This is a genomic window from Lysobacter capsici (assembly GCF_014779555.2).
In the GTDB taxonomy this organism is placed as follows: domain Bacteria; phylum Pseudomonadota; class Gammaproteobacteria; order Xanthomonadales; family Xanthomonadaceae; genus Lysobacter; species Lysobacter capsici.
Window position 1 is genome coordinate 5,106,114 of sequence record NZ_CP094357.1, and the last position, 922,746, is coordinate 6,028,859.

772 protein-coding genes, 2 tRNA genes, 9 pseudogenes and 1 riboswitch (2 of these 784 running past the window's edge) are annotated in these 922,746 nt (G+C 66.6%); of the genes and pseudogenes, 365 read left to right on the forward strand and 418 right to left on the reverse strand.

Features of this window, described 5'->3' with window-relative positions; translation table 11 throughout:
• Positions 1 to 666, forward strand: the final stretch of a protein-coding gene (locus IEQ11_RS21050; protein ID WP_191822499.1) for an NHL repeat-containing protein. It extends 1,446 nt beyond the left edge of the window; only the last 666 of its 2,112 coding nucleotides appear in the window; the start codon falls outside the window, past its left edge; it ends in the stop codon at positions 664 to 666.
• A gap of 125 nt (positions 667 to 791) precedes the next feature.
• On the opposite strand, the gene IEQ11_RS21055 is transcribed toward IEQ11_RS21050, so the two are convergent.
• Complete coding sequence (locus IEQ11_RS21055; RefSeq protein ID WP_191822500.1) at positions 792 to 1,247, reverse strand: PA2169 family four-helix-bundle protein; 456 nt, start codon at positions 1,245 to 1,247, stop codon at positions 792 to 794.
• Between the two features lie 345 nt (positions 1,248 to 1,592).
• Between IEQ11_RS21055 and IEQ11_RS21060 the strand changes: the two genes are divergently transcribed.
• Entirely contained in the window at positions 1,593 to 2,591 is a 999-nt protein-coding gene (locus IEQ11_RS21060; RefSeq protein ID WP_191822501.1) for a ligase-associated DNA damage response exonuclease, read from the forward strand.
• Entirely contained in the window at positions 2,588 to 4,198 is a 1,611-nt protein-coding gene (locus tag IEQ11_RS21065; RefSeq protein WP_191822502.1) for an ATP-dependent DNA ligase, read from the forward strand. The genes IEQ11_RS21060 and IEQ11_RS21065 overlap by 4 nt, the downstream gene beginning before the upstream one ends.
• A 15-nt stretch (positions 4,199 to 4,213) precedes the next feature.
• On the opposite strand, the gene IEQ11_RS21070 is transcribed toward IEQ11_RS21065, so the two are convergent.
• The 5 genes from IEQ11_RS21070 to IEQ11_RS21090 form a co-directional block, all read right to left on the reverse strand.
• Positions 4,214 to 6,853, reverse strand: coding sequence for an excinuclease ABC subunit UvrA (locus IEQ11_RS21070; RefSeq protein ID WP_191822503.1), 2,640 nt, complete (start codon positions 6,851 to 6,853; stop codon positions 4,214 to 4,216).
• Positions 6,854 to 6,948: 95 nt separating this feature from the next.
• The gene (locus IEQ11_RS21075; protein WP_191822504.1) at positions 6,949 to 7,371 is read right to left on the reverse strand and encodes a response regulator; all 423 of its coding nucleotides are present in this window, start codon (positions 7,369 to 7,371) and stop codon (positions 6,949 to 6,951) included.
• A 7-nt stretch (positions 7,372 to 7,378) separates the two neighbouring features.
• Positions 7,379 to 7,825, reverse strand: coding sequence for a response regulator (locus tag IEQ11_RS21080; RefSeq protein ID WP_046657965.1), 447 nt, complete (start codon positions 7,823 to 7,825; stop codon positions 7,379 to 7,381).
• A complete protein-coding gene (locus tag IEQ11_RS21085) occupies positions 7,818 to 9,632 on the reverse strand; it encodes an ATP-binding protein (RefSeq protein WP_191822505.1) in 1,815 nt (604 codons plus the stop codon). Before IEQ11_RS21085 ends, IEQ11_RS21080 begins: the two co-directional genes overlap by 8 nt.
• A 271-nt stretch (positions 9,633 to 9,903) precedes the next feature.
• Positions 9,904 to 10,641, reverse strand: coding sequence for a DNA-formamidopyrimidine glycosylase family protein (locus IEQ11_RS21090; RefSeq protein ID WP_191822506.1), 738 nt, complete (start codon positions 10,639 to 10,641; stop codon positions 9,904 to 9,906).
• A gap of 101 nt (positions 10,642 to 10,742) precedes the next feature.
• Here IEQ11_RS21090 and IEQ11_RS21095 point away from each other — a divergent pair, with 101 nt between their 5' ends.
• On the forward strand, positions 10,743 to 11,516 hold the full coding sequence (locus IEQ11_RS21095; protein ID WP_191822507.1) for a DUF72 domain-containing protein: 774 nt from the start codon (positions 10,743 to 10,745) through the stop codon (positions 11,514 to 11,516).
• Between the two features lie 76 nt (positions 11,517 to 11,592).
• On the forward strand, positions 11,593 to 12,507 hold the full coding sequence (locus IEQ11_RS21100) for an NAD(P)/FAD-dependent oxidoreductase (RefSeq protein WP_191822508.1): 915 nt from the start codon (positions 11,593 to 11,595) through the stop codon (positions 12,505 to 12,507).
• A gap of 21 nt (positions 12,508 to 12,528) precedes the next feature.
• Here IEQ11_RS21100 and IEQ11_RS21105 read toward each other — a convergent pair whose 3' ends face one another.
• Both IEQ11_RS21105 and IEQ11_RS21110 read right to left on the reverse strand, forming a co-directional pair.
• Positions 12,529 to 12,906 carry a hypothetical protein gene (locus IEQ11_RS21105; RefSeq protein ID WP_036106400.1) on the reverse strand — a complete coding sequence of 126 codons (378 nt, stop codon included), beginning with the start codon at positions 12,904 to 12,906 and terminating at the stop codon, positions 12,529 to 12,531.
• A 206-nt stretch (positions 12,907 to 13,112) separates the two neighbouring features.
• Complete coding sequence (locus IEQ11_RS21110) at positions 13,113 to 14,285, reverse strand: serine hydrolase domain-containing protein (RefSeq protein ID WP_191822534.1); 1,173 nt, start codon at positions 14,283 to 14,285, stop codon at positions 13,113 to 13,115.
• A gap of 272 nt (positions 14,286 to 14,557) precedes the next feature.
• Between IEQ11_RS21110 and IEQ11_RS21115 the strand changes: the two genes are divergently transcribed.
• Positions 14,558 to 15,073 (forward strand): RNA polymerase sigma factor, encoded by a 516-nt coding sequence (locus IEQ11_RS21115; protein WP_191822509.1) that lies wholly within the window; start codon positions 14,558 to 14,560, stop codon positions 15,071 to 15,073.
• Positions 15,070 to 15,843, forward strand: a complete 774-nt coding sequence (locus IEQ11_RS21120) for a hypothetical protein (RefSeq protein WP_191822510.1) — start codon at positions 15,070 to 15,072, stop codon at positions 15,841 to 15,843. The genes IEQ11_RS21115 and IEQ11_RS21120 overlap by 4 nt, the downstream gene beginning before the upstream one ends.
• Before the next feature lie 109 nt (positions 15,844 to 15,952).
• Here the strand turns inward: IEQ11_RS21120 and IEQ11_RS21125 are convergent, their stop codons facing one another.
• The 5 genes from IEQ11_RS21125 to IEQ11_RS21145 all read right to left on the reverse strand — a co-directional run bounded on the left by IEQ11_RS21125 (position 15,953) and on the right by IEQ11_RS21145 (position 22,221).
• A complete protein-coding gene (locus tag IEQ11_RS21125; RefSeq protein WP_191822511.1) occupies positions 15,953 to 17,212 on the reverse strand; it encodes a delta-60 repeat domain-containing protein in 1,260 nt (419 codons plus the stop codon).
• An 827-nt stretch (positions 17,213 to 18,039) separates the two neighbouring features.
• Positions 18,040 to 20,238 (reverse strand): aldehyde oxidoreductase molybdenum-binding subunit PaoC, encoded by a 2,199-nt coding sequence (gene paoC, locus IEQ11_RS21130; RefSeq protein ID WP_191822512.1) that lies wholly within the window; start codon positions 20,236 to 20,238, stop codon positions 18,040 to 18,042.
• 4 nt (positions 20,239 to 20,242) lie between these two features.
• Positions 20,243 to 21,193 carry an FAD binding domain-containing protein gene (locus tag IEQ11_RS21135; RefSeq protein WP_191822513.1) on the reverse strand — a complete coding sequence of 317 codons (951 nt, stop codon included), beginning with the start codon at positions 21,191 to 21,193 and terminating at the stop codon, positions 20,243 to 20,245.
• The gene (gene paoA, locus IEQ11_RS21140) at positions 21,190 to 21,831 is read right to left on the reverse strand and encodes an aldehyde dehydrogenase iron-sulfur subunit PaoA (RefSeq protein ID WP_036106381.1); all 642 of its coding nucleotides are present in this window, start codon (positions 21,829 to 21,831) and stop codon (positions 21,190 to 21,192) included. Before paoA ends, IEQ11_RS21135 begins: the two co-directional genes overlap by 4 nt.
• A gap of 177 nt (positions 21,832 to 22,008) precedes the next feature.
• Positions 22,009 to 22,221, reverse strand: a complete 213-nt coding sequence (locus IEQ11_RS21145) for a hypothetical protein (protein ID WP_191822514.1) — start codon at positions 22,219 to 22,221, stop codon at positions 22,009 to 22,011.
• A 68-nt stretch (positions 22,222 to 22,289) separates the two neighbouring features.
• Between IEQ11_RS21145 and IEQ11_RS21150 the strand changes: the two genes are divergently transcribed.
• From IEQ11_RS21150 to IEQ11_RS21170, 5 genes are all read left to right on the forward strand, one after another.
• Entirely contained in the window at positions 22,290 to 22,733 is a 444-nt protein-coding gene (locus IEQ11_RS21150) for a GFA family protein (protein WP_228464775.1), read from the forward strand.
• A 309-nt stretch (positions 22,734 to 23,042) separates the two neighbouring features.
• Entirely contained in the window at positions 23,043 to 24,005 is a 963-nt protein-coding gene (locus tag IEQ11_RS21155; protein WP_343226512.1) for a L,D-transpeptidase family protein, read from the forward strand.
• Between the two features lie 3 nt (positions 24,006 to 24,008).
• A complete protein-coding gene (locus IEQ11_RS21160; protein WP_191822515.1) occupies positions 24,009 to 24,692 on the forward strand; it encodes a M23 family metallopeptidase in 684 nt (227 codons plus the stop codon).
• A gap of 129 nt (positions 24,693 to 24,821) precedes the next feature.
• Complete coding sequence (locus IEQ11_RS21165) at positions 24,822 to 25,964, forward strand: PAS domain S-box protein (RefSeq protein ID WP_191822516.1); 1,143 nt, start codon at positions 24,822 to 24,824, stop codon at positions 25,962 to 25,964.
• 3 nt (positions 25,965 to 25,967) lie between these two features.
• The gene (locus tag IEQ11_RS21170) at positions 25,968 to 26,336 is read left to right on the forward strand and encodes a response regulator (protein WP_096416140.1); all 369 of its coding nucleotides are present in this window, start codon (positions 25,968 to 25,970) and stop codon (positions 26,334 to 26,336) included.
• Between the two features lie 283 nt (positions 26,337 to 26,619).
• On the opposite strand, the gene IEQ11_RS21175 is transcribed toward IEQ11_RS21170, so the two are convergent.
• The 3 genes from IEQ11_RS21175 to IEQ11_RS21185 all read right to left on the reverse strand — a co-directional run bounded on the left by IEQ11_RS21175 (position 26,620) and on the right by IEQ11_RS21185 (position 30,485).
• A complete protein-coding gene (locus IEQ11_RS21175) occupies positions 26,620 to 27,408 on the reverse strand; it encodes a TSCPD domain-containing protein (protein ID WP_036106369.1) in 789 nt (262 codons plus the stop codon).
• Positions 27,409 to 27,550: 142 nt separating this feature from the next.
• Complete coding sequence (locus IEQ11_RS21180; protein ID WP_036106366.1) at positions 27,551 to 28,066, reverse strand: hypothetical protein; 516 nt, start codon at positions 28,064 to 28,066, stop codon at positions 27,551 to 27,553.
• Positions 28,067 to 28,331: 265 nt separating this feature from the next.
• Positions 28,332 to 30,485 (reverse strand): adenosylcobalamin-dependent ribonucleoside-diphosphate reductase, encoded by a 2,154-nt coding sequence (locus tag IEQ11_RS21185; RefSeq protein ID WP_191822517.1) that lies wholly within the window; start codon positions 30,483 to 30,485, stop codon positions 28,332 to 28,334.
• Positions 30,486 to 31,292: 807 nt separating this feature from the next.
• Between IEQ11_RS21185 and IEQ11_RS21190 the strand changes: the two genes are divergently transcribed.
• The 16 genes from IEQ11_RS21190 to IEQ11_RS21265 all read left to right on the forward strand — a co-directional run bounded on the left by IEQ11_RS21190 (position 31,293) and on the right by IEQ11_RS21265 (position 51,132).
• Entirely contained in the window at positions 31,293 to 32,726 is a 1,434-nt protein-coding gene (locus tag IEQ11_RS21190; RefSeq protein ID WP_191822518.1) for a Do family serine endopeptidase, read from the forward strand.
• Between the two features lie 281 nt (positions 32,727 to 33,007).
• On the forward strand, positions 33,008 to 33,370 hold the full coding sequence (locus IEQ11_RS21195) for a hypothetical protein (protein ID WP_036106356.1): 363 nt from the start codon (positions 33,008 to 33,010) through the stop codon (positions 33,368 to 33,370).
• 20 nt (positions 33,371 to 33,390) lie between these two features.
• Complete coding sequence (locus IEQ11_RS21200; protein WP_191822537.1) at positions 33,391 to 33,921, forward strand: CobD/CbiB family protein; 531 nt, start codon at positions 33,391 to 33,393, stop codon at positions 33,919 to 33,921.
• Entirely contained in the window at positions 33,918 to 34,301 is a 384-nt protein-coding gene (locus tag IEQ11_RS21205; protein ID WP_051547306.1) for a hypothetical protein, read from the forward strand. Before IEQ11_RS21200 ends, IEQ11_RS21205 begins: the two co-directional genes overlap by 4 nt.
• A gap of 430 nt (positions 34,302 to 34,731) precedes the next feature.
• The gene (locus tag IEQ11_RS21210) at positions 34,732 to 35,961 is read left to right on the forward strand and encodes an AI-2E family transporter (RefSeq protein ID WP_425494652.1); all 1,230 of its coding nucleotides are present in this window, start codon (positions 34,732 to 34,734) and stop codon (positions 35,959 to 35,961) included.
• A gap of 100 nt (positions 35,962 to 36,061) precedes the next feature.
• On the forward strand, positions 36,062 to 36,625 hold the full coding sequence (locus tag IEQ11_RS21215) for an endonuclease V (protein WP_281439946.1): 564 nt from the start codon (positions 36,062 to 36,064) through the stop codon (positions 36,623 to 36,625).
• Positions 36,626 to 36,823: 198 nt separating this feature from the next.
• Positions 36,824 to 37,540, forward strand: coding sequence for an HAD family hydrolase (locus IEQ11_RS21220; protein WP_096416145.1), 717 nt, complete (start codon positions 36,824 to 36,826; stop codon positions 37,538 to 37,540).
• On the forward strand, positions 37,537 to 38,919 hold the full coding sequence (locus IEQ11_RS21225; RefSeq protein ID WP_191822520.1) for a leucyl aminopeptidase family protein: 1,383 nt from the start codon (positions 37,537 to 37,539) through the stop codon (positions 38,917 to 38,919). The genes IEQ11_RS21220 and IEQ11_RS21225 overlap by 4 nt, the downstream gene beginning before the upstream one ends.
• Positions 38,920 to 39,055: 136 nt before the next feature.
• Positions 39,056 to 39,634 carry a nucleoside 2-deoxyribosyltransferase domain-containing protein gene (locus tag IEQ11_RS21230; protein ID WP_191822521.1) on the forward strand — a complete coding sequence of 193 codons (579 nt, stop codon included), beginning with the start codon at positions 39,056 to 39,058 and terminating at the stop codon, positions 39,632 to 39,634.
• 836 nt (positions 39,635 to 40,470) lie between these two features.
• Entirely contained in the window at positions 40,471 to 42,585 is a 2,115-nt protein-coding gene (locus IEQ11_RS21235; RefSeq protein WP_191822522.1) for a DUF7933 domain-containing protein, read from the forward strand.
• A 335-nt stretch (positions 42,586 to 42,920) separates the two neighbouring features.
• Complete coding sequence (locus IEQ11_RS21240) at positions 42,921 to 44,975, forward strand: GEVED domain-containing protein (protein WP_191822523.1); 2,055 nt, start codon at positions 42,921 to 42,923, stop codon at positions 44,973 to 44,975.
• 317 nt (positions 44,976 to 45,292) lie between these two features.
• Complete coding sequence (locus IEQ11_RS21245; protein ID WP_191822524.1) at positions 45,293 to 46,543, forward strand: efflux RND transporter periplasmic adaptor subunit; 1,251 nt, start codon at positions 45,293 to 45,295, stop codon at positions 46,541 to 46,543.
• 228 nt (positions 46,544 to 46,771) lie between these two features.
• Complete coding sequence (locus IEQ11_RS21250; protein ID WP_036106336.1) at positions 46,772 to 47,464, forward strand: ABC transporter ATP-binding protein; 693 nt, start codon at positions 46,772 to 46,774, stop codon at positions 47,462 to 47,464.
• 16 nt (positions 47,465 to 47,480) lie between these two features.
• Positions 47,481 to 48,647: an ABC transporter permease gene (locus IEQ11_RS21255; RefSeq protein WP_191822525.1), complete on the forward strand. Its 1,167-nt coding sequence runs from the start codon at positions 47,481 to 47,483 to the stop codon at positions 48,645 to 48,647.
• A 12-nt stretch (positions 48,648 to 48,659) separates the two neighbouring features.
• On the forward strand, positions 48,660 to 49,985 hold the full coding sequence (locus IEQ11_RS21260) for an ABC transporter permease (protein ID WP_191822526.1): 1,326 nt from the start codon (positions 48,660 to 48,662) through the stop codon (positions 49,983 to 49,985).
• A 31-nt stretch (positions 49,986 to 50,016) separates the two neighbouring features.
• Positions 50,017 to 51,132 (forward strand): hypothetical protein, encoded by a 1,116-nt coding sequence (locus IEQ11_RS21265; protein ID WP_191822527.1) that lies wholly within the window; start codon positions 50,017 to 50,019, stop codon positions 51,130 to 51,132.
• A gap of 3 nt (positions 51,133 to 51,135) precedes the next feature.
• Here the strand turns inward: IEQ11_RS21265 and rarD are convergent, their stop codons facing one another.
• From rarD to IEQ11_RS21280, 3 genes and pseudogenes are all read right to left on the reverse strand, one after another.
• Positions 51,136 to 52,041, reverse strand: coding sequence for an EamA family transporter RarD (gene rarD, locus IEQ11_RS21270; RefSeq protein ID WP_191822528.1), 906 nt, complete (start codon positions 52,039 to 52,041; stop codon positions 51,136 to 51,138).
• A gap of 104 nt (positions 52,042 to 52,145) precedes the next feature.
• A pseudogene (gene yedA, locus IEQ11_RS21275) lies at positions 52,146 to 53,036 on the reverse strand (drug/metabolite exporter YedA); the annotation flags it as partial.
• Between the two features lie 374 nt (positions 53,037 to 53,410).
• Entirely contained in the window at positions 53,411 to 53,911 is a 501-nt protein-coding gene (locus IEQ11_RS21280) for a GNAT family N-acetyltransferase (protein ID WP_198338893.1), read from the reverse strand.
• A gap of 151 nt (positions 53,912 to 54,062) precedes the next feature.
• Between IEQ11_RS21280 and IEQ11_RS21285 the strand changes: the two genes are divergently transcribed.
• Entirely contained in the window at positions 54,063 to 54,566 is a 504-nt protein-coding gene (locus IEQ11_RS21285) for an Lrp/AsnC family transcriptional regulator (RefSeq protein WP_036106319.1), read from the forward strand.
• 241 nt (positions 54,567 to 54,807) lie between these two features.
• The gene (locus IEQ11_RS21290; protein ID WP_191822529.1) at positions 54,808 to 55,020 is read left to right on the forward strand and encodes a hypothetical protein; all 213 of its coding nucleotides are present in this window, start codon (positions 54,808 to 54,810) and stop codon (positions 55,018 to 55,020) included.
• A 191-nt stretch (positions 55,021 to 55,211) separates the two neighbouring features.
• Here the strand turns inward: IEQ11_RS21290 and IEQ11_RS21295 are convergent, their stop codons facing one another.
• The 5 genes from IEQ11_RS21295 to IEQ11_RS21315 all read right to left on the reverse strand — a co-directional run bounded on the left by IEQ11_RS21295 (position 55,212) and on the right by IEQ11_RS21315 (position 61,346).
• Positions 55,212 to 56,096: a methylated-DNA--[protein]-cysteine S-methyltransferase gene (locus IEQ11_RS21295; protein WP_191822530.1), complete on the reverse strand. Its 885-nt coding sequence runs from the start codon at positions 56,094 to 56,096 to the stop codon at positions 55,212 to 55,214.
• Between the two features lie 323 nt (positions 56,097 to 56,419).
• The gene (locus tag IEQ11_RS21300) at positions 56,420 to 58,621 is read right to left on the reverse strand and encodes a carboxy terminal-processing peptidase (RefSeq protein WP_036106312.1); all 2,202 of its coding nucleotides are present in this window, start codon (positions 58,619 to 58,621) and stop codon (positions 56,420 to 56,422) included.
• 503 nt (positions 58,622 to 59,124) lie between these two features.
• Positions 59,125 to 60,165: a lipoyl synthase gene (gene lipA, locus IEQ11_RS21305; RefSeq protein ID WP_191822531.1), complete on the reverse strand. Its 1,041-nt coding sequence runs from the start codon at positions 60,163 to 60,165 to the stop codon at positions 59,125 to 59,127.
• Between the two features lie 222 nt (positions 60,166 to 60,387).
• Entirely contained in the window at positions 60,388 to 61,068 is a 681-nt protein-coding gene (gene lipB / locus IEQ11_RS21310) for a lipoyl(octanoyl) transferase LipB (protein ID WP_191822538.1), read from the reverse strand.
• Complete coding sequence (locus tag IEQ11_RS21315) at positions 61,068 to 61,346, reverse strand: DUF493 family protein (RefSeq protein ID WP_036106308.1); 279 nt, start codon at positions 61,344 to 61,346, stop codon at positions 61,068 to 61,070. The genes lipB and IEQ11_RS21315 overlap by 1 nt, the downstream gene beginning before the upstream one ends.
• 307 nt (positions 61,347 to 61,653) lie before the next feature.
• Between IEQ11_RS21315 and IEQ11_RS21320 the strand changes: the two genes are divergently transcribed.
• The 4 genes from IEQ11_RS21320 (at position 61,654) to IEQ11_RS21335 (ending at position 66,175) form a co-directional block, all read left to right on the forward strand.
• A complete protein-coding gene (locus IEQ11_RS21320; RefSeq protein ID WP_051547303.1) occupies positions 61,654 to 62,250 on the forward strand; it encodes an HAD family hydrolase in 597 nt (198 codons plus the stop codon).
• A gap of 236 nt (positions 62,251 to 62,486) precedes the next feature.
• Positions 62,487 to 63,416: a hypothetical protein gene (locus IEQ11_RS21325; RefSeq protein WP_191822532.1), complete on the forward strand. Its 930-nt coding sequence runs from the start codon at positions 62,487 to 62,489 to the stop codon at positions 63,414 to 63,416.
• A 407-nt stretch (positions 63,417 to 63,823) separates the two neighbouring features.
• On the forward strand, positions 63,824 to 64,465 hold the full coding sequence (locus IEQ11_RS21330; RefSeq protein ID WP_191822533.1) for a hypothetical protein: 642 nt from the start codon (positions 63,824 to 63,826) through the stop codon (positions 64,463 to 64,465).
• Positions 64,466 to 65,719: 1,254 nt separating this feature from the next.
• Positions 65,720 to 66,175, forward strand: coding sequence for a hypothetical protein (locus IEQ11_RS21335; protein WP_191822261.1), 456 nt, complete (start codon positions 65,720 to 65,722; stop codon positions 66,173 to 66,175).
• 88 nt (positions 66,176 to 66,263) lie between these two features.
• Here the strand turns inward: IEQ11_RS21335 and IEQ11_RS21340 are convergent, their stop codons facing one another.
• From IEQ11_RS21340 to IEQ11_RS21390, 11 genes and pseudogenes are all read right to left on the reverse strand, one after another.
• Complete coding sequence (locus IEQ11_RS21340; RefSeq protein WP_191822260.1) at positions 66,264 to 67,526, reverse strand: D-alanyl-D-alanine carboxypeptidase family protein; 1,263 nt, start codon at positions 67,524 to 67,526, stop codon at positions 66,264 to 66,266.
• A 187-nt stretch (positions 67,527 to 67,713) separates the two neighbouring features.
• Positions 67,714 to 69,342 carry a septal ring lytic transglycosylase RlpA family protein gene (locus IEQ11_RS21345; protein ID WP_191822259.1) on the reverse strand — a complete coding sequence of 543 codons (1,629 nt, stop codon included), beginning with the start codon at positions 69,340 to 69,342 and terminating at the stop codon, positions 67,714 to 67,716.
• Positions 69,343 to 69,410: 68 nt separating this feature from the next.
• Positions 69,411 to 70,559, reverse strand: a pseudogene (mltB, locus tag IEQ11_RS21350) (lytic murein transglycosylase B); the annotation flags it as partial.
• A 226-nt stretch (positions 70,560 to 70,785) separates the two neighbouring features.
• A complete protein-coding gene (locus tag IEQ11_RS21355; RefSeq protein ID WP_096416197.1) occupies positions 70,786 to 71,184 on the reverse strand; it encodes a type II toxin-antitoxin system PemK/MazF family toxin in 399 nt (132 codons plus the stop codon).
• A gap of 2 nt (positions 71,185 to 71,186) precedes the next feature.
• The gene (locus IEQ11_RS21360; protein WP_191822258.1) at positions 71,187 to 71,579 is read right to left on the reverse strand and encodes a hypothetical protein; all 393 of its coding nucleotides are present in this window, start codon (positions 71,577 to 71,579) and stop codon (positions 71,187 to 71,189) included.
• Positions 71,580 to 71,867: 288 nt separating this feature from the next.
• Positions 71,868 to 72,086 (reverse strand): DUF4287 domain-containing protein, encoded by a 219-nt coding sequence (locus IEQ11_RS21365; protein WP_096416202.1) that lies wholly within the window; start codon positions 72,084 to 72,086, stop codon positions 71,868 to 71,870.
• Between the two features lie 56 nt (positions 72,087 to 72,142).
• Positions 72,143 to 72,598 (reverse strand): hypothetical protein, encoded by a 456-nt coding sequence (locus tag IEQ11_RS21370; protein WP_228464725.1) that lies wholly within the window; start codon positions 72,596 to 72,598, stop codon positions 72,143 to 72,145.
• 172 nt (positions 72,599 to 72,770) lie between these two features.
• Positions 72,771 to 73,415, reverse strand: coding sequence for a HEAT repeat domain-containing protein (locus IEQ11_RS21375; RefSeq protein ID WP_191822257.1), 645 nt, complete (start codon positions 73,413 to 73,415; stop codon positions 72,771 to 72,773).
• Between the two features lie 37 nt (positions 73,416 to 73,452).
• A complete protein-coding gene (locus IEQ11_RS21380) occupies positions 73,453 to 74,472 on the reverse strand; it encodes a hypothetical protein (protein WP_191822256.1) in 1,020 nt (339 codons plus the stop codon).
• A gap of 32 nt (positions 74,473 to 74,504) precedes the next feature.
• Positions 74,505 to 74,765 (reverse strand): CPCC family cysteine-rich protein, encoded by a 261-nt coding sequence (locus IEQ11_RS21385; RefSeq protein ID WP_191822255.1) that lies wholly within the window; start codon positions 74,763 to 74,765, stop codon positions 74,505 to 74,507.
• Positions 74,766 to 74,799: 34 nt separating this feature from the next.
• Entirely contained in the window at positions 74,800 to 75,336 is a 537-nt protein-coding gene (locus IEQ11_RS21390) for a hypothetical protein (protein WP_191822254.1), read from the reverse strand.
• A 203-nt stretch (positions 75,337 to 75,539) separates the two neighbouring features.
• Here IEQ11_RS21390 and IEQ11_RS21395 point away from each other — a divergent pair, with 203 nt between their 5' ends.
• Both IEQ11_RS21395 and IEQ11_RS21400 read left to right on the forward strand, forming a co-directional pair.
• Positions 75,540 to 76,244 (forward strand): cysteine hydrolase family protein, encoded by a 705-nt coding sequence (locus IEQ11_RS21395; protein ID WP_191822253.1) that lies wholly within the window; start codon positions 75,540 to 75,542, stop codon positions 76,242 to 76,244.
• A gap of 61 nt (positions 76,245 to 76,305) precedes the next feature.
• On the forward strand, positions 76,306 to 77,211 hold the full coding sequence (locus tag IEQ11_RS21400) for a LysR family transcriptional regulator (RefSeq protein ID WP_036101576.1): 906 nt from the start codon (positions 76,306 to 76,308) through the stop codon (positions 77,209 to 77,211).
• Between the two features lie 104 nt (positions 77,212 to 77,315).
• Here IEQ11_RS21400 and IEQ11_RS21405 read toward each other — a convergent pair whose 3' ends face one another.
• Positions 77,316 to 77,651 carry a hypothetical protein gene (locus tag IEQ11_RS21405; RefSeq protein WP_228464722.1) on the reverse strand — a complete coding sequence of 112 codons (336 nt, stop codon included), beginning with the start codon at positions 77,649 to 77,651 and terminating at the stop codon, positions 77,316 to 77,318.
• 295 nt (positions 77,652 to 77,946) lie between these two features.
• Between IEQ11_RS21405 and IEQ11_RS21410 the strand changes: the two genes are divergently transcribed.
• Complete coding sequence (locus tag IEQ11_RS21410) at positions 77,947 to 78,795, forward strand: alpha/beta hydrolase (protein ID WP_191822251.1); 849 nt, start codon at positions 77,947 to 77,949, stop codon at positions 78,793 to 78,795.
• Positions 78,796 to 78,880: 85 nt separating this feature from the next.
• On the opposite strand, the gene IEQ11_RS21415 is transcribed toward IEQ11_RS21410, so the two are convergent.
• The 8 genes from IEQ11_RS21415 to IEQ11_RS21450 all read right to left on the reverse strand — a co-directional run bounded on the left by IEQ11_RS21415 (position 78,881) and on the right by IEQ11_RS21450 (position 83,511).
• Entirely contained in the window at positions 78,881 to 79,609 is a 729-nt protein-coding gene (locus tag IEQ11_RS21415; protein ID WP_191822250.1) for an ankyrin repeat domain-containing protein, read from the reverse strand.
• 54 nt (positions 79,610 to 79,663) lie between these two features.
• Positions 79,664 to 80,035, reverse strand: a complete 372-nt coding sequence (locus tag IEQ11_RS21420; RefSeq protein WP_191822249.1) for a VOC family protein — start codon at positions 80,033 to 80,035, stop codon at positions 79,664 to 79,666.
• Positions 80,036 to 80,181: 146 nt separating this feature from the next.
• On the reverse strand, positions 80,182 to 80,562 hold the full coding sequence (locus IEQ11_RS21425; protein ID WP_191822248.1) for a VOC family protein: 381 nt from the start codon (positions 80,560 to 80,562) through the stop codon (positions 80,182 to 80,184).
• Between the two features lie 362 nt (positions 80,563 to 80,924).
• Positions 80,925 to 81,233 (reverse strand): hypothetical protein, encoded by a 309-nt coding sequence (locus IEQ11_RS21430; protein ID WP_191822247.1) that lies wholly within the window; start codon positions 81,231 to 81,233, stop codon positions 80,925 to 80,927.
• A 280-nt stretch (positions 81,234 to 81,513) separates the two neighbouring features.
• A complete protein-coding gene (locus IEQ11_RS21435; protein ID WP_096416235.1) occupies positions 81,514 to 81,762 on the reverse strand; it encodes a hypothetical protein in 249 nt (82 codons plus the stop codon).
• A 117-nt stretch (positions 81,763 to 81,879) separates the two neighbouring features.
• Positions 81,880 to 82,239 (reverse strand): ribonuclease E inhibitor RraB, encoded by a 360-nt coding sequence (locus IEQ11_RS21440; RefSeq protein ID WP_191822246.1) that lies wholly within the window; start codon positions 82,237 to 82,239, stop codon positions 81,880 to 81,882.
• A gap of 186 nt (positions 82,240 to 82,425) precedes the next feature.
• Positions 82,426 to 82,848 carry a hypothetical protein gene (locus tag IEQ11_RS21445; RefSeq protein ID WP_191822245.1) on the reverse strand — a complete coding sequence of 141 codons (423 nt, stop codon included), beginning with the start codon at positions 82,846 to 82,848 and terminating at the stop codon, positions 82,426 to 82,428.
• A 135-nt stretch (positions 82,849 to 82,983) separates the two neighbouring features.
• A complete protein-coding gene (locus IEQ11_RS21450) occupies positions 82,984 to 83,511 on the reverse strand; it encodes a hypothetical protein (RefSeq protein ID WP_096416240.1) in 528 nt (175 codons plus the stop codon).
• A gap of 167 nt (positions 83,512 to 83,678) precedes the next feature.
• On the opposite strand from IEQ11_RS21450, the gene IEQ11_RS21455 reads away from it, so the two are divergent.
• On the forward strand, positions 83,679 to 84,545 hold the full coding sequence (locus IEQ11_RS21455; protein ID WP_191822244.1) for a hypothetical protein: 867 nt from the start codon (positions 83,679 to 83,681) through the stop codon (positions 84,543 to 84,545).
• 462 nt (positions 84,546 to 85,007) lie between these two features.
• Positions 85,008 to 86,795 carry an Ig-like domain-containing protein gene (locus IEQ11_RS21460; protein WP_191822243.1) on the forward strand — a complete coding sequence of 596 codons (1,788 nt, stop codon included), beginning with the start codon at positions 85,008 to 85,010 and terminating at the stop codon, positions 86,793 to 86,795.
• 252 nt (positions 86,796 to 87,047) lie between these two features.
• On the opposite strand, the gene IEQ11_RS21465 is transcribed toward IEQ11_RS21460, so the two are convergent.
• From IEQ11_RS21465 to IEQ11_RS26055, 3 genes and pseudogenes are all read right to left on the reverse strand, one after another.
• Positions 87,048 to 90,020: a KAP family NTPase gene (locus tag IEQ11_RS21465; RefSeq protein ID WP_191822242.1), complete on the reverse strand. Its 2,973-nt coding sequence runs from the start codon at positions 90,018 to 90,020 to the stop codon at positions 87,048 to 87,050.
• 106 nt (positions 90,021 to 90,126) lie between these two features.
• Positions 90,127 to 90,870, reverse strand: a complete 744-nt coding sequence (locus IEQ11_RS21470; protein ID WP_228464720.1) for a hypothetical protein — start codon at positions 90,868 to 90,870, stop codon at positions 90,127 to 90,129.
• A gap of 303 nt (positions 90,871 to 91,173) precedes the next feature.
• Positions 91,174 to 91,296 (reverse strand): annotated as a pseudogene (locus IEQ11_RS26055) (SEC-C metal-binding domain-containing protein); the annotation flags it as partial.
• Positions 91,297 to 91,459: 163 nt separating this feature from the next.
• Here IEQ11_RS26055 and IEQ11_RS21475 point away from each other — a divergent pair.
• Positions 91,460 to 91,888, forward strand: a complete 429-nt coding sequence (locus tag IEQ11_RS21475) for a hypothetical protein (protein WP_191822240.1) — start codon at positions 91,460 to 91,462, stop codon at positions 91,886 to 91,888.
• A 101-nt stretch (positions 91,889 to 91,989) separates the two neighbouring features.
• Here the strand turns inward: IEQ11_RS21475 and IEQ11_RS21480 are convergent, their stop codons facing one another.
• The 7 genes from IEQ11_RS21480 to IEQ11_RS21510 all read right to left on the reverse strand — a co-directional run bounded on the left by IEQ11_RS21480 (position 91,990) and on the right by IEQ11_RS21510 (position 99,456).
• Positions 91,990 to 92,424, reverse strand: coding sequence for a hypothetical protein (locus IEQ11_RS21480; RefSeq protein ID WP_191822239.1), 435 nt, complete (start codon positions 92,422 to 92,424; stop codon positions 91,990 to 91,992).
• 128 nt (positions 92,425 to 92,552) lie between these two features.
• Positions 92,553 to 92,984 carry a hypothetical protein gene (locus IEQ11_RS21485; protein ID WP_191822238.1) on the reverse strand — a complete coding sequence of 144 codons (432 nt, stop codon included), beginning with the start codon at positions 92,982 to 92,984 and terminating at the stop codon, positions 92,553 to 92,555.
• 122 nt (positions 92,985 to 93,106) lie between these two features.
• Complete coding sequence (gene rodA, locus IEQ11_RS21490; RefSeq protein WP_191822237.1) at positions 93,107 to 94,222, reverse strand: rod shape-determining protein RodA; 1,116 nt, start codon at positions 94,220 to 94,222, stop codon at positions 93,107 to 93,109.
• Positions 94,219 to 96,486: a penicillin-binding protein 2 gene (gene mrdA, locus IEQ11_RS21495; protein ID WP_057922677.1), complete on the reverse strand. Its 2,268-nt coding sequence runs from the start codon at positions 96,484 to 96,486 to the stop codon at positions 94,219 to 94,221. The genes rodA and mrdA overlap by 4 nt, the downstream gene beginning before the upstream one ends.
• A 1-nt stretch (position 96,487) precedes the next feature.
• Positions 96,488 to 96,973, reverse strand: coding sequence for a rod shape-determining protein MreD (mreD, locus tag IEQ11_RS21500; protein ID WP_046658017.1), 486 nt, complete (start codon positions 96,971 to 96,973; stop codon positions 96,488 to 96,490).
• On the reverse strand, positions 96,970 to 98,235 hold the full coding sequence (gene mreC, locus IEQ11_RS21505) for a rod shape-determining protein MreC (RefSeq protein WP_191822236.1): 1,266 nt from the start codon (positions 98,233 to 98,235) through the stop codon (positions 96,970 to 96,972). Before mreC ends, mreD begins: the two co-directional genes overlap by 4 nt.
• Positions 98,236 to 98,409: 174 nt before the next feature.
• Complete coding sequence (locus tag IEQ11_RS21510) at positions 98,410 to 99,456, reverse strand: rod shape-determining protein (protein WP_046658019.1); 1,047 nt, start codon at positions 99,454 to 99,456, stop codon at positions 98,410 to 98,412.
• A gap of 363 nt (positions 99,457 to 99,819) precedes the next feature.
• On the opposite strand from IEQ11_RS21510, the gene IEQ11_RS21515 reads away from it, so the two are divergent.
• Entirely contained in the window at positions 99,820 to 100,752 is a 933-nt protein-coding gene (locus IEQ11_RS21515) for a carbohydrate kinase family protein (RefSeq protein ID WP_036101619.1), read from the forward strand.
• A 371-nt stretch (positions 100,753 to 101,123) separates the two neighbouring features.
• Positions 101,124 to 102,689 (forward strand): M61 family metallopeptidase, encoded by a 1,566-nt coding sequence (locus IEQ11_RS21520; RefSeq protein WP_191822235.1) that lies wholly within the window; start codon positions 101,124 to 101,126, stop codon positions 102,687 to 102,689.
• Positions 102,690 to 102,797: 108 nt separating this feature from the next.
• Here the strand turns inward: IEQ11_RS21520 and IEQ11_RS21525 are convergent, their stop codons facing one another.
• The 5 genes from IEQ11_RS21525 to IEQ11_RS21545 form a co-directional block, all read right to left on the reverse strand.
• Positions 102,798 to 103,565, reverse strand: a complete 768-nt coding sequence (locus IEQ11_RS21525; RefSeq protein WP_191822234.1) for a GH25 family lysozyme — start codon at positions 103,563 to 103,565, stop codon at positions 102,798 to 102,800.
• Between the two features lie 85 nt (positions 103,566 to 103,650).
• On the reverse strand, positions 103,651 to 104,229 hold the full coding sequence (locus IEQ11_RS21530) for a hypothetical protein (RefSeq protein ID WP_191822233.1): 579 nt from the start codon (positions 104,227 to 104,229) through the stop codon (positions 103,651 to 103,653).
• A gap of 137 nt (positions 104,230 to 104,366) precedes the next feature.
• Positions 104,367 to 105,098: a hypothetical protein gene (locus IEQ11_RS21535; RefSeq protein ID WP_228464718.1), complete on the reverse strand. Its 732-nt coding sequence runs from the start codon at positions 105,096 to 105,098 to the stop codon at positions 104,367 to 104,369.
• Positions 105,095 to 106,072 carry an alpha/beta fold hydrolase gene (locus tag IEQ11_RS21540; RefSeq protein WP_191822232.1) on the reverse strand — a complete coding sequence of 326 codons (978 nt, stop codon included), beginning with the start codon at positions 106,070 to 106,072 and terminating at the stop codon, positions 105,095 to 105,097. Before IEQ11_RS21540 ends, IEQ11_RS21535 begins: the two co-directional genes overlap by 4 nt.
• 22 nt (positions 106,073 to 106,094) lie before the next feature.
• Positions 106,095 to 108,062 carry a M1 family metallopeptidase gene (locus IEQ11_RS21545; RefSeq protein ID WP_191822231.1) on the reverse strand — a complete coding sequence of 656 codons (1,968 nt, stop codon included), beginning with the start codon at positions 108,060 to 108,062 and terminating at the stop codon, positions 106,095 to 106,097.
• 354 nt (positions 108,063 to 108,416) lie between these two features.
• Here IEQ11_RS21545 and IEQ11_RS21550 point away from each other — a divergent pair, with 354 nt between their 5' ends.
• Positions 108,417 to 109,160 carry an SDR family NAD(P)-dependent oxidoreductase gene (locus IEQ11_RS21550; RefSeq protein WP_046658024.1) on the forward strand — a complete coding sequence of 248 codons (744 nt, stop codon included), beginning with the start codon at positions 108,417 to 108,419 and terminating at the stop codon, positions 109,158 to 109,160.
• A 536-nt stretch (positions 109,161 to 109,696) separates the two neighbouring features.
• On the opposite strand, the gene ubiE is transcribed toward IEQ11_RS21550, so the two are convergent.
• Positions 109,697 to 110,458: a bifunctional demethylmenaquinone methyltransferase/2-methoxy-6-polyprenyl-1,4-benzoquinol methylase UbiE gene (gene ubiE, locus IEQ11_RS21555; protein WP_046658025.1), complete on the reverse strand. Its 762-nt coding sequence runs from the start codon at positions 110,456 to 110,458 to the stop codon at positions 109,697 to 109,699.
• Positions 110,459 to 110,687: 229 nt separating this feature from the next.
• Between ubiE and IEQ11_RS21560 the strand changes: the two genes are divergently transcribed.
• From IEQ11_RS21560 to IEQ11_RS21575, 4 genes are all read left to right on the forward strand, one after another.
• On the forward strand, positions 110,688 to 111,170 hold the full coding sequence (locus tag IEQ11_RS21560) for a GNAT family N-acetyltransferase (RefSeq protein ID WP_191822230.1): 483 nt from the start codon (positions 110,688 to 110,690) through the stop codon (positions 111,168 to 111,170).
• Between the two features lie 433 nt (positions 111,171 to 111,603).
• Positions 111,604 to 112,059 (forward strand): nucleoside deaminase, encoded by a 456-nt coding sequence (locus tag IEQ11_RS21565; RefSeq protein WP_036101637.1) that lies wholly within the window; start codon positions 111,604 to 111,606, stop codon positions 112,057 to 112,059.
• A 39-nt stretch (positions 112,060 to 112,098) separates the two neighbouring features.
• Positions 112,099 to 113,367 carry a hypothetical protein gene (locus tag IEQ11_RS21570; protein ID WP_191822229.1) on the forward strand — a complete coding sequence of 423 codons (1,269 nt, stop codon included), beginning with the start codon at positions 112,099 to 112,101 and terminating at the stop codon, positions 113,365 to 113,367.
• 62 nt (positions 113,368 to 113,429) lie between these two features.
• Positions 113,430 to 113,903, forward strand: a complete 474-nt coding sequence (locus IEQ11_RS21575) for a GNAT family N-acetyltransferase (protein WP_191822228.1) — start codon at positions 113,430 to 113,432, stop codon at positions 113,901 to 113,903.
• Between the two features lie 38 nt (positions 113,904 to 113,941).
• Here the strand turns inward: IEQ11_RS21575 and IEQ11_RS21580 are convergent, their stop codons facing one another.
• From IEQ11_RS21580 to lptM, 9 genes are all read right to left on the reverse strand, one after another.
• A complete protein-coding gene (locus IEQ11_RS21580; protein WP_191822227.1) occupies positions 113,942 to 114,415 on the reverse strand; it encodes a DUF2269 family protein in 474 nt (157 codons plus the stop codon).
• Between the two features lie 4 nt (positions 114,416 to 114,419).
• The gene (locus IEQ11_RS21585; RefSeq protein ID WP_191822226.1) at positions 114,420 to 115,736 is read right to left on the reverse strand and encodes an SDR family oxidoreductase; all 1,317 of its coding nucleotides are present in this window, start codon (positions 115,734 to 115,736) and stop codon (positions 114,420 to 114,422) included.
• A 271-nt stretch (positions 115,737 to 116,007) separates the two neighbouring features.
• Positions 116,008 to 117,381, reverse strand: coding sequence for an ATP-dependent protease ATPase subunit HslU (gene hslU / locus IEQ11_RS21590; RefSeq protein WP_484502701.1), 1,374 nt, complete (start codon positions 117,379 to 117,381; stop codon positions 116,008 to 116,010).
• Between the two features lie 113 nt (positions 117,382 to 117,494).
• Positions 117,495 to 118,046, reverse strand: coding sequence for an ATP-dependent protease subunit HslV (hslV, locus tag IEQ11_RS21595; RefSeq protein ID WP_036101643.1), 552 nt, complete (start codon positions 118,044 to 118,046; stop codon positions 117,495 to 117,497).
• Positions 118,047 to 118,282: 236 nt separating this feature from the next.
• A complete protein-coding gene (xerC, locus tag IEQ11_RS21600; RefSeq protein ID WP_191822225.1) occupies positions 118,283 to 119,167 on the reverse strand; it encodes a tyrosine recombinase XerC in 885 nt (294 codons plus the stop codon).
• A gap of 60 nt (positions 119,168 to 119,227) precedes the next feature.
• Positions 119,228 to 119,713 carry a tetratricopeptide repeat protein gene (locus IEQ11_RS21605; protein WP_191822224.1) on the reverse strand — a complete coding sequence of 162 codons (486 nt, stop codon included), beginning with the start codon at positions 119,711 to 119,713 and terminating at the stop codon, positions 119,228 to 119,230.
• A gap of 34 nt (positions 119,714 to 119,747) precedes the next feature.
• Positions 119,748 to 120,434, reverse strand: a complete 687-nt coding sequence (locus IEQ11_RS21610) for a DUF484 family protein (protein ID WP_036101645.1) — start codon at positions 120,432 to 120,434, stop codon at positions 119,748 to 119,750.
• Positions 120,431 to 121,333 (reverse strand): diaminopimelate epimerase, encoded by a 903-nt coding sequence (dapF, locus tag IEQ11_RS21615; RefSeq protein ID WP_228464715.1) that lies wholly within the window; start codon positions 121,331 to 121,333, stop codon positions 120,431 to 120,433. Before dapF ends, IEQ11_RS21610 begins: the two co-directional genes overlap by 4 nt.
• 4 nt (positions 121,334 to 121,337) lie before the next feature.
• Positions 121,338 to 121,688, reverse strand: a complete 351-nt coding sequence (gene lptM, locus IEQ11_RS21620) for an LPS translocon maturation chaperone LptM (protein WP_036101646.1) — start codon at positions 121,686 to 121,688, stop codon at positions 121,338 to 121,340.
• A 233-nt stretch (positions 121,689 to 121,921) separates the two neighbouring features.
• Here lptM and IEQ11_RS21625 point away from each other — a divergent pair, with 233 nt between their 5' ends.
• Positions 121,922 to 122,140, forward strand: coding sequence for a tautomerase family protein (locus tag IEQ11_RS21625; protein WP_191822223.1), 219 nt, complete (start codon positions 121,922 to 121,924; stop codon positions 122,138 to 122,140).
• Positions 122,141 to 122,243: 103 nt separating this feature from the next.
• Here IEQ11_RS21625 and IEQ11_RS21630 read toward each other — a convergent pair whose 3' ends face one another.
• The 6 genes from IEQ11_RS21630 to IEQ11_RS21655 all read right to left on the reverse strand — a co-directional run bounded on the left by IEQ11_RS21630 (position 122,244) and on the right by IEQ11_RS21655 (position 131,727).
• The gene (locus IEQ11_RS21630; RefSeq protein WP_191822222.1) at positions 122,244 to 122,741 is read right to left on the reverse strand and encodes a DUF454 family protein; all 498 of its coding nucleotides are present in this window, start codon (positions 122,739 to 122,741) and stop codon (positions 122,244 to 122,246) included.
• Positions 122,742 to 124,155: 1,414 nt separating this feature from the next.
• Positions 124,156 to 126,306: a S9 family peptidase gene (locus IEQ11_RS21635; protein WP_191822221.1), complete on the reverse strand. Its 2,151-nt coding sequence runs from the start codon at positions 126,304 to 126,306 to the stop codon at positions 124,156 to 124,158.
• Positions 126,307 to 126,459: 153 nt separating this feature from the next.
• Positions 126,460 to 128,583, reverse strand: coding sequence for a prolyl oligopeptidase family serine peptidase (locus IEQ11_RS21640; protein WP_191822220.1), 2,124 nt, complete (start codon positions 128,581 to 128,583; stop codon positions 126,460 to 126,462).
• 437 nt (positions 128,584 to 129,020) lie between these two features.
• Complete coding sequence (locus tag IEQ11_RS21645) at positions 129,021 to 129,374, reverse strand: hypothetical protein (protein ID WP_191822219.1); 354 nt, start codon at positions 129,372 to 129,374, stop codon at positions 129,021 to 129,023.
• A gap of 446 nt (positions 129,375 to 129,820) precedes the next feature.
• Positions 129,821 to 130,759 (reverse strand): patatin-like phospholipase family protein, encoded by a 939-nt coding sequence (locus IEQ11_RS21650; protein ID WP_051547895.1) that lies wholly within the window; start codon positions 130,757 to 130,759, stop codon positions 129,821 to 129,823.
• Entirely contained in the window at positions 130,759 to 131,727 is a 969-nt protein-coding gene (locus tag IEQ11_RS21655; RefSeq protein WP_036114817.1) for a helix-turn-helix transcriptional regulator, read from the reverse strand. The genes IEQ11_RS21650 and IEQ11_RS21655 overlap by 1 nt, the downstream gene beginning before the upstream one ends.
• A gap of 89 nt (positions 131,728 to 131,816) precedes the next feature.
• On the opposite strand from IEQ11_RS21655, the gene IEQ11_RS21660 reads away from it, so the two are divergent.
• Positions 131,817 to 132,401: a hypothetical protein gene (locus IEQ11_RS21660; protein WP_057922694.1), complete on the forward strand. Its 585-nt coding sequence runs from the start codon at positions 131,817 to 131,819 to the stop codon at positions 132,399 to 132,401.
• A 54-nt stretch (positions 132,402 to 132,455) separates the two neighbouring features.
• Here the strand turns inward: IEQ11_RS21660 and IEQ11_RS21665 are convergent, their stop codons facing one another.
• The gene (locus tag IEQ11_RS21665) at positions 132,456 to 132,671 is read right to left on the reverse strand and encodes a hypothetical protein (protein ID WP_191822218.1); all 216 of its coding nucleotides are present in this window, start codon (positions 132,669 to 132,671) and stop codon (positions 132,456 to 132,458) included.
• 124 nt (positions 132,672 to 132,795) lie between these two features.
• Between IEQ11_RS21665 and IEQ11_RS21670 the strand changes: the two genes are divergently transcribed.
• The 5 genes from IEQ11_RS21670 to IEQ11_RS21690 all read left to right on the forward strand — a co-directional run bounded on the left by IEQ11_RS21670 (position 132,796) and on the right by IEQ11_RS21690 (position 138,855).
• Positions 132,796 to 135,825, forward strand: a complete 3,030-nt coding sequence (locus IEQ11_RS21670; RefSeq protein WP_191822217.1) for a molybdopterin oxidoreductase family protein — start codon at positions 132,796 to 132,798, stop codon at positions 135,823 to 135,825.
• A gap of 82 nt (positions 135,826 to 135,907) precedes the next feature.
• Positions 135,908 to 136,129: a hypothetical protein gene (locus IEQ11_RS21675; protein WP_191822216.1), complete on the forward strand. Its 222-nt coding sequence runs from the start codon at positions 135,908 to 135,910 to the stop codon at positions 136,127 to 136,129.
• The gene (locus tag IEQ11_RS21680; protein WP_036114833.1) at positions 136,126 to 136,935 is read left to right on the forward strand and encodes a 4Fe-4S dicluster domain-containing protein; all 810 of its coding nucleotides are present in this window, start codon (positions 136,126 to 136,128) and stop codon (positions 136,933 to 136,935) included. Before IEQ11_RS21675 ends, IEQ11_RS21680 begins: the two co-directional genes overlap by 4 nt.
• A 108-nt stretch (positions 136,936 to 137,043) precedes the next feature.
• Positions 137,044 to 137,991, forward strand: coding sequence for a dimethyl sulfoxide reductase anchor subunit family protein (locus tag IEQ11_RS21685; protein WP_191822215.1), 948 nt, complete (start codon positions 137,044 to 137,046; stop codon positions 137,989 to 137,991).
• A 189-nt stretch (positions 137,992 to 138,180) separates the two neighbouring features.
• Complete coding sequence (locus IEQ11_RS21690; protein ID WP_036114838.1) at positions 138,181 to 138,855, forward strand: DUF481 domain-containing protein; 675 nt, start codon at positions 138,181 to 138,183, stop codon at positions 138,853 to 138,855.
• A gap of 206 nt (positions 138,856 to 139,061) precedes the next feature.
• On the opposite strand, the gene hemC is transcribed toward IEQ11_RS21690, so the two are convergent.
• The 5 genes from hemC to IEQ11_RS21715 all read right to left on the reverse strand — a co-directional run bounded on the left by hemC (position 139,062) and on the right by IEQ11_RS21715 (position 144,404).
• Positions 139,062 to 140,000 (reverse strand): hydroxymethylbilane synthase, encoded by a 939-nt coding sequence (hemC, locus tag IEQ11_RS21695; protein WP_191822214.1) that lies wholly within the window; start codon positions 139,998 to 140,000, stop codon positions 139,062 to 139,064.
• Between the two features lie 630 nt (positions 140,001 to 140,630).
• Positions 140,631 to 141,365, reverse strand: coding sequence for a LytR/AlgR family response regulator transcription factor (locus tag IEQ11_RS21700; protein WP_036114843.1), 735 nt, complete (start codon positions 141,363 to 141,365; stop codon positions 140,631 to 140,633).
• A gap of 20 nt (positions 141,366 to 141,385) precedes the next feature.
• Positions 141,386 to 142,435: a sensor histidine kinase gene (locus tag IEQ11_RS21705; RefSeq protein ID WP_411920898.1), complete on the reverse strand. Its 1,050-nt coding sequence runs from the start codon at positions 142,433 to 142,435 to the stop codon at positions 141,386 to 141,388.
• Between the two features lie 33 nt (positions 142,436 to 142,468).
• The gene (locus IEQ11_RS21710; protein WP_191822213.1) at positions 142,469 to 143,170 is read right to left on the reverse strand and encodes an alpha/beta hydrolase; all 702 of its coding nucleotides are present in this window, start codon (positions 143,168 to 143,170) and stop codon (positions 142,469 to 142,471) included.
• 253 nt (positions 143,171 to 143,423) lie between these two features.
• Positions 143,424 to 144,404 carry a TonB family protein gene (locus tag IEQ11_RS21715; protein ID WP_191822212.1) on the reverse strand — a complete coding sequence of 327 codons (981 nt, stop codon included), beginning with the start codon at positions 144,402 to 144,404 and terminating at the stop codon, positions 143,424 to 143,426.
• A 342-nt stretch (positions 144,405 to 144,746) separates the two neighbouring features.
• Here IEQ11_RS21715 and IEQ11_RS21720 point away from each other — a divergent pair, with 342 nt between their 5' ends.
• From IEQ11_RS21720 to IEQ11_RS21740, 5 genes are all read left to right on the forward strand, one after another.
• Positions 144,747 to 145,163 (forward strand): hypothetical protein, encoded by a 417-nt coding sequence (locus tag IEQ11_RS21720; protein ID WP_191822211.1) that lies wholly within the window; start codon positions 144,747 to 144,749, stop codon positions 145,161 to 145,163.
• Between the two features lie 128 nt (positions 145,164 to 145,291).
• Positions 145,292 to 146,614: a TolC family protein gene (locus IEQ11_RS21725; RefSeq protein ID WP_191822210.1), complete on the forward strand. Its 1,323-nt coding sequence runs from the start codon at positions 145,292 to 145,294 to the stop codon at positions 146,612 to 146,614.
• A complete protein-coding gene (locus tag IEQ11_RS21730; protein WP_191822209.1) occupies positions 146,611 to 147,618 on the forward strand; it encodes an efflux RND transporter periplasmic adaptor subunit in 1,008 nt (335 codons plus the stop codon). The genes IEQ11_RS21725 and IEQ11_RS21730 overlap by 4 nt, the downstream gene beginning before the upstream one ends.
• Positions 147,619 to 147,670: 52 nt before the next feature.
• Positions 147,671 to 150,895: an efflux RND transporter permease subunit gene (locus tag IEQ11_RS21735; protein WP_191822262.1), complete on the forward strand. Its 3,225-nt coding sequence runs from the start codon at positions 147,671 to 147,673 to the stop codon at positions 150,893 to 150,895.
• 126 nt (positions 150,896 to 151,021) lie between these two features.
• Positions 151,022 to 151,918 carry a cation diffusion facilitator family transporter gene (locus IEQ11_RS21740; protein ID WP_191822208.1) on the forward strand — a complete coding sequence of 299 codons (897 nt, stop codon included), beginning with the start codon at positions 151,022 to 151,024 and terminating at the stop codon, positions 151,916 to 151,918.
• Positions 151,919 to 152,311: 393 nt separating this feature from the next.
• Here the strand turns inward: IEQ11_RS21740 and IEQ11_RS21745 are convergent, their stop codons facing one another.
• Genes IEQ11_RS21745 through IEQ11_RS21760 form a run of 4 tightly spaced genes read right to left on the reverse strand, consistent with a single transcriptional unit; the run spans position 152,312 to position 155,735 of the window.
• On the reverse strand, positions 152,312 to 152,884 hold the full coding sequence (locus IEQ11_RS21745; RefSeq protein WP_228464713.1) for a hypothetical protein: 573 nt from the start codon (positions 152,882 to 152,884) through the stop codon (positions 152,312 to 152,314).
• Positions 152,885 to 152,903: 19 nt separating this feature from the next.
• Positions 152,904 to 155,087 (reverse strand): xanthine dehydrogenase family protein molybdopterin-binding subunit, encoded by a 2,184-nt coding sequence (locus tag IEQ11_RS21750; protein WP_191822206.1) that lies wholly within the window; start codon positions 155,085 to 155,087, stop codon positions 152,904 to 152,906.
• A gap of 31 nt (positions 155,088 to 155,118) precedes the next feature.
• Positions 155,119 to 155,274: a hypothetical protein gene (locus IEQ11_RS21755; RefSeq protein WP_191822205.1), complete on the reverse strand. Its 156-nt coding sequence runs from the start codon at positions 155,272 to 155,274 to the stop codon at positions 155,119 to 155,121.
• 5 nt (positions 155,275 to 155,279) lie between these two features.
• On the reverse strand, positions 155,280 to 155,735 hold the full coding sequence (locus IEQ11_RS21760) for a (2Fe-2S)-binding protein (RefSeq protein WP_191822204.1): 456 nt from the start codon (positions 155,733 to 155,735) through the stop codon (positions 155,280 to 155,282).
• Positions 155,736 to 156,087: 352 nt separating this feature from the next.
• On the opposite strand from IEQ11_RS21760, the gene IEQ11_RS21765 reads away from it, so the two are divergent.
• Positions 156,088 to 157,110: an XdhC family protein gene (locus IEQ11_RS21765; protein WP_191822203.1), complete on the forward strand. Its 1,023-nt coding sequence runs from the start codon at positions 156,088 to 156,090 to the stop codon at positions 157,108 to 157,110.
• Positions 157,107 to 157,742, forward strand: coding sequence for a nucleotidyltransferase family protein (locus tag IEQ11_RS21770; protein WP_191822202.1), 636 nt, complete (start codon positions 157,107 to 157,109; stop codon positions 157,740 to 157,742). The genes IEQ11_RS21765 and IEQ11_RS21770 overlap by 4 nt, the downstream gene beginning before the upstream one ends.
• Positions 157,743 to 158,178: 436 nt before the next feature.
• Here the strand turns inward: IEQ11_RS21770 and IEQ11_RS21775 are convergent, their stop codons facing one another.
• Both IEQ11_RS21775 and IEQ11_RS21780 read right to left on the reverse strand, forming a co-directional pair.
• A complete protein-coding gene (locus IEQ11_RS21775) occupies positions 158,179 to 158,394 on the reverse strand; it encodes a hypothetical protein (protein WP_036114866.1) in 216 nt (71 codons plus the stop codon).
• A 275-nt stretch (positions 158,395 to 158,669) separates the two neighbouring features.
• Positions 158,670 to 159,572 (reverse strand): LysR family transcriptional regulator, encoded by a 903-nt coding sequence (locus IEQ11_RS21780; RefSeq protein WP_191822201.1) that lies wholly within the window; start codon positions 159,570 to 159,572, stop codon positions 158,670 to 158,672.
• A 98-nt stretch (positions 159,573 to 159,670) separates the two neighbouring features.
• Here IEQ11_RS21780 and IEQ11_RS21785 point away from each other — a divergent pair, with 98 nt between their 5' ends.
• Positions 159,671 to 160,117 (forward strand): carboxymuconolactone decarboxylase family protein, encoded by a 447-nt coding sequence (locus tag IEQ11_RS21785; protein ID WP_191822200.1) that lies wholly within the window; start codon positions 159,671 to 159,673, stop codon positions 160,115 to 160,117.
• Between the two features lie 303 nt (positions 160,118 to 160,420).
• The gene (locus IEQ11_RS21790; RefSeq protein WP_247024639.1) at positions 160,421 to 160,624 is read left to right on the forward strand and encodes a hypothetical protein; all 204 of its coding nucleotides are present in this window, start codon (positions 160,421 to 160,423) and stop codon (positions 160,622 to 160,624) included.
• 426 nt (positions 160,625 to 161,050) lie between these two features.
• On the opposite strand, the gene IEQ11_RS21795 is transcribed toward IEQ11_RS21790, so the two are convergent.
• Entirely contained in the window at positions 161,051 to 161,860 is an 810-nt protein-coding gene (locus tag IEQ11_RS21795) for a class I SAM-dependent methyltransferase (RefSeq protein ID WP_191822170.1), read from the reverse strand.
• A gap of 327 nt (positions 161,861 to 162,187) precedes the next feature.
• Positions 162,188 to 162,577, reverse strand: a complete 390-nt coding sequence (gloA2, locus tag IEQ11_RS21800; RefSeq protein ID WP_191822169.1) for an SMU1112c/YaeR family gloxylase I-like metalloprotein — start codon at positions 162,575 to 162,577, stop codon at positions 162,188 to 162,190.
• A 106-nt stretch (positions 162,578 to 162,683) separates the two neighbouring features.
• Here gloA2 and IEQ11_RS21805 point away from each other — a divergent pair, with 106 nt between their 5' ends.
• Entirely contained in the window at positions 162,684 to 162,968 is a 285-nt protein-coding gene (locus IEQ11_RS21805) for a DUF4031 domain-containing protein (RefSeq protein WP_036113610.1), read from the forward strand.
• 41 nt (positions 162,969 to 163,009) lie between these two features.
• Here IEQ11_RS21805 and IEQ11_RS21810 read toward each other — a convergent pair whose 3' ends face one another.
• From IEQ11_RS21810 to IEQ11_RS21825, 4 genes are all read right to left on the reverse strand, one after another.
• A complete protein-coding gene (locus tag IEQ11_RS21810) occupies positions 163,010 to 163,639 on the reverse strand; it encodes a LysE family translocator (protein ID WP_191822168.1) in 630 nt (209 codons plus the stop codon).
• A gap of 411 nt (positions 163,640 to 164,050) precedes the next feature.
• Positions 164,051 to 167,089, reverse strand: a complete 3,039-nt coding sequence (locus tag IEQ11_RS21815) for an autotransporter domain-containing protein (protein ID WP_228464707.1) — start codon at positions 167,087 to 167,089, stop codon at positions 164,051 to 164,053.
• A 458-nt stretch (positions 167,090 to 167,547) separates the two neighbouring features.
• Positions 167,548 to 168,210: a response regulator gene (locus IEQ11_RS21820; RefSeq protein ID WP_036113556.1), complete on the reverse strand. Its 663-nt coding sequence runs from the start codon at positions 168,208 to 168,210 to the stop codon at positions 167,548 to 167,550.
• The gene (locus tag IEQ11_RS21825; protein WP_191822166.1) at positions 168,207 to 169,727 is read right to left on the reverse strand and encodes a sensor histidine kinase; all 1,521 of its coding nucleotides are present in this window, start codon (positions 169,725 to 169,727) and stop codon (positions 168,207 to 168,209) included. The genes IEQ11_RS21820 and IEQ11_RS21825 overlap by 4 nt, the downstream gene beginning before the upstream one ends.
• Positions 169,728 to 169,855: 128 nt before the next feature.
• On the opposite strand from IEQ11_RS21825, the gene IEQ11_RS21830 reads away from it, so the two are divergent.
• The 5 genes from IEQ11_RS21830 to IEQ11_RS21850 all read left to right on the forward strand — a co-directional run bounded on the left by IEQ11_RS21830 (position 169,856) and on the right by IEQ11_RS21850 (position 176,399).
• Positions 169,856 to 171,064, forward strand: a complete 1,209-nt coding sequence (locus tag IEQ11_RS21830; RefSeq protein WP_191822165.1) for a DUF418 domain-containing protein — start codon at positions 169,856 to 169,858, stop codon at positions 171,062 to 171,064.
• A gap of 359 nt (positions 171,065 to 171,423) precedes the next feature.
• Entirely contained in the window at positions 171,424 to 172,698 is a 1,275-nt protein-coding gene (locus IEQ11_RS21835) for an HlyD family secretion protein (RefSeq protein ID WP_191822164.1), read from the forward strand.
• Positions 172,695 to 174,851 (forward strand): peptidase domain-containing ABC transporter, encoded by a 2,157-nt coding sequence (locus tag IEQ11_RS21840; RefSeq protein ID WP_228464705.1) that lies wholly within the window; start codon positions 172,695 to 172,697, stop codon positions 174,849 to 174,851. Before IEQ11_RS21835 ends, IEQ11_RS21840 begins: the two co-directional genes overlap by 4 nt.
• 79 nt (positions 174,852 to 174,930) lie before the next feature.
• On the forward strand, positions 174,931 to 175,104 hold the full coding sequence (locus IEQ11_RS21845; RefSeq protein ID WP_157754194.1) for a hypothetical protein: 174 nt from the start codon (positions 174,931 to 174,933) through the stop codon (positions 175,102 to 175,104).
• Positions 175,105 to 175,277: 173 nt separating this feature from the next.
• Entirely contained in the window at positions 175,278 to 176,399 is a 1,122-nt protein-coding gene (locus tag IEQ11_RS21850) for an MvdC/MvdD family ATP grasp protein (RefSeq protein WP_191822163.1), read from the forward strand.
• 55 nt (positions 176,400 to 176,454) lie between these two features.
• On the opposite strand, the gene IEQ11_RS21855 is transcribed toward IEQ11_RS21850, so the two are convergent.
• Complete coding sequence (locus IEQ11_RS21855) at positions 176,455 to 177,516, reverse strand: lipid A deacylase LpxR family protein (RefSeq protein WP_036113537.1); 1,062 nt, start codon at positions 177,514 to 177,516, stop codon at positions 176,455 to 176,457.
• A 396-nt stretch (positions 177,517 to 177,912) separates the two neighbouring features.
• Positions 177,913 to 178,314: a DUF3224 domain-containing protein gene (locus IEQ11_RS21860; RefSeq protein ID WP_046658056.1), complete on the reverse strand. Its 402-nt coding sequence runs from the start codon at positions 178,312 to 178,314 to the stop codon at positions 177,913 to 177,915.
• A 301-nt stretch (positions 178,315 to 178,615) separates the two neighbouring features.
• On the opposite strand from IEQ11_RS21860, the gene IEQ11_RS21865 reads away from it, so the two are divergent.
• Together IEQ11_RS21865 and IEQ11_RS21870 are read left to right on the forward strand one after the other, a co-directional pair.
• Positions 178,616 to 180,823 carry a TonB-dependent receptor gene (locus IEQ11_RS21865; RefSeq protein ID WP_191822162.1) on the forward strand — a complete coding sequence of 736 codons (2,208 nt, stop codon included), beginning with the start codon at positions 178,616 to 178,618 and terminating at the stop codon, positions 180,821 to 180,823.
• 1 nt (position 180,824) lies between these two features.
• Complete coding sequence (locus tag IEQ11_RS21870; protein WP_191822161.1) at positions 180,825 to 182,216, forward strand: PepSY-associated TM helix domain-containing protein; 1,392 nt, start codon at positions 180,825 to 180,827, stop codon at positions 182,214 to 182,216.
• Positions 182,217 to 182,503: 287 nt separating this feature from the next.
• Here the strand turns inward: IEQ11_RS21870 and IEQ11_RS21875 are convergent, their stop codons facing one another.
• The 8 genes from IEQ11_RS21875 to IEQ11_RS21910 all read right to left on the reverse strand — a co-directional run bounded on the left by IEQ11_RS21875 (position 182,504) and on the right by IEQ11_RS21910 (position 199,139).
• Positions 182,504 to 188,962: an autotransporter domain-containing protein gene (locus IEQ11_RS21875; protein ID WP_191822160.1), complete on the reverse strand. Its 6,459-nt coding sequence runs from the start codon at positions 188,960 to 188,962 to the stop codon at positions 182,504 to 182,506.
• An 850-nt stretch (positions 188,963 to 189,812) separates the two neighbouring features.
• Positions 189,813 to 190,238, reverse strand: coding sequence for an organic hydroperoxide resistance protein (locus IEQ11_RS21880; RefSeq protein ID WP_057922720.1), 426 nt, complete (start codon positions 190,236 to 190,238; stop codon positions 189,813 to 189,815).
• Positions 190,239 to 190,377: 139 nt separating this feature from the next.
• Positions 190,378 to 190,851, reverse strand: a complete 474-nt coding sequence (locus IEQ11_RS21885) for a MarR family winged helix-turn-helix transcriptional regulator (RefSeq protein ID WP_191822159.1) — start codon at positions 190,849 to 190,851, stop codon at positions 190,378 to 190,380.
• A 203-nt stretch (positions 190,852 to 191,054) separates the two neighbouring features.
• Positions 191,055 to 192,098 (reverse strand): serine hydrolase domain-containing protein, encoded by a 1,044-nt coding sequence (locus tag IEQ11_RS21890; RefSeq protein ID WP_191822197.1) that lies wholly within the window; start codon positions 192,096 to 192,098, stop codon positions 191,055 to 191,057.
• A 154-nt stretch (positions 192,099 to 192,252) separates the two neighbouring features.
• A complete protein-coding gene (locus tag IEQ11_RS21895; protein WP_425494653.1) occupies positions 192,253 to 192,852 on the reverse strand; it encodes a M15 family metallopeptidase in 600 nt (199 codons plus the stop codon).
• 166 nt (positions 192,853 to 193,018) lie between these two features.
• A complete protein-coding gene (locus IEQ11_RS21900) occupies positions 193,019 to 194,554 on the reverse strand; it encodes a serine hydrolase (RefSeq protein WP_228464703.1) in 1,536 nt (511 codons plus the stop codon).
• Between the two features lie 115 nt (positions 194,555 to 194,669).
• Positions 194,670 to 197,642 carry a TonB-dependent receptor gene (locus tag IEQ11_RS21905; RefSeq protein ID WP_191822156.1) on the reverse strand — a complete coding sequence of 991 codons (2,973 nt, stop codon included), beginning with the start codon at positions 197,640 to 197,642 and terminating at the stop codon, positions 194,670 to 194,672.
• 45 nt (positions 197,643 to 197,687) lie between these two features.
• Entirely contained in the window at positions 197,688 to 199,139 is a 1,452-nt protein-coding gene (locus IEQ11_RS21910; RefSeq protein ID WP_191822196.1) for a transglutaminase-like domain-containing protein, read from the reverse strand.
• A gap of 427 nt (positions 199,140 to 199,566) precedes the next feature.
• Between IEQ11_RS21910 and IEQ11_RS21915 the strand changes: the two genes are divergently transcribed.
• The 4 genes from IEQ11_RS21915 (at position 199,567) to IEQ11_RS21930 (ending at position 203,995) form a co-directional block, all read left to right on the forward strand.
• Entirely contained in the window at positions 199,567 to 200,970 is a 1,404-nt protein-coding gene (locus IEQ11_RS21915; RefSeq protein ID WP_191822155.1) for a C40 family peptidase, read from the forward strand.
• 122 nt (positions 200,971 to 201,092) lie between these two features.
• Entirely contained in the window at positions 201,093 to 202,199 is a 1,107-nt protein-coding gene (locus IEQ11_RS21920) for a dipeptide epimerase (RefSeq protein ID WP_036113525.1), read from the forward strand.
• 88 nt (positions 202,200 to 202,287) lie between these two features.
• Positions 202,288 to 203,136 (forward strand): MurR/RpiR family transcriptional regulator, encoded by an 849-nt coding sequence (locus IEQ11_RS21925; protein ID WP_046658063.1) that lies wholly within the window; start codon positions 202,288 to 202,290, stop codon positions 203,134 to 203,136.
• Between the two features lie 127 nt (positions 203,137 to 203,263).
• Complete coding sequence (locus IEQ11_RS21930) at positions 203,264 to 203,995, forward strand: L,D-transpeptidase family protein (RefSeq protein ID WP_191822154.1); 732 nt, start codon at positions 203,264 to 203,266, stop codon at positions 203,993 to 203,995.
• A 332-nt stretch (positions 203,996 to 204,327) separates the two neighbouring features.
• Here the strand turns inward: IEQ11_RS21930 and IEQ11_RS21935 are convergent, their stop codons facing one another.
• The 8 genes from IEQ11_RS21935 to IEQ11_RS21970 all read right to left on the reverse strand — a co-directional run bounded on the left by IEQ11_RS21935 (position 204,328) and on the right by IEQ11_RS21970 (position 213,819).
• Positions 204,328 to 206,139, reverse strand: a complete 1,812-nt coding sequence (locus IEQ11_RS21935; protein WP_191822153.1) for a DUF885 domain-containing protein — start codon at positions 206,137 to 206,139, stop codon at positions 204,328 to 204,330.
• Between the two features lie 234 nt (positions 206,140 to 206,373).
• Positions 206,374 to 207,591: a M24 family metallopeptidase gene (locus IEQ11_RS21940; RefSeq protein WP_191822152.1), complete on the reverse strand. Its 1,218-nt coding sequence runs from the start codon at positions 207,589 to 207,591 to the stop codon at positions 206,374 to 206,376.
• Entirely contained in the window at positions 207,588 to 209,177 is a 1,590-nt protein-coding gene (locus IEQ11_RS21945) for an aldehyde dehydrogenase family protein (protein ID WP_191822151.1), read from the reverse strand. The genes IEQ11_RS21940 and IEQ11_RS21945 overlap by 4 nt, the downstream gene beginning before the upstream one ends.
• Position 209,178: 1 nt before the next feature.
• On the reverse strand, positions 209,179 to 210,090 hold the full coding sequence (locus IEQ11_RS21950; protein WP_046658067.1) for a dihydrodipicolinate synthase family protein: 912 nt from the start codon (positions 210,088 to 210,090) through the stop codon (positions 209,179 to 209,181).
• A gap of 63 nt (positions 210,091 to 210,153) precedes the next feature.
• Entirely contained in the window at positions 210,154 to 211,530 is a 1,377-nt protein-coding gene (locus IEQ11_RS21955) for an NAD(P)/FAD-dependent oxidoreductase (protein WP_191822150.1), read from the reverse strand.
• Positions 211,523 to 211,780, reverse strand: a complete 258-nt coding sequence (locus IEQ11_RS21960) for a 2Fe-2S iron-sulfur cluster-binding protein (protein WP_036113506.1) — start codon at positions 211,778 to 211,780, stop codon at positions 211,523 to 211,525. Before IEQ11_RS21960 ends, IEQ11_RS21955 begins: the two co-directional genes overlap by 8 nt.
• Entirely contained in the window at positions 211,777 to 212,877 is a 1,101-nt protein-coding gene (locus tag IEQ11_RS21965; protein WP_191822149.1) for an NAD(P)/FAD-dependent oxidoreductase, read from the reverse strand. The genes IEQ11_RS21960 and IEQ11_RS21965 overlap by 4 nt, the downstream gene beginning before the upstream one ends.
• 3 nt (positions 212,878 to 212,880) lie before the next feature.
• The gene (locus IEQ11_RS21970; protein WP_191822148.1) at positions 212,881 to 213,819 is read right to left on the reverse strand and encodes a 4-hydroxyproline epimerase; all 939 of its coding nucleotides are present in this window, start codon (positions 213,817 to 213,819) and stop codon (positions 212,881 to 212,883) included.
• Positions 213,820 to 213,928: 109 nt separating this feature from the next.
• Between IEQ11_RS21970 and IEQ11_RS21975 the strand changes: the two genes are divergently transcribed.
• Positions 213,929 to 214,681 (forward strand): PAS domain-containing protein, encoded by a 753-nt coding sequence (locus tag IEQ11_RS21975; RefSeq protein ID WP_057922734.1) that lies wholly within the window; start codon positions 213,929 to 213,931, stop codon positions 214,679 to 214,681.
• Positions 214,682 to 214,774: 93 nt separating this feature from the next.
• Positions 214,775 to 215,599 (forward strand): leucine-rich repeat domain-containing protein, encoded by an 825-nt coding sequence (locus IEQ11_RS21980; protein ID WP_191822147.1) that lies wholly within the window; start codon positions 214,775 to 214,777, stop codon positions 215,597 to 215,599.
• 60 nt (positions 215,600 to 215,659) lie between these two features.
• Here IEQ11_RS21980 and IEQ11_RS21985 read toward each other — a convergent pair whose 3' ends face one another.
• Positions 215,660 to 216,601, reverse strand: a complete 942-nt coding sequence (locus IEQ11_RS21985) for an arginase family protein (RefSeq protein ID WP_191822146.1) — start codon at positions 216,599 to 216,601, stop codon at positions 215,660 to 215,662.
• On the opposite strand from IEQ11_RS21985, the gene IEQ11_RS21990 reads away from it, so the two are divergent.
• On the forward strand, positions 216,600 to 216,785 hold the full coding sequence (locus IEQ11_RS21990) for a hypothetical protein (protein ID WP_191822145.1): 186 nt from the start codon (positions 216,600 to 216,602) through the stop codon (positions 216,783 to 216,785). The two genes, IEQ11_RS21985 and IEQ11_RS21990, sit on opposite strands and share 2 nt — an antisense overlap.
• A 121-nt stretch (positions 216,786 to 216,906) precedes the next feature.
• Positions 216,907 to 218,133, forward strand: a complete 1,227-nt coding sequence (locus tag IEQ11_RS21995; protein WP_191822144.1) for a M23 family metallopeptidase — start codon at positions 216,907 to 216,909, stop codon at positions 218,131 to 218,133.
• A 75-nt stretch (positions 218,134 to 218,208) separates the two neighbouring features.
• Here the strand turns inward: IEQ11_RS21995 and IEQ11_RS22000 are convergent, their stop codons facing one another.
• Positions 218,209 to 219,564 carry a Gfo/Idh/MocA family protein gene (locus IEQ11_RS22000; RefSeq protein ID WP_191822143.1) on the reverse strand — a complete coding sequence of 452 codons (1,356 nt, stop codon included), beginning with the start codon at positions 219,562 to 219,564 and terminating at the stop codon, positions 218,209 to 218,211.
• A 389-nt stretch (positions 219,565 to 219,953) separates the two neighbouring features.
• Here IEQ11_RS22000 and IEQ11_RS22005 point away from each other — a divergent pair, with 389 nt between their 5' ends.
• Complete coding sequence (locus IEQ11_RS22005) at positions 219,954 to 221,243, forward strand: amino acid deaminase (protein WP_191822142.1); 1,290 nt, start codon at positions 219,954 to 219,956, stop codon at positions 221,241 to 221,243.
• A gap of 120 nt (positions 221,244 to 221,363) precedes the next feature.
• Here IEQ11_RS22005 and IEQ11_RS22010 read toward each other — a convergent pair whose 3' ends face one another.
• Complete coding sequence (locus IEQ11_RS22010; RefSeq protein WP_228464701.1) at positions 221,364 to 221,936, reverse strand: nuclear transport factor 2 family protein; 573 nt, start codon at positions 221,934 to 221,936, stop codon at positions 221,364 to 221,366.
• 1,055 nt (positions 221,937 to 222,991) lie between these two features.
• Positions 222,992 to 223,339, reverse strand: a complete 348-nt coding sequence (locus tag IEQ11_RS22015; protein WP_191821229.1) for a hypothetical protein — start codon at positions 223,337 to 223,339, stop codon at positions 222,992 to 222,994.
• Positions 223,340 to 223,556: 217 nt separating this feature from the next.
• Between IEQ11_RS22015 and IEQ11_RS22020 the strand changes: the two genes are divergently transcribed.
• Positions 223,557 to 223,796, forward strand: a complete 240-nt coding sequence (locus IEQ11_RS22020; protein ID WP_148650550.1) for a hypothetical protein — start codon at positions 223,557 to 223,559, stop codon at positions 223,794 to 223,796.
• A 46-nt stretch (positions 223,797 to 223,842) separates the two neighbouring features.
• Positions 223,843 to 225,345 (forward strand): MocR-like pyridoxine biosynthesis transcription factor PdxR, encoded by a 1,503-nt coding sequence (gene pdxR / locus IEQ11_RS22025; RefSeq protein WP_191821228.1) that lies wholly within the window; start codon positions 223,843 to 223,845, stop codon positions 225,343 to 225,345.
• A gap of 16 nt (positions 225,346 to 225,361) precedes the next feature.
• Here pdxR (IEQ11_RS22025) and IEQ11_RS22030 read toward each other — a convergent pair whose 3' ends face one another.
• The 6 genes from IEQ11_RS22030 to IEQ11_RS22055 all read right to left on the reverse strand — a co-directional run bounded on the left by IEQ11_RS22030 (position 225,362) and on the right by IEQ11_RS22055 (position 231,485).
• Positions 225,362 to 227,038, reverse strand: a complete 1,677-nt coding sequence (locus IEQ11_RS22030) for a sensor domain-containing diguanylate cyclase (RefSeq protein WP_052756416.1) — start codon at positions 227,036 to 227,038, stop codon at positions 225,362 to 225,364.
• 148 nt (positions 227,039 to 227,186) lie between these two features.
• Positions 227,187 to 228,443: a D-amino acid dehydrogenase gene (locus IEQ11_RS22035; RefSeq protein WP_191821242.1), complete on the reverse strand. Its 1,257-nt coding sequence runs from the start codon at positions 228,441 to 228,443 to the stop codon at positions 227,187 to 227,189.
• An 85-nt stretch (positions 228,444 to 228,528) separates the two neighbouring features.
• Complete coding sequence (locus tag IEQ11_RS22040; RefSeq protein ID WP_191821227.1) at positions 228,529 to 229,290, reverse strand: CPBP family intramembrane glutamic endopeptidase; 762 nt, start codon at positions 229,288 to 229,290, stop codon at positions 228,529 to 228,531.
• A 264-nt stretch (positions 229,291 to 229,554) separates the two neighbouring features.
• Positions 229,555 to 230,217, reverse strand: coding sequence for a VOC family protein (locus tag IEQ11_RS22045; RefSeq protein WP_228464478.1), 663 nt, complete (start codon positions 230,215 to 230,217; stop codon positions 229,555 to 229,557).
• Between the two features lie 210 nt (positions 230,218 to 230,427).
• Positions 230,428 to 230,643: a hypothetical protein gene (locus IEQ11_RS22050; protein WP_036106020.1), complete on the reverse strand. Its 216-nt coding sequence runs from the start codon at positions 230,641 to 230,643 to the stop codon at positions 230,428 to 230,430.
• Between the two features lie 146 nt (positions 230,644 to 230,789).
• Positions 230,790 to 231,485 (reverse strand): TlpA family protein disulfide reductase, encoded by a 696-nt coding sequence (locus IEQ11_RS22055; RefSeq protein ID WP_191821226.1) that lies wholly within the window; start codon positions 231,483 to 231,485, stop codon positions 230,790 to 230,792.
• 547 nt (positions 231,486 to 232,032) lie between these two features.
• Here IEQ11_RS22055 and IEQ11_RS22060 point away from each other — a divergent pair.
• The 4 genes from IEQ11_RS22060 (at position 232,033) to IEQ11_RS22075 (ending at position 237,733) form a co-directional block, all read left to right on the forward strand.
• A complete protein-coding gene (locus IEQ11_RS22060; RefSeq protein ID WP_191821225.1) occupies positions 232,033 to 232,692 on the forward strand; it encodes a hypothetical protein in 660 nt (219 codons plus the stop codon).
• A 300-nt stretch (positions 232,693 to 232,992) separates the two neighbouring features.
• Entirely contained in the window at positions 232,993 to 234,270 is a 1,278-nt protein-coding gene (locus IEQ11_RS22065; protein WP_191821224.1) for an acyltransferase family protein, read from the forward strand.
• 171 nt (positions 234,271 to 234,441) lie between these two features.
• Positions 234,442 to 235,020: an ECF-type sigma factor gene (locus IEQ11_RS22070; RefSeq protein WP_046658084.1), complete on the forward strand. Its 579-nt coding sequence runs from the start codon at positions 234,442 to 234,444 to the stop codon at positions 235,018 to 235,020.
• 16 nt (positions 235,021 to 235,036) lie between these two features.
• The gene (locus IEQ11_RS22075; protein ID WP_191821223.1) at positions 235,037 to 237,733 is read left to right on the forward strand and encodes a serine/threonine-protein kinase; all 2,697 of its coding nucleotides are present in this window, start codon (positions 235,037 to 235,039) and stop codon (positions 237,731 to 237,733) included.
• Positions 237,734 to 237,845: 112 nt separating this feature from the next.
• On the opposite strand, the gene IEQ11_RS22080 is transcribed toward IEQ11_RS22075, so the two are convergent.
• The gene (locus tag IEQ11_RS22080) at positions 237,846 to 238,682 is read right to left on the reverse strand and encodes a hypothetical protein (RefSeq protein WP_191821222.1); all 837 of its coding nucleotides are present in this window, start codon (positions 238,680 to 238,682) and stop codon (positions 237,846 to 237,848) included.
• A gap of 582 nt (positions 238,683 to 239,264) precedes the next feature.
• Between IEQ11_RS22080 and IEQ11_RS22085 the strand changes: the two genes are divergently transcribed.
• Positions 239,265 to 240,389: a serine hydrolase domain-containing protein gene (locus tag IEQ11_RS22085; RefSeq protein WP_051547291.1), complete on the forward strand. Its 1,125-nt coding sequence runs from the start codon at positions 239,265 to 239,267 to the stop codon at positions 240,387 to 240,389.
• Here IEQ11_RS22085 and IEQ11_RS22090 read toward each other — a convergent pair.
• Entirely contained in the window at positions 240,373 to 242,022 is a 1,650-nt protein-coding gene (locus tag IEQ11_RS22090) for a winged helix-turn-helix transcriptional regulator (protein ID WP_191821221.1), read from the reverse strand. The two genes, IEQ11_RS22085 and IEQ11_RS22090, sit on opposite strands and share 17 nt — an antisense overlap.
• Positions 242,023 to 242,312: 290 nt before the next feature.
• On the opposite strand from IEQ11_RS22090, the gene IEQ11_RS22095 reads away from it, so the two are divergent.
• The gene (locus tag IEQ11_RS22095) at positions 242,313 to 242,576 is read left to right on the forward strand and encodes a hypothetical protein (protein WP_096416449.1); all 264 of its coding nucleotides are present in this window, start codon (positions 242,313 to 242,315) and stop codon (positions 242,574 to 242,576) included.
• A 170-nt stretch (positions 242,577 to 242,746) separates the two neighbouring features.
• On the opposite strand, the gene IEQ11_RS22100 is transcribed toward IEQ11_RS22095, so the two are convergent.
• On the reverse strand, positions 242,747 to 244,210 hold the full coding sequence (locus IEQ11_RS22100; RefSeq protein WP_191821220.1) for an MFS transporter: 1,464 nt from the start codon (positions 244,208 to 244,210) through the stop codon (positions 242,747 to 242,749).
• Between the two features lie 101 nt (positions 244,211 to 244,311).
• Between IEQ11_RS22100 and IEQ11_RS22105 the strand changes: the two genes are divergently transcribed.
• Complete coding sequence (locus IEQ11_RS22105; protein WP_191821219.1) at positions 244,312 to 245,235, forward strand: LysR substrate-binding domain-containing protein; 924 nt, start codon at positions 244,312 to 244,314, stop codon at positions 245,233 to 245,235.
• A gap of 7 nt (positions 245,236 to 245,242) precedes the next feature.
• Here the strand turns inward: IEQ11_RS22105 and IEQ11_RS22110 are convergent, their stop codons facing one another.
• Entirely contained in the window at positions 245,243 to 245,785 is a 543-nt protein-coding gene (locus IEQ11_RS22110; protein WP_191821218.1) for a DUF2058 domain-containing protein, read from the reverse strand.
• Positions 245,786 to 245,923: 138 nt separating this feature from the next.
• Here IEQ11_RS22110 and IEQ11_RS22115 point away from each other — a divergent pair, with 138 nt between their 5' ends.
• Together IEQ11_RS22115 and IEQ11_RS22120 are read left to right on the forward strand one after the other, a co-directional pair.
• Positions 245,924 to 246,397, forward strand: coding sequence for a hypothetical protein (locus IEQ11_RS22115; protein ID WP_191821217.1), 474 nt, complete (start codon positions 245,924 to 245,926; stop codon positions 246,395 to 246,397).
• Between the two features lie 124 nt (positions 246,398 to 246,521).
• Positions 246,522 to 248,987: a hypothetical protein gene (locus IEQ11_RS22120; RefSeq protein WP_191821216.1), complete on the forward strand. Its 2,466-nt coding sequence runs from the start codon at positions 246,522 to 246,524 to the stop codon at positions 248,985 to 248,987.
• 121 nt (positions 248,988 to 249,108) lie between these two features.
• Here IEQ11_RS22120 and IEQ11_RS22125 read toward each other — a convergent pair whose 3' ends face one another.
• The 7 genes from IEQ11_RS22125 to IEQ11_RS22155 all read right to left on the reverse strand — a co-directional run bounded on the left by IEQ11_RS22125 (position 249,109) and on the right by IEQ11_RS22155 (position 255,465).
• A complete protein-coding gene (locus IEQ11_RS22125; protein WP_096416464.1) occupies positions 249,109 to 249,681 on the reverse strand; it encodes a relaxation protein in 573 nt (190 codons plus the stop codon).
• 336 nt (positions 249,682 to 250,017) lie between these two features.
• Positions 250,018 to 250,266, reverse strand: a complete 249-nt coding sequence (locus tag IEQ11_RS22130) for an Imm32 family immunity protein (RefSeq protein WP_052756419.1) — start codon at positions 250,264 to 250,266, stop codon at positions 250,018 to 250,020.
• 71 nt (positions 250,267 to 250,337) lie between these two features.
• A complete protein-coding gene (locus tag IEQ11_RS22135; protein WP_191821215.1) occupies positions 250,338 to 251,576 on the reverse strand; it encodes an MFS transporter in 1,239 nt (412 codons plus the stop codon).
• A gap of 64 nt (positions 251,577 to 251,640) precedes the next feature.
• Entirely contained in the window at positions 251,641 to 253,137 is a 1,497-nt protein-coding gene (locus IEQ11_RS22140; RefSeq protein ID WP_191821214.1) for an XVIPCD domain-containing protein, read from the reverse strand.
• Between the two features lie 26 nt (positions 253,138 to 253,163).
• A complete protein-coding gene (locus IEQ11_RS22145; RefSeq protein ID WP_191821213.1) occupies positions 253,164 to 253,649 on the reverse strand; it encodes a hypothetical protein in 486 nt (161 codons plus the stop codon).
• Between the two features lie 77 nt (positions 253,650 to 253,726).
• Positions 253,727 to 254,212: a hypothetical protein gene (locus IEQ11_RS22150; RefSeq protein ID WP_191821212.1), complete on the reverse strand. Its 486-nt coding sequence runs from the start codon at positions 254,210 to 254,212 to the stop codon at positions 253,727 to 253,729.
• 131 nt (positions 254,213 to 254,343) lie between these two features.
• Positions 254,344 to 255,465, reverse strand: a complete 1,122-nt coding sequence (locus IEQ11_RS22155) for a metallophosphoesterase (RefSeq protein WP_228464477.1) — start codon at positions 255,463 to 255,465, stop codon at positions 254,344 to 254,346.
• 269 nt (positions 255,466 to 255,734) lie between these two features.
• Here IEQ11_RS22155 and IEQ11_RS22160 point away from each other — a divergent pair, with 269 nt between their 5' ends.
• The gene (locus tag IEQ11_RS22160) at positions 255,735 to 256,322 is read left to right on the forward strand and encodes an RNA polymerase sigma factor (protein ID WP_191821211.1); all 588 of its coding nucleotides are present in this window, start codon (positions 255,735 to 255,737) and stop codon (positions 256,320 to 256,322) included.
• Positions 256,319 to 256,807 carry a hypothetical protein gene (locus IEQ11_RS22165; RefSeq protein ID WP_191821210.1) on the forward strand — a complete coding sequence of 163 codons (489 nt, stop codon included), beginning with the start codon at positions 256,319 to 256,321 and terminating at the stop codon, positions 256,805 to 256,807. Before IEQ11_RS22160 ends, IEQ11_RS22165 begins: the two co-directional genes overlap by 4 nt.
• Positions 256,808 to 256,825: 18 nt before the next feature.
• On the opposite strand, the gene IEQ11_RS22170 is transcribed toward IEQ11_RS22165, so the two are convergent.
• Entirely contained in the window at positions 256,826 to 257,236 is a 411-nt protein-coding gene (locus IEQ11_RS22170) for a RidA family protein (protein WP_191821209.1), read from the reverse strand.
• A 145-nt stretch (positions 257,237 to 257,381) separates the two neighbouring features.
• Here IEQ11_RS22170 and IEQ11_RS22175 point away from each other — a divergent pair, with 145 nt between their 5' ends.
• The 4 genes from IEQ11_RS22175 to IEQ11_RS22190 all read left to right on the forward strand — a co-directional run bounded on the left by IEQ11_RS22175 (position 257,382) and on the right by IEQ11_RS22190 (position 260,567).
• Complete coding sequence (locus tag IEQ11_RS22175; protein WP_191821208.1) at positions 257,382 to 258,308, forward strand: LysR family transcriptional regulator; 927 nt, start codon at positions 257,382 to 257,384, stop codon at positions 258,306 to 258,308.
• A gap of 165 nt (positions 258,309 to 258,473) precedes the next feature.
• On the forward strand, positions 258,474 to 258,968 hold the full coding sequence (locus tag IEQ11_RS22180) for a hypothetical protein (RefSeq protein ID WP_191821207.1): 495 nt from the start codon (positions 258,474 to 258,476) through the stop codon (positions 258,966 to 258,968).
• 38 nt (positions 258,969 to 259,006) lie between these two features.
• Entirely contained in the window at positions 259,007 to 259,639 is a 633-nt protein-coding gene (locus tag IEQ11_RS22185) for a superoxide dismutase (RefSeq protein WP_191821206.1), read from the forward strand.
• 19 nt (positions 259,640 to 259,658) lie between these two features.
• Positions 259,659 to 260,567, forward strand: a complete 909-nt coding sequence (locus IEQ11_RS22190; protein ID WP_191821205.1) for a ZIP family metal transporter — start codon at positions 259,659 to 259,661, stop codon at positions 260,565 to 260,567.
• 58 nt (positions 260,568 to 260,625) lie between these two features.
• Here IEQ11_RS22190 and IEQ11_RS22195 read toward each other — a convergent pair whose 3' ends face one another.
• From IEQ11_RS22195 to IEQ11_RS22225, 7 genes are all read right to left on the reverse strand, one after another.
• Positions 260,626 to 262,761, reverse strand: a complete 2,136-nt coding sequence (locus IEQ11_RS22195) for a WG repeat-containing protein (protein WP_191821204.1) — start codon at positions 262,759 to 262,761, stop codon at positions 260,626 to 260,628.
• Positions 262,761 to 263,912 carry a hypothetical protein gene (locus tag IEQ11_RS22200; protein WP_191821203.1) on the reverse strand — a complete coding sequence of 384 codons (1,152 nt, stop codon included), beginning with the start codon at positions 263,910 to 263,912 and terminating at the stop codon, positions 262,761 to 262,763. Before IEQ11_RS22200 ends, IEQ11_RS22195 begins: the two co-directional genes overlap by 1 nt.
• A 365-nt stretch (positions 263,913 to 264,277) precedes the next feature.
• Positions 264,278 to 265,483, reverse strand: a complete 1,206-nt coding sequence (locus IEQ11_RS22205; RefSeq protein WP_191821202.1) for an alginate lyase family protein — start codon at positions 265,481 to 265,483, stop codon at positions 264,278 to 264,280.
• Positions 265,484 to 266,298: 815 nt separating this feature from the next.
• Positions 266,299 to 266,775 carry a DUF4019 domain-containing protein gene (locus IEQ11_RS22210; RefSeq protein WP_191821201.1) on the reverse strand — a complete coding sequence of 159 codons (477 nt, stop codon included), beginning with the start codon at positions 266,773 to 266,775 and terminating at the stop codon, positions 266,299 to 266,301.
• 78 nt (positions 266,776 to 266,853) lie between these two features.
• Positions 266,854 to 267,855 carry an OmpA family protein gene (locus IEQ11_RS22215; protein ID WP_247024641.1) on the reverse strand — a complete coding sequence of 334 codons (1,002 nt, stop codon included), beginning with the start codon at positions 267,853 to 267,855 and terminating at the stop codon, positions 266,854 to 266,856.
• Positions 267,852 to 274,835 carry an ESPR-type extended signal peptide-containing protein gene (locus IEQ11_RS22220; protein ID WP_191821200.1) on the reverse strand — a complete coding sequence of 2,328 codons (6,984 nt, stop codon included), beginning with the start codon at positions 274,833 to 274,835 and terminating at the stop codon, positions 267,852 to 267,854. The genes IEQ11_RS22215 and IEQ11_RS22220 overlap by 4 nt, the downstream gene beginning before the upstream one ends.
• The gene (locus tag IEQ11_RS22225) at positions 274,832 to 275,113 is read right to left on the reverse strand and encodes a hypothetical protein (RefSeq protein WP_191821199.1); all 282 of its coding nucleotides are present in this window, start codon (positions 275,111 to 275,113) and stop codon (positions 274,832 to 274,834) included. The genes IEQ11_RS22220 and IEQ11_RS22225 overlap by 4 nt, the downstream gene beginning before the upstream one ends.
• A gap of 484 nt (positions 275,114 to 275,597) precedes the next feature.
• Here IEQ11_RS22225 and IEQ11_RS22230 point away from each other — a divergent pair, with 484 nt between their 5' ends.
• A complete protein-coding gene (locus tag IEQ11_RS22230) occupies positions 275,598 to 277,379 on the forward strand; it encodes a sensor histidine kinase (protein ID WP_191821198.1) in 1,782 nt (593 codons plus the stop codon).
• Positions 277,380 to 277,412: 33 nt separating this feature from the next.
• On the opposite strand, the gene IEQ11_RS22235 is transcribed toward IEQ11_RS22230, so the two are convergent.
• The 4 genes from IEQ11_RS22235 to IEQ11_RS22250 form a co-directional block, all read right to left on the reverse strand.
• Positions 277,413 to 279,812: a ligand-binding sensor domain-containing protein gene (locus IEQ11_RS22235; protein ID WP_191821197.1), complete on the reverse strand. Its 2,400-nt coding sequence runs from the start codon at positions 279,810 to 279,812 to the stop codon at positions 277,413 to 277,415.
• A gap of 48 nt (positions 279,813 to 279,860) precedes the next feature.
• Complete coding sequence (locus IEQ11_RS22240; RefSeq protein WP_051547282.1) at positions 279,861 to 280,559, reverse strand: response regulator transcription factor; 699 nt, start codon at positions 280,557 to 280,559, stop codon at positions 279,861 to 279,863.
• A gap of 89 nt (positions 280,560 to 280,648) precedes the next feature.
• Positions 280,649 to 280,819 carry a hypothetical protein gene (locus IEQ11_RS22245; protein WP_191821196.1) on the reverse strand — a complete coding sequence of 57 codons (171 nt, stop codon included), beginning with the start codon at positions 280,817 to 280,819 and terminating at the stop codon, positions 280,649 to 280,651.
• Between the two features lie 157 nt (positions 280,820 to 280,976).
• On the reverse strand, positions 280,977 to 281,945 hold the full coding sequence (locus IEQ11_RS22250) for a LysR family transcriptional regulator (RefSeq protein WP_191821195.1): 969 nt from the start codon (positions 281,943 to 281,945) through the stop codon (positions 280,977 to 280,979).
• 76 nt (positions 281,946 to 282,021) lie between these two features.
• Between IEQ11_RS22250 and IEQ11_RS22255 the strand changes: the two genes are divergently transcribed.
• The 9 genes from IEQ11_RS22255 to IEQ11_RS22295 all read left to right on the forward strand — a co-directional run bounded on the left by IEQ11_RS22255 (position 282,022) and on the right by IEQ11_RS22295 (position 289,600).
• Positions 282,022 to 283,257: an MFS transporter gene (locus IEQ11_RS22255; RefSeq protein ID WP_191821194.1), complete on the forward strand. Its 1,236-nt coding sequence runs from the start codon at positions 282,022 to 282,024 to the stop codon at positions 283,255 to 283,257.
• On the forward strand, positions 283,254 to 283,952 hold the full coding sequence (locus IEQ11_RS22260) for an alpha/beta fold hydrolase (protein ID WP_191821193.1): 699 nt from the start codon (positions 283,254 to 283,256) through the stop codon (positions 283,950 to 283,952). Before IEQ11_RS22255 ends, IEQ11_RS22260 begins: the two co-directional genes overlap by 4 nt.
• A 55-nt stretch (positions 283,953 to 284,007) precedes the next feature.
• Positions 284,008 to 284,475, forward strand: coding sequence for a gamma-glutamylcyclotransferase family protein (locus IEQ11_RS22265; RefSeq protein ID WP_191821192.1), 468 nt, complete (start codon positions 284,008 to 284,010; stop codon positions 284,473 to 284,475).
• Between the two features lie 75 nt (positions 284,476 to 284,550).
• Positions 284,551 to 285,228: a hypothetical protein gene (locus IEQ11_RS22270; RefSeq protein WP_191821191.1), complete on the forward strand. Its 678-nt coding sequence runs from the start codon at positions 284,551 to 284,553 to the stop codon at positions 285,226 to 285,228.
• 109 nt (positions 285,229 to 285,337) lie between these two features.
• Positions 285,338 to 286,297, forward strand: a complete 960-nt coding sequence (locus tag IEQ11_RS22275) for an MBL fold metallo-hydrolase (protein WP_191821190.1) — start codon at positions 285,338 to 285,340, stop codon at positions 286,295 to 286,297.
• Positions 286,298 to 286,464: 167 nt separating this feature from the next.
• The gene (locus IEQ11_RS22280) at positions 286,465 to 287,454 is read left to right on the forward strand and encodes a Dyp-type peroxidase (RefSeq protein WP_191821189.1); all 990 of its coding nucleotides are present in this window, start codon (positions 286,465 to 286,467) and stop codon (positions 287,452 to 287,454) included.
• A complete protein-coding gene (locus IEQ11_RS22285) occupies positions 287,451 to 288,356 on the forward strand; it encodes a DnaJ C-terminal domain-containing protein (RefSeq protein WP_191821188.1) in 906 nt (301 codons plus the stop codon). Before IEQ11_RS22280 ends, IEQ11_RS22285 begins: the two co-directional genes overlap by 4 nt.
• On the forward strand, positions 288,353 to 288,658 hold the full coding sequence (locus IEQ11_RS22290) for a chaperone modulator CbpM (RefSeq protein WP_194735074.1): 306 nt from the start codon (positions 288,353 to 288,355) through the stop codon (positions 288,656 to 288,658). The genes IEQ11_RS22285 and IEQ11_RS22290 overlap by 4 nt, the downstream gene beginning before the upstream one ends.
• A gap of 33 nt (positions 288,659 to 288,691) precedes the next feature.
• Complete coding sequence (locus IEQ11_RS22295; protein ID WP_191821187.1) at positions 288,692 to 289,600, forward strand: hypothetical protein; 909 nt, start codon at positions 288,692 to 288,694, stop codon at positions 289,598 to 289,600.
• A gap of 409 nt (positions 289,601 to 290,009) precedes the next feature.
• Here IEQ11_RS22295 and IEQ11_RS22300 read toward each other — a convergent pair whose 3' ends face one another.
• Together IEQ11_RS22300 and IEQ11_RS22305 are read right to left on the reverse strand one after the other, a co-directional pair.
• Positions 290,010 to 290,336, reverse strand: a complete 327-nt coding sequence (locus IEQ11_RS22300) for a cupin domain-containing protein (RefSeq protein WP_191821186.1) — start codon at positions 290,334 to 290,336, stop codon at positions 290,010 to 290,012.
• Between the two features lie 118 nt (positions 290,337 to 290,454).
• Positions 290,455 to 291,129, reverse strand: coding sequence for a class I SAM-dependent methyltransferase (locus IEQ11_RS22305; RefSeq protein WP_191821238.1), 675 nt, complete (start codon positions 291,127 to 291,129; stop codon positions 290,455 to 290,457).
• Between the two features lie 204 nt (positions 291,130 to 291,333).
• Here IEQ11_RS22305 and IEQ11_RS22310 point away from each other — a divergent pair, with 204 nt between their 5' ends.
• Positions 291,334 to 291,693: a hypothetical protein gene (locus IEQ11_RS22310; RefSeq protein WP_191821185.1), complete on the forward strand. Its 360-nt coding sequence runs from the start codon at positions 291,334 to 291,336 to the stop codon at positions 291,691 to 291,693.
• A gap of 93 nt (positions 291,694 to 291,786) precedes the next feature.
• Here the strand turns inward: IEQ11_RS22310 and IEQ11_RS22315 are convergent, their stop codons facing one another.
• From IEQ11_RS22315 to IEQ11_RS22335, 5 genes are all read right to left on the reverse strand, one after another.
• A complete protein-coding gene (locus IEQ11_RS22315; protein WP_191821184.1) occupies positions 291,787 to 294,657 on the reverse strand; it encodes a type 2 lanthipeptide synthetase LanM family protein in 2,871 nt (956 codons plus the stop codon).
• A 116-nt stretch (positions 294,658 to 294,773) separates the two neighbouring features.
• Positions 294,774 to 294,959: a DUF6229 family protein gene (locus IEQ11_RS22320; protein ID WP_036105914.1), complete on the reverse strand. Its 186-nt coding sequence runs from the start codon at positions 294,957 to 294,959 to the stop codon at positions 294,774 to 294,776.
• A 347-nt stretch (positions 294,960 to 295,306) separates the two neighbouring features.
• A complete protein-coding gene (locus tag IEQ11_RS22325; protein ID WP_191821183.1) occupies positions 295,307 to 296,692 on the reverse strand; it encodes an MFS transporter in 1,386 nt (461 codons plus the stop codon).
• An 83-nt stretch (positions 296,693 to 296,775) separates the two neighbouring features.
• Positions 296,776 to 297,273 carry a DUF4442 domain-containing protein gene (locus tag IEQ11_RS22330; RefSeq protein WP_191821182.1) on the reverse strand — a complete coding sequence of 166 codons (498 nt, stop codon included), beginning with the start codon at positions 297,271 to 297,273 and terminating at the stop codon, positions 296,776 to 296,778.
• Positions 297,274 to 297,295: 22 nt separating this feature from the next.
• The gene (locus tag IEQ11_RS22335; protein ID WP_191821181.1) at positions 297,296 to 299,203 is read right to left on the reverse strand and encodes a phosphotransferase family protein; all 1,908 of its coding nucleotides are present in this window, start codon (positions 299,201 to 299,203) and stop codon (positions 297,296 to 297,298) included.
• A 25-nt stretch (positions 299,204 to 299,228) separates the two neighbouring features.
• Between IEQ11_RS22335 and IEQ11_RS22340 the strand changes: the two genes are divergently transcribed.
• The 6 genes from IEQ11_RS22340 (at position 299,229) to glk (ending at position 308,598) form a co-directional block, all read left to right on the forward strand.
• A complete protein-coding gene (locus IEQ11_RS22340; RefSeq protein WP_191821180.1) occupies positions 299,229 to 302,297 on the forward strand; it encodes a TonB-dependent receptor in 3,069 nt (1,022 codons plus the stop codon).
• A 277-nt stretch (positions 302,298 to 302,574) separates the two neighbouring features.
• Complete coding sequence (locus IEQ11_RS22345; protein ID WP_191821179.1) at positions 302,575 to 303,321, forward strand: SapC family protein; 747 nt, start codon at positions 302,575 to 302,577, stop codon at positions 303,319 to 303,321.
• Positions 303,305 to 304,330: a cupin-like domain-containing protein gene (locus IEQ11_RS22350; RefSeq protein ID WP_191821178.1), complete on the forward strand. Its 1,026-nt coding sequence runs from the start codon at positions 303,305 to 303,307 to the stop codon at positions 304,328 to 304,330. Before IEQ11_RS22345 ends, IEQ11_RS22350 begins: the two co-directional genes overlap by 17 nt.
• 8 nt (positions 304,331 to 304,338) lie before the next feature.
• Positions 304,339 to 305,877, forward strand: a complete 1,539-nt coding sequence (locus tag IEQ11_RS22355) for a tryptophan halogenase family protein (protein ID WP_191821177.1) — start codon at positions 304,339 to 304,341, stop codon at positions 305,875 to 305,877.
• Between the two features lie 4 nt (positions 305,878 to 305,881).
• On the forward strand, positions 305,882 to 307,612 hold the full coding sequence (locus tag IEQ11_RS22360) for a cellulase family glycosylhydrolase (protein WP_228464476.1): 1,731 nt from the start codon (positions 305,882 to 305,884) through the stop codon (positions 307,610 to 307,612).
• Positions 307,612 to 308,598: a glucokinase gene (glk, locus tag IEQ11_RS22365; RefSeq protein ID WP_057922795.1), complete on the forward strand. Its 987-nt coding sequence runs from the start codon at positions 307,612 to 307,614 to the stop codon at positions 308,596 to 308,598. The genes IEQ11_RS22360 and glk overlap by 1 nt, the downstream gene beginning before the upstream one ends.
• On the opposite strand, the gene IEQ11_RS22370 is transcribed toward glk, so the two are convergent.
• On the reverse strand, positions 308,595 to 309,512 hold the full coding sequence (locus IEQ11_RS22370) for an AraC family transcriptional regulator (RefSeq protein ID WP_191821176.1): 918 nt from the start codon (positions 309,510 to 309,512) through the stop codon (positions 308,595 to 308,597). The genes glk and IEQ11_RS22370 overlap by 4 nt on opposite strands.
• 99 nt (positions 309,513 to 309,611) lie before the next feature.
• Here IEQ11_RS22370 and IEQ11_RS22375 point away from each other — a divergent pair, with 99 nt between their 5' ends.
• Positions 309,612 to 310,376 carry an SDR family oxidoreductase gene (locus tag IEQ11_RS22375; RefSeq protein ID WP_191821175.1) on the forward strand — a complete coding sequence of 255 codons (765 nt, stop codon included), beginning with the start codon at positions 309,612 to 309,614 and terminating at the stop codon, positions 310,374 to 310,376.
• 12 nt (positions 310,377 to 310,388) lie between these two features.
• On the opposite strand, the gene IEQ11_RS22380 is transcribed toward IEQ11_RS22375, so the two are convergent.
• The 5 genes from IEQ11_RS22380 to IEQ11_RS22400 form a co-directional block, all read right to left on the reverse strand.
• Positions 310,389 to 311,711, reverse strand: a complete 1,323-nt coding sequence (locus IEQ11_RS22380; RefSeq protein WP_191821174.1) for a hypothetical protein — start codon at positions 311,709 to 311,711, stop codon at positions 310,389 to 310,391.
• A 250-nt stretch (positions 311,712 to 311,961) separates the two neighbouring features.
• Positions 311,962 to 312,246 carry a hypothetical protein gene (locus tag IEQ11_RS22385; RefSeq protein ID WP_191821173.1) on the reverse strand — a complete coding sequence of 95 codons (285 nt, stop codon included), beginning with the start codon at positions 312,244 to 312,246 and terminating at the stop codon, positions 311,962 to 311,964.
• Positions 312,247 to 312,282: 36 nt separating this feature from the next.
• Positions 312,283 to 312,768 carry a hypothetical protein gene (locus IEQ11_RS22390; protein WP_191821172.1) on the reverse strand — a complete coding sequence of 162 codons (486 nt, stop codon included), beginning with the start codon at positions 312,766 to 312,768 and terminating at the stop codon, positions 312,283 to 312,285.
• Between the two features lie 122 nt (positions 312,769 to 312,890).
• Entirely contained in the window at positions 312,891 to 313,208 is a 318-nt protein-coding gene (locus IEQ11_RS22395; RefSeq protein WP_191821171.1) for a hypothetical protein, read from the reverse strand.
• A 258-nt stretch (positions 313,209 to 313,466) separates the two neighbouring features.
• Entirely contained in the window at positions 313,467 to 314,231 is a 765-nt protein-coding gene (locus tag IEQ11_RS22400) for a glycoside hydrolase family 16 protein (protein ID WP_052756435.1), read from the reverse strand.
• A gap of 607 nt (positions 314,232 to 314,838) precedes the next feature.
• Here IEQ11_RS22400 and IEQ11_RS22405 point away from each other — a divergent pair.
• The 4 genes from IEQ11_RS22405 to IEQ11_RS22420 all read left to right on the forward strand — a co-directional run bounded on the left by IEQ11_RS22405 (position 314,839) and on the right by IEQ11_RS22420 (position 319,156).
• Positions 314,839 to 315,102 (forward strand): DUF6289 family protein, encoded by a 264-nt coding sequence (locus tag IEQ11_RS22405; protein ID WP_046658134.1) that lies wholly within the window; start codon positions 314,839 to 314,841, stop codon positions 315,100 to 315,102.
• Between the two features lie 307 nt (positions 315,103 to 315,409).
• Positions 315,410 to 316,435 (forward strand): M15 family metallopeptidase, encoded by a 1,026-nt coding sequence (locus tag IEQ11_RS22410; RefSeq protein ID WP_052756436.1) that lies wholly within the window; start codon positions 315,410 to 315,412, stop codon positions 316,433 to 316,435.
• 81 nt (positions 316,436 to 316,516) lie between these two features.
• On the forward strand, positions 316,517 to 317,203 hold the full coding sequence (locus IEQ11_RS22415; protein WP_247024644.1) for a hypothetical protein: 687 nt from the start codon (positions 316,517 to 316,519) through the stop codon (positions 317,201 to 317,203).
• 633 nt (positions 317,204 to 317,836) lie between these two features.
• A complete protein-coding gene (locus IEQ11_RS22420) occupies positions 317,837 to 319,156 on the forward strand; it encodes an iron-containing redox enzyme family protein (protein WP_191821169.1) in 1,320 nt (439 codons plus the stop codon).
• A gap of 93 nt (positions 319,157 to 319,249) precedes the next feature.
• Here the strand turns inward: IEQ11_RS22420 and IEQ11_RS22425 are convergent, their stop codons facing one another.
• Both IEQ11_RS22425 and IEQ11_RS22430 read right to left on the reverse strand, forming a co-directional pair.
• Positions 319,250 to 320,626 carry an aspartate aminotransferase family protein gene (locus tag IEQ11_RS22425; RefSeq protein WP_191821168.1) on the reverse strand — a complete coding sequence of 459 codons (1,377 nt, stop codon included), beginning with the start codon at positions 320,624 to 320,626 and terminating at the stop codon, positions 319,250 to 319,252.
• Between the two features lie 106 nt (positions 320,627 to 320,732).
• Positions 320,733 to 321,929, reverse strand: coding sequence for an acyltransferase family protein (locus tag IEQ11_RS22430; protein WP_425494693.1), 1,197 nt, complete (start codon positions 321,927 to 321,929; stop codon positions 320,733 to 320,735).
• Positions 321,930 to 322,227: 298 nt separating this feature from the next.
• On the opposite strand from IEQ11_RS22430, the gene IEQ11_RS22435 reads away from it, so the two are divergent.
• The 3 genes from IEQ11_RS22435 to IEQ11_RS22445 all read left to right on the forward strand — a co-directional run bounded on the left by IEQ11_RS22435 (position 322,228) and on the right by IEQ11_RS22445 (position 324,713).
• Positions 322,228 to 322,749: a hypothetical protein gene (locus IEQ11_RS22435; RefSeq protein WP_191821167.1), complete on the forward strand. Its 522-nt coding sequence runs from the start codon at positions 322,228 to 322,230 to the stop codon at positions 322,747 to 322,749.
• Positions 322,750 to 322,821: 72 nt separating this feature from the next.
• Positions 322,822 to 323,919, forward strand: a complete 1,098-nt coding sequence (locus tag IEQ11_RS22440) for a sensor histidine kinase (RefSeq protein WP_228464475.1) — start codon at positions 322,822 to 322,824, stop codon at positions 323,917 to 323,919.
• Positions 323,916 to 324,713, forward strand: coding sequence for a LytR/AlgR family response regulator transcription factor (locus tag IEQ11_RS22445; protein WP_191821166.1), 798 nt, complete (start codon positions 323,916 to 323,918; stop codon positions 324,711 to 324,713). The genes IEQ11_RS22440 and IEQ11_RS22445 overlap by 4 nt, the downstream gene beginning before the upstream one ends.
• A 188-nt stretch (positions 324,714 to 324,901) precedes the next feature.
• On the opposite strand, the gene IEQ11_RS22450 is transcribed toward IEQ11_RS22445, so the two are convergent.
• Both IEQ11_RS22450 and IEQ11_RS22455 read right to left on the reverse strand, forming a co-directional pair.
• Positions 324,902 to 325,306, reverse strand: a complete 405-nt coding sequence (locus IEQ11_RS22450) for a VOC family protein (RefSeq protein WP_191821165.1) — start codon at positions 325,304 to 325,306, stop codon at positions 324,902 to 324,904.
• A gap of 108 nt (positions 325,307 to 325,414) precedes the next feature.
• Positions 325,415 to 326,917, reverse strand: a complete 1,503-nt coding sequence (locus tag IEQ11_RS22455) for a serine hydrolase domain-containing protein (RefSeq protein ID WP_228464474.1) — start codon at positions 326,915 to 326,917, stop codon at positions 325,415 to 325,417.
• A 37-nt stretch (positions 326,918 to 326,954) separates the two neighbouring features.
• Between IEQ11_RS22455 and IEQ11_RS22460 the strand changes: the two genes are divergently transcribed.
• Both IEQ11_RS22460 and IEQ11_RS22465 read left to right on the forward strand, forming a co-directional pair.
• Positions 326,955 to 327,500 (forward strand): type 2 periplasmic-binding domain-containing protein, encoded by a 546-nt coding sequence (locus tag IEQ11_RS22460; protein ID WP_191821164.1) that lies wholly within the window; start codon positions 326,955 to 326,957, stop codon positions 327,498 to 327,500.
• Positions 327,497 to 327,760, forward strand: a complete 264-nt coding sequence (locus tag IEQ11_RS22465; protein WP_191821163.1) for a hypothetical protein — start codon at positions 327,497 to 327,499, stop codon at positions 327,758 to 327,760. Before IEQ11_RS22460 ends, IEQ11_RS22465 begins: the two co-directional genes overlap by 4 nt.
• A 254-nt stretch (positions 327,761 to 328,014) precedes the next feature.
• Here IEQ11_RS22465 and IEQ11_RS22470 read toward each other — a convergent pair whose 3' ends face one another.
• Both IEQ11_RS22470 and IEQ11_RS22475 read right to left on the reverse strand, forming a co-directional pair.
• On the reverse strand, positions 328,015 to 328,356 hold the full coding sequence (locus tag IEQ11_RS22470) for a cupin domain-containing protein (protein ID WP_036106183.1): 342 nt from the start codon (positions 328,354 to 328,356) through the stop codon (positions 328,015 to 328,017).
• A gap of 249 nt (positions 328,357 to 328,605) precedes the next feature.
• The gene (locus tag IEQ11_RS22475) at positions 328,606 to 328,932 is read right to left on the reverse strand and encodes a hypothetical protein (protein ID WP_046658141.1); all 327 of its coding nucleotides are present in this window, start codon (positions 328,930 to 328,932) and stop codon (positions 328,606 to 328,608) included.
• Positions 328,933 to 329,149: 217 nt separating this feature from the next.
• On the opposite strand from IEQ11_RS22475, the gene IEQ11_RS22480 reads away from it, so the two are divergent.
• A complete protein-coding gene (locus IEQ11_RS22480; RefSeq protein ID WP_191821162.1) occupies positions 329,150 to 329,611 on the forward strand; it encodes a hypothetical protein in 462 nt (153 codons plus the stop codon).
• Positions 329,612 to 329,625: 14 nt separating this feature from the next.
• Here the strand turns inward: IEQ11_RS22480 and IEQ11_RS22485 are convergent, their stop codons facing one another.
• Both IEQ11_RS22485 and IEQ11_RS22490 read right to left on the reverse strand, forming a co-directional pair.
• On the reverse strand, positions 329,626 to 330,462 hold the full coding sequence (locus IEQ11_RS22485) for a transglutaminase-like domain-containing protein (RefSeq protein ID WP_191821161.1): 837 nt from the start codon (positions 330,460 to 330,462) through the stop codon (positions 329,626 to 329,628).
• A 9-nt stretch (positions 330,463 to 330,471) separates the two neighbouring features.
• The gene (locus IEQ11_RS22490; RefSeq protein ID WP_191821160.1) at positions 330,472 to 331,476 is read right to left on the reverse strand and encodes a LacI family DNA-binding transcriptional regulator; all 1,005 of its coding nucleotides are present in this window, start codon (positions 331,474 to 331,476) and stop codon (positions 330,472 to 330,474) included.
• Between the two features lie 91 nt (positions 331,477 to 331,567).
• Between IEQ11_RS22490 and IEQ11_RS22495 the strand changes: the two genes are divergently transcribed.
• The 5 genes from IEQ11_RS22495 to IEQ11_RS22515 all read left to right on the forward strand — a co-directional run bounded on the left by IEQ11_RS22495 (position 331,568) and on the right by IEQ11_RS22515 (position 336,282).
• A complete protein-coding gene (locus IEQ11_RS22495; protein ID WP_191821233.1) occupies positions 331,568 to 332,620 on the forward strand; it encodes a sugar phosphate isomerase/epimerase family protein in 1,053 nt (350 codons plus the stop codon).
• 27 nt (positions 332,621 to 332,647) lie between these two features.
• On the forward strand, positions 332,648 to 333,877 hold the full coding sequence (locus tag IEQ11_RS22500; protein ID WP_036105859.1) for a nucleoside permease: 1,230 nt from the start codon (positions 332,648 to 332,650) through the stop codon (positions 333,875 to 333,877).
• 12 nt (positions 333,878 to 333,889) lie between these two features.
• Complete coding sequence (locus tag IEQ11_RS22505) at positions 333,890 to 335,014, forward strand: Gfo/Idh/MocA family protein (protein WP_191821159.1); 1,125 nt, start codon at positions 333,890 to 333,892, stop codon at positions 335,012 to 335,014.
• A 98-nt stretch (positions 335,015 to 335,112) separates the two neighbouring features.
• Positions 335,113 to 335,967, forward strand: coding sequence for a sugar phosphate isomerase/epimerase family protein (locus IEQ11_RS22510; RefSeq protein WP_191821158.1), 855 nt, complete (start codon positions 335,113 to 335,115; stop codon positions 335,965 to 335,967).
• Positions 335,968 to 335,985: 18 nt separating this feature from the next.
• Positions 335,986 to 336,282: a c-type cytochrome gene (locus tag IEQ11_RS22515; RefSeq protein WP_036106175.1), complete on the forward strand. Its 297-nt coding sequence runs from the start codon at positions 335,986 to 335,988 to the stop codon at positions 336,280 to 336,282.
• Between the two features lie 35 nt (positions 336,283 to 336,317).
• On the opposite strand, the gene IEQ11_RS22520 is transcribed toward IEQ11_RS22515, so the two are convergent.
• The 6 genes from IEQ11_RS22520 to IEQ11_RS22545 form a co-directional block, all read right to left on the reverse strand.
• Positions 336,318 to 337,061 carry a 3-keto-disaccharide hydrolase gene (locus IEQ11_RS22520; protein ID WP_191821157.1) on the reverse strand — a complete coding sequence of 248 codons (744 nt, stop codon included), beginning with the start codon at positions 337,059 to 337,061 and terminating at the stop codon, positions 336,318 to 336,320.
• Positions 337,062 to 337,099: 38 nt separating this feature from the next.
• Positions 337,100 to 337,681, reverse strand: a complete 582-nt coding sequence (locus IEQ11_RS22525; RefSeq protein ID WP_191821156.1) for a gluconate 2-dehydrogenase subunit 3 family protein — start codon at positions 337,679 to 337,681, stop codon at positions 337,100 to 337,102.
• Positions 337,681 to 339,366 carry a GMC oxidoreductase gene (locus IEQ11_RS22530; protein ID WP_191821155.1) on the reverse strand — a complete coding sequence of 562 codons (1,686 nt, stop codon included), beginning with the start codon at positions 339,364 to 339,366 and terminating at the stop codon, positions 337,681 to 337,683. The genes IEQ11_RS22525 and IEQ11_RS22530 overlap by 1 nt, the downstream gene beginning before the upstream one ends.
• Positions 339,367 to 339,393: 27 nt before the next feature.
• The gene (locus tag IEQ11_RS22535; protein WP_228464485.1) at positions 339,394 to 340,218 is read right to left on the reverse strand and encodes a hydroxypyruvate isomerase family protein; all 825 of its coding nucleotides are present in this window, start codon (positions 340,216 to 340,218) and stop codon (positions 339,394 to 339,396) included.
• A gap of 606 nt (positions 340,219 to 340,824) precedes the next feature.
• Positions 340,825 to 343,341: a glycoside hydrolase family 3 protein gene (locus IEQ11_RS22540; RefSeq protein WP_191821153.1), complete on the reverse strand. Its 2,517-nt coding sequence runs from the start codon at positions 343,339 to 343,341 to the stop codon at positions 340,825 to 340,827.
• 165 nt (positions 343,342 to 343,506) lie between these two features.
• The gene (locus IEQ11_RS22545) at positions 343,507 to 345,954 is read right to left on the reverse strand and encodes a TonB-dependent receptor (RefSeq protein WP_191821152.1); all 2,448 of its coding nucleotides are present in this window, start codon (positions 345,952 to 345,954) and stop codon (positions 343,507 to 343,509) included.
• Positions 345,955 to 346,048: 94 nt separating this feature from the next.
• Here IEQ11_RS22545 and IEQ11_RS22550 point away from each other — a divergent pair, with 94 nt between their 5' ends.
• The 3 genes from IEQ11_RS22550 to IEQ11_RS22560 are packed head-to-tail and all read left to right on the forward strand — an operon-like array spanning position 346,049 to position 348,820.
• Positions 346,049 to 346,276, forward strand: a complete 228-nt coding sequence (locus IEQ11_RS22550; RefSeq protein WP_191821151.1) for a hypothetical protein — start codon at positions 346,049 to 346,051, stop codon at positions 346,274 to 346,276.
• Complete coding sequence (locus tag IEQ11_RS22555) at positions 346,276 to 347,310, forward strand: LacI family DNA-binding transcriptional regulator (protein WP_036105843.1); 1,035 nt, start codon at positions 346,276 to 346,278, stop codon at positions 347,308 to 347,310. The genes IEQ11_RS22550 and IEQ11_RS22555 overlap by 1 nt, the downstream gene beginning before the upstream one ends.
• A 16-nt stretch (positions 347,311 to 347,326) precedes the next feature.
• Positions 347,327 to 348,820 carry an MFS transporter gene (locus IEQ11_RS22560; protein WP_191821150.1) on the forward strand — a complete coding sequence of 498 codons (1,494 nt, stop codon included), beginning with the start codon at positions 347,327 to 347,329 and terminating at the stop codon, positions 348,818 to 348,820.
• Between the two features lie 185 nt (positions 348,821 to 349,005).
• On the opposite strand, the gene IEQ11_RS22565 is transcribed toward IEQ11_RS22560, so the two are convergent.
• Complete coding sequence (locus IEQ11_RS22565) at positions 349,006 to 350,769, reverse strand: hypothetical protein (RefSeq protein ID WP_191821149.1); 1,764 nt, start codon at positions 350,767 to 350,769, stop codon at positions 349,006 to 349,008.
• A 119-nt stretch (positions 350,770 to 350,888) separates the two neighbouring features.
• The gene (locus IEQ11_RS22570; RefSeq protein ID WP_096416671.1) at positions 350,889 to 351,311 is read right to left on the reverse strand and encodes a hypothetical protein; all 423 of its coding nucleotides are present in this window, start codon (positions 351,309 to 351,311) and stop codon (positions 350,889 to 350,891) included.
• A gap of 638 nt (positions 351,312 to 351,949) precedes the next feature.
• Between IEQ11_RS22570 and IEQ11_RS26060 the strand changes: the two are divergent.
• Positions 351,950 to 352,060: pseudogene (locus tag IEQ11_RS26060) on the forward strand (DUF1508 domain-containing protein); the annotation flags it as partial.
• 59 nt (positions 352,061 to 352,119) lie between these two features.
• Positions 352,120 to 352,239 (forward strand): YegP family protein, encoded by a 120-nt coding sequence (locus tag IEQ11_RS26065; RefSeq protein ID WP_425494654.1) that lies wholly within the window; start codon positions 352,120 to 352,122, stop codon positions 352,237 to 352,239.
• Positions 352,240 to 352,526: 287 nt separating this feature from the next.
• Here the strand turns inward: IEQ11_RS26065 and IEQ11_RS22575 are convergent, their stop codons facing one another.
• Positions 352,527 to 353,075: a hypothetical protein gene (locus tag IEQ11_RS22575; protein ID WP_191821148.1), complete on the reverse strand. Its 549-nt coding sequence runs from the start codon at positions 353,073 to 353,075 to the stop codon at positions 352,527 to 352,529.
• Positions 353,076 to 353,659: 584 nt separating this feature from the next.
• Here IEQ11_RS22575 and IEQ11_RS22580 point away from each other — a divergent pair.
• Both IEQ11_RS22580 and IEQ11_RS22590 read left to right on the forward strand, forming a co-directional pair.
• Complete coding sequence (locus IEQ11_RS22580) at positions 353,660 to 355,198, forward strand: hypothetical protein (protein WP_191821147.1); 1,539 nt, start codon at positions 353,660 to 353,662, stop codon at positions 355,196 to 355,198.
• A 545-nt stretch (positions 355,199 to 355,743) separates the two neighbouring features.
• Positions 355,744 to 356,340 (forward strand): hypothetical protein, encoded by a 597-nt coding sequence (locus IEQ11_RS22590; protein ID WP_036105832.1) that lies wholly within the window; start codon positions 355,744 to 355,746, stop codon positions 356,338 to 356,340.
• A gap of 60 nt (positions 356,341 to 356,400) precedes the next feature.
• Here IEQ11_RS22590 and IEQ11_RS22595 read toward each other — a convergent pair whose 3' ends face one another.
• Positions 356,401 to 357,585, reverse strand: a complete 1,185-nt coding sequence (locus IEQ11_RS22595) for a hypothetical protein (protein WP_191821146.1) — start codon at positions 357,583 to 357,585, stop codon at positions 356,401 to 356,403.
• A gap of 795 nt (positions 357,586 to 358,380) precedes the next feature.
• Complete coding sequence (locus IEQ11_RS26070) at positions 358,381 to 358,698, reverse strand: helix-turn-helix domain-containing protein (protein WP_425494655.1); 318 nt, start codon at positions 358,696 to 358,698, stop codon at positions 358,381 to 358,383.
• Between the two features lie 81 nt (positions 358,699 to 358,779).
• Here IEQ11_RS26070 and IEQ11_RS22600 point away from each other — a divergent pair, with 81 nt between their 5' ends.
• From IEQ11_RS22600 to IEQ11_RS22610, 3 genes are all read left to right on the forward strand, one after another.
• Positions 358,780 to 359,328, forward strand: coding sequence for a hypothetical protein (locus IEQ11_RS22600; protein ID WP_191821144.1), 549 nt, complete (start codon positions 358,780 to 358,782; stop codon positions 359,326 to 359,328).
• Between the two features lie 55 nt (positions 359,329 to 359,383).
• Positions 359,384 to 359,737 carry a hypothetical protein gene (locus IEQ11_RS22605; protein ID WP_191821143.1) on the forward strand — a complete coding sequence of 118 codons (354 nt, stop codon included), beginning with the start codon at positions 359,384 to 359,386 and terminating at the stop codon, positions 359,735 to 359,737.
• Positions 359,738 to 360,636: 899 nt separating this feature from the next.
• Complete coding sequence (locus IEQ11_RS22610) at positions 360,637 to 361,668, forward strand: phospholipase D-like domain-containing protein (protein ID WP_191821142.1); 1,032 nt, start codon at positions 360,637 to 360,639, stop codon at positions 361,666 to 361,668.
• A 13-nt stretch (positions 361,669 to 361,681) separates the two neighbouring features.
• On the opposite strand, the gene IEQ11_RS22615 is transcribed toward IEQ11_RS22610, so the two are convergent.
• The 9 genes from IEQ11_RS22615 to IEQ11_RS22650 all read right to left on the reverse strand — a co-directional run bounded on the left by IEQ11_RS22615 (position 361,682) and on the right by IEQ11_RS22650 (position 384,288).
• Complete coding sequence (locus IEQ11_RS22615) at positions 361,682 to 363,454, reverse strand: DEAD/DEAH box helicase (protein ID WP_191821141.1); 1,773 nt, start codon at positions 363,452 to 363,454, stop codon at positions 361,682 to 361,684.
• Positions 363,435 to 368,261, reverse strand: coding sequence for a protein NO VEIN domain-containing protein (locus IEQ11_RS22620; protein WP_191821140.1), 4,827 nt, complete (start codon positions 368,259 to 368,261; stop codon positions 363,435 to 363,437). The genes IEQ11_RS22615 and IEQ11_RS22620 overlap by 20 nt, the downstream gene beginning before the upstream one ends.
• Positions 368,262 to 368,308: 47 nt before the next feature.
• Positions 368,309 to 369,052 carry an HNH endonuclease gene (locus IEQ11_RS22625; protein ID WP_191821139.1) on the reverse strand — a complete coding sequence of 248 codons (744 nt, stop codon included), beginning with the start codon at positions 369,050 to 369,052 and terminating at the stop codon, positions 368,309 to 368,311.
• The gene (locus IEQ11_RS22630; RefSeq protein ID WP_191821138.1) at positions 369,049 to 371,061 is read right to left on the reverse strand and encodes a hypothetical protein; all 2,013 of its coding nucleotides are present in this window, start codon (positions 371,059 to 371,061) and stop codon (positions 369,049 to 369,051) included. Before IEQ11_RS22630 ends, IEQ11_RS22625 begins: the two co-directional genes overlap by 4 nt.
• Positions 371,062 to 371,077: 16 nt before the next feature.
• The gene (locus tag IEQ11_RS22635) at positions 371,078 to 375,442 is read right to left on the reverse strand and encodes an Eco57I restriction-modification methylase domain-containing protein (RefSeq protein ID WP_191821137.1); all 4,365 of its coding nucleotides are present in this window, start codon (positions 375,440 to 375,442) and stop codon (positions 371,078 to 371,080) included.
• Positions 375,439 to 378,243, reverse strand: coding sequence for a helicase-related protein (locus IEQ11_RS22640; protein WP_191821136.1), 2,805 nt, complete (start codon positions 378,241 to 378,243; stop codon positions 375,439 to 375,441). The genes IEQ11_RS22635 and IEQ11_RS22640 overlap by 4 nt, the downstream gene beginning before the upstream one ends.
• A 10-nt stretch (positions 378,244 to 378,253) precedes the next feature.
• Complete coding sequence (locus tag IEQ11_RS22645; protein ID WP_191821135.1) at positions 378,254 to 383,518, reverse strand: DEAD/DEAH box helicase; 5,265 nt, start codon at positions 383,516 to 383,518, stop codon at positions 378,254 to 378,256.
• Positions 383,519 to 383,571: 53 nt separating this feature from the next.
• The gene (locus IEQ11_RS25930; RefSeq protein WP_281439890.1) at positions 383,572 to 383,706 is read right to left on the reverse strand and encodes a hypothetical protein; all 135 of its coding nucleotides are present in this window, start codon (positions 383,704 to 383,706) and stop codon (positions 383,572 to 383,574) included.
• Positions 383,707 to 383,877: 171 nt separating this feature from the next.
• Positions 383,878 to 384,288, reverse strand: coding sequence for a helix-turn-helix domain-containing protein (locus IEQ11_RS22650; protein WP_191821134.1), 411 nt, complete (start codon positions 384,286 to 384,288; stop codon positions 383,878 to 383,880).
• Positions 384,289 to 384,332: 44 nt separating this feature from the next.
• On the opposite strand from IEQ11_RS22650, the gene IEQ11_RS22655 reads away from it, so the two are divergent.
• From IEQ11_RS22655 to IEQ11_RS22665, 3 genes are all read left to right on the forward strand, one after another.
• The gene (locus IEQ11_RS22655; protein WP_191821133.1) at positions 384,333 to 386,822 is read left to right on the forward strand and encodes a DDE-type integrase/transposase/recombinase; all 2,490 of its coding nucleotides are present in this window, start codon (positions 384,333 to 384,335) and stop codon (positions 386,820 to 386,822) included.
• 549 nt (positions 386,823 to 387,371) lie between these two features.
• A complete protein-coding gene (locus IEQ11_RS22660; protein WP_247024646.1) occupies positions 387,372 to 387,890 on the forward strand; it encodes a hypothetical protein in 519 nt (172 codons plus the stop codon).
• Positions 387,891 to 388,500: 610 nt separating this feature from the next.
• The gene (locus tag IEQ11_RS22665; RefSeq protein ID WP_191821131.1) at positions 388,501 to 389,214 is read left to right on the forward strand and encodes a hypothetical protein; all 714 of its coding nucleotides are present in this window, start codon (positions 388,501 to 388,503) and stop codon (positions 389,212 to 389,214) included.
• A gap of 159 nt (positions 389,215 to 389,373) precedes the next feature.
• On the opposite strand, the gene IEQ11_RS22670 is transcribed toward IEQ11_RS22665, so the two are convergent.
• Positions 389,374 to 389,449 (reverse strand) — tRNA-Ile (locus tag IEQ11_RS22670).
• Between the two features lie 211 nt (positions 389,450 to 389,660).
• Positions 389,661 to 391,973, reverse strand: a complete 2,313-nt coding sequence (locus IEQ11_RS22675) for a GH92 family glycosyl hydrolase (RefSeq protein ID WP_228464469.1) — start codon at positions 391,971 to 391,973, stop codon at positions 389,661 to 389,663.
• Positions 391,974 to 392,295: 322 nt separating this feature from the next.
• Here IEQ11_RS22675 and IEQ11_RS22680 point away from each other — a divergent pair, with 322 nt between their 5' ends.
• The 6 genes from IEQ11_RS22680 (at position 392,296) to IEQ11_RS22705 (ending at position 399,166) form a co-directional block, all read left to right on the forward strand.
• Positions 392,296 to 393,348, forward strand: a complete 1,053-nt coding sequence (locus tag IEQ11_RS22680) for a LacI family DNA-binding transcriptional regulator (protein WP_036105828.1) — start codon at positions 392,296 to 392,298, stop codon at positions 393,346 to 393,348.
• Entirely contained in the window at positions 393,345 to 394,643 is a 1,299-nt protein-coding gene (fucP, locus tag IEQ11_RS22685) for an L-fucose:H+ symporter permease (RefSeq protein WP_096416697.1), read from the forward strand. The genes IEQ11_RS22680 and fucP overlap by 4 nt, the downstream gene beginning before the upstream one ends.
• Entirely contained in the window at positions 394,643 to 395,680 is a 1,038-nt protein-coding gene (locus IEQ11_RS22690) for a carbohydrate kinase family protein (protein WP_191821130.1), read from the forward strand. The genes fucP and IEQ11_RS22690 overlap by 1 nt, the downstream gene beginning before the upstream one ends.
• Complete coding sequence (locus IEQ11_RS22695) at positions 395,677 to 396,897, forward strand: AGE family epimerase/isomerase (protein WP_191821129.1); 1,221 nt, start codon at positions 395,677 to 395,679, stop codon at positions 396,895 to 396,897. The genes IEQ11_RS22690 and IEQ11_RS22695 overlap by 4 nt, the downstream gene beginning before the upstream one ends.
• Before the next feature lie 121 nt (positions 396,898 to 397,018).
• The gene (locus tag IEQ11_RS22700; protein WP_191821128.1) at positions 397,019 to 398,659 is read left to right on the forward strand and encodes a serine hydrolase domain-containing protein; all 1,641 of its coding nucleotides are present in this window, start codon (positions 397,019 to 397,021) and stop codon (positions 398,657 to 398,659) included.
• Between the two features lie 141 nt (positions 398,660 to 398,800).
• A complete protein-coding gene (locus IEQ11_RS22705) occupies positions 398,801 to 399,166 on the forward strand; it encodes a nuclear transport factor 2 family protein (protein ID WP_191821127.1) in 366 nt (121 codons plus the stop codon).
• Positions 399,167 to 399,319: 153 nt separating this feature from the next.
• Here the strand turns inward: IEQ11_RS22705 and IEQ11_RS22710 are convergent, their stop codons facing one another.
• The 4 genes from IEQ11_RS22710 to dtd all read right to left on the reverse strand — a co-directional run bounded on the left by IEQ11_RS22710 (position 399,320) and on the right by dtd (position 403,022).
• The gene (locus IEQ11_RS22710) at positions 399,320 to 399,796 is read right to left on the reverse strand and encodes a hypothetical protein (RefSeq protein WP_036105820.1); all 477 of its coding nucleotides are present in this window, start codon (positions 399,794 to 399,796) and stop codon (positions 399,320 to 399,322) included.
• A gap of 155 nt (positions 399,797 to 399,951) precedes the next feature.
• Positions 399,952 to 400,452 (reverse strand): hypothetical protein, encoded by a 501-nt coding sequence (locus IEQ11_RS22715; protein WP_191821126.1) that lies wholly within the window; start codon positions 400,450 to 400,452, stop codon positions 399,952 to 399,954.
• Between the two features lie 137 nt (positions 400,453 to 400,589).
• Complete coding sequence (gene rpoD / locus IEQ11_RS22720) at positions 400,590 to 402,455, reverse strand: RNA polymerase sigma factor RpoD (RefSeq protein WP_057922831.1); 1,866 nt, start codon at positions 402,453 to 402,455, stop codon at positions 400,590 to 400,592.
• Positions 402,456 to 402,581: 126 nt separating this feature from the next.
• A complete protein-coding gene (dtd, locus tag IEQ11_RS22725; RefSeq protein WP_036105813.1) occupies positions 402,582 to 403,022 on the reverse strand; it encodes a D-aminoacyl-tRNA deacylase in 441 nt (146 codons plus the stop codon).
• A gap of 132 nt (positions 403,023 to 403,154) precedes the next feature.
• Between dtd and IEQ11_RS22730 the strand changes: the two genes are divergently transcribed.
• The 3 genes from IEQ11_RS22730 to IEQ11_RS22740 all read left to right on the forward strand — a co-directional run bounded on the left by IEQ11_RS22730 (position 403,155) and on the right by IEQ11_RS22740 (position 406,366).
• On the forward strand, positions 403,155 to 404,075 hold the full coding sequence (locus IEQ11_RS22730) for a lauroyl acyltransferase (protein ID WP_191821125.1): 921 nt from the start codon (positions 403,155 to 403,157) through the stop codon (positions 404,073 to 404,075).
• 162 nt (positions 404,076 to 404,237) lie between these two features.
• Positions 404,238 to 404,807: a PH domain-containing protein gene (locus IEQ11_RS22735; protein WP_191821124.1), complete on the forward strand. Its 570-nt coding sequence runs from the start codon at positions 404,238 to 404,240 to the stop codon at positions 404,805 to 404,807.
• 119 nt (positions 404,808 to 404,926) lie between these two features.
• Entirely contained in the window at positions 404,927 to 406,366 is a 1,440-nt protein-coding gene (locus tag IEQ11_RS22740; protein WP_228464482.1) for a PH domain-containing protein, read from the forward strand.
• A gap of 89 nt (positions 406,367 to 406,455) precedes the next feature.
• Here IEQ11_RS22740 and IEQ11_RS22745 read toward each other — a convergent pair whose 3' ends face one another.
• The 7 genes from IEQ11_RS22745 to def all read right to left on the reverse strand — a co-directional run bounded on the left by IEQ11_RS22745 (position 406,456) and on the right by def (position 414,836).
• Complete coding sequence (locus tag IEQ11_RS22745) at positions 406,456 to 407,484, reverse strand: CDP-glycerol glycerophosphotransferase family protein (protein ID WP_036105809.1); 1,029 nt, start codon at positions 407,482 to 407,484, stop codon at positions 406,456 to 406,458.
• Between the two features lie 2 nt (positions 407,485 to 407,486).
• A complete protein-coding gene (locus IEQ11_RS22750; RefSeq protein WP_036105806.1) occupies positions 407,487 to 408,302 on the reverse strand; it encodes a glycosyltransferase family 2 protein in 816 nt (271 codons plus the stop codon).
• Positions 408,303 to 408,440: 138 nt separating this feature from the next.
• Positions 408,441 to 409,769, reverse strand: a complete 1,329-nt coding sequence (locus tag IEQ11_RS22755; protein WP_191821122.1) for an O-antigen ligase family protein — start codon at positions 409,767 to 409,769, stop codon at positions 408,441 to 408,443.
• A 4-nt stretch (positions 409,770 to 409,773) separates the two neighbouring features.
• Positions 409,774 to 411,540, reverse strand: a complete 1,767-nt coding sequence (locus IEQ11_RS22760; RefSeq protein WP_096416729.1) for an ArnT family glycosyltransferase — start codon at positions 411,538 to 411,540, stop codon at positions 409,774 to 409,776.
• Between the two features lie 76 nt (positions 411,541 to 411,616).
• Positions 411,617 to 413,230, reverse strand: coding sequence for a 16S rRNA (cytosine(967)-C(5))-methyltransferase RsmB (gene rsmB / locus IEQ11_RS22765; protein WP_191821121.1), 1,614 nt, complete (start codon positions 413,228 to 413,230; stop codon positions 411,617 to 411,619).
• Positions 413,227 to 414,156, reverse strand: coding sequence for a methionyl-tRNA formyltransferase (gene fmt / locus IEQ11_RS22770; protein ID WP_191821120.1), 930 nt, complete (start codon positions 414,154 to 414,156; stop codon positions 413,227 to 413,229). The genes rsmB and fmt overlap by 4 nt, the downstream gene beginning before the upstream one ends.
• Positions 414,157 to 414,323: 167 nt before the next feature.
• Positions 414,324 to 414,836, reverse strand: a complete 513-nt coding sequence (gene def / locus IEQ11_RS22775; RefSeq protein ID WP_036105800.1) for a peptide deformylase — start codon at positions 414,834 to 414,836, stop codon at positions 414,324 to 414,326.
• Between the two features lie 159 nt (positions 414,837 to 414,995).
• On the opposite strand from def, the gene IEQ11_RS22780 reads away from it, so the two are divergent.
• From IEQ11_RS22780 to IEQ11_RS22840, 13 genes are all read left to right on the forward strand, one after another.
• Complete coding sequence (locus IEQ11_RS22780) at positions 414,996 to 416,150, forward strand: LysM peptidoglycan-binding domain-containing protein (RefSeq protein ID WP_096418624.1); 1,155 nt, start codon at positions 414,996 to 414,998, stop codon at positions 416,148 to 416,150.
• Between the two features lie 100 nt (positions 416,151 to 416,250).
• On the forward strand, positions 416,251 to 417,483 hold the full coding sequence (dprA, locus tag IEQ11_RS22785; protein ID WP_191821119.1) for a DNA-processing protein DprA: 1,233 nt from the start codon (positions 416,251 to 416,253) through the stop codon (positions 417,481 to 417,483).
• Between the two features lie 89 nt (positions 417,484 to 417,572).
• A complete protein-coding gene (locus IEQ11_RS22790; protein WP_036105793.1) occupies positions 417,573 to 418,061 on the forward strand; it encodes a DUF494 family protein in 489 nt (162 codons plus the stop codon).
• A 331-nt stretch (positions 418,062 to 418,392) separates the two neighbouring features.
• Positions 418,393 to 419,187, forward strand: coding sequence for a pilin (locus IEQ11_RS22795; RefSeq protein WP_191821118.1), 795 nt, complete (start codon positions 418,393 to 418,395; stop codon positions 419,185 to 419,187).
• A 92-nt stretch (positions 419,188 to 419,279) separates the two neighbouring features.
• Entirely contained in the window at positions 419,280 to 420,422 is a 1,143-nt protein-coding gene (locus tag IEQ11_RS22800) for an RDD family protein (RefSeq protein WP_191821117.1), read from the forward strand.
• A gap of 272 nt (positions 420,423 to 420,694) precedes the next feature.
• Positions 420,695 to 423,214: a DNA topoisomerase I gene (locus tag IEQ11_RS22805; RefSeq protein ID WP_191821116.1), complete on the forward strand. Its 2,520-nt coding sequence runs from the start codon at positions 420,695 to 420,697 to the stop codon at positions 423,212 to 423,214.
• 389 nt (positions 423,215 to 423,603) lie between these two features.
• The gene (locus IEQ11_RS22810) at positions 423,604 to 424,599 is read left to right on the forward strand and encodes a lytic polysaccharide monooxygenase (protein ID WP_052756440.1); all 996 of its coding nucleotides are present in this window, start codon (positions 423,604 to 423,606) and stop codon (positions 424,597 to 424,599) included.
• Positions 424,600 to 424,897: 298 nt separating this feature from the next.
• The gene (locus IEQ11_RS22815) at positions 424,898 to 426,091 is read left to right on the forward strand and encodes a lytic polysaccharide monooxygenase (RefSeq protein WP_191821115.1); all 1,194 of its coding nucleotides are present in this window, start codon (positions 424,898 to 424,900) and stop codon (positions 426,089 to 426,091) included.
• A 109-nt stretch (positions 426,092 to 426,200) separates the two neighbouring features.
• Positions 426,201 to 426,761: an L-threonylcarbamoyladenylate synthase type 1 TsaC gene (tsaC, locus tag IEQ11_RS22820; RefSeq protein ID WP_191821114.1), complete on the forward strand. Its 561-nt coding sequence runs from the start codon at positions 426,201 to 426,203 to the stop codon at positions 426,759 to 426,761.
• 57 nt (positions 426,762 to 426,818) lie between these two features.
• The gene (locus tag IEQ11_RS22825; RefSeq protein ID WP_046658176.1) at positions 426,819 to 427,265 is read left to right on the forward strand and encodes an EamA family transporter; all 447 of its coding nucleotides are present in this window, start codon (positions 426,819 to 426,821) and stop codon (positions 427,263 to 427,265) included.
• Between the two features lie 119 nt (positions 427,266 to 427,384).
• The gene (locus IEQ11_RS22830) at positions 427,385 to 428,203 is read left to right on the forward strand and encodes a DUF4124 domain-containing protein (RefSeq protein WP_191821113.1); all 819 of its coding nucleotides are present in this window, start codon (positions 427,385 to 427,387) and stop codon (positions 428,201 to 428,203) included.
• Positions 428,203 to 428,874: a DUF4124 domain-containing protein gene (locus tag IEQ11_RS22835; RefSeq protein ID WP_046658178.1), complete on the forward strand. Its 672-nt coding sequence runs from the start codon at positions 428,203 to 428,205 to the stop codon at positions 428,872 to 428,874. The genes IEQ11_RS22830 and IEQ11_RS22835 overlap by 1 nt, the downstream gene beginning before the upstream one ends.
• Positions 428,875 to 428,994: 120 nt before the next feature.
• On the forward strand, positions 428,995 to 429,603 hold the full coding sequence (locus IEQ11_RS22840) for a hypothetical protein (protein WP_191821112.1): 609 nt from the start codon (positions 428,995 to 428,997) through the stop codon (positions 429,601 to 429,603).
• Between the two features lie 12 nt (positions 429,604 to 429,615).
• On the opposite strand, the gene IEQ11_RS22845 is transcribed toward IEQ11_RS22840, so the two are convergent.
• Both IEQ11_RS22845 and IEQ11_RS22850 read right to left on the reverse strand, forming a co-directional pair.
• Entirely contained in the window at positions 429,616 to 430,197 is a 582-nt protein-coding gene (locus IEQ11_RS22845) for a hypothetical protein (protein WP_191821111.1), read from the reverse strand.
• A gap of 10 nt (positions 430,198 to 430,207) precedes the next feature.
• A complete protein-coding gene (locus IEQ11_RS22850) occupies positions 430,208 to 430,984 on the reverse strand; it encodes an SDR family oxidoreductase (RefSeq protein WP_036105763.1) in 777 nt (258 codons plus the stop codon).
• Positions 430,985 to 431,069: 85 nt separating this feature from the next.
• Between IEQ11_RS22850 and IEQ11_RS22855 the strand changes: the two genes are divergently transcribed.
• Positions 431,070 to 431,297, forward strand: a complete 228-nt coding sequence (locus IEQ11_RS22855; protein WP_036105761.1) for a hypothetical protein — start codon at positions 431,070 to 431,072, stop codon at positions 431,295 to 431,297.
• A 423-nt stretch (positions 431,298 to 431,720) separates the two neighbouring features.
• Here IEQ11_RS22855 and sppA read toward each other — a convergent pair whose 3' ends face one another.
• Together sppA and IEQ11_RS22865 are read right to left on the reverse strand one after the other, a co-directional pair.
• On the reverse strand, positions 431,721 to 433,610 hold the full coding sequence (gene sppA, locus IEQ11_RS22860) for a signal peptide peptidase SppA (protein WP_096416766.1): 1,890 nt from the start codon (positions 433,608 to 433,610) through the stop codon (positions 431,721 to 431,723).
• Between the two features lie 173 nt (positions 433,611 to 433,783).
• The gene (locus IEQ11_RS22865) at positions 433,784 to 435,217 is read right to left on the reverse strand and encodes an MATE family efflux transporter (RefSeq protein ID WP_046658184.1); all 1,434 of its coding nucleotides are present in this window, start codon (positions 435,215 to 435,217) and stop codon (positions 433,784 to 433,786) included.
• 125 nt (positions 435,218 to 435,342) lie between these two features.
• Between IEQ11_RS22865 and IEQ11_RS22870 the strand changes: the two genes are divergently transcribed.
• From IEQ11_RS22870 to IEQ11_RS22880, 4 genes are all read left to right on the forward strand, one after another.
• Positions 435,343 to 436,887, forward strand: a complete 1,545-nt coding sequence (locus IEQ11_RS22870) for a DUF3667 domain-containing protein (protein WP_191821110.1) — start codon at positions 435,343 to 435,345, stop codon at positions 436,885 to 436,887.
• Entirely contained in the window at positions 436,884 to 437,231 is a 348-nt protein-coding gene (locus IEQ11_RS22875) for a DUF4286 family protein (RefSeq protein ID WP_191821109.1), read from the forward strand. The genes IEQ11_RS22870 and IEQ11_RS22875 overlap by 4 nt, the downstream gene beginning before the upstream one ends.
• Positions 437,232 to 437,765: 534 nt before the next feature.
• On the forward strand, positions 437,766 to 438,287 hold the full coding sequence (locus tag IEQ11_RS26105) for a hypothetical protein (RefSeq protein WP_484502705.1): 522 nt from the start codon (positions 437,766 to 437,768) through the stop codon (positions 438,285 to 438,287).
• 18 nt (positions 438,288 to 438,305) lie between these two features.
• Positions 438,306 to 439,730, forward strand: a complete 1,425-nt coding sequence (locus IEQ11_RS22880; RefSeq protein WP_191821108.1) for a trypsin-like serine peptidase — start codon at positions 438,306 to 438,308, stop codon at positions 439,728 to 439,730.
• Between the two features lie 198 nt (positions 439,731 to 439,928).
• On the opposite strand, the gene IEQ11_RS22885 is transcribed toward IEQ11_RS22880, so the two are convergent.
• Positions 439,929 to 440,549, reverse strand: a complete 621-nt coding sequence (locus tag IEQ11_RS22885; protein WP_191821107.1) for a DUF3106 domain-containing protein — start codon at positions 440,547 to 440,549, stop codon at positions 439,929 to 439,931.
• Between the two features lie 44 nt (positions 440,550 to 440,593).
• Positions 440,594 to 441,613 carry a sigma factor-like helix-turn-helix DNA-binding protein gene (locus IEQ11_RS22890; protein WP_191821106.1) on the reverse strand — a complete coding sequence of 340 codons (1,020 nt, stop codon included), beginning with the start codon at positions 441,611 to 441,613 and terminating at the stop codon, positions 440,594 to 440,596.
• 442 nt (positions 441,614 to 442,055) lie between these two features.
• Here IEQ11_RS22890 and IEQ11_RS22895 point away from each other — a divergent pair, with 442 nt between their 5' ends.
• Positions 442,056 to 444,302: a primosomal protein N' gene (locus IEQ11_RS22895; RefSeq protein ID WP_191821105.1), complete on the forward strand. Its 2,247-nt coding sequence runs from the start codon at positions 442,056 to 442,058 to the stop codon at positions 444,300 to 444,302.
• Between the two features lie 162 nt (positions 444,303 to 444,464).
• On the opposite strand, the gene IEQ11_RS22900 is transcribed toward IEQ11_RS22895, so the two are convergent.
• From IEQ11_RS22900 to IEQ11_RS22910, 3 genes and pseudogenes are all read right to left on the reverse strand, one after another.
• Positions 444,465 to 444,887 (reverse strand): g-type lysozyme inhibitor, encoded by a 423-nt coding sequence (locus tag IEQ11_RS22900; RefSeq protein ID WP_191821104.1) that lies wholly within the window; start codon positions 444,885 to 444,887, stop codon positions 444,465 to 444,467.
• 154 nt (positions 444,888 to 445,041) lie between these two features.
• A complete protein-coding gene (locus IEQ11_RS22905) occupies positions 445,042 to 445,251 on the reverse strand; it encodes a hypothetical protein (protein ID WP_191821103.1) in 210 nt (69 codons plus the stop codon).
• 245 nt (positions 445,252 to 445,496) lie between these two features.
• Positions 445,497 to 446,327: pseudogene (locus IEQ11_RS22910) on the reverse strand (NYN domain-containing protein); the annotation flags it as partial.
• 164 nt (positions 446,328 to 446,491) lie between these two features.
• Here IEQ11_RS22910 and tal point away from each other — a divergent pair.
• Positions 446,492 to 447,445 (forward strand): transaldolase, encoded by a 954-nt coding sequence (gene tal, locus IEQ11_RS22915; RefSeq protein ID WP_036110219.1) that lies wholly within the window; start codon positions 446,492 to 446,494, stop codon positions 447,443 to 447,445.
• A gap of 10 nt (positions 447,446 to 447,455) precedes the next feature.
• Positions 447,456 to 448,745, forward strand: coding sequence for an NAD(P)/FAD-dependent oxidoreductase (locus tag IEQ11_RS22920; protein WP_191821101.1), 1,290 nt, complete (start codon positions 447,456 to 447,458; stop codon positions 448,743 to 448,745).
• Between the two features lie 81 nt (positions 448,746 to 448,826).
• Here the strand turns inward: IEQ11_RS22920 and IEQ11_RS22925 are convergent, their stop codons facing one another.
• The 15 genes from IEQ11_RS22925 to IEQ11_RS22995 form a co-directional block, all read right to left on the reverse strand.
• Positions 448,827 to 449,255, reverse strand: a complete 429-nt coding sequence (locus tag IEQ11_RS22925; RefSeq protein ID WP_046658188.1) for a hypothetical protein — start codon at positions 449,253 to 449,255, stop codon at positions 448,827 to 448,829.
• A 268-nt stretch (positions 449,256 to 449,523) separates the two neighbouring features.
• Positions 449,524 to 449,991 carry a DUF1203 domain-containing protein gene (locus IEQ11_RS22930; protein ID WP_191821100.1) on the reverse strand — a complete coding sequence of 156 codons (468 nt, stop codon included), beginning with the start codon at positions 449,989 to 449,991 and terminating at the stop codon, positions 449,524 to 449,526.
• Positions 449,992 to 450,164: 173 nt separating this feature from the next.
• Positions 450,165 to 451,043 carry an RNA polymerase sigma factor RpoH gene (rpoH, locus tag IEQ11_RS22935; protein WP_036110211.1) on the reverse strand — a complete coding sequence of 293 codons (879 nt, stop codon included), beginning with the start codon at positions 451,041 to 451,043 and terminating at the stop codon, positions 450,165 to 450,167.
• Positions 451,044 to 451,563: 520 nt separating this feature from the next.
• The gene (locus IEQ11_RS22940) at positions 451,564 to 452,259 is read right to left on the reverse strand and encodes an N-acetylmannosamine-6-phosphate 2-epimerase (protein WP_191821099.1); all 696 of its coding nucleotides are present in this window, start codon (positions 452,257 to 452,259) and stop codon (positions 451,564 to 451,566) included.
• On the reverse strand, positions 452,256 to 452,609 hold the full coding sequence (locus IEQ11_RS22945; RefSeq protein WP_191821098.1) for a hypothetical protein: 354 nt from the start codon (positions 452,607 to 452,609) through the stop codon (positions 452,256 to 452,258). The genes IEQ11_RS22940 and IEQ11_RS22945 overlap by 4 nt, the downstream gene beginning before the upstream one ends.
• Positions 452,610 to 452,629: 20 nt before the next feature.
• Positions 452,630 to 453,796: a peptidogalycan biosysnthesis protein gene (locus IEQ11_RS22950; RefSeq protein ID WP_191821097.1), complete on the reverse strand. Its 1,167-nt coding sequence runs from the start codon at positions 453,794 to 453,796 to the stop codon at positions 452,630 to 452,632.
• A 4-nt stretch (positions 453,797 to 453,800) separates the two neighbouring features.
• Positions 453,801 to 454,553 carry a class I SAM-dependent methyltransferase gene (locus tag IEQ11_RS22955; RefSeq protein ID WP_191821096.1) on the reverse strand — a complete coding sequence of 251 codons (753 nt, stop codon included), beginning with the start codon at positions 454,551 to 454,553 and terminating at the stop codon, positions 453,801 to 453,803.
• A 264-nt stretch (positions 454,554 to 454,817) separates the two neighbouring features.
• Positions 454,818 to 457,040, reverse strand: coding sequence for a carbohydrate binding family 9 domain-containing protein (locus tag IEQ11_RS22960; protein ID WP_148650570.1), 2,223 nt, complete (start codon positions 457,038 to 457,040; stop codon positions 454,818 to 454,820).
• On the reverse strand, positions 457,040 to 458,608 hold the full coding sequence (locus tag IEQ11_RS22965; RefSeq protein ID WP_191821095.1) for a glycosyltransferase family 87 protein: 1,569 nt from the start codon (positions 458,606 to 458,608) through the stop codon (positions 457,040 to 457,042). The genes IEQ11_RS22960 and IEQ11_RS22965 overlap by 1 nt, the downstream gene beginning before the upstream one ends.
• A gap of 123 nt (positions 458,609 to 458,731) precedes the next feature.
• Entirely contained in the window at positions 458,732 to 459,490 is a 759-nt protein-coding gene (locus tag IEQ11_RS22970; protein WP_046658196.1) for an HAD family hydrolase, read from the reverse strand.
• Positions 459,487 to 461,565: a glycosyltransferase 87 family protein gene (locus IEQ11_RS22975; protein ID WP_191821094.1), complete on the reverse strand. Its 2,079-nt coding sequence runs from the start codon at positions 461,563 to 461,565 to the stop codon at positions 459,487 to 459,489. Before IEQ11_RS22975 ends, IEQ11_RS22970 begins: the two co-directional genes overlap by 4 nt.
• Positions 461,562 to 462,146: a phosphatidylinositol-specific phospholipase C/glycerophosphodiester phosphodiesterase family protein gene (locus IEQ11_RS22980; RefSeq protein ID WP_191821093.1), complete on the reverse strand. Its 585-nt coding sequence runs from the start codon at positions 462,144 to 462,146 to the stop codon at positions 461,562 to 461,564. Before IEQ11_RS22980 ends, IEQ11_RS22975 begins: the two co-directional genes overlap by 4 nt.
• On the reverse strand, positions 462,143 to 463,336 hold the full coding sequence (locus tag IEQ11_RS22985) for a glycosyltransferase (RefSeq protein WP_247024648.1): 1,194 nt from the start codon (positions 463,334 to 463,336) through the stop codon (positions 462,143 to 462,145). The genes IEQ11_RS22980 and IEQ11_RS22985 overlap by 4 nt, the downstream gene beginning before the upstream one ends.
• Positions 463,333 to 464,991 carry an NTP transferase domain-containing protein gene (locus IEQ11_RS22990; protein WP_191821092.1) on the reverse strand — a complete coding sequence of 553 codons (1,659 nt, stop codon included), beginning with the start codon at positions 464,989 to 464,991 and terminating at the stop codon, positions 463,333 to 463,335. The genes IEQ11_RS22985 and IEQ11_RS22990 overlap by 4 nt, the downstream gene beginning before the upstream one ends.
• A gap of 35 nt (positions 464,992 to 465,026) precedes the next feature.
• Positions 465,027 to 466,040, reverse strand: coding sequence for a class II aldolase/adducin family protein (locus IEQ11_RS22995; RefSeq protein ID WP_228464468.1), 1,014 nt, complete (start codon positions 466,038 to 466,040; stop codon positions 465,027 to 465,029).
• Positions 466,041 to 466,466: 426 nt separating this feature from the next.
• On the opposite strand from IEQ11_RS22995, the gene IEQ11_RS23000 reads away from it, so the two are divergent.
• From IEQ11_RS23000 to IEQ11_RS23035, 8 genes are all read left to right on the forward strand, one after another.
• A complete protein-coding gene (locus tag IEQ11_RS23000) occupies positions 466,467 to 469,820 on the forward strand; it encodes a non-ribosomal peptide synthetase (RefSeq protein ID WP_191821091.1) in 3,354 nt (1,117 codons plus the stop codon).
• Positions 469,817 to 473,173 carry a non-ribosomal peptide synthetase gene (locus tag IEQ11_RS23005; protein ID WP_191821090.1) on the forward strand — a complete coding sequence of 1,119 codons (3,357 nt, stop codon included), beginning with the start codon at positions 469,817 to 469,819 and terminating at the stop codon, positions 473,171 to 473,173. The genes IEQ11_RS23000 and IEQ11_RS23005 overlap by 4 nt, the downstream gene beginning before the upstream one ends.
• A gap of 28 nt (positions 473,174 to 473,201) precedes the next feature.
• The gene (locus IEQ11_RS23010; protein WP_191821089.1) at positions 473,202 to 477,752 is read left to right on the forward strand and encodes a non-ribosomal peptide synthetase; all 4,551 of its coding nucleotides are present in this window, start codon (positions 473,202 to 473,204) and stop codon (positions 477,750 to 477,752) included.
• The gene (locus IEQ11_RS23015) at positions 477,749 to 479,092 is read left to right on the forward strand and encodes an MFS transporter (RefSeq protein WP_191821088.1); all 1,344 of its coding nucleotides are present in this window, start codon (positions 477,749 to 477,751) and stop codon (positions 479,090 to 479,092) included. Before IEQ11_RS23010 ends, IEQ11_RS23015 begins: the two co-directional genes overlap by 4 nt.
• 250 nt (positions 479,093 to 479,342) lie before the next feature.
• Entirely contained in the window at positions 479,343 to 480,158 is an 816-nt protein-coding gene (locus IEQ11_RS23020; protein WP_191821087.1) for a DUF6875 domain-containing protein, read from the forward strand.
• A 40-nt stretch (positions 480,159 to 480,198) separates the two neighbouring features.
• Complete coding sequence (locus IEQ11_RS23025) at positions 480,199 to 481,542, forward strand: FAD-dependent oxidoreductase (protein WP_036110184.1); 1,344 nt, start codon at positions 480,199 to 480,201, stop codon at positions 481,540 to 481,542.
• Between the two features lie 76 nt (positions 481,543 to 481,618).
• A complete protein-coding gene (locus tag IEQ11_RS23030; RefSeq protein ID WP_191821086.1) occupies positions 481,619 to 482,017 on the forward strand; it encodes a hypothetical protein in 399 nt (132 codons plus the stop codon).
• A 64-nt stretch (positions 482,018 to 482,081) separates the two neighbouring features.
• Positions 482,082 to 482,534 carry a hypothetical protein gene (locus tag IEQ11_RS23035; RefSeq protein ID WP_191821085.1) on the forward strand — a complete coding sequence of 151 codons (453 nt, stop codon included), beginning with the start codon at positions 482,082 to 482,084 and terminating at the stop codon, positions 482,532 to 482,534.
• A gap of 23 nt (positions 482,535 to 482,557) precedes the next feature.
• Here IEQ11_RS23035 and pdxR (IEQ11_RS23040) read toward each other — a convergent pair whose 3' ends face one another.
• Positions 482,558 to 484,012, reverse strand: coding sequence for a MocR-like pyridoxine biosynthesis transcription factor PdxR (gene pdxR / locus IEQ11_RS23040; protein WP_191821084.1), 1,455 nt, complete (start codon positions 484,010 to 484,012; stop codon positions 482,558 to 482,560).
• Between the two features lie 88 nt (positions 484,013 to 484,100).
• Here pdxR (IEQ11_RS23040) and IEQ11_RS23045 point away from each other — a divergent pair, with 88 nt between their 5' ends.
• From IEQ11_RS23045 to IEQ11_RS23055, 3 genes are all read left to right on the forward strand, one after another.
• Positions 484,101 to 484,796 carry a glutathione binding-like protein gene (locus IEQ11_RS23045; RefSeq protein WP_191821083.1) on the forward strand — a complete coding sequence of 232 codons (696 nt, stop codon included), beginning with the start codon at positions 484,101 to 484,103 and terminating at the stop codon, positions 484,794 to 484,796.
• A gap of 209 nt (positions 484,797 to 485,005) precedes the next feature.
• The gene (locus IEQ11_RS23050) at positions 485,006 to 485,809 is read left to right on the forward strand and encodes an MBL fold metallo-hydrolase (RefSeq protein WP_191821082.1); all 804 of its coding nucleotides are present in this window, start codon (positions 485,006 to 485,008) and stop codon (positions 485,807 to 485,809) included.
• A 119-nt stretch (positions 485,810 to 485,928) separates the two neighbouring features.
• Complete coding sequence (locus IEQ11_RS23055; RefSeq protein WP_191821081.1) at positions 485,929 to 486,402, forward strand: cupin domain-containing protein; 474 nt, start codon at positions 485,929 to 485,931, stop codon at positions 486,400 to 486,402.
• Positions 486,403 to 486,422: 20 nt separating this feature from the next.
• Here the strand turns inward: IEQ11_RS23055 and IEQ11_RS23060 are convergent, their stop codons facing one another.
• From IEQ11_RS23060 to IEQ11_RS23075, 4 genes are all read right to left on the reverse strand, one after another.
• Positions 486,423 to 486,770, reverse strand: a complete 348-nt coding sequence (locus IEQ11_RS23060) for an ArsR/SmtB family transcription factor (RefSeq protein ID WP_036110161.1) — start codon at positions 486,768 to 486,770, stop codon at positions 486,423 to 486,425.
• Positions 486,760 to 487,218: an SRPBCC family protein gene (locus tag IEQ11_RS23065; RefSeq protein ID WP_191821080.1), complete on the reverse strand. Its 459-nt coding sequence runs from the start codon at positions 487,216 to 487,218 to the stop codon at positions 486,760 to 486,762. Before IEQ11_RS23065 ends, IEQ11_RS23060 begins: the two co-directional genes overlap by 11 nt.
• 214 nt (positions 487,219 to 487,432) lie before the next feature.
• A complete protein-coding gene (locus tag IEQ11_RS23070) occupies positions 487,433 to 487,867 on the reverse strand; it encodes a hypothetical protein (RefSeq protein WP_191821079.1) in 435 nt (144 codons plus the stop codon).
• Positions 487,868 to 487,951: 84 nt separating this feature from the next.
• A complete protein-coding gene (locus IEQ11_RS23075; protein WP_191821078.1) occupies positions 487,952 to 488,464 on the reverse strand; it encodes a hypothetical protein in 513 nt (170 codons plus the stop codon).
• A gap of 759 nt (positions 488,465 to 489,223) precedes the next feature.
• On the opposite strand from IEQ11_RS23075, the gene IEQ11_RS23080 reads away from it, so the two are divergent.
• From IEQ11_RS23080 to IEQ11_RS23090, 3 genes are all read left to right on the forward strand, one after another.
• Positions 489,224 to 489,922, forward strand: a complete 699-nt coding sequence (locus IEQ11_RS23080) for a response regulator (RefSeq protein WP_036110248.1) — start codon at positions 489,224 to 489,226, stop codon at positions 489,920 to 489,922.
• A 4-nt stretch (positions 489,923 to 489,926) separates the two neighbouring features.
• Positions 489,927 to 491,291, forward strand: a complete 1,365-nt coding sequence (locus IEQ11_RS23085; protein ID WP_191821077.1) for an ATP-binding protein — start codon at positions 489,927 to 489,929, stop codon at positions 491,289 to 491,291.
• Between the two features lie 88 nt (positions 491,292 to 491,379).
• Positions 491,380 to 491,871, forward strand: coding sequence for a hypothetical protein (locus tag IEQ11_RS23090; RefSeq protein WP_153019132.1), 492 nt, complete (start codon positions 491,380 to 491,382; stop codon positions 491,869 to 491,871).
• Between the two features lie 54 nt (positions 491,872 to 491,925).
• On the opposite strand, the gene IEQ11_RS23095 is transcribed toward IEQ11_RS23090, so the two are convergent.
• Positions 491,926 to 492,546, reverse strand: coding sequence for a TetR/AcrR family transcriptional regulator (locus IEQ11_RS23095; protein ID WP_191821076.1), 621 nt, complete (start codon positions 492,544 to 492,546; stop codon positions 491,926 to 491,928).
• 883 nt (positions 492,547 to 493,429) lie between these two features.
• Here IEQ11_RS23095 and IEQ11_RS23100 point away from each other — a divergent pair.
• The 3 genes from IEQ11_RS23100 (at position 493,430) to IEQ11_RS23110 (ending at position 500,485) form a co-directional block, all read left to right on the forward strand.
• Positions 493,430 to 497,437, forward strand: coding sequence for a non-ribosomal peptide synthetase (locus tag IEQ11_RS23100; RefSeq protein ID WP_191821075.1), 4,008 nt, complete (start codon positions 493,430 to 493,432; stop codon positions 497,435 to 497,437).
• A gap of 10 nt (positions 497,438 to 497,447) precedes the next feature.
• Positions 497,448 to 498,863 carry a glycosyltransferase gene (locus IEQ11_RS23105; protein WP_200899863.1) on the forward strand — a complete coding sequence of 472 codons (1,416 nt, stop codon included), beginning with the start codon at positions 497,448 to 497,450 and terminating at the stop codon, positions 498,861 to 498,863.
• A 350-nt stretch (positions 498,864 to 499,213) separates the two neighbouring features.
• Positions 499,214 to 500,485, forward strand: coding sequence for a patatin-like phospholipase family protein (locus IEQ11_RS23110; RefSeq protein WP_191823668.1), 1,272 nt, complete (start codon positions 499,214 to 499,216; stop codon positions 500,483 to 500,485).
• A gap of 162 nt (positions 500,486 to 500,647) precedes the next feature.
• On the opposite strand, the gene IEQ11_RS23115 is transcribed toward IEQ11_RS23110, so the two are convergent.
• Together IEQ11_RS23115 and IEQ11_RS23120 are read right to left on the reverse strand one after the other, a co-directional pair.
• On the reverse strand, positions 500,648 to 502,321 hold the full coding sequence (locus IEQ11_RS23115; protein WP_191823667.1) for a phosphoethanolamine transferase: 1,674 nt from the start codon (positions 502,319 to 502,321) through the stop codon (positions 500,648 to 500,650).
• Complete coding sequence (locus tag IEQ11_RS23120; protein ID WP_191823666.1) at positions 502,318 to 503,130, reverse strand: phosphatase PAP2 family protein; 813 nt, start codon at positions 503,128 to 503,130, stop codon at positions 502,318 to 502,320. Before IEQ11_RS23120 ends, IEQ11_RS23115 begins: the two co-directional genes overlap by 4 nt.
• Positions 503,131 to 503,512: 382 nt before the next feature.
• Here IEQ11_RS23120 and IEQ11_RS23125 point away from each other — a divergent pair, with 382 nt between their 5' ends.
• Together IEQ11_RS23125 and IEQ11_RS23130 are read left to right on the forward strand one after the other, a co-directional pair.
• Positions 503,513 to 504,223 (forward strand): response regulator transcription factor, encoded by a 711-nt coding sequence (locus tag IEQ11_RS23125; protein WP_036110131.1) that lies wholly within the window; start codon positions 503,513 to 503,515, stop codon positions 504,221 to 504,223.
• Entirely contained in the window at positions 504,207 to 505,529 is a 1,323-nt protein-coding gene (locus IEQ11_RS23130) for a sensor histidine kinase (protein WP_191823665.1), read from the forward strand. The genes IEQ11_RS23125 and IEQ11_RS23130 overlap by 17 nt, the downstream gene beginning before the upstream one ends.
• Positions 505,530 to 505,706: 177 nt before the next feature.
• Here the strand turns inward: IEQ11_RS23130 and IEQ11_RS23135 are convergent, their stop codons facing one another.
• The 4 genes from IEQ11_RS23135 to IEQ11_RS23150 all read right to left on the reverse strand — a co-directional run bounded on the left by IEQ11_RS23135 (position 505,707) and on the right by IEQ11_RS23150 (position 509,770).
• On the reverse strand, positions 505,707 to 507,707 hold the full coding sequence (locus IEQ11_RS23135; protein WP_228465032.1) for an ADP-ribosylglycohydrolase family protein: 2,001 nt from the start codon (positions 507,705 to 507,707) through the stop codon (positions 505,707 to 505,709).
• A 63-nt stretch (positions 507,708 to 507,770) separates the two neighbouring features.
• Positions 507,771 to 508,172, reverse strand: a complete 402-nt coding sequence (locus tag IEQ11_RS23140) for a DUF3037 domain-containing protein (RefSeq protein WP_046658217.1) — start codon at positions 508,170 to 508,172, stop codon at positions 507,771 to 507,773.
• Positions 508,150 to 508,926: a HipA family kinase gene (locus IEQ11_RS23145; protein ID WP_191823670.1), complete on the reverse strand. Its 777-nt coding sequence runs from the start codon at positions 508,924 to 508,926 to the stop codon at positions 508,150 to 508,152. The genes IEQ11_RS23140 and IEQ11_RS23145 overlap by 23 nt, the downstream gene beginning before the upstream one ends.
• Positions 508,927 to 509,077: 151 nt before the next feature.
• Positions 509,078 to 509,770, reverse strand: a complete 693-nt coding sequence (locus IEQ11_RS23150; protein ID WP_036110125.1) for an FMN-dependent NADH-azoreductase — start codon at positions 509,768 to 509,770, stop codon at positions 509,078 to 509,080.
• A 136-nt stretch (positions 509,771 to 509,906) separates the two neighbouring features.
• On the opposite strand from IEQ11_RS23150, the gene gcvA reads away from it, so the two are divergent.
• The gene (gcvA, locus tag IEQ11_RS23155; protein WP_191823664.1) at positions 509,907 to 510,803 is read left to right on the forward strand and encodes a transcriptional regulator GcvA; all 897 of its coding nucleotides are present in this window, start codon (positions 509,907 to 509,909) and stop codon (positions 510,801 to 510,803) included.
• Positions 510,804 to 510,911: 108 nt separating this feature from the next.
• On the opposite strand, the gene IEQ11_RS23160 is transcribed toward gcvA, so the two are convergent.
• A complete protein-coding gene (locus IEQ11_RS23160) occupies positions 510,912 to 511,322 on the reverse strand; it encodes a tautomerase family protein (protein ID WP_191823663.1) in 411 nt (136 codons plus the stop codon).
• 131 nt (positions 511,323 to 511,453) lie between these two features.
• Here IEQ11_RS23160 and IEQ11_RS23165 point away from each other — a divergent pair, with 131 nt between their 5' ends.
• Positions 511,454 to 512,317 (forward strand): LysR family transcriptional regulator, encoded by an 864-nt coding sequence (locus IEQ11_RS23165; protein WP_191823662.1) that lies wholly within the window; start codon positions 511,454 to 511,456, stop codon positions 512,315 to 512,317.
• 527 nt (positions 512,318 to 512,844) lie between these two features.
• Here the strand turns inward: IEQ11_RS23165 and IEQ11_RS23170 are convergent.
• The 3 genes from IEQ11_RS23170 to IEQ11_RS23180 form a co-directional block, all read right to left on the reverse strand.
• Entirely contained in the window at positions 512,845 to 513,039 is a 195-nt protein-coding gene (locus IEQ11_RS23170) for a hypothetical protein (RefSeq protein WP_197414784.1), read from the reverse strand.
• Between the two features lie 282 nt (positions 513,040 to 513,321).
• Positions 513,322 to 517,065 carry a hypothetical protein gene (locus tag IEQ11_RS23175; protein WP_228465031.1) on the reverse strand — a complete coding sequence of 1,248 codons (3,744 nt, stop codon included), beginning with the start codon at positions 517,063 to 517,065 and terminating at the stop codon, positions 513,322 to 513,324.
• Positions 517,066 to 517,076: 11 nt separating this feature from the next.
• Positions 517,077 to 531,812, reverse strand: a complete 14,736-nt coding sequence (locus IEQ11_RS23180) for a DUF7507 domain-containing protein (RefSeq protein ID WP_247024652.1) — start codon at positions 531,810 to 531,812, stop codon at positions 517,077 to 517,079.
• Positions 531,813 to 532,564: 752 nt separating this feature from the next.
• Here IEQ11_RS23180 and IEQ11_RS23185 point away from each other — a divergent pair.
• Positions 532,565 to 533,191, forward strand: coding sequence for a helix-turn-helix domain-containing protein (locus tag IEQ11_RS23185; protein ID WP_046658224.1), 627 nt, complete (start codon positions 532,565 to 532,567; stop codon positions 533,189 to 533,191).
• Positions 533,192 to 533,303: 112 nt separating this feature from the next.
• Here IEQ11_RS23185 and ung read toward each other — a convergent pair whose 3' ends face one another.
• From ung to ftsE, 4 genes are all read right to left on the reverse strand, one after another.
• On the reverse strand, positions 533,304 to 534,008 hold the full coding sequence (gene ung, locus IEQ11_RS23190; RefSeq protein WP_191823548.1) for a uracil-DNA glycosylase: 705 nt from the start codon (positions 534,006 to 534,008) through the stop codon (positions 533,304 to 533,306).
• Positions 534,005 to 534,862 carry a response regulator gene (locus IEQ11_RS23195; RefSeq protein ID WP_036113187.1) on the reverse strand — a complete coding sequence of 286 codons (858 nt, stop codon included), beginning with the start codon at positions 534,860 to 534,862 and terminating at the stop codon, positions 534,005 to 534,007. The genes ung and IEQ11_RS23195 overlap by 4 nt, the downstream gene beginning before the upstream one ends.
• A gap of 398 nt (positions 534,863 to 535,260) precedes the next feature.
• A complete protein-coding gene (gene ftsX / locus IEQ11_RS23200; protein ID WP_191823549.1) occupies positions 535,261 to 536,259 on the reverse strand; it encodes a permease-like cell division protein FtsX in 999 nt (332 codons plus the stop codon).
• Positions 536,256 to 536,942, reverse strand: coding sequence for a cell division ATP-binding protein FtsE (gene ftsE / locus IEQ11_RS23205; protein ID WP_191823550.1), 687 nt, complete (start codon positions 536,940 to 536,942; stop codon positions 536,256 to 536,258). Before ftsE ends, ftsX begins: the two co-directional genes overlap by 4 nt.
• Before the next feature lie 312 nt (positions 536,943 to 537,254).
• On the opposite strand from ftsE, the gene IEQ11_RS23210 reads away from it, so the two are divergent.
• Complete coding sequence (locus tag IEQ11_RS23210) at positions 537,255 to 537,695, forward strand: hypothetical protein (protein ID WP_191823551.1); 441 nt, start codon at positions 537,255 to 537,257, stop codon at positions 537,693 to 537,695.
• A 304-nt stretch (positions 537,696 to 537,999) separates the two neighbouring features.
• On the opposite strand, the gene rhlB is transcribed toward IEQ11_RS23210, so the two are convergent.
• Entirely contained in the window at positions 538,000 to 539,799 is a 1,800-nt protein-coding gene (gene rhlB / locus IEQ11_RS23215) for an ATP-dependent RNA helicase RhlB (protein ID WP_191823552.1), read from the reverse strand.
• Positions 539,800 to 540,056: 257 nt separating this feature from the next.
• Between rhlB and trxA the strand changes: the two genes are divergently transcribed.
• Entirely contained in the window at positions 540,057 to 540,389 is a 333-nt protein-coding gene (gene trxA, locus IEQ11_RS23220; protein ID WP_036113311.1) for a thioredoxin, read from the forward strand.
• A 294-nt stretch (positions 540,390 to 540,683) separates the two neighbouring features.
• Complete coding sequence (gene rho / locus IEQ11_RS23225; protein WP_425494694.1) at positions 540,684 to 542,492, forward strand: transcription termination factor Rho; 1,809 nt, start codon at positions 540,684 to 540,686, stop codon at positions 542,490 to 542,492.
• Positions 542,493 to 542,619: 127 nt separating this feature from the next.
• On the opposite strand, the gene IEQ11_RS23230 is transcribed toward rho, so the two are convergent.
• The 6 genes from IEQ11_RS23230 to IEQ11_RS23255 all read right to left on the reverse strand — a co-directional run bounded on the left by IEQ11_RS23230 (position 542,620) and on the right by IEQ11_RS23255 (position 547,676).
• Complete coding sequence (locus IEQ11_RS23230; RefSeq protein WP_191823554.1) at positions 542,620 to 544,422, reverse strand: XVIPCD domain-containing protein; 1,803 nt, start codon at positions 544,420 to 544,422, stop codon at positions 542,620 to 542,622.
• A gap of 193 nt (positions 544,423 to 544,615) precedes the next feature.
• Positions 544,616 to 544,804, reverse strand: coding sequence for a hypothetical protein (locus tag IEQ11_RS23235; protein ID WP_191823555.1), 189 nt, complete (start codon positions 544,802 to 544,804; stop codon positions 544,616 to 544,618).
• Complete coding sequence (locus IEQ11_RS23240) at positions 544,801 to 544,983, reverse strand: hypothetical protein (RefSeq protein WP_191823556.1); 183 nt, start codon at positions 544,981 to 544,983, stop codon at positions 544,801 to 544,803. The genes IEQ11_RS23235 and IEQ11_RS23240 overlap by 4 nt, the downstream gene beginning before the upstream one ends.
• A gap of 219 nt (positions 544,984 to 545,202) precedes the next feature.
• Positions 545,203 to 546,072 (reverse strand): hypothetical protein, encoded by an 870-nt coding sequence (locus IEQ11_RS23245; RefSeq protein ID WP_191823557.1) that lies wholly within the window; start codon positions 546,070 to 546,072, stop codon positions 545,203 to 545,205.
• Between the two features lie 114 nt (positions 546,073 to 546,186).
• Complete coding sequence (locus IEQ11_RS23250; RefSeq protein ID WP_191823558.1) at positions 546,187 to 546,507, reverse strand: hypothetical protein; 321 nt, start codon at positions 546,505 to 546,507, stop codon at positions 546,187 to 546,189.
• Between the two features lie 269 nt (positions 546,508 to 546,776).
• Positions 546,777 to 547,676: an energy transducer TonB gene (locus IEQ11_RS23255; protein ID WP_191823559.1), complete on the reverse strand. Its 900-nt coding sequence runs from the start codon at positions 547,674 to 547,676 to the stop codon at positions 546,777 to 546,779.
• Positions 547,677 to 547,896: 220 nt separating this feature from the next.
• On the opposite strand from IEQ11_RS23255, the gene IEQ11_RS23260 reads away from it, so the two are divergent.
• Complete coding sequence (locus IEQ11_RS23260) at positions 547,897 to 549,732, forward strand: monovalent cation:proton antiporter-2 (CPA2) family protein (protein WP_036113160.1); 1,836 nt, start codon at positions 547,897 to 547,899, stop codon at positions 549,730 to 549,732.
• A 259-nt stretch (positions 549,733 to 549,991) separates the two neighbouring features.
• Here IEQ11_RS23260 and IEQ11_RS23265 read toward each other — a convergent pair whose 3' ends face one another.
• The 4 genes from IEQ11_RS23265 to IEQ11_RS23280 form a co-directional block, all read right to left on the reverse strand.
• Positions 549,992 to 553,342 carry an ankyrin repeat domain-containing protein gene (locus IEQ11_RS23265; RefSeq protein ID WP_057922909.1) on the reverse strand — a complete coding sequence of 1,117 codons (3,351 nt, stop codon included), beginning with the start codon at positions 553,340 to 553,342 and terminating at the stop codon, positions 549,992 to 549,994.
• Positions 553,335 to 553,607: a YcgL domain-containing protein gene (locus tag IEQ11_RS23270; protein ID WP_046658232.1), complete on the reverse strand. Its 273-nt coding sequence runs from the start codon at positions 553,605 to 553,607 to the stop codon at positions 553,335 to 553,337. Before IEQ11_RS23270 ends, IEQ11_RS23265 begins: the two co-directional genes overlap by 8 nt.
• 238 nt (positions 553,608 to 553,845) lie before the next feature.
• On the reverse strand, positions 553,846 to 554,850 hold the full coding sequence (gene cydB, locus IEQ11_RS23275; RefSeq protein ID WP_191823560.1) for a cytochrome d ubiquinol oxidase subunit II: 1,005 nt from the start codon (positions 554,848 to 554,850) through the stop codon (positions 553,846 to 553,848).
• Positions 554,851 to 554,967: 117 nt separating this feature from the next.
• Entirely contained in the window at positions 554,968 to 556,368 is a 1,401-nt protein-coding gene (locus tag IEQ11_RS23280) for a cytochrome ubiquinol oxidase subunit I (protein WP_191823561.1), read from the reverse strand.
• Positions 556,369 to 557,035: 667 nt separating this feature from the next.
• On the opposite strand from IEQ11_RS23280, the gene IEQ11_RS23285 reads away from it, so the two are divergent.
• The gene (locus IEQ11_RS23285) at positions 557,036 to 559,429 is read left to right on the forward strand and encodes a S9 family peptidase (protein ID WP_191823562.1); all 2,394 of its coding nucleotides are present in this window, start codon (positions 557,036 to 557,038) and stop codon (positions 559,427 to 559,429) included.
• A gap of 1,084 nt (positions 559,430 to 560,513) precedes the next feature.
• Here the strand turns inward: IEQ11_RS23285 and IEQ11_RS23290 are convergent.
• Positions 560,514 to 560,804: a hypothetical protein gene (locus tag IEQ11_RS23290; protein ID WP_247024654.1), complete on the reverse strand. Its 291-nt coding sequence runs from the start codon at positions 560,802 to 560,804 to the stop codon at positions 560,514 to 560,516.
• 283 nt (positions 560,805 to 561,087) lie between these two features.
• On the opposite strand from IEQ11_RS23290, the gene hemF reads away from it, so the two are divergent.
• Positions 561,088 to 562,002 (forward strand): oxygen-dependent coproporphyrinogen oxidase, encoded by a 915-nt coding sequence (hemF, locus tag IEQ11_RS23295; protein ID WP_046658235.1) that lies wholly within the window; start codon positions 561,088 to 561,090, stop codon positions 562,000 to 562,002.
• Between the two features lie 170 nt (positions 562,003 to 562,172).
• On the opposite strand, the gene IEQ11_RS23300 is transcribed toward hemF, so the two are convergent.
• Positions 562,173 to 562,649 carry a DUF421 domain-containing protein gene (locus IEQ11_RS23300; protein WP_046658236.1) on the reverse strand — a complete coding sequence of 159 codons (477 nt, stop codon included), beginning with the start codon at positions 562,647 to 562,649 and terminating at the stop codon, positions 562,173 to 562,175.
• A gap of 343 nt (positions 562,650 to 562,992) precedes the next feature.
• On the opposite strand from IEQ11_RS23300, the gene IEQ11_RS23305 reads away from it, so the two are divergent.
• A complete protein-coding gene (locus tag IEQ11_RS23305; protein WP_191823647.1) occupies positions 562,993 to 565,005 on the forward strand; it encodes a TonB-dependent receptor domain-containing protein in 2,013 nt (670 codons plus the stop codon).
• 661 nt (positions 565,006 to 565,666) lie between these two features.
• On the opposite strand, the gene polA is transcribed toward IEQ11_RS23305, so the two are convergent.
• The gene (gene polA, locus IEQ11_RS23310) at positions 565,667 to 568,438 is read right to left on the reverse strand and encodes a DNA polymerase I (protein WP_191823646.1); all 2,772 of its coding nucleotides are present in this window, start codon (positions 568,436 to 568,438) and stop codon (positions 565,667 to 565,669) included.
• Between the two features lie 238 nt (positions 568,439 to 568,676).
• Between polA and IEQ11_RS23315 the strand changes: the two genes are divergently transcribed.
• Positions 568,677 to 568,937 (forward strand): DUF2782 domain-containing protein, encoded by a 261-nt coding sequence (locus IEQ11_RS23315; RefSeq protein WP_036115143.1) that lies wholly within the window; start codon positions 568,677 to 568,679, stop codon positions 568,935 to 568,937.
• Between the two features lie 122 nt (positions 568,938 to 569,059).
• Entirely contained in the window at positions 569,060 to 569,494 is a 435-nt protein-coding gene (locus tag IEQ11_RS23320) for a GNAT family N-acetyltransferase (protein ID WP_056110556.1), read from the forward strand.
• A gap of 340 nt (positions 569,495 to 569,834) precedes the next feature.
• Here IEQ11_RS23320 and IEQ11_RS23325 read toward each other — a convergent pair whose 3' ends face one another.
• Positions 569,835 to 571,964, reverse strand: a complete 2,130-nt coding sequence (locus IEQ11_RS23325) for a S9 family peptidase (protein WP_228465028.1) — start codon at positions 571,962 to 571,964, stop codon at positions 569,835 to 569,837.
• Positions 571,965 to 572,137: 173 nt separating this feature from the next.
• On the opposite strand from IEQ11_RS23325, the gene IEQ11_RS23330 reads away from it, so the two are divergent.
• Entirely contained in the window at positions 572,138 to 572,686 is a 549-nt protein-coding gene (locus IEQ11_RS23330) for a hypothetical protein (protein WP_148650582.1), read from the forward strand.
• 92 nt (positions 572,687 to 572,778) lie between these two features.
• On the opposite strand, the gene IEQ11_RS23335 is transcribed toward IEQ11_RS23330, so the two are convergent.
• Entirely contained in the window at positions 572,779 to 574,008 is a 1,230-nt protein-coding gene (locus tag IEQ11_RS23335; RefSeq protein ID WP_425494656.1) for a phytase, read from the reverse strand.
• A gap of 173 nt (positions 574,009 to 574,181) precedes the next feature.
• On the opposite strand from IEQ11_RS23335, the gene IEQ11_RS23340 reads away from it, so the two are divergent.
• Complete coding sequence (locus IEQ11_RS23340) at positions 574,182 to 576,545, forward strand: TonB-dependent receptor plug domain-containing protein (RefSeq protein WP_191823644.1); 2,364 nt, start codon at positions 574,182 to 574,184, stop codon at positions 576,543 to 576,545.
• Between the two features lie 580 nt (positions 576,546 to 577,125).
• Here the strand turns inward: IEQ11_RS23340 and uvrD are convergent.
• Positions 577,126 to 579,318, reverse strand: a complete 2,193-nt coding sequence (gene uvrD / locus IEQ11_RS23345; protein ID WP_036115128.1) for a DNA helicase II — start codon at positions 579,316 to 579,318, stop codon at positions 577,126 to 577,128.
• Between the two features lie 53 nt (positions 579,319 to 579,371).
• Between uvrD and IEQ11_RS23350 the strand changes: the two genes are divergently transcribed.
• Positions 579,372 to 580,391: a M61 metallopeptidase family protein gene (locus IEQ11_RS23350; RefSeq protein ID WP_191823643.1), complete on the forward strand. Its 1,020-nt coding sequence runs from the start codon at positions 579,372 to 579,374 to the stop codon at positions 580,389 to 580,391.
• A gap of 137 nt (positions 580,392 to 580,528) precedes the next feature.
• Here the strand turns inward: IEQ11_RS23350 and IEQ11_RS23355 are convergent, their stop codons facing one another.
• Complete coding sequence (locus tag IEQ11_RS23355) at positions 580,529 to 581,173, reverse strand: TIGR00645 family protein (RefSeq protein ID WP_036115130.1); 645 nt, start codon at positions 581,171 to 581,173, stop codon at positions 580,529 to 580,531.
• Between the two features lie 230 nt (positions 581,174 to 581,403).
• On the opposite strand from IEQ11_RS23355, the gene IEQ11_RS23360 reads away from it, so the two are divergent.
• The 3 genes from IEQ11_RS23360 to IEQ11_RS23370 all read left to right on the forward strand — a co-directional run bounded on the left by IEQ11_RS23360 (position 581,404) and on the right by IEQ11_RS23370 (position 586,488).
• Positions 581,404 to 582,114 (forward strand): glutathione binding-like protein, encoded by a 711-nt coding sequence (locus tag IEQ11_RS23360; RefSeq protein WP_046658243.1) that lies wholly within the window; start codon positions 581,404 to 581,406, stop codon positions 582,112 to 582,114.
• 73 nt (positions 582,115 to 582,187) lie between these two features.
• Positions 582,188 to 584,395, forward strand: coding sequence for a S9 family peptidase (locus IEQ11_RS23365; protein ID WP_228465029.1), 2,208 nt, complete (start codon positions 582,188 to 582,190; stop codon positions 584,393 to 584,395).
• Positions 584,396 to 584,649: 254 nt separating this feature from the next.
• Positions 584,650 to 586,488, forward strand: a complete 1,839-nt coding sequence (locus IEQ11_RS23370) for a DUF885 domain-containing protein (protein ID WP_191823641.1) — start codon at positions 584,650 to 584,652, stop codon at positions 586,486 to 586,488.
• A gap of 839 nt (positions 586,489 to 587,327) precedes the next feature.
• Here the strand turns inward: IEQ11_RS23370 and IEQ11_RS23375 are convergent.
• Positions 587,328 to 589,448 (reverse strand): annotated as a pseudogene (locus IEQ11_RS23375) (serine hydrolase domain-containing protein).
• A gap of 10 nt (positions 589,449 to 589,458) precedes the next feature.
• On the opposite strand from IEQ11_RS23375, the gene IEQ11_RS23385 reads away from it, so the two are divergent.
• From IEQ11_RS23385 to IEQ11_RS23395, 3 genes are all read left to right on the forward strand, one after another.
• Positions 589,459 to 590,157 carry a hypothetical protein gene (locus IEQ11_RS23385; protein WP_191821980.1) on the forward strand — a complete coding sequence of 233 codons (699 nt, stop codon included), beginning with the start codon at positions 589,459 to 589,461 and terminating at the stop codon, positions 590,155 to 590,157.
• 88 nt (positions 590,158 to 590,245) lie between these two features.
• A complete protein-coding gene (locus tag IEQ11_RS23390; RefSeq protein WP_152670184.1) occupies positions 590,246 to 590,446 on the forward strand; it encodes a hypothetical protein in 201 nt (66 codons plus the stop codon).
• 29 nt (positions 590,447 to 590,475) lie between these two features.
• On the forward strand, positions 590,476 to 591,186 hold the full coding sequence (locus IEQ11_RS23395) for a helix-turn-helix domain-containing protein (RefSeq protein WP_082723694.1): 711 nt from the start codon (positions 590,476 to 590,478) through the stop codon (positions 591,184 to 591,186).
• Between the two features lie 168 nt (positions 591,187 to 591,354).
• Here IEQ11_RS23395 and IEQ11_RS23400 read toward each other — a convergent pair whose 3' ends face one another.
• The 6 genes from IEQ11_RS23400 to IEQ11_RS23425 form a co-directional block, all read right to left on the reverse strand.
• Entirely contained in the window at positions 591,355 to 592,677 is a 1,323-nt protein-coding gene (locus tag IEQ11_RS23400) for a JmjC domain-containing protein (protein WP_191821981.1), read from the reverse strand.
• Positions 592,674 to 593,870, reverse strand: coding sequence for a hypothetical protein (locus tag IEQ11_RS23405; protein WP_191821982.1), 1,197 nt, complete (start codon positions 593,868 to 593,870; stop codon positions 592,674 to 592,676). Before IEQ11_RS23405 ends, IEQ11_RS23400 begins: the two co-directional genes overlap by 4 nt.
• Positions 593,867 to 596,296, reverse strand: a complete 2,430-nt coding sequence (locus IEQ11_RS23410) for a DUF6624 domain-containing protein (RefSeq protein WP_191821983.1) — start codon at positions 596,294 to 596,296, stop codon at positions 593,867 to 593,869. The genes IEQ11_RS23405 and IEQ11_RS23410 overlap by 4 nt, the downstream gene beginning before the upstream one ends.
• Before the next feature lie 120 nt (positions 596,297 to 596,416).
• On the reverse strand, positions 596,417 to 596,566 hold the full coding sequence (locus tag IEQ11_RS23415; RefSeq protein ID WP_157754237.1) for a hypothetical protein: 150 nt from the start codon (positions 596,564 to 596,566) through the stop codon (positions 596,417 to 596,419).
• A 52-nt stretch (positions 596,567 to 596,618) separates the two neighbouring features.
• Complete coding sequence (locus tag IEQ11_RS23420) at positions 596,619 to 596,771, reverse strand: hypothetical protein (RefSeq protein ID WP_157754238.1); 153 nt, start codon at positions 596,769 to 596,771, stop codon at positions 596,619 to 596,621.
• A 399-nt stretch (positions 596,772 to 597,170) separates the two neighbouring features.
• Positions 597,171 to 597,854, reverse strand: a complete 684-nt coding sequence (locus IEQ11_RS23425; protein ID WP_191821984.1) for a YdcF family protein — start codon at positions 597,852 to 597,854, stop codon at positions 597,171 to 597,173.
• Positions 597,855 to 598,138: 284 nt separating this feature from the next.
• Here IEQ11_RS23425 and IEQ11_RS23430 point away from each other — a divergent pair, with 284 nt between their 5' ends.
• From IEQ11_RS23430 to IEQ11_RS23440, 3 genes are read left to right on the forward strand one after another with little or no spacing between them, the layout of a single operon-like run.
• Entirely contained in the window at positions 598,139 to 599,344 is a 1,206-nt protein-coding gene (locus IEQ11_RS23430; protein ID WP_191821985.1) for a beta-ketoacyl-[acyl-carrier-protein] synthase family protein, read from the forward strand.
• A 23-nt stretch (positions 599,345 to 599,367) separates the two neighbouring features.
• Positions 599,368 to 600,156: a beta-ketoacyl synthase chain length factor gene (locus IEQ11_RS23435; RefSeq protein ID WP_191822029.1), complete on the forward strand. Its 789-nt coding sequence runs from the start codon at positions 599,368 to 599,370 to the stop codon at positions 600,154 to 600,156.
• Entirely contained in the window at positions 600,149 to 601,033 is an 885-nt protein-coding gene (locus tag IEQ11_RS23440) for a glycosyltransferase family 2 protein (protein WP_191821986.1), read from the forward strand. The genes IEQ11_RS23435 and IEQ11_RS23440 overlap by 8 nt, the downstream gene beginning before the upstream one ends.
• 422 nt (positions 601,034 to 601,455) lie before the next feature.
• Here IEQ11_RS23440 and IEQ11_RS23445 read toward each other — a convergent pair whose 3' ends face one another.
• The 4 genes from IEQ11_RS23445 to IEQ11_RS23460 all read right to left on the reverse strand — a co-directional run bounded on the left by IEQ11_RS23445 (position 601,456) and on the right by IEQ11_RS23460 (position 604,603).
• A complete protein-coding gene (locus IEQ11_RS23445) occupies positions 601,456 to 601,953 on the reverse strand; it encodes a DUF4156 domain-containing protein (protein WP_046658250.1) in 498 nt (165 codons plus the stop codon).
• A gap of 390 nt (positions 601,954 to 602,343) precedes the next feature.
• Complete coding sequence (locus tag IEQ11_RS23450) at positions 602,344 to 602,934, reverse strand: hypothetical protein (protein WP_191821987.1); 591 nt, start codon at positions 602,932 to 602,934, stop codon at positions 602,344 to 602,346.
• A 291-nt stretch (positions 602,935 to 603,225) separates the two neighbouring features.
• A complete protein-coding gene (gene fabG / locus IEQ11_RS23455) occupies positions 603,226 to 603,966 on the reverse strand; it encodes a 3-oxoacyl-ACP reductase FabG (protein WP_191821988.1) in 741 nt (246 codons plus the stop codon).
• Between the two features lie 127 nt (positions 603,967 to 604,093).
• Positions 604,094 to 604,603: a hypothetical protein gene (locus IEQ11_RS23460; protein ID WP_148650588.1), complete on the reverse strand. Its 510-nt coding sequence runs from the start codon at positions 604,601 to 604,603 to the stop codon at positions 604,094 to 604,096.
• 106 nt (positions 604,604 to 604,709) lie between these two features.
• On the opposite strand from IEQ11_RS23460, the gene IEQ11_RS23465 reads away from it, so the two are divergent.
• A complete protein-coding gene (locus IEQ11_RS23465) occupies positions 604,710 to 604,967 on the forward strand; it encodes a hypothetical protein (RefSeq protein WP_191821989.1) in 258 nt (85 codons plus the stop codon).
• A gap of 120 nt (positions 604,968 to 605,087) precedes the next feature.
• Here IEQ11_RS23465 and IEQ11_RS23470 read toward each other — a convergent pair whose 3' ends face one another.
• From IEQ11_RS23470 to IEQ11_RS23505, 8 genes are all read right to left on the reverse strand, one after another.
• Positions 605,088 to 605,519, reverse strand: a complete 432-nt coding sequence (locus IEQ11_RS23470; protein ID WP_191821990.1) for a hotdog family protein — start codon at positions 605,517 to 605,519, stop codon at positions 605,088 to 605,090.
• 158 nt (positions 605,520 to 605,677) lie between these two features.
• Complete coding sequence (locus tag IEQ11_RS23475; RefSeq protein ID WP_191821991.1) at positions 605,678 to 608,431, reverse strand: autotransporter outer membrane beta-barrel domain-containing protein; 2,754 nt, start codon at positions 608,429 to 608,431, stop codon at positions 605,678 to 605,680.
• A gap of 172 nt (positions 608,432 to 608,603) precedes the next feature.
• Positions 608,604 to 610,940 carry an MMPL family transporter gene (locus tag IEQ11_RS23480; protein WP_191821992.1) on the reverse strand — a complete coding sequence of 779 codons (2,337 nt, stop codon included), beginning with the start codon at positions 610,938 to 610,940 and terminating at the stop codon, positions 608,604 to 608,606.
• A complete protein-coding gene (locus IEQ11_RS23485) occupies positions 610,940 to 611,626 on the reverse strand; it encodes a LolA-related protein (RefSeq protein ID WP_228464666.1) in 687 nt (228 codons plus the stop codon). The genes IEQ11_RS23480 and IEQ11_RS23485 overlap by 1 nt, the downstream gene beginning before the upstream one ends.
• Positions 611,586 to 612,566, reverse strand: a complete 981-nt coding sequence (locus IEQ11_RS23490) for a lysophospholipid acyltransferase family protein (RefSeq protein ID WP_191821993.1) — start codon at positions 612,564 to 612,566, stop codon at positions 611,586 to 611,588. Before IEQ11_RS23490 ends, IEQ11_RS23485 begins: the two co-directional genes overlap by 41 nt.
• Positions 612,563 to 612,883, reverse strand: a complete 321-nt coding sequence (locus tag IEQ11_RS23495; protein ID WP_046658254.1) for an ApeI family dehydratase — start codon at positions 612,881 to 612,883, stop codon at positions 612,563 to 612,565. The genes IEQ11_RS23490 and IEQ11_RS23495 overlap by 4 nt, the downstream gene beginning before the upstream one ends.
• 317 nt (positions 612,884 to 613,200) lie before the next feature.
• Positions 613,201 to 613,908 carry a COG4648 family protein gene (locus tag IEQ11_RS23500; RefSeq protein WP_235592234.1) on the reverse strand — a complete coding sequence of 236 codons (708 nt, stop codon included), beginning with the start codon at positions 613,906 to 613,908 and terminating at the stop codon, positions 613,201 to 613,203.
• Positions 613,909 to 614,158: 250 nt separating this feature from the next.
• Entirely contained in the window at positions 614,159 to 614,428 is a 270-nt protein-coding gene (locus IEQ11_RS23505; RefSeq protein WP_036108074.1) for a phosphopantetheine-binding protein, read from the reverse strand.
• Between the two features lie 219 nt (positions 614,429 to 614,647).
• Between IEQ11_RS23505 and IEQ11_RS23510 the strand changes: the two genes are divergently transcribed.
• Together IEQ11_RS23510 and IEQ11_RS23515 are read left to right on the forward strand one after the other, a co-directional pair.
• Entirely contained in the window at positions 614,648 to 616,054 is a 1,407-nt protein-coding gene (locus IEQ11_RS23510; protein WP_191821994.1) for an NAD(P)/FAD-dependent oxidoreductase, read from the forward strand.
• A 14-nt stretch (positions 616,055 to 616,068) separates the two neighbouring features.
• Positions 616,069 to 617,067: a chorismate transformation FkbO/Hyg5 family protein gene (locus IEQ11_RS23515; RefSeq protein ID WP_191822031.1), complete on the forward strand. Its 999-nt coding sequence runs from the start codon at positions 616,069 to 616,071 to the stop codon at positions 617,065 to 617,067.
• A gap of 159 nt (positions 617,068 to 617,226) precedes the next feature.
• On the opposite strand, the gene IEQ11_RS23520 is transcribed toward IEQ11_RS23515, so the two are convergent.
• Positions 617,227 to 623,319 (reverse strand): beta strand repeat-containing protein, encoded by a 6,093-nt coding sequence (locus IEQ11_RS23520; RefSeq protein WP_191821995.1) that lies wholly within the window; start codon positions 623,317 to 623,319, stop codon positions 617,227 to 617,229.
• A gap of 366 nt (positions 623,320 to 623,685) precedes the next feature.
• Here IEQ11_RS23520 and IEQ11_RS23525 point away from each other — a divergent pair, with 366 nt between their 5' ends.
• From IEQ11_RS23525 to IEQ11_RS23535, 3 genes are all read left to right on the forward strand, one after another.
• Positions 623,686 to 624,120: a hypothetical protein gene (locus IEQ11_RS23525; protein ID WP_191822032.1), complete on the forward strand. Its 435-nt coding sequence runs from the start codon at positions 623,686 to 623,688 to the stop codon at positions 624,118 to 624,120.
• Positions 624,113 to 625,768 (forward strand): PA domain-containing protein, encoded by a 1,656-nt coding sequence (locus IEQ11_RS23530; protein ID WP_096417004.1) that lies wholly within the window; start codon positions 624,113 to 624,115, stop codon positions 625,766 to 625,768. The genes IEQ11_RS23525 and IEQ11_RS23530 overlap by 8 nt, the downstream gene beginning before the upstream one ends.
• Before the next feature lie 176 nt (positions 625,769 to 625,944).
• The gene (locus IEQ11_RS23535; protein WP_036108061.1) at positions 625,945 to 626,193 is read left to right on the forward strand and encodes a hypothetical protein; all 249 of its coding nucleotides are present in this window, start codon (positions 625,945 to 625,947) and stop codon (positions 626,191 to 626,193) included.
• A 128-nt stretch (positions 626,194 to 626,321) separates the two neighbouring features.
• On the opposite strand, the gene IEQ11_RS23540 is transcribed toward IEQ11_RS23535, so the two are convergent.
• Both IEQ11_RS23540 and IEQ11_RS23545 read right to left on the reverse strand, forming a co-directional pair.
• Positions 626,322 to 627,911, reverse strand: a complete 1,590-nt coding sequence (locus tag IEQ11_RS23540; protein ID WP_191821996.1) for a dipeptide ABC transporter ATP-binding protein — start codon at positions 627,909 to 627,911, stop codon at positions 626,322 to 626,324.
• A complete protein-coding gene (locus IEQ11_RS23545) occupies positions 627,908 to 628,753 on the reverse strand; it encodes an ABC transporter permease (RefSeq protein ID WP_198338918.1) in 846 nt (281 codons plus the stop codon). The genes IEQ11_RS23540 and IEQ11_RS23545 overlap by 4 nt, the downstream gene beginning before the upstream one ends.
• 257 nt (positions 628,754 to 629,010) lie before the next feature.
• On the opposite strand from IEQ11_RS23545, the gene IEQ11_RS23550 reads away from it, so the two are divergent.
• From IEQ11_RS23550 to IEQ11_RS23565, 4 genes are all read left to right on the forward strand, one after another.
• On the forward strand, positions 629,011 to 629,529 hold the full coding sequence (locus IEQ11_RS23550; RefSeq protein ID WP_082578274.1) for an RrF2 family transcriptional regulator: 519 nt from the start codon (positions 629,011 to 629,013) through the stop codon (positions 629,527 to 629,529).
• Positions 629,526 to 629,807, forward strand: coding sequence for a hypothetical protein (locus IEQ11_RS23555; protein WP_191821997.1), 282 nt, complete (start codon positions 629,526 to 629,528; stop codon positions 629,805 to 629,807). Before IEQ11_RS23550 ends, IEQ11_RS23555 begins: the two co-directional genes overlap by 4 nt.
• Positions 629,808 to 629,978: 171 nt before the next feature.
• On the forward strand, positions 629,979 to 631,439 hold the full coding sequence (locus tag IEQ11_RS23560; RefSeq protein WP_191821998.1) for an OprO/OprP family phosphate-selective porin: 1,461 nt from the start codon (positions 629,979 to 629,981) through the stop codon (positions 631,437 to 631,439).
• Between the two features lie 33 nt (positions 631,440 to 631,472).
• Positions 631,473 to 632,477 carry a sulfate ABC transporter substrate-binding protein gene (locus IEQ11_RS23565; RefSeq protein WP_057922941.1) on the forward strand — a complete coding sequence of 335 codons (1,005 nt, stop codon included), beginning with the start codon at positions 631,473 to 631,475 and terminating at the stop codon, positions 632,475 to 632,477.
• A gap of 203 nt (positions 632,478 to 632,680) precedes the next feature.
• Here the strand turns inward: IEQ11_RS23565 and IEQ11_RS23570 are convergent, their stop codons facing one another.
• Entirely contained in the window at positions 632,681 to 633,157 is a 477-nt protein-coding gene (locus IEQ11_RS23570; RefSeq protein ID WP_191821999.1) for a hypothetical protein, read from the reverse strand.
• A gap of 292 nt (positions 633,158 to 633,449) precedes the next feature.
• Here IEQ11_RS23570 and cysT point away from each other — a divergent pair, with 292 nt between their 5' ends.
• The 4 genes from cysT (at position 633,450) to hemB (ending at position 637,587) form a co-directional block, all read left to right on the forward strand.
• Positions 633,450 to 634,316 (forward strand): sulfate ABC transporter permease subunit CysT, encoded by an 867-nt coding sequence (cysT, locus tag IEQ11_RS23575; RefSeq protein WP_036108045.1) that lies wholly within the window; start codon positions 633,450 to 633,452, stop codon positions 634,314 to 634,316.
• A complete protein-coding gene (gene cysW, locus IEQ11_RS23580) occupies positions 634,309 to 635,184 on the forward strand; it encodes a sulfate ABC transporter permease subunit CysW (protein WP_036108042.1) in 876 nt (291 codons plus the stop codon). The genes cysT and cysW overlap by 8 nt, the downstream gene beginning before the upstream one ends.
• Before the next feature lie 90 nt (positions 635,185 to 635,274).
• The gene (locus IEQ11_RS23585; RefSeq protein WP_036108039.1) at positions 635,275 to 636,318 is read left to right on the forward strand and encodes a sulfate/molybdate ABC transporter ATP-binding protein; all 1,044 of its coding nucleotides are present in this window, start codon (positions 635,275 to 635,277) and stop codon (positions 636,316 to 636,318) included.
• Positions 636,319 to 636,594: 276 nt separating this feature from the next.
• Positions 636,595 to 637,587 (forward strand): porphobilinogen synthase, encoded by a 993-nt coding sequence (gene hemB, locus IEQ11_RS23590; protein ID WP_036108036.1) that lies wholly within the window; start codon positions 636,595 to 636,597, stop codon positions 637,585 to 637,587.
• 214 nt (positions 637,588 to 637,801) lie between these two features.
• On the opposite strand, the gene IEQ11_RS23595 is transcribed toward hemB, so the two are convergent.
• The 3 genes from IEQ11_RS23595 to IEQ11_RS23605 form a co-directional block, all read right to left on the reverse strand.
• On the reverse strand, positions 637,802 to 638,392 hold the full coding sequence (locus tag IEQ11_RS23595; protein WP_191822000.1) for a hypothetical protein: 591 nt from the start codon (positions 638,390 to 638,392) through the stop codon (positions 637,802 to 637,804).
• Positions 638,393 to 638,469: 77 nt separating this feature from the next.
• Positions 638,470 to 638,820, reverse strand: coding sequence for a hypothetical protein (locus IEQ11_RS23600; RefSeq protein ID WP_194735130.1), 351 nt, complete (start codon positions 638,818 to 638,820; stop codon positions 638,470 to 638,472).
• A complete protein-coding gene (locus IEQ11_RS23605) occupies positions 638,796 to 639,701 on the reverse strand; it encodes a TolB family protein (protein WP_191822001.1) in 906 nt (301 codons plus the stop codon). Before IEQ11_RS23605 ends, IEQ11_RS23600 begins: the two co-directional genes overlap by 25 nt.
• Before the next feature lie 346 nt (positions 639,702 to 640,047).
• On the opposite strand from IEQ11_RS23605, the gene aroE reads away from it, so the two are divergent.
• From aroE to IEQ11_RS23625, 4 genes are all read left to right on the forward strand, one after another.
• Entirely contained in the window at positions 640,048 to 640,917 is an 870-nt protein-coding gene (gene aroE, locus IEQ11_RS23610) for a shikimate dehydrogenase (RefSeq protein WP_036108026.1), read from the forward strand.
• 74 nt (positions 640,918 to 640,991) lie between these two features.
• Positions 640,992 to 641,339, forward strand: a complete 348-nt coding sequence (locus tag IEQ11_RS23615) for a hypothetical protein (protein WP_036108023.1) — start codon at positions 640,992 to 640,994, stop codon at positions 641,337 to 641,339.
• A gap of 39 nt (positions 641,340 to 641,378) precedes the next feature.
• Positions 641,379 to 641,726 (forward strand): DUF952 domain-containing protein, encoded by a 348-nt coding sequence (locus IEQ11_RS23620; protein ID WP_051547428.1) that lies wholly within the window; start codon positions 641,379 to 641,381, stop codon positions 641,724 to 641,726.
• The gene (locus tag IEQ11_RS23625) at positions 641,723 to 641,986 is read left to right on the forward strand and encodes a YkgJ family cysteine cluster protein (RefSeq protein WP_036108021.1); all 264 of its coding nucleotides are present in this window, start codon (positions 641,723 to 641,725) and stop codon (positions 641,984 to 641,986) included. The genes IEQ11_RS23620 and IEQ11_RS23625 overlap by 4 nt, the downstream gene beginning before the upstream one ends.
• A gap of 451 nt (positions 641,987 to 642,437) precedes the next feature.
• Here the strand turns inward: IEQ11_RS23625 and IEQ11_RS23630 are convergent, their stop codons facing one another.
• From IEQ11_RS23630 to IEQ11_RS23665, 8 genes are all read right to left on the reverse strand, one after another.
• Positions 642,438 to 643,832 carry a DUF58 domain-containing protein gene (locus IEQ11_RS23630; RefSeq protein ID WP_191822002.1) on the reverse strand — a complete coding sequence of 465 codons (1,395 nt, stop codon included), beginning with the start codon at positions 643,830 to 643,832 and terminating at the stop codon, positions 642,438 to 642,440.
• A 10-nt stretch (positions 643,833 to 643,842) separates the two neighbouring features.
• Positions 643,843 to 644,832: an AAA family ATPase gene (locus IEQ11_RS23635; RefSeq protein ID WP_036108016.1), complete on the reverse strand. Its 990-nt coding sequence runs from the start codon at positions 644,830 to 644,832 to the stop codon at positions 643,843 to 643,845.
• Complete coding sequence (locus IEQ11_RS23640; RefSeq protein ID WP_046658269.1) at positions 644,829 to 646,043, reverse strand: DUF4350 domain-containing protein; 1,215 nt, start codon at positions 646,041 to 646,043, stop codon at positions 644,829 to 644,831. Before IEQ11_RS23640 ends, IEQ11_RS23635 begins: the two co-directional genes overlap by 4 nt.
• Positions 646,040 to 647,704 carry a DUF4129 domain-containing protein gene (locus IEQ11_RS23645; protein ID WP_191822003.1) on the reverse strand — a complete coding sequence of 555 codons (1,665 nt, stop codon included), beginning with the start codon at positions 647,702 to 647,704 and terminating at the stop codon, positions 646,040 to 646,042. The genes IEQ11_RS23640 and IEQ11_RS23645 overlap by 4 nt, the downstream gene beginning before the upstream one ends.
• The gene (locus tag IEQ11_RS23650) at positions 647,701 to 648,714 is read right to left on the reverse strand and encodes a stage II sporulation protein M (protein ID WP_191822004.1); all 1,014 of its coding nucleotides are present in this window, start codon (positions 648,712 to 648,714) and stop codon (positions 647,701 to 647,703) included. The genes IEQ11_RS23645 and IEQ11_RS23650 overlap by 4 nt, the downstream gene beginning before the upstream one ends.
• On the reverse strand, positions 648,711 to 649,394 hold the full coding sequence (locus IEQ11_RS23655; RefSeq protein WP_036108004.1) for an RDD family protein: 684 nt from the start codon (positions 649,392 to 649,394) through the stop codon (positions 648,711 to 648,713). The genes IEQ11_RS23650 and IEQ11_RS23655 overlap by 4 nt, the downstream gene beginning before the upstream one ends.
• Positions 649,394 to 649,906 (reverse strand): RDD family protein, encoded by a 513-nt coding sequence (locus IEQ11_RS23660; protein ID WP_057922951.1) that lies wholly within the window; start codon positions 649,904 to 649,906, stop codon positions 649,394 to 649,396. The genes IEQ11_RS23655 and IEQ11_RS23660 overlap by 1 nt, the downstream gene beginning before the upstream one ends.
• 67 nt (positions 649,907 to 649,973) lie before the next feature.
• Positions 649,974 to 650,516 carry a gamma carbonic anhydrase family protein gene (locus IEQ11_RS23665; protein ID WP_036108115.1) on the reverse strand — a complete coding sequence of 181 codons (543 nt, stop codon included), beginning with the start codon at positions 650,514 to 650,516 and terminating at the stop codon, positions 649,974 to 649,976.
• A 286-nt stretch (positions 650,517 to 650,802) separates the two neighbouring features.
• On the opposite strand from IEQ11_RS23665, the gene IEQ11_RS23670 reads away from it, so the two are divergent.
• The 4 genes from IEQ11_RS23670 to xth all read left to right on the forward strand — a co-directional run bounded on the left by IEQ11_RS23670 (position 650,803) and on the right by xth (position 656,027).
• The gene (locus IEQ11_RS23670; protein WP_191822005.1) at positions 650,803 to 652,230 is read left to right on the forward strand and encodes a coniferyl aldehyde dehydrogenase; all 1,428 of its coding nucleotides are present in this window, start codon (positions 650,803 to 650,805) and stop codon (positions 652,228 to 652,230) included.
• Between the two features lie 503 nt (positions 652,231 to 652,733).
• Positions 652,734 to 653,996, forward strand: a complete 1,263-nt coding sequence (locus tag IEQ11_RS23675; RefSeq protein ID WP_191822007.1) for a hypothetical protein — start codon at positions 652,734 to 652,736, stop codon at positions 653,994 to 653,996.
• Positions 653,993 to 655,228 (forward strand): hypothetical protein, encoded by a 1,236-nt coding sequence (locus tag IEQ11_RS23680; protein ID WP_191822008.1) that lies wholly within the window; start codon positions 653,993 to 653,995, stop codon positions 655,226 to 655,228. Before IEQ11_RS23675 ends, IEQ11_RS23680 begins: the two co-directional genes overlap by 4 nt.
• Before the next feature lie 28 nt (positions 655,229 to 655,256).
• Positions 655,257 to 656,027: an exodeoxyribonuclease III gene (gene xth, locus IEQ11_RS23685; protein ID WP_036107988.1), complete on the forward strand. Its 771-nt coding sequence runs from the start codon at positions 655,257 to 655,259 to the stop codon at positions 656,025 to 656,027.
• Between the two features lie 396 nt (positions 656,028 to 656,423).
• On the opposite strand, the gene IEQ11_RS23690 is transcribed toward xth, so the two are convergent.
• Together IEQ11_RS23690 and IEQ11_RS23695 are read right to left on the reverse strand one after the other, a co-directional pair.
• Entirely contained in the window at positions 656,424 to 656,699 is a 276-nt protein-coding gene (locus IEQ11_RS23690; protein ID WP_036107986.1) for a GlsB/YeaQ/YmgE family stress response membrane protein, read from the reverse strand.
• A gap of 319 nt (positions 656,700 to 657,018) precedes the next feature.
• Positions 657,019 to 658,419, reverse strand: coding sequence for an AMP-binding protein (locus tag IEQ11_RS23695; RefSeq protein WP_191822009.1), 1,401 nt, complete (start codon positions 658,417 to 658,419; stop codon positions 657,019 to 657,021).
• A 218-nt stretch (positions 658,420 to 658,637) separates the two neighbouring features.
• On the opposite strand from IEQ11_RS23695, the gene IEQ11_RS23700 reads away from it, so the two are divergent.
• From IEQ11_RS23700 to IEQ11_RS23735, 8 genes are all read left to right on the forward strand, one after another.
• Positions 658,638 to 659,261: a 4'-phosphopantetheinyl transferase family protein gene (locus tag IEQ11_RS23700; RefSeq protein ID WP_191822010.1), complete on the forward strand. Its 624-nt coding sequence runs from the start codon at positions 658,638 to 658,640 to the stop codon at positions 659,259 to 659,261.
• A 159-nt stretch (positions 659,262 to 659,420) separates the two neighbouring features.
• Positions 659,421 to 660,086 (forward strand): 16S rRNA (guanine(527)-N(7))-methyltransferase RsmG, encoded by a 666-nt coding sequence (gene rsmG, locus IEQ11_RS23705; RefSeq protein WP_191822011.1) that lies wholly within the window; start codon positions 659,421 to 659,423, stop codon positions 660,084 to 660,086.
• Between the two features lie 189 nt (positions 660,087 to 660,275).
• Positions 660,276 to 661,094 carry a ParA family protein gene (locus tag IEQ11_RS23710; RefSeq protein WP_057922956.1) on the forward strand — a complete coding sequence of 273 codons (819 nt, stop codon included), beginning with the start codon at positions 660,276 to 660,278 and terminating at the stop codon, positions 661,092 to 661,094.
• A complete protein-coding gene (locus tag IEQ11_RS23715) occupies positions 661,091 to 662,008 on the forward strand; it encodes a ParB/RepB/Spo0J family partition protein (protein ID WP_036107971.1) in 918 nt (305 codons plus the stop codon). The genes IEQ11_RS23710 and IEQ11_RS23715 overlap by 4 nt, the downstream gene beginning before the upstream one ends.
• Positions 662,009 to 662,395: 387 nt before the next feature.
• The gene (locus IEQ11_RS23720) at positions 662,396 to 662,827 is read left to right on the forward strand and encodes a hypothetical protein (protein ID WP_036107968.1); all 432 of its coding nucleotides are present in this window, start codon (positions 662,396 to 662,398) and stop codon (positions 662,825 to 662,827) included.
• 295 nt (positions 662,828 to 663,122) lie between these two features.
• Complete coding sequence (locus tag IEQ11_RS23725; protein WP_191822012.1) at positions 663,123 to 664,088, forward strand: NAD-dependent epimerase/dehydratase family protein; 966 nt, start codon at positions 663,123 to 663,125, stop codon at positions 664,086 to 664,088.
• A gap of 325 nt (positions 664,089 to 664,413) precedes the next feature.
• Complete coding sequence (locus IEQ11_RS23730) at positions 664,414 to 665,139, forward strand: glycosyltransferase family 2 protein (RefSeq protein ID WP_046658280.1); 726 nt, start codon at positions 664,414 to 664,416, stop codon at positions 665,137 to 665,139.
• A gap of 10 nt (positions 665,140 to 665,149) precedes the next feature.
• Positions 665,150 to 665,485 (forward strand): lipid-A-disaccharide synthase N-terminal domain-containing protein, encoded by a 336-nt coding sequence (locus IEQ11_RS23735; protein ID WP_036107957.1) that lies wholly within the window; start codon positions 665,150 to 665,152, stop codon positions 665,483 to 665,485.
• A gap of 24 nt (positions 665,486 to 665,509) precedes the next feature.
• Here the strand turns inward: IEQ11_RS23735 and IEQ11_RS23740 are convergent, their stop codons facing one another.
• Positions 665,510 to 665,905 (reverse strand): GFA family protein, encoded by a 396-nt coding sequence (locus IEQ11_RS23740; protein WP_191822013.1) that lies wholly within the window; start codon positions 665,903 to 665,905, stop codon positions 665,510 to 665,512.
• Between the two features lie 331 nt (positions 665,906 to 666,236).
• Here IEQ11_RS23740 and rpmB point away from each other — a divergent pair, with 331 nt between their 5' ends.
• Together rpmB and rpmG are read left to right on the forward strand one after the other, a co-directional pair.
• Positions 666,237 to 666,473 carry a 50S ribosomal protein L28 gene (gene rpmB / locus IEQ11_RS23745; RefSeq protein WP_036107951.1) on the forward strand — a complete coding sequence of 79 codons (237 nt, stop codon included), beginning with the start codon at positions 666,237 to 666,239 and terminating at the stop codon, positions 666,471 to 666,473.
• Between the two features lie 13 nt (positions 666,474 to 666,486).
• Positions 666,487 to 666,651 carry a 50S ribosomal protein L33 gene (gene rpmG, locus IEQ11_RS23750; RefSeq protein WP_031370656.1) on the forward strand — a complete coding sequence of 55 codons (165 nt, stop codon included), beginning with the start codon at positions 666,487 to 666,489 and terminating at the stop codon, positions 666,649 to 666,651.
• Between the two features lie 803 nt (positions 666,652 to 667,454).
• Here the strand turns inward: rpmG and IEQ11_RS23755 are convergent.
• On the reverse strand, positions 667,455 to 668,699 hold the full coding sequence (locus tag IEQ11_RS23755; protein ID WP_096417076.1) for a trypsin-like serine peptidase: 1,245 nt from the start codon (positions 668,697 to 668,699) through the stop codon (positions 667,455 to 667,457).
• A 519-nt stretch (positions 668,700 to 669,218) separates the two neighbouring features.
• Between IEQ11_RS23755 and IEQ11_RS23760 the strand changes: the two genes are divergently transcribed.
• The 4 genes from IEQ11_RS23760 to IEQ11_RS23775 all read left to right on the forward strand — a co-directional run bounded on the left by IEQ11_RS23760 (position 669,219) and on the right by IEQ11_RS23775 (position 674,812).
• Positions 669,219 to 672,716 carry a PAS domain-containing hybrid sensor histidine kinase/response regulator gene (locus tag IEQ11_RS23760; RefSeq protein ID WP_191822014.1) on the forward strand — a complete coding sequence of 1,166 codons (3,498 nt, stop codon included), beginning with the start codon at positions 669,219 to 669,221 and terminating at the stop codon, positions 672,714 to 672,716.
• A 199-nt stretch (positions 672,717 to 672,915) separates the two neighbouring features.
• The gene (locus tag IEQ11_RS23765; RefSeq protein WP_157754246.1) at positions 672,916 to 673,791 is read left to right on the forward strand and encodes a DUF2167 domain-containing protein; all 876 of its coding nucleotides are present in this window, start codon (positions 672,916 to 672,918) and stop codon (positions 673,789 to 673,791) included.
• Positions 673,788 to 674,498 (forward strand): hypothetical protein, encoded by a 711-nt coding sequence (locus IEQ11_RS23770; RefSeq protein WP_191822015.1) that lies wholly within the window; start codon positions 673,788 to 673,790, stop codon positions 674,496 to 674,498. Before IEQ11_RS23765 ends, IEQ11_RS23770 begins: the two co-directional genes overlap by 4 nt.
• On the forward strand, positions 674,495 to 674,812 hold the full coding sequence (locus IEQ11_RS23775; RefSeq protein ID WP_191822016.1) for a J domain-containing protein: 318 nt from the start codon (positions 674,495 to 674,497) through the stop codon (positions 674,810 to 674,812). Before IEQ11_RS23770 ends, IEQ11_RS23775 begins: the two co-directional genes overlap by 4 nt.
• Before the next feature lie 84 nt (positions 674,813 to 674,896).
• Here IEQ11_RS23775 and IEQ11_RS23780 read toward each other — a convergent pair whose 3' ends face one another.
• Positions 674,897 to 675,565, reverse strand: coding sequence for a response regulator transcription factor (locus IEQ11_RS23780; protein ID WP_036107931.1), 669 nt, complete (start codon positions 675,563 to 675,565; stop codon positions 674,897 to 674,899).
• Positions 675,566 to 675,708: 143 nt separating this feature from the next.
• Here IEQ11_RS23780 and IEQ11_RS23785 point away from each other — a divergent pair, with 143 nt between their 5' ends.
• Positions 675,709 to 676,074 (forward strand): endonuclease domain-containing protein, encoded by a 366-nt coding sequence (locus IEQ11_RS23785; protein WP_191822017.1) that lies wholly within the window; start codon positions 675,709 to 675,711, stop codon positions 676,072 to 676,074.
• A gap of 182 nt (positions 676,075 to 676,256) precedes the next feature.
• Here IEQ11_RS23785 and acs read toward each other — a convergent pair whose 3' ends face one another.
• Positions 676,257 to 678,209 (reverse strand): acetate--CoA ligase, encoded by a 1,953-nt coding sequence (gene acs, locus IEQ11_RS23790; RefSeq protein ID WP_191822018.1) that lies wholly within the window; start codon positions 678,207 to 678,209, stop codon positions 676,257 to 676,259.
• A 368-nt stretch (positions 678,210 to 678,577) separates the two neighbouring features.
• Here acs and IEQ11_RS23795 point away from each other — a divergent pair, with 368 nt between their 5' ends.
• From IEQ11_RS23795 to IEQ11_RS23810, 4 genes are all read left to right on the forward strand, one after another.
• Positions 678,578 to 679,990: a DcaP family trimeric outer membrane transporter gene (locus IEQ11_RS23795; protein WP_228464661.1), complete on the forward strand. Its 1,413-nt coding sequence runs from the start codon at positions 678,578 to 678,580 to the stop codon at positions 679,988 to 679,990.
• Between the two features lie 281 nt (positions 679,991 to 680,271).
• Positions 680,272 to 681,936 (forward strand): MFS transporter, encoded by a 1,665-nt coding sequence (locus IEQ11_RS23800; protein WP_191822019.1) that lies wholly within the window; start codon positions 680,272 to 680,274, stop codon positions 681,934 to 681,936.
• Positions 681,937 to 682,111: 175 nt separating this feature from the next.
• Entirely contained in the window at positions 682,112 to 684,070 is a 1,959-nt protein-coding gene (locus IEQ11_RS23805) for an FG-GAP-like repeat-containing protein (RefSeq protein ID WP_191822020.1), read from the forward strand.
• Positions 684,071 to 684,171: 101 nt separating this feature from the next.
• Positions 684,172 to 684,783 carry a uracil-DNA glycosylase family protein gene (locus tag IEQ11_RS23810; RefSeq protein ID WP_191822021.1) on the forward strand — a complete coding sequence of 204 codons (612 nt, stop codon included), beginning with the start codon at positions 684,172 to 684,174 and terminating at the stop codon, positions 684,781 to 684,783.
• Positions 684,784 to 684,844: 61 nt separating this feature from the next.
• Here the strand turns inward: IEQ11_RS23810 and IEQ11_RS23815 are convergent, their stop codons facing one another.
• From IEQ11_RS23815 to IEQ11_RS23825, 3 genes are all read right to left on the reverse strand, one after another.
• Positions 684,845 to 685,450 (reverse strand): trimeric intracellular cation channel family protein, encoded by a 606-nt coding sequence (locus IEQ11_RS23815; RefSeq protein ID WP_191822022.1) that lies wholly within the window; start codon positions 685,448 to 685,450, stop codon positions 684,845 to 684,847.
• Between the two features lie 189 nt (positions 685,451 to 685,639).
• Positions 685,640 to 685,746, reverse strand: a riboswitch (glycine riboswitch).
• A gap of 570 nt (positions 685,747 to 686,316) precedes the next feature.
• Complete coding sequence (locus tag IEQ11_RS23820) at positions 686,317 to 687,060, reverse strand: ABC transporter ATP-binding protein (protein WP_191823707.1); 744 nt, start codon at positions 687,058 to 687,060, stop codon at positions 686,317 to 686,319.
• Positions 687,057 to 688,055, reverse strand: coding sequence for a hypothetical protein (locus tag IEQ11_RS23825; RefSeq protein WP_191823706.1), 999 nt, complete (start codon positions 688,053 to 688,055; stop codon positions 687,057 to 687,059). The genes IEQ11_RS23820 and IEQ11_RS23825 overlap by 4 nt, the downstream gene beginning before the upstream one ends.
• A gap of 122 nt (positions 688,056 to 688,177) precedes the next feature.
• On the opposite strand from IEQ11_RS23825, the gene IEQ11_RS23830 reads away from it, so the two are divergent.
• Positions 688,178 to 688,600 carry a hypothetical protein gene (locus IEQ11_RS23830; protein ID WP_191823705.1) on the forward strand — a complete coding sequence of 141 codons (423 nt, stop codon included), beginning with the start codon at positions 688,178 to 688,180 and terminating at the stop codon, positions 688,598 to 688,600.
• A gap of 79 nt (positions 688,601 to 688,679) precedes the next feature.
• On the opposite strand, the gene IEQ11_RS23835 is transcribed toward IEQ11_RS23830, so the two are convergent.
• From IEQ11_RS23835 to IEQ11_RS23850, 4 genes are all read right to left on the reverse strand, one after another.
• Positions 688,680 to 689,486 (reverse strand): kanamycin nucleotidyltransferase C-terminal domain-containing protein, encoded by an 807-nt coding sequence (locus tag IEQ11_RS23835; protein WP_191823704.1) that lies wholly within the window; start codon positions 689,484 to 689,486, stop codon positions 688,680 to 688,682.
• A gap of 148 nt (positions 689,487 to 689,634) precedes the next feature.
• Complete coding sequence (locus tag IEQ11_RS23840; protein WP_096417102.1) at positions 689,635 to 689,973, reverse strand: EF-hand domain-containing protein; 339 nt, start codon at positions 689,971 to 689,973, stop codon at positions 689,635 to 689,637.
• Between the two features lie 167 nt (positions 689,974 to 690,140).
• Positions 690,141 to 691,346, reverse strand: coding sequence for a DesA family fatty acid desaturase (locus tag IEQ11_RS23845; protein ID WP_191823703.1), 1,206 nt, complete (start codon positions 691,344 to 691,346; stop codon positions 690,141 to 690,143).
• 309 nt (positions 691,347 to 691,655) lie between these two features.
• Complete coding sequence (locus tag IEQ11_RS23850; RefSeq protein ID WP_191823702.1) at positions 691,656 to 692,615, reverse strand: CHAD domain-containing protein; 960 nt, start codon at positions 692,613 to 692,615, stop codon at positions 691,656 to 691,658.
• 71 nt (positions 692,616 to 692,686) lie between these two features.
• Here IEQ11_RS23850 and mutM point away from each other — a divergent pair, with 71 nt between their 5' ends.
• The 3 genes from mutM to IEQ11_RS23865 all read left to right on the forward strand — a co-directional run bounded on the left by mutM (position 692,687) and on the right by IEQ11_RS23865 (position 697,418).
• Positions 692,687 to 693,499 (forward strand): bifunctional DNA-formamidopyrimidine glycosylase/DNA-(apurinic or apyrimidinic site) lyase, encoded by an 813-nt coding sequence (gene mutM / locus IEQ11_RS23855; protein WP_036107890.1) that lies wholly within the window; start codon positions 692,687 to 692,689, stop codon positions 693,497 to 693,499.
• A 386-nt stretch (positions 693,500 to 693,885) separates the two neighbouring features.
• Positions 693,886 to 694,458: an ECF-type sigma factor gene (locus IEQ11_RS23860; RefSeq protein WP_036107887.1), complete on the forward strand. Its 573-nt coding sequence runs from the start codon at positions 693,886 to 693,888 to the stop codon at positions 694,456 to 694,458.
• A gap of 137 nt (positions 694,459 to 694,595) precedes the next feature.
• Positions 694,596 to 697,418 carry a serine/threonine-protein kinase gene (locus tag IEQ11_RS23865; RefSeq protein ID WP_191823701.1) on the forward strand — a complete coding sequence of 941 codons (2,823 nt, stop codon included), beginning with the start codon at positions 694,596 to 694,598 and terminating at the stop codon, positions 697,416 to 697,418.
• Between the two features lie 39 nt (positions 697,419 to 697,457).
• On the opposite strand, the gene IEQ11_RS23870 is transcribed toward IEQ11_RS23865, so the two are convergent.
• The 3 genes from IEQ11_RS23870 to IEQ11_RS23880 all read right to left on the reverse strand — a co-directional run bounded on the left by IEQ11_RS23870 (position 697,458) and on the right by IEQ11_RS23880 (position 704,028).
• Entirely contained in the window at positions 697,458 to 698,000 is a 543-nt protein-coding gene (locus tag IEQ11_RS23870) for a DinB family protein (protein ID WP_191823700.1), read from the reverse strand.
• Between the two features lie 112 nt (positions 698,001 to 698,112).
• The gene (locus IEQ11_RS23875; protein ID WP_191823699.1) at positions 698,113 to 702,003 is read right to left on the reverse strand and encodes a translocation/assembly module TamB domain-containing protein; all 3,891 of its coding nucleotides are present in this window, start codon (positions 702,001 to 702,003) and stop codon (positions 698,113 to 698,115) included.
• Positions 702,004 to 702,033: 30 nt separating this feature from the next.
• Positions 702,034 to 704,028 (reverse strand): autotransporter assembly complex protein TamA, encoded by a 1,995-nt coding sequence (locus IEQ11_RS23880; RefSeq protein WP_191823698.1) that lies wholly within the window; start codon positions 704,026 to 704,028, stop codon positions 702,034 to 702,036.
• Between the two features lie 665 nt (positions 704,029 to 704,693).
• Between IEQ11_RS23880 and IEQ11_RS23885 the strand changes: the two genes are divergently transcribed.
• Positions 704,694 to 707,483: a TonB-dependent receptor plug domain-containing protein gene (locus IEQ11_RS23885; protein ID WP_191823697.1), complete on the forward strand. Its 2,790-nt coding sequence runs from the start codon at positions 704,694 to 704,696 to the stop codon at positions 707,481 to 707,483.
• Between the two features lie 368 nt (positions 707,484 to 707,851).
• Here IEQ11_RS23885 and IEQ11_RS23890 read toward each other — a convergent pair whose 3' ends face one another.
• From IEQ11_RS23890 to glyQ, 3 genes are all read right to left on the reverse strand, one after another.
• Positions 707,852 to 708,121: a hypothetical protein gene (locus IEQ11_RS23890; protein ID WP_247024660.1), complete on the reverse strand. Its 270-nt coding sequence runs from the start codon at positions 708,119 to 708,121 to the stop codon at positions 707,852 to 707,854.
• Positions 708,122 to 708,916: 795 nt separating this feature from the next.
• Complete coding sequence (glyS, locus tag IEQ11_RS23895) at positions 708,917 to 711,088, reverse strand: glycine--tRNA ligase subunit beta (protein WP_191822634.1); 2,172 nt, start codon at positions 711,086 to 711,088, stop codon at positions 708,917 to 708,919.
• Between the two features lie 154 nt (positions 711,089 to 711,242).
• Positions 711,243 to 712,178, reverse strand: a complete 936-nt coding sequence (gene glyQ, locus IEQ11_RS23900; protein WP_057922977.1) for a glycine--tRNA ligase subunit alpha — start codon at positions 712,176 to 712,178, stop codon at positions 711,243 to 711,245.
• A gap of 116 nt (positions 712,179 to 712,294) precedes the next feature.
• Here glyQ and IEQ11_RS23905 point away from each other — a divergent pair, with 116 nt between their 5' ends.
• Together IEQ11_RS23905 and IEQ11_RS23910 are read left to right on the forward strand one after the other, a co-directional pair.
• Entirely contained in the window at positions 712,295 to 713,020 is a 726-nt protein-coding gene (locus IEQ11_RS23905; protein WP_096417133.1) for a glutamine amidotransferase, read from the forward strand.
• A gap of 193 nt (positions 713,021 to 713,213) precedes the next feature.
• The gene (locus tag IEQ11_RS23910) at positions 713,214 to 714,137 is read left to right on the forward strand and encodes a hypothetical protein (protein ID WP_191822635.1); all 924 of its coding nucleotides are present in this window, start codon (positions 713,214 to 713,216) and stop codon (positions 714,135 to 714,137) included.
• A gap of 19 nt (positions 714,138 to 714,156) precedes the next feature.
• Here IEQ11_RS23910 and IEQ11_RS23915 read toward each other — a convergent pair whose 3' ends face one another.
• From IEQ11_RS23915 to IEQ11_RS23935, 5 genes are all read right to left on the reverse strand, one after another.
• A complete protein-coding gene (locus IEQ11_RS23915; protein ID WP_191822636.1) occupies positions 714,157 to 714,948 on the reverse strand; it encodes an RDD family protein in 792 nt (263 codons plus the stop codon).
• The gene (gene tatC / locus IEQ11_RS23920; RefSeq protein WP_191822637.1) at positions 714,945 to 715,748 is read right to left on the reverse strand and encodes a twin-arginine translocase subunit TatC; all 804 of its coding nucleotides are present in this window, start codon (positions 715,746 to 715,748) and stop codon (positions 714,945 to 714,947) included. The genes IEQ11_RS23915 and tatC overlap by 4 nt, the downstream gene beginning before the upstream one ends.
• Positions 715,735 to 716,298, reverse strand: coding sequence for a Sec-independent protein translocase protein TatB (tatB, locus tag IEQ11_RS23925; protein WP_191822638.1), 564 nt, complete (start codon positions 716,296 to 716,298; stop codon positions 715,735 to 715,737). The genes tatC and tatB overlap by 14 nt, the downstream gene beginning before the upstream one ends.
• A gap of 46 nt (positions 716,299 to 716,344) precedes the next feature.
• On the reverse strand, positions 716,345 to 716,584 hold the full coding sequence (gene tatA / locus IEQ11_RS23930) for a Sec-independent protein translocase subunit TatA (RefSeq protein WP_036105095.1): 240 nt from the start codon (positions 716,582 to 716,584) through the stop codon (positions 716,345 to 716,347).
• 188 nt (positions 716,585 to 716,772) lie between these two features.
• Positions 716,773 to 717,669, reverse strand: coding sequence for a lipid-binding SYLF domain-containing protein (locus IEQ11_RS23935; RefSeq protein ID WP_191822675.1), 897 nt, complete (start codon positions 717,667 to 717,669; stop codon positions 716,773 to 716,775).
• A 296-nt stretch (positions 717,670 to 717,965) separates the two neighbouring features.
• Here IEQ11_RS23935 and hemH point away from each other — a divergent pair, with 296 nt between their 5' ends.
• Together hemH and IEQ11_RS23945 are read left to right on the forward strand one after the other, a co-directional pair.
• Complete coding sequence (gene hemH, locus IEQ11_RS23940) at positions 717,966 to 718,970, forward strand: ferrochelatase (protein WP_057923723.1); 1,005 nt, start codon at positions 717,966 to 717,968, stop codon at positions 718,968 to 718,970.
• Positions 718,971 to 719,149: 179 nt separating this feature from the next.
• Positions 719,150 to 720,010 carry an alpha/beta fold hydrolase gene (locus tag IEQ11_RS23945; protein ID WP_191822676.1) on the forward strand — a complete coding sequence of 287 codons (861 nt, stop codon included), beginning with the start codon at positions 719,150 to 719,152 and terminating at the stop codon, positions 720,008 to 720,010.
• An 897-nt stretch (positions 720,011 to 720,907) separates the two neighbouring features.
• Here the strand turns inward: IEQ11_RS23945 and IEQ11_RS23950 are convergent.
• From IEQ11_RS23950 to ttcA, 3 genes are all read right to left on the reverse strand, one after another.
• Positions 720,908 to 721,702: a M48 family metallopeptidase gene (locus tag IEQ11_RS23950; RefSeq protein WP_057922981.1), complete on the reverse strand. Its 795-nt coding sequence runs from the start codon at positions 721,700 to 721,702 to the stop codon at positions 720,908 to 720,910.
• A gap of 316 nt (positions 721,703 to 722,018) precedes the next feature.
• Positions 722,019 to 722,927 carry a recombination-associated protein RdgC gene (locus IEQ11_RS23955; RefSeq protein WP_036105099.1) on the reverse strand — a complete coding sequence of 303 codons (909 nt, stop codon included), beginning with the start codon at positions 722,925 to 722,927 and terminating at the stop codon, positions 722,019 to 722,021.
• A 188-nt stretch (positions 722,928 to 723,115) separates the two neighbouring features.
• Positions 723,116 to 724,024 carry a tRNA 2-thiocytidine(32) synthetase TtcA gene (gene ttcA / locus IEQ11_RS23960; protein WP_046658306.1) on the reverse strand — a complete coding sequence of 303 codons (909 nt, stop codon included), beginning with the start codon at positions 724,022 to 724,024 and terminating at the stop codon, positions 723,116 to 723,118.
• A gap of 110 nt (positions 724,025 to 724,134) precedes the next feature.
• Between ttcA and IEQ11_RS23965 the strand changes: the two genes are divergently transcribed.
• The 4 genes from IEQ11_RS23965 (at position 724,135) to IEQ11_RS23980 (ending at position 726,337) form a co-directional block, all read left to right on the forward strand.
• Complete coding sequence (locus IEQ11_RS23965; protein WP_036105101.1) at positions 724,135 to 724,344, forward strand: YdcH family protein; 210 nt, start codon at positions 724,135 to 724,137, stop codon at positions 724,342 to 724,344.
• 126 nt (positions 724,345 to 724,470) lie between these two features.
• A complete protein-coding gene (locus tag IEQ11_RS23970) occupies positions 724,471 to 725,094 on the forward strand; it encodes a hypothetical protein (RefSeq protein WP_191822639.1) in 624 nt (207 codons plus the stop codon).
• Positions 725,091 to 725,717 carry a hypothetical protein gene (locus IEQ11_RS23975; protein WP_191822640.1) on the forward strand — a complete coding sequence of 209 codons (627 nt, stop codon included), beginning with the start codon at positions 725,091 to 725,093 and terminating at the stop codon, positions 725,715 to 725,717. Before IEQ11_RS23970 ends, IEQ11_RS23975 begins: the two co-directional genes overlap by 4 nt.
• Positions 725,717 to 726,337 carry a hypothetical protein gene (locus IEQ11_RS23980; protein WP_096417164.1) on the forward strand — a complete coding sequence of 207 codons (621 nt, stop codon included), beginning with the start codon at positions 725,717 to 725,719 and terminating at the stop codon, positions 726,335 to 726,337. Before IEQ11_RS23975 ends, IEQ11_RS23980 begins: the two co-directional genes overlap by 1 nt.
• Before the next feature lie 61 nt (positions 726,338 to 726,398).
• Here IEQ11_RS23980 and IEQ11_RS23985 read toward each other — a convergent pair whose 3' ends face one another.
• From IEQ11_RS23985 to IEQ11_RS24000, 4 genes are all read right to left on the reverse strand, one after another.
• Positions 726,399 to 727,685 carry a hypothetical protein gene (locus IEQ11_RS23985; protein WP_191822641.1) on the reverse strand — a complete coding sequence of 429 codons (1,287 nt, stop codon included), beginning with the start codon at positions 727,683 to 727,685 and terminating at the stop codon, positions 726,399 to 726,401.
• Between the two features lie 116 nt (positions 727,686 to 727,801).
• The gene (locus tag IEQ11_RS23990; protein WP_191822642.1) at positions 727,802 to 729,067 is read right to left on the reverse strand and encodes a hypothetical protein; all 1,266 of its coding nucleotides are present in this window, start codon (positions 729,065 to 729,067) and stop codon (positions 727,802 to 727,804) included.
• Between the two features lie 145 nt (positions 729,068 to 729,212).
• Complete coding sequence (gene plsB, locus IEQ11_RS23995) at positions 729,213 to 732,134, reverse strand: glycerol-3-phosphate 1-O-acyltransferase PlsB (RefSeq protein WP_228464801.1); 2,922 nt, start codon at positions 732,132 to 732,134, stop codon at positions 729,213 to 729,215.
• A gap of 361 nt (positions 732,135 to 732,495) precedes the next feature.
• On the reverse strand, positions 732,496 to 733,728 hold the full coding sequence (locus IEQ11_RS24000; RefSeq protein WP_191822643.1) for a hypothetical protein: 1,233 nt from the start codon (positions 733,726 to 733,728) through the stop codon (positions 732,496 to 732,498).
• Positions 733,729 to 734,092: 364 nt separating this feature from the next.
• On the opposite strand from IEQ11_RS24000, the gene IEQ11_RS24005 reads away from it, so the two are divergent.
• Genes IEQ11_RS24005 through IEQ11_RS24025 form a run of 5 tightly spaced genes read left to right on the forward strand, consistent with a single transcriptional unit; the run spans position 734,093 to position 739,004 of the window.
• Positions 734,093 to 734,596, forward strand: a complete 504-nt coding sequence (locus IEQ11_RS24005) for a Csu type fimbrial protein (RefSeq protein WP_036105111.1) — start codon at positions 734,093 to 734,095, stop codon at positions 734,594 to 734,596.
• 13 nt (positions 734,597 to 734,609) lie between these two features.
• Entirely contained in the window at positions 734,610 to 735,395 is a 786-nt protein-coding gene (locus tag IEQ11_RS24010) for a fimbrial biogenesis chaperone (protein ID WP_191822644.1), read from the forward strand.
• The gene (locus tag IEQ11_RS24015; RefSeq protein WP_191822645.1) at positions 735,346 to 737,766 is read left to right on the forward strand and encodes a fimbria/pilus outer membrane usher protein; all 2,421 of its coding nucleotides are present in this window, start codon (positions 735,346 to 735,348) and stop codon (positions 737,764 to 737,766) included. Before IEQ11_RS24010 ends, IEQ11_RS24015 begins: the two co-directional genes overlap by 50 nt.
• A complete protein-coding gene (locus tag IEQ11_RS24020) occupies positions 737,763 to 738,776 on the forward strand; it encodes a Csu type fimbrial protein (RefSeq protein WP_191822646.1) in 1,014 nt (337 codons plus the stop codon). Before IEQ11_RS24015 ends, IEQ11_RS24020 begins: the two co-directional genes overlap by 4 nt.
• Before the next feature lie 60 nt (positions 738,777 to 738,836).
• Complete coding sequence (locus IEQ11_RS24025; RefSeq protein ID WP_191822647.1) at positions 738,837 to 739,004, forward strand: hypothetical protein; 168 nt, start codon at positions 738,837 to 738,839, stop codon at positions 739,002 to 739,004.
• A gap of 230 nt (positions 739,005 to 739,234) precedes the next feature.
• Here the strand turns inward: IEQ11_RS24025 and IEQ11_RS24030 are convergent, their stop codons facing one another.
• On the reverse strand, positions 739,235 to 740,005 hold the full coding sequence (locus tag IEQ11_RS24030; protein ID WP_191822648.1) for an alpha/beta fold hydrolase: 771 nt from the start codon (positions 740,003 to 740,005) through the stop codon (positions 739,235 to 739,237).
• 122 nt (positions 740,006 to 740,127) lie between these two features.
• On the opposite strand from IEQ11_RS24030, the gene IEQ11_RS24035 reads away from it, so the two are divergent.
• Positions 740,128 to 740,964, forward strand: a complete 837-nt coding sequence (locus IEQ11_RS24035; protein ID WP_191822649.1) for an AraC family transcriptional regulator — start codon at positions 740,128 to 740,130, stop codon at positions 740,962 to 740,964.
• Between the two features lie 306 nt (positions 740,965 to 741,270).
• Here the strand turns inward: IEQ11_RS24035 and IEQ11_RS24040 are convergent, their stop codons facing one another.
• The 7 genes from IEQ11_RS24040 to IEQ11_RS24070 all read right to left on the reverse strand — a co-directional run bounded on the left by IEQ11_RS24040 (position 741,271) and on the right by IEQ11_RS24070 (position 748,543).
• Positions 741,271 to 742,200, reverse strand: coding sequence for a 5'-nucleotidase, lipoprotein e(P4) family (locus IEQ11_RS24040; RefSeq protein ID WP_191822650.1), 930 nt, complete (start codon positions 742,198 to 742,200; stop codon positions 741,271 to 741,273).
• Positions 742,201 to 742,299: 99 nt separating this feature from the next.
• Entirely contained in the window at positions 742,300 to 742,881 is a 582-nt protein-coding gene (locus IEQ11_RS24045; RefSeq protein ID WP_191822651.1) for an OB-fold protein, read from the reverse strand.
• A gap of 199 nt (positions 742,882 to 743,080) precedes the next feature.
• A complete protein-coding gene (locus IEQ11_RS24050) occupies positions 743,081 to 743,611 on the reverse strand; it encodes a RidA family protein (protein WP_191822652.1) in 531 nt (176 codons plus the stop codon).
• A gap of 82 nt (positions 743,612 to 743,693) precedes the next feature.
• Entirely contained in the window at positions 743,694 to 744,233 is a 540-nt protein-coding gene (locus tag IEQ11_RS24055) for a GNAT family N-acetyltransferase (RefSeq protein ID WP_036105120.1), read from the reverse strand.
• A complete protein-coding gene (locus tag IEQ11_RS24060) occupies positions 744,230 to 744,739 on the reverse strand; it encodes a GNAT family N-acetyltransferase (protein ID WP_046658318.1) in 510 nt (169 codons plus the stop codon). The genes IEQ11_RS24055 and IEQ11_RS24060 overlap by 4 nt, the downstream gene beginning before the upstream one ends.
• Before the next feature lie 242 nt (positions 744,740 to 744,981).
• On the reverse strand, positions 744,982 to 746,004 hold the full coding sequence (locus IEQ11_RS24065) for a DUF4272 domain-containing protein (RefSeq protein ID WP_191822653.1): 1,023 nt from the start codon (positions 746,002 to 746,004) through the stop codon (positions 744,982 to 744,984).
• Positions 746,005 to 746,563: 559 nt separating this feature from the next.
• A complete protein-coding gene (locus IEQ11_RS24070; protein WP_046658320.1) occupies positions 746,564 to 748,543 on the reverse strand; it encodes a UvrD-helicase domain-containing protein in 1,980 nt (659 codons plus the stop codon).
• Between the two features lie 196 nt (positions 748,544 to 748,739).
• On the opposite strand from IEQ11_RS24070, the gene IEQ11_RS24075 reads away from it, so the two are divergent.
• Positions 748,740 to 749,495 (forward strand): sel1 repeat family protein, encoded by a 756-nt coding sequence (locus tag IEQ11_RS24075; RefSeq protein ID WP_191822654.1) that lies wholly within the window; start codon positions 748,740 to 748,742, stop codon positions 749,493 to 749,495.
• 136 nt (positions 749,496 to 749,631) lie between these two features.
• Positions 749,632 to 750,258, forward strand: a complete 627-nt coding sequence (locus tag IEQ11_RS24080) for a thymidine kinase (RefSeq protein WP_036105126.1) — start codon at positions 749,632 to 749,634, stop codon at positions 750,256 to 750,258.
• Positions 750,259 to 750,423: 165 nt separating this feature from the next.
• Here the strand turns inward: IEQ11_RS24080 and IEQ11_RS24085 are convergent, their stop codons facing one another.
• Positions 750,424 to 751,248 (reverse strand): nucleotidyltransferase domain-containing protein, encoded by an 825-nt coding sequence (locus tag IEQ11_RS24085; RefSeq protein WP_191822655.1) that lies wholly within the window; start codon positions 751,246 to 751,248, stop codon positions 750,424 to 750,426.
• Positions 751,249 to 751,380: 132 nt separating this feature from the next.
• Between IEQ11_RS24085 and IEQ11_RS24090 the strand changes: the two genes are divergently transcribed.
• Entirely contained in the window at positions 751,381 to 751,890 is a 510-nt protein-coding gene (locus tag IEQ11_RS24090) for a GNAT family N-acetyltransferase (protein WP_191822656.1), read from the forward strand.
• On the forward strand, positions 751,891 to 752,496 hold the full coding sequence (locus IEQ11_RS24095; protein WP_191822657.1) for a YiiX family permuted papain-like enzyme: 606 nt from the start codon (positions 751,891 to 751,893) through the stop codon (positions 752,494 to 752,496).
• A gap of 270 nt (positions 752,497 to 752,766) precedes the next feature.
• Here IEQ11_RS24095 and IEQ11_RS24100 read toward each other — a convergent pair whose 3' ends face one another.
• The 3 genes from IEQ11_RS24100 to IEQ11_RS24110 all read right to left on the reverse strand — a co-directional run bounded on the left by IEQ11_RS24100 (position 752,767) and on the right by IEQ11_RS24110 (position 755,709).
• On the reverse strand, positions 752,767 to 753,399 hold the full coding sequence (locus tag IEQ11_RS24100) for a DUF938 domain-containing protein (RefSeq protein WP_191822658.1): 633 nt from the start codon (positions 753,397 to 753,399) through the stop codon (positions 752,767 to 752,769).
• Between the two features lie 45 nt (positions 753,400 to 753,444).
• A complete protein-coding gene (locus tag IEQ11_RS24105) occupies positions 753,445 to 754,893 on the reverse strand; it encodes an Hsp70 family protein (protein ID WP_191822659.1) in 1,449 nt (482 codons plus the stop codon).
• 321 nt (positions 754,894 to 755,214) lie between these two features.
• A complete protein-coding gene (locus tag IEQ11_RS24110; protein ID WP_191822660.1) occupies positions 755,215 to 755,709 on the reverse strand; it encodes a YcxB family protein in 495 nt (164 codons plus the stop codon).
• Positions 755,710 to 755,848: 139 nt separating this feature from the next.
• Between IEQ11_RS24110 and IEQ11_RS24115 the strand changes: the two genes are divergently transcribed.
• The 6 genes from IEQ11_RS24115 (at position 755,849) to IEQ11_RS24140 (ending at position 762,303) form a co-directional block, all read left to right on the forward strand.
• On the forward strand, positions 755,849 to 758,338 hold the full coding sequence (locus IEQ11_RS24115; protein WP_191822661.1) for a DEAD/DEAH box helicase: 2,490 nt from the start codon (positions 755,849 to 755,851) through the stop codon (positions 758,336 to 758,338).
• A complete protein-coding gene (locus IEQ11_RS24120) occupies positions 758,335 to 759,624 on the forward strand; it encodes a ribonuclease H-like domain-containing protein (protein ID WP_191822662.1) in 1,290 nt (429 codons plus the stop codon). Before IEQ11_RS24115 ends, IEQ11_RS24120 begins: the two co-directional genes overlap by 4 nt.
• Before the next feature lie 391 nt (positions 759,625 to 760,015).
• The gene (locus IEQ11_RS24125) at positions 760,016 to 760,321 is read left to right on the forward strand and encodes an I78 family peptidase inhibitor (RefSeq protein WP_036105144.1); all 306 of its coding nucleotides are present in this window, start codon (positions 760,016 to 760,018) and stop codon (positions 760,319 to 760,321) included.
• Positions 760,322 to 760,556: 235 nt separating this feature from the next.
• The gene (locus IEQ11_RS24130; RefSeq protein WP_191822663.1) at positions 760,557 to 760,976 is read left to right on the forward strand and encodes an I78 family peptidase inhibitor; all 420 of its coding nucleotides are present in this window, start codon (positions 760,557 to 760,559) and stop codon (positions 760,974 to 760,976) included.
• Between the two features lie 431 nt (positions 760,977 to 761,407).
• Complete coding sequence (locus IEQ11_RS24135; RefSeq protein WP_191822664.1) at positions 761,408 to 761,869, forward strand: guanyl-specific ribonuclease; 462 nt, start codon at positions 761,408 to 761,410, stop codon at positions 761,867 to 761,869.
• Positions 761,866 to 762,303: a barstar family protein gene (locus IEQ11_RS24140; protein ID WP_191822665.1), complete on the forward strand. Its 438-nt coding sequence runs from the start codon at positions 761,866 to 761,868 to the stop codon at positions 762,301 to 762,303. Before IEQ11_RS24135 ends, IEQ11_RS24140 begins: the two co-directional genes overlap by 4 nt.
• A gap of 30 nt (positions 762,304 to 762,333) precedes the next feature.
• Here IEQ11_RS24140 and IEQ11_RS24145 read toward each other — a convergent pair whose 3' ends face one another.
• The 3 genes from IEQ11_RS24145 to IEQ11_RS24155 all read right to left on the reverse strand — a co-directional run bounded on the left by IEQ11_RS24145 (position 762,334) and on the right by IEQ11_RS24155 (position 765,081).
• Positions 762,334 to 763,416 carry a DNA topoisomerase IB gene (locus IEQ11_RS24145; RefSeq protein WP_191822666.1) on the reverse strand — a complete coding sequence of 361 codons (1,083 nt, stop codon included), beginning with the start codon at positions 763,414 to 763,416 and terminating at the stop codon, positions 762,334 to 762,336.
• 73 nt (positions 763,417 to 763,489) lie between these two features.
• Positions 763,490 to 763,723: a hypothetical protein gene (locus IEQ11_RS24150; protein WP_153019115.1), complete on the reverse strand. Its 234-nt coding sequence runs from the start codon at positions 763,721 to 763,723 to the stop codon at positions 763,490 to 763,492.
• An 86-nt stretch (positions 763,724 to 763,809) separates the two neighbouring features.
• Positions 763,810 to 765,081: a TCR/Tet family MFS transporter gene (locus IEQ11_RS24155; RefSeq protein ID WP_191822667.1), complete on the reverse strand. Its 1,272-nt coding sequence runs from the start codon at positions 765,079 to 765,081 to the stop codon at positions 763,810 to 763,812.
• Between the two features lie 488 nt (positions 765,082 to 765,569).
• Between IEQ11_RS24155 and gltB the strand changes: the two genes are divergently transcribed.
• Both gltB and IEQ11_RS24165 read left to right on the forward strand, forming a co-directional pair.
• Positions 765,570 to 770,039, forward strand: a complete 4,470-nt coding sequence (gene gltB, locus IEQ11_RS24160; protein WP_191822668.1) for a glutamate synthase large subunit — start codon at positions 765,570 to 765,572, stop codon at positions 770,037 to 770,039.
• A gap of 268 nt (positions 770,040 to 770,307) precedes the next feature.
• Complete coding sequence (locus IEQ11_RS24165) at positions 770,308 to 771,840, forward strand: FAD-dependent oxidoreductase (RefSeq protein ID WP_191822669.1); 1,533 nt, start codon at positions 770,308 to 770,310, stop codon at positions 771,838 to 771,840.
• 149 nt (positions 771,841 to 771,989) lie between these two features.
• Here IEQ11_RS24165 and folE read toward each other — a convergent pair whose 3' ends face one another.
• From folE to IEQ11_RS24180, 3 genes are all read right to left on the reverse strand, one after another.
• Positions 771,990 to 772,583, reverse strand: a complete 594-nt coding sequence (gene folE, locus IEQ11_RS24170) for a GTP cyclohydrolase I FolE (RefSeq protein WP_057923011.1) — start codon at positions 772,581 to 772,583, stop codon at positions 771,990 to 771,992.
• 270 nt (positions 772,584 to 772,853) lie between these two features.
• Entirely contained in the window at positions 772,854 to 773,204 is a 351-nt protein-coding gene (locus tag IEQ11_RS24175) for a hypothetical protein (RefSeq protein ID WP_052756473.1), read from the reverse strand.
• A gap of 158 nt (positions 773,205 to 773,362) precedes the next feature.
• A complete protein-coding gene (locus IEQ11_RS24180; protein WP_036105158.1) occupies positions 773,363 to 775,051 on the reverse strand; it encodes a GGDEF domain-containing protein in 1,689 nt (562 codons plus the stop codon).
• Between the two features lie 171 nt (positions 775,052 to 775,222).
• Between IEQ11_RS24180 and IEQ11_RS24185 the strand changes: the two genes are divergently transcribed.
• Positions 775,223 to 775,732: a hypothetical protein gene (locus IEQ11_RS24185; RefSeq protein WP_191822670.1), complete on the forward strand. Its 510-nt coding sequence runs from the start codon at positions 775,223 to 775,225 to the stop codon at positions 775,730 to 775,732.
• Between the two features lie 21 nt (positions 775,733 to 775,753).
• Here IEQ11_RS24185 and IEQ11_RS24190 read toward each other — a convergent pair whose 3' ends face one another.
• The 6 genes from IEQ11_RS24190 to bioB form a co-directional block, all read right to left on the reverse strand.
• The gene (locus IEQ11_RS24190) at positions 775,754 to 776,746 is read right to left on the reverse strand and encodes a multidrug resistance efflux transporter family protein (protein WP_247024662.1); all 993 of its coding nucleotides are present in this window, start codon (positions 776,744 to 776,746) and stop codon (positions 775,754 to 775,756) included.
• Positions 776,743 to 777,654 carry a malonyl-ACP O-methyltransferase BioC gene (gene bioC, locus IEQ11_RS24195; protein ID WP_046658336.1) on the reverse strand — a complete coding sequence of 304 codons (912 nt, stop codon included), beginning with the start codon at positions 777,652 to 777,654 and terminating at the stop codon, positions 776,743 to 776,745. Before bioC ends, IEQ11_RS24190 begins: the two co-directional genes overlap by 4 nt.
• Before the next feature lie 83 nt (positions 777,655 to 777,737).
• Entirely contained in the window at positions 777,738 to 778,547 is an 810-nt protein-coding gene (bioH, locus tag IEQ11_RS24200) for a pimeloyl-ACP methyl ester esterase BioH (protein ID WP_191822671.1), read from the reverse strand.
• A 279-nt stretch (positions 778,548 to 778,826) separates the two neighbouring features.
• Entirely contained in the window at positions 778,827 to 779,285 is a 459-nt protein-coding gene (locus tag IEQ11_RS24205) for an ACT domain-containing protein (RefSeq protein WP_191822672.1), read from the reverse strand.
• Positions 779,282 to 780,514, reverse strand: a complete 1,233-nt coding sequence (bioF, locus tag IEQ11_RS24210) for an 8-amino-7-oxononanoate synthase (protein ID WP_036105166.1) — start codon at positions 780,512 to 780,514, stop codon at positions 779,282 to 779,284. Before bioF ends, IEQ11_RS24205 begins: the two co-directional genes overlap by 4 nt.
• 31 nt (positions 780,515 to 780,545) lie before the next feature.
• Positions 780,546 to 781,559, reverse strand: coding sequence for a biotin synthase BioB (gene bioB / locus IEQ11_RS24215; protein ID WP_191822679.1), 1,014 nt, complete (start codon positions 781,557 to 781,559; stop codon positions 780,546 to 780,548).
• A gap of 640 nt (positions 781,560 to 782,199) precedes the next feature.
• Here bioB and IEQ11_RS26075 point away from each other — a divergent pair.
• Together IEQ11_RS26075 and IEQ11_RS26080 are read left to right on the forward strand one after the other, a co-directional pair.
• Positions 782,200 to 782,382, forward strand: a pseudogene (locus IEQ11_RS26075) (double zinc ribbon domain-containing protein); the annotation flags it as partial.
• A gap of 597 nt (positions 782,383 to 782,979) precedes the next feature.
• A pseudogene (locus tag IEQ11_RS26080) lies at positions 782,980 to 783,330 on the forward strand (ComF family protein); the annotation flags it as partial.
• Between the two features lie 1,094 nt (positions 783,331 to 784,424).
• Here IEQ11_RS26080 and IEQ11_RS24230 read toward each other — a convergent pair.
• Positions 784,425 to 786,158: a M64 family metallopeptidase gene (locus IEQ11_RS24230; RefSeq protein ID WP_191822673.1), complete on the reverse strand. Its 1,734-nt coding sequence runs from the start codon at positions 786,156 to 786,158 to the stop codon at positions 784,425 to 784,427.
• 566 nt (positions 786,159 to 786,724) lie between these two features.
• Here IEQ11_RS24230 and IEQ11_RS24235 point away from each other — a divergent pair.
• Complete coding sequence (locus IEQ11_RS24235; protein ID WP_157754258.1) at positions 786,725 to 787,294, forward strand: SecDF P1 head subdomain-containing protein; 570 nt, start codon at positions 786,725 to 786,727, stop codon at positions 787,292 to 787,294.
• 583 nt (positions 787,295 to 787,877) lie between these two features.
• Here the strand turns inward: IEQ11_RS24235 and IEQ11_RS24240 are convergent.
• From IEQ11_RS24240 to ubiA, 4 genes are all read right to left on the reverse strand, one after another.
• Positions 787,878 to 789,314, reverse strand: coding sequence for a short-chain fatty acid transporter (locus IEQ11_RS24240; protein ID WP_191822674.1), 1,437 nt, complete (start codon positions 789,312 to 789,314; stop codon positions 787,878 to 787,880).
• Positions 789,315 to 789,824: 510 nt separating this feature from the next.
• Positions 789,825 to 790,340 carry a Rid family hydrolase gene (locus IEQ11_RS24245; RefSeq protein WP_051547162.1) on the reverse strand — a complete coding sequence of 172 codons (516 nt, stop codon included), beginning with the start codon at positions 790,338 to 790,340 and terminating at the stop codon, positions 789,825 to 789,827.
• 248 nt (positions 790,341 to 790,588) lie between these two features.
• Entirely contained in the window at positions 790,589 to 792,640 is a 2,052-nt protein-coding gene (locus IEQ11_RS24250) for a CshA/CshB family fibrillar adhesin-related protein (RefSeq protein WP_191821455.1), read from the reverse strand.
• A 156-nt stretch (positions 792,641 to 792,796) separates the two neighbouring features.
• Positions 792,797 to 793,708, reverse strand: coding sequence for a 4-hydroxybenzoate octaprenyltransferase (gene ubiA, locus IEQ11_RS24255; protein ID WP_096417273.1), 912 nt, complete (start codon positions 793,706 to 793,708; stop codon positions 792,797 to 792,799).
• Positions 793,709 to 793,922: 214 nt separating this feature from the next.
• Here ubiA and IEQ11_RS24260 point away from each other — a divergent pair.
• Positions 793,923 to 793,999: transfer RNA gene (locus IEQ11_RS24260), tRNA-Arg, on the forward strand.
• A 422-nt stretch (positions 794,000 to 794,421) separates the two neighbouring features.
• Positions 794,422 to 795,162, forward strand: coding sequence for a DUF6988 family protein (locus IEQ11_RS24265; protein WP_191821456.1), 741 nt, complete (start codon positions 794,422 to 794,424; stop codon positions 795,160 to 795,162).
• Positions 795,163 to 795,736: 574 nt separating this feature from the next.
• Here the strand turns inward: IEQ11_RS24265 and IEQ11_RS24270 are convergent.
• On the reverse strand, positions 795,737 to 797,995 hold the full coding sequence (locus tag IEQ11_RS24270) for a hypothetical protein (RefSeq protein WP_191821457.1): 2,259 nt from the start codon (positions 797,993 to 797,995) through the stop codon (positions 795,737 to 795,739).
• A gap of 32 nt (positions 797,996 to 798,027) precedes the next feature.
• Here IEQ11_RS24270 and IEQ11_RS24275 point away from each other — a divergent pair, with 32 nt between their 5' ends.
• From IEQ11_RS24275 to IEQ11_RS24300, 6 genes are all read left to right on the forward strand, one after another.
• Entirely contained in the window at positions 798,028 to 802,266 is a 4,239-nt protein-coding gene (locus tag IEQ11_RS24275; protein ID WP_228464514.1) for a HigA family addiction module antitoxin, read from the forward strand.
• A gap of 207 nt (positions 802,267 to 802,473) precedes the next feature.
• Entirely contained in the window at positions 802,474 to 803,490 is a 1,017-nt protein-coding gene (locus tag IEQ11_RS24280) for a DUF3800 domain-containing protein (protein WP_191821458.1), read from the forward strand.
• A 119-nt stretch (positions 803,491 to 803,609) separates the two neighbouring features.
• Positions 803,610 to 804,635, forward strand: coding sequence for an RES family NAD+ phosphorylase (locus tag IEQ11_RS24285; RefSeq protein ID WP_191821459.1), 1,026 nt, complete (start codon positions 803,610 to 803,612; stop codon positions 804,633 to 804,635).
• 18 nt (positions 804,636 to 804,653) lie between these two features.
• Positions 804,654 to 804,878: a hypothetical protein gene (locus IEQ11_RS24290; protein ID WP_191821460.1), complete on the forward strand. Its 225-nt coding sequence runs from the start codon at positions 804,654 to 804,656 to the stop codon at positions 804,876 to 804,878.
• A gap of 64 nt (positions 804,879 to 804,942) precedes the next feature.
• On the forward strand, positions 804,943 to 805,371 hold the full coding sequence (locus tag IEQ11_RS24295) for a hypothetical protein (RefSeq protein ID WP_191821461.1): 429 nt from the start codon (positions 804,943 to 804,945) through the stop codon (positions 805,369 to 805,371).
• A 259-nt stretch (positions 805,372 to 805,630) separates the two neighbouring features.
• A complete protein-coding gene (locus IEQ11_RS24300; protein ID WP_191821462.1) occupies positions 805,631 to 806,293 on the forward strand; it encodes a DUF2306 domain-containing protein in 663 nt (220 codons plus the stop codon).
• Here the strand turns inward: IEQ11_RS24300 and IEQ11_RS24305 are convergent.
• Positions 806,279 to 807,499, reverse strand: a complete 1,221-nt coding sequence (locus tag IEQ11_RS24305; RefSeq protein ID WP_191821463.1) for a helix-turn-helix domain-containing protein — start codon at positions 807,497 to 807,499, stop codon at positions 806,279 to 806,281. The two genes, IEQ11_RS24300 and IEQ11_RS24305, sit on opposite strands and share 15 nt — an antisense overlap.
• A 2-nt stretch (positions 807,500 to 807,501) precedes the next feature.
• Here IEQ11_RS24305 and IEQ11_RS26085 point away from each other — a divergent pair, with 2 nt between their 5' ends.
• Positions 807,502 to 808,155, forward strand: coding sequence for a DUF72 domain-containing protein (locus tag IEQ11_RS26085; protein ID WP_191821464.1), 654 nt, complete (start codon positions 807,502 to 807,504; stop codon positions 808,153 to 808,155).
• On the opposite strand, the gene IEQ11_RS24310 is transcribed toward IEQ11_RS26085, so the two are convergent.
• Together IEQ11_RS24310 and IEQ11_RS24315 are read right to left on the reverse strand one after the other, a co-directional pair.
• The gene (locus IEQ11_RS24310) at positions 808,082 to 808,465 is read right to left on the reverse strand and encodes a hypothetical protein (RefSeq protein WP_191821465.1); all 384 of its coding nucleotides are present in this window, start codon (positions 808,463 to 808,465) and stop codon (positions 808,082 to 808,084) included. The two genes, IEQ11_RS26085 and IEQ11_RS24310, sit on opposite strands and share 74 nt — an antisense overlap.
• Before the next feature lie 214 nt (positions 808,466 to 808,679).
• Positions 808,680 to 809,390, reverse strand: coding sequence for a hypothetical protein (locus IEQ11_RS24315; protein WP_191821466.1), 711 nt, complete (start codon positions 809,388 to 809,390; stop codon positions 808,680 to 808,682).
• A gap of 443 nt (positions 809,391 to 809,833) precedes the next feature.
• Between IEQ11_RS24315 and IEQ11_RS24320 the strand changes: the two genes are divergently transcribed.
• The 3 genes from IEQ11_RS24320 (at position 809,834) to IEQ11_RS24330 (ending at position 812,167) form a co-directional block, all read left to right on the forward strand.
• A complete protein-coding gene (locus IEQ11_RS24320) occupies positions 809,834 to 810,313 on the forward strand; it encodes a hypothetical protein (protein ID WP_191821467.1) in 480 nt (159 codons plus the stop codon).
• A 443-nt stretch (positions 810,314 to 810,756) separates the two neighbouring features.
• Complete coding sequence (locus tag IEQ11_RS24325; protein WP_191821468.1) at positions 810,757 to 811,620, forward strand: CPBP family intramembrane glutamic endopeptidase; 864 nt, start codon at positions 810,757 to 810,759, stop codon at positions 811,618 to 811,620.
• A 196-nt stretch (positions 811,621 to 811,816) separates the two neighbouring features.
• Positions 811,817 to 812,167 carry a hypothetical protein gene (locus tag IEQ11_RS24330; RefSeq protein WP_191821469.1) on the forward strand — a complete coding sequence of 117 codons (351 nt, stop codon included), beginning with the start codon at positions 811,817 to 811,819 and terminating at the stop codon, positions 812,165 to 812,167.
• Between the two features lie 256 nt (positions 812,168 to 812,423).
• Here the strand turns inward: IEQ11_RS24330 and IEQ11_RS24335 are convergent, their stop codons facing one another.
• Positions 812,424 to 813,179 carry an SDR family NAD(P)-dependent oxidoreductase gene (locus IEQ11_RS24335; protein WP_096417336.1) on the reverse strand — a complete coding sequence of 252 codons (756 nt, stop codon included), beginning with the start codon at positions 813,177 to 813,179 and terminating at the stop codon, positions 812,424 to 812,426.
• Between the two features lie 243 nt (positions 813,180 to 813,422).
• Between IEQ11_RS24335 and IEQ11_RS24340 the strand changes: the two genes are divergently transcribed.
• Together IEQ11_RS24340 and IEQ11_RS24345 are read left to right on the forward strand one after the other, a co-directional pair.
• On the forward strand, positions 813,423 to 814,316 hold the full coding sequence (locus tag IEQ11_RS24340; RefSeq protein ID WP_191821470.1) for an AraC family transcriptional regulator: 894 nt from the start codon (positions 813,423 to 813,425) through the stop codon (positions 814,314 to 814,316).
• Positions 814,317 to 815,086: 770 nt separating this feature from the next.
• A complete protein-coding gene (locus IEQ11_RS24345; RefSeq protein ID WP_191821471.1) occupies positions 815,087 to 816,556 on the forward strand; it encodes a hypothetical protein in 1,470 nt (489 codons plus the stop codon).
• Between the two features lie 812 nt (positions 816,557 to 817,368).
• Here IEQ11_RS24345 and IEQ11_RS24350 read toward each other — a convergent pair.
• The gene (locus IEQ11_RS24350; protein WP_191821472.1) at positions 817,369 to 818,025 is read right to left on the reverse strand and encodes a TetR/AcrR family transcriptional regulator; all 657 of its coding nucleotides are present in this window, start codon (positions 818,023 to 818,025) and stop codon (positions 817,369 to 817,371) included.
• A 110-nt stretch (positions 818,026 to 818,135) separates the two neighbouring features.
• Between IEQ11_RS24350 and IEQ11_RS24355 the strand changes: the two genes are divergently transcribed.
• Entirely contained in the window at positions 818,136 to 819,164 is a 1,029-nt protein-coding gene (locus tag IEQ11_RS24355; RefSeq protein WP_191821473.1) for an SDR family oxidoreductase, read from the forward strand.
• Between the two features lie 758 nt (positions 819,165 to 819,922).
• On the opposite strand, the gene IEQ11_RS24360 is transcribed toward IEQ11_RS24355, so the two are convergent.
• Positions 819,923 to 820,804, reverse strand: coding sequence for a LysR family transcriptional regulator (locus tag IEQ11_RS24360; RefSeq protein ID WP_191821474.1), 882 nt, complete (start codon positions 820,802 to 820,804; stop codon positions 819,923 to 819,925).
• A 162-nt stretch (positions 820,805 to 820,966) separates the two neighbouring features.
• Between IEQ11_RS24360 and IEQ11_RS24365 the strand changes: the two genes are divergently transcribed.
• Positions 820,967 to 821,341 carry a nuclear transport factor 2 family protein gene (locus IEQ11_RS24365; RefSeq protein WP_191821475.1) on the forward strand — a complete coding sequence of 125 codons (375 nt, stop codon included), beginning with the start codon at positions 820,967 to 820,969 and terminating at the stop codon, positions 821,339 to 821,341.
• A 323-nt stretch (positions 821,342 to 821,664) separates the two neighbouring features.
• On the opposite strand, the gene IEQ11_RS24370 is transcribed toward IEQ11_RS24365, so the two are convergent.
• From IEQ11_RS24370 to IEQ11_RS24380, 3 genes are all read right to left on the reverse strand, one after another.
• Positions 821,665 to 822,588: an alpha/beta fold hydrolase gene (locus tag IEQ11_RS24370; protein ID WP_425494695.1), complete on the reverse strand. Its 924-nt coding sequence runs from the start codon at positions 822,586 to 822,588 to the stop codon at positions 821,665 to 821,667.
• A 77-nt stretch (positions 822,589 to 822,665) separates the two neighbouring features.
• Positions 822,666 to 824,225, reverse strand: a complete 1,560-nt coding sequence (locus IEQ11_RS24375; RefSeq protein ID WP_191821477.1) for a 2Fe-2S iron-sulfur cluster-binding protein — start codon at positions 824,223 to 824,225, stop codon at positions 822,666 to 822,668.
• Positions 824,226 to 824,286: 61 nt separating this feature from the next.
• Positions 824,287 to 824,832: a carboxymuconolactone decarboxylase family protein gene (locus IEQ11_RS24380; protein ID WP_096417363.1), complete on the reverse strand. Its 546-nt coding sequence runs from the start codon at positions 824,830 to 824,832 to the stop codon at positions 824,287 to 824,289.
• A gap of 130 nt (positions 824,833 to 824,962) precedes the next feature.
• Here IEQ11_RS24380 and IEQ11_RS24385 point away from each other — a divergent pair, with 130 nt between their 5' ends.
• Both IEQ11_RS24385 and IEQ11_RS24390 read left to right on the forward strand, forming a co-directional pair.
• A complete protein-coding gene (locus IEQ11_RS24385; RefSeq protein WP_191821478.1) occupies positions 824,963 to 825,862 on the forward strand; it encodes a LysR family transcriptional regulator in 900 nt (299 codons plus the stop codon).
• A 158-nt stretch (positions 825,863 to 826,020) separates the two neighbouring features.
• A pseudogene (locus tag IEQ11_RS24390) lies at positions 826,021 to 826,140 on the forward strand (IS3 family transposase); the annotation flags it as partial.
• Positions 826,141 to 826,290: 150 nt separating this feature from the next.
• Here IEQ11_RS24390 and IEQ11_RS24395 read toward each other — a convergent pair.
• Both IEQ11_RS24395 and IEQ11_RS24400 read right to left on the reverse strand, forming a co-directional pair.
• The gene (locus tag IEQ11_RS24395) at positions 826,291 to 826,875 is read right to left on the reverse strand and encodes a hypothetical protein (protein WP_191821479.1); all 585 of its coding nucleotides are present in this window, start codon (positions 826,873 to 826,875) and stop codon (positions 826,291 to 826,293) included.
• Positions 826,876 to 826,918: 43 nt separating this feature from the next.
• A complete protein-coding gene (locus IEQ11_RS24400) occupies positions 826,919 to 827,182 on the reverse strand; it encodes an acyl carrier protein (RefSeq protein WP_036105213.1) in 264 nt (87 codons plus the stop codon).
• A gap of 23 nt (positions 827,183 to 827,205) precedes the next feature.
• Between IEQ11_RS24400 and IEQ11_RS24405 the strand changes: the two genes are divergently transcribed.
• Positions 827,206 to 829,290, forward strand: coding sequence for an ATP-binding protein (locus tag IEQ11_RS24405; RefSeq protein ID WP_191821480.1), 2,085 nt, complete (start codon positions 827,206 to 827,208; stop codon positions 829,288 to 829,290).
• Between the two features lie 5 nt (positions 829,291 to 829,295).
• Here IEQ11_RS24405 and IEQ11_RS24410 read toward each other — a convergent pair whose 3' ends face one another.
• The 3 genes from IEQ11_RS24410 to IEQ11_RS24420 form a co-directional block, all read right to left on the reverse strand.
• Complete coding sequence (locus tag IEQ11_RS24410) at positions 829,296 to 830,192, reverse strand: crotonase/enoyl-CoA hydratase family protein (protein ID WP_096417379.1); 897 nt, start codon at positions 830,190 to 830,192, stop codon at positions 829,296 to 829,298.
• A 27-nt stretch (positions 830,193 to 830,219) separates the two neighbouring features.
• Positions 830,220 to 831,464, reverse strand: a complete 1,245-nt coding sequence (locus IEQ11_RS24415) for a beta-ketoacyl-[acyl-carrier-protein] synthase family protein (RefSeq protein WP_096417381.1) — start codon at positions 831,462 to 831,464, stop codon at positions 830,220 to 830,222.
• Between the two features lie 157 nt (positions 831,465 to 831,621).
• Complete coding sequence (locus IEQ11_RS24420; RefSeq protein ID WP_191821481.1) at positions 831,622 to 832,074, reverse strand: hypothetical protein; 453 nt, start codon at positions 832,072 to 832,074, stop codon at positions 831,622 to 831,624.
• A gap of 729 nt (positions 832,075 to 832,803) precedes the next feature.
• Between IEQ11_RS24420 and IEQ11_RS24425 the strand changes: the two genes are divergently transcribed.
• Complete coding sequence (locus IEQ11_RS24425; RefSeq protein ID WP_191821482.1) at positions 832,804 to 833,469, forward strand: TonB family protein; 666 nt, start codon at positions 832,804 to 832,806, stop codon at positions 833,467 to 833,469.
• Between the two features lie 379 nt (positions 833,470 to 833,848).
• On the opposite strand, the gene IEQ11_RS24430 is transcribed toward IEQ11_RS24425, so the two are convergent.
• Positions 833,849 to 834,175: a hypothetical protein gene (locus IEQ11_RS24430; protein WP_191821483.1), complete on the reverse strand. Its 327-nt coding sequence runs from the start codon at positions 834,173 to 834,175 to the stop codon at positions 833,849 to 833,851.
• Positions 834,176 to 834,406: 231 nt separating this feature from the next.
• The gene (locus IEQ11_RS24435; protein ID WP_191821484.1) at positions 834,407 to 835,318 is read right to left on the reverse strand and encodes a LysR family transcriptional regulator; all 912 of its coding nucleotides are present in this window, start codon (positions 835,316 to 835,318) and stop codon (positions 834,407 to 834,409) included.
• 102 nt (positions 835,319 to 835,420) lie between these two features.
• Between IEQ11_RS24435 and IEQ11_RS24440 the strand changes: the two genes are divergently transcribed.
• The 4 genes from IEQ11_RS24440 to IEQ11_RS24455 all read left to right on the forward strand — a co-directional run bounded on the left by IEQ11_RS24440 (position 835,421) and on the right by IEQ11_RS24455 (position 837,939).
• A complete protein-coding gene (locus IEQ11_RS24440) occupies positions 835,421 to 835,747 on the forward strand; it encodes a nuclear transport factor 2 family protein (protein WP_191821485.1) in 327 nt (108 codons plus the stop codon).
• Entirely contained in the window at positions 835,744 to 836,526 is a 783-nt protein-coding gene (locus IEQ11_RS24445) for an SDR family oxidoreductase (protein WP_191821486.1), read from the forward strand. Before IEQ11_RS24440 ends, IEQ11_RS24445 begins: the two co-directional genes overlap by 4 nt.
• A gap of 362 nt (positions 836,527 to 836,888) precedes the next feature.
• Positions 836,889 to 837,191, forward strand: a complete 303-nt coding sequence (locus IEQ11_RS24450) for a putative quinol monooxygenase (protein WP_191821487.1) — start codon at positions 836,889 to 836,891, stop codon at positions 837,189 to 837,191.
• Positions 837,192 to 837,687: 496 nt separating this feature from the next.
• Entirely contained in the window at positions 837,688 to 837,939 is a 252-nt protein-coding gene (locus tag IEQ11_RS24455) for a hypothetical protein (RefSeq protein ID WP_191821488.1), read from the forward strand.
• A gap of 333 nt (positions 837,940 to 838,272) precedes the next feature.
• Here the strand turns inward: IEQ11_RS24455 and IEQ11_RS24460 are convergent, their stop codons facing one another.
• Entirely contained in the window at positions 838,273 to 839,154 is an 882-nt protein-coding gene (locus IEQ11_RS24460) for a hypothetical protein (RefSeq protein WP_191821489.1), read from the reverse strand.
• 295 nt (positions 839,155 to 839,449) lie between these two features.
• Entirely contained in the window at positions 839,450 to 840,364 is a 915-nt protein-coding gene (locus tag IEQ11_RS24465) for an AraC family transcriptional regulator (protein WP_191821490.1), read from the reverse strand.
• Positions 840,365 to 840,731: 367 nt separating this feature from the next.
• Here IEQ11_RS24465 and IEQ11_RS24470 point away from each other — a divergent pair, with 367 nt between their 5' ends.
• Positions 840,732 to 841,688 carry an aldo/keto reductase gene (locus tag IEQ11_RS24470; RefSeq protein ID WP_228464542.1) on the forward strand — a complete coding sequence of 319 codons (957 nt, stop codon included), beginning with the start codon at positions 840,732 to 840,734 and terminating at the stop codon, positions 841,686 to 841,688.
• A 29-nt stretch (positions 841,689 to 841,717) separates the two neighbouring features.
• On the forward strand, positions 841,718 to 842,560 hold the full coding sequence (locus IEQ11_RS24475) for an SDR family oxidoreductase (protein ID WP_191821492.1): 843 nt from the start codon (positions 841,718 to 841,720) through the stop codon (positions 842,558 to 842,560).
• Positions 842,561 to 842,713: 153 nt separating this feature from the next.
• Here IEQ11_RS24475 and IEQ11_RS24480 read toward each other — a convergent pair whose 3' ends face one another.
• The 4 genes from IEQ11_RS24480 to IEQ11_RS24495 form a co-directional block, all read right to left on the reverse strand.
• Entirely contained in the window at positions 842,714 to 844,057 is a 1,344-nt protein-coding gene (locus IEQ11_RS24480; protein ID WP_191821493.1) for an OmpP1/FadL family transporter, read from the reverse strand.
• A gap of 78 nt (positions 844,058 to 844,135) precedes the next feature.
• A complete protein-coding gene (locus IEQ11_RS24485) occupies positions 844,136 to 847,225 on the reverse strand; it encodes an efflux RND transporter permease subunit (protein WP_191821494.1) in 3,090 nt (1,029 codons plus the stop codon).
• Positions 847,222 to 848,331: an efflux RND transporter periplasmic adaptor subunit gene (locus IEQ11_RS24490; protein ID WP_191821495.1), complete on the reverse strand. Its 1,110-nt coding sequence runs from the start codon at positions 848,329 to 848,331 to the stop codon at positions 847,222 to 847,224. The genes IEQ11_RS24485 and IEQ11_RS24490 overlap by 4 nt, the downstream gene beginning before the upstream one ends.
• 81 nt (positions 848,332 to 848,412) lie before the next feature.
• Positions 848,413 to 849,030 (reverse strand): TetR/AcrR family transcriptional regulator, encoded by a 618-nt coding sequence (locus IEQ11_RS24495; RefSeq protein ID WP_191821496.1) that lies wholly within the window; start codon positions 849,028 to 849,030, stop codon positions 848,413 to 848,415.
• Positions 849,031 to 849,124: 94 nt separating this feature from the next.
• Here IEQ11_RS24495 and IEQ11_RS24500 point away from each other — a divergent pair, with 94 nt between their 5' ends.
• Positions 849,125 to 850,585, forward strand: a complete 1,461-nt coding sequence (locus IEQ11_RS24500) for an efflux transporter outer membrane subunit (RefSeq protein WP_191821497.1) — start codon at positions 849,125 to 849,127, stop codon at positions 850,583 to 850,585.
• 186 nt (positions 850,586 to 850,771) lie between these two features.
• On the opposite strand, the gene IEQ11_RS26090 is transcribed toward IEQ11_RS24500, so the two are convergent.
• On the reverse strand, positions 850,772 to 850,987 hold the full coding sequence (locus tag IEQ11_RS26090) for a hypothetical protein (RefSeq protein ID WP_191821498.1): 216 nt from the start codon (positions 850,985 to 850,987) through the stop codon (positions 850,772 to 850,774).
• 117 nt (positions 850,988 to 851,104) lie between these two features.
• Here IEQ11_RS26090 and IEQ11_RS24505 point away from each other — a divergent pair, with 117 nt between their 5' ends.
• Positions 851,105 to 851,557, forward strand: a complete 453-nt coding sequence (locus tag IEQ11_RS24505; RefSeq protein WP_191821499.1) for a hypothetical protein — start codon at positions 851,105 to 851,107, stop codon at positions 851,555 to 851,557.
• Positions 851,558 to 851,700: 143 nt separating this feature from the next.
• Entirely contained in the window at positions 851,701 to 851,898 is a 198-nt protein-coding gene (locus tag IEQ11_RS24510; protein ID WP_096417434.1) for a hypothetical protein, read from the forward strand.
• Between the two features lie 87 nt (positions 851,899 to 851,985).
• Here the strand turns inward: IEQ11_RS24510 and IEQ11_RS24515 are convergent, their stop codons facing one another.
• Together IEQ11_RS24515 and IEQ11_RS24520 are read right to left on the reverse strand one after the other, a co-directional pair.
• A complete protein-coding gene (locus IEQ11_RS24515; RefSeq protein ID WP_191821500.1) occupies positions 851,986 to 852,813 on the reverse strand; it encodes a hypothetical protein in 828 nt (275 codons plus the stop codon).
• Positions 852,814 to 852,936: 123 nt separating this feature from the next.
• Complete coding sequence (locus tag IEQ11_RS24520; protein WP_191821501.1) at positions 852,937 to 854,112, reverse strand: hypothetical protein; 1,176 nt, start codon at positions 854,110 to 854,112, stop codon at positions 852,937 to 852,939.
• A gap of 291 nt (positions 854,113 to 854,403) precedes the next feature.
• Between IEQ11_RS24520 and IEQ11_RS24525 the strand changes: the two genes are divergently transcribed.
• The 4 genes from IEQ11_RS24525 (at position 854,404) to IEQ11_RS24540 (ending at position 856,828) form a co-directional block, all read left to right on the forward strand.
• Entirely contained in the window at positions 854,404 to 854,889 is a 486-nt protein-coding gene (locus tag IEQ11_RS24525; RefSeq protein ID WP_191821502.1) for an SRPBCC family protein, read from the forward strand.
• Between the two features lie 283 nt (positions 854,890 to 855,172).
• On the forward strand, positions 855,173 to 855,868 hold the full coding sequence (locus tag IEQ11_RS24530) for a DUF4166 domain-containing protein (RefSeq protein ID WP_228464517.1): 696 nt from the start codon (positions 855,173 to 855,175) through the stop codon (positions 855,866 to 855,868).
• Between the two features lie 266 nt (positions 855,869 to 856,134).
• The gene (locus tag IEQ11_RS24535; protein ID WP_191821503.1) at positions 856,135 to 856,545 is read left to right on the forward strand and encodes a hypothetical protein; all 411 of its coding nucleotides are present in this window, start codon (positions 856,135 to 856,137) and stop codon (positions 856,543 to 856,545) included.
• 115 nt (positions 856,546 to 856,660) lie between these two features.
• Complete coding sequence (locus IEQ11_RS24540; protein ID WP_191821504.1) at positions 856,661 to 856,828, forward strand: hypothetical protein; 168 nt, start codon at positions 856,661 to 856,663, stop codon at positions 856,826 to 856,828.
• A 150-nt stretch (positions 856,829 to 856,978) separates the two neighbouring features.
• Here the strand turns inward: IEQ11_RS24540 and IEQ11_RS24545 are convergent, their stop codons facing one another.
• The gene (locus IEQ11_RS24545; protein WP_191821505.1) at positions 856,979 to 857,407 is read right to left on the reverse strand and encodes a hypothetical protein; all 429 of its coding nucleotides are present in this window, start codon (positions 857,405 to 857,407) and stop codon (positions 856,979 to 856,981) included.
• A gap of 263 nt (positions 857,408 to 857,670) precedes the next feature.
• On the opposite strand from IEQ11_RS24545, the gene IEQ11_RS24550 reads away from it, so the two are divergent.
• Both IEQ11_RS24550 and IEQ11_RS24555 read left to right on the forward strand, forming a co-directional pair.
• Positions 857,671 to 858,888 carry a glycosyl-4,4'-diaponeurosporenoate acyltransferase CrtO family protein gene (locus tag IEQ11_RS24550; RefSeq protein ID WP_191821506.1) on the forward strand — a complete coding sequence of 406 codons (1,218 nt, stop codon included), beginning with the start codon at positions 857,671 to 857,673 and terminating at the stop codon, positions 858,886 to 858,888.
• Positions 858,881 to 859,429, forward strand: coding sequence for a low molecular weight protein tyrosine phosphatase family protein (locus IEQ11_RS24555; RefSeq protein ID WP_228464519.1), 549 nt, complete (start codon positions 858,881 to 858,883; stop codon positions 859,427 to 859,429). Before IEQ11_RS24550 ends, IEQ11_RS24555 begins: the two co-directional genes overlap by 8 nt.
• Before the next feature lie 154 nt (positions 859,430 to 859,583).
• Here IEQ11_RS24555 and IEQ11_RS24560 read toward each other — a convergent pair whose 3' ends face one another.
• The gene (locus tag IEQ11_RS24560; protein ID WP_191821507.1) at positions 859,584 to 859,961 is read right to left on the reverse strand and encodes a DUF4844 domain-containing protein; all 378 of its coding nucleotides are present in this window, start codon (positions 859,959 to 859,961) and stop codon (positions 859,584 to 859,586) included.
• 251 nt (positions 859,962 to 860,212) lie between these two features.
• The gene (locus tag IEQ11_RS24565) at positions 860,213 to 860,632 is read right to left on the reverse strand and encodes an H-NS histone family protein (RefSeq protein ID WP_096417467.1); all 420 of its coding nucleotides are present in this window, start codon (positions 860,630 to 860,632) and stop codon (positions 860,213 to 860,215) included.
• Between the two features lie 276 nt (positions 860,633 to 860,908).
• Here IEQ11_RS24565 and IEQ11_RS24570 point away from each other — a divergent pair, with 276 nt between their 5' ends.
• The 3 genes from IEQ11_RS24570 to IEQ11_RS24580 all read left to right on the forward strand — a co-directional run bounded on the left by IEQ11_RS24570 (position 860,909) and on the right by IEQ11_RS24580 (position 865,284).
• The gene (locus tag IEQ11_RS24570) at positions 860,909 to 861,556 is read left to right on the forward strand and encodes a DUF4189 domain-containing protein (RefSeq protein WP_191821508.1); all 648 of its coding nucleotides are present in this window, start codon (positions 860,909 to 860,911) and stop codon (positions 861,554 to 861,556) included.
• Between the two features lie 599 nt (positions 861,557 to 862,155).
• Positions 862,156 to 863,712 carry a hypothetical protein gene (locus IEQ11_RS24575; RefSeq protein ID WP_191821509.1) on the forward strand — a complete coding sequence of 519 codons (1,557 nt, stop codon included), beginning with the start codon at positions 862,156 to 862,158 and terminating at the stop codon, positions 863,710 to 863,712.
• Positions 863,713 to 863,727: 15 nt separating this feature from the next.
• Positions 863,728 to 865,284: a gluzincin family metallopeptidase gene (locus tag IEQ11_RS24580; RefSeq protein ID WP_191821510.1), complete on the forward strand. Its 1,557-nt coding sequence runs from the start codon at positions 863,728 to 863,730 to the stop codon at positions 865,282 to 865,284.
• Here the strand turns inward: IEQ11_RS24580 and IEQ11_RS24585 are convergent.
• Together IEQ11_RS24585 and IEQ11_RS24590 are read right to left on the reverse strand one after the other, a co-directional pair.
• Complete coding sequence (locus tag IEQ11_RS24585; RefSeq protein ID WP_096417479.1) at positions 865,279 to 865,494, reverse strand: hypothetical protein; 216 nt, start codon at positions 865,492 to 865,494, stop codon at positions 865,279 to 865,281. The two genes, IEQ11_RS24580 and IEQ11_RS24585, sit on opposite strands and share 6 nt — an antisense overlap.
• A 134-nt stretch (positions 865,495 to 865,628) precedes the next feature.
• The gene (locus IEQ11_RS24590; protein ID WP_191821511.1) at positions 865,629 to 867,812 is read right to left on the reverse strand and encodes a DUF11 domain-containing protein; all 2,184 of its coding nucleotides are present in this window, start codon (positions 867,810 to 867,812) and stop codon (positions 865,629 to 865,631) included.
• Positions 867,813 to 868,061: 249 nt separating this feature from the next.
• Between IEQ11_RS24590 and IEQ11_RS24595 the strand changes: the two genes are divergently transcribed.
• On the forward strand, positions 868,062 to 868,517 hold the full coding sequence (locus tag IEQ11_RS24595; protein WP_191821512.1) for a hypothetical protein: 456 nt from the start codon (positions 868,062 to 868,064) through the stop codon (positions 868,515 to 868,517).
• 333 nt (positions 868,518 to 868,850) lie between these two features.
• On the opposite strand, the gene IEQ11_RS24600 is transcribed toward IEQ11_RS24595, so the two are convergent.
• Positions 868,851 to 869,303, reverse strand: coding sequence for a cupin domain-containing protein (locus tag IEQ11_RS24600; RefSeq protein ID WP_046659569.1), 453 nt, complete (start codon positions 869,301 to 869,303; stop codon positions 868,851 to 868,853).
• 343 nt (positions 869,304 to 869,646) lie between these two features.
• Between IEQ11_RS24600 and arsN2 the strand changes: the two genes are divergently transcribed.
• From arsN2 to IEQ11_RS24615, 3 genes are all read left to right on the forward strand, one after another.
• Complete coding sequence (arsN2, locus tag IEQ11_RS24605; RefSeq protein ID WP_191821513.1) at positions 869,647 to 870,102, forward strand: arsenic resistance N-acetyltransferase ArsN2; 456 nt, start codon at positions 869,647 to 869,649, stop codon at positions 870,100 to 870,102.
• A 303-nt stretch (positions 870,103 to 870,405) separates the two neighbouring features.
• Complete coding sequence (locus IEQ11_RS24610; RefSeq protein WP_191821514.1) at positions 870,406 to 871,053, forward strand: hypothetical protein; 648 nt, start codon at positions 870,406 to 870,408, stop codon at positions 871,051 to 871,053.
• Between the two features lie 270 nt (positions 871,054 to 871,323).
• Complete coding sequence (locus IEQ11_RS24615; RefSeq protein WP_036105339.1) at positions 871,324 to 871,659, forward strand: hypothetical protein; 336 nt, start codon at positions 871,324 to 871,326, stop codon at positions 871,657 to 871,659.
• Between the two features lie 30 nt (positions 871,660 to 871,689).
• Here the strand turns inward: IEQ11_RS24615 and IEQ11_RS24620 are convergent, their stop codons facing one another.
• Positions 871,690 to 872,904: a hypothetical protein gene (locus tag IEQ11_RS24620; RefSeq protein WP_247024664.1), complete on the reverse strand. Its 1,215-nt coding sequence runs from the start codon at positions 872,902 to 872,904 to the stop codon at positions 871,690 to 871,692.
• Between the two features lie 204 nt (positions 872,905 to 873,108).
• On the reverse strand, positions 873,109 to 873,555 hold the full coding sequence (locus IEQ11_RS24625) for a MarR family winged helix-turn-helix transcriptional regulator (protein ID WP_247024666.1): 447 nt from the start codon (positions 873,553 to 873,555) through the stop codon (positions 873,109 to 873,111).
• Between the two features lie 162 nt (positions 873,556 to 873,717).
• On the opposite strand from IEQ11_RS24625, the gene IEQ11_RS24630 reads away from it, so the two are divergent.
• Entirely contained in the window at positions 873,718 to 874,923 is a 1,206-nt protein-coding gene (locus IEQ11_RS24630) for a serine hydrolase domain-containing protein (RefSeq protein ID WP_191821517.1), read from the forward strand.
• 211 nt (positions 874,924 to 875,134) lie between these two features.
• On the opposite strand, the gene IEQ11_RS24635 is transcribed toward IEQ11_RS24630, so the two are convergent.
• From IEQ11_RS24635 to IEQ11_RS24645, 3 genes are all read right to left on the reverse strand, one after another.
• Positions 875,135 to 876,391 (reverse strand): MFS transporter, encoded by a 1,257-nt coding sequence (locus IEQ11_RS24635; RefSeq protein ID WP_191821518.1) that lies wholly within the window; start codon positions 876,389 to 876,391, stop codon positions 875,135 to 875,137.
• Positions 876,392 to 876,434: 43 nt separating this feature from the next.
• Positions 876,435 to 877,265 (reverse strand): siderophore-interacting protein, encoded by an 831-nt coding sequence (locus IEQ11_RS24640; protein ID WP_191821519.1) that lies wholly within the window; start codon positions 877,263 to 877,265, stop codon positions 876,435 to 876,437.
• A 70-nt stretch (positions 877,266 to 877,335) separates the two neighbouring features.
• Complete coding sequence (locus IEQ11_RS24645; protein WP_191821520.1) at positions 877,336 to 878,055, reverse strand: PadR family transcriptional regulator; 720 nt, start codon at positions 878,053 to 878,055, stop codon at positions 877,336 to 877,338.
• A 318-nt stretch (positions 878,056 to 878,373) separates the two neighbouring features.
• Between IEQ11_RS24645 and IEQ11_RS24650 the strand changes: the two genes are divergently transcribed.
• The 3 genes from IEQ11_RS24650 (at position 878,374) to IEQ11_RS24660 (ending at position 879,655) form a co-directional block, all read left to right on the forward strand.
• A complete protein-coding gene (locus IEQ11_RS24650) occupies positions 878,374 to 878,637 on the forward strand; it encodes a DUF6959 family protein (RefSeq protein WP_157754280.1) in 264 nt (87 codons plus the stop codon).
• A gap of 278 nt (positions 878,638 to 878,915) precedes the next feature.
• Positions 878,916 to 879,320 (forward strand): hypothetical protein, encoded by a 405-nt coding sequence (locus IEQ11_RS24655; protein ID WP_191821521.1) that lies wholly within the window; start codon positions 878,916 to 878,918, stop codon positions 879,318 to 879,320.
• Between the two features lie 128 nt (positions 879,321 to 879,448).
• Positions 879,449 to 879,655: a hypothetical protein gene (locus IEQ11_RS24660; protein WP_191821522.1), complete on the forward strand. Its 207-nt coding sequence runs from the start codon at positions 879,449 to 879,451 to the stop codon at positions 879,653 to 879,655.
• Between the two features lie 87 nt (positions 879,656 to 879,742).
• On the opposite strand, the gene IEQ11_RS24665 is transcribed toward IEQ11_RS24660, so the two are convergent.
• Both IEQ11_RS24665 and IEQ11_RS24670 read right to left on the reverse strand, forming a co-directional pair.
• Positions 879,743 to 879,958 carry a hypothetical protein gene (locus IEQ11_RS24665; RefSeq protein ID WP_096417515.1) on the reverse strand — a complete coding sequence of 72 codons (216 nt, stop codon included), beginning with the start codon at positions 879,956 to 879,958 and terminating at the stop codon, positions 879,743 to 879,745.
• A gap of 275 nt (positions 879,959 to 880,233) precedes the next feature.
• Entirely contained in the window at positions 880,234 to 881,280 is a 1,047-nt protein-coding gene (locus tag IEQ11_RS24670) for an AraC family transcriptional regulator (RefSeq protein WP_191821523.1), read from the reverse strand.
• A 388-nt stretch (positions 881,281 to 881,668) separates the two neighbouring features.
• Here IEQ11_RS24670 and IEQ11_RS24675 point away from each other — a divergent pair, with 388 nt between their 5' ends.
• Positions 881,669 to 882,583, forward strand: a complete 915-nt coding sequence (locus IEQ11_RS24675) for an esterase/lipase family protein (RefSeq protein ID WP_096417521.1) — start codon at positions 881,669 to 881,671, stop codon at positions 882,581 to 882,583.
• Positions 882,584 to 882,760: 177 nt separating this feature from the next.
• The gene (locus IEQ11_RS24680) at positions 882,761 to 883,585 is read left to right on the forward strand and encodes a lipase secretion chaperone (RefSeq protein WP_191821524.1); all 825 of its coding nucleotides are present in this window, start codon (positions 882,761 to 882,763) and stop codon (positions 883,583 to 883,585) included.
• Between the two features lie 6 nt (positions 883,586 to 883,591).
• On the opposite strand, the gene IEQ11_RS24685 is transcribed toward IEQ11_RS24680, so the two are convergent.
• Positions 883,592 to 884,209, reverse strand: coding sequence for a TetR/AcrR family transcriptional regulator (locus tag IEQ11_RS24685; protein ID WP_191821525.1), 618 nt, complete (start codon positions 884,207 to 884,209; stop codon positions 883,592 to 883,594).
• An 85-nt stretch (positions 884,210 to 884,294) separates the two neighbouring features.
• On the opposite strand from IEQ11_RS24685, the gene IEQ11_RS24690 reads away from it, so the two are divergent.
• The 3 genes from IEQ11_RS24690 (at position 884,295) to IEQ11_RS24700 (ending at position 886,122) form a co-directional block, all read left to right on the forward strand.
• Complete coding sequence (locus IEQ11_RS24690) at positions 884,295 to 885,452, forward strand: MBL fold metallo-hydrolase (protein ID WP_191821526.1); 1,158 nt, start codon at positions 884,295 to 884,297, stop codon at positions 885,450 to 885,452.
• The gene (locus IEQ11_RS24695) at positions 885,449 to 885,697 is read left to right on the forward strand and encodes a hypothetical protein (RefSeq protein WP_036105368.1); all 249 of its coding nucleotides are present in this window, start codon (positions 885,449 to 885,451) and stop codon (positions 885,695 to 885,697) included. Before IEQ11_RS24690 ends, IEQ11_RS24695 begins: the two co-directional genes overlap by 4 nt.
• A 143-nt stretch (positions 885,698 to 885,840) precedes the next feature.
• Positions 885,841 to 886,122: a hypothetical protein gene (locus IEQ11_RS24700; protein ID WP_148650654.1), complete on the forward strand. Its 282-nt coding sequence runs from the start codon at positions 885,841 to 885,843 to the stop codon at positions 886,120 to 886,122.
• A gap of 87 nt (positions 886,123 to 886,209) precedes the next feature.
• Here the strand turns inward: IEQ11_RS24700 and IEQ11_RS24705 are convergent, their stop codons facing one another.
• On the reverse strand, positions 886,210 to 886,686 hold the full coding sequence (locus IEQ11_RS24705; RefSeq protein ID WP_191821527.1) for a YybH family protein: 477 nt from the start codon (positions 886,684 to 886,686) through the stop codon (positions 886,210 to 886,212).
• A gap of 248 nt (positions 886,687 to 886,934) precedes the next feature.
• On the opposite strand from IEQ11_RS24705, the gene IEQ11_RS24710 reads away from it, so the two are divergent.
• The 4 genes from IEQ11_RS24710 (at position 886,935) to IEQ11_RS24725 (ending at position 888,564) form a co-directional block, all read left to right on the forward strand.
• Entirely contained in the window at positions 886,935 to 887,393 is a 459-nt protein-coding gene (locus IEQ11_RS24710) for a hypothetical protein (RefSeq protein ID WP_191821528.1), read from the forward strand.
• On the forward strand, positions 887,390 to 887,743 hold the full coding sequence (locus IEQ11_RS24715; RefSeq protein ID WP_191821529.1) for a hypothetical protein: 354 nt from the start codon (positions 887,390 to 887,392) through the stop codon (positions 887,741 to 887,743). Before IEQ11_RS24710 ends, IEQ11_RS24715 begins: the two co-directional genes overlap by 4 nt.
• A gap of 245 nt (positions 887,744 to 887,988) precedes the next feature.
• Positions 887,989 to 888,303: a hypothetical protein gene (locus IEQ11_RS24720; protein WP_096417542.1), complete on the forward strand. Its 315-nt coding sequence runs from the start codon at positions 887,989 to 887,991 to the stop codon at positions 888,301 to 888,303.
• Between the two features lie 93 nt (positions 888,304 to 888,396).
• Positions 888,397 to 888,564: a hypothetical protein gene (locus tag IEQ11_RS24725; protein WP_191821530.1), complete on the forward strand. Its 168-nt coding sequence runs from the start codon at positions 888,397 to 888,399 to the stop codon at positions 888,562 to 888,564.
• Positions 888,565 to 888,612: 48 nt separating this feature from the next.
• Here IEQ11_RS24725 and IEQ11_RS24730 read toward each other — a convergent pair whose 3' ends face one another.
• On the reverse strand, positions 888,613 to 889,464 hold the full coding sequence (locus IEQ11_RS24730; protein WP_198338925.1) for a glycoside hydrolase family 16 protein: 852 nt from the start codon (positions 889,462 to 889,464) through the stop codon (positions 888,613 to 888,615).
• Between the two features lie 290 nt (positions 889,465 to 889,754).
• Between IEQ11_RS24730 and IEQ11_RS24735 the strand changes: the two genes are divergently transcribed.
• Both IEQ11_RS24735 and IEQ11_RS24740 read left to right on the forward strand, forming a co-directional pair.
• Positions 889,755 to 890,030 (forward strand): hypothetical protein, encoded by a 276-nt coding sequence (locus IEQ11_RS24735; protein WP_191821531.1) that lies wholly within the window; start codon positions 889,755 to 889,757, stop codon positions 890,028 to 890,030.
• Between the two features lie 43 nt (positions 890,031 to 890,073).
• On the forward strand, positions 890,074 to 890,967 hold the full coding sequence (locus IEQ11_RS24740) for a class I SAM-dependent methyltransferase (protein WP_228464524.1): 894 nt from the start codon (positions 890,074 to 890,076) through the stop codon (positions 890,965 to 890,967).
• A 118-nt stretch (positions 890,968 to 891,085) separates the two neighbouring features.
• Here IEQ11_RS24740 and IEQ11_RS24745 read toward each other — a convergent pair whose 3' ends face one another.
• The gene (locus IEQ11_RS24745) at positions 891,086 to 891,466 is read right to left on the reverse strand and encodes a winged helix-turn-helix transcriptional regulator (protein ID WP_191821532.1); all 381 of its coding nucleotides are present in this window, start codon (positions 891,464 to 891,466) and stop codon (positions 891,086 to 891,088) included.
• A gap of 123 nt (positions 891,467 to 891,589) precedes the next feature.
• Between IEQ11_RS24745 and IEQ11_RS24750 the strand changes: the two genes are divergently transcribed.
• Positions 891,590 to 892,192, forward strand: coding sequence for an FMN-dependent NADH-azoreductase (locus IEQ11_RS24750; RefSeq protein WP_036105386.1), 603 nt, complete (start codon positions 891,590 to 891,592; stop codon positions 892,190 to 892,192).
• 32 nt (positions 892,193 to 892,224) lie between these two features.
• Positions 892,225 to 892,869 (forward strand): nuclear transport factor 2 family protein, encoded by a 645-nt coding sequence (locus IEQ11_RS24755; RefSeq protein WP_191821533.1) that lies wholly within the window; start codon positions 892,225 to 892,227, stop codon positions 892,867 to 892,869.
• Positions 892,870 to 892,951: 82 nt separating this feature from the next.
• Here IEQ11_RS24755 and IEQ11_RS24760 read toward each other — a convergent pair whose 3' ends face one another.
• Positions 892,952 to 893,824 carry an MBL fold metallo-hydrolase gene (locus IEQ11_RS24760; protein WP_247024670.1) on the reverse strand — a complete coding sequence of 291 codons (873 nt, stop codon included), beginning with the start codon at positions 893,822 to 893,824 and terminating at the stop codon, positions 892,952 to 892,954.
• A 291-nt stretch (positions 893,825 to 894,115) separates the two neighbouring features.
• Here IEQ11_RS24760 and IEQ11_RS24765 point away from each other — a divergent pair, with 291 nt between their 5' ends.
• On the forward strand, positions 894,116 to 894,529 hold the full coding sequence (locus IEQ11_RS24765) for an acyl-CoA thioesterase (RefSeq protein WP_096418689.1): 414 nt from the start codon (positions 894,116 to 894,118) through the stop codon (positions 894,527 to 894,529).
• Positions 894,530 to 894,850: 321 nt separating this feature from the next.
• Positions 894,851 to 895,327 carry a hypothetical protein gene (locus IEQ11_RS24770; protein WP_191821535.1) on the forward strand — a complete coding sequence of 159 codons (477 nt, stop codon included), beginning with the start codon at positions 894,851 to 894,853 and terminating at the stop codon, positions 895,325 to 895,327.
• Between the two features lie 92 nt (positions 895,328 to 895,419).
• Here the strand turns inward: IEQ11_RS24770 and IEQ11_RS24775 are convergent, their stop codons facing one another.
• Positions 895,420 to 895,707, reverse strand: a complete 288-nt coding sequence (locus IEQ11_RS24775) for a hypothetical protein (protein WP_191821536.1) — start codon at positions 895,705 to 895,707, stop codon at positions 895,420 to 895,422.
• A gap of 258 nt (positions 895,708 to 895,965) precedes the next feature.
• On the opposite strand from IEQ11_RS24775, the gene IEQ11_RS24780 reads away from it, so the two are divergent.
• Positions 895,966 to 896,292: a hypothetical protein gene (locus tag IEQ11_RS24780; protein WP_036105392.1), complete on the forward strand. Its 327-nt coding sequence runs from the start codon at positions 895,966 to 895,968 to the stop codon at positions 896,290 to 896,292.
• 39 nt (positions 896,293 to 896,331) lie between these two features.
• Here IEQ11_RS24780 and IEQ11_RS24785 read toward each other — a convergent pair whose 3' ends face one another.
• Together IEQ11_RS24785 and IEQ11_RS24790 are read right to left on the reverse strand one after the other, a co-directional pair.
• Positions 896,332 to 896,694 carry a nuclear transport factor 2 family protein gene (locus tag IEQ11_RS24785; protein ID WP_191821537.1) on the reverse strand — a complete coding sequence of 121 codons (363 nt, stop codon included), beginning with the start codon at positions 896,692 to 896,694 and terminating at the stop codon, positions 896,332 to 896,334.
• A 210-nt stretch (positions 896,695 to 896,904) separates the two neighbouring features.
• Positions 896,905 to 897,423 carry a helix-turn-helix domain-containing protein gene (locus IEQ11_RS24790; protein ID WP_191821538.1) on the reverse strand — a complete coding sequence of 173 codons (519 nt, stop codon included), beginning with the start codon at positions 897,421 to 897,423 and terminating at the stop codon, positions 896,905 to 896,907.
• Positions 897,424 to 897,690: 267 nt separating this feature from the next.
• On the opposite strand from IEQ11_RS24790, the gene IEQ11_RS24795 reads away from it, so the two are divergent.
• Positions 897,691 to 898,068 (forward strand): hypothetical protein, encoded by a 378-nt coding sequence (locus IEQ11_RS24795; protein ID WP_191821539.1) that lies wholly within the window; start codon positions 897,691 to 897,693, stop codon positions 898,066 to 898,068.
• A 213-nt stretch (positions 898,069 to 898,281) separates the two neighbouring features.
• Here IEQ11_RS24795 and IEQ11_RS24800 read toward each other — a convergent pair whose 3' ends face one another.
• Complete coding sequence (locus IEQ11_RS24800; protein WP_191821540.1) at positions 898,282 to 898,563, reverse strand: hypothetical protein; 282 nt, start codon at positions 898,561 to 898,563, stop codon at positions 898,282 to 898,284.
• Between the two features lie 157 nt (positions 898,564 to 898,720).
• On the opposite strand from IEQ11_RS24800, the gene IEQ11_RS24805 reads away from it, so the two are divergent.
• On the forward strand, positions 898,721 to 899,338 hold the full coding sequence (locus tag IEQ11_RS24805) for a hypothetical protein (protein WP_191821541.1): 618 nt from the start codon (positions 898,721 to 898,723) through the stop codon (positions 899,336 to 899,338).
• Between the two features lie 117 nt (positions 899,339 to 899,455).
• Here the strand turns inward: IEQ11_RS24805 and IEQ11_RS24810 are convergent, their stop codons facing one another.
• The 4 genes from IEQ11_RS24810 to IEQ11_RS24825 all read right to left on the reverse strand — a co-directional run bounded on the left by IEQ11_RS24810 (position 899,456) and on the right by IEQ11_RS24825 (position 901,644).
• Positions 899,456 to 900,013 carry a dihydrofolate reductase family protein gene (locus IEQ11_RS24810; protein ID WP_191821542.1) on the reverse strand — a complete coding sequence of 186 codons (558 nt, stop codon included), beginning with the start codon at positions 900,011 to 900,013 and terminating at the stop codon, positions 899,456 to 899,458.
• A gap of 39 nt (positions 900,014 to 900,052) precedes the next feature.
• Complete coding sequence (locus IEQ11_RS24815) at positions 900,053 to 900,349, reverse strand: hypothetical protein (RefSeq protein ID WP_057923233.1); 297 nt, start codon at positions 900,347 to 900,349, stop codon at positions 900,053 to 900,055.
• A gap of 153 nt (positions 900,350 to 900,502) precedes the next feature.
• Entirely contained in the window at positions 900,503 to 900,955 is a 453-nt protein-coding gene (locus IEQ11_RS24820) for a hypothetical protein (protein ID WP_191821543.1), read from the reverse strand.
• Between the two features lie 260 nt (positions 900,956 to 901,215).
• Complete coding sequence (locus tag IEQ11_RS24825; protein ID WP_191821544.1) at positions 901,216 to 901,644, reverse strand: VOC family protein; 429 nt, start codon at positions 901,642 to 901,644, stop codon at positions 901,216 to 901,218.
• 146 nt (positions 901,645 to 901,790) lie between these two features.
• Here IEQ11_RS24825 and IEQ11_RS24830 point away from each other — a divergent pair, with 146 nt between their 5' ends.
• Genes IEQ11_RS24830 through IEQ11_RS24840 form a run of 3 tightly spaced genes read left to right on the forward strand, consistent with a single transcriptional unit; the run spans position 901,791 to position 905,384 of the window.
• Positions 901,791 to 902,195 carry a response regulator gene (locus IEQ11_RS24830; RefSeq protein WP_046658430.1) on the forward strand — a complete coding sequence of 135 codons (405 nt, stop codon included), beginning with the start codon at positions 901,791 to 901,793 and terminating at the stop codon, positions 902,193 to 902,195.
• Between the two features lie 2 nt (positions 902,196 to 902,197).
• On the forward strand, positions 902,198 to 903,718 hold the full coding sequence (locus tag IEQ11_RS24835) for an ATPase domain-containing protein (protein ID WP_228464526.1): 1,521 nt from the start codon (positions 902,198 to 902,200) through the stop codon (positions 903,716 to 903,718).
• Between the two features lie 7 nt (positions 903,719 to 903,725).
• Entirely contained in the window at positions 903,726 to 905,384 is a 1,659-nt protein-coding gene (locus IEQ11_RS24840; protein WP_152670215.1) for an ATP-binding protein, read from the forward strand.
• Positions 905,385 to 905,948: 564 nt separating this feature from the next.
• On the opposite strand, the gene IEQ11_RS24845 is transcribed toward IEQ11_RS24840, so the two are convergent.
• Positions 905,949 to 907,253, reverse strand: a complete 1,305-nt coding sequence (locus IEQ11_RS24845) for a beta-1,3-glucanase family protein (RefSeq protein WP_191821545.1) — start codon at positions 907,251 to 907,253, stop codon at positions 905,949 to 905,951.
• Between the two features lie 343 nt (positions 907,254 to 907,596).
• Here IEQ11_RS24845 and IEQ11_RS24850 point away from each other — a divergent pair, with 343 nt between their 5' ends.
• Positions 907,597 to 908,979, forward strand: a complete 1,383-nt coding sequence (locus tag IEQ11_RS24850) for a serine hydrolase domain-containing protein (RefSeq protein WP_228464528.1) — start codon at positions 907,597 to 907,599, stop codon at positions 908,977 to 908,979.
• On the opposite strand, the gene IEQ11_RS24855 is transcribed toward IEQ11_RS24850, so the two are convergent.
• Together IEQ11_RS24855 and IEQ11_RS24860 are read right to left on the reverse strand one after the other, a co-directional pair.
• Positions 908,957 to 909,661 (reverse strand): LytR/AlgR family response regulator transcription factor, encoded by a 705-nt coding sequence (locus tag IEQ11_RS24855; RefSeq protein WP_191821547.1) that lies wholly within the window; start codon positions 909,659 to 909,661, stop codon positions 908,957 to 908,959. The genes IEQ11_RS24850 and IEQ11_RS24855 overlap by 23 nt on opposite strands.
• Positions 909,658 to 911,046: a sensor histidine kinase gene (locus IEQ11_RS24860; protein WP_228464530.1), complete on the reverse strand. Its 1,389-nt coding sequence runs from the start codon at positions 911,044 to 911,046 to the stop codon at positions 909,658 to 909,660. Before IEQ11_RS24860 ends, IEQ11_RS24855 begins: the two co-directional genes overlap by 4 nt.
• Between IEQ11_RS24860 and IEQ11_RS24865 the strand changes: the two genes are divergently transcribed.
• Together IEQ11_RS24865 and IEQ11_RS24870 are read left to right on the forward strand one after the other, a co-directional pair.
• Positions 910,994 to 912,577, forward strand: a complete 1,584-nt coding sequence (locus tag IEQ11_RS24865; protein WP_191821548.1) for a Na+/H+ antiporter — start codon at positions 910,994 to 910,996, stop codon at positions 912,575 to 912,577. The two genes, IEQ11_RS24860 and IEQ11_RS24865, sit on opposite strands and share 53 nt — an antisense overlap.
• 56 nt (positions 912,578 to 912,633) lie before the next feature.
• Positions 912,634 to 913,155 carry a hypothetical protein gene (locus IEQ11_RS24870; protein WP_191821549.1) on the forward strand — a complete coding sequence of 174 codons (522 nt, stop codon included), beginning with the start codon at positions 912,634 to 912,636 and terminating at the stop codon, positions 913,153 to 913,155.
• A 23-nt stretch (positions 913,156 to 913,178) separates the two neighbouring features.
• On the opposite strand, the gene IEQ11_RS24875 is transcribed toward IEQ11_RS24870, so the two are convergent.
• Positions 913,179 to 913,727 (reverse strand): AAA family ATPase, encoded by a 549-nt coding sequence (locus IEQ11_RS24875; protein ID WP_191821550.1) that lies wholly within the window; start codon positions 913,725 to 913,727, stop codon positions 913,179 to 913,181.
• 516 nt (positions 913,728 to 914,243) lie between these two features.
• On the opposite strand from IEQ11_RS24875, the gene IEQ11_RS24880 reads away from it, so the two are divergent.
• Positions 914,244 to 914,915, forward strand: coding sequence for a glutathione S-transferase family protein (locus IEQ11_RS24880; RefSeq protein ID WP_191821578.1), 672 nt, complete (start codon positions 914,244 to 914,246; stop codon positions 914,913 to 914,915).
• Between the two features lie 108 nt (positions 914,916 to 915,023).
• Here IEQ11_RS24880 and IEQ11_RS24885 read toward each other — a convergent pair whose 3' ends face one another.
• The 5 genes from IEQ11_RS24885 to IEQ11_RS24905 all read right to left on the reverse strand — a co-directional run bounded on the left by IEQ11_RS24885 (position 915,024) and on the right by IEQ11_RS24905 (position 918,744).
• The gene (locus IEQ11_RS24885) at positions 915,024 to 915,629 is read right to left on the reverse strand and encodes a TetR/AcrR family transcriptional regulator (RefSeq protein WP_046658440.1); all 606 of its coding nucleotides are present in this window, start codon (positions 915,627 to 915,629) and stop codon (positions 915,024 to 915,026) included.
• Positions 915,629 to 916,123: a hypothetical protein gene (locus IEQ11_RS24890; protein ID WP_036105430.1), complete on the reverse strand. Its 495-nt coding sequence runs from the start codon at positions 916,121 to 916,123 to the stop codon at positions 915,629 to 915,631. Before IEQ11_RS24890 ends, IEQ11_RS24885 begins: the two co-directional genes overlap by 1 nt.
• A gap of 287 nt (positions 916,124 to 916,410) precedes the next feature.
• Positions 916,411 to 917,052, reverse strand: coding sequence for a GNAT family N-acetyltransferase (locus IEQ11_RS24895; RefSeq protein ID WP_191821551.1), 642 nt, complete (start codon positions 917,050 to 917,052; stop codon positions 916,411 to 916,413).
• A gap of 405 nt (positions 917,053 to 917,457) precedes the next feature.
• A complete protein-coding gene (locus IEQ11_RS24900) occupies positions 917,458 to 917,970 on the reverse strand; it encodes a protein NO VEIN domain-containing protein (RefSeq protein WP_191821552.1) in 513 nt (170 codons plus the stop codon).
• Between the two features lie 330 nt (positions 917,971 to 918,300).
• The gene (locus IEQ11_RS24905; protein WP_228464532.1) at positions 918,301 to 918,744 is read right to left on the reverse strand and encodes a GNAT family N-acetyltransferase; all 444 of its coding nucleotides are present in this window, start codon (positions 918,742 to 918,744) and stop codon (positions 918,301 to 918,303) included.
• A 314-nt stretch (positions 918,745 to 919,058) separates the two neighbouring features.
• On the opposite strand from IEQ11_RS24905, the gene IEQ11_RS24910 reads away from it, so the two are divergent.
• Positions 919,059 to 919,286: a hypothetical protein gene (locus tag IEQ11_RS24910; protein WP_191821553.1), complete on the forward strand. Its 228-nt coding sequence runs from the start codon at positions 919,059 to 919,061 to the stop codon at positions 919,284 to 919,286.
• 185 nt (positions 919,287 to 919,471) lie between these two features.
• Here IEQ11_RS24910 and IEQ11_RS24915 read toward each other — a convergent pair whose 3' ends face one another.
• Complete coding sequence (locus IEQ11_RS24915) at positions 919,472 to 920,419, reverse strand: TolB family protein (protein WP_228464534.1); 948 nt, start codon at positions 920,417 to 920,419, stop codon at positions 919,472 to 919,474.
• Positions 920,420 to 920,429: 10 nt separating this feature from the next.
• Positions 920,430 to 921,506: a hypothetical protein gene (locus IEQ11_RS24920; RefSeq protein WP_191821554.1), complete on the reverse strand. Its 1,077-nt coding sequence runs from the start codon at positions 921,504 to 921,506 to the stop codon at positions 920,430 to 920,432.
• Between the two features lie 108 nt (positions 921,507 to 921,614).
• Here IEQ11_RS24920 and IEQ11_RS24925 point away from each other — a divergent pair, with 108 nt between their 5' ends.
• Positions 921,615 to 922,526 (forward strand): LysR substrate-binding domain-containing protein, encoded by a 912-nt coding sequence (locus IEQ11_RS24925; protein ID WP_228464536.1) that lies wholly within the window; start codon positions 921,615 to 921,617, stop codon positions 922,524 to 922,526.
• Between the two features lie 27 nt (positions 922,527 to 922,553).
• On the opposite strand, the gene IEQ11_RS24930 is transcribed toward IEQ11_RS24925, so the two are convergent.
• Positions 922,554 to 922,746, reverse strand: partial view of an alpha/beta fold hydrolase gene (locus IEQ11_RS24930; RefSeq protein ID WP_191821556.1) — the 3' portion only. It continues 851 nt past the right edge of the window; only the last 193 of its 1,044 coding nucleotides appear in the window; its start codon lies off the right edge, out of view — the gene reads right to left on this strand; its stop codon occupies positions 922,554 to 922,556.

Below are 922,746 nucleotides of genomic sequence, written 5' to 3' on the forward strand. Positions count from 1 at the left end.
GGCGACGACGGCAAGACCGAACGCATGCGCCTGCGTCGCGGCACCCGCTTCAAGGCCGGCGACGTGCTCGGCACGATCAATCCGATGGCGCATGTGCATCTGGCGCTGGGTTCGAACGGTTACGAGCGCAATGCGGTGACCCTGGGTTTCGTGCACTACGCCGATCATTACGCGCCGCGGATCGAACGCATCCAGTTGCTCGACGCATTGGAGCAGCCGCTCGCGCAGAAGGAACAAGGCCGCCTGCTGGTATCGCGCGGACAGCCGGGCGTGCAGATCGTGGTCGAGGCCTGGGATCAGGTCGACGACAACCTGGCGCGGCGCCGGCTCGGCCTGTACACGCTGGGCTATCAATGGCTCGACGCCGCGGGCAAGCCGCTGGCCGGTTACGAACAGCCGCGCATGAACATCGAGTTCGACCGCAAGCCGCCCGACGACGCGACCAAGGTGCTGTACGCCGCCGACAGCGGCATCACCGTCCACGGCAGCGCGATTACCCGCTTCCGCTACGTGCTGACCAACATCGTGCGCAACGGCAAGGTCGCCACCGGCCTGTGGCTGCCGAACGAACTGCCGGCCGGCGACTACACCTTGCGCATCAGCGCGCGCGATTACAGCGGCAACGAGGCCGTTGCGGGACGCGATCTGGCGATTCGGTTGCGTTGATCGTCCGCTACTGAACTACAGGCATGAAAAAGCCCCGTCGTCGCCGACGGGGCTTTCTCTCATCGCATTTCATCGCAGCGCCGATTCAATCCACAGCGAACGAATCGCGAATCCTGATCGAGCGATCAAGACGCAGCTTTCAGCGTGCGCTTGCGCGTGCTCATCACCTGATGGCATTCGCGCACCTGCGGCAACAGGCGCTCGACTTCGACGCGCGCGGCCGGCGGAGTGTCGCTGTCGGACAAGGTCACGTTGAAGGCCTTGAGCAGACGGTCTTCCGACTCTTCCAGTTCGGCCACGTAGCCGTACTGGGTGTCGCCGAGGGTCGCGCGTACCTTGCCGTAGAACTGCTGCATCGAGCCGACGAAGGTGCCGTGCTCGGCCGGCTTGCCGCCCGCGGCGACCACCGCCGAACTCAGGCTGGTGACGATGTCGGCCTTGACGCCTGCGATGCGCACGAACAGCGCGGACAGTTCGGCATCTTTCACCTTCTGCGCCGCTTCGGTGTAGAAGTCCTTGCCGTCGCGCGCGATTTCGATCAGGTCGTTGAGGGTATGCGTGGTCTTCGTCTGGGTATTCATTGAAGCTCCTGTCTGACCAGCAACATCGTGTCGCGCTGGCCGTGTGGGGATGATTGCTCGTAATGAGCCGGCGATGTGCGCCGGTGCCATGGACTATTTCGCATCGCTCATTAAGACCTCGTGACCCTCGCACGCAACGATTCATGCAATCGCATGCGCTGAATAATTCATATTCTGGATTCGCGCGACAACTCACGCTGCGTTGACCTTCGCGGCGATCCGGATTCGCATTCATCGTGCGGACACTACGAGTTCGATTCGACTCGCGTGCAGCCGCGGACGATATGACGATCCCGTCACGACGCGTTTTGCACAGTGGCGCCACCCAATCGTCGGACCTGGCGCATGCAGCCTGATGATTTGATCGTGGTCCGTCCGCAAGGGCTGTATTGCCCTGCCGGCGATTTCTACATCGATCCCTGGCAACCGGTCGCCACCGCGATCGTCACCCACGGCCATGCCGACCATGCACGCGTCGGCATGGGCACGTATCACGGCAGCGAAGAAGGCTTGCCGATCCTGCGCTGGCGACTGGGCGAGCAGGCGTATCGAAGCCACGCGTATGGCGAAGCCTTCGATCTCGGACGCGTACGCGTATCGCTGCATCCGGCCGGGCATGTGCTGGGTTCGGCGCAGGTGCGCATCGAAGACGGCGACCAGGTCTGGGTCGTATCCGGCGATTACAAACGCCAGCACGATCCGACCTGCAGCGCGTTCGAGCCGGTGCCGTGTTCGACCTTCATCACCGAGTCGACCTTCGCGCTGCCGATCTATCGATGGCCGGACACGGCGCAGGTCGCGGCCGAGATCGTCGAGTGGCGCGAGCACTGCGCCGCGCGCGGCGAGACGGCGGTGTTGTTCTGCTACGCGTTGGGCAAGGCGCAGCGCATTCTGGCGGAACTCGCGAAGCACTCCTCGCGACCGGTGTGGGTGCACGGCGCGATCGCGTCGGGCGTGGATGTCTATCGACAGGCCGGCGTGGCCATGGCCGATACCGAACTGGTGGCGGATGCGAAGTCGCGCGACGAATGGGCCGGCGAACTGGTGCTGGCGCCGCCGTCGGCTGCGGGCTCGGCCTGGATGCGCCGGTTCCGCCGCGTGCAGACCGGGTTCGCGTCGGGCTGGATGCGCATCCGCGGCAATCGGCGTCGGCGCAACTTCGATCGCGGCTTCGTCATCTCCGATCACGCCGATTGGCCGGCGCTGCTGCAAACCATCGAGGAAAGCCGCGCCGAACGGGTGATCGCCCATCACGGGCGCTCGGAAGCGCTGTTGCGCGTGCTGGCCGAACGCGGTCTGCGCGTGGATCGCTTCGATACCGGCGTGGAAGGCGAACGCGCATGAAACGCTTCGCCGCCTTGTTTCGCGAACTCGATCGCAGCACCGCGACCTCGGACAAACGCGCCGCGCTGATCGACTACTTCCAGGCCGCCGCGCCGCGCGACCTGGCCTGGGGCTTGTGGCTTCTGTCGGGCCACAAGCTCGGCAAGATCGCCAATCAGCGCGAGCTGCGCGATTGGGTCGCGCAGGAAACCGGGCTGCCCGGCTGGCTGATCGACGACAGCTACGATCAAGTCGGCGACCTCGCCGAGACGCTCGGCCTGCTGCTCGACGAACCCGAAGCCGCCGCGGCTGTCGACCGGCCACTGCACGAATGGATCGAACTGCGACTCGCGCCGCTGAGCGGCGTGGACCCGGCGACGCGGCGCGAGGCGGTGGTCGCCGGTTGGCGCGGGTTGCAGGCCGAACAACGTTTCGTGTTCAACAAACTGCTGACCGGCGCCCTGCGCGTGGGCGTGTCGCAACGGCTGGTGCAGCAGGCGCTGGCGCAATGGTCCGGCGTGGACATCGCGCTGATCGCGCAGCGCATGCTCGGCGCGTGGCAGCCTTCGCCCGAATTCGTGCAGCAGTTGCTGGCGAAGGAAACCACCGCGCGGGACCGACAGCAGCCGTATCCGTTCTTTCTCGCCTCGCCGCTGGAGGCCAAGGACGATTCGCCGCCCGCACAAGTATTGGGACCGATCGAGGACTGGTTGCTGGAATGGAAGTGGGACGGCATCCGCCTGCAGTTGATCCATCGCCAGGGCCAGTCGCTGTTGTGGTCGCGCGGCGAAGAACGCCTGGACGGGCGCTTTCCGGAAATCGAAGCGGCGGCGCGACGCCTGCCGCGCGATTGCGTGCTCGACGGAGAGCTGCTCGGCTGGCGCGGCGGCGACGCGCAGCCGCTGCCGTTCGCCGCCTTGCAGACGCGGATCCAGCGCCGCAAACCGGGCCCGAAGATTCTGGCCGACACGCCCGCGCGCATGCTGGCTTACGATCTGCTGGAGCTCGACGGCGAGGATTGGCGGCCGCTGCCGCTGCACGAGCGCCGCGCCGCGCTGGCGACGTTGCTGACGGCGCATGCCGATCCGGCGATCGTGCTGTCCACGCAGGTCGACGCCGCCGACTGGACCCAGGCCGCGGCGTTGCGCGAACAGGCGCGCGAACGCGGCGTCGAGGGGCTCATGCTCAAGCGCCGCGACTCGACCTATCAGGTCGGTCGACGGCGCGGCGACTGGTGGAAATGGAAGATCGATCCGCTGACCATCGATGCGGTACTGGTGTACGCGCAGGCCGGCAGCGGCCGCCGCAGCACCTTGTACACCGACTACACCTTCGCGCTATGGGACGGCGGGGCGCTGGTACCGATCGCCAAGGCCTACTCGGGCCTGGACGATCAGGAAATCCTGCAACTGGACCGCTGGATCCGCGCCAATACGCTCGAACGCTTCGGCCCGGTGCGTTCGGTGACGCCGCTGCACGTGTTCGAGCTCGGCTTCGAGGCGGTCAATCGTTCGAGCCGGCACAAGTCGGGCATCGCCGTGCGCTTTCCGCGCATTCTGCGCTGGCGCCACGACAAGACCGTCGAACAAGCCGATCGGCTTGAGACGCTGAAAGCGCTCGCGCCTTAGAACGAGCCCGCGGCTTCAGCCGAGCACCCGGCGCAGATACGGCACCGTCCGGCTCGCCTTGGCGCGAGCGACCTGCTGCGGCGTCCCGCTGGCGACGATCGCGCCGCCGTCTTCGCCCGCGCCCGGGCCGACGTCGATCACCCAATCGCTGTCGGCGACCACGCGCATTTCGTGTTCGACCACGATCACCGTATTGCCGGCATCGACCAGCCCATGCAGTTGCGCCATCAGCTTGTCGACATCGGCCGGATGCAGGCCGGTCGTGGGCTCATCGAGCACGTACAGGCTGTTGCCGTGCTGGCTGCGTTGCAACTCGGTGGCCAGCTTGATGCGCTGGGCTTCGCCGCCGGACAGTTCGGTCGCCGGCTGGCCCAGGCGCAGATAACCCAGGCCGATGTCGCGCAACAGGGTCAGCGGACGCCGCACCCCGTCTTCGTCGGCGAAGAACGCCAGCGCCTCGTCGACCGTCATCGCCAGCACCTCGGCGATGCTGCGGCCGTTCAACACGACCTCCAGGGTCTTCGCGTTGTAGCGACTGCCGTGGCAGGTCGGGCACGGCGCGTACACGGTCGGCATGAACAACAGCTCGACCTGGACGAAGCCCTCGCCTTCGCAGGTTTCGCAGCGCCCCTGCGCGACGTTGAACGAGAACCGGCCGGCGTTGTAGCGCCGGCTCTTGGCCAGCGGCGTGCCGGCGAACAGTTTGCGCACGTGATCGAACAGGCCGGTGTAGGTAGCCAGATTCGAGCGCGGCGTGCGTCCGATCGGTTTCTGATCGACGTTGACCAGACGCTTGATCGCGTCGGCGCCGCGGTGGATGCGTCCGGCGGTCTTGGCGATTTCGCTGGGCTGCGGTTCGCCGCTGTCGGATTCTTCGACCGGCGGCTCGTGGCCGAGATGGTCGCCGACCAGTTCGACCAGCGCCTGGCTGACCAGACTGGATTTGCCCGAGCCCGACACGCCGGTGACGGCGGTGAACACGCCCAGCGGAAAGCGCGCATCCAGGCCGTGCAGGTTGTTGCGATGCAGGCCGCGCAGTTCCAGCCAGCCGCTCGGCGAACGCGGCGTGCGCGCCTGCTTCGCGGCGGCATCGTCGGCGGCGAACAAATAACGCCCGGTGTGCGACGCGGCGACCGCGCGCAAGCCATCGGGCGGGCCGCTGTAGAGGATCTGCCCGCCGTTCTGCCCTGCGTCCGGACCCACGTCCACCAGCCAATCGGCGCGGCGCATCATGTCCAGATCGTGCTCGACCACGAACACCGAATTGCCGGCGTCCTTGAGTTGATCCAGCGCGCGATGCAGCGCTTCGCTGTCGGCCGGATGCAGGCCGGCGGACGGTTCGTCCAGCACGTAGACCACGCCGAACAGGTTGGAGCGGATCTGGGTCGCCAGGCGCAGCCGCTGCAGTTCGCCTGGCGATAACGTCGGCGTGGTCCGGTCCATCGCCAGATAGCCCAGGCCCAAGGCCTGCAAGGTCGCGATGCGTTCGACCAGATCGTGGGCGATGCGTTGCGCGGCGATGCGTTTTTCCTCGGACAGGTCCGGCGTGCGGCGCACATCGGTGCCGCCGGCATGCGCCGATCCGCCCGCGGCGACGCGTTTGGCGGTGTCCTGGGCGCTGGCCGCGCGGCTGCGCGTGGTGGCCTTGGTCGGCGCGTCGAAGCGTCCACTCGCGGCCGGCGCCAGCACTTCGGCGATGCGGTTGAGCGACAGCCGCGACAGGCTGCCGATGTCCAGTCCAGCAAAGGTCACCGACAGCGCTTCGCGTTTCAGGCGGCGGCCGTCGCAGACCGGGCACGGCGCGCCGCTCATGAAGCGCGCCACGCGTTTTTTCATCAACGCGCTCTGGGTGGTGGCGAAGGTGTGCAGCACGTAACGGCGCGCGCCGGTGAAGGTGCCCATGTAGCTCGGCTCGGCCTTGCGGCGCAGCGCGGCGCGGGTCTGCGCGGGGGTGAAGCCGGCATACACCGGCGCGACCGGTTGCTCCTCGGTGTACAGGATCCAGTCGCGGTCCTTCTTCGGCAGATCGCGCCAGGGCACGTCGACGTCGTAGCCCAGGGTGACCAGGATGTCGCGCAGGTTCTGTCCGTGCCAGGCCGGCGGCCACGAGGCGATCGCGCGGTCGCGGATGCTCAGCGACGGGTCGGGCACCATCGCCCGTTCGGTGACTTCATACACGTAACCCAGCCCGTGGCAATTCGGGCAGGCGCCTTGCGGCGTGTTCGGCGAGAAATCCTCGGCGTACAGCATCGGCTGCTTGGGCGGATAGGTGCCGGCGCGCGAGTACAGCATGCGCAGCAGGCTCGACAACGTGGTCACGCTGCCGACCGTGGAGCGAACGTTCGGGGTGCCGCGCTGTTGTTGCAGCGCCACCGCCGGCGGCAGGCCGTCGATCGCGTCCACGTCGGGCACGCCGACCTGATCGATCAGGCGCCGCGCATACGGCGACAGCGATTCCAGATAACGGCGCTGCGCCTCGGCGAACAAGGTGCCGAACGCCAGCGAGGATTTTCCCGAGCCCGACACGCCGCTGAACACCACCAGCGCATCGCGCGGGATATCGACGTCGATGTCCTTGAGGTTGTGCTCGCGCGCGCCGCGCACGCTGACGAACGCGCCGAAGCCGGAATTGTTTCGAGTGGATTGCTTTGCCATGGATCAGCCGAAGGACGCGTATCGACGGCTATTGTGCGCGAGCCGGTGTTAGCCGGGCATGCAGCGCGCGGCGTTGAGCCGGCGGCGAACGGGCTTCACAGGGCCGGCACCCGGGGCGAATCGGCTTCGGCCGGATCGGTTTCGGCCTCAGTCGGCGCGCGCGGCCGGTGCTCGTCGATCAGGGCCTGCAGCTGCATCGGCAGCAATTCCAGCCGATTCTTGTCCCAGACCGTTTCGTCCAGATGCTCGGTCGCATCGGCGGTGGCGCCGGTCAGGAACACGAACAGGCTGGCCGGCGCCTGCGCGCGCACGATCGCGCGCGCGGCCTCGCCGTCGAAGCCGGGCAGGTTGAGGTCGCACAACACGATGTGCGGCGCGAACTCGGCCAGGGCCGCGCGCAGTTGGGGCTCGCTGTCGACCCGGCGGCTGACCCAGGCCGCGGGCCAGCGGCCGAGCTCCAGGGTCGCCAGCTCGACATCCTCGGCGACGTCGTCGACGAACAGCAGGCGCCAGGTCATGGCCGGCTCAAGCTTGCGCCTTGAACGGCGGCTCGTTGATCACCGCCCAGAACTTGCCGAGCGTGCGCACCGCCTCGAAGAACTGGTCCACGTCGACCGGCTTGACCACGTAGGCGTTGACGCCCAGGTCCCAGCTTCGCACCAGGTCGGCTTCCTCGCGCGAGGACGACAGAATCACCACCGGCAACTGCCGCAGCTTTTCGTCCTGGCGCAGCGCTTCCAGCACTTCCAGGCCGTCCATGCGCGGCATCTTGATGTCGAGCAGCAGCACCGAGGGATCGCCCTCGCCGCGATCGGCGTACTTGCCGCGACGGAACAGGTAGTCCAGGGCCTCCACGCCGTCGGTGACGTGCACGATCGGATTGATCAGATTGGCCTCGCGCAGGGCGTCGATGGCCATTTCCGCGTCGTAGGGGCTGTCTTCGGCGAGCAGGATGGTGCGGATGTCAGTCATGGCCCGAAGGTCCCCTGGCGAGTTCGGCGTTGGAAGGAAGGATGAAGTGGAAGGTGGCGCCCTCGCCCGGCCGGCTCTCGGCCCAGATCCGGCCGTTGTGGCGGGTCAGCACCCGGCGCACGCTGGCCAGGCCAATGCCGGTGCCGGCGAACTCGCTGGCCGAATGCAGGCGCTGGAACACGCCGAACAGCTTGCCGGCGTAGGCCATGTCGAAGCCGGCGCCATTGTCACGCACGCTGAAATGATGGTTGCGTTCTTCGTCGTAGCGATGCTCGACCTCGATGATCGCGGGCTGGCTGTTGACGCTGTACTTGACCGCGTTGCCCAGCAGGTTGAGCCAGACCTGGCGCAGCATGTTCTCGTCGCCGACCACCACCGGCAGCGCCGACAGTTTCCACTGGATGTTGCGGCCGGGCTGGTCCATGCGCGCATTGGCGTCGAGCATCGAGCGCGTCTCCTGCGCCAGCGACTGCATGTCCACCGCCTGCAGGCGCATCGCGCTGCGGCCCAGGCGCGAATACACCAGCAGGTCATCGATCAGGTCCGACATGCGCTTGGCCGAACTTGAGATCACCTGCAGGTAATGCCGCGACTTTTCGTCGGCGGCCTCGCCCAGGTGACGCTGCAACTTGTCGGCGAAGCCGGCGGTGTGGCGCAGCGGCGCGCGCAGATCGTGCGAGACCGAGTAGCTGAAGGCCTCCAGCTCGCGGTTGACGTCGGAGATCTGCTCGACCTTGCCTTCGAGCTGGCGGTTGAGTTCGTGGATGCGGTTTTCGCCGGCGCGACGGGCGCTGATGTCGCTGGCGGTGATCATCACCGTGTTTTCTTCGGTTTCCGGCAGCGGCATGCGGCGCGCGTTGATCATCATGACCCGGCGCACGCCGTCGTGGGTGATCTGCTCGCGCTCGTAGTCCCACAGCTCGCGGCCGCGGTTGAGCACTTCCGCCAGCCGGCGCGTGGTTTCCTCGTCGGCCCAGGCACCGCCGCTGAGTTCGGTCAGCTTCTGCCGTTCGCCGGGCTCGTCGCGCATGCCGTACAGCTCGCCGAAGGCGACATTGGCCAGGACCACGCGCAAATCGCGATCGACCACCGCGATCGGCTCGCGCACGGTGTCCAGCACCACCGAGGCGTGCGCGCTCGCGGTCTGCGCGTCGCGCTCGGCGTTCAAGCGCCGGCGCATCTGGCGCAGGGCGAAGAAGCTGATCGCGGCGAGCACCAGGATCTGCGCGAGCACCGCGCCCCAGCGGGTCAGTTCGGTCAGGCGGATGCGCTGTTCGTACTGGGTCTGGCGCTGCGCCAGCAAGTCGCGTTCTTGCTTGATCAGCGCGGCGATCAGGGCGCCGACCGGATATCGGGTCACCGCCTGACTGATCTGTTCGGCCGGCAGCGGCTGGGCATGCGGCTGGGCGATGTCGTGCATCGATTGCAGCCGCAGCCGCACCTGTCCGCGCAATTCGCCCAGACGCAGTTGCTGGCCCGGGTTGTCCTGGGTCAGCCGCTGCAGGGCCAGCAGTTCCTCGGTCACGCCGGTACGCGCGTCGGCGATGCGTTTATCGAAGCGCTCGCTGCGCGGGACGCCGGAGGCCAGGGCCAGCGAGGCCGCCTCGACGTCGCGGATGTTCTGGCCCAGGGCCTGGGCGCGGGCGTCGACTTCGAGGGTGTGCTGGACCCAGTCGGCGGCTTCCACCGCGGACTGGTTGGCCTGCAACAGCACCCAGGCCGGCGCGACCACGATCAGCACGATCACGATCGCCAGCCCGGTGGCCTGCCAGAACGGCGAAAGTCGGTCGACGGAGCGTAGGGGCATGAGTAGGAAGGCCGTCTGGGTCAGGTCGCACCGCGCGGCCATACGCTCCCGAGGCAGGCCGCATCATCGCGTCGAGGCCGATTGTGTGCAATAGGCTGGGTGTCATGGCACACCGTCGGCACAATCGGCGGCCCAAGCTGAAAGGTTCAGCGTGGCGGTGCGACATCGCGTGGGTTTGATGCGGCGGCGTTACATCCGCGGTGGCGGCACCGGCCGCGGCGGTCGGCACCGGTCCGTTCCGAGTCGTCGTGGGACGCTCGCCGCGGCGGCGTCAGCCGTAGCGTTTCTGGCAGACCTCGCAAAAGAACGCGCGCCGCTTGAACCGGCCCAGGTGCTTGCGATAACTCAGGCGCGCGCCGTCGCGGGGACAGTGAGTCCTGGTGTGCACCTGGTAATGCCGCTTGAGTTCGAAGGCTTTCTTCCAGCGGTAGAAATCGAAACTGTAGTCGCGGGCCTGCGCGATCAGCTCGCCGAGCTTGCGCGGCGGCAGCGCGCCCACCGTGCTCAGCGGATGCACGCCGATGCGGTGCAGGACTTCGTTCTTGATGATGTTGCCGACTCCGGCGAAGACGTTCTGATCGAGCAAGGCGTCGGCCACCAGCTCGTCCGGCCGCAGCTTGAGTTTCTTGCGCGCGGCCTTCGGGTCCCAGGCCGGATTCATCACGTCGCCGGTCCAGTCGTAGGCCTGGTCCAGCGAGCCTTCGATGAACTTGACCGAGCAATTGTAGAAATTTAGCTCGTCGCCGAGGGCGAAGCGCAGGCTCACTCGCGGCGCGGCCGGCCGCTCCTCGTTGATGCGATAGCTGCCGAACAGCATCAGGTGGATGCGCAGGGCGAAGCCGTCGAATTCGATCAGGAAATGCTTGCCCCAGGTGCGCAAGGCGACGATGGTGCGGCCGCGCATGCGCTGGATGTCCTGCGAACTGTTGCCGGCCACGCTGAGCACTTCGCGGCCCGCGAAGGCGGCGGCCTCTTCCTTGAGAATGACGGTCGTCGGGCCTTCGGGCATGACCGCAGTATCGACGCGCAAGGTTAGCGATGCGTCAACGCCGACGCGCAGTCGCCATGCGATGCTCGTGGCTCACAACGTCACGAGCAGCAGCTGCGCGAATGAATGAGTCATCTTCCGTACAAGCCGCGCGCGTTCGCATCGGCTGCGCGGGCTGGTCGATCTCGGCCACGCATCGCGACGCGTTCGGCGCGGGCGACAGCATGCTCGCGCGTTACGCCACGGTGTTCGACGCGGTCGAGATCAATTCCTCGTTCTATCGTCCGCATCAACGCAAGACTTACGAACGCTGGGCCGCGAGCGTGCCGGCCGATTTCCGCTTCTCGGCCAAGCTGCCCAAGAGCATTTCGCACGAGGCCCGCCTGCATCGCGCCGGCCCGCTGCTCGAACCGTTCATCGAAGAAGTCAGCGGCCTGGGCGCGAAGCTGAGCGGGTTGCTGCTGCAACTGCCACCGAGCCTGGCTTTCGATGCGCGCACGGCCGCGACGTTTTTCCGCCTGCTGCGCGCGCGCTGGAACGGCGGCTGCGTGTGCGAGCCGCGCCACGCGAGCTGGTTCGCGCCGGCGGCGACGCAGTTGCTGCGCAAGCATGCGATCGGCCGGGTCGGCGCCGATCCGGCGCTGAGCGAGGACGCGCGCGTGCCCGGCGGCGATGGCTCATGGCGCTATTGGCGCTGGCATGGCTCGCCACGGATGTATTACAGCGCCTACACGCCCTCGGCATTGGCCGAGCTGGCCGGTCAGATCGCGACCACGGCCGACGGCGGCGAGACCTGGGCGATCTTCGACAACACCGCGGCCGGGCACGCGATCGGCGATGCGCGCAGTCTGCAATCGCTGCTGGCCGCGCATCGCGGCCGCGTAGTTGCCACGTGAGCGGGCCAAGCGATTGGCGAACCCGTAGGATGCGGCTGAATCGTCAACCATCGATCGGCAAGCACAAGGAACCCCGATGCAACACATCGACGTCATCGTGGTGGGCGGCGGTCCGGCCGGCCTGACCGCCGCGACTTATCTGCAACGTTTCCATCGCCGCTGCGTGCTGATCGACGCCGGCGACAGCCGCGCGCTGCGCATTCCCGAAAGCCACAACTGCCCCGGCTTTCCCGATGGCGTGTCCGGTCCGGAGCTGGTCGCGCGCATGCACACCCAAGCGCGGGAAGCCGGAGTCGCGTTCGAATCCGGCAGCGTCGATTCGCTGAGCCGGCACGACGACGGCGGCTTCGTGGTGAGCGCCCGATCGCGCCAGTGGCGCAGCCGCGCGGTGATCCTGGCGACCGGTACGCGCGACGTGCTGCCCGAGGTCGCCTGGGCCGAGGAGGCGATCGCCTGCGGCGCGCTGCGCCTGTGCGCCGTATGCGATGCCTTCGAGGCCAGCGATCTGCGCATCGGCGTGTACGGGCCGGGTCGCGCGGTGGCCTCGCACGGGCGCTTCCTGCGCAGCTACACGAGCCGGCTGATATTGATTCCGACCGATCACGCGTTCGATGCGGGCGACGACGAAGCGTTCGCCGACGGCGCGACGCGGGTGCTGGCGCCGGGCGGCGAACTGCAATTCGACGGACGACGCTGCGCCTATCGCGAACCCGACGGCACGGTCACCGAACTCGACACGCTGTATCCCTACCTCGGCGTGGAAGCCGAGCATCCGCTCGTCGCCTGCGCCGGAGCCGGCGCCGAGCGCCCCGGCGAAACCGTGGTCGACGCGCATCAACGCACGCGCATTCCCGGCCTGTATGCGATCGGCGACATGGTCAGCGGCTTGAACCAGATTTCGGTGGCGGTGGGCCAGGCCGCGATCGCGGCCACCCATCTGCACAATGCGCTGCCGTTCGTGCCGCGCGCCGCGGCGGTCTCGATCGAGTAGCGATGGCGGCCGCGGCGACGCTCAGCGCGGCTTGCGCCGCGCCAGGCGATTGCGATTGGCCTTGACCGTGCGCGCCACCGGCTTGAGGCCTTCGGCGAGGATGCGATCGCCGGTGGCGAACATGCCGCTCCATTGTTGCCACGGCGTCGCGCCGGGCATCCAGGCGCTCCACGCCGACAAGCTCCACGGCGCCATCCAGGCCGCGCCGGCCATCGCCCACCAACCCTGCACGGCGGCGGCGGATTTCTCCGACACCATCCGGCTCCATTCGCGCTGGGTCTGCGCCGACGGCGGATAGCCGCCCTGCGCGGTTTCCATCAGCCGCTGGGCGATCACCCACGGCGCGGCCTGGGCGATGGAGGCGAGTTGATCGGACGAACGAGTGGGCGTGGGCGACATGGGCAACTCCGGGAATCGAGTTCGCACAGTGCCTGAGGCCTGTGCTGTCGCTGTGACGATGCGGGACGAATGTGCATGATCGGTCGCTGCGCGATGAATGGTTCACGAAGCGGCGCGATCGACACGCCTGCCCCGCCATGCGCAGGGCAGACGTTGGCGCGACGGCGCTTGCGCCATGGGCAGCGCGGTCCGGACAAGTCGCGATCTCAGCGCGATCCGTCCCAGAATTTCATGTCGCCGTACTCCCAGGCCCACGGCGCGCCGGTCTCGCCGAGCACGAATTCGACCAGTTTCGCAAACGCAGGCTCGGCGCGCACATCGTTGGACAGGATCACCACGCAACGCTGGCCGCGCTCGATACAGACCAGAGTGTTGGCGGTCGAGTCGTTGTGTCCGCCCTTCATGAAGCCCGCGCCCTGCGCGCCGCGGAACGCGATCACGCCCAGGCCCGCGGCCAGATCCGCGCGCCGCTGCGCCGCCGGCAGTTCGGGCTGCAGGGACGGGAACTGGCTGCGCGTGGTGATCGGCAACTGCGGCTTCGCCAGTTCCGCGCGCATCCGCTTCGACAGGCCGGCGCCGCGCACCAGGCCGGCGGCGAACCGCGCCATATCGTCGATGCTGGTGTCCATCGACCCGGCCGCGCGCACCCGGCTGCGTTCGTCGTGCGGTTCGGCCGAGCCGTCCGCGCGCCAGCCATCGGCGAGATTCTCAGCGAATCGCGGTTGCCAGATCATGCTGGTGTCGCGCATCCCCAGCGGCGCGAACACGCCCTCGCGCATCCCCTCGCCGACATCGATGCCCAGCCCGCGCTCGATCACGAACTGCAACAGGATCAGCCCGTCGCCGGAGTAGCCGTACCGCGTGCCCGGATCGAAGTGGAACCGCAGTTTTCCGTCGGCTTCGTCGAAGAAGAAATTGGCGAAGCCCGAGCTGTGGGTCAGCAGATGGCGCGCGGTCAGCTTGCGCCAACGCTCGTCGCCGGCCAGGTTCGACCACGGTGCGTAGCGGCTCTCATCGGGATAGTCCGGCAGCGGCCGGTCGAGATAGCCGGCGATCGGCTTGTCCAGGTCGAGCCGGCCTTGGTCGACCAGTTGCGCGACGAAATAGCCGAACGCGGCCTTGGTCAGGGATGCGCCGTACATCACCGTGTCGGTCCGCAGCGGCTGGCCCTGCGCGTTGCGGCTGCCGTAGCTGCGGACCCGCACGACGCGGCCGCGATCGACGACCGCGATGGCCAGCCCGCGCGCCTGGGTCGCGGCCATGGCCTTTGCGGCCTGCGCGTCCAAGGCCTCGGCGCTGGGAACCCGCGCGGCGAGCGGGCCCGAGGCCAGCAGCGCCAGCAACCCCGCGGCGGCGAGCGCGCGCAGCCGCGCCGGCATGCGGGCGTCGAACGGGAACAAGGCGGAACGCGACAGCGAAGCGGCGGACGACATGGCGTTTTCTCCTGGGGTGTCGACCGTTATGACGTGCCGCGCCGGCGAAACTTACATCGCCGCGCTGGTCCCGGCCGCATCGGCCGCTCGATGTAAGTTTCGCCACGCTGGCGCGTCTTCCTGGTCGAACGCCCAGCGCAGACCCCTATGCCATGCTTGCCCGGATCCACCCGCTTGCCCGGACCGATACACCCGCCGGTATCAACTGGACCCCGCCGATGACCGAATCCGCGCCGTCTCCCGAATGGCTGGCCCAGCAGTACGGCCCGCTGGTGTTCAAGGCCGCCTACCGCGTGCTCGGCGACGCGTCGCTGGCCGAGGACGTGCAGCAGGACGTGTTCTTGAAACTGATCGAAAGCGATCCGGCCGAGGTCGGCTCGTGGCCGGCGTACCTGTCGGCCTCGGCGGTGCGCGCGGCCATCGACGTGCTGCGCCGCCGCCAACGCTGGTGGCGGGTCGTGCCGATGTGGCGCGCGCAACAGCCGCTCGCGGCCGCGTCGGCGGAACAGGCCAGCGAGGAGCGCGAACGCGGCCAGCGTCTGCGCCTGGCGCTGGCGAAGCTGCCCAAGCGCGAAGCGCAGTGTTTCAGCCTGCGCTATCTGGAGTGCATGGAGATCGGCGAGATCGCGCGCTCCCTGGCGCTCAGCGAAAACAACGTCAACGTCGTCCTGCACCGCGCGCGGCGCAGGCTGGAAACGCAACTCGGCGAAGCCGCCACGGAGATCGCCCCATGAGCCAGCGATTCGATCACGAACTGTCCGACCCGCTCGCGCAGCGGGTCCGCGAAACCGATACGGTCCCGGCCGATGCGGTCGAACGCGCGCAGCAGCGGCTGACCCAGCGACTGCGCAGCCAGCCCCGCCCGCGCCGCATGCAGGCGCCGCGCTGGATCGCCGCGTCCGCGCTCGCCGCGCTGCTGGTGGTCGTGGTGATGAGCCTGCCGATGCTGTCCGGCGGCGGCGACGCCTTCGCCGCGGTGCAGGACCACCTGCGCCATTTCGTACATCTGGAAATGAACGTCACCCAGCGTGTGCAGGGCCGGGTGATCCAGACCTCGCGCACCTTGGTCGACGCGCGCGGCGTGCTGCGCACCGACGTGGGCGATCAACTCAGCATCGTCGTCGATCCGCAACGCGGGCGCGTGCTGACGCTGCTGCACGCCTCCAGACAAGCGATGCTGACCGCGCTGCCGAAAGGCAAGGCCGCGCAGCACGACACGCTGCGATGGCTCGACGAACTGCGCAAATTCAAGGGCAAGGCGACGCCGCTGGCGGACTCCCGGATGATCGACGGACAGCGCGCGCAAGGCTGGTCGTTGCGGTTGCACGGCGTGGACATGGATATCTGGGCCGACCCCAGCGGTCTGCCCTTGGCGATGCGGCAGAACAACGGCGCCGGGCTCGAAATCGACTATCGCTTCACCGTCGACGGACCGGTCGCGCCCGGACGCCTGAGCAGCGATCCACCGCCCGGCTACGCGCTGGTGCCTGCCGATGCCGACTAGCGCCGGAAAAGTTGGCCGATGAAAAGCAGCAAGAACCCCCTCCCACCGCGGCGGGTGGGAGGGGGCTTTCCTGATGCCGGCGTCGAAGCCGGCGATTTCGCGCGTCAGCTTATTGGTAGCGCGCAACCACGAAGGCCGCTGGCGAGTTGCCATAGCCCGCGACGACGACCTTGCCGTCGCCCTGGATGGCGAGCCCTTGAACAGCGGCGTTCGCGCTGCCGACGCCCGTGGCGACAGGCCCGAAGCTGACATCCTGGTTGCCGAAGGAGTCGTAGCGATTCAAGGTCAACTGGCGGTAGCTGCCCGCATTGGAGTAGCCGCCGACAATGATTCCGCCGTTGGCGTCGATGGCAACATCGCCGCCGATCGCATCGCCGCTGCCGATGGCGGTAAGGACCTTGCCGGTGCCGGATCCAAAGTAGCTATCCAGCGCGCCGGTGCCTGTGTAACGAACGACGGCGAATCGGTACGGGCCGGCGCTCGCGCTTTTCGCGTAGCCGGCGGCGACGAGGTTGCCGTCGCTTTGAATCGCCAGCGACGTGGCGATGGCTGAGTTGCCTGCGGACGTGCCGGCCACGTTGGTCAGCACTTTACCGCCGGTACCGAAAGTTGCATCCAGCGCGCCGCTGGTGGTGTAACGCGCCAACGCGAATACGGTGCCGCTGCTCGATGCATAACCGGCCAGCACGGGTTTGCCATCGGCCTGGATGACCAGGCTGTTGGCGAATGACGAACTGGTGCCGACCGACGAGGTGACGGTACCGGTACCGCCGCCGAAGCTGTAATCCAGAGTCCCGCCGCTGGTAAGCCGCGCCAGCGCAAAGCCGGAACCGGCATAGCCCGCGACCCAGATCGAGCTGCCCTGTACGGCAACGGCATTGGCTTCAGAAGCCCCCGCATAGAAATTGACCGTCGCCTTGCCCGAGCTGCCGAAGCTGGTGTCCAGCGAACCGTCCGTGTTGTAGCGATAAATCGTGAAGTTGCGGGTGGAGGTGAAGTTCGGGCACGAGGTACCCGCAACGACGATCTTGCCATCGGCCTGCAGGGCGAGTGCGCGGGCCTGTCCCGAGCAGCTGCCCGATGGCGTGGTGGTGACCTTGCCGGTGCCATTGAAGCTCGTATCCAGCGCGCCGCTTGTCGTGTAACGCGCGAGCGCGAACTCGCCGAGGGCGGTCTGGCCGGCGGTGACGATCCGTCCGTCCGATTGGATGACCACCCGGGCGGCGGCACCGTAGCTGCCGAATGCGGTGGAGGCGATGCCCGCCGAACCGAACGCGGGGTCCAGCGATGCGGCCTGTGCGGACGTTGCAAATGCGCCGATAGCGCCGATGGCGATGCCAAACGATACCTTCATCGTGTTGCTGATCACTGCGGGTTCTCCTTGTTGAAGGTGGTTGAATCCATTCCGGGATTCAATTCACCGCCGTTCGCTGGGCAGCGGCGGTGTGCGGGTGCGCAAGGTGTTGAAGGCGGATGCGAGGGTGGCGAGGTTTGCCAAGATGTCCGAGCCTGCACGGGTATCGCGCCAGTAGCCGTGCAGCGCGGCGCGAGTTGATCTGTCGCACTGGCGGGCCGTTCGTGGCGAGCGGCCTGCCGGTATTTTCGAGGATCTGTTCGACGGCATACGATGCTGTTAGCCGAACCTGGGACATCGGCAAAGGTTCATCGACTTCGCTACGTCTGGCCGAGCAGGCAGATCGCGTACACGTCGCAGCTCCCCTCCGACGAGCTTCGGCTTCAGACCGCCGCTTCTGCACGATGACCGTCGCGTCGTCGTAATCCCATGCACTGGACCACGATCACCCACTGCCCCGGTTCTCGATCCAGGACATGCTTATGCACGCAATAGCGAACTGGCCCCGATTCTGCGCGGACATTCAGCGCCCCCTTTTGACAAGTATGCCGTGGGCAAATCTCCCTCGTTGCGACGGTGCGCGGACAGGAACCAGCCAGCGCATGCGCGCACTGAAACCCGACCCTGCGTAGCCGCCACAGTCCGCTTCGAACGGAAGCAACTTGTCAAAAAGAAAAGGGGCTCCGCAGAGCCCCTTTCAGGTATTGGCAATTTCCGGGTGTCCGACTCGCGGCTTCAAGGAACCGCACATGGGTGCGTTTGCAAAGAAGGCGCGGTCATGGACACTTCACCGCAGGCCATCGACGCAGCGGCGTACCGGCCAACAACCCGCGCAGCTTAGATCACGCCATCGCGGGAAGGTGATGCAGCAACTTGTCCAAGGTGATCGGATACTCACGCACGCGGATGCCGGTAGCGTTGTGGATGGCATTGGCGATGGCGGCGCTTACCCCGCACAGCCCCAACTCGCCCACGCCCTTGGCTTTCATCGGCGAGGACTTGTCATCGGCTTCGTCGAGGAAAATCACTTCCTGGTGCGGCACATCGGCGTGCACGGCGACTTCGTAGCCGGCCAGGTCGTGATTGACGAAGAAGCCAAGGCGCTTGTCCACCGCGAGTTCCTCCGACAGCGCACCGCCAATGCCCATCGTCATCGCGCCGATCACCTGGCTGCGGGCCTGCTTGGGGTTGAGGATGCGGCCCGCCGCGCACACGGCCAGCATGCGGCGGATGCGCGATTCGCCGGTGGCGATGTCCACGCCCACCTCAACGAAGTGGGCGGCGAAGGTCGATTGCTGGAACTTCTTGGCCAGATCGCCGAACTCGATGCTGTCTTCCGCCACCACCTCGCCGGATTCGGCCGCCTTGGCTAGCGCAACGCTGCGGCCGCCCGCGCTGACCTTGCCGTCGGCGAAGCTGGCTGTTTGCGCGTCGAGCCCCAGCTTTTCGGCGGCGACCTGACGCAGCTTCATGCAGGCCGCGTAAACGCCCGCGGTGGAACTGTTCGCGCCCCACTGGCCGCCCGAGCCGGAGGAGACCGGAAAGTTCGAATCCCCCAGGCGCACGACCACCTTATCCAACGGCAGGCCCATCACCTCGGCGACGGTCTGGCCGATGATGGTGTAACTGCCCGTCCCGATGTCGGTCATGTCGGTTTCCACCGTGACCTTGCCGTCGGCACCGAGGCGTACCCGAGCGGCCGACTTCATCACCAGGTTGTTGCGAAAGCCCGCCGCCACTCCCATGCCCACCAGCCAGCGGCCATCGCGCACGCCGCCGTGCTTCGGATTGCGTTTTTTCCAGCCGAAGCGTTCGGCGCCTGTGCGCAGGCATTGCACCAACTGACGCTGCGAGAACGCACGCTCCGGCTTCTCCGGATCGACCTGGGTGTCGTTGCGGATGCGGAACTCCACCGGGTCCATGCCCAGCTTGTCCGCCATCTCGTCCATCGCGATTTCCAGCGCCATCAGTCCAGGCGCTTCGCCGGGCGCGCGCATCGCGTTGGCTTCGGGCAAGTCCAGCGTGGCCAACCGCGCCTGCATCATGCGATTGGCGCCGGCATACAGCAGCCGCGTTTGCTGGACCGCGTTTTCGATGCCGCCGCCGGGCAGGTCGCCGGACCAGCTTTCGTGGCCGATGGCGGTGATCGTGCCGTCCTTGGCGGCGCCGATGCGGATGCGCTGGATCGTGGCGGGGCGATGCGTGGTGTTGTTGGCGATCAGCGGCCGGGGCAGCGCGACCTTGACCGGGCGGCCCGCGGCGCGCGCGCCGAGCGCCGCGAGCAGCGCGTCGGAGCGCACGAACAGCTTGCCGCCGAAGCCACCGCCGATGAAGGGCGAGATCAGGCGAACGTTCTCCTTGGGTATGCCGAGGGTCTTGGCGACATCGCCGCGGCCCCACGCGATCATCTGGTTGGACGTCCACAGCGTGAGCTTGTCGCCCTCCCAGGCGGCGATCGACGCATGAGGCTCCATCATCGCGTGCGATTGGTCGGGCGTGGTGTAGGTCGCATCCAGTTGCACCGGGGCCGCGGCGAACGCCCCGGCGAAATCGCCGACGGCGATATCGGGTTGCTCGCGCTCGGACACCACCGCCGATTTCTTGGCGGCGGCCAGGTCGAACGCACCGCCGGCGCGGTCGTAGCTGATGCGCACCAGACCGGCGGCGGCGCGCGCCTGTTCGAAGGTCTCGGCCACGACCAGCGCGACCGCCTGGTGATAGTGCTGAATCGCCGGTCCACCGAGCAGCCTGGCGGTATTGAAGTCGCCCTTGGCCAGCTTTCCGGCGTTGGCGGCGGTCACGATGGCCAGCACGCCCGGCGCGCGACGCACGGCCTCCAGATCCATCGACATGATCCGGCCCTTGGCGATACCGGCGCCGATCACATGACCGTACACCGCGTTGCGCACCGCCTCGTGCTGTTCGTAGGCATACGGCGCGGTGCCGGTGGTCTTGAGCGGGCCATCGATGCGATCCAGCGGTTTGCCGACCACCTTGAGCTGATCGATCGGATTGTGCGTGGCGGGGGTGTCGAACTTCATGGCATCACTCCTTCGCCTCGGCCCGCACGGCCGCGAGCGTGCGTTCGGCCAGCAGCAGCTTGAAGCTGTTGTGCTCGGTGGGCTTGGCGCCGGCGAACAGGCGCTCGGTCACTGCCTTGGCGCCGTTCGCAAGTTCGGCTTCGGCCGCTTCGCTGCGCCAAGGCGCATACGCGACGCCGCCGACCGCGACGCGTCCGCTGCCATCGCGCTGGATCACCGCGGCGATCGACACCAGGGCGAACGCATACGACGCGCGGTCACGAACCTTGCGATAGATGTGGGTGCCGCCGATCGGCTTGGGCAGGGTGACCGAGGTGATCAACTCGCCCTTGCCCAGCACGGTATCGAGGTTCGGAGCGCTGACCGGGGCGCGGTAGAACTGCGCGAGCGGGATGCTGCGTTCGCTGCCGTCCGCCTGAACGGTCTGCACCGTGGCGTCCAAAGTTCGCATGGCCACGGCCATGTCGCTGGGATGCGTGGCGATGCATTCCTCGCTGCCGCCGATAACCGCCAGTTGCCGGCTGACCCCGCCCAACGCGGCGCAGCCGCTGCCGGGATTGCGCTTGTTGCAGCGCTGATGGGTGTCGTAGAAGTACGGGCAGCGCGTGCGTTGCAGCAGGTTGCCGGCGGTGGTGGCCTTGTTTCGCAGTTGCCCCGAGGCGCCGGCGACGAGCGCGCGCGACACCAGCGCATAGTCGCGGCGGATGCGTTCATCGGACGCCAGGTCGGTATTGCGCACCAGCGCGCCGATCTTCAATCCGCCCTCGGGCGTGGGCTCGATGGTGTCCAGCTTCAACGGATTGACGTCGATCAGGTGGGAGGGGGTCTCCACCTCCAGCTTCATCAGGTCCAGCAGGTTGGTACCGCCGGCGATGAACCTGGCGCCGGGCGTGCGCGCCGCCGCGGCCGCGGCTTCGACCGGCGAGGATGCGCGCTCGTAAGTGAAGGCCTTCATGCGCTCCTCCCGGCAACCTCGGTGATCGCATCGACTATGTTGGAGTACGCGCCGCAGCGGCAGATGTTGCCGCTCATGCGCTCGCGAATCTCCTCGCCGCTGACCTTGGGCCGCGCGGTCAATTTTCCGCTGACCAGACTCGGCACGCCGCTCTTGATCTCGCCCAGCATCGCCACCGCCGAACAGATCTGGCCGGGCGTGCAATAGCCGCATTGGTAGCCGTCGTGCTTGATGAAAGCCGCCTGCATCGGATGCAGCTTGTCCGGCGTGCCCAGGCCTTCGATGGTGGTGATGCGCTCGCCCTCGTGCATCACCGCGAGCGTCAGGCAGGCGTTGATGCGCCGGCCGTCGACCATCACCGTGCACGCGCCGCACTGGCCGTGATCGCAGCCTTTCTTGGTGCCGGTCAAGTGCAGGTGCTCACGCAGCGCGTCCAGCAGACTGGTTCGCGTGTCCAGCTCGAGCGTTTCGGGCTTGCCGTTGACCTCGAAGGCGACCGTCGCCATCACCGGCGGCTGAGCCGGAGCGTCCTGCGCCTGCGCGAGCGCCACCGAGGGGGCCGCGATGGCCGCGGCCGATGCGGCGCCGGCCTTGAGCAGTTCTCTTCGCGTGATATTGAGTTTGAGTAAGCTGTCCACGCACACGGCTCCTTCTAGGCTAGCGATAGCTGGCACAACAGGCGGAAGGGTAATTCAAGGTACGCAAGGCGCGCGTGATTGAGCGCCCGCTCGGAGCGGTTGCGACAACGGCCCGATACTAGCGCAGGCCCCGTCTGATTTTTACCGCCGAGTGGTAATAGATCTTAGACGCCGTGCTTATAAATCCAGGGCCGTTGCGCGCCATGATGTTTCAGTACGCCCTATCGCTTTCGTGACATCGATTGATTCGGCCGAAGAAGCACTGGTCGACAGCGTACGCCGCGAAATGAGCGTCGCGTCACTGATCGCACGCGGCGGCGCCTTCATTGCTTCGCGCTTACCGGTCCGGGCGCCGAAGCTTGCCGAAGCCAAACAGCGTTCGTCGAACATGCCTGGAGCATCGGACGATTAGGTTTTACGCTGGCTACCTGAGCGTAACGGCACATCCCGCGAATGAAATGCCGGCAAGCATTCAATCTCGCCCGACCGACTTTGGGAGCTCCTTTGGTATGCACAAGCAATCCGGCTCATGCCACTGCGGACGCGTCACCTTCGAACTGCAGGCCGATATCCGCGAGGCCATGGAGTGCAACTGCTCCATTTGCCACCGCAAGGGCGCGATCTGGTTTGGCGCGGACGATGCGAGCCTGCGAATCCTTTCCGGCGAATCGGATCTGAGCCTGTATCAGTTCGGCACGATGGCGGCCAAGCACTACTTCTGCGGCGTCTGCGGCGTAAGCACCTTCAGCCGGCCGCGGATCGCGCCCAATTGGTGGGTCGTCAATCTGCGCTGTATCGACGGCATCGATCTATCCGGGCTGAAGATTTATCCGTTCGACGGCCGGAACTGGGAGAGCGCGGCCCTGCAGTACGCGCAGTCGCGCAAGTACAAGGCCAAGTGATAGTCGATGAAGTTGAAAACCCGATCGAGCGCGCGCACTGCCCTTCCAATCTATTGCTGTCGGAATTGAAAGCTCCGTGGCTGGACGCCTGTCGAGTGAGCGCAGCGATCCGGGCTCCGAACCGCGGTGACTGCATTTTCCCGAACCGATGCCCGATGCGGACAAGACGACGTTTTCTTCGTAGAACGGCGAAGTCGACAAGAAATCCGAAGACTGAATACGCGCGCATTCCTCGTTTCGCGGCCCGTCTTCACCTGATTCACATGCGCAATGACCATGCTTAGGCTCATCCTCCTCGCTTGAGCCATCATGCCCAACGTCCGCACCACGGTCGTCATGTTCGCCGCCATCGCCTGCGCCTGGACCGTACGAGCCCACGCCGAGCGTGTCGTGCTCGCGGATGCGGCGAACCTGCCCGCCAGCACCAGCGGAGTCGCCGGGCATCTGCGCGCGCAGACATTGCTGGCTCGCGCCAACTTTTCCCCCGGCGAGATCGACGGGCTTGCCGGTTCCAATCAGCGCCGCGCGGTAAGCGGTTATCAGGCCGCGCACGATCTGCCGCCGACCGGCGAACTCGACGCCGATACCTGGGCGGCGCTCAACAAGGAGGCGCCCGCGGTGGTGACGGCCTATACGCTGACCGAACAGGATGTCGGCCAAGCCTTCGCCAAGCTGCCCAAGGACATGATGGAACAGGGCAAGCTCGGGCGATTGGGCTTCGAATCCATCGAGGAAGCGCTCGGCGAGCGTTTCCATGCCAGTCCCGCGCTGCTGCGACAGCTCAACCCGGGCACGGATTTTTCCAGGGCCGGTACCCAGATCCAGGTCCCCAACGTCGCCGATATCGCTGCGTTGCCGAAGGCGGCGAAAGTCGTGGTCGACAAATCCGACTCCACCTTGACCCTGCTCGATGCCGACGGCAAAACCATCGCGCTGTTCCCGGTATCGTCGGGCAGCGAGCACGATCCGCTGCCGATCGGCGAATGGAAGATCGGCTCGACCGCGGTGGACCCCACCTTTCACTACAACCCGGCGCTGTTCTGGGATTCCGATCCGAAGCACGCAAAGGCGAAGCTCGCCGCCGGTTCCAACAACCCGGTCGGCACCCGCTGGATCGATCTGTCCAAGCCGCACTACGGATTGCACGGCACGCCGACGCCATCAAGCGTCGGCAAACGGCAATCGCATGGCTGCGTGCGCTTGACCAACTGGGACGTGGAGCGCCTGGCCGCGGCGGTGGGCCCGTCCGTGCCGGTGGTTATGCAGGAGTAGCCGATGAAATTTCTCGGCATACTGCTGCTCGGAATGCTGCTGGGTGCGTTGGCCTATCGCGAATTCGGCGACGTGCGAGCGCCCGCGTCCGGCCAGGATTGCGCAAGCGCCTGCCCGACGATCGGCGCGGCGACCAACGCGCATCCCATGCCGCCGCCCGCGCCGGTGGCGACGCCACCCGATCCGCGACCGGCAACCGCTGCCACGCCGATCCCGGACACCTCGTCGGTTGCACCACGGACCGCGGCCACGCCGCCGACACAATTGCTTATCCCGGTCGAAGGCAAGACCGCCGCCGATTTGAGCGACACCTTCGCCGATGCGCGCAGCCAGGGACGTTCGCACGACGCCATCGACATCATGGCCCAGGCCGGAACCCCGGTCGTGGCGGTGGCCGATGGACACATCGAGAAGTTGTTCGACAGCAAACCCGGCGGCCTGACCATTTACCAGTTCGAACCCAGCGGCAAGTTCGCTTATTACTACGCGCACCTGCAGCGCTACGCCGACGGCCTGGCGGAGAAACAGACCATTCGACGCGGCCAGGTCATCGGCTATGTCGGAAGCACGGGCAACGCCAGTGCCGACGCGCCGCACCTGCACTTCGCGATCTTCGTGCTGGGGCCCGAGCGCCGATGGTGGGAAGGCAGCGCGATCAATCCGTATCCGCTGCTGACAGGCAAGTAAGCCGCCTCGCACTCGATGGTCGCGCAAACCCAGCCGGCGCGCTGAACATCGCTCGGCGCCTGGCCCAGCGCGGCTGACATACTATTAACGATATCGGCGGTAGCGTTCGCCTTCGCCAAGAGACGCCCCATGCAGCCCAGCGCAAGCTCGAGAGTCCGCCAGTTCGAGGATGGCGAGCAGTTCCAGCTGCTCGTGCAAAGCGTCGTCGACTATGCGATCTACATGCTCGACCCTGAAGGGTTCATCTGCAACTGGAATGAAGGCGGCCGCCGCATCAAGGGCTACGAAGACGAGGAGATCATCGGTCAGCACTTCTCGCAGTTCTACGTGGAGGAAGACCGCGCCGCGGGCGCGCCGGAACACGGCTTGCGCATGGCCCGCGAAAACGGCCGCTACGAAAAAGAAGGCTGGCGCCTGCGCAAGAGCGGCGAGCGTTTCTGGGCCAGCGTGGTCATCGACCCCATCTGGAAAGACGGCGAACTGATCGGCTTCGCGAAGGTCACCCGCGATATCACCGACCGTCATCTGACCGCCCTTCGGCTGGAAGAGGCGCAAAAAGCGCTGCTCCAGTCCAAGAAGATCGAGGCGATCGGCCGCCTGACCCTCGGCCTGTCCCACGACTTCAATAACTTGCTCACGGTCATCGTCAACAGCCTGGACTTGATCACCATCCATCAAAAAGACCCGGAAAGAGTCGATCGCCTGGTGCAAGGGGCACAGCGCGCCGCGGACCGAGGCATGTTGCTGACCCGGCAACTGCTCACCTTCGCGCGAGGCCAATCGCTCGCGCCGGAAATCATCGACGCGAGCAAATTCGTGGCCGGCGCAAGGGACTTGCTCACGCGATCGAGCGGCCTGGACGTGCATATCGAGTTTTCGCTGGCCGATGCCCTGCCCGCGATATTCGTGGACACGACGCAGCTGGAAGCCGCCCTGCTCAATCTGGTGATCAACAGCCGGGATGCGTTCAAGGAATCGGGCACGATCCGCATCGGCACCGGCATGATCGAAGAGCGGCCCGCGGACATGGAGACGAGCGGAACGCAGTTCGTCTGCATCAGCGTGTCCGACGACGGCCCGGGAATGACCGACGAAGTGCTGCAGCAAGCGGTACAGCCGTTTTTCACCACCAAGGACGTGGGACGTGGCAGCGGCCTGGGCCTGAGCCAGGCGCACGGGTTCGCGGCGCAGTCGGGCGGCTATCTGCTCATCGACACCGCCGTGGGACGCGGCACCCGCGTCTCACTATGCTTCCCCACGGTGGAGAACTGACATATGGCACGGCACTGCATCCTGGTGGTGGAAGACGACGATCTGTTGCGCGACGTCGTGGTCGAGGCGCTCGAGGGCACCAGCTACACGGTGCTGTGGGCGAGCAATGGCCCGCATGCGCTGGAAATGATCGGCGCGCACGACGAGATCGACGTGGTCTTCAGCGATGTGAGCATGCCGCAAGGGGTCTCCGGAATCGACCTGGCATTTTCCGTGCTCGAGCGAAAGCCGGATATCCGCTTCATTTTGGCGTCCGGCTATTCGAAGTCGCAGCTTCCGAAAATGCCGGCGGGCGTTTCGTTCCTGCCGAAGCCCTACCGCATTGTCCAATTGCTGGAGCTGCTGAAACAGCCCGATGCGACCGCGCGCTGAGCGACTGCGCGCTTGAGTCGATACGAGGCGGCGAGCTCAGATATCGCCGTCGTTATGGCGGCGCATCGATCGTTGGTCGGTCCGCGCAGATGGCCGAGCGCACGGCTCACGTAATAAGGCCAGGAGTTAGTCGCAGTCGCGCGGCTGCACCTCAACCCATCGCGGCGTCTCGATCCAGCAAATGAAGAGGGGCTCCAAAGAGCCCCCTTGGATTCGCGATTGAGCCTGATCGCGGCTTATGGCTGCCCGCGCATGGCGACTTCGCGATTACCTCATCATCGCCTCAGCCGCACTTGGAATAGCCGCAGTTCAAGCAGGTCGCGCAGCCGTCCATGAGGACCAGCGCCTTGGTGCTGCACTTGTGGCAGACCGTGGCCGAGGGCGGAAACGAGGCGCCGTCGCCGGTGACGCTGACGTCCTCCACGCGCGGTTCGATCACGGTGATCGATGCCGACGCGGTTACCTCAGTGTTTTTTTTTGAGCCGCGCTGCTCGTAGGCGGCGCGCTTCTCGGCGATCAGCGCGCGTTGCGAATCGCTCATTTCCGGGTCGTGGATCATGCCGATCGACTTGAGGTGGTCCTCGACGATGGCGCCCATCTCGGCGACCAGGGACGGCATGTACACGCCGCCGGCCTTGAAGTAGCCGCCGCGCGGGTCGAACACGGCCTTCATCTCGTCGACCAGGAAGGTCACGTCGCCGCCCTTGCGGAACACCGCCGACATGATGCGCGTGAGCGCCACGATCCACTGGAAGTGGTCCATGTTCTTGGAGTTGATGAAGATCTCGAACGGACGGCGCGATTCGTGTTCGGTGCCGGCGTTGAGCACGATGTCGTTGATGGTGACGTACAGCGCGTGTTCGAACAGCGGCGATTTGATCTTGTAGGTCGAGCCGATCAGGATCTCGGGGCGCTCGATGCGCTCGTGCATCTGGATGACGTCGGCGACCGGCAGCTCGACCGGCGCGTTGCGCGCGGCGGCGGCAGCTTCGGCGGCGCGGGCGTCCTTGGCCTTGTCTTCCTGGGTGACGACGCTGTAGCCCTTGATTTTCTTTTCGATCTTGACGGCCATGGGCCCGACTCCTGATTGCGGCGGTGCTTGTTCGTGTGCGGGTGCTGCGGGACTTGCGGGGCGAGGCGGCGCGGGATGGGCCCGGATCCTCACCCCAGCCCTCTCCCGCGAACGGGAGAGGGTGGGACGGCGCGGTCAGGCCTTACTTCGCGGCTTTCTTCGCGGCCTTCTTGGCGGCCTTCTTCGCGGGCGCCTTCTTGGTCGCCTTCTTGGCGGCGGCCTTCTTCACGGCTTTCTTGGCGGGCGCCTTCTTGGTCGCGGCTTTCTTGGTCGCGACTTTCTTGGCCGCCTTCTTCGCGGTCTTCTTCACGGCCTTGACGGCTTTCTTGGCCGCCTTGACCGCTTTCTTGGCGGCTTTCTTCGGCGCGGCCTTCTTGGCGGCCTTCTTCGCCGCCTTCTTGGCGGGCTTCTTGCCGGTGGCCTTGTCCTTCAGCGCGGTGGCTTCCTTCTTGGCCTTCGCGCTGGCGGTGGCGAGCTTCTTCTTCGCCGTGCCGACGGCTTTCTTGGCGGCCTTGCGGGCCTTGGTCGCGGTCTTCTTGACCGAGGCCACGGCTTCCTCGGCCCGGGTCGCGATCGCGCTGCCGAGGTTGGATGCGGTTTCTTTCACGTTCTCGGCAGCCTGGGTCAGGGTCGCCGTCACTCCATTTCCGTTGCTCATGATGCCCTCCTGATGGGCGTTCTTAATCGCGGTACGTGAGCGTTACTTGCAATCGGGGGGTGTTACCGGAGCGATGCTATACCTGCTGCGCGCGGCTAGACAGTGGCCGCTCGTCGGTTCGCCGCGCGCGCGCGTGATTCGAGCTGAAAATCCGCGGCCGCGAGGGTGGTGTCCGCGACCGCGATGCCTTCGATCGCGCCGCGCCGGCGCGTCGGGCGACGCCCGAACGCGCGGCCCGCGGTGGCGGGCGCGCGGCCGGACCGGCTTAGAACTTGCCGTAATACCCTTCCTTGAGCGCATCGAACAGGTTCGCGGCGGTGTGCATTTCGCCGTCGTATTCGATCTGTTCGTTGCCCTTGACCTCGATCACGCTGCCGTCGTCGAGTTCGAAACGGTAGGTGGTGTTCTCGAGGTCGGCTTCCTTCACCAGCACGCCCTGGAACGCGGCCGGGTTGAAGCGGAAGGTGGTGCAGCCCTTGAGGCCTTGCTCGTGGGCGTAGCGGTAGATGTCCTTGAAGTCCTCGTACGGGTAATCCGTGGGGACGTTCGCGGTCTTGGAAATCGAGCTGTCGACCCATTTCTGCGCGGCGGCCTGGACGTCGACGTGTTCCTTCGGGGTGATGTCGTCGGCGGAAATGAAGTAGTCGGGCAGCTTGGCCTCGGCTTCCTCACTGAACGGCATCGCCTTGGGATTGATCAGTTCGCGGTAGGCCAGCAGCTCGAAGGAATAGACGTCGACCTTTTCCTTGGACTTCTTGCCTTCGCGGATCACGTTGCGGCTGTAGTGATGGGCGAACGACGGCTCGATGCCGTTGGAGGCGTTGTTGGCCAGCGACAGCGAGATGGTGCCGGTCGGAGCGATCGAGCTGTGGTGGGTGAAGCGGCTGCCGACGTCGGCCAGCTCTTCGACCAGTTCGGGCGCGACCTGCGCCACCCGCTGCATGTAGCGCGAGTACTTGGCGTGCAGGACCTTGCCGGGGATTTCCTGGCCGATCTTCCAGCCATCGGCCTTCATCTCCGGACGCTTGCGCAGCATCTCGGCGGTCACGGCGAAGCGCTCTTCCATGATCGGGGCGGCGCCCTTCTCCTTGGCCAGCGCCAGGCCCATTTCCCAGCCGGCCACGGCCATTTCGCGGGCGATGCGGTCGGTGAACTCGCACGAGGCCTTGGAGCCGTACTTCATCCGCAGCATGGTCACGGTGCTGCCCAGGCCGAGGAAGCCCATGCCGTGGCGGCGCTTGCGCATGATCTCGTCGCGCTGCTGCTGCAACGGCAGGCCGTTGACTTCGACCACGTTGTCGAGCATGCGGGTGAACACGCGCACGACTTCCTTGTATTCCTCCCAGTCGAACTCGGCCCGGTCGGTGAAGGCGTTGCGCACGAACTTGGTCAGGTTGACCGAACCGAGCAGGCAGGCGCCGTACGGCGGCAACGGCTGCTCGCCGCAGGGGTTGGTCGCGCGGATGGTCTCGCACCACCAGTTGTTGTTCATCTCGTTGACGCGGTCGATCAGGATGAATCCGGGCTCGGCGTAGTCGTACGTCGAGACCATGATCATGTCCCACAGGTGCCGCGCGCGGATGTGGCCGTAGATCTTGCAGGCGACCAGGCCGTCTTCGCGCGAGATGTAGTTGCGCGTGGTCGGCCAGTCGCGCCACACCACCTGGGCGGCGTCCTCGAGGTCGACGTCGTCGCGTTCCTTGATGTTGACCGGGAACACCAGCGGCCAGTCGGCATCGGTCTTGACCGCTTCCATGAAGCCGTCCGTGATCAGCAGCGACAGGTTGAACTGGCGCAGGCGGCCGTCTTCGCGCTTGGCGCGGATGAAGTCCTTCACGTCGGGGTGGCTGACGTCGAAGGTGCCCATCTGGGCGCCGCGGCGGCCGCCGGCGGAGGACACGGTGAAGCACATCTTGTCGTAGATATCCATGAAGGACATCGGACCGGAGGTGTACGCCCCGGCGCCGGCGACGAACGCGCCGCGCGGCCGCAGGGTGCTGAATTCGTAACCGATGCCGCAACCGGCCTTGAGGGTCAGGCCGGCTTCGTGGACTTTCTCGAGGATGCCGTCCATCGAGTCTTCGATCGTGCCCGAGACGGTGCAGTTGATCGTCGAGGTGGCCGGCTTGTGTTCCAGCGCGCCGGCATTGGAGGTGATGCGGCCGGCCGGGATCGCGCCGCGGCGCAACGCCCAGGCGAAGCGCTCGTACCAGTACTGCTGCTTCTCGGCATTGGGCTCGGCGTCGGCCAGAGCGCGGGCGACTCGCAGGTAGGTGCCGTCGATATCGGCATCCACTGCCTCGCCGTTCTTGGTCTTGAGGCGGTACTTCTTGTCCCAGATGTCCTGGGACGCGGGCTGCAGGGCCATGTCCTGCTCTGCCGCCGGGTTCTTCACCGCCTCGAGGCGCACGCTGCTCATGCCTGTTTCATCTCCTTCTATTGGCGGCGGGCCGTTGGGTTGCGCCCGCCGCCGGTGGTTTCTTTTTTGAACGGGTAATCGGGGTGGATCTGAAGGTGTTGCGTACTGCGGGTGGATCGATCGATCAACTGCCTGGTAATCGGGACACTCTATGTATGTCCCGCGACCTCACTCGATCCCACGCATGCTGTGTAACGAGTGCTGCGTGTAGAGCCTGTCGCGGGTGTTGCGCCTGGCGCCGGACAAGGTCCTTAGCCGGGTGGGTCAGCCCGTCGTCAGCCCCCCGCCGACGACGACGCACGCGATCGCGTGATTTACGCGCCGCGTGCGGCTGGTATGCGTGTCTTGAGGTTCTCGTTCGTCGTCGTCATGCGCCCGCTCACTGTCTAGGCGATGCCTGCACACCCACCCAAGCTGAACCCCTACGCTTGGGCTCCTCCTGCCGGACCGACCACTAGATGTTGTGGCCCCGCAGGGACTTCAAACTACGCCGCGCGTTTGGCGAAGTCAACGGCTTGTTGATGACTATCACGCTTTATCTGCCCCGGCTCTGTCACAGATTCCAGTTCCGGCGCGCGGTGAGCGCGTACCGGCGAAGGGCCTGCGTACACTGCCCGGCCCGCGCTGGCCGTGCATCACTTCATCGGCTATTTATTGCCCTGCTCCAACAATGAACGGGTCCGGCGCCGAACCACTGCGCGCCGCGGCGGTCCAAGCCTGCGACCGGCGCGGCCGCCCTGGCCTCACCGGGCCGACCTGCCACGATGTCCTCCCTCTTTCTTTCACGTTGACCGGAACCGCGACGCGATGCGCCCTCTGCCGACCTTGCTGACCCTTGCCCTGGCCGCCGCATTCGGCGGTTTCGCCGCCACCGCGATCCGCGAAGGGATCCAGGCACCCGCGGCGGCCTCGCCGGCCGCGGCCGCGGTGATGCCGACCACCGCCGCATTGCCGGCCTCGGTCGGCGGCCAGTTGCTGCCGTCGCTGGCGCCGATGCTGCAGAAGGTGACCCCGGCCGTGGTCAGCGTGCATACCAAGCAGACCGTGCGCATCCGCAACCCGTTCGCCAACGATCCGTTCTTCCGCCGCATGTTCCCGAACATCCCGCAGGAGCGGATCAACGAATCGCTGGGCTCGGGCGTGATCGTCGACGCCAAGAACGGCTACGTGCTGACCAATCACCACGTGATCGAAGGCGCCGACGAGGTCTCGGTGACCCTGGCCGACGGCCGCACGGTCAAGGCCGAGTTCCTCGGCTCGGACCCGGACACCGACGTGGCGGTGATGCGGATTCCGGCGCAGAACCTCAGCGCGATCGCCCTGGCCGATTCCGATGCGCTGCGCGTCGGCGACTTCGTGGTCGCGGTCGGCAACCCGTTCGGGATCGGCCAGACGGTGACCTCGGGCATCGTTTCGGCGGTCGGCCGCAGCGGCCTGCGCGGGCTGGGCTACCAGAACTTCATCCAGACCGACGCCTCGATCAACCCGGGCAATTCCGGCGGCGCGCTGGTCAATCTCGACGGCGAACTGATCGGCATCAACACCGCCAGCTTCAATCCGCAGGGCAGCATGGCCGGCAACATCGGCCTGGGCTTCGCGATCCCGGTGAATCTGGCGCGCAACATCAAGGACCAGTTGATCGCCAACAACGGCGTGGTGCGTCGCGGCACGCTGGGGCTGGAGTCGCAGGACGTCACCCCGCAACTCGCGGCCGGGCTGAAACTGTCCGAGCCGCGCGGCGCGCTGGTCTCGCGCGTGTTCGCCGGCAGCGCGGCGGCGGCGGCCGGGCTCAAGCCCGGCGACGTGATCCTGACCGCCAACGGTCAGCGCGTCGACGGCCGCGATGCGCTGCGCAATTTCGAAGGCCTGCAGGCGATCGGCAGCAAGATCGCGCTGGAGGTGCAGCGCGACGGCCAGCCGCTGCAACTGAACGCGACCCTGCGCGAGCAGCCCAAGGCGATGGCCGGCGCCGAGCTCGATCCGCGCCTGACCGGCGCGACCTTCGCCGAAGTGCCCGAACGCCTGCGCCAATCCGGCGTTTCCGGCGTGGTGGTGGAAAGCGTGAGCCGCGGCAGCCGCGCCGAGGCGAACAATTTGCGCAAGGACGACGTCATCGTTGCGGCCAGCAGCGGCGATTTCGACGATCTGCCCGGTTTCCGCGCGAGCTTCACGCGGACTCCGGCACAGTTGGTCCTGCGGATCCGCCGCGGCAACAGCGTCGGCAATCTGCCAATGCAGTAATCGCCGATGGCGTAAGGCGCGAAGCAGCGCGCCGTCGCCGTCCGCGGTGTTTTCGTTTCAGTGTTTTCGTTTCGATGCGACAGGTTCCAAGCGACACCGTCAAGGCAACACGCTTCAATGCGTCATGTTCGATGCGCCATGCTTCATCGCACCGTTCGCGGCGCATCGGCTCACCCTCGTCGCGAGTCGCCGATCGGCCCCCGCCGCCCGGACCCGCGACAACCCGCTAGAACCCTGGACTTGTTCAGCGGTTCATCCATGCAGCACGGAGGAACACCCTGATGACCCCTACCTCGACCGACGCTATCAAGAGCAACCTGGGCGAAGCCGGCACCCACCTCAAGCAAGCCGCCGCCGACGCCGGCGAAGCGATCCGCAGCGCCGCCGGCGTGGCCGGTGAAGAACTCAAGATCGGCAAGGCCAACGTCAAGTCCGGCCTGGCCGACAGTGCGCTGGCCGGCATCGCCGCGGCCGAGAACGCCGGCGGCGCCGCGCGCGAGCAAGTCGACGCGCTTATGGACAAGGGCCGCGACCTGATCGAAAGCGCCGCCGAACTGGTGCGCGAACGTCCGCTGGCGTCGTTCGGCGTGGCCTTCGCCGCCGGCTTCATCATCGCCAAGCTCGCCCGCGGCGGCGACAAGTAAGCGTGAGCGACACGCCCGGCATGGACCCTCACGCCCAGGCGCCTTCGGGCGCCCCAGGCGGCGACTCGCAACGTGCCGCCGCGGACGATCGCGCACCATCGATCGACGAGGCGTTCCGCGACATCGGCAGCGCGGGCCGCGAGGGCCTGTCGGCTGCGCTCGACACCGGCCGCGCCTTGCGCGGCTTGGTGGCGGCCGATCTCGCCCTGGCGCGCAGTGCGCTGGGGCGGGCCTTGCTGTGGGTCAGCGTGGCGATCGTGTTCGGCGCTTCGTCGTGGCTGTTGCTGATGGCGGCGCTGATCGCGGTGCTCAACGGCGTGCTGGGCTGGTCGTGGATGGCCTCGATGGCGTTCGCGGCGGGCCTGAGCCTGGTCGTGACCGGCGTGGGCGTGTGGCAGGCCCTGCGTTACTTCGAACACACCCGCCTGGACGCCACCCGCCGGCAATTGCGCCGGCTCGGGATCGGCGACGACGAAGACGACGATGCGCCCGCGCTCGGCGTCGCACCGGGGCTCACGCCCCGCGATCCCAACCGCACGGAGGCGCGATGAGCCGTTTCGAAGCCCTGCAACGCCGGGTCAACAAGCGCGAGAAGCTGCTCGAAGGCCGTTATCAGCAGGCGGTCGAGCGCAAGAACGAATTGAAGGCCAGTTGGCGCGAGGCCTGGACGCCGGGCCGGATCGTCATCGCCGGCCTGGTCAGCGGGTTCGTGATGGGTCGCGCCGAGCCGGTCAAGATCGCGGTCAAGAGCGGCAACCTGATGCAGATCGTGACCCTGCTGTCGGGCCTGTTCGCCGGCACCAGCGCGCAGGAAGCCGCGCAGAGCGCCGACAAGGCCGCGGGCCAGGCCGGCCACGCGGCGCGCGAAGCCGGCCACGCCGCCGACAGCGCGCAGGCGGCGGTGCAAACGGGCGAACGCGACGCGGCCTAGGCCGCTTGTCCGCGCGCATGGCGGAATCTGCAACGGCGATGCTTCGGTCATTCGCCATTGCCAACCTGGTTTCCGACTGCGGCAGCGGCGCCAGCCGCGACCGCGACACCGCGCCTGGGTCGCGCCGGCGATGTCGTGGCGCGTCGATCCTCGCAGGCGCAAGCAGTTTGAGTCGCGATGACCTCGCTCCCGGCATCGACGCCGGTCGGCATGCGCTTCCCGCAACGACCCGGGCCGTGACTGCGTTTTGTCGCGATGACCTCGCTCCCGGCATCGACGCCGGTCGGCATGCGCTTCCCGCAACGACCCGGGCCGTGACTGCGTTTTAAAGCACTCGTTTGGCGATGGGCCGGGCGTGTGCCCGGCGTGATGGCGAACACACACGCAACAGCGCACAGTACGCGCTCCTGAAAGCCGAGCCTTCGCCGCCTTGAGCCTGCCCGCGCCGCCGTCCGCCTCAACCGAGCCGTCCGACCCGGCGCAAACGCCGCCGGCCGACGCGCGCACCGCTGCGTCCGCGCCCAGCGTCGATACGACCGCCGACACCCCGACGTCCGCAACCGACGCAACCGCATCATCGCCACCGCCCGACACCGCGGCCAAGCCTCCGCCGCCGCCGCGTCCGCGCGCGTCGATGCCGCTGCTGGTGCTGGCGATGCTCGCGATCGGCTACACCTTGTGGGCCGCGCAGGAACTGCTGCTGCCGGTGCTGCTGGCCGCGTTCTTCGCTTTGGTCGGCAATCCGATCCTGCGCCTGCTCGGCAAGTTCTACGTGCCGCGTGTCCTCGGTGCGTTGATCGTGCTGGCCGGCGGTCTCGCGGTCGCCGGCGCGCTGACCGTGCAACTGGCCGAGCCGGCCGGCGAATGGGTGCGTCAGGTGCCGCGCGAGATGAAGCAGATCGGCCCGAAGCTGCGGCAGATGACCAAGCCGCTGCAGGACGCCAACCGCGCCGCGCAGAACTTCGCCCGCGCCGCCGGCGGCGAAAGCACCAGCAAGCCGGTGCAGGTGGTCAAGACCGAACTCAACGATCCCTATCGCTCGCTGACCGCCACGCCCAAGTACATCGCCCAGGCGCTGGCGGTGGTGCTGCTGACGTTCTTCTTCATGGTCTACGGCGAATCCCTGCAGCGCAACGCGATCGCCCTGCTGCCGAGCCAGCGCAAGAAAGTGGTCACCATCGACATCCTGCATTCGATCGAGCGCGAGATCTCGCGCTACGTATTGACCATCAGCCTGATCAACACCGGCCTCGGCCTGGCCCTGGCGGGCGCGCTGTACGCGCTGGGCGTGCCGGTGCAGGAGGCGCTGCTGTGGGGCACGATGGCGGCGATCCTGAATTTCGCTCCGTTCGTGGGCCCGCTGATCGGCATGGCGGTGATGCTGCTGATGGGCCTGGTCGCGTTCGACGAGTTGTGGCCGTCGCTGCTGCCGGTCGGGCTGTACCTGCTGCTGCACACGATCGAATCGCAGGCGGTGACGCCGATCGTGCTGGGCCGGCGCATGCGCTTGTCGCCGCTGGTGCTGATCCTGGCGCTGATGTTCTTCGGCTGGCTGTGGGGCATCATCGGCCTGCTGCTGGCGGTGCCGATGCTGGTGTGCGTGAAGCTGGTGCTGGCGCGGATCGAAGGCCTGGAGGGTTGGTCGAAGTTGCTGGAGTGAGGTCGCGCGCCAAGCCTCGCGCCGCGGTATTCGAGGTCTTTGTGGCAGCGGACTCAGTGCCGCCGCTGTCCCCTCCGCCGCGTCGGAATCGTCAGCGCTTCTGCAGCCGCGTAATCGCCCCGAACAGTCCGCAATGATCCTCGCCGTCGACGTCCAGTACCGCGAAACCTCCGCCACCGTCGCCGGCGTCCTGTTCGCCGATTGGGACGATGCGCAAGCGCTCGCGTCCCACGCCGTGGTCTGCGAAGAAGTCGCCGAGTACGTGCCCGGCGAGTTCTATCGGCGCGAACTGCCGTGCATCCTGCGTCTGCTCGACACCTTGGCCGAGGCGACGATCGACTGCATCGCGATCGACGGCTACGTCTGGCTCGGCGCCGAGCGACGGCCCGGGCTCGGCGCGCACCTGCGCGATGCGCTGGGCGAGCGCTTGCCCGTGGTCGGCATCGCCAAGACTTATTACGCGGGCACGCCGGCCGAAACCGAAGTGCGGCGCGGCGGCAGCGATCGGCCCTTGTATGTATCGGCCGCGGGCATGACGCTGGACGAGGCCCGCGCCGCGGTCGCGCGGATGAGCGGCAGCCACCGGATTCCGGATCTGCTCAAGCAGGTCGACCGGTTGGCGCGCGGGCTGGAGGCCCCGGCGCCGCTGACGCCGTCGCGCTAGCGTTCGCCGCGAGCCGACGACCGTGGCGGTCGTCGTGCCCGCCGCGCAAGAACGACGCGATTTCGCGAAATGGACTTCGGCCCGGGCAGCTTTCGCCAGCGTCACCACGCTTCCACAACCCGGCACAAGCCGGTGCCGACCCGGGCCGCTCGCCGCGCGTCACCCATTCAGCCGGTCGCCGCGCGCTAAAATGCGCGCATGACCTTACCCATCCGCGCCATCACCCTCGATCTCGACGACACCATCTGGCCCATCGCTCCGGTCATGATCCGGGCCGAGAGCGTGCTCGTCGATTGGCTGCGCGAGCACGCGCCGCGCACCGCCGAACGCTATCCGGCGCCGGCCATGCGCGAGCTGCGCGACCGCATCGCCGCGCAGCGGCCGGACCTGGCCCACGATTTCACCGAACAGCGCCGGCTGACCCTGGAGCACATGCTGCGCGATTCCGGCGACGACACCGCGCTGGCCGCGGCCGCGTTCGACGTGTTCTTCGCCGCGCGCTGCGAGGTCGAGCATTACGCCGACAGCGAGCACGCGCTCGCGCGCCTGGCCGCGCGGCTGCCGCTGGCGGCATTGACCAACGGCAACGCCGACCTGCACCGGATCGGGCTGATGCCGCTGTTCCGCTTCCAGCTCGGCGCGCGCGAACACGGCCGGGCCAAGCCCGACGCCAGCATCTTCCACGCCGCCTGCGCGCGCCTGGAGGTGGAGCCGGCGCAGGTGCTGCACGTCGGCGACGACATCGAGATGGACGTGGTCGGCGGCGCCCAGGCCGGCCTGCGCACCTGCTGGATCAATCGGGAACACCGCAGCTGGCCGCGCGAACACGCGCGTCCGGACCTGGAATTCACCACCCTTGCCGAACTGGCCGACTGGCTGGACGCGGCGCACCGCACGGACACCGCCACCGCATGACTCTGCCCCTGGGTTTCACCTCCGATGCCGGCGACGCGCTGCCGCTGGCCCTGGTCCGCCGCGCCTCGTTCGACAGCTGGCGCGCGACGCTGAGCGAATCGGCCGCGGCCTGGGTCGACGCGCAGGGCTTCGACGCCTCGCCCGGCACCGTGCTGACCCTGCCCGACGGCAACGGCCGCATCGCCTCGGCCGCGCTCGGCATCGGCGATCCGCGCGATCCGTTCTCCTACGGCCACGCCCCGTTCGCGCTGCCGCAGCGCGATTGGCAGGTGAGCGGCGAAGACGACGAGGCGAGCGTGAGCGCGCTGCGTCTGGGCTGGGGCCTGGGCAGCTACCGCTTCAGCCGCTACAAGACGCCGATGCGCGCACCGGCGCGACTGGTCGTCGACGCGGCGCTGGAAGGCGACGAAAGTTTCGACCTGCTCGCCGCCTGCGTGCGCGTGCGCGATCTGATCAACACCCCGACCGAGCACATGGGCCCGGCCGAACTCGAAGCGGTCGCGCGCGAGATCGCGCAGCGCTTCGATGCCGAGATCGAGGTGATCACCGGCGATGCGCTGATCGAGCAGAACTTCCCCGCGATCCACGCGGTCGGCCGCGCCTCGCACCGCGCGCCGCGCTTGATCGCGCTGCGCTGGGGCGATGAGGCGCACCCGCACATCGCCCTGGTCGGCAAGGGCGTGTGCTTCGACACCGGCGGCCTCGACCTCAAGCCGGCCGACGGCATGCGCTGGATGAAGAAGGACATGGGCGGCGCCGCGCACGCTATCGCGCTGGCCGAACTGATCATGGCGCGCAAGCTGCCGCTGCGGATCACCCTGCTGGTGCCGGCGGTGGAAAACTCGGTCGGCCCGGACGCGTTCCGTCCCGGCGAAGTCATCGCCACCCGTCAGGGCATCAGCGTGGAGATCGACAACACCGACGCCGAAGGCCGGGTGATCTTGTGCGACGCGCTGACCTACGCCGGCGAACAAAAGCCGGTCTGGCTGCTGGACTTCGCCACCCTGACCGGCGCGGCGCGGATCGCGCTGGGCCCGGACCTGCCGGCGTTGTTCACCAATCAGGACGCGATCGCGGTGCAGTGGCTCGAAGCCGGCCAGCGCCAGCGCGACCCGCTGTGGCGCATGCCGCTGTGGCGTCCGTACCTGCGCTATCTCACCAGCAACATCGCCGACCTCGCCAACGCCGGTCCGTCGAAGATGGCCGGTTCGGTGACCGCGGCGCTGTACCTGGAGCGTTTCGTCCCCGCCGATCTGCCGTGGGCGCATCTGGACGTGTACAGCTGGAACGACGCCGACCGCCCGGGCCGCCCGGCCGGCGGCGAAGCGCAGGGCCTGCGCGCGGCCTACGCCATGCTCAAGGCGCACGCGAGCGAGTGATCGATCGCGCGCTTTCAACGCAGTCGTGGGCATCGGCCGGGATCAGACCCTGATCCGGCCGATGTTCCGATTCGCCGCGCCGATCGCTCATGCGCCGCCACACCCCATCACTTCGCCCGCACAGGACCCCACCGACATGAAAGCGCTGCTGATGTTTTCCGCGATGGCCTTGTCCGGCGGCGCCGTGGCCGGCGACACCGCGGCGGCGAACCCGCCGCGTTCGATCACCATCCAGTCGCCGAACCCGCTGCCGGACGACGGCCGCATCAGCGTGTTCCTGGCCGGCAGCATCGACATGGGCGGCTCGGTCGACTGGCAGGCGCAGGTCGCGCGCGAGCTGGCCGACGAAGGCGTGGTCCTGCTCAACCCGCGCCGCGACGACTGGAACCCGGCCTGGAAGCCCAGCGCCGAGGAGCCCGAATTTCGCCGCCAGGTCGAATGGGAACTGGCCGCGCTGCAGCGCGCGGACGTGATCGCGATGTACTTCGCGCCCGGCTCGCAGAGCCCGGTGACCTTGCTGGAACTGGGCCTGCACGCCGGCTCGGGCAAATTGCTGCTGGCCTGCCCGGACGGGTTCTGGCGCAAGGGCAATGTCGACATTACCGCCGACCGCTACCACGTGCCGCGCTTCGACTCGCTGCCGGCCCTGGTCGCCGCGGTGCGCGAGCGGGTGGAACGGCTGCGTCGCGCGCGGGCTGGCGCTGGCCCGGGCTGAGGCGGACAACGGATCGGCGTCGCCGCGCCGTCTACCGATCCGGCGATCTCTAACTGTAGGAGCTGCGCAAGCTGCGACCACGCTGTTCCGGCTTGCGTCGCAGGCGCGATGTCGCGGTCGCAGCTTGCGCAGCTCCTACAGTCGGGGCCCGGGACTACGCCTCCGCTCGACCGCTTGAACGGCATCTTTGCACCCCGGGTTGAGCCCAGCGATTGCTCGGTATCACCGCGCCGTCTGTTGATCCGCGATCTATGACTGTAGGAGCTGCGTAAGCTGCGACCGCGCTGTTCCGGCTTGCGTCGCAGGCGCGAGGTCGCGGTCGCAGCTTACGCAGCTCCTACAGTCGGGGGCCGGAACCACACCCCCGCTCGACCGCTTGAACAGCATCTTTGCGCCCCGGGTTGAGCCCGGCGATCGCCCGGCGTCACCGCGCCGTCTGTTGATCCGGCGATCTCTGACTGTAGGAGCTGCGCAAGCTGCGACCGCGCTGTTCCGGCTTGCGTCGCAGGCGCGAGGTCGCGGTCGCAGCTTACGCAGCTCCTACAGTCGGGGTCCGGGACTACGCCTCCGCTCAACCGCTTGAACGGCATCTTTGCGCATCCAGGCACGCCATCCGTGTCCTGCGCCGTCCCCTGCCCGCGTTCAACCCGTTCGACTCGGTGATCGCCGGCTCGGGGGCTGGCGTCGGCGGTCGCCTTGCCGCAAAATGTGATTTGTGGCACATAACAAGTGCCATGCAAGTCACTAACGGCACCCGGATCGATCAGGGCCGGGGCAGCCAGGCAGCGACAGCGCGCCCAAACCTTCGTAGTAAGGCTCGTTCAACAGGGGATTTCATGAATCGCTTGATCCGTTTCGGCCGCCAGGCCGGTCTGGCGCTGTGTGCCTGCGCGCTCGTCCTGAGCGGCGGCGCGTATGCCGCCAACGCCACCAGCCAGCAGGTCGCCAACCCCACCGGCGGCGTGCTCGCCAACGGTTCCGACGGCCTGCGGGTGACTTGGGGCAGCAACAGCCAGTTCCAGGTCCGGCTCAGCAATGCCGACCAGGTCTATAACGCCAACGCCACGCCGACGGCCGGCACGCTGTACAACGGCGTGTACCTGCGCGTGGACCGCGGCACCAACCCCAGCACCCGCGTCTACACCAACGCCAACAATGCCGCCGGCAATCCGTTTACGCTCTTCAACCAGGTCTCGCAGTCGGGGCTCAGCGGCACCGGCACGGCGGCCTCGCCCTATGAAGTGACCACCGTGCTGCAGCCGTCCGTAGCGGCCGACAGCGCGATCCGGGTGACGATCGTCGATCGCTACATCACCCCGCAGGCGTGGTTCACCCGCCGCGTCTCGCTCAGCGGCATGCCCGCCACGGGCGCGACGATCAAGTTCTATCAGAACGTCGACACCTACCTGCAGGGCGGCGACAACGGCCCGGGCTTCATGCGCACCAGCCCGGGCAACACCAGCGGCCGCCCCGACCTGGTCGGCGTGATCAAGAACGACCAGTTCGAGGCGCTGTGGTGGGAGCCGTCCTCGGGCACGCCGAACTGGGACCGCTACTTCAGCGCGACCTACAGCCAGGCGCAGTCGCTGATCTGCAACGGCACCGTGACCACGACCAATCCCTGCGTCACCGCCGGCAACAGCGCCAACGCCGGCAACCTCAACAACAACATCGACACCAACAACGCCACCGACAACGGCATGGCCGCGCAGTGGAACGTGCCGGCCGGCGCGGCGACGTTCGATGTCGAATACCGCATCACCTTCGCCATCAGCTCGGTCGACCTGACCAAGTCGTTCGCGCCGACCACGATCAACACCGGCGGCGTGTCCACGCTGACCTTCAACCTGTCCAACAAGAGCGTCAACGCGACCTCCAGCATCAACTTCGTCGACACCCTGCCGGCCAACGTGGTGATCGCGCCGACCCCGAACATCCGCACCAACTGCGCGGCCGGTGGCGCGCTCGGCACGACCTTCCCGGCCGGCATGACCGTCACCGCGGTCGCCGGCAGCGGTTCGATCGCGGTCAACGGCGGCCGGGTCAACGGTGCCGGCGCGGTCGGCAGCCAGCTCGCCTGCCAGATCACGGTCAACGTCACCTCCAACACGGTCGGCGTGTACCACAACACCAACGCCAGCATCAGCGGCACCAACAACTTGGTGAATCTGGTCGCCGACGAGGTGCTGACCGTGGTCCAGCCGCAGTTGACCGCGAGCAAGACGGTCAGCGGCACGCTCGCCGCCGGCCAGACCGGCGCGGCCGCCGACGGCTACTTCGCGATCGGCCTGCAGAACACCGGCAGCGGCCCGACCACCGGCGCGATCACCCTCGTCGACACCCTGCCGGCCGGCTTCAGCCTGGTCTCGGCCTCGAGCGCGCAAGGCACGGTGGCCTGCGGCACCCTGCCGGCGACCGGCACGGTGACCTGCACCTTCACCCCGAGCGCGCCGATCGCGGCCGGCGCCAGCGCCAGCGTGCGCTTGAACGTGGCGATCGTCGCCACCGCTACCGGCACCCCGACCAACACCGTCGCGGTGGCCGGCGGCGGCGACCCCGATCCGCTGCCGACCTGCCCCGCCGCGGGCAACCCGCAGTGCGCCCAGGTCCCCGCGCCGATCGCGGTCAACATCGCGCTGAGCCTGGTCAAGGGCGAAGTCGGCAATGCCACCAGCTACACCCCGGGCGGCGCCACGACCTACACCCTGCGCGCCTGCAACCTCACCGGCCCGGCCGTGGCCAACGGCGCCACGGTCAACGACCCGCTGCCCAATGGCGTGACCCTGAGCGGCCCGTGGACCTGCGCCGGCACCGGCGGCGGCACCTGCGCGGCCAGCGGCGGCGCGGCCGGCGGCAACAGCGTGCAGCTGACCGGCGTGGTCCTGCCGGTCGGCGCCTGCATCAATGTGCAGGTGCCGGTGAATTTCAGCCCGAACCCGGGCGCCTACTGACCCGGCACCACCAGCGCCCACAACCGCTTCAGCACCCCAAACGACCCGTCCGGCGCAAGCCGGGCGGGTTTTTTGTTGTATCTGTGTGCCAATAGCCACTTATGTATGTAGACAAGAACACCCGATAAGAGTCTTTTATGCGGCTAGCTTTACGGATGGCTTTGGGGCGATAGCGCTATTCATCACTAATTTGTCCGCACATCGGCACAAATTGCGTAAGCGCCTAAAGGGCATGAATCCGTACTGGTTGTGTCTCACGTAGAGTGAAACAGCACTGCACTCACAGGGGCCCTCGCCGGACGCGAGGTCTGCACTGCATCACTCGGGGGTAGGACATGGCGATCGAAGCGCGTTTTCAACGGCCTGGGCACCGTATCGCACTGCTGGCCGCCAGCGCCGGCCTGGCCGCCGCTCTCGGGTTATGGAGTTCCGGGGCCGGCGCGGCACAGGTCCACAACGCCACCGCCAGCGGCACCATCGGCTTCAACAGCGCGTCGACCAAGCCGTATCCCTCGACGCTGACCACGACCTATACGGTTACCGGCGCGAACGTCCAGATCGTCGCCAACAACGTGCCGCTGACCACCCTGGGTGGCGCCACCTCGGCGATGTTCACTCCGAACGTGCCGACCACGACCACCGGCATCCAGATGCAGACCCTGGGCGCGGCCTGCAATTTCGCCAGCAATGCCGCGGCCACGGTCGCCTGCCCGAACATCGGCACCTTGACGATCGGCTTCAGCCGGCCGGTCACCAATCCGATCATCCACTTCGTCGGCCTGGGCAGCGTGCGCAGCATCACCGGCGACACGGTCACCATCACCGCCGCCCGCGCCACCCACGCCATCGCCAGCTCGGTGCCGGCCGGCGCGACCTTCACCCTGCTCGGCGGCGCGGTCAATCTGCAGACCCTGGGCGGCGGCAGTTCGTTCGACCTGGTCAACCCGACCTACAACGGCACCAATTGCACCACCGCCACCGCCCCGGCCACCCAGCTCGCCGGCTGCGGCAGCCTGCGCGTCAACGGCACGGTGACCTCGGTGACCCTCAACGTCGGCATGTCCGGCACCCGCAACGTCTTCAACGCCACCCTCGGCAACGCGCTCGGCGACGACGGCTACATGGTCACCACCAGCGTCGACGAAGACTTCGGCGACGCGCCGGCCAGCTACGACGCGGGCGTGGCGGCGAGCCACATCGTCGACGGCATCCGCCTGGGCGCCAGCGTCGACGTCGACAACCCCAACGTGTTCAACGACACGCCCGCGGTCACCCCGAGCCCGAACGCGGTCGCGGCCGGCGCCGACAACAACGGCGGGGCCGGCGACGGCGCCGACGAAGACGGCCTGACCACGCCACTGGCGACCCTGCACACCGGCCTGATCGGGCAGGCCTACGCGCTCACCCCGAGCCTGAGCGGCAGCACCGCCGCCGGCACCGTGTGCGGCTGGATCGACTTCAACCGCAACGGCGTGTTCGACGGCGGCGAAGGCGTATGCAACGCGGTGGCCAGCGGCGCGACCACGACCACGCTCAACTGGACCGTGCCGGTCGCGACCACCGCCGGCCGCAGCTACGTGCGCCTGCGCGCGACCCAGGGCAGCCAGCTCAGCACCGCCACCCCGACCGGCCGCCTCGACAGCGGCGAGGTCGAGGACTACATGATCGAGATCAAGCCGGTGGTGCGGGTGATCAAGCAGCTCAATCCGACCGGCGCCACCGGCCGCTTCGACCTGGGCATCGGCGGCACCGCCTTCGCCATCGCCGCCGGCCACAACGGCACCACCAACTTCCGCACCCTGTATCACAACAGCGCGTCGGGAGCGCCCGATCTCACCGTCGCCCAGAACATCGCCACCACCGCGATCACCACCACCGTGACCGAAGTGCCGACCGCCGCGACCACCGCGCTGTACGTCAGCACCTACGCCTGCGTGAACGGCGCCGGCGCCACGGTCGCGACCGGCACCGGCACCAGCGTCAACATCACCCTGCCGGTGTCGGTGATCGGCGCGGCCGCGAACGGTCAGGCGCAGGCGGTCACCTGCACCTTCACCAACCGCCTGGGCACCAGCGCGCTGTCGATCACCAAGGCCGACGTGCCGACCACCTACACGCCCGGCGGCAGCAGCACCTACACGATCCGCGCCTGCAACGCGGCCGGCGCCGACCCGGCCGCGGGCGCGACCATCACCGACACCCTGCCCCCAGGCGTGACCTTGAGCGGTCCATGGACCTGCGCCGGCACCGGCGGCGGCACCTGCTCGGCGGCGAGCGGCGGCGCGGCCGGCGGCAACGCCATCACCCTGAGCGCGACGGCGCTGCCGGCCGGCGGCTGCGTCAACATCACCGTGCCGGTGAATTTCAGCGCCAACCCCGCCGATTACTGATCCGGCGGGGTTGCTGCCGACGCGAACCTCGCCGATGGCGCATCCCGCGAAGCCCGACTGTAGGAGCTGCGCAAGCTGCGACCGCGACATCGCGCTTGCGACGGCGCTTGCGGTATCGCGGTCGCAGCTCGCGCAGCTCCTACAGTCTGGCTTCGAGCCGTCGCGGGCTCGATGCCGGCGCGCGCACGCACACCGCGAATGACACTTGTCATGCAAAACCGCCGACTCCAGGGCTGACAGAAACTGACTTTCAGCAGGTTGGCGCGCGCCCTTCGCGACGTTCACACTAGGCGTCATCTGGCGTATCGGTTGAGACCATGAGTGCATCGGCTGACCTGTTGAAGGAACTGCGCATCGACCGCAACCGCGCGCCGGAGCCTTCGGGTCGCCGTCGCCTGCTGGTGATCGGCCTGGCGCTGCTGTTCCTGGTGCCGCTGATCGTCATGGGCTGGAAGCTGTTCGGCCGCGACGCCGGCGCCAAGGTCCAGACCGCCACGGTCACCGCGATCGGCGGCGGCGCGGGCGCGTCGGTGCTCGACGCCACCGGCTATGTGGTCGCGCGGCGCATGGCCACGGTCTCGGCCAAGATCACCGGCAAGGTGCGCGAGGTGATGATCGAAGAAGGCCAGCGCGTCGAGGAAGGCCAGGTCATGGCCACGCTCGACCCGATCGATGCCAACGCCCAGCGCGAACTCACCGCCGCCCAGCTCGGCGCCGCGCAAAGCGACACCCAGCGCGTGCAGGCCCAGCTCAAGGAAGCCGAGGTCAACGCCACGCGGCTGTCGTCGCTGGTCAAACAGCAACTGGTGTCGAAGTCGCAGTACGACCAGGCCGTCGCCAGCCGCGACTCGCTGCGCGCGCAGTTGCTGACCGCGCAGCGCAACGTCAAGGTCGCGCAGGACAGCCTGCGCATCTCCGACCTGGGCGTGGACAACACCATCGTGCGCGCGCCGTTCTCCGGCGTGGTCACCGCCAAGGCCGCGCAGCCGGGCGAAATCGTCTCGCCGCTGTCGGCCGGCGGCGGCTTCACCCGCACCGGCATCGGCACCATCGTCGACATGGATTCGCTCGAGATCGAAGTCGACGTCGGCGAATCCTTCATCGGCCGCGTGCAGCCGAAGATGCCGGTCGAGGCGGTGCTCAACGCGTATCCGGACTGGAAGATCCCGGCCGAAGTGATCGCGATCATTCCCACCGCCGACCGCGGCAAGGCCACGGTCAAGGTGCGCATCGCGATCAAGACCCGCGACGCGCGCATCGTCCCGGACATGGGCGTGCGGGTCAGCTTCCTGGAAGCGGCCAAGCCCGACCAGCCCAAGCAGACCAAGCCCAGCGCGATGATTCCCGCCAACGCGCTGGCCCAGCGCGACGGCAAGGACGTGGCCTTCGTGGTCAACGACGACAAGGTCGCGCAGACCCAGGTCAGCCTGGGCCGCAAGCTCGGCGAGGATCGCGAAGTGACCGCCGGCCTGAGCGGCGGCGAGACCGTCGTGCTCGATCCGCCCGATTCGCTGAAAGACGGATCGCGCGTGCGTGTCGAAACCGGCGACGCCGATTCGTCGAAGTAAGGCAACCTCGAACCAGCGCAACCTCGGAGTACGCAAGGTCGAAGTAACGCAACCGGGCGATCACCGCGCCTGGCGCGCGCACCGCCACGATCACCACGGCCGCGACCCAAGCGGCCGTGCCGGACTTCCGAACCGGCCGCCATACGCGGCCGCTGTACCGATCCGCGACCCGCGCGCGGCGCGTGTTGGCTCCTTTCACCGCAATCCCTACGCTTGAGGACGTCGAAGATGGACACCCTGGTTTCGATCAAAAACCTCACCAAGACTTACCAGCGCGGCCCGGAAAAGGTCGAAGTGCTGCACGGCATCAACCTGGATATCGCCAAGGGCGATTTCGTCGCGCTGATGGGCCCGTCGGGTTCGGGCAAGAGCACGCTGCTCAACCTGATCGGCGGACTGGACAATCCCACCGGCGGTGAAATCACCATCGAAGGCGAGCGCATCGATCGCCTCAGCGCCGGCCAGTTGTCGCAGTGGCGCAGCCGCCATGTCGGCTTCGTATTCCAGTTCTACAACCTGATGCCGGCCCTGACCGCGCAACGCAACGTCGAACTGCCGCTGCTGCTGTCGCCGTTGAACGGCGCCCAGCGCAAGCGCAACGCCGAAATCGCCCTGACCCTGGTCGGCCTGGCCGACCGCCGCAGCCACCGCCCGAACGAACTGTCCGGCGGCCAGCAGCAGCGCGTGGCGATCGCGCGCGCGATCGTGTCCGACCCGACTCTGCTGATCTGCGACGAACCCACCGGCGATCTGGACCGGCACGCGGCCGAGGAAATCCTCAACCTGCTGCAACTGCTCAACCGCGAACACGGCAAGACCATCGTCATGGTGACCCACGACCCCAAGGCCGCCGAGTACGCCACCCACACCCTGCACCTCGACAAGGGCACCCTGGTCGAGCAGCAGTCGCACGCGGCATGAGTCGGGAGCGGCCATCATGAAATATTTCCATCTGATCTGGGCCGAGCTGATGCGGCGCAAGACGCGCACGGCGCTGACCTTGCTGTCGATCATCGCCGCGTTCCTGCTGTTCGGCCTGCTCGACGGCGTGCGCGAAAGTTTCGAACAGGCCGGCAACAGCGCCAACGGCGTCAAGCGACTGCAGACCGGTTCGCGCCTGTCGTTCATCCAGCCGTTGCCGATGTCGCTCAACGAGCGCATCGCCCAGGTGCCGGGCGTCAAGCAAGTCACTTACGCGAACTGGTTCGGCGGCGCCTATCAGGATCCGCACAACCAGATTTTCAGCTTCGGCGTGGCCGACAACTATCTGGATCTGTATCCGGAAATGGCCGTGTCCGCCGCGCACCGCAAGGCCTTCGCCGCCACCCGCACCGGCGTGCTGGTCGGCGAAGGGCTGATGAAGCGCTTCAACTGGAAGGTCGGACAGAAACTGCCGCTGCAGTCGACCATCTTCACCAGCAGCGACGGCAGCAAGAACTGGAGCTTCGACATCGTCGGCACGCTCGCGGCCACCGACAAGAAATCCGGCGGCTGGTTCGACCAGATGATCCTGCTGCACTGGAAGTACTTCGACGATTCCACGCCCTACAACCGCGGCCAGGTCGGCTGGTACGTCACCGAAGTGAAGGACGCGAGCCAGAGCGACCGCGTGGCCAAGGCCATCGACGCGATCTCGGCCAATTCCGATCACGAGACCAAGACCCAGACCGAAGCGGCGGCGACAGCGAGCTGGATGAAGCAGATGGCCGACATCGGCCTGATCGTCGGCTCGATCATGGGCGCGGTGTTCTTCACCCTGGTGCTGCTGACCGGCAACACCATGGCCCAGGCGGTGCGCGAACGCACCTCCGAACTGGCCGTGCTCAAGACCATCGGTTTCCCCGACCGCAGCGTGTTGATGCTGGTGCTGGCCGAATCGGTATTGCTGCTGTTGCTGGGCGGCGTGATCGGCGTGGCCTTGGCCGATGGACTCGGCCCGATCGTCAACGCCGGCAGCAACGGCGCGATCAACGTGCCGCGGATCGGTTGGCACAGTTGGTCGGTGGCGCTGATGCTGATGGTCGGCATCGGTCTGTTGGTCGGCCTCTTGCCGGCGATCCGCGCCATGCGCCTGAACATCGTCGATGCATTGGCCGGACGCTAACGGAGAGCGCACATGAAAAAATTCCTATCGTTCTTACGCGGCCTGCTGATCTTCGCCGCCCTGGCCGCCGGCCTGGTGGCCTGGGCGCTGGCGCCGTGGCCGGTGTTGCTCGGCCTCGCCGTCGCGTTCGCCTTGTGGATGCTGCTCACGCGCAGCGGCCAGCAGGCCGCGTCGGTGGCCGGCGTCGGCATCAGCACGTTGAGCCAGCGCGCGGGTTCCTCGTCGGTGGTGGTGATCGGCATCGCCGGCGTGGTCGCGGTGTTGGTGGCGATGCTGTCGATGGCCGAGGGCTACAGGGAAACGCTCGCGCGCACCGGCAGCGACGACACCGCGATGGTGCTGCGCGGCGCGTCCGCGGCCGAGGTGATGTCGACCCTGGACCTGGCCAGCATCAACGTCATCGAACAGGCGCCCGGCATCGCCCGCGCCGCCGACGGCCGGCCGCTGGCCTCGCCGGAAACGGTGGTCGCCGCGAACCTGCCGATCAAGGGCGGCAAGCCCGACGAAGACGGCAGCGTGCAGTTGCGCGGGGTCGGCGATCGTGCCTGGCAGGTGCGGCCGCAGATCAAGATCGTGCAGGGCCGCAAGTTCGAGACCGGCAAGCGCGAAGTGGTGGTCGGCAGCGGCGCGCAGCGTCAGTTCGCCGGCATGGAGGTCGGCAAGCAGATCCGCCTGGGCAGCGAGCAGTGGGCCGTGGTCGGCATCTTCAAAGCCGGCGACGCGACGGATTCGGAAGTGTGGGCCGACGCCGACATGGTCGCGTCCACCTACCGCCGCGGCGCCTCGCGCAACGCGGTCATCGCCAAGCTCAGCGACGCCAAGCAGTTCAAGGCGTTCAAGGCCGCGCTGGCCGGCGACCCGCGGCTGCAGGTCGACACCACCACCACCGCGGAGTATTTCGCCAAGCAATCCGAACAGATGACCAACGTGATCCGCATCATCGGCATCGTGGTCGGTTCGATCATGGCGATCGGCGCGGTGTTCGGCGCGCTCAACACCATGTTCGCCACCGTCGCCACCCGCGCGCGCGAGATCGCGACCCTGCGCGCGATCGGCTTCCGCGGTCTGCCGGTGGTGGTCGCGGTGATGCTGGAAACGATGCTGCTGGCCTTGCTCGGCGGTTTGATCGGCGGCGCGCTCGCGTGGCTGATCTTCAACGGCTACACCGCCTCGACCATCGCCGGCGGCGTGGGTCAGCTGACCTTCGACTTCCGCGTCACCGGCGAGTTGCTGTGGAGCGGCCTGAAGTGGGCCTTGGCGATCGGCTTCGTCGGCGGCCTGTTCCCGGCGCTGCGCGCGGCGACCTTGCCGGTGACTTCGGCGCTGCGGGCTTTGTGATGAGCGCCGCATCGGGCACGTCGGCGACGGCGTGCCCGATGCTTCAATTGGCCTTGCATTCGCTCTAGAGTGGGCCGCAATCAGGGGCAACGCTCGGGCATGGATGAACAACGCGACTCGCAGGCGCTTGTGGATCGGCGCAGCCTACGCATCGGGCGTGCTCGCGATGGTGGTGGCGCTCGATAACGACGCGCTAGAAAGCCACACTCCTTATCTGAAATTGGCATTGTTGTCGCTCTGCATCGGCGGCCTCGCGCTGTGCTTGCGGGCGATCCACCGCATCGATCACAGTCGCGGCGACGATCCGCGCAAGCCACTGCGCGCGGCGCTGGCGCACAAGGAATTGCGCGGCACCGCATCGTTGCCGCGCTCGCTGACCGTCGGCACGCCGCTCATGGCCTTGTTTGTCGCCACCATCGCCTACTGCGGTTGGCACGCCGCCGACTATCTGGGGGCGTTGCTCATGGCCGCCGTCGCGCTCGTCGCCGGCTGGATCTGGCTGCTGCGTCATCGCCTGCAACCGCGCGAATTGCGCATCGATGCGGCCGGCATCCACTCGCCCGACTTCGGCTTGATCGACTGGCGCGACGTCGTCGGCATCCGGCGCAATTACATCTACCAGTTCGGGCGCTACATCGAAACATTGCAGGTGTGCGTACGCGATCCGGCCCGCTACCGCGGTCGACTGCCGGTGTGGATGCAACGGGTCAGCGGTCAGAGCGCCGCCAGCACCCGACGTTACGCGCCACTGGTCATCATGTTGAACGGCTACGGCATTGCGATCGATACCGCTTACGTCACCACGCTGGCCCTGCGACGGCGCATCGCGGCCGCGTTCGTCGAGGACTGGGAGCCGGCGATGAGCGATGCGGAAATCGACGGCTACCTGGTCGCGCACACGCCGGTCGCCGCGGCACGCGCGCAGCCGGCATCCGCGGCCGCGCCGGGCGCGACCTTTCCTCAGCGGCTGCAGGCGCAACAGAACGCCGGCGCGACCTTGTCCACGTCCCAGGCCCGTCAACACATCCGCCATCGCGCGCGCAAACGGCGCTGGCATGAAGGCGCCTGGCGTCGTGGAGTCATCGCTGTGCTGGGGGTTGTGGCCTATGTGCTGGTCAAAGGCTGGCTCGAAGGCTTGTTCGACTGAAGCTCAAGCCGCTTGCGCCGCCGCCATCCGCCGCGACCGCAGCAACCCCTCGCTGGCGAACACCGCCAGGCCGATCCAGATGATCACGAACCCGATCGCGCGCTCGGCATTGAACGGCTCGCGCAAGATCAGCACGCCGATCAGGAACTGCAAGGTCGGCGCGACGTATTGCAGCAGGCCGATCGCGGTCAGCGACACTCGCCGCACCGCATAGGCGAAGCCGATCAGCGGCAACGCGGTGAGCGCGCCGGCGATCACCAGCAGCACGTCGGTGCCCCAGCCCCAGCCGCCGACGAAACCGCCCTGGCCGTGGGTCTCGCCCCACAGCATCAGCGCCAGCGCCGGCGCGAACAGATAGACGTTCTCCACGCCCAGGCCGGTCACCGCTTCGACCGCGACCAGTTTGCGCACCAGGCCGTACACCGCGAACGACACCGCCAGGCCGAGCGCGATCAGCGGCGGCCGGCCGTACTGGAAGGTCAGCCACAGCACGCCGGCGAAGGCCAGCGCGATCGCCAGCCACTGCACCGCGCGCAGGCGTTCGCCCAGGAACAGCACGCCGAGCATCACGCTGACCAGCGGCCCGATGAAATAGCCCAGGCTGGTCTCGATCACATGGCCGGCGTTGACCGCCCAGATGTACAAGCCCCAGTTGAACGCGATCAGCACGCCGCTGAGCGCGAGCATCGCCGCCTTGCGCGGTTCGCGCAGGATGTCGCGCAACCAATGCCGGCCGAACTTCCAGCACAGCCACGCGGTCACCAGCAAGGTGCTCCAGACGATTCGATGGGCGACGATCTGCAGCGACGGCACCGCGTTGAGCAGATGCCAGTACAGCGGCATCAGCCCCCACAGCACGAAGGACGCGACCGCGATCCACAGCCCGCGGCGGTCGGTCGGGGTGCTCATGCGCGTTTCTCCAGATCGGTTACTTCCGTCGACGCGGGCTCGCGCGGTTCGGCCGCGGCCACCGGGCCGATCGCCGGCGCCGCCGCTGGCACGGGCTTGCCCGCGCGCGCCTTGGCCAGGGTGATGATGCCCACGCCGACCAAGATCACCGCCATCGCGCCCAGGTCGTGCGAGGTGAAACGCTCGCCGGCGAGCAATGCGCCGAACAGCACCGCGATCGGCGGATTGACGTAGGCATAGCTGGTCGCCAACGCCGGACGCACGTGGTGCAGCAGCCAGATGTAGGCGGTGAAGCCGAAGATCGAACCGGCCACGACCAAGTACAGCAACGCCGCCGTGGCGCCGAAGGTGGGCATCGATGTAATGCGTTCGCCGGTGACCACGGCCGCGCCGAGCATCCACACGCTGCCGGTCAGCATCTGCGCGCTGGCGGCCATGAACGGCGACGGCAGGTCCTGGTCGCGGCTCCAGATCGAGCCCCAGGCCCAGGCGATCGGCGCGACGATCAGGCACACCAGGCCGAGCGTGGACGCCGACAGCTTGCCGCCGGCGTTGAGCCAGATCACCCCGAGAAAACCGATCGCCAGGCCGATCCATTCGACCTTCGACGGGTGCCGTCCGCGCAGCATCGCGAACACGCCGGCGAACAACGGCATCGAGGCGACCGCGATCGCCGCGAGTCCCGAATCGACCTGAGTCTCGGCCAGATTCACCAGACCGTTGGACAGCAGCACCATCCAGATCGACAGCACCCACAAGGTGCGCCATTGCTTGCGCGTCGGCGCCGGCACGCCGCGCCAGCGCAGCACCGCGTACATGATCACGCCGGCCAGGAACATGCGCGCCGCGCCCAGCAGGAACGGCGGATAGCTGTGCAGCGCGAAGCGGATGCCGAGGTAGGTCGACCCCCACAGCACGTACACCGAGCCCAGGGCGAGCGCGACGGCGAGCGCGCTGGGCGCGCGGGATTGAGAAGACGAGGGAGCGGCGCTCATGACGCGGGTACTCGGGGGGAGAGAACGGCGGAAGAGAAAAGGAACAGCTTGGCGCGAACGCGGGAAAAACAGCAGCGAGAAAAACTTGAGTCAGCCTTTAACGATTCGTGGGGTCGGGCGATCGCCACGCCGCCCGCGAAGTCGTTCGCCGCGATCCATGCGAGCCATTGCGAAAACAAACGCGCGACCGGTCGATGCGAATCCGCCGCTGGATGGGACGGGCCGCGGCGACACCCGGCCCGCGCCATCGCCGCTTGGTCACGACGAGTCCGGCACCCACCACCGATCAATCAATCGACGCGACACAACCCGCCCGCCTTACCCGCACCACGCCCCCACGCTCCGGCGCACGCGGCAACGCGTACGCCCCTTCATCACGGATGCGGCCCGTAACGCGACACCGAAGTGCGACGGCTGCCGACATCGCGGCGGCGCGGATCGTCGAACACGTCGATCACCACGAAACCGGCCTTGCGCATCATCCCCGCCGAGCCCTCGTTCTCCTCGTGGCGTTCGACATAGATCTCGACCAATCCCATCTGCAGCAGCCGCCCCACCGCCGCCTTGAGCAGCCGGGTGCCCAGCCCCTGACCGCGATGCTCGCGATGGACCACGACCTCGCCGACATGGCCCTGCCATTCGATCTCGCGACCGTCGGGCTGATAGCGGTGGAAAGCGTCGCTCGGCTCGAATGTGACGACAGCCACAATTTCGCCTTCGTGCAGCGCGACGATGGCCTGCGTGCGGCCGAGCCGGATCGCCGACAAGTGCGCGGCCAGCTCGACGTCGGGCAGGAAATTCCAGGGATTGGGGCCGTGTTCGCGGATCAGCGCGAGAATCTCGCCGATCTGTTCGGGCACGGCGGCTTGCGTCACGTACCGGGACATCCCGGGGGCGTCCGTATGTAAGGGGTTGGGGGAGCGAACCCACACATAAAAATTCTTCGTGCGGTGGGATCGAGAATAGCGTATCGATGTCATTCAAATTACGGTTGAATTATTGCCCGTACAGACGCAAAAATCTTGCATGAATGGTAGCCCCCTGGTTTTGGACGAGTTCGACCACAAGTTGCTCGAACTCCTGCAGCAAGATGCGTCAGTGACCCTGAGCGAACTGGGCGAGGCCGTGGGCCTGTCGCCCAGCGCGGTGCAGCGCCGCATGACCCGCTACCGCCAGGACGGCCTGATGCGGCAGGTGGCGGTGCTCGACCCCCTGGCGCTGGGCAGCACCCTGGCCGCGGTGTGGGTGACGATGGAGCGCGAGTCGGCCGAGGGCAACGCCGCCTTCCACGCCCGCGTGCGCGCCGCGCCCGAAGTCCAGCAGTGCTACACCCTGGCCGGCGAATGGGACTACCTGGTGATCCTGGCCACCACCGGCGTCGCCCATTGCCGGCAGGTGGTCGACCGCCTGTTCCTCGACGAGGGCAACGTCAAGCGCTACGACACCCACCTGGTGTTCGACGTGGTCAAGCACGGCCTGGAGCTGCCGACCCGCGATGCGCCGAGGGCAACGCGCAAGCGGCGCGGGTAAGGCATGACGGTTGCGGCCATGCGGGTTTAACGGCCGGCATCGACTCGATCGGCATCGACTCCGCCGGCCGCTGCCCGGGCGGCATGACGGACGGCGGTCGGGTGGATGCATCGCCACGGGCGCGCGAATCCTGGGCCCTCGCCGCTTTACCCCGTGCGCGGGCGGGTCCAGGATTGGCGGCGTCGCACCGCGGGCCGTAGCACGCGGGCCGCTTCGCACTCACGGTCGGAGGGAGTCGGGCATGTTCAAGAAGGGCGCGGATGAAGAAACCTGGTCGAGCATCTTCAAGAAGGCCGTGGATAAAAAAAGCGAGCCGGGCATTTTCAAGAAGGGCGCGGATAAAAAGAGCGTCTGGGGCGTATCCGACCCGCTGAAACGCAAGTTTCTCGCTGGATTGAGCATCGGGATCGTCATCGGCGTGCCCATCGGCCGCTGGCTCGCCACCTTGTCGTAACAGCGCCGAGTCGCCATCGCTGCATCGAACCTGGCAAGCGCCTCGCGGCGTTCGCCCCGACGCAGCCGGCGGCATGTTCCAGCCAAGACCGTTGCGTTTGCCTTGCCATCGCCGCATCGAAGCTACCGGCAGCGCGACCTGCTTGCGCGCGATCACCGGGTACGGCTTGCCGCGAGCGAGGTCGCGTTAGTTCAAGCCGCCTGCTCACGCTGCAACAGCTTCTCCTTGAGCGGCAGACCCCAGCGATAGCCGCCCAGCGAGCCATCGCCACGCACCACCCGATGACACGGCACCACCACCGCCACGCGATTGTTCGCGCAGGCCTGCGCCACCGCGCGCGCGCCGCGCGGCGAACCGACCTGCTGCGCGATCTGTTCGTAGCTGCGGGTCTGCCCCGGCGGAATCTTCATCAGCGCGTCCCAGACTTTTTTCTGGAAGGCGGTGCCGATCAGGTCCACCGCAACGGTTTCGCGCTTGCCGCCGAGGGTCTGCGCGACCGCGCGCACGCGCGGCGCCAGGAATTCGTCGCGGCCGGCGTCGACGCGCTCCAGCGTGGCCTGCGGGAATTCGCTGTGCAGCTTGGCCTGCAGGGCTTGCGCATCGTCGCCGAGTTCGACCATGCAGATGCCGCGCGCGGTGGTCGCGACCAGCGCGGTGCCCAATTCGGTCTGGGTCAGGCTCCAGCGGATCTGCTCGCCGGCGCCGCCGGCGCGGTAGCGCGCCGGGGTCATGCCCAGGCGCGCCGCGCCGCTTTCGTACACGCGCGAGGGCGAGCCGTAGCCGGCGTCGTACAGCGCCGCGCTGACATCGCTGCCTTCGCGCAATGCCGAGCGCAGGCTGCCGAGCTTGCGCTGGGCGAGGTATTCGGCCGGGCTCAGACCGAAGCGCGCGCTGAAGCGGCGCTGCAGGTGCGACGGGCTCAGGCCGACCGCTTCGGCCAGTTCGCTCAGCGACGGCTCGCCGGCCTCCAGCAGGACTCGTGCCTGTTCGAGCTTGTCGATCGCGGGCGTGGGGGCAACCGGCTTATCGGTGACAGCGCCGGTAACGGGCTTGCGGATGTGGGATTTGGCGTTCATGGCGCAAGACTAGGCTTGATCCCGGGGTCTCGCTATCCGCATCTTGCCCGTGGCGGGGTCGGGTTTTGAGGGCCGATTCAGGTCGGATTTTGCGCGTAGGCACGGTCCGAAAACTGGCGATGGCTCGGTAAGCCAAGGCTCGGTCCAGTCGATAACGGCTCGTGTGTTCGCGGATTCCGCGGGGGCGTCCGCCATGGCCACGGCGATACCAGCGACGCGCACCTCATTGACCCGAACACCGCGCCGCCGACGCACCACGCCACGCACAAAAAGAAAGCGCGCCATCAAGGCGCGCTTTCGGTCGAACGTTCAGCGAACCGGCTTCAGTCGGCCCAATGCCCCGGCGCGGTCGCGGTCGGCAGCACCTGCGCCGACAGCTTGCGGTCGGCGTTGAGCAGACGCACCGCGTCGGCCAGGATCGCCGCCGATTCGCGCAGCAGCGGGTCCGGACGCTTCTCGGCGAGCTTCTCGCGCGCCGCGTCCTTGGCGATGTCGCGCTCGGAGGCGGCCAGGCCGTCGTCGTTGGAATCGTCGCCCAGCGGGTCCAGGTCCAGGCCCAGCTGCTTGCGCTCGGCTTGACGCTGCTTGCGCTTGCCGTCTTCGCGATCGCGCTCGGCGCGGCGCTCGACTTCGTTGAGCGAGATCCACTTCTTGGCGCGCTCCTCGCGGAACTCTGCCACGTCCTGCGACCACCACTGGAATTCCTTGTCGCCGACGATGCGGCTGCTGTGCAGGGATTCCAGCTTCGGCAGCAGCGGCGCGAAATTGCCGTAGCTGGTGTGCGGGACGGCCGCGATCTTGGTCCACGGCAAGGCGTTGTCGTAGGTGCTCTCGCCGTACTCGGTCGCGTCGACCGACACCGGGAAGGCGATGTCGGGCACCACGCCCTTGTGCTGGGTCGAACCGCCGCTGACGCGGAAGAACTGGGCGATGGTCAGCTTGACCTGGCCGAAGCGCGGGCCTTCGTTGGCCGGCCAACGGTCGAGGTCGGCCAGATTCTGCACCGTGCCCTTGCCGAAGGTGGTTTCACCGATCACCAAGCCACGCCCGTAATCCTGGATGGCGCCGGCGAAGATTTCAGAGGCCGAGGCCGAACCGCGGTTGATCAACACCGCCAGCGGACCTTCCCAGGCGATGCCCGAATCGGTGTCGCTGTCGACCTGGACCCGGCCGCCGGCTTCGCGCACCTGCACCACCGGGCCGCGATCGATGAACAGACCGGTCAATTCGACCGCTTCGTTGAGCGAACCGCCGCCGTTGTTGCGCAGGTCCAGGACCACGCCGTCGACCTTGTCGGCGCGCAGCTTGGTCAGCAGCTTGGCGACGTCGCGGGTAGCCGAGGCATAGTCGTTGGCGTTCTTGCGGCGGCCTTCGAAGTCCTGATAGAAGCCCGGCAGCTTGATCACGCCGATGCGCTTGGCCGGCGCGCCGTCGGCCGGCGGCACGTTGATGATCTCGGACTTGGCGGCCTGGTCTTCCAGGCGCACCTTGTCGCGCACCAGCACGATCCGGTTGGGCTTGCTGTCCAGGCCGGCTTCGGCCGGGATCATGTCCAGGCGCACCTTGGTGCCCTTGGCGCCGCGGATCTTGGCGACCACGTCGTCGATGCGCCAGCCGATCACGTCCTCCATCGCGCCGCTTTCGCCCTGGCCCACGCCGACGATGCGGTCGCCGGGCTTGAGCAGGCTGCTGCGCGCGGCCGGACCGCCGGGAATCACTTCGCGGATCGCGACCACGTCGTCCTGCTTCTGCAGCAGCGCGCCGATGCCGTCGAGCGACAGCGACATGGTCATGTTGAAGTTTTCCGCCGACTTCGGCGTCAGGTAATCGGTGTGTGGATCGATCGCGTTGGCGTAGCTGTTGACGAAGGTCTGGAACAGGTCCTCACCCTTGATCTCGCCGATGCCCTTGGCGAGGTTGGCGTAGCGCTTGTCCAGGGTCTTGGCGATGTCGTCGTTCTTCTTGCCGGCCAGCTTCAGGCGCAGCCAATCGTTGCGCACCGACTGTTTCCACAACGCGTCCAGCGCCGCCGTGTCGGCGACCCAGGGCGCATCCTTGCGGTCGTAGTCGTAGCGGTCCTTGCCGGTGAAATCGAAGTTGCCCGGCTGCTTGAGCAGGCCGCGCGCGTAGGCGACGCGTTCGTCGACGCGCTGCTTGTAGGCGGCGAAGATCGTGTACGCGGGCGACAGATCGCCGCTCTTGATCGCGTCGTCGAGCTTGGTCTTGTAGACATCGAACTTGGCGATGTCGGCGGCAGTGAAGAACTGCTTGCCGGCGTCGAGCGATTCGAGATAGCGCTTGTACATGTCGGCCGACAGCGCATCGTCGAGCGCGCGCGGCCGGTAGGCGTAGCGGCTGTCGGACAGCAGGCCGTAGACCATCTGCGCGGCCGTCGACTGGTCGGCGGTGGGCGCATTGGGCAAACCGCCCGCGCCGGCGGCGTCGGGTCGCGCCAACAGCGCCAGCGGCGCGGTCAGCAGGAGGCCTGCAAGCAGGGTCAGGGTACGCGTGTTCTTGAGGGTCATCGCGGAGTCTTCCCGGCGCGGGTGCCGGATCTGTGCAGCGGCTAAAGGATGTAGCGGCTTTCGACCAGTCCACAGTGCCGAAAGTTGCCTGTGCTGTCACGCCACCGCGCGAAATTACCTGTTGCGGGCATGAATCTGGTTCAGGTTGACGCCCGCGGACGTTAGCCGGGCGTTAGAACGGTGGGATCGGGCACGGATTGGCCGTGCAATCGCCCGGAATTCGTTTGCGCACTGGGTCGAGCGGGCGGCGCCGGCGCCGCAGCTCGACACGGTTCTTCGGCGAGGCAGGCCGTTGCGCCGGCTGGGCGCAGCGACCAGCCTGGCCCAAGAACAAGGGCACGGTCGATCGGGCCAGTTGCGGCTACTTGCAGCCAGTTCCAGTAATCGGGGCCTTGCGCGCTGCGTCGCTGATGGACTTGCGTCAGCCGGGCCGAGCCCGGCGCGCGCAGCCGGCGATCGGACGCTGTGAACGCCGCGATCGCCCGGGTGGGCATGCGCCTGGCTCAGGCGACCGCGAACCCCGCATCGATCGCCTGCCGGTCGGCGTGGTACGAGGAACGCACCAGCGGGCCCGAGGCGACGTGGGTGAAGCCCAGCGACATGCCGTAGACCTCGAGTTCCTTGAACTCTTCCGGGGTCCAGTAACGCAGCACCGGATGGTGGTGCGGGGTCGGCTGCAGGTACTGGCCGATGGTGATCATGTCGACATCGTGCGCGCGCAGGTCGCGCAAGGTCGCCTGCACCTGCTCCATGGTCTCGCCCAGGCCGAGCATGATCCCGGACTTGGTCGCGACCTGCGGATGCTGGGCCTTGAACTTTTGCAGCAGGGTCAGCGACCACTGGTAGTCGGCGCCCGGGCGCACGTTGGTGTACAGGTCCGGCACGGTCTCGACGTTGTGGTTGAACACGTCCGGCGGGTTGGTGTTGAGGATATCCAGCGCGCGTTCCATCCGGCCCTTGCCGCGGAAGTCGGGAGTCAGCACTTCGATCTTGGTGCGCGGGCTCTGCTCGCGCACCGCCGCGATGCAGTCGACGAAATGCTGGGCGCCGCCGTCGCGCAGGTCGTCGCGGTCGACGCTGGTGATGACCACGTACTTCAGGCCCATGTCGGCGACGGTGCGGGCCAGGTTGGCCGGTTCGTTCGCGTCCGGCGGCTTGGGCCGGCCGTGGGCGACGTCGCAGAACGAGCAGCGGCGGGTGCAGACCTCGCCGAGGATCATGAAGGTCGCGGTGCCGTGGCTGAAGCACTCGTGGATGTTCGGGCAGCTGGCTTCTTCGCAGACCGTAACCAGGCGGTTCTCGCGCAGCTTGGCCTTGAGCGCGGCGACCGAGTTGCCCGACGGAATGCGCACCCGGATCCACGACGGCTTGCGCAGCACCGGCACGTCGGCGAACTGCACCGGCGAGCGGCTGATCTTGTCGCCGCCGAGCTGCTTGGCGCCGGGCGTCATCGTGGTCGATTCCAGCACCGCCGGCGCGAGCACTTCGGGCGCGCCGCCGCTGACGATCGTGAGCGGGATGGACTTGGAGGCGGGGGTGGTCATGGCGTTGCTTAGCTCTTGTCGTTTAGCTCCCTCTCCCGCAGGCGGGAGAGGGCTGGGGTGAGGGCCTGCGGCTGCCTGCGGTGTCGCGGCGGCTGGCGGATTCGCGCGCCCTCATCCGCCCTTCGGGCACCTTCTCCCGCAAGCGGGAGAAGGAAGATCAAGCACTCCTCCCGCTTGCGGGAGAAGGGAATCATTGCTCATCCCGCAAGCGGGACGAGGCTTTTAGAAGCTCAACGGCTCCGCGTCCTCGACCGTCAGACCGAACTGCCGCGCGAGTTGCGCGACCAGCACCGGCTTGACTTGCTCCATGCCCGACGGGCCGCCCAAGTCTAGCACCGAGGTCACCTGCAGCCCCTGGTAACCGCAGGGATTGATGCGCTGGTACGGCGACAGGTCCATGGCGATATTGAAGGCCAGGCCATGAAAGGTGCAGCCACGGCGGACCCGGATGCCCAACGCCATGACCTTGGCCCCGGCCACGTACACGCCCGGGGCGCCGTCGCGGCGCGCGCCTTCGATGTTCCACTCAGCCAGGGTGTCGATCACCGCCTGCTCGATCCGGTCGACGTACTCGCGCACCCCGACCTTGAGCCGGCGCAGGTCCAGCAGCGGGTACAGCACGATCTGGCCGGGGCCGTGGTAGGTGACCTGGCCGCCGCGATCGACGTGGATCACCGGGATATCGCCCGGCATCAGCACGTGCTCGTCCTTGCCGGCCTGGCCCAGGGTGAACACCGGGTCGTGCTCGACCAGCCACAGCTCGTCGGGCGTGTCCGCGCCGCGCGCGTCGGTGAAGGCCTGCATCGCGCGCCATACCGGTTCGTAGGGCTGGCGGCCCAGATCGCGCAACTGCGCGCGCGGCGGCGAGCTTTCGCCACCGAACACGGCGGCGACCGCGTCGATCACAGTGTCCACTTCACTTCCGGGTGCTCGCGCAGGACCTGATGGGCGAGGTCGTACTGGGCGCGGTTTTCGGCGCGGAAGCTCAACTTGACCGAGACGAACTTGCCGGTCGAGGAGTGCTTCCACTGGATGGTTTCGGTTTCCACGTTGATCCCGGCGCCCAGCAGCAGGCGCGGCAATTCGTGCTCCAGGCCCGCGTCGGCCGCGCCCATCGCGCTGAGCTCGAAGGTGCCGGGAAACTGGAAGCCGTGGTCGGGGTTATCGGAATGAATGTCCATGGCGGCCATTATGGGTCCGGGGCCGGGGCAACCCAAGCGCAGCGGTGGGACGGCGGCGTGCTGGCGGTGGAACGGCGCTGCACCTGGCGGGCCTGCGCCGCGATTGGCTGGCAACCGCCAGATCCGGCACGACGCGGGCCGCAACGACCCCGCGGCCCGCGCGGATGTGGCCGCGCGAGTGCGGCCGTGCGCGAACGCCGGGCCGTATCGATTGCAGCCCCATCGGCGGATCCATGCGCTTTCGCCGCCCATGCGGGCTCGGGCATCATCGGACGACCCCGTCCCGACCGCATGAGAACCCGCAAGGATGAGCGATCGCCTGTTGCTGGTCCTCGACCTCGACGAAACCCTGATCCACGCCAGCGAGATCGAGCTCGATCGTCCCGCCGATTTTCGTGCCTTGCGCTATCACGTCTACCGCCGCCCGCACCTGCAGCGGTTCATCGATCATGCGCTGGCGAATTTCGAGGTCGGAGTGTGGACCTCGTCGGGCAAGCTCTATGCCGAGGCGGTGGTCGAAGCGTTGTTCCCGCCGAAGTCGCTGCGCTTCGTGTGGTCCAGCGAACGCTGCTCGATCAGTCGCGACTGGACCACCGGCGAATACATGAACCGCAAGCGCCTGCACAAGCTCAAGAGGCGTGGCTATCGCCTGGAACGCATGCTCGCGATCGACGACACGCCGTCCAAGCACTCGTACAACTACGGCAACCTGGTGTGCGTGCGCGAGTATCTGGGCGAAGACGAACACGACGATGAGTTGCTGCAGTTGATGACCTACCTCGATCGACTGGCGCTCGAGCCGAACGTGCGCACGATCGAGAAGCGGCGCTGGCGCGAGAAGGTGCTGGCGGATGCCGCGCGCGGCGAGCCGATGCGCGGCCATCGCGCCGATGGCGCGGATTGAGACGGGATTTGCAGAACGCCGCCGGCGCTCATGGCAGAGCGCGGTAACCGGTCTAACCAGAGCACTGTGCGCAACGCATCGCGATACAACATCATCGCCCCGCCAATGACCTGCTCCGGCCCGCGCAACCGTTCTCAACCAGTGAGTGGCCGGTGCGATCTAATAGCGGCAACACGCAGCCGCCAGAACCTGGCCCTGTCGCGCGCCCGGCGGCGCGCTCCCCCGGAGATCCCCCGATGCCTCCCAGCCAATCCGTTGCCCTGCCCCTGCGCGGCCAGTTCCGCAGCCTGTACACCCAACTCAAGCGCGCCCACCTGCTCGAACGCACGCCGGTGATTTTCTGCGAAGGCGATTCGTGGTTTTCCACGCCGCTGGCGATGAACCTGCTCGACTGGATCGTCTCCCCGGCGCCCGAGGACGAAGCGCGCGGCGTGCCCTTGCTGGGCCACGGCGGCCTGTTCTTTCGCGCCGAACACAGCGGCGATCACGCCTCGCGCAATCCCGACGATCCCAAGCGCTCGATGTTCGTGCCCGACAACATCGACGACATCATCGGCTGGTACGGCAAGTTCGACTTCGACCTGATCCTGCTCAGCGCCGGCGGCAACGATTTCGTCGACAATTTTCTCAAGAAGACCTTCGCCGGCCAGCAGAATCTGTCCGCCGACGCCGGTTTCCAGCGCGTGCTCGACACCGGGAAGTACGAGCAGGTCAAACAAGCGTATGCGCTGTTCCTGCAGGCCGCGCTCGCGGCCAAGCCGAACATCCCGATCCTCGCCCATACCTACGACCATCCGCAGTTGATCGGCCGGCCGGGCGCTTTGACTCCGGGCAATATCGGCGTCGCGGCCCTGCTCAAGAAAAGCGTGGGCCCCTGGATCGGCCCGCACATCGACGCCATCGTCAATGCCGACCCGGCCAAGACGGCCGACGAACGCCGTCGTTTCGTGCGCATGTTGATCGACGGCTTCGAAAAGAACGTGTTGCGCGAACTCAAGCACGACCCGCGCTTCGCCGGCCGTTTCGATTACGTCGACCTGCGCGGCACGCTGACCTCGCAAAGCCAGTGGTTCGATGAAATGCATCCGACCGAAGCCGGTTTCCACACGTTGGCGACCAAGTTCCGCGCGGCGATCATCGGCAAGCTGCCGGCGGCGAAGCGCTGAACGCGGCACAAGACGATCCGTCGCCTGGCCTAAGTACGCGGGCGGCGCGGCGCGCTGTTTTGGTCAAACCGAACGATCCTCGCGACTTGGCGCGGTAGACACCACCGCCGTCGCGACATCGCCGCGAACGCGTTCGCGGGTCGCACCGCGTCGCCGGCCTTGCGGGCAAACGTACCCAGATTCGGCATATCGACTCCACGCACTCGTTGCAGTAACGCATCAAATCGCGAAAAACCCCGCTTTTTCGCGATTGCGCGTGGCCGCTGCCGACGAGTCGGCGCGTGTACCTCACTGGGTCATCGCCGGAAACGGTTCCGGCGAACCTTCGCGGCACGCGCGAGCGTATTCGCGGCGATCACGTCGCTTCGCGCGGCCATCGCGCGCGCCGCACCACCAGGAGATTCACCATGAACAGGATGTTTTTCGCAGCGGCCGTATTGGCCGCCTTGTCGCTGACCGCCATCGCCATCGCGCGGCCACCGACCGCGCAGACGTTACCGGGCCAGATCGCCGACCGCGTCGCGCCGCAACACTTCACCGCCGCCATCCCGGGCGTCGCGGCGTCGGCCACAACGCCGTCGTGGTCCGACACCACCACCGCCGCGGCCACCGGTTATTGCCTGGCCAAGCACCCGTACCAGACCATCCACACCGGCGGCTATACGCCCGATGGTTTCGAGATCGTCGCCTCGCCCGGCATCGTCGGCGCGGTGCGCAGGAATTTCATCCGGCAACGCCGCGACACGAGCGTCGATCAAGGCATCAACAACTCGTGTCCGCAAGCTTGCGCGCAATTCGGCAAGCTTTACGGTCCGAGCTATGTCGGCGCCTCGCTGCGCCAGAAGGTCGCCGGCGGCGCGCTGATCAACAGCGGCCTGGGCGATCTGGGCGCCTTGGTGATGACCGATCATGACTATTACCTGGGCAAGACCGTCGTCGCCGGCATGTGGTCGCGCGGCAACACCTGGCACGAGAGCGACGTGGCCCAGGCCGACTACTGCTGCTGCCAGGCCAAGGCGCCGCGTCTGACCCTGCCCCTGCCCCGATAGGCTGGCGGCCTGCATGACGCGCGCTTGGTCAGCGAAGGCGCGCGCCATGCGCCGAAAACGCAAAGGCCTCGCGTCGGCCAAGTTCCGTACCGCGATCAGCAAGCTTGCTGCGGCGAAGCGATAGCTCTTGTCAGGTCAGAATTTCCGAGTGCGGCACCAGAATTTGTCCGCACCAATCAACGAGCGCAGCAAGTTGTGGATTCCACCAGTGCTTTTCTTTGCCGTAAATTCGAAGTCGAGCCGACCTTCCAGCGCCGCGAGGCCTGTAACTCGCGTTAGCAAAAGCACACCCGAAGGGCGGCGCACATGGATGTGCGCCGTGCGCCACCGAGACAGGATGTCTCGTGTGGCGCATGCCCGCGTAAGCACCGCACGCGCGGGCTCTTGATTCACAACAAAGCATTTTTCTTTGGTTACCTTTCTTTTGTTGCTTATGACAAAAGAAAGTGACCCGCCGCTTCAGCGGCGGAACGCTTTTGATCCTGCTTGCAGCTTTGAAAGCTTTGAAGCTCTAAAGCTTTTGAAGCCAGAGGCAAGATCAACAGCTTTCGTCCGCAAGCGGCCGAGTTACTTTCTTTTGTCAAAAGCGACAAAAGAAAGGTAACCAAAGAAAAACGCTTTTTGGTGAATCAAGGGCCCGCGCGTGCGGTGCCGACGCGGGCATGCGCCACACGGGACATCCTGTCCCGGTGGCGCACGGCGCACATCCATGTGCGCCGCCCTTCGGGTGTGCTGTTGCTAACGCGAGTTCCAAGCGTCGCAGCGCTGAATGAACTGCGCGACTTCAGACTCAAGCCGAAGCTGCATGGCCTACCTGTAGGAGCGACGCAAGTCGCGACCGCGCCATTACGACAACATCGCAACCTGCACCGCAGTTGCATTCCCGCGGTCGCGACTTGCGTCGCTCCTACAGGTAGGCCATGAGGGCTGCGATTCACTCGTGCACAGTCGCGCGGGGGTGGTGAATCAAGGACATTGCAAGTTCGGCGCCTGCGCGGGCACGCCCCACACGGGACATCCTCTCGCAGTGGCGCACGACGCACATCCATGTCGCCGCCCTGCGAATGCGCTGTTGCCAGCGCAAGTTACAGGCTGCGCGGCGCGGGGATGGACTGCGCGCCTTCGAACATAAGCAAAAACAAACCCGCAATGCCGTGCATGGAACGCCAGCCCCTGTCGAACCAATTGCGCCCACCAAACATCGGCTCCCACAGCGCTGATAGGCTGTAGCAGGCCGACACCTAAACCACGCGCATGAGCATCGACCCCTACGCCGCGCCCAAAAGCCAGATCACGCCGACGCATCCGCAACGGCCGCGGCCCAGCCGCTGGTGGTGGCTGTACTTCGCCATTCTGTGCGCGTTGCTGCTGGCCGGAATGTGGATGCAATGGCGCATCGGCATGTCGCTAACCATGCTGCTGCCCACCTTGCTGAACCTGTGGGGCATGCTCGGGCTGATCGGCTACATCACCGCGCGACCGATCGGGCCACGCTGGCAATGGCTGATCTGCCTGATATTGACCTCGGCGCAACTGAGCGTGGTCATCTTGTTGCTGCTGGGCAATCTGCTGGCGTCCGGATGGACCACCGAACACCTCGCGGCCCTGTTTGCGCTGACCGGACCGGTGTTGATGCTGCCGTTGCTGCTGGCGCTGACCCGCTACCATTTCGACTTCGCCTATCTGTGGACGCAACGCGCCAGCGATTGAACGCCGCCCCTCAAGGCCGGGGCGCCGAATACGAAAAAGGCCGGCAAACGCCGGCCTTTTTCATGCTGCGATGAGCGCCGAGGCGGACTTATTCCGACTCCCACCACATCCAGAACTCATCCCACAGGCGCTTGAAGAAGCCGCCCTCTTCGACCGCCGCCATCGCCACCAGCGGACGCTGCGCGATCACCTTGCCGTCGAGCATGACCTTGACCGTGCCGATCGCCTGGCCCTTCTTGATCGGGGCGACCAGGCTCTTGGGCACGTCCATGCTCGGCTTGAGCTGCGCGTATTTGCCGCGCGGCACCGTCACCAGCAGCGGCTCGGCGACGCCGAGCTGGACTTGCGCGGTCTGGCCCTTCCACACCTTCTGCTGCGCGATCACCTTGCTGGTGTCGTACAGCTTGTGGGTTTCGTAGAAACGGAAGCCCCAGTTGAGCAGCGCCTGGCTGTCGGTGGCGCGCTGGGCTTCGGAGGTCGAACCCATCACCACCGAGATCAGGCGCTGGTCGCCGCGCAGGGCCGAGGCCATCAGGCAGTAACCGGCCTTGGAGTGATGACCGGTCTTGATGCCGTCGACGGTGTTGTCGCGCCACAGCAGCAGGTTGCGGTTGGGCTGGGTGATCGGCCCGACTTTCAGTTCCTTGATCTTGTTGTACGAGTACGCGACCGGGAAGTCGTGGATCAGCGCGCGGCCCAGCAGCGCCAGATCGTGCGCGGTGGAGTAGTGATTCTCCTGCGACAGGCCGTGCGGGTTCATGAAGTGCGAGTTCTTCAGGCCGATGCGCGCGGCGTACTGGTTCATCAGCGCGGCGAAGGCGTCTTCGCTGCCGGCGACGTGCTCGGCCAGGGCGATCGCGGCGTCGTTGCCGGACTGCACCACCATGCCTTTTTCCATCTCCACCAGCGGCGCGGTCTGGTTGACCGCGAAACCCGAGTAGCTGCCGTCGGTGGCCGCGCCTCCCTTGCGCCAGGCGTTCTCGGTCATCATCACCTGATCGGTGTCCTTGACCTTGCCGCCCTTGAGTTCGGCGGCGATCACGTAGCTGGTCATGACCTTGGTGATGCTGGCCGGCTCGACCCGCAGGTCCGGGTTGTGGCTGGCCAGGATGTTGCCGCTGGCCGCGTCGATCAGCACCCAGGCGGTGCCCTGGATCTGCGGCGGCGGCGGAACCGGCAGCGAATCGCTGGCCGGCGGCAGCGCCGCGGCGGGCGTGGCCGCGGCCGGCGCGGCGGCGGCGGGCTTGGCGGCCGGGGTCTGCGCCGAGGCGAAACCGGCTCCGAGCGTTACCAGGAAGGCCGAGGTCAGCGCGGCGAAGGCGGCTGCGCGCGAGGTGGAGCGTAGGGTCATCGTTGAACTACTCCGGGGGCCGGTGGCGTGCCGGCCGAGGGTGTGTGGGGTTCCGGCGTCGGCGTCCTGGCGTCCACCGCGGGTAGGGGCCGGACCGGGCGTTCCTTCCCCAGTCCGCGAAGTCGTGCATCGTGCCTGAGATGCACGATGCTTGCAGCCGCCCGGCGCACCGGACGGCCGCTGCAGTTCAGTCGCGCACGCGTTGCGGCTGGCCGAATCCCAGACCGACGATGCGGGCGGCGAGTTCCGGCGCGGCATCGGCCTGCAACGGGCCGACCCGCAAACGCCAGACTTTCTGGCCGTTGGCGGCGTTGCCGTCGAGCAGCTTGGCGGTGCCGATCCCGGCGCCGCGCAGCATGGTCAGGGCGCGGTCGGCGTTGCTGCGCGCGGAGAAGCTGGCGACCTGCAAGGTCACATCCCCGGCGCTGGGCGTCGCGGCGGCGACTACCGCGGCGGCCTTGGCCGGGCTCGGCGGCGGCGGCGCGGCCGGCGGCGCCGGCAGGGCGGTCGTGGCGGCCACGGCGGTCGCGGGCACGGTCTTGCCGGCCTTCTTCGCCGCCTTTTCGGCCGCGGCCAGGGCCTTCGCCTGTTCTTTCTGCTGCTTGGCCATGGCGCGCTGTTCGGCCCGGCTCAGCGGCTTCGGCGGCGCCAGGGCCACGCCCTTGCCGGTCGCGACGCGGACCTGGCGGGTCTTCATCCAGGCGTCGAACTCGTCGGCGCTCATCGACTTGCCGTTCTGCATCATGTCGAAGCGGTAATCGCCCGAGGCCGATGCGACGGTGGCGGTCGGCTTGGCCGCGCTCGTGGTCGCAGTCGTGGCCGGCTTGCCGGTCGCGACCGTGGTCTTGACCTCGGCGGCCGGCGCCGCGGCCACCGGCGTCGGCTTGCCCGTGGCGACCGTGGTCTTGACCGGTGCAGCCACCGGCGCGGGCTTGCCGGTCGCCACGCGCACGCCCGGCGGCAGTTCGCCGGCCTTCGCGCTGGCGATCGGCATCGCCGAAACCAGCCGGTCGATCGCCGACGGCGACGCTGGCTTGGCGGCTGCCGCGACCGGCTGCGGCGGGTTATTGGCCGCGCTGGCGTACAGCGGCGGCGCCGCCTCGCCCGGATGCAGCGCGCGCACCTCGACCCGACCGGTGCCGCGCTGGGTGATGCCGAGCTTGACCGCGGCGGCGTAGCTCAGATCGATCACCCGGCCGTCGTGGAACGGGCCGCGGTCGTTGACCCGCACCGTCACCGACTTGCCGTTGTCGAGATTGGTGACCCGGGCGAAGCTCGGCAGCGGCAGCGATTTGTGCGCGGCGGTGAAGGCGTACATGTCGTACACCTCAAGATTGGAGGTGCGGCGGCCGTGGAATTTCTGGCCGTAGTACGAGGCCGTGCCGGTCTCGACGTAATCGTCGTGCGAGTCGAGCACCTTGTAGGTCTTGCCCAGCACCACGTACGGCGAACGGTTGCCGAACTGCGAGCGCGCCTCGGCGACGACTTCGGGTTCGGGGATCGCGTCGACGTCGGGGATGTAATCGGGCGTGGTGTCGTTGACGCCCGGCGCGTACAGGCCACCGGCCTTGTAGTTGCCGCGCTTGCTCAGGTCTTCCTGCGCCGGCGCATACGGCGATTTCTTGCGCCCGCCATGCGACGACGACGACGGCAGGCCGGCGCTGTGCACATGGCCGCGGTCGGGCAGCGCGAGCGCCTGGGAACCGGATTTCTTGGGAGAACTGGCGCAGGCCGCGAGGACCAGCGGCAGCGCGGCGACGATCAGCCGCCCGATCGCGTTCGCGATCGGCAGCCGTTTCGGGCCGGCGCCGCTCATGCCCGCGGTGCCTGGGGTTCGACCGTCGGGGCCGGCGCGACCGCCGGGCTGGACACGTTCACGGGTGCGGCCAAGGGATTCTCCCGTCCGGCGATCGCCTCGGCCAGCTGGTACACCGCCATGCCGTAATGCTTGGAGATGTTGTAGCGGGTGATCGCATAGAAGTTGCGGAAACCGAGCCAGTATTCGGGACCGTTCACACCATCGAGATTGAGCAGCGTCGCGGTCTCGGTCGGCGCCACCGGAGTCAGCGGGCGATAGCCGCGCGCGGCCAGATCGCTGAGCGAATACACCGGGTCCATGTTGTCCGGCACGAAATCGGCCGCGGTCGCGTCGCGATTGACCCGCGCGACCACCGGGCCGCCACGCACCCAGCCGCCCTTCTTGACGAAGTAGTTGGCGACCGAGAAGAACACGTCGTCCAGATCGGTGAACAGATCGCGCTTGCCGTCGCCGTCGCCGTCCACCGCGAACTCGCGGTAGCTCGACGGCATGAACTGGCCCCAGCCCATCGCGCCGGCGTAGCTGCCGGTCAGGGTGGTGATGTCGATCTTTTCTTCCTTGCCCAGCGCGAACAGCTGGGCGAGCTCGCCGCGGAAGAACGCCTCGCGGCGGTTTTCGCGATCGAGCTTGGTCGGATCGCCGGTGCGCGGATAGGCGAAGGCCAGCGTGTACAGCGCGTCGACCACGTTGTACTTGCCGGTGTTCTTGCCGAAGCTGGTTTCCACGCCGACGATCGCGACGATGATCTCGGCCGGCACCCCGGTCTGCGCCTGCACGCGATCGAGCTGCGCGCGATGCTCGGCCAGGAACGCCTTGCCGCCGTCGATGCGGGCCTGGGTGATGAAGATCGGGCGGTAATCGCGCCACGGCTTGGCCTCGGCCGGCCGCGACATCGCCGCGATGATGCCGTCCTTGATCTGCGCCTTGGCCAGCACCGATTCGATATACGCCGGGTCGACGCCGTATTGGCTGGCGGTATCGCGCACGAACTGCGCGCGCGCCTGCTCGATCGGCATCTGCACCACCGGCGGCGGCAGCGCGGGCGTGCCGACCACCGCGGTGGCGGGCTTGACCGGCGGCGGCAACGCGGGCGTCGCGGCGGCGGCCTGGGCGGAGGCAATGGGGGACACGGAAGGCGTCTGCGTAGCGCAGGCGGCCAACGCGATCGTGAGTGCGCCGAACAGGGCGCAACGGGCGGTGTGGCGTCGGGTCATTGGCGCGAGGGTAGCACGCGGGCCCGTGGTAAAAAAACCTTGGGTTTGCGGGACTTAACCGATTTTGTTCACGTCAGGTTGTCGAATTGAAAGCGGCCGCGAGGTGCCCTGGCGACGGCTGGACGCGACCGGCAAACATGAATAGCGGGCCGGGCCGACCGTCACGGCGCGCGTCCGGCGGCGCGAAACGGCCGACAGCCCCTGGACCGCGACGACCCGCCAGGCCTCAGCGCCGGTCGAAGAACGAGGCCTGCAGAAACCGCATTCCCGCCAGGATCTGCGCCACCCGCTGCGGCGACAACACGCCGATGTGCTCGCCCAGGCGCGCCTTGTACAGCGACGACACCTGCGAAACCACCACCACGCTGCGCTTGGCCAAGCCGCCCTCGCCCGCCTCCAGCGCGACATTGCCCGGCTCGCCGGCGCGGGCCGGGTTCGAACTGAGCGCGCAGACCACCACCGTGCCGATGCGCGAATGATTGAACACGTCGTCCTGCACCACGACATGCGGATGCGCGACCCCGGGAACCGATCCGCGCGACGGGTCCGGCTCGACCCAGAACACATCGCCCTGATTCACTACTCGCGCGAGCACGTGGGGATTGGATTGATCGTCTCGGTCCATGGTTACGTCGAATGTAAGTGACTAGCAGCGCCCGAACGCACGCCGACGCGATGAGGGCCGGCCTGAGGCTGCCAGGCCTGCATGGCCGAAAATCCGACCCGCACATAGATCGCCGCGCGCTCGCTCGCGACCTCTTCCGTATCCAGTCGCAGCGCATTCGCACTCGCATACGCCTGAATCCGCGCGACATAGGTTCGGGGCTTGCGACACCAAAAACTCAGAGATTCGTTCAACTCGCCCTTCCCCAGCGGCGGTTCGAGCCGTTGCTCGTAGATCACTCGGCCCTGGATGCGGTTGCGATGCGGCATGGGGAATCCGACAATCGCACGACTCAAGGGACGATAGAAATCGTCGGAACGCTCAGACGACTTCACCCAGGCGCTGCCCAGTTTCATGTACCAGCATTGGGTACAGATCGGACCGGACGCATCCGGGATCGCCAGACAATCGGCGGCCCGACTCCAAGCGGTCAAGTTTCTGCTACGCCGGGTCGTGTCGTCGGCCAAGGTCCTCGCATCGACAACTTTGCCGCCGCATAACGGACACGCTGGCGCGGCTTCACCCACAGCCACCTGCGAAAACAACGACGAGGCCAGCAAGGCCAAACCGCCTACGAACCGTCGTCGATCCATGCCGCGCCTCCTAGAGATTGCTGGCCAACGTTGGCGACCAGCGCATGACGCTCAGGCTTTCCCCGCCTGCGCCAGATGGTAGGCCACCAGCGCATTGGCATGGCCATGGCCCATCTGATGCGCGGTCTTGAGATGAGCGACCATCTCCATGTGCTTCTTGCCGTTCAATGCCGCGAGCACGCCCAGCCAATGCGCGATGGGCTGGCCGTACTTCTTTTCGATCGAAGGAAAGTACGAGGCAGGCCCTTTCACTTTCGCGTCGTCGCTCATGTTGTCGGTTTCCTTTCCAATAAGATCAAGACAGGCAATCTAGCGCAAAAACGCGATCATATCGCCGCGCCGCCAGCCGCCTGATTGGCATTGCCGATGGTCAGATGCAACGCCGGCGAAGGCTCGCGCGGCAGCCCCAGTTCCTCGCGGATGCTCAACGCCTGCGCGCACGACACCGGGCACCAGACGAAGCCTTCGGTCTCACGCACCATCGGGTCGTAGTCGAACTCGACCGTCGCGCCGTCCAACCGCCGCCACGCCGCGACGTTTGGCGGTACTTCGCCGCGGATCACCGAGATATGCGGACCCCACAGCGGACTTTGCAGCGCGCGCGTGCGGCGATGGCCGAGCAGGAATTGGTGGCGCAGATAACGCCCCAGCTCGGGATCGCAATCGATGATCAGCCACCACCAGGTACTGCCGCCGTCGCGACGCGTATGCCCCGCTCCGGGGCCAAGCTCGGGGCTGTAGCGAAATACCCCAGTGGAACGCAGCAATGAGCGGCTCGGCATCGGGTTTCATCCTTGACGGGCGGCGCGAACGTCAACGCGGGATTGTGTGAACCGCAATACGGCGAGCAGCTGACTCACAACGAACACGCATTCTTTAGCAACATCTCCCGCACGGGCGCAATCACCTCCGATCCGGTGCGGCAACCAATCGAAACGCGCGAATGATAGAGCACTACCCCACTTCGGCCGTCCCGCCATCCTGCTCGCGCAGCCGCTGGGCGTATTGACGAAGATGCGGTAGCGAGCCCTGTAAGGCATCGGCCAACAATGCCGCAAGGCGCGGCGACTTCAACTCGCGCAGGCACTCCAACGCCGACATCCGCGCCCACTCCTGATTCTCGTCGGCACGCTGCCATTCGCCACAGACCAACGCTTCCGCCGCCTGCACGCCGAGCGAGGCCAGCGACCGAATCGCGCGGCGACGTACGTACTCGTCGTCATCGTCGGCCAAGGCCAGCAACAAGCCCTCGGCTTCATCGCCGCGCGGCAATCGTCCCAACTCGACCGCCAACTGCCACCGCGCCTCGGCCTCGCCTTGAACCAGCGCAGCGCGGGTAAGCCACACCAGTGCGTCGGGATGTCGTTTACGGATTTCACGAACCAAATACTGAGTATCGCGGTCGCGAGCGATCGCGTACAGCACCTGCCCGATATCCGCTTCAGGTGCCGCCCGCCCCGCTCGTTCGCCGACCCAACCCAGAACCGCCTCATACCAGGCCGGCCATGCCTCGTACACGCATTCCCATTGGCCGTCGTGCATCGCCAGACCATCGGCCCAGTGGCGGAATCGCCCGGTTTCTGACTTCAAGTCGAACATCGCCACCTTTCCCGCACCTCTTGTCCGCTCCGCGAGGCTAGACGATCAACTCGCTATGGGTAATGTTGTAGAACAGCCCGCTGTCCACCACCACATCGGACAGGTCCTGCCCGGTGTCCATGGCCGCGAACCGCGCCTTGTCGACGAACATCCGCCGATGAATCAGCGCCCGCAGCACCTCGCCGAACAAGGCATCGTTGCCGAGGTGGCGCCTGAGATTCAACACATCGCCAGGACGATCCTTCAGCACATGGAAGGAGTAGTTCATCAGGATCATGTTCGACACGAACAGGCGATCGCTCGATTGATGCCGATCCACGGCGCCGGCCAAAGCCTCGAACACCCGACCCGGATCGCGCGTCAGCGCATCCAGAAACCGATCCGACTCGATCAGGTCAGCGTTACGGTCGTCGAAGTTCAAGCGAAGTTCTGCGTCGCCGGGAGCGGCCAGAAACGTCACCACCGCGCGATGAAACCCATGCATGCACGAGATCAGCGCATGCTCCTCGCCGCGCTCGATATCCGGCGAGCCGTACACCTCGTCGATCACCTGCAAAAAATCGACCTCGACCAGCTCGTCGACGGCGAACATCATCCTGTTTCCCGACAGCCTCAGCCGGGCGCGGGCGTCGTGATCGATGCTCAGCTCGAACAACAGGAAATACAGCATCTTGTTCCGTATGTCATCGCCGCGCTGGACCGGACGCCGCTTGAGCGCCAGAAGCTGCAGCACGTAAAAAAATACGAAGTAATCCTTGTTGGTCCGCTGACGTCGGTCGACCTCGAACAACAGCGCGAAGCGCGAGAGGATCACCACGACGGCATCCAGATCCGCCTCGCTATAGCCGTGCTTGCGCATCGCCCGCGCCAACCCATCCATCGCGAACAGATCATGCCAACGCACCAGCGGCACCGCCGCATCGTTGACGTTTCCGGCCGCCAGCAGGAACTGCGACGGCTCGGCTTGCGCATACACGAGCGGGCCGAAGCGATTCGGCTCCGGCCCTGCATTGAGGAAGCTGCTCAGCTTGTACGAAAACACTTCGGCCAGGTTCATCGTGATCTTCTGAAATGCCGCGGGCACGACCGTCATAACTCGTCCGGCCGAGGCGGACGGACCCACGTCAGACGCTCGCGCGCCGAAGCCCCGAACTGCCGATAGTTGACCCGCGCCTGGGTCAGACTCAGCGCGCCATTGGGGCCGCCAAGCACTTCGTCCGCGTTGTAGTCGTCCTGGCCGTCGTCCTCCCAACCGCAGACCGCGCAGATTTCGTATCCGCCGCGTTCGCCGAGGGTTTTGCGGTCGCAGCAGGGGCAAGGCAAAGGCGAGTCTTGCGGATCCGACGTCATGCCAGCCGCCTGTTTTCGGTGATGGATCGAGTCTTCATGGCCGCGACGAAGCCGCTTTCAATTCCGCCGCGCTGCAATAGTCGCGCGGCTTATTGCGGTCGAGCTGGCGACCGAAACCGAGAAACCGCGCGCGGTAGACCCATACGTCGCGCAACTGCGCGTTATGCAGATTGAACAGCAGCTGCACATACTGTCCCTCGGCCTGATCATGCTGGGCACCCGGGTCGTAGAACGTCATCTGGATGTAGTACGGCAGCCCATCGGACTCCATGTGATACCACGACCCGCTGATCGCGATATCGCGGCGGTCGCGCGTGCGGATCAACCCGGTCACGCACTCGGGCACTGCGTACGAATGCGCGCCGATGGTCAGCTTCAATCGCGGCGGAGCGTCAGCGCGCACGCGAAAATCCACCGCTGTCGGGCCAAACACCGCCGGCACGTCCGCCAGACGACCGTCCGGCGCGAGCCTGAGTATCCGGTCCTGGTGCGCGTACGAAACGCTGGCGGCCGACCACAGCAACGCGAGCGGCAGAAGGGAACGTAGCAGCGGACGCGGACGGTTCGGCATGGAGCCACTGTATCGCGACGCGGCCGGAATGGCGCGAGGGCTGCATTACGCCGGCCGTTCCAGGTCGAAAGCCTCAACCAGCGCATACGGACCTCTACCTCGACCTGTGCGCAACCCGCACAGCTGCTGTGCGCGCAACCGGCTAAGCGATCCGAGCGAAGCTGCGCATCATGGCCGCCACCCGAACCCCACAGGCCCATCGCATGCGAATTTCTGCCCTTCTCGGACTCGCCACGCTCTCGATCGTCGGTATCGGCGCCGTCGATGCAACGACCACCACCGCCGAACAGCACCCCACCATCCGCGCCATCGCCGGCGCCACACCGGTCTCGTCCCTGCAGGCGAGCAAGACCGCGCTGCTCGTGATCGACTTCCAGAACGAATACTTCGCCGGCGGACGCATGCCCATCCCCGACGGCGACGCCGCATTGCGGCAAACCCGCCGCCTGCTGGAATTCGCCGACCGCCACCGCATCCGCGTCATTCACGTCCAGCACGTACTGCCCGCAGGCGCGCCGCTGTTCGCCGACGGCGGAAACACGGTGAAATTCCACGCCGCGATGCAGCCGCGCCGCGGCGAACCGGTGATCCAGAAGGATTCGGTCAGCGTGTTCGCGGGCGCTTCGGCCGATGCGATCGAGCGGACGTTGAAGAATGCCGAGGCCGATACCCTGATCATCGCCGGCCTGCAGACCCACGCCTGCGTGGCCGGCGCGGCGCGCGACGCGGCCGCCAGGGGCTACCGGGTCATCGTCGCCTCCGACGCCAGCGCCACCCGCGACCTGACGCTGCGCGACGGCTCACGGGTCGACCATCGCCAATTGCACGCGTCGGCATTGGCCGAAATCGAGGACACCTTCGGCGACGTCATGAGCACCGACCGGATCATCGCGCTGCCGGTGCACTGATACCCTTGGCCCGGAACACGGCATCGGCGCCCCGCCGATGCCGTCCGCCTGGAGCCGAGTGATGGACCAATTGTCAGCCATGCGCGCCTACCGCAGCATCGTCGAATCCGGCAGTTTCACCCAGGCCGCCGAGCGTCTGGGCACCACCCACACCTCGGTCTCGCGCCTGCTCGGTCAGCTGGAAAAACACCTCGGCGTGCGCCTGCTCAACCGCAACAGCCGCGGCCTCACCACCACCGAGGCCGGCGCGCACTACTACCGCGACTGCATCGACATCCTCGAACGCATGGACGCCGCGCAACAGCGCTTGAAGGACGACCCGTCGCTGCCGTCGGGCGTGTTGCGCCTGAGCCTGCCGCACGCGGTCGGCGCGCTCGAACTGGGACAGTGGCTGCCGGGCTTCGCGCAGCGCCATCCGCAGATCCACCTGGATATCTCCTGCGACGATCGGATCGTCGATCTGGTCAAGGGCGGCTTCGACATGGCGATCCGCATCTCCGGGCCGCTGGCCGACAGCAGCCTGGTCGCGCGCGAACTCGCGGTGTCCGACCGCGTGCTGGTGGCCGCGCCGCAGTACATCGCGCATCACGGCCTGCCGCGCACCACCGCCGACTTTCACAACCACCAACTGCTGGCCTATGCCGGCGACGGCCCGACCCTGCAACTGACCTCGCACCGCGGCGAAGTGGCGTCGGTAAAGGCCGGCGACCGGCTGCGGCTGGATTCGATCCTGTCGCTGCACGCGGCGGCGATGGCCGGACAAGGCATCGCCGCATTGACCTATCTGACCGTCCGCCAGGAACTCGCCGCCGGCCGCTTGCTACGCCTGCTGCCGCAACACCACGCCGGCCAGCGCCACTACTTCGCGATCTACCCGCACGCGCGTCAGCTGACGCCCAAGGTGCGCGCCTTCACCGAGTTCATGCGCGCGCATTACGCGGCGGCGCGGCAGGGCAATGTGGTCTAGCCGCTGGACAAACGGGTCGACGGACACGGTGCACAGTGCGATTTTCTACCGAACCCAGCCGCTACCGGACTCGAAGCCAGGATCGCCCCGCTCTGTTTCGCCCCTCAGTCCGCGGCCCACACCAATTGCAAATCGCCATCGACGAATCCCACCGACACCGCTTGCGATTGCCTGAGCCGGACCGCGCCGGCACGGTCGGAGCTCATATAGCGCGCGAGCAGATCGTTCGCCGCCGCCAAGCCCATCTCCCACGCCTCACCCACGACGCTGCGCGGCAGCTCGAACCGCGGATCGTCCGACATGAAGATATCGTCGCAGGCCCAATCGTCGTCGTCCGCCAGGTAAGTCGGCGCGCCGATCAATTGCAGTTCGAATTCGATCCCCTCGTAGAGATTGAAATGAAACGCGGCGATGCCGTCCGGCAGCGCCGCGACCAGCACGGCATCGATCCAATCGGCCAAGGCTTGATAGAGCGGGTCGTGCATGCAGGCTCTCCAGGGCCACGAATTCGTGGGAGTGATTGCGGAATCGGGGCCATAGCCTACACCGCGATCCCGACCTGTCCGCATCATCACAAAGGCTACGCCGGCCGCCGAGTTATCGGTCCAGACGGCAACGACCGACCGCGAGCCGCGCCATCATGATCAATCTCGATTGATTGGCCTCACCGACATGACCGAAGATCGATCGCGACAAGCCCGCTCCACTTTTCATCGCCGTTGGAAAGGATCCCGCATGCGAACCTTATGGCTGACAGGCCTGTTTCTCCTCAGTGGCTGCGTGCTGCACGTGTCCGAGCAAAACATCGTCCAGGCGAAACCGGGAACGGCGATCGAATCGGGCGCCAGCGCCGACGGTGCATGGACCATCAAAGCGCTCTCGCTTCCGCTCGAACCCGGCGTGGCGCTGCGTGGCGCACTCTTTCAACGGCCCGGCTCGGTCGCGACCGTGCTGTACTTCGGCGGCAACGGCTTCGTCCTGGGCCGGCATTACCGGTACGTGCTGCGCATCTATAAAGACCGGCCCGTCGACATCGTGGCTTTCGACCATCGCGGTTACGGCGGCAGCACCGGCGCCGCGTCGCTGGACGCGATGATGGCCGATGGTCCGTTGCTATACGACTACGTCAAGACGCTGCCGACGGTCGCGCCCAGGCCGCTGATCGTGCATGGCCACTCGCTGGGCAGTTTTGTCGCCGGTGAGGTCGCCAAGCAACGCTCGCTCGACGGCCTGGTGCTGGAATCGTCGGCGACTTCCGCGGAACAATGGGCGAACGGTTTCGCCGATGCGTCCATCTGGATCCGCAAGAGCGTGGTCGATTCGAGCCTGGCCGGGCGCGGCAACCTGAGCGTGATGGCGACGCTGGACGAACCCGTCCTCATCGTGTCGGGCGCGAACGACACGACCACGCGGCCCGAGATGGCGAAAGCCTTGTTCGAGGCCGCGGCCGTTGCGGATACCAGAAAAGTCCTGCTAGTCGTTCCCGGCCATGGCCATATGGACGCATCGCTGAGCGCCGAATATGTCGAGGCGTTCGATCGGCTTTACTTGACCGATGCCCATGGAGACAGCCAGCGGAACTAGCCCAACCCTGCGAACCGGCGAGACCGCTTTGCCGGCCGCCGTGATCGGCCGCATTGCGCCGGCCGTGTTGCCGCTAATGGTGAACCTAAGCCGCCGACCTCGCTCCACGCGCCTGGAGCCACGCGACCAGCTCGTCGTACTCGCCACGCGCGGCCGCATCGAGCGGGGTCATGGGTTCCCACGGCGCCAGCCAGTTCAAGTCGGCGCCTCGCTCGAGCAGATACTCCGCCGCATCGCGCTGTCCGCCATGGCACGCGCACCAGAAAGCCCCGTCGATCGCCTCGCGGTCGGGCGCGGCTTCGGCGGCGAACATCGCCTCAAGGCGATCGGCCAGCCCAAGCGTCGCGGCGTCCGACAGCGTCACTTGCGCGCCGCGTTCGACCAGCCGATGCGCGACGCGCCATTGCTTGAACGCGGTCGCGTCGGCGAGCGGCGTACCGCCGCCGATCACCGCGCCCGCCGCATCGATGTCCGCGCCGGCATCGAGCAAGGCGTCGAGCACCGCCACGTCGTCGCAGCTCGCCGCCCAATGCAGCGGGGTTTCCCGATGCGCGCCGACGAATCGGGCATTCACCTCGGCCCCGGCCGCCACCAGGGCCTTCACGGTCTCGGCGCCATTGGGAAAGTGCCCCGGCCAGTCCGTGACGATATGAAGCAACGTGCGCTGCGATCCGCCCGGATCGCCGGCGGCGATCCTGCATGTGGCAAGCTCGGGATGCTCCGCCAGAAGCCGATGCAAGGTCGCAAGATCGCCGTGTTGAATCGCATCGACGATAGCGATCGCGACTGAGTCGCCGGCATCGATCGTGTTCATCACCTACTCCGTTTCATTGCGCGCGGACGCGTTGGTATCGGCCGACCCGACCGGTCAAACGTGCTGATCGAACATGATCACGTTGCCGTCGGGATCGGACAGGATGATATGCGCCGGCCCCTTGCTGTCCGGATCGGCCCGGGTCGTGATCTCGATGCCCTGCGCCTCGAGCGACTTCTGCACGTCGCGCACATCGGTGAACGACGCCAACGCGCTGGCGCTTTGATCCCAACCCGGATTGAAGGTCAGGATGTTCTTGTCGAACATCCCGCGAAACAGACCGATCACGGTCGAACCGTTGCGCAGGATCAACCAGCCCTGCGCCTGATCGCCGGCCATCGGCGAGAAGCCGAGCTTCTCGTAGAACGCCCGGGACGCCTCGATATCCTTCACGCTCAGGCTGATGGAAAATGCACCGAGTTCCATAAGTCACCTTTCAGCTCGTGGAGCGCTGTGTATCGATTGATCGGCGTCGCAGCCGGCGTGGACCTACCTGGAAACCGAATTCCGCCAAGGCTGTTGGCTTGAGCGAAGCGTCCCGGAAATCACTGTGCCGATCCGCTTTCGCCCAATCAATCCCAGGCAGTCGCGTTCTTGGGAAAACCGGGGCGCTGAACCCGCACCACGCAAAACCGCTGTCCGGTCGGCGCCTGCATCACCACCCATCGCTCCAGCCGATCGACCACGTGCGCGCCCAAGGCCTCCAGCCGCGCCACCTCCGCGGGGATATCGTCGGTCTCGATGTCGATATGCACCCGGCTCTCGTGCTCGACCTTCTGGATCTGCACGATCGGCTCGTCCGGCGGCGTTTCCAGCATGCGGTAATTGCCGCGGGTTCCCGGATGACCGGGATCGATCGGTCGGCCCAAGGCATCGGCCCAGAATTGGGCGGCTTGGTCGACATTCGAAGTATTGCAATCGATCAGCAGTGCGCAAAGGCGGGAATAGTGCACGGTCGGCTCCTCGGTCTGCGTGGCGGGCCAGTAGTCTAGGGCCGGCGGGTGGCTGCCAGAGTGAGCGTTCTGAAAGCCCGCTATGGCCCGCTTTTTTCTGATACACGTACCGATGATGGCCCATGTTGGCGGCACGACTTTTCGCGCACCCGCTGGAGAATACCGTTGAAGGCGTGCCGCGGCTTATGACCGCCCACGAAACCGCGCTTCAGGCCACTTTTCGCATCTGTGGCAGGACGACCTGACGCTCAGAACTCTGCCTTCCATCTTCACTGATGGCTGAAGCTCACATCGCTTCGCATCAACAGGTATTCACGCGATCGACAACCAACGGCTGCGCATATCGGTCATGCGCGTGACGGTCAGCCGCCTGCGCCGAATACGACGAAAGCACTGACGAACAAACCAAGCCCCACCAGCATCGCCAGCGCCAACACGGCGACATCCCGGCCGCTGAGGTGAGTCCAATCGGCCAGACTGCCGGTGTAATCGTCTGGCTTACCCTGACGTGCGCGGGAGCGGGCGAACGCCCAGTTGGACGCGATCACGGGCAATGTAAGGCCGGACAGCAAGGTCACGGCACCCGGCAACGACACCTTGCCAGCCAGCGCGAACACTATGCCTATAAACCAGAACATCAGGATCAACGCCCAGCGTCCTGTCTTGATCATGTGCCGTTCTCTTGTGGTGAAACTGGGATCAGAGCGGACTTATTTGAAGTCGACTCCGACCCTGTTTTTTTACTGCTAGCGGCAAACCTGCGCGCCTTGGTCGAGACGAAGCGATCCCCGGTCGCGGTCTTGGGGCCGTCCGACCCCGCGTGAATCGCAAGTTCCGGGATCACTGGGCAAAGAGTAGAGAAGCCCTGCCGCGTTGGGCGCAAAAGGCAAAACGAAACAAGGTTCACAGTGGCCTAGGGGAAAGTCTACTCTGCCCCCTTTTTTGCCCGAGTCAACCAAGCTCAGCAATCAATGCTTTTGCTGAGCTCAACGCCTCCATGAAGGCATCAAAAGGAAGCAAGAACGTAGGGTCGGGCGGCGAAAATCTGGACGGGATTATGAGCTCGCATGCATCCAGACCATTGTCTTTTATCAACTGGACGACAGGGACGCCTTGATACCGAATCTCCACCGCCATAGCGTCGTAGTCCAAGTCACTAAACGGCACCACTTCAAACCCAGATGAGTGAACATTAGTCATTTCCAAAATCTCATTCAATGAATCTTGGAAACCGGAAAGCAGGGCCGCCGAGCGGCCTTTCTCGGCCCTAAAGGAAAGATCACTCTAGCCACTGCTTTCTTTGCTTCGCCGAAAACATCAGTTTGCGATCGCCTTGCTGATTTGCGGCGCACAGCTCCAGCCGTCGTACTCCATGTCGTACAGCTGACTGATGCATGTTATGAACCCGGATATCGAAAGGATCACCGGTTGCTCGATCGTGGTATGCACGGTGACGAAGACGCTGTACAGGCCTTCATGTTCGCCGACCGTCGCATCGCCGTAGTGCAGATCGTTGAAAAAACCGGCGACCAGCGAAGCGCGCTCTTCGGACGGCGCCCTGAGCACGAATTCGACGTCTCTGGAGAGAGCGAAGTGGTCGCCCTGCTGGTCCAGAACCTGCAACAACTCGGTATCCGCGGCCGCCGTGTCCATCAAGGTTTGAACTGTGTTTTTCACTCTTGCCTTCCTTGTCCAGCGTTCGCCGTTCTTTGGGAGTGTATATCGCCGCTCACAGCGGCGGACTGCGCCACGTACTGCGGCACCTGCTTAAAATCATTGCTACGGAACACAGGTCGGAATGGACCCAGGGAAAATCCACCCCATCCTCTGTTCAGGCTGCTATCTGTTTGTTGCCGTCCCGCCTCAACGCCACAGCACCCGACCGTCCGTTCGCAACATCAGCAGCTCTTCGGCCACGTAACGCCGGCCCTGACGCCACGCCTGCGTCTGGACCTCCAAACGCAACAACTCGCCTTGACTCGGCAACCAACCCACCGCTCGCGTTTCGATCCGCTCGTACCGCTGTGCCAACCCGAGCTTGCCCAGATTTTTGCTCTCGACAGCGCTTACGTCGATCTTCTGGAACGAGCCGTCGCCACGGAGCAGAAACACGAACACCCCCGGTTCCGTGGCGGTGCGCATCGATGCCGCAGCGGCACGCCTGTCGACGCTCCACAGCGCGGACGCCGATGGCGGCTCGGCCCGGACTGGAAACGTCGCCGATGCCCAGGCGACGAGAGCGATCGCCATCGCGAACACCGCATGTAAGTGCGTCTGCAGTCCCATAAGACGGTCCTTGCGGGCGATGACCGCCAGCATAAACCACGACTTGACGCCACGACCAAAGCCGAATCGGCGGAACGGGGATCAGGGAGTACCTATTTAGAGCCCCTGCGCCGCCCGTCGTTTACCGTTTTGGTGTTAAGGCCGCAGCTCGACTTTCTCCGCATCTTTCAAGCTCGCCAGCACTTGATTCAGCGCTTCCTGAGTTGGCCCGTCGATAACTTCCGCGGGATTGATGATCGTCATCCACGCAAACTGTTTGCCGAACAGCTTCACGCATGAGCGCGACAGGCCGACGGTTCCGGTGCCGATCCGCTTCACCTTGAAGCTACGACACGACCAGCCCTCCGGTACCAACACCTTGTCCATCGCATCCGATGGCTTCATTTCGAAGTCATTGCGCAACCCCTTCACGATCACGGCGAGGATCTTATCCGCGCTGTCCTCGCCCGGCTTCGCCTTGTCCTCCATGATCGAGAACACCAGTCCAGAATCATTGAAGCGGATCGCGTAGTTAGGTTCCTTACGCAGATTGCTGCGGCCTTCCCATACCTCGGATTGGTAGGCGAAGGTCACCAGGCGTAGAGGCTCGGTGACGACTTCCTGTGCGGCATGGGCTTGCATCGCGGAGAAGGCCAGCAAGACCGGCCACACCATCTTTTTCATTGCTCTCCCTGTTACGTGGACTACGGGGGTGGGCTCGTTTCGCTTCGCAAGCCTTGCGAAGTCGAAACAGGGCTCTGTGAAGCAAGGGGCACAGTGGCCTATCCTGGATCGGGAACGGACATTATCACCGCCCTACCGTTCGGCAGTCCTTGTATTCATCGCTTCCAATGACCAGCGTCATCGAACTCATCGTGGCTTGCCCACACTGCGGCTTGCCCAACCGCCACAGCCAGCTCGCCGGCCTGAGTTACTGGCTCGTCCGGTTCTGGTCCGACGGATGGCGCGATCCGATACCGCCCCCGAACGCGCTGTACCGCTGCGGCGTTTGCGGTGCGGCGGCCTTGCGCGCGCAGTTCGCGGACCTCGGCCAGCTCAAGATGGCGGAGATGGCGTACGACGTGGATCTGCTGGCATCGGGCCCTGATCGGGTGAAGGTGATGCAGGTATTGCGTCGACTCACCGGCGCCGACCTGCCACAGGCCCTATCCTGGCTACAGGACGGGCCCAGCCGGATCGCGACGGGTCTGCGCCTGGACGACAGGGAGCGACTCACCGGCGCGCTTGGGGCCATGGGCGCGGTGTGCTCGATCCATGCCCGCGAGATCGCGCCTGGCAGCCCCGCAGCCTGGTTCGCGGCCCCGGCTCTCCAGGGCGCCGACGATGTAGAGACGTTGCGGGCGCAGTTGCATGCTCCCGGCCTGGATGACGAAGGCGAGACCGCGTTGCGCCTGGCCTTGTACCAACACTGGAACGCGCCCTTTCGCGAAGCATCGGTCACGTGGGTGCCTGGCGATCAGCGCGATGGCGCGCAACAGGACAACGCACGGCGACTGGCCTCTCTGCTCCGCGAGCACGACGACTACGAACGGCTGCTCAAGGCGAACCTCGCCCGCGAACGCTCGGACCATGCGTCCGCGTCGATCCTGCTTACTGGCGACTTCGGCGATTACGAACCACTGGCGGCGCGTCTGCGCCTCTTGGTCGAGACGAAGCAGTCCGCGGTCGCGGTTTTCGGGCCGTCCGACTTTGAGTGAATCGCACGTTCGGCAAGCATCGGGCGAAGGCTCGGCGAACAGGCGAAGATTCGGAACGAAACAGGGGTGCAGTGGCTTATCGGATGCAAGACAGAAAGGTTAGTGAGTCCCCTGATTTGTCACCCGCGTTTATCCAATGCGCAACACGATCGCAGCCCCATGCACGCACCGCCGCATGACAGCATATTCCGCACCGTGACGACCACCGCATTAATCGGAAGCGGACAACTTGACACGCGGACCGTCGCGCACCACAGTCGGCAACGCCCGATAGCGCTGCACACGCATGCAGCGCACTGAGCGGATCAGATACTGACCGCACCACTGTCGTCATTGGTTCTCTGGGGGGAACAGCCGCGCCGCAGCAGGTCTGCCGCGCGCGCTGGAAAAGGTTGGCGCGTCCGCGCCGGCCTCCTTCCCTATCCACCCGATATCCGGAGAACACATCGAATGAGCATCCGATTGACAGGAATCTTGCTGTCCGGCGTTTTGCTGGCAGCCTGGCTGTCGCCCGCGCACGCACAGAACGTCAGCTGCGCGGGGATCGCCGAATGGAACGCGTCCACCATCTATAACGCGGGCAGCAAGCTCGTCTATCAGGGGCGGCTGTATCAGGCGACCATGTCGATCTGGAATACGCCGCCCACGCACTGCCCCAGCTGCGGGTATTACCAGGATCTGGGCGCCTGCAGCGCGGGTGGCAACACGCCGCCGACGGTCGCGTTGACCGCACCGGCGAACGGCGCGAGCTTCACCGCGGGCGCCACCATCACCGCCACGGCGAATGCCGCCGATGCCAACGGCACCGTCACCCAGGTGCAGTTCTTCCGTGGCGGCACCTCGCTGGGCATCGACACCACGTCCCCGTACAGCGCGACCTGGAGCAATGCGGCCGCCGGCAGCTACGCGATCACTGCGGTCGCCACCGACAACGCGGGCGCCACCACCACGTCCGCGGCGGTCAACATCACCGTCACTGGCGGGACGCCCGACACCACCGCGCCCAGCGTGCCAGCCGGACTGGTCGCGGCATCGGTGACCTCGTCCAGCGTCAACCTGAGCTGGAACGCCTCCACCGACAACGCCGGCGGCAGCGGCGTCGCCGGCTACGACGTCTATCGCAACGGCACGCTGGTCGGCTCGCCCGCCGGCACGTCCTTCAGCGACACCGGTCTGGCCGCGTCCACGGCCTACACCTACCGCGTGCGCGCCCGCGACAACGCCGGCAACGCATCCGCGCAAGGCACGCAGATCAGCGCGACCACCAGCGGCGGCGGTGGCGGCGACAACACCCTGCCGAAGCATGCGCTGGTCGGGTACTGGCATAACTTCACCAATCCGTCCGGCCCGACCATCCCGATCAGCCAGGTCTCCAACGACTACGACGTCATCGTGGTCGCCTTCGGCGACGATGCCGGCAACGGCGCCGTCAGCTTCACGGTCGATCCGGGCGCGGGCAGCGAAGCGCAGTTCCGGGCCGACGTGGCCGCGGCGCGCGCGCGTGGCAAGAAGGTCGTGCTGTCGCTGGGCGGCCAGAACGGCACGGTGACGTTGAACAACGCGACGCAGGTGACCAACTTCGTCAACAGCATGGAGGACCTGATCCGCTACTACGGGTTCGACGGCGTGGACATCGATCTGGAAAGCGGCGCGGGCGTCTACCACGGCGCGGCCGTGCAGACCAATCTGGTCACGGCCATCAAGCAGCTCAATACGCGCATCGGCCCGTCGTTCTACCTGTCGATGGCGCCCGAGCACCCGTATGTGCAGGGCGGCTACGCCGCGTACAGCGGGATCTGGGGCGCCTACCTGCCGATCATCGACGGCCTGCGCCAGGAGCTGGACCTGATCCACGTGCAGTACTACAACAACGGCGCGCTGTATTCGCCGTACAGCCAGACCGGCTTGGCCGAAGGTTCGGTCGACATGCTGGTCGGCGCCAGCCTGATGCTGATCGAAGGGTTCAGGACCAACAACGGCACCGGCGTCGCCTTCAACGGCCTGCGTCCGGACCAGGTGGCGTTCGGCCTGCCCTCGGGCCCGTCCTCGGCCAACAGCGGACTGGCGTCGCAGGCCACCATCACCAGTGCATTGAACTGCCTGACGCGGCTGCAGAACTGCGGGACCATCCGGCCGCAGCAGGCCTATCCCACCTTCCGCGGTGTGATGACCTGGTCGGTTAATTGGGATCGGCGTGATGGGTTTATTTTCTCTCGGCCGGTGCGGGCTACGTTGAATAGCTTGCCCTGAGCGGCGGTGAAAACTTCGGGGTGGGTAAGGCTTTGCTTGCCCACCGACTCCGCCACATTCGGCGCCCCTGGTGGGCGCCGATTTTTTTGGCGCCTCTCCCGTAAGTCACTCCAGCCATAACCAGAGATCTTCAGACGAACTAGCCCCAAGGAGACCAAGATGCGTAAGAGCTAGAACAAAGGTCAGAGTGGCCTTTCTCAACTCGTAGAGAGGAAGGGCACTCTGCCCCCTGCTTTGACCCCTGCTTTGGTTTCACTTACCGGACTCCTTCTTGACGGCCGCTGCCTCACCAGCTAGTTCATCAAGCACATCAAAAACCCCTTCCAGATCATCGCGATACGAAGCAATGTAGTTGGACGTGACTACAGAGCGCTCTTTGAAATTCATAGCTAGTCGACGAACAATCCTCTCGTGCCGCTTCCAGTATCGGCCCATATCTATTGGATTGAGCCCTCCTGGGAGTGAGGCCTTTGTAGCAAAGTAGCCATCTCTTTCATCGTCAGAGTAGAAGGAGTTACTTAGATGCGACAGGCAGTGATCGAGAAAATGAAAAACATTGTCCTCTTGAATCTCTGGATTGAAGCAAACATCGAATACATACCTATTCATAAGCCTTGCTATGCCGCCGTCATCTGAAGCCTCGTACTCGTCGTAATACCCGCAGCCTACACCCGACCCGCCGGGCGGCAGGGAATTGCTCAATTGATAGATTACGAATGACTTAACAAGGCTGCGCGCGGAGGAGATTTGCTGTGAAAGCAATGCAAAATCCTGCTGAGCCTGATCACTCTTTGGAGATTGCCTATTAAACCTAGAGAGATCTTCGCCGATAAACGCTTCAACAGGCGCATGATCTACTTCTGATAGAAAATTTCGCTGCGGATCAATGTAACTCTGCCTGAAGAGCGCAAAAACCTCCTGAGACAATCTTCTCATTCCCATTATCGCGAGATTCCGAGTCACTCCAGTTGTCGCGGCATTTTCGTCCTGATGGAGGATGAGGGCTGATTGCAGGTTGTAAAGTTGTCCCTGACGATCTGCAGAGCATTGAAGCCTAAATAACATGAGATCGTTCCAGCCGAGAATACCGTAGCTCGCGCCAGCAAGCTGCTGAAGTAGGCCTTTACCTTTATAGGGACCTTCACCAAATATCCGCCAAGCAATTTCCAGAACATTGCCTGGGGTATTTGTGGGGCGACGACCGGATGATCTTCCCCAGCCGGCACGGTCTAGGAGTCGTAGCAAGGAATAGATTGACCTGTGCCGTAATCCCCAACCATCCTTCGCAATCATCGAGTAGCGAGGAATATAACTAACAAGCGTGTCAATGGCATCTTCGGCTACAGCATAAGTGAAGCTATGCGATTGATTTACTAACACACTCCAAAATTGATCATGCGCGTATTCACCTTTTTCCAACGCAAAAACAGGTGACGCTAAAACTGAAGCTATTGACTCTCCCTTTCGAACTCGCGCAACGGCATCTTGGTATAGAACAAATGTCTTCTGGGGCTCTGGCGTAGCAAATCGCACAATGAGCTTTAGATATCGCTCTAAATTTCTGGACGATCTCTGATTAAAGCAAGCACGGGACGCCAAGGCCTCCTCATCCACGTCAATCCCATCGAACCCTAAAGTCGCCACATCGAAAAGCTGCATCAAAAGAAAACTTGCACGCTCTTGTTGATCTTTAAGCAATATGGAGAACTCAGCCGAGTTCTTAAACTGTTGCTCTCTAGACTCTCGACGCACGGAAAAAATCCCGAGACGCCCCTCTGTCTCTTCCGCGTACAGTCGTCTAAATAATCCGGGATAGTGTAAATGCAAGAGAATTAGATTAATAAGATCACACTTATTGAAATCCGTCCGACCTAAATCTGTCTTCTCAAGTTGCATTAGCAACATAGCATTAACGAAACGCTTTACCTTGCGCAGATCGCCGACGAAGGGTAGATATTTTGCTGCCAATTCTCCGTCGAGAATGTCAGCCAATTCATTAAGCACAGAACCAAGTTTCAACATAGTGTCGGAAGGAACTGAGCCCAATTGATTTTCTGATTGCTGCCAATCCCTTCTTAAAAAATCTCGAATGCTGGAGCTGTCGATAAACAAGCTCTGTTTTACAGTCACAAATTTTTCAAGAAATTCGCGCGCCCTGCCCACGTCCTCCTGACCTCCAACGAGCACTTCGGTGTCATAGCAGAGGACGTAAGTCGCCTGAGATAGCTTGAATGTCCGTCGCGTCGCGAACAAAACGTTGTTGACGGCCTTCGCATCCAATCGATCCAGATCGTCTATTACGATAATTACACGACGATTGATCCGTCTAAGAACGTCGTCGACATCTTCAAGTAATTCATCAATAGTTTCCTGCGAAGGCTCTAGAGAGATTTTGAAGCCAAGAAACGAAACGTCTGCCTTTCCCTTTATAAGACGGGAATATCGCGATGCTACCGGCCGAAATTCCGGAGCGAAGACCTTTCGTTGAATAGTCGTCGACAAGTCGCGAATCAAACGGTCCGCAAGGTCAGACTCTGATGCGTACCTTAGAGGCTCAAATCGACAAACAATTACCCTATCCCCAGCATTTTCCAAGTAATGGGCTGCAAGATTGATAAAACTCGTCTTGCCAACACCCCATGGCCCATCAACCCCAAAGACAAGCCCCTGGTGGGCACAACTTGCGAGAATAGTTTCCGCGAACGACTTAGCTTGCGTGCTGCTCGCAAGCAGATCATCCTTCTCGCCTCCGATCTCCTCATCTGCAATAAAATACAGTTGCGGAATATCTTTTTGGGATCTTGATAGCCACTGCTGAATGAGTGGTGATAAAAGTATGGCGCAGAGTAGAAGAAGGATTGCCGGCGTCCAGTAAGGATCTGCTTTCTTCACTGCGGCGTGAAAAATCGCGAGCCATGGCGAGGCCAATTGGTTGGTCCAGATGCCGATACCGACAGCAATCAGTAAGTCGACACGGAGGCTGCGAACCATTCGTGCAGCGACAAGGTGTGCACTACGCTTCATTGCGTAGGTCAGGCATAGCATTAACACAACTAATGCCCCGGCGATCTGCGCATAAAGAGCTAGGTCAGTCCATAGAGAAATGGAGTTCAGGCCGAGATCGAAGGCGATCTGCCAAATCTCTGCAACTATGAAACCGATGGAGATTAATCGGGCAAAAACCGGTAGCTCCGGCATCTTCATCGCTGGTTTGGCAGCAGTCATCGCTTCCCCTCCGTGGCGCGGTGCAATTTTCTTGTGAACACATCTGAGAGCAGAGGTCAGAGTAGCCTTTCTTGACTCGTAGAGGAAATTACTTTACCCCCTTCTTTTAAACTTCCCACCCCCACGCCGTCTCTCGCATTACTGAAGAACTGAATAATTGCGGCGCAAAATCCGCCCAAGGACTACCAGTGCTAATATTGAAATTCATGATTCTACGAATCAAGGAATCCTTGTCGGCAGCGCGCAACCCCTGCCACCAGGACGGGCGCATAAAGGTGTTTTCAGAATACTGAAAAGCCATAAGAGCGGCGACATTAGATTTTAATCCATCCTCTAATCGACAAAAGGATTCAGCAAATTTTTGTCCCGGCCCATCTGGATCACCAAACCAACCAATAGTCAGCACTGACAGGCCGTTGATGGGCGTTAAAGTTATGGAGACATTCTCAAAATCAGAATCGCCACGGGAAATCAACTGAAGCAGTTCACCGCTAATACTGTAGTCAGGTTGGACTGCGCCACAGCAGGCGACGGGTAATAAATCAGAAAAAATGCAAGCGTAAGCAAAGAAGCCAGAATAATCCTGGCTCAGGAATGCTTGATCGTATCGGGCCTTCCAACTCTCAAGCTCAAGGATTGCTCTTTCAGCCCCTACTCTCCGTAAGTGCAGCATTTGCTGAATGCCTACCTGATGCTCAAAAGGCCTGCCTTTATCGCACGCACGCTGAACATCCGTTATTGCTATAGAAGCCACCTTGTTGAAGTGCTCAAACGCCAGCGCACGAAAAGAAAGAAGAAATACACTTTGCAAAGAAATATCTCGCTCCCCAGTTTCAATTGGGCGAAACATTTCACTGTCGTGATTTCCACAAAATCCCGCAAAAGTTGAAGCACTTCTGCACCCAACCCTGCGAGGAATAATGAGCCCCTCATTTTCAAATATCTGCTCTGCTCCATCCCGCACTGATAATACATGACCAGATTCGGATATCTCACTGAGGGCTCCGTTTCGCTGGATAGTATGAGAGGAGATCGCTCTCTTCCCACATATAGAATCAGCACGAGGGTGGTAGCAATATTTCCTACTTCTCGATCTCCGCATCTGATCCATTAACTTCCCAATAGGCAACGGCTCTTGCTCTGACCGATCCTTGTGGCATCTCTTCCATTTTTTATCAGACCCGCACCAACAAGGGTCGTTACGCCCCATGACCGCGCGAGGGTTAAGCATTTCAGGCATCTCGAAATCAGCCGAAAGAGATGGATGCACCCCCATTACTGCCTCCTATTATTTTCATAATAATCATAACGTGCCGACGGGACACCGTGTGCATAATAACTTTGCTACCAATCAGACTAGGATATCGATTTTTCAGATATCCAAGTTCAGCTATTACTGTTGTGTTCCCTGCCAATTCACTCAAAGAAGGAACGCGGCAATGCCCCACTCCGATCCAGCAGCCACTCCCGTCGATTTCTTGCTGCAGCTATTGCAAGCCACGCCCGAGCAACACGGGTCAGTAGCCCATCTATCAAAGCTCAATCCAGTAGCACTCGACTATCTCCAAAGAAAAGCCGCTGATCTACATCACTGCGCAGTTGGCGAGGCCCGCGAATTGCTCGACATCGCACTGGAGTCGTTGGATCTCCCCTTATCTTTAGAACACCAACGCCGTTTGATCGAACGAGCGGACGACGAACTGGCATCCGCCCAGCGTTGGGGCGAATTAGCGGCGAACGCGCGGTTCTGCTTGCAGCGGCCGGAGTTGGCGCAGCAGCTGGCGGGTGATGCGCGGGCGACGGGTTCGGACGATGCGGCGGGCGATGGCGGAAAGCGGTCGCGCGGGCGGGAGCGTTCGGCCGGGTGAGGGGCGCGGGTGGTGTGGGTTCGTGGTCGCGGCTCGCGCCGCGCCTACAGGGGGCAGTGCGAGTTGCGCGGTTATGTGCGGTGTCGCGAAGGCGCTCGGCCTTACGGGTTGGCTGACACTGGCCTTGTTCTGCGCGATTCGGCGGCTGCGGCCGCTATCGACAGAGGCACGGCCGCCATCGCGGCCCAAGCGCCGAACGTGAGTCGGCCCCATACCCACCAAGCGCCGAGTACATACGCGGTTGCGAATGCCAGGCAAACCACCATCGCGAGGCGTGGCGCTCGCAGCAAGGCGACGATCGTCAGGATTCCGAGCACGCCTGCGCCCATCCACACCGTCTGCGCGATGGGGCCTGCGGCGTACAGGTTTTGAATCGCGGGGAACTGTTTGGGTAAGAAGCCGAGCAGCAGCCCAAGGCCGGTGGTGAGCGGGCCGAAGGAGAGGAAGGCTAGCAATGCGACGGCGAATTGGGTCGCCAGTGAGCGGCCGGGCTGCGGCGGTGGGGCGCCGTTGGGCGCGGGCTGCGGGGTGCTCATCGGATATCCCTATTCGGAACTTCAGGTTTGGGTGGTGTTGCGCTCTGACGCGGGTTGCGGCGTTGTTGCGGGTTCGCGGTCGCGGCTTGCGCCGCTCCTACGGGGGCGCTACGAGACTGCGCGCTGGCTTAGTTGTCGAACCAGAAGACCAGGCGCGTGGCGCCCAGGGTTTGGATGTCGCGCAGTTCCTGCAGGAAGTGGTCGTCGAGCAGTTCGCGGTAAGTGGACTCGGTGCAGCGGCGGTCGCGGCCGTGTTCGCCGAAGTACAGCGGCTGGTCGTAGTCGAAGGTCAGCAGTTCGTTGAGGGTCAGCCAGGAATGGGAGTGGCCGTCGATGCCCCGGTCGTCGGACTGCTGGCGCACGGTGGCGCTGACGTCGTACGGCAGACCGCGCGGTGAGCTGAGCGGAACGATGTTGGCCCAGTTGCGGACGCCGGCGAGGAAGGCGAAGCGGGTGTAGATGCGCGTACCCAACGGGTAGTCGTAGGGGTGCTGGGGGATTTCCACGTAGCGGCCTTGGTCGTCGCGGCGTTCGAGGTGGACGTGGATGTCGCAGCCCATGGTGGGGTCCTTGCGGTGGGTTGCTTGGGGGTGCGGCGTTGGTGTGGGGTCGCGGTCGCGGCTTGTGACCGAAGGAAATCCAGTAGGACGCCGCTCCTACAGGGGGTCATGCGGGATGCGCGTCAGCGGCCGCCGTGTACGGGTTTGTGGGCGCGTACGGCCATGACGACGCCTAGTCCTGCGAGCAACGATACAGCCGAGGTGCCGCCGTAGCTCAGCAGCGGCATCGGCACGCCGACCACCGGCAGCAGGCCGGAAATCATGCCGCCGTTGACGATGACGTAGACGAAGAACGCCAACCCCAACGCACCGGCGATCAGGCGCGAGTAGCCGTCACGCGCGTCGGCGGCGATCCACAGGCAGCGGCCTACGACGAACAGGTACAGGCCCAGCACGGTGATCACGCCGACCCAGCCGAATTCCTCGCTGAGCACGGCGAAGATGAAGTCGGTGGTGTGTTCGGGCAGGTAGTTGAGGTGCGACTGCGAGCCTTGCAGCCAGCCTTTGCCGGTCATGCCGCCGGCGCCGATCGCGATCTTGGACTGGATGATGTTCCAGCCGGTGCCCAGCGGGTCGGTCTCGGGGTTGAGGAAGGTCAGGATGCGGTCTTTCTGGTACGGGCGCAGCAGCCAGAACCAGGCGACGGGGGCGATCGCGGAGACGGCGCCGAACGCGGCGGCGAACCACCACCACGACAGGCCGGCGAGGTACAGGGCGAACGCGCCGCTGATGCCGACCAGCATCGCGGTGCCGAAGTCGGGTTGCAGCAGGATCAGCACGGTCGGTACGCCGATCAGCACGGCGGCGACGATCACGTTGAAGAATTTCGGCGGCAATGCCTGACGGTTGAGGTACCACGCCACCATCATCGGCAGGCTCAGCTTGAGCAGCTCGGCCGGCTGGAAGTAGAAAACTTTCAGGTCGATCCAGTGGCGGCCGTGCTTGCCGGTGCCGACCACCAGCACCAGCAGCAGCGGGATCATCGACACGGCGTAGATCACCGGGGTCCAGTTGCGCAGTTGCGGCATCGACATGCGCGACAGGCCCCACATCGCGGCCAGGCCGATGACGAAGCGCGAGCCCTGCGCGAGCACCATGCGCATGGAGTGTTCGCCGGCGCTGTACAGCACCGCCAGGCCGATCGCCATCAGCGCCAGCAACGCGGCGAGCATCATCAGGTCCAGCGTGCGGGTGAACCGCTGGGTCATGTCCCACAGGTAGCGCAGGATCACTCTCACCGGCGCGGTTCCGTGGTCGGCGCGGTGACCGGCGCCGCGTCGTCGTCGCTGGCCTCGGGGTCGAGGTCGGGTTCGATCAGCGCGTCGTCGCTGCGCGGCGCTTCGCTCGGCGTCTGGCTCGGCACGTAACCGGGCAAGGCCGGGCGCAGCATCGAGGGGCCTTGCAACACTTGCGGGGTGTGGCCGGGCTGGCTGGCGACGCGCGCGTTGATCTGCGCGACCGATTCGGCCCAGGCGCCGTTGACCGCGACGGGCCGGCCTTTCGGCGCGTCCTGTTCGGCCTGGGCGGCGGCTTCGCCGAGTTTGGAGGTGGCGCTGGGCTTGGGCGCGGCGCCGTTGGCGGCCAGCGGCGCGACGGTCGGCGCGGGTGCATCCTTCGGCACGATCGGTTCGGGCATCTTGCCGAGCAACCAGGCGTCGAAGATCTTGCGCGCGATCGGCGCGGCGGTGCTGCCGCCGTAGCCGCCATGTTCGACCACCACCGCGACCGCGATGGTCGGGTTGTCGGCCGGCGCGTAACCGACAAACAACGCCTGATGGCGCAGATGGAACGGCAGCGAATGCGGATTCATGCTGACGTTGCCCTTGCGGCTGACCTTCTGCGCGGTGCCGGTCTTGCCGGCCATGCGGTACGGCGCGCCGCGCGCCATCATCGTCGCGGTGCCGCGGCCGCCGTGGATGGTCGCTTCCATGCCTTCGTGCACGGCTTGCAGGTGCGCGGGGTTGTCGGTGATGCGGGTGGTGGGTTGCAGCACCTTGGGCACCCACGGCGATTCGTAACCGGTACGGATCTCGCGCACCAGATGCAACTGGCGCAGGTTGCCGCCGTCGGCGATCGCGGCGGTGCCGCGCGCGAGCTGCAGCGCGGTCACCACCCAATAGCCCTGGCCGATGCCGGCGATCACGGTCTCGCCCGGGTACCAGCCTTCCTTCTTGTTGCGCTTGGCCTTCCACGCCGGCGACGGCAGGATGCCGATGTTTTCGCCGAGCAGATCGATGCCGGTCTTCTGGCCGAAGCCGTAACGCGTCATGTACTGATCGACGCGGTCGATGCCCATCTCCAGCGCGAGCTTGTAGTAGTAGGTGTTGACCGACTGCGCGATCGACTCGCGCAGATCGACCCAGCCGTGGCCGCCGCCGTGCGAATCGCGATAGCCGCGCTTCTGCCCGGCGATGTGGAATTCGCCGGTCGATAGAGTCTTGTCTTCGGCGCGGCGGAAACCGCTGTCGAGGCCGGCCAACGCCATGAACGGTTTCATGGTCGAACCCGGCGGGCCGCCGCCGAGCACGTTGCGGTTGAACTGCGGCCGCGAGGGGTCGTCGTTGAGGGTCTTGTAGTCGACGCTGGAGATGCCGTTGACGAACAGATTGCTGTCGTAGCTCGGCAGGCTGACCATGCCCAGCACTTCGCCGGTGCGCGGATCGACCGCGACCGCCGAGCCGTCCATGTCGCCGAACGCGGTGACCATCGCGCGCTGCAGGTCCAGGTCGATGCTCAGGCGCAGGTCGGCGCCGGGCTTGGCCGGGACGTGGCCGACCTGACGGATCGGGCGGCCGTCGACGTTGGTTTCGATCTGCTCGTAGCCGATCTGGCCGCGCAGTTGTTCTTCGTAGGAGCGCTCCAGGCCGGTCTTGCCGGTGTGGGTCAGCACGCTGCGCCCCATCGCCTCCTGGTCCTTGGTGTCGATGCGGCCGACGTAGCCGATCACGTGCGCGAACAACTCGCCGTAGGGATAGCGGCGATTGAGGTAGGAGACCAGTTCGACGCCGGGGAAACGCCAGCGGTCGACCGCGAACGCGGCGACTTCTTCGTCGCTGACCCGCATCTTCAGGACGATGGGCTTGAACCCGCGCGAGGCGCGGCGTTCGTCTTCGAACCGCGCGATGTCCTCGGGCGTCAGCGCGACCACCTTGGCCAGCTGCGGCAACCAGTCTTCGCTGTCGCCGGCTTCGCTCGGGGTCACTTCGATCCGGAACGCGGGCACGTTGTCGGCCAGGATGCGGCCCTGGCGGTCGTAGATCAGGCCGCGGCCGGGCACCACCGGGCGCAGCTTGACCCGGTTGGCCTCCGAACGCATGGCGTAGTCGTCGTGCTGCCACACCTGCAGGCGGAAGTACCAGAAGCCCAGGCCGATCACCCCGATCAGCACGCAGGCGAAGGCGACGGCGGCGCGCAGGCGGAACTGGTCGGCCTCGGCCGCGGTGTTCTTCAACACCCGCTTTTTCAGCGGATGACGTCCGAGCAGGCGGCGGCGCGGGCCCATCTCAGCGTCTCCGCCAGCTGCCCAGACGCAGCGCGTCCAGCAGCAGGAAGATCAACGGCCACAGCACCATGCCGGTCAGCGGCGAGAACCAGAACGCCGACGGCAGCGCCGGTTCGCGCAGGACCATGTGGATGGCGGCGGTGACGATGCGGTCGTTGAGCATCAGACCGCCGACCGCGAGCGCCTGCTGCGACAGCGGGAAGAACCGCAGCCGCGCGCGGAAGCGCTGCAGGATGAAGGTCATCACCACCAGCCGCAGCGCCTGTTCGCCGAGCAGGCCGTCGGAGACCAAGTCGCCGGCCAGACCGACCAGAAACGCGAATCCCAGCCCGACCCGATCCGGGTCTTCGATCACCCAGTACGCGAGCACCAGCCCGACCCAATACGGCCGCAGCGGCAGCAGCACCTGCGGCATCGGCAGCAGGCTCAGCGCCAGCGCGACGACCAGGCTGGTCGGCAACACCCAATGGTGGCGGGCGCGGGTCACGGGCGGTTCTCGGCGGGCGGCGGTGCGGCGTCGCGCGTGGGCGCGGCGGCGGGTGGGCGGGGGGTGGTCGGCGCGGCTTGGGTGGGGCGCGATGCGGGCGCGTTCGCCGCCTGGCGCGGGTTGCGGCCGGCCGTGGCCGGATTGGCCGCGGCGCGCGAACCGTTCGCAGCGTTGCCTGCGGGTGCGTTGGCTGCGCTCGCGCCAGGACGCGTGGCGCCAGTGGCCGTGGACGCAGCAGCCGTATTAGTCGTCGCCGTGGCCGGCGGCTTGGATTTCCTGGCCTTGTGCTTGGCCGCCGCGACCGCCGCCGCGGCATCGGCCGCGGCGCGGGTCGCCGCGGCCTGCGCGGCCGGGCTCGACGCAGCCTGGGCTTCGGGCACGGCCGGCTGGGTGTCGAACTGGGTGGTGTCGGCCGGCGGCGGCGGGATCGACAGCAGCACCAGCACTTCGCGGCCGCGATCGAGCTGCGCGGCGGGTTTCACTTCGCCGACCAGGAACGCGCGGCTGTCATCAGGTTTAAGCGCGGCGATGGTGCCGACCGGGAAGCCCGGCGGAAAGCGTCCGCCCAGGCCCGAGGTCACCAGCATGTCGCCGACGCGCACGTCGCTGGACAGCGGCACGCTGCGCAGGTTGAGGCTGTCGCTGCGCCCTTCGCCGTACGCGACCAGACGCACGCCGTTGCGCGCGACCACCACCGGCACCGCATGCGAGGGGTCGGTGATCAATAGCACGCTGGCGTGCAGCGGGGTGATGCCGGTGATCTGGCCCAGCAGGCCGCCGGCATCGATCACGCTCTGGCCGACGCGCACCTTGTCGCGGCTGCCGGCGTCGAGCACGAGGCGCTGGCGGGTCGGATCGAGGTCGATATCGAGGATCGGCGCGAGGACCACATCCAGATTGCCGCGCTCGGCCGCTTCCAGCAGACCGCGCAAACGCAGGTTGTCCGCCGCGATCGACTGCAGCCGCGCCATGCGCGCCTGATTGACCAGCGCGTCGTTGCGCAGCTTGCGGTTTTCCTCGGTCAGCTGGCTCATGGTGCCGGCGTCGTCGCTGACCCGCTCGATCAGCCGCCCGGGCCAGCCGGCGACCGCCCACAGCGGCGCGACCAGGGTCGCGGTCTGCTTGCGCGCTTGATTGAGCCAGCCGCCGCGGTGATCGAGCACGATCAGGGTCAGCGCCAACGCCAGGTACGCCATCAGGCGCAACGTGTCGGCGACTTCGCCGCTACGGGCTGCGGTGGATGGACCGGCGTAGGGAGGCATGGGGGCCGGGAGTCGGGATTCGGGAGTCGGGATTCGTAAAAGCGAGAACGCAGCGACGGGTCGCTGCGCGCGCTTGCCAGGTAACTGCTGACACTAACGCCTGACGGCGAAGGGGAACCGGACGCGGCGAACGGGCTCTTACGATTCCCGACTCCCGATTCCCCATTCCCGGCCTCACTCTGGCGCGAAAAACTCGTTGCCGTGCATGTCGACCAGCTCCAGCGCGCGGCCACCGCCGCGGGCGACGCAGGTCAGCGGATCGTCGGCGACCTGCACGTGCAGGCCGGTTTCCTCGCTGATGAGACGGTCCAGGTCGCGCAGCAGCGCGCCGCCGCCGGTGAGCACGATGCCGCGCTCGGCGACGTCGGCGCACAGTTCCGGCGGGGTCTGCTCCAGCGCCAGCTTGATCGCCGCGACGATGCCGGCCAGCGGCTCGCGCAGCGCTTCGAGCACTTCGTTGGAGTTGATCCGCACCATCTTCGGCACGCCCTCGGCGAGGTTGCGGCCGGAGATCTCGATGGTCGCGGCGCGCTCCTGCGGGTAGGCGCAGCCGATTTCGAGCTTGATCCGCTCGGCCGTGGCTTCGCCGATCAGGGTGCCGTAGGTGCGGCGCACGTAGTTGATGATGGATTCGTCGAAGCGGTCGCCGCCGATGCGGACCGAGGCCGAGTAGACGATGCCGTTGAGCGCGATCACCGCGACCTCGGTGGTGCCGCCGCCGACGTCGACGACCATCGAGCCGCGCGCCTCGGTCACCGGCATGCCGGCGCCGATCGCCGCGGCCATCGGTTCTTCGATCAGGTAGACCTCGCGCGCGCCGGCCTCTTCGGCCGATTCCTTGATCGCGCGGCGCTCGACCTGGGTCGAGCCGCAGGGCACGCACACCAGCACGCGCGGGCTCGGGCGCAGGAAGCGCGATTTGTGCACCTTGCGGATGAAATGCTTGAGCATTTCCTCGGTGTAGGTGAAGTCGGCGATGACGCCGTCCTTCATCGGCCGGATCGTGGTGATGTGGCCGGGGGTGCGGCCGAGCATCTGCTTGGCCTCGCCGCCGACCGCCGCCACGGTCCGATTTCCGCCGATCAGCCGGTCCTGGCGCACTGCGACCACGGACGGCTCGTTCAGGACAATCCCTTGCCCGCGCACATAAATGAGGGTGTTGGCCGTGCCCAGGTCGATGGACAGGTCATTGGAGAACATGCCGCGAAACTTCTTGAACATCGGGGGATTGGGCCGTTAAAAGTTGGGGCGAGCGGGGGGCATAAGCCTAGCAACCGCCCCCCCTGCGAGCAAGGAAAATCAACGGTTTCGCTCGGCCTGCGCTATTCAGCAAGTGGGCCCGGATCGAGCCCGGCACCCCTGGGGATAACCCTAGGTCGCCGGTCGGTCGGCGGCCTGTCGCGGCCGGTTCCGGGGTCGGACGGGAACCGCCCGGTCGGGCCGCCGCGGGCCCCTCGCGGTGCCCGCCGGCGCCGGGCCGAGCGCAAAAAACTGGCCGCCCGCGCGCCCACCCGCTACCCTACGCCGCCGGGCGGTCTTTCACCGCCCGCTTTCGCATTCGCGACTTTTTCTTTTGGGGTGACCATGTCTGCACTGATTTGCGGCTCGCTGGCCTACGACACCATCATGGTGTTCCCGGACCAGTTCAAGAACCACATCCTGCCGGACAAGGTTCACATCTTGAACGTGTCGTTCCTGGTGCCGCGCATGCGCCGCGAATTCGGCGGCTGCGCCGGCAACATCGCGTACAACCTCAAGCTGCTGGGCGGCGATCCGATTCCGATGGCCACCGTCGGCCAGGATTTCGGTCCTTACCGCGAATGGTTCGAAGAACAGAAGATCCGCCTTGAGTGCGTCAAGGAAATCCCGGAGCTGTTCACGCCGCAGGCGTTCATCACCACCGATCACGACAACAACCAGATCACCGCGTTCCATCCCGGCGCGATGATGCGTTCGTACGAGAATCACGTGCGCGACGTGAAGGGCGTGACCTTCGGCATCGTCAGTCCCGACGGCCGCGAAGGCATGATCCAGAACGCCACCGAATTCGCCGAGCTGGGCATTCCCTTCATCTTCGATCCGGGCCAGGCGATGCCGTTGTTCAACGGCGAAGAACTGCGTCATTTCATCGAGCAGGCCGACTACGTCACCGTCAACGATTACGAGTCCAACCTGCTGCAAGAGCGCACCGGCTGGAGCGAGAGCGACATCGTCAAGCGCGTGAAGGCCTACATCACCACGCGCGGCCCGCACGGTTCGCAGATCCACACCGCCGAAAAGAGCTACGACATTCCGCCGGCGCACGAGCGCCGCGTGACCGATCCGACCGGCTGCGGCGACGCGTTCCGCGCCGGCCTGATCTTCGGCATCGAGAAGGGCTACGACTGGCTGACGATCGGCCGCATGGCCAATCTGATGGGCGCGTTGAAGGTCGAGCATCCGGGCACGCAGAACCAGCGCTTCGATTACGAAGAATTCGCCGAGCAGTTCCGTCAGCAGTTCGGATACGCGCTTTAAAGCCGGGAATCGGGAATGGGGAGTCGGGAATCGTTGAAGCGGATTCCGGCTTCGGCGTAGATCGCGATGCGTTGCAGACAATCCCGGCTTCGGCCGGGATTTTTGTTTGGGTCGTGCATCGGCGGTCGCGCGGGTGCGCAATCCGCGTGCAGAAGTGGCGCAAGCCGCGATGCGGACACTCGGTCGCTACCGGCGCAATGCTTCTTCGCGTGCTCATGGCCGCCGCTGCATGACGCCGTTGTCTCGGCTTAGAATCGATCCGGACAGTTCCAAATAGGCGAACGCGTTCCATCGCGATCGGGGTCGTTCGAACATCCAGCACGTCGCCTGCGAAACCTCCGCTCAACCGAACATCGCCGAGGAATCCACTCATGGAACGAGACATGCGCAGCCGCTTGTTCGGCTTGCTGATACTGGCCGTGCTGGCGCCGCTGGCGTCGGCCGCCGCTTCGCCGATTCCGATCGCGCTGCGCCTGGAGCGTCTGGATGCCGAACAAGGGCTCAGCCTGTCGCTGCGCACGCGCGGCGACAGCGACGGACGCACCACCTTCGCCAACGAGGACCAATGGGCCGACGTGCGCGACGCGCGCCGGCTCATCCGCGACTTGCGTGTCGAGGATGGGAGCGGACGCGCGTTGAGTGTCAGCCAGGACGCATCGGGCTGGACCGTGCGCCACGCGCCCGGCCAGCCGCTGACCGTGCGTTATCGCATCGCGCCCAGCGGCGCGTCCGTGCTCGGCGCCGAACCGATGGCGGTGCATCGGCCTATCGTGCAGGCCGGCATGCTGCATCTGGTCGGACACACCGCCCTGGTGCTGCCGACTGGCGCGCGCGACAGCGACACCATCGCGTTCGAGTTCGATGCGCGCGCTGTCGCCGACGACGCGCACTTCGCCTCTTCGTTCGGCCCCGGCGCTCGTCTCGCAACGACCCCGGTTCAACTTGCGAGGTTACGCGATAGCCTGTTCATTGGCGGCGCCATCCACTTGAGCACGCTCGACACCCGCGACGGCAAGATCGCAGTCGCGCTGTCGGCGATGGCGCCGGGCTTCGACCGTCGCGCTTTCGACGAGGATGTTCGCGCCGTGCTCGGCGGCGTGCGCGCGTTCTATCGCGACAGCCAGCCGTGGTTCCTGATCGGTCTGCATGGCGCGACAGGCGGCGAGGAAAAAGGCATCCGCATCGGCGGCGGCACCGGCCTGGAACGTGCGTTCACCACGTATATCGCGGCCGATTACGATCTGCGCGATCGCGACGAACGCGGTTTGTTGCGTTGGCTGCTGGCGCACGAGTACTCGCATCAATGGATCGGGCAGACGCTGCGGCTGTCGATCCAGGGCGACGAGCGCAAGGAGCCGCGCGGCTACTGGTTCACCGAAGGTTTCACCGAGTTCTTCGCCGTGCGCGTGCTGACCCGTGCCGGCCTGTTCGATTCGGCGCAGGCGCTGGATGCCTTCAACGAGCGCATCCTGCGTTACAACCTGGTCAAGCGTCGCGGGCTGGGCGCCGACGCGGCGGGCGATCGATTCTGGAGCGATCCCGATGCCGAGCAGCTGCTGTACCAACGCGGCTATCTGGCCGCATGGCAGGCCGAACTGTCGCTGCGGCGCGCCAGCGATGGACGGCGCGGACTCGACGACGTGCTGCAGGCCTTGATCCTCAAGGCGCGCAAGCAACCGGCGTACCGCGTCGACAACTCCGCCCTGATCGCCGCGATCACCGCGGGCATGTCGGCGGGCGACGCCGAGGTGTTCCGCCGTTTCGTGCTCGACGGCGGCGAATCGCCGTTGCGCGCCGCGGATTTCGCGCCTTGTCTGAGCGGGTACGTCCAGGGCGACGGCGCGGTGCTCGACGGGCGGCGTTTCGATGTCGCGCCGGGTACGGTGTTGCAGTACCGCCGAATCGACGGCGCCACGGCGGATTGCTTCAAGCACTGATGCGATGCGCGATGGCTTGCGAACGCAAGCCCAGCACCACCGCATTCCCCCTGCCCGGCCGTCGGCGACGCCGTGCCGGGACAGCCTGAGCGGCGATCATCCCTTCACTTAAGGCGCCTGCTTGTCCGTCTCGGTACCTGCGCGCGGCTGCGACGGCGCCACGCTGTCGCGCCAGCGCGCGAACGCGGCCGCGTCGCCGTCGAACACGTTCAGATCCACCGGACCGACGATGCCCGCGACCCGCGCGCGGTTGTGGTACTGCCACAGCACCCACGGCGCGCTCGCATCGGGCGCGCGCACGATGGCGCGTCGCCACAACGCGCGCGGCGGCAACGCTTGACGATACGCGGCCAGGAATTCGGGCGTGACGTACAGCAGCGCCGGCTTCGCATACGCCTGTTCGACCGCTTGCAGGTAGGCGTCGAGTTCGCGGCGCAAGGTCGCGTCGTCCGGGGTCTTGCCGCAGTTGCCGCCGAACTCCAGGTCCACCGCCGGCGGCAAGGCGTCGGCGGCGACCGGCACCGCGCCGATGAAGTTGCGCGCCTGCTCGGCGCCGCCGCGGCAGAAGGTGAAGAAGTGGTACGCGCCGGTGGCGATGCCGGCCGCTCGCGCGGCGCGCCAGTTCTCGGCGAAACGCCGGTCGCGGTGGTCGCCGCCTTCGCTGGCCTTGAGATAGGCGAAGGCGACGTCGTCGCGCGCGACCGCGGGCCAGTCGATCGCGGCTTGATGGTGCGATACGTCGATGCCGCGCAAGGGAAAGCGTTCGCGATCGGGTTGCCAGTGCAGGAACAGCCACCAGGCCGTGGCCACACCCAGGGCCGCGAGCAGGATCAGCGCGGCGATCCACAGGGCGATTCGCACGATGCGTTGCTTCACGGCCGCGTTCCGTCGTAAATCACCCGCGCTGTTTCAGCGATCGGCAACGGCATCGCCGATCCCGTTGCGTGACCGAAAAGCGAACTCATTCTTCCGACGGTCCCCACGATGCTTTCGCCAGCGGGATCCGCGCCTTGCGCAGGATCGCGTTCAATGCGGCCTGACTGCCCATCGAGTAGGTCTGGCCGTCGGAGCTGTTTTCCTCGTCGCCGTCGATGACGACCCGAACCTGTCCGCACTGGTAGCACAACAGCACGTCATAGCGCTTTCCGCCCGATACGAACGCGACGCCGTGCCGGTACTCGGGATGACACATAGAAGCGTAGCCGGGAATTTTCCCGAGCGATTCGCGCAAGGCCCTCATCATCTGACTGCGATCGTTCTTGGCCTTCACCGCGACCTTGCCGAGCACCTTGTTGCCGGACAGACAGTCGCCGCGCTTGCACCACTCGTCTTGACTGCGCTCCAGGATTTCTTCGTTGCGCTTTTGCGCGGCGATGTACTTGGCGCTGCCGCGAGCGCCCTCGACCGGCGGCAAGTCCGGAGGCACATAGGGCTGCAACGAGTACAACGTCAACGCGCCGTCCATCACAGCCAACGCGGCCAGCGCGCGGCCGCGCGGCGAGTCGCGTTGCGGCGGTTGCGGCACATCGGGCCGCTCCATGCCGCGTTCCCCAACGACCTTGCTGACTTCGAATTTTTCGCGCTTTCCCTCAGCGGCGTCGGCACGCCCGGCCAAAAAAATCGCGGAAACCATCAGGCCGAACATCGCTAAACCCCAAGCGCCGCGCATGCCCGCCCTCACTTCCAACCCGGCAACTTATCCTGCTTCAACCCGCCGACCTCGAACGTCGCCGTGCGCGTGCCGCCGGCCTTGACCGGGAACTCGATGGTCAGCTCCTTGGCCTTGTCGAGCATGCGCCACAGGCCGCGTTCGTCCTCGATGAACATCGCGATCGCTTCGTCGGTCTTCGGCCGGCGCCCTGCCATGGTCTTGATCTTGCCGTCGATGCCGACCTTGAGCTTGCAGCCGCCGTAGCAATTGAAATCGCCGACCTGCAGCACGAGGTAGCTGCTGCGGCCCCAATCGGGATGATCGCGGAAGATCAGCTGCACCGGTCGCGGCGTGCGGCCGTCGGTTTCGACGTTGGCCTTCGCGTACAGCGACGCCGACAGCTGGGTGCCGTCCTTGCCCTTGTCAGTCTTGACCGGCGTGCTCATGTACGACCACAGCGATTCGACCCGGCGTTGCTCGCGCGCGAGCTTGGCCTTGCCCTGCGCTTGTTCGTACAGCGGCCGCACCCGGTCGGCGGTCGGCGTGCCCGGATACTTGGAGGTGACGATCTCGCCGTAGGCCGCGGCCATTTCCCAGTTCTGCTGACCGTAGGCGCCGTCGAAATCCTTGGCCGCGGTCGCCGCGGCCTGTTCCTGCTGCGCGGCCTTGGCCGCTTCGGCGATCTTGGGATCGGGCTTTTCGCAGGCGCTCAGGATCATCGCGGCGGCGAGCAGCAAGGTGGCGGTACGGGTATTCATCGTGCTTGGCCCTTGTCTATCAGTTGGGTCACGGCCTGCGCGGCCGCATCGGGACGTTCGACGATCGACATGTGGCCGCAACCGTCGAGCAATACGCGCTGCGCCTGCGGCAGTTGCGCGGCGTACAACTCCAGCGCGCTGGCATCGATCACCGCGTCCTGCCGGCACCATAGCAGCAGCGCCGGCTGGGCGATGCGCGCGGCCTCGATGCCCGGCAGGAAACGTTCGTCGCTACGACCGATCTTGTCGAGCACGGATTGCTCGAAGGCTGCATCGCGTTTGCGTCGCTCGATGTAGATGCCGTCGGCCGGCCACGGGATCGTCGGTTTGGTAAGCGGATCGTGGAACACGGTGTCGATGTAGCGTCGCAAGGATGCCGCGTCGTCGACCGCGAACGGGTTCTTGCCGTCCAGCACCTCGATGCCGAACCGGTTGTCCTTGAAGCGCACGCCGGCCGCGTCGAACAGACCGACCCGATCGACCTGACGCGGATGCCGCGCGGCGGTCAGCGCGACGATGCCGCCGCCCATCGAATGGCCGAGCAGCACGATCGGGCTGCCGTTCTTGCGCGCGACCTGCTCGATGAAGCGCGCGACGCGGTCGTTCTGGGCGACGAAACCGTAATCCCCGCCCTGCTTGCGCTCGCTCTCGCCCCAGCCCGGCAGATCCGGAATGAAGAGGCGATAGCGGCCGCGCAGGCGCTGCGCGAGCGGATACCAGTTTTCCTTGCCGCCGGTGAAGCCATGGATCATGACGACGGTCGGCGCGTTCGCCGGCGCATCGTCGTTGTAGGCGTAGACCCAGCGGTGATCGTCGATCCTGGCCGCGTTGCGGGTCAGCCCGGCGGCGATGCGCTGGCGGGCGAAATCGGCCAGCACGACGCGGTACGGGTCCCACCACAACCACGCGAATACCGCGCACAACAAAACGGCCGCCACCAGGGCGACCGTCTTGATGATGCCTCGCAGGCTCATGCGCTTGCGCTACCGGACCGGCTTACTGCCCGGCCGCCGACGGCTGCGCCGGCTCCTTGGCATTGGCGATCGTCGCCTCGACCGAGGCGGTGGTGATCGGGTGATAACCCGGCTTGGCCTTGGCGAACGTGTCCTCGGCCAGCTTCAGGCCTTCGGGCGTTTTCACCAGTTCGCCGTAGGTCGGCATGATCAGCTTGCGCCGGCCGATCGTGGTGAGGAACGCGGCGATGGCCTGATCGGCCTGGTGATAGCCGCTGCGCACCGCCAACGGATACCAGCGCTGGGCGATCTCTCCGTTCGGCGTGCCGGTGAACTTGTACGCCGCATCCAGCGCGGTGAGCTGCTCGACGCTGAGTTTTTCCGGCATGCCTTCGATGAAATGCACCCATTCCTGGGTGGTCCACTTCGCGGTCAGCGCCTTGTCCGGCAATGCGCCGCCGTCGACCCAGGTCTTGCGCGCGGCATCGACCGCGTCGAAGCGCGGCGACACCGTGGCCGGCGCCGACTTCGGAATGCCCGGGCCGTAGATCCATTCGTCCAGTTCGGCTTCGCTGACCTTGCCCGGATGCTTGGCGAGCAGGTTGGCCTTGGCGTAGTCGACGAACTGCTTGGTCGAGATGCTCTGGAACGCGAAGTGATTGAAGTAGTCGCGCAGGAACGGATCGAACACCTCGCGGCCGTAGCGCTGTTCGAGGAACTGCAGGAACCACGCGCCCTTGGTGTACACCGTCGCGCTGCTGGCTTCGTCCGGGTCCTTGAGCACGCCGGGCTTGAGCGCCAGCGCCTGCAGCTTGGGATCGATGGTCTTGAACTCGGCGGCCAGTTCGTTGCGGCCGATCACGCTCTCCATGTCGGAGCGCTCCTTGCCGTACAGCGCCTCGACGATGCGGTTCTCGACGTAGCTGGTGAAGCCTTCGTTGAGCCAGGCGTCCTTGCTGCTGCTGAAGGTGACCAGGTTGCCCGACCAGCTGTGCGCCAGCTCATGCGCGACCAGCGACACCAGCGACTTGTCGCCGACGATCACCGTCGGCGTGGCGAAGGTCAGGCGCGGGTTCTCCATGCCGCCGTACGGGAACGACGGCGGCAGCACCAGGATGTCGTAACGCTCCCAGCGGTAGGGGCCGTACAACTTCTCGGTGGTCTCCATCATCTTTTCGGTGTCGACGAATTCGGTCGCGGCCTTCTTGACCATGCCCGGCTCGGCCCACACGCCGCTGCGGTTGGAGATCGGCTGGAACACCAGATCGCCGGCCGCGATCGCCAGCAGATACGACGGGATCTTCTGCGGCATCTTGAATTCGTAGTCGCCGTCGCGCGCGGCCTTGGGATCGTTGTCGGCGCTCATCAGCACCATCGCGTCCTTCGGCGCGGTGACATGCGCGGTGTAGGTGAAGCGCACGCTCGGCGTATCCTGCAACGGCACCCACGAACGCGCGTGGATCTGCTGCGACTGGCTGAACATGAAGGGCGTTTTCTTGCCCTGGGTCATCGACGGCTCGAGCCACTGCAGGCCCGATGCGTTCGGCGAGGTCGCGTAGCTCACGCGGATGCGCTTGTTGCGGTCCGGCGCTTCGATGGTGAGCTTGCTGCCGAGGGTCTTGTCGGCGTCGGCCACGGCGTACTTGAGGTCGACCCACTTGCCGTCGTCGCGCTCGCCGACGATCTTTTCGATCTTCAGATCGCGCGTGTCGAGCACGAGCTGGCTGGCCTTCGGATCGGTCCATTGCAGGGTGTAGGTCGCGCTGCCGGTCAGGGTCTTGCTGGCGAAATCGACCGCGAGCAGCAGGGCCAGATCGTCGATGCGCACCAGATCGGGCTGGGCGTAGGAATGCTCGTCGCGGTCGGCCGCGGCTACGGCGGTGTCGGTCACTTTGGCCTCCGGCGTCGCGGTGGTCTTGGAAGCGTCGGCGGCCGGCGCGGCATCGCGCGAGCAACCGGCGGCGGCGGTCAGGGCCGCGACAAGGCAAACGGTCAGGATCGAGGTACGCATGGAAAACCACGGCAGCGGGTGAGGTCCCGAGTGTAGCGCCTCGCCCCGGGGCTGGGCTTGTGCATGTTGGCAGGTCGCGGGGACGGGTCGCGGCGGGTTGTGTCGCAAGCGATACAGCGACCTTGCCGGTAACGCGTCGGCCCACGCGCGCTCCCACAACCTTTGCGAAGCGACGAGTTTTTTTCGGGTGGGGCTTCAGCCCCGACGCTTTCCGCTCCGAAGCGACGAAATTCACAGAACCGAATCGGCTCACCCCACGACCGCGATACGCATCGTCCTGACCGCCCCCGCTGCGCAACGGTCGCGACCGGGCTAGCGTGGGCGCCCTACTCCCATCTTCTGGAACCCTTCGACATGAGCCTTCCCCTCGCAGGAAAAGTCGCCCTGGTCACCGGCGGCAGCCGCGGCATCGGCGCGGCGATCGCCAAGCGCCTGGCCGACGACGGCGCCGACGTGGTGCTGACCTATGCGCGCGCGGCCGACCAAGCCAACGCGGTCGCCCAGCACATCCAGGCCGGCGGCCGCCGCGCGCTCGCACTGGCCGCCGACAGCGCCGATCCGCAGGCGGTGATCGCCGCGGTCGAACGCACGGTGGCCGAGTTCGGCCGCATCGACATCGTGGTCAACAACGCCGGCGTGTTTGCCTACGGTCCGTTTGAGGACGAAAGCGCCGAGAGCTACGAGCGGGTGATGGCGATCCATGTGCGCGCACCGTTCGTGGCCGCGCAGGCCGCGTCCAGACATCTGCCGCGCGGCGGCCGCATCATCACCATCGGCAGTTGCCTGGGCGAGCGCGTCGGCGCGCCGGGCATGACGCTGTATTCGATGAGCAAGGCCGCGGTGATCGGCATGAGCAAGGGTCTGGCGCAGGACCTGGGCAAGCGCGGCATCACCGTCAACGTGGTCCAGCCCGGCCCGGTCGATACCGACATGAACCCGGCCGACGGCGAAGGCGCCGACCACCAGCGCGCCGGCCTGCCGCTGGGCGAATTCGGCCGCGCCGAGGATGTTGCCGCGACGGTGGCGCATCTGGCCGGGCCGGGCGGGAATTTCATTACGGGTACGGCGATTTCGGTGGATGGTGGGTTTTCGGCGTGAGGTGGCGGATGCGGGTCGCTTGGTGAGGCAGTGAGGCCTCGTAGCCAAGATAACGGCCCTCAGACTGCTCTTTACTTCACGTACCCGCTTCCTTCCAGAACGTCATTCCCGCGAACGCGGGCTCCGCTTTACTTCGGCGCAGCCGAACATCCAGTGCCTTTAACCGTAGCTGCACGAAAGTCGCTGGATTCCCGCGTTCGCGGGAATGACGATTTGAGAGTTACGTCAGTTGTCATAACTACGCGTGGGACGCGCCGCCTTTGCTCGTCATCCCCGCGCAGGCGGGGATCCAGAGACTTCAGAGCCATGCCGCGGTGAAGCCCTGGATGTTCGGCTGCGCCGAAGTAAAGCGGAGCCCGCCTTCGCGGGAATGACGGGCTTGAAGGTTCACAAGTCAAACCGGCCTATGCGATGAGGCCGGAAAGAGGCGGCAAACCGGGTACGCGATACACCCGATACGCGACAAAACAGGAGCAACGCTCTCGAACGGTCGCCCGGCGTATGCCTGCGCACCGTCGCCGGCGCCGCCGATGGCGTTACGCCTTGTAGCCGGTATGAATCGCGCAAATCCCCGCGCTCAGATTCTTGTAATCCACCCGCGCGAAACCGGCGTCGACCATCATCTGCTTGAGCTCGTCCTGCGGCGGATGCTTGCGGATGCTCTCGGACAGATAGCGATAGCTCTCGCTGTCGTTCGCGAACAGCTTGCCCAGGCGCGGCAGCACGTTGAACGAGTGGAAATCGTAGATCGGCTTGAACCACTCGGCCTTCACTTCGGAAAATTCGAGCACGCGCGCCTGGCCGCCGACCTTGAGCACACGCAGCATCTCGCGCAGCGCGGCGTCCTTGTCGGTGACGTTGCGCAGGCCGAAGGCGATGGTGACCAGATCGAAGCTCGCGTCCGGGAACGGCAGCGACTCGGCATTGAGCTGCACGTATTCGAACCCCGACACGCGACCGCGATCGGTCATGCGGTCGCGGCCGACCCGCAGCATGTCCTGGTTGATGTCGCCCAGCACGATCACGCCGCGGTCGCCGACCCGGTCGCGCAGCAGCGCGGCGATGTCGCCGGTGCCGCCGGCCAGATCGAGCACGCGGTCGCCGCGGCGGACCTGCGCGGTGGCGGTGAAATAGCGCTTCCAGACCCGGTGGATGCCCAGGCTCATCAGGTCGTTCATCAGGTCGTAGTTGCTGGCGACCGAGGAGAACACTTCGCCGACCAGCTTGCGCTTTTGCTCGCGCGGAACGTCGCGGAAACCGAAGTGGGTGGTGTCGGGCTTGGGGGTGGATTCGCTCATGGGCCGATTATCGCACGCGGCGGCGCGAGCGGCAGGTGAGGCGGTTTGCCGCGCCGGGGCGGTATCGCGGCCCTGCCCTGGCCCGCACCGGCGGTTTTTTGCGGGCACGGCCGCAGCCCCGCAGCGGCCCGGTCCGGCGCGGCGATCCGGGCCGGAGGCGTCGTGATCGAGCCCCTTCGGCCAGACCGCCGTCCCCGTCGCTTCCGCGAAGTTTTGGCATCATCCCGCCATGACCGCGAACCTGACCTGGCAGAGCAAGCCCTACGCCGAACTGAGCCTGGACGAGTTGTACGAGCTGCTGCGCCTGCGCGCGGAAGTGTTCGTGATCGAACAGAACTGCGTGTACCTCGATCCCGACGGCAAGGACCGCCATCCGCAGGCCCTGCATCTGTTCGGGCGCGACGCCGACGGCACCCTCGCCGCCTATCTGCGGATCCTGCCGCCCGGATTGAGTTTTCCGCAGGTCAGTTTCGGCCGCGTGCTGACCGCCGCGAGCCATCGCGGACGCGGCGTCGGCGGGCCGATGCTGGAAGCGGCGCTGCGCGAAATCGATCGGGTCTGGCCGGGCGCGGATATCCAGATCGGCGCGCAGGCGCATCTGCTGGGTTATTACGGGAGGTACGGGTTCGAGCCGTCGTCGGAGCCCTACGACGAAGACGGGATTCCACATGTCGATCTGTTGCGGCGCGGGCGGGGTGCGGGGTTGGGTTGAGAGCGGTTTTGCGCGACGTCGCTGTGCGTAACTGCGGTTTCAGTCCGTTTCCTACCAATCCTCGCTTCGAATCTCTCAACCCGTCATTCCCGCGAGTCTCTCAGTCCGTCATTCCCGCAAGTCTCTCAGCCCGCCCTTTCCCGCGAATCTCCCAGCCCGTCATTCCCGCGAACGCGGGAATCCAGTGACTTTCGGGCAAGGGCGATGCATTGACGGATGGCGAGTGGCGATCCATTCGAAGTAAGCGCGGCGACGTTTCAAGCCGCTGGATTCCCGCGTTCGCGGGAATGACGGGCCGGAGGTGCGATCGCCTCATCAACGTCCCCCGCACTCGACCTATCAGCGCCCCCGCATTCGCCCACACCAGCGCACCCCGCACTCGACCCGGCGCCGCGCTCGCGCCAGACTGACGGCCATCGCTCAGGAGTCCCACATGATCGCCACCCCCGACTACCGCGCCCTGCTCGCCACCGCCGTCGCCGAAGCCCGCCAGGGCCTGGCCGAGGGCGGTATTCCGATCGGCGCGGCGCTGTTCCACGACGACGGCCGCCTGCTCGGCTGCGGCCACAACCGCCGCATCCAGGAAAACGATCCGTCCGTCCACGGCGAAACCGACGCCTTCCGCAAGGCCGGCCGCCAGCGCCGTTACCGCGACACGATCATGGTCACCACGCTCGCGCCGTGCTGGTATTGCAGCGGCCTGGTACGACAGTTCAACATCGGCACGGTGGTGGTCGGCGAATCGGTCAACTTCAGCGGCGGCGTGGACTGGCTGCGCGAGGCCGGGGTCAAGGTGATCGATCTGGCCGACCAGGAATGCATCGAGATGCTCGGCGGCTACATCGCCGCCAACCCCGATGTCTGGAACGAGGACATCGGCGAGGACTGATCCGCGCCGCTACGGCGCAACGAAGGGAAAGGAGTTCCCATGCGCACCATCGCGATCGCTTTGGCTTGGATGTTGTGGCTGCATGCCGCGGCGGCGGCGGAACCGGATGGACGCGACTGCAGCGAGAAGTTCGGCGGCAGCGCGGTCACCATTATCTGCCGCCACGCCGCCGCCGGCGCCTCGGTGTCGATCGTGCCGTCTTCGAGCGCGCGCTGCGGCAGCCCGCGACCGCCGCGGGTGGAATATTTCGGCGCGAACAGCCTCGGACGCGCGCGAGCGTTCGACATCGATGCCGGCGAAACCGGCGAATGCCGCTACGCCGACGGCCGCACCGTGCGGGTGCGCGCCGAGCGCGAGCCCGATCCGCTGATCGGCGCCTGCAACGCCGATCCGGCAGTGCGATTCTCGTTGTGGCTCGACGGCCGCAAGCTGCGCAGTCGCGCGCCGGTGTACGGGCGCTGCGCGCAGCCGCGTCCGGGCTGGAATTACCGGATCGGCGCCGAGGGCGCCTTCGACTGCAGCGACCCGGACTGCGTGGCCCTGGCCGATCCGGCCTCGCTGCCGGTGGATACTCTCGAATACTCACCGCACGGCCAGGCATCGCCCCAGCCCGGCAGTCTGCAGCGGCGGCTCGATCGCGACCCGGTCTGCGCCGCGGTCGAACGCGAACTGCGCCGCGACTGGCGCGCGTTCGACGTCTACGCGCCGCGCGCATCGACAGGCGCGCTGCGCCGGCTCAATCCGTTCCCGCGCGACAACCCCGAGCCGCCGCCGGCCGATGCCGCGCTGCCCGCCGGCGCGGCCTTCAGCTACGGCAGGATGCATCGCCACGATTTCGATTTCGACAACGACGGCCTGCTCGACCGGATCTACAGCAACGACACCGACGGTCAGGGCGATGCCTATTTCTCGCCGCTGCTGGTGCAATCCGGCCGCGCGGCCGGACGCTTCGAACCGCTCGCGGGCGAGGAGGCGGTGATCGCGGTGCCGTGCCGATGGGATCCGGACGTGCCGTCGCTGCGCCAGTGCGAAGATCTGCGCTTCGCTTCCGCCGACACGCTGCCCAGAGGCGTGCAGGCGGTGCCCGCGCCGGCCGAGGTGGCGCCGGCCGAGGGCCTCGACGCGCAACGCCGGTTTTTCCGTACCCGTTACACCACCACCCTGCCCTTCGCCTACCGCGGCATCACCTTCGTCGCGCTGTACAGCGTCGGCGTACCGTCGCGCGATTACCTCGGCGTGTACCGGCCCGGGCCGCGCGGCGCACAGCAGGCGGTGTGTCTGATTCACCGGGTGCCGCCGAATATGTAACCGCCGCGGGGGCCCGCGCATCTGTGCAAGCAGCCGGGCGCGCGTGCAAAATTGGATTCACGATGCGCGCCCCGCCGGCCCCGCCCCTGTCGATCCGCCCCTACCAACTCAGCGATTGGCCGCGCCTGTGCGAAATCCACGACCGCGCGCGCATCGACGAGCTGCGGCTCAGCGCCGATGTCGCCGCGTTCCGCAGTCTGCCGCGCACCGCGCACACTGAGGGCTTGTTTCGCGACCGGCTCGACGTCGGCGAACTCGACGGCGTGGTGCAAGGCTTCGTCGCCTACCGGCGCAATTCGCTGAACTGGCTGTACGTGCATCCGGACTGCTACCGCCGCGGAGTCGGCCGCGCCTTGCTGCGCCATGCCATCGCGTTCTCCGGCCCGGTCTTCAGCACCCAGGCCTTGCTGGGCAACGAGCCGGCGTTGGAGCTGTATCGCTCGGAAGGTTTCGTCGAGGTCGAGCGGCGTGCGGGACGATTGGCCGAGAGCGACGAGTTTCCGGCGATGGGGGTGATTTTGGAGCGGCGGCGCTGAGGGGCGGAGGTTTGTAGCTTCGGATGATTGCGGCAGGGCTACGTCGCCGCGGTTGGCTTGAGCACCATCAGCCAGAAGATCGCCATCACGCTCAGGAACGCGGGCCAGCCGAGCCAGAACCACCAGCGCATCGTGCGGTAATACGCCGGCGACAACGCTTCGCCCGCGGCCGCGGCTTCGCTCGCCAACCGCTTCGCGCGCGCCTGCAGCCACAGCACCGGCAACCAACACGCGCCGACCACGAAGAACAGCACCAGCGCGGTCTTGAGCCAGAACACCGACGGCGGCATACCCAGGTGCAGCATCAGCCATACGCCGGTGGCGAACTGCACGATCACCGCCGGCGCGGTGAAGCAGGCGTCGGCGATCACCACCGTGCGCGCGGTCTCGGCGATCACCTTCGCATCGCCGCGCTTGTGCGCGATCCAGAAGAAGAACGCGATGCCCAGGCCGGTGCCGAACAACAAGGTCGACGACAGGATGTGTATCCACTTCACCCACAGATAGAGCATCGGTTTATCTCCTGTACGCCAGCACCCAGGCCACCGCGAGCGCCGGCAGCACCACCAGATTCTTCGCCAGTCCGCCGAGCGGATCGAGCCACTGCATCGGCAGCAAGATGCCGAACACCACGGTGTAGGCCAGCACGCTGATGCCCATCAGGCCGAGCATCCAACGCGGCCGCCAGCCGATCAACAGCCCCGCGGCGAGCATGGCATCGAGCGTCGCGGTCGCGCGCGCCAGCGCCACCGGATGCATCGCCTGCATCGGCGAACCGGCGGTCATCGCTTCGATCGTCGCCGCCGACGTGAGCCATCCGGCCACGGCCGAGATTAGCCACAGCGCGACGATCGCCAGGCGCAAGGTCGGCGCGAGGAAGTACAGCTGCGCCTGCCAACGGTCCTGGACCTGGCTCGGCGTGGCCGCGAGCACCTGCGGCAGATCGCGCGCGGCGTGGCCGAAGTCGGCCTGCACCCGCACCGGCGCATCGGCCGCGGTGATGTTGCCGCGCCGGAGCATGCGCCACATGGTCTCGCCGACCGGGCCGCGGCCGAGGCGTTCGCTGATCGCGACCTGCAGCGACACCAGCGATTGCGGGAAATCGATCGCGCGGGTGCCGTCGATGCGCAGCCAGCGCCGCCACTGGGTCTGGTACTCGCGCAGCGTCATCGTGCGCGGCCCGCCGATTTCGTAGATGCCGCGTTGGGTGCCCGCCGCCGCGCGCGCGGCGATCTCGCCGAGGTCTTCGGCCGCGACCGGCTGCAACGGCCAGTGGCCGTCGCCGGGCAGCAACTGCCAGCCCGGAAACGCGGCCAGCGCGCGCAACAGCGAGGTGCCGCCATAGGAACCCGAGGCGGCGTAGACGATCGACGGCCGCAGCACCACCGCGCTCAGCGGCAGCGCGAGCAAGGCCTCATCGAAACGGTGCTTGGAGGCGAGAAAGCCGCCGTCCTCGGCCTGGCCGAGCGCGGAGATCTGCACGAAACGGGGTACGCCGTGGTCGACGCAGGCCTGCGCCAGCGCGAGCGGGCCGTCGACGTGGATGGTCTGGAAGGTCTGCACGCCGGTCTCGCGCAGGATGCCGGCGACGTTGACCACCGCATCGACGCCGCGCAGGCTGTCGCGCCAGTCCTCGGGCGTGGTCATGCGGGCCAGATCGGCGGCGCGTTCGTCCTCGCGCAATGCGCGGCCGCTGTCGCGCACGCCGCGCAGCACGCGCCAACCGTGGCGATGCAGGGCGGCGATCAGATAGCCGGCGAGAAACCCATTGGCGCCGATGACCAAGGCGGTGCGCGCGGTGTCGGTCCGTTGCGCGGGTGCGGTGTCGTCCATGGGGCGACACGGTAGCAGAGCGGGTGCGGAATTCGGACTGCTTGCGCGATAAATTCGTGTGCGCATTCGGCCGATCTTCGCGCCCTATTCCCTCTCCCGCTTGCGGGAGAGGGTTAGGGTGAGGGTGCGAAGCGTAGGTTGTAACGCTGCTGCGTATCAGGCGACGCGGCCTGCGATGTTCCCTCACCCCAACCCCTCTCAGCTCTGCACTCCCTATGGTCGCCGCAAGCGGGAGAGGGGCTTTGGAACGGCTGCGAACTACAGGTACGAATTACAGGATGTAACGGCTCAAATCCGGATCCTGCACCAACTCGCCCAGATGTTCCTCGACATAGGCGCGATCAATCGTGACTGCCTGTCCGTCGCGGTCGGGCGCCTCGTAGCTCAAGGTATCGAGCAGGCGCTCGAGCACCGTATGCAGACGACGCGCGCCGATATTCTCCTGCCGCTCGTTGACCTGCGCGGCGATCTCGGCCAGACGATCCACCGCGTCGGCGGTGAATTGCAGGTTCACGCCCTCGGTCTTGAGCAACTCGACGTACTGGGTGGTCAGCGCAGCCTTCGGCTCGGTCAGGATGCGGACGAAATCGTCCTTGGTCAGCGCGGTCAGCTCGACCCGGATCGGGAAGCGGCCCTGCAACTCCGGAATCAGGTCGCTGGGCTTGGCCAGATGGAACGCGCCGGACGCGATGAACAGGATGTGGTCGGTCTTGACCACGCCGTACTTGGTGCTCACGGTCGAACCTTCGACCAGCGGCAACAGATCGCGCTGCACGCCTTCGCGGCTGACATCGCCGCCGCTCATGCCCGACTCGCCGCGCTTGGCGACCTTGTCGATCTCGTCGATGAACACGATGCCGTGCTGCTCGCAGGCTTCGATCGCGGCCTGGCGGATGTCGTCTTCGTTGACCAGCTTGCCGGCCTCCTCTTCGATCAGCTGCGGACGCGCGGCCTTGATCGTGAGGTGCTTCTTCTGGCTCTTGCCGCCGGACACCTGCGAGAACATCTGCCGCAGCTGCTGGCCCATTTCCTCCATGCCCGGCGGCGCCATGATGTCGACGCCGACGTTGAGCGAGGTTTCGATCTCGATCTCGCGCTCGTCCAGCTCGCCGCTGCGCAATTGCTTGCGCAGTTTGGCGCGAGTGTCGCTGTCGGGCGCGCTGTGATCGGCGGCCGGGGTTTCCGCGCCGAAGCCGAAACCGCCGGGCACGCGCTTGGGCAGCAGCGCGTCGAGGATGCGGTCCTCGGCGCGGTCTTCGGCCTGGGTACGCACGCGGGTCTTGGCCTGCTCGCGATACAGCTTGACCGCGGTGTCGGCCAGATCGCGCACGATCTGTTCGACGTCCTTGCCGACGTAGCCGACCTCGGTGAAGCGCGTGGCCTCGACCTTGACGAACGGCGCGTTGGCGAGCGTCGCCAGGCGGCGCGCGATCTCGGTCTTGCCGACGCCGGTCGGGCCGATCATCAAAATGTTCTTGGGCATGACTTCGTTGCGCAGATCGTCGTCGAGCTGCATGCGCCGCCAGCGGTTGCGCAGCGCGATCGCGACCGCGCGCTTGGCCGCGTGCTGACCGACGATGTGGCGATCGAGTTCCTGCACGATTTCGCGCGGGGTCATGGTGGCGTGGGTGTTGTCGGGTTTCATGGTGTTTTCGGGAATGGGGAATAGGGAATCGGGAATGGTCAAAGCACGCGGTGAAACGAGGTCGGGGAGAAACGCTCTCGCGATTCCCTATTCCCGATTCTCCATTCCCGGCTTCAAAGCTCCTCCACCACCACATTGCGATTCGTATAAATGCACACGTCGCCGGCGATGCCGATCGACTCGGTGGCGATGGTGCGCGCGTCGAGTTGGGTGTGGGCCATCAGCGCGCGCGCGGCGGACAGCGCGTACATGCCGCCAGAACCGATCGCGATGATGCCGTCTTCGGGCTCGATCACATCGCCCGTGCCGCTGATGATCAAGGAGGTTTCCTTGTCGGCCACCGCGAGCAGCGCTTCGAGTTTTCCAAGGCGCCGTTCGGTGCGCCAGTCCTTGGCCAGTTCGACCGCGGCGCGGGTCAGCTGGCCGTGCTTTTCCAGCTTGGCTTCGAACAATTCGAACAAGGTGAACGCGTCGGCGGCGGCGCCGGCGAAACCGGCCAATACCTGGCCGTCGCGGCCCAGGCGGCGCACTTTGCGCGCGTTCGACTTCATGACGGTGTGGCCGAGCGTCACCTGACCGTCGCCGGCCACGGCGACGCGGCCGTCGCGGCGTACCGAGACGATCGTGGTGGCGTGAAATACGTTGGGGTTCTGACTGGGGTCCATGTGGCCTCCGGGGTTCCCAGACGAAGTGGGGCTGTGCCCGGCCGGTTCAAGGCTGGGGGCCAGGAAACGAGTAGAGAAAAGTGAGGAGCGAGTAAGGCGAAGCCGTCGCCGGCTGTCCCGCGCCGCGCGTCACCCGTTGCCGCTGCCAGCGAGAAACGAGTGCAGAAAAGTGAAAAATGAGTAAAGCAGAGCCGACGCCAGCCGCCGCGCTCCACTCACTTCTCACTCCTGTGAACTCACTCCTGCTTCTTCCGCTTGGCCCGAGGATGCGCCGCGTCGTACACCTTCGCCAGATGCTGGAAATCCAGATGCGTATAGATCTGGGTGGTGGCGATGTCGGCGTGGCCGAGCAGTTCCTGCACGCCGCGCAGATCGCCGGAGGATTCCAGGATGTGGCTGGCGAAGGAATGCCGCAGCAGATGCGGATGCACGCGCTTGAACAGGCCCTGGCGCTGGGCGAGCTGGCGGATGCGCAGTTGCACCGCGCGCGGCGTGATCGCGCCGCCGCCGCGTCCGGGAAACACCTGCGCGTCGTTGCCGGCGCCGGTCGATGCGCGCCACTCGCGCAAGGCGGCGCGCGCATGCGAGCCCAGCGGCACGATCCGCTGCTTGCCGCCCTTGCCGAGCACGGTGACCAGGCCGTCGTCGAGGTCCAGGTCGCGCCAACGCAAGGCGCACAACTCGCTCAGGCGCACGCCGGAGGAATAGAACAGCTCCAGCACGGCGCGGTCGCGCAGGCCCAGCGGCACGTCGGTCGGCACCTCGACCAGCACCTTGGCTTCATCCGGATCGAGCACCTGCGGCAGCTTGCGCGGCGCTTTCGGCGCGCGGATCGCCGCGGCCGGACTGGCGGCCAGATGGCCTTGCTTGACCTGCCACAGATAAAAGCTGCGACACGCCGACAAGCGCCGCTGCAGGCTCTTGGGCGTCAATCCGCGCCGACGTTCGGCGGCGATGAACGCGCGCAGGTCCTCGGTCTGCAAGGCCATTACGTCGCCGCGTCCGCTCTCTTCCGCCCACAGCCACAACGCGGCCAGATCGCGCTGGTACGCGTCGAGCGTATGCGCGGACATGCGCCGCTCCACGCGCAAATGATCGAGAAATGTTTCGACGGCGTTCATGCCTTGCGATCGTACTCGCTTCGGCGTCGCGGCGATGCGCGGCGAGGCTCGATGCGGACGCTACCAGCCGTCGCGCGGCGCCTGCATGCGGGTCTTGAGGAACTCGAAATATTTCGGGTCCTCGCCCTCGAAAATAGCCAGGCCGCGACCAGCATGCGCGCTGGCCAGATAGGCGCGGCACAGTTCGTCGGCGGCGCGATCGCTGTCGCCGAGTTCGTAGTGCGCCCGGCCCAGGCGCAGGTGCAGCGCCGCATCACCGAGCGCGTCGCGGCAGGAGATCGCGTCGATATAGGCGTTCGACGCGGTTTCGAAGTCGCCCGATTGCCAGTACACATCGCCGAGCACAGCGAACAACTGCGCGGCCTGCGGCCACTGGCCCGGTGGTTCGGGCAGCAATTCCAGCGCTTCCAGGCAATGCCGATACGCCTGCTGGCGACCGTCGGCGTCGTTGCGCGCGAGCGCGCGCACGGCCTGCGAGGACAGACCCTCGACCCGCCGCTGCACGTCGTCGGGCAGGCGCTTGTTGCCTTTGAACAAACCGAACATGGACCTCTCCTTGGTTCCAGTGGCGGCGCGCGGGTCAGTCGTAACGACGCAACGCCACCGCCAACGATTCGCCCATCATGCGCAGGAACAGCGTGCCCATGCCGGGGAAGAAACGGTTCGGGTCGCGGCTGCCGACCGCGATCAGGCCGCTGCCCGGCAACGGCAGCAAGGCGGTGGACTGCACGTCGGCGGCGCGTTCGCCGTACAGCACCGCGTGCTTTTCCGGCTGCAGGCGGCCGCACAGCGGCTCGCCGTCGCTCAGCGCGTCGCGGAACGGCTGCAGGCGCGGATCGGATTCGTCGATGATCTGCAGCCATTCGTTGTCGCTCAGGCCGTCATACGGCTTGAACACGATCAGCCGGACCAGGTCGCCGTTGAAATCCTCCGCCAGGCTCGCGGCCATCGCGCGCAAGGTATCGGCGGCGTTGTCCTGGCGCATCAGCGCCAGGGTCAGTTGATGGGTGCGCACGGCCAGGCGTTCGTTGTCCTGGGCGTTGCCGAACAGTTCGTGCAGGCGGCGCGAGAGTTCGCGGTTCTTATCGCGCAGCACTTCGAGCTGATAGCTCGCCAGCGACGCGGCCGAACCTTCCTCGCGCGGCACCACCAGGCTCAGCGACAGGTCGGGGAATTGCTGCAGGAAGCGCGGATGGCGGCGCAGCCAGTTGGCGATCTCGTGCGCGCCGAGCTGGTCGGCCGGCTTGTCGCCGAATCTGTCGCTCATCGGTTCCACTCTCCTTCGAAGACGAATGCGGTCGGGCCGGACATCGACAGCGCCGACTCGTCGTCGGGCCAGACGATGCGCAGTTCGCCGCCGGGCAACTGCACGCGCACGTCGCGGCCGATGCGGCCGCGTTGCATCAGCACCGCGGCGGCGGCGCAGGCGCCGCTGCCGCAGGCGAGGGTTTCGCCGGAACCGCGCTCGTACACGCGCAGCTTGATCCGGTCCGGCGCGAGCACCTGGGCGAACCCGATGTTGGCCGATTCGGGAAACGCGGGGCTCGATTGCAGCAGCGGGCCGATGCTTTCGACCGGCGCGGCGTCGACGTCGTCGACTTCGATCACCGCATGCGGGTTGCCCATCGACACCGCGCCGAAACCGAACACGGTGTCGTGGATGTCGAGCACGTACTGATCCTGGCGCGCGGCATAGCCGAGCAAGGGAATGCGCGCGGGTTCGAACTCGGGCCGGCCCATGCCGATGCGGTAGGCGTCGCCGCCCAAGGGTTGCACCGCGTGGCGGCCTGCCGGGCTGTCGACGAAGAAGCCGCCGGCGGCATCGGCGCCGCTTGCGGCCGCGCCGTCGCGCACCAGCCAGGCGGCGATGCAGCGCGCGCCGTTGCCGCATTGCTGCGAGGTCGAACCGTCGGCGTTCCAGATCCGGTACGAGGCGACGGCGCCGTCGCTGAGCGGATCTTCGATGGTCAGGATCTGATCGCAGCCGACCCCGAAATGACGGTCGGCGAGGCGACGGCAGTTGTCGGGGTCGGGCGGCGCGAGGCCGCCGCGCAGGTCCAGCACCACGAAGTCGTTGCCGGCGCCGTGCATCTTGCTGAAGCGCATCTTGCCCGAGCCGGCAGCGCCCGAACCCGGCGATGCGGACACGGCGGTGGATTCGGCCATGGTCTCAGCCGCCGGCGGGCGTCGGCTCGGCCGGCTTGGTCTGGCCCGCGCCGTCGCCGTCCTGGGCCTCGCCGTCCTTGTCCTTGGCGTCCTTGCTGTCCTGGCCGTCCTGGGTGGTCGGCGGGGTCAGCACGCTGTCCAGCGGCGGCGTAGGCAGCGACTTGGTCGCCGGCTTGGTCGCGACCGGCGGGTCGTTGGCCTTGGAAATGGACACCGGCACCTCGCCGGGCTTGGCCGGCGGCGCTTCCTGCGGCGCGGGCTGGGTCGGCAGGACCAACGGGCCCTTGTTGCCGCAAGCGGTCAGGGCGAGGGTCAGCGCGGTCAGAACGAGGGGCGTGGCGTGGCGTGCATTCATGGGTCGAAGTGTAGCCCGCAGGGGCGGCGGAAACGAACCCACGGGCGGGGACGATCGGGGCCGCGGACATGGACGGGTTCAGCTGATGGCCCGGGCGCGGGCTTGAGGACACGGGCCGATTGTTGCGGCTGGATGAATTCACTTCCCAACCCAGCCGGCTTTATCGCGTCGGAGCGCACAAGAACAATGCGCCGCACGGACCTCGCGTCCCTCACTACCAAGGACAAATCGCCATGCCGTTCGCGAATTACAAATTTCCCGAGGGAATTCTCGATCACACCCGCAAGGAGGAGATCATCCATCGCACCACCGCGATGTTCGTCGAATATTTCGGCGAGGGCGTGCGCCCGTATTCGATGGTGCTGGTCGAGGAAGTCGCCGACGGCGGCTGGGGCCGGGCCGATGAGACGCTGACGCTGGAGAAGATGGGGATGGCGCCTAAGGCGGGCTGACTCGGGCGCGGGCTGCGACGGGGGCGGAACAGGCGGCGCGACCGCCGGTGCGTTCAGGTCTTGCGATCGGCCGGTCGTCCAGGCCGCGGAACCCGGATGGCCGTCAACGCGAGCCGCGGTCCGCGGGCGGCTCCGGCCGGCGCCACAGCCAGATCGCCACCACGGCCATGATCGAGCTGCCGGTCATCGCCATCCACAGCTTGGGCGAGGTCAGGAACATGATCGCCGCGCAGACCGACATCATCGACACCGCCAGCCACTTGGCCCGCCGGCTGACCGCGCCGTGCGCCTGCCAGTCGCGGATCATCGGGCCGAACTGGCGGTGCGCGAGCAGCCGCGCGTGCAGGCGCTGGGAGCCGCGCGCGGCGGCGAACGCGGACAGCAGCACGAACGGCACCGTCGGCAGGCCGGGCACGACGATGCCGACGATGCCCAGGCCCAGGCTGGCATAGGCCAGCAGCCACCAGACCCAGCGGAAGCGGCTGCGCGGGCGCGAGGCGGCCGGCTCGATCGGCGACGGCGGCTCTGGCGCGGCGAGGTCGGCTCGCGGTCCGGCGTCCTGATCGGCGCCTGGATCGGAGGGAGAAGGTGGAACGGACATGCCGGAAGTATGCAGCCGTGCGGTGGGTGGGAAACACATGGCGGGTGTCGGCGCGGTTTCAAGCGCCGTGGGTGGGCGGGTGGTGGGCTGTCTTGATCTGAGCGGAAAACGCCGGGGCTGGAGTTCTGCTCAAACAGACCCCGTTGTTTCGCTTCCCTTTCCGATGAACCAACCCCGACCTCTTCCGCCCGTCGATAAATCCAGAACATCCGCGAATATCCGTGATGCCCGTTGTAGGAGCGGCGTAAGCCGCGACCGCGGGATCGCGTCCACGCCGCAACTTACGCCGTAGTTGCGTTGTCCCGGTCGCGGCTTACGCCGCTCCTACAGGCAGGCATCGAAGCGTGCGTGTTGGTTCGCGAATATCCGTGATGCCCCTGTAGGAGCGGCGTAAGCCGCGACCGCGGGATCGCATCCACGCCGCAACTCGCGCCGTAGTTGCGTTGTCCCGGTCGCGGCTTACGCCGCTCCTACAGGTAGGCATCGAAGCGTGCGTGTTGACGGGACAGCGGTATGGGTTACGGCCGTCCTCGCTCCAGGAGTCTGCTTCGCTTTCCGATACGCCAAACCTCGGCGTCTTCCACTTATCGATAAGCCGGAAACATTCGCGAATATCCGTGTTGCCCCATGTAGGAGCGGCGTAAGCCGCGACCGCGGGATCGCACCCACTCCGCAACTCGCGCCGCAGTTGCGTTGTCCCGGTCGCGGCTTACGCCGCTCCTACAGGTAGGCATCGAAGCGTGCGTGTTGGCGGGACAGCGGCATGGGTGGGCGGTCGCCTTCGCTCCAGGAGATTGCGTCGCTTTCCGATACGCCAAACCTCGGCGTCTTCCACTTATCGATAAGCCGGAAACATTCGCGAATATCCGCGATGCCCCTGTAGGAGCGGCGTAAGCCGCGACCGCGGGATCGCATCCACGCCGCAACTCACGCCGTAGTCGCGGTGTCCCGGTCGCGGCTTACGCCGCTCCTACAGGTAGGCATCGAAGCGTGCGTGTTGGCGGGACAGCGGCATGGGTTACGGCCGTCCTCGCTCCAGGAGCTTGCTTCGCTTTCCGATACGCCAAACCTCGGCGTCTTGCACTTATCGATAAGTCGGAAACATTCGCGAATATCCGTGTCGCCCCTGTAGGAGCGGCGTAAGCCGCGACCGCGGGATCGCACCCACTCCGCAACTCGCGCCGCAGTTGCGTTGTCCCGGTCGCGGCTTGCGCCGCTCCTACAGGTAGGCATCGTGGCTTGCGCGAGTCTCTACCGGAGCGGTTTCAGTCCCGACGCCGTTCGCCCAGCCCAGGCCGAACCTGCTTGTCGCACCGGGCACAGCCCTTGCGCAACCCCCAGAAACGAACAAGCCCGGCATAAGCCGGGTCTGTCCGATCGCCGCGCCGTTACCGGCGCGACCGCGCGCATCGACTCACTTCGCCACGATGTCCGCGCTGACCTGCATCTGGTCGATCATGAACGAATACATCTCCGCCTGTTCGCGGAAGCGGCGGAAGCGGCCCGACTTGCCGCCGTGGCCGGCGTCCATGTTGGTGCGGAACAGCACCGGCTGCTTGCCGGTGTCGAGGTCGCGCAACCGCGCCACGTACTTCGCCGGCTCCCAGTACTGCACCTGCGAATCCCACAGGCCGGTGCCGACGAACATCGCCGGATAGGCCTGCTTCTTGAGATTGTCGTAGGGCGAGTACGACAGCATGTAGTCGTAGTAGTCCTTCTTCTCCGGATTGCCCCACTCGTCGTACTCGTTGGTGGTCAGCGGGATGCTGGCGTCGAGCATGGTGGTGACCACGTCGACGAACGGCACCTGCGACAGCACCACGCGGTACTTGTCCGGCGCCATGTTCGCGACCGCGCCCATCAGCAGGCCGCCGGCGCTGCCGCCGTACGCGGCGACGCGATCGGGCGCGGCGTAGCCGGCCTTGACCAGGTCGGCGGTGACGTCGACGAAATCGTTGAACGTGTTCTGCTTGTGGAACAGCTTGCCGTCGTCGTACCACTTGCGGCCCATTTCCTGGCCGCCGCGGATGTGCGCGATCGCATACACCATGCCGCGATCGAGCAGGCTGACGACAGTGCTGTTGAAGCCCGGGTCCATCGACATGCCGTAGCTGCCGTAGGCGTACTGCAGCAACGCGGCCTTGCCGTTCTTCTCGAAGCCCTTCTTGTAGACCAGCGATACCGGCACCTTGACGCCGTCGCGCGCCGTCGCCCAGAAACGTTCGGTCACGTATTTGTCGGCGTCGTAACCGATCACCGGCTGGCGCTTGAGCAGCTTGCGCTCGCCGGTGGCGGTGTTGAGCTCGTAGGTGGTCGCCGGCGTGGTCAGCGAGGTATAGGTGTAGCGCAGCCACGGCGTGTCGTGTTCGGAATTGACCGACAAGCCCATCGAGAACGCCGGCTCGTCGGCCTTGACGAATTCTTCCTTGCCGTCCTTGCCGATCAGGCGCAGACGCTCGAGCGCGTTGGAGCGCTCGGCCACGGCGGTGAAGCCGTCGAACAGTTCGAAGCCCTCGACGAACACGTCGTCGCGGTGCGCGATCCAGTCCTTCCACTCCTTGATCGAACGCGCGCCGTCGTCGGCGGTGACCAGCTTGAAGTTCGGCGCCGGCTTGCCGTCGGCGCCGGGCGCGTTGGTGCGGATCACCCAGCGGCCGGCAAGATGATCGGCGTCGTATTCGACATCGCGCTGGCGCGGCGCGAGCACGAAGAATTCCTTCGGATCGGCGGCCGGCGCGCAGCGGACTTCGCTGGAGACGGTGCTGTGGATGTTGATGCAGATGTAGGCGTCGTCGCGGCTGCGCTCGATGCCCATGTAGAAGCTGTCGTCCTTTTCCTCGTAGACCAGCACGTCCTTGGACGCGGGCGTGCCGAGCACGTGCTTCTTGATCCGCACGGTCAGCAGGGTCTTGGGATCGTTCTCGACGTAGAACAGGGTCTTGTTGTCGTCGGCCCAGACCAAGTCGGTGGACGTATTCTCAATCACGTCCGGATAGATCTCGCCGGTAGCGAGATTCTTGAACCGGATCTTGTACTGGCGACGGCCGACCGCGTCGTCGGCCCAGGCCAGGATCTGGTTGTCCTGGGTGACCTCCATCGCGCCGACGCTGAAGTAATCCTTGCCCTTCGCCATCGCGTTGACGTCGAGCAGGACCTGCTCGGCGTCCTCCATGCTGCCCTTGCGGCGCGCGTGGATCGGATAGTCCTGACCGGTTTCGAAGCGGGTGTAGTACCAGTAGCCGCGCTCGCGGTACGGCACCGAGCTGTCGTCCTGCTTGATGCGGCCGACGATCTCGCCGTACAGCTTGTCCTCCAGCGGCTTGAGCGGCTTCATCACCGCGTCGACGTAGGCGTTCTCGGCATTGAGATACGCCAGCATCTCGGGGTTCTTGCGCTTGTCGTCGCGCAGCCAGTAGTACTCGTCGCTGCGCTGGGCGCCGTGCGGCGCCTTGACGGTGTAGGGCTTCTTGGCCGCATCGGGCGGCGCGGGCAGGTCGGCGGCGGGAACGTTGAGGGTGGTAGTCATCAGTAGCGTGGCCGCAAGCGTTAACAGGGTCAGTTTCATATAGGGTCCGAGGACGGGTTGCGCAACGGGGCAGGACGCGGATTGGGGACTTGGGTCGCGAGATGACGGCGAGCCATCGGCCGAACGGGCGCCATGGCGCCCGTTCGGTCGTAACTCACCAGGGACCGGCCAGCACTGGGTGCGGGCGGCCGATCATGGGGCCAAGCGCTGCCACAGGAAGGTCAAGGCCAGCGCGCTCATATGCGCCTGCTGGGCGTTGTTGGCCGCGCCGCCGTGGCCGCCTTCGATGTTTTCGTAGTAGGTCACGTTCTTGCCGGCATCGAGCATCTTCGCCGCCATCTTGCGCGCATGACCCGGATGGACGCGATCGTCCTTGGTCGAGGTCATGAAGATCACCGGCGGATACTCGCGCTTGGGGTCGAACAGGTGATACGGCGAGAAGGTCTTGATGAAGGACCAGTCGTCGGTGTCGGGATTACCGTATTCGGCCATCCACGAGGCGCCGGCCAGCAGGTGGCTGTAGCGCTTCATGTCGAGCAGCGGCACCTGCACCACGACCGCGCCGAACAATTCCGGGTACTGGGTCAGCATGTTGCCGGTAAGCAGGCCGCCGTTGCTGCCGCCCTGCACGCCCAGGTGCGGGGTGCTGGTGATCTTGCGCTCGATCAGATCGCGGCCGACCGCGGCGAAATCCTCATACGCCTTGTGCCGGTTGGCCTTGAGCGCGGCCTGATGCCAGCGCGGGCCGTACTCGCCGCCGCCGCGGATGTTGGCGACCGCGTACACGCCGCCCTTCTCCAGCCAGCCCTTGCCGATGCCGCCGGAATACACCGGGGTCATCGACACTTCGAAGCCGCCGTAGCCGTACAGCAGGGTCGGCGCCTTGCCGTCGTACTTGAGGTCCTTCGGCCGCACCAGGAAGTACGGCACGCGGGTGCCGTCCTGGCTCTTGGCGAAGTGCTGTTCGATCGTGTCCTTGGACGCGTCGAAGAAGGTCGGCATGGTCTTGAGCACTTCGGGCTTCTGGCCCGGCTCGGCCAAGGCCAGCGTGGTCGGGGTCAGGTAATCGGCGGCGCTGAGCCACACCGCGTCGCTGTCGAGGCTGTCGACCGCGCCGACCATGACCGTGCCGAAGGTCGGCGCGCCGACGAACGCGGCGCGCGTCCACTCGCCCTGCCCCGCGTCCGGCGGAGTCAGCACGGTGAGCTTGTTCTTGACATCGTCGAGGACGTTGATGATGAGGTGATGCCGGGTCCAGGTCGTGCCGGCCAGCGAGCTGGTGTCGGTCGGCGCGAACAGGCTGACGAAATCGCGCTTGCCGGCCTGGAAATCGTCGAAGCGCGTGGCGATCAGGCTGCCGGCCGGGTACGTCTTGCCGCCGATCTCGTACGGATCGCGCAGCTCCAGCAGCAGCCAGTCGCGGCGCACTTCCTTGTTGGCGGAGTTCGGCAGATCGAGCTTGCTCAATTTGCCGTCGGCGCCGCGCAGGAACAGCTCGTTGTTGTAGAACGCGAGGGTGCGCTCGACGAAGTCGCGCTCGAAGCCCGGCGTCGGGTCGTGCCAGGCGGCGACCATCATGTCGCTGTCCTTGCCCTCATACACCAGCGCGGCCTTGGCCATCGGAGTGCCGCGCGTCCACAGCCTGACCGTGCGCGCATAGCCCGAGCTGGTCATGCTGCCCTTGCCGAAATCGGTGGCGACGTAGACGTGATCGCGATCGATCCAGGTCAGGCTGCCCTTGGCTTCGGGGCGGTAGAAGCCGTCCTTGATCCAGGTCTTGGCGACCAGATCGAATTCGCGGGTGACGTCGGCGTCGGAACCGCCGCGCGACAGCGAAATCAGGCAGCGCTGGTAATCCGGCCGCAGGCATTCGGCGCCGTGCCAGACCCATTGTTCGTTTTCCTGGGCGTTGAGCGCGTCCAGGTCGATCACCGTTTCCCAGGCCGGCTTGTCCTTGCGGTACTCGTCCAGGGTGGTGCGGCGCCACAGGCCGCGCTGGTGCTGGGCGTCCTGCCAGAAGTTGTAATAGTGCTCGCCGATCTTCTGCACGCCGGGAATCTTGGCGTCGGAATCCAGATTGGCGCGGATGCTCGCTTCGAGCTGCTTGAACTGCGCGCTGCCGGTGTATTCGGCTTCGGTCTTGGCGTTGCGCGCATGCACCCAGTCGAGTGCGCGCTTGCCGTCGACGTCTTCGAGCCACGCATAGGGATCGTCGGTCACGGTCGCCTCCTTGGCGATGACGGCGCCGCAGGCCGATGCAGCCGCGAGACCGGCCGCTAGCAACAGGGACTGACAGGTCTTCGGGAGAACGGGCATGGCGGATCCGGAACAAAGGAAGGCCGCCACGCTAGCACAGGGTGCCGGGACGGCCGCCCTGTCCATGGTCATGTAGGGAGTTGCGGGGTTGGTTGCGTTGGCGGGCGGTGTCGCGGGGCCGCGGCGATGTGCTTTTTCTGCTTCGCGTGCTTGCCGAATTAGGTCGGGTTCGGGCCTGTTTGGTCGAGGCCTGTTTGGTCAGAGCCTGTTTACGGTCAGGGCTCTTTGAGTCCAGGCCTGTTTGAGCTCAGGGCTGTGCGGGCTCATGTTTGCTCAAGCTTGCCCCCCCTGCGCGACCCCAAGCCCGTTCGGGCGATTGCGACACTCGCCGGCCGCGGCGCGGGCAGCCGCACCCGGCGGAGCGATTTAGGTGGACCGATTTAGGCGGACCGTTTTTTAGATGGACCGACTCAGATAGAGCAATTCAGGCAGCGCGTTCAAGCCACGCGCGGCAGCGGCCGCGCGATCACCGCCGGACGAGCCCGACGACGCGCCTGGACCGCACCGCGACGGCGGCGACGCACCGCCTGCCCTGCTTCGGCCGGCGCCACCCGGCGCCAACTCGGCAAACGGAACCGATGCAGCGCCCACCACGCCATCGCCGGCATCGCCACCAGCCACATCGGCAACCAGCCGATCGCGCTTTGGCTGCCGCGCGCGGCCGGCAGCATCAGCACCAGCAAAGCGCCGATAGCCAGCGCGTAGCGCAGGGCGGTGTCGAGGTCGGCGCGAAGAGCGTCGGCAGTGGCGGCGGACGACGGGGAAGCGGTGGAATGCGCTGTGGCGGTCATGGACTGACTCCGATGGCGGCAAGGTCGATGGGCTGGAACCCACCTTCGTGCCGCCGCGTCTCAGGGGCTGCGATACATGCGACCGCTGGTCGGAACGAGGATCGGCTTGACTGATGTTGCCGCCGGGGCGCCCTCACCCGGCGCGCTGCGCGCGCCGACCTCTCCCGCGAGCGGGAGAGGTGATTTGTTGTGTACCTGTTCGCTATCGCCTATTCGGGAAGGGCTACGCAATCAGCGAATGACTTTCCGTAAACACGGCTTTGCTTTAGCGAACAGTTCCCTGCCGCAAACGCTTCGCTCTGCGAACAGCTCCCCAAAGCCTCGGCCTCGCTCCTTCCCATGCTTGCGGGGGAAGGTCGGGATGGGGGCGCGACGGCCGGCGTACCCTCACCCGGCGCGCTTTGCGCGCCGACCTCTCGCGCAAGCGGGAGGGGTGATCCGCGCGATCAATACCCCGCCTTATCCAGCGCCTTTTCCGCTTCCTCGCGACCGATCTCGATCAGCTCCTTGGCCCGCCAGAACTCGTAGAACTGGCAGGCGTCGCGCGGAATGCGGATCACCAGTTCGGGCGGGTCCAGGGCCAGCTGCACGCGCGCGATCTGCGCCTGCATCGTGTCCAACGAGCGCGCCATCAATTCGGTGAAGCCCATCTCGCGCGGCGCGTCGTCCTCGACCTCGTCGGGCAATTCGGTGGCCTTGCGCCGGAACCAGTGGTTGAACAACGACGGAGGCTTGGCGTCGCCGCCGCCCTGCGTGGCCAGCATGGCCCCGCCATTGTGGTGCGCCAATGCGCCGGGCGGTTGCGCGGGCCAGCCGTGCATGTCGACCGCGACCAGACGGTGCGCGTCGGACAGACGCGTCGCGGTGATCGGCAACGGCGCCAGCAGGCCGCCGTCGACCAGTTCGCGACCGTGCAATTCGTAGGGCGTGAACACGCCCGGGATGGCGATCGAGGCGCGGATCGCGTCCCACAGGTCGCCCTCGCGCAGCCACACTTCGCGCTGCCGCATCAGATCGACCGCGACCGCGGTGAAGCCGATCGGCAGGTCCTCGATGCGCGGCTCGCCGGCCAGTTCGCGCAGGCTGTCCATCAGGCGCTCGCCGCGGAACAGCGAGGATTGACCGAACACCGGATCGAGCAGGCGCAGCATCGCGGTGCGGCTCATGCCGAACAGCCAGTCGCGGTAGACCTCCATCTTGCCGGCCGCGAACAAGCCGCCGACCAGCGCGCCGCTGGAGGAACCGGCGACGGTGACGATGCGCAGCCCGCGCGCCTGCAGCGCTTCGATCACGCCGATCTGGGCCAGCCCGCGCGCGCCGCCGGCGCCGAGCACCAGCGCGACCGCCTCGCCTTTTTCGATACGCGGAGGATCGGCGCCGGGCATCAGTGGCCGTAGTTGCTCAACGCCAGTTCCAGCATCGACTTGGCCTGCTCGCGCAGCACCACCGGCTCGACGATTTCCGCGTCGCTGCCGTAATGCATCACGTCCATCAGCAGTTCGCGCCCGGCGCTGTACGGCACTTTGAGTTCGTAGCGGCCGTCGGCCAGGAAGCGGCCTTGCTGCTGCGAATGCCAGTGTTCGTCGGCGACCCAGCGCGCGGCCTTGGCGCTGAACACGATGGTCGCCCAGCCCTTGGGCGCGCCGGAGAAAATGCCGTAGCTCGAGGCCAGGTGCTGATCGAGTTCCTCGTCGGCGACATCGCGCGCCGGCACGTCGCCGATCTTGGCCGCGCTGATCCGGTCGACCGAGAAGCTGCGCAAGGCGTCGCGCTCGTGATCCCAGGCGTCGAGGTACCAGTTTTCGCGGTAGTGGGTGAGCCGCTGCGGCGACACGCTGCGACGGGTGCGTTCGTCGGTGGAGCGCGCGCGGTATTCGAACGTCAGCGGCTTGCGATCGAGCACCGCGGTGGCGACGGCGCGGAACGCGGTTTCGTCGAGCCGGCGGGTGCGATGCGGGATGACCCGCACGCGCTCGACCGGCAGGCGCCGGCCGCCGGCGTGTTCGTCGAGCAGTTTTTCGATGCGCTGCTGCAACGGCGCGAGCGCGTTCGACAGCACCCCGCCGCCGCTGCGCATCAGCAGCTGTTGCGCGGCGAGCAGCGAATGCAGCTCCTCCGAGCTCAGCCACAGGCCGGGCAGCTCGAAGCGGTCGCCTTCGCTGGTGTCGTAGCGGAAACCGGCCTCGCCGTTGCCAACCACCGGGGCCATCAGGTAATCGCGCAGGTAGGCCAGATCCCGATAGACGGTCGCGCGCGAACACTCCAGGTCTTCCTGGAGGCGCTGAACTGTGACCGGATACCTGGCCGCAGTGAGAATCCGGTGCAGCGCGTGGATGCGTTCGATACGTTCCATGTCGGCAGGGTCTGGTAGAGGCGGTGGGGACACAACTAGCATGGCATCGGCCTCTGTCCGGCCGCCACCATCGAACCTAAGGATCCTACGTGATCAAGACCTCATTATCCGCAACGCTGACCGCCCCGGTGCTGCTGCTCGGTCTGAGCGCCTCCAGTCTGGCCTGGGCCGGACCGAAAGAGGAGGTCGTGGCCGCAGTCGATAAATTCCTCGCCGCCAAGAGCTACCACGCCGTCATGAGCATGGGCCCGGGACCGGGCACCGAAACCGACTTCGTCGCCCCCGACCGCATGCGCGTGAAGATGGGCACGATGGGCGAGCAGATCATGATCGGCAACACCTTGTACCTGACCATGCAGGGCAAGACCAGCAAACAGGCCGCGCCCAACGGCGGCATCACCCAATTGCGCACCCGCGACAAAGTCCTGGGCAACCTGGCGACCCTCAAGGTGACCGCGGCCGGCACCGAGAACCTCGGCGGCGTGGCGACCAAGAAGTACAAGATCGACAACACCCAACCCAAGTCCTCCTCGACCTTCTGGGTCAACGCCGACGGTTATCCGGTGCAATCGGTCAACATCGCCGACGTCAACGGCAAGCAGTACACCTCGACCTTGAAGTATTCGCGTTTCAACGACCCCAGTATCAAGATCCCGGTCCCGGCGGTGAAGTGACATTAGACACCACCGCGGTCGCAGCGATTGCGACTGCGGTGGCCGGCCGCGCATTCAGCCGGTGATCGCGCCGCGCATCGCCAGGCTCAGCTGCTGGCCCACGTATACCGCCGCGATGCCCAGCGCCGCCGCGACGGCCGCGCCCAGGTACCAGCGATTGAAGCCCGGCCGGCGCGCGCGCTGGCGGTAGCCGACCCAGGCCGACCCGGCCGCGACGGCGAACAGTCCGCCGTGCGAGGCGAACACAAACAGCGTCCACAGCAGTTCCATGCGCTCGTGCCTGTCCTTGCGCTCGCTCGGCGCGACAACATCGCAGTATGTCCGGATCCTCGCGGCAGCGCCAAGCGCGGCCGGCAGGCTCGCCGGATCCCGGCGCGATAGGCACAATGGCGCGATGCGAGAGCACGCTCCCTCCGAGCCAGCCATCGACCTGTCGCCCTCGCCCGGCGATGAGGTCAAGACCACGACCTGTTACATGTGCGCATGCCGATGCGGCATCAAGGTCTGGCTGGCCGACGGCAAGATCCGTTACATCCAGGGCAATCCCGATCATCCGGTCAACCAGGGCGTGCTGTGCGCCAAGGGATCGGCCGGGATCATGCAGCACTATTCGCCGGCGCGGCTGAGCAAGCCTCTATTGCGCGTGGGCGAACGCGGCAAGGGCGAGTTCCGCGAAATCGAATGGGACGAAGCGTTGGGTATCGCCGCCGGCTGGCTGGGGCCGATCCGCGAACGCAATCCCGACGAACTGGCGTTCTTCACCGGCCGCGATCAGTCGCAGGCGCTGACCGGCTGGTGGGCGCAGCAGTTCGGCACGGTCAACTATGCGGCGCACGGCGGGTTCTGCTCGGTCAACATGGCCGCGGGCGGGTTGTACACGCTGGGCGGCTCGTTCTGGGAATTCGGCGAACCCGACTGGGAGCATTCGCGTTATCTGATGCTGTGGGGCGTGGCTGAGGATCACGACTCCAATCCGATCAAGCTTGGCCTGGGCAAGTTGAAGGCGCGCGGCGCGAAGATCGTCGCGGTCAATCCGGTGCGCAGCGGCTATGGCGCGATCGCCGACGAGTGGATCGGGATCCGGCCGGGGACCGATGGCTTGTTCGCGTTCGCGCTGATCCACGAGTTGTTGAAGGCCGACCGGATCGATCTGGATTATCTGGTGCGCTATGCGAATGCGCATTGGCTGGTGATCCGCAATCCGGGCGGCGCGGATGATGGGTTGTTCGCGCGCGATGAGTCGGGGCGTGCGTTGTGTTGGGTTGGCGGTCCTCACCCTGGCCCTCTCCCGCGAGCGGGAGAGGGAACACCGACGAAGCGATCGGATGCGACGCATGCATCCGAAGATTCGCCCCACCACGTCGCTTCGAATACCACCGAAGAGCTCCCTCTCCCGCCCGAGGGAGAGGGCCGGGGTGAGGGCCGCGCCTGTCCCGCCGACACCATCGACATCTCCCCCGCCGTCGTAGGCGAATACACCCTGCCCGACGGCCGCCGCGCCGTGCCGGTGTTCCATCTGCTGGTCGAACGCTACCTCGACCCGCAATACGCGCCCGACGCGGTCAGCGAACGCTGCGGCATTCCCGCCGATACCATCCGCCGCATCGCTCGCGAACTCGCGCAGGCCGCGTTCGACAATCCGGTCAAACTGCCGATCGCCTGGACCGATGCGCATGGCCGCGAACACAGCGAGATGGTCGGCCGTCCGGTCAGCATGCACGCGATGCGCGGGATCAGCGCGCACAGCAACGGCTTCCACACCTGCCGCGCGCTGCACTTGCTGCAGCTGCTGCTCGGCGCGGTCGACACGCCCGGTTCGTTCCGTTATCAGCCGCCGTTCCCCAAGCCACTCCCGCCGCCGAACCGCCCCGGAAAACAGCGCCAGGCCAATGGCGCGCTGGACGCCGCCCCGCTCGGTTTCGTCCACGGCCCCGAAGACCTCGTCGTCGACGAACACGGCCAGCCGCGCCGCATCGATCACGCGTTCTCCTGGGCCTATCCGCTGTCGGCGCACGGCATGATGCACACGGTGATCCGCAACGCCTGGGCCGGCGATCCGTACAAGATCGACACGCTGATGATGTTCATGGCCAACATGAGCTGGAACTCGGCGATGAATACCGGCGAGACCATGCATTGGCTCACCGATCGCGGCGAGGACGGCGAGTACCGCATCCCCCACATCATCTACGCCGATGCCTACGCCTCGGAGATGACCGCGTACGCCGATCTGGTCCTGCCCGACACGACCTATCTGGAACGCTTCGACGCGATCAGCCTGCTGGACCGCCCGATCTCGGATGCGGATTCGGCTTGCGATGCGATACGCCATCCCATCGTGGATTCCACCACGCAACGCCTGCATGCCGGCGACGAGGCGCGCGACGTGCGCGGTTTCCAGTCCGTTCTGCTCGACATCGGCGCACGCCTCGGCTTGCCCGGCATGGTGCTCGACGATGGCAGCCCGCGCTATCGCGATTACGCCGACTACATCGTGCGTCACGAACGCGCGCCCGGGGTCGGCCTGCTCGCCGGCTGGCGCGGCGAACACGGCGAACTCGAAGCCAAGGGCCCGCCCAACCCGGAGCAACTGCAACGCTACATCGACAACGGCGGCTTCTGGCGCAGCCATGTGCCCGAGTCGGCGCGCTATTTCAAGATGGCCAACCGCGGCTATCTGGACTGGGCGCAGAAGATGGGCTTTCTCGGCCACGCCGATCCGATCGTGCTGCAGCTGTATTCCGAGACGATGCAGAAGTTCCGCCTCGCCGCGCAGGGCCACGGCGACAAGCAGCCGCCGGCCGAACACCGCGAAAGAGTCGCGACCTATTTCGATCCGTTGCCGATCTGGTACGAACCGTTCGAAGGCGCGCAGATCGCCGACGGCGCCACGCGTTTCCCGCTCAGCGCGGTGACCCAGCGGCCGATGTTCATGTACCACGCCTGGGGTTCGCAGAACGCCTGGCTGCGGCAGATCAGCGCGCGCAATTTCCTCTACCTGCATCCCGACACCGGCGCGCGCCACGGCATCGCCGACGAAGACTGGATCGCGGTGCAATCGCATCACGGCCGCATCCAGGTGCAGGCGAAATTCGCCGCCAACGTGCAGCCCGACACGGTCTGGACCTGGAACGCGATCGGCAAGCGCCGCGGCGCCTGGCGCTTGAACAAGGACGCGCCGGAAAGCCGCAAGGGGTTCTTGCTCAATCATCTGATTTCCGACATCACGCCGAAGGGCGATTACGCCAACGCCGATCCGGTCACCGGCCAGGCGGCCTGGTTCGATCTGCGCGTGTCGATCCGCAGACTCGATACGGCCGACGATACGCAGGCCGTCTCGCAGCCGCAGTTCGCCGCGCTGTCGTTCGAACCCGCCGACGACCGGCCCTTGCGCTACGGCGCGCAGTTCAGGAAAAACCGATGAACGGATGCATCGACAGCCCATGTTTTTGCCGAGCTCGCACTGCGTCGGCCGCCACGCGGGTTCGAATCTTGATGGTGCGCGCATGAAACCGGCGCGCGTATTCGCCGGCCTGTTGTGCATCGCGCTGAGCTTCGGCCTGGTGCTGTTGCTGGGCCTGGGCATGTTCGATCCGACCCGCGACGCGGCCGCGAGCGCCAACGGATCGGTGACGCCGGTGCTGATCGCGCTGATGCCGAGCGTGAGCGTCGGCCTGGCCGTGTTCGCCTTGGGCGTGTGGTTGATTTCGACCGGGAGAAAACGATGACCGGTCTGCCGCCGCCGTCGAAAAAGAAACTGGGTCTGGTGATCGACCTGGACACCTGCGTGGGCTGCCATGCCTGCGCGGTGAGCTGCAAGGAATGGAACGCCGGCGGTTTCTCCGCGCCGTTGACCGATGAGCAGCCTTACGGCAAGGACCCGTCGGGGGTCTGGTTCAATCGCGTCCACAGCTACGAAGTCGAAGCCACCGCCGTCGCCGCCTTGCCGATCGCCGACCCGGTGCGCGGTTGCGGCAGCGCCGCGGCCGTCGACACCGCACCGCAACCGGCGATGACCCTGCACTTCCCGCGTTCGTGCCTGCATTGCGAACAACCGGCCTGCGTGACCGTGTGCCCGACCGGCGCCAGCTACAAGCGCGCCGAGGACGGCATCGTGCTGGTCGACGAGGACAAGTGCATCGGCTGCAAGCTGTGCTCCTGGGCCTGCCCGTACGGCGCGCGCGAGTACAGCCCGGTCGAGGGCGTGATGAAGAAATGCACGCTGTGCATCGACCGCATCTACAACGAGAACCTTGAGGAATCCGAACGCCAGCCGGCCTGCGTGCAGGCCTGCCCGACCCGCGCGCGCCATTTCGGCGACCTCGCCGATCCGGAATCGAAGGTGTCCAAGCTGGTCGCCGAACGCGGCGGCGTCGACCTGATGGCCTCGCTGGGTTACCAGCCGACCAACAAATACCTGCCGCCGCGCGCGCGCCGCGCCGGCGCGGCGGAACCGGCGCCGGCCGCCGAAACGCTGGACACCCAGGCCTTGCCGACGGTGCTGCGCTGGCTGGATCGGGTGTTGTCGCGATGATGCGTTTTCGCGGTATGCCGCGGCTGCGCGATAGCGTGGGTGGCGAGTGCGTCCGCGCGCGCGCCTGCGCGAATCTTATTTCCCTTCGTTTCGCTCGCGCAGGCTGATATGCATCCGGCGTTCTCGGTCATTTTCTTCACCACCTTGTCGGGCGCCGGGTATGGGCTGATGGCGTGGGTCGGCGCGATCGCCTTCTACCATTACGCCGGCGGATCGCCGGTCGAGCCCATGCGCGTATTGGCGTTCGCGATGCTGGTGGCCTTGATCCTGGTCACCGTCGGCCTGCTCAGCTCGACCCTGCATCTGGGCAAACCGCTGCGCGCCTGGCGCGCGTTCTCGCAATGGCGGACTTCATGGCTGTCGCGCGAGGGCGTGATGGCGATCGTCGCGTACCTGCCCGCATTGGGCTTGCTGCTGGGCGTCGTGCGTAAAAGCGGCGCGGCGATGCCGATGTTGTTGTCGGCGGCGGTGGTCGTGTGCGCGCTGCTCACCGTGGCCTGCACAGCGATGATCTACGCATCGCTCAAGCCGATTCCGGCGTGGCGGCATTGGCTGGTGGTGCCGGGCTATCTAGCCTTCGCCCTGCTCAGCGGCGCGGCCTTGCTGGCCGCGCTGCCCGGCGCGCCTGCGGTCGGGCGCTCGGCGATGACGGCGGTGGTGCTGCTCGCTCCGCTGACCGCGCTGCTCAAGCTGATGTATTGGCGCGCGATCGACCGCACGCCCTTGCCGGTCACTCGCGGCGAAGCGGTCGGCCTGCCCGACCGCGAATTGTCGGTATTCGAGCGCCCGCACACCGAAGAAAATTACCTGACCCGCGAAATGGGCTATGTGCTGGCGCGCAAGCACGCACGCAAGCTGCGCCTGATCGCGCTGGCGCTGTTCGCGCTGCTGCCGCTGGCCGGCATGTTCGTCGCCGGCCTGATGCAGGTAACCGGGTCGCCTGAGACGGCCGCGGTCGTGACCGCGCTGAGCGCGTTGTCGGTATTGCTGGGCGCCGTGGTCGAGCGCTGGCTGTTCTTCGCCCAGGCCAAGCATCTGGTCACGCTGTACTACTGAGCCTCCGGGTCATCGATCACCGCCGCGAACCCGGCCATCGTCCCGCGCCGCAAGGCTTCCAGGCATTGGCATCAATCACTTGCGTGCCACCGCAGGATTAATCGAACCTATCCGACGTGCCTGGCGTCGCAGGACTGTAATCGGTTTCATGGCATTATCCTGGGCCGTACTTCCAGCCTGACTCAGACGATGCTCGGTGCAATCGGGCTCGCCCTGCTGGGCGCGCCCCTGGTCACATTGCCGAATCCCGCCTTCGGTGGCGACCCGATCCTGATCGCGATCGCGAGCGATCCGGCGCAGATGCGCCTGTACTGTTTTTCGACCCGCTGCGGCGACGAGGAATGGAAGCTGGCGATGGCGAGGCGGCAACGCGCGCCGGAGATCGACCCTGCCGACCTGCCGCCGCTGCGCAAGGTGGAACTGCCCGGCCAGCAACGCGTGATCGGAGGCGTCAGCGCCCCGGCGACCTCGCGCGAAAGCCGCTCGATGTACTCCAACGACTACCGCATCGGCACCCGCTACGGCGTACAGGCGGTGCGCGACGGCCCGACCCAGATCGGCCTGCAGTTCGGCGCCGGCTATCGGCTCGCGCCGTTGTACGACGACGGCATCAACCGTCCCGGCGCGGTGTTCCGCGGCGAACTCAACCTGGGCCAGCGCATCGGCGACCGCGCGCGTTTCACCCAGAGCGTGCAGGTCGAAAGCGGCCGCGGCGACACCTTCGTCAAGCAGTCGGTGCGGCTGGACGTGGAGGTGTGGCAGAACTGGAAGCTGGAGACCGATTTCGCGATTCGCCACGACAACAACGGTGGCGGTGGCAGCGAGAGCGCGGAGAGTTCGATCGAGTTGATTCGGCGGTTTTGAGGGACGTAGCGGTTCGCGGAGCTGCGGGAACAATGCGCTTGCGTCGTGCTTGAGGTTTCGCGGTCGCGGCTTGCGCCGCTCCTACATGGGCTGCCTGTAGGAGCGGCGCAAGCCGCGACCGCGACACTTCGGACATGACGCAACCGCGGCTTCATACCGCGCCTGTCAGACCGCGCTCCGCTCGCGCCCGTAACCGACGCAAGCCCTCAATCCTGATCGCCGACATCGCCCAGCGAATCGGCGATGAACTCGCCCGCGCCCTGCTCCAGCAGCTTCTGCGCGACTTCGATGCCCAGGCACTCGGGCGCGTCGCCGCGGCCCTCGCCGTGCGCGCGCACCGCGCGGCCGTCGCTGGCCGAACCGACCTGCCCGTCCAGGCGCAGGTGTTCGCCGTCCAGGCGCGCGTACGCGGCGACCGGCACGTGACAGCTGCCGTGCAGCGCGCGATTCATGCCGCGCTCGGCTTCCACGCAGGTGCGCGTCGCGGCGTGATCGAGCGCGGCGCACAGTTCGCGGGTGGACAGGTCGTCTTCGCGGCATTCGATCGCGATCGCGCCCTGCGCCGGCGCCGGCAGCCAGTACGGCGATTCCAGCCGCGCGCGGATGCGCGCGTCCAGGCCGAGCCGCTGCAGGCCCGCGCAGGCCAGGATGATGGCGTCGTACTCGCCGGCGTCCAGGCGTCCCAGGCGGGTGTTGACGTTGCCGCGCAGGTCGCGCAACTCCAGGTCCGGACGCAGCGCGCGCAACTGGGCCTGGCGGCGCAGCGAGGAGGTACCGACGCGGGCGCCGGTCGGCAGCGCGTCGATGCCGTCGAAGGCGTTGCTGACGAAGGCGTCGGCGTAGTCGGCGCGTTCCAGGATCGCCGGCATGGCGAAGCCGGGCTCGAGCTCCATCGGCACGTCCTTGAGCGAATGCACCGCGCAGTCGGCTTCCTCGCGCAGCATCGCCAGTTCCAGTTCCTTGAGGAACAGGCCCTTGCCGCCGATCGCGGCCAGCGAGCGGTCCAGCACCTCGTCGCCGCGGGTGCTCATCGGCACCAGGGTCACCACCAGCCCCGGATGCAGGGCGCGCAGGCGGTCGGCGACATGCTCGCTCTGCCACAGGGCGAGCGGGCTCTTACGGGTGGCGATGCGCAGGGTCTTCATGGCGGCATTATCGCCGCTGTTGGGGGGTTGAGGCTAAAGGCCGAGGAACGAGTGGGAGGAGTGAGGAACGAGATTGGGGCGCAGCGCTGGTTTGTGGCGGTCTGGAAAGATGGCGCTCGAACCGACGCTGAAAGATTGCTTTTGCTCGCCACTTCCGCGAAGGCGGGCACGGCTTTACTTCGGCGCAGCCGAACATTCAGGGCCTTTCGTGCGGGAAAGCTTGAAGTCACTGGATTCCCGCGTTCGCGGGAATGACGGTCTGGAAGGATGGCGCTGAAGCCTCTGGATTCCCGCCTGCGCGGGAATGACGTTCTGGAGAGATGGCGCTGAAGCTGACGCCGAGAGGCTGTTTTTTCTCGTCATTCCCACGAAGGCGGGCGCGACTTTACTTCGGCGCAGCCGAACATCCAGGGCCTTTCGTGCAAGAACGCTTGAAGTCACTGGATTCCCGCGTTCGCGGGAATGACGGTAGGAAGGTTGCGCCGATTCCCGATTCCCGATTCCCGATTCCCGATTCCCGACTCCCGACTCCCGATTCCCGATTCCCGATTCCCGATTCCCAAATCTCGAATCTCGAATCCCGAATCCCGAATCCCGAATCCCGAATCCCGAATCCCGAATCCCGAACATTCAAAGATGCTTGAGCGTCTCCCGCAACGCAGCCACACAGCGCCGGCTGACCTCCAGCGGCTGCTTGCCATGCCGCAGCACCGCCTGCACGTGGCCTTCGGCGTTGCGCTTGAGTTCGACGATCTCGTGCCGGGCCACCAGGCAGTTGCGGTGGATGCGCACGAAACGTTCGCCGAATTCGTCCTCCAGCGATTTCAGCGATTCCTCGATCAGGTCCTCGCCACGGGCGTGATGGACGATCACGTACTTCTCTTCGGCGTGCAGGTAATGCACGTCGTCGATCGGGATCAGGCGCAGGCTGCCGCGCAGGCGCGCGCACAGGTGACTGCGGATCTGGCCCGGCGCGGTCTCGCCGCCGTCGTGGCGTTCGCGGCCGGCGGCGAAGGTGCGCACGCGCTCGAGCGCGGCGTCCAGGCGCTCGGCCCGCACCGGCTTGACCAGGTAGTCGATCGCCTCGGCGTCGAACGCCGACAGCGCATGCGCGTCGTAGGCGGTGCAGAACACCACCGCCGGGCGCGGGTCGAACGCGGCCAGGTGGCGCGCGGCCTCCAGGCCGTCGATGCCGGGCATGGCGATGTCCAGCAGCACCAGATCCGGCCGGTGTTCGGCGCAGGCGTGCAGCGCGTGCTGGCCGTCGACCGCTTCGGCGACGATCTCCACATCCGGCCGCAAGGCCAGCAGCGCGCGCAGTCGCTCGCGCGCCAACGGTTCGTCGTCAGCGATCACCACTCTCATGGCCAGCCTCGTCGCACCCTTCATCGACTCTGCGCCTCCACCCCGGTCGGCACGTGCAGTTCGCACAGATAGTATCCCCGCTCCCAGCCTGAGGTCATTCGCGCCGTAGGTCCATAGGCATAACGCAGACGCTGGACGATGCTGTGCTGGGCATGGCGCGATCCGGCGCGGGCCTCGGCCGGCGCCGGCGACGGGTTGCGGATGCGCAGCAGCAGGTGATCGCTGAGCTGGGTCAGCTCGATTTCGATCTCGCCGCCGCCCGGCAGGGGCGAAATCCCATGCAGGACGGCGTTCTCGACCAGCGGCTGCAGGATCAGCCGCGGCAGCGGCATCTTCCACGGCAGCGGTTCGCGCTTGCGCCAGACCACCCGCAGGCGCTCGCGCAGGCGCAGCTGCTCGATCGCCAGGTAGCGTTCGGCCAGTTCGACCTCCTCGGCCAGGCTGGAATCGCTCTTGGACGCGCCCAGCGCGGCGCGGAACAGGTCCGACAGGTCCAGTACGGTGCGCTCGGCGACCTCGGGGTCGCTGCGCACCAGCCCGGCGATGGTGTTCATGCTGTTGAAAAGGAAGTGCGGCTTGATCCGCGCCTGCAGCGCCTCGACCTCGGCGCGCGCGTTGGCGCGGACCTGGGCCTTCCAGCTGTCGTTGATGTAGAGGTAGCGCAGGACCACGCCGACGGCCAGGATCGCGATCGCCGCGGTGCCCAGCACGAAACGCAGGAACGAGACCCCGGCCGGCACCAGGCCGATGCTGGTCACCGTGTCGATGGTGTGGGTGACCCCGGCCACGGCCGCGGCGATCGCCGCGGCGGTCGCGGTGGCGATGAAGCCGCCCACGCCCGGCGGCAGCCGCGACAGCCATTTGCGCGACACGCACAGCAGCACCGAGATCGCCAGCGCCAGCCACAGCGCGAACGCGCTGGAGGACACGAACCGGCCCAGGTCCCAGCGGGTGCCGTCGGGCGCCAGCGCCAGCACGATCACGATCAGCTCGGCCATGCTCAGCATCACCACCAGCCGCGGCAACCGGCACAGGTCCGGCAGCCAGGGCTCGTGCTCGGCCAGGGGCAGACCGGTGGGCGGCGCGGCCACGGTCGGCGGGGCTCAGCGCTGGGCCGCGAACCGCTGCGACATCCAGTCGCCTAGGGCGTCGATTTCCTCGGCGCAGACCTGATGCGCCATCGGATAGGCGTGCCAGTCGATCTTGAAGCCCAGGGTGCGCAGGCGCGCGGCGGCCATCTCGCCGCCGCGGTACGGCACTACCGGGTCGTGCTGGCCGTGGGCCATGAACATCGGCTGGGTATGCGCGACCGCGGTCGCCTCGCGGATCAGGCGGTCGGCCATCGGCAGGTAGGTCGACAGCGCGATCAGCCCGCCCAGCGGCTGCTTGCGCTGCAACGCGGTGGCCAGAGTGATCGCCCCGCCCTGCGAGAACCCCGCCAGCAGGATGCGCGAGGTCGGGATGCCGCGTTCGATTTCGCGCCCGATCAGCGCCTCGACCTGCCGCACCGATTCCTCGACCCCGGTTTCGTCGGCGCGGTTGGCCAGATCGCTGAAGTCGCGGATGTCGTACCAGGCGCGCATGCGCATGCCGTTGTTGATCGTGACCGCGCGCACCGGCGCATGCGGGAACACGAAGCGCAGCGCCGGCCAATCCGGGCGCAGCAGTTCGGGCACGATCGGCGCGAAGCCGTCGCCGCTGTCGCCCAGGCCGTGCAGCCACAGCACGCTCCAGGCGGGGGTCGGACCGGTTTCGCGGATGACGGCGTCGAGCAGTTCGGGGGATGCGGCGGGGGAAGTCTCCATGCGCCGCATTGTGGCCGCTCGGTGCGTGTCGCGCCAAGCCGCTGCTGTTTGCGGGCGGGCGGGCCGATCTGAGCTGACAAGCCGGGCCATTGCCGCGGGCACCGTTTGTGGGAGGGGCTTCAGCCCCGACGCTTTCCGCTCAGGCGCTGCGATCTGAAAGAAAAGCGTCGGGCTGAAGCCCCTGCCACACAAGCCCGAAGCCTTCCCACATAAGCTTGAAGCCGCTTCCCATGAAAGCGGACGCCTCCGACCCTCAGCGCGACGGCAGCTTGAAATTCAAGGTGCGCCGGGCCGCATGCGACTGGCCGCTGGGCTCGAAGCGCAGCCGCGCCACCGCCGCCAGCGCCGCGTCGTCGAACACCCCGGCCGGCTCGGAGCTCACCAGCCGGGCCGCGCCGGTGCGGCCGTCGGGCAGGATGGTGAAGCTGATCTCGACACTGCCTTCGATCTTGCGATTGAGCGCCGGCAAGGGATAGCGCGGGCTGGCGTCGGCGATCAGGCGCGGCATCGCGCGTGCCGGCGCACTGGCGACGGCGGTCGCGGTCGCGGCCGCGGGCGGCGGGCTCGCGGAGGGGGCCGGCGCCGACGCGATCGGCGCGGCCGGCGTGCTCGCCCGGGCCGCGGCTTCGTCGGCGGCGAGCGCGCTGGCGGCCGCGTCGGCCTTGATCGCGGCGCTGGTCGCGCCGGGCATCGCACGCGGTGCCGGCGCGGCGTCGGCGCGTTCGGCCAGCAGGCGTTGGGTCTCCTCGCGCGCCTTGCGTTCGCGCGCGGCGGTCGCGCTGCGCAGGCCCTCGCGCAGGCGCGGCAGGGCCGGCGCCTGCGGGTCCATGCGTTCGAGCAGCCCGAGCAGGCGCTGCGATTCGCCCAGATCGTCGTCGAGCAAGGCCTGTTCGCCGGCGATCACCACGTACGGCTGCAATTCGCCGAGCGCGCTGATCACGTCGATCTGGCCCGGCTCCTTGTCGCGCAACGCCAGGTAGTAGTCGACCGCGCTGTCTCCGGCCGGGGTGTGGATGCGCTGTTCGCGCAGCGCCTGGGCGGCGCGGGCGCGCAAGCCTTCGCCGTCGAGCTCGACCAGCGGTTCGGGCAAAGCCACCGCGTCGGCATGTTCGGCCTGCGACCGCGGCGCATCGGCCGGCGCGGCCGCGCCGCAGGCGGCCAGGCCCAGGCACAGCGCCAGCCACAGGCACGCCGAAGCGGCCTTCGAACCTGCCCACGCGCCCGTCGGCGCCATCGTTTTCCAGCGCCCGACCGCGCCCGCGCGCGCCGGCTTGCTCACAACCTTCACTGCACAACCCCTTACCCGGAAACTGCGAACTGCGCGCGCAGACTAGGTACGGCATGTGACGGCGTTGCTGCTCAGCAGTTTGCCCATCCTGTTCGACGGTGAACGTCTCCCGATGCCGAGCCTCCTGCCACGCGGCGCGGATTATGGCCGCTGCGGCCGCGGCGGCGCGATGCGCAATCCGGCGACCCGCGCGCCCTGGCCGCGAGGCGATCGACGCCGAGACCGGGCTGAACGCGGCCGAGGCGCTGAAATTGTATTGCGGCGGCCGCGGCTCCTATGATCGCCGCCATGCCCGGCCTGCCCTCCCTCGCGATCGCTCTGCGCTACCTCGCCTACGGCGTGTTGATCGCGGTGATGCTGATCAAGCCGGTGCTGGCGTTCGCGACCGAGATCGGCGAACTCGCCGTCCCGGCCGCCGCGGCCCACGATCATGCGCGGGAGCGGCCCGATCACGGCAACGCGGACACCACCGATACCTCCGACGCCGCTACCGCGCAGACCGACCCGGCCAACGATCACGACCCCGACGGCTGCGGCGACAGCCGCTGGCACCTGAGCCACTGCTGCGCCATGCAGGCCGCGCTGATGCCGCGTTTCCACATCGGCCTGCCGCTGCGCGGCGCCGCCGCGCCCAAGCCGGCCGCCTCGACCTCGTTCGTGCCCAGCCCGACCGCGGTCCCGTTCCGCCCACCCATCTCCGCCTGATCCCGAGCCCGGCCTAACGCCGGCCCGGTGTCGTGTCGGCTGGCTTCGCGCCGGCCGCCGTCGCCATCGGTCATCGCCGCGCGGCTTCGCGCCGCCGCGGCGCCGTTCGAGTTTCAGGAGAATTCCCCATGCGGTTACGTCCGGCGGCCTTGGCCGCCCTGACGGCTGCGCTGTGCTTTCCGGCACAGGCGCGGCCGCCTCTCGCCCCCACTATTCCGACCGAAACCGCCGCGCCGCGACGCGCCGGTTCGGTGTTCACCCTCGACGACGCGTTCGCGCGCATCGGCGACGCCCACCCCGACCTGCGCCTGTTCGGCGGCCAACGCCGCGTGCTCGAAGCCGAGCGCGACGGCGCCGCGCAACGGCCCGCGCTGGTCGGCGGGGTGTCGGTCGAAAACATCTTCGGCAGCGGCGCGCTGAGCGGGACCCAGGGCGCCGAAATCACCCTCAGCCTGGCCTCGGTGTTCGAACGCGGCGGCAAGCTCGACGCCCGCCGCACCTTCGCCCAGAGCCGCATCGACGCGCTCGCGGTCGAACGCGAAAGCCGCCGCCTGGATCTGCTCGCGGAAACCGCGCGCCGGTATCTCGCGGTGCTCGCCGCGCAGCGCCGGATCGAACTGGCCCAGTTCGACATCGGCCAGCGCAAACGCAGCGTCGATGCCGCGCGCGTGCGCCTGCAGGCCGGCGCCTCGCCCGAATCGGGCCTGCTGACCGCGCAAGCCGCGCAGGCGCGCGCCGAACTCGAGCGCGCGCGCGGCGAACGCAGCCTGCTGGCCGCGCGCCAGCACCTGGCCGCGCTGTGGGGCGAACGCGACCCGGGTTTCGCCAGCGTAGCCGGCGATCCGTATGCACTGCCGCAGATCGAGGACGCCACCGCATTGGCCGGCTTGCTCGACCGCAATCCCGAACTGGGCCGCTTCGTCGACGCGCGCCGGATCGGCGAGGCGCGAGTGCGGTTGGCGCAAAGCCAGGCCACGCCCGACCTGGACTGGCAGGTCGGTCTGCGCCGGCTGCAGGACGGCAACGACATGGCGCTGATCGGCAGCGTGTCGATGCCGCTGGGCGCGCGCGCCCGCGCCGAACCCGGCATCCGCGGCGCGCAGGCCGAACTGGCCTTGCTCGATATCGAACGCGAAGCCAAGGGTTTGTCGCTGTATTCGACCCTGGTCGAAGCGCACGGCCGCTATCGGGTCGGCGCGCTCGAAGTCGCGCGGCTCAAGGACGACGTGCTGCCGCGGCTGATCCGCGCCGAGAAAGCGGCCGAATACGCCTACCGCGCCGGCGCGATCAGTTATCTGGAACTGGCGCTGTTGCAGGCCGAAAGCGTCGCGGTACGCAAGCAGCGCCTGGACGCCGCGCTCGACGCGCAACTGGCGCTAATCGAAATCCAGCGCCTCACCGGCGAGTCCTTCCTCGCCGCCTCGCCCATTCCCGCAGGAGCCACCCCATGAAGCCCGAACTGATGATCGTCGCGGGCCTGCTGGCCCTGAGCTTGAGCGCTTGCGGCGGCGGGTCCGATCAACCGACCGCGCAGAAATCCGCGGAGGCGAAACAAGCGCAGGGCGAACACGCCGACGAAGCTTCCGACAGCCACGAACACGCCGAAGGCAAAGCCGGACACGGCGAACAGTCTGAAGTCGAAAGCACGGTGATCCGCACCGAGATCGCGCGCCGCTCCGGCATCAGCGTGGCCGCGGTCGGCGCCGGCACCATCGCCGACGAACACGAGGTGCAAGGCCTGCTCACCCCGCTGGAAGGCCGGGTCGCGCGCATCACCGCGCGTTACCCCGGGCCGGTGCGCTCGCTGCGCGCCAATGTCGGCGACCGCGTCAGCGCCGGCCAAACGCTGGCGACCATCGACAGCAATCTGAGCCTGACCACCTACAGCATCGCCGCGCCGATCTCCGGCGTGGTGCTCGCGCGCAACGCCTCGGTCGGCGAAGTCGCGGTCGAAGGCATGGCGCTGTTCGAAATCGCCGACCTGTCGAGCTTGTGGGTCGACCTGCACGTGTTCGGCGAAGACGCCACCCATCTGCGCCCGGGCCTGCCGGTCACGGTGATGCGCATGGGCGACGACAGCGGCGTGGAGACCACGCTCGACCGGATCCTGCCCGGCACCGCGACCGCCAGCCAGAGCACGGTCGCGCGCGCCTCGATCAAGAACGCCGATGGTTTGTGGCGCCCGGGTTCGGCGGTGCGCGCGCGGGTCACGGTGGAGCAGCTGCCGGTCGAGCTGGCGGTGCCGTTGACCGCGTTGCAGCGCATGGACGACGGCGATGTGGTGTTCGTGCGCGAAGGCGAGCGTTACAGCGCGCGGCCGGTGAAACTCGGCCGCCGCGACGCGCGCCGCGTGCAGGTGCTGTCGGGCCTGAAGGCCGGCGAACAGGTGGTGATCGAACAGAGCTTCCTGATCAAGGCCGACATCGAAAAAGCGGGGGCCTCGCATGAGCACTGAGTCCCGGCCCACTCCGCCTTCACCTAACCCGCCCGCGCCCACGCAACTCGGCCTGCTCGAACGCATCCTGCGCTTCGCGATCCGTCAGCGCTGGCTGATGCTCGCCTTGACCCTGGCGCTGATCGGCCTGGGCGTGTGGAGTTTCGGCAAGCTGCCGATCGACGCCACGCCCGACATCACCAATGTGCAGGTGCAGATCAACACCCAGGCGCCGGGCTATTCGCCGCTGGAATCCGAACAGCGCGTCACCTTCCCGATCGAAACCGCGCTGGCCGGCCTGCCCAAGCTCGACTACACCCGTTCGCTGTCGCGCTACGGCCTGTCGCAGGTCACCGTGGTGTTCAAGGACGGCACCGACCTGTACTTCGCCCGGCAACAGGTCGCCGAGCGATTGCAGCAGGTGAAGTCGCAGATTCCCGGCGGCCTGGAACCCGAACTCGGCCCGACCGCGACCGGCCTGGGCGAGATCTTCATGTACACAGTCGACGCCGATCCGAAGGCGCGCAAGCCCGACGGTTCGGCCTACACCGCGACCGACCTGCGCACGCTGCAGGATTGGGTGATCCGTCCGCAGCTGCGCAACACGCCCGGCGTCACCGAGGTCAACACCATCGGCGGCTACGCGCGGCAGATCCACATCACCCCCGATCCGGCGCGGCTGCGCGCGCTCAACCTGACCCAGCGCGACCTCGTCGCCGCGCTCGCGGCCAACAACCAGAACGTCGGCGCCGGTTACATCGAACGCAACGGCGAGCAGTTCCTGGTGCGCGTACCCGGACAGATCGCCAACCTCGACGCGATCGGCGAGATCGTGCTCGACCGCCGCGACGGCGTGCCGATCCGGGTGCGCGATGTCGCCAGCGTCGGCGAAGGCCCGGAACTGCGCAGCGGCGCGGCCACCCAGAACGGCCACGAAGTCGTGCTCGGCACGGTGTTCATGCTGGTCGGTTCCAACAGCCGCGAGGTCTCGCAGGCCGCGGCGGCCAAGCTCGAAGCGGCCAACGCGAGCCTGCCCAAGGGTGTGAGCGCGAATGCGGTGTACGACCGTACTTCGCTGGTCGATCGCACCATCGCCACGGTGTCGAAGAATCTGGTCGAAGGCGCGTTGCTGGTGGTGGTGGTGCTGTTCCTGTTGCTCGGCAATTTCCGCGCCGCACTGATCACCGCGGCGGTGATTCCGCTGGCGATGCTGTTCACCATCATCGGCATGGTCCGCGGCGGCGTGTCGGGCAATCTGATGAGCCTGGGCGCGCTCGACTTCGGCCTGATCGTCGACGGCGCGGTGATCATCATCGAGAACTGCCTGCGTCGTTTCGGCGAACAACAGCATCTGCTCGGCCGGCAGATGACCGACGACGAGCGCCACGACTTGACCGCATCGGCCACCGCCGAAGTGATCCGCCCCAGCCTGTTCGGCCTGGGCATCATCGCCGCGGTGTACCTGCCGATCTTCGCGCTCAGCGGCATCGAAGGAAAAATGTTCCACCCGATGGCGATCACCGTGGTGCTGGCGCTGACCGGCGCGATGCTGCTGTCGCTGACCTTCGTGCCGGCGGCGGTCGCGATCTTCCTCGGCGGCAAGGTCGCGGAGAAGGAAAACCGCGCGATGGCCTGGATCAAGCGCCGCTACGAGCCGACCCTGGCGTGGGCATTGCGCAGCCGCGCGATCGTCGTCGCCGGCACCGCCGCGCTGGTGATCTTCAGCGGCGCGTTGGCGATGCGCATGGGCACCGAGTTCGTCCCGAGCCTGGACGAAGGCGATGTCGCGGTGCAGGCCATGCGCATCCCCGGCACCAGCCTGACCCAGTCGGTGACGATGCAAAAGACCATGGAGCGCGCATTCCTGGCGATGCCCGAGGTCGAACGCGTCTTCAGCAAGATCGGCACCTCCGAGGTCGCCAGCGACCCGATGCCGCCGTCGGTCGCCGACACCTTCGTCATGCTCAAGCCGCGCAAGCAATGGCCCAATCCGAACAAAACCAAGGACGCGTTGACCGAGGAAATCGAATCCATCGCCGGCACCCTGCCCGGCAGCAACTTCGAGTTCACCCAGCCGATCCAGATGCGCACCAACGAGTTGATCTCCGGCGTGCGCGCCGACGTGGCGGTCAAGGTCTACGGCGACGATCTGCAGCAGTTGCTCAAGGTCGCGCGACAAATCGAAGCGGTGGCCAAACGGGTGCCCGGCGCGGCCGACGTCAAGACCGAACAGGTCACCGGCCTGCCGATGCTGAGCATCGAACCCGACCACCGCGCGCTGTCGGTGTACGGGCTCAACCCGGCCGCGGTGCAGGACACGGTGGCGACCGCGGTCGGCGGCGAAGTCGCCGGGCAGTTGTTCGAAGGCGACCGCCGCTTCGATCTGGTGGTGCGCCTGCCCGAGGCCTTGCGTCAGGACCCGGCCGCGCTCGAGGACCTGCCGATTCCGTTGCCGGCCGCCGGCGCCGATCGCGACGAATCCAGCCGCGACGCCACCTGGGCCACCGGCGCGCCGCGCACCGTGCCGCTGCGCGAAGTCGCCACGATCCGCTCGGTGCTCGGTCCGAATCAGATCAACCGCGAGAACGGCAAGCGCCGGATCGTGGTGACCGCGAACGTGCGCGATCGCGATCTGGGCGGTTTCGTCGGCGAGTTGCGGCAACGCATCGATGCGCAGGTGAAATTGCCGGAAGGGTATTGGATCGGCTACGGCGGCACCTTCGAGCAATTGATCTCGGCCAGCCAGCGCCTGGCGGTGGTGGTGCCGGTCACTCTGGTGCTGATCTTCGCCTTGTTGTTCATGGCGTTCGGCTCGGTCAAGGATGCGGCGATCGTGTTCAGCGGCGTGCCGCTGGCGCTGACCGGCGGGGTGATCGCGTTGGCGCTGCGCGGGATACCGCTGTCGATCTCGGCCGGCGTCGGTTTCATCGCGCTGTCGGGCGTGGCCGTGCTCAACGGCCTGGTGATGATCGCCTTCATCCGCAAGCTGCGCGAACAGGGCGACCCGCTCGACAACGCGATCGTCGACGGCGCGCTCGGCCGCCTGCGACCGGTGCTGATGACCGCGTTGGTGGCGTCCTTGGGCTTCATCCCGATGGCCTTCAATGTCGGCGCCGGCTCGGAAGTGCAGAGGCCGCTAGCGACGGTGGTGATCGGCGGCATCGTCTCCTCGACCCTGTTGACCCTGCTGGTGTTGCCGGTGCTGTACCGCTGGCTGCATCGCAACGATGCGCAGGAGCGCGAACTCGAATCGCGGCCTGCGTCCGATGCGGCCACGCAGGTTTCGCCCGCGCACTGATCCATCCACTGCGGACCGCCACCCGGCGGTCCGCTTCACTGGCGCGCCGCTCACGGGCGGTCGGATTCAATAAGCACTTCCATGAGCGCTCGCCCGCGCGGCGGCGCTCACAACCGGAGAAACGACATGGGCAGCGGGCACGACCACGGCACGACCGCGATCCGTCACGAACGTCCCCTGTGGTGGGCGCTGGGCCTGACCGGCGGCTTCCTGATCGCCGAAGTCGTCGGCGCCTTCCTCACCAACAGCCTGGCGCTGCTGTCGGACGCCGCGCACATGGGCACCGACACGCTCGCGCTGATGATCGCGCTGGCGGCGGTGCGCTTGAGCCGCAAACCCGCCGACGCCAAGCGCAGCTACGGCTACGTGCGCATGGAAGCGATGGGCGCGATGGTCAACGGGCTGATGCTGTTCGCGGTCGCCGGCTACATCCTGTGGGAAGCAGTCGGCCGTTTCAGCCAGCCGCCGCAGGTCGCGACCACCGGCATGCTGGCGATCGCCTCGCTCGGACTGGCGATCAACCTGGTCGCGATGCGCCTGCTCAAGGCCGGCAGCGGCGAAAGTCTGAACATGAAGGGCGCGTATCTGGAGGTGTGGAGCGACATGCTCGGCTCGGTCGCGGTGATCGCCGGCGCGATCGTGATCCGCTTCACCGGCTGGACCGTGATCGACCCGATCCTCGCCGTGCTGATCGGCCTGTGGGTGCTGCCGCGCACCTGGACCCTGCTGCGCGAAGCCGGCAACGTGCTGATGGAAGGCGTGCCCAAGGGCATCGACCTGGAGGCGGTGCGCCGCTTGCTGACCACGACCCCGGGCGTGGTCGACGTGCACGACCTGCACGTGTGGTCGCTGGAATCGAGCACGCCGGCGATGACCGCGCATCTGATGATCGCCGATGGCGTGGACGGCGAGGCGCTGCGGCGCGAACTGAGCGCAGCGCTGGACGAGCGGTTCGAGATCGAGCATTGCACCTTGCAGATCGAGACCACGAGCTGCGGCGAGGCTTGCGACGTCTCGCATTGAACACCCGCTTGCCGCGGATATTCGCTATCTCCCTGTAGGAGCGGCGCGAGCCGCGACCGCGACACCTCGGCTACGACGCAGGCCAAGCCGCAAGCCGTTCAACATGCTTGCAACATCGTGGTCGCGTCGTAATCGAAGTGTCGCGGTCGCGGCTCGCGCCGCTCCTACAGGGGCTTCGACACACGTCTTCCACGGCTATTTTCCCTCTCCCGCTCGCGGGAGAGGGCTAGGGTGAGGGGATGAGCGCCGCAGGCGCGAATGCTGTTGCAGGTACCTTCAACGTAGTCGCGACCGTAGCAATACCTTGCCGCGAAACCCTCACCCCAACCCCTCTCCCGCAAGCGGGAGAGGGGCTTCAAGGCTCAGCGCTGCCTCACAATCCTCAGCGCACCATCACGACGCCGGACACGGCCCATCCGCCTGCGCCCAAGTCTTGAACGCCTCCACGAATTCCGGATGCGGCACCGACACCGGCTTGCGCTCGCCGCCGGGTTCCCAGCCCCACAGCACCAGCTTGTCTTCGCTGACGTGCTTGATCAACGCGGCGAAATCGCGGCCGCCGTTGCTGCGTTTGTCCTTGATCATCTCGCACAGCTTCGGCGCCGGCAGGCCGATCCAGGCCATCTTGTGGTCCGGCGGCGGCAGCGCCCAATGCGGCGCGCCCGGCGGCGCGTTGACGCCGTAACTCGTCGGCAGATTGGCTTCGCCGTGACAAGTCGAACACGGCAGGCCGGCCGCGCCCTTGCCGTCGGGACCGCGCACCACGCCCATCGCGTGCGGAATGCCGGCATCGAACTGCAAGGGCTGATCGCCGGGAATATGGCAGTTCTGGCAGCGCGGATGCTGGAACACTTTCTGCACCGTCGCGAACGCGGCGATGGCTTTATCGCGTTGCTCGGGCGTGACTTTGGAACCGCCGCACGCGCTCAAGCTCAAGGCGGCCAGCACGGTCAAAACGATAGGCATACGTCGCATCGTCGTCTCCTCAGGCCGGCAGCCGCAGCGGCAGCTCGCGCAGCCGCTGCTGGGTGAGCGCATACACCGCGTTGGCCACCGCCGCCGCGACCGGCGCGGTGCCGGGCTCGCCGGCGCCGCCCATCTTCTCGGTGCTCGGCACGATGTGCACTTCGATCTGCGGCGCTTCGTCCAGCCGCAGCACGCGGTAGTCGTGGTAGTTCGATTCCTGCACCCGGCCGTCCTTGAAACTCAGCGCGCTGTGCAGCGCCGCGCCCAGACCGAAGTTGATCCCCGATTCCATCTGCGCATGCACGCCGTCGGGATTGACCGCGATCCCGCAATCGATCGCGCAGAAGAACTTGTGCACGCGAATGCCCTTGCCGCCGCCGGGCTGGTCGACCAGCGACACCTCGGCGACCTGGGCGATGTAGCTGCCGAAGGACTCATGCACCGCGACGCCGCGGCCGCGTCCGGCTTCGAGCTTGGAACCCCAGCGCGACTTGTCGGCGACCAAGTCCAGCGCCGCAAGATGACGCGGATGATCCTTCAACAAAGCACGCCGGTATTCGACCGGGTCCTTGCCCGCCGCATACGCCAGCTCGTCGACCAGGCTCTCCATCACGAACGCGTTGTAGCTGTGGCCGACCGAACGCCACCACAGCACCGGAATACCGGTCCGCGGCGAATGCAGATCGACGCGGAAATCCTTGAGCCCGGTGATGTACGGAGAATCGGCCACGCCCTCGACCGAGGTCGCGTCGATGCCGTTCTTGACCATCATCGGTTCGAACGGCGTGCCCGCGGTGATCGACTGCCCGACCAGCACGTGCTCCCACGCGATAGGCAGGCCCTGCGCGTCCAGGCCGATGCGCGCGCGTTGCAGGTACATCGGCCGGTAATAACCGCCGCGCACGTCGTCCTCGCGCGACCACACCGTCTTGACCGGTTTGCCGGCGGCCTTGGCCACATGCACCGCTTCGGTCACGAAGTCCGAAGTCGGCGTGGCGCGACGGCCGAAACCGCCGCCGAGGAACATGGTGTGGATGCGCACCTGTTCGGGCTTGAGCCCGGTGATTTGGGCGGCGACCTTCTGATCCACGGTCTGGAACTGGGTGCCGGTCCAGACATCGCAACCGTCGGCGTCGATCTTGACCGTGCAGTTCAACGGCTCCATCGGCGAATGCGCGAGGTAGGGCACGTTGTATTCGGCTTCAAGGGTCTTGGCGGCTTTCGCCAGCGCGCCCTTGACGTCGCCGGCCTGGCCGGCGACCGCGCCCGGCGTCGCGGCGAGCGCGCGGAATTGTTCGCGCAGCTTGACCGTATCCAGGCCGGCGTTCGGGCCGAGATCCCAATCGACCACCAAGGCATCGCGGCCCTGCTTGGCCGCCCAATAGTGATCGGCGATCACCGCCACGCCGCTGGGCACCTGCACCACGTCGCGAACACCCGCTATTGCCTTGGCCTTGCTCGCGTCGAAGGATTTGACCGAACCTCCGAACACCGGCGAGCGCGCGACCACCGCGGTCAGCAGGCCCTCGAACTGCACGTCCATGCCGAACTTGGCCTTGCCGGTGATCTTTTCCGGCCCGTCCAGACGCTTGGTCGACTTGCCGATGATCTTCCAGTCCTTGGCGTCCTTGAGCGGCAGCGGCGCCTTCGGCGGCGGCAGCTTGGCCGCGTCGAGCGCGAGTTCGCCGTAGCGCGCGCGCTTGTCGCCGGCGATGGCCACGCCGTTCTCGGTGCGCACCTGATCGACCGGCACGCCGAAGCGCTGCGCCGCCGCGGCGACCAGCAAGGCGCGCGCGGTGGCGCCGGCCTGGCGGTAGCGATCGAACTCCGACCAGGTGCTGGTCGAACCGCCGGTCATCTGCATGCCGAACGCGGTGTGCGCGTAGGCCTGCGCCGCCGGCGCGTGTTCGACCTTGATCGTGGCCCAGTCGGCATCGAGTTCCTCGGCGATCAACATCGCCAGGCCCGTCCAGATGCCCTGGCCCATTTCCGAATGCGACAGCAACACGGTGACGCTGTCGTCGCTGCCCACGCGCAGGAACGCGTTCGGCGCGAACGGTTGCGCGGCCGCCGCGGCGGCGGCGGGATCGGCCTGGGCGAAGCGGCTCGCCGCTGGCAGCACGAACCCGACCACGAGTCCTGAGCCGATCAGCGCGCCGGTCTTGAGAAATTGCCGGCGGGAATTCGATGGCACGGCGTTCACGGGAACCTCCGTTGCAAAGGGGGACGGCGCGCTAGCGGCGCCGGTTCAAGTCGATGGCCGCGGCGTTCGCGCGCGGCTCGTATTCGTGCGGCGTGCGTTTATGCAGGCCGATGCCGATCGACAGCGCGCCATCGCCGCACGCGGCGTCGCCGCCGCCGCGGGAATGCGCGATCGCGATCGCACCCACGCCGCTCACGCCTTGCCGATCTCGGCCGCGCGCTTCACCGCCGCGCGGATGCGCGGATAGGTGCCGCAGCGGCAGATGTTGCCGGACAGGGCTTGATCGATATCGGTATCGGTCGGCGCGGGGATCTTGGTCAGTAGCGCCGCCGCCGACATGATCTGGCCGGACTGGCAGTAGCCGCACTGGACCACGTCGATCTCGGCCCAGGCGCGCTGCACCGGGTGGCTGCCGTCCTTCGACAGGCCCTCGATGGTGGTGATCTGATTGCCTTCCACGCTCGCGACCGGGGTCACGCAGGCGCGCCGCGGCGAGCCGTCGACATGCACCGTGCAGGCGCCGCATTGGGCGATGCCGCAACCGAACTTGGTGCCGGTCAGCTGCATCAGGTCGCGCAGGACCCACAGCAGCGGCATGTCCGGCGGAGCGGCGACCTCGTGTTCGGTGCCGTTGACGTTGAGCTTCATTGGATCCCTCGCGGCGGCTGGGGTGATCCGAGCGTACTCCTGGTGTGGCGCTCAGGCTAGCTAGCGGCACTACGACTTTCGCACTGCGTTACCGCTGTCGATGGGGCCGCAATTGCACGATCCTCCTGGCTTGCGAGCGGCTTGGGCTATCGCGCACGACACGCGAACGCACCGGGCATCGACGCGCGTTCGCTATCAGTCCGAATCAGTCCGAACCGTTCGCGCACTCGCGCGCGATCGCGCCGGCTTGCCCAAATCGCCACGCCGCGCCGCCGGCCGCGACCGGCGCATGCGTTTTTTCTCCGCGATCGCTCTAGACTCGAATCATCCACCGCTCACGAGGCGCACCGCGATGGCCGATTCGCCTGAACCTCCCACCGCGACGCGGACCGCGCCCGGCGGGGCGCGCGCGGTGGTCGAAGCCAGCGCCGCCGCGGCGACGCGCGGCGATCCGGCCACCCTGGCGGTGGTGCTGGAAACCGAGGGCTCGACCTACGTGCGGCCCGGCGCGCTGGCCCTGTTCGGCGCGCGCGACGGCCAGGTCGGCTGGCTCAGCGGCGGCTGCATCGAACCCGATATCGAACTGCGCGCGGCCGAAACCGCCGCGTCGCGGGGCATCGAATGGATGGACATCGACACCCGCAGCGACGAGGACCTGTTCGCCGGTTCCGCGGTCGGCTGCCGCGGCCGTCTGCGCCTGGCGTTGTTGCCGCTGGCCGCGCTTGAGGGGTGGCCGGCGTTGATCGACGAATGGCGGCGCGGCCACGGCGACCTGCGCCTGGACATTCGCAGCACCGGCGCGGTGACCGCCGCGGTCGGCGACGAACGCATGCGCTGGACCGTGCCGGTCACCTCCCTGCCGTGGCCGATCGACGGCGGCGCCCACTGGACCTTGGACATCGCCACGCCGCCGTCGGTGCTGGTGTTCGGCGCCGGCCCGGAAACTCCGTCCCTGCTGCCGCTGCTGCGCACGCTGGGCTGGACCACCACCCTGGTCGAACGCCGCCCGCGCTGGTCCGGCCTGGGCGCGCTGGCCGACCACGCGCTCGCGCGCAGTCCCGCGCAGGCGCTGGCGATGGCGCGACCGCACGACGCGGCCTTGGTCATGCACCATCATTTCGAACTCGACCGCGAAGCGCTGGAGCATCTGGCCGAAAGCATCAGCGGCCAGGCGATCGGTTTCGTCGGCCTGCTCGGCCCGCAGCGCCGGCGCGAGGACTTGTTCCGGGTGTTGCCGGCGTCGGCGGGTGTCTCGCTGCTACCGCGCCTGCATTCGCCGATCGGCCTCAAGCTCGGCGGCGAAGGTCCCGAAGCGATCGCGCTGAGCATCGCCGCGCAATTGCACAGCCATCGCCACGCGCAACCGCCCGCATGACCCGCGCCGCCGCGTCGCACGCCGCCGTGGTGCTCGCCGCCGGCGCCAGTCGGCGCCTGGGCCGGCCCAAGCAACTGCTGACCCGCGACGGCGAAACCCTGTTGCACCGCGCGGCGCGATTGGCCTCGGCCAGCGGCGCGCTGCGCAGCGTGGTCGTGCTCGGCGCGCGCCGCGAAGCGATGCAGGCGGCCGTGGCCGGGCTGGACGTGGAGTGCGTGTTCAATCCCGACTGGGAGCAGGGTTTATCGAGCAGTCTGCGCGCGGCCGCGCGCGCGCTCGAGGATTTCGACGGCCCGGTGCTGGTGCTGGGTTGCGATCAACCGGCCCTCGACGGCGCTCACCTGAGCACGCTGATCGCGGGCGCGTCATGGTCGCCCGGCGCCTGCGCGGCGACCGTGCATGGCGGCGCGCTGGGCATCCCGGCGTTGATTCCAGCGGCGTTGTGGCGGCAGAGCACCGGCCTGCACGGCGACCGCGGCTTCGGCGCTGCGCTGGCGCGGCAGCTGCCCGGCGCGGTCTGGCGGCTGCAGGCGCCGGAGTTGGAGTGGGACCTGGATACGCCGGCCGATGTGGCGGTGGCGATCGAGCGCGGTTGGATCGATCCGGATCAGGCTGCGGTGCTGGGCGTGTAGGTGCTGCGTGGGCGGGAATCGCGACGCATGCGGATTTTCACGGCTACAGACGGCACCCGCTTGCCGCGCCGGCTATTCCCTCTCCCGCTTGCGGGAGAGGGCTAGGGTGAGGGAATGAGCGCCGAAGGCGCGAATGCCGCTGCATTCGCGTTTTGATGCTTTAGCCCTTGCAGCAACACCTCGCCTCGCCCCTCACCCCAACCCCGCTCCCGCACGCGGGAGAGGGGCTTCAAATGCTCGACGCAACCTCGCCGAAACGCGCATACGGCGCATCTCACCCGAAAGGGTCGAAGGGTCGAAGGGTCGAAGGGTCGAAGGGTCGAAAATGGTCAATCAGACCGACGCAGCCGCGACAGCTTTTCGCCCCGCCCTTTGGAGGCCCGCGCCGCCCGGCCGGACATCCTGTCAGCCGGGCGGCGCAAACCGCACGCCAGCCCTAGGGAACCAGCGTGCCAAACACGGGCTGCGACTCCGCATCGTAGATCCGCAGCCACAGGCCCTTGGGCGCATGCATGGCGTACTTGCGGGCCTGCGGCAGCACAGCGCGCAACGCCGCTTCGGCGCTGCGGTATTCCTTCTGGATTTCGGCCATCGCCACGGCCAGCGCGCTGTCGTCGCTGCCGTCACGCTGCTTCAGTTCGACGCGAAACATGGATCCATCCTTGTAAAAGTTCAGCCGGCCCGGTCTGGGGGATTGCCCGCCTCGTGGCGGATCTATGACTCGGTGGTGCCGTCGGAGCGTCTAAAAGATGCGTGTTGCGTGAACAGGAAACCGTCGTCGGAACGCCTGTAAGCGTGTAGGAATTTTCCTAATCTGATGTGCCTGACGTCACAAGTTCAGAAAACACCAGTGGACTTGGCATGGCATTTGTTCATATGGACCTGCTTCACGGATGAAATATTCCGCCGTGAGTACACACCGCCGCGCTAACCCCGGCCGTCGAACATCGGCTGCAAGGCCGCCAGCCCCTCGCGCAGGGCATCGGCGAAGACCCGCATGCGCTCGGTGCGACGCAGGTCGGGGTGGCTGAGCAGCCACAGATCGGCCGCCAGCCCGGCCACCGGATCGCCCACCCGCGCCAGACGCCGCTCGGCGTCGCCCAGATAGCACGGCAGCACGGTCAGCCCCATCCCGCAGGCGGCCGCGTCGCGCAGCGCGATCAGGCTGTTGGCGCTGAACACCGTGCGCCGGTCGTACTGCTTGTGCCGCAGCCATTGGGCCATGCCGATATGGGCCAGATTGCCGTCGGGCACCAGCCAGTCGTAATCGGCCAGATCGTCCGGCCGGGCGCCGCGCGGCAGCCGCAGCGAACGCGGGCGGTAAATCCCGGTGGCCATGCGCGCGACCTTGCGCCCGATCAGGCCCTCCGGCGGCTTGCCGCCCGGGCGCAGGGCCAGGTCGGCCTCGCGCCGGCTCAGGTCGCGCACCGCGTTGTCGGTGATCAGCTCCAGCACGATGCCCGGATGGTCGCCGCGAAACCGCGCCAGCAACGGCGGCAGCACGCCGTACAGCAAGGGCTCGACCGTGGTCAGCCGGACCTTGCCGCTCGGCCGCGCGTCCAGGCCGGCCAGGCGGCGTTCGGTCGCGGCGATCCGGGTTTCGATCTCGGCCGCGACCGCGATGACCTCCTCGCCGGTCGGGGTCGGCGCGTAACCCGCGCGCGCGCGTTCGAACAAGCGCGCGCCGAGGCTGCGTTCGATCGCGTTGATCCGGCGGAACACGGTCGGATGGCTGACCGTCAGCAACTTGGCCGCGCCGTTGAGCGATCCGGCGCGGCCGACCGCGAGCACGAAGCGATAATCGTCCCAGGCCAGCGCTTGTTCATTCATGCAATCTCGCCTTGCATTCTTGGCGGAATGTATTTCAACGATGAACATCCTAACCTGCCGGCCTCGCGTCGCACGACGCCCCTGCCGAGGAACTCCCGATGTCCGCCCGCCTCGATTACAACGCCATCGACCCGCAAGGCACCCGCGCGCTGGCCGGCCTGAGCCAGCACGTCGGCGACAGTTCGCTGGAAGCGTCGTTGATCGATCTGGTCAACGTGCGCGTGTCGCAGCTCAACGGCTGCGCTTACTGCATCCGCCTGCATACGGAGGAAGCGGTGGAGCGCGGCGAAAGCCATCGCCGTCTGCATCTGCTGCGGGCGTGGCCGGAAGGTCCGTTCACCGAGCGCGAACGCGCCGCGCTGGCCTGGGCCGATGCGATCACCCTGGTCAGTCAGGCGCCGGTATCGGACGAGGTGTATGCACGGGCGCGGGGGCAGTTCAGCGATGCGGATCTGGTGGCGTTGACGCATGCGGCGATCGCGATGAACGCGTGGAATCGGTTGGGGATCGCGTTTCGCAAGCCGGATCCGGCGTTGGCGGGATGAGTGTGGTGGCGTTCGGCGATGTTCATGGCGGATGCGAGTAGTCGACGTTGCCGCGTGTTCTACCTGTAGGAGCGGCGCGAGCCGCGACCGCGGGAATTCGGCTACGACGCAGGTTGCGACGTTGTCGTCATGGCGCGGTCGCGGCTCGCGCCGCTCCTACAGGCAGGCCATGTGGCTTTTGCTCGGGCCTGAAGCCGCGCAGTTCACCCAGCGCTGCGAAGCTCGGAACTCGCGAGAACAAAAGCACACCCGTAGGGCGGCGCACATGGATGTGCGCCGTGCGCCACCGGGACAGGATGTCCCGTGTGGCGCATGCCCGCGTCTGCACCGCACGCGCGGGCCTTTGATTCACAAAAAAGCATTTTTCTTTGGTTACCTTTCTTTTGTTGCTTTAGACAAAAGAAAGTGACCCGCCGCTTCAGCGGCGGAACGCTTTTGATCCTGCTTGCAGCTTTAAAGGCTTTAAAGGCTTCAAAGCTTCAAAGCTTTGAAGCTTTGAAGCTCTAGAGCTTTTGAAGCCAGAGGCAAGATCAACAGCTTTCGTCCGCAAGCGGCCGAGTTACTTTCTTTTGTCAAAAGCGACAAAAGAAAGGTAACCAAAGAAAAACGCTTTTCTTTGAATCAAGGGCCCGCAAGTGCGGTGCTTGCGCAGGCATTCGCCACACGGGACATCCTTGTCCCGGTGGCGCACGGCGTGCATCCTGCACGCCGCCCTTCGGGTGTCCCGTTGCTAACGCGAGTTCCAAGCGTCGCAGCGCTGGAGGTGAAATCTGGAATCAGGCGCAAGCGAAGGGCAAAAGGCGCAAGGCATTGTCGGGGGCAACAGCCGAGGCCACGGCAACAATAGCAATAGCAATAGCAATAGCGGTTAGGTCATTGCGCAAGGCATGTCGCGACAAAATTTCGTGAGACCAAGCCGATCGCCGGCTCGATTCAGAACCGATACCTCACCACCCGCCCAAGACTGCGCAGCCACCGCGAACGCCCATACAACTTGAACAACCAACGCTGCGCCCACGGCAACGCCTGCATTTCCGGCAGTTGCGCATAGTCCGGTTCGTCGACGAACTGCAGGCGCGGATGCCAGGTTTCCAGTTCCGCCGCGCCGGCCGGTCCCCATTCGCCGATGCGCGCCTGGGTCGCGCGGATCATCCGCGCGTTGCGCAACACACGCAGCGCGAGCCGGCCGTAGACGTCGCACAGCAACTGACCGCCCTGCGGGAAACGCTCGATCAGGCGCCGCATCAGTTCGCGCGCGCGGTATTCGTCCAGATACGGAAACAGGCCCTCGGCGATCACCAGCACCGGGCGCTGGTTGTCGAGTTTCTCGATCCAGTCCGGCTCCATCACGTTGGTCGCCAAGGTGCGGTAACGGCCCAGCCGCTGCGGCAGCAGGTCGCGGCGCAACTGGATCACTGGCGGGAAGTCGATGTCGATCCAGTCCACGTCCAGGCCCGGGTCGACCCGGAACACGCGCGCGTCCAGGCCGCAGGCCAGGTGCAGCACCAGGGTGTCGGGGCGCGATTGCAGCGCGGCGCGGGTCCAGTTGTCGATGATGCGCGAGCGCAGCGCCAGGCCGCGGATGTCGTAGTCGCTCAGGCCGAAGCGTTCGAAGTCGTAGTCGATGCGGCGGATCAGGTCGTCGGCCAAGGCGTCGTGCAGGATCGACGGCGTGGCCCGGTTGTCCATGGCCTTCGCGTACAAGGTGATCAGCAAGGTTTCCTGACTGCCTTCCAGGCGCATCGAACACTCCGGCTACAAGATGGGCGGCGTCCACCGCGGCAACGCGGCGCCAGTGTGCGACCGGCCGCGTGATGCCGAAGCGTAGAGGCCGGTCGGCGCCGACTCGGGCCAGTTCAGGCCGATGCCCGGCCTAAGCGCGCGTTTGCCGCGTCGTCGGAACGGACGACCAGCATCGGTACCTCGCGCCGGGAACGCGCGGAGGATGCGTGGCGCAGGCTGATCGCCCCGCTCTACGCGCCTCTCGTCGTCCCAGCCGCCGGCCGCGCCTGGCCGCCGCATCGGCGCGCCTGTCGTTTCCCCGCGGCGGATTCACGCGCCCGCAGGCCGTCATTCGCGCTCGTAGAACTCGATCGGCAAGCCATCGGGATCGGCGAAGAAGGTGTAGCGGCGCCCGGTGTATTCGTCGATGCGCACGTCCTCGACCGCGATCGCCTGCGCCTTGAGTTCGGCCACGCAGGTGTCGATGTCGGCGACCGCGAAGGCCAGGTGGCGCAGGCCGCAGGCTTCCGGATAGGACGGCCGCGGCGGCGGATCGGGGAACGAGAACAGCTCCAGCTGGCCGCCGTCGGGCAGGGCCAGATCGAGCTTGTAGGAGCCGCGCGCCTCGCGATAGACCTCGGCGAGGACGCGCAGGCCCAGCACCTGGGTGTAGAACCGCTTGGAGCGCGGGTAATCCGAACAGATCAGCGCGACGTGGTGGATGCTCGACAGGTGCATGGCGCGTCCGGCGAGCGGCGGGGGTTCGCTCGCGACACCGCGATTGTCGGATACTGGGCCGGCCCTGTCGCGGATGCATCGTGCGACGCCCGTCTTGGAGAACCGCGTGACCGTGTACGTCGACGATGCCGTCTGGCCCTGGCGCGGCGAGCGCTGGGCGCATCTCATGGCCGATACGCTCGATGAGCTGCACGAGTTCGCACAACGCCTGGGCCGGCCGCGGGTGTCGTTCCAGAACAAGCTCAGCGGCTGCCATTACGACGTCACCGCGCAGATGCGCGAACGCGCGCTGGCGCTGGGCGCGGTCGCGATCTCGCGGCACCGCGATCGGGCGCAGGTGCGCGCGATCATCCAGCGCGCGCGCGATCAGGCCGCCGGCCTGGCGCCTTAAGCGACGCGCTCGGCGGCGCGCCATAAACAACCCGCACCCGCTCAGCGGCGCGCGTCGACCGCCATGCGCACGGCCAGCGCCGACAACACGCCTCCCATGACCCAACGCTGCGCGGCGACCCAACGCGGCCGTCCGGCCAGGAAATTCGCGATCCCGCCGGCGCCGGCCACGATCAGCGCATTGACCCCGACGCTGATCGCGATCTGCAGGCTGCCCAGCGCTAGCGACTGCAGCATCACGCTCTTGTGCGGGTCGATGAACTGCGGCAGCAGCGCGAGGTAGAACATCGCGACCTTGGGATTGAGCAGGCTGGTCAGCAGGCCCATCACGAACAAGCGGCGCGGGCTGTCGACCGGCAGGTCGCGGACCTGGAACGGCGAGCGGCCGCCGGGGCGGATCGCCTGCCAGGCCATCCACAGCAGATAGGCCGCGCCGCCGATGCGCAAGGCGTCGTAGGCGTAAGGCACCGCGAACAACAGCGCGGTGATGCCGAAGGCGGCGGCGAACAGATAGAAGAAGAAGCCCACGCCGACCCCGGCCAGCGAGGTCAGCCCGGCCTTGCGGCCTTGGCAGATCGAACGCGAGACGAGGTAGACCATGTTCGGGCCGGGGGTCAGGACCATGACCAGGGCCAAGCCGGCGAAGGCCAGTAACGCCGAAAGCTCGAACATGTTTGTTTCTCCTGGTGATGGGGCAGCGCGCGGAGCTTGATAGCGCCCATCATCGCCGAATGCATGCCATCGGATAAGCGACAGCGTCTGCAACGCTGTGGTGTTGAATGGGACGGCTTTGGAGTTGGGATCGTAGGGACTGGAGCGAAAAGCGAATCCCCCTGTCCCCTTTTCCAAAGGGACGGGATGGGACGCTGCGGCAAAGCCCGACCAAGACTGTAGACACTCCGAACCGGCACGCGATTAAAGGCAACCCATCACAGCAATATCGCGACCCGTCCCTTTGAAAAAGGGGGGCCAGGGGGATTTGCTCTTATCCACAAGAACAAGCGCCCCAAAAAAAAGCCGCGACGGCCAAAACCGTCGCGGCTTCCTCATCGCTCAACTTCCGCCCGAAACCGGGCACCAACCTCAGAACCGCAACGAATACCGCGCGTTGATCCCGTGATCGTGCGCCTCATCGGCGATCTGACCGCTGTAGTTCAACTCCAGCAAGCCATTGGCGCTCAAGCGCGCGGCGATGCCGGCTTCGAGCAAGGTCGCGTCGTCGGCCAACGGTGCGCCCTGCACGGTGAACGCATTGGCGCCGCGCCAGGCGACCGAGGTCTCCGGGCTCAGATCGCCGGTGGCATGGCGACGGCCCAGGCCGCCGCGCAGGCTCAACCAGCTGTCGTCCTGCTGCGAACCCTTGAGGTTGACGTTGAAGCGCAGGCCCACGGTCGACAGATTGACCCGGTTGTCGGCGCCGCGGCCGGTCAGCGCGGCGGCGCCGCCGGTTTCCTGGAACCCGTCGCTGCTCACCCGCACCTGGGCGAACTGCGCATACGGTTCGAACTCCCAGGCGCCGGCATTGAAGCGATAACCGCCTTCGACGAAGCCCTGCTTGCTGTCGGCGTCGTACGACGCGCGGGTGCGGTCGCTGAAACCGTTGAAGCCGATGCGGCGTTCCAGGTCGACGTCCTGACGGGCGAAGGTGAAGCCCGCGCTCAGGCCGAAGCCGCCCCAGTTCTGGCCGGTGTAAATACCGATGTGACGGCTCTTGACCCGGCCCTTGTCGAGACGGTCGTCGTTGCTGTCGCTGCGGCCGGTACCGCCGAGCACGCCGATGCGCCAGCCGCCGTCGAAGCGGTAGTCGTAACCGACCAGGGTCACCGAACCGTTGTACTCGTTGCGCGCGGCATTGCCGTCGCCGTCGAGGGTGCCGCCGGACTTGATCAGCTCGACCCACGCGCCCTGCGAGGATTCGCCGTCGGCATCGGCGGCGAACGCGCCGCGTCCGGCGCGCGCGCGCACCAGCGCCGCATCGCGGATGTGGCGCTGATCGTCGACCATGATCGAACGCAGGCTGGCATGGCCTTCGCCGCTGAGCGAATCCAGCGCCGCGACCGCCTGGGCCGGGAACAACTGGGTCAACGGCTGCGGAATGCCTTGGCCGATCGCGAGTTGATCGGCCGCGGCCGCCGCCGCGCGCTGATTGTCGGTCTGCGCCGCCGATGCGAGGCTCGCGCCGCGGGTCACCGCCACGCCGACCTGGTTGGCCGCGTAGCTCAGGCCGAACTTGAGGAACGGCGAGAACGCGGTCTGATCGAGCGCGGCGAACTGGCCGCTGACGCCGCCGTCGGCGCTGAGCAGATTGAACGACTGACCGAGCAGGTACTGGCCCGGCGCGTGATGCACGACCAAGGTACCGCCCTCCAGCGTCGCCTTGCCGCTGACGCTGATCAGATCGGACTGGCCGCCGGCCGACAGTTCGGCGTCGTAGATCGAGCCGGCCGCCTGGGTGTAGTCGCCCTGCACGCTCAAGGTACCGATCGAATTGCCCGGCGAGACCACGCCTTCGATGCGCGCGTTGCCGACGATGCGGCCGCTGCCGGCGAGGATGCCGCCGCTGCGCACCGCCAGGGTCTGATCGCTGCTCAGGCTGCCGTTGACGATCAACGCGCCGCCGGTGACTTCCGCCGCATACGTGTTGTTGCCGGTCAGTTCGAGCACGCCCTGCCGCACGGTCAGGCCGGCGAAGTCGTTGTTGCCGCTCAGACGCAGCCAGCCCACGCCGGACTTGGTCAAGCGGCCGGGGCCGCCGATGTCGTTGCGCCAGTCGTCCCAGGCCGCGCCTTCCCACACCTTGGCGCCGCCGGCGCGCTGGTTCATCACCACGTCGGTGTCCACGCGCAACTGGCCCGGCCCGTCGATGGCCTTCTTCAGATCGAGCATGCCCCAGCCGTAGATATCGTCCACGCCCGGCGCGCCGATGTCGGTCGCGGTGGTCAGCAGCACATCGCGCACCTGCGCGCTGCTCAGGTACGGGAAGCGTTCGAACAACAGGCCGAGCGCACCGGTGACGTGCGGCGCGGCCATCGAGGTGCCGGTGAGCAGGCCGTAATCGTACTCGGGCGCTTCGTTGTCGATCAGGAAACGCAGGTAGTCGTCGGTTTCATCGATACGTCCGTCGATGCGGCCGGCGATGATGGTGCTGTCGATGTCGGTGCCCGGCGCGGACACACACCAGTCCTTGCTGAAACCGCAGATGCTCGAACTTTCGTCGATGACGTAGCCTTCCTCGCCTTCGCCCGGCAGACGCACATTGGCGACGCTGAGCCAGTACGGCTCGATTTCCTTGTGCCAGCGCGGCAGCGTCGCGGCGATGCTGGCCAGACCACCGGCCTGGTTGCCGGCCGCCCACACCTGGATCAGATCGGACGCGGGCTTGCCGTCCTTGGGCTGATAGATGCTGGCGAACACTTCGTAGCCCGCCCCTTGCTGCGCGTAGTACGCCTCAAGCTGCGCCTCGGTGGTGTTGCGGCGGGTCGGGCCCCAACTGTGGTTGATCGCGCGCGTGCCCAGTGCCCGCGCCTGATCGAACATGCTTTCGGTGGCGGGATCTTCCGGGTCGGTGCGGTACAGCGGGCGCGGGCGGTAGAAACCATCGGGGTCGAGACGCCATTCGCTGTAGGTATCGCCGAACACGGTCGCGGCGGTGAGATCGGCGCCGAACGCGACACCGTGCGTGCCGGTGCCGTCGCGGTTCGCGCCGATGGTGCCGGCGACGTGGGTGCCGTGTTCTTCATACACGAAGCCATACGGCAAGCCCGCGGCGATCAGGCGCGCGGCCAGCGCCGGCGGCACGCCCGGGCCGAGACCGTAGTACGACTTGCCCGGGCGGTCGCCGCGGGTCGCGCCGCAAGCGCCCAGGCCGGCCACCACCGACGGATCGGCGCACTCGGGATCGTTGCTCAGCGCGATGCTGGTGGTGTTGCGGCCGGAAAATTCCGGATGCGCGAGCGCGGTGCCCGAGTCGAACAGGCCCAGGCGTACGCCCTTGCCGGTGAGGCCGCGCGCGTAGGCATAGTGGGCGTTGATCGCTTCCAGGCCCCAGTCGCGCTTGAATTCCTCGCTGCGCCAGCTGTCGGCATCGCCGACCTGGCCCATCGTGTCCTGCGCGAAAACCATCGGCGAAGCGGCCAGCAGGCCGCCGACAATCGCCAACGAAAGAAGAGAACGGGTATGCGTGCGGAGCGTGCGCGGTTGAATGCGCGTAGCGCGGGTAGTGCCTTGCATCTGTCGATGAACCCCTGTCATGTCGAAGGCGCCGTGGGTCGGCGCCGGCAATGGCTCGATGCGCGTGTCGGCATCGTTGCTGCGTGGATCGCTAGGGCGACCTCTGTAATAACTAACGCAGCTTCACCATCGGCTCCCTACCTCGAGAGCGCGCATTCGTTGCATGACTTTCGACGCTTGCGGGCGATGCACGCGAGCGCGCGAACACTTTGCCCAATCTGTCTTTTGGCGAAAAACCCGCGAAAATCCGGGTTTTCGCGATCGTCTCGAACGCATCGACGATCGGGCTCATCGCGACGGCGACAACAACGCACGCGCGTCATTATCGAATCGGCGACGCGCGCGCGCGCTCACAGCCCGTCGTCGGCCTCGCCCGTCATCAATCCGCGTCGCCAAGCGAACGCGACCGCCTCGGTGCGATCGGCCAGATGCAGCTTGGCCAGCACATTGCCCAGATGCGACTTGACCGTCTTCTCGCCGATGTTGAGCGCCGCGGCGATGCGCGCGTTGCTGCCGCCTTCGGCGAGCTTGCGCAGCACGTCGAGCTCGCGCTCGGTCAGGCAGGCGAACGGGTCCTCGCGCGGTTCGCGCTTGCGCCGCACCGCCTTGAGGATGCGCTGGGCGACGAAGGGATGGATCACCGCCTCGCCGCCGGCGATGCGGCGCAAGGTCGCGAGCAGTTCGTCGCCGAGCATGCTCTTGAACAGCAGCGACTGCGCGCCGGCCTCGATCGCGGCGAAGGCCAGATCGTCCTGATCGGTCGAGGTCAGCACCGCGATCGCGCTGCGCGGGCTCAGGCTCTTGATCGCGCGGATCGCGGTGACGCCGTCGACGTCGGGCATCATCAGGTCGATTACGATCAGGTCCGGCGCCAGATCGCGCGCCAGCTCGATCGCCTCGGCGCCGCCGCCGGCCTCGCCGACCACGTCGAAATCGTCGGTCAGCATCAGCAGGCTGCGGATGCCCTTGCGCACCACTTCATGATCGTCGACCAACAACACCGAGGTGGTCATGCGTGTACTCCTTGCGGCGGGTCGAGCGTGAACGACACCGTGACCACGGTGCCGCTGGAGGAACTGGCGATGCGGAAACGTCCGCCCGGCAAGGTGCGCGCGCGCAGGCGCATGTTGGCCAGGCCCATGCCGGTGGTTTCGTGCTCGCTGAGCATGAAGCCGCAACCGTCGTCCTGGATGGTCCAGCCGTAGCGGTTGCCGGAATTGTTGAGCACCACCTCGATCCGGCGCGCACCGCTGTGGCGCAGGCTGTTGGAGGCGGCCTCGGTGGCGATCAGCAGCAACTGCCCGGCATGCTGCGGATACTCGCCCAGGCCGCGTTCGGCGACCCCGTCGAGCAACAACCGCCATTCGATCTCGCTGCCGCCGAGCAGATGCGAGAAGGTGTCTTCCAGCGCCTTGCGCAGCCCTTGCTCGGCCACGGTCGGCGCCGAGAAACGCTGGATCACGTCGGCCAGATCGCGCTGCAACTGTCCGGTCAGGCCGAGCGCGGCCTTGATCAGCGCGCGCTGGCGCGGGTCGCCGCCCTGGCCCTCGCCTTCGCCGGCGCGTTCGTTGAGATGATCGAGCACGCTCAATTGCAGCCCCAGCGCGAAACTGCGCTGCTTGGCGGTGTCGTGCAGATCGCGCGCCAGGCGGTTGCGTTCCTCGGCCACCGCCAGCGCCTGGCGCACCTGGATCACCTCGCCCAGCGCATCGGCCATGCGATCGAACCGCTGCGACAAGCGGCCGAATTCGTCCAGGCCGCTGTCGTGGATGCGCGCGTCCAGCTCGCCCGCGGCCCAGGCATCGGCGGCGCTTTCGGCGTGACGGATGCGCCGGGTCAGCAAGGTCGCCACCGCGACCGCCGACATCGCGCTGATCACCACCAGATAGATCATCAACCCTTCGAACGCGCCCGAATCCATGCGCATGAAGCTCGCCAGCGAACCGCCGGCATGCTGGCCGACGCTCAAGGTCGCGCCGGGCCGATCGGCCAGCGGCAAGGCGACCACGCTGATCCAGTCGCCCTCTCGCTCGTGCCGGCGCGGCACCGCGGCGCGGGTGGTCGCGGCTTCGTGTTCGCTGTCTTCCAGCACCTGTTGCAGCGGCGCGCTGGGCCGCGCCGGGAACTGGCAGACCCGGCCGTCGCGATCGCGGTAGCGGATCGCGATGCGGCCGTCGGCGGTGCCGCCGGCGAAGCTGTAGGAGGCCATCCACTTGGGCGAATCCATGCCGACGATCCGCACCAGCAGCGCCTGCATCAGCGCCTCGCACTGCGCCGGCGCGACCCGGCTCTGCTCGGGCAGCGGGCCCAGACCTTGCAGTTCGCGCCGCATCGCGCTTTCCAGCAGCGGCGGCGCCATGTGCGCGCGCACCTCGCGGCGCTCCAGGTACAGGCCGAGCAGGGACAACAGGCCGGTGCTGACCCACGAGGCGATCAGCATCGACAGCAGGCATTTCCAGAACAGCCCGCTCCACCAGCGCCTTACCGGCGCGCGTGCGGCAGGCGTCGGGCGTGCGGCGGTGTCGTTCATGCGCTCAGTATTCCAGTTTCCGCGCGCGGCGAATCCGCCAAACGTCCCGGTCGCGTCCCGACGGCGGCCCGATGCGCGCAAACACGACCGCGCCGAGCATGGCCGCACCCTCGCCCTCGCGCCACGCCATGCCTTCCCCGTCCCGCGATGCGCAGCGCATCGAGCATCTCGACGCCCTGCGCGGATTCGCTCTGTTCGGCATCCTGATCGTCAACATCGGCGTGTTCGCCTCGCCCTGGTTCGGCCTGGGCGCGGCCGATCCGGCCTTCGATGCGCCGTCGGACCGCCTGGTGCATGGGTTGATCGCCGCGCTGTTCGAGATGAAATTCTATCTGCTGTTTTCGTTCCTGTTCGGCTACAGCTTCCAGCTGCAGCTCGATTCGGCGCGGCGCGCGGATGCAGCGTTCGCGCCGCGCATGGCCCGGCGCCTGCTCGGACTGTGGTCGATCGGCCTGGCCCATGCGCTGCTGCTGTTCCATGGCGACATTCTCAGCACCTATGCCGTGCTCGGCCTGCTGCTGTTGGCGATGCGCGACAGCCCCGAGCAACGCGCATGGCGCCGCGCGATCCGATTGATCGGTGTGACCGCCGCGGCCTGGGGCGGTCTGGGGTTGTGGCTGTGGATCGACGGCGACACCCGCCCCGCCGATGCCGCGACGCTCGCGCAAACCGCGCAGACCGTGCAATCGGGCTTCACCGGCGATCCGGGCCAGGTGATCGATGCGCGACTGCGCGAACTGGGTTCGACCGCGATCGTGCTCGCCTGCCTGCAGGCGCCGTGCGCGCTGGCGATGTTCCTGTTCGGGTTGATCGCCGGCCGTCGCCAGGTGCTGGCGCGGCTGGATCGCTATCAACCGTTGCTGCGCCGCGTGCGGCGCTACGGACTGGGCATCGGCCTGCCCGCGGCGCTGATATTCGCGGCGGTCACCGTGCTGGCGCCGGGCGGGCCGCTGGAACTGCTCGCGCTCGCGCTGAGCGTGTTGACCGCGCCGTGGCTGAGCCTGGCCTACGCCGCCTGGGCGATGGCCGCGTTCGACAGCGCGCGCGGCCGACGCGCGGTGGCGGCGTTGGCGCCGGCCGGACGCATGGCACTGTCGAATTATCTGCTGCAATCGCTGATGTGCGCGCTGATATTCACCGGTTATGGCTTCGGCCTGATGGGCCGGGTATCGCCGTTGGGTTGCGTGGCGGTAGCGGTGGCGCTGTTCGGCGCGCAGTTGTCGCTGAGCCGTTGGTGGCTTCGACGCCATGCCTATGGGCCGATCGAGTGGCTGCTGCGCGCGCTCACCATCGGCCATTGGCCGCGATTGCGTAAAGCTCTGCCCGATTCGCGCTGAGCCGCGAATTCACGTGGCGCTTCGGCGCGGCGCCTTCTCGCGGCGAACTGATCGAACAACGCCGGGCCGAAGCGCTACGCGCACGGGCATCATGCAACGCGATCGCCCATGCCGGTGAACACGTGCCAGCGAACAGATGAATGCGGTGAGTGGACGCGGCGATGTACCGCCGATTGAATGACCCTTGTCATCTGTGGCTCAAACCGTGACCGGCTTCGACAATGCCGTGTGGCCGGCCCCGCGGTCATGTACGACACTCAACGGCCGAACCTGATCGGCCGGAGTGCGCTCAACGCCCGTGATCGCCTGGACTCGCCCGAACGCATCCATCGCGCGCGCCGTGCGCGGCTGACGTCTTCATGCACGAAGACCTGTTCAGACGCGAGATGCTCGACGCCAGGAAACAGCGCTGGCTCGGCAGCATCCGCCTGCCGGTCTCGCGCATGGGCTGGCCGATGGCCGGGCTCGCGCTGGCGGCCCTGATCGCATTGCTGGCCCTGCTCGGCTTCGGCCGCTACACCCGCAGCGAAAGCGCGAGCGGCCAATTGATCCCGCGCGGCGGTCTGTTGAACGTGAGCGCGCCGGCCGGCGGCCGGATCGCGCGCAGCCACGTGGTCGAAGGTCAAACAGTCGCGCGCGGCCAGACCTTGCTGGAGATCTCGGCCGAACTCGACAGTCCGGCGCTGGGCGCCGGCGTCGGCCAGGCGGTCGGTGCCGAACTGGCGCTGCAACGCGAGCGCCTGCTGGCCGAGCGCGACGCGATCGAACGCGAACGCGGCCGCGACACCGATTCGTTGCGACAACGCATCGACGACTCGCAACGCCGCATCGACCTGGCCGACGCGCAATTGCGCTTGCGCCGCGAACAGGCCGCGCAGGCTGAACGCCTGTCGCGGCAGGTGCAACCGTTGCGCGCGGCCAAGCTGCTCAGCGACGTGCAGTGGCAGCAATACGAAACCACCCGCATCGACAGCCTGAGCCGGGTCCAGGACGCGCAACGCGAACGCCTCGATGCCGCGCGCGAACTCGCCGACGCGCGCGCCGCGCTGGCCGATCTGCCGCGGCGCCTGAGCGAACGCCGCGGCCGGATCGAACGCGAGCTGGCCGACATCGCCCAGGACGACGCCCACAACGAAGGCCGCCGCCGCATCGCCGTGCTCGCGCCGCGCGCGGGCCGCATCAGCGGCTGGGCCTTGACCGAAGGTCAGGCGATCGGCGCGGGCCAACGCCTGTTCTCGCTGCTGCCCGAACACGCGCCGCTGCAGGCCGAGCTGTGGCTGCCCGATCGCGCGATCGGCCTGATCGCGGCCGGCACGCCGGTGACCTTGCGCTATCCGGCGTTTCCGTATCAGACCTACGGCCTGCAACGCGGCCGGGTCGCGCAGATCGCGCGCGCGCCGCTGTCGGCGCAGGACATCCGCGAGCGCACCGGCCGGCCCGCCGATGCGCCGGCCTGGCGCGTGCTGGTCGATCTGGACCGGCAACAAGTCGCCAGCCACGCGCTGCAGGCGCAGATGCGGGTCGATGCGGAACTGCAACTGGAACGGCGGCGGCTGTACGAATTCCTGTTCCTGCCGGGCGTGCTCGCGCCGAACGCGTCCGCGCCGACGACGACGCAGGGCGACGCGCCATGAGCCGCACCCGCGCGCTGCCGGTGATCCAGCAGAACGAACTGGCCGAATGCGGCCTCGCCTGCCTGGCGATGATCGCGATCCATCACGGCCACGACATCGATCTGGCCAGCCTGCGCCGCCGATTTCCGGTGTCGCCGCGCGGCGCGACCCTGGCGCGGCTGATCAAGATCGCCGGCGCGCTCGGCTTCGACACCCGCCCGCTGCGCGCCGAGATCGAACACCTCGCCGACCTGCAGCTGCCGTGCGTGCTGCATTGGGACCTCAATCATTTCGTCGTGCTCAAGCGCATCGCGCGCGGCCGCGCCGAACTGCACGACCCGGCCCGCGGCGCGGTCTCGTTGCCGCTGGCCGAGTTCGGCCGCCACTACACCGGCATCGCCCTGGAGCTGTCGCGCAAGCCCGATTTCGCGCCGATGCGCGAACGTCAGCGCTTGAGCCTGCGCGGCCTGGCCGGGCATATCGTCGGCCTGCGCCGCGCCGGCCTGCAGATCCTCGCGCTCGCGCTCAGCCTGGAAGGCTTCACCCTGCTGCTGCCGTTGGCGATGCAGTGGGTGATCGACCGGGTGCTGGTATCGGGCGATGTCGAACTGCTGCATCTGCTCGGCATCGGCTTTCTGACCGTGGTGCTGTTCCAGTCCGCGATCACCGCCATGCGCGGCTGGCTGATCGCCGATCTGGGCGCGTCCTTGAATTCGCAGTGGCTGGCCAATCTGTTCGGCCACCTGATGCGGCTGCCGCTGGATTTCTTCGAGAAACGCCACGTCGGCGGGGTGATGTCGCGCTTCGTCTCGGTGCAGGCGATCCAGCAGACCTTGACCGGCAGTTTCGTCGAGAGCCTGCTCGACGGACTCACCGTGGTCCTGGTGCTCGGCCTGCTGCTGTTCTACAGCCCCCCGCTGACCGCGCTGGTGCTGGCCGCGTTCGCGCTGTACGCCGGCCTGCGCTGGCTGGCGTTCCGACGCCTGCGCCGGCTCAAGGAAGAGCAGCTGATCCAGGTCGCGCAGCAGCAGAGCCTGCTGATCGAATCGATCCAGGGCGTGCAGACGATCAAGCTGGGCAACAAGCAGGACGAACGCCGCGCGCGCATCGCCAACGCCAGCGTCGAAGTCGCCAACCGCGAAGCCGCGATCAGCCGCACCACCGCGGTGTTCTCGGCCCTGTCCAAGCTGGTGTTCGGCGCGCAGCGCGTGCTGCTGATCTGGATCTGCGCCTGGCTGACCCTGCAGGGCCGCTTCACCGCCGGCATGATGGTGGTGTTCGTCGCCTACGCCGACCTGTTCGCCACCCGCACCGGCAGCCTGATCGACAAGCTGGTCGATCTGCGCCTGCTCGGCCTGCACGGCCAGCGCATCGCCGATATCGCGCTGGAAGCGCCGGAACCGCATGTGCATAGCGACTACGCCGGCCCGGCGCCGCGGCCGCGCATCGAACTGCAAGGCGTGAGTTTTCGTTACGCCGCCGACGAGCCGTGGATCCTGCGCGATTGCAGTTTCAGCATCGAAGCCGGCGAATCGGTCGCGATCGTCGGCCCGTCGGGCTGCGGCAAGACCACCCTGGCCAAGTTGATCCTCGGTTTGCTGCAGCCCAGCTCCGGCACGATCCGCATCGGCGGCGTCGATATCCAGCGTTACGGGCTGGCGGCGTATCGCGAGCTGTTCGGCGCGGTGATGCAGGAAGACGTGCTGTTCGCCGGCTCGATCGCGCAGAACATCGCCTTCTTCGATCCGGCCGCGAGCAGCGAACGCATCGAGGCCGCGGCGCGCGCCGCGCGCATCCACGCCGACATCGCCGGCATGGCGATGGGCTACGAAACCCTGGTCGGCGATCTGGGCTCGTCGCTGTCGGGCGGGCAGAAACAGCGCGTGCTGCTGGCGCGCGCGCTGTACCAGCAACCGGCGATCCTGCTGCTCGATGAAGCCACCAGCCACCTCGACGTGGCGCGCGAACACGAGATCAACCGCGAGATTTCCTCGTTGCGCATCACCCGCATCGTCATCGCCCACCGGCCCGACACGATACGCAGCGCCGATCGCGTGATCGCGCTGCGCGACGGCGTGAGTGAATCGATCGCGAACAAGGAATTTCCATCGCCGATCGTGTCGCGCATTCACGATGAAACTGCGATGGCGATGGGGAAAACACGACTTTCTTAATTGCTAGCATCCACGCTCGTGCCGACGCCGGGACGGCCTTCCAACTCTTCTCGGCAACCACGTTTCAGGAGAACGCTTCATGAGCAAGCAAGACGCGAATCTGCCTCAGAACGAAACCGCCCGTCCGCTCGCCCGCATCGCCGCGCGCGAACTTTCGCTCGACGAAATCGCCGCGATTTCCGGCGGCAAGGGCGACACCACCCACGCCACCGGCCCGAACGGCGACGACCCGGGCGATCCGGATCTGGTGTGATATGAGCGGCCGTGATCCGCTCGGATCACGACGATCGAATGCGTAAGGCATCGATGGACTCGCGCGCGAGCGACGTGCGCGGAAATCGGCGCGACTGCGCAAGCTTCGGCACGCCCCGCCAGCCGGGGCGTGCTGTTTTCAATACCAACGCGCCCGGATCGAGCCATCGCCGCATGCCCTCTCATCGCCGCCCGCTGATTCTTTCCTCGTTGGCCCACGACATCCATGCCTCGGCCGCGCGCTGGGCGTTGCGCGCCAGCGGCATCGACGCCACCTGGGTCACTTCGCTGGCCGAATCCGAACTGGGGCCGATGTCGCTGCATTGCGACGCCGACAACGGCCTGCGCATGAGCGGCGCGCTCGATCACGACCGCGTCGGCACGGTCTGGTATCGGCGCCCGCGCAATCCCGAATCGTTTCCGCGCGCGCACAGCAGCGACGCGCCGTTCCTGCGCGGCGAATGGGGCCGCTTTCTCAAGAACGTGTACGCATTGACCGATCAGGGCGCGGACCGTCTGTGGGTCAATCGTCCCGCGGCCGCGGCGATGGCCGAGAACAAACTCGTGCAGTTGCGCGCCGCGCATCGCTGCGGGCTGCGTTTTCCGGCCACCTTGGTGTCGCACGATCCGAACGAGATCCGCCGCTTCGTCCAGCGCCACGGCCGCGTGGTCTACAAACCCTTCATGACCCACACCTGGAAGGACGCCGAAACCGGCCGCATGTTCAGCACCTACGCGCGCATCGTCGAGCCGGCCATGCTCGAGGACGACGCCAGCCTGCTGCACTGCCCCGGCATCTATCAGGTCTACGTCGACAAGCGCTGCGACCTGCGGGTGACCGCGATCGGCGACCGCTATTTCGCCGCGCGGCTGCATGCGCAGCACGACGGCGGCTTCGTCGACTGGCGCGTCGGCCAGGCCGTACAAGGTTTACGCGCCGAGCCCGGCGAGCTGTCAGCGTCCGATCAGGCCAAGCTGGCGACGTTGATGCGCGAGCTCGGCCTGGTGTTCGGCTGCATCGACCTGGCGATCGACGCCGACGGCGATGCGCATTTCCTGGAAGTGAACCAGGCCGGGCAATTCCTGTTCGTCGAGGACCTGTTGCCGTCGTTGCCGCTGCTGCGCGCGATGAGCGCGATGCTGGCCGAAGGCCGGCCGGATTATTCGCTGGCGACGATCGCGCCGGTTTCGTATGCCGACTATTGCGCGAGCGAGGAACACCGCGCGTGGTGGGCGCAGGCCAGCGAAGGCCTGAAGGATCGCAGCCCGGCGGCGGCGGGCATCACCCTGGAATAATCGCCAGTCGCCGAAGGTCCATCCACACGACCTCGCGGCAATCGATACGCCGCGGTCAGAACGCGCGGCTGATGGTCACGCTGCCGAACACCGGCGTCTGCTTTTGTCCGTCGAATTCGCGGGTGCGGTGATAACGCGCCAGCGCCAGCTTCCAGCGCCCGCGCATCAAGGCCACGCCATAACCGACCTCGCCCACGAACGAGCGCTTGTCGACGCTGTGGCTGTCGCGGAAGGTGTTGCCGTCGAGGGTGATATCGCGCAGCACCCAGCGCACGTCCGAGGTCAGGAACACATGCGCGGCGAACGGCCGGTCGCCGGTGTTGTAGTGCCGGGTCGGCGCGGTGTTCTCGCCGGCCGGACGCAGCGGCGTGCTGCCGAAGTCGTCGGGCAGGCGCAGGCCGAAACGCAGTTCCGCGCCGGCATTGGCGTAGGTGGTCAGATTGCCGAAGCTGCCGCCGTAGTGGGTGATCGCGTCCCAGCCCCAGGCGCCGTTGTGCGCGTCGCCGGCCGAATAGCGGTTCATGCGTTCGTGGACGATCCGGAACACCGGCTCGTCGTGCAGCTGGTTGTCCCAGCCCTTGAAGGTGTCGTCGCCGAGCGCCTTGTGCACCGCGTCCTGCACCTGCCTGCCCAGGGCCGAGGGCCCGACGATGCCGAACTGCAACTGGGTGGTCTGCAGATAATCGCCGTTGCGTGCGTTATAGCCGAGTCCGAACAGCAGCGCGGCGGCGTACGGGCGATCGTCGGGGATCAGCTCGCGGCGGCTGAAATCGGTCGGGGTGAAGATGCCCTGGGCGAAGGTGGCGATCATGTTGCGCTGCTCGAAGCCTTCGGGCTGCAGCGCATCGAGGTGGCGATTGACCCAGCGCGCGAGCCGCGGAATGCACGGATCGTCGGTGTAATCGGCCAGGTTCGGCGACACCAGGGTCAGTTGCACGCCGTTGCTGTAGCCCTGGTCCTGGCCGCCGAACAAATCGTTGTCCAGGCGCAGGTTGACGGTGGGCGGCAGGCGCGTGTGGCCGTTGGTGCAGGCCTCGCGGCCTTGGGCGCTGGCTTGGCCGGAGTGCGCGAGGGCAGCGGCGAACAGGACGCAAAGCGACAGTGCAGTGGAACGCATGGGCGGGTTCGGCAGTCTGGGCCGCGGCGCCGGCGGGCGCGCAGCGGTCGATTGGTGGGAGCGGCGGGACAACGAAGACCGGCCGCCTCGGCGGTAATCGGCCTCCCGTTCCCGCGCGCGCTGGACCACGGCGGATCGGCGCCAAAGTTCGCACGGATCGCGGGCGTCGCGGCTTGCAGGGCTGTGACGGATTGTCCCGCAAATGATACTTGAGTCGATCCGGCGCGCGATGGCCGCGTGGTAACGGCCGGATCAAGCCTCTCGGCAGCTGCCTGGTGCGGCGCTGGTTGTGGCCTCGTCACAAAGCCGCATGCGGCCCGCGAAATATTCTGTCGGCGAAGGCCTTCAGCCCCTCGAAACGCACCCCGCCGAAACCCGCGCCGCACGCGATGCGGGTTACGAAATCGGCGGCAATTCGTAATCGAACGAATAGAAATGCGCGCCGCCCTCGCGGATATCGATCTTCATGCTGCCGGTCAGCCCGCTGAGCTCGTCGCTGCCCGAATCGGGCACCACGGTCACGCTCAGATCGGGCGCGCCGCGATCCATCAGCCCGCGATGCAACAACAGGAAACTGCCGCTGCGCCCGGCCAGGCGGCCTTCGACTTTTTCCAGCGCGACATAACCGGCCGAGCCCTTGACCGCGGTCATCGCCGCGAGCATTTCGCCGCGGCTGGCGGCCTCCAGCTCGCCGTGGAATTGCTTGTCGATCGCCATGCGGCCGAACTTGCCTTCGGCCTCCTCGTGGACCGGCTGCGGGCTCAGTTTGACGTTGAACGGGCCTTCGATGTGCGGCATGGCGATGCTCCGGCGGGCGATGGCGACGGGCGCGACCGATTCGCGCCAGGCGTTGCAGAGTAGGCCTTCGTTTCCGTCTAGACCAGCGCGGCGCGGCGGCCTGCGCATCGATATCGACGCAACCCGTGCGCCGACTCACTGCGGCAACTTGCCGCAGCCCGGTGCGCGGCCTCGCCGCTAGCATCGTGCGCTTGTCCGCCGTCGTCACGGCGGCCGCCCCTTGGTCTTCCAGTCGCGCCGCGTCCCGGCCGGTCGCGTCCGCGCGGCTACGACGCGGCACGGCCCGCCCTTATCGCCCCGCATGCCCACATCGACTTCCCGTTCGCCCCGTTCCATCGCCCCGGCCGCTTCGCTGCTGACCTGCGCGCTGCTGGCCTGCGCCGCATTCGATGCCGCCGCGGCGAGCGCAGCCGAAGCCGACCCCGGCACCACCCTCGACGCCGTGCGCGTGCACGCGCAGCGCGACGGCAGCCGCGACGCCTCGGTCGCCACCGCCAGCCGGCTGGGCCTGGACCCCGACGAACTGCCCGCCACCCTCGACGTGCTCGACCGCGACGACATCCAGGCGCGCGGCCTGCGCGACAGCGTCGAGGTGCTGCGCGCGATGCCCGGGGTGATGGCCGGCAACCTGCCCGGGCAACCGGGCGTGGCCTCGATGCGCGGCTTCGCCAGCGGCGCGGTGTCGTATTTGTTCGACGGTGTGCGCCTGACCAGTTCGGGCTTTTCCTCGCGCAACTGGGACAGCTTCAACTTCGAACGCGTCGAGGTGCTCAAGGGCCCGGCCTCGGTGCTGTACGGCGAAGGCGTCCTGGCCGGCGCGATCAACTTCGTGCCCAAGAGCGCGCAGTTGAACGATCGCGGCGGCGAGGTCCTGCTCGGCTACGGCAGTCACGACAGCGCGCGGCTGGGCCTGGACGGTAATCTGCCGTTGAGCGATACGCTGGCGGTGCGCGGCGTGCTCAGCGCCAATCGCTCCGACGGCCACGTCGACGACACCGCGTCGCAGGCGCAGGCCTTCAGCGGATCGCTGCTGTGGCAACCGCGCGACACGCTGTCGGCGCGGGTCGCGCTCGATTACCAGCGCGACGATTTCGACACCGCGTATTTCGGCGCGCCGCTGGTGCCGTTGGCGGTCGCGGCCGATCCCATCGGCCTGATCGATAACGACGCCGGTCTGGTCATCGACCGCGCCGCGCGCGAACGCAACTACAACGTCCGCGACGGACGCATGGATTCGCGCTCGTACTGGCTGCGCACCCGTCTGGACTATCAGTTGAACGAGCAATGGTCGCTGCGCAACGAGGCCAGCGGCTTCGACGCGCGCCGGCGTTGGGACAACAGCGAGGATTTCACTTACGACCCCGCCACCGGCTTGCTAGACCGCAGCAGCGCGCGCATCCATCACCGGCACAAGGTCTGGAACGAACGCCTGAGCCTGCGCCACGACGGCCGCCTGGGCGGTCGCCGGCACCTGTTCGCGGCCGGGTTCGAATACAGCGACACCGATTTCTTCAACCTGCGCCGCTTCGGCCAGGCCGCGCCGATCGACCTGCTCGCGCAGGATCGCGGCGAATTGCCCGCCGACAGCGCGGCCGCTTACCGCGACGGCCGCAACGACTTCAGCACCCGCGTGCGGGTCGCAGCCGTATTCGTCGAAGACGCATTGAATCTGAGCACGCGCTGGCTGCTGGTCGGCGGACTGCGCCACGAACGCATCGAATTGAACCGGCGCAACCTGGACCTCGACAGCGGCCTGAGCACCCGCTTCGATCGCGACTTCAGCCCGACCTCGTGGCGCCTGGGCAGCGTGTTCGACCTGCGTCCCGATACCCAGTTGTACGCGCAGTACAGCAGCGCGGTGCTGCCGGTGAGTTCGCTACTGACCATCAATCAGCGCAACAACGCCTTCGACCTGAGCCAGGGCGATTCGATCGAGGTCGGCATCCGCGCCGCGCTGTTCGAGCAGCGCCTGCAACTGACCGCGGCGGCCTACCGCCTGCGCCAGGACGACATCCTCACCCGCGACCCGTTGCAGCCGCAGATCAGCGTGCAGAACGGCCGCCAATCCTCGCGCGGGATCGAGTTCTCGCTGAGCGCGCAGGCCACCTCGCGCCTGCGCATCGACGCCAACGCCGCGTTGCTGTCGGCGCGTTTCGATCGCCTGATCGAAGCCGGCGGCGCCGATCGCGGCGGCAATCGCCCGTCCAACGTGCCCGAACGGACCGCCGGCGTGGACCTGTTCTACCGCGCCGACGGCTCGCCGTTGAGCCTGAGCCTCGGCCTGCGCCATGTCGGCGACTTCTACACCGACAACGCCAACCGCTATCGGGTCCGCGCCCACACCGTCGCCGATGCCTCGGCCTCGCTCGATACCGCCCACGGCCGCTACACCGCGCGGATACGCAACCTCACCGATGCCTTCTATGCCGATTGGTCGGGCTACAGCGCGAGCCAGGTCTACCTCGGCGCGCCGCGCTCGCTGGAACTGAGCTGGTCGAGGTCGTTCTGAGATGATCGAGGCCACCACGAGCGAACGTCAGCAGCTCGGCCGCGCGTCCTACCGCGCGGTGTGGCGCTGGCATTTCTACGCCGGGCTGTTCGTCGCGCCACTGCTGTTGATCCTTGCGATCACCGGTTCGATCTATCTGTTCAACGATGAGATCGAAGACGCCGTGCACGCCTCGCTGCGGTTCGCTCCGCAGCGCGAAGCCGACCTGCCGCTGTCGCGATTGATCGACGCCGCGCGGCGCGCGCATCCCGGCGCGGTCACCCGCATCGACCTGTCCGCCGATCCGCGGCGCACCGCGCAGGTGTTCGTGACGCCGGCGCAGGGCGAACCACTGCGCGTGTTCGTCGATCCGGGCACCGCGCGCGTGCACGGCGCGTTCGTCTACACCCGCACCCTGGTCGGGTTCGCCGATACCATGCACGGCTCGTTGATGCTCGGCCGCGTCGGCGATGCGATCGTCGAACTCGCCGCGTGCTGGGCGCTGCTGCTGATCGCGACCGGGCTGTACCTGTGGTGGCCGCGCGAACGCGGCTGGCGCCGTGCGCTGTGGCCGGACTGGCGCGCGCGCGGCCGGATGTTCTGGCGCGGTCTGCATTCGAGCGTCGGCGCCTGGGTCGCGGCGCTGGTCGTGTTCCTGATCCTGACCGGCCTGCCCTGGGCCGGAGTGTGGGGCGATCTGTTGCGCGCGGGCACCCAGCAACTGGGCATCGGCTATCCGGCCGAGCATCGCCATCACGGCCCGGCCGCGCCGAAACCGACCGCCACCATGGCCCAGGCGATCGGCGAAACCCCGTGGACCTTGCGCGATGCGCCGATGCCGGCTTCGATGCATGCGCACCATATGCATGACGGCGCGAGCGCGGCGCGGACCGACATCGGCATCGACGCCGTCGTGCGCGTATTGGCCGCGCAAGGGCTGCGCGGCGATTACCGGCTGTCGTTGCCGCAGTCCGACGATGGCGTCTACACCGCGGTGGTCTATCCGAACCGGCCGCAAGGCCAGTACACCGTGCATATCGACCGCTACAGCGGCGCGGTTGCCGGCCGCACCGGTTTCGCCGACTACGGCTGGGCCGCGCAGGCGGTCGAGCTGGGCGTGCAATTGCACATGGGCAATTACTTCGGCCGCGCCAATCAGATCGTGATGCTGCTGCCGTGCATCGGCATCGTGGTGCTGAGCATCAGCGGCGTGTGGATGTGGTGGCGAAGGCGGCCGCGCGGGCGTCTGGGCGCGCCGTCGGGGCCGACGCCGACGCAGTTGCGCACGACAGCGATCATCGCGCTGGGCTGCGGCCTGCTGTTCCCCTTGCTCGGGGCATCGCTGTTGCTGGTGGTTGCGATCGATCGCTGGGCGATCGCGAGGATTCCGTGGCTCGCGACGGCAATACGCTGAATCTGTTGAGCCGAGGTTCCTCGCGAGGTCTTTTGTGAGAGGGGCTTCAGCCCCGACGCGCTTGGCTCGATTCGCCGGAAAGCCCGAGCACGTTTGCATGCAGGCTGTCGCGATCGGAGAGGAACGCGTCGGCGCTGAAGCCCCGCCCACAAAAGACCTCCTCCAAAAGATCTCCCACAAAGACCTCAAACAAACGACGTGTTCGATAAAGCCACTACCGGCTTCGGTCCAGCGTACCGAAGCCGGTAGCGCCACCCGTCCGGCGGCGCTGATGCATCCGGTCCGGCTTATTGAGCCCGGGCCGAAGCCTCGTCGCACCACGTCGTCGGCTGGGTCATCGCGCCCGACGGAGGGGCGGGTCGCGATGTCGCGGCGGCGAGTCGCGGCGCGGGACGCCGCTTGCTCGCCTGGGTTCCGGTGCCGCGCGAGGCGACACGCTGGGTCTTGGACATCGGACGCGCGCCGCGCGGCTTGGCCTTGGCCTTCGCGACCGTTCGCGGGGCCACGGCCTTGGCGGCGGGACGAACCTTGCACTGACCGAATGCCGCCGGTTGAGCGGCGCCGCGCGTCGTAGCGCCCGCCTCGGATGCGGCCACCGCACCCGCGGCAGCGCCGGCCGACTGCGCGGCATGAGATGCCGACGCATTCGATCCGGACGCCGCCGCGCCCGCCGCACCGGCCGAACGTTCGGCTGAAATCGACGCCGCCGCAGCGCCTGCCGCGGTTGCGGCCGCGGCCGCCGGACCGGCCGAACGCGAGCCCGAAGCCGACGTGGCGGGATCGCGCGCCGATGCCGCATCGATCGCACCGCTATCGCCCGAAGCACGCTCCGCCGCGGCCATGCGCGTGGTCACCGGCGCCGCGCGCGCCGCCGCGACCGCCGACGAACCGCCCCAACCCAGCCGCAGGCCGACATTGAGCGAATGCGCGCGATCGTCGCTGCCGATGTCGCCGCGGTATTCGATGAAGCCGCTGCTGACCGGACTCATCCGATAGGCCAGACCCAGACCGACGTTCCAGCGATTGCGTTCGGCCGCGAAGCCGCTCACGCCGAAGCCCGGCACGGTCGCGCCGGCGAAGGCGTTGCGCGCGAACGGTTGATCGTCCTGCAGATCGTGCAGATAACGGATGTCGGCGGTCGGCGTGAGCTTGCGCGCGGCGCTGCCCGGCACGCCGGAGAAACGCACGCCGATACCGGCGGTGGTGGTGTCGAAGCTGCCGGTGGACACGATCAGGTTCGCGTCGCCCGCGCCGCGCTCGGTGAAAGTCACCGATTCGACCTTGTTGTAGTACACGCCGATCAAGGGCTCCACGCGCACGCTGGCGCCGTCCCAGCGCCAACCGGCTTCGAGCATGCCGTACACGCCGTCGTTGCTGAAATGCGCATCGCTGCGGCGGTTGAAGGTGCCCACCGCGATCTCGCGTTCGGCGTCGAAGCTGGCGTAGCTGTAACCGGCCGCGCCCTGGGTCCAGAACCCGCCCGGCGCGTACAGCCAGTGGATGCCGACGTTGAACAGATCGCCGTCGACCTTATCGTCGCGGCGGTCGGTTTCCATCTTCGAATGGGCCATGCCGATATGGCCGCCGAAACGGAAGTGCTCGCCGGGCGAACCTTCCAGGCCGATGGCGATGCCGCCGACGGTGTTGTCGATGCCGTCCAGGCCGTCGCCGTCGAACTCGGCGCGGCCGCCGTACGCGGTCGCCCACAGCGTGCCGAGCGTGCTTTCGTCCTCGGTGCCGGCATCGCGCGCGCGATCGAGCTGACGCGCCACGCTGCGTTGCATCTGCTCGGCGTTGTAGCGTTGCGCGCTGACGATCGAACCGTAAGTTTCGCCGCTAAGCGTGTCGAACGCGCGCGGCGCCTGCGCGGCGCTGAGCCCGCGCGCGGCCGCGATCAGGGTCGGCAACCGCGGCGTGGCGGCATCGGCGATCGCCTGCAGCGCGTTGGCCACCGATTGCTGATTGCCGCTGAGTCCGGGGAACTGATTGAAGCGGATGCCGGTGCCGCCGGCATCGTGCTCGCTCAGGCGCAGGAACACGTCGTTGCCGATCGTCACCAGGCTCGCGTCGAGGAACGGCAACGCGGTCTGGCTGACGCCACTGAACGCGCCGCTGAGGGTGCCGGCGTCGACGATGCGGTAGTCGGTCACCGGCGCGTAGCTGCCGGCCTGCGGAATCGCCACCACCTGGCCGCCGTTCAAAGTCGCCGCGCCGGCGACGATCACGCTGTCGGTCGCGCCCGCGCCGGTCTGGCGCAGTTGCAGGCTGGCGCCGGGGTTCACGGTCAGGCTGGCGAGATTGAGCGAAGCGCCGGCCGCCGCGGTGCCCGCCGCCGCGCCGCTGCCGCCGGCGACGCCGGATGGCGCGAGTACGCCACCCAATGTCAACGAACCCGCCAACGCGCCATCGCCGATCAAGGCGCCGCCCGCGCCGACGTTCGCGTTGCCGCCGAGGTTGCCGTTGAGCACGAGGTTGCCGCCGACGGCGGTGTTGTCGAACGCACCGGTCGCGCCGGTCGGCAGGATCAAGGTGCCGCCCGCGCCGACGCCGAGGTTTTCGAAACCGCTCAAGGCCGCGCCCGGCAGCGTGCCTTCGCCGCTGCCGACGACCGAGAACGTATCGCTGCCGGCGCCGGCGTTGATCGCGCCGGTGAGGCCGGCCAGTTGCGTCGGCGCGGCGCTCAACACATCGTCGCCGCCGCCGAGATTGACCGCGCCGGCGACCGCGCCGGTCACGCTGAGGTTGTCGACACCGGCGCTGAAGTTCGCGGTCGTGCCCGCGGCCGAAGCGAGACCGGCGGTGATCGGATTGGCGACGCTGAGCGTGCCGCCCTGGATCGACAGGCCGCCGGTAAAACCGAGCACCGCGCCGTTGAGCCCGAGCGCGCCGGCGCCGGTCTTGATCAGCGTGCCGCTGCCGGCGACCGTGCCGTTCAAGTCCAGGCCATTCGCGCCGACGATGCTCAAGGCGCTGCCGGCCCCGATATTGACCGCGTTGGCGAGCGCGAGCCCGGGCAAGCCGGCACTGAGATTCGCGTTGCCGCCGATGTTGAGCGCGCCGCTGCCGAGCGCGCCGGAATTGCCCAGCGCCAAGGTGCCCGCGCCGAGATTGAAGCCGCCGCTGAAAGTATTCGCCGCGCCCAGCGACAAGGTGCCGGTGCCGTTGAAGCCCAGACTGCCGGCGCCGCCTATGCTGCCGCCGAGGCTGAGGTCGTTGCCGCCGCCGATGCCCAGTTGCGCGCCCGCAGCGAGGTCGATGCCGTTGCCGAGGGCGATGCCCGGCGCGGTCGCGGTCAAGCCCGCGTTCGCGCCGACGTTGAGCGCGCCAGTGCCGAGCGCGAGGTTGTTGCCGACACCCAGCGTGCCCGCATTGAGCGCGACGCCGCCGCCGAAGCTGTTGGCGCCGCCGAGGTTCAACGCGCCCGTGCCGCTCATCGCCAGACCGCCCGCGCCGCCGATGCCGCCGCCGAGCGACAGATCATTGCCACCGTTGATGCCCAAGGTCACGCCCGCGCCGAGATTGACCGCGTTGCCCAGCGCGATGCCCGGCGCGCTGGCGCTCAAGTTCGCGTTGCCGCCGACATTGAGCGCGCCGCTGCCGAGCGCGGTGTTGGCGCCGACGCTCAGCGAACCGCCGCCGAGATTGACGCCGCCGCCGAAGCTGTTGCTGCCGCCCAGGCTCAGCGTCGCCGGCCCGTTGAAGCTCAATCCGCCCGCGCCGGCGATCGCGCCGTTCAAGCCCAGGTTATTGGCGCCGCCGAGGTTCAAGGCCGCATTGAGGTTGATCGCATTGCCCAGGTTCACCGCCGCGCCCGCGTTGAGCGTGGCCGCGCCGTTGACCGCGAGCGCGCCGCTGCCGAGCGCGGTGTCGGTGCCGACATTGAGCGTACCGGCCTGCAGATCCAGTCCGCCGCTGAAACTGTTGGCGCCGTTGAGCGACAACGCGCCCGCGCCGGTCTTGATCAGCGAACCGCCGCCGGCGATCGCGCCGCCCAGGCTCAGATCGGCCGCGCCGCCGAGCGACAGCCCCGCGCCCGCGCCGAGATTGATCGCGTTGCTCAGGTTGAGCGCCGCGCCGGTGCTGGCCAGGCTGGCATTGCCGGTGACGTTGAACGCGCCGGTGCCGAGCGAAGCGCTGCCGCCGAGCAGCAGATTGCCCGCGCCCAGCGACACGCCGCCGCCGAAGCTGTTGGCGCCGCCGAGAGTGAAACTGCCCGGACCGTTGATTGACAGACCGCCCGCGCCGCCGATCGCGCCGCCGAGATTGAGCGCATTCGCGCCGCCCAGGCCCAGGGTCGCGCCCGCGCCGAGAGTGACGTTGTTGGCCAGCGCGATGCCGGGCAAGCCCGCGCTCAGGTTCGCGCTGCCGCTGACGTTGAGCCCGCCCAGACCGAGCGCGAGATTGTTGCCGACGCTCAAGCTGCCGCTGGCCAGATCGACGCCGCCGGCGAAATTGTTGGCGCCGTTGAGCGCAAGCGTGCCGCTGCCGTTGAAGGCCAGACCGCCCGCGCCGCTGACCAATCCGCCGAGCGCGATATCGTTGGCGCCGCCGATGCCCAGGCCGGCGTTGAGCACCACCGCGTTGCCGAGATTCACCCCGGCATTGGCGTTCAAGGTTGCCGCGCCGTTGACCGTCAACGCGCCCAACCCGAGCGAGGTGTTGGTGCCCACGCTCAGCCCGCCGCCTTGCAGGTTCAAGCCGCCGGCGAAGGCGTTGGCGCCGCCGAGGGTGAGGTTGGCCGCGCCGTTCTTGGTCAATCCCCCGAGGCCGCCGATCGTGCCGTTGAGCGCGAGATTGGCGCTGCCGCCGATGCCGAGCCCGGCATTGAGGTTGAAGTTGTTGCTCAGGCTGACCGCTGCGTTCGCGTCCAGGTTGCCCGCGCCGCTGACCGTGACCGCGCCGCTGCCGAGCGCGGTGTTGTTGCCGACCACCAGCGCGCCGCCGCCGAGATTGAATCCGCCGTTGAAGGTGTTGGCGCCGTTGAGGGTGAGGCCCGGCGCGCCGGCCAGGCTGATTCCGCCCGCTCCGCTGATGCCGCCGTTGAGCGTCAACGCGCCGCCGCCACCGCCGGCGCCGAAGTTCAAGGTGTTGTTGAGCACGATCGTATTGTTCAAGGCGACGCCGGCCGCGCCGGTCAGCGAACCCGCGCCGTTGACGGTCAACGCGCCGGTGCCGAGCGCGCCGCTGTTGCCCACATCGATCGAACCGGCCTGCAGGACGGTGCCGCCGCTGTAGTTGTTGCTGCCGGTCAGCGACAGCGCGCCGCTGTTGAGGGTGAGGCTGCCGGCGCCGCCGATATTGCCGCCGAGGGTCAGCGCGCCCGCGCCGTTGAGCGTCAACGCGCCGTTGAGCTGGACCTGATTGGCCAGCGTGCCGGTGAACGCGGTGTTGAGCGTGGCCGGTCCGCCGACCAGGAACAGGCCGGTGCCGAGCGAACCCGCGCTGCCCAAGGTCAGGCCGCCGCCGTTGAGCGCGAGCCCGCCGCTGAAGTTGTTGTTGCCGAGCAGCGACAAGGTCCCCGCGCCGTTCTTGATCAAACCGCCGGCGCCGCTGAGCGTGCCGCCCAGGCTCAGCGCGTTCGCGCCCTGCACGATCAGCCCGCCGGTCAGATTCACGTTCTGCGCGAGCGTCAGGCCGGGCAGCGAGGCCTGGATCGCGCCGCCGTTCGCGGTCAACGGGCCCAGGCCGAACGACAGCGAGTTGTCGAAGATCGACAGGCCGCCGTTGAGCGTGGCGCCGCCGCTGACGACCGCGCCGCTCAAGGTCCAGGTGCCGCTGTTGACGTTGAGGTTTTCGAAGTTGAGGTATTGCAGACCGGAAATCGAACCGGTGCCGCCGGTGCCCGAACCGGGCCCGGCGACGGTGTTCTGCAGCACCAGGGTATCGCTGCCGCCGATGCCGGCATCGACCGTGCCGGTCGCTGCGAAGGTGAGCAGGCCGGGCGGCAAGGTCGGCGTCGGCACGCCGACCGGCGGCAACGGGATCAGCGGATTGGCGAGCGAGGAACCGGTGACCGCGACGAAGGTGTCGTTGCTCAAGGTGGTGCCGAGCGAGACGCTGCCGTTGATGGTGCCGGCATTGACGAAGGTGTTGCCGCCGCTGCCGGGGCTGGCGAAGGCGACCCGGCCGGTGATGGTGCCGGTATTGGTGAAGTTGACGTTGCCGCCGCCGTAGATCGCCACCGCGATCGAATTGACCGGGTCGAACAGGCCCAGCGCGCTGACGCCGATGCTGCCGGCGTTGGTGACGGTGGTGGTTCCGCTGTTGGCGACCACCATCGCCGTGCCGAGCAGGCCGAAGGTGCCGTCGAAGGTGCCGTCGATCGAACCTTGGTTGTTGACGGTGACGTTGCCGCTGGCCGGCGCGAGCAGGTTGCCGATGGTCAGCGCGCGCGCGAGCACCAGCGAACCGGCGGCGTTGGCGTCGATCGCGCCGAGGTTGTTGAGGGTGATGTTGTTGCCGCCCAGGGTCATCGCGGTGCCGCCGGGCAGCGTGCTCATGACCGCGCCGGACTGCACGGTGACATTGAGGTTGTTGGCGTTGCTCAGGAACGAATTGGGATTGGGCGGCAGCAGGATCGGCGCGCCGGTGCAACTGACGTTGTCGCCGTCCACCGGCACGGCCGGCGTGCAGGCCGCGGCGGCCTGGCCGCTGTAGAACTGCAGCGCGATCAGAAGCGGAATCGCTTGCGCGACGCCGAGGCTCAGGGGATGAAAGCGAAGACGACGTTGCGCGCGTGCGGGCATGACCGATCCTCCGTTAGCCGATCAGGGACTCGGACGGGACGGTCGAAGGACGAGAACCTTCGGCGGTGGCGGCATCGCGCCGCGTCGCGTCCGTGCAGCGGCGGCCAGGGCGATCAGGGCCCCGACATCCGACAGCGACGAGTGGTTTCGACAGCGTTACAAAGCGAGCCGGCTCGTGATTAGAAGAGAACGAAACCCCGATGCAAGTCTGTGCAATCGCTTAGCAATTTATTAGCACGGAGCAGTCACGCAACTCACAAACGATCACCCGAAACTGAGCGCATTCATGGTGATGTACGAAGCTCACGCATACTCACCGAATGTCATGGGTCGAATGTTATGGACCGAATGTCGTGGTCGGATGTCGTAGTCGTATGTTGTGGTCCGATCTCATGGCTCGGATCTCATGGTCGGATGTTATGACCCGAATCCGACGAGCCAGATCTAATAGGACGGATCTAATGGGACGGATCTAATGGGACGGATCTAATGGGACGGTCGAAAGGCCGCATCGTGTTCCCCGACGCACTGGGCTTTTGCTGTTCCCCCCTTTGGAAAAGGGGGGCTGGGGGGATTCGCTTTTCGATCAGATCGCCCGCCAGCCACAAAAGAAAAAAACCGCTGCGCACCGATCACCGCCTGTCGAAACTCCCATCGTCGGAATAGCGCCGCCCTACTCCATTGGCGTTCGTTGCCCCACGTCTCTTAAAACGGCCGTAGGTTCAACTGCTGGGACGAACCTAAACGAAAACGAAAACGGCCCGGATGCTCGCGCATCCGGGCCGCTGGATTACTGGCGATACAACCCGGTCGTCACCGCGCCATGGCGCGGACGCGACCGCCGTCGCAATCAAACCAGAGTCAAGGTCACATCGATATTGCCACGGGTCGCATTCGAATACGGGCACACCACATGAGCCTTTTCGATCAGCTCCTGCGCCTGCTCGCGCGGCAGGCCCGGCAGCGAGATCTTGAGTTCGACTTCGATGCCGAAGCCGGTCGGGATCTGGCCGATGCCGACGCTGCCGTCGACCGCCGCGTCGGCCGGGAACGCGATCTTCTCGCGACCGGCGACGAACTTCAGCGCGCCGATGAAGCAGGCCGAGTAACCCGCCGCGAACAACTGCTCGGGGTTGGTGCCTTCGCCGCCGGCGCCGCCGAGTTCGCGCGGCGTGGTCAGCTTGATATCGAGAACGTTGTCGGACGAAACGGCGCGGCCGTCGCGGCCGCCGGTGACGTGAGCGTGGGCGGTGTAGAGGACTTTTTCGATGGACATGGCAATGCTCCGTGGACAGGGGATGGTGCGGGGATGAGGTGGGTTGGTACGCGGATGTTCGCTTGCTTATGTTTCAATATCTCGCTATTCAATAGCGCGCTATTTCAAAGTTCGAATTCCAAATCAGTCACATGCGTTGTCAGCCGTTGCGGATCAGGTTTTCACGCAGCGACTCCAACTGCGCCTTCAACACCGTGAGCTGCTCGACCGTGCAGCCCTCCAGCGCGCAGGACATGCCGGCCGGTACGCCCTGGGCCTTGGTCTTGAGCGCGCGCCCGGCCTTGCTCAGCTCGATGATGACCTGACGCTCGTCGCTGGCCGCGCGGGTGCGGGTCAGCAGACCGGCGGTTTCCAGGCGTTTCAGCAGCGGGGTGAGCGTGGCCGAATCGAGGAACAGGCGCTCGCCGATCTCCGACACGGTGACCCGGTCGCGCTCCCACAGCACCATCATCACCAGGTACTGCGGGTAGGTCAGGCCCAGCTTGGTCAGCAGCTTGCGATACACCTTGTTCAAGGCCAGCGAGGCCGAGTACAGGGCGAAACACAGCTGGTCGTCCAGCAGCAAGGTCGGCTGCGGCGGCCTGGCGGTGACGGTGGCGGCGGTCTTCTTCATGGGCCGCAATTTACATAGCGCGCTATTTAATAGCAAGCACTATCGCGCGGAGGTCCCGGCCTTCACCGTTCCACCCATGCAGCGAATCTCCGACCGCCCCTGCGGAAGCGGCGCCAACCGCGACCGCGCCCCGACAGATCGCCGCGCCTCTCAGCCAACCCTCATACCCCGCATGCCCCCCGAAATCCGCGCCACCACGCTGCTCAAGGCCCCCGCACCGGACTCCCCGCCAGATACACCCGTCCGATCGCCAACGCCAACCGATACGGCTCGGGCTCATTGCGATTGCTCAGCACCACCACCGTCAGCCGCCGCCGCGGCCAGCGCACGATCACGTTGCGAAAGCCCATGGTCTCGCCCGAATGCCACAAGGTCTCGCCGGTGATGCGCCAGCCATAGCCGTAACCGACATCGGCCACGTCGGTCGGGGTATGCGCGGTGAACGCCAGCGTGCGCGATGCCTCGCTGAGCAGACGATCGTCGTACAAGGCCGCGTCCCACTTCGCGAGATCGTCGATCGAGGAGTAAATGCCGCCATCGCCCAGCACCGCGCTGGTCGAACTCTGGTCGGTACGTACCCACCGCCCCTGCTCATTGCTGTATCCGTAGGCGCGATGCGCGACCTCGGACACGCCGCGCTCATACGCCACCGTGTCGCGCATCTCCAGGGGCAGGAAGATGCGTTCGCGCAGGAAGCCGGCGAAACTGCGCCCCGACGCGCGCTGCACGGTCAACGCCAACAGCGCGTAACCGCTGTTGCTGTAACGATAGCCCTGCCCGGGCGCGAAGTAGGTTCGATTCTGACCTTCGAGCACATGCAGCACATCGAGGTCGTGCATCTGCCGCCGATCGGCGTCGAAGCTCGCCGGTATCGCGTCTTCGTAATCGATCAGGCCGGATTGATGGCTGAGGATCTGCCGGATCGTGATCGCATCGGCCGCCTTGGGCAGCGACGGCAACCAGCGCTTGATCGGATCGTCAAGGCCGAGCGTCCCGTCCTGCGCCAGCAGCAACACCGCCGCGGCGGTGAACTGCTTGGTCACCGAGGCCAGACGGTAATTGGTCCGCGCGCTCGCGGCTTCGCCGGTCTCGACCACCGCCAGGCCGTAACCGCGCCGCAGCAGCGCGTGACCGTCGCGCAGGACCAGCACGCTGGCGCCGGGAACCTGACCCTGGTAGTCGCGCATCAAGGTATCGACTTCGTGTTGCAGCTTATCCGTCCCCTGCGCCTGCCGATGCGGCGTCATCGCGCAGGCGCTCAACAAGGCGCCGACGCCCAAGGTCGCGATCAAGCGCCGCAACGGCCGATGCGCGCCGCGTCCGCGGTTCATGCCGATAGTCACGATCACACTGCCACCTCATGCAAGGGATGTCGCTGCGCCGGGTCCGCGCGGGCCGCGCTCAGCGCACCGGAAAATCGAACGCGGTGTCCGGCGTGGGTTCGGGCTTGTAGGTGTAATGCCACCACTCCAGCGGATAGTTCTCGAACCCTTCGCGCCGCATCGCCGCGCGCAGCCGCTCGCGGTTGGCGCGCTGGGTCGCGTTCGCATTGGGCGAATCGGTATGCGCCAGTTCGTCGAAGTAATCGAAGCCCGTGCCCATGTCCAGCAATGCGTAACGGCCATCGCGCAGTTCCATCAGGCTCAGGTCCAAGGTCGCGCCGCGGCTGTGGCCGGAGGTCGGCGAGATGTAGTCGCCGAGCAAGACCCGCTTGTCGAGCTTGGGGTAGTAACGCGACTTGGTGCGCTGGTCGCCCAGATCGCCGGCCCAGCGCACGAAATCCTGGACCGCGCGCACCGGCCGATAGCAATCGAAGATATGCAGGCGCAAGCCTTGCGGGCGCAACGCGCGCTCGACCCGCGCCAGCGCCTGCGCGACCGACCGGTGCAGATAGCAACCGGCGGCCTCGTAGCCGACCACCGGCCGGCCGACGAAGTTGTCGCTGCCGGCGTAGCGGATCTCCAGCGACATATCGGGCACCAGCGAGCGGATCTCGACCATGCCCGCAGCTGCCGCATCGCTCGCCGTGGATACGCGCGGCGCGACCGCTCGCGCCGGGGCCGCGGTGGCCGGCGCGGATGCGGTGGCTTCGTGTCGCTGCGGTGGCGACGCATCCGGCGACCGCACCGCGGCGACGCAACCGATCAGCACCAGCAGCGCGCAGGCTTCAACCGCAATCGCCGATACGCGCGAACGCCAGGTCCTCGTAGTCGTAGCTGAAGTCCGCATCCGGATCGACCTTGCTCATGACGAAAGTGGCGGTGGAGCCGCTGCCGGAGAAATCGATCCAGGCCTCGGTGTCGACTTCCTCGGCGTCCCAGTCGACCAGCAGGCGCGGGCCGACCCGGACGATCTTACCGGTCAACAGCGGCGACTTGCGTGCGGCGAATTGCACATCGCGGTCTCGCCCGCAGACCTGCACCTCGCCGAACCACGGGTCGCGGTAGACACCCAGATACGCGGTCAGCGCTCTCGATTCGACCGACTTGCGCGCGGACGTATCGGGCGCGCGGTTGCGCGCGGGCGCCTGCGCCTCGCGCGCGATCGCATCCATGAACCAGGCCGCGTCGCGCGACGAGTCCGGCGCGGTGTAATGCTGGGTCAATAGCTGATCGAACACGCTGCGCGCATCGCCGGCATCGCCGTTGATCAACACCACGAAGCCGCTGCGCTGGTCCGGCAGCAGCGTCACCAGCGAATACATGCCCATCAAGGTGCCGGTATGCGACACCTTGAACACGCCGTCGGCGTCGCTCAAGCGCCAGCCGTAGCCGTAGGCGGCGAAATGAGTGTTGCTCCACTCGCGCTGGCGCTGCGACACGTTCATCGGCATCTGCGCGCGCCACAGCGCCGCGCGTTGCTCGGCCGACAGCCACGGCTTGCCGTCGGCGCCGGCGCGTTGCGGATCGAGCCAGGCGCGCAGCCAGGTCGTCATGTCGTTGAGGCTGCAGCGCACCCCGCCGGCCGGATCCATGGTCGAGGCCTCGATGCGGGCCGGGTCGCGGCGCACCGCGACATAACGTCCCTCGCGCTGCGAATGCGGCTGAGCCACGTCGCCGACCGCGTCGCGATCCCATGCGCCGATCCGGCAACGCGACAAACCCAGTGGTTCGAACACTTCCCGGCGCAGCAGCGTCTCGTACGGCGCGCCGCCCGCGGCCGCGGCGACCTCGCCGGCGACGATGTACAGCAGGTTGTCGTAGTCGTAGCGCGAACGGAAGCTGTGGATCGGCTTGAGATAGCGCAACCCATGCAGGATATCGGCGCGGCTGAAGCTGTTGGGCTCGGGCCACAGCATCAGATCGCCGGCGCCCGCGCGCAGGCCGCTGTTGTGGATCAACAGATCGCGCACCTGCATTTCGCGGGTGACCCAATCGTCGTGCATGCGGAAATCCGGCAGGTACTTGCTCACCGGATCGTCCCAGCGCAGCTTGCCGGCATCGACCAGCCGCGCCAGGGTCGCGGTGGTCATCGACTTGGTGTTCGAAGCGATCTTGAACAACGTGTCGGGACCGATCCTGTCGCCCTCGCCCGCCACCTGTTCGCCTGAGGTTCGTCGATACACGACCTCGCCGTTCTCGACCACGCCGATCGCGAAACCCGGCAGGCGATAGCGCGCCTGCACCTGATCGACGATGCGGTCCAGCGCCGCCTCGCGCGTCTGCCGCGCCGACGACGGCGGAACCGCGAAGACACACGTCAAAAAAATCAGGGCCGTCCACCGCAGTGAGTCGCGTCGCATCGGTGGAGGCCCTGTCGAGGTAGAGAAAACGCGGCCCCGCGTCATCGGGCCGCCAAGGGGTCGAGGGAACGGGTGCTCAGAAGTCCACGGACACGGTCAACTGGGCGTAGCGCGGCGACTGATAGCCGGTGCCGTACAGGTACTGCGGGTTCTTGAAGCCGATGTCCTGTTCGTACTCGTCGTCGACTTCGATCCTGCGCTGCTGGTTGAGCAGGTTGTACACGGCCAGCTTGACCCGGAGGTTGGCCTGGGCGAACTGCTGCTGATAGCTCAGGCTGGCGCCCATGTCGAAGATCCACGGCGTGCGTCCGCCCGAACCGCGGCTGCGCAGCTGGTAGGTGCGATCGGCGAAGTTGTCGGCCTGGCAGTTGGCCACGCACACGTAGAAGCTGTGGTAGCTGGTGCCGTCGAACGGGCTGCCCTTGCCGAAGGCGTTGATCGGCCGGCCCGACTGCGCGTTCAAGGTCGCGCCGACCGACCAGTTGTCGTTGATCGCATACGCGCCGCGCAACTTGATCTGGTGACGGCGGTCGTTCGGCAGCGGGCCGTCGCCGTTCAAGTTCACGAACGGATTGTCGAACGACTCGGTGCGGCCGGTGTTGTCGAAACCGAAGTCGGAGTTCGACGGGCCTTCGGCATTGCCCTCGCTCTTGGACCAGGTGTACGAAGCGTTGAACGCCCACTTGTCGTCCCAGGCGCGATCGAGCATGAACTCCAGCGCGCGATAGGTGCGCTTGGGCTTGACCCAGCCGCGCTCGCCGACATAGTTGCCGTCGGCGTCGTACAAGGCCCAACCGGCGCGCGAGGTGTCGATGTTGACGTAGCCGTCGTTGACGCCGTCGCAGTTGGTGTCGGTGTACAGCTTGACCGACTTGCCGGGATTGGCCATCACATAGCCGATCTCGCCGGGCGAACCGTTGCACAGAATGCCGTTGGAGGTGATCTCCATGTCGTCGATGGCGTTGTGCAGGCGCCGGTAGATGCCGCGCACGCCCCACGACCAGGTTTCGTCGATCATCGACTGATAACCCAGGATGGCCTCGTCCTGGTACACCGGATCGATGTCGGCGTCGACTTCGCTGCGCAGGTCGCCGACGCTGCCGTCGCCCTGGCTGTTGTCGACCGGGCCGATCTGCTGGCCGAGGATCGGGCGGTAATAGGTCGAGCCGTTCTTCTCGAACGCCTCCAGCCCCGCCAGCGCGTAATAGGTGCGCTCATCGAGGAAGGCGCCGGCCTGCTTGACGTTGATCTGGTTGACGATCGGCAGGTAATAGCGGCCCACGTTGCCGAATATCTTGGAGCGGCCGTCGCCGTTGAAGTCCCAGGAGAAGCCCAGGCGCGGCGCGAGCATGTCGTCGATCTTGATGTAGGTGTTGCCCTCGCCGTCCTTGTTGTCGAAGCCTTCCATGCGCACGCCGGCGTTGAGCATGAAGTCCGGGGTGATCTGCCAGTTGTCTTCGATGTAGTAGGCCGAGTTGATCGATTCGAAGCTTCCGCTGACCTCCTGCTGGCGCGCGCGCACGTAGGCGTTGACCCCGGCCGGCACCACCCCGCCGTTCTCGATCGTCGTGCCCGGCGTGGTCGAATAGATCTGATAGTACTTGCGCGACGGACCGGGGTAGAAGCTCTCGTTGTCGGAGGTGTTGACCTCGCGGTCCAGGCCGAAGCGCAGCAGGTGATCGCCGAGCTGCCATTCGAAATCCAGGCGCGCGGCTTCGCGCTTGTCCAGGCCCTGCTCGATCAGCGCCGAGGACACGCAGCCGATCTGCGGCAGGCCCGACACCCGGCGATCCTGCACCGCATCGCATTCCAGATCGTTCTGGCTGCTCTGGATGCGGTCGCGCTTGTTCTCGCCGTACAACGCCTTCATCGAGAAGTTCTCGGTGAGGTAGCCGGTGTAGGTCAGCGCCCAGTTGGTGCCGCCGGCCTCGTTGAACTGGGTGTTGATGCGATTGCCGCGGCGGCCGTCGGCCAGGTCGAACTGGTAGTTGTCGGTGGTGGTTTCGTTCTTGTCGGAGAAGGCCAGGAATTCGAGCAGGTGCTTGTCGCTGATCTGCCAATCCAGCTTGGTGCCCCAGAAGCCCTTGTCCGACTTGCCCTTGAAGAAGGTGCTGCCGGCGTCGTTGGTGTTCTCGGGCCGATAGTCGCGGAACTCGTACATCGCATAGAAGAACAGCTTGTCCTTCACGATCGGGCCGGACGCATGCACATTGAGGTTGGTGCGGTCGTACTGGTCGTGGCTGCGTATGCGGAACGGATCGCCGTCGCCGTCGTAGTGGTTTTCGCCCTTGGACTGCAGCGACTTGGGCTCCCACACCAGTTCGGCGCCGTACTTGAACTCGTTGCTGCCCGACTGGGTGACCGCGTTGATCACCCCGCCGGTGGTGCGGCCGAACTCGACCGAATAGCCGCCGGTCTTGACCTGGAATTCCTTGAAGAACCCGAACGGCACCGACGAGAAGCCGACCCGCTTGTAGAAGTCGGTGACGTTGAGGCCGTTGATGTAGACCGCGTTCTCCGACACCGAGGAGCCGCCGAACGAGGCGCCGCCGTACTGGCCCTGGATCACGCCCGGCGCCAGCAAGGCCACCGACTGCGCGTCGCGGCCGACCGGGATGCGTTCGATCTCGGCCTTGGTGACGTTGGTCGCCGACTCGGTCGAGCGCACGTCCACCGGCGAGATCACCCGCGTGCCGATCACCTGCACCGCGCCGAGGTTGGTCGCATCGCCCAGATTGATGTTGGCTTCGTTGCCCAGGCTGACCACAACCTCGATCGGCGCACCGACCGCGGCGCCGTCCTTGCTCGCCTGCAATTGATAGGTGCCGATCGGCAGGAACGGAAACCGGTAGTTGCCGTTCGCGTCGGCCTTCACCGTGCGGGTGAAACCGGTGTCGACGCTGCGCACCGTCACTTCGGCGCCGGCGGCGACGCGGCCGGCCAGCGAACCGTCGGTGTTGGCGGCCAATGCCGGCTGCACCGCCATCGAAGCAAGGCAGATCCCCATCGCCATGCACAGTGCGGACTTACCCAAGGTCTTGCCTTTCATTGCGTACTGCCTCCCCAGAATGATGTTGAGCGCTGCCGCCGACGCTTAGTCCTTCGTCGTCAGCACTTGCGCGCTGTAGTCGTAATCCCATTGGTCGAAGTAGAGATTTCCCCCTTCCCACTCGACCTCGCCGCGTTGCGAGTCCACCGTTTCGGAACGTTCGTGCCGCTTGGCCGGAACGAACTGCCGGCCGTAGTCGTCGTTGTAGGCGATCCGATACGCATCGAACCCGCCGAAATAGAAATTCGCCAATTGCGGATCGGGCGAATCGAAGCGGCCGGTGGTCACGTCCACCGGCACCCAGCCGTACGGCGCCAGGTACATCCAGGCCCAGTCGTGCATGTTGGTGTAGCCGTTGTCGCCGAACACCCAGCCCGATTGCCAGCGCGCCGGGATGCCGTTGAGGCGCAGCAAGGTCATCAGCAGCAAGGTCTGCTGGCCGCAGTCGGCGTGACCGGCGTGCAGTGCGTAGTCGGAGATGTTGGAGATGGTCGAATACTCGCGCGCGCCGGCCCACGGGATGCGGTCGACCGCCGCGTAGAGTTTCTGCGCGATCCGATACGGATGGGTCTCATCGCCGACCACCTCGCGCGAGAACTTGCGCATGGCATCGGTGTAGACGATATGCGGCGGCCGTTCGCCCAGGTAGTCGCGGGTGGCCTCGTCGACCGGCGCGGGCACGACCTTGTCCGGATCGATCGCGCGGTACTGGCCGAACACGGTGAGTTCGTAACTGGTTTCGAACCGGGTCGGCTGTCCGGCCTTGGCGACCTGCTGCAGATACACGGTGCGCATCGCGGTGGACTCGGGCGCGATCGTATGCGCGGCCGGCGTGCTGCTCAGAAAACGGATGTCCTGCTGTTGATGCGGCAGCGCGCGCGGATACGGCAGCCACGCGCGCAGCATCTTGCCGGCCGGCACCGCGTCGGCGTTGACCGTCAGCGAGTGGGTGACGCGCACCCGCCGCGGCGCGGCGTAGCCCAGTCCGCTGCGCAGCGCGCCGTCGCGGACTTCGGCCTGATGCGCGTTCAAGGTTTCCATCGGCCCGACGCTGAGCGGCTTGGCGCCCGGCTTGCGGCGCGCGAGCGCGGCGGCGTCGAGCCGGAACAGGTTCGACGGCGCGCGCTGGAAGTAGCGCTTGTCGCCGTCGATGATCATGTATTCGAGCAGGCCGCGCCGGTCCCACTCGTCGAATTCGGCATCGCGCATATCCGGGATCTGTTCGCGCAGCTTGGCCTTGGCCTGGGCCTCGTCGAGAGTGAAATCCAGACGGATTCGGCGCATGCGTTCGACCTGCTCGTCGAGCGCGCGGCGTTGGTCGGCATCCAGATTCGGCCGAGCGCGCGCTTTGGCGATGCCGGCGCGCGCGCCTTCGAAGTGGCCGACGTCGATCAGCGACACGATCGCGGCGAGGCGTTCGTCGGCGTCGCGGCGTTGTTCCTGCGCGTGCGCCGAACCGATCTGCGTGCTCAGCACCAGCGCCGGCAGCGCGAACATCAGGCCGAGCGCGAGCGCGGCCGCGCGGCCGCGCCGCGAAAACGAGACGATGGCCCGCGCACGGGGAGCGATAAACAGCAGGTCAGTCACGGGATCCATACCTGGTGTCACCCATGCGGGGCCATCGGTTCATGGCTGTGTAACATGAGTGGCACAGGTGGTCAATAAATTATTCCCTATCTATTTTCTCAAGGAAGTATGTATTCTGCGGTTCGACCCGCTGGCGCCCCGTGCGCGACCGGGTCGGTGCCGGACGACCGGCATCGAGCCTGTGACGGCGCGCGGCCGTGCCGCGCAGCCGCCGGAGCATGACGCGATGGGTACCGCCGCAAGCCGCAACCTCGCCGTAATCGCCCGTCGCCATGGCGGCGCCGCGAGCGCGTTCGTTCGCTGCGCTGCAGCACCGCGTTCAGGCGCGAGCGTCGCGATGCGCATCGCCGCTGCATGCCTGGGCGCCGCGTTGCTGTTGCCGGTCTGCGCCGTCGCGCGCGCCGCGACCGCCGCTCCCGCCACCGGCATTCCTGCCACCGGTGTGATCGGCATCGAGGAGGGGCAATTGAACGCCGACTACTGGATTCGCCAGCAGACCAAGCCCGACGCGACGATCCTCGACCCGCGCGCGATCGCCGCGCAGAACCAGCGCCTGCACGAACTCGATCCATCGGTGCACGACATCGAGCATCTGCCCGCGCGCCTGACCCGGGCGCAGGTGCGCGAGTGGATCGAGGCGATGTCGCAGCCGCGCGAGGAAACCCTGTACGACGAACGCGGCGAGGACATTCCCGCCGCCACCCTCGCCGCGCTCAGCGACAACCTCGCGCTGGATGCGATTCCCGCCAGCCAGGCCACGCGTTACGGCATGGTCGTGCGCCGCGCCGACCTGCGCACCTTCCCGACCCGCTTGCGCGTGTTCAACGCCAAGGGCGACAGCGACATCGACCGGTTCCAGGAAAGCGCGCTGTTCCCGGGCACGCCGGTGGCGATCGTGCATGCCAGCCAGGATGGCAAGTACTGGTTCGTGGTCAGCCCGCTGTATGCGGCATGGGTCGAGAAAGACCGCATCGCCGAAGGCGCGAAGGCGGCGATCTTCGATTACACCCGCAAGACCCCGTACCTGGTGGTGACCGGCGCGAGCGCGCGCACCGTGCACACGCCCGAGCAGCCCGGCGTGTCCGACGTGCAGCTGGAAATGGGCGTGCGCGTGCCGCTGCTGGCCGACTGGCCGAGCGACAAGCCGGTCAACGGCCAACACCACTACGCCTCGCACGTGATCGAGCTGCCGTACCGCGACGATCAAGGCCGCCTGCAGTTTTCGCCCGCGCTGTTGCCGCGCACCGCCGACACCTCGGCCGATTACCTGCCGCTGACCCAGGCCAACCTCGTGCGCCAGGGCTTCAAGTTCTTCGGCGAGCGTTACGGCTGGGGGCATTCGTACAACACTCGCGACTGCAGCGGCTTCGTCTCCGAGATCTACCGCAGCTTCGGCGTGCAGCTACCGCGCAACACCCGCGACCAGGCGGTCAGCCCGGCCTATAACCGCATCGATCTGGCCGAGGGCCTGAGCCACGACGAGCGCCTGAAGATCGTCAAGCGCCTGGAAGTCGGCGACCTGATCTACATCCCCGGCCACGTGATGATGGTGGTCGGCCACGAAGACGGCTGGCCGTACGTGATCCACGACACCACCGGCATCACCTTCCGCGACCGCACCGGCGAACTGGCGCGGGTCCATCTCAACGGCGTGTCGGTGACTCCGCTGGTGCCGCTGCTGTTCAACCGCGAGCAGCCGACCGTGGACCGGATCACCAGCATTCAACGTATACGTCCTTGAGGCGACACTGCATGTCCGGCCACCGCGGCGCCGTGTTCGCCTCATCGGGCTGATCCAACTCCGCCCGGCCCGCCGTACTCCCATCACCGAATCACGATGAAACAAGCCAAGCCAACGACCACATGAAGATCACCGACATCCGATTCGGCATGCTGCGGGTCCCGCTCAAGACCCCGTTCAAGACCGCGCTGCGCACGGTCGACACGGTCGAGGACATCGTCATCACCATCCACACCGACACTGGCCACGTCGGTTACGGCGAAGCGCCGGCCACCGCGGTGATCACCGGCGACACCCACGGCTCGATCGTCGAAGCGATCCGCAAGTTCATCTCCCCGCGCCTGATCGGCCAGGAAATCGCCAACCTCAACCGCATCACCGGCCTGATCCAGGGATCGCTGGAGAAAAACTCCAGCGCCAAGGCCGCGGTCGAGATCGCGGTCTACGACCTGTGGGGCCAGCTGTACGGCGCGCCACTGTACAAGATGCTCGGCGGCGGCGATCCGGTGATCACCACCGACCTGACCATCAGCGTCGACTACATCGAGAAGATGGTCGCCGACTCGATCGCCGCGGTCGACCGCGGTTTCGAATCGCTGAAGATCAAGGTCGGCAAGGACATCGGCGTCGACATCGAACGGGTCAAGGCGATCTACGCCGCGGTCGAGGGCCGCGCGTTGCTGCGCCTGGACGCCAATCAAGGTTGGACCGCGAAACAGGCGGTGTACGCGCTGCAGACGCTCGAGGATGCCGGCGTGCGCCTGGAACTGGTCGAGCAACCGGTCAAGGCGCAGGACCTGGACGGGATGAAGTACGTCACCGACCGCGTCCACACCCCGATCATGGCCGACGAAAGCGTGTTCGGCCCGGCCGAGGTGATCGACCTGATCCGCATGCGCGCGGCCGACATCATCAACATCAAGCTGATGAAGACCGGCGGCTTGTCCAAGGCGATCCAGATCGCCGACATCTGCGCGATGTACGGGGTCGAATGCATGATCGGCTGCATGATCGAGACGTCCATCTCGGTTGCCGCGGCGGTGCATCTGGCGGTGGCCAAGTCGAACGTGATCACCAAGGTCGATCTGGACGGTCCGTCGCTGTGCGCGTTCAACCCGGTCGACGGCGGGGTGATCTTCAACGAGTCGGAAATTACCGTGACCGACGCCCCGGGCCTGGGCATCCGCGAAATCCGCGGGCTCGAACCCTTGACCGCGAGCGCCGCCTGACCCTGCCCTCGCGGCGGCCCTAGCGCGGCCGGCCGTGAAGCCGGCTACGCTGTAGCCTTCCGCCGCGCCCGGGACCGGACCCCTGCCGATGTCGCCACTGCTCAAGATCCGCTCAGAACGCGACCAGATGTCGGCGATCGAACGCCGCATCGCCGACTACCTGCTGGAGAACGCGCACCTGCTGCGCGACTACTCCTCGCAGCAGTTGGCCAACGCGCTCGGCATCAGTCAGTCCAGCGTGGTCAAGTTCAGCCAGAAGCTCGGCTTCAAGGGCTATCCGGACCTGAAATATTCGATCGGCGAGGCGGTCGCGCGCGGCGACGGCCACGACGACAACGGCGCCGCCGAGGCCGCGCCGAGCGATCCGCATGCGGCGCTGGCCGAGCGGCTGTGGCACGGCAAGGCCCGCGCCGAAGAGGAAACCCGGTTGATCAATCCGCCCGAGCGCATCGACGCGATCGCCGAGTCGATCCAGGGCGCGCGCCGGGTGTTCATCATCGGCCTGGGCGAGGACGGCATCCCGGCGCGCGCGCTGGCGATGAAGCTGGCGATGATCGGCATCCTCAGCGTCCACCATTTCGATCCGGTGCTGATGGCCGCAAGCACCGCGACGGCGACCGCGGACGACGTGCTGCTGGTGTTCTCCGAGCAAGGCAAGCTGACCTCGCTATGCCATCTGGCGCGGACCTTCGGCGAAGCCGGCGGCAAGGTCGTGTCGGTGACCCGGCACACGCCCAATCCGCTGCGCGCGCATGCGGATTTCTCGCTGCTGGTGTCGGCGCACGACGAGCGCGCGCATGTCGAGCCGCTGCTGTACCAATCGGCGCTGCAGCACTTGCTCGACCTGATCTTCATTCTGCTGTGCGAACGCGGCCAGGGCCGCCTGAGCCAGCTCGACAGCAACGCCGAACGCATCCAGGACATGCTCGACACCTGAGCGCGAGGGATGCGATGGCCAGCGAGGACGCGACATGGGCGGGATCGAAACGCTGCACGGATCGAATGACGCGGCGAAGGGCCTCGGCCAACGCCTTCGGCTCGCATTGTTCGCCGTCGCCGCGGCCATGACCACCGCCTGCGCCGGCCTGGGCAACGACCGTGTTCCCGACGGCCCGGCGCAGGCGCAGCAACTGGTGCTGGTCACCACCGCCGACTGGGATGCGAATCAGGGCCGGATGCAGCGCTTCGAACGCGCGGGCGGGCAGTGGCATGCGGTCGGCGACGCCGCCGCGGTCACCATCGGCCGCGCCGGCTCGGCCTGGGGCCTGGGCCTGCACGCGCCGCAGAGCGACGGCCCGAGCAAACGCGAAGGCGACGGCCGCGCGCCGGCCGGCATGTTCCGCATCGGCACCGCGTTCGGTTACGCCGAGGATGTCGCCACCGCCCTGCCCTATGCGGCGATGAGTGCATCGGACTACTGCGTCGATGTCAGCCAGTCGCCGCTGTACAACCGCATCGTCGATGCCGAACAGGTCGGCGCGGCCGCGATCGAAGGCTCGACCGAACCGATGCGCCGCGACCTGCACGCCAACGGCGATCAGCGCTATCGCCAGGGCTTCGTGATCGAACACAACGCCTCGCGCGTGCCCGGCGCGGGCAGCTGCATCTTCGCCCACCTGTGGAAAGCCCCCGGCGAAACCACCGCCGGCTGCACCGCGATGGACGATGCGCGCATGAGCCAGCTGCTGGCCTGGCTGAAGCCGCAGGCGCAGCCGGTGTTCGTGCTGTTGCCGCGGGAGGAATATCGGAAGTTGTGGAAGTCGTGGGGGTTGCCGGCGCCGGCGGATGGGATGTGAGCGGCGGCGTTTTGTCGCTCTAGCGGCGACATTCCCAAAGGGATTCGTTCAATCATGAGCGGCGATCGCGACATCACAACCGCGTCGTGCGCGTGGTTGCGCGGTCGCGACTTACGGCGCTCCTACAGTCGGAGACGAAACCGCAACCTGGGTATGCGGTATCACGTGCTCCGCCGCCGCGGCATCGATGCGATCGCGCATTTCCTGTAGGAGCGGCGTGAGCCGCGACCGCGACACCGCGCATGCAGCGCGATCACGATGCCGGACCCGCGACTACCAATTCCCTACTCGCAGCCGCAGGTCGCGGGCAACAACCCGCGACCTGCATCGGCTCAAGACGAGGCTTTCGCCTTGCCCGCCTTCTTCTCCGCCGCCTTAGCCCGGCTCTCCTCGATAAACCGATCCACCCGCCGCTCCAGCACCGGCAACGGCACCGAACCCAGCGCCAGAATCGCATCGTGGAACGCGCGGATGTCGAAGTCCGACCCCAAGGCCTTCTCGGCCTTTTCGCGCGACCGCACGATGCTCATCTCGCCCAGGTAATACGACAGCGCCTGCCCCGGCCAGCCGATGTAGCGATCGACTTCGGTCTCGATCTCGTGCTCGCTCAGCGCGGTGTTGTCGCGCAGGAACGCCTGCGCCTGTTCGCGCGTCCAGCCCAGGTGATGGATGCCGGTGTCGACCACCAATCGGCTCGCGCGCCACATCTGGTAGGTCAGGTAACCGAAGTAATCGTAGGGCGTGTCGTACAGCCCCATCTCGATGCCGAGCTTCTCCGAGTACAAGGCCCAACCCTCGCCGTACGCGGAGATATAGGTGTAACGGCGGAAATCCGGCAAGCCTTCGTGCTCGGCCGCGAGCGAGGTCTGCAGCGAATGGCCCGGCGAGGACTCGTGCAAGGTCAGCGCCGGCAGATTGAACAGCGGACGCGACGGCAGGTCGTAGGTGTTGAGCAGGTACACGTCGCGACCGCCGCGGCCGGCGGTGTAGAACGGCGCCAGATCCGGCGGCACCGGGCGGATCGCGAAACGCTGGCGCGGCAGCAGGCCGATGTAATTGCCGATCTCGCCGTCGACGCGCTTGGCCAGCCACGAGGCGCGCATCAGCAGCTCTTCGCCGGTCTTGGGATAGAACTTGGGATCGGTGCGCAGGTAATGCAGGAATTCGGGGAAGCTGCCCTTGAACCCGGTCTTGACGATGGTCTCGTCCATCTGCGCGCGGATCTTGGCGACTTCCTCCACGCCGATCTTGTGAATTTCGGCCGGCGACAGATCCAGCGTGGTGAATTCGCGGATCTTCGCGCGGTACAACTCCTTGCCGCCCGGCATCACCTCGGCCGCCAGGGTGGTGCGCGCCTGCTGCATGTACTCGTTCTGCATGAACGCGAGCAGCTTGCGATACGCGGGCAGCACCGATTCGTCGATCGCCTTCGTCGCCTGCGCGCGCAACCGCGCCTGTTCGGCGGCGGGAATGTTCGCCGGCATCTGCTTGAACGGGGTGTACAGCAGATTGTCTTCGAGCTTGGCGTCGACCACTTCCTTGATCGACACGTCGCGGCCGGTCAGAGTCACCCGCGGCACGCTGTAGCCGCGCTTGAGGCCGTCGCGCATGTTGCTGATCTGATCGTCGAAATAGCGCGGAATATCGCGCAGCTTACCGATATAGCGTTCGTAGCCGACGACATCGCGGATCGGCCGGCGCGCGCCGAAGCCCAGATTGGTCCAGAACGCGCTGTCGCTGTTGAATGGCATCTCCCAGTCGCGCAGCCGCTGATTGGCGAGCAGGCTGCTGATCTGCTGGCGGAACACTTCGTAGTTGACCTGGTCTTCGTCGCCCAGCGCGGATGGGTCGATCGCCTCCAGTTCGCTCATCACTTGCGCCCAGTAGCGCTCGCGCATGGCCTGGGTGGCCAAGTCGACCTTGGGCAGGCGCGAGGCCGGCTGGCCCTGCACGTCCTCGTCGTCGCCGCCGGCGAACTGGGCCTGACGCCACTTCCATTCGCGCGTGTACAGCGCCTTGAAACGCGTGGCGGCCTCGCTGCTCGCGGGCGTCGCGGCGGCGGCGGCCTGCGCGGGCGCCGCGGCGGCGGCGAACGCCGGCGTCAGATTCAGGCCGAGCGCGAGCGCGGCGGTCAACACGGCCATGGGTGCGACGGACAGGTGGACGCGGGCGTAGCGGGAGCGGTTCGAGGTCATCGCAAGACTCGGATGGGTTGCGGACGGGTGTCGGCCATCATGCGGCAAAGCGCGCGGCCGCGGATGTGCCTGAAGTGTCTGCCGCCGGCCCGGCCGATCCGGGCCGCGCGCGGCCCTGGCGCATGCCACCGCGCCGGACAGGCAACGATCACCACGAGTTCGCGCGGCCCGCCGACGCAGCAACTAATCCGCGAACGGCCGATCGATCGCCAGCGACGGTGGCGTGAACCAGGCCGCGCCGTCTTCGGTGACGTAGAAATGGTCTTCCAGACGGACGCCGAAACGATCGGGCACCACGATCATCGGTTCGTTCGAACAGCAGTTGCCGACTTCGAGCCCGCGGGTATTGCCGCGCACCAGGTACGGCGCCTCGTGCACGCTCATGCCGCAGCCGTGACCGGTGCGATGCGGCAGGCCGGGCAGTCGGTAATCCGGCCCCAGGCCGCCGCGTTCGAGCACCTCGCGCGCGGCGCGATCGACCGCCTCGCCGCTGACGCCGGGACGCACCGCGGCGAACGCGGCCTGTTGCGCGGCCAGTTCCAGATCCCAGATCCGCTGCTGCTGCTGCGCGTCGGCGCGTCCGCAGATGTAGGTGCGGGTGATGTCGGACTGATAGCCCTGCACCGCGCAGCCGGTGTCGACCAGCACCAGTTCGCCCTCGCGCAGGGTCTGTTCGCCGGGAATGCCGTGCGGATACGCGGTGGCCTGGCCGAACTGGACGATGCAGAAGGTCGAGCCGTTGTCGGCGCCGAACGCGCGATGCGCTTCGTCGATGAAGCGGCGCAACTGGGTGGTGGTGACGCCGGGCTCGGCCAGGCCGGCGGCGAGGCGATGAGCCTGCAAGGTCATCGCGGTCGCCTGCTTCATCAGCGCCAGCTCGGCCGGGGTCTTGGCCGCGCGGCAACCATCGACGATGACGCTCGCGTCGCTCAGATCCAGCGTGGGCGACGCCGCGCGCAGGCCGGTGAAGATCGCGAACGCCGCTGCCGGGTCCAGCGCCAGCCGGCTCGCGCCGCGGGCGCGCAGGCCGTCGACGACCAATGCGTACGGATCTTCGTGTTCCTCCCAGTAGCGCGGCTGCGCCGGGATCTTCAACTCGTGGGCGAGCGAGCCGGCTTCGAACCCTGGGCAGATCAGCAGCGGATCGCCGTCCAGGGTCAGCAGCATCGCGACCAGACGCTCGCTGGCGCCCCAGGTGACGCCAGTGAAGTAACGCAGCGACGTACCGGCGCCGATCAGCAACGCATCGCGTCCGTTCGCGCGCAGCAAGGCGCGCGCGCGTTCGATGCGCTGCTGGTATTCGCCTTCGCCGATCACCGCCGCGCGCTGCGTCCATGGGCGCAGTTGCGCGCGCGCCTGCTCCAGGCTCAGGCCGCCGATCTGCGATGTGGGTTGATTCATGCCGATGCTCCGATATCGTCCGTTCGCCATTGCCCGTCGATGCAACGCGCCACGCCGCCAGGATTGCGATCGCGCAGTTCCGGCGGCAGCAGCGCATCGTCGATCTGATCGTAGCAATGCAGCGCGGCGAAGCGCCGGATCGCCGCCGGCAGGCCGACCGAGGTGAAGCCCGGATGGGCGGTGCTCGGATACGGCCCGCCATGATTCATCGCCGCGCTGACCGCGACGCCGGTCGGCATGCGGTTGCCGATCAGCCGTCCCACGCGCGGCCGCAACCGTGCGGCCAACGCGGCTTGCACGTAGGCATCGTCGCTCGCGGCATAGATCGTCGCGGTCAGATTGCCTTCCAGAGCGTGCGCGATCGACAGCATGTCGTAGTAATCGTCGCGCGTGCGCACGATCAGGCTGGCCGGCCCGAACGCCTCGCCGCGCAGGCGCGGATCGGCGATGAAGGCCTCGGCATCGATCGACCACAGCGCCGGTTGCACGCGATAACCCGCATCGGACGACTGCGCGCCGCCGCCGATCAGGCTCGCGCCGGCGGCGCGCCACTGCGCCGTCGATTCGCGGAAGTGATCGGCCACGCCCTGCGAGAACAGTACGCCGGCCGGCGCCTGCGCGAACAAGGCCGCGGCCGCGTCGACGAAGGCATCGCCGAGTTCGCCGCGCGCGACCACCACCACGCCGGGATTGGTGCAGAACTGGCCGGCGCCCATCGTGCACGACGCGAAGAACTCCTGCGCCAGCGCCGCGCCGCGTTCGCGCAAGGCGCCGGGCAGCACGAACACCGGGTTGATGCTCGACAGTTCCAGATACGCCGGCACCCCGGCCGCATCGGCCGCCGCCTTCAACGCCAATCCGGCGCGGCGGCTGCCGGTGAACGCCAACGCGCCCAGGCGCGCGTCGCCGGCCAACCGCATGCCCAGTTCGGGCGGCAGGTGATACAGCACCTGCAAGGACGCGGCCGGCAAGCCGGCCTGCGTCAACGCGCGATGCGCCAGTTCGGCCAGGCGCTGACTGGTCGCCGGATGCGAAGGATGGACCTTGGCGATCACCGGGTTGCGCGCCGCGATCGCCGAGGCGAAATCGCTGCCGGCCACCGCGTTGAAGGCGAACGGGAAATTGTTCGGCCCGAACACCAGCACCGGTTTGTGCAGCGGCGCCAGATGGCTGCGCAGGCCGACGGCGGTATCGATCGTCGGCTGGGTCCAGGACCGCTCGCGCACCGCGCGCGCGGCCTGGCGCAACTGCCCGGTGGTGCGCGGCAGTTCGACCTTGGCCAGACGCGGCTCGTTCGGCAGCGCGGTTTCCAGATGCGCGAGCGCGACCAGATCGGACGCGTCGTGCTCGATCGCCAGCGCATACGCATCGAGGAAGTCGGCGATGCGTTCGGGATCGCACGCGGCCAGTTCGTCGGCGACCGCGGCGGCCGAGGCCAGCGCGGCTTCGACGTCGCCCGCGCCCGAGACCGGAAACACCGGCCCGACCGCTTCGCCGCAACTCGGATCGAAAGCACGAAAGTCGCCGCCGGCATCGCGCGATGCCTGCCAGCCGCCCTCGATCAATACTGGCTCGCGCGCGCTCATCTCAGCGCCCCGCGTTCGGATGCACGGCGATCGCGTGTTCGATCACCGCCAACGCCGCCGCGCGCTCGGCGCCGTCGAGCACCAGCCGCGGCGCGCGCACGCGCTCGCTGCCCAGGCCGACGCGCTCTTGCACCAGCTTGATCAGCTGCACGAACTTCGGCACGGTGTCCAGGCGCAGCAGCGGCAGGAACCACGCATACAGTTCGGCCGCCGCGGGCGCGCCGCCGTCGCGGGCGAGTTCGAACAAGCGCACCGATTCCTTCGGATAGGCATTGACCAGGCCGGCGATCCAGCCGGTCGCGCCCATCGCCACGCCCTCGACGATGGCATCGTCCATGCCGACCAGCAGATCCAGACGATCGGCGAGCAAAGCGCGGATCGCCGCGAACCGGCGCACGTCGGCCGAGGATTCCTTCACCGCCTGCAGATTGGCGTGCTGCGCGGCGAGTTCGGCGATCTGCTCGGGCACGAAGTCGGTCTTGTAGGCCACCGGGTTGTTGTAGAGCATGCACGGCAGATCGGTGGCGGCGATCACCGCGCTGACATGCGCCTTCATCTCGCGCCAATCGGTCGAGTAGACATACGGCGGCAGCACCATCAGGCCGGCGCAGCCGATCGCCTGCGCTTCGCGCGCCAGCCGCACCGCTTCCTCGGTCGACAAGGCGGCGATGCCCGGGATCACCGGCGCGCGGCCGTTCAGTGCCTTGACCAGGGTGCGCAGGATCGCGAGCTTGTCGTCGAAGCTCAGCGTCGCCGCTTCGCCGAGCGAACCCAGCGGCACGATGCCGACGCAGCCCGCGTCGATCAGGGTGTTGGCGTGGCGGCCGAGGAAGTCGTGATCGATCGAACCGTCGGCGTTGAACGGCGTGGTGATCGCGGGGATGACGCCGCGCCAGAAGGTTGCGTTGGCCATGGGGTGGGTTCCTTGTGTTCGGGAATGAAGGGAGGGCGAAGCGAATAACGAAGCGGGATTGGGCTAAGGCTTGGATTGCGCGGCCGGATCGTGCTCGGCCGCTTTGCCCTCGGAAGAAAAAGACCCGGCGAGGCTGGCCAACCGGGTGGGGAAGACCGGCGGTCGCGCGCTGTGCGCGGTCGTGGCCGGTGTCGGGGGAACAGGAGTCGGATGCGCCGCGTTCGTAGCGGGGCGCGTGCTGTCGAACACCCGCAACTCGGCCAGCGCCGCGCCGCAGATGCGGCCCTGGCAACTGCCCATGCCGCAGCGGGTGGCGAGCTTGGCCGCGCGCCAGTCGTGGTGATCCTGCAATTGCGACAGGCTCACGTCCTCGCAGCGGCAGACCACGGTCGGAGGGGTCGCGGCGAGATGGATCTGCTTGCGCAAGGCGAAATGGCGCGGCAGCAGCGCGGCGAAGGCGCGGGCGTGATCGCGACGCGCGCGCAGCGCTTCGGCTTCTTTATCGGCGCCCGCGGCGAAACAGCCGGCCATCGCGCCCTCGATCCGGGCCGTGTCGACACCGCCGATGCCGCAGGCTTCGCCGGCCGCATACACATCGGCCACGCTGGTCATCAGGCGCGTATCCACGCGTACATGCGGGTGCGGGTCCTGCGCGGTCAGTTCGCAACCGAGCTGCTGCGCCAGTTCGGTATTGGCGACCAACCCATACCCGACGGCCACGTGATCGCAGGCGATACGTTCGACGCCACGCGCGCTTTCGATCTCGACCTCGGTCACGCGCTCATCGCCCGATGCAGCACGCACCCAGATGCCGCTGCGATACGGCACGCCGGCCAGACGCGCACGCAGCCCGGCGGCTTGTATCAGCTTGGACGGCCAGCGCCACAACTGCATCGCGAAACCGCGCAATTGCGCGGCCGGCGCTTGTTCGCAGATCGCCAGCACCTGCGCGCCGTGCGCATGCAGCGTCGCCGCCGCGGCCAGCAACAGCGGGCCGCTGCCGGCGACCAGCACGCGCTTGCCGGCGATCGGCCAGCCTTGCTTGACCAGCGCCTGCAGCGCGCCGGCCCCGGTCACGCCGGGCAGTGTCCAGCCCGGAAACGGCAGCAGCAGCTCACGCGCGCCGGTCGCCAGCACCAGTGCGCGGTAATGCAACTCCATCGCCGTACCGGCGTGTTCGATCAATACCTGTCCGGGTCGCGCCGCGACCACCTGCGCCTGTTGCAGGCAGCGGATATCCGGCCGCGCCGACAATTCGGCGAAAGCCGCGCGCGCCGCCGCGACCGCGGGCTTGCGCAGGTCCTGTCGCCACACCTGCCCGCCCGCGCGCGGCTGCATGTCGACCAACACCACCTTCGCGCCGTGCGCCGCGGCCGCGCACGCGGCGGCGAGCCCGGCCGGACCGGCGCCGATCACCAGCACGTCGCAGTGCTCAGTCATCGCAGTGCACCTGCATGCCTTCGCGCGCGACGGTCAGGCAGGCGCGCTGATGCGCGGCGCCGTCGATCGTCACCCGACATTCGAAACACACGCCCATGCCGCACAAGGGCGCGCGCGGCTGACCCGAACGCGAGCGGCGAAACCGCGGCGCGACTTCGCTGCTGGTAGCGATCGCCGCGGCGACGCTGGCCCCGGCCGGCACTTCGACCGCGACGCCGTCGATATGCACACGTACGTTCGGCGCCGTCATTGCAGCGCCCGCGCCGGCAGGAACGGCGCCGGATCGATCGCCGGCGCGCGGCCGAGCATCTGATCGATCAGCAACCGCGCGGTCCCCAGCGCGGTGGTCACGCCCAAACCTTCGTGGCCTGCGGCGACCCAGGTGTGCGCGCGCTCGGCGACCGCGCCGATATACGGCCGGCCGTCGAAGGTGGTCGGGCGAAATCCCGTCCACACCCGCAGCGCCTGCAATTCGCGCAGCATCGGCACGAACGCGAACGCGCGTTCGAGCATGCGCCGCAGCATCGCCGGCGACACGTCGCGATCGTCGACACCGAACTCGCGCGAGGAACCGATCAGGATCTGCCCGGTCGGACGCGGCTGCACATTGAACGCGACGCTGCTGTCGGCGTCGCCGTGCGCGCTGTCGGCGTAACCAAGCTCCAGCAGTTGGTGATGCACGCGCCCCGGATAGCGTTCGGTGATGACCAGATGGCCCTTGCGCGAACGCATCGGCAAGCGCGGCAACAACTCGGGCAAGGCGCAGCCGGTCGCGACCAATACCGGACCGATCAGGCTGGAGCCGTCGTCCAGACGCACGCCGTCGGCGCTCAACCCGATCGCGCGCCGTCCCAGCAAACAGCTCGCGCCGCCCTCGCGCGCCAGGCCGAGCAGATGCAGCGCGACTCGCGGCGGATACACCACCGCCTCATCGGCCACCAGCATGCCGCCGCGCAAACCGGCGGCCAGCGCGGGTTCCAGTCGATACAACTCATCGGCCTCGATCCGCCGCGCCTGCACGCCGGCCGCGGCCAGTCGCGCGATCTTGGCCGCAACGCTGGCGAACTCGCTGTCTTCGCGCGCGACCCACAAGGTGCCGCAGCGGCTGAATTCGGCCTCGGGCAGGCTCGCGAACCGTTCCCACAGGCCCAGCGAATAGCGCGACAACGCCAGTTCGGCCGGATCGTCGTCCATCGCCACCAGATGCCCCATCGCCGCCGCGGTCGCGCCGCCGCCGACCGCGCCGGATTCGACCACGGCCACGCGCAGCCCCTCGCGCACGGCGAGTTCGGCGCAGGCGGTGCCGACGATGCCGGCGCCGATCACGATGAGGTCGAAGGCCGCCATCGCTCAGCGCGCCACCACGCCCCAGGCGAAGGGATCGTTGTCGTCGATCAGCAATTGCGCGCGGGCGGTGATGTAGGCGCTGCCGGTGATGGTCGGCAGGACGCCGTGTTCGCCAACGCGGTAGCGGCCTTCGAACACGCTGCCGAGCACGCTTTCCTGTCGCCACACCGCATCCGGCGCGAGTTTGCCGTCGGCGGCCAGGCAGGCCAGCTTGGCGCTGGTGCCGGTGCCGCAGGGCGAGCGGTCGTACGCCAGGCCCGGGCACAGCACGAAGTTGCGCCCGTCGATGCCGGGCGTGAGTGAGGCGGTTTCCAGTTCGATGTGATCGATCTCGGCGCCGTCGGCGCCGGTGATGCCGGCCGCGACCAGGGCATGGCGGATCGCTTCGGCGTACGCGGTCAATTCGCGTTGCGTCGCCAGCGAAATCTCGCGCGTGGTCTTGGCGATGAAGAACCAGTTGCCACCCCAGGCGACATCGCCGACGACTTCGCCGTAGCCCTCGACCTGCACGCTGACGTTCGCGGCGTGACGGCGGCTTTCGACGTTGTCGACCGAGACCCGTCCGTCTTCATGCAGTTCCGCGCCGACCGTGCCGACCGGCGTTTCGATCCGGTGCCGGCCCGGCGCGATCCGTCCCAGGTGCTGCAAGGTGCGCACCAGCCCGATCGTGCCGTGCCCGCACATGCCCAGGTAACCGACGTTATTGAAGAAGATCACGCCCGCGCAGGCGTCGGCCGCCCGCGCCGGCAGCAGCAGCGCGCCGACCACCGTGTCCGAGCCGCGCGGCTCGCAGGCGATCGCGCTGCGCCAATGATCGAACCGGTCGCGAAAGCGCTCGCGCTGCTGCGCCAGGCTGCCGGCGCCCAGATCGGGGAATCCGGAGATCACCACGCGGGTGGGTTCGCCGCCGGTGTGCGAGTCGATGATGTCGAGGCTGTGCATCCGTCCATGCTCGCGGCCCGGGCCGGTCGCGGTCTAGCGCAGCTTGCCGGCGCCGGATGCGGAATTCGGCATAATCGCCGAACCGCCGGTCCGGCCTTGTCCCGCTGCCATGCCCTCGCCCACCGCCAGCCTCAACGACGCTTCGGTCCGGATCGATGCCGGACTGATGCAGACCCTGTGCGACGCATTGCCGGACGTGGTGTTCTTCGTCAAGGACGCCGCCGGCCGCTACACCCACGCCAACCTGACCCTGGTGCGGCGCCTGGGCCTGAAGCGGCGCGAGGACGTGATCGGCCGCGCGGTCGCCGACGTGTTTCCCGCGCGCCTGGGCGGGCGCTATGCGTTGCAGGATCGGCGCGTGCTCGCCGGCGACATCATCGAGAATCAGCTGGAAGTGCATCTGTACCCGAACCGGCAACCGGGCTGGTGCCTGACCGGCAAGCGTCCGCTGCCCTTGGCCGACGGCGGCTGCGGACTGGTCGGCCTGTCGCGCGACCTCGGCGCGCCCGACGGGCGCGATCCCACCTACGAACGCCTGCGCCGGGTCACCGAACACATGCAGCAGCATTACGCCGGGCCGCTGCGCGTCACCGCGCTGGCGCAGCTGGCGAACCTGTCGGTGGCGCAACTGGAACGCCACTTCCAGCGCGTGTTTCAGCTGACCCCGCAGCAGAGCCTGACCAAGCTGCGGATCGAAGCGGCGATGCACCATCTGCGTGGCGACGCCAGCATCGCTCAGGTCGGATTGGCTTGCGGTTTTTCCGATCAAAGCGCGTTCGCGCGGCAGTTCAAGGCGACGGTCGGGATGGCGCCGCGCGATTACCGGACTTTGCAGGCCGACCTGGGCGCGTCGGTCGAATAAGGCACCAACCCGCTCCTGTTCCGGGCGAGCGTGTTGACCCGGCAAAGCGCGGCCTCGATCATCCGCGCAAATCCTCGATGTCGGCGGCGGCGCATGCAAACGGACGATTGGAAAACGCTGGACGAGCATTTCGATGCCGACGACATCGCCGCGCTCGCCGCGCAGGGGCCGATCGCGCGCCTGAGCCTGCATTCCATGGGCCGCCTGAGCGCGACGCGCGCCAAGGGCTTGCGCAAGCTGCCGTCGCTGCAACGACTCCATCTCAATTGCGATGTCAGCCGCGCGGCGATGCGCGAGGTGCTCGCGATCGCCGGCCTGCGCGAACTCGACGTCCTGCGCATCCTTCCGCGCGGCCGGCCCGGCGGCTTCGCTCAGGCGAAGGACCTGCGTGTCTTTCGCGAGTTGACGGGATTGGCGGAAGCGGATCTGCTGGACGTCGCGCGCTGTCCTGGCCTGATCGAACTCGGCATCCAGAGTTCGCGACTCACGCCGCGAGCGTTCGATGCCTTGATGGGAATGAGCACGCTGCAAACCTTGGATATCGAGGCGACGCCGTTCGAGGATGCGATGGCGGGGCAACTGGCGCGCTTGCCGGCGCTGACCGGTCTGCACGCCGGCAGAACCGCGATTTCGCGCGCCGGTCTGGAGGCGATCTGCGAGTTGAAGCAGATGCGCGAACTGGACCTGTGGGCGACCTCGCTGAGCGTGGACGATCTGTATCTGCTGCGCGGCTTGCCGGCGCTGGAATATCTTTCGATCGGCGGCGCTCAAGGGTATGCGCCGATGCCTGTCGAATCCTTGCTGCCGCTGCTGGACCAGCTGCCGAATTTGCGCCGACTGTGGCTCGATGGCGTGGCGGTTCCCGATTCGGTGAAAGCGCGGCTGGCGTCGCGGTATCCGGATTTCCGCGCGACTTGATTCGACGCAGGCTTTGGTTGATTCGCGGCGCCTCGGCGAACTCGCTCGATCAGACCGCGCTCACTCGCGCAAGCGCCCGCTGTCCTCGAACGCGCCCACGATCGCATCGCTCAGGCGCCGCGCGAGCGTTCCGTCCGGGTCCAGGTCCGGATCGAAGATCGTCAGCTCCATGCCGATCGCCTTGGGACTGGCCAGCAACGGCGCCAGCAGCGCGCGCAGTTGCTCGAAATCCAGGCCGTCGGGGTTCAGCGAGTCCACCGCCGGCATCACCCGCTCGGCGAGCACGTCGGCATCGACGTGGATCCAGTAGCCCTCGGTCGGCATCGCCTCCAGGCGGGTGCGCGCGCGATCGGCGACCTGCCGCGCGCCGTCGCGATGGATCGTGGCGGCGTCGATGCTGTGGATTCCCGAGCGCTCGAAACTTTCGACGTCGTAATCGCGCCGGTCGTCGTCGGTCGTCACCAGGCCCAGATGGACCACGTCCTCACCGCGGAAATACGGCGATTGCCCGCGCAGATTCGACAACGCCTCCGTCCCGTGTCCGGTCGACAGGCCCAGGTCGAGCCCGGCCGCGGCGAAATGGCCTTGATAGCGCCGGCGATCGCGCGCGAACGAGAAGTCGTCGTGCGCATCGACGAAGGCCAATCCGTAGCGTCCGTGTTGCTTCAGGGCCAGGCCGCTGCCCAGCAGCACGCTGCAATCGCCGCCGAGCACCAGCACGAACCGCTTGCGCCGCAGCCAGGGCGACAGGCGATCGGCGAGGCTCTGGCTGTAGTCAGCGATCGCCGCGCCGTTGCGGAAACCGGTCGCGTGATCGGGCTCGGGCGAATACGCCGGCGCCTCGACCCGGCCGCCGTCATGCGCATGCAAACGCGGCAACAAACCGGTCGCGCGCAGCGCATCGGGCATGCGCCGCACGCCGGGCTCGACACCGGGCCGCGGAGGGCGCAGGCCGAGATTGCTCGGCGCATCGATAAGCACGAGGGAGGACGCGATCGGCATGGCGGACTCGGGTTCGGATCGGGCGGACGCGGTCGATGCGCCGGACCGCGTGTCCGCGCAGGCGGTCAGCGCCGCGCACAGCAGCCAGACGCCGGACAACAACCGTTCGCGGGCACGGCGCATCGTCGTAACCTGTAAATTGTTTTTTAAAGGTTATTCAGTTTCTTCAAAACCTGTCAACTAATTTTTGACAGTTAGCGACCGACGGTCGTCGCCGCCCGGGCGCCACAAGGCACCGGCAATACGTGCGCGGTGCGGTAGCATTTCCGCCCATCCGCGCCGCCCGGCGTCATCCAGGAAAATCGATGGCTATCGCACTGAATCGGCGCGCAGCGCCACGGCTGGGTTCGGCGCTGGCCGGGCTGGGTCTGCTCGTAGCCATCGCCGCGCCGATGCCGGCGCGCAGCGCGGCCCTCGACCCGGCACTGCAGGCGCCGGTCGAAGCGCGGGTGCCGTGGGCGCCGGCCGCGGTCGCGGCCACCGACGGCGCCGGCCACCTCGCCTACGAACTGCACCTGAGCAACTTCTATCGCGATACCGGCGTGCTGCGAGTCAAGCGTCTGACCGTATACGCCGACGACAGCGACACCGCGCTCGCGGATTTCCAGGGCGAAGCCCTGCAGCGCATCGCTATTCCGCGCGCCCCCGAGGGCGCTAAGCCCGAGGACGGCGTCGCGATCGGCGGTGGCCTGCGCGGCGAGCTATTCGTCTGGCTGACCCTGCCGGCCGCGCGCCCCGCGCCGACGAGCCTGCGCCACCGCATCGAATTCGAAACCACGAAAGGCACGAAACTTTGGGTCGACGGCGCGCGAGTAGCGCTCGCCAGCGCGCCGCCGGTGGTGCTGGGTCCGCCGTTGCGCGGCGGCCAATGGCTGGCCTACGAAGGTCCGTCGAATTCGCAGTCGCATCACTGGGGCAGCCTGGTGGTGGCCAATGGCGATGTCACCATCCCGCAACGTTATGCGCTGGATCTGGTCGGCCTGGACGCGCGCGGCCATGCCGTGCGCGACGGCGCCGGCGAGCTGCGTAAAACCAAGCATGCCGACTGGATCGGCTACGGCGCCGACGTGCTTGCCGCGGCCGACGGCATCGTGCGCGGCGCGCGCGACGGCCAGGCCGAACACGCGCCGCTGTCGCCGCAGTCCGAACCGTCCACGCTGAGCGCCGACGCGCTGTACGGCAATTACGTGATCCTGGAAATCGCGCCGCGGGTCTATGTGCATTACGCGCATCTGCAACGCGGCAGCGTGGCGGTGAAGATCGGCGAACGCGTGCGCCGCGGCCAGAGCCTGGGCCGGCTCGGCCAGTCCGGCAACACCGGCGGGCCGCATCTTCACCTGCACGTGTCGAATGCGCCGACCTTCGAGCAATCCGAAGGCCTGCCGTTCGTATTCGATGCCTTCAGCTATTCGGGTACGCGATCGATCGATCAGGTGCTGGATTCGACTTCGGCGTTCGACGCCAAGCCGCAGCCGCGCCAGGCGCAGATGCCGTTGGACAATGCGGTGATCGGATTCGATGCCAAGCCCTGAGCGCAGGCTCGCCTCGTGGGCGAGCCTGCGCGGCAACCACGAGCGAGCGCTCGCGGCGAGATCGAACGGCCGACCTCAGTAGCGGTCGTTCAGGGCGAAGATCGGCTTGCGGTCTTTCCACTTGCCGTTGGTGAAGTCCGGGAATTCCAGGGTCTTGTGCTCGGCGATCGATTGCTCCGACAGCGGCGTGATCGCGCTCCAGGCGATCGCGTCGAAGATGTCGATCGGCATCGGCGCATCGGCCTTGAGCGCTTCGACGAAGGCGTGAATGACGAAGAAATCCATGCCGCCGTGACCGGCATCGGCGGCGGCGCTGGCGAAGCGCTGCCACAGCGGATGATCGTACTTGGCGAACCAGTCGTCGGCCTTGTCCCACTTGTGCGGCTGGCTCTTGCCTTCGATATGGATCGAATCGTTGACGTCCATCCACAAGCCGTTCGTGCCCTGCACGCGGAAGCCCAGCGAGTACGGGCGCGGCAGCGAGGTGTCGTGCTGCAGCACGATGGTCTCGCCGTTCTCGCACAGCAGTTGCGTCGTCACCATATCGCCGAGCTTGAATTTGACCTTCGCGTTCGGATGCTCCGGCCCGGCCTTCTTGACGATGTAATCGTGCAGGCCGCGCGGCTTGCTCGAGAACGCGCTCAGATGGGTGAAGCGGTTGCCGCGGTGGATATCGATCGCCATCGCGCACGGGCCGATGCCGTGGCTCGGATACAGATCGCCGTCGCGCTTGACCGAATGCTCGGTGCGCCAGCGCGCTTCCGACCACGCCTTCGGACCGAACTCCACGCCGCTGCCGTAGGGCTGGTCGGGATTGCCGCTGTTGAACTTGACCCCGCGCAGATCGTGCTGATAACCGCCCTGCAGATGCACGATTTCGCCGAACAGGCCCTGCCGCACCATGTTGAGCGCGGCCAGCACGTCGCGGCGATAGCACACGTTTTCCAGCAGCATATACGGCGTGCCGGTGCTCTGCTGAGCGCGCAGCACCTGCCAGTGATCGTCGAGGGTGAGGCCGGCGACCACCTCGCAGCCCACCGCGACCTTGGCCTGCATCGCCGCGATCGCCTGCGCGGCGTGGAACTCCCAGGGCGTGGCGATGATCACCGCGTCCAGCCCGCCCTTGGCCAGCATCGCGCGATAGGCGTCGAGGTCGCCGTCGGCGCCGTAGGTCGCGGGCTTGGCCTTGCCGGCCTTGGCGATCATCGCCAGCGAACGATCGAGCATGATCGGCTCGACATCGCACAACGCGACCACGTCCACGTCCTCGCGACGCAGCAGTTCGGTCAGATGGACCTGGCCGCGCATGCCCACGCCGATCAGGCCGATCCGCAGCTTCGAGCGGGTGCGCGCGAACGCCGGAGTGAACGCGCTGCTGGCCAGCAGCGTGCTCGCGGTCGCGGAGGTGGCGAGAAAATCGCGTCGGTTCATGCGGGTGCCTCGATCGGTGCGGTGGAGTGAACAGCGGGATGGATACGAATACGGCTAGTGGCGCGAAGCGCGCGACCGGCGATGGCGTCGATTCCGATCTTGCGATCGACCCTCATCGGCGCCGGCGCGCGAATGAACTTGCACGGTTCCGTATCCGTTTCACGCCGCACAATGCATAAATACAGGCGTATTTGCTAGTCTCTGACGGCGATTCGAAAGATCATTTTTTTAAATTTATTCAAACGAAAGATGTGATGCCGCTGGCTGCTCGCCTTGAGCCAGACGCGCATGATGAGCAGCAACGACTGCGACCGATGCCAGGCCGATGGCCGGCGCGGTCGATGAGGTCCGAACTTATCCTGGAGCACCACGATGAATGGAGCAGTCCGATGAACGACGCGCTGCGCGAGCTCGCGCACCAGTGGCTGCATCCCGGCACCAAGGGCCTGGCCCTGCGGCAGCCGCTGCGCCAGGACACGCTCGGCGAACTGGGCCTCAACGTGCTCGACGGCTTGCTGTCCTATCCGGTCGCGGTGCTGCGGCAATCGACGCTGGACCACAACATCGCCTGGATGCGCGACTTCGTCGAACGCGCCGACGCCCTGCTCGCGCCGCACGGCAAGACCACGATGAGCCCGCAGTTGTTCCAGGCCCAACTCGACGCCGGCGCCTGGGCGATCACCCTGGCGACCATTCCGCAGTTGCGCGTGGCCCACCGTTTCGGCGTCAAGCGGGTGCTGCTGGCCAACCAGTTGGTGGCGATCGCCGATATCGAAAGCCTCGCCGCGCTGCTGCGCGAGGACGCCGATTTCCAGGCCTGGGTGCTGGTCGATTCCAGCGCGGGCGTACAGCGCCTGAACCATGTGATGCAACAGATCGCGCCGCAACGGCACCTGCCGGTGCTGGTCGAACTCGGCGCCGAGGGCGGACGCAGCGGCGTGCGCGGCCTCGACCCGGCGCTGCAGCTCGCGCGCGAAGTGCATGCGGCTTCGCATCTGTCGCTGGCCGGGATCGAAGGCTACGAAGGCTTGTGGGTAAGCGCCGATCGCGATGCCGATCTGCAACGCGTGCAGTCGCTGCTGACCCAGATGGTCGCGCTGACGAGGCGTTGCGATAGCGAAGGATTGTTCGACGGCGACGAGATCCTGATCAGCGCCGGCGGTTCGGCTTATTTCGACTTCGTCGCAGACGCCTTCAACAGTGTGGGCGACACCTCGTGTCCGCTGCGGCGAATACTGCGGTCCGGCTGCTATCTGACTTCGGACCACGGGCTCTACCATGGACTGCAGCGGGAAATGCGCACCCGTCACGACGCCAGTTTCCGCCACGGTCTGCAACCGGCGCTGGAAGTATGGGCGATGGTGCAGTCGCGGCCCGAACCCGGGCTGGCGCTGTTGACCCTCGGCAAGCGCGACGCGTCCTACGACATCGACCTGCCGCGCCCGCTGAGTTGGCATCGCCCCGGCCAACCGGCGCCGCGGCCGATGCGCGACGCGCGCATCGTCAAGATGAACGATCAACACGCCTATCTGGAACTTCCGGTCGAGCATCCGTTGCAGGTCGGCGATCTGGTCGGCACCGGCATCTCGCATCCGTGCACCACCTTCGACAAGTGGACGCTGATGTTGCTGACCGACGACGGCTATCGCGTCACCGGTGCGATCAATACGTTCTTTTGAGCAGCGACGCCACGTTTGCGCCCATCGCATCGCGATCGACGTACTGAGCCCAGCCGATGCGAGTCTGGCGAAGTCGCAGCGTCGGCCTCCATCAGGACGACACCGCGCGGCCCGAGCGCCTCAGTCGTTGGGGCGGTGCGCGTAGCTGATCGCGCGAGTGACTTGCCAGCGCTCGCCGACGCGATGCCAGACCAGGATGAACTCGCCGCGGCCGGCGCAGGTGGTTTCGCCGGTCGCACAGAACCGGTGCTCGCCGATTTCCATCGCGCCGAAGTCCTTGATCGGGTACACGCGCAAGGTTCCGGGGATCAACTCGCGGCGGAACTTTCCGCATACGTTCTTGCGCACGTTGCCCAGCATTTCCTCGCGCGTCCAGGTGACCCCGCCGTTGTCGTGATAGAACTCGACCTTGTCGTCGAACAGCGCACGATGGCGCTCGAACTGGGCGGGGTCGTCGCAGCGATTGAACGAATCGAACATCTGCGTGTCCAGCGCGGCGACGGTGTCGTACAGGGCGGAGCCGCCTTTCGCGGGATCGCCTTTGGCTGCGTCGTTCTTGGCCGCAACGGGCTTGGCCGTTTCGACCTGGGTCGCCGGGCTGGCGGCCGCTTTTTCCGACGCGGCGAGCGCGGAGCCGGCCATGCCTGCGCAGAGCATCGCGGTCAGGGCCGCGGCTGGAACGAATCGGTTCATCGCGGGATCTCATGGCGGTGGATCGGCGCACCTTACGACCGGCGCGGCGTGGGCGCCTGTGCCATTCGACACCGGGCGGTGGCTGGCTTGCTCGTGGGTAGATACCGGCGATTTCGCGGTTGGTCCGAGGGCCTTGAGGTTTTCGACCTCCAAGTCGCAGAGGTTCAAACAAGATCACCGGCTTTCGCCAATGAAGTGACAAGTCACTTTGTTGGGATTTTTTGGCTTGGCTTGGCTTTGGCTTTGGCTTTGGCTTTGGCTTGAGCCAGAAGTCGCGCAGTTCATCCAGCGCTGCGAGGCTTGGAACTCGCGAGAACAACAGCACACCCGTAGGGCGGCGCACATGGATGTGCGCCGTGCGCCACCGGGACAGGATGTCCCGTGTGGCGCATGCCTGCGGAAGCACCGCACGCGCGGGCCCTTGATTCACAAAAAAGCATTTTTCTTTGGTTACCTTTCTTTTGTTGCTTTAGACAAAAGAAAGTGACCCGCCGCTTCAGCGGCGGAACGCTTTTGATCCTGCTTGCAGCTTCAAAGGCTTCAAAGCTTTGAAGCTCTAGAGCTTTTGAAGCCAAAGGCAAGATCAACAGCTTTCGTCCGCAAGCGGCCGAGTTACTTTCTTTTGTCAAAAGCGACAAAAGAAAGGTAACCAAAGAAAAACGCTTTTCTTTGAATCAAGGGCCCGCAAGTGCGATGCCGACGCGGGCACGCGCCACACGGGACATCCATGTCCCGGTGGCGCGCGACGCGCATCCATGCGCGTCGCCCTTCGGGTGTGCTTTTGCTAACGCGAGTTACAAGCCTCGCAGCGCTGGATGAACTGCGCGGCTTCAAGCGCAAGCCACAGAGCCTACCTGTAGGAGCGGCGCGAGCCGCGACCGCGCCATTGCGGGCGCGTCGTAACCTGCGGCGTAGCTGTAATGGCGCGGTCGCGGCTCGCGCCGCTCCTACAGGGAACCATCGGAGAAACGACGCAGATCGCTCGTTCGGAGCAAAAGGCGCCACATGTGCATCGAAAGAAACGGATGCCAGGTGGAACTCCCGCACCGCCCACATCAACGCAACGATTCCCGCCCATCCTGAATCGCCACCACACTCGCATCCTCACGAGCGACATCGTCGTTGAGCGCATGCGCCCCGCCGCTATCGGGCAACGCCACGGCGGTCGCGGTGGCGGCCGCCGCCACCGAGACCACGTCGCTTGCCGGCTCGCCCTCATCGAGCATCGCTTTGCGCACCTCGGCGAGCATCGGCAGGATGTTGTAGAAGGCGTTGGCGACCGACTTGCGCCCCAGGGCGCTGTAGCGATCGCCCTGGGTCAGCGCGAACCAGGTGGCCGCGTGCAGCGCGTGGATGGCGCGGCGGGTCTGCGGACCGCCCGCGGGGGTGTTGTCGAGGCTCATGGTGCGCTCCTGGATGGCCGCTGAAGTCGCGGAATACAGACTAACCGCCGGCCAGATCAGATCCTGCGACTGGGTGTGCCCGTGCCCACGAAAACGCACATCCGCGCCGATCCACGATCGCCGCGGCGGCGCGTGTCATCGCCTGCGAACGGGCAATGGGAATCTGCGAGCCCGGCGGCGCATGCCGCGCCGCGTCGCGCACAAGGATGCGAACGTCATGACCGATCTGATCGACCAGGCCCAGTTGTTCGAGGCCATCAACCTGGCCCAATCCCTGCAGGCGCGCCAGCAGGCCGCCGACACGCTGGTACGGCCGGCGCCGGCCGGGTATTGCCTCAGCCAGACCTGCCTGGAGCCGTTCGACGGCGAACCCGAGCGGCTGTATTGCGGGCCGGCCTGCGCGCAATCGCATCACCAGCAGATGCAGCGCGACCGGCATCGTCCGCGGCGCGGTTGAGAGCGGCGGCAAATACAGCCGCGCGCCGGGCCGGTAGCATGGCGGCATGGTCAAACATGCCGGTTCGGTGTTTTCCGTCGACGTCACCGGTCTGCAGGCGCAAGCCGGGCAGCCGGCGTACGCGCGCATCTGCGAACGCATCCGCGCCGCGATCGTCAGCGGCGCGCTGCCGCCGAACGCGCGCCTGCCGTCGGGCCGCACGCTCGCCCAGGACTTCGGCGTGGCCCGCAACACCGTCGACTGGGCGCTGGATCAACTGGTCGCCGACGGCTACATCGTGCGCCGCCGCGGCGCCGGCAGTTTCGTCGCCGCGCAATTGCCCGAACGCGACCTGATGCCGTCCGCGCGCGCGGCGAACACCGAGCCCGACACGACGCCGCGCCGCCTGTCGCAACGCGCGCAGGCATTGCGCGCGTATCCGGGCCATTACGCATCGGCGTCGGCGCGGGCGTTCACGCCGTCGTTGCCGCCGATTGATCTGTTCCCACGCGAGATCTGGAATCGGCTGCTGCTGCGCGAAGCCGGCAAGGCCGGCGGCGATTACTGGGAATACGGCGCCAGCAACGGCCTGCCGGCGCTGCGCGGCGCGATCGCCGCGCACGCGTCGGCGATGCGCGCGGTGCGTTGTTCGCCCGAACAGGTGATCGTGGTCACCAGCACCCAGCAGGCGGTGGAACTGGCTGGCAAGGTGGTCGCCGATCCGGGCGATCGCGCCTGGTGCGAAACGCCCGGCTATCAGCCGGTGCAGCATTGCCTCCGTGCGGTCGGTCTGCAGGTGGTGCCGGTGCCGGTCGACGAACACGGACTGGATGTCGCGGCCGGCGTGGCGCGCGCGCCCGATGCGCGCCTGGCCTATGTCACGCCCGCGCATCAGTATCCACTGGGCTGCGAGATGTCGTTGCCGCGGCGCGAGGCGTTGCTCGCGTGGGCGCGGCAGCGCGACGCCTATGTGATCGAAGACGATTACGACGGCGACTACCGCTATCAGGGCCGCCCGATCGCCTCGCTGCAGGGCCTGGACGACACCGGACGGGTGATCTACGTCGGCAGCTTCAACAAGATCCTGTTTCCGGGCCTGCGCATCGCCTATGCGATCGTGCCCGAGCCGCTGGTCGCCGCCTTCGTCGACGCCAAGCACAGCGCCGACGGCCACACCGCGCTGCTGGCGCAGGGCGTGCTCGCCGCGTTCATCCACGAAGGCCACCTCGCCCGCCATCTGCGCAAGACCCGGGCGATCTACGACGAGCGGCGCCTGGCGTTTCTCGAGCAGGCGCGAACGCTGGACGACGTGCTGGAATTCGGACCGGCCATCGCCGGCATGCACGTCGCCGCGTGGTTCAAGGGCCCGACGCGCATCGACGATCGCGCCGTGGCCGAGGCCTGCGGGCGCGACGGCGTCGTGGTGCATCCGCTGTCGAAATACGGCGACTGCGAGCGGCCGCCGTATCAGCACGGCGGACTGGTGTTCGGTTTCGCCGGCGCGACGCCGGCGCGTTCGCGTTCGGGACTGCAGGTGGTGCGGCGCGCGATCGAAACGGCCGGCGCCTGATCCGAAAAAACGCCGATCAGATCGCGATGTCGTGCGCCGCGGCCTGCTGCACCGTCACCCGGTCTCGGCCGCCGGCCTTGCTCGCGTACAGCGCGGCGTCGGCGCGTTCGAGCAACTGATCGAAGCTTTCGCCCGGACGCAGCTCGGCCACGCCCAGGCTCAGGCTCAACGGCAGGACCCGACCGTTGATGCTCGGCGGATTGGCGCTGATGGTGCGGCGCAGATGCTCGGCCACCACCAGCCCCTGCTCCAGGCGCGTGCCCGGCAGGCCGACCAGGATTTCGTCGCCGCCGTAGCGGCCGCACAGGTCGGTCGCGCGCAGCCGGTTGCGGGTGCGTTCGGCGACCGTGCGCAGCGCTTCGTCGCCGGCGCTGTGGCCGTGTTCGTCGTTGATGCGCTTGAAATGGTCGATGTCGAAGAACACCACGGTCAGCGGACGCGAGGCGCGGTGCGCTTCGGTGATCGCCTGACGCATGCCTTCCTCGATCGCCGCGCGGGTCATCACGCTGGTCAGGCGGTCGTAGGTGGCGCGGTGCTTGGCGCTGTCGTGATCGCGGCGCAGTTGTTGCAGCTTCGCCGCCAGACCGAGCAGCAGGCCCAGGCCGCCGAGCACCAGACCGACCGGATAGGCGTATTCGAGCCAACCGTACGACGGCCACCAGCGCTGGTACGCACCGACCAGCACGATCAACACCGCCATCAGCGGCGTCCACGCCAGCATCAGGAAATAGGCTTCGCGCTGGCGCCGGCCGATCGCCACCGCGCTGGCGTAGACGATCGCGCCGATCACCACCAGCAGCACCACGTTGCCGAACGACGCGCTGGCCCGCCAGGTGTGGATCATCGACACCAGCAACAGACCGCCGAGCAGCCAGCTGCAGATGTTGAGCAGCTTCGCCACCGGCGCCTGGGTCGCGCGCAGGTCGAGGAAGAACATCAGAAAGCGCACGCTGGCCAAGACCGCCGCGGTGTTCAGAACGACATTGGTGCGGCGGTCCGGCATGATGTCGCCCAGCCACGGAATCATCCGCGTCTCGCCGCCCTCCACCGCCAGGTTGAGGGTCTGCACCACCAGGGTCAGGCACAGATAGGCGTAGCCGCGCTCCTTCAGACCGACCCAGAAACCGAACGCGAGCAGCGCGATCACCCCGAGCGCGGTCAGCACCACGCTGCGCAGGGCGATGTGGCTCATGTCCTGGCGATGCACCGCGTCCAGCGGCATCACCAGCAGGGTCGAGGCGGTGACATCGGCGGCCGCGGCGCGCAGGTAGATCACCTCGCCCTTGTGCAGGCCGCCTTCCAGCGGAAACACCAGGAACCGCGAGGAGTGGCGGAAATCGGCGGCCTTGCCGTGAATCGAGCGGCGCACCGGCGAGGTCGCGCCCGCGCGCCAGATGCCGACGAACTTGCGGTACGGCTGGGTCAGCACCAATTGCGGCGCGTTGTCGGCGGGCACGTCCTGGGTGGAGACCAATCGCCACCAATGCCAGTTGCGGTCGAGCACGGCGATCTCGTTGCCCCGCTCCGGCACGAAGCGCGCGTCGTAGTCGCCGGCCAGCACGCGCGCGGGCGGCGGATCGGTGGAGGGCTCCAGGCGCGACAAGGCGAACGGCTGCGCCGATGCCACCGCCGCGGTCGTCAGACCGAGCAGGATCAGCGCGAGCTGCCAGATGGAGCGCCAGAACCGGTGCATTGCCTTGCGAAGACTTCCCCCTAAACCCCGCCGAGCATAGCCCAGGCACCCTCGCCCAGACCTTGCGCCACGGCCCGGGTCGGCCCCAGGACTGCGACCTGGATTGCAATCGCGGGCGCCGGTCGCGCCGGTTCGCGGGCGCCGAGGCTCAGCGGCGATACCGCGCCGCGGTCAAGCCGTCCAGGCTGATCCGCGGCGCGCGGCCGGACATCAAGTCGGCCATCACCCGCCCGGTGCCGGCGGCCATGGTCCAGCCCAGGGTGCCGTGACCGGTGGCGAGGTACAGATTCGAATACGGCGTGTCGCCGAGCACCGGCGTGCCGTCGGGCGTCATCGGCCGCAGCCCGCTCCAGAATTCGGCGCGGCCCGCATCGCCGCCGCGCGGAAACAGATCGGTCAGCACATGCAGCAGGGTGTCGCGGCGCGCGTCGTGCAGGCGGCCGTCGTAACCGGCCAGTTCGGCGGTGCCGCCGACCCGGATGCGCTCGCCCAGGCGGGTCACCGCCACCTTGTGGGTTTCGTCCATGATCGTCGATTCGGGCGCGTGCGCCGCATCGACGATCGGCACGGTGATCGAATAGCCCTTGACCGGATACACCGGGATGCGGATGCCGATCGGCGCGAGCAGCAACGGCGAATAACTGCCCAAGGCCAGCAGGCAGGCATCGGCCTGCAGCACGCCGGCATCGGTCTGCACGCCGCTCATCTTTTCGCCCTGAGTCTGCAACGCCTGGATGTTGACGCCGAAACGGAACTCCACGCCCAGCGCTTGCGCCATGCGCGCCAGCGTCTGGGTGAACTTGAAGCAGTCGCCGGTCTCATCAAAGGGCAGGCGCAACGCGCCGACGAACTTGTGCTTGACCTGGGCCAACGCCGGCTCGTACCGGACGTAATCGTCGGGCCCGAGCAGTTGGAAGGCGACGCCGTGTTCGCGCAGGATCTCGATGTCCTTGCCGCTGTCGTCGAGCTGCTTGTGGGTGCGGAACAATTGCAGCGTGCCCTGCTGGCGATCGTCGTAACCGATGCCGGTGTCGGCGCGCAGCTCGCGCAGGCAATCGCGGCTGTACTCGGCCAGCCGCACCATGCGCGCCTTGTTGACGCGGTAACGCGCCTGAGTGCAGTTGCGCAGCATCGCCATGCACCAGCCCAGCATCGCCGGGTCGAGCAGATCGCGGATCACCAGCGGCCGATGCCGCATCGCCAGCCATTTGATCGCTTTCAGCGGCACACCCGGACCGGCCCAGGGCGCGGCATACCCCGGCGACACCTCGCCGGCGTTGGCGAAACTGGTTTCCATCGCCGGCGCGGCCTGGCGATCGACGACGGTGACCTGATGGCCGGCCCTGGCCAGGTAGTACGCGGCGGTGGTTCCGATCACGCCGCTGCCCAGAACTAGAACCTTGATGGCCGTCTCCCGCTGGTGCCTGGATCGTGGCACGTGCCGCCGTTGAAGGAGCCGCGATCGTAGCAGTTGGCTTTATCGCCCGGCTTTATCGCCGCTGCCGGTTCGCGCAACGCCGAAGCAGCCACAGCGCCGCCAGCGCCAGCCCCGCGCTCAGCAGCCGCAGCAAGTTACCGACCCAGCCGGTGGCCGCGGTGTCGGACACCGCGAACACCGTCCACGCCGCGTTCAAGGACACGTGCAGCGCCCAGCCGCTCCAGATCGTCTCGCCGTCGAGCGCATCGAGCGCGGCGAACACCAGCGCGCCGACGAAGGTGATCGCGAAGATCTGCAAGGCCATGCCGCCGTCGGCGCCGGCCGACCACCAATGCACCAGCCCGAACACCAGCGCCTGGATCACGTACGCCGCCGGCCGGCGCCACGCCAGCGCGCGGCGGACGAAGACGAAACCGAAACCGCGGAACACGATTTCTTCGAGCAAGGGAAACAGCACCGACAGCATCAACAGATCCAGCAACGACCAATCGCTCGACACCTGGCCGATCCAGGCCAGGCCGATCCAGCACGGCAAGGTCGCCAGCGCGGTCAGCGCCGGGCCTTTCCAGCCGTTCCAGCGCAGGCCCAGATCGCGCGGCAGTTCGGCCCGGCGACGGCTCAAGCCCATCGCCGCGGCCACCACGATCGCCACCGCCAGCACGTTGTCGAGGATCGAGCCGCCGTAGGCGAACGGCAGGCCGGGTATCTTCAATCCCAGCGCGGCGGTGATGTCGCGGAACTGCAGCGCGACCACCAGCGCCACGACGGCGACGAGGCTGGCTACGAAAGCTCGCGAAGGGCGCGCTGGATTCATGCGATCGGTGCTCCGTCCCTGATTCGGCCGGAGCATAGACCGGCGCGCGGGACACGGCGCAGTGACGATAGGCGGGGTGACGTTCGGGCATTGCCGCTGCCCGGACGCGCTTGCCCGATCGACCGGTCGCTCACCCGAGCGTTTGCCTACGCGCAGGCGTGAGCGCCGCTTGGCGCCGGATCGACGGCCGGTGGCCGATACGTTGGAGCAGAGGCCGCCGATGACGCCCAGGATCGTGGCGCCCGGCTGGCCTTGGCAATGCGCTCAGCCCAGTTCCTGGGCGAGTCCGATCAGAATCCCTTCCGGCCCGCGGATATAGCAAAGGCGATAAACATTTTGATAGTCGACCACCTCGCCTACGAGCTGCGCGCCGCGCGTGCGCAGCCTGGCGAGCGTCTCGTCGAGATCGTCGACGGCGAACATCACCCGCAGATAGCCCAGCGCATTGACCGGCGCGGTGCGGTGATCGGCGACCACGCTTGGCCTGAGAAAGCGCGAGAGCTCGAGCCGGCTGTGGCCGTCGGGCGTGCGCATCATCGCGACCTCGACATGCTGATCGCCCAGGCCGGTGACGCGTCCGGCCCATTCGCCTTCGATCGAGCCGCGCCCTTCCAGTTCCAGGCCGAGTTCGCGAAAGAAATCGACCGTCGCTTCGAGGTCCTCGACGACGATTCCGACGTTGTCCATCCGCTTGAGCGCCATGTTTTCAGTCTCCAAGGTGTCGTTCGGCCTGACAACGGGCTTGACGCCCGCGCCACCGGCGGATGATGCCATGCGGATACGCGCGGGTGTCCGCGCCGCGTCCGGCTTGCACTCGATTTCGATACCGGCGAATGGCTCGCAAGCTAGCGCTTCGGCGGTCGAGCGCGATGCGTCCCTTGCGCGGACGCAAGACGCGACCGCTCGCGTCGAATGCCCGGACGGCAACCGTGGCGCTTGCGATGCGTCGCCGCATCGATGATCGCGTCGCGGTCGAAGTCCGCTTCGCCGAGCGGTCAGGCGATCGATCTGCCGCCGGCCTGCGAGGACCGGCGGCAGTCACGCTTGCGTCGGCGATACCGACATCCGCGAGGCATCAACCTATGTCGCGACCCATCGCCGCGACCGCGACGATCCCGCCGCGGCATGCCCGGCGTTTCAAGGCGCCGCGCAGCACAGGCAGTTCTTGCCGTCCGGGGTCAGATCGCCGCCCGGGATGCCGCAGCGCGAGCGGCAGGCGATCGTCTGGCAGCGCGCCTTGAGGCCGTCGCCGCTGGACAGATCGTTGGCGAACACCTGGGAAAATCCGAATCCCATGGCGGTCGAGAACAACGCGGCGATCAGTACGTTACGAATGCGGGTGTTGCGCTTCATCGTCTTTCTCCCTGATGTTTCGCTCCGCCCTTCCAGGACGGATGCGAACGCGATGGTTCGGGCCGGTGGCGGCCCTGCAATCCGGCGCGGCGCGACCGCCTGCGTCCGGCAACGGGTCGTCCCTGACCCGTGAAGCGCCCTGCCTTTCAGGGCGACTCCTTGTTCGCGACCCGCGCGGCGGAGCCGCCGGATCGTTTGGGCGGGTCCAGCGCCGCCAGCACCGCGCGCAGATCCGCCGCTTCGTCGATCACGCCCATGCGCGCATGACGCACGCGCCCGTCCGCGCCGATCACCAGCAGCAGCGGCACGCTGTGCGCGCGGAACAGCATCGCGGTGCGCACCTCGCTGTTGGCGACGATAGGAAACGCCAGCGCATGCGCGCGTGCGTAGGCGCCCGCATCGGCGGCGCTCGCGCTGGCCACGCCGATGATTTCGGCGCGGCCCTTCGACGCCATCGGCACCTGCGCGGCGATCGCCTTGACCATCGGCAACGAGGCCAGGCAATGCGGGCAGGTGGTGCTGAAGAAGTACAGCAGCTGGTAATCCGCGCGCGGCTCGCCGAGCACCACCGCGCTACCGTCCAAGGCGGTCAGCGCGACCTTCGGCACGTACATGCCGACATAGGGGTCGTTGACGCGCTCGATCAGGCCGCGACGCTCCTGACGCAGCTCGCGCAACTGCCAGGCGAGTGTCAGCACCAGCGCGCAGGCCAGCAACAGGCCCAGCGTCAACAGCAGCGACACGCCGCGCGCGGGCCTGGCCGCGGATGCGGATGCGGAATCGGCGCGGGCGCCGCGGACCACCGCGTGAATCTGCCGAGGGCCGGATACGGACGAACTCATGGCCTCACCGGCCCTGCGCGCACGTCATCGGCAACGCACGACGCGTGCGCGAGGCGCGCGCGCATCGCGCGACGAGGCGCGCGCTCGAAACAATCCGATGAAACCGGCAACCCCGCGGCGCCCGATGCACGATCGGGCTCGCAATACACGAACGTGGTCAACTCGACCTCCTTGTCGCAATGGCGCGCCCCGGCGCCGCATGCGGCCGCCGCATTCCCCACGCCGCGCCCGAGCCTGGACTATGCCGCAGCCAGCGCCACGGCTCGTGCCGACGGTCACATATCGCGATCGTGCAAGCGGTCGCAGTCATGCATCGGCCGTGGCTTGGCTATCCGCCATCGTTCGCAGCTGCGCGCGGCGTGTCGTCGCTACCGGATTGCACGGTCCGCATCGTCGGCGAAGCGATGGCGCGATCGCGATGTCGGTTTTTCCGTCCGCGTTACGAACTACCCGTGGATGACCGGCCGCGGCGGCTCGCATGCCGTCCGCGCCGAATCCGGCTCCCGACGGAGCCGTTCCTTTCCAACCTCGTTCACGGAGATCCACAATGAAGTATCAGGCACCGTTCGCTGCCGTCGTCCTGGCTTTCACCCTGTCCTTGACCTGGACCTGTGCGTCCGCGCAAACCGCGTCCAACAACCCGATGGACGGCGTCGGCGTCGCCCATAACAGTTACGCCGGCTGCGTCGTCGCCCAGGACCCGCGCAGCCAGCGCAGTCCGGTCGAGGTGATGATCAACGAATGCGGCTACCCGACCGTGCGACCGCGCGACGAAGCCATCGCCTACTACACCGCGTTCGTCGAACAGGCGCATACCGACCGCGCGCTGTCGCTGACCGCCAACCTCGCGCCCTACCGCAAGCACTTCAGCGTCGCGCAATACGCCTACTTCGAAAACGCCGAGCGCATCCTGGCCACGTCTCGCGATGCCGACGAGGCCGACAGGAAACTGGTCGATCTGGAAAACGCCGCGGTCACGCAGCTGGGCCGCAGCGACACCGACAAGGTCGTGCTCGGCGGACTGAGCACCTTGCGGCGCTCGCTCCAGCTGTGGGGCCTTTCCAGCGTGGTCACGGCCGGGCCGATCGAGATCGCCGCCGCCGATGCGGCGGGTTTCGTCGTCGGGTTTCTGCTGGCGACCGAAAACAAGCTCGAAGCGGCGGTGGCCAATGCCGTGGAGCAGTCGGTGAAGGCGGCGCTGCGCTGAGCCTTGCGGCGTAGCCGGGATCGGGCTCCGCCTTCCGGAGCCCGGTCTTTCGCCGGCAACGATGCATCCGTTGCCGGCGCATGCCGCCGGTCGCGCCGTCGCCGGCAATCGTCTCGACTGACCCGAACCATCGGCGTAACCGCGCAAACCATGCGCTGCGTCCGATCCGGGAAGTGACCGCGCCAGCGGGCCGGAAACCCGCCGCGCGTACCGGCGGAGAACCGTGATCCACCCGGCAAACACCGGTCGCCGACGCCGATAGTCTCGGCCGTTATCCCCTTCCGGCTCACGGCATCCGACATGGTCGACATCCATCACGCAGGGCCGTACTTCGCGATGATGCTGGCGGCTCTCGCATTCGCCTCGTTACCGTTGTTCCGCGGCGCCGACCGCGACGGGCCGCAGCCGGGCAAGCGCACCGACACCCTCGACGGCTTGCGCGGCTTCCTGGCCCTGAGCGTGTTCGCGGCGCATACGGTCGTGCATTACGAATACCTGCGCAGCGGCGTGTGGAAGCCGTCGAGCGCGCAGTTCTACAACGTCGCCGGATTGCTGGGCGTGTGCCTGTTCTTCATGGTCACCGGCTTTCTGTTCTGGACCAAACTGCTCAAGGCCGGCGGCCGCCCGGGCTGGCGGGCGCTGTACATCGGCCGGGTGTTCCGGCTGGGGCCGGTGTATCTGGTGGTGGTGCTGACGATGATCGGCGTGGTCGCCTATCGCACCGGCTTTCGCCTGCAGGTGCCGGCGTCGGAAGCGATCGCCTCGACCTCGGCCTGGCTCGCGCTCGGCATCGTGCCGCCGCCGCCGACGATCAACGGTTATGCCGACACCGGCACCATCCTCGCCGGAGTGACCTGGACCTTGTTCTTCGAATGGCTATTCTATTTCTCGTTGCCGCTGCTGGCGGTGTTCGTGCGCCGCGGCCGGCATCTGGCGTTCAGCGGTGGACTGGTCGCGGCCTGTCTGCTGATCATCGTCGCGGCGACCTGGAACGGCGGTTTCGTCGCCGGGGTCAAACCGCGTCCGGTGCTGATGCTGGCGGTGCTGGCCGAACTGATCCTGCTGTTCGCCTCGGGCATGTTCGTCGCCTCGCTGTTGCATGCCGGCATCGGCGAACGTCTGCGCCTGCAGCGGCGGCGCTGGGCGGTGCTCGCCCTGCTGTGCCTGGCGCTGGTGTTCGCGGCGATGCTCGACATGCGCAACCTCGGGATGCTGTCCTTGCTCGCGCTGTGCCCGCTGGCCGCGACCTTCCTGTGGATCGTGTGTTCGGGCAACCGTTTGTTCGGGGTGTTGGCGTGGCCGGCGTCGCGCCGGCTGAGCAGCCTGAGCTACGGCATCTACCTGGGCCAGGGGCTGGCGCTGCTGGCGGTGTTCGCGATTCCGGGCGTCAAGGCCTATGCGATGAGCGGCACGCTGGCGTTCTGGCTGGTCAACACCGCGTGCGCGCTGGTGCTGGTGACCGGCGCGCTGGCGGTCTATCTGTGGATCGAGGAACCGGGCATCCGCATGGGCAGACGCTGGGCGCGGCGGCTGCGCGCGCGCTCCGACGCGCTGGTGCCGCTGGCCTCGACCGGCTAGCCGCGCGGGCATCGCCGCGCGCGCGGCGGCATCGGCAACGACGCGATCGCCGCATAACGTCGGAACGCGGCCGTGGCGGTCAGCGGTGGTGTGCAACTCGGCACACACGGCATAAATGGCTCACCCGAAACCGAAGCGGTATGCTGCGCCCTCCCGACCGGCGCCGCCTCGATGACCGCCGCTGTTCCACCCGACATCACTCAGCTGTTGCAAAGTTGGCGCGCGGGCGATTCCGACGCCGAAACGCAATTGCTCGAACAGATCTACCCGGTGCTGCGCCGTCTGGCCCAGCAGCGCCTGACCCGCAGCGGGCAGCTGACCCTGGTCGCCACCGAACTGGCGAACGATGCCTATTTCAAGTTGGTCGAACAGCGCGAGGCGGAGTTCCACAACCGCGTGCATTTCTATGCGATCGCCGCGCACGTGATCCGCCGGCTGCTGGTCGACCACCTGCGCGAACGTTCCGCGCTCAAGCGCGGCGGCGATGTCCTGCGCGTCACCCTGCAGGCCGGGCAGGAGGTCGCCGCGGTCACCCCCGATCTGGCCGACGCGCTCGACCTCGATCGCCTGCTCGAACGCCTGGAACGCATCAACGCGCGCGCCGCCAAGGGCGTGGAGTTGCGGTTCTTCGGCGGCCTGACCATCGAAGAGACCGCCGAGGCGATCGGCGTCTCGCTGCCGACCGCCAAGCGCGACTGGCAATTCGCCCGCGCCTGGCTGCACGGCCAACTGTCCCCGCCGACTCCCTGATCCCGGGCCGTTCGCCATGCAGACTTCCACTTCGATCTGGTCGCAGGCCGCCGACGTGTTCGTGCGCGCGCTGGATCTCGACCCGGCGCAGCGCGAGGCCTTCATCGAGCAACAATGCGCGGGCCAAACCGATCCGGCCGCATTGCGCGAGGCGGTGCAGCGCCTGATCGACGCGCACCACAGCCTGGACGAATCCGCCGATGCGGACGCGTCCGACGCCTGGCAGGACGCGGCCGCCGCGGCCGCCGCGCAATGGATCGAACACGACGCCGAACAGCTCGAACCGGGCAGCCGCGCCGGGCCGTTCGTGATCGAACGCGAGCTCGGCGTCGGCGGCATGGGCCGGGTGTACCTGGCGCGGCGCGGGATCGACGAGGGCGAGCAACGCGTGGCGCTCAAGGTCGCCGCGTTCCATCGCCTGGCGCCGCAGGTGCGCCAGCGCCTGCGGCGCGAGCGGCAACTGCTGGCGACGCTGGAGCATCCCAACATCGCGCGGCTGATCGACGCCGGCGAGCTGCCGCCGGACCGGCCCTACTTCGCCATGGAGTACGTCGACGGCGAACCGATCGTGCAGCATTGCGACCGCCTCGAACTGCCGCTGCGCGCGCGCATCGAACTGGTCGTGCAGGTGCTGTCGGCGGTGGAGTACGCGCATCAACGGCTGGTGCTGCATCGCGATATCAAGGCCGGCAACGTGCTGGTCGACCGCGACGGCCGGCCCAAGCTGCTCGACTTCGGCATCGCCAAGGCGCTGACCGGGGCCGACGCGCCGGTCAGCATGGCCACCGCCGACGCGCAGGCGTTCTTCTCGCCGGCCAGCGCCGCGCCCGAGCAGGTGCTCGGCGCCGCCACCGGCGTGGCCACCGACGTCTACGCGCTCGGCGCGTTGATGTACGAACTGTTCGCCGGCGAATTGCCGCTGACCCTGGAAGACGCCAACCCGGCGCTGATGGCGCACGCGATCGTGCACACCGTCCCGGCCCTGCCCAGCCGCGCGGTGGCGCGGCTGGACAAGCAGTCGCCCGAACGCGCCGCGCAGATCGCGCGCCATCGCCACTGCGCCACCGCCAGGGCATTGGTCCGGCAATTGCAGGGCGACCTGGATGCGATCGTCGCGCGCTGCCTGCGCAAGGAACCCGAGCAACGCTACGCCAGCGTCGAACGCCTCGCCGCCGATCTGCGCGCGGTGCTGGAATCGCGGCCGATCGCCGCGCGCCGCACCGAGTCGCTGTACCGGCTGGGCAAGTTCGCGCGCCGCCATGTCGCCGCGCTGAGCCTGGCCGCGATCGCCTGCGCGCTGACCGTCGGCTTCGTCACCAGCACCGTGCTGCAGTCGCGGCAACTCGCGATCGCCCGCGATCGCGCCGAAGCGCGACGCGCCCAGGCCGAAGACGTCACTCAATTCATGATCGACCTGTTCCGCGCCTCCGACCCGGCCCAGGCGCGCGGCCGCGATCCGGGCGCGCGCGAGTTGCTGGCGCGCGGCTCGCAGCGCCTGCAGGCGATCGACGATCCCGAAACCCATGCCGCATTGGCCGCGGCGATCGCCGACATCGACCTGTCGCTGGCCGACTACGACGGCGCCGAGCGGCATTCGGCCGAAGCACTGCGACTGTTGCAAGGCCTGCCGCGCGCCGACCCGACCGACTTGCGCGCGGTCTACCGCTTGCGCGCGCGCGTGGCCATGACCCGCGCCGACTACCCGCGCGCGCGCGGCCATCTCGAGCAGGCCCTGCGGGCGCTGCCCGACGCCGCCAGCGGCGACAGCGCCGCGATCGCCGACGAGCGCCTGTTGCTGCGACGTCTGCAGGCCGAACTGGAACAGGCGCAAGGACGCCTGGATATCGCCCTGCGCCTATGGGAATCGGTCGACGGCGAATACCAGCGCCGTTACGGCAACCGCGACCTGCGCAGCATCGAGACCCGCCAGGGCTGGGTCAGCGCCTTGCGCGCATCGGGCCAGCAAGCGCGCGCGGCGCTGCTGCTGGCGCAATTGCCGGCGCTGGAGGCGAACGCGCAACCCGACACCCCGGAGGCGGCCGAATCGCTGTACAACCAGGCGCGGCAAAAACGCGAGCAGGGCGACTACCCCGCCGCCGAGCGCCTGGCCCAGGAATCGCTGCGGGTCAGGCTGAAACTGTACGGCGAACGCCACGGCTACACCGCGTCCGCACTCAACCAGCTCGGCACCATCGCCCAGGCGCGCGGCGACTACGCCACCACCGCGGCCTATTTCGAGCGCGCGTTGCAGATCAAGCGCGAACTCAAGGGCGAGCAGCATCCGCACGTGGCTTCGGCCGAATACAACCTCGGCCTGCTGCAGCATATGTATCTGCACGATCCGGTCGGCGGCGAAAAGCACCTGCGCAAGGCCGTGGAGATCGCCACCGTCGCCACGCCGGAACACATGAACTTGGCGATGTACCGTCTGGCCTGGGCGATGGCGCTGCACGACCTGGGTCGCGACGCGCAGGCGCGCGCGGTGCTGGCCCCGGCGATCGAGCGATTCAAGCCGATGCCCGGGCATGCCGCGAACCTCGCCCTGGCGCAGGCCGAAACGCTGTGCCTGAGCGATCTGCCGACGCCGGCGAACGCGGCGCGCGAACTGGCCGGCGCGCTGGCGGTGATCCGTACCGATTTCGCCGCCGACAACCCGCGCGTGCTGCGCCTGCAAGCCTGCCAGACGCGCCTGGACGCGCTCGCCAAGCGCTGAGCGCGCACGGTCGGGGCGTATCGGGGCGTGCCGCGGTCCATCGGGACGATTCGCGCAATCGATCTGGACCGATCACCACCGGTCCAGATCGATCACAGTCGCGCGAATTTGCTCAGTACTGCGATTCGGGCGTAGTCGGATCCGACGGCGCCACCGGTTCGTCCGGCAGTCCCCTTGGTGCCGGCACCGGCTTCGACCACAGGTAGCGGAACGCATCCGGCCATCCGAGGCTCACCTGCGTACCGCTCTGGGTCGGCGCGCCGAGCAGCAGCGAATTGCGCAACCGCACCGGCTTCCAGCTCGCCGACGGCAACGGGAAACGCACTTCCTGCAACTGTTCGCCGGTCCACACGCCGACGACGACCGCGCCGGAAACCCACTTCAGGTATGCCGACTGGTTTGTCACGTCGGCGCCGCCCAGGACGATGCTTCTGTGATCGAGCCATACCGGCTCGAGCCGGGACGGGGTGGCGTACGACCAGTCCGGCGCGGGCGACTGCAGCCAGTCGAGCATCACACTGACCTCTCCCTCCTTGCGCCGCAGCGATATCGCCAGCATGCGCTCGACCCCGTACTTGTCGGTCGGCCGGAACGACCATTCGATCATCCGCGCTTCGGACGGCTGCGACGTGTCCATGCCCAGTTTGAAGTCATGGATGTCCCAGCCGATTTCCACCTCGTTGAGTGGGTTGCGCAGGCGGCCCAGCAGCGTATCGCTGAAGCCGATGTCGCGAATGCCGCGGGGAACTTGGCTCGGCAGCATATCGAGCATGCTGAGGGTGTAGACCAGATTGACTTCGCACGAGCCGCTGCCCGGGCCGGTGACCGATTCCGTGTCTCCCGGTGGCTTGGGTCCACTGCCGCGGTCGTCGCAGAATTCTTCGCCCGCCCAGGCGGGTCCGACCGCCAGCGATACGGCAATGGCGAGCAGTCCTAGCATCTTCTTCATGGGAGCCTACTTGTCATGTTGAATAAGTGAGAAAGAGCCACGCGCCGCGACGGCGATCCTTGCGACACCGCGACGCGCAACCTGGAACCACCCGATCCGCCCGGCGCGGACCGACCACCACCACCCCGGCACCCGGTCGCCGTGCCGGCCGACCGATGCGCGTCCGACCCGCGGCCGCCGTTGCGTGTCAGGCGCAACGGGTCCGCGGACAGGCCGCCCGATCGGCACCGACCGGGCGCAGCCGGATCGGTCCGGAGCCTCGGCGACGTCGAGCGTCCTGTGACGATAAACACGTAATCGACGTGAGGAACGGCTCATCGCGTGTCGCCATCGCCCGACGCCGCTCCGCCATCGCCGCTAACGCGCGCGGCCGCGCATCTCCCTACGCCGGGACGGGCGCCCGGTATCCGATCGGTCCGGGCTCGCCAAGCCGTTCGCGCTCGCGCGCCCCGCCCGGCGCCCGCGCCCGCCTGCCCGCAAACCCATGCCGCGCAAGGCCTTCATAATTCTTCATCCAGGTTTCAGGCACTTCATCCGGCGATCGTCCGCAATCGGGTTTCCTCATCGCTCGGAACCTCGATCATGCGTTCACGCTTCAGTTGCCTGACCCTCCCGCTGCTCGCCCTGCTCGCCGCCGCCCCCGGTCTGGCCGGTGCCTATCAACCGCCGCAGGCGCGCGACGACGGCTGGGCGGTCGCCGACGCCGCCGCCCAGGGCTGGCAGGTCGAACGCTTCGGCGAACTCGAAGCCGCCATCGCCAAGGGCACCTTCGCCGACGTCACCAGCATCGTCGTCGCCAAGGACGGCAAGCTGGTCTACGAGGCCTACTTCAACAAGGGCGGCCCCGACGTCCTCAACGATGTGCGCTCGGCGACCAAGAGCGTCACCTCGCTCCTGGTCGGCGCGGCCATCGACCGCGGCCTGATCCCCAACGCCCAGGCCGGCGTGTACGGCTACTTCGCCGACAAGCGCCCGTGGCGGAACCCGGATCCACGCAAGGACAAGTTCACCCTCGAAGACCTGCTGACCATGAGTTCGCTGTGGGACTGCGACGACGACAACCCGTTCTCCGACGGCAACGAAGAACGCATGTATGTGCGCGAGGATTGGACCGGCTTCGTCCTGGGCCTGCCGATCAAGGGCTTCGCGCCGTGGATGACGCGTCCGGAAAACAGCCCGCACGGACGTTCGTTCTCGTACTGCACCGCCGGCAGCTTCCTGCTCGGCGCGGTGGTCGAACGCGCGAGCGGGCAGCCCTTGCAGACCTTCGCCGCGCAAGCCCTGGAACAACCGCTGGGCATCACCCGTTCGCAGTGGAACCGTTCGCCCGAAGGCGTCGGCATGGGCGGCGGCGGCACCCGCTATCGCAGCCGCGACCTGGCCAAGCTCGGACAGATGGTCGCCGACGGCGGACGCTGGCAGGGCAAGACGGTGATATCGAAAGCCTGGATCGACGCCGCGCTGAGCGTGCATGCGCAGGCGCGCGACGACGCCGACTACGGCTATCAGTTCTGGCGCTTCCGCTTTCCGCTGCACGGCCAGCAGACCGGGGTGTGGGCGATGTCGGGCAACGGCGGCAACTACGTGTTCATCCTGCCCGAGCAGCGCCTGGTCGCGGTGCTGACCCGGACCGCGTTCAATCAGCGCAACGCCCATCCGCAATCGCAGCAGTTGTTCGCCGACTATCTGCTCAAGGCGATGCCGTAAGCCGCGCCAGCAACTCGCGCGGCACCTGGCGGTTTTGGTCGGCCACGCGCTGGTGGATGAGGTCGAGCGAACGCGCGAACTCGGGATGCGCGGCCAGCGGCCGGAACAGCGGCGAGGCGCCGAGGTAATCGGCGTCGCGATAGCCTTCGTCGACCGCGCGCTGCACGTCGAGCAGCGCGGCGGCGGAGTCGCCGCTGCCGGCGTGCAGCAAGGCCACTTCCAGCCAGTCGGAGGGATAGCCCGCGCCTTTTTGCAGATACTCGCTGGACTCGTTGGCGCGATCGCGCAGAGCCTCGGGTTTGGCCGGCGAGCCGTACAGATCGACCAGGGTCCGCGGCAGGCTCGCCTGCGGCCGCAATGCGGCGGCGCGCGCGAATGCCGTCGCCGCATCTTTGCGATCGCCGCGCACCAACGCCAGCTCGCCGGCCAGCAGATGCAGGTCGGCGTGTTCGGTGCCGCGTTGCAAGGCCTGGTCCAGCGCGCGCCGCGCTTCGGTCAGGCGGCCGTGGCGGAACAGGAACCGCGGCCAGGCGATATTGGAAAACACGTTGTCCGGGTACAGCCGGAAACTTTCGCGATATCGCGCTTCGGCCGCCTGGGGATAACCGAGCAGGTCCAGGTTGCTGGCGATCTGCAGTTGCAGAAAACGCACCCGCGCCGGATCGCCGCGCAGCGAGGTGTTGGCGATCAAGGCATCGGCGAGGCGGCCCTTGCGGTCGTACAGATACGCGGCCGAGGCGCGGGTGGCGTCGTTCGTCGGGTCCAGGCGCAGCGCCTGTTCGTAACCGGCCAGCGCGTCGTTGAGGCGTCCACGGCAATCGTGCGAATAGCCCAGCGCGGCGTAAGCGGCGGCATCGTTCGGATCGGCGGCGATCGCGGCCTGGGCCAGGGTCTGCGCGCGCACCGCCCATTCGGGCGCGAAATTGAACAGGCATACGCGCGCACTGTAGGCGCGGCTCAATCCGACCTGGGCGGCGCGGTCGCGCGGGGTTTCCTGCAAGGCCTGTTGATACAGCGCGATCGCGCGTTCGTTGTTGTCGCGCTGACCGAGGCTGGCGTAGTACTCGGCGCGCTGGGTCAGGCTTTGCGGCGTTGTGGCGATGGGCGCGGCCGCGGGCAAGGTCGCCGAGCGGCTGTGCCATACGCCGATGCCGATGCCGGCGAGCGACAGCAGCGCGACCGCCGCGATCCACGGCGCGAGTCGCCGCGTCGTCGACGGCGATGGGTCTGCAGGCCCGCTCACGGGCTCGCTTACAGGCTCGTCCGCGGGTATCGCCTCGGGCGCGTCGCGCAGCCGCTCGGGCCGCACGCACAACTGATAACCGCGTCCGCGCACCGAGCGCAGATAGCGCGGATCGCGGCCGTCGTCGCCCATCGCCTGACGCAGCAGCTTGACCCGCTGGGTCACGGTTTCCTCGTTGACCACCGCCGGCGCCCAGACCTGTTCGATCAGTTCGTCGAACCCCACCACGCGATCGCCCTGCGCGATCAGATACGCCAGCAACTGGAAACTCAGCCCCGAGACCTTGAGCGCCACGCCGTCGCGCTCGACCCGCTGCCCGACCGTGTCGACGATCAGGTCGGCCAGGGCGTAGCGGCCGGCAACGGGCGCGGAAGGAGCGGCATCGGCCATGCGGGTCGTCGCTGCGTAGGGAACTGGAGTTTAACAGTCCGTTCCCGACCGCCCGCGCGTCGGCCTGTGGTTCGCGCGCGCCACGGCGCCGTGTCGGGTTTTGCCCGCTCGCTACGAACTGGGTCGTGTGCGCCGACGCAGCGACCGCGTACCGCACAGCGCGTCGGGCCGCGGCCGGTCGGGCGGGCGGTCACGGCCGGCGACGGCCGGACCCGGGCCTATCACCGGACCGCGTCCCCAGGACGTTCACCGGCGCACATCCGTTCGCCGCTACCTCATGGAGAGAACCTATGAAAAAACCCTACAGAAGCTTGATTCTTGCGATCGCGGCGACGGCGTTGTCGGCCGGCATCGTGTTCAACCTGTCGGCGCAACCGGGCGCCTATGTCGAGATACGGACCTACCGCGACACCGGCGGCACGGTGCAGGGCGTGCGCTATATCAGCCACGGCTGCGCCGATCCGCAACCCGCGGGCTGGGGCCGGGCCATCGGCCTGTACACCTCGCAGCAGAGCATGTGTTTCGCCCTGCCGCCGCCGGGCGGCGGGCTGTGATCCATCAGTCGTGACCGTGGGCTTGTGATGCACGGTGGCGGCCATGGCGTCGCGGGACGGGTCCCCAACACCCGTCCCGTTACGTTGCGGCGATACGCGGCCGCGGCCCGCATCATCGTCGCGATGCTACCGACACGAGACCGAGCTGCGCTCTCGCGCTTGCGTCGCCTTCAACCCCGCTTACGCAGCAACTGCGCAAGCAAGGTCAGCACCGCGAACACCAGGATCACGACCACGCCTGGAACCAGCATCGACAGCTGCGTCGCCGGCGCGATCGCCGCGGTCACCACCGCCAGGCCGCAGGCGCCGCCCACCTGCAACGAACTGTTGAGCAAGCCGGCCGCGAGCCCCTGCTCCTCGTCGTCGACGCCGTTGGTGCCGGCGACCATCAACGCCGAAATGCTCAGCGCGAACCCCACGCCCCACAGCACCGAGGCGGGCAGCAGCACGGTCCACAGATCCGGCCGCGGGCCGATGCGCAGCATCAGCAGATAGCACGGCACGAACGCGAGCAAGCCGACCCGCAGCACCTTGTCGACGCCGAACCGGCTGATCGCCGCGCCGAGTTTCGGCCCGAGAATCACCACCATCAGCCCGGCCGGCAGCAGCACCAGCGCCATCTGCCACGGTTGCCAGCCGTGCAGGTTCTGCAGGTACAAGGCGATCAGGAATTGAAAGCCCATCGCGCCGCCGTACAACAACGCGGCGCTGAGATTGGCGGCGACCAGTCCGCGATTGCGGAAGATGCCGAGCCGGATCAGCGGATGCCTGGACTTGCGTTCGATCAGATAGAAACCGAACAGCGACAGCGCCGACACCACGAAACCGGCGATCGTACGCGGCGCGATCCAACCCACGTGTTCGGCCGACACCAGAGTGAACACCAGCAGCAGCATGCCGCCGACCAGGGTCAACGCGCCGCCGAGGTCGAGCCGTACGGGTTCGCTGCGCGGCGGGTCCGGCGGCAGAAAACGCAACGCGGCCAACAACAGCAGCACCGCGACCGGAATCGGCAAAATAAAGATGTAGCGCCAGTCCAGCGCCGCGAGCAGGCCGCCGATCAACAAGCCGCTGGAATAACCCGAGGCTTCGAACAGATTGAAGATGCCGAACGCCTTGTTGCGATGCGGGCCTTCGGCGAAGGTCGTTGTCAACAGCGACATCGCCGCCGGTCCGGTGAAGCCCGCGGCCATGCCCTTGACGAAGCGCGAAACGATCAACAAACCGGCATCGCTGGCGAAGGCGCCGAGCACCGACACCAGCGCGAACACCGCCAGGCCGATCACCAGCACCCGCCGGCGTCCGAACAGATCGGCGCAGCGTCCGCCCAACAGCAGGAACCCGCCGAAAGCCAGGATATAGGCGCTGACGAACCATTGCGCGGTGGCCGCGCTGATCGCGAACTCGCGCTGTATCTCCGGGATCGCCACCGCGATCATCGAGATGTCCAGACCGTCGAGCAGGATCACCCCGCTGAAGATCAGCAAGGCGATCCAAGAACGCGCCGACCAGCGCACGCGATGGTCGCGCGGCGCGGATGCGTTTGTCGCGGATGCGGCCTCGACCGCGGCCGCGGCCGCGGGCAAAGCAACGCCGTCCCGCGGCGTTTCGCCCGGGTTCAAGCCAACCGACATGGGTTCACTCCAGTGTTTTCGTTGCCGCGATCATCGCCGCTTGTAGGCGCGCGCAAAAACGAGTAATTCTCAGCGCATCGTCAAACGCGGCTTGAAGATCGATGAATCGCATGCTGCCCGGCACCCGGGCGCTCAGGACCTTCGAAGCGGCCGCGCGCCATCTGAACTTCACCCGCGCCGCCGACGAAGTCGGCCTGACCCCGGCCGCGGTCAGCTACCAGATCAAGGAAATCGAAGAGCAACTGGGCCTGGTGCTGTTCGTCCGCACCAGCCGCAGCATCCAGCTGACCGCGGCCGGCGCGGTGCTGTTCGAAGCGACGGTCGACGCCCTGGGCACGCTGCAACGCGCGCTCGGCCGCGCGCGCAGCCTGGAACGCGGCTCGAGCCGGTTGCGCGTATCGCTCAGCGCCGGATTCGCCAGCAACTGGCTGTTGCCGCGGATGGCGCGGTTCAATGCCGCGCATCCAGATCTGCAACTAAGCTTCGACATCAGCGATGAACTGCGCGACTTCGAAGCCGACGATATCGACGTGGCGATCCGCTTCGGCACCGGCGACTACCCGCGGACGCGATCGCATCGCTTGTTCGACACGGTGGTGGTCGCTGTGTGCAGCCCGGCCCTGCTGACGAACGCGCCGGCGCCGAAAGAGCCGCGCGACCTGTCGCGGCACACCTTGTGCTATGTCGACTGGAAGACCGAACGCATGGTCTGGCCGAACTGGCGCATGTGGATGGCCGCGGCCGGCATCGACGATTTCGACGACAGCCGCTGCGTCGCCTTCGCCGATTCGGGCTATGTGGTGCAGACGGTGATCGACAGCGGCGCGATTGGCCTGGTCGATCTGGCGCTGATCGGCAACGACCTCGCCCAGGGCCGGCTGCTGCGATTGTTTGATATCGGCGTCCCGGTGGCGCCGGATTACGCCTATCACCTGGTCTATCCGGCAAGCGGCGACGACGATCCGCGCATCCAGGCGTTTACGCAGTGGATGCTCGATCAGGCCGGACAGGACGTCCAACGCTGACGAGCGATTACCAGATCAGATCGTCCGGCACCTGGAACTTGGCGTAGAACGCATCGTCGTCGCTGGCTTCGGTCGGCGCCGGCGCGGACGCGGCGTGGTCGAGCACGATCATCGACGGATCGCGCGCACTGACTTTCTCCGCGGCGGCGCGCGGCAACAGCTCATAGCCATCGTCGTGACGCGCGATCACCAGCGCGCCGCTCGCCAGCTGCGCGCGCAACGCCGGATTGATCCACACGCTCTTGATCGCCGCGCCATCGGTGAAGCGGTAGCTGATCTCGCCTTCGCGCTTGACCTTGTTCGTCTCGACGATCTGGCGGATCTGCGCGCGCAACTCGTGCGCGCGCGCCTGCGCATTGCGTTCGGCGGCCAATGCGCGATCGCGCTCGGCCCGTTCCGCCCGCGCGCGCTCGGCCTCGACCTGCTCGGCGCTGGGCGCGGCCGGCGCCTTGCCGTGGCGCTGCTTGGCCTGCTCGCGCGCGACCTGGGCGACCTGGGACTTCTTCACCAGGCCGGCTTTGAGCAATTGATCTTGCAGGGGATTTCGCATGCCCACGAGTCTAGTACGCGCGGCCGCCGGCCGGAAGCGGGCGAACCCGCGCCCCGCACGGCCTGGGCGATCCGTCCCGGCGGATTGACCCGTCCTCGCGCCCCGCACTGTAATGAATCCTCCCACCAGGCCGCCCCCATGCCCGCCTACGCCGTCACGCCCCGCCTGGCCCAGTTCGAAGGCGAACACCTGCCCGGCAACAGCGTGTGGCGATCCAGCCATGTGCATTACCTCAGCGACGCCGAACTGCCGCCGTACCGGATCGACGTCCGCGACGGCCTGCTGTACCGCGCCGACGGCAGCCTGTTCGATACCGCCGACTCGCACACCCACTGGAGCGGCCGGGGACGCGCGATCTTCGTCATGCACGGCGACGGCGCGATTTATTCGGCGAAGGAGCACTTGGTGGGCCGCTTTCATCACTCCAGCCTCGGCCAGGGCAAGCCGGTCGCCGGCGCGGGTGAACTGGAAGCGCGCGACGGCGTGCTGACCGCGATCACCGATCACAGCAGCCACTACTGCCCGCCGCGACGCTACACCGAGCAGGTATTGAGCGAACTGGCACGCGGCGGCGTGGACCTGACCCGGGTGATCCGGGAATTTCGCTACTGACCATCCCGCCGCGCCAGCGCGAATCGTTGTCGCGGCCGGTTCGTCCATCGAATTGCGTATTCCCCGTTGCTTACCGCTGCAGCAAGGATGCATCTCGCGGATTACCACAGGGGACGCTGCACGCATGAACATCCTTTCGTCCGACGCCACCGCGTCCGGCGCCGAGCCCGACTGGGACGCGCTGATCGACAACCCTTACGACATCGGGCGGCTTGAGCGCCTGGTGCGCGCGGACCGCTGGTGGGTGGTGACCGGAATGCGGGTCAACCTCGGCGAAGCGGTGACCCGCGCGCAGAATCGCGGCCGCGCCGAGGAGGCGTTCGAGGTCAACAAGGTGCTGGTCTTCGCCGACACCGTCGACGTCCGCCACACGCCCGAGGTCCCGATCCTGTGCGGCGACTTCAGCCGGGTGATCGTGATCGCGCGTCATCTGGAAACCAACGAAAAGCTGCAACTGGAAAAACGCGGCTGGGACGTCGAGTTCTATCTGGGTTTCTATGTGTGCGGCTTCAGCCCGGTGTTGAAGACCAAGACCCTGCTGCGCTGGATGTTCTGGACCGATCCCAACCGGGGCCGTCAAGACATCCGCACCACCCACGACCTGCCCGATCCGCTGACCCGCACCCAGCTGATGGTCACCACGATGGGCCTGCACGACCCATTGCCGTTCACCGAACATCCGTTGTTCGTGTTGCTGCTGCCGCTGGAGGCCTGCACGCCGCTGCTCGAACGCATGCTGTTCGCCGCGCAGCAGCTGGCCGCCGAAGGCAAGGGCGAGCTGGCGGTGGAACTGCTCGCGCGGCTGGAGCAATTACTGGATCGCTCGCCCGACCGCCCGGCCTGGCAGACCGTCGCGCTGGGCTGCCGCGCCGCCCAGGAACTGTTGCGGCCGGTACGCTTCGACCCGGGCCAGGTGCCGTACCTGAGCGCGGCGTTCTACGGCGAATTGGCCAAGGAACACATCCCCACATTGCAAGCCTACGCCGGCACCTTCGCCCGCCTGAGCGATCGCGCCTACGACCTGGACGCGCGCAAGAAAGCCGCGCGGCTGGTGCTGGGCGAAAAGGACGACCAGGGCGCGTTCCAGAAACTCGTCACCGAGCAACTGGCGGAGAATTTCCGCATCGCCACCGCCAACGTCACCCGCGCGCAGAATTCGATCGGCCCGCAGAGCGATCAGGTCAAGCGCGCAGAAGCCGGATTCAAGGCCGGCCTGGCGGCCTGGGAAGAAGCCAAAAAGCGCGAGATGGCGATGGCCATCGTCGGCAGCGTGTTCTCGTTCGTGTCCGGCGTCGCCTCGATGTTTTCCGGCAACGCCTCGGGCGCCGCCGGCGCGGCCAAGGCCGCGGCCGATGTGGCGAGCACCGCGGCCAAACTGGCCGAGATCATGAGCAAGCTGGTCCAGGTCGGCAAGGCGATCGAGAAGATCGTGCGCCTGTGCCTGGATATCGTCGCGGCGACCGACAAACTCGACAACGCCAAGAGCTTCGCCGATGCGATGGCCGCGATCACCCGCGGCTCGCTGTCCGACGACGCCAAGGGCGCGCCGTCGGCCAATGCCTATTGGGACCAGTTGTGGGTGGAGGTCGAAACCCAGCTGGCGCCCGCGATCGACCAGAAGATCGACGGCGCCAACGAATATCTGAAAGAACTCAAGATCCTGGTGATCTACGGCCGCGCGTTGACCGCCGCGCAGATCGCCTTGCCGCCGCTGATCCAGGAAATGGCGCGGGCGAAATTGCAGTCCGAAATCGCGCGCCGGCAGCACGACGCGGTGCTGGCCGAGATCAATGCGCTGACCGCGCAGAAAGCCTTGTCCGGTCAGGCGATGGTGGTGCTGTGGGGCAACTACCGCAAGGTGCAGCGCTCGATGCTGGTGGCGCTGCAGCAGTTCGATGCCGCGTACCGCTATTGGGCCTTGACCGACGAACGCGCGCCGCGCGACAACCTGCGCGGCATCGCCGACCTCTCCGGCGACCTGGCCGAGATCGCCGACCTCAAGAAGATGCAGGGCCGCGCGCTCGACAGCTTCCGTCCGCCGCCGCAGCCGTTCGTGCAGATCAAGCACATCGTGGCGGCGGCGGCGCGCGAGGCCTTGCTCAAGGGCGAGCGGGTCGCGATCGCGCTGACGCCCAGCAACGGGCCGCTGTCGGGCTGGGGCCGGGTCAGCCGCGCCCGCGTCGGCGAAATCTTCGTCTGGGTGGACTGGGTCGAAGGCAAGCGCCCGAAGAGCGGCGCGGTCGAATTCACCGTGCGCACCAGCGGCGTGTACGACGACACTCGCCTGATCGGCGCGCAGTCGAAACTGTTCCACTTCCAGGGCGCGCCGGTCGACCTGAGCTTCCGCTACGACCTCGCCGCCAGCCCGCACGACCAGCCCAGCTGCATCCGCGCGCGCGCCGCGATCGCCGAGGACTTCCGCACCTCGTACTCCGAGCCGACCCTGTCCACCGACTGGATCATCTCCTCGCCGAAAGTTTCCGCGGGCGACAGCGAAACCGTCGACCTGACCCAGCTGAAATCGGCGATCGCCGGCATCCGCCTGGAGTTTTCCGGCAGTTACATCAAGGACCCGGACCGGATGTTCTGATCACATCGCGCGCGATACCTGCGCGCGCAGGCATCGCGGCAATTCGTCGATACCCACCGGACGAGACGAGTCCGGCGCTTCGTTGCGTCCGGACGATCGGCCGCAACGCCCGGCCCCGCGCTCAGCGTCGCGGCTGCACCACGCGATACTGTTTTTGATCGCCGTAGCTCTTGCCCTGCGGCTCGACATTGGCGCACAGGCGGCCATCGCACAGGGTCACGTCGGCCTGGTTGTAGGCGCGCAGCAGATCGGCCGCGACCCGGTTCTCGTTGATGTCGGCGCGGTACTGCCACAACAGCCAACCGCCGCCGATCAGCACCAGCAGCACGCTGCCGAACGCGGCGCCGACGACTTTCCAGACCAGATGCTTATGCAGCGATTCCATGCGCTTGAGCTGCGCGGCCAGGGTCTGCGAGCCTTCCTGCAGCAATCCGCCGGCGCTCTGCAGGCGTTTTTCGTAAGCGCCCACCGGCTGGTCCAGGCCGCTTTCCAGCCGCCCCATGACCGCGCCGGGCAGGCTGCGCAGGCTTTCGTCGGCCGATTGCCGGACCACGCCGGGCACTTGCTGGGCCAGTTGCTGCAGTTGCTGCATCACCGCGCGCTGGCTGGCGCTGATTTCCTCGCAACGCCGCTCGAACTGCTCCATCAGCACCGCGGTCTTGCTGATCAAGGCCATCAATTCGTCTTGCTGCATTGTCCCCTCCTTGAGATCGTCGTAGCCAATGATCGCGCGGGATCGCCGTGCCCATCGATGACCGCGCATGCGGCCGATCGCATCGCGGCGCGCGCACGCCCAGCCGGCCCGAGCCTATGCCAGGGCGAGGGACAAGGCAACGTGGCGGGCCGGGTGTCCAAGACACGAATCGCCGCGAGGTTGCCCGGTGCGCTCCGACACATCACGCTGCTGTCGGCGGCGCCGAAGCCGATGTCGCCGTTCTGGCCAATGGCCGGACCGGGCACCGATGCCGGCCATGCTGTCCGCTGTGCCGGCAATCGTCGTCAGGCCATGTGCGCAGCGACTCGTGGTCGATCAATCGTCGGAACGATCGCCGCCGACCACCACGAAATGCGGCGAGTCGTCGAAACCCGGTTGCCGGTCCGACAGATGCTCATGACCGTAGTTCGCGCCCATGCGCTGCATGGTGTCGGCGGCTTTGTTGAGAAAGCTGGCGATCCGCCGCAATTCGGCCGGGGTCGCGACCAGGCTGATTTCCGCCATCGCCTTGGGCTGGATCTCGCCGTTGGACCGCCCTTCATCGCTGTAACCGTGGATCTTCATGCTCGATGGTTCCAGGTGGTTCGCGGCTTGGGCGCCGATGCCGTGCTCGCATCGTTGCGTCGAGCGATGAATCAATCGGCTTCGCAAGCCACCGTCGACGGCGTTGCGCGACGCGCGTCGGCGCGCGCCCAAGCATAGATCAGCAATCCGGCCAGCGCGGTGATCGCGCCGCCCACGCCGGTCGAGGTCCAGCCGTAACCCGCGGTGATCGCCATGCCGCCCAACCACGGCCCCAGCGCATTGGCCATGTTGAACGCGGAGTGGTTGGAGGCCGCCGCCAGTGTCTGCGCCGATTTGGCGACGTCCATCAGATGCGCCTGCAACACCGTCGCCAGCGCGCCCATCGTGCCGACCGCGAGCACCGCCGGCAGCACCGTCCACACCGAGCGCGCGGCCAGCGGGAACAGCAGCAGGATGATCGCCGACCACACCAGGATCCACGCCGCCGCGCGGAACTGCAGGCGATCGAACAGCCAGCCGCCGCCGAGCGTGCCGAGAATGCCGCCGATGCCGAACGCGATCAGGCCGAACGGCACGAACGATTCGCGCACGCCGGTGACATGCACCAGGGTCGGCGCCAGATAGCTGAAGACGCAGAACATGCCGGCGAAACCGATCGCGCCGATGCCCAGCGCCAGCCATACCGGCTTGCGATTGAAATCGCGCAGTTCGCGCATCGCGTCCGGACGCGGCGCGTTCATGCCGCGCGGCAACACCCGCATCGTCATCGCCACCGTCGCCAAGGCGATCAGCGACACCAGCGCGAACGCCCAACGCCAACCGAAACTCTGCCCCAGCCACGTCGCCAGCGGATTGCCCACCAGCAACGCGACCGACAAGCCCAGCATCACCCGTCCGACCGCGGCGCCGTGTTGCTCGGGCGGGCTGATCCGCGCGGCGACCAGGGCCGCGATTCCGAAATACGCGCCGTGCGGCAGGCCGGCGACGAAGCGCGCCAGCATCAGACTGTAGTAGCCCGGCGCCAACGCGCTGGCCAGATTGCCGAACGCGTAGAAGCCCATCAGCGCCAGCAGCAGACTGCGCCGCGACATGCGCGCGCCGAGGATCGCCAGGGTCGGCGCGCCGATCACCACGCCGAGCGCATAGGCGCTGATGACATGCCCCACCTGCGGTTCGGTCACGGCCATCGCGCGGGCGATGTCGGTGATCAGCCCCATCACCACGAACTCACTGGTGCCGATGGCGAAACCACCCATGGCCAGCGCGAACACGATCAGGCCGACCTGACGGGAAGACAGAATCGGGGCGGGTGCGGGGGTGTCCGGGCGGACGGGGGCGGCGACGGTCATGGCGCCATTATTGTGCATTGCAGCATGCGGCGCCATTGCAGGATTGGCCGGACGGCCGGCGGGCCTAAACCCTCGGGCCTTTTATCGCCGGGTCGTCCTGCGCCTGCGCGGTTGCTTGTTGCGCCACGCCCTGCGCTTGTGACGGCTGCTGGGCCAGCGTGTCGCGAACCTGCTGCGAGGCCTGGGACAGGCTGGTGGCGTTGTCCTGCGCGGCGGGCAGCAAGGCCAGTTTCGCGGTCGGATTGCCTAGTTCGCCCTGACCGGCGATCAGGCCGCTGCGGTCGTTGTTGAACACGACGAAATCGATCCGGTCGAGCCGCTCGTTCTGACCGCCCTGCGGCCGCTGCGCGCCGGCGAGGCTGGCGTAAGCCAGATTGGCGGCGGCCTGCTGCAGGCGTTCGTCCGGAAATGTACCGGGCGGGATGTTCGGCGAACGCCCGATCGCGTCCATCGCTTGCTGGAAGCGTTCGTGGCCGGGGTGGTTGCGGTCGGTGATGCTGGCGGCGCCTGGAGGCGAAGAGGTCGGTTGTTGTGGTTCGGCTTGAGCGGGTTGCGTTGTCGGCGCGCCTTGCGTTGGCACGCCCTGCTCAGGCGCAGGTGCGCTTTGCTGTTGCGTCTGCACGCGCGCCGCCGGGCCGATGTTGAACTCGGCGAAACTGCCTTCGTGTACGAGCCGATTGAGGTTGACTGTAATTTCCGGGTTGTTCGTGCTCCAACCTGTGCCGATGTTGTGATCGCCTTCTCTCGCACGCTGGTTATGGCCGTAGGGATTACGAAGCGTGACCTGGGCCTCGTTGGTTCGCGGATCGCGCGACACGCCCATCACCATGTAGGCATGGCTTTCCTCGAGGCCATCGCGAACATCCCGGCCCTGCGTCGCCATCGATACCGGCCGGCCGTTCGCCAGCGCCTGCTCCACCTCGGTATAGACCGCATCCAGCTCCAACCTGGCAGCGTGCAAGGGCGCACGGTACGGCGGCGGCTCGGAGCGTGCGACATGGTCGGGGCCGGTGGGCCGCATCGGCGGGGCGGCGGGATCGAGGATGCGCAGACTACGGCCCGATTCTCCGGTCAAGGCATACACGCCGTCGCCCAGACCACCGCCGCCTGTCACCTCGCCGATCGTCCGGTAGCCCCGGTCCAGATCGACTTTTCCCTGCGCATTGCGGCCATAGAGCTCGGCGAACCCGGCCTCGATCACGGTCGGCCACAGGGGGCCATTGCGCTCGCGATTGTTGTCGGCCGTGCCACCGCCCCGTTCGCTGATGTTGCGGCGAATATCGTCTTGCGACACGACGATCGATTCCCGGATCGGATCGGTTTGCCCTTGACCACGCTCGAGCGTGTTAGGCGGGCGGTACAGCGTCACCGTGAACTCGCCGGCCTCGGCATTGAAGCGAATGGCATCGCGAATGCGATCGGGCTGCTGCTCGCCGAGTGGGCCCATCGGCGCGAGGAAATAGCAGTTGTACAGGTGGTCCTGACGGATATCCGCTGCATGAGGACGACTATCGGTTCCATATAAATCGTCGGCTGTAAATTGTCGTTCTTCCCTGGCCATATCGACTTCCTATTGTGGTGTGTTCGTCAATTTTTCGCCGCAGGCACAAGTTCCAGATAGCCCACCATACCGCGCTCACCAGTGTCGGGTAGAAAATCTCGTGTCAACACAAAGGCCACATAGCGCGGTGAGCCATCACCGAATGTCCAAAAAAACATCCTGTAATTGTCATCGCCAAACCAGCCATCGGTCTGCATCGCACCACCCAAGTTCTGCGTGACATATTGATGCGCTTTGGAACCGATCGCCGCCCCGTCGGTGGACCCGGGCGCGGTCAAGACGAAACGTTGACCTACCACCCGATATTCACGCTTCAAATACTGCTCGACCCACTGCACCATCGCCGCCTTGGCACGCTGCTGCTCGTGCGCGGGCGACACGCTGTCATACGGCTCGGGCGTTGCCCACTCCTGTAAGTCTTTGAGCGTGCTATTGGCTGGCTCGATGGTTTTGCAACTCATCAGCGCGCAACACGCCAGCAAGAGCAAAGCCGCGAGAGGGCGAAATTTCATGGTGAGTCTCCTGCGTAATGTGGCCGTGCACTGCTGTTCTTCCCTGCTCATATCGACTTCCTTTTGTCGCAGCCTGGTCAATTTTTCGCTACGGACTCAAGTTCCAGATAGCCCACCATACGGCGTTCAGGCGTACCAGGCAAAAAATCGCGGGTCAACGCGAAAGCCACATAGCGCGGTGAGCTGTCGCCGAATTTCCACACATGCAGCATGTAGTTATCATCGTCATACCAGCCATCGATGTGCATCGCGCCACCCAAGTTCTGCGTGACATATTGATGCGCCTTGGAGCCGATCGCCGCTCCCGCGGTGTCCCCGGGCGCGGTCAAGACGAAACGTTGACCGACCACTCGATATTCGTGCTTCAGATACCGCTCGACCCACTGCACCATCGCCGCCTTGGCGCGCCGCTGCTCGTGCGCGGGCGACACGCTGTCATACGGCTCGGGCGATGCCCACTCCTGCAAGTCCTTGAGCGTGCTATTGGCTGGCTCGATGGTTTTGCAGCCCGTCAGCGCGCAGCACACCAGAACGAGCAAGACCGCGAGAAGGCGAAATTTCATGGCGAGCTTCCTACTGCCGATTACCACCAGTCTAGACCGCGCCTGCCGTGGTTGCCCGCCCTTTCCAGCCGCTGTGTCGCACCCACATCCCCATACCACGCTCCAAGGTCGCACTAGAACTCACAATCGACTCAAAGCGGCACGCGTTTTCCATCCAGCGTGCCGCGCTCCAGGCGTCCGTGCTCGACGAACAGCAGTTCGCCGGAGCGGCCTTCCTTGATGCTGCTGTCGACGGCGATGACGCGGCCGTCGAAGTAAGCACCGACGTGCTCCATCGAGGTATGGCCGACGACGATGCGGCTCACGCCGAGGCGGTCGAGAATCGTCTGCACGTCGTTCTGGCCGAGCTCGCCTTGCTTGAAGTAGCCGCGATACCAGATCGGGCTGGTCTTGCCGTCGTACAGCGGCGCGTACAGCGGATCCTCTTTCACCGTGGCCTTGGCCAGGCCGAGCGATTGCCGGTAGCGCGCGTTGACCGCGTCGCGATCCAGATGCAGATCGAAATGACCCGGCTCGATGCCGCCATGGACGAACAGCAGGTCGTCGATCTTCAGCATCGTCGGCAATGTGCGCAGCCACGCGCCCAGCACGCTGTCGGCGTCGTACAGCTGCGGGTACGGCTTGCCCAACAGCTCGGCGCTGCGCAGGTACTTCGGGTTGACGTAACGCAGGTCGTCGTACAGCACCATGGTTTCGTGATTGCCGAGCAGCACATGCACGTCGCCGCCGGCGTCGCGCGCCTGCTGTTGCAGCTGATACAGCAGCCAGAACGTCTCGGTGACGCGAGGACCGCGATCGAAGACATCGCCGACCACGACCAGATGACCGCTGCCGTAGTGCCAGCGAAGCCGCTGGTCGATGACGTGATTGGCTTGCAGCAAGCGCACGGCCAGGTCGAACTGGCCGTGGATGTCGGACAGGGCGACGATGCGGTCGACGCCGCTGACGGACGAGGTGGGTTCGGCGGCCGCCTTCGCCCTGACCTCGATGGGATCGGGATAGCCGCAGCGCGGCGGTATCCGCAGCGGCCATCGCCGCGCCTTGAACGTCTTGCGGATCACCTCGCCGTCGCACACCCACTGCGCCTGCACCTGCGAGGCGCCGTAGCTCAGGTAAGGGCCGTCCTGTACCGAGGTCGCCGCGACCGCTTCGGCCTCGGCCGGTTCCTGGCTGCGCTCCTGCGCGAAGGCCGCGCCGCCCGTCGCGAGCATAGCGAGCAGGCATCCCGACAGCAGACGTGCGAAGGCGTTCATCGAAGGCGGATTCCGTTGAGAGTGACAGTGCTTCGCCGCGGCGGGATTCGCCCAAGCCTGGCACGATGCGCCGGCCTCAGCGTTGCCGAACGCGGCGCGGCGCGTGGCCGAATCTTGGACGATCCGACGCCGGTTCTCCAGCGCGCGGCCAAGCCGACGCAGGCGTATGGCGACTGTCGATCGTGGCCCCGGACCGCCTCAACGGCGCCCGGTGAACCTTTTCGCCCATTCGCCGACTACCTTAGCGACGAGTGAAGGAGAGTCCGCCGTTGGACGAGAACGCCGCCAAGCGCACACGCACCGATCAAGAGCGCACGGACCGAGCGCGCGCCGACCAGTTGCTGGTCGTGCGCTGCCAGTTGGGCGAACGCGCGGCCTTCGACGATCTGATCCGGCGCTGGTCGGGCTCGCTGCATCGGTATGCGCTGAAGCTGAGCAACGATCCGGAGCTGGCCGACGACCTCACCCAGGACGTCTGGCTGCGCGCGTTGCAAGGACTGGGAACGCTGCGCGAGGCCGCGCAGTTCCGCGCCTGGCTGTTCGGGATCGCGCACCGCACGTTCATGGACCGGCTGCGGAGCCGCTATGCCATGCCTGTGGACACCGGCGTCGATATGGACGAACTGGCGGCGGCAGACAGCGGCGACGACGAAGATCTCGAACGCGCGCTCGCCAACGGCATGGCCTCGCTGCCGATCGTCGAACGCGAAATGTTGACGTTGTTCTATCTCGAAGAGCTTTCGCTGGCCGATATCGCCGCCGCGCTGGGCATCCCGGTCGGCACGGTCAAATCGCGACTGTTCCGCGCGCGAGCGTTGTTGCGCAAACACATTGTCCCGGAGGAATCGCGCCCATGATCACTCAATCCTCGCCACGCTCGCTGGATGCGGAACTGCGGAATCTCACGACCCAGGCGCTGTCCACACGCTCGCGCTATGGCCATGTCGCCTTGCTGCTGGCGGCGCTGATGATGAGCGTGCTGCTCGGCGCATTGCTGGCGACCGAGCCGGCGTTGCCAGGCCGCACCCAGGTCGCGCTCGCGGTCATGCTCGGCATCGGCGCCAGTTGGGTCGCGTATGCGACGTGGGTGCTGCGGCATCGCCGGCCTTTGCTGGCCAATCATCGTGTCGTCGCGGGTTGGATGGCGGTGGTTTTCACCGCGCTGTTTTTCGCTGGCGCATCGGCGATGGCGCTCACCGCGGGCGGCCCGGTCTTCCAGGCCGCGGCCGCGATGGGTGCCGCGATGCTCGTCGTCGCGGTGACCGTGCTGATCCGGGCCTGTCGCAACCGCGCCCGGCTGCAGGCCCGGCGCCGGGAACTGGAACGGCAACTGGGCCTGTGACGAACGCCGCGCTATTGCTCAGGCCGCCGACGCATCCGTCCGCGGCAGCTTGGCGATCACCTTGATCTCGAATTGAAAGCCGTACAGCCAAGTCACGCCGATGCCGGTCAGAGTCGGGTATGGCGCGCTGCCCCAGTAATCGGGCAGGACATTCCAGATGGTGTCGAAGTTCGTTTCGGGATCGACGATGAACACGGTCACGTCGATCACGTCGTCGAATGTACAGCCCGCGGCTTGCAGGATCGCGTTGAGGTTGTCGAACGCGCGCCGCACCTGCGCGCTCAGTTCGGGCTCGGGCGAGCCGTCCTCGCGGCTGCCGACCTGGCCGGAGACGAACAGGAAGCCATCGGAGCGGATCGCCGGCGAGTAGCGATTGCGTTCGTACAGCGCATGGCGCCCGGCGGGAAAGACCACGTCGCGTTTATTCACTGAGTTATCTCCATCGAAGGGTCGCAGCCGACCCGCGCCGCGACGATGCGGAAACTCTAGGCCCGCCGATGCCGGGGATAAACAGGCCAATGCGGTCATCACTGTCCGTAGAATCCAAACAATCCCCGACCCGGCCGGAGCACGGATGGACCGTTTCGATGCGATGCAGGCCTTCGTTCGCGTGGTCGAAGCCGGCAGCTTCACCAAGGCGGCGCAGACCCTGCACATGAGCAAGACCAGCGTGACCCAGCTGGTGCAGCAGCTGGAAGCGCGGCTGCGCGTGCGCCTGCTCAACCGCACCACGCGCAAGCTCGCCGTCACCGCCGACGGCGCCGCTTACTACGAGCGCGTGGTGCGCCTGCTCGCCGACATGGACGATGCCGAGACCAGCCTGTCCAGCGCCTCGGCGGCGCCCAAGGGCCGGTTGCGGGTGGATGTGCCCAGCCCGCTCGCGCGCATGATCCTGATGCCGGCCTTGCCCGCGTTCCACGCGCAATACCCGGACATCCAGTTCGACATGGGCGTGAGCGATCGCATGGTCGACCTGATCGGCGAAAACGTCGACTGCGTGGTGCGCGGCGGCGCGCTCACCAATCAGTCGCTGATGGCGCGGCATGTCGGCGATCTGCAACTGCGCGTGTACGCAGCGCCAAGTTATCTGCAGCGCGCCGGCACGCTCTCGCATCCGCAAGAGCTGGAGGACAGCCATCACCGCATCGTCGGCTTCCATTGGGCGCGCAGCGGCAAGGTGTTCCGCTATGCCATGCACCGCGACAACGAAAGCATCGACGTGCAAGGCCGCTACGTGCTCGCGGTCGACGACGGCAACGCCTATCTCGCCGCGGGCCTGGCCGGCATGGGCGTGCTGTGGCTGCCGGACTACATGGCGAAGGCGCATGCGGCGAGCGGCGAACTGATCCCCTTGTTTCAGGACTGGCGGATGGAGCCGATGCCGTTGTACCTGGCGTTCCCTCCCAACCGCCATGTCAGCCGCAAACTGCGCGTATTCATCGACTGGATCGCCGAACTGATGGCGCAACACGCGCCGATCACTACCCGGCCCGATCCATGAACAACCGCGCGAAGCGTGATCCAGGTCGGGCCATGAACGCCTGATCGGACGATCCGTGCCACCGACACGACTGGACGCGCCGAGCGGCGCGTGGCTATCATCGCAGCGCCTGAATACGCACGCAGATCTTCACGCAAAGGGCCCCTTGCAACCGAGGAGCCGCCCATGCGTGCGCAGTCCAGCCTTGAACCGATCCCGCATCCGGATGCGCAAACCGGTCTCGCCCAATGGCGCGAGCTGACGCGCCAGGCCAATGCGGCCTTCGACCGACGCCAATTCGCGCATGCGCAACGCCTGTATCGACAGGCCTTGCAGACAACGCTCGCGCTGATCGCAAGTCCGGCGCTCGCCGCCTGCCCTGACGACTGTCTCGCCGCCCTGGTCGTGGCGCATCACAACGTGTCCGAAACCCATCGTCACCGTCGCGATCCGGTCGGCACGCTCGAGCACTTGTGCCTGCCGCACGAAGCCCTGATCAGCATCGCCGCCGATCCGCATGCGCCCGACGCCGCGCGTCGCCGCGCCGCGCATCACCTGAGCCGTACCCGACTCGCCCTGCTCGACTGGCAGACCCGCCACGGCGCGTGCGCGAGAACCCAGGCGCTGTTGCGCGATGGCCTGTCGGCGTTGTCGTCGCTGGGTGCCGACGCGTTTCACTGATCCGCTTTGCCCTCTCTCCCGCTTTCGGACGACCGAACATGAGCTATGAACTTCCCGCCCTGCCCTACGCCTTCGATGCACTCGAGCCGCATATCGATGCGAAGACGATGGAGATCCATCACAGCAAGCATCACCAGACCTACATCAACAATCTCAACGCCGCGCTGCAAGGCAGCGAATACGACGGCATCGCGGTGGAAACGCTGATCGCCGCGATCGACAGCCTGCCCGAGCACCTGCGCGGACCGGTGCGCAACAACGGCGGCGGTCATGCCAACCACAGCCTGTTCTGGACGGTGATGGCGCCGGCCGATCAAGGCGGCGGCGGTCGACCCGAGGGGGCCTTGGCGCAGGCGATCCAGGCCGATCTCGGCGGCTTCGACGCCTTCAAGGACGCCTTCACCAAGGCCGCGCTGACCCGCTTCGGCAGCGGCTGGGCGTGGTTGGTGGTGGGCGCGGACGGCCGGCTCAATGTGGAGAGCAGCGGCAATCAGGACAGCCCGCTGATGCGCTCGATCGGCTCGGGCGGCGTGCCTATCCTCGGCCTGGACGTGTGGGAACACGCGTATTACCTGAAGTACCAGAACCGGCGGCCGGACTACATCGCCGCGTTCTACAACGTGGTGAATTGGCCGGAAGTGGCGAGGCGATATGCACAGGCGCAGAACTGATTCCAGCGCCGAGGGCGCGATGAGCGATGCGCGCGCGACGGTGTTCGGCCGCAGGTTGAGCGTGGCGCAATGGCTCGGGTTGGTCATCCTCGCGCTCGGCGCGATGGCGATGATCGCCGACGCGTGGCGCTTCATCGACAGCGTGCCGGCGGTGCGCGCCGCCTTCGTCGGCGGTGCGGTCGCGGCCTTGGCCACCGCGCTGGGCGCGCTGCCGGTGTTGTTTTCGCAGCGCCTGTCCGATCGCATCCAGGACACCCTGTTCGGATTCGGCGCCGGCGTGATGCTCGCGGCCTGCGCGTTCTCGCTGATCATTCCGGGCCTGGCGGCGGCGCAGGCCACCGCCCAGTTCGGCGGCGGCCAGCGCGGCGCCAGCCTGGTGATCGGCCTGGCCGTGCTGTTGGGCGGGGCGACGATCATGCTGATCGATCGCGTGGTGCCGCACGAACATTTCATCAAGGGCCGCGAAGGGCAGTCGCCGGGAAAACTGCGCCGCACCTGGCTGTTCGTGTTCGCCATCGCCCTGCACAACCTGCCCGAGGGCCTGGCGATCGGCGTGGGCTACGCCGGCAACGAGGGCGCGGTGCGGGCCAACGCGCTGGCGATCGGCATCGCGATCCAGGACGTGCCCGAAGGCCTGGTGGTGGCGGTCGCGTTGCTGGCCGCGGGCTATGGCCGGCTATGGTCGGTGTTCATCGGCGCCGCGAGCGGTTTGATCGAACCGGTCGGCGCGGTGCTCGGCGCGGCCGTGACCAGCCATTCGCATGCGCTGTTGCCGTGGGGGCTGGGCTTCGCGGCGGGCGCGATGCTGTTCGTGATCAGCCACGAGATCATTCCCGAATCGCATCGCAAGGGCCATGAGCGTTTCGCCACGGCCGGGCTGATGATCGGGTTCGTGTTGATGATGGTGCTGGATACCGCGCTGGGATAGCGCCGACCCAATCGGTCGGCGCTGTGCATTCGACGCTATACACAGGCGAAGGCGAGGCTCACGGCAGATTCGGATTCGGCGCGGGATCGGTGCGGCGCCAGCGTTCGGGCAGGCCGTAGTCCTTGCAGGTGCTGCAGGTCCAATCCTGCTCACCCGCGGCCTGCAGGATCAGGCGCGGCGCCTTGGGATCGACGCAGGCCCTCTCGGACACGTCCGCGCCCGGCATCAGGATGTCGAAGCCGTTGTCGCGCTCGCAGTAGTACTCCAGATAATCCAATGCCGGCCCCTTGCGGTTGCCGATCATGCCCAGGTCGAGAATCGCGGTCGAAGCGTCCATCAGGATCATCGGCGCCACCGGCCGCGACAGCGCGCCGCGCTGCGCCGCGGCCTGGACCTGCGCGGCGTCGGTGTACTGCGCCGGCACGTAACGGCCGGCGTAAGGCGCATGCACGCTGGATACCGGCGCCTGCTGTTCGCGGATCTGGCGCGACAGCATGTCGCGCAGGCGGGCCGCCTTCTGCGGCGGCAGACCGTCGACCTGGCGCCCCTTCTCATCGTTTTCGTCGCGATACACGGTCATCCGCCCCCAACGATCCGGCGAGTCGATGTTGTAGTACTCGAACGGCACCACCACGTTCCCTTGCATGTCGATCACGCCATGCTTGCCGCCGCGTTCAGCGGCGACGATCACGAACTCCGGCCAAGGCGCGTTGACGCCCATCGGCCAGTAGCTGTCTTGCGGGTCGATGTATCGGTAATCGCCCGCGAACACCGGCTTGCCGCTGCGCAGGTCGTACAAGGTATAGCGATCGCGGTCTTCGCCTCGCCCGGAATAATCGGTATCCGAAAAAATCACATACGGCGCGGGCAGGTCGCTGTTAGGCGCGATGTCGCTATGCTTGGCCGGGATCCGCCAACGCCCGGCGCTGTCGATCACGCCCGTCTTGTCGCCCAGCTTGACGATGTACAGCGCCAGGCTCGGATAGTGCGCGATCACCTGCCACTCGGCCATCGGCAGGATCACGCGCCCGTCGGCGTCGACCACGCCGACGTCGGAGCGGGTGCCCTCAATCCAGCGCAGGGTGGAGAATTGCGGCGGCGCCTTGTTGCCATCCCGCTCGGCGAAGGCGATCGGCAAGGTTTCGATCCGGTCGTAGTCCGGCTTGACCAGCCAGCGACCGTCGCGGTCGGCAAGGCCCTCGCGATCGTCGGCGCCATCGGACGTGGCCACGGTGACGACCAGGCGAGCGGCCTGGGTCTGGTGGATGTAGAGGGCCTGCAACTCGGCGACACGACGCCCGGCCTCGTCCAGCAGCAGGACCGTGCGATTGACGTAGCGCGGCGCGGGTTCATCGCTGCCGTTCGCTTTGCGATACGCAATCGCGACCCAGCGCCGTGCGTCGGGCAGGTAATCGACTTCCGCGAACTCGCCGGGAATGGCGGGCTTGGCGGTTTCGTCCAGCACGCGGCAGCTCGGCTCATCGACAATCTCTACGCCGTTGTGTTCGCCGACCGGACGGATGCACTCGCGAATCCACGGCGAGCCCTCCAGCGCCTTGTAGTCGACGCCATCGCGGAATTCGGTCAGCGCCTTGCCGTTGCGATCGAACAACGCCGACTGGCCGCGTCGCGTTACCGCCAGCAAGGACGCAACCGCCGTGACTGAATCGTTGAGCGGCTCCAGCACGATACGTCCCTGTGCATTCATCGCGCCGGTGCGGCGCGCGCGCTGGAACGAGAACAGGCCGGTTCCCTCCAGCGCATCGAGTTCGGTATACACCGGCTCGGCCACCACACGGCCGTCCTCGCGCACCAGACCACCCTTGCCGCCCAGCACCGGCGAGCCTTCGGTGCCGATCAGCATCGCGTCCAGCGAGGGCTGGGGCGGCTCGATGTACTCGAACGGGCCGGCGATGCGCTTGCCGTGCGCGTCGAGCAGTTCGCCGCCGAGCCCGGCGCGACTCAACCATCCGCCGCCGGGCAAACGGGTGAACTCGACGGTGTCGACCGGGACCACCACGCGGCCGCGCGCGTCGCGCAGGCCCTGGCCGGTCCAGTGCGTGAGCTCATTGTTCAAGGTGAATACTTCGAGCGCGCCTTCGGCGGGCTGGGTCGTCTCGGCGGCCGACAGCGGCGCGCACAATGTCCCGGCGCAAACCAGCGCCAGCAGGGATTTGAACAGCGAACCGCGCATCAGCGCTCTCCGATCGGACAGGAAGGAACGAAACTGGCGCGATAGTCCAGCCAGATCGCGCGCGCCGACAGCAGCAGCGGCGCACCGGCTTCGGTCGACAAGCGCGTGGGGTCGATTTCGAACGCGGCCGTTTGCGCCGCCGCGCCGCAACGCTGCGCGGCGAGTTTGCACAGGCTTGCCGAATCCGAAGGCGCTCGCGGGCCGAGCCATTCGTCCCAACCGCTTGGCCCGTACGACGATTGCCGCGCCAGTTGGGTCAACGTCGCCAGCACCGGCGCGGATCGACGCGACAGTTCGGCGCCGCCCGCGGCGGCGCGGAAGTTTTGTTCGATCGGCACGGTGAGGCCGTTGCGGCAATCGATCGCCAGCACCTGCTCGACCTGCGCGTCCTCGGGCACCTTCTGCGGCCAGCGCTCCACCTCGACCCGCGAGCTGCGCGACGTCACCTCGATGACGCCGTCGCCGCGATGGCGCAGCGAGTCCAGATCGAACGCGGACAGCGAATCTTCGGCCGGCGCCGAGCGCGACCGACGCTCGCTCCGACGCGATGCCGGCGCTGCCGACTTCGGCGCCGGCAGCGGCGGCGCGTAGCGCGCGATGGCCTGGTCGTATTGCGCGCGCAAGCGTTCGAACAGCGCGCGGGCATCGGCCGGCGGCGCATCGCCGATCGCGGCGTAGTCGTAGGCGAACTCGGTCGCCGCCGCCGATTCCGGCGCGGCCGCCGAAGCGGCCTGTCGGGGCATCATCGCCAGTGCGCAGGCCAGCCAGATCTCGCTGGACGCGGGCCAGCGGTGGCTCTCCACTTCGTCCTGGCGCAAGGCGATCTGTTGCAGCTGGTCCTCATAGGGCAGATCGCGGCGCGCGATCGGACGGCTGTCGCGGTCGAGCAGCAACAAGGCCGTGTCCACGTACAGACCGCTGCGGCAGTCGAGCAGACGTTCCAGGGATTCGTAATAGCCGGCCGCGTTCTGCTCGGCGGTCCAGCCGTGCGACGAGGTGCGCGGATAGCGCGACGCCGACTCGGTAAGGCCGTCGGCGCGCAGCTTCAACCGATCGCGGTCGACCGCGTGCGCGCCGTCGCCCATGAAGCCGCCCCACCGGTCGGATGTCGCATCGGCCTGCGCCGCCATCGCCGCGCCCGCGTTCGACAATCCCAGAATCAGTGCGAGCCATGCACCGTGCCCACGTCCATGTAACCACGCCATATCGCTTCACCGTCGATGCAGATCAAGAAGGCCGGAGTTCGCGATCGCCTGACGATCACTCCTGGATCCATTGTCCCACACCGCGGCGCGGTCGCGCGCCGGGCATGCGCGCTCGGCCACGCGGTCGCCTGCTCCGTGCTGGACATCGGTGTGCCGGCGACGCGCGGCGCCGGAAAATCGATGGCGCGATGCGTTATCCCAGATCGCAGCGCATCGCCCTGCGCCCAACTCCCAGGCCGCCGTCGCCGCGGCCTGGAGCTAGCAATCGTTGAAGTCGCCGAACGACCGGCCGCAGCGCGCGGCCGATACGCTCAGTAATCGTCGCGGCCGTGGGTGGCGGTGGAATAACCCAGGAACTCGGCCGCGCTCGCGTCCGGACGACCGCGCTTGGTCGCGTTCTGAAAGTTGGGAATCGCGACGCCGCGATTGCGATACCCATTGACGGCGATATCGCTGTAACCGGAATACAGCCCGTTGGACCGGCAATCGCGCACGCCTTCGCCGTACAGGATCGACTTGGCCATGTACTCCAGCCCGCGCGCGAACCGCGGCTGCGGCTCGTTGCCGATGGTCAGCGTCCACACGCTGGTGTCGCCCTGGATCGTGGCGATTTCCGCGGCCTGCGCGATCCCGGCCAGCGAGTACTGCGGGTGATGGCAATCGCGCGCCTGCAGTTCCTGCACTTCGCCGCTGCTGTAGACGATCAGCGGAATCATCTGCTTCATCCGGGTCAGACCGGCGTTGTAGCGACTGGCGTCGTCCTGATACACGCCCGCGGCCATCATCGCCAACGCGCCGGACACGCCCCAGTTGTTGGTCCGGCTCGAGGCCTGGTTGGCCTGCGCATAGAGCTTGTTGAGATAGCCGTTGAAGCGATCCTGCTGGGCCGGCGTCCAGCCCGCCTCGCCGCCGTTGTGGTGTCGAATGATCTCCGCAGCGCTCGCCCACACCGGCAGGCCCCAGGCCGCTTCCAGCCAGGCCTGCGGCGCATCGGTGCCCGACGCCAGCGTGAACCCGGTGAATGTCGACGACCACGCATCGAGAATCTGGATCGCCTTGTCGCGGTTGCGGGTGTCGCCGCTGACGGTCCAGCGCAGCGCGTTCAAATACGCCGCCATGCTGTCGTTCTTCCAGCGCGTTTCCTGCGGACCGCCCGCGGCGCGCACCACCTGCACGGTCGCCAGCGCCGAATGCGCGTAGGTGTGCGAGCCGCGATTGTCCTGCAGCAGGCGGTTGTAGCCGGTCTTGATCGCGCTGTTCGAAGTGGACTGCACGGCCGCGCGGATGCTGTTGAGGCGGGTTTGGGTAACCAGCAGGCCGGGATGCTTGAATGGCGGAACCGCCTGGGTGGACAGTTCGCCCGCGAGGCCGATCGCGGCGATATCGTGCGCCGACGCATGCGCGGCAACGACTTCGTGATCGGCCGCGTAAGCCGCGCCGGCCCAGCAGGTCAGCAACGTCAAGGCCATAACGGTGAAACGAAGTTTCGCGGTGCGCAGCTTGCGGGTGCGTGACATAAGCATCCTCGTTCGAGTCGTCGTACGTTTGGGGGAGGCAGCGTCGATCGCGAACCCGCGCGCGTGGCGAGTCCGTACAAAAAACCAGTCGATGGTCCGGTGCCGCGACGGCGGTCATCATCGCCGCGCTGCGCGATGCCGGGCCATGGCGTCGCGCGCGAGACGACAGGGGTTTTCAGTCGGGTGCGTGAGTCATGTTGCACGACTCAAAAAGCGAAAGTTGCGACTCGCTGTGGATATGCGGCGTTGCCGAGGGCGCGAAAACACAGGTCGGTTTCGCAGTTCCGCATTCTGATCGCGGTCCGGCTTGCACGCGCGAGCCGAGCGGCGTACTGGCATCGCTAAACGCATCTGTCGATCCGCCGCCGGGCTTGAGATCGGTCGTTCACGCGGATATCGGCGAGTCGTCGCATCCGATACGTGAGCGCGGACGCGAAAACACGCGATGACCGAGGCGCTCGCCGACCTCAAGCCTGGGCTCGCAGTGCATTGCGGCGCCTCGGCGCGAGCGGCGCAATACGGCAGTCGGCCGATCCCGGTCAGGCAGAACGTCGCCAGCCAAATCGCGGTTCAGCGCTGCGGATAATTCGCGGCCGGCGCGGTATTGGCAATTGCCTCGGAACGAGCCATCGGCTTGGTGTCGCCTCATCTGGCAGCGTGCCTTGCGCAACAGATCGCCGCAGAGGCAACCGACCCGACTTCAACGAACCACGACCGAAAGCCCGGGACCCCCGGGCTTCGTCGTTTCCGCGCAATGATCCGCGGGCTTTCGTTGATGCGACGCAACGCGCCTCACGGCGACGGCGACGAATCCATCACTGGATGACATAACCGGAAAACCGCCACATGCCGTCTTCATCCCGACGCAGGGATACCAGTTCCTTCGCCAGTCGCTTGCTCTGGAACTGACTGGAGAATTCGATGCTGGCGTACAAACCCGCCGGAAGCTGGCCGCCGTCGGTCACGAGCTCGCGCCGCACCGCGATCCAGTTGCGCGAGTTGGCCGCGCCCAGCGGCTTGCGGGTCTTGCCGACATGGCCGACGAATTCATCGCGCCTGGCCGTACGCTTGGTCACGGCGGACGCGTTGTCCCAGAGCACGCCGGCCTGATCGCGATCGATCGCCTGCAATATCTGCAGCGCGCTGTTGGCCAGGGTATTGGGGTCGATGTCGCGGGCGGCCGCCTGTTGCGGCGCCGGGGCCGAGCGCGGCGCCTGAGCTTGCCCCTGGGCGATCGCCGCGCCGGACAGGATGCACAACGCCATCGCCACCGTCGTCGTGATTCGTTTCATAGCCTTACCTCGGTCGTTGCATGATGGATGGAACGGTGGACAAACCCGCATCGTGCCGGCGCTGGATTCTCAGGCGACTCACTGCTCCACGTCGGCCACGATCTCGACCCGGCGATTGGGCTGCAGGCAGGCGATCAACGCGGCTCGCTCCGCGCGAGCATCGCAGTCGCCGATCACGGGTTCCGACTCGCCCCGGCCTTCGGCCGAAATCGATCGCGCCGGCACGCCTTCGTCGATCAACAACCCACGCACCGTCTGCGCGCGTCTTTGCGACAGCGCCTGATTGGCCTGCTCGCTGCCGATGCTGTCGGTATGCCCGATCACCCGCACGTTGCGCAGGCCCTTTGCATCGCGCAGTTCCGCCGCGATGCGCGCGATTTCGGCGCGACCGCTCGACTGCAGATCGCCGCGACCGGACTGCCCGAACGCGAACAACGCATCGGCGGACAGCGAAAAACGCCGGGGCGCGGCGGCGGGCGGCGCCGACGGCGGCGCCGCCGCGACCGGCTCGCGCAGCAGGTCGCCGCAATCCTGCGGCAGCCAGTAGAAACTGCGCGCCAGATAGTTGCGGTCGAAAATCACCTTGTACTGGCATGTGGTCACCCCGCCATCGCGACGGAAGTGAAACAGGTAGTCCCACTCCCGCACGCCGGCATAGCCTTCGCGGAAGTGCGGACGCCCCAGCAGGTGATAGAGCTGCTCCTTGGTCACGCCGGCGGCCACTTGGCGCAGACTTTCCACGTTGGGGAACGTTCCCTCTTTCAGGATCGCCCGCTCCTTCGCCGGAAACACCACCTCGGCCGGCACTCCATCGGCGGAAATGTCGCGACTGACGTGTCGGGTGCCACAAGCGGACAACAGTCCTATCGCGATACTGCACACGATCGCTGCGCCAGCGAACCGGTTGGCTTGCATTGGAGATTCCTCGCTGTGACTGATGGCCGCCGGTCGCCGCGCCTGTCGCCGCGCCGCCGGGCAGTGTTCTGATTCGTCTGGATCGTTCGACCAAGACAAGGTCGAACGATCCGCTCGCGTTCGGATATCGCGCCCCGCCCGAACGCGCGGCGCGCGGTGCTTCACCACTGGATACCGGCGCCGACCGAGAAGCCCCAGTCGCGCGCGGTGTTTCCGCTCGCCTGGGCCTTGTAGACCCAGCGGCCGTTCTCGGTGATGCCCGACAAGCCCACCGCCATGCCGTATTCGCCCTGATAGCCGCCGGCCGCCAGCGCGAGCATGCTCTTGCCCGGCAGATAGGCCTGCGGCAGACCCGCCATCGCCATCGCCGAGGACGTGCCGGCGCGGAAGTCGCGGCGCAGCGCCCACACATCGTTGTCGAATTTCTGGAAGCGCGCGTCGGTGTAGGCCTTGGATTGATCGACCGCGGAGCTCACCCCGGCGTTGAGCTGGCTGACGTTGACCGCGTCGGTGCCGGCGATGCCGGGCGCCACGCCGGTGATGGTGCGGCCGCCGATGTTGACCTCGCCGGTGGAGCTGCTGTTGCCCACGTAGGCGGCGTTGTAACCGCTCTGCGCGCCCACCGTGGTCGCCGATCCGGAACCCAGCGCGACGCTGTTGGCATGGCTCGCCGTCGCGCCGGTACCCACCGCGGTGCTGCCGGCGCCGCTGGCGGTGCTCTGGTTGCCCACCGCCAGCGCGTTGTTGCCGCTGGCCACCGCGCCGTTGCCGCCCGCCGACGAGTTGGTGCCGGTCGGTTGCGGCTTGACGATGCTGCCCTCCTGGCTGACCTGGAACATGCCGTCGGAACCGTTCTGCACGCTGGTGATGCGGCCGTCGAAGGTATTGACGGTATTGGTCAGATTGGCGACGTTGCCTTCGACCTGGGTGATGCGGCCATCGAAGCTGTTGACCGTGCCGCTCAGGTTGGCGATATCGCCTTCGACGTTGGTCACGCGTCCGTCCAGCGCGTTGACCGCCTGGTTGGTCGCGTGCAGCTGCGAGCCGTTGACCGCATCGGTCGAGGTCTCCGACAAGCGTCCCGCGGCGACGTTGGTGAGGGTGCGTTCGGCGCCCACGCCGCCCACGCTCACCGTTCCCACCGGCGCGGCGCCGGCGAAGTTGTAGGTGGTGCCGGCGATGGTGGCGCTGGCGGTGCCCACCGCCGCGCTGGTGGTGGAACCCGCGCCCAATGCGACGCTGTTGGCGTCGCCCGCGGTGGCGCCGGTGCCGATCGCCACCGCATCGGCGGCGGTGGCGCTGGCGTTCACGCCCGAGGCGATCGCGCCGGTCGCGGTGGCGCCGTTGTTGGCGTAGTTGCCGCCCTGCACGCCGCCGTCGTTGACGCTGTAGTAATGCGCGGTGCCGGAGGACACCGCCTGATTCAACTGATCCAGATTCACCGCATCGCTGCCGTTGACGCCGGCGGCCACGTTGGTGATGGTGGTGCCGCCGGCGTTGATGCCGACATTGGTGATGCTGGGGCCGCCGGCGATGCTCAGGCCGTTGGTGGTGATCGTGGTATTGCCGACCACCACGCTGTTGAAACTCGGGTCCGGCACCACGCCGACCGTCAAGGTGCCGGTGGCGTCGTCGTAGGCGACCGTGGCGTTGCTGCCGGCGGCCACGGTCAAGGTTTCGTTGGGCGCGATATTGCCGCTGTTGGCGCCGGCGGTGATGTTCCAGCCGGCGGTGGCATTGTTGTTCACCTGGGTCAGCGCGTCCTGCACGTTGGTGTAGCTGTTGCCGCCCACCGCGAGCCCCGCGGTCACCGTGTGCGTGGTCGGGTCGTAGACCGAGGTACCGCCCAGCGATGCGGCGGTGCTGTTGCCCAACTGATCCAGATTGACGCCGAGCGCGCTCACCGCCTGGTTGGTGGAGAACAACTGCGAACCGTTGATCGCGTCGGTGGAACCGCCCGACACCCGGCCCGCGGCGACGTTGGTGATGGTGCGTTCGGCGCCGACCGCGCCGACACTGACCGTGCTGGTCGGCGTGGTTCCGGCGTAGTTGTAGGTCACCCCGTCAATGGTGTCGCTGCTCGTCGCCACGACGGCGCCGGTGATCGAACCCGAGCCCAGCGCCACATCGCCGGCCTGCGTGCCCGCGATCGCGCCGTTGCCCAAGGCCGTGCCGCTGGCGACCGTCGCGCTGGCGCCCACGCCCGCGGCCAAGGCGTTGACGCCGCTCGCGCCGTCGTTGTCGTAGTTGCCGCCGACGACGCCGTTGTCGTTGACGCTGTAGTAATGCATGGTCGCCGCCCGCGCCGCGGCGGTCAGCTGCGCCACGTTGACCGCATCGGTGTCCTGCGTGCCCGCCGCCACGCCGGTGATCTGGCGGGTGTCGGTGCCGTTACCGATGCTCACCGCGCCCAAGGTGCTGCGCCAGGTCGGCGAGGTATCGGTGGAAGGCAGGCCGGTGATCGGGTCGTACCCGGCCACGCCGGCGGCGGTGCCGGCCACCGAGCCGCGGCCCAGGGCCACGCCGTCGACAGCGGTCACCGACGTGTTGCTGCCCAGCGCGGTGGCGCCGGACACATCGGCGATGGCGTTGCGGCCCAACGCCGCGCCGGCCACGAGCGCCGGATCGATCACGCCGCCGTTGTAGGTCGCGTTGGCGCCGTCGCCGAACGCCGCGCCGCCGTTGCCGGCGCGCGTCGATGCGCCCATCGCGACCGAACCGGTGGCGCTGGCATTGGCGCCGATCGCGATGGCGTTGACTCCGCTCGCGGCCGCATTCAATCCCACCGCGACCGCGCCGGTGGCGCTGGCGTTGGCGGTGTTGCCGATGGCGAGCGCGCTTTCCGCCGACGCCGAACTCAAGCGGCCCAAGGCGGTGGAATACTGGCCGGTGGCGTTGGCGTCGTAACCGGCGGCCAGGGCCGAGGTCGCGGTCGCATCGGCGAAGTGGCCGATGGCCACCGCCTGGCTGCCGGTCGCGGTCGAGACCATGCCCAGCGCGACCGCGTAGGCATCGGTCGCGCGCGACGTATCGCCGATCGCCACCGCGCCGTTGCCGCCGGCCAGGGACGCGCCGCCGATGGCGATGCCCAGGCGGACATTGGCGGTGGCGCCGACACCGATCGCGATGGTGTTCTGGGCCGAGGACAGACTGTTGATGCCCAGCGCCACCAAGCCGCCGGTGATCGCCTGGGCGTTGGTGCCTATGGCGACGCCGTTGTCCTGGCTCGCGGTCGCGCCGAAGCCGGCGGCATACGAAGCCACGCCGGTCGCGGTGGCGTTCACACCCGACGCGATCGCATTCACGCCGGTGGCGCCGTCGTTGTTGTAGTTGCCGCCGACCACGCCGTTGTCGTTGACGCTGTAGTAATGCGTGCGCACCGCGTCAGTGGCGTCGGTCAGCTGACTGACGTTGACCGCGTCGGTGCCGGCCACGCCCGGCGCGACGTTGTTGATGACCAAGCCGCCGGCGTTGATGCCGGCGGTGGTGACGCTCGGCCCGCCGGTAATGGTCAACCCGTTGCTGTTCACCACGGTGTTGCCGGCGGTGACGCTGTTGACGGTGATGTCGTCGGCCAGATCGAAGCTGACGTTGTCGCTGGCCGCGGTCTTGCTGACCACGATATTGCCGTCGGTGTTGTTGAGGTCGACGGACTCGCCCGGCGCCACGTTGCTGACGTTGGCGCCCTGCGCGCTGACGTTCCAGCCCGCGTTGGCGGTGGTGGCAACCGATTCGATCGCTTGGTTGGTCGCATACAACTGCGAGCCGTTGATCGCATCGGTCGAGCCACCCGACACCCGACCGGCGGCGACGTTGGTGATCGTCCGCTCCGCGCCGACCGCGCCGACGCTGACCGTGCTGGTCGGCGCGGTGCCCGCGTAGGTGTAGGCGGTTCCGGCGATGGTGTCACCGGTCGTCGCCACGACCGTGCCGGTGATCGAACCCGAACCCAGCGCCACGTCGCCCGCCTGGGTCGCGGCGGTCGCGCCGAAGCCCAGCGCGGTCGCGCTGTCGGTGGTCGCGGTCGCGCCGACACCCGCGGCCAATGCGTTGACGCCGCTCGCGCCGTCGTTGTTGTAGTTGCCGCCGACCACGCCGTTGTCGTTGACGCTGTAGTAATGCGTGCGCACCGCGTCGGTGGCGTCGGTCAGCTGACTGACATTGACCGCGTCGGTGCCGGCCACGCCCGGCGCAACGTTGTTGATGACCAGGCCGCCGGCATTGATGCCGGAAGTGGTGACGCTCGGCCCGCCGGTGATGGTCAGGCCATTGCCGTTCACCACGGTGTTGCCGGCGGTGACGCTGTTGACGGTGATGTCGTCGGCCAGATCGAAGCTGACGTTGTCGCTGGCCGCGGTCTTGCTGACCACGATATTGCCGTCGGTGTTGTTCAGATCGACCGCTTCGCCCGGCGCCACGTTGCTGGCGTTGGCGCCCTGCGCGCTTACGTTCCAGCCCGCGTTGGCGGTGGCGGCGACCGATTCGATCGCTTGGTTGGTCGCATACAGCTGCGAACCGTTGATCGCATCGGTGGACGTATCGGAAATCCGTCCCGCCGCCACGTTGGTGATGGTCCGCTCGTTGCCGGCGCTACCGACGCTGACCGTGCTGGTCGGCGCGACGCCGGCGAAGTTATAGGTCGTGCCGTTGATCGTCGCGCTGGGCGTCGCAACGGCCGCCGCGGTCGTCGAACCCGAACCCAGCGCCACGTCGCGCGCATTGTTGGCCACCGCGGTGTCGCCGAACGCGACCGCGCCCGCCGCCAGCGCGCGGCTGGTGCTGCCGATGGCGACGCTGCCCTGGCCGACCACGGTGTTCTGGAAGCCGATACCGACCGCGCCCTGCGCCGCCGTGCCGGCCACGCCGACCGCCTGACCTCCGCCGCCGACCATGTTGGTGTTGCCGATGCCGATCGAGCCGTTGCCGGTGGCGGTGTTGTCCAGGCCCTGCGCCACCGCGCCGTTGCCGGTGGCGGTGTTCGGATCGCCGATCGCGACCGCGCCGTTGCCGCTGGCGAAGTTGCCCGAACCGACCGCGACCGCGCGACCGCCGGTGGCGGTGGAACCGCGGCCGATGGCGACGGCGTCATCGGCATCGGCGACGGATTCACCGCCGATGGCGATGGCGTTGGCGCCCGATGCGAGCGCGCCCAGGGCGGCATTGCCGCCGACGGCGATCGAACCGATGCCGGTGGCGCGCACCGCCGTGGCCGCGCTGCTGCCGCCCGAGCCGAGCGCTGTCGCGTATTCGGCCGCCGCGGTGGTCCGGGTGCCGACCGCCACCGCGTCCGCGCCGGTTGCGCGGCTCACAATGCCCATTGCGACAGCGCGATCCTGCGAAGCGGTCACGTCGGTGCCGATGGCGATGGAACCCGCCGACAAGGCGCCCGATCCGACCAACGTGCGCGCGCCCAGATTGATCGAATTGATCGCCGACGCGATCGACTGGAAGCCGATGGCGATGGCGTTGCGGCCGCCCGCGTTGGCGCTGCTGCCTTGCGCGATGGCATCCAGCGCCGAAGCGTTCGCCTGGGTACCCAGGGCGATCGCGTTGCCCACGCTCGCATTCGCGTTCAGGCCGATCGACGTCGTCGCGTTGCTCGCCACGCCGATGCCCGCGTTGGTGCCGATGGCGATATTGTCGTTGCCGCTGACCAGGCTGCCGGCTGCGGCATCCAAGGTGGCATCGTAGGCGACCGTGCCGTCGCCCGTGCCGAAGGCGACGTTGCGCGTTCCGGTAACGCCCGAACCCGCGCCGCGCATCGCGCTCGCGACGCCTGCGCCCACGGCGCTGTTCTGCGCGCCGCTGACCAGCGTGCCGGCGGCGACACCCATTGCGACCGAGCCGGTATTGGCGGTGGTCGAGCCCGCGCCGGCACCCTGGCCGACCGCGACGGTGCTGGTTCCCGTAGCGATCGCCTGCGCTCCCAGCGCAAGCGAACTGTTCCCGTCCGCACGAGCGGCGTTGCCGAGCGCGGTGGCTGCGTCGTTGGTTGCCGTCGCCAACCGGCCGCCGGCGAAGGTATTGACGCCGCTGGCATTGGCGCCAGAACCGATCGCGGCGGAATTGCCGCCGCTGGCATTGGCGAAAGAACCCACGGCGCTGGCGCCGACTCCGGTGACATTGGCCGACGCGCCCACCGCGGTCGCATTGGTGGCGCTCGCGACCGTGCCACTGCCGAGCGCGCTGGAATTGATCCCGCTGGCTGCCGCGGTGTTGCCGACGGCCGCGCCACCATCGGCGCTGGCATTGGCGGCAGTGCCTACCGCAACGGTGGAATTGGCGAGAGAACGCGAGTTGACGCCGATCGCGATGGCGTTGGGTACCGCCGGAGTGCCGACAACGCCCGCGAGCGCGCCCTGGCCGAATGCGATGGATTGGTTGCCCACGGCCCTGGCTTGAAAGCCGATGGCCACGGTCCTGCTGGAACTGGCCTCCACGTCCGTGCCGAGGGCGATGGCGCTTTCGGCCAACGCGCCGGTCCCGGCAGCAGTGCGAGCGCCCAGATAAATGGAATTGACTCCGGCGGCAGTGGCTCCGGCGCCAACAGATACGCCATTGAACGCCGAACTGGCGGCGCCGCTGCCCATCGCGACCGCGCCCTCCGCCGCGGCAGCCGCTCGCACGCCCACGGCGACGCCGCTAAGTCCGGAGGCTCTCGACTGCACGCCGATACCGATGCCCCCCGAGCCGCTTGCGGTGACATCCGTACCGATAGCGATCGCCGATTCCCCGGTCGCTCCGGTTCCTGGAGCGGTGCGCGCGCCCAGGTAAATGGAATTGGTCGCGCCGGCAATGGCTTGGTAGCCCACAGCCGTGGCATTCAGCCCCGTGCTGCTGGCGCTATAGCCGACGGCGGTGGCTCCGCCCGCGGTCGCCTGGGACTGAAAACCCGCGCACATCGCGCTGCCGCTGTAGTAGTTGTACGGCGCCGTGGCGCAGTTCACCTGGGCCTGCGCCGAGGGCGCCCATCCCGTTGCGCCCAGCGCCAGCAGCGCGGTCACGACGCCCGCGCTCAGGCTCGCGGCCGATCGCGCGGCCTCGCGCCGGCCGCGCGATGCCTTGCCGCCGCCTCCGGCCAACTCGGACGCGACCACCAGCTGCCCGAGCGATCGGCTCCATACAACGCTATAGATTTTATTCATTGCTGGTTTCCCCAGTGACAAGCCCATGCGACGGCCTGTGGGATGAAGGTGATATGGCGTTGCTCGTGAACCCTTTCGACGACGATCGCGACGATCCGCCCTGGGCGGTCGACCGCGATCCATCGATACGGCGCGGCGTCGGTCGTGCGGTGGGTTTCACCATCGCGCCGGTCGATGCGCGGTTCGGACCGTGGCCTCGCGCGAACGTCGGCGATGCGGATGGATCGCGACGGCGGCGCGCGGCGGATCGTCCGGTCGCGGCCATAAGCCGCCGACACCCTCGCTGCGATTCGGCGCGAATGTCCGCGCAGTCCGGGACATCGGCAACGCCGATTGCACCGCCCGCCGCGAATACTTGATCGGCCATCCGCGCTGACCCATGGCGCTGCGCGTATCGATTGAATGCTCCATGCACTGCCCGTTCCGATGGCGGTCCGACGCGCGCGTCCGGTGTTGTTCGAAGGCGCGTATCTGATCGGTTGTGGCGAACACTAGCGAGCGCAATTCGCGATTACACGCACAAGGCTTCACGAATAATTTCCGGCGACGGGCGTCGCGAGCGTCGGCGACGAGACATCCAGCCGACTCGCCGTGAGCGATGACCGATCGCGCTGTGTTCGACCGCACGAAGCCGGCGCCAGTGGCGGCGCGATCGTTGCGTCGCGCAGACGATCGCGGCCGCGCGCTTCGCCGCTCCGATCCATGCGAGCGAAGCCGCCGACGCGATCGGCCTGCCCGCAGGCGCCGCGTGTCGAGGTACGCATGCCCGATTATTTCCAATGCTCACCACGGGTGAGAAATCGGGCCGACACAATCCGCGCGGCGTGCTCGACCCGGCAAGCGTCAAAAAAGAGCGACGGCCATCGCGATTACTCGTTGACGCACGCAACTCCCGGTTGCCGCGTCACATCCCGGTGCTACGCTGGCTACCGGTGGCCAATCAAGCAACGAAGCCATCGCGCCGCGCCCGCCGCATCGGACGCGAGCGCCGGAAGGGATGAGTCCAGCCGCCGTCCAGCGGTCCGTCCCGCAGCCATCCACCGCGCCCTGGTAGCAACCGCAACGATGACCGTCCGCGAATCGTCCCCATCCCCTTGGCATGGTTTCATCGACTGGATGCAACGCGTGCCCACCCGCGCCGCGCGCGACCGACGCAACGCAGTGACGCTGCAAGCGATACTCGCCGTCATCGCCGCCAGCACCCTGGTCATGGCGATCGCATCGTGCGCCGCCATGGCCGACACCAGCGGCGTCGCCGACAACGGCTTGATGCTGATCGTCAGCGCGTACGCGTGGTTGTGCTTCTGCCTGCTGCGGCACGGATTTTTCCGTCTGTCGACCAGCCTCACCGTGATCGGCGGCCTGATCCTGATGGGCATGAGCTATCACGCCTACGGATTGCGGGCGCAGTCGGGGCTGCAGATCACCCAGCTATTGCCTCTGCTGTGTTCGGGATTGTTCCTGGGCCGGGCCGCGGCGTGGTGGACGGCGCTGGCCAACGCGGCGGCGCTGGCGATAGGCGCGCATACCGATCTGCAACTGGCGACCGATTCCATGCAGGCCTCCGACGCCTTGGCCAATCTGCTTCTGGCCGGCATGAATTTCCTGGTGCTGGCGACGATCCTGGATCGTCTGATCCTGTCGTCGCAGCGCGCGATCAATCGCAGCGAAGAACTCAACGAACTCTGCCTGGAGCTCCGGCATCAGGTCGAAGAGAAAGAACGCGCCTACGAACGCCTGCTGCAAACCCAGAAGATGGAAACCATCGGCCGGCTGTCGACCGGCATCGCCCACGACTTCAACGCCATCCTCAGCGTGATCCTGGGCCATGCGACCTCGGTGGGCAGGCGCGGCGGTTCCATCGACGCGGTGCTGCCCGGCATCCGTCAGGCGGCGCGCAGCGGCGCCACCCTCACCCGGCGCCTGCTGAGTTTCAGCCGGCCCCATGTCAGGGAGATATCCACCTTCGATCTCGCTCAGGCCATCGACGAAGTGCGGCCGTTGATCCTGCCGATGTTCCCGCGCGGCATCGAGGTATCGCTGGACACCTCCGCCTGCGGCCTGCTGATCCGCGCGGACCGCGACGAACTGGTGCTGGCATTGTTGAACATCGCCAGCAACGCCTGCGATGCCATGCCGCGGGGCGGCCGCTTCGTGCTGTCCGTCCAAGCCGATGGCGATCATGCGTTCCTGCGGCTGGAAGACAGCGGGATCGGCATGGCGCCGGAGGTGCTCGCGCGGCTGTTCGAGCCGTTCTTCACCACCAAGCCCAAGGACCAGGGAACCGGCATCGGCATGGCGACCGTGCATCGCTTCGTGACCGACCACGGCGGCGAAATACACGCCGACAGCGCTCCCGGTCAGGGCACGCGCATCCGTATCCGATTGCCGCTGGCGAAATCCGGATGCGATGACGAGCACTCAAGCGCGGATGAGGCCGGCGCGCGGATCACGCGGCCGCGCTCGGATGCGGGCGATCGCGACCATGCGCCGCCCACGATCGTCGAACCGGCGATCGCCGGCTGTCGCGTCATCGGCTCCTGAGCGCCGCGGCGCCGCGACCAGCGGTACCCGCGATCAGTCGGGATTCTTCCGCGCCCAGGTGGGCTCCTGGCTGGTGCCGAACTGGGTGCCGCCGACCAGGGCCAGCAAACCCAGCGCGGTGGCCAGGATCAGAATCCACGGCCGCAGATACCAGGGCTGCGGATTGAGAATCTTCAGGCTGGCCGAATCCGCCGACCATCGCCCGCCCTGGCTGCGCGCCTGCACTTCGAACAGATGCTCTCCCCACGGCACCGACGTGTACACGATGCTGCGGTTCTGTCCCGCGTCCACCCAGTCGTGATCGAACCCGAGAAGACGAAAGCGGTAACGCGTTTCCCAAGGCCGGCTTAGGTTGATGGCGCTGTAGTGGATTTCCAGACTGCGCGCGAATGGCTGCAAGGTCAGCGACGATCCGACGATCTTCTGGCCGCGTCCGGCGACCGCCACCTCCTCGATGTGCGGCTTGAGCGGCACCGGCTGGACATCGGCCAGAACCGCCGGATCGATCACGGCGAATCCCTCCACCAGGGAAAACCACAGCCGGCCCCGCGTATCGCGGTGACAGGCGCTCGAATGGCCGCCGTTGATCTCGGCCGGGATCAATCCGTCGCTCGCGGTGTAGCCGACCGACTCGATCTGCGCCGCGTCCGCCCGCGGCGTCGGCAACAAGGTCACGCCGCGATTGCCGCCCAGCCACAGACGTCCCTGACCGTCGGGCAGGATGCACGACACGGTATCGTCGAACAGGCCGTTCTGGCTGTCGTAACGGCGCACCCGACCGTTGTGGATGCGATTGAGTCCGCCGCCGTAGGTGCCCACCCACAGCGTGGCCGCGGCCCGGTCTTCGTACAGCGCGCGCGCGAAGCGCGAGGACAAACCTTCGCGAGGCGTCCACCGCTCGACCACTTGCTCATCGATCAAGCGCAACACACCGCGGTCGCCGACGAACCAGTGGCCGCCGCGCGCGGCCGCGACGACGTTGTTGATGCTCATGCCCTGCAAGGCCTCGATGCGGTGTTGCCCGGCAATGCGCCCTTGCGCGTCGATCGCGACCACGAAGGTTGAGCGCCCGGATGCGACGAGAAGGCGGCCGTCGCCGTACTGCCAGACATTGATCGCTACGCCGGCCTCCCAGGCGCCGGCGCGCTGCGGCTTGCCGTCCACGACACGGATCAGGCGCCCCTGTGCCGTTCCCACCCAGAGCGCGCCCTTGCGATCCAGCGACAGGGTGGTGACGCATTCCTCGTCGGACGTTTGCAGGATCGGCTGCGGCAGCATCTCGCCGTCGCGGCGCCAATGCCGCAGTCCCGCGCACGCCGATCCGAGCCAGAGCCCTCCCTCGCCATCGGCGATCACCGCGCGGCCGGCCATGTTCACCCCCGCCCTGGGCGCGCGGATCAATTCGAACAGCGACTTGCGCACGCGCAACAAACCCTTGCTGCCGCTGCCCATCCACAGATTGCCTTCGCCGTCGCGGGCCAGACTGGTCACGCCCTTGCCGAACAACTCGGGGATGTCGCGCCAGTCGCCGGCGTCGTCCTGCTGGGCCAGACGCCCCGTGGTGGTGGCCACCCACCAGCGACCCTCCGCGTCCTTCACCGCCGCCGCGGGATTCGCCACGCCCAGCGCTCGCCATTGCCCCTGCGCGGGATCCGGGCGATTCGGATCGCGATTCGCATCCGGATCGTAGCGATAGAGCGCGCGCTGCGTACCGACGAGCAAATCGCCGCCGTCGGTTTCCAGCACACGCACTCTGACGGCGCCATCGGGCAACGCGATGCGCCGAAGCTGTCCATCGGTCAGGACGAAAAGACCGTCATCGCCGCCCGCATACAGACGCCCTCGCCCATCGCGCGCCAGGTGCGAATGGCCCGCGCTTGCATAATCGATCCAGGTCTCGCGTTGATGCACCGGATCCAGACTGAGCAAGCCGATGCCGGTGGCGACCCACACGGTCCGGTCCGGCGCCTGCAGAATGTCGTTGACCTGACAGGTTCCGCCGCAGACCGGCAAGTGATGGAACCCGTCCTGCCGATAGACGCTCAAGCCGGCGTCCTGCGTACCGATCCAGAGCCAGCGCCGGTCGTCCTCATGCAGGGTCAGGATGCGATCGCTGGCGGGCCCGGCCTGCGGCTGCTCCTGCACCCGCGGCGGCTCCTGCGACGAGTTGCTTCTGAATACCTTGAAGCTCAGGCCGTCGAAACGCGCCAGTCCGCCGAAGGTGCCGATCCACAGATAGCCGTCGCGGGCCTGGACCACGGCGTTGACGCCCGATTGCGGAAGACCATCGTCGCCGGTGAACACGCGCAAGCCCACCTGATGTTCGGGCTGCAGCCTGGTCGGCGTCGATGCCGACGCCACGCCGGCCAGCACGAACACCGCGGCGGCCAGGCACAGCGACCGCGACCGCGACCAGATCTCGATGAACCTCACGCCGCTGCTTCTCCAACGCCAACGCCAACGCGATACCGACGCGATCGACTACCAGTTGAGTACGTAACCGATGCCGCGCACCGCGCGCAGGGGAAGTTCCTCTTCCGCCAGGCGCTGACACTTCTTGCGCAGACGGTGGACCAGCATCTCCAGCCGATGCGGGTCGAAGTCGTAGGCGTTCTTGACCAGACGCGCGATCAAGGTCTCGCGCTGCACCGGAACGCCGGCCGCCGCCGCCAGCATGGCCATGACCTGCCGCTCGGCGAGGTTCATCTCGATCTCGACACCGCTCGGCGCCAGGATGCACCAGCCCCGCTCGTCCAGGCGCCACTGACTGCGCGTTTGCACCGGATTCGTCTCCGGCACGACCCATCGCGCCAGATTGTGCAAAGTGGTCACCACCTCTTCCATATCCACCGGCTTGGGCAGATAGGCGTCCGCGCCGGCGCGCAACCCACGCATGCGGTCGGAGCCCGAATCGTATCCGGTCAACATGACGATGCCCACGCGCGCGGACAGCCGGCGCAGATGCGCGGCGATGCTGAAACCGTCTTCGTCCGGCAGTCCGACGTCGAGCAGCACCAGGTCGTAGGCGCGAAGCGTCATCGACCGGTACAGCTCCAGCGCGCCCGCCATGCCGACGACATGGAATCCCGAATGGGCCAACACCGGCAACAGAACGTCTTCGCGGAACGTCCGATCGTCTTCCACCACCGCTAGCGTGGGCTGCCGGCGCGCGGCGCCCATCAAGCGAGCGTCCATCATTATTTCCCCCAAGGAAACCAGAACCCGCTTTGCGGAAACACGCGAGTGCCTGTTCCGCCTACCACGCACGATCAAAGTAGCATCGCGTTCTTCGACAGCGCGATGACGAACCCGCTTTCGTGATCGATATCACAACGCCCGATCGGTCCGCCGATGCATGCCGACGCAGCGACAGCGAACAGATAGTTGCGGGGCAAATCGATCGCGTGGGACGTGACGAGTTGGCGGGCGAGTTCCCCCATGCGCTTGCGGACATGACGAGAACTCGGCGACGCGACGCTCGGTGTTCCACCCGCTTGCAGGAGGTATATCGCCGGCCGGGGCGGGGCTGGCGGCGCACGATCATCGCCGGGCCGATACGAAGATAGCCGCGATGCCGTCGTGCGCGCCTGTCGCGGACTATCGCCTCGAGCCTGACGGCGCCCGCCGCTTCTTCACCACGCCCTCGGAGCGCGCGACTTCGTCTTGTCCGGGCGGGCCACCCGCGCAGGTCAGCGCCACGAAATTTTTCGTCTGCGCCGACTCCTGGTCGAGCAGATGCGCCAGCGCCAGACGCGCGATCGGCTGCAGGCCGGCGATATCGCGATAGACGATGCCGGGCAGCGCGAACCGGCGCATCGCCTCGGGCACGATCGACACGCCCAGTTCGGCCGCGACCAAGGCCAGCGAGGAGGCGAGTTGCGGCGCGTGCTGGCCCAGGCGCGGTTCGAATCCGGCATGACGGCAGGCGCCGACGATGGCGTCGTGCAGGGTCGGGCCGACGGTGCGCGGGGTCAGGATCAATGCATCCTCGCGCAGCTCGATCAGGCGGATCGATTTGCGCCGGCTGTCGCGCGCGGCCGGGTGCGCGCTCGGAAGCGCGGCGATCATCGCCTCGTCGAGCAACGGATACAGACGCATGTCGCCGTTCTCGGAACCGTCGGGGCGCAGGAACGCCAGATCCAGCGAACCATCGCGCAGCTTCGCCGACAGGTGCGCGCTGTTGCCTTCCTCCAAGGTGAGTTCGACATCGGGATAGCGGCGGCGGAAATCGCGGATCGCCCCGGTCGTCAGCGGCGCGAGGATCGCCGATGAGGTGAAGCCCAGCCGCAGCGCGCCGGTCTCGCCGCGCGCGGCGCGCTGGGCCTGACGCACCGCCGCGCTGGCTTGCTCGGGCAGCGTGCGCACGCGTTCGAGAAAGGCGCGGCCCGCGTCGGTGAGTTCGGCGCCATGCGGTACGCGGTGGAACAGGCGCGCGCCGATCTGGGTTTCCAGGTCGCGGATCTGCTGGCTCAACGGCGGCTGGCCGATGCCGAGGCGTTCGGCGGCGCGGGTGAAGTTGCGCTCTTCGGCGACGGCCAGGAAATAGCGGATATGGCGCAGTTCCATCGATATCTCCAAAACATATGGAGCAGGTAGGTTTCATATATTGGACGAATGAAGCACCCGGCGCCATTCTGGCCGCATGAGTACGACACCTCTTCCGCTATCGGCCCTCGCCGCGCCGATCGAACGCGGCACCGCGGCCTATCGCCGCGCCAATTTCGCCCTGTTCCTCGCCGGCTGTTCGACCTTCTCGCTGCTGTACTGCGTGCAGCCGCTGCTGCCGGAGTTCGCGCGCGATTTCGGTCTCGCCCCGGCGGTCAGTTCGCTCGCGCTGTCGCTGACCACCGCGGCGCTGGCGCTGGCGATCTTCATCGCCGGCGCGCTGTCGCAGCAGGTGTCGCGCCGGCGCCTGATGTTCGCTTCGATGGCGCTGGCCGCGGCCTGCAACCTGCTCGCCGCGATCGCGCCGGACTGGACCTCGCTGTTGCTGGCGCGAACGATCGAAGGCGCTATGCTCGGCGGCGTGCCGGCGGTGGCGATGGCCTATCTGGCCGAGGAAATGGACCCGCGCCATCTGAGCGGCGCGATGGGTCTGTGCGTGGCCGGCACCGCGTTCGGCGGGATGATGGGACGCGTCGGCATGGGCGTGCTGGTCGAGATCGGTTCCTGGCGTTCGGCGATGGCGGCGATCGGCGCGTTCGGGCTGATCGCGGCGATCGGCTTCGCCGCGCTGTTGCCGCCGTCGCGCCGTTTCGCGCCGCGCCGCGGTTTCGTCGCGCGCCATCACCTCGACGCCTGGCGCGCGCATCTGGCGCATCCGGGCCTGCTGCGTCTGTTCGCGATCGGCTTCGTGCTGACCAGCGTGTTCGTGGCGCTGTTCAACTATGTCGGTTTTCGCCTCGCCGGCGCGCCCTACGAGCTGGGGCCGGCGGGGATCAGCCTGATCTTTCTGGCCTATGTGTTCGGCATGTTCTCCTCGCCGTTCGGCGGCCGCCTGGCCGATCGCTTCGGCGGACGCGCGCCGCTGATCGGCGGCATCGCGATCATGACCGCCGGCGCCGTGGTCACGCTGGCCGCTTCGCTGCCGCTGATCGTGCTCGGCATCTGCCTGATCACGGTCGGCTTCTTCGTCGCCCATTCGGTCGCCAGCGCCTGGGTCGGACGGCTCGCGCGCGCCGACAAAGGCCACGCCTCGTCGCTGTATCTGTTGTTCTACTACTTCGGTTCCAGCGTGACCGGCGTGATCGGCGGCTGGGCCTGGCAGCACGGCGGCTGGAGCGGCGAGGTCGCATTGACCGCGAGCCTGGCGCTGGCGGGTATCGTGTTGGCGATCCGGATCGAAGACCCTCGCCAGCCAGACAGGAGCGATGCGTGACCGACAAACAGCCGCTGCTGTTGCTGCCCGGCCTGCTGTGCGACGAACGCCTGTGGCGCGATCAAGCGCGCGATCTGGCCGATATCGCCGCGCCGACCATCGCCGATCTGAGCCTGGACGACAGCGTGGCGGGCATGGCGGCGCGGGTGCTGGCCGACGCACCGCCGCGGTTCGCCTTGGCCGGATTGTCGATGGGCGGCTATGTGGCGTTCGAAATCCTGCGCCAGCAACCCGAGCGCGTGTCGCGGCTGGCCCTGCTCGACACCAGCGCCGCACCGGACTCGCCGGCGCGCGCCGAGCAACGACGCGCCGGCCTGCGGCTGCTCGAACGCGGCCGCTTCGCCGGCGTCACGCAACAATTGCTGCCGACGCTGGTGCATCCGCGCCATGTGCATTCGGCCGTCGGCGCGGAAGTGCGGGCGATGGCGCAGCGGGTCGGCGCGCAGGCCTACCGGCGCCAGCAGACGGCGATTGCGCAACGGCCCGATTCGCGAGCGCTGCTGGCCTCGATCGCGGTACCGACCCTGATCGTGGTCGGCGAAGACGACGTGCTCACCCCGCCCGCGGCGGCCGAGGAGATCCAGCGCGGTATCGCCGGCGCGGTGCTCGCGCGAATACCCGACTGCGGCCATCTACCGACGATGGAAGATCCGCCGCGAACCAATCGCCTGCTGCGGCAATGGTTGACGGGGTGATTGCGGCGCGCCGCCTTCGTACTATCCGACTTCGACGATCGACTGGAGCAAGGCGATGAACGCGGTGGATTTCGACAAGACCGATCTGGATGCGCTGCGGCGACTCAACCGCCTGCGCAGCGAACCCGCAAGCGAGACGTCGCAGGCGCTCGAACGCCATTTCGCCGAGCGTTACCAGGCCGATCGCCGTTTCGCCGTCTACGGCACGTTGGCGCCCGGCAAGCCGAACCATCACCACCTCAGCGATCTCGACGGCACCTGGACGCCGGGACACTACGTCACCGGCCGGCTGGAGCAGTCGGGATGGGGCGCCGACATGGGCTATCCGGCCTTGCGCTGGTCCGAATCGGGCGAGGCGATCGAGGTGCAGTTATTCGCCTGCGACGAATTGCCCAGGCATTGGGCGCGACTGGATGCGTTCGAAGGCGACGAGTACCTGCGCATCCTGGTACCGGTGTATGCGCCGGACGGATCGGTGACGGTGGCCAATGTGTATGCGGCCAGGCCCGATCGGCAGGCGTGATCGCCGCCGCGATGCTCGGCTGTCGTCGCGCTGCCACGGCATAATGACTCGATCGCATCGCGCATCGAAACGCCCATGCCACGGTTGAACCAGCTTCGCGTCTATCCCAGTTCCGACGCGGCGGATCATGCAACGACCTATCCGGACTTGCATCTTCGCGCCAGCACGCATCACGTGGCCGAGATGTTCATGAGCATGCTCGCACCTGGCTACACGCTCGATGGGGCCGGACTGGTGACGATCAGCTGCGGTGCGCGCGGCCCGTCCCCCGAATATTCTCAAGTCCTGGGTTGCACCGAAGTCTTCGCCGAGCGTTTCGACTTCGCCGTCTACCAGGCGCTCGATCACGGGCCGCGCCAGGAAATGATCCTGGCCCTGATCGAGCACACGTTGTCGGACATCGCCGCGCGCGTCGGCGCCGACCCTGCCCCGATTCGCGAATGCGCCGGCATGGTGCGCAAGCACGGCTTCGTCCTGGAACAGGAGCAACCCAAGCTGTCGCGCTGCCTGCCCGGCCGGCGCGGATGGATACGGGTGTATCGCCGCCTCGGCGCTGGGTTCTGCGAAATGTGGCTGGTCAAGTCGTTCGACCCGACCGGCGCCGTCGTTCATGAAGCGCTGATGCGCGAGCCGGCGCCACTGGACCTTCGCCAACATTTCTTCCGCTCGCAGTTGCGCGACGAAGTTTTCCTGGTCGAGGACCGCTTCGCGAAAACCGTGTTTTCGTTGCCGCTGCCCGCTGTTCGCGCGTAACCGGCTTCGCCTTGTTGGTCGACATCGCCGCGTATAAGCTCGCCACGCCACGCTACGACGCCGGGCATCGACGAAGACCACCGCATCCCTCTCCCCTTGAGAGCATCCTATGACTCGCACCCCTGTCTCCGCCCTGACCGCCGCGCTCGTCGCCGGCGCGCTGCTGAGCGCATGTTCGCAACCCGATTCCGCCGCGACGAACACGCCTGCGGCGAATACGCCGGCTCCGACCGCGACCGCCGCGCCGCAACCGGCGAACGCCGATGTGTTGCGCTTCAAAATCGGCGCGCTCGACGCGGTCGCGCTGAAAGACGGCGACATCGACGCCGCCAACGACGGCAAGACCTTCGCCATCGGCCAGCCGGCCGATGCGGTCAACGCGCTGCTGACCGCCGCGGGCCAACCCACGGACACCTTGCATCTGAGCATTCAACCGCTGCTGGTGCGCAGCGGCGCGCAGGTGCTCCTGTTCGACACCGGCGCGGCGGATGCGTCGTTCGCGCGCGCCGGACGCCTGCCGGCGTCGCTGCGCGCGGCCGGCGTCGAGCCCTCCCAGGTCACCGACATTTTCCTGTCGCACCACCATCCCGATCATGTCGGCGGCCTGCTCGGCAAGGACGGCGCGCTCGCTTTCCCCAATGCCAAGATCCATCTGTCGGCGCCCGAATGGGAGGCGATGAAGAAAGACGACGGATCCGCCAAGCTGGTCGCCGCGATCGCGCCGAAGGTCGAAACCTTCCAGCCCGGCGCGGCGATCGTTCCCGGCGTGGTGACCGCGGTGGCCGTCGACGGACATACGCCGGGCCACAGCGCCTACGAGATCGCCTCGGGCGATCAGCGCCTGCTCTACATCGGCGACACCGCGCATCACTTCGTGATCTCGGTGCAGCGCCCGGAGTGGACCGTGCAGTACGACCAGAACGCAGCGCTGGCCCAGACCAGCCGGCGCGCGCTGATGCAACGCGCCGCCGACGGCAATCTGCGCATCTACGCCGTGCATTTCCCGTTCCCCGGCCTGGGCCGGTTCAAGGCCCAGGGCGACAGCTTCGTGTGGGAACCCGAACGCTGATCGGCAACGAAGCGTTGGGCATATGAGCCGATGCGAGCGGACTTCGATCGCGAAGCCCGCTCGCTGTCCGCAGAGGCCATCGGGGATTCCGGCCCGTGCGCAAGCCACGCTTGGACTTGCAACGCCGCGGCGTTAAGTTAAAGCAGGCCTGCCCCCAGGAGTCATCGATGCAGACTGCGATACCGCAACCGGTGGTCTCCCGGCTCAGCCGGGCCGCCATCTTCCTGGTCGTGACCCTGAAACCGGGCGCCGAGCACGAAACCCAGATGCGTGCCCTGTGCGGCGACCTGGCCTCGCTGCTGCGCGCGGTGGGCTTTCGCGATCTGGAAGGCGGCCTGTCGTGCGTCATGGCCTTCGGATCGAGCGCCTGGGATCGCCTGTTCGGCCCGGCCCGGCCCAGCGAACTGCATCCGTTTCGCGAAATCGTCGGCCGCCATCATGCGGTGTCCACGCCCGGCGACGTGCTCCTGCACATCCGCGCGACGCGCATGGACCTGTGCTTCGAACTCGCGACCGAGATCATGACGAGAATCGGCGCCGCCGTGGCCACCGCGGACGAAGTGCACGGCTTCAAGTATTTCGACGATCGCGATCTGATCGGCTTCGTCGACGGCACCGAGAACCCGGTCGATACAGCCGCCGCCGACGCGGCGATCGTCGCCGGCGAAGACCCGGATTTCGCCGGCGGCAGCTATGTGATCGTGCAGAAGTACCTGCACGACCTCGCCGCCTGGAACACCCTGCCGGTCGAACGCCAGGAAGCCATCGTCGGACGGCGCAAGCTTTCGAACATCGAACTCGACGACGCGGCCAAGGCGCCCTACGCGCACAACGTATTGACCAGCATCAGCGAGAACGGCGAGGAGCTGAAGATCGTTCGCGACAACATGCCGTTCGGCAGCGCCGGCCAGGGCGAATTCGGAACCTACTTCATCGGCTACGCGCGTTCGCCGACCCGGATCGAACGCATGCTCGAGAACATGTTCATCGGCAGTCCGCCCGGCAACTACGATCGCCTGCTAGATTTCAGCAAAGCGGTGACCGGCAGCTTGTTCTTCGCGCCGTCGGCGACGTTCCTGGACGCCGTCGAGGCCGAGGCCGGCCGCAGCGCCGTGGACGTCGCGGAACACGGCCGCGACCGGAGCATCGGCGCATGAGCAGCCCCTACGAGATTCTGGGCGTGGCGCCGACCGCCTCGCTCGACGAGATCAAGAGCGCCTACCGCCGCCTGGCCAGAAAACTGCACCCGGACCTCAATCCGGGCGACAAGTCCGGCGAGGAACGCTTCAAGGACGTCGGCAACGCCTACCGCCTGCTCAGCGATCCGGACAAGCGCGCGCGCTTCGACGCCGGACAGATCGATGCGGACGGCGCGGAACGTCCGCAGCCGCGTTACTACCGCGATTACGCCGACGCCGAACCCAGCGGCCATTACGCCAACGACAGCGGCTTCGCCGATTTCGCCGACGGCGACGACCCGTTCGCCGAACTGCTGCGCCGGCAGGCGCGCGCGCGGGCCAACCGCCGCGGCCAGGACCTGCACTACCGATTGCCGATCGCCTTCGCCGAATCGATCGACGCCGGCACCAAACGCTTGACGATGCCCGACGGCAGCACCATCGACGTGACCATTCCGGCCGGCGTCGTCGACGGACAGATCCTGCGACTCAAAGGCAAGGGCGCGCCGGGCGCGGGCCAAGGCGGTCCCGGCGATGCGCTGGTCGAGATCGAAGTCGTCGCCGATCCGCGCTTCAGCCGCGACGGCGACGATCTCACCCTGGAATTGCCGGTCTCGCTGACCGAGGCGGTGCTCGGCGATCGCATCCGGGTGGCGACGCCGACCGGCGAGGCGACGATGACGATTCCGCCCGGATCCAACAGCGGCACCGTGCTGCGGCTGAAGGGCATGGGCGCGCCGCGCCGCGGCGGCGGACGCGGCGACCAATACGTCCGGCTGACGATCGTGCTGCCCAAGGGTGGCGATCCGGAGCTGACCAAATTCGTTTCGGACTGGAGCGCCGGCAAGGCGTTCAATCCACGCGGGGAGGCCAAGGCATGAAGACCATCGACATGGCGCAGTTCCTCAACGAATCCACGATCGAGCTGCACACGCTGGAGCGCTGGATCGAACAGCGCTGGATCGTCCCGCTCGATGCCACCGCGCGCGTGGAAATCTCCGAAACCGACGCGGCGCGGGCGATGTTCATCCGCGATCTTACCGGCGACCTCGGCGTCAACGACGAGGGCGTCGCGGTGGTGCTGCATCTGGTCGATCAGTTGCACGGCTTGCGTCGCGCGCTGACCGAATTGCGGATCGAGATGAACGCATCGCGCGGCGACCCCGGCCGCGAGGCCGACTGAGCCGCATCCGGCACGTCCAGGGCACAGGCCTGCATGCTCATGAACCTGGCGCCAACAGGCCCGATCGGCCCCGTCCCAGGCGACCCTCCCAGTCATGCCCCGGCACGGCCGCTGAACGGCCACGGCCCGGTCCCGCCGAAACCGGTCTTTGGCGCTAAGCTCTGGCCACGACGCGTGGGCGGTTGCCCCGCGATCGCCGTTCCTGCCCTGACGCACTACGACGAGGTGCCCGCGATGAAATCCCTGAAGCGTTCCGCTCAGTGCCTGATGCTCGGCCTGAGCTTGTCCCTGGCCTTGTCGGCACAGGCCCAGACCGTCGGCTACAACATCCGCACCGGCGACGTCTGGGTCGACACGCGGCTGGGCGAGATCAACGATTACGGCCGCCGTTATCCGGAGCCTTTCGTCGACGAAATCAGCGGCTACTACGGTGCGCCGCGCTCGTATGTCGAAGAGCTGCTGCAGCGTCGTCGCTGGGCGCCGGGCGATGTCTACTACGCCTGCGCGCTCGCCCGTTCGCTCGGCGTGCCGTGCCAGAACGTCGTGCGCGAGTACGACCGCAACCCCGGTCAGGGTTGGGGCGCGGTCGCCAAACGCATGGGCATCAAGCCCGGCTCGCCCGCGTTCCATGCGCTCAAGCGCGGCGCGGTGACGACCTACGACCGGTGGGGCTATCCGATCCGTGTCGATCAGTCCGTGCACGTGAACTGGGCCGACCACGGTCCCGGCAAGGGGCACGGCAAATCGAAAGGACCCGATCACCGCTCGTACGACTCGGGCTATCCGTCTTCGCAGGGCCACGGCAAGGGAAAGAGCCACAAGGGCGGCGAATCGCACGGCAACGGTCACGGTAAAGACAAGGGCCACGGTAAAGGCCACGGCAATGGCAATGGCAATGGCAATGGCAATGGCAAAGGTAACGGCAAGGGCCATGGGCACTGAGCCAGCGTCGGCCGTGTAAACGACGACGCGTTCGTCTCGATCCGGCCGAGCCGCGAAGCGGTTTCGGCCGGGTCGATTGAGCAAGGTTCAACCGCGCTTTCGCGCCGGCGCCGTTTCACGATCCAGGGCGTAGCGACCTCGGCATTGTGCTCGGCCGAAATCGGCGGTCATCGCATCACAGTTCGCTGCCTGCCTACACCGCCTGACGTGGTTCAGCCGCTCGATCGCCCGGGTCGGATGCTGACGGAACCGACAGCCCCAAGATCGATATCCACGGGCCGCGACGCAAGCGGTATATGTCATATAGGGCGCATGACGGATCGTGCGGAAAGAATGTCCAGGAATTAATTTTGAACGTGGAAGAGCCCCAGGCTTGGTCCGGCGAGCGATAGGACTTTCGCATACCGTCTCAATCGCTCGGCGTCGGCGCCTGATGCAGATGAATCGCCAGCCAGATGGCGCCCTGCGAAACCCGCCGCACGGTGTGGGGCGTGCCGGCGGGCAAGAAGACATAGCCGCCGGCACGAAGCTCGATGGTCTCACCCGCGACCTCCACGGTCGCCTCTCCCTGCAGCAACGCGACCCACTCGTCCTGGGCCTGCACGTACTCCATCGGAACCGTCGCGGCGGAGCTGAGGATGCGCTCGACGACAAGGTTCTTGTGCGTGAGCAAGGTCTCGAAGCGCTCGCCCTGGACAGGCGCATCGGCATCGGCGAACAGGTTTCCAGTCGACATGCGAACGACCTCCTCTCCAATCGGGCTCGGTCTCGAATCGGCCGCTTCGCGAAGCCATCGGGCTCGATGCTGTTGTCAGACGCGAGCCTACACGAACAGCGTCGACATCAAGCCGCTTCTAGGACGGGTTATACGCAACCCACCCCTTGAAGGTGAACGCGGCATAGAACAGCTCGACATTGTCGAACCCGGCCTCGCGCAGCAGCGCCACGTCCTGTTCGGGCGAGAGCATGGGCAGTCGAGTGTCGAGCGCGGCGACTGATTTGCCCGCATCCCACGCGGCGATGCCGCCGGACGCCACCGCGAATGCCGCATAGCGATTGAGCCAATGCAGCTTGCGATCGTCGGGAACGCTGTGGTGGGCCACGATCAACGGCGCGCTTGGCTTCAGCCGCCGCCTGAGTTCGATCAGCGTCCGCAGGCGTTCCTCGGCGGGCAGAAAATGCAAGGTCAGCAGACAGGTCGCGCCGTCGAACGGGCCGACCGGCGCTACGTCGATGTAGCCCTCGCACAGTTCGATACGCGACGCGAGCGCACCCAAGGTTTCGCTCGCCAGTTTCAGCATCTCGGCTGAGGGATCCACACCGACGAAGCGCCATTCGGGCTGCGCTTCGGCAAAGACCTTCAGTTCCAAGCCGCCGCCAGCGCCGAGGACGAGGACACTGCCCTCGCGTGGAACAGCTTCGGCAAGCAGCAACGTCGTCATCTGCTGAAGCGCATGGAAGCCCGGAACCTGCCTGACCGGACCTTGGGCGTAACGGGCAACGGCTTGAGGATCGGAAAACGACGACAAAGCACGGCTCCACGTGAGGACTTCAACGCGGCTCATGCTAGCGCAGCGCGTCCATGCGCAGCCGACCGCCGGCACTTGGGTCTGTTCCATTGATGCGCCGCTTTGGGGTACGCATAGCAACCGGCCCATAATGCCGCAGGCGATCCGCCGCAAGCGGATGCCTTCTGCCCCGCTGCAATTCCCACCAACCCCAAAAAGATCCGCATGCCCACTAAAGCACGACCCCGGCTGATGACGATTGGGACGGCTGTGTACTTGTGGATCGTTCGCTCCATGGACCCTCAGCACGTCGTCCTGAAAGTCTGGTCCAGGCAGCGAGGGCGCAAGGATTTCCCGCTTGAAGTTCGCTTCCGCTTCGACGATCCGTGGTTGAACTATGGCCCGATCATCACCACGCCCAGCGAACGGCGCCATGAGTTTTTCGAGCTGGCGCCGGTCACTCCGAAAATGGTGTGCTGGGCGATCGATGCGGCGATCGCTGCGGGCTGGAATCCGGAGCAACCGCGCGAGCATCGCCTGTTCGAGCGAGGATTGAACGGCGATCTGCTGAGCGCGCAAGGCTGAAGCACCGAGGCGTTCCTGCTCGGCTCTCGCGCTGACGGAGAGAACCGGCCGTTCAAGGCCGGCCGACATCCGCTATCGAGCGACAACGGACATCTACGAGATCGCCAGCGCGTCCGTATCCATCACCGTCTCGTGCACTTTCGCCGCGGTTTTCCGCCGACATTCGAGCAACAGCGGCGAGGCGAGGTCGCAATCGGGATGCATGCGGTTGAGGGCATGAATCGCGCCGGCCAGGCCGGTCATCAGCCCGGGCGTGAACGCCTGGCGGGTGATGCCGCCGACGATGCCATGCTCCTCGATCGCCGAGACCACTTCGGCGGTCGCCTCATCGAAATCGGTGGCGGCGCCTTGCGGATCGAGCGCCGACGCGCGCACCAATAGTTCCCACAGCGAGAAATCGCCGTGACAAAGCGTGTGGGTGAAGCCCCATTGGCCGCGCGACGCCGCCACCGCGCGGCGCAGGTCGCGCAGATCGCGCGGATCGCCGTGGCGCGCATACAGATCGGCCGCGGCCAGGCCGATGCCGACCCCGCCGTTGCACCAGGTCGGAAAATTCACCGTGTCCTTCATGCGCACATCGCGCCAGTTGCCGGCCGCCGCGTCGAACAACGAATCCTGGAACGCGAACGCGCCCTCGGCGAGCGCATTCCAGCGCCGACGATCGTCTTCGCTGCCGGCACCGGTCCGGGCCAGACGCGCCAGCGCCCAGCCGATGCCGTAGCCGCCGTGGGCGAAGCCGCCGATCGGATCGGCGATTCCCGCGGTCAGCCAATAGGTGCCTTGCTCGTCGACCCGCACCTTCGATTCCAGATGCGACGCCGCGCGCGCGGCGAGCGCCAGCCAACGCGGATCGGCGGTCGCCTCGGCGAGGCCCAGCAGCGGCGCGATGGCGCCGCCGCTGCCGTCGGTGATGTCCAGGCTGGGATCGTCGTCGAAGCCTTTTTGCTCCAGCGCCGCCGCGCACGCGCAGGCGTTGGCGAGCAAGTGTGGGCGTCCCAGCAGATCGTGCAACACCAGCCAGGCCCAGATGCGGCTGCCGTCGCCGGTGAACCCGCCGACCGTCGCCGGCGTCTGCGCCGCGACGAAGGTTTGCAAGGCGAGCAAGGCGCCCTCGAGCGCTTCGTCGACACCGGCGACCGGATCGGCGCGTCCGTGCGCGACTTCATGCCGATAGCCGGCCAAGGTCACCGCCACGCCGCCGAGGCCGAAATACGCGTCGGCGCCGAGCGGCTGCACATGCCAGCCCTGGCTGCCGAAACTTTCCGGCGTGATCCAGGTGACCGAGCCGTCTTCGCCGCGCACGGCGAGCTGCAACAGACGCTGCATCGTTTCGGCGGCCAGCCGGCGGCGGCGTTCGTCGAGCCGGTCTCGATGCGGATGGCGAGCATAGTGCGAGCGACTGTCGCGTTGGTCCGGGCCATCCGCGCCGCTGTTGAGCTGGGTGACCACCAGCGAACTGCGAATCGTCATTTCCTCCAGTTCGATCCGCATGCCGCGCCAGTTGGCGAGCGTTCCGGCGATGCGTTCGGGCGACAGCGACAGCGCGAAGATCGGAATATCGCCGTAACGCAGCGCATCGATTTCGCCGGCGATGTCCTCCGGCGACGGCTGCGCGCCGCCACCGGCGCTGGAGAACAAGACACGGGCGCGCTCGATCGCCTTGGCTTCTTCGTGCAGCGACGCCGGATGCCAGAGCATGCGGCCGATTTCCACGTAGACCTGGGTGGTGCGGCGCACGTCGCGGGCGCGGCAGCCTTCGAACGCGGCGAGCAACGGCGCGAGCCGGCCGTCCGCGTCGAGTCGGCGCAGCCGATGCGAGGCGTCGAGAAAGGCCTCGGTGATCTCGTCCCAATAACGCGACACATCCGGGTTCGCACTGGGATGGTTCTGCGACCTGTCCATGTCCGCTTCGACCAGTTCCACCCGCGCGGCGGTGGTGCCGTCGTCGGCGATGACCGGAACCTGCAACTGCGGCTGTTCGCCCGGCAAGGAACCGGCGGCGGACAAGTCCGCGCGGCCGAAACCCACGCTGCGCGAACGGAACGGCACGATGCCGGTACGCAGCACCGAGTCCTGGATCAGGGTCTGGGCGAGGTCGTAGGCCTGGCCGTAGTTCGACGATGCGACCGGCCGCGCGGCCGCGAACAAGCTTTCGACATCCACGACCACCGGCACCGGGCCCGACGCGACCAGATTCTCCAGATGGATGTCGGTGCCGCCGAGCAGGCGCAGCATCGCCAGCCAATGGCCGAGGCCGCGATAGAAGCGGCGCAGTTCGTCGTCGCCGTCGCAATAGCGATGTTCGATGAAAGCCGCCCAGCCGTAGTCGCCGCGATCGAGCACCGCGGGCACGCGGATGCGCTGTTCCTCGTCGAACAACTGGGCAAGGAACGCATCGAACACCGCATCGATGCGCAGCGAGCGCGGCTTGTACATCACCTGCCCGGCTTCGAAGGTGAGCCGGGCCACGGTCTGCCCGCCTTCGTGCAGGTCGCCCTGGCCGAGGCTGAGCTTGATCAGGCGACCGGGCGCGGCGCCCATGAACTCGGCCAGCGCGGCGCGATCGGCGATCAGGCGCGCCACCAGGGTTTCGATCGCCGCGCATTGCTGGTCGAGCGCGCGCTGCAAGCGCTCGCGCAGCGGCGGATAGCGATGCTGCAGCAGCTCGGCGAATTGCGGGCTGAGCGCCTTGGCGACGAACTGGGCGAAACGGCCGGCCTCGTCTTCGGCGGTGAGCTCGCCGCCGAGCTTCGCCGCATGCAGTTCGAGCAGCAGCACGCGATTGAGCTTGAGCCGCGCGTTCTCGTACAAGGCCTGCGCGAGCGCCGCGCGGATCAGTTCCGATTCGCGCGCGTCGATGCCTGCGGACAAGGCCGCGAGCCGGGTATCGAAGGCGTCGCGCGCGGCGGCGGTGAAATGGTCGATGATCGGACCGAAGCCCTCGTGGATACGGCTTTCGGTCATTGCGACACCGGAATGGGATTCGGGAGAGCGGGCCGTGAGCCCGCGATCGATATGGATTCAGTACCGAGACGACGCGCAACCCGGCTGGGTTGCGCGCCGACGACCTCGTGAATGCCTTACATGCAGCAGTAGCAGCGGCCGCTCGGGCAGGTCGATATCGAAGTGGAGTGCGTCAACGGGGTCTTCATCGCTTCGTCCATCGCGATCTCCCCTTCGATGTAGAGCGGTCCCGCCGGATTCTTGTAACCGCCGACGTTGGTGGCGCCGGTGAGCCAGGCGGAGACGATATCGTTGCTTTGCATTGCAGGTCCTCCTTGAGTACTGAATGTCGCCCGGCAGACGGCGGCTCCGTGTGGCGAAACTCCGTCGCACCGGACATCGATTTCGAGCCTTGCGGCCTCTCACCGCGAGCCGATTTTCATCGGCGACGTACCTCAAGAGATACCGCCTCGGCACTCTAAACAGCCGTATCGACAACTGTCAAATGAGCGCGGCGCTTAACTTTCGCTCGCGCTGTTCGGCCTCATCGCAGCGTTATGCGATGGCCCGACGGCATTCGATGAAGCGTTCGAAAAACGCGTCGGCCCGATGTTTGCATCGCTCGCAAGCGTTGCGCAAATCCGCCGATAGTGACCTAAACCTTATCGGCTCAGGCCGAACCGCCGTCACGGATATAACGCCACGACAAACCCGCCGATAACAGCAGCCCGGTCAAGCAAACAACGCATACGATCCGCAGGCCGGCATCGATGCCGTCCGCATCGGCCAGCAGCAGGCCGCACAAGGCCACCCCCAGCGCCGCGCCGGTCTGGCGCACCGCGTTGAGCACCGCGGCGGCCGTCCCCGACCAGGACCGGTCCACGCTGGCCAGGATCATCGTCGTGGTGGCCGGCATGGCCAGCCCCATGCCGGCGGGAACCGCGAGGAACGCGGGCAATATCCACGCGTAGCTGTCGCCATCGCCGAGCCGGCCCAGCCACGCGAAACCCGACGCGCACAGCATCAGGCCCGAGACGATCGTGACGCGAAAGCCGTGGCGCGCCAGCAAGCGGCCGCCGAGCAGATTGGCGGCGATGAAAGCCAAGGTAAGCGGCACATAGGCCAGGCCGGCCTGCAGCGGCGTGTAGCCGGCGAACTGCTGCAGGTACAGGCTCATGACGAAGATCAGGCCGTAGTAGGCCAGGCTGATCGCGATGGCGGACAACAACGCGATGCTGAAGTTGGGCAACCGGAACAACCCCAGCGGCAACATCGGTTGGGCGATCCGCGACTGCACGACCGCGAAAGCGACGGCGCATAGCGCGGCCAGACCGAACCCACCCAGGACCACGGCATGATCGAACCCCAGGCGCGGCATCTCGATGATCGCGCCGATCAATCCACCCAGGCCCGCGATCGTCAGCGCCTGCCCGACAAGATCCAGACGCCTATCCGCTTTACGCGGCGTTTCCGCGACCCGCCAGGCCAGCACGATGCCGAGTGCGCACAGCGGCAGGTTGACGAAGAAAATGCTGCGCCATCCGAGCGTTTGCAACAACACGCCGCCCAGCAGCAAACCCATCGCCGCCGCCGCGGCGCCCGAAGCGGTCCACACCGCCATGGCGCGGGCGCGCAAGCGCGGGTCGTGCGCGAAGGCGTGATTGAGCACGGCCAGCGAGGACGGCACCATCAAGGCGGCGAACAGCCCTTGACCGGCGCGCGCCGCCACCAGCTGGGTCACGCTCTGGGCGAGGCCGCACGCCGTTGATGTCAGCAGGAATCCGCTCAGGCCGATCAGGAAACTGCGCCTGGCGCCGAACCGATCGCTGATCGCGCCGGCCGACAGCAACAGCGAGGCGAACAGCAGCGTGTAGGCGTCCACCACCCACTGCAGGCCGGCGATGTCGGTCGCCAGATCGTTCGCCAGCGTCGGCAGCGCCAGGTTGACGATGGTGATGTCGAGCTGGACCACCATGAAGCCGAAACAGGCGGCCAACTGCGTGACGCGCAGGAGACCATCGGTGGATCGAGGCGGCGCTGACGATGGGTCGGACATGGTGTTTCCGTCGACAGGGTGACAAGCGGTCGGTGGATTCGGCAATTGCAGATCCAATCGGTTGCGGGTGTTTTCGCCAGGCTTCACAACAAGCCATCCGCGCGCGAGGACGAGCGCCACACCACATCCACGTGCCCGCGGATCGGCACCGTGCCGCTTGCATCGACCACCCGCATCGCGATGCGCGCCCTGCCCTCGGTCGAGCCCGACACGGCGACGATCTGCGCCGCGTCGATGGATGCATGCGCACGGATATCGCCGTGTAACGGTTTGCGGAAATCGGCCTGCACCGCCTTGACCACGAGCTTCGCGCCGCGCGCCAGATGCTGCGCGACCACCAGCGCGGCGGCGTATTCGCCGGCCAGGCTCGCCGCCATCGAGTGGATACCGCCGGCGCGATTGCGCAGATGGCGACGATTGCCGGCCAGAATCGAAACCCTGCCCGGTTCGATATCGACGATGCGGAAGCCGTGGGTGCGGAAATAACGGCTTTGCCGGCCCAGCGCCGCCGATACGATGCGGTAGCGCCAGCCGCGCGGAAGAAACCCGAGCCGGTCCAGCGAACCGGACAGATCGCTCATGATCCGCTCGTGCCAGATCAGGCTAGGCATGCCGCATCAACCCGCGGCATTTCCAATGGATGTAATGGGTCAGCACCCAGATGCCGCGGAAAAATTCTTTTTCCTCGCCGCCTTGCACCGCGTGCCGGTGATGCAGCTCCTGCAAGGTCAGCAGATAACGGAACAGACCGAAGATCCGATAGAACGCCCAGTCTTTCGCACTGCGCGCGGTCGCGCTCAGGTAGCGATCCAGCAGTTCCTCGCGGCCGAGCATGCCGGGCAGGTGCGAGGGCTGCCACTGATACCTCCGCATGACGAAGTTGTCGCCCGGTTCTATCCAGTACGACAGCAGGATGCCCAGGTCCATCAACGGATCGCCCACGCTGGCGAACTCCCAGTCCAGCACCGCGCGTATCCGCGTCGGCCGCGCCGCATCGAAGACGATGTTGTCGAGCCGCCAGTCGTTGTGCAGCAAGGCGGCGTGGCGTTGTTCGGGCACGTGATCGATCAGCCACTGGCCTATCGGACGCAGGTCCGAGCCGTTCCAGGTCTTGAGCCGGGCGTGACGGCTCAACCAGTGGAACAGCAGCTTGCGCAGATGGCTCACGCTGGACGGCGCCAGGGTCAGATCCTGGGAGGCCAGCGAACGCGGATCGATCCGATGCAGCGCGATCATCTGCTCCAGCAGATTGATGCACACCTGCCGCGCGTCGCCGGCCGACAGGGCGATGCCGCCAAACGATCGCCGGCGAGGCACGAGGCCCGGGACGTAGCGCATGACATAGAACGGCGTTCCGACGATGGCTTGATCCGCGCACAGGCGAACCATGTCGGCGACCGGACAATGCGGCCGCAGCGCGGCCTGCAAGGCGAACTCCCGCCGCATCCGCTGCAGCCCGCCCTGCCCCGGCAGCGGCCGGCGCAGCACCAGGTCGTGAGCGTCGTAGCGCAGGCGGTAGGTCAGATGCGACATGCCGCCGTCGCAACGTCGGATGTCGGGCCGGCCGCGGACATCAACGCCTTCCGACCGCAGCCAGCTCGTGACCGCCATGACCGTCCCGGACGCTTCCGACAACAGCGGATCGGTGGATCGCGACGGCTCCGGTTCGATGCGCGCGCGTTGTCCGATGAACTGCCGGTGGCGGATGGAAATTCCAGCGGTGCTTGTCCGATGACGAAACCCGGAGTCCGGATCGGCGAACAGTCGCGCGCGCGTGCCTGAGTCGACCCACGCCGCCGGACCGAGGCGATGCAACCCGCGCGGCGGTCCGCCGAGGTCGGGCGGCGGCGCAAGCTTCGACGGCCGCTCATACGCGGATGGCCCACCCGTATCGCCATCGTCCTTGTCGTTCGCCATGGCGCGCCCCTGTCCGACTGCGTCCGCCTTCGAGTGCTCCGCGCAAAACCGGCCGTAGAGCACAGTTCCGCTCGCTCCAAGCGCAGCGGCAAGCAGCGCCGCTGTCGCGCGAATCGATAGCACGCGGCGGGCCGCATAACCGATACCCGCGGCCACTTTCCCGGCCCCGGACGGGTTGGCGCGCGCACGCGATCGTGCATATCGGCCGGCGGTCTCAGTTGCGATGCGTGACCCGGTGCCGTGCCTGCGCAGGCGATCGCGAGGCCGCCGCGCGCCGCGGCCAGCGCGGCATCGCTCGCCGCAACTCAGGCTCCTACAGGCTTTCCGCCAACGCGCGCGCTGAAATCCCCGCTCGCATGCAGCGCCCCGACACAGCGCCATCGCCTCATGAATGCGCGGGCGCCTCGTCCATGCCGCGACAACATCGTTTCGCGCCATCGCCATGTTGCGCCGCGACAAATAAATCGGCCGAGAAAACGCTTTCTGTCGAGTCCGTAGCAGCCCATGTCCTGTTTTATTGACAGCGCTGTCAGTCCGCGTGTCAAATCGCCCCGCGGCACTTTCGGGGCATGCAGGATGTACCTGCATATCCATCGCAAGATCCTGGGGAGGAGTTTCGATGAAGCAAACGCGTGTTGCCCCGCGGCACACCATGTTGGCGTCCGCACTGTTGTTGGTGCTCGGCCAGCCGGTGTACGCACAGACGACCACAACGACGCCGGGCACCGCTGCCGACGAGCAGCCCAAGCCCGATGGCGAGCGCGATGCGAGGACGCTCGACACGGTCGTCGTCACCGGCATCAAGGGAAGCCTGACCTCGTCGATGAACCTCAAGCGCGACGCGCAGGGCGTCGTCGACGGCATCGCCGCCGAGGACATCGGCAAGTTCCCCGACACCAACCTGGCCGAGGCGCTGCAGCGCATCAGCGGCGTGTCGATCGACCGCAGCAACGGCGAAGGCTCGCGCGTGACCGTGCGCGGCGTCGGCCCGGACTTCAACCTCGTGCTGCTCAACGGCCGGCAGATGCCGACCGCGACCGGCGGCCGCGCGTTCGAATTCAGCGACCTGGCGGCCGAATCCATTTCGGCGGTCGAGGTGTTCAAGACCAGCCGCGCCGCCACGCCCACCGGCGGCATCGGCGCGACGATCAACATCAAGACCGCGCGGCCGCTGGACAATCCCGGCCTGCACGCCAATGCCGGCATCAAGGGCATCTGGGACGGTTCCGACGACGATCTGCCGGGCGCCTACAAGGGCGATTCGGTGACGCCGGACGTGTCCGGCATTTTCAGCAACACTTCGGCCGATGGGCGCTTCGGCATCGCGCTGAGCGCGAATTACCAGAAGCGTGAATCCGGCTCGGCCTCGGCCTTCGTGGCCTCGGGCAACGGCTGGCGTCCATTCATCGACACCCCGCGGGACGACGGCGAAGGCGAGGGCTCGGCATTGCCGCTTCCGGGCCAACCCGGCTCGGAGAACATCACCAACCGCCCCGGCCCGAACGACGTCTACTCGATGCCGCAAAGCCTGGGCTACAGCGTCAACTCGGTCAAACGCGAACGCATCAACAGCCAGCTCACCTTCCAGTGGGCACCGACCGACAACCTCACCACGACGCTCGATTACACCTACTCGCAGAACAAGATCGAGCAACTGCGCAACGACATGTCGGTGTGGTTGAACTTCACCCCGGGCACGAGTTCGTGGACCAAGGGTTCGGGTTCTTCGCCGATTTATTACGACGAGCGCTACAACGGCAATTCCGACTTCGCCAACGGCGCGAGCAAGACCGCGGTCAAGCGCGAGAACAAGTCGGTCGGCCTCAATGTCGATTGGCGCGTGGCCGATAACTTCAAGCTGAACTTCGACTATCACCGCTCCACGGCGGATTCCTCGCCCGACAGCCCGTACGGTTCCAGCAACACCCTGGCGAGCTCTGGCTTTTTCCGCGCTGGCAACATCATTGACTTCAGCCGCGATTTCCCGGTCCTGACCCTCCTGCTGCCGCCTGGAATGACCGCGATCGATCCGGCGGAGATGCTGGTGACCGGTTCGGTGTTCCGCAATGACCGCCAGCGCGCCAAAATCGAGCAGTTCCAGGCCAGTGGCGAGTTCGAGTTCGAAAACTATTCCAAGCTCAATTTTGGCGTCGCTTCGACCGACTACGAGAACCGCTCGGCCTTCACCAATGTGCAGCTCGATACCTGGGGTGGCGCGACCAGCGTCGACGACTACCCCGATTCGGTCTGGCAGTTGCGACACATGGGCGATTACTTCAACGGCGTCGGCGGAAGCCGCGACTCGCGCTTCACCGATTCGTTCTTCCTGTTCGATTTCGACCAGGTGCGTCAATTGGCCGAGAACGCGTGGGTCGCCGCCGGCAAGGGCACGCGCGAGGACTATCGCGCATCGTTCGACTACAGCGGCGCGGCCGTGCCGGGCAGCGCCGCCAACCGCTCGGTGGGCGACAGCCAGGTTCGGGAAAAGTCGAGCAGCTTCTATCTCCAATGGAGCGATACGTTCGACTGGAAACTGCCCGTGAACGTAGCCGCCGGGGTGCGCTACGAGCGCACCAAGGTTAAGGCATCGGCGCTACAGCCGGCGCCATCCGGCATCGATTGGGTCTCCGAGAACGAATTCATAATCCGCTACAACGGCTCGGAGTTCCGCAATCTCGATGGCGACTACAAGTACTGGCTGCCCAGCCTCGACGTCTCGGTGGACCTGACCGAGAACATGAAACTACGCGCCAGCTACGGCGAGTCCATCGGCCGGCCGAACTGGAGCAACCTGAATCCGGCGTTAGGCGTCGGCGGGCAGGCGCGCTTCGACGGCGGCGGCGGCAGCGCGGGCGATCCTGCCCTCAAGCCGCTGGAATCGCGCAACTTCGACTTGTCCTACGAGTGGTACTACGGCGAATCGAGTTATTTTTCGATCGGTTACTTCCGCAAGAAGATCGACAACTTCATCGCCGACGAGGTCAGCCGGCAGACGCCGTACCCCGACTTGCACACGCCAGCGAGTGGCGCGTACTGGAATCAGGCCATCAGCTCCGGTTGCGCCGCTACCGATCGACCGTGCATCCGCAATTACATTCTCAACACCTTCAACGGCCAACCCGGCGTGGTCAGGACAGGCACCAGCGCCAACGGCTCGCCTACCGGCACGATCAGCGGCTTGCCCGGCGATCCGGTGCTGACGTTCAATATCACCCACCCGGTCAACAACCGCGCCGATACGCTCGACGGCTGGGAGTTCAACCTGCAGCACGTGTTCGGCGACTCCGGCTTCGGCCTGGCGGCGAACTACACCATCGTCAATTCCGGTCTGACCTATAACGACGGGCGCCTGGGCACCCAGTTCGCGATGACCGGCCTGAGCGACTCGGCGAACCTCGTCGCGTTCTACGAAAAAGGCCCGTGGCAGGCGCGCGCGGCCTACAACTGGCGCGACAAGTTCCTGACCTCGCTCGGCGACGGCAAGGGCGCCAATCCGATCTACGTGGAGGCTTACGGGCAGCTGGACATGAATGTCAGCTACGCGGTCAACGACAATCTGGTGCTGTCGCTGGAGGGCATCAACATCACCGACGAGACCATGCGCACCCACGGGCGCAATACGCGCCAGTTGTACTCCTACGATCAGTCCGGGCCGCGCTACATGTTCGGGGTGCGCTACAAGTTCTGATCGCGGCGATCGCCACGGCTTGTCGTCGGCGCGCACGGGCCACCGCTTCGGCGGACCCGTGCGACGTCGACGGCGAGTGCGCGGCGGACCGCGTCCTCGGTCGGGGTTCGCCGTCCGATACGCCGACGAGGCTCGGGCCTTCCCCTCGCTGCGCCGCGGGTACATCCTGCCCGGGTGCGACCTGCGCGGAAGCCTGCGCCGCGACCGCTGTTGCGCGGACGTCCGGACCGGGCGGGCGACACGATCCCGATGGCCCGCACCGATCCTGGAAACCGCGATGCCCCAAGCCGTCCTGCTCAATAACATCGACCATCACGACCTGCGCGTGATCACCGCCCGCGGCGCGCGCTACGGCGACGACACGATGCTGGCGCCGACCTTCTTCCGCGAATTCCGCGACTTGCAGGCGCACTATCCGGTGGTGTTCCAGAAGACCGCCGACGGCGGTTTCCAGCCGATGGCGCTGCTCGGCCTGCGCGCGGACGAAAACCTGTTTCTCAGTGAGCCGCTCCTCGACGGCAATCGCCACGAGCGCCAACGCTGGGACGCGCATTACCTGCCGATCGCGGTCGAGCGTTTGCCGTTCCTGATCGGCATCGCCGACGACGAACCGATGATCCATATCGACCTGGCTCACCCGCGCGTAGTCCGCGGCGATGCGGCCGAAGGCGAGCCGCTGTTCCTCGAGCACGGCGGCACCACCGCGTTCCTGGAGCACATGGCTTCGATGCTGCGCACGCTGCACGACGGGCTGCGCGACAACGCGGGCTTCATCGCCGCGCTGCTGCGCCATCGTCTGCTGGAGCCGTTCGCGCTCGAGATCCGCTTGGTCGACCGATCCGAACTGCGCCTGAGCGGATTCCACACCATCGACGAACAGCGCCTGAGCGAGCTCGACGCCGCGGCGCTGCACGAGCTGTCGCAAACCGGTTATCTGCAAGCCGCGTACATGGCGCTGGCGTCGATGTCGCATTTGCGCGATCTGATCGAACGAATGAACCGCCGCCATGCCGCCGATCGCTGAAGCCATCGAGGAACTGCAGGGCATCGACGCGGCGGCGCTGCCCGAGGCCTTGCTGCGGCCCGCCCGGCCGTACGTCTTGCGCGGTCTCGCCGCGCACTGGCCGATCGCCCGCGCCGGCACTACCTCGGCGCAGGAGGCGATCGCCTACCTCAAGCGGTTCGCGCGCGATACGCCGGTGACGGTCAGCGTGGCGCCGCCGCAGGCCGAAGGCCGGATCAGCTATCGCAAGGACCTGCTCGGTTTCGGCTTCACCCAGGAGAAGGCGACGCTGCCGGTCGTGCTCGACGGCTTGCTGCAACAACTCAACGATCCGGCGGCGTCCACGATCTACGTCGGCTCGACCACAATCGATACCTGGCTGCCGGGTTTTCGCGAACACAACGACCTCGGCTTCGGCGCGGTGCAGCCGCTGGCGAGCATCTGGATCGGCAATCGCAGCCGCATCCCCGCCCATCAGGACGTCCCCGACAACATCGCCTGCGTGGTCGCCGGCCGACGCCGGGTGACGCTGTTTCCGCCCGACCAGTTGCAGAACCTGTACATCGGGCCGCTCGATCGCACCCCGGCCGGGCAAGCAGTCAGCCTGGTCGATTTCACCGCGCCGGATTACCGGCACGACCGCGAACGCTTTCCCCGATTCGCCGAGGCCTTGCGCCACGCGCTTAGCGCCGAACTCGGACCCGGCGACGCGGTGCTGATTCCGAGCATGTGGTGGCATCACATGCAGGCGCTGGAGCCGTTCAATGTGCTGGTCAACTACTGGTGGCGGCAATCGCCGAAGTGGATGGACACGCCGATGAACGCGTTGCTGCTCGCGATCATGAGCGTGCGCGATCTGCCGCCGGAGCAGCGCGAGATCTGGCGCGAGGTGTTCCGCCACTACGTCTTCGATGCCGACGATCAGACCGCGGCGCATATTCCCGAAGCGGTGCGCGGCCTGCTCGCGCCGATCGACGAACTTCGCGCGCGCGAACTGCGCGCGCGCCTGCTACACGGCCTGAACCGTTGAGAGACGCCATGCATAACGATGCCGAGCGCGGTGCGAGCGCAACCAGACCGATCAAGCGCGTGGTGATCGCCGGCGGCGGCACCGCGGGCTGGATGGCCGCGGCCGCGATTTCCAAGATCTTCGGCGCAACCTTGCAGATCAGCCTGATCGAGTCGGAGGAAATCGGCACCGTCGGCGTCGGCGAAGCCACCATCCCGACCCTGAGCACGTTCCACCGCTTGCTCGACATCGACGAGCGCGAGTTCATGGCCGCCACCCAGGGCACGATCAAGCTCGGCATCTCGTTCGAGAACTGGACCACCGAGCAGCACCGCTACATCCATTCCTTCGGCAGCACCGGCAAGGATCACTGGAGCGCCGGGTTCCAGCATTTCTGGCGCCGGGGCCGCGAACTCGGTCTGGCCGGCAGCTACGACGACTACTGCGTCGAGCTGCAGGCCGCGTTGCAGGGCAAGTTCGCGCATCTGAAGAACAATCGGATGAACTACGCCTACCATCTGGACGCCAGCTTGTACGCGCGGTTCCTGCGCACGATGAGCGAGGGCAACGGCTGCCGGCGCATCGAAGGCAAGATCGTCGAAGTGCTAACCGACGCGGATTCGGGCTACATCACCGCCTTGCGCCTGGAGCGCGGCGAAGTGATCGAAGGCGACCTGTTCATCGACTGCACCGGCTTCCGCGCGCTGTTGATCGACAAAACCCTCGGCGTGGGCTTCGAGGACTGGTCGCACTGGCTGCTCAACGACAGCGCCATCGCCGTGCAGACCACCTCGGTATGCGATCCGGTGCCGTACACCCGCGCGATCGCCGAGCAATGGGGCTGGCAGTGGCGGATCGCGCTGCAGCACCGCGTCGGCAACGGCATTGTCTATTCCAGCCGTCACGTCGGCGACGACGAAGCCAAGCAGGCGCTGCTGGACAGCGTCGACGGCGAGATCCTCAAGAACCCCTGGCCGGTACGGTTCCGTCCGGGTCGGCGCCTGCGGTGCTGGAGCCATAACTGCATCGCGCTCGGCCTGGCCGGAAGTTTCATCGAGCCGCTGGAATCGACCACCATCCATCTGATCCAGCGCGGCATCACTCACCTGATCCGTTCGTTCCCGCAGGTCATCAGCCAGGCCGGCGTGGACGAATACAACACCCAGATGGCCGACGAGTTGCAGCACGTGCGCGACTTCGTGGTCCTGCACTACCACGCCACGCAGCGCCGCGATTCGCCGTATTGGGAATACGTGTCGAGCATGACCTTGCCCGATACGCTGCGCCGTCGCATCGAATTGTTCCGCGAGACCGGCACGGTGTTTCATGTGCCCGGCGAGTTGTTCGCCGAGAACTCGTGGATCCAGGTGATGATGGGACAAGGCATCACGCCCAAAACCCATCATCCGACCGCCGACACCATGAGCGAGGCCGATCTGCGTCGGTTCCTCGACGATATCCGCAACCACGTCGACACAATCGTGCGCGCGCTGCCTTCGCATCAGGCCTACCTCAGCCAGTACTGCCCCAGCGCGCCGCGCGCGACGGTGCCCGCCCATGTCGCGTGATCGCATGAACACTCGCTGCGCCGCCGCGCTGGCTTCGGTTGGCCTGTGCGTGGCGATGACGCTCGCGCCGAAAGCGGTTCAGGCCGAAGGTTTTCTGCGCGCGCAGGGCCAGCAGATCGTCGACGAACGCAACCGTCCGGTGATTCTGCGCGGCGTGGGCCTGGGCGGCTGGATGCTGCAGGAGGGCTATATGCTGGGGCTCAGCGGCCCGGGCATGCAGCACACGATTCGGCAGCGCATCGTGGACCTGATCGGCGAGCAGGACACGCAGGCGTTCTACAACGCCTGGCTGGACAACTACGTCAGCAAGGACGACATCGACACGCTCGCGGCCTGGGGATTCAACTCCATCCGCCTGCCGATGCATTACGCGCTCTACACCCTGCCGGTATCGAAAGAGCCGGTGCCGGGCCAGCAGACCTGGCTGGAGGACGGCTTTCGTCGCACCGACGAACTGATCGCCTGGGCCAAGGCCAACGGCGTGTACGTGATTCTCGACCTGCACGCGGCGCCCGGCGGACAGGGCAACGACCTCAACATCTCCGATCGCGATCCGTCCGCGCCCTCGCTGTGGGACGACGCCGCCAACCGCGACAAGATGGTCGCGCTGTGGCGCAAGCTGGCCCAGCGTTATCGCGACGAACCCGCGGTCGCCGGTTACGACATCATCAACGAACCCAACTGGGGCTTCGCCAGCGCCAAGGACAAGAACGGCTGCGAGGAAACCGGCAACGCGCCGCTGCGCGAGCTGCTGGTGCGCACCACGGCGGCGATCCGCGAGGTCGACACGCGCCACATCGTCATCATCGAAGGCAACTGCTGGGGCAACAACTACCGCGGCGTGCTCGATGCCGGTTTGTGGGACGACAACCTCGTACTGAGCTTCCATAAATACTGGAACGGCACCGGCCGCGACAGCATCAAGGATCAGCTGGCCCTGCGCGCGCGCTGGAACATTCCGCTGTGGCTCGGCGAGACCGGCGAGAACTCCAACGACTGGTTCGCCCGCACCGTCGAAACCATGGAAGGCGAAGGCATCGGCTGGGCCAACTGGCCGGTGAAGAAGCTGCGCTACAACAACCCGCTGCAGGTGATCGCCAACCCGGGCTATGAGCGGGTGCTGGCGTATTGGGAAGGCAAGGGCCCGCGGCCGAGCCGCGAACAGGCGCGCGAGGCGCTGCTGACCCTGGCCAACCACGACATCCGCCTGCACAACAACGCGCGCCATCCCGACGTGGTCGATGCCTGGCTGCGCGCGCCGCGCGACGACCGCAGCCTGCCGTTCAAGCGCAATGCGATCGCGCCCGGCGGCGGCGAGGTGGCCGCGGTCGATTTCGACCTGGGCCGCAACGGCGTGGCCTATTTCGATCTGACCGCGGCGAACGAGAGCGGCAAGCCGAGCGGCGACTGGAACCGGTCGCAGTTGTATCGCAACGACGGCGTGGATCTGGTTCGCGAAGGCGACGGCCTGCGCGTGGCCGCGATGCAGAACGGCGAATGGCTCAAGTACACGATCGAGGTCGAGGCCGCCGGCCACTACACGTTGACGGTGCGCGGCACGACCGGCCGGGTGCGGATGAAGGTCAACGGCGACGCATTGGCGCCGACCGAGTTGAATCGATCGCAGCCGGTGGCGCTGCCGCGCGGCCGCAACACGCTGGTGGTCGAAGCGGTATCGGGCACGCCTGACCTCACATCGCTGCAATTGCACGCCGTTGCGGGAGACGCTCGCTGATGCGGGTATTGGTCAGCGACATCGGCGGCACCAACGCGCGTTTCGCCATGGCGGAACTCAAGCGAAGCGCACCGCTGCTGCATGACAGCGTGCGCGAGTACCCGGCGGCGGATTTCGCGGGCGCGGCCGATGCCGCGCGACACTTCCTCGACGAGCTGGGCGAACGCGCCGAGGCCGCGGTGTTCGCCGTGGCCGGCCGCGTGCGCTTCGAGGAAGCGCAAATCACCAACCATCCCTGGCAGATCCGCGCGCCCGAGATCGGCGCCGCGCTGGGGACGCCGCGGGTGGCGCTGATCAACGATTTCGCCGCGCAGGCGATGGCGATCTCGCGGCTGCGCGCGGACGACGTGGTCGCGATCGGTGCGGCCGGCTGGCCGGGCTTCGACACGCGCGCCACGCAAACTTACGCCGTCATCGGCCCGGGCACCGGCTTGGGCGTGGGCGGTCTGCTGGTCCGCAACGGCCGCTGCTTTCCGCTGGAGACCGAAGGCGGCCATGCCGGTTTCGCGCCGTCGCAGCCGCGGGACCTTCGCACCTTGGAATGCCTGATGCGCCGGTTCGGTCGGGTGTCGTGCGAGCGGCTGGTGTCCGGGCCCGGCCTGGTGAATCTGTATTTGTCGGTGTGCGAGGTCGAGGGCGTGGCCGCGGACGCTTTGTCGCCCGCGCAGATCAACACGCGCGCGGCGGCCGGGGATGCCCATTGCCAGCAAGCCGTGGATTTGTTCTGCGCGGCATTCGGCTCGATGGCCGGCGATCTCGTACTGACCCTCGGCGCCTGGGACGGCGTGTTCCTCGCCGGCGGCGTGGTGCCGAAACTGCTGGATGCGTTGCGCACGCGCGGCTTTCGCGAAGCGTTCGAAGCCAAGGGCCGCTTTTCGCCGGCGATGGCCGACGTCCCGTCGTTGGCGGTCGTGCATGCCTGCTCAGGCCTGCTGGGCGCGGCGGCGTATGCGGCGGAAACCTACGAACCGGCGGCGATCGCTTAGCGGTTGTCGCTGGTTTCAGGCTGCGCTCGCGCGTACCGGCTCGGCGATCGTCCCACCTGCCTGCTGAAGGCGATGCTGAAAGCACTGGCCGAACCGTAGCCGACGCGTTCGGCGATTTCCGACACGCTCAGCTCGTCGCGCCGGAGCAAGTCCTTGGCGATTTCCATGCGCCACGCGAGCAGGTATTCCATCGGCGCGACGCCGACCGCGCGGGTGAAGCGATCGAAGAACGCCGATCGCGACAGCGCCGCCTCCTTCGCCAACTGCGCCACCGTCCAGGAACGGTCGATGTGCGCATGCATCTGCTTGAGGGCAACCGCCAATCGTTCGTCGCCTAGGCCGCGCAGCAGCCCCGGCGGCGCGGTCACCGCCGTGCCCGAACGCAGCGCTTCGACCAGCAGCATTTCGACCAACCGGCTCAGCATGAACTCGCTTCCGGGTTTCCGCTCCGCGTACTCCTCGCCGACCATCCGCACCAACTGGACGAGCCGCTGCGATCCCCGCACATGCACCACCGCCGGCAGCAGCGATACCAGCAGCCCGGAATCGGCGCCATCGAACACGAACGCGCCGCCGAGCGAACGCATGTCGGGCGGTCCGTCCTGATCGCCATGCCTCAGCTCGCCCTGCCCGCCCGGAACGAGATCGGGATCGATGAACACCGGCGGCGCGGGCACGAAGCTCGACATGGTGAAGGCCGGCGTGGTCGGCAACAGGACGAAATCGCCGGCGGCGATGGCGATCGGCGCATGCCCGTCCACCGCCAGCAGCGCGCCGCCTTCCAGCACGATGCAGAAACCCGGCCGGCCGTACCGCGCGTAGCGCACGGCCCAGTTGCCCTTGCCGCTGATGAGGTTGGCGAACACCGCGCGTGGCTGCAGCAGCCGGACCACTTCGGTAAGCGGGTCGCTCATTGGACGCTCGCTAAATTAAAACGGACTTCCCATTATCGCCCATCCTGACGGGCTTCCCTATCGTTCGCTCCGAGTCATTCACTTCACCGGAGCCGCCCCATGAACAACGCAACCAAGACCGTACTGATCACCGGCTGTTCCTCCGGCTACGGCCTGGAAACCGCCCGCCATTTCCTCACCCAGGGCTGGAACGTCGTCGCCACGATGCGCACGCCGCGCGAGGACGTGCTGCCCGCCTCCGAGCGCCTGCGCGTCCTCGCGCTCGACGTTACCGACCCCGCCAGCATCACCCAGGCGCTGGACGTCGCCGGGCCCATCGACGTGCTGGTGAACAACGCCGGGATCGGCCTGTTCGGCGCGTTCGAGGCCACGCCCATGCCGACCGTGCGCGAGGTCTTCGAGACCAACACGTTCGCGGTCATGGCGATGTGTCAGGCGATCATTCCGCGGTTCAGGGCGCGCCGCGCCGGCACCATCGTCAATGTCACCTCCAGCGCCACTTTGGCCGCGTTTGCGCTGGTGGCGGCCTACACCGCCAGCAAGACCGCGATCGAGGGATTCACCGCTTCGCTGCAACACGAACTGCGGGCCTTCGAGGTCCGGGTCAAACTGATCGAGCCCGGCTACGGCCCGTCGACCCGTTTCACTTCCAACGGCCAGCAACGCATGCAGGGTCTGATTCCCGAGGCGTATGCGCCGTTCGCGCACAGCGTGTTCGCCGGCCTGGCCGACAACAGCGCGGTCACCCGCGAGAGCGATGTGGCCGAAGCGGTCTGGCGCGCGGCCAACGATGCGTCGGATAGATTGCATTTCCCGGCCGGCGCCGACGCGGTGGCGCTGGCGGATCAGCGTCGACTCGCCTGAAGGGCGTCGCCGTCAGCAACTGAAAAAGAACGGCTTGCCCTGCGTGCCCTTGCCCAAGGCACGGGTGTTGACGTCGAGCGAATACCACAGCCCCCCACGCCGCAACGAAACCGGCACGGCGCCGCAACCCGGCGCCGCTTCCTCGAACTCGTCGCCGAACGGCGTTCGGCCGGCCGCGTCGATCACCGCATAAGCCGCGCCACGCTTGAGAACGATGAAGTCGCTGGCCTGCATATAAAGCTGGCCGGCAAAACGCCCCACCAGGCTTGGCTCGCCACGTGCGTTGAAGCGAAACAACTGGGTGTCGGCGTGGTCGCCCGGCACGGCCAGCATTCCCGACCCGGTAACCGCGCCACGACATCCGTTTACGCCGCGCGGCGTGTTCGCGAACGCGGCCAGGCGCGCGTCGAGATAGACGCAGCGACCGTCCTGCTGCGACTCCAACGCGATCCCCACCAACGTATTCCATGGCCACAACTGCGACGGCCCGTCGTTCAGCGCGCGCAGTTCGACTAACTTGGCGACTGCGTCGGCTTCATGGCGCTGCCCGCACTCGCTCAGCAGTTCGACGTGATGTCCTGCTGTCGCCAGCCACAGCCCCGCATCGGCTCCGGGACGTCGCCGCAGGTCCGGACACCCCTCGATACCACCGATCGCGGTAGTGATGAATTTGATCGAATCGAACCGGGGCGGCAGCACTTCGCTCAAGTCCGGGGCGAGCAGGCCGATCGCCCCGACCGCGGCCTGTGCCGTACTCCAGTAAGCCCCCGCGCCGTTTCTGTCCCGATAGCGGGACAGGCGGACATAGTGTCCGGAACGCTGCACGGCATGCCGGCCGCCGGCCGCGATCCGGATCAGCTGCATGCCCTGCTTATCGCCGCCGATGAGCACGACGCTGTCGCGTTCGCCGGCGTAATCCACCTCGAGGGTCGAATAGGCCAGCGGCAACACCGACGCGCCGTGGATATCGATCACGCCCTGGCAACTCCCGCGCGCGACCTGGATCAGGCTGTCGCCGATCAGTTGCAGGTTGTCGAAGATCGGCGGCGTCAGGCGGCGTCCGTTTTGTTCCAGACCGAAACGCGGTGTCGCGCCTGCATCCGTCGCATATCGACGAATGCCCTTGTCCGGTGCGATTTCGTCGGCGCCGTCGAAAAAAAGCGAATTGACCGAAACGCGGTCGGGTTCGTCGTCGAAACTGCAGGACTGCGCCGCGTCCGACACGACGCCGACCGTGGAAGCGTCGGCGCCTGTCCCGGCATGCACCTTGGTTTCGCTGCCGACGGCCGTCGCCGACCACGACAGGCAGAACGCCACGACCCACGCCTTCTTCATTCCCTGACTCCGCTTTCCTTGAGTACCCACGCCAAGCCTGGGTCATGACACCGGCCATCGCCGATAACGCAATCGTCCATGCAGGCGACAAAATAGCATCGGGAACGCCGATACGGACAAAGCCGCCGCTCACGCGGCCGGCTCGGCGAGGTGGATGGCCATGCGCAGTCGGGTCGGTCCCGCGTCGTCCAGTGTTTGCGTCATCGACGCTCGAATGCAGCCACGCCGCGCAGCCGCTTCGGCGGCAGGGTCAGATACCGGCGGAGGCGCTGGATGAAACGGCGATGGTAATGGCTTCTTGCAGATGCTCGTGACGCCAGGTGCTGGGTCCGCGAGCGTGCGCGGTAACGCGGACAGCGCCATGCGTCCGGTCTTGCCAGGTGACCAGCAACTCGATCCCGATCGGCTCGCCGTCGACTTCAACGATGCGCTCCGACGCCGCCTGCCCCACCAAGGCGAGTAGCTCAGGCTCAGGCAGATCGCGGATGGCCTCCAGTTCCCTGAGCAGCAGTGCGTAGGCATCCGTAGTCTTCATCGGCAAGCGCCAGTGGATGTAACGGCGGAATTCATCTCAGACACGCGGCGACTCGGGAGGCGGTGAACTTTCAGCCTGCACCTGACAGGCCGCCTTTACCTTGCAAGCCCAATGCACATCATCCGGGTCGATCGTGACGACACGGAAGCCGTGTCTGGCGCCTTCCGCTTCGACTCCCGCGGAATCATCGATCAGCAAGTCGATCCCGAATGCCGGAGGGTACTTGGACGGACTGATCGCCCTGCCGCGCAAGGCGTTCGCATGAACGGCTCCATTCACCACGCCGCCGAGACGAATTCCCGCGCATAACAACCATAAATACAAGTAGCGCTTCGACCTCAGCGAGGAAGTGTAGATCCAAAGATCATGCCCATCGGCCTGCAGTTCGCGCATGAGCGCGACCGTGCCTTCGCGCAATGGTTCGCGGAACAGCAGCCGCATCGGAAACGCCAGCGAGGCAGAACGGAATTGCCCTTTGCCCAGTGGCGTCAAAGTGCCGTCGATATCGAAGGCGATCCGCATCCGAAAGTTTCGCCCCGGGCCTCGGCCGATCATGTCATGCCGCGAACGTATCGTGCCGCGGAATCGGCGGCGGCCGCATGCGACGGCCGCCGCCAGAGTCCGCACTGACTAAGGCAGAACGCTTATTGCGCGCTGCGTTCGGTCGGCGGGGTCTGCGCCTGGGCGATCTGGATCGACCGCGGCAACGGATTTTCCACGATCGGCCGCAGCAGATCGGTGAACGGCGTGGCGATCGGATTGGTGCAGAAGGTTTCTTCGCACAGCGCGCGCGCGTCTTCGCAAACCTGTTCCTGCTCCGGCGTGTCCGCGTGGCTCATGCAGCGCACGAACAGCCAGGGACAATCGCTACAGGCCGCGAACGCGCTGGAGACAGGCAGCAGCGCCGCGACGACGGTGATCGAGCCAAACAGCAATGGGGTCAGCAAGCGAGACTTGAACATGACGATCCTTCCCATGGGTGGCGCCGACTCATTCGGCCCGATCAGACTATCACTTGGTCGCGCCCGCCGAAGGCTCATGGCGCAGCGCGGGAGCGACCGGTGACTGGATCGAAATCCGGACGCAGCGCGCACTCAGCGTCTGACCGCCGTCGACAAAACCCGACGGCATCAAGGCCTGGTTTCATGTCGATCCTAACCGCGACGCGACAGCATGACGCCGCCCCAGGCAGCGCCAAGCCGTCGCATTCGTGTCTTCGCTCAGAGCCTGCGGTACACGCGCACGTAGTCCACGTGCATCTTCGCCGGCAGCTTGCTCTCGTCGATGTTGAAGCCCGGCCAGTTGCCGCCGATGGCGAAGTTCAGCAGCAAGAAGAAGTCGCGATGGAATTCGTCGGTGCCGTTGATGCTGTTCTGGATGTTGGCTTCGTGGAACTTGTTGCCGTCGATGTACCAGCGGATCGCGTTGGCGTCCCACTCCACCGAGTAGACGTGCCAGTCGGCGACGCTGACCGCGGTGTTGCCGCCGTACTGCGCGTAGTTGCCGTTGTGGTCGCGCCAGTGGATGGTGCCGTAGCTGCGATTCTCGTTGTTGACGTGCTCCATGATGTCGATCTCGCCCGAGTCGGGCCAGCCGACTTGCGGCAGGTTGGAACCCAACGCCCAGAACGCCGGCCATGCGCCCATGAACGACGGCAGGCGCATCCGCGCTTCGATCTTGCCGTATCTGAAGTTGCGCACGCCCTGGGTCTTCATGCGCGCGGAGGTGTAGCGAAACCCGCCGAAATCCTGGCGCCGCGCGGTGATGACCAGGGCGTTGTTCTCGATCGCGGCGTTCTCGCGCCGGTAGTACTGCAATTCGTTGTTGCCCCAGCCGCCGCTGCCGTTGCCGGTCTCGAACACCCAGCTCGGTCCGATCGATCCGTTGAATTCGTCGCTCCAGGCCAGCTGCCAGGTCTGCGCGCTGGCGCCGCCGGCGAACATGCAGGCGACGAAGAAGAGCATGCCTTTCATAAGCAGTTTCATGACGTCTTATCCTCGTGGAGAAGGGTGTGAATACCGATTCGAGCGGACACGGCGCGACCGCTCGCGCGCAACGACGCGAGGTGTTCGGCGACATCCGACTGGCGGCGATGAAGCCCGGCTTGTTCGGCCCGGCTGCTTCGGTCCTTGATGCGATTGCGCCGCGCCGCCGACCTTGAGCGCGCGCCGCAAGCGACGCGCTCGAGCGTCAGGCGACCGGCCGCGACGGTGGATCGATCGGCGCATGCACCGAGGTTTCCCGCCATTGCGCATCAGGCCCGCGATCGACGCTGGCTTGCCATGACAGCGCTGTCAACCGCTGTTTTGCCGGCTGATTCTTTGCGCGGACGGGTTCACATTCCGGATGTGGGCTGGTTGGTACTAAGCCTGGGCGTTCGCATGCGCCGTGCTGCACGACAGCACGAGGCTGCGCCCGCATCGGCAAGGCAAGCCGCGCGTCCATGTGCGCGGTCGCTTGCCTCGATACAAAATTTGCCGAGTCTGCCCGGCTCGCGATTTTGCGCGGCAGTGCCGATCGGGCCCGTCGCGCAACGCGTAGAAGCGAGGTTCCGGCGTGGGCCGGAATCCCAAGGCGCTAAGGAGAGTTCCGATGTTCCAATTGCACAGCTTGTCCAGGAAGAAGGTGTCGCTCGCGTTGTTCGCCGTCGGCGTGGTCGTGTCGTTCGCCGCGGCCGCCCTGCCCTATCCGAATCCGGGCGAGGGCTATATCCAGACCTATTACTCCGACGCGGCGCGCACCCAGGTGGTCGGTGAGCGCTCTTACGGCAACTGCGGCGAGAATTTTTCCTGGGGTGTGCTGAAGGGCTATTTCACCCTCACCAAGATCACCTGCGGCAGCGGCGGCCCGGACTGAGTCGACCGTCGCGGCGCTCCTCGCCGCGAGCCGGAACCGAGCCCACCGCATGCGGTGGGCTTTTCTTTGTCGATCCATGCATGACGTATTGCAATCGACCTGTGCCGTTTGAAATGTTCGGCATCGGTGGTCGTCGGCGATCGGCCCAGGCCAGCCTCGATCGTGACGTAGACCGCAGTTTTCACTAGCATGTAACCGTTTCCAAGGGTAAGCCCTAGCTGGTCCTGTGCCATCGCGGCACCTGTAATGAGCCACGACCGCGTTCACCGCCGCATACCCGGCGGCACACAGCACAGGAGACCGACTCATGGACAGCGTCAACGGCAGCTCCGGCACCGCAGGCACTTCGGGCACTCACGACAGCCAATCAGCCTCGCTCGGCGCGCAGTCCACGCCGACCCAGGCCGAGACCCAGGAACAGGAACTGCGCGATGCGCTGGCCGAAAACCCGCAGGCGGTGGCCGCGTTGTCGGCGCTGACCGCGAACACCCACTACGCCCAGCTCAGCGTCGAACAGCAGGTGCAGGCGCTGACGGCGTTCAACGCCGCGCCCAACCTCGCCACCGCGACCTATCTGCAAGGCGTCGCCGAACAGACCTTGAACCCGCAGGCCACGCCCACCGCGCTGACGCCCGATGCCGGCACCCTGACCCTGGACGGGCAGACCTACAGCATTCAGAACGGCAACCTGATCGGCGCCGACGGCCAGGTCGCCGGCACGATCCGCAACGACGGCCAGGTGCAGCTCAACACCGAAACCACCACGCGCAGCGTCTACGACGACATCAATACCCGCGTGCAGTTGCGCGAGACCAACGCGGCCCAGGAGTTGCAGGATCTGGTCAACCTGCACGCCGCCGATCCCAACGCGCGCCTGGACAACGTCAACATCAACCGCGAAATGGCCCGCCTGGCCACCGACGTGATTTCGCGCGCGCGCATGGAAGGCATGGACATGCGCGTGGTCAGCGATTTCCGCAGCGTCGAGGAGCAGAACGCGCTGTTCGCGCAAGGCCGCACCGCGCCGGGCCGGGTGGTGACCAACGCCACCGGCGGCAGCTCCTGGCATAACTACGGGCTGGCGGTGGACGTGGCCTTCAACAACGCCAACGGTCAGCCGAGCTGGCCGGAAAACGCCAACTGGGATCGCTACGGCGAGATCGCGGTGCAGCGCGGACTGGAATGGGGCGGCAACTGGCGCGGGATCAACGATCGTCCGCATATCGAATACCACCCCGGGCTCGGCGCCGGCGAGGCGCGCACCATGCTGCCGGCGTATCGCCAGGGCGGACTGGATCAGGTCTGGAACAACCTCGGGCTCGGCGGACGTTGACGTGCATCGCCGCCGATGTCTGGCGGTCGCGGCGTTGGCGTGGATACTGACGTCATCCGCGCCGGCCGGGACCGCATCGCCATGAGCACCGCATCGCTTCGCCATCGTCGTCTTCGCCTGGCCGTCGCCGCCTGCTTTGTGATCGCGACCGCGGCCTGCGCCGCGCCGCCGCGCGCGACGGCGCCCGTGGCCGATGCCATCGCGGTCCAGCTGCCTGCGCAAGGCGCGCTGTCGTTTCATCCACGGCGCGATGAACTGTCCTGGGCGCAGGGCCGCGACTGGCACCGGCTGGATCTGAGCAGCGGCCGCAGCGAACGTTTCCAGGCCGATGCCGACATCGCCGATCTCGCTTACGCCGACGACGGTGCGCTGTGGCTCGCCGCCGGCGCGCCGCAGCGTTGGCTGCAAGGCCGGCGCACCTGCCGCGGCGACAACGCCGATCTGAGCCGCGCGTTCGGCGCCGACCGCGACGGCATGCGCATGGCCAGCTACGGTCATGACGACGCGCAGGGGCCGATCCGTCATCAATACTGGTTCGATCCGCAATGCCGCGTGCGTCGCGACAGCCTCGCGCCGTTGCCGGCCGGCATCACCGACAGCGCCGCCGATCCGGGCGAAGCGTCCGGCCCCGACGACGCGCGCGCGGCCAAGCTGCGCAGCGCCGCGCAACCGAGCGCGGACGGCACCGTCGCCGTATCGCGCGATGGCCGCTGGCGCGTGGTCGAACGCGGCGACGAACGAAAGCTCGAGCGCACCGCGCCGCGTTGAAGCCGCGCGCAGTTGTCGCAAGCCGCAGCGGCGCGACGCGATCGACTGCATTCGCGGCGGGTGCGACGCGTTCGGGCAACACTCAAGGCCCGCACCAACACAGGGTTGGAATTTCGCGCAATTTGAACGATCGCGTTCGCCATCGCGACCCGCTGCCGCACGCCGGTTCACGCCGATATCTCTTCCGCCTTGCCTGTCCTCGGCCGTATGCGGGCGCCGGGCGCGAGTCTCCCGGCGTGCACGGCGCAGCCGAAACCCGCGAATGAAATCGCGACTTAGCCGTTGATCGAGAACCCGATCACACGCAAGAACGACGGCCGTTGAACTTTTCGCCTGGGCGGCAACGCGAGCGAAGCGAGCATTCGTCGCCTCGGCGAATGCCGCGCGCGACGCCGATGCACAACACGCGCGTCTCGTCGCTCGGGATCAGACCTGATTGATCGCAGCGACCGTTATCGTCGTATCGGCCGTCGCCATTCAAGCGCGCGACGGTCGCCGAGAGGTTGAGCACGCGCGCACGCCCCGGCGCCAAGCCTTGGTCACGGACGGTTCCGGCACAGGCATTCGATGGGTGACTGACGCCCGGCTCGACTCGATGTCATCGCTACTCAAACCACAGGATGGACCACCGACATGAAGATCGATTCGCCACAATCGTCTTGTCCCCGCAACCACGTCGATATCGACCAGTTCTGGAAACTCGCCGACGATCTGCAAGGCAGGACCGTCGAGCACGCGCGGGACATGTTCGCCTTCGTCGAAACCGCCAGCCCGCAGCGCCTGTTCTCGCTGCTGGTGCAGTACCGGTATTTCACCGTCTATTACATCTCCGACATCGCCCTGCTGATCGCGCGCCTGCAACCGGGCCGGATGCGTAGTTTTCTCGCCGACATTCTGCTCGACGAACTCGGCGGCGGCGACCACACCCAGGCCCATCCGGAGTTGTACGACCGCTTTCTGGCCAGCCTCGGCATCGAACATTCCGCGCTCGACGGCATGGCGCTCGCCGACAATATCGCCTTGCTGGAAACCGCGCGGGCGAAACTGATCGCGCCGGAAAACACCACGGCTTACGGCATCGGCCTTCGCGGAATGGGCGGCGAGTGCGTATGCCAGATCTATCTGGCCCGCTTGTACGAGCATTTGATCCTGAATCCGTACATCCGCGAACGCACCGCGAGCATCGACTGGACGTTCTGGGAGCTGCATATCGGCGAGCACGACATCGCGCACCGCGAGAACCTTCGCAAACTCATCAGCGACGAAGTCGCCGGCATGGACGGCGACAGCGTGGCGGCGCTCGAAGCGGGCTTCCGCGACAGCATGAGCGCGTGGTCGGCGTTCTGGCAGAACATCCACGACGATGCGACCAAGCCCTCGGGCCAGGAATCGAACCAGCGCGCGGCCGTCAGCGACGTGGTTCTGGGCCCGGTCGAAGGCGGTCGGAACGCGGACACCGACATCAAGCAGTTCCATCTCGCGATCGGCGTGCACGACCTGCAGCAGGCGCGGCAGTTCTATTGCGATGTGCTGGGCGCCAAACAGGGACGCTCGACCAGGAACCTGATCGATCTGGATTTCTACGGCCATCACCTGGTGATCCATCAAACGCCTCAAGGCGCGGACAACACCGACAACGCCTTCGGATCGGCGTTCTATGGCGAAACCGTACGCGTCCCGCACTTCGGCATGAACCTCAACTGGCGCGACTGGAGTTCGCTGGCGGATCGGATCAAGTCGAAGGACTACGCCTTCATCGACCCGCCGCACGTGCGCATGCGCGACCTGCCCGGCGAACACGCGACGATGTTCCTCAACGACCCCAGCGGCAATTCGCTGGAGTTCAAGGCGTTCCGCAATCACGACGAGGTGTTCTCGGTGATCTTCTCGAACAGCACGCGCGACATCTTCGGGCTGGATTCGCTGGTGGAGAAGGCCGCCGCGGCGGCTTGACGCAGGACGCACCGATGCATCGCGGAGGCCCCGAGCACCTCGGGGCCTCTTCGTTTCCGCTGTCAGACAGGCCTCGGCTTGCGCACGGATCGGCTACGCCACCGCGTATCGATCCGTCACGGTCAACGCCTCATCAATGATGGCCAAGCCCTTGCGCAGGTCGTCTTCGCTGATCGTCAGCGGCGGCACGACATGGGTTCGATTGAAATGGGTGAACGGCCACAGGCCGCCTTGCTTGCACGCGGCGGCGAACTCGGCCATCGGCCGGTTGTCGGCGCCGGCCGCGTTGTACGGCACCAGTGGCTCGCGGCTGGCGCGGTCGCGGACCAGTTCGATCGCCCAGAACATGCCGACGCCGCGCACCTCGCCCACCGATGGATGGCGCTGCTTGATCGCATCCAGCGCCGGCGCGATGAGTTCGTCGCCGAGGCGGCGAACGCGCTCGATGATGCCTTCGTCCTTGTAAACGTTGATGCAGGCCACCGCGGCCGCGCAGGCCAGCGGATGCCCGGAGTAGGTCAGCCCGCCCGGGAACACCTTGCTGGCGAAACTCTCGGCGATGCGCTCGCTGATGATCACGCCGCCCAGCGGCACGTAGCCGCAGTTCACGCCCTTGGCGAAGGCGATGAGGTCCGGCACCACGCGCCAGCGGTCGATCGCGAACCATTCGCCGCAGCGGCCGAACCCCGCCATCACTTCGTCGGCGACCATGACGATGCCGTAGCGGTCGCACAACGCGCGAACGCCCTGCAGATAGCCGTCGGGCGGCACCAGGATGCCGTTGCCGCCGACGACGGTCTCGAGCACGATCGCCGCCACGCTGTGCGGGCCTTCGACCATCAGCACATCGGCCAGATGCGCCAGCGCGCGTTCGCATTCCTGCTCGGGCGAGGACGCATGGAAGGCCGACCGGTACGGATACGGCCCCCAGAATTTGACCGCACCGGACATCCCCGGCTCTGCGCCCCATCGACGCGGATCTCCGGTCAGGGAAATCGCACCGGCGGTAGCGCCGTGATAACTGCGGTAGGCCGACAGCACCTTGTGCCGGCCGGTGTGATGGCGGGCGATGCGCACCGCGTTCTCGATCGCCTCGGCGCCGCCGCTGGTGAAGAACACCTTGTTCAAATCGCCAGGCGCGACCTGCGCGATCGCACGCGCGGCTTCGGCGGTGGCCTCGTTGGCGTGATACGGCGCGACCGTGCACAGCTTGTCGGCTTGCGTCTTGATCGCCTCGATCAATTTTGGATGTTGATGCCCCAGATTGACGTTGACCAACTGGCTGGAGAAATCCAGCCAGCTCTTGCCGCTTTCGTCCCAGAAGTAGGAACCGCTCGCGCCGGCGACCACGACCGGATCCAGCGAGGCCTGCGCCGACCACGAGTGGAAGACGTGCGCCCGGTCGTTGCGATAAGCGGCCGACCTGGCCTGAGTAGAAGTCTGCGCGTCGTGCTCGGTGTCTGTCGTCATACCGTCGCTCCGGATGGGCGGAATGGATTGGTGTCGGGGCCGATCGTCGACGCGCCGCGGCCGGTCCGCTTGCGCGGCGACAACCGATCCATGCCCGCGGCCACGATTACAACGTACGCTGCGGCGCGCAAGCCGGGGCGGACGCGACCGACGCGGCTTGATCGCCGTGCTGATCGATGCGCGCCGCCACGCGCTTGCGGGCCAGCAGCCGATCGCGCAACCGCAGGAACGGCCGCTCCACGCCGTAATGCAGCAGCGCGGCGGCGGCCACGGCGGCGAGACCGTAAGCGGCGAAGGCGACGATGCCGCGCCCGGCCAATGCCTCGCCGAAGGCCTCGTCGACCACATGGAACATCGCCTTGTGCACCAGGTACAGACTGTACGAGGTGGCCGCGAGCCAACCGGCGCCGGGAATCGCCCAGCGTCCGATCCAGCCGCCGCGGCTCGCGCCGGCGAACACCAGCAAGGCCAGGCCGGCCGACAGCACCGGCCAGCCGATCGCATTGCCGAGCAAGCCGGTGCGAACCCGAAACAGCCAGAACGCAAGCGCGACCACGCCCAATCCAAGCAACAAGGCGGCGTTGGCATGCGCCTGCGCGCGCTGCCAGGCATGCGGGCGGAAGGTCTTGAGGGTCGCAAGCACCACGCCCGCGAGCAAGCCGTCGAGCCGGTTCCAGGTCGGGTAATAAATGTCCTCGACGAACCAGTTGCGCCGCGCGGTGTCGACCGATCCTTCGACCGAGGCATCGTGCAGCCAGACACCGGCGCGCAACGCCACCCCGGCCAGCACCACGCCGATGCAGATCGCGACGAACGCCGCCTTCGAAGGCCGGCGCGTCAGCCACCACGCCAGCAGCGGGAACAACAGGTAGAAATGTTCTTCCACGCACAGCGACCAGGCGTGCGAGAACGCCTTGTTGTCGCCGTAGTCGATCAGCACATTGAGGGTGAAGCTCAGGAACTTCCACGCCGGCTCCAGGCCCGGCGCCTCGCGGAATCCCGGCACCCAGATGTAGACCGCCAATACCGCCAGGAACGCCGGCAGGATGCGGAACGCGCGCCGCAGATAGAAACCGCCGAAGGACAGGCGCTCGCCGCGCGCGAGCGGCGCCAGCACCTGCGAGCCGATCAGATAGCCGCTGAGCACGAAGAACAGGTCCACGCCCATCCAGCCGTAGCGCGACAGCCAGGCGTAGTCCTCGCCCAGGCCGCCGACCACGTAGGAATGAAACAGCATCACCCAAACCACGGCGATCGCCCGCAGCAGATCCAGTCCGGGCAGGCGCGTCGCCTCGCCGGCCAGCGTCGGTGTTTGCAGGCGCGCTGCATCGATGGGTGCGTCTGCCACGTGGGTCGTCCTGGGTATGGATCAGGGCGGAACTGTAACGGACCCGGCGCGGGTCCGAACCGGCGCATCGCCGAATCGTGCGTGCGCTGCGGCGAAACGGTGGCTCCGCTTTCGAAACCATCCGCGCTCCGGGCCGCGCCGCCTGGCGTCCCCGGCTCGCCGCATCCAGCCACCGGTTGGCCGCAGCGCGCATGCCCGCCGCGGCGCGCGCCGCTTACATTCTGCGGCACCTTTCCAAACTGTCGAGGTTCGGATGAAACCGTTGGGGATTCTGCTCGCCTGCCTGCTGTCGCTGCCTGCATCCGCGTCCACTGCCGTGCAACCGCTGTCGGCCCGGCACGAGGCGGGCATCCGCTCGGTGATCGAATCGTTCCGGGCTTCCATCGTCGAAAAGGACAAGGCGCGCTTCGTCGCCTTGTTCGTGCCCGGGCCGGTCACCTGGCAATCGGTCGACAGCGACGAGGCGCTCGAGCGCCGGCGCAAGACGCAGCCGCAGGCGTCCAAGACCCGTTTCGACCCGGACAGCACCCATCTGAGCTTCATCGACAACATCGTCAACGACCCCAAGCGGGTCGAGGAAACCTTCGACCGCATCCGCATCGACAGCGACGGCGACATCGCATCGGTCGCCTTCGACTACCGGTTCATTGCCGGCGGCGTCGAAAGCCACCACGGCCAGGAAAGCTGGCAACTGCTGCGCACCGAGCAGGGCTGGCGGATCGCCTCGGTGGTCTGGTCCATGCGTCCGTCGCACGTGGCGAGGAGCGGCCGATGAGCCGCTTGCGGCCTGGATCGGCTGGCCCGATGGCATCATGATTCCGAACCCAGCGCGCGAGACGCCGAGTCGATGACACCAGCCGCCGATAGCGACATCGAAGCGCTGTCGTCGCCGCCCTTCTGGTTGCCCATCCTGGCGGGGCTGCCGATCGGCCTGTGCCTGATCGTGATGGCGCTGCCGGTCCTGGGCCACGGCCACGCCACCGCCTACCGGACCTTGTACCTGCTGGCGTTCCTGATGTGGATCGTGCCGCTGACCGCATTGCAGCGCGGCTTGTGGCGCCGTCGCACGCCGCTGTGGGCGATGGCCCTCGTGCTGCTGGCGACGACCTATCTGATGTCGCTGGCGAACAACGCCCTGGGCGCCGCCCTGGCGGTGATCGCCGGCTGGCAGCCGGCGTCGGAATTCGAATGGACCGGGCTGTTCAGCGGCCTGGATGGCTGCTGGCTGGCCTTGATCGCGTTCTGCGCGATCCACGCGGTGGTGGCGTACTACGCCCAGCTCAAACAGGAACAACACCGGCGCCTGCACATGACCGCGCTGGTGCGCGACGCCGAATTGCGCGCGCTTCGTTACCAGTTGCGCCCGCACTTCCTGTTCAACACCCTCAATGCGATCTCGGCCCTGGTCGCCGAGAATCGCAATCGCGAGGCCAGCGACATGATCGTCCGGCTCGGCGATTTCCTGCGCGCCACGCTCGACGGATCGCAGGGCCACGAGGTCGCCTTGGCCGACGAACTGGCGTTGACCGAGACCTATCTGGAGATCGAGAAAGCGCGCCTGGGCGAGCGACTGCGCCTGAAATGGCAGCTGGGGCCGGATCTGCTGAGCGCGCGCGTGCCCTGCCTGCTGCTGCAGCCATTGGTCGAGAACGCCATCCATCACGGGATCGCGCGCCGGACCGCGGCCGGCGAACTCGCAATCCGCATCGTCCGCGAGGGCGACCGGCTATGCCTGCGCCTGAGCAACGACACCGAACCGGCGTCGTCGGCCGATGCCGCGCCGCGGGCCAGCGCGATCGGGTTGCGCAATATCCGCGAACGCCTGCAAAAGCTTTACCCCGGCGAACACGGCTTCGAGGCGGGCCCGCGTCCGGACGGCGGTTTCGAAGTGCGCGTGAGCCTGCCCTTTCGTGAGGCTTCCGGCTTGCAGGACGCGTCCGCATGATCCGGGTCGCGGTGATCGACGACGAACCCCTCGCCCGCAGCGGCGTGATCGTGCGGCTGGCGCGGCAAGCCGATGTGACGGTGATCGGCGAATACGGCGATGGCGCCGCCGCGCTCTCGGGCTTGCGCGAACTGCGGCCCGATCTGGTGTTCATCGACGTGCGCATGCCCGGGATGTCCGGACTCGACGTGCTCGCCGCCCTGCCCGCGCACGAGCGCCCGATGGCGATCCTGCTGACCGCCTACGACAGCTTCGCCGTGCGCGCCTTCGAGCTGCGGGCCGTCGATTACCTGCTCAAACCCATCGACGACGAACGCTTCGCCGAAGCGCTCGATCGCGCTCGTCAGGCCCTGGCGTGGCGAAGGTCGGTGCCGCCGGCACCTGTGGCCGCTCCGGACGAGCCCGCCCGCTGGCTGAACCGTTTCTGCGTGCGCGTGGGCCGCAAGACCGTCTACCTCGCCGCCACCGAGGTGGAGTGGATCGAGGCCGACGGCGACTACGCCACCCTGCATGTCGGCGACAAGACCCATCTGCTGCGCGAGTCGCTGCAGCGACTGTGCGAGCGCCTCGATCCCGCGTTGTTCCTGCGCGTGCATCGCTCCGCGATCGTGCGTATCGACTGCGTGACCGAGCTGCAGCCGCTGGCCAACCGCGACGCCATGCTGCGACTGCGCAGCGGTACGCCGCTGCGCGCCAGCCGCACCTACATCGAGCCGTTGCTCGGGCGATTGCGTGGTGAGTCAGTCGCGCAATCGTATCTACACGATTGCGTCGGTAAGACAAGCCGGGACTAGTCGTCGTGACGGATGACTCATGCGGCATTCCGACAGATCGAAATCACGTTCGTGTCGACCGGTGTTCGGCCGATGCCGGTTATCGCGGTTGCCGAACACAGCGTCCCATGACCCATTAACGTCGTGTGGCAGCGCTGGTTCCGGCCTGTTCACGATTGAGGCCGACCATCAGCCCAGGCGGCTTGCGCCTAATCGTGCGTCGCCTCGGGCGCGGTAAGCGCGCTGACCATGACGTAATAGCCATCGGGATCGCGCAGCGCGAACTCCAGGGTTCCGGTGGCGGGATTCAAGTGGGGCTCCTCTTCCAGGCGTGGCGCGAGCGCACGGCTCCTGAGCAAGCTCTGGTCGAAATCGTCCACGCGGAAGAACAGCAGCAGCCCGTTGCCCGGCTGCGCATGATCGGGACTGGCCAGGGGCGGATGCTCATGCGCTCCCCATCGATGCAGGCACAGCAGCACCGTTCCGTCGCTGTCCAGAATCTGCCCGAAGTAGTCGTGGGCCGGCGCGGTCCGGGTCTGGCCGAACAAGGACTGATACCAGGCGAAGCTGCGAGCGACATCCGCGACGCCGATGATGGTCCAGGTACGTTTCATGAGCTCCTCCCGTGGGCTGGCGGCCGAGGCGTGCCGCGGCCGGCGAAACTGCGTGCAGCTTAGTACCCTTCGCGCCCCGCGTGCCCACCGCTCGGCGGCATGTCCGCGCTATCTGGTCCGGGTCGCCGGATAGGTGTTCGCGCCGCGAACCAGGCTGAATCCGATGATCGCGCCGTCGCCGCCGCGGTCGAAACGGATCGAAATGTCCTGCGCGGTCATGAAGAACGCGCTCTTCGATTGCGCGAACAACTGCATGCGCCGGCTGCCGAACAATTCGCTCTGGAAATACAGGCGTTCGCCTTCGGCGACGATATGCGCGGGCCGATCCAGCAACCGATACTCGCCCGCGAGCCGACGGTTGACCGCCGCGTCCCCGCCGATCGCGGTCTTTTCGATCACGGCGAACTCGGGCCAGCCGTACTCGGCGGCGATGCTGCTCAAGAGTTCGTCGATCAACGCCGCGCCGTTGTCGCTGTTGGTCATCACCACCACGCCCTGGCCGGAACGGGTGTAGCCGTAAAGCTGCGCGCGGAAGCCTTCGGTGCCGCCGCTGTGGCTGAAGCTGGTGCGATCACCCAGGTTCTCGACGAAGAAGCCCAGGCCGTACTCGCCCAGGCCGCGCGTCAGCATGGTCGAGGCCATGCCGCGCGACACGACCTTGTCGGACTGTCCGGCTTCGGCCTGCTGCACTTCGAGCACCACGCGCGCCAGATCGCTCGGCGTGGTCCACAGCCCGGCCGCGGCGGACTCCGGATAAACATGCGACGAACCCGCGACGGCCCGGCCATCGCCGTCGTATGCGGTCGCCGCGCGCGCGCTCAGGCTGTCCGGCAACGGCGCGGCGAAGGTGCTGTGGGTCATTCCGAGCGGGTCGAGCACCGCGTCCTTCATGTAGCGATCGAACGCTTGCCCGCTGGCTTCGGTCATCATCAACTGGACGATGCTGTAACCGCCGCCCGAATAGCGCCAGGCGCTTGCGGGGATCGCATCGACGCGAACCGGCGCCGAGTTGGCCGGCGCGACACCGTCGAGCACCTGCAGCAGGCTCGGCAACGGCTGCCCCGGTGCATACCCGTTATAGCCATGCACCGTCGTGCCGGCGCCGTGGTTGAGCAGCATGCGCAGGCTGACCGCCTGGCGCCGGGTGAACTCGTTCTGCGGGATCTTCCACGACGCGAGCTGACGATTCGCATCGCCGTCCAGCGCGAGCTTGCCTTGTTCGACCAGATGCAAGGCGCCCATGGCGCTGAGCGCCTTGCTGATCGAAGCGGCCTGAAACAAGGTCGAGGTCGTCGCCGGCCGCCGCCCGGCGACATCGGCCAGGCCGTAGGCGCGTGCCCACTCGATCCGGCCGTCGTTGATGAGGGCGATGCTGACCGCCGGAACCCGATGAAAGGCCATGCGCTCGGCCAGATTCATCCGCCGATCCGGCGAACCCTTGACCACGACCCGGGTGGACAGGCCCTGCTCGACCCGGGCGATCCGCGCCGCGAGCGCCGTCGCTTCGGACGACGCTGCCTCGACCGGCGAGGCTTGCGACGCCGGCCGGGCCTGCGCGGACAGGCTGCACAGCAGGAGCATCGCGCAGGACAGGAGCAGGCATGGCTTCATGAGAGGCGGGTCATCGTGAGTGGAGTCCGGGACTCGGATGCGCGACCGGGCGATTTGGTTTGGAGCGGCCCCTGGACGGCCGCTCCAGGCCGATCCGACCGGCCCGCTGCTGGTGCGGATCGGCGCGGCCACCGGTCTGGTCGTCGACGCCGCGATCGCCGGCGCCGGCATCGTGTGTCTGCTCGAAGATTGGCTACGCCCATATCGCGACAGCGGCGCGCGGGAACCGATGCTGGAATCGTGGTGGCCGCCGTTTTCCGAGGCATTTCTCTACTGCCCCGGCCAACGCCGGCTACCTACGCCGCTGCGCGCGTTCGTGGATTTCATCCGGGCATGGTCGCGCGAGCAATCCGTACTCACATGCCCAGTAACCGTGACGAAGCGACAAGCGCACGACTTTCGTCGCAGTGCCGGCAATTACGACTGGCACACATCCTGTGCTAGCGTCGCCTTTCCCGATAATTCCGGAGGCCGCCGCCGCGTCCGGAGGGGTCGCGTCATCGCGATACGCGAGGGTTGCGCGTGCTGTCCGACCGATGAGGGGAACGACCGGGGCGGCTTTCAACGGAGGGATAAAGCATGAAGGGATGGATTGCAAAAGGGGCCATGTTGGCGGTGTTCGCCGGTGCGATGGTGTCGGCCATGCCGGTCGCGGCGGAACCGACCTACGAATGCACGCTCGCGCACGAAGGCGAGTTGTTCCAGGTCGCGTACGATCATCCGGTCGATCCGGGCTACCTATACCAATGCCGCGGCGCCAACTGGCGCCTGGTCGGAATCTGCAGCCAGAGCCAGGGTTGCCCGCCGGCGCCGGATCCGGGTGGTCCGATCGTAGAGATGTAAGGATTCGCCGCGTCCGCTGGACGTTGCTGTTCGAGGCGGGGCCCAGGCATGGGCTCCGCCTTTTCATGTCCCTTCGACGGCGATGCATCGCGCATGCGCAGCGTCCGATCATGAATCGCCGAGCGCACGCACGCTCAGCGCAAGTTGGCAGCAAGAACGCGGGCAACACCGCGCGGCCCGCCCCATGAGCCTGGACCACGCTGAAGTTCTTCCCGCTCGCCTTGTCGCAATGGCGTCCGCCGCGATCCCCAGCCCTACTTTTTCCCGGCCGACAGCGGCTCGCCTTCACTGTCATAGGCGGGCGGCGAATAGAAATTGACCGTCTTCAGCGCGGTCCGCCCGGTATTTCGTATCTCATGTCGCTCGCCGCGTTCGATCACGATAAGACTGCCGGGGCCGAGTCGCTGGCGATGGCCTTCGACGATCGCCACACCGCTGCCCGCGACCACATACAGCCATTGGTCGGCGCCGCGATGGCGATTATCGGGTCCGCCCTCGCTGTCGCCCGGTGCGATCACCATTTCCGCCGCCTGCACCCGGCGCACCTGGAACGCAACCCGAAAGCCTTTTCCGAAACGAAATCGCTTGTGCTTCATGCCCGGCTCCATCGGTCGTGGATCGCGAACCAGAATGCGCGGCGCGGCGTTAACGTCGCACGCAGGCGGTGTGAAGAAGCGCGGGGACGATTTTCATGATGGGCTTGGACGATGCCAACCTCTTCGCTCGCAAGGCCGCATGTCCCGCGAGTCAGTTATCCGCCGCGGATGGGCAGGTCTTGCGTTCAAGGCTGATGCCGCACTCGAAGCGGACCCAATAGCGGCGCCAGCCTGATCGATCTGCAGACCTCACTTGACGAACTGCATCTCAAGCAACGCCCCGGTCTTTGTATCGACTCTGGCGATATAGCCCACATCGAGGTAGAAGCTCAAAGGATCCTCGCCCGCGATGCTGTACATGACCAGATGGTCGTCATCGCGTGGAAAATGCGCCAGCTCGAGGTCGCTCCAAAGCGTCTTGCGATCCAGGTCCAGCGCGAGGATGGAAGGCTCTCCTTCGTCAGGGACGAACGTCACGATCACCGTATCGTCGATCAGCGCTGCATCGTGAATGGTCCGACCGAAGTCCCATTCGTTGCCGTTGACGATGATCGTTCTTCTGATGGGGATTTTCATGCGGGACCTGTCCCTGGTGGATCGACGCGGGAACCGAGTCGCCGACGAATGCGTTCGGCCATCGTAATTCACTGACAGCGTAAGTCCGGCTATTTCGATCGAACTCGCCACACGAACCTCGCGCGCGGCGACATCCCGCAGCGCCCGCCGGTCCACGCGACCCAAGCCGCACGCCGCGTGCTACAAATATCCATCATCCGGCGCAAAGGACCCCGCCATGGCCCGCTACCCCAGGATCGACCAACCCTGTCCGCTCGACGCGGCGGCGCGCCAGCGCATCGACGGCCACTGCGGCCAGTGCGGCAAGACCGTGCATTGCCTGGACGGAAGCAGCGACGCCGAGCGTACGGCGCTGTTGCGGCAGGCCAACGGCCCGATCTGCGTCTCGTACCGATTGGCGATGGGCACGGCCTTGGCCCTCGCGATCGCCGGGCCCGCCGCCGCCGGTCCGGTGGACGCCGCCACCGCGGCCGCCGCACCATCGCAGACGACGGCGCTGACGCCGTCCAACACCGCGTCGCAGGCGCAAACGCCGATAGCGCCCGAAAATCTGCTCGAGCCCGACATGCAATTAGTGTTCGTCGGCGGCATCAGCCGGCCCGGCGACGCCGAATGGGTCGACGACGACCACGACCTGCCGGAGCTGCCGATGCGGCGCGAACCGCCGCCGCGCGAATAGGCGCTGACGACGGCTCAGTTCGTGGCGCGTTCCTCGTTCACTACTCCGAACGCATCCTCGATACGCAGCCCGGCGATTGCCTGCATCGCGCCACGCAGACTGTCCGGGCTGCCGTCGCCGACAGCCAAGGCAAGATGACCGGCGTCGAATTCGCCCATGCCGGCGTCGTAACTGACCCAGCGCTCTGCGTTCCAGACCTGTACCCACATGTGCGGCCCGAACGCGTGCGCTTGACCGACGAAGCGGCTGCCGTAGGCCAGGCCGGCGACTACCCGGGCCGGCATGCCGCGCGCCCGTGCGGCGGCGGCGAGCAACAACGCGTACTCGGTGCAATCGCCTTCGCGCCGCGCCAAAGCCTCGCGTGCGCTGTGGTAACCGCTGTAGACCACAGGCCCGGATAGCCGCGCCTGCACCGCCGCGACCAGACGGCGCATGCGTGCATCGACACTGCCACTGCCGGCGGCACGAGCGAATCCAATCACCGCGCGGTCGTCGCTCTGCAGCCACGGCGTGGGCGCGAGGTAGCGCTGCAGCGTTTCCGCGTCGGGCGCGGTTTCACGGCCGCACTGCTTGCAGACCGTCAATTCCAGACCATCGGACGTGCGCACCGCGGATTGCTCGCCGGTCTGCGGCCAAATCCAGCCCACCGCTCCATCGCGTTCACCGAGCCGATAACGGATGGTGCCTTGGCGCGCGGCTGGCGACAGTCGGTACGGCGACGGCACCAGCGCCGCCCGTATCTGCGCCTTGAGTTCGACTTCGGGCGCAACACCATCCATTGCGTCTGCTTCGCGCACTTGACCCGAAGCCAGAACCAGCAACGCGCATAGCAGAATTCGTTTCGACTTCATGCGCCCGCCTTACGCCGCCGGCGCAGCCGTCGACCCGCGCAGCATCAAGCTGAAATCCAGTGTCTGTTGATGCGGCGCGTCCACCGACTCGATGATGGCGAGCAGGAGGTTGACGGCGCGCACGCCGATCTCGCGCATGGGCTGGCTGATCGTCGTCAGCGGTGGGGTGAGATAGCGCGACGACTCCAGATCGTCGAAACCGACGATCGAAAAATCCCGCGGCACGCGGATCGCCAGATCCCGGCACGCGGCCAGAACGCCCAGCGCCATCTGATCGCTGAAACAGAACGCGGCGGTCGGCGCGGATGCCTGGCTCAGCAGTTTTTTCGCGGCCACATAGCCCGATTCAACCGAAAAGTCGCCCGGCGCGATCGTCAGAAGACGCAAGCGACCTTTCGCCCTGGCCGCGGCCTTGGCCCCTTCCAGCCGTTGTCGATGCAAGGGATTGTCGGGTGGGCCGCCCACCACGGCGATCCGCTCGTGCCCCAATCCATACAGATGCTCCATCGCGGTGCGCGCGGCTGCGGCGTTGTCGATGTGGACGCTGGGAATGCCCAGCGCCGGGTCGAATTCGCAGCCGTTGACCACCGGCGCGCCGACGCCAAGCCGCTTGACGATCTCCTGCGCCGTCGGCGGAAGCCGATGGCCCAGGACGATCAGCCCGTCGGCTTCGTTGCGGGGAAGCATCTGCGCATAGCGTTCTTCGCGATCGGGTCGGTTCTGGGTATCGCCGAGCAGCACCGCGTAGTCGGCGGCCTGCGCGGCTTCCTCCGCGCCCTGAAGAATCTGCGCGAAGAACGGATTGGCGATGTCCGGAACCGTGACCAGGATCTTGCCGCTGCGCTGGGTCTTGAGCGTCCTGGCCACCGTGTTGGGGACGTAGGCCAACGCGGCGGCCGCCTCCTCGATGCGCTTGCGCGTGGCCGGCAACACCTTGTCCGGGCGGGACAGCGCGCGCGATACGGTGCCCGCCGAGACGCCGACGTGTTTTGCGATGTCGTAGATGGTCGCCATGACTCAGCCGCGGGTTCTCCGATGCAGTGCACAACGCGTGTCCCGGGGACCCCATGCTAGGATTGCAATCGATTGCATTGGGCGGATTACCGTGAAAACACTCAAGGGTCCAGCGCTGTTCCTCGCGCAGTTCATCGATGACAAGCCTCCGTTCGATCGTTTGGACACTTTGGCCGAGTGGGCGGCCGGACTTGGCTATTCTGGGGTACAAGTGCCGACCAGCGCGCCCCACATCTTCGATCTCGTCCAAGCCGCGCGCAGCCAGGCCTACTGCGACGATATCGCCGCCACGCTGGCGCGGCACGGCATCCAGATCACCGAGCTGTCCACGCACCTGCAGGGGCAGCTGGTCGCCGTCCATCCAGCCTACGACATCTTGTTCGACGGTTTCGCGCCGCAGGAAAAACGTGGCGATCCGGCCGCGCGCCAGGCCTGGGCCGTCGAGCAGCTGATGCTGGCGGCCAAAGCCAGTCAGCGCCTGGGACTGACGGCGCACGCCACGTTTTCCGGCGCGCTGGCCTGGCCTTATTTCTATCCCTGGCCGCAACGGCCGGCCGGTCTGGTGGAAACCGCCTTCGCCGAACTCGGTCGCCGCTGGCGCCCCATCCTCGACGCCTTCGACGAGTGCGGCGTGGACCTGTGCTACGAGATCCATCCGGGCGAAGACCTGCACGACGGCGCGACCTTCGAGCGATTTCTCGATGTCGTCGATCACCACCGGCGCGCGAAGATTCTGTACGACCCCAGTCATCTGCTGCTGCAGCAGATGGATTACCTGGGCTTTATCGACCGCTATCACCAGCGGATCGGCATCTTCCACGTCAAGGACGCCGAATACCGCGCCAGCGCGCGCAGCGGCGTGTATGGCGGCTACGAGAACTGGATCGATCGTCCCGGACGATTCCGCTCGCTGGGCGATGGCCAGATCGATTTCAAGGCGATCTTCTCCAAGCTGGCCCAGTACGACTTCCCGGGCTGGGCGGTACTGGAATGGGAGTGCTGCCTGAAGCATCCGCAGGACGGCGCGCGCGAGGGAGCCGTCTTCATCCGCGACCACCTCATCCGCGTCACCGAGCGCGCCTTCGACGATTTCGCCGACAGCGGCGCCAGTGCGGACACGATGCGCGGCATGCTGGGGATTTGATCCGACACTTACCTGGGAGGGGAAGTCATGACGTCCACCATGTCGCGCCTGAGCGCGATGATGTTTCTTCAGTTCTTCATCTGGGGTGCGTGGTTCGTGACCCTGGGTACCTACCTGGTGCAGGGTCCGTTGCAGGCCAGCGCGAGCCAGGTGGCGACGGCGTTCCTCAGCCAGTCCATCGGCGCCATCGTCGCGCCGTTTCTGGTCGGGCTGATCGCCGACCGCTACTTCGCCGCGCAGCGCATCCTGGCGGTGCTGCATCTGGCCGGCGCGGCGTTGATGTGGATGGCGTCCACCGCGACCAGCTTCGGCGTGTTCTCGGCCTGCGTCATGATCTATATGCTGCTGTTCATGCCCACGCTGGCTCTGGCCAACAGCATCGCGATGCGGCACATGCAGGCGCCCGAAAAGCAGTTCCCGCCGGTGCGCGTCGCCGGCAGCATCGGCTGGATCGTCGCAGGCGTGCTGATCGGCTGGCTGGGTTGGGAGCAGGCCCATCGGCTCGAACTCACGTTCCGCATGGCCGCGGCGGCCTCGCTGGCGCTCGGCCTGTATGCGCTGACCCTTCCGAACACGCCGCCGCTGGAACAGCAACGCAACGCGACGCTCGGGCAGATCCTGGGTCTGGACGCACTGCGCCTGTTGAAGTCGCGTTCGTACCTGGTGTTCTTCCTGGCCTCGATCGCGATCTGCATTCCGCTGTCGTTCTACTACAACTTCACCAACCCTTATCTCAACGACCTCGGCGTGCGTGGCGCGGCCGGATTGCAATCGCTCGGCCAGGTGTCGGAGGTGCTGCTGATGCTGGCCATGCCGTTCCTGTTCGCGCGGCTAGGCGTCAAGACCATGCTGGCGCTGGGCATGGCGGCGTGGGTGCTGCGCTATGTCCTGTTCGCCTATGGCGATGCCGGCGCCGGGTTCGCGCTGCTGGTGAGCGGCATCGTGCTGCATGGCATCTGCTACGACTTCTTTTTCGTCACCGGCCAGATCTATACCGATGCGCATGCGGGTCCCGCCTCGCGCAGCAGCGCGCAAGGTTTCATCACGCTGGCGACCTACGGCGTCGGCATGTTGATCGGCAGCTTCCTGTCCGGCGCGGTGGTGGAGCACTACACCACGGCGGCGGGCCGCGACTGGCAACAGATCTGGCTGTTCCCGGCGGGCGTCGCCCTGGCCGTGCTGGTGGCCTTCGTGTTCCTGTTCCGCGAACGGCCGGTCGCGTCTGCCGCGCCATCGTCCGCATCATCCGCGCACTGAGGACCCAGACCGATGAGCAAGCTTGGCGTCGCCATCGTGGGTACCGGGATGATCGGCGAGGTGCATCGCCGCGCGGCGATCCTCGCGGGCGCCATCGTCAGGGGCGTAAGCGCATCGTCGCCTGAGCGCGCCAGCGAAGTGGCGCTGGCCTGGGATGTTCCGCGCGCCTGTCGCGATATCGAAGAAGCCGTCGCGGACCCGCAGGTGCAGGTCGTGCATGTATGCACGCCGAATCATCTGCATCGGGCGATGGCGCAGGCGGCGCTGGAGGCCGGCAAGCACGTGATCTGCGAAAAGCCGCTGGCCACCACGCTGGAAGATGCCAAGGCCCTGGCGGCATTGGCCGCGTCCACCGGCTTGGTGGCCACGGTGCCCTTCGTCTACCGCTATCACCCGGTCGTACGCGAGGCACGCGCACGCATCGCCCAGGGCGAACTGGGGCCGCTGCGCCTGATTCACGGCAGCTACCTGCAGGACTGGCTGATGGATCCCGCCAGCAATAACTGGCGCGTCGATCCGAAGCTGGGCGGCGCCTCGCGCGTGTTCGCCGACATCGGCTCGCATTGGTGCGATCTGGTCGAATGGGTGGCCGGGGAGCGATTCGCCGAAGTCAGCGCCGCATTCGCAACCGTGATCGCCGAGCGAAGCGCGGCCAGCAGCCGGAGCTTCGCGACCGCGACGACAGACGCCGGAATGCACGCGGTATCGAGCGAAGACGTCGCGGCGGCCATGTTCAAGACCGCGGGCGGCACCCTGGCCTCGTTGACCGTCAGCCAGGTCTCGGCGGGGCGCAGGAATCGCCTGTGGTTCGAGATCGACGGCGCCAAGGCCAGCGTGGCCTTCGACCAGGAGGACAGCGAGCGATTGTGGATCGGTTTGCCCGACCAGCGCGAAGAGATTTTCGTGCGCGGCCCGGGCGCGGGCAGTTCCGAGCAGCGCAGGCTCTCGGTGCTGCCGGCCGGCCACGCACAAGGCTACGGCAACTGCTTCGATGCCTTTGTCGCCGATACCTATCGCGCGATCAAGGCCGAACGACCGGAAGGGCTGCCGACGTTCGACGACGGGTTGCGCTCGGCTCTGATCGTCGATCGCGTCATCGCGTCGGCGCGAACACTCGCCTGGACATCCATCGGTTGAGCGACAACGAGGCGCCTTGGTCCGCCGACGCCGCAGGTACAACGACACTTAAGCCACCACCCTGTCCGTAGTCATCACCATCCCGTAAGGAAATCATGATGATCGCCATCCCGCGCAGCATCGCGGCCGCCGCGCTTCTTCTCTTCAGCGCCTTGCCCGCCTTCGCCCAGACCACCGACGCACAAGCCAAGCCCATCGCGGTGCAGATGTACACACTGCGCAACGTCGCCTCGCTCGAGGAACAGCTGAAGATCGTCCACGACGCCGGCATCCACGCCGTGGAGACCGTCGGTACGCAGAATGCATCGGCCGCTGATCTCAAGCGGCTTCTGGACAAGTATTCGATCAAGGTCGTTTCGACCCACGTGCAGTTGTCCGATCTGCGCAGCGATCTCGACAAGGTGGTGGCGTTCAACAAGTCGATCGGCAACAGCGTGCTGGTGGTGCCCTACCTGAAAAAGGAGGAGCGTCCGACCGATGCCGCCGGCTGGACCGCATTGGGCAAGGAACTCGGCGAGATTTCCAAGCAGGTCCAGGCCAAGGGCATGACGCTTGCCTACCACAATCACGACTTCGAGATCGTCGATTTCAACGGCAAGACCGGCCTTGAGCTGATGTTCGAGGGTGCCGGTCCCAAGCTCGAAGCCGAGCTCGATCTGGCCTGGATCGCGCGCGCTGGGTACGACCCGGCGGCGTTGCTCGGCAAGTTCCGCGGGCGTGTGTTCGCGGTGCACGCCAAGGACAACGCTCCGACCGGCCAAGCCAAGGAGGAGGATGGTTTCGCCGCCTTGGGCAAGGGCGTGCTGAACTGGAATGCGATTCTTCCCGCCGCCGCGCGCGCGGGCGTGCGGTGGTACATCATCGAGCACGACCATCCGCTCGATCCGGCCGCCGTCGTCAAGACCGGCGCGGCCTATCTCAACGAACACCTGCCCGCGGGCGCGGGTCGCTAGTAGCGAGGAACGCCAATGTTGAAATACCTTCCGATAGCGGCCCTGTCCTTGTTCGCCGCGGCGCTTACGGCCGCGCCCGCCAGCGCGCAGGACGCCGCGGCAGGCGCCAAGCTCTATGCCAGCAACTGCTCGGCCTGCCACGGTCCCGACCGCGCAGGCATGCCGGGAACCTTCCCTGCCCTGACCGACGTGAACAAGCGGCTCGATCCGAAGCAGATCAAGGAAAAGATCCAGAAAGGCGGCGGACTGATGCCGCCGTTCGGGCAACTGTCGCAGAAGGATGTCGAAGACATCGCGGCCTTCCTGAAACAGTAGCCAGCGGGCGCGGAGATTCGCTCCGCGCCGGTCGCTTAAAGCTCGCGCACCCAGACGTTGCGGAAGCTGACCTTCGCGTCGTGATCCTGAAGATAGATCGGCGCGCAGCCATGCGGCGAGTACGAAGGCGCGCCGATGTATTCGGTCTTGCCCGACAAGACGGTGTCGTTCTGCACGAGAACGCCGTTGTGCAGCACGGTGATGCGGGCGGGCGAGGCAAGACCGCCGCCTTCCGAGAAGCGCGGCGCCTTCCAGACGACGTCGTACGTCTGCCACTGGCCCGGCGCGCGCGAGGCATTCACCAGCGGGATGGCCTGCTTGTAGATCGAAGCCGCCTGGCCGTTGGAATAAGTCGTGTTGTCGTAACTGTCGAGCACCTGCAGCTCGTAGATCTCCTGCAGGAAGACGCCGCTGTTGCCGCGATTCTGGCCGCTAAACCCGCGGGTTTCGGCGGGGCTGCGCCATTCGATATGCAGCTGGATATCGCAAAAGCGCTGCTTCGTGCGGATCCCCTTGCTGCCCGGCACCACGGTGAACGCGCCATCGGCCACGGACCAGGGCGCTTTGCCGCCCTGCTCGCTCTCCCAGGCCGACAGGTCCTTGCCGTCGAACAACACCACCGCGTCGGATGGCGCGGCATCCCGGGGCGTAGCCACCGCCGCGGGAATCGGTTTCCAGACTTCTGTTTTGGCCGGATCGCGCGGCGTCTCGCCCTGTGCCCGCGCGAACGCGGGGGCGGCGGCCAGCACACACAAAGCCATCAGGATCGGTTTGGTCATCATTCCCTCAGCAAGAGCGACTCGAGCGAGTCGGTGCTTTATAAATTTCCCGCCCACGCGGGCGTGCCCGGTTCGTAGGCCAGGTTGCCGTCATAGCGGCCCGGCACGGCGACGAAGCGCAGCGCCTGGGTCGCTCCCGCCTTGGAGGTGAAATAGCCGAACAGAACGAGCTGCTTGATCATCGCGAAGTAGTGCAGCTTCACCGACTTCGGATTGGCTCCGCCGGTGGCCACTTCCGTCGCGCCGCGCTGCTTTTCGGCTTCGGCATCCAGGGCGCGCAGCAATTCGGTACGGGCCTGGGGAGTCAACGACATGAAGTCGCCGCCCGCGCGCTGGTCGATCTCGGCCAGCCCCTTGCGGAAAATCTTCTGATACTCAGGCGTGTAGCAATCGCTCACGAATTGCGCCATGAACAGGCCAACGCCCGCATCCTTCGCGCCGGGCGTCTTGGTCCGGGGCAGGATGGTGTCCGCGATTTCGTCCAGCTTGGCCACTTCGCTGTCGGAGAACGCAGGCTTGCCGCTCGGAACCGGCGCCTGCCCGAAGACAAACGCCGGCATGCCGACCATTGCCGCGCCGGTGGCCGCGGCGATCATCTTCAAAAGCTCGCGACGTTCCATTACAGGTTCCCCGCCTTGAGTTCCCGCACCGCATGGTCCGCCGCGCGCGCCGTCAGCGCCATATACGTCAGCGACGGATTCACGCAGGCACTGGAGGTCATGCAGGCGCCGTCGGTCACGTAGACGTTCGGCGCATCCCAGACCTGGTTGTGCATGTTCAACACCGAATTCTTGCGATCGCGGCCCATGCGCGCGGTGCCCATTTCGTGGATGCCCATGCCGGGAGCATAGTCGCTCTGCTGCACCTTGACGTTCTTGACCCCGGCGGCCTCCAGCATTTCGGCGGCGTCCGCGCCCATGTCCTTGCGCATGGCCAGTTCGTTCTTCCGCAGGCTCACATCCATCGCCAGCACCGGCAGCCCCCACTTGTCCTTGCGCTCCGGATCGAGGCTGATCGTGTTGTCGTGGTACGGCAGCATCTCGCCGAAACCGGTCATGCCGATGGTCCAGTCGCCCGGCAGGCTCAGCGCGTCCTTCAGATCGGCGCCGATGCTGAGTTCGGCGATGTCGCGCGACCATCCCGTGCGACTGGCCGAACCTTGATAGCCGAACCCACGCACGTAGTCGCGCCTGTCGCCGCCGAGGTTGCGGAAACGCGGAATGTAGAAGCCGCACGGGCGGCGGCCGAAGTAGTACTTGTCGTCGTAACCCTCGACCGTGCCGGCCGCGCCGACGCGGAAGTGATGGTCCATGACGTTATGTCCCAGTTCGCCCGAAGACGAACCCAGCCCGCCGTCCCACACATCGGTGGCCGAATTCATCAGCAGCCAGGTCGAATTGAAGGTCGATGCGTTGAGGAAGATGACGTCGGCGGTGTATTGATAAGTCTGGCCGTTCTCGGCATCGATGATCTCGACCCCGCGTGCCCGCTTGCGGTCCTTGTCGTACAGCACTTCCTTGACGATCGAGAACGGACGCAAGGTCAGGTTGCCGGTCTTCATCGCCGCCGGCAGCGTCGCCGACTGGGTCGAGAAGTACGCGCCGTACGGACAACCCAGGATGCACTTGTTGCGATACTGGCAATTGACGCGGCCCTGTTCGAGCTTGGGCTGGGTGATGTTCGCGGTGCGCGAGTGGATCAGATGGCGCGTGCCGCCGAAGGCTTTCTTGATCCGCGCCGCCACGTCCTTTTCGACGACGTTCAACGGGACCGGCGGCAGAAACTGGCCGTCGGGCAGAACATCCAGCCCCTCGACGGTGCCGGCGATGCCCGCGAATTTCTCGACATGGTCGTACCACGGCGCGATGTCGGCGTAACGGATCGGCCAGTCGGTGGCGATGCCGTCCTTGAGGTTCGCTTCGAAATCCAGATCCGAAAAGCGATAACTCTGCCGGCCCCACAGCAGCGAGCGGCCGCCGACGTGATAGCCGCGAAACCAGTCGAAGCGCTTGATTTCGGTGTAGGGGCTGTCCTTCTCGTCGGCCCACATCCCCATCGTGCTTTCAGCCAGACCGTAGTCGCGCATCAGCACCGGAAAGTCCGCCTTCATCGCCTGGGTCGGCCAGTTGCGGTGCGGGAAGTCCCACGACTCCTTCATCGCATTGACGTAGTCCTTGACGTGTTCGATGTTGCGGCCGCGTTCCAGCATCAGGACCTTGAGCCCCTTTTCGGTCAGCTCCTTGGCAGCCCAACCGCCACTGATTCCCGATCCAACGACAATGGCGTCGTAGTGATTGTCTGCCATGGGTGTCTACCTAGGTGGATATCGATTTCAAACGTCGCACAAACGTATCGCCTCACGCAGCGAGGCGACGGGATCGGGCGCCTGCGGCATGAACTCCTGCGCGAGATAACCGTCGAAGCCGGTGTCGCGGATCGCGCGGCAGATCGCGGGATAGTTGAGTTCCTGCTCCTCGCCGATCTCATGCCGGCCGGGCACGCCCGCGGTGTGGTAATGCTTGAAGAACGCATGGTTCTTGCGGATGCTGGCGATGATGTCGCCTTCCATGATCTGCATGTGATAGATGTCGTAGAGCAGACCGAAGTTGTCCGAACCGATCCGCTTGCACAGCTCGATACCCCACGCGGAGTGATCGCACAGATAGTCGGGATGATCCACGCGGGAATTCAACAGTTCCATCACCAGCATGACGCCGCGCTTCTCGGCATGGCCGAGAATGCGTTTGAGCCCCGCTGCCGCGTTCGCCATCCCTTCCGCGGGATCCATGGCGTTGCGATTGCCGGAAAAGCAGATGAGGTTGCGGTAGCCGGCATCCGCCACCAGGTCGATGTGGCGGGTGTAGCGCTCCACCAACTGATCGTGGAACTCGGTGGCGGCGAAGCCTTTGGTCAGGCCGATCTCCGCGCCGTTGCACATCGAGCTGAACACGCCATGCGTCTTCAAGGTGGGCCAGTCCTCCGGGCCGACCAGATCGATGGCGGAAAAGCCGATGCCCTTCACCGTCTGGCAAAGTTCGGCGACCGACTGCTTCGGGAACGTCCAGCGCGCGACGGAATGCTTCAGTTTGCCCTTGAGCGGCTTTTCCGCGGCAAGCCCGGGCCCGACCCCGCCCGCGGCCAGCCCGACGCCGGCCATCAACGCGGCGCCTATCGCGTTTCGCCTTGTGAGCTTAGGGTTCAAGGAACTCATCGCGGCATCCTCGAACCACAAACGAAAGTTTTCCCGAGCGAATCTTTCGATGCATCGCCTCTGTCGCGCAATACGCAACAGCCACCGATTCGTTGCCACGCTTCGATCGAATAGATACCCATCTATCTCCCGGCCTCCCAACCGGCACGAAACCGTTAAATTCGCCAAGATGCAATCGATTGCACCATAGAACAACGGAGCGCGTCACCGCAAGGCTTCCGGCCCCGAATTCTATGCTGCAAGGCACAACGAAACGGCGCAGTATCCGCGCCAAAAAATTTAATTTTTTCTAATGGTCGTCCACGCGGAAGGCAAGGTACACCGCTGCGGAGGTCTTGTTCGCCGAGCGTCACATGCCGAGCGGATCCTGTCGACCAGTCGCGAGGAAGGGCGGCATAAGGCTGAAATTTAATTCGTTGTGCTGCGTGCCCGAATTTTGTGAGTACTCAGACATGGGCCGAGCACACGCCGGAAGCTATGACCAGCACGCAGAAAAACCCCCATGCATCGATGGACTGCGCGTCGAAGCTCGGGAAAATCGCTGATTCCCGTTTACTTGCTTGCCCTGCATCCCAACGTCCGCTCGGCTTCGCCTTGCGGAGCCAGCGCGATGCGCGAGAACGACAGCTGCAAAGGCGCGGAGGTTTCGATCGCCAACAGGCCGGACACCTTCGACAGATTCGCGCCGGCCAGCGCGAAGCACTTCAGCGGTATCCCGAGCGTGGTCCATTGCCCGACCGGCAGCGACGCCAACGACTCGCGCAGCGGCAGCGTCGCGCCGCACCCTTCGCCGCAGGCGAGGCTCATGGCCACCTCGCCTTCCGGTGGAGCGTCCACGCGAAGCGCCAGCAACAGCTGCACGTCGCCGTTGGCCTCCCGCGTCAGGTCCTTCGTCGCGTCCGCGAGCAACGACAGGCGCGCGGGCGCCGAGCCTGACCAGGTCACGCGTCGCGCGTCCTCCTGACGTCGATGATCGACCGCGGCGATGCGAATGCTGCCGTCGTCCAAGGCCGCGGGCAGCGTTTTGATGCCGACGGCGCGCTGATCGCCGGCTTGCAGCGTCAACGACAGTCCCGGCGCCAACATGCCGAGCCCGTAGTACTGGCCCGGCTGCGCTTGCGCGAGCGATACGCCGGCGGTTTCCGGAAGCGGCGCGAGATCGCCCTTGCTGGCATAGGTCAGACCATAGCCATAGGGAAACTGCGGACGGTAATTCTTCTGGCCGACGTTATTGGCGTACTGATCGGCGCGGCGCGGCCAGGAGTAGCCGAGCTTGCCCTTGAAGTCGTAACCGATGCGCTCGTCGGGCCTGCGCAGCAGAACATCGGCGATGCCGCCGCCCTCGCTGCCCGGAAGCCAGGCCGCGACGAAGGCATCGGACGCGTTGATCTCGCGGTTCACCCACAGCGGCCGGCCGCTGAGGAACACCGTCACCACGGGAATACCGTCGGCCCTCAGTTTGCCGATCAGCTCACGTTCGCTGTCGTCGCCGGGCTTGTACAGCAGCGTCGGCAGATCGCCCTGGAACTCGGCGTATGGATTCTCGCCGATCACCACGATGGCGGCGTCGGGTTTGATTCGATACCGGCCATCGAGCGCGAGCTCGGCGCTGCCGCCGGCGGCCTGCACCGCGGCCTTCAGCCCTTCCCAGATCGTCTCGCCGTTCGGGAAATCGGCGCGCGTGGTGCCGGTGCCCTGCCAGGTCAAGGTCCAGCCGCCGCTCTGCTTGGCCATGCTGTCGGCGCCGTCGCCGGCGACCAACAGCTTCTTCTTCGGGTCCAGCGGCAGCACGCCGCGTTGATTCTTCAACAACACCAACGATTCGCGCACCGCCTGGCGCGCGATCGCGCGATGCTCGGGCGCGCCCAGCAGTTCGAACTTGCCGCCAAACTCGCGCTGCGACGGCTTGCCGGCATCGAACAGGCCGAGCCGGAATTTCACCCGCAGCAGGCGTCGCACCGCATCGTCCAGCCTGGCCATCGGAATCGTGCCGGCCTTCGCCGCGGCCAGCGTGCTCTCGTAAAACGGTTTCCAGCTGTCGGGCGCCATCACCAGGTCGACACCGGCGTTCACCGTCGCCGGGCACTGCGTGTTGTCACAGCCGGCGACCTGGCCATGCGCGTTCCAGTCGGTGACGACGAAACCGCCGAAATTCATGCGCCCCTTCAGCACGTCGGTGATCAGCGGCTTGTGACCCGCGAGCTTCACGCCTCGATAGCTGCTGAAGGAAATCATCACCGCCTGCGCGCCGGCGGCGATGGCCGGAGGGTATCCGGCGTTGTGCACGTCGCGCAGCTCGGCCTCGTCGACTTGGGTATCACCCTGGTCCTTGCCGTCGGCGGTGCCGCCGTCGCCCAGGTAATGCTTGACCGAGGACACCACGTGCGCGCCGTCGAGGAACGCCTTGTCGCCGACCTTGCCCTGCAGTCCTTCGACCATCGCGCCGGCGTAGCTCGCGACCAGCCGCGGATCTTCCGAATAACCTTCGTAGCTGCGGCCCCAGCGATCGTCGCGCGGCACCGCGACGGTCGGCGCGAACGCCCATTCCATGCCGGTGGTCCGCGTCTCGATGGCGGTGATGCGGCCGATCTCACGAATGAGATCCGGATTGCGCGTCGCGCCCAGGCCGATGTTGTGCGGGAACACGGTGGCACCGACCACGTTGCTCTGGCCGTGCACCGCATCGATGCCGTACAGGATCGGGATCGCCTTGCCGCCGCCGCGGGTGTCCATCGACGCTTCGTAGAACGCATCGGCTTGCGCCAGCCATTGCGCCGGCGCCGCGTTGTACTTGCCGCCCGGATCCGAGCCGCCGCCGGCCAGTACCGAACCCAGGCGATACTTGCGCACATCATCGGGCGTGAGACTGGAAGTGTCGCCCTGCACGATCTGACCGACCTTTTCCTCCAGCGTCATCGTTGCCAGCAGCGCATCGACGCGCGCTTCCAGCGCCGGATCGGCCGGTAACGGCCAGGCCGGCGCCGGCCAGCGCTCGGGCTGGATCGTGCCGCCTGCCGGCGCGTTGCCGGCGACGCCGGGGCCGACGGTCAAACTAAGCGCGACCGCCATGACCAGCCCGCCCCGACGCAGCGCCGCCGAGGGTCGCCGAAGAGTCTTCGATACGATCTTCAAACCGTGCTCCAAAAGTCCGTGCGAGCGGCGCGCAAGGGCGAACGCGATGCGCGCGGCAACGCCGCCTCGCCCGCGGTGCGGGCGAGGCAGGCCCGACGTCGATCAGAAATTCAGACCGATGCTCATGCCGTAGGTGAGCGGCGGCAGATACTGCGACACCCACAGGTACTGACCGTCGCCGGCGTTGAAACGGCCCGCCGCGGTGCGGGTCTTTTCATCGGTGACGTTCTGCACGTACGCGCTGGCCCACCAGCGCCGCTCGGGCTCCTCGTAACGCAGCGAGATATCGCCGCGGCCGTAGGCTTTCTGCCGGTCTTCGTTGCCGAGGTTGAACACGCTCAACCACGATTCGGTCTCGTAATGAGCGGTGAAGCGCGGCGTCAAGGTGCCGCCGTTGCCGAGATGGAAATCGTGCTCCCACATCAAGGTCAGCGCGAAGTCGGGCGCATGCGGCAATTCGTTGCCGCTGACGTTCATGCAATTGCTGATGCCCGACACCGGCGGGCACGCGGGCAGGCCCTGGTAGTCGTTGCTGCCGGCGTAAAGCAGCGTGCCCAGTTCTTTTTTCGGAATGCCCGACACGGTGAGATTCAGGCGATCGTTCCCTCCGATCAGCGCGGACAATTCGCTCTCGTAGCCCCACACCTTGGTGCTGCCGGCGACATTGTTGAAGCCCAGGCCGCGGTTGCCGTCGGGAAAGGTCACCGGCGCGGACAACTGGAAGTCCTTGAAGTCCATGTAATACAGCGCGCTGTTCCAGACCAGCCGCCCTTCCATGAAGCTGAACTTTCCGCCGACTTCGTAGTTGGTGAGTTCCTCGTGCCCGAAGGTGGCGCCGCCGTCCTGAAGGCCGCCGGATTTGTAGCCGGTCGATACGCTCGCGTAAACCAGGCCGTTCTTGCCGACGTCGAAATCGGTCCGCAACAGCCACGTGGTCTGGTTATGGCTGTACTTGCCGTCGTTGACGGTGGAGACATTGAAGCCGTTGCCCGGGCCGGGGATCGTCCCGGTGGAGATCGGCACTTGCGGCACGGCCGGGTTATAGGCCCAGCCCCAACCTCGGCCGCCGACGTTCTGCTTCTGATCGTCGGTGTAGCGCGCGCCGGCCGTCAGGCGCCAGGCGTCGTTGACATTCCAGGTGAGCTGGCCGAATCCGGCGTAGGAATCCACCGTTTCCTTGGGCTGGATGAACGAGCCTTGCCAACCGACCGTGCCCTGCTGGGTGCCGTTGAACAGGGGAATATCGAAGCGCATCGAATTGTTTTCGGTGGCGTAATACAGGCCGACGATCCAATCGAGGGTGTTGGTTCCAGTCGACGCCAGATTGAACTCATGCGAACTGCTTTTGTATTTCGAGCCGTTCGTGCGGTCTTCCTGGAACGTGGCGCCGGTGGTGAAACTGGTCGGCACCTGCACACCGCTGTCCTGGTCGTAGGTGGACGCACCGTCGAGCCTGGAAAAACCCGCGATATAGCTCAGGCGCATGCCGTCGTTGAGGTCCCAGTCCATGCGGCTGCGCAGCGCGTAGCCATCGCGCTCGATGTAAGGCGCGGTGTCGATCAGCGCCGACCAGAAGTCCTGGCCCGCCCTGGGCTTCTGCATCAGGTTCATGCTCGGCGTGCCGCGATCGCGGAAGTATTCGAGCGCCAGGTTCCAGCTGAACGCCTCGTTCGGCTGCCACAGCGCGCTGACGCGCGCGGCCGACTGATCCTGCGCGTTGTACTTGTCGCCACGGGTGACGAACAGATTCGGATTGATCGGTTGGAACAAGGCCGGGTCGCCACCCGATGCGGCGTAGGCGGCCCGCTGCGCGTCCACCGACGGCAGTTGGCCGGTCGGGTTTTGATAGTCGACATAGCCGTCGTGTTGTTCCTGCACGAACGCCACGCGCATCGCGAAGGTGTCGCTGATCGGCAGATTGACCGCGGCGCGCGCGCCGATGGCGTTGTAGTTGCCGACGGACAACTGCGCATTGCCGAAATAGCTGCCGATCTCGGGCTTCGTGGTCTGGAAGTTGACCGCGCCGACGGTCGAATTGCGGCCCCACAGCGTGCCCTGCGGGCCGCGCAGGACTTCCGCGCTTTCGATATCCAGCAGCAGGCCGGCGGCGGCTTCGGCGCGCGGCGAGTAGACCCCGTCGACGAAGATCGCCACTTCCGGATCCGCGTATTCGGTCTTGGCCTGGTCGTTGCCGATGCCGCGCAAGGTCACGGTGATGACATCGTGGTCGCCCTGACGGGTGGCCTGCATGCTCGGCACCAGCTTGGTGATGTCCTGCACGGTCATCACCCGTTCCTTGCCGAGCGTCTCGGCATTGATCGCGCTGATGGCCACCGGCGTCTTCTGCAAGGGCGTGACGCGCTTGGTGCCGGTGACGACGACCGCGTCGAGCGTCTTGGCCGCGCTTGCCTGCGGCGCGGCTGCCGCGGGCGTCTTCGGCTGCGCGGAATCCGCGGCTTGCGCCTGACCGGCGGGTCCGGCCAGCGCGTCGGTTGATGAAACGAGCACAACAAGAATCGCGCCATACAGCGCGTGCAAGCGGTACGCCATGTCCTATTCCCTCCGGTTCGGACGCTCCCCTCTCCCGGCGCTCGTGGCGATATCGTCGCCGGCCGGCGTGGAGCGGGCCGAGTGATACGCCCGAATGGCAGCGCTGTCAATCGCGAAATGGAAGCGCTACCAATTTGCTCTTACGGCGTCACGTCATGGCTTCCGTCAGCGCCTGGATGCCGCACCGCAGCAACGGATTTGCGCGACGTTCCTCGCCGGGCCCGAGGCCTACGCAATCGCGTTCCTCGCGGCGATCCCGCCCGCCGGCATCGCGGTGTGCGATAACATGATTCGCCCCACCCGCCCCTCGGAAACGCATTGATGCGCGCCAGAATCGAAGACGTCGCCCAGGCCGCCGGTGTCTCCATGACCACCGTCTCGCGCGTCTTCAACAAGGAGCCGAACGTGCGCGAGAAGACGCGACTGAAGGTCGAGGCGGCGGCGCAGGCGCTCGACTACCGTCCGAATCCGTCGGCGCGCAGCCTGGCCGGCAATCGTTCCTACCTGATCTCGCTGGTGTACGACGATCCCGCCGCGGCATCGAGCTACATCATGGAGATCATCGTCGGCATGCTGGTCGCCTGCGAACGCCAGCGTTACAGCGCCATGCTGCGTCCGCTCGAGTATTCCAACGCCGACCATGTCCGCGCGGTGGAGGAATCGATCGCCCAGTACCGTCCGGACGGCCTGATCCTGGTGCCGCCGTTCGCCGACGACCTCAAGCTGCTGCGGCGTCTCGACGCTCTGGGCGTGCGCTACGCCACGATCTCCGCGAAGGCGAAGCTCGGTCACGCGCGCATCGGCACGATCCTCGACGAGCGCAAGGCGGCTGCGGAAATGATCGCGCACGCGGTCGAGCTCGGTCATCGCCGCATCGCCCACATCGCCGGCCCCCCGCTGCATGGCGGGCGCGCCTGGCGCCTGGCCGGTTATCGCGACGGCTTGCGCCGCGCGGGCATCGCTTACGACGCCAAGCTGGTCGTCGATGGCGGTTTCACCTTCGACGACGGCGTCGCCGGCACTAGGCAACTACTCGACCTGAAGCATCCGCCCACCGCGATCTTCGCCGCCAACGACGACAGCGCCTGCGGCGTCATGCACGAGGCGTTCGAACGCGGCCTGCGCGTTCCGCAGGACGTGTCCGTGTTCGGTTTCGACGACACGCCGGCCTCGCGCCAGATCTGGCCCAGCCTGACGACGGTGCGACAGCCGTGCCGCGAGATGGGCCGCATCGCCGCCGAACAGCTGCTCGCCGCGATCCGCGATCCGCAGGCGGGCGCGCTCGTGCGCGTGCCGTATGAACTGATGATCCGCCAGTCCGGCGGGCCCGCGCCCGCCGCGGCGAAGCGGCGCTGAGCGACGCCGCCGCCGAATGTCCACGTCCGCCACGACGAACAGGCCTCCGGTCGGCTTCTGGCAGATCTGGAACATGTGCTTCGGCTTCGTGGGGCTGCAGTTCGGTCTCGCGCTGCAGAATGCGAACGTCAGCCGCATCTTCCACACCCTCGGCGCCAGCATCGACGATATTCCCGCGCTGTGGATCGCGGCGCCGCTGACCGGATTGCTCGTGCAGCCGATCGTCGGCTATTGCTCCGATCGCACCTGGGGTTGGCTCGGCCGACGCCGGCCGTACTTGCTCGCTGGCGCGATCATCGCCGCATTGGCGCTGATCGCGATGCCGAATTCGCCGACGCTGTGGAGCGCGGCGGCGCTGCTGTGGATCCTCGACGCCGCGATCAACGTCTCGATGGGACCGTTGCGGTCGCTGGTAGGCGATCAGCTGCCGTCGTCGCAGCGGCCGGCCGGTTTCGCGATGCAGACATTGTTCATCGCGGCGGGCGCCGTCGTCGCCAGCCTGCTGCCCTGGCTGCTCGCGCAATGCGGGGTCAGCAACCTCTCCGCCGCCGGAGAAATGCCGGACACGGTGAAGCTGGCGTTCTACCTCGGCGCGGCCGTCCTGTTCGGCACGCTCGCCTGGACCGTGCTGTCGACGCGCGAGTATCCGCCCGATGCGCTCGCCGCGTTCGAGGACACGACGCCGACAACGCCGCCGCCGCTGCCCGCGCGGGTGCGCTACAAAGGCATGCTTTGGTGCGCGGCCGGATTGGCCGCGTTCCTCACCATCCACCTGAGCCGGACCGATCCGCGCCTGTACCTGCTCGCCGCCGGCCTGTTCGCCTACGGCGCGATCCAACTGATCGCCGGCTACAGTCGCGCGCGCAATCCGATCACCGCGATCATCGCCGACCTGCTGAAGATGCCCACGATCATGCGTCAGCTCGTGCCCGTGCAGTGTTTTTCCTGGTTCGCGCTGTTCGCCATGTGGATTTACACGACGGCGGCCGTCACCGGCGTGCATTTCGCCGCGACCGACACAGGCTCGGCCGCCTACAACGACGGGGCGAACTGGGCCGGCGTGCTGTTCGCCGCTTACAACGGTTTCGCCGTACCCGCGGCGATGCTGATTCCCTGGATGACGCGCCGGCTCGGCCTGCGCCTGAGCCACCTGATCAATCTCATCCTGGGCGGCTGCGGCCTGCTGTCCTTCCTGCTGATCCGCGATCCGCACTGGTTGCTGCTGTCGATGGTCGGCGTCGGCTTCGCCTGGGCATCGATCCTGTCCCTGCCCTACGCGATGCTGTCCGACAGCGTGCCGGCAGGAAAGATGGGCGTGTACATGGGCATCTTCAACCTGTTTATCGTCATCCCGCAATTGCTCGCCGCCAGCGCGCTCGGCTTCTTGCTGAAGACGTTCTTCGGCAATGCGCCGATCTATGCGTTGCTGATCGGCGGCGTCAGTCTGTTGCTGGCGGCGCTTTGTGTCCTGCGCGTCGGCGATGTTGCTGGAAAAAATCGCCTGCCATGACGGCGATGAAGTATCTGCGCATGCGGTGAGCGGGCCACGCTGCATGCCGGGTCGAGCAGTCGAGTGCCGTTCGAACTGCAGCGAGGCGGCGAGCGATCAATCAAGCCGAGCCAAGAAGCGGCTTGTGACTGAACAAAGGCGCAGCCTGGCCCGGAAGCGCGAACGCTTCCGGGCCCGCGCACTGTCTAATAGACCAGATATTCCAGACGTTTCGCGCTCAACTCCGCGGACGATTCGTTGCGCACGTCGGCACTGAAGCCTTGCCCCGTCAGGGTGCCCTGACTGATCAGGAAACTGAAGATACTCGGCCCCTTGCCTGTTGTTTTGTCCCTGGGGTATTGCGCGTTGCCGTGGCAGCCCATGCATCCGCCCATCACCAGCTGGTCGGTATTCGAAGGCAACTTCTTCACGCCCAGGATGCTCGGCAGCCCGCGCTTGGCAAGCAGAGTGAATTGCTTCTGGTCGGGGTTGGGATCCTTGACGCCGCCCTTGAACAACTGGATGCCCGGCTGGCTGCTCTCGATCACGATATTCGCCAGATAAAAATCCTGGGTAAGCGGATCGGGCTTGGCCGGCGTGACCGAGCTGTCCTCGCTCGTCGGCAACACCTGCAGCCCCACGAGACGGTAATACCGCCACACCGAATCCTTGAACGCGGGCGAGCTGGCCATGGCTTGCTGGACTTCGGTGTTGATGTCAAAGACAGCGCTTGTCGCCACCGGTGGATTCTGGACCTTGATCGGGCCCGAAAATCCGTCAGGCAAAGTGTATTTTCCGGGAATGACATCGTAGCCGTGGGCGCTGTCTATCGCGCCCGCCGAAGGCAGCGTGACCGCTGTCCGATTGGGGCCCGAATTGAGGATCGCCGTCGGCCGCGTCCCTGGCGGCACCGATGCATCGTATTGCAGTTGGTCATACAGATTGATGAGATACAAGCCGGTGTCTTTGCTGTCCGGCGTGGTCAGGCTGTCCACCTGTTCGAAGGTGGTGTAGACGAACGTCGGGTAGTTTTCCATCTTGCGCAGGATGTGCAGGCCGACCAGACCGAAGGTGGCCACCCGAGCCTGGGTCACGCCATTTTCCTTGTAGTAGTACAAGGCCTCGGCGGTGTGATAGCGGCCGGACGCGATCAACTCGGGCGTCATTTCCCGCCATGCCGACTTGACCTCCACCGATTCGCTCTGGCTCGTCGCGTTGGGCGGCAATTCGAGCGAAGCCGGCGGATTTCCGGCGTTGTAGATGGATTTTATATAGTCGTATTCGACCGGATTCACCTTGGCCTGGAACAAGATGATGTGATCGTCCTGAGGATTGGCCGACGGCGTGTTGCCGTTTTTAGGGAAGAAGATCTGGTTCTGGCCGATCTGGGTGTTTTCGTCGAGATTGTTGAATCGGGCATCGGTCGAGGCGACCTTCAAATTCGCCTGGAACACGTACTCGGGATCCAGGGCCGCCAGGTTCCCTTTGGGCGCCGATCCCGCGGGGAACAGCTCGGACCGGTGAGCGAAGGTCTCCCAGACCAGCTGATTGCTGCTGAAGTTGGAAGCGGCGGTTCTGCCGCTTTCGTAAAAGTCGCTGGCGCCGGACGCGGCGAAGTTGCGGCTCGGATCGATGCTTCCCCGCACGACCGGCGACTTGCCGGCGGCATCGACGCCATTCTTCTGCGCGGGGGAATTGAAGTGTATGAACTGCCGCCAGGCAAAGCGAGCGTATTCGGCATGGGTGATGTTGGGGTTGTAGGGGTCGTAGTTGTACGCCGGCGGGGCGGCGGGCAGAGCCGCCGGGGTCGCGGTCAAATCAGCCGCCGTGATCGGTGCGCCGCCCGGAAACGGTGTTTCCTGATCCTTGGACACCGATGAAACAGCGGCAGTGGGTTCGGTTTTCGTACACGATGCGGACATCGCCAGCACACTGGCGAGTGCGCCGAACATAATGATCCTGGTCTTCATTGCCGCACTCCGTCATTGTTGCGCCGCGCGGCGAATCCACGCGATCCATCGCGGCAGCCATGGGAATTCATGAGTTGTCATGCTGCCCCGCTTCAATCGGAAGCGGGGGCGGAAGCGGGTCAGCCCACGTACTGGTACCACTGGATTACGAAGCTGGTGTCGTTGTAATCATTATCGGTACCGTCTTCCGTAACGTATAAGGTGCCGCCACCGAAGATCTTGTTGATGAAGAACACGACCGGCGTGCCCGCCGAGACCTTAGGAACGTAGGGCCCGCTGCTGCCGAACTGGACCTGCATCCCGGACGCCATGGTGAACCTGCCGGCTCCGTTCTGAAGGAAGCCGACATTGACGCCGCTGCCCGAGATCGGGAACGTCGCCTGGCTGCCATCGAGGCAATAGAAACTGATGGGGTTGCCGTCGGCGTCGATGATCTGGACGTATTGCGTGTACTCGGCCTGATGCATCGCCGTGAACGTCACGAGCTTGCCGTCGGGGATGTAGGCCAGGGATTGAGCGGCCGACCATTGGACGTCTGCCATAACGGAATCTCCTTATATCTGTTTGGCTTTCAGGACTGGGTGAGGTGGCGCTGCCGCCTTCACCGGCGGTGATGCCATTGGCTCCGTTGAACCGGTGTTGCATGGCACATGCTTACCGGAACAGCGTCGTCGAGCAGTTTGTGGATCATGAAGTTTTCTTCCACCGGCTCACGTCGACAGCGTCGTGGGTGACGGTGCGGAACTGTTGCAAGCACACTTCGAATGGGCGCTACCGCTCTGGCGATAGCTCTCCATTTCAAAGGAACATCGTTCTCTACTCCCCTCCCAACCCAGCCAGACGCCCGTCAAAACATGCGGACTTAACTAGGGTCTAGTGCTTCGCGCGGCGACTTTCCTTGATCAACGACACAGGGCGATAAGCGACGAAATAGCCTTAACGCCCATGCATAGCCTTCCTGTGAGACGGAAGCACCGTCGTCTTGGGTTCAAGCATCTGCGTCTTGGCGTATCACCAGCTACTACGCTGTTAAGCGGAAGCTGCGGCCAGTTCTTTTGATCGATGCTTGATTGAGCTCACAAAATTTGGCTTCTATTTCGCACCAATGCGACTTAAATCGCAAAAGCATCAATAGCCAACGAGAGAGATGTTTCATGCGTGAAGCAGCCAAAGCGGCGCCGATGCTTCGAAAAAAATTCGATTTGCCCTGAAGCCAGGCAACCACGAGACCATTCTCACCAGCGAACTTACAACGCGAAAGACAGCGCGGAGTACGGCATCGAATCGGTAAAGAGGGACGCTGGGTTCGATGAACGCTGCGAGCGTAGAGACTCAAGCAGTGGCTAGCCGATGCTCAACCTCAAGGCCTCGAATGGCCGAGCGATCGACGCCAGAGAACTCCATTCGAGCGAATCGGCTTGTGATGGTAGCGTTGCTTCGGTGAAGACCAGCGGGCCGACGGCGATGTGAAACGACCAGGCGCACTGGTAGAAGGCCCAGCAGGGCCTGGTCGGATGCTGGGATTGCGTCACTGGCGCTGAGTGAGCTGGCCTGGTCGAGAGGACGCACTGCCCCGCGCGGATCCCGCCGCTCACCGTTCTGCTTTCCTGTAGTCCGGGAGGGCGGGGCTTGCCGCGACGCGCGCCGACGCAATGGTTGCGCCAACCCCAAGTCACGCTGGTCGCCGCCAGGATCGACTGCGATCGCGGCGAATGCGAAGCCTGCGAACGGCGGTCGAAGGAGCGGCTGCCGAGGAATTACGAGCCTGCGTATTTCTGCCCGCCCCGATACCAGGCTCCATCGGGCCTGAGATACCAATCCGGTGTTTGCACGGACCCCAAGGCACCGGGTCCGCTGCGGGTATCGTCGATGAAGCTGATCCGATCGATATTCACCGTTCGGTCCTGATCGTAGGTGCTGTTGTGCACCACGAGCGTGCGCTTGTCCCAGTTGATGCTCTTCAACACCCCTTGCTCGATCGTCGGGTTGATGGAGTTGTCGTGCTTGCCCCAGATCATCAAGTACTTGCCGATCGGATATTTCTTGAGATCAGCATCGAACGTGACTGGAGTTTTCGTCTGACTACCGTACTTACTGATGGTGTCGACATCTCCGAACTTGCACTCGACGAGATCCTCGCGCTCGACTTTTCCGTCAAAACCGATGTAGACAGCGGCTCGAATAACGAAGCAGTCTTTCGCCAAATCGATTTTCGACAGATATCCCTGGAGCGTCTCTCCGTTCGTCTGCAGGATCACCACGGCATCATTCTGAGAAAAGCCCTTGACCATCTCATTCTTGTCCACGTCGTGCCTCCTTCGCTAATGGACGCAAGCCACCAAAGAGCGCGTTGTGAGCGGGCTCAAGTGGGCATCCTTGGATATTTTCATATCGCCGGCCCGCGGCCGGAACCATCGAAGCATGGAGCAACATTCCTGCCGGCCACGCCGCAATGCTAGACGGCAGTTCCGCGCCAATTTGGGATTTCGCGCCGTGTTCTGAAGACTGATCGCCGGCGTGTCTCCGAATTACGATCTTCTGCTGCTTTCAGGCGAGCTTGCCGCGCTAGTTCTCAGCGGCGTGAATCGCGTCTTTCGGCATGCACCACCGAGGCGGCCTCGGCGCCAGTGAAAGCCGCTTGGCAGCGGCTGCAGCGTGCTTTGCACGCATAGGCCCGACCGCCTGCCGCAGCCGTACCAGGAGGCTGAAGGAGTAGTTACTGATCGGACATGGCGGCGCTCGCGAAATCACTTCGATCCATTGTGAGCCTAAGTGAGCAAAGCGCTCGATGCGGCGTTTAGCAAACCAGATCGCGGACTCAAGCAGACGCCCAGGAGTACATCGTTGAGCTAGCCGAATAGTTCATCGTCCATTGCTACGGGAGCCAGCCATGAGCCGCAACCGTTGTGTGTCGCGTATCGCGCTCACGTGCCTCGCCGCACTGGCCCCGGGAGGTCCCGCATCGGCTTTAGCGCAGCCGGTCGATATGGGCACGCTGGGCGGAAACGTTTGCCTGACCGGCAGCACCAACGATGCAGGCGCCGCTATCGGCACCTGTCGCAATCCGGATGGGGACCTGGTGGCCGCCTATTGGGCTCCGACCACAGGGCCTGCTCCGTTAACGGTGCTAGCCGTCGACGACCCTTGCGATGCGACGGACATCAATAGCGCCAGTGTCATCGTCGGCAATTGCGAACTGGGAGCCGCAGGCGAATGGTTTCCCGTCGTGTGGACGGCGTCCATTCCAGGAGGCGCGCCGACACAACTTAAAGCAATACCCAACCACGCCAAGGCGATTGCGTGGCAGATCAATCAGGCCGGTGTCATCGCAGGATCGAGCGTCGCCGCTGATGGATCCTCTACCGCGGTGATCTGGATGGCGGGTTCGCGTACACCCACCCGTTTGCCTGAGCTCGGCTTGCTGCCCCCTCTGATCCCGAGCACGACCGAGTGCGTAATCTCAGACATGGACAACACCGATCAGCCTGTGGTCGTAGGCATTTGCGGACTACGCGACGGTGGAACCGTCGCAGTTCGGTGGGAACCCGGCCTATTCGGATACGTAGCCACTGAGTTGCCCAGAGTACCTGGAGGTTCCAACTGCGTGGTCGCGGCGGTCAATTCAAGTCACGCAGTTGCAGGCACATGCGAAACCGGTGACGGCGATGTGGTGGCCGTTCGCTGGGGATCGGATGGAACCTCGGTTACTTATCTCGACTATCTTGAGGCCACCGGGGTATCGCGGCAGCAACTGGTGGCCGTCGATATAAATGAAGCGGGTGTCGTTGTGGGGAACTACATCACCGACGATGGGCTGGCCAGGTCTTTTGTCTGGGTCCCCGTTGGAATTCCGGATCAAGAGCAAGGCCTGGATATCGGCAGCCTCGGCGGGCCTTGGATCAAGGCCGTCGATATCGCCGATAACGGAAGCGTCGTTGGCACCGGCCAATCATCTATTGGGTTAAGCGAAGCATTCGTATGGAACCCCGTTTCTGGAATCCATGGACTCGGCACCCTGGGCGGTTTTTCCAGTCAAAGCATCGCACTCAGTGACGATGGATCCAAGCTGATAGGCAATAGTCAGACCGCTTCCGGGCATGTCCATGCATTCATGGTGGGAGGGCCAGATCGAAACATCCGACCTCCGAAAGGCAGCCTGGCTTTGGCTGCGTCCGACACCGCGAGCAAGGCCACGGAGCTTCACGGTCTTGTCAAAGGCAAGATCGATGCGCTCAACCCGGAAGCAAAAGAATTTGTCACTGGCATCATCGAGAAAACTAGAGCGCTTCGGCCCAAGGGCGGCGAGAAACCGAATTTGGAAGAGCTCCGTTACAGTGGCAACGAAGTCGGCGAAAAGTACAAAGCACTCTCCGACGATGCCAAAGAGAGCCTGAAATCCAGCTTCCCGACGATCTACTCGATGCTTTAGCGCAAACCCATTTTTTGGTTGACGCCAGCTGGTTTTTGGCCACGCCTCCGCATCGGAAATCGGCGAGGAAGGACCCGCCGATTTCCTGCAAGAAACTTCAGGCAGATCAGCCGGCAGCCGAGATCGCTCGCAAGACGCAGCCGCCGCGACGAAAGACGAACAAGGTCGCTCCCAAGCACCGCGACCCAGGCAATAAGCGCAACGCTTGGTCAGGCCGTGAGCGGATGCCGCGATGGCTAGCCCCAGAAGACGAAGTATGGCTGGAGCATCACTGATTTCCCGATCCCCGGCCTTGCGTAGCCCACGGCACGAAAAACCAACAGGGCAGGCAAAAGACGCTCATCAAGCGGGGTTGACGCAGCGCCAGCACTGACTGGTTTCGGTGGCTAAATGGGCCAGCGATTCTTTACTTCTGGGCGATTCAAAATCGGTATCGCCACCTTTCTGGATCCGGACAACGCATACCTAGTTTGCCGCCGCTTGGGCGGGCGCGCTCCTTGGTGCTACGATTTCCTGCGCATTTTGGAGATTAAGGAGGATTGTCCATGCATTTTGCGAAGCATTTTTTGGTCGCCGGGGGACTGATCACGGCACTGTTGGCGGCTCCATCAGCGATCGCCCAAATTCCCTCTGAACTTCTGCAGGGAGGGGGAGGAGGCCAGGGCTCGCTCTATAGCGACGCATTCTACAAATCGAAAGACGGCTATTGGGTGCTGATGCGTAGCCGCGAAGACAACGGCCTGCGCTGCTCCGTCAGCTACATCATGCTCGACAGTTTGTATGCCATTCATGGCCCCGGAAACGCCGAGGAGGCCAGCAGGGGCGCGGGGCAGATCTGGTTCAGCGGCGACAAGATCCGTTCGCCAGCGGCCACCGAGCAGGTTGAGATCGTCATAAACGCCCGGGGCAAGACCGTTACCTATCCCACCGCGCTCGTCAAGATCGTCCCAAATCGCGGGACGTTCGTAATGTTCCTCGACGTCAAGAACTACCTGCGCAAGGTGATCAAGAAGGGCGAGGACACCGACGAGTTTACTGTCCGGCTCGAAGGCAAGGAAGTCTACGCAGTCAAGCTACCCCAGTTGCAGAAAGCCTACCGGATGCTGGACAAGTGCATGGCCAGCGGTGGCGCCAAGCAGTGATCGGACGTCGGACGGCACGGTCATGCCGCGGCCGGCGCACCCCGCGCCGGCCGGTGCGAGCTAGTTCCTTGGCGCGTTGAGCAGGCTCGAACATACATAGGCTCGGCCAGGACCGCTGCGATTTTCCTCGACCACCACATCAGCCACGCGCATCGCGCCAGAGGCATCGGGCTTCAGCACGAATTGCACCTGGCAGCTTTCGTACAGCCCCTGAGTCGAAATGTGGTCCCCACCGGCGGTAACCAATGCGAAACGGCTGTCGTAATCGCGCGCATAGGTCAGATAGCGCAGCCCGCCCGCTTCGCTGACCACAGGCGCGCCCATCGCCGCCACGACGTCGCTTTCGTTCTTACCGAGCCAGACACTGATCATCGTCTGCTCGGTGCCGCTGATGCGGCGGCCGCCGCGCATTCTCGCAGCCTCCGCAATGAAGCTGTTCTCGTCGTCGACCTTCTTGATGCGGGCACCGACAGCGTCACGTTGGCTTTCCAACACGGCGATCTGGTCCTGTAACTGCTTCTCGAACGCGGCGGCCTCTTTCGCCGTCAGCTGGCGGCCGTTGTTGAGCGCGGGCTTGGGCGCGCCCTTCCAGAAGTGCTCCCAGGTGTAACTGGCCAGCACGTTCATCGACAAGCCTTCCGTAGGCAGGAACTCGGCCACGTCGAAACCCAGCTCGCGCATGCTTTGGCGCAAGGCTACCGGATCCATCTTGCCGTTCGGCATCGCGGCAGCCTGCTTGGCGCCGCGGATGGCGGCGTCGCTGCAGGCGACCCGATAGACCTTGAGCATCAGATAGTTCGATGCGGATTGCCAACCACTGCCCGTGAGGGGCCGGATCTCCGGCGAATCCTTCATCCGCTTGTGCCCGCCGACCATGCGGAACTCGACCGCGTCGACATCAGGCAACGCCCCAGGAGCCTCGGCGGCCGCTTGCTCGGGCTTGCGCGAAGCCTTCTTGGCGCGAACGGCGACAGGACACTTGAACTGCAGCGTAGTCTCGGTCCAATAGGGCTGCTTTGCCGCTTCGTACACCATGGTCAGGACGATCTCGCGGATGTCGCCCGAGCCGTCGCCGATTCCCGACTTGTCGGTCGAATAATCGTTGACATAAGTCAGGATGCGATCGGGCGAGGATCCGCTGGCGTCGATCACCATCCTGTCGGTCGCCATCGCTGGAGCGGCCATCGCTGCCAGTACAGCGCCTATCATCACGCGCGCCTTCGCGCCGGTATTCGCCTTCCGCATGGCCTGCCCTTCCGTGCTTGGATCGGCGATAAATACACTGAGTCAGAAACCCTCGTCAAACCCGGCTGACTCCGAGCCGGATTGCCCGCGACTTCATAACCACTTACCTTTGTTCGGCAAGCGATACGGCTCCGGCATCATCATTCGCAGTGCGCGGGATTCATGAATGCGCATGATCCATTAAGCGCAGCATTCATCGGCCCATCGCTATCTGCGCGCGTTCAATAGGCCTCGCCCTATAGAAGGCTGTGGTACCCGGCTGGAATCCCAGTGATCATGTGGATCGCGAAAAAACTCGCCTGGTAAGTCCAAGGCTAATCCATCGATCCCAAGCCCCAAAAAACGCAGCCTTTGGCTCGCGGCTCAAAGGTGCGGGGAAAACGGAGAAAATTCGGCGACCTTCGCCAAGAACCGCGTGCGTCGAACTTGACGAATCCAAAGCCTGAAGCCGAAAACGCCAAAAACAAGCCGTTTTCGTGAGGCGCGAAGTGGAGAAAGTGCGCGATCCAGTGAAGTTGGTCCGCAGCCGTCCATTATAGTTTGTCCGCGCGCATCTAATGAAAATCTGAACGCGCCGCAGATCTATTGATCAACGGCGGATCGGGAGTTTGGATAACTGATCCAGGGACAACGCTATCGAGGCGGACAGACTAGCGACGACCTCGTAGATGGACTTGCCACCTTCTGCAAGAGCGTGCGGCAGATCAGGAGTGGTATCCGCCCAGCACAAGAATCTGACTGCGTATAGCTTCCAGAGAAGCGAGTTTCAAGGTTGCAAAGCAATTGCCAGGTCGATTAATGCGCCTTCCTCTGCCGCTTCCCTGTCTTTCTGTGTATTGACGGCTCTATCCGTGCCTCCCACTGCGCGATCAGTGTCGCCAGCGGAACATCTAGTGCTGCGCAATAGTCTCGTACCTCGACGAGATCCAGGCGCTTAATCCCCAACTCCACATTGCTGACGTAGGTCTGCCCTCGGCCCAGCCGCACCGCGAACTGAGTCTGGGTCTGGCCCGTGGCCTCCCGAATCTCTCGTAGGACGGCCGCTAGTTCAAGGTTTTCAGGGCGATACAGGCTCTTGGCCAAGAGGGGGCTCCGGAGATCGGAAGCGCCCAAAGCTATTCTTCATATCCGGATACTCAGATACCCGGTATTCGGGTATTCTGGTTCAATCAAAGGCCTTGATGAGGCTTCAGGATGCACGCGATACATCGCACGCTGCTGATTCCGATTACTGTTTTCGTTGCCGTTTGCTTGTGGCTCGCTCCCACCTCAACCATCGCGCAGAACCTCTGGCGAGAGGCGAAGATCGGCATGCCGCTGGAGGCGATTCGGGAGCAGTTCCCTGGCGCGACTCCACCCCTGAGGCCCACAAAACTACGCGATGGAAGCCAAGAAGCATTGCGCCTGTCTGGAGTTTCGGTTGAAGATCACACCTTCGATGCGATGTTCTTCTTCAAGAACAAAAAGCTCGTTCAGATCAATTTAGAGCTTCAAGAGAAGGGCACTGCCGTCTTTGGTCTACAGACCTCTCGAGGTATCAGGTCCGCGTTCGAATCGAAGTACGGCCCACCCGACGATGAGCAAGACTATAAGGGCCCTACGGGACCGGCGTTGTTGCAATTGGTCTCTTGGCGATCAGGACGCACGCTGATCACCCTGTCCTATGCGACTGCCGCCGGGAAACTGCAACTACTGAACATTGCGTACCGACTCGTGCCTGGTGGTAGAAAAGACGACATCTAAGCCTACAGAACAAGTTTCATCGATCTTCCGAGCAACACTCATTCGGGAGGCGCACATGCCTGAACTGAACACGAAAATGCTTTTGCGCTGGCACGAATTGGGGCCACGGGAACAGATGGTTTGGGCAGCTGTATTTGCGCAGGCCGATGAAGAGCCAGTCTCCGCGGCCCATGCCGCCGACGAAACAGTCTTGTCATTGCGAGCGTTGGCGATCGATGGTGAAGCTCGCGCACCGGAGTACGATCTGGCCAAGCTAGGACTAAACATTGACCGCGAGGCGTTTGATCCGTGGTACCGCATCGCATACCAAATCACTTATCCCCGGGACTATTCGGGCCTCGGATTGACGGAGAGTGCCTGCGCAGCGGCGTATGAGCGCTATCGACTATCGAGGGCAGATTTCTACTAGTTGTGCGCTCATTTCGCGGACAGTGGCGCGATCCCTGCGAGCAGGACGATTTCAAAGCTGACATGCTCCGCATGAGACATACCCACTTAACGCATCCATGTTGAGCGACGATCTCGAACACTGCTCATAAAACCATTGAATGGTTCCGCGAACCGGGGCAGACCTACCTTCCCCTACCAAGTTCGCACAGGCCCTCGAGATGGATCTATCTGTCCTGGCTAATGCATCGGGTGTACACCGAAATACGATGCGCCTGTATCCAGATGACCCTCGCACACAGCAGAGCGCGCGTCAAAAAATCTCCCCTGCCCGGCCTGATGGCAATGAGGTCGCACGGTGCGGTGGGCAACGTCATTTGTGAGTCCAGGCGCAAGGAGGGGCGGTCTACCGAAAAATCGGCAACCCGTTTGCTGGCCCCATTTGCCCGCGGCTGCAATTGTGCAAGTGTCGCTTGCATAAATTAAGGCCGGGAGTCATGTAGCCGTTGCAGAGTCGCCAGCGGCAGCCAGGCCAATGGGCCCCAGAAGGAGCCAAAGCAATTCGCCCATATCGCGCTGAAATGAACGCGGGGTGGGAGTCGAAAACTCGGCTGCCCGATTGGACCATCCGCCCGCGCCCGGAATTGTGAAGCAACCTGCTGCACAATTCTGGCTGGTGGCATGCAGCCGTTCAAGTGTGGTCTGCGGCCCTCTAGGGAACCTCTGAATAACTCGTCATTCCGGCGAAATCTGGAATCCAGCTCTTCGGCAAGTCACGGAAAAGCTGGATCCCGGCTTTCGCCGGGATGACGAGGTGAGAGCTGTTCAGAGGTTCCCTAGGGGCGCTGCGCCCGCTTACGAACGATCGCCGCGGAGCAATGGAAGTGACCTCGCTTGGGCACTCCTGGCTGGAGCGTCACCTTGGCTGAGCCACTTTCCCTGGTTAACGCAATTCGCAAGGACGATATCGATGCGTCATTGATCACAACCTTAAATGCGAACCTGCCCTACTACGAGGATTTCATCCTTCGGCGCCTTGCCTCGGTGGGATGCCGGAACAACGTTCTGCTGGTTGACCAGAAGCAGCTCTCATCAGCCTATTTGAGCGAAGCCACCCGTCCTCGCCGCGCAGGAATCGACTACACCATGGTGCCAATCGACGTGCAGGGCGCCTTTCATCCAAAGATCTGCCTACTCGCTGGCAAGAAGAGAGCAAGCCTGTTCGTGGGCAGCCACAACCTGACCGTTTCCGGCTTCGGGTATAACCGGGAAGTTACGAACCATCTGGAGATTCCGGGCGCAAACTGGAAGTCGGAGCCCAACCTGTTTTCACAGGCATGGGCGAGTGCAAGGGACTGGATCATGTCGATGTCGGATCGGTTGCCGTCGGCCTTGCTTGAATCCGCCTATACACTGGATAACGCATTCGGTGGCGCGCCCGGGAAAGCGGCGCCGAAGGGAGGCGCTGGATTCCTGACGCAGTTTCCCGGCGGAGAGTCATTGCTGGACCAGCTCGCGCACGGCTTCGATGAAGAAGTCAGGCAGATCACGCTCCTGGGAGTATTTTTCGATACCCGCGCCGAATTTCTACTCGAGCTGCTGAAGCGATGGCCGAAGAGCGAAGCCATCGTGGGTATCCACCCAGATACGGTCTGGCTCTCGCATATCCCCTCCGGCCAGACCCTTCCGGCGCAGCCATCACAGGTCATTGAGGCGGAACGTTGGTTCGATAAGCATAGGGCAATCGCACATCGATTGTCGGGCATGGCGGATGATCATTTGTCGTCCGTCTCTGGACCGATATTCCTTGGCGATATCGTGCACGCTCCGCCGCGAGTTAGCTTTCCAACAATCGCTGTTGATAGCGACGGCAACTACGTTTCCGTTGTCGAGGAAGAGGGCAAAGAACTGAGGTTTCTCGCCACGCGTGTTGTAACGTTGGCTCGGATCTAGATTCACCTCGCCATCAACCACTGGATCTGTGAAACGAAAGCTTAGATGTAGCTACCGTCTTGTTCTCTTGCAAACTTTGGCCAAGCCATCCGCACGTTGCCGCTGTTCCAGACACGATCAATAGAGACTTCGCTCTGCTTATCCCGACATAGAGTAACTCCTCACAGCGAGCCAAATCGATCGTATCCAGCCCCCATAGGATGACCACTGGAGACTCCAGTCCCTTGAAGCGCGGAATCGTGTCGATAAGGACGGTGTTAGCATCTCGAACACCTTCTTCGAGCCAAGCTGCCGGTTTTGGCAATGGGAGTCGCCGCAAGGTCGCGTAGTAGTCGTCCTTGCGCAATGCATCCGCAATCAGGACGGTGATGTCACCAGCGGCAACTCCCTGACGAGCAACAAAATCAACAATTCGTGCATTGATCTTCGCGGCCTGAGCATCTCGACCAGGCGACGCGTCGAAGTGGAGTTCATCACCTTCAATATCAGGAGGGCTGACCGGCACCCCTTTGTAATGTTTGTACGCAGCCATATGGATCGGCGCGGTGTTCCGGCAGTTCGTCGTCAGCGTGAAAGGTTCACCCCGTATCGGGAATGTGCCCACCCGCGCATAGATATTCTGGTTGTCATCATAGAAGATGTACAGCGGGCTTCGCTCGTAGTCGGAAAGTAAAAGCTCCAGTGGGACCCAAAACTCCTCGCGGAAATCTTGTCCTTCATCACACACGATTGCGTCGTAGCGGTCCGGTAGGACCTCAAGCGAATATGCAAACGCATTGGGCAGTTGTACGTCGTAGAGATCCTTGCCCGGGTATGTCACTTTCGCTTCCGTAACGAGATCCCGACCCGACGCCTGATTTGCTCCTTCGACCTGTCGATAGCAAAGCTGATGGAAGCTCATTACCTCCAGGTTGCTTGTGCCGGAACACATGCTCGACAAGTGATCGGCCAGTTGCCTGTTGTAGCAAGTGAGTAGAGTCTTGAAGCCCTCCGAGGCGAGGCGGCGGGCTTTTTCGAGCGCCAGAACGGTCTTGCCCGTGCCGGCACCGCCGCTGACTGCGGCCCTTCGGTGACAACGTAGGAAATCAAGAACTCGCATCTGGTCCTTAGTGAGAACCAGTCTGCGAGCCTCCTGCTCTGCAAGGCGAGATGCCACAAGTGGCACCACTACGAACGACCTCGCAAATACCTCACGAACCACATCAATGCCGCGACGGCCGATGGGGGTGAAGCTGCCCGCGTCGTTTCCCCAGTAAGCGAACGCGCTGTCGATCCACGCCTTGGGCTCCTGAAGAGTCTTCGCCGAGCCGATCAGTACGGCGGGCATATCCGGGCGACTAAGTACGTTCGCGTCACCGACGTCAGGAAAGAACACCGCGTGGCCGCGAAGCACATTCCCAAGGGAGAGATCGCGCCATCGTGGATGCTCATTCAGTTTCGATCGAATCGAGTACTTGGCCCTAAGTGCCTGACCGATCGGATTGTTGATGGAGTGCTTCTGCCGGTGACGGTCCACTGAGAACCATTCGCCGTTGCCCGCGTCAAACCCCACACCACCGCCTTTCACCTCGATACACAGATAGCCGTGGTCGGGATGGCAAACAAGGAAGTCGGCTTCCCCATCCTTCGCTTGCTCCTCTTCTCGTCGCAGTATCCAACCAACTTGAAAAAAGACGACGTACTCCTGCGGAAGCTTGTCCCTCAGTGCTCGGTAGACTTTCGCCTCTGCTTGAGATGGCAAGTCATTAAGTTGCGCCTCAGAGAGATCAGGAATCATTGTTGTCATCGGCGTCTTCCACAATGCGCATGCGAAGCAAGTTCAGGGTCACGTTGGGCGTCGCTTGAGCCTTCCCATCAAATAAGATCGTCAGCAGCTTCGTGCTTCCACGATAAATGACATCGCAAATGGTCCCCGCCCCCATGTCTTGATGATGAATCCGCACACCAGACGCAAATAGCGCCGACGGGTCGGCTCGCTCATCCGTCACTGCGTCCCGCCAGTTTCCGTCGAACATGAATGACGTGACTTGAGTGGCCGGACTGCGGATGGGGTGAACGCAAATGTGTTCTGGATCGGAAACAAACTCAACTACGTACAGCCAGTAGCGGTCGCCGTAGTCCTGGGCATTGCTGAATTGGAGTCGCGAAAGACCGACGCCGGTGTGGTTCCACTCACCGTTGACGCCTTTTACCTCAATAAACCGATCCTCGTCGGTAAGCGGATTGCGACTGATGATGTCGTACCCAGGATGCGTTTGTGCCATCTGCTCGGCAACACGACCCCGTTCCTTTTCGTAGGCGCACACGGCGCTGCGGGCCATCACTTCAACGGCGAGGTTGTGCTTCAATGGATTGTTCTGATCGTCCTCTTCCGATTTTCCCTCCTGCCTCTGCCGAACATAGGAAAGCAGGCGTCGGTCCCATTGTTCTTTGTGCTTGGGACGGGATTTCTTCGCGCGCCGCTCGCCTTCACCGGGGCCTCTGTTGCTACCGACGCCACTTGCGGAGCCATTCTGTTCGGTGTCGTCTCGGCGTGAGCCGCCGGATTCCGATCCACGCCCAGGTCGCTCTGCTGACTCTCCTCCCGGCGGGCGCTCTGACGTATCGGGCTGCCGATTTCCGTGTTTACTTCCAGGAGCACCGATCTGTTCGCCAGAATCGCAATCTGATGTAGGTTCTGCCTCGGTTTCCCCCTGGCTGTCTGATCCCGTTATGCCGTCCATCTCATCGAGGTCTGGCGACGTCAGGTCTTCCATTTCTCCACTCCCAGGCTCTGCATCTAGATAGGGAATGCCGGCATCACTCAATTCGCGATGTGCTTCTTCAACCGCCATCCCAATGAGAGGACGCACACTTAGGGTCAGCTTCGAGATTTCGCTGCCTGACTCCTCGGGCATCAGTTGGTGGAACAACGCATTGAGCACGTGCGCCCAACTCCGATCTCCCACCGGGCGGGCGAGGATCAAGTACCCATCTCCGATATCGTAGAACGCCTGCGCCGAAGTGGGAGGCGCGGATGCCTGATCTCCTCCAACATGCACAGATGCCCTAATGCGGACAACGTCGTAGCTGAGAGCCTTCATCTTCGAAAGAGCGCTCCGAATCTTCGCTCTTACCGTTGTTGGTTTGTCATGGAGCAAACGGGCGAGGATGTCCATCCTATCCATCAGCTTCTCGGCGAACTGTGTTTCGTCGACTTGCGGACCATCGGCGAATTCGAGGGCAACCTTCGCGCGCTCACTTAGCCGGCTGACACCGATCTCTTCCACGAATGACCAAAGCTCAGGGACAGGTTTGCACAAGGCTTGGTCGAGTTCCCCGCCAAAGAATCCAGCATGCCACTCGCTATCTTGGAGCAAGATCTCGTCCGGATGAGTGAGCTGACCCCGCAAGTTCAAGACGGTTGGCGCCTCTTGCAGACGTTGCAGGTCAGACGGGGTTAGCTCTTCATGTTCATGTGCGGTAGCAACGCTGGCCAGGCAGATGTCATAGACCGCGCGGTCTGGACCTGTCAGCGGCTTGGACTGTTCGAAGTACTCGCCGACGATGTCCAAAAGTATGTCAACGAAGTCGCGACCATCCGGTGCATTCTTAACTCCGATTACGTCGAAGAGCGGCTTGAAGGACTCGTAGTTTCCAGGAAGCGTGTATGCATAGCGGCCGAGTTGCTGCGGCACCCAGTACACCTGGTTGGGACGAACGAACGTCTTTTGGCTCTCGACGTAAATGCACCGTGAGCCAGCGAGTGTCGCGATGAGCGGGTCGGATCGTTGAGCTCGCTCGTTCAACACCTGATACGTCGAGACATGCGGCTGCACGCCCGCGCTGACGCAATGCTGCAGATGCTCGATGACGAGCCGGGGCTCCGGATTGATGGAAACATCAAGCTCCTCCAACAACTCGGTTTTCAGTCGTGCCGTGCTCCGGAAGTCAAGGATCTTGGCTTGGGAGCGGAAAGCGTCGGCACGGTAAGGTGCATAGAGAGAGTCTGCTGTGTGCCATTCTTCGGAATCCCCATCTGCGGGAAAACAGGCAGCCCGTTGAAGATCCGCGATGGCATCCTGAACGACCTTCTTTTCTTTCCATTCGTCGTAGTTGTCGCACAGTACGTAGAACGCCTCGCTGCTCGCACGTTTTGCATCCTCGGTCGGCAGGTACTTCTCGGCAATGGATAGCATGCGATCGACTAGGTGCCTGGCGATCGGCGATCTTCGGATTCCCAGGCTGTCGATGAATGTGAGCACTGATCGCGTATTTGGAACGCGGCTGGAGTCCAGCCAGAGGTGGTGTGCGTCTCCGAGAACCTTCACAAGGTCTTCAGTACGATGGTAAGTGTTGACGGGGCGCGACCAACCGCCATTTTGCGTAGGCACGATCGGAAGCGACCCAAGCAACCGCCGGATGGCATCGTCGTTTACAAGCGCTGGGTGATTGGCGAGCTCGTTGATGATCCGTGTGTACTTGGTTGCATCCAGCGGGCCGTCGTCGTCGAAAAACGTCGGCAACACGGCCTGCACGAACGCCTCGATCGTCTGCGTCTGTACCGCCAGCCTTGTCGATAGGAATTCCCGGGCTGATTCGGTTAGAACGGATGTGTCCAGCAAATCCGCCTGACCGGTCGGGTCAGTGAAGTCTCCCGGCAAAAGTGCTTGCGTTGCCTTGACCAGCCCAAGGCTTGACTTCCAGATGGGCAGGCCGCGTAGCTGCTGATAAATCGTCTTTTCACCGGCACCCTGGTGGTCGAGGTCCGCGAACAACGAGTACAGGTCGCGCAGGTCCTTCTGCTCGACGCCAATGACGTATTCAACTGGCTCCTTGTCGCACATCGAACTGATGTGCGATACCACTACGCTAAGATCGAGCAATTTTATCAGCCGGGTTATCTTTGGGAACCCTGAAAGAAGACGAGAGGTGATGGCGAGTCTGGGCAACAGGGCTGCAATGCGATCAGCTTCCAGCGCGCCCGGCGCGGCATAAGACTGATTTATGGTTACCGCGAACAGATCCTCGGTGACGACAAACGGCAAACCCAACAAGCGTTGCACTGCTGGGTTTGCGCTTGGATTCGCAGCTCCCACCTCTGGCAGTAGATCGTTGATGATGCTCCACAGAGGTCGATAGAAATGCTCCAGCTTCTGTTTGTCGACCGCCGTAGCCCCCGCCGCCTGTTGAACCATCGCTGATGCCAACAGCGCGACTAGCCGTTCGAGGGTCAGGATCGGGGCACCCAATTGGTTCATCGCTGTTTGGAACGGTCGCAGGTCTTCCGCAACGAGCCTGCCCCCTACCTCTAGCAATGCTTTTGCCTGGTGTTCGTTCAGGGGGCTGCGAGGCAGGAATACGCCATTGGGACACTGAAGGCTGCCGTCCTGTGCTAGAGCAATATGCGCTTGTGGCGCAGTCGCCTTCAGGTGTTCCCAAAATCGCTTGAAGCACAACGGATGTCCCGACGGCCTGAAAGAGAGGTCGTATGCCCGGCCAAGGATTGGCCATAGCTGATTGGAGCCGACCATTTTCAGCAAGCCTTCTGGATCCCGAGCCAGTTCAGCCGCTGCGGTGTCAATGAGCATTTCGTTCCAGGCCTGCTCGTGCTGGTGCCCAGCAAATATCACCGCTTTACGATCAGACTCCGGGAAGAAGTCTGCGTTGATATGCAGGGGTAGCCCAGTCAACTGCTCGGTGGGCAAGAATGCGTAGAGCAAGCCCTCAGACAGCGGCTCTGGATCAATTCGCAGCCCTATGCTTATCTTGGTGCTTCGATGAAGTGTTTCCAGTCTTGGGTGCGTCGCGTAAAGACGCTGAGCGGCATCTGCTGCGTCAGCGCGAAGGATGTGCCAGTGCTCAATTTCGCCGCTTGGCCTGAAGCTGACGATGAGGTCAGAGTCTTCGCATCTATCGAGGTCGCAGGCCAGCAGTAGTTGTCCATTTCGTCGCACCTCAGCCTTTCGGACGTGGCGAAGAAACAGCAGGCTCTTGCGTAGAACGGTCTGGAAATCGTCTGCGAGCTGATCGATGTGGGCGGGGCTGACGTGCGAGACCCCAAGCGCCAGCCGCGCCTCAGTATTGGGATCAGTCGCCCAAGGCAAAAAGAAGGACGTGCCGTTTGGTTCTTCGAAGGCCTCGATAAACCATTGCCCTCGCTCGGGGTAGAGCGCCAGCTTGATACCTGACGAGCGGATCTCGGGGTGGTCCGTAACCTGGTAGGTAGAGACAAAGCCTATGCCAAAGCGACCAATATTTTCGCCACGTGAGAGTTTCCCGCCGCTGCCAACATCGGTTATGCGGTGGTAATCACATTTGTAGCTCCCCTCAGCAACAGACGCGCAAGGCTTATCCAGATCGCCGCAGTACGTGAACTCGCCGCTGTTGCGCACCAGCAAGCCGGTGTCCGTGATGTCGAATACGATCTCCACGGCTTTCGCGTCATCCGCATTCTGGATGAGCTCCAGCGCCATCACGTCATAGCCCTGTAGCCCAGCCAGGTGGCTCCGGATGTTACCGAGGAGGTTTGCCGTGTATTGCCCGCTCGTCCTGCCTTCTACGTGAACCACAGTTCCCCCCTGGCACTTGCTATGGTCGCCTCTTTTCGTCATCCGCCCTTAGCCAATAGGCGGACTGTCAGTCTCTCTCGCTGGATTTTTCACGTCCCTTCGAACAGGTGTTTTCGATGCCAAGAAAGATATGGAATATGGCCCGGACTAAGGGTTCGCAGGCGCAGTCCATCCGTAATTGAAAAATGCCCTCGTACCGACGCATCCAGACGTCGTGAGCACAACAGCAGGCCATCGTCGCTGAAGGCGATCAGGCCCGTATCAAACATCACGTCCAAGTGAATAGACAGGAGCAGACCATTAAACGGGTCAAGGCGCTCGGAGTGGGTGGCTTTGGCCCACGGTTTTGCATGGCTGGCTCGCAACAATTGTGACGGGAGCGCTAGACCAGTTACCGCACAGCGCCCTTGCCATAGGTCCATCAACGCCTCGCGGAACACATCTTGACCTATCCGTTGACGCACTTCCCTCGTTCGTTCCGTTTCAGGAATTGCCGCCAAGCGCGCCTCGACCTTGGCATCCAGCACGGCAACCGGATGGACCAGCAAGGAGTGAAGCATCCGCAAGGCTTCATAAATATGGAAGGCGCCTCTTGCCAGTCCGACACTGGTCATTCCCGCGGGCGGCACCTGATCTGAAGTCTCTAGACCGATCCGCGCCGCGGCGCCCGCTTCTGGCACGGCCAGGAAGACGCCTTCTTCGTTGATTTGTATGAGCACTCTTGCCGGAGATCCACTGATCCCAGCAACGAACCAGTCGCCATCCTGCGCTGAAATCAGATCATAGCCGCTGTCAGTGAGCGCCTTTGCAACAAGCGCAGGCATCACCTTCATCGCCGCCCCTTCCCGTGCTCAGGAAGCGAGTGCTGCTCGACACCGAAACGGCGACCGAACAGCAGACTCTCATTCGAACTTGGATCTAGCTCCAAGCGCACCACGCCCTCTCGCAAGTCGGTCGGGGGAGGGGTGGTAGTCGTCACGATATATTGGAATGGCGGCTCGACACCTACGAACCCTTCCTTTTCAAGTGAGCTCACTAAAGAAAAGTAGTTCTCGTACAAGCCTATGCTCATGTCCGCTTCTCTAGGACAGTCATGAATCACGAAGCCAGGAAGAGAGCTTGCAGATCCCGCGCTATCGAGCATGCAAGCGATATCGCCCAGCAATACTTCTAGAACTCGATAGGCCTCTCCGCCTCGCATTGATAAGCGAAATGGACGATCTTCGTCGCGCGGGTCGAAGGCACCGAAGGCACCATCCGGCAATAGGGTCTGCGTCAACGCGTCGGTTATGGACGCCAATGCTTTCTCTCGGGCTGACTTGTCCTGATGCAGCAAGGTCAGTTGCATTTGTGCACTTCCGAGTTCCCTTTCAATCCTAAGAATCTCGGCTTGCATCGCATCGACCTCCGCCTGAGCCGAAGCCGAGCCAGCCGAGCCGTCCCAGCGGGTAAGCTCATCCAGCAAGTTCGGCCACTTGCTGGCTTCGATTTCGGCCGTTCTCCTGGACATTCGAACCTTGTTCAGCGCGGCTTTGAGCGCTTCTTCCTGCCGTTCAAGCACCTGAAGCTTTGATGTCATTTCGTTCTTGCGCACCAGGGCTGTCACAGATCTACTCGACGATTCGTTCATCGCATTTTCGAGGCTCTGCTTGTCACGCTGATCTTGAAAGCTGCTCAAAGAAAGGAGGCTGATCTCTGTCTGCACATGCTGGCACTGAGAAAATGGGATATTTCCTTCTTCACAATGCCCGGCAAGGTTCCTGAGCTTCAACAGCTTGGCCCCAACCGACTTATATGCCTCCTCATCGCCGCGCCGGCCGGCATCCGCAAGGTCGTACTCAGCGACAGCCCTCTCGCTCTCGCTTCGGCGCAGCTTCAAATCTGCCCGAAGTTCAGCCAGATTCTGATCAGCCTGTTCCTGCTCAAGCTCCAACTGTGCGAGACGACTTGTTACCTTCTCACTCGCAGTCCTGATGCGATTCTCCACCGAGTCATCGAACAGGCCTGCGGCACGTATTGGTAGATCGTCGGGAAGCGACCCCATCGCGCGAAGATTGGACTCAATGCGACGCCGGATTAACGCTGGCTCTCTCTGCAGATCGCCCCTTTTCTGCCTTGCCTGATCCAACTCATGTTCCAGCGCCGCAATACGGCCCATCAGCAACGATTCGGATTGATCCATCAGTCCGAGTACGGCTCGCATAACGATGGGCGGGTCTTGACGACTACGCTGCAGGCCTGATCCCTCGCCCTCACGCCAAGCGAAGAACGATTTGAATCGCGAGCCCTGATCTCGACTGATCCAGGCCAAGATATGCCTCCATTCAATCGCCTGGCCCGTATCCGGGATGTTGCCCGGTGACACGGAACTCATCATGTCGCTAGCCAGGCGCTTCAGGAAATCCCGATCGTTACTATCTGCCTCTTGTGCCCAGACATCCTCTGCACCTTCACCATCAATGGCGAAGCCATCCTTGTGGGGGTTGAAGTAGCGGCATAGCGTGAAAGGGCGACCTTCCACATGTATGACCGCGATCACGCCACCCCTTGGGAACTCGCTACAAAGCTCGTCACGGAGCTCGGTTACCGCCTTTGATGGGTCCCCCAAGCAGTAGCGAAGCAACAGGCACAGCGATGTCTTTCCAACACCGTGACCGGCGGCATGGAGTCCGACTGCACTGCCCGCAGCGGGCTCCTTGGCCCATACTACGTTGAGTCCGCGCCTGAAGGGCACGGTCCTGATAATGTTCGCCGTATCAGGTTCCGAAAAAATGGAGAGCTGCTTGAACCACAGGCGCGGGGCTTGCCTGTCCTTTGGTAGATACTGGATCAACTGCTCCATTCCGCTACTCCATCATTCAGGCTCGTTTCGCCGAGGTGTCGGTGGATTCTTCACCGTCAATCGCCAGCGTCCGTACAGAAGCTTGTGCTGCGGCCCTAGTCAGAATGTCCGCGACACGCGTCGCAGCCTCATCAACTATTACTTCGCTGGGGAGAACGGCGCCTTGGACGACCAGTAGCTGAGTTGAGTCGGTTCGTATTACGCCAGCCGACTCGTAATGGCGAAGCCAGTTCTGGATGCGATCGCCTGCCAGCCGGCTGGCGTCGAAGATCCCGAGATGGTTGTTTTGGAACTCGGCAACGAAAGCGGCGTCCTGTGCACCAGCGAGGCCGCTCAGCGTGCTCGGTTGCGCTGCAATGGCCACAGCATCGGCAAACTGGCGGCGAGGCAGGTGCCCGGGCTGTCTAATCATGGTGAGCAGAAGTCCAGCCAGTCGCGCATCAACCTCATCCCGGATGATGCCGTGGGGTGAATAGGTCGACGTTGCATGCTGCCCTGGTGGCGGATTCAAGAGGCTTGAATAGGGCTCGCCATTTGCCTCGGCAAGCGCCATGCGGTCGAACTCACGGAGAACCAGGTTGCGAGTGCGGTATTCGCCGAACTCACGCAATTCACTGTTCTTGAGGACGCGGAAGGTTTCGCTAGGATAGTCCTCGCCCATCACATCGGCAGGATCAAGGATATAGCGCAGTTCGTCTCGGGTCAGACCGTAGAGGCGAGCGTAGTAAGCGTCCAACTCGGCGCGCACCACTGCACGGCGTACGGTGTCGAATGTAAACGGCTGCCCATCGAAACCGAGATCCCGCGCCCAGGGACGGATGTCGTGGGCGGTGTAGGTCAACTCCAGCACACGTGGGACGATGAAGGCGAGATCGGCGTCGGCGTAGCGGTCAGGCGGCAGAACGGGGAGCTGCTTCAGATATCCGTAGGTCAGATGTGTTCCACCGACCTTAACCCGCGCGATGTAATCCAGGACGAGCGCATCAAAATTGCCAAGCAATGCTGCCGTATGCTGTGGCGACTGCTCAGCCATGAATAGTGGAAGGGTGTGTCCTACACCCGCCATAGGGATTACGCTCGCAATCACTGTGCGAATTTTCTCGACGCCAGTAATATCACGCCAACCCATCAGCCAATTCCGCTTCCAGGTTTTGCTTGCCAATCGCTCGGTCACTTCATGGCGGGCCACCCAATAACGCGGGATGACTGAGAAGTCATGATTAGCCTTCTCTGGAGCAGTGACGTCGCGGCTGTCGCATTCGTCGGCGTAGGTGGCCCAGCGGTGGTCGAACTGATGGATTAGCTTGGCCTCGTACAACGGCAGCAGATCTTCGCCCCGTGCGTCGGCGAACAGGTGGCTGTCGCTGGCCATGTTGAACAAGCCCTGCGAAAAGCGAATACCCCACGGATTGCCATGGGCGCGCTTCTCGTCAATCAACACCGGTGCGGCGCGGTAGAGCTTCTTGGTCAGCTCGGCATCGCGTTCGCTGCGAAATACAGGACAGGTGAGCGTGTTGGGATTAATCAACCGGAACTCATCGGGCGTGAGGGTGAACCGACGGCGCGAATCGTGAATCTGAGCCGGCTGTCTTGCAAAGAAGACGAACTCAGATTCGTCGTTCTTGCCAAGCGTTAGCAAGCAGAAACGGAAGGCGTGATGCACCGAGGGAAAGATGAACTCCTCGTTCTCGAAGGCAAGCAACGTCGCCAGCGATCCACTTTGCGTTAGGAATGAGAAGAACGCTTTGGTGCTGTCGTCGGTAGCGATTCCGGTGGGTACGATGAAGCCCGCACGCCCTGATTCTGACGTGACTTGGCTGATTGTTTCGGCAAACAGGGGATAAGTATTCAGCTTTCCAACTGCGGTCAACGGGTAGCGTCCGGATTCGCGATAGAACGTATTGCACGCAGCAGTCCGATGGCTTTCGGATAGGAACTCCAGCCAGAGTCTCGGACTCTCGCGTTCCAGTTCAGCGATAGCCTTCTTGCGTGCGGCGCCTGCAAGCGAAGCAATGTGCGCGTCACGCGAGGCAAAAAACTCTTCTTCGCCAAGTTGCGAAACCTCCCACGGCGGATTTCCCAACACGCATGCGAAGCCGCCGGCTGCGTGCACCAGCGGGAAGGCCAGCGGCCAGTGCAGCACGCGGGATTCTCTGCATATTTGGCGCGCGGCTGCGCGCTTTTCCCCATGATGCTCTGCACCATGCTCGCCCAGCAGTTCCTGTCCAACGCTGTTCGATGTGGGTACAGCACGCTGGTTGGCCTTGCTCTTGGGCAGCAGGAAGGCGGCGAGCAGCATGTCCGCCGCATGGTGCAATGGGCTTTCGGCGGACTCATCGGCGATGGCCTGCCATGCCGCCTGCTTGGCGGCGATCTGAGCAAGCGTGGAGTCGGGTAGCGACTCCAGCGCCTGCAACTTGTCGAGTCCGCCCACCCGCAGGCCGAGCAGATCGCGCTGTCCGAAGGACTGTGCCGTGCGCTTGCGCTGCAAATCATTCAGTTCCGCGGCATTTTGTTTCGCCAGTTCCTTGCAAACGCCCTTGTCGTCGCCGGATAGGGGCTTGAACGCATCTTTGGGGACACCCTGCTCAAGCGTGGACAGGTCGGTGAGACCCAGCAAGGCATCACCACATTGCAAGTGGTGATCGAGGAAGCCCAACGGGCGATCCGGGGTCATCGCCTCGAGCCATAGCGACATGCGCGCCAGTTCTATGGCCATGGGATTTCGATCCACCCCGAAGATGCAGTGGGTGATGACATCACGCAGAGCGTGGCGGAAGTCCTCGCCGCTGGGCGTGCCTTGCGCACGCAGCTGGGCGAGACGCGTAGCGAGTCGACGCGCGGCTCCGAGCAGGAAGTGGCCGCTGCCGCATGCCGGATCGCAGACAGTGATGGACAGTAGCGCGACCTCGGGATCGGTGGCGCCGCTGATGCGCTGCTGGATGACCGGCTCCAGCGCGGAATCCAGCAACTCCTGCACCAGCGAATCCGGCGTGTAGTAGCTGCCGCTGGTCTTGCGCGCATTGCCCTTGGAACTTTCCGCATTGGCGAAGCGGAACACGCGGCCGTCGGCGCTGATGTCGGGCACCAGCTCCAGCAGGCTTTCGTACACGCTGCCCAGTTCTTCCGGGCCCATGTCGCGCCAATTGATGCGGGCGAGACTGCGGTCACTGCGCATCCAGCCGAGCTTCGCGACCGCTTCCAACAGGGCGCAGTTGCCCAAGGTGCTGGCGTCCAGATCCGGACACTGGTCTTCGGCGAAGAGGCCGCCGAGCGCCGGCAGGGCCAGCAGCGGCTGACCATTTGCCAAGCCGGTGAGAACAGGTTTCAACCCATCCCACAGATCGGTGTGTCGGTCGAAGGCGCGGCGCTTGCGGGCGCGTTCGCGCAGACGGCGCAGGCTGTAGCCATCGGCATAAAGCTTCACTGCATCGGCGTTGGCGTCGGCCGGATGCAGCAGGCCACGCTCTTCGATGGTGAGCAAGAAGATCAGCCGGTAGACCAGACGCAGTAGTTGCTGGAAATAGACGTTGCGGTCGAGCCTGCCACTGGCCAGCGCGTCGCGCAGGGGTTGATTGGCGGCCTCCACCAGGAAACCTTGGCCCAGTGCGACCAATGCTTCTTCCACGCCTTGGCGAAGCTGCTCACGGGCACGGGTACCCTGCTCCTTACTGCCCTCGCGCCAAGCTTCCAGCGGACATTGCTGCGGTAGATTGCCTGGGTTGCCGAAGCGGCTGGCGTGGATCAACAGCCACAGCAGGGAGAAATCGGCGTAACGCTCCTCGCTGAAGATCCGCTCCAGATCGGCCTCGATCCACGCAGGACGAGTGAGGCTGGCGTTGTCGCGAGCGAGACGAAGTTGCAAGCCGTTGCTGGCGATGCCCCACAGGGCCGCGTCGCTGGCATTGAGCCAGTCCTGCAGCAGGCCGAAAGCGCTGCGCTGGCGGTTGCTGTCACCGTAGCGGCGGTCGCGCTCGTCCAGACGCTGACCAACGGGGGCCACCACCAGCGGCAGACGGCCTTCGCGGGCGATGGCGGCAACGGGGTATTGGCGTTCGGAAATGACCTGTGGCGCGGCCTGCGGTTGCAGGTCGGTGGCGCCGAACACCTCACGCAATAGGGCCTGCACGAAGCGGGCGGTCAGGGCGTGTGGGTTGTCGGCGCGCGAGCGAGCGGTGTCGAACTCGCTCCAGTGGGCCTGGGCGATACGCCAGTAGCGGCCCAGCTCGTCACGCAGGTTGAGGCCCTTGGGAATGCCATAGTCGGCCGGCGACTGATGGGCGGCCTTCAGTGCCGCGATGTTGCTCAACCATTCGGCCGGCAAGAGGCCACCTTCGATGTGGATGGCGTCGAACTCCAAGGCGACAGTACGACGACTCACGCCACACCGCCGGGCATCAGCACGAAGGCGGCGATGACATCCACTGGCTTGAGAGCACGCACCTCGTAGCGACCTCGTGCATCGGCGGCCTCGCGCACGCGGCGGTGGTCGGCCAGCAGGCGCTCGGCTTGCGCGTCAGCCAGTTGCTCCAGAACTTCGCGTCGCTCTTCCAGCAATGCAAGCACGTTTTGCATTTCGCGCTGGCGCACTGGCTCGGGCAAGTTGCCAGTGGCCGGAGCCTGCAGCCAGGCCAGCATCTGCTCGCCCTGCACCTCGGCAGGATTGGCGCGACCCTGCCAGGCCACCGATAGCGCTTCTTCCACCAGCAGCACGCTGCTTCGCCCAGAGCGGGTAGTGGTGATCTGGTGGCGCAGGCGCAACAGCAGCACGATAGTGATGGTGTCCACCGCTGGACTGCGCCAAACGCCGATGCGGCCAAGTGTGGCGAGTTGCCGGTTGTCGCGGGTTTCGCCGCTGACGGCACGCTCCAACAGCTCATCGGCCAGCGTACTTACCAGTGGGTGACTGCGACTGACATAGCGGCAGCGCGGCGCAGGTGGCTGAGTGAAATCGATGCCGATGTCGCCGGTTAGGTTTGCCGCCTCCAGACGCTCGCGTAGAGCTTGCGGCAATGCGGAAATCGGTGCGGTGGCGCCACGCTTCGGACGGAACTGCAGGCCAGCGCCAAGCCGAGCCATGGCTTGGGTGGTGAATCGCTTGACGTCATCGCTAGCGCCCAGCACGGCTTTCATGCGCTCCCATTCGGGCAGTACGTCGGCCGGGCGCAGGCGGCGCTGGGCGAACACGGTGCGATTGCGCTTGGCCTTTTCGGCCAGGTCGGTCCAGCGCACGTCCAGCGCACAGCTTTCCTCGTACTGATCGAAGTCGAACGCCTGCTGCGGGCCACCGGCTCGCTCGCTGCGCAGCATCACCGCCTTCATCAGCGCCTGAGTCAGCGTGTGGTCGTCATCGGGCAGTGGCACGGGAACGCCGAGCTCCTGTCGGATCTTCTCCGCCTTGCGCAGGATCACCTGCAGCACCGCACCGTCGACCGGGTTGTTGGCGCCATACATCAGGGTCGCGCGTACCTTGGGGCTGGGTTGACCAAAGCGGTCCACGCGGCCTTCGCGTTGCTCGTGGCGAGTGGGATTCCACGAAAGGTCGTAATGGACCACGGCGTCGAACTGTTCCTGCAGGTTGACGCCCTCGGACAGACAATCGGTAGCGATCAGCAGGCGGCGCTCGGCTTCGCCCAGCGTTTCGACGCGGCGCTCGCGCTCCTCGGACGGGAATTCGCCGGTGACCGCATCCACAGCAACGCCACGGAACTTGCCGTCCAGATGCTCGCGCAGGTAGTTGGCGGTGGCGATGTATCGACAGAACACCACCGGGTTGAAGCCGTCGGCGATGAGCTGCTTAAGGTGCTCGGTGAGCAGGCGCAGCTTGGGATCGCCCTCCTCGCCCGCCAGCTTGCGGGCCTGGGCCAACAATGCATGCAGGTCAGGATCGCCCGTATCAGCGGCCGGCGCCACGTCGTCCTGATCCAGCGCGTCCTCGCTGCCGTCGAACAGGGTTTCCAGCACCTCCTGCGGTGCGTTATCCACCTGTCCGGCAAGTAAGCGGGTCTGCAGGGCCTGCACGGCCGCGGCGGGACTGGAGGCCACACAGCGCATCAACGCCAGCGTGCCCCAGAAGCTCAGACGCTGGCGGCGTGCGTCATCGCCGACGCGCTGCGTGACATCACGGCAGTAGTCGAGCACGTCCTGGAAAAAGCTGTCCCACTGGCCACTGAGGTGATAGATGGCTTCGCCAATTTCCCGCTTTGGGAAAATGCTGCCGTCACGCCATTCATCGATGTCCGGGCGGCGGCGCTGGACGAAGTGCTGGGCGAGTTGTTCGCGCAACTTGTCCTTATTGTCGCCACTGGCCGTGGCGAGCTGGGTGAACACAGGCTTGAGCAAGGCCAGCAGGCTGTAAAAGGCGTCCTGGTCGCCGCTGTGCGGGGTCGCCGTGAGTAGCACTAGGTGGCGCTCGGCATCGGCGGCCAACTCGCGCAGCAACTCGAAGCGCTGCTGGCGCGCCTGGCCTGTGCTGACACAGGTGTGCGCCTCGTCGACGATGACAAATTCCGGGCAGGCACGGATGAAGTCGTGGCGATGCCGGTCGGACTTGATGTAGTCCAAGCTGACCACGGTAAAGGCATGGGCGTGGAAGATCGAATCGCCGATCGGCAACCCACGCTCAAGGCGGGCGGCGCTGCTGGCGGTAACCGCCATCGCCGGGATATGGAAGCGCTCATTGAGCTCGCGTACCCACTGCTCGACGAGATGCGGCGGGCACAGCACGGCCATGCGCTGAATTTCGCCGCGGTCAAGCAACTCACGGGCAATCAGCGCGGCCTCGATGGTCTTGCCGACGCCCACATCGTCGGCGATCAGTAGGCGCACCGGATCCAGGCGCAGCGCCATTAGCAGTGGCACCAGTTGGTAGGTGCGCGGCTCTACCGAGATATTGCCGAAGCAGCGAAACGGTCCGGCGCCGCGACGCAGTGCCATGCGCAAGGCATCGGCCAACAACAGGGCATCGTGCTGACCGCCTTCTTGCGCCGGATCGGGGGCGGGGAAGTGTGCGGGGCCGATGTCCGGCTCCAGGCCGGTATGCATGAGCGCGCTTTCATCCTCTCCACCAGCGAGCGGCCGCAGCCGCAGCAAGGGCGCAACACTGCCGGGTTCGACGATCCACTCGCGGCCGCGGGCTCGAACGAGTGAGCCAGGAGTGTATTGGGCGACGGGCGTATTCATTGGCAGGGTTTCAATGGCCTAGTAGCCGCGCCAAGCGCTGGAAAAGTGGTGTCCAGGCGTCGGGATCAGCAGGAAAACGGATGAAGGTGTAGCCGCGGTCTTCCCACGCGGACTGCAACTCGCGCGGGGTATCGGGCAGGGCGATCGCGGCGTAGTGGTCGGGCCAGTGCAGGACGGTGCAAGCATCGACTTGAGCAGTGGCCGGTAGCGGTAGCAACGCAGCGTGCTGGTCGCGTGCATGCAGCCATTGACCGGACCAGCCGGGCTGGGCGACGGGCTCCGATGACGGCACAGGCGTGTGTGCCGCCACCTGCAGCTCGGTCTGCACTTGGGCCAAGCGCCAGAGGGCACGCAGGGCCTGCGGGTCGCGCCGGTCGATCAGCTCGTGGTCGGGCTGGTTGTAGTACGAGAGGAGGCAGCGGTAGCACCCGGCAACGCACTTCACATCGTCCTGATCGGATAGCGTGTCGAAGTCGGGCATCGCTCCTTCGGCGGGCACATCGTAGTGCATGACGCGTAGTGCCTGCCGCGCGACTTGGGCAAGCGCGTCAGGCTCGTTGGCCAAACGCGTCAGTACGCCGGCGCCGCCTTCGGTCGTCTCGTAAAACAGCACGCCACGACGCAGGCGGGCATCAGGTAGTGGTTCGGCCAACAACTCGGCTTCTTCGAGCTGGTAAATCGCTTCGATGCCGCGCTTGAGTGCGTGTTGCAGCGTGGCCAAGGTGACTGGGGCGCAATCACCATGCGGTTGCAGCAGCAGTGCGTTCTTGTGGTCCTGCACGAACGGCACAATGCGCTGCGGCGGGAGCCTGTCGTCGTTGCCTCCGCCGCTGCCGTCGTCCACCTCCTCCTTCACCCACCAGCCGGTGCGTGGGTTGATGAAGAAGCCGAACAAGTTGGGGTTCCTGCGTCGGCGCAGACCTTTGTTGATTCGGGTGACGGTGGCCTGGGGACCGTAGCGCAAAGTCAGAATGTCGCCCTCACCATCACAAGCCAGAACGGTACGAACATCCACTTGTCCGCCACGGACTCCCCATTTGAATACGGTCTGCAGCTCGAAGGCCTGGCGCTGACGCTCCTCGTCGTTGGCGGTGATGCGCTCGGCCGGCTCGGTGTCGACGTTCTCGATGCGGAACATGCCGTTGATCTGCTCGGCATCGTGCAGCGGCCTGGCGCAGGAATGACAGTCGTTCCAGTGGCTTTCGAAATGCGCCGCGCCGCAATGCGCACACACGCGCGTTGCCTGGGTGGCAAGCAAGCCGCCGGCTGTAGCTTGGTCGGCCGCGGACAACGCGATGCGCGCGCGTACCACGCGGTAGGCGCGGCCTTCGTGATAGACGAGGCTGCGCGGGCCGAACTCGGACAGCGCCAGGAACCGGGGTCGCTGCAAGAACAGGTTGCCGCTGCGTACGTCGGCGCGACCCGGCACATAGGCCATCAACGGCAGGCGCGGGAAGTTGTAGCCAGGCAGGAAACCCTCGGTCGCCAGATACCGGTAGGTGTAGAAGTCGCTGGACAGGGAGTCGCGCCCATGCAGCAGCAAATTGATCTGGTCGATGGCCTGATTCAAACGGCGTCTGGCGTCGTCCCGCTCGCGGCGGTCTGTGATGGCGTAGTTGTCCAAGGTAGCCTGTGCGAGCCGCTTCTGTCGCTCGGCCGAACTGAGCAAGTCACGCCAGCGATTGAACGCTGCATTGAATTGAGCCGCAGCATCGGCAATGACCTGTTGTGCGAATGCATCGGGGCCCGGGTACCACAGAGCGCGCTCCGCGTCGATGTGGCCGGCCATTGCCTGGAGAATGCGCGCGGCCCGCGCCGTCGCGTCTACCCTTGCCTGCTCAGTGCCCATGGCAGTCGCAAGCGCATCGCGCACCGGCGCAAGGGGCAAGCTCGGATCGACTACGTTGGAGATCGAGCGATCAAGCTGCTGCCCGGTGGCGGCCAGCCAGATCGCCTGCAGGTGACTGCGGATCAGGGCTTCGTTGGCCAGATCAAGCAGCGGCGCCCTGACCACACCGTGGACCATGGCCGACGGTTCACGGAAGAAGTACTGGTCATGCGGGCTGCGCGCGGCGCAATACGTGACCACGAGTGCCGCCTGACCGCTGCGCCCGGCACGGCCCGCTCGCTGGACGTAGTTGGCGGGCGTGGGCGGCACGTTGCGCAGATAGACGGCATTGAGCGCGGAGATGTCCACGCCCAGCTCCATGGTCGGCGAGCAGAACATCACCGGCAGAAAACGATTGGGTTCGCCGTGCTCACGTGCAGTCGCCTTCAGCTCACCGGCAAGCTTCTGCTGCTCAGGCTCGCCGAAACGGAAGCGGATCTCGCGCAGGGCACGCAGTTCGGCATCCACCTGGGCAGTGTGCTCGCGCGCTTCCATCGCAAACAGCGAGCGGTCTTGCTGTGCCAGAACGTCGGCAATGCCCCGGTACTGCTCGATGAAGAATGCGTTGGCGGCCGTTCCGCCTTCACCAGCAAGGAAGCGGATGCGCCCAGCGTTGAGGCGGTACCCAGGAAGGTTGAAGTCGGTGTGCTCGTCCCTGCGGATGAAGCCACCTGCCTGCGCGATGCGTATCATGAACTCGAACAGCGTCTGGTACTCGTTGCGGCTCAGCGAGCCTGCGTGTGCGTCCTCCCACAGCCGGGAGTCGCGCAGGGTCTTGCCGAGCAGAGTCTGCAGCCCGCCTCGCAGGATCAGTTCCTCGTCCCGCCCACGCAGCGCCTGTGCGGGTGGCGGCTGCAGAAACAGCCAGCGTCGGCCCAGCAGGAGCTCCTCGCGGCTGAATCCCCAAGGGTTGCGCAGCAAGCGCAATGCCTCATCCCGGCGCTGGGCCAGCATTTGCGCGTCGAGCGCTGCGGCATCCACAGCTAGGCCCTTGCGCATGTAGTTGAACAGCGCGCGGAAGGCACGCTCGCGTACCACTGCACTGGCATTGCGAAACAGCGGGGGTGCATCGACGAAAATCTTGGCGTCGGCACAAAGAGCGGATAGTCCCTGGTAGTCAGTTCGAAGCAGGCCGAGCTCTTCCAGGTTCGGATTCGTGTAGCGCCAGCCGCGTCGCTGGTCGTACCAGGCGCGATACGCCAGCAAGAAGCGAAGCGCCTCTTTGGCATCGGCTAGATCGCGTCCGATCGCTGCGGGATCCTGCATCCATTCCCGACGGTGGCTCTCAGTTGGGTCTTCCCCTTGGCCAAGCTCTCTGTTGAAGCCGAGCGCACCGAGCACGGCGGTGCCAATTTCGCTGTCTGACAGACCGTCGTCGCCAGCTTCGCGCAACGCCCGATAGATCGCTCCGCGCAGCAGCATGACAAAGGTGAAGTCGTTGAAATGACCGGCTTGGAGCGCGGCGTCCTGGCGGTTGTCGGTAAAACCGAGCAGTTTGCGCTTGTCCGTTTCGATGGCCTTCCCATCCGGACCGTGCATCCAGCGCAGGACGCTGGTGGCGAGCAGCGTCGTGGCCGAGCTCCGGCCCTCGGCCGACAATGCGGACAATCGATTGATGTCCTTGCCTTGTGCGCCATGTACGTCCCGGCACTGCAGACAGAAGCGAAACTTACCGGGCAGGAACCAGTAGTTCCGCCCCGTACCGATTCGCCCGTCCGGTTGCACCAGAAGCTGCTCGGCTGCTAGATGACGATGGGTTCGCTTGAGCCGCGGCTCGCCGGCAGGCGAGGTTTCGATCCACGATTCCGGGTAGTCCTCCACACGCCCTGTGAAATCCAGGGTTTCCGGTGCCGGGTCGCCCAGGACGAACCCGAGCCTCTCACCTTGTGCATCATCATCGGCATCGAACCCGTCCTCGTTTTGGCCGGTCTGCTTTGGCATGTCGTCGATGTCGCGCGCCAGCAACATGCGCCCGCCGTCCTCATGGCGCAGGCGCACCGGGTGGTAGTCCTGGCCGCAGGTGCGGCAGAAATAGGTGGAGTACAGGCGCTTGGTTGGGTCGGCGGGCAGGAACTGCTGCCCCTCAAGCTCCACCGGCCGCGAGTTATACGGATCGAGCGTCGTGTACGCCACGCCAGCGCCGCTGATGAACTGATGTAGTCGGAATGCGAAGAAGGCTTTCTCGCTTGCGTCCTTGCTGGCGATTCGAATGTTCTCCGGCATAGCAGCTGTCAGCAGGATGTCGCGCAGTGCGCGTCCTGCTGCGTCAGTATCTCGCCCTGATTCCGCGGCCAACAAACTGGTCGCCATGGCCACGGTCAACGGCTTGGCTCGTACCCATTTCTGTCCCTGGTCGCGGGTAATGCCCAGGCGGGTCTCGACCCAGATCGCCAAGGGATGTTCATGCAGCGCCTGATCGCTGAGGTCGGACCGGATACCAGCATCGATTGCAGTCGCGAGTTCGCTTGCAACTGATTCAGCGGTTCTCGCGGGATGGGTGGCTCGATCGAGATCCTCTGTGATGATGTTGAAGTGCGGAATCGTCGTGGCAAACAGCGTCGATGCCACTTCCGCCACTTGGCGGTTCTGGTCCTGCTGAGTGCCACCTGACGCCATGGTGGCCGAAGTGCCGATGCACTGCAGGCGCTCCGGGGCCATCCGCTCACGCACGCGCCGTACCAGCATGGCCACGTCGGCACCCTGCCGGCCACGATAGGTATGCAGTTCGTCAAGAACGAGGAACTGAAGTCCCGAACAGTTGCGAATCACCTGCGTGTCCAGTTCGGACTGACGCGTCATGAGCATTTCCAGCATCATGAAGTTGGTCAGCAGGATGTCTGGCGGGTTGTCCTTGATCCGCTGACGCTCCGCTTCATCTTCCTGGCCTGTGTAGCGGGCAAATGTCACCGGCCCCGCTTCACCGAGAAACTTGATCAGCTCCTCGCGCTGGCTATTGGCCAGAGCATTCATCGGATAGATGACGATGGCGCGGGTTCGCGGGGTCCTGTCCTGCTCCTTGGCGCGAAGTACGGCGTCAACGATGGGCAGAAAGAAACACATCGACTTGCCCGAACCCGTACCCGTAGTGACCACGAAGCTCTCGCCCTTGGAGCCAAAGGCAATCGCCTGCTCCTGATGGCGATAGAGGCCGATCGGAAAGCACTTCGCCGTCTGCGGAGACAGTTCGCCTGCCACGGCAAGTTCCGCTGTCGAGCGACCTTGCTGGTAGCGGGGATTAATCTGGATCAGCGGCTCCGGCCAATAGCGCCCACTGGAATAAGCATCATCGATGCCGCGCCGCAGATCGTCGGCCAGGATTGTCGTGAATGAACGAGCGAATCGACTGTAATCCCCGATCAATTGTTCCCGTAGCGAAAAAACATCCATTCCCTTCCCCCTATGCTGACTCTATTCCCTACATCCTTCAGAAAATTCCTCGCCTACCTTTTCTTCGCGAGATCTATCTGCCATGCGGCGACCGCCACCATCAAAAAGGCAAAGCCTGCAAATATCCAGCGACGGTCGTCGTCAGGCAGCACGATAACGAGCAGCATCAGGAAAACTGCCAGCAGCATTAGCGCTATGCCAAACCTGTAGCGCTTCACATTGCCGGTTGGGGTCGGTGGATAAGAGATGATCCTACCGATTCGGGTACTCAAAGTACTCCGGCTCATCATCCAGCTCACGCAACTGCTTGCGAATCTGCTGAACCTGTTCCTTGGTAAGTCCAGCTTTCTGGCTTTTGCTCATTTGACTAACCGAAAAGTTGCTCGCATCTGCTCGATATCGATGCGGTTGTCAGCGCAAAATTGCGCGTAGAGATTGCGAAGCAGATCGTTTCGCTCCGCTGGAGGGGTGGGCTTACCTCGCTCGCCTATCCATTCATCGACCAAGGCCGAGATCTCGAATAGCAGTTCCCACTGCACACCAGGTGCCGCACGACGCCCGGTCAACAGCCAATGCACATCGACCCCTACTTCGGATACCCGGGCCAAATAGGTAGCGTCCGGCCGGGTGCTGTCAGCTTCGTAAGCGACCTGGGTGGCCTTGCTGACCCCGCCAATCTGGGCGAGCTCAGACTGATTGAGCCCAAGACGAAGTCTCTCAATCTTGATATTCTTTCCAAAAAGTCGATTTTCTTGTCTTTTTTCGTTCATTGCCCTAAATTCTAAAGAATCCCCGACTCGGAGCCCACTTTGCCATGGCTCAGACGTCATCAGAGTTTTACGAGGCCCTCGCCGAAGCAGGGCCAGCCGCTCAAAGGCTAACGGAAGAGGCTCTTACACGCCTCGGCCTCTCGCCCGAAGGGCTCTCATACGTCATTGAGACCGGAATTTCGCCGCCAGCCAGGAAGGTAGGGCGCAAGCGGCGCCGAAATCTGATCTTCGACGTTCCTCTAAAAAGCATCCCGGGCGTGGTACTCCAAGCCGAGTCAATGACAGGGGAATTCAATTTCCTCGTCGAACTCGATCGACGCAGTGATCTGCTTGCGGTCTTTGACCAACCGATCACCATCAAAGTTGGGATCACAGACAACATAGGACGTCGGACCCGAACCACTTACACCGCTGACTATCTGGCGATCGACCGGCAAAGAGTTTGCGTCTACGAGATCAAAGCGGACTCCGAACTCGAGAGGCTGATCCGCGAACGACCTGAGGATTGGATCCTCGACAAAGACGGCTACCACTATCTCCCGGTATCGAAGCATTTCAATTCGATGGGTATAGAACATGTCATCGTTCCGATCAGTTCATTGAGCTCGCTCCGCGCTGACAATCTGCGACTGCTCACCAGCGCTCGGGAGGCACCGGACACTAAGAAGTACCGGAAAGCTCGCCAAGGTATCCGACACCTGCTCAAGCATGAGTCAACCATGCGCGTCTCCGACCTGCTTGAACGAATCGGAGAATTTGATGAAACCCCAGTTCTTCAGCTCCTAGATTCGGAAGAAGTATTTGCCGATCTGGACCGCGTAACGCTCTCTGATCCAAGTAGTGTTTGGATTTCAACTCGTCCGGAATTCGCCAAGATTGCTCAAGAAGCAAGCAGCAGTCTTGCAAACTTGCTCCGCTCTTCTGCGATCGATACCAACGATGTCATTGATCCTCGATACGAGCTTGAAGTTGCAACTCGGCTCGCGATTATCCAAGGAACTAAGCGCACTAACAGCAATGGAGAGGAAGTCTCAGAGCGAACCATCCGCCGATATCGCAAGGCTTTTCGAGAAGCCGATGGTGATCCGCGCAGCCTAGTTCCGCTGTGGGGAAACTGCGGAAACAAAGACCCCATGATCGGAACGGTCCACCTGTCTTTTTTGGAGGCTTTTATCCGCGCAGGGAAAGGCGACAAAAACGACCTCTCCACCAGCTCATGCTTTATCGCCTACGAAAAAGCGTTTCCACAGGCCAAAGTTGATCTTGGGTTCTTCGATGACCGACCCGTGTGCCGATCCACCTTCTACACGTATTGGGATCGCATATCGCTAAAGAATGAAGACTCATTCAATAAGGGCGGCCGTCGCTTGGAGAATCAGCAGGCGGACTCGTTTGACCCGGCAAAGAAGACGATCATTGCAACCAGACCTTTCGCGGTTGCCCATATCGATCACTGGAAGACCGATCTACACCTAGTGGTCGGCTACATCAATGGAGCGAAAATCACCAAACGCGCTTGGCTGACTGCCATGGTCGACGCCTTTAATGGCGAAGTACTTGCGATCTGGCTTTCTTTCGCTGATCCGAGCAAAAAGTCTTGCACGATGGTGATTCGTGACTGCGCCCGGCGTCATGGCCGGTTGCCTGAGATGATCATCGTCGATGGCGGTAGCGACTTCAGGAGTAGCCACTTCTTCGTCATGCTTGCAACGTTGAAGGTTGTGCGCTGTGAACGGCCGCCAGAAGACCCCCGCTTCGGACAGCAAGTCGAACGTCTCTTCAAGGATTTCAAAGACCGGTTCGCGCGGGGCCTTCCAGGATTTGGCATCAGCATCGAACGTTCTCGCGCAGTTTCAGCTGCATTCAAAGCTGCTAAGAGCTCCAGCTTGACGCTCCTTGAGGCCTTTGAAGCCATAGAGGCCTTTGCGTTCCGTGGCTATAACAATAGCCCAAAACCTGGCGAGACATCGTCACGCTACGCCATTCGCCAGAAGGCCGAGAGGTCGTATCCGCACGGCGGCCGCAAGGTCTCGTGGGATATGAAATTCCTAATCGCGACATCAATCGAATCGCCCGACGACCACTACAAGCTTTGGACTGGCAGGGGCATTCACGTCTATGACAAGTGGTACAGCTCGCCGCGACTGTTGGTGTACCGCGGGTACAAGAAGGACATCTCTGTGCGACTTGAACCCTACGCAGATTCCGTCATCTACGTTTGCATCGAGGGCAAATGGCTGGAATGCAGGAGTTCCGAAGCGCCCCTGCAGCTAGCCATGAGCGAAACCAGCTTGCTGTTCAGAAGTGCTGAACGCCACGATCTTTCTGCACTCCGGGCGGAACTTACTAACGACATGAATCGTTGCGTAGCCGAAATCGTCAACGAGAAGCTTCGCGAGATTGCAGAACGCAAGGAGTCGGGCAGTTCTCAGCCGACCGCCTCTGATGTCAATTCCGACGATTCGCCGGAGCTATCTACTTTCGTGCCCTTCAATTTCGATGATATCGAACCATACGAGAATGAGACGCCATAAATGAATCGCGTATCGCGAGTTACCAACGGCGTAATCAAACACCCACTTCTTGAAAGAGCGAGGGACATGTTCATCCCCCTCTGTCGCGATGCAACCGACGGAATTGTATTGCTTCTCCTAGGACCGACGCAGTGCGCCAAATCAATAATCTTCCACGAGATCGTCCCAATACTGTAGAATTCCTTCCAACACAAGCGTCCCGGCGCGATCCCTATCGTTGATTTGCAAATTGAGACGGTGAGCGAGGGGCGGACAAAGCCGAAATGGATTGGGATTGAGCTACTGAAGGCCCTGAACCATCCGATATACAAGCACATAGGAAGCTTCGAGGAGAATGAGCACTACTTCCCATCAAAGGGCAGAGATGAATCCACAATTCGCATTGCGCTGAAAGAGGCGTTTACTAATAGGTTCACTCGTCGCACCTGTTTGGATGAAGCGCACCTCCTTACTCGAACCAAAGATCCAGAACTCCGCGCTGCGATCCTTGAGTCCATCAAATCAACATGCGCAATAGATCGGTCTCTCATTGCTTGCGGGGGCTACGAGATGGCCTACAAAGGACTATTCGAGTCTGCCCACTTCTGCGGGCGCGTGATCAGCTTCGATTTTGGTCACTACTCCGTGAGTAGCCCGGATGACATCAAATCATGGGCGCGCATACTCAAAACCTACAGCAGCAAGCTTGACCTGAAGCCCAAGTCCCTACTCTTGGACGAGGCTATCAACCTTCTGCACTGGAACAATGGAACGGTTGGCTTACTCGACAAGCACCTCTGGTCCTGCAGCATTCAAGCCAAAGCCCGCCATCAACCAATAGATAGGACGATTCTTCGAGCGTGTGCCCCTCCCGAAAAAGAAAGAAAGGCAGTCGCAGAGGACATCAGGAAGGGCAAAGAAGCCCTCCAACCAAGTTCGCAGTTCGCCGTTCCTCCTGCGTCACAGCCACCGCAGAAGAAAGATCAGCCTGACGTAAGCAAGGATGGCCATAAACAAGGAACCCCGCCGTTCCAGCGCAAGCCCAATCGAAATGTTGCTGTGGAGATCGCCCTCCATGACGATGACTGAGTATTTTCCTCTTTCGCCGATTGGTGTCGGAAACTGGGAAATTGAAGCGTTTGGATCCTTTTATTGCCGCATGGCTCGCGCGCACTCGATATCCATCTATGCCCTGACCACTCATCTACGCACTTGGTGGAGGCAGAAGCACCCAGATGACGACAGTGCAAAGAAGAATGTCACGAACGCTATGAACCCCATGCTTTGCGGCATAGGCCCAAATGTTGCGACCTTCACAAACATTGTCGGCGATGCAACTGGATGCACTATTCTCGAGAGAACCACCCTGCTGTCACTCAGGCCCGCCATATCCCAGAATGGCCACGCCCTGGTTCGTAAGGGCCGTGCCTAGTGCCCTGCCTGCATGGCAGAGAGTACGGAGAGCAAAAGCCCGTTCTACGACCGTCTTATTTGGGCAATCCCAGCCATTAAGAATTGTCCCGCACACAAAGTTGCGTTGGAGTCAAAGTGTCCTCAGTGCGGATACTCGCAGGCCCACTATCACCATCTTGGGCACATGGAGCTGTGCTGCGTGTGCAAAAGGCCATTGCTCAGCGAACCTTCCAGGTGGGAAGTCGTATTTCATCCAGCCCCTTATGAAAAGGAATGCATTGGGCTGGTGAAACAAATTTCGGCTGGAGACCTTACATCTGCGGTCGATGACGCGTATGGAGTGTTTATCAAGGACTTTGCTGACTATCTTTCTCCCATTGGGTTGAAGATTAGTCGACATACCTACCGTGCTCCCAGGCGACCTCAGAACGCCAGAGAGGTCACTCGCCCGAGGTTCATGACATTGTTGAGAAGATGCGTGGCATTCGGTATCGATCCTTCGGATCTTTTCCTGGATCCCGTCGGGGCGGCAAAATCCGCATGCTTACTGGAATTTGCGCGACTAGATCTTCCCGCTGACATCAAGCCACGGAAGTCGGTCGAACTAGTTGGATTAGCGCTGGATCGCCTGCAGTCGGAACTCTCTAAATCCGACTATGACCAGCTTCCATCATTGACTGAGATCGCGCACCAGCTTGGTGTATCCAAAGGCTTCTTGAACTACCACCATGGCGACCTTTGCGCAAAGTATGCGCGCCATCGCACTGGATGCAGGAACAAAAAAGCCGGGGCCGAAATTGAGCGCTCCACCGATTTTCTACTTAGTGGCCCCATCGCGCAGTACCCCTCTGGCAAGTTCCCAAGCCTCGACCATCTGGCCGAGGCGGCGGTACAGGAGCTTGGGGTTGGGGTACGGATAGCCAGAATTGCCGTGGGCGTCGTCCTCAAAAAGCAACTCGGCAGACGGGAAGCCACCCGACGCCGAAAAGCGTCCGTCTAGACAAGCTCTCTGCCACTCCTCACCGGCCTTCATCCGCAAGGTTTCCTGCCTAGACACTCGCGTTCGCAAAATGGCCAAACTTGCTGGACATCCATCGAGGTTTGGCCGAATTGGCCAAACATGGCTGGATCGCGCAGAAAGCCGTTTGACGTTACGCAATGGTGGGCCCACCAGGATTCGAACCTGGAACCAAAGGATTATGAGTCCTCTGCTCTAACCGTTGAGCTATAGGCCCGCGCGAGGCGCGAGCGGGAATTCTAATGGCTCGCCGGGCCGGGCGTAAGCCGCGGTCGAGCGGATGGATACGAAAAGGCCCGGGTGCGGGAGCCCGGGCCTTTCGTGGTTACGTCAAATGCCGTGGTTCGGCCCGGGGTTGCGGCGCGGCGGCCGGTCGGCGCGTCAACCGGCCGCGGCGGCCGCAGTCATCCAACCCAGAGCCACCACCCTCACCGCCCCACACTCATCGAATACGGCCGCAGCTTCGGATCCGTCGCCCACGCCTTGTTCGGCTGCGCCTGCATCACAAACCGCAGTTCCCCGCCCGCGACGATTTCCTCGTGGCGCAGGAAGCTGCGATTCAAGGGCTTGCCGTTGAGGGTCGCGCTGCCGATGTAGGTATGCGCCTCGTCCAGCCCCTCGGCGATCACGCTGAAGCGCTTGCCGTTCGGCAGGTTGAGGGTGGCGCGCGGCAGGAACGGGCGGCCGATGGCGTATTCGTTGCTCGCCGGGGCGACGGGGTAGAAGCCCAGGGCGGTGAAGACGTACCAGGCCGACATCTGGCCGAGGTCGTCGTTGCCTGCCAGGCCGTCGGGGCGCGGGGCGTATTGGGTCGCCATGATCTGCTTGAGGCGCTCCTGGGTGCGCCAGGGCTGGCCGGCGTAGCCGTACAGGTAGGCGACGTGGTGGCTGGGTTCGTTGCCGTGCGCGTACCAGCCGATCAGGCCGGTGATGTCTTCCATGTGTTCGAAAATTTTCGGGTCTACCTTGGCGTCGAACACCTGGTCGAGTTTGTCGACCAGTTTGGCGTCGCCGCCGAGCGCCTGGGTCAGGCCGGCGACGTCCTGCGGTACGTACCACGAGTACTGCCAGGCGTTGCCTTCGGTGTAGTCGCTGCCGTAGCCGCTGACGGTCGGGTCGAAGGGTTCGCGGAAGCTGCCGTCGCGTTTGCGCGCGCGCATGAAGCCACTCGACGCGTCGAATGCATGTTTCCAGTTACCCGCACGCTTGGAGAACTGCGCGGCGATGTCCTTGCGCCCCATATCGGCGGCCACGCGCGAAATCGTCCAATCGTCGAACGCGTACTCCAGCGTCTTCGACGCAGCCTCGCCTTCTTCGTCGATCGGCACGTAGCCCAGCTCCATGTACTGGGCGATGCCGTCGTAGGGGCCGTAACTCGCGCTGGCGACCATCGCGTCCAGCGCTTCCTTGGTGTCGTAGCCGCGGATGCCTTTCATGTAGGCATCGGCGATCACCGGCACCGCGTGGTAGCCGACCATGCACCAGGTTTCCTGGCCATGGAATGCCCACACCGGCAGGATGCCGTAGGGGCTGTCGCGGCGCGAGGCCAGCAGCGAGTTGATGAAGTCGTTATTGCGTTGCTCGGGTTGCACCAAGGTCAGCAGCGGATGCAGCGCGCGGTAGGTGTCCCACAGCGAGAAGGTCGAGTGATAACGAAAGCCTTTCGCCTGATGCACGGCGTTGTCGGGCCCGCGATAACGGCCGTCGCTGTCCATGAACAGACTCGGCCCCATCAGCGTGTGGTACAGCGCGGTGTAGAAGCTCTTGCGCATCGGCTCGGGCGCGTCGGCGTCGATCGCCGACAAGGCCTGCGTCCAGGTCGCACGCGCCTTGGCGCGCACGCCGTCGAAATCGAAGCCCGGCACTTCGGCTTCGAGGTTGGCGATCGCGCTGTCTTCGCTGACCGGCGAGATCGAAACTTTCACCACCAACTCTTTGCCGGCGGCGTCGTTGAAATCGAAGCTGCCGACCAGTTGCCGGCCTTCGATCTGCGCGCGCTTGCTCGGGTCTTTTTCGCCCGGCGGCGGGAAGCCCTTGTAGGCGACGTCGGCTTCGGTGTCGTGGAAACCGTGACCGCTGACCGGCCGCGAGAAGCGCATCGCGAAATACAGCTGCCGGCCCGGCGCCCAGCCGCGGGTTTCGCGAAAGCCGGTGACGGTGCCGTCGGCGCGCAGACGCAGGCGCGACCACAGCACCTTGCCGGGGTAGTCGTACAGGCTGGTGCGCAGGTCGATCAGCACATGCGCGGCCTGCCCTTGCGGGAACCGGTAGCGGTGCACGCCGACGCGCTCGCTCGCGGTGAGTTCGGCGCGGATCTTGTAGTCGTCTAGGGTGACGGCGTAGTAACCCGGCTGGGCGACCTCGTCGTCGTGGCGGAAGCTCGACCGATAACCGCTGCGCGCGACCTTGGAATCGCCGCGCTCGAGTTTCACCTCGCCGGCGATCGGCATCAGCAGCACGTCGCCCAGGTCGGAATGGCCGGTGCCGGAGAAATGCGTGTGCGAGAAGCCGACGATGCTGCTGTCGGTATAGCGGTAACCGGCGGCCCAGCCGTAGGCGTCCTTGCGCGGCTTGATTTCGGTGTCGGGGCTAAGCTGGATCATGCCGAACGGCACGGTCGCACCGGGGAAGGTGTGGCCTTCGCCGCCGGTGCCGATGAACGGGTCGACCGCCTCGTACGCCCGGCGACCGGCCTCGCTTGCGGTCGCCGCGGATGCCGCGAAGGTGCAAGCCACCAGCATGGCGGCACTCAGGCCACGCCATAAACGGCGCGCGCCGCGTGCCATGGCGGTAGGCTGGGGCAATTGGGTCGGCCGGGTCATCCGGAGTACTCCATCTCAGACAGGATCGGGTGGGGCCGGCCGCCAGGGGTTCGGGGCTGGACACTTTTAGATCGTTCTAAATACGGGCAAGCTAACACGGCCCCAGGACGCGTTCATGCTGCATTGCAGAATGCAGGGACGGGCCTCAAGCCGCAGGATGACGGCATTTAGAACGATCCAAAAGCCTTCAGCGCGAGCCCGCCATGATCCGCCACCGCCCTATTCCAGCGAGGTGTCACCGATGAACGACGCGCCCGCCCCCCGAGGCCGGGTCACCCTGGCCGACATCGCCCGTGCCTGCGGCCTGTCGCGCGCGACCGTGTCGCTGGTGCTGCGCGGCAGTCCGCTGGTCCACAGCGAAACCCGGGCCCGGGTCGAGGCCGAGCTCAAGCGCCAAGGCTACGTCTATCACCGCGGCGCGGCCAACCTGCGGCGCAAGGTGTCGACCGGCGTGGCGCTGGTGATCAACGACCTGTCCAACCCGTTCTTCGCCGAATTCGCCGCCGGCGTGGACGAATGGCTGGCCACGGCCGGCTTCGTCACCCTGCTCGGCAGCACCAACGAATCGGTCGAACGCCAGCAGGCGGTGCTGACCTCGCTGATGGAGCACGACCCGGCCGGAATCATCCTGTCGCCGGCCGAAGGCAGCGACGGCGCGCGCGTGCGCGCCCAGGTCGGCGGACGCACGCCGGTGCTGGTGTTCAACCGCGAGCTCGACGCCACCGACTGGGATTTCCTCGCCCTCGACAACACCCACGGCGCGCGCCTGGCCACGCGCCATCTGCTCGAACGCGGCCATCGCCGCATCGCGTTCTTCGGCGGCCATCGCGATTCGTCCTCGTGCCGGCAACGCCGCCAGGGCTATCGCGAGGCGCTGGCCGAAGCCGGCATCGAACCCGAACCGCAGTGGCTGGTCGAATGCGCGCCCACCCGGCTTGAAGCCGCGCAACAGACCGGCGCGTTGTTCGTGCGCGATCCCGCGCCGACCGCGGCGGTCTGCTACAACGACGCGGTCGCGCTGGGCCTGATGGCCGGCCTGGTTGCGCGCGGCCGCCGTCCCGGCGGCGATTTCGCGGTGATCGGGTTCGACGACATTCCCGAAGCCTCGGTCGCCTCGCCCACCCTCACCACGATCGCGGTCGATCCGCGCGCGCGCGGCCGCCAGGCCGCCGAACTGATCCTCAAGCGCCTGCGCGAACCCGAGCTGCCGCGCGCCCACACCGTCGCCCCGGTCCGGCTGCAGGCACGCAGCAGCAGCGAGGTGCTTGTTCCGCCGTCCGGAGAATCCGCATGAGTCGTCGCGACATGTCCTACACCGCCGCGCTGGCGGTGGTGACCATCATCTTCTTCACCTGGGGCGGGCTGACCAGCCTCAACGACGTGCTGATACCGCATCTCAAAGCGGTGTTCCAGATGAACTACACCGAGTCGATGCTGATCCAGTCGACGTTCTTCGGCGCCTACTTCCTGATGTCGCTGCCGGCGAGCAAGGTGGTGGCGAAGTTCGGCTACAAGAACAGCATCGTGATCGGCCTGATCGTCGCGGCGATCGGCGCGGCGATGTTCTTCCCGGCCGCGCGCCTGCCCTCGTATCCGTTGTTCCTGAGCGCGCTGTTCGTGCTCGCCAGCGGCATCACCCTGCTGCAGGTGTCGGCCAACCCCTACATCAGCCTGCTCGGCGATCCGGCCGGCGCGCCGAGCCGTTTGAATCTCGCCCAGGCGTTGAACTCGCTCGGCACCACGGTGTTTCCGTACGTGATCGGCCCGCTGATCCTGTCCGGCGTGGTGCTCAGCGTCGACGAGCTGGCGGCCAAGCCGGTCGCCGAACAGCTCGCGTACCGCGCGCACGAAGCGGCGTCGGTGCAGATCCCGTACATGATCATCGCCGCCGGCCTGCTGTTGCTCGCGGTGTTCGTCTACACCATGCGCATCCCCTCGCTCGCCGAAGCCACCGAGAGCGCCGATCCGGTGCATCACAGCTTCGCCGAGGTGCTGGGGCAGAAGCATCTGTTCTACGGCGTGATCGCGATCTTCGTCTACGTCGGCGCGGAAGTGTCGATCGGCAGCTTCCTGATCAACTACATCTCCGCGCCCGAGATCGGCAACATGGATCACGCCACCGCGAGCGAGCATCTGCCGTATTACTGGGGCGGCGCGATGGTCGGCCGCTTCATCGGCGCGGCGCTGCTGCAGCGCTTCGACGCGCGCCGACTGCTGGCGCTGTTCGCGGTGGTCGCGATGGTGTTGCTCGCGCTGACCATGCTGACCCAGGGCACGGTGTCGATGTGGGCGGTGCTGGCGATCGGCCTGTTCAACTCGATCATGTTCCCGACCATCTTCACCATCGCGATCGAACGGCTAGGGCCGATGACCAGCAAGGCCTCGAGCCTGCTGATCATGGGCATCGTCGGCGGCGCGTTGATTCCGCTGCTGCAGGGCGTGCTGTCGGATCGCTTCGGCATCCAGCATTCGTTCGTGCTGCCGCTGGCGTGCTACGCCTTCATCGTCTGGTACGGCCTGAGCGGTTCGCGCATCCGCGCCGGCCAGGGCCAGCACGCCAACGCCCAGGCTTCCGGAGTGATGCATTGATGTCTGTTGCACCCGTGGTATCCGATTCCGTCGTATCCAATCCCTCGTCGTCGCGCGGCGGCGCCATCGTGTGTTTCGGCGAGGCGCTGATCGACTTTCTCGCCCGTCCGTCATCGGTCGCGGGCGAGCCGCGCCATTTCGTCGAATACGCCGGCGGCGCGCCGGCCAATGTCGCGGTCGCGGCGGCAAGGCTGGGCGGCAATGCGCGCTTCGTCGGCATGCTCGGCGAGGACATGTTCGGCGACTTCCTGGCTGAGCAGTTCCAACACTACGGCGTCGACACCCAACACGTGGTGCGCACCGCTCAAGCCAAGACCGCGCTCGCATTCGTTTCGCTCGACGGCCACGGCGAACGCAGCTTCAGTTTCTATCGGCCGCCGGCCGCCGACCTGTTGTTCCGCGATTCGGATTTCAGCGTCGACAGTTTCGTCGACGCGGGCGTGTTCCATGTCTGCTCCAACAGCCTGACCGAGGAAGCGATCGCCGCTGCGACCCTGGCCGGCATGCGCCGCGCGCGCATGGCCGGCGCGCTGGTCAGCATGGACATGAACCTGCGTCCGTCGCTGTGGCCGAGCGATGTCGATCCCGCGCCGCGGCTGCTCGCCGCGTTGCTGGAAGCCGACCTGATCAAGCTGTGCCAGAGCGAGCTGGATTTCCTCGCCCGCCATCTCGGCGGCGAACGAGCCGCGTTGCAGCGTCTGTGGGTCGGTTACGCGACCTGCGTGCTGATCACCGACGGCGCCACCCCGATCCGCTGGCACACGCGCACGCGATCGGGCGAAGTGGCGACGTTCAAAATCGCGCCGGCCGACACCACCGGCGCCGGCGATGCCTTCGTCGGCGGCCTGCTGCACCGTCTGGCCGCGTTGAAGGTCGACGCGGCGAACTTCACCGGCTTCCTCGAAAACGAAAAAGCTTTCGTCGACGCGCTGCGCTACGCCGCCGCGGTCGGCGCGCTCGCCACCACCCGCCACGGCGCGTTCGCGGCGATGCCGAGCGCCGACGAGGTCGAACGTCTGATGCAGGAGCAAGCATGAACCTTCCCGCGAATCCCTTGCCCGATTTCCGCCAGGCCGATGTGTTGCGCGCGCATGTCGCCGACACGATGGCGTTCTACGATCCGGTCGCGCTCGACCCGAACGGCGGGTTCTTTCACTATTTCCGCGACGACGGCTCGGTGCACGACGCATCGCACCGGCACCTCGTCAGCAGCACCCGTTTCGTCTTCAACTACGCGATGGCGGCGATCGAATTCAAGCGCGAGGACTACCGCGAACGCGCGCGTCATGGCCTGCGCTATCTGCGCGAGGCGCATCGCAATCCGATCGGCGGCGGCTACGCCTGGACGATCCGCGACGGCGTCGCCGAAGACCGGATGAATCATTGCTACGGCGTGGCCTTCGTGCTGCTCGCCTACTCGACCGCGCTCAAGGCCGGCATCGACGAAGCGGCGGCGTGGATGGACGAAACCTGGGACCTGCTCGAAGCGCGCTTCTGGGAAACCGACCACGGCCTGTACCGCGACGAAGCCGACGCCGACTGGAATTTCAGCGATTACCGCGGCCAGAACGCCAACATGCATATGTGCGAGGCGATGCTGGCCGCGTTCGAGGCGAGCGGCAAGACGCGTTATCTCGAGCGCGCGCTGACCCTCGCGCAGAACATGACCCTGCGCCAGGCCGCGCAGGCCGACGGGCTGGTGTGGGAACACTACGACCGCGACTGGACGATCGACTGGGACTATCACCGCGACGATCCCAAGCACCTGTTTCGCCCCTGGGGTTTCCAGCCCGGCCATCAGACCGAGTGGGCGAAGCTGCTGCTGATCCTGGATCGTCACCTGTCCGCGCGCGGCGATGCGCCGCAGTGGCTGGTGCCGACCGCGCGGCATCTGTTCGATGTCGCGGTCGCGCGCTCCTGGGACGACGCGCGCGGCGGCCTGTACTACGGCTTCGCGCCCGACGGTTCGGTCTGCGACGACGACAAGTACTTCTGGGTGCAGGCCGAATCGCTGGCGACCGCGGCATTGCTCGGCGCGCGCACCGGCGACGATCTGTACTGGCAGTGGTACGACAAGCTGTGGGCCTATGCGTGGAACCACATGGTCGACCACCGCTACGGCGCCTGGTATCGGATCCTGGACGCCGACAACCGCAAGTACGACGACGAAAAGAGCCCGGCCGGCAAGACCGACTATCACACCATGGGCGCGTGCTACGAAGTGATGCGCTTGCTGCGTTCGCGCGACGCCTGAGCCGCGCATGCGCCGCGTCGCGACCGGGCCGGCGCATGCAGATAACGCCTGAGCGCACGGCGATGCGAGCGGTCGCTGACGTCGGCTAGTCTGTCGGCCTTCGCCAGCAGAGGACGCGCGCATGCGCTCGATACGCTTCCACGCCGCGCATCCGCGCGCGCTTCGTTCGCCGCGCGGGTTCGCGCCGCGGCGTTTGTCGTTGCTCGCGTTGGCCTTGCTTGCAACCACCTCGCTCGCAACGGCAGGGGTCTCTACCGCCGACACCGCAAGCGCATCCACGTCCACGTCCACGTCCGCGCCGGCGACAACGACCGCGGCGTCTGCCGCGATCGCCTGGGAACACCGACTGCGCCCGACCGTGATCCAGGCCGGCGACGCCCAGCCGGCGTGGTCGCTGAACGAACGCATGAGCCATTACCGCGTCCCGGGCGTCGCGGTGGCGATCCTGCGCGACGGCAAGGTCGTGTCCAGCCGCGGCTACGGCGTGCGCGACAGCGTCAGCCGCGAACCGATCGACGCGCAGACGTTGTTTTCGACCGGCTCGGTCAGCAAGGTGGTCACCGCCGCGACCACGTTGCGATTGAACGCCGCCGGCAAGCTCGACCTGGATCGCAACGTCAACGATTACCTCAAGCAATGGCGGGTGCCGACGGATCCGAAATGGCCCGATGCGCGGATCACGCTGCGCATGCTGATGTCGCACACCGGCGGCTTCAACGTGCACGGCTTTCCCGACCTACAGCCCGGCGAACCCTTGCCGAGCCTGCTGCAGACCTTGAACGGCCAGCCGCCGTCGAAGACCGAAGCGGTGCGACTGATCCATGCGCCCGGCGCGCAGCAGGACTATTCCGGCGGCGGCGTGACCATCGAGCAGGCGGTGATCGAAGCGGTCGAGGCGCGCGGCCTGGACGCGGTCGCGCGTCGCGAAGTGTTCGAGCCGTTGCGCATGCGTCGCAGCGGTTTCATCGCCGAATTGCCGGCGACCACGGCGAACGTGGCCAAGGCCCACGACGAGAAAGGCCAGCCGACCGCGTTGCCGCGCGGCTGGGAGTCGTTCCCCGAACTGGGCGCGTCCGGACTGTGGACCAATGCCGACGATCTGGCCGGCTTCGTCGCCGCGCTGCTCGGCAGCTATCGCGGTTCCAGCGATTTCCTGCCGCGCGCGTTGGCGACGGCGATGATGACCGAGGTCGCGCCGGGCAACTTCGGCCTGGGTCCGCGCCTCAACGGCGCCGGCCGCGGCCGCGTGTTCCATCACGGCGGCGCCAACGATCATTACTACGCTTGGATCGAAGGCCATCTCGACAGCGGCGACGGCCTGGTCGTGCTGACCAATGGCGCCGAAGGCGACCGCCTGATCACCGAGATCCGCAACGCGGTGACCGACGCCGCGCATTGGCCTCTAAACGAACCGGTGCGTAGCGTGACGCTCGCCGCGGACGCGGTCGCGAGCGCCGATTATCGCGGCCGCTATCGGCTCGACCCGCGGCAGCCGATGGACCTGCGCGGCGTGCTCGCCGACATGTTCGACGTCGAATCGCTGGTGATCGGCGGCGACGATGCTGGCGCGATCACACTGCAGGCCGCCGGCTCCAAGCGCGTGCATCCGCTGCTGCCGTTGACGCCCAACCGCTACGTCGCGCCGGAAGTCAGCGTGCCGGCGACGACCTTGCAAGTCGAGTTCCACCGCGGCGCCGACGGCCGCGTGCAGGCGCTGACCGTGCTGTGCGGCGAATCGCGCGCGCATTACCTGCGCGAGTGAGCGCCGGCTCGCGCGCGAGGGCGACCGTCGATCTGAATGAATGCGCGGGTGATGCCTGTCATCGCGCGCACCTGACGTCCGTGCGCGGCGTCTTGATGCCGCCTTGCCTATGCTGGGCGCTCCCCTCAACGGAGCGCCGCCATGGACATCCAGCAGATCGCCAACCGCTACGTCGAACTGTGCCGCGCAGGCAAGCACGAACAGATCCAGGACGAGTTGTACGCCGACGATGCGGTCAGCCTGGAAGCGCCCGGCAACGAGGCCGGTCCGCTCGGCAACGTCAGCGGTCTCGACGCGATCCGCGCGAAGGGCCGCAAATTCCAGGAAGACGTGATCGAAGTCCACGACAGCTGGTGCAGCGACGCGGTGGTCGGCGGCAACTGGTTCAGCGTCGCGATGGGCATCGACGCGACCTACAAGAGCATGGGCCGCATGCCGATGGCCGAGGTCGCGGTGTATCGGGTGCGCGACGGCAAGATCGTGCATGAGCAGTTCTTTTACGGCTGAGCCGCAGCGCGTACCGGGCCAGCAGCGTTGGCCGAGTCCGCCCGGCCGCACAAACGAAACAAACCTCGTCGCTGGGCCTGCTTCGGCCCAGACTGGGTCGCCGCATGATTCCGCATCAAGCAGCCAAATCCCGTCGGCACCCCGCGAACGGCCTCAAGCGAACTCGACGCCGAATCCATAGATGGCGATAGCGACCACGAGCACCGCTACCGCCATCAGAGCGAGCACAGCCAATAAACCGATACCCGCGGCGACCCAATTGGAACGCATCGGCAATCCTGCCGCGACGCGCGCAGCGATCGCATCGCCTTGCAGCGTCTGCTTCAGCCAATAGCTGACCACGGCCATTTGCGGAATCAGATAGACCACACCGGGAATCTTTTCCGGCAGCAGCAACGACAGCACCACCACGGTGATAATGCCGGCCAATCCGGACCAACGCGCTTTACGCGCCAGGTCGTGTTGACCCAGCGCATCGTGGTTCATGGCGAGCACCCAACCGCCGGCGAGGATCGACCCCATGAAGGTGGCGATGTAAATCCCGCTGGTGCGAAATACGGGCAGTCCGGTATCGCCTTGCACATCGAGAATGGCACTGGCGGGGGCTTCGTAAGGGTTGTTGGAATCCATTCGTTGTTCTCCTGATGGTCATCGCGTCGTTACGCGGGATAGCTATCGGTGGCCGGACCAACGCCCGGCGGTCTGAGGTGGTCTTCGTGCCTGGAGGATCGTCTCGACTGCGCGCGCCGGAGCACCGGGCGATGCCCGTCCAATGTATCGCCATCTTATCCGCCCGCAATGGCACGCAGACCAAGGGCGAGCAACAGGAACCACAACATCAGCGTCGCCCAAACCCCAGCGATCAAGCCCGCGCTCGCCAGCCATGAGCGCATCGGCAACCTGGCACGATAACGCGCACTCAATTCCTCGCCCTGCAGCCAATAGGCCAGGGCGCCGACGATCATCGCCTGGATCAGCATCGATATCGTCAAGTCGATCCAGGTGAAACTGCTGTCGTGGTTGTAGCTCAACACGAGCAGCACGTGACTGAAGGCAACGACGAACGGCGCGACCAACGCGAGCGCCGCAATTCGCAACCCCCACGACAGACGCTTGCTGCCATGCGCTGCATAGTTCAGCGCGATCATGAGCAAGCCGGCGACCGAGGTCGCCAGCACGGTGGCGATGATGATCGCTCCGAGGTTGAACCATGACTGCCGGGGATCGAGCGCCGGATCGCGGAAGGGGGCGGCCGGAGCCACGCGGGTGTGAATGCCTTCGTTCATGACGGTGTATCCACATGGCGGCGGTGCGGCCGCGATCGGACGATATCACCGCCGGCCGCTGCTGCGAACGCGTCCGCCAAAACGCAACAGGCCCCGCGAACGGGGCCTGTTGCTTGCTACTCACGCGGTCCGCGACATCAATCGATATCGAGGAAGCTGCGCAGCTGTTCCGACCGGCTCGGATGACGCAGCTTGCGCAGCGCCTTGGCTTCGATCTGGCGGATGCGCTCGCGGGTCACGTCGAACTGCTTGCCGACTTCCTCGAGGGTGTGGTCGGTGTTCATGTCGATGCCGAAACGCATGCGCAACACCTTGGCCTCGCGCGGGGTCAGGCCGGCGAGCACGTCGCGGACCGTTTCCGACAGGTTGATGTTGGTGGTGGCTTCGACCGGGGACTCCACGTTGGTGTCCTCGATGAAGTCGCCCAGGTGCGAGTCTTCGTCGTCGCCGATCGGAGTTTCCATCGAGATGGGCTCCTTGGCGATCTTCATGACCTTGCGGATCTTGTCCTCGGGCATGTCCATTTCTTTCGCAAGCTCTTCCGGCGTGGCTTCGCGGCCGTACTGCTGGAGCATCTGACGCGAGATGCGGTTGAGCTTGTTGATCGTCTCGATCATGTGCACCGGGATACGGATGGTGCGGGCCTGATCGGCGATCGAACGGGTGATGGCCTGACGGATCCACCACGTGGCGTAGGTCGAGAACTTGAAGCCGCGGCGGAATTCGAACTTGTCGACCGCCTTCATCAGACCGATGTTGCCTTCCTGGATCAGGTCGAGGAACTGCAGACCGCGGTTGGTGTACTTCTTCGCGATCGAGATCACCAGACGCAGGTTGGCCTCGACCATTTCCTTCTTGGCCTTGCGCGCCTTGGCTTCGCCGTAGGCCATCGCGCGGCTGATTTCCTTGATGTCGTTCAAGGTCAGCAGCGAGGCCTGTTCGATCTCGATCGTCGTCTGCTGTTCGACGATGATCTGATCCTTGACGTCGCGCAGGCCCGACGACCACTTCTGCTTGCGCTTGAGCAGTTCGTCGACCCATTCCAGATTGGTCTGGTTGCCTTCCCACGCGCGGATGAAATCCTTGCGCGGCATCTTGGCGACGCGGGTGGCCAGATCCAGGATCTTGCGCTCGCGGTCCTTGATCGAACCGACCACGTCGCGCAGGTTGCGCATCAGGCTGTCGGTCAGGGCGAGCGGCAGCTTGAGGGTGACGAACACGGCGGCGATGTCTTCGCGCAGCTTGGTCACGGTCTTGTGGCCGGCGCCGTTCTTGGCCTGGGCCTTGACGAACTTGCCGTACAGGTCGGCGATGACCTCCATGCGCGCGGCGACTTCGACCGGGTCGGGGCCGGACGTGGTTTCCTCGGCGTCGGCATCGTCGCCGGCGGCTTCGACTTCTTCGTCGTCGTCCGCGTCGGCGTCGGTTTCGGCCACCACCACCGGCGGCGCCGGCGGTTCGGGTTCTTCGTCGAGGTGATCGTTGAAGCCCACGACGATCTCGGCCAGGCGCTTCTTGCCGGCCTTGTGGGTTTCGTAGTCCTCCAGGATCAGCTGGATGGTGGACGGGAACAGAGCGAGCGAAGCCTGGACCTGGTTGAGGCCTTCTTCGATGCGCTTGGCGATGGCGATTTCGCCTTCGCGGGTCAGCAGTTCCACCGTGCCCATTTCGCGCATGTACATGCGCACCGGGTCGGTGGTACGGCCGCCTTCGCCGTCGAGCGCAGTCAGCGCCGCCGCGGCTTCTTCAGCGGCGGTGTCGTCGACTTCGCGGTTACCGGTATTGCCGTCGGCGAGCAACAGCGTTTCGGCATCGGGCGCAACTTCATGCACCTCGATGCCCATGCCGTTGATCATGCCGATGATGTCTTCGATCTGTTCGGCGTCGACGAGATCGTCGGGCAGGTGATCGTTGACCTCGGCATAGGTCAGATAGCCCTGCTCCAAGCCCTTGCTGATCAGGAGCTTGATATCGGACGGAGGGGGCTGACGTTCGTTGGCCATGGGCTGCGCCACCGCGCTATTGAGGGTAGGGAACGCTCCAGTATAGCAGGTCCGGGCCGGTAGGCCGGGTCATGCACGCCGGAGGCTTGGGTCGAGCGGGTCGATCAGGGCGGTCGGATGGACCGGTCAGGCGCGGAGCAGGAAGGTCACCGGACCGTCGTTGACCAGGCTGACCACCATATGGGCACCGAAGCGGCCGGTTTCCACCCCCCCGGCATGACGTTGCCGGCAGGTTTCGACCAAACGGTTGAATAGCGGTTCAGCCAGGGCCGGGGCGGCCGCGGTACTGAAGCCTGGACGCATGCCGCTGCTGGTGTCGGCCGCCAGGGTGAACTGGCTGACCAGCAGCAGCCCGCCGCCGCTGTCGGCCAGGCCGCGATTCATGCGGCCGGCGTCGTCGGCGAAGACCCGGTACCCGAGCAGGCGTTCGGCCATGCGAGCGATCTGGGGTTCGCCGTCGCCCGGTTCAACCCCGACCAGGGCCAACAGCCCCGGGCCGATCGCGCCGACGGTTTCGCCGTCGACCACCACGCTGGCCTGGGTCACGCGCTGGATCAGGCTCAGCATGCCGCACACCTGTTCGAAAAGTCGGGAACGCTAGTGTAAAGCCTGGATCGCGCCGGCATCTGCGGCGTTCGTCCGCCGAACCGCCGCGGCCGCCAAGATCGGGGCCGAACGGGCAGCCGCTACACTCGCGCCATGAGCTCATTCGTCGCCCGCGTGCTGTATGTCCTGGCCGGCCTGCTCGGCCGCCTGCCGTGGTCGTGGCAACGGCGCCTGGGCGACGCCATCGCGGCCTTGTGGCTGCGCCGCGACGCCCGCGAGAGCCGGGTGGTCCGGGTCAACCTGGAACTGGCCCACCCCGGCCTGCCGCCGGCCGAACGCGCGCAGTGGCAGCGCGCGATCATGCGCACCACCGCGCGCCAGGCGGTCGAGACCTTGCGCCTGTGGACCCGGCCGCATGCGGAAAATCTGCGCCTGTTGCGTGAGCAGCACGGCACCGAACTGTTCGACGCGGCCTTGGCCTCGGGCAAGGGCCTGATCGTGGCCGCGCCGCATTACGGCAACTGGGAGCTGCTGAACCAGTGGCTGGCCTCGCGCACGCCGCTGGCGATCCTGTACCGGCCGCCGGAATCGGCGATCGGCGAGGCCTTCCTGAATCTGGTTCGGGCCGATACCGATGCCGAACGCGTGACCCAGGTACGCGCCGAAGGTGCCGCCGTGCGCCAGCTGTGGAAACGGCTCAATGCCGGCGGCGTGGTCGGCATCCTGCCCGACCAGCAGCCGAAGGCCGGCGACGGCGAGTTCGCGCCGTTCTTCGGCGTGCCGGCGCTGACCATGACCCTGCTCGGCCGGCTGGCCGAACGCACCGGCGCGACCGTGCTGTTCGCGTATTGCGAACGCATCGGCACCGATGCCGACCCGCTCGGCTTCGCCCTGCGCATCGAGGCCGCGCCCGACGGCATCGCCGACCCCGATCCGCAACGCGCCTGCGTGGCGCTCAACGCCGCGGTCGAACGCATCGCGCGGCGCGATCCGGCCCAGTACCAGTGGACCTACAAGCGCTACACCCTGCGTCCGTCCGGCGACGGCAACGACAATCCGTATCGATCCCGTTGAACCTCTGAGTCACGTTGAGTCCTGGCTCGCACTGAGCGCAGCGGCGGCGACGCGCGCCTTTTGCAGGCGCGATCAAACATCGCCGCGCGCGCGTGCGCCCATGCCGTTCCACGCCCTGCGCCGACGACTACACTGCAAGCTGACTCGCCCGATGGCCGCAGGATGACGCAGACCGATCACGACGACGCAGCGCCCGCCTCCGCGCCAGCCGCGCAGACCGAGCCCGCGCCCGATCCGCCCGCGTCGCCGACGGACGCCGGCGGCGACTGGCAGCGCCTGCCGGCGCGCGCGATCCCGCTGTGCACGATCGACATCAGCCTGTCGCTGGCGTTCGTGTTCGGCATCGCCGGCACCATCGTCGGCGTGCTCAGCCTGGGCCGCTATGCCGGCCTGGCCAGCGGCCTGGCCGGCGCGCTGTTCGGCGCCGGCATCGGCATGTGGATCGGCTTCCGCCGTTACCGCAACACCCTGTGGCGATTGGACGACTACGGGTTCGCGGTGCGCCGCGGCGTGGCCTGGCAACGCGAAACGCTGGTGCCGCTGACCCGGGTGCAGCATCTGGACCTCAAGCACGGCCCGCTGCAACGCATGCGCCGCCTGTCGACCCTGGTCGTGCACACCGCCGGCACCCGCCACAGCGCGGTCTCGATCGATCATCTCGACGCCGACGACGCCCAGCGCCTGCGCGAACGCCTGGGCCGCCAGCTCGATCACGAAGACGACGAGGCCTGATGAGCGCGTCCGAGATCGAGCCCGCCGCGCCGGCCGAATCCGCCGCGGCCGCAAGCGCCCACCCAACCAGCGCCAACCCGGCCGCGGCCGCCGTCGACGCCGACCGCCGCCTGCATCCGATGTCGTGGCTGTTCGTGCTGATCCAGCAGCTGCGCCAGTTCATCGTGCCGCTGCTGGCGCTGCTGTTCTTCGGCCGTGGCGACCGCAACGAGCTGTGGTCGCTGATCGGCGTCGGCGTGCTGGTGCTGGTGTCGCTGTGGCGCTATTTCACCTATCGCTACGGCATCGGCGGCGACAGCGTGGTGGTGCGCAGCGGGCTGCTCAACCGCAGCCTGCGGGTGATCCCGTTCGTGCGCATCCAGAACGTGGCCCTGCATCAGAACGTCTTGCACCGTTTGTTCGGCGTGGCCGAAGTGCGGCTGGAATCGGCCGGCAGCAAGGAGGCCGAGGCGCATATGCGCGTGCTCAAGCTCGACGACGCGCTGGCGCTGGAGTCGCTGGTGCGCCGGCGCGGCGCGGGCGCGGCCGAAACGGTCGAGGAGCGCGCCGACATCCTGTTGCGGCTGAGCACGGCCGAGGTGCTGCGGCTCGGGCTGGTCTCCAACGGCGGCCTGGTGCTAGTCGGCGCGGGCCTGGCCGCGCTGTCGCAGATGGTGCCCGACGTCAACGGCCGGATTCCCGAACGGGTGCTGCGCCAGGGCCTGCGTTGGGTGTCGGGCCATGTCGACGTGCATCACTTCGATACGGCCGGTTATGCGCTGCTGGCGGTCGGCGTGATCGGCGCGACCGCGGTCGCGCTGAAGACGCTGTCGATCGCGCTGGCGCTGCTGCGTTACCACGGGTTCGAACTGAGCGAGCAAGGCCGCCGGCTGACCGCCGAACGCGGCCTGCTAGGGCGTTGGCGCACCACCGTGCCGCGTCGGCGAATCCAGGCCTGGACCTTGGAAGAAGGCCTGATGCACCGCCTGCTCGGCCGCCGCCGGCTGGCGGTGGACACGGTCGGCGCGGACGAGGACGACGAGGGTCGCGCGCTCAAGGACCTGGCGCCGATCGCGACGCCGGCGACCTGCGATGCGCTGGTCGAACATCTGCTGCCGCGCGCGCATTGGGACCGATTGCAGTGGCGGGCGCTGCCCGGCGCGACCTGGTGGCGGCTGTTCCTGCCGGACGTGCCGTGGACCGTGCTGACGACGTTCGCGTTGCATTGGCACGTGGGCGCATGGGGCCTGCTCGCGCTGCTGTGGCTGCCGTGGACCGCGTTCAAGGCGCGCCGGCGCGCGCAGCGGATCGGTTATGCCTACAGCGAGGATCTGATCGCGGTGCGCGAAGGCTGGTGGCATCGTTATTGGCGTTTCGCCGAACTCGACAAGCTGCAGGCGCTGCAGATCAAGCGTTCGCCGATCGACCGCCGCTGCGGCACCGCCACCTTGTGGCTGGACACCGCCGGCGCCGGCACCCTTGCGCCGCCGCTGCGGATCCGTTTTCTGCCGGAAGCCGACGCCCGGCGCATCTACGAGACGCTGGCCGCGACGCTGTCGAAACGGCCGCTGCGCTGGTAACGCCCGGCCGGCGCGAGATCACGATGCCGTTATCGCGGCGAGCATGATCTGAAAACCACCCGCGCGAATCGCGCAGGCCATCCATGCGATCAGCGCGCCGATCCCCAATAACCGATGCGGCGGCGGATCTTCAGCTTGCGCCACCAGTTGCGCGGCTTGGGCTTGCGGTTGACGCCGCCGCGGGCGATGAACTCGTCGATCGCCTCGAGCACGCGCTCGCTGGAACGTCCGTCGTGATACGGATGAATCGCCTGGCCGTATTCGCGGATCGCCTGCATCAATTCCGCGGGCCGCGACAAGGCGCGCTCGATCGCCGGCTCGAACTCGGCGACGTCCTGGATGTCGATCAGCTGCGGGCCGGGACGGCGGTTGCGGAACGTCACCACCGGCTTGCCGGTAAGCAGGAATTCGTTGAGCGCCGAGGAGGTGTCCGAACACATCATGTCGACCTGGGCGAACAGTTCGAAGATGTTGTCGTTCTCGGCGAACGTCAGGTACTCGTTCTGCAGCGCCTTGTAGCGCGCGACGGTGTCGGGATTCATTTTCGGATGGAAGGTCACGATCCAGCGCTTGCTGCCGTCGCGCGACATCCGCTTGACCTCTTCGTACAACGTCTCGGCGGCGCTCCACGACGGCGAGAAGGTCGAGTGGTAGAGGATCGTCGGCGGCCGGCGCAGCGGTTCGGGCTGGCCGGACAACTGATCGGCGAACGGGTCGAGCTTGGGCCAGCCGGTTTCGACCACGCTGAAGTGGCCGACGCGGTCGGCGATCTCGCCGAACTGGGCGGTATCGCGCGGCCCGGTGGTGCAGTACAGGTCGAAGAAGCCGCGGATGTAGATATGCCGGGGCTTGCCGGCATCGAAGCCGTGGAAGGTTTCGACCTTCACTCCAGGAAAGAAATGCGGCACGGCGTTGCTGGAGGTGATGACCGCTTCGGGCCGCCAGCGCCGCACTTCGGCCACGCTGAGCAGGCGCTCGCCTTCGACCAGATCTTCCGCGCCGGGGCCGTCGAAGAACCACGCGGCCTCGTCGCCGCGCGCGCGGATCGCGCGCTGCAGCGGCCGCAGGATCGCCAGCGCGTAACGCTCGGAACCGTAGAGCAGATAGTGTTTTGGCATGTTCAGCGATCAAGTCCGTGGCGCCGCAACACCGTGCGCGCCTGTTCGATCGACGCGGGATTGCGCCGCATTTCGTAATAGCGGATGCGCTTGTAGACCGCGTACGCCGCGGCGACATGCGACACGATCAGGCCGCGCCAGCCGTCTAGGATCGCCAGCCGCATCACGTAGTCGCGCAGGAACGCCGACAGATACACCAGCGGCGTCTGCCACATCCGCACCGGGCGGTTCTTGTCGTTCCAGTCCAGGCATTTGAGTTCGGCGTAGCGCAGCACCTTGAGGTGCTTGTGCGCCAGGGTCGGGTTGTGCGCGTGGTCGAACGGCGCCTTGAAATCGACCGATTCGCCGTCCCAGCGCAGCGATTCGTGCACGCGCGCATCGGTCCAGCGAGCGCGGCCGCGGTGATACAGCCGCGCCAGGCGCTCGCCGCGCATCGGCCGGTACCAGCGCATCGGCGCGCCCATGTAGGAGGTGCGCCGGCGCAGGATCGCGACCGCGGCCTGGGAGTTCAGTAACTCCGGCAGGCGCTCGCGCAGTTCGGCGCTCAACTGCGGCGTCAACGATTCGTCGGCGTCGAGAAACAATATCCAGTCGTGCCGCGAATGCGCGGCGGCGGCGTTGCGTTGCGGGCCGAAGCCCAGCCAGTCCTGATGCACCACCCGGGCGCCGTGCGCCTGGGCGATGGCGACGGTGTCGTCGTCGCTGCCGCTGTCGACCACCAGCTTCTCGGCCGCGAACGGAACGCTGTCGAGACAGGCCGCGATATTGGCCGCCTCGTTGTGAGTGATGACGATCAGGGAAAACGGCAGTTCGACCATGCCCGAATCATACCCGATGGGCCCAGGCCGCCAATCTCGCCCCGGCCTGATTACCGCGGCGCGCAATGCAGCGCGCCGACGGCATGGCGGCGGCGGACTCACTGTCGATCGACACCGGCAAGGCTCAGCGCCAAGCCGTTACGCAAGCGCCGACTTGCGCTCCGTCGCGGTCCGAGCGCTGCGAGCTTCGCGGGCTTCGCGCAAGGCGAAGCCGTACAGCGTGCCGACCGCCACCGCATAGAACGACGCGATCAACTGATGCGCGAACATCGACTGGGTCAGACCGCAGGCGACATAGACCAGCACCAGCACCAGGCCGGCCAGCGCCGCGCTGCGCGCGCGTCCGTCCGGCAGTTCGCGCAGGCGCCGCGCGAACAAGAACAGCGGCAGCAGATAAACGCCCAGGATCGCCAACAGACCCGGCACGCCCATGGTCGCCGCCCATTCGGGCAGATCGCTGTGGGCATGACCGAGCCTGCACAGTCCGGGGCGCGACGCCGGCGGCTGGCATTGCGGCAGATCGCGCACCGCGCGGCCGAAACTGCCCACGCCGATCCCGGTGACCGGGTGTTCGGCGAAGGTCTCGCCGGCCAGCGACAGCAGGACCAGGCGCTCGCCCAGCGAGGATGCGGCGTCGCCTTCCATGTATCGGTCGACGTCCGAGCGCAATTCCTCGATGCGGGTCTGCTCGGCCAGCGGCGGGATCCACCACGACGCGATCACCGTCAGCGCCAGCACCGCCAGCAAGCTCAGCAACAGCTTGCGGGCGCGGCCGGCACTGACCAGCAGGCCGATCACCAGCACCAGCGCCAGGCCCGGCCAGATGCCGCGGCTGCCGCTCAGGGCCACCGCGCCGATGCCGATCGCGCAGGCCAGGGTCGTCCACAGCAACTCGCCGGGCGGACGGCAGAACACCGCCAGCACGATCAAGGCGATCAAGGCGTCGGCGAACATGATCGCGTTGTCGGTCCAGCCCAGCGCGCGATCCACGCCGTTGCCCACCTGCCAGGCCGCGACCACGAACGCGCCGACCAGGCCGGCCAGGGCCCCGGCCCACAGCCAGCGCCGCGAAGGCCGGTAGGCATAGACCATCAGGGCGAAGAACGGCAGGGTCAGCAAGCGCAGCCGGTTGTCGACCTCGCGCCAGCGCACGTCGAAGATGAACTTCGACATCACCACCACCACCGTCACCGCCAGCACCAGCGCCAGCAACAGCCGCAGCGAACGGCCGATCTCGCGCTTGCCGCGCAGCAGCTGATCGGGCGCCATCAGCAGCGCGGCCAGGGCGAACGCGGTGAACGGGGTCAGCCCCCAGGGCGTGGAGATAAGCAGCGCCGGCAGACAGAACAGGCCGATCTCGAGCACCCGCCGCGCCCGCAGCAGGCGCGGCGATTCCACGCTCGCGATGGCGGCGTCGGCGGTCAGGTGGATGCGCGATTCGGGCAAGGGCATTGGCGATGCGGGCACGGACTCAGTCCAGGTCTGCTTTGTCTATCCCGCTGATCGCCGGCGCGGCCGAACAGGTGACCCGCGCCGAATACGGCACCAGCCACCAATTGCGCCGATTGGAAACACCGACCTTGGCCTGGCTGCGATCGACGCAGTCCGGCACCGCCGGCTCCTGGATCAGCAACCAGCGCCGTTGCGGCGACTGCGCCTGCCAGGCCAGGCCCATCGCCAATTGCCGGTTCCACGGCACCGAGTAGCCGAAGTCCTTGGTGCCTGGCGGGCTCATCAGCATGTTCTGCACCCGCCAACCCACCAGACCGAGTTCCGCGTCCGGCCCGATCGTGTGCGCGACCCGGGTCATCACGCCGCGGGCGGACGAGGCGTCGTTGAAAATCGGCGGAATCAGCAAGCCGTACAGCACCCACAGCCCGGCCAGGGTCGCGATCAGGCCGTGGTACGGCCGCTTCCACCCCGCCCACAACAAGGCCGCCGTGCCCCATGCGCCGATCGCCAGCACCGCGACGGTCAGCTGGTGCGCGCCGTCGGTCAGCTGACGCTCGACGATGAGACGCCGCTCGAAGCCCGGATCGCCGAACCACATCGCCAGACCGACGCCGAGCGCGGCCAGGGTCAACGCTGCGGCGAAGGCGATCGCGAACACCCGCAGCGCGCGCCGGCGCAGCAGCCCCGGCAACAGCGGCGCCAGCGCCAGGCACACCATCGGCAGCGCCGGCATGATGTAGACGTCGCGCTTGCCGGCGGGAATCGAGAAGAACACGATCACCAGCGCCCACCACACCAGCGGCAGCAGATAGCGGCCGTCGAGCCGGCGCAGCCGCCGGCGCCAGGCCGGGATCGCCCACGGCAGCGCGAACATGGTCGGCAGCCACATCGTGGCCATGACGCCGAAGTGGTACCAGAACGGCTGGTGGTGGTCCCAGGAGCGCGAATAGCGCCCGGCGGTCTGCCGGAACAGGATGTCGTTGAGATACGCCTGATGGGCCGGATCGCCGCTGGACAACACGCCCGCGACCATCGGCACGATCCATAGCGACACCGCCACCACGAACGCCAGCGGCCCCAGCCAGAAGCGCGGATTGCCGATGCCGGCGCGCACCGGCATGCGCGTCCACGCCAGCAGCCGCGCGCCGGCGCCGCCCGGCGCCATCGCGGCGTGCAGCGGCCGCAGCACCGCCGCCAGCGCCACCGGCGCCAGCATCAGCAATGCGATCACGCCGACGCCCTTGGTGATGGTGCCGATGCCGGCGGCGAACCAGCCGATCGCCCACCAGCGCCAGGCCGGGCCGGCCAGCAGATGCCGCAACAGGCCGTAGTTGGCCAGGGTGATCCAAAACACCACCGACGGATCGATCTGCGCCTTCTTGCCCTGGAACACGAATTGAATCGTGATCAGCAAGGCCCAGCCCGCGTACAGGCCGACCCGCGGGGTCCACAGGCGCCGGCCCAGATCGACCACGCACCACAGCGTGCCCAGCGCCGCCAGCAGCGACGGCAACAGAAACGCGATGCGCCAGTTGCCGGTCAACAAATACGAGACCGCCTGGGTCCACATGAACAACGGCGGCTTGTCCGAATACAGCTCGATGCCGCGATGCGGGAACAGCCACACCCCGGTGTCGACCATCTGCTTGGCGACCAGGGCGAACCGCGGCTCGTCGGTGGGCCACGGATCGCGCAGGCCCAGACCGGCGACCAGCACCAGCGAGGCGACGACCCAGAACAACCACAGATGTCGCTTGGTGGCTCGATTGAATGCGGTGATAGGCATGGCGCGGATGATACCCAACGAACTAGAAACCAGTGCGGGGCGGCGCCGTCGACGGCGCCGGCTGCTTACATTGCACTCATCCTGGGCGCGCGGCGCCGTCCGGCGGCGAACGGCGAAGGCGCGCGTAGAAGAATCCGTCGCCGTCGTCCTCGCCGGGCAGGCGCTGGCGGCCGACCTCGCGATCGTGGCCGTAACGCGCGTCCAGCGCCTCGCTGCGCGCGTCCGGGGTGCGGGCGAGGAACGCGCGCACCTGCGCCTCGTTCTCCTCCTGCAGAATCGAACAGGTCGCGTACACCAGCACGCCGCCGGGCGCGACGGTGTGCCACAACGCATCCAGCAGGCGTGCCTGCAGGACGGTAAGCGCGGGAATGTCGGATTCGCGTCGGTGCAGGACCACGTCGGGTTGACGGCGCACGATGCCGGTGGCCGAGCACGGCGCGTCCAGCAGCACCGCATCGAACGGCCGGCCGTCCCACCACGCGTCCAGCTCGGCCGCGTCGGCGGCGAGCAGTTCGACCCGATCGGCGAACCCCTGCCGGATCAGCCCGCCGCGCACGCGCTGCAAGCGCTGCGCGTCGATGTCGAGCGCGGTCAGGCGCAGCGCGCCGTCGCGTTCGAGCAGGTGCGCGCTCTTGCCGCCGGGCGCGGCGCAGGCGTCGAGCACGCGCGCGCCGGGCGCGGGCGACAAGGCATCGGCGACCAGTTGCGCGGACAGGTCCTGGATCGACACCAGGCCTTCGGCGAAGCCGGGCAACGTCGAGACCGGCACCGCTTCCTGCAGCCGCAGCGCTTCGACCGGCACGGCCGGCGCGATGCTCGCGATGCCGGCCTGGGCGAGCTGGGCGCGATAGTCCTCGCGCCCGACCCGCGCGGCGTTGACGCGCAGCCACATCGGCGGCGCGATCGCGCTGTTGGCCAGGATCGCGTCGAAGTGGTCGGGCCATTGCTTGCGCAGCAGGCCGCGCAACCAACTGGGCCAATGCGAATGGCGCGGGTCGGTGGCCGGCAGACCGTCGCGCTGGGCGCGGCGCAGCAGCGCGTTGACCAGTCCGGCCTGGTGTTTGCGGCCGAGCGCGCGGGTCGCTTCGACCGTCGCGGCGAGCGCGGCGTGCGCGGGCAATTGCAGCGGATCGAGCTGGGCCAGTCCGGCGTACAGCAAGGCGCGCAGGTCGCCGTCGCGACGCGACAGCGCGCGCGGCATCCACGCCTCGAGCGCGGCCTCGTACCGCAACGGCTGGCGCAGCACCGCGAAGCACATCGCCTCGACCAGGGCGCGATCGCGCGGATCGGGCAAGGTCGGCAGCGCGGTGGCGAGTTCGGCTTTCAGCGAACGGCCGCGATGCAGCACCGCGTCGAGCACGCGCGCGGCGATCGCGCGCGGCTGCGCGCCGGGCAGCAACGGCGGCGGCGCGGGCCGGGCGACGGCCGGTTTACCGGCGCCGCCTTCGGCGCGGCGCGGCGGCGCGCCACCGGGCCGATCGCCGGCGCGCGGGGCGGCGCGATACACCGACTTTCCCTCGCCTGGCTGTCCGGCAGCCGACTTCGCCCGATACGCCTTGGTGCCGCCGGGCTTGGCCGCGCCCGGCGTGGCGTCGGCCTCGGCGCGCGGGTCACGTGCGCCCGGCGATCCATCGACGCGTCCGCCTCGCGGCCCACCCGGGCCTTTCGGCGGCGGAGTCGATTCGCTCATGCGCCGCGCGCCGCGATCAGATCGCGGCGGCCGTTCAAATAATCGGCCGCGGTGATCGCCTTGCCGCCGTCGCGCTGCAGCACCCGCACGCGCAAGGCGCCGACGCCGCAGGCGATGTCGATGCCGTCGCGACCGGTCAGCAGCACCGTGCCGGGCTCGGCGCGATGCTCCAGCGGCAACGCGATCGCGCCGTGGATGCGCACGCGCTCGCCGGCGATCAGCGCATCGGCCATCGGCCAGGGATTGAACGCGCGCACCTTGTTGGCCAATGCGATCGCGCTGTGGCTCCAGTCCAGCCGCGCCTCGGCCTTGTCGAGCTTATGCGCGTAGGTCACCCCGGCCTCGGGTTGGATCCACGGCCGCGGGAACAGCTCCGCGCGCGCCAGGCCCAGGCCGTCGCCGAGCACCTCCGCGCCGAGTTCGCTGAGCCGGTCGTGCAGCTGCCCGCCGGTCTCGGTATCGCCGATCGACAGCTTGGCCTGCAGCAGCACCGGGCCGCTGTCGAGGCCCTTCTCCATCTGCATCAGGCACACGCCGGTCTCGGCGTCGCCGGCCTCGATCGCGCGCTGGATCGGCGCGGCGCCGCGCCAGCGCGGCAGCAGCGAGGCATGCACGTTCCAGCAACCGTAGGTCGGAATGTCGAGCACCGACTGCGGCAGGATCAAGCCGTAGGCGACCACGATCATCAGGTCCGGCTGCAACGCGCGCAGCGCCTCGCGCGCGGCGCGGGTCTTGAAGTTTTCCGGCTGGAATACCGGGATCCCGCGCAGCAGCGCCTCGCGCTTGACCGGCGAGATCGACAGCTCGCGGCCGCGTCCGGCCGGACGATCGGGCTGGGTGTACACGCCCACCACCTCGCCGCGTTGCGCGGCCGCGCGCAGGCTCGGTACGGCGAAGTCGGGGGTACCGGCGAAGATCAGGCGCATTGGTGCTCGGGAATGGGGAATCGGGAATGGGGAATCGGCGCGCATCATCGCGCCGGCAGCAACGCTAAGAACACCAGACTACAGAAACGAAGAACGGGAGCAGAAAACCTGCGCGCGCCACACGGCGCCGCGCCGATTCCCCACTCCCGACTCCCGATTCCCGGCCGTTAAGCCGACTGCCGCCGCTGCTTGGCCAGCTTCTTGCGCACCATCTCGCGCTTGAGCGGCGAGAGGTAGTCGACGAACAGCTTGCCGTCGAGGTGATCCATCTCGTGCTGGATGCACACCGCCAGCAGGCCGTCGGTGCTCAGCTCGAACGGCTGGCCGTCGCGGCCGATCGCCTGCACGGTGATTTCGTTGGCGCGGGTCACGTCGGCGAAGATGCCCGGTACCGACAGGCAACCTTCCTGGTAGACCTGCTCGCCGGATTTAGCGACGATCTGCGGGTTGACGAACACCAGCGGCCGGTCTTTCTCTTCCGACACGTCGATGACCATGAACCGCTGATGCACGTCGACCTGGCTGGCCGCCAGGCCGATGCCGGGGCATTCGTACATGGTCTGGAACATATCGTCGAGCAACTGCTGGAATGCAGGCGACGTTACGTGCGAGGCTTCGACCGGCACCGCTTTGGTCCGCAGGCGGGGGTCGGGAAATTCGAGGATGGGGAGCAGGGCCATGGGCGTCAAAAATGGGGGCGTGGGTCACATACGCAAGCTTTGGTTGCATTGTACCCCCGTTATAGGCTGTAAATGCCTGCTAGTGTTCGCAACTCTTGGGCTATAGTCCGGGTGCCCGCAGAGGGCAAACCTGGAAGGGGAATCAGGTAGATGGCCGCCATGTTTAAACCTATCCGTGCGGTTTTTACCGCAGCGTTGCTGACTGTTGCCACGTACGCCCTCGCGGCGGAACTGCGTGGCGACCACCCCAACACCTACACGGTGAAACGGGGCGACACCCTGTGGGACATTTCCGCGCGCTTCTTGAAGAAGCCGTGGCTGTGGCCGGAAATCTGGCAAGCCAACCCGCAGATCAAGAACCCGCACCTCATCTATCCCGGTGACGTGATCTCGCTGGCCTACCTCGACCGCGTCGCCGCGGCCCAGGTCCAGCCCGGTCCGCGCCAGGAAGCGCCGCTCACCGGCGTGCCGTTGTCGGAGATCGAGCCGTTCCTGAAGAACCTGCGCGTGGTCGACGACTTCGAACAGCTGCCCTACGTGGTCGGCCTCGAGGAAGACCGCCTGCGGGTGACTCAGGGCCAGGCCGCCTACGTCAAAGGCCTGACCGACCAGAGCCCGGGCACGCGTTACGCCGTGGTCCGTCCGACCCAGCGCTACACCCGCCTGGACCGCGTCGCCTGCTGCGACATCATGCGCGCGGCCGATCTGGACTACCGCGGCAAGCGCACGGTCGACTTCGACGCGATCTGGACCGACGTGGTGGTGCCCGACAAGGGCCGCGAACTGCTCGGCTACGAGCTGCTGCAGGTCGCCACCGGCACGCTCAGCCGCGGCGCCGTCGGCGGCATGCAGGCCTCGACCCTGGTGATCGACGACACCGGCCGCGAAATCCGCGTCGGCGACCGCCTGATTCCGGTCCAGGCCCAGCCCTACGACCTGCAGTTCTTCCCGCATCCGCCCAAGGCCCAGTTCGACTACGGTCGCGCCCAGGTGCTGTCGGTCGCCGATCTGGTCAAGAACGGCGGTCCGCGCGACGTGATCGCGCTGTCGGTCGGCTCCAAGGACGGCATCGACAACGGCACGGTGTTCTCGACCTGGCGCGTCGGCACGAGCAAGCCCGACCGGGTCAAGGTCGGTCCGGACCGCGCCGAGGACCTGTTCGGCAAGAATTCGCGGGTGCGTCTGCCCGACGAGTTCTCCGGCCACGCGATGGTGTTCCGCACCTTCGACAAGGTCAGCTATGCCTTGATCATGGACGGCGTGCGTCCGACCAAGGTCGGCTACGAGCTCAAGCACCCCGACTCGTCGTACTGAGTCCGGCGAAGCCGCGCGGCCCTCGCCGCACGGACTTTTCCTACAGCATCACGCGACGGCGCCTTCGGGCGCCGTCGTCGTTTGCGGGCTAGGCTGGGGCATGAACCAGACCGACCCCGACACCGCCCGCGACGACGCCCTCGCCCTGCTGAACCTGATCGACGCCGGCGGCGCGGCCGCGCCGCGACGGCTGCTGATCGAACAACACGGCAGCGCGGCGGCCGTGCTGGCGGCCGGGCCGCGCGCGTGGCGGGCGGCGGAGCTGTCGGAAAAGCAGATCGACCGCCTGCGTACCCCACAGGCCGAGACCCTGGAGCGGGCCAGCCGCTGGCTCGGCGACCCCAATCACCACCTGATCGCGTGGAACCACCCCGACTACCCGCCGCTGCTGCGGCGCGCGCCCAGCCCGCCGCTGGCGCTGTTCGTGGTCGGCGAACCGGCGCTGCTGTGGCACCCGTCGGTGGCCGTGGTCGGCAGCCGCTCGCCGACCCCGGCCGGCACCGACAACGCCGCCGATTTCTCCCGCGCCCTGGCCCGCAGCGGCCTGGCGGTGATCAGCGGCTTGGCCGCGGGCATCGACACCGCCGCGCATCGCGCCGCCCTGGACGCCGGCGGGCTGACCGTGGCCGTGCTCGGCACCGGCCCCGACATCGCCTACCCGCGCAGCAACGCCGAGCTGCTGGCGCGGATCGGCCAGGTCGGCGCGGTGGTCAGCGAACACCTGCCCGGCACCCAGGCCCGGCCCGAGCACTTTCCCAGCCGCAACCGGATCCTGGCCGGGCTCAGCCTGGGCACCCTGGTGATCGAGGCGGCCGAGCGCTCCGGCGCGCTGATCACCGCGCGACTAGCCAGCGAATGCGGGCGCGAGGTGTTCGCGGTGCCCGGCTCGATCCACAACCCGCTCGCGCGCGGCTGCCACCGCCTGATCCGCGAGGGCGCCGGGCTGGTCGAAAGCGCCATTGAGGTGACCGCGGCCTTAGCGCCGCTGGCGGCCGAACTGGCCGACGGCTTGCGCAGGCGCCTGGGCGTCCCCACTACATCGGGCCATGCCAGCGACGAGGCGATGCCCCCGGCGGATCACGCCGGCCACGCGAGCGTCACACACGACGATCACGATGGCCGCGAGCGAGTTTCCGGAGCGCCGCCGCAAGCGCAATACGCCGATCCCGACTACCAGCGCTTGTGGAATGCGCTGGGTTACGACCCCACCGGTATGGATCGCCTGGTCGATCGCACCGGATTGACGATCGCCGAACTGTCCTCCATGCTGCTGGTCATGGAGCTTGAGGGTCGCGTCGCGGCGCTGCATGGCCGTTACTTCCGCAACCGCTGAATCCGAATCGGCATCGATCTGCCGGCGGGTCATTCGGTCAATCAGCAACTCCTGACCCACCGCGCCGCATGCGGCGCAGGCCGAGGGAAATGAAAGAGAGCATCCTGGACGTCCTGCTGTACCTGTTCGAGCATTACTTCACCGACGATGCGGACCTTGTCCGCGACCGCGATTCGCTCCGCAGCGGCCCCCTGTTCGATGAATTGGGTCAGGCCGGTTTCAGCCCCGCCGAGATCAACAAAGCCATCGAATGGCTCGATGCGCTGGCCCAGCAACGGCCCAGCGTCAACGCGCCGCGCGTGGGCGGACCGACCCGGATCTATTTCGGCCCGGAACTCGACAAGCTCGATGTCGAATGCCGCGGCTTCCTGCTGTTCCTGGAACAGCACGGCATCCTCGATGCCGATCAGCGCGAACTCGTGCTGGATCGGGCGATGGCGCTGGATCAGGAGGAACTCGACCTGGACGACCTGAAATGGGTCGTGCTGATGGTCCTGTTCAACCAGCCCGGTTCCGAGGCGGCGTACGCCTGGATGGAAACCCAGATGTTCGCCGACGAGCCCGAGCCGGTGCATTGACCCCGCGCGCCGGCCGTCTGACGCCGGCGCGCAGCCCTCGCCGCGCCGGCCCTGCCGGCGTGGCGGCACCGATCCGGCGTCCTCGCGCCGCGCACCCTAAGACCGTCCCACCCGGCCGCCGCGCGCCGCCGTTCATCGCCGAGCGCGCGCCGCGGCTGCGGCCTGCGTCACGTTTTCCGCTCTCCGTGCTAGTTTCTTGCGTCTCGCGCACGCCCCAGGGGGCGGCGGCGCGGCAGCATGCCATCGTCCGCGCGGCCGCCCTGCCGGGCCCGGTCCGCCGCCACGATGGTCTTCACTACACAGGGACGATCGCAAGATCAGGGGGAACGAGATGACGAACTGGTACTACCACGATCCGGCCCAGGGCCGCGTCGGTCCGATCGACGCCGACGCGCTGCGCGGCCATTTCCGCGAAGGCCGCATCCAGCGCGACACCTTGCTGTGGCGCGAGGGCCTGCGCGAATGGCAGCCGCTGGAACGCCTGTCGGCCGAACTGGGCCTGGACGGCGACCTGCTGTCGTCGACCCCGCGCGCGCCCGCGCCGCCGCCGTTGCCGCCCGGCGCCAACGACGCGCCGGCGTACTCGGCCGCTCCGGGTCCGAACGGTCCGGGACCGTCCACCGGCAACAACCCCGCCGACGCCGCGGCCGCGCATTTCAATCGCCGGCCGGCCGCGCCGCCGCCGCGCAAGGGCCTGTCGGGCTGCGTGATCGTGCTCATCGTGCTGGCCGTGCTGGCGATTCCGGTGCTCGGCATCCTGATCGCGATCGCCCTGCCGGCCTACCAGGACTACACCTTCCGCGCCAAGGTCGCCCAGGCCATGGCCGTCGCCGGCAGCCACAAGATCGCGGTCGCCGAGTTCGTGCAGTCCAACGAAGCCTGCCCGGGCAACGACAGCGAAGGCTTCCAGCCCGCCGCCGACTACGCCGACACCTACATCGCCGGGATCAGCTTCGGCCACCTCACCGAGAACGGCCAGTGCGCGATCCAGGTCGAACTGCGCGGTATCGGCGCCAGGATCGACGGCAAGCACATCGTGCAGTCGTACGATCCGAGCAGCGGCGGCTGGAGCTGCACCTCGGACATCGAAAAGCGCTCGGTCCTGCCGATGGAGTGCCGCGACTAAGTCTGCCCCCCGGCGCATCGCGACGGCAGTCGATGGCATCATGCGGGGCATTGCGGCCCCGCTACCGGGCCCACGACCGCCAGAGACTCGCGATGACCCAGTGGTACTACAGCGACAACGAACGTAACCGGCACGGACCGCTGGACGGCGCGCAGATGATCGAGCGCCACGGTCGCGGCGAGCTGGGTCCCGATACCCTGGTGTGGCGCGACGGCCTGCCGCAGTGGCAGCCGTGGCGCGATCTGGCCGGTGAACTGATCGCCGATCCCGGCTTCGGCGCCGCGCCCGATCCGGCCCAGGTCCTGGCCGAGCGCGTCGACAGCGTGGTCGGCACCGCCGTCGCCGACGCCCACGAACGGGCCGACGACGCGGTCGACGCGGCCGCCGCGCGCAACCCGGCCGGCACCGCCGCGCCGCTTCAGGATGAACCGCAGGCGAGTCCGGCCGAAGCACTTCGGACCGAGCCGGCATCGGCCAACGCCGGCGATACCGCTGCGTTCGCGTCGACTTCGTCGGCGAAACCCAGCGACACCTACATCCCCGCGCGGGCCGTCGACGAGCCCGATTCGCCCTACGCCGCGCCGCGCGCCGGCGTGGCCGAGGACATGTCGGTGGTGCTGGGCCACGAGGTGGTCTATGCCGGGTTCTGGAAGCGCCTGGCCGCGTACATGATCGACGGCCTGCTGGTCACCATCACCTATTACGCGGTCAATACCGTGCTGGTGCTCGGCGGCATGGTCGCCTTCGGCGCCGCCAGCGGCTTCGATTCGGCCAAATGGCTGACCAGCGGCGCCGACAGCATGTTCATCCTGTACACGGTGCTGTCGTACGTGCTGATGGGCGCGATCAGCCTGAGCTACTACGCCGGCTTCGAGTCGTCCTCGATGCAGGCCACGCTGGGCAAGCTCGCGGTCGGGATCAAGGTGGTCGACGCGCAGGGCCGCAGGCTCAGCCGCGGACGCGCGATCGGCCGCTGGTTCGCGGCCATGCTGTCCTACCTGAGCCTGTACGTGGGCTACCTGTTGATCGCCTTCACCGACCGCAAGCAGGGCCTGCACGACATGGTCGCCAAGACCCAGGTGGTCGACCGTTGGGCCTACACTGCGCGCCCGGAACTGCAGAACCGGACCCTCGGCACGGTGGCCCTGGTGATTCTGATCCTGGCCGGCCTGATCTGGGCGGCGGTGGTCGGCGTGCTGCTGGTCGCGCTGGGATTTGCCGCCTTCTCGAGCTGAGTCGCAACGCGCTGGCAGCTGAACAGGACACAATCCATCACATCTTCTTCAAGCAATTGAGTGCCACTTTATTGGCGGTTCCGAGGGGCCGAGCTTGACAGCTCCGCCCGGCTCGTGATTCCACTAGAAAGAGGAAACCTGAACGCCCGCCGCCGAACGCTGCGGGCGTCGCCTTCTTAAACCTTCGCAGCGCCGGGCCCGTTCCGACGCTGCCCGCCGCAACAGAACACGCTGTCGAGCAGGCGCCCCGCCCCGGGCCCTGCGGAGTACCAATGGCCAAGAACCTCCTCATCGTCGAGTCGCCCGCCAAGGCCAAGACGATCAACAAGTACCTCGGCAAGGACTTCACCGTCCTGGCCTCCTACGGCCATGTCCGCGACCTGGTGCCGAAAGAGGGCGCGGTCGATCCCGACAATCACTTCGCGATGGACTACGCCGTCATCGAGAAGAACGAAAAACACGTCGACGCGATCGCCAAGGCCGCCAAGAGCGCCGACAACGTGTTTCTGGCGACCGACCCGGACCGCGAGGGCGAGGCGATCAGCTGGCACATCGGCGAGATCCTGCGCGAGCGCGGCCTGCTGGAAGGCAAGCCGCTGCAGCGGGTGGTGTTCACCGAAATCACCCCGCGCGCGATCAAGGAGGCCATGAGCCACCCGCGCGAGATCGCCAGCGACCTGGTCGATGCGCAGCAGGCCCGCCGCGCGCTCGACTACCTGGTCGGCTTCAACCTGTCGCCGGTGCTGTGGCGCAAGGTCCAGCGCGGCCTGTCCGCCGGCCGGGTGCAGTCGCCGGCGCTGCGCATGATCGTCGAGCGCGAAGAGGAAATCGAAGCCTTCGTCGCCCGCGAATACTGGTCGATCGAGGCCGAGTGCGCGCATCCGCAGCAGGCGTTCACCGCCAAGCTCAACAAGCTCGACGGCAAGAAGTTCGAGCAGTTCACCATCACCGAGGGCGACAGCGCCGAGGCCGCGCGCAAGCGCATCGTCGCCGCCGCCAACGGCGCGCTGCACGTCACCGACGTCACCAGCAAGGAACGCAAGCGCCGCCCGGCCGCGCCGTTCACCACCTCGACCCTGCAGCAGGAAGCCTCGCGCAAGCTCGGCTTCACCACCTCGCGGACCATGCGCGTGGCGCAGAAGCTGTACGAGGGCATGGCGCTCGGCGACGAGGGCACGGTCGGCCTGATCAGCTACATGCGTACCGACTCGGTGAGCCTGTCGCAGGAAGCCGTGGCCGAAATCCGCGACGTGATCGCGCGCGACTTCGGCACCAAGGCGCTGCCGGACAAGCCCAACACCTACCAGACCAAGTCGAAGAACGCGCAGGAAGCGCACGAAGCGATCCGTCCGACCTCGGCATTGCGCACGCCGGCGCAGGTCGCGCGCTTCCTCGACGACGACGGCCGCCGCCTGTACGAACTGATCTGGAAGCGCGCCGTCGCTTCGCAGATGGTGCCGGCCACGCTCAACACCGTCAGCGTCGACCTCGCCGCCGGCACCGAGCACAGCTTCCGCGCCTCGGGCACGACCGTGATCGATCCGGGCTTCCTCGCCGTGTACGAGGAAGGCAAGGACGCCAAGGCCGCCGAGGACGAAGACGAAGGCCGCAAGCTGCCGTTGATGAAGACCGGCGACCGCATCCCGGTCGACCGCATCCACGCCGACCAGCACTTCACCGAGCCGCCGCCGCGCTTCTCGGAAGCCTCCCTGGTCAAGACGCTCGAGGAATACGGCATCGGCCGTCCCTCGACCTACGCCTCGATCATCCAGACCTTGCTGTTCCGCAAGTACGTCGAACTCGACAGCCGCCGCTTCCGTCCCAGCGACGTCGGCCGCGCGGTGTCGAAGTTCCTGTCCGGCCATTTCACCCAGTACGTCGACTACGACTTCACCGCCAAGCTCGAGGACGAGCTCGATGCGGTGTCGCGCGGCGAAGAGGACTGGGTGCCGCTGATGGAGCGCTTCTGGGGCCCGTTCAAGCAATTGGTCGAGGACAAGAAAGAATCGGTCGATCGCAACGAAGCCACCGGCGCGCGCGAACTGGGCACCGACCCCAAGAGCGGCAAGCCGGTCAGCGTGCGCCTGGGCCGCTATGGACCGTACGCGCAGATCGGCACCGCCGAGGACGAGGACAAGCCGACCTTCGCATCGCTGCGTCCGGGCCAGAGCATGCACACCATTTCGCTCGAGGACTCGCTCGAGCTGTTCAAGCTGCCGCGCAAGCTCGGCCTGGACAAGGACGAGGAAGTCAGCGTCGGCGTCGGCCGCTTCGGTCCGTTCGCCAAGCGCGGCAGCGTGTACGCCTCGCTGAAGAAGGAAGACGACCCGTACACGATCGACCTGGCGCGCGCGGTGTTCCTGATCGAAGAGAAGGAAGAGATCGCGCGCAACCGGATCATCAAGGAATTCGACGGCAGCGACATCCAGGTGCTCAACGGCCGCTTCGGTCCCTACATCAGCGACGGCAAGCTCAACGGCCGCATCCCGAAGGATCGCGAACCCGCTTCGCTGACCCTGGAGGAAGTGGTCAAGCTGATGGAGGAAACCGGCAAGCCGATGCGCGGCCGCTTCGGCAAGAAGACCGCGGCCAAGAAGGAACCGGCCAAGAAGGCGGCGAAGAAAGCCGCCAAGAAGGTCGTGAGCGCCGATGGCGAAGCCAAGGCACCGGTGAAGAAGGCCGCGGCCAAGAAGGCGCCGGCTAAGAAGGCGACGAAGAAAGCCGCGAAGAAAACCGCGACCAAGAAAGCCGCGAAAAAGGTCGTCAAGAAGGCCGTGGCGAAAACCGCCTGATGGCGCGATCGCCGCGCTAAGCGGCGATCGAAATCGACGAGTGAACAGCGGGCGCCGGTTGCGGCGCCCGTTGCGTTTGCGCGACGGCCCGCGCGCGCGACGCGCCGCAACAAACGCCAGCGACACGCTGTCGCAGCCGCGTCGCCAAGCCGTGACGCCGCTTCCGCTTTCACATCGCCGTCGCCACCACACGCCCGCGCATGTCGCCGCCAGCGACCGCTCGCACAGATTCAGCCCGCACCGGCCACTAGGATCGGCCCCACATCGCGGGCCGGTCCATGGACCGAAGCCCGACTCAGACGCGATCCAAATCGCGCGCGCATCACGACCAGCACGAAGACCTGTTCCCTGGGGGGTGTCTTTCACCTATCCCATCGACAGGAGTCGTCATGACCCGCGCCACTCGTATTTCCCTGCTCTCCGCCGCCGTCGCCCTGTGCGCGGCCGCCCTGCCGGCGTCCTCGGCCTTCGCCCACGGCACCTTCGTCAATCCGCAAAGCCGGATCTACAAGTGCTACCTGGGCAACAAGGAAAATCCCGCCGATCCGGCCTGCCGCGCCGCCTGGGCGGTCGCCGGTTCGCAGCTGTTCTACGACTGGAACGGCATCAACCAGGCCAACGCCAACAGCAACCACCGCGCCGTGGTGCCCGACGGCAAGCAGTGCAGCGGCAACAACCCGACCTTCCGCGGCCTGGACGTGATCCGCAGCGACTGGCAGACCAGCAACCTGCGTTCGGGATCGAGCTACACCTTCACCTTCTACGCGACCGCGCCGCACGCGACCAAGGACTGGACTTTCTTCGTCACCCCGCAGGGCTGGAACCCGAACACGGCGCTGCGCTGGAACGACCTGCAGCAGTTCTGCAAGACCGGCCCGGTGCCGCTGTCGAGCGGCAACAACTACCACATCACCTGCACCCTGCCCGCGCGCAGCGGCCGCCACGTGATCTACAACACCTGGCAACGCTCGGATTCGACCGAAGCGTTCTACACCTGCATGGACGTCAACTTCACCAACTCGGTCGCCGATGCGAAGTCGCCGTGGCGCGAGTCGGGCAGCGTCAACGTGGTCAACGACTACCCGGTCGGCACCGCGGTGACCCTGCGCGTGTTCAACCCCGACGGCAGCGACGCGGAGAAGATCGAAACCGTGCTGCGCGAAGGCGAAACCTCGATCGTCGCCTGGCCGCGCCGGGTCGCCGAACAAGTCAACGCGCGCGCCAGGTTCGCCCGCATCGGCGAGCAGCGCGGCGGTCAGGTGCAGGCGAAGGACGGCCCGGGTAATCGCGTCTACCTCAGCGGCAATCGCTCCTACGCCTTCGACGTGCGCCTGCCGGCATCGGCCAAGCCGTTCGCCGACGAGCACGCGCATCACGATCACTGAGATCGGCTTGAGCGGCCCTCGGTGTTGCGAGGCGGCTTGCCGTTTCGCAACGCCGATCGGGTGAAACCGGTTCGCGTGCAGGTCGATCTCGATCGCCATGTCCGCGTTCGCCGTCGATCCCGTGCGTTCGCCGTCGACGGCATCGATCGGTGCCGTCGAACGGCGCATTGCTGCCTGGCCCTGCAGCCGGCGGCATTCGTCGAGCACGCACGATGCGTACTTGTCTGATTGTTCTCGCGCTTAGCGTGCCTACGCTGGCTTGTCCGGATGCCCCCGGACGCCATTCCCAGGAACGCTCATGACCCCGATTCCCCCGATACGGTCCGCCCTTCTCGCTCTCGCCGTGCTGACCGTGCTGCCGCTCGCGCAGGTTCACGCCCACGGCTCGATGATCAAACCCAAGAGCCGCGTCGTCGCCTGCGCCGACGGCAACCGCGAAAACCCGACCGACCCGGCCTGCGCCGCCGCGCATCGGGTCTCGGGCTTGGCGATGTTCTACGACTGGATGAGCATCAATCAGGCCGCCGCCAACGGCAACCATCGCGCCGTGGTCGCCGACGGCAAGCTGTGCAGCGGCGGCAATCCCACCTTCGAAGGCCTGAACCTCGCCCGCGCCGACTGGCAGGCGCAGCCGATCGCCGCCGACGCCAACGGCCGCTACGAATTCCTGTTCAAGGGCACCGCGCCGCACGCCACCCGCGAGTGGACCTTCTATGTCACCCGCGACGGCTGGAACCCGAACCAGCCGCTGCGCTGGGCCGACCTGGAACCGTTCTGCACGGTCGGCAACACCGCGCTCGCGTCCGACGGCAACTACCATTTGAACTGCCCGCTGCCCAAGCGCAGCGGCCGTCATGTGATCTACAACACCTGGCAACGCTCGGATTCGACCGAGGCGTTCTACACCTGCATGGACGTGGCGTTTTCCGGCGCGGGCACGCCGCCCTCGCCGACCACCTGGACCGACGCCGGCGCATTGAGCGCACACACCGCGTTGCCGATCGGCACCAGCGTGAGCCTGCGGGTGTTCGAAGCCAACGGTAACGACGCCGAACGCATCGAGGTCACGCTCAAGGCCGGCGAGACCGCGGCGACCGCCTGGCCGCTGCGCCTGGGCCGGCAGGTCAACGCGACCGCGCGCTACGCCCGCATCGGCGTGCACAGCAACGGCGCGATCACGCCGCAGCCTTCGGCCAGCGCCAATCGTGTCTTCCTCAGCGGCAGCGGCCGCCGTTACCAGCTCGACATCCGGCAGCCCGCGCCCAATCCCAATCCCAATCCGAACCCGAGTCCGGGCACGCCGTCGGGTTACGACTACGTCTACCCCGACGGCATCGGCCGCTATGTGCCCGGCGCCACCGTGGTCAAGGGCAGCGACGGCAAGCTGTACGGCTGCCGGCCGTTCCCCGAAGGCGGCTGGTGCAATATCAACGCCGACGCCTACCGTCCCGGCACCGGTTACGCCTGGAAGGACGCCTGGGTGCCGTACTGAGCTCCGTCGTACTCAGTTCGAACCAAGCCCGGCTCTGGCCCGAACGGGTCGATCCCGACGCCACGACCGCCATGCGACACTGCGCCATCGCCCCCTGCGCCCGATCCGCATGCCTGAGCTGAGCCTCGAACACGCCGCCGCCGCGCTCGCCCGCGGCGGCGTCGTCGTCTATCCGACCGAAGCGGTGTGGGGGATCGGCTGCGATCCGTTCGACCAGGCCGCGGTGCTGCGTCTGCTGGCGATCAAGCAACGGCCGGTGGACAAGGGCGTGATCCTGATCGCGGCCTCGGTCGAGCAGTTCGATGGCCTGATCGACTGGTCGGCGTTGCCGGCCGAGCGCGCCGAGACGGTCCGGGCCAGCTGGCCCGGGCCGAACACCTGGGCGGTGCCCGCCACCGCCGCGGTCCCCGCCTGGATCCGCGGCAGCCACGAAAGTGTCGCCGTGCGCGTCACCGCGCATCCGCAGGCACGCGCGCTGTGCCAGGCGCTCGGCCGCCCCCTCGTTTCCACCAGCGCCAACCTCGCCGGCCAGCCGCCGGCGTTCCAGCGCGAGCAGCTCGACCGCGCCCTGCTCGCGCTCGCCGACGGCGTGTGCGCCGGCGAAACCGGCGGCCTGTCCGCGCCGACCCCGATCCGCGTCGCCACGACCGGCGAGGTCCTGCGGGGCTGACCGGGCTCCGACGCGGCCGGGGCTATCCTCGCCCTGTCCCGGCCTTGAGGTCCCGCCATGAACCCTGTCACCAGCCCGTTCCCCGCCTGGGCGCTGTGGGCGCTGCTGTCGGCCGTGTTCGCGGCCATGACCGCGGTGCTGGCCAAGGTCGGCGTGCAGGGCGTGAGCGCCGACTACGCCACCCTGGTCCGCACCGTGGTGATCGTTATCGCCCTGGCGCTGCTGGTGCCGCTGAGCGGGCAATGGGTCGATCCGCGCACGTTGCCGTCGCGTTCGCTGCTGTTCCTGATCCTGTCCGGCTTGGCCACCGGCGCCTCGTGGCTGTGCTACTACCGCGCGCTGAAACTCGGCGACGTGGCCCAGGTGGTGCCGGTCGACAAGCTCAGCGTGGTCCTGGCCGCGCTGTTCGCGGTGAGCTTCCTGGGCGAGCGGCCGAGCGCGCGCGAGTGGCTGGGGCTGCTGATGGTCGGTAGCGGCGTGCTGGTGCTGGTCTGGCGGCGCTGAACCGGCCGTCGCCGAAGGGGCCGTCGCCAAGCCGGCCCTCGCTAAACCCGCCCTCAACGCCCGCGAACGGCGCCCCGATTCGACTTCCCCGTAACGCAGGCGAGGCGCAAGATGCATGCATGAACGCCATCCACGCCCGCCGTCGAAGCCTGGTCCTGGCCGCCCTGCTGTCCACCGGCGCATCGCTGGGGACGGCGCAGGCCGCCGAGGTGCTCATCTATCGCTGCACCGACGATCGCGGCCAGCTGAGCCTGCGCGACACGCCCTGCGCAAAGGGCCAGCGTCAGCAGACCTTGAGCATGGCCCGCCCGGTCGACCCGCCGCCGCGGACGATCGAAGCTTCGGCCGCGCCGGCCCCGGCCTCGCGTCCGGCCATCGACAGCAGGCCACGCGTGCTGGTGGTGCGCAATCCGCAACCGATGTTCGACTGCGTGCGCCCGGACGGCAGCCGCTACGCCAGCAGCAACGGCGACGGCAATCCGCGCATGGTGCCGATCGTCGACCTGGGCTACGGCGTGCCGGTCTACAACAACAACCACACCTCGCTCGGCGGCCGCATCGGCGCGCCCCGGCCGCGCCTGGGCGACCCGTCCGCGGTGCTCAATTCCACCAGCTCCCGTTCCATGGGCATCGGCTCGGCGGGCATCGCGGTGGCCGCCAACGGCCGCCACGGCAGTGTCAGCTATGCGAGCACCGCCTACTCGGGCGGGTATTATTCCGGTGGCTACAACTACGGCTCCGGCGTGTACTACGGCAGCCAGTTGATCCGCGACGAATGCGAGCAACTGCCTCAGGAAGAAGTGTGCTCGCGCCTGCGCGACGACCGCTACCAGGGCGATCGCCGCTACAACAGCGCGCTGCAGAGCGAGCGCGAACAGATCACCCGGGAACAGCGCATCATCGATGCGCGAATGAACGCCGATTGCGGAGCTTACTGATGCGTGTGTGGTGGTTGTCGGTTTTGTTGCTGGCCAGCGCCGGCACGCATGCGCAAGGCGGCAAGGTGGTGATCTACCGCTGCACCGATGCCCTGGGCCAGTTGACGGTGCAGAACAACACCCCGTGCCCGAAGGGCCAGCAGCAGGAAAAACGCGTGCTCGAAGGCGTGTCGACCTCGTCCGCGCCGCCGACCTTCATCGGTTCGCCGGTGGCGCCGTACGCGCCGGCCAACGCGCCGCCGCCGCACCCGCCGGTGTCCTCGCAGCTGCCGTCGGTGAAGACGCCCGCGGCCGCCAATAAAGCCCCGCCCGTGCCGGCCGGCCCGCAGATCGCCGACGCCGACCGACTGCCGCCGCCGGTGCTGTTCGAATGCCGCACCTACGACAACGGCCGCTACCTCAACGACGACGGCAACCCGCCGCAGCGTTGCGCGCAGCTGCAGACCACCGGCCTGGGCGGCACCACCAGCCCCGGCGTCGGCGTCGCCTGCCAGATGGTCACCGACCAATGCCAGCGCCTGCCCGACGAGGCCCTGTGCGAAAACTGGAAGCAGCGCCTGCGCGAAGCGCAATCGGCGCTGCGTTTCGGCCGCAGCGACAGCCGCGACGCGTCGGCGGCCGAGGTCGCAAGAATCCAGCGGATCGTGACCGAGAGCACCTGCGGCAAGTAAGTTCGCGCGTATCGCCCGGCGGATTTCGGCAACGTTCGGCCTGTTCGCGGTGGGCGATTACCCGTATCGCAACCGGTCGCGCCCCGGCCTATAGTCGAATGCCGTGCGAAGGATCGCGACATGCCGCAACCCGCTCCCAACCCTGGTCTGGACCTCAACTGGCGATTCACCGTCAAGATCGTGCTCATCGTGGTCGTCGCGATGGGCTTGATGTCCTGGTCCTCATGGGCCTGCGAGCGTTTTCTGCCTTCGCCCGAGGTGCTTTGGCTGAAGCTGCTGTTGAGCGCCTGCGCGGTGGCCGCCGCGATCTGCACGTTCATCGTGATGCAGCGCGGCTTCGACCTGCGATCGCCGCCGCGCCTGCTCGGCTCGCGCGACACCGCCTCCCTCAGCGCGATATACGCGGTGCTCACGCTCGTGTTTTTGTACGTGTTCCTGCCCGGGCTGCTGCCGCTGTTGCATCGGCTCGCTCCCTCCCAGCCGGTGGTGTTGATCGAGCCGGTCCAGATGGATGCGGGCAGTGCACGCGGCTGCCGCAAGCACGCCTCGTTTCCGGGCGATTCGCTGTGGATGCGGCGCAGACTGTGCAAGCTCGATCCCGCGAGCTATGGCGCGCTGGCGAAAACCGGACGCATCGAAATCGCCGGTTCGGCCTCGTATTTCGGCATCGCGGTAAGCCAGTTCAAGGCCGCGCCGGCGGTCGAGGATCGCGCCGGTCACAACCCATAACGCCGAGGCTGGTCAGCGCGGCGCGGGCGGCGCAGCGTCGTAACCCTCGACCGAAATGCCGAAGTACGAGCGCGTGCCGCGCAGCTCGATGCGTTCGCTGTGGCGTAAGGCGCCGAAGGTGTTGGGCGCAATCTTGCACAGGCGACGACGCAGCAGGAAGCCGTCGCCGGGCAGCACGGCCGAGGTGCGGCAACCGCGGAAACTCGATTCGCGCACGCGCACCGCTTCGATCTGGGTCGCCGGCCGCGGGCCGGCCAGGTGGTGCAGCAGTATCGGCAACCCGAAGCGCAGCGCGCTGTGTGCGATGAAGAAGCACGCCACGCACAGCAGCACCTGGATCGCGCCGCCGTTGCTCCGGCCGGACGACGCGTCCAGCGACAGCGGCCAACCGTATAGCAGCACGATCACGCCGACGGCCACCGCCGCGGCCAACAACACCATCACCGGGCCCAGCCAAGCCGCCTCCAGCGACGGCACGAACGGGTCCAGCATGGTCGGGAGTCCCATCGCCAGCAAGGTCGCGCCGAACAAGGCCCATCCGGAACCCGACGTGCGCATATCGATGACGGCCGGCGCTTTGTCGCGAGCGGGCATGGCGGCGTCCTCAGAATCCGTAACGCTGAAACCCGCCATCGACCGCGATGCATTCGCCGGTGATGTAACCCGCCGCCGGCAGACACAAAAACGCGACCGCCGCGGCCACTTCCTCGGGTTCGCCGATGCGGCCGGCCGGCGTGCGCAGCAGCACTTCGTCGAGATAATCCGGATCGGCCAGCTTGTCGGAGGTGCGGCGGGTGCGGATGTACCACGGCGCGACCGCGTTGACGCGCACGCCGTCCTCGGCCCATTCCACCGCGAGGTTGCGGGTCATCTGGTGCATCGCCGCCTTGCTCATGCCGTAGGGCGAGCCGGTGCGCACGTGCAGGTTGCCCGACACGCTGCCGACGTTGACGATGCTCGACGCGGCGTGGCGGGTCAGCAGCGCATGCGCGTAGCGCGACAGTTCGAACGCCGAGAACACGTTGATCTCGAAGATCTGCCGCCACTCGTCCTCGGTGTAGTCGTTGGTCGGCTTGCTCAGGTTGCCGCCGGCGTTGTTGACCAGGATATGCAGGCCTTCGCCGAAGTCCTCGACCCAGTCCAGCAGTTCGCGCCGCTGTTCGTCGTCGGCGACGTCGGCGACGAAGCCGTGGATGTCGCGGTCGGGAAAGTCCTCCAGCAGTTCGGCGCGCGCCGATTCCAGCGCGGTCGCGTCGCGCGCGGCCAGCAGCACGTCGGCGCCGAAGCCGAGCAATTCGCGCGCGATCGCGCGGCCGATGCCGGCGCTGCCGCCGGTGACCAATGCGAGCTGTCCGTCCAGTCGCCAGCGCTTGGGGTCCATGGCTTGTCTCCGGGTGTGCGGTGGATCGCCGCGCTGCGCGCGCGACCGGCGTAGCATAACGGCCGGACCGACCGAGGATGCCGCGATGAAACCACGCCGTATCGTATCGACCTTCGCCTGCGCCGCGCTGCTGTGCGCGCTGGGCGCATGCTCCAAGCCCGCGCCGCCGGAGAAGGAGCGGCCGGTGGACCCGCAGGCGACGCAGATGCGCGACGCGATTCAGCAGCCGATCGAGCAGGCCAAGTCAGTCGAGGGCGCGGTCGATCAGGGCGCGCAGCAGACCCGCGACGCGATCGACGCCGCGGGCGGGTGAATCGGCGGCGGATGCGACCGGGCGCGATGCGACCCGTCGTGCGTGGTCGCATGGTGATTGTTGCGGACGGGGTATCGGCATCGCCGCGTTCGGTTCGGCTCGCGAAACGACAACGGGCCGCGATGCGGCCCGTTGGCTTGTGACTGTTCGCGGCTGCGGCCCTCACCCCAGCCCTCTCCCGCGGGGCGGGAGAGGGAGTGGAATCGCCGCGGTGGTTGCAGCTCGCAGAAGCACTACGCCAGCGACTTCACCGGTCGGTTCGGCTCGCGCGGATGTTTCGTCGCGATCGCAGCGAGCGGCTTTCGGCTTGCGAAACGCCAACGGGCCGCGATGCGGCCCGTTGGCTTGTGACTGTTCGCGGCTGCGGTCCTCACCCCAGCCCTCTCCCGCGGGGCGGGAGAGGGAGTGGAATCGCCGCGGTGGTTACAGCTCGCAGAAGCAATACGCCAGCGACTTCACCGGCACGCCGCTGGTCGGCTTGATCGAGCTTTCCAGAAAGCGCAGGTCCGATGCGGTCTGCGGCAAGGCCTTGGCCAGCAGGCCGCGGGCGAGGTCGGAACGGCCCAGCAGCGCGCTGCCGGCCTGGCTCTGGGCGAGACCGGCGAAGAAACGCTCGAACGGGGTCGGCATCTTCTCGACGTAACGCACGCGGTACTCGCCGGCCTTGCCGAGCTTGGCGCGCGCGGCGACGTCGGTGATCGCGTCGGGCAGGCCGCCCAGCGCGTCGACCAGACCGCGTTCCTTGGCCTGCGCGCCGCTCCACACGCGACCGCGCGCGATCGCGTCGATCTCGGCCACCGGCTTCTTGCGCGCGTTGGCGACGCGGCCGGTGAAATCGGCATAGCCCTTGTTGATCACGGTCTGGATGACCTGGCCGACTTCCGGCGCCAGCGGCCGGGTGATGTCGAAGGAACCGGCGAAGCGGGTGGTGCCCACGCCGTCGGTATGCACGCCGATCTTTTCCAGCGCGCGCGGCACGGTCGGGATCATGCCGAAGATGCCGATCGAACCGGTGATGGTCGAGGCGTCGGCGTAGATCTTGTCGGCGTTCATCGAGATCCAGTAACCGCCCGAGGCGGCCAGATCGCCCATCGACACCACCACCGGCTTGCCGGCGGCCTTCAGCGCGACGATCTCGCGACGGATCTGCTCGGAGGCGAACACTTCGCCGCCGGGCGAATCCACCCGCAGCACCACCGCCTTGACGTGCTCGTCGTCGCGCGCGTCGCGCAGCAGCGCCGCGGTGCTGACGCCACCGACCGAACCGGGCGGCTGCTCGCCGCCGGCGATCTCGCCTTCGGCGACCACGATCGCGACCTGCGGACGCTGATCGGCCGGATTGACCATGCGGTCCATGCCGGCGACGTAGGCGTCGAACGAAATCTGGCGGAACCCGCCCTCGGCGTCGGCATCGGCGGCGCCGCGCTTGGTCAGCAGGGTGTCGACTTCCTCGCGGGTCTTCAAACCATCGATCAGCTTGAGCTGCAACGCGTACTTGCCCAGGTCGCCCTGGACCGCGTCCAGGCGCTGCGGCAGTTCGTCGATCGCGGCGGTCAGGTCGGCGGCCTTGAGCTTGCGCGCCTTGGCCACGTCGTCGAGATAGCGCGACCACAGGTCGTTCATCCAGAACAGGTCGGCGGTCTTGGACTCTTCCGAGGCGGCGTCGAGGATGTACGGCTCGGCCGCCGACTTGAACTCGCCGACGCGGAACAGGTGCACGTCCACGCCGAGCTTGTCCTGCAGGCCTTCGCGGTAGTACTGGCGATAACGGCCCAGGCCCTCGAGCATCAACCCGCCCATGGGGTCGAGGAAGATTTCGCTGGACTGCGAGGCGACCAGGTACTGCTTCTGGTCCATGGTCTCGGCGAAGGTGATGACTTCCTTCTTGCTCGCGCGCACCCGCGCCACGGCGGCGGCGACTTCGCGCAGCGAGGCCATGCCGGCCGCCTGCAGCTTGTCCAGGCGCAGCACGACGCGCTCGATGCGCTTGTCGTCCTTGGCCGCGTCCAGCGCGCGGATCACGTCGCGCAACTGCACTTCCGGATTCTTGTCGCCGAACGCGCGGCTGAGCGCGCGCGAGGCCGGGTCGGAGCTGTACTGCTCGACCAGATTGCCTTCCGGCGCGATCACCAGGGTGGTGCGCTCCTGCAACGGCTTGGCGCCGCCGCCGCTGAACAGCAGCATGGCGAGGAACAGCAACAGGAAGCCGAAGAACAGCAGGTTGAAGATCAACCGGCGGGTGAAATTCATCGTGTCCCAGACGCCGACGAAGAATCGCATCAACGGCCCGCGACTTGGGGTGGTTTGGTTCATTGCACAGACTCCATGTGTACCGGGTCAGACTAACCCGGCACGGGTTGCGGTTTCACCCGCCATTCGTACTGTGAAGGCCGGGAATCGGGAATCGGGAATAGGGAATCGGAAGATCAAGGGCCGGGGTTTCGGCTTTTCCGATTCCCGACTCCCAATTCCCGATTCCCGCTCTCTCAGGTGCAGCCGGTCTCATGCGGATCCACCTCATGCGGCGCCTCGGTCGCCATCCGCGCGGCCAGCCGCTCGGGCTGGCTGGAACGCAGGAAACGCAGGCCCAGCAACACCGAGGCCACGGTCAGGCCGGCGATCAGGCCGATCCACATGCCCTTGGGCCCCCAGCCCAGCCCCAGACCGAGCCCGGCGCCGACCGGCATGCCCACGCCCCAATAGGCCAGCGCGGCCAGGATCATCGGCATGCGGGTGTCCTTGAGGCCGCGCAGGGCGCCGGCCGACAGCACCTGAATGCCGTCGGGGAACTGGAACATCGCCGAATACAGCAGCAACGACGCGGCCAGGGTCGCGACCGCGGCGTCGGCGGTGTAGAAACTCACCAGTAGCTCGTTCGCGCTCAACAGCAGGATGCCCGAGCACAACTGGGTGGCGATCACGATCGCGTAGCCGGCGTAACCGGCCCGGCGCACGCCGAGGTAGTCGCGCCGGCCCATCGCATGGCCGACCCGCACCGTGGTCGCTTCGGCCAGGCCCATCGGCACCATGAAGCACAGCGCCGACAGGTTGATCGCGATCTGATGCGCCGACGCCGGCACTTCGCCCAGGCGGCCGATCAGCAGCGCGGTCACGATGAACAAACTGCCCTCCATCAGCACGGTCACGCCGATCGGCAGGCCGGTCGCGAGCAGGCCGCGGATGGTCGGCCAATGCGGCTTGTCGAAGCGCTCGAACAGGCGCAGGTCGGCGAAGCGCTTGGCGCGGCTGAGGACCACGAAGAAACCGATCGCCTGCGCCCACAGCATCGCCGCCGAGGCGATGCCCAGGCCGCCGGCGCCCATTTCCGGCAGGCCGAACTTGCCGAAGGTCAGCACATAGCCCAGCGGCGCCAGGATCAGCAGGCCGCCGGCGCTGAGCAGCATCGTCGGCAAGGTCCAGTGCAGGCCCTCGCTGAGATAGCGCATGCAGAAGAACAGGGTCAGCGCCGGCACGCCCCAGCGGATGCCGTGCAGGAAATCGCGCGCGCCGGGGATGATGCCCGGGGCGATGCCCATCGCACCCAGCGCATACGGGATCAGGGTCAGGAACGCGAACAGGAACACGCTCAGCAGCACCGCCATCCACAGCGCCTGGCGGAACAGCGCGCCGATTTCGCCGCGGCGGCCGGCGCCTTCGAGCTGCGACACCGACGGCGGCACCGACAGCAAGGTCCCGATCGGCACCATCATCGGCAGCCACCACAGCGCGGTGCCGATGGTCACCGAGGCCAGCGTGGTGGTGCTGTGGTGACCGGCGAGGGTGTTGTCGACGAAGCCGATCAGGCCGGTGGACACGTGGCCGGCCACCAGCGGCGCGGCAAGAATCAAGGTGGTGCGGATCTCGCCCGCCAGGCCGGAACGGGCGGCGGGGCGGGAATCGGTGGGGGATGACGCGGACATGGGAGAGGACCAACAGCACGACTGCGGCCGCGCATCCGGTCTAGGGCGCTGGCGCCGGGTCGCGGCGGACGGCTATCTTACCCGCTCGAAAGTGAAGGCCGGGGAGCCTCTTTTCTCGATTCCCAATGAGCGCAACCACTTCTTCAGGCGCCAGCCATGCTGGCGAGCACGAACCCGGCCACGAGCAGGACCGCGAGCAAGGCCACGCCCCCGGCGACGGCCACGGCCATCCCAGCCATTGCGAAAACTGCGCTGCGCCGCTGCAGGGCCACTATTGCCACGTCTGCGGCCAGTCGATCATCAACCCGATCCGCCACGCCGGGCATGCGCTGGAGGAAGTGTTCGAATCGTTCTGGCATCTCGACGGCCGCATCTTCCGGACTTTGCGCGATCTGCTGTCTCCGGGCCGGGTCGCCAAGAATTACATCGCCGGCCATCGCGTGCGCTATGTCGCGCCGCTGCGGCTGTTCGTGATCGTCTCGGTGCTGACCTTCTTCGTCGCCCAGTTCACCGTGCATTTCGACGAAACCAAGCCCGGCTTCGAGGTCGTCGACCTGCAAGGCACCACGGTGCGCATGGGCAACCGGCAGAAGCAGATCAAGAAAGCCGATTCGGTCGCCGAAGTCGAATCGCTGCGCCTGCAGACCATCAAGGAACTGCAGGCCGCGCGCGAAGCGATACCGGCCTCCGCCCGCGGCGCCATCGACAAGTCGATCGAGGGCGTGCAGCGCCAGGCCGACCTGCGCATCGAGACCTTGCGCGGCGAGCAAAGCCTCGACGAAACCGACATCGCCGAGGGCAAGGCCGAGGGCGCGCGCGACGCCGCCGAAGCGCTGGAGCCGCCGAACGGCATCGCCGCGGCCAAGACCCTGGCCGAGGTCGAACAACGCCGCGACGCGCTGATCGCGCCGCTCAAGGCGCAACTGGCGACCGCGCCGGCCGGTTCGAAAGCGCGCGACAGGACCAACCGCGAAATCGCCAAGACCAACGCCGAAGCCGGTTGCCGCATCGCCGCGCTGCAGATCGCGCACGCCACGATCAGCCAGGGCGCGCCGCCGCGCCCGCTCGACGCGCAGCGTTACGGCGACACCGATTGCGACGACGGCAGCCCGCTGTCGTTCAACGGCCGCGCCTGGGACGCCAAGACCAATCCGCTGACGGTGAGCTGGTGGCCGCAATTCGCCAACGACTGGCTCAACCGCCAGGTCGGCCGCGGCGAGATCAACTTCAAGCGCGCCAGCAAGGAACCGTGGCTGTACATCCACTCGCTGATCGCCGCGGTGCCGTCGGCGCTGTTCCTGATGGTGCCGATCTTCGCGCTGCTGCTGAAGCTGACCTACCTGGGTTCGGGCCGCGGCTATCTCGAACATCTGGCGGTGGCGTTGTACAGCCATGTCTACCTGTGCCTGTCGATCCTGGCGATGTTCGTGCTGGTGCTGCTGAGCAACGCGATCTCGCCGCACTGGAGCGGCTTCGCCTGGATCAGCGGCCTCGGCATCAGCGCGCTGTGGATATGGATGCCGATCTATCTGCTGCTGATGGAAAAACGCGTGTACGGCAACGGCTGGTTGCTGACCCTTGTGCGCTACACCGTGATCGGCACGCTGTACTTCGTCCTGCTGAGCTTCGCGGTGACCGCGCTGGCGTTCGCCGCGCTGGTACGGATGTGAGCACGGCGCGCGCGGACGCTGCCGGCGACATGGCCGGCGCGATCTACGAGGTCAACCTCGACCTCGACGCCGCCATCGCCGACGACTACCTCGCCTGGCTGCGCGAGCACATCGCGCAGATCTGCGCCCTGCCCGGGTTTCTCGGCGCGACGCTGCACCTTGTCGCCGACCCGCTCGCCGAACCCGGCCGCCGCGCGCTGTGCGTGCAGTACCGATTGCGCGACCAGGCCGCGCTGGACGATTACCTGCGCGACCACGCCCCGCGATTGCGCGCCGACGGCATGGCCCGTTTCGGCGGCAAGTTCAGCGCGTCGCGGCGAATCCTGCATCCCATCGCAAACTAAGCGCAGCCCCCGTAGGAGCGGCGCGAGCCGCGACCGCGCCACTTCGCTTGCATCGAAACCACCATCGTACGCGTCGAATCCCGCACCCCATCGCAAACTAAGCGCAGCCCCTGTAGGAGCGGCGCAAGCCGCGACCGCGCCACTTCGCTTGCATCGAAACCACCATCGTACGCACCGAATCCCGCATCCCACAGCAAACTGATCGCAGCCCCTGTCGGAGCGGCGCAAGCCGCGACCGCGCCACTTCGCTTGCATCGAAACCACCATCGTACGCACCGAATCCCGCACCCCATCGCAAAATGAGCGCAGCCCCTGTAGGAGCGGCGTAAGCCGCGACCGCGCCACCGCGCTTGCATCGAAACCACCATCGTACGCACCGAATCCCGCACCCCATCGCAAACTAAGCGCAGCCCCTGTAGGAGCGGCGTAAGCCGCGACCGCGGCATTTCGGCTACGGCGGAGGTTTCGATGCAAGCGAAATGTCGCGGTCGCGGCTCGCGCCGCTCCTACAGGTAGCTAAAGCTCAAACGAGCGATCGCTGCGATCCGGGCGAAAAGCGTCGGGGCTGAAGTCATTCCCACAACAACGGCCAGGTATTCGCGCAACACGCTTGCGTCGCTCAATCAAAGCAAGCCAAGCCGACCTAAACCGACATCGACGGTCGCATCCACTGCAATCAAACTTCCGCATCGGCGTGCTCGCCACGACCGCATCCAACACCGCAACGCCGAACCGATGCGCCGTATCGCTACTCACGCGCACCATGAACCAGTGCGATATCGCACCTGTACGCACAACCAATACACCACCACCTCACACATCGCACTAGCCGCATCGCCATCGCGCGAATCGTGGCATCGCGATGAACGCGCGCGATGCCGTTTCGCTTCGCCGACCAAACTGCCAACCGGGTTACAACATCCACGCGCCAACGCATCGACGAGGTGGGGTGAGCGCGTCGGGCCGCGTTTCGGCAACGTGTTCCCCACGAAACACCGACTGCATTCGACAAGCACATGCGCATCGGCAAGGTGGGATGCCCGCGCTCGGTCCTAGCCCAAGGAATCACTCATCATGAGCCACAAAAAATCCGCGCTGAATCTTCTCGCGTTCGCGTTGTCCGCGAGCCTGACCTCGGCGGCCTTCGCGTCGCAGCCCGCGCCCACGTCGATGGGGCCGGCGCCGGTTACCGCCGCGCCGCAGGCCGCCGCGCTGGGCGACGCGCAGATGCTGACCGTGCCCGCGAAATCCACCAAGCGCGCGGTCAGCCTGATCGCGCCCAGCCGCGCGGTTCTCGACAAATTCAAGGCGCGTCGTTCCGCTTCGAACCAACTCAAGACCCTGAGCATCGGCTTTGGCCGCAAGGTCGAGCGCAGCCGGATCGAACTGGGCGCGTTGGCGTGGGAGCCGCAGCAAGACGGCTCGAGCGCGGCGCGATTCGTCGTCGCCTCCGACGGCGCCAAAGCGCTGCGCGCGCAGCTGGCGCTGAAGGCGACCCACGGCGCGCGCGCCGACGCCGCGAGCGTGAGCCTGCGTTTCGCCGGCAGCGACGGCCGCGTCTTCGCCGAAAACGCAAGCGCATTCGCCGCCGGCGCGGGCTGGAGCCCGATCGTCTCGGGCGATTCGATGACCATCGAAATCCAACTGCCGAAGGGCGTCAGCCCGGAGTCCTATCGCCTCGACGTTCCGGCGCTGTCGCATCTGGTTTTCGATCCGCTCACCGATCGCGAGGACATCGGCAAGTCCTTCGGCGACATCGGCACCAGCGGCGCCTGCGAACAAGACATCGTCTGCCGGGCCAATCCGACCCCGGGCTTTATCGCGGCCAGCAACGCGGTGGCGCACATCGCCGTCACCCGCGGCACCGGCGATACCGGCTGGTGCACCGGTACCTTGCTCAACAACAGCAAGACGCCCAAGCGCGCCCTGCTGTGGACCGCGGCGCATTGCGTCGCCGATCAGGCCCAGGCCAGTTCGTTCGTGACCTACTGGTTCTTCGATGCGACCGCGTGCAACAGCAGGAAAGCCAGCGCGAGAACCGTGGTGCTGAGCGGCGGCACGACGCTGCTGTACCGCGATCGCACGAGCGATGTGACCCTGCTGGAGCTCAGGGCCGCGCCGCCCACCGGTGCGTTTTACGCCGGCTGGAGCAGCGAGGCGATCGCGACGGTCGGCACGCTGGCCGAGGGCATCCATCACCCGGCGGGCGACCTGAAGAAATACTCGCTGGCGAAAGTGACTTCGCTGTCGAGCCAGCAGACCATCGGCGGCGTGCTGACCAAGCCGGTGACCACCGCAAGCTGGACCGGAAGCGGCGTCACCGAGGGCGGCTCGTCCGGCTCGGGCTTGTTCACCATCGACGCCAGCGGCAATTACCTGCTGCGCGGCGGCTTGTCCGGCGGTCCGTCGTCGTGCAGCGCCAGCACGGCCAACAAGAAGGACTACTACTCGCAGCTGTCCTTTGCCTGGCCGAAGATCTCGCAGTTTTTCTCGCCCTGAGCCCGAGCAAGTCTTGAACGCTTGAAAACGGCGCGCTGCCGGCAAGGCCGGCAGCGTGTCCGTCGAGTCGGGCGCGCGTGGCTTGAGCCACGCCGCCAGCGCCACGTGTCGCCGCGACACGCGCGAAATTCAGCGGCCGACGCTCACCGCGGCGTCGCGCCGATCGTCCCATCCCCAAGCGCGAACATCAGCGCGCGCTCATCGGGTCAACGCCTCCTGCAACCACGCGCCACGCCGCGCCACCGGCACCGCGAGCAGATCGCCGCGCAGGCGCTCGCGATCCTGCGGCGCGGTGCGCTGCACCAGCACCGCCAGATCCTTGCGCTGGGCCGGGGTCAGCGCGCGCAGCGCGCTCAACAGCGCGGCGTGCTGGGCCTGCGGCAATTGCGCCAGCAACGGCTGCAACCCGGGATAGTCCGCACCAAGCGAGGGACCGAGCAACCAGCCGCGACGCTCGCTGCGATCGAGCGCGTCGAACTGCTCGCGCAAGGCGCGTTGCTGCTCCGGCGGCAAGGCGGCGTAGCGCGCGGCCGCGGCCTGCAGCTGCGCGCGTTCGTCCGCGCTCAGCGCCTGCCAGGCTTGGTAACGTTCGCGGCGCTCGCCGCGCTGGGCGTCGCTGAGTTCGCCCCATTGCGCGGCGCGGCGGCCGAAGTCGCGGCGCTGGTCTTCGTTCCAGCCGTCCCAGCGCTGGCCGTTGTCGCGCAGGCGGGCCTGGGCGTCGGCCGGCAGGCGCGGCAAGGCCTGCTCCAGTTCCGGCGGCAACGCGCTCGCCGGCCACAACACCGACATCACAACCAACGCGGTTGCGGCCAGCGTCATCCGGCGCGATCGGGCGCGCGAGCAAGGCGATGCATGACGCGGCATCACTCGCCCTCCGAGGCGTCGGTTTCCGACGATTGGGTTTCGCTGCCCGGCGCGGCCGGCGCATCGGGCACGACCGGGGTCTCCAGCGGCACCGCGGCGACGGCCGTGATCGTGCCGGCGTCGCGCGCGGCCAGCCAGCTGCGGAAATCCACGTCGGTCGCGGCGGCTTCGGCCTCCGGGTCGGCGAGCAGGGCGAAGTCGCGGTGGGCGATCAGTCCGGCCTCGCGGCCGTACCGTTCGGCCGGCGCGGACGCCTGCGGCAATGCGCTGATCTGGACGCCGTCGGGCGCGCCGAGCCAGCCGCCGGTCAGGCCGCCGCCGGGCCAGAACGTGGCCGCGAACGCCAGCACGCACAACGCCAGCAGGGTCCACAGCAACGGCATCAGCCAGCGCGGGCGCGACCGCGGCGCGCGGTTCGCGCGTCCCGGCGCCGACACCGGCGCGGCGCTCGCCGGCCCGCCGCTGAGCGCGAGTTCGCGCGCCTGGGCCAGCCGCTGCAGACGCTCGGGCGGCAGGGTCTTGATCCGGCGGTGGACCTGTTCGCGCAATTGCTGCCAGGCCTGCGGATCGGCGCGGCCGTCGGCGTGCCGCGGCAGCGCGCGCTGCAGCGCCAGCCGGTAGGTCGCCGGGGCGACCCCGAGCACGGCCGCGGCCTCGCCTTCGCTGAGCCCGGCGGCCAGCCGCAGCAGCAGCGCCGCGCGCGGTCCGCTGCCCAGTTCGGCCAGGCGGTCGGTGGCCTCGACCGCGATCGCGACTGGGGTGCGATGGGCCAGGCCGGGCTGGGTCAGCAGCAGCGACCAGAACCGGCTCGGCCAGTCGCTGAGCGCGGCGTCGGCGGCGATCGCGCGGAATGCGCCCATCGCCGCGGCCAGCGCGGCGTCGCCGGCGGCGGCGTCGCCGGCCTGCAATTCGGCCAGCACCGCGCCGCGCCGTTCGACGCCTCGCAGGAACGCGGACAGCGCCGCCGGAGCGGTCGAACGCGGTGCGGAAGGGCCCGTAGCGGGGGTCGTGGAACTCATCGGGACGGCTTCACCATACGGCGCATCATAGCGATGCGAGCGGCACACAAAACCGCTTGACAAACCGTGCAGACGCGTCCGCACGAAGCAGGACGCGGCTTGCAGCCAAATCCGGTTGTGCACAGCAGTAATAGAACCGTCATCCGCCTCAATTTCGCACCGCGCCGCGCCCGCATTACAACGATGTTTCACGAGCAAAGCCTTGATACGCAAGGGATTGGCGCGTCTGGCGATTTTTTCACCAACCTAACCCGAGGGCTTATTTCAACGCCCTCGCGCATCGCTGCGGACCCGCCATGCACAGATTTATCCACAGGCGGTGTGGATAAGGAGATTTTCCCTTCGAACTCGGCCACTTGCGTGATTATTGTCACTCAATGCAGAGCAATGCCCCGCAACTGACGCGTCTGCCGCCGTTCGCTCCAGCTCGCTAGACTGAGGCATGCCCGAGGCCCTGTTTCCACCGCCGTCGACCGTCTGGCGGGTCGCGTTGCCGCTGCCGTTGCCGCGGCTGTTCGACTACCTGCCGCCCGCCGAACCGAGCGCCGCGGGCGACCCGGTCGGCTGCCGGGTGCGGGTGCCGTTCGGGCGCCGCGAACTGATCGGCGTGGTCGTCGAAGTCGGCCCGCCCGAGGCCGGCACCGACCCGGCCGCGCTCAAGGCGGTCGCCGTCCGGCTCGACCCCGAGCCGCTGCTGCACGGCGAACTGCTCGACTCGCTGCGCTGGCTGGCCCGCTACACCCATGCCCCGCTCGGCGAAGTCCTGGCCACCGCCCTGCCCGGCCCGCTGCGCCGCGGCGAGGCGCTGGCCAATACCCATGCCTGGGCCTGGCGCCTGACCGAGGCCGGCGCCACCGCCCGCGAACGTCTGCGCGCCGGCAAGCCGCGCCGGCTCGCCGACCTGCTGGCCGAACACGGCGCGCTCGACGAGGACCGCCTGGACGAACTGCTCGAGGACTGGCGCAGCGCCGCGCGCGCCCTGGCCAAGCGCGAACACGCGCAGCGGATCGCGGTGCCGGCCGCGCAGCGCGCGCCGACGCCGCAGCCCGGCCCGGCGCTCAACGACGAACAGCGGGCGGCGACCGATTCGGTGCTGGCCGCGGGCGGCCGCTTCGCCGCGTTCCTGCTCGATGGGGTCACCGGCAGCGGCAAGACCGAGGTCTACCTGCACGCGATCGCCGACTGCCTGGCGCGCGGCAAGCAGGCGCTGATCCTGGTCCCCGAGATCGGCCTGACCCCGCAGACCCTGGCCCGCTTCCGCGCCCGCCTGGGCGTGCCGGTGCATGCGCTGCACTCGGGCCTGAGCGACGGCGAACGCGCCCGCACCTGGGCCGCGTTCGCGCGCGGGCAAGCGCGGGTCGCGGTCGGCACGCGCTCGGCGGTGTTCCTGCCGCTGCGCGAGCCGGGCCTGATCGTGATCGACGAAGAACACGACGGCAGCTTCAAGCAGCTCGACGGCATCCGCTATCACGCCCGCGACTTCGCCCTGGTCCGGGCCAAGGCGCTGGACGTGCCGGTGCTGCTCGGCAGCGCCACGCCGTCGCTGGAATCGCTGCGCAACGCCCAGGCCGGGCGCTACGGCCATCTGCAACTCAAACGCCGCGCCGGCCAGGCGCAGCCGCCGCGGGTACGCGTGCTCGACGTGCGCAAGCGCCCGCTCGAAGCCGGCCTGTCGCCGGAGCTGATCGAGCGCATCGGCGGCGAACTGCGCGCCGGCGGCCAGGTGCTGGTGTTCAAGAACCGGCGCGGCTACGCCCCGGTGCTGCTGTGCCACGACTGCGGCTGGACCGCGCACTGCCCGCGCTGTTCAACCCCGCTCAAGGGCACGCCGATGACCGTGCATGGCGGCGGCCGGCGCCTGCAATGCCACCACTGCGGCACCCGCCGGCCGGCGCCGGACGCGTGTCCGGACTGCGGCGGGCTGGCCCTGCAATCGCAGGGCGCGGGCACCGAGCGGATCGAGGAATCGCTGGCCGCGCGGTTTCCGGATTTTCCGGTCCTGCGCATCGATCGCGGCAGCACCCAGAAGCGCGATGCGCTGGAACAGATGCTCGGCGAATTCGGCACCACGCCGGGCGTCCTGGTCGGCACCCAGATGCTCGCCAAGGGCCACGACCTGCCGAACCTGACCCTGGTCGCGGTGGTCGGCATCGACGAGGGCTTGTTCAGCGCCGACTTCCGCGCGCCGGAAAAACTCGCGCAGTTGCTGATCCAGGTCGCCGGCCGCGCCGGCCGCGCCGACAAACCCGGCGAGGTGATGCTGCAGACCCATCACCCCGATCACGAACTGATGCACACCCTGCTGTCCGGCGGCTATCCGGCGTTCGCCGAAGTCGAACTGGCGCAGCGCGAAGCCGCCGGGTTTCCGCCGTTCGCGCACATGGCGTTGATCCGCGCCGAGGCGCAGGAAGTCGAAGCGGCGAACGCGTTCCTGGCGATGGCGCGGCGCGAGTTCGAACGCGTCGCCGGACCGCGCGGCCGCGCGGACACGGTGCTGGAAGTCAACGGCCCGGTGCCCGCGCCGATGCCGCGCCGCGCCGGTTACCTGCGCGCGCAGCTGATCCTGTCCGCGCCCGAACGCCGCCCATTGCACGCCGCGCTCGACGCCGCGCTGCCGGCGATCCACGCCGCGCCGGAAGCGCGCAAGGTGCGCTGGTCGCTGGATGTCGATCCTGCCGATCTGTACTGAACGCCCCAAGCCATTGCAGCGACTCATACCGCGCAGATGCTTCGTCGCTCCCTGTAGGAGCGGCGCAAGCCGCGACCGCGACATCTCGCTTGCGTCGTAGGTGCGATGTCGCGGTCGCGGCTCGCGCCGCTCCTACAGGGGTTACCGGCGGCTCGCGCGCGCTCAGCGCACCTCGATCTTCAGCGAATACTTCACCACCGCGCCGCGACGCGCGCTGGCTCGCGGCTGATACATCTGGATGCGATACACGCCATCGGCCGGCAGACGCGCGCTGCGGGTGTCGTCGCCTTCCAGCGGCAAGGCGAGCTGTTGCGGATCGGGCAGCACGTAGTCGGCCGGCGGAAACACGTTGAGGTTGGCGTTGCTGCTGCCGCTCACCTTCACGCTCAGCACCTGGCCGGCCTTGGCGGTGAGCAGATACTCGACGGTGTCGTAGCCCTTGAACGAGCCGTTGAGCGTGGTCGCGCTCTGGCCCTTGGCGAAATGCACCGGCACCTGACTGACCTTGTCGGTGGCCGAAGCGACCGACGAGGACATCAGCAAGGACAGTGCGAGCAAAGCAGCCGAAACGGGGCGAGCGATCATGGTTAAGTTCCATGGAGATGGGCGACGACCTTAGCCCAAGCCACGCCGCCGAATCGTGAACCGCACCGATGCGGCGAGATGACGTACCACCCTGCCCGCTCATCGCACGCAAAACAGCACACGGCCTCACGCGGCAACACCGACGCGGCGCGCGTTACCGCCTCACCGACGCAAGCCCGTGCCCGTCGCGTGCTTTCATCGCCGGAGATTCCGCCGACGGCGACACGCTGGCGCGCGCATTGACCGATCGCTGATAACCGACCGCGATCGCCGACGCCCCGTACAACTCCAAACCGACGCCGCTGCGATTCGCGCCGGCCAACCCCGTCGTGTTCATCGCCGCGACCGACATCGCGCCGCTCATCGCGCCCATCCGATCCAGACGCTGGTCGATATCGCCGCAACGCTGACGAGGTTGCGGACGAACGCGGATCAGGCCTGCGGCTTGCCCGCGGGTTTCGCGGGCGCGACCGGTTTGGGCGCGGGTTGCTGTTTCGCTTGTTGTTTCGGTTGTTGCTTGGTCTGCTGCTTTGGCTGCTGCTTGGCTTGTTGCTTTGGATTCTGCTTGGCTTGCTTCTGCGGCTGCGGCTGTTTCTTGGGTTGCGGCGCGGCCTGCGGCTTGGCTTGCGCCGCGGCCGGTTGCGCGGCTTTCTGCGCAGGCTCCGCCAGCGACTGCGCCGGCAAGGCCACGGGCTTGGTCACGCTTTTATTCTTGTCGCGTATCCACACATTGAGCGGATCGCGCCGAATCTCGAACAGACCCATCGCCTCGATCAGGTCGCTGAGCTTGGGATACCCATAATTGCGCGGATCGAACGAGGCCTGATTGCCGACCTGCTGTCCGACCGTCGCCAACCGCGACCAGCCATCGTCGCCGCTGGCCGAATCGGTCGCACGCCGCAGCATCTGCACCAACCGGGTATCGCCGCGCAGGTCCTTGGCGCTGCGCGGCGGCGTGGTCGCGACCTCGTCGGGCGGCGCGTCCTCGCTGGCCGGTTGGCCCAGGCCTTCGACATAGGTGAATTTCGAACACGCGTTGACGAACGGATCGGGCGTTTTCTTTTCGCCGAAGCCGTAGACCTTGACCCCGTCGGTAAGCAGACGCATCACCAGCGGGGTGAAGTCGGCATCGCTGGAGACGATCGCGAAGCCGTCGAGGTTGCGCGCATACAACAGATCCATCGCGTCGATCACCATCGCCATGTCGGACGCGTTCTTGCCCTTGCTGTAGGCGAACTGCTGGATCGGCCGGATCGCGAACTCGTGCAGCACCGCCTCCCAGCTCTTGAGGTTCGGGCTTTTCCAGTCGCCGTAGGCGCGGCGCACGTTGGCCACGCCGTAGCGCGCCACCTCGGCCAGGATCACCTCGATCTTCGCCGCCGGCGCGTTGTCGGCATCGATCAGCAGCGCGATGCGTTTTTCTTCCGAGGCCAGGCCCATGCGCGCGTTCTCCCTGCCGCCGGCCCGGACGCGGGCGGGCGTTGTCGCGGCCAGCCTAGCGCAACCGCCGCCGCGGCGCGTGGCACTGAAGATAGGCCAGCTTCATGACGGCCTAACCCCGATGCGGGACAATGGCGTGGAATCCGACGACAAGACCATCCCCCATGAGCAATCAACTCGAACAACTGCGCGCGCTGTCCACGGTGGTCGCCGACACCGGCGACATCGACGCGATCGCCCGCTTCCATCCGCAGGACGCCACCACCAACCCCTCGCTGCTGCTCAAGGCCGCCAGCCTGCCGAACTATGCGCCGCTGATCGACGCGGCCCTGCGCGGCGCCCAGGGCGACGACGAAGCCGCGCGCGTGAGCGACGCCGGTCTGCGCCTGGCGGTGGCGATCGGCGGCGAAATCCTCAAGCTGATCCCCGGCCGCGTGTCGACCGAAGTCGACGCGCGCCTGAGCTTCGACACCCAGGCCAGCCTGGCCCAGGCGCACCGCATCGTCGAGCTGTACGAGCAGGCCGGGATCGGCCGCGACCGCCTGCTGATCAAGCTCGCCTCGACCTGGGAAGGCATCCGCGCCGCCGAGCAGCTCGAGCGCGAAGGCATCCACTGCAATCTCACCTTGCTGTTCTCGTTCGCCCAGGCGGTGGCCTGCGCCGAAGCCGGCGTGTACCTGATCTCGCCCTTCGTCGGCCGCATCCTCGACTGGCACCTCGCCAACGGCATGGCCAAGCCGGCGACGCCGCAGGACGATCCGGGCGTGCAGTCGGTCACCCGCATCTGGGAGTACTACAAGCGCAACGGCTACCCGACCGTGGTGATGGGCGCGAGCTTCCGCAACACCGGACAGGTGCTGGCGCTGGCCGGCTGCGACCGGCTGACGATTTCGCCGGAACTGCTCGGCGAACTCGAATCCACCCAGGCCGACGTCAAACGCGCCCTGTCCGACGACGGCCAACGCGACCAACCGTCTGCGACGCTCAGCGAATCCGCCTTCCGCTGGCAGCACAACGAAGACGCGATGGCGACCGACAAGCTCGCCGACGGCATCCGCCGCTTCGCCGCCGACCAGCGCAAGCTCGAAGAACAGCTTGCCCAGCGCCTGCGCGGCTGAGCCCGTCGCGATGAGCAACGATCCGCGCAAGCACGTCGTCATCGTCGGCGGCGGTTTCGGCGGTCTGTGGACGACGCGCGCGCTGGCCTCGGCCGACGTGCGCATCACTCTCATCGATCGCCGCAACCACCATCTGTTTCAGCCGCTGCTGTATCAGGTCGCCACCGCCGGCCTGTCGGCGCCGGACATCGCCGCGCCGCTGCGTCATATCCTGCGCAAGCAGGCCAACGTCGAAGTGCGGCTGGGCGAAGTGGTCGGCCTGGACGCGGTCGCGCGCAGCGTCACGCTCGCCGACGGCGAGGTGATCGCTTACGACTACCTGCTGCTGGCCAGCGGCGCGACCCACGCCTATTTCGGTCACGACGAATGGGCGCAGCATGCGCCCGGCCTGAAGACGCTCGACGACGCGCTGCACATCCGCCGTCGCGTGCTGACCGCGTTCGAACGCGCCGAAGCGAGCGACGACGAAGCCGAACGCGCGGCGTGGCTGCATTTCGCCGTGGTCGGCGGCGGCCCGACCGGGGTCGAACTCGCCGGCACCCTGGCCGAGATCGCGCACAAGACCCTGCGCCGCGAATTCCGCCGCATCGACCCGTCGCAGGCGAAGGTCCGATTGATCGAAGCCGGGCCGCGCGTGCTCGCGAGCTTTCCCGAGTCGCTGTCGGAAAAAGCCCGCGCGCAGTTGCAGCGACTGGGCGTGGAAGTCGTCACCGGCACGCCGGTCGGCGCGATCGGACGCGACGGCTACAGCCTCGGCGCCGAGTTCGTGCCCGCGCGCACCGTGCTGTGGGCGGCCGGCGTCGCCGCCTCGCCGCTGGGCGCGCTGCTCGACGCGCCGCGCGACCGCGCCGGCCGGGTGCGGGTCGAACCCGACCTGACCGTGCCCGGCTATCCGGACATCTTCGTCGCCGGCGATCTGGCGAGCATCCAGCAAGCCAATGGCCAACCGGTGCCGGGTGTCGCGCCGGGCGCCAAGCAGATGGGCAGCTACGTCGCCCGCGCCATCCGCGCGCGCCTCGACGGCCGCACCATCGATGCCTTCCGTTACGTCGACTACGGCAACCTGGCCACCATCGGCCGCCGCGCCGCGGTGGTCGACCTGCGCGGCTTGAAGTTCTCCGGCTTTCTGGCCTGGGCGTTCTGGCTGGCCGCGCACGTGTTCTTCCTGATCGGCTTCCGCAACCGCCTGATCGTGATGCTCAACTGGTCGTGGGCGTATTTCACCTACCAGCGCCACGCGCGGATCATTTTCGGCGGCGCCGGCGAAGACGGCGACGGCAAGGACGACGACGCCGGCTGAGCCAAGCGATCTTCACCGCAACGACGAAGGGCGCCTCGCGGCGCCCTTCGTTTTTTCGATCGGGTCGAACGCGGCGATCGATCAGGTGTAACCGTCGTAATAGAACGCGGTGGCCTGCACGTTCTTGGTCGCGCCGGTATCGAGATCGGTGATGGTCACGCGCAAGGTGGCCTCGCCGTCGCCCTGGGTTTCGGTGCTGATCGACTTCTCGCAATAAGACTGATTGCCGCAACCGGCCGGCACGGTGTTGGTCTCCAGGTCGCGCCAGGCATAGGAATAATTGCCCGCGCCCAGGCCGGCGACCTGGAACAGCGCGGTGGTCGGATTGGTCGCGCCGCCCGGCCGCCACACCGAGGTGCAGCTGAAGGCCTCGGGCACGTCCAGTGCAAAGGTGTCGACAAAGCAGGTCACCACCGCATTGCTCATGTCGCCCGCTCGTGCCGGCTGGCTGTGCGCCAGCCCAAGAACTGCAATCAACGCGCCCACCGCCCATAGCTTGATGCCGTGCATACACCCTCCATTGGTCTGCGTGACGCGGGCCGCGATCGGCCCGCGCGATTCGGGAAACCGCCGGTCCGGGCGGCTTCGAGCGCGAGTCTAGACAGGCCCGCGGGCGCGCAGACGCCTGGCGCGGCGGGCGCATGCGGGAGTGCGATGCGGCTTCCACTTTATCCCCGATGCGCAGCACGTCCTGGCGGAATCGCATCGCAAGTGCAGCATGCCGGCCATCGCCGGGCGCGCGCCGATCGCATCGGCCGATGACGGTCCGAACGCCGACTCAGTGCCGATCGATCCGGCACAGGAAGCAGCCGAACCGCGCGTTATGCGCCATCACGCTGACCACGCCGTCGATCGCGAACAGCAACTGCAGTTCGTCCTGCGCCGCCGCGCCCTCGACCGCGCGCGCATCGCGCATCCAGCCGTCGCCGTCGTAGGCGCGCAGCGACAGATACCGGGTCGCCAGGATCGGCGGCAGTTCGTTGCGATACGTCGGCGCCTGCAGCGCGGCCTCGCGCACGAAGATCGGACCGCTGGCGCGATACGGCCCCAGCGCATGGTGTTCGTACGGCAGCAGCAACAACGTCTCGCCGACCGCGGCGTCGGTCAGCGACACCCGGCAGGGATAACCGCGCGGCGAATCGGCGACGACGCGGCGCATGTCGTGGGCGCGCAGGCGGTCGTCGTCGAGCGCGAACAAGGGACGGAACGGTTCGGGCGACAGGCCGCTGATGCGATAGGCGTTCATGGGCGACTCCAGGCGATGGCTTGGCGTCACGATAGCCATCGCCTCGCGCGGTCGATATCCGGATCTTGTCGCGGCCGCGCCCGCGCATGCGCCGCCTGTCGCGGCGGTGATCGGCCCATAAAAACGGCCCGGTTTCCCGGGCCGTTGGATTGCATCGTCTTGTTCGAAGCTGCTTACGCCGCGAACAGACCGCGCATTTTCTTCAGCGCGTTGGCTTCGATCTGGCGGATACGCTCGGCGCTGACGCCGTATTCGTCGGCCAGTTCCTGCAGGGTGATCTTGCTGTCGTCGTCGAGCCAGCGGCGCTTGATGATGTCGCGCGAACGCGCATCCAGGCCGGACAGACCTTCGCGCAGCAGACCCAGCTTGCTGTCTTCTTCGTCTTCGCGCTCGTAGGACTGCGACGGGTCTTCCTCGGCGGCGCGCAGGTACGCGGCCGGCGAAGGCGGCGCGTGATCGTCGTCCTCATCGGACGGCGCGTCGAAGCCGATGTCGCGACCCGACAAACGCGATTCCATCTCGAGCACTTCGCGCTCGGAGACGTTGAGGTCCTTGGCGACCTGGCTCACCTCTTCGGCGTTCATCCAGCCCAGGCGCTTCTTGCTCTTGCGCAGGTTGAAGAACAGCTTGCGCTGGGCCTTGGTCGTGGCGACCTTGACGATGCGCCAGTTCTTGAGGATGAACTCGTGCATCTCGGCGCGGATCCAATGCACCGCGAACGAAACCAGGCGGACGCCCTGGTCGGGGTCGAAGCGCTTGACCGCCTTCATCAGGCCGATATTGCCTTCCTGGATGAGGTCGCCGATCTGCAGGCCATAGCCGTTGTAGCCGCGGGCCACGTGGACCACGAAGCGCAGATGCGAATGGACGAGTTCGCGCGCCGCGTCGAGGTCTTCGTCCTCGCGGAAACGGCGGGCCAGGGCCTGCTCGTCTTCGGCGGTCAGCACCGGGATCTGATGCACCGCGCCGATATACGCGTCCAGCGAACCGAGCGCGCTGGGCACAGGCAGGTTGTTGGTGACGAGAGCAGCGGATTGGGCAATAGAGGTCATGGGCGTCATCTTAGCAGTCGGCATATAGGACTGCTAAAGGGGGAAAAGGTTCCGCTGTGTTGCGGGATTGGAACGCACGAACGCGATCGCGGGGTGTCGGTCGCATTCGCTGGTACGGGCCTTGGCCGACAGTCCGGTCAAAACCATGAAACCGAGTCGAAAATTCAACAACATCAATATGTTACAAAATACAGCCGGTAAATCCTTGTGAATCTTTCCGCGCGCCGGCCGAATCTGGCGTGCGTTATTCGGCGCTACCGGGCGTCCAATCCGGCGGTTTATTGCCAATTCGAGCCGAATCCCTTTATCCGCGGTTACGCCAGCGGTTTTTCGCGGCGCGGCGGCGGGCGGGATAACTATTTGAACCTTATGAATTAAAAGATTATTAAGAACGGGCGTCACAGCCGCTCCACCAGCCCTTCGCAGGGCCCGGGCCTCATCGATCACGACCCAGATCGACCGCAAAACCGGGCCGTTTCCGGCATCTTCCAGACTGCTTGATCGGCGCCAAAGGCGACAATTAGCGTTCGATCGCCTTCATTTCGCCGACAAAGCGCGCCGTGATGTTCTGCGGGCGGGTAATGGCACTGCCTATGACCACGAAATCCGCGCCGAGTTGCAGCGCGCGGGCGGCCTGCTGAGGCGTGTCGATCCCGCCTTCAGCCACCAGCAGGCAACCGTCGACAGCCCGGCGCATGCGCCGGAACGCGGCGAAGTCGTCGTCCGGCAGGCGCTGCCCCCGGGTGGCCTGCGTATGGCCGAGCGCCGCGCTGGACACGCAGTCGAAACCCAGCGCCTGCGCCCGCAGGGCCTCGACCGTGGTCGCCACCTCGGCCATCAGCCGCAGGCCCGGATGTCGCTTGCGGATCGCGGCGTAGAAGTCGGCCAGGCGCTGGCCGCCCGGGCGACGACGCTCGCTCGCGTCCAGGCCGGCCATGTCGGCGCCGGCCTGCGCCACCTGATCGATCTCGGCCAGGGTCGGGGTCAGCGCGATCTCGCAATCCGAATAGACCTGGGTCAGCACGCCGATCAGCGGCGCATCCACGGCGGCGCGGATCCGGGCGATGTCGTTGCCGCCGTTGGCCAGCACCCCGCAGGCGCCGCCCTCGATCGCCGCGCGCGCCATCGCCGGCATGCAACCGTGCATGGGTTCGCCGGGCAAGGCCTGGCACGACACCACCAAGCCGCCGCGCAGGCGTTCGAACAAGCGGCTCATCGTCCTGCGTCGCCGCGCACCGTCGGCAGCGGCGCATCGTTGAGCAGACGCGCATCGAGCAGGTCCCACCAGCGATCCTGTTCGATCCGCCGCTGCTCCCAGGCCGGGTTCGCGGAACGGCGCGACACCTCGCGACGGTAATCGCCCCAGCCGGCCTCGTCCGCGAACGAAATCCAGTGCTCCAGGCTGTGCACGCCCGGCCCGACCGTGCACACGTACCAGCGCGGAGCGTGGGCCATCTCCAGGCCGTCGTAGAACCAGCGTTCGCGTTCGCCGACCCAGCGCCAGAACGCGGGCAGATCGGCGCGCGCGGCGGCGGTCGGGCGGAAGGTGTAGATCAGATGCAGCATGGCGCCTCCGCGTGCATGGACTACAGAAACGCTCGCCAGGCCGGGCTCAGGTGCGCGCCCAGTTCGCGCCGATGGCGCTCGGCGAAGCGCCGGTTGTGCCGGCGCACCGCGATCGGATCGAGCGAGCGATCGGTCAGCAGCACCGCCGCGGCCAGCGGCTCGATGCGCGCGCCGCGCTTGGCTTTCGCGTGCAGGGCCGAAGTCGACAAGCGCAGTTCGCCGAGTCCCGCGCGGGCGGCGTAGTCGATCGGTTCGTAGCAGGTCAGGACGAAGTAGCGGAAATCGCGATCGTCCAGGCGGTAATCGCAACCGTAGTAGCGCGCATGCAGCGCGCGGCCGAAGCGATACAGCAGGCACAGCGCGACGATGCGCTGGTCGCGTCGCGCCACGACCGCGATGGGCAACACGCCCGCGCGGCGTTGCGCCTCGAGCATCCGCTGCATCCAGGCCGCGCCCTGCGTGCTGCCGTAGCGGGCGCGGTTGCAGGCGATCAGTTCCGCCACCCGCGCCTGCTCGGAAGGATCGATGGCGCCCCATTCGACCCGATTGCCGCAGCGCGCGAACGCGGCGATCTCGGCCCTGACTTCGAAGCGATCGTGGCTGTTCCGCCCCGCCATCAGCCCGGCCAGTCCGCCCGGCGGAACCTCGATGTTCGCTTCGGCCGAATGCAGCAGCACGCTGGCGCCGCAAATCTCGGCCAGTTCGCGCGCGACCGCCAGCGGCAGATACGGCAGGACCACGCCGGCGTCGCCGCGCTCGCGCGCGATGCCGGCCATCGCCGGCAGCAGGCGCCTCAATGCCTGCGCGCGCCGGCGCCCGCTCACGCACGGCACCTGGTTATGGGTCGAACGCCGTCCACCGCCCCAGACGAAGCCACGCGTCCACGGGCCGCGAACGTCGCTGAAGAAAGCGCCGAGCTCGAACAGTTCGTCGTCGCGTTCGCCAGCCCATAGCGGGCACGCGGCTAGCAATCCGGCCGCGCTCCAGACCGCAAGCACCTCGCACGCGCCCAGGGCGTAATCCAGCCCGGCCAGCCAGGCATGGCTGTTGTAGAAATTCTGATCGCTGACCAGCGCATCCCACTCGTGCTCGTCGATGGCGGCGACGCCCCGACACAGCGACACCTTCAGCGCATCATCCGCTTCGCCGGTGCGTTCGGCCCGTGGCTGCAGCAGACAGGCGCGCATGGCCTCAGGCTTTGCGGGCGAGAATCAGCGCCGCATGCGGACGATCCAGGTACGCGCGCAGCAACGGCGCCGCAGCGGACGGGTCGGACGCGGTGCTGGGATCGCGCCAGACCAGATCGGTCATGCCGGCCTCGCGCAATGCCGCTTCCAATGTCGCGCGCGACCAGTACCAGGCATGCACGCTCGCCTGATAGCGGCCGTGGCACAGCTCCAGGCGGATGCGCGCGCCGTCGCTGCGCGGCGGGCGATCGTGGTCGTCGTCGGGAATCAGGCGAAAGCCGTAGGCCTGGTAATAGTCCGGATCGGGCTGGTAGTCCGGATGGATCGGCAGCGCGACCAATCGCCCGCCGGGACGCAGCAATCCGGCGAGCGCGCCGCACATCTCGCCCAGCTCCTTCACGCTGGTGGCGTAAGGCAGCACATAGACGCTGAGCACCACATCGAAACGGCCGGCGAAGCGCGGCTGCAGTTCCGATACGAACTCGATGTCCAGCCCTTCTTTCTCGGCCCGGCGCCGGGCGTAACCGAGCATGCCGTCGGCCAGGTCGTAGCCGACCACCGAGCGGGCGCCGCTGCGTTTGAGAAGACGCGAATACAGACCGCTGCCGCAACCGAAGTCGAGCACGTCCAGGCCATGCAGATCGCCGAGCGCCGCGATCACGCTCGGCGTCTCGATATCGTGCCGGAACGGCCAACTCGCCATGTCCTCGTACAACGCGGCCAGCTCATCGAACTGCGCGGCGACTTCCTTGCTCATCGGACTCTCCCGGCGATCGAGCGATCGTTTTGTGCGAGTCGCGAGTTAGGCAAATCCGCGCGCGCGCGGTAGCGCCGGCAATCACGTTTCCAAAGCGGCGCGGCTAACCGACGCTCACACTGGGACGGCGATCGTGCATGCCGCCACGGCCGTCGCCCGGGGCGTTCAAATCTGCAACAACGCATGCGTTCGCACGCACCGGAAAACGAACAGGCCGACTTGCGCCGGCCTGTTCGTGGACACCTGTCTTTGTCGCGCGGGCGATCAGAAATTGAACAGGTAGCTGAACTTCATGAAAAGCTGCTTGCCGGTGTGCAGGTCGAGATCGCGCGTGGGCACGACGATGTTCGGGTTCTGGTTGATGCGCAGGTTCTTCTGCTGGTCGGTATAGCCCAGGTAGAACGAAGTGCCCGGGTTCGGCGAGTAGCTGACCAGCAGGTCGGTGACCAGGGTCTTGTCGCGCGGAATCAGGAACAGGTCGGTGTTGCTGTCGAGTGCGCGGTAATCGAAGATCACGTGCGCGGCCCAGAAGCGGCTGAACTGGTACTTGACCTTGGTGCGCGACTGGATGCCTCGGAACACCTTGGCATCGGACTCGCTGCCGGCGATCGAATACTGCGTGCGCAATTCGTCCCAGATGAAGGACTGGTCGATGCGCAGCTGGGCGAACGGGCTGACCGTCAGCTTGATGATCGCCTGGCGCTGATCGCCGAGGAACGGCTCCACGCCCGCGGCCGGCAGGTAGTTGATCTTGTCGCGGACGATGATCTTGGCCTCGGCGGTCAGCCAGCGCCACCACTCGGTGCTGGCGCCCAGGGTGAAGCCGTCCATGTAGAACTTCTTGCCGCCGAAGTATTCGAAGCCGCGGATCAGGCTGCCTTCGAACTTGGTCTGCAGCAGGCCGTTGACCACGAAGCCGGGTTCGAAATTCCAGTCCTGCACTTCGCCGTCCTGGTCCCAGGTGTGCTGGGCGAGCAGGGTCGGGCCCATGTTGATGAGCCACGGCGCATCGGGGAACTGCTTGAGGTAGGACGACTTCTGATAGAACTGGCGGATGTTCACCCGCGGCACGAAGCCCAGCTGGGATTCGAAGTTGTCGGTGGCGTCGAAGTACTGGCCGTCGAAGTTGAAATCGCGGCCGCCGCGGATCGCTTGCAGGAACACCATGCGTCCGTCGTAATCGAGATTGTTGGCGCCCTCGGACTCGCTGCGCGCCAGCTGGCCGTTGACGCTCCAGTTGTCGTTCAACTTCACGCGCGAATCGACGCCGAGCACGCGATTGAACTGGTCGCCGACGGTGCGGTCGGTCAGCATGACGCCGACGTTGGACTGCTGGCCGATGTCGCGCTGCACGCGCGCCACGCCGATGTTGCCGGTCTTGCCGAAGTCGTCGCCGACCACGGTCAGGCCGGCGGACTCGTCGTCCATCAGCAGGCCGCCGACCGCCCAACGGCCCAGCCGGCCGGACACGCGCGCGCCGTACTGCGGGTTGACGATCCGGCGTGAATAGAACAACGGCACCGGCAGGCCGAAGATGCCGCTGTTCTCGAGGAAGAACGGCCGCTTCTCGAGGAAGTTCTGCTCGTAGCGCTCGTTGACGATGACCTGCGGCTCGTCGGTCTCGACTTCGCTGAAGTCGGGGTTGACGGTGAGGTCGACCGCGATCGAGTCCTTGATCACGAACTTGGCGTCGACGCCCAGCTCGCTGCGCTCATGCCGGCGCATCGAGGGGTCGCCGGCCGAATTCACGCCCAGGGTGCGCGCGTCGCGGTAGGTCAGGTGCGGAATGACCTGGATGTTGCGGCCCGGCTGGATCGAATCGTCGATGCGCGCATGCGCGAACTGAGCGACGAAACCTTCCTTGCGCTCGGTGATGTAGGGCCAGTAGACGAATTCGTTGGTGCGCGGAATGATCCGGTTGACCGCGATGCCCCAGTCCTGCACGTTGCCGCGCTCGAAACGCAGGCTCTTGAACGGGATCTGCATGGTCACGACGTAGCCGTCGTCGGTCAGGCGGCCGTCGGAGGTCCACTGGGTGTCGAAGTTGAAGTCGTAGCTCAGGCCCTCGGTGTAGCGGCTGTCCATCTGCGCGCCGTAGGGATTGACCGTGAACACGAACGCGCGCTGCTTGTCGTGGTAGGTGTCGAGCATCAACTGAACGCCGTCGTCGCCGAACACCGCGTCGCGTCGCGCGATGCGCGCGCGTACCTGCTTGGGATCGTCCTTGCACACGAACACCACGTACAGGTTGTGGTCGTCGTAGGACAGATAGGCGCGGGTTTCCAGGGTCGCCGGATTGCCGTCGCCGGGCTTGTTCTGGACGAAGTCCTTGACCTCGATACCGGCATCGGCGGGGACGCCGCCGACGTAATCCTCGAGCCTGGGCGCGTGGTCCGCGCGCGGAATGTTCAAAGTGTCCTGGGCCTGCGCCGAAAACGCGCTGCCCAACAGCGCGAGCATGACCGCCCACAGAGTATTACGCCGCATCACGTTGCCACCTTCGTAGTATCAAGAGAAAAGAAATCGTCGTCGGCCGCCGCGGCGGTCGTGGAATCGTCGTTCTGCCAGGAATGGGTCGGGACGCCCGCGCGCAGCGCGCGCGGCTTGCGCAGCACCGCCCACACGCACAGCGCCAGCGCGATCACCTGGATCGCCAGGGCCAGCACGATGCGCGTATGCACTTCGGGCAGTTCGATGCCGCCGACCGGGATCACCGCGGTGCAGACCAGCCAGCCCAGCACCACCAGCACCGCCTTGCGCGGTGTGAGCACGGTCGCCGCGGCGATCAGGCTCCACAGCCACATCGGCGCGATCAGGCCGCTGTGATCGGGCAGGAACGGGCTGCGCATGGTCGCAAGTCCAAGCACCGCGACCCACACCGCCGCGCGTTCCAGCCGCGACATCGATGCATTACGCAGGGCCGCGACGATCGTCAGCACGACCGCGATCGCCGTCCACACCCAGGCGACCGTGCCCATGGTCGCGCGGGTCATGCCGTCGAGACCGAGGATCTTGGCTTTCAGCACCAGCCCCGGCACCGATTGGTTGAGCGCGCTGACCCATTCCAGCCCCGGGATCTCCAGGAACGCCCAGGCCTCGCCGCTGGCGATGCGCGGCGCCTGATAGTGCAAGAACGCTTCGAACGGATGCGCGCCCAGCCACAGCCAGGCGATCGCGGTGTACAGCGCCGAGAACGCGAAGGTCCAGATCGCCGCGCGCCATCGCCTGGTCACCAGCAGATAGATGCCGAGCAGGCCCGGGAACAATTTGAAGATCGCGAAGCCGAGCAGCGCCCCGCCGAGCGCATTGCGGCCGCGCTCGAACTGGATCATCGCCAGCACCGACATCGCGATCGCGGCGAGCTGGAAATTGCCGACCTGCAAGGTCACCAGGATCGGGCTCGACAGCATCACCGCCGGAATCAGCAGCCACGCGCGGCGACCGACGCCGGCGCCGATCCAGCGCGCCAGCGACCACAACGCGGCCATCGTGATCGCCGCCTCCAGGCCGAACCACACCGCGCGCATGCTGTAGAAATCGCCGCCGAACAACAGCCCGAGTTCCGGCAGCAGCACGAACTGCGGCAGGTACATGAACTCGTCGAGCTTGATGTGGTCGACCGAGCCGGTGTACAGCGCGGTGTCGTAGAGATTGGCCACGCCTTCGCGCGCCAGCTCGGCCGCCTGCCAATACGCCGAATAGCAGCTGTGGCCGATATAGAACGGGTCGAACCAGAACGCGGAGAATTCCGGGTGCTTGGCGTCGGCCATGTACCAGGCCACGCCGAGCAATCGCGCGATCGCCAGCAAGCCGACCACCAACAATACGGCGCTCGCCAGCCCGTGGCCGCGGCGTTGCCCGTCCCATTGCGCCGGCAGACGCCGCGCCAGCGGCAACCACGCCGCCGCGAACGGCACCGCGGCCACGATCAGCGCGACCGCGAACGACAGGCCGAATCCGGCCAGCGCGGACGCCAGCATCGGCCAGCCCAGCGCCACGGTCAGCGCCGCGACGACCGAGCGTTCAACGGAGATTTTTCTCACTGCGGTGTTCATCGCGCTGCGCACTCCTTTTGCCGATCGCAATGGCGCGCGCGCGACAACGTCGGGCGTGCCGCCGCGTTCGCTACGCGCGCGTTCATCTCGACCGGATCGACCGCGACACGGTCATCGCGTCGCTCAACGTTTCTGGATGCCATCGACCTTCCCCGAGAAAAAGTAGTGGTGCAGTTCTGTGAAATCGTCGAATTCGACATCGCAGCCGGTGCCCTTGGCCTCATGGCTGCGGTCCACCCGCAACAGCGTGCTGATGCCGAACGGACGCGCGCCGGCGATGTCGTTGACCGGGTGGTCGCCGATCATCCAGATCTGCGCCGGGTCGATGCCGAGCTTGTCGATCGCCAGGCGGAACGGCGCTTCCTGCGGCTTGTCGGCGCCGGCCTCTTCCGAGGTCACGACGTAATCGAAACAATCGTCCAGGCCGAAGTAGATGATCTTGCGGAACTGAATCTGCGAGGTCAGGTCGGTGATGATCGCCGTGCCGATGCCGCTGCTGCGCAAGGCCAGCAGGAATTCGCGCACACCGGGAAACAGCTCGCAGTGGGCGAGGAAGGTGCGCCAGTAGGTCTGCTCCAGATCCAGCGTGATCACCAGCTGGGTCTTGCGCCCGAGGATCTCGATGCCGCGCTGGAAATACAGCAGGCGGCTGTGCGAACTGGCGGTCTTGCCGAGCTGGCGCTTGACGTCCTCGCGCGCTTGCGCGAATGCGTTGCGCACCTCGCCCGGGTCGACCCCGAGCAACCGCACCGCCTTGCTTTCCGCCGCCGCCAGCGCCTGGGTATGCGGATGGTCGTAGGCATACAAGGTGTTGTCGGTGTCGAAAATAATCGCCTGCGGCGCGCGCAGGACCTTGTCCGAGTTGTGAATTCTCAGGGTCATTTGATCCGGCTCTTCAACGATTCTTCGATCTGGATCAGGACCAGCAATTGCATGATCCCGCTCATGCCGTCCTCCCATTGAGGGTGGATATCGAGCATTTCCTGCAGGCCCGGCACCAACTGCCGCGCGGCCATGGCGATGTCTTCGGCGGCGACTTCGCCTTCGATGGTCATTTCGACTTCGCGCCCGTCTTCCGAGGGCTGCACGTCCAGGTGCAGGCCGCAGATGCCGATCAAAATCCGCGCCATGCGCTCGTGCGAGGTGCCGTTGCGGATCAGCGCGACCAGCTTGAGCCGCACCTGGCCCATCGCGGTGCTGGACTCGAGCTGATGGGCGTTGACCGGCGCGAGCCTGAGCACCAAGCCGGCGTCGCGGCGCTGCGGATGGATGTGCAGGCGCGAATCGGCCATGCGTTTCTCGATCGACGCCAGCACCGTGGCCAGCGCGTGGCCGCGCTGATGCACGTCGCGCTCGATCTTCCAGGCCCGGCGCAGGTCTTCGTCCACATCCAGGAAGATGCTGACGTCGAAACGCTCGCGCAGCCGCTGCATGTGCAGCGCGTGCAGGCCCGAGGCGATCACCACGTCGTTCTTGTCGAGCAGGGTCGGCGGGGTGAAGCGACCGGCGCCGTGATCGTAGCGGCGGCACATGATCGCCTTGCCGTCCATCAGCGCCAGCACGTCGTTGTTGAAGCGCTGCAGATCGTTGGCGCGCGGGTTGAGGTGGGTCAGGCCCTTCCACATCGGCGCGTAACGGTCCCAGACGTGGTAGTCGTCGCCCGACACGTGCACCACCGAGTGCTCGCCGAAGATCCCGGCCAGCGCGCGGCTCAAGGTGTCCTTGCCCGAGCCCGAATCGCCGGCGATGCCGAGCGTCACCGGCTTCTGGCCGATGCGGTAGTAGTCGTTGCGCGACACCCGCTCGCGCAGCATCTGCACCAGCAGCACCAGCCCGGCGGCGACCAGCAAGGTGTAGCCCAGCGAATGCAGATGCGGGCTCATCAACGCGCCGAGACGGGCGATGGCCGGCGCCGGATCCAGCCCGAGCACCGGCAGCGACGCGCCGCTGGAATAGATCAGGTGCATGCCGATCAACAGCGCCGAGAACATGCCGGTCAACAGGCGCGCGCTGCGATCGCTGTGCAGCTGATGCGCGACCAGGAACGGCACCAGCCACAGATACCAGCCCGGCGGCGCCGGCGTGGCCAGCACCACCAGGAAGAACGACAGGCCGATCGCGGCGATCAACAGTTCGAAACTGATCCGGCGCAGCCGCCACAGCCCGTACACCGCCAGCAGGTACAGCAGCGGGGTCAGGTACAGGCGCAGGCCGTTGCCCAACGGCAGGGCCAGATCGAACAGGCGCAGCGATTCAGGCGTACCGAACACCATGCGCACGAAGCCCGGCGAGGCCAGCCACGGCACCACCGAAATCAATGCCGTCGCGCCGCAAGCGATCGCGAACGGCCGCATCAGGCCGCGCAGGCGTTTGTTGCGCCACAGATAAATCGCCACGAACGGCGCGGCGAGCAGCATGCTGAACTTCGCCGCCAGCGCCAGCCCGAGCGCGACGCCGCCCAGACCCACCCGGTACTGGCGCAGCAATAACAGCGACCACAGCACCAGCGCGACCGGCACGATGTCGGTCTGACCGTTCCAGTAGGTCACGTACAACGCGATCGGCGACCACCAGTACAGCCACAGCAACAGCCGCGGACGCTCCGGCCACAGCCGCGACAGCAGATACAAAGTCGCGATATCCGCGCCGAGCAGGCCCAGGCGGAAGCCCATGCCGGTGAAATAGTCCGATCCGCTCAAGGCCGCGGCGATCATGCCCAGCGCGGTGCCGGGCAGATGCGCCAGCAGCATCGCCGGCCCGTACGGATAGGCCATCGGGTCGCCGCCGGCGGCGAGGAAACTCGACCACGGGTCCAGCGACGGCTGCGCGATCGCGTGCTGCACGAACGGCACGAACCAGGCCTGCTGGATCTGCGGCACGAGCAACACCACCAACGCGACCTTGAACAACAGGCCGAGTCGGAACACGGGATCGCGCCAGATCCGGTTCGCGTTCATCGCCAAAGTGCTGGCTCCTTGGTGCAGACCGCTTCGGCGGCGATGCCCTCGCGCGCCAGCAGCGCGCGCAGTTCGGCGATCTCAAGGCTGCTGCGTCCCTGCAGCTCCGGCGAGACCAGGCACAGCTTGAAACCGGCGTCCTGCAGGCGTCGCGCCTGCGCGCCGTCGAGCGGGAAACGGGTGAAGCAATCGACCCACACCCAATCGATCTGTCCGGCCAGGCTCAGCGCGGTGTCGATCGATTCGAATTCCGAGACCCGCACCGCGCAACGCGATTCGCCGCGCCTTGCGGTGCGCACCAGGAACGGAAACGACTGGTCGAGGAAGAAATAATCCTCGATGCCGCGTTCGCGCATCAGCGCGATCAGCCGATCCTCCAGCCCCTCTTCCTTGACGTTGAGGATCAGCAGACCGTGCCGATAACCGTCGAGCCAATCCTCGAAACGTTCGCCGTCGACGAAGGCGTCGTGATGGATGATCAGCTCCTCGCCGCGGCTGCGCAGGTCCAGTTCGATGCCCAGGTCGCGCGGCGTCGCGCGCAGTTCTTCCAGGGTGTTGCGGCGGTGACGGACGATGATCATGCGCGCTCCTGCAGGCCCTGACGCAGGCGCAGACTGAAATCGACGGTGCGCTTGATGAAGCGCAGCTTGGCTTGCCAGTTCACGTTCCAGTGCGAGCTGCCGTGCGCGCGTTCGCCGAAGCGCACCGCGAATCGCTGCACGCGCAGGCCGTCGCGCAGGGCCTGGTAATAGGCGTACAGATCCAGCGCGAAATCGTGCGGCGGTTCGCGCCAGCGTTCGAAGAAGGCGCGCGGAAACAGGGTGGGCTGCGCATTGATGTCCCACATGCGCCGGCTCATCAGCACGGTCTCGAACACCGACATGCCCACGGTGAAAGCGACATCCGCGGCCGGGCGACCGTAGCGGCGGCCCTTGACGAACAAACGCGCCGGATCGGCGGCCTGGTCGTACAGCGCCAGCCCGCGCAAGGCGTCCTGCGGATCGGTCTGCATGTCGGCGTGGGTCCAGCCGAGCACGTCGCCGCGCGCCGCGCGCAGACCGGTCAGGATGCCGTAGCCGTACCCCTGGTTGACCTCGACCCGCACGCTGCGGATGCGTTCCTGCCCGGCCAGCAACCGCGCCAGCACCGCCGGCGAATCGTCGGTCGAGCCGTTGTCGACCAGCACCACTTCGGCGCGGTCCTCGAGGAAGGTTTCGCGCAGTCGCGCGACCAGCAGCGGCAGATTGGCCGCTTCGTTGTAGCAGGGGATCACCAGCGACAGGCTCAGCCGGGCGGCGCCATCGGCGCGCGCGGGCGCCGCCGTGGTCGCCTGCACCGCGGCGTTCGCGCCGGCATCGCCCGCGCCGAACACGAACAGCTTCAGGCCGACGAAGTTCATCGCCGCCGATACCCCGGTCGCGGCCACGAAGGCCGAGGCCAGCGCGATCTCGCCGCGTCCTAGCACCGCCAGCACCAGCGAGTTCACCGCCACGTTCGCGGCCAACGCGATCAGATACACGGCGATGAAGCTCAACAGCTCGCGCTGGCGCCATTGCGCGCCGACGCGGAAGGTGAAGCTGCGGTTGGCGAAGTAGCCGAACACCGCGCCGGCGATATAGCCCGCGGTCTTGGCCGGATGCACCGCGATCGCCAGCGCCAGCAGCCCGCGATAGACCGCGAAGTCGATCACCACCGAGGTGATGCCGACCAGCAGGAACCGCGCGAGTTCGCCGCGCAGCCGGCCCGATGCGGCGGTGGACAACGCATTCACCACGTCGCGCGCTCCGGTTGACGCATGCGGAACCGCTCGGCCAGCGCCGCGCGCGCCGGCTCGGCGATGCGCGGGTCGTGCTCGATCCGGTACGGATGCACCGGCCATTTGTGGAAGCACGATTGCCAGTATTCGTAAGTGCGCAGATCGTCCGGCGTGCCCCAGCACAGGTAGTGCGAGACCTCGAACACCCGCACCTTCAGGCCCAGCGCGAGCGCGTCGTTGATGCAGGTGTCGACGTAGAACTCGCCGTTGACGCGGCCGTCGCGGGCGATCATCGCCTCGGCGGCGGCGACGAAATCGCCGGCGCGGCGGAAGCTGAAGGTGCCCAGCACGATCGGATCGCGCGCCGGATCGGCCAGCGGCTGTTTGACCGAGACCGAGCGCACCGCGCCGTCGGCTTCATCGACCCAGCCGTAATGGGTCGGCCGCCGCGCCGCGCCGGGATAGCCGCGCGCGACCCACACCAGCACGTCGGTATCGGCATCGTCGAGCAAGACCGACAACGCCTGCGCATCGAACACCGCGCCGTTGTCGCAGGCGCCGATGGTCAAAGGCTGCCGCGGATCGATCCCGTCCAGGCCGAGCAGGCAGGTGCGCGCCTGTCCGTCGGTGACCCGCTCCAGATCGATCAGCACGCAATCGGGAAAGCGGCTGCGCAGCGCTTCGGCGATGCGGCCGCGGCCGGGAATGTCGCGGCGCTGCACGAACACGCGCTGCGCCGGCTCAGGCAGATCGCGCGCGGCCTGCACCACCATCGGCTCGCCCGATACGTCGATCAACGGCTTCGGGTCGGCATAGCCTTCGGCGCTGAAACGCGAACCCAGACCGGCCATCGGCACCATCACCGCGCCGCGCTGGCGCGGCGGCGGTTGCGCGCGCGCCGGATCGGCCAGACCGCGGAACGCCTCGGACCAGTAGCGGTATTCCTCCAGGTCCTGCGGCGTACCCCACTGCATGAAGTGGTTGAGTTCGTAGACCGCGATGCGGCGGCCGTCTTCGAGCATCGGCTTGTAGGCCAGGCTGACATAGCGCTCGCCGCCGACGATCAGGTCCGGCCGCGCCATCGTGCGCTCGAACGCGTCGCGCATCAGCGCGCCGGAGCCGAAGTAATAAGTGCCGCTGGAGGCGAATTCGCTGCGCGGCTGATCGGTGTAGGGCTGTTTTTCCTGGATGTCGAGCACCCGCCCGCGATCGCTGCGCACGTAGGCGTAGTTGGTCGAGCCCATCATGTGCGGATGAAAGCCGGTGTAGCAGGGGATCGCGCCGTCGCAACCGCTGCTCAGCACGAAATCCTTGAAATCCGCGTAATCCCAGCTGCAAGTGAAATCGCAGTAATTGACCACCGTCGGCTCGGCCGGATCGATGTGCTCGATCGCCTGCAACACCGCGTTGACCGGGCCGAGCTTGTGCGGCGCGATGCCGACGATGCGGCCGGTCGGGCAGTATCGCGCCAGCTGTTCGGCCATGCGGTACGACGGTTCGTCCAGATGCTCGCGATTGCAGATGAAGACGAACTGGGTTTCGCCCGGAAACAGGTCGATGACGTGAGCGATGATCGGCTTTCCGTCGACTTCGATCAGCGGCTTGGGCACGCGATAGCCCGCGCGCCTGAAGCGTTCGCCGAAACCGGACATGGGAACTACGATCTGCATGGATTCCTTCCGTGGATCTGTTCGCGATGGATGGATCAGTTGTGTGTCCGCACCAGCGAACGTCGGTATTTCTCGGCTTCCCAGTCGATAAGCGCGGCCACGTCGGCCTCGCCCAGGCGCACCAGGCCGTCGTCCTCGCACACCCGCAGCGCGACCAGCGCCAGGCACTGCAACATCGCCTGCGCACCGTCCGACAGGCCCGGCACGGTCAGCACGCCGGCGCCGGGCACCAGCGCGAACGCCGGCGCGACGCCACTGTCGGCGGTGGTGCGTTCGACCGCCTGCGACAAGGATTCGCCCTCGCCCACCACCGCCGCGCAATGCCCCAGGAACACCGCGTGATCGGGGTACAGCACGCCGGCGCGCGCGATCTGCAAAGCCTGCGCATCGGTCGCCAGCCCGTGCACCGATTCGGTGCCCGGCAGCGCCCACTGCAGATCATTGACCGCAGCCAGTCGCTGCGGCTGCGACGGCGGCGCGACGCGTTCGACGATCGCCACGCGGCGTTCGACCTCGGCCAGCAGCGCATCGGCCTGAACGCGGTCGTTCGCGCCGATCACCAGGCCGTGATTGGCCAGCACCAGCACGTCCGGCGAGCGCGCGGACAGCACCTGGGCGACCGCGCGCGTCAGCGGATAGCCAGGTCGTTGATACGGAATCCACGCCCAGTCGAGGCCATCGAGCAGCGTCGCCAACCGCGCTTGCGCGCGTGTGCGTATAGCCCACGCGATCGTGTTCACCGAGTGCACATGGACCACCAGCGGATGCGGCAGCAGTGCATGCAGCGAGGTTTCGATCGACGGCCGCAGCGTCAGCGCGCTGCCGAGCTGGGCCAGACGGGCTTCGCCGTCCTCGTGCCGCAGCGCGTCGCGCACCTTAGCTAATGGCAGCGGGACGAAGATGTCGCGCTCGCGCGCATGCGCAAGCCACGTGCCAGAAGCCTTCACCCACAGCACGTCATCGCGTTTAAGCGATGTGTTGCCGCCACCACCCTGCACCAACAACGGATCGGCACCGATCCGCGCAGACAGGTCGATTAGATCGGTCAAAAAGTCGATGTTGACCACATCACCCACCCATGGGCAATGCTCGTTTCCGGCACCTTCGGCGCCTGTATGAACAGCCATTCCATGCATAGCCCCCCGGCTAAAAAAAACTCCTGAAATCCCCTTAACGCAGCGGTATTTGAGAATCGGACGCCCCCGTCCGTTCCCTGCAGCGCGCCGTTGGTCGGCACCGTAATCGTTTCCCCTGCCGAGAATTCGAGGTCTCGACAACCGATTGCGGCCCGCTTTGTGCCTAAGCCCCGTTATGTGGATAGGATATACGCGGGGGGCACAGCCAACAGCATGCCTAGGATGATAGCGGCCACATGCCGTGCGTAACAACATCTCATGGTTTGCGAATAGTGCGTGCCATAAAAACGCCGACAGGGTAGGTCGGCTGACGAGAGTCGTCACAAGGAAGGTAGAGGGATGAGCGAGATTGACCATCGCATCGCAGGGTTGTCCCCGGCGAAGCGGGAACTGCTGCGCCAGATCGCGGCGCGCCAACGCGGTAGCAACCAGATTCAAGCCCGGCCACGGCCCGAGCGGATCCCGCTGACCTTCGGTCAGCGCCGCCTGTGGTGGCTGGACCAGTTCACTCCCGGCATGACCGCGTACAACTCGCCGGCCGCGCTGTGGCTGGAGGGCACGCTCGATCGCGATGCGCTGCATGCGGCGGTGCAGGCATTGGCCGATCGCCACGAAGCGCTGCGCACGGTGTACCGCAAGCACGACGGCGAACCGTTCCAGCGGATTCTCGATCAGGTGCGGGCGCCGTGGCGCGAGCTGCGCGCGGACGGCGCGACGGCGCAGGCGCGACGCGAGGCCGCGCTCGAGATCGCGCGCGCCGAAATCCGCGGCACTTTCGACCTGAGCGCCGACGCGATGCTGCGCGCGGCGCTGATCGAAGTCGAACCGCGACTGCATCTGCTGGTGCTGACCTTTCACCACATCGCCATCGACGGCTGGTCGATCAGCAAGCTGCTCGACGAGATGTACACGGTCTACAACGCGCGCCTGGCCGGCGAAGCGCCCCAGCTCGACGCGCTGCCGCTGCAGATCGCCGACATCGCGCTGTGGCAGCAGGAAACCCTCGGCGAAACCGGCCTGCAGCCGCAGCTGGACTACTGGCGCGAGCGCCTGACGGGCGCTGCGACCACGCTGGATCTGCCGGCCGATCGCCCGCGTCCGGCGGTGCAGAGTTTCCGCGGCGCGCTGTATCGCGTGGAGATCCCGGCCGCGCTCAACGAACGCATCGAAGCGTTCGCCCGCGAGAGCCAGTCGACCCTGTCGATGGTGTTCATGGCCGCGTATCAGGCGCTGCTGGCGCGCTACACCGGCCAGGACGACATCACCGTCGCGATGGGCATCGCCGGGCGCAACCGGATCGAACTCGAATCGGTGGTCGGCTTCTTCGTCAACACCCTGGCGCTGCGCACCACCTTCGAAGGCGATCCGAGTTTCGCCCAGTTGCTCGAACGCGTGCGCGAAAGCGTGCTGGCGGCGATGGAAAACGGCGACGCGCCGCTGGACAAGGTGCTCGAAAGCCTGCGCCTGCCGCGTTCGTCCAGCCACACGCCGCTGGCGCAGGTGATGTTCTTCTTCCAGAACTACCCCGCGATCGAGTCGCAATTGACCGGCCTGCGGGTCGAATCGATGCCGCTGACCGAACTGCAGCCGGGCAACGCGCAGGGCGACCTGAGCCTGTTCGTGACCCAGGATGCCAAGCGCGAGATGGTGTTCGAATACAGCACCGACCTGTTCGACGCCGCGCGCATCGAACGCCTGGCCGAGCATCTGCTGACCCTGCTCGAGCATGCGGTCGCCGCGCCGGACACGCGCGTGGCCGAACTGCGTTTAATGAACGCGGCCGAGCAAGCCGAACTGGCGCACTGGAACGACACCGTGCGCGAATTGCCCGCGCAGCGCACCTTGTCGACCCTGATCCAGGCCCAGGTCGAGCGCACGCCCGATGCGATCGCGCTGAGCTTCGGCGCGCGCGAGATCAGCTATCGCGAACTCGACCGCCGCGCCAATGCGCTCGCGCACGAGTTGCGCGCGGCCGGCGTGGTCGCGGGGTCCCTGGTCGGCCTGTATGTCGAACGCACGCCGGAGATGCTGATCGGCCTGCTCGGCATCCTCAAGGCCGGCGGCGCCTACGTGCCGCTGGACCCGACCTACCCGGCCGATCGCCTGGCCTACATGCTGGAAACCTCGGCCTCGCGCGTGCTGGTGACCCAGCGCGAACTGGCCGCCACGCCGCCGGCTGAAGTCGAAAAAGTCGTGCTCGCCGACGCCGACGCGGCGCTCGGCGACAACGCCGATCATCCGCCCGCCGATGGCGCCAGCGAAGACGATCTGGCCTATGTGATCTTCACTTCCGGCTCGACCGGCAAGCCCAAGGGCGTGGAAATCCGCAACCGTTCGGCGGTGAACCTGCTGCGTTCGGTCGCGCGCGAACCCGGCCTGGCCCAGGGCCAGAAGCTGTGCGCGATCAGCACGCTGTCGTTCGACATCGCGCTGTTCGAACTGGTGCTGCCGTTGACCGTCGGCGCGAGCATCGTGCTGGTCGACCGCGACACCGCGCGCGACGGCATGAGCCTGCGCCGCCTGGTCGACAACGCCCATCTCCACGTCATGCAGGCCACTCCGGCCACCTGGCGCATGCTGCTGGAAGTGGGCTGGCGCGGCAACGACACGATCAAGATCATCTCCACCGGCGAAGCGCTGCCGCGCGAACTCGCCGACCGCCTGCTGCCGTGCTGCGGCGAGCTGTGGAACCTGTACGGCCCGACCGAAACCACGGTGTATTCGGCGCTGTGCCGCGTGCACGCCGGCGAAGGCCCGATCCTGGTCGGCAAGCCGGTCGACAACACCCAGATCCACATCGTCGACCGCAACATGCAGATGCTGCCGGTCGGCGTGCCGGGCGAGTTGCTGATCGGCGGCGACGGCCTGGCCGCGGGTTACAGCGGGCGTCCGGACCTGACCGAAGAGAAGTTCATCCCCGATCCGTTCAGCGCCGTTCCCGGCGCGCGTCTGTACCGCACCGGCGACCTGGCGCTGTGGCGCCGCGACGGCACGATCGAGGTGATCGGCCGCATCGATCACCAGATCAAGCTGCGCGGCTTCCGCATCGAACTGGGCGAAATCGAATCGGTGCTGGCGCAGTACGACGGCGTCACCCAGGCGGTCGTGCATTGCCGCGAAGACACGCCCGGCGACAAGCGCCTGGTCGCCTACGTCACCGCCGAAGGCGCCGCGCCCGCGCCGACCGCCTTGCGCGATCACCTGCGCGCCGCCCTGCCCGACTACATGGTGCCCAGCGCGTTCGTGGTGCTCGATCAGTTCCCGCTGACCCCGAACGGCAAGGTCGACCGACGCGCGTTGCCGGCGCCGGAAACCGCGACCGGCGCGCAGGACGGCGAGGCCGACGTGCTCGCGCCGCGCACGCCCGAGGAAGAAATGCTGGTCGAGCTGTGGCAGCAGTTGCTCAATCTGCGCAGCGTCGATGTGCGGGCGAATTTCTTCGATCTCGGCGGCCATTCGCTGCTCGCCACCCGGCTGCTGTCGCGCATCGATCAGGCCTACGGCGTGGAACTGCCGCTGCGCACCCTGTTCGCGGCGCCGACCCTGGAGCAACTGGCGGTGTGCGTCGCCGATGCGCGCGCGCAGTTCCAGCCCGACGATCTGGAAGCCCTGCTCGCCAGCCTGGAAAACCTCAGCGACGAAGAAGCCAGCGCGCAGTTGAACGCGGCCTTGCAGCCCGGAGCGTCGTCATGAGTGAGCTCGACGCACGTCTGGCCGGCCTGTCGCCGGAAAAACGCGCGCTGCTGTTGCAGCAACTGGGCCGCAAGCAAAACGCGGCCCCGAAGCAGGACATCGTTCGTCGTCAGCGGCCGGCGCGCCTGCCGCTGTCGTTCGCCCAGCAGCGCCTGTGGATCCTCGACCAGCTCGACCCGGGCTCGGCGGTCTACAACGTGCCGTTGACCCTGTGGCTGCGCGGCCCGCTCGACGCCGCGCTGATCCAGCGCGCGCTCGACGAGATCCTGCGCCGTCACGAAAGCCTGCGCTCGGTCGCGCGCGCCGACGACGACGGCCCGTTCCAGGTGGTGCTGCCGCCGACCACGGTGCAGATGGCGCAGCAGGACCTGCGTCATCTGGCCGAACCGGCGCGCGAAGCGGCGGCGTTCGAACTCGCGCGCGCCGAGGCGGCGCGCTCGTTCGACATCCACAACGGCCCGTTGTTGAGCGCCACGCTGAGCCGGGTCGAGGACGAACGTCACCTGCTGACCGTCAACGCCCATCACATCGCCGTCGACGGCTGGTCGCTCGGCATCGTGCTGGACGAGTTGCAGCAGCTGTACGCGGCTTATCGCGACGGCGGCCCCTCGCCGCTGGCCGAGCCGGAGGTGCAATACGTCGATTACGCGCTGTGGCAGCGCGATCAGTTCGAAAACCAGGTGCTGGCCAAGCAGCTCGACTACTGGAAGCAGCAGTTGTCCGGGCGCCTGCCGGTGCTGGAACTGCCGGGCGACCGCTCGCGTCCGGCCTTGCAGAGCCATCGCGGCCAGGTGTTCCGCGACGCGGTGCCGGCCGAGTTGTACGAGGACGTCAAGCGCCTGAGCCGGCAGGAAGGCGCGACCGCGTTCATGACCGTGCTGGCCGCGTTCAACACCCTGCTGATGCGTTATTCGGGTCAGTCCGACCAGATCGTCGGCGTCGGCATCGCCAACCGCAATCGCCAGGAACTCGAGTCGCTGGTCGGCTTCTTCGTCAACACCCTGGCGGTGCGCAACGACCTGTCCGGCGATCCGAGCTTCCGCGAGCTGCTCGCGCGGGTGCGCGACACCACCCTCAACGCCCAGTCCAATCAGGATCTGCCGATCGAGCGGTTGATGGAAGAGCTCGATCTGGACCGGGCGCTGAGCCATTCGCCGTTGTTCCAGGTCATGCTGTTCTTCCAGAATTTCCCCGGCGAATCCAACCGCGTCTCCGGCCTCGACATGAGTCCGGTGACCTTCGACGCGATCAACCAGGGCACCGCGCGCAACGACCTGTCGCTGTTCGCCAGCGAGCATCACGGCGCCTTGCAGCTGTTCTTCGAATACGCGAGCGATCTGTTCGACGAAGCCACCGTGGCCGCGTTCTCGCGCCATCTGATCCAGCTGCTGCGCTCGGTGGTCGCCGACCCGTCCAAGCGCCTGAGCGAAATCGACATCCTCGGCGACGACGAACGCCGGCAACTGCTGCGCGACTGGAACGACACCGCGCGCGCGCTGCCGGCCGATCCGACCCTGCATGCCTTGTTCGAAGCGCAGGCCGCGCGCACCCCCGATGCGATCGCGGTCGAGCAGAACGGCGTGCGCGTGAGCTACGCCGAACTCGACGCCCAGGCCGAGGCCATCGCCCGCGCCCTGGTCGCGCGCGGCACCGCGCGCGGCGACATGATCGGCCTGTTCGTCGAACGCAGTCCGCGCATGCTCGCGGCGATGCTCGGCGCGCTCAAGGCCGGCGCGGCCTACGTGCCGATGGACCCGAGTTATCCGAGCGAACGGCTGCGCTTCATGCTCGAGGACGCCGCCCCGCGCGTGGTCCTCGGCGAACGCGCCCTGCTCGCGCAGTTGCCGGCATCGACCAGCCCGACCCTCGCCCTCGAGGACGCGCTCGCCGCGCCCGCGGGTCAGCGCGTCGCCGCCGGCGTCGGTCCCGACGACATCGCCTATGTGATCTTCACCTCGGGCTCTACCGGCCGCCCCAAGGGCGTGCAGATCCCGCACCGCGCCGCCGCCAACTTCCTGAGCTCGATGGCGCGCGAACCCGGCCTGAGCGCCGGCGATGCGGTCTGCGCGGTGACCACGCTGTCGTTCGACATCGCCCTGCTCGAGCTGATGCTGCCGCTCACCGTCGGCGCGCGCGTGGTGCTGGCCGATCGCGAAACCGTCGGCGACGGCGCCGCCCTGGCGCGCTTGATCGAACGCTCGGCCAGCACCGTCATGCAGGCCACGCCGGCGACCTGGCGCATGTTGCTCGACGCCGGCTGGCGCGGCGCCGCGAACCTGCGCCTGCTGTGCGGCGGCGAAGCGCTGCCGCGCGAACTCGCCGACCGACTGCTGGCGTGCTGCGGCGAACTGTGGAACCTGTACGGCCCGACCGAAACCACGGTGTGGTCGACGGTCGAACGCGTGCGGCCCGGCGAGGAAGCGATCAGCATCGGCACGCCGATCGCCAACACCCAGGTCTACATCGTCGATCGCCAGATGCAGCCGGTTCCGGCCGGCGTGCCCGGCGAATTGCTGATCGGCGGCCTCGGCGTCGCCCGCGGCTACCTCGACCGGCCCGATCTGACCGGCGAAAAGTTCATCGCCGATCCGTTCGGTGCGCACGCAGACACGAATGCCGACGCGCGCCTGTACCGCACCGGCGATCTCGCCCGCTGGCGTCGCGACGGTCGTCTGGAAGTGCTCGGCCGCATCGATCATCAGGTCAAGCTGCGCGGCTTCCGCATCGAACTGGGCGAAATCGAATCGGTCCTGGCCGAACAGCCCAACGTGCTGCAGGCGGTGGTGATCTGCCGCGAAGACCGTCCCGGCGACAAGCGTTTGGTGGCTTACATCGTGCCGCGCGCGAGCGACGCGTTCGACACCGGCGCCGCGCGTGCCGCCGCGCGCCAGCGCCTGCCCGACTACATGCTGCCCTCGGCCTGGGTCGTGCTGGAGCAACTGCCGCTGACGCCGAACGGCAAGGTCGATCGCCTCGCCCTGCCGGCGCCGGAAGCCGGCGCCGCCGAAGCCGATCGCTACCTCGCGCCGCGCAACGGCGAAGAAGCCACGCTGGCCGCTCTGTGGGCGGAAGTGTTGGGGCTCGAACGCGTCAGCATCGACGGCGATTTCTTCGAACTCGGCGGCCACTCGCTGCTCGCGACCCAGCTGGTCACCCGCATCAACAAGGCCTTCGGCGGCGAAACCCCGCTGCGCGCCTTGTTCGAAGCGCCGACCGTGGCCGGCTTCGCGCAGTGGCTGATGCAACAGCGGGTCGACAGCGTCGACGCCGACGATCTGCTCGGCATGCTCGATCAGCTCGAAGGCTTGTCCGACGACGAAATCCAGGCCCTGCTCGCCGACGCCGGCGCTTGATCGCACTTTCAAGGACGAACCGCACCGCATGAACCCGTCTTCCTCCAATCCCGCCGACACCGGCGCCGACACCACCGTCTCCGACGCGGCGGCCGAGCGACTGGCGCGACTGAGCCCGCAACAGCGCGAACTGCTGTTGCGTCAGCTCGCCGCGCGCAACGCCGCGGCCGCGCCGAAGCCCGACGCGGTGACGCGCCGCAGCGTCGCCGGCATGGCGTTGCCGTTGTCGCCGGCGCAGCAGCGGATGTGGTTCTTCGAGCGGTTCCAGCCGGGCACCGGCGCGTATCACGTCTGCGATCACCTTCGCCTGCGCGGCGCGCTCGATGTCGCCGTCTTGCGCAACGCGTTCGCGCATATCGTTCGCCGTCACGACACCTTGCGCACCGGCTTCAGCGAAGTCGCCGGCGAGCCGCGCCAGACCGTGTTAGAAGACGTGGCCTTCGACATTCCGACCATCGACCTGAGCCATCTGGCGCCGGAACTGCGCGAGCAGGAAATCCAGCGTCTGGTCGACGCCGAGACCGAGCGTCCGTTCGATCTGGGCAAGCCGCCGCTGATGCGCGCGAGCCTGCTGCGGGTCGACGCGCACGATCACGTGCTGATGGTCGTGCTGCATCACATCGTCTCCGACGCGTGGTCGATCGGAGTGATCTACGACGAACTCGGCCGTCTGTACGCGGCCGGCCTCGACGGCGCGTCGCTCGACGCGGCATTGCCCGAACTGGCCGTGCAGTTCGGCGACTGCGTGTTGTGGCAGCGCGAACCGGCGCAGGAACAGCGCGTCGCCGCGCACATGGCGTTCTGGCGCGATGCGTTGGCCGGCCATGCCGGCCTGCTCGATCTGCCGACCGACCAGCCGCGTTCGGCGACCGCGCTCGGACGCGGACGCCGGCAGTCGCTGCAGCTGCCCAAGGCCTTGGCCGACGGCGTGGCCGAACTCGCGCGGCGCGAAGGCGCGACCTTGTTCATGGCCTTGCTGGCCGCGTTCCAGACCCTGCTCGCGCGTCACAGCGGCCAGGACGACATCGTGGTCGGTTCGCCGGTCGCCAACCGCGGCCTGGCCGAATCGACGCCGTTGATCGGCCTGTTCGTCAACACCGTGGCGCTGCGCGGCGACCTGAGCGGCGATCCCTCGTTCCGTCAGTTGCTGGCGCGCACGCGCTCGCATTGCCTGGACGCGTTCGAACACGTGCAGGCGCCGCTTGAGCGCGTGGTCGATCAATTGCGGATCGAGCGCGTGCCCGGCCGCACGCCGCTGTTCCAGACCATGTTCGTGCTGCAGAACGCGGTCGGCGCGCCGCTGAGCCTGCCCGGCCTGGAACTGGACTGGATCAATCCGCAGACCCAGGCCGCGCGCTTCGAACTGACCTTGTCGCTGGCCGCCGGCTCCGACGGCATCAACGGCGTGCTCGACTACGACATCGACCTGTTCGACGCCGGCACCGCGCAGCGTCTGCTGCGCCAGTTCGAACACCTGCTCGGCGATGCGCTCGCGCATCCCGACCGGCCGCTGTCGCAGCTCGCGCTGCTGGACGAGGCCGATCGCAATGAATTGCTGCGTCTGGGCCATGGCGGCGACGCCGAGCTCGACGAGGCGCACGAGCATCTGTACGCGATGTTCGCGCAGCAGGCCGCGCGCACGCCCGATGCGGTCGCCTTGATCGAACCCGACCGCGAGCTGACCTATCGCGAGCTGCTGCAACGCGCCAACGGCCTCGGCCTTGCGTTGCAGGCGCTCGGCGTCGGCGCGGAATCGCGGGTCGGCGTATTGACCGATCGCTCGATCGAGGCGCTGGTCGCGGTGCTCGGCGTGCTCGCCGCGGGCGCGGCCTATCTGCCGCTCGACCCGGCGCATCCGGACGAACGCCTGCATTTCCTGCTCGACGACACCGCCGCGCTGGCGCTGGTGGCGCCGCCGCAGTGGCGCGCGCGCGCCGACGCCTTGAACCTGCGCGTGCCGGTGCTGATCAGCGACGAAATCGCCGCGTCGGCGAATGCGCCCGCGCTCGAATTCGCGCCCGGACACGCCGCCTACGTCATCTACACCTCCGGTTCGACCGGCCAGCCCAAGGGCGTGGTGATCGAGCACCGCGGCGCGGCGAATCTGACCCGCGGCTTCATGGCGCGGCACGATTTCAAGGATCAGCGCTTGCTGATGATCCCGCCGCTGGTGTTCGACGCCTCGGTCGGCGATGTGTTCCCGGCCTTGGCGAGCGGTTCGGCGTTGGTGCTGCATCCCAATCCGACCGAGCTGGGCCCGTTCGAACTCGAAGCGTTCTGCCGCGAGCACCGGATCAGCGCGATCGACGCGCCGGCCGCGCTGTGGCGGCGCTGGAGCGAAGGCTGGTCGACGATCGTGCGCAGCGAGCCGCTGCTGCCGCATCTGCGCTTGATGATGATCGGCGGCGAGAGCGTCGCGGTCGAACAGGTGCGCCGCTTCGCCCAGATCACCGACGGCCGGGTTGCGCTGAGCAATCACTACGGCCCGACCGAGACGTCGGTGTGCGCGGCCATGCTCAGCACGGTCGATGCCAGCGAATACGTCGCGCGCGAGCTGCCGATCGGCCGTCCGTTGCCGGGCGTGCGGCTGTACGTGCTCGATCCGCACGGCGCATTGGCGCCGCGCGGCGTGGTCGGCGAGCTGTGCATCGGCGGCCTCGGCGTGGCGCGCGGCTATCTCAATCAACCCGAGCTCAGCGCGACGAGTTTTCCGCCCGATCCGTTCGCGGCCGATGGCCGGCTGTACCGCACCGGCGATCTTGCGCGCTGGAACAGCGACGGCAGTCTGCAATTCCTCGGCCGCCGCGATCATCAGATCAAGCTGCGCGGCTTCCGCATCGAACTGGGCGAGATCGAAACCGCGCTGGAGTCGCATGCGCAGGTCGAAGCCGCGGTGGTGCTGCTGCGCGAAGACCGGCCCGGCGACAAGCGCCTGGTCGCCTACGTCGTCGCCGACGACGCCAGCGGCCCGAACCAGTGGCGCGAGCATCTCGCCCGCAGCCTGCCCGAAGCGCTGCTGCCCTCGGCGTATGTGCGTCTGCCGGCGATGCCGCTCAACCGCAACGGCAAGGTCGATCGCAAGGCGCTGCCCGAACCGAGCGCCGAACTGCTGGTCGAACGTACCGTAATCGAAGCGCGGACCGACACCGAACGCGCCGTGCTCGCGGTCTGGCGCGACGTGCTCGGCCGCGAGGAGATCAGCGCCGACGACGATTTCTTCTCGATCGGCGGCGATTCGCTGATGACCCTGCCGCTGGTGTTCAAGCTGCATGCCGCGCTCGGCGTGGAACTACCGCTGGCCTCGGTGTTCGCCGCGCCGACCCTGGCCGCGCAGGCGCGTCGCATCGACGAGCTGCTGTCGGGCGAAGCGGCCGACGAATTCGATCTGGCCGCGCAGGTACAGCTCGCCGACGAAATTCATCCGCGCAACGCCGCATTGCCGGCCGCATCGCGCGCCAACCCGCGCTCGGCCTTCATCACCGGCGCCACCGGCTTCCTCGGCGCCTACATGGTGCGCGAACTGCTCGACGTGAGCAGCGCCGAAGTCGTCTGCCTGGTGCGCGCCGCCGATGCCGACGAAGGCCTCGCGCGCATTCGCGCCAACCTGCACGGCTACGGCCTGTGGCGCAGCGGCGACGAAGCGCGTCTGGCGATCGTGCTCGGCGACCTCGCGCAACCGCGCATGGGCCTGGACGAAGCCGCATTCGATGCGCTCGCGCAGCGCGCCGAGGTGATCTTCCACAACGGCGGCCAGGTCAATTTCCTAGCGCCCTATCAGCATCTGGAAGCGGCCAATGTCGGCGGCACCCGCGAAGTGCTGCGGCTGGCGACCTTGCACCGGCTCAAGCCGGTGCATCTGGTCTCCACCCTCGGCGTCTGCCTGACCGCGTCGAATCTCGACCGCACCGTGTTCGAATCCGATCCGCCGCCGAGCGCCGACGAACAGTACGGCGGCTACAACCAGAGCAAATGGGTCGGCGAACAACTGGCCCTGGTCGCGCGCGAACGCGGCCTGCCGGTGGCGATCTATCGGCCGGCGCGGATCACCGGCGACAGCCACACCGGCGCCAGCAATCTGGGCGATTACTTCAACGCCTGGCTCAAGGGCTGCGTGCAGATGGGTCGCGCGCCGCACCTGCCCAACGAAGCCTTCGACATGGCGCCGGTGGACTACGTCGGCCGCTCGATCGTGCGCATCGCGCTCGGCGCGGGCGACGCCAACGGCAACTTCCATTTCTACAACCGCCGCCGCCTGCCGATCCCGACCGCCGTGGCGACCCTGCGCGAAGCCGGCTTGGCGCTGGAGGAAATCGACTACCAGCAGTGGCGGCGCGAATTGCTAGCGAACGCGGCGGTGTCGCGCGACAACGCACTGGCGCCGTTCGCCGGTTTGTTCCCGGCCAATCCCGATCCGCGCGAACCCAGCTTCGATTGCAGCGCGGTCACCCGCGCGGTCGAACCGCTCGGCTTGATCTGTCCGCCGGCCGACGCGGCCTTGCTGCGTCTGTACGTGCGCTTCATGCAATCGCGCGATTTCTTTCCCGCGAACACGAAGGCGATCGCGGAGGTGAGCGCATGAATCCGTGGGCCGGCCTGCGCAACTTCCTGCTGATCTGGTTCGGCCAGCTGGTCTCCGGCGTCGGCTCGCGCCTGACCGCGTTCGCGCTGGGCGTGTGGGTGTTGCAGACCACCGGCTCGACCACGCGCTTCGCGATGGTGTTCGTGGCGATGGCGGTGCCGTCGCTGCTGATCTCGCCGATCGCCGGCGCCCTGGTCGATCGCTGGGACCGTCGCCGCACCATGATCGCGTGCGAGGCGATCTCGGCCACCACCATGCTCGCGATGGCCGGCCTGCTGGCCAGCGGCCATCTGGCCATGTGGCATATCTACGTCGGCGTCGGCATCACCGCGCTCGCCAACGCGTTCCTGCAACCGGCCTACGCCGCGAGCATTCCGCTGCTGGCCACCTCCGATCAGCTGACCCGGGTCAACGGCCTGGTCCAGACCGGTTTCGCGATCGCCCAGGTCGGCGGCCCGCTGCTGGCCGGCATCCTGGTCAGCACGATCTCGATGCAGGGCGTGCTGATCGTCGACGCGCTGACCTTCGTGACCGGCCTGCTGGCGCTGGTGTGGGCGCGGATACCGCGTCCGCAGCGCAGCTCGGACGACGAGGAACGCGGCCTGTGGCACGAAGCGGCGACGGGCTTTGCCTACGTGCGCGATCGCCGCGGCCTGTTCGGCCTGCTGATCGTGTTCGGCCTGAGCAACTTCATGTTCGGCATCGCCAGCATCGCGATCACGCCGCTGATCCTGTCGTTGGCCGATCCGGCCTTGCTCGGCATGCAGATGGCGATCGGCGGCGTCGGCCTGCTGGTCGGCGGCGTGGCGATGACCACCTGGGGCGGACCGCGCCGGCGCGTGGTCGGCGTGCTCGGCTTCTCGATGCTGGCCGGCGTGTTCCTGGCCGCGCACGGGCTGCGGCCGTCGTTCGCGCTGGTGGTGGTGGCCGGGTTCCTGTTCTTCCTCAGCGTTCCGATCATCAACGCCAGCAACGCCACGCTGTGGCAGAGCAAGGTGCCGGCCGATCTGCAGGGCCGCTGCTTCGCGATCCAGCGCGTGCTCGCCGAGGCGGCGATGCCGTTGGCGTTCTGCCTGGCCGGACCGCTGGCCGAGCACGTGTTCGAACCGTTGATGGCGGTCGACGGCCCGCTGGCCGGTTCGATCGGCCTGTTGATCGGCACCGGTCCCGGCCGAGGCCTGAGCCTGATGTTCATCGTGCTGGGCCTGTCGATGGTGGCGATCGCCGCGGTCGCCTGGTCGGTGCGTTCCATTCGCGAAGTCGAAGAGCAGTTGCCCGACGCGCCGGTCGCGGTCGAGCAAGGCGAGATCGACCAGACCCCAATCAAATGCGTGGCCTGAGTCGCTCAGGCATCAACAAGGAGTCGTTCATGCAAGACCCACTCATCGATCCAGGGCCGTATCGCGCGGTACGCGACCGTCGCGACCGAAGCTGTACACCGCCGCTCGACGATGCGTTCGCCGGCGGCGAGCGCGGGTAAGGATTCAACCGCAGTGCCTCGCCGATGCCGGCGAGTTATGGACGGACACGCGCGCGCATACACCGCGGCGCGGTCTGAGCTAAGCCAAGTGATGCAGGGATGAAATGGCAATGACCCCAGACAACGACTCGACCCCGGTCATCGATTCCGACCGCCTGCTGATGCAGGGACAGGCTTTCGTCGAGAGCCCGATCGCCGCGGTGCGCGGCAAACTGCTGCAGGCCTCCGTGGTCGAACGCGAACAGGACCCGAGCGCGCCGCTGCCGCAGACCGTGGCGTGGATACGCACCTTCCTCGCCCGTCCGCACCCGGACGTGGGCCGGCCGGGACCGGTGTGTCCGTTCACGCCGACCGCGCTCGCGCTCGACACGATCTGGCTGGCGGAGATCCACGACCGCGATGTCAGCGTCGACAGGATTACCCAACTGATCGGCGAATACCGCGACCTGTTCGCCGAAATCGAACCGCGCACCGGGCAGGTGGCGATCAACAAGACCGTGCTGATCGTGTTCCCGCATCTGGGCGACGAAGCGGCGGCGTTCATCGACGAAGTGCAGCAGCAATTGAAGCCGAGCTTCGTCGACCTGGGCCTGATGCTCGGCGAGTTCCATGCGACCAACGAAAGCCCCGGCTTGCGCAATCCGGACTTCCGTCCGCTGCGCAGCCCGGTGCCGATGCTCGCGATCCGGCACATGGTCGAAACCGACCTGCCGTTCCTGCGCCGCTCGCTGGACACGCCGCAGGTGCGCGGCCAGTACCTGCGTTCCTACCTGCGCCGGCTCGGCCCGACGGTGCGGCGCAACTATTTCGAGCAGGCGGTCACCGCGCTGGTCGATGCGGAACTGGAAGTGCGCGCGCTGAAGCGGCCCAAGGCCGACAAGTCGGCCGACAAGGCCGAAAAAGCCGACAAACCGGTGCGCGCCTGAGTCGCCGCCGACACCTTCGAATGTACGGATACTGACTTCGATGACTGAGCAAGACATCAACGCCGGCGGACGCGTGGCGATCGTCGGCGGCGGCCTGGCCGGTTCGCTGCTGGCCTTGTCGCTGGCGCGCCAGGGCGTGGGCGTGGACGTGTACGAACGGCGCCCGGACCCGCGCGTCGGCCTGAGCGAGGGCGGACGCTCGATCAACCTGGGCCTGTCCAAGCGCGGCATCCAGGCGCTGACCGAGGTCGGCCTGATCGATCAGGTGATGCCGCTGTCGGTGGTGATGGGCGGCCGGGTGATCCATGCGCCCGACGGCAGCACCCGCTTCCAGCCCTACGGCAAGGATCGCGGCGAAGTGCTGCATTCGATAGACCGCAACGAACTCAATCGCTTGCTGCTCGATCACGCCCAGCGTCATCCGCAGGTGCGCCTGCATTTCAACCATCGCCTGGAGCGGATCGACAAGGCCCGGCGCGAGCTGGAGTTCGATCACGACGGCGAGAAAGTGCGCGCGCAACCGGCCTGGGTGGTCGGCGCGGACGGCGCGTTTTCGCGCGCGCGCCAGGAAATGCAGCGCGGCGAACGCGCCGATTACCACCAGGAATACCTGGAGTGGGGCTACAAGGAACTCAGTCTGGCGGCGCTGCCCGGCGGCGGTTCGCAGATCGAACTCGAAGCGCTGCATGTGTGGCCGCGCGTGCATTGCTTCTTCGTCTCGCATCCCAACCGCGACGGCTCGCATACGCTGACCTTGTTCCTGCCGCATGAAGGTCCCGACAGCTTCGCGACCACGCGTACGCCGGACGAGGTGCGCGCGTTGTTCAACAAATATTTTCCGGACTTGATCCCGCTGCTGCCCAACTTGGTCGACGATTGGGTCAGTCACCCGACCGGCTCGCTGATCACCACCCGCACCGCGCCGTGGAGCATGGACGAGTGGATCGTGCTGGTCGGCGATGCCTGCCACGCGGTGTATCCGTTCTACGGCCAGGGCATGAACTCGGCGTTCGAGGATTGCTCGGCGCTGATGGCCGCGTTCGCCGCGCACCCGCGCGACCGCCGCGCCGCCTTTATCGCCTACGAGCAGTCGCGCAGGCCGCACACCGACACCCTGGCCGAGCTGTCGAAGGCCAATTTCATCGAGCTCAAGCAGAAGGTGCAGTCGTTCTGGTTCCTCGCGCGCAAGCGCGTCGACGCCGCTCTGAACCGGCTGCTGCCCAAGACCTGGCTGCCGCTGTACACGATGATCGCCCACACCACCATGCCGTATGGCGATGCGCTCAAGCGCTCGCGGCAGCAGGAAAAAATCCTGCTCGGCGCGGTCTCGGCGTTGGCGCTGGTGGTGGTCGGCGCGGGCGTGTGGGTGGGCCGGCTGCTGTGAGCCGGCGCCACCGGTGAGCCGCTTGCCGCAAGCGGCTTTCATCGGATCGACACGATCTTGCGATAAGGATATCGGCATGAACGAGAACTCTGCGATCCAAGCCCGCCTGCCCCAGGCCGCCCTGACCGACGCCGAAGGCATCGAAACCGGCCTGAGCCAGGCCGCCCTGACCGACGCCGAAGGCATCGAAACCGGCCTGAGCCAGGACGGGCTCGCCCGCTGCGGCGAGCGCGAACTGGGGCTGTTGCGCGCGTTGCATGGCTCGCGCGACGACGCGGCCATCCGGATGCCGTCGCATGGCGGCGCCGACCCGGGCCTGGGCGGCGGCTTGAGCCCCGACGAGCGGGCGCTGCTGCTGGCCGCGTTCGGCATCGATGCGCGCACTCGCCCGTTGAGCCTGCTCGCGGTCGATTTCATCCGCACCCGCCGGCGTCTGCGCGACGCGCGGCCACGGACCGCCGAGGCGACCTGCTGAGTCGGCCGCGGCGCAGCACGACTAAACTGATGGCGTCCGAACCGCCGCCATCGCGTACCGATCGATGATCCGCCGCAAGACCCAGCTCGACAGCACCGGTTGCGGCCTGGCCTGCGTGGCCATGCTGGGCCATATCGGCTATGCGCAGGCGCGTTCGCTCGCGCGCCAGCTCGGCATCGTGCCGAAAACGTTGGGCGAAGCCAGCGGCGGCAACGCTCGTCACAGACGCAAGGCCTACTACACCAGCGCCAACGAACTGGCGCGGATGCTGCGCCTGCTCGGCGCGCGCCCCGGCCGCGAGCGCATGCTCGAGCGCGCCGACGCGCTCGACAGCGACGGCATTCTCGGCATCAACCCCAACCCGCGTGACGGCAGCTGGCATTGGGTGGTGTACATCCACGACGACCCCGGCGGCTACGTGCTCGACCCGAATCCGCGCGTACGCAGCGAACGCCGCACCGATCTGCGCCGGATGCGCTGCCGCAGTTTCCTGCCGGTGGCTGTTCGCGTGGAGTGATCGCGACGCGACGAGCGCGCCGGTTACAGCGATTCCAGCGCGCGCCGTACCCGCCGCAACGCCACGCCGATCTCGTCGGCATCGATCACCCCGTAACCGAAGGTGATCGCCGGCCGCGGCAGCGGCGCGATCGCGTAGTCGTCGATCGTCTGCGCGCCCGGCAACAGCGGCAGCGCGCGCGCCAGGATCGCCGGCGCGAGCGCCGGATCGCGGATGCGCGCGGCCAGATGCAAGCCTGCTTCGGATGGGATCGGCTGCATCCACGGGTCCAGTTCGTCGCGCAGTCCCGTCAGCAAGGCGTCGCGCCGTTCGCCGTAGATCGCGCGCATGCGCCGCACATGGCGGGCCAGATGGCCATCGCGGATGAACGCGGCGAGCACCGACTGGCCGACGGTGTCGCAATGCGAATCGGCGCAGTGCTTGACCGTGATCAGAGCATCGCGCGCCCACGCCGGGGCGACGATGAAGCCCTTGCGCAGCGCCGGAAACAGACTTTTTGAAAACGTGCCGACGTAGAACACCAGCGCATCGCGGTCCAGAGTCTGCAGCGCATCCAGCGGCCGGCCGCCGAAGCGGAACTCGCCGTCGTAGTCGTCCTCGATCACGATCGCATTGCACCGTCGCGCGAAGTCGAGCAAGGCGCGCCGCCGCGACAGCGACAAGGCCACGCCGGTCGGCGACTGATGCGACGGGGTCACGCTGATCACCCGCACGTCCTCGGGCAACTGCTCCACGCACAGGCCTTCGTCGTCGACCGGCATCGGCACCAGCCGCGCACCGGCGGCGGCGAACGCGGCGCGCACCGGCGGGTAACCGGGCTCTTCGACCGCGACTTTCGTAACGCCCGGCGTCACCAGCAAACGCGCGAGCAGATCGAAGGCCTGCTGCGCGCCCGAGGTCACGATCACATCGTCGGCGACGCAGGCCACCGCGCGCGCGAACGCGACGTGCTGGGCGATCGCCTCGCGCAATTCGGCGATGCCCTCCGACGGCGGATAGCTGAAACGGGTCTTCGACCACGCGCGCAGCGATTGCGCCGACAGGCGTCGCCACACGTCGTGCGGGAAATGGCGGTGATCGGGAATGCCGAGGCGGAAGCAGCGCTCGGGCAGCCGCCGCGGCGGCTCGGGGCGCAGGAACGGCGTGCGCCAGAACGGGTTGAGCCGCGGGTCTTCGATGCCGGCCGCCAGCGACCGCGGCCCGCGCCGGTCGCGGCGTCCGGCGACGTCGGCGACCACCGCCTTGGCGCCCGCGCGCGGCGTCGCGTAGCCCTCGGCGATCAACAGGTCGTACGCGGTCACCACGGTGTTGCGGGCGATCCCCAGCGCGCTGGCGACCTGGCGCGTGGCCGGCAGCGCCGAGCCCGCGGCCAGGCGGCCGTCGAGGATCGCCGCGCGCAGTTGCTGGTGCAGCGCCTGGGTCAGGGTGCCCTGGCCGCGCTCCGGCAAGACCAGCGGAAACTGGAAAACTGGTTCCATTGAATCTCCCCAATCTGGACCAACCATGGCACCAGCTTACGCCTAAGCTGCAGTCATGAAAGCGGCCCCTGCCGCGCGGAGCGCCCCGATGATCGACCTGTATTTCGCCGCCACGCCCAACGGCCTCAAGCTGCGCCTGTACCTGGAAGAGACCGGCCTGGCCCACCGCGTGGTGCCGGTCAAGCTGTCGGCCGGCGAGCAGTTCCAGCCGGAGTTCCTGGCGATTTCGCCGAACAACAAGATCCCGGCGATCGTCGACCACGCGCCCGCCGACGGCGGCGAGCCGCTGGCGGTGTTCGAATCCGGCGCGATCTTGCTCTACCTCGCGCGCAAGACCGGGCTGCTGTGGCCGCGCGAAGAACGCGCGCAACTGCAGGCCACCCAATGGCTGTTCTGGCAGATGGCCGGGCTCGGCCCGATGGCCGGCCAGGCCGGACACTTCCGCGCCCACGCGCCCGAAGCGGTGCCGTATGCAATCGAACGCTACACCCGCGAGGTGAAGCGCCTGTTCGGTGTGCTCGACCGGCAATTGCAGGGCCGCGACTTCATCGTCGGCGAGACTTACTCGATCGCCGATATCGCCTGCTATCCGTGGATCGTGCCGCACGCCGGCCTGGGCCAGACCCTCGCCGACACCCCGAATCTGCAAGCCTGGTTCGAACGCATCCGCGCGCGGCCGGCGACGCAGCGCGCGTATCAGGGCGTCGACGACCCGTATGCGAAAACGGCGAACTTCAGCGACGAGGAACGCAAGGTCTTGTTCGGTCAAGGCGCGCAGAAGTAAGCCGCGACTTCGCCGCAAGCGACACCGCGACACGGATACCCATACCGCTGCGCCGTTTCGATAGCGACACACCACATCCCCGCCCGTCCGCATTTACGGGAATGACGGACTCATAAAAACGAATCCAACCGAAGACGGTCCACGCCGTCACGGCAGCGCTTTGCCCGCTTGAACCACAAACCCACATCGCCACCTCGACGAGGCCCGCCATGCATCCGATCTGCGAAACCTGCGGCACCCAGTTCGCCGAAGCCTCCGCGCCGCCCGAGCGCTGCCCGATCTGCGAAGACGAACGCCAGTACGTCGGCTGGAACGGCCAGCGCTGGACCACCCATGAAGCGATGGCGCAACGCTACAGCCTGCGTTTCGAAGACGACGCCGGCGTGCTCGGCATCGGCCTGAGCCCGGACTTCGCCATCAACCAGCGCGCGATCTACCTGCAGACCGATGCCGGCAACATCCTGTGGGAATGCCTGACCCTGGTCACTGACGAAGCCGTGGCCGAATTGAAGGCGCGCGGCGGTGTCGACCTGATCGCGATCTCGCACCCGCACTTCTACGCCTCGATGGTCGAGTGGAGCCAGGCGCTCGGCGGCGTGCCGATCTATCTGCACGAGGCCGACCGCGAATGGGTGCAACGCGATTCGCCGCTGATCCGCTACTGGAGCGGCGACGAACTGGCGCTGTCGCCCGACGTCACCCTGATCCGCTGCGGCGGCCACTTCACCGGCAGCACCGCGCTGCACTGGCGGCGCGGCGGCGAACGCGGCGATGCGCTGTTCCCCGGCGACGCGCTGCAGGTCGTGTCCGACCGCCGCCACGTGACCTTCATGTACAGCTACCCGAACTACATCCCGATGAAGCCGAGCGACGTGCATGCGATGCAAGAGCGCGTGTCGCGCTACGGCTTCGGGGATGTGTACGGCTACACCTGGGGTCGCAACATCGTCGGCGGCGGGCGCGATGCGGTGGATGCGTCGTTTGAGCGTTATTTCGCTGCGATTGCGGGTTGATGAGTGGTTGTTCGATCGAAGACTGCCTGAGCGACGACGACACGCTTGATGGACGGCGTGTCGTTTATTGAGGTTCTTCGGTCCCTTCTGAATTTTCGACCTCTACTGGAGCTATTGCCATGACTCTTGGCCCCGACACACTGCATCAATACCTGCCCGCGCGCATCAGCACCAGCGCCGACCTGCCCTGGATCCCCTCGGCCACCCGCGGCAAGTACGCCAAGCCGCTGCGCTTCTTCGCCGATGACCGCGGCTTCGTCGAACTGCTGCGCATGGACCCCGGCGTGACCATGCCGCTACACCGGCATACCGGCGAGATCCACGCCTACAACCTCAGCGGCACCCGCCAGCTGTGCACCGGCGAACTGATCGGCCCGGGCGATTACGTGTTCGAACCGCCCGGCAACGTCGACTGGTGGAAGATCGTCGGCAACGAACCGATGATCGCGCTGGTGGTGGTGATGGGCACGGTCGAATTCCTCGGCCCTGGCGGCAGCGTGCGCGCCCGCGCCAACGCCACGACCCAACGCGCGGAGTACGAGCAGTACTGCCGCGAGCATCGGCGGGCGGTGCTGGATCTGACCGATCGGTGAGGGTCCGGGCGTTGCCGCGATCAGCCCTCGACGAACGCCTGCAACCGCAACAGCGCCTGCTCCCACTGTCCGGCGATGCTTTCCAGCGAACGTCGCGCCTCGTCGATCTGCGCGGGCTCGAACTCCCACAAGCGCTCGCGCCCGACCTTCAGATCGCGCGCCAGCCCGGCTTCGGCCAAGACCTGAAGGTGCTTGGTCACCGCCTGCCGGGTGATCTGCGTGGTCGCGGTCAACTGCGCGATCGAAAACGCCCCGCCCGCGCACAAGGCCACCAGCAGGCGCAGCCGCGTCTCGTCGCCGAGCGCGCCGAACACCCGCGCCGACTTGCGCAGCGCGGGCGCTTTCAATGCCGCCGGCTTAGCTGACATAGCGTTCGATATTCTTGATCTGCTCGTCCCAGCCGCCGGAATTCATCCGGAACGCCTCTTCGCGCCGCGCCGCCGGCACCTTGTCGAAGCCCGACTCGACCGTACGCAACAGCGTGCCGCCTTCGACCTCTTCCAAAGTGAACTCGACCAGGGTCGGCTCCTCGGTGGAGTAATCGATCGCCGGATCGACCGCATACGGATGCCAGTTGAACGAGAACAGCCGCTGCGGTTGCAGTTCGCGCACGACCACCCGCATCAGCAGATGCTCGTAACCGGGGTAGGTGATGTAGCCCTGGGTGACTTCCCCGGGGACAAAGCGCTGACCCTCGAACTTCACGCCGAACCACTGGCCGAAGGACTCGGCGTCGGTCAGTGCGTGCCAGACCTTGGCGCGCGGGGCCTTGAGCAGGATCTGGCGTTCGATACGGTCGGTGGATGATGCGTTCATGACAGGCAACCTCCTGGGTGCATTTCGTGGCGGCATGCTGCCATGGCTTAAATGCAACCGTCAAGTTGCTTGTTTATCTTCCGGAAGACTCCGCCCGAGGTCGGCGCCAAACCGGCGCAGGCGTTCAGGACGGCGGTTGCTGCCTGCGTTTCCTGGATCGACGGGAACAGCCCATGAGCGCGCCTCATCGCCTCATCTATCGACGTATCCGACCTCAACCCACCGAAATGGTCGTGTCCACGCCGAACCTCACGCCCGTCAGCCGCACCGATCGCGCCACCGTCGCGAGCTCCTCGGGAAGCTCGTCGCGGCGAATCGCAGCGGCGGGAATCGCAATCAATTCGTAGGCGTCGAGGTGTCCGGAACCTCGGCTTATGTCGGTCCAGTCGTACACATACAAGCCCCGGCTCGCCAGGTCGATGTAAGAGTCCGGGCGCGGCACCTTGACCAGCATCTTGACGCCCTCGCGGTCCCGAACGCTCATGTCCAGGACCCTGGGCTCGACCTCGACGATGGGGAAGAATTCGCCGTTCAACGCCGCACTCGCGATCGGCCCCTCGCCCGCGGTAATGAATATGCCGACATTTCCGTGATCGTCGGACGCAATCCAGCCACAGTCCCTGGCGTGCGGATACGCTTGCTGATTCATATCGCTCCTTGCATGTGAATCATTCGCCGGGTCATAAGCTTGCAGGAGAAACCGGCCAGATCGGGACCGAACCCGCGCGAACGCTCAGAACGGCCACTTCCTGCCTACGATCTCGTCGATCGACCGGAACTGCTTGTGATCGCATTGGTTGAAGTGTTCCACACAACCGTAGGCATCGGTATACGCGGATCCGAGCGTACGCTGCAGCTCCTGGTTGAGGTAGGCGAGGGTCAGGTGCAAATGACAGGCCTCCATGTCGATGCGCGCCTGCCCGTCGCCGAGATAGCGCGCGATCTTCCGCACCACATCGTTCGCCAGCGGGAAGAACGAAGCGCTGACCACCGGATCGCGCCGCCACCGATTCATCAGCCTCAGTCGTATCAGCCGAGGAATTGAACTGAGCCGATCACCCGCATCCAGGCGAACGCCGCCCCAGAAAAAATCGCACACCACAGCCGGTACCGCGCTGTGCTCGCGCAGATAGTCCGTCAACACATGACGTGGATGGCCGGTGGCCCGATGCAGGGACAGATCGACCTGGCGCAGGTAGGCGCCCAGACCGACGGCGACCAGGCGATCGACTTTCTGGTGCTTCATGCAAGCCGCCTCCTTGGCAATCGGTATTCCGTATAAAGAACCGGACCCAGACGTCTGGGAAATTCTTCATCGCCAGATCCCGTCCATGGATTGGTTGTCCGGACCGGCTGGCGCGCTTGAAACGCCGCCGCGGCTAGATAGCACGCCGGCTGCGAGCACAACAAGCGCGGGCCAGAATTCTTCGCGAGCGGACACCGTCCGGTGCGCGGCCGTCGGGTCAAAGCCATCCGGAACGAATATCGCTCCACGCTCGCGGCGCATGCCTGATCGATGGTGGCGCCAGCTCCGTCCGCAAGCGCTCGAAAATAATCGCTCGGCAAGCCCGCGAACATCGGAATACGGATCTTTCCCGCGGCGCCCGCATGACGTTTGTCATCGATCGCCACTGCACCGCGTCCGATCGCCGGCATCCCGTCAATGCGCGCGTCACGCCGCATACAATGCGCGGGTCTCCACGCGCGCCGCGGACTCGCGCGTACGCTCGCGGACCAAGGCTTGCAACCTATCAGCCGCTCGCGGCATCACCACTATCAACGCCCCCGCCAGACCGATACTGGATGCCCCCATCGCCGCGTCACCGATACGATGGACAGTCGCCCGGCTCGTCCCCTCGACGCATCGTCCGCCGTCTGCGTTCGCGCGATCGTCGCTCCGCCCGCATGCCGAACGAGGGCGAGCTTCGCGCCGGCTGTGTTGGTTTGCTTCGCCCCGACCGACCGCAGCGGCCGGGACAACCCCGCCGGCCCGCATGAGGTGGCCATGAACAAAGTCCTGCTGATCGAGGACGACGCCCGTCTGGCCGGGTTGATCTCCGAATACCTGCAACGCTACGACTTTCAGACCCGCGTGGTGCTGCGCGGCGACCAGGCCTTGACCGCGATCGAGGCCGATCCGCCCGACGTGATCGTGCTCGACCTGATGTTGCCGGGCATGGACGGCTTCGATGTCTGCCGCCAGATCCGCAAGCAATCGGACCTGCCGATCGTGATGCTGACCGCGCGCGCGGATCTGTTCGATCAGGTGACCGGGCTGGAAGTCGGCGCCGACGATTACGTGCTCAAGCCGGTCGAGCCGCGCCTGCTGCTGGCGCGGCTGCGCGCGATCCTGCGCCGCAGCCAGGCGCAGCCGCAGAGCGCTGCGCCGTCGCTGTTGAGTTACGGCGGGCTGCAGATCGACATGAGCGCGCGCCAGGTGTATTGGCGCGGCGAGGAGATCGACCTGAAGACCGCCGACTACAACCTGTTCGTGATCCTGGCCCAGGCCGCCGGCCGCGTGCTCAGCCGCGACGAACTGCTGCGGCGCTGGCGCGGCATCGGCTTCGACGGGGTCGATCGCACCGTCGATGTCAGCATCTCGCGGCTGCGCCGGCATTTCGCCGACGATGCGCACGAGCCGCGCAAGATCAAGACGGTGTGGGGCCGCGGCTACTTGTTCAGCCCGATCGCCTGGGAGGACTGACCCCATGCTGCAGATGCTGGTGCGGCTGTACCTGACCGTGGCCGGGCTGCTGCTGTGCTCGTTCCTGTTGGTGCAGCAGGTGTTTCCGTATGTGTTCCCGGATCAGTACGGCGAATCGGCGCGGCAGGAATTCGTCGGCGAACTGGCCTTGCTGCGCGAGCGCCTGGCCGGCGCGAGCGGCGAGGAACTGCGCGCCCGCGTCGCCGCGCTCAACCGCGTCACCGCCGATCGCTATCGGCTGCTGCCGCTATCGCAGCAGAGCGCATTGTCGGCGCAGGTGCGCGACGACCTGCGCCGGTCCGATACCGCCAGCGATCACGGCAACAACGATCGCCACCACGTCTATCTGCGCCTGCGCGGCGGCGAGGTGATCCAGATCGGCTACGACGAAGGCGATTTCCCGATCCGCTACATCGCCTACTTCACCGTGTTCACCATGGTGCTGCTGGGGCTGATGATCTGGCTGCAGCCGCACTGGCGCGACCTGGAGCGCCTGCGCGACGCCGCCGCGCGTTTCGGCGACGGCGACCTGAGCGCGCGCGCGCGATTGCGCGGCGGCTCCTCGATCCGCCATCTGTGCATGTACTTCAACAACATGGCCGACCAGATCGGCCGGCTGATCCAGTCGCAGCGCGACATGGTCAATGCCGCCTCGCACGAGTTGCGCACGCCGATCATGCGGCTGGAGTTCGGCCTGGCGAATCTGGCCGACACCCTCGACGACCGGGTCGCGCGCGCCCGTGTGCATGCGCTGCGCTGCGACGTCGAGGAACTCGATCTGCTGGTCGGCGAACTGCTGACCCTGGGCATGATGGAACGCAACGGTCCGCTGCCGACCCTGGAGCATGTCGACCTGGGCGCGCTGTTGCGCGCGTCCACCGGGGTCTCGGCCGAGGAGCTGCGGATTCGCGCGACCACGATCGAATGGGCGATCGCGCCGGGTCTGGAGCAGATCGCGGTGGAGCCGCGCAGCCTCGGCCGCGCCTTCTCCAATCTGATGCGCAACGCGCTGCGCTATGCCGACAGCACGATCCGGGTCAGCGCCGAGGGCGACGGCGCGGGCTGGCGATTGATCGTCGAGGACGACGGCGTGGGCATTCCGGCCGAGGACCGACACCGGGTGTTCGAGCCGTTCTACCGCCTGGACCGCAGCCGCGACCGCGCCACCGGCGGCTTCGGCCTGGGCCTGAGCATCGTGCGCCAGGTGATCGAACGCCACGGCGGCGAGATCCAGGTCGACGGCTCGCCGCTGGGCGGCGCGCGTTTCGTCGCGCGCCTGCCGCGGCACCAGCCCGGCCCGTGGGCGGGCCGCAACCGCGGCGAGGGCGAGGAACTGGACGAGCTGGAGCACTCTTTCCACATTCAATGACCCTTTTTCGGCGCAAGCGGCGTTACTTGGTACGCAAGCTCCCTTTACCGCCCTACCGGCTTCCAGGAAGGAACCCCAAGGACATCTCATGCATATGGATATGAATGCGTTCCCCGACGCCTCTCGCCACGACGGCGGCGCCACCGAGTTGCTGTTCGACGACGTCGAGTCGCAGGTGCTGGACTTGGCCAATCAGGCGATCGGCTACCTGGCCAGCGAACAACCCCGCCAGGCCGCCCAGCACTGGGCACGCGCGATCGCGCTGGCCGACGCCGGCCTGCCCGGGGACGAAATCCGCTTCTGGTTGCGCAGCGGCGTCGCCGAGGCTTATTTCCAGTTGGGCAACGATGCGGCCTGCATCCATGCCGCGCGCGAGGCAAGGGCGTGGTGTCTGCAACAGCAGGCGCCGCTGGCGACTCTGCTGCTGGGCCAGGCCTTGCTGCGCAGCGGTCAGGTCGACGCGGCGCTGGACGCGCTGCGCGAGGCGCGCTCGCTGATCGGCGGCGATTTCTTCGAAGCGCTGGACCCGTCCTTGCGCGATACCATCGCCGAGCTGCTGGCGCAGACCCGCGCGGCCTGAGCGGCGCGGCGCCGCCTCAGCAGGGCCAACGAACGCGAAGACACGCGACGCGGTTCAAAACCGCGTCCACCACTGCACCGAGCGTTCGAAATAGCCGATCAAGGTCTGGCTGAGGCGTTGCCGGTCGGCCGGCTCGCCGCTGGCGATCACCCGGTCGACCGCGCTGTGCATCGCGGTGAAGAAGATCACCGCGGTCAGGCGCGGGTCCGGCGCGACCCACACCCGCGCGGCGATCCCGCCTTCGAGCAGCTCGACCAGCCGCTCGATCACCGGGTTTTCCTGCCAGGCTTGGCGATCGTGGCTGCGCTGGTCGTGAAAGACCACGTCGTGCAAGGCGACGTGATCCAGATAGCCGTCGACGCCGGTGCGCACGAAGGTGCGCAGGCGCGCGCTCCAGTCGCCCGGCGGGCAGCGCGCCATGGCCGCGTCGAGGTGCGCGCAGTAATCGCTAACGAAGCGATCCTGCAAGGCCTGCAGCAACCGCTCGCGGGTGGCGTAGTGCGCGCGCGCCGCGCGCGGCGGCAGGCCGGCGGCCGCGGCGATGTCGGCTAGGCCGACGCGCTCGACCCCGCGTTCGATGAACAAGCGCTCGGCAGCATCCATCAACGCGGTCGCGGCGGCAGGCGGCACGGGCGGCGGCGAAACGGCGAGCGCGGACGACCGGAGCGTCGTCATCGGGGGCACCTTTCAAATGAGAATGGTTCTCATCATAGCCGATTCACCGGCGCCGTGTGGCCGGTCCGGACCGGACCGAACCGGCATGTCCGGCGCGGACATCCGTGCTTCGCATCGCCGCGCGACAACGCTCCGATTTTCCCGTGGCGATAAATTTTCACCATTCCTCACCAGCGTTTGCGACGACGATCGATATTCGCATGAGACAAATCCATTCGCGCGCGAGAAAACCGATCGGCGTTCGCCGGAAACAAATCCGAAATCATCACAACCATTCCGTGAACTGCAACGTGCTTGCGAGCGCGCGAGAAAACACGCGGTTTTTCAGGGAAAAACGCGACGTCCGACGGGTCGTCCGGATTATTCGCGACACAGTCGATGGCTGTATAAAAAGCTTCACATATCCGTCTTGTGATCCGGCTCTCACCGCACGCTTCGTAAATACTCGACTTGTGATCCGGCTCTCACCGATCTCGATGGACACGGCCTGAGCGCTCGGGGATATTGATTCCGCAGGTGGCGAACGGCACTGCCGATATGCCACTTGCGAGTCACCGCTTTGGAAGCGAGCCGCTTTTTCGCACGCTGCGCTCTCGAAGATGCATCGCCTCCCAAGCACGCGCCACGCAGGACCGTCAGCACACCAATAAGAACTCAGGCCCCGCCGTTCGCGCGCAAGCGCGCTGGATGCAATACGGACAGGGTCATGCCCAGGCGCGCTGCGCCCAGGCCATGGCGGTATTTGAATCGCGACACATGGAGAGGGGGCCACTCGTAACAACGAGCTGGCCGCAGGCTCGCGCGCGTCGAACACACGTGCCGTCGGACAGCGTCCGCCGGCCGCCGGCGGCGTGCGGCCCCACGGTCGCTCAAAGGAAGCGCAATGAACGAACTCCATTCCCCCGGCCTGCCCCTGACCACCGCCCAGCGCGGCCTGTGGGTCGGGCACAAACTCGCTTCGGTCGAAGCCACGTTGAACATCGCCGAAGCGGTGGAGATCCACGGGCCGATCGAACCGGCCTTGTTCCTGCGCGCGCTGCGTCAATTCACTCAGGAGGCCGAGGCCACCCGGGTGCGCATCGTCGAGCAAGGCGGACTGCCTTATCAGATCGTGCGCGAGCACTACGAATTCGATTTCCCCTACTTCGACCTGAGCCAGGACGCCGACCCGCGCGCCGCGGCCGAGCGCTGGATGCAGGCGGAAATCGTCAAGCCGGTCGATCTGGTCCACGATCCGCTGTGGGTCGGCGCGCTGTTCAAATTCGCCGACGACCTGTTCTGCTGGTACCAGCGCGCGCACCACACCGTCTACGACGGCTTCAGCGGCGGCATGGCGGCCAAGCGCATCAACGAACTGTATTGCGCCTACCTCGAAGGCCGCGAGCCCGAGCCCAGCGACTACGGCACGGTGGCTTCGCTGGTCGAGGCCGAGGCCGGCTATCGCCAGTCCGAGCGCTGCCGCCGCGATCGCGAGTACTGGCTGGAACAACTCGCCGACCTGCCCGAAGCGGTGACGCTCGCGCGTCGGCGCGTGCGCAACAACGGCGGCCTGCGCCGGGTCAGCGGACACGTGCCGGAACATGCGCGCGAGCGTCTGTCGCAGATCGCGCGCGATTGTGGCGTCAGTCTGCCGCAGGTGCTGATCGCGCTGATCGCGGCCTATTACCACCGCGCCAGCGGCGCCAACGACCTGGTGTTCGGCATGCCGGTGACCGGTCGCGTCAATCACGCGCTGCGCAATACGCCCGGCATGGTCGCCAACGTGGTCGCGATCCGACTGGCGATGCGGCCGGACATGGGCATGAGCGAGCTGTTCGGACAGGTCTCGCGCGTGGTCAAGTCGGCGCTGCGCCATCAGCAGTACCGCTATGAGGATCTGCGTCGCGACCTGGGCCTGGTCAACACCGACCAGCACATGGCCTGGCTCGGCATCAACATCGAACCCTACGACTACGGCAGCTTCGGCGGTCATCGCGCCAGCGGCCGCAACCTGCACAACGGCACCGCCGAAGACCTGACCGTGTTCGTGTTCGACCGCCTCGACGGCAACGGCCTGAGCTTCGATTTCGACGCCAACCCGACCCTGTATCCGGCGGCCGAACTCGACGAACACCTGCGCCGGCTGATGCGGCTGATCGACGCGGTGCTGGAAAACCCCGACGCCACCCTCGGCGCGATCGACATCCTCGGCGCCGACGAGCGCGAACGCCTGCTGCTGGGCTGGAACGACACCGACGCGCCGTTGCCGGAAGCCACCGCGCTGGCGCAATTCCAGCAGCAGGCCGCGCGCACGCCCGACGCGATCGCGGTCATCAGCGGCGACACCAGCCTGAGCTATCGCGAACTCGACGAAGGCAGCACGCGCCTGGCCCAGCGCCTGATCGCGCGCGGCGTGCAGCCCGGCGCGATCGTCGCGATCGCGTTGCCGCGCGACGAAATCCTGATCGCCGCGTTGCTGGCGGTGTGGAAGGTCGGCGCGGCCTATCTGCCGCTGGATCCGGAAGCGCCGATCGAACGCATCGCCATGACCCTGGACGATGCCGCGCCGAGCCTGCTGCTGACCACGGCGAATTTCGCCGACGCCTTCGGCGCTCACGGCGTGCCCTTGCTGTTCGCGCACGAACAGGACGAACGCTACGACGCCGACGCGGCGGTGCCGCTGCCGCAGACCCACGCCGATGCCGACGCGTATCTGATCTACACCTCAGGCTCGACCGGACGGCCCAAGGGCGTGCGCGTGAGCCAGGGCAACCTGAGCAACTTCCTGCTCGCCACCCAGCGCCTGTTCGCGCCGACCTCGGCCGATCGTTTCCTGGCCCAGACCACGGTCGCGTTCGATATCGCCTGCTTCGAGCTGTTCCTGCCGCTCAGCGTCGGCGCGCGGATCGTGCTGACCACCGCCGAGGTGATCCGCAACCCGCTCGCGCTCGGCCGCCTGATCGGCGAACACGCGCTCAACTTCGTCCAGGCCACGCCGTCGTTGTGGCGCATGCTGCTGGCCAATCCCGATGTGCGCCTGGACGGCGTGCATGCGCTGTCGACCGGCGAAGCGCTGCCGCCGGAACTCGCCCAGCGCCTGATGGCCGCGGCCGCGCGGGTCACCAATCTGTACGGACCGACCGAAACCACGGTGTGGGCCAGCGCGATCGAACTGAGCGCGCACGACGTCGCCGACGGTGCCGCGCCGCCGATCGGCCGGCCGCTGTTGAACACCCGCGCTTACGTGCTCGATTCGCAGTGGCAGCCGGTGCCGACCGGGAGCGTCGGCGAGTTGTACATCGGCGGCGCCTGCGTGGCCCAGGGCTATCTCAACCGAGACGATCTGACCGCCGAGCGCTTCCTCGACGATCCGTTCGCCGGCGACGGCGCGCGCATGTACCGCACCGGCGACCTGGCGCGCTGGCGCGACGACGGGGTGATCGAATACCTCGGACGCGCCGACCAGCAGGTCAAGATCCGCGGGCATCGGGTCGAACTGGGCGAGATCGAAACCCTGCTCGGCGCCGACGACAGCGTCGCGCAAGCGGCGGTCGCGCTGCACACCGACGCGGCCGGTCACGCCTTGCTCGCCGCGTACGTGGTGCCGGCGCCCGGCGCGCGGCTCGACAGCGACGCGCTGCGCCGCCGCCTGGCGCTGAAACTGCCCGACTACATGGTGCCCAGCGTGTACAGCGAACTGGCCGCGCTGCCGCTGAGCGCGAGCGGCAAGCTCGACCGCAAGGCGCTGGCGCCGCCCGAACGCAGCCGCAGCGCGCGCTACGTGGCGCCGCGCAGCGAAACCGAGCACAAGCTCGCGCTGATCTGGCAGCAGATCTTCGGCCTGGAGCAGATCGGCATCCACGACAACTTCTTCGAACTCGGCGGCGATTCGCTCAGCGCCGCCGAACTGGTCGCGGCATTCCCGCGCCACTTCGGCAGCGAGCTGTCGCTGGGCGCCTTGTTCGAAGGCTCCACCATCGCCGGACTGGCCGCGCATCTGGAACGCAACGGCGGCGAGAACGATCCGCTTGCCGGGCTGCTGTCGCTGCGTCCGTCCGAGCGCGACCGGCCGCTGTTCTGCATCCACCCGGTCACCGGCTTCAGTTGGTCCTACGCCGGCATGCTGCGCCACCTCGACGACATGCCGGTGTATGCCTTGCAGTCGCGCGGCCTGCGCGGCGGCGGCGCGCTGCCCGGCAGCATCGAGGAAATCGCCGCCGACTACATCGCGCAGATGCGCAAGGTGCAGCCGTACGGGCCGTACCGCCTGCTCGGCTGGTCGCTGGGCGGCCTGATCGGCCACGCCATCGCCGCGCAGTTGCAGGCCAACGGCGAACGGGTCGAGCTGCTGGCGATGATGGATTCGTATCCCTTCGTCGCCGACAACGCCGATGCCAGCGAGGCGCAGCAGGCGCTGGCCGTGCTCAAGTTCCTCGGCTTCCACCAGCGCGCGCGCGAAAACCCGCCGCAGGACATGCGCGGCCTGGCCGATCTGCTGTGTCAGGAATACGAGGTGTTCTCGATTCCGTTGGTGCAGGAAATCATGAAGGCCGATACGCGCCTGATCGAGAACGTCGCCGCGGTGACCCGCAACAACCTGATGCTGGCGCGGCGCTACCGGCCCACCGCGATCGACGCCGACGTGGTGTTCTTCAACGCGCGGCTGAAGGAACACGTCGACCTCGACGGCCTGCTGCACTACCACCCCAAGGCCTGGCAGCCCTTCGTCGGTGGACGCATCGACGTGCACGACATCGACTGCCATCACCAGAGCATGCTCGAGCCGCGCGCCGCCGCGCAGATCGCGCGCCTGTTGCGCGAGCGCCTGCAACCGCCGCAGGCCGAGCCGCAACGCCTGGAATCGCCCTTGCCGGCGGCCGCCGCGCCGCGCGCCATCGCCGCCTACTCGTAAGGAGACGCACGTGTCCGCACCGACCTTAGCCCTGCCCGCCGCCGGCCCGGCCGCCAACGACCACAGCGTCGACGGCCCGGTCCAGCCCGGCGCGATCGTGATCTTCACCGTCGGCACCCAGGGCGACGCGCGCCCGTGCATCGGCCTGGGCCAGGCGCTGCATCGCGCTGGTTATCCGGTGCGCATCGTCACCAGCGACAACTTCGCGCCGCTGGTGCGCGAGGCCGGGCTGGAGTTCTGCGCGATCAGCGCCGATTTCAGCGATCTGCTGACCAACAACCCCGAGACCGTCGACAAGGCGCTCAATCCCTGGTTCCTGGTCAAGCACACGCGGGCGAAATTCGCCGAGTGGGCGGCGACCTGGGCCAAGGAAGCGCGACCGGCCTGCCAGGGCGCGGCGCTGCTGATCGGCACCGGCATCGTCACCCAGCTCGCCAAGGCGCTGGGCGAGGCCGAGAACGTGCCGTTCCTGCAAGCGCATCTGCAGCCGTTCACGCCGTCGCGCAAACTCTCGCCGCTGTCGTTCTGGTCCAAGCGCGAGTTTCCCGGCTGGGCCAACATGGCGTTGTTCTCGGTGATGAAGCTGCTGGCCTGGTACACGCTCAAGCCGGCGGTCAACGGCGCGATCCGTCCGCAGCTCAAGCTGCCGCTGTATCCGTGGTACGGCCCGTACTTCGACAAGGACCCCGAGCGCATGCGGGTGTTGTACGGCTACAGCCGGCACATCCTGCCGCGGCCCGACGACTGGCCCGAACAGGTCTGCGTCACCGGCAGCTGGTTCCTCGATCAGGCCGGTGAGTGGCAACCGCCGCAGTCGCTGACCGACTTCCTGGCCGAAGGCGAGAAACCCATCTACATCGGATTCGGCAGCATGCTGGCCAACAACGCCGAAGCCTTCACCGACATCGTGGTCGACGCGGTGCGCCTGAGCGGCCGTCGCGCGGTGCTGGCGACCGGCTGGGGCGGTCTACGTCGCGAGCCGGGACGCATGGACGATCAGATCTACGTAATCGAAGCCGCGCCGCACGACTGGCTGTTCCCGCGCATGGCGATGGCGATGCATCACGGCGGCGCCGGCACCACGGTGGCGGCCGCGCGCGCCGGCATTCCGTCGGTGTTCGTGCCGTTCTTCGGCGACCAACCGTTCTGGGCGCGACGCATGAACGAATTGGGCGTGGCGCCGCCGGCGCTGGACCGGCGCATCGTCGACGCCGCGCAGATGGCGCAGGCGATCGCGCAGGCGCTGGAGCCGCAGCGCATCGAAGCGGCGCACGTACTGGGCGAAAAAATCCGCGCCGAAAACGGCAACGCGACCGCGGTGCGAACCTTAGGGGAGTGGGGCCTGCTGCCGCCGTTGCGCGGCGGCCACGAGGCGGCGACGCCGGCAACCGCGCCAACCAGCGAACCGCTGGTGCAGGTGGCCTGAGCGACCGCGCCGGCCCGGGCGCGAGCGCTGCGGCCTCTGTCTTGCGCGACACAGGCCGCAGCGCGGCGAGTACATCGTCTTGCCCGTCATATCCCCTGTAGGAGCGGCGCAAGCCGCGACCGCGAAACCAGGCTGACGACGCCGCTTCATTGGCGCGGTCGCGGCTCACGCCGCTCCTACATCAGCACCGAGCCTCTCCCACAACCGAAGAAGCCATCAAAGCCCCTCTCCCGCTTGCGGGAGAGGGGTTGGGGTGAGGGCTCAATCGCAGCGTAAGCGACACCCCTGTCGGACAATAACCGGCTGCCAGCGCGGTCCCCCACCGCGCCGCAAACCGTGAGGCGTCCGCGATGAAAAGCACCGATGTCGAACTCGAACGTCTGCGCATCCGCCGCGAAGCGCTGCGCGCCGAACTGGCCGCCGACACCAGTCGCGCGACCGAACGCGCAGGACGCGCGCTATGCCTGTCCGGCGGCGGCTACCGCGCCGCGCTGTTCCACCTGGGCTCGCTGCTGCGGCTGCACGAAACCGGCCTGCTCGCCGGCACCACGTTATTCAGCTCGGTCTCCGGCGGCAGCATCGTCTCGGCCTGGCTGGCCTGCCGTTACCTCGACACGCGCACGTCCAGCGACGAATCCTTCGCCGCCTGGAGCGACCGCATCGATTTCCGCGCGAGCGTGGTCGAACCGTTCCGCGCCGTGGCCGCGCGCGACCTGCGCACCTGGCCGGTGCTGGCCACCCTCGCCCACAACTGGCTCGCGCCCTGGCACCGCATCGCCCTGCTCGAACGCGGCTACATCCGCGCGCTCGGCGAACGCACGCTCGACGATCTGCCCGAAGCGCCGGCATTCGTGTTCTGCGCGACCGACCTGACCTTCGGCGTGAACTGGGAATTCTCGCGCCGCCGGGTCGGCGACTACCTCGCCGGCTATTTGCGCGACGGCGCTCAGCGCACGCGCTTGAGCGCCGCGGTCGCGGCCTCGTCGTCGTTCCCGCCGGTATTCGGCCCGGTGCGCTTCGAAGCCGCGCCCGGCGACTATCAGCGCGGCAATTACCAAGGCGACGATGCGCCGCTGTTGCGCTCGCGGATCGAACTCAGCGACGGCGGCGTCTACGACAACCTGGCCACCGAACCGAGTCTGCGCCGCTACCGCGAAGTGCTGGTGTCCGACGCGGGCGGGCCGTTCGTGTTCGAAAGCAAGCGCTGGTGGCTGCAAAAGCTGATGCGCTACACCCAGGTGATGAGCAACCAGGCCGAAGCGCTGCGCAAGCGCCTGTTCTTCGGCCAGGCCGGCAGCGGCGCGATGATCGGCGCGTACTGGGGCCTGACCGGCGACCGCGACGAAGGCGCCGATGGTTACAGCCCGGCGCTGGTGCGCGAGGTGATCGGACGAATCCGCACCGACCTCGACCGCTTCCTCGATCCGGAGTTCGAGGTGCTGGTCAACCACGGCTATTTCGCCTGCGTCGACGCGTTGTGGCGGCAGGACGACTGGATCTCGCCGAACACGCAGGCCGCGACCTGGCCGTACCCGCAGCGCGCCAACGAGAACGAGGTGCGCCGCTGGCTGCGTTACAGCCATCGGCGCGTACTGCATCGGCGCTGGTGGGGCGCGAGTTGAATCGAGCCCGATTGCGGCGACGGCGTGCCGCAGCCCGAAGCCTGCGATGAGAAAGAGCTTAGGCCCCGACGCTTTGTTTCAGATCGCGCCGCGTCGGGCCACAGCCGTTACACCGCCCACGCAAACGGCCTTCGCGCCGCGGCGAATATCGGCGGCGAACGATCAGCCCTGCGCCGTCGCGCCCCGCTGACACGGCGCGAACAGGTCCTTGCGCTTCTCATACACCCGGGTGTTGACCTGCATCAGGCCCAGCACCGAGTGGAACAGGTTGTCCTGGCTCGCCGGCCTGGCCGCTTCGTCGCGCAGGCAGCGCAGGTCCAGGCCGCGCGCGGCGCTGAAGCCCGGCGAGAACCACATCACCATCGGCACCCGGGTCTGGGTCTTGGGCGCGATCGCGTACGGCACGCCGTGCAGGTACAGACCGTTCTCGCCCAGCGACTCGCCGTGATCGGACAGATAAATCATCGCGGTGTCGCGCGAGCTGTCCTGGGCCAGGTAACGGATCGTGCGCGCCAGGAATTCGTCGGTGGCCAGCACCGCGTTGTCGTAGGCGTTGACGATCTGCTGCTGGCTGCACTGGCCCAGCTCGCTGGTTTCGCAGGTCGGGGTGTAACGGCGCAGGCGCTGCGGATAGCGCAGGTAATAGCTCGGCCCATGGTTGCCGAGCTGGTGCAGGATCACCACCGCGTCGCCGGGCTTGGCGTCGATGCGCTCGCGCAGGCCTTGCAGCATGACTTCGTCGAAACAGCCTTCGGCGGTGCAGAACTTGGGATCGGTGCCGTGTTCGAACGACTCGAACGCCAGGTCCTTGCACACGTTCTTGCAGCCGGTCTGGTTGTCGCGCCACAGAGTATGTATGCCGGCGTACTCGAGCACGTTGAGCAACGACTCCGAGCCCTGGATGCGGTCCTTGTTGTAATTCTCGCGGCCGTACGGCGAGAACATGCACGGCACCGACACCTCGGTGCTGCTGCCGCACGCGGTCATGTCGGGGAAATTGATCGGCGCGATCCGCGCCAGTTCCGGCGTGGTCTGGCGCGCGTAACCGTTCAAGCCCCAGTTCTGCGCGCGCACGGTTTCGCCGACCACGATCACCAGCAGGCGCGGCTTGCTGCCCGCCGGCCGCGCGGCCACGCGCGCATCGGTGCCGATCGGCGTGCGGCCGCGCACGCGCGAGGCCGAGTCGTCCAGCGCCACGCGAGTCAGCGAGACCAGATAATTCGCCGGCGTGACCAGATGACGGACTTCCTTGTGATTGCGCAGCAGCGAGGACACGTCCTGGTACGAACCCAGCAAGGCCAGCCCGGCGATCACCAGCGAGGCGAGCAGCAAGCCCACCCGGATCAGCAGCGCGCGGCCCAGCGCGCGGGTCTTCAGCCGCACCCGCCACAGCAGCGACGCCGGCAGCAGTCCGTACAGCAGCACCGAAAACAGCATGCCGCCGGTGATCAGCTCGCGCGATTCCTTGGTGTCGGACTGCAGCACGTTGCGGATCATGCCGGTGTCCATGTAGACGCCGTAGTGGCTCATGAAATACGCGGCGCCCGCGCTGACCAGCAGCAACACCGTCAGCAATGGCTTCAGCGTCCATCGATTGAGCAATATGCCCAGCAGCAGGAAGGTGATCGCCACCACCGCCACGAACACGCAGACCGCGACCCAGGCGCCGTGCATGCCGCTAAGTACGCCGGCCGCCGCGGTCGCGCGCCAGAACGCGCTGTTGGCGCATAGCGCGAAGTAGACGCTGGCCATCAGCACCACCGCGTCGACGCCGAATTCGGGCCGATACGAGAACCAGGCCGGCCAACGCAGCTGGGTGCGTGCAATGACGTTCATCGCGCGGCGCCTCCCAGCAGCGGCAGCGCATCGCGCACGGCCATCGGCGCCTCGCGCCGGGCCATCGCCAGATACAGCGCGAGCGCGACGAACCAGCTGATCGCCAGCGTCCACACGTCGTGCGAAAGAAAATGCGCGCCGCGCAACTGCTGGGCGAAGCCGAACAACAAGCCGGTCCCCAGACCGATCGCGAGCCCGGCCCAGCGCAGGCGCGGCCGCAGCATCAGGAAGAAGAAGTACAAGGCGACCCAGGCATAGCCCGCGCTGGCGTGGCCGGCGGGGAAGCACACGCCGCGCGCGAGCGCGGCCGGTCGCGCATCGAACAAGCCGAAGAACGCGCGGTCGCCGCCGTAGCGGCTCAGGTCCCAGGGGCAGTCCATGTTGGTCAGCGACTTGAGCCCCGACGCCAGCACGATCGCGATCAGGGTCGACAGCAGCAGATAGGCCAGCGGCCGGCGCCAGTGCGCCAGCGCCGGACGGCCGCGGGCGAACAGCCACAGCGCGAACACGCCGATCCACGCGGCGGTGCTGGCGTCGCGGCCGAAGCGGTGGATCACGTGCTCGGTCAGGAATGCGTTCTGCAGGCTCCAGTGCCCGCCCTGCCAGGCGTACAACCGATCGGCGAGCCAGAAGTCGCCGCCCAGGCCCATGCTCAGCAGCGACAGCGCCAGCCACGCCAGCAGCGGCCACAGCGCATGCCGCCGCAGGAACACCCGGGACGACCACCCGTACGACAGCCGCGGCGCGAAGCCGGGCAAGGCGGGCGAAGTGGCCACCGTCGGGCGGGGCCAGGAAGCGGAACGGTTCATCGACGGCAGCGGGCTCGAAGGCGATCAGGGAACCGGTGCAACACATGGACGTCGTGGAACCGGATGCGGCGATGATCGAAACGGCGCTGTCGGAGAGCGGTCGGAGCGGGGTTGCGGCTTCGTTAAAAGCACTCGGCGCGCGTAAATCGTGTGGCTGATCGTTCAGCCTTGGGCGCCGATCGGACCCGCCTGGCTGAATCTCCGCCAGATTCCGACAAGGCTCCGACGCTCGCGCCCGCAAGCTGGCGGTTTGGTTCCATGCCGTCGTCGGCGCGGACCATCGCCGGACCCGATCCGGACTGTTCCGATGGGGGAACCCCAGCGGCCCCGCGGATGGGGCACTATCGCAATCGCCGCTCCCGCGGCATGGAGAACTCGGCGCATGCGCCTGTTGGTGGTGGAAGACAACCGCAGCCTGGTCGCCAACCTCTTCGATTATTTCGAAGCGCGCGGCTACACCCTCGACGCCGCGCCCGACGGCCCGACCGGCCTGCACCTGGCGGTGACCCAGCGTTACGACGCGATCGTGCTGGACTGGATGCTGCCGCGCCTGGACGGGCGCGAAGTGCTGCGCAGTCTGCGCGAGGAAGCCGGTTCGGACGTGCCGGTGCTGATGTTGACCGCGCGCGACGAACTGCCCGACAAGATCGCCGGTTTCCGCGCCGGCGCCGACGACTACCTGACCAAGCCCTTCGCCCTGCCCGAACTGGAAGTGCGGCTGGAAGCGCTGGCCGCGCGCGCCGCCGGCCGCGGCCGCAGCCGGGTGCTGCAGGTCGCCGACCTCAAGCTCGACCTGACCACGCTGGAAGTCAGCCGCGGCGGCCGCGCCCTGCACCTGTACCCGGCCTGCCGCAAGTTGCTGGAAGTGCTGCTGCAGTCCAGCCCCGGCGCGGTCACCCGCGAACGCCTGGAACAGGCCTTGTGGGGCGACAGCCCGCCCGACGGCGACATGCTGCGCTCGCATATCTACGAATTGCGCCGCGCGGTCGACGGCCCTTATCCGATCAAGCTGATCCAGACTTTGCCGCGCGTGGGCTACCGGCTCGCGATCCCGCCGGCCGCGGACCCCGCGAGCGATGACGACGCCGGCTGATCCCATACCGAACGGCTCCGCGACCGCCACGCCGACCGCGCGCAACGCGCGCTCGAGCCTGCGCAATCGCATCCTGCTGGGCCTGTTCGGCTACACCGCGCTGCTGTCGATCGCGGTGGTCGTGCAGGGCGTGATCGTCAACGAACACGCCGAGCATCTGGTCTGGACCTCGCTGATGGACACCGAGCTCGACCATTTCGTCGAGCGCAGCCGCCTGGATCCGGATTACCGCTGGACCGACACCCAGGCGCTGAACCTGTACGACGACGCCACCCGGCCGCCGCCGCCCGAGCTGCGTTCGCTGGAACCGGGCGTCCACGACGAGATCGTGGTCCACGGCACCGAGTATGTCGCGCTGGTGCGCGACGTCGACGGCCGCCGCCTGACCCTGGCGCTCGACATCGACGACATGGAGCACCGCGAGTTCGATCTCGCCCTGACCATCGCCGGCTCGGCGATCACCACCTTGCTGCTGCTGTGCGCGGTGATCGGCTGGGGCGTGCATCGGCTGGTGCGGCCGCTGAGCAACATGGCCCGGCGCATCGGCACCTTGCAGCCCGATCGCGCCGGCCAACGCATCGACGTGCCCGAGTCGGCGAGCTCGGAACTGGTCGTGATCGCCGACGCGGTCAACGATTACGTCGAGCGCCACGACCGCTTCGTCGCGCGCGAACGCGCCTTCATCGACAGCGCCAGCCACGAACTGCGCACGCCGATCGCGGTGATCGCCGGCTCGACCGAAATCGCGCTCGACCAGCCCGACCTGTCGCCGGCCACGCGCAACCAGCTCGGCCGCATCCATCGCACCGCGCGCGATGTCGAGCAACTGATTTCGCTGCTGCTGGTGCTGGCCAAGGACCCCAAGCGCCTGACCGCGAGCAGCGACCGCTTTTCGCTGGATCAGCTGCTGCCGGAAATCATCGAGGACCATCGCCATCTGACCCGCGACAAGGACCTGACCGTGACGCTGGCGCCGATCAGCCCGTGCGAAATCGTCGCGCCGCTGCCGATCGTGCAGGCCGCGATCGGCAACCTGCTGCGCAATGCGATCGAGAACAGCGACCGCGGCGAGATCACCGTGCGGCTGGAACCCGAAGCCACCGTGGTAATCGAAGACCCGGGCCACGGCATGACCCCGGAGGAAATCAGCGAGATCTACACCCGGGTCGCGCGCGGCGGCCGCGAAGGCGGCGGCATCGGCCTGGACCTGATCTCGCGCCTGTGCGAACACCTGGGCTGGAACCTGCGCTTCGACAAGGCCGAGCGCGGAACGCGCACGACGCTGGTGCTGCGCGGCGGTCAGTGAGGCTTATGGGTTCGCGGTAATCCGGGAACAAGCGTCCGGGCTGAAGTCGCTGCCACAACCACCGCTTCGCATGCTGCCGACGCGAATGTCGGAAGGGCTGCGTGGAGTCTCAGCGAACGCCCGACCTTTCCCGCGAGAGCGGCTTGCGCGCCGACGCCACGCGCCCGGATCGCCGCCTCACTCGCCGCCGTGCTGCAACGCAGGCAACGCGCCCTCGCCCGCCTTGACCTGCCGATACGCCCGCTCCACCGCCTGCGCGCCGTACTTGCGCTCCAACCGCTTGACGATGAAATGCCCGCGCGCCATGTCCTGGTAGTGATTGGTGAACAACACATTCATCGTCGCCGCGGTCGCCGCGCCGATCACCGGCACCAGCTGCGCGGCGGTCTTTTCGGTGATGATCACGCCGAAGCGCGTGGCCACCGCGTCGATCAGCTTGGCCATCCACGCCGCGCCCTGTTTCTTGGCATAAGCATGGGTGACCTGTTCCGCGCCGCGATGCCCGGCCAGATGCACCAGCTCGCGCGTGGCGTTCTTGGTCAACTCCGACAACACGCCGCGCGAGGCGTAATAGCCCGACTCCGACGCATCGTCGTCCTTGCTGTTGCCGCCGAACGCGAACACCTCCACGCACGCCGCCTGCACCCACGGCTCGGACACCGAAAAACCTTCGCTGCGGGCGATGTCGGCGACCGAACGCATCATGATCACGGTGGTGACCGGCAGCTCCAGGGTCAATCCGAGCGCGCCGAACATCCCGCCGGCCACGCCCGACGCCGCCGCGGCGAGTTTGTGGGTCTTGGTCGACGACCCCTTGTTCGGCACGTCCTTGACCGTCCACAACGCCGCCGAGGCCGCCTTGTGCAAGGCCGCGTGCACGGTCTTCTGAATGCCGCGGTGCGCGAACTTCGGCAGCTTGGACATGCCGAATTCGATCGGCGCCCCGGCCAGCGCGGCCATGCGCGCGGTCAGCGACGGGGTTTCCAGCAGCGCGACCGCGCGCTTGAGATCGGATGCGTCGCGCGCATCGTCGAAGAGATTCGTTCCCTGCTCGGTCGTATCGCTCTGGGTCATATCGCTTCGCTCGCTCCTGCCGCACGATGCCGCGGCCGGACGGCCTGGGCCTGTGAAACATAGGGACGATGCACGAGTACGGCAAGGTCGGCGTCGGCGCTCGCTCGATAGCCGTCGAGGCGAAACGCGGTCGGCCGGTGGCCGCGGCTTATTCCTGCCCCACCCTCGCCAGCAGCCGATCCAGCAAGGGCCGGTACAACCCACCGCCGCGCAAACCGGTGCCCAACGTTCGGGTATCGCCGCGATACCCTCGCGCAAACCGGCCACCCCACCGGCGATGCAGGCCGTCGTGTCGGTATCGCGCCCCAGGCCGATGGCGGCCCGCACCACTTGCTCGTAGGTCGGCAGCGACGATGCCCAGAGCGCCGAACGCAAGCTGTCGACCACATAGCCCGAACCTTGGCCGATGGCCGGTTCGTCCGGCCGCAACGACCACTCCAACTCTTCCAGCGCCTGAGCGTCATCGACCCATAGCGCGCGCAGGGTCGTCACCGCATCGCGCCACGGATCGTCCGCGGCCTGCAATATCCGCCGGGCCCACAGGCAATACAGCGCGCAACACACCTGCGAGCGCATATGCCCGTGGGTGACGCACGACTGCAGTCGCGCATCGCCCACCAGCTCGGCATCGCTACCTTGATGCCACAGCGCCAGAGGCAGCGAGCGCATCAACGCGCCGTTGCCATGGCTGCTGTGCTCGCCATCGCGGTGTCCGGCGGCCAACGGCGACGCGCCGGCACGCAGTGCGAGCAAGGCGCGGCCGGTTGCCACGCCGACATCGAACACCACGCCATCCACGGCCAGATGCCCGTCGTCGTACCAGCGCACCAGACGCCGCGCAAAATCGTCGAGATCCAGACGATCGCATTCGAGTAGCGATTCGAGCAGGCAAAGCGCCTGCGCGCCGTCGTCCGACCATGTGCCCGGTTGAACCGACTTGTGCGAACGGTCGAATCCAGGCGGCGGCGTGTACTCGATATCGCCGGCAGGCGGAATCTCCCGAGGCGGATGGAATTCGTAAGGCACGCCCAGCGCGTCGCCCACCAGCAGGCCGACCAGGCCGCCGGCGATACGATCCCGTCTATCGAGTTGTGCCGATTTCATCCGCTGCGCCCTTGTTCCGATCGATGCGGCCTTGACGCGCCGACGCCTCGCTCATTCGAAGCTTCAATCGCGCGGCGCGGCCACCCGCACCATCCGCTGCAACAGATGCTCGACGATCGCATCGGCCTGCAGGCAGCGTCCGGTGTGCACCGGCGAGAGCTGGATGATCGAGCTGCGCTTGGCGGTCAGCCAATGGAAACGCGCGCGCGGCGGCAGCTGGCCGATCGGGCCGGAATCGACGCCGCCTGCGCAGATCTTCTCGATCGCCTGCAGATGCAGGCGCACCGCGTCGATGTCGACATCGGGATCGAGCGCGAGCAGGCGCCGCGGGTCGAGTTCGATGCCGGCGACCAGCAACTTGGCCTGCGGGCACGACACCAGCACGCCGACGTTGACGAATTCCTCGCGCTCGACCCGCGGCACCACGCGGATCACCGCATAGTCATAGCTGGAGCGAACGGGCATGCAGCGCCTCCTCGACGAAAGCGCGCGGCGCACGCACGCGGCGGTTGAGGTAGTCGGCGTAGGCGCGGCGGTGTGCGTCCGCGTCGCTGAAACCGGGTTCGTCGATCAGCCAGCTGTCGGGGATCAGGTCGACGATGGCCTGCACCAGTTGCGGGGTGATCTGCGCGGCCAGGGCCTCGTCGACCTGGGCGAGCCGGTCGGCCAGCGGCAGCAGCACGTGGTCCTTGATCGGCGCGAAACGGCTCGCCGCGGCATCGGCCGCGCCGGCCCAGTTGTGATGGAAGTACAGCGCCGCGCCGTGATCGATCAGGGTCAGGCGACGGTGCCACAGCAGCATGTTGGTGTTGCGCGGCGTGCGGTCGACATTGGTCACGAACGCATCGAACCAGACGATGCGCGAAGCCAGTTCCGCGTTCGGCCGATCCACCAGCGGGTCGTAGTTGACCGAGCCGGGCAAGTAATCGAGGGCGAGATTGAGGCCCGCGCTTTCGCGGATCAGGTGCTGGATTTCCGGGTCGGGTTCGGTCCGCGCCATGTCGGGGTCGAGTTCGATCAGCACGATCTCGGGCACCGGCAGGCCGAGCCGGCGCGCGAGTTCGCCGCCGACGATTTCGGCGATCAGCGCCTTGCGGCCCTGTCCGGCGCCGCGGAACTTCATCACGTACAACCCGTCGTCGTCGGCCTCGACCACGGCCGGCAGCGAGCCGCCCTCGCGCAGCGGGGTGACGTAACGGGTGGCGCACACGGTTCTCAACACGGCGGTGTCATCGGTCGGTTCTCGCACGACGGCGATCGCGGCGGGCGACGCGATCCGGTCGCCCACCTTAGGTCCGGGCGGTGAAAAGTCCAAGCCCGGGCCGTGCCGGACCTCGCCGATCACGCGCGCGCGGATCGCCCGCGATTGGTCACGCGGCGGCCCGGGTCGCGCGTTCGCGCGAAAGCCGTTGCACCAACGCGTCCACCTGCGCTTCGGCGCGTTCGATCGAGGCGCGCAGATCCTCGCCGCCGAATTCGTCGTACTCCACCGCCGCGCCGTGGCTGTCGGTGATGCCGAGGTAGCGCATCGGGGTCAGCACCGCCGGTTCGACATGGTTGATGTGGGCCAGCCGTTCGCCGGCGCCGTAGCCGTAGTCGCCGCGCGAGCTGAGCAGCACCAGGGTCTTGCCGGCGTCGCTGAGCATCGGCCAGTACGGCTCGCCTTCGCGCTGACGGTCGAAGCCGAAGGTGCGGCCGACCCGCACCACGTTGTCGATCCAGGCCTTGAACGGCGCCGGCACGCCGAAGTTGTACATCGGCACGCCGGCGACGATCAGGTCGGCGGCCAGCAACTCGTCGACCAGACCGTCGCTTTCGGCCAGCACCTGCGTCATCCACGGCTCGCGCCGGGCCGGCGGGGTGAACGCGGCGTGGATCCAGCGGTCGCTGACCGGGGTCGGCGGCGCGAGACCGACGTCGCGCACGACGATTTCGTCGCCGGGGTTGAGTTCGCGCCAGCCGCGGACGAAACGCTGGCTCAGGCGGCGGCTGTGCGAGCCGTGGGCGTGAGTGTCCGAGCCGTGCAGGCGGGCGCTGGCGTCGATGTGCAGAAGGCGGGTCATGGGCGGGTCCGGGTCGTTGATGGATGAGCGCTTATTGCTGTCGATGCAGCGATCGGCGGTATAAGCACATGTTGAATCTGGCCACCCGGCCCGACAAACTCCGATTTCTCAGCCAACGCATGAGTAAATTTCATCCATGAGCGGACGCCGCCTGCCCCCGCTGGGCACCCTGCGCGCCTTCGAGGCCGCGGCCCGGCTGCGCAGCTTCAAGCGCGCCGCCGAGGAGTTGTCGGTCACCCCGACCGCGATCAGTCACCAGATCCGTGCGCTGGAAGCGCAGCTCGGCCTGCGCCTGTTCGAGCGCGAGACCCGGCGGGTGCGGCCGACCGCCGAGGCCGAACGGCTGTACCCGGTGCTGCGCGACGGCTTCGATGCCTTCGCCCAGGCGATCGCCGAACTGACCGCGCGGCCGCGGCGGCAGGCGCTGACGATCTCGGCGACCTTGTCGTTCACCGCGAAATGGCTGGTGCCGCGGGTGGCCTCGTTCCATGCCGCGTATCCGGACCTGGACCTGCGCCTGCACGCCTCCGACGATCCGGTCGATCTGCACGCCGGCGTCGCCGACGCGGCGATCCGCTACGGCCGCGGGCCCTATCCGGGCCTGGTCGCCGAACCGTTGATCGACAACCGCTTCGCGCCGGTGTGCAGCCCGCGCCTGGACCTGCGCGACCCCGACGATCTGCGCCGGCACACCCTGCTGCATTCGGAATGGCGGCACCCGACCCAGGATTCGCCGACCTGGCGCGGCTGGTGCCTGCAGGCCGGGCTGGACGGGCTCGATGTCGACGCCGGGCTGCGCTTCACCGACGAAAGCCACGCGATCCAGTCGGCGATCGCCGGCCACGGCGTGGCCCTGCTGAGCCTGACCCTGGTCGCCGACGACCTCGCCGCGGGCACGCTGGTGCAGCCGTTCGGGCCGGCGCTGCAGGGCCATCCGCATTGGTTCGTGCATGCCGATGCGAACCCGAGCCCGCAGGCGCGGGCCTTGCGCGATTGGTTGCGGGCGCAGGTGGCGCTGGGCGATCGGGGCTGAGTCGGCCTGGTCGCCTGTTCGGCCTGACGGACCTCGCGATCGCCCGCAACGATGCGGCGCGGAAGACCGGAATCGGCTGAATCGTCGCGCCCGCGCCGATCCGCGCGATCAGTCCTTCGCGCCCAGTTGGGCGAGCTGATAGCGACGCTCCTGGGTCAGCCCGCCATAACCATAAGCCGCCGCACGCGCGTCGATCACATGGATGTAGGACGTCTCGTGCACCTCGCCGATCAGCGCCGACAGCTGCGCATGCACCTGCTGCAGATAGCGCGCTTTCTCGCCCTTGGTGTTGGTTTCGTCGGTGATGCTGATGTCCAGATGAAACGCGTCGCGGTTCCACTCGGCCAGCGGACGCCCATCGATGAACCAGTGCGCGCGGTCGACGTAATGGATCGCGATCGCGATCAACTCGCGCGGCTTGCCCAGCACCTCGACGGTGAGGTCGGCGATCAAGGCCGCGGCGCGGCGGCTGAGGTCGGGGTTCGGCGATCCGGACAGTTGCAGGTTCAGGTGCGGCATGGCGGCGGGCTCTGAGGCGGGCCGGCATGACTCGGCCCCGGGATGCAGGTCCAGATTAGGCTTGCCACAGCCATCGGAATAGCGGGAAGATCTGATCCCATCCATCGGCCTGACCGATAGCCGGAGCCCCCATGCGCAGCCTCGATCTGGAACAGCTCCGCGCCCTGGTCGCGGTCGCCGACGCCGGCAGCATTTCCGGCGGCGCCGGCCGGGTGTTCCGCTCGCAGTCGGCGATCAGCGAACAGATCCAGAAGCTCGAACTGGCGGCCGGCGCGCCGCTGTTGCTGCGTTCGCGCAACGGAGTCGTGCCGACGCCGGCCGGCGAGCGCCTGCTCGGGCATGCGCGGCAGATGCTCGCGCTCGGCGAGCTGGCGCTGCACGACGTACGCCGCGAACTGCATCGCACGCAGGTGCGGCTGGCGATCAGCGATTACTTCCGGCCCGACGAGATCGCCGCCCTGCTCGGCCATCTCGCCCGCCACTGCCCGCAACTGCAGTTGCAGGTGACGATGGGCCAGAGCGCGGCGCTCGCTCGGACGCATGCCGAAGGCGGTTTCGATCTGGCCCTGACCATGGACCTCGAAACCCCCGCGCAAAGCCGCCAACGCGACCGCGGCGACGTGCTGCGACGCGAACCGCTGGCCTGGGTGGCCGCGCCCGGCCTGGATTTGCGCGGCGAATCCGAGCTGCCGTTGATCCTGCTGCCGGCCAGTTGCAGCCTGCACCAGACCGCGGTGCGGCGTTTGCAGCAGCAGCGGGTCGGGCACCGGATCGCGCATATCGGCAGCGGCGTCGCCGGTGTGCAGGCGGCGCTGCGCGCCGGGCTGGGTCTGGGGTGCCTGAATACTTCGTCGATCGCGCCGGGATTGGCGATCGCGCGTTCCACGCGCTTGCCGAGCCTGCCGAGCTGTCGCTTCGTCCTGCTGCCTCCGCCCGACGACGCGGCGCCGGGATTGCGCGAGGCGGACGCGGTATTACGCGCGTTCTTTCGCTGACTGCGATCGCGGGTCGCGACGGGGCGCTGGCGGCGGGCATGCGATCGAGTGTCTCGCCCGGATCCGCGCGATGTTCGCATGCGCTGGCGTTTCGCGACGAGTCCATCGCCAGCGGATACGCGCAGGCATGGGCGATGTCGTGATTGCGTCGTGAGCCGATGATGCGGAAGCGGTTCGTGTTGACCGCCTTATCCAAGCCGATTCACTCAGGCCGCTTCATCTGGGCCGCTTCATTTAGACCGACTTATCTAGGCCATGCATTTAGGCCGAGTCATCCAAGCCGATTCATAGGCATGGCTCAGCGGGAGTGACCGCCGTAACCGATCCATGAGGACCGACTCAGAAGAGCCGGTTCGCGGCACGCTCGCGCCGCGTCTTGTCGTTCGTGGTAATCCATCGCCGGCTCGATTGCGATGATCGAACCTGATTCGATGGGGTCAAGAATGGGGCTGAAACCTGTCATGCAATGACGCCGCATCTTCCGGTATGCGGCGAGGCCATTGGTCACATCATGCGGGTCGTGCAGGTCACAACAGCATCAGTTCGGAACGCTCCTTGGTGCTGTTGTCGACGAAGAACATCTTCTTGCCCTTGTCTGCGCGATCCTCGACCACCTGGTACAGGCGCAGCGCCTGACGGATGGCCGCGGTCTTGCTGACACCCTTGCGCACACACAGCTCTTCGAGAAACTGCATCTCGCTGCCGGCCAGATTAAGGGTCATACGGCGCCGGGTCTCTTTCATTGGTACACCTCATTGTTAGCTGAATTGGCAAAAAGTCGTGGCCTTGCTTGGCACGACCGAAGGTATCGACTTGTCGCTCCTGTTCTCTTGCTTGCCTTCCTTGCGGGTGTCGCACTTGCCATGCGCATGGGTTCGCCGTGTGTCACCGGAAAACCCATCCGCATCGTGGGCGCAAAGGCCCACACGTCCACGGCCGGGGAGCGGCCGCTTCCGGAAATCGGCATCGCCGCGAGCCCGCGAGGCTGGGCCCGCGGCGATGCATCAGTAACTCCCGACCATGTTGAGAAACCAGCCACGATGGTCGTAATCGAAATTGGTGAGGTCGTCGCTGAACTGCGTGAAGTTGTAGCCCACGCCGACGCGGAAATTCTTGCCGATGTCGCGATCGACGCCGATCAGCGCGCCCTGCTTGCGGCCGCCGTCCTTGACGTCCAGCCACCGGTATTCGGCCAGGCCGTGCCAGACCTCCTTGAACTCGTAGCGCGCCTGCAGCGCGGCGAAGGTGGTCGAGGAATCGGCCCACTCGCCCTGCAGCCGGCCGAAACGCACCTCGCCGACCCGCCGCGCCAGCTTGCCGGCGAACTCCCAGCGGTGGTTCGGGTGGTAGATGCCTTCGAACGCCAGCACTTGGCTGCGCTGATCGTAATCGGCGATGTTCGGACCGACCTGCTCCAGCGCCGAAACGTCGTACAGGAAGGTGTACTTGCCCAGCAGCGCCCAGCGCGTGTCGTTGTAGGGACGCCATGAGAAACCGACATTGCTTTCGACGAACTTGGCGCCGGCGTCGCGGTTGATCTGATCGCGGGTCTGCGAATAGTTCAGCCGCCCGGCGACGCGGAAGCTGTCGTTGAGCTTGTGCAGGAAGCGGTTGCTCGAGGTCCACTGCTCGCGTCGCTCCGCGCCGCTGTCGCGCCGCCATTCGAGCTTGCTCGACCATTGGGTATCGACCGAATTGCGGCCGCCGCTGAGGCTGACCGCGCGGCGGTTGACCTGACCCAGTTCGGCGGCGCGATCGAGCGTCGCCTGCTGCAGGGTGAAGCCCAGGTTCCAGCCTTCGCCGGGATAGAAATCCATGCCGTAGGTGTGGGCCAGGCCGGATTCGTTGGGCGCCTTGAGGAACTGGCTTTCGTTGAACAGGTTGACCTGGTTCGACAGGCGCCAGCGCTGGCCCAGGATCCAGCCGCTGTTGAGGCGGTCGTTGAACAGCGGGTCGTGCTCGGTGGTGTCGGTCGAATAGGTGTAGCTGCCGTACAGGCTGTGATCGGGCGCGAGACGGTATTCGGCGTTGACCTTGGCCGCGTCGCCGCGATCGCCGGTGGTGAGTTCGGCGCCGACGCTGGACAGTTCGCCGAACAGGTACTTGGCGCCGACGCTCAGCGCATCGTTGTCGGCGTAGCGGCCGTCATCGTCGTCGACGGTGACCTGCGCGGTGCCGAACAGCTCCAGCTGGGCGCTGAGCTGCTGGCGGTAGTCGAGCGCGGCCAGGGTGCCGTTGGCCTCGCCGCTCAGGCGCTGCTCCTGCACCCGCCGCACTTCGCCGCTCACGGTGATGTCGTCGTTGAGGCGCCATTCGCCGGTCAGCTGGGCCTGGGTCAACGACTCCTTGCCGCGTTCGGCCACGCTGTAGCGGCCGAACAAACGCAGCGCCGGGGTCAGTTCGCCGTTGAACTCGAAGCCGCGCTCTTCGATCGGCTCGCCGATGTCGTAACGCGAAATCGAATAGCCGGCGTCGACCTTGCGCCACCACGAGCCCACGGTCCAGTCGCTTTGCGTCCAGCCCAGTTCGCGCAGATTGGCCCGCGCCTCGACCGAGCGCGCCTTGCCTTCGCGGTCCTTGAGACCGGAATTGAGTTCGGTGAAGCTCAGGCCGCCGTTGTCGGAGAAGAACACCGGCGCGCTGGTCGCCTGGGTCTGGGTCTGTTCGAGCTTGAGGTAGGTGCCGCGGCCGGCCTGCAGGGTGAGGTCGGCGCCCTTGAGGCTGTAGTCCTCGCCCGAGCGCTTTTCGTCGATGTAGGTGCCGCCCACCGCGACGTGATCGCCGAACCAGTGCTTGCCGCGGAAACCGGTCGCCATGTCGTCGGCGTCGAACCCGCTGGGCACGTATTCGTAATCGACCAACAGGATCTGCTGATAGCCGTCGAGCGGAGTGTCGTGGGTCAAGGTGCGCAAGCCGTCGCGCGACACTTGCGACAGCGGCTTGTCGAGCAGGATGCGGCCCTGCAGTTCATCGATTTCGTAATCGGCGCCGCGCACCAGGTCGACCCGGTTCTCGACCCGGCCGGTGGTGGGGTCGCGCACTTCGATGGTGAGCTTCTCCGAGCCCGGCAACACATCGCCGTGCTTGAGGTAGTACAGGCGCGCACCGGTGCCGAGCAGTTCGGTATGGCCCGGCGCGGTCTGCGCCTGCGATCCGAACACGCGCAGCTGCGAACCGGCCTCGCCGATCGCGGTGGTGCGACGGCTGCGCCAATCGAACGCGCCGCCGTACAGCGAACGGTTGTACTGGGCGTATTCGGTGCCGGTGATGCCGGTGTTGAAGTTGCCCCACAGCGCCTGGTTCTTGTCCCAGTCCACGCGCAGGTACAGGCGGCCCATGGTGTCGACGTCGCGGTAGGTCACCGAGTCGTCGCCGTACACCGGGTAGTACAGGTCCGGGTCGAGGCGGCGGAACACGTCCTGCGGGTCGGCGTCCCAGAAGCCGTTGAACAGCTCGCGGATCTCGCGTTCCTGGGTATCGGCCTGGGCGGTGACCAGGTACTTGCCCTTGACCTTGCCCTTCAGATAGAACGCCAGGCGCCCATCGATCAGGAAGTTGTCGTCGTAGCGATCGTCCGGCGTCACCGGCTCGACCGAACCCGACGCGCTGTTGCCCGACACGGTGACATCGGCCATCGCCACCGCGAACAGATAGCGGCCGGTGACATCGACGTCGATCGCGTGATGCAGCGCCGGCTCGTCCTTGCGGCCGCCGACTTCGATATCGAAGCGATGCTTGCCGACCGGCACCAGGTACTCGGCGACCAGCTTGCGCTCCAGATCGACCGGATGCATGCGGCCGTTGATCTTGATCGACATGCCGTCGGGGATGTTGCGCCCCTGCAGGCGCACGCGCGAGCCGTAGATCGGGATGTTCTGCTGGCGCAGGTTGTCCTGGCCGAAGATGCTGTCGATCTGGCTGCGCTGTTCGGCGTCCTGCTCGCTCAGCGAGGCGCCGAATTGGCGCTCGGTGGCGTTGCGCAGGATCTGCGCGCCGCGTTCGGCTTCTTCCGGCCGGACCAGTTGGATCCGCCGCGGGAAGGTTTCGTCGAAGCTGCCGTCCTCGCCGTAGGCGCGGACGATATAGATGAGTTCATCGTCCGCGCGCAGCTTGAGCTCGGCCGGCAACGCGCCGTCCCATTCGACATCGCTGACCGCCGCGAGCGGCATCGGCACCGTCGCGATCGGGCTGACCAGGTCGGAATCGCTCGCGCGGTAGATCAACACCTCCGCGCGTTTGATGAAGGCCGCGTAGTTGTTGTAGGCATAGAAGCGGACCGGCTTGACGATCCTGCTGCCGTCGAACGCGATCAGCGACGGCGCCGACACGGTCATTTCCGGACGGCCGAGGTTGGGATCCTCGGTCGCCCAGATCACGCCGCCACCGGGCAGTTGCATCGACCATTTGCCGACCACGACCGCCTTGCCGGGCACCGGCGTCTGCTGCCAGACCGAGTTGCTGTCCTCGGCTTCGATCGTGACCCGGCGGTCGGGTTGCAAGACCTCCGAGGAGGAACGCTCGCTGGTGCCTTGCGTGACCGGCTGCCGTTTGCCGCGCGTGCGCAGTTCGAACAGCACGCCCTGATCGCTGCCGCAGCCGGCGTCGTTGCACTCGACCTCGCTGCTGTCCTGCGGCTTGTCCGGCGCGGCGCCGGGCGGAGTCGCCGGCGGCGCGGTTTGCGCGCCGGCGACCTTGACCAGGCCACCGAGGATGCAGATCAGGGTGTAATCGAGCAGTTTCATTTTCATGGCAGGCCCCCTCACTTGCCCGGCTTATCGGCAGGGGCTGCCGGGTCGTTGCTGATATCGACGCGCAGATGCTGGCGCAGCTCCGGGGTGGCGTGGGCGACGATCGCCTCGAACACCGCCCGCGTGCGGCGCATGCCGAGCGCGACGTTGTACTCGTCCGAAGCGCGCAGATCGGTGTGGCCGGTGATGACCACACGCGTCCCGCGCAATTGCTCCAGCGCCGCGGCCACCTTGGCGATCACCGGCAGGTACTTGGGCTTGATCGTCGCCTTGTCGGTATCGAACAGCACCGTGCCCAGCAGCGGCCATTGGGCGAAGCCCACCACCATCGTCGCCGGGTCCTGCGGATCGGTGCGGACACTGATCCGCAGGGCCTTGAACAGCTGCGGGTCGACCATGGTCTCCAGCGACTTGCGCACCGCCAGGGCACGGTCCATCGCCAGCGTCTCGTTCTCGCCGTTGGCGGTGATGACGATCTCGCCGCCGCCGTACTGCTTGATCTTCGACGCCATGTTCTCGATCGCCGGCAGGTATTGCGGCGTGACCTGGGCGCTGGCCGGCGAGAACATCACCTCGCCGATCCGCATCTCGACCTGTTCCTGCGTGCCGGGGATTTCTCCCGGCGGCAGCTTGACGCCGAAGTCGAAGCGCACCGGGATGCCCGGAGTCAGACGCCGCACCAACGGGTTGTCGGTGGTGAACGTCGCGCCCGGCGGCAAGGTGGCCGGATCGACCTTGAGGATGAAGTTGCGGCCGCGTTCCCACGGACCGCCCGCCACGCCCTCGAGGTGGTAACGGCCGAACTGGTCGGTTTCGATCAACAGGCCTTCGACCGAGGCGATGCGCACACCGGGAATGCCGCGTTCGTCGATGCCGTGATTGCTCACGATGTAGTCGACGCGGTAGCCCTCGGCGGTCTGCGCGACTTGGCGTTCGACCTTCGGCTCGGCGGCCGTGAGGTTCTTGGCCGCGTCGCCGCTGAGCTCAGTGCGGGTGTTGCCGGCCGCATCCATGCGCACGGTGATGCCCTGCGCGGTGGTCAGCGCGAAGCCGTCGTCGAACTTGGGTTCGCGCAGCGTCTGGCTGATCACCACGCGATGGTCGGCGACCGGATCGGCCTCGGACTGACGCGCACTGATCTTGCCCAGGTCGATGCCGTGCAGCATCGGCGAGCTCGCGTCGGGCTCGGGCTTGGCGCCGTCGCCGCGATCGACCGTGGTCGAGTTGGCGACATAGGCGTCGACCGCGAAGCCGCCCTGCACGCGCACCCGACTCAGGTCGGCCGAATCCTGCCAGCCGTCGCCGTCGCGATCGTCGAACACGGTGCCGAGCAGCAGCGACTCGTCGAGCAGCGGATCGGCGATCAGCTGCACTTCGGCCGTCGCCTCGTTCGAGCGCACGTCGCCGTCCTCGGCATAGGCGCGGTTGACGTGAGTACCGGGACGCACGCCGGCGCCGACCCGCAGCAGATACATCACGGTCGCGCTTTCGCCGGCCTTGATGTCGATCTGGTCGACCTTGATCGGGTAGCTGCCGACCTGGCGGCCGCCGCCATCGCGATCGGCCACTTGCACGCTGCCTTCGACCAGGGTGAAGCCGGCCGGCGGGGTGTCGGTCAACGTCGCATCGACCGTGTCGACCTGGCCGACGTTCTTGATCGTCAGCGTGTAGCGGACCAGATCGCCGATCTTCACGTCGCGCGGATTGGCCTGCTTGGTCACGAACAGATCGCTGCTCGCCTCGGGCTCGACTGGAACGATCGCGGTCGCATCGGCGGTCGCCGTGCCGGTGGCGGTTCCGCCGCCGCCGAGATTGCCGTAGCGCGCGGTCACCTTGACCATGTTGTCCAGCGTGCCGCCGGCGTTGGCTTCCTCGCGGGTGATGGTGTGCGTGTACGCATTGCAGTCCGTGCTCGCCCCCGGTGCGAGCGAGGTCGCGCCGCAGCTCAGCGTGGTGGCCGGATAGTTCTCCAGCACGTCGCTGGTGGCCATGTCGTTGAGGGTGATGTTGCCGGTGTTGCTGATGCGCACCGAATAGGTGATCACGTCGCCGGCATTGCCCACGCCCTGCTTGCCTTCGTCCACGGTCAGGGTCGCGACCTTGACGATGGCCACGGCCGGACGCGCCTCGATCGGCACGGTGACGGTGGGATGGCAGCGCGCTTCGGTCGAACCCGCCGGGCAGACGTTCGGCGTGCTGGTGCTCACCGTCGCGGTGTTCACCACCGAGCCGTTGTCGGCGTCGACCTGGACGACCTTGTAGGTACCGGTCAGCACGCAGGTGCCGGTCGGCGCGACGCTGGCGCAGGTGATCGTGTTCGGCGTGATCTTGTCGTCGCTGACGACCACGTCGGTCAGATCGATGTTGCCGGTGTTGGTCGCGGTGACGGTGTAGGTCAGCGTGTCGCCCACGCTCACCCGTCCGTCGCCGTCCTCGTCGGCGTTGGCGGTCATGGCCTTGGCCGAGCTCAGATTCGGCATCTGGGTCACCGGCACATCGACGCGCGGGTTGCACTTCGGATCGGCCGAACCGACCGGGCAGACCGGCTGGCCACCCGGAGGCGGCGTGTCCACCACCGTGGCGGCGTTACGGATCGTGCCCGCGTTGGCGTCGGCCGGCGTGACCCGATACGTACCGGTCAGCACGCAGGTCGCGCCCGGCACCACGATCGCGCAGGTCGTCGTGTTCGGCGTGATCTTGTCGTCGGTCACCACCACGTTGCCGAGATCGATATTGCCGATGTTGGTCACGGTGATCGTGTAGCTCAGGGTATCGCCCACCGTCACCGAGCCGCTGCCGTCTTCGTCGGCGTTGGCGGTCATCGCCTTGGTCGAACGCAGCTCGCCGTTGCGCGGCAGCGGGGTCTGGGTGGATGCGGGGCTCGACGTCACCGGCGTTCCGCTGGGCGGCGTACCGGTGGCGGTCGCGGTGTTGTCCGACGTACCGGCGTTCACTTCCTCCTGGGTGATGGTGTGGGTGCCGGTGCAGGTCGTGCTCGCATTCGGCGCCAGCGTGGTCGCATTGCAGATCGCCGGCGCGTCGAGCTTGGCGTCGTTCACCACCACGTTGGTCAGGTTCACGTTGCCGGTGTTGGTGATCACGAAGGTGTAGCCGATCGTGTCGCCCGCATCGGTCACGCTGGCGTTGGCGCCCAGGTTCGTGGTCGGTGCGCCCGCGGTCTTGGTGATGGTCAACGCAGGGTTGACCAACACCGGGTGGGTCGTGGTGCAGGACGTGCACTCCGGATCGGGATCGCCGCCGCCGTTGCCGACGACGCTGTTACCGACCGTGCCCGATGCATTGGCATTGATCGTGGTCGTGTAGCTGACCGCGTAGGTGCCTGGCGCGGTACCGGCCGGCAGGGTGCAGACCACCGGACCGGTGCCCGTGCAGGTGTACGCACCCGGCGCGGTGATCGCAGCGAACGTCTGATCGCCGGTGATCGTGTCGGTCAGGGTGTAGGCCGACGTCAGCGCCGCAGTGCCCACCGTGGTGGTGACCGTGTAGGTGATCGTCGCGCTCGGGTTGACCGTGGTGCCGGTCGCCGGGTCGGACGACTTGCTAGTGCTGATCACCGGCAACGCCACGGTGTGGGTCGTGGTGCAGGACGTGCACTCCGGATCCGGGTCGCCGCCGCCGTTGCCGACGACGCTGTTACCGACCGTGCCCGATGCATTGGCATTGATCGTGGTCGTGTAGCTGACCGCGTAGGTGCCTGGCGCGGTACCGGCCGGCAGGGTGCAGACCACCGGACCGGTGCCCGTGCAGGTGTACGCACCCGGCGCGGTGATCGCAGCGAACGTCTGATCGCCGGTGATCGTGTCAGTCAGGGTGTAGGCCGACGTCAGCGTCGCGGTGCCCACCGTGGTGGTGACCGTGTAGGTGATTGTCGCGCCCGGATTGACGCTCGTGCCCGATGCGGGGTCGGACGCCTTGGTGGTGCTGATCACGGGCGCCGCGACCGTGTGGGTCGTCGTGCAGTTGGTGCACTCCGGATCCGGATCGCCGCCGCCAGTACCGGTCACGCTGTTACCGACCGTGCCGGCCGCATCGGCGTCGACGGTGGTCGTGTAGGTCAGCGTGTAGGTGCCCGGCAAGGTGCCGGCCGGCAGGGTGCAGGACAGCGCACCCGTGCAGGTGTAGCTGCCCGCATTGGTCACCGAACCAAAGGTCTGATCGCCGCTGATGGTGTCGGTCAGGGTGTAAACCGACGTCAGTGCCGCCGTCGTCACCGTGGTCGACAAGGTGTAGGTGATCGTCGCGCCCGGGTTGACCGTGGTGCCCGTCGCCGGATCCGACGACTTGCTGCTGCTAATCACAGGCGCCGCGACCGGATGGGTCGTGGTGCAGTTGGTGCACTCCGGATCCGGATCGCCGCCACCGGTACCCGTCACGCTGTTACCGACCGTGCCGGCCGCATCGGCGTTGACGGTGGTCGTGTAGGTCAGCGTGTAGGTGCCCGGCAAGGTGCCGGCCGGCAAGGTGCACGACAACGCACCCGTGCAGGTGTAGCTGCCCGCATTGGTCACCGAGCCAAAGGTCTGATCGCCGCTGATGGTGTCGGTCAAGGTGTAGACCGACGTCAGCGCCGCGGTACTGATCGTGGTGCTCAGGGTGTAAGTGATCGTCGCACCCGGATTGACCGTGGTGCCGGTCGCCGGATCCGACGACTTGCTGCTGCTGATCACCGGCGCGGCGACCGTATGGGTCGTGGTGCAGTTGGTGCACTCCGGATCGGGATCGCCACCGCCGGTACCGGTCACGCTGTTGCCGACCGTGCCCGCCGCATCGGCGTCGACGGTGGTCGTGTAGGTCAGCGTGTAGGTGCCCGGCAACGTGCCAGCCGGCAGGGTGCACGACAACGCACCCGTGCAGGTGTAGCTGCCCGCGTTGGTGACCGAACCAAAGGTCTGATCGCCGCTGATCGTGTCGGTCAGGGTGTAGACCGACGTCAACGCCGCCGTCGTCACCGTGGTCGACAAGGTGTACGTGATCGTCGCGCCCGGATTGACCGTGGTGCCGGTCGCCGGATCCGACGACTTGCTGCTGCTGATCACGGGCGCGGCGACCGTATGGGTCGTCGTGCAGTTGGTGCACTCCGGATCGGGATCGCCGCCACCGGTACCCGTCACGCTGTTACCGACCGTGCCGGCCGCATCCGCGTCGACAGTGGTCGTGTAGGTCAGCGTGTAGGTGCCAGGCAACGTGCCGGCCGGCAAGGTGCACGACAGCGCACCCGTGCAGGTGTAGCTGCCCGCGTTGGTGACCGAACCAAAGGTCTGATCGCCACTGATGGTGTCGGTCAGGGTGTAAACCGACGTCAGTGCCGCCGTCGTCACCGTGGTCGACAAGGTGTAGGTGATCGTCGCGCCCGGGTTGACCGTGGTGCCCGTCGCGGGATCCGACGACTTGCTGCTGCTGATCACGGGCGCGGCGACCGTATGGGTCGTCGTGCAGTTGGTGCACTCCGGATCGGGATCGCCACCGCCGGTACCGGTCACGCTGTTGCCGACCGTGCCGGCCGCATCCGCGTCGACAGTGGTCGTGTAGGTCAGCGTGTAGGTGCCCGGCAACGTGCCGGCCGGCAAGGTGCACGACAGCACACCTGTGCAGGTGTACGAACCCGCATTGGTCACCGAACCAAAGGTCTGATCGCCGGTGATCGTGTCGGTCAGGGTGTAGACCGACGTCAATGCCGCCGTCGTCACCGTGGTCGACAAGGTGTAGGTGATCGTCGTGCCCGGATTGACCGTGGTGCCCGTCGCCGGATCCGACGACTTGCTGCTGCTAATCACAGGCGCCGCGACCGGATGGGTCGTGGTGCAGTTGGTGCACTCCGGATCCGGATCGCCACCGCCGGTACCGGTCACGCTGTTGCCGACCGTGCCGGCCGCATCGGCGTCGACGGTGGTCGTGTAGGTCAACGTGTAGGTGCCTGGCGCGGTACCGGCCGGCAGGGTGCAGACCACCGGACCGGTGCCCGAGCAGGTGTACGCACCCGGCGCGGTGATCGCAGCGAACGTCTGATCGCCGCTGATCGTGTCGGTCAGGGTGTAGACCGACGTCAGCGCCGCGGTGCTGATCGTGGTGCTCAGGGTGTAGGTGATCGTCGCACCCGGATTGACCGTGGTGCCCGTCGCCGGATCCGACGACTTGCTGCTGCTAATCACAGGCGCCGCGACCGGATGGGTCGTGGTGCAGTTGGTGCACTCCGGATCCGGATCGCCGCCACCGGTACCCGTCACGCTGTTACCGACCGTGCCGGCCGCATCGGCGTTGACGGTGGTCGTGTAGGTCAGCGTGTAGGTGCCCGGCAAGGTGCCCGCCGGCAAGGTGCACGACAGCGCACCCGTGCAGGTGTAGCTGCCCGCATTGGTCACCGAACCGAACGTCTGATCGCCGCTGATGGTATCGGTCAGGGTGTAGACCGACGTCAGCGCTGCGGTGCTGATCGTGGTGCTCAGGGTGTAGGTGATCGTCGCGCCCGGGTTGACCGTGGTGCCGGTCGCCGGATCCGACGACTTGCTGCTGCTGATCACCGGGGCCGCAACCGGATGGGTCGTGGTGCAGTTGGTGCACTCCGGATCGGGATCGCCGCCACCGGTACCGGTCACGCTGTTACCGACCGTGCCGGCCGCATCCGCGTCGACGGTGGTCGTGTAGGTCAGCGTGTAGGTGCCCGGCAAGGTGCCCGCCGGCAAGGTGCACGACAGCGCACCCGTGCAGGTGTAGCTGCCCGCATTGGTCACCGAACCAAAGGTCTGATCGCCGCTGATCGTGTCGGTCAGGGTGTAGATCGACGTCAGCGCCGCCGTCGTCACCGTGGTCGACAAGGTGTAGGTGATCGTCGCGCCCGGATTGACCGTGGTACCGGTCGCGGGATCCGACGACTTGCTGCTGCTGATCACGGGCGCGGCGACCGTATGGGTCGTCGTGCAGTTGGTGCACTCCGGATCCGGATCGCCGCCGCCAGTACCGGTCACGCTGTTGCCGACCGTGCCGGCCGCATCCGCGTCGACGGTGGTCGTGTAGGTCAGCGTGTAGGTGCCCGGCAAGGTGCCGGCCGGCAGGGTGCACGACAGCGGACCGGTGCCGGTGCAGGTGTAGCTGCCCGCATTGGTGACCGAACCGAACGTCTGATCGCCGCTGATCGTGTCGGTCAGGGTGTAGACCGACGTCAGCGCCGCCGTCGTCACCGTGGTCGACAAGGTGTAGGTGATCGTCGCGCCCGGGTTGACCGTGGTGCCCGTCGCGGGATCCGACGACTTGCTGCTGCTGATCACGGGCGCGGCGACCGTATGGGTCGTCGTGCAGTTGGTGCACTCCGGATCGGGATCGCCACCGCCGGTACCGGTCACGCTGTTGCCGACCGTGCCGGCCGCATCGGCGTCGACGGTGGTCGTGTAGGTCAGCGTGTAGGTGCCCGGCAAGGTGCCGGCCGGCAAGGTGCACGACAACGCACCCGTGCAGGTGTAGCTGCCCGCATTGGTCACCGAGCCAAAGGTCTGATCGCCGCTGATGGTGTCGGTCAAGGTGTAGACCGACGTCAGCGCCGCGGTACTGATCGTGGTGCTCAGGGTGTAAGTGATCGTCGCACCCGGATTGACCGTGGTGCCGGTCGCCGGATCCGACGACTTGCTGCTGCTGATCACCGGTGCGGCGACCGTATGGGTCGTGGTGCAGTTGGTGCACTCCGGATCGGGATCGCCACCGCCGGTACCGGTCACGCTGTTGCCGACCGTGCCCGCCGCATCGGCGTCGACGGTGGTCGTGTAGGTCAGCGTGTAGGTGCCCGGCAACGTGCCAGCCGGCAGGGTGCACGACAACGCACCCGTGCAGGTGTAGCTGCCCGCGTTGGTGACCGAACCAAAGGTCTGATCGCCGCTGATCGTGTCGGTCAGGGTGTAGACCGACGTCAACGCCGCCGTCGTCACCGTGGTCGACAAGGTGTACGTGATCGTCGCGCCCGGATTGACCGTGGTGCCGGTCGCCGGATCCGACGACTTGCTGCTGCTGATCACGGGCGCGGCGACCGTATGGGTCGTGGTGCAGTTGGTGCACTCCGGATCGGGATCGCCGCCACCGGTACCCGTCACGCTGTTACCGACCGTGCCGGCCGCATCCGCGTCGACAGTGGTCGTGTAGGTCAGCGTGTAGGTGCCAGGCAACGTGCCGGCCGGCAAGGTGCACGACAGCGCACCCGTGCAGGTGTAGCTGCCGGCATTGGTCACGCTGCCGAACGTCTGGTCGCCACTGATCGTGTCGGTCAGGGTGTAGACCGACGTCAGCGCCGCGGTGCTGATCGTGGTGCTCAGGGTGTAGGTGATCGTCGTGCCCGGGTTGACCGTGGTGCCCGTGGCCGGATCCGACGACTTGCTGCTGCTGATCACCGGGGCCGCAACCGGGTGGGTCGTCGTGCAGTTGGTGCACTCCGGATCCGGATCGCCGCCGCCAGTACCGGTCACGCTGTTACCGACCGTGCCGGCCGCATCGGCGTCGACGGTGGTCGTGTAGGTCAGCGTGTAGGTGCCCGGCAACGTGCCGGCCGGCAGGGTGCACGACAGCGGACCGGTGCCGGTGCAGGTGTACGAACCGGCATTGGTCACCGAACCGAACGTCTGATCGCCACTGATCGTGTCGGTCAGGGTGTAGACCGACGTCAGTGCCGCGGTGCTGATCGTGGTGCTCAGGGTGTAGGTGATCGTCGCACCCGGATTGACCGTGGTGCCCGTCGCCGGATCCGACGACTTGCTGCTGCTGATCACCGGCGCCGCGACCGTATGGGTCGTGGTGCAGTTGGTGCACTCCGGATCCGGATCGCCACCGCCAGTGCCGGTCACGCTGTTACCGACCGTGCCGGCCGCATCGGCGTCGACGGTGGCCGTGTAGGTCAGCGTGTAGGTGCCCGGCAAGGTGCCGGCCGGCAAGGTGCAGGACAGCGCACCCGTGCAGGTGTAGCTGCCGGCATTGGTCACGCTGCCGAACGTCTGATCGCCGCTGATGGTGTCGGTCAGGGTGTAGACCGACGTCAGTGCCGCCGTCGTCACCGTAGTCGACAAGGTGTAGGTGATCGTCGCACCCGGATTGACCGTGGTGCCCGTCGCCGGATCCGACGACTTGCTGCTGCTGATCACCGGCGCGGCGACCGGGTGGGTCGTCGTGCAGTTGGTGCACTCCGGATCCGGATCGCCGCCGCCGCTACCGGTCACGCTGTTACCGACCGTGCCGGCCGCATCGGCGTCGACGGTGGTCGTGTAGGTCAGCGTGTAGGTACCCGGCAACGTGCCGGCCGGCAAGGTGCACGACAGCGGACCGGTGCCGGTGCAGGTGTACGAACCCGCATTGGTCACCGAACCAAAGGTCTGGTCACCACTAATCGTGTCGGTCAAGGTGTAGACCGACGTCAGTGCCGCCGTCGTCACCGTGGTCGACAAGGTGTAGGTGATCGTCGTGCCCGGGTTGACCGTGGTACCGGTCGCGGGATCCGACGATTTGCTGCTGCTGATCACCGGCGCGGCGACCGTATGGGTCGTGGTGCAGTTGGTGCACTCCGGATCGGGATCGCCGCCACCGCTGCCGGTCACGCTGTTGCCGACCGTGCCGGCCGCATCGGCGTCGACGGTGGTCGTGTAGGTCAACGTGTAGGTGCCCGGCAAGGTGCCGGCCGGCAAGGTGCACGACAGCGCACCCGTGCAGGTGTAGCTGCCCGCATTGGTCACCGAACCAAAGGTCTGGTCACCACTGATCGTGTCGGTCAGGGTGTAGACCGACGTCAGTGCCGCCGTCGTCACCGTGGTCGACAAGGTGTAGGTGATCGTCGTGCCCGGGTTGACCGTGGTGCCGGTCGCCGGATCCGACGACTTGCTGCTGCTGATCACGGGTGCCGCGACCGGGTGAGTCGTGGTGCAGTTGATGCACTCCGGATCGGGATCGCCACCGCCAGTACCGGTCACGCTGTTGCCGACCGTGCCGGCCGCATCGGCGTCGACGGTGGTCGTGTAGGTCAACGTGTAGGTGCCCGGCAAGGTGCCGGCCGGCAAGGTGCACGACAGCGGACCGGTGCCGGTGCAGGTGTACGAACCGGCATTGGTCACCGAACCGAACGTCTGATCGCCACTGATGGTGTCGGTCAGGGTGTAGACCGACGTCAGCGCCGCGGTGCCCACCGTGGTGGTGACCGTGTAGGTGATCGTCGCGCCCGGATTGACCGTGGTGCCGGTCACCGGATCCGACGATTTACTGCTGCTGATCACCGGCGCGGCGACCGGGTGGGTCGTGGTGCAGTTGGTGCACTCCGGATCGGGATCGCCACCGCCAGTACCGGTCACGCTGTTGCCGACCGTGCCGGCCGCATCGGCGTCGACAGTGGTCGTGTAGGTCAGCGTGTAGGTGCCAGGCAACGTGCCGGCCGGCAGGGTGCAGGACAGCGCACCCGTGCAGGTGTAGCTGCCCGCATTGGTCACCGAACCAAAGGTTTGATCGCCACTGATCGTGTCGGTCAGGGTGTAGACCGACGTCAACGCCGCCGTCGTCACCGTGGTCGACAAGGTGTAGGTGATCGTCGTGCCCGGGTTGACCGTGGTGCCGGTCGCCGGATCCGACGACTTGCTGCTGCTGATCACGGGTGCCGCGACCGGGTGGGTCGTGGTGCAGTTGATGCACTCCGGATCGGGATCACCGCCACCGGTACCGGTCACGCTGTTACCGACCGTGCCGGCCGCATCGGCGTCGACGGTGGTCGTGTAGGTCAGCGTGTAGGTACCCGGCAACGTGCCGGCCGGCAAGGTGCACGACAGCGGACCGGTGCCGGTGCAGGTGTAGCTGCCCGCATTGGTCACCGAACCAAAGGTCTGATCGCCACTGATGGTGTCGATCAAGGTGTAGACCGACGTCAACGCCGCCGTCGTCACCGTGGTCGACAAGGTGTACGTGATCGTCGCGCCCGGATTGACCGTGGTGCCGGTCACCGGATCCGACGACTTGCTGCTGCTGATCACGGGCGCGGCGACCGGGTGGGTCGTGGTGCAGTTGGTGCACTCCGGATCGGGATCGCCACCGCCGCTACCGGTCACGCTGTTGCCGACCGTGCCGGCCGCATCGGCGTCGACAGTGGTCGTGTAGGTCAGCGTGTAGGTGCCCGGCAACGTGCCGGCCGGCAAGGTGCACGACAACGCACCCGTGCAGGTGTAGCTGCCCGCATTGGTCACGCTGCCGAACGTCTGATCGCCGCTGATGGTGTCGGTCAGGGTGTAGACCGACGTCAACGCCGCCGTCGTCACCGTGGTCGACAAGGTGTAGGTGATCGTCGTGCCCGGGTTGACCGTGGTGCCGGTCGCGGGATCGGACGACTTGCTGCTGCTTACCTCCGGTCCCGCAATATCGTCGTTGGTAATGCTGCACTCCGCATCATCACCGTTGGACAGCAACAGACTGTTTCCAGTCAAGGTACCGCCCGTACACGACCACGCACCGGCGGCGTAACCGGCGAGATTGGTTTCAGTGAGCGTATAGGTGCCCGAACTGACCACCGCGTCGGTCACTGCTGGAGCACCGCTCGTACCACTAATCGACGTCGGCCCCGCGGCCGTCAGCGTGAAGTCTGCCGTCGTCGCCGTACCACGGTTGTCGTTAATCACCGTCTTGACCAAGGTCAGCGTCGCCGCCTGGTCATCGTTATTGATCGTGCAGGTCGCGTTATCACCCGCGGCCAGTGCCACGGTGTTGTTCACCACCGCCGCACCGCCGTTGATCACGCAGCTGTAGGTACCCGCCGTGTAACCCGTCGGACCACCGGTCTCGGACAAGGTGTAGCTGCCCGGGTTGACCGAGGCATTGGTCACCGCGGCCGAACCGGTGGCGCCGGTGATGTTCGTCGGACCCGCGGCTTCCAGCGTCCACGCGGTTGCCACCGCGCTGCCACCGTTGTCGTTGGTCACCGTCTTGACCAGGGTCAGCGTCGCCGCCTGGTCGTCGTTGTTGATGGTGCAGGTCGCGTTGTCGCCTGCGGCCAGCGCCACGGTGTTGTTCACTACCGCCGCGCCGCCGTTGATCACACAGCTGTAGGTGCCCGCCGTGTAACCCGCCGGACCGCCGGTCTCGGACAAGGTGTAGCTGCCCGGGTTGACCGATGCATTGGTCACCGCGGCCGAGCCGGTGGCACCAGTGATGTTCGTCGGACCTGCCGCTTCCAGCGTCCACGCGGTTGCTATCGCGCTGCCGCCGTTGTCGTTGGTCACCGTCTTGACCAAGGTCAGCGTCGCCGCCCGGTCGTCGTTGTTGATGGTGCAGGTCGCGTTATCACCCGCGACCAGCGCCACGGTGTTGCTCACCACCGCCGCGCCGCTGTTGATCACGCAGCTGTAGGTGCCCGCGGTATAACCCGCCGGGCCACCGGTCTCGGACAAGGTGTAGCTGCCCGGATTGACCGAGGCATTGGTCACCGCGGCCGAGCCGGTGGCGCCGGTGATGTTCGTCGGACCTGCGGCCTCCAGCGTCCACGCGGTTGCCACCGCGCTGCCGCCGTTGTCGTTGGTCACCGTCTTGACCAGGGTCAGCGTCGCCGCCCGGTCGTCGTTGTTGATGGTGCAGGTCGCGTTGTCGCCTGCCGCGAGCGTGATCGAATTGGCGACGACCGCGGCGCCACCATTGAGGACGCAGCTATAGGTACCCGCCGTGTAACCCGCCGGACCGCCGGTCTCGGACAAGGTGTAGCTGCCCGGATTGACCGAGGCATTGGTCACCGCGGCCGAACCGGTGGCGCCGGTGATATTCGTCGGACCTGCGGCTTCCAGCGTCCACGCGGTTGCCACCGCGGTGCCACCGTTGTCGTTGGTCACCGTCTTGACCAAGGTCAGCGTCGCCGCCTGGTCGTCGTTGTTGATGGTGCAGGTCGCGTTGTCGCCTGCCGCGAGCGTGATCGAATTGGCGACGACCGCGGCGCCACCATTGAGGACGCAGCTGTAGGTACCCGCCGTGTAACCCGCCGGACCGCCGGTCTCGGACAAGGTGTAGCTGCCCGGGTTGACCGAGGCATTGGTCACCGCGGCCGAACCGGTGGCGCCGGTGATGTTCGTCGGACCCGCGGCTTCCAGCGTCCACGCGGTTGCCACCGCGCTGCCGCCGTTGTCGTTGGTCACCGTCTTGACCAGGGTCAGCGTCGCCGCCCGGTCATCATTGTTGATGGTGCAGGTCGCGTTGTCGCCCGCGGCCAGCGCCACGGTGTTGTTCACTACCGCGGCGCCGCTGTTGATCACGCAGCTGTAGGTACCCGCCGTGTAACCCGCCGGACCGCCGGTCTCGGACAAGGTGTAGCTGCCCGGGTTGACCGAGGCATTGGTCACCGCGGCCGAACCCGTGGCGCCGGTGATGTTCGTCGGACCTGCGGCTTCCAGCGTCCACGCGGTTGCCACCGCGCTGCCGCCGTTATCGTTGGTCACCGTCTTGACTAGGGTCAGCGTCGCCGCCCGGTCATCATTGTTGATGGTGCAGGTCGCGTTGTCGCCCGCGGCCAGTGCCACGGTGTTGTTCACTACCGCCGCGCCGCCGTTGATCACACAGCTATAGGTGCCCGCGGTGTAACCCGCCGGACCGCCGGTCTCGGACAAGGTGTAGCTGCCCGGGTTGACCGAGGCATTGGTCACCGCGGCCGAACCCGTGGCGCCGGTGATATTCGTCGGACCCGCGGCTTCCAGCGTCCACGCGGTTGCCACCGCGCTGCCGCCGTTGTCGTTGGTCACCGTCTTGACCAGGGTCAGCGTCGCCGCCCGGTCGTCGTTGTTGATGGTGCAAGTCGCGTTGTCGCCCGCGGCCAGCGCCACGGTGTTGTTCACCACCGCCGCGCCGCCGTTGACCACACAGCTGTAGGTGCCCGCCGTGTAACCCGCCGGACCGCCGGTCTCGGACAAGGTGTAGCTGCCCGGGTTGACCGAGGCATTGGTCACCGAGGCCGAACCCGTGGCGCCGGTGATGTTCGTCGGACCTGCGGCTTCCAGCGTCCACGCGGTTGCCACCGCGCTGCCGCCGTTGTCGTTGGTCACCGTCTTGACCAGGGTCAGCGTCGCCGCCCGGTCATCATTGTTGATGGTGCAGGTCGCGTTGTCGCCCGCGGCCAGCGCCACGGTGTTGTTCACCACCGCCGCGCCGCCGTTGACCACACAGCTGTAGGTGCCCGCCGTGTAACCCGCCGGACCGCCGGTCTCGGACAAGGTGTAGCTGCCCGGATTGACCGATGCATTGGTCACCGCGGCCGAACCCGTGGCGCCGGTGATGTTCGTCGGACCTGCGGCCTCCAGCGTCCACGCGGTTGCCACCGCGCTGCCGCCGTTGTCGTTGGTCACCGTCTTGACTAGGGTCAGCGTCGCCGCCTGGTCGTCGTTGTTGATCGTGCAGGTCGCGTTGTCGCCTGCCGCGAGCGTGATCGAATTGGCGACGACCGCGGCGCCACCATTGAGGACGCAGCTATAGGTGCCCGCGGTATAACCCGCCGGGCCACCGGTCTCGGACAAGCTGTAGGTACCGACGTTGACCGACGCGGCGGTTACCGCCGGCGTCCCAGTGACGCCGCTGATGTTGCTCGGACCCGCCGCCCTCAGCGTCCACGCCGTCGCCACCGCGGCGCCGCCGTTGTTGTTGGTGACGGTCTTGATCAGGGTCAGGCGGGGCTGGACCGGATCGCTGTCCTCCGAGGTGCAGACTCCACCGCTGAAGGTCTGGCCGGGGTTGTTGCAGCTCGTTCCGGTGTTGGTCACTCCGGTCGGGGGAGCGACGGAGGCGCGGTTGACTGCGTTCTGCGACAGCGCCGGCAATGCGAAGGCCGTTGCCACCACCAGTAACAGCGACTGGCTGACACGGCACAGCAATGCCCGAACGGCTTGTTTGGAATCAGCGGTCACAACGCCCCCTAAAACTGAAATCGACTAGTGCGCAGCCGCGGCGGACGCTTTTGTTCGCGTCGCCATTGCGCACACTACTCCTGATCGGAGAATTATCCCGTCACAGGACATGCGCGCAAATCTCGTGCCAAATTCGAGAAATGGGGGGATGCCCGTTTTTTTAGGCGCTGAAGTCGTGTAAGCCCGAAAAAATGACGATTAACGTCATTTATTGACTACTGACGTCATAAAAATAGAGACAAAAGGAAGATTCGAGCGCTATTCGCCCGAGCCCGGATTAGGAAATTCAGACAAATCCGAGATGATTTTTCACTTAAAGAAACAACCTAAAGTACGATCGCCGCGCCGCTGGCGCGGACACGCTCGGCAATCGTCTTGTCTCAGAAGCTCTGGAGACGCCCGGCCCGAAATTGGCGATACGGGGCAAGTCATCACTAAATGTGAGAAAGTTCTCCACGGAGAGACGCAACAAGTCCGATCCGCATACATTTATCTGCAGATATCGCGTGACTTGGCAATGCTTCTCAACCGCCCAGATGTCCCGGCGATATCCGTTGGCCTCGTCCCGCCCGACCAGTCCCGATCTCGCCGCCAAACCGGAGATACGGATGAAGTCGCAACAACCGACCATCGGCGGCCTGCTGCGCTCGCTGCGCGCCCGCAACCAGTGGACGTTGAAACAGATGAGCCAGCACTCGGGAATCCCGCTGTCGACACTGTCCAAGATCGAACACGACCGGCTGTCCCTGACCTACGACAAGCTGCTGCAGCTGAGCCAGCGTCTGGACATCAGCATGTCCGAGCTGTTCGCCGAAACCCCCACGCCGCCACGCCGCACGGTCACCGCCCGCCGCAGCATCGGCCGCATCCGCGACGCGATGCGGGTGACCGGCAAGAACTACGACTCCTACTACCTGTGCTCGGAACTGCGGCGCAAACGCATGACGCCGGTGATCAGCCACATCCGCGCGCGCAACCTCAAGGAATTCGGCGGCTTCGTGCGCCGTTCGGGCGAGGAGTTCGTGTACGTGCTCAAAGGCGCGGTCGCCTTGCACACCGAGTACTACGACACCACCGTGCTGCAGACCGGCGAAGGCAGCTACATCGACTCGAACATGGGCCAGGCCTATGTGCTGGCCGAGGGCTGCGACGCGGCCACGGTGCTGGCGGTGTGCTCGTCGGACGACAATGAGGAACTGCTGGCGTCGTTGATGGCCAGCCAGGACGAAGCCTGAGCAGGCGCGGCCGGCGCGGGCAAACCCGGCGCCGGCCACGTGGCTTCGCATCGCTCAGCGGTATGCACGCACATGCGTCATTCGGCAACGGTCAGGACGAAGACGCGTCCGGTTACAGCGCGCTGCGCGGCGGCAAGGTCCAGTCGATCTCGGGCTGGCCTTGCTTGGACAGGTACTCGTTGGCGGCGGAGAAATGCCCGCAGCCGATGAAGCCGCGGTGCGCCGACAACGGCGAGGGATGCGGCGCCTTGAGCACGCGATGCCGGCGCGGGTCGATTACCTTGCCCTTGGCCTGGGCATAGCTGCCCCACAGCAGGAACACCAGGCCTTCGCGCTCGCGATTGAGCACATCGACCACGTGATCGGTGAAGCCTTCCCAACCCTTGCCCTGATGCGCGCCGGCGCGGCCTTCTTCGACCGTCAGCACGGCGTTGAGCAACAGCACGCCGCGATGCGCCCACGGCATCAGATAGCCGTGATCGGGCCGGGTGATGCCGAGGTCGCGGTGGATTTCCTTGAAGATGTTGTCGAGCGACGGCGGCACCGACACGCCGGGCAGCACCGAGAAGCACAGGCCGTGGGCCTGGCCGTAACCGTGGTACGGGTCCTGGCCGAGGATCACCACTTTCACCTGATCGAACGGCGTGGCGTCGAACGCGGCGAAGATCTGCGGCCCCGGCGGGAAGATCCGCGCGCCCGCGGCCTTGCGCTCGCGCAGGAAGGCCGACAACGCCTGCATGTCGTCGCGCGCGAACCAGTCGCCGACGCGCTGCTTCCACGAGGGTTCGAGTTTGATGCCGCGGTCGCCGTCGCTCATGCCGTCACCGCCGCGACCGGTTCGGACAGCCGCGCCAGGCGCAGCTGGAACAAGGTCTTGGTCACCAGCAGGCGCTCCTCGATCGGCTTGAGCACCAGGTCGTTGGCGCCGGCGCGCAGCAATTCGCTCTGGTTGTCGCGATTGGCGTCGCCGGTCATCACCAGCACCGGCAGACGCCGCTTGCCGTAGCCGAAGTCGTTGCGCAGTCGCGCGAGCAGGTCCTTGCCGCCCAACTCGCCCTTCAGGTAAACGTCGGTCAGCACCAGATCGGCGCCGGCATCGCCGCCGTCGCGGCCGCTGGCGCGGTGCGCTTCCAGATGCTCCAGCGCTTCTTCCACGCCGATGAAATGCAGCACCTGCAGCGCATGGCGTTCGAGCATGCGCTTGGTCGCGACCGCGACCACCCGGCTGTCTTCGACGTACAGCACGCGCGCGCCCGGAATCGCCTGCGGCTGCACGTAGCCGCGGATGAATTCGGCCAGCGCGCTGGGGCCGAGCGATTTGTCGAAATAATCGGTGACGTCCTCGGTGAAACGGCGCGCTTCCAGATGCGCCTGGGCGTCGCCGGACACCACGATCACCGGTACGTAGGCCTGCGTGGCCGCCTCGCGCACGGCGCGCGCGAGCGCGATGCCGTCGCCGTCGGGCAGGACCAGCGCGGTGGTGACCAGATCGACCTCGCCGTGATCGAGCGCGACCCGCGCCTCGATGATGCTGCCGCACTGGACGATGCGCGCATTGGGCAATTCGCGCAGCAACACGTCGGCGATGAGCTTGCGAACCAGTTTGGAACCGTCGACCACCATCACGCGGGGCGAGGTGTTATCGAAGTGGCGAAGATTCTGGCTGTGCATACGTGTGGACAATACCGTCTCGGCGACGCGGAACAGGCGGGGCGCGGAGCGCCTGCGCGGAACCGAGTGAGGATCATGCGGGGGAGCACGATTCTAGGCGCAAGCGGGGTTCGATTCCGAGCCTTGCGCAACATCATGGCAACCGTGTGTCGGCGAAACCGGCCTTGTGTCGAGTTGCGGCACGCGATGGCGCGGCGGCGTGCGTGGCCGGGCGAGGCTCGATGAGGCCGGTGCGATGCAACTTCGAAACGCACACGGGCGGGCGTTTTGGCGGCGGCGGCAGGGCTAAGACCCGACGCCCTCGGACCGATCTAGACACACAGCGCATGGCGACCTGAGCGGACAGCGTCGGGGCTGAAACCCCTCTCACAAAAAGCTCGGTCGGCTCCGCGGCCGATTCAGCCCTGCCCGGCCCGGGTCTGACGCAGGTAGTGGCCGGTCACCAGCCCCGCCCCCAGCCAGCCCAGCGCGGCGGCGCCGGCCAGGATCGCCAGCGCCGGTCCCAGCTCGAAGCCCTGCAGCTGGAAGTGACTGCCGTAACTGAGCGCGAGCGCGGTCAAGGGCTCGCGCAGGCTGTGGTCGGCCACGGTCAGCAAGGCCAGCGCGACCGCGCCGGCGGCCAGGCCGTAGCAGGCGCCCAGGTACAGGAACGGACGGCGGATGAAGCCGTCGGTGGCGCCGAGCAATTGCAGCACGCCGATTTCGTCACGCCGCGACTGGATGTCCAGGCGCACGGTATTGCCGACCACCAGCAAGGCGCCCAGGCCCAGCATCGCCGCAAGCACCCAGGCCAGGCGGCTGCCGAACCGCAGCCAGCCGTCCAGGCGCTGGCGCCAGCCGGCATCGTGCTGGACCAGATCGGCCTCGGCCAGTTGTTCCAGCGATTGCGCCAGGGCCAGTTCGTCGCCCTTGGGCGTCACCACCAGCAGGCTCGGCAGCGGGTTGCCCTCGATCGCCGACAGCGTGTCGCCCAGGCCGCTTTTCTCGCGCAGATCGGCCAGGCCTTGTTCGGGCGTGCGCAGATCGACCGCGCCGACCTCGGGCCGCGCGCGCAGTTCCTCGGCCAGGGCGCGGGCGCGTTCGAGCTTGACCTCGGGTTTGAGGAACAGGCTGATCTGGCGCGAGCGCTGCACGTCGCCGGCGAAACGTTCGACGTTGTTCAACGCCGCCCACAGCCCCAGCGGCAGCGCCAGCGCCACCGCCATCACGCCAATGGTCAGCAACGCCGCCCATGGCTTGCGCAGCAGGCGGCCGAGGCTGGCGACCAAGCTGTAGAGGTGATGATCGAGCCACGCGCCGAAACGCGACTGCGGCGCCGAATCGATCGCGATGTCGATCTCGCGGTCGGCGCCGGGGATCGGTTCTGAAGTCGTCCCGGAAGAATTCACGCTGCTCATTCGGCCAGGTCCTCGGGCGCGATATCGTCCACCAGGCGGCCGTGGTTCAACACCAGCACGCGCTTGCGCATGCGCTTGACCAACGCGAGATCGTGGCTGGCGACCAGCACGCTGGTGCCGCGCTCGGGCAAGGACTGGAACAAGGTCATGATTTCGGCCGACAGGGTCGGGTCGAGGTTGCCGGTGGGTTCGTCGGCGACCAACAGCCGCGGCTCGCCGATGATCGCGCGCGCGATCCCCACCCGCTGTTGTTCGCCGGCCGACAATTCGCCCGGCAGCGCGGTCGCGCGCGCGCCCAGGCCGACTTTCTCCAGGGTCGTGCGCACGCGCCGGCCGATGTCGGCGCGGCGCAGGCCGCGCAGCAACAGCGGCAGGGCCACGTTGTCGGCGACGCTGCGATCGGCGAGCAGGCGATGGTCTTGAAACACCACCCCGACCTCGCGCCGGTGCAGGGCGATGCGACGCCCGCCGACCTTGAGCAGATTTCGTTCGCCGAACAGCACCGCGCCGCGGCTGGGCCGCTCGCTGAGGTGGATCAGCTTGAGCAAGGTGCTTTTGCCCGCGCCGGAGTGGCCGGTCACGAACAGCATCTCGCCCGGGGCCACCTCGAAGCTGACTTCGCTCAAGGCCTCGTGGGCGCTGCTGTAGCGTTTGCTGACGTTGTCGAAGCGCAATACGGTCATGGCCGGGAGTATCGCAGAGCGAATCGCCGGAAATCATCACGTTTCGGCTTTTGCGTTTGGCCTATGTTCGCGCTGCGGTCGTCGCAGCCACGCGGACGCGCATCGACGACATCGACCGGCCGCCCTCGCGGGCGCCACAGGCCGGCACCCGCTTCACGACCGCTACCACCGCCGCGCCGGGCCGCGCCGCCGCGCGCGACGCCCTGTCCACGCGGGACTCGCAACACCGCGCACGTCCGACATTGCAACGCACGCCATCGACCCGCCGGGCCGATCGGAACCGCTTGCCATCCTTCAATGGAGTCAGACGCCATGCTCACGACCAAGACCTCGCTCGCCCTCGCCGCCCTGCTCGCCCTGGGCCTGCTGCCCAGCGGCGGCGCGCGCGCCGAACAGTACGACGCGCCGATCAACATCGGCACCCTCGCCTGCCCGGCCGGCTCGACCGGTTACGGCAACGCCCGTTTCATCGTGTTTCCGTTCTTCACCAACACCGTGCCGAACTACCGCATGACGATCTGGTGCAACGCCGCGGGCAGCGGCCGTCGCGGCCACTACGAACCCGGCGTCGGCGGCGTGTTCGTGGCCTGGCCGTACGCGGGCGGTTCGTTCGGCGTGGGTTGGCCGGCCTCGCCCAATCACAGCAATCAGTATCAGTTGCTGGATGTCGACAGCGACGGCGACCTGGACGTGTTCCAGTTGCTGGAAACCTCGCCGAATACCTGGTCGGTGTTCTTGAGCCGCACCCAATAGGCCCGGCCCGCCAATCCGAGCGCGATCGCTGCCTCGCGCATGCGCGGATTCGCGGTTCGGCTTTTGCTCAAGAACCCCGCGAATGCGGGGTTCTTGCCGTGATCGGCACGAACGCGGGGCTTGTCCGTCGTTGCGCCGATCGCGGAACCGCGACGACCGGACAGCGCTCGTCATCCCGCGAATGCGGAGATCAAGCGCTTTGCCGCGGCATGACCATCACCGCCATGCCGCGATCAATTCGCAGCCAGCATGCCGAACACGAAAGCGAAGCGGCGTTGCGCCGCTTCGCGAATCGATCCGCCGATCAGTGCTGCGTACGCGGCGGACGCGCGACCAGCGACTTGAGCTTGCGGCCGATCCGGCCCAGCAACGACGGCTTGCCGTCGCCCGAAGCGGCCGGTGCCGACGCCGCCGCGGGCTTGGCCGCGGCCGGCTTGTTGGCGGCAACCGGCTTGGCCGTCGGCGCCGCCGCATTCGCGGCCGCCTGCGCGCCTTCGGCGCCTTCGATCCGGCGACCACCGCGACGGCGACGACGCTTGCGCGGCGCGCGTTCGCCTTCGGCGGCGGCGGGGTTGGCGGCCGCGGCATCGGGATTGACCGCCGCGCCTTCGACCCGCGGCTTGCGCGGCGGACGCGGCGCGGCCGGCGCGCCGTCCTGCGCGGGAGCGCCTTCGACCGGCTTGACCTCGGTGCTCTTGGCCGGACCGCCTTCGCTGCGCGGACGACGCGGCGGCGCGCCATCGCGGCGACCTTCGCTGCGCCCGCCACGGCCCGCGCCGGGACCGCCGGAACCGCTGCGGCTGCGACCGCCGCCACGGCGTTCTTCATCGGCGGCGCGCTGTTCGCGCGCTTCCTTGAAGATCGCGCCGATGCTTTCGTTCTCCTCGCCTTCCTCGCCCGCCGGCACTTCGCGCGGCGTGCGCGGCAGCGACACCAGCAGCTCGGCGTCGACCGGCGCGGTCGGCAGCTTCTGCTCGATGTAGGCCTCGATGTCGGGCAGGCTCATCGCATAGCGTTCGCAGGCGAAGCTGATCGCGTCGCCCTCGGCGCCCAGGCGCGCGGTGCGGCCGATGCGGTGCACGTAGTCTTCCGCGTCGAACGGCAGATCGTAGTTGTAGACGTGGCTGACGCCGTCGATGTGCAGGCCGCGCGCGGCCACGTCGGTGGCGACCAGGATTTCCAGCTGGCCCTTCTGGAACTTGTTGAGCAGCGATTCGCGCTTCTTCTGCGGCACGTCGCCCGACAGCACGCCGACGCGATACCCGCCGCGCTCGAGCGAACGCGCCACGCGCTCCACCCAGACCTTGGTGTTGACGAACACCATGGTGCGCGCGCCTTCGCTGCGCGACAGCAGGCCCAGCAGCAGCGGGATCTTTTCTTCGTCGGACGGGAAGTACACCTTCTGCCGGACCTTGGCCGCGGTGATGAACTCGGTCTCGACCACGAGCTTCTCGGGCTCGTTCATGTGCTCGTAGGCCAGTTCCAGCACGCGATGGCTCAGCGTGGCCGAGAACAGCAGGGTCTGGCGCTCGGTGCGGATCGGCATGCGCCGCAGCAGGAAGCGGATGTCCTTGATGAAGCCCAGGTCGAACATGCGGTCGGCTTCGTCGAGCACGCAGATCTCGCAGGCGTGCAGCGACACGACCTTGTGCTGCTTAACGTAGTCGATCAGGCGGCCCGGGGTCGCGATGATGACGTCGGCGCCGCTCTGCAGGATTTCGCGCTGTTTGTCGTAGTCCACGCCGCCGTAGACCAGGGCGAATTTCAGGCCGAGGTCGGAACCGAACTTGACCGCGTCCTTGTGGATCTGGATCGCCAGTTCGCGGGTCGGCGCCAGGATCAGCGCGCGCGGGTCCTCGGGCTTGCGCTCGGCCAGGGCCGGGCTGGTCAGCAGGCGGTTGATCACCGCGACCAGGAACGCCAGCGTCTTACCGGTGCCGGTCTGCGCCTGGCCGGCGACATCGCGCCCGGTCAGCGCCAGCGGCAGGGTCAGGGCCTGAATCGGCGTGCAGCGCGAGAACCCGGCGGCTTCGAGGCCGGCCAACAGGGTCGGGTGCAGGTCGAACGAGGAGAAAGTGATATCGGTTAAAGGCTTGTCGCTCATGCGTTTCAGAAGTCCGCGCCGATCAGGCGCCGTAGAGTGTCGCTTGCGTGGGTGGCGTCGGCGAAGCAGACTGCCGGGGCCGAGCCGGCGCCCGAGTTGAACTCTGAAGGCAGGCTCGATGAGGCCGTGGCGCAGCCCTTGAAGGTGCCGCGAAACGCCCCAGTTTAGCGTAAGCCCCCGCCCGGCATGGGCCGCCCGGGGTTCCATTCTAGATTAGCCTGATCCGTATGGATCTGGCACCCCCGCAGGAGACCCCCGTGAGCGAAAAAGTTCTGCATGCTGGCGATTCCGACTTCGACGCCACCGTGCTGCAGTCGTCCGAACCCGTCCTGGTCGATTTCTGGGCCCCGTGGTGCGGCCCGTGCAAGGCGATCGGCCCGATCGTCGAGCAGCTCGCCGACCAGTACCAGGGCAAGGCCAAGGTGGTGAAGGTCGACGTGCAGGAATTCCCGTCGCTGGGCGTTCGCTATAACGTGCGCAGCATCCCCATGCTGCTGATGTTCAAGGACGGCCAGGTCCATTCCAGCCAGTTGGGCGCGCCGCCGAACATCAAGTCGCTGCTCACCCAGATGATCGACAAGGCCATCTGAAGCGCGTGATCTGAACCGCGTGACGCATGCGCCCGCCCCGGGCGCGTGCGTTCCGGGCCCGACCCGGCAACGTGAACGGTATAGCCCGGGAAGCTTGCCGCCACGCGGCAGCAGTGCTAGTTTCGCAACACCCGGCGTCGGACTTCGCGTCCCCACGCCGCACCCCGTCTAGATACTCATCATCAACCCACGTCCCTGACGTCCCGCTCGCCCGATGCGAGCGCTCGCCGCTTAGCGAGGAACCTCCGCTTGTCCGATAAGACCCCCGACGCTGGCGATACCGCCGAGAAGCGCGTGCGTAAACCGCGCGCCAGCAAAACCGCCGACGCCGCTCCGGCCGTCGTGAGCGATGCCAGCCCACTGATTCCGGCCAGACCGGCCCCCGCCGCGCCGGCACCTGTCGTGCCCGCGCCGGCCAAACCCGCACCCGCCGCCCCGGCTCCGGCCGCCGCATCCGAATCCTCCAGCGCGCCCGCCGCGCCGGTCGCTCCCAAAGCCCCCGCTCCGGCCGCGCATGCCGGCGGCGATTCCGCTCCGGCCGCCTCCGGCGCCAGCGATTCGTCCGCCTCGCACGGTCACGACGGCAATGGCGGTCAGCAGCAGCAAGGCCAGAACCAGCAGGGCCAGCAGCGCGACGGCGCCTACGACGCCAACCGTGGCGGCAACAATCGCCGCGACCGTTTCCGTAACCGTCGCGACCGCGATCGCAGCGGTGGCGGTGGCGGTGGCGGCGGTGGTGGCGGCAACAACCGTCCGCAGCAGCGCGGCGGCGGCGACGATTTCGACAACGGCGAGAACTTCGTCCCGCGTCCGCACCCGCAGGTGCCCGAGGGCTTCCCGCAGTACTCGCTGGGCGACCTCAAGCGCATGCCCGCGCCGAAGCTGATGGATCTGGCCGACCAGCTGAGCATCCAGGAAGGCGTCGCCCGCGCGCGCAAGCAGGACGTGATCTTCGCCCTGCTGAAAGTGCTGACCCGCCACGGCGAAGGCGTCGCCGCCGACGGCGTGCTGGAAATCCTGCCCGACGGCTTCGGCTTCCTGCGCGCGGCCGAGGCGAGCTACCTCGCCGGCCCGGACGATACCTACATCTCGCCCAGCCAGATCCGCCGCTTCAACCTGCGCACCGGCGATCACCTGTCCGGCCGCATCCGCTTCCCGAAGGACGGCGAACGCTATTTCGCCCTGTCGGTCGTCGACAGCATCAACGGCGAGCCGCTGGAAGCGTCGAAGAACAAGGTCCTGTTCGAAAACCTGACCCCGCTGTTCCCGCGCCGCAAGTTCAAGCTCGAGCGCGCCGACGGTTCGACCGAGGACATCACCGGCCGCATCCTCGACCTGATGGCGCCGCAGGGCAAAGGCCAGCGCGCGCTGATCGTCTCGCCGCCCAAGGCCGGTAAGACGATGATGATGCAGCAGGTCGCCACCGCGATCACGCACAACCATCCCGACGTGCACCTGATCGTGCTGCTGGTCGACGAGCGTCCGGAAGAAGTGACCGAAATGCAGCGCACCGTGCGCGGCGAAGTGGTTTCCTCGACCTTCGACGAACCGGCCGCGCGCCACGTGCAGGTCGCCGAGATGGTGATCGAGCGCGCCAAGCGCCTGGTCGAACACAAGAAGGACGTGGTGATCCTGCTCGACTCGATCACCCGCCTGGCCCGCGCCTACAACAACGTCGTGCCGAGTTCGGGCAAGGTGCTGTCGGGCGGCGTCGACGCCAACGCCCTGCACCGTCCGAAGCGATTCTTCGGCGCCGCGCGTAACGTCGAGGAAGGCGGCTCGCTGACGATCATCGCCACCGCCCTGATCGACACCGGCAGCAAGATGGACGAGGTGATCTACGAAGAGTTCAAGGGCACCGGCAACTCGGAAGTCCACTTGAACCGCCGTATCGCCGAAAAGCGCGTATACCCGGCGATCGACATCAACCGTTCCGGCACCCGTCGCGAAGACCTGCTGATCGAGCCCGAGCTGCTGCAGAAGATTTGGATCCTGCGCAAGCTGCTGCACGGCATGGACGAAATCGGCGCGATGGAATTCCTGCTCGACAAGATGAAGACCACCAAGTCGAACGACGAATTCTTCAGCTCGATGAAGCGCTGACCGCGCGAGATCGACGAAGAGCGCCAAAGAAAACGCCCCGCATCGCGGGGCGTTTTTGTTTACGGCGATCGCTCGGGCCGCGAGCGTGTTTATCGATCGATAAGCACGCCCGATCCGCAGAGCGAGATCAGAACCCGCGGCCGCCCGGCGTGGCCTGCTGCTGGGTCGGCGACTCGGTCGCGGCGGTGTGGCGCGCGGCGAGCTGACTGCTCGTCTCCACGCTCTGATGCGAAGCGCTGGCGACATCGAGCGTGACCATGCGCCGCGCCGGCGATTGCAGATCGCCCTGCACCGCGAACAGCTTGCTGCCGTCCTTGCTCGCGAGCAGGTGATCGACCTGGGTCAGGCCGCCGTCGCGCGCGGCCGGGACCAAGGCCGCGGCGAGGTTCTTCTGCTGCTGCTCGCTGAGCCGGTTCTGCGGGATCTCGGTGCCTTTGACCTTGTCGAGCATGTCGCGGTACTGCCCGTTCAAGGCGTTCGCGCTGCTGCTGAGAATACCGGCCACGCGCAGGCCTTCCTCGAGCGTGCCGCCGACCTTGTTGGTGTTGCGGTTGGCCGCGTCGCGCAGCTCCGGCGGCAGCAGGTAGGTGCCGCGCTCGCGCTCGCCGTCGCGATCGCGCACGTAGCGCTTGACGTCGTTGAGCTCCAGATCGAGGAACTCGCGCGCCGAGCCCTTGGCCGACTGCGCCAGCTGGATCGCCTGCGGCGCGGTGAGCTTGTCCAGGCCCTGGCCCGAGGCCAGGGCGTCGACCAGCGATTCGGGATGCACTTTCTGCTTGAGGAAGGACAGAAAGCGCTCGCGCGTTTCCGGATTCTGGCCCAGGCCATCGAGCACGCGCGTGGCGGTGGACAGCGCATTGGCGCCGTCGGTCGGCATGCCGGCGATATTGCGCATCACCCCGTTGATGGCCTGCTTGGGTTCCAGGCCCTCGCCGAACGGGAAACGCTCGCGGAATTCGTCCCAGCGCGGCTTGAGCAGCGCTTCGCGCGCGTGCTTGATCAGCTCGAAGGCGCCGGCGGCGAACGCCACCACCGCGATGCCGATCGGCGCGATGCCGATCAGGCCGCCGACCAGGCCCGCATTGCGCGCGCCGAACATGGTCGCGATGTTGCCGATATTACCGACGGTCTTGAAGCCGCCGTTGAGCAGATCGAACGCGGAGTCGACGCGCTGGTTGGTGGTCAGCGGCATGCCGGTCAGCGGGTCGCGGCCGTTGAACACGCGGCCGGCGTTCTGGCCGATGTCCCTGACGTCATGCGCCACGTCCTTGATCGCGCTGTAGCGCTCGAGGATCTTCGCCGCTTCGCGTTCGCGGCCGGTGCGGTTGGCGAACTCCAGCACCGCGGCCATCGCCGCCGCATCGAGCGGCTGGCCGTTGAGATGGGCGGCGTTGCCGGACTTGATCGCCGCGTCCAGCGCTTCCAGGGTCTGGGTGATGTCGCCGTGGCCGCCGTTGACCGCGAGCTGCTTGAGTTCGCGCAGATGCTCGTCGACCGGCGCCGGGCCGTTGGCGTCGCGCTGCGCCGACCAGGTCTTGGAGTATTCGACCAGCGCGTTCTGCGCGTTCGCCGGCAACTCCACTTCGTAACCGTGGAACGGCGGCGCAACGCGGCCGTCGGCGCGGGTTTCGCCCGGATGCAGTTTCCAGCTCAGCTCGACATCGGCCAGCGCGCCGCCGGGCGCGGAGGCCGAGGCGATGGTGGCTTCGAGCGTGTCCTCGTCGACCACCTGGCCGTTGCGTTGCAACGCATCGGCGACGAACGCGCGCAGCACGGTGTCGCGCGACCACTCGGCGTCGGCGGGCAGCAGCGCGGTATAGGTTTGCGCGTGTTCCTGCGCGGCGCCTTGCCCGGCGTAATGACGCGGGTTGGCGGCGGCATCGCTGCGCGGCAGGTGGGCGTCCAGGATCGAATCGACTGCTGCATTCATATGCACGGCTCCATGTCGGAGGGGTCATCCCCATGACCCCGAGCGCCGGCGGCAGGTCCGCGGGCGGACTCGCATGATGCCCCCGTCGCTGAACGAGAGCAATTCCGCGCTGATTTCCATGCAGTTTTTGGCTTTTCCGTACGGCGCCGAGGATTACGCGCCGCACGGGGGCCGACTGTCGCGGCGCGCCGCCTCAATCGGTTCCATGGCCGCTCGACGGCCCGCAGACGCGGGGCGGGCGCGTGGACACGTCGTTCGAAACATCGGCATCCCAAAGCGCGAACTGATGCGGCGCCATTTCGTCCATGGCGGGGTTGCAACCGCTCAGCATCGCCATCGTCAGCATCAGATACAACGTCGGCATCCACTTGCATTGCTTCACGGTGAACCTCCCTGTAGGTCGAGATGATTGCGCTCCTGCGCTATCCCGCCGATCGCGTCGCGACCGGCGGTGCCCGTCATTGTGCGTGTCGGCCGTCGCTCAACCTGCGAATGAATTGGGCCGGTATTCGCCATTGCGACGGCGTCGAAGTTCGCCGTCATGTCGATCTTTTCGGGCAAAAAAAACGCCTCCCGAAGGAGGCGTTCGATGCGACTTTCGCGGCAGCGGCCGTGCCGTATTTTTCAGCCTACGATCGACTGAATGCCCTCGCCTTCGTACCAGCGCACGCAGGTATTTTCGGCGGCGACGATTTTGTTTCCTTCCACGACAACACGCCGGGCCGATCGCGATCGAATCGTTCGCGACCGCCGCATCGCGGCCGCGAACGGCGGCGATGTTTACTGATTGATGATGAAACTCAGCACAGGCGTAATGTCGGCGACGACCTGGAACACGCTGTCGGCCGATGGCGCGCTGCAGGCGGCGTTGGTGCAGGCGGTGACCCGGTAGCGATAAGTACCGGCCTGGGTGCCGACCGCGGTCCACTGGGTGACCGGACCGAGATAAACCGTGCCCCACACGCCATCCTCGCCCACGCGATCGAGCTGATAGGTATCGGCGCCCGCCGAGGCGGTCCAGGTCACGGTGTGATTCGGCCCTACCTGGATCGACGCAGGCAGCGTCGGCGTGGGCGGCGGATCCGACACGATGATCACGACCACAGAAGAGTACGGACTTCCGCTACCGCCGATATCGCGCACCCGGTACTCGTAGTTGCCCACGGCCGCGGCAGTTTGGGTCCAACTGGTGGCTGAGCCTTTGTAGCGCTCTTTCCAGCCGCGTCCGGAGACCGCCTGTTCCAGCACATAACGCGACGGGCTCTTGCTCGACCAACTGACCGTGTGGTCGATGCCGTTACGCACCGGTGGATAAATCGTAGGCGGTGGCAAGGGCGGCGGTGGCGGTGGCGGCGTGGTGTCCTTGGTACAGGTCACCGTCGCCCATGCGCGATACAGGCTGTTGATCGCGTTCGGAGGCTGATAGGTATACCCCTTCAATACGCACGCCGAATAGCCGGCCTGCTGGGCGTTGAATTCTGCCCGGCGGGTAGCGCCTTCCACCGCGGACGGAGCGCTGAACCCGTCGGAATAGCCCTCGAAATCGAAGGTAATGATGGCCGTGGGCGACGGTTGCGCGTGAGCCTGCCCGATCGGCAGTACGGCCATGCATACGCTCAGTACGAGACTCGATAGCGTGGTCTTGTTCATTGCCCGAACTCCCTGTCGTGCGCTTGGGCGACGGCCGGCATTCGGGCATCGATCACCCCGGTTTGCACCCTGACGGACACGCCGGTGTATGCCTGCTGGTTCATGAGCCCGGCCTCAGTTGAAGACGGCGGTGACAATGACCACCGGGAAATTCTGCTCGCAACCGTTGACGTGCAGTTGCACCTGCTTGCCGGAGGCCTGGGCCGACAACAGCATCGCGTACATTTCCTTGAAGAACGGATCGCTTGGGCGCAGCAGCAGATGATCGCTGCGGCCGCAGCCATCGGGATTGATCATGTTCTGATGCTGGATCAGCACGCCGTTGTGGGCGGGCCAGATCTGCACCGAGTTGATCTTGCCCAGGGTGGTGACGCCGCCGGCCTGGGCGACGAATGCGGACAGGCACAGCACGGTGGTGGCAATGAAACGACGCATGTGAAGCTCCTTGATGGTGGGTGCGACCGATGCCGGTCGCGTCCTTGTGTGCCCGCGGATGCGGAGCCATCCGTCGATCGGGCCTTGGCTGAACTCCGAAAACGTCAATGGGGTGCCGGCGCGATGCCTGCCCGACATCACGCGGCTAGCGGTCCATGCGGTGTCGCGACGATGCAACGCGAGTGATCGCAATCCTCGAACCAGTGTCGGCCCGCGGCGTCCCCCGCATTGAGATTGACGTTCGCAGCCGTCGTCGCGACGGCGCGGCTTCAGCTGTTGCGGTCGATCGGCGTAAGCAAACGCCGGCCCCGACCGACCGATTGGATGCGCTCGTCGCCGAAGGCATCGACGCCGGCGGTCGCATCGTGGTCGGCGTCGATCCACGGCGCGCGCTGGCGCGGACCGGGGATGTAGAGGTCCCACTGCCCGTAAGCCGGGGTCTTGTCGCGCTTGAGTTTGTAGGCCACCGGCACCCGGACCAGCCAGTGCGCCTCATCGGCATACGGGCCTTGGGTCGGCGGCGCGAACTGCCACTGCCTGGCGGTGGTCAGCGTGGACTGGGCCAGCAGCTCGCGGAACCGCTTCATCTGCGCTTCGCTGCCGACCGCGTTGAGGTTGACCTGTTCGGCGAAGGCATCCTCGACCCGGCCGTCGCGGCCGATCCGCGCCACCACGTAGACCAGGCCCGATACGTTGGAACGCGCGGCCAGTTCCGGATAGGTCGGCGGCTGCATCTGCGCCTGGCTGGGCAGATGCGAGGGCTCGTCGCGGCCGAAATGGGCGCTGCCCAGGCGCAGTTCGTAGGCTTCCTCGGCCTGCCCGTACAGCCGGCGCGCGACCACCCGCAGGTTCATCGGCGTGTCGGTCGCGGCCGCGGCGTCCGGCGTCGCCAGCGGCTCGAACCGCCATTGCGGGACGTTCTGCCGGATCAGGTCGGCGACGGCCTTGGGGATCTCGCTTTCGCGATCGATGCGCACGTCGTCGACCCGGCCGTCGGCCGCGATGCGGACCTGGCCGGTCACGACCATGCTCATTTCGGCCTGCTTGCGCACCGCGCCCGGGCCCTTGCCGGCCGCGAACGCCGGCGATGCGAACGCCATCGCCATCGCCATCGCCATCGCCATCGCCAGCCACATCGCAACGTAATTCCACATCCTGTGATGGATCATGTCTGCGTCCTTGATTGTGTGTCGTCGACTGTGTCGTCGCCCATTTACCACCAGCACCCGGGCGCCGCGATTACCTGGCCGGCGATTGAAATCCGCCGGCCCGGCAACCATAGCAAACCATCGGCGTCATCCGCCCTCGTTACGATGCGTTGCATTCACAGCGTTCGTTCCGCCACCTCAGCCTCGGCGCAGCGCGCCATAATCCCCCCAGGAGGTGCCCATGCACGGTGGCGGTCTAGAACTCGCGTTGTTGTTTCTGCTCGCCGCGGTCATCGCGGTGCCGGTGTTCCGCAAGTTCGGGCTGGGCGCGGTGCTGGGCTATCTGGCCGCGGGCGTGGTGCTGGGCCCATATGGCGTGAAAGTCATCAGCGACGCCGAACCGGTGCTCGCGGCCTCGGAAATCGGCGTGGTCATGATGCTGTTCGTGATCGGCCTGGAGCTGTCGCCGGCGCGCTTGCGGGTGATGCGCAAGCCGGTGTTCGGCGCCGGCGGCCTGCAGGTGCTGCTCAGCGGCCTGGCCCTGGGCGCGCTGGCGATGTTCGGCGGCCACCTGGGCTGGAAGGCGGCGACCGTGGTCGGCCTGGGCCTGGCGCTGTCCTCGACCGCGGTGTGCCTGCAGTTGTTGTCCGAACGCAAAGGGCTCGCCGCGGATTACGGCCGGCTCGCGTTCGCGATCCTGCTGTTCCAGGATCTCGCGGCGATCCCGCTGCTGGCGGCGATTCCGCTGCTCGGCAAGTCCGCGGCGGTGGAAGGCCTGAACTGGATCGCGGTGGCCAAGGCGGTCGGCGCGATCGCGGCGGTGGTGTTCGGCGGCCGGGTGCTGCTGCGCCAGGTGTTCCGGATCGTCGCGCGCACCCAGATGCCCGAGGTGTTCACCGGCGCGGCCCTGCTGACCGTGCTGGGGTCGGCGTGGATCCTGCAGACCGCCGGGCTGTCGGCCGGCCTGGGCGCGTTCCTGGCCGGCGTGCTGCTGGCCGATTCGGAATTCCGCCACGAGCTGGAATCGCAGATCGAGCCGTTCAAGGGCCTGCTGCTGGGCCTGTTCTTCATGGCCGTGGGCATGAGCATCGACCTGCAGCGCGTGCTCAACGAGCCGCTGCTGATCGGTTCGATCGTGGCCGCGTTGCTGACGGTGAAATTCCTGCTGCTGTTCGGCGTGGGCATCAGCGCCGGCGGCCTGGACAAGCGCGGCGCGTTCCAGTTGGCCACGGTGATGTCGCTGGGCGGCGAGTTCGCCTTCATCGTGTTCAACGAAGCGGTCAAGGCCAATCTGCTGGACGATCCGACCCGCGACCGTCTGATCGCCGCGGTCGGCGTGTCGATGGCGCTGACCCCGCTGCTGGTGATCGGCGCGCAGCGCATGCTCGACGCCGCGCCCGCGGCCAAGCCCAAGCGGCCGTTCGACGAGATTCCCGATCATCACCCGCAGGTGCTGATCGCCGGCATGGGCCGGTTCGGCCAGATCATCGCGCGCCTGCTGGTCGCGCACCGCACGCCGTTCATCGCGATCGAGAACAGCGCCGAGCAGGTCGATTTCATGCGCCGCTTCGGCAATGCGATCTACTACGGCGACCCGGCCCGGCCCGAACTGCTGCGTTCGGCCGGCGCGGCCCAGGTCAAGATCTTCGTGATCGCGATCGACGACCGCGACAGCGGCATCCGCACGGTGCGCACGATCCGGCGCCTGTATCCGAAGGCCAAGGTGTTCGCCCGCGCGCGCGATCGCCGGCACGCCTGGGACCTGATGGACCTGGGCGCCGAGCCGATGCGCGAAACCTTCCATTCCAGCCTGAAACTGGGCGAGGACGTGCTGATCGAACTGGGCGTGGAAGCCGAGACCGCGCGCGACCATGTCGAGCGGTTCCGCGAACTCGACGAACGCATGCTCGAGGCGCAGTACCTGGTCCACGACGACGAAGACGCGCTGATCCAGACCGCGCGCGATGCGCGCAAGGAACTGGAGGAGTTGTTCAACGCCGATCGCGGCGAGGGCATGTTGGCCGACATGGTCGACAAGCGGGCGACGCCGGCGCCGGAGAATGCGACGCGGCATTGAGGGACGGGTGGCGTCGTGGGTTTGGTTGCGGCGGCTGTGATCGGCGGTTGCGATTGACCGCCTGATCGTGGCGCCGGGACTTTAGTTGGCGCGGTCGCGGCTCGCGCCGCTCCTACAGTCGCTTCGTCCCATCACGCGGCCCTGTAGGAGCGGCGCGAGCCGCGACCGCGAAACTTCAAACGCCCGCGCAGGCCCCGACAGCGGCCGCGAACTCAGCCGCGGCCCGCCGGCTCATGCCCGATCGCTTCGAACCGAAGCTTCAGTTCCCCGGCCCGCGCAAAAACCGCGCCATCGATACCCCGTTGCCGGCATTGCCCGACGGCGTGCTCGGCGCGAATTCGGCCGCGATATCGACGAAACCGCGCATCACCGCGATCTCGCGCGGGGTGCGGTTGAGCGCGTCGCGCAGGTCCGGGTTGGCGCCGTTGCGCAGCAGGCGCTGCACCACGCGCAACAGGCCGTGCAGCGCGGCCAGGTGCAGCGGGCCGAAGCCGCGCGGGTCCTGCACGTCGAGCGAGGCTTCGTGATCGAGCAGCAGTTCCAGGCCGGCGATCAGCACGTCCTCGTCGGCCGCGGTGCCCGGTTCGGCGCGCGCGCCGAGCAGCAGCAGCAGCGGCGTCGCGCCCGCGGCGGACTGGTCGGCGTCGACGCCGGCCAGCAGCAAGGTGTCGAACAAGGCGACCAGACGGCTGCGTTCGCGCGCGGTGAAGCCGAACATCGCCGCGCAATGCAGGGCCATGCGGCCTTGCGCGTCGCGCGCCTGGACGTCTGCGCCGGCGGCGAGCAGGCGCGCGGCCAGGTCGGTCAGGCCGAGCGCGCAGGCGACCATCAGCACGGTCAGATCGCCGGGCAGGCGCTGTTCCAGCGAGGCGCCGGCCGACACCAGCCGGTCGACGATTTCGCCATGGCGCATGCTGACCGCCGCCGACAGCGGGGTCGCGCCGGAATTGGCCGCGCGCTGCGGGTCGGCGCCACGCGCGAGCAGCAGGTCCACGACCGCGCGATGACCGCCACCGGCGGCGCGCAGCAGCGCGGTGCAGCCCTGACTGTCGGGCGAATCGACCGACAGGCCCAGATCGAGCAAGCGTCGCACCGCGTCGGCGTCGCCGACGATCGCCGCGGCCGGCACGTCGGCGGCCTGCAGCGGACGCCGCGGCAGCGCCCAGCCGCGCCAGTCCAGCCAGTCGGCCAGATCGCGCCGGCCCGAGGCCAGGGCCACGCCGAGCGGGGTCTGGCCGTCGGCGGCGAGCAGATTCGGATCGGCGCCGTGCGCGACCAGCCGCTTGAGCATGCCGTCGCGGCCGAGCGCGGCGGCCAGATGCAGCGCGCTCATGCCGTGGCTGTCGCGGGTATTGAGGTCGACGCCGGCGGCGAGCAGGCGCTCGAGCAGGCGCGACCAGCCCAGCCGCACCGCGATCGCCAGCGGCGGATCGCCGGCCGGGGTGCGCGAAAACGCATCGGCGCCGCGTTCGAGCAGATCGAGCGCGAACTGTTCCAGCCCGCGCGCGGCCTGATCGCCGGCCGAGCAGGTCGCCAGGAACCGGCCCAGGCCGCCGCGGCCGGCCGGCGACACGCCGTGGCGCAGCAGCGCCTGCAGCGCCGGCAGCGAGGCCGGGGCCTGACCGAGCAGCGCGAACAGCACGGTATCGCCGTGGGCGTCGTAGACATTGGCGTCGGCGCCCTGGCCGAGCAGCCAGTCGATGCGTTCGGCGGTCGGTACGTGGCCGTCTTCTTCGAACAGTTGCGCGCCCAGTTCGGCCGGGCTCAGCAGCTTGGCCAGCCCGGTCAGTTCCGAGGCGCGGCCGTCGCGCAGGCCGTCGCGCAGCAGCGCGGCCGGCATGCGGTCGACGATCACCCGCTCGCCGTCGGGTGCGTCGCTGTCGCCCTCGCCGCTGACCGCGGTCGGCAGCGGATAGGCGCGATCGAGCGCGGCGACCAGCGACCAGCGTCCGGCCTCGGCGGCGCGATCGACCGCGCGCTTGCCTTGGCGGTCGCGCAGTTCCGGATCGATGCCCAGGTCGAGCAGACGCACCACCAGCGGCGGCGAAGCGGTTTCGGCCTGGCAGGCCAGGATCAGCGCGCTGGCGCCGTCGGCGTCGAGCGCCTTGGCCTCGGCCGCGCCGCCTTGCGGCAGGTGTTCGAGCAAGCGTTCCAGCACCGCCGCGCGACCGCCGCGCGCGGCCTCGAGCAGCGGCGTGCGCTGCAACCGGTCGATCGCGTTGGCGTCGGCGCCGGCCGCCAGCAGGGCGGTGACGATATCGAGATGTCCGGCGAACGACGCGGCATGCAGCGCGCTGCGGCGCTGACCGTCGCGCGCGTCGATCCGCGCCTTGTGCTTGAGCAGCAGCAGCGCGCCGGCCGGATCGTCCTCTTCGCCGCCGGCCGCGGCCAGCAGCGCCGGCACGCCGTCGGCCTGTTCGGTCTTGGCGCCGCGCTCGAGCAGGAACTTGGCCAGGCGCCAATTGCCGCTGGCGCAGGCCACGCCGAGCGGCGACAGGCCGTCGTGGTTGAGCGGGTCCAGATCGGCCTGGGCGTCGCGCAGCAGCGCGGCCACGCCCGGGTCGGAGCTGCGCGCGGCGTGGTGCAGCGGGGTGTTGCCGTCCAGGTCGGCCAGGCGCGGGTCGGCGCCGTTGGCCAGCAGGGTCATGACCGCGTCGGGGCGGCCGTGCCAGCTGTCGCGGGTCGCGGCCAGCAGCGGGGTCATGCCGGCGGTGGCGGCGTTGAGATCGACGCCGCGGGCGATCAGCTCGCGCAGCAGGCGCAGGTCCGGCAGCACCGCGGCCAGCACCGGCAGGCTGCGGCGGTCGCGCTCGTCGCCGATCGGCGCGGCGTCGATGTCGGCGCCCAGCTCGATCAGTTCCAGCGCGCGCTCGACCTTGCCGGTGCGCGCGGCGGCGTACAGCGCCGGCTCCAGCGGGTCGTCCTCGCCGAGCAATTCGTCGGCGTTGTGGACGGTGTCGAGTTCGGGATCGAACTCCACGCCCGGCAGCGCCTGCGCCGGGGCGATCGTCTGCAGCAGCACGTGCAAGGCCGGCGAGGCCAGCGCGAACACGACCGCGAGCGACCAGCGCACCGCCTCGCTCAACAACCCCGGCCAGGCCAGCACCAGCGCCAGCCCGGACAGGCCGGCGACGATCGCCGCCACGCCCAGCCCGCGCCAGGCGCCGACATCGAGATCGGCCAGGCGCGCCCACTGCGGCGCCAGCGCCGCGCCGTCGCGCTCGGCCGCCTGCCACAGTGGCCACAGCCGCCACAGGCCGAGCAGGATCAGCCCGGCGACCACGCTCAGGCCGAGCACCGCGAGCAGCGAGCCGCTCTGCAGCAACGCGCTCAGCGGCCAGGCGACCAACGCCGCGGTGGCCGCAGTCGTGCCGCCCCACAGCGCGGCCAGCGCGCCCAGTTCGGGTTTCCAGTCGATCGCCGCGTCGCGCCGCCGCCACAGCCGCGCGGCCAGGGCGAACGCGGGTTGGGCCAGGGCGCCGCCGATCAGCGCGATCGCCGCGCCGCCGATGCTGCCGCCGAAACCGGTCGCCAGCGCCAGCACCAGGCCGGCGGCCAGGGCCAGGCCGAGAGTGCGGGCACCGCCGCGCGCAATGGGAGCGTCAGGCATCGGGCGTCGGCGCCTCGGCGAAGTACGGCGCGTCCACCGACGGCGGCAACTGGAGATGGAAGCCGTTGGCGAGCAGGTTCTGCCGCACCTGGGCGGCGTCGGCGCGGGCCAGTTTGCGCTGCTCGGTCAACTCCAGATCCAGCACGAACTGCAGCGAACCCAACTGCGCGCGCAGCGAGTCGGGCAGGCGCGCGAAATCGTCGCGCGCGCTCAGAAAAACGTAGGTGTCTGCCTTGCGGAGACTTTTGTATACGTAGGCTTGCATGGGGCGGGCGATACAGCCGGGGGAGACTGTTTTTCTGCGTCGCAGATGTGATGCACAGCATACCTGCCCACTCGCGCTACGCGAACTTTCATGTTCAGCGCAAGGCCCGGACGGGGGTGGTAAGGCCCGCCGGCCTGTGGGGCGATCGGCGGACGCCGGTCCGCCGAAGGATTCGCCGGCACGCTCGCCGGACCGGACCGAGGACGTCCCGCCCGCGCGCTCACCCGCCCCGCGCCGGTCAGTGATAGCCCACGTCGGCCGCGATCTTTCCGCTGAACACCCGGTACGACCAGTAGGTGTAGCCCAGGATCGCCGGCAACAGCACCACCAGCCCGACCAGTACGAAACCCTGCGACGACGGCGGCGAGGCCGCGTCCCAGATCGTCAGCCCCGGCACGATGTTGGGCCAGATGCCCAGCACCAGCCCGGCGAAGCCGAGCACGAAGAACAGCAGCGCGTACACGAACGGATGCCCGTCGCGGCCCTCGCGCATTACCGAGCGCCACAGCGCCCAGGCGTTGGCGACCACCAGCAGCGGCACCGGGAACAGCCAGTAGAAATTCCCGTCTTCGAACCAGCGCGCCATGATCCGCGAGTCCAGGAACGGCAGCCACGCGCTGACCAGGCCGATGAACACCGCCACCACCAACACCAGCGGCCGCGCCAGAGTCCGCGCGATCAACTGCATGCGCCCCTCGGTCTTGAGGATCAGCCAGGTCGAACCGAGCAAGGCGTAACCGAACACCACCGCCGCGCCGGTCAGCATCGAGAACGGACTGAACCAGTCGAAGATGCCGCCGACGTACTTGCCGCCCTGCAGCGGCATGCCTTCCACGATCGCGCCGAGGATCACCCCCTGGGCGAACGCGCACAGCAGCGAACCCAGCGAAAACGCCGCGCCCCAGGCCGATTTGGCGCGCTTGGCCTTGAACCGGAACTCGAACGCCACGCCGCGGAACACCAGCGCGATCAGCATCAACAGCACCGGCAGGTACAGCGCCGACAGCACCAGCGCATAGGCCTTGGGAAACGCCGCGAGCAGGCCCGCGCCGCCGAGCACCAGCCAGGTTTCGTTGCCGTCCCAGATCGGCGCGGCGGTGTTCATCATGTGATCGAGCTGATGTTCGTCCTCGGCGAACGGCGCCAGGATGCCCAGGCCGAGCACGAAGCCGTCGAGCAGCACGTACATCAACACGCCGAAACCGATCACGCCGAACCAGATCACCGGCAGCCAGTAGTCCATCGTCCTACTCCGTCTTGCTGGGCGAGGTCGCGATCAAGCGACCGTTGCGTGCGTTTGCGCGGGTGCGAACGCGCGCGCCGAGTGCGATCGTCGCGAATGCGCCTGGGATGGAAAGGTTCATGCGCCGGTCTCGCTGGATTCGTCGGGCACCGACAGCGGCCGCGCCGGGGTCTTGTCGCCCAAGCCGGCGCGCGGTGGCGGCTCGTGCGGATGCGGGCCCTTGCGGATCAGTTTGACGATGTAGCGAAACCCCGCGCCGAACACGGTGAAGTAGACCAGCGCGAACACGATCAGCGAGGTCATCACGCTGGCCGCCGCGATCGGACTGACCGCGTCGGCGGTGCGCAACAAGCCGTAGATCACGTACGGCTGGCGGCCGATCTCGACCACGTACCAACCGGCCAGGATCGCGACGAACCCGCTCATGGTCAGCACCCGCCAGCCCCACAGCACCGCGCGCGATTGATACAGCCGCTTGCGCCACAGCAGCAACAGCGACACCAACACCAACGCCAGCATCGCCATGCCCAGACCGACCATCACCCGGAAGGCGTAGAACACCGGCTTGACCGGCGGCCGCTCGCTGGCCGGCACCGACTTGAGCGGCTGGATATCGCCGTCGAGGGTATGGGTGAGGATCACGCTGCCGAGTTTTGGAATCGCGACCTCGTAGTCGTTGCGCTCGGCCTTTTCGTTGGGCACCGCGAACAGAATCAGCGGCACGCCCTCGCCCGGCTCGCCCGACTCCCAATGCGCTTCCATCGCCGCGACCTTGATCGGCTGATGCTCGCGCACGTTCAGGCCATGCAGATCGCCGACGAACACCTGCATCGGCACGGTGATCGCGGCGAAGATCACCGCGGCGCGCAGCATCCGCTTGCCTGCCTCGACATGCACCCCGCGCAGCAGGTACGACGCACCGACGCCGCCGATCACGAAACAGGTGGTGATGAACGCGGCCAGCACCATGTGCGCGAGGCGGTACGGGAACGAGGGATTGAAGACGATCGCCCACCAATCGGCGGGTTCGAACACGCCGTTGACGATCGTGTAGCCGGTCGGCGTCTGCATCCAGCTGTTGGCCGAGATGATCCAGAACGTCGAGATCAGCGTGCCCAGCGCGACCATGCAGGTCGCCAGAAAATGCATCTTTTCGTCGACCCGACTCCAGCCGAACAGCATCACCCCGAGGAAAGTCGCTTCCAGAAAGAACGCGGTCAGCACCTCGTACGACAGCAGCGGGCCGAGGATGTTGCCGGCCTGTTCGCTGAGCACCGCCCAGTTGGTGCCGAACTGGAAACTCATCACGATGCCCGAGACCACGCCCATGCCGAACGACACGGCGAACACCTTGGTCCAGAAGAAATACAGATCGCGCCAGAGCGTGTCGCGTGTGCGCAGCCAGCGCCATTCGACGAAGGCCAGCCAGCTGGCTAGGCCGATGGTGAAGGCCGGGAACAGGATATGAAACGAGATCACGAAGCCGAACTGGATACGCGACAGCAACAGGGCGTCCACGTGCATTGCCTCCATGGCACGGAACATCGCGCCAGCGGGTTCATTTTGCGCCGCAACATGCACGCGGAGCGGCGGCTCGGTGGAATCACATAAACCGCAAAGGCGGTGAGCGTGATGTGGTGGAGGTCTGCAGCGGCCTCGTTCGCGACGCCGCATCGTCGCGCGGGCATGCTGGAACAAGCACTTGGACCGCGACCGCGGGCGTCACTGTCTCATGATCGCCGCGTGTTCGGTAGCTCGACGCGGCATGCGCAGTGCGACAAAACGCGGCAAGGCGACGAAGCGTTTTTCGCTCGCCACCACCGCCCGTATCGCTCACGTCCGCTCACCTTGAGACGTTTTGTCCAATGGCGCCGTTGCTGCCTTCTCCCGCCAAGCGGGAGAAGGTGCCCGAAGGGCGGATGAGAGCCGCCTTTCATCGCGCGCCCCACCTCACCCCAGCCCCTCTCAGCCCTGCACTCCCTTCGGTCGCCGCAAGCGGGAGAGGGGCTTCCTGCGATTGGCAAGAATCGTCCAGCCAGAACCCACCAAATCACCGATCCTGCAAAGCCCGCGCTTCTGCGCCATCCACCGCACCGCCAATCCTCGCCCCCCATGACCAACGGCCGGCCCGACGCCCGCCCCCGGACTGTTAACCTGCGCCCACTTTTGTCCTAGAGCCCGCTCGATGCGCATCTCCTTTGCCACGCTCGCCGCGCTGCCCCTGGCGCTGTTGTCCACCGCTGCGTTCGCGCAGGCCGCCGCGCCCCTGACCCTCGCCGACACCATGGCCAATCCCGACTGGATCGGACCGCCGGTCGAGCGCGCCTGGTGGGCCTGGGACGGCCAGCGCGTGCAGTACCAGATCAAACGCGACGACGGGATCATCCGCGATACCTGGCAGACCGGCGTCGCCGGCGGCACGCCGCAGCGCCTGGACGGCGCCGCGCGCAACGAACTCGACGCGGCCAACCCGGCCTACGACGCGCAGCGCACGCGCATGGCCTTCGTGCGCAACGGCGACGTGTTCGTGCGCGATCTGCGCAGCGGCGCGTTGACCCAGGTCACCCGCAGCAATGACACCGAGTCGCGCCCGCAATTCAGCCGCGACGGCAACCTGGTGTTCCGGATCGACAACCAGTGGTACCAGTGGCGCGCCGGTCAGGGCATCAGCCAGGCCGCGCAGGTCCGCGCCGAGAAGGATCCCGCGCAGCCGCCCAAGGCCGACGCGCTGCGCGATTATCAGCTCGCCACCATCGACACCCTGCGCAACGACCGCGCCCAGCGCGACGCCGCGCGCGAACAGGACGAGGCCTGGCGCCGCGGCGACGGCAGCCGCGCGCCCAAGCCGGTGTACCTCGGCGACGAAGTCGAGATCATCGACAGCGCCCTGTCGCCCGACGCGCGCTGGCTGCTGGTGGTGACCCAGGAAAAGAAGGGCGATGCCGGCACCGGCGGCAAGATGCCCAAGTACGTGACCGAATCGGGTTACGAAGAATTCGAGGAAGTCCGCACCCGCGTCGGCCGCAACGATCCCTTGCCGCAGAAGCTGTGGCTGGTCGACGTGGCCAACGCCAAGGTCAGCGAACTCGGCTTCGACGGCCTGCCCGGCATCAAGGACGATCCGCTCGCCGCCTTGCGCAAGGCCGCCAAGCAGGATCCGCTCAAGGGCGAGCGCCCGGTGCGGATCGAATCCGACGGCGACGGCAGCGGCGTATCGATCCGCTGGAGCGACGACGGCCGCCACGCCGCGGTGCTGGTGCGCGCGATCGACAACAAGGACCGCTGGCTGACCTCGGTCGACCTGGCCCGGACCCGTCTGGAAACCCGCCACCGCCTGACCGACAAGGCCTGGATCAACTGGAATTTCAACGATTTCGGCTGGCTGCCCGACAGCGGCAAGAGCGGCGCCAGCGATCTGTGGCTGCTGTCGGAACAAAGCGGCTACTCGCACCTGTACCTCAGCCAGGACGGCGCCGCGCCGCGCGCGCTGACCTCGGGCAAGTGGGAAGTGTCCGAGCCCGAACTGGCCGCCGACGGCAAGACCTTCTTCTTCCTGTGCAATCGCAAGTGGCCGGGCGATTACGAAGTCTGCGCGGTCGACCGCAACGGCGGCGCGGTGCGCGAAGTCACCGCGCTCGACGGCGTGGAGAACTTCACCCTCTCGCCCGACGGCCGCAAGGTGCTCGCGCGTTATTCGGAAAGCTACCTGCCGCCGCAACTGGCGGTGGTCGATGCCGGCGGCGGCGACGCGGTCAAGCTCACCGACACGCGCAAGCCCGAGTTCAAGAACCGCCAGTGGATCCAGCCCGAGTACGTGCAGGTCCCGTCCAAGCACGGCGCCGGCACGGTCTGGGGCAAGTTCTACGGCCCGAAGAATTACGACCCGGACAAGAAGTACCCGATCGTGATGTTCGTGCACGGCGCCGGTTACCTGCAGAACGTCAGCGCGCGCTACCCGAACTATTTCCGCGAGCAGATGTTCCACAACCTGCTGGTCGACAAGGGCTACGTGGTGCTCGACCTCGACTATCGCGCCTCCGAGGGCTACGGCCGCGACTGGCGCACCGCGATCTACCGGCAGATGGGCCATCCCGAACTCGAGGATTACCAGGACGGCCTGGACTGGCTGGTCGCCAACAAGCACGGCGACCGCGACCGCGCCGGCATCTACGGCGGTTCCTACGGCGGCTTCATGACCTTCATGGCGCTGTACCGCGCCCCGGGCCTGTTCAAGGCCGGCGCCGCGTTGCGTCCGGTCTCGGACTGGTCGCAGTACAACCACGAATACACCGCCAACATCCTCAACACGCCCGAGCTCGATCCGGAGGCCTACAAGAAGTCTTCGCCGATCGAGTACGCCGCCGGCCTCAAGGACAACCTGCTGATCGCCCACGGCATGATTGACGATAACGTGTTCTTCAAGGACTCGGTGATGATGACCCAGAAGCTGATCGAGCTGCGCAAGGACAAGTGGGAAATCGCGCCGTACCCGCTGGAGCGCCACAGCTTCGTGCATGCCGATGCTTGGTACGACGAGTATCGGCGTATTTATGAGTTGTTTGAGCGGACGTTGAAGTAAGCGAAGTCGAAGGACGTTTCGCGATATCCGACAAGAACACCATTCGCCGCCTTACGCGACCTGCCAGCACGGTGAAGCGAGCAGGTCGCGTTAGCAACGGCACACGAGGATGGCGACGCGCACGGATGCGCGTCGCGCGTCATCGGGACATGAGTGTCTCGTCCGCTTCGAGCTTGCGACTTTCTGATTCACAACAAAGCATTTTCTTTGGTTACCTTGCCTGCGCCGCAGTTGCGTTTTCGCGGTCGCGGCTCGCGCCGCTCCTACAGGGTGGCCATGCAGCTTTGCTCGGGCTTGAAGCCGCGCAGTTCATCCAACGCTGCGAAGCCACTGACTCGCGTCAGCAACAGCACACCCGTATGCGCCTGGTTCGCCGTAGCCCTGTAGGAGCGGCGCGAGCCGCGACCGCGGGAATGCAGTTGCGATGAAGGGTTCGAGTTAGTCGCAATGACGCGGTCGCGGCGCGCGCCGCTCCTACAGGTAGGCCATGCCGCTTTTGCTCGGGCTTGAAGCCGCGCAGTTCACTCAACGCTGCGAAGCCATTGACTCGCGTCAGCAACAGCACAGCCGTATGCGCCTGGTTCGCCGTAACCCTGTAGGAGCGGCGCGAGCCGCGACTGCGGGAATGCAGTTGCGATGAAGGGTTCGAGTTAGTCGCAATGACGCGGTCGCGGCTTGCGCCGCTCCTACAGGGTGGCCATGCCGCTTTTGCTTGGGTTTGAAGTCGCGCAGTTCACCCAGCGCTGCGAAGCCACTGACTCGCGTCAGCAACAGCACACCCGTATGCGCCTGGTTCGCCGTAATCCTGTAGGAGCGGCGCGAGCCGCGACTGCGGGAATGCAGTTGCGATGAAGGGTTCGAGTTAGTCGCAATGACGCGGTCGCGGCTCGCGCTGCTCCTACAGGTAGGCCATGCCGCTTTCGCTTGAAGCCGCGCAGTTCATCCAGCGCTGCGAGGCCACTTACTCGCGTTAGCAAAAGCACACCCGAAGGGCGGCGTGCAGGATGCACGCCGTGCGCTACCGGGACATGGATGTCCCGTGTGGCGCATGCCTGCGCAAGCTCCGCACTTGCGGGCCCTTGATTCACAAAAAGCGTTTTTCTTTGGTTACCTTTCTTTTGTCGCTTTTGACAAAAGAAAGTAACTCGGCCGCTTGCGGACGAAAGCTGTTGATCTTGCCTCTGGCTTCATAAGCTCTAGAGCTTCGAAGCTGTGCAGCCTTTAGAGCTGCAAGCGGGATCAAAAGCGTTCCGCCGCTGAAGCGGCGGGTCACTTTCTTTTGTCTAAAGCAACAAAAGAAAAGTAACCAAAGAAAAATGCTTTTCTTTGAATCAAGGGCCCGCGCGATCGATGCAGACGCGGGCATGCGCCACACGGGACATCCTGTCCCGGTGGCGCACGGCGCACATCCATGTGCGCCGCCCTTCGGGTGTGCTGTTGTTCTCGCGAGCTCCAAGCTTCGCAGCGCTGGATGGACTGCGCGGCTTCAGGCTCAAGCAAAATCGCTGGATGTTCGGCTTCGCCGAGTCAAAGCGGAGCCCGCGTTCGCGGGAATGAGGGAATGAGGGTCTACGGCCGACTTCGAGTTTCTGCGGCCGCGCAATCACAAGCACCCAAAAGCCCTGCCAAGCAATACGCACCCCCGCTAGAATGCGCCCATGAGCGACTTCGACCGCGTACGCGAATATTTATCCGGCCTGCAGGACCGCCTGTGCGCCGCCATCGAGCAAGCCGACGGCGAAGCCCGCTTCGCCGAGGACCTGTGGCAACGCCCCGAGGGCGGCGGCGGGCGCACCCGCATCCTGCGCGGCGGCAAGGTGTTCGAACAGGCCGGCATCGGCTTCTCCGACGTCTCGGGCACGAAACTGCCGCCGTCGGCGACCGCCGCCCGGCCGGAACTGGCCGGCGCCTCGTGGCGCGCGGTCGGCGTGTCGCTGGTGTTCCATCCGAACAATCCCTACCTGCCCACCACCCACGCCAACGTGCGCCATTTCCGCGCGATGCGCGACGGCGAGACCGTGGCCTGGTGGTTCGGCGGCGGGTTCGACCTGACCCCGTTCTACCCGTTCGACGAAGACGTGCGCCACTGGCATCGCACCGCGCGCACCTTGTGCGAACCGTTCGGCGGCGAGGAACGCTACCAGGCGCACAAGCGCTGGTGCGACGAATACTTCTTCCTCAAGCATCGCAACGAAACCCGCGGCGTCGGCGGTCTGTTCTTCGACGACCTGCATGGCGATTTCGAACGCGACTTCGCCTATCAGCGCGCGGTCGGCGACGGTTTTCTCGATGCCTACCTGCCGCTGGTCGAACGCCGCCGCGACACGCCGTACGGCGAACGCGAGCGCCAGTTCCAGCTGTACCGCCGCGGCCGTTACGTCGAATTCAATCTGGTGTTCGACCGCGGCACCTTGTTCGGCCTGCAATCGGGCGGCCGCACCGAATCGATCCTGATGAGCCTGCCGCCGCTGGTGCGCTGGGAATACGGCTTCAGCCCCGAAGCCGACAGCGACGAGGCGAAGCTGGCGCAGTATCTGGTCCCGCGCGATTGGCTGGGCGAAGCCGAAGCCTGAGTTCGCAGTCACCCAACGCTGCGCCGTTTCGTATCCCCCTGTAGGAGCTGCGCGAGCTGCGACCGCGACATCGCAGTGGCGTCGTAAGCCGGATGTCGCGGTCGCAGCTTGCGCAGCTCCTACAGGGCGCTATCGTGGCAGCGTTGGCGGCAATTGAGCTTTCCGCGCGGCTACTTGGCCTTGGTCAAGATCGTGATATGCCCATTGGTCTCCAGCATCGCCAGACCGATGTGGTCGATCTCGTCGCAATCGTTCTCGCGCATCGCCTTCTCGAAATCGGCGCGGCTGACCAACTCGCGGCGCAGCACGTCGCGGAACACATGGCCGTCGCGCGCCAGCACCACCGGCTCGCCTTCCAGCACGCGCTCGGCGCGCGCGCTGCGCGCGGCGACATAGCCGACCGTCCAGTTCAGCACGATCAAGGTCGCCGCCAGGATCAAGCCGCCGCTGACCGAATTGTCGGAACCGAGCAAGGCGTTCTGCACCGCATTGCCGAGCAGCACCACCAGCAGCATGTCGAACGAAGTGAACTGGCCCATCGAGCGCTTGCCCGATACCCGGATCATGCCCAGCAGCACGAAGTAGACGATGCAGGCGCGCACCAAGTACTCCCACCACGGCATCGACAGATGAAAGGCGTCGGACATCGGGCGGGCTCCAAAGGCGGGTAGTGAAGGCGATTGTGGCGCGTGCGCGCGTGCAACGCGCGTTACGGCCCAGGCGTGCGTGGCGCCGCGCGCCCGCATCGCGCAGGCAACGAAGACCGGACCCCGCAGCGGACACCGTCACGCGTGCGCGCAGCCATCGAATCGATAGCCGCTCGCATTTGCATCATCCGGTCCGCGCCCGCAGAATGCGCACGCTTCGCCCGCCCCAGCGCCCCGCGCACCAGCAGCCAGCGGAAGCCTTCCCCTTATCGCACCCGCCCCCGACCGGCCTGTCACGGCCCGGCCGCGCGGCGCTGCGCCTGACCCGAAGGATCGCCCGCTCATGACCGTTGCCGTCTCCCGTCCGCTTCGCCCGGCCGCCCTCGCCTGCGCCTTGCTCGCCTGCGCGCCGTTCGCCGGCGCCGTCCATGCCGCCGATGCGTCCGACAGCGGCGACGCCGCGCGCACCCTGGATTCGATCACCGTCGTCGCCGAGCGCGAACCGGGCAACTTCGACCTCGACCGCGGCGAGATCGAACTGACCCAGGCCTCCGACCTGAGCGATCTGCTGTCGAACGAATCGGGCGTGGCCGTCGGCGGCGGTTCGCCGGTGGCGCAGAAGGTCTACGTGCGCGGCTTCGAAGACACCCTGCTCAACGTGACCATCGACGGCGCGCAGGAGCCGGCCGAGCTGTATCACCACCAGACCCGGGTGCAGATCGAACCCGAATTCATCAAGTCGATCGAACTCGACGCCGGCGCGGGCGCGGCCACCCAGGGCGCCGGCGCGCTGACCGGCGCGATGCGCGTGCGCACCCGCGACGCCTTCGACCTGCTGCGACCGGGCCAGGACGCCGGCTTCCTGATCAAGGGCGCGGCCGGCCTCAACGGCGGCAACAGCAGCAAGGGCGTGCTCGCCGGTTACGGCCGCCTGTCCGATCATCTGGGCGTGCTGGCGACCTATGTCTACCAGGACGGCGGCGACTACGAAGACGGCCACGGCGACCGGGTCAAGCCGACCGCGTTCGAACACGAGCGCGCCCAGTTCAAGCTCAGCGGCGTGTTCGACGCGCACAGCTTCGACCTGTCGGCCGAACACCTCGACGACACCGGCACGTACTACGAACGGCCGCACATGACCAACTTCACCGGCCGTTACATCCTGTCCGATCATCAGATGCGTCGCGACACGGTGTCTTACGAACACCGCTTCGATCCCGACGGCGACGCGGTCGATGCGCGCTTCACCGCCTACCGCACCCGCAGCAGCTACGAGAACCGTCGCAACACCACCGGCATTCTCTACAGCTGGGGCGAGCAGACCAGCACCGGCATGGACCTGCGCAACACCTCGACCTGGGACGCGCTGTCGCTGACCTACGGCCTGGATTACCGCGGCGACCGTCTGCACGCGCGCCAGCAGGCCACGCCGCCGCCGTTCTGGGGCCGCACCGAGCAGACCGCGCGGGTGTTCGGCGCGTACGCGCAAGGCCACTGGACGCTGTCGCCGCAATGGAAGTTGTCGGCCGGCCTGCGTTACGACGACTACCGCCACGAGGGCAAGGCCGGCGTCAGCGCCGGTGCGAAGAACAGCCAAGCCAAGGCCAGCCCCAACGCCTCGATCGAATGGACCCCGATCGAGCCGCTGACCTTCCGCCTGGCCTATTCGCAAGCCTTCCGCGGCGTCACCATCCGCGAAGCCTTCTTCAGCGCGCTGTACACCCATCGCGGCGATCTGGACGGCGAGCAGGCCGACAACCTCGAGTTCGGCGTGTCCTGGGAAAAGGACGGCTACTTCGCCCGCGCCACCGCGTATCGCCAGCGCATCAAGAACTACATTTCCGCGGTCTACGACGGCGGCGCGGCCTGGGGCTATTGGGAAAACATCGGCACCGCCAAGGTCGAGGGCTACGAGGCCGAGATCGGCAAGCGCTGGCAGCGCATGGGCGTCAGCGTCGGCGTGTGGAATTCGGATAACACCTTCAACGACCGGCCGCTCAACGACGCCGACCTGGGTCTGGGCACCAGCATCGGCCGCACCTGGACCGCGCGCTTCGACTGGCAGCCGGCGTCGCAGCAGGCCAACTACGCGGTGCGCGCGCGCCTGGTCGAGGACGAGCGCAACTCGATCGCGCCGAGCGCGCCGGACAAGCCCGGCTACGCGGTGGTGGACGTGATGGCCAACTGGAACCTGCTCGGCGACGACCGGCTCAAGCTGGGCGCGGTGGTCAACAACCTGTTCGACCGGTTCTATTACGACCATGGCACCTACGGTTATCAGGCCGGCTCGGGCAGGTATATCGGCTTTCCGTCGCCGGGGCGCGAGTTGTCGCTGTCGGTGACGTATCGGTTCTAAGTAATTCTAAATTTTGCGTAGTCGCCGATGTCCGGAGATCTTCCGGGCATCCGGTTTGTTTATGTCGTTACTCGCCTGATGTGATTACTCGCTTGCCAACCGAAGCGACGGATTAGCCGCAGCGCCGCCCTAACCTACCGTCATTCCCGCGAACGCGGGAATCCAGCGACTTTCGCGAAAGCGCACGAAGTCTCGCGGAAGTCTTCGCACTCATAGAGCAAAGTCACTGGATTCCCGCGTTCGCGGGAATGACGGATTGAGAGTTCGCGGGCGTACCCGTCATTACGACGCTCAAGCATTCAGCGCTATCCGCAATCCTCTGCGGCGCTTATGCACGCATGCCCAGAACCAAGGCGGCGCTCAGCTGAGCACCCAAACAAAAAGCCGCCCTGCACAAGCAAGGCGGCTTTCGGCGACACAAATAAAAAGCCCCGCAGGCAGGGGGGGCCGGCGGGGCTGGTGGAGCGTGCCCTGGGGAGGGGGCGTTCGCTCCGGGGGATCACTCCAGGGGAGGGAGAGATCGGCGACAGACGTTGCATCTGTCGCGACCTATATGACCACCTGGCACATGGATAGTTCGTGAAGATCAGAGTTAATAAATTGTTGGATTCAGGACCGATTCATTCTACCAAACCCAGCAAAATCAAGGCTTTCACGATATTTAATGCGCTTCGTCCCAGTTAATACCGATACCGGTGTCAACAACCAGAGGAACGCGAAGTGTGGCTGCGGTCGCCATCCGCTGTGAGGCCTGGGCGATCAAGGTATCGGCGAATGCGCTCTCGACCTCGAACACCAGTTCGTCGTGCACCTGCAGGATCATCTTGGCACGGTCGGCGTGCTGTGACAGCCAGCCGTCGATGTCGATCATCGCGCGCTTGATGATGTCGGCCGCGGTGCCCTGCATCGGCGCGTTGATCGCGGCGCGTTCGGCGCCCGCGCGCAGGCCCTGGTTCGACGCCTTGATGTTCTCCAGATACAGGCGACGGCCGAACACGGTTTCGACATAGCCCTTGTCGCGCGCGTCCTGACGGGTGCGCTCCATGAAATCGCGCACGCCCGGATAACGGCTGAAATACAGCGCGATGTAGTCCTGCGCCTCGCCGCGGCCGATGCCGAGCTGACGCGCCAGGCCGAACGCGCTCATGCCGTACATCAGACCGAAGTTGATCGCCTTGGCCGCGCGCCGTTCGTTCGCGCTGACCTCTTCGAGCGACTTCTTGCCGAACACTTCGGCCGCGGTCGCGCGATGCACGTCGGCGCCGGATTCGAACGCGCGCACCAGGCCCGGATCTTCCGACAGGTGGGCCATGATCCGCAGTTCGATCTGCGAGTAATCGCAGGCGACCAGACGCCGCCCTTCCGGCGCGACGAAGGCGCGGCGGATGCGGCGGCCGTCGTCGGTGCGGATCGGAATGTTCTGCAGGTTCGGATCGCTCGACGCCAGGCGCCCGGTCGCCGCGCCCGCCTGGTGATAACTGGTGTGGACGCGGCCGGTGTGCGGATTGACCATCTCCGACAGTTTGTCGGTGTAGGTGCTGCGCAGTTTCGCCAAGCCGCGGTATTCCAAAATCACCCGCGGCAGTTCGTGCTGATCGGCGATCGCTTCGAGCGCTTCCTCGTTGGTGCTCGGCTGGCCGGTCGGCGTCTTCACCAGCACCGGCAATTTGAGTTCGTCGAACAACAAGGCCTGCAACTGCTTGGGCGAATCCAGGTTGAAGGTCCGACCGGCCAGTTCGGTGGCCTTGATCTGCGCGGCGAGCATGCGCTTGCCCAGGTCCTGCGATTGCCGGCGCAGTTCGTCGCCGTCGATCATCACGCCGTTGGCCTCGATGCGTTCGAGCACCGGCACCAGCGGCATTTCGATCTCGCGGTAGACCTTTTCCAGCTCCGGCTCGGCGGCCAGACGCGCGCCGAGCACGCGGTGCAGGCGCAAGGTCACGTCGGCGTCTTCAGCGGCGTATCGGGTCGCGTCGTCGAGAGCGACCTGCGAGAACAGGATCTGCTTGGCGCCCTTGCCGGCGACATCGGCGTACTTGATCGTGTCGTAACCCAGGTAACGCTTGGCCAGCGAGTCCATGTCGTGACGGCTGCCGGTGGCGTTGTAGACGAAGCTCTCCAGCATGGTGTCGTCGGCGTAACCGAGCACGTCCAGGCCATGCCGGCGCAGGACGTGCAGGTCGTACTTGCCGTGCTGGCCGAGCTTGCGCCGCGCCGGATCGGCGAACACCGGCCGCAATGCATCGAGCACGGCCTGGCGATCGAGCTGCGCCGGCACGCCGGGATAATCGTGGGCCAGCGGGATATACACCGCGCGGCCGGGCTCGGTCGCGAAACTCAATCCGACCAGATTGGCCATCATCGGGTCGAGCGAATCGGTTTCGCTGTCGAAGGCGAATTCCTCGCTCGACTGCAGCGCCGCGACCAGCGCGTCGAGCTGCGGCTGGGTCACGATCGCCTCGTACTCGCCCTTCGCCGAGAGCGCGGCGTCGGGCGTTTCGCCGGCCGCGTTGGAACGCGCGTGGCCGGCCGCGGTCGCGCGCAGGCCGGCGCGGTCGGCGGCGATCTCGTTGGCGGTGGTGGCCGCCGCGCCTTCGATCTCGCGCAGCGCCTGCTTGAAGCCGTAGCGCGCGTACAGCGCGCGCAGCGCCTCGGTGTCGCGCTCGCGCAGGGCGAGCTGCTGCGGGACGCGGTCGAGTTCGACGTCGGTCTTGATCGTGGTCAGCTCGCGATTGAGCGGCAACCGGCCCAGCACCGCGCGCAGGTTCTCGCCGATCTTGCCCTTGATCTGGTCGGCGTGTGCGATCACCCCTTCCAGGGTGTCGTACTCGGCCAGCCACTTGGCCGCGGTCTTCGGCCCGCATTTCTCCACGCCGGGCACGTTGTCGACGCTGTCGCCCATCAGCGAGAGCAGGTCGACGATCTGATTCGGACGCACGCCGAACTTGGCGATCACCGCCTCGTCGGAATCCATGCGGCTGCCGCTCATGGTGTTGACCAGCACCACGCCGGGCCGCACCAACTGGGCGAAATCCTTGTCGCCGGTGGAAATGGTGACGTCGATCGCATCGCCGGCCGCGCGCAGCGCGAGGGTGCCGATCACGTCGTCCGCCTCGACCCCGTCGATGCGCAGGATCGGGATGCCCAGGGCCTCGACGATCTCGCACATCGGCAGCACCTGGGCGCGCAGGTCGTCGGGCATCGGCGGACGATTGGCCTTGTACTGCGGGTCCAGGTCGTCGCGGAAGGTCTTGCCGGGCGCGTCGACCACGAAGGCCACGTAGTCGGGGCGTTCGGCCAGGGTCGAGCGCAGCATGTTGACCACGCCGAACAGCGCGCCGGTCGGCTCGCCGGCGTCGTTGGTCAACGGCGGCAGCGCATGGAAGGCGCGGTAGAGGTAGCTGGAACCATCGATCAGGACGAGTCTTTTCATGCCCGCGATTCTACGCTGCCCGGTCGCCGGGTCTGCGAACGCGGCCCGCCCGCGGCCGATGAATGCGGCGCGGCCGGACCGCCAAACCGATGCACACGCTTAACGCAGCCGCGGCGTATGCTGACGGCCTGATACACGGAGATTCGCCATGCGCGCCCCACTCGCATCGCCGCACGCCCCGACCGGCCGCCTGCGCGCCCTCGTCCCCGCCCTGACCGCCCTCGCCGCCGCGGCCCTGATGGCCGGCTGCGCCAGCATGGGCGGCGCGAGCGACGACCCCACCGCCGCGCTCAAGGGCGCCGAGGTCTACACCCGCAGCGTCGAGAACGGCGATACCGTCGAGGAGTACCGGGTCGGCGGCCAGCTGCGCGCGGTCAAGGTCACCCCGTCGCGCGGCCCGGTCTATTACCTGGTCGACAACGACGGCGACGGCCGCCTCGACAGCAGCAAGGGCGAAGGCACGGTCTCGCCGGTGTATTACAAACTCTTCAGTTGGTGATGCGCGGCAGGCCGCGGCCGACGCGCCGACCGGTTGGTGCCGCGTCGGCGCTGCGCCGGTGCGCGTCCTATTTCTAGTCCGACCGCTCCGATTCGATCCCTCCGATCCCACTGCCTTCTGCAATGACAACCGCCGAAATCCGCACCATCGTCGGCGACACCGAACTGCGCGCGGTATGGCCGGTGGTGTCGCAACTGCGCCCCGAATTCGACGAAGCGCGCTTCCTCGCCCAGATGCACCGCCAGATCGCCGAGGGCTGCCGCGCGACGGTGGCCTACGACGCCCAGGGCGTGCCGCGCGCGTTCGCGTGCTGGCGGGTCATGGAGATGCTCGCGGTCGGTCTGCACGTCTACGTCGACGACCTGATCACCGACGAGGCCGTGCGCGGCCAGGGCTACGGCAAGGCGATGCTGGATTGGCTCAAGGCCGAGGCCAAGCGACTGGGCTGCGTGCGGCTGCAGCTCGACTCCGGCACGCATCGGCAGGACGCGCATGCGTTTTATCTGCGCGAGCGGCTGCGGATCGAGGCGTTTCATTTTGGGGTGAAGCTGGATTAGTGGCGCGGACGCAGGCGATCGGCTGGGCTGCTGATTGATGGCGATGAATTGCCGGCGTTCGCGAGTGCGCTGGACTTCGCATCCCTGCTTGCGGTTACGCGGGCTGTTCAACCCCCGACGATGCCTGAAGCAACGAAGCCACGATCTGTTGCCCACTTTGAAAAAGGGGGCGAGCGCCCGGCGTACTTTCCGCGCCGAAAGAAATCGTAGCGCGGGGGATTTGCTTTCGCGCCGCCAACGGTTGAAGCGGTCGGTCTTGCGGGGAAGAGCAAATCCCCCCTAACCCCCCTTTTTCAAAGGGGGGGAACTGTGACGCAGCGAGACGGGGAGACCGACGCGCTTACTCGGTTCGCGCTGTTGCGCCGCCATCGCCTGGCTGCAAAGCCGTTCCGGCAGCGGGTTTCTCCGCCCTGGGCTTATTGCGATACCGCTCGAACCACCCCAGCGTATTGAGCACCTGCGCCAGCGTTTCGCTAGGCCGCGCGCCGATCCCATGCGAGGCGCCGGGGATGCGGATCATCGCGCTGTCGACGCGATGCAGCTTGAGCGCGGTGTAGTACTGCTCGGTCTCCGAGATCGGCGTGCGGTAGTCGCTTTCGCCGGTGATCAGCATGGTCGGGGTGGTGACGTTGCCGACGTAGGCCAGCGGCGAACGCTTCCAGTAGTTTTCCTGCGCCTGCCACGGCGGGCCGGGGAACCAGTGTTGGGTGATGTAGGACGGGCCGTCGGAGGTCAGCGCGAAACTGGTCCAGTTGATCACCGGCTTGGCCACCACCGCGGCGCGGAAACGATCGGTGTGGCCGACGATCCACGCGGTCAGCACGCCGCCGCCGGAACCGCCGGTGACGTACAGCTGCTGCGGATCGACATAGCCCTTGGCGATGGTCGCGTCGACCGCGCTCATCAGATCGTCGTAATCGTGGCTGGGATAGTTCTGATGGATGTGGTCGGCGAAGGCCTGCCCATAACTGGTGCTGCCGCGCGGGTTGACGTACAGCACCACATAGCCGGCGGCGGCGTACAACTGGGTTTCCACGGCGAAGCGCGGGCCGTAGTTCGCATACGGGCCGCCATGGATTTCCAGCAGCAGCGGATAACGCTTGCCGGCCTCGTACTGCGGCGGTTTCACGATCCAGGCCTGCACCGACAGGCCGTCGGCCGACGACTTGGTCCACAGCGTTTCGACTTCGCCCAGCCGCTTGCGCGCCAGCGAGTCGGCATTGAGGTCGGTCAACACCCGCGACTTGCCGCCGCGCGCCACCACCGCCACGTCGGCCATGCGCGACGCGCTGCCGTGGGTGTAGGCGACACGGCCGCCGCCGACCGAAAAACTGCCGCCCGGGTAGGGCCGGCCGACCGCGGTACCGCCGACCGCGTCGCTGACCGATTCGACCGCGCCGCCGCTCGCCGCGACCCAGCCCAGATGGCTCACGCCTTCGCGGTCGTAGCCGAAATACAGCCCGCGCCCGCCGCTGTCCCAGCGTGGGTTCTCGATCTCGTAATCGAAACGCTCGGTCAATGCGCGCGACGCGCCGCTGTCGAGATCGAGCACGTACAGATGCGCGACCTGATAACCGAGCTTGCGATCGTCGTAACCCAGGTAGGCGAGCTGGCGCCCGTCCGGCGACAAGGTCGGCGACACATCGGGGCCGCGCCGGTCGGTCAGCGCCACGGTCGCGCCGCTGGCCACGTCGACGCGGTAGATGTCCTGGTCGATCGGGTGGTATTCGGCCTCGGGGCCGCGATTGGACACCACGTACAGCGAGCGGCCGTCGCGGCTCCACACCGGGGTGCCCTCGTAATCGAAATCGCCCTGGGTGATCTGGCGTGGCGTGCCGCCGTCGGCCGGCATCACGAACACGTGCTCGTAGCCGGGCTTGAGATAGCCGGCGCCGTCGGCGCGGTAGTTCATCCGGTCGATCAGCTTGACCGCGTCGGCCCACTGCGCGCCCTCGGGCTTGTCCGGCAGCTTGGCCAGCGGCGTGGTGTCGGCGGCGACGTGCTGGGTGAAGGCGATCCAGCGCCCGTCCGGCGACCAGGCCAGATTCGACGGGCCTTCGCTCAGGCGGCTGATCGGCGACTGCTGGCCGCTGTCCATCCAGCGCACCCAGATCTGCGCAGAACCGTCGCGGTCGGACACCCAGGCGATGCGGTCGCCACTGGGCGACCACACCGCGGCGCCGTCGCCGTAGGCGCCGCTGGTCAGCGGCCGCTGCTTGCCGCTGTCGGCCTCGACCAGCCACAGATTGCTGCGCCGCCGGTCCTTCATGATGTCGAAGAACTTGCGCTGATAGACGATGCGGCGGCCGTCGGGCGAGATCGACGGCGCGTCGGCCCATTCCAGGTCGAACAGGTCCTTGGGTTGCAGATTGCGCGGATCGGCGTGCAGGTCGGCGGCGCGCGCCGGCGATACGGATGACGGCAGCACGCACAGGGCGAGCGCGGCGGCGAAGACGAAACGTGCGGACATCGGTGGGTCCCGTTCGGCAGGCATGAAGCCGCAGCCTAGGCCGGCGGCGGTCGCCGTTCCCAGTGTCGTTGGTCGTGCCCGGGCGCCCGCGCGGCGCGGCGGCACACGCGCGCGACGCAATGGGCTGCTAGGGTGGGCCGAGTCCACAGGGGGACGACATAAGGAGGATGTCGATGGCTCATGCTCGCGCAGTACATCGTGTCGCCAGCGGCTGGCTGGCCGCCGGCCTGGCCCTGCTGCTCGCCGGCTGCGGCGAACCGGCCGCGAACGTGTCGGCGCCCAAGCCCTACGACCGGCTCGGCGTCCACGTGCAGCTTCCGGGCAACTGGAAAGTCAGCGACGACCAGCGCGTCGCCGGCTCGCATTACCTGACCGTGGAAAGCCCCGGCTCGGCGATCTTCATCGCGATCGTGCAGGCCGACCGCGGGCTGGAACTGGAAACCTTCGCTCGCGATTTTTCCGCCGAGGCCGACAAGCAGACGCCGTCGGTGCTGCGCCGCGAGACCCGTTTCGACCTGTCGCGCTTCGCCGAAGGCACGATCCGCGAGCACTACACCGTCAGCCTGGCCGGGGTGAAGGTTCCGCACCTGCGCGAGTACCGCAAGATCACCGGCGCGCATCGCAGCGCGTTCCTGATCACCCAGAGCGCGGACGAGGACCTGGCCCGGACTCAGCCGGGCTTCGATTTGCTGGTGAAGTCGTTCAAGCTCACCGATCGGTAAGGCAGGAACGAGTGCAGAGGGGTGAGAAACGAGTAACAGCGGCTCTTACTCGTTCCTCACTGCTCTGCACTCTTTTTCTCTGCTCCCGGGCCTCAGCCCGAGCAGCGGCTGCGCAAGCCCAAGGCCCGAGCCACATCGCGCCAGTCGAACGCGCCGACCGCCTGATCGTCGTGGACCGCGTAGAACACGCCGTCAGGGAAACGCACTGAGCCGTTCTGCTGCAGCCACACGCCGTCGGTGTTGCCGACGGTCTTGCCGGCGAAGGCGCCCAGGTGGCGCAGGCTGGCGCGGTCGAACACATGGAACACGCTGCGGTCCTTGAACTGGTCGGTGGCGATCCAGTAACCGCTGCCGTCGTCGCACTGCCACAACGCGATGCCTTCGGCCTGGGCTTTGAACAGGTCCTGGCCGATGGTCTGGCCGCGATAACGGCCGTCGAGGCGGTAGTCGCGCACCGCGGTGCCGGTGGCGAGATCTTCCTCGGCGATCAGCAGGCGGTCGTGCGCGGGATCGCCCCAGATCGACTCGGGCACGCGGATCGCGCCGGCCGCGCTGGTGTCGCCGAACGCCGCGACATGCTGCGCGACCGGCGCGCCGGCGCCGAGTTGCAGGCGATAGCGCTGCATGCGCCGGCCGAGTTGCGCCAGCGGCGGCGGAATTTCATTGCCGTCGGCGTCCTCGCCGGCCATGTAGGCGTCGGTGACGATCACTTCGAGTTGCTGCGGGCCGAGCGCGCGCACCCACAAGCCATACGGCTGTTGCAGTTGCTGCTGACCGAAACTCATCAGCGCGCGCAGTCGCGGCGCGCGCGTGTCGGCGACCCCGACCGCGCGACTGGTCGCGACCGGCATCGACAGCGACAGCACCTGCACGCGGCGGTTGTCGCGTTCGACCACGAACGCCAGATCGCCGAGCACGGCGATGCCGTTGGGCCGGCGGAATTCGCCGAGCGCATCGCCTTCGCGGCCGAAGCGGCCGACCGCGCGGCCGTCGTCGCCGTCGTAGATCGTCAGCGCGCCGCCCTGCTTGGCCGTCGCCAGCAGCCACAAGCGGCCGTTGGGCGCGCGCCACACCGCGGGCGAATCGATATTGTCTTGCGGCGTGGCCGGGGTCACGAAGGCTTCTTCGACGACCTGATGGGCGATGCCGGCACGCGACAGCAGCGGATCGGCGCCGGCCTGCTCGTCGGGTTCGCGCTGGTCGGGCGCGCGCTCGACCAGCGGCGTGGCCGGTTCGGAGACGCGCGGTGTCTCGGGCGTCGCGCAAGCGGACAACGCCAGCAACACCGGCAACAGGACGGACACACATACAGTTGGACGCATCGGCGTGCTCGAATTCACAGGTTCCCCAGCGGCTGTTATAGAACCGTCACATGCATAATTGATGACACAGCGCGCGACGGCGGCCAACGCAAAAGCGACAAAGTGCGCCGGCCGTCATCGTCCTGCCATTGCCCGGACTTACAACGTTCGCCAACTCTTCACCGGCGAACACCATGCGCAGTCCGCGACGTCCCTCGCTTCACCATCGCGCACTCAGCGCCGCGCTGTTGGCCGCGCTCGCCGGCCCGGCGCTCGCGATCGATACGCTCGCGCCGGCCGGCCCCGGCGGCGCGAGCGACGCGGCGACCGAGCTCGATCGCGTCACCGTCACCGGCGATATCGCCTACCGCGACCGCAGCGAGGCGACCGCGCCGACCCTGAGCTACGGCCTGGACTACTTCCAGCGTTTCGAACCGCTGACCGTGGGCGACATGCTCAAGCGCGTGCCGAGCGTGGGGTTCGTGTCCGACGTGCTCGAATTCGACGGCGCGCGTCTGCGTGGCCTGGACCCGGGCTACACCCAGATCCTGATCAACGGCAAGAAAGTGCCCGGCGCCGGCGGCGATCGTTCGTTCTATGTCGACCGCATCCCGGCCGAACTGGTCGAACGCATCGAAATCATCCGCAGCCCCAGCGCGAACCGCTCCGGCGACGCGGTGGCCGGCGCGCTCAACATCGTGCTGCGCGACGCCTACCAGTTCGACGGCGGCTATCTGCGCACCGGCGCGGCCTACTTCGACGACGGCGAGGTCAAGCCGGTGTTCGGCGCGGTCGGCAGTGGCGATGTCGCCGGCGGCCGCCTGCTCGGCGGCGTCAACGTGCAGGGCCGCCATAATCCCAAGCGCAAGCGCAGCGATCGCTTCGACGCGCCCGACGGCGATTTCGTCGACCGCGAAGACCAGAGCGACGTACGCGACGGCACCGACTACTCCGGCAACCTGTCCTACAGCCGCGAGATCGGCACCGGCAAGCTGAGCCTGGACGGCTTCTATGTGCGCACCGACCGCACCGAGACCGAGCACTCGCTGGAGTACAACGACCCGGCCACCCGCGCGCGCGATCATCTGCTGTCGGTCAACGACCAGAAAGTCGACATCAAGCAGCGCAACGCCACGCTCAATGCGAGCTACGCCTTCGACATGGCCGGCGGCCGCAGTGAGATCGACCTGGGTTATGCGCGCTTCGACGACAAGCGCTTCGACACCGAGCAGGAGATCGGCTACGACGACGAAGACACGCCGCCCTCGTTCGATGGCTTCGAAGGCACCCGCATCCTCGGCGACACCCGCGATAGCGAGCTGAGCTTCAAGCTCGCGCATACGCGCGCGCTCGGCGCGGCGAAGATGGAATTCGGCGTCGACGGGCTGGACAAGCGCCGCAAGACTTCATTGCGCACCAGCGAGGTCGAAGCCGAGGACGAAGGCGAGCCGTTGCCGCCCTACGAGGATTTCAGTGTCCAGCGCAGCCGCATCGAGGAGCGCCGGATCGACCCGTACCTGATGTTTTCCGGCAAGCACGAACGGATCGACTGGGAAACCGGCCTGCGCTACGAGACCACGCGTTCGAAGATCGTCAGCAGCGCCGAAGAAGGCGACGACAGACGTCGCGACCAGAAGGATTACGGCCTGCTGCTGCCGTCCGCGCATCTGCGCTACAACCTGACCGAGCACGACCGGCTCAGCGCATCGCTCGCGCGCACGGTGCGCCGCCCGAATTTCGATCAACTGCTTCCGCTGACTTTGGAAGAGGAATACGGCGACAACGATTTCCTCGGCAATCCCGCGCTGCGACCGGAAACCGCATGGGGCCTGGACCTGGGCTACGAGCGCCGGCTCGGCAAGCGAGGCGTGGTCGGGATCAACCTGTTCTACCGCAAGGTGCGCGACCTGATCGAAATCGTCGGCACCGGCCGGCCTAGCGCGACCGCGCTGGACGATCATGAGGATGCGATCGAAGAGTTCCTCGACGAGAACCCGGGCGCCGGCCCGGGCACGCCGGGCTACCCGGTACTGGATCCGGACAGCTTCGTGTTCACCGCCGCCAACGTCGGCGACGCGCGCGTCTACGGCGCCGAATTCGACCTGTCGACGCCGTTGACCGCCCTGGGCCTGCCCGACACCGGCGTGTTCCTCAATTACTCGTGGCTCGACAGCGAAGTCGACGACGATTTCGGCCGGCGCCGTTTCAACAACCAGCCCAGCTCGGTGCTCAACGTCGGTTTCATCCAGGACCTGCCGTCGCTGGGGATGTCGTTCGGCGCGAGTTACCGGCGCCAGGGCGATGCCTATTCGCGCCTGCTCGGCGAGGAAGTGTCGACCCATTACGGCGCCGATCTGGAAGCTTTCGTCGAGAAGCGCTTCGGCTCGCGGGTCGCGGTGCGGCTGACCGGTTCGAATCTTTTGAACGCGTCGAAGGATGAGGCGTTCAACAAGTTCAATACGCTCGCGGAGCAGGTCGATCGCGAGTACGACGAGTATGAGCGGGAGAGCGAGAAGGCTGGGCGGGTGTATCAGGTGGTTGTGCGGTATGCGTTTTGAGGGATGAGGTTGGAGGTTGAGGGGGCGACGAAACATCACTCTCGCCTCCACTTCCGCATCCACTTTTATCTCCACCAATCCCGAATTCTTCGGATCGTCATTCCCGCGAACGCGGGCTCTGCTTTACTTCGGCGAAGCCGAACATCCAGCGTCTTTCGTGCAGGTTGCGTCAAAGTCACTGGATTCCCGCGTTCGCGGGAATGACGGTCTTGAGGGGCCGCGGGTGAATGAAGCTGATCTAACGACACGAATCACGCGATATGGATCAGGCCGTACGGAACAGACCGCACGAATCAATTCATCGCCATCCCATCCACCCGATTTTCGACACGACTCACCTACCCGTCATCCCCGCGAAGGCGGGGATCCAGAGACTTCAGAGTCCTGTCGCGGTGAAGCCCTGGATCCCCGCCTTCGCGGGGATGACGGGCTCAAGCCGGCGTTATGAACTGAGCGCACACCTCGGAGCCGGCAATAAGCTGGGCGGTCAAACTCACGCGCTTACGCCCTTCTCGCCCTCACTCCGTACGTCCTGACGCCCGCAGCCCCAAGGCCCTCACGCCCTCACGCCCTCACGCCCTCACGCCGGAACCAGATTCGCATACGCCAACACCAGCCACTTGCTGCCGACGTCATCGAAATTCACCTGCACCCGCGCATGCGCGCCGCTGCCTTCGTAATCGGTGACCGTGCCGGTGCCGAAACTCGCATGACGCACCTGCGCGCCCAGCTTGACCGGCGGCGCTTCGATCGCCGCGTGGCCGCGGTTAAGGCCGCCGCCGTCGCGACGCCCTGAGTTGTTGTACATCGGCCGCGACACCTGCACCTTCGGCCGCACCTCGTGCAGCAACTGGCTCGGAATCTCGCGCAGGAAGCGCGACGGCGAGCCGTAGGTCTCCATGCCGTGGATGCGCCGGGTTTCGGCGTAGCTCAGCACCAATTTTTCGCGCGCACGGGTGATGCCGACGTACGCCAGGCGCCGCTCCTCTTCCAGCCGACCGGACTCCTCGGTCGAACGGCTGCTCGGAAACAGCCCCTCTTCCAGGCCGCCGAGGAACACCAGCGGAAACTCCAGGCCCTTGGCGCTGTGCAAGGTCATCAGCTGCACGCCGTCCTCGCCGGCCTGGGCCTGGCCTTCGCCGGCCTCGAGCGCGGCGTAGCTGAGGAAGGCGATCAGTTCCGGCATCGCCGCGGCTTCGTCTTCGTCGCTGCGGCTGAAGCGCGAGGCGACCGAGACCAGTTCGTCGAGGTTGTCGGTGCGCGAATCGAGCTGGCCGCGCGACTCGTTGGCGTAGTGATCGCGCAAGCCCGAGCGTTGCAGCACGTGGTCGATCTTCTCCGGCAGCGGCATGTCGACGACATCGCTCTCGAGCGCTTCGATCAGCGCCATGAACCCGGCCAGCGCATTGCGCGCGCGCGCGGCGAGCACGTTCTCGGCCGCCACCAGCCGCACCGCGTCCCACAGCGACACCGCCTCGGCGCGCGCGCGTTTGCGCACTTCGTCCAGGGTACGGTCGCCGATGCCGCGGGTCGGGGTGTTGACCGCGCGTTCGAACGCGGCGTCGTCGGCGCGGTTGGTCAGCAGGCGCAGATAGGCCAGCGTGTCCTTGATTTCGGCGCGCTCGAAGAAGCGCTGGCCGCCGTACACGCGGTACGGCACCTGTTCGGACAACAAGGCTTCTTCGTAGGCGCGCGATTGCGCGTTGCTGCGGTAGAGGATCGCCACGTCGCCGTAGCTGCCGCCGTCGCGCACCCACTGGCGCAGGCGCTCGATCACGAACCGCGCCTCGTCCATCTCGTTGTAAGCCGCGTACAGATCGATCGGCTCGCCGTGGCCGGTGTCGGTCCACAGTTTCTTGCCCAGGCGGTCGGGGTTGTGAGCGATGACCGCGTTGGCGGCGTCGAGGATGTTGGCGCTGGAGCGGTAGTTCTGCTCCAGGCGGATGGTCTGCGCGCCGGGGAAATCGCGCAGGAATTTCTGCACGTTCTCGACCTTGGCGCCGCGCCAGCCGTAGATCGCCTGATCGTCGTCGCCGACCACGAACACATGGCCGCTGTCGCCGGCCAGCACGCGCACGAAGGCATACTGGATCGCGTTGGTGTCCTGGAATTCGTCGACCAAGATCTCGCGGAAACGGGTCCGGTAGTGAGTGAGCAAGGCCGGGTTGTCGCGCAGCAGTTCATGCGCGCGCAGCAGCAGCTCGGCGAAATCGACCAGACCGGCGCGCTCGCAGCGCTCCTGATAGGCCTCGTAACAGCGCAGCATCACGTCGGCCCAATCGTCGTTGGCCGGCTGGATGTTGCGCGGGCGCCGGCCCTCGTCCTTCTGCGCGTTGATCCACCAGGCGATCTGGCGCGGCGGGAAGCGGGTTTCGTCCAGCTCCAACGCCTGCACCACGCGCTTGACCAGGCGCAGCTGATCGTCGCTGTCGAGCACCTGGAAGCCTTCGGGCAGCTTGGCCTCCTGCCAGTGCAGGCGCAGCAGGCGATGGGCCAGGCCATGGAAGGTGCCGATCCACATGCCGCGCGCGCCGCGCGGCAGCTGCGCGTCGACGCGCGCTCGCATCTCGCCGGCCGCCTTGTTGGTAAACGTCACCGCGAGGATGCCGTGGTTGGGCACGCCGAAGACTTCGTTGAGCCAGGCGATGCGGTGGGTCAGCACGCGGGTCTTGCCGCTGCCGGCGCCCGCGAGGACCAGATAATGGCCGGCGGGCGCCGAAACGGCTTCGCGCTGGGCCGGATTGAGTGCGTCGAGCAGGTGCGATACGTCCATCGCCCCATTGTACCGGCGATGCCGCGGGAACCTTCCCGTCCGATGGAGTTCCAATGCCGATCATGTCCGTCCGCGCCGCAGCCTTGCTGAGTTTGCTCGTTTGCGCCGGCGCGGCACGGCCGGTGCACGCGGCCGAGTCCGCCGCCGCGACAAATGCCGCGAACCTCGCCGCCGATCCGGCCGATCCGACCGCCGAATGGACGATCCGCGCCGGCGACACCCGTCTGCGGGTGCGCATCGAGAACCCGCCCGACGTCGCGCGCGTCGCGCAGCTGCGCCGCTGGATCGGCGAATGCGCGAACGCCGCATTGACCTCCTCGGGCCGGTTCCCGCTGCGCGACGCGCTGGTGCGCATCCGCCTGGTGCCGCGGCGCGGCCGCGATTCCAGCCCGGTGCCGTGGGGCCAGACCCGCCGCGACGACGGCGTCTCGGTGCTGCTGTACGTGCGCGACGACGCGACTTATCAGGAATTGCGCGACGACTGGACCGCCGTGCACGAGCTCTCGCACCTGATGCATCCCTACCTCGGCGACGACGGCCGCTGGCTGGCCGAGGGCCTGGCCAGCTACTACCAGAACGTGTCGCGCGCGCGCGCCGGCCTGCTCGACGGCGACGAGGCCTGGCGCCGGATCGAAGCCGGGTTCCAGCGTGGCCGCAAGGTCGGCGCGGGCGCGCGCATGGACCAGATCGGCCGCAACCGCGGCAGCACCATGCGCGTTTATTGGGCCGGCGCGGCGTTCTGGCTCGACGCCGACTTGGCCCTGCGCCGCGAACAGCGCACCGACCTGGACCGCGTGCTCGCCGCGTATACGCGCTGCTGCCTTGACGGCAATACGCAGCTGGAACCGCAGGAGTTCGTCGCCGCGCTCGATCGCGCCGGCGGCAACGGCGTGCTCGCCCGTCTGTACCGCCGCTACGCCGCGATGCAGGACTTCCCCTCGCAGGACGAGGCCTATCGCGCGCTGGGCCTGCAGCGCGCGGACAACGGCGAACTGCGCTTCTCGGACCGGCCCGATGCGCTGCGGCTGCGACGCGCGATCATGGCGCCGCGCTCGCCTCAACCCGGCGAGTGATCGCGTTCACACGCTCCGATCGCATTCCGACCGCGCAAACGAAAGAGCCCGAGGCGCAGGCCCCGGGCTCTTCGATATCACCAACCTCGTTCCGGCCGCGCGCGCGGGTCGCAGCCCGCGTCGCGCTCGTCGCCGCGTCAGTGCGCGTTCTTGCCGGGCTTGGCCACCGTGGTGCTCATCAGCTTGTCGGTCCAGGCGATGCCGATCGCCGAGATGATGAACAGGAAGTGGATCAGCGACTGCCACATCACGCCTTCGGAGGTCAGCTCCGAGCAGCGCGCGGTCGCGTTGGCGACGCCGTTCGCGGTGGCCTGGGCCGCCGCCTGCGCCGCGGTGAACGCTTCGGGTGAGCCGCACAACGGCAGGCCGAGGTTGCCGGCGCCGATGAAGGTCTTGAGCAGGTGGATCGAGGAGATGCCGATGATCGCCATCGCCAGCTTGACCTTGAGCACGCTCGCGTTGACGTGGCTCAGCCATTCGGGCTGATCGGGATGGCCTTCCAGATGCAGGCGCGACACGAAGGTCTCGTAGCCGCCGACGATCACCATCACCAGCAGGTTGGAGATCATCACCACGTCGATCAGACCCAGCACGATCAGCATGATGCCCTGCTCGGTCAGGGTCGTCGCATCCTGCACGAGGTGGACCAGTTCCTTGACGAACTGGAACACGTAGACGCCCTGGGCGACGATCAGGCCCAGGTACAGCGGCAGCTGCAGCCAGCGCGAACTGAAGATCAGGGCCGGCAGGGGGTTGAGTCGGTTGATCTTGGGATCGGTCATGCGGAACTCGTGAATGTGAAGACGGTACAGGCGGCCAAGAGTAGCCGCCCGGGGGTGACATCGCCACGTCGGGGCCACCCGAGGGTTCATCTGCGCGGCGTTTTCACTGGCGCGAAACCCTTGCAAGGCCCGCCTCGGCGCGGTTTGCGGCACACGCCATTCCATCGGCGCGGCGGCGGCGCGCGAGCGGGCGCACTTACACTCCAGGCTTTCTCCGCGGAGCGCATCCCATGATCGACCTGCATTACTGGCCCACGCCCAACGGCCACAAGATCACCTTGTTTCTGGAAGAGGCCAACGAGGCCGGCGCGGCGCTGGAGTATTCGATCAAGCCGGTCGATATCGGCGCGGGCGATCAGTTCAAGCCCGAATTCCTGGCGATTTCGCCGAACAACCGCATGCCCGCGATCGTCGACCATGCGCCGTCGGATGGCGGCGCGGCGATCAGCGTTTTCGAATCCGGCGCGATTTTGCAGTATCTGGCGGCCAAGACCGGCCGCTTCTCGCCCGGCGACGTGCGCGGCCAGGTCGAAGTCAACGAATGGCTGTTCTGGCAGGTCGGCGGCTACGGCCCGATGCTCGGCCAGAATCACCATTTCACCCGCTACGCGCCCGAGCAGGTGCCATACGCGATCGACCGCTACCAGCGCGAGACCGAGCGCCTGTACGGCGTGCTCGACCGGCGTCTGGCCGGGCGCGAGTTCATCGCCGCCGATACACTCAGCCTCGCCGATTTCGCCTGCCACCCCTGGGCCCACGAACACGCATGGCACCATGTCGACTTGGCCCGCTATCCGAACGTGCAGCGCTGGCACGACGAACTGGCCGCGCGCCCGGCCTTCCAGCGGGCCTACGAAATGGGCAAGGTGTACCGCGCCGACAAGACCATGACCGATGAAATGCGCCGCCATCTGTTCGGCTCGCCGGCGCAGCCCACCTGATGCCTCACCCGCAGCACGTCCCGGACCGATCGCCCTGATGAAGACCACCCGCCTTGCCTTGTGCCTGCTCGCCATGTCGCTGACCACCCCCGCCTTCGCTGCTCCGGCCGCACCCGTCGCCGGCCGCTTGACGCTTGAAGCGCTCACCGGCGACGCGCCGCTGTCCGGCCCCAGCCTGGTCAAGCCGAAGATCGCGCCGGACGGCAGCCGGGTCGGTTTCCTGCGCGGCAAGGCCCGCGACAAGAACCGCCTGGATCTGTGGGCCTACGACATCGCCAGCGGCAAGACCACGCTGCTGGTCGATTCCGACGACGTGCTGCCGGGCGCGGAAGTGCTCAGCGACGCCGAGAAGGCGCGCCGCGAACGCCAGCGCATCGCCGCGCTGTCGGGCATCGTCGATTACCAGTGGTCGCCCGACGGCAAGCGCCTGCTGTTTCCGCTCGGCGGCGAGCTGTACCTGTACGACCTGGCCAAGACCGGCAAGGCCGCGGTGCGCAAGCTCACCCACGGCGAAGGCTTCGCCACCGATCCCAAGCTGTCGCCCAAGGGCGGCTTCGTCAGCTTCGTGCGCGAGCGCAACCTGTGGGTGATCGATCTGGCCGACGGCAAGGCGACGCAGCTTACGAAGGACGGCAGCGACATCATCGGCAACGGCGTGGCCGAATTCGTCGCCGACGAGGAAATGGACCGTCACACCGGTTACTGGTGGGCGCCCGACGATTCGGCGATCGCGTTCGCGCGCATCGACGAATCGCCGGTGCCGGTGCAAAAGCGCTACGAGGTCTATCCCGATCGCACCGACGTGGTCGAGCAGCGCTATCCGGCCGCGGGCGATCCCAACGTGCGCGTGCGCCTGCTGGTCGCGCGCGTCGGCGCGCAGGCCGCCGCGCCGAGCGAGATCGACCTGGGCAAGGAACAGGACATCTATCTGGCGCGCGTGGATTGGCGCGACGCCGACCGCGTCACCTTCCAGCGCCAGTCGCGCGACCAGCACAAACTCGAATTGATCGAAGCCGATCTGCGCAGCGGCAAGCAACGCACGCTGATCACCGAAACCTCCAAGACCTGGGTGCCGCTGCACAACGATCTGCGCTTCCTCAAGGACGACCGCATCCTGTGGAACAGCGAGCGCAGCGGTTACGAACATCTGTACCTGCTCTCGGCCGACGGCAAGCAGGCGCAGGCGCTGACTTCGGGCGAATGGCCGGTGGACACCGTGCTCGCGGTCGATGAAGACGCCGGCCAGGTGTACTTCGCCGCGGGCAAGGATTCGCCGCTGGATTCGCAGGTGTATCGCGTGCCGCTGAGCGGCGGCGCGATCGAGCGCATCAGCAAGGCCGACGGTTATCACAGCCCGAGCTTCGCCCTCAACGCCAGCGTGTTCGTCGATGCCTGGTCGAACCCGACCACGCCGCCGCAACTGGAGCTGTACCGCAACGACGGCACCCGCATCGCCGCGTTGATCGCCAACGATCTCGACGACGCCAAGCATCCGTTCGCGCCGTACCGCGCCGCGCAGCGGCCGATCGAATACGGCGAAATCCAGGCCGCCGACGGCAAGACCGCGCTGCACTACAGCCTGATCAAGCCCAGCGGGTTCGATGCGGGCAAGCGCTATCCGGTGGTGGTCAACGTGTACGGCGGCCCGGCCTCGCAGACGGTCAAGCGGGTGTGGTCGCCGGATTTCAATCAGTACCTCGCGCAGCACGGCTATGTGGTGTTCTCGGTCGACAACCGCGGCACGCCGCGGCGCGGCGCGGCGTTCGGTGGCGCGCTGTATCGCAAGCAGGGCACGGTCGAAGTGGCCGATCAGCTCAAGGGCGTGGAGTGGTTGAAGTCGCAGCCGTGGGTCGATGGCGACAAGATCGGCGTGTACGGCTGGTCGAACGGCGGCTACATGACCCTGATGCTGCTGGCGAAGGCGAGCAACGCCTACGCCTGCGGCGTCGCCGGCGCGCCGGTCACCGATTGGGGCCTGTACGACAGCCATTACACCGAGCGTTACATGGGCCTGCCGAAGAGCAACCCCGATGGCTATCGCGAAGGGCGCGTGCTCGAGCATCTGGACGGCTTGACCTCCAAGCTGCTGCTGATCCACGGCATGGCCGACGACAACGTGCTGTTCACCAATTCCACCGTGTTGATGAGCGCCTTGCAGCAGCGGGGGCAGCCGTTCGAGTTGATGACGTATCCGGGTGCGAAGCACGGCTTGCGCGGGCGCGACAATCTGCATCGGTTTCGCTTGACCGAGGATTTTTTTGATCGGTGCTTGAAGCGCTGAGGTCACGCGCGACCCTCACCCCAACCCTCTCCCGCAAGCGGGAGAGGGAGAGGGAGAGGGAGGCAAGCAGGACGCCGTTGTTGCTTGAAATTGCTTTAGCCCCCCTCCCGCTTGCGGCGACCGAAGGGAGTGCAGAGCTGAGAGGGGTTGGGGTGAGGGCCGCTCTCCCTTGATCCACCCACATGACCTTCGGCGCTTGGCCCAGACCGCCGCGAAGCCGATGCTGGAGCCCTTCACTCCACCCGGGTCACCTCATGAAGCCGCTCGTTCTCGCCGTCGCCCTGGCGCTGTCCGCGCCCGTCCTGGTCCTGTCCGCCGCGCCCGCGCACGCCGCCGATGCGGCCAAATCCGACACCCAAGCCAAGGCGCCCGCCGCCAAACCCTCGCCGGCCTGGGTCGAAACGAGCAACCGCTACACCCAGATCCTGATCAAGGCCCAGGCCGATTTCGCCCCGGAAGGCTTCTCCTTCTTCGGCATTCCCGGCTACGACGACAAGGTCACCGACCTCAAGCCGCAGGTGAACCAGCGCTTCCGCGCCGCCATGGCCAAGGCCAAGAGCGAGCTGCGCGAGAAGCTGCAGGTCGAACGCGATCCCAACGTGCGCCAGGATCTGGAAATCCTGATCGGCGCGATCGACGACAACGTCGAGGGCAACGAACTCAACGAACGCCTGATGCTGCCGTGGTTCGACGCGCCGCAGACGGTGTTCTCCGGCATCAACGGCCTGCTCTCCGACCAGACCCCGCCCGAACGCCGCGCCCAGGCGCTCGCGCGCCTGCAAGCCTATGTCGGCCTGGCGCCGGGCAGCGAACCGCTGACCGCCCTCGCCCGCCAGCGCTACGAAGAACGCCTGGCCGCCGATTCCAGCCTGCTGCAGCCGACCAAGCTCGAAGTCGATCAGGCCCTGGGCAACGTCGACACCTACGTCGCCGGCATCCGCAAGCTGTTCGACAAATACAAGATCCAGGGCGCCGAGCCCGCGCTCAAGGCGATGGAAACCCAGTTGCGCGAATACGGCCAGTGGACCCGCGGCGCGGTGCTGCCCAAGGCGCGCAGCGACGCGCGCCTGCCGCCGGAGTTGTACGCATATCAGCTCAAGCAGTACGGCATCGACATCGATCCGCAGCTGCTGATGCGCCGCGCCCAGGTCGAATTCATGGAAACCCGCGCGGCGATGCGCCAGCTCGCGCCGCTGGTGGCGCAGGCCAAGGGCCTGAAGGTCGCCGATCCGCACGATTACGTCGCGGTGATCCGCGCGCTCAAGCAGGACACCATTCCCAACGATCAGCTCGAACCGCGCTACCGCAAGGTCATCGACGCGATCGATCCGATCATCCGCAAGGAACAGATCGTCGACGTGCCGCAGCGGCCGATGGTGATGCGCCTGGGCAGCGACGCCGAGTCGGCCTCGCAGCCGGCGCCGCACTTCCTGCCCGCGCCGCTGGTCGGCAACACCGGTCAGCAGGGCCAGTTCGTGCTGCCGGTGGCGGTGCCCAATCCGTCCGGCAAGACCCTGCACTACGACGACTTCAACTACGAATCGGCGGCGTGGACCTTGTCGGCGCACGAAGGCCGCCCGGGCCATGAGCTGCAGTTCACCGCGATGATCGAGCGCGGCATTTCGCTGGCGCGTTCGATGTTCGCGTTCAACTCGGTCAACGTCGAAGGCTGGGCGCTGTACGCCGAAGCCGAGATGGTGCCGTACGAGCCGCTCGACGGGCAGTTGATCGCGTTGCAGTTCCGCCTGCTGCGCGCCTCGCGCGCGATGCTCGACCCGATGCTCAACCTCGGCCTGATCGATCGCGCCAGCGCCGGCAAGCTGCTGCAGGAGCAGGTCGGTTTCTCCGAGGCGATGACCAAGCAGGAACTCGATCGCTACATGTTCAACGCTCCGGGTCAGGCCGGCAGTTATTTTTACGGTTACAGCCGCATCCTGGAGCTGCGCATGCAGACCGAGCTGGCCACCGGCGATCGCTTCGACCGTTTGAAGTTCAACAATTTCCTGCTCGATCAGGGGCTGTTGCCGCCGGCGCTGTTGGCCAAGGCGGTGCAGGAGAACTTCGTGCCGGCGCAGAACAAGACCAAGCGCTGATGTTCAATCGCAAATCGGCGTTTCGATTTGCACCTGCAATCTAATTCGCCGTTGCCGTTGCCGTTGCCCTGGCTTGGCTCGCGCTCGACGTCGAGTTCCACCACCAGCGCTGCGAGGCTCGTAACTCGCGTTAGCAACAGGACACCCGAAGGGCGGCGCACATGGATGTGCGCCGTGCGCCACCGAGACAGGATGTCTCGTGTGGCGCATGCCCGCGTAAGCACCGCACTTGCGGGCCTTTGATTCAAAGAAAAGCATTTTTCTTTGGTTACCTTTCTTTTGTTGCTTTAGACAAAAGAAAGTGACCCGCCGCTTCAGCGGCGGAACGCTTTTGATCCTGCTTGCAGCTTTAAAGGCTTCAAAGCTCTAGAGCTTTGAAGCCAAAGGCAAGATCAACAGCTTTCGTCCGCAAGCGGCCGAGTTACTTTCTTTTGTCAAAAGCGACAAAAGAAAGGTAACCAAAGAAAAACGCTTTTCTTTGAATCAAGTACCCGCAAGTGCGGAGCATTCGCGGGCATGCGCCACACGGGACATCCTGTCCCGGTGGCGCACGGCGCACATCCATGTGCGCCGCCCTTCGGGTGTACTTTTGCTAACGCGAGTTACAGGCTTCGCAGCGCTGGATGCGTGGACTGAAATGAGGCTTGAAGCAAAGCAACGACAGCGGCAGTGATGCGGGGCTGTCGCGTTGATGCGCGTCGATAAATCATTGAAGTTAGATCGCGACTCACGTCGCGCGACGATGAGCGCCCGGTTCAAGACCGACGGCAACATCGCACCGAAAAAAAGCCGAGAAACCCTCGGCCTTTTCGTTGCCTGCAGAAGAAGCCGCGCTCGCCTCAATACACCAGCGACCAACTCATCGTCTTCAACGCGAACACGAACCAGACCGTCGCCACGCAAGCCGCCGCGATCGCCACCGCGCACACCCGCCGCAGGCGCTGCAACGGCCCCCGCCACGCGGCGCGCGCGTTGAGGCAGGCGACGATCGCGATCGGCACGCTCAGCAATCCCAGCAACTGGGCCAGACGCATCCAGCCATCCAGGCCGCCGTCGAGCGCGCGAACCGAAGCCTCGGCGCGGGCGAGCAGCCACCACCACAACCCGGCCAGCGATAGGTTGGCGATCAGGCCGAACATCGTCAGCAATCGCAGATCGCGCTCGCGGCCGTCCAGACGCAGACGACGCTGGGTCTGGTAGCGCACGATCGCGGCGATCGGCCACAGGCACAGCGCGAGCGCCTGCACGCCCAGGGTCGCGAACAGCAACGGCAGCATCCAGCCGGGCGAACGCCAGCCCGGGACCGGCTGCAGCCACATCGCCGCGGGCACGTCGTCGCTGCTGATCGCGACCACCTCGGCGCCGCTCATCTTCGCCGCGAGCCGGCTGTCGCCGCCGACTTCGCGCCACACATACGGCTCGATCTCGCGCCAGCGCTTGATCCGGCCGTCGCGGCCGCGCAACGACGACACCGCGATCGTGTCGTCATCGTTCAAGACCACCGTCGCGCCGCCGAACAAGCGCGCCATCGCCAGGAAATTGCTGGCCGAGCCGCGGCTGTTTTCGTAACGCCCGCGCAACTGCTCGCCGTGCAGATGCGCGGTCGGCAGGGTCGGCAGGTCGGCGAGCGGACTGGGGTAATAACGCTGGATCACGCCTTCGACCAGATCGCGATGCAGCGCGCGCCCGGCGCGGGCCGGGCCGTCGGCGGATACGAACACGCCGAGCCGGTGCGCCGGCAACAGCATCAGGCTGCTCTGGAACGCTTCGGTGGCGCCGCCATGACCGATCACCACCGGACCGCGGCCGTCGCGACGGAAAAAGCCCAGCGCCATCGCATCCAGCCCCGGGATCGGCCGCAGCGCGGTCGCCTGCATCGATTGCAGGGTGTGCGGCTGCAGGATCACGTCGCTGCCGTAACGGCCCTGATCGAGCTGGGCGAGCATGAAATGCGCCATGTCCTCGCCGGTGCTCGACAGGCTGCCGGCCGGCGCGGGATTGACCAGTTCGAACGGCACCGGCGCGGCGCCGGCGGCGACGTAGCTTTGCGCCATGTCGCCGGCCAGGCCCTTCGGCAAGGGCTGACGGAAACTCGAACGGTGCATGCGCAACGGTTCGAACAGATGCTCTTCGACGTAGTCGTCGAACGGCTGGTCGGCGACGCGTTCGACGATGTAACCGGCCAGGGCCGCGCCGTAGTTCGAATACGCCGGCACCGTGCCGGGCGCGTAGATGCGGCGCGGCTACACCGCCTTGAGGTAGTCGCCGAGCTTGCGCAGGCGCGAGGGATCGGCGGCGAACAGATGTTTGCTCGATTCCTCGAAGCCGGCGCTGTGGGTCATCAGATGACGCAGGGTGATCGACTGGCCGTAGTAGTCGCGGATCTTGAAGTCCAGGTAGGTGTTGACGTCCGCGTCCAGGTCGAGCTTGCCGCGTTCGACCAGTTGCATCACCGCGGTCCAGGTGAACAGCTTGGAGATCGAACCCGGCCGCAGCAGGGTGCGCGCCGGGTCCATCGGCTTGCGCCGCTCCACGTCGGCGTAGCCGTAGCCCTTGGACAGCAGCAGCTGGCCGTCCTTGACCACCACCACGACCGCGCCGGCCAGGCCGCCGCGCGCGATCGCCTGCGGCACCAGGCCGTCGACATAGGCTTCCAGATCGGCCGCGCCGAGTTGCGGGATCGGCGCGGCGCCGACGGCCTCGACCAGGATCGCGCCGGGCGCGCTGGCGGCGCTCGGGTCGAGCGCGAGGTCGGGGGTGGCGGCCGACGGCAGCGGCGGCAGCGCTTCGATCCTGGCCGGGTCGGACGCGTGCAAGGGGTTGGCCGAGCTCTGGGACGCGGTGGGGTCGGTGTCGGACAGGACCACCGTGGGCGCGGGTTGCGATGCCGGCGCAGGCGACGACGGCGGTGGCGCGGGCGAGGGACGCGCAGTCGGCAGATTCGCTGGCGCGGGTGGCATCGGTGCGGGTTTGGCCGCGACCGCCCCGGCAGGCGCGGTGCTCGGCGCGGCGGGTTTCGGCGATGGCGGGCTGGGTTCCGGCTTGCGCGTGGCTGCGGCCGGGGTCGATGGGGTCGGCGCGTTCGAGGGCTTGGCCGGCGACGGCGACGGCCTGGTCGCGGCCGCCGGCGCTTTCGCGGGCATGCGCGGCGCGGGCGCGGCGCGCGACGGGGCGCCGGCCCGGGCCGGCGTGGTTTCGATGCGGCTGGGCGCGGCGGAAGCGGGCGGCGCGGGGATCTGCACGCCCGCGGGCGGCGCGACCCTCGGGGTGGCGGCGGCGCGCGCGATCGCCGCGGCCGGCGATTCGCGCTCCTGCGGCGGCGGCGGCCGCAGTGGCTCGCTCGGTGTCGGGCTGGGCGGCGGCGCGGGCGCCGGGCGCAACGGCAAGGCCGTGGTGGTGGCGGGAAACGCCGACGCCGGGGGGCGGGTGTCGGTGGCGCGGGTCGATGAGGCGTTCGTGGCCGGCGGCGTCTGCTGCGCTCCGGCCGAGCCGGCCGCGAGCAACAGCCCGCCCACGACACCCGCCGCACCGATGGCGCGCATCCAACGTTTGGACTTCATGGTTCCCCCGACCTTGCGCCCCGAGCCGCGCGCGAGCGCGTTCAGGACGCGGTCGCGGACGATGCCGACCGAGCGTCGGCGCGCAGAGTGTAAGCGCGGAAACCGCTGAATTCAGGCCTGATTCGCGTCATCCGGGGCGGTGGCGGCGATGTTGTGGCGAAGCATGTCGACGCGAATCACAACGAAGTGCAGCAGGTATGTTTACCGGCACGCAAAATGTCGCCAGCTCTCCCGTGGACGCGCGCGAACCAGCGCCGAGCGTCGACCTCGTCGCAAAACCGCACTTCAACCGTGCGCTTCCGATCCAGCCGCGTCCGCTTTCCAAACCGCCAAACGTATTTCTCAACATGAACATCCCGCCAGGCATCGCGCTTGGCAAGGCAGGGGCGGCCGCCTAGAGTCGCCGTGACCCCTCTCGGCCGCCTCCATGCCCGCCAAGCGCAGCAAGCACCTCACCTCCGCCGCGCCGACCACCACCCACAACCCGGGCGTGGCCCTGCGCGCGCTGCGCCGTCAGCGCGGCTGGACCCTGGCCGAGATCGGCGCGCGCACCGGTCTGCCGATTTCGACCCTGTCCAAGATCGAGAACGGCAAGATGTCGCTGAGCTTCGACAAGCTCACCCGCATCGCCCAGGGGCTGGAAGTCGATATCGGCGAATTGTTCTCGTCGCAGTCGCCGGTCGGCAACGACACCTTCAGCGGACGCCGCAGCATCACCCGCGCCGGCGAGGGCTATGCGATCCGCACCGAACACTACGATCACCTGTACCCGGCTTCGGAACTGCTCAACAAGCGGCTGGTGCCGATCATCGCCGAGGTCCACGCGCGCTCGCTGGAAGAGTTCGGCGAACTGATCCGCCACACCGGCGAGGAATTCGCGCTGGTGCTGGAGGGCGTGATCGAACTGCACAGCGAGCTGTACGCGCCGGCGCGGCTGGAGGCCGGCGACTCGATCTATTTCGACAGCGCGATGGGCCACGCCTACATCGCCGCCGCGCCCGGCCCCTGCCGCGTGCTCGCGGTGTGCTCGGGCGGCGAGTCGCATCTGCGCGACGCGATGCTGCGCCAGAACGGCGCCGAGGCCGCGCGCCCGGCCGCCGGCCGCGGCGCCAGGAAACCGCGCGCCGACGACGCCTGAGCCGCCGCGCCTGCCACAAATCCCGGCGCAACGCAGCGCGGTACGCAAGCGTCGTTGGCCCGTCATTGCCGATAGCGGTCACAAGACCCGCAGACAGCGATCACGGCGCGCGGTTTTCGATTCCGGAAAATGACATTCACATGACGGTGCGATCGCGGCGTAGTGCGTTCAATCGCGCAGCCGCCGCAAGCCGTGGCATTGGTCCAGCCATTCCAGCAAGGCGTTCGCCGCGCGGCGATGCGCCGCCGTGCCGCGCAGCAACTCGCTCACCCGCGCGGTTTCGCCGCCGTGCATCCGCGCCAGCAGCGCGCGCTCGACCGCCGCATCGCCCTGCACGCGCAGGCCGTGGCCGTTGATCGCGAACTGCCACGCATCGCGATCGCGTCGCTGCAATACCCGCTCGCCGGTGGACAAGGCGATGCGTTGCGCCGGCGTCAAAGCGCGCGCGCGTCGGCGCGGCGGCACCGGTTCGAAACCACCGGCCGACAAGCGCTGCAACGACAGCGCGCCGATTCGCGCGGCCAGGGCGCGCGGATCGGTGAGTTGCGCGCTCAGGCGCCAGGCTTGCGCCAGCGCCAGCGGCAATTGGTCGGCGAGCACGCCGTCGGCATCGATCGCATCGCGCGCGCTCACCGGCACGTCGTCGCGCATGAGCGCGCGCAGCAGTTGCGCGGACGGATCGATCAAGGCGTCGGCCTGGCCGATATCGACCAGCAAATCCTCCAGTTCGTAGACCGGCCGATGCTCGGTGCGCGGCACGCCAAGATTGACGCTGGTGGCGACGCCGCCGCCGATGCTTTCGCCGACGTGGTAGTAATCGGCCGGCCAATACAGCACGTCGCCGGGCTCGGCCTCGACCACGAACGAACCGGCCAGATGGCCGCGGTAATCGGGCAAGGTCGACACCGCGTCGGCCCACGGCTTGGCGGTCCAGAAGCGCATGCGCTTGCGGCCTTCTACCGGGATCATGAAGGTCGCGAAGCGATCGCGATGCACGCCGACCGGGGTGGATTCGTAATTGCCGTGGAACAGCGTGGTGATCGCGCCGGTGATCGGCAGGCCGGCGTGACGCCACAGCGGCGCGAAGAATTCGCGCTCGCTGCGCCACAGCGCGAATCGATAACTGTGGAAGGCGCTGATCACCAACGCATAGCGCCGCTCGCCGAGCGCGCCCAGCATGCGCTGGCGATACCCGGCCATCGAGCCGTCTTCGCGTCGCGGCATCCACGGCGTGGGATCGAGTTGTTGCAGACGATCGAGGGTGACCAGGCTGTTGTCGGGTTCGCCGGGCAGGCGGCGACGGCTGCGCGCGGTCGCGGCCAGCGCGCTGCGGAACACTTCGTCCAGCGCGAACGGACGGCCGTGGGCGACGCCCTTGAACAGCACCGGTCGGCGGTCCCAGTCGTCGCGCACGAACGCGGCCCAGTCGAGCGATTCACGGACGTGCAGATCGGGAGCCGGCGGATCGGTCATGCGCAAGTCCGCGCTCATTCGGCCTCCTCGCCGCTGCGCAGCACCGCGCGCAACGCGTACAGGCGCTGCAGCAGATCGAGCACGCCGCGGTCGATACGGCCACGGCGTTGCGAGCGGCACAGGTCGGCGACGCGTTGCCGTTGGCCGTCGCGCAGCTCATCGAGCAGTTGCTGCGCGCGCGGATGCTCGGGCATGGCGAATACATGGCCGTTGATTGCCCACACCCAGCCCTCGCCATCGCGCAGACGCAGCAGCGGGCTGCGCGGGTCGAGTTGCACGCAATCGTCTTCGTGCAGGGTCGATTCCTCGCGCGGCGCCGGCACCGGTTCCAGCGCCCATGCGCTGGCGCGCGCGGCCCAGGTCAGGCGCAACGCGTGCTCCAGACCGCCGCCGGCCACCGCCGCCGTCGCCGCCGCGCCCACTCGGGTCAACGGCGCGAGCGCGGCGATGCCGTGGCGACCCGCGCGCGGCGGAAACGCCAGCATCGCGACGCGTTCGTCCTCGCCGAGCGCATCGTCGACCTGTTCGGCCAGCAGGTTCTTGGTCGCGATCATCGCGTCGGCGGCGTGGGTGGGAATCGCCAGGGCCAGACCGAGAGTGGCGCCGTCGTCGGCTTCCTCGTACCAGCGGCGCCCGGGCCAGCACAGCAGTTCGCCGGGTCGCGCGCGCAGGACTTGCTCGGGCGCGCGCTCGCGTCGCGGACGCCTGCGCCACAGCCGCACCTCGCTCGCGCCCAGCAGCGGCAGGCGCAAACACGCGTGGCGCGGGTCCAGGCGCGCGCCGAGCGTTTGCGGCTGCGCGTCGCCGATCCACAACGCCGCGTCGACCGGCAACGCGGGACAGCCGATCGCCGCGAACAAACCCGCGAGCAGGTCGCGTGTCGCCGACCACAAACGCTCGTCCAGAAACAGCGGCTGGCTGACCCGCAACTGGAACCGCGCGCCGTGCAGGCGTTCGCGCACCCGCCGCACATAGGCCGGCGCATCGCGATCCTCTTCGCCCGGCAGCAGATCGCCGGGCGCGCGCATCAATCCGCCGTCGAGATAAAACCGCACGTCCGGCAACGCCATGAAGCGGGTGCCGGCGCGGAACGGCGCGGCCGCTTGCACGATCAGGGCGAACGCGCGCTCGGGCGTGAGCCGGTGGGCGACACCCGGCAGGCAGTACGGGCGCCGATCCCAATGCGGCAGCAACGGCGACCAATCGATCATGACGCGGCCCCGTTCGATGCGAACGTCGCGCGAATGCGTTGCGCGTACTCGGCCAGAGGTTCCAGACCCATCTCGCGACGGCGCGCATCGACCTGCGTCGGCCGTTCGATCGGGCACGGCACCAGCGCCGAACCGCGACGCCGGAACTTGGTGCCGAAGCATTGCCTGCGCCCGCGCTGCACGCGCAAGGCATCGGTGAGATAAGCCAGATCGCGCAGGCTCATCTCGCCGTCGCGCGCGGCCTGTGCGATCAACGTCAGGCATCGATCCTGAAACTCGCGCGGCCCGTCGGCGTGCTGCAGCAATCGGCACGCGGCCGCCGCCGCATCTTCGCCGACCAGGCTGCGGCCGGGCCAGCCATGACGATCGACGACCTCGCGCAGCCACGCCATCGCCGCCTGCACCTGCGCCTGCAACTGCGCTTCCAATGCGGTATCGCTGAAACCGCCGTCGCTCCACGGCGTGCGCAAGGCCGTATCGATGCGATCGATGCGCAGCAGGCGTTCGCGGATCGCATCGGCATCGTCGAGCGCGTCGTCGTCGGCCGGCGTGGTCGCATCGGAGATCGCCTCGATCCGCAGCCCGATCGTTTCGCCGGCCCATCGGTACACCAGCCGCCGGTCTTCGCCCGGCCACTCGAACGCGACCTCGCCGTCCTGCGCGCCCTGCCATTGCAGACGCACGCCCAGGCGCGGGTCGTCGAGTTCGCCCAGCAGCCCGCCGCGCGCGCTCAGCTCGGGCAGCACATAGGCGACCGCGTCGCGCAGCGCGACGCCGAGTTGCAGCAGATCCCAGCTGTCGCCGGCCAAGAACTCCGGCGACGGATTGATCTCGTCGCCCGCGCGCGGCTGCGCCCCGACCCCCTGCGGCGTCCAGGCCTGCGGCGGCGGCGCGAGCGCCAGCAGCGGCGCGTCGGCCTGGATGCGGCGGAAGAAATACGGCACGTCGCCGCGCCGCAGTTGCGCGCGCTCGCTGGCGCTGAAGGCCGGCGCGGGTTCGTCCGATTCCGTGGTCGCGGCCGCGACGCCGAACGGATCGCGCGCCACGGCGTAATCGGCGGTCGCGCGCACCAGCACGCGGGTGTAACGGCCGCGCACGGCGCGGCGCAGATCGCGCTGCACGTCGTCGCGATGCAGATGCACCAGCATCCACAGATCGAACATGCCGCGCAGGAACTCCAGCGGATACGCGCCATACCCCGCCTTGCCTTCGCGATCCACGACCAGGCTGCGCGCCTGCTCGCGCCGCCACGGACGCACCGTCGCGCGCAGCCGCCGCACGCCGTCGCCATCGGCGAAGAACGCCACGGCCGGGCCGTCGATCTCGCCCGTCAGCTTGCGTTCCAGACCGGCCGGATAGCGGCCGTGATCGCGCTCGCCGGTCACAAGGCCGGTGTCTTCCAGGCGCCGCGCCGGAAACAGGCACACTTCCAGATCGACCGGGATCAGCATCGTCTCGCCGTCGCGTTCGCCGCACAGCACATTGCCCGGACCGAGATCGACCAGACCGAAGCCGAAGCAGGCCGCGGCGAGGGAACCGGCGCGATGCCAGAACCGCCGTGCCTGCCGCGCCGGCAACACCGTCGCATGCACGCGCCCGTGCGCGGCCGGCAAACACCGATAACGGCCGGGCGGTTCGATCCATTCCTGCCACAGATAGGCCGCGCGATCGCCGCCGCGGCCATGGAACACGCGCAGCGTCGGCAGACGGATCGCGCCCGAGGCCGGCGCCAACCGGTTGAGCCGCGCGAACACGCCGCCGCCATCGTGTTCGGCGAGAAAAGCGATTTCGCTGTCGGCCGGGCGCGGCTTGTAGGCCAGCGCGCCGCCGCGTTCGAACTGCAATCGCAGCACGCTCTGGCGGCCGTTGTGGGTTTCCTCGGGATTGGCCCACAGCGCCTGGACGCGGCCGTGATACCCATGATCGGCCAACACGCCGCCGCGGCGGTCGCGCGCGAGCCGGCGCAGGAACAGGCGCAGGAAGTCGCGATGACGTTCGCCCAGCTCGCGCAGCCGCGACGGCACCCGGCGCCCGCTCAGGCAGATCAGCAAGGCCTCGCGCACCACCGGCGCATGCAGCGCGCCGTTGTCGAGCGACAACGCGGCGGCGGCGACCGTCACGGCATGGCGCCGCGCGAAGGCCTTGCAGTCGCGATCGAGAATGTCGAGAAATTCGCCCCAGCGCCGCAGCCGTGGATCGCGCAAGGCCACACCGATGCGCGCCGCATCGCGCGGCCCTGTCCACGCGCCGGCCGGTTGCAGCAGTCCGTCGTCGTCGATGCGCACCCGCGGCGGCCACCACCACGCCTCGCCGTCGCGCGTGCTCAACGCGGCCAGCCAGCGGCGCAATACCGACGATGATTCGGGCTCGACCGGGGCTGCAGCGCGAGCGGCCCGGGCCGGCAGTTCGATCGACAAATCGCTCATCGCACTCCGCGGCGACGTCCGTGTGCGGGGCGTCGACGCGCGCGGCGCGCGAAGACGGCGAACGCATCGCGGCCGGCGTCGGGCCGGCCGCGATGCGAGTGATTCAAAGCCGTCGCCGGCTCAGAGCAGGCAATACACGCGGATGCAGGTGCGCGCGCGATAGTTCGCCGCGCTCGGCGACTTGGTCTGCATTTCGCCGATCTGCAAGGCGCTGGCCTTGCGCTTGGCCGGCAGCGGCTTGTGCGCGGTCGAGGCTTTCTTCATTTTCATGTGGCGTTCTCCAGTGCGGTGTTCGAAGGCGTAAGCGGTGGCGACCCGCGGATCAGACGCAGTAGATGAAACGGCTGCAGCTGCGCGGCGCGTACTGGCCCTGTTGCGGGGCCTTCTTCTCGAACTGCGCGGGGGTGAGCTGCAACTTGGCGGCCGACGGCTTGGACGCGGAAACGGCCTTGTGGGCGGTGGCGATCTGCTTCATGTGAACTCTCCTTGAGACGACTCGTTGTCTGCGCGGAGCGCCGGCGGCGCGGCCGCGAACGATGTGCCCGACGGTGATGAATCACGCAGCAGCGCGATCGCCGCAAGGCGTTCCGACTCTAGCCGAAGCCTCCGCGCCGACTGTTTTTATCTGTCCAATCCGTGAGCCGGTTCTCACGACGCGGCCTGCGTCTGAACGCACGCAAACGAACGGACCGGACCGCGACAGCGAAAAAATCCCTTGAAAACAGCGCGATCGAGCCGATCGTACGATCGGCGATGGCTGCCGGCGATTGTGCGTTTGCAACAAGAACCGGCGACGGGCGGCGAATACGCCTTGCGACCGGCTTAACCGTTCATCCCGTCGGCGCCGATGACGCGGACAGCGCCGGCGCCGCGCTCACTTCAGGCGCGAGAGCATGCGCCGGTTGCCGGTCAGTTTCGCCCAGCGCGCGCCGACGTCGCTCATGCACACGTAGGCCGCTTCGCCGGCCAGCCGCAGCAGCATGCGCGGCCCCAGTTCCAGCCGCGGCTCGGCCGCGCACAGTTCCCAGTCGTAGCCCAGATGACGCGCGAACCAGGCGCAGCGCGCGAGGTGATAGCGGCTGCTGAGCAAGGTCACCCGCGAGCGCATGCCGTCGCCGAGCACGATCCGCGCGTTGCGCAGGTTCTGCAGGGTGTCGCGCGAATCCTGTTCCAGCCGCAGCGGCGCGTCGTCGCTCAGGCCGCGCGCGACCAGACCGCGGCGCGCGAGTTCGGCTTCGCTGGGTTCGCCGATCGGGCCGCCGCCGAGCAGCAACATGCTATGCGGCGGACGCTCGCGCCACAGCGAAACGGTGCGGTCCAGGCGGGCTTCGAAATCGCGATCGATGCGCCCGCCCGGTGCGTGCTTGCCGAACAGCAGCACGCACTCGCCGCGCTCGGGCCGGCACGGCGCGGTGCGCGCGACCCGCAGCACGTGCAGGAAATAGCCGACATAGACCAAGCCGGCGCTGAGCACGCACACCGCGCCGGTCACCACCGCGACATGCAGGATGTCGCGATCGCCGAACAGTGCGATGCGGTGGGCGGTGCGGGTGGTCACGGCGGTGGGATCGATGCGGAAGACGGGTCGGGATGGATCGATCCGGCGAACGCGCCGGGCCGCTGCGAAGCTGGGGTCGGTCGGCCACGATGGCACTGAGGCGATCGGCCCGAACCCGCGCGAGCCGAAACCGCGTCGCCGCGAACCGGCGCCGACGATGAACCAGCCCGCCCCCTTCATGATACGCGCCGCCGTCGCGGCCGGCCGCTGCCGCCGCTTGGCTATACTTCCGCCCTCACCGCCAGCAACGACACACACAGATAGTGCCATCCAACGTCTCAGCGATGCCGCCTCTGGCGATCCGCGCCTACACCGCGACCACCGCCCTCGGCCGCGGCCTCGATGCCCAGGCCCGCGCCCTGCGCGAGCGTCGCAGCGGCCTGCGCCGCAACGATTTCGCCCCGCTGGCGCCGGGCGAGGCGCCGCTGGATTGCTGGATCGGCCGGGTCGAAGGGGTCGAGCAGGCGCCGCTGCCGGCGCATCTGGCGTCGTGGGAATGCCGCAACAACCGCCTGGCCTGGCTGAGCCTGCAACCCGACGGCCTGCTCGAGGCGATCGCCGCCGCGGTCGCGCGCCACGGCGCCGAGCGGGTCGCGGTGATCGTCGGCACCTCGACCTCCAGCATCGGCGCGACCGAGGAAGCCTATGCGCGGCTGGAGGGCGAGGATCGGCATTTTCCCGCCGATCTGAGCCGTCCGCTGCTGCATACCCCGCACTCGCTGGGCGCCTTCGTCGCCGCCGCCACCGGTTTGAGCGGCCCGTGCGTGACCGTCGCCACCGCCTGCTCGTCCAGCGCCAAGGTGTTCGCCCAGGCCGCGCGGCTGATCCAGGCCGGCCTGGCCGACGCGGCCCTGGTCGGCGGCGTCGACACCTTGTGCGGCAGCGTGCTGTTCGGTTTCAACTCGCTGCAACTGGTGTCGAGCGAGCCGTGCCTGCCGTTCGATGCGCACCGCGTCGGCCTGTCGCTCGGCGAGGCCGGCGGGTTCGCCGTGCTCGAACGCTGCGACGGCGACGAAGCGCCGGGCTCGCTGCAATTGCGCGGCTACGGCGAATCCAGCGACGCCCACCACATGTCCTCGCCGCACCCCGAAGGCCTCGGCGCGCGGCTGGCGATGATCGATGCCCTGGCGCGCGCCGGCATCGGCGCCGAACGCGTCGGCTATCTGAATCTGCACGGCACCGCGACCCCGGCCAACGACCAGATCGAAGCGTTCGCGGTGGCCTCGCTGTTTCCGCCCACGCTGCATGCCAGTTCGACCAAGGGCTGGACCGGCCACACCCTCGGCGCGGCCGGCATCGTCGAATCGGCGATCGCGCTGCTCGCGCTGCAACACGGCCATCTGCCCGGCATCCTCAACAGCCGCGTGCCCGATCCGGCCAACGGCCCGCAGATCCGCTTCGACAACGCCGAGGCGACGATCGACTACGCCATGAACAATTCCTTCGGCTTCGGCGGCAACAACTGCTCGCTGGTGTTCGCGCGCGCATGAGCGATTCCCGTCAACCTGCGGCCGTGTTGAGCGCGGTGATCGAAGGCATCGGCTACTGGAGCCGCGGCCTGCCCTCGTGGGAGGCCGCGCGCGCCTTTGCGCTGGGCGGCGCGGAGGTCGCCGATGCGCCGTCGCGGCCGTCGCCGCTGCTGCTCGCCGCCAACGAACGCCGGCGCGCGCCGGAAACGGTCGCGGTCGCGCTCGACGTCGCCCTCGCCGCCTGCCAAGCGGCCGGCCGCGATCCGGCCGCGTTGCCGTCGGTGTTCGCCTCCAGCCACGGCGACATGGCGATCACCGATTACATGTGCAGCACGCTGGCCTGCGAGCCGCGCACGATCTCGCCGACGCGTTTCCACAATTCGGTGCATAACGCCGCGGCCGGTTACTGGACCATCGGCGCCGGCGCGATGCGCCCGGCGACCGCGCTCAGCGCGCTGGAAGCCAGCTTCGCCCAGGGCTTGATCGAGGCGCTGGTGCAACTCGCCGCCGGCGACGACGCGGTGTTGCTGGTCGGCTACGACGGCGCCGCGACCGGGCCGTTGGCGCGGGTCGCCGCCAGCCGCGGTTTGCTCGGCGCGGCGCTGGTGCTGGCGCGGCCGGACCGGCGCGGCGCGGCCGCCGGCCCGCTGCTGCGCGCCTGGCTCGGCGACGGCGAGGCCGGTGTCGGCGACGGCAAGCTGTCCGCCCGCGAAACCGGCAACGCCAGCGCGGCGATGCTGCCCTTGTTCGACGCCCTCGCCGCGCGCCATGATCGCCTCGCGCTGCCGGCAGGCGCCGGTCGCATTTTGCAGGTGGAATTGGCCCATGACTGATCTCGCCTCGTCGCCAGGACGCGACCGTGCCTCGCCGGCCACGGCGCCGGAGCGTGGCCGTCCCGCGCGACTGGACCGCGGCAACATCGCGGTAGTGATTCCCGCCCTCAACGAGGCCTTGCGCATCCGCGAGGTGGTCGAAGGCGCGCTGGCCCAATGCGCCAACGTGATCGTGATCGACGACGGTTCCGACGACGGCACCGGCGAGCGCATCGCCGATCTGCCGGTCACCGTGCTGCGGCATGCGCAACGCCAGGGCAAGGGCGCGAGCCTGCGCGACGGCTTCGCCGAGGCGCAGCGGCGCGGGTTCCTGGCGGTGATCACCATGGACGGCGACGGCCAGCATTCGGCCGACGACATCCCGCGCCTGATCGACAGCGGCAACCGCCATCCGGGCCATATCGTGATCGGCGCGCGCCTGCGCAAACGCGCGGCGCAGCCGACCTATCGCCGGCTGGCCAACAACTTCGGCGATTGGGGCGTGGCCTGGGGCACCGGCTATCAGGTCGCCGACAGCCAGAGCGGCCAGCGCCTGTACCCGGCCGAGGTGATCGCTTTGCGCGACGTGCCCGGCGAGGACTTCGTGTTCGAAGCGCAGATCCTGATGTCGGCCGCGCAGCAGTTGGGTACGCGCTGCGTGTCGGTGCCGATCGAATCGCGCTACAGCAGCGACGCCTCCGACGAACAATTCCGCGCCAGCCACTTCAAACCGCTGCGCGACTTCAGCCGCATCACCTCGCACATCGTGCTGCAGTGCCTGCGCCGCGGCGGCGTGCCCGACGTGTACCGCAGCATCCGCGCCAACCCGCCGCTGATCGACGACCCGACCGGCGAGTTCGCCACGATGGGCGATAAGATTCACGCGAATACGCGGTGAGTTGACCGCGTTGCAAACGCGGCGCTGCGCGCGACACGTTGCAACCGCGAATCACCGGACACCCATGCGTTCCCCCCCTTTGTAAAAGGGGGCAGGGGGGATTCGCTTTTGCCTTTAGCTTCGCTCAAAGCCAAAAGCAAAAGCTCAAATCCCCCGCATCCGCTGCGCGGATGCCGCCCCCTTTTTCTAAAGTGGGCAAAAGCAACGGCGCGACTATCGACATCGTATTGCTCATGCACGTCGTGTCGCGCGTGCGGACCGAAGTTCTGCGCAATCTTGTTCGAGCTGCTTCGCTCCTGCGGCTTCGCTCCCGCTGCTTCGCTCTTACTGCTTCGCTCTTACTGCTTTGCGCTTACTGCTTTGCGCTTACCGCTCCGCCTGCACCGCCCTGCCCTAACGCTGCCTGAGCCAACCGCTCGGCCTCACTCGCGCGGCGGAACCGGCGGCGGAACCGGCGCCATCGGACCCTGCGGGCCGCGATCGCTCATCGGCGGCGGATTGAGCACATAGATCGCGGTGCCGCGCGCGAATTTCTGCCGCGGGCTGATGCTGACGCCGACACCGCCGCCGCTGAAATGACGCCCGCCGCCATAGCTGCCGCCGCCCGCGCCCAGGCTCACGCCGGTGCCGCCGCCACTGTCTTCGGTGCCCTGGAACAACACCCCGTTGGCGCCGAGCTTGGCCGCCTCGACGCGCAGCTTGTCGAGCACCGAATTCATCTTGTTCTGCTCGCCGTAGGTGAACGCGCCGCTATTGCTCTGCAACAGGGCGATTTCCTCGTAACGGCTCGGCGGCGGGGCGAAATACACCCGCACCTGCTCCACCGGCACCGGCGGTCGCGGTTGCCCGGTCAGCACGTGGGAACTGGCGCAGGCCGCCAGCAAGGAGACAAATGCGATGAGAATCAATGATCTAAGCATGATACGACTCCAATCCCCGGTCCGCCCCATGCTACGCCCAGACGAGATCAGGTAACACAACCCGGCGGCCGGGTATTCCACGCGGGCTCATACAGGTGAGCGCAGGTCGATCCGACCGAACCTCGCCGGCCCGGCACGGCCCGAAGAATCGCCCATCCCCGCGCCCTGCGCGCCTACTCAGGTGAATCTTGATCAGACTGCGACGCGATCGGGCAAACGCGAACGGCGTCCGCCCGGCGCCGCGCACGCCACTTAGAACTTGCTGCGCCGGCGCGGCGCGAACAGCCGTCCGCCCTCGCGCGATGCACGCATACGCAAACGCCCCGATCACACCATCGATCGCAAGCGGACAAACGCCCACCGGCGTCTGCCCGGCACCGCGCACGCCCCTCAGGACTTGCCGCGTTCGTCCTTGCGATTCTTTTCATTCTTGCCGGTGCGCCCGCCGACCGCCTGATCGCGGTTGTCGGTCAGATAGGTCGCGACCATTTCGCTGATGCGGATGTTCATCGCCTTGTCGGTGCCGCCGAACGAATACGCCGCGCCCCAGGCGTTGGCATGCTGATAGAACTCCGGCTCGGCGATCACCTCGCCGCTGGCCGCGTCGGTCATCTTGACCGTGACCAGGATCGCCGAGCCGCCCGCGAGCACGCCGCCGAGCAGGCGTTTGCCGCCGCTGATGTAGCGGATGTGGCGCACCACCGGCTCGATCTTCAAGGTGCGCGGCGCATCAGCCGAGCTGGCCGACTCGTTCCAAGCCTTGAGGATCGGCGGCACCCGCAGATCCAGATTCGCCTGCAGGCGCTCGCGCGCGAGTTCGTTGCCGCGCTGTCCGGCGTACGGCGCGTCCATGCCCAGCGGCGCGATTTCGAAACGATCGAAGCGCTTCAACGGCAGCGACGGCGGCGGATTCATCTCGTTGCGCGCCTCGACGTACTCGACCAGCTCGCCGTCCGCATACGCCGCCAACGGCGCGGACATTGCCCACGCCAGAGCTATCGCCAGAGCGATTTTCTTTACCGATTGCATACCCACCCCCCGTGAATACGACGATGTCGCGCGCAGCCGCGCGTCGTCGATGTTGTCGTTTTGATGAAGCGACGACCGATCCCCATCGGTCGTCGCGCCGAGCACTATGCCGCCATGAGCTGACGTGCACAAATCCGCTTCGGCCAAGCCCATCGACCGCGAGCCGGCGCGCGATCCCGCGGCGGCATCGCATTCCACTTGAACAGCCGGCGCGCCGACGCCGCGCTTTCACGCGGCATGTCCTCAGCCCATCGCGCCGTTGATGCCGATCACCTGGCCGTTGATGTAACCGGCCTGCTCGCCGCACAGGAAGCTCACCAAGGCCGCGACTTCCTCGACCCGGCCGGCGCGGCCGGCGGGCACCATCTGCTTGATCGCTTCGGGCGGAAACGCCTGCGCCGCCATGCGGCCTTCGATCACCCCGGGCGCGACCACGTTGACGGTGATGCCGCGACTGGCCATTTCGCGGGCCAGCGATTTGCTCGCGCCATGCAAACCGGCCTTGGCCGCGGCGTAATTGGTCTGGCCGCGATTGCCCAGCACGGCCGCCACCGACGACACGCTGACGATGCGGCCCCAGCGCGTGCGCGCCATCGGCAGCAGCAACGGCTGGGTGACATGGAAGAAGCCGTGCAGCGATACGTCGATGACCCGCTTCCACTGCGCGTCGCTCATCCCCGCCATCGGCGCGTCGTCGTGGATGCCGGCGTTGTTGACCACGCCCTGGATCGGACCGGCTTCGAGCAGGCCTTCGATCGCCGCGCGCGCGGCCTCGCCGTCGGCGACATCGAACGCGATCGCTTCGGCCTCGCCGCCGCTGTCGCGGATTCGCGCGACGACCTCCTGCGCGCGCTGCAACTGGCCGTTGGCATGCACGATCACCCGCCAGCCGTCGGCGGCCAGGCGCGTGCAGATCGCGCCGCCGAGATCGCCGCTGCCGCCGGTGACCAGGGCGCGGCGCGCGGAATTGACAGACTCAGGCATGCGGACGGCTCCGTGGACGGTAGCCGATTGTCCCCGTCCCGCCGCCGCGACGGAAGCGGCGCGGAACGGGGACCCGCCGGAGACGGTGCGCGACGATCGCCGGGAGCGACGATCCGACGCGCGCCGATCAATACTGCGGACGGTCGTCCGGATGCGGCGGCTGATCGCTGCGGCCATGCAGCGACTGCGCCGGCGTGAGCGTGTGGGTGAACACCCGGCCCTCGCCGTCGCAGGCCAGTTCCTGCACGCCGCGCCACATCGCCCACTCGCGCGCGTCGCCCTCGTCGCCGTGCTCGTCCTCGCCGTCGACCACCACCACGCACCACTCCAGGGTGCGTCGCGCGTACGGTTGCAGCGGCATGCACGACACGGCGGGGAATTCGAGTTCGGTGCGGCCGTTATCGACCGTGGTGTCCAGCCACGACTGGAACACCGGCAGATCCGTGGCGAACAAGCGGTGCATGTCGACCCAGGTGTCCTGCGGGATATCGCGGTTGTCGTGGCGATCGTTGCGTTCGAACCAGGCCAGCTGCGCGCCGCGACGCTGATTGAGCCGGACCCGCAGGGTGAAGCGATGGCCGACCTGCGCTTCGTCGTGGTGCAGGCTCAGATCGTCGAAATGGAATTGCATGGGCATGGGACCGGTCCTCGGCGAGCACGCGGCATGAGCGCGTTTGTCGGGAGGAACGCCTCGGGAGCGCGGGTGTGAAATCATGGCACCCGGATTCGACAGGCATGCCGTCATGCACCAGGAAGAAACCGCGCGCGCGCTTTATGTCCAGGTCAAGGCCGAAACCCAGGATCCCATCGCGGCGATACGGGCGATCCGGACCCGATACGGACTATCACTTGCGGCAGCCAAGGAAATCGGATTGCAGGCGGACGGAATCGCACCCTCACTGGATGCGCATCAAGAACGGCTGATTCCAGCGATTGCCCAAGCGCTTGAAGATTCCTGCGGTCCAGATGATGACGACCCACACCGTCCAACACGTACTTAAGACGACTGATCCGATCACGCCATCTGGCGTCATGCATTACGAAGATCATTCGCAATACGAGGTTCTTCTTCGGAGCGGCGTCAGCCGATAAACCTCATCCGATACGATCGCGCCGGCCGATCAGCCCGGCCGCGCCATCACCGCCGCGCGCCCCTGCGCGATCAGATCGCCGGCATGACGGATCTCGAATTCGTACTGCCAGCTCTCGCCGGTATCGATCAGCTTGCGCGCCGTGCCTTCGAGCGCGCCGGGCAAGTCGTCGATGCGCGCGAGCCGCAACTGCACCCCGCGCAGCGCGACTAGCACGCCGGGACGAATCGCCGCGCCGTCGCGCGCGGCCAGCAGGCCGCCATGCACGGCCATGGTCTGCGCGCCGTATTCGCACAGATGCACCGCATGCAGACGCTGCGCATGCCGCAACGGATGCGCCGGATCGCGATGGCCGAGGCTGCGCAGCACGATGCGTTCGTCATCCCAATCGACCACTTCCTCCCACAGGCACATCAGGCCCTGGTGCGGAATCAGCGCGGCGATCGCCTCACGCGTGCGCATCGCTACCCATCCACAGATCCAATATCGAATCGGACTCGAACCGATACAACGCCGAGCGCCGTACACCGGTCGATCCATGGCCGGCTCGCAATGGGAAGATTGCCGGGGAACGGGTTTTGGTCGAACAAACTCTCATCGAGCCAATCTCATCGCGATGATTACCATCGATAGCGCAGACCAAAGCCCAGATTACGCGAACGCAGGTCATCGCCGTGCCGATAGCCATAATTCAGAAACAGCTCGGTCCGTTCGCCGTGCCTCAGGTGCAGGCCGACATCGGCCAGCGCCCGCTGCTTCGGCAGGCTGGCGCCGCGAGTCTGGAAGACGACGGCCGGAGCGCTCTCGAAGGTCGCGTCAAGACGCGCGTAATCGTCAGCGTAGCCGCGCAGCGTGCGCGCCTCCAGGCTCGGCGATACGATCCAATCGCCGATGCCAAAGTTGGCGCTCCAACGCAAGCCGAGGCTCGCGGTAAAGCGGTCGACCTTCAACGCCCCGCCGCTCAAGCCGAGGCCCTGCGCTCCGCTCTCGCGGAAGCCTTCATTGTCAAGACGGGTGTAACTAACGCCCAGCAACGGCTGCAACCGGGCCGCGCCCAGGTCGAAGATCCAACCGGCTTCAAGATAGGCACTGTAGCTATGCCCGCCATAATGCGAATCGGCGTGCCGCGAGATGTCGCCTACGACGATGCCGCGTTCGATCTTGTTGTCCCAACGCGCGTAACCCACCACGGCGTTCAAATATCCCTTATCGCCGTGCAGGCCCGCGTACAAGTCCAGCGCTCCGATATCGGCTCGGCCGCGGTCGCGCGGTCGCAGATCGGCATCGTATTTCTTGAACTGTGCGCTGGCGCCGAGCAGCAGCGAATCGTTGATCCAGCCGTCTATGCCGAGCGTGGTCGCGCGCGTGTCGAGATCCCAGCCGTGAGCGTTGCCGTCGCCGCCGAACTTCGAGGACGCGGCTTCGACGCGCACCCATGCGCCTCCGCCGTCACGCCCGCCGCCGTCTCCGCGTTGCGCGAGTACGCGTCGGCTCAGATCCTGACCGTACAAACTTTGCTCATCGAGCAGCGCGCCCGCGAAATCGGCGTGCGCATCGCCGGACAACCGATCCATGCCGGCCAGCGCGCCCGCGACGCTGAGCGTGGTCAATTCTTCAATTACTGCTTGCATGTCCGCGCCAGGACGACCGGAGGCCGAGATCGTGTCCAGCGCGCCGGCGACGCCGCAACGATTGGGCGTGTCGCAAACGTCCGCGAATTGGGTATCGCTGCGCAATACGTCGAGATAGGCACGTTCGGCGTCGTAAGCCATCGCCAGCTTCAGGAACGGCTGGTTCTGAGTCAGCATGTCGAAACGGCCGCTCACTCCACCTTGCGCGTAGATGAGCGTATAGCGGGTTCCGTAAGCGTACTGCCCCGGTGCCTTAATCACGTCGACGCTACCTTGAAGCGTCGCGTTGCCCACGACCGACAGAATATCCGACGCCCCATTGGGTGAGATGTCGATCGCCAGTCGACCTCCGGGGCGCTGCACGTAATTGCCTAGCACGCGGATGGGGCCATCGGGCGCGACCGTGCCTTCGTTGATCAGATCGCGCACGCCGCCGCTGCCGACCAACGAGCCTGCCGCCCGGATAACAGTCGTTCCACCGTGCGACATCGTCTTGAGCAGCAGGCGGCCTTCTTTGACGTCGGTGGTGCCCTGAAAGTACTGGTCATCGTCGCGCAGGATCGAGAGCGTTCCGGTTCCGATTTTCAACACCGTGCCGCTACCGTGCAGCTCACCGACCTGGTCGTCGCGCCCGAGCAGGCCGAGTGTCAGGCTGCCGCCACCTAATACGACGCTGTTTTCCGTCCAAAGCGATCCGATCGAAAGCGGGATGCGCATCTCCGACAACTGCATGGACGGCCCGAACCGACCGCCCATAGCGGTCAGCGACAGACCGTCGGCACGGGCGTTGTCGCGAAAAACGACCGCCCCGCGTGTGACGACGGTCGCCTGCCCCGCATCGGCGGAGTCCATGAACGTAAGTACACTCTGCTGAGGCAGGTCGATGATCGAGCGGCCAGCGTTGCTGCGACCACTGAAGTTCACGCTTCCGCCCCAGACCGAGGAAATTCTTGCGTTGCCCGCGCTGGATTCGCCTTCGAAACCGACCACGCCGAACCGATCCTCCAAGTTGACCCGGTTATCGATGACGATGTTGGCGTTGCCGGCGCTGGCCTGATCGACGAAACGCAGTCTCGTACGGCCCAGCGAGAAACCGTTGACCAGGGTAATGTCGCGCGCGCCGGCGTTGGCCGCGCCCTGGAACCGGATTTCGCTTAGGTCGAGCGCGCTGAGCGAACCGCTACCGAGCGCGCCGGTCGCCGAAATGGCCAGGACGGCCGAGTTGCCCACCGTCGTGCCACCGCCGTAGGTATTGCCCTGGCCGCTAAGCAGCAAGGTACCCGCGCCGGACACGGTCAAGCCGCCGGCACCAGTGATCGTCGAGTCGATCGTAGCTTGGGTGGCCGCATCGACCACGATCGCGGCCCGCGGCGCGCCGATCGCGAGCTCGCCGGCGGCGGCGCCGAGCAAGCGATAGCCGTTGGTGTTGCTTCTGAACTCTAGGCCGGTGAAGGTTTGCGCGCCGTCCACCGTGACTGTGTCGCCGGCCGCCGCGGTGCGGAACACGGCCACGCCCGGGATCCAGACGCCGGTGCTGCCGTCCTCACGCGTCCAATTGGCATTGCCGGCGTTCCACACGCCGCTACCGTTGTCCCAATAGTTGATCGGATCGGCAGCCGAGGCCGCTCCTGGCGTCAGCAACCCCATCGTTACCGCAAGCGTGAGCACGCTGCGGAAGGCTCGGCAATCACCGGCCATCGATTTCACTCGCCCCGCCCCAAGAATAGCCGTGTTCATCTTCATCGTCCCTGTCCTCTATCAACAGCCGCAATGCATCGCGTATCACGCGAGCATGCCCTCATGTCATCGCACGGCATGATATCCGCGAATCACGTCGCGACCGGTGGCGATGGGCTAAAGCGCCGTTCAACCGCTAATCCGGGGTGGGGTTACGTCGAACTCGCGCTTCACCGCGTCATGACTCAGCATCGGACATCACCGTCGGCTCACGCACGATCAGCAGCGCGAGCACGAAATTGAACGCCACGCCCAACGCGACGGTGGCGCCGATCGCGCGCAGCACCGGGATCGACGACAGGCCCAGCAATGCGAACACCAGCAGCGTCGTCAGGCTGCACACGATCACCGCGTGCAAGGTGCGCAGTTGTTCGGCGCGGTCGTCGCCGGCGTGGTCGAAGAACAAGGCGTAATCCAGGCCCAGGCCGGCTGCGAGGATCAGCGAGACCAGGTGGAACAGATTCAATTCCACGCCCAGGCCGCGCAACACCGCGAGGATCAACAGCGTGGTCAACGCCATCGGCGCGAGCACGCGCAGCACCCGCCGCGGCGAGCGCAGCGCGATCCATACCGCGGCGGCGAGCAGCACGCCGGCCAAGCCCAGGGCCAGCAACACCCGGCCGCGGTATTCGGCGACCAGCGACTCCGACGCCTGCTTGAGATCGAGCAACTGGCCGCCGTGTCTGCGCACGACCTGCGCCACCGCGCCCGGATCGTGCAGGCCGCTCAGCGACACCAGCGCGGTGGCATGATCGCCGCGCTGCAGCAGCAGTCCGTCGACGCTGACCGCCAGCGGCGTATCGGCCAGATCGCGCGGCGTCAGCGGCGGCGCGTGCCGCGCGCGTTCGACATCATCGAGGAACTCGGCGAAGGCGTCGCTGCGGAACGGCGTCGCCGCGACCGCGCTGTCGAGCGCGGCGCGCAGATTCGTCGCATCGGGCAACCGGCGCTGACGTTCGCGCTGGGTCTTGATGCTCGGCAGGTAGCGCGCGGCCAGATCGTAGCCGGCGATCGCGCCGCGCTGTCGCAGCAGCGGCAGCTCCGGCAGCAGCGCTTCGGACGCCTGCAACGCGGCCTCGGCGTCGCGGCCTTCGATGGCGATGATGTAGCGCACGTCCGGCGCGCCGAGTTCGCCGCGCAATTGCGCGTCGCGCGCCAGCGCCGCGTCCGGCACCGGGGTCAGCTTGGCCAGATCGTTCTGCCAGAACGCGCCCGGCACGAACAGGATCACCGCCAACGCCAGCGCCGCGATCAGCGACACGCTGGTCACGCCCAGGCGCGGCCAGCGCGCGAGCGCGCTCCACACCCGCGCCAGTCGCACCGAGGTGGCGACATCGCGCGGCGCCGGATCGATCAGCGCCGGTAGCACGAAGCGCGTCGCCAGCGCGGCGGTGGCGAGGCCGACGATGGTGAACACCGCGAGTTGCTGCAGTCCGTCGACGCCGGACACGAAGAAGGTCAGATAGGCGATGCAGGTCGAAGCCACGCCGGTGCCCAGCGTCGGCCACAAACTGCGCGCGCTGGCCCACGGCGACAGCCCGGGCCGCTGATGACTGAACAAATGGATCGGGTAATCCTGGACCACGCCGATCAAGGTGAAACCGAACGCGACGGTGATGCCGTGCACGCCGTCGAAGATCGCCGCGACCGCGCCCAAACCGGCCAAGCCCGCGGTCGCCAGCGGCAGGCCGCCGATCAGCGGCGCCTTCCAACTGCGATACGCAAGCCACAACAGCGCGATGAACACCAGGCTGTCGATGCTGCCGATCAGGCTGGCTTCGCGCTGGGTGCGGCCGCCGATCTCGACCGAGAACGCGCCCGGCCCGCTGATGGTGATGCGCGATGCGCTGGTGCCGCGCGCCTGTTCGAACGCGCCGCGGATGGCGTCGATCGCGCTTTGCTGACCGGTCGGATCGAACCCGGCCGCGCGCGTTTCCACCGCCAGCAAGGCCTGCTTGCCGGCGCGGTCGAACCACACCCCGTCGAGCGTCTGCGGCGCCTGCGCCGGTTGCCAGGCCTCGGCCAGGCGCAGCATTTCCAGGGTCGGATCGCTGGCCAGCAGCGGTTCGATCAATTCGCCGGCCGGCGAACCCAGGTCCTGCACGCGGGTGTCGAGCTGGTCGCGCAGATAGGCCGCGTCCAGCGGTTGAGCGTCGAACGTCGGCGACAGCAGATAGCGGTAGGGACGCAGCCGCTCGGGCACAGACTCCAGGCCGAACCCGCCGCCGTTGGCGACCAGCTTGAACTGCGGCTGCGCGCTCAGGCGTTCGCGCAGCGCCGTCGATTGCGCGGCCAGCGCGGCCGGGTCGTCGCCTTCGAGCGCGATCAACAGCAGGCGCGAACCCGGGCCTTCGCCGAGTTCGTCGATCAGCAGTTTCTGCGCGGGGGTCTGCGCGCTCGGCATGAACCGGCGCAGATCGCCGCTGAGCTTGAGCTGGCTGCCGATCGCCCAGCCGGCCAGCGCGAGCAGCGCCAGCCACAGCAGGGCGAAGCCGATCCGACGCGCGGGCGTCATCAACGCGCGGCGCCGTGGCCGCGGCACAACGCCGCGAGCCGGCTCGCATCGTCGATGCCGACGGCGTCGCGCGCGGCGCTGCTGAGCAAGGTGCGCTGTTGTTCGTTGCCGCGGGCCGGACGGGTTTCGATGCAGCGCAGTTCATCGTCGCGGCCGAGCAGCACGATCTCGCGGATGCGCGCGGCGAGCTTGGCGTCCTTCGGCGTCATCGTGATCGTCCACTGCCGGCGGGTGCCTTGCGCGCTCAGGCGATAGTGCTGTTCGAGCGCGGCGCGATCGCCGCCGAGCAGCGCGCCGAAACTGGCCTGCAATGCGACCAGTTCGGGCGCGCGCGACAGCGAGAATTTTTTCGCCGGCTTTCCGGCGCGGGCGATGCTGACTTCGCCCTGGCCCGGCTGGGCGCCGGTGCGGATGGTCGTGGTCTCGGCGTAGGGCGCGCGCACTTCGCGCACCAAGGTCGAGGCATCGGGCCGGCGGTATTCGCCGGACACGCGCAGCGGCGCCTTGAGCAGGGCCGAGCCGCGCACCTCAACGAAATCGGTGCGCGCCGGAATCGGCTGGGCCAGACGCGGCAGGATCACCGCGGGATCGGCCGGCGCTTCGCCCGCTGTCGCGGACGCCGCCGCTGCTTGCGCGAGCGCGGCCTCAGTAACCGGAGCGGCGTGCAGCGACCCGACGCTGGACATCAGCGCCAACGCCAGCGTCAGGCAGTGCTTGTTGGGGGTCATCGGCATGCCAGAAATCGTAGAAGTTGAACCAGTTGTAGGGCGCGCTGCGGGCGTGGGCCTGCAGGCGCTCGGCGTAGCGCTGGACCAGCGCTGCGAGGATCGCCGGACGGTTATGCCGTTCGATCGCCACACCCTCGCTGAACGTTTCGAACACCAGGTCGTAGTGCGAGCCGCCGCGGTACAGGCCGAAGCCCAGCACCACCGGCAGTTTCAGCGCCGCCGCGATCAGCCACGGCGCGGTCGGAAACTGCGCGCTCGCGCCAAGGAACGAAGCGCTGGTCGACGGTTCGCCGGGCGCGGCGCGATCGACCAGCAGCGCGACCAGCGCGCCCTCGTCGGTGGCCTGCTTGATCGCGAACACGATCGACGGCCCGTCCTGGCCGGCGTCGATGACGTTGCGCGCGATCTGCGGATCCATCGCATCGAGCAACTGGGTGAGCTGCGGGTTGTGGGCGCGATCGAGCACCACCCGCACCTTCAGGTCCGGCCGTTGCCGCGCGAGCACGCGCAGCGCTTCGAAGCTGCCCAGGTGCGAGCCGAACAGCAGCATGCCCTGGCCGCGGTCGAGCTGGCGGTCGATCGGCTCCAGGCCGCTGATGTTGACCTTGAACCGGTCCATGCCGCGGCTGAGCATGTACACGCGGTCGAGGATGGTCGCGGCGAAGGTGTGGATATGGCGGGCGACGTCTAGCAAGGTCGGCGGACGATCGAGCACCCGCGTCAGGTACGCGCGCGAGGCGCGGCGCTCGGGGCCGCGCACGATCAGGAAGTAGGCGACGATCGGGTACAGCGTGAGCCGCGCGATCGAGCGGCCGCCGTTGCTGGCGATGAAGCGGATCAGGTGGAAGGCGAAACGGCTGCCGCCTTCGGGGCGTTGCTTCCAATGCGAATCGTTCATGCCGGTTCGTCCGTGGCGGTCGCCGGAGCCGACGGCGGCTCGGCGACGATCTCGCCGCTGGCCAACAGCTCGCCCGCATGCAGCACGCGAAACCGCCAGCGCGCCGCGCCGAGGGTGTCCAGTTCGATCTGCGCCGACTGCTGCGGCAGCAACGGCCGCAGGAACTTCACCTGCGGCAGGCGCAGACCGCTCAGCGGCCCATGCAGCGCTTCGACCGCTTCGATCACTCGATCGAGCAGCACCACGCCGGGCACCAGCGGGCGGCCCGGAAAATGGCCCGGCAGGCAGGGATGATCGGCGGCGAGGGCGAACGGCATGATGCGGACAGGCTACGGCGCGAAGGGTGAAGCCGAAGGATAAAGCAGGCGCCTGGGAAGCGTGACGAAAACTGCAGTTTCCCGATCAGCTCCCTCTCCCGCTTGCGGCGACCAGAGGGAGTGCAGAGCTGAGAGGGCTGGGGTGAGGGTCTCCGGCAACTGGCGGGCTCACCCACCCCTCGCGCCCTCATCCGGCCCTTCGGGCCACCTTCTCCCGCAAGCGGGAGAAGGATTCGTCACCACCGACGATACATTCCACACGGATGCCTCTAGTGCAGATATTGAGAAGCGCCAACTTACGCCGATGAATCAAACGCTCACGAAAACAACTCTTTCCAGAACCCCGGCCCCAGCTGCGCCATCTTGCGCAGGAAATCGAAGAACCCCTTCTCCGGCCGGTCCTTGAACAAACGCCGACGGACCAGGTACTCGCCGGCGAACATGCCGCCGACCACGCCGTAATTGAGGATGTTGGCGAACCACGACCACTGCTCCTGGGTGATCGCCAGCGCCGGCGTGTGGCCCAGTTGCGCCAGCACCCCATCGGGCACCGCGATCATCGCCAGCGCGCCGTTGACCAGGCCCAGCCCGGCCAGCACGCAGGCCCACAGCAGGGTCAGACGGCGGGTGTAGCGGTACAGGTCCGGCGCGAGTTCGCGCGGCGCGCAGCCGTGCAGGGCCGCGACGATGCGGGTGATCAGGCCCTCGCGCGGCGCGCGCAGGCTGCGGCCGAACCACCACGCCAGCCAGGCGTTGAACAGTACCGGCGGGGTCAGCAGCAGCATCTGTGCGTACGGTGTCGGCGCGATCGCGGCGAGCGCGCCGAGAAGCAGCGCGGTCGCAAGCCACGGCAGCGCGCGCAATCCGAGCAAACCGTCGATGGTCACGAACACCACCAAGTCGGCCAGGGCCAGCGCCGCCAGCACGCCGCTGCCCTCGTGGCTGGCCCAGTGCGCCAGCAACGGATAGGCGATCGCGAGCAGCAGTCGCGCCGGTCCGCTGAGGCTGGACGATGAATCGTTCACGGGATCGAAGGTCCGGCGGGGCGCATGGGCGGGGCGTGCATGACGGGCCACGATAACGGCGGCGCGCGCGCGATGCGCCGGCCGAACGGCATGGATGAGCGATACGAGGTCAGGCGGGACGCGCCGGAACAGGCCGAGTCACGCCGGCTGGAGCGATTGCGCCGGAACGGGTCGATAAGAGCCGTTACCGGCCGATCTGGGCCGAATCAAACGGCCCGAACCGAAGCCGCGCCCACGCCGGCGCGAAGGCTCAGGCCGCGCGGTGCTGTTCGATATGACCCGACAGCGCGCGCAGCGAGGCGAAGATGCGGCGGTTCTCGTCGCTGTCGGAGCGCAACTGGAAGCCGTAGCGCTTGGTGATCGCCAGCGCCAGTTCCAGCGCATCGATCGAATCCAGGCCCAGGCCGTCGTTGAACAGCGCCGCGTCCGGCTCGATCTGCTCCGGCGTCACGTCTTCAAGATTCAGGCTCTCGACCAGCAACTGCGCCAGTTCGCGTTCGGCGGGGCTTTGTTCAGACATCGGGCGATCCGGTAACGGCGTAAGCGAGGGGCGCCACGATCCTTCATCGCGGCGCAGCGTGCAACCGGTCACAGCGCGCCGGCCACCGGGCCGACCCGCCCGACCGCCTCATTCGTCAGCAATTTCAACCGCTTGCGCATTTTCGGCGATAAATCTGCTGCCCTGCGTCTTGACCTGACCGGCGCACAGTCGGGCGGAGCCGCAGGCTATCATTTGCGCATGAACTCACCTGCTTCCCTGCCCGGGACGGCCGCCACGCCGGTCGGCGCCGTTGCATCCCACGATTCCAAGCCACTGCCGGACGAGGTAACCCAGCTCGAGGTCGACGTGCTCGTCGTCGGCGGCGGCCCGGCCGGCACCACCGCGGCAACCCTGCTCGCGCGCAAGGGCTGGAAGGTGCTGCTGCTGGAAAAGGGCAGCCACCCGCGCTTTCACATCGGCGAATCGCTGCTGCCGATGAACCTGGCGATCCTCGAACGTCTGGGCGTGCTCGAACAGGTCCGCGCGATCGGCACCCACAAGCCCGGCGCCGAGTTCCCGATCGACGCCGATCGCTACAACACCTTCCGTTTCGAACGCGCGCTCAATCCGCAGTTCGGTTACGCCTTCCAGGTCAAGCGCGAACAGTTCGACGAATTGCTGTTCCGCCACAGCCAGGCCAACGGCGTGGACGCGCGCGAACGGGTCAAGGTCGAGAAGGTCGAGTTCAACGATCAAGGCCGCCCGGTCGCCGCGATCGCGCGCGATCACGACGGCCGCGAGCTGCGCATCCGCATGCGCTATCTGGTCGACGGCAGCGGCCGCGACACCTTCATCGGCTCGCAGCTCAAGCTCAAGCAGAAGAACACCCTGCACCAGTCGGCGGCGATTTTCAGCCACTTCACCGGCGTGCAGCGCCGCGACGGCGAGGACGCCGGCAACATCACCGTGCAGCGTTTCGCGCATGGCTGGATGTGGCTGATCCCGTTGCAGGGCGACGTGATGAGCGTGGGCGCGGTGTGTTTCCCCGAATACCTCAAGCAGCGCCGTGGCGAGACCGAGGCGTTCTTGATGAAGACGCTGGAGTCGGAACCGTCGGTGGCCAAGCGCATGCAGGGCGCGCAGCGCTGCGGCGAGGTACACGTCACCGGCAACTATTCCTATACCTGCTCGCGGATGACCGGGCCGGGCTGGGTGATGGTCGGCGATGCGTACGCGTTCGTCGATCCGGTGTTTTCCTCCGGCGTGTATCTGGGCATGAACAGCGGCGAGCAGGCCGCCTCGGTGGTCGACGGCGCGCTGCGCGAGCCGGCGCGCGAGGCCGAACTGCAGCGCGGCATGGTGGTGCGACTCAAGCGCGGGCTCAAGCATTTCCAGTGGTTCATCTACCGCTTCACCACCCCGGTGATGCGCGAACTGTTCAATGCGCCGCGCAATTTCTGGCAGGTGGAACAGGCGGTGATCTCGATGTTGGCTGGCGACGTATTCGACAACAAGGCGGTGCTGCGGCGCCTGCGCCTGTTCCGTTTCATCTATGCGATGACCGCCGTGCGCATGGCGCCGCAGGCCTTGCGCGGCTGGTTGCGGCGCAAGCGCCAGGTCGGCGTGGAGTTCCGCGGCGACACGCTGCAGCAGGGCAATCCGTGAGCGCCGCGCCCTCCATGTTGACCGGCCCGCACTTGCAGGTGGATTACCTCGACGGCACGCCCGAGCAGGTGCTCGCGCACGACGACACGCTGGCGGTGTTCGGCTTCGGCCAGGACGCGCCGCATCACGACGACCCGCGTTACTTGCGCGTGGCGCTGGAACCGTTCGGCGACCGCCGGCTGGAACGCTGGCGCGCCAGCGGCCCGGTGTCCAGCGGCCGCGACGGCGACCTGGCCTGGTCCGAGGACGGCGCGCTGCAGTTCGGCGTGATCGAACTCGACGAGCCCGAGCCGCTGCCCGGCGAAGCCACCAACGGCGAGATCGCGCGCGCGGCCGAGTACCTGTACCGCAAGCTGATCGCGTTCACCGCGCAGCGCGGTTATCCGCATCTGCTGCGGATCTGGAATTACCTCGACGGCATCACCCTGGGCCACGGCGACGAAGAACGCTATCGGGTGTTCTGCGTCGGCCGCGCCGCCGGCCTGGGCGAGTTCCCGATCGCGCGCCTGCCGGCCGCGACCGCGATCGGCCGGGTCGACGGCGCGCGCCGCCTGCAGGTGTACTGGCTGGCCTCGCGCACGCCCGGCACGCCGCTGGAAAACCCGCGCCAGGTCAGCGCTTACCGTTACCCGCGCCAGTACGGCCCGCAGTCGCCGAGCTTCGCCCGCGCGATGCTGCCGCCGCAGCCCGGCGCGATGCCGTTGCTGCTGTCGGGCACCGCGGCCGTGGTCGGTCATGAGTCCAAGCACGTCGAATCGGTGCTGGCCCAGCTCGACGAAACCCTGACCAACTTCGACAGCCTGATCGACGCCGCGCGGCAACGCTGGCCGAACCTGCCGCCCGCGTTCGGCGCCGGCAGTTGCCTGAAGGTCTACGTGCGCGACGTGCAGGACATCGACACCGTCGCCGCGGCGCTGGACCGCCGCTACGGCAACCGCGTCCCGCGCATCCTGCTGCATGCGGCGATCTGCCGGCATGAGTTGCGGGTGGAGATCGATGGGGTGCATGGGTAGGACGGGAATCGGGAATCGGGAAAGAGCTCGAGGCAGGACCAAGAAAAAGGGAGGCCGAAGCCTCCCTTTTTTATTGCGTCTTCGTATCGGGTTTGATCGGCAACGAGAATCGTCTGCCGCTTTTACGATTCCCCATTCCCGACTCCCGATTCCCGCCCCTTACAAATCGACCCCAAAGCCCACGCCGCCCGAGCTCTCCGAGCCCGAGAAGGCCGCGCCGATGCTGATCGACACGTTCTCGTTGATGCGGCGGCCGTAACCGATCGCCAGGCCGCTTTCGCCTTCCTGGAAACCGGCGCCGACCGACAAGCGGCCGCGACCGGGCTTGGCGTAGGCGTTGTTGGCCGACATCTGCGCCATCGCCGCCGACATCGCGCCGTTGCGGCTGACCCGACGATCGAGATCTTCGAAACGATCGTTGACCTCGGAACGGAAGGTGCCGAAGTCCAGGTTCAGATTGCTGATGCGCTGGTCGGTGTAGCTGTTGGCCGACTGCAGGGTGCGCGCATCGCCGGCATCGGCGCGGGTGTTGGCCTGCTGGATCTGGGTGTTGGTGTAGTTGGTCGAGGTCTGCACCGAGGCCACGTCGCCAGCCTGCATCTGCCGCAGGTTGACCGCGTCGGTCGGCGCGGCGCCGTCGGCGAGGTTGGACACGCGGGTGCCGTTGGCGCCTTCCAGGGTCAGCTGATTACGCGAGGCATCGTCGTAGTTCGCCGACAACGGCGAACCGCCCGGGCCTTGCGGACCGGTGGGGCCGTCCGGACCCTGCGGGCCCTGAGGACCTTGCGGACCCTGCGGCCCTTGCGGGCCCTGCGGACCGGCCGGGATCGCCGCGATGCGCCCGTACAGATCGGTGATCCGTCCGTCGACCGCGCCGAACGCCGAACCCACGTCGTTGAACGCGCTGCCCTGGATCGTGTAGGTCGGCGCGACGAACACGCCGCCGGTGAAGCTGGCGCCGGCGCCGAACACGCCCATCACGTTGTTGAGCTGCGACAGGTTGACCGCGTCGGTGTCCTGGCTGGCGGCCGCGACGTTGACGATCTGACGCTCGCGACCGGCCGCGCCCACCGACACGGTGTTGGCGCGATCGGCGAGCGAGCCGTTGCCCAGCGCGACCGAATCGGCCGCGGTGGTCTGGCTGTTGTTGCCGAGCACCACGCTGTCGGCGCCGCTCGCGGTGTTGCCGTTGCCCACCGCGGTGGCGTTGTCGCCGTCGACGGTGTTGGTGTTGCCCAACGCGGTGGCGTTGGCCGCGATCACCTGGTTGGTCGAACCGAAGGCGCTGCTGCCCGCGCCCTGCACCACGTTGAAGTTGCCGAACGCGCTGCTGTTTTCGCCGATCGACTGATTGACGTAGCCGAATGCGCTGGAGTAATCGCCGCTGGCGTCGTTCAAGGTACCGACCGCCGCGCTTTCCATGCCGCGGGCGGTGTTGCCGCGGCCGATCGCGCTGGAATCGGCGCCGCTGGCGACGCTCTCATAGCCCAGCGCGCTGCTGCCGACACCGCTGGATTCGCTGCCTACGCCCGCCGCCACGCTGTTCGCGCCAGTCTGGGTACCGCGAACCACGAAGCCGTCGCCGACCGTGGTGATCGCGTTCTGCAACTGACGCACGTTGACCGCATCGGTCGCCTGCGATCCGTCGGCGACGTTGACGATCTGACGCTCGGCGCCGGCCGCGCCGACCGAGACCGTGTTGGCGCGGTCGGCGATCGAGTTCGAACCCAAGGCAACCGAGTCAGCCGCGGTGGCCTGGCTGTTGAAACCGGCGGCGAGGCTGTTGGCGCCGCTGGCGGTGTTGCCGCTGCCGACCGCGGTGGCGTTGACGCCTTCGACGGTGTTGCCGTTGCCGATGGCGTTGGCGTTCTCCGCCGAGACCACGTTGTCGCCGCCGACCGCGTTGGCGTTGAGCGCCGTCACCTGGTTGTCGCGACCGAAGGCATTGGCGCCTTCGGCGGTCACGATGTTGAAGTTGCCGACCGCGCTGCTGTTCTCGCCGCTGGCCCGGTTGACGTAGCCGAGCGCGCTGGCATAGTCGCCGCTGGCTTCGTTGACCGTACCGACCGCCACGCTCTCGGCGCCGCTGGCGGCGTTGGCGCGGCCGACCGCGGTGGAATCGATGCCGCTGGCGACGCTCTGATAACCCAGCGCGCTGCTGCCCGCACCGCTCGACTCGCTGCCGGCACCGGCCGCGACGCTGTTGGCGCCGGTCTGGGTGCCGCGGATCACGAAGCCGTCGCCGGCCGTGCTGATCGCGCCCTGCAACTGACGCAGGTTGACCGCATCGGTCGCCGCAGTCGCATCGGCGACGTTGGCGATGTTGCGTTCCGCGCCCGCCGCGCCCACCGACACCGTGTTGGCGCGGTCGGCGATCGAGTTGGAACCCAACGCGACCGAATCGGCGGCCGTGGCCTGGCTGTTGAAGCCGGCGGCGAGACTGTTGGCGCCGCTGGCGGTGTTGCCGTTGCCGATCGCGGTGGCGTTGGCGCCGGTGGCTTTGTTGCTGTTGCCGAAGGCATTGGCGTTTTCGGCCGTCGCTTCGTTCTCGCCGCCGAACGCGTTGCCGTTGACCGCGGTCACCTGATTGCCGCGACCGAAGGCGTTGCCGCCCACTTCCAGCACGCTGTTGAAATTACCGAACGCGCTGCTGTTCTCGCCGAGGGTCTGGTTGACGTAACCGAACGCGCTCGAATACGCGCCCGAAGCATCGTTGGCCGTGCCGAATGCCGCGCTTTCCAGCCCGGTCGCGGTGCTGCCGAAACCCACCGCGCTGGAGCCGTCGCCGCTGGCGATGCTGAAGTTGCCCAGCGCGCTGCTGTTGGCGCCGCTGGCCTCGCTGCCGACACCGGCCGCGACCGCGTTCGCGCCAGTCTGGGTACCGCGAATCACGAAGCCATCGCCCATGGCTTGCAATTGACGCACGTTGACCGCATCGGTCGCCTGCGAACCGTCGGCGACGTTGACGATCTGACGCTCGGCGCCGGCCGCACCGACCGACACCGTGTTGGCGCGGTCGGCGATCGAGTTGGAACCCAAGGCCACCGAATCGTCGGCCGTGGCCTGGCTGTTGAAGCCGGCCGCGAAGCTGTTGGCGCCGCTGGCGACGTTGCCGCTGCCGACCGCAGTGGCGTTGGCACCAGCGACGTTGTTGCCGTTGCCGATCGCGCTGGCGTTGGCGCCACCGACGGTATTGTCGCCGCCGAAGGCATTGCCATTCACGCCGTTGACCGTATTGAGGCGACCGAAGGCATTCGAACCCACGCCATTGGCGAGGTTGAAATTGCCGAAGGCGCTGGCATCGTCGGCACCAGCGACGTTGACGAAACCGACCGCGCTGGAACCGCTGCCGCTGGCGGTATTGGCCGCGCCGACCGCGGTGCTGTCGTCGCCGCTGGCGACGCTGCCGCTGCCCAGCGCGCTGCTGCCCGCGCCGCTCGATTCGCTGCCGGCACCGGCCGCGACGCTGTTGGCGCCGGTCTGGGTGCCGCGGATCACGAAGCCATCGCCGATCGCCTGCAACTGACGCAGGTTGACCGCATCGGTCGCCGCGGTCGCATCGGCGACGTTGGCGATGTTACGTTCCGCGCCCGCCGCGCCCACCGACACCGTGTTGGCGCGGTCGGCGATCGAGTTGGAACCCAAGGCCACCGAATCGTCGGCCGTGGCCTGGCTGTTGAAGCCGGCCGCGAAGCTGTTGGCGCCGCTGGCGGTGTTGCCACTGCCGATCGCGGTGGCGTTGGCGCCGTCGACTACGTTGGCGTTGCCGAAGGCGCTGGCGTTGTCCGAGTTCACCTGGTTGGTCGAGCCGAAGGCATTGCTGCCCGCGCCCAAAACCGTATTGAAGTTGCCGAACGCACTGCTGTTCTCGCCGACGGCCTGATTGACGTAGCCGAACGCGCTGGAGTAATCGCCCTCCGCACCGTTCAAGGTACCGAACGCCGCGCTTTCCAAGCCGCTGGCGGTATTGCCCCAACCCACCGCGCTGGCGTTGTCGCCGCTGGCGATGCTGGAGTTGCCCACCGCGGTGCTGTTCGCGCCGCTGGCGAGGCTGCCGTTACCGAGCGCGCTGGCGTTGTCGCCGCTGGCCTCGCTGCCCACGCCGGCCGCGACCGCGTCGGTGCCGGTCTGGGTGCCGCGGATCACGAAGCCGTCGCCGGCGGTGGTGATCGCATCCTGCAACTGACGCACGTTGACCGCGTCGGTGTCGTCGGTGCCGTCGGCGACGTTGGCGATCTGACGCTCGGCGCCGAGGGCACCGACCGAGATCGTGTTGGCGCGATCGGCGACCGAGTTGGAACCCAGCGCGACCGAATCGTCCGCCGTGGCCTGGCTGTTGAAACCGGCGGCGAGGCTGTTGACGCCGCTGGCGGTGTTGCCGCTGCCGATCGCGGTGGCGTTGGCGCCGTCGACGGTGTTGTCGCCGCCGAAGGCATTGCCGTTCGCGCCACTCACCGTATTGTTCGCGCCGACGGCGTTGCCGGCATCGCCGTCGACCTGATTGAAGCTGCCGACCGCGTTGCTGTTGGCGGCGTTGGCGAGGTTGCCGGTGCCGATCGCGGTGGCGTTGTCGCCGTCGCTGGTGTTGTCGCCGCCGATCGCGTTGCTGTTCAAACCGTTGGCGGTGTTGCCGCGGCCTGCGGCGACGCTGCCGTTGCCGGTGGCGGTGTTGAAGTTGCCCAGCGCGCTGGCGTTGGCGCCGCCGGCGATATTGACGTAACCCACCGCGCTGGCGCCGTTGGCGCTGGCTTCGTTGGCCACGCCGATCGCGCTGGCGTCGTCGGCGCTGGCGGTGTTGTCGGTGCCCAGTGCCGCCGCGCCGACACCGCCGGCGATATTGCCGCTGCCGAAGGCGTTGCTGTTGGCGCCGCCGGCTTCATTGAGACTGCCGACCGCGCTGGCATTGTCGCCGCTGGCGATGTTGTCGCCGCCGACCGCATTGCTGTTGACGCCGGTGGCGAGGTTGAGACGGCCGACGGCGTTCGCGCCGATGCCGCTGGCTTCGTTGAAATTGCCCAGCGCGCTGCTGTCGTCGGCGCCGGCGGTGTTGACGAAACCCACCGCGCTGGCGCCGCTGCCGCTGGCGGTGTTGGCCGCGCCGACGGCGGTGCTGTCCGCGCCGCTAGCGACGCTGCCGCTGCCGAGCGCGCTGCTGCCCGCGCCGCTGGATTCGCTGCCCGCGCCCGCGGCGACGCTGTTCGCGCCGGTCTGGGTGCCGCGCACCACGAAGCCGTCGCCGAGCGCCTGCAACTGGCTCAGGTTGACCGCATCGTTGGCCTGGGTGCCGTTGGCGACGTTGGTGATCTGACGTTCGCTGCCGGCCGCGCCGACCGAAACCGTGTTGGCGCGATCGGCGACCGAGCCGTTGCCCAGCGCGACCGCGTCGTCTGCGGTGGCCTGCGCGCCGACACCGGCGGCGAGGCTGCGCGCGCCGCTGACGGTATTGCCGTTGCCCAGCGCGGTGGCGTTGATGCCGGTGACGCGGTTGTCGCCGCCGAAGGCGTTGCCGTTTTCGCTCTCGACCCGGTTGCCACGGCCCACGCCGTTGGCGCCGACGCCGGTGACGCTGTTGAAGTTGCCCAGCGCGCTGGCACCATCGGCGCCGGCGGTGTTGACGAACCCGACCGCCGTGGCGCCCTGACCGCTGGCTTCGTTGATCCGGCCCACCGCGGTGGTCTCGCCGGCGCTGGCGGTGTTGCCGCTGCCGACCGCGAGCGACGCGTCGCCCGCGGCGATGTTGCCGACGCCCGAGGCGTGGCTGCCGGCGCCGTCGGCGGCGCTGGCGTTGCCGACCGCCACCGCGCCCAGGCCCGCCGCCGAATTGTTGACGCCCAGCGCGACCGCGCCGGCGCCGTCGGCGCTGTTGTCGCTGCCGAAGGCGTTGGCGTTGTCGCCGAGCACCAGGTTGCCGCGGCCGAACGCGTTGCTGCGCGCGCCGCCGGCCTCATTGAAATTGCCGACCGCGCTGCTGTCGTCGCCGCGGGCGGTGTTGACGTAACCCAGCGCGCTGGCGCCCGCGCCGTCAGCGCTGTTGGCCTGACCGATCGAGACGCTTTCCTCGCCTTGCGCGGTGTTGCCGTTGCCGCACGCGATCGCGTCGGTGCCGTTGGCGCTGCTGCCGCCGCTGTTTTCGTTGCTGGTGTCGCCGTCGTTGAGGTCGCAGTTGTTGCCTGCGAACGCTACGGGTGCTGCGACCACGTTCATACCGATGACGCTGGCGATAGCCAGCGCCAGTAGGGTGCTGCGATTCATGCGTTTTCCCCCTAATGGCTGACAAGAACCGGATTCGGAACCGTCGAAGCGCGACCATGCTTGTGACCGCGCCCTCCCCGGCACCGGTTTGGTTAACCATAAACGTTTTTGTGCACTTTTTTACATTGGATCCGGTATATAAATTCTGTGGCCTGATGAACACACTGAGCACGGCCCCGTTCATCACGCTGCAATGCAGCAAATTCACCATGGCCGGTTTTGCCTGCTTTTTTACGTCCTTGTGTTCGATCCGGTTTCGTGCGCAAACTCGGCTGCGGCTTGTCGTTGCTTCACACAAATAACCGCATTCGTTCGTATAGAAACACCGTCCGAACGAGTCACCATTGCCAATTCTTAGGGGGATTGATCATGAGTACTCGCTTGAAAGTCGGGCTGTTGATGCCCGGCTTGCTCCTTGCCACCTGTTGCGTGGCCCAAGCCGCCGAACCGTCCACCGCGGACGCCTCGGTTTCCAGTTCCAAGGTCGGCATCGACGCGAACGGAAAGCTGCGTCCGCTGACCGAAGCCGAGAGCCAGGCGCTCGATAAGGCCGCTGCGACGCAGCAAAAGTCGACGGCGAAGGCCCGCACCTTGCGCGGCGCGTTCCCGGCCAACGCAAGCGAGGTCCGCGCCAGCGAACGTCGCCTGTCCAACGGCGCGGTCGCGCGCAAGATGCCGCTGTCGGAGATGAGCACGCTCACCGCCACCCGCGACGCGAACGGCAAGATCGTCATCCAGCACAGCGATCCCAGCGACGACGCCGCTCCCGCCACTCAGCACGGGGAGCTGCCGCGTGAATAAGTCACTGCTCGCCATTTCGATCGCACTCGCCGGCGCCTTCGCGTTCGCGCCGAGCGCGCAAGCCGCCAACCTCACCCTGATCAACGGCGACGACGGCACCGCCGTGGGCCTCAACGATCCGACTGCGGCCGCTCCGGTCGGCGGCAACCCGGGCGTGTCCATCGGCGAACAACGTCGCATCGTCTACAAGTACGCGATGGATGCGTGGGGCGCGGTGCTGCAGAGCAACGTCGAGATCAAGGTGTACGCCACCTTCGCCCGCCTGACCTGTACCGCCACCGGCGGCACCCTCGGCGCGGCCGGTACCAACTGGATCCTCAACGACTTCCCGGGCGCGATTCCGAACACGCTGTACCACTCCGCGCTCGCCGATGCGATCGCCGGCGAGGACCTCGTGCCCGACCCGGACGATCCGGCCGACATCTTCTCCCAGTTCAACGGCGACCTCGGCAAGCCGGACTGCCTGGCGGGTTCGGGCTGGTACCTGGGCCTGGACGGCAAGACCCCGGAAGGCAAGATCAATTTCCTCAACGTGGTCATGCACGAGCTCGGCCACGGTCTGGGCGCGCAAGGGTTCATCAACAAGAACACCGGCGCGCTGCTCGCGGGTCTGAGCGACGTCTACACCAGCAACGCCTACGACAACGTCCAGAACAAGGCCTTCAACGATCCGGCCATGACCGACGCGCTACGCGCCACGGCCATGAAGACCCCGGGCCGCACGGTGTGGAACGGCGCCCAGGTCAACGCTCAGGCGCCGCTGGTCCTCGACCGGCGCACCGTGCTCAACGTGACCGCGCCGGCCGCGGCCGCGGGCAGTTACGAAATCGGCTTCGCCGACTTCGGCCCGGCCCCGTCGGCGACCAGCTTCCCGGCCGGTCAGCTGGTGCTGGTCAACGACGGCGTCGCCGCCGCGTCGGTCAGCGACGGTTGCGAAACCCCGTTCGTCAACGCCGCCGCCATCGCCGGCAAGGTCGCGGTGATCGATCGCGGCACCTGCAACTTCGCGGTCAAGGCCAAGAACGCGCAACTCAACGGCGCGGTCGCGGTGGTGATCGTCAACAACACCGGCGGCGTGGCGGGCATGGGCAACTCGGCTCCGCCGATCACCGACATCACCATTCCCACGGTGATGATCTCGCAGGCCGACGGCGGGCTGGTCAAGGCCAATCTGCCGGCGACGGCGGGCGCGCTGGTCGATCCGAACTTCCTGCAGGGCGCCGACCGCAATGGCCGCACGCGGCTGTACGCGCCGACCGTCGTCGCGGTCGGCTCGACCTTCTCGCACTTCGACACCGACCTGCAGCCGAACGCGCTGATGGAACCGTTCGATACGCCGGAAGTGCAGGCCCAGTTCGACGTCGATCTGACCCCGGCGATGTTCGTCGACATCGGTTGGACGCTCAATCCGGGCAACGCGATCCTCGGCACCTGCGACACCACGGTCAAAGCCCTGGAAACGCCCGGCCTGATCATCGGCGCCAACATCACCGCCGAGAGCAAGCTGTGCGCGACTAACGCCCACGGCAGCCGTGCGCTCTACCTGCGTTGCATCTCCGATCACGCCACCGAGTTGCAGCAGATCGGCGCGATCACCACCACGCAGTTGGGCAAGGTGCGTCAGTGCGCGGCGACGGTGCGTCCGTAAGCCTCACGCTGCAAGCATCGTTATAGCGTTGCAAAAACCGGCGCCGCGAGGCGCCGGTTTTCTTTGCGCCAGCTGAAAGCGCGAAGGTCATGGCGACCTGCGGCACTTGAATTCGCCGCCGCAGACGCTACGTTGCACCCACAAGGCCAATCCGGCCGCATGCGGAGTACGACACGATGGGATTGATCAGCCTGCTCTGGGGCATTTTCGCGCTGGCGTGGATGGTCCTGGCCCTGATTCCGTTGCTCGGCTGGGGCAACTGGTTTCTGATTCCGTTCGCCGCGGTCGGCGCGATCATCGCCGCGATCGGCCTGTTGTTCACCAAGTCTGAAAACAACGGCCGGGCCAAGACCGGCCTGCTGCTCAACGCCATCGTGATCGTGGTCGGCGTGGTCCGTCTCGGCATCGGCGGCGGCATCATCTGATCCCTGCTTCACCCGATGCGTTCGCGCTGCGCCGTCGCGATGGCGGCGGCGCAGCGACGATCGATCGCAGTCAGTCGTAGCGCCAGAGTGCGCGCGACACCGTCGCGCCACCCACCCGAGGCATTCGCCTAAACCGATCCGATCACCGCCGGCCGCGCCGCCAGCAGCGCGCGCGTATGCGCGTGCCGCGGTGCGCTCAGCACCTGCGCGGTCGGCCCGGTCTCGACGATGCGTCCTGCTTCGAGCACGGCGATGCGTTCGGCCACCGCCGCGGCCGCGGCCAGATCGTGAGTCACGAACAACAACGCCAGCCCGCGTTCGCGCTTGAGCCGCGCGAGCAAGGCCAGGATCGCCGCGCGATGATGCGCATCCAGCGCCGACACCGCTTCGTCGCAGACCAACAGATCCGGCGATGTCGCCAACGCGCGCGCGATCGCGATGCGTTGGCGCTGGCCGCCGGAAAACTGATGCGGATACCGATCCAACATCGCCTCGTCCAGGCCGACATCGCGCAGCAGTTCGGCCGCGCGCGCGCGGCGTGCGGCCTTGTCCAGGTTTCCGTGGATGCGCAAGGGCTCGGCAACGATCTCGGCCACGCGCAGACGCGGGTCGAGCGAAGCATACGGATCCTGGAACACCACCCCGGTCCGCGCCCGCAACCGTCGCAAGGCCGCGGCATCCAGCGAGCCCAGATCGATCCCGTCGATCGACACGCGTCCCTGCGCACCGCGCAACAACCGCAACAACACACGACCCAAAGTGCTCTTGCCGCTGCCGCTTTCGCCGACCAGGGCCAGACCTTGGCCGCGCCTTAGTTCGATATCGACCCCATCCAGCGCCGGTCGCGGCGCACGCGGATAGCGCATCGACAAGGCTTCGCCGCGCAGCAACGGCGGCGTGTCGTTATCGGCCTGCGCCGCCGGCTCGGGCGGCAAGGCGTCGATCCGGTCGGCGGCCAGCAATTCGCGTGTGTACGCATGCGCCGGCGACGCGAACACCGTCGCAGTGTCGCCGCGCTCGACCACCTCGCCGCGTTGCAGCACCAGCAACCGCTGCGCATACGCGCCCACCAGCGGCAGGTCGTGACTGATCAGGAGCAGCGCCAGACCGTCCTCGCGACGCAGCCGATCGAGCAGATCGAGAATGTCGCGGGCGATGCGCGCATCCAGCGCCGAAGTCGGCTCGTCGGCAATCAACACCCGCGGCTGCGTCGCCAGGGCCAGTGCGATCGCGATGCGCTGACGCTGGCCGCCGGAGAACTGATGCGGATAGCGGCGCAAGGCCGCGGACGGATCGGGCAACTGCACGCGTTCGAGCAAGGCCTGCGCCTGGACACCGGCCGCCGTCGCCGACAACCCACGCACCACGCGCAAGGTTTCGTTGAGCTGCGCGCCGATCCGGCGCAGCGGATGCAAGGCCGCGAGCGGGTCCTGCGGCACCCAGGCCAGGGTGCGGCCGCGCAGTCGCGCATGCGCGGCGCTGGCGATCGCGATGTCGTCGCCATCGATGTCCAAACGCCCCTGCGCGCGCAACTGCGCCGGCAACAGGCCGAGCAAGGCCAGCGCGGTCAGACTCTTGCCGCTGCCGCTTTCGCCGACCACGCCCAGGCACTGGCCCGGATGCAGTTCCATATCGAGCGGGCCGAGCAGACGACGCGAGGGCGACGTGCCGCCATCGACTTGGATGCGCAAGCCATGCAGCGAAACCAGCGCGTTCATGCGGCCGCGGCCTGACGCGGCGCATCGCCCTGCGGCGAACGATGCACATCGAGCCAATCGCGCAACCCGTCGCCGAGAAACTGGAACGCGGCCAGCGTCGTCACCAGAAAGCCCGCCGGGAACAACAAGGTCCATGGCGCGCTGTCGAGTTCCTGCACGCCCTCGGCGAGCAGGCCGCCCCAACTGGAAGACGGCTCGTCGATCGACAGCCCGAGAAAGCCCAGGAAACTTTCGACCAGGATCGCCTGCGGCAGGATCAAACCCAAATACACGAACGCCAGCGGCATCAGATTCGGCAGCACATGCCAGCGCAGGCGCTGGCCGAAGCTCGCCCCGGCCGCCTGCGCCGCGAGCACGAACGGCGCCTCGCGCAGCCGCGCGGCCTCCGCGCGCATGACCCGGGCCAGATCGATCCAGACATAACCGCCGATCGCCGCCAGCAACAGCAGCAGCGAACGTTCGAACAAGGTCAGCAGCAGGATCACCACCAACAGGAACGGCAACGCCGAGAACACGTCGAGCACCCGCACCATCAGCCGTTCGACCCAGCCGCCCGCGAGCCCGGCGATCGCGCCGTAGCCCAGCCCGATCACCAGCGCGACCACGCTGGCCAGCAAGCCGATGCCCAACGACAAGCGCCCGCCGGCCAGAGTGCGCGCGAACACGTCGCGGCCGATCGCATCGGTGCCGAACCAATGCCCGGCGGTCCCGGGCCGGGCCGACAGCGCGTCCCAGTCGGGCAGGATCGCGCCGTAGCGGCCGAGCAGGGGCGCCAGCCAGCACAGCGCCGCCAGCGCGGCGAGAACCAACAGGCAAGTGCGCGCCAGCGGCGGCAGGGACATGAACGATCGCATTGCCGCGCATCGTACCTGCTCCAGACCGCGCCGGAGCTGGGTTTCCCCCTGTAGGAGCGGCGCAAGCCGCGACCGCGAAACCACAGCTGCGACGAAACTTTCGGTGTAACCGCGATATCGCGGTCGCGGCTCACGCCGCTCCTACCCTCGCCCCCGGCACATGCCGGGTGGTCATAAGCAGATGAAGCAATACCTTTTCCCCTGGCCCGCGCGCCCGGCCACATTCCCTACATGGTGAATGGGAAATGCTGACGATGAAGGCCAAGTACGCCCTGCGCGCGATGTGCGCGCTCGCGCGCGCCGAGCACGCCCGGCGCCCGACCGACCCCGCGCTGGTCCCGCGGCCGCGCCGCGAGCGGCTGCAGGCGCGCACCATCGCCGAACACAGCGGCGCGCCGAGCAAGTTCCTCGAAACCATCCTGGTCGACCTGCGCCAGGCCGGTTTCATCGACAGCCGGCGCGGCCAGAAGGGCGGCCACGCCCTCGCCCGCCCGGCCGACCAGATCATGGTCGGCGACCTGATCCGCGCCATCGACGGCCCGCTGGCGCCGGTGCGCTGCGCCAGCGTCAGCGCCTATCAGGCCTGCGCGGACTGCCCCGACCCGGACGCCTGCAGCCTGCGCTCGCTGATGCGCGAGGCGCGCGATGCGATCTCCGACGTGCTCGACCGGCGCAGCCTGCGCGAACTCGCGCTGGCGCCGGACTTTCTCGCCGCCTTGCCGATCGCCGAAGCGAGCCTGAGTCTCGACGGAGGCCTGTCGTGAACCGCGGCCCGGGCGCGAAACCGAAAGCCGCGTCGACGCGCAAACGCGCCACCACCGACGATGCGCAACAAGTCTCGACCGTGCGCTACCCGATCGCCCGCGACCCGGAACCCGAGATCAACATCGTCAACCTCAGCGATACCGAATACGTGTTGTTGAACGCGGTGCGCGAACTGCGCGCGGGCCGGATCGAAGTCGTCATCCAGGGTTCGCGCATCGTCGAGATCACCCGCACCCAGCGGGTCGAGGTCGACGCGGCGCAGGAGTCGTGGGCGTAAGCAACACCGTCAATTGAACGACCGCCCGCGGGGAAGCGGACGGTGGTTCGCGACATCGCGGTCAAGGGGTTCGGCGCTGGGCATTCGCGCCTCGATTGTTTTCACCGCTTTTGTTTTCTCCACTCAGTGCGTGGACCCATCCACGTCCGTCATCGATCGAAGGAGCACGTCATGCAAACCCGGGTTCGACCTGCGCTCAACGCGCGCACCGCGACCGTCTCGTTGTGGAGCGCGCTGGCCTGCGCGCTCGCCCTGCCGGTTCACGCACAGTCGAACGAGCTCACCGTCGAGCAGCTGGCCCAGCGCCTGCGCGCGATCGAGCAACGCCTGGGCGGCGGCGAGGCGATCGCCAATGCCTCCGCCGACAGCGGCAATCTCAGCGATCTCGACCAACGCCTGCGGGTGATCGAACGCAAACTCGAACTGCAGGCCGAGGAAAACGCCGCGCGCGTCGCCAGCACGCCGGTGGTATCGCTCAGCGCCAGCAAGGGCCTGTCGGTGAAATCGCCGCCGCCGGGCGATGTCGAACTCAAGTTCAAGGCGCTGGTGCAGGCCGACGGCCGTTTCTTCATCGACGACAGACAACTGCCGCAGAACGACACCTTCCTGTTCCGCCGGATCATGCCGACCATCGAAGGCACCTGGGGCCCGCTGATCGGTTTCCGCCTCACGCCCGAATTCGCCGGCGACAGCGCGACCATCGCCGATGCGTATTTCGATCTGAAGTTCGATCCGCGCGCGACCGTGCGGATCGGCAAGTTCAAGAGCCCGGTTGGCCTGGAACGTCTGCAATCCAGCGGCTCCACCGGCTTGATCGAACTGGGCTTGGCGTCGGAACTCACGCCCAACCGCGACTTGGGCGTGCAGCTGCAGGGCGAACTCGCCGGCTCGACGGTGTCGTATGCGCTGGGCGTGTTCAACGGCGCGGTCGACGGCCGCGACAGCCCGACCGTCAACCCCGACAACGAATTCGAACTCGCCGGCCGGGTGTTCGTCGAACCGTGGAAGAACGCGAGCAACGCGCTGTCGGGCCTGGGCTTCGGTGTGGCCGCGAGCAGCGGCGACCGCCGCGGCAACGGCAACAACTTCCTGCCGCGCTACCGCACCCCGGGCCAGACCCAGTTCTTCAACTACCGCAGCGCGGTGCTCGCCGACGGCGCGCAGACGCGCTGGTCGCCGCAGGCGTTCTACTACCGCAACGGCCTGAGCCTGCTCGGCGAATACGTCAGCTCCAGCCAGGACGTGCGCGTCGGCGCGTTCGCCGACGAACTCGAACACACCGCCTGGCAGCTCACCGCCGGCTACGTGCTGACCGGCGAAGACGCCGGCTACAAGGGCGTGGCTCGGCCTAACCAACCTTTTACGCTCGGTGCCGCAGGCTGGGGCGCGTTTGAACTGGTTGCGCGCTACGGCCGCCTGGAGATCGACGACGACGCCTTCCCGCGTTACGCCGACCGCAACGCCGTCGCCGCGGCCGCGCGTTCGTGGGGACTGGGCTTGAACTGGTACCTGACCGGCAACCTCAAGCTCGTCGCCAACTACACCCAGACTCAGTTCGATGGCGGCGCCGCCGCCGGACGCGACCGGGAAGACGAAAAAGCCTTCTTCACCCGCGCCCAGCTCGCATTCTGATTTGACCTCGCCCTTCCCTCACAGGAGCTACCGATGAAAACCGCACTCCGATTGACCCTGCTGGCCCTGGCGCTCGCCGCCGCGGGCACGGTCTCGGCCAAGGACACCGACCTGCTCAACGTGTCCTACGACCCCACCCGCGAGTTCTACGCCGAGGTCAATCAAGTCTTCGCCGCGCAATGGAAACAGCAGACCGGCGAAACCCTCAACATCCGCGCCTCGCACGGCGGCTCGGGCAAGCAGGCGCGCGCGGTCGTCGACGGGCTGGAAGCCGACGTGGTCACGCTCGCCCTGGCCGGCGACATCGACACCATCGCCAACGCCAAGCAGCTGCCCGCCAACTGGCAATCGCGTTTGCCGCACCAGAGCTCGCCCTACACCTCGACCATCGTGTTCCTGGTGCGCAAGGGCAACCCGAAGGGCATCAAGGACTGGGACGATTTGATCAAACCCGGCGTCGCGGTGATCACCCCGAACCCGAAGACCTCCGGCGGCGCGCGCTGGAATTATCTCGCCGCGTGGGCGTATGCCTCGACCAAGTTCCGCGACGGCGACAAGGTCGTCGACTTCCTCACCAGCCTGTTCAAGAACGTCCCCGTGCTCGACACCGGCGCGCGCGGCTCGACCACCACCTTCGTCGACCGCAAGATCGGCGACGTGCTGATCGCCTGGGAAAACGAAGCCCTGCTGACCCTGGAACAAGCCAACACCCGCGGCCAGTTCGAAGTCGTCATCCCGAGCCTGAGCATCAAGGCCGAACCGCCGGTGGCCTGGGTCGACAAGAACGTCGACAAACACGGCACCCGCAAACAAGCCGAAGCCTACCTGCGCTTCCTCTACACCCCCGAAGGCCAGCGCTTGGCCGCCAAACACGGCTACCGCCCGGCCGAACCCGACAAGGTCCCGGCGGCGGAACTGGCGAAGTTCCCGCAGGTGAAACAGGTAACCATCGACGGCGCGTTCGGGGGCTGGAAGAAGGCGCAGGCGGCGCATTTTTCGGATGGCGGGTTTTTTGACAAGATTTATTTGCCGAAGTGATCGACTTAAGCCCATAGCCACCCCAGCAAACGACAAGGCCCGCCGAAGCGGGCCTTGTCGTTTGCCGGGGTGTTCAAACCCGGAAAAACCCAACGAACTGCTCAATAAGCGCCCCCAATAGTTCTGTGGGACATCTTCGCAACTGATATATGCTCGCCTGTTCCGCGCCCGATCATCTTACGTTTCGTTGCCACCGATTGACGCTACAGAATCGAGGAGCAGTCGGCTGCCATATTCATGCCTTCACGGTGCTTAAGCACAAATGCCTCGACGACATTTGGCCGAGTCGGAACGGCACCTTTTACAGGCTGCTCCCAGGACTCCTTGAATCGAGGATACAACCGCCCTCGAAACGATACGACATCTGGAGCGCGCTGATCTGCATCTACCATCGTAAGCACTGACAGCACTATCGGCCCATTGATCAGTGTCAGGACCGGCACCCCTTTGCAATCGAATTGGATTGAATGCGACGCTGGATCGCCGGCTATCAATTCGATGCCCTTAAGTCTTAATGAAGCCTCCGCGTCGATGGCCTCTGCGCGAACTTGTGCGAACTCGTCAGCCGTCAATGGCATGAATGTTTGATGGTCAGCTTCAACAGAGACCGGGAAAAATACCCAGGCCAGAGCCAGGAAGCAAAGCCCGGTCGCAACACAGCCAGCAATTTTTGTTTTCATTTCGGATGACTCATCAGGTCCGGGCTCAGCGCGGTGGGTATCTCGAGCGTGGCCTCAGTTTGTCAGACCGATCTCACTTCGTGTTTCGAATCGGGTCCTTTTCACTCATACGACCAAGCCGCTGGTCTCATACCGCGTCCCCCATTCACTCGACTCAAACCCGGCCCCAGCCATCCCCACCCCATATCTCCATCCCGCACCTAGAAACAACCAACGCGCATTTCCCAGGAACCCCCGGAACGCGATAGCGTCCAACCCCTCTGTCCCCACAACACGTTGCCGCCCACGCCACATGAGCGAGCAAGTCCTTACTCTGCCGACCTCCGCCACCCGCTGGCGCCGGCCGCTGCCCGGTCTCGGGCTCGGGCTGGGCCTCGGGCTGACCTGGCTCGGCCTGATCGTCCTGCTGCCGCTGGCCGCGCTGATCCTGCGCTCGGGCGGGCTCGGCTTCGCCGGCTGGCTGCGCGCCATCTCCGATCCGCGGGTGATCGCCTCGCTCAAGGTCAGCTTCGGCGCCGCCTTCATCGCCGCGGTCGTGGCGCTGGTGTTCGGCGCGGTGATCGCCTGGGTGCTGGTGCGCTATCGCTTCCCCGGCCGGCGCCTGATGGACGCGATGGTCGATCTGCCGTTCGCGCTGCCGACCGCGGTCGCCGGCATCACCCTGGCCGCGATCTACGACCAGAACGGTTGGGTCGGGCAGTGGCTGCAGCCGTTCGGCATCCAGTTGGTCAACAACCTCACCGGCATCGTGATCGCGCTGATCTTCATCGGCCTGCCGTTCGCGGTGCGCACGGTGCAGCCGGTGCTGGAGACCCTCGGCCGCGAGCAGGAGGAAGCGGCGATTTCGCTCGGCGCCTCGCGTCTGACCGCGCTGCGGCGGGTGATCCTGCCCGAACTGCTGCCGGCGCTGCTGACCGGGTTCTCGCTGGCGTTCGCGCGCGGGCTGGGCGAATTCGGCTCGGTCATCTTCATCGCCGGCAATCTGCCGATGAAGACCGAGATCGCGCCGCTGCTGATCACCATCCGCCTGGAAGAGGACGGCGGCGTCACCGCCGCGATCGTGCTGGCGACCTTGCTGCTGCTGATGTCGTTCGCGTGCCTGGTCGCGATCAATGCTGCCTCGACCTTGTTCGCGCACGGGAATCGCCGCGATGGCTGACGCCCGCCTCCCGCCCGCGCGCGATCCCCTGCAGGAACCGGCCTGGGTGCGCTGGACCCTGATCGGCCTGGCCACCGCGATCATGCTGTTGATCGTGGTCATGCCGTTGTTCATGCTGCTCGGCGCCGCGCTGGGCAGCGGATTGAAGGTCTGGTTCGCCGCGGTCGTCGAGCCGCACACGATCCACGCGCTCAAGCTCACCTTGCTCACCGCCGCGATCGTGGTGCCGGTCAACGCGATCTGCGGCGTGTTCACCGCCTGGGCGGTGACCCGCTTCGAATTCCGCGGCAAGCGCACCTTGATGGCGCTGATCGACCTGCCGTTCGCGGTGTCGCCGGTGGTGGCGGGCCTGTGTCTAGTGCTGTTGTTCAGCCCGACCCACGGTTACTTCGCCGACCTGCTCAATCGCTACGACATCAAGATCCTGTTCGCCACGCCCGGCATCGTGCTGGCGACCATGTTCGTGACCTTCCCGTTCGTGGTGCGCGAGTTGATCCCGCTGATGGAACAGCAAGGCAGCGACGAGGAACTGGCCGCGCGCTCGCTCGGCGCCAATGCCTGGACCATGTTCTTCCGCGTCACCTTGCCCAACATCAAATGGGGCCTGTTGTACGGCGTGCTGTTGTGCAGCGCGCGCGCGATGGGCGAGTTCGGCGCGGTGACGGTGGTGTCGGGCAATGTCATGGGCCAGACCAATACGCTCTCGCTGCATGTCGAGGTGTTGTACAAACAGATGGGCGGCGAAGCGGCGGCGGCGTTCGCGGTGGCGTCGTTGTTGGCGGGTCTGGCCCTGGTCACCCTGGTGGTCAAGATCTGGCTGGAAGCGCGGCACGGCGATGCGCTCGCGCGTTCGCACCGAAGACACTGACGCACGCTGCGTTCGCATCGCGCTACTCGCTTCGCTCAACTCACTCCTCTCCACCGCTTCTACTGCTTGCTTCACCAGGTATCGCCACGAATGGATCTGCATCTAAAAGCCATCGCCAAGCGTTATGCGAACGTCGCCGCGCTCGACTCAGTCGATCTCGACGTCGCCTCGGGCGAGCTGGTCGCGCTGCTGGGGCCGTCGGGCTCGGGCAAGACCACGCTGCTGCGCGTGATCGCCGGCCTGCTGCAGCCCGATTCGGGCCGGCTGCTGTTCGGCGAACACGACGCGACCCGGCTGAGCCTGCGCGAACGCAATGTCGGTTTCGTGTTCCAGCACTACGCCTTGTTCAAGCACATGACCGTGGCCGAAAACATCGCCTTCGGTCTGCGCAGCCGGCCGCGCGCGCGGCGGCCGGACAAGGCCGCCATCGCCAAGCGCGTGCAGGAGCTGCTGAGCCTGATCCAGCTGCCGGAACTCGGCGCGCGCTATCCCGAACAACTGTCGGGCGGGCAGAAGCAGCGCGTCGCGCTGGCGCGCGCGCTGGCGATCGACCCGACCGTGCTGCTGCTCGACGAACCCTTCGGCGCGCTCGACGCCAAGGTGCGGGTGGAACTGCGGCGCTGGTTGCGGCGTCTGCACGAACACACCGGGCAGACCACCTTGTTCGTCACCCACGATCAGGAAGAAGCGCTGGAACTGGCCGATCGCGTGGTCGTGCTCAAGGACGGCCGGATCGAACAGATCGGCACGCCCGACGAGATCTACAGCGCGCCGGCCTCGGCCTACGTGTTCGATTTCATCGGCCGGGCCAACGTGATCGAAGGCCAGACCGAGGGCGGCGAGTTGTCGGTCAACGGCCACGCCCTGCGCCTGCCGGTGGACGGCAGCAGCCGCAGCCGCGCGCGCCTGTATGTGCGCCCGCACGACATCGCCCTGGTCGGCGAGGGCGAGGGCCTGCCGGCGCGGGTGATTTCCTCGCACCGGCTGGCCGAGCGGATCACGCTGGAACTGGTGGTCGAGGGCCAAAGCCGGCCGCTGGAGCTGGACTTGGTGGCGACGCCCGACGCGGTGACCCCGGCTTCGGGCAGCACGGTGCATGTGCGGCCGTTGCGGTATCGGGTGTATTCGGACTGAGTTCTTCTTGAGCCCCTCTCCCGTTGAGCCCCTCTCCCGCTTGCGGGAGAGGGGTTGGGGTGAGGGCAAGCGATTACGCCGCGCTGTTACGAAGCAACGCGCCTGCGGCGCTCCCTCACCCCGGCCCTCTCCCGCACGCGGGAGAGGGAGACAAGCGGCAGGCTGGAACGGGAAGCCCCTCGGCCCACCTTGCCCTGAACGGCGGAACACACCATCCCCACCGCGCCGCGACCGTCGGTCGCAGGCCTCCGCGCGGCTCGGGAGTAAACTAACCCCATGACCTATCCCCACTCGCGCCCGCGGCGGATGCGCCGCGACGACTTCTCTCGCCGCTTGATGCGCGAGACCGTCCTCACCGCCAACGACCTGATCTATCCGGTCTTCGTCCACGAACTCGACGGCCGCGCGCCGGTCGGGTCCATGCCCGGCATCGAACGCCTGTCGATCGACGAGCTGCTGCGCGTGGCCGAACGCGCCAGCGAGTTGCGCGTGCCCGCGCTGGCACTGTTCCCGGTGACCGCGCCGGAGGCCAAATCGCTCGACGCCGCCGCCGCGTGGGACGACGACGGCCTGTGCCAACGCGCGATCCGCGCGCTCAAGCAGCGCTTCCCGGAGCTGGGCGTGATCACCGATGTCGCCCTCGATCCCTACACCACCCACGGCCAGGACGGGCTGGTCGACGACAGCGGTTACGTCATGAACGACGAAACCGTCGAGGCGCTGGTCAAGCAGGCGCTGTCGCATGCCGTCGCCGGCGCCGATGTGGTCGCGCCCAGCGACATGATGGACGGCCGCATCGGCCAGATCCGCAACGCGCTGGAACGCGACGGCCATATCCACACCCGCATCCTGGCCTACAGCGCCAAGTACGCATCGAGTTTCTACGGCCCGTTCCGCGACGCGGTCGGCTCGGCCGGCGCGCTCGGCAAGGGCAACAAGTACACCTACCAGATGGACCCGGCCAACAGCGACGAAGCGATGCGCGAGATCGCGCTCGATCTCGACGAAGGCGCCGACATGATCATGGTCAAGCCGGGCATGCCCTACCTCGACATCGTGCGCCGCGCGAAGGACGAGTTCGGCGCGCCGACCTTCGTCTATCAGGTCAGCGGCGAGTACGCGATGCTGCGCGCGGCGATCCAGAACGGTTGGCTGGACGAGCGCGGTTGCGTGCTTGAGGCGTTGACTTCGATCAAGCGCGCCGGCGCAGACGGCGTGTTGACCTACTTCGCCTTGGATGCGGCGCAGTGGCTGCGCGAGGCGAACTGAGCCGCATCGATACGACGATTGCGGCGCGCGCATGTATCCCCATATGCGCGCGCGATGCGAACGGCCCGGCTTCAATCAACCGGCATTGATACTGGCCGTGAATTTGAACGCCGCGTCCGTGTTCGCGGCGTCCGGATTCGATCGATAGTGCTCGGCGCGACCTCGCGCGCCGCAAATCGCCGCGAGGCTGCAAGCAGCCCCGCGGCAACCTGCATCAATACGGGTAGAACGTGCAGGCTTCCATCACTCTCACGTTCAATTGCGAAGCGTAGCCTTGCAACTGGCCTTCGCAATCGCTCTGGGTGACGGCGACGATGTGCTCGTAATGGAAGGTGTAGCTCAGCGTGGTGCCGTTCGGACCGGACACGCTATGCGGCTCGGCCCAGCGCACCGTGGCTTGCCAGGTACCGAACGGCTGTGGCGGCTGCGGCGTGACCGGAAGGCCGCCGGGCGGCGCGGCGAAAACGGGCGCCGCCGTGGCCAGCAGCAACATCGAGAACAGCAGACCCCCAAAACTACGTTTCATGTTGCTCATAAAGATCCTTTTTATTGCCACACAACGTGGCGGGGGAAGGATAGCGGCGTCGATCGCGATCGCGATTCGCAACGGCATCGCGTCGCGCGCGCGGCCGATAAGCGGCGAGCCATCCGCGACTAGCGGAAACGCGCAAGCGCAATCCTCCGACGAACGGCCAGCCGCTTGTGCTGCAATGCGGCGCAGGCCGAACGCCAGCGCAACGGCGTCGCTCGCGCCCGTCCGTTTGTGTGTTCGCATCGCGTACAACGATGCTTCGCTGCGCCTCATGCAATGAAGCGGATGTTGCGCGCGCGAAACATCTGATGACGAAGTTCCGCGACCTTGAAAGAACTGTGCGCGACAGCTCAGATTTCGACGATGCAGATCGGCGCGCTGGGATGCCCGCCAATCAAGCGCGCCAGTTCGATCGCGTCGTCGAGACTTTCGTCCGCTTGATGGAAGGCGGTGAGAATGTCGTAACCGTCATCGCCGCCGGGCTCGCGGCCGTCGCGCAGACTCAGCTCGATGCAGGTCCAGTCGACGACGTCCTGCAATGCGGACGCATCGGTTCCGACCACGCCGACGTAACTCACGCCATCGCGCAGCCATTGCTCGACCCAGTGCGCGAGCGCGGCGCGGTCGCCGCCGCGCGAATGCACCACGATCTTGTTCGCGAAGGCGCGGTCGCGAATCACCGCGACGCTGTCGTCACGCAACCGTCCTGGCCGCTCGCGGCCGGCGCCTTCATCCGGTACAGATCCATCTTGCCGGCCTTCGGCGCCTTGGCCGAACCGCTGACCAACAGTTCGCCGGGCTTGTTCCAATCCACCGCCGGCCCGAGCGTGTAGCCCTCGGCCGTGTTGAACGACAACGCCAGCGGCGTCGCCTCGCCATAACGCGAACCATCGCACTGCGCGAGGTACAGCCGGATCGGATCGTGTTCGACGTCGCTCGAACGCGCGAACACGATGGCGCGGCCATCGCCGAGCCAGGCCGCGTCGAATTCGTCGGCGGCGGTGTTCACGCCCGGCACCGGCTTGGGATCGGCAAACGCGCGGCCGTTCCAGCTCGCGACGAACAGATCGTGCCGGCCCGCGCCGCCGAACCCGTTGCTGGCGAACAGCAGTTGCTTACCGTCGCGGCTCGGCGTCGGCGCCCATTCGTCGCCGCGGCTGTTGACGCCGGAGCCGAGGTTCTCGGCCGCGCCGTAGCTTCCGTCGGCCTGCACCACCGCGCGATACAGATCGTCGCCGCCCTTGCCGCCGGGCCGGTTGGAGAAGAAATACAGCCAACGGCCGTCGGCACTGAACAAGGGATCGAAATCGTTCGCCGCCGAGTTGATCGTCAGCGGTTCGGGCTGTTGCCAGCGGCCGTCGATCAGCCGCGCCTGCCACAGGTCCCAGCCGCCCGCGCCGCCCTTGCGGTCGGTGCTGCCCCAGACGATGCGCTGGCCGTCGGGGCGGATCGCGCCGCGCACTTCGCTGTGCGGGGTGGAGACCACGCCCATGCCTTCGATGCCGAATTCCGACAGGGCGAAGGCGCTGCCGGCGAGGGTGCAGCCCAGCAGCAGGCTCAGGCGGGAGATGGCATTGCGCATGGGGACGTGGGCTTGCGACGGGTGCTGGCAGTTTAGTCCGGCGATGCGGTCGGCTGTCGCGGTCGGGCGCGGCGTTCTCGCGTTGGCGTCGCGGCCCGGGCCTCGACCGCACGGCCGTTGCCCGGGTCCCGAACGACAAGGCGATCACTGCAATTCACAATCGCCGCACATCCCACTGTGCGCAGTCGAAACGCGACCCGTGCGGTCCGTGCCGAGTCGGGCGTTGGCGCCGGCGGCGCGCTGGTCAGCCCGCGGGCGAGGAGTAGACTTCGGGGGAACCGGACCCTGGCGCGCCGCTCGGTGCGTCTTCCCCCAGGAAGGGTCATCCGTCCAGAGAGGCGCCTGCATGTCGATCGATTCGAATTCGTCCAGCCCGGTCCTGCGTTACGCGGTGTTCGGCCATCCGGTCGCGCACTCGCTGTCGCCGCGCATCCATGCCGCGTTCGCGCGCCAGTTCGGGATCGGGCTGGAGTACACCGCGATCGATGCCGCGCCGGAACGTTTCGACGTCGCCCTGGCCGAGTTCGCCGCCGAGGGCGGACTGGGCGCCAACATCACCCTGCCGCTGAAGACCCGCGCGGCGAGCATCTGCTCGCAGCTGAGCGAGCGCGCCCAGCGCGCCGGCGCGGTCAACACCCTGATCCGCAGCGCCACCGGCTGGGAAGGCGACAACACCGACGGCGTCGGCCTGATCCGCGACCTCACCGAACGCCACGGCCTGGACCTGCGCTCGCGCCGCACCCTGCTGATCGGCGCCGGCGGCGCCGCGCGCGGCGTGGCGCCGGCGCTGCTCGATGCCGGCATCGGCGATCTGTACATCGTCAATCGCACGCCCGAACGCGCCGATGCGCTGGCCGATGCGCTGGGCCTGCCGGGCCGGGTGCATCCGCGCTATCTCGCCGACGTCAACACGCTCGGCAACTTCGATCTGATCGTCAACGCGACCTCGGCCGCGCGCATCGATGCGATGCCGACCTTGCCGATGAGCCTGGCCACGCCGCGCACCGCAGCGGTCGACCTGAGCTACGGCGAGGTGGCGGTGCCGTTCCTGGCGTGGGCGAAGGTCGCCGGCGCGCACGATCGCGTCGATGGTCTGGGCATGCTGGTCGAACAGGCCGCCGAGAGTTTCGAACGCTGGCACCGCAAGCGTCCGGATACCGATCCGGTGTATGCGCAACTGCGCCAGGGTGCGTCGGCGCTGGTCACCGCCGACTGATATCCGCGAGGCTCGCATCGTCCGGCGACGCTGAGCGGTCGCATCGGCGTAACGAGCCGCCTTTGGAAACTGCGATGGACTCCAACGATCTGTTCGTGGCGATGCTCGGCCCGCTGATGAGCTCCGCGCCGCACGTGCTGGTGTGCACGGCCGGCCTGGTGCTGTGCCTGGCGCGGCGAACCGCGCTGGGCAGCGCCGGTGTCTATGGCAGCCTGGGTTTCGCCTTGCTCATCGGCGGCTCGCTGGTCGGCCTGGCCGGCCAGGCCTGGTTCCTGTGGGGCCAAATGCATGGTGAAGCCACCCCGCGCTCGCTCGCGCTCAGCATCGGCGCATTCGGCGTCGTGACCACCGTGATGCATGCCATCGCCATGGGGTTGCTGATCGCCGCGATCCTGGCGCGGCGACCGGCGCGGGCGGCATGAACGGCGCGGACCGCGCCGCATCCTGTTGAGGCGAGATCGATGTCGACACCAACCACGCAGGCCGACGTAACGCGCCCCGACACCGTCTACCACTTCGCCGATCCGGCCGACTGGGCGCACGCGCAGGCAGCCGGCGCCTACGCGCCCGATGCGCTGCATCGCGACGGGTTCCTGCATTGCGCGACCCAGGCGCAACTGGCCGGCGTGGTCGAACGTCATCAACGCGGCCGCGGCGCGCGGGTATTGCTTACGCTGGATGCCGCCGCGTTGGGCGATGCGCTGCGCTACGACTGGAGCGAGCGCAGCGGCGATCATTTCCCGCACGTATACGGACCGATCCCGCTGTCGGCGGTGGGTTCGGCCGAACCGTTCCTCGCGCCGGCATGAACGCGATCTGCCGCGACCGCTGCGGCGCGTGCTGCATCGCGCCGTCGATCACTTCGCCGATTCCGGGCATGCCGAACGGCAAACCGGCCGGCGTGGCCTGCGTGCAACTCGACGAGCAACTGCGTTGCCGCTTGTTCGGAAAACCGGAGCGACCGAAGTTCTGCGGGTCGCTGCAGCCTTCGTTCGAGATGTGCGGGCGCGATCGCGGCGAGGCGATGAGGGCGCTGGATGCGTTGGAGCGGATGACCGCGCCGGGTTGAGGCTCGTCGAAAGATTGATCGCAGCGACCTGTGCTGTTGCCTTCTTTGACAAAGGGGGCGAACGGCCGCGGAGCGGACGTGGGGGATTTACTTTTGCTGTTGCTTGCTTCAGGAGCAAAAGCGAATCCCCCCTGCCCCCCTTTTCCAAAGGGGGGAAAAGCAGATGCGAATGTGTTGCGGTGCGCGCCGAGGGTTGGAATTGGCGCCGCTTGGCTTGGCTTGGCTGAGTTCGGCCCGGTCCGGTCCGGCATGAACCGAAGTTGGCAAACACAGCGCGGCCATGCTCGGCTATCCAGGCAAATCGCAACGACCTGTGCTTTTGCCCTCTTTGACAAAGGGGGCGAACGGCCGCGGAGCGGACGTGGGGGATTTGCTTTTGTTGTTGCTTCTTCTTCAGGGGCAAAAGCGAATCCCCCTACCCCCTTTTGCAAAGGGAGGAACAGCAAATGCCTTACAGCAACCCGTCGCGCTTGACCGCCAGATACTTCTCCACCAGCGACGCGGCCAGTTGGTCGCAGCTCACGTCCAGCACCATCACGCCGTGGTTGCGCAGCGCTTCGTGGGCGGCCACGCGCAGCTCAAGGTATTGCGCGGTCGCGCCGGCGCGGATCGCGCCGGACAGGTCTTCGACGTCTTCGCTCAAGGCCTGATCCAGCGAGCCTTCGCGCAGACTCGCCACGCACACCAGATGCCGCCCGCGCAGCATGCGCACCGCAGCGAGCAGGTCGTCCATGTCCTCGTCGCGCAGGTTGGTCACCAGCATCACCAGCGAACGGCGGCGCTGGCGCAGCGACAGTTCGGTCGCCGCGGCCAGGAAGTCGGTCGCGATCGGCTGCGGCTGCAAGGCGTAACTGGCGCGCAACAGGTTGTCGATCGCGCCGACGCCGCGCTGCGGCGGCACCCAGCGGCTTTCGCCGCCGCTGGCGAGCAGGCCCACGCCGTCGCCCTGGCGCAGCGCGAGATACGCCACCACCAAGGCCGCATCGAGCACATGATCGAAATGCGAATGCTCGCCGTCGCGCGCCATCAGGCGGCGGCCGGTGTCGAGCATCAGCACCAGTTGCTGGTTGCGTTCGTCCTGGTACTCGCGCGAGATCAGCCGGCGCGCGCGCGCGGTCGCTTTCCAGTCGATCTGGCGCAGGCTGTCGCCGACGCGGTACTCGCGCATCTGATGGAAGTCGGTGCCTTCGCCGCGACGGCGCTTGACGTGCGCGCCGACCAGGCGCGAGGCCTGTTCGGCGCTGAACATCGCGAACTTGGCCAGCGGCGCGAAGTTCGGAAACACGCGCACGCGCTGCAGGTCGCCGGACACCCGCGATTGCCACCACAGGCCCCACGACGAATGCAGGCGCAACTGCACGCCGTCGAACTGGAAATCGCCGCGGGTGTTGGCGCGCAGCTCGTATTCGAAACTCGCGCGCTCGCCGCGGCGCAGATCGAGCCGGCGCGGCAGGTTGCGCAGCGCCCAGCCGCCGGGATGCAGATCGAACGCGTCCAACCGTTGCCGGCGCGCGGTGGTTTCGAAGGTCAGCGTGACCGGGCGTTCGACGCCGATCGCCCAGGTGTCGTGCATGCGCCGCTCGACCGTCGGAGTCGGCGCGCGCAGCAATCGCACCAAGTCGACGATCAGAATCAGCGCGATCGCCGCGGTCAGCCACTGCCACACGTACGGCGCCAGCCAACCCGCGCTCGCGGCCAGACCGACCGCCGACCACGGCACCACCAGCCAGGCCCAACGCGGCGACGGCCGCGCCCAGCCGCGTCGCGGCAATGCGCGGTCGCGCGGCACCGACAGCGCGGCGGCCGGCGAGGCGACGGGCAACGGCGGCGGCACGCCTGCTTTCATCAAGGTGCACTCATTGACGCGGCGCTTCCACCGTCGCGAGCAGCGCGTGCAACACATCGTCGGGCGACTGGCCTTCGATCTGCAGCTCCGGCGCCAGCGCGATGCGATGGCGCAGCACCGGCTTGGCGATTTCGCGCACGTCGTCGGGGGTGACGAAATCGCGATCCGACAGCACCGCCTGCGCGCGCGCCGCGCGGATCAGGCCGAGGCTGCCGCGCGGACCGGCGCCGAGCGAGATGCCGGCCCAGTCGCGGGTCTTGCCGACGATGCGCACCACGTAGTCGATCACCGCCTCGTCCACCCGCACCAGCGCGGTGCCCTGCTGCATCGCCACGATCTCTTCCGGACCGAGCACGCGCCGCACCTGAGACAGATCGAAATCCGACGCGCTGCGGCCCAGGCTGACCGCGGTGACCATGCGCTTTTCGTCGGCGCGGCTGGGGTAGTCGATCAGGATCTTCAGCAGGAAACGATCCAGCTGCGCTTCGGGCAGCGGATACGTACCTTCCTGCTCGACTGGATTCTGCGTGGCCAGGGTCAGGAACGGCGGAGGCAGTTCGAAGCTGTGGCCTTCGATGGTGACCTGCAGTTCCTGCATCGCTTCGAGCAAGGCCGACTGGGTCTTGGCCGGGGCGCGGTTGATTTCGTCGGCCAACAGCAGATTGGTGAACACCGGGCCGCGACGGATGTTGAAGCTCTCCGTCTTGGGGTCGTACACCGCGTGGCCGCTGATGTCGCTGGGCATCAGGTCGGGGGTGAACTGCACGCGCGCATAGCCGCAGTCCAGGGCCTTGGACAGCGCGCGCACCACCAGGGTCTTGCCCAGGCCGGGCACGCCTTCGAGCAACGCGTGACCGCCGGCGAGCAGCGCGATCAGGATCTGGTCGAGCACGTCGGCTTGGCCGATGAAGGCCTTGCTGACTTCGTCGCGCACGGCGGCGGCGCGTTGCGCCAGCGCGGTGCCGGTGATCGGAACGAGCGGGGCGGCGTCGAGGCTCATAAGCGGTTTCTCATGCGGATCAAAGTGGCGATGCGGGTGCGGAACGCGGCGTGGTCGCGCGTCAGCGGCTGGGTCAGGGCGTCGCCGATCGCGGCGGCGCCCAGGGTCGGGTCTTGCTTGTAACGTTCCACCAGCAGCGCGACCTGTTCCTGGCCCTGCTGCGCGGCGGCGTACGGGTCGCGGCGGCGCAGGCGCAGCAGGAAGGCGCGGCGCGCGGCTTCGTACAGGATCGCGCCGTAGCCGTAGCGGTAGATGTGTTCGCCGCTGGCGACGATGTGTTCGAGCAGCGAACGCCGCTCCAGCGCCGGCGCCGGCCGCAGCGGGCCGAAGCGCTGGGTGCGCTGCCACAGCCAGCCCAGCAGCCACAGCAGCAACGGCAACCAGGCCATCCAGCTGTTGAAGATCAGGGTCTTCCACAGCGACGGCACTTCCGCCGCGTAGATCAGATGGATGGTGCCGGCGCGGTAATTCGGCGCCAGCAGCTGCCGCGCGAACGCCGCGTTGGCCGGCGCGGCGATTTCGTCGGTGCCGAAACTGAAGGCGCTCAGCAAGGGATTGGCGTTGCCGCGGTTGGACAAAAAGTCCATGTCGGCAAGCACGTCGACCGAGCCCTTGCCGCGCGGGAAGCGCGCATAGACGTAGGCTTCGTCTTCATCGCCCCAGGCGTAGTCGGGCTCGACATCGCTGTTGTAGTAGTAGAACCGGCGCGCGTTGCAGAACAGGCTCTGTTGCTCGAGCCCGCGTTCGTACAGGCCGACGCAGTCGTTGCGCTGGTCCTGCGGGCTGCTGTCCTCGGCGTCGAGCAAGGTCAGGCCGAGCGTATCGAGCACCGGCACCGGCGATTCGCCGAGCTTGTCGCGCAGCGGCGGCGTGCGCACGATCAGATGACCGCCGCGTTCGACCCAGCCGAGCAGTGCGTCGGCATCGGCTTTCGACAGCGTGCGCGGGTCGCGGTAGATCAGCACCGTGTCGCGCGGCTGCAGCGGATGCAGGGCCAGCGCCAGGCGCTGGCGCGCGTCGACCTTGACCTTGTCGTTGCGCAGGGCGAGCTTGAGGATGTACAGCGGGTTGCTGGCCGCTTCGCCGCTGCGCGGCTCTTCGACCTCTTCCTCGACCTTGACGTAGTTGCTGCGCCACAGCGAAACGCCGAGCAGCAACGCGGCGATCAGCACCACCGCGCCGACGATCGTGAACACGAGATTGCGGTTCATACCGCCCACCCGAAGCGCTGGCTGAGCTGGCCGACCAGATCGTCGAAGTCCTGCGGCTCGGGCAGGCTTTCGGCGTAGGCCGCGTACTGCCAGGTGCGCACGGCGCGCGCGAACACGTCGCGGTCCTCAGCCGAGCCGAGCTTGCGCGAGGCGCGCAGGCACTGCGCCTCGGTCGCGCCGGGCACCAGCACGATGTCGGCGCGCTTGGCCATGGACTCGACCGCCGCGCGGTACATAAGCGCGAGCGCGTCGCGATGGCGGCCGGCCTGCCACAGCCGGCGGATCGCGGTGGGCAGATTGTCGGGCAGCGGTTCGGGTTCGCTATGCACCGCGGTGCGCACGCCGGGCGGCGCCTGCTCCTCTTCGCTGGCGCCGCCGCGGAACCAGCCCAGCCAGCGGCCTAGAGTGAACAACAGCAAGCCGACGATCACCGCCACCACGGCCCACATCAGCACTTTCGCCACCGCGGCCAGTCCGCCGCCGAGGCCTTCGAACTTGGACGGATCGACCGGCTTGGGCTCGTCTTTCTTTTTCTTCTTGGCCTCGTGCTTGGGCTTCCACACCATCTGCTTGCGCTTGGGCGCGACCGTGGGGTCGTTCATCGCCTTGGCCACCGCATCGCGCATGGCGCGGTCGTCGCTGCGCTGCTCGCCGTAGATCTCGTTCAAGGTCGACGGCAGGCGCTTGGCTTTCTTGCCGTCGACCAGGCCGCGGATCGGCGCGCTGGTGGGTTCGTATTCTTCTTCATCGCCTTGTTCATCGTCGCCGCTTGCCTGCGCGGGTGGCGCCTGCGTCGACGACGGCGCCTGCACCGCGGATGCGTCGGGCGCCGACGGCTCCTGTGCTTGCGCATCGGCCAGCCAGCCGAAGGTCAGGCACAACGCCAGGAAAGTCGGCGCGGCCGCCGCGGCCAGGCGCGCGCGCAGGCGGCGGAACACGATCTCGATGTCCCAGCCTTCGATATCGGTGCGGCGATTGAGGTACAGGCCGAAACCGGCGCCGACGTAGAACGGCTCGATCACGCTGACCGCGATCCAGGCCAGCAGATTCAACATCGCGTTGAACCACTGCGGCTGCTCGGTGAACGATTCCAGCAAGGCCTTGAAGGTGTCGGGCAGGTAATCGAACGGGATGAACATCATCGCGCCGAGCAAGGTGCCGATCACCAGCAGGATTTCGAAATGCACGCACACCAGGGTCAGCAGCGCGCACATGCCGTAGACCGGCGCGCCGAGCGCCGCGCGGCGTTGACGCGCCTCGCTGCCGCTGCCGCCTTCGAGCAGGTCCACCGGCAGGTACAGCGAACGCGCCGGGCCGAGCCGGCGCCAGGTCAGGTACGGCAACCACCAGCGCGCGCCCCAGCGGAACTGGGCGCGCACGGTCTGGCGCGTGCCGGGGGTTTCGCCGAACACCGCGCGCGAGATCACGAACAACACGATGCGGTCGAACCACGGCTTGAGCCACCACATCAGCAGGCCCGACAGCCACAGCAGGTCCAGCGCCCAGCCGACCGCGTTGAGCAGCACCAGGATCGGCACGGTCACCAGCAGCCAGGGTTTCCAGATCGCGCCGGCGTGGCGGCGCACCAGGGCCATGCCGAGTTCGGCGGCTTCCCAGGAGGTGCGCGGACGCAGGGTGACGGTGAGCGCTTCGAGTTTCATGCGGCGTCTTCGTCGTCGCGATGGATCGCGTTGCGGCCGCCGCGCAGCAGCCAGGCGAACACCAGCAGCCACAGCACCGCGCCGACCGCGTACTTGATCGGCGCCGGGATGCTGGAAATCGACGACCAGAACGCCTCGACGAAGGCCGCGAACACCAGCATCGCGAACACGCCGATGCAGATCTTGGCGCCGCGCCGGCCGCCGTGGATCAGCGAATCGATGCGCCGGCGCTGGCCCGGCGCGATCAGGCTCAGGCCCAGACGCAGGCCGGCGCCGCCGGAGATCACGATCGCGGTGAGTTCGGGCGCCGAATGGCCGGCGACGAAGCGCCAGAACGGATCGCCGTGGCCGACCGCCTGCAGGTGACCGGCGACGCCGCCGATCATGATGCCGTTGAAGATCAGCACGAACACCGTGCCCAGCCCGGCCAGCAAACCGCTGGCGAAGGTCTGGAAACCGATGCCGACGTTGTTGCCGATGTAATGGGCGAACATCTGCAGATCGTCTTCGTTGGTGCGGCCCAGGTCGCCCTTGCCGGCCGGGTCGTACATCTGCTCGAAGTTGGCCAGGCTCTGCGCGTCGAACAGGCCGGCGGCGAGGTCGGGCTTGATCTGGATGGCGACGAAGATGGTCACCAGCGGCACCACGAACAACAGCGCCGCGGCCAGCATGCAGCGGGCCTCGGCGCGCACCAGCCGCGGAAAGCCGGCCAGCAGGAATTCGACCGCGCGCCGCCAATGCACCGGCTTGGTCTGGTACAGCACGCTGTGGCCGCGCTGCATCAACTGCTGCAGGCGGTCGGTGACCACCGCGCTGTAGCCGCGCCGCCGCGCCAGCGCGAGCTGCTGGCACAGCCGGCGATGGCGCGCGGGCAGTTCGTCGTCGGCGATGCCGGTCCATTCGCGCCGATGGCGGCGCGCGTCGCGCGCGCTGACCGAGCGTTTTTCCAGCCACAGCTCGAAATCGCGCCATTCGGCCTGGTGGCGTTCGACGAAGCGTTCCTGTCTCATCGGCGGCCCAGCAACCAGTTGGCGATGCCGTACAGGCGCACCACCGCGGCCTGGCCGCGCGACAGGGTCAGCGGTTCGACCAGCTCGGCCAGTTCGGCCTGACGCGCCGCGGTCAGGCGCGGCGCGCGTTCGGCGAAGGCGACCACGGCCGCCTGTTCGTGTTGCAGCAGGACGATGGTCGGCGCGAGCGCCGGCGCGACCTGCGCTTCGTACAAGGTCTGCTGGCGCGCGGCGTGGACGACCAGCGTGCCGGCGACCATGTCGCCCAGGCGCCGGCCCCAGGGATCGATCAGGCTGGTCACCAGACCGACCGCATACCCCACCGGCAGCGCATCGACCACGCGCAGCAGATTGCGGGTGAACGAGGCCATCCAGCCGACCGGCGCGCCGTCGGCGGCGACCACGCGCAGGCCCAGCGCCCATTTGCCGGGCGTGCGGCCCTGCATCAGCACTTCGAACAGGACCATGTAGAACCAGCTCAGCACGAAGGTCACCAGCATCAAGATCGCGTAGCCGGCGCCGCCGAACAGCGCGGTCAGCAATTGGTACAGCGCCAGGTAGATCGCGATGCGCGCGACCAGGTCGAGCACATAGGCGAGCGCGCGCGGCAGCGGCCCGGCCGCGCGCAGGTGCAGCGCCACGCCCTCGGGCGTCACCACATGGCGGTAGGTGTCGAGCATCAGACGATGACGACCTTGGTGTCGGCCAGCAAATCGTGCAGGCAGCGGCTTTCCTCGCCGAAGATCCATACGACATTGATCAGCGAGAACATCAAGCCGATGCACGGCACTTGTTCGATGATCCCGATCACCAGCATGCGCAGGCCGAAGATGCGGCCGAAGCTGGCATCGGTGCCGTCGTTGCGCACGATCTTGATCCGCATCCAGCGCTTGCCCAGAGTCTGCGAGGACTGCGCCAGCAGCACCAGCTGATAAATGAACAAGCCCAGCGCGGCCAGCAGCGCGACGCAGGAGGTGATCAGCTGCAGCGGCGAGGGGTCCTTGCTGTCGGGTTCGAGCCCGACCGCGACGAACAACGGAAAGAAGCACACCATCATCAGGCCCCAGTCGATCAGACGCGCGACCAGGCGAATCCACGGATCGGCCTTGATGGTCCGGTCGTCCACCCAGGCATGGGCCGGCAACGGCGGCGGCGCGGTCGGCGCGGCGTACGGATTCTGCAAGTCTTCCATGCGGTACCGAGTCCTGAGTCCTGCTTTTTCCCCTGCCGCGACTGTAAACGCGGCCACCGGGCCATGGCTAGCCCGGCGTCATGCCCAGGTAACGGTCCTTCAGGCGCACATAGTGCTGCGCGCTGTATTGCAATTGCTCGATCTCGCGCTCGCTGAGCGTGCGCGCCAGCCGGGCCGGATTGCCGACCCACAGCTCGCCCTCGCCGACCACCTTGCCCGGCGCGATCACCGCGCCGGCGCCGACGAAGCCGAAACGCGAGACGCGGGCGCCGTCGAGAATCTTCGCGCCCATGCCGATCAGGGCGAATTCGTCGATGGTGCAGGCGTGGACGATGGCGCCGTGGCCGATGGTCACGTCGTTGGCGATCACCGTCGGCAGACCGCCGGGACGGGTGAACGGACCTTCGTGGGTGACATGCACGATGGTGCCATCCTGCACATTGGTGCGCGCGCCGATGACGATCGAATTGACGTCGCCGCGGACCACGCAGCCGGGCCAGATCGACACATCGTCGCCCAGGGTGACCGCGCCGATGACGGTCGCGGCGGGATCGACGTAGACGCGTTCGCCCAGGCTGGGGAAGGCATCGAGATAAGGACGTAGGCTCATGCCGCTAGTGTAAGCGGTGAGGCGCGACGCGCGTCGCCGCGAACGGCAGTCGACACGCAGGGCAAGCCGGTCCGCGTCGGCCGCGCCGCGCATCGGCGCGGCTTGACGGCGAAACCCGGGACGTTCGTGGCGGGGTATCAGACCGGCTGCGTCCGCCGCGATCGCGACATGCACGGCCGCCTCCGCCCCGCCGCCCGCACAACGGCCGCCGCGCCCCCCTCGCCTGACCTCTGCCGCCCCACCGCCGGCACACTTCCGTGCGGCGCGGGCGACTACACTGCGGCGTATGGACATCCTCGCCGACACGCCCGTGACCGACCTGCCCGCGACTCGCGAACGCCTGCGCACCGCCTGGCAGGCCCGCAAGCCCGACCTGGCCCAGCGCCGCGCCGACCTGATCCGCCTGCGCGACGCGTTCCGCGCCCGCGTGCCGCAGATGGACGCGGCGATCCGCGCCGACTTCGGCCACCGCTCCAGCCACGAGAATCTGCTGTCCGAAGCGATGATCACCCTGGCCGAGATCGACCACGCGATCAGCCACCTGCGCCGCTGGACGCGTCCGCGCGGCGCCTCGGTCGGCTGGCGCTTCTGGCCGGCGCGCGCGGAAATCCGGCCCGAGCCGGTCGGCGTGGTCGGCATCCTGTCGCCGTGGAATTACCCGGTGAACCTGGCCCTGGTGCCGGTCGTCTCGGCGATCGCCGCCGGCAACCACGTCTTCCTCAAGCCGTCCGAGCACACCCCGCGCACCTCGCAGTTCCTGCGCGAATTGCTGGCCGACGTATTCCCCGAAGACCGCGTCGCGGTCGCGCTGGGCGGAGCGGAGGTCGGCGCGGCGTTCTCGGCGCTGCCGTTCGACCATCTGCTGTTCACCGGCTCGACCGCGGTCGGGCGCAAGGTCATGGCCGCGGCCGCGCCGCACCTGACCCCGGTGACCCTGGAACTGGGCGGCAAGGCGCCGGCGCTGATCTGCGCCGACTACCCGATCGACCTGGCCGCCGCGCGCATCGCCAGCGGCAAGTGGTTCAACGCCGGCCAGACCTGCATCGGCGTGGACTATGTGCTGGTCGACGCCGCGCGCCGCGACGAACTGGTCGCCGCGCTGCAGAAGCAATTGCGCGAGCGCTACGGCGACCTGCACGCGCCGCAGGACTACACCCGCATCATCAACGCCAGCCAGTACGCGCGCCTGTCGGGTTATCTGGACGACGCGCGCAACCGCGGCCTGCAGGTGATCGAACCGTTCGCCGATCCGGCTCTGCGCGAACAGCGTCAAGCCGAACGCATCTTCCCGCCGGCGCTGGTGATCGATCCCGATCCCGACGCGCAGGTCATGCAGCACGAAATCTTCGGCCCGATCCTGCCGGTGCTGTCCTATCGCACCCTCGATGAAGCCATCGCCCGCATCAACGCGCTCGACCGGCCGCTGGCGCTGTATCCGTTCGGCAACGACCGCGCGCAGATCGAGAAGATCCTCGCCAACACCCTGTCCGGCGGCGTCACCGTCAACGACACCCTGCTGCACTTCGGCGTCCACGACCTGCCGTTCGGCGGCATCGGCCCCAGCGGCATCGGCGCGATCCACGGCCGCAACGGCTTCGACACTTTCAGCAAGCTGCTGCCGGTGTTCCATCAGCGCCGGCTGGTCGCCAGCGATCTGCTCAAGCCGCCGTACAAGGGCACCATCGACAAGATGATCCGCTGGCTGGCGAAATAATCACCACGGTTCGGCCGGCATCGAGCGCGCGTGGCGATGCCCGCGCGCGATGCGACGATCCACCGCAGCGGCCCGATCGATGCCACGCGGATGCACACCACAAAGCCGCCGCGCGAACCGACCCGCATCGGCCCACGCAGCACGGCGAATCCGGCTTTTGCCCACTTTGAAAAAGGGGGCAGCATTCGCGCAGCGAATGCGGGGGATTTGCTTTTGCTCTTGATCTTGCTGCGACACGGACCGGCCCAAACAAAACAGCTAAATCCGCTTTGCCTTTTTCAACCGCCGGACCGGCAACAGCCAAAGCCCCACGCTTAAATCCAGGCGAATCGATGCGATGATCCGTCCGCCGGCCTCAACCCCGGCCACCGACACTGCACGAGACGCATGCCATGGCCGGCCCACCCTCGCTTCCACCACAATCGCTTCCTCCCGAGCCGCTTTCACAACAGCCGCTCCCGCCGGGCCCAACTCCCGCGCCCGCGGCGCGATCGGACTGGCGCGTGTTCTGGTACTCGCTGGCGGTCTATCCGATCGCCGCGGCGCTGTGGCTGCTGTGGATCACGCGCACCTACGGCACCGCCGAGGCCGGCGTGTTCGACTACCTCGACGCGCTCCTGACCAGCCTGGCGGTGGCCGCGGTGCTGCCGGTGCCGGTGCTGATCTGGGGCGCGTACATGCGCAAACCGCTGCAGGCGCTGGCCGGCCTCGCCTTCGGCGCGATCGCGGCGGTGATCGCGTTGCCGCTGAGCATGGAACTGGTCGGCAGCCGCCGCTACGGCCAGTTCGAACACGACAAGGCCCAGTTCGCCGCGTTCGAACAGACCGTGCGCGGCGGCGATCGCGCGCGCATCCGCGCGCAGCTGCGCGCGTTGCCGGGCGGTTTCAGCGCGCCGCGCGCGCTGTGCGGGCTCGGCGGCGGCGCCACCTACACCTTCGAACGCTGGCTGTGGTTCAACGATCACGCTTACGGCAAGCCGCTGCCGAGCGAGGACCTGCACACCGCCGCGACCGCGGTGGTCGAAGGCGATTGGCCGCGCGCGGAGAAACAGGCCGCGCTGCTGACCGTGCTGCGCTACCTGCTCGATCGCGAGGAAACCGCGCGCTTCCCGGCCTGGGCGCGGCTGTGGCGAGCGACCCTGGAGCAGCCCGATGCAGCGGCCGCGACGCTGACCGCTCCGGCTTACAAAGGCGATTACGGCGGCTGCGATCTCGGCGATCCGGCCGATCCGGTGTTCCGGCGCTGGCACGACGAAGGCCTGCGCATGTGGATGCAGGCCGGCTTCGTTTTCGCCGACGACCAGCACCGCCCGGCCCTGCGCGCGGTGCGTTCCAAGGCCATGCTCGATGCCTTGTTCGCCGCCGACCCGAGCTTCGCGAAATTGCTCCGCAGCGAGCATTACCTCGGCCAGGAAGCGTTGTCGGCGCAGGCCGACGAGCTGTCCGCGCGACTGGATCGCAGCGCCAATCCGGGCGAATTGGCCGACCTGGTCGAAGCACTGGCCAAGGCCAGCGTCGATCCGACCTTGTCCGTATCCGGCGTATCGCCGTGCCGACGCTTCGACCAGACCGAAGCGCAGCGCGACGCGATCAAGGACGCGCCGCAACGTCGCGCGGCCGCCGCGCGCATCCGCGCCGCGTTGTGTCCGGCCGGTTCGAAGCCTTCGGTCGCGAAGCTCCGGCAAGCCGAGGCAAAGGCCGAATCGGCCGCGACGCCAGACGACGCGACGCAGCAGGCAGCAACGCAGCCGGCGCCGCAGCCATGAACTCGCCCGCGCCGCCCGCACCCGCGCCGCTGCTGAAACTCACCGGCAGGCAGATCTTCGCGCTGTGCCTGATCGTGGTCGCGATCGGCAGTTGGGTCGTGCTCGAACTGCTCGCCGACGCCGACTACCCCGCCGGCCAGCGACGTTTCATGAGCGTGTTGTGCATCGCTGGCAGCGCGTTCGCGGCCCTGGTGACCGGCGTATTGGCGCGTCGCATCGGCGCGGCGCTGCTGGGCTGGGCGCTCGGGCTGATGCTCGGCATCGGCGGTCACTACCTCGTTACCCAGATGGCGGCGCAATCGGCGCGGCAACTGCAAACCGCGCGCCACGACGCGATCGAGCGGCTGTTGCGCGACGCCGCGACCAAGCGCGAACCAGCGGCGCTCGGCGCGAGCATGAAGAACCTGCCGCTGTCGGTGCCCGGCGTGTTCTGCGTGCTGGCCGATCTGGACAGCGGCGAATCGGCCCCGGCCTACGCGCCGGCCGAACCGATATCGACCGACACGTTGATGCACCTGGGCGCCGGCGTGGCCGCGGCCGGCGATCGCGCCGCGACCCTGGCGCAGCGGCAACTGGCCCTGCGCTATCTGCTGTCGGTGCTGATCGATCGCAACGAGCCCGCGCGCCTGCCGCAATGGCTGGAGCTGTGGCGGCGCAACCAGCCCGGCGGCCGCGCCGATGCGGTCGAACTGGTCGACGACGTCGGTTGGGATTCACCGGAAAACTGCCCGAACAACACCGGCGCCGACGACCTGGGCGAGGTGTTCCGCGCCTGGGGCATCGACGGCCTGCGCACCTGGCGCCAGGCCGGCTTCCGCTTCACCGCGCGGCAGCAATACCAGTTGCTCCAGTACGTGGTCGACGCGCGGTCGCTGGACCAGTTCGTCGCCGCCGGCGTCGACGTCAACGCCTCGCCTTACCCCGGCGCCGGCCCGGTGCCGCAGAACGCGTTGCTGTGGCACGCCGAACAACTCGGACAGCGCCTGGCCGCGGCCGAAGCGGATATCGCATTCGGCATGGACCTCGACCTGATCGCCGCATTCGTGCGTCATGGAGCGGACCTGCGCTCGCGCGACGAGCACGGCCGCGACGCCTGCGCGCTGTTGAACGATGGCCTGAAATCCGCGCCCGATCGCGTGCCCGTCCACCCGCAGGTCGCGCAGGCGCGGACGCTGCTGTGCCGCGCGCCGGGAGGTCCGCCGGCAAAAACGCCCGCCGCGTCCCCGCCATGAACGCGCCGCGCCGGCTACACTCACGCCCATGAAAATCGTCAGCTGGAACGTCAACTCCCTCAACGTGCGCCTGCCGCACCTGGAACAGTGGCTGGCCGGGTTCGCGCCGGACATCGTCGCGCTGCAGGAAACCAAGCTCGAGGACCCGCGCTTTCCCGATACCGCGCTCAGCGCGGCCGGTTATCGCAGCGTGTTCGCCGGGCAGAAGACCTACAACGGCGTCGCCATCGTCTCGCGCGAGAACGCGCAGGACGTGCAGATCGGCATCCCCGGGTTCGACGACGAGCAAAAGCGCGTCATCGCCGCCACCGTCGGCGGCCTGCGCATCGTCAACCTGTACGTGGTCAACGGCCAGGATGTGGGCACCGACAAATACGCCTACAAGCTGCGCTGGCTGGACGCGGTGCATGCGTGGATCGAACAGGAAATCCGCCAGTATCCGGACCTGATCGTGCTCGGCGATTTCAACATCGCCCCGGAAGCGCGCGACACCCACGATCCGGCGGTGTGGAACGAGGACCACATCCTGACCTCGACCGCCGAACGCGACGCCTTGCAGCGCTTGCTGTCGCTCGGGCTGCACGACGCCTATCGACTGCACAATCAGGAAGAAGGCCAGTTCTCGTGGTGGGATTACCGCCAGGCCGGCTTCCGCCGCAACCTGGGCCTGCGCATCGACCTGACCCTGATTTCCGAATCGCTGCGCGGCCGCTGCGTGGCCGCGGGCATCGACCGAGAGCCGCGTACCTGGGACCGGCCGAGCGATCATGCGCCGGCTTGGGTGGAGTTGGCGGGTTGAGGCTTGCTATGTGTTGACGCTTGCGACGTGCTGATAGGGCTCAACTGGATTGGGCCGTTTGCCCTGAAGTTTTTGCTTTTGCTCGTCATTCCCGCGAAGGCGGGAATCCAGTGACTTCAGGCGCTCTCGCACGAAAGTCGCTGGATTCCCGCGTTCGCGGGAATGACGCTATGGAGAGATGACGCTGAAGTCTCTGGATTCCCGCCTTCGCGGGAATGACGGCGTGGAGACATGGCGCTAAAGGCTCTGGATGTTCCGCTTCGCGGAAGCAAAGCAGAGCCCGCTTTCGCGTGAATGACGTCCTTGAAAGATTTCGCCACCCCAGCAACACAAAAGGCCCGGCAATCGCCGGGCCTTTCGCTTCTAATCGTTCAACAACGCAAACCGAAGATGCGCTCAGCGCACCCGGCCGCGGCGGAACAGGTTCACGATCGCCAGCAGCACGACCGCGCCGACCAAGGACAGCACCAAGCCGCCGAGGCTGAAACTGCCGCTGTTGATGGTGCCCGCGCCGATGCCGAGCACGCCGCCGAGCCAACCGCCCAGGAACGCGCCGACGATGCCGACGATGATGTTGAGGAACACGCCCTGCTGACCATCGGTCCTCATGATCATGCTGGCGATCCAACCGATGACGCCGCCTACGACCAGCCAAATGATGATACCGAGCATGTGCGTCCTCCTGGCAATCTGATGATGTCGAAACGTTGCGCGGTTAAGCGCGTCGTCTTGCCCTGACAGGGCGAGCGCAGTCTGGATCGCGCTGCGTGACGACAGCGTAAGAAAAACCCGGGATTGCGCGATGCATCGCAGGATGAATCAGTCACGATTCGCAGGCGTACGCACAAGGCCTGCGCGGACACGCACAACGGCTTCACACAACCCGTGACCAGACGTTTGCTTCCGTGATGCGACGGCTACGCAGCGACTACGACGCCGCGAAGAGACGATTGGGTGAAGAACCCGGCCGGCAAAAATCCGCCGCGTCGTCTTACTCGACGCTGGAGTCGGTGTCGGCGTGCAGCATCGCTTCGAGCGCATGCCGCGGCAGCTTGCCGGTTTCGTTGCGCGGCAATGCATTCACCCGCCGCAACGGCCGCGGCAGGAACACCGGATCGATGCTCTGGCGCAGCGCGTGGAGGATTTGCGGCTCGCTCAGCGTCGGCGCGACCACCAGCGCGGCGATGCGGCGCACGCCAAAGGCGTCGGCGGCATCGAGCTGGAACACCACGCCGTCGACGACGCCGTCGATCGCCAGCAGCTTGCGGGTCAGATCGCCGAGCGAGGCGCGCTTGCCGGCGATTTCCAGCAGATCCGCGCTGCGTCCGCGCAGCACGAAACGGCCGTCGGCCTCGACTTCCATCAGATCGGCCAGCACCACCGGTTCGGGCAGGTGCGGGGCGTGAATCGCGGTGCCGTCGGGTTGCGGGCATACGCGCACGCCGGGCAACGGCGTCCACGCGCTTTCGCGGGCGGTGCGGCGGCGCGCGAACACGCAGGTTTCGGTGGAACCGAACACTTCGCGCACTTCGCAGCGGTAGCGCGCTTCGGCCAGCTGCGCCAGTTCGGCCGGCAACGGCGCGGTCGCAGAGACGATGCCGGCCAGCGCCGGCAGTTCGATCCCGGATTCGACCAGCGCGCGCAGATGCACCGGCGTGGTCACCAGCAGCGGCGGGGTCGGCGCATCGCTCAAGGCGCGCGCGACATCGCCGGGGAAAAACGGGCGCTGCGCGTGGACCGCGACCGGCCCGAGCAAGGGCAGCAGCACCGACATCTCCATGCCGTACATGTGCTGCGGCGGCACGGTCGCGACCAGAAAGGTGACCTCGTCGTCGCGCAGCAGATCGCCGAGCGCGGCCAGGTTCTGCGCGGTGCTGGTGCGGAACGCCTGCCAGGTCTTCGGATTGGGCTTGGGTTGGCCGGTGCTGCCGGAGGTGAAGCCGATCGCCAACAGCGCCCGCGCATCGACCTGCAAGGGTTCGCCGTCCTGTTCGGCCAGCGTGGGCGGCAATTGCAGATAGCGCGGCGGCGCCGGGTCGAGCGCCTCGTCGCCGATGCAGTAACTGTCGGGATAGCGCGCCAACACATCCTCGACCACCGCCGGCGCGCGCGAGGACGGCAGCAGATTGGTCTGACCGCGCAAGGCCACCGCGCACAGCGCGACCAGGAAGCGATAACGGTTTTCGCACAGGTTCACCGCGTGCTGCGCCGGCGGCAGCGCGGCCGCCAGCGCGCGCACTTCGCGTTCGAAACGGGCCCGTTCGACGATGCCGTCGGCGCCGAACGCGAGCGCGCGCCGCGAAGCGCCGGCCACGAGGGCGAATACGTCGGCCTCGGGCGAGGCAAGATCCTGGCTGAGCGCGTTCTGGCTCGGATCGAAAACCGCTGACATCAAGTATTTATCCCGCGGCCCTGGCCGCTTGCCGTGTATCGCAACTTGCTCCGGTCCAGCTGATCGCAGGCTGACGGCCGATGCCGCCGCGCCCGCGCGCGCTGCCCAGAACGCCGCGCCCCCGCGCTACGTTCGTGGTCCGATCGCGTATCAACCAACCCGCCCCAAGGGTTTAGCTTACGCTGAGCGGCCCGGCGCCCGCCAAGAATCGCTCGTTCATGTCCCTGTCCGGCCGTTCACCTTTCTCCGCCGATGCGATCCACGAATCCGACGATGGCGCGGTGCGCTGGACCGGCTTGGCGCATGCGCACGGGCAACCGGCCGAACCCGAAGCGCGGCGCTGGCTGGCCGCGCAGCTGCGCGATCCGGACCTGTCGCTGTGGCGTGACGAACGCCAGCGCCCGCACCTGAGCCCGCCGCACCAGGACTACGACTGCAACTGGAGCCACAGCGGCGAGCGCCTGCTGGTCGCGCTGGCGCCGCGGGCGCGGGTCGGGGTCGATCTGGAGCGATTGCAGCGCCGGCCGCGCGCGATCCAGATCGCACAGCGCTACTTCACCGCCGCCGAAACCGCATGGCTGGCCGCGCATCCCGACCTGGACCGCGCCTTCCTGCGCCTGTGGTGCGCCAAGGAAGCGGTGCTCAAGGCGCACGGGCACGGGCTGTCGTTCGGCCTGGAGAAACTGCGTTTCGCCGAACACGACGGCGCCTTGCGCCTGATCGAATGCGACCCGGCCCTGGGCAAGCCGGCGCAATGGCGACTGAGCGAAATCGCGCCCGAGCCGGGCTACCTGGGCGCGCTGGCATGGCGCCCGCACGAAAACCCCGGTGCCTCCCTGTAGGAGCGGCGCAAGCCGCGACCGCGAAACCGCGACGACGACGCAAACGACATCACGACGCTTGCAACCCGCACCGAATCAAACGCCGCGTCGCGCCGCTACGCACCCGCCATCCATCCCGCCCCAACCAATCGCCCCCACGCGATCGGCGATAATCCCCGAATGAACGCCCCCATTTCCCTGCCGCCCGCGCTGCGCGCCGATCTCGAATCCGGCCTGTCCGCGCTCGCGCTCGACCCGGCCCTGGCCGCGCCGCTGCTGGACTACCTGGCCCTGCTCGCGCGCTGGAACCGCACCTACAACCTCACCGCCGTGCGCGACCCGCACGAGATGGTCGGCAAGCACCTGCTCGATTCGCTGGCCATGCACCGCTACGTCGACGGCCTGGCGCAGCGCGGCGGCGCCCTGGCCGACCTGGGCACCGGCGCCGGCCTGCCCGGCATTCCGCTGGCGATCGTCAAACCCGGCCTGCGCGTGACCCTGGTCGAGAGCAACGGCAAGAAGGCGCGCTTCATGCGCGAAGCATTGCGCCAGCTCGGCCTGAAGGACGCGCGCGTGGCCGAATCGCGGATCGAGGCGTTCGCCGAACCCGGCGCCTTCGATGCCATCACCGCGCGCGCCCTGGCGACCTTGCCGCTGATCCTCGAACTCGGCGGCCACCTGCTCAAGCCCGGCGGGGTGCTGCTGGCGATGAAGGGCCAGCGCCCGGACGAGGAAATCGCCGCGCTGCCGGACGGCTGGGAAGTGCGCGCGGTCGAAGCGCTGCAGGTGCCCGGGCTGGTCGGCGAGCGCCACATGGTGACCGTCGGCCGCCGCGGCGAAGGCTGAGCGGGGCGTTCGCGCCGGGCGAGTACCATACGCCGGCCCGCCCGAGCGTCTGTCGCCGGGCGTCTTGACGGCCCGCCGCCCCTCGCGCAAGCGCGGGGCAGCCGGCGCGGGCATAATCCCCAGTCCGGCCGGCGCCAGGCGCCGTCCGCTTTCTTTCGTCATCACACCGAACAGCAGGGGACGAGCCGCATGGCCCGCATCATCGCCGTCGCCAACCAGAAGGGCGGGGTCGGCAAGACCACCACCGCGGTCAATCTGGCCGCCGCGCTCGCACGTACGCCCAAGAAGGTGCTGCTCGTCGACCTGGACCCGCAGGGCAACGCGACCATGGGCAGCGGCATCGACAAGCGCCAGCTGGAGAATTCGGTGTGCGACGTGCTGCTCGGCGAGGCCGACGCGGCCGCGACGATCGTGCGCACGCAGGAGGATTTCGACCTGCTGCCCGGCAACATCGACCTGACCGCGGCCGAAATCAGCCTGATGAACCAGGACGAGCGCGAGCAGCGGCTCAAGCGCGCGCTGGCGCCGCTGCGCGGCAGCTACGACTTCATCCTGATCGACTGCCCGCCGGCGCTGTCGCTGCTGACCTTGAACGCGCTGACCGCGGCCGACTCGATCATCGTGCCGATGCAGTGCGAGTACTACGCCCTGGAAGGCCTGAGCGCGCTGGTCGACACGATCGAGGCGCTCAAGGCCAACCTCAATCCTTCACTGGAAATCGAAGGCGTGCTGCGCACCATGTTCGACGTGCGCAACAACCTCGCCAACGCCGTGTCGGCCGACCTGACCACCCACTTCGGCGACCGCGTGTTCCGCACCATCGTGCCGCGCAACGTGCGCCTGGCCGAAGCGCCGAGCTACGGCCAGAGCATCGTCGGCTACGACAAGGCCAGCCGCGGCGGCATCGCCTACATGGGCCTGGCCGGCGAAGTGCTGCGCCGCCAGCGCGAACGCGACCAGGCCGCCAAGGCCGGCGCGCGCCCCGCCAGCGCGGAGACCGCGGCATGAGCAATCCCGCCAAGAAGCGCGGCCTGGGCCGCGGCCTGGAAGCCCTGCTTGGCCCGAAGGCCGCCGCCGAGGCGCCGGCCCTGGTCGAGGCCCAGCCCGGCGACCTGCTGCGCAACCTGCCGGTCGATTCGCTGAGCGCGGGCAAGTACCAGCCGCGCAAGCACTGGGACGAAGCCAAGCTGGCCGAGCTGGCCGAATCGATCAAGGCCCAGGGCGTGATCCAGCCCATCGTGGTGCGCGAGATCGGCGAGCGCGGCGGCAAGACCTACGAAATCATCGCCGGCGAACGCCGCTGGCGCGCCTCGCGACTGGCCGGGCTGAGCACGATCCCGGTGGTGATCCGCGAAGTCGACGACCGCACCGTGGTCGCGATGGCGCTGATCGAGAACATCCAGCGCGAGGACCTCAACCCGCTGGAAGAAGCGCAGGCGCTCAGCCGCCTGATCGACGAATTCGACCTGACCCACGCCCAGGCCGCCGAAGCGGTCGGCCGGTCGCGCGCGGCGGTGTCCAACCTGCTGCGCCTGCTGGAACTGCCGGCCGAAATCCGGGTGCTGGTGGAAACCCGCGCGCTGGAAATGGGCCATGCGCGCGCATTGCTGACCTTGGCGCCGCAGGCCGCGATCGCGGTCGCGCGCCAGGCCGCCGAGGCCGGCTGGTCGGTGCGCGAAGTCGAGCATCGGGTGCAGCAGCTGGCCGCCGGCAAGATCCCGGTCGCCGGCAAGCCCAAGCCGGCCAAGGCCAAGCCGCAGGCCGACATCGCCACGCTCGAGCGCGAACTGTCCGAATCGCTGAACACCAAGGTCAACGTCCTGCACGGCCGCGCCGGCAAGGGCCGGCTGGTGATCCATTACAGCGATCTGGATTCGCTGGAAGGCGTGCTGGAAAAGCTGCGCGGCAAAGCGGTCGACTGAGTCCGCCCGAGGCTCCGATGCGGCCGGGACGAGCGCGTCGCGACCGGAGCCCCATCCGTACCTCGCGCGGCGATCGCCTGTTTCGTCGCGGCAAGTGTTGGCATGACGGCCAGGCCGTTCGAGAGCGCGACGTCAGCCCCGACGCGCTGCGATCGGCCGCCTTCGCCCCAAGTCCAGAGCACCGGCTCGACTGATCCGCACTAGCCTGTCGTCGCCCGCCCTGCGCGGGTCGCCCGGAGCCGTCCTGTGACGTCCCGCCCGGGTGCCTGGGGATATTCCACTAAACTGTCGCATTCGATCTCGTTACTGCGCCTGCCGGGCTTGCTCCGGCCGGGCGCGAAACGTCGTCGCCGCAAACGATCCACACCACCGATAAGGAGATTGCACATGAAATGGTTGGCCGCCGCCGCATTGATGCTGGCACCGGTTATGGCTTCGGCGCAGACCGGGTCCTGCCCGGAACTGAAGAATCCGGAGTTGAAGTGGAGCCAGCGCCAGGGCGCGAACTACACGATCTGCTACCTGGAGCTGCCGTCCAGCCTGGGCTCGGGCAGCGGCTTCGGCGTCTACCTGGGCAATCGCACTTTCAAGCCGAACAAGAAGGCGCGCGCCGAGAAGGGCACGGTGGGCAGCCAGCAGGTGCAGTGGTTCAAGAAGCAGACCGTCAACAACGCGCGTCCCTATTCGCGCGAAGCGCTGGTCAACCTGCCGGGCGACAAGCCCAAGAGCAAGGTGCGGATCTACACCTGGATCGATGCGGCCACCGCCGAGCAGCTGGACGAAGCCTTCGGCCTGGCGCGCCAGGTCGCGGTGCAGTAAATCGGCACGCGCCGGATCGGCATGCCGTAATGGGCATGCGGTAAACCGGTCGAGCGGCGACGGACGCATTACGCGGACCGTCGCCGCGACCCGGCGACATTGCCCCAGCCTCAGGACCGTGCGCATCCGCAACGGGTCGACCCGCTCGACCGGTTGTGGTCCGGAGACAGCGCCGCGAACCCCTGTTCCCGCCCCGATCCTCGCGCTCCCCGCGGAGCGCGCATCCGTGGATCGATGCAGCCAATGCAATCGAACTGAGCGACACTTTGCGCATCCTCAGCCAGCGTCCCCTCGCATGACCCTGCTAGTCACCGGCGCGGCCGGCTTCATCGGCGCGAACGTCTGCCGCGCCCTGCGCGCGCAGGGTCGCGATGTCGTCGGTCTCGACAACTACAACGATTACTACGACCCCCAGCTCAAGCGCGATCGCGTGCAGGCGCTATGCGCGGACGTGGACATCCGCGCGCTCGACCTGGGCGACCGCGACGGCCTGGCCGCGCTGTTCGACGAATTCGCCTTCGACCGGGTCGTCCACCTGGCCGCGCAGGCCGGCGTGCGCTATTCGCTGAGCAACCCGCATGCCTATGTCGACAGCAACCTGGTCGGCTTCGTCAACCTGCTCGAGCTGTGCCGCCATCGCGGCGTGCAGCATCTGGCCTATGCCAGTTCCTCGTCGGTGTACGGCGACTCGGCCAAACCGCCGTTCTCGGAAGACCAGCGCATCGACCAGCCGCGCTCGCTGTACGCGGCGACCAAGGCCGCCAACGAACTGATGGCGCACACCTACGCGCACTTGTACGGCCTGCGTTCGACCGGTCTGCGCTTCTTCACCGTCTACGGCCCCTGGGGCCGGCCGGACATGGCGCCGTTGCTGTTCTCGCGCGCGGTGCTCGCCGGCCGCCCGATCGACGTGTTCAACCACGGCAAGATGCGCCGCGACTTCACCTACATCGACGACATCGTCGCCGGGGTGATCGGCGCCTTGGACCATCCGCCCGAACAGGAACCGCCGCACCGGGTGTTCAACCTGGGCAACCACACCCCGGTCGAGCTGGAACGCTTCATCCAGGTCATCGCCGACGCCGCCGGCCGCCCGGCCGAAAAGATCTACAAGCCGATGCAGCCCGGCGACATGATCGAAACCATGGCCGACACCTCGCGCGCCCAGGCCGCGTTAGGGTTCGAGCCGACGACCGCGATCGAACAGGGCTTGCCGCGGGTGGTCGCGTGGTGCCGCGACTATTTCGGCGACGATGCCTGACATTCGCGACCATTACAGCGAAGTATCCCGCCCCGAACCCCGCCCGCCGACGCCGTCGCATGCCCTCGGGCACCGACAATCCACGCCGTCGGCGATCACGCCCAACACCCGCGCCTTCATGATCGCTGGCCGAACGCCGGAGCCCCGGCCGTTCACGTCAGCGCGGCCGCGGCTTAAGCTGCCGGTGTTTTTCGCCGGCGGCGACCGAACCTCGCCCGCGAACCCTGTGCCGCCACTGCCCCGGATGCGCCGCGCCGGCCTGTCCATCACTCCACGCTGACCAAGCCCCGGGCTGAAATACCCGCATTCCTCGCGAACCCCATCGATGACTCAATCCCCACACCTCTCCGTCGTCGTGCCTGTGTTCAACGAACAGGACAACGTCGCGCCCCTGATCCAGGAAATCGTCACCGCGCTGCGCGGGGTGACCGATTTCGAGATCGTCTATGTGGACGACCATTCGCGCGATGGCACCCTGGCGGCACTCGAAGCGCTCAAGGCCGGCGTGCCCGAGTTGCGCGTGCTGCACCACGTGACCCAGAGCGGCCAGAGCACCGCGGTGCGCAACGGGGTCAAGGCCGCGCGCGGCGCCTGGATCGCGACCCTCGACGGCGATGGCCAGAACGACCCGGCCGACATCCCCAAGCTGCTGGCCAAGCGCGCCGAATCGGCCAGCGACGTGCGCCTGTTCGCCGGCTGGCGGGTCAACCGCCAGGACTCGGGCAGCAAGCGCTGGGCCTCGAAATGGGCCAATGCGATCCGCCGCCGCATGCTGCGCGACGACACCCCCGACACCGGCTGCGGCATCAAGCTGTTCGAACGCGCCGCGTTCCTGGAACTGCCCTACTTCGACCACATGCACCGCTATCTGCCGGCGCTGATGCAGCGCGCCGGATGGAAGACACTGAGCGTGCCGGTCAATCACCGCCAGCGCAGCACCGGCGTGTCCAAGTACAACAACCTCAACCGTGCCCTGGTCGGCATCAGCGATCTGCGCGGGGTGGCCTGGCTGATCCGCCGCGGCAAGCTGACCCAGATCGTCGAACGCTGAGGTCGCCGCCATGGACTTCATGAATTCGCCGATCGAGTGGCTGACCTGGACCGGCCTGCACATGTCGCCGTGGAAGCTGATCGGCCTGGTCGGCGCGCTGATGTTCGGCGGCCGCTGGCTGGTCCAGTTCATCGCCAGCAAGCGCCAGGGCAAGCCGGTGATCCCGCGCGCGTTCTGGTACATGAGCCTGGTCGGCAGCGTCATGACCCTGAGTTACTTCGTGTTTTCGCAGAAGCAGGACTCGGTCGGGGTGATCCAGAACCTGTTCCCGGCCTTCACCGCCGCCTACAGCCTGTACCTGGACATCAAGCACCGCGGCTGGCACCGCGACCGCGCCAGCCACTGAGGCGCGGGCCGGGCGCCGGCCGGATCAGTCGATGATCTCGCAGCCTTGCGGCATCTGGATCCAGCGCGAGCGCCGGCCGTCGTAGACCGATACCCCCGGCGGCGGGAAGTCCGGCTCGGCGAAGGCGCCGACCGCGACCGTGACGAACGCCTCCAGCCCTTCGGCCCGCCAGTAGACGGTCGAGCCGCAGTTCGGGCAGAAGCCGAACCGGGCCGAACTGCCGCTATCGCCTCGTCGCACGTATTCGCGCGACTCGCCCGTGATGGTCACCGCCTCGCGCGGAAACCGCGCCTGCCAGCCGAACGCGCTGCCGGTGCGGCGGCGGCAACACAGGCAATGGCAGACCGAAACCCGCACCGGCTCGCCTTCGCAGGTCAGGCTTAACTGGCCGCAATCGCAGGATGCAGTGCGACGGCTCATGTGGATCTCCTTGCAAGGGCGCGAGTGGATGCCGGGACTGGATAAGGGTTCGCGGCCTGCCTGGGAGAATATCGCGCCCTCCCCGCCGACCGTTCCGAGTCGTGATCGCCAAGTGCTTGTTCCGGCTTGGATTTACCGGCATAATTCGCGGCTCGCTGCGTCCGGCTGCTCTTAGGGGCATCACCGGGCGGCCCCGGAAGCGCGATTCCGGACCGCCACGTGCGGCGTGAATTCCTTACCTGTATCGCGCGGTGCCTGCCTTCGAAAGAGCGCGGTGCCGGGGCCGCCGCCTCCCTGGCCAAGGGAAGCAAGACTCCTTTCGAGGTGCGTAATGTCCCGCGTATGCCAAGTAACGGGCAAGCGAACGACGACCGGCAACAACGTCTCGCATGCCATGAACAAGACCCGCCGCCGTTTCATGCCCAACCTGCACGAGCGCCGCTTCTGGGTCGCCAGTGAGAACCGTTGGGTGAAGCTGCGTGTTTCCGCCAATGCCCTGCGCACCATCGACAAGAACGGTATCGATTCCGTCCTCGCCGAACTCCGCGCACGCGGCGAAAAGATCTGAGGAGGATCGAACCATGGCTTCCAAGCGCGACAAGATCCGCCTGATCTCGACGGCGAACACCGGTCACTTCTACACGACCGACAAGAACAAGAAGAACACCCCGGCGAAGATGGAGGTCAAGAAGTACGACCCCGTCGTCCGCAAGCACGTGATCTACAAGGAAGGCAAGATCAAGTGACGTCTTGGCCCGTTCGCGCATGGCGCGAACGGCTTTGCCAAGGCGTCATCCCCGCGAAAGCGGGGATCCAGCGCCTTCAGAAGCGAACCCGCCTACATGGCGGGTTTTCTTTTGCGCGAAGGTTTTTGCTGAGGATCGATGCGCTCAGGACCGATGCGAAGACACCCGCATGGCGAAGCGAACATGCGCGCCAATCATGCCCACTTTGAAAAAGGGGGCGAGCGGCCGGCGCGAGTTCGAAGTCGGATCGAAACGACCGCGCGGGGGATTTGCCTTTGATGAGCGCAGAGCAAAAGCGAATCCCCCCTGCCCCCCCCCTTTTCCAAAGGGGGGAAAAGCAACGGCAATGGCGGGCTCGGGGCCGGACACGCGCGCCGACCATGCCCACTTTGAAAAAGGGGGCGAGCGCCCGTCGCGAGTTCGAAGTCGGTTCGAAACGGCCGCGCGGGGGATTCGCTTTTAGCGTGCATGTAGAGAAAAAGGCAAACACCTGCTGCTTTTTCGTGATCCTGCGATGAAAGTCGCTGGATTCCCGCGTTCGCGGGAATGACGAGCCTGGGAAGCCGACATACTCGTGCGTCGTGAGTTGCGTGCCTTGCCTTCTGCCTTCTGCCTTTTGCTTCGTGCTTCGTGCTTCGTGCTTCGTAATTCTCCGAAGCAACACCACCAAAAATCCAAACATCCCCTCAAGACCGTCATCCCCGCGAACGCGGGGATCCAGCGACTTCGCCTTCGCGCCCCCAAACAACAAGCCCGCCAATCGGCGGGCTTGTCGTTGCGCAACTACAAGACCAACTACGAACTCAGGGAATCACACCGCCAAAGTACGTAGACACCTGCGGCCAGATCAGCGAAATCTTCGCGCCCGAATTGAAACAGCCGCCGAAGTGGTGCAGCGCCAGCACCTTGCCGCTGGAACGCGCGAGCACCGGCGAACCCGAGCTGCCGCCCTCGGTGTCGCAGTAGTAGCCGACATCGCTGTTGGCCGCGTTGCCGGTCACGCTCGGCGCATCGACGCGGCACTTGCCGCCGCTGTTCTGGGTGTCGGCGACGCTGAGCTCCTTCATCCGCCCGCCGGGATGGCCGGCGATGAAGATGCCTTCATTGGCCACCGCCGCGCGCGGATCCAGGCCGAGAAAACCGAAGCTGGAAATGTTGGCGAAGTTCTTCACCGTGAACAGCGTGTAATCCAGGGTGGTGTCGGTCTTGAGCATCTGGTCGCCCGCGACCTTGGTCACCGTCGCCTGCGCGCCGGTGCAGGTGCTGCGCTGGTAGTTGAACCAGAACTCCGCGCCGGCCACGCCCGCGGCGGTGCTGATGCAATGGTTGTTGGTGAACATGCGGTTGCTCGAACTCACCCGCCACGCGGTGCACAGGCTGCCGCCGCTCATGACCGCGCGCGCGACCGGCTTGGAGCCGTTGAACGCCTGGGTGTCGCTGGTCGCATAGCAGGCCGCGGCCTGCTTGTTGTCGGTGCCGCAGATCGACTTGCCGCCGACCTGGGTGCCCAGCAGCCCTTCGTTCTGCAACTGCGGCAGCATGTCCTCCGGATAGCCTTCCAGATAACGCGACACCTTCACCCCATGGCCGGCGCGCCACGGTTCGCGCGCGGTGCCGACCAGACGCAGCACCGCGACCGGGCCGGAGATCGACATCGCCGAGAAGCTGGTCTTGCCGTCCTGACCGAGATCGGCGGCGACGGTGTGCGGATCGAGCTGCTGCGCGCTGTAGCGGTAGACCTCGCGGCCATCGGGGCTGGCGACTTCCAGGGTCACGCCCGCCGGCAGCGAGAAATGATCGAAATGCACCTTGATGAAAGACGCATCCGGGGTGCGGATCTCGACCTGCTTGCGGCCGGCATCGACGCCGGCGCGACCGACCCGACCGGGCTGCTCGCCCAGTTGCAGATCGATGCTGCGCTGATCGGCGATCTTCAACGGCGCGGGCGCGCCCGGTTCGGTCTGCGCGACGGCGGTGGCCGGCAGCGCCAGACACAGTGCGCTGGCCAGCAGCGCGGGCAGCAACAACTTCGACGGTCCATGGTTCATTCGCTGTTCCCTCCTGGGATCGAGACGGCGACCGGCCATCGAACAAACGCGCGCGCGTCCGCGCGCCGCATCTGCGGCGACAACGGGCGTGGCGATGGCTGCGCCGAGGTTTGGGTTTGAGTTGATGCGCGCGAGAGCCGAGGGTTCTGCGCGCGCGGCCGACACTGGCAAATGCCCGCCGGGCAAACCGTGACCGCAGTGGGTTCCGCGCGGCGACGGTGCGGAAGCTTGATCGGCCGCTCAGCGCGATTGTGCGGGGCGTGTGCGATGTTCAGGCGAGGCTGTGGCCGATGGCGCGGGGCAGCAAACGGCTGCGCGCGGGCCTGTGTGCCCTCATCCGCCCTGCGGGCACCTTCTCCCGCAAGCGGGAGAAGGAAGAAGCAAAAGCCCCTCTCCCGCTAGCGGGAGAGGGGTTGGGGTGAGGGCCGCGCCTGCATCCAAAGTCGAACCCCCACCCAAACCCGAGCCAATCGCCGAGGCCGTACACTCGACGCCACTCGTCCTCGCGAATCCGCGCCCTTGATCCCAGGCTGGATCCTGCTGCTGGTATCGGCCGGTTACGTCGGCCTGCTGTTCGCGGTCGCCTACTACGGCGACCAGCGCGAACGCACGCCGCGCGCGCGCTGGCTGCGCACCGCGGTCTATTCGCTCGCGCTCGCGGTGTATTGCTCCTCGTGGACCTTCTACGGCGCGGTCGGCACCGCCGCGCGCACCGGGCTGGGCTTCCTGCCGATTTATCTGGGCCCGCTGCTGATGCTGGCCTTCGGCTGGCGCATCCTCGAACGCCTGGTGCTGATCTCCGGCGAACAGCGCATCGTCTCGATCGCCGACTTTCTGTCCTCGCGCTACGGCCGCGCGCCGGGCCTGGCCGCATTGGTCGCCACCGTCGCGCTGACCGCCGCGGTGCCCTACGTCGCGCTGCAGTTCAAGGCCGTGGCGATGAGCGTGGAAGTGCTGGCCGGGGTGCCGTCCGACAGCGGCCTGCTCGCCGATCCGGCGTTCTACGTGGCGATGATGCTGGCGGTGTTCGCGATCCTGTTCGGCACCCGCCAGGTCGATGCGACCGAACACCATCACGGCATGGTCCTGGCGGTCGCGCTGGAGTCGCTGGTCAAGCTGGTCGCGTTCGTCGCCATCGGCGTGTTCGCGCTGATCCACCTGCCCGGCCTGGGCAGCTACCCCGAACGCGTCGAACAGGCCGCGCGCGTGGTCATGCAACCGGGCCTGCCGGCCGGCTTCATCACCCAGACCTTGCTCGCGTTCACCGCGATCGTGTGCCTGCCGCGCCAGTTCCACGTCGCCGTGGTCGAATGCCAGGACCCCAACGACCTGCGTTCGGCGCGCTGGCTGTTCGGCGGCTATCTGATTCTGATCAGCCTGCTGGTGGTGCCGATCACCCTGACCGGCCAGGCCGTGCTCGGCGGCAGCGGCGTATCGCCCGACACCTACGTGCTCGCGCTGCCATTGCAGTTCGACCAGCGCGCGCTGGCGCTGATGGTCTACATCGGCGGATTTTCGGCCGCGACCGGCATGGTCATCGTGTCGTCGGTGGCGCTGTCGACCATGGTCAGCAACGACCTGGTCATGCCCTTGTTGCTGCGCACCGGCGCGCTGCACGAAGGCGCGCCGCATCAAAGCCCCGGCATCGATCGCCAGGTGCTGTGGGTGCGCCGGGTCACCATCGTGCTGCTCGCGTTGATGGCCTACACCTATCACCGCGGTTCGCTCGGCGCGAACGGTCTGGCCCAGCACGGCCTGCTCGCCTTCGCCGCGGTCGCGCAGTTCGCGCCGGCGCTGATCGGCGGCCTGTACTGGCGCGGCGCGAGCCGATCCGGCGCGTTCACCGGCCTGTTCGCCGGCACCGTGGTGTGGACCTACACCTTGCTGCTGCCGGCGCTCGCGCGCGGCGGCTGGATCGGCGACGACTGGCTCGCGACCGGCCCGCTCGCGATCGCCTGGCTGCGGCCCGAGCAGTTGTTCGGCCTGGTCGGCTGGGATGCGCTGACCCACGGCACGTTCTGGTCGCTGCTGGTGAATATCGGCGCGTTCCTGTTCGTCTCGGTGCGGCAACGCCCGCGTCTGCAGGATCAGCTGCTGGCCGCGCCGTTCCTCGACCCGTACGTGCGCCGTCCCGCGCTCGGCCCGGGCGGCTGGGCCGGCAGCGTGCGCGGCGGCGAACTGCTGGCGCTGGCCGAACGCATCGTCGGCGAGCGTCACGCGCGCCGCGCGTTCGAGGATTACGCGCACCAGCAAGGCCGCGAATGGCAGCCCGAACAACCGGCCGACCGCGCCCTGGCGCAATTCACCGAACGCCTGCTCGCCGCGGCGATCGGCGCGGCCTCCGCGCGCCTGACCCTGACCAGCGCGCTGCGCGGTTCGGGCATGGAACTGGGCGAAGTGGTCGCGCTGCTCGACGAAGCCAACCAGGAACTGCGCTTCAATCGTCAGGTGCTGTCGACCACGCTGGAAAACATCAGCCAGGGCGTCAGCGTGGTCGATCCGGCGATGCGCCTGGTCGCGTGGAACCGCCGCTATCAGGAGTTGTTCGACTACCCCGACGGGATGCTTTACGTCGGCCGTCCGGTCAGCGATCTGATCCGCTGGAACGCCGAGCGCGGCGAAATGGGCCCCGGTCCGGACGACGATTACAGCCTCGACGAAACCCGCATCGACGAAATCGTGCGCCGCCGCCTCGCCCATCTGCGCGCGGGCGCGCCGCACGTGTTCGAGCGCGTGCGCGCCAACGGCCAGGTGATCGAGATGGTCGGGCGGCCGCTGATCGGCGGCGGCTACGTGACCAGCTACAGCGACGTCACCGATTACAAACGCGCCGAACAAGCATTGCGCGAAGCCAACGAAAACCTCGAACAGCGGGTCGAACAACGCACCCAGGAAGCCGAATCGGCGCAGCAGTCCAAGACCCGCTTTCTCGCCGCGGTCAGCCACGACGTGCTGCAACCGCTCAACGCCGCGCGCCTGTTCACCACCGCGCTGCGCGAAAGCGACGATGCCCACGAGCAACGCCGCCTGGCCGAACGCGTCGATGCCTCGTTGCGCGCGGCCGAAGACTTGCTCGACGGCCTGCTCGACATCTCGCGCCTGGACGCCGGCGCGCTGCGTCCGGAACTCGACGACCTCGACGCGGGCGAACTGCTGCGCGAACTCGCCGCGCAGTACGCGCCCAGCGCCGCCGGCCGCGGCCTGCACCTGCGCGTGCGGGTGCCGTCGATGCCGCTGTCGATCCGCAGCGACCGCCGCCTGCTGCGCCGCGCGCTGCAGAACTTCCTCGCCAACGCGCTGCGCTACACCCGCGAAGGCGGCGTGCTGATGGCGGCGCGCGCGCGTCCGCATTCGCGCCAGATCGAATTGCAGGTATGGGACACCGGCCCGGGCATTCCCGAGCATCACCTGGAACAGATCTTCGACGAGTTCCGCCGCTTCGACCAACCCGGCAGCGGCGGCGAACGCGGCCTGGGCCTGGGCCTGTCGATCTGCCAGCGCATCTCGCGCACCCTGGATCATCCGCTACGGGTGCGTTCGCAGATCGGCCGCGGCAGTGTGTTCTCGATCGCGGTGCCGCTGGGCGAACCGCTGCGCGAACTGCCGCCGCCGGAAACCGCGTCGCCGACGCTCGGCGATTCGCTGGCCGGGCTGCGCGTGCTGTGCATCGACAACGACCGCGAAATCCTCGACGGCATGCGCGCCCTGCTCGATCGCTGGGGCGCGACCGCGCTGCTGGCGGCGACCGTGGACGATGCGCTGGCCCTGCTCGATCAATCGCCCGACGTGGCCCTGGTCGACTACCACCTGCACGACCGTCTCGACGGCCTGGCGACCATCGACGTGCTGCGCGAACGCATCGGCGCCGCGCTGCCGGCCGCGCTGTTGACCGGCGACGGCAGCGACGCGCTCAAGCATGCCGCGCGCGAACACGGTTGCCGGGTGCTGACCAAGCCGATCAAACCGGCCTCGTTACGGGCATTCCTGGCCGCGCAGCGGTCGAACCCGCGCGCCTGAAACCCGGCGCTGATGCGGCCGCCCGGGCCGCCGTCCGCGGCGGCGGCGCACTGAATAAAACTTCGTTGCTTACGTGATGCCCGACACACTAAGCTTGCCGGGCCCGCACCTATCCAAGGACGCGATAGCGGGCCGGGCGTGGGGAACGTCCGCCAGCGTCTCATCACAGACGTCATCGAATCGAACAAGGGGATACCTCATGCGGAAGCGCCTGCTTTCCGTCCTGACCGCGCTCGCGCTGGTCGGCACCCTCGCGCCCGCCGCCGCCCAGGACACCGGCGCCGATGCGCTGGCCAATCTGGCCTGGCAGGTCGGACCGACCAACGGCAAGATCGCCGACAAGGCCAGCATCCGCGTACCCGAGGGTTACGCGTTCCTGGATGCCGCGAGCACGCGCAAGCTCAACGAAATCCTGCACAACCCGCCCACCGGCACCGACGAGTACACCCTCGCGCCGAAGGACATGAACTGGTTTTCGTTCTTCCACTACAGCGATATCGGCTATGTGAAGGACGAAGAGTCGCTCGATGCCGACGCGATCCTTGACTCGATCCGCGAAGGCACCGAGGAAGGCAACGAGGAACGCCGCAAGCGCGGCTGGGAAACCATGAAGATCGAGGGCTGGAGCTTCAAGCCCCAGTACGACAAGTCCACCCACAACCTCGAATGGGCCGTGCTCGCCTCCAGCGAAGGTTCGACCGAGAAGTTCGCCAACTACAACACCCGCCTGCTCGGCCGCCACGGCGTCACCGAGGTGATCCTGGTCGCCGACCAGACCGATCTGGACGGCGCGATCGGCCAGTTCAAGCAACTGGTGCCGGGCTATTCGTTCAACGACGGCGAGAAGTACAGCGAGTTCAAGCCCGGCGATCACGTCGCCGAATTCGGCCTGGCCGCGCTGATCACCGGCGGCGCGGCCGCGGTGGCGAGCAAGAAGGGCGTGTTCGCCGCGATCGGTCTGTTCCTGGTCAAGGCCTGGAAGCTGGTGCTGGTCGGCTTCGTCGCCGTCGGCACCGCGATCGGCAAGCTGTTCGGCCGCAACAAAGACAAGCCGAAAGACGACGCGCAGGAATGAATCTGGCGCCGGTCGAGCTGCTGCTGGTGCTCGGCGTGATCGGGTTTTATCTGCAAGACGCGCTGATGCTGCTGCACTACGACGAAATCGTCGTGGTGCGGCACGGCCGTGACTGGCGCGCGTCGACCGGTTCGAACACGCAGTGGCGCGGCCGCTATCTGTATCTGCCCGATCCGCTGCGGCCCGCGGCGCCGCTGTGGCGCTGCGGCTGGCTCGGCGATCCGGCGCAATCACCCGCCGAGCACTGGGCGGGGCTGGATCATTTCCTCCAGGCATTGCACGGCTTCGGCGCGGCCTGCCGGTTGCTGTGGATCTTGCTGCTGGTCGCGCTGCCGCTGCTGCTGTGGCGGTTTCCGCATCCGCTGGCGATGCTGGCGCTGGCGGTGTCGATCTACGCCACCGTGCTGGCGATGGGCCTGCGCATCTGGCGTTATCGGCGCGTGCTGGAGCTGAGCAGTCGACAAGCCTTGTCGCTGTCGTTCGAACTGCTGTGCTGCCCGCCGCATGCGCTCAACGTGGTGCGTCGCCTGTGCGCGCGGCGCGGCCTGCACGGCAACGCCATCGACGCGGCGCGGCGCCTGCTGCCCGCGGACGAGCGCCGGCAACTGGCCGACGCCATCGCCGAGCGCGCCGACATGGCGATCGATTTTCATGGCGACGACGCGCGCCTGCTGGGCGCGAAACAACGACTGGAGCAATTGCGATGACCTCGACCGAAGTGCTGGTGATCGTCGGCGGCGTGGCGCTGGGCTATTGGCTGGTCGCTGTGGTGTGGCCGTTGCTGAGCGGTCGCGACAACGAATCGTCGACTTCGGCCGACGGCGAGCGGCCGTGGCACGAAGTGCTCGGCGTGCCCGCGAACGCCGACCGCGCGACCATCGACGCCGCGCATCAAAGCAAACGCGCCGAACACCTGCCCGAACGCATCGCCCAACTGAGCGCGGACGCGCGCGCGCAGGCGCAGCGTCGGCGCATGCAGATCGACCGCGCGTATGCGCAGGCGATGCGGCGGTTCAACTAAGGGTGTAATGCAGCGCTTGCGCCGGGCATGCCGGGCCCTGCCGGCGAATCGCGGCCGACCGCGGCGCGTGCGGGGGCCGCGGCCTTAGTCCGCTTCTTCGGGCGGCGGCACGATCGCGCCCGGATCGAGCGCCAGGCGGCCGGCGATCAGCACCGCCTGGGTGCGATTGTTGGCGCCGAGCTTGCGCAAGATCGCGGTGACGTGGGCCTTGACCGTCGCTTCCGACACGCCCAGTTCGTAGCCGATCTGCTTGTTCAACAGGCCCGAGCCGAGCATCTGCAGCACCCGGAACTGCTGCGGGGTGAGGTCGCGCAAGCGCTGCGCGGCGTCGTGTTCCTCGGCATTGGCGGCGGGCGCCGCGAACGCGGCGGCGGGCGCCCAGCGATCGCCGTCGAGCACGGTGGTCAGGGCCTCGCCCAGGGTCACCGCATCGGCGGACTTGGGGATGAAACCGACCGCGCCGTGATCGAGCGCGCGGCGCATCGTCGCCGGTTCCTCGCGCGCGGACACCACCACGATCGGCAGCTGCGGATGCAGCGCGCGCAGATGCACCAGCGCGCTGAAGCCTTGCGCGCCGGGCATGTTGAGATCGAGCAGCAGCAGGTCGGCGTCGGATTCGGCCTCGACCAGGGCGTACAGCGCATCGACGCTGTCGGCTTCGCGCAGGGCCGCATCCGGCAGCACCCGCGCGACCGCGCCGCGCAGGGCTTCGCGGAACAGCGGGTGGTCGTCGGCGATCAGCAGGGTCGGCATGGGGGACCTCGGGTACTGCGTTGCGGCGGGTGTTGCGGCGGCGGACGTCATGCGTGGGCCGGACTTGCTGTCAGGGGAATCTTACGACCAGCGGGGGTGTGGCCCGCTATTGGACGATGGGTGAAGGTGGGTGAAATGCGGGTATGCCCCCGTATGCACAAAGTCTCAAATACCGTTCTCGCGATCTGCGCGGCGGCATGAGTGCGGCGGAGGCGCGGCTTTGGTTCCTGCTGCGCCGCAAACAGATCTTGAACGTGCCGTTCTATCGGCAGAAGCCGCTGCTGACGTATGTCGTGGATTTCTTCGCGCCCGCCGCCGGACTGGTGATCGAGGTCGACGGTTCGCAGCACCTGAGCGAGGAAGGGCTTGCGGCGGATGCGCGCCGCACTTTGGCGCTTGAGTCGCTTGGGCTCAAGGTTGTGCGGTTCGACAATCGGCAGGTGTTGACGGAGACCGCCGCGGTCATGGAAGCGATTTATTGGATCGTTTCCGAGCGGATACGTGGCTGAGAGCAAATCCCCCCTGCCCCCCTTTTTCAAAGGGGGGAACAGCAAAGGCAAAGACGGCGATTGAGGCCTTTCTCCGTGCCCAGGCCAAACGCCCAGACATCCGGCAAGCATCATTTCGAGTCCCCCCTTTGAAAAAGGGGGGCCAGGGGGGATTTGCTCTTACCGCAAGCCCCCACGTCCTCTCACTTCCCAAGCCGCTCATTAACCAAACTATCCACCACCGACGGATCGGCCAGCGTGCTGGTATCGCCCAGCTGATCCGGCGCGTTCTCGGCGATCTTGCGCAGGATGCGGCGCATGATCTTGCCCGAACGGGTCTTCGGCAAGCCCGGTGCCCATTGCAGATGGTCGGGCGTGGCGATCGGGCCGATTTCCTTGCGCACCCAGGCCACCAGTTCCTTGCGCAGCTCTTCGCCCGGCGCTTCGCCGGCGATCAGGGTCACGTAGGCGTAGATGCCCTGGCCCTTGAGGTCGTGCGGGAACCCGACCACCGCCGCTTCGGCCACCTTCGGATGCGAGACCAGCGCGCTCTCGACCTCGGCGGTGCCGATGCGATGGCCGCTGACGTTGATCACGTCGTCGACGCGACCGGTGATCCAGTAATACCCATCCGCGTCGCGACGGCAGCCGTCGCCGGTGAAGTAGCTGCCCGGATACGTCTTGAAATAAGTCTCGATGAAACGCGGATGATCGCCATAGACCGTGCGCATCTGCCCCGGCCAGGAATCCTTCAACACCAGATTGCCTTCGGCCTCGCCTTCCAGCTCGCCGCCGTTGGCGTCGACCAGCGCCGGCTGCACGCCGAAGAACGGCTGGGTCGCCGAACCGGGCTTGAGGTCGATCGCGCCCGCGAGCGGGCTGATCAGGATGCCGCCGGTCTCGGTCTGCCACCAGGTGTCGACGATCGGGCAACGCGAATCGCCCACGACTTCGTAATACCAGCGCCAGGCTTCGGGATTGATCGGCTCGCCGACCGTGCCGAGCAGGCGCAGCGAGGAACGCGAGGTCTTCTTGACCGGCTCGTCGCCGTCGCGCATCAGCGCGCGGATCGCGGTCGGCGCGGTGTAGAAGATCGTGACCTGGTGCTTGTCGATCACGTTCCAGAACCGCGACACGTCCGGATAGTTCGGCACGCCTTCGAACACCAGCGCGGTCGCGCCGTTGGCGAGCGGGCCGTAGACGATGTAGCTGTGGCCGGTGACCCAGCCGACGTCGGCGGTGCACCAGTAGATGTCGTCCTCGCGCAGGTCGAACACCGCTTCGTGGGTGAACGCGGCGTAGGTCAGATAGCCGCCGGTGGTGTGCAGCACGCCCTTGGGCTTGCCGGTGCTGCCGGAGGTGTAGAGGATGAACAACGGGTCTTCCGCATTCATGCGCTCGGGTTCGCAGGTGTCGGGCTGGCCTTCGATCACCGCGTCGTACCAGCGGTCGCGCGGCATCTGCATGTCGACCGCGGCGCCGGTGTGGCGCACCACCAGCACGGTTTCGACCGAGTTGGTGCCCGGAAGTTTCAGCGCCGCATCGACATTGGCCTTGAGCGCGATCTTCTTGCCGCCGCGCAGGCCTTCGTCGGCGGTGATGACCAGCTTGCTGGTGCAGTCGGCGATGCGGTCGGCGATCGAATTGGGCGCGAACCCGCCGAACACCACCGAGTGGATCGCGCCGACCCGCGCGCAGGCCAGCATCGCGACCACCGCTTCGGGAATCATCGGCAGGTAGATGGTGATGCGGTCGCCCTTCTTGACTCCGAGGTTGCGCAGCGCATTGGCCAGCCGGCATACGCGCGCATGCAGCTCGCGGTAGCTGATGGGCTCGGCCGGCAGGTTCGGATCGTCGTGCTCGAACAACAGCGCGGTCTTGTCGCCGCGCGTGGCCAGGTGCCGGTCCAGGCAATTGACGCTGGCGTTGAGCTCGCCGTCCTCGTACCACTTGATGCGGAAATCGCGCAGGTCGTAGCTGACGTTCTTGATCTTGGTCGGCGCCTTGAACCACTCCAGCCGTTGCGCGACGCGGCCCCAGAACCCTTCGGGATCGCTGATCGATTCGGCGTACAGGCGTTGGTAATCCTCGCGCCGATAACGCGACTGAGCGGCGAAGGCCTCGTCGACGGGATAGACGCTGGCGGGGTGACTCATTGGGGGCTCCTGCGAATATTCGGGATTCGGAGATGGCGGATTGGAGTGCCTGGCGACGATGATGCCGTGGCAGATCGCCAATCGCGACTCTCGGCCCTCAAGTGTGCCGCAACGCAGCAAGCGCCGCTGAGGTGCCTGTTTAGACCTTGGTCTAACGGCCGCGAATGGGGAATCGGGAATCAGCGCAGGCAAGGTCGCCTGGGCGATTCCCGATTCCCCATTCCCGATTCCCAGCCCCATAGACCTTGGTCGTAAACCGCGCATACAGGTGCACTTTTTACGACCAATGGCGAATGGTGACCCACTCAGGCCGCGCGCAGGCTGGCCGCGGCCGCACCGTTCGGGCGGCATTCTTCGGGAGGGGAATCATGACTGTCACTCGCGTGATGACACGCAACGCCGCGCCGCGCACAACGATCCGACGGCGGCCGCTGGCCGCGGCCTTGCTGGTCGCACTGGCCCTGCCGGGACTCGCCTTCGCGCAAACGGCGAAGGAAAAAGAACTCGAAGCGCGCGTCGCCGATCTGGAACGCATGGTCCAGCAACTGGTGTCGCAACAGCAGCAAGTCCAGACCCAGGTCACCGAGGTCAAGGCCGCGCAAGCCAGCGCGCCGGTCGCCGCGGCCGCCGCGCCGGGCAAGCCGAGCCTGCAGACCGCGCCGATCAACCCGGGCGCGAATCCCGGCACGCGTTTCAGCTACGGCGGCTTCATCAAGCTCGACGCCTCGGTCACCTCGACCAACGACGGCGACATCGCCGACGGTTCGGTCGGTCGCCTGTTCTACGTGCCCAAGGCGATTCCGGTCGGCGGCGGCGGCAATCGCGAGGGCAGCGCCGACACCGACATGGGCGCGAACTTCTCGCGCTTCTGGTTCGCCACCGACACCGATCTGGACAGCGGCGACAAGATCAAGGGCTATCTCGAATTCGATCTGTTCGGCGGCGGCACCACCGCGTTCACCGGCAACGAGATCGCCACCAACACCTATGCGCTGACCTTGCGCCAGGCCTACGTGAGCTGGAACAAGTGGCTGGCCGGCCAGACCTGGTCGAACTTCCAGGACACCGCGGCGCTGCCGGACACGGTCGACTTCCTCGGCCCCACCGAGGGCACGGTGTTCGTGCGTCAGGCGCAGTTGCGCTACACCAGCGGGCCGTGGTCGTTCTCGATCGAAAACCCGGAGACGGTGTACACGCCGTTCCGCGGCAACATGGCCCAGGTCCAAGGCGACGACGGCGCGGTCCCCGACGTCACCGCGCGCTACACCGCCAAGGGCGACTGGGGTCATTTCAGCGTCGGCGCATTGGCGCGGCAGCTCAAGTACCAGACCGGCAAGATCAACGACAGCAACACCGGTTACGGCCTGAGCGTTTCGGGCAAGTGGAACCTCGGCGCCAAGGACGACCTGCGTTACATGGTCACCGCCGGCAGCGGCATCGGCCGCTACATCGGCCTGGCGCTCAACAACGACGCGGTGCTCGACGCGAACGGCGATCTGGACAACATCGACGTCGTCTCCGGCTTCGTCGGCTGGCGCCACGTGTTCACCCCGAAGCTGCGCGGCAACCTGTTCTATTCGCGCGCGCAGTACGACCAGGACACCGCGTTGACCGGCACCGGCATCACCCACTCGGCGCAGTCGGCGCACATCAACCTGATCTACACCCCGATTCCGAAGCTCGACGTGGGCGCGGAGTACATCTGGGGCCAGCGCGAGCTCGAAACCGGCGACAAGGGCGAGATCAATCGTTTGCAGACGCATGTGAAGTACAGCTTCTGATGCTTTCCGGTCGCGGCGTCCTCTCCTACCGTCATTCCCGCGAAGGCGGGAATCCAGTGCCTTTCGTGCGAGAACGTTTGAAGTCGCTGGATTCCCGCTTTCGCGGGAATGACGTTCTTGAAGGATGGCGCTGAAGTCTCTGGATTCCCGCCTTCGCGGGAATGACGGTCGGAAGGGTCCGCAGCCCGTGACCAAACACTTTTTTAGCGATTACCGTTTCTGACACACAAAACCCCGGCGGGCCCCAAGCCCGCTCCTTCTCACTGTTCGGGGGAACAGACATGTCCAGCACCGCCGCAAACGCGCCGCCGTCCACCGCGCCGCTGACCAAGGGTCATAAGAAAGTCATTTTCGCCTCAAGCCTCGGCACCGTGTTCGAGTGGTACGACTTCTATCTGTACGGCTCGCTCGCGGTCATCATCGGCAAGCAGTTCTTCGGCGGCCTCAACGAGACCAGCCAGTTCATCTTCGCCCTGCTCGCGTTCGCCGCCGGCTTCGCGGTGCGTCCGTTCGGCGCGCTGGTGTTCGGCCGGCTCGGCGACATGATCGGACGCAAATACACCTTCCTGATCACCATCGTGCTGATGGGCCTGTCGACCTTCCTGGTCGGTATCCTGCCCAGTTACGCCACCATGGGCATCGCCGCGCCGGTGATCCTGATCGTGTTGCGCTTGCTGCAGGGCCTCGCGCTCGGCGGCGAGTACGGCGGCGCGGCGACCTATGTCGCCGAGCACGCGCCCAACGGCAAGCGCGGTCTGTACACCAGCTTCATCCAGACCACCGCGACCATCGGCCTGTTCCTGTCGCTGCTGGTGATCTGGGCCTGCCGCAACTGGCTGGGCAAGGACGACTTCGAAGCCTGGGGCTGGCGCATCCCGTTCTGGTTCTCGGTGATCCTGCTCGGCGTGTCGGTGTGGATCCGCATGCAGCTGGCCGAATCGCCGCTGTTCCAGCAGATGAAGGCCGAGGGCAAGACCTCCAAGGCGCCGATCACCGAGAGCTTCTTCTCCAGGAACGGCAAGATCGCGTTGCTCGCCCTGCTCGGCGCGACGGCGGGCCAGGCGGTGGTGTGGTACGGCGGCCAGTTCTACTCGCTGTTCTTCCTGACCAAGACCCTCGGCATGGATCCGAACCAGGCCGACATCCTGATCGCGATCGCGCTTGCGCTGGCCACCGGCGGGTTCATCCTGTTCGGCTGGCTGTCGGACAAGATCGGCCGCAAGAAGATCGTGCTGGCCGGCTGCCTGATCGCGGTGTTCACCTACTTCCCGGTGTTCAAGGCGCTCACCCACAACGTCAACCCGGCGCTGGAAGCCGCGGTCGCCGCCTCGCCGGTCACCGTCACCGCCGATCCGGACCGCTGCGCGTTCCAGTTCGATCCGGTCGGCAAGGCCGCGTTCAAGCAGTCGTGCGACGTGATCAAGTCGGCGTTGGCCAAGAAGGGCATCCCCTACATCAACGCGGCCGGCCCGGCCGGCAGTCTGGCGACGGTGAGCATCGGCGGCGCGAGCTTGAACAGCTTCGAGGGCGAAGCGCTCGACAGCGCGACGTTCAAGGCGCAGTCCGAAGCGTTCGGCAAGGAACTCAGCGCGGCATTGACCACCGCCGGCTACCCGGCCAAGGCCGATCCGGCGCAGATCAACAAGCCGATGGTGATCGTGCTGCTGACCTTCCTGGTGCTGTTGGTGACCATGGTCTACGGCCCGATCGCGGCGTGGCTGGTCGAACTGTTCCCGACCCGCATCCGCTACACCTCGATGTCGCTGCCGTACCACATCGGCAACGGCTGGTTCGGCGGCTTCCTGCCGTTCACCGCCTTCGCCATCGTCGCCGCCACCGGCGATATCTACAGCGGCCTGTGGTATCCGATCATCGTCGCGGCGATGACCGTGGTGATCGGCGCGCTGTTCCTGCCGGAAACCAAGGATCGCGATATCACTGAGTAAAGCCTCACACTAAATACGCGTCAAAAAAAAACAATGCCGGCGCTCTGCCGGCATTGTTTTTATATATATCGCCACGTCCCGAACCACTCGTCTTTCGCAGCACCCTGCGCACGAGAATTAAACATGGTAATTCTCCCACCGCAGATGACTGTAATCAGACAAAAGGACCGGCACGATGCGATTTTCGATACGGCCCCGCCGCGACTCTCATCCGACCGCGACAACGATCCGCGCCGGTGCGCAAGCGATCTCCCTGCTCATCGCGGCCTCCGCGGCATCCGTCGCGTCGGCGGTCAATCGCGACGGATTTACCGCCGAATACCCGAGCGGACAACCGGGATTGACCTTGCCTCAGGTGATCGGCGACAACCTGCCGAAGGGCTACATCGTTTTCACCTACGATGACGGCATGGATGAGCACAGCGTCGCGATGGCACGCTACCTGCAAGGACGCAACATCCGCGCCACGTTCTTCGTCAACGGTTGCCGGTTCATCGGACGCGGCGCGGGCGAACCGTGTTCGCAGCTCAAGCAGTACCCCTTGAGCACACTGGAACAACTCGTCTCGGCCGACCAACAGATCGGAAACCATACCGAGTTGCACTACGCGCTCAATAGCAACTTCAATTCGCTGGGACCGGCCAAGATAAGGCAAGACGTGCTTTTGACTCAGTCGCTGATCGCCCCCTATCAACGCGATGGCTATTCCTTTTTTCGGGCGCCGTCCAACAATTGGGGTCAAGCCCCCTACGACTTGCTGCGCAATGAGCCGGCACTGAAAGACATCGCCGGCCCGATTCTCTACGACTACCTGGGCGCGGATTGGCCTTGCAACGACACCAACTACAACAACCCGATCTTGAGTCCGGAAACCTGCGCTGAAAGAATTTACGGCACCGATCCGACACACAACAGCTACTCGCGCAGCATGCGCGGCGGCGTCGCCAAGAGCGGCATCGTGCAAATGCACGATCGCAGCCCCAACGCGGTGGGCAGCGATTACTCGTTCCGACTGACCAGGCGACTGATCGAACTGATCAAGAGCGATCCGGATACCAAATACGTTTTCACCTCGCTCGATGCCATTCCCGGCATGGTCGGGACCGATAACCGATTGACTATCGACACTTATTCGACCCAGTTCTCCGACGCCTCCGGCACCGACCAGGTCGCCGGTCATTATCGCTCGATCCGTATGGGCGACGTCGACGGCGACGGCGTCCCCGACGTCTGCGGGAAGCGGGTGGACGGCATCTACTGCATCGACGGCAGAACCCGCACGAGCGCTAAATGGCGCGATCTTCCAGACAATCAAGGCTGGTCCGAGGCGAAATATTCGGCGACCGCGCAACTGGTCGATATGGACAACGACGGCCGCGCGGATTTCTGCGTGCGTGGAGCCGCGGGAATCTATTGCATGCGCTCGCTCGGCAACGCCTTCGCCGCAACGGTGACCTGGACCACCGGCACGGTGTTCTCCGATGCCGCCGGCTGGGGCGCGAGCGAGTCCATGTATGCATCGATCCAGATGGGCGATATAGACGGCGACCATCGCCCCGACGTATGCGGACGGGACGCCACCGGAATCGTTTGCCAGTTGTTCAACGGCACTTCGTTCTCAGCGGCGCAGCGTTGGCTCACCGGTGGATTTGACGACGCCAACGCGTGGAATCACCGCGAGTACGCCGCAACGCTGCGCCTGGGCGATGTCAACGGCGACGGCCGCGCCGATTTATGCGGTCGAGCAAGCTACGGCATCATCTGCTCGCTGTCGCAAGGCAGCGCGTTTTCCGCGCCCACCTGGTGGAGCAGCGCCTTCGCCGACCAGGAACAATGGAACATTCCGGCGGCATCGGGCGACGAGCGCGTGTACTTCCAGACGCTGTCCTTGGCCGATATCAACAACGACGGCAGGGCCGACCTTTGTGGGCAGTACACCACCGGGGTTGCGTGCGCATTTTCCGATGGCACCCGGTTCAGCGCCTACCATCATGTCGACAACCGATGGATGACCGGCGCCAATGGTTACGGCAAACCGGCTTACGCGCTGCCGTTGATGATCGGCGATACGGACGGCGATCAACGCAAGGAAATTTGCACCCGCGGCGCGCAAGGCATCCGCTGCCTGCGCTGAGCCGGTCCGTCGCCGCCTGAACGCACGATGCCGACGCTACCTTGGCGTCGCGCGTTCGGGCGCCTATCGACGCCGTTCCCGGCAGGCCCTAGCATCGCGGCATGTCCTCCCTGCCGACCCTGCTGGACGAGGTGCGCGCCTGCACCCGCTGCGAAGCGCACCTGCCGCACGGGCCGCGGCCGGTGGTGCAGGTGGGCGCGAGCGCGCGGATCCTGATCGCCGGGCAGGCACCGGGACGCAAGGTCCACGAAAGCGGCATCCCGTTCGACGATGCCAGCGGCGAACGTCTGCGCGCATGGCTGGGGCTGTCGCGCGAGCAGTTCTACGACGCCGACCGGGTCGCGATCCTGCCGATGGGGTTCTGCTTTCCCGGCACCGGCCGCGCCGGCGATCTGCCGCCGCGGCCGGAATGCGCGCCGACCTGGCGCGCGCGCCTGATGTCGCGCTTGAATCATCTGCAATTGACCCTGGTCGTGGGCCAGTACGCGCAGGCCTATCACCTGCCCGATGCGGGCGCTTCGTTGACCCAGGCCGTGCAGGCGTGGCGCGACACCTGGCCCACACTGGTCGCGCTGCCGCACCCGAGCCCGCGCAACAATCTGTGGCTCAAGCGCAATGCGTGGTTCGAACGCGAACTGGTGCCGCTGCTGCGCGAACGGGTCGCGCAGGTGCTCGCGGATTCACCGGGCCGGAGTGAATTAAACCCGGTTTAAGCGGCAACGTCTGCATCGCGCCTGTCGTCTTCGCGCCGCTCCAACCGCGCAGTCGGCGCGATCACTGATAAACGAACTTCGGCATTTCCCACTCGTAACGGATCGCCAGCAGCCGCAGCGCGAAACCGCCGCCGAGGCACAGCAGCACGCTTAGGTTTTCGGCCACGCCCATGCGCAACAGCAGCAGATAGGCCACGCCGGTCAGCAGCGAGATCACCGCGTACAGCTCGCGCTGGAACACCAGCGGAATCTCGTTGCACAGCACATCGCGCAGCACGCCGCCGAAGGCGCCGGTCAGCATGCCGGCGATCACCACGATCGGGGGTTGATGGCCGGCCTCGCGCGCCACCGCGCAGCCGATCAGGGTAAATGCGATCAGGCCGAGCGCGTCCAGCCACAAAAACGTGCGGCGCAGGTAGTGCAGTTTCTTGGCCAGAAACGTGGCCGCGATCGCCGCGCCGACGGTGTAGCCCAGGTATTCGGGATGACGCACCCAGCCCAGCGGGTAGTGACCGAGCACGATGTCGCGCAGCGAGCCGCCGCCGAGCGCGGTGACGCAGGCGATGATGACCACGCCGAACAGGTCCATGCGCCGCCTCCCGGCGGACAAGGCGCCGGTCATGGCTTCGGCGCTGATGGCGAGGAGGTAGATGATCTGCAACAACATGGCGGTGCTCCGTCGGACGATGCGGAAGAACCGCGGCCGTACGGCGCGAACCCACATGCACTGCGATGCCCGCATGCGACCACCGACCGCGGCGGCGCGCGCGAAGCGACGACGCGCCGCCATGGGCCGCGCATCGTGCATGCACTCGTGAGTTTGCGCGGCATCGTCGAACGACGAAGGCCACGGCGCCGCTCCCGCTGTCCTTTTACCTGAGAGTTTGGGCGGCCCGGCGCCTCGCGTCGGACCGCTTGCCCCTTCGGTGGGCCGCGTGGCGGCCTCTCTCCAGATCGGCGATGGTGTCCGCAGTGTTTCGGCCGAACGGCCGAGCCTGAGCGATTATGGGAGCCTGCGCCTTCGGCGGGCATCGGCCGCGGGGCCGGCGCCACTCTTCTGCGAACGGGGCGGATGGTAGCAGGTGCCGGTGGGGGTGGCGTTTTCGGACTGTGTCGCCTCGTCGGCGTGGTATTTCCGGCGATGGCTGTGCATAGGTTGTGCGGTTGAGCGATTGAGTAAGAGTCGCAGTAGCTGCTGCTGTCCCTGCTCTTGCTCTTGCTCTTGCTCTTGCTGTTGCTGTTGCTGTTCCCCCCTTTGGAAAAGGGGGGCAGGGGGGATTCGCTTTTGCTTTTTAGCTTTATCTATCCAAAGCAGTGGCAACACCAACAACCGAAGCCGAAGCCGAAGCCAAAGCCAAAGCCAAAGCGAATCCCCCTACCCCCTTTTCCAAAGGGGGGAACAGCAAAAGCACAGTCGCAATCACGGCTTGCACACTGTAGGAGCGGCGCGAGCCGCGACCGCGACATCGCACACACGACGCAACCGGCAACCCCTCGGTCGCGGCTCGCGCCGCTCCTACAGTCGGGTTTCGATCAGCGCGGCGGTTCGGGATCGGCCAGAGCGTCAACCATCGATTGCTCCAACGACCGCGACGGATCGGCGCGAATCGCATCAAGCTCATCGCTCGCCCATTCCCGGCGCAAACGCCCGTCCATCAACAGCACCGCGCGATTGATGAAACGTTCGGCGACATCCAGCGAATGGGTCGCCAACAACACCGCGACGCCGCGTTCGGCGGCGAGCCGTTGCAGGTGATGCTTGAGCGCATATGCGCTCAGCGGGTCGAGCCCGTTGAGCGGTTCGTCCAGCACCAGCAACGGCGGTTCGTCGAGCAAGCCCAGCAGGATCGCGAGTTTCTGCCGCGTGCCCAGCGAGTACTGGCCGATGCGGCGATCGAGCATCGCGCTGCAGCCCAGGGTCTCGGCCAGGGCCAGAGTGGCGGCGGGGATCTCGCCCGCGCCGCGCGCGCCGGCGAACAGGCGCAGGCATTCGCGTCCGCTCAACAACGGCGGCAAGCGCGCCGGATCGACCGCGAAACCCAGTTGCCGACGCGCGGCCAGCGGCTCGCGCACGATGTCGTGGCCGCCGATCAGCACGCGACCGGCGCTGGGCCGCTGGATGCCAGCCAGGCAATGCAGCAAGGTGGTCTTGCCCGAACCGTTCGGCCCGATCAGGGCGACGAATTCGCCGCCGCGCAGGCGCAGGTCGATGCCGTGCAGCACGGCGTGTTCGTCGTAGCGATGCTGCAACGAGTCGAGTTCAAGAATGAAGCTCATCGCGGCGACACCGGCCGATGCACGCGACGCAAGCCGGACAGCGCCGGCAGCGACAGTAGCAGCACGATCGCCAGCAACACCGGCGCGGCGCGCCAGTTCAACGACAGCAGCGCCCCGCCGATCAGCATCAGCGCCATCGCGCAGACGAAGGCGAACGCAGGATAGCGCCATGCCGCGGCGGCGAAGGCGCGCGGCGCGCGCGGCGTGCTGGCGAGCAAGCGATCGGCGGCGACGGTCGCGGCGACGCAGCTCTGTACGACCAGGCTGAACCAGGCGATCGCGACGGCGATCAGCAACACGCCCAGACCGGCGGCGATCGCGGTCGAACTCGGCAGCGCCGCCAGCACCGCACCGACCATCCACGCATGCCCGCCGCGGCGCCAGCGCAGCAAGGCTTCGCGGCGTTGCCAGTCGCTCAGATGCGGCAGACGTGCATCGTCGAGCCAGCGCAGGCCGAACAGCGGCTGGCGCGCGCCTTCGCGCAAGCGATGACGCGGATGGCGGCGATGGCGCAAGGCCGAGATCAAACCCAACGACGCGCCGATGCCGAGCCCGCCGGCGACGATCCAGCACGCGCTGCGCACCTGCGCCGCCTCGCCGCCGAACGCGATCAGCACCACGGCGGCGACCAGCATCGCCAGCACGGTCGCCGCGAACGCGAGCACGATCAGGGTGCCGGTGGTGGCGGCCGGTGCGATCGGCGCGGCCGCCCACCAACCGTGGCGCAGCCGCTCATCCAGCGCGATCAAGCGGCCGCGCGCGAGCGCATAAGCCAGCGCGAGCGCGAGCAGCGCGAACGGCAACGGCAGCTGCGCGATCAAGCGCGGCACCGCGGCCGGCAGCATCGCCGCTTCGCTGCCGGACAGGCGCAGGCCCAATGGCAACAGGATCGACAAAGCCAACAACGCGATCGCGCCGCGATTGCGCCGCCATCCGCCGCCGCGCGCGGCGGCGATGCGGGCCTCGTTGAGCCAAGGGTGTAGTCGCAGCCGCATGGGTGGGTGCGCCGTTGCGCGGGAATCTGGTTCGCACACTACACGCTCGGCCTCGCCGCGTTGACAGCGCTCGGCCCCGTTGCAAGCATCCGTCCGACCGCCCCCGCACCCACGAGAAGTCCATGACCCGACCGCCCTTGCCGGAGGAGTTATTCAGGCTCGAACAGCAGCAAGAGCTCGCCGCGGACGTCGAACCGTTCGGCCGCGATCTGGCCGAGCGTGTCGCCAGCGGCCTGCAAGCCGGTTGGGTGCTGGCTTATGGCCATCGCGATTACTGCGGCATGGGCCTGCACTGGCGGGACGGCCGGTTTTGCTATGCGGAAATCTACGACGGCCGGCCCGATGAGCCGGCGCTGCGGGTGTTCGACGAGCGCGGCGCGTTCGTGGAGTGGTTCGCGCGCCAATCCACCGCCAGTCTCGCCCGCCTCGACGACCCTAAACCGTTCTTCCGCGGCAACCAGGTGATCGCGCGCTGGCGCGTCCTCGAGTTCGTGACGCAGGCCGACGCCGGGCCGCCTGCGTATCCGCAGTTGCCGCCAGACTAGGCCGCGCTCGCATCGCGCGGCGGCCGCAGGGCCGGCCCGGCCCTGCATGATCGTCGCCGCATCCGTCCAGATCCGTCGGTCAGCGCAACCCGGCCACGCAACGGCGACGCAGCGCGTCGTCGAGCGACACCTCGCCGGCCCAGGCTTCGATCCCGGCCCAGGCGCGCTCGATCGCCGCGCTCACCGCGATATCGTCGCTCAGCTCGCCCCGATCGACTTGCTTGAACAAGGCCGTCGCGCCGTCCGGCCCAGGCAGGTCCGCGGCTTCGCCGAACATCGTCCCGGCCGACACGAACACATGCCGCTCGGCCAGGCCGATCAGACAGGCCAGATGCTGGGCGAACTCGGCGGCCAGCAGGGTCAGCGGCTTGCGCGCGAAACGGTTGCGCAGCTTGCCGATCAATTCGTACAGCTCGCCGACCACGAGTTCCGACAGCGCGCGGTTGACCGCGTCGTCCTCGGGGTGCGCGGCCAGCGCGCGCAGGGTTTCGACCAGGGTGCCGTGATCGGGCGCGATCCACAGCGCGCGCGCATGCACGAACTGGCCATGACTGAGCGCCCAGTCTTCCTCGACGCTGCGGGCATAGTCCTCGACCGCGGTGCGCGAATACAGATTGACCTCGGCCTTGCCGCGGCCATGCACCCATTCCAGCGATTGATCGAAATCGATGCCGAACGCGCCGTCGTCGAGCACCGCCCACAGCTCCACGTCCGAATACGGGCCGTCGTCGTCGCGGGCGGTCGAACCGTACAGCGCGACCGCGAGCAGGCGCTCGCCGTGCTGCTCGCGCAATTGCTCGACGATCGCATCGACCAGTTCGCGGCGTTGTTCGCAGGTGACCGATTGGGGGCCGGCGAACAAGGTGTCGAGTTCGCCGCGGGGCAATGCATAGTCCATCCCGACTAGGTACCACGCGACGCACGAACGCGGCAATTGCGCGATCCGGGCATTGCGACCGGGTGCGGAGAAATACGCCGATACGCTCGATTCGCGCGCATCGCCGTGATGCACGGCGGATGCGACGCGATCGCGGTCATTGCGGCGGCGAGGCGAGTTCGCGCGCGTCGAGCCAGCCGTCGCGATTGCGATCCTGCTTGCCGAACCGCTCGGCCAGGGTCGCTCGATGCTGCTCGCGGGTCAGCGCGAGGTGACCGCGCCTGCCGGGCGGCTGCTCGCCCGCATCAAGCACGCCGTCGTGATTGGCGTCCATCGCGTCGAAGGCGTAACTCAACCAGTCCTGGTACTCGATCAGCGAAATCTTGCCGTCGCCGTCGGCGTCCATGCGCGAGAGGTAGTCGCCGGTGGAAGTGACCTGGGCCGCGACCGCGGCGGGCAGCAGGCACAGGACGAAGACGAGCGGGCGATACGGCATGAACGCGGGACCGTGGAAGACCTGAGGCGAAGGGTGAGGCCGCCGCTCGACGTGGGCAAGTGGGTACGGCGGTCGATCGCGTGCATGCGCGCGCGCCATCGTTGTCATGGGCAACAAAAAACCCGCGCATCGCTGCGCGGGTTTTCGCTTGCGGCTTGTCGCCGCGCTCAGTGCCGCGCCGGCGCCAGCGCGTAGCCCTTGAGCCGCGCCGAGAACTGCTGCAGCGCCTGGATGCCGCTGGCTTCGGCTTCCACGCACCACGCGTGCAAGCGCGCCAGGGTGGCCTGGGCGTCGTGCGAACGGTCGTCGAGCACCTGCGCCAGGCGCTGGCGGAAATCGGCCACGGTGGCCATGCGCGGACGCTCGTCGATCCAGTGCTGCAGTCGCGCGCGCGCATCGCCGTCGAGCCAGCGGCCGCCGTCGGCCAGGCCCTTGCGCAGACGCCGCGGCAGCGAACGCATGCGGTCGCCGGCATGGCCGGCTTCCTCGCGCAGCGCCGGCAGGGTGACGTTGCGGTAGTAGTCGGTCATGGCCTGGAAGCGGATCGCCAGCAGCGCCTTGAGCGTTTCGCCGTCGGGCATGGCGATGTTCGGACGCACGTCCAGCGACGGCGCGACGCGCAGCACCTTGGCCAGACGCAACGCGCTCAGGCCGCGGATCACGGTCCAGCCGATGTCGAATTCCCACTTGCGCAGGGCGAACTTGGCCGAACTCGGGAAGGCGTGATGGTTGTTGTGCAGTTCTTCGCCGCCGATCCAGAAACCCCACGGGGTCAGGTTGGTCGCGGTGTCGGTGGTCTCGAAATTGCGATAGCCCCACCAATGGCCCAGGCCGTTGACCACGCCGGCGGCCCAGAACGGGATCCACAGCATCTGCAGCGCCCAGATCGCCACGCCGGCGAAGCCGAACAGGACGAAGCTCAGCGCCAGCAGCAGCACCGGGCCCAGGGTCGCGTGCGGGGTGTAGAGCTTGCGTTCGATCCAGTCGTCCGGGCAGCCCTTGCCGTACTTCTCGATGTCGTCGCGCTCGGCGCGCGCTTCGCGGTAGAGCTCAACGCCGCGCCACATCACCGTGTCGATGCCCTTGAACTGCGGGCTGTGCGGGTCTTCCTCGGTCTCGCACTTGGCGTGGTGCTTGCGATGGATCGCCGCCCACTCCTTGGTGATCATCGAGGTGGTCAGCCAGGTCCAGAAGCGGAACACGTGCGCCAGCGCCGGATGGAAGTCGACCGAGCGGTGCGCCATCGAGCGGTGCAGGTACAAGGTGACCGACATGATCGTGAGCTGGGTCACCACCAGGAAATAGACGGCCAGTTCCCAGAAGCTGGCCTGGATCAGGCCACCGGCGAGGAAATCGATCAGGAACGCGGGCATTGCGGACTCCGGGAGCGGCGAGGGCCGGCGGCCGACGGTGGAACCGACGGGGCCAGCAGCGGACAGCTTGAACCAATTAAAAGACAGTTGTGCAGGCGATCATGCCACCTCTCGCCCACCGTTCGCGCCGGTACGGCTGCGGCTGCTGCCCAGGCGTTTGTGATGGGGTCGTGGATTCCAACGGGCAAGCCGGCGCGCAGCGGGCACGGCTGAGCGGTTCAGGGTGATCGGGGCGGCTTGAGGGGCTTCCAGCGGTGCCCGGAACTGCGTCCCGGCGGGGTCGAATCCCCTGCTGCCACGAAGCCAGCCTCAGTCCGCGCCCCCGCCCCCGCCGCCGGCGATTCGCACCCGCGAACGCGCCAGTTCGGCCTGGGCGAACCGCCGCAGCGCCGTCCGATCCTGCTTGCCGAACAGCGAGCGCTTGCCGCAGTGATCCAGCAGCAGATTCAGGTCCTGCGCCTCGCCGAGGCGTTCGATCTGGTGCTTGTCGAACTTCGGCGCGTCGCGGCCGAGCTTGGCCGTCTTCAAGGCGCGCTGCTGTTGCGACAGGCGCCGCGCGCGACGGCGCCAGCCGTGCCAGTCCTCGTCGTCGCCGCTGCGGCGCGCGTTTTCGGCCGCGCGCGCGACCCGGGCCAGGCTGACCACGACCGCTTCGCGCCAGTGCTCGGGCTCCAGCCCGGCCCAGGGCAAGGCGCGCAGGCCGGCGCGCAGCACCCGCAACAGCGAGCGGCGCGCGCCCAGGTCCGGATCGTCGAGGCGCGCCTCGCGCGCGGCCTGCGCGCGCGCGGTCGCGGCGCGGCGGCGCGTGCGCGCGAGCAGTGCGCGAACCTCGGTGTCGTTGTGATGACGCAGCAGGCGATCGAAGGTTTCGACCAGGGCATGCGCATCGCGCAGGGCCGAAAGGCCGTCGTTGAGCTTGCGCAGTTCGCGATCGATCAAGGCCGCGCCCGGCCCGAGCGCCGGCCCGCCCAAGGCCAGGGTCGCGCGCGCGCGGCGCAGGTTCTTGCGCGCCAGATGGACGCCGGCGTGAATGCGGCTGCCGCGCCAACCCAGCGCATCCAGGGCCTGATCGAGTTCGTGGGTGGCGAAAGCTCGCAGGCGCAGGCCGGGCGGGCGTGGCGCTGCGTCGGTGGCCGCGGCCGGATCGTCGCTGGCGCCCGCCGCGGCGCGGCGCGGTGCGTTCGCGGAATCGCGCCCGGAGTCCGGCCCCGAACGCGGCCCGGATCGCGCCCCGCTGGCGGCCTCCTCGGATTCGCTCGCCTGCGGCATCGCACGGACTCCCAGAATGGCGGCCCGCCGCGGACGGCGCGGGGCCTTGACCGGGATAGTACGCTGGGCACATGCCTGAATTACCTGAAGTCGAAACCACCCGACGCGGACTCGCCCCGCACCTGGAAGGCCGCCGCGTGGTCACCGCGATCCTGCGCCGGCCCGACCTGCGCTGGCCGATCCCGCTGGCGATCGAGGACACCCTGCCCGGCCAGCGCATCGACGCGGTGCGCCGCCGCGCCAAGTACCTGTTGCTCGACACCGCCGCCGGCAGCGCGCTGCTGCATCTGGGCATGTCCGGCAGCCTGCGGGTGTTGCCGGCCGACACGCCGGTGCGCGCGCACGACCACGTCGACCTGCTGCTCGATTCCGATCACGTGCTGCGCTTCAACGACCCGCGCCGCTTCGGCTGCCTGCTGTGGCAAGCGCCGGGCGAAACCCACGAGTTGCTGCGCGATCTCGGCCCCGAGCCCTTGTCGGACGACTTCGACGGCGACTATCTGTTCGAACTCAGCCGCGGCCGCAAGGCGCCGGTCAAGACATTTTTGATGGATCAGAAAGTCGTGGTCGGCGTCGGCAACATTTATGCCGCCGAAGCGCTGTTCGCCGCCGGCGTGTCGCCGTTGCGCGCCGCCGGCAAGGTCGCGCGCGAGCGTTACGTACAGCTCGCCGAATCGATCAAGACCATCCTGGGCTACGCGATCCAGCGCGGCGGCACGACCTTGCGCGACTTCATCAGCCCCGACGGCGCGCCGGGCTATTTCGAACAGGAACTGGCCGCCTACGGACGCGGCGGCGAACCCTGCCCGCGCTGCGGCCGGCCGCTCAAGCAGGCCAGCATCGGCCAGCGCACGACGGTGTGGTGCGGGCACTGCCAGCGTTGATCGCATGGCGGCGCGGCCGCTGACTTCGCGTCGATTCGAAACCGCGGGCGCGCGCGGCGGGGCATGGATGCGCCCGTTGGCGCGGGCGCGGCCATGGTGTTCGTAAACCAACGTGGCTGGCGCGGGCGTCGTCCAGCCCGGCGCGCTTGCCTGCCGCGTGCGATCTCGCCGTGTCGATCCAGCGGCGACCGCCACTCCCGCCGATGCCGCCCAACCGGCCTGTCATCCGAATGCGAGCACGTGCGTTAGCGTGACGGGGTATTTTCTGCGCCTGGGATTTCCAGGCGACACTGCCAAAATCCAGCCGGCGCAGGTGCGATTGGTGCCAAGCCTGTCGCTACCAAGGGAAGATGAACGCGCTATAGTCGCAAGGAGTCGAGGGGCATATGGCCGATAGCGCTGACATCACCATCCTGCTGGATGCCGCCCGCGAGGGCGATCGCGGCGCGCTCGATCGCGTGCTGGCGACGCTGTACCAGGAACTGCACACCATGGCCCGGCGCCAGTTGGCCGGCCAGCACGGGCAGACCTTGGACGCGACCGCGCTGGTGCACGAGGCCTATCTCAAGCTGGTCGGCCGCCGCGAGGCGCAGTTCGACGATCGCGCGCACTTCTTCGCTTATGCCGCTTCGGCCATGCGCAGCGTGGTGGTCGATTACGCGCGTCAACGGCTCGCGCAAAAGCGCGGCGGCGACCTGCACCGGGTCACCGAATTGCCCGAAGACGTCGAAGGCGGCCTGCGCCTGGACGAAGACACGCTCGGCCTGGACACCGCGCTGACCAAGCTCGCCCAAGTCGATCAACGTCTGGCCCAGGTGGTCGAACTGCGCTATTTCGCCGGCCTGTCGGAACTGGAAATCGCAGCGCTGCTGCAACGCTCCGAACGCAGCATCCGCCGCGACTGGCAGAAGGCCCGCTTGTTCCTGCTGGCCTCGCTGCAGGACGAGCCCAACCGCTGACGGCCGCGGTCGCGCCGATGATTCGCGCCGCGCGCCCTTCCGTCATGCGCATCGCCATGCACGCCGCCGCCCATTTCATCGCCGGCCGCGCCGCCACGCATTTTTCCGCCGCGCTGCGCGCACCGGCCTGATCGCGCATGGACGCCGAGCGCTGGCAACGCCTGTCTCCGCTGCTCGACGCCTTGCTCGAGCTCGAACCGGGCGCGCGCGCCGAACGCCTGCGCGAACTGCGCGCCGACGATCCCGCGCTGGCCGACGAACTGAGCGAACTGATCGGCCTGGAGGAAGGCCACGAAGACTTTCTCGCCGAACCGCTGGTGCCGCCGCAGAACGTCGGCATGCGGCCCGGCGTCGAGGTCGGCACCTATCGCCTGGAAAGCCTGCTCGGCGAAGGCGGCATGGGCCAGGTCTGGCTGGCCTCGCGCGCCGACGGTCTGTATCAGCGCCGGGTCGCGTTGAAGCTGCTGCGTCCGGGCCTGGCCGACACCAACCTGCGCACCCGCTTCACCCGCGAACGCCAGATCCTCGCCCGCCTCGCCCATCCGCACATCGCGCGACTGCTCGACGCCGGCGTGACCCGCGAAGGCCTGCCGTATCTCGCCCTGGAATACGTCGAAGGCGAACCGATCACCGATTACTGCCGCAATCAGCGCACGCCGCTGGACAAGCGCCTGCGCATGTTCCAGCAGATCTGCGACGCGGTCAGTCACGCTCACGCCAACCTGATCGTCCACCGCGACCTCAAGCCGTCCAACATCATGGTCACGCCGGCCGGCGACGTGCGCCTGCTCGACTTCGGCATCGCCAAACTGCTCGACAGCAGCGACGTGCCCTTGCCCGAGCAGACCCGCACCGGCGCGCGCGCGTTCACCCTGCACTACGCCGCGCCCGAGCAGGTGCGCGGCGAACCGGTAACGACCATGACCGACGTGTATTCGCTCGGCGTGGTGCTGTACGAACTGCTGACCGATTCCAAACCCTATCGTCTCAAGCGCCAGACCGACGCCGAATGGGAAGAGGCGATCCTCGCCGCCGATCCGCTGCGCCCTTCGCAGGCGGTGCTGCGTTACGCCGACAACGACGATGCCGACATCGACCCGGTCTCACTGCGCCGGCTCGGCCGTCAGCTCGCCGGCGATCTCGACAACATCGTGCTCAAGACCCTGGCCAAGCGCCCCGAGCAACGTTATCCGTCGGTCGAAGCGTTGTCGCTGGACTTGCAGCGGTTCGAATCCGGCCGCCCGGTGCTGGCGCGCGCGCAGAGCCTGCGCTATCGCTTCAACAAATACGTCGCGCGGCATCGCTGGGCGCTGGCGACCGCGGCGCTGGTCGCGGTGGTGCTCAGCGCCGCGCTGGGCATCGTCGCCTGGCAGGCGCGCGAAGCGGTCGGCGAAGCGGCGCGCGCGCAGGCGATGCAGGATTTCATGGTCGGCCTGTTCGAAAGCGCGCGCGGCACGCCCGAGGGCGAAGCGCTGGATCTGCGCGGCCTGCTCGACGCCTCGGTCGCGCGCGGCAATCGCGAACTCGCGCGCCAGCCGCGCGCGCGCGCCGAACTGTTCGGGGTGATCGCGCGCATGCGCACCGGCCTGGGCGACTACGGCGAAGCGCGCGCCTTGCTCGAGCGTCAGGCCACGATCATGGCCTCCACCGACGACATCCCCGACAGCCTGCGCCTGCAGTCGCTGACCCAGCGCGGCAAGGTGCTGCGCCTGCTCAACCAGCCGCGCGACTGCGCCGCGCTGATGCAACCCGAATTGATGCTGGCCCGTCGCGAACAGGCGCAGTTGCCGCTGCAATCGAGCGAGTTCTATTCCGAACTCGGCCGCTGCCGGCGCGCCAACGGCGAACGCCAGGGCGCGCGCCAGCTGTTCGAGCGTTCGCTGGCGGTGCGCCGCGAAATGCAGGAGAACACCGACGTCGGCGAAGTCGAGAACCTGATGGACCTGGCCAGCCTGCAGGCCGATGCCGGGCAAAGCCGCGAAGCGCTGCAAGGCTTCGAACAGGCACGTCGCCGCCTGCAGCAGAGCGTCGGCGACCGCCATCCGCTGCAGGTCGAGATCGGCCGCAGCCTGGCCGCGTTGCGGCGCGAACTCGGTCAGGTCAACGACGCCGAACGCGATGCCCGCGACGCGCTGGCCATCGCCCTGGAAGTCAACGGCGCGCAGCATCCGGCCACCCTCGCGGTGCGCCGCCAGCTGGCCGGCCTGCATGTCGATCAAGGCCAGTTCGCCCAGGCGCAGAGCGAGTTCGAACTGATCCGCGGCCTGCTCACGCAGCGGCTCGGCACCGGCAATCCGCAGCTGGCCAGCACTTACAGCGCGCTGGGCATCATCGCCTGGGAACGCGGCGATCTGGAGCGGGCCTTGGCCGAGCTCGATCGCGCGGTCGCGGTCGCGCGCAAGCAACCGGCGGCGGACGTGCTGGCCGACCTGCTGTTCAACCAGGCGCTGGTGCTGCACGCGGCCGGACGCGATGCGCAGGCGATGCCCTTGCTCGAGCAAAGCCGCCGCCTGCGCGCGCAGCACTTCGGCGCCGACAGCGGCGTGGTCGGCGATACCGATCGCCTGCTCGGCGATGTCGATATCGCCCTGGGCGAACGCAAGCGCGGCCTGAGTCGCCTGAGCAATGCGCTGACCCTCACCCGCAAGCATTACGGCGACCGCCATCCGCGCACCCGCCAGGTCGAACTCGATCTGGCTCATGTCCAGGCCCAGGCCGGCGATGCCGCCGCGCTGGCGCAACTCGATTCGCTGTCGGGCCTGCCGACCACCGACGAAGAACTGCGCAAGCTCGGCTGGCGCGCGCAGGCCTACGCCGCGCAGGCGCGCTGCGCCGGCGGCGAGCGCGGTCAGGCGCGCGCCAAGCTCGACGGCCTGCTGCGCGCGATCAACGACGCGCGGCCCGACGGCAGCGAAGTGGGACGCGAGGTACAGGCGATCCGCGAGGCCTGCCTGCAATAACGGCCGACGCGATCGGCCACGACCCACCGCGACGATCGCTCAGTCGATATCCAGCGTGGGAATCAACATCAGCAGATCGGTCACCCCGACATCCACCCCGGCCTGGGTCAACAAGGTGCTGACCTGACCGCGGTGATGGGTCTGGTGATTGAAGAAGTGCATCACCAGGCTGCCGAAGCGACGCCGCGACGCGACGCCCTTGGTGTTGGCGTAAGCGAGCACGTGATCCAGATCGGCCTCGCTCAGCTCGTCGACCCAGGCATCGATGACGCCGTCGAGTTGCTCGCGCGCGGCCCGCAGCGACGGCAGATCCGCATGCGCGGTCGCGCGCAGATCGCGCGGCGGCGCCGTCGTCCGCATCGGTTCCAGCGCGGCGAAACCCGCCGGATGCGTCGCGAAACGATGCAACCAGATCGTATCGGCGATCAGCAGATGGTTGAGTGTGCCGAGAATGGAGCCGAAGAACGCGCCGCGGTCTTCGGCGATCGCCGCGTCCGGCAAGCGCGCGGCGGCGGCGTAGACCTGCGCGTTCATCCAGCGGTTGTAGGCGGCCATCAGTACGGCGTGTTCGCGCAGGTTCATGCGGCGATCTTCCCGGATGCGATGCAAGCCTTCATCGGATCGCGATTGCGATAACGAAGGCGGCGCCATCGACCGATGCGCAGCGCGATCGTTTCCACGGCGAACTCATGCCCTATTTTTCCTTGCGCCAGTTGATCGAAGCGCGGTTCTCCAGCGTGCTCGACTCGACCTCGATATCGAAGCCCTTGCGCAGCAGGTACTTCAAGGTCAGCACCTGGCCGGTGCCCAGCAACGACACGCCGTAGCCGACGTACAACCGCGGCGACAGGTACTTGCCGACGCCGAGCACCGAGCCGCCGAGCGCGCGGCTTTCCATCACGCCGGCATCGTCCAGGCCGATCTTGGCGCCGAGTTGCGAAGCGATCAGGCCGCCGCCGGCCGACAAGGCCGCGCTGGCCGCGTTGAGCTGCTTGTTCTCGTCGCCGCTGACCGACGACAGCGGGCGGCCGAGCGCCAGATACGCCAGGGCCTCGGACTGCGAACTGGCCGGATCGGACCACACGTTGACCTGCGGCGAGCTGACCCGACCGCTGATGTCGACGCCGGCCTTGACCGCGCCGACTTCGCGCTCGGCGCGCACGTCGAGGATCGGATCGGACACCGGACCGTTGTTCCAGTTGAGATTGCCGCGGGTGATCTGCAGCTTCTGCCCGTACGCGGTGTAGCGGCCTTCGATGTTGAGCGCGCCGTTGGCGGTCATCTCGCGGCCCGGACGCGAACGCACCCGCATCTGTCCGCCGAGTTTGCCTTCCAGGCCGAAGCCGTTGAGCCTGACCTCGTCGCCGACCGCCAGGGTCAGGTCGAGTTCCAGCGGCGAACTGCCGGTGTCCTCCGGATTGACCGGATCGAGCACCACCACGTCCTCGGACACCGACACGCCCTGGTCCAGGCGCTCCAGGTCGATGCGCGCCGACGGAATCGTGACCTTGCCGGTCACGTTCAAGGGCTGCTTGGCGGCGTAACGCACGGTCAGTTCGGGATTGGCGACAGCGCGCAGATCGCGGGTGTCGGAAGCGAGCACGTTGGTGCCGCGCAGGTTCAACACCAGCGGCGTGTCGTCGCCCTGCCAGCCCAGGCTGCCGTCGATGTTCAAGGTACCTTCGCCCGAACGCAGGCTGCCGGCGATGCGCGCGCTGCCGTCGGGCTGCGCGTCCAGGCGCACGTCGCCGTCCTGCAGCACGATGCCGAGCGAGGGCACTTCGGTGGTGAACTGCGACAGGCGCGCCTGGCCGCCGAGCAGCGGCTTGGAGCGTGTGCCGCCCAGGGTGATGCGGCCTTCGAGCTTGCCCTTGGGCTCGACGATGTCCGGCGAGAACAACTCGACCCAGGTCAGCTCGTCGGTGTTGACCGCGACCGTGCCCGACAACGGCGCGAACGCGTCCCAGCCGGTGGCGATGGTGGCGTCGATGCGGCCGTCGTCGTTGAAGCCGGCCTTGAGTTCGGCGTTGAGCTTGTTCGGATCGAAGCTGGCCTTGAGCGACAGCTCGTTGTAACGCAGCAATTCGCGCCGCGCGCGTTCGCTGAATTTCAGGCCGCCGCCGGCCGAGCTGACATTGAACTGGCCACGCCAGCCGTTGCCGACCGGACGCAGTTCGCCGTCGAGCGCGATCTGTCCGCGCAACACCCACGGCCGCTTGTCGGCGCGTTCGGGCAGATAAGCCTGGGCGAGCAACAACGGCAGCCCCTGGCCTTTCAGATCGACACCGCGGCGCGGCCAGTCCGCGCTCGCGCACAACGAACCGCCGCTGCTCGAGGCCAGACAGGCGTTGCTCAGCGCGCCGTTGCGTCCGTCCCACCGGAACTGCGCCGGCTGCTGCAGGCTCCACGACGCGCCCTTGCTCGGCGCGAGCTGCAACGAGGCCAGCGCGCCTTGCCAGGTCGCGCCGCGCTTGTCGAGATGGCCGGACAGATCGAGATTGGCCACTTCGCTGCGCGCCTGCGCCTGCAGTTGCAGCGATTCGACCGCGCCGCGCGCATCGATATTCAACGACGACAACGCGAGACCGACATCGATCTCGCTGGCGCGCACGGCCAGTTCGCCGCCGCGGCCCTGCCAGGGCAGACGGCCCTTGGCGCTGAAACTCGCGGCCTTGTAATCGCCGAACTTCAAGCCGCTGCCGGTCAGGTCGGCGTCGATGTTCGGCGCGGTGCGCGCGCCGCTGAGCTTGAGCGTGCCGTTGACGCTGCCCGCCGCGCTCGGCAGCAGATCGTTGAGTTGCAGCGGCGCGAATTTGGCGTCCAGGTCGATGGCCTGCGCGTACTTGCCCTTGGCGTCGATGCGGCTGCCGCCGAGGCTCAGCGCCACGTCGCCTTCGAACGCGTCGTCGCTCTTGCCGGTGGCCGCGCCGTGCATGACGAAGTTGCCGCGTCCGCCGAGCGGACGATCGCGCAGGCGACCGCCGAGCTGATCGGCGCTGGCCTTGATCTCCAGGCCGCCATCGGCGCGGGTGGCGCCGGTGCTGGCGAGCTTGCCGTCGATCGCGCCCTTGAACTCGGGCGCGAAATAGCCCGGATCGAACCCCGACAGCGTCGCCTTGAAATCCCAGCCCAGCGACGGCGCCCACGCCACTTCGCCTTGGCCTTCGAGCGCGCCGGTCGGCATCTTCGCCTTGAGCGTGTTGAGGGTCATGCGCTGATCGTTGCCGCGGCCGTCGAATTCGACCGTCGCGCGCTGCTTGTCGCGCAGCAGGCTCGCGGTGCCGATCGCGGCCCAGGCCTTGACCGTGCCGGCGAAGCCGAGATCGGCGGTTTCGAGCGTCACCGCCGGCGTGTCCGGCGTCTGCGCGACTTGCGAGGGCTTGGCCACCGACTTCAACGTGGTCGGCGCGGCTTTGCCGCCCCAGGTCAGGCCGCGCGCGTTGATCGAGAACTTGAACTGGCCGTTGTCGGCATCGGTGAAATCGGCATGGCCGCGCAAAGTCGCGGTGCCGTCGAACAATTGCAGCGCCAGCGGCTGCACGTCGAGCACCTGATTCTTCAGCGACAGCTTCGACGGCAGCACCTTGATGTCGAGATCGCCCTGGCGGAACTCGCCATCGAGGTCGGCATTGCCGCCGACGCCGGCCGCGTCGAAACGCAGCGCCATCGGGGTTTCGCTGGGCGTGGCCTGCGGCGAGGTCAACAGGCCGATGTCGAGCGCGTCGCTGCGCGCATGCAGCTTCCAGTTCGGATCGTCCTTGCCGCGCAGGGTCAAGGTCACGCGCACCGGACCCGGCGCGGCGCCGGCCACCGCCACGTCCATGCGCGACAGATCGCCGCGCGCGACCAGCCCCAGCCGCGGCGGCGTGCGCCCGGGCGCGCTCGGCAGCACCGCGGTGGCGAGCAGGTCGGTCTTGAAGTCGTTGCGCGGCTCGTAATCGCCGTGCAGGGTGAAATGGCCGCGGTCGGTGTCGGCGTCGAGCTTCTCGACATGCAGCTTGCCCGACTGCGCATCCAGTCCCGCGCGCAGATGGCGCACGTCGATCAGATGCTCGCCGCCCTGGCTGAGCTTGAAGCCGTCGATGCGCACGTCGTCGGCCTGCAGGGCCAGCGGCGGTTCGATCTGCGGCAGCACCTCGGGCCAGCGCGGCAGTTCGAAGGGTTCCTCGCTCTTGGCGATGGACAAAGTCGCGTTGTCGACCTGCAGCGCGTCCACCCGCAGCTTGCGTCCGAGCAGCGGACGCAGCGCCGGCTCCAGATAGATGCGCTCGGCGGTGAACAATGTGTCCTTGTAGGCGAAGCGCACGCCGCGCAGGGTCAGCGGACCGGCCACCGGCCCTTCGGCGGACTTCCAGGTGAAGGTGGAATCGGCCGGCAGGCGCGCGACGATCTGCGCCAGCAGCACGTCGCGGCCAGCGACGGTGGAGATCAGCCAATAGATCGCGAACGCGATCAGCAAGGTCAGCACGCCGGCCGCCAGGCTGCTGCGCCAGGCCCAGCGCTTGGCCGTGGCGCGACGACGGCGACGCCGTTCGATCAGCGCCTCGACGCGCAGTTCCTCGGGTGTTTTCGGCGTATCGCTCATGTCGTTGCGTGGTCGTCCTGGCCGCGGGGCTTACAGATCGGCGCCGATGTTGATGTAGAGCTGGAAACCCGAATCCGGATTGTCCAGGCCGCGCGCGATGTCGACCCGCAGCGGCCCGACCGGCGAACGCCAGCGCACGCCGACGCCGACGCCGGTGCGCATGTCCGGTCTGTCGTCGAAGGCGCTGCCGCTGTCGACGAACACCGCGCCGCCCCAGCTGTCGTTGAAGTACTGCTCGTATTCCACGCTGCCGGTGATCACGTTCTTCGCGCCGAGTGCGAACGCCTTGCGGCCCGGGATCGCGGGAATGCGCGGTCCCACTTCGCGCCACTCGTAGCCGCGCACGCTGCGGTCGCCGCCGGCGTAGAAGCGCAGCGACGGCGGCAGGTCGACCAGCGCGTCGGTGAAGGTGTGGCCGAGTTCGCCGCGGGTGATCAAGCGGCTGCGCGCGCCCAGGCCCTTGTACCAACGCGCGGTGAGGTGGGCCTGGAGGAAATTCGCGTCCGAGCCGGCGCCCTCGATCCCGCCGCGCAGCATGCCGGTGGCGCTGATGCCGTTGCGCGGATACAGGCGATCGTCGGCATCGACGTACTCCGCGCGCAGCGAGGGATACAGGAAGGTCGCGCTGCGATAGTCGACCGGCGTGGTCGGATCGTTGTCGTCCTCGTCGGCATAGGCCCAGCGCTCGCGCAGGCCGTGCAGCGAGGCGGTCGCGGTCCAGTGCTGGTTGATCTTGCCGCTGCGGCTGGCGACCAGTTCGACCCGGCGCGAATCGATGTAATCGGTCTGCTCGTCGGTGCCCTGCAGGCTGAAGGTGTACCAGCCGTCGAGCCAGGCGAACGCGGGAATGCGGTATTGCAAGGTCGCGGTCTTGCGGCGCTGGGCGTAATCGACCTGCGCCAGCGCCTTGTGGCCGCGGTCGTTGAGGTAACGCCGCTCCACGCCCAGGCGCACGCCGGCGCCGCTGTCGGTGCCGTAGCTCAGGCCGGCGGTGTAGATGCTGCGCTTGGCCGGGGTCAGGGTGACCTTGACCGGCACCTGGCCGTCGACCGCCTGATCGGGCTGCGGTTCGATGTCGATGCTGGCGAAATAATCCAGCCGCGCCAGCGATTCGCGAAACGTGTCGAGCTTGCGCTGGTGGTAGTAGCTGCCCTGTTCCCAGTACACCAGCCGCTCGAGCAGGCTGTCGCGGATGATCCGCTTGGGCGTCTGCTCGAAGGTGATCGGGCCCATGTCGTAGCGCTGGCCGCTGGTCCAGACCAGGTCGATGTCGGCGGCATGTTCGGCGCGCGTCACCGCCACCCGGCGCGAAGTGAAATCGGCATCGAAGTAACCGCGTTCGGCCAGTCGCCGACTGATCTTGGTCTTGCTGGCCTCGTAGGCCGCGTGCTCGAACACCTGGTCCGGGCCGGGCTTGAACGCGGCCAGGTCCTGCTTGAGGTAACGGTCGTCGCTGCCGGCGCCGAGGATGGCGACATCGGAACGGCGCACCTTGACCGGCTCGCCCTTGTCGATGGTGATGGTCACGGTGATCGGCGGCGACGCGGCGCGCGCCGGCGCGGCTTGCGCGGACGCATCGACGGGCGGGGTCGCGGCTGGATCCGCGTTGCTGTCGCCGGCGGCCGCGTTGCCGGCAGTGCGCGTGTCGGCGCCGGGGTCGGCCGCAGCACCCGCATCGGCGGCGGAACGATCGCCTTCGGCCGGCGCATTCGGGTCGGTGCCTTCGCTGGTCGCGATCCGGCGGGTGCCGCGCGAATCCTCGACCTTGATCGTCGGCGAGTAATAGCCGAACGGTTCCAGCGCCTCGCGCGCCTCGTTCTCGGCCTCGCGCAGCAGATAGCCCAGGCGGCGGCCGGACACGTCCTTGCCGATCGTATCGACCAGCGACAAGGACACGCGGACGTTCTGGGTCATGGCCTCGTCGAGGCCACGGATCTCCACCTTGCTCACCTGAGCGGCTTGCGCCGCCCCAGCGATGGCAAAGCTGGAAACAGCGGCGAAGGCGAGACGAAAAATGACTGGCATGCGTGAAGGATAACCGGCAAGGACTTGTATTGCTTACGGATTTTCCCGGTGATAGTGAGGGTTTGGCCGATTTTCCGCGTTAACGGCGCGTGACGTGCTCGGCCCCGACGGCGATCGAGCCACCACTCGGGCGCCCGCATCGCGCAAATCCGCGCACAAACCGCACTGACCGCGGCCCCGCCGCCGCACTCGGCCGATCTTCGCCGCGCGGCCGATCGGGCCGGTCGAGGCGCGCGCACCTCGCGATATCGCCAGGGCCTATCACGCGTAAGCGCTCGCGCCAATTTTCATCGGCGATATTGCCGTCGATGAAAAGTGAATCGCGTCGCAGTAACCGATCGCGATTTCGATAGCCCGGATCGTGCATTTCGCCGCGCCCGCGCCAGCGCGATGCGAACCGATGTACCTCGATTGCGAACCCGCTGGGCAAGGCATCGCCGCGTATTGCATCCATGCGCGCACACGCCGTAGTTTCGGCACAGGGAATCTCGTTTCGTCGCCACGCGCAGGCACCGGTCCACGACCGGTTCCCGCGCGTTCGGTGTCGTCTTGACTGGTCATGCGCGGCGACGGCGCCGCTCCCGCCAGGTAATTCCCCGCAAGGCAATCCCCCGTAAGCCGCGCTACACACAAGCGGCGCCGTAAAAATCGAGGAACCCGACAACATGCATCGACATTTGCTAGCCACCGCCGTCCACGCCGCGCTCGGCGCCGCGTTGATCGCTTCGCCCGCCCATGCCCAGGACCCCGCGCCGAGCCCGGCACCGACCGAGATCGACAAGGTCACCGTGACCGGCTCGCTGATCCCGCGCACCGAAATCGAAACCGCCACGCCGGTGATTTCGATCAGCGCCGAAAACATCAAGCGCCAGGGCTTCAAGGACGTCTACGACGTGCTGCGCGCGCAGCCGCTGGCGACCGGCGCGGTGCAGGACTCCCAGTTCATCGGCGGCTTCACCACCAACGCCGAACCCATCAGCCTGCTCGGCCTGGACCCGGGCTTCACCCTGGTGCTGATCGACGGCCGGCCGATGGCCGACTACCCGCTGCTGTACAACGGCCAGAGCAACTTCACCGACCTGGCCAGCATTCCGACCGCGATGGTCGAGCGCATCGACATCGCCCCGGGCAACCAGTCGGCGATCTACGGCTCCAGCGCGATCGCCGGCGTGGTCAACATCATCCTGAAAAAGCGCATCGACGGCACCCACCTCAACCTGCGCTTCGGCGGTTACGACCAGGGCGGCGGCGAAAGCACCCGCCTGCAGTTGATCGGCGGCAAGAGCTTCGGCGAGCTCAACCTGACCTACGGCCTGCAATACAGCATGCAGGACCCGATCTACGGCTACGACCGCCGGCGCATCGATTCGACCAACGACAATCCCGACCCCGAAGCGCGTTACGGCACCCGCAACTTCGTCCACATCAACGCCGACGTGTCGCCCAACCAATACATCGACCCGGGCGTGGCCACCTGCGCCAGCCTCGGCAACCTGTTCAACGGCACCATCATCCGCGACTTCCGCCCCAACCGCGGCTACTACTGCGGCAGCCGCGAGGACGTCGGCTACGCCACGGTGATGAACCGCAAGCGCGACATCAGCGGCTACCTCAACGCCAGCTACCCGCTCAACGACAAGACCGAGCTGTACGGCACGCTGCTGATCGGCCGCAACAAGTCCGAAGCCAATCCCGGCACCCGCATCTGGACCACCGCCGAAGCCACCAACGGCCTGTTCCTCAACGATGTCAGCGGCCAGTTCGAAACCTATCAGCGCATTTTCGCGCCGGAGGAAACCGGCGACGTCGACGCCAACAACGAGCGTCAGACCAGCGATTCCTACAACCTGGCCCTGGGCTCGCGCGGCGGCATCGGCGATTCGGCCTGGAACTACGACGCCTACTTCGGCCGCTCGCAGTACACCGTCGACAGCAAGCAGCTGTGGCTGCTCGGCGCGGCCAGCGACGCGTTCTTCGAACAGCGCTTCCTCGGCCCGGTGATCGACCACGTCGGCCCGTATCCGGTGTACGCGCCGGGCGACGACAGCGGCTTCTACCGGCCGTTGACGCCGGCCGAGTACGCCAGCATCTCCGACGTCATCCACACCAAGTCCGAGACCTGGACCCAGAACTTCAACCTGCAGCTGACCAACACCGAGCTGTTCAACCTGCCGGCCGGCGCGGTCGGTTTCGCCGCGGTGCTGCAGGCCGGCGAACAATCGTGGAAGAACCCGACCGACCCGCGCGTGGTCAACGGCGATTTCTTCGGCCTCACCGGCACCCAGGGCGAAGGCAAGCGCCGCAACCAGGCGGTCGGCCTGGAGTTCCGCGTGCCGATCTTCAGCCAGTTGACCGCCAGCGTGTCGGGCCGTTACGACAAGTACAAGAACGTCGGCGCCGGTTCGGACTCCGACGGCACCTACAAGATCGGCCTGGAGTACCGGCCGGTGTCCTCGCTGCTGCTGCGCGCCAACTACGCGACCGCGTTCAAGGCCCCCGACATGGCCTACGTGTTCGCCGGCGACAGCGGCTACTTCACCAGCGTGGTCGACTACTACCGCTGCGCCACCGAGGAACCCGGCGAGAGCATCGGCAACTGCACCTACAACGGCGAATCGGTCTCGGGCCAGCGCAGCGGCGCCAAGGACCTCAAGTCGATCACCGCCAAGTCGTGGGGCGCGGGCATCATGTGGGCGCCGAGCGGCAACTTCGACGTCAGCGTCGATTACTACAACATCAAGATCGACGACGAGGTCAACGACCTCAACATCGACGCGGTGCTGCGCACCGAATCGGCCTGCCGCCAGGGCCAGCTCGACATCGCCTCGCCCAGCTGCGTGGACGCGCTCGCGCGCATCACCCGCCTGCCGGCCGACGCGCCGGTGCCGCTGCAGCTCGACAGCGTGCGCACAAACCCGATCAACGTGTCCAAGGAAGAAGTGCAGGGCCTCACCGCCAAGCTCAACTACCGCTGGGAGACCGAGCGTTGGGGCAACTTCGCCCTGGGCGCGAACTACAACGTCACCCTCAAGCACGAGAATCAGCAGTACCCGGGCGACCCGGTCATCGATTACCTGCGCGACCCGTTCTATTCCTCCGAGTTCCACAGCATCGGCAGCGCCTCGCTGAGCTGGATGAAGGGCCCGTGGACGACCACGCTGTACGGGACGCGTTACGGCCGCACGCCGAACTACGCTTCGCAGATCGACCCGGCCGGTTATTCGACCGAGGGCGGCGGACGGATGAAGCCCTACGTGACCTTCAACGGCAGCACGAGCTACGAGTTCGGCGAGGATGTGTCGCTGAGCTTCACGGTCAACAATCTGTTCAACAAGATGCCTGATCGCGACGAGACGTATACGGCGTATCCGTATTTCAACAACTTCAACTACAACATCTACGGCCGGTCGTTCATGGTCGAGGTGAACTGGCGGTTCGGGGCGGGGTCGCAGTAAGTCTGTCGCTGCACTCCATCGACCGCGAAAAAGGCCGGCGAAAGCCGGCCTTTTTTGTTCCTGGCTCAGTACCCGCTCCCGACCCTGGCGTTGGCGTTGGCTTTGGCTTTGGTTTTGGCTTTGGTTTTGGTTTTGGTTTTGGTTTTGGCTTGATTTTGACCTTGACCTCGGCCTTGGCTTAAGCCTGAAGTCGCGCAGTTCATCCAGCGCTGCGAGGCTTGGAACTCGCATTAGCAAAAGCACACCCGAAGGGCGGCGTGCAGGATGCACGCCGTGCGCCACCGGGACATGGATGTCCCGTGTGGCGCATGCCTGCGCCTGCACCGATCGCGCGGGCTCTTGATTCAAAGAGAAGCGTTTTTCTTTGGTTACCTTTCTTTTGTCGCTTCTGACAAAAGAAAGTAACTCGGCCGCTTGCGGACGAAAGCTGTTGATCTTGCTTTCAGCCTCAAAAGCTCCAAAGCCTTCAAAGCCTTCAAAGCCTTCAAAGCTTGAAGCAGGATCAAAAGCGTTCCGCCGCTAAAGCGGCGGGTCACTTTCTTTTGTCTAAAGCAACAAAAGAAAGGTAACCAAAGAAAAATGCTTTTTTGTGAATCAAGAGCCCGCGCGATCGGTGCAGACGCAGGCATGCGCCACACGGGACATCCTGTCCCGGTGGCGCACGGCGCACATCCATGTGCGCCGCCCTTCGGGTGTGCTTTTGTTCTCGCGAGTTCCAAGCTTCGCAGCGCTGGATGAACTGCGTGGCTTCAAGCCCGAGCAAAAGCCACATGGCCTACCTGTAGGAGCGGCGTAAGCCGCGACCGCGCCACTGCGGCTACGCCGTCGGTTTCGTCATATCTGCAATGTCGCAGTCGCGGCTCGCGCCGCTCCTACAGGGGCTGCGACGCGGCCACGCTAACGGCCCGCACGGACGCATGTGCCCCGCCCTACAGGTGTCCTCTTGTTCTCGCGAGCTACAGGCTTCGCAGCGCTGGATGAACTGCGCTGCTTCAAGCCCTAGCAAAAGTCACATGGCCTACCTGTAGGAGCGGCGTAAGCCGCGACCGCGCCACTCCGACTACGTCGCAATTTTCATCGCGCCCGTAATGTCGCGGTCGCGGCTCGCGCCGCTCCTACAGGGGCTGCGACGCGGCCACGCTGACGGCCTGCACGGACGCATGTGCGCCGCCCTACAGGTGTCCTCTTGTTCTCGCGAGTTACAGGCTTCGCAGCGCTGGATGAACTGCGCGGCTTCAAGCCCGAGCAAAAGTCACATGACCTACCTGTAGGAGCGGCGCAAGTCGCGACCGCGCCACTGCGGCTACGCCGTCGGTTTCGTCATATCTGCAATGTCGCGGTCGCGGCTCGCGCCGCTCCTACACGGGCTGCGACGCGGCCACGATGGCGGCATGACTGGGCGCTGGCGGCGCGTCAGACCTGACCGGAATGTCTCAGATCGACAGATGCTCGATCGCCGCGACACTGCCCAGACGATCCGACAAGCGCTTCAACAACGCCAGACGGTTGTTGCGCACCGCGCTGTCGTCGACATTCACCATCACCTTGTCGAAGAACGCATCGACCTGCGGACGCAAGCGCGCCAGACGGCCGAGCACCGCGACGTAATCGCGCTGCGCCAACAACGGATCGGTGTCGGCAACGGCCGCATCGACGGCTTCGGCCAGCTCGCGCTCGGCCGGCTCGTTGAACAGCGATGCGTCGATCGCGCTCGGCACTTCGCCTTCGACCTTCTTGAGGATGTTGCGGCTGCGCTTGTTGGCCGCGGCGAGGGCTTCGGCTTCGGGCAACTTGGCGAATTCGGCGATGGCTTTGAGGCGGCGGTCGAAGTCGGGCAACGACGTAGTGCGTACAGCCACAACAGACTCAAACTGTTGCGATGGAACACTCTGCTCGGAGTAATAGCCACGCAGCCGATCAAAGACGAAATCCTGCAGCTCGATTACGTCTTGCAAAGTAGAGCCGCCCACGACCGCAGCGGCGCCATCTACCTTTACACCTTTGGATACCGCATCAGCCGCAGCCGCCTCTCTTGCCTTTACAGAAGCAATCGTCTTCGCAAACGCGGTCTGATCATTCGCTTGAGCCAACAGCGAGAACAGGTCTAGATCCAAGCCACCTTCAATCAGGGTTCTTGCCAAACCCAGGGCGTTACGCCTGAGACCAAAAGGATCTTTGTTACCTGTGGGCTTAAGACCGGCCGAAAATCCACCCGCAAGAGTGTCGAATCGTTCTGCAACCGCCACCACCTGCCCCAACTTCGAAGGCGCAATCGCATCCCCCGCAAACCGCGGCATATACGCCTCATCGATCGCATCGGCGACCTCGGCCGCTTCGCCCGCGGCCTTCGCGTAATACCGGCCGGCGATGCCCTGCAGTTCCGGAAACTCGTTGACCATGCGCGACTGCAGGTCGTTCTTCGACAGCTCCGCCGCGCGCCGCGCCTGCGCGGGGTCGACGCCGGCGGCCGGCGCGATGGCTTCGGCCAATGCGGCCACGCGCGCGACCTTGTCGGCCACCGTGCCCAGCTTGTCCTGGTACTTGACCGTCTTGAGCCCCTCGCCCATCGACGCGAGCCCCTGCTTGAGGTCTTCGTCGAAGAAGAACTTGGCGTCGGCGAAACGCGGGCGGATCACGCGTTCGTAGCCCTTGCGCACTTCGGACTCGTCGCGGCTGGCGATGTTGGCCACGCCGATGAAGCGTTCGCTCAAGGTGCCGGCGGCGTCGAGCACCGGGAAGAATTTCTGGTTGGCTTCCATGGTCGCGATCAGCGCTTCCTGCGGCACGGCGAGGAATTCGCGTTCGAACCCGCAGGCGATCGCCACCGGCCATTCGGTCAGGCCGTTGACCTCTTCCAGGATGCCCGCGTCGATGCGCGCGCTGCCGCCGGTCGCGCTGGCGGCGGCGATGACTTCCTGGACGATGCGCTCGCGCCGCTCGTCCGGATCGACCAGCACGTTGGCGCCGCGCAGGAACTCGACGTAATCGCCGGGCACGCTGAACCACACCGGCTTGTCGTGCATGAAACGGTGGCTGCGGCTCATGCGGTCGCTGCGCACGCCGAGCACCTGCGCCGGCACCACGTCCTTGCCGAGCAGCAGCACCAGCCAGTGCACCGGCCGGGCGAAACCGTAGTCGTGACCGCCCCAGCGCATCGGCTTGGGAATCGGCATCGCGGCCAGGGCCTCGCGCACGATCTCTTCGAGCAGGCTGGCGGTGTCGGCGCCGGGCTTGGTGGCGCGGTGGACGAAGCGCTCGCCCTTGGCGTCGCTGGTGCGCTCCAGCGCGGTCCAGTCGATGCCGGCCTTGGCGGCGAAGCCCTGCAATGCCTTGGTCGGTTGGCCTTGCGGATCGAGCGCGATGTTGAGATACGGACCGAGCACTTCGCTCTTCTGCTCGGGCTGCTGCACATCGACGCCGCGCAACAGCACGGCGAGACGGCGCGGCGTGTACAGCGGCTTGGCGCCGTCGCGGTCGAAACCGATGCCGCGCTTGTGCAGGCCGTCGAGCACGCCGTCGAAGAACGCCTGGGCCAGACCCGGCAGGGCCTTGACCGGCAGTTCTTCGGTGCCCAGTTCGATCAGGAGAGGTTGGGTCGTGCTCATGCGGTGGCCTTTGCGGTGGTGTCTTCCGGGAAGACGCCTCGCGCTTGCTGCGGCGAGGTTGGATGTGGGTCGGCGATGGGTCACGAAGCTCTATCGGCTTCGCGGCCCCTCACCCCAACCCCTCTCCCGCGGGCGGAAGAGGGGCTTCAGGTCGTCAGGCGGCTTCGGCCTTGGAAGGCTGCTTCAAGCCGGGAAAACCGAGCTTTTCGCGCTGGGCGAAATACGCCTCGGCCACGCCCTGGGCGATGCGGCGCACGCGCAGGATGTAGCGCTGGCGTTCGGTCACGCTGATCGCGCGGCGCGCATCGAGCAGGTTGAACGAATGCGAGGCCTTGCACACCTGATCGTAGGCCGGCAGCGGCAGGCCGATCTCGATCAGCTTGAGCGCTTCGGCTTCGCAGGCATCGAAGCGGTGGAACAGTTCTTCGACGTCGGCGTGTTCGAAGTTGTACGCGCTCTGCTCGACTTCGTTCTGGTGGTAGACGTCGCCGTAGGTCACCGGGACACCGTCGGGGCCGTAGGTCCAGACCAGGTCGTAGACGTTGTCGACGTTCTGCAGGTACATGCACAGGCGCTCGAGACCGTAGGTGATCTCGCCGAGCACCGGCCGGCATTCCAGGCCGCCGGCCTGCTGGAAATAGGTGAACTGGGTGACTTCCATGCCGTTGAGCCAGACTTCCCAGCCCAGGCCCCAGGCGCCGAGCGTCGGCGATTCCCAGTTGTCCTCGACCAGGCGCAGGTCGTGCACCAGCGGGTCGACGCCGAGCGCCTTGAGCGAATCGAAGTACAGCTCGACGATGTTGTCGGGGCTGGGCTTCATCGCCACCTGGTACTGGTAGTAGCGCTGCAGGCGGTTGGGGTTTTCGCCGTAGCGGCCGTCGGTGGGACGGCGGCAGGGCTGCACGTAGGCGGCGTTCCACGGCTCCGGGCCCAGCGCGCGCAGGAAGGTCGCCGGGTGGAAGGTGCCGGCGCCGACTTCCAGGTCCAGCGGCTGGATCAGCACGCAACCGTGCTCGGCCCAGAACGCGTTCAAGCGCTGGATCATGCTCTGGAAGGTGATCACTGGGGTCGGTGCGTCGCTCTCGGCCATGGTCTCATCGCAGTGCAGCAAAGCGGGTTAGTATAGCCACGAGCCTTGCCTGCCGGGCTTTTGCCCCGGTTCGCAGCGCACACTTCCGCCGTGACTTCCCCCGCCGACGCCGCCCCGTGAACCCGCCCTTCCTGATCGTCGAAACCGGCCAGCCGGTCGCCTCCATGCGCCGCCATCGCGGCTTTCCGCACTGGATCCGGGTCGCCGCCGGGCTGGGCCGCGACGAGGCGGTGGTGGTCGATGTCGAACGCGGCCAGACCCTGCCGAGCCGCGAGGGCTTCGCCGGGGCGATCGTGACCGGCTCGGGCGCGATGGTCACCGACCGCGCCGACTGGAGCGAACGCAGCGCGCAGTGGCTGCGCGAGGCCGCGCATGCGGGCCTGCCGTTGTTCGGCATCTGCTACGGCCATCAGCTGCTGGCGCATGCGCTCGGCGGCGAGGTCGGCAATCATCCGGCCGGCCGCGAGATGGGCACCATCGGCCTGGAGCTGCATGCCAGCGCCGGCGCCGATCCCTTGTTCGCCGGTCTGCCGGAACGGTTCGCGGCCCAGGCCACCCATCTGCAGACCGTGCTGCGCGCGCCCGACGGCGCGACCGTGCTGGCGCGCTCGCAGCACGACGCCTGCCATGCGTTCCGCTGGGGCGACCGGGCCTGGGGCGTGCAGTTCCATCCCGAATTCAGCGCCGGCCACATGCGCGGTTACGTGCGCGCGCGCCAGGACGCGCTGCGCAGCGAGGGTCTGTGCCCGAAGGCCGTCGCCGGCGGCATCAGCGCGGCGCCGCATGCACGGCGGGTGCTGCGGCGTTTCGTCGGTCATGCGCGCAGCCTGCACGGGCGCTGAGCCCGCCGGCACGACACCGCCGCGCCGTCGCGGCGAAGGCCGCGATCGGATGGCGCGCGCCGCCGCCGCGGAGACTCGGCGCGATGCGCGCGCTGTCGTCACGCGCGTCTTCGCACCATGGCGCGTCCGCTTCGCACGCTTTCGTCCAGTCCATTTTCGTCCAGTCAGGGGCCTTCGGCCCGGGATCGATCCGATGACCCAACCCATCCGCAAGGTTCCGCTGACCCACGGCGCGCAATGGCTGATCCGCGCGTTCAACCTGGGCACGCGCAACCCGCGCGCGATCTTCGGCGCCGGTCTGCTGGTGATGGCGGTGCTGTACCTGGTGATGTACCTGTTCACGATGCCGCTGCGGATCGGCGAAAGCGAACCCGACATGGAACGCATCGTCAGCGTGATCGGCATCGCCGCGCTCGCCGCGGTGCTGGTGCTGCCGGTGCTGCTGGGCGGATTGATGCACGTGATCCGCGAGGCCGAGAGCGGCCGCCCGGTGCGCGCGCGCGATCTGTTCGCGCCGCTGCGCCAGCACAAGGCGGTGCAGCTGGCGCTGCTCGGGGTGATCCAGATCGCGCTGGCGCTGATCTGCGGCACCTTGCTGCTGTGGGCGACCGGCCCGGACTTCTGGGCGCATTACCAGGACATGGCGCGCGGCGCGATCGGCGGCCAGGTCAACGTGCCGGCGGCGCATTCGCCGACGCTGGTGATCGTGGTGCAGCTGGTCTACTACTACTTCAGCACCGCGGTGGTGCTGGTCTCGATCCCGCTGATCATGTTCTCCGGGCTGGACATCTCCGCCGCGGTCCGGCGCAGCCTCGGCGCGTCGGTGTGGAACCTGGGCTCGTACCTGTTCGCGGCGATGCTGTTCATGCTCGGGGTGATGATTTCCGGCGCGCTGATCAGCGTGGTGTCGCTGGCGGCGATGAAGCTGGGTTCGCTGATCCATCCGGCGGTCGGCCAGTTGCTGGTGGTGGCGGTCTTCGTGGCCTACGGCTCGGCGTTCCTGGTGGTGATGTGCGGCACCTGCTACTACGCCTGGCGCGACGTGTTCACCGACAACGACGATGCGCCCACGGCGAACGCGCCGCGCACGCCGCGTCCGGGCGAACTGGAAGCCTGAGCCGCGCGGACCCTCTCGTTCAGAGCGCGCCGGACTGCGCCAACGCGGCGTCCATCGACGCCTGCATCGCGCGCATCAGCCAGAGCGTCGCGCTGAACCCGACGATCACCTGCACCGCCACCCAGGCCCAGGCCCACAGCGGCATGCGCGCCTGCGCGTCGCGCAGCACCCGCGCGCCGGCGAGGCGGTCGTGCAGGGCGCGGTATTCGGGCTTGGCCATCGCGATCACGTGGCCGAGGTTCAACAGCAACCACGACAAGCCGCCGCCGAGGTAACGCAATACCGCGCGGCCCGGACTCAGCCGGCGCCCGGCCATGTCCGTTACCCGCAATCCCAGCACGCGCTTGCCCGGCGTGGCCTGCCACGGCGAAAACGCGACGAAGCCGACTTCGTAGATCAGCCCGAACAAGGCGAACAGGAAGATCCAGCCGAAGATCAGCGAGGTCAGCGCGGCGGTCGACGCCAGCCCGGCCGCGTGCATGGCCGGATCGGTCATCAGTTGTCGGGCGAAGCCGCCGAAGTCGAGATCGTTGAGCACGCTGTCGGCCATCAGCTCGGCCGCGCGCGCGTTCATCGCCGCGTAGGCCTGCTTCGCCGCCAGCGCCTGATAACGCCAGTGACTGGCGCCGATCAGGCTGGTCGCCATCGCGATCAGGGCCGCGTCCAGCGACCAGGCCACATAGCGCGGCCAGAAACGCGCGGGCAACAGCGCGGCGGACTGCGACGGCGCCGACGCGACCGACGCGGAATTCAACGGACCCGGCGGCAATGGCGGCGGCGCGCCCGCGCCGCTCGGGGCCGGCACGCTCATGGACCGCGCGCGTCCCCGGTCGGGTGATCGTCGTGGCCGTCGGCGTCGCGCGGCTCGGTCGCGACCCACTTGGCCGCGATGATGCCCAGCTCATAAAGCAGGCACATCGGAATCGCCAGCATCAGCTGCGAGACCACGTCCGGAGGGGTGATCACCGCGGCGACGATGAAGATGCCGACCACCGCGTAGCCGCGGCCTTCCTTGAGCTGGGCCGGCGTGACCCAGCCCAGCAGCGCCAGGATCACTAGCGCCACCGGCACCTCGAAGCTGATGCCGAAGGCCAGGAACAGGATCAGCACGAAATCCAGGTAGGCGTTGATGTCGGTCATCATCGACACCCCGGTCGGGGTGATCTTGACCAGGAAACCGAACACCGACGGCAGCACCAGGAAGAACGCGAACGCGCAGCCGGCGTAGAACAGCACCAGCGCCGACGCCAGCAGCGGCAGGGCCAGCCGCTTCTCGCGCTTGTACAGGCCCGGCGCGACGAAGGCCCAGGCCTGGAACAGCAGCCACGGCATCGAGATCATCAACGCGGCGAAGAACGCCAGCTTGAGCGGCGCGGAGAACGGCGAGGCCACTTCGACCGCGATCAACTGGCTGCCGGCCGGCAACTTGGCCAGCAGCGGCGTGGCCAGGTAGTGGTAGAGCTTGTTGGCGAACGGCAACAGGCACACGAACACGATCACCAGCCCGGTCACCCCGCGCAGCAGGCGCGCGCGCAGTTCGATCAGGTGATCGAGCAGACGCGGCTCGGCCGAGGCCTCTTCGCCCGGCACGCCGTGGTCAGCGTCGCTCATCGGCATCGCTCGCGGTGGGCGGAGTCGCGGGGGCGCTGGGGGCGCTGGGGGCGGCCGGACGGTAGTCGGGCTGGGCCGCGCCGGCGTAGTCGTGCTGGTAATCGTGGGTGGGCGGCGCGTCGACGGGCGATGCCTGCGGCGCCGGCGCGTCGAGCGCGGGCGTCGAATGCGCGGTATTGACCGGGTCGGCCGAGCCGTACACCGGCGCCGGCGTCGCCGCCGGATCGGGATCGGCCGCCGCCGTGGCGGTCGCGACCGGCGCGGCGATGCGGCGGTTCATGTCGTCGACTTCGTTGCGGATCGCCTGGCCGCTGTCGCGCAGCCGGCTTTGCGCGTCACGCAGGTCGGCCTGGGCCTGACGCAGGCTGCGCTTGAGTTCCTCGTCGGCCAGCTCGTTCTCGAGTTCGGACTTGACCGAGTACCACTGCGCGCGCGCGCGACGCACCCACAGCCCGGCGAACCGGGCCGCCTTGGGCAGGCGCTCGGGACCGAGCACGATCAAGGCCACGATCGCGATTACGAAGACTTCCGAGAAGCCTATGTCGAACATGCGCGTCTGCCAGGCGAGGGATGCGGATGGCGCAACAGCCCGGGGCTCAGCGCGGGTTCTGCTCGTTGTCGCGCGACTGCGACGGCGTGCTGCCGGTGGTGGAGTCGGTGCGGTTGGCGTCGTTGGGCAACTGCGCGGACGGCTTGTCGTCGTCCTGCATGCCTTTCTTGAAACCCTTGACCGCGTCGCCGAGGTCCTTGCCCACGCTGCCTAGACGCTTGGTGCCGAAGACCAGCAGAACAATCACAAGGACGACGATCCAATGACCAATGCCCCAGGCGCCCATGTCGTTGCTCGCTGCTGAATGATGAAGACAGCAAGGATACCGCAACCGTTCTTAAGCCAATGTGGCGAAGGTCCTGTATGCCCGAACGCCCGATTCGGCATGGTCGCGCGCGCAAAGCGGCTGAACGGGGGCGCGGCCGCATCGGCGGCCCGCCCCGGGTGTCGGCGCCATGCCGCCGCGGTCAGGCCTCAGGGCAGCGGTTCGACCTTGGCCGGGTTGGGCTGCGCCGGCACGTTCTCGAACGCCTGCGGCTGCGGCTGCGGTTGAGCCGGCTGCGCCTGCACCGGCGCGGTCTGCGCGGGCGCGGCGGTGGTGGCGTTGGCCGGGGCGACGCCTGCCTCGGGATAGACCGTCGCGCCCAGCGCCGGACGCTGATCTTCGGCGGTGCGATGCGCGCGCGCGGCGGCGCTGGCTTCTTCCAGGCGGTCGCGGAAATCGACCACCGCATTGGACGGCTGACCGGTGGCGCGGCCTTCGAAGATCATCCGCGGCGTGTTGCCCTCGCCGTACACCGCCTGGTTGGCGTCGTCGTCGATCGACAGCGCGGCGCCGTCGAGCGCGATGCCGGCGAACAGGCCGCGCGCGCGCGACCACGACCAGATTTCCGCCTTGAGCTGGCCATCGGTGGCGGCCGCGGCGGTGCGCCCGACCGGACCGGCGGCGACGCTGGCGTCGGCGCCGAGGGTGACCTTGCCGTTGACGATCGAGTCCAGGCCGCGATCGCCGCGGAACACCAGCACGATGTCGGAGGACTGCACGCCGGCCTGGAAACCGACGCTGCCGCCGGTGATCTTGACGAAGCTCGGGTTGGACCAGGTGCCGTCGGGGTTCTTGACCGAGACCAGGCCGTGGCCGCGGCGACCGCCGAATACCAGGCCGATCTTGAGCGTGTCGGGCACCACGACGATCGCGCGCGCCTCGTCGAACAGCTTGTCGGGAATCGAGGATTCGGGAATCTGCTGGATATCGGCCAGCACCCGCACCGCGTCGCGGGCGCGCTGGTCTTCGGTCTGACCGGCGACGGCGGAGGTGGTGGCGGCAAGGCCCAGGCTCAGGGCGAGACTCAGACTCAGGACGCGGGGCAGCGATCGGGACATGGCGGACTCCGGCGGTGATGCGCAACTGGGCAATGGATGGACGGCAGCCATCACGGTAACCGCAACGACGACGGTTGGTTCAGGCTAGTAAGCAGGCGATGAATCGCCACGGAATCGGCGAACGCCTGCACGAGCGCCGCATTGTAGCGATGCGCGGCCGCGCCGATCGCGCGTCGCGATCCTCGTCGCCGGCCGGCGCCGATCGCGGCGGACTATCGCAGCCATCGGAACATTCGATCCGGCAAACATTTCGCCGTCACCATCGCCAGTGTCATCCTATGCGCATGCCCGCACCCGCCAGCATCGCCGCTCACGACACTCCTTCCGCTGCCGATACGGCCGTGGTCCTGGTCAATCTCGGGACGCCCGATGCGCCCGATACCGCCTCGGTGCGGCGCTATCTGGCCGAATTCCTGCACGACCACCGCGTGGTCGACATGAGCCGCTGGCTGTGGTGCCCGCTGCTGCATTTCGCGATCCTGCCGCTGCGCAGCGGCAAGGTCGCGCACAAGTACGCCAGCGTCTGGCTGCCCGAAGGCTCGCCGCTGGCGGTCCACACCCGCCGCCTGGCCGAGGCGGTGCAGCGCGAATTGCCGCAAGTGCGCGTGCTGCACGCGATGCGCTACGGCAAGCCGTCGTGGAAGCAGTTGCTGCTCGATCTCGAACGCCAGGGCGTGCGGCGCGTGCTCGCGCTGCCGCTGTATCCGCAGTATTCGACCTCGACCACCGCGTCGGTCGGCGATGTGCTCGATGCCGTGCCGGGGTTGTCGTCGCGGATGGTGCGCGAGTATCACCTCGACCCGGACTGGGTCGCGGCGGTCGCCGATTCGGTGCGCCGCCATCGCGCCATCCACGGCATGGGCGAGCACCTGCTGATGTCGTTCCATGGCCTGCCGCAGCGCTTCGCCGCGGCCGGCGATCCCTACCCGCGCCACTGCGAAGCCAGCGCGCAGGCGATCGCGCAGGCGCTGGGCCTGCCCGACGATGCCTGGACCTTGAGTTACCAATCGCGCTTCGGCCGCGAGCGCTGGCTGGAACCGTCGACCACCGACACCTTGACCGCGCTGGCCGAGCGCGGGCTGCGCCGGGTCGATGTGATCGCGCCGGGTTTCGCGGTGGACTGCCTTGAAACCCTGGAAGAAGTCGCGATCATGCTGGCCGAGGAGTTCGCCGCGCGCGGCGGCGAGTTGCGCTATATCCCCTGCCTCAACGATTCGCCGGCCCACGCCGCCGCCCTGGCCGGCGTGATCGAGCGCGAACTCGACGAGTGGGCCGAGGTCGCGGCTTAAGCGCAAGCGCGCCGGCTTCGCCACGAATTCGCCGCATGGATTTGGCAAAATCGGCGCACGTTGTTGGGCGCGACCGCTCGGGCGTGGTCTGATCAAGCGCCGCGCTCAGGCCCGGGATCGGGCCACGCCGACGATATCGCCGACGAAACTTCGCTGACAGGATTTGATGGATGGCCGCAATGCAGGAATTCGTCGTCGACACCGCGTTCGGACGCATCAGCGGGCTGCGCAACGGCAACGCCGGCGCGCCCAAGCTGCTGGCGCTGCACGGTTGGCTCGACAACGCGGCCAGCTTCGTGCCGCTGTCGCCGTGGTTCGGCGGCTACGACCTGGTCGCGCCCGACCTGCCCGGCCATGGCGCCAGCGCGCATCTGCCGGTGTCGGCCGAATACACACTGGTCACCGCCGCGCGCACCGCGCTGGCGATCGCCGATGCGCTGGGCTGGGACCGTTTCCATCTGCTCGGCCATTCGCTGGGCGGCGCGACCGCGAGCTTCGTCGCCGCGGCGGTGCCGCAGCGGGTCGAGAAACTGCTGCTGATCGAAGCGCTGGGGTCGCTGGCCGAATCCGAGGAACGGGTCGGCACCCGCCTGCGCGAGGCCTTCGCCGGCCTCGCCGCGGCCAACAGCAAGCAGTTGCGCGTGTTTCCCGATATTGCCAGCGCGGTGAAGGTGCGCATGGCCGCGAACGATCTGAGTGAACCGGTCGCGCGGCTGTTGGTCGAACGCGGGATCGCGCCAGTACGCAGCGAGCACCATCAAGGCGGCTACGCTTGGCGCAGCGACCCGCGCCTGACCCTGACCTCGGCGCTGCGCATGAGCGAAGCCCAGATGCGCTCGCTGATCCGCGCGATCGAATGCCCCACCTGCATGATCTGGGCCGACCCGGCGCAGAGCTACATGCCCGATTCCTTGCGCCGCGAACGCGCTTCGCTGCTGCGCCATGGGGAGTTGCATACCTTGCCGGGGACGCATCACCTGCATATGGAAAAACCGGGCGCGGTGGGTGAGGTGTTTCAGAATTTCTTGGCGGGTGGGTGAGTTGCTGCGTTCGGTAACTCCTGTGTGGATCGATGCGTTAGCGGTTTGTGCGAATGACGCTTGCGTAGATCCGGAGCCTGCACCGCAACGCTGAGATTCGCCCTCTTTGAAAAAAAGGGGCTGCGCGCTGCGGAGGCACGAAGCAAGGCCGCGCTTGCTCGCGCGGGGGATTTGCTCTTGATGGGTGCGCGGCGAACTGGAGCGGAAAGCGAATCCCCCTGCCCCCTTTTGCAAAGGGGGGGAGCAGCAAAAGCTGGAGCTTTATCAGCACACTGAAATTCGCCCCCTTTGAAAAAGGGGGCTGCGCGCTGCGAAGGCACGAAGCAAGGCCGCGCTTGCTCGCGCGGGGGATTTGCTCTTGCTGGGTGCGTGGTGATTTGGAGCGAAAAGCGAATCCCCCTTCCCCCCTTTTCCAAAGGGGGGAACAGCAAAAGCTGGGACGCGATTAGCACGCTGAAATTCGCCCCCTTTGAAAAAGGGCGCTGCGCGCTGCGGAGGCACGAGGCAAGGCTGCGCTTGCTCGCGCGGGGGATTTGCTCTTGATGGCTGCGCGGCGAATTGGGGCGGAAAGCGAATCCCCCCTGCCCCCCTTTTGCAAAGGGGGGAACAGCAAAAGCTGGGACGTGATTAGCACGCTGAAGTTCGCCCCCTTTGAAAAAGGGGGCTGCGCGCTGCGAAGGCACGAAGCTAGACCGCGCTTGCTCGCGCGGGGGATTTGCTCTTGCTGGGTGCGCGGTGATTTGGAGCGAAAAGCGAATCCCCCCTCCCCCCCCTTTTCCATAGGGGGGAACAGCAAAAGCTGGGGTCACTTATATGCAGCTGCAACTAACACTGCATGATCGCCAGTCAATGGTCAGCGATACGCCGATGCTCATCGGCAGCCGCGGCTCGGCAACGTCACTTATCGTCCGCGATCAACCGCCGCAAACTCGCCTTCAACGCCCGCCCCGACGCGCGGAAATACTCGCGCTGGTCGCGCCAGTCCGGGCAGCGCGCTTCGACCTCGCGCCAGAATGCGCGCGAATGGTCGGCGTGGATCAGATGGCACAGCTCGTGTACCAGCACGTATTCGAACGCCGCCGGCGTCGCCAGCACCAGCGACAGGTCCAGCGACAGGGACGCGTCGGGCGCGAGCGAGCCCCACTGCGAGGACATCACCCGGTAGCGCAGACGCGACGGCGCGCGCGGCAGGCCGGGCAGGTATTTCGGCAGCCAGCGGCCGACATCGGCGCGCGCCTGGCCTTCGTAGAAATCGCGCAACGCGCGCCGCAGGTTGGCCGGGCTGACCGTTTCGGGCGCGGCGATCTCGAGCGCGTCGTCGTTCAATTGCAGGCGCAGATAGCGCGCCTGCCGCCACTGCAGCGGCAGCTCGCGGCCGCGCAGCGGAATGCGAGTGCTGACATGCGCCTGCAGGCTGGCCGCGTCGCTGCTGGCGCTGGCGATCTGCGCCAGCAACCAGTCGCCGTGTTCGATCACGAAGCGCTGGCCGGCGATCTCGCTGGCGCGCATGGGCAAGGTCAGGCGCGGGCCGCGTTCGTCGACGCTGAGCTTGATCCGCCGCGCGCGCGGGTCGCGCACGCGCAGGACTTCGACGATCTGGCCGTTGCCTAGGGTGATCGCGATGGTTTCGCGCGAGACCGCGCGCGGCGCGGGCTGCGGCTTGCCAGTCAGCAGGCGCAGAAGGCTCGTCATGGGTGGGGGACCGCCATGGACGAAGCATAGCGCCTGGATGCGGGGTTTAGCGCGTTTGGGCGCGGCGAAAATCACGGCGCGCGTGGGGTGGGCAAAGCCACCGCGGCATGCGAGCGACGGCGGCGTGGCCAGTTACGCCGTGGCGCGCGGTTCGCGGTCGCGGCTTGCGCCGCTCCTACAGGGGCTTCGGGTGCATGCGCGACGCCTGGCCGCCCCTGCAGGAGCGGCGCGAGCCGCGACCGCGCCACCACGACTGCCGCGCAACGACCGGCCGCCACCGTTCACACGGCACTGCACCGCACCGCTGCGCGATCGCTCAATCGACCTTGGACAGCTTCAGCGCCGATTCCATCACCCGGAACAGCCGCTTCACTTCCGCGCTCATCAGCGCGAAACGCGCGTCGAGTTCGGCGCGCACGCCGTCGCTGTCGCTGTTTTCGAGCTGATCCACGGCGCCGTCGAGCAGCTTGAACTTGCGCACCACCAGGTCTTCGCCGATCACGAACGACACGTGATCGTCCAAGGTCAGGGCCAGGCGCGTGACCTGCTTGCCGGTTTCCAGGTGCTTGGCGATTTCGTCGCTTTCCAGCTCCTGGCGCTGGCATTTGACCACCGCGCCCTGATCGACCGGATCGCGCAGTTCGCATTCATCGCCCAGGCTGATGCCGTCGGGCAATTCCTCGCCGGCGACCCAGCCGGTCAGGATCGAACGCGGCGCGATTTCGGCGTTCAACGGCAACGCCGGGAAGCTGCCGACCGCGCGGCGGATTTCGCTGATCACGTTCTCGCCGGTCTTGCGGCTGGAGGTGTCGACGATCACCAGGCCGTGTTCGAGATCGATGATCGCGTCGGTGCGGCCGGGCTTGATGAAGGCGCGCGGCATCAGATCGACGATCAATTCGTCCTTGAGCCGCTTGCGGGTGCGGCCGCCGGGCTTGCGGCCTTCCTTCTGCTCGATCTCGGCCAGTTTCTTGGCCAGCATGTCGTTGACGACCGCGCCCGGCAGCAGCCGGTCTTCGCTGCCGACGGTGATCCAGATCGCGTCGCCGATGCGGTTGAGCATCTGCGCGTCCTCGGTGGCGCGGCTGAACGGCGAGATGAAGCCGCGCGAGGACAGCTCTAGCGGGCCGACCGGCTTGAGCGCGCACTCTTCCAGGCCTTTTTCGAGATCGTCGAGTTTGTGGGTGGTGGGGAAGCGGAAGAAGGTCAGGTTGCGAAAGAACATTGGGAGGCCGGGAATGGGGAATGGAGGGTCGGGAATCGGCGGCTCGCGGGCCGCTCTTGTTCGTCATTCCCGCGAAGGCGGGAAGCCAGAGATTTCAAGCGTTCTCGCACGAAAGGCCCTGGAGGTTCGGCTCCGCCGAAGTGAAGCGGAGCCCGCCTTCGCGGGAATGACGGCTGGGAGATTCTGGGTTAGCCAACTTGCGAGGTATTCGTTTCGACGGATGCCTCATCGAGCCACACAGGCGCATCGACGACGGGCGCGGCACCCGCCTTGCCCAGCCCCAGAAAATCGAACAGCTTGGGATCGCTCAGCTGCGACGGCCGGATATCGCCCAGCGCGCGCGAAATGGTCTCGATGCGGCCCGGCGTCTCGCGTTCCCAGGCATCCATCATGCGCTTGACCTGCTTGCGCTGCAGATTTTCCTGCGAGCCGCACAGGTTGCACGGGATGATCGGAAACGCCTTGACCGCCGCGTAGTCGACGATGTCGTCCTCGCGCACATAGGCCAGCGGCCGGATCACCACGTGCTTGCCGTCGTCGGACAGCAGCTTGGGCGGCATGCCGCTGAGCTTGGCGTGGAAGAACAGGTTCAGGAAGAACGTGGCGACCAAGTCGTCGCGATGATGCCCGAGCGCGATCTTGGTGAAGCCTTGCTCCGCCGCGTAGGTGTACAGCGCCCCGCGCCGCAGCCGCGAACACAGCGAGCACATGGTCTTGCCTTCCGGCACGACCCGCGTGACCACCGAGTAGGTGTCCTGCTCGAGGATCTTGTACGCCACCCCGATCGATTCCAGGTACGCCGGCAGCACGTGTTCGGGGAAGTCGGGCTGCTTCTGGTCCAGGTTGACCGCGACCAGTTCGAACTTCACCGGCGCCTTCTTCTGCAGCTGCAGGAGAATGTCCAGCAAGGTGTAACTGTCCTTGCCGCCGGACAGGCAGACCATGACCTTGTCGCCTTCTTCGATCATGCCGAAGTCGGCGATGGCGCGGCCGACCTGATGGCGCAGGCGGGTGGCCAGGCGCTCGCCGTCGGCGACGCGGGCGGTGTCCGGGCGCGGGCGGCGGACGGGTTCGGCGAGGGGCAGGACGGTGCTCATGAGGCCGTCGATTCTACGCTACGGGTCGGTGAACGCGGCCGGCGCGGACGGCCGCGGCGGACCGTCGCCACCGATGACGGCCGCAAGGGCGGCGCGTTAAGCTCAGCGGCATGACCGTCAGCACCGACTCCACCGAGATCGTCCGCCAGCTCGCCGAACTGCGGCTGGAGCATCGCGATCTCGACGCGGCCATCGACCGTCTGGCCCTGGATCCGCAGGCCGACGAGCTCACGGTCAAGCGGCTCAAGAAGCGCAAGCTGTGGCTGAAGGACTGCATCGCCCGGCTGGAAAGCGCGCTGATCCCCGACGAACCGGCCTGACCGCCGCCGCGCCCGCCGGCGCCGCCGATGTCAGGTTGGCGTGTCATGTCCATCTAGTGCGAAACCCAGCTGCAGCCGGCCCCGTCGCTCGTGCTAGGGTGCCGCCACTCGAAATCGGGCGGTTGCATGGCGAATAAGGACGAACTGGTCAAGGCGGCGCGCAACCCGTGGTGGCAAGGTGCCGCGGCGGTCGCGCTGATCGCGCTCGTGGTCACCTTCGCCCTGGGCGGCTTCAAGCAGGCCAAGAGCACCAGCAAGCCCCTGCCGCAGTATTCGGCCGGGCACCGCTACCAGGGCGGGGCGATGGCGGTGACGCCGCTGCGCGCCTGGGTCGCGCGTTACAAGCCCGGCGGCCAGGTCGACCGCTTCGATCCGGGCAAGCTGTACCTGGTGCTGCAGGTCGAGATCGAAAACCGCACGCCGCGCAGTTTCAACGGCTTCGGTTACCCGCGCGAGGACGTGATCCTGGTGTCGGCCACGCGCGAGCCGATCAAGCCCGACACGCTGCTGATGTCCGACGACCACAGCGTCGCCGCCGACCTGCATCCGCGCCTCAAGCAACGGGTCGATCTGGTCTGGAACCTGCCCAAGAATTACGTCCACGCGCCACGGCAGACCTGGGGCGTGTTCGCGCGCGACTACAAGGCCAAGGCCTATATCAACGACGAGGGCGCCTGGCTGCAGGGCAAGCCGGCGGCCAAGTTCCTGATTCCGGTGCAGGACCTGCGCGACCGGGCGGTGGCGCCATGAGCACGACGACGACCTCCGGTACCGGCATGCGCGCGCGCTGGCGTTGGCGCGATGCGCTGTGGATCGTGCTGGCGCTGATCGCGGTGGTCGCGCTGCGCAAGGGCGAGTCGAGCTACGAGCAACGCGACGCGCCGTTGGTGCAGCACGCGCGCGGCTCGGCGCGGGCCGAGGGCCGCAACTTCGCGGTCGAGGTCGGCAACGTCAAGGCCGCGCGCGCCTATCTGCTCAAGGGCGACTTCAGCCGCTCGGAGGATCTGCTGCTGCGCACCCCGGGGCTGTGGCTGTCGGTGCTGGCCAAGGTCGAATCGACCCAGCGGCCGGGCTACGTCAGCGCGCAATTGCTGACCCGCGACGGTCTGGTCTACGCCGCGTCCAGCGCCGAACGCCCCAAACTCAAGGGCATCAACCTGAGCGAGCGTCCGGTCGCGCCGGGCCTGCCCGAGAACGGCGCCTGGTTCTTCGAAGTGCCGGCCGACCGGCTCGAAGGCGCGCACCTGCAACTGTATTGGGGCAACGGCCTGCCGCAGGGCGGCGACAGCCTGGTCGACGTCGACCTGGGCATCGACGCGGCGCGCGCGCGCAAGCTGCTGGCCGAAGCGAAACCGGTATTGGATCTGCGCTGATGAGCATCGAAATCCCCGCCAAGCCGGTCGTCGATCCCGCCCCCATCGGTTGGTGGCGGCGCAACACCGGCTGGCTGATCGGCACCGCGGTGCTCGGCGCCATCGCGATCTATGCGCCGTACCGCGACGCCTTGAACGAGTACCGCGACCGCAATCCGAGCATCGCGATCGACGCGCCGAAGCACGACTGGGTGCAATTCGAAGGCGCGCGTTGGCGCCTGGTTGAGGCCGAAGCGCTGGCCCCGCGCGATCCGCGCATCCTGGGCCCGCTACGCAAGGATGCCGGGGTGCTGCTGGTGCGCTTCGAAGTGATCCCCGATTCGGGCACCCCGATCAAGACCCTGGACACCTGTCGCGGCCGCATCGCCGATGCGCAGGGCCGGCAATGGGAAGCCGGCCCGGTCGGCTTGCCGCGCCTGGGCGGGCCGAAACTGCCGACCAGTTGCGGCAGCGGTTACGACGCGCAATTCAAATCGGTGCTGGCGGTACCGGGCCGCCCGTTCGCGTTCCAGCACGCCTACGTGCTGCCGCGCACGCAGAAGCTGGAAGGACTGGAGGCGCGCATCGAATTCGGCCCGCTGCAGAGGGCCAAGGGCCGCTACCTGCGTTTCAAGCTGTAACGGCCGCGGCAAAGCGGGCGAGCGGCGAAGTCCGCGCGGGGCGGGGCTTCGGCCCTTCCGATCAGGCGCGCGGCAAGCGCGCGATCGCGCGGTCGAACGTCGCCGCCAGCAACACCACGCGCAGCACATCGGTCAGCAGCGAGGTGCGGAACGACAGCGGGGTATTGAGGAACACCGCGAACGGCTGGCCGATCACGCTCTGCCATTGCGGGTCCTTCGGACCGACGAACTGCTGCATCAGCCGCCACGACCACGAGTCGATGTAGGCCAGCAGCTGCCAGCACACGCACAGGGTCAGCAAGGCCGGCAGGCCGGCGCGCAGCACCAGGCGCAGGCTGTTGACCACCGGCACGCCCTTGCTGCTCCAGCCGGCGCTGGCCTTGTCGGCGAGCATGCGCAGGGTGAAATGCATCGACTTGAAGCGCTCGGCGACCCGGCCCAGGCGCTCGTCGGCCGCGTCGATGCGCTGCGCGCGGCGCAGGTCGATGCCATAGATGATCGCGGTGATCGCCAGCCAGATCAGCGGCAAGGCGATCGCGCCGGCCGCGGTCGAAACGAAATCCCACAGCGGCGCCAGCGCGCGCTTGCTCGGCGCCAGCAGCTTGAACAACGCGGTCGGGCTTTCCCACCACTCGGTCGCGGCGACATAGACCACGCGCTCGTGCCACCAGTCCTGGCCGCTCTTGACCAACTGCGCGATCGCCGCCGCGCCGACGAACACCCAGTACGCCTCGCAACTGGTCGCCACCACGTTCCACAGCGCATGGCCGGTCGCGGTCGCGCGGCGCTTGCTGAACCAGCGCACCACCCAGGCCACCGCGAGCGCGATCCACAAGCCCTTGAGTTTGAGCACCTGATGCAGGTTTTCCTTGTCCCACACGCTGAAGGTGTAATGGGTGCGGAAGTTGCGGCGCAGATCCTCGAGCAGGCCCCAGCCGGCGTAATAGGCGAAGAACGGCAGCATCGCGATCGCCAGCGCGGTGATCCATTGCTTGCGCACCGCCGCGGTATCGGGCGTGGTCGCGCCGCCGGCGAGCATCGGCAGCGACGGCCGCAACGACTGGAACATCAAGATAGTGCCGGCCAACTGGGTCACGATCAGCACCGACAGCACCGCGAACGACAGCAGCACCGAGCGCTCGCCGAGCTTGACCGACAGCTGCATCAACAGGTCGTAACAGACCCGCTGGGCGAAGAACCAGAACGCCAGCGCGGGCCAGTGGCGCCATAGCAGACGGGCGCTGAGCAGGGGGATTTCGAGCCACGGGTGGCTGCCGCCGCCATCACGTTCGAAGGACGGATCAGATGTCGCAGGCAACGTACTGGACGGGATCGTGTTCGTAGACATCCGCGGGGCCGGATCGAAGTCGGCCGATGGTAACCCGCGTCGGCGCGGTTCTTGCAGTGACGAATATCAGAGACCCGGCCGGTGCCGGCCGGGTCGATGCGCTCGACGAAGGGCCGTCATTGACTCGCGGTCGGCGCGTCCTGCGCGGCGTTCTGTTCCGCCGTGGCAGCGTCGGCGCCGCGCACGGATGGCGGCGCGGGGCGATCGGCGGGCTTGGACTCCGTCACCGGCAACAGGCTGTAGCGGAAATTCAGGTTCACCGAACCGCCTTCGTTACGCGAGACGTAGACCCCACCCGGCAACGCGCGAATCTGCCGATCGCCCGGTCGCTCGAACGCGTTGTCCAACTCTTTCGACGACCGCCGCGCCGGCAACTGCTGCGCATAGAGAGCATCGAGCATGCGCCCGAGTTCCGCTCCGGCCAGATCGATCGCCGAGCGCAGGCGCGCGCAATCGTTCTCGCTCCATAGCCGTGCGCGGCGCTGGTCCTCGATCTCCGCCGACCAGCTCTCCTCGCGCGCGAGCTCCAGATTCTTTTCGTGCAGCTTGCGCGCGTCGGCGGCTTCGCGCAGTTCGGAGCTGCGTCCCACGCGGCCTTTTTCCTTGACCCGCGCGACCATCGCTTGCGCGCCGCTGTCGGCGAAACGCCGTTCTTCCTGCGCCACCAGTTGCTCTATCTCGGCGGCGGTCTTAGGCGGAAGGTCCAGCCAATCGGACACGACGATGAAGTGATCGCGCCACAACGGTTTCTTCCGCCACGCCGGCTTGGCCTCGCCCTCGGGCGCGTACGCGGCGACATCGACCGAGGTCACCAGGGCGGTCAGGCCCGGAGACAGGCTCGAAGTGATGGTGAATATCTGCCGCGGTTGATCCTTGGGAATGCGTTTTTCCCACGCGTCGTCTTCGCCGTCGGTCAGGTTCACCGCCACGGCCGCGCCCCAGGGCGCGCGCGCGATCGCGTCGCGCACGGCCTGCTGCAAGGGCGCATCGACCGGCAGGTCGCACCGCGCCTGCTGGAGCGGTTGGTAAGCAGCGACGGCGCGGGTCTTGGCCTCGGAATACGCCGCGCCGTTGACGATCGCGCTCGCGATCAGCCCGCCGAGGACATTGACGCCTATCGCCTGCCCGGTGCTCATGCCGGAATTGAACTGCGGCGTGCCGCCCGGATAACCCGGCATGTAGCGCGACACATCCTGATAGACGAAATCGATCTGCGGCCGCACTTGCCGATCGAGGGCGACGATATGCACCGGCAGACTCGCCGCGAGCGACGCGCGCTCGGATCGGTAGCCATCGATTTCCTTGCTGGCCGCCTGCGCGGCGGTGCTCAACGCGAGCATGAGCACGCCCGCCGCGAGCGGCGCAGTCTTGATCTTGATCATGTCCCCAACCCCCTGTGGGCGCTTGCTCGGGCAAGCGCGATCTGCAACGGCTTCTCCCCCGAGAAGCCGCGCCAGTATCCACGCCCCAGTGGCCTGGAACAATCGCGCGACGCCGTGGCCGCGCGATGTCGTCGAACTACTGCGGTCAGGCCGCGGCCGGCGGCGTCTCCACCGCCGGCTTGGCCATCTCCGGACTGATCTTTTCGATCGTATGCCGCAGTTCGCGGCCGAGGATCACCTTGGCGTCCTTCGCCCACGCGTCCAGACGCTGGTCGAAGGCGAGCTTTCCTTCGCTGTCGGGCCACACCAGCTTGAGTTCGCGCAGTTTCTGGATGAAGCCGCGGAACAGGGTCTTGTCGAAGAATTCCGGCGCGGCCGGCGCGTACAGCAGCGACAGGCGCTGGGCGGCGAGCTGGCACAGGCTTTCGAGTTCGCCGGCCGACATCGTGCCCGGGCCGTTCTTCACCAGCACCGAGATGGCGATGTAATAGCGCTCGAACGCCTGTTGCAGCGAGTGGCCGATCGCGCGCAGGCGGAACACTTCGTCGGTCTGACCGGCGTTGCGCGCGAGGATGCCGCCGTCGTCGTCGCTGACCCGTTCCAGCAAACCTTCGCGCACGAACACGTCGACCGTGCGCGACAGGCGCTGGGTGAATTCCTCCTCGCTCCACGGCAGGAACAATTCGGCCTGCAGGAACGGGTACACGCTGCGGCCCAGCCGCAGCACGCCGGCCAGGCTCATGCGCCGGTTGTGCTGGAAGCAGCAGGCGATCCACGAGGCCGCGGTGAACAGGTGCAACACGTTGTTGCGGAAGTAGCTCAGCAACACCGCCTTGTCGTCGCCGTCGACGCCGAGCACGTCGCCGAGCGGATGGGCGACGCGTTGCAGCACGTTGATCTCTTCGCCGTGGGCGACGATTTCCTGCGGCGTGTGCGGGGTGACGGTGACGCGATCGGAATACGGCAGTTCGGCCAGCAAGGTCTTCGACAACGCGATCTGCGCGAGCAGGTCGGCCTCGCCCATCGCGTGCTTGGGCGTGGACAGCAGCGCCAGCGCGAGCAGGTTGATCGGATTGACGTCGGCGGCGCGGTTGACGTTGATCTGGATCTGTTCGGCCAAGGCATCGACCGTGGCCGACAGCCACGCCGGCTTGTCTTCCTCGTCGAGCGGACGGCCGTCCCACTCGGGCGCGTGCGCGGCGAGCATGTCGTTGAGCCGGATCGGTTCGCCGAAGTTCACCACCACCTGGCCGTAGTTGGAGCGCAGCACCTTGGGAATGCCCCACAGCAGCTGCCAGATCGATTCCTTTTCCTTCGGCTTGCCCGACAGCTCGTCGAGGTAGCTGTTGCCTTCCATCAGCTTTTCGTAGCCGACGTAGATCGGCTGGAACAGCACCGGACGGGTCGGCTGGCGCAGGAAGCCGCGCACGGTCATCACGATCATGCCGCCCTTGGGCTGCAGCAATCGGCCGGTGCGTGAACGTCCGCCTTCGATGAAGTATTCGATCGAATAGCCGCCGGACACCAACTGCGCGACGTACTCGCTGAGGATCGCCGAATACAGCACGCTGCCGCGGATGCTGCGGCGGATGAAGAACGCGCCGCCGCGGCGCAGGATGCCGCCGATCACCGGCAGGTTGAGATTGATACCGGCGACGATGTGCGGCGGCACGATGCCCTTGGCGTAAAGCAGATAGCTCAGCAGCAGATAGTCCATGTGGCTGCGATGGCAGGGCACGTAGACGACTTCGTGGCCGGGCGCGTCCTGCTTGAGCTGGTCGAGGTGATGCACCAGTACGCCGCGATAGATGCGGTTCCACACCGGGGTGAGGATGAAGCTCAGCGAGCGCACCACCGGATGCGAATAATCGGCGGCGATTTCGTAGGCGATCGCGTGGGCTTTCTTCCACGCCTCGGCGCTGGAGCTGCTGTCGCGGCGGGCTTGATCGGCGATCGCCTCCTTGACCGGCTCGGCGGCGAGCACGCGATCGATCAGCATGCGCCGGGTCGACAGGTCGGGCCCGATCACCGCCGCGCGGATGCGGCGGAAGTGGGTGCGCAGCACGCGCGAAAGCTTGCGCACGGTGCGTTCGGGTTCCAGCCCTTCGTCGACGATGCCGCGCAGCGACACCGGCGGCGAGAACCGGACCATGGTGTGGCGGCCGTTGAGCGCGATCGCGAGCAGCCGGCGGAAGCGGCCGACCAGGGTCCAGTTTTCCGAGAACAGCACCGAGAACCAGCCGCTGCTGCGGTCGGGCGCGCGGCCGACGAAGATCGACACGGGCACCAGTTGCACGTCCAGCGCCGGGTCGGCGCGGTGCGCGTCGAGCAGGCGCGCGAGCGAGCCCGAATGGGTCTTGGCCGAAGGCGGGCCGGACGGCGCCAGGGTGCCGGCGTTGCGCCGCGACAGCGCGACATAGGCGCGCTTGCGGCCCAGCGGATCGCCCGGCAGCGGCTGCAGCGGCGACGGCAGGCCGCTTTCGATGCAGGCGCGTTCGAGGATCAGCGCGTTGGACAGGCCGTAGTCCTCGAGCACGTAACAGACCGGGCGGCCGTTCCACTCCTCGGCGATGTGCTCGGCCGGGGTCTTGGGCTCGATCGTCAGCGACACCCACGGCGCCATCAGCTGGCCGAGCAGGCGCGCCCACCACGGGCGGTGCTTGGCGGCGGACTGGGGGGCCTGGGCGGACGGCTCCGGCGCGGACGGCGCGGGCGCGCCCATCGGCAGTTCGGCCTGGTGGGTGGGTTCGTCGGGTTGTTGGCTGGCGGCGGGTGCGGCTTGCCGCGACTCGGCGGCGCCGGGTTCGCGGGTGGTCGTGGCCGGGTTCGCGGGCGCCGACGCGGGCGCTTCGGGCGCGGACGGCGCGGCCTGGGACGGCGCGATCCTGGACGGCTCGGCCGCGGCGGGTTCAACCGGCGCGGGTTCGGTCGAGTCGGATTCGGTCGGGCCAGCGTCGGCGGGCGGCGCGGCGGTGCCCGGCAACGAGGTCGCGCCGGGCTCTAGGCCGGGCGCGGACGGGTCGTTGGGGTCGAGCCCGGGGTCGACGGGTGGGGTCGGTTCGGGCATGGCGGAAGGCGTGTCGGAAGAGGACGCCGGATCGGCATCGGCAACAGAGGGTTCGATCGGGTCGGTCGGCGCGCGTGCGCCAGCACCGTCGGTCGCGTGAGGATCGGCCGCGGCGGCGTCGGGAAAAGGCAGGGGCGTCTGTTTCGGCATCCCCGGCATTATGCCTATTCGGCTTCGGCGCGCGCCTGGGCCGAATGGGCGGCTGCCGAGCGGGGCGGGCGGGCAGACCGGGAGGTCTTCGTGCGCGCGAGGTCAGGTCCGCTTCGATCAGGTGCGGCACGGACCCGAAGCGGACTGAGCCGCAAGCCTGCGGCCTGATGGCCTTCCCGAAAAGACCCCGGAGCGCGCGCGCCTCGGCGGCCTAGCGGGGTTTCGGCGGCGCGGCGGCGGTGGGGCCGGCAGCGGTCGCCGCAGCAGCCGGCTTGGACGCCGCCGCGGGTGCCGCGCTGGTGGCGCCCGGCTTGATGGCGGGCTGGGCGGCCGCGGGCGTCGGCACGTTCGCGGCTTTGCCCGCGCCTGCCTGGGAACCTTCGGCTTTGGCCGCGGGCTCGGGGGTGTTTGCTTCGGCCGTGCCTGCCTCGGCCTTTCCTGATTCGGCCTTGCCTGCATCGGGCAGGGTCGCCGCCGGCCGGGCCGCTTCGACCTTGCCGGTGGCCGGCCTGGGCGGCGCCGATTTCCGGTTCGCCACGGCCCGCGCCCAGGCCGCCTGTTGCCCCGCCGCCGATGCCGCGCGCGGCGGCGCCTCGACCTCGGCCTGGGCGTGGCGCAGCACATCGCTGAGGTACCAGCGGTCCTGGCGGCGTTCGACCAGCACGTACGCGTCGACCGGTTCGCCGGCCAGCTGGTAGCGGATGCGGACCCGCGCGGTGTCGCCGGTCTGTTCGGCCAGGGTGGCGTCGACGCTGTCCAGCGCCGCGTCCAGGTCCAGGCCGTAGCCGCCGAGCACCTGCTTGAGCCGCTCCACGAACGGGCCGAGCCGGCGCAGGCTGCGGTCCATGCCGTTGTGGGCGAAGGCGTCCGGCGCCGCCAGTCCGGTCGCGCGCGCGGCCGAGACGAGCTGCGGAATCGCCGCGCGGCCCTTGGCCGAGTCGCCCAGCGAGGTGGTCTGCGCCCACTGGCTGATCGCGCCGATCAGCTGGGCGTGGTGGTCGCGCTCGGTGTCGCTGTAGACCGCCTCGCTGCGCACGTACTGGATCGCGAACACGCCCAGGGTCCTGGCCGCCGAATGCAGCTCGCCGTCGGCGCCGGCGAACTGGCGGCGGAAGCTCGCCACCAGATCGCGCTCGGCGTTCTGCGCGGCCAGCGCGGCGATGAAGGTCGGGAAGCGGTCGTGCAGCGGCAGCTCGGTCAGCGGCCAGGTGGTGCGGCCCTCGCGCCAGGCGGTTTCCAGGCGCGCGTGCAGTTCCGGCGGCAGCGCATGGCGGGCGTAGCCGGCCAGGTCGTTGCGGCGCAGGTCGGCGACCAGTTGGGTGACCGCCTGGGTCGGCAGGCTCGCGACCGGCTCGGCCGGCGCCGGGTCCGGGCCGCAGCCGGCCGCCGCCACCAGCAGGGCGGTCGACAGGCAGATCATGCGGACGCGTCGGACGATGGACATCGGGTCTAAAGCTCGCAAGCGTGGCTCCCCAGGCCTGGGCTCCCCCAGGCGTGGGGCATCTTGGCCGCGCGTCCGGGCCGGCACAAGCCGGGGCCGGCTCACGCTCGCTCACCGATCACGACGCCAGCCAGCACTTGCTGACGCGCGCGGTCGCTTCCACGCGTTTTTTTGAAACGCCGAAAAGTGAACGAATCCAGCAGAAAAACCGCTGAACAGGCCGGAGCGGCGATCCCGTGACCCCTATCACCCCGTACAGGTCCAACCACCGATATGGTGCCGCTACTGGCATGCTTTATGCGTTCTAAACAGGCAAAACCGGCACATCTGTCGGTTCGCCAACGCGCTGTCGCGCAGGAGAACGACCATGCGTCCCACCCCGACCTGTCTGTTCATCGCCGTCCTGGCCTTAGCCGGTGTCGGTCCCGCCTCGGCGGCCAACGACACCACCCAGTTCAACGTCACCATCACCATCACCAGCGTCTGCGACATCCACACCGTCGCCGCCACCAACGTCAACTTCGGCTCGGTCGCCTCGACCGCGACCAACGTCGACCAGCAGGGCCAGCTGACCATCAACTGCACCCCGGGCACGGCGTACACGATCGGGCTCGACAACGGCCAGAACGGCACCGACGTCAACAGCCGCAAGATGGCCTCCGGCGCCAACCTGGTGCCGTACCAGCTGTACCGGGCCGCCGCGCGCGGCGCTGGCGACGTGTGGGGCAGCACCACCGGCGTCGGCGGCAACGTCCTGGCCGGCAGCGGCACCGGCGCGGCGGTCAACGTGCCGGTCTACGGCCGGACCCCGAGCGCCAACTTTCCCACTGGTACTTACAATGACGTGGTGACCGCCACGGTGACCTACTGACCGGGCCGGGCCGATGAGCGGCGGCCGGTGGCAACAGGCAGTCCGCGCCTCGGCCGCGTCCAGCGGGGCTCTGTCGGCCCTGCGCCCGCTCGCGCTCGGCCTGCTGCTGGCCCTGATCGCCGCGCCCGCCGGCGCGGCCGGGCTGCAGGTCACGCCCACCCTGCTGACCCTGCAGGCCCGCCAGAACGCCGACGGCCTGTGGCTCAGCAATACCGGCACCACCACGTTGCAGGCCCAGGTGCGGGTGTTCCGCTGGACCCAGGCCAACGGCGAGGAACACTTCGAACCGACCCAGGCGCTGACGATCAGCCCGCCGATGCTCGAACTGGCGCCCGGCGCGCGGCAACTGGTGCGGGTGATCCGGCTCGGCGCGCCGCCGGCGCGCGAGGACAGCTACCGGCTGATCGTCGACGAACTGCCGCCCGACGACGCCAATCGCCCGCCCGGCCTGCAGTTTGTGTTGCGCTACTCGCTGCCGGTGTTCCTCGCCCCGGCCGGCGACGCCGCGCCGGCGCCGAAGCTGCGCGCGCAGCTGAGCTTCCAGGGCGAGCAAGTCCGCATTGAAGTCCGCAACGACGGCGATCAGCACGCACAGCTGGCCGACCTGGTGTTCGTCGACAGCCACGGCACCCGGCATGCGCTGCAGTCCGGCCTGCTCGGTTACGCCCTGCCCGGCCAGCGCATGCGCTGGCCGCTGGCGGCCCCGGCCGAGCTGTTGCGCGGCGGCGGCACCCTCAAGGCGAGGATCAATGGCGAAGCCACCGAGCAGACGCTGGCGCTGGACCCGCCGGCTGGCTGACGCCATGCCGGCCGGCCTGCTCCTGGCGTCGCAGCTGGGCCACGCGGCGGAACCGCCGCCGCTGGCGGTGCTGCGCGCGGGCGAAGCGTTGGGCGGCGGATCGCTGAGCGCCACCGCGGCGGCGGCGAACATGGCGCTGTACCTGGAAGTCAGCCTCAACCAGACCGCGTACGGCCCGCCGCAGCCGTTCGAGCTGCGCGACGGCCGCCTGTACGCCAGCGTCGCCACCCTGCGCGCGATCGGTTTCCGCCTCGACGGCCACGACAGCGGCGAAACCCTGGCGCCCGACCGCCTGGCCGGCGTCAGCGTGCGCTACGACGCCGCCAGCCAGCGGGTCGCGATCGACGCGCCGCTGTCGCTGCTGGCGCTGGCGACCACCCGGCTCAACGCGCCCGGCGCCGATGTCCCGGTCGCCAGCGCCTCGCCCGGGCTGTTGCTCAACTACGACCTGTATTCCAGCCGCGACCGCCACGGCGACAGCACCAGCGCGTTCGCCGAACTGCGCGTGTTCGGCCTGGGCAGCGGCGTGTTCAGCCAGACCGCGGTGACCCGCAGTCACCAAAACGAGGACGACCCGCGCCGCACCGACTCGGTGCGCCTGGACAGCAGTTGGCGCTGGTCGGCGCCGGCCTCGATGGTCAGCGTGACCATCGGCGACGTGATCAGCGGCCAGCTCGACTGGACCCGGCCGCTGCGCCTGGGCGGGATCCGCATCGGCCGCGACTTCGGCCTGCAGCCCTACCGCATCACCACCCCGCTGCCGACCCTGCTGGGCGAAGTCGCGGTGCCGTCGGCGGTGGACCTGTACGTCAACGGCATCCGCCAATACAGCGGCGAGCTGTCGCCCGGGCCGTTCCAGCTGGCGACGATTCCCGGCATCACCGGCGCCGGCAACGCGCAACTGGTGGTCACCGATGCGTTCGGCCGCACCCGCACCCTCGACTTCCCGTTCTATGCCGCGCAACAGCTGCTGGCCAAGGGCCTGTCGGACGGGTCGCTGAGCCTGGGCCTGGCGCGCGAGGACTACGCGATCCGCTCGTTCGCCTACGGCCACGAACCCTTGCTCAGCGGCGACCTGCGTTACGGCGTCAGCGACCGCTTCACCGTCGAGGCGCATGGCGAAGGCGGCGACGGCGTGGTCAACGGCGGCGTGGGCGGGGTGTGGCTGCTCGGCCAGGCCGGGGTGATCAGCGGTTCGCTCGCGCACGGCCGCGACGGCGACGACGGCGGCTGGCTGTATGCGGCGGCGTACAACTGGAGCAACGGGCGCTTCAATATCTCCGCCGACACCCAACGCACCCGCGGCGACTACCGCGATCTCGCCTCGCGTTACGGACTGGGCGCGCCGCGCGTGAGCGAACGCGCGGTGGCGAGCTGGAGCGATACGCGCCTGGGCAGCCTCGGCCTGAGCTATGTGCGCCTGATCTATCGCGACGAACCGGCCGCGCGCTACGCCAGCGCGACCTGGAACCGCAGCTTCGGCGGCCGCGCCGCATTGAGCCTGTCGTACAACCAGAACCTGGATCGCGGCGAGGACCGCAACGTCTACCTGGGTTTCACCCTGAACCTGCAGGATCGCGACCGCCGCGCCAGCACCCAGATCAGCGTGTCGGCGCAGCGCAGCCGCGATCGCGACCAGGGCGTGATCGACCTCAGCCGCCCGGTGCCGGGCGACGGCGGCTTCGGCTGGCGGGTGCAGGCGCGCGGCGGCGACGGCGAGGAAGGCGGCCTGGCCGAGGCCGGTTGGCTGACCTCGTACGGCCGTTTCAACTTTGGCGTCGCGCGCCAGGGCGACAACGATTACGGCTACGCCAGCGCCAGCGGTTCGCTGGTGTGGATGGGCGGCCATGCCTTCGCCGCGCGCAACGTCAGCGACGCGTTCGCGGTGGTGTCCACCGGCGGCGTGGCCGACGTGCCGGTGCTGCTGGAAAACCGACCGATCGGCCGCAGCGATCGCGACGGCATGCTGCTGGTCACTCCGCTCAACGCCTGGCAACGCAACCGCATCGCGATCGATCCGATGGAACTGCCGGCCGATGTGCAACTCGGTCAGGTCGAAGTGCAGGCGACGCCGAAGGATCGCTCCGGCACCTTGGTGCGTTTCGCGATCGACAAGATCCGCCCGGCGGTATTGGTGCTGCGCGATGCCTCCGGCCAGCCGCTGCCGCTGGGCAGCCGCGTGCGCCTGAGCGATGGCGGCGACGCGATCGTCGGCTACGACGGCGAGGCTTACCTCGATCGCGTGGGCGACGCCAACGACCTGCGCGTCGACACGCCGAGTGGCGGGTGCCGGGTGCGCTTCACGTATCCGCGGGGGCCGGGCATCCCGCGCATCGGCCCGCTGAGCTGCGTACCGGAGCGATCGCCATGAACCTGCGCCGCCTGATCGCCGTGTCGTGTGTGTTGCTCGCGCTGGCCGCGCCGATGCCGGCCTTTGCCGCGACCACCTGCACCGCGTCGATGACCAATCTCAACTTCCCCGCCACCACCGGCGCGATCAGCGACGCCAGCGCGACCCTGACCGTCACCTGCACCACCGGCGCGCTGTCGCTGCTGGCGCGGGCCAAGGTCAACATGTGCGTGAGCATCTTCAGCGGCACCGACGGCGGCGGTACCCTCAATCCGCGGCGCATGCTCAACGGCTTCAACGATCCCTTGCAGATGCAGCTGTACACCGACGCGGCGCGCAGCGCGATCTGGGGCGCGCGCGGCAATGGCACCGTGCCGAATTTCCTGCCATTGCAGTTCGACTACGCCGTGCCCGTGCTCGGCGGCACCCAGACCCTGAGCGCGACCCTGTACGGCCGCATCCCCGCGCAGAGCGCACTCAACGCCGGCACCTACAGCAACCGCTTCACCGGCGCGCTCGATACCCTGATCGAGTTCCGCTACGCCGAGGCCCTGCTCGGCGATCCGCCGATGCCGGCCTCATGCACCACCGGCGGCAGCGCCGGCGCGCCCAGCCAGTTCCCCTTCACCGTCAACGGCTCGGTGCCCAACACCTGCACGCTCACGCCCAAGCCGGTGCCCGACCTCGCCTTCGGCAACGTGCCGGGCCTGATCACCGCCAACGTCGACCGCACCACCGCGATCGGCCTGGTCTGCACCGGCCGCACGCCGTGGCAGATCGGCCTCAACAACGGCTTGAACGCGAGCGGCGCGGTGCGGCGCATGCGCAACGCCGGCGGCCAGTTCGTCAGCTACGAGCTGTACCGCGACAGCCCGCGCAGCCTGCGCTGGGGCAACACCCTGGGCAGCGACACCCTGGCCGGCACCGGCAGCGGCACCGCGCAATCGCTGACCGTGTACGGGCGGGTCGCGCCGCAGACGCCGAACGTGGGGACCTACAGCGATACGATCGTGGTGACGGTGACGTATTGATCGCGGTGCGTGGTCGCGGTGCGAGCAAGCGCGCCGATATCGTTCGGAACGCGGCAATGCTTGGAAACCGCAACCGGGCTGTTCCCGCGGGGCGATGTTGAAACCGTCTTGCGCTGGATTTTTCGCGCCGTGCGTCCGGGCATGCCGCCGTGGACCACGGGCGCCTTCATGGTTGAGGGCGCCAACTTAAAACGTCGGTTACGTGCCTTGAAGGTCGGTCGTCGTTGATGGCCGTCGACCGGTAGCCGTAACGTTCGCAGGCGGGTCGCAAGGTGATCGAGACGTCCGCGATGACGCGTCGGCAACGTCGCCTCGGTTCCGCTGTCGGCCCGCCAAGCCGCCGAGCGCCTGTCTCGTCACCCGGCGGGGACCGCTCGGGCAGCCGGCCTGGCCAGTTGGCGCGTCGACGCGCCGTCGGGGAGTGCCTGCGCACTCCCCGACGGCGGTCCTCGTCTGGATTACTTCGCCGCCGCTCGCGCCGCTGCGACGATCACCTTGGCCACCGATTCCGGGTCGGACACCATCGGCACATGGCTGGTCGGCAGCACCGTGGTGGTCGCGCCGATCTTCTTGGCCAATGCGCGCTGCGCGCCCGGGTCGATCATGCGGTCCTGGGCGGCGACGATGTACCACGACGGCTTACTGGTCCATGCGGCCACGGTGACGGGCTGTTCGAAGTTGGCGCCGCGCACCGCGCCTTGGGTGGCGTGGATCAGGTTGGCTTCCTCGGCGCTGACGTCCTGGGCGAAGTCGCGGGCGATCGCGTCGGCGGGCAGGGTCAGGTAACCGTCGGCGTCGGCGATGAAGTGGGCGAAGCCCGGCGGCGTCGGGAAGTCCTTGGTGTCGACCACCGGCGCGGCATTGAGCGAAGGCGCGAAGGCGGCGACGTAGACCAGGGCCTTGACCTTGTCGTGTCCACCGGCCTGGGTGATGACCGAGCCACCCCAGGAATGGCCGACCAGCACGACCGGGCCGGACTGCGCATTGACGACGCGGTTGGTGAAGGTCACGTCGTCTTCCAGCGAGGTCAGCGGGTTCTGCACCGCGACGGCGTTCAAGCCCTGGGCCTGGAGCAACGGGATGACCTTGTTCCACGACGAGCCGTCGGCGAAGGCGCCGTGGACCAGCACCACGGTCGGACGGGGCTTGGCGGTCGGGGCGGGAGTGGCGGCGGAAGCCGTGCCCAGGCTGAGGGAGGCGGCGAGGACCAGGGGGGCGAGGATGTTCATGTAGGCTCCTTGAGGATGGGATTGGCTGGACGGGCCGGGTCATTCCCGGTGACGTCACTATCCTCGCTACGACTGTCCTTTAAGTGACGTAAAGTACAGATAACTTGCCATAGAGTCCAAAAATGACCGACAGGCTCGAGGCCCTGCTGGCCCACTTCCCGGTGCGGGCATCGATCCTGCACGCCGGCGCCCTGTGCGGCATCCACGAACTGCCGCCGCGCGGCACCCTGGGCCAGTTGCACCTGGTCCGGCGCGGCACCGTGGTCGTGCATCACGCCGCGGGCAAGCCGATCACGCTCACCGAGCCGAGCCTGCTGCTGTATCCGCGGCCCTGCGCCCATCGCTTCGTGATCGACGACCGCGAGGGCGCCGAGTTGGCCTGCGCCGACCTGGCGTTCGACGGCGCGGCCGAACATCCGCTGGTGGCTGCGTTGCCCGACCTCGTGTGCCTGCCGCTGGACCAACTGGGCAGCGCGCGCCCGTTGCTGGATCTGCTGTTCGAGGAGGCGTTCGACCAGCGCTGCGGTCGCGGCGAGGTGCTGGCGCGACTGTTCGAACTGGTGCTGATCCAGGTATTGCGGCATCAGATGGAAGGACAGCGGGGGCAGGCGGGATTGATGTCGGGGCTCGCGCATCCGCGCCTGCGCCGCGCGATCACCGCGATGCACGAACGGCCGCGGGACGACTGGACCCTGGAGGCGCTGGCCGCGACAGCCGGCATGTCGCGCAGCTCGTTCGCGCAAACGTTTCGCAGCACCGTGGGCAGCACGCCCGGCGAGTACCTGCAGCGGTGGCGCATCTTGCTGGTGCAGAAGGGGCTGCGCAGCGGCAAACCCCTCAAGCTGCTGGTGGACGATGTGGGCTACGCGAGCGAGTCGGCCTTGTCGCGCGCGTTCAAAGCGCAGGTGGGGGTTTCGCCGAGGCAGTGGCGGGGACAGGCTGGTCCCAGTCCGCCGTGACTGAACCCGGCCTTCCCTGTCGAGGGCTGGGGCCAGACCCGGGGAGGACATCGACGCCATCGACCTTCAGACCCCGGGTGCCGCGGTGCTGTGCTCAATACGGAAGGCCGCAGGCAAAAGAAAAGGAGGCCGAAGCCTCCTTGCAAATCGGCTTGCGCCGATAGATTTCGAGTTGTGGCATGGCCCCGGCTGGCACCGGGATGGGCGCAGACTACCGCCGGGGGCTAGTTAATGCAACACTTGAAGTGCTTCGCTATAACTTATTGATTTTAAATTGCAATCTGTCGCCAGAGCGACTGAGATCACTCAGGGCGCCACATCCAGCGCGGCCCGCTTGGCCAGCCGGCGCGCATCGCGCGACTGGCTGTAGTCGTTGTTGAAGGTCATCGCCTCCCACGAGCCGTAGCTCGGGTTCGGCAGCATCCACCAGCGTTCGCCGAACCAGTCGTGGTACTGCTCCAGCAGCGCGTCGCGGCCCTCGGGCGTGTTGGCCACGACCTGGACGAAGTCGCCCAGCTGGTCGCCGAACTGCATCAGCACGCGGTATTGCTTGCCGGCCAGCAGGCGACGGCAGTTCTTTTCGCTGCCGTTCTGCTCGCAGCCGTCGACCACCGTGCCCAGGCCGAGGAACACCGAATCGTCGGCGACCGGCAGGCCGGCCTGGCGCAGATTGGCCAAGGTCGCGTCCTTCAGATGCACCGCGCGGTTGGACAGGTACAGCACGGTCACGCCCTTGGCCTGCGCGGCCTTGGCGAAATCGACCACGCCCGGCAGCGGCTTGGCCTTTTTCTCGGCGACCCAGGCGTCCCAGGTCACTTCGTCGTATTCCTTGCCGTCGCGGACCAGCCGCGCCTGATACGGCGAGTTGTCGAGCACGGTTTCGTCGACGTCCATCACCACCGCCGGCTTGAGGCCCTTGGCCGGATTGCCGCGCTCCTCGGGCACCAGCGCGTCCCAGTTGGGCTGCTTGAGGGCGACGTCGAGCTTGTCGGCGGCGGCGCGGTAGACCGTCTCGGTGGCCGCGCGGTATTCGACCGAACGCTGCATCCACAGCACGGCGTTGAGGTTGTCGTCGGCGCCGCCCGGCTTGGCGGCGGCCGGTGCCGTCGCGGGCTTGGCCTCGGCCGGCGTGGCGGACGCCGCGCTCGGCGGCGCCGGCTTGCAGGCGGCCAGGGCGAGCACGCAGGCGAGCGTGGTCAGGGGCAAGGCGCGGATAGGCATGCGCGGTCGGTCCATGGGAAAGGCGGGGAGTGTAGGCCGCGAGACAAAACGGTGTCGATTCTCGGCCATCCCGGCTTGGGCGCTGCGCGTGGCCCCACTCGGCGCGCCGCGGCGCTAGTCCGAAAGGCTGCAGGCCTCGAGGATCGGCTCGCCCGCCTCCTCGCCCGCGCCGGTGCAGTCCAGTTGGATCGACTGGCCCCGGCTCAATCCGGCCACGGCCTCGTCCGACAAGTTCCTGGCCCGCACCGGCCCGACGCCGCGATCGGTCAATTTCAGCAGCGGCTCATCGTTCGCATCGCGGCCGATGCTGGCGATCCGCCCCGACACGCGCAGCGCAGTGTCTTTGTAGAGCCAGTCGGCCGCCGCCGCATCCTCGCGGTAGGCCGTCGCAAGCGTGTTGACGGCGACCTCGCGCGGGCTGGCGTCGGCGGCGCGGTCGATCTCCTGCGGGCTGTCGGCATTGCCGTTGTTCTCCAGCGCGGACATGGCCGACAGCCCGCCGAGCAGGAAAATCCAGCCGAACAGGTACACCAGCGGCGACACGATCAACGACGCCAGCAATTGGAACAAGCCGCCGAGCGCGCCGTGCTTGGCCATGCCCACGATCGCCAGGATGAAAGCGGCCAGGTTCAACGGCCAGCCAATCAGCAGGCCGCTGCCCGGTATCGGGATCAGAAAACACACCCAGGCGATCACCAGGCAGATCCACGCGGCCCGGCCGGCGCCGTTCGGCGCGGGATGCGAAGGGGTCATTGCGTTCATCGAAACAGTCCTTGTCCAGGTGCCATGCGCTCGGCGTCATGGGGATACCGATTATCCATCTCAACCAATGCGCAGGCCTGGTCGTGGATGGCGACTTACTCGCCGCCGCGGTGTCGGCGCATCGGCGCGCGCGTCAGCGTTGGCGCGACGCGGACGCGGCGGGCGCGGCCACATGCGCGATGCATTCGACCTCGACCTTCGCGCCCATCGCCAGGCCCGAGGCCGCCAGCGCGCTGCGCGCGGGGAACGGCGCGCTGAAGTGCTTGCGATAGACCTCGTTGAACGCCGGCCAGTCGCCGATATCGGCCAGGAACACCGTGCATTTGACGACATCGCGCATCGACGCGCCGTGGCGTTCGAGCACAGTGCGGATATTGACCAGGGTCTGCTCGGCCTCGGCCTGGATACCGCCCTGAGCCAAGGCATTGCCGCTGCCCGGCACGGTGCCGATCTGCCCCGACAGGAACAGCAGGTCGCCGCTGCGCACCGCTTCGGAGAACGGCAGCTTGGCCGCGGCCGGATCGGGCGAACTCAAGAATTCAGGCTTACGCGCGTCGCCCGCGCATGCGGCCTGCGCCGCGAACAACAGCGGCACGGCGATACCGAGGCGGGCGACGGAAACGCAGTGGATCGCGGCGGATGCAATCGACGGGACGAGGCGCATGCGGACTCCGGTTCGATACGGTGTGGGTGACTACGATGCCGCGATCATCGACGCGACGCTTCGCCCTGGCCAGTGCCCGCGCTCAATCGGCGTCGGTTTCGAGCGCGTCGCGGGTCAGCCGGAAGCGCCAGAAATCGCGGGTTCGGCCTTGCACGATGCGCAGGCCGCGCACCAATTCGTCGCGCCGGAAGCCGCATTTCTCCAGCACATGCTGGCTGGCCAGATTGACGTCGAGGCAATAGGCCTCGACGTAGTCGTAGCCGCGGATGTCCAGACCCCAGTCGGCGATCGCCAGACAGGCTTCGCTGGCGATCCCGCGGCCCCAGTGCTCGGGATGCAGGTTGTAGGCGATCTCGCCGCCGCGCGGCGCGTCCCAGACGGTGTGGAAACCGACCGTGCCGATCAACTCGTCCAGGTCGTCGACGATCGCGAACAACGCGGGCGCGTCGTGATCGAACGGTCGCGACGCGATGATTTCCGGATACAGCACCTCGATGCCGTCGAGCTTCCAGCTGGTGTGCTCGACCGCGCCCGGCAGCGACAGGTAGGCGAACCAGGCCGGCGCATCGGCCATCGTCATCGGACGCAGGTGCAGGCCGACGCGATGCAGCCGCGGCATCATGCCGGCGGTGCGCCCGGCACCGGCGCGACCTGCAGCGACACTTGCTTGGCGCCGTCGGCGACCCATTGCGTGCCGACCTCATTGAAGCCGTAGCGCGCGTGGAAGCGGCTCGACACTTCATTGAACGGGACGATGTAGAACTCGCAGGTCACCTGCTCGAAGCCGCGCTCGCGCGCGAACGCGAACAGATCGTCGTAAAGCAGGCCTCCGAGCCGGCGGCCCTGATGACTGCCGGCCACGGCGATGCGGTCGACGTAGAGAAAGGCCGGATAGCGCTGCGAAAACCACAGGTAATTGGGGCTGTCGTAGTCGGCGCCCTGCGCGAACGCGAGCAGGAACGCGACCACGCTGTCGCCGTCGCAGGCGACACGGTGATAGACCGATTCGCGATCGAGCTTGGCCAGTCGCTCGGCATCGAGCGGGCTCATCAGCGCTTCGGATTCGAGGTTGAGGGCGAGGATCGCCGGGTAATCGGCGGCGGTGACGGGGCGGATGCGCAGGCTCATGCGGGCAGTATGCGCGAGCGGTCGCTGCGTGTGCGCATGGGGTTTGACGTCGTGTGCCTGCGACGTCGGGATCGATGCGTGCGCCGGGGCGTGCGGTTACGCGGTCGCGGCTTGCGCCGCTCCTACAGGGCGCGACCGAAGCATGGTGGCTACCTGTAGGAGCGGCGCAAGCCGCGACCGCGCCACCGCGACCACGACGTCACGCCACGCAAACAACACCGCCGCAAGACGCCATGCCTGGATCAGGTAGGCGTCCCCACCTCATCCCAATCCTGCTCATCGAACCGCAACAACCAATTCAAGGCGTAATGCCGCTCGTACACCACGCTGGGATGCAGACCGATCGGCGGCTCGCGTTCGTCCAGGCGCGCCTGCCGCACCAGCCAATGCCGCCGGTACAGGCCGTCGAGCGCGTCCAGCAACTCCGGCAGCGGCCGCAAGCTCGCCTGCGCGATCCGCGCTTCGTCGGCATGATCGATCGCGATGCGCGCGATCTGTCCGGCATCGCAGATCGCGGTCGGCGGCGGCAAGGCCTCGCTCAGGCCCAGCGCCCATTGCAGCAAGGCGGCGCTTTCGTAACGCCAGCCGTGGTTGGCCCAGGTTTCCTCGTCGGGCGCGTCGCGCTCGATGAAGTCGCGCTCGGCCGGGGTCAGCGCGGCCACGCCGGCGCCGAGTCTGGTGGCGATGTCCTGCAACGACAGCGGTTCGGAACTCAGCGATTCGGCGCGCACCGCGACCGCGCACAGCGCGAGCATGCGGCGCATGGTTTCCTCGGGCGTACGCAGGCGAACCTCGCCCGCGCCGAGCACCGGCGGCAGATGCGCCGGCGACTGCGCGCCCAGGCGTTCGAGTTCGGCTTCGCTGCGCGCCTTGCGTTCGCGCGCATCGGGCGGGTACGGCAAGGCCGCATCGGCCTCGACCGCCGGATCGCCCTGGCTCGCCAGCACATTGCCGGCGGCGTCGCGCACGCTGCCGTCGGGCAGGAAGCACAGCACGTTGGCGGCCTCGCCCCAGGCGGCGAGCGCGTCGAAGTCCTGATCCTCGACTTCGAAGCTGTAGTGGGTCTGCACGCGTTGCAGATGGCGCAGCACGCCGAAGGTGCGCGCGTCCATGCCTTCGACGGTGCCGAGCACGTAGCCGACGAAGCCTTGCAGGTGCGGCACCAGTTCCGGATCGCTGCGATCGCGGCGGGCCGGCGGTTCGCGCAGGAACCGCGGTTCCGGCGGCGAGGCGAGCGTGGAATAGGCGTTGATCAGCAGGCTCATGGCGTTGCACGTTCGCGGGGACGATGCGGGCAAGACTAGCCGATTCGGGGCTTGGATTCGTGGGGATTGGTTGGGTTGTGGGACGAGAAGCAAATCCCCCGGCGCGGTGGCATGCGTGGCTTCGTTTCAATCGCGCAGGCGCCCGCCCCCTTTTTCAAAGTGGGCTGATTGTCTGCGGGTTCTGTGGCTCTAAATACGCCGGGATACAACGCGGCTGGCGGCTGGCGGCTGGCGGCTGGCGGCTGACGGCTGACGGCTGGCGAACGGCGAACGGCGAACGGCGAACGGCGAACGGAACTATAAGCCAAGCCAACAGCCAACAGCCAACAGCGAACAGCGAACAGCGAACAGCGAACAGCGAACAGCGAACAGCGAACAGCGAACAGCGAACAGCGAACAGCGAACAGCGAACAGCGAACAGCGAACAGCGTTACCGCGACAGTCCGACGCACCCACCACCCGTTGCGCAAGCATTCCCCCCTTTGAAAAAGGGGGGCCAGGGGGGATTTGCTTTTGCTTTTGTTTTGTCTTGCTTCTACGCAAGAAGCAACCCAACCCCTCACCCCTCCAACAACGCCTTGATCGCCGCAAACCCCGCCGTAGCGCGCTCATGCTTGCGCGCCGCATCGGCGACCGGATCGGCGCCGTCGCGCTGCATCTCCTCGGCCGGCAGTTCGTCGATGAAGCGGCTCGGCTTGAGCCGGATGCGCTCGCCCCAGCGCTGGGTTTCGCGCGCATACGACAGGTACAGCGCTTCCTTGGCGCGGGTGATGCCCACGTACATCAGGCGCCGTTCCTCATCGAGGTGACCCTCGTCCAGGCTGGCGTCGTGCGGCAGGTTGCCGTCTTCCACGCCGACGATGAACACATAACGGAACTCCAGCCCCTTCGCCGCATGCAGGGTCATCAGGCGCACCTGGTTGCCGGCGTCGCCCTTGTCGGCATGCGACAGCAAGGCCAGCTGCGCGGCCAGTTCGCCCGGGCCCGAGCCCTTGCCGCCGTCGAACCAGCCCGACAACTCGGCCAGATTTTCCTTGCGCCGCTGGAACGAGGCCTCGTCCTTGCACTGGGCGCGGATCGACGCCAGCAGGCCGCTGCGTTCGGCCAGCACGCCGACCAGTTCGGCCGGGCTGATCTTCTGCGCTTCGCTGCGCAGGAAGCGCACGATCTGCACGAACCCGTCGAGCGCATTGCCGGCGCGCGGGGTCAGCTGCTTGATCGCGTTGATCGATTCGGCCATGCGCGACATCGGCATCTGCGCGTGCTGGGCCATCTCGGCCAGCTTGGCCAGGGTGGTCGCGCCGATCTCGCGCTTGGGCGAGGTGACCGCGCGCAGGAACGCCGCGTCGTCGTCGGGGTTGGCGATCAGCCGCAGCCACGACAGCGCGTCCTTGACCTCATGCCGCTCCAAAAACGCGGTACCGCCGCTGAGGTGATACGGCACGCGCAGCAACTGTAGGGCTTTTTCCAGCGCGCGGCTTTGGTGGTTGCCGCGGAACAGGATGCAGAAATCCATCCAAGGCGCTTCGTTCTTCTGCGCCAGGAACTGGATCTCGGCGGCGACCTTCTCCGCCTCGTGGGCGCTGTCGCGGCATTCCCAAACGCGGATGCGCTCGCCGTCGGCCTGATCGCTCCACAGGGTCTTGGGATGTTCGTGCGGGTTGTTGGCGATCAGGGCGTTGGCCGCGCGCAGCACCCGGTTGCTGCAACGGTAGTTCTGTTCGAGCTTGATGATTTCCAGGTTCGGATAATCCTTGCCCAGCTCCAGCAGATTGTCCGGATTGGCGCCGCGCCAGGCGTAGATCGACTGGTCGTCGTCGCCCACGCAGGTGAACAGGCCGCGCGGCCCGGCGATGGCCTTGAGCAGGCGGTACTGGGCGTCGTTGGTGTCCTGGCACTCGTCGACCAGCAGATAACCGATGCGTTCGCGCCAGGCCAGCTGCACCTCGGTATCGGCTTCCAGCAACTGCACCGGCAGGCGGATCAGGTCGTCGAAATCGACCGCGTTGAACGTGCTCAAACGCGCCTGGTACAACTGGTACAACACCGCCGCTTCCATCTCGCGCGGGCTGCGCGATTCGGCCAGCGCCTGTTCCGGCGACAAGCCGGCGTTCTTCGCGCGCGAGATCAGGTTGCGCATGTCGTCGATCACGTCGGGCTTGGTGCCGGCCGGCAGCAGGTCCTTGATCTGGGCGTTGCTGTCGTCGCTGTCGAACACGCTGAAGCCGCGGCGCAGGCCGAGCTTGGCGTGTTCGAACTGCAGGAATTTCAGCCCCAGCGCGTGGAAGGTGCAGATGGTCAGGCCTTCGGCGCCGTCGCCCTTGATCCGCTTGGCCACGCGCTCGCGCATTTCCTTGGCTGACTTGTTGGTGAAGGTGATCGCGGCGATGCGCTTGGCCGGCATCCGGCCCGAGGCGATCAGGTGGGCGATCTTCTCGACGATCACGCGGGTCTTGCCGCTGCCGGCGCCGGCCAGCACGAGCAAGGGGCCCTCGATGGCGAGAACGGCGGCGCGTTGGGGGGGATTGAGGCCGTGCATGAGGTCTACGTCGCCGACGGAAGGCCGGCCCGGCGCGGCAGTTTATATGACCGCGGGGCCGGGCCGCGCCGCCGCGAGGTCGCCGCCGCTGGGACGAAGCGGGCGAAATTCGCAACCGATGCGATTGGCGCCACAGGCGCCGCGGCGTATGGTTGGCGGCATCGCAGCGACGGTCCGCGCGGACCGAGGGGACGTCATGAAACGCTTCGCCGCCATCGCATTGGGCCTGTGCAGCCTGGGTCTTTGCAGCTTGAGTCTGTACAGTTCCGCCGCGCTCGCCGCCAGCGACGCGCCGCCGCAGGCCGCCGCGGTCGGCGCCGAAAGCGATCTGATGACCCGCGACGAGTACGACAAGCGCAGCCGCGTCGCGCTGACCCATCCCAACGAGCTGTGGCGCCTGTACGGCAGCCGCGCCGCCGCGCGCGGCGACTGGGACGACGCGTTCCGGCATTTCCGCCGCGCCGCCGGCTTCGCCGACAAATATTCGCAGCACCGCCTGAGCCTGATGTACTGGCACGGCGTGGGCGCCCCGCGCGACCGCGCGCTGGCCTACGCCTGGGCCGACGTCGCCGCCGAACGCCAGTACCCGCAGTTCCTGCTGCTGCGCGAGAAGATGTGGCTGGAGCTCGACGAAGCCGAACGCGCCCGCGCGCTGCGCGAGGGCCAGGCGATCTACGACCGCTACGGCGACCAGGCCGCCAAGCCGCGCTTCGAGCGCGCCATGGCCCAATCCAGGCGCCAGATCACCGGCAGCCGCCTGGGCGATGTCGGCAAACTGCAAGTGTTCGCGCCCGGCCCGACCGGCTGGACCGATCCGGGCACGGTCGACCTCAACCAGATGTTGAACGAGTGGCGCTGGGACAGCGGCCGCTACTGGGCCGCCGAGGACGTGATCTGGCGCCACGGCAATGTCGAGGTCGGGCCGACCGAGGTCGCGCCGCGCAGCCAGTAGCCCGCGTCGCGGCGGTCGAATCGGCCCGGGCGGCCTTGCGCGGCCGGGATGTCGGGTCGTCCGCGACCGTGCGAAAACCGCGCCGATCGCCGCGTCAAGTCTGTAGCGCCGCGCCCGCGCGGCCTAAACTGGCCGCATGGCCAAGCTCTATTTCTATTATTCGGCGATGAACGCCGGCAAGACCACGACCCTGCTGCAGTCGGCGCACAACTACCGCGAACGCGGCATGCGCGTGGCGATCCTGACCCCGCGCCTGGACCACCGCGCCGGCAGCGGCACGGTCGCCTCGCGGATCGGCCTGCGCGCCGACGGCATCGCCTTCGAGCACGACCAGGACCTGGAAGCGCTGATTCGCGCCGACATCGCCGCGCACGGCGCGCTGCATTGCGTGCTGGTCGACGAGGCGCAGTTCATGACCCGCTCGCAGGTCTGGCAGCTCAGCGAGATCGTCGACCAGTTGCGCATCCCGGTGCTGTGCTACGGCCTGCGCACCGATTTCCGCGGCGAATTGTTCGAAGGCAGCCAGTACCTGCTGGCCTGGGCCGACGAGCTGACCGAGATCAAGACCATCTGCCATTCCGGCAAGAAGGCGACCATGACCGTGCGCGTGGACGAAGCCGGACGCGCGGTGCACGACGGTCCGCAGGTCGAGATCGGCGGCAACGAGTCCTACATTTCGGTATCGCGCGCCGAGTACAAGAAGGTGATGCGCGGCGAGGGAACGATCGAGCCGTTGCAGCGCTCGCTGGCGCTGTCGGATTGAGCCAGGGCGGGCGCGACGCGACGCGTTTGCCCGTCATCCCCGCGAAGGCGGGGATCCAGCGCTTCACCGAGGCATGATTGTGAAGTCTCTGGATCCCCGCCTTCGCGGGGGATGACGAGCAACCGCAAACGACTTGCCGGCCATGCTCGACGCTCCTGTCCGCGCTCAGGCCAACGCAGCGCGGAAGAAGTCATCCAGCCGATCGGCATTGCCCTTCCCCGCCGCCAGCACCGGCGACGCCGCCTGCATGCGCTCAAGCTCGGCCTCGAGGAAATCGCTGATCGCCGCGATCCGCGGCCCGGCCGCGACCTCGGCGCTTTGCCGCTTGCGCACCAGCAAGGCATCGACCGCCTCGCGCACCGGCCCGTCGGGCAACAGCCGCGCCAGCAGATCCTCGAACGCCATCGGCGGCGGCCCCTCGGCGCGCTCGATCCACTGGCAGGCCAGCACCGGACGCAGCACGTACAGGTACTTCTTGGTCCGAATCTCCTCGCCCTGCAGATGACCGCGGAAAGTTCCCCTGGCCATGCTCAGGTAGTGATGCCACGCCGCGACCGGCGAATAGAACTCTTCGGCCAGGGTCCGCAACCCCGCGCTGAGCGCGCCGTCCTCGCGGTACACGATCGGCGAACGCAGCCATTCCGACAGGGTCGGATTGGATTTCGACAACAGCCGCAGGGCCTTGCGCAGGTCCCAGCCGCTGACGTCCAGCTCGCTGTCGATCGGCAGCTCGATCACGTCACGCTGCGGCTCGTTGGGGCCGCAGCGTTCGTTGACCGTCAGATACCACGGCTGCTTATGCACATAGACGAAGCGCGCGTCGTAATCGCTGTCGGGCGAGGAAAAGCCCCAGCCGCGGCTGCCCGATTCGCAGGCATAAACGATCCGCACATCGTGATCGCGCTCTATCGCCGCCAGCGCGTCGAGCACGGCCCGGCGCTTGTCGTCGGCGATGGGGTGAATCTCGTGGTGGCGGGAAGGATCGGACATGACGGCGACGCGGGTTCGGGGCGGGCCAGTGTAGCCGCGCATGGCGGCTTCATCGTCGCCTCACCCGGACCGGTCACGCTGCGCCCGCGCTGTCGTATCGTTGACCGCACCGCCCACCGACCGATCCGTCCCATGCCCACGATCCAAACCGAACGCCTGCTGCTGAGCGAACTCACGCCCGACGATGCCGGCTTCATCCTGCAACTGCTCAACGAACCGTCCTTCCTCGACAACATCGGCGACCGCGGCGTGCGCGATCTCGACGGCGCGGTGCGCTACATCCTCGACGGTCCGGTCAACAGCTACGCGCGCTACGGCCATGGCCTGCTGCGGGTGTCGCTGCGCGACAGCGGCGAACCGATCGGCATGTGCGGGCTGCTCAAGCGCGACACCCTGCCCGACGCCGACCTGGGTTACGCCTTCCTTCCGCGCCACTGGTCGCGCGGCTACGCGATCGAATCGGGCACCGCGGTGCTGCAGCACGCGCGCGAGGTGCTGGCCCTGCCGCGCGTGCTCGGCCTCGTCGACCCGGCCAATCAACCGTCGATCAAGGTGCTCGAACGGCTCGGCCTGCGCTTCGAGCGCGAGCTGCGCATGGGCGAGGAAGACCTGCACGTGTTCACCACCGAAGCGGCCGCCTGAGTGCGCCTGATTGTCGCCGTCGCGATCGCGTGGTCCCTGCTGTGCGCGGGCTGCGCCGCCGCGCAAGTTCCGGCCGTGCGCGACGGCGACCTGATCTTCCAGACCTCGCGCTCGACGCAGAGCCTGGCGATCCAGCGCGCGACCGGTTCGCGTTACAGCCATATGGGCGTGATCGTGCACCAAGGCGGCAAGCCCTATGTGTTCGAAGCGATCGGGCCGACCGTCTACACCCCGCTGGCGCGCTGGATCGCGCGCGGCGAAGGCGGCCACTACGTGCTCAAGCGCCTGCGCACGCCGCTGAGCGCGCCGCAGCAGGCGAAACTGCGCGCGCAGGCGAAGGCGTTGAGCGGCCGGCCCTACGATCTGACCTTCGAATGGTCCGATAGCAAGCTGTACTGCTCGGAAGTAGTGTGGAAAATGTACGAGCGCGCGCTCGGCATCCGCATCGGCGAGTTGCAGCGGCTGGGCAGTTTCAAACTCGACGATCCCGCGGTGAAGGCCAAGCTGCGCGAACGCTACGGCGCCCGCGTGCCGCTGGCCGAACCGGTGATCTCGCCGGTGGCGATGTTCGAGTCGCCGTTGTTGACGACGGTGGCGTCGGACTGAGCGGCGGGCCACGGCCTTCAGCGCGATGCCGCAGGCCGATTGCGATCGGTCTCACCGCGCTGACCGAACAAGATCGGCGCTGAGACTCATCCCACAAAGGATCTCGCCGCAACGGCGATGCCCTTTGCTCGTCATCCCCGCGAAGGCGGGGATCCAGAGACTTCAGCGCAATGCCGCAGACCAATGACGATGGCCTTGCCTAGGCTTATCCAACCCCGCAGAGCTGAGCCCCATGCACGAAGACAGCGCAGCCCCTGCGCGCCGCAAGGTTTACCTGCGCCAGACCAGACAACGATTGTTCGCCGGCATCGCCACATCCGCCACCAATCGCAGGCCGATCCGCGCGGCCAGCGTATCCACCGCTTCAAAGTCGCGCACCCCCGACACTGGATCGCGCGCCTTCAGCCATCCATCGAACTCGCGATTGCTGTCGCTGCTGAACTGCCCGCCGTAGTTGAACGGTCCGTACACCACGACCGTGGCGTCCTTCGCCAGCACCGCATCCAGGCCGGCGAACAAGGCCTCGACCTGCGGCCATCCCATGATGTGCAGGGTATTGGCGCTGAACACCGCATCGAAACCGACCACACCGTCGTCGCCCGCATCCGGCAACACCGGCATCGGCGCGAATCCCGGCCGCGGCGCCGTCACCGCCTGCAACTCGATCGCCGCCGGCGTATTCGGCAAGCCCGCCTCGTCCAGCCACATCCCGATGCCCGGCAAATACGACGCACCGTCCGAGCACTGCCACACCAGCCACGGCATCGCCGCGGCGAAATGCACCGCGTGCTGACCGGTGCCGCTGCCGATTTCCAGCACCTGGCGGCGATCGGCGAACTGCTCGCGCAGCACCGCCAGGATCGGCTCGCGGTTGCGCTCGCAGGAAGGGGAATGCGGTTTCATGGCGATGACGGTGTCTGTCGATGAACCCAGGTACGGACGCCTACCTTAGCCCGCCCGCGCCGCCGCGAACGCCAAGCCCGACACCACGCCTAAGGACGCATCGCCGGCCACCTGCCTGGCCTGCGGGAAACAGCGACGCACCGCTTCGCGCACGTATGGTGCGCGCGACATGCCACCGGTCAGGAACACCGCCGCGGGCGGTTCGCCGATCTGCGCGCCGACTTCGGCCAGCAGTTCGGTCAGATAACCCAGGAACGGATCGGCGGCCCGGGCCAGATCGTCGGCGCTGGAGGCCAGGGCCAGGCCGCGCTCGATGTAGTCGAGTTCGGCGCGGCTGTCCGAGGCGCTGCTCAATACGATCTTGGTCGATTCCACCGCCCGGCTCAGACGGGTGGTGTTGCCGGTCTGCTGCAGCGCGATCAGGCGCGGGCCGAACGGCGCGTCGACCTCGCGGTAGGCGTCGCGGCGCTGGAAATCGCGCTGGCGGACCACGTCGTGCACGGTCGCGGCTTCGACGAAATGATGCGCGGGCACGCGGGTCGCGCCCTTGCCGAACAGCGGCATGAACCGCGACAGGCTCAGCGACAGGTCGACGTCGACGCCGCCGCGCGCGATGCCCCACGAACCGAGCACCACCGGCGCCTGCGCGCCGCCGACCTCGGCCAGGGTGATGTCGGTGGTGCCGCCGCCGATGTCGACCACCAAGGTGCGATGCCGGTGCGCGCTCTGCGCGTGATAGCCCAGCGCCGCGGCGACCGGTTCTTCGAGAAACTCGACCTCGTCGAAACCCGCGCCGGCCGCGGCTTCGGTCAGGATCGCCAGGGCCTGATCGCCACCGGCCGCGCCGAGCGAGCTGCGGAACTGCACCGGCCGGCCGAGCACCGCCGAACGCACGTTGGCGCCGAGCTGCTGGCTCGCGCTCAGGCGGATGTGTTCGAGGATGTAGCCGGCGATGCCGACGATGGTCTGGCGCACGTGCGGCGCGAGCTGATAACCCAGCATCGACTTGGGCGATTGCACCAGGTTGCCGAAGCCTTCGCTCAGGTAAGCCTCGACCGCGTCTTCGCCATAGACCGCGTTCTGCAGGCTCGCCGCCGAGGCGCGCGCTTCGCGTACTTGCTGCTCCAGCCATTGCCGGCGCACCGCGCGGATGGCGTCGCGGCGCAGATCGGTTTCCGAACGCTGCGCCGGGGCCAGGATCAGCGCCAATGCGGCTTCGCGCTGATCGGCGGGCAGGCGCGCGGCCTGCTCGCGCCGCGCCTGGGCCTCGTTGAGCGCGCGGGTCTGGGCGCTGCGCGCGTTGCGCACCAGGCTGTCGACTTCGGCCTCGAGCGCGTCGGTCAGTTCGAACTGACTCGGGTCGGGCACGGCTTCGGGGAAATACACCGTGGTGCGGAACTGGCGTTCCTCGCCGAAGGCGACGGTGCGCACCGCGCCGTCGATCACCGCGGCGGCGGCGGAATAGCTGGTGCCGAAATCGATGCCGATCTTCATGACGCGGGGGTCTGGGGTGCGGCGCGCAAGGATACTCGGTGCGCGCCACTACCACCTGAATTGTCCGGCGTGCTTCGAGGTCAGTGGGAATTATTGAAGGCCGCTGCCCCCGATTTCCGCGTCACTACAGCCGTCATTCCCGCGAACGCGGGAATCCAGTGTCTTTAACCGTAGCCACACGAAAGTCGCTGGATTCCCGCGTTCGCGGGAATGACGTCGGAAAGAATGTCGCGGTGGAGCCCTGGATCCCCGCCTTCGCGGGGATGACGAGCAAAGACAGATTCGGCAAAGCCTTCGCGATTCCCGATCACACCAACGCGACTAAACCTTCCCCAACCGCCGCCGCAACAACACCAGATCGTCCTCGGACAAATCCCCCACCGGCAAAGTCAGAAACTGCGCCTTGGAAGTGAACAGCATCCAGTAACCCGGCCGCTCCCACACTTCGATCAGGCCGGACCACGGGATCGACGCCGAGCCGACCCCGGATTCGATCATCAAGGCCTCGTCGGCGAACGCGAACGTCGCCTCGGCCGCCGGCATGTTGCGCAATTTGCCCACCGTATTGCGGTGATGCACGCGCCACACCACCGCCAGCAACAGCGGCGGCATCAGCACGACGATGCTCAGCGCGCCCACCAGCCAGCCCCGATCCCCGCGCCACAGCAGGAACACCACGAACACGAGCAAGGCCGACGCGGCGAGCCACAAGCCCTTCTCGGCGACGACCACCCGCCGCCACACGAAGGTGCGCACCGCGTCGCGCACCATCGCTTCGGTGTAGACCACCCGGTGCCGCGCTTGCGATTCGCTCAAGGTCCTGCCTCCTTCATCGTGGAATCTCAGCGGCTGCGGGCCCGGCCGGCGCCGCACCGGCGTCGATCCGGCACGGCACCGTCTCACACACTGAGATCGCCGTCGCGTACAACGAGACTCCGCCCCTGCCGTCGCCGCCATGTCCGCCCTGATCGACCCGTCCTCGCGCGATCTCGTCCCCTCGCCCGCCGCGGCCCGCGCGCTGGCCCGCAGCGACAGCGAGGAAGCCATCGACGCCCGCCACGGCGGCGCGCTGGCGCAGCGCCTGCAGCGCCGCTACCGCGACCGCATCACCGGCAGTTTCACCATCCCCGGGCGCGAAGGCCGCTACGCGCCGCTGCCCGAGGACCTGCCCGAATCGCTCAAGGCCGCGCTGCGCGCGCGCGGCATCGACCGCCTCTACAGCCACCAGGCGCAGGCCTGGGACGCGACCCAGGCCGGCGAGCACGTCGCCGTGGTCACCCCGACCGCCTCGGGCAAGTCGCTGTGCTACACCCTGCCGGTGGTGGCCGCGGCGATGACCCGCGGGGCCAAGGCGCTGTACCTGTTTCCGACCAAGGCCCTGGCCCAGGACCAGGTCGCCGAGTTGCTGGAGCTCAACCGCGCCGGCGACCTGGGGGTCAAGGCCTTCACCTTCGACGGCGACACCCCCGGCGAAGCGCGCCAGGCGATCCGCCTGCACGGCGACATCGTCGTGTCCAACCCCGACATGCTGCATCAGGCGATCCTGCCGCATCACACCAAGTGGGCGCAGTTCTTCGAGAACCTGCGCTACATCGTGATCGACGAGATCCACACCTACCGCGGCGTGTTCGGCAGCCACGTCGCCGGGGTGCTGCGGCGCCTGCAACGGATCTGCGCGTTCTACGGCGTCGCCCCGCAATTCATCCTGTGCTCGGCGACGATCGGCAATCCCAAGGCCCACGCCGAGGCGCTGATCGAACAACCGGTGCGCGCGATCCTGGATTCGGGCGCGCCGACCGGCGACAAGCACGTGCTGCTGTGGAACCCGCCGGTGGTCAACGCCGACCTGGGCCTGCGCGCGTCGGCGCGCTCGCAGAGCAACCGGATCGCGCGCATCGCGATCAAGGCGGGGTTGAAGACGCTCATCTTCGCCCAGACCCGGCTGATGGTCGAAGTGCTGACCAAGTACCTCAAGGACGTGTTCGATCACGACCCGCGCAAGCCCGCGCGCATCCGCGCCTACCGCGGCGGCTATCTGCCGAGCGAGCGCCGCGAGGCCGAACGCGCGATGCGCGACGGCCGCATCGACGGCATCGTCTCGACTTCGGCGCTGGAACTGGGCGTGGACATCGGCAGTCTCGACGTGGTCGTGCTCAACGGCTATCCGGGCTCGGTCGCAGCCACTTGGCAGCGCTTCGGCCGCGCCGGCCGGCGCCAGCAGCCGTCGCTGGGCATCCTGGTCGCCAGCTCGCAGCCGCTCGATCAATACGTCGTGCGGCATCCGGATTTCTTCGCCGACGCCTCGCCCGAACATGCGCGCATCGCGCCGGACCAGCCGCTGATCCTGTTCGATCACATCCGCTGCGCCGCGTTCGAACTGCCGTTCCAGCACGGCGAGAATTTCGGCCCGATCGATCCGGAAGTGTTCCTCGAAGCCCTGGCCGAAACCGGCGTGGTGCATCGCGAAGGCGAGCGCTGGGAATGGATCGCCGACAGCTACCCGGCCAACGCGGTCAGCCTGCGCTCGGTCGCCGACGGCAATTTCGTCGTGGTCGATCGCAGCGACGGGCGCCAGGTCATCATCGCCGAGGTCGATTACTCGGCCGCCGCGCTGACCCTGTACGAAGGCGCGATCCACATGATCCAGTCGGTGCCGTATCAGGTCGAACGCCTCGACTGGGACGGCCGCAAGGCTTATGTGACCCGCACCCACGTCGACTACTACACCGACTCGATCGACTACACCAAGCTCAAGGTGCTCGAACGTTTCGACGGTGGTGAGGCCGGCCGCGGCGACAGCCATCACGGCGAAGTGCATGTGGTCCGGCGCGTGGCCGGTTACAAGAAGATTCGTTACTACACCCACGAAAGCATCGGCTACGGGCCGGTCAATCTGCCCGATCAGGAACTGCACACGACCGCGGTGTGGTGGCAGCTGCCGCAGGGCGTGCTGCTGTCGCGCTTCGGCTCCAGGCACGAGGCGCTGGACGGGTTCCTCGGCGCCGCGCATGCGCTGCACATCGTCGCCACGGTCGCGGTGATGGCCGATGCGCGCGACCTGCAGAAGTCGGTCGGCAACGGCGACGGCGCGTGGTTCGCGACTCAGGACGCGAACGGCCGCGGCCAGCTGCGCGGCGGCGAACACGAGGCGCCGCTCGGCGGCCCGGTGGCGATGCTGGAAGTGCAGCAGTTCGTGCCGACCGTGTACCTGTACGACAACTTCCCCGGCGGCGTGGGCTTGAGCGAGCCGCTGTGGCTGCGCCAGGCCGAACTGGTCGGCCGCGCGCTGGAATTGGTCGAACGCTGCGACTGCCGCGCCGGCTGCCCGGCCTGCGTCGGCCCGGTGCTGGCGGCCGACGAAGACCGCGAACAGACGACGCCGCGGTCGCTGGCCTTGCAGGTGCTGCGCTTGTTGAGTGGGCACGACGACGGCGACCTCGCATGAGTCTGACCCTGGCCAAATTGCGGGCGCTGCAGCGGCAGGCTGGGCGGGCTGAGGCGGAGGTTGCGTCTGCGCCGGAGGGGAAAGCGAATCTCCCCCGGCCCCTCTTTTCCAAAGAGGGGAGACCAGCGGATGCGTCGGCTACCGAATCTCACCGCGAAGTCGTCGGCCACGACGCCGTTGCCGACACCATCCAGAAAGAGGCCGCCTTTTCGAACCGCGACGCCAGCGCTCCCCTCTTTGGAAAAGAGGGGTTGGGGGAGATTCGCTCTTCGCACACGTCAGTCGATACGACCCCGCTCGCGGCGCATCCCCGCCCACCCACTGACACAAGCCCAAGCCGCGACGCAAGCGCTCCCCTCTTCGGAAAAGAAGGGTTGGGCGAGATCCGTTCTTCGCGCACCGACATCGATGCACTGCGCCGCCTGATCGCCTTGCGCGAACGCAAGCCCAGCGCCGCATCCGCGCCCACCGACGCAGCCGCGGCACCGCAGACCGCGCCGCCCCGCGCGTTCCCACGATCCGTCCCCGCCCATTCCGGCAACGCGAACCCGACACCCAACCGCAACCTGCGCGCCCTGCCCGCCGAGCGCTCGCTCCCAGGCGAAGAAATCGCCCCCGGCCTGCATCTGATCCAGGCGCACCTGCCGCTGCCGACACCCGCGCAATCGCTGCCGCTCGCGTTCGCCAAGCGCCCCGACGACGCGCTCGACCCGCGTCGACTGCTGTTCTTCGACACCGAAACCACCGGCCTGGCCGGCGGCACCGGCACCCGCGCCTTCATGATCGGCGCCGCCGACTGGTATCACGATCGGCAACTCGGCGACGGCCTGCGCATCCGCCAGTTGATGATCTCCACCTTGTCCGCCGAACCGGCGATGCTGCGCGCCTTCGCCCAGTGGATCGAACCGGGCACGGTGCTGTCGAGCTACAACGGCCGCTGCTACGACACGCCGCTGTTGAACACGCGTTATCGCCTGGCGCGCATCGCCAATCCGCTGAGCGGACTGGATCACGTCGACCTGCTGTTCCCGACCCGGCGGATGTACCGCGGCGTGTGGGAAAACTGCCGGCTGGCGACCATGGAGCGCGAATTGCTGCACATCGTGCGCGAGGACGACCTGCCCGGTTCGCAGGCGCCGGCGGCATGGCTGCATTACCTGCGCGGCGGGTCGTCGGCGTTGCTGCGTCGGGTGGCGGCGCATAACCATCAGGACGTGGTGACCTTGGCGCAGCTGATGCTCAAGTTGATCGAGGCCTACGACGAGCGCGCGTTGGCTTCGGCGTAGCGCCGGCGCGAATCACGGCTTCGTAATGACGACGCGATCTGTCGCGACGCGGTCGCGGCTCGCGCCGCTCCTACAGGTAGCCGCCCGACCTTCGCGATGTGTGTTTCCCCCTGTAGGAGCGGCGCAAGCCGCGACCGCGCCACAACGACCACGACGCCACCATCCGCAACGCCGACGCGATCGCCAACACCGACTCCGACTCCGACAGCAACGCAATCGCGATCGCCGCCGCACCACACCCGCGCATGAACACACCGCGCATCCCGCCGAATCGCGACCATCGCCGTGTCGCATCGCCCCGCTACACTGCGCGCCCCGGCCTTCATGCGCCGCACACGCCGCCGCCCGCAGGCTCGCGGCACCGATCCGCCGAGCAGCCAGGAGCCTCGCCATGTCCCCGAATACCGTCCTTCGCACCGCCCTTCCGATCGCCGCGCTGAGCCTCGCCCTGGCCGCGTGCGCGACGCCGATTCCGCCGACCAACATCAGCCCGGCCAGCTGCAACGCCGAGGCCGCGCGCTGGGCGATCGGCCGCGCCCCCGACGAAGCCACCATCGAGCGCGCCCGCACCGAAACCGGCAGCCGTTCGGTTCGCGTGCTCAAGCCCGGCATGGCCGCGACGATGGACTTCCAGCAGGACCGTCTGAACATCGACGTCAACGAACGCGGCGCGATCACCGGCCTGCGTTGCGGCTGAGTTTCGTCCGTTCGAATGCGTACGCGAACGCACCGATCCGACTCGGTGCGTTCGCTGTGGATCGCCAGCGCTCGCACCACCCAATGCGGATAACGCCGCGCGCGCTGTGAACGAAGTCGCGGATCGCGCGATCGGGTTTCCGCGTTAACCCTGGACACAGCCACTGCGGCGCAGGCTCGCCCCATCGTGCCGCGCGGGCATTCCGCCCTGCGCGGCGTCGCTGAAGGAGATCGCCATGTCGAACCGGATCGGCCCGCTGTTCCCGCTGCGCCTTCATAACCTACCCGCCGCCCGCCTGCTGTCGGGCGCGGTATTGGCCGCGACCCTGCCCCTGGCGATGGCCGCCTGCGCCGGACTGCGCCCCACCGAAGAAATGCCCAGTTCGGCCGAACAGGGCGGCGCGGTCGAACCGATCGCCCCGGGCGAACCGCACCCCATGCCCGCGCCGCGCACCTGCAACGCCGACGCGGCCAAGGCCGCGCTGGTCGGCAAGACCGCCGACGCCGCCACGGTCGAACGCGCGCGCACCCAGGCCGGCGGCCACACCGTGCGCGTGCTCAAGCCGGGCCAGGCGATCACCAAGGAATACATGGACGGTCGGGTCAACGTGCATGTCGACGAGAACAACGTGATCGTCGATGTGGGTTGCGGCTGAGCACGCGAGCCCACGCAACGCGCTACGAACGCCTGCGACGATAGCGAAGCACGCCACGGCCGCGACCCCGCATTCGCCAAGCGAGCCACAACATCGCCCCGCGTGACGCAAGAAACCCCGGTGCAACGCCGCGTCCCCGCGCGGCGTTTCACCCATCACTGCCGTTGTGTCGATGCCCCCTGTAGGAGCGGCGCAAGCCGCGACCGCGCCACCCCGACCACGACGCAGCCCCGCCGTCGCGCCGACATCCCGGACACCGAGCTCGCAAACCTGGCGACCGACACGCGCCCCGCGGCGACACCGCGGCCGCAACCATGAATCTCGCCGAATACCGCGCAAATCCATCGGCCCACAACACCGCCGCCGCATCGAAGCAGCGCCAACCAACTACGTGCTCTAAACTGCGACCATCGTCCGCGAGGGTCACCACCATGCGCCGCAACCTGTGGCTGATCGCCGCCGTACTCCTGATCGGCCTATGGGCATGGTCCCAGCATTCAGCGCGTACGCCGGTCGCGACATCCGCCTCGGACAGCGCGTCGCACCGCGAACAGGGCCCCGTCGGCAACGACACGGTGCGCGGCGACGACAGGCGCGGCGACGCCTACCCCGCCTTCCTGCCCCGCGAAGCCCACGACGTCCTGCGCCGCATCGCCGCGGGCGGCCCGTTCGACCATCGCCAGGACGGGAGCACCTTCCAGAACCGCGAGAATCGCCTGCCGAAACAGCCGCGCGGTTACTACCGCGAGTACACGGTGGAGACGCCCGGCTCGGACGATCGCGGCGCGCGCCGCATCGTCACCGGCGGCGATCCGCCGCGCGAGTATTTCTACAGCGACGATCACTACCGCAGCTTCCGGCGCTTCGACCTTGCCGAAGGAGCCTCGCGATGAGCGCCATCGATCCGCGCGAACTGCTCGCCGATCCGGCCCAGGCCGGCGCCTATTTCATCGATGCGCGCGACGCGCGCGCGCTGGCCGACGCCGCGACCGAACTGGAGTTCGCGCTGGCGCGGGTCGATTTCAGCGATTGCACGGGTAAAGACGACGCGCTCGAACGCATCGCGCGCGCACTGCGTTTTCCCGCCTGGTTCGGCGGCAACTGGGATGCGCTCAACGACAGCGTCAACGACCTGTCGTGGTGGCCGGCGCCGGGCTATGTGCTGCTGATCGAACACGCCGGCGCGTGGCAGGCGCAGCACAGCGACGACGCGGCGACCCTGATCGAAATCCTCAACGACGCCGCCCAGGACTGGGCGAAAGCGCGCACCGCGTTCTGGGCGCTGCTGCCGTTGCCGCAGGCCGAACTGGCGCAGATGGCGCCGTGATCGCCCTGCCCGCGCCGGCCGCGCCCGCGCTCAGCCGGCGTGCTTGCGCGCCTGCTTGAGGAACCGCAGCGCCGCGCTTTCCCACTGCAACTCGCTGCGCGCGCCGTCGGCGTAACGCGACAATCGGCCTTCGCGCCAACCGCTGAACACCGCCGGATCGATATAGGCCTTGCGGCAGACGCTCGGCGTATTGCGCAGCGCCTGCGCGACTTCGCCGATCACCGCGTTCTGCGCGAGCAGCAGCGCGCGCTCACTCGGCTTGCCGGTGCGCGAGGGCTCGGGCAGCGGCAACTCGGCCAGACGCCGGAACGCGGCCAGGGTGCCGCCCCAGGTGCGGAAGTCCTTGGCGGTGAAGTCCGCGCCCATGGCCTCGTGCAGGTAGGCGTTGACCGCGCCGGAATCCACCGGTTGCAGACGGCCGTCGTCGTCACGGTACTGAAACAGCGCCTGCCCCGGCAGCTGCTGACAACGACGCACCTGCGCGACCAGCTTGGCGTTGTCGAGTTCGACCTCCAGCGCCAGCCCGCCCTTGCCGCGAAAACGAAACCGCGCGCGGCCGCCGCGCAGGAAATCGACATGGCGATTGCGCAAGGTGGTCAGGCCGAACGAGCGGTTGCTGCGCGCGTATTCGTGATTGCCCACGCGCAACAAGGTTTCGGCCATCACCGCGACCACGATCGCCAGCACCTTGTCGCGCGGGAAGCCCGGCAACTTGAGGTCGCGCCGCACTTTGCGCCGCAGCGCCGGCAAGGCCCGGCCGAAGGCGATCACGCGTTCGAACTTGCCTTCGTCGCGGGTCTGCCGCCATTGCGGGTGATAACGGTATTGCTTGCGCCCGCGCGCATCGCGACCGGTGGCCTGCAGATGGCCGCGCGCGTCGGTGCAGATCCACACCTGCGTATAGGCCGGCGGGATCGCCAGCGCGCGGATGCGTTCGAGGGTTTTCGCCGCGCTCACCGCCCGCCCGCGCGGATCGCGATAGACGAAGCCGCGGCCGGCGCGGCGGCGCTCGATGCCCGGCTCGCCGTCGTTGACGTAACGCAGGCCGGCCGCGCGCGCGGCGCGGCGGTTGGCGACCGCGGGCAAGGCTGCGGAAGATTTGGACTGGCTCATGGCCCAGCAATACGGGCCGCCGCGTCAAGGTCGCGACAAGGATGCGGATCGGCCGCCGCCGAACCCTAACGGTTCAGCGTGGCGCGTCGTCCTTCTTCTTGAAGTCGACCTTCTCGCCCTTGCTGTCGCTGTTCCATTTGGCCTCGGTCTTGCGCTCGCACCACGCGGGCGGGGTTTCGCCCGGACGGGTCGGGCCGCTGGCGCATTCGGGCCGCGCATCCACCGCGGCATTGGTGTCGCGGTACTCGACGCCGCCGCAGGCGCTCAGCGCCACGGCGGCAAGAAGCGGAACGATCAAAGCACGCATGAGAACTCTCCTGATCAATACCCGCGACCTTGCCGGCCGCGCGCCGCGCCCACCTGTGCCATCGGTCAGGTAGGGCAATGGCATATTCAGACGGCCGCTTCGGCTTCCGCCGCCGCGGGCGTCGTCGCCGGCACGCGCGCGTAACGCCACGCGATCAGCAGGCCGATGCACAGCAGGATCGCGGCGATGAACCACGGCGCGCCCGGCAGATGGATCGGCGAGGTCTTGCCGATGAAGTAACCGAAGCTGCCGGCGAACAGCGCCGGGCCGAGCACGCCGGCCAGCGAGATCAGGCTCATCAGCGCGCCCTGGATGCGGCCTTGCTCGCTCGGGCCGACCTGACGGGTGACCAGCGCCTGGGTCGCCGGCGCGGCCATCGCCCACAGCGCGCTGATCGGCAGGCCGATCAGGAACAGCGTGCCGACATCGGCCAGACCATAGATGACGAAACCGACCACGCCGCAGCCCAGACCGAGCAGCAAGGTGCGGCGTTCGCCGAGTCTGGCCACCACGCGCCCGATCAAACCGACGTTGACGATGATGTTGCACACGCCCACCACCAGCAGCACCCAGCCGACTTCGCGCAGACCCCAGTGATATTGGTAATCGGCGAACAGCACGAAGATGCTCGGATACACGTAGTGCGCCATGTTGGCGATGAACACCACCGCGGCCAGGCCGAACACCTGCGGGTAGCGCTTGAGCAGCATCAGCGAACCGAACGGGTTGGCGTGCGCCCAGTCGAAGCGCGCGGTGCGCTTTTCCTTCGGCAGCGATTCGGGCAGCACGAACAGGCCGTAGAAAAAGTTCAGCAGCGCCAGCCCGGCGGCGAACCAGAACGGCAGGCGCAGGTCGACTTCGCCCAGGTAGGCGCCGATCAGCGGCCCGACCACGAAGCCCACGCCGAACGCCGCGCCGATCATGCCGAAGCTCTTGGCGCGCTGCTCGGGCGGGGTGATGTCGGCGATGTAGGCGTTGGCGGTGGTGAAGCTGGCCGCGGTGATGCCGGAAATGATCCGGCCGATCAGCAGCAGCGGCAGGGTGTCGACCACCGCCATCAGCACGAAATCCAGGCCTAGGCCCAGGCACGACAGCAGGATCACCGGACGCCGGCCGTAGCGGTCCGACAGGCTGCCCTGGATCGGCGAGAACACGAACTGGATCAGCGCGAACACCGTGCCGAACAGCCCGACCCAATAGGCCGCGCGCGCGGTGTCGCCGTCGACGAAGCGCTCGATCAGGTGCGGCAGCACCGGAATGATCAGGCCGAACGACAGCACGTCGATCAGCACGGTGACGAAAATGAAGACGAGCGCAGCTCGACGCGCGCCCGGGGCGGGAGCGGAAGACGTGGTCATGGGGTAGGCGGCCGCCTGAGGGGATAACAGTCGGCGCAGTCTAGCGCGCGGTCGCGCAAGCGGCAGGGACGTTTGTCATGCGCAGATGGTTTCGCGCGTTACCAATTGTCTCGCGGCCCGGTGATTTTCCCATTGCGATCATCGACTTGGAAAAACCGCTGTGAGCGCGCGCGCTCACAAAACCGGCCCCCGTGCCGGGATCGCAATTCCCGCGTCCGGGAGTGAATTGCCGCATCGCACAATTTGTGATTTATTCGGAGCACGCTCGGTTTCAAGGCCGTCGGTACGGGATCGTCTCCCTTGCCATTGGCGGATGCGCCCTGCGTGCGGGCCACACGGCCACGCGCTGAACGACACAGCGACATCGCGAAGACTTCGCATTGGGAACCCATCAGGAATCCGGCACTAAAACCATCGGCACCCCACAACCCAATGCGTAGCGGTAGCGAGCTAGCGATCCACGGAACACCCACGGTCCCGGAGATGCGATGCAAGCCAAGCAACAAAGCCCCAGCCAACAGGGCCTCTACGACCCCCGCGACGAGCGGGACGCCTGCGGTTTCGGGCTGATCGCGCAACTCGACGATCGCCCCAGCCGCGCCCTGGTCGACCGCGCCCTGGAGGCGCTGTCGCGCATGACCCATCGCGGCGGCGTCGCCGCCGACGGGCTCAGCGGCGACGGCTGCGGCCTGCTGATTCGCCAGCCCGACGCGTTCTTGCGCCTGATCGCGCGCGAAGCCAACATCCGGCCCGGCCCGCATTTCGCCGCCGGCCTGGTGTTCCTGCCTCACGATCCCGAGCAGGCCACGATCGCCCGCGACACCCTCAACGACACCCTGCGCGCCGAAGGCATGCGCGTCACCGGTTGGCGCGTGGTGCCGGTCAATCTCGACGCCTGCGGCGATCTGGCGCGCAAGACCATGCCGCGGATCGAGCAGATCTTCGTCGACGCGGCCGCGCCGTTCGATCCGGCCGGTTTCCAGCGTTCGCTGTTCCTGGCGCGCCGCCGCGCCGAACAGCGCCTGCATGCGATCAAAGACTTTTATGTGGTCAGCCTGTCCTCGGCCAGCATCGGCTACAAGGGCATGGTGCTGCCGGATCGGCTGATGCAGTTGTATCCGGACCTGCAACGCGCCGAACTGGCCGCGAGCGCGGTCGTGTTCCACCAGCGCTTCTCCACCAACACCACGCCGCGCTGGCCGCTGGCGCAGCCGTTCCGCCTGCTCGCCCACAACGGCGAGATCAACACCATCGCCGGCAATCGCGCCTGGGCGCAGGTGCGCGCGCACGCCTGGCGCACGCCGACCCTGGACCTGCGCGAGTTCGATCAGATCGTCAGCACCGACGGCTCGGATTCGCAGAGCCTGGACAACATGCTCGAGGTGCTGCAGGCCGGCGGCATGGACCTGCTCAAGGCGATGCGCATCCTGATCCCGCCGGCGACCCAGTCGCTGGAGTACAAGGACGCCGACCTCGCCGCGTTCTACGAGTATTACGCGCTCAACACCGACCCGTGGGACGGCCCGGCCGGCATCGTCACCTGCGACGGCCGCTATGCCGCCTGCACGCTCGACCGCAACGGTCTGCGCCCGGCGCGCTGGCTGCGTTCGCGCGACCGCCACTTCCTGATCGCCTCGGAAGCCGGGGTGTGGGAACTGCCGGTCGAGGAGATCGAAGCCAAGGGCAAGCTCGGCCCGGGCGAGATGATCGCCGCCGACCTGTATCAGGGCGAATTGCTCGACTCCGACGCGATCGACCGCATCAACCGCGCGCGCGCGCCGTACAAGCGCTGGCTCAAGCAGGGCATGACCTACCTGCACAGCGAGCTGATCGATCCCAACCTCGCCGCCGAACCGTTCGATCCGGAAACCCTCGCCGGTTTTCAGAAGCTGTTCCAGCTGACCCGCGAAGAACGCGAGCAGGTGCTGCGCCCGCTGGCCGAGATCGAACAGGAAGCCACCGGCTCGATGGGCGACGACGTGCCGATGGCGGTGCTGTCGCAACAGGTGCGGCCGCTGTACGACCACTTCCGCCAGGCCTTCGCGCAAGTCACCAACCCGCCGATGGACCCGCTGCGCGAGGACTGCGTGATGTCGCTGGCGACCCAGATCGGGCGCGAGGGCAACGTGTTCGTCGACGGGCCGAACAACGTCGGCCATATCCATCTCAACTCGCCGGTACTCGCGCAACGCAAGCTGCGCCAGCTGCTGTCGATGGCGCCGTACGATCAGTCGCATCGCTACATCGACTTGAACTACACCGCCGAGGAAGGGCTCAAGGCCGCGATCTTGCGGCTGTGCCTGGAAGCCGAAGAGGCCACCCGCGAAGGCATCGTGCTGCTGATCGTCACCGATAGGCGCCCGCGCCGCGACGCGCTGATGATGCATGCGCTGCTCGCCACCGGCGCGATCCACCAGCACTTGAGCAAGGTCGGCCTGCGCTGCGAAGCCAACCTCATCATCGAGACCGGCACCGCGCGCGATCCGCATCACTTCGCCTGTCTGATCGGTTTCGGCGCGACCGCGGTGTATCCGTATCTGGCCTATCAGACCCTGCACGATCTGGGCGCGCGCGGCATCCTGCGCACCAAGCACGGCGAAGTCGCGCAGATCGGCCGCAGCTACCGGCGCGCGATCAAGAAGGGCCTGCTCAAGATCATTTCGAAGATGGGCATCGCGACCATCGGCAGTTACCGCGGCGCGCAGTTGTTCGAAATCATCGGCCTGGATAAGGAAGTCGTCGACCTGTGCTTCACCGGCGCGCCTTCGCGCATCGCCGGCGCGGGGTTCGACCTGTTGCAGCAGGACAATCAGACCCTGGCCGACATCGGCTGGGACGCGAATCGTCTGCCGGAGATCGGCGGCCTGCTCAAGTACACGCCCGGCGGCGAATACCATCTGTTCAATCCCGACGTGGTCACGCGCCTGCAACGCGCGGTCGGCAGCGGCGATTGGGCGGACTGGCAGCATTACGCCGAAGCGGTCAACGAACGCCCGACCGCGGCACTGCGCGATCTGCTCGAACTCAACGCCGATCCGGCCAAGGCGATTCCGCTCGATCAGGTCGAGCCGGTCGCCGACATCGTGCGCCGCTTCGATTCGGCGGCGATGAGTCTGGGCGCGTTGTCGCCCGAAGCGCACGAAGCGCTGGCGATCGCGATGAATCGCTTGGGCGGGCGTTCGAACTCGGGCGAAGGCGGCGAAGATCCGGCGCGTTATCGCACCGACAAAGTGTCGAAGATCAAGCAGATCGCCTCGGGCCGGTTTGGCGTCACGCCGGAATACTTGGTCAACGCCGAAGTGCTGCAGATCAAGATCGCCCAGGGCGCCAAGCCCGGCGAAGGTGGTCAGCTACCGGGCCACAAGGTCAACGAGCTGATCGCGCGATTGCGTTATGCGATGCCGGGCATCGGCCTGATTTCGCCGCCGCCGCATCACGACATCTATTCGATCGAGGATCTGGCGCAGTTGATTCACGACTTGCGCCAGGTCAATCCGCAGGCGTTGATCTCGGTCAAGCTGGTGTCGCACGCGGGCGTGGGCACCATCGCTACCGGCGTGGCAAAGGCCGGCGCTGACTTGGTCACCGTGTCCGGCCACGACGGCGGCACCGGCGCGAGCCCGCTGTCGTCGATCCGTTATGCCGGTACGCCGTGGGAACTGGGTTTGGCCGAAGCGCGCCAGGCCCTGATCGCCAACGATCTGCGCGAACGGGTGATCCTTCAAACCGATGGCGGCCTGAAGAGCGGCCTGGACGTGATCAAGGCCGCGCTGCTCGGCGCGGAGAGTTTCGGTTTCGGCACCGCGCCGATGATCGCGCTGGGCTGCAAGTACCTGCGCATCTGCCATCTCAACAATTGCGCGACCGGCGTGGCCACCCAGGATGCCGGCCTGCGCCGCGAGCATTTCACCGGCCTGCCCGAGCGGGTGGAGAATTTCTTCCGCCTGCTCGCCGAGGAAGTGCGGCATTGGCTGGCCTCGCTCGGCGTGCGCACGCTCGGCGAAATCGTCGGCCGCACCGATCTGCTCAAGCAAAGCGAAGGCGACAGCGCGCGTCAGCAGCGGCTGGACTTGTCGCCGTTGCTGGCCGGTTCCGGCCTCGCCCACGGCGGCCATTGCGGCATGCCGGCGCCGGCGGCCGAACCCGACGGCCTGTCGGCGCAGCTCGAAGCCGATCTGGCCGAGGCGATCGCGAACAAGGCCGGCGGCGATTACAGCTACAAGATCCGCAACACCGACCGCAGCATCGGCGCGCGCCTGTCCGGGCGGATCGCGCGCGCGCACGGCGATCGCGGCATGAGCGATGCGCCGATCACCTTGCGCTTCAGCGGCACCGCCGGACAGAGCTTCGGCGCGTTCCAGGCCGGCGGTCTGCAGTTCGAATTGTCGGGCGAAGCCAACGATTACGTCGGCAAGGGCATGGCGGGCGGACGCATCGTGCTGCGTCCGCCGGTCGGCGCGCGCTATGTCGCCAACGAGACGCCGATCCTCGGCAACACCTGCCTGTACGGCGCCACCGGCGGCGAGCTGTACGCGGCCGGCCGCGCCGGCGAACGCTTCGCCGTGCGCAATTCCGGCGCGACCGCGGTGGTCGAGGGCGCCGGCGATCACTGCTGCGAGTACATGACCGGCGGCGTGGTCGCGGTGCTGGGCCGCACCGGTTTGAATTTCGGCGCGGGCTTTACCGGCGGCATGGCGTATGTGCTCGATACCGAGCGCGATTTCGTCGATCGCTACAACCACGAGTTGATCGACATCCTGCGCATCTCGGCCGACGGCTTCGAACATCACCGCTCGCATCTGCACGATCTGCTGGAGACGCATGTGGCCTTGACCGGCAGCGTGTGGGCGCGGCGGATTCTCGATGAGATGCGCGATTATCTGGGCAAGTTCTGGCTGGTGAAGCCCAAGGCGGCGAGTCTGGAGTCGCTGGCTGAGACGTTGAGGAGTGCGGCGTGATGGTGACGACGCGTCTGATCGGAAAAGCAAATCCCCCCTGCCCCCCTTTTTCAAAGGGGGGGACGGCAAAAGCAAACGCGGTAGCTAGGAAGGTAACGACGATGGCCGGCAATTCGCGATTGGAGCACCCGAGCGAACACCTCCATACCCGATCGAAAAAACCGATCGGGTTCCCCCCTTTGAAAAAGGGGGGCCAGGGGGGATTTGCTTTGGCTGTTGCTTCTAACGCGACCGCCACCCATCGACAACGCCAACCAGGCACGCCGCAATGACCAAGAAGCAAGTCTTCCAATTCCGCGACGCCCCGCGCGAAATGCCCTCGCGCATCCCGCTGCAACTGCGCCTCAACGGCGACTGGGGCGAACTGTACGGCCGCTTCGCCGACGTCGAAGCCAAGAAGCAGGCCGGCCGCTGCCTGGACTGCGGCAATCCCTACTGCGGCTGGGCCTGCCCGCTGCACAACTACATTCCGCAGTGGCTCGAACTCGCGCGCGAAGGCCGCCTGCACGAAGCCGCGTCCTTGTGCCACGAAACCAATCCGCTGCCCGAAGTTTGCGGCCGGGTCTGCCCGCAGGACCGCCTGTGCGAAGGCAGCTGCACCCTCAACGACGGTTTCGGCGCGGTCACCATCGGCGCGGTCGAGAAGTACATCGTCGACAACGCGCTCGCCGACGGCTGGCGTCCGGATCTGTCGACGGTGAAGGCCACCGGCCATCGCGTCGCGATCGTCGGCGCCGGCCCGGCCGGACTGTCGTGCGCGGATCGTCTCGCGCGCGCCGGCATCCAGGCGGTGGTGTTCGATCGTTACGAGGCGATCGGCGGCCTGCTGCATTTCGGCATTCCCAGCTTCAAGCTGGAGAAGTCGGTGATGGTCAAGCGCCGCGAAGTGCTCGAAGGCATGGGCGTGCAGTTCCGGCTCGGGGTCGAGATCGGCCGCGATATCAGTCTGGATGCGCTGACCGCCGAATTCGATGCGGTGTTCCTGGGGCTGGGTTCTTACCGCTACACCGACGGCGGCCTGCCCGGGCAGGATCTGCGCAACGTGCTGCCGGCGCTGCCGTTCCTGGTGCAGAACGGCCGCGTCGTGCAGGGCGACGGCGACAACCTGCGTTCGGCGCCGATCGCCGGCTGGGAGGATCAGCTCGAACTGCCCGACCTGCGCGGCAAGCGCGTGGTCGTGCTCGGCGGCGGCGACACCGGCATGGACTGCGTGCGCAGCGCGGTGCGCATGGGCGCGGCGCAGGTGCGCTGCGTGTATCGGCGCGACGAGGCCAACATGCCCGGCTCGGCGCGCGAGGTCGCCAATGCGCGCGAGGAAGGCGTGGAATTCCTGTTCAACCGGCAGCCGCTGGAACTGCTCGGCGACGGCACCACGGTCAATGCGGTGCGTGTCGCGCAGACCCGGCTGGGCCCGCCGGACGCGCGCGGCCGTCAACGCGCCGAAGCGATCGAGGGCAGCGAATCGGTGCTCGACGCCGACGTGGTGATCATCGCGTTCGGCTTCCAGCCCGATCCGCCGGCGTGGCTGGCGCAGCAAGGCATCGAACTGGCCGACAACGGCCGGATCAAGGTGCTGGCGACCTCGGGCAACTGCGCGACCAAGCGCAAGGCGGCGGCGGGCTTGCCGTACCAGACCACCAATCCGAAGGTGTTCGCCGGCGGCGACGCGGTGCGCGGCGCGGATCTGGTGGTGACCGCGGCGTTCGAAGGACGCGAGGCGGCGGCGGGGATCGTGGCGTTGCTGAGCGAGCGGGCGCCGGTGGCGGTGCAGAACAATTCGCCGTTGGCGAAGGTCGGCTGACATTTTCCCTTCTCCCGCTGGCGGGAGAAGGTGCCCGAAGGGCGGATGAGGGCGTGCGAAGCGGAAGAGACGGCGCGATCTGCAGTCGCCGCGCCCTCACCCCAACCCTCTCCCGCACGCGGGATAGGGGGTAAATCGCGGGCGCTGAATCAGCGTCCCGGACCCACGTCGATAAACCGCAGGAACTCCGCGCGCGTGCGCGCATCGTCGCGGAACATGCCGAGCATCTTCGAGGTGATCATGCTCACGCCGCGCTTGTGCACGCCGCGGGTGGTCATGCATTCGTGCGCGCCCTCGATCACCACGCCCACGCCGAGCGGCTGCAGCACGTCCTGGATCGACTGGGCGATCTGCGCGGTCATCTTCTCCTGCACCTGGAAGCGCCGCGCATAGGTCTCGACCACGCGCGCCAGCTTGCTGATGCCGACCACCTTGCCGTTGGGCAGGTAGCCCACATGCGCCTTGCCGATGATCGGGGCCATGTGGTGCTCGCAATGGCTTTCGAACTCGATGTCGCGCAGCACGATCATTTCGTCGTAACCGGCGACTTCCTCGAACGTCCGGGCCAGGTACTCGCGCGGATCGTCGGTGTAACCGCTGAACCAGTCGCCGTAGGCGGTAACCACGCGCTTGGGCGTGTCGAGCAGGCCCTCGCGGTCGGGATCCTCGCCGGCCCAGCTCAGCAGGACGCGGACCGCGGCTTCGGCCTGCTCGCGTGAGGGCTTGTTGTCGTTGTCGGCCATGACGCGGCCTCTTGCGGGTGGGACCGGCATCCTACTCCACCGGGCCGTTCGCGCCGAGTGCGCCGGCCGCAACGCCGGGTTCCAGCCGCCGTGCCGCCCAACCCCGCAAGCCCGCGACTGCTGCGAATCCCCAATCCCCAATCCCCAATCCCCAATCCCCAATCCCGAATCCCGAATCCCGAAAATAAAAAAGGCCGCCCCGATGAACCAGGGCGACCAGAAGCTCCCCGGGGGAGAGAGACCTAGGGAGATTGGCCAGCGCGCATGCTTTCAGCGCAAAGGCCGATCGAGCGCGTGCGGCAGGTTGCGCTCTATGTGGTGCCATCCGTCGCGCACCGCGTCGCGCGCTTCGGCCCAGTGCAATCGCGACGCGGCCCGGGCATGGCCCCAGCCGCGCGCCAGCTGCGCTTCGACGTCCTCGAAACGACGGCCGCCGCATTCCAGAAAGCTGTCGTAGCCGTAGCGATAGGCCGGTTCGTAGTCGGGCCATTCGCGACCGGCGCTGTAATAGGCGGCGAAGCGGAACTCACGATGGAAATGCTCGCGGTACTCGCCCGGATCGATCGCCCGGGCGACCTCCGCGCCGACGCCCTGTTCGTCGTGCTGGGTCATGGTGTGCATCAGCTTCCGTGTACGGCGCGTACGTCCATGCGGCCCACGCTAGGCCCAGGCGGATGCAATGCAGGTGAAGATTCGCCGCTAATTCGGCGATATTCAGCTTGGGCCGGCGGCCCGCTCAGCAGCGTCACGGCCGCGTGATGGCGCCCTGTGCCGGTGGGTCATTCGGAATGCAGAATCACCGCGACATCGCGGCCACTGTTCTGTGCCACGCTGATCGCGTTGCGCCCGGCCGAGGCCGCGCTGCGCAGCGCCACGCGGACCCGTTCGAACAACGCCGCCACCTGCTCGCCGCGCTGCGACATGGCCAGGCCGATGCTCACGCTCATGACGATTTCGTGGCTGTCGATGCGGAACGGGCGCTGCGCGAAGGTGTCGGCGATGCGTCGCGCGAGCAGTTCGCATTCGACCCGCTCGCATTCGCTGACGATGCCGAAGCAGTCGCCGTCGATGCGCGCGATGGTGTCGTCCGGACGCAGCACCCCGCGCATGCGCGCGAGCGCCTGCTGCAGCAGCGCGTCGCCGACCGCGCGGCCGTAGCGCGCGTTGACCTCGCCGAAGCCGTCCAGGTCGACCAGCAGCAGGCCGTAGGTATTGACGTTGAGGCTGCCTGGCGAGGACCAGGCCTCGAGCATCTGCTCGAGCACCTGGGCGTTGAGCGCGCCGGTCAGCGGGTCGCGTTCCACCGACTGCCGCGCCAGCAGCAGGATGCGGTGGCGGTTGGCGGCGTGCTGGCTCAACGCCAGCGCGAGCACGGCCGATTCCAGCACCGCGGTCAGGGCCAGGCCGCGCTCGGCCCATTCGGCGTCCTGCAGGCCCAGGGTGTTGGCGGCGAGCGCGGCGGCGAACACCAGCATCGGGGTCCAGCCGAGCAGGTAATAACCGGCGTACGGCGCGCCCTTGCGCCAGGCCGCGACCGCGATCACCAGCATCAGCGGCACGCCGAGCAGCAACAGCGCGTTGCCGCCGATGTACCACCAATTGTAGGAATGTTCGCGCAGCACCAGCAGGACCAGCAGCCAGGCCATGTTGGCCCACTGGATGATGCGCAGCACCCAGGTGGTGCGCGGCATCAGCCGCGGCAGGTCGAGGAAGCGCAGGCTGAAGCCGATCTGGAAGATCGTGGCCAGGGTCGCCAGCGCCCAGCCGACCGCCGGTTCGCTGGCCAGGCTGGCCAGGCCCCACATTTCCGAGGCGTCGCCGGACAACAGCAGCAGATAGGTCGCCATGCAGCCCAGGTAGGCGCCGTAGCCGAGGTAGACGAAGTCGCGGAACGCGACCCACACCCCGACCATGGCCACCGCCATCAGCATCATCGCGGTGAACGCGGCGGCCATGAAGCGCGCGTCGCCGCGCTCCTGGCGGGCCAGTTCGGGAATGCTGGCGAAGGACAGGCGGATCTCGCTCATCGCCGCGCGGCCCTTGATCCGCAGATAGGCGACCGACGACGGCGGCCAGCCGTTGGGCAGGGCCAGCACCCAGCCGCGCCGCATCAGCGGCACGCCGCCGTGCTCGGCGTCCTCGACCTCGCGCGCGCCGGCGCCGGGCGGGTAATACAGCAGCGGCCCCATCGCACGCGGCCCGCGCAGGACCAGCAGCTGGCCGTCCTGGGCGCCGATCGAGCGTTGGCTGGTCAGGCGCAGCCAATACCCGGCGTCGCGCCGCGGCAGGCTGAAGCGGATCACGTCCTCGGGCCGTTCGGCGACCAGGCTGCGGATCACCGGCGCCCCGACCGGCGGCGCCTGCAGGTCGGTATCGGTCAGCAACACCTCGACCTTCAGCGATTGCGCCGCGGCCGGCAGACACAGGCAGGCCAACGCGATCAGCAGCGCCCACAGGCCAATACGCATACCCCGGTCCGCCCTCGTATCGGTGAGCGTCGCAGTCTAGCCCGAGTCGATCCAGCTTTGGGGTGGCCTGGGTGTGCCGAAGGCACGGTCGCCTTGGGCCGTGGCGTGGGGCAGACATCCACAGCTCGGGGCACGGTGCGGATGGGGTGGCGGTCGTCAGATCACCGCTGAATGTTGCTGTTTCTATTGCTGTTGCTGTCGCTGTTGCCGTTCCCCCCTTTGGAAAAGGGGGGCTGGGGGGGATTCGCTTTTCGATCCGGTCGCCACGCCAAACGCAAAAGCGAATCCCCCGCGCACCGATCACTTCCGCGCAACCAACCCGCACTGGCGCTCGCCCTCTTTTACAAAGTGGGCGCCAACTTTCGCGCGCGACATCGGCAGGGTGCCGGCCTTGCATCGATCGACCCTGCATGCATCGCCATCCGAAACCCTAGGCTTTTGCTGTTCCCCTCTTTGGAAAAGGGGGGCTGGGGGGATTCGCTTTTCGATCCGGTCGCCACGCCAAACGCAAAAGCGAATCCCCCGCGCACCGATCACTTCCGCGCGACCAACCTGCATCGGCGCTCGCCCCCTTTTACAAAGTGGGCACCGACTTTCGCGCGCTACATCGGCAAGGTGTGGAACCTGCATCCATCGACACCACATCCATCACCATCGGAAGTCAGCCGCGCAAGCCAATAGCCCCGCAAGCATCAACCCGCCTCACCCACCCCGATCGCTGCGCAATTCCTTCACCCGACGCTCGTTGCCCGCCGCCGCGCGCGCGGCGACCACGCTGAAGGCCACGATGCCCAGCATCACCACGCAGGCGCCGACCAGGGCCCGCCCCTGCGGCCAGGCTTCGCCCAGCCACAGCGCGCCGATCACGGTGGCGAACAGGATCTCCGCGGCCTGCATGGCCTCGGCCGCGGCCAGCGCGGTGGGGTCGTTGCGCACCATGCCGGTGGCCTGGAAGAACAACACGGTCGCGATCACGCCCGCGCTCAAGGCCACGCCCGCGGCCAGGCCGATCTGACCCATCGGCGGCGCCCCGGCCTCGACGCCGGCATACACCGCCAGCGCCCACCACAGCGGTTGGCTCGCCAGGGTCATGCCGAATACGCGCTGAGTCGCGTTGAGCTCGATCCCGGCCTGCTCCAGATGCAGCAACAACCCACGGTTGCCGAGCGGATAGGCGACCGCCGACACCGCCACGCAGATCAGCGCGATCCAGCCGGCGCGATCGAGCGTCCCGCCGCCATGACCGAACTGCAGCAGCAACACGCCGGCCACGATCACCGCGCCGATCAGCAACGCCGGCCACGGCACCTTCGCCCGTGCATCGCGATACAGCAAAGGCGCGCACAGCATGCCGGCGATCACGGTGAGCTGGAAGGTCGCGGCGATCAGCCACGACGGCCCGCTCGACGCGGCGTAACTCAGGCAGACATAGAACAGAACGAAACCGATCCCGCTCCACAGCAGCCACGGCCCGGGATGCGCGCGAATCGCCCGCCACACCGGACGCACGCCGCCAAGCAGCGGCATCACCAGCAACAGCATCGGCAGCGTCAACAGATAACGCAGCGCCGCGGTCCAGGCCCAATGCCCGCCGTCGTTGGCGGCGGCGCGATTGAGCACGTAGGTGCAGGTGAAGAACAAGGCCGCGGCGAGCGCGATCAGCACCGCCCACAGCGCCCGACGGCGATCGCTCACGAGCGCGGCCTGATCCGGATGCTCGACACCGGCACCTGCACTTCATCGACTCCGCCCACGCGAATCGGCGTGCCCGGCTCGGGGCCCCAGGCGTGCGCGTAGATCACTTCCCAGGTCGCCGGCAGTTGGCCGTTGTCGCCGCGCAAGGCTTCGTACGCCTGCGCGGCGCGGGCGAAACGCTCGCGCCCGGTCAGCGCGCGCCGGCGCGTGCTCATCGCATTGGTCGCGCCGAGCGTGCGCAGCTCGCGCATCAGATGCCCCAGGTCGGGATGACCCAGAGTGAATTCGTCGCGATCGAGCACCGGATTCTTGAACCCCGCGGCGATCAGCGCATCGCCGAACTGGGCGATCGACGGGAACAGGCTTACGTGCGGCGCGGCGTCCGCTTCGGCGAACGCACCACGCAATTCGTACAGCGTGTCCGGACCGAAGGTCGACACCAACAGCAAGCCGCCGGGCTTGAGCACACGGCGGAAACCGGCGAATACCGCCGGCAAATCCTCGACCCATTGCAGGCACAGATTCGAAAACAGCACATCGACGCTGCCATCGCGCAACGGCAGCGCGCGCGCATCGGCGCAGACCGGATCGGGCCGGCGCGCACCGCCGAGCAGACGCGGACGCCAGCCGCCGTCGCCGAAATGGCCGCGCGCTTCGCGCAGCATCGGCAGGGCGAGATCGAGCGCGATCACCTGCGCGCGCGGCCAGCGTTTCTGCATCGCCGCGCTCAGATGACCGGGGCCGCAGCCGATATCGACCACGACCTCGGGCGCGCGATCGTCGAGGTATTCCAGGGTTTCCGACAGGCGCGCGCCGACTTCGCGCTGCAACGCGGCGGCGCCGTCGTAGCCGTGCGCGGCGCGCGAGAACGAACGGCGAACCTGGCGGTGGTCGAACAAATCGGTCATGACGGTATCAACTGCACAATGCGGTAAACGGGTGGGCGGCGATGGAGCGGTCGGTTTGAGCGAGCGCCCAGCGCGCGCGAGGATCAGGCCTGCGCGCTGCGCGCGGAGGCGACGGCGCCGGTGTCGTCGACGAAGCTTTCGATCAGCTGCGCGACCTGATCGGTCGCGCCGAGGAACGGCGCGTGACCGGCATGCGCGATCACTTCGCTGCGTCCGCCCGGCGCCAGCGCGGCCGCGGCCGGCATCGCGCCGGACGGCACCAGGCGATCGCGGCGGCCGGAAATCCACAGGCTCGGCACCTGCAACCGCGGCAGTTCCTCGCGCACGTCGAATTCGTCCAGCAGCACGAGCCCTTCCTGCAAGGTCCGCGCGGCCGGCTCGCCGCGCGCGAAGGCCTGCTGTTTCAGGCTGCGCAATTCCTCCTGCGCGCTCGGCGAGCCCAGTGCTTCCAGCGCGAGAAAACCTTCCAGGGTGCCGCGGAAATCGCGATCGAGTGCTTGCCCGAAATTGCGGAACAGATCGGGCGAAACCCCGTGCGTCCAATCCTCGCCGACCACGAAGCGCGGCGAAGAGGCGATCAGGATCAGGCCGCGCACGTGCCGCGGATGGTCCAGGCCGGCGCGCAGCGCGACCTGGCCGCCGAGCGACCAGCCCAGCCAATACGCGTCGGGAATGCGCGCGACCAGATCGGCGGCGAGCGCGCGCGGGTCCAGCGGCGTGCCGTCGTCGCGCGCGTGGCCGTGGCCGGGCAGGTCGATCAGATGCACGGTGAACCGCGCGGCGAGGCGTTCGACCAGCGGCGCGAACAGGCCGCCGTGCATGGCCCAGCCGTGGATCAGGGCGATGGCCGGACGACCGCTGTCGGGAGGGGCGCCGGTGGTTTCGATGTACATGGGGGAAAGAAAGTCCGTGTTGCTTTGCTTGCTGGATTGCCGGGCGCGGCGTTGGGTCGTGTCGCGCTCGCTTTGTTTTTGTTGTGGCGTTCGCTCAACTGCGAAGCCGCGGTCGCTGATATTTTTTGCCGTCATTCCCGCGAACGCGGGAATCCAGCGACTTTCTTGCCAGTTCGATTAAAGGCACTGGATTCCCGCGTTCGCGGGAATGACGGCCGGGAAAATTCGCAGCGATGAGGGATTGAGAAACATGTCGTGTGTGAGTCGGCCTCCATCCACTCAAACGCCACCCGCAGCGCCCTCACCCCGCAACCCATGCAACGCCCGCACCGCCTCCTCGCGCCGATCCACCGGCACCAGCAGATGATCGTGATGAAACCCGGCCAGCACATTGCAGGCGATGCCGCGCTCGGCCAGCGCCCGCGACACCGCGGCGGTCAGGCCCACCGCCTGCAGCGCCGAATGCACGCGCAAACTCAACCAGGCGGCGACGAAGTCGTAACCCAGGCCGCGCGCATCGGCATCCTCGCGGCGCAGCACGCAGGTCAGTCCTTCGTCCTCGACCACGCTGGCGTGCGCGAGTTCGAGCGGCAGGCTCCGCGATCGCGCGGCGCTGACGAATACGTATTCGCCTTCGCGCACATCGACCTGCAGGCTCGCCAGCATCGTCGCCAGATCGGTCTGCGGCCCGCCGCGCACTTGCGAATCGGAACCGGCGGACGCGGCGCCCTCGCTCATCGCGCCAGGGTGACGGGCGCGGCGGCGGCGCTGTCGCTGCGTTCGATCGTGACCCGCTCGGCCGCGCGCGCCAGCGCCTCGATCAGGCCGTCGACCTGTTCGCGCGTGTGCAGCGCCGAGAAGGTCACGCGCAAACGCGCGCGGCCTTCGGGCACGGTCGGCGGACGGATCGCGGCGACCCAGTAACCCTGCTGCTCCAGCGCCTGCGCCATCGCCAGCGCGCGCCGGTCGTCGCCGCACATCACCGGCTGGATCGGGGTGGTCGAATGCAGCACTTCCAGGCCGAGCTTGCCGGCGCGGTCGCGGAAATGCGCGGTGAGTTCGGCGAGTTTCTCGCGCCGCCAATGATCGTGGCGGGCGAGCTTGATCGCCGCGCGCGTCGCCGCGGCCTGGGCCGGCGGCAACGCGGTGGTGTACAGATGGCTGCGCGCGGTTTCGGCCAGATGGCCGATCAGATCGGCATCGCCATGCAGCGCGGCGCCGTAGCTGCCGAGCGCCTTGCCGAAGGTCGCCAGTTGCAGCGGCACTTCCTGGGTCGACAGGCGCGAGGCGGCGACCGTGCCGCGACCGTCGGGACCGGTCACGCCGACACCGTGCGCGTCGTCGACGAAAAACACCGCCTTCTGCGCGCGCGCCACCAGGGCCAGGTCGCGCAGCGGCGCGATGTCGCCGTCCATGCTGAAGACGCCGTCGGTGGCGAGCATCGCCAGGCCTTCGGGCACGTTGCGCAATTGGCGGATCGCGCCCTCGGGATCGGCATGCGGATAGCGGCGCAGACGACAGCCAGCCAGACGCGCGGCATCGATCAGGCTGGCGTGGTTCAAGCGGTCCTGCACGCACACGTCTTCTTCGCCGAGCAAGCCCTGCACCGCGGCGATGTTGGCCAGAAAACCGCTGCCGAACAGCAGCGCGCGCGGCGAACCGAGCCAGTCGGCGAGTTCGCGCTCAAGCGCTTCGTGCTGGGCGTGGTGGCCGCAGACCAGATGCGAGGCCAATCCACCGGTGCCCTCGCGCGAGGCCGCATCCTGGAACGCATTGGTCACCGCGAAATGCTGCGACAACCCCAGATAGTCGTTGCTGCAGAAATTAAGCAGCGAGCGCCCATCGACTTCGCAACGCGCGCCGTCGCGGTGGGTGACCACGCGATGGGTGCGCGTACGCGCTTCGGCCACGCGCTGGGCGTGGGCCGCCTGAATCCGTTCGCGCCAAAGGGTTCGCTGGCTGCTCATCGCGGGCTGCTCGTCGCGTTACTGCGCCGCTTCAGGCGGCGCAGGTGTGGGCGGGTACTTCGTCTTCCTCAATACTCGCATGGACGGTGCCCGCGGTCTCGACGATTTGCATCGGCCGCAGGCCCAGGCGGGCGAACAGGGCCATGTCGCGCTCGGTGTCCGGGTTGCCGGTGGTCAGCAGCTTTTCGCCGTAGAAGATCGAATTGGCGCCGGCCAGGAAGCACAGGGCCTGCAGTTCGTCGCTCATCGACTCGCGCCCGGCCGACAGGCGCACCATCGACTTGGGCATCAACAGCCGCGCAACTGCGATGGTGCGCACAAATTCGAAGGGATCGAGCTCGGCGGTGCCGGCCAGCGGGGTGCCTTCGACCTGGACCAGCCGGTTGATCGGCACCGAATCGGGGTGCGCGGGCAGGTTGGCCAGGGTCTGCAGCAGGCCGGCGCGCTGGCCGCGCGACTCGCCCATGCCGACGATGCCGCCGCAGCAGGTCTTCATGCCGACATCGCGCACGTGCTCGAGCGTGTCCAGGCGGTCCTGGAACTCGCGGGTGTGGATGATCTCGTTGTAGAAATCCGGCGCGGTGTCGAGGTTGTGGTTGTAGTAGTCCAGCCCGGCCGCCTTGAGCGACTTGGCCTGATCGCCCGAGAGCATGCCCAGGGTGGCGCAGGTCTCCAGGCCCAGCGCCTTGACCTCGCGGATCATCGCCGCGACCTTCGGGATATCGCGGTCCTTCGGCGAGCGCCAGGCCGCGCCCATGCAGAAGCGCGAGGCGCCGGCGGCCTTGGCCTGCCTGGCTTTCTCCAGCACCGCCTCGGTGCTCATCAACTTGGTCGCATCGACGCCGGTGTGGTAGCGCGCGGCCTGCGGGCAGTAGCTGCAGTCTTCCGGGCAACCGCCGGTCTTGACCGACAGCAGGGTGCTGACCTGGACCTCGGCCGGATCGAAATTCTCCCGGTGCACGCTGGCGGCGCGGTGCAGCAACTCGGGGAAGGACAGATCGAACAGCGCGCGTACTTCGGCGCGGGACCAGTCGTGGCGGAGCACAGTCGGGGCTTGGGGCGGGGTTTGCACGGGGGCTGGCTCCACAGCGGGGACGTCACTGACGGCGGGCAAGGGGGAGACCGAGGCGCGCCTCGGAGCCGGCAGTCTGGGAAGACGGCGGGTTGCTGTCAACCGATTCGGGGTGAATCTGGTTGACAGGATTGGGCGGGGTGGATGGGTGGGTCCGAGGCGGTGGGTCCAAGGCGATGGGTCGGGCGGTGGGTCGGAGGATTCGGGCGGTTTGATCGAAAGGCGGCGGAGCTTGGGCGCTTCGCCATGCACAGGTCGTGGCGCTGCCGGTTTCGGGGTGGCGGATTCGGCGGGCCCGCCATGTCGTGTGGGAGCGGGCTACCGCGCCGGGGCTTTTGGTAAGACGGACTCGGCGGTTTGCCGGCTCGTCATACAGAGCGGCTGCGGCGCCTGGTGGGGCGACAAAGAGGCCGCACCGTCATCCTGGCGTCTGCAAATCCGCGAAGGCCGCGGGACCTGTTTGAGTGAAACCCTCACTCCCGACGCATCGATACGAATGCGAGTCGCGGCCGGCCCGGTCGAGCGCCCATCGCCGACGATCGCGGCGTTTTCCGACATCGCCGCCAGAACCTCGCCGACACAGGCCGGCCGCCGGTGCGGCCATGCTGCGGACATGATCCTCCACGCCCTGGCGGGCCGCGCCCGACGCTTCGACGAACTCTGGCGGCGGGCGGGCTGGTCGCTGTGGCCGCCGCGTTGCCTGGTCTGCGCCGAACCCGGGCGGGACGGCCGCGACCTGTGCGGCGCTTGCTGCGCGGCGTGGCCGCGGGCGGGATCGGCCTGTGTGCGATGCGCGATGCCGTTGCCGGTCGTAACGCTGGCGGACGATGGAGATTCGTCGCGGGCGGGAGCCGGCGTCGTCGGTTCGCGAATTGCAGCGATGGAGCCTGCAACCGAACGGGGCGATGACGCGGATCAGCCACGGCTTGCGCGTATGGCATCGGTCGGTGGCGACGGATCGCTGTCGGATCCTCGCGTCGATCCGCATGCCGGTGCCGGGTCCGACTGGTTCGCGCGCCACCCCGCTCCACTGTGCGGCGCCTGCCTGCGCAGGCCGCCGCCGCTGGATAGCGTCCGCGCCGCCTGTCTTTACCGCTCACCGGTCGATCGCCTGCTGCCGCGTTTCAAGTTCCATCGCGACCTGGCCGCCGGGCGACTGCTCGCCACGATGATGGGCGAGGCCTTCGCGCCGCTGCTCGACGACATGGCATGGATATCGGACTGGCCCACGACCGCGACCCGCCGTATCGATGCTGATTCAGCCGCATCGACGGATGTCCCGCTGCCGCGACCCGACAGTGCGAACACCGCACTGCGGCGACCGAACGACGCCGGCATCGCCGCGCGAACGCGCGCCCGGGCCTTGGCGCTCGCGCACGATGGCACCGTCGCGCCCCCAGTGCTGGTCCCGATTCCGCTGCACCGCGGCCGCCTGCGCGAGCGCGGTTACGATCAGGCGCTGGAATTGGCGCGGCCGCTGGCGCGATGCCTCGACTTGCCGCTGCAGGCGCAGGCCCTGGTGCGCGTACGCGACACCAGCGCCCAATCCCGACTCGACGCTAGCCAGCGTCGGCGCAACCTGCGCGATGCGTTCGCCTGGAACCGCGACATCGCGATGCCGGCGCATGTGGTGCTGATCGACGACGTCATGACCACCGGCGCGACCCTGCACTCGGCCGCGCGCGCCTTGCGCCGCGCGGGTGCGGTGCGGGTCGATGCATGGGTATGCGCGCGCGTGCTGTAAGCGGACGCCACCACGCACAGACCACCCACAACGCATTCCACACCCCAAACTGTAGGATCTGCGCAAGCTGCGACCGCGAACCCACCCGTCGCGGCGAACCCGCCAGAACGCGGTCGCGACTCACGTCGCTCCTACAGTCGCTGCGATGCGACCACGCAAGACCATGCAGCAAAATTCCGACGCAAACCCGACTGTAGGAGCTGCGTAAGCTGCGACCGCGTACCAACCCCTCGCGGCGAACCTGTCAGAACGCGGTCGCGACTCACGTCGCTCCTACAGTCGCTGCGATACGACCACGCAAGACCATGCGGCAAAATTCCAACGCAAACCCGACTGTAGGAGCTGCGTAAGCTGCGACCGCGAACCAACCCCGCGCGGCGAACCTGCCAGAACGCGGTCGCGACTCGCGTCGCTCCTACAGTCGCTTCGATGCGACCGCGTAAATCCATGCAGCAAAATTCCGACGCAAACCCGACTGCAGGAGCTGCGCAAGCTGCGACCGCGAACCCACCCGTCGCGGCGAACCTGTCAGAACGCGGTCGCGACTCGCGTCGCTCCTACAGTCGCTGCGATGCGAGCACGCAAGACCATGCGGCAAAATTCCGACGCAAACCCGACTGTAGGAGCTGCGTAAGCTGCGACCGCGAACCAACCCCTCGCGGCGAACCTGCCAGAACGCGGTCGCGACTCGCGTCGCTCCTACAGTCGCTGCGATGCGACCGCGTAAATCCATGCGGCAAAATTCCGACGCACACCCGACTGTAGGAGCTGCGCAAGCTGCGGCCGCGAACCAACCCCGCGCGGCGAACCTGCCAGAACGCGGTCGCGACTCGCGTCGCTCCTACAGTCGCTGCGATGCGACCACGCAAGACCATGCGGCAAAATTCCGACGCACATCCGACTGTAGGAGCTGCGCAAGCTGCGACCGCGAATCCATCCGTCGCGGCGAACGTGTCAGAACGCGGTCGCGACTTACGTCGCTCCTACAGCCGCTCCCACAGTCGCTGTAACGCAACCATGCGAAGCCACGCAGCAAATAATCGGTGCGGCGACGTACGGACCATGAGACCCGTGTCCGAACGCCACCAATCCCATCAATCGACCACGGCCACATCCTTGCGCGCAGCCCCGACCTGGATCGTCCAGCTGCGCGAATGCACCAGCAGACCGCCGGCCATCGCCGGTTTCACGAACGCGGTCTGATCGGTCGCGCGCAGTTCCAGCGTGCGCGTCGCGGGCGTGGCGGCATCCTGGCGGAAGTCGTAACTCGCCGCGGTCGCGCCGGAGATCGCCACGCCGTCGAGGTACCACTGCAAGGCCACCGTGCCGATGCTCGGCCGCAGCACCGTCGCGGCGAAGCGCTTGGTGCTGCCGCGCGCGTAAGCGACCGCCGCCGCGGGCGACGGCGATTCGGTGCCCGGTTCGATCAGATCGATGCCGGCCGCGGGCGAACCGAAGCCGCCGCGGTACAGCATGCGCACGTACTCCTGCCGGCATACCGGGCAGAAGCTGGTCCCCAGCGCGCGCATCAGGCAGCTGTTGTCGACAGGCCGGTACATGCCGGTGCTCTTGTAGCGCGCGCCTTCGAACAGACCGGTGCCGGCGGTGCCGTCCGGGGTCGGGATCGGCAGCCCGGCGGTGAACCAGCTGCGCCACTTCACCAGGCTGGCGTTGCTCTGGTTGGTGACGTTGGCCTCGCACAGCGCGCTGCCGCTGATGTCGCTGCAGACCGGGTAGCCGGGGTACGCGCTTTCGTATTCGTCGGCCAGGCCGTGGAAGCTGTGGCCGAATTCGTGGATCGCGATCAAGGCCGCGCTGCTGTGCGCCGAGATCACCGCGAACGACCCGCCGGCGCCGCCGTAGACCGGGTCGTTGACCGTCACCAGGATCTTGTCCCAGTCCGGAAACCCGGCCGCGGCCGCCATCACCTTGGACGAACGCGCGGTCAGCAGGCGATGGATCTGGCTGGTGCAGAAGGTCGCATCCAGCGCGGTAGTCACGAACTGGCCGGCGCGCGGATCGGTGCGCGCGGCGGTGTCGGCGCAGCAACTGGTACCGGTGCAGCCGGCCTGATACGGCGGATGGTCGGCGCCGGACTGCGACGAGGCGACGAAGCCGGGCTGCCAGTTCACGAAGCTTTGATAGTCCTTGTACGGACTGACGTTGAACATCGCCGTCTTCAGCGCCGCGACGTTGCTGTTGAACGTGGCCTGCTCGGCGCTGGTGTAGCCGTCGCCGAGCACCAGGATGTCGAGCCGGTTGGCCGAGTTCGCGGCCTTGACCACCGCGGACTGCGAATCGACCTTGGCATCGGCCGACCACGGCGTGCTTGCGCGCGCGGTCGTCGCGAGCGGCAGTTGCGAGGAGCGGATCGCCAACTCACGCAGATCGATGCGCTGCGCGGACTTCGCCGCGCCGTTGCCGATCAGTTCGATTTCATCGGCTTCGTCCAGCGGCACGCGCACCACGAAGGCCCGATGCGGATCGGGCACCATCGGATGCGCGTCGATCGCGCCGTCGCCGTGTTCGGGATCATGGGCGAATTCGGCGCGGATGAAATTCGGCACCTGGGTTTCGTACAGCGCCGCGCTCTTGGCGCCGTTGCGCGAGGCGCGATAGGCGATGCGCTGCACGCCGCGTTCGGCCTGACGCGCGCCCTGGCGGTCGCGCCGCGGGTCCGACAACCGCACCTGGGCGTAGAACACCGGTTCGGCGCGGCCTTGCGCATCCATCTCGAACACGACGTAGTGAGCGGGCACGGCGGCGTAGGCGCACGAGCTGGCCAACAACCACACGGCGGCGGTGCGCAACAAGGTGGAAGGTTTCATGGGCGATCCCTCGACGGCGCGGTGTCGGAAGACCCGGGCAGATCCGGGCCGGCAGGCCGGACGCCGATGCCACGATCGACGCTCCGATGCTGGCTGCACGCTAGCGCGCGCGGCGCGAACCGATCCACGCACGGGTCGCACTATTCGAGCCCGCAGTGGATGGCGATCTGTGATGGGCGCTCAGGAATTCGCACAAAACGACATCGGGCGTGTCCAGCGGCGATGCGGGTGGTGGTTCCGTGGACTTTTCCGCGAACGCGTTCATCGCTGCGATCGGTCGATGGCGCTCGCACCCGTCGACGCCCCGCTGTGGCAAACACCATCGAAATGCTTTTCTTCGACAACATGTCGTTGTCGCATGACGCGGGCGATGACGGCCTGGGTTCTGGGCGAGGACCTGGGCTCAGACGCAGCGAACGGCGACAAGCCGCCATCTACCTACGTTAAAATTCGTTCTGCTGGAAAACCACCCGCATGAATGCTCGACTCGGCTACGGCGCGCATTGCGCCCAGACCAAGGCGAGCCCATGCGACGAACCTGTCGTCTCAACCGGATATACGTGATCGTGAAACGCCCCGACTCCATGCGAGCGATCGAAGCCAGCGGCGCGCGCGGCCGCGTCCATCGCCTGGCTTGCAAAGTGCTACTGCCGACCCTCATCGGCCTGCTGCTGACCAGCACCGGTTGCCAGCTCATAACCGGCGGCGGCGATGCCACGGCGCTCATCCCGCCGAACCCGGACCTGAATTTCCGCATCCTGCACACCGAGCCGTGCACCGGCTGCCGCGAATTCCACGAACCGGGCAACCCGATGACGTTCTACGGCCTGCCACGAGGGGTGATCCGCGCCGAGGATATCGTCGGCCTGCGCCGTTACGAGCAGCACGGCGAAGAGGGGATCGTTCTGCGCTTCGTGCCGGCCGCGGATGCGAAGATCCGCAATCTGAGCCAGGACAACATCGGGAAGCAGATGGCGGTGATGATCGGCGACGAGCCGGTGCGGATCAGCACGATCCAGAGCGCGTTCTCCGGCGCCATGGTGATCACCGGGTACACCCTGCCGCAGCGCGAGGCCCTGTTTCAGCGCATGACCTCGGCGGCGGCCAAGGACGCGAAAAGCGCCGCGGCGGAATAAACACAAACCGACCCGCGGACCGTCGGATGACATTCGGCATCCCGGCCGCGCGTCGTCCGCCTCCTGTTACAGCCATCCCCAGCCCCCACCCGGTGGCGGAATCCTTTCCGCCACGCGCGCCATCCTGGGCGCATCCCCGATTCCGATCGTCCGCCGTCCTTGGCGGTCGTTTCCCTGCGCGTCGCCTCCTGGCGAGCCTGATCGAATCGGGCGGGGGTTCCTGACTGGCGATCCTTGCCGTGTCGGTACGGATCTCGATCGCAAGCGCCTGTGCCGACGAGGACGCTTGTCACTTGCGATGCTTCCCTGATCCGGTGCCCGACCTTGGGCGTCCCTTCCCTTTGCTGTGAACCATTATCGCGTCCGCACGTCGCACCTATTAAGAAACCAGCGTGCGAAGCGCGATGCCCCGCGTCGCCGCGAGGCGTGGAAGCCAGCCCGACCTCCGTGTCGGGCCTGTCGCCGCGTCATCCCACGCGACGTTTCCACGCCCATAGAATCGCCCGCGACGCGGCCCGGGTCAGTCGGGCATCGTCGCGGGCGTGGGTAGGATTTTTCCGTTGTCGCGCGGGTGCTGCAGCACTCAGGGCATGACCGGCGGGTGATACGTAAGCGTCAGGCCCAGCAGCCACAGCAGGCCTAACACCAGCGGGATATGCACCAACAACTGGATGAAGGTGAAACCGACGATGTCGCGCCCCTTCAGCCCGAGCACGCCGAGCAGCGGCAGCATCCAGAACGGGTTGATCAGGTTCGGCAGGGCCTCGGCCGCGTTGTAGACCTGCACCGCCCAGCCCAGGTGGACTTGCAGGTCGTTCGCGGCCTGCATCACGTACGGCGCCTCGATGATCCACTTGCCGCCGCCGGACGGCACGAAGAAACCGAGCACCGCCGAGTACACGCCCATCACCAGGGTGAAGGTCTCGGTGCTGGCGATATGCACGAACACGGTCGACAGGTGATGCGCCAGGCTCTGCCCGTCGCCGCCCTTGGCCGCGGTCAGCAGGCTGGCGATGCCGCCGTACAGCGGGAACTGGATCAGCACGCCCGTGGTGCTCGGCACCGCGCGCGCGACCGCGTTGAGGAAGCTGCGCGGACGCCAGTGCAGCAGCAGGCCCACGGTCAGGAACACGAAGTTGTAGGTGTTGAGGTTGGCGATCGCGCTGACCGCGGGCTTGGCGGAGAACTCGTACACGAGCCAGCCCAGGCTCAGCGCCGCCAGCAGGATGGTGATCAGGGGGCTGTATTCCAGCCATTCGCCCGGACGCTGGCGCGGCGGCAGGGTGGCGGCGTGCTTCTCTTCCGAGGCGAAGCGCTCGGCGCCGTCGAAATCGCGCGCGCGCCGCACCGAGCCGCCGCGCGGCGCGGTCACGAAGCACACCACCAGCGACACCGCGATCAGCACCGCGGTCAACACGATCGACTGCCACAACAAGATGGTTTCGCTGAAGGGGATCACCCCGGTGATCGCCAGCAGGCCCGGCGGCATGCTGGCCGGATTGGCCTGCAACTGCGCGGCCGAGGAGCTCAGGCCCATCGCCCACACCGCGCCCAGGCCGAGATACGCCGCCGCGCCGGCGGCGCGATAGTCCATGTCCAGATCGTCGCGACGGGCCAGCGCGCGCACCAGCAGGCCGCCGAACACCAGCGAGAAGCCCCAGCTCAGCAGCGAGGTCAACATACTGATCAAGCCGACGTAGCAGATCGCGCCGCGGCCGCTGCGCGGCACCCGCGCGAGCGCATCGATGACCCGCGCGACCGCCGGCGCGGTGGCGACCACATAGCCGCCGATGACCACGAAGGCCATTTGCATGGTGAACGGGATCAGGCTCCAGTAGCCGTCGCCGAACGCGGTCGCGGTCGGGGTCGCGCCGAACGCGAGCGCGGCGAGCGCGACGATCACCACGCCGAGCGCGGCGAACACGTAGGCGTCGGGAAACCAGCGTTCGGCCCAGGCCGCGCTGCGCAGGGCGAAGCGCGCGAGCGGGCCGTCGGCGGGGACGGAGGCGGCTGGAGTCATGGCGGCATTCCTTCGACGGGTCGCAACGGGGCCTGGCGATTGTCGAGGCGCGCGGGGCCGGGACCACTTGGACTTTAGTCGCAGGGTGCGGGTTGGCGGGAATCGGGAATCGGGAATCGGGAATCGGGAATCGGGAATCGGGAATCGGGAATCGGGAATCGGGAATCGGGAATCGAATAGAGCGTGACGCGGTGTGCTGCTTACGCAAGTAACTTACTACGAAAAGTCATCTAATCAGAGAGTCCCCCGAAGCAACGTCACACTCCCGACCGTGCCGCTCTTACCTAACGTCATTCCCGCGAAGGCGGGAATCCAGTGCCTTTCGTGCGAGAACGCCTGAAGCCACTGGATTCCCGCTTTCGCGGGAATGACGATCTGGAGAGATGACGCTGAAGACTCTGGATGTTCGGCTACGCCGAAGTAAAGCAAAGCCCGCCTTCGCGGGAATGACACTCTGGCATAACAACGCCGAAAACCCCGAACGTTCCACACCACCCAATCCAGCCAACCCTACGGCCCCTTCGGCACCGCGATCTCCGCCCTCGCCGCGCGCCCCGAACCGATGATCGCCTCCGCGCGCAACTCGAAACTCGCATCCTTCGAATACAACCCCGGCGTCGCCACCGCCGTCCACGCCGGGTAGTGATCCTTGAAGAACTCGCGATGCACTTTCAGCACCGGCGCCAGCCGGCGGCGAAACTCCTCGTGATCGCGGGCGACGTGGAAGCTCTGCAACTCCACCACATCGTCAAGACTCGCCCCGGCCGCGCGCAGATGCGCCTGCAACTGCTGGAACAACCAACGCGCCTTGGCCTCGTCGTCGGCGCCCTCCAACGCGGGAATGCCCGACACGATCACCCGGTCGCCGATCTTCACCACCGGCGAATAGTGCAGATCGTGGTACGAGCCTTCCCAATCCTTCGGCGCGAAATGCTCGCGCGTCGGCGCGCTCGCCGACTGGGCGGACGCGGCGCCCGCGCAACACAGCGCGATGGGCAGGACGAACAGACGCAGACAATCGCGCATGGCAGGACTCGGTAACCCAGGAGCCGCCATTGCACGCCGCCCGAGCCGCGCCGTCATTGCCCGCGATCGCGGTTTCGCCTGCCCCCCACCCTCGCCGCCTACACCCGCCCCTGTAGGAGCGGCGTCCTACTGGATTTCCTTAGGTCACAAGCCGCGACCGCGCCCCATCGACCACGACGCAATCACGCCAAACCCGCGCGCCGGCAAACCCTCGTTCCCGACCGCGACAAACCCACAATCACGAACGATCAGTAATCCGCAGGATTCGCGCTATACACCACCGGCACCGTAATCGTCGCCGAACCGCCCGACAGCAGATCCACGGTCAAACTCACGGCGTTGCCGCCGGCCGCGCCACCGGACACCGCCCCGCAAGCCGAACCGACGCTGGCGCTGCAACTCCACGCCCCGGTCAGCGTGACCCCGGCCGGCAACGGATCGTTGACCTGCGCGCCGACCACCGGGTCGGGACCGGTATTGCGCACGGTCAGCACATAGTTGCGGGTGGAACCCGGCGTGTAAGTGGTCTGGCCGCCGTCGTCCTTGCTGATCTGCAACGCGATCAACGTCGCGCGGTTGGTGATGGTGCAGGTCAGGTCGTTGCCGGCGTTCGGGGTCAGGCTCCAGTCGACCGGACCGCTGCCGCTCGGCGCGCCCGGCGTGGGCACGGCGCCGCTGCTGCCGGCGTTGGCGAGGCAGGCGACCGATTTGAGATAACGCGCGAACGGCGTGGCCCCGGCAGTGAGCGCATCGCGCAAGGTGTAGGCAGTGCCCGCGCCGACCGCGACCGCCGCGGTGCCGGCGCTGTTGCCGCTGCCGGAAGTCGCCGCGCTGCCGAGCACGCTGGCGCCCTGCAACAGGCTGACCGTGAACTGGTCGGCCGCATCGGCGCGCGCGGCGACCTGCTTGACCAGGGTGAGGCGCGCCGTGGCCAGGGTCAGCAGGTGATCTTCGACCTCGCCGTCGTTGGCGGTGCCGATCGGCGTGGCGATCTGCGCCGCGTTGCTGGCGATGCGCAACCGCATATAGCTCAGGCCGGCCTGGACCCCGGCCGGCACGCTCCAGTTGAGCGCGACCGTGCTGGTGCCGGTGCAGGTCGGGCTGTTGCTGGAGACTTCGCCGGGATCGTTGAAGTCGCCGTCGCGATTGAAATCGATCCAGCCGCGCACCGTGCCCGGACCGGTGCAGGCCACCGGCGGCGAGGTGTAGGTCTGACCGGGCAGCGTCGCGATCGTGCCCAAGGGCGCGGCGAACGCGTCCTCGTCGTCCGGCGTGCCGACCAGGTCGTCGCCGTCGGCATTGGTCGAGAACGGCGTGTTGGCTTCCGAGTCCAAGGCATTGCCCAGGCGCGTGCTCGGCGGCACCAGACTGGCGAGGGTGAAGCTGCTGGCGTTGATGTCGGTGGTCGTGCCCGCGGTCAGCGTGCCGCCGCTCCAGGTGAACTGCGACAGATGCACCGGCTCCCCGTAACTGGCCGGCGCGTCGCCGCGATCGCTGGCGTCGACGATGAACACGCCCAGCGCGACCGCCGAACCGCCGCCGCCGCGGAACTCGACCGCCGCGCTGGTCGCGTTCTCCATGAAGGCCACGCCCATCGGGCCGCTGGCGCAGTTGGTCGAGGCGCCGAAGCGCAAGGTGCTGGAACCGGCGTTGTTGGTCAGCGTGGTCGGCGTGCCGGTGGTGCAGCCGGCGGTGCGGAAGCGATCGATGATGCGCCAGGTGGTCGGCTGGCCAGCATTGGTGGTGCCGATGGTGGCCTGCAGGTACTCGCTGCCCGCCGATTGCTCGGCGTCGGCCACCACCAGCCCGTCGAGCGCGAACGCCGGCGGATTGGTCTGGCCCGGCGCGCCGATCGTCGCCGAACAGGCGAAGTTGAAGTTCACCGTGGTCGCGTCGACGCGATTGCGCAGGCCGATGTCCATGGTGTTCGAGCCGCCGGTGCCGCCGACGTTGTACAGATCGTCCAGGCCGTCGCCGCTCCAGCCGCCGGGCCGGTAGATGCGCAGCGACGGCGCGGCGCCGCCGTTGATGTTGCTGAGCGCGCAGGTGATCCGCAGCTCCTGCCCGGACACGTTGAACACGTTGGTCACCGAGGTGCCGGCCTGCGGGATATTGGCCGCGTTGTTGCCCCAGTCGAACCACAGGATGTTGGGCCGGAACCGCCCCGCCCCGCCGGTCGCGAACTGCGCCTGGGCCGACTGCGGCAACGCGATGGCCAAGCCGGCCAACGCCATCGCGGCGAACAACGCTAACGAGCGCGCGCCACGGCGCGGCGTGGGCGATACGACGACTGCTGACATCACGTGGTCCCGGGTCTTGGCCAGAATGCGCTGCAGGACGCAGGCCCTGCGCGAACCGCGACCCGGCACTGCCGCCGGATCGTCGCTGCACCGGAAGTGTGCCAAACCCCTTAGCGAATCTTGCCCACGCCAGATTCACATGGCGCTTGTTCAGGCTCAGCCGCCGGCCGCGTGGGCGCGCACCAGATAGTCCGTCACCAGGCCGGCGAAGATCGTCAGCCCGACCCAATGGTTGTGCAGGAACGCGCGGAACAACGGTTCGCGCTCGCGATGGCGCGCGATCACGAACTCGTACGCCACCAACGCCGCCGCCACCGCCAGCCCGGCGTAGTACCAGACGCCGAGTTCGGCGCGCTGGCCGACCAGATACAAGGTCCAGAACATGAGCGCGTACAGCACGCCGATCGCGACCAGATCCATGTCGCCGAACAGGATCGCGGTCGACTTGGAGCCCATCTTCAGATCGTCCTCGCGATCGACCATGGCGTACCAGGTGTCGTACGCGGTCGACCACAGGATGTTGGCCGCATACAGCAGCCAGCCCAGCGCCGGCACCTCGCCGCGCACCGCCGCGAACGCCATCGGGATGCCCCAGCCGAAGGCCATGCCCAGATAGACCTGCGGCAGATAGGTATAACGCTTGAGGTAGGGATAACTGGCCGCCAGCACCACGCCGACGACGCTCATCGCGATGGTCAGCCGGTTCATCGTCAGCACCAGCGCGAACGCCGCCAGCATCAGCGCCGCGAACACCACCAGCGCCTCGCGCCCGCGCACCTCGCCGGTCGCCAGCGGCCGGTGCTTGGTGCGTTCGACATGCGGATCGAGCCAGCGGTCGGCGTAATCGTTGATCACGCAGCCGGCCGCCCGGGTCAGCCAGACCCCGGCGCTGAACACGAACCAGGTCCACAGCGGCGGCACGCCCTCGGCGGCGATCCACAGCCCCCACCAGGTCGGCCACAGCAGCAACAGCCAGCCGATCGGCCGGTCGCCGCGGGTCAGTTTCCAGTACAGCGACAAGCGACGGCGCCAATCCGGCGCGGGGATGGGGGAATGAGCGTGTTCCATAGGCCCCTAGAATAACGTGCGGCCCGGACGCGCAGGCTTGGCGATGCGTCGTCCGCCCCGCCGCCAGCCCAGGCCCGTCCGGCCCCCGCGTCCCGGCGCGCGTCCCCGGCCTGTGGACCCGCAATCGCCGCATCGCACCGGACCATCACCCAAACCGCCGGATTCCGTTAGAATGCCCGGCCGCACGACGATCTGCTCCGTGCGCACCGACAACGCGCCTGTAGCTCAGCCGGATAGAGTAGTGGCTTCCGAAGCCATTGGTCGGGGGTTCGAATCCCTCCAGGCGCGCCAAACTTTCCCTTCCAACTTTTTCTACGCCTCGTCGCAACGACGAAAAAGGCCTTATTTCCCAGGCTTTTGGCGTTTTCCATTGGTCGGCGAGTTATCCACAGAGGCGCTGTTTGGCGATTTTTTCGCCTCTCTCCGGGTAGTTTTCTCCGGACCTGTGGTCGGCCGACCAATGGACGCCCATACGAATCAGTGACTTAGCAATGGTCTGAGTCAATAGTTTTTTTGACGTTTTGAACCCGGGGCGACATCAAACCGCTTGATCCGACCAATGACGGCGGCTCGGATATGGTTTCGTATGCATTGCCTGTCTAGCATCAGCAGGGACAATTGGTTTGCTGACAAGAACGTGTCCGCCCAACCTCTGCTGATAGCTGGATGTTTGGAGTTACTGGAGTTTCGTGGGACAAGGAGCGCAGGAAGTGATGGATAAGAACTCACTTCGGACTATCCGCGAACGAGCGATGGAATCGCGCAAACAACACGAGATGGTGAATGCCCTGCGCCAGTACGGTCCCGCGCCGTCGCTGCGTGCAGACTTCGCGCGGTGCGCAATTGATCTCGCATGTGAGCATCACTCGGCGATCATCCGGCTCGTCTGTGCGGGTGAATACGGCTCCGCGGCTGCGCTGCTTCGCCCGTTGCTTGAGGCATCAGGGTCAGCTTCGTGGTTGTTGTACATCGCGAGTTGCGACCGTGTCCGAGAGCTAGCAACGGACGTCGAAATGGCGGAGGGGCGGCGCCGCGACCTGCCCCTGCTTGACGAGTTGGCAAGAGAATTACAGCCGAAATTCCCTCTCATCAAAGCTCTCGTCAACGGATTAAAAGACCGTGGGCCGGCGACGTGGCTGCACAAGTATACGCACGGCGGAGCGGCCCAGCTTGTCAGACGCACCACTGGGTGGAACGAAGCTGAGGTGATGTTGATTCTCTTACGTGCGGATCTGTTCGCTATTTTGGCCGCTGCTCATGAGACGGTCGTCGTAACGAATGCGAAGCTTGCCGTTTATGCCTTCGGCCGGCGTGACGATTTGGGTACAGAGGGATTGGACCGATTCGGTTTTGGTCCTGTACCAGAGCAGCCGCACAGTTTGCCGCCACCCCTCATTGATGGTTGCGGGGTGCCGTTCTCAAGCGCGATTGGAGCCGCTCTGCATGAACGCTAACAATTCATCCAATCCGAAGCCGCTTCGAAGCTCGGCTCGAGCTCCGCCAGAGTTGATCGCGAAATTTGACGCGCCCACGGCCACGGTTTTCAAACCAGTCTCTTCACGCCAGGGAACACGGGGCTACATAGGCGGAGCCTACCGCACCTCTGCCTTGGGCTAGTAGGAGGCCGACGAGCCCAAAACTGGCCGTTGGGCCTCGCTGGATAATTCCGCCAACGCCGGCTGTTGACGCAAGGCGTTGCGGCCGCGACTCGCCTGCAAGATAGCTTAGGCTAGAGGAGCGTTGCGATTTCGGCTGCCAGGTGGCGCGGCCGGATACCAGCAACGCCCCTTGCAACCGTCCTCAGCATTAGCCGCGCGAGCGCTCACTGTCGGAGCGCGTAGAGCTCACCTGCCTCCGGCGACTTGGACTTCCAGTTATGCCCACAATCCTCGCACCTGCACTGGTAGGTGCCGTTGCTGTTGCAACCGGTAACGATCACTCGGCGAAATCTGTCGGGCCCAAACTTGTGTCGAGCGATATGATGGCCATAGTTGTCTCTGCACCTGCTGCAATAAAGAGCTTTCGTCGTCATGTGGACTCCTGATCTTGTTCTTGGACCTTCAACGCAAGCGCGTTAAGGGCTTGCTGAATTAGGTCCTCGATTTCCCCCATAAACTTGACCACGCTTTGGTCACCGCGTGCGTCGGGGATGGGAACCTGCTGTTGATAGATGCCCTCGATTTTGATGCGGCGTGTGACCGTGCTACCTGTGCCACGCGGCAACCATGCTTCCTGCCAGGACTGCTGCGGCTGCTCACGCAACCGGCGGCGCGCAAGGTCGGTTAGCTGACTCGTAACCTGCTTTTTGAGGTGCTCGATGGCGTCGCGCTTCTGCTCTGTACTTGGCCGACCGGACCAGTTAATCGGATTTTCCAGATAGCGTGATACTGCCGACTCCAGAGCTGTGCGCAGGTTGGCCACCGGACGCAGCTCAATGCCATCGTCCCAGTTCTCTGCGTATCGACGACTAAGGGCCTTGATCGTCTGCCAGGATCGCGGCTTATGCTCGGAGTCTGCGGACACCCCGAGAATCCCCTGCCACTGGCGGCGAAAGTCACGCGCTGCCTCCTGCAAGGCCATGAGCAAAAAGGCGCGATCATAGGTGGGGTAAGCGACAGGCTCGATCACTTCTGGCTGCGCACGCATGAGGTGGTCCAGCAAACGATTCATCTCAGGGATTGCGCCTTTAGCCTCAGTTCTATCCAACTGGCCTAAATGGAACGTGTTCTGCTGGACTCGTTCAAGAAGATGGCGAGCCGCATCATGGGGGACTGCATCCCTGAGCTGGTTTTCCACGATGTTGCGAACGCCACTATTGATTTGGTCTTTGAGGCGCGCACCTCGCAATCCGCCTTCCGAGGCGAGATCCATATGCGTGAAGACCATCGCTAGCTTCCGGGTGAGCCCGGAATTGGCGATGCTCTCCAGTGCCCGACCGGCAGCAAAATTGGTCATGCCGTTCTTGGCGTTGTCCACCAGGAGGATGACGTCTGCTTCATGCATGAGCGAGGTCGTCTGGTCGGACAGATCGGCTGTCGCGTTGGCTTTATGACCTAACCCTTCGGTATCCAAAAGGACGAGACGCGGAGCTTGCTCAGCCCAAGCGGACTGAAAAGGGCCTTTAACTCGAAGGCCATTGACCAGCGGCGTCACCAGTCGCCCCCACAGCGAGGGATGTACGCCAGCAAACGAGCGCAGCGACGCAAGGAATGAAGCGCGACTATCAGCTGAAGCGGTCATTTGCCAAGCACGTGGCCAACCGGTGGTGGATCGTTCGTACTTCCCCCCCACCGATAAGGCATCAAACTTACTCTTAATTTCCTCAAGCAGTTCGGAGACTAGATTGAGAAAAGCCTCAGAAGCAGCCGCTTCAACTTCGATGCGATCAAGAGCATTGGCCTTCTCAGCTGACGACATCTGATTCAGCGGCCCATCCTCCGCCGCCACCGCCTCGCGCGCTTCGGTCGCAATTGCCCGTATACGCGCTAAGCATGTGCGGATCAGGTCCGCGTTGCGGGCGCGCTCAGCGTCAGACAATGCGCGCGCAGAGTCTTCTTCAGGAGGCGCGTCAGCTTCGGCATCATCCGCGTACGGATCTTCGGCTTCATCGTCGTTTTGTTGCAAATCGCCAAAAAGATACTTCAGGCGAAATCGCATGTCGCTCTTCTCAAGCAGGACGCGCCCTACCGCGGCATCGTCTCCCTCCACCGCCTCGACAATCGCGGCTGAGAGCGTCTCTTCTAGCTCGAAGCGCGCCTCGTGCTCAGACATGAACGTCGCAACGGCCTTGTACTCGCCCTCCTGGAGCACAAACTCGGTTGGAAATGTGGTGGTTCGATTTGGCGAGGTAGATGGAAACGCCTCGCGCTTCGGATGAGTTCCCAGAAACTGGCGCAACAAAGTGGTCTTGCCAGCTCCCGGCGCCCCTACGAGCACCACTTTGGCATAGCCATCTTCGCTGGACGGCAGAGGCTGCAGCTTGTCGCGAAGAAGGCGTGCATCTTGCGCCGGAGGCTCGATCTCTCCATAGAAGATTTCAATGACCTGTGCGGAGTAACGTTTCGCGGCTTCATTCCGGGCTCCCAGAGACCATAGGGAGTCGTCGGCGAGAATTGCGTTCAGCTCTTGAACGAAACCCTCCGCAATCTCCGCCTGGTCTGTTCCGAGCCCCTTTCGCGTCTTACGGCCCGGCTTGTCTCGACTGTCCAGCTTGAGTGGGTGGCGGAACTCAACTAGCCAGCCCTGTCGGCCGGGATTTTGCTTTGCAGCGGCGATGAAAGGGGGCATGCGGGGCTCCAAATGTTCCAGGGTGTTCCAGATTGAAGGATGTCCGGCAGCTTGTCAATCAAACTGGAACAGCATGGAACATCGGCGAAAGAAGATTTTTGTACTGTGTAGCGCGACGGGCTACATTTATCTGCGCCATCTGGAGCATAGACATGCCAAAGCGTTCATTGAGTGATATCGGCGCTCCGCAGCACCCGGGGCAATTTGTGCGTGAGACATTCCTGACGCCCAGGAGGCTTTCGGTAGTCGCGGCCGCAAAGTTGGTCGGCGTCGGTAGACCCGCGTTGTCGAACTTTTTGAACGGCCATGTGGCAGCGACACCAGAAATGGCCGCCAGGATCGAGGTTGCTTTTGGAGCGTCCGCAAAGAGCTTGTTAGACATGCAGGCGGCGTTCGACGCAGCTGGCCAGTCAAAGATTAATCCAGCAAATGCAATGCCCTACGTCGCGCCTTTCCTCGGCATCAGGGCGAACGAGATTGAGGCATGGGTGGAGCGAAACATCGGTGCACGAATTCGCTTGCCTGTGTTGTTACGGACACTCGTGAATTCAACTCAGAGAGATGCCACGAAAATAGATTTCCCTGGTAACGATGACGCCGAACGTCCGGGCTGGGACGGTTTTGTAGAAGCTGGAGCTGCGACACCTTGGATTCCGGCCGGGAAATCGGGCTGGGAATTCGGTGCAAACAAGGACATCAATGACAAAGCGAACTCCGACTTCAAGAAAAGCGTAGCGAGCAACGCAAAAAGCGCGCGCGCCGAAATCGTTTTTATCTTTGTAACGCCGAGATACTGGCAAGGCAAAGCAGATTGGCTAAAAAAGGCTAGAGCTAAAGCTGAGTGGAAGGACGTGCGAGCGTACGACGCGGCAGATTTGGAGCAGTGGCTTGAGCAATCCATCGCAGCTCAAACTTGGTTCGCCAATGAAACCGGACGACCTTCGCGCGACGTTCATTCACTGGATAGCTGCTGGGATGCGTGGGCCAATGTCGCCACCCCATCCCTGGGCGAGTCCCTATTCAGCCCGGCTGTCGAAGGTGCAAAGCAGACCATCACCTCAAGGCTCGCAGGCAAGCCGACAGAGCCCATAGTGATTGCGGCGGACTCTGTCGACGAAGCGCTTGCGTTTCTCTCGCAGCTGTTTGGGGCAGCGGGCGGCGACGATCTGCAACGGTACCGAGACCGAGTGCTGGTGTTCAAAGAGCCCGGAGTCTTGCCGAAGCTGGCGCAGGGTACTAAGGACTTTATTGCTGTCGCTGTGAGCCGCGATGTCGAACGGGAGCTTGGCCCGATATCGCGCTCTATGCATACGATCGTGATTTATCCACGCAACGCGACAAGCGTTTCCGCTCACGTTGTGCTTGAGCCTCTCAGCGTTGGTGCATTCACTGCTTCTTTAGAGAGCAGTGGATTCGACTCCGACGCAATTGCGCGATACAGCAAAGAATCAGGGCGATCACTCACTGTCTTACGACGCAGGCTCGCAAATGTTCCAGCGGTTCGAACGCCGGCATGGGCCGCCGACTCTGCGACGGCGTCAAGCCTCGTCCCATTTCTACTCAGTGGAGCATGGAGCGCGAAAAACGACGCTGACCAACGGATACTGATGGAGCTTGCGGCAGTCAAGTCGTACGATGACGTTGAGAAGATATGCCAGAGCCTTGCAAGCATTGATGATGCTCCGCTCTGGTCGGTAGGGGACTTCAGAGGTGTCGTCTCCAAGCTCGACTTGCTTTTCGCTGTGGCAGGCTCCCTCACTGCCTCGGACCTTAAGCGTTACTTCGAGCAGGCGAAAGTTGTGCTAGGTGAGGACGATCCGAAGCTAGATCTTCCAGAAGACGAGCGTTGGGCAGCAGCCATCCACAACAAGTCGCGCGAACATTCCGGCCCCCTCAGGCGCGGCGTAGCTGAGACACTCGTTCTCCTCGCCATTCACGGGAACGATCTTTTCTTAACGCGTCTCGGGTTCGATTGCGAAAGCGCCGTGTCTCGGCTGATAGAAGGATTATTGACGCCACTCAAGACGCGGACCTTGGAAGCAAACGATCGAGACCTGACTTCGTATGCAGAGGCTGCGCCCGAGAAGTTCCTTTCAATTATCGAAAAAGATCTGAGATCTGATCATCCGGAGACATACGATCTAATGCGCTCGTCTTCTGCAGGCGTTTTTGGGAGTCAGTGCCGGCGAAGCAGCATATTGTGGGCGCTTGAAGGCTTGGCCTGGAATCGCGCGACGATGCATCGTGCCGCCCTGATTCTTGCGCAGCTATCCCAGCTCGAAGTCAACGATAACTGGACGAACAAGCCGATCAATTCGCTCAAATCCATCTTCCGCGCCTGGATGCCGCAAACCACAGCCGATCATGGCAGCAGAGTGCAAGTATTAAAGCTCCTCGCGGAGCGATACCCAGCGGTCGCGTGGCAAGTTTGTATGTCTCAACTGCAAGACGGATCGGACGTAGGCCACTATAACCATAGACCTGTTTGGAGAAACGACGCCCACGGTTTCGGTGAACCATTCAAGACGCGCGCTCCAATCAAAGCGTTCGTGTGTGAAGTTGTAGATATGGTTTTAGATTGGAGGGGCGGGTACTCGCGGGAGATGCTGTGCGATCTGATCCAAAAAATTAGGTTCTTATCTCCGGAGCACGGCCGGCAAGTCTGGCGCCACGTAGCCGATTGGGTGGCAGATGGCGCCACGGACATCGACAGAGCGCTAGTTCGAGAGAAGATTCGGGTGACCGCATTGTCGACCCGGGCCTCCAAGTGGGCAAACAAAGCAGGTCAGTCCTTAGATGTAGCTGCCGCTAAGGCGGCTTACGATGCGCTCGAGCCGACCGACCTTATCGTTCGGCATGGATGGTTGTTCCGTCAACACTGGATTGATGATTTCGCGGGTGCGGAAGATGCGGATTTGGACTATCAAAAGCGTGAAGAACGCATCGGCGAACTGCGGACTCAAGTGCTGCGTGAGATGTACGAACTTATGGGCACCGCGGGAGTCGTACAACTAGCCTGCGCCGGTAAAACGGCAGCTACCATCGGATACTTGATGGCGGAGCGCTTGCTGGAAGTTGACGATCTTCCTCCGTTTCTAACGGCGGTACTCACCGGCCACAATGACGAACACGCTAGCGCGAGAGGTGAGCTAATTTCTGGTGTCTTGAGAGCGATGCCTGATGACGATCGCCGACTCGTACTCAAGCAGCTAATCAAGGAGCTGCCAGAACTGGAAGTCGTACGCCTCCTGATGCTGGCGCCATTCAGGGCGGGCACCTGGTCGTTAGTCGACGGGCTCGAAGAAGGGCATCGCGAAAATTACTGGAATCAGGTTAAACCTGATTTTGCGACAGAAAGGGAGATATCAGAGGCCGTCGAACGCCTTTTGGTCGCGCGACGGCCTCGCGCAGCGTTCTCCGTCGCACATCATTGCCTACGAGCCTTGGGGCCCGAGCTGTTGTACCGGGTCATGGCTGATATGGCAAAGGGTGGCAATGATCATCCAGGCCCGTACGATATCGACATTTACTCAGTGGAACAGGCCTTCGCGCTCATGAATAAAAGCCCGGAGCTGACGTTGGATCAAATGGCAAGTTTGGAGTTTGGCTACGTCGAAGCGCTCGCTCAACGCTGGCGAGGTAACGATGGTTACGGGATACCGAACCTCGAGAAGTACGTTGAGGCTCATCCGGAGTTCTACGTGCAGGCCGTCGTTTGGGCATATAAGCGTGACGACGACGCGGCCGATCCGCCTAATCTTGTGGTTGATCCTGCACAAGCACAGAACTTCGCCACACGTGGTTTCAAGCTCTTGGAAGGTATGCGCCGAATTCCAGGACAAGACGACCTTGGAGTACTTCAGCCCGAAAAGCTGGCAGCTTGGATTAGTGCTGTGCGTAATTCTTGTGGCGAGCTCGCACGCCTCGACATAGCGGATCTATGCATCGGCAAGCTTTTGTCGGCAGCTCCAACGGGAGAGGATGGAGTTTGGCCGTGCGAGCCAGTACGCCAGGTTATGGAGGACGTTCATTCTGAGCACCTGATGTCTGGCGCACACACAGGACTGTACAACTCTCGCGGCGCGACATGGCGAGGCGAAGGTGGGGGCCAAGAGCGTGAGCTGGCGATGAAGTATCGCGGATGGGCCGATGCACTCCAATATTCTCATCCCTTTGTGGCTTCGGAACTTCTAATCAACATGGCGAAAGGATATGAGCGTGAAGCCAGCCGCGAAGATACGGAAGCTATCGTTAATAGGCGTCTGCAATAACATGGGGTCGGCATCGCAAGATGGGCTGATCCTTGCTTGGTTGAGACTAACTGCTTCTATTCGCAGCGTTCCGCAGCCGAAGTCGCTTCGCGGCTTGGTTTAATTCAGCTGATCGCTGATGTCCCCGGCCGATGGCCGCCGTGACACAAAGCGTTGGTGCGAACCAATCACTTGAAGTTGTCTGCATTGGCCGATTCGAGAACCGAAATGCACATCTACTTGGACGAGTCTGGAGGTTTTATTCCGGGAAGTACGAATCCCAATTCGTGGTGCGTTGTGGCTGGATTCGCGTTGCCTGAGGCGCATCGGCGACGTGCCGAAGAGGCGCTCAGTCGTCTGAAGTGTCGCGTAGGACACAGGTCGACGGGAGAGATCAAGTTGCGTGACATTGCGCATGAGAGGCAGTTCCTCGCCTTTCTATGCGAATTGGATGAACTCGCCGGGACTCTTTACGCGTGCGCGACCGATACGTCTGTCAACTCTCATGCAGCCGTACGTAGTCACCTAGCCCGCCAGGTGGAAAAACTCGTCGAACACCTACCAAAGATGAAGCATGACAGGGCACGGCAAGGCTTACAGGATCGGGCCGATCGCTTCGCTGCGCTGTCTCCTCAGCTATATCTCCAGATCATGTGCCAATACTCTTTGCTGTCGAGGATTCTGCGTCAAGGGGTCCTTTACTACGCGCAGAGAATTCCAGCTACATTGGCACGGTTTCGATGGCGCGTTGATCGGAAGAATCAATTGAATTCCGTGTTTGACGAATCTTTTCGCGACTTTGCGGCGCCTATTCTGCAGACCATGTCTTTCGAAGATCCGTTGCCGATGCTTGTTGACGCCGACTATCGCCATTTCGATCGATTTCGCTACGTAGACGGCCCGCCCAAATACTTGAAGGACACGTATGGACTGGATGTGGGAGACGGCTTCAACATCACCCAGGTAATGCGCGAAGACTTCGAGTTCGTTGATTCGAAGGCAAGCCCGGGCGTGCAGATTGTGGACTTGCTTGTTTCAGGGTTAAGGAGATGTCTACGCGGCGAATTTCGAAACAACCTCGCCGTTGCCGACGCGCTCGGCGGGCTAATTGTGCAGGCTCCCCAAGGCGAGCTACCCGTCGAATTGCTAAGCTTGGATCAAGCGAAAACATTGGATCGCACAGCTCCAGCCGACCAGGCCATTCGTGCGATGCATCGTCGATCTCGGTCAATGCGGTTGTGCTAACCAGGGCTCAGAATGGACTTTCAAAGGCCTATCCCTAGACCACCTCCTTTAACGAATAATGCATTCAATCCGAAGCCGCTTCGCGGCTCGGCTTAATCCAGACGTTAGGAATGGACACCATGACACTCGATGACTGTGAAAAAATATTCCATCAGGCGATCTCTAGCGAGTCCGAGTCAGCGTTCTGTAAAGCCGTAGACCCATTGTTTAAAGAATATGAGATCCTGTCACTTAATTTTGGTCGAGGTAGCATGTTTTGGCGTGCCAGGCCTATAGAGGTCGAGATCTATCCAAATATTTCTGGTCTTGACTACCCACCACCTGATGTTGCTAAGCAGGGGAGGCTGAATGATCGTGGCGCCCCCTGCTTCTACATTGCCGCACGCAAAGAAACGGCTCTCGCCGAGGTCGGCGCAAGGGAGGGACAACTGATACAGCTAGCGGGATTTCGAATCAAGAACGAATCGCCGATCCGGCTTGCGGTTATCGGCGAGTACGCGAATGTGCAGAAGAATGGGTACATGCATTTCGCCGGTCGAGATCCTGAGATGGCCATCGCAAAGATTCTTAACGCTATGCCTCGTCAAGACGCTTTGAAGAAAATATACATTGATAAATTCTTCGCCAGTGTCCTTGCAGACCCCGACGCCTCGGCTACCGGTTACATGTTCAGTCGGGCCCTTGGCCAATCAATCTACTCGAGAGTCGCCGCCAAAGGCATTGTCTTTCCAAGCGTAAAAGACCGCGGGGGGTTCAACATAGCCGTCCAAGCAGAGCCATCCGACGAGAGCTTTCACAATGTCAGTTGCCTGGTAGTGTGCATGGGGAAGGCCCGCAAGTTCGGATTGATTGAATTCACGATAGTTAAATCGGCTGAGCGGCTGGATGACGAAGGCAACTTTGTCTGGTTAGAGGGGGGCGATCCGGAGGCAATCGGCGTGTACAACATGAGCAAGGAGGAGGTTGAGGTAGCGTCACTTAATCCAAACGACAGAAACAGCCTCCTGCAGATGCTTCACACACACGCAGGCGGACGCTGGCCCGTGCCCGAAGCCGCTTCGCGGTTCAGCTTGATTCAAAGGTCACGTAGTGCGCGGCCTACCAATTCATTCAAGCCGAGAATTAATCGCTGCGCGACAACATAGTTCAGGATTAGGGGCCAAGTGACAGATCTGCTGCTCGCGGGGTATTTGCTCGGCTCGATGGCCGTGTTCATTGTGGCGTTTGTTCACGCCATTTTCTTCAGTAAGACCCGCTACCCGATGGGCCGTCGCGAAGTTGGCGAGGCCGTCATATATGTATTCTTCTGGCCAATAGCGTTGATAGTCGTGCCTGTGGTCTATGGCATGCTTCTCTTCCGCAAGATCCTCAATCGTGAAGGTCGCTAGCGTGTACATGTCCGTTTTTTACTGCCCATCACATCAGTAGCCGGACCGCGGCCCCAATAAATCGATGCCGCTTCGCGGCTCGGCTGGCTCGGTCCAGATGATGGGAATTTGGGAGAAGTTCATGCGTGTCCTTGCACTGATAGTCGCCCTTTTGCTGCCAAGCGCGGCGACCGCCGGCGCCGTAACGCTCAAATGCACCGACCAATCAGGGCAGCCTGTAGCGGATCTGCAAGTTGATGTCGGGGCGGGGGAAATGCGATGGAGCATCATTAGTTATCGCATTACGCAGCAAGATGAACGATACATTTCCGCTACTGAAATCACTGAAGCTGACCGTGTAGGCGGAGAAGTCTGGGTTCTGGATCGCGTGACGGGTCAATACACTCGGGCGGCTGTCGCGATCCTCGCATCTCAGTTCGCAGAGGGCCGACCAATCGACCCCAAACTGCAGGCATCCATCTACTCAGGTACTTGCAAAGCGCCGGTACTGTGATTGCTCGCTCCGAACATACAGCCGTTCTTTCATTCAAGCCGAAGCCGCTTCGCGGCTCGTCTTCCTTCAGCCGTTCGCTGATGCTCGCTTCCGGCCGGAAGCAGATATCGACCGAATGGCGGTTGGCGACCCGGTGCAGACGCCGAAGGCCGTCGGATTTTCGGCGCTGGCTGCGTTTTCAGGTACGACTCCGCCGAATCGGACGATATTTTCCTTCTTCGCACCCACGATGGCGCCTCTATACACGAGAGGCTCCAAGATGTCGTATTGGTTTCCCAAGGCGGTGCGCTGGTCGACCGGCCTGATCTTCACCCTGCTGTGTGCGGCGGTGGCGACCTACGCCTTCACTTTTCTGTTTGATGCACTCAAGCCGCAGTCGGGCAACCCCTTGCATGCCCAGTTCGCGATCTCGGGCCTGGACGTGCCGGCGCATTTCTTCGGTGGCGGGCTCGCCCTGCTGTTGGCGCCGTTGCAGATGAGCGACTGGGTTCGGCGCCGGATCCCGCGCCTGCACCGCCTGAGCGGCGGGTTGTACGCGGGCGGGGTGCTGATTGCCGGGCTTGCGGGGTTGTCCCTGGCCCGGCATGCGCAGGGCGGAGCGGCGACTGGCGTGGGCTTCGGCTTGCTTGCGCTGGCATGGCTGGCGACTACCGGTATCGGCATCGGCCATGCGCTTGCCGGCGACCTGATCAGGCACCGGCGCTGGATGTGGCGCAGCATCGCCCTCACCGCATCGGCGGTGACATTGCGGCTGATCCTGGGCGTGGGCCTCGGCGCGCTGCATCTGCCTTTCGCGCAGGTCTACCTGTTGGCGGCATGGGGCAGCTGGATGTTCAACCTAACCGTCTGCGAGCTGCTGCTGCGATGGCCGCGGCAACCCGCGCCGATGCCCGCGGCGAAGGCCCTGTCAGGTGTCCGATGAATCGGATGCCTCGTCGCGCGCATGGCGCTTACGGTAAGCGCTGGGGGTTTCACCCAACTGGCGCTTGAACGCGGCGTTGAAGGTCGACTTGGAGGTGAAGCCGCAGGCGTAGGCGATATCGAGGATGGCGCGCGCATCGCCGGCATCGGCCAGACACGCGCGCGCCGCCTCGATCCGCTGGCGGTTGATGTATTCCCAGAAATTCCCTTCGAGGCGCCGGTTGATGACCGCCGATACCAGGTACTCCGGGTAACCGCTGCGCTTGGCCAGCTGGCCGATGGTGAGCGCGGGTTCGCGATACAACTGCTGCTGCGCCATCAGCTGCGACAGGCGTGCCTCCACGGCGGCAATGCGTGGGGCGTCGCCGCCCGCCGCTTCGTCGATGTCGATGGGCGTCGGTTCGGGCGTCGCCTCGATGATCCTCGCCGCCTCGATGGCGTCAAAACGTGGCTCGTCGTCACCAGACGTGTCATCGGGATCGACAGACTTCGATTCGGGCGCCGCCTCGATGACCACCGCCACCTGGTTGAGGCTGAGGTAACCCACCACGAATACCCATGCGCTGACAGCGCCATAGATCAGCGGGAAGTCGATCCACGGGATCCTGACCAGCCATTGCGTGGTCGCGATGCACCAGATGACGATCTGCGACACCGCCATTGCATCGATCCAGCGCAGCGACATACGATCCGCATCCGAACGCCGCTGCAGTAGTGCGCGCCGGTAGCGACGTACCTGCACCAGCCCGGCGATCACGTACGTCAGGCTGTACGCGAACAAAGGGATGTCCAGGCGTGGCGATTGTGGCTCCGCGGTTCCCGCCAGCAATTGCGCGAACAATGCTTGCGTCTGCACCCGGTCCTGGATGAAGAAACCGGCGTGCATGAACACCACGATGGCGAAGCCGACCAGATGCAAGCCATCGCGCCAGCCGAATGCACGCGCCTGGGTGAGCGCGCGAACGTACACGTAGAAAAGGCTGCCGTAGAGGAACGGGAACAGGCCAACGAAACGGAACGCCTTCAGCAGCCCGGCTGCCGGCGCGTTGAAGTACATCGCCTTCACCGCCAAGTCGATGCCGATCAGCGCGATCCACACCGCCAGCACGCGGTTTGCCTGGGCATTGATGGGCCGTCGCCATAGCGCCGCCGCCAGCAGCGCGGCCTGCGCAGCGCCGATGGCGAAAACGATACTCCAGGAGCCCATGGATGCCAGCCGATCAGCGACGGGACGCGCGCTGGAATTCTAGCAGCGGGCGCCCTCCCGGTGAAACGGCGCAAGCGGCACGAACCCACTGGCTCGCGGCCCGGTGCGTGTCCGCGATTGCCAGGGTGATATGTTCAAATTTCCTTGATGGTAGTCGTAGGAGCAGCCTAATAGCTCGGATCCTTGTCGGAACGGCGTGTTGGGCCGATCCCAGCTTGATCACGACGAAACGCTTCTATCCGAAGGACGCTTCAAAGCTGGAGCCAATGCTCCAGCACTACGCGACTCGATTTCCTATGGCCGAGGTCGATTCGTCCTACTACGCGCTCCCGAGCTCGGTAAATGCTCAGAAGTGGGCCGAGCGCACGCCGGACGACTTCACGTTCAGCGAAAAACAGGGTCAGAGTGCACTTTTAAAGACAAGCGCCCTGAAACGCTATGCCCAAAAAACACCAAGCCGAAGCCGCTTCGCGGCTCGGCTTTGGCACCGCCGTTGCAAGCCGGTGGAACTAATCAGCAGCCCATCGCCACTGAGAAAGGCGCGCTGTCCTCTGGTTGACTTACGTCGGCAGATTGCAACGATCAAGCCACGCCCGACAGCGGTGTCGCCAAACACAGGGCCGGAATCGGCGCCATCGATTCCAGGCTCGCCTTGAGATCGGAAAACCTGTCGTCGCTGATCCCAACAAGAACATAGAAGTCTAGATCTTGGCGGAATGCACTAAAGCGCAAGAGACCACCTTGCACCGCTGATGCATCGATGACGGCAAGATTGACGACTGAAGAAGCGTCTGGTTCAACCATCTCCGCCTCAAGTGCGGCAATGGCACCGGACTTCAGCTCATAAGCCCCATACAAGTACTTACCTTCCCGGTCGCGAAATCGCCGCGCCAGTTGCATACCTTGCAGCGTCACGTGCCGCCACCCCTCGTACTGCGCCGTGGTTTTCGCTTCAAAAATTCGCACGCTTCGTCCTTAGCTTCCGCTCATTGTCAGTCGGCAACCCGAAGCGCAGCTCCCCCGGATCAGTGCCATACATCGGCCTTTTACTCCAATCCGGTGTCTTGAGCCTGGATCTCTCCCGAAACCCGGAGCAACCCCAGCAAAACCGCTACATGCATGACAATTCAACATAGCCTCGGTCAACTAGCCCGACGGCAAAGCGCCGTTCAAATGTGGGCTACTTTCCACACGCGCCAAGCTCATCGATAGGTTTCGCGCCGCCGGTCCACTGAATGGCCATCACGGCTTTGCCACCAAGCAATAACTTGAATCTTTGCGAATCACGCATTCCATCCACCGCTGCTTTCAGACTAGGCACGGCAAACGTAACCGCGCCAAAGTCTCTTGTCTTCTTGTAATTGAACACCTCGACAGTCTGGATTGGTTCGTCATCTTGCTGAAGAGCTATTTTAATTTTTTTAACGTTCCGCGGCTTAGGCAGTCCAGCTCCCTGAAAAATCAACCATGCCTCATTTTTTGGTTGTTGGAAGCCCATGATCGTGACCAACCCGCCCTCCGAATTATCCTTCCCGCTCGTATATTTGGCGAACGTCGCCGCGCATAACTTACCTTCTGGCGTGGCGGTCGAGTCCACATGCCATAACCCCTTGGCAAGCTGCTCGCGCTCTTTCTCTTCCGCCGCCCGTTTTTCCTTTTCAATGCGCGCAAACTCTGCCAGCTTCTCGGGGCTATAGGTTGGGTAGCTTCGGGTATCGCGATCAGAACCAATCGCGTCAATTGCGGCGCGTTGGTCCCGAAGCATGTCCCATCCTGTGTACTCATATGGAGGACTGCATCCATTTCCGTCGTACACCATGCCAGTGGGGCAAGCGAGTGCCGTCATCGGCAGCGAAACAACAATCAAAGCCAAGTTTGCAAGAGGTTTCATCCTGTTTTTCCCATTCCATTCGCTTGTGGAGTCGCTTGTTCGTATGACTTATCTGATTATGCGTCGAGAAGGTACTCGCGCTAATCGTTGCGCGGGACCAACGCCTTCATACTCTATCTTGCTTGCCGCCCCTAACTCGTACTGCTCATAATCCCACCTGAGCCTGATAGCACCATCCTAGCGCGGAACCGCCTCCAGGAAACTACAGCCGCTGCAGAAACAGGGGGCAGAGTGCATTTTCAAAGGCGGCCCCCTGAAACGACATGCCTTCGAAATACCAGGCCGAAGCCGCTTCGCGGCTCGGCTTGTTTCAAACTTTCGTCGATGTCCGCTTCTAGCCGATCGCTGACGCTGACGCTGAAGGCGTCCGCGACTGCCGTCGACATTCAACGAACAGGGACGGGCGATACCCATCGAGCAGACAACCCACGAGGGATCGGCGCATGAATCGCTTCTACGACGGCATCGACTACCGCTGCTCATCGAGCGACGCGGAACAAGCGAAGGCGATCGAGATAGTGATCAACGTCCTCGGCTTCCACCCAGGCTGGGAGGCCTTGCAGTACTCGCTGGCGCTCTACGCGGGCGGCACCGGAATCGACGACAAGCTCGCGATCAGGTTCAAGCTCGAAGCGTCGAATCGGCCCATCCTGTGGCAGACGCTTCGCCTGAAGTCGCCCACCGAGGCGATGGCTTCACCGGACTGGAGCGAGTCTTTCGAGTGGTTGGTCCGCGGCGATGCAGCTTCGGACGACATTACGTCGGCGGTGCGAGCTTTCATCGACAGGCGCAGGCACCCGTTTCAAGACCCAAGCGGTTCGTCGACAACGATCGCGTTCTCGGAAGACAGCGACGTGAATTCCTGGTGTGTCGTATGGACGGTTGGCGACTGGGCGAACTACCTGGCCTCCGATCAAGGCTAGGGACTGTGCAGTCCGGTTCTGGCGCGCGCACTGTTGCAATCCCGGAAGGCCAACTCGGCAAGCCTGCTGCGTTCTTCCCTGCTGCGATTTACAGCCCGTTACAGAAGTGGAGCTTCAATAGCGCTTCCATTCCGAGCCTGATTGATCTTTACTTCAACGCTCCTGGTTCCCCGCGCCGGGACGGCACTCATCTTCGGTTCGATATCGGTTACGACTTCAGATGGCGTGCTTACGGTGGTCCAACCTTAGAAGCGTCGTGTCCAGGCGTAACGTCGACCAATGGGTATCTTCCTTCAGCCCGCTTTTTGCATTCCCATTTCGCACGGAACTCTACGGCGGACCGAAAATGACTGAAGGCGATACCGGCTGATTCGCCATTCCGATTTCGCGAACAGCCTCTGACTTGGTCGGCGAATAAATGCCGTTTCCGCGAGGACTCTGTCATGGGTGCAACCTCGAAGCAAATGCAGCAACGCCCCGCCTGGTATGTCTGGGCTTATTTCGCCTTAGTGGCGCTGGTGGCGTTCGGTTCTACGTTTTTCGTGATGGTGCTTGCTGGCCGCACTACGGACGCAAGCTTGGCCTGGCTGCTCAAGTGCGCGCTGGTGATGGTCTCGGTCGTTGCGCTTACCGCCTTCTACCTGCGTCGCGACAACCTTTACTGGTCGCGTTATGGCGTGCGTGCCGAGCCGCGGGCGCTGGCATACGGTTTGGCGGGACTGCTCGGTGGTCTGATGCTGGCGCTTGGTTGGGCGGGTATTGTCGGGTATTGGGCGCCCTTCCACTGGCAGTCGAACCCCGCATTACGCTGGGACGCCTTGATCACAGGAACGTTCGCGTCACTGGCGATCGGGGTCGCGGAAGAAGTTGGCTATCGCAGCTACGGCATGGAGCGCCTGCATAAGGCTTACGGTCCTGCAGCCGCGGCCATACTGCCGACGACGATCTTCGTGGCTGCGCATCTCGCCGGCGGCCTGGCTTGGCTACCCGGTCTGCTGGTGGTGGGCTCCGGCGGCCTGCTCTATGCCAGTTTGATGCTGGCCACCAGAAGCCTGCCGTTCGTGGCGGCTTTCCACATTGCCAACAACTTGGCACAGGATGCGCTCTTGCGCACCAGCGATGGCTCGATATGGCGCCCTGTATTTCAAGACGCGGCGCAAGCTCAATCCAATGAGCTGCCAATCTGGCTGTCCATGGGCTTACTCAATCTGACCGTCGCCGCCTGCGCGTGGCGATATCGCGCGCGATTTGAATCCGCTTGCGCGAACAACGGTCCAACCGAGGAAAGCACTCGAGGACCGGCTTAGAGAGCAGGAGCTATCCACTTCTTGGCCCGTTACAGGCGTCCAGTTTCCGACGCAGCCTTAGCCCAAGCGGCTTCGCGCCCCCGCACTACTTCATGCGAGGCGCCTCTGTCGTAGTCGCGCCCTGACAAGTCACTCAAGCCGAAGCCGCTTCGCGGCTAGACTAAACTCAGACTTTTGGGCATCAAGGGCGCGACTCATGGGAGATTGGGGCTTGGCGGCGGAGGATAACGATGCCGCCGCTGATTGGTATGGCCATCTGTTCGACAGTACTCGTCTCGCCGCCCATGTTGAGGAAGCTCTCAGCAGGGACCCCGACAGCGAACCGGACGTCATTCGTGCTGCCGCCTTCGTGCTGGTGCAGCTGGGCCGTGTATACATCTGGCCGACTCAAGAGATGGATCGCCATCTCAAACTGGCCATTCAAAAGCTGGAAGCCATTCGGCAGCTGGAAGAATTTCAGGAAATCGATGGGCTCGTGGCAGAGATCGACAATGAAATTTCCATACTTCGCTCACGGCTCCGACCAGAAGACAGGCTTGACGCGTAAAGATTCAGCGCGGCCTTAGTCGCCGCAAGGCTCGGCACAATCAACCCTGCCGCCTCGCCTTGAAACAGAGGTCACAGCAGCTTTCAAAAGCCTGTTCCTGGGCCGAGCTGAAATTCAGCTCGAAGCCGCTTCGCCGCTCGGGTCAAGAAGCGACTTCTGTAAGACAGCGTCTTAGCTCAAGGTTCATGTGTCAGCGCTATCGCTTGCACCACGCCTCTTGACCGAACAACGCAGGGCCGTCTGCAATGCGGCGAGATCAGATGACTTGACCGCCGGAGACCTCGATGCGCTGACCGGTGACCCAGCGGTTGTCTGGTCCCAGCAGGCTGGCGATCATCGGGCCGATGTCATCGGGTACGCCGACCCGACCCAGAGCGGTCATGCCGGCGAACTGCTGGTTGAGCTCAGGCATGTCGCGTACCGCGCCACCCAGGAAGTCGGTCTCGATCGCGCCCGGCGCTACGGTGTTGACGGTGATGCCGCGGCTGGCCAGTTCCTTGGCCATGCAAACGCTGAGCGTCTCGACCGCGCCCTTGGCGCTGGAGTAGGCGGAGAAGCCAGGACTGGTCACCCGGGTGAGGCCCGAAGACAAGTTGACGATGCGCCCTGCATCGGCCAACAGCGGCAGCAGCGCTTGGGTCAGGAAGAACACGCCTTTGACGTGGACATTGAACAACGCGTCGAATTGCGCTTCGGTCGTCTCGGCGAAAGCCGCCACCTGGCCATGGCCCGCGTTGTTGACCAAGTGGTCAAAGGTATCGCGACCCCAGACATCCTTAAGCACTGCGCCGACACTCGCAGCGAAGCCAGCGAATGTCGAGACGTCACTGGCATCCAATGGCAGGGCGACCGCCTTGCGGCCCAGCGCTTGGATCTCGTTGACGACCTCGTGCGCTTCGGCTTCTCCGCTGCGGTAGGTCAGGATTACATCGCCGCCGCGACGCGCGATGCTAATTGCGGTGTTGCGGCCCAGGCCGCGGCTGGCACCGGTGACGATCGAAATGGTGGACATGCAGGCTCCCGTGAAGTGGTGTCGATTCGACAACGCCAGTGTCTGGCCAGGGCTCGGGAGCCGGTTGCCGGTTCCTGCGATCTTTTTGCCTATTCCTCCGGCCAAGGTCGCGGCCTTCGAAGGCTGAAAGTGGATTCCAGTGCGACATGGATGCCAATTGCCGCCAGTGACTGCGTCCGCTGGCTCTTGCCTGATCCTCCGTTCACGGTTGCGTCCCAGGCCGGCCCGGACTACCGTCCGCGCATGGATGAAACCCTGCTCACCGCCGTGCGTCGCCATGCTGAGTTTCATTCAGACGCGCACGGCGTCGCGGATACCCCAATCGCGGGACTGGCGACGATTCGCGCCACCCGGGTCAGCGAACTCCAATACGCCATCTCACGTCCGTTGATCGCGCTTGTCGTACAAGGCAGCAAGCGCGTGATGATGGGCCATCGCACGTTTGATTTCGGAGCCGGCGACTCGCTGCTCATTACCGCCGATGTGCCCACGGTGAGCCAGATCACCCGGGCCGACGTCAGCACACCGTACTACTCGCTGGTGTTCGAGCTGGACCCGGCGGTCATCGAAGCGCTCGCGCTTGAGATGGATATTGCACGCGAAGCGATCGGTGCTCCGGTTCGGGTGGAACCAACCGAAAACGAAGTCGCCAATGCCGCGCTGCGCCTGATGCGCCTGCTCGACCGTCCCGCGGCTGTTCCCGTTCTGAAAGCGCAGTTGGTGCGCGAGATGCACTTCTGGCTCATGACCGGCCGTCACGGCCCGGCGATCCGCAACTTGGGAATGACCGAGGGCACCGCCCATCGCGTGGCCCGGGCGGTGGCGATCATCCGATCCGATTATGCGCGCCCTCTGCGGATCGAACAGCTTGCCGAGGCCGCAGGCATGAGCCCATCCACGTTCCATCAGCACTTTCGCTCTATTACTACGTTGTCTCCCCTGCAGTTCCAAAAGCAACTGCGCTTGATCGAAGCGCGGCGAATGATGCTGTCGGATGGCGCTTCGGCCAGCAGTGCCGCTTACGCCGTTGGTTACGAAAGCGTTCCGCAATTCACTCGCGAATACGGCCGCATGTTCGGAGCTTCGCCGGTGCGCGATATCAAGATCGCTCAAGCCAAGGTCTACGCTTCCGCTTGAAGATAAATCCGCAGGTGCGTCGCTGGGGTTCGTATAAGTATGCTCGACTCGCGCGAATTACCTGTTGCCATGTGGAACGCGTCCTTCTTTCTCACAGCAGTGTCTTTGGGTGGGCTTGGCAGGGCCATGTTGCTCTGGCAGTTCCTGGACTTTTGTCCGACCGCCCAGTCGTCAACGACGTTCCGGTTACTGGTCGAGGGCAAACCGGCGTCGATCCGTCGGCTCACCGCCGACGGACCCGATCATCCGGCGCTACAACGCGCGGTACTCGGCCTTGCGAATAACGGGGCCACTTCAGTGCGGGAATCCAGATCTCAGGCGCATTGAAGGCAGTTGAGGCAAAAGCTTGAATAGAGTGGACTTTAACAAGCGAGTTCTTCGGCCGCTTCAATGGAAAACGATGTAACTGAGCCGAAGCCGCTTCGCGGCCCCTCGTCGGCACTGATGGCGTTGACCGTGGAATTTGGTGAGCCTAGAGCTTTAGAGTTCTAGCCAACCTCAGATTCGCACCAAGGGCTCCGTCGCCAACATGATCCCGTCACAGCATGTCGGAACGAGTCCGTGCATTTCGCGCGAATGGAATCAGGGCTGCAATCCGACGCTGCTCAATATGTAGATTCAAGATGTTTCTCGGAGTTGAATCCGGCGTTCAGCTCAGTGCTAGCGAAGGTGAGCGTTCTTTATCGATAACGATCACGGTCAGCGACTGCTGCGCGGGGTGAACTGAAGGGACGGCGAGCACGCGCCGCTTCGTCACCGGAGATATGCGGATGCACATCATGCTCATGACGCTGTTGAAGGCCGCTGCAATCGGGGTAGCCGTCGTACTGTGGCCGGGTTCCGCTCTTGCTCAAATGCAGGAGCTGGGCACGCTCGGGGGAAACGTTTGTACCGCGGAGAACACAAACGACAACGGAGCGGTGATTGGCACTTGTCGAGACATGGACGGCGACATCGTCGCGGCCTATTGGGCGCCAGGATCGGCTGCGCCTGTCCCTTTGCCGACCCTTGAAGCAGATGGTCCCTGCGATGTTTATGACATCAACAACGCCAATATCGCGGCCGGGAACTGTGAGTTCGGCGCCACGGGCGAGCGATTTCCTGTTCGCTGGAACACGACCCTGCCGGGCAGCGCCCCTCAGCGGCTCAATCCCAGCGGAGCGCAAGCCAAAGCGACCGCGTCGATTATCAACCACGCCGGCACGGTCGCAGGCGTAAGCATTGAGAGCAATGGCAGCTCTCACACCGTGATCTGGAAGCCAGGTCAAACCACAGCAACGACATTGCCCGAACTCGGCCTGCTTCCTCCGCTGTTGCCAACCAGCACCGAATGCCAGATAGCCGATATGAGCGACGGGGCCAGCCCGATCGTCGTGGGGTCCTGTCAGCTCCGCAATGGAGGCAGTGTCGCCGTCAAATGGAAGCCGGGATTGCTGGGCTATGGCGTTACGGAACTGCCGCGTCTGCCGGGCGGCTCAAATTGCGCGGCCGCGGCCGTCAATGGCGCGGAACAAGTCGCGGGAACCTGCGAAAACGCGGTGGGCGACATCGTGGCGGTTCGGTGGACATCGGCCGGCACCGGTCTGACGTGGCTCGATGATCTGGCTGCGACGGGCGTATCGCGTCAGCAATTGTCGGTCGTCGATATGAATGAAGCGGGCATCATTGTCGGAAATTACGTCACCGATAGCGGATTCGGACAAGCCTTCGTGTGGGCGCCAACGGGCAATCCGGAAACCGAGACCGGATTGGACGTCGGAAGCTTGGGCGGGTTCTGGACCAAGGCCATAGACATCGCGGACAACGGTTATGTAGTTGGCATCGCGCAAAACGGCAACGGCTTGGGCGAAGGATTTTTATGGACCCCGGTGTCTGAGATATCCGGTCTTGGCACGCTTGGTGGTTTTACCAGTGGTGTAGCTGCTCTGAGCGATAACGGGAATTGGTGGACGGGTGCGAGTCAGGTGGTCGCCGGATATCCGCACGCTTACCTTGATGGCGTTCAGAAGGGGGCAGCGCGGCAAATCGATAGGGCGATACTTTCGAGCGAGGGAGAGAGAGCGAAGAGCGCATCGGATGGAAACTACACAACGAGGTACGACAACGCCGATGTCGGCCAGATACTGAAGAGTGATCGGCTTTTTAGTAACTACTACAAATGCCTGATGGACGAGGGGCGCTGCACGCCAGATGGTCAGGAGCTGAAAAGGATTCAGCCCGGAGCGCTAGCGGATAATTAAGTTGGGGCATGGACGTATGCGCATGCGGCTCGTTTCGTCTCGCCAGGGCATGGGGTCGATGTGCAAACCGCATCTGCCGCTGCGAACCTAGACATATGGACTGACGCTAGCGCAATTCTGCGACCATGCCGCCCGCCTCAGTTTCCGCTAGGGAAGGGCCCGCGATTTCTGGCGGAACGGTGCAACGCGTGGGCCGTGGTCTGTCGAGGTAGGGCCGTTGTGGCGACGGCGTCGCGCGGCGCGCGCGGGGTGTGACACCGCGACGTTGCGACGAGGTGCCCTCGACGCAACAGACCATCATCTTCGCTGATCAATCAAGGTCAGGAGTGAAGACTGCCCGACTCGCCGCTCTTGCCGTTTTCAACGCCTAGCCACCGAGGATCGGAACGTCGATAGGTCTCCGTGCACGCGACTGATGTTCCCCTACGTGAAGAGACTGGTTTGAAGACGGTAGCCGTGGGCGCCCCCCCTACTTCGAAAAGTCTCTGCCGATAGCATCGGCAATAGAAAACCTCTTGTTTACGAGAGTTTCCGCGACACGCATTGGACCAAGGACCGCGCCACATCGGCCGAACATCGGCCGAACATCGGCCGAATTCTCGGCGAATTCTGTCTCTCCTACCCTCTTTTCGCCGACCGTTGGTTTTTTAGTCCAATGGTCGATTTCGTATTTTCCTTGTTTGCAAAGGCTTAGCGCTGGAGCGAATAGAGCGGTTTGATGGCATAGATGACCCGCCCAACGACGCTCAAACCGCTCGCCAGCCCGGCAACGGTCGCAGATGCGACTCCGCGCGACACCAGGCAAAGCCGGATCAATCGCGCTCGCGCCAGGCGGCCGACGCGCTGTCGAGCGGTTCGGCGTTCGCGATCAGCCCGCGCAGAAACAGCAAGATCAACCGTCCCGACGGATCGGGCCCGGCCCCCGCGCCTTGCAGCGCCAAGCCGTGAGCCAAGGCCATGAAGGCCGCGGCCAGCTTCTCGGGTTCGGCCGGCGGTCGGCGCCCGAGAGCGACGAACAACTTGCCGATCACGCCGCCGAGCCCGACCCGGTGCGTATCCCAGACACGCTGGTACTTATCGGCGAAGGTCGGGCTGCGCTTGGCGTGCAACTGCAGTTCGATCGACAGCACGCACCAGCTGACGTCGCGGTTAAGGGTGGCGGCCCAGGATTCGAGCTCGCCGAATATCCGCTCGGGCGTGCGCCCGCCGCCGTCCATGAGCTCGGAAAGTTGCGCGGCTTCGGCCTCCATATGACCTCGCAGCAACTCCAGCAGGACCTCCTCCTTGCTGGCGAAGTTCGAGTAGAAGGCGCCCTGTGAATAACCCGCCTGGTCGGCGATGTCGCGGATCGAGGTGCCTGCGTAACCGTTCGCGACGAACAACTGCCGCGCGGTTTCGATCAGGCGCGCGCGGGTCTGCGCTTGGCTTTCCTCGCGGCTGAGCCGCTTCTTGGGCGTGGGTTCGCTCATGGCGGCAAAGATCACACGAACTGCCGATCACCTGCAACTCAGATATCGCTTGACATCCAAAATTACTCCAGGCAGATTAAATTTCAATCGAATTTTGAATTTCACTTGCCATGCAAAGTGCTCCCCAACTGAAGTCCGCGTTCGTCACCGGCGCGACCGGCCTGCTCGGCAACAACCTCGTGCGCGAGCTGGTCCGGCAGGGCGTCCAGGTCAAGGCACTGGTCCGCTCCCTGGCCAAGGGCGAGCAACAATTCGCCGGATTGGCGGGGGTCGAACTCGTCCTGGGCGACATGGCCGATGTACCCGCCTTCGCCGCCGCACTGCACAGCTGCGATGTCGTGTTCCACACGGCGGCCTTCTTTCGCGACAACTACAAGGGCGGCAGCCACTGGAAGCAGCTCAAGCGCATCAACGTGGAGGGGACCGAATCGCTGATCGAACGCGCTTACGCCGCCGGCGTGCGCCGCTTCGTCCAGACCTCGTCGATCGGCGTGCTCAATGGCGCGCCGGGCACGCCGATCGACGAAACCTGCCTGCGCGAGTTGGGCGATGCCGACGACTACTACCGCAGCAAGATATTGGCCGACCAAGCCGTGTTGCGCTTCTTGGCGCTGCACCCGGACATGCATGCGAGCCTGGTGCTGCCCGGCTGGATGTGGGGGCCGGCCGACATCGGCCCCACCTCCTCGGGCCAATTCGTCAACGATGTGGCGCTGGGCAAATTGCCCGGGCTGGTGCCCGGCAGTTTTTCGGTGGTCGATGCGCGCGACGTGGCACAGGCCCATATCGCGGCGGCGATGCGCGGCAGGCGCGCCGAACGGTATCTGGCCGCCGGCCGGCACATGACGATGCGGGAACTCGTTCCCGTGCTGGGCCGGATCGCCGGCGTCAAAACGCCGACGCGCGACTTGCCCCTGCCGCTGCTGTACGCCCTGGCGGCGGTGCAGGAAATCTATGCGCGCATCAGCGGCCGGCCCATCCTGCTCAGCCTCGCCACGGTGCGGTTGATGGTCAAGGAAGCCGGGCGCAGCCACTTCGATCACGCCAAGAGCGAACGCGAACTGGCCCTGACGTTCAGACCGCTCGAACAAACCGTGGCCGACACCGTCGCCTGGTATCGCAGCCACCGCTGGTTTTGACGCCCGGCTTCGATCCCGGTCGGTCCGTCGCCGCGTCTTCAGCTCTGTCCGCATTGTTTCCGCGGGCTCGTCGGGTACGAGGCTTTCGCAGCGGGCCACAGACCCCGCTCCGCTGTCGCGTTGGAGGCCTGGATCGCCGCTGGCACTGCGCGCGCGCAGGCCGGCTGCCCGCCTGAAATGATCGATCCCCTATCAAGGCACCAACACGCAATCCTGCGAACCAGTTCCAGGCTCAGGCCGGCAAACCACACCGACCAGACCAAAGTGGGCGTCACGCTGGGGAGCAATTGCTCAAGACAAAAACAGCGGCGTACTCGGCGCGGTAGCAAATCGTGAGAACAAACGAACGGCGCAAAAAGGATGCAATCGTTGAACGCACCTCTCGTGATGGAGTCAACTGCAAAGTTGAGCTTGCGTACACCAACCACTGCCTCGTAACGATTCAGTGCGGCTCGGCGATAAACAATTCTCGGGCGTCATTGATCGCTGGCTATGTCGTCGGCTCTCGCTCTCCACATGATGCCCACGTCGGGACGATGCTTTGAGCGGGCAATCCGCAAGCGCCGTACGACTGGCAACAAACCGAGCCCCGTCCGCGCCAGGAATTTCTCGACAAGATTTCGGCGATTCGTGGCTTGGTAAAGACCAGAAGCCAACCCCATGGATGGCGACACGCCGATGTTTGGCGTGAGCTGCATGACCCGGCTCGCCGAGGTGGTTGAGCGAGGGCTTCGGCCTGGCACTGCCGCGGAGCGGACTCAGGGTAAGCGGAGGGCGCGGATCAGTGCGGAAAGCGCGGCTGATTGATGGCGACGATCTGGATAGTAAATAAAGAAGCCGGGAAAGGATGGCGACCAATCTTCCAGCACCCGGATGAGCTTGCCTTGCTCGATGTAACCCGACACCTGCTCTTCATAGGCCAGCGCGATGCCCAAACCGGCCAGCGCGCCATTGATCGCCAGGCTCGTGTCATCGACGACGAGCGACCCGGTGACGGTGGTCGCCACGCAGGCGCCATCCTTCTCGAATTCCCATCGGTACGGTCCGCCTGGAAGGCGCAGCCCAATGCAGTTGTGAGCGCTCAATTCGCGCGGATTCAAAGGAGGGCTCCGCGTCGCGAAATATCCCGGTGACGCGACCGCGGCGAGTCGCAGCTCCTGGGTCACACGCATCGCAATCATGTCCTTCTGAATGAATTCCTCCAGCTGGATGCCGGCGTCGAACCCACCTCCGACCAGATCCACCACGCCCGTACTGGTGGATACATCAAGCACCACCTCCGGATAGGCCGCGGCGAACGCCGGAAGTTTGGGCAGCAACACCAAGACAGCGGCGGATTTCGATACGGCAATACGAAGCCGACCGGCGGGCCTGTCTCGAGCGATGCGAACCTCGTTGAGCGCGCGATCGATCTGTTCGAGCGCTGGCGACAGACTCATCAAAAGCGCCGCGCCCGCGGTGGTGGGCGTCACGCTCTTAGTCGTCCGGGCGAGGAGCTGCAGTTCCAGCCGACGCTCCAGGCCGCGGATCGTGTGGCTCAGCGCGGACTGTGTGACCCCAAGCCGCGCCGCGGCCCTGGTAAAGCTCCGCTCGGTGGCGACGATCGCAAACGCCGCGAGGTCATTCAATTCGCTCTTCATGAAGCTCGCTCATGAGTCTTATGCAGATATGTGCACTTTACTCATAAATAAGCGCGATCTAGCATCGATTCACGACGAACGAGGACAGGCCGCTCCAGTGCGGAAGCGCGACCTGCCGTGTTCTTGGCAGCCAACTGCGACACCATTGATTGGAATATATCCATGCAAGACGCCGAACATGCTTTGCGAGCCTTGGCTCAGGTCTATTTCGATGCCGCGTACGACATGGACGCGGAACAGTTCCAGGCGATATTTCACCCTCTCAGCGCGGTGACCAGAATCGGCGATCACGGCGAGGTCAGCGTGATGCCGATCGAGACGTGGCTGGCCGGGGTGCGCAATGCCACCGCGCCACGAGAACTGAAACTCGAGCGCAAGGACGAGGTCGTCGCGATCGATATTTCGGACGATCTCGCTTTGATAAAACTCAGGCTCCAGATGCCGCCGCGTTATTTCACGGACCTGCTGTCCTGCCTGAAGGTGCAGGGCACCTGGAAAATTGTTCAGAAGGTGATGTCGGTCGACGTCCGCCAGTAGATTCGCTTAGCGAAAGTAGCTCAGCCTCCCAAGCAAAGCAGCGGATGCTTGCATGCGGGAGCGCTGCTCACGACGCATGAGCCGCGGCGAGCGATCTGCAGCCGAAGACTGCGCCGAAAGGCTGCCGAACAACCACGGCCGCAAGGTGCCGATTCATGTCGAAACTCGGGCCAAGGAGTGTTTGAGAGTTTCGGTAATGCGGGATCCGCCGTTTGATTGCGCCGAGCCGCGAAGCGGCTTCGGCCTGGATGGCTCGTCGGGATGCCGTCTGGGCGCGAGACTTTGAAAGTCCACAGCCGCCCCCGCGAGCCGACTCGACAGGTTCAATCTGCGCGAGGCTTTACTGTGCGATCCATGAATTCGCCGATCTCGCCGGCGATAGGGACCAGATCCTCTTCCAGCGCGAAGTGGCCGGTATCGTAGAAGCGCAACCGCGCGTTCGGCAGGTCGCGCAGATAGGCCTGCGCACCGGCGGCGAGGAAGATCGGGTCGTTCTTGCCCCACACGATCAACGTCGGCGGCTGGTACTTACGGAAGTAGGCCTGCCAGGCCGGATAGCGGCCCGGGTTGGAGCCGTAGTCGCGCAGCAGCCGCAACTGGATCTCGCGCAGGCCCGGACGGTCGAGCAAGGCCTGATCGAGCAGCCAGTTCTCCGGCGCGATCGCCGCCGGGTCGCGCACGCCTTCGAGGTAGTGCCACTTGGTCGATTCCAGGCTCAGCAGTTTCTGCGCGATCAGCTCCGCGCGCTGCGCGGTCGGATCCTGCCAGTACGCGCGCAGCGGATCCCACAGCTTGCCCATGCCTTCCTCATAGGCGTTGCCGTTCTGCACGATCAACGATTCGATGCGCTCGGGATGCGCGGCAGCGAGACGGAAGCCGACCGGCGCGCCGTAGTCGAAGACGTACAGGCTGTAGCGCTCGACCTGGAGTTTTTCCAACAATCGGTCGACGGTGACGGCCAGGCGGTCGAAGCTGTAGTCGTAATCGGCCGGCGACGGCGCGGCGCTCGCGCCGAAGCCCGGATAGTCCGGCGCGATCACCCGGTAGCGGCCGGCCAGCATCGGCATCAGCCGGCGGAACATGTGCGAGGAGCTCGGCAGCCCGTGCAGCAGCACCAGCACCGGGGCGTTCTTGGGGCCGGCTTCGCGGTAGAAGACCTCCACGCCGTCGACCTGCACGGTGTGGTGGCTCGGGGCGTGCGATTGGGCCGACGGCGATGCGGCGGCGGCGGGGACGGAGGGCAGCATCAGCGAGGCGGCAAGGGCGGCAGTCAACAAGGTGCGCATGATCACAGGGATCCGAAAGTGAGGGAACAGGACGCAAGTCAGAGGTCGAGGACCAGATGCGGGGTTCGCGCCCGCGACACGCAGATGCACATCAAGTTCGAGCGCTCGCGTTCGGCGTCGGTCAGCACGGTGTCGCGGTGTTCGGCGACGCCGTCGAGCAGCTTGACCGCGCAGGTGCCGCAGTGGCCCGCGTTGCAGTCCGACGGCGCATCGACGCCGGCGAGGCGGATCGCTTCGAGCACGGTCTGGGTCGACGCGACCGAAACGCTGCGGCCGCTGCGCCGCAGTTCGATCTGGATCGGGCGGTCGTCGGCCGATGCGGTCGCGGAGAAACGCTCGAAGCGGACCCGGTCGGCGAGGCCGAGCTCCCGCGCCGCGGCGAGCACCGCGTCGATCATCCGCGTCGGGCCGCAGGCGTAGATCACGGCGTCGGCCGGAGCGTCGGCGAGCGCGCGGCGCAGGTCCAGGCGCTGGCCTTGTTCGGACGGATACAGCCGCAGCGCGTCGAAGCGTTCGCGCAAGGTCTCCACGAACGCCATTTCGCGAAGGCTGCGCCCGGCGTAGTGCAGGCGGAACTCGGCGCCGCGCGCGGCCAGCGCATGCGCCATTGCCTTGATCGGGGTGATGCCGATGCCGCCGGCGATCAGCACCGCCGGCCGGCCGTCGTCCTCGAGTTCGAAATGATTGCGCGGCGCCTCGCAACGCAGGCGCAGGCCCAGCTCGAACGCGGCGTGCAGCGCCTTGGAGCCGCCGCGGCCCGCGTCCTCGCGCAGCACCGCGATTTCGTAGACGTCGCGGCGGGCCGGATCGGAACAGATCGAGTAGTGGCGCAGCTCGATGCCGTTCGCGGTCGGCACCGGCACGCGCAGGTGCGCGCCCGGCGCGAACGCCGGCAAGTCGGCGCCTTGCCAGTCGCGCAGTTCGTAGACGCGCACCCGCGGCGTGGCCTGCCGCACCGCGCCGATCGTCAGTTCCAGCGCGCCTTCGCCCAGCACCTCGGGTTTGGCGGCGACGGTTTGCGATTGGCGCAGTTGCTCGCGCAGCGGCGCCAGCATCTGTTCGACTTCGGTTTCGGTGTAGCGCGGGGTGATGTGCTGCGGGCAGTTCCAGTCGCAGGCTTCCACCTCGATCACCACCCCGCGCTCGACCCGCGCGCGATAGGACGGCATTTCCAGGCGCGCGATCAGTTCGGGGTTTTCGTCTTCGTGGACGACGCGGGCGCGGCCCCAGATCTTCAGCCGGCGGCGGTTGCGATAGTCCATCAGGATGATCGAGATGCGCTCGTTCGCGGCCAGGTTGCCAACACTGAGGTACTGCCGGTTGCCGCGAAAATCCGCGTAGCCCAGGGTCTTGCTGTCGATCACGCGCAGGAATCCGGCGGGGCCGCCGCGGTGCTGCACGTAGGGCCAGCCTTCCTCGCCGACGGTGGCCTGATAGAACGAATCGCGCTCGCCGATGAACTCGGCCTCGCGTTCGCCGATCTCGTCGCGCGTGTCGTCGCTGAGCTCGAACGCGCGGTTGGCCTCGCGCGCGCCGTAGCGCTCCTGCACCTGCTGGACGCTGGGGGTGAAGCTGATGCGGGCGAAGGCGCGAGGCATGGAACGCTCCGGTAAAACCCGGGCGCCGGCGGGTCCGGCGCCCGTTGCGGGTGGAAGGGAATCAGGCGGCCGCGGCCAGCGAGACCTTGGGGAAGTCGATCTCGACTCGGCTGGCCTTGCCGAGGATGTTGGTCAGCAGGTTCATGCCCACGTGGGTGATGATCTCGACGATTTCGGCGTCGCCGAAGCCGGCGTCGCGCGCTTCCAGAATTTCGGCGCTGGTGACTTCGCCGTGGTGCTCGACCAGCGAGCGGGCCAGCTTGACCGCGACCGCGGCCTTGGCGTCGCGGCTGGTGCCGTCGCGGTTGGCCTGGATCTCGCCGGCCTCGAGGCCGGCCTTCTGGCCCAGCTGGGTGTGCGCCGACAGGCAGTACTCGCACGAGTTCTGCTGCGCCAGCGCCAGGGCGATGCGCTCGCGGGTCTGCGGATCGAGCGCGCCCTCGCCGGCGATGCCGTACAGGCCGAGAAAGGCGCGCAACGCGGCCGGCGAGTTGGCGAAGACCTTGAGGAAGTTCGGCACCACGCCGAGCTGGGACTGGATCGCGCTCAGCAGTTCGCGCTGCTGGGCGTCGGCGGTTTCGGGTTGGACGACGGCGATGCGGCTCATGGGGGACTCCGTTCGGTTCGAGGCGGGGAAAGGCGCCGGGCTTCGGCGTGGCGTCACTGTCCCCCATTTCTTCTGGCGCAGGAATCAGCGCTGGATTAAATTCAATATTCCACTAATAGGAATAATCGACATGGACCGGTTCCACCTGATGTCGGTGTTCGTGACCGTGGCCGAGGAAGAAAGCTTCGCCGCCGCGGCGCGCAAGCTCGGCCTGTCGGCGCCGGCGGTGACGCGCGCGGTGGCGGCGCTGGAGGAGCGGCTGGCGATCAAGCTGCTCGACCGCACCACCCGCTTCGTCCGCGCCACCGAGGCCGGGCGGCGTTACCTCGACGATGCGCGCCGGATCCTGCAGGAGGTGGACGAGGTCGAAGAAGCGGCGGCCGGCGTCAACGCCGCGCCGCGCGGGCAACTGGCGGTGACCGCGCCGGTCCAGTTCGGCCGCATGTTCGTGCTGCCGGTGGTGGTGGACTACCTGCGCCGCTATCCGGGCGCTCAGGTGTCGGCGCTGTTCCTCGACCGCGTGGTCAACATGCTGGAAGAAGGCATAGACGTGGGCGTGCGCATCGGCGAGTTGCCCGACTCGAGCCTGCAGGCGATCCGGGTGGCGACGGTACGGCGGGTGCTGTGCGCCTCGCCGGAGTACTTGCGCGCGCGCGGCGAACCGCGCGCGCCGGCCGACCTGGCCGGGCACGACATCGTCTCGGCGCTGGGGATCAGCCCGACCATCGAATGGAAGTTCGGCCACGGCAGGACGGCGCAGGCCCAGCGCATCGAACCGCGGCTGGCGACGAGCTCCAACGACTCGGCGATCGAGGCCGCGGCGAGCGGATTCGGCATCGCGCGCCTGCTGTCGTATCAGATCGCTCCGCATCTGGCCGCGGGCAAATTGAAAATCGTGCTGAGCGAATACGAGCCGGCGCAGGTGCCGGTGCACGTGCTGCATCGCGAGGGGCGTTACGCATCGGCCAAGGTGCGCACCTTCGTCGATCTGACCGTGGCTACGCTACGGCGGGATGATGCGATGTACTGATCGGCTAGCCGCGGAAGATCGGGCAGTGCCCGCTGGGAGCCGCGGGTATTTGACAAGTGTCCAGGCCAACGGCGAAAGGGCCGGGGAAAAGGCTTGTTCGTGGGGCGCGCTGACGCAAGTTGGCTGCGAGAGATTGGTGGAGCGTGAGCCTCCACGCAGATGCACGAGGCGATGTGTTCGACTGCATCGAGTTGTTCTACAACCCCAAGCGTCGGCACAGTTACAACGACGGCCTGTCGCCGATAGCGTTTGAAAAGCGGTACGCACTACACGGCTGACTATGGTCTACAGAAAACTCGGCGATTCAATCATCGGCGACGGAAACCCCCTTATCTTCGAAGGTTTCCGCGACAGGCACTGGACCAAAAAACCGGCTTGATTGCGTAGACGCCCCCTCAAAACCGGCAGCCAACCGGCGAGCCGGACGATTACTCGCCGCCGATTCGCTCAATGACGGCCTCGGACGCGACGCACTTCAGCCGATACGAGGCGCCTGCCTCAAAAACGGCGGTTGTCGTGGGCGGCCCATCCATCGTCAGGTGATCCGGACAGGTGTAGCCGATCCGGCGCCAGCCGGCCTTCACGTAGATGGCCGAGGAGGTCGTCGGAATGTCGAGTCCACCGACCGACTGGAATGTGCCGGGTATCGAATCCTTGCCCGTTCGGGCGTCGGCGAACTCCAGCGAGGCGTAGCCGGGAGAGGGAGCGTCGGCAACCAGGCTTGAGCAGCCTGTGGTCGCGAGCAAGCCGATGGCCACCGCGCAAATCCATTTCACGTTGCACTGCTCCTTCTGGCATTCGATCAGCTTCGGACGAATCGGCCCTGGCGGCTGCACTGTGAGCGGCGCTTTTAAGCATTCGACGATCGTCCGGCGCCGCAAGCAGGCAAGGAACGTCGACCAGCGCTTGGCAGTGTGAAGCCCGTCAATGACGACGATTTTTTCTGGGCTAATGTGCCCAACGCGCATTACCGCCAAGGCCGTCAACTGTCGTAACTCTTCGGCCTTGTCCAAGCCGCTGTGTCGATAGCAGATGCGTCAGCCAGCCCGGCGCCGTTCAGCCGTTTGAATTCGCAACGATCAGATCGACTATATCGTTGAGCGACGGATTTTTAGGGAACTGCAATTCCTTAAACTCGATGCCAAACCGCTCCTCAACATCCATCATGAGATCGACCATTATTATCGAGTCGATGCCCAGTTCGCTTTGGGTCGTCGAAGCACTTACGCTTTCCGGTTTCAGGTCGAACTTTTCAACTATCATGCTCTTGAGCTTATCCAGCATCTCGTCCCGCAGCATAAAAAAGCCCCCGTCTTTCATTCAGTGGCAGCAAGGTTAAAGGGATGGATCAGGTAACGCCAGAGCAATTAAAAAAGAGTGTACAGGATCAGTCCTCGGTCAGGGTCAAACTCGGCGTGCCGGTGGCGCTCGCCACCATCGCCGTCAATTTATTCTCGCAATCCGCCGCCGAGGCTTCGTTTTCCGGAATCAGCGTACTTGCCGGTTATATATTTTACGCTCTGGCCACTTACGTCGTGGCGCGCCATCCGGGTCCTCTCTCGTGGCGTCACATCGCGATAGGGACCGCGGTACTCGACCCCGCCATTCTATCGGCGTGGCTTTATTTCGAAGGCGAGGCGGCGATCCTGATCGTAGGCTTTTACCTCTTCACCATACTCGGGTTCGGCTTTCGCATCGGCCCGAAGATAATGCGATTCTGCCAGGCCATCTCCATCGGCTGTTTCGGCCTGGTACTCATGGGCTCGCCGATCTGGAGAGATAATCTGTTCTTCGGATTGTCTCACCTGATCCTGCTGCTTATCGTTCCGATGTACGCCGGATCGCTGATGCGCGACTTGCGCGCGGCGAAGGCTTATGCCGAGCGCGAGAGCAAGGCCAAAACACAGCTGCTCGCCAATGTCAGCCATGAACTGCGCACCCCGCTCACGGGCATCGTATCGGCCGCGCAGCTATTGGACAGCGAGAGCAACACCCCTGAAGCCAATCGGTTGGCAGCCACCATACTCAAGCTGGCGTCTTCTCTCGACGCCGAGATCAGCCAACTCCTGGACTTGTCCAAACTCGGCATTCAACCTGCGGACGGCCCGCCGGTACCGTACGAGCTTGGTACCGTGATCCACACGATCGAAGTGGCGCTGACGGAAACCGCGGCAGCCAAAGGGGTCGAACTGAAGACGGAAATCTCCCCCGATATCGTTCGGCCCGTGCTGGGGCACCCTCATGAGCTGACGAGCATCCTCATGAATCTGGCGGGTAACGCCGTGAAGTTCACCCACACCGGCACGGTTACCATTCAAATCAACTTGAAGGCCGCCAACGAGCGCACTTACTCGCTCTCGTTCGTTGTCACCGACACCGGAATCGGCATCCCGCTGGAGCATCAGGAAAAGCTGTTCGAACCCTTCTACAGAATCGAGACCGGCGATCGCCGTCAGTATCGCGGAACCGGGCTGGGCACGACCATCGCGCGCGAACATGTGCGGCGGATGGGCGGTGAGCTGCTGGTGTCCAGCACCCCTGGCGAAGGCTCCACGTTCTGGTTCGAAATCGAACTGCCGATCGCCAGCTTGCCGGTCGTGCCGGTGGACAACCAGGCACCGCCCATCCTTGCCCCCAAGCGCATCCTCGTGGCGGACGACAACGCCCTGAATCTGGAACTGCTGCAGCAAATGCTGGCGCGGGACGGTCACCTGGTAACCGCCGCCCACAACGGCAACGATGCGTTGAGCCAACTGGCGCTGGAGGATTTCGATGTCGTCATGCTCGATTTCAACATGGACGACCTGGACGGCCTTTCGGTCTTTCAGACCTACGCGATGGGCCGCCTGCATCCCGCGCCGACGTTCTTCGTCACCGCCGACACCTCGAGTTCGACCGCCGCGAAATTGAGCAAGGCGGGTGCGGCGGGCGTCGTATACAAGCCGCTGACATTCGACAAGCTACGCGGCGCGATCGCCTCGGTGTTTCCGAACGAGACGCCGACCGCACGCCCCGACGTCGCCGATCGCGACGGGGCGCGACTGAGCGTCGTCCCCGTCGAGCACATCGATCCGGCGATCCTCGATCTGCTGCGCGAAATCAAGGACCAACCGGAGTTCCTGCACAAGATCATCGGCGACGGCATCGCCGACCTGCGCGATCTTCTGAGCCAACTATCCGACGCCATCACCCATCGCGATCTCCATCTGGTCCATCACCGCGCTCACGCCATGCGCGGTGTCGCGCTCAACATCGGAGCGGTCAGACTAGGCGCTCAATGCGAGCGCCTGATGGACATCCCCCTGGATCAACTCAGCGCATCCAGCGAACGCCTCAATGACGATTTGGTGTCCACGTGGAAGGAGGCGCTGCAAGCACTTGAAGAACTTCGCGCCCCCTTCGCCGGCCCCGCCCAGCCACCGGCCTGATCGATTCATCCGCCGGCCACGGCATCCCGCGATTGCATCAGGATCAGCATTTCCATGGTGCGAATCTCCTCGGCGCTCAGACTCATGGCGGTTTCGACCCAATCCTCGACGACCCTCACGCCTTCGTCGTAATTGAACGGAGCGGTCCTGTATCGGCTCGCCTGCACCTTCAACAAGGCCTTCTGCCTGCGCGAGTGCTCCGCGACGTATCTCTCCACCGCGCGCTCGCCTTTCCCGTCGGCGCATAGCTCGTCGACGATGCCCATTTCATACAACTCGGCGGCGGAGTAGATCCGTTTGTTCGTCATCATCTTCTCGGCCTGCCTCGCCCCCACCTTGCTGGCCAGCAGCCCCATGGCGCCCGTGCAGGGAAACAAGCCGAACATGATTTCGGGGAAGCCGAACGAGCTGCGCTCCTCGGCGATTACATAGTCGGTGCTCAGCACCATCTCGAATCCGCCGCCCAACGCGCGACCCTGCACGAGACTGATCGACGTACTCTCGCCCTTGAGCCGCGTCGACCAACCGTGCATCAGGTCCAGGCAAGCCATCGAATACTGTCGCAGCCGCTTATCGTCGCGAGCCGCGATGCACGAGCGGAAGAATCGCAAGTCGCCGCCCACGCTGAAGTAGTCGGGGTGGGTCGACTGAATCACGGTGTACCGGGTAGGCAGCGCGGCCATGTCGCCGACCGGCCTGCGGATCGAATCCAGTACGCCCTGGAATTCGTCCACCAAGGCGGGAGTGAAGTTCTGCAGACCGGACTCCTGGTCCGGCGAGAAACGTACCCAAAGGACATTCGACGCCAGCCTTCTGTTTTCAGTCACTACGCGACGTGAAAACTGAATGGGCTGGACCGACGATGTGGACAGATAATTCTGCAAGACTGGCAAGGCACTCATGATTAAACCCTCGGGAGGTTGGCGTGGTTACACAGAAAGGCTGCGCTGTGTGCCGAGCACCAGAGCAGCGTTTGTTCCACCAAACCCGCAAGAGAAGCTAACTGCCAAGTCAATTCTGCAATCTGTGCGCGGAAGCTCTCCTACGTGATTTAGGCTACAACGTTCATCGACGACGCCGATGTTACCGCTCGCCGGCAACAACGACTCGTTCATTGCGACTACGGTGATAAGACATTCCATTGCGCTGGCCGCGCCGAGCAAATGTCCGTGGACGGATTTAGTCGAGCTGACCGCGGCCGAGGCTGGACCATCACCGAACACCTCCCTTATCGCCGTTGCTTCTATTACATCGCCGCCTTCCGTAGCGGTGGCATGTGCATTTACGTATCCAACGTCTTCAGCTTCTATTCCGGCGTCCCTCAACGCCGTTGTCAAACATTCGATCTGGCCGGCGCTGTCCGGCATTCCGATATGGTAGGCGTCGCATGAGACACCGTAGCCGCGCACATACCCGTGTATTTTCGCTCCGCGGCGCTCGGCCAGGTCGGCGGCTTCCAGCACCAGAAAAGCCGCGCCTTCGCCGAGCACCAGCCCGCTGCGATCCTTCGAGAACGGTCTGCACGAATGGCCCGGATCGTCGACACGGGGTTTTGACAACGCGCGCGTGCCATCGAAGACGGCGATCAGCGCCGCGGACAGCGGCGCTTCCGCTCCGCCCGTGACGGCCACGTCCAAGTAGCCATCCGCAATGGCCCTCATCGCCTCGCCGATAGCCACGCCCGATGACGCGCACGCGCTCGCATGAGTTATCACCGGGCCGCGAATCTTGTGGCGGATCGCTACTTGGGCGGCGCCACTGTTGGCCATGATGGACATGGCGGTGAAAGGCCGGGATTTATGCTTGCCGTTTAGCAGCGATTCCTCGAACCAATTCTGCAGGGACGCCATTCCGCCGTTGACGTTTCCATAGTAAACGCCCGCCCTGGAGCCAAAACTCTCAAAGGTGTCCAGCCCGGCGTCAGCGATCGCGTCACCGGCCGCGATGATCGCCATTTCATGGCATCTATCCAGAAACGGCCGCTCGATATAACTGAATCGCTCCGAGAACGTCCCTTTTACGGTACCCGCGACGTGTTGGCTCGGCAGCCGGGGGACGGTGATCAGCTCGATCCCCGTGGTCCCGGCCCGCAACGCGCCTGCCACCTCGGACACGGACAGACCGAGCGGACTGAGAACGCCCATACCTGTGATTGCAACTTGTCGCCTTTTCATCGAGCCCCCCTGAGCCGACCATTTCGACGGCCAGGGCGCAGGAAGCGCCCTACTCGGGCCGTCGCTATGCCACGTACATCACAGTAGGCGTCCTTTTTGGCGTTTTGCAACCATGGATAAGCACCAACCGACTCGCCCTCGAACCGAGCAGGCGTTTTCACCAGCGTCCGTCGCGAGACCAGCCGCGCCCGGCCCCAATCACCCCGCGCGTGCCGGCATCACCGGCCTGCAGAAATCGGTTGCAAGGCATCGGAAGGATCTGCCGCCCATTGACGGCGTCGTCCTGTCTCCAGGCTCCGCCGAGCGACACCGTATTCAGGAAATTCTCCAGCGCGCGGGGCACACGATTTTCTCGACGGGCGACTCGGGGGAGGCGACCACATGGCACAGCGCGAGTCGAGCCGATCTCGGCACGCACGTGATACATGCCGCGCAGCGCAGACGCATAGCTGGTGCCCGTCAGCGACGCCGGTTTGTCGAGTACTTCGCTGGCGATGGCGTCCAGCAGCCGCATCAAATACGCCGTTCCGACTTCACGCCCGATCAAACCTTGTCCGTGGTCGACCAACTGATCCGCATGCAAGCGACGATCGTGATGCGCCCAGGCCACGACCAGGTCGCCGTCGATCGACGTCGGAAGCGCAGCCCATTGAGCTTCAGGTCACCGGGTGGATACGGCCGCGCTTGACGCTGAGCCAGCTTGATCGAGTCATCGACCACGGCGCGTCATTCATTCAGACCTTCTGGCTGGCGAAGATCTAATCGACAGTGGATACACAAGTCAGTGTCATAGATGGTGCATACACGGTCGTCCGACGGACCGTGAGCCACCCACGGGTGTGGCGTCTTGCCCCACGACGGGCAGTGGAACTGATCGACCCTTTCAAGTCGCCGAAGAGTTCGCCGACCTGGAAAAAATAGTATGGCGATAGCGATGGCTATTAAACCAACCGTGACGATGGTCGACTGAGTGAGGCCACCGACGAGAGCCATGACGAGAGCGATCCATGTAAGTAGCGGACCGGAATCGGTAGATGCCCTCAACTGGTTGTACTCACTGAGATTCAGGGCTCAAGGCCCTGTCGGCCTCCCATAGTTCGACTGCCAAACGATACCGACGTTGAGCAGGAAACTTCCTGGCGGCACACCACGGCCAGCATGCCGATCAGGACAAGCCGATTCCTGGCTATGGACAATTGCGTTGCACACCGCACTGTCTGTGATACGCGGGCGTCGCGGAAGCCAGCCATTACTCGGTTTCCATGCAATGTTGATATGCTCATGAAGGGTCGCACCTGATGTCGCGTAATCCACTTAAAAATTCAAGGACTGAACTCACATGGCACACAGACTTTGGCTAGCTCTACTCCTCCTGCCCGTCATCCTCATGACATCCACTGCAGTGGCCCAGGATGAGTTCGCCAGCGTCGACCCGGTTTCTCGAAGGGATAAACCGCCAAAATATCCCGCTGGAGCCATTTCCGCATGCACCAGTTTCAGCACCGTGATCATTGTGAATGTAGATAAAAGCGGCGGCTTTACCAAGGCCATAGTGGACAAGCCCGCTGGCAACGTGCTCTTCGACCAAGCCGCGATAGAGGCATCCCGGCATTGGAAATACTATTCCGAAGTAGAGGCGGGAGAGCGGAAGGCCTCTCGCATACGTATACCAGTGTATTTTCCGGAGCACGCCAGCTGCTGGGATACCGTCGAGCCCGATACGCCAGCTCAAGTGCTGGAAGCTTCGGTGAAAGCACATCCACTAAAGTGGCCGGCCGTAGTAGAAGCAGAAGATCTAAACGGCTTCGTGCTGCTGAAATCGGTGGTCGAAACAGATGGCTCAGTCCGCCTGACGAAAGTAGGCATTTCCAGTGGCTGGTCGATGATCGATGACGCAGCGTCAAGCGCGGCCGCTCAATGGAAGTATGAGCCCGCGTTGGTCGATGGAAAGCCCGTGCGCTCAGTGATTGAGTACACCCTGTATTTCGGCAAGGGCTCACGCTGAAGCTTAATTCGGCGTATTTCGATCACCATTAGCCGAAAAAAACGGGCCAGCCTGGAGCAGAGGAGGCTACGGATGCACTCCGGGCTGGCCCTGGCGATCGCGTTGCCTCAAGGCACAGCGCAGCTTCGGCTTGATTAATTTAATAGCCATCAGAACGACGCCCAAAGCACCAATACTCAATCGCCCTATCGTTCTGCCTTTCTTTAGCCAGCGCACAGTTCTCGGAGATCTGCTGTTTCTCGCCAGGGGATGCGCACGCAGACAAGCATGCGAGGCAGATCAGCATCGCGAATCGGTGATGGACACGAAGCTTAATCATGGTGAGCTCAAGATTTTAGCTGCGCCGCGAAGCGAGTTCGGCCGATCCAGATGCCAGATATCACTTGACGAACTCCATCTCCAGCAATGCCCCGGTCTTCAAATCGACTCTGGCGATGTGGCCCACGTCGAGATAGAAGGTCAAGGGTTCTTCCCTGACGATGCTGTACATGACCAGATGGTTGTCATCGTGGGCGAAATGCTGCAGATCCATGTCGCGCCAAAGCACTCGGCGATCAAGGTCCAACGCGATGATGGAAGGCTCTCCCTCGTCGGGGATAAACGTCACGACCACAGTGTCGCCGATGAGCGCCGCGTCGTTTATGTCGCGGCCGAAGTCCCACTCATTACCGTTGACGATGATGGTTCTTCTGACGGGAATCTTCATCTCGAGCCTATCTGTGAAAAGTGGGATTTCGAACAATGCGGCGAACCAAGTGTGAAACCGCCCGGCTTTGCTCACAAGGATCCAGTGGGACTAGATACCACTCGCGTGGACACAGTCGCGAAGCGGCTCCGGCTTGGCAGCTGTCGCATTTCAGGGGAGTGCGCTTGAAAGCGCACTCTGATCCGTGTTTTCCGACCCGTGTTTTCCGCGGCGAATGAGTGTCGCTACACCCTAGAGCCGATCGAACGGTTTCCGATCCAACAGACAGTCAATGAACGCGCCGAGGAGGATGGGGCGATGCCGTGTACTCGGATAGTAGAGGAACAGCCCAGGGCGCGAAATCGACCAGTCCGCCAGGACTTGGACGAGCCGCCCCTGGGCCAAGAGCTCACCCACGCCGTCTCGCTCGAAGTGATAGGCGATGCCGAGCCCGTTTAGCGCAGCAGCAACGCCGATATCGGCATGATTAGTGACGACGGGGCCGTCCACCGGTACTTCGAGTCGTTGTCCCCGCTTCTTGAACTCCCAGCGATAGTGCCTGCCGTCCATCTGGAGCCGCCAGTTGATGCAGGCATGGCCATGCAAATCGGCAGGTGACCTGGGTGTTCCTCGACGCGCGAGGTAGTCCGGGGACGCCACTGCGACCATGTTCAAGTCCGGCGTGAGACGGACGGCGACCATGTCTTTCTCTAGCTGCCCGCCCACGCGGATGCCCGCATCGAAGCGGCCGACGACGATATCCGCCAGCGCGTCGTCGACCACGATGTCGAGAATCACGTCGGGGTGTGCTCGATGAAAGCGTGAAAGCCGTGGCGCGATGATGGTTCTCGCAGCGATCCCCAGCGTGTTGATGCGCAACGTGCCGCTCATCCGCCCTGTCGCCTCGCTGGCTTCAGCGACTGCGGCAGCCATCTCCCGAAATAGCGGCGCTATGCGTCTGTAGAGCAGTTCGCCACTTGCCGATGGCGCGACGCTTCGAGTCGTGCGATTGAGAAGACGAGCGCCGATGCGGCCTTCGAGTTGCCGGATGGTTTGGCTGAGCGCCGAAGGCGATAGGCCCAAATGCTCCGCAGCTCGGGCAAAGCTCTGGCGCTCCACGACGGCCACGAAGGCCTTCAGCTCGGCGAACTCGGATCCGCGCATTATGCATCGCCTCCTACACAACTCATCCGGATTCTAAGATATTCACTAAACTTATGTCCGCGCGCATCCTGAGGCCCTCAGTGACCCCATGGAGCTAGCCGTATGAAAACCTTGACCCTTCCTGAGCCAATTGCCGCGTACTTCGCGGCCGAACACAATCCTGAGGCCTTGGCGCGTTGCTTCACGGCGCAAGCCGTCATGAAGGACGACGGTCACACCTATACGGGCATCAACGCCATCAAGGCCTTCATGGCCGAGGTATCGGCCAAGTACAGCGCGACCAGCGTGCCTTTCGCCATTGAGCGGGAGAATGGCTTTCAACTCGTCCGCGCCAACGTCACCGGCAATTTTCCTGGCAGCCCGATCGTTCTGTCCTACCGCTTTCACCTGGAGCGCGGCCTGATCGCATCGCTGGAGATCACGGCATGAGTTTCGACCTTCACCTCAATGGCCTGCGGGCATTGGTCACGGGCGGCACGCTGGGCCTTGGCGCCGCCGTCGTGAATACCCTCGTGGAGGCTGGCGCTCGGGTGGCGACATCCGCGCGCACTGTGCCGGCGCAGCCGGTGGCTGGGGTCACCTACGTCGCCGCCGACCTGTCGACGGCGCAAGGCACGAGTCATTTCGCTCAGACCGTCTTGCAGGACTGGGGCGGCGTCGACATCTTGATCAACGTGCTCGGCGGCTCGAGAACTCCCGCCGGCGGTTTCGCTGCGATCAGCGATGAGCACTGGCTCGCCGAGCTGAACCTGAATCTGATGCCCGCCGTACGCCTGGATCGAGCGCTGCTGCCAGCAATGCTGGCTCAGGGCTCGGGCGTCATCATCCACGTCAGCTCCATCCAACGCGTGCTGCCTCTGCACCAGTCCACTACCGCTTACGCCGCGGCCAAGGGCGCCCTCACCACGTATAGCAAATCGCTGGCAAGAGAGGTCACGCCAAAGGGAGTTCGCGTGCTGAGCGTCGCGCCGGGATGGATCGAGACCGAGGCTTCCGTGGTGTTCGCCGAACGGATGGCTGCGCAGGCCGGAACGGATTATGAGGGCGGCAAGAAAATCGTCATGGACTGGCTGGGTGGCATTCCCGTGGGTCGACCGGCCAAACCACGGGAGGTCGCCGATCTAATCGCCTTCCTGGCGTCCCCGCGATCGGCGTCGATCGCAGGGTCCGAGTATCGGATCGACGGCGGCACTGTTCCCACCGTGTAGCCAGCAGCAGGAAAAACAGGGGTCGCAGTGCACTTTCAAACGCACGCCTCTGAAACGCTATTGCCGTCGAAATGCCAAGCCGACGCCGCTTCGCGGTTCACTCGGCACACGAGCCGACCGAGCTTGAAGACGATCGCTCAAACATTCATTGCACTATCTTTGTCCGCAATGTTGCCGACGGCTCATGCCGAAGCGCCGATGGATCTATGCAAAGTGCTGCGTGACTTCGTCGAGTCCATCCCGCCGAATTCGGAGCAGCAATTTACTTAACGCCCGACCGGTAGCGCCTTACGGGCCGAAAGCCACTGGACTGCAAATGAGCGTAGGCTGGCGATCCCACTGCAAGAACAGGGAGACAGCTCATGGTCAAGCTCGCGTTGTTCGTTCGCCTGGAAGCGAAAGCCGGAAAAGAGAGTGAGGTCGAGAGCTTCCTGAAGAGCGGTCTTCCACTCGTCATGGAGGAGCCCGCGACGATCGCCTGGTTTGGGATTCGTCTCGGGCCAACAACCTTCGGAATTTTTGATGCGTTCCCCGACGATGCGGGTCGGCAAGCGCATCTGTCCGGCAAGGTTGCGGCGGCCTTGATGGCAAGGGCCGGAGACCTGTTCTCCGAACCTCCGTCCATCGAGGAAGTCGACGTGCTTGCAGCAAAGCTGCCGGGCTAGGGCAGCACTAAAGACCGCCTTGCAAGCGCCGGCAACCGGAACCGCCTTCGGGCGGTTTCTTTGTTTGTCTGCGTGGTTTCAAATTTGAACTGCAGCGCTGACTCGGGCCGGCAGACCACTTGATATCGAATGTCCGCTTCTGGCCGAAAGTTGACCCGAAGCGAAGTTTCCGCAGCGCCCTTGTGGACGTCTTGATCACCTTCAAATCTTGTCGGAACTGCACGCCGGGCCGATTCCTGTTTGCTCAAGATCAAGCGCTTCTATCGATCTTGTCGACTCGGCGAGCGGGCGTCGTCCTCTGATTTCATCCGCGGATGCCACGGGCGAGGCTGCGCGCACCGGACGGGCATGCGTCATGCCCGGTTCCGAAATGTAAATTTTTTGTAAATATCGGCCAGGCGGGCCGTTGACTGCCGCCCGCGGCGCACCCCTAATCGCTGCAGTTGCGGCCGCAACGTGTCGAGTCACCCATCCAGTCCAACAAAAGGAATTCGTCATGAAACAAGTCACGAAGACGCTGTTGATGCTCGCCCTGGTTGCCGCGTCCGCCTTCACCATCGGCAGCGCGTTGGCCCGTCCGCCCGGTGGCGGCACACTGCCGCCTCAGCCGCCTCAGCCGCCCATTGATGTGCGCGACGTGTGGACGTGCTACTACCAATACGAAATCGTCCAGTTTGAAACGCCCTGCCCCTCCGTCTACAACGGGCAAAGGCTCGAGAATTCGTTTTACGGACCTCCGATCATCTGAGTAATGCTGAAAGCCGCGCCAGGGATGGCGCACGTGCGCAGCGGCGTGCGATCGCGCCGATTGCGCACGCGAGAAACGGGCACCGCCCGGGAACAGCGGGCACTACCCGGCGTTTCGCGCCCGGACGACTCCCTCGGAGTCGTCCGGGTTTTCCATGGCATTCGATGCGGCGCGCTGTTTCCCAGCAGTTCGATCGCCATCACGATCGCGTCCTCGCGTCCCGACCGAAAACACGGATCGAGAAACAGGGGGCAGAGTGCAGTTCAAGGGCATGCCTCTTAGGCGAATTCTTCGGTCCGTCGCGTGCACGTCCACGCCAAGCAAGGCCGGGCCTTATCGCCGCTCCGTCATCCGCAACAGCAAATTGAATGCGCTGCTTTGGGTGTCTTCGATCGTGCCGCCGATGGCCTCCCAACCGATTCGCCACGCCTCGTCGTAAATGTCCGGGTCGGCGTCCACGGTCTTCTCGGCGACTTGGCGCGCTTTTCGCCATGCCTTTTCAAACTGGAACTCGGTCTGGGCCTGAGAAAAGGCAACGCCGGCGCGCTCCAGCGCGGGCACGACCATCGCTTCGACCCGGGGCACGAGGCCCTCATGCACCGCAAGCAGGATGCGCCCGTGCATCGAGCCGCTGGCTATGGACAACGCGTCGGAAAACAAGACGTCCCACTCCTCGGCCAGGACCGGGTCGGTCGCGATCGCGGCGACGGCGGCTGAGCCGGCGCTGTCGCCTTGCGCGGTGGGTTTGACGGCATGCGACACGGCGACGCCCAACATCGACGCTTGTTCGCCCGCCACGGCATTGAGGGTGTTGTCGCCGGCGCGCGAGGTTTTTTCTGAATAAGCATCGGGCAACACACCCGCCGCGGCGCAGATGGGCCCCAGGCCGGAGCGCATGCGCAGATCGAACGGGTCCTCGCCCAGCGACAGCGCCGGCAAGTTTCTCAGCGATCGCGCATGTTCGGCCAGCTTCGACCGTCCGTCGGCGTCCAGCCAGATCGGCGCGTAGTCGCGCACCAGCCAGTCCATCGCGAGCATGCGCCGGGCCGCCTGCGAGGCGGCGGACGATCGCGAATCGTGAACCACCGGCGCAAGAGGCTGCAACCAATGACGGCTCTGGTCATCGGGCATGGACTCGGCCCAAGCCTCCAGGAACGCGGCGATCACGGGGCAGGCGCCATGGCCGGGATCGTTCCAGTATCGATGCATATCCATGCTTATCGCCTGTGTCGTGAGCGAATCTCAGCCCGGGTCCGAACCACGAGCCGGCTTCGGCCGAGAAGAATTTTTACCGATTATGCTTGGCGCATCGTCGTGGCGCGAAACGCAGCGCGGCGATTGTTGATGAAGCCGTACTTCACCCGGGATCCATGGCGACGATCGCACGCACGGCGACGCTATGGGCCAAGCGGGGAAGCATCGAATCGTTTATCAAGCCGAAGCCGATTCGCGGCCCGGATTGCTTCAGACGTTCGCTGATGCTCGCTTCCGGCCAAGAGCAGACACCCCATCACGCGGGACGCATGCGCTTGATGTCGCGCTGCGGCGGTTCTCCGAAGAGGCGGCTGTATTCGCGACTGAACTGCGAAGGGCTTTCGTAACCCACCAATCCACTGGCATTACCGGCATCGACGTTCTGGTTGAGCATCAACTGCCGCGCTTCCTGCAGTCGAAGTTGCTTCTGGAACTGCAGCGGGCTGGTACCGGTTATGGCGCGGAAATGCTGGCGAAACGTCGACGGACTCATATGCACCCGACTCGCGAGCGCGTCGGCCTGCAAGGGCTGCTTGAAATTGAGTTTCAACCACGCGACGGCCTTGGCGATCTGCTGGTTGGGCGATCCCGTCGCAACAAGGTCCTGAAGATACCCGCCATGCGGGCCGACCAGTAGCCGGGCTGTGATCTCTTGCTGGATCAGCGGCGAAAGCGTCTGCACCAATGAAGGCTCGTGCAACAGTCCGACGAGGCGAACCAGCGCATCGACCAGCGTCGCCTCCAATGTTTCGACCGAGATGGATCGGCAGGCGCGCTCGCGCTTGCGTGGCGGCAGCTCCACTTCGCAGACCAACTGCGTGATGAGCCGGGTATCCAGGGTCAAGAAAAGGCCGAGGAACGGCTCGTGGCTCGACGCGCGCGTCACATGCGCCACGACCGGCGAATCGATGGTGGTAAGCATTGATTGGCCGGGGGCGTAATCGATGACCTCGCTGCCCATCAACACCTGTTTGCTGCCCTGGGCCACGACGCCGACGCCCAGACCATAGACGCAATGCAGCGGCTCGGTAGGCGCGCTGCGACGGTGCACGGAAAGGGATGGAATAGCCGTGACGTGGTCGCCGTCGGATCGGGCAATCCGTTCGATGGCCCTGGCCAGGCGCGCCGGGTCGGCCGGTGAGGCAGAGACCTGTGCTGCCTGCGTTCTCATGCGAGTCTCCGCCGCTTGATGCTTGCCACGAGCGTACACGCCGCCCGTCATCCAGATATCAGCCCTGATCGTGATTCGTCATTTCAGGCAATAACGCCGGCAGATCCGGCAATCGCTCCGGATGGCGGGGGCAGACACTGGTGTCCCTTCTCCAGCGTCCGTCACGACAGGTGTCCCCATGAGCCACCCCACCCACAACCTCGAGCGCCGGGAATTCCTGGCCAGCTCCACCTTGGCCGCCGCTGGCCTGGTGGTTGCGTCCCTCGGAGCGGCCCACGCCGCCGACCCCGGTGTCGCCAAGCCGTCGGCTGCTGCCGCGCATACGACGAAGACCGCGAGGACGCTTGGAGCCTTGCAGGTCTCGGCGATGGGCGCCGGCGCGATGAGCATCAGCGCCAATTACGGACCGCCCGCGGATCGCGCCCAGGGCATTGCGACCCTTCGCGCCGCGCGCGAGCAGGGCGTGACCTTCTTCGATACCGCCGAGGTCTACGGCCCTTACACCAACGAAAGCCTGGTCGGCGAAGCGCTCGCGCCGTTCCGCGACGAAGTGGTCATCGCGACCAAGTTCGGCTTCGACCTGGAGAAGGGCGGCGTCACCAGCCGTCCGGACCATATCCGCAAGGTCGTCGAAGGCTCGCTGAAGCGCCTTCGCACCGACCGCATTGATCTGTACTACCAGCACCGTGTCGATCCGACGGTGCCGATCGAAGACGTCGCGGGCGCGGTGAAAGACCTCATTGCCGAGGGCAAGGTGCTGCACTTCGGCCTGTCGGAAGCGAGCGCCGCTCACATCCGCCGTGCGCATGCCGTGCAGCCGGTCACCGCGGTGCAGAGCGAGTACGCATTCTGGTTCCGTGGGCCGGAGGGCAACGGCGTTCTGAAGGCCTGCGAGGACTTGGGCATCGGCTTCGTACCGTGGAGTCCGCTGGGACAGGGTTACCTGACCGGAAAGTTGGGGCAGGACGTTCGTTTCGATCCTGACAAGGACCTTCGCTCGCAGTTCCCGCGGCTGACGGCGGAGAACCGGGTGAAAAACTTGCCTGTTCTCGCGTTGATCCAACGCGTCGCGACCCGTAAAGGCACGACGCCGGCAGCACTCGCATTGGCGTGGCTGTTGGCCCGCAGGCCGTTCATCGTCCCGATTCCCGGCACTCGTCGCGAGGACCATATGAAGGAAAACCTTGCCGCTCTCGACGTCAATTTGTCCGCAGCCGACCTGCATGAACTGGAGTCGGAATACGCCCTGATGACGGTGCATGGACTTCGGATGGGTGAGACGCACATGCAAGCCATCGACGGATGGCCCGTAAGCACGATCTGATAAAGAACCCAAATCATAGGAGCGTGGCTATGACAAGCAAGAAAGTCTGGTTCATCACCGGCGCTGGCCGCGGACTAGGCGTCGAAATCGCAAGAGCTGCGCTCGCCAAGGACTACGCCGTCGTCGCCACTGGCCGCGATCCAGGTAAGGTGGAGGCGGCAATTGGCGCAAATCCGAATCTGCATTGCGTCCGCCTCGACGTAACCAGGGAAGCCGAGGCCCGGGAGGCCGTAGCCAGCGCGGTGGACCGATTTGGTCGCATTGACGTGCTGGTCAATAACGCCGGCAACTTCTTCGCGGGCTTCTTCGAGGAACTCAGTCCTGCCCAGGTCCGGGACCAGATCGAAACCCTGTTGTTTGGCCCGATGAACGTGACCCGCGCGGCGCTACCGGTAATGCGCAGGCAACGCGCCGGCCTGTTGCTGACTATTTCGTCGACAGCGGGCATCACCGGTGGCTCGTTCTGCTCGGCCTATGCCGCCGCGAAGTTCGGCGTCGAAGGCTGGATCGAGTCGTTGGCGTTGGAGGTGTCACCGTTCGGTATTCGGTCGATGATCGTCGAACCAGGATTCTTCCGCACTGATCTATTGACGACGCAATCGACCACGTACGCCGCGGGGTCCATAGACGACTACGCGGAACGCACCGCTGAAACAGTGACCGCTTGGGCCGGCATGAATGGCAAGCAGGGCGGAGATCCGACCAGACTCGCCGAGGCGTTGGTGCAACTCGCTGGCCATGATGACCCACCCGCCCGGTTCGCGGCAGGCGCGGATGCGGTCCTGGCATTCGAAGCCAAGGCCAACACGTTGCTGGCACAGGCCGAAGCTTATCGTGGGCTGTCATCGTCCCTCGGGTTCGCGAATCCCTGACCAGCTAGACTGGTACCCCGACCAACTTGCAGGGAAGCGGTCGCGCAAGAGCGAGTCCGCTTCGGATCGGAAGCGGCCACTGAGCTGGCCGCATTGAACCGTCAAGCCATCCGCGCATAAATGGTCTGCAGCCCCCAAGGTCGCGATGTGCGATCAGAACTTGTATTGCGCCGACACGCCGTAGAGATCGGCATGTCCATCGAATGAACCTGCCAACCGCGAACCGCCAGCATCAAGGTCCAAAGGCGCTGAATCAACCTCGATGCGGGTGTATCCGAAATTGATCTCCAGCGCATCGCTTGCGCTCCAAGTGCCGCCCACCGAGTACCAGATGCGATCGTCGTCGGGCATGCGCGGGGTGCGGGTTTCGATGTGAGTGGGAGTCTCGTCGAAAGCCAGGCCCGCGCGCAGCGTGAATCGTTCATTGAGTTTGAGTTCGGCGCCTAGCGACACGAACTGAGTGTCGCGCCATTCAAAAGGCTCGATCGATTCAGGGTCGGGGTTGGCGAAATCAATGCGCACTTCCCGCAGCGATGACCAGCCGGTCTCGCTCCACGATGCCATCATCGCGAAACGATCGGTGAACGCGTAGCGCACATCGACACTGGTGACCGACGGCGTGGTCAATTTTGCGGTGATTGCGCCGTCCTGAAACAGATTACGGGTGGCCGGACTCGCCGCGAATACCGCAGCGACGTTTCCTGGGACCGTCCAGTCCGCATTGCCGGACAGCTCGTAGTCGATTTCAGAGCGGTAACTAAGGCCGATCGCCAGCTTGTCCGTGGGACTGAAGTTCGCGCCCACAAGCCAACCATATCCGGTGTTGTCGCCTTGCACTTCGGCGATGCCGTCAGCCGCCTGCGGGCGCGCAAAGGGCAGCGGACGCGTGCTGGCGTTGGAGAAAAGCAGAGTGCCGAAATCGATGCCCCTGGACAGGGTCACATCGGCGCGCGAATAGATCACGCCGGCACCTACCGAAAATCGGTTCGGCACGATATCGATCGCCGCGGCCAAAGTCAGATCGACGATCTCCACTTCCGATTTCTGGCCGAAGTAGCGACCGTTCCAACCGTTGTCGTATTCCGTCTTCAGGCCGAAGGGCGCGCTGATCATGATGCCGAACGCCAGGTCGTTGTCGGCCTTGTGAATCATGGACACCGCGGGAACCGCGGCTATGTCACCGGCATCCCCACCGTCACCGCCGACCAGCGGACGGCCCAGTGCGTCGGTACCCGAGCCCTTGAACTGGTAGCTCAGGTCGATCACCGTCGCGTCGACCTGAAAACTCGTTCCTTCGAAGCGAGCCATCGTCGCTGGGTTGTTGACGACGACCGAACTGTCATCGGTGCGGACGCCGGCGCCGGCGAAGGCGGCGCCCATGGACTTGACGCTGTTTTCCTTGAGCTGGAAACCCGAGGCGTTGACCTGGCCTAGGCTCAGGGCACCAGCGATGCCCAGGGCAAGCATCGAGAAATGGGGATGGACGTACTGCCTCATGCGTATGGTTCTCCGTTAGCTGAATCGTCGTGGTTTTACGGCGGCTTGACGCATACTTCGCCCGCCGGCCATGTGTGCTTATGCGAGCTTCGCCTCGACGGGTCTGCTATCGCTGTCGGGCTTGATCTTGAACCAGATGGAATACATGGCCGGCAGGAACACCAGGGTCAGCACCGTTCCCGCGAACGTGCCGCCGATCAGCGTGTAAGCGAGGGTTCCCCAGAACACGGAATGGGTCAGCGGGATAAAGGCCAGGATCGCTGCCAAGGCAGTCAGGATCACGGGCCTGGCACGCTGTACCGTGGCCTCCACGACCGCGTCGAACGGAGCCAATCCTTCCTGCTCGTTGTGGTGGATTTGCCCGATCAGGATCAGCGTGTTGCGCATCAGGATTCCCGACAGCGCAATCAACCCGACCAGCGCATTGATGCCGAACGGTTGCTGGAACACAAGAAGAGTCGGCACGACGCCGATCAGTCCCAACGGGCTGGTCAGGAACACCATGACCATGGCGGAGATCGAGCGCACTTGCAGGATGATGATCAGCAAAGTGATCGCCAGCATGATCGGGAACAGCGGCAACATGGCTTTCGTGGCTTTGCCTGACTCCTCGATGGAGCCGGCCTGCTCGATGCCATAGCCCCTCGGCAGCTTCTGCATGAGAGGTTGAAGTTGCTGAGTGATGGCCGATGACACGTCCGGCGGCTGCAGGCCGTCGGCGATATCGCCGCGTACCGTGATTGTCGGCATGCGGTCGCGGCGGCGCATGATCGGCTCTTCCATGCGTACCTCGACCTTGCCCACCTGCGAGAGCGGGATGCGCTGTCCGTTAGCGCCGGCCAAGGTGAAGTCGGTGATCTTGGCCGGGTCGAGGCGGGTGTCGCCCGCCGAACGCGCGACGACTTGCACCGTTCGAATGTCCTCACGCACCGCGGTGACGGGCACACCGTTCAACAGGAACTGCAGTTGCAGCGCCACGGCGTTGGAGGTCAGTCCTACGGCCTGCAATCGGTCCTGCTGCAAGGTGAAGTGCAACGTGGGCGTGCGCACGCCCCAGTCCGTGTTGACCGTGCGCATCATCGCACTGGTCTCCATGACCTGCTGCACATCGGCCGCGATGTTGCGCAACGTTTCGGGATCGGGGCCGGTAACCCGATAGGCCACCGGATACGGTGAATACGGGCCGAAAACCAGTTGAGTGACGCGCAGGCGCGCCTGCGGCGCAAGGCCGTTGGCGATCGCCTGGCGCAGCCGATGTTTCAGCGCGTCGCGCTCATCCTGGCTGTCCGTTCGCACCACGATCTTGGCAAACGACGGGTCTGGCAATTCAGGCCCCACCGAAAAATAGAAGCGGGGCGCGCCTTGGCCGACGTAAGCGGTGACGATCCTGGCTTCCTTCTGCTTGCTCAGCCAGGCCTCCACCTTCGCAGCGGCGGCACTGGTCTGATTGATCGACGTGCCATAAGGCATCTGCACCTCGACCAACACTTCCGGCCGGTCCGAGATCGGGAAGAACTGCTTCTTGACCACGCCCATCCCGAGCACGGACAAAACAAAGAGCGCCACGACCGAACCGGCGACCAGCCACTTGCGCGCAATCACCCGCGCCAGGATCTGACGGAAGCGGTGGTAGCGCGGCGTGTCGTAGATCGCGCCATGGCCGCCCTCCACCTTCTTGAAGTCAGGCAGCAACTTGACGCCCAGATAAGGCGTGAAAACCACGGCGACCACCCACGAGGCGATGAGCGCGATGCCCACGATCCAGAACATGTTGCTGGTGTACTCACCCGCGGTGGATCGGGCGAAGCCGTTGGGCATGAAGCCGACCGCGGTGACCAGGGTTCCCGAGAGCATGGGCGCGGCCGTATGGCTCCAGGCATAAGCGGAGGCGGCGACGCGGCTGTATCCCTCTTCCATTTTCACCACCATCATTTCGATGGCGATGATGGCGTCGTCCACCAGCAGGCCCAGCGCCAGAATCAGCGAGCCCAACGTGATGCGGTCGAAGTTCTTGCCGCTTGCGAGCATCACCACGAAGACCGCCGCCAGGGTCAGCGGCACCGCGGCGGCGACCACCAGACCCACGCGCCAGCCCATGCTGACGAAGCAAACCAGCATCACCACCAGCAATGCGGCGAAGAATTTGAGCATGAACTCATCGACCGACGAGTCGATGTTTACGGCCTGGTCGGTGACCTTGGACAGGCTCATGCCGAGCGGCAGCTCGGATCCGATTGCGCTGACTTCGTCGTCCAGCGCCTTGCCCAAATCGAGCCCGTTCCAACCCTCGCGCATGACCACGCCCAGAAGCAGCGCGGGTTCGCCACCGTTGCGGATCACGAACGTCTTTGGATCTTCATAGCCACGCTTGACCGTGGCGATGTCCGATAGCTTCAACGTGCGACCTTGCGCCACCACCGGTGTGTCGCTGATCTTCTGCAGTTCGTCGAACGCGCCGTCCAGGCGGATGAATACCTCCGGCCCCTTGGTCTGCACGGAACCGGCGGGCGTCAACGCATTCTGGGTATTGAGCGCGGCGAACACTTGCTGCGGACTGACCCCCAGCGTGGCCAGACGCTCATGGGAGAATTCGACATAGATGCGTTCTGACTGCTCGCCGACGATGTTGACCTTCTTGACGCCCGGCACGTGCAGCAGTCGCTGGCGCAACGTCTCCGCGTCGCGCACCAGCAGGCGTTGCGGCTCGCCCTGCGCCTTGAGCGCGTACAGAGCGAAGGTGACGTCCGCATATTCATCGTTGACCATCGGCCCAATCACGCCGGACGGCAGGTTGCCTGCCTCATCGGCGACTTTCTTGCGGGCTTGGTAGAACTGCTCTTGCACCTGCGAAGGCGGCGTGGAGTCGAGCAGCGTCAGCATCGTGAATGCCAGGCCCGGTCGCGTATAGGTTTCAGAACGGTCGTACCAGCGCAGTTCCTGCAGGCGCTTTTCGATCTTCTCGGCGACCTGGTCCTGCATCTCCTGCGCTGTCGCCCCGGGCCAGGCGGTAACCACGGTCATCACCTTGACCGTGAAGGCCGGGTCTTCGGCGCGTCCCAAGTTGAAGAACGAGACGAGTCCCGCCAACGACACCAGGAAAATCAGGAACAAGGTGATCGAGCGTTCGCGTACGGCAAGCGCCGACAGGTTGAAACGGCCTTCGCTCACGGACGGGCTCTCCCGCCCGCCGCGGCGCCAGATTGACCGGCGACTCGCACCTGCTTGCCTTCGCGCAGCAAGTGCGCGCCGAGCGAGACGACCGTGTCGCCTTGCTTCAACCGGCCGCTGACGCGCGCACCGTCGTCGTCCAAGTGTTGAACCACGACCGGGCGCCAGGTCACTTTCGACGACGGGCCATCGACGACCCACACGCCCGGTCCCTTGCCGGCATCGAACAGCGCGCCGATCGGTATCTGCACGCCGACTTGCGTGGCGAGAGAACCATCCGGAATCTCGACGGTGACCGTGGTGCCCAGCGGCGCGTTGGCCAACGCGCCTTCAAGCACGTAGCGCGCCTCGAAAGTGCGGGTCAGCGGATCCGCGGCATCCGAGAGCTGCCGGAGCGAGGCGGGAACGCCAACGCCCTGTTTGCCGAACAGACTGGCCCGCCCGGCTGAGCCAACCGCCGGTCGCAGCGTTTCCGGCAACTGGATTACCGCCTCGCGGCTACCGGCGCGGGCGACCCGAACCACGACCTGCCCGGCCGCGACAACCTGGCCCGGTTCGGCCAGCGCCTCGATGACAACGCCATCGGCGTCGGCGATGAGCGTCGAATAGCTGTTCGCGTTACGGGCGACTTCCGCTTGGGCCGCGGCCGCGCGCAGCTGCGCCTTCGCGGAGTCCGCGGCGGCTTTGCTTTGATCGTATGCGGAGACGGAGATGGCGCCGGTCCCGACCAGGGAGCGATAGCGAGCTTCGTCCCCGATCGCCTGCTGCGCCAACGCGCGCGCGGCGACAACGGCTTCTTGCTGCGCATGCGCGGCGAGCTTCAAGTCGACGGGATCGATGCGCATCAGCGGCTGACCCCGCTTGACGGTCTGCCCGGTATCCACAAGCCGTTCCAGCACCTTGCCGGAGACCCGAAAGCCCAGGTCGCTTTGCACCCGCGCGGCTACGGTCCCGGTGAAGGAACGCGACGCCGAGGATGCTTGCTGGACAAGCGCGGTACGCACCAAGGGCGCTTCGTTGCGCGGGTCGGATCGCGGTTTTTCGCCGCATGCGGCCAGCGCAAACGGCAGCGCGCAAATGAGGATGGAGGCAGCGAGGTGACGCATGAGAGTCCCGACAGCGAGATGGCCAGGACTCGAAATCTAATTCCAGTGACTAATTTAGTCAATAGTCACTTCGCTCACGCGTCAGGGGGACAGGCTGCGCAGTACCAGGCTGGACAGCTGCGCGGGCGCGTCGTCGGTGTAGTCGAAGCTGTGCTGGAGCAGCAGGGGGTTGAGATAAGGGCGCATGACCAGGTAGATCGCCATCGCGGTCTCGTCGATCGGCGTCTTGCGCTCAAAATCGCCCGTCTGCCGGCCTTCTTGAAGGATGTCCTGGAGCAATTTGCGAATGCGCTCCTCATAGTCGAGCGTCGCCTGCCAGCGTTCGGTGGCCGCGGACGTGGCGATTTCGTAAAGCTTGCGATCCCGGGAAAATAGGCGAAGGCTTGCTTCCACGATGGTTTTGAACATCCGCCGCAGCTTTTCCGGCGGCCGTTCAGCTTCATCCACGGCCGCCCTGACCTCGCTTTCGATCTCGCGCAGGCAGTTGGCGCAGATCATCTCGCCAATGGCCTGCTTGGAATCGAAGAACTTGTAGATGTAGGCCTTGGAGAAGCCGATGGCCTTGGCGAGGTCGGAGACGGTCGTTTTTTCGTACCCGTACCGGCTGAAGTGCTCGGTGGCCGCGGCGCTGATCTGATCGCGCACCTCGTGGTCGGCCGGGCCGCGGGCCGGGGTGGGGCGAGTGGTTGCTTTGGTCATGTTTGAAGCTTACCTCTGGCCAAGGAAATGGACAACGAGTGACCATTTCGTATTATAGTCACTTTGGCTCCTGCCCTTGCTCCGGAACAAGACCATGCCGCTTAAACACCCGCTCGCTGCATTCGTTGTTGCCAGCTTCCTGGCCGGTTGCGCCGTCGGTCCCGACTACGTCAGGCCGGAGATGCCCCTGCCCCAGCGGTACCTGGGCGAATCAGCCGTAGACCAGCGACAGGCCACTGCCCAGGCCGATCTCGTCACATGGTGGACCGGATTCGGCGATCCGCAATTAACTCGGTTCGTAACACTGGCTCTGGAGCAAAACCTCGATCTTGCGCAGGCGTCCGCCCGTGTGGCCCAAGCGCGCGCGGGACTCGGCGCGGCAAATGCCGCGTTACTGCCTTCCGGCAACGTCAGCGGCCAAGCAGCCAAAGCCTACCAATCCGTCGAAACGCCCCTGGGACAAGCGTTGAATTCGACGCCCGGTTTCGATCGGCATGGCAACGCCTACGAGGCCAATGCAGGCGCCAGCTGGGAACTGGACGTGTTCGGAGGTCTACGCCGGGGACGAGAAGCGGCGCTTGCCGAGTATCAAGCTTCCGAAGCGGGCGCGGCCGCCACACGACTGACAGTGGCCGCGCAGACCGCTGACATCTACATCAGCATCCGCGGCCTGCAGACTCGTCTCGATGTTGCCCGTCGACAGGTGCAAACGCAGCAGGACTTGCTCTCAAACATCAATCTGCTCTACGCAAAGGGGTTGGCCGCCGAACTTCAGGTGCGGCAAGCCGAAGGCGCGCTTGCGCAAGTTCGGGCTACCGTGCCGGTGCTGGAAGCTGGCCTGGACGCGGCCATGAACGCTTTGGACGTGATGCTCGGCGCGCCACCGGGAACGCACCGTTCGGATCTGGTCGATGCCGGCGCTATTCCTGTCGCTCCGCGAATCGGCGCGATCCGATCGCCTGGTGACTTGCTCCGGCGCCGCCCCGACCTAATCGTGGCTGAGCGCCGTCTCGCCGCATCGAATGCTCGCATTGGCGTCGCAATCGCCGAGTACTACCCCAAGCTTTCCCTCGGCGGACTTATCGGCAGCGCGACGGCAGTGTCCGGGGGCAACCTGTTTAACGGCAATGCCAGTCAATCCGCTGGAGTGCTCGGCCTGCGCTGGCGTCTGTTCGATTTCGGGCGGATCAACGCGCAGATCAACTTGGCCAAGGGCCAGGAGGCCGAGATGTTGGCCGCCTATCGTCTGGCCGTTCTGCGTGCCACCGAGGATGTAGAAAATGCTTTCTCAGCCTTGGTCAATCGCGAAGAACAGGCCAGCGTTCTTACGCAGGGGATGAATTCGCTTGGCCGCGCCCGTGGAGCCTCGTTTGCGGCCTACCAGAAAGGCGCCGTGAGCCTGATCGAAGTTCTGCAAGCCGACGAGAGCTTATTGCGTGCGGCTGACGCGCGAGCGCAGGCACAAACCGAATCGACACGCGCAGCGGTCGCCGCCTTCAAGGCGCTCGGCGGCGGCTGGCAGTCCGATACACCCGGTTCGATGGCAATCAAGTAGCGACGTTTCTCATATCCGCATCTACGAGCGCCTCCTTGTACTCGCGGAATTGGCGAAGCTGCTCTCCCGCAGGCCGAGGGTTGGGCAAAGCGTCAGACGCAGCACAGAGAACTGGGCGACGCCGGCGGCGCATCGTCGCCAAACCCAGTAGCCGTGCCATCCGCTTGTACGACTTGAGCGCGCGAGCTATGGGATGGCAACGTACGCTTGGCCGTCGCGACACGGCTTAAGCCTCAGCACCGGCAAGGATGAGCGAGAGCCGATCGCTGCGAAGTGCGTAGCCAAAATGGCGATGCGCGCAATCGTCGATTCCCACACACCGATCGTGAACAACACCGGCAGATAGTCGCGTCCGACCTCGGTCAACACATATGCTGCGCGTGGCGGGCGCTCCGAGTACATCCGTCGCTCAAAATCGAAACTGGCCGAAGACGCTTCGCGGCTCACATAGACAGAAAGTATGACTACGCAGCTCGGCTATCCATGCGCAGACTCAAAGGGATTCTTCCGACTATGTACATGAAGTACCCATTCGCAGCGTTGATCGTAGCTGGATCGATCGCGCTCGCATCGTGCGCGCAGATGCCGACAGAGGCATTGTATTACCCGATCACAATGCCTGTTCGGACGGAGCCGTCGTTCGAACTCGCCGGGCGCCCCACGTTCGATGCCGATTCGCAGAATGAAATCGCTTCGCGCGACGATGCCTTGTTGTCGCAACTGTTTAACGAGCTTCCCGATCTAATGACGAATCGGGCCAGCGTGACGCGCAAGCGGGAAGAGCCGATTGTCTTCGCCGGAAAACCTTATCGCAGGGTCTGGTTAACCTATGAAGACACCGCGATGAAAACGACGCATGGGCCCTGTGGTCAGAACATCCACATGTGGCTTGCGCCCTCGGGCGAGGTCGCCGAAATCTACGTGGGGGCTATGATGTGTCCCCTGGTGGCTCGGTCACGCCAAGTTCCTTAGCGCCTCGCAGCCGCTCGTTCGTGCCGCGGTAAACTTCAACTCGTCAGGGGCTTGGGTTTTCGGTAAATTCGCTCAAGCCGAAGCCGCTTCGCGGCTCGGCTCAATTCAGACGTTACGCGGCGAGGGAGAGAGCTGTGGCGCTCATGGATATCATCGAGATCGGCGATCTGTTCCTGTCGTGGCGGGTCTATGTCGGCATTGCCGTCACCGCCGCACTATGCTGGCTCGTTTTCACCTGCATCCCGAATGAGACGCTGGCGTGGATCATCGCCGCGCCGCTGGGCATCGCCGGATTGGGCCTGAGCTTTTGGTGGCAAGTACGGGCGGACTTCGGTAAGTAGGCCATCGCTTCGCATTAATTGCGGCGAGCAGATTGCGCGGCCCAGCCGGCTGACAGTTGGGCTTATCGGCAGCGGTGAAATTCGCCGTCATGGCACGCGCTCGAAAGCAGGACCGTTGTCGGACGGGACGCCTTCCAGATTACCGTTGGCCAGCACTTTCAGCCTCATCACGCCGCCGAAGATCGAGCCGGTGTCGTTGGCGTCGAATTCGATCATGTACAGCAGCCGGGTCGCGCCTTCGATCGGCACGGTGCGCGGGCGATCGGGCTGATTCGCGAACACGATGCCGATGGCTTTGACCGCAGCGCCGGGCGGCAGCGAGGCGAACAGGTATTCACCGCCGGCCGGCCGCGGATGCCGATCGATGACTTGATCGTCCTCGGAAAGCTGCTCGCCCTCGACGACCCGGCCATCGGCCAGACTCAGCGTGACCTTGGCGTCGCCCGGCGGGATGCCGATCGTGGGTTCGTAGAGTTTCACCCGCACCGGCTCGCCCGCCGTGCGGGTCTGATGAGCCCACAGGCGTCCGTTCGCCAACAAGCCCGCCTCCACCGCCTGCGCGATCGTGCGAATGTCCTTGTGCTCGTAGCGGGTAACGCGATCCAGATCGGCCTGGGTCAAGGGCTCGGGCATCGCGAGCTTGACCCCGTCGCCGCCGTCGAGTGCGTGGGTTTCGAATCTCAGGAGTTCGCCCTCGCGTCGCCAGCAACCGCCGATCACACTCGGCGGCCCTGGCAGACCTGACCAACGGAAGCTGCCGTTCGCGTCCAGTTGCAGCGTCGATGTCGACAGTGTGTCGGTCCAGCCGCGCACCGACGTGGTGTAGCGCGCCACCGGTTTCGCATCGCCGGGCGGCGCGCAAACCACCGCGGCGGCCGTCGCCGGAATCGATGCGCAAGCGATCAAAGCCAGCACGCACAGGCCGAATCGATGGCGGCGGATTCGGCCGCCGTCGGCGGCGCTCGGCCGCGGCCCCGATGTGCCCGCGGCGTATCGGCAGGTTGGTGATGCAGGATTCATGGCGCTCTCCGGCTGCATTCAATGGCGCACGTAACGGACGTCGGAACGCGCCGAAACCAGCGCGCCGTCTTCGAGGATCAAGGGTATTTCAGCGAACGGGTCAGGCAGTACCGCAAAGCTGTCGGCCTGGACGAAGAACGTGCGGCCCTGGCTCGCGTCCACCGCGAGCGTTTCTGCGCCCACCTCGGCGGCCAGCGGATTCTCGCCGCGCATCTGCGCGGCGATGAGGTCGAGGTTGAAGACCAGTTGCTTCAGACGCGCGCCCGGGCGATCGGGCGCCATCGCCGATCCGCGGGTATCGGCCTCGCGGCGTTCGATGCGGCCATCGGAATAGACGAAATCGATCAGCAGTCCCTGCAAGCGATAGTAATCGTCCGAATACTCGACGACGACCGCATAGCCGGGCCGATCGGCCGACGGCGGCGGTTCGGACAGACAGTGTTCGCGATCGAATACCGGTTCGCGCACGTCGGGCATGGGTCGGCCGGCGACGGCATGCAGATAGCCGGTCTCGCGCAAGCGCTGCAGGTACGCAAGCACCAGGCGCTCGGCCGTCTGGGCATCGATCGTGGCCGATGCTGCGCGCGCCGCATCGTCAGGCGCTTGCGCACGCGCGGCCTGCGACTTCATCGCGGCGGCGATCGCGGATTCGACCTCGGCGCGGGATTGCTCGGTCGCAGCGAGCGCCGCGGGCAAAGCCGCCACGGCGGCGGGCTTGCGTTCGGGCTGGTTGTCCGCCTCGACCAGGGCCGGCGCGCCGAGATTCGCCAAATGGGCGTCGGAGATTCCTCGCTCGTAGGTCTCCACGAAAGGACATGCGCTACGGATCAGGGCGGTGCGATGCTCGTGCTCGGACGCCTTCAACGCGTCTTGCGCGCCCGGCAACCAGGGCATGACCTGGGTCAGGACGAACGCGGGCTTGCGCAGGTCGCGCGCTTGTTGGGTCAGTAGCACACCCTGGTCGCTGATGGTCCAGGCGCCGTGGATCGCGCGGATCCTTTCGCGATTCAAACCGACATCGACGCTGAGCTCATACCGCCCGTCCTGCCGCAACAGCAGCTGCGACTCGCCGCCTGCCTCGCTCTCCTGCACATAGCGGCCCGCCAGCGACGCCCGCCCGCGCTCTTGAATCGGCTCGATCGCCCGCGAACCGGCGGGAAGCAGCGCCAGTGCGATCATCAGCGCGGTGAACATGCAGCGCATGCGTGACTCCTTTCGTCGCATGAAGGTATCGCCTCGCGCGAACGCCCGGCGTTTTTCTTGAGCGCATCCTAGCTGATCAAGACGCAGCGCTTCCATCCGGATGACATCTCTCAGCCGAGGCCGCTTCGCGGCCAGGCCTGGATGAAGGATTCTGCGTCAGCTCCGCTTGAACATCGTGCAGCTAGTGCGACCACTGTTCTCCGCGCCAATGCCGTTGTCAGGCGAAGCCGATCACGCAGGGAATCGGCCCGCCAATTGCGCGATTTTCGGATACGATCGGTCATGGATTTCGAGCCGAACACCGTCTTCCCGGATCGGGTGACCAAGCGCATAGAGATCGCGGCACCGCCGACGGTAGTGTGGCGCGCATTGACCGATCCCGCTCATGCCGTGCGCTGGATGTCCAACGAGCCACTGGAGCTGGACACGACCTGGATCGTCGGCGACCCGATCGTGTTACGCGGCGTTTTGCATGGCCGCCTGCGCTTCAGCAACAGCGGCCGGATTCAAGCGTTCCAGCCCGAGAGAGTGCTCGAATACACGCACTGGAGTTCCCTGTCGCGACGCGTACTGCCCGATGTCCCCGAAAATCACGTCGTCATCCGCCTGGAGTTGCAGGAGACGGCCGTGGGCACGGCTGTCGAGCTTACCTTGCGCCAACTCGCCAGCTATGCGGTGTATGGGCATATCAATTACTACTGGGAAATTGCGCTGGCTGCGCTGAAGCGACAGTGCGAATCCGGACCGGTGGAGCCGCAGGCTTCTTAGCGCCTTGCGCCACAAGATTCCAGATAAAGATAGGCGCCGACCACTGTGTTGACCTCTAAAGATCACTCTTTAGAGAATCGGCGTTGGCGCAACCGCCGAAAAGATGGGCAAGACACTCTGGATTTACCGGCCACAGGCACTGATCCGACTCGCGCCCCCATCATGAAACGTCGCCCCTTCGTCGACAAATCACATCGGGAATCGAACCTCACTTTCGTACGATGAAAACCATTTCGGCTAGGGTATGCGCGGGAGATCTTGCATCATTCAATGGAGCGTTCAGTTGGCCGATCCCAGCAAAGAAACATCCCGGCTTCCGACGGCTGAGATGCAGCCGTTGGATGGCAGCGCGCGCAGGCCTGTTTTTCAGGAGGTGCTCGGCGAGGACTGGCACCGCCTCGGCGAAATCATCAGGCGCCACTACTTCCTGCGCGGTTTCAGCGACGACTATGTCTGCGTAAAGGGCACCATGCACGAGGTCTGGCACAGTGCCGTGGCGAAACTCCTGATCCCGTTCGCCCGGATATTCGGTGCGTTGGTGCCCTATCGCGGCGCGAATGTACCGATCGAGGTTCACTACTATGCCCGGCCCGACGACGGCACCATTCATTGGGACCGTGTGTTCCACTTCGATGGGCGCCCGCCTTTCCATTTCCTCTCGCGTATGGAGCACGCCGGCGGAAACCGCGTGATCGAGTTCATACGCTTCGGAGTGGGAATGCGGTTGAAGGTGAGCGCGGAGGACGGCGCGCTCGTGTTCCGCGATGAGGGCTATATCTGGCGGATCTTCGGCATCGATGTGCCTTTGCCGATCGCGCTCTTGCTCGGTCGCGCCTATGTCGAGGAACGTCCGGTGGATGATGAGCGCTTCGGCATGCGCATGACATTGACCCATCCCTTATTCGGTCAGTTGTTTCGTTACAGCGGCAGCTTTACGATCGGCGACGAAAGTTCCGCCAAAGTCTCAAAGGGAAGTTAGTCTCAGGCAGACGACAGGCGCGCCTTTTCGGGGCGATAGTTGTTTCACGTTGGGTATAGGCGTACGAGACACACTGATACGGACTCCGCCAAGTACGACGTTATGTTCAACACCGTCGAAAGAGCTCACCGATCCGATCTTTATCGCCTGGCTCGACAGGCCCAACCTGCGTCGAAGCTTACCGAAGCGCTGAAGGGCGGCAGGAGCAAAATCACGACACGCCCAAGCCGCGTCGCGGCCCGGTTCAACTCATGCAATAGGCCACTATGGAAGATTTTTTGGCAAAGGAATTGAAAGCTCGCCACGCCATTCTTTCCGGGATGCCTGGCGATGTATCCATAACCATCTTGATGCGTCCGTTTCTGCGGCATCAAGAGATCGTGGACACATCCATTCGCCTCGATGCAATCGACCTGCCGTCGAACAGGCTCGGCGACCTGGCCGGGAAATCGTTTGAATTCCCAACCAACCCCGACGAAGGCTACATCGACGGGTCAATCTATCTGGACAATGCGCATCATCCCGTAGACGTAAGCTCGCTCAATTTCAGCAAGTCTCGTGATGGACTATTGACGCTTGTCGTCAAGGGCGTCTACGTATTCGATCTTGGAGGACTTGATAGCCCGGGCAACACACCATTTATCTTGGCCGCGACGGTGAGCTCATGCGCGGTCTAGCGATCGATTCATGCCGAAACCGCTTCGCGGCTCGAACCGGCTCGGATGGTGGACGCCAATCGAGTTTTGATTGGCCGTATTTCATGGGCACCTGCAGATACCGGAACCAGGCCACATGACCAACCTCACTCACGCGCAGGCTCCCGAAAAACTTGCCGCCAGGACACTGGTGCAGAATCTGGACGAAGACATCGCGCGACAGCTCGCCACCACGCTCGCGTATGCCAGGCACGATCGCGCGATCGCCGCCGATATTGAATGTTCGGCTCCTGAAACGCTATAGCCATCGAAATACCAAGCCGAGCCGCTACGCGGCCCGGCTCGACGCTCAGATGTTCGACTTCACCCAAGCGCTCTTCGCTGTGATCGCGCTGCAAGCGATACCCTCGCAACGCGGGGCTCGCTTGCAGCGTGTCGATGCGTCGGCGACCAATCAGTTGTATCCGTCGTTATAGAACGCGGTGGCCTGCGCGTTCCTGGTCGCGCCGGTGTCCAGATCGGTAATTGTCACGCGCAGCGTGGCTTCGCCGTCGTTGCGGGTTTCGGTGCTGATCGACTTCCGGCACGTGCTTTGATCGCCGCAGCCGGCCGGTACCGAGTTGGTTTCCACATCGAGCCAGGCATAGGAATAGTTACCCGCGCCCAGGCCGGCGACCTGGAAGTACGCGCCGGTTGGATTCAGCGCCCTGCCCGGCTTCCACGTTGAGAAGCAGGTGAAGGCTTCGGGAACGTCCAGCGCGAAAGTATCGACATAACAGGTAAGCACCGCATTGCTCATATCGCCCGCACGCGCCGGCTGACCGGGCGCCAGTGCCAGCGCCGAAATCATCGCGCCCAAGGCCCACATCTTGTTGGCTTTCATACTCACCCTCCGTTGGTCTGAATGACGCGTGCCGTAATGGCTCGCGCGAGTCTGGAAGCGGCTGTTCTGAGCGGCTTCCTGCGCGAGTCTAGAAGGCCCCGCGCCTTGCGGGCGCGCCGACATGAGCGCGCTCGCCGGACTGTGATGCAACATACATTTTCGCTGGCACGCCGTAGCGCTCCCGACACTTCGGTGCGATGCAGCACGTTCGGAAGCCGGTGGCTGCGCAGGCTTTGAACGCCTTCGATCGCTCGCCATGGCGAATGAGCTCCAAGCCAAAGCTGTCTGGCGACAACGAGGGCAAATCAGCTTTTCAGCGGTTTGATCCTGCAGCGCTCGGCATAGCGGATAAAGTACTCAAGCCGAAGCCGCTCTCGGGCCGGCTTAACTCAGGCGCAGGCGATGCACGCAGGGAGCCGACGTACATGTTCTGGCGCGATCTGACCAAGCTGGTCGTTGTTGCGATCTTCTTCGCCGCCTGCCTTTACATGCTGGCGGACGTCATCGGCTTCAGCTCGCCCTGGCTTGGTTTGCTGATGATGTTCAATTTGATGGGCTTGGCGAAAGTGGCGGAACCGCTGTTCGTTCTGCGCATGCCTCGCGCGCTGCGGACTGTCGGTCCATGGGCACTCGATGGCCGGCTGTATCGCTGGCTGGGCGTGCGCGGTTTCGGCGATCTTCTGCGCAGCACGCCACTTCGATATCTCAACCACTCGGTGTATCGTTCGGGCGGCAGGCGAAGTCTCGCGGAACTGAAGCGTCAAGCAGAGTCCGCTGAAGCAACCCACTTCTGGGCCGTGGTGCTGTTCACTCCATACATCGCCTATGTCTGGTCGCGCGGGCTCGTCGTGGAGTCGGTCGTCCTCACTATCGTGCAGATCGTGTTCAACGTGTACCCGATCTTGCACTTGCGCATCGTTCGGGCCCGGCTTGGCGGGATTGAACGAGTTAACGGCTTACGGAAAGCAGCTCAGGGGACATGGGAGATGGCGCCGACCCACCATTCATTAAAGCCGAAGCCGCATCGCGGTCCGAGTCGACCAAGGCGACAGGCGATGACTCGTCGGGTGGCGCTACTGGCTGCTGGCTTTCTGGCAGCGCCGCTGGTGCCAGTGCTGGTATTGGCCGCGGCAAGTCCAGGTCTCGGTGTCAAACCCGGCGATCTCGCATCTTTGCTTCCAGTCGCTGCATTTCTTTATCTCCCCGCGCTGCTGCTCACCAGTGCGCTCGCCATACCGGTCTTCATTGTTCTTTGGCGTGTGAACCTTATCCGATGGTGGTCCGCCGCGATCTCCGGCTTCGCAAGCGGCGTGTTGCTCTCCTTGTTCTTCACCGACTTTCGATGGATGAAGGACGGACGGCTTATGGCCGATCTGCCCGGATTGGTTGCCTGGGGCCTATGCGCCGCCGCCAGCGGTCTGATCATCTGGCTCTCTTGGAAAGTAGGCACCATGCGTCGTCCCGGCATGCACGATGCGTGAGCTGGTCATACTGAATGCCGCTGCGCGGTTCAGCTTATTGCTTCAGGCATCAGACCAGATGAAAGACGATCACATTCAAACGAAAGACAAGCGCGAGAAGAACTGGAAACTGCTCTATGTTCGCTCGGCGAAGCTTGCGCGCGCCAAGCAACTTGGCGTCGATTACCCGAACGCATCGAGCAAACGGCAGGACGAGATCGACGACAACGAACCTCTCCATGTTCTTTTCATCTGCAGCCGGAACCAGTGGAGAAGCCCGACGGCCGAGGCCGTATGGCGCAATCATCCGGACATGCGGGTAAGGTCCGCCGGCACCAGCCCCAATGCGCGCAGACACGTATCCGTCGACGATATACGGTGGTCTGACTCGATCTTTGTCATGGAGAACAAGCATCGGTCCAGGCTGTTGGCCGAGTTCGGGCGCGTCATCGCCAACAAGCCACTGCATGTCCTCGATATCCCGGACGAGTATCAGTACATGGACCCGGAACTGGTTGACCTGATTAAGGCCTCTGTTGGTTCCATCCTGGGGCTTCCGTAGGCCACCCGCGGGACCTGCAACTCATTCAAGCCGGAGCCGTTTCGCAACCAGCAAGGACCGCCAAGGCCGGCGCCTTCGCTTGTAGCGAGCGAGGCTTTGATCAGCGCCTCATGTCTTGCGCGTTCGCGCCTGCACGCGGATGCGACTGCGTCGACTACGGATCAAAACCGTACAGCCATCGATTGAGCATCCCTTCGGAGCTTTCGATCCCCAGGCAGTCCATGGCCATCTCGAAGCATTCGGCGACCCGTTCGGCATCTTCGGTATCCAGCTCGACGCGTACGAAGCCGGCCAGGTGTCGGTCAATCAGATCCAGGCATATGCGCGGTGTCGCGCCATCCCGCGCGGCATCGCGCAAGGCGGCCAGCGCCCGGTCGAAGCGGGCATTCATGGCGAGACGTTCGCGCGGGTCCTGGACGCCGGTGTAAATCGTCGCCGGATCGCCGGCGAAATGATCCTGGCCCATCAGGCGCGACAAGCATTCGGCGGCGGCTTGATGCGGCATCGCGGTTCCTTCCTGCGTGAGTTCCATCGAGAACGGGGTTCACGGCGGCCTTTGTAACGGCTGTCGCCAGATTGCCGACCAGCGTGAGCGATGTGTTCAAGCCGACGCCGCTGCGCGACTTGGTTTGTTTCAGGCGTCTGCGAAGACGCGATTACCCGCTAGCGGCCAACAACGGCGATGAATCGTCACTACGCACAGTCGCGCCGGACCGACTACCCGCCGAAGCATGAGCGGCCGCACGCAGCTCGCGCAGCCTTTCAGGCATCAAGGATTCCGCGTCAGCTCTGCTTGAAGACGGTTTTCTTGCCGATGGAACTGCTCTTGCGCGCGGTGGGTTTCGCCAGGCCGGGAATCAGGAAGTCGGCGACGCTGCGGCCATGCTTGGTCTTCTGGGCCAGCCACACGGGCATCCGCCCGCGACCCGACCAGGTGTTGCGCTTGTTGTCCGGGTCGCGGTATTTGGCGGCCACCTTGCTCGGCTTCCGTCGCGACGTCCGCTTCTTGCCGACGCTCTCGACCGGCGGTCGATCGCCATAGAGTTCCTCGATCGTGTAGCCGCACTGGGCGGCGAGCGCGATCGCTTTCCGGCGGACCAGGGCGATGGGGCGACGGCTGGAGATCAACTGTCTCCGCTTCTCCGCGGCGGCCAGCAGGGACGTCAGCTCGCTCAGGCTGAGCTTTTCAATATCGATGTTCATGCCGCCAAGGGTCCAGCCATATCCATCGGCCTGTCAAGCAACAACGCCCATGCCCTCGATGCCGGGAAACACGGAGCCGGTAAATACGGGGCGGAATGTATTTTCCAAAGTCATCGCCAAGCCACCGGCGAGGCGAGGCGCCAGCCGACTCAGGCCAGCCTGCGCCGTGTGTTTAGGCTTGCCGTCAGGGGCGGACTCGCCCGCTCCTCGCGGCTTCGCCCCATCGAGCCCGCCAGATGCCGGAGCCGATCTGCCAGAATGAAACCAGGACGGGCGATGAGATTTGATAATCCCATGGGCAGCACACGGACCAGCTGGGCACTGGCGAGCATTGCGATGCTGATCGGCATGCATTGGGGAAACATCGCGAGGGCGCAATGCCCGGCGGGCATTCCCAACAACCCCGGCTGTATCCCGCCCAATGCCTGGCCGCAGAACCAGCCCAGGCCGGCGGAGCCAGCCGCCCCATCGCAGCCGCGGGCGCCTCGCGATTTTGTGCTCAAGGCCTATGGCGCTTTCGCCTATGCACCCCAAACCGGTGCGATTGGCCACAGCAACGACCCGCGTTGGCAGCGTCCGTCGCAGCCAGACGGGCTCGCGACGGTCGAGCACATAAGCAAGCGTAGCGCCGAACGCGCCGCGCTGGATCGATGCGCGGAAAACGGTGGCGGCAAGAGCTGCAAGATCATCGCTAATTATCAAAATGAGTGCGCGGCATTCATGATCGGAACCGGTACGCCTGGCGCCGCCTCGACAACCGCCTCCGCGGGCGCTGGCGAACTCTCCGGCGGACGCGTCCATGTCGGCCGTGGCGCAAGCAAGATCGACGCGCAGCGCGCGAGCCAGGCGCTGTGCTCGGCGCAGTCGGCGCAATGCGCGCCGGCCTGGGCAGACTGCGCCAAGGATTTCAGCACCAAGGATTAGTGTGGTGCATCGTCCGACGTTCGCTATCGGATCGCTCAGCGGAACCTGGACGAATCGATGGAAACGTCGCGCTGGCGCTGCACTGGGCGGACGCCGCGCCGTTCATCAAGCAACTCAGGCAGTGCGCGAAGTAACGCGGCGGCATACGACGATGTCGGCGCACGCCGACATGCCGCGCCGGCTCGCGGTAACGCGGACATGACGTCAGCCACGCCGGGGCCGACCGGATGACATCACGGCGTTGAGTCGCATCGCCCGCAGCGCGGGCTGAGCTCCACTTCGATGCGCTCGATGCATTGCCGTCGCCATGGCCGTAGCGCGCCAACACCGCGCGCACCGGCAATGTCGCCTGGCTTCGAAGAAGGCCGGCCCGCGAGCCGCCAAGCAACGGGAAGCGCCCATCTCGCAGGTTATGCAGCGGCTTAGATAGCAAACGGGAACGAGTGTCCGCTTGCGGCCAGCGGCGAACGCAGCCGCGGGTATCCGCGGCAGCCGGTGCCCCATTCATATGCGGCGTGAGTTCCTGCAACCCAGTTGTCCCCTTTTCCCAGGCCCCCGCGTTGTTCGGAGCAGGAGATCACGGAAGGTAGGGACGTCGCATGAACCTTCGTAGCGCAGGGACCCTCGTTTTCGCGGTGGCCGCGCCCTTGGCCATCGCCACGTGTTCCAGCAATTCGCCGCAGCATCCGAACGTGGCGGAAACCGCTGCGCCGGCCGAACGGTCGGCCGACGCACCGGCTGAAGCGGCGGCCTTCGCCGGCGTGCTGCCCAGCGTGACCGGCTGCGCCACCGGCGCGCGTTGCCTGCGGGTGACGCAACAGGGCAAGCCCAGCGCGCAGGGCACGTTCATGGCCCAATGCCGCGGGCGCTTCGCCGATTTCATCGTGCCGCGCGCGACCTTGCCGAGCGGCTATGCCGGGCCGTGGTTCATGCCGGCCCAGCTCGAAAACGCGGCCACCGGCGTGCCGACCACCACGCGACCGTGGACGGCGGCCAGTGTCGATCCGCGCCAGGAAGCAAAGCGGTTGGCCTACGCCCTCACCTTGCGCAATTACGCCTTCGCCAGCGCGCCGGTGCGCGCGCTCACGCCGACGTTGACGAACGATGCCGACTACTTCGACAACGCCGGTCGCGCGATCGTGCCCGCGTTGCGCGGTCAGGCCTGGTATCCGGCGCCGCGCATGTTCTATGGCAACACCAGCGCGCCGGGCACGCGCGAAGCGGCCTACGGCATGACCCGCGAGCGGCGCGTGCCCGCCGGCGAACTCGCCGGCAATCTCAACGGCTTCGCCAATTACGCCGTGGCCTATTACGACGCGCGCGGCGGCCGAGTGTTTCAACAGTTGTGGAATACCAGCGTGGCCGGCGTCGATACGCCGCGTCGCGACCGCATGCAGTTCACGCAGGGCAGTTTCGTCTACAAGCTGTTGTTCAGCGCGGCCAAACCGAGCGATTTCCTCAGTGGACAGGACCCGCTGACCGGCTCACTGGAAGTCGATGTGATGCCCAACAGCAGCGGCGCCGCGGCCGGCACCGCGTTGCCGGTGCGGCTGCTGCAGATCGACATCGCGGTGAAGGACGCGCGCGCCGGCGTCACCGGCTGGTACTTCCTCACCTACGTGTACGACAAGAGCTTGCCCGGCACCTCGCCGTGGCGAAAGATGGCGCCGCTGGGGCTGACCTGGGGCAACGATCCCGACGGCACCACGGTCACCCATTCGTGGATCAATCCGGCCGCGCCCGCGTACGCCCGCGCGCATGTCACGTTCAAGCATCCCGAGCCGCGCTTGAACGGCCCGGTGGACAACCCGGACTCGGCCTGCATGAGCTGCCACACCACGGCGCAGTCGCCGTCGGTGGCGGACATGTTGCCCGAAGGCAGCTGCAACACCTTGCGCGCGAAGTGGTATCGCAATCTGCCCGGCAGCGAAGCCTTCGGTCAGTTCGATCCGGCGCTGCCGGCCTGCGAAACCGCGCCGCCTTCGATCGATATCACCGCCGCCGATTACTCGCTGCAGATGGCGTCCACCGTCTCGCGCGCGCTCACCGGCGCGCGCACCTTCAACCCCTGCACCTGGGATGAGGCCAATCCGCCGCCGCTGTCGGCGCTGGCGGAACTGCGGCCGAATGCGAGGGTGTTCGAAGCCACCCGCTAGGGTCGGAGCCCTGTCATGACCATCAACTACATTCCCAACGATCCGCGCGCCGCGGGCTTCTCGATCATGCGTGGGCAAACGCCACGGCCGTCGCGTTCGACCGCGCGCGCGCACTTCGACATGCCGCCGTCGCCGCCGCAGGCGCGCTACGCCCGCGGCACGCCGCAATTCCTGCACTGGCAGGCGCGTGAAGCGGCGCTCGCCGCGCTGGAGATGTTCGAGACCGTGCGCGGCGCGCCGCTGATGCGCTGGGCGCGCGCGGTGCCGGTCAAACGCCTGCGGCTGGATCCGGATGCCGGCGAGGACCTCAACGCGTACTACACCGGCCGCGCGGTGCAGTTCTTCCACTATCCGATCGGCGACACCGTCGTCCAGTCCGGCATCAGCACCGACGTGGTCGCGCATGAAATCGGACACGCCTTGCTCGATGCGCTGTGGCCGGAACTGTGGGGCGCCGAGTTCCTCGAAGCCGGCGCCTTCCACGAGGCCTTCGGCGATTGCGTCGCCATCCTGACCGCGCTCAACGACCGCGCCTTGCGCCGCGAGCTGGTCGCCAGCGCCAAGGTCAACAAGACCAATGTGCTGGAAACCACCGCCGAGGATCTGTCCTGGGCGATCAAGCAGCTCGAGCCCAACCACAACGCGTCGGTGCCGCGCCGCGCGCACAACAAGCTGCGCTGGACCTTGCCCTCGTCGTTGCCGGCCGACGGCCCGCCCGGCGCGCTGATCGCGGAGATCCACAGCTTCGGCCAGGTGTTCAGCGGATGTTTCTACGACCTGATCGGCCTGCTGTATGCCAATGCGCCGTCGAAGACCGAGGCGCAACTGTGGAAAGCCGCCGAAACCGCCGGCCGCCTGCTGTTCTCGGCGGCCGAAAACGCGCCGATGACCTTGCGCCTGTTCCAGTCGGTCGGCCGCGCGATGGCGCAACAGGATCAGGTGATGTTCGCTGGCGCGCACTATGAGCTGATCAGTCAGGCCTTCCGCATGCACAACATCCTGCTGGGCAGCTCGGCGATGATCGCGCCGCGGTCCGAACTCGCCGGCAAGGCCGCCGGCCGCGGCGCGGTGAAACTCAACGCCGCCGCGAACGAAGACGCGCGCCACCGGCTCGGCGCCGCCGCGGGCACGCGCCTGGGCAAGCGCGCGGTGAAGCTGGGCGGCATGGCGATGGCGGAACTCAGCCACCGCCGTGCGATCGACCTGTCGGGCATCGCCGGCTTCCTCAAGGGCGTGCGCGCGCACGGCCCGGAAGCGATCCTGGTCGGGGCCTTGCCCAGTCGCGTCGGCGTCGCCGCGGTGATGAGCGCGGTGCCCGATGCTTCCGCGACCGAACAGGAAGTGCGCGCCTTCGTCGCCGGCCTCGCCGCGCGCGGTCAGATCAGGCACAACGGCGCCGGCAACACCGTGCAACGCAGCGCGATCGCCCCGGCGGGGGTCGGTGCGCGCAAGACCAGGCCGACGGTCGGCTATCCGGTCACCCATCGCATCGCTCAACGCGGTGGCGTCAAGACGCTCGAACGCGCCTGCTTTGCCTGCGGCTGCCGCGTGCACCACGGCGAGACGTCATAACGCCGAAAAACGTTTGCGCTTGAGCGTGGGCTTGCCGCCGTTCTTGCTGGCGACGTGGGTCGCGCCCGGCGGCAACGGGCCTTGCCCTTCGTGCAACTGGCCGTGTCGGCGCAGGCTTTCGGCGTAGGTCGATGCTTCCGCATCGGCCTCAGGACCCGCAGGCGGTCGGCGGGCCTTGCGCGATTTTTCAGGCGGTTTGCGCGCGGTCATGGCGGTAGTTCCGAGTGGCGACCCGGCGATCAGCCTGGACCGGCGCGCGTTGCGGCAGTGTCATGGCCTCGGCGCGGCCAGACAACACTCGATGCCCGATCCATGCGCCTGGCCGCGATTGGCGAAGACGGCCGCTATTGGACCGTGCACGTGAACGACAGCGTCGTGCTCTGCCCCGCGGCCAACGTAGCCAGCGCGATCCCCGCGCCGGTCAGATTGGCGACGGTGAAGCTGCCCGCGGGCACGCCCGGCCCCGGAACGAACGTCACCGCATTGCCGGGCGGACAAACGACTCCCGCAGTCGGCGCGTCTCTGACGATCGCGCCGGTGACCTCGCCCGGGCCGTTGTTGGTGACGACCAACGTGTAGGTGGTCGGCCCCGCCGCGACCGTGTCGGTCGCCTGATCGATCGCGCCGGCCGCCGGCGTGTTGGTCTTGGTGATGGTCAGATCGACCGGCCGCAAGGTGTTGGTATAGGTGCACACCGCCGCATTGGCGCTGGTGATGGTCAGCGTGTTGACCTGCTGGCCGTTGGTCCCCGACAGCGTGTGGCCGCCGGTGCAGGCGAGCGCGGTCGAATAGCTGCCGATATTCGCGCCGCCCTCGGCCGGAAGCGTAATGACATTGCCGACGTTGACGTTGACCGGCGCGCCGCTGTTGGCCGCGGTCGGGGCGGTCGCGGTGAAGCCCGCGGTATTGTTCGCGCCGCCCGTGGTCGCGCCGATCGTCACCTGATGCCCCGCCAGGCTCCCCGCCGCCCAGGCCTTGGCCAACTGCAGCGTCGCCACGGCGGCGGTATTGGTGATGGTGCAAACGACATCGTTGCCGGCGTTCATGGTCAACGACCATTCGGCGTTCGGATCGGCCACGGTCGGCCCGGTCGGCGTGGGTATGGGAACCGACCCATTGCCCGGACCGGCGACACAGCTGATCGCGCGCGTGTAGGCGCTGGCGATATCGCTTGGACCGGAGGTCTGCGCATCGCGCAGGGTCAAGGCGACGCCTGCGGGAACAACGGTCGCCGCCGTACTGGCCGTTGTCGGCGTGGCGCCCGAGGTCGGCGGCGAGAACGCGAGCGCCGTGCCGCCATTGAGGATGACCGTCGCGAACTCATCGGCCGCCGCCGCGCGCGACGCCAGACTCTTGATCAGGCGCAAGGTCGCCGGGTTGTCGTTGTTGGTTACCGTGCAGGTGGCGGCCGCGAGATTGGGCAGCGCGAGCGTGTTGCTCACAACCGGCGCGCCGCCGTTGACCACGCAGCTATACGCAGCGGTTTGCGTATAGCCTGCCGGGCCGGTTTCCGACAGCGTGTAGGTCCCGGCGCTCACCGTGGCGTTGGTCACCGCCGCGCTGCCCTCGGTGCCGCTGATCGGCGTCGGGCCGGCCGCGGCGAGCGTCCACGCGGTGTCGAGCGCGGTGCCGCCATTGTCGTTGATCACCGTCTTGGCCAGCGTCAGCACGGGCCTGCAGGTCGGAACGTTGATTTCGAACTGGGCCGAATTGCCGCCGACCCCGTCGCGGGTCGTTCTGAAGGTGAACTGGACGCCCGTAACCGTGCCGTTGGTGCTCAATCGATATTGCGCGAACGATCCGGGGCGCGTGCCGAACGACGGTCCGCGCACCGTGGCGGTCAGCCCATCGGGGGAAATCTCTATATCGGTTTGAGCGTTGTCGACCGCGGGCGCTCTGACCCAGGAGAAACCCGGCGATGCGCCGATCGCGGTGAAGGTGATGAGGTCCTGGTCGACATCCAGATTCGAATCGGGCCCGCCGAACGTGGAGCCCGCCTCGAATATGACGGGAACCGGACGGGCGAAGCTAAAGGTGTGTTGACCGGAGACCGCAGCGCTGGCCGGCGCGGGGTCGGTGTAATTGATGGTGTTGGCCGCGGGCGCGGAGCGCGTGCTCGCACCCGCCGGCGTGGGCGTATAAGCGCTCAGCGTCGTGCTGACGACCGGCGTGCTGGTGACATCCAGCGCCGAGGTCAACGCGCCGTTGCCGAGTCCGCTTACGTTGAGCGGGTTGCCGGTGAACACGGGATCGCAGGCCTGCGCCCAGGCGGCCTGGGTGCCGGCGACGGTCATGCACAGCAGCAGGAAAACGCCGCGGACTAGGCGTGCAACCGATCGCGCATCCATGTGGATAGGTTGGGCAGGCTCGCGGGCGCCGTGAATGGCGCGGGCGGACTTTCCGGTCGGAGCGCGACGGCGGGTCGCTCCCCGATTACGCCTGCCTGGATCCGCCCCGATAGAGATCAAGCCGCCCATCTGAGAGCCATTTGGCACAGATATTTGTGCTTTATGGTCGCCGGTAGGCACTTTGTCAAGCGGGGTAAATGGGGGCGGAATCGGAGTCGAAACAGGGGGCCGAAACGGGGCACAGCGGGCTTTCGCGCATTCGTCCAGGACGCCGCACGAAACGCAGACCCGGGCGAATCCGTTATCTGCTTCGATTCAAGCATCAACGGAATTTCCAATGAACCTCTCCGCCATGCGCCTTGCTCTCGACACGGCATCATCCTGATGATGGAGAGCCGATACACGCAGTTTCAGCGTGGAGAGCCACCGATGACGATCTTGAAAAAAGCCGCTGTCAGCGCGGCCGCCTTGCTCGCCGCCGTCCTCGCGCTTGGCTACCTGACCGCGTGGCGTTCGCTCGACAGTTGCGCCGCGGACGCTTACCGCGATATGCGAAGCCGCGGAATCAGCGGCTCAGACATGAGGGGCCGCAAAGTCGTGCTGTCGCGAAATGAGGTTTTCGCCAAGGTGACCGGGCCGTTTCAAGTGGAGGTGTCGTACATGGTGCCGCACGACCTACACGGCAGCCTGCATATCCGCAGATACCTGGTAATGCCGTGGCGGCGATATTTTCGTTCGTCGGACGTCTTCTACCTGTCCGACTACCCTGCCACACGGCAGGACCGCGAAAACAATGACCCAGGTGGAATTTCAACGGTCGCTTCCGCGAACATCGGCAATGGCGGGCGACATAGCCGGGGCGAAGCCGCTTCGCGGCCTGGCTGAATTCCGACGCGGGACCCGCGCGAGATTTTTCATGGACCGACTTTTCATCGGCGCTATCAGCCTCATGCTCGCCATCCGACAGTTCGGTTATCGGCGCACGAGGAACTCACCTCGCGACGACGATGGGCCCGGTACAGGCCCAGCCCGGTTGCCGAACCTCAGATAGTCCGGCAGCGCCGGGAAACCGGCGCTGCGAGGAGTTCGGACCGCCGATTCGCCACAGACGATAGAACTTCCCGGCCCTCACTCGGATCGGCGGTAGACGAGTTCGCACGATTTGCGGACACTCGCGCCGCAACGAACGACTGACGACCGCCTACGGAAAGACCTTAGTCACTTAGGCGCGCCCGGACCAACGAACTTGCGACCGCTCGGCCCGATCCCGCTCACCTGGATCACGGTCGGCTCGCGTATCTCGACATAGTGGGGAACGCCGGCGGGCTCGGTGTAAAAGCTGCCCGCGGGCAGTTTCTTGAGGGCCGCGGCTTCGACCTTTTCGCCGTAACCGGTATACCAGGTGCCCGAGAGAATCGTGATCTCGCGCGAGTCCGTGTGGGTGTGCGGCGCGACCTTGAAGCCCGCCGGGAATTTCAGGCGGATCGTATAAGGTCCGGGCTTGGTCGGATCGCCGATGAGTATGGCCTGCTCCAGGCCAGGCAAGGCCAATCCTCCTTGCGACGACCACTTCATTTCCGATGGCGTCAACGCCACGACCCCCGGCTCGGCGGCTTGTCCGACCAGGGCCACCGATAGAAACGCAAGCGCGAATACCGCTTTGATCCGCATATCGTCCATCCTGCTGTTTGTTGCCAATTGGGGCGCAGATTCGTAGCCTTTGCATGGCTCGCATGATGGCTGCCGCGGCTGTCCCATCCTAGGATTTGGCGCCGGAATCCGGGAACGGCCGGACCAACGCGCGAGCTATCCCATCGTCGCGGTCGATCGGCTGCGCCTGGGTAACTCGTCAGCGTTCCAGCAGCACATGCCTCACCCTCGATCGTACCCACAACCCAACCGATTGCTGCGACCGCATGTCCAAAATCGAGCACATCCCGCCACCGGCCAGTGCCCCGTTCGCAAAGCAACGCGGCGAGGCGAGCATCGACGGCGACGGACGGCGCGCCTCGTAGTGGCCGCCGCGAACATACGGCCCGCCGCGGCAACCGAATCGGTGGCCATACGCGAATTGCTCGCGAGCGCCGGACTGCCGGTCGACGACCTGGACACCTCGGCGATCGAGTGGTGGGTCGCCGATCGCGAGGGCGAACTCGCAGGCGTCGTCGGGCTCGAACGCCATGGGCAGGCCGGGCTGCTTCGATCGCTGGCGGTCAACGATCGAACTCGAGGCGGCGGCCTGGGCAGGCGCCTGGTCGAGCGCGTCGAGCTGCACGCGCACTCGCAGGGACTATCGCAGTTGGTGCTGTTGACGCAAACCGCGTCCGACTTCTTCTCCCGACTCGGCTACGAACGGGTCGAACGTCAAACGATTCCGTCGGCCGTTCGCGATAGCGCTCAATTCCGTTCGATCTGTCCCGCCAGTGCGGCGTGCATGCGCAAATACCTATCCGGATTCGAAGGTAATTAACGAGCGTCGCGCGCACTTCATTCGGGCCTTGGTCGCTGCGCGACTTGCCCGAGATCTTGTTGGCTGTCGATGCCGGGACGCTGCCACGCCCACCAAGCTTCACCTGTCGACGGCAATCACATTCCGGCCCCATGCGCGACGCTAGCTTTTTCGCGTGCCCGCGCGTCGATGATCATCATCGCGCCGCGCGCAACGAGCGCGATCACGAACTGTGTCATCTATTGTGACTCGACCGGTGCCATGAGCCGCCAGGAATCGCGACTCCCGCCTGGATCGGGGAGTCCATCGACCCATGGAGGCGCGATGAAGCACCATTTCCTTATCCCCGTGGCTTTGCTGGCATCGACCGTATCCGGCGCGGCGATCGCGCAGGCGGCCGGCGATGCGTGCCAAGCGGCCTGGAAGCAGTCGTCCGCGTCCCAGTCCTGCACCAGCGTCATGCAGACGCTGCCGGATGGATCGTGCGGCGGGAAAACGCAGTGCCTGCCCAAGAACTATCCCAGCTATCCGTCCGGGCTGTCCGTCGAAGCGGCGAAGAAGCTGGTGAACTGCGATGGGGAGCTGCGATTCGACGAGGCCGATTGTCCGTCCACATCGAAGCACTCCACCCACACCTACGACGAAGTAAAGCTGGACCCCGCGCTGTCGCCCAACTTCGGCTCGCACCATGCGGCCTGCACCGCGGCCTGGGATGCCTCTTCGGCGAAGAAGACCTGCATCACCATGGAGTTCATCGCGCGTTCGGGCGAAAGCAATTGCACGATCCATGCGCAATGCAGCTATGGTCCCGGCTACGTGGAGCGCGACGCGCACAATATCGTGTCGACCGGCCCTGGGACGTATGCCTTGGCCACGCCGCCGCCACGCAGAAGCACGGTGACGGTGTCGGAATCCGACACCAAAAAGCTCAGCAATTGCGATGGCTATTTGAAAGTCGGCGCCTGTAACTGACTTGTCCGCTGGCCGCGGATCGACGCGAGTCGGCACGCGTATCCGGGCTCGAATCGAACGCGATCCAGCGCGGGGTCGCGCGCGGACCGTTGCACGAGACCTCAAGCGATCGCCTCGAAATCAAGCGCAATTCGCTTGAACGAACTGGCCGGACGACCGCATCGTCGCCGTTGTAATGACTGGGCGCGGCCAATAGGGATGCCGCGGCGAACAACCCGACGTCTTGACCAGACGTCTCCCCCGTTGTCGTCCTCTCAGGAGATTTCCATCATGTTCTTCGCCACCAGCGTTCGCACTTCGCTTTTCGTCCTGCTCACCGCCGCATCCGCTTGCGCCCTGGCCGCCGATCCACCCAAGTCCGGCAGCAGCGGTCCCGCGGCCGCGTCGCCGAAGACCTTGAGCGCGCCGGCGCCGCGTCCGACCCACGCGGAGGGCAGGCTGGTGTGCGACAAGAAGTCGTACCGGCTGTCCACCGGCACCGGCAGCGGCACCTGCGTGTCGGGTGTCGGCAACGGCGATTGCCAGGACGGCGCCAACTCCTCCGCCGCCACCTGCAAGAATGGCTGCGGCAAGAGCACCGGCAAGGGCAGCTGCAGGGAAGAGTGATTCACGCGTGCGCGTTCGCCCGGCCCGCGCTCACTCGCTCTTGCGGTCGACATCGCCCAGGAAGTCCGCGGTCCAATAGCCGCGCAGCTGCCGCGCCTGTCGCGGCTTGAGCTGCGCGGCGACGGCGTCTCGCACTGCATCGGCTTGTGGGTGCTTGCCTTGGCGATACAGTTCGCGCGCCTGCTCGACCATGGCGCGCTGGGCGATGCTCAGATTGCCAAAGGGATCGAAATACGAATCCAGCCGGTCGCGGTCGAGCACGCCGGTCCAGGTGAACATCGCATCGCCGGCGGTGTTCGCGATCGCCGCATAGCGGGCCTGCGCCTGATCGGAATCGATCGCCCCCGTGAGGCGGGCCAGGCGCGTCGTCAGCAACTGGACCTCGGCATCGTCGCGCTGGGCCGATAGCCGCGCCAGCGTGTCGCGCATCCATTCGAAGTCGACGTTGCCGGTGCGCGACTGCATGCCGAGCAGATTGAAGCTCGCTATCGCCAGCAACTGCGTTCGGTTGCCATGCCGGGCGATGTCTGCCTCGCTCGGCAGGCCCAGGCTCGACGGCTGGCGCAGATCGATGCGCGGATCGGCCTTGAGGATGGATTCGATGTCGTGCTTGTGGAACTCGCCCACTACCACCACCAGCGTCTTTCCCGGCCGGGCGTGCGCGGCGCGGGCGATGGCCTGGGCCTGCATGAATGTTCGATACAGGAACATGCGTCGCGGCAAATCCCGCGCGGCCGAAGCCGCTGGCGTCAGCGCCCATTGCCTGACCTTGTCGAGGTTGGCGGCGTCGTCGGCGTGGTAGAGCGTGCGGCGCAGGCTCGCGGGCTCGGGAAACGTCAGGAACTGCTGGAAGCCCCGATACGGTCGAAGTTCCGGCGGCGCGCTCAGGTTCATGCCGAACCCCAGCAGTTCGTCTTCGCGCGAAGGCATCCAGTCGATCGGGCACAGCTCGACCCGGGCCGCGCGCGCGTACGGCACCACCACGTCCTGGACTTCATAGGTGAACTCGTAGAAGTCGTCGCGGGCGAACGCGTCCGCGGTCCGCTCCACGCAGATCGCATCCGCCCGGCTGCGGGCGAGAAAGGCTTCGAGCATCGCCGGGCTGTCGTGCTTCGCCACCAACTGGGCTGCGTGATCCACGCCCAGCACATAGACGCGGGTGGGGACGGTCGCATCCGATCGCGGTTGGGTTTGCGCGTGCGCGTGCGCCAGCGCAAACCCGACCATCAGTATCAGTGTGGCCACGTGCCGGAATGCTGGTTTGTGCATCATGCGAGCCTCGCTGGGAGCCGACATGCTCGCGCTCCGGCTCGCGGCCCCACATGTGCTGAAGGTATCGCCAGGAGGATGCGGCGATCGCAGTCGCGACGCCGGCGTCAAGCGGGATCGCTGCGGTTCGGCGCGCATCCGGTCGCCGTCGCTGGCCGCCACGACATGGCCCCTATCGTTTCAGGACGATCGACGAATCTTGCGTCCAGGTTTGAGTCCATGCGCGGTCAGCTCCGGCGCCGACTCGACGATGCGCTCGAACAGCGACTGCCGGCTCAAGGCATCGTCGAGCCGGTCCAGTGATTCGATCAGACCATCTACTTCCGCGGCAATTTGCGCCGCGGCCTGATCCAATATTCGCCACAGCGGCGTCAGCCGTTCGATCAGCTGCCGTCCCTTGCGCGTCAGCTGCAACCGCCTGCGACGCGCGTCGTCGGGATCGGTCTGCGACTGCACCAGCCCGGCCTTCTCCAGCGAGCTGCGCGTCTGACTGATGGACGCATGGGTGATGCCCAAGGTCGCCGCCAGTTCGCCGACCGTGGCCGGGCCGTTCAAGGCCAATTGGTTCAGTACGCCGAACCAACGCTGCTCGAACTCGAGACCGGCCTCGGCGTAGATCCGCGCCACGTCGCCGTCGATGCGTTCGGACAGACGCCGAAGACGAGCGCCTATCGCCGCTCCGCCCAGATGCCTTGGGTAGTCCATGAACCGTCTCCTGTTCCACCTGCTTGACATTATGTAGGCGCCTACGGATATCCTGCAAGCCGGTCGTTCAGCGAGGTCGCGGGCATGAAGACGAACAAAACTCACGACGCCTTACCCGGTCGACGGCGTTTCCTCGCCGCCGGACTGGCGCTGGCGTCCGCGCCGGCCTTCGGCTTGACCGGCGGCGCAGCCCCGCCCGACTCGGCGTCGCGCGAATTCAACGCATTCGTGCTCGAGCAGATGCGTCAGGCACGCATCCCCGGGCTGGCGGTGGGATTGGCGCGCGATGGCGTGACGCGTTTCGCTCGCGGGTTCGGCTATGCCGACATCGAGTCGCGGCGCATGATCGACGCCGATACGGTGTTCCACCTCGCCTCGATCACCAAGACCGTCACCGCCACCGCGATCGCATGGCTACACGAACAAGGCCGATTGGACCTGGACGAACCGGTCGCGCCTCATCTGGATTTTCCGCTGCGCCACCCGCGCCATCGCGCCGCGGCGATCACCGCGCGGCAATTGTTGATGCACACCTCTGGCATCAGCGACGCGAACTACTACCGCATCGACTTCCGCACGCCCGGCCGCGATGCCGACTTGTCCCTGCAAGGTTTCCTGCGCGACTACCTGGTGGCGGGCGGAAAGGCGTATTCGGCCGAAGGCAGTTTTTCCGCGCACGCGCCCGGCGCGGCCTGGGGCTACAGCAACGTCGGTTTCGCCGTGCTCGGCGAGTTGGCCGCGCGCGTGAGCGGCGAGGACATGCGCGAGCTGACCCGGCGCGAAGTATTCGCCCCGCTGGGCATGACCAGCACGTTCTGGACGCTGGCCGAGACCCCCGCCGAACGCGGCGCGACGCCGTACCTGATGGCCGGCAGCGCGTACGTGCGCCAACGCCCGATCGGCGCGCCCGATTGGCCGGGCTCGATGCTGCGCAGTTCGATCGGCGACCTCACCCGCTACGTCGCCGCCTCCGCCAACGACGGCGCGGCCGGCGACGCGCGCATCCTGCAGCCGCGGACCATGACGGAACTGCTGCTGATGCGGCAGCCGGCGCAACTGCCGACGTGGCTTACCGGCCAGGGGCTTGGCTGGATGCAGGCACGGCTCGGCGACCGCGTCGTGGCCAACCACTGGGGCGGCGACCCGGGCGTGTTCACCGCCGCCTACCTCGACCCGGACACGCGCAGCGGCGTGGCGATCCTATGCAATGTCAGTACCAGCGAGGCCAGCAAGGCCGCGATCAAGAACATCGCCCTGCGGCTGCTGTCGCGACCGGACGAGGCGTACTGAACGCGCGCGCTGACGACTGCGCTTCTTTAACGGGCCGTGGCGCCACATGCAGCCGCCATGGCCTTGTTATTCGCCAATGCAAACCCGCACGCGTGCGCGCCGAAACTGATGCCGTTTCGGCGCGTCGGCGCGGCCGCGTGGCGGGAATCGCGACAACCCGCAGTTCGGACATAGACAGAGGCGTCTTGTCGGACACCGCGCCTGGATGCTGTCAGGCCGCGCCGCTGCGCTGTTCGCCGCCCGCCGGTGCCGCCATCGGCGGCGCATCCGCCGAGGTCACGCGCCCCACCCACAAGGCCGAACACAGCGCCAGGCCGGCCGCGATCCAGCCCACCGCGCCATAACCGGCGATGCGTCCGCTGGCGTCGGTGCTCAGCATCAGGCCGCCCAGCCATGCGCCCAGGCCCGTGCCCAGCGACATCACCGCGCTGTTCGCGCTGAGGTAGGCGCCGCGCTGCTCGGGTTGCGGCACCGTGGTCTGCAGCGCCTGCAACGGCACCATGCGCCCGTTCATCGTGACCATGAAGAACGGGAAGAACAGCAGCATCGCGAGGAAACCGACCGCCGGCAGATGGGTGATGAACAACACCGGCACCAGCGACACCACCACCGCCACGCGATACACCAGTTGCTTGCCGTAACGGTCGGCCAGACGCCCGATGTAGCGCGAGGTGAAGAACGCCGCCACGCCGCCGGCCATGTACATCCACGACAGTTGCGCCGGTTCGATCCCGTGGTTGGCGACCAGCATCGGCGAGATGAAGGGAATCACCAGCATCTGCGAGGTGGTCAGCATCAGCGTCAGCGCGAACGCGTTCAGATGACGCGGATTCGCGAACAGCTTGAACAGGTTCGGAAAGGCCCGGCGCAGCGGCACGCGCTCGCGCGACAGATGCTGGTTCAGCGGCGGCACGATCCGCGATCCGCCCACCCACACCATCAGCGACAAGGCCACCAGCAGCCAGAATGGCGCCGACCAATGGAAATGCGCGCCGAGCAGAACGCCGACCGGAACGCCGATCACCGAGGCGATCGCGAACGAAGTCATGACCGTGCCGGTGGCGGCGCCGCGGCGTTGCGCCGGGATCACGTCGGCGATGATCGCCATGATGATCGAGCCGAGCACGCCGCCGCTGATGCCCGCGAACGCGCGCGAGGCAAGCAACAAGGCGTAGCTGTCGGCCAGTGCGCAGGCCAGGTTGGACACGGCGAACAACGCGTACATCGCCAGCAGCAGCTTGCGCCGGTCGAAACGGTCGATGTAGGTGGCGGCGAGCAGGCCGGACAGGCCGCCGCAGATCGAATAGGCCGATACGGCGGCGGCGAATTGCGCCGGCGAGATGTGCAGGGCGCGCATGATCTGCGGGCCCAGCGGCATCATCACCATGAAATCCATGATGAGGGTGAACTGGGTCAGCATGAGCAGCCACAGCAGGCGTCGCTCGAGCGTCTGGGTAATCGAGTACATGGGGGTCCTTGCGGTCGCGATGACCGCGGCAATGGATTGAAACTCAGTCGTCCAGCGATTCGTGCACGCCCTGTGCGCCGCGCTTCCAGTAACCGGCCGCGTGCAGCCGCGATTTGTCGACGCCGCGCTCGGCCAGCAGATGCTGACGCACCGCGCGGATCGCGCTCGATTCGCCCGCGGCCCAGACATAGCCCTCGCCGTCGCGCTCGTCCTGCGGCCAGCGCAGTTCACGCACCGCATGCAGCAGCGGCGGCTCGGCACCCGGATCGGAACCGCCGCGATAGCACCAATGCACGTCCAGCGCGGCCGCGGCGACGAAATCGATGCGCGCGCCCGGATCTTGCACCTCCGCCACGACGATGGCGCGCGCCGTCGCCGGCAATTCCTGCACACGACGCGCGATCGCCGGCAAGGCGGTGTCGTCGCCGATCAGCACATGCCAGTCGAAGCCGTCCGGTATCACCCGCGAGCCGCGCGGGCCGCCGATGCCGAGGTAGTGGCCGACCTGCGCCTGTCTAGCCCAGGCGGTGGCCGGGCCGGCATCGTGCAGGGCGAATTCGAGTTCGAGCTCGCGCGCATCGGGATCGAAACGACGCGGAGTGAAATCGCGGACGACCGGACGTATCGCGCCTTCGGCGTAGACGAAGCCATTCGAGCCGATGGTCGGCATGTCCGGTCGGTCCTGACCCGGCTGGGGAAACAACACCTTGACGTGATCGTCGAACGAGGCCGAAACGAAATCGGCCAGAGCCTCGCCGCTCAGGACGACGCGGCGCAGATGCGGCGTCACCGATTCGACCCGGGTCACGCGCAGCAGCCGCACTTTTAACGGATGGCGGACGCGCACGACCGCCAGGTCGCTGAGTTCTTGCATGGATAGTCCTGTCGTTCGTGGCTGCGTCGTGGGTGGGTGCGTCGCCCGCGGAGGCGCCGACTGGCGGCGATCAGTCGCCGCGGCCTTCGATCTCGTCGGTGGCGCGCCGCAGGATCGCGGCGATGCGGCGCTGTTCGTCGACGGACAGCTCCTCGCGACGGTACAGCGCGGTCTTGATCGCGCGCCGCGCCTGGATCAGCTCCGGCACCCAGCCGCCTTCGGACGGATCGGCCGGCTCTTCGCCGGCCAGCGCGCGCCGCACCGAATCCATCTTGCGGGCGATGTGGTTCAACTTGGCGAGCATCATGTCGACGCGTTCGCGGTTCGCGGCCAGATGCGCGCTGCCGAGCTCGGCGAGTTCGTAACGCTTGCGGTTGCCCTCCAGTTCGACGGTCACGTAACCCAGCTCCTCCAGATAGGTCAGCGCCGGATAGACCATGCCCGGGCTCGGGCTATAGAAACCGTTCGAACGCGTGTCCAGCGCCTTGATCAATTCGTAGCCATGGCTCGGCTTGTCCTCGATCAGGGCCAGCAGCAGCAATTGCAGGTCGTCGGAGCTGAACTTGCGGCCGCGCGAGAAGCCTTCGCTGTCGTCGAAGCCGCCGGGGAAACCGCCCGGGAACCCCGCCCCGCCCGGTCCGGCCGGGTAGCCGCCGCCCCTGCGTCCGCCTCGGCCGCCGCGCGGGTGGCCGCCGGCGTGCGCGAACGGATGGCCGGAGAACAGCTCGAAACGCGAAAAGTCGTCGCAGCCGAAGGCCCGGCCGGAGTCGTGGATGAAGGGACGGCGCATGATGGGCACTCAACGTATCGTAAGATACGTCTTACGATATAGATCGTAAGATACAAAAGCAAGTCCCGATCTGGCGGCTCGGCGGCGGGCCCAGCCGCCGGACCGGCCGGGGTGCGCCGCGGATTCTGGCCTTCCGCGGGCCTGTCGTGACATCGGCCATGAGCCGAGCGCATCGGGTTCGAGCGCCCGGGGACCGACCCGAACGGCAGTCGGCTTGCGCCGCCCGCTCTCCTGTCCGGTAGCTTGGCGTGATGAGCAAGCATCGAATCCGAGTTGGATTCGAAGCGCGGCCCCAATCTTTGCGTCAGTGAGGGAACCATGACCCTGCAAGCCGAGCTTCTGAGCCCACCGGGCAACTACGCCGTCGTGCAGTTGCCGCGAAGAAATTATCCCGGCGTCGTTGTGCAAGGCGACTCGCTGCACATGCTGAAACAGCAGGCGCAGCGGATGGGACGGTTGCTCGCCGCGATGGCGCTGGAGGAGTTGGCGGATGAAATCGAGTACCTGACCGAGCAACTGTCCGAAGTGCAGCGCCACTACGAGCGAGTTTGCGCCGAGCGACATATCGCCTTGCCGTATTAACCGCATTGCATGGTTCGCACGCGACAAGAGCCGCATCCGCAGCCCTTGCCGCATCCGGGCGCCGGCACCTCCAACGTTGCAAGAATCGTCCGCGCCAGCCGTGCCACAGCGGCGACGCGTCTGCGCGACCTGCGATGGCCGCCACAGCGCTCGCGCGACGCAGCGCCCATCCCGCAAGGTTCGGATGCGCCACGGGATCGGCGTGATTGTGACCGCCGCCGAGGCATGCTGGAGTGCGTCGCATGCCTCCATCCCGGAGGTTTTCAAGGAGGAATACGATGAAGCTCGCGATGGTGGCGGCGATGGCCGCGGCGGTGCTGTCGATGGTGTGCGCGCCGGCCGCGGCCGGCGAAAAGGTCGAGGTTCCGGTGACATTGGAGATCAACGGGCTCGGCCAGGTGACCCGCGCTTACGGCATGGCCGGCACGGCGCGCAACAGCGCCGATTCCCAGCAATTGATCGCCTGCTTCGTCAGCGCGACCACCGCAGGCGCGCAAGGCGGCTGCGAAGCGAGGAACGCGGCGGGCACCTCCACCCTGTGCATCACCTCCAACGCCAGCCTGCTGGCGGCGGTGCAAGCGGTGCGCACCGATTCCTATATCGACTTCTCGCGCAGCGCCGCCGGCCAATGCACCGGGATCTATGTGACCAACGGCTCGCCGAACGCGGTCAAGCAACCCTGAGCCGAGTGCCGGCGTCGCGGACCGCGGCGCCGGCGCGATCCAGCAAACATCGCCGCCCGGATCCGGCGCCGCGCCGAAGCGATTTCACATTTGTTCGAACTTCGCCGGTAAGGATGGACGCACCTTGTTTGACGAGCGCGATCGATGCGTTGCCTGCCACGCCGGGCACCGGCATCGATGCCGGCGTCGTGGCTACCAACGGTCTCGCCACGCGCGATCGACTGCGCTCATGCATCGACGCGAAACGCGCGCGGGCCGCATGGGTGGCCTGGCATCCGTTGCGTGCAACTAACGACTGCACATCGCAGGCCAGCCTGTCGATCCTGTTGCGGTAGTAAAGACCCGACGTAGCCGCAGCTTGCGCCGGGTCGGAGGTTTCAGCGCCGGATCGATGGATCGCATCGATCCTGCGCAGCCGAGGCCTAGCCGTTAGGCAGGACGACGCCGCATGCCACGCGGCAGTAGCTGTAGTCGGCCGTATAGCACGCCTCGGCTTCTCCTTCGGCGGCGAGCAACAGGCATTGCGCGATCGCGGCGCGCTTGCATTCGGTAACGCAATCCCTGGCGAAAGCGGCGCTGGCGAAGCTCAGGCCGAACACGAAAGCGCACAGCGTCATCAGTTTGGTGGAACGGGTCATGTCTCTCTCCTTAGAGGCTAAGAACCGGGTGTATCGAGGCATGCGAGCCATATAACGACTCGTGCAATCACAGTCGTCGATATTTCATCGCATGTCCAAGCGCAAACGAAATAGGCGAACGCGGCCGGCCTTGCCTTGCGCTTCATGTCTCGGATTTGTGATCCCAATCCGGATACCGTCGCGTTCAAGCGATTCCTCGGTCCGCACATCGGAGCTCGACGGGCGGCCATCAGGCGACGAACAACACCCGTTCGCCGCATCCACTACGCAGAGACCTAAGGCCTATGCATCCGATAGGCGCTGGGCTGCAAACCGGTCCAGTGCTTGAACGCCCGGTGGAACGTGCTCGGCTCGGAGAAGCCCACGCGCCTGGCGATTTCCGCGATCGGCATGGGGGTCTCCGCCAACAGCGTGATGGCCGTGTCGCGGCGCCATCCATCCTTGATGCCTTGGAAGGTATTTCCTTCCCGTTTCAGGAGACGGCGCAACGTCTGCGGGCTCATGGTCAAGCGTTCGGCGACGATTTCCAGATGCAGCATCGAGCCGTCTTCGTCGTGCCCGAACATGCGCCGCACCTGCGCGCTGATCTTCTTGCCGTGCTCGCGCCTGAGCAACAGCTCGTAGATCGAGTTGCGCAGGAACACCCGCAAGCTGTCGTCGCCCTGCACCACCGGCGCGTCGAGGCAGGCGGCGGAGAAGCACAACGCGGTCCGCTCGGCGCCGAACCGCAGCGGCGCGGCGAAGATGATCTCGTACTCGTGCGTGTAGGCGGGCATCGCGAAACTGAAATCCACGCGCTTGAGCGCGATGGCTTCGCCTATCAGCCAACTGGCGAAACGATGGCCCGCGACCAGCAGCGTCTCGGCAAGAAACGGGTCGGCGAATCCGCCCTCGGATTCGTCGATGATCAGATAACCCAGTTCGCCGTCGCGGGCGATCAGGAAATCGGGGCGGCCGCCCTGCAGCAGCGCGTAGTAGCGACTGGCGCGCGACATCGCGTGACCCATCGAGCTGCTGTGGATGATCGCCCGGCAGATCATGCCGAAACTGCCGAGCGGCAGCCGATGCCGGCCGCAACCGAGCAATTCGTCGTCCATATGCCGCCATAGCGATTGCAGCAGCCGCGCGTATTGCTCGAAGCTCACGCGCGCGCGCGGCTCGTCGAGCGCCGATGCGGGAATGCCGGCCGGCGCGAGCAGCGGCTCGACCGCTTCGCCTCGCCGTCTGGCGCCGCGCAATGCCGCATGCACGAAATGAATCGAGACCGTGCGGTTGTGATCCGACGACGTGGTGCCCGGCGCGCTGGCTGATTCGGATGACATCGCTTGCGTTTCGCGGTCCTGGGAAGCCTGCCGGCTGTTTCGGCCCGTGTGGCGGGATCGGGTTTTATGCACCAATACCCGCGAAAGCCCAAGTCCCGACGGCATAAGCCTCGGCCATGCCCGGACTGTCATAAGCGACGCGCATCACAGCTGAGCGATTTTGCCAATGAATCGCGACGATTCCGCCATTGAGGCGGTTCGGGCCGTTCCTTAGCTTCCTAGCGCGGCACGGCTGCCGCCGATTCGACGATGCATGTCTTTGGTCGGGTCGCGGCAACGGATCGGGTCGCGCGCACCCACGCGCCGAGCCCGATCCGGGTGAACGATGCGATCGCCGCGCGCCGCGCGCGCGCGGTTTCCCCCGAACCTCTTTCATGGAGTCCGCGTCATGCTGAAGAAGACCCTGTTGAATCTGACCGTCGCCGCCGCGCTTAGCGTCGCGGCGACCCTGCCGGCGATCGCCGCGGACACGTATACCCAGACCAAATACCCGATCGTGCTGGTGCACGGCTTCGCCTCGTCCGATCAGGTGCTGGGCTTCAGCACCTTCTACAACATTCCCGACGAACTGAAGGCCGGCGGCGCCACGGTGTATGCGGCGAAGTTGTCGGGATTCAATTCCGATGAAGTGCGCGGCGAGGAACTCATCAAGTATCTCGACAATCTCAAGGCCACCCAGGGCCACGCCAAGTTCAATCTGATCGGCAACAGTCAGGGCGGATTGACCGTGCGCTACGTCGCCGCCGTGCGGCCCGACCTGGTCGCCTCGGTGACCACCGGTCATACACCGCATGCCGGTGCCGCGCCCGCCGATCTGGTCGGCGCGGTGCTGCCGGAAGGCTCGCCGCTGCGTCCGATCGTCGCCGGCGTGATCAATGCGTTCGCCTCGTTGATGGGCGGGCAAGCCGATGCCCTGGCCGCGTTGAATCAGCTCAGTTCCAAGGGCGCGGCCGAGTTCAGCCAGCGCTATCCGCAAGGCCGGCCCGACAGCGAATGCGGCGGCGGCGCGGCGGTGGTCAATGGCGTGCGCTATTACTCTTTCGGCGGCGTGGGCGTGTCCACCAACCCGCTGGATCCGACCGACCTGACCGCCGGCGCGGTCAGCCTGTCCTACCTCGGCTCGCCCAACGACGGCATCGTCGGACAGTGTTCCTCGCATTGGGGCGAGGTGTTGCGCGACGACTACAACTGGAACCATTTCGACTCGGTCAATCAGGTGTTCGGCCTGCGTTCGGTGTTCTCGTCCAACCCAGTCACCGTGTACCGCGCTCAAGCCAATCGCCTGAAGAACCTGGGACTTTGATCGATGCGGGGACGATTCGTCGCGGTCGCCGCGATCGCGGCGCTGGGCGCAATACTCGGGTGGGGCGTCCCGAACGGGGCGCCTCGTCCGGATCGCGCCCACACATCGGATGATGCGTCCGCTGTTTCCGACGACGCGGGATCGCCGGCGAGGGCCGGTGATTCGGCGCAGGTGGCCGTGACCAAGCATCCCGACTCGCTGCGCGGCACCGGCGTGGACGGCGCCGTGCATTTGAGCGCGCACGGCGCGCCGATCGCCGACCGCGAGTTGCGGCGCCTGTTCGACTACTTCATCAGCCGCATCGGCGAGCGCGACGAACGGCGGATCCGCGGCGATCTTGCGGCTTATCTCCAGGCCCGATTCGCACCGGCCGCCGTCGCCCAGGTGCTGGTCTGGTTCGACAGCTACACGACGCTTGAACGCAGCGCCGCCGCGCTGGCCAACGCGGGCGGCGATCCGCGCGCGACGGTCATGCGCTTGCGCGCGCTGCGCCGCGAACGCATGGGCGAGGCGATCGCCGAAGCCTGGTGGGGCGATGAGGACCGCTATCTGGATTACACCCTCGCGCGTCAGGCGGTGATCGACGATCGCAGCCTTGATGCCGCGCAACGTCAGCGCAAACTCGCCGAGCTTGAGCGGACCCTGGACCCCGCGCGCCTGGCCCTGATCCAGCAGGACGATCAGGCGGAACTGTCGCTCAGACAAAGCGAGGACTACGCACGACGCAAGGTGCCCGCCGCGCAGCGCTTGGCCGAGCGCGAACGTCAGTACGGCGCGGATGCGGCGCGTCGATTGGCCGAACTGGACGCTCAGCGCGATCGCTGGGACGGTCGTCTGCGCGATTACGCTCGGCAGCGGCGCAAGATCATGGCGGACGCTTCGCTGTCGGCCGCTGCGCGCGAACAGCGGCTGCAGTCGCTGCTGAACCGGGGTTTCGACGCGAACGAACGGCGCAGGGTGGATGCGATGACGCGAAACGATCTGCTGCCAGGTCTCGATTGACTGCGCTCAGGCCGCCGCGAAGTACCCCAGAAACATGTCGGTGACGGTGTCCGCCACCTGACTGCGCTGCGCCTGGGTCAGCATCGGCTGGCCCAGGGTGATCTGCGGCCAGAACGCGAAGCCCTTGATCATGCCCTGCAGCAGCATCGAGGCGAACAGCGGGTCTTGCGTATTCAGCCGGCCATCGGCGGCCGCCGCGCGGATCCACACGGTCAGGCCTTCCTCCTTGTCGCCGATGCGCGCGAACATTTCCTGCGCGCGTTCGGGCGACGGGATCACCGCGGCGATCGCCACCCGCACCAGGTCGATGAAATCCTCGTCGTGCAGCAGCTGCAGCTTCTGCTGCACCAGTTCGAACAATTGCGGGCGCAGCGGCCGGTCGGGCCGATAGGCCAGCTCCGGCGAAGCCACGCCGCGCTCCAGCAGTTGCTGGAGGATGTGCGCGAACAGCACTTCCTTGCTCGGGAAGTGGTTGTAGACGGTGCGCTTGGACACGCCGGCGCTGGCCGCGACGCGGTCCATGCTGGTGGCGTCGTAGCCGGCCTGGCGGAACTCGGCCGCGGCCGCCTCGAGGATGGCGGCGCGCTTGCGGTCGGTCAGGCGGGCGGGGGAAGGAGCGGTCATGGCGACAGATTACACCGCCGGGTTTACTTTTTCAAAAAGTACACTACACTGGGCAGTGTAACTATTCAGACAGCCGGCCCGGCCCATGCCTCGACCCTTCCGCCTGCGCCGACTCAGCCTGCCAATCGGAGCCCTGATCGTGAGTACCTGCCTGTTTTCCGCCGCCAAGACCAACCTGCCGCTCAGCGACCGCGCGAACTCGCCGCAGTTCAGCGACGGGCGCTTCCGCAACCCGGACCCGCGCCCGGCCACGGGCGTGCGCAAGACGCTCCGGATCATCGGCGACATGCTGTGGAATAAACCCGCCGACGCGGTGCCGGCCACGGTGCCGACGGTGCTGGCGCTGACCCCGCGGCAACTGGCGCAGGCGCCCGACCACAGCCTGTTCCGGCTGGGCCACTCGACCGTGCTGATCAAGCTGCGCGGCGGCTGGTGGATCACCGACCCGGTGTTCGCCGAGCGCGCCTCGCCGGTGCAGTGGGCCGGCCCCAAGCGCTTCCACGCGCCGCCGATCGCGCTCGCGGACCTGCCGCCGCTGCGCGGGGTGATCCTGTCGCACGATCACTTCGACCACCTCGACTACGACACCGTGCGCCAGCTCGCGGACACGGCCGGCGTGTTTCTCACCCCGCTCGGTGTCGGCGACCGGCTGATCGCCTGGGGCGTCGACCCGGCCAAGGTGCTGCAGTTCGACTGGTGGGAAGGCACCAGCATCGACGGCGTGCGCTTCGTCGCCACGCCGGCGCAGCACTTCTCCGGGCGCGGCCTGTTCGACAGCGACAAGACCCTGTGGGCGTCGTGGACGATCATTGACGAAGCGCAGGGCGGGCCGTCGCTGCGATTGTTCTTCAGCGGCGACACCGGCTACTTCGACGGGTTCAAGGAAATCGGACGCCGCTTCGGCCCGTTCGACGTGACCCTGCTGGAAACCGGCGCGTACAACGCGAACTGGCCGCACGTGCACATGCAACCCGAGCAAACCGTGCAGGCGCATATCGATCTTCGCGGCCGCTGGTTGCTGCCGATCCACAACGGCACCTTCGACCTGGCCATGCATCCGTGGACCGAGCCGTTCGAGCGCGTGTCGGCCCTGGCGACCGAACGCGAGGTCGCGCTGACCACGCCGCGCATGGGCGAACGCGTCGACCTGCATGCGCCGCAGGCGATGACGCCGTGGTGGCGCGAAGCCGACGAATCCGAACCCGCGGCCGTGGCCGCGCCGCCCCAGGCGAGCGTGCGATGAAGCTGCGGCTGCAGAACGTATTGGATCGCGATGCCATGCGCGAGATCACCGCGGCGGTGCTGCGCGCCGACCTGGGCAGCCGGATCAATTTCGAGCGCGATCTCGAACACGACGCGCAGATCGTGCGGGTCGAGAACTGGCTGACGGTGGCCGAAACGATCGAGGCGATCACCCGCAACGGCTACACCGTCGCCGCGATCGTCGATGCGTCCAACGAGATGCCCAGGCCGGTTTCCACGCGCTAGAGCGCCGGCATCGATCGCATCGTCGATTTGCCGCGGTTTGATCAAGAACGTTGACCCGGGTCGCGTTTTGTCATCCGCGCTCAACGCAGGCTTCATCGTCGGTCGGCATGGTGCGGACACGACCCCAATGCATGGAGCATGCGATGAAGATGAGCAAGCGTTACCTTTCCGTGGCGGCGTTCGCGCTGCTGACCGCGTTCAGCGCCGCGGCCGTGGCGGATCAGTACCACTATCAGGTGATCGGCGAAGGCTACGGACACACCCGCGATCAGGCCTACGAGGCCGCGTCGTATTACGCCAGCAACCGATGCTATTTGAACTGGGGCCGCTCCACCCAGGAGCAGACCATCCTGGTCGAGGAGTTTCAGCCCGCCACCGGCTACTGGTACGTCAAGCTGAGCGAAGGCTGCATTTCGGAGGACTGAGCCGGCGCCTGGCGGCGATCAAGCCGCTTTCGCGGCGGCTTGAGTTCGCTTGCCCATCGCGCGCGGCGAGCATGCCGCGCGCCTGGATTAGGGATCGGCGATCGGCGTGGTCGTATCCGCGCTCAACCGCCATTGACCGCGCACCCGCGCCCAGTTGGCGACGTCGATCGCGTGCAAGGTGATGCCGGCGGACGGAATCGTGAACTCGACCCGGTCGACGACGACGGCGCTGGCGCATTGACTGATCGTCTGCGCCAGCAAGGTGCGCTTGAACACGTACTCGTTGGCCATCACCGCGCGATAGAACGCAGTGATCGCCGGTTTTCCGTTGAGCACCTGGCCCAGGCTGTTGACCTGGACCGCATCCTCGGCGAATCCGGCCATGAAACGATTGAGATCGCGCCGGGCGAAGGCCTCGCCGAGCGCTTCGGAGCTCCGCTCGAACTCGCGTTCGCATTGACGATGCTGGGCCGCCATCGGATCCTGCGCCGACGCCGCGAGCGGGATCAGTCCGGACAACGCAAGCGCCATGCCCATCGCGGCCGTGGAAGTTCGCATCTTCATGTTCGGTCCTTGTTGGAAGATCGGAAGCCGAACGTTATCGAAGGCGATCGCCCGCCGATGTACCCAGGCCGCGAAAAGAGCTGACCGGATCGATCAATGCGCTTGCCGGGCGATGGCATCGAAGGCGGCCGCGACGATTCGGCTAGTCCGCGATTCGGCCATAATCCGCGGCAACGGCTCCGGCGCCCGGCGCGTCATCAGGTCGCCTCGCCGCGCCCCTCGAGTCTTCAAGTCGAAAGGATTCCCGTTTGAACGACCGTTCTTGGCATCTCACACGGATCGTGGCGCTCTGCCTGATCCTCATCGCGTGCATCGACCCGGCCCGGGCGCAATTCGGCGCGACCGGCACCAGCGATCTGCCGATGTTGTTCGTGCTCGGTCCCTGGGTCGTCCTGCTGGTTGTATTGCCGATCGCGTGGTGGCTGCGTCCCGTCTGGCGGCCGCGGCTTTGCACCGCGCTGCGTCGCGGCGTGATCGCCTACCTGCTGCTCGAGTTCGTGCCGGTGGTGACGTGCATGATCGTGATCGCCGTGTTCGATGTCGGAAGAACCGCCGGCTTGATGTTCTGGGCGATGTCGCTGATGGGCGTGCTCTTTTCCGGGCTGGTGCTGCTGACCTTCATAGCGGTGGCGCTGATACTGGACGCGGTCGTTGCTTTCTTTCGAAGAACGAAAGCCGACCGTCCACCCGCCGAGCCCGCGCCATGAACTTCGAAACGCCGAATCCATCGACTCCGCCGACCGTGGATCCGCGGCTGGCGGGCCGTCATCGCGGCGCGCGCATCTGCGCGATCGCCTGCCTGATCCTGGTGCTTCTGCTGGCCGCCGCCTCGGTCGTCTTCATCGGCACCGACCGCTTCGGCTGCTGGGGCGGCGCCTATTTGTTCCTGGCCAGCCTGCTGGTCCTGGGCATCCCGAGCCTGATCCTGCTGCTGGTGACCGCCTGGCTCAGGGCGTACGAGTTGCTGTGGCTGGGTGCGGCGATAGGGCTGAGCTATTTCGCCGTCGAGGTGATCACGAGCCTGCTCCCGCCGGTGCTTTGCAGCGGCTCGGGCTGAAATCGCGCAAGCGTGCGCAGGTCATGTCGCGACCGTAGCGGCCAACTCAATGCGCTTTGACGACGATCGCGTGATCGCCGTCAAGGATTTTGTTCAAGTTGACGCCGTGCCGCGGGCGGTTCACTTCGAATACCGATCGAGGGACGCCGGCTGTGTCGACTGTGCGTGGTCGCCTTCGGAGAAATCCACCGAGTGATAATCTCGCCGAGCCGAATAACTCGGCGCAATCCATGGGAAGGATCGTCATGCTCAAGTCTTACTTGCTGACCCCACTATTGCTCGGATCGATCACCGTCGTCGCCTCGCTGCTGCCTGTTTCCAGCGCGCATGCGGCTTGCAGCGATTGCGACTGGATCTATGTGCGCTGCATGATCCGCGCGGACACGCCCGAAGAGGTGCAATTCTGCGAGGAAAGCCTCGTCAGCTGCCAACAGGAATTCTGCCCGGTTCCACCGATCGCCTCGCTGCTGCCGCTGCAGCCTGCGATCGCAACGCCGGCGTCGCAGCCGACCGACAGCGATCGGTCGCCACAGGCGCAGCCGGCACGCACCGCGCCGTAAGCGTTCTTTGCGTCATGTGAACTACGGCGGCGGCCGGCGCATCCGGCCGCCGTCGGCGCAAAACGATCATCGCGTGGACGAGACGATCTGGCCTTGCGCATTCGATTCATCGACATGATCCAGCTGCTCGCGCCGCGACGGGGCGGCGGCGCGCAAGCGGTCGTGCCGCGAACGGCGCACCGGGCTTTCAAGACCGCGCTGGCCGAAGCGGTGGCCATGGATGCAAAGCGCGGCACAAGGGTCCGTGCGACATCCGCGTGAGCCGGCAGGAACCGGCTCACTTATCGCTCAGATGCGCAACAACGACGATCAAAGCCCGCAGGGCGACGGCAACACCGGATTTTGTTCCTTCACGTTGTCGACGTGCGCCACTTTCTTGCCGCGCAGGTCGGCGACCCGCGCTTCCACGTCGGCGGTGGCGAGCGCCACGCCTTCCTGGAAGAACACCCAATCGATGTCTTCCTGATACTCGCGCATCTCGGGGGAATCCACGGGGCCCTGCGAACCGTCCGCGCCCTTGGGCATGAACCACAGGTTGAAGTTGATCGACATGAAGTCTTCCGGGTACACCGCGCTGCTGTGCTCGGAGAACAACTGACCGTCGACGTAATAGATCAACTTCTTGTCGGCGACGGTCAACACCAGGGTATGCCAGCCGGCGTAGCTGCCTTCCTTGCGCGAAAATTCGTTGACCTTGGTCCACGGCTCGAGCTGGAAGGTGTCCCAACTGGTGGTCCACATCGCCGGCTTGGCGTTCTCGCCCCAGCCGCCGTTGGGCAGGTATTCGAAATCGGTTTCGCTGTAGTTCTTGTCCATCGGCGCCTTGAGCGGACTGATGGCGTAGAACGTCTGGATGACCTCGTCGCCGTCGGGGCCGGAGTTCGGCTCGTCGCGGAAAAAAATCCGCGCGGCGTAGGTGCCTTCGCGGTATTTGCGCGCATGGCAGAACTGGGTCTGACGGGTTTTCTCGCCGGTGCCGTTGGTGACCGAACTCATCCTGACCGCGCCGGCCTGGGTATCGGGAATGTCGGAATGGAACGACAGCCCTTCCGCCGACCAGGTCGCGCCCTTGATGCCCGGATGACCGGTCTGCGTTCTCGCCTTCCAGCCGTTGGCCTGAAACGCGGCGAGATCGCGATAGTTGAAATCGTCGAAGAACACTGGCGCCGTCGTCGCGGCCGAAGCCGGCTCCGCCGCCTTGGTTTCCGCGGGCTTGGCTGTCGGTTCGGGTCCCGAGCCGGTTTTCGAATCGCAGCCGGCGCAAACCACCGATGCCGCCAGAATGCTGGCGAGAAGAACGCGATGCTGCCCCATGAGCTTGTCCCTTGTGCGTGGCCGGGCCTGCGCCGTCGATTGCAGGCGGTGAATCTCTCGCACAATAGACAACGTTGTCAAATGGCCCGGCCTGGTCGGTTGGGGCAGCCCGCCAGCGTTCATGGCGGCGCGCCCATATGTCTGCGATCACAGGCATTGCCGTGCTTTCGAAAGCAGTCGCGGCAGGCGTGCCTGATGCATCGATTGCCGGCCCGAGCCGTAACTTCGTCTTCAGCGCATTGTCCGCAGGACATTCCTGCGACACGACGCCGACGAACAGGCAGTGGTCGCCGGTGCCGCGCGACCGCGATGAACCAATCGCCCCGGCCTACGGCTATACGGAGACGACCGCCGCATTCGCCGGGAAGCGACGACACGCAAGCCGCGATGCGCCGTGGCCCGATCCTGGGTGAGTGGCAGCGGGTTTGTTTTCATCGCCCATGAGACGCCGTAGTCTTGATCGAAGCCACGAGCGATCGCCGGCTGCGGACGGATCGACACCGTGCGTCATCGCGCCGGGACGATTGGCCGCATGCGCGTCCGTGTCGCAGCGTAAACAGGGACCAAGGACCTTGCCGAATGATCGACTACGATCTGGAACTGCAACACCACAACCTCGCACTGCGGCGCGCCTACGCCATCGGCAGCACGGATCAGGTCCTCGACATCGGCTGCGGCACCGGGCAGACCACGCGCGAGGCGGCGCAGCTCGCGACCGCCGGAGCGGTGCTCGGGGTCGACCATTCCAGCGAAATGATCGAACGCGCGAAACTGCTCACCCGCGAGGCACAGCTCGACAACGTCGAATACGTCTGCGCGGATGCCGGACGATATGAACCGCCGCGCGAACGCTTCGACGTGGCGATCAGCAGATTCGGCACGATGTTCTTCGCCGATCCGGTCGCCGCCTTCTCGAACCTGCGAAGCGCGTTGCGTCCGGGCGGACGCCTGCTGATGATGGTGTGGCAGAGCCGCGATCGTAACGAGTGGGCCACATCGATCGAACGCGCGCTTACGCCCGACCCCGCCGCAGCCACCGACGCACCCGCCGTTCCGCCCGCCTTCTCGCTGGGCGACCCGAACGTCGCAAGCCGCATCCTCGACGCGGCCGGCTTCACCGCGCCGGTGTTCGACGAAGTGCATGCGCCGGTTTTCTACGGGCGCGACGTCGAGGCCGCGTTCGACTTCGTCTCAGGGTTCTCCACCGTCAGCGGCCGGCTCGCAGGTCTCGATGCCAGCGAACGCGCGAACGCGGTGGCTCGCCTGCGCCAGCTGTTGGCCGAACATCAGCGCGCCGATGGCGTGTGGTTCGACTCGCGCGCGTGGATCGTGACGGCGCAGCGCGGATAGCGAATCTCGCATCCAGGGCGCGCAGCGGAGATTACCGTCGTTGCCGCCGCGATGGCGGCGGCCTGCAAGCGACTTTCATCGACAACCGGTCTTCAGTCCGCTTCAGGGCGACCGAAGCTCAGGCCGCGGCGTCCTCGACCCCGCGTTCGCCACCGCCGCGAGCATGCGACCACGTCAGGATCGCCTCGAACACCGGCTTGAGCCGACGCGCGTCCTCGGTGATCTGATACTCCACGCGCGGCGGGATCTCGGGATACACCGTTCTGCGCACCATGCCGTCGTTCTCCAGCTCGCGCAATTGCTGAGTGAGCATGTGCTGAGTGACGCCGGGAATCGCCCGTCGCAGTTCGTTGAAGCGATGCACGCGCTGGATCAACAGCCAGAGGATTTCCAGCTTCCATTTGCCGGCGAACACGGCGCAGGCCGCGCGGATTTCCGCGTGCGCTTCGTCGATGCCTTCGGGGTTGGCGGTGCACGATTCGACGGTATGGTCGGGCATACTTAGTCCGGAAAATCATCCTTCTTGTGACGATCACTATACGCCAATAGATTGCATGGCAAGCAAAAACGCCTGCGATTGCAGGGGTTTTCGCCTCCTTCCCTTTCCCCTGGCGAACCGTCCATGAATATCCTGCACATCGATTCGAGCATCCTCGAAGACCAGTCCGTCAGCCGCAAACTGTCGGCGGCGATCGTGGCCAAACTCATCGCGCTGGAACCCGCCGCGAGCGTGGTGTATCGCGATCTCAACCGCTCCCCGCTGCCGCAACTGTCCACCGCCAACGCGATCGCGCGCAATCCGGCCGCGCCGGCCGAAACCGACGACGTTCGCGCGCTCCATCTCGCGCTGGCGCAGGTGCTCGACGCCGACACCCTGGTGATCGGCGCGCCGATGTACAACTTCAGCGTGCCGGCGCCGCTTAAATCCTGGCTGGACGCGTTGGCGATTCCGGGCAAGACCTTCAGTTACGAGACCGGTGTGCCGCGGGGCCTGCTCGGTGCGAAGCGGGTGATCGTCGCCTCCAGTCGCGGCGGCATTTATTCGCCGGAGTCGCCGATGGCGGCGCTGGAACACCACGAAAGCTATCTGCGCGCGTTCTTCGGCTTCCTCGGCGTGACCCGCCTGGAGTTCGTGCGCGCCGAGGGCATGAATATGGGCGCCGAACACGCCGAGCACGCCGTGGCGGGCGCACTGGAACAAGTCGCGCAATTGCGCGCCGCGTAAGCCGGGCGCGCGATGGCGGTCCGTTCCGGATCATGACGATCCGCAACCGTCGCGCCATCGCGGTGGCATTCGCGCGATGCGCTAAATGGCCGTTGCGTAGTCAAGGCATGGGCGGCACCGTGGCCGCTCATCGCAATTCGTCTCCGACACTGACCGGCGCTTTGCGCGCGCGCCTGCATCGCCGCGCGCGCTGTTCGCCGGGCGATCGGTCGGCGACGAGCGCCTTCGGATTCCGCTTCAACCCATACACGGAGCCAGCCATGAAGCTCGCGCTTGTCCTCGCGTTGCTCAGCATGCCCGCATTCGCGAGCGAGCTTCCGCCCGATCTCGCCAAGGCCGTCGCCGACTACGATCGGGCGCAGGTCGGCAACGATGTCGCCGCGTTGGCGCACCTGGTCGATGACGACTATGTGCTGGTGAACTCCAACGCCTCGGTGGAAAACAAGCAGCAGTTCCTCGCCGATTTCAATCTGCCCGGATTCAAGATCGAACCGTACGTGCTGCGCGAGCGGATCCAGAAAGTCTGGAGCGACGGCGCGGTGATCGGCGGCCTGCTCGACCTGAGATGGACTCAGGACGGCAGGCATCAGACTCGCCGGTTGCGGGTGTCCTATGTCTGGGCGAAGCGGGACGGACGCTGGATGGCGACCTACGGGCAGGTTACCCGCGTCCCGTAGCGAAACCGCAAAACAATGACGGCCCCGGCGAACGAGGTGCGGGAAGACGGCCTCGTCCGCTTACTCCGACCGTCGTCGATCGCTACACGCCCATCGCGATCTCCAGCAGCACGCGCCATGCGTTCATTGGCAGCCACTGCGCATACCCGTCCCAGGTCGCGTATTGCGGAAGCTTCACCGTGTCCGGGATCTGCATGAACGGCGTGCCCTTCTTGAGCTCGGTCTCGATCGCGGCCCTGAGGTCGCGCAGATACCGCAATTGGTCGGCGACGCTCGACCTCGGCCCGACCGGCGCGTTGTGGGCGTACATCACCTGCTCGAAATCCAGCGCGTCCATTTCGGCCAGGGTTCTCTCCCACTCGCGCGGAGAGAAATCGGGCATGTAGGCGAAGCCCACCCGATGGGGCACGACGAGATCGACGGTGTAGATGGCGCGTTCGTTCGGGAATTGAAATACGGTCATGCCCTCGCCGTGGTTCGCGCCGAAGTACACGAGGTTTATCGCGCCGCGGCCGAGTTTCAGTTCCGACTTCGCTCCCGACCAGGTCTGATCGGGCATCACGACCTCCGCACTGGGGTGGCGCTTGAGCCATTGCGCGGTCGCTTCATGGCTGAGGATCGTCGCGCCCTCGGCCTTGAACACCTCGCCGCCGCCGATGTGGTCGTAGTGGTTGTGCGAATAGATCAGGTACCTGATCGGCTTGTCGGTCAACCTGCGTATCGCCTCGAGCGATTCCTTGGCGAAATCCTTGTCGAAACTGTCCATGACGATCACGCCTTCGTCGGTGATCATGAACGCGTTGAAGGCGAGCCCGCCGCCGAAACTGTAGAGCCCCGGCGCCACCCGCGTGGTCGTGTAAGCGGCACGCGCGCTCGCGACCGGGCTGAATGCGGCGAGCGCAAGGAGTATCGCCATGGCGGCCAGCACAGCGCGCAAGAAAGGATTGCCAGACATGCTTCGCGACCTCCGATCAGCGGACTTCGACGGATTGCGGCGCGCGGCGTGGTGCCGAGCGACCGAGTGCGCGCGCAGTATTGGAACCGGCGTGCACGCGCGCCAGGGCCATTAAGGCGAACGGTCGCATGCCAGTGGCCTGGATGCCTTGAGAAAACCCGATGCACGATGCACATTCGGTTGCCGGCTTCGGGCCGTCGGCCAGCGCGGCCTAGGAGCATGGCGGTGGTTATCTGGCGGCCCGGCGCAACTCGCGCGTCGGCGCGCCGCACCACCAACGGAGAACGATCGATGCCTTTCCAAACCAGCCGGGTCATTCTGTTCGGCGACTGCGATCCGGGCGGGGTCGTGTACACGCCTCGCATCGCCCACTTTGTCGTGGAGGCGTGCCTGGATTTTCTGTCGCATGCGCTCGGCGGCCCCGCGGCGAGGCGGCTGTTCGCCCTGGGCATCCTTCCGCCCGCGCGGGCACTCTCGATCGAATTTCTGCATCCCATGGTCTGGGACGAGGTCATCGCTATCGAAGTCGTGGTCGAACGATTGGGCGAGCATTCCTTCACCCTCGCGGTCGATGCCGCCAACGCCGAGGGAACCCGCACGTTCCGCGCCTCCATCACCCAGGTCACGATATCGCCGGAAACACGGCGGCCGGTACCGCTGCCGCTGGAACTTCGAACCGCGCTTGAAAGCACTGGACGTGGCTGACCACGCGGCCGTCCGAATGGATAACGGCGGAGCATCGGGTCGGGCAGCGGCCTCAAGCGACCGGCTGCGTCCACGGATGCTTGCACGCTAGCGCACAAGCGGTGGCGGTCTCGCGGTTCGGCTCAGTGAGGAGCGGTCACACTTACGATGCTCCAACCGGGTAAGCAGTGTGCCAGCCAAGACCTTGTTCATCGAAATCCGATGACCGAGCGATCGGGGCACCCCGCCAACGCGCGCAGAGCTGGTTTAATGGACACGATGCCCTGTGGTTTTCAGGCGCCGCCGCAGCGCGGCCGGAATGGACTCAAGGAGCCAGGACGCATGCAACGCTGTTCACGAATCAATCTTCTGATCGCGGCGGCCTTGGCGGCCGCGTGTTCTCCGGCCGATCGTCCGGCTACCGCCAATCCGCCGGCCGCCGTCAAACCAACCGCCGTCGTCAAACCGCCGACGACCGGCAACCCGCTGCGCGACGAGCTGGCGATGCTCACCGGCCCGAATGCGCGCGAATGCGGCCTGGTCGCGCTTGGACAGGATGCGACCGCCGCGTGGCAGTGCGCAAAGGCCGCCGATTCGCAACGCATTGCCTACTGGTTCGCGATCGAGCACCGCGGCATAGATTCCGACGTCTGGACCGCCGCGCTGCGAGCGGCCAACGGGCAGCGCTACATGCTTCACTACGACTCGAATTACATGGGCGGCACGGGGCTGTTGCCGCGGTTCACCAGGAATGCCTGCACCGGTTTTACGACTATGATCCCGGACTCGCCCGAGAGCCTTGAGTGTTCCTACCAATAAGCATCGCGCATTCGTTCCAGGCGAAGGCGACGCGGTAAACACCGCCGCCCACGCTAACGGCGGACGCCGGGCGGGCGCGCCGGCATCGCCGATTACTTGGCCTTTTCCGACGCGGCCGGCTTGCAGGCCGCGTATTCGGCGCGCGACAAGGCGCTGTTGTGGTCGAGGTCGCAATGGCGGATGCGCGCGGCGAGATCGGGCGCCTTGACCACCACTTCGGGCAAGGTCACCACGCCGTCCTTGTTGCTGTCGAGCGAGTCGTAACTGGGCTTTGCCGCTTCGGTCGTTTTAGCGACCGCGGCCTGCGCATCCGTGCCGGCCTGCAGGCCCGCAACGGCAATCAGCGCGATCGTCAGACCGCGCGCGAACGAAACGGTCATGGTGCTCATCCTCTCGAAGCGGCGACGGGGCCTATCGTAGGCCCGCGCCGCGCCGCGCCGGTTCAATCGGCGTGAGGGAATCATTACCAAAAATTCAGGTGACGCAGGCGCGCGGTTTGCGGACCATTCGGCGATCCCGCTCGATGTCATCGGCCGCGACGCCCGAGCGTTGACGCCACGACGAACACCCACCGCGCGGACCGCGACCGACGCCATCGCCAGGACCGCCCCTTCGAGCGCTACACCGAGGAACCGGCCATGCAGACACCCGAGCAACGCAATCAACTCGACGAGCAAACTTGCCGGATGATCTGTCCGATCTCCGCGGCGATGGTCGGCGTATGCCTGACCGGCATCGGTCTGTTGCGCGTGGTGGCCGCGGTCGAACGCACCGCGACCCTCGCCGACGATCTGCTGGCGCTCGATGCGATCCTGTTTCTGGTCGCGACCCTGGTGTCGTATTTCGCCTTGCGCGTGCCCAAGCGGCTGCACCGGCTGGAACGCATCGCCGACGCCGCCTTCATCGCCTCGATGACCTTGCTGACCGCGGTGTGCTTCTTCATCACCTACAGCGTCCAGACTTAGCGCGAATGCGCTACTGCGGGCTTGGCGTGGATGCCGGCGCTATCGACCCCGCTCGTTCAGACCGACGACGAACGCTCTCAACTGCGCCATCTTTCCGTCGCGGAAACGCCAGACGTCGCAGTACGCGCTGCGCGCTGGTCGCCCATGCGCATCCTTGACCTCGATTTCGCCGATCGCCGTGAGCAGATCGGCGTCCGCGACCATGTCGCTCACGGTGAACCGCGGCGGCTGCGCGTACGCCGTCTTCATCCAGCGACGAACCGCATCCTTTCCTTCGATGGTTTCCTGGCCCACCATCGTCCATTCGAGGTCTTGCGTGCAGAACGAAAGAAATCCCTCGATGTCGCCTTCGCTGATCGCCTTGTTGGCCGTTTCCAGAACCGACTTGTTTGCCTTGGACATTCGAACCTCCACCGCGATGGACGATCTACAAACTCCAGGTGCGTCAGCCTAGGGCATGCAGCGATTCGGGTCGGTGAAGATGCGCGCGACCTGAAAAACCATCGCGGGCGACGGGTTCGGCAAGCGCGAAGCATGCGCGGCGCCATCGGCGCCGATCTGTCGCGAGCATACGTATGTCGCCGCTGTCCGCTCCGATGGGGCCGGCGGAACTTATTTTTGAATCGATGCGGCCTTGGCGCGGACCGCTTTCTTTTTCGTGGCCTTCTTGCCCGCCTTGCGCGTCGTCTTCGGCGCGCCGTGCTGTTCCAGCAGCGCCGCGACCTGCGCCTTGCTCAGGCCGCGAACCAGGGCGATCTTGTCGAGAAATTCCTGACGCGGGCGGGTGTCGGTCTGTTCCCAGTTGTACACCGCCTGCGGACTCGCGCCGATCAAAGGCGCGAAGGCATCGCGGGACAGGCCCAGCCGCTCGCGCAATTTGCGCAGCAGCGCGCCGGAATAGCGCGACGGCTTGCCGGACGAGCCCGGATCGGTTCCGACCCGCACGGCCTTTGACGTGCCCTTGGCCAACTTCGCGATATCGCGTTGCAACACCGCTATTTCCTGCTTGAGCGCCGAGATCGCCTTGCGCTGCGCCAGCACCTGCGCCCGCAACGGATCGATGTGTTGCCGAAGTTCCTTGCGCGCCAGACGCGCGATCTCTTCTTTCAGGACGGTAGCGATATTCGGCATGCGATTTCCTTATGTTCTCAGGTTCAGGGTAAACGATCGCATCGGCAGCGGCCAATCGCGGCGCCGGGCTTGAGGCCTGGGCGGGCACGTCGTCCTTGCCGAGCAGGCGGCGAGCTGATCGCCGATCCGCGAAATTGCGCAATGCGAATTGCTGCAACCGCGACGCTGCAAGCTGACTTATTCAGCTTCTTTTTTGACTTCGCTAGGCAGTGCTCGGCGTGGATGTTCATATACGCCACCTCGTCAATTCGGCGTTCAAAGGGGGCCATGAAGGCGCACGTACGCATTACCCAGTTCAACCCTGTTGTTCTTGTGTGCGACTCCGGCGCCCTGGGACTGCCGCCCCTGGTCGGCAAGGTCCCGATCCAGGCGACCGACACCTGCATCGCCATTCGCAATGCCACGGCGAACGGCCTGGTGACCCGGCTCATCGTCAGCGACGAATTCGTGGCCCGGCCCGGCGAACTGGTCTGCACGCGCCGGATCGCGACGCCGAGCGGAGTTCTGGTCGTCACCTCCGTGCTGCTGGAGACGTTCGCGTCCGTGCTGACACGGCGCAGCGATTGCGTCGTCCGGGTCTACACGAACGATCCCCTGGTTCCGGATCGGGTGGTCGTCATCGTTGGCGAACATTCGGGGCTTTAGCCGAGCCAAGGGAGCGATGCAACGGTTGCGTGAAGAGCCGGCCGCCGATTCGGTCGCGAGTATCCAGCCATGCGCTGAGAGACGTTGTGAAGCCGGTTGATCGCGACCGGGATGTGCGTCAGCAAGAAGCATCGCAGCAGCGATCGACTCAGGAGACGCTCGACGACGACGCATCTCGGATCGCTCGGCCGACATGCCGATGCGACGCAGCGCTCAGCGGCCGCCGGCGACGTCGGGATCCGGCGACTGCAGCACCTCGAGCAATTGCAGGCTCACCCAGGTCAGGCCGAAATGGCTCAACCGGTCTTCCACGACCGAGGCGAGTCGCTCGGCGGCCACGAGGAAGGAAACCTCGGCCTCCAACGACGAATGGCGGACGATCTGTATATCCCGCACCCCGGGAATCTCGACTATGGCCGCGGTCGCCAGTTCCTCGATCGGAATCGTGGCCAGACCGTGTCCGGTTCGCTGCACGGTGACGAGGTATCGCTGCATGGGCTTGGGCGTCGCTTCGGGCGGGTCGTCGCCGGGGAGCTTAGTCGACGCTTTGTTACATCCATCGCGATGGGGCGGACTTTTCTCGCGAACGGCCGAACTGCCCGGCCGGGCACGGCGGTGACGCGAAACGCATGCAGGCCTTCATGCACAGCGAGTGCGAATCCGTGTCTGGGCCCGGGCGGTAGCCGTCGCCGTCCGAACCGGCGACACCTCGATCCGGGAGCCAACGCAGCCGGCCGGGCAACGGGCCGTCCACGTCGCATCGCGGCGATGGCGCATCGAGAATCGCAGTGCGGGTACACTTCCCGCCACTGCGCCAAAGCTGCCGGAAACGAGCAAGCCGCGCCGGAGTTTGTTTACCGGCCCGCTCGCTTCAGGCACCAGGCATAGCGCCGATATCACACCGATCAAGGAAGCCGAAATGCGGATTATCTACGTTGCGCTGTTCGCCGCCGCCGTGGCCATCCCGGCCCACGCCGCCATGCCCAGGGAAGAAGCGCTCAAGCATTGGGGAACGGCCTCGGCCGCCGAGCCTTACTGCCGCAATATCAACAGCGGCGACACGATCCGGGTGCTCGACGCCTTGGGCATCGACATCGGCGTGGACTACGAGAACGCGACCATGATCAAGGCGCGCAGCGAACAGACCAAGAAGTTCAATGCCGCGAGCGAAACCTCGCCGAAGGCCGTGGACGCCGAGTGCAAGAAGATCTACGAGAAATACGGCCCCAACGGCACTGCGATCAAGGGCTTCTTCACCGATCCGGGCTGACGGAACCGAGCCTGCCGACGCGGGGCCGCGATCCATCGGGATGATTCCTGCCATCGGGGCCGCTTGATCCTTACGAGTCCGCGCGAGGCCCGCTCGCTCAGCCGGGCGCCGCGGCGTTCAACTCGATTTCGTGTTGCTCTGGCGCGGCCCATCGAATGCGTAATGCAACCGAACACAGCCCCGGTCGAGCGCCTGCGCGCCTAGCAGCCTAGGCGTGGCCCGCAGGCCCGCGGCGGGGAACAAAGGCCTGCCGCCACCCAGCAGCTCGGGAAAAACGTAGATTTCGATTTCGTCGATGGCGCCGCGCTCGAGAAAGGCCATCTGCAGTTGCCCGCCGCCGAGCATCCACACGTCACCGTCGTCTAGCGAGCGAAGCTCGGCGATCAGTGCATCGACATCCTGGCGTCGTTGCAGCGGCCCTTTCGGGTCGTCGATCGGACGCGAGCTGACCACCAGCACGCGCTGATCGCCATAAGCCCAGGGCGACGGTTCGCCGGCGATGAAGTCGTAGGTGCCGCGACCCATTACCACCGTGCGGATCCGCTTGAGGAACACGCTGTAGTCGTGCGGCCCCAGATCGAGGCCTTCGTATTTGAACAGCCAGTCCAGCGAGTCTTCGCTGGTGGCGATGAAGCCGTCCAGGCTCGCCGCGATGTAGCCGAGTATCCGTGCCATCCGATTCGACTCTCTCCATAAACGCCGAGTCAGCGACCGCTACGCCGTGTCGCGCGAGAGTTCTTCCTGGATCAATCCGCCCTGACGATCGAGCCAACGCGCGACCCAGCCCGCGGCCGCGGCGGTCGTTCTAAACGGCCGGTCGATGTGATTGGCGCGCGCCTTGTGTCGGCGGATGGTGGCGATGCAACTGTCGCCGTCGCCGCCGATGGAGGCCAGCCATACCGCCGGCGAGGCATCGGGCACGGCGACCAGATGCTTGGTGGGCGCCGCGCCCTGCACTTCCCAATGAAAGCCCGTCGGCAAGGGCGCATGTTGACTGCTGACAGTGTCCATGCCGGCACCCTAGTCGCGCTGGGTCTCACAGGATGCGACGCTGCCGCGCGGCGACGTTCAATATCGTGGCCACGACCAAACACGACCAAACCGGAACGAGAACGGGGCGCCCGATCGACGCCCCGTTCTCTAGCCACCTCGGCGTGCGAGAGCTTACTTGGCCTTTACGATCTCGAAGCCGCTCACGTCGACGCCGAGGTTGAAGCCGCGACCGGTGCCGTTGACCGCCAGCGAGACTTCGCCCTTGGTCATCGCCAGCCCCTCGGCGCTCTTGACCACGCCCGCGTTCGCGCCGGCGGTGACGTAGGTTCCGTAGATCTCGTCGAGGTGCTTGAGCTTGGTGAACTCGCCCTTGCCGTTGTCGATGCTGTACTTGCCCGCGGTCAGCCCTGCGCCGCGGATGTGAATGCGCACGTCCGCGCTCTGGCCGTTGTCGCAGCTGACGTGGCCGGCACCGTCGATGTGCTTGTAGATGACGGCCCAGCCGGAGGTCTTGAAGGTCATATGGCATTTGGTCTCAGCGCTGGCCGCGCGCGCGGGCTGCACAGCGGATGCCCCGGCCATCGCGGCGACGAGAACGGCCAAACCGGCGATACGCGTAATCATGTCGTTTCTCCTGGATGAAGTTGCGAAGGCCCTGGATCTCGGCGTTCGTCAGGACCTTCAGGACTGCCCGTCCAAGCTGAGGCGCGCGACGTTAGCGCGACGCGAAGTCGCGGCGCACGAAGCGCGCGAAACGTCCTACGCGAGACATCGCGTTAGCGCAAATTCAGCTCGGGCCTCACCTCGCCTACACGGCCACGTCGCGACTGCGATGGCGACCGATGGCCTTCCATGGCGCGCCAGCCGCGCCACGGACCGCGCGGTCAAAACACGATCTTCACCGATGGCGCGCTGCGCTCGGCTTCGCCGTGATACACCGCCTCGATGTTGTTGCCGTCCGGATCCAGCGCGAACGCCGCGTAGTAGCCGGGGTGGTAAGACCGTTCCGCCGGCGCGCCGTGGTCGCGGCCGCCATGGGCCAGCGCGGCGCGATGAAACGCCTCGACCATCGCGCGATCGCGCGCCTGAAAGGCCAAGTGATGACGCCCGGTCAGTTCGCCTTGCGCGGCCTGGCTGTCGGCGGTGGACACGAACAATTCGTCGGCCCAGAAGTGGTCGTCGCCGCGGCCGCCGATCGGCACCTGCAACGCTTCGAACACGGCCGTGTAGAAATGCCGACTCGCGTCGATATCGCGCACCACCAACTGGATGTGGTCGATCAGACGGCCGCGGTGCAGTTCCTGCGTTTGCATGCTGAGCTCCTGTCGGAAGGGGCCTGTCATCCTAGGACGGGGCGGTCGAGACGAGGTGATGCATGGTCGATTCCGCCGCCGCATGCGCGACGATTCGGGCTTAACAATCGACCCAGCACAATGCAGCTCCGGAATTTGGATAGCTCATGGCCAATTTCTTGCATGGAAAGAAGCTTCTGATCGTCGAGGACGAAGAGCTGCTCGCGATGGCGGTCGAAGACGGCGTGCTGTACGCGGGCGCCGCCTCGGTCGAAATCGCCGGCACGGTCGCACAGGCCCTCGATGCGCTGTCGGCGCATTCGTTCGATCTGGCGATCGTGGATGTCAGCTTGAGAGGGCAGCACTCGTGGCCGGTGGCCGAAGAGTTGCGTCGCCGCGACGTGCCCTATCTGACTGTGACCGGCTACGGCGACATGCTCGATCACGAACTCGTCGACAAGTTGCTTACCAAACCCTATTCGATCGACGACCTGCTCGAAGCGCTGGCCGATCTGCGGACGCACGCGCCGAGCGCCTCCAACCCCGTCCCTCCCGCCAACCCGGGTGCCTGATGATGAATGCTGACGCTGGTCCTACCCAATCGCGCATCTCCACCGGCAACTCCGGTCTCGACGACATTCTCGGCGGCGGCCTCGACGCCAACCGCATGTACTTGTACGAAGGTCGGCCCGGCACCGGCAAGACCACATTGGCCATCGAGTTCCTGCTCGAGGGCGCGCGCAACGGCGAGAAGACGCTGTACATCACGCTGTCGGAAACCGAGCGCGAGCTCGCCCTGGTCGCGGAGCGGCACGGCTGGAGCCTGGATCAGATCGATGTGTTCGAACTGGTGCCGCCGGAAACCACGCTCGATCCGGGGCGCGAGATCACCGTGCTGCATCCGGTCGAGGTCGAGCTGGGCGAAACCACCAAGCTGATCCTGGACCGCGTGGCCGCGCTCAATCCCAGCCGGGTGGTGATCGACAGCCTGTCCGAACTGCGCCTGCTCGCGCAGAGTTCGTTGCGCTATCGGCGTCAGGTGCTCGCGCTCAAGCATTTTTTCGCGAGCCGGCGCTGCACCGTGGTGCTACTGGACGATATGACCTCGCAGCAGAACGATCTGCAGCTGCACTCGATTTCGCACGGCGTCGTGCTGCTGGAGCAGCTGGCCATCGAATACGGCGCCGAACGCCGGCGCGTGCGGGTGGTGAAGATGCGCGGCATCAGCTTTCGCGGCGGCTTCCACGACCTCACCATCCGCAAGGGCGGCCTGGAAATCTATCCGCGCCTCGTCGCCGCCGAACACCACGCCAACTTCACCGGCGACTTCACCCCGAGCGGCAACGCCGAACTCGACAAGCTGCTCGGCGGCGGCCTGGAACGCGGCACCAATGCGCTGCTGATCGGCGCGGCCGGCGTGGGCAAGTCGTCGATGGCGCTGACCTATGCCATCGCCGCGGCCGAACGCGGCGAGAAAAGCGTGTTCTTCGCCTTCGACGAAGGCCGCGGCACGGTCGAGGCGCGGGCCAAGACCTTGGGGCTCAAGTTCGGACCGGCGCTGGAATCGGGGATGATCCGCTTCCAGCAGATCGACCCGGCGGAGATGTCGCCGGGCGAGTTCGCGTCGATCGTGCGCAAGAGCGTGCAGCAGGACGGCGCGCGGCTGGTGATCATCGACAGCCTCAACGGCTATTTGAACGCGATGCCCGACGGGCGCTTTCTCATCCTGCAGATGCACGAACTGCTGAGCTTCCTGTCGCAGCAAGGCGTGTTGACCATTCTGGTGCTGGCCCAGCACGGTCTGGTCGGGCCGATGGAAACGCCGCTGGACATCAGCTACCTCAGCGATGCGGTGCTGATGCTGCGCTACTTCGAGTACGGCGGCACCGTGCGCCGCGCGCTGTCGGTGGTGAAGAAACGCAGCGGCGACCACGAACACACCATCCGCGAATTCCGCCTGACCCGGAACGGGATTTCGCTGGGCCCGCCGCTGCGGCAGTTCAGCGGCATCTTCGCCGGCACGCCCTCCTACACCGGCACCAGCGAGCCCTTGCTGGGCGATGGCCACAATGTGGGCGGCGGCATCGAGCACTGAGCCGACCATGCATCAGCGCGTACTGGTGTTCGCTCCGATCGGACGCGACGCCCCCGCCACCATCGACCTGCTCGCCCGCGCGGGGATCGCCGCCACGCTTTGTCGCGACTACGCGCAATTGCTGGACGACATGGAGGCGGGCATCGACGCCGCGTTCGTGGCCGAGGAAGGTCTGTTTGGCCAGGATCTCGACCTGCTCGCGCAGTGGGTGAGCCGTCAGCCCGCCTGGTCGGACCTGCCGTTCGTCGTGCTCACCAGCCGTCATGACGAGCCGCGGGTCACCCGCTGGCGGCAGGAACTGGTGCGTGGCCTGCGCAATGTGGCGCTGCTCGAGCGCCCGGTGCAGCCGATCACCCTGATCAGCGTGATGCAGGCGGCGCTGCGCGCGCGATTGCGCCAGCACGAAGTGCGCTCGCTGCTGGCCGCGCGCGAACAGGCCGCGGCCGAGCTGGAATCGCTGGTCGCGCAGCGCACCGAGCAACTGCAGCAGGTGAACTCGCAACTGCGCAACGAGATGGCCGAACGCGCGCGCATCGAGGAAAGCCTGCGCCACGCCCAGAAGCTCGAAGCGCTCGGCCAGCTCACCGGCGGCGTGGCCCACGACTTCAACAATCTGCTGATGGTCATCACCGCCGGCCTGGACATGATGGAGCGCAACCAGGACCCGGCGCGGCGCGCGCGCATGCTGCAGGGCATGCGTCAGGCCGCGCAGCGCGGCGCCAGCCTCACCCGCCAGTTGCTGGCGTTCTCGCGCAGTCACGCGCTGCGGCCGGAAACCGTGGACCTGGCGCGGCATCTGCAGGACATGAAGGAGCTGCTCGACCGCAGCCTCGGCGGCGACGTGCAGGTCGATGTCCGGCTCAAGCCGGATTTGTGGTCGGTGCAGGTCGACCCGGGCGAACTCGAACTGGTGCTGCTCAATCTGGCCGTCAACGCCCGCGACGCGATGGCGCGCGGCGGCGTGATCACCATCGAAGGCGAGAACCTGCCGGACTGGCAAGGCCCGAACGGACGCGGAGATTTCGTCAGCCTGTGCGTGCGCGACAACGGCGCGGGCATGTCCGAGGAAGTGAAATCGCACGTGTTCGAACCGTTCTTCACCACCAAGGACGTCGGCAAGGGCTCCGGGCTCGGCCTCGCCCAGGTGTACGGGTTCGCGCAGCAGTCCGGCGGCACCACCGAGATTCAATCCGAGCAGGGCGTGGGCACCGCGATCACGCTGTACCTGCCTCGCTCCGAGCACGACCCCACCCATGTCGCCGCGCTCCATCCCGATGCCGCGGCGGCGGCGCCCTCCTCCACCGGCAGCGTGCTGATGGTGGAGGACGATGTCGAAGTCGCGGCCCTGGTACGCGACATGCTGGGCGATATCGGCTACGACGTGATCCACGTGTCCAACCCGGACGCCGCGCTCGGCGCGCTCGCCAACGCTCGGCATCTGGACTTGGTGTTCTCCGACATCATGATGCCTGGCGGTAAAAGCGGTATCGATCTGGCCCGCGAGTTGCGCCAGCGCAGGCCGGACCTGCCGGTCCTGCTCACCAGCGGCTACATCGAACGCAATCGCGACGAGGCGGTGGCGATGGGCATACAGGTCTTGCCCAAGCCGTATGGCCTGGAGGAGCTGCGTCTGGCGATCGCGGCGGTTCTGGAAGTTCCTCACTGACGTTGTGGTGTGGCGGCTGTCGGTGCGTGCGGGACCTCACCCCAGCCCTCTCCCGTGAAACGGGAGAGGGAGCAATCGGCTCGGCCCATTACATCCGGCGTGCAGATGCCTGCCTTTCCCTTCTCCCGCCCGCGGGAGAAGGTGCCCGAAGGGCGGATGAGGGCGCGGGCCCTCACCCCGGCCCTCTCCCGTCAAACGGGAGAGGGAGCAATCGGCTCGGCCCATTACATCCGGTGTGCGGATGCCTGCCGTTCCCTTCTCCCGCCCGCGGGAGAAGGTGCCCGAAGGGCGGATGAGGGCGCGAGCCCTCACCCCGGCCCTCTCCCGTCAAACGGGAGAGGGAGCAATCAGCTCGGCCCATTACCTCCGGTGTGCAGATGCCTGCCGTCCCCTTCTCCCGCCCGCGGGAGAAGGTGCCCGAAGGGCGGATGAGGGCGCGGGCCCTCACCCCGGCCCTCTCCAGCGGCGCGGGAGAGTAATCAAAACAAGCCCGGAAAATCGCGCAGCGTTCGTAGCGGCTCGCGCATCCCTTCTCTCGTGCCTGTCGACGCGGCGGCAATCGACTCAGCTGTAGAACTTGCCGAGCACCACACTCACCTGCGTGGCGCCATTGAGTTGCACGGTAGGACTCTGTTCGCAGACATCGTCATACGGAAATCCATAGGCCAGACCGTTTCGATTGGCCGCATGCATCTGCGCGGCCCAGGCGTTCCAGGTGCCGCCGACGGGATAATACGTACCGGCAGCGCTGGGTCCGATGCTGTCGTCGAACAGATAGCCCGGCACGCCGCGGGTGAAGGCCGCGGCGACGTTCTTGCCGACGTTCAACTGCGCGGCGCCGCCGCTGGCCAGGGCGTTGTCGCATTGCCAGACATCGAGCGAGCCGACCTGCACCGTCGAGGGCGCGGCGCCGGTCAGGGCGAACGCCAGCGCCGGCGCGGCGGCCTTCCAATCGGCCAGGGTCGGATACTGGCCCTGATAGAAATTCAGCACGCCGGTGCCCGGATCGACCACGCCGGTGTAGTAGCCGGTCGCGCGATCGTTGACCACCAGTGGCGTGGTTTTCCAGTTGTCGTACCAGGTCGATATGGTCGCGTTGAAATAGTCGGTCAACGCGCCGCTGTAGGTCGGCAGCGCGGTCAAGGTCTTCGGCGATTGCGCGCGCAGCGTGACGACGTTGGCCGGATACGCCGCGGCCGCCGCGGGATTCGCCACGATCAAGGTCGGCGCGCCGACGAACGGACCGGGCAGGTTCTGCACTTGGGTCAGCAGCGTCTCGCGCGCGATACCGAGCACGCCTTGCAGGCTGCCGCCGGGCGCGCCGTCCAGGCTCAGGCCGAAACCGAATTGATCGACCTGGGTGGTGTTGCCGTTGAAGTTGCCTTCGCTGTCGTAGGAAAACTCGACCCAGTCGAACAGGCACTGGCTGCCGGGCCCCGGATACGGCACCGGCGCGGCATAGCCCGCGGCCTGCGGCGTGAACGGCAGCCGCGGCACGCCGACCGAAACATAGATGCGACCGCTGAACGCGCTGGTGCCGGTGCCCAGCCCGGGGACGGTGCTGGTGTTGATCTTCGACAGGTCCAGCTGCGTCGCCGGCGCGGTGCGCGACAGCGGGATCGAGTAGTCGGCCCACACGGTCGGATAGTTCGACGTCAGCGCGGCGACCGCGGCGGCGGCGAGCGCGCTCGAACCGGGAAAGCTGCCGGCGGCCTGGGTGTTGTCGGCCTGCGACATCGCATGCGGCACGCCGGACGCATCGAGGCGGTAATACACGCCCGCGACCAATCCGACGATGTAGGCATACACCTCGACATCGGCGGCGAGGTCGGTCTGGGTGGCGTCGAGCGTGAGCGGCACTGCGGTCATGGACGATTCCTCGGTGGCGGGTAGGCGCGGTTATCGAACGCGAAACCCCGACGCGATCGGACAGGCGGCCGCGGTATCGAGGCGAGGTATCGAAGGCAAACGCCGCAAGCCGCGGCTTGTGAATCCGGTCGATGCGCATGCGCCGGCATTGCACCGGCCACACCACCACGCAAGCCCACGTCCCGCCCGACCGCTCATCCGTCCGGGCAACCGCTCACTTCCCATAACTTCCGTAGGTCATATCCCGCTGGGGCGATCGGACCGGCCTGCCTACCCTTCGAGTCGTACTCACTCAAGGGGAAGGCATATGCGCTATCGCGACGTAATGGCAACGGCATTGATCATGAGCCTGGCGCTGGCCGGCGCGGCGGGCGCGAAGCAAGGCGCCGTTCCCGTGCATGCGGATTCGAATCTGACCGAGACGGCGGACGCGTTCTTCAAGGGCCAGCCCACCGGCGGCGTCGTGCTGGTGACGCGCGGCGATCAGGTGCTGTTGCGCCGGGCTTACGGACTGTCCGACGTGGAGAACGCGGTGCCGATGCGGCCCGACTCGGCGCTGCGGCTGGCGTCGATCAGCAAGCAGTTCACCGCGGTCGCGGTGCTGCAGTTGGTCCAGGCCGGCAAGCTTGGGCTGGACTCCACGCTGGCGTCGCTGGACCCGGCCCTGGCCGGGCCGATGGCCGGCGTCACCGTGCAGCAACTGCTGACCCACACCTCGGGCATCAAGAACATCAGCGGCATCGCCGCGTCGCGCGCGGCGCGGCGCGAAGACGCCGATGCGACGCGCCTGATCGGCTACTTCAAAGACTTGCCGCTGGAGTTCGCCCCGGGCAGCCAGTTCCGTTACAGCAATTCCAACTACATTCTGCTGACCCATCTGATCGAGCGTCTCGACGGACGGCCCTATCCGCAGTACATGCAGCAGGCCGTGTTCCAGCCGCTGGGCATGAGCCATACCCGCTACGACAACCACCTCGCGCTGATTCCGCAACGCGCCCACGGTTATCGCCGGGTCAAGGGCGAACTGCAGAACGCCGACTTCATCAGCATGTCGCAGCCGCAGGGCGCCGGCGGCCTGATCAGCACGGTCGACGATCTCGCGATCTGGCACCGCGCGCTGCGCGACGGACGCCTCGTGCCGCCCGCGTTGTTCGCCCAGGCCACGGGCAAGACCACGCTGACCAACGGCCGGCTGTCGCCCTACGGCTTCGGCTGGATCATCGGGCAAGTCGGCGATCTGGCGGATGTGGAACACGGCGGCTTCATCAACGGCTTCAACAGCTATGTGGTGCGGGTGAAAGCTCCGGATGTGTTCGTGGCCGTGCTCACCAATGCCGAGTTCATGGACCCCACCAACCTGTCGGTGCGCCTGGCGGCGATCGCGGCCGGTCGACCGTACCCGGCCGAGGACACAACCCGAAAGACGGACACGAGCTGGACCGGTCGCTATGTATTCGCCGACGGCGGCGCCCGCGTCGTGCTGGAGAAAGACGGCGCGTTGCAGCTGCAACAGGAAGGAGACGATCCGGTCGCGCTGCGCCCTCATCGCGACGGCCGCCACTATCTGGACGGCGGGCTGGATTCGCTGGAATTCGGACACGACGCGCAGGGCCGGGCGACCATCACCTTGCACGATCGCCTGATGGGCGACAGCATCGGGGTGCGTGCGAACCAGTCCGCGAACTCGCCGGAGCGCGCCGCCGCTACAGACTCAGCAAGTCCTTGAAGCGCGCGCTCTGCCGCCGCGAAACCTCGACCTCCAGACCGCCGCGCAAGCTCAGCATCAGCCCGCCGTTGCTCCAGGGCGCGACCTGCTCCACGTAGTCGAGATTGACGATGTAACGCCGGCTGGCGCGGAAGAATTTCTCCGGCGCCAGCTGCGTCTCGACCGCGCCCAGCGGGCGGTACAGCAGCGGCGATTGCGTCTGGAAATACACCCGGCTGTAGTTCCCCACCGCCTCGATGACCCGCACGTCGCGCGGCTTGACCAGGAAGCAACGGTCCCCGTCCTTGATGAAGATGGGGCTGTCCATCGAGCGCCGCGCGGGCGCGGCCTGCATCGTGTCGGATAGTTTCTGGATCGCCTGCGCGAGCCGCCGCGGCTCGATCGGCTTGAGCAGGTAATCGATGGTATTGAACGCGAACGACTTCAAGGCATATTCGTCGAAGGCCGTGGTGAAGACGATGCGCGGCACCCGGGTCAGACGCTCGAGCACGGTGAACGCATTGCCGCCGGGCAGGTCGATATCCAGGAACACCACGTCGGGCGACGCCGTTTCGATCAGCGACACCGCGGCATCGACGTCGCCGGCGTGGCCGACGATCGTCACCTGCGGATAGGACTTGAGCAGATGTTCCAGCTCGAAGCGGGCGAGCGGCGAATCTTCCACGATGACCGCATCGATCATGCCGCCGCTCCTGTCCATACGCTGGCCACCACGCAATCGTCCTGCTGCAGCAAGCGCAAGCCCGCCGCGGGACCGAACGACAGCAGCAGCCGCTGGCGCAGATTGGCCAAGCCGGTGCCCGCGCCGTCCTGCGATCGCAGCTGGCCGGTGTTGCGCACGTCCATGCGCACACCGCCGCCCTGGACGGCGACCTGCACCTCCAGCACGCCGCCGCCGCGGCTCGGCGCCAGGCCGTGCTTGATCGCGTTCTCCACCAGCAGTTGCAGGCAGAAGCGCGGGACCTGCATGGTCAGCGCGCTCGCGTCCACCTGTTCGCGATACTCCATGCGCTCGCCGAGCTGCAGGCGCACCAGCCCCAGATAATCGCGCACCACGTCCAGTTCCTCCGCCACCGTCACCAGCGCCTCGTCGCCGCCGGAAAACTGATATCGCAAGGTCGCGGAGAATCGGGTCAGGTGTTCGCGCGCCAGTTCCGGATCGATCAGGATCAGCGCGCGGACATTGTTGAGGGCATTGAAGATGAAATGCGGGCTGAGCTGGCTCAGCAGCCGCTGCAACTGCGCGTCCTTCAAGGCCAGCTGCAGGTCGCGCTGGGTGCGGGCCGCCTGCTCGAGCCGCGTCTGCCGGCTGATGGCGAGGTACAGCAGGCTCCAGGCCATGTAGGCGACGGCCAACAGCGGCGCGCGCGACATCGCCGGCTGCGCTTCGTGCAACGCGGAGAGCGACGGCAAGAAACTGGCCGCCAGCAACAGCGCGTAATGGAACCCAAGATCGACGCCGATCGCCGCCAGCACGCTGGCGGCAAGCCCGATGCCCAGCCAGCGCACGTCGCCGTAACCGTCGGCCTGCAGCCCGCGATAGACCCGGCGCAGCAGCACGCTGCCCGCCATCCCCGCCCCGCTCAGCGCGAGCGTCGCCACGAACTGCAGCGAATCGGAAACCTCGGTTTCGCTCGGGCGCGCTACATAGGCGAGCAGGAGAAAAAGCGACCAACCAAGCAGTTGCAGAAGCCAGAACTTGAGCGTCACGGAATCGGACTTGCCGTCGGGAGCGCTACTGTAACGCACCGCGCGAAGCGGCAGACGGAGCGTTCGCGCGTGCCCTGGTGCCCCAGGCCCGGTCCGCAGATCGCGCTTGCTCGTCGATGGCGACACCGCGCTCATCGTTCGTGCGCATGCGTCCCGGGCAACGCGTGCCGACGGCGCGGGTCGCGGCGGCTTATCGGCAACGCTCGCCTCGAGGCGACCGCCCATCCAGCCGCGATTGCGTTTCGGCCGGACGTGCCGTGAAATGAGGCTCAGCGCGGCCAACGTTCCGTCGAAGCAGAGCCTTATGCACCCGACCCAGTTATTCGAGTTGGTGATCGTGATGTTTCTGGCGATCATCGCGCTGCACTATGCGGCCCACCGGCTGGGACTGCCGCCGTCGGTGGGATTGCTCGCCGGCGGCGCGGCGCTCGCCTTCATCCCGGGCCTGCCCACCATCGCGGTGGACCCCGAGCTGGTGCTGGTCATCTTCCTGCCGCCGCTGTTGATGGACGGCGCCTGGTCGATCGCGCTGGCGCGGCTGCGCCGTCATCTGATCGGGATCGGCTCGCTGGCCGTCGGCGCGGTGCTGTTCACCTGCGTCGTCGTGGCGGTGGTGACCCATCTTCTGTTTCCGTCGCTGCCCTGGGCCGCCTGCGCCGCGCTCGGCGCGATCGTCTCGCCGCCCGATGCCGTGTCCGCGCGCGCCGTGCTGCAGCGGGTCAAACTACCGCGCCGCCTGCAGATCCTGCTCGAGGGCGAAAGCCTGCTCAACGATGCCAGCGGCCTGGTGCTGTTCCGCTTCGCCGTCGCCGCCGGCGTCACCGGTGCCTTCAGCGCCACCGAGGCGGTCGGGAGTTTCTTTGTGCTGGCGCTGGGCGGCGCGCTGGTCGGCGCGGCCGTGGGCACGGCATGGGTGATGCTGGTGCGCCGCCTCGGCGACGAGTATCTGATCATCGCCGCCACGGTGCTGCTGTCGTGGACCTCGTATCTGCTCGGCGAAATGCTGCACGTGTCCGGCGTCATCGCCACCGTGACCACGGGCCTGATCGCGAGCTGGCATCAGAGCAACGTGCTGTCGGCGTCCACGCGCATGCGCGGCACCTCGTTCTGGGAGGTGCTGGTGTTTCTGATGGAGGCGTCGGTCTTCATCCTGATCGGACTGTCGCTGCGCGGCGTGGTCGAACGCGGCGGCGGCTTCGGCGTGGTGGTGTCGACGATGGGCTGGGACATCCTCGCGATCCTGGTCGCGCTCACCCTCGCGCGCTTCGCCTGGGTGTTCGGGTCCGACGCGGCGATCAAGCTATGCAACCTGCTGGGGCTGCGACGCTACAAGCCCATCGGCGCGCGCGGCTCGACCGTGCTGAGCTGGGCGGGCGTGCGCGGCGTGGTTACTCTGGCGCTGGCGCTGAGCATTCCGGACGGCTTTCCCGGCCGCGATTTCATCCTGGTGACTTCGTTCGCGGTGATTCTCGTCACCGTGCTCGTGCAGGGCACGACCTTGGGATGGGTGATCGGCTGGGCGAAACTGACCGAGCCGGACGCGGAAAAGCCGCGCCTGACGATGAGCCAGGCCGAGGCCGCGATGGCCCAGGTGCAGTTCGCGATCGTCCAGACCCTGGCCTACGACAGCCAAGGCGAGCTCATCCATCCCAAGCTGCTGGAAAAGTATCAGCGCAAGGCAGTGGCGATCGTCGATTACGCCGAGCGCACCGAGCACTACACCCCGCTGATCCACGCCCACTTCGATGTGGTGCTGGAAGCCGTCGCCTGCGGACGCCGCGAACTCATTCGCCTGCACCGCGCCGGCGACATCGACGACGAGACCCTGCACGAACTTGAGCGCGACCTCGATCTGGAAGAGTTGAGCGCGATGTCGGCCAAGGCCTGAGGCCCCGCCTGCATCGTCAGAACTCCCACGACCACGCCAAGGAACGAAGGCCCTCGATGTCGTACGCCGCCGAATTTGAAGGTCGTATCTTGCTCGACGACATCGTGCACGGCACCGCCGTTTCGGCGTATCTGAGCGAGGACGAGCTGGTTTTGAGCAAGGCCGGGAGCCAGCTGCAGAAATTGAATATATTCCTGCGCCCTTTCAGCCCATCGATGCTCCTCGAACACAACCCGCAACGGATGACAGACGGGGTGTTCTTCGAAATCAAAGGCACGAAAGTCGGCTCGGTCACTCACGGCCCGCTTGGGCATCCCGGCGACGGCGAGTTCGATTTTCGCGACGTGACGTCTTATCGACTGGACATGAAGTGTCTTTCCGACCGAATCAACATCGAAATCGGCGGTGCGACCACGGCCGGGATCAGCTGCCTGGACGGGCATACCTTGCTGTCGCCCATGCAATTTTCGGTGCGATTCGATATTCCAAGGCAAGGCATCGCCGAGTTCTTCAAGCTGACCGACGCGGCGCGGGACAGGCTGTTGATGGCCTTCGACTTGGCCTGTGCCGAAAGCTAGCTGGTGCGAGCCCGCGGGAGATGTCAGGTATCGGCCCGCACCGTTTCCAGAACGTATGCCAATCGCTCGCGCACCGACCGTTGGGGGATGGTGCGCAAGCGGTATCCATCCTCGACATAGGCGGCCACCGTGGGCTCGAACGACCGCGCCGCACGCTCGAATGGCGCGCGACGCCAGCGATCGCAGACGTAGATGTCCGGCCACGGCTCGGCGACGAACACGGTGCCGGCGTAGCGACGCCGCGCGGCTTCAGCGGCAAGACCGGGCTCGATCCGCAGACCGAGCAGTCGCATATGGGCCAGGCATTCGGGCAGGCCCCGATCGAAGAACACGGGCGAGCGCATCGCGCGAGCCGAATCGTAGGCCTGGATATTTCGTACCAGCACTGCCTCCATGAACGCCTGCAGATCGGTCCATGGATAGAGATGGCCGCCGCGCTGCTCCTGTTCCTGCACGATCGTCAAGGCGATTTCGGGAACCACGCAGTAGCCCAATTCGCCGAGCGCGTTCACGAGGGTCGACTTGCCGGCCCCGGAAGCGCCTGTGATTACGTAGAAGCGCGGATCGTCCAAGCGGCCATCTCTTCGTATGTTGAGGCCGATGCAGGCTCTGGCGGGTCCAGCGGTCGAGCCGTCCGCGCAGCAGCCGCCGTGATTGCCCGACGCTGGCCTGGCGCTGCCGGTATCCGCTTCGGGCAGTGGACAGCAGCGTGATCCGCGATTGTTTCATGGCGCAAGCGCATCGGGATCGAAAGCGCGGTGCGCTGCCGCGGGATCCGGGTCGATGGCGCGTTGGCCGTGACGGCCCCACCCAGGCCCGACGGGTCGCCGGCGGTAAGCGATGATCGCTGTCGACCATGGGCAGACGCGACCGCCGGACAGACAGGCCGGACCCTTGTCGATTTCGAGGCCGACCATTCGTCGATGTAAGGAACGCGGGCCTCCAGCAACCATGACGCGGATGCCCGACCGGTTCGCCAGCGCCCGCCTCATGTGTATCGGATGGCGGGCGCGGCGTTAGCCAACAACGCCTTCGTCGAACAACCACGTAACCCGCGGCCACGACCTACAAACCACCGGAGCAAACCGATGACCCCGACCATTACCGCATTCGAATCCTCGCCCGACCGCGGCAAGGGACTGGCGCGCGACATGCGCGTGCGCTGGACGCTCGAGGAACTCGGGCAGCCTTACCAGGTGCGCACGCTGTCCTTCGGCGACATGAAGCAACCGGCGCATCTGGCGCTTCATCCGTTCGGGCAGATCCCGACCTATGAGGACGGCGAGCTGGCGCTGTTCGAATCCGGCGCGATCGTGCTGCATCTCGCCGAGCGCCACGCCGGCCTGCTGCCGACCGACGCGAACGCGCGGATGCGCGCCATCGCCTGGATGTTCGCCGCGCTCAATACCGTCGAGCCGCCTATCGTCGAGCGGTCCATGGCCTGGATTTTCGAGCGCGAGCAGAGCTGGTACGCGCAGCGCCAGGCGATTGTGGACGAACGCGTGCGCCGGCGGCTAGGCGAGCTTTCCCGCCATCTCGGCGATGCCGAATGGCTCGACGGCGCTTTCAGCGCGGGCGACCTGTTGATGGTGTCGGTCCTGCTGCGGCTGCAAAGCACCGGCATGGTCGACGAATACCCCAACCTCGCCGCCTTCGTCGCCCGCGCCACCGCGCGGCCGGCCTATCAGCGCGCCTTCGAAGCGCAGCTGGCGGTATTCCTGCAGGCGCAGGCCGCGGACGGATCGTCGCCGGCGCGGTAGTTCTGCGCGCAGGCGACAATAAGGACAAGTTCTCCCGCTATGTCGCCTGCGGGATCGTGCTCTTACGCGGCTTGCGGCAGGCGCAACCCGACCCAAGTCGATGGACGATCAAGCCTTTCTCAGACGATCGGTAGCCAGCTTCGCGATCTGCCAGAACACCGACGCATCGCCGACCGCGCGCGCGGACAGCATCGCGCCGTGGATCGACGCCATGAACATGGACGCCTCGGCCGACGGGCTGTCGCTCAATCGCATCGCGCCCTTCGCCTGGCCTTCCTCCATGCTCGACGCGATCCAGGCATGCAGCTCGTTGAAATGCGCTTTGACTTCATCGGCGACTTCGGCCGGAATCGACGGCAGTTCCGCCGCCAGCAGCGCGCAGATGCAGATCGGCGGATTCGAGGCCTGGATGCATTCCGCCCAGAACCGGCTGTAGGCGACGAGGCGTTCGAGCGGATCGATGTCGAGCAGACTCAGCGATTGCAGGCCATGCCGGGTCGCTTCGCGGTGCACAGCGACCGTCGCCTTGACCAGATCCGCCTTGGCGGGGAAGTGATGGTGAATGCTGGCTTTTCTTACATCGACCAACGCGGCGATGTCGGCGTAGCTGAAGCCGTTGTAGCCGCCCTTGGCCAGCAGCTCATTCGTGCGTTGAATGATCTCCAGGGCTTTGAGCGAGTACTGCGCTTGCGACTGCGATCGGGACGACGGCATCAACGCCCTGCCTTGGCTTGAACGGATTTTCGCCGGCGCAGCGCGCGCATCTGCAACGGTACGCCGACGATCAGCGCCAAGAATAGTGCGCCCTGCACGCCGAGCAAAAGCGGGTCCTTCAGATCGGTCACCAGCGGCTTGCCGACGGGCAGCCTGCGTAAAGTTTCGCTGACCGTCGGGATCATCAGAAAAAACACGCTGAGGCTGAGCGAAACCGTCTCGATGTACTTGCCGAATCGCCGCGCCGCGGACCATCGCGAGATGCCGTAGCCCACCAGCAGCACCACGAGGGTGATGGTCGCAATGATCGAGCTGATGGGCTGATGCGCGATCGGATACACCGTCAGCACGCCCAGCAGCATGAACCAGAAATAGGCGCGCCCGGCCCGGGACTCGGGAACGATCCGCCCGTGCTTGACCAGCATGTAGGCGGCGAGCGGGATGGCGGGGAGGCTTCCCAGGGTGTGGAGCCAGCCGATTGGAGAGATGCCCATGGGGGTCGTTTCAACGGAAGGAGCATTCAGTCTACCTACCAATAGGTAGGCTGTCAATTGATGGGGAGGATAACCGGGTGATCCGGCGTTTAGGCGGCGGCTTCTGCGCCTGTGCCGGGTCGGCAGCGGGCCTGTCGGACTGGTTGCGGGGATTGCGGGCTCATGCTGTGAGCCATGAGCGGCAGCCGTAACGCAGGCCATGACGGCCGCCACGACTCAAGCGCTACGCGGCAAGTCCGATGGCCCCAGCCAGCGTGGCCCGACTGCGAAATCGGCCGCGCGCGGATTCAACTTTCAGGAATGGTGGCAGCGGCCAATGGCGCGAGCACCGTCCAGCCAAGATTCGCATAGAGGCTGCGACCGTCGTCGGTCGCGACCAGAAGCTGCGCAGTCGCAAGCGATTTTCTCGCCGCGCCCAGAGCGCTCATGACCGCGACGCCCAAGCCTTTGCGCCGATGCGGCTGCGCGGTCTCGATTCGATCGTAGATGAAGACATCCCTCGTTTCCGCCGCGCATCCGCTCGCGGCCACATCGCCATCGGGCGCGATGACGGTGGCGCGGGTGACCGAACCGGCCTGATGCAACTCCATCGCATAGCCGCTCGGCAACGACGCCGCGACCAGGGTCGCCGCCGTCGCGACCATGAAATAGTTCGTGGGCTGAATCTCCCAGCGAGCCGGCAATGCGCTTCGCAGTTCCTCGTCGGATCCGCACAGCTTCAGGTAATGCCGCGGCGCGGTGATGGCGTGGGCGATGTCGCGCAAGCTGTCGCATGGCTCGGGAAACACCCAGCGCTTCACTTCCTTCTCCGAATGGGTATCCACTCGGAAGCCGCCGCGATCGAGCACCGGCGGCGGGGAGTTCCGGGCGATGGAGTGGGCCGCCTGCCAGGCGAAGACGAGTTTAGGATCGACGCGGGACACAGTCATGATGGATCGTATGGGTGCGCGGATGAACAGGATTCTGCAATGAGCGCAAGTCGCGTGTCATCTCGGCTTCTTGCCGCAGCACCTGCGTGACTCACGACTAAAGCATCGCCTTGTCTCAACAGCTGAGACGATAGCTTTGGTGAAAACTGGAAAAATGATCCAAGCAAATCATGCAGTACAAGTGTTCCGCATATCCGGGTTCATGGCTACTCCCGCCTCGTATGCAGACATCCCCATCTACATCGAAAGATGTCCGTTTAGGATCGAGTGCAGCCGCTCACAATTACATGGGCTTCCGGAATAACGAAGTCCACTCCCGGCCAAAAACGAACACGCATTCGACACCAGAATTAAATCGCGCCGCGAGCCGCGTCGGTCCAAATTAATTGCTAGGTTCGTAGCCCACTACTCGGCCGGCCTCAACTGAATAGAAACCTGCCATGTGGTTGATCCTGCTCGCCCCATAACCTCAGGCAGCGAGCTAATTAGCAGTTCCTTCGTATGCTTGTTGAACAGAGCGATCTTGTAGCGGTCGCCAAGCTGGGTAGAAGCGGATATTTCGTTCTCAGTAAAAGCAAAGAAGAAACCTGAAAATCCTGGCTTGACGCGCTTTTGGGTAGCAGTCTTGACCTCGATGAATGTCATTTGCGGCAAGCGGTGGAATAAATCTTCCTCGCTATCAAACGAGATAGTTTGGCTTTCAGGAAGTGAAATGAAGTCGAACGCTGTTGCCTTGATTTCTATTCCTGTTCGCTTGAGCGCAGTGAGTAGGTTCCTACGTGCTTGACCCTTAGGCCGGGCAATCCAGTTAGGCGATGTCGAGCGCGCGGCCGATTCTCCCTGCGATCCATTGCTACTTGAGAGGCGCGCGAGATGAGAGCGCTTTGCTTCAAGCAGGGCAGTGAGCGATGTCGTCACGGCAATCACCTAACTACGATTAAACCCCGAAGCAGGGGGAGCCCGAATTTTTGGCATGCTTGCGAAAGACAGTCAACCAAGCCTTTCCTACAGAAGATCCTAGACCCAGATCAATTCCGTCGGGCTGGAGTGAGGCGAGAATTGATACGTTATGCGGGAAATCCAATGCGGCAACTCGGAAATTTCGTAGTCATAAGCAACCGAAGGCCGCAGCTCCAACGCCAAAACTGTCCGCAGATGACAACAACTCAGCAGCCGCTATGGATCAAAAACGGCCATTCAATGCGACGATCAAGCTGCACGCGAAATCACATGAACTCGAATGGCCGATCAGACACTACCCGCCAAGTCTGATTCGATATAACCGTTCGCAAGCGCCCACTGCGGATCGTCGTACTTCGCCATCGCGGTCGTCATCGGCCGATAGCCCAGCCGCGCATAGAAATCCTGTTTCCCGGGCACCGACTGCAGCATGACGTTGCGCGCTCCCGATCCCGACGCGAGCGCCTCGACCATCATTTTCCCCAGACCCTTGCCCTGGCAATCCGGGTCGACGACCACGTCGAAGATGATCGTCCAGCTGACCTTGTCGGTGAGCGCGCGCCCGGCGGCCACCAGGCGATCGCCGTCGTACGCGAACAACGCGATCTGGCTGTTGCGGAAGACCTGTTCGAGCGCGGCGGCGCTTCGTGCGCCGAGGGGCGCGCGGATAAACAGCTCTTCAAGGCAGGTCCAGTCGACCGACTCGATTGATTGGGAGATCGAAATAGCCAATAGCGGCTCCATCACGGACGGAATCGGGTCGCCCCGCGGCGAGGCGGCGACGGTGATGCGTATTGTCGCAGACACGAATCACGCGATGCCGATTAATTCGCGCGTCGATCGGCGCCGGGCGCATGGGCGGCGAACGACGATCGTCGCGGCGGGTTTTGCCTGGATGACGAAATCGAATTCGAAACCTTGTCGGCTTTCGTGAGACCGGTCGCCTTTCGCGCGGCCTGCATGGTGCGCCGCGTAATGCAAACGCGCGGTGGAAGCATCACCCTCGCTGGGTCGGCGACAAGTCGACGACATCGAAGGAGATAGGGATGAACCACAAGAAGCTATGGCTGGCGGCGGCGCTCGGGTTCGTTGCCGTCGCGAGCGGACCGATATCCGCGAAAGGCGGCTATCTGCCGGCTCCTGGCGAAGTACGCACCTATTACCAGAACGGGGTCGAGGTCGGCCGGGCCGTCCATAACCAATGCACGGGCCAGATCAGCATCCAGGGCACGGTCACGCCCGATTACATCGGCTCGTTCACGGTCAGCTGTTGATGCCGAAACGGCTTGGGTGAGGCCAGGCCCGCGGATCGGCCGCGCATATCGCTGTCGCCGTGCTCATTGCGCTGCTGCGCGCCGACAAGGGGGGCAGCAGCGCAACTTCGTCTAGATCGGATAGAACCGAAACTGCGCCATCGCATGTGTTCCCGCAGCGGACTCGACTTCGACTGCAGGCTTGGTTACCGATTCGATTTGTCCGTCGCCGCAGCGTCATCGAGCGCGTAGTCGACCAGATACAAGCCCATTTCGGCCGCGCCGTCGCGTCGGGTGGAAACGGTAAAGCGTCCGCGCGTGGACCAATCCAGCATCGGCCCATAGGTATCGTGTTCGCGGTTGTTCACCGTGTCGGGCAAGCGCTCGCCGGCATCGTAACGGCCGTTGCGCACGTGGCTGACGAACAGATCGGCGCGGTCCTTGCTGAAGTCCTTGGCGCGGCCGAACACCACGGTGGCGCCGTCGGCGAGAAAGGTCGCATCGAATTCGTGGCCCGCGGTATTGAGCGATCCCGGCAGACGTTGCGCGGCGGCGAAGCCCGCATCGACGCGCCTGGCCACATACAGATCCTGGCCGCCGGCGCCGCCGACGCGATCGCTGGAAAACAGCAGCCGGGTCCCGTCAGGCGACAGCATCGGCGCGAACTCCTTGCCGGCGCTGTTGACCGCGGCGCCGAGGTGCTCGACCGCGCCGAACCCCTGCGCGGTGACCGCCACCCGGTACAGATCGTCGTCGCCCACGCCGCCGGGGCGATTGGAGCTGAAATACACGTACCGGCCGTCGGCCGAGAAAGCCGGATCGAAGTCGCGGTCGGGCGTGTTGAACGACACCGGCGTCGAGTCGGTCCAGCGCGCGCCCTCGCGTCGCGACATCCAGATGTCGTAGCTGCCCGCGCCGCCCGGCCGGTTGCGGCTGAACCATAGCGCGGTATTGCCGTCCGGACTCAGGGTCAGGCGGATCCGGGCGAACTGGGCCGGCGCGACGGTCGGCGCGAACGCGGTCGCCTCGCCCACGATCCGCAAACCGCCGGCATGCGGTCGCGCGCGGTCGGCCGCCGCGCAGTCCCAGATCGAAGTCGTCGCCATCAACGCGATGACGAATGCGCAACACCGCGGCAAGTACGAACCTGGCATGGCCGGTCTCCTAATCGATACGCTGGAAGGTGCTGATCCAATTGGTTTCCCAGGTGGCGCCGCCGTCCGCGGACGCCGCCTGTTCCCATCGCGCCGAACGTGCGGTGATCTGCGACCACACCACGCGAGTGAGGATGGCCTTGCCGTCGTGCGTGTCCTCGCCCTGCAGCGTGCCGACGCCGTCGACGAAGCGCCCGCGCAGCGGCGCGCCGATGCGCGTGGGATCGCGGCCGTCGAGCCACCAGCTCAGCCATTGCCGGCGGTCGGGATCGTACTGACGCAGGCCGATGCCGCGCACCTCGCCACCCGGAAAGCGCATCAGGTTGTCGCCGACATTGCCGTGACCGCCCAGCACCGGCCAGTTCACCAAGGTGCCGTCGAAAACATCCCACTCGTCGCTGCCCGTCAGGCGCTGGCGCAGCCGACGATGCTGCACCTGCCAGCGGCCGACCAGAAACGCCCAGTCGTCCGGCGCATCCGTCAGCGGCGGCAGCGGTTTGGGAACAGCATCCGTGCGGGTGAACCAGTTGCGCCAATTGACTTCCCAGGTGGCGCCGTCGTCCGCGGAAAAGGCCTGCTCCCACCACGGACGCCGGCCGTGGATCGCGCGCCAGGTGAAGCGCATGACGATCGGCTTGCCGCGCAGCGTGTCGCGGCCGAAAAAGCGGCCGCTGTCGCCGTCGAACTTGCCGCGCACCGGCGGATCGATGTGGCCGGGCCTGCGTCCGTCGAGCCACCAGATCGCCCAGCTGTCGCTGACCGCATCGAAGGCGCGGATGCCCAGGCCGCGGTAGGGATCGCCGGGCAGGTCGACGAGGTTGTCGTCGATGGTGCCCAGCCCGCCCAAGGTCGACCAGACCGCGCTCTTGCCGCCGAAGTCCTGCCAGTCGTCGCTGCCGACCAGGCGCTCGCGCAGGCGGCGGTGGCGCACGTCCCAACTGCCGATCAGCCAGTCCCAATCGTGCGCGCGTCCTTTGGACCGGTGCGACGGTTCGGTCGGGGTTCGCGCCAGCGCGGCCGACAGCGGCAGCGCGGCGGCCGCCGCCGCGCTCCATACGTACCAGCGCAGGAAATCACGTCTGAGCATGCTCGCAGTTCCGATGGGCGGTAGCCGATGGTTGCAAACCGCCGCGCCGGTTGACCATCCGATTACGAGCCCGCAGGCTAAGCCACGCTTATGGTCGACACCCCTCGCATGCCGTCCCTGATCGCGATCCGCGCCTTCGAGGCGGCGGCGCGCCTGGGCAGTTTCGCTCAGGCCGCGCAGGAGCTCGACACCAGCGCCGCGTCGGTCAGCTATCACGTGCGCCGGCTCGAGGATCAGGTCGGCGTCCGGCTGTTCGTGCGTCACCCGCAGCGGGTGACCTTGACCGCGCCGGGCGAGGTCATGGCCGCGGAGGCGACCAAGGCCTTCGCCGCCTTGCGCGCGAGCTTCATCCGCGCGGTCGAGACCGATCGCTCGCAACTGAGCCTGACCGCGCTGCCGAGCTTCGGCACCAGCTGGCTGACGCCGCGGCTGGGTCGGTTCCGCGCGCGCCATCCGGACATCTCGCTGGAGCTGGACCTGTCGGCCGAAGCGCAGGACCTCAGCGCGGGCAAGTTCGACGCCGCCATCCGCAACGGTCACGGCCAATGGGCCGGACTGCACACCACCGAACTGTTTCCGAGCGTGTTCATGCCGCTGTGCGCGCCGGCCTTGCGCGCGGCCGCGGCCGCCATCGCCGATCCGCGCGAACCCGTGCGCGTGCCGCTGCTCGGCCGCTCCGATTGGTGGCAGCTGTGGTATCAGGCGCGCGGCTTCGCCGACGTCGATCTGCGCGGCCGGTTCGGCACCCATCTTTCCGCCGAATATCTCGACATCGCCGCCGCCATCGCCGGCCACGGCATCGCGATCGGCTCGCCGATCCTGTTCCATCACGCGCTGCAATCCGGCGAACTGGTCCCCGCCCACGACTTCGTCGCCCGCGACGGCCGTGCGTTCTGGTTCACCTGCCCGGCCGGGCGCCAGCACAGCGCGAAGATCGTCAAGTTCCGCGAGTGGGTCGGGGATGAAGCGTCCGCGGCGCGACATGCCGCGCGGCATTTCCTGGCGCCCTTGCATCGGTGATGCGCGCTAGGCGCTGCACCGGCCGGCTCAGTACCGATGCCGGCGCAGGAAGTCGCGCATCAGCCGGGCGATCTCGACGTAATGGGTTTCGGCGGCGAAATGGCCGGCGTCGAGAAAGTTGATCTCGGCGTCGGGCAGGTCGCGTTTGAAGGCTTGCGCGCCCGGCGGAATGAAGAACACATCGTGCTTGCCCCACACCGCCAGCAACGGCGGACGATAC

Coding starts and splice junctions, on each gene's coding strand:
- IEQ11_RS22545 (WP_191821152.1), bottom strand. CDS start 345,954: ATGGCGTACCGCTTGCACGCGCTGTATGGCGCGATTCTTGTTGTGCTC.
- ung (WP_191823548.1), bottom strand. CDS start 534,008: ATGAGCGACGGCGACCGCGGCATCAAACTCGAACCCTCGTGGAAGCAG.
- IEQ11_RS24615 (WP_036105339.1), top strand. CDS start 871,324: ATGTTCTTCGCCACCAGCGTTCGCACTTCGCTTTTCGTCCTGCTCACC.
- IEQ11_RS23130 (WP_191823665.1), top strand. CDS start 504,207: ATGACGACGCCGGCTGATCCCATACCGAACGGCTCCGCGACCGCCACG.
- IEQ11_RS23270 (WP_046658232.1), bottom strand. CDS start 553,607: ATGCAAGCCTACGTATACAAAAGTCTCCGCAAGGCAGACACCTACGTT.
- IEQ11_RS21760 (WP_191822204.1), bottom strand. CDS start 155,735: ATGAAGCTCAACGTCAACGGCACCGAACACGAGGTCGCCGCTCCGCCG.
- IEQ11_RS22735 (WP_191821124.1), top strand. CDS start 404,238: ATGACGCAGACCGATCACGACGACGCAGCGCCCGCCTCCGCGCCAGCC.
- IEQ11_RS24855 (WP_191821547.1), bottom strand. CDS start 909,661: ATGATCGATGCGGTCATCGTGGAAGATTCGCCGCTCGCCCGCTTCGAG.
- IEQ11_RS21775 (WP_036114866.1), bottom strand. CDS start 158,394: ATGTTTCGCGTCGAACTGAAGCAGCGTGACGGCAGCGACGACAGCGCG.
- IEQ11_RS23125 (WP_036110131.1), top strand. CDS start 503,513: ATGCGCCTGTTGGTGGTGGAAGACAACCGCAGCCTGGTCGCCAACCTC.
- IEQ11_RS21220 (WP_096416145.1), top strand. CDS start 36,824: ATGACCTTACCCATCCGCGCCATCACCCTCGATCTCGACGACACCATC.
- IEQ11_RS21870 (WP_191822161.1), top strand. CDS start 180,825: ATGATCGAGGCCACCACGAGCGAACGTCAGCAGCTCGGCCGCGCGTCC.
- IEQ11_RS24185 (WP_191822670.1), top strand. CDS start 775,223: ATGTTGCTGTTTCTATTGCTGTTGCTGTCGCTGTTGCCGTTCCCCCCT.
- cydB (WP_191823560.1), bottom strand. CDS start 554,850: ATGGACTACTGGCTGCCGGTGATCTGGTTCGGCGTGATCGGTTTCGGC.
- IEQ11_RS23560 (WP_191821998.1), top strand. CDS start 629,979: ATGCAAACCCGGGTTCGACCTGCGCTCAACGCGCGCACCGCGACCGTC.
- IEQ11_RS24675 (WP_096417521.1), top strand. CDS start 881,669: ATGCTGAAGAAGACCCTGTTGAATCTGACCGTCGCCGCCGCGCTTAGC.
- mreC (WP_191822236.1), bottom strand. CDS start 98,235: ATGCCTCCCTACGCCGGTCCATCCACCGCAGCCCGTAGCGGCGAAGTC.
- IEQ11_RS21810 (WP_191822168.1), bottom strand. CDS start 163,639: ATGTTCGAGCTTTCGGCGTTACTGGCCTTCGCCGGCTTGGCCCTGGTC.
- IEQ11_RS23095 (WP_191821076.1), bottom strand. CDS start 492,546: ATGACGACGCTCCGGTCGTCCGCGCTCGCCGTTTCGCCGCCGCCCGTG.
- IEQ11_RS21850 (WP_191822163.1), top strand. CDS start 175,278: ATGCCCTCTCATCGCCGCCCGCTGATTCTTTCCTCGTTGGCCCACGAC.
- IEQ11_RS24880 (WP_191821578.1), top strand. CDS start 914,244: ATGACCCCGACCATTACCGCATTCGAATCCTCGCCCGACCGCGGCAAG.
- IEQ11_RS22455 (WP_228464474.1), bottom strand. CDS start 326,917: ATGAAGCCATGCCTGCTCCTGTCCTGCGCGATGCTCCTGCTGTGCAGC.
- IEQ11_RS23670 (WP_191822005.1), top strand. CDS start 650,803: ATGGACATCCTCGCCGACACGCCCGTGACCGACCTGCCCGCGACTCGC.
- glyQ (WP_057922977.1), bottom strand. CDS start 712,178: ATGGCCGAGAGCGACGCACCGACCCCAGTGATCACCTTCCAGAGCATG.
- IEQ11_RS23620 (WP_051547428.1), top strand. CDS start 641,379: ATGTCGACACCAACCACGCAGGCCGACGTAACGCGCCCCGACACCGTC.
- IEQ11_RS23060 (WP_036110161.1), bottom strand. CDS start 486,770: ATGTCAGCTAAGCCGGCGGCATTGAAAGCGCCCGCGCTGCGCAAGTCG.
- IEQ11_RS24645 (WP_191821520.1), bottom strand. CDS start 878,055: ATGCGCCGTCCCTTCATCCACGACTCCGGCCGGGCCTTCGGCTGCGAC.
- xerC (WP_191822225.1), bottom strand. CDS start 119,167: ATGAACGCCGTCGAAACATTTCTCGATCATTTGCGCGTGGAGCGGCGC.
- IEQ11_RS21230 (WP_191822521.1), top strand. CDS start 39,056: ATGAAAGCGCTGCTGATGTTTTCCGCGATGGCCTTGTCCGGCGGCGCC.
- IEQ11_RS24475 (WP_191821492.1), top strand. CDS start 841,718: ATGACAAGCAAGAAAGTCTGGTTCATCACCGGCGCTGGCCGCGGACTA.
- IEQ11_RS22185 (WP_191821206.1), top strand. CDS start 259,007: ATGAGCTATGAACTTCCCGCCCTGCCCTACGCCTTCGATGCACTCGAG.
- IEQ11_RS23545 (WP_198338918.1), bottom strand. CDS start 628,753: ATGTCCCTGCCGCCGCTGGCGCGCACTTGCCTGTTGGTTCTCGCCGCG.
- IEQ11_RS24010 (WP_191822644.1), top strand. CDS start 734,610: ATGAGCGGCGGCCGGTGGCAACAGGCAGTCCGCGCCTCGGCCGCGTCC.
- IEQ11_RS23950 (WP_057922981.1), bottom strand. CDS start 721,702: ATGACGAGCCTTCTGCGCCTGCTGACTGGCAAGCCGCAGCCCGCGCCG.
- IEQ11_RS24670 (WP_191821523.1), bottom strand. CDS start 881,280: ATGTCATCCGAATCAGCCAGCGCGCCGGGCACCACGTCGTCGGATCAC.
- IEQ11_RS23405 (WP_191821982.1), bottom strand. CDS start 593,870: ATGATCGATTGGTCGCCGTTGCTGCCGCATTGGGATCGGCGCCCGTAC.
- IEQ11_RS21980 (WP_191822147.1), top strand. CDS start 214,775: ATGCAAACGGACGATTGGAAAACGCTGGACGAGCATTTCGATGCCGAC.
- IEQ11_RS23150 (WP_036110125.1), bottom strand. CDS start 509,770: ATGACCCGCCTTCTGCACATCGACGCCAGCGCCCGCCTGCACGGCTCG.
- IEQ11_RS22090 (WP_191821221.1), bottom strand. CDS start 242,022: ATGGCCGATGCCGCTCCTTCCGCGCCCGTTGCCGGCCGCTACGCCCTG.
- rpmG (WP_031370656.1), top strand. CDS start 666,487: ATGGCTTCCAAGCGCGACAAGATCCGCCTGATCTCGACGGCGAACACC.
- IEQ11_RS23915 (WP_191822636.1), bottom strand. CDS start 714,948: ATGAGCGTGCCGGCCCCGAGCGGCGCGGGCGCGCCGCCGCCATTGCCG.
- IEQ11_RS23045 (WP_191821083.1), top strand. CDS start 484,101: ATGATCGACCTGTATTTCGCCGCCACGCCCAACGGCCTCAAGCTGCGC.
- IEQ11_RS24815 (WP_057923233.1), bottom strand. CDS start 900,349: ATGGACACTGTCAGCAGTCAACATGCGCCCTTGCCGACGGGCTTTCAT.
- acs (WP_191822018.1), bottom strand. CDS start 678,209: ATGAGTCACCCCGCCAGCGTCTATCCCGTCGACGAGGCCTTCGCCGCT.
- IEQ11_RS21710 (WP_191822213.1), bottom strand. CDS start 143,170: ATGGAGACTTCCCCCGCCGCATCCCCCGAACTGCTCGACGCCGTCATC.
- IEQ11_RS21650 (WP_051547895.1), bottom strand. CDS start 130,759: ATGCCCGGCGCCGATCCTCCGCGTATCGAAAAAGGCGAGGCGGTCGCG.
- IEQ11_RS22255 (WP_191821194.1), top strand. CDS start 282,022: ATGAGTACGACACCTCTTCCGCTATCGGCCCTCGCCGCGCCGATCGAA.
- IEQ11_RS22460 (WP_191821164.1), top strand. CDS start 326,955: ATGCGCGACCGGGCGATTTGGTTTGGAGCGGCCCCTGGACGGCCGCTC.
- fucP (WP_096416697.1), top strand. CDS start 393,345: ATGAGTCGTCGCGACATGTCCTACACCGCCGCGCTGGCGGTGGTGACC.
- IEQ11_RS24180 (WP_036105158.1), bottom strand. CDS start 775,051: ATGCGTATTGGCCTGTGGGCGCTGCTGATCGCGTTGGCCTGCCTGTGT.
- IEQ11_RS22855 (WP_036105761.1), top strand. CDS start 431,070: ATGAAACCACGCCGTATCGTATCGACCTTCGCCTGCGCCGCGCTGCTG.
- IEQ11_RS24640 (WP_191821519.1), bottom strand. CDS start 877,265: ATGCAAGAACTCAGCGACCTGGCGGTCGTGCGCGTCCGCCATCCGTTA.
- IEQ11_RS23875 (WP_191823699.1), bottom strand. CDS start 702,003: ATGAGCGATACGCCGAAAACACCCGAGGAACTGCGCGTCGAGGCGCTG.
- IEQ11_RS22310 (WP_191821185.1), top strand. CDS start 291,334: ATGCCCACTAAAGCACGACCCCGGCTGATGACGATTGGGACGGCTGTG.
- IEQ11_RS24835 (WP_228464526.1), top strand. CDS start 902,198: ATGAATGCTGACGCTGGTCCTACCCAATCGCGCATCTCCACCGGCAAC.
- IEQ11_RS23330 (WP_148650582.1), top strand. CDS start 572,138: ATGGCTCATGCTCGCGCAGTACATCGTGTCGCCAGCGGCTGGCTGGCC.
- IEQ11_RS24565 (WP_096417467.1), bottom strand. CDS start 860,632: ATGAACATCGATATTGAAAAGCTCAGCCTGAGCGAGCTGACGTCCCTG.
- IEQ11_RS21835 (WP_191822164.1), top strand. CDS start 171,424: ATGCACGAAGACCTGTTCAGACGCGAGATGCTCGACGCCAGGAAACAG.
- IEQ11_RS21195 (WP_036106356.1), top strand. CDS start 33,008: ATGACCCCTACCTCGACCGACGCTATCAAGAGCAACCTGGGCGAAGCC.
- IEQ11_RS24830 (WP_046658430.1), top strand. CDS start 901,791: ATGGCCAATTTCTTGCATGGAAAGAAGCTTCTGATCGTCGAGGACGAA.
- IEQ11_RS24560 (WP_191821507.1), bottom strand. CDS start 859,961: ATGGAACTCACGCAGGAAGGAACCGCGATGCCGCATCAAGCCGCCGCC.
- IEQ11_RS24070 (WP_046658320.1), bottom strand. CDS start 748,543: ATGCACGGCCTCAATCCCCCCCAACGCGCCGCCGTTCTCGCCATCGAG.
- IEQ11_RS21675 (WP_191822216.1), top strand. CDS start 135,908: ATGAAACCGGCGCGCGTATTCGCCGGCCTGTTGTGCATCGCGCTGAGC.
- IEQ11_RS22620 (WP_191821140.1), bottom strand. CDS start 368,261: ATGACGAAAAGAGGCGACCATAGCAAGTGCCAGGGGGGAACTGTGGTT.
- IEQ11_RS22510 (WP_191821158.1), top strand. CDS start 335,113: ATGATCGCCATCCCGCGCAGCATCGCGGCCGCCGCGCTTCTTCTCTTC.
- IEQ11_RS24525 (WP_191821502.1), top strand. CDS start 854,404: ATGGATTTCGAGCCGAACACCGTCTTCCCGGATCGGGTGACCAAGCGC.
- IEQ11_RS22270 (WP_191821191.1), top strand. CDS start 284,551: ATGCCACGGTTGAACCAGCTTCGCGTCTATCCCAGTTCCGACGCGGCG.
- hemC (WP_191822214.1), bottom strand. CDS start 140,000: ATGAAGACCCTGCGCATCGCCACCCGTAAGAGCCCGCTCGCCCTGTGG.
- IEQ11_RS24080 (WP_036105126.1), top strand. CDS start 749,632: ATGGCCAAGCTCTATTTCTATTATTCGGCGATGAACGCCGGCAAGACC.
- IEQ11_RS21320 (WP_051547303.1), top strand. CDS start 61,654: ATGAGCGATCGCCTGTTGCTGGTCCTCGACCTCGACGAAACCCTGATC.
- IEQ11_RS22595 (WP_191821146.1), bottom strand. CDS start 357,585: ATGCGGAAGGCGAATACCGGCGCGAAGGCGCGCGTGATGATAGGCGCT.
- IEQ11_RS24760 (WP_247024670.1), bottom strand. CDS start 893,824: ATGTCTGGCAATCCTTTCTTGCGCGCTGTGCTGGCCGCCATGGCGATA.
- IEQ11_RS23945 (WP_191822676.1), top strand. CDS start 719,150: ATGCAGGAATTCGTCGTCGACACCGCGTTCGGACGCATCAGCGGGCTG.
- IEQ11_RS24240 (WP_191822674.1), bottom strand. CDS start 789,314: ATGACTCCAGCCGCCTCCGTCCCCGCCGACGGCCCGCTCGCGCGCTTC.
- IEQ11_RS23735 (WP_036107957.1), top strand. CDS start 665,150: ATGGACTTCATGAATTCGCCGATCGAGTGGCTGACCTGGACCGGCCTG.
- IEQ11_RS23160 (WP_191823663.1), bottom strand. CDS start 511,322: ATGCCGCACCTGAACCTGCAACTGTCCGGATCGCCGAACCCCGACCTC.
- IEQ11_RS21375 (WP_191822257.1), bottom strand. CDS start 73,415: ATGTTCGACTTGAAGTCAGAAACCGGGCGATTCCGCCACTGGGCCGAT.
- IEQ11_RS24295 (WP_191821461.1), top strand. CDS start 804,943: ATGCCGCTTCGCGGCTCGGCTGGCTCGGTCCAGATGATGGGAATTTGG.
- IEQ11_RS22850 (WP_036105763.1), bottom strand. CDS start 430,984: ATGGACCCCAAGCGCTGGCGACTGGACGGACAGCTCGCATTGGTCACC.
- IEQ11_RS22230 (WP_191821198.1), top strand. CDS start 275,598: ATGCCCGATTATTTCCAATGCTCACCACGGGTGAGAAATCGGGCCGAC.
- IEQ11_RS21370 (WP_228464725.1), bottom strand. CDS start 72,598: ATGCCGAGCCGCTCATTGCTGCGTTCCACTGGGGTATTTCGCTACAGC.
- IEQ11_RS21630 (WP_191822222.1), bottom strand. CDS start 122,741: ATGTCCGTTCCACCTTCTCCCTCCGATCCAGGCGCCGATCAGGACGCC.
- IEQ11_RS24510 (WP_096417434.1), top strand. CDS start 851,701: ATGGATATCATCGAGATCGGCGATCTGTTCCTGTCGTGGCGGGTCTAT.
- IEQ11_RS23630 (WP_191822002.1), bottom strand. CDS start 643,832: ATGAAAGCAGGCGTGCCGCCGCCGTTGCCCGTCGCCTCGCCGGCCGCC.
- IEQ11_RS24320 (WP_191821467.1), top strand. CDS start 809,834: ATGAATCGCTTCTACGACGGCATCGACTACCGCTGCTCATCGAGCGAC.
- IEQ11_RS22705 (WP_191821127.1), top strand. CDS start 398,801: ATGGACATCCAGCAGATCGCCAACCGCTACGTCGAACTGTGCCGCGCA.
- IEQ11_RS21395 (WP_191822253.1), top strand. CDS start 75,540: ATGCGAATTTCTGCCCTTCTCGGACTCGCCACGCTCTCGATCGTCGGT.
- IEQ11_RS22190 (WP_191821205.1), top strand. CDS start 259,659: ATGAGCGATGCGCGCGCGACGGTGTTCGGCCGCAGGTTGAGCGTGGCG.
- IEQ11_RS23825 (WP_191823706.1), bottom strand. CDS start 688,055: ATGCGGCTGCGACTACACCCTTGGCTCAACGAGGCCCGCATCGCCGCC.
- IEQ11_RS22790 (WP_036105793.1), top strand. CDS start 417,573: ATGAAAGAGAGCATCCTGGACGTCCTGCTGTACCTGTTCGAGCATTAC.
- hemB (WP_036108036.1), top strand. CDS start 636,595: ATGACCTATCCCCACTCGCGCCCGCGGCGGATGCGCCGCGACGACTTC.
- IEQ11_RS23485 (WP_228464666.1), bottom strand. CDS start 611,626: ATGTCCAGCGTCGGGTCGCTGCACGCCGCTCCGGTTACTGAGGCCGCG.
- IEQ11_RS24015 (WP_191822645.1), top strand. CDS start 735,346: ATGGCGAAGCCACCGAGCAGACGCTGGCGCTGGACCCGCCGGCTGGCT.
- IEQ11_RS21175 (WP_036106369.1), bottom strand. CDS start 27,408: ATGGCCGTCAAGATCGAAAAGAAAATCAAGGGCTACAGCGTCGTCACC.
- IEQ11_RS24555 (WP_228464519.1), top strand. CDS start 858,881: ATGCGTGAGCTGGTCATACTGAATGCCGCTGCGCGGTTCAGCTTATTG.
- IEQ11_RS21070 (WP_191822503.1), bottom strand. CDS start 6,853: ATGGCAAAGCAATCCACTCGAAACAATTCCGGCTTCGGCGCGTTCGTC.
- IEQ11_RS24315 (WP_191821466.1), bottom strand. CDS start 809,390: ATGAAACCTCTTGCAAACTTGGCTTTGATTGTTGTTTCGCTGCCGATG.
- IEQ11_RS23865 (WP_191823701.1), top strand. CDS start 694,596: ATGGACGCCGAGCGCTGGCAACGCCTGTCTCCGCTGCTCGACGCCTTG.
- IEQ11_RS22470 (WP_036106183.1), bottom strand. CDS start 328,356: ATGAAGCACAAGCGATTTCGTTTCGGAAAAGGCTTTCGGGTTGCGTTC.
- IEQ11_RS22885 (WP_191821107.1), bottom strand. CDS start 440,549: ATGACGCTGGCCGCAACCGCGTTGGTTGTGATGTCGGTGTTGTGGCCG.
- mrdA (WP_057922677.1), bottom strand. CDS start 96,486: ATGGGCCCGCGCCGCCGCCTGCTCGGACGTCATCCGCTGAAAAAGCGG.
- IEQ11_RS23740 (WP_191822013.1), bottom strand. CDS start 665,905: ATGAGCCGTCGCACTGCATCCTGCGATTGCGGCCAGTTAAGCCTGACC.
- IEQ11_RS24820 (WP_191821543.1), bottom strand. CDS start 900,955: ATGATTACGCGTATCGCCGGTTTGGCCGTTCTCGTCGCCGCGATGGCC.
- hemF (WP_046658235.1), top strand. CDS start 561,088: ATGAGCGACTTCGACCGCGTACGCGAATATTTATCCGGCCTGCAGGAC.
- IEQ11_RS24330 (WP_191821469.1), top strand. CDS start 811,817: ATGGGAGATTGGGGCTTGGCGGCGGAGGATAACGATGCCGCCGCTGAT.
- IEQ11_RS21990 (WP_191822145.1), top strand. CDS start 216,600: ATGGCGGACTCGGGTTCGGATCGGGCGGACGCGGTCGATGCGCCGGAC.
- IEQ11_RS22410 (WP_052756436.1), top strand. CDS start 315,410: ATGGACAGCGTCAACGGCAGCTCCGGCACCGCAGGCACTTCGGGCACT.
- IEQ11_RS24105 (WP_191822659.1), bottom strand. CDS start 754,893: ATGAAGATCGGCATCGATTTCGGCACCAGCTATTCCGCCGCCGCCGCG.
- IEQ11_RS21415 (WP_191822250.1), bottom strand. CDS start 79,609: ATGAACACGATCGATGCCGGCGACTCAGTCGCGATCGCTATCGTCGAT.
- IEQ11_RS22600 (WP_191821144.1), top strand. CDS start 358,780: ATGCACGCGATACATCGCACGCTGCTGATTCCGATTACTGTTTTCGTT.
- IEQ11_RS23640 (WP_046658269.1), bottom strand. CDS start 646,043: ATGAACCGCAATCTCGTGTTCACGATCGTCGGCGCGGTGGTGCTGATC.
- IEQ11_RS21610 (WP_036101645.1), bottom strand. CDS start 120,434: ATGAGCGACAGATTCGGCGACAAGCCGGCCGACCAGCTCGGCGCGCAC.
- IEQ11_RS23660 (WP_057922951.1), bottom strand. CDS start 649,906: ATGGAAGACTTGCAGAATCCGTACGCCGCGCCGACCGCGCCGCCGCCG.
- IEQ11_RS22630 (WP_191821138.1), bottom strand. CDS start 371,061: ATGGAGCAGTTGATCCAGTATCTACCAAAGGACAGGCAAGCCCCGCGC.
- IEQ11_RS21400 (WP_036101576.1), top strand. CDS start 76,306: ATGGACCAATTGTCAGCCATGCGCGCCTACCGCAGCATCGTCGAATCC.
- IEQ11_RS21745 (WP_228464713.1), bottom strand. CDS start 152,884: ATGCCTATCGTTTTGACCGTGCTGGCCGCCTTGAGCTTGAGCGCGTGC.
- IEQ11_RS23050 (WP_191821082.1), top strand. CDS start 485,006: ATGCATCCGATCTGCGAAACCTGCGGCACCCAGTTCGCCGAAGCCTCC.
- IEQ11_RS22695 (WP_191821129.1), top strand. CDS start 395,677: ATGAACCTTCCCGCGAATCCCTTGCCCGATTTCCGCCAGGCCGATGTG.
- IEQ11_RS22180 (WP_191821207.1), top strand. CDS start 258,474: ATGCGTGCGCAGTCCAGCCTTGAACCGATCCCGCATCCGGATGCGCAA.
- IEQ11_RS23515 (WP_191822031.1), top strand. CDS start 616,069: ATGTTGACCGGCCCGCACTTGCAGGTGGATTACCTCGACGGCACGCCC.
- IEQ11_RS24115 (WP_191822661.1), top strand. CDS start 755,849: ATGTCCGCCCTGATCGACCCGTCCTCGCGCGATCTCGTCCCCTCGCCC.
- IEQ11_RS24490 (WP_191821495.1), bottom strand. CDS start 848,331: ATGCGTCACCTCGCTGCCTCCATCCTCATTTGCGCGCTGCCGTTTGCG.
- IEQ11_RS23135 (WP_228465032.1), bottom strand. CDS start 507,707: ATGAAATCGGCACAACTCGATAGACGGGATCGTATCGCCGGCGGCCTG.
- IEQ11_RS24365 (WP_191821475.1), top strand. CDS start 820,967: ATGCAAGACGCCGAACATGCTTTGCGAGCCTTGGCTCAGGTCTATTTC.
- IEQ11_RS21380 (WP_191822256.1), bottom strand. CDS start 74,472: ATGAACCTGGCCGAAGTGTTTTCGTACAAGCTGAGCAGCTTCCTCAAT.
- IEQ11_RS23535 (WP_036108061.1), top strand. CDS start 625,945: ATGGGATTGATCAGCCTGCTCTGGGGCATTTTCGCGCTGGCGTGGATG.
- IEQ11_RS24380 (WP_096417363.1), bottom strand. CDS start 824,832: ATGAGCCGCATCGCCGTCGTCCAACCCGAAACCGCCGACGCCCAGCAG.
- IEQ11_RS24205 (WP_191822672.1), bottom strand. CDS start 779,285: ATGAGCGAGGGCGCCGCGTCCGCCGGTTCCGATTCGCAAGTGCGCGGC.
- bioH (WP_191822671.1), bottom strand. CDS start 778,547: ATGTACATCGAAACCACCGGCGCCCCTCCCGACAGCGGTCGTCCGGCC.
- IEQ11_RS22650 (WP_191821134.1), bottom strand. CDS start 384,288: ATGAACGAAAAAAGACAAGAAAATCGACTTTTTGGAAAGAATATCAAG.
- IEQ11_RS22955 (WP_191821096.1), bottom strand. CDS start 454,553: ATGAGCAAGGAAGTCGCCGCGCAGTTCGATGAGCTGGCCGCGTTGTAC.
- IEQ11_RS23510 (WP_191821994.1), top strand. CDS start 614,648: ATGAACTCACCTGCTTCCCTGCCCGGGACGGCCGCCACGCCGGTCGGC.
- pdxR (WP_191821084.1), bottom strand. CDS start 484,012: ATGGAACCAGTTTTCCAGTTTCCGCTGGTCTTGCCGGAGCGCGGCCAG.
- fabG (WP_191821988.1), bottom strand. CDS start 603,966: ATGCCTGAGTCTGTCAATTCCGCGCGCCGCGCCCTGGTCACCGGCGGC.
- IEQ11_RS24920 (WP_191821554.1), bottom strand. CDS start 921,506: ATGCTCAGACGTGATTTCCTGCGCTGGTACGTATGGAGCGCGGCGGCG.
- IEQ11_RS21885 (WP_191822159.1), bottom strand. CDS start 190,851: ATGAAGAAGACCGCCGCCACCGTCACCGCCAGGCCGCCGCAGCCGACC.
- IEQ11_RS22245 (WP_191821196.1), bottom strand. CDS start 280,819: ATGGGGGAACTCGCCCGCCAACTCGTCACGTCCCACGCGATCGATTTG.
- IEQ11_RS24755 (WP_191821533.1), top strand. CDS start 892,225: ATGACGATCCGCAACCGTCGCGCCATCGCGGTGGCATTCGCGCGATGC.
- IEQ11_RS23420 (WP_157754238.1), bottom strand. CDS start 596,771: ATGAAGCAGATCGCCACCGCCCACAAGGCCGTTTCCGCGTCCAAGCCG.
- lptM (WP_036101646.1), bottom strand. CDS start 121,688: ATGAATGCACGCCACGCCACGCCCCTCGTTCTGACCGCGCTGACCCTC.
- IEQ11_RS21655 (WP_036114817.1), bottom strand. CDS start 131,727: ATGGAACGTATCGAACGCATCCACGCGCTGCACCGGATTCTCACTGCG.
- IEQ11_RS23230 (WP_191823554.1), bottom strand. CDS start 544,422: ATGAATGCAGCAGTCGATTCGATCCTGGACGCCCACCTGCCGCGCAGC.
- IEQ11_RS23810 (WP_191822021.1), top strand. CDS start 684,172: ATGTCCTCCCTGCCGACCCTGCTGGACGAGGTGCGCGCCTGCACCCGC.
- IEQ11_RS24140 (WP_191822665.1), top strand. CDS start 761,866: ATGAGCGCCATCGATCCGCGCGAACTGCTCGCCGATCCGGCCCAGGCC.
- IEQ11_RS22155 (WP_228464477.1), bottom strand. CDS start 255,465: ATGAACGCCTTCGCACGTCTGCTGTCGGGATGCCTGCTCGCTATGCTC.
- IEQ11_RS22125 (WP_096416464.1), bottom strand. CDS start 249,681: ATGCAGCAAGACGAATTGATGGCCTTGATCAGCAAGACCGCGGTGCTG.
- IEQ11_RS23985 (WP_191822641.1), bottom strand. CDS start 727,685: ATGTCTACGAACACGATCCCGTCCAGTACGTTGCCTGCGACATCTGAT.
- IEQ11_RS23250 (WP_191823558.1), bottom strand. CDS start 546,507: ATGCGTCGTTTCATTGCCACCACCGTGCTGTGCCTGTCCGCATTCGTC.
- tatC (WP_191822637.1), bottom strand. CDS start 715,748: ATGAGCGACGCTGACCACGGCGTGCCGGGCGAAGAGGCCTCGGCCGAG.
- IEQ11_RS21475 (WP_191822240.1), top strand. CDS start 91,460: ATGCCCCACTCCGATCCAGCAGCCACTCCCGTCGATTTCTTGCTGCAG.
- IEQ11_RS23350 (WP_191823643.1), top strand. CDS start 579,372: ATGCCGATCATGTCCGTCCGCGCCGCAGCCTTGCTGAGTTTGCTCGTT.
- IEQ11_RS22335 (WP_191821181.1), bottom strand. CDS start 299,203: ATGGATATGCAGGTACATCCTGCATGCCCCGAAAGTGCCGCGGGGCGA.
- def (WP_036105800.1), bottom strand. CDS start 414,836: ATGGCCCTGCTCCCCATCCTCGAATTTCCCGACCCCCGCCTGCGGACC.
- IEQ11_RS22740 (WP_228464482.1), top strand. CDS start 404,927: ATGTCGTGGCTGTTCGTGCTGATCCAGCAGCTGCGCCAGTTCATCGTG.
- IEQ11_RS24055 (WP_036105120.1), bottom strand. CDS start 744,233: ATGATGCCGCGGCTGCATCGCGTCGGCCTGCACCTGCGTCCGATGACG.
- IEQ11_RS22555 (WP_036105843.1), top strand. CDS start 346,276: ATGCGCGCCAGAATCGAAGACGTCGCCCAGGCCGCCGGTGTCTCCATG.
- IEQ11_RS24430 (WP_191821483.1), bottom strand. CDS start 834,175: ATGAAGATTCCCGTCAGAAGAACCATCATCGTCAACGGTAATGAGTGG.
- IEQ11_RS23975 (WP_191822640.1), top strand. CDS start 725,091: ATGAGCACGACGACGACCTCCGGTACCGGCATGCGCGCGCGCTGGCGT.
- IEQ11_RS22275 (WP_191821190.1), top strand. CDS start 285,338: ATGACTCGCACCCCTGTCTCCGCCCTGACCGCCGCGCTCGTCGCCGGC.
- IEQ11_RS23730 (WP_046658280.1), top strand. CDS start 664,414: ATGACTCAATCCCCACACCTCTCCGTCGTCGTGCCTGTGTTCAACGAA.
- IEQ11_RS23430 (WP_191821985.1), top strand. CDS start 598,139: ATGCCGCCTCTGGCGATCCGCGCCTACACCGCGACCACCGCCCTCGGC.
- IEQ11_RS22375 (WP_191821175.1), top strand. CDS start 309,612: ATGAACAACGCAACCAAGACCGTACTGATCACCGGCTGTTCCTCCGGC.
- IEQ11_RS21450 (WP_096416240.1), bottom strand. CDS start 83,511: ATGAAAAAGATGGTGTGGCCGGTCTTGCTGGCCTTCTCCGCGATGCAA.
- IEQ11_RS23070 (WP_191821079.1), bottom strand. CDS start 487,867: ATGAATCAGCAAGCGTATCCGCACGCCAGGGACTGTGGCTGGATTGCG.
- IEQ11_RS21510 (WP_046658019.1), bottom strand. CDS start 99,456: ATGTTCAAGAAGTTTCGCGGCATGTTCTCCAATGACCTGTCCATCGAC.
- IEQ11_RS22450 (WP_191821165.1), bottom strand. CDS start 325,306: ATGAAACGTACCTGGACCATCATCGGCGTCGCGGATGTCGCTCGCAGC.
- IEQ11_RS23065 (WP_191821080.1), bottom strand. CDS start 487,218: ATGAACGCATCATCCACCGACCGTATCGAACGCCAGATCCTGCTCAAG.
- IEQ11_RS21345 (WP_191822259.1), bottom strand. CDS start 69,342: ATGAGCGGCGCCGGCCCGAAACGGCTGCCGATCGCGAACGCGATCGGG.
- IEQ11_RS24405 (WP_191821480.1), top strand. CDS start 827,206: ATGGATCAGGTAACGCCAGAGCAATTAAAAAAGAGTGTACAGGATCAG.
- IEQ11_RS24635 (WP_191821518.1), bottom strand. CDS start 876,391: ATGTACTCGATTACCCAGACGCTCGAGCGACGCCTGCTGTGGCTGCTC.
- IEQ11_RS24410 (WP_096417379.1), bottom strand. CDS start 830,192: ATGAGTGCCTTGCCAGTCTTGCAGAATTATCTGTCCACATCGTCGGTC.
- IEQ11_RS21470 (WP_228464720.1), bottom strand. CDS start 90,870: ATGTTTCGCCCAATTGAAACTGGGGAGCGAGATATTTCTTTGCAAAGT.
- IEQ11_RS22130 (WP_052756419.1), bottom strand. CDS start 250,266: ATGAAGATCCACGGTTACAGCGATGAAGGGCGGTCCAACGGCGAGATC.
- uvrD (WP_036115128.1), bottom strand. CDS start 579,318: ATGGACGTATCGCACCTGCTCGACGCACTCAATCCGGCCCAGCGCGAA.
- IEQ11_RS22905 (WP_191821103.1), bottom strand. CDS start 445,251: ATGAGCGGCGCGATGTCGGTCGCGGCGATGAACACGACGGGGTTGGCC.
- IEQ11_RS23445 (WP_046658250.1), bottom strand. CDS start 601,953: ATGCTTAGATCATTGATTCTCATCGCATTTGTCTCCTTGCTGGCGGCC.
- IEQ11_RS24280 (WP_191821458.1), top strand. CDS start 802,474: ATGCACATCTACTTGGACGAGTCTGGAGGTTTTATTCCGGGAAGTACG.
- IEQ11_RS24100 (WP_191822658.1), bottom strand. CDS start 753,399: ATGAAACCGCATTCCCCTTCCTGCGAGCGCAACCGCGAGCCGATCCTG.
- IEQ11_RS21420 (WP_191822249.1), bottom strand. CDS start 80,035: ATGGAACTCGGTGCATTTTCCATCAGCCTGAGCGTGAAGGATATCGAG.
- IEQ11_RS24595 (WP_191821512.1), top strand. CDS start 868,062: ATGACGATCTTGAAAAAAGCCGCTGTCAGCGCGGCCGCCTTGCTCGCC.
- IEQ11_RS22580 (WP_191821147.1), top strand. CDS start 353,660: ATGAGCCGCAACCGTTGTGTGTCGCGTATCGCGCTCACGTGCCTCGCC.
- IEQ11_RS21080 (WP_046657965.1), bottom strand. CDS start 7,825: ATGACTGACATCCGCACCATCCTGCTCGCCGAAGACAGCCCCTACGAC.
- tal (WP_036110219.1), top strand. CDS start 446,492: ATGAGCAATCAACTCGAACAACTGCGCGCGCTGTCCACGGTGGTCGCC.
- IEQ11_RS23460 (WP_148650588.1), bottom strand. CDS start 604,603: ATGCCCATGCAATTCCATTTCGACGATCTGAGCCTGCACCACGACGAA.
- dprA (WP_191821119.1), top strand. CDS start 416,251: ATGAACCAGACCGACCCCGACACCGCCCGCGACGACGCCCTCGCCCTG.
- IEQ11_RS23910 (WP_191822635.1), top strand. CDS start 713,214: ATGACCCAACCCATCCGCAAGGTTCCGCTGACCCACGGCGCGCAATGG.
- IEQ11_RS24135 (WP_191822664.1), top strand. CDS start 761,408: ATGCGCCGCAACCTGTGGCTGATCGCCGCCGTACTCCTGATCGGCCTA.
- IEQ11_RS22530 (WP_191821155.1), bottom strand. CDS start 339,366: ATGGCAGACAATCACTACGACGCCATTGTCGTTGGATCGGGAATCAGT.
- IEQ11_RS23820 (WP_191823707.1), bottom strand. CDS start 687,060: ATGAGCTTCATTCTTGAACTCGACTCGTTGCAGCATCGCTACGACGAA.
- IEQ11_RS24435 (WP_191821484.1), bottom strand. CDS start 835,318: ATGCGCGGATCCGAGTTCGCCGAGCTGAAGGCCTTCGTGGCCGTCGTG.
- IEQ11_RS24750 (WP_036105386.1), top strand. CDS start 891,590: ATGAATATCCTGCACATCGATTCGAGCATCCTCGAAGACCAGTCCGTC.
- IEQ11_RS22805 (WP_191821116.1), top strand. CDS start 420,695: ATGGCCAAGAACCTCCTCATCGTCGAGTCGCCCGCCAAGGCCAAGACG.
- IEQ11_RS24535 (WP_191821503.1), top strand. CDS start 856,135: ATGGAAGATTTTTTGGCAAAGGAATTGAAAGCTCGCCACGCCATTCTT.
- IEQ11_RS23690 (WP_036107986.1), bottom strand. CDS start 656,699: ATGCTCGGTATCATCATTTGGCTGGTCGTAGGCGGCGTCATCGGTTGG.
- xth (WP_036107988.1), top strand. CDS start 655,257: ATGAAAATCGTCAGCTGGAACGTCAACTCCCTCAACGTGCGCCTGCCG.
- IEQ11_RS22810 (WP_052756440.1), top strand. CDS start 423,604: ATGACCCGCGCCACTCGTATTTCCCTGCTCTCCGCCGCCGTCGCCCTG.
- IEQ11_RS21955 (WP_191822150.1), bottom strand. CDS start 211,530: ATGACTGAGCACTGCGACGTGCTGGTGATCGGCGCCGGTCCGGCCGGG.
- IEQ11_RS22405 (WP_046658134.1), top strand. CDS start 314,839: ATGTTCCAATTGCACAGCTTGTCCAGGAAGAAGGTGTCGCTCGCGTTG.
- IEQ11_RS24050 (WP_191822652.1), bottom strand. CDS start 743,611: ATGCGCCTCGTCCCGTCGATTGCATCCGCCGCGATCCACTGCGTTTCC.
- IEQ11_RS22815 (WP_191821115.1), top strand. CDS start 424,898: ATGACCCCGATTCCCCCGATACGGTCCGCCCTTCTCGCTCTCGCCGTG.
- IEQ11_RS22835 (WP_046658178.1), top strand. CDS start 428,203: ATGCGTGTGTGGTGGTTGTCGGTTTTGTTGCTGGCCAGCGCCGGCACG.
- ubiA (WP_096417273.1), bottom strand. CDS start 793,708: ATGGAACACGCTCATTCCCCCATCCCCGCGCCGGATTGGCGCCGTCGC.
- IEQ11_RS24340 (WP_191821470.1), top strand. CDS start 813,423: ATGGATGAAACCCTGCTCACCGCCGTGCGTCGCCATGCTGAGTTTCAT.
- IEQ11_RS24885 (WP_046658440.1), bottom strand. CDS start 915,629: ATGCCGTCGTCCCGATCGCAGTCGCAAGCGCAGTACTCGCTCAAAGCC.
- IEQ11_RS24020 (WP_191822646.1), top strand. CDS start 737,763: ATGAACCTGCGCCGCCTGATCGCCGTGTCGTGTGTGTTGCTCGCGCTG.
- IEQ11_RS21765 (WP_191822203.1), top strand. CDS start 156,088: ATGGCCGATTCGCCTGAACCTCCCACCGCGACGCGGACCGCGCCCGGC.
- IEQ11_RS24630 (WP_191821517.1), top strand. CDS start 873,718: ATGAAGACGAACAAAACTCACGACGCCTTACCCGGTCGACGGCGTTTC.
- IEQ11_RS23340 (WP_191823644.1), top strand. CDS start 574,182: ATGCGCAGTCCGCGACGTCCCTCGCTTCACCATCGCGCACTCAGCGCC.
- IEQ11_RS23315 (WP_036115143.1), top strand. CDS start 568,677: ATGGCCGGCTGCGCCAGCATGGGCGGCGCGAGCGACGACCCCACCGCC.
- IEQ11_RS22870 (WP_191821110.1), top strand. CDS start 435,343: ATGAGCGCAACCACTTCTTCAGGCGCCAGCCATGCTGGCGAGCACGAA.
- IEQ11_RS23775 (WP_191822016.1), top strand. CDS start 674,495: ATGACCTCGACCGAAGTGCTGGTGATCGTCGGCGGCGTGGCGCTGGGC.
- IEQ11_RS24375 (WP_191821477.1), bottom strand. CDS start 824,225: ATGCCTCGCGCCTTCGCCCGCATCAGCTTCACCCCCAGCGTCCAGCAG.
- IEQ11_RS22105 (WP_191821219.1), top strand. CDS start 244,312: ATGAATCGCATGCTGCCCGGCACCCGGGCGCTCAGGACCTTCGAAGCG.
- IEQ11_RS24685 (WP_191821525.1), bottom strand. CDS start 884,209: ATGACCGCTCCTTCCCCCGCCCGCCTGACCGACCGCAAGCGCGCCGCC.
- IEQ11_RS23335 (WP_425494656.1), bottom strand. CDS start 574,008: ATGCGTCCAACTGTATGTGTGTCCGTCCTGTTGCCGGTGTTGCTGGCG.
- IEQ11_RS22295 (WP_191821187.1), top strand. CDS start 288,692: ATGCTCATGAACCTGGCGCCAACAGGCCCGATCGGCCCCGTCCCAGGC.
- IEQ11_RS21575 (WP_191822228.1), top strand. CDS start 113,430: ATGCGCGCCCCGCCGGCCCCGCCCCTGTCGATCCGCCCCTACCAACTC.
- IEQ11_RS24360 (WP_191821474.1), bottom strand. CDS start 820,804: ATGAAGAGCGAATTGAATGACCTCGCGGCGTTTGCGATCGTCGCCACC.
- IEQ11_RS23010 (WP_191821089.1), top strand. CDS start 473,202: ATGAACCCGTCTTCCTCCAATCCCGCCGACACCGGCGCCGACACCACC.
- IEQ11_RS23770 (WP_191822015.1), top strand. CDS start 673,788: ATGAATCTGGCGCCGGTCGAGCTGCTGCTGGTGCTCGGCGTGATCGGG.
- IEQ11_RS22355 (WP_191821177.1), top strand. CDS start 304,339: ATGCATAACGATGCCGAGCGCGGTGCGAGCGCAACCAGACCGATCAAG.
- IEQ11_RS24165 (WP_191822669.1), top strand. CDS start 770,308: ATGACCAAGAAGCAAGTCTTCCAATTCCGCGACGCCCCGCGCGAAATG.
- IEQ11_RS23470 (WP_191821990.1), bottom strand. CDS start 605,519: ATGCGCACGCGTGAGGCGATCGCCGCGCTGATTCCGCACCAGGGCCTG.
- IEQ11_RS21455 (WP_191822244.1), top strand. CDS start 83,679: ATGACCAGCGTCATCGAACTCATCGTGGCTTGCCCACACTGCGGCTTG.
- IEQ11_RS21635 (WP_191822221.1), bottom strand. CDS start 126,306: ATGAAACTGACCCTGTTAACGCTTGCGGCCACGCTACTGATGACTACC.
- IEQ11_RS22465 (WP_191821163.1), top strand. CDS start 327,497: ATGAAGGGATGGATTGCAAAAGGGGCCATGTTGGCGGTGTTCGCCGGT.
- IEQ11_RS22390 (WP_191821172.1), bottom strand. CDS start 312,768: ATGCGGATCGCCTTCGATATCGACGGCACTTTGACGCCACTGGGCAAA.
- IEQ11_RS21180 (WP_036106366.1), bottom strand. CDS start 28,066: ATGAGCAACGGAAATGGAGTGACGGCGACCCTGACCCAGGCTGCCGAG.
- IEQ11_RS21095 (WP_191822507.1), top strand. CDS start 10,743: ATGAATGAGTCATCTTCCGTACAAGCCGCGCGCGTTCGCATCGGCTGC.
- bioF (WP_036105166.1), bottom strand. CDS start 780,514: ATGAGCAGCCAGCGAACCCTTTGGCGCGAACGGATTCAGGCGGCCCAC.
- IEQ11_RS23005 (WP_191821090.1), top strand. CDS start 469,817: ATGAGTGAGCTCGACGCACGTCTGGCCGGCCTGTCGCCGGAAAAACGC.
- IEQ11_RS22655 (WP_191821133.1), top strand. CDS start 384,333: ATGGCTCAGACGTCATCAGAGTTTTACGAGGCCCTCGCCGAAGCAGGG.
- IEQ11_RS24915 (WP_228464534.1), bottom strand. CDS start 920,419: ATGCCAGGTTCGTACTTGCCGCGGTGTTGCGCATTCGTCATCGCGTTG.
- IEQ11_RS23655 (WP_036108004.1), bottom strand. CDS start 649,394: ATGCTCGACACCTACCGCCATGTGGTGACGCCCGAGGGCGTGGCGCTG.
- IEQ11_RS22120 (WP_191821216.1), top strand. CDS start 246,522: ATGAACATCCTTTCGTCCGACGCCACCGCGTCCGGCGCCGAGCCCGAC.
- IEQ11_RS21205 (WP_051547306.1), top strand. CDS start 33,918: ATGAGCCGTTTCGAAGCCCTGCAACGCCGGGTCAACAAGCGCGAGAAG.
- IEQ11_RS23450 (WP_191821987.1), bottom strand. CDS start 602,934: ATGTCCGCGCCGTTGGCGGCGTATGCGGACGGCGAGCTGGTCGAGTAC.
- rpoH (WP_036110211.1), bottom strand. CDS start 451,043: ATGACCTCTATTGCCCAATCCGCTGCTCTCGTCACCAACAACCTGCCT.
- IEQ11_RS22400 (WP_052756435.1), bottom strand. CDS start 314,231: ATGAAACTGCTTATGAAAGGCATGCTCTTCTTCGTCGCCTGCATGTTC.
- IEQ11_RS24650 (WP_157754280.1), top strand. CDS start 878,374: ATGACCCTGCAAGCCGAGCTTCTGAGCCCACCGGGCAACTACGCCGTC.
- IEQ11_RS22095 (WP_096416449.1), top strand. CDS start 242,313: ATGAAAAAACCCTACAGAAGCTTGATTCTTGCGATCGCGGCGACGGCG.
- IEQ11_RS22520 (WP_191821157.1), bottom strand. CDS start 337,061: ATGACCAAACCGATCCTGATGGCTTTGTGTGTGCTGGCCGCCGCCCCC.
- IEQ11_RS22475 (WP_046658141.1), bottom strand. CDS start 328,932: ATGAAAATCCCCATCAGAAGAACGATCATCGTCAACGGCAACGAATGG.
- IEQ11_RS24505 (WP_191821499.1), top strand. CDS start 851,105: ATGAAGTACCCATTCGCAGCGTTGATCGTAGCTGGATCGATCGCGCTC.
- IEQ11_RS22640 (WP_191821136.1), bottom strand. CDS start 378,243: ATGAATACGCCCGTCGCCCAATACACTCCTGGCTCACTCGTTCGAGCC.
- IEQ11_RS24540 (WP_191821504.1), top strand. CDS start 856,661: ATGACCAACCTCACTCACGCGCAGGCTCCCGAAAAACTTGCCGCCAGG.
- IEQ11_RS21330 (WP_191822533.1), top strand. CDS start 63,824: ATGAACAGGATGTTTTTCGCAGCGGCCGTATTGGCCGCCTTGTCGCTG.
- IEQ11_RS24035 (WP_191822649.1), top strand. CDS start 740,128: ATGACCGACAGGCTCGAGGCCCTGCTGGCCCACTTCCCGGTGCGGGCA.
- IEQ11_RS21865 (WP_191822162.1), top strand. CDS start 178,616: ATGCCCACATCGACTTCCCGTTCGCCCCGTTCCATCGCCCCGGCCGCT.
- IEQ11_RS21605 (WP_191822224.1), bottom strand. CDS start 119,713: ATGTTCGGTTTGTTCAAAGGCAACAAGCGCCTGCCCGACGACGTGCAG.
- IEQ11_RS23360 (WP_046658243.1), top strand. CDS start 581,404: ATGATCGACCTGCATTACTGGCCCACGCCCAACGGCCACAAGATCACC.
- IEQ11_RS24060 (WP_046658318.1), bottom strand. CDS start 744,739: ATGAGCCTGCGCATCCGCCCCGTCACCGCCGCCGATTACCCGGCGATC.
- IEQ11_RS21645 (WP_191822219.1), bottom strand. CDS start 129,374: ATGACCGCCACAGCGCATTCCACCGCTTCCCCGTCGTCCGCCGCCACT.
- IEQ11_RS22340 (WP_191821180.1), top strand. CDS start 299,229: ATGAAGCAAACGCGTGTTGCCCCGCGGCACACCATGTTGGCGTCCGCA.
- IEQ11_RS22145 (WP_191821213.1), bottom strand. CDS start 253,649: ATGAAATTTCGCCCTCTCGCGGCTTTGCTCTTGCTGGCGTGTTGCGCG.
- IEQ11_RS23785 (WP_191822017.1), top strand. CDS start 675,709: ATGCCCCCGTATGCACAAAGTCTCAAATACCGTTCTCGCGATCTGCGC.
- IEQ11_RS21640 (WP_191822220.1), bottom strand. CDS start 128,583: ATGCCCGTTCTCCCGAAGACCTGTCAGTCCCTGTTGCTAGCGGCCGGT.
- IEQ11_RS23595 (WP_191822000.1), bottom strand. CDS start 638,392: ATGAGGCGCAGCGAAGCATCGTTGTACGCGATGCGAACACACAAACGG.
- IEQ11_RS22075 (WP_191821223.1), top strand. CDS start 235,037: ATGCAGACTTCCACTTCGATCTGGTCGCAGGCCGCCGACGTGTTCGTG.
- IEQ11_RS21410 (WP_191822251.1), top strand. CDS start 77,947: ATGCGAACCTTATGGCTGACAGGCCTGTTTCTCCTCAGTGGCTGCGTG.
- IEQ11_RS24175 (WP_052756473.1), bottom strand. CDS start 773,204: ATGCACACCATGACCCAGCACGACGAACAGGGCGTCGGCGCGGAGGTC.
- IEQ11_RS22395 (WP_191821171.1), bottom strand. CDS start 313,208: ATGTTCAAGTCTCGCTTGCTGACCCCATTGCTGTTTGGCTCGATCACC.
- IEQ11_RS24465 (WP_191821490.1), bottom strand. CDS start 840,364: ATGAGAACGCAGGCAGCACAGGTCTCTGCCTCACCGGCCGACCCGGCG.
- IEQ11_RS21235 (WP_191822522.1), top strand. CDS start 40,471: ATGAATCGCTTGATCCGTTTCGGCCGCCAGGCCGGTCTGGCGCTGTGT.
- IEQ11_RS24085 (WP_191822655.1), bottom strand. CDS start 751,248: ATGTCCGATCCTTCCCGCCACCACGAGATTCACCCCATCGCCGACGAC.
- IEQ11_RS23710 (WP_057922956.1), top strand. CDS start 660,276: ATGGCCCGCATCATCGCCGTCGCCAACCAGAAGGGCGGGGTCGGCAAG.
- IEQ11_RS24415 (WP_096417381.1), bottom strand. CDS start 831,464: ATGAAAAGGCGACAAGTTGCAATCACAGGTATGGGCGTTCTCAGTCCG.
- IEQ11_RS23860 (WP_036107887.1), top strand. CDS start 693,886: ATGGCCGATAGCGCTGACATCACCATCCTGCTGGATGCCGCCCGCGAG.
- IEQ11_RS22750 (WP_036105806.1), bottom strand. CDS start 408,302: ATGGTCGAACTGCCGTTTTCCCTGATCGTCATCACTCACAACGAGGCG.
- IEQ11_RS22280 (WP_191821189.1), top strand. CDS start 286,465: ATGCAGACTGCGATACCGCAACCGGTGGTCTCCCGGCTCAGCCGGGCC.
- IEQ11_RS22615 (WP_191821141.1), bottom strand. CDS start 363,454: ATGACAACAATGATTCCTGATCTCTCTGAGGCGCAACTTAATGACTTG.
- IEQ11_RS25930 (WP_281439890.1), bottom strand. CDS start 383,706: ATGCTGCTGGCAGTTTTCCTGATGCTGCTCGTTATCGTGCTGCCTGAC.
- hslV (WP_036101643.1), bottom strand. CDS start 118,046: ATGGACCCCAGTCAGAACCCCAACGTATTTCACGCCACCACGATCGTC.
- IEQ11_RS23845 (WP_191823703.1), bottom strand. CDS start 691,346: ATGCCCGCGTTCCTGATCGATTTCCTCGCCGGTGGCCTGATCCAGGCC.
- IEQ11_RS24840 (WP_152670215.1), top strand. CDS start 903,726: ATGCATCAGCGCGTACTGGTGTTCGCTCCGATCGGACGCGACGCCCCC.
- gcvA (WP_191823664.1), top strand. CDS start 509,907: ATGAGCGGACGCCGCCTGCCCCCGCTGGGCACCCTGCGCGCCTTCGAG.
- cysT (WP_036108045.1), top strand. CDS start 633,450: ATGAGCGAGCAAGTCCTTACTCTGCCGACCTCCGCCACCCGCTGGCGC.
- IEQ11_RS24335 (WP_096417336.1), bottom strand. CDS start 813,179: ATGTCCACCATTTCGATCGTCACCGGTGCCAGCCGCGGCCTGGGCCGC.
- IEQ11_RS24800 (WP_191821540.1), bottom strand. CDS start 898,563: ATGCAGCGATACCTCGTCACCGTGCAGCGAACCGGACACGGTCTGGCC.
- IEQ11_RS23400 (WP_191821981.1), bottom strand. CDS start 592,677: ATGAGCGCGGACTTGCGCATGACCGATCCGCCGGCTCCCGATCTGCAC.
- IEQ11_RS21535 (WP_228464718.1), bottom strand. CDS start 105,098: ATGAATACCCGTACCGCCACCTTGCTGCTCGCCGCCGCGATGATCCTG.
- IEQ11_RS24765 (WP_096418689.1), top strand. CDS start 894,116: ATGCCTTTCCAAACCAGCCGGGTCATTCTGTTCGGCGACTGCGATCCG.
- IEQ11_RS23965 (WP_036105101.1), top strand. CDS start 724,135: ATGACCGTCAGCACCGACTCCACCGAGATCGTCCGCCAGCTCGCCGAA.
- IEQ11_RS24385 (WP_191821478.1), top strand. CDS start 824,963: ATGGACCGGTTCCACCTGATGTCGGTGTTCGTGACCGTGGCCGAGGAA.
- IEQ11_RS23055 (WP_191821081.1), top strand. CDS start 485,929: ATGACTCTTGGCCCCGACACACTGCATCAATACCTGCCCGCGCGCATC.
- tatB (WP_191822638.1), bottom strand. CDS start 716,298: ATGTTCGACATAGGCTTCTCGGAAGTCTTCGTAATCGCGATCGTGGCC.
- IEQ11_RS21515 (WP_036101619.1), top strand. CDS start 99,820: ATGTCTGCACTGATTTGCGGCTCGCTGGCCTACGACACCATCATGGTG.
- IEQ11_RS21975 (WP_057922734.1), top strand. CDS start 213,929: ATGCCCTCGCCCACCGCCAGCCTCAACGACGCTTCGGTCCGGATCGAT.
- IEQ11_RS21260 (WP_191822526.1), top strand. CDS start 48,660: ATGAAAAAATTCCTATCGTTCTTACGCGGCCTGCTGATCTTCGCCGCC.
- IEQ11_RS23075 (WP_191821078.1), bottom strand. CDS start 488,464: ATGAAGCACCAGAAAGTCGATCGCCTGGTCGCCGTCGGTCTGGGCGCC.
- IEQ11_RS23815 (WP_191822022.1), bottom strand. CDS start 685,450: ATGTTGTTGCAGATCATCTACCTCCTCGCCATCAGCGCCGAAGCCATG.
- IEQ11_RS22625 (WP_191821139.1), bottom strand. CDS start 369,052: ATGAAGGTGATGCCTGCGCTTGTTGCAAAGGCGCTCACTGACAGCGGC.
- IEQ11_RS24150 (WP_153019115.1), bottom strand. CDS start 763,723: ATGCGTGCTTTGATCGTTCCGCTTCTTGCCGCCGTGGCGCTGAGCGCC.
- IEQ11_RS21840 (WP_228464705.1), top strand. CDS start 172,695: ATGAGCCGCACCCGCGCGCTGCCGGTGATCCAGCAGAACGAACTGGCC.
- IEQ11_RS22320 (WP_036105914.1), bottom strand. CDS start 294,959: ATGCAAAGCAACGATATCGTCTCCGCCTGGCTCACCGGCGCCACCAAC.
- IEQ11_RS23390 (WP_152670184.1), top strand. CDS start 590,246: ATGTTTACCGGCACGCAAAATGTCGCCAGCTCTCCCGTGGACGCGCGC.
- IEQ11_RS24865 (WP_191821548.1), top strand. CDS start 910,994: ATGCACCCGACCCAGTTATTCGAGTTGGTGATCGTGATGTTTCTGGCG.
- IEQ11_RS23035 (WP_191821085.1), top strand. CDS start 482,082: ATGATCCGCCGCAAGACCCAGCTCGACAGCACCGGTTGCGGCCTGGCC.
- IEQ11_RS21430 (WP_191822247.1), bottom strand. CDS start 81,233: ATGATCAAGACAGGACGCTGGGCGTTGATCCTGATGTTCTGGTTTATA.
- IEQ11_RS22140 (WP_191821214.1), bottom strand. CDS start 253,137: ATGGCCAGGGAAGAACGACAATTTACAGCCGACGATTTATATGGAACC.
- IEQ11_RS22565 (WP_191821149.1), bottom strand. CDS start 350,769: ATGAAGACCAGGATCATTATGTTCGGCGCACTCGCCAGTGTGCTGGCG.
- IEQ11_RS23715 (WP_036107971.1), top strand. CDS start 661,091: ATGAGCAATCCCGCCAAGAAGCGCGGCCTGGGCCGCGGCCTGGAAGCC.
- IEQ11_RS22030 (WP_052756416.1), bottom strand. CDS start 227,038: ATGCACCGGTTCTGGCGCTCCATCTGGCAGCTCGCGCTGATCCTGCTC.
- IEQ11_RS22175 (WP_191821208.1), top strand. CDS start 257,382: ATGGACCGTTTCGATGCGATGCAGGCCTTCGTTCGCGTGGTCGAAGCC.
- IEQ11_RS24305 (WP_191821463.1), bottom strand. CDS start 807,499: ATGGGCTCCTGGAGTATCGTTTTCGCCATCGGCGCTGCGCAGGCCGCG.
- IEQ11_RS23440 (WP_191821986.1), top strand. CDS start 600,149: ATGACTGATCTCGCCTCGTCGCCAGGACGCGACCGTGCCTCGCCGGCC.
- IEQ11_RS21690 (WP_036114838.1), top strand. CDS start 138,181: ATGCTCGGTGCAATCGGGCTCGCCCTGCTGGGCGCGCCCCTGGTCACA.
- IEQ11_RS22945 (WP_191821098.1), bottom strand. CDS start 452,609: ATGCTGCATCTGATCTACACCTTCCGCCCGACCGCCGCCGCGCGCGCC.
- IEQ11_RS24890 (WP_036105430.1), bottom strand. CDS start 916,123: ATGGGCATCTCTCCAATCGGCTGGCTCCACACCCTGGGAAGCCTCCCC.
- IEQ11_RS23175 (WP_228465031.1), bottom strand. CDS start 517,065: ATGAAAATGAAACTGCTCGATTACACCCTGATCTGCATCCTCGGTGGC.
- IEQ11_RS24230 (WP_191822673.1), bottom strand. CDS start 786,158: ATGAAACCTTCCACCTTGTTGCGCACCGCCGCCGTGTGGTTGTTGGCC.
- plsB (WP_228464801.1), bottom strand. CDS start 732,134: ATGCCCGAACCGACCCCACCCGTCGACCCCGGGCTCGACCCCAACGAC.
- IEQ11_RS22110 (WP_191821218.1), bottom strand. CDS start 245,785: ATGCGAAATCCCCTGCAAGATCAATTGCTCAAAGCCGGCCTGGTGAAG.
- IEQ11_RS24425 (WP_191821482.1), top strand. CDS start 832,804: ATGGCACACAGACTTTGGCTAGCTCTACTCCTCCTGCCCGTCATCCTC.
- IEQ11_RS22730 (WP_191821125.1), top strand. CDS start 403,155: ATGAGCTCATTCGTCGCCCGCGTGCTGTATGTCCTGGCCGGCCTGCTC.
- IEQ11_RS21290 (WP_191822529.1), top strand. CDS start 54,808: ATGTTCAAGAAGGGCGCGGATGAAGAAACCTGGTCGAGCATCTTCAAG.
- IEQ11_RS23615 (WP_036108023.1), top strand. CDS start 640,992: ATGGACTCCAACGATCTGTTCGTGGCGATGCTCGGCCCGCTGATGAGC.
- IEQ11_RS23395 (WP_082723694.1), top strand. CDS start 590,476: ATGCCCGCCAAGCGCAGCAAGCACCTCACCTCCGCCGCGCCGACCACC.
- IEQ11_RS21665 (WP_191822218.1), bottom strand. CDS start 132,671: ATGGAACTGCTGTGGACGCTGTTTGTGTTCGCCTCGCACGGCGGACTG.
- IEQ11_RS24495 (WP_191821496.1), bottom strand. CDS start 849,030: ATGACCAAAGCAACCACTCGCCCCACCCCGGCCCGCGGCCCGGCCGAC.
- IEQ11_RS21565 (WP_036101637.1), top strand. CDS start 111,604: ATGATCGCCACCCCCGACTACCGCGCCCTGCTCGCCACCGCCGTCGCC.
- IEQ11_RS21970 (WP_191822148.1), bottom strand. CDS start 213,819: ATGCACAGCCTCGACATCATCGACTCGCACACCGGCGGCGAACCCACC.
- tatA (WP_036105095.1), bottom strand. CDS start 716,584: ATGGGCGCCTGGGGCATTGGTCATTGGATCGTCGTCCTTGTGATTGTT.
- IEQ11_RS24250 (WP_191821455.1), bottom strand. CDS start 792,640: ATGTCAGCAGTCGTCGTATCGCCCACGCCGCGCCGTGGCGCGCGCTCG.
- IEQ11_RS22940 (WP_191821099.1), bottom strand. CDS start 452,259: ATGAGCCGCTTGTTCGAACGCCTGCGCGGCGGCTTGGTGGTGTCGTGC.
- IEQ11_RS22150 (WP_191821212.1), bottom strand. CDS start 254,212: ATGAAATTTCGCCTTCTCGCGGTCTTGCTCGTTCTGGTGTGCTGCGCG.
- IEQ11_RS21670 (WP_191822217.1), top strand. CDS start 132,796: ATGCGAGAGCACGCTCCCTCCGAGCCAGCCATCGACCTGTCGCCCTCG.
- IEQ11_RS23300 (WP_046658236.1), bottom strand. CDS start 562,649: ATGTCCGACGCCTTTCATCTGTCGATGCCGTGGTGGGAGTACTTGGTG.
- IEQ11_RS23325 (WP_228465028.1), bottom strand. CDS start 571,964: ATGTCCGCACGTTTCGTCTTCGCCGCCGCGCTCGCCCTGTGCGTGCTG.
- IEQ11_RS23080 (WP_036110248.1), top strand. CDS start 489,224: ATGAACAAAGTCCTGCTGATCGAGGACGACGCCCGTCTGGCCGGGTTG.
- sppA (WP_096416766.1), bottom strand. CDS start 433,610: ATGAACCAAACCACCCCAAGTCGCGGGCCGTTGATGCGATTCTTCGTC.
- IEQ11_RS24145 (WP_191822666.1), bottom strand. CDS start 763,416: ATGAGCCAGTCCAAATCTTCCGCAGCCTTGCCCGCGGTCGCCAACCGC.
- IEQ11_RS23665 (WP_036108115.1), bottom strand. CDS start 650,516: ATGAGCCTACGTCCTTATCTCGATGCCTTCCCCAGCCTGGGCGAACGC.
- rhlB (WP_191823552.1), bottom strand. CDS start 539,799: ATGAGCGACAAGCCTTTAACCGATATCACTTTCTCCTCGTTCGACCTG.
- IEQ11_RS23830 (WP_191823705.1), top strand. CDS start 688,178: ATGACCCGACCGCCCTTGCCGGAGGAGTTATTCAGGCTCGAACAGCAG.
- IEQ11_RS24300 (WP_191821462.1), top strand. CDS start 805,631: ATGTCGTATTGGTTTCCCAAGGCGGTGCGCTGGTCGACCGGCCTGATC.
- lipA (WP_191822531.1), bottom strand. CDS start 60,165: ATGACCACCCCCGCCTCCAAGTCCATCCCGCTCACGATCGTCAGCGGC.
- rsmB (WP_191821121.1), bottom strand. CDS start 413,230: ATGAGCGAATCGACTCCGCCGCCGAAAGGCCCGGGTGGGCCGCGAGGC.
- IEQ11_RS24245 (WP_051547162.1), bottom strand. CDS start 790,340: ATGCGCGATTGTCTGCGTCTGTTCGTCCTGCCCATCGCGCTGTGTTGC.
- IEQ11_RS22675 (WP_228464469.1), bottom strand. CDS start 391,973: ATGCTGGTGGCTTGCACCTTCGCGGCATCCGCGGCGACCGCAAGCGAG.
- IEQ11_RS22115 (WP_191821217.1), top strand. CDS start 245,924: ATGCCCGCCTACGCCGTCACGCCCCGCCTGGCCCAGTTCGAAGGCGAA.
- IEQ11_RS22715 (WP_191821126.1), bottom strand. CDS start 400,452: ATGAACGAAGGCATTCACACCCGCGTGGCTCCGGCCGCCCCCTTCCGC.
- ftsX (WP_191823549.1), bottom strand. CDS start 536,259: ATGAGCAGCGTGAATTCTTCCGGGACGACTTCAGAACCGATCCCCGGC.
- IEQ11_RS21315 (WP_036106308.1), bottom strand. CDS start 61,346: ATGGACATTCATTCCGATAACCCCGACCACGGCTTCCAGTTTCCCGGC.
- ubiE (WP_046658025.1), bottom strand. CDS start 110,458: ATGAGCGAATCCACCCCCAAGCCCGACACCACCCACTTCGGTTTCCGC.
- IEQ11_RS23725 (WP_191822012.1), top strand. CDS start 663,123: ATGACCCTGCTAGTCACCGGCGCGGCCGGCTTCATCGGCGCGAACGTC.
- ftsE (WP_191823550.1), bottom strand. CDS start 536,942: ATGACCGTATTGCGCTTCGACAACGTCAGCAAACGCTACAGCAGCGCC.
- IEQ11_RS23885 (WP_191823697.1), top strand. CDS start 704,694: ATGCATCGACATTTGCTAGCCACCGCCGTCCACGCCGCGCTCGGCGCC.
- IEQ11_RS23495 (WP_046658254.1), bottom strand. CDS start 612,883: ATGCCGTTCGCCCTCGCCGCCGATCATCCCTGCCTGCCGGGCCATTTT.
- IEQ11_RS24825 (WP_191821544.1), bottom strand. CDS start 901,644: ATGCAAACGCAGGAACTGCACCGCGGCCGTCTGATCGACCACATCCAG.
- IEQ11_RS21240 (WP_191822523.1), top strand. CDS start 42,921: ATGGCGATCGAAGCGCGTTTTCAACGGCCTGGGCACCGTATCGCACTG.
- IEQ11_RS21875 (WP_191822160.1), bottom strand. CDS start 188,962: ATGCCCGCACGCGCGCAACGTCGTCTTCGCTTTCATCCCCTGAGCCTC.
- IEQ11_RS23025 (WP_036110184.1), top strand. CDS start 480,199: ATGACTGAGCAAGACATCAACGCCGGCGGACGCGTGGCGATCGTCGGC.
- IEQ11_RS21465 (WP_191822242.1), bottom strand. CDS start 90,020: ATGACTGCTGCCAAACCAGCGATGAAGATGCCGGAGCTACCGGTTTTT.
- IEQ11_RS22080 (WP_191821222.1), bottom strand. CDS start 238,682: ATGAAGAAGATGCTAGGACTGCTCGCCATTGCCGTATCGCTGGCGGTC.
- IEQ11_RS22020 (WP_148650550.1), top strand. CDS start 223,557: ATGACCGATCTGATCGACCAGGCCCAGTTGTTCGAGGCCATCAACCTG.
- IEQ11_RS22265 (WP_191821192.1), top strand. CDS start 284,008: ATGAACGCGGTGGATTTCGACAAGACCGATCTGGATGCGCTGCGGCGA.
- IEQ11_RS21740 (WP_191822208.1), top strand. CDS start 151,022: ATGGGCAGCGGGCACGACCACGGCACGACCGCGATCCGTCACGAACGT.
- IEQ11_RS24030 (WP_191822648.1), bottom strand. CDS start 740,005: ATGAACATCCTCGCCCCCCTGGTCCTCGCCGCCTCCCTCAGCCTGGGC.
- IEQ11_RS22680 (WP_036105828.1), top strand. CDS start 392,296: ATGAACGACGCGCCCGCCCCCCGAGGCCGGGTCACCCTGGCCGACATC.
- hslU (WP_484502701.1), bottom strand. CDS start 117,381: ATGAAACCCGACAACACCCACGCCACCATGACCCCGCGCGAAATCGTG.
- ttcA (WP_046658306.1), bottom strand. CDS start 724,024: ATGAGCACCGTCCTGCCCCTCGCCGAACCCGTCCGCCGCCCGCGCCCG.
- polA (WP_191823646.1), bottom strand. CDS start 568,438: ATGAAAAGACTCGTCCTGATCGATGGTTCCAGCTACCTCTACCGCGCC.
- IEQ11_RS23100 (WP_191821075.1), top strand. CDS start 493,430: ATGAACGAACTCCATTCCCCCGGCCTGCCCCTGACCACCGCCCAGCGC.
- IEQ11_RS22535 (WP_228464485.1), bottom strand. CDS start 340,218: ATGGCCGGCGTCGGGCTGGCCGCGGGCGGGGTCGGGCCCGGGCTTGCC.
- IEQ11_RS21880 (WP_057922720.1), bottom strand. CDS start 190,238: ATGTCCATCGAAAAAGTCCTCTACACCGCCCACGCTCACGTCACCGGC.
- IEQ11_RS22050 (WP_036106020.1), bottom strand. CDS start 230,643: ATGAAGCGCAACACCCGCATTCGTAACGTACTGATCGCCGCGTTGTTC.
- IEQ11_RS24120 (WP_191822662.1), top strand. CDS start 758,335: ATGAGTCTGACCCTGGCCAAATTGCGGGCGCTGCAGCGGCAGGCTGGG.
- IEQ11_RS24585 (WP_096417479.1), bottom strand. CDS start 865,494: ATGACCGCGCGCAAACCGCCTGAAAAATCGCGCAAGGCCCGCCGACCG.
- IEQ11_RS24470 (WP_228464542.1), top strand. CDS start 840,732: ATGGGCGCCGGCGCGATGAGCATCAGCGCCAATTACGGACCGCCCGCG.
- IEQ11_RS21580 (WP_191822227.1), bottom strand. CDS start 114,415: ATGCTCTATCTGTGGGTGAAGTGGATACACATCCTGTCGTCGACCTTG.
- IEQ11_RS22760 (WP_096416729.1), bottom strand. CDS start 411,540: ATGCCTATCACCGCATTCAATCGAGCCACCAAGCGACATCTGTGGTTG.
- IEQ11_RS22975 (WP_191821094.1), bottom strand. CDS start 461,565: ATGAACGCGAACCGGATCTGGCGCGATCCCGTGTTCCGACTCGGCCTG.
- IEQ11_RS21770 (WP_191822202.1), top strand. CDS start 157,107: ATGACCCGCGCCGCCGCGTCGCACGCCGCCGTGGTGCTCGCCGCCGGC.
- IEQ11_RS24445 (WP_191821486.1), top strand. CDS start 835,744: ATGAGTTTCGACCTTCACCTCAATGGCCTGCGGGCATTGGTCACGGGC.
- IEQ11_RS22500 (WP_036105859.1), top strand. CDS start 332,648: ATGACGTCCACCATGTCGCGCCTGAGCGCGATGATGTTTCTTCAGTTC.
- IEQ11_RS23505 (WP_036108074.1), bottom strand. CDS start 614,428: ATGTCTGAACAAAGCCCCGCCGAACGCGAACTGGCGCAGTTGCTGGTC.
- IEQ11_RS24550 (WP_191821506.1), top strand. CDS start 857,671: ATGAGCTCCAAGCCAAAGCTGTCTGGCGACAACGAGGGCAAATCAGCT.
- IEQ11_RS23365 (WP_228465029.1), top strand. CDS start 582,188: ATGTCGCTGACCACCCCCGCCTTCGCTGCTCCGGCCGCACCCGTCGCC.
- IEQ11_RS22435 (WP_191821167.1), top strand. CDS start 322,228: ATGAAACCGTTGGGGATTCTGCTCGCCTGCCTGCTGTCGCTGCCTGCA.
- IEQ11_RS23465 (WP_191821989.1), top strand. CDS start 604,710: ATGCACCAGGAAGAAACCGCGCGCGCGCTTTATGTCCAGGTCAAGGCC.
- IEQ11_RS24795 (WP_191821539.1), top strand. CDS start 897,691: ATGAAGGCGCACGTACGCATTACCCAGTTCAACCCTGTTGTTCTTGTG.
- IEQ11_RS21570 (WP_191822229.1), top strand. CDS start 112,099: ATGCGCACCATCGCGATCGCTTTGGCTTGGATGTTGTGGCTGCATGCC.
- IEQ11_RS22980 (WP_191821093.1), bottom strand. CDS start 462,146: ATGATCATCGTCCGTCACCGCCGCAACACCCTGGAAGAACTGCGCGCG.
- IEQ11_RS22290 (WP_194735074.1), top strand. CDS start 288,353: ATGAAGACCATCGACATGGCGCAGTTCCTCAACGAATCCACGATCGAG.
- IEQ11_RS23870 (WP_191823700.1), bottom strand. CDS start 698,000: ATGAACCTGCGCGAACACGCCGTACTGATGGCCGCCTACAACCGCTGG.
- IEQ11_RS22800 (WP_191821117.1), top strand. CDS start 419,280: ATGACCCAGTGGTACTACAGCGACAACGAACGTAACCGGCACGGACCG.
- IEQ11_RS22085 (WP_051547291.1), top strand. CDS start 239,265: ATGCGTTCACGCTTCAGTTGCCTGACCCTCCCGCTGCTCGCCCTGCTC.
- IEQ11_RS23700 (WP_191822010.1), top strand. CDS start 658,638: ATGTCCCTGTCCGGCCGTTCACCTTTCTCCGCCGATGCGATCCACGAA.
- IEQ11_RS21985 (WP_191822146.1), bottom strand. CDS start 216,601: ATGCCGATCGCGTCCTCCCTCGTGCTTATCGATGCGCCGAGCAATCTC.
- IEQ11_RS23585 (WP_036108039.1), top strand. CDS start 635,275: ATGGATCTGCATCTAAAAGCCATCGCCAAGCGTTATGCGAACGTCGCC.
- dapF (WP_228464715.1), bottom strand. CDS start 121,333: ATGGCCGAATCCACCGCCGTGTCCGCATCGCCGGGTTCGGGCGCTGCC.
- IEQ11_RS21090 (WP_191822506.1), bottom strand. CDS start 10,641: ATGCCCGAAGGCCCGACGACCGTCATTCTCAAGGAAGAGGCCGCCGCC.
- IEQ11_RS24130 (WP_191822663.1), top strand. CDS start 760,557: ATGTCGAACCGGATCGGCCCGCTGTTCCCGCTGCGCCTTCATAACCTA.
- pdxR (WP_191821228.1), top strand. CDS start 223,843: ATGGTCAAACATGCCGGTTCGGTGTTTTCCGTCGACGTCACCGGTCTG.
- IEQ11_RS24400 (WP_036105213.1), bottom strand. CDS start 827,182: ATGAAAGACGGGGGCTTTTTTATGCTGCGGGACGAGATGCTGGATAAG.
- IEQ11_RS21860 (WP_046658056.1), bottom strand. CDS start 178,314: ATGCCGCACATCGAAGGCCCGTTCAACGTCAAACTGAGCCCGCAGCCG.
- IEQ11_RS23635 (WP_036108016.1), bottom strand. CDS start 644,832: ATGAGCCTCGACGCCGCCCCGCTCGTTCCGATCACCGGCACCGCGCTG.
- IEQ11_RS22845 (WP_191821111.1), bottom strand. CDS start 430,197: ATGCCCGCTCGCGACAAAGCGCCGGCCGTCATCGATATGCGCACGTCG.
- IEQ11_RS24770 (WP_191821535.1), top strand. CDS start 894,851: ATGCAACGCTGTTCACGAATCAATCTTCTGATCGCGGCGGCCTTGGCG.
- IEQ11_RS24580 (WP_191821510.1), top strand. CDS start 863,728: ATGACCATCAACTACATTCCCAACGATCCGCGCGCCGCGGGCTTCTCG.
- IEQ11_RS23540 (WP_191821996.1), bottom strand. CDS start 627,911: ATGAACGCGCTGGTTTCGCTGCATGGCTTGCGCATCCAAGTCGATGGC.
- IEQ11_RS22660 (WP_247024646.1), top strand. CDS start 387,372: ATGGCCTACAAAGGACTATTCGAGTCTGCCCACTTCTGCGGGCGCGTG.
- IEQ11_RS21295 (WP_191822530.1), bottom strand. CDS start 56,096: ATGAACGCCAAATCCCACATCCGCAAGCCCGTTACCGGCGCTGTCACC.
- IEQ11_RS21390 (WP_191822254.1), bottom strand. CDS start 75,336: ATGCCGAACCGTCCGCGTCCGCTGCTACGTTCCCTTCTGCCGCTCGCG.
- IEQ11_RS22965 (WP_191821095.1), bottom strand. CDS start 458,608: ATGAACACCGCAGTGAGAAAAATCTCCGTTGAACGCTCGGTCGTCGCG.
- IEQ11_RS21925 (WP_046658063.1), top strand. CDS start 202,288: ATGTCGCCACTGCTCAAGATCCGCTCAGAACGCGACCAGATGTCGGCG.
- IEQ11_RS23645 (WP_191822003.1), bottom strand. CDS start 647,704: ATGAAACTCGAAGCGCTCACCGTCACCCTGCGTCCGCGCACCTCCTGG.
- IEQ11_RS23210 (WP_191823551.1), top strand. CDS start 537,255: ATGCTCACGACCAAGACCTCGCTCGCCCTCGCCGCCCTGCTCGCCCTG.
- gloA2 (WP_191822169.1), bottom strand. CDS start 162,577: ATGCACCTGTCGAGCATCCACCACGTCGCGCTGATCTGTTCGGATTAC.
- IEQ11_RS24655 (WP_191821521.1), top strand. CDS start 878,916: ATGAAGCTCGCGATGGTGGCGGCGATGGCCGCGGCGGTGCTGTCGATG.
- IEQ11_RS21960 (WP_036113506.1), bottom strand. CDS start 211,780: ATGACGGCGCCGAACGTACGTGTGCATATCGACGGCGTCGCGGTCGAA.
- IEQ11_RS22960 (WP_148650570.1), bottom strand. CDS start 457,040: ATGCGGCGTAATACTCTGTGGGCGGTCATGCTCGCGCTGTTGGGCAGC.
- IEQ11_RS22345 (WP_191821179.1), top strand. CDS start 302,575: ATGCCCCAAGCCGTCCTGCTCAATAACATCGACCATCACGACCTGCGC.
- IEQ11_RS23625 (WP_036108021.1), top strand. CDS start 641,723: ATGAACGCGATCTGCCGCGACCGCTGCGGCGCGTGCTGCATCGCGCCG.
- IEQ11_RS22370 (WP_191821176.1), bottom strand. CDS start 309,512: ATGAGCGACCCGCTTACCGAAGTGGTCCGGCTGCTGCAGCCACGCGCG.
- IEQ11_RS23370 (WP_191823641.1), top strand. CDS start 584,650: ATGAAGCCGCTCGTTCTCGCCGTCGCCCTGGCGCTGTCCGCGCCCGTC.
- IEQ11_RS21250 (WP_036106336.1), top strand. CDS start 46,772: ATGGACACCCTGGTTTCGATCAAAAACCTCACCAAGACTTACCAGCGC.
- IEQ11_RS24705 (WP_191821527.1), bottom strand. CDS start 886,686: ATGAAGATGCGAACTTCCACGGCCGCGATGGGCATGGCGCTTGCGTTG.
- IEQ11_RS21910 (WP_191822196.1), bottom strand. CDS start 199,139: ATGTTCGCGCTGCCGGCGCTGGTGCTGAGCACGCAGATCGGTTCGGCG.
- IEQ11_RS22440 (WP_228464475.1), top strand. CDS start 322,822: ATGACACCAGCCGCCGATAGCGACATCGAAGCGCTGTCGTCGCCGCCC.
- IEQ11_RS24350 (WP_191821472.1), bottom strand. CDS start 818,025: ATGAGCGAACCCACGCCCAAGAAGCGGCTCAGCCGCGAGGAAAGCCAA.
- IEQ11_RS22990 (WP_191821092.1), bottom strand. CDS start 464,991: ATGCAGATCGTAGTTCCCATGTCCGGTTTCGGCGAACGCTTCAGGCGC.
- IEQ11_RS21360 (WP_191822258.1), bottom strand. CDS start 71,579: ATGAAACTGGGCAGCGCCTGGGTGAAGTCGTCTGAGCGTTCCGACGAT.
- IEQ11_RS23605 (WP_191822001.1), bottom strand. CDS start 639,701: ATGCGCAATGCCATCTCCCGCCTGAGCCTGCTGCTGGGCTGCACCCTC.
- IEQ11_RS23490 (WP_191821993.1), bottom strand. CDS start 612,566: ATGAACGATTCGCATTGGAAGCAACGCCCCGAAGGCGGCAGCCGTTTC.
- IEQ11_RS21935 (WP_191822153.1), bottom strand. CDS start 206,139: ATGGCCGTGTTGACCGCCGCGCTCGCGCTCGGCCTGAATCTGACGCCG.
- IEQ11_RS21055 (WP_191822500.1), bottom strand. CDS start 1,247: ATGAATACCCAGACGAAGACCACGCATACCCTCAACGACCTGATCGAA.
- IEQ11_RS24455 (WP_191821488.1), top strand. CDS start 837,688: ATGAAACAAGTCACGAAGACGCTGTTGATGCTCGCCCTGGTTGCCGCG.
- IEQ11_RS24345 (WP_191821471.1), top strand. CDS start 815,087: ATGCACATCATGCTCATGACGCTGTTGAAGGCCGCTGCAATCGGGGTA.
- IEQ11_RS22525 (WP_191821156.1), bottom strand. CDS start 337,681: ATGGAACGTCGCGAGCTTTTGAAGATGATCGCCGCGGCCACCGGCGCG.
- IEQ11_RS24925 (WP_228464536.1), top strand. CDS start 921,615: ATGCCGTCCCTGATCGCGATCCGCGCCTTCGAGGCGGCGGCGCGCCTG.
- rarD (WP_191822528.1), bottom strand. CDS start 52,041: ATGAGCACCCCGACCGACCGCCGCGGGCTGTGGATCGCGGTCGCGTCC.
- IEQ11_RS21355 (WP_096416197.1), bottom strand. CDS start 71,184: ATGGACCGAGACGATCAATCCAATCCCCACGTGCTCGCGCGAGTAGTG.
- IEQ11_RS23805 (WP_191822020.1), top strand. CDS start 682,112: ATGCGATTTTCGATACGGCCCCGCCGCGACTCTCATCCGACCGCGACA.
- IEQ11_RS21625 (WP_191822223.1), top strand. CDS start 121,922: ATGCCGTTCGCGAATTACAAATTTCCCGAGGGAATTCTCGATCACACC.
- IEQ11_RS23550 (WP_082578274.1), top strand. CDS start 629,011: ATGCTGACGATGAAGGCCAAGTACGCCCTGCGCGCGATGTGCGCGCTC.
- IEQ11_RS24850 (WP_228464528.1), top strand. CDS start 907,597: ATGAGCCTGGCGCTGGCCGGCGCGGCGGGCGCGAAGCAAGGCGCCGTT.
- IEQ11_RS21255 (WP_191822525.1), top strand. CDS start 47,481: ATGAAATATTTCCATCTGATCTGGGCCGAGCTGATGCGGCGCAAGACG.
- rpmB (WP_036107951.1), top strand. CDS start 666,237: ATGTCCCGCGTATGCCAAGTAACGGGCAAGCGAACGACGACCGGCAAC.
- IEQ11_RS24500 (WP_191821497.1), top strand. CDS start 849,125: ATGCCGCTTAAACACCCGCTCGCTGCATTCGTTGTTGCCAGCTTCCTG.
- IEQ11_RS21715 (WP_191822212.1), bottom strand. CDS start 144,404: ATGGCGCCGACGGGCGCGTGGGCAGGTTCGAAGGCCGCTTCGGCGTGC.
- IEQ11_RS22795 (WP_191821118.1), top strand. CDS start 418,393: ATGACGAACTGGTACTACCACGATCCGGCCCAGGGCCGCGTCGGTCCG.
- IEQ11_RS24570 (WP_191821508.1), top strand. CDS start 860,909: ATGAGATTTGATAATCCCATGGGCAGCACACGGACCAGCTGGGCACTG.
- IEQ11_RS24790 (WP_191821538.1), bottom strand. CDS start 897,423: ATGCCGAATATCGCTACCGTCCTGAAAGAAGAGATCGCGCGTCTGGCG.
- IEQ11_RS23320 (WP_056110556.1), top strand. CDS start 569,060: ATGACAACCGCCGAAATCCGCACCATCGTCGGCGACACCGAACTGCGC.
- IEQ11_RS21915 (WP_191822155.1), top strand. CDS start 199,567: ATGCGCATCGCCGCTGCATGCCTGGGCGCCGCGTTGCTGTTGCCGGTC.
- IEQ11_RS22445 (WP_191821166.1), top strand. CDS start 323,916: ATGATCCGGGTCGCGGTGATCGACGACGAACCCCTCGCCCGCAGCGGC.
- IEQ11_RS22420 (WP_191821169.1), top strand. CDS start 317,837: ATGAAGATCGATTCGCCACAATCGTCTTGTCCCCGCAACCACGTCGAT.
- IEQ11_RS23260 (WP_036113160.1), top strand. CDS start 547,897: ATGCACGGTGGCGGTCTAGAACTCGCGTTGTTGTTTCTGCTCGCCGCG.
- IEQ11_RS21120 (WP_191822510.1), top strand. CDS start 15,070: ATGAGCCAGCGATTCGATCACGAACTGTCCGACCCGCTCGCGCAGCGG.
- IEQ11_RS24695 (WP_036105368.1), top strand. CDS start 885,449: ATGAAGCTGCGGCTGCAGAACGTATTGGATCGCGATGCCATGCGCGAG.
- IEQ11_RS22550 (WP_191821151.1), top strand. CDS start 346,049: ATGGCAGCGCTGTCAATCGCGAAATGGAAGCGCTACCAATTTGCTCTT.
- IEQ11_RS22385 (WP_191821173.1), bottom strand. CDS start 312,246: ATGAAGACTACGGATGCCTACGCACTGCTGCTCAGGGAACTGGAGGCC.
- IEQ11_RS24265 (WP_191821456.1), top strand. CDS start 794,422: ATGGATAAGAACTCACTTCGGACTATCCGCGAACGAGCGATGGAATCG.
- IEQ11_RS23020 (WP_191821087.1), top strand. CDS start 479,343: ATGACCCCAGACAACGACTCGACCCCGGTCATCGATTCCGACCGCCTG.
- IEQ11_RS21060 (WP_191822501.1), top strand. CDS start 1,593: ATGCAGCCTGATGATTTGATCGTGGTCCGTCCGCAAGGGCTGTATTGC.
- IEQ11_RS23480 (WP_191821992.1), bottom strand. CDS start 610,940: ATGACGCCCGCGCGTCGGATCGGCTTCGCCCTGCTGTGGCTGGCGCTG.
- IEQ11_RS24735 (WP_191821531.1), top strand. CDS start 889,755: ATGTCTGCGATCACAGGCATTGCCGTGCTTTCGAAAGCAGTCGCGGCA.
- IEQ11_RS24065 (WP_191822653.1), bottom strand. CDS start 746,004: ATGAGCCTGCTGATCAACGCCTATTCCACGCTCGCCTCGCCGCCGGAA.
- IEQ11_RS22570 (WP_096416671.1), bottom strand. CDS start 351,311: ATGGCAGACGTCCAATGGTCGGCCGCTCAATCCCTGGCCTACATCCCC.
- IEQ11_RS22210 (WP_191821201.1), bottom strand. CDS start 266,775: ATGAAACGAATCACGACGACGGTGGCGATGGCGTTGTGCATCCTGTCC.
- IEQ11_RS21480 (WP_191822239.1), bottom strand. CDS start 92,424: ATGAGCACCCCGCAGCCCGCGCCCAACGGCGCCCCACCGCCGCAGCCC.
- IEQ11_RS22250 (WP_191821195.1), bottom strand. CDS start 281,945: ATGGAACTGCGCCATATCCGCTATTTCCTGGCCGTCGCCGAAGAGCGC.
- IEQ11_RS24040 (WP_191822650.1), bottom strand. CDS start 742,200: ATGGACCGACCGCGCATGCCTATCCGCGCCTTGCCCCTGACCACGCTC.
- IEQ11_RS21920 (WP_036113525.1), top strand. CDS start 201,093: ATGAAGATCACCGACATCCGATTCGGCATGCTGCGGGTCCCGCTCAAG.
- IEQ11_RS21560 (WP_191822230.1), top strand. CDS start 110,688: ATGACCGCGAACCTGACCTGGCAGAGCAAGCCCTACGCCGAACTGAGC.
- IEQ11_RS22100 (WP_191821220.1), bottom strand. CDS start 244,210: ATGTCGGTTGGCTTGAACCCGGGCGAAACGCCGCGGGACGGCGTTGCT.
- IEQ11_RS21905 (WP_191822156.1), bottom strand. CDS start 197,642: ATGAAAGGCAAGACCTTGGGTAAGTCCGCACTGTGCATGGCGATGGGG.
- IEQ11_RS21445 (WP_191822245.1), bottom strand. CDS start 82,848: ATGGGACTGCAGACGCACTTACATGCGGTGTTCGCGATGGCGATCGCT.
- IEQ11_RS24690 (WP_191821526.1), top strand. CDS start 884,295: ATGCCTCGACCCTTCCGCCTGCGCCGACTCAGCCTGCCAATCGGAGCC.
- IEQ11_RS21680 (WP_036114833.1), top strand. CDS start 136,126: ATGACCGGTCTGCCGCCGCCGTCGAAAAAGAAACTGGGTCTGGTGATC.
- IEQ11_RS24440 (WP_191821485.1), top strand. CDS start 835,421: ATGAAAACCTTGACCCTTCCTGAGCCAATTGCCGCGTACTTCGCGGCC.
- IEQ11_RS22865 (WP_046658184.1), bottom strand. CDS start 435,217: ATGTCCGCGTCATCCCCCACCGATTCCCGCCCCGCCGCCCGTTCCGGC.
- IEQ11_RS21780 (WP_191822201.1), bottom strand. CDS start 159,572: ATGAATGAACAAGCGCTGGCCTGGGACGATTATCGCTTCGTGCTCGCG.
- IEQ11_RS23085 (WP_191821077.1), top strand. CDS start 489,927: ATGCTGCAGATGCTGGTGCGGCTGTACCTGACCGTGGCCGGGCTGCTG.
- IEQ11_RS22930 (WP_191821100.1), bottom strand. CDS start 449,991: ATGAACGCCTATCGCATCAGCGGCCTGTCGCCCGAACCGTTCCGTCCC.
- IEQ11_RS24845 (WP_191821545.1), bottom strand. CDS start 907,253: ATGACCGCAGTGCCGCTCACGCTCGACGCCACCCAGACCGACCTCGCC.
- IEQ11_RS21930 (WP_191822154.1), top strand. CDS start 203,264: ATGACCACCGCCTGCGCCGGCCTGGGCAACGACCGTGTTCCCGACGGC.
- IEQ11_RS24895 (WP_191821551.1), bottom strand. CDS start 917,052: ATGACTGTGTCCCGCGTCGATCCTAAACTCGTCTTCGCCTGGCAGGCG.
- IEQ11_RS26065 (WP_425494654.1), top strand. CDS start 352,120: ATGCTCAACCTCAAGGCCTCGAATGGCCGAGCGATCGACGCCAGAGAA.
- IEQ11_RS23765 (WP_157754246.1), top strand. CDS start 672,916: ATGCGGAAGCGCCTGCTTTCCGTCCTGACCGCGCTCGCGCTGGTCGGC.
- IEQ11_RS22070 (WP_046658084.1), top strand. CDS start 234,442: ATGACCGCCGCTGTTCCACCCGACATCACTCAGCTGTTGCAAAGTTGG.
- IEQ11_RS23695 (WP_191822009.1), bottom strand. CDS start 658,419: ATGTCAGCGGTTTTCGATCCGAGCCAGAACGCGCTCAGCCAGGATCTT.
- IEQ11_RS21520 (WP_191822235.1), top strand. CDS start 101,124: ATGGAACGAGACATGCGCAGCCGCTTGTTCGGCTTGCTGATACTGGCC.
- IEQ11_RS23015 (WP_191821088.1), top strand. CDS start 477,749: ATGAATCCGTGGGCCGGCCTGCGCAACTTCCTGCTGATCTGGTTCGGC.
- IEQ11_RS23185 (WP_046658224.1), top strand. CDS start 532,565: ATGAAGTCGCAACAACCGACCATCGGCGGCCTGCTGCGCTCGCTGCGC.
- IEQ11_RS26090 (WP_191821498.1), bottom strand. CDS start 850,987: ATGTACTCGGAGCGCCCGCCACGCGCAGCATATGTGTTGACCGAGGTC.
- IEQ11_RS23305 (WP_191823647.1), top strand. CDS start 562,993: ATGACCGTTGCCGTCTCCCGTCCGCTTCGCCCGGCCGCCCTCGCCTGC.
- IEQ11_RS22415 (WP_247024644.1), top strand. CDS start 316,517: ATGAGCACCGCATCGCTTCGCCATCGTCGTCTTCGCCTGGCCGTCGCC.
- IEQ11_RS21730 (WP_191822209.1), top strand. CDS start 146,611: ATGAAGCCCGAACTGATGATCGTCGCGGGCCTGCTGGCCCTGAGCTTG.
- IEQ11_RS21795 (WP_191822170.1), bottom strand. CDS start 161,860: ATGCGCCTGGAAGGCAGTCAGGAAACCTTGCTGATCACCTTGTACGCG.
- IEQ11_RS24480 (WP_191821493.1), bottom strand. CDS start 844,057: ATGAGGCAGTACGTCCATCCCCATTTCTCGATGCTTGCCCTGGGCATC.
- IEQ11_RS22920 (WP_191821101.1), top strand. CDS start 447,456: ATGAGCAACGATCCGCGCAAGCACGTCGTCATCGTCGGCGGCGGTTTC.
- IEQ11_RS23880 (WP_191823698.1), bottom strand. CDS start 704,028: ATGCCAGTCATTTTTCGTCTCGCCTTCGCCGCTGTTTCCAGCTTTGCC.
- IEQ11_RS22490 (WP_191821160.1), bottom strand. CDS start 331,476: ATGGCGACCATCTACGACATCGCAAAACACGTCGGCGTCTCGGCGGGC.
- IEQ11_RS24005 (WP_036105111.1), top strand. CDS start 734,093: ATGCGTCCCACCCCGACCTGTCTGTTCATCGCCGTCCTGGCCTTAGCC.
- rsmG (WP_191822011.1), top strand. CDS start 659,421: ATGAACGCCCCCATTTCCCTGCCGCCCGCGCTGCGCGCCGATCTCGAA.
- IEQ11_RS24090 (WP_191822656.1), top strand. CDS start 751,381: ATGCCCACGATCCAAACCGAACGCCTGCTGCTGAGCGAACTCACGCCC.
- fmt (WP_191821120.1), bottom strand. CDS start 414,156: ATGCGCCTGATCTTCGCCGGTACCCCCGACTTCGCCGTACCGAGCCTG.
- IEQ11_RS22880 (WP_191821108.1), top strand. CDS start 438,306: ATGAGCCACAAAAAATCCGCGCTGAATCTTCTCGCGTTCGCGTTGTCC.
- IEQ11_RS23355 (WP_036115130.1), bottom strand. CDS start 581,173: ATGACCGATCCCAAGATCAACCGACTCAACCCCCTGCCGGCCCTGATC.
- IEQ11_RS22970 (WP_046658196.1), bottom strand. CDS start 459,490: ATGACCCTGAGAATTCACAACTCGGACAAGGTCCTGCGCGCGCCGCAG.
- IEQ11_RS21965 (WP_191822149.1), bottom strand. CDS start 212,877: ATGGCGGCCTTCGACCTCATCGTGATCGGCGCCGGCATCGTCGGCACC.
- IEQ11_RS21110 (WP_191822534.1), bottom strand. CDS start 14,285: ATGCCGGCGCGGCTGCGCGCGCTCGCCGCCGCGGGGTTGCTGGCGCTG.
- IEQ11_RS24355 (WP_191821473.1), top strand. CDS start 818,136: ATGCAAAGTGCTCCCCAACTGAAGTCCGCGTTCGTCACCGGCGCGACC.
- IEQ11_RS22350 (WP_191821178.1), top strand. CDS start 303,305: ATGCCGCCGATCGCTGAAGCCATCGAGGAACTGCAGGGCATCGACGCG.
- IEQ11_RS21170 (WP_096416140.1), top strand. CDS start 25,968: ATGGCACGGCACTGCATCCTGGTGGTGGAAGACGACGATCTGTTGCGC.
- IEQ11_RS23795 (WP_228464661.1), top strand. CDS start 678,578: ATGACTGTCACTCGCGTGATGACACGCAACGCCGCGCCGCGCACAACG.
- glyS (WP_191822634.1), bottom strand. CDS start 711,088: ATGAGCACGACCCAACCTCTCCTGATCGAACTGGGCACCGAAGAACTG.
- IEQ11_RS24715 (WP_191821529.1), top strand. CDS start 887,390: ATGAACTTCGAAACGCCGAATCCATCGACTCCGCCGACCGTGGATCCG.
- IEQ11_RS21115 (WP_191822509.1), top strand. CDS start 14,558: ATGACCGAATCCGCGCCGTCTCCCGAATGGCTGGCCCAGCAGTACGGC.
- IEQ11_RS22590 (WP_036105832.1), top strand. CDS start 355,744: ATGCATTTTGCGAAGCATTTTTTGGTCGCCGGGGGACTGATCACGGCA.
- IEQ11_RS24000 (WP_191822643.1), bottom strand. CDS start 733,728: ATGTCCATCGTCCGACGCGTCCGCATGATCTGCCTGTCGACCGCCCTG.
- IEQ11_RS24155 (WP_191822667.1), bottom strand. CDS start 765,081: ATGACCACGTCTTCCGCTCCCGCCCCGGGCGCGCGTCGAGCTGCGCTC.
- IEQ11_RS21815 (WP_228464707.1), bottom strand. CDS start 167,089: ATGGTTTTCGCGCAGGACACGATGGGCCAGGTCGGCGATGCCGACAGC.
- IEQ11_RS23520 (WP_191821995.1), bottom strand. CDS start 623,319: ATGAATCGCAGCACCCTACTGGCGCTGGCTATCGCCAGCGTCATCGGT.
- IEQ11_RS23245 (WP_191823557.1), bottom strand. CDS start 546,072: ATGAACAAGACCACGCTATCGAGTCTCGTACTGAGCGTATGCATGGCC.
- IEQ11_RS21385 (WP_191822255.1), bottom strand. CDS start 74,765: ATGACGTCGGATCCGCAAGACTCGCCTTTGCCTTGCCCCTGCTGCGAC.
- IEQ11_RS22605 (WP_191821143.1), top strand. CDS start 359,384: ATGCCTGAACTGAACACGAAAATGCTTTTGCGCTGGCACGAATTGGGG.
- IEQ11_RS21435 (WP_096416235.1), bottom strand. CDS start 81,762: ATGACTAATGTTCACTCATCTGGGTTTGAAGTGGTGCCGTTTAGTGAC.
- IEQ11_RS23850 (WP_191823702.1), bottom strand. CDS start 692,615: ATGCCGCAGGCGAGCGAATCCGAGGAGGCCGCCAGCGGGGCGCGATCC.
- IEQ11_RS21105 (WP_036106400.1), bottom strand. CDS start 12,906: ATGTCGCCCACGCCCACTCGTTCGTCCGATCAACTCGCCTCCATCGCC.
- IEQ11_RS23680 (WP_191822008.1), top strand. CDS start 653,993: ATGAACTCGCCCGCGCCGCCCGCACCCGCGCCGCTGCTGAAACTCACC.
- IEQ11_RS24745 (WP_191821532.1), bottom strand. CDS start 891,466: ATGCCCGACCATACCGTCGAATCGTGCACCGCCAACCCCGAAGGCATC.
- IEQ11_RS21190 (WP_191822518.1), top strand. CDS start 31,293: ATGCGCCCTCTGCCGACCTTGCTGACCCTTGCCCTGGCCGCCGCATTC.
- IEQ11_RS21530 (WP_191822233.1), bottom strand. CDS start 104,229: ATGGAGCGGCCCGATGTGCCGCAACCGCCGCAACGCGACTCGCCGCGC.
- IEQ11_RS22840 (WP_191821112.1), top strand. CDS start 428,995: ATGCCGCAACCCGCTCCCAACCCTGGTCTGGACCTCAACTGGCGATTC.
- IEQ11_RS24285 (WP_191821459.1), top strand. CDS start 803,610: ATGACACTCGATGACTGTGAAAAAATATTCCATCAGGCGATCTCTAGC.
- IEQ11_RS23980 (WP_096417164.1), top strand. CDS start 725,717: ATGAGCATCGAAATCCCCGCCAAGCCGGTCGTCGATCCCGCCCCCATC.
- IEQ11_RS24325 (WP_191821468.1), top strand. CDS start 810,757: ATGGGTGCAACCTCGAAGCAAATGCAGCAACGCCCCGCCTGGTATGTC.
- IEQ11_RS21825 (WP_191822166.1), bottom strand. CDS start 169,727: ATGAACGACACCGCCGCACGCCCGACGCCTGCCGCACGCGCGCCGGTA.
- IEQ11_RS21300 (WP_036106312.1), bottom strand. CDS start 58,621: ATGACCCTCAAGAACACGCGTACCCTGACCCTGCTTGCAGGCCTCCTG.
- IEQ11_RS24125 (WP_036105144.1), top strand. CDS start 760,016: ATGTCCCCGAATACCGTCCTTCGCACCGCCCTTCCGATCGCCGCGCTG.
- IEQ11_RS22690 (WP_191821130.1), top strand. CDS start 394,643: ATGTCTGTTGCACCCGTGGTATCCGATTCCGTCGTATCCAATCCCTCG.
- IEQ11_RS23255 (WP_191823559.1), bottom strand. CDS start 547,676: ATGATCCATCACAGGATGTGGAATTACGTTGCGATGTGGCTGGCGATG.
- IEQ11_RS22060 (WP_191821225.1), top strand. CDS start 232,033: ATGAAGTATCAGGCACCGTTCGCTGCCGTCGTCCTGGCTTTCACCCTG.
- IEQ11_RS23990 (WP_191822642.1), bottom strand. CDS start 729,067: ATGATCAAGATCAAGACTGCGCCGCTCGCGGCGGGCGTGCTCATGCTC.
- IEQ11_RS21940 (WP_191822152.1), bottom strand. CDS start 207,591: ATGAATCAACCCACATCGCAGATCGGCGGCCTGAGCCTGGAGCAGGCG.
- cysW (WP_036108042.1), top strand. CDS start 634,309: ATGGCTGACGCCCGCCTCCCGCCCGCGCGCGATCCCCTGCAGGAACCG.
- IEQ11_RS24810 (WP_191821542.1), bottom strand. CDS start 900,013: ATGGCACGGATACTCGGCTACATCGCGGCGAGCCTGGACGGCTTCATC.
- IEQ11_RS22830 (WP_191821113.1), top strand. CDS start 427,385: ATGAACGCCATCCACGCCCGCCGTCGAAGCCTGGTCCTGGCCGCCCTG.
- IEQ11_RS24785 (WP_191821537.1), bottom strand. CDS start 896,694: ATGTCCAAGGCAAACAAGTCGGTTCTGGAAACGGCCAACAAGGCGATC.
- IEQ11_RS21995 (WP_191822144.1), top strand. CDS start 216,907: ATGGCTATCGCACTGAATCGGCGCGCAGCGCCACGGCTGGGTTCGGCG.
- IEQ11_RS23755 (WP_096417076.1), bottom strand. CDS start 668,699: ATGAACCATGGACCGTCGAAGTTGTTGCTGCCCGCGCTGCTGGCCAGC.
- IEQ11_RS21085 (WP_191822505.1), bottom strand. CDS start 9,632: ATGCCCCTACGCTCCGTCGACCGACTTTCGCCGTTCTGGCAGGCCACC.
- bioC (WP_046658336.1), bottom strand. CDS start 777,654: ATGACCGATTTGTTCGACCACCGCCAGGTTCGCCGTTCGTTCTCGCGC.
- IEQ11_RS21225 (WP_191822520.1), top strand. CDS start 37,537: ATGACTCTGCCCCTGGGTTTCACCTCCGATGCCGGCGACGCGCTGCCG.
- IEQ11_RS22000 (WP_191822143.1), bottom strand. CDS start 219,564: ATGAACCGACGCGATTTTCTCGCCACCTCCGCGACCGCGAGCACGCTG.
- IEQ11_RS22015 (WP_191821229.1), bottom strand. CDS start 223,339: ATGAGCCTCGACAACACCCCCGCGGGCGGTCCGCAGACCCGCCGCGCC.
- IEQ11_RS23090 (WP_153019132.1), top strand. CDS start 491,380: ATGCATATGGATATGAATGCGTTCCCCGACGCCTCTCGCCACGACGGC.
- IEQ11_RS24520 (WP_191821501.1), bottom strand. CDS start 854,112: ATGTTCACCGCGCTGATGATCGCACTGGCGCTGCTTCCCGCCGGTTCG.
- IEQ11_RS23285 (WP_191823562.1), top strand. CDS start 557,036: ATGCGCATCTCCTTTGCCACGCTCGCCGCGCTGCCCCTGGCGCTGTTG.
- IEQ11_RS24665 (WP_096417515.1), bottom strand. CDS start 879,958: ATGACCCGTTCCACCAAACTGATGACGCTGTGCGCTTTCGTGTTCGGC.
- IEQ11_RS21100 (WP_191822508.1), top strand. CDS start 11,593: ATGCAACACATCGACGTCATCGTGGTGGGCGGCGGTCCGGCCGGCCTG.
- IEQ11_RS23195 (WP_036113187.1), bottom strand. CDS start 534,862: ATGCACAGCCAGAATCTTCGCCACTTCGATAACACCTCGCCCCGCGTG.
- IEQ11_RS24575 (WP_191821509.1), top strand. CDS start 862,156: ATGAACCTTCGTAGCGCAGGGACCCTCGTTTTCGCGGTGGCCGCGCCC.
- IEQ11_RS23165 (WP_191823662.1), top strand. CDS start 511,454: ATGCGCAGCCTCGATCTGGAACAGCTCCGCGCCCTGGTCGCGGTCGCC.
- IEQ11_RS23955 (WP_036105099.1), bottom strand. CDS start 722,927: ATGTTCTTTCGCAACCTGACCTTCTTCCGCTTCCCCACCACCCACAAA.
- IEQ11_RS24370 (WP_425494695.1), bottom strand. CDS start 822,588: ATGCTGCCCTCCGTCCCCGCCGCCGCCGCATCGCCGTCGGCCCAATCG.
- IEQ11_RS23970 (WP_191822639.1), top strand. CDS start 724,471: ATGGCGAATAAGGACGAACTGGTCAAGGCGGCGCGCAACCCGTGGTGG.
- gltB (WP_191822668.1), top strand. CDS start 765,570: ATGCAAGCCAAGCAACAAAGCCCCAGCCAACAGGGCCTCTACGACCCC.
- IEQ11_RS22895 (WP_191821105.1), top strand. CDS start 442,056: ATGCCCGAGGCCCTGTTTCCACCGCCGTCGACCGTCTGGCGGGTCGCG.
- IEQ11_RS22710 (WP_036105820.1), bottom strand. CDS start 399,796: ATGGATTCCAACAACCCTTACGAAGCCCCCGCCAGTGCCATTCTCGAT.
- IEQ11_RS22505 (WP_191821159.1), top strand. CDS start 333,890: ATGAGCAAGCTTGGCGTCGCCATCGTGGGTACCGGGATGATCGGCGAG.
- IEQ11_RS21145 (WP_191822514.1), bottom strand. CDS start 22,221: ATGTTCGACGAACGCTGTTTGGCTTCGGCAAGCTTCGGCGCCCGGACC.
- IEQ11_RS24270 (WP_191821457.1), bottom strand. CDS start 797,995: ATGCCCCCTTTCATCGCCGCTGCAAAGCAAAATCCCGGCCGACAGGGC.
- IEQ11_RS24860 (WP_228464530.1), bottom strand. CDS start 911,046: ATGATCGCCAGAAACATCACGATCACCAACTCGAATAACTGGGTCGGG.
- IEQ11_RS26085 (WP_191821464.1), top strand. CDS start 807,502: ATGCCAGCCGATCAGCGACGGGACGCGCGCTGGAATTCTAGCAGCGGG.
- IEQ11_RS21700 (WP_036114843.1), bottom strand. CDS start 141,365: ATGAGAGTGGTGATCGCTGACGACGAACCGTTGGCGCGCGAGCGACTG.
- IEQ11_RS21285 (WP_036106319.1), top strand. CDS start 54,063: ATGAATGGTAGCCCCCTGGTTTTGGACGAGTTCGACCACAAGTTGCTC.
- IEQ11_RS23000 (WP_191821091.1), top strand. CDS start 466,467: ATGAGCGAGATTGACCATCGCATCGCAGGGTTGTCCCCGGCGAAGCGG.
- IEQ11_RS22540 (WP_191821153.1), bottom strand. CDS start 343,341: ATGGCGGTCGCGCTTAGTTTGACCGTCGGCCCCGGCGTCGCCGGCAAC.
- IEQ11_RS22040 (WP_191821227.1), bottom strand. CDS start 229,290: ATGAATCCAGCGCGCCCTTCGCGAGCTTTCGTAGCCAGCCTCGTCGCC.
- IEQ11_RS22300 (WP_191821186.1), bottom strand. CDS start 290,336: ATGTCGACTGGAAACCTGTTCGCCGATGCCGATGCGCCTGTCCAGGGC.
- IEQ11_RS22330 (WP_191821182.1), bottom strand. CDS start 297,273: ATGAGCGATCTGTCCGGTTCGCTGGACCGGCTCGGGTTTCTTCCGCGC.
- IEQ11_RS22005 (WP_191822142.1), top strand. CDS start 219,954: ATGAACGACGCGCTGCGCGAGCTCGCGCACCAGTGGCTGCATCCCGGC.
- IEQ11_RS21545 (WP_191822231.1), bottom strand. CDS start 108,062: ATGCGTACCTCGATCCTGACCGTTTGCCTTGTCGCGGCCCTGACCGCC.
- IEQ11_RS21160 (WP_191822515.1), top strand. CDS start 24,009: ATGAAATTTCTCGGCATACTGCTGCTCGGAATGCTGCTGGGTGCGTTG.
- IEQ11_RS21945 (WP_191822151.1), bottom strand. CDS start 209,177: ATGAGCGCGCGCGAGCCAGTATTGATCGAGGGCGGCTGGCAGGCATCG.
- aroE (WP_036108026.1), top strand. CDS start 640,048: ATGTCGATCGATTCGAATTCGTCCAGCCCGGTCCTGCGTTACGCGGTG.
- IEQ11_RS22425 (WP_191821168.1), bottom strand. CDS start 320,626: ATGACGACAGACACCGAGCACGACGCGCAGACTTCTACTCAGGCCAGG.
- IEQ11_RS21155 (WP_343226512.1), top strand. CDS start 23,043: ATGCCCAACGTCCGCACCACGGTCGTCATGTTCGCCGCCATCGCCTGC.
- IEQ11_RS22890 (WP_191821106.1), bottom strand. CDS start 441,613: ATGAGTTCCACGACCCCCGCTACGGGCCCTTCCGCACCGCGTTCGACC.
- IEQ11_RS21540 (WP_191822232.1), bottom strand. CDS start 106,072: ATGAGCCTGCGAGGCATCATCAAGACGGTCGCCCTGGTGGCGGCCGTT.
- IEQ11_RS23720 (WP_036107968.1), top strand. CDS start 662,396: ATGAAATGGTTGGCCGCCGCCGCATTGATGCTGGCACCGGTTATGGCT.
- glk (WP_057922795.1), top strand. CDS start 307,612: ATGCGGGTATTGGTCAGCGACATCGGCGGCACCAACGCGCGTTTCGCC.
- IEQ11_RS22780 (WP_096418624.1), top strand. CDS start 414,996: ATGTTTAAACCTATCCGTGCGGTTTTTACCGCAGCGTTGCTGACTGTT.
- IEQ11_RS24075 (WP_191822654.1), top strand. CDS start 748,740: ATGAAACGCTTCGCCGCCATCGCATTGGGCCTGTGCAGCCTGGGTCTT.
- IEQ11_RS22315 (WP_191821184.1), bottom strand. CDS start 294,657: ATGACCGAAAGCCGTATCCACGAGGGCTTCGGTCCGATCATCGACCAT.
- IEQ11_RS22700 (WP_191821128.1), top strand. CDS start 397,019: ATGCGCTCGATACGCTTCCACGCCGCGCATCCGCGCGCGCTTCGTTCG.
- IEQ11_RS22480 (WP_191821162.1), top strand. CDS start 329,150: ATGGCCCGCTACCCCAGGATCGACCAACCCTGTCCGCTCGACGCGGCG.
- IEQ11_RS21855 (WP_036113537.1), bottom strand. CDS start 177,516: ATGCGTTCCACTGCACTGTCGCTTTGCGTCCTGTTCGCCGCTGCCCTC.
- IEQ11_RS22825 (WP_046658176.1), top strand. CDS start 426,819: ATGAACCCTGTCACCAGCCCGTTCCCCGCCTGGGCGCTGTGGGCGCTG.
- IEQ11_RS22645 (WP_191821135.1), bottom strand. CDS start 383,518: ATGGATGTTTTTTCGCTACGGGAACAATTGATCGGGGATTACAGTCGA.
- IEQ11_RS23840 (WP_096417102.1), bottom strand. CDS start 689,973: ATGCCGTATCGCCCGCTCGTCTTCGTCCTGTGCCTGCTGCCCGCCGCG.
- mutM (WP_036107890.1), top strand. CDS start 692,687: ATGCCTGAATTACCTGAAGTCGAAACCACCCGACGCGGACTCGCCCCG.
- IEQ11_RS21895 (WP_425494653.1), bottom strand. CDS start 192,852: ATGGTCGAGATCCGCTCGCTGGTGCCCGATATGTCGCTGGAGATCCGC.
- folE (WP_057923011.1), bottom strand. CDS start 772,583: ATGGCCGACAACGACAACAAGCCCTCACGCGAGCAGGCCGAAGCCGCG.
- IEQ11_RS22055 (WP_191821226.1), bottom strand. CDS start 231,485: ATGAGTTCGTCCGTATCCGGCCCTCGGCAGATTCACGCGGTGGTCCGC.
- IEQ11_RS21325 (WP_191822532.1), top strand. CDS start 62,487: ATGCCTCCCAGCCAATCCGTTGCCCTGCCCCTGCGCGGCCAGTTCCGC.
- IEQ11_RS24780 (WP_036105392.1), top strand. CDS start 895,966: ATGCAGACACCCGAGCAACGCAATCAACTCGACGAGCAAACTTGCCGG.
- IEQ11_RS22195 (WP_191821204.1), bottom strand. CDS start 262,761: ATGCGCGGTTCGCTGTTCAAATCCCTGCTGGCGCTGGTTTGCGCCGGG.
- IEQ11_RS22485 (WP_191821161.1), bottom strand. CDS start 330,462: ATGAAGTCGAAACGAATTCTGCTATGCGCGTTGCTGGTTCTGGCTTCG.
- IEQ11_RS22010 (WP_228464701.1), bottom strand. CDS start 221,936: ATGAACCGATTCGTTCCAGCCGCGGCCCTGACCGCGATGCTCTGCGCA.
- IEQ11_RS21200 (WP_191822537.1), top strand. CDS start 33,391: ATGGACCCTCACGCCCAGGCGCCTTCGGGCGCCCCAGGCGGCGACTCG.
- tsaC (WP_191821114.1), top strand. CDS start 426,201: ATGCCTGAGCTGAGCCTCGAACACGCCGCCGCCGCGCTCGCCCGCGGC.
- IEQ11_RS23110 (WP_191823668.1), top strand. CDS start 499,214: ATGAAAAGCACCGATGTCGAACTCGAACGTCTGCGCATCCGCCGCGAA.
- IEQ11_RS22925 (WP_046658188.1), bottom strand. CDS start 449,255: ATGCACGGCATCAAGCTATGGGCGGTGGGCGCGTTGATTGCAGTTCTT.
- IEQ11_RS21335 (WP_191822261.1), top strand. CDS start 65,720: ATGAGCATCGACCCCTACGCCGCGCCCAAAAGCCAGATCACGCCGACG.
- IEQ11_RS21890 (WP_191822197.1), bottom strand. CDS start 192,098: ATGACGCCGCATCGGCAGGCGCAGGGGACGGATAAGCTGCAACACGAA.
- IEQ11_RS21185 (WP_191822517.1), bottom strand. CDS start 30,485: ATGAGCAGCGTGCGCCTCGAGGCGGTGAAGAACCCGGCGGCAGAGCAG.
- IEQ11_RS21550 (WP_046658024.1), top strand. CDS start 108,417: ATGAGCCTTCCCCTCGCAGGAAAAGTCGCCCTGGTCACCGGCGGCAGC.
- IEQ11_RS21685 (WP_191822215.1), top strand. CDS start 137,044: ATGCATCCGGCGTTCTCGGTCATTTTCTTCACCACCTTGTCGGGCGCC.
- IEQ11_RS24775 (WP_191821536.1), bottom strand. CDS start 895,707: ATGACCGTTTCGTTCGCGCGCGGTCTGACGATCGCGCTGATTGCCGTT.
- IEQ11_RS21485 (WP_191822238.1), bottom strand. CDS start 92,984: ATGGGCTGCGACATCCACGTCCACCTCGAACGCCGCGACGACCAAGGC.
- IEQ11_RS21830 (WP_191822165.1), top strand. CDS start 169,856: ATGCCTTCCCCGTCCCGCGATGCGCAGCGCATCGAGCATCTCGACGCC.
- IEQ11_RS22560 (WP_191821150.1), top strand. CDS start 347,327: ATGTCCACGTCCGCCACGACGAACAGGCCTCCGGTCGGCTTCTGGCAG.
- IEQ11_RS23570 (WP_191821999.1), bottom strand. CDS start 633,157: ATGAAAACAAAAATTGCTGGCTGTGTTGCGACCGGGCTTTGCTTCCTG.
- IEQ11_RS23780 (WP_036107931.1), bottom strand. CDS start 675,565: ATGCCGACCCTGCTGATCGCCGACGACCACCCGCTGTTCCGCGAAGCC.
- IEQ11_RS21845 (WP_157754194.1), top strand. CDS start 174,931: ATGAGCAAGCAAGACGCGAATCTGCCTCAGAACGAAACCGCCCGTCCG.
- IEQ11_RS22360 (WP_228464476.1), top strand. CDS start 305,882: ATGAACACTCGCTGCGCCGCCGCGCTGGCTTCGGTTGGCCTGTGCGTG.
- IEQ11_RS22325 (WP_191821183.1), bottom strand. CDS start 296,692: ATGTCCGACCCATCGTCAGCGCCGCCTCGATCCACCGATGGTCTCCTG.
- IEQ11_RS24450 (WP_191821487.1), top strand. CDS start 836,889: ATGGTCAAGCTCGCGTTGTTCGTTCGCCTGGAAGCGAAAGCCGGAAAA.
- IEQ11_RS21950 (WP_046658067.1), bottom strand. CDS start 210,090: ATGGCCAACGCAACCTTCTGGCGCGGCGTCATCCCCGCGATCACCACG.
- IEQ11_RS21135 (WP_191822513.1), bottom strand. CDS start 21,193: ATGAAGGCCTTCACTTACGAGCGCGCATCCTCGCCGGTCGAAGCCGCG.
- IEQ11_RS22745 (WP_036105809.1), bottom strand. CDS start 407,484: ATGCCAAAACACTATCTGCTCTACGGTTCCGAGCGTTACGCGCTGGCG.
- IEQ11_RS21150 (WP_228464775.1), top strand. CDS start 22,290: ATGCCGGCAAGCATTCAATCTCGCCCGACCGACTTTGGGAGCTCCTTT.
- IEQ11_RS24545 (WP_191821505.1), bottom strand. CDS start 857,407: ATGAAAGCCAACAAGATGTGGGCCTTGGGCGCGATGATTTCGGCGCTG.
- IEQ11_RS22205 (WP_191821202.1), bottom strand. CDS start 265,483: ATGTCACGCACCCGCAAGCTGCGCACCGCGAAACTTCGTTTCACCGTT.
- IEQ11_RS21785 (WP_191822200.1), top strand. CDS start 159,671: ATGTCCGCCCGCCTCGATTACAACGCCATCGACCCGCAAGGCACCCGC.
- IEQ11_RS22065 (WP_191821224.1), top strand. CDS start 232,993: ATGGTCGACATCCATCACGCAGGGCCGTACTTCGCGATGATGCTGGCG.
- IEQ11_RS23170 (WP_197414784.1), bottom strand. CDS start 513,039: ATGACCCTTAATCTGGCCGGCAGCGAGATGCAGTTTCTCGAAGAGCTG.
- IEQ11_RS21725 (WP_191822210.1), top strand. CDS start 145,292: ATGCGGTTACGTCCGGCGGCCTTGGCCGCCCTGACGGCTGCGCTGTGC.
- IEQ11_RS21340 (WP_191822260.1), bottom strand. CDS start 67,526: ATGACCCTACGCTCCACCTCGCGCGCAGCCGCCTTCGCCGCGCTGACC.
- IEQ11_RS22950 (WP_191821097.1), bottom strand. CDS start 453,796: ATGCGCGCCTGTCTGCTGCAGCCACGGGCCGAACGCACCGGCGAAGCG.
- IEQ11_RS21820 (WP_036113556.1), bottom strand. CDS start 168,210: ATGACCACCTCGGTGTTGTTGGTCGACGATCATGAAGTGGTGCGCAAG.
- IEQ11_RS23410 (WP_191821983.1), bottom strand. CDS start 596,296: ATGAGCGATTTGTCGATCGAACTGCCGGCCCGGGCCGCTCGCGCTGCA.
- IEQ11_RS23415 (WP_157754237.1), bottom strand. CDS start 596,566: ATGAAAATGAAGAAAGCCTCGACCGCGCACAAGCCGCTGCCGGCCAAG.
- IEQ11_RS23140 (WP_046658217.1), bottom strand. CDS start 508,172: ATGCCCGTTCGCTCCAGCTATGACTATGCGGTGATCCGCGTGGTGCCG.
- IEQ11_RS22165 (WP_191821210.1), top strand. CDS start 256,319: ATGATCACTCAATCCTCGCCACGCTCGCTGGATGCGGAACTGCGGAAT.
- IEQ11_RS22380 (WP_191821174.1), bottom strand. CDS start 311,711: ATGAAGAAGGCGTGGGTCGTGGCGTTCTGCCTGTCGTGGTCGGCGACG.
- IEQ11_RS23115 (WP_191823667.1), bottom strand. CDS start 502,321: ATGAACGTCATTGCACGCACCCAGCTGCGTTGGCCGGCCTGGTTCTCG.
- IEQ11_RS24910 (WP_191821553.1), top strand. CDS start 919,059: ATGAACCACAAGAAGCTATGGCTGGCGGCGGCGCTCGGGTTCGTTGCC.
- IEQ11_RS23650 (WP_191822004.1), bottom strand. CDS start 648,714: ATGAGACAGGAACGCTTCGTCGAACGCCACCAGGCCGAATGGCGCGAT.
- IEQ11_RS23030 (WP_191821086.1), top strand. CDS start 481,619: ATGAACGAGAACTCTGCGATCCAAGCCCGCCTGCCCCAGGCCGCCCTG.
- IEQ11_RS22135 (WP_191821215.1), bottom strand. CDS start 251,576: ATGACCGTCGCCGCCCCCGTCCGCCCGGACACCCCCGCACCCGCCCCG.
- IEQ11_RS22285 (WP_191821188.1), top strand. CDS start 287,451: ATGAGCAGCCCCTACGAGATTCTGGGCGTGGCGCCGACCGCCTCGCTC.
- rpoD (WP_057922831.1), bottom strand. CDS start 402,455: ATGGCCAACGAACGTCAGCCCCCTCCGTCCGATATCAAGCTCCTGATC.
- IEQ11_RS21075 (WP_191822504.1), bottom strand. CDS start 7,371: ATGACCTGGCGCCTGCTGTTCGTCGACGACGTCGCCGAGGATGTCGAG.
- IEQ11_RS24700 (WP_148650654.1), top strand. CDS start 885,841: ATGAAGATGAGCAAGCGTTACCTTTCCGTGGCGGCGTTCGCGCTGCTG.
- IEQ11_RS22900 (WP_191821104.1), bottom strand. CDS start 444,887: ATGATCGCTCGCCCCGTTTCGGCTGCTTTGCTCGCACTGTCCTTGCTG.
- IEQ11_RS23475 (WP_191821991.1), bottom strand. CDS start 608,431: ATGAAGATGAACACGGCTATTCTTGGGGCGGGGCGAGTGAAATCGATG.
- IEQ11_RS24610 (WP_191821514.1), top strand. CDS start 870,406: ATGAAGCACCATTTCCTTATCCCCGTGGCTTTGCTGGCATCGACCGTA.
- IEQ11_RS21585 (WP_191822226.1), bottom strand. CDS start 115,736: ATGGACGACACCGCACCCGCGCAACGGACCGACACCGCGCGCACCGCC.
- IEQ11_RS21365 (WP_096416202.1), bottom strand. CDS start 72,086: ATGAGCGACGACGCGAAAGTGAAAGGGCCTGCCTCGTACTTTCCTTCG.
- IEQ11_RS21065 (WP_191822502.1), top strand. CDS start 2,588: ATGAAACGCTTCGCCGCCTTGTTTCGCGAACTCGATCGCAGCACCGCG.
- IEQ11_RS22220 (WP_191821200.1), bottom strand. CDS start 274,835: ATGAATAAAATCTATAGCGTTGTATGGAGCCGATCGCTCGGGCAGCTG.
- dtd (WP_036105813.1), bottom strand. CDS start 403,022: ATGCTGAGCCTGATCCAGCGCGTGACCCAGGCCAGCGTGGTGGTCGAC.
- IEQ11_RS23265 (WP_057922909.1), bottom strand. CDS start 553,342: ATGCCTGACGCTCCCATTGCGCGCGGCGGTGCCCGCACTCTCGGCCTG.
- IEQ11_RS24600 (WP_046659569.1), bottom strand. CDS start 869,303: ATGCGGATCAAAGCGGTATTCGCGCTTGCGTTTCTATCGGTGGCCCTG.
- IEQ11_RS23565 (WP_057922941.1), top strand. CDS start 631,473: ATGAAAACCGCACTCCGATTGACCCTGCTGGCCCTGGCGCTCGCCGCC.
- IEQ11_RS24720 (WP_096417542.1), top strand. CDS start 887,989: ATGCTCAAGTCTTACTTGCTGACCCCACTATTGCTCGGATCGATCACC.
- IEQ11_RS23120 (WP_191823666.1), bottom strand. CDS start 503,130: ATGAACCGTTCCGCTTCCTGGCCCCGCCCGACGGTGGCCACTTCGCCC.
- IEQ11_RS21165 (WP_191822516.1), top strand. CDS start 24,822: ATGCAGCCCAGCGCAAGCTCGAGAGTCCGCCAGTTCGAGGATGGCGAG.
- IEQ11_RS21245 (WP_191822524.1), top strand. CDS start 45,293: ATGAGTGCATCGGCTGACCTGTTGAAGGAACTGCGCATCGACCGCAAC.
- IEQ11_RS24460 (WP_191821489.1), bottom strand. CDS start 839,154: ATGGATATGCATCGATACTGGAACGATCCCGGCCATGGCGCCTGCCCC.
- IEQ11_RS21720 (WP_191822211.1), top strand. CDS start 144,747: ATGCCCGGCCTGCCCTCCCTCGCGATCGCTCTGCGCTACCTCGCCTAC.
- IEQ11_RS23800 (WP_191822019.1), top strand. CDS start 680,272: ATGTCCAGCACCGCCGCAAACGCGCCGCCGTCCACCGCGCCGCTGACC.
- IEQ11_RS24870 (WP_191821549.1), top strand. CDS start 912,634: ATGTCGTACGCCGCCGAATTTGAAGGTCGTATCTTGCTCGACGACATC.
- paoC (WP_191822512.1), bottom strand. CDS start 20,238: ATGAAGTTCGACACCCCCGCCACGCACAATCCGATCGATCAGCTCAAG.
- IEQ11_RS22240 (WP_051547282.1), bottom strand. CDS start 280,559: ATGGGCGCCGCGCGCCGGCAGCCCACGCTAGCGGTGGTGGAAGACGAT.
- hemH (WP_057923723.1), top strand. CDS start 717,966: ATGCCCGCACCCGCCAGCATCGCCGCTCACGACACTCCTTCCGCTGCC.